General features: G+C 69.0%; 771 protein-coding genes, 11 tRNA genes, 1 other RNA gene, 8 pseudogenes and 1 riboswitch. Of the genes and pseudogenes, 381 read left to right on the forward strand and 410 right to left on the reverse strand.

Annotation, left to right across the window (positions count from 1 at the left end; genetic code table 11):
• The 3 genes and pseudogenes from QC180_RS00005 to QC180_RS00015 all read right to left on the reverse strand — a co-directional run.
• A pseudogene (locus QC180_RS00005) lies at positions 1-570 on the reverse strand (4-hydroxy-2-oxovalerate aldolase); the annotation flags it as partial.
• Between the two features lie 12 nt (positions 571-582).
• Entirely contained in the window at positions 583-1488 is a 906-nt protein-coding gene (locus tag QC180_RS00010) for an acetaldehyde dehydrogenase (acetylating) (RefSeq protein WP_278260450.1), read from the reverse strand.
• 19 nt (positions 1489-1507) lie between these two features.
• Positions 1508-2293 carry a 2-keto-4-pentenoate hydratase gene (locus QC180_RS00015; RefSeq protein WP_278260451.1) on the reverse strand — a complete coding sequence of 262 codons (786 nt, stop codon included), beginning with the start codon at positions 2291-2293 and terminating at the stop codon, positions 1508-1510.
• Positions 2294-2506: 213 nt separating this feature from the next.
• Between QC180_RS00015 and kstD the strand changes: the two genes are divergently transcribed.
• From kstD to QC180_RS00030, 3 genes are all read left to right on the forward strand, one after another.
• Positions 2507-4198, forward strand: coding sequence for a 3-oxosteroid 1-dehydrogenase (kstD, locus tag QC180_RS00020; protein WP_278260452.1), 1692 nt, complete (start codon positions 2507-2509; stop codon positions 4196-4198).
• Between the two features lie 11 nt (positions 4199-4209).
• A complete protein-coding gene (locus tag QC180_RS00025) occupies positions 4210-5070 on the forward strand; it encodes a MaoC/PaaZ C-terminal domain-containing protein (protein ID WP_278260453.1) in 861 nt (286 codons plus the stop codon).
• Positions 5071-5170: 100 nt separating this feature from the next.
• Positions 5171-5587 carry a pyridoxamine 5'-phosphate oxidase family protein gene (locus QC180_RS00030; RefSeq protein ID WP_278260454.1) on the forward strand — a complete coding sequence of 139 codons (417 nt, stop codon included), beginning with the start codon at positions 5171-5173 and terminating at the stop codon, positions 5585-5587.
• On the opposite strand, the gene QC180_RS00035 is transcribed toward QC180_RS00030, so the two are convergent.
• The 6 genes from QC180_RS00035 to zapE all read right to left on the reverse strand — a co-directional run bounded on the left by QC180_RS00035 (position 5577) and on the right by zapE (position 10896).
• On the reverse strand, positions 5577-6026 hold the full coding sequence (locus QC180_RS00035) for a hypothetical protein (RefSeq protein ID WP_278260455.1): 450 nt from the start codon (positions 6024-6026) through the stop codon (positions 5577-5579). The two genes, QC180_RS00030 and QC180_RS00035, sit on opposite strands and share 11 nt — an antisense overlap.
• The gene (locus QC180_RS00040) at positions 6023-7297 is read right to left on the reverse strand and encodes a DUF58 domain-containing protein (RefSeq protein ID WP_278260456.1); all 1275 of its coding nucleotides are present in this window, start codon (positions 7295-7297) and stop codon (positions 6023-6025) included. Before QC180_RS00040 ends, QC180_RS00035 begins: the two co-directional genes overlap by 4 nt.
• Positions 7294-8256 (reverse strand): AAA family ATPase, encoded by a 963-nt coding sequence (locus tag QC180_RS00045; RefSeq protein ID WP_278260457.1) that lies wholly within the window; start codon positions 8254-8256, stop codon positions 7294-7296. The genes QC180_RS00040 and QC180_RS00045 overlap by 4 nt, the downstream gene beginning before the upstream one ends.
• Before the next feature lie 17 nt (positions 8257-8273).
• Positions 8274-8792, reverse strand: a complete 519-nt coding sequence (locus tag QC180_RS00050) for a hypothetical protein (RefSeq protein WP_278260458.1) — start codon at positions 8790-8792, stop codon at positions 8274-8276.
• A 70-nt stretch (positions 8793-8862) separates the two neighbouring features.
• On the reverse strand, positions 8863-9768 hold the full coding sequence (locus QC180_RS00055; protein WP_278260459.1) for a DUF4129 domain-containing protein: 906 nt from the start codon (positions 9766-9768) through the stop codon (positions 8863-8865).
• A 156-nt stretch (positions 9769-9924) separates the two neighbouring features.
• The gene (zapE, locus tag QC180_RS00060) at positions 9925-10896 is read right to left on the reverse strand and encodes a cell division protein ZapE (protein ID WP_278260460.1); all 972 of its coding nucleotides are present in this window, start codon (positions 10894-10896) and stop codon (positions 9925-9927) included.
• A 67-nt stretch (positions 10897-10963) separates the two neighbouring features.
• Between zapE and QC180_RS00065 the strand changes: the two genes are divergently transcribed.
• A complete protein-coding gene (locus QC180_RS00065) occupies positions 10964-11590 on the forward strand; it encodes a TetR/AcrR family transcriptional regulator (RefSeq protein ID WP_278260461.1) in 627 nt (208 codons plus the stop codon).
• Here the strand turns inward: QC180_RS00065 and QC180_RS00070 are convergent.
• Entirely contained in the window at positions 11566-12000 is a 435-nt protein-coding gene (locus tag QC180_RS00070; RefSeq protein ID WP_278260462.1) for an NUDIX hydrolase, read from the reverse strand. The two genes, QC180_RS00065 and QC180_RS00070, sit on opposite strands and share 25 nt — an antisense overlap.
• A 44-nt stretch (positions 12001-12044) precedes the next feature.
• Here QC180_RS00070 and QC180_RS00075 point away from each other — a divergent pair, with 44 nt between their 5' ends.
• Positions 12045-12623, forward strand: a complete 579-nt coding sequence (locus QC180_RS00075) for a DapH/DapD/GlmU-related protein (RefSeq protein ID WP_278260463.1) — start codon at positions 12045-12047, stop codon at positions 12621-12623.
• A 96-nt stretch (positions 12624-12719) separates the two neighbouring features.
• Here the strand turns inward: QC180_RS00075 and QC180_RS00080 are convergent, their stop codons facing one another.
• The 6 genes from QC180_RS00080 to QC180_RS00105 form a co-directional block, all read right to left on the reverse strand.
• A complete protein-coding gene (locus tag QC180_RS00080; RefSeq protein ID WP_278260464.1) occupies positions 12720-13904 on the reverse strand; it encodes a lipid-transfer protein in 1185 nt (394 codons plus the stop codon).
• A complete protein-coding gene (locus tag QC180_RS00085; RefSeq protein ID WP_278260465.1) occupies positions 13901-14323 on the reverse strand; it encodes a MaoC family dehydratase in 423 nt (140 codons plus the stop codon). The genes QC180_RS00080 and QC180_RS00085 overlap by 4 nt, the downstream gene beginning before the upstream one ends.
• A 136-nt stretch (positions 14324-14459) precedes the next feature.
• Entirely contained in the window at positions 14460-15416 is a 957-nt protein-coding gene (locus QC180_RS00090; protein ID WP_278260466.1) for a bifunctional MaoC family dehydratase N-terminal/OB-fold nucleic acid binding domain-containing protein, read from the reverse strand.
• A 19-nt stretch (positions 15417-15435) separates the two neighbouring features.
• A complete protein-coding gene (locus tag QC180_RS00095) occupies positions 15436-16599 on the reverse strand; it encodes an acyl-CoA dehydrogenase family protein (protein ID WP_278260467.1) in 1164 nt (387 codons plus the stop codon).
• The gene (locus QC180_RS00100; RefSeq protein ID WP_278260468.1) at positions 16584-17663 is read right to left on the reverse strand and encodes an acyl-CoA dehydrogenase family protein; all 1080 of its coding nucleotides are present in this window, start codon (positions 17661-17663) and stop codon (positions 16584-16586) included. The genes QC180_RS00095 and QC180_RS00100 overlap by 16 nt, the downstream gene beginning before the upstream one ends.
• A 4-nt stretch (positions 17664-17667) precedes the next feature.
• Positions 17668-19794, reverse strand: a complete 2127-nt coding sequence (locus QC180_RS00105) for an acyl-CoA dehydrogenase family protein (RefSeq protein ID WP_278260469.1) — start codon at positions 19792-19794, stop codon at positions 17668-17670.
• A gap of 155 nt (positions 19795-19949) precedes the next feature.
• Here QC180_RS00105 and kstR point away from each other — a divergent pair, with 155 nt between their 5' ends.
• Both kstR and otsB read left to right on the forward strand, forming a co-directional pair.
• Positions 19950-20564 (forward strand): cholesterol catabolism transcriptional regulator KstR, encoded by a 615-nt coding sequence (gene kstR, locus QC180_RS00110; protein WP_278260470.1) that lies wholly within the window; start codon positions 19950-19952, stop codon positions 20562-20564.
• Between the two features lie 331 nt (positions 20565-20895).
• Positions 20896-23466 carry a trehalose-phosphatase gene (gene otsB, locus QC180_RS00115; protein WP_278260471.1) on the forward strand — a complete coding sequence of 857 codons (2571 nt, stop codon included), beginning with the start codon at positions 20896-20898 and terminating at the stop codon, positions 23464-23466.
• Between the two features lie 51 nt (positions 23467-23517).
• Here otsB and QC180_RS00120 read toward each other — a convergent pair whose 3' ends face one another.
• Genes QC180_RS00120 through QC180_RS00140 form a run of 5 tightly spaced genes read right to left on the reverse strand, consistent with a single transcriptional unit; the run spans position 23518 to position 26480 of the window.
• Positions 23518-24030 (reverse strand): hypothetical protein, encoded by a 513-nt coding sequence (locus QC180_RS00120; protein WP_278260472.1) that lies wholly within the window; start codon positions 24028-24030, stop codon positions 23518-23520.
• 44 nt (positions 24031-24074) lie between these two features.
• Positions 24075-24512, reverse strand: coding sequence for a hypothetical protein (locus tag QC180_RS00125; RefSeq protein ID WP_278260473.1), 438 nt, complete (start codon positions 24510-24512; stop codon positions 24075-24077).
• Positions 24494-25825, reverse strand: a complete 1332-nt coding sequence (locus tag QC180_RS00130) for a hypothetical protein (RefSeq protein ID WP_278260474.1) — start codon at positions 25823-25825, stop codon at positions 24494-24496. Before QC180_RS00130 ends, QC180_RS00125 begins: the two co-directional genes overlap by 19 nt.
• A 14-nt stretch (positions 25826-25839) precedes the next feature.
• Positions 25840-26142 (reverse strand): WXG100 family type VII secretion target, encoded by a 303-nt coding sequence (locus tag QC180_RS00135; protein ID WP_278260475.1) that lies wholly within the window; start codon positions 26140-26142, stop codon positions 25840-25842.
• Positions 26143-26150: 8 nt separating this feature from the next.
• Positions 26151-26480 carry a WXG100 family type VII secretion target gene (locus tag QC180_RS00140; RefSeq protein ID WP_278260476.1) on the reverse strand — a complete coding sequence of 110 codons (330 nt, stop codon included), beginning with the start codon at positions 26478-26480 and terminating at the stop codon, positions 26151-26153.
• A gap of 371 nt (positions 26481-26851) precedes the next feature.
• On the opposite strand from QC180_RS00140, the gene QC180_RS00145 reads away from it, so the two are divergent.
• Genes QC180_RS00145 through QC180_RS00155 form a run of 3 tightly spaced genes read left to right on the forward strand, consistent with a single transcriptional unit; the run spans position 26852 to position 29411 of the window.
• Entirely contained in the window at positions 26852-27688 is an 837-nt protein-coding gene (locus tag QC180_RS00145) for a metal ABC transporter solute-binding protein, Zn/Mn family (RefSeq protein WP_474646366.1), read from the forward strand.
• Positions 27689-27699: 11 nt separating this feature from the next.
• Positions 27700-28545 (forward strand): metal ABC transporter ATP-binding protein, encoded by an 846-nt coding sequence (locus QC180_RS00150; RefSeq protein ID WP_278260477.1) that lies wholly within the window; start codon positions 27700-27702, stop codon positions 28543-28545.
• Positions 28545-29411, forward strand: a complete 867-nt coding sequence (locus QC180_RS00155) for a metal ABC transporter permease (RefSeq protein ID WP_278260478.1) — start codon at positions 28545-28547, stop codon at positions 29409-29411. Before QC180_RS00150 ends, QC180_RS00155 begins: the two co-directional genes overlap by 1 nt.
• A 73-nt stretch (positions 29412-29484) precedes the next feature.
• Here QC180_RS00155 and QC180_RS00160 read toward each other — a convergent pair whose 3' ends face one another.
• The 10 genes and pseudogenes from QC180_RS00160 to QC180_RS00205 all read right to left on the reverse strand — a co-directional run bounded on the left by QC180_RS00160 (position 29485) and on the right by QC180_RS00205 (position 40185).
• Positions 29485-30954, reverse strand: coding sequence for an MFS transporter (locus tag QC180_RS00160; protein ID WP_278260479.1), 1470 nt, complete (start codon positions 30952-30954; stop codon positions 29485-29487).
• Positions 30951-31904 (reverse strand): 3-oxoacyl-ACP synthase III family protein, encoded by a 954-nt coding sequence (locus tag QC180_RS00165; protein ID WP_278260480.1) that lies wholly within the window; start codon positions 31902-31904, stop codon positions 30951-30953. Before QC180_RS00165 ends, QC180_RS00160 begins: the two co-directional genes overlap by 4 nt.
• Positions 31901-32059: a hypothetical protein gene (locus QC180_RS00170; protein ID WP_278260481.1), complete on the reverse strand. Its 159-nt coding sequence runs from the start codon at positions 32057-32059 to the stop codon at positions 31901-31903. The genes QC180_RS00165 and QC180_RS00170 overlap by 4 nt, the downstream gene beginning before the upstream one ends.
• 14 nt (positions 32060-32073) lie before the next feature.
• Positions 32074-32583, reverse strand: a complete 510-nt coding sequence (locus QC180_RS30280) for a nitroreductase/quinone reductase family protein (RefSeq protein ID WP_474646381.1) — start codon at positions 32581-32583, stop codon at positions 32074-32076.
• A 108-nt stretch (positions 32584-32691) separates the two neighbouring features.
• Positions 32692-33042 (reverse strand): annotated as a pseudogene (locus QC180_RS30285) (SRPBCC family protein); the annotation flags it as partial.
• A gap of 33 nt (positions 33043-33075) precedes the next feature.
• The gene (gene fgd, locus QC180_RS00185; protein ID WP_278260482.1) at positions 33076-34101 is read right to left on the reverse strand and encodes a glucose-6-phosphate dehydrogenase (coenzyme-F420); all 1026 of its coding nucleotides are present in this window, start codon (positions 34099-34101) and stop codon (positions 33076-33078) included.
• A 15-nt stretch (positions 34102-34116) separates the two neighbouring features.
• Positions 34117-35622, reverse strand: a complete 1506-nt coding sequence (locus QC180_RS00190; RefSeq protein WP_278260483.1) for a prenyltransferase/squalene oxidase repeat-containing protein — start codon at positions 35620-35622, stop codon at positions 34117-34119.
• Between the two features lie 24 nt (positions 35623-35646).
• Positions 35647-36714, reverse strand: coding sequence for a polyprenyl synthetase family protein (locus tag QC180_RS00195; RefSeq protein WP_278260484.1), 1068 nt, complete (start codon positions 36712-36714; stop codon positions 35647-35649).
• Positions 36715-36811: 97 nt separating this feature from the next.
• On the reverse strand, positions 36812-39070 hold the full coding sequence (locus QC180_RS00200; RefSeq protein WP_278260485.1) for an ATP-binding protein: 2259 nt from the start codon (positions 39068-39070) through the stop codon (positions 36812-36814).
• The gene (locus QC180_RS00205) at positions 39067-40185 is read right to left on the reverse strand and encodes a 3-deoxy-7-phosphoheptulonate synthase (protein WP_278260486.1); all 1119 of its coding nucleotides are present in this window, start codon (positions 40183-40185) and stop codon (positions 39067-39069) included. Before QC180_RS00205 ends, QC180_RS00200 begins: the two co-directional genes overlap by 4 nt.
• Before the next feature lie 60 nt (positions 40186-40245).
• Between QC180_RS00205 and QC180_RS00210 the strand changes: the two genes are divergently transcribed.
• The gene (locus QC180_RS00210; protein WP_278260487.1) at positions 40246-40404 is read left to right on the forward strand and encodes a hypothetical protein; all 159 of its coding nucleotides are present in this window, start codon (positions 40246-40248) and stop codon (positions 40402-40404) included.
• Between the two features lie 33 nt (positions 40405-40437).
• On the opposite strand, the gene fni is transcribed toward QC180_RS00210, so the two are convergent.
• The 10 genes from fni to QC180_RS00260 all read right to left on the reverse strand — a co-directional run bounded on the left by fni (position 40438) and on the right by QC180_RS00260 (position 51220).
• A complete protein-coding gene (gene fni, locus QC180_RS00215) occupies positions 40438-41523 on the reverse strand; it encodes a type 2 isopentenyl-diphosphate Delta-isomerase (RefSeq protein ID WP_278260488.1) in 1086 nt (361 codons plus the stop codon).
• Complete coding sequence (locus QC180_RS00220) at positions 41486-42628, reverse strand: phosphomevalonate kinase (RefSeq protein WP_278260489.1); 1143 nt, start codon at positions 42626-42628, stop codon at positions 41486-41488. Before QC180_RS00220 ends, fni begins: the two co-directional genes overlap by 38 nt.
• Complete coding sequence (gene mvaD / locus QC180_RS00225; RefSeq protein WP_278260490.1) at positions 42625-43656, reverse strand: diphosphomevalonate decarboxylase; 1032 nt, start codon at positions 43654-43656, stop codon at positions 42625-42627. Before mvaD ends, QC180_RS00220 begins: the two co-directional genes overlap by 4 nt.
• The gene (mvk, locus tag QC180_RS00230) at positions 43653-44663 is read right to left on the reverse strand and encodes a mevalonate kinase (protein WP_278260491.1); all 1011 of its coding nucleotides are present in this window, start codon (positions 44661-44663) and stop codon (positions 43653-43655) included. Before mvk ends, mvaD begins: the two co-directional genes overlap by 4 nt.
• 32 nt (positions 44664-44695) lie before the next feature.
• Positions 44696-45874, reverse strand: a complete 1179-nt coding sequence (locus QC180_RS00235) for a hydroxymethylglutaryl-CoA synthase (protein ID WP_278260492.1) — start codon at positions 45872-45874, stop codon at positions 44696-44698.
• A gap of 10 nt (positions 45875-45884) precedes the next feature.
• Positions 45885-46934 carry a hydroxymethylglutaryl-CoA reductase gene (locus QC180_RS00240; protein WP_278260493.1) on the reverse strand — a complete coding sequence of 350 codons (1050 nt, stop codon included), beginning with the start codon at positions 46932-46934 and terminating at the stop codon, positions 45885-45887.
• Between the two features lie 70 nt (positions 46935-47004).
• Positions 47005-47859, reverse strand: coding sequence for an SDR family NAD(P)-dependent oxidoreductase (locus QC180_RS00245; RefSeq protein WP_278260494.1), 855 nt, complete (start codon positions 47857-47859; stop codon positions 47005-47007).
• Positions 47846-49759, reverse strand: a complete 1914-nt coding sequence (locus tag QC180_RS00250; protein ID WP_278260495.1) for an anthranilate synthase family protein — start codon at positions 49757-49759, stop codon at positions 47846-47848. The genes QC180_RS00245 and QC180_RS00250 overlap by 14 nt, the downstream gene beginning before the upstream one ends.
• A gap of 1 nt (position 49760) precedes the next feature.
• Positions 49761-50414 (reverse strand): isochorismatase family protein, encoded by a 654-nt coding sequence (locus QC180_RS00255; RefSeq protein ID WP_278260496.1) that lies wholly within the window; start codon positions 50412-50414, stop codon positions 49761-49763.
• A 32-nt stretch (positions 50415-50446) separates the two neighbouring features.
• Positions 50447-51220 carry a 2,3-dihydro-2,3-dihydroxybenzoate dehydrogenase gene (locus QC180_RS00260; protein ID WP_278260497.1) on the reverse strand — a complete coding sequence of 258 codons (774 nt, stop codon included), beginning with the start codon at positions 51218-51220 and terminating at the stop codon, positions 50447-50449.
• Between the two features lie 173 nt (positions 51221-51393).
• Here QC180_RS00260 and QC180_RS00265 point away from each other — a divergent pair, with 173 nt between their 5' ends.
• From QC180_RS00265 to QC180_RS00275, 3 genes are read left to right on the forward strand one after another with little or no spacing between them, the layout of a single operon-like run.
• On the forward strand, positions 51394-52926 hold the full coding sequence (locus QC180_RS00265; protein ID WP_278260498.1) for an AMP-binding protein: 1533 nt from the start codon (positions 51394-51396) through the stop codon (positions 52924-52926).
• 36 nt (positions 52927-52962) lie between these two features.
• Positions 52963-53910 carry a UbiA family prenyltransferase gene (locus QC180_RS00270; RefSeq protein WP_278260499.1) on the forward strand — a complete coding sequence of 316 codons (948 nt, stop codon included), beginning with the start codon at positions 52963-52965 and terminating at the stop codon, positions 53908-53910.
• Positions 53907-55538: an AMP-binding protein gene (locus QC180_RS00275; RefSeq protein WP_278260500.1), complete on the forward strand. Its 1632-nt coding sequence runs from the start codon at positions 53907-53909 to the stop codon at positions 55536-55538. The genes QC180_RS00270 and QC180_RS00275 overlap by 4 nt, the downstream gene beginning before the upstream one ends.
• Before the next feature lie 80 nt (positions 55539-55618).
• On the opposite strand, the gene QC180_RS00280 is transcribed toward QC180_RS00275, so the two are convergent.
• Positions 55619-56431 carry a UbiA family prenyltransferase gene (locus QC180_RS00280; protein WP_278260501.1) on the reverse strand — a complete coding sequence of 271 codons (813 nt, stop codon included), beginning with the start codon at positions 56429-56431 and terminating at the stop codon, positions 55619-55621.
• Between the two features lie 343 nt (positions 56432-56774).
• Here QC180_RS00280 and QC180_RS00285 point away from each other — a divergent pair, with 343 nt between their 5' ends.
• Positions 56775-57494, forward strand: coding sequence for an SDR family NAD(P)-dependent oxidoreductase (locus tag QC180_RS00285; RefSeq protein ID WP_278260502.1), 720 nt, complete (start codon positions 56775-56777; stop codon positions 57492-57494).
• On the opposite strand, the gene QC180_RS00290 is transcribed toward QC180_RS00285, so the two are convergent.
• The gene (locus QC180_RS00290; RefSeq protein WP_278260503.1) at positions 57465-58142 is read right to left on the reverse strand and encodes a response regulator; all 678 of its coding nucleotides are present in this window, start codon (positions 58140-58142) and stop codon (positions 57465-57467) included. The genes QC180_RS00285 and QC180_RS00290 overlap by 30 nt on opposite strands.
• Positions 58139-59233: a sensor histidine kinase gene (locus QC180_RS00295; protein ID WP_278260504.1), complete on the reverse strand. Its 1095-nt coding sequence runs from the start codon at positions 59231-59233 to the stop codon at positions 58139-58141. The genes QC180_RS00290 and QC180_RS00295 overlap by 4 nt, the downstream gene beginning before the upstream one ends.
• Positions 59234-59522: 289 nt before the next feature.
• Between QC180_RS00295 and QC180_RS00300 the strand changes: the two genes are divergently transcribed.
• On the forward strand, positions 59523-60311 hold the full coding sequence (locus tag QC180_RS00300; RefSeq protein ID WP_278260505.1) for an AfsR/SARP family transcriptional regulator: 789 nt from the start codon (positions 59523-59525) through the stop codon (positions 60309-60311).
• A gap of 89 nt (positions 60312-60400) precedes the next feature.
• Here QC180_RS00300 and QC180_RS00305 read toward each other — a convergent pair whose 3' ends face one another.
• Together QC180_RS00305 and QC180_RS00310 are read right to left on the reverse strand one after the other, a co-directional pair.
• Complete coding sequence (locus tag QC180_RS00305) at positions 60401-60565, reverse strand: MerR family transcriptional regulator (protein ID WP_278260506.1); 165 nt, start codon at positions 60563-60565, stop codon at positions 60401-60403.
• The gene (locus tag QC180_RS00310; protein ID WP_278260507.1) at positions 60562-61179 is read right to left on the reverse strand and encodes a hypothetical protein; all 618 of its coding nucleotides are present in this window, start codon (positions 61177-61179) and stop codon (positions 60562-60564) included. The genes QC180_RS00305 and QC180_RS00310 overlap by 4 nt, the downstream gene beginning before the upstream one ends.
• 142 nt (positions 61180-61321) lie before the next feature.
• Here QC180_RS00310 and QC180_RS00315 point away from each other — a divergent pair, with 142 nt between their 5' ends.
• Entirely contained in the window at positions 61322-62497 is a 1176-nt protein-coding gene (locus QC180_RS00315; RefSeq protein ID WP_278260508.1) for an acyl-CoA dehydrogenase family protein, read from the forward strand.
• Between the two features lie 13 nt (positions 62498-62510).
• On the forward strand, positions 62511-63317 hold the full coding sequence (locus tag QC180_RS00320) for an enoyl-CoA hydratase/isomerase family protein (RefSeq protein WP_278260509.1): 807 nt from the start codon (positions 62511-62513) through the stop codon (positions 63315-63317).
• On the opposite strand, the gene QC180_RS00325 is transcribed toward QC180_RS00320, so the two are convergent.
• From QC180_RS00325 to carD, 6 genes and pseudogenes are all read right to left on the reverse strand, one after another.
• Positions 63318-63596, reverse strand: coding sequence for a DUF4190 domain-containing protein (locus QC180_RS00325; protein ID WP_278260510.1), 279 nt, complete (start codon positions 63594-63596; stop codon positions 63318-63320).
• Positions 63597-63646: 50 nt separating this feature from the next.
• The gene (gene rlmB / locus QC180_RS00330; RefSeq protein WP_278260511.1) at positions 63647-64633 is read right to left on the reverse strand and encodes a 23S rRNA (guanosine(2251)-2'-O)-methyltransferase RlmB; all 987 of its coding nucleotides are present in this window, start codon (positions 64631-64633) and stop codon (positions 63647-63649) included.
• A complete protein-coding gene (gene cysS, locus QC180_RS00335) occupies positions 64633-66036 on the reverse strand; it encodes a cysteine--tRNA ligase (RefSeq protein ID WP_278260512.1) in 1404 nt (467 codons plus the stop codon). Before cysS ends, rlmB begins: the two co-directional genes overlap by 1 nt.
• 100 nt (positions 66037-66136) lie before the next feature.
• Complete coding sequence (gene ispF, locus QC180_RS00340; protein ID WP_278260513.1) at positions 66137-66610, reverse strand: 2-C-methyl-D-erythritol 2,4-cyclodiphosphate synthase; 474 nt, start codon at positions 66608-66610, stop codon at positions 66137-66139.
• Positions 66611-66747: 137 nt separating this feature from the next.
• A pseudogene (gene ispD, locus QC180_RS00345) lies at positions 66748-67425 on the reverse strand (2-C-methyl-D-erythritol 4-phosphate cytidylyltransferase); the annotation flags it as partial.
• A gap of 2 nt (positions 67426-67427) precedes the next feature.
• Complete coding sequence (carD, locus tag QC180_RS00350; protein ID WP_019044685.1) at positions 67428-67916, reverse strand: RNA polymerase-binding transcription factor CarD; 489 nt, start codon at positions 67914-67916, stop codon at positions 67428-67430.
• A 353-nt stretch (positions 67917-68269) separates the two neighbouring features.
• Here carD and QC180_RS00355 point away from each other — a divergent pair, with 353 nt between their 5' ends.
• Together QC180_RS00355 and radA are read left to right on the forward strand one after the other, a co-directional pair.
• Positions 68270-68983: a copper chaperone PCu(A)C domain-containing protein gene (locus QC180_RS00355; protein WP_278260515.1), complete on the forward strand. Its 714-nt coding sequence runs from the start codon at positions 68270-68272 to the stop codon at positions 68981-68983.
• Between the two features lie 81 nt (positions 68984-69064).
• Positions 69065-70465 (forward strand): DNA repair protein RadA, encoded by a 1401-nt coding sequence (gene radA / locus QC180_RS00360; RefSeq protein ID WP_278260516.1) that lies wholly within the window; start codon positions 69065-69067, stop codon positions 70463-70465.
• Between the two features lie 144 nt (positions 70466-70609).
• Here radA and QC180_RS00365 read toward each other — a convergent pair whose 3' ends face one another.
• Together QC180_RS00365 and QC180_RS00370 are read right to left on the reverse strand one after the other, a co-directional pair.
• A complete protein-coding gene (locus QC180_RS00365; protein ID WP_278260517.1) occupies positions 70610-71290 on the reverse strand; it encodes a hypothetical protein in 681 nt (226 codons plus the stop codon).
• An 83-nt stretch (positions 71291-71373) separates the two neighbouring features.
• A complete protein-coding gene (locus QC180_RS00370) occupies positions 71374-71997 on the reverse strand; it encodes a carbonic anhydrase (protein WP_278260518.1) in 624 nt (207 codons plus the stop codon).
• 90 nt (positions 71998-72087) lie between these two features.
• Between QC180_RS00370 and QC180_RS00375 the strand changes: the two genes are divergently transcribed.
• The gene (locus tag QC180_RS00375; RefSeq protein WP_278260519.1) at positions 72088-72957 is read left to right on the forward strand and encodes an HhH-GPD family protein; all 870 of its coding nucleotides are present in this window, start codon (positions 72088-72090) and stop codon (positions 72955-72957) included.
• A 1-nt stretch (position 72958) separates the two neighbouring features.
• On the opposite strand, the gene QC180_RS00380 is transcribed toward QC180_RS00375, so the two are convergent.
• Positions 72959-73702 carry an alpha/beta fold hydrolase gene (locus QC180_RS00380; RefSeq protein ID WP_278260520.1) on the reverse strand — a complete coding sequence of 248 codons (744 nt, stop codon included), beginning with the start codon at positions 73700-73702 and terminating at the stop codon, positions 72959-72961.
• A 31-nt stretch (positions 73703-73733) separates the two neighbouring features.
• Between QC180_RS00380 and QC180_RS00385 the strand changes: the two genes are divergently transcribed.
• The 4 genes from QC180_RS00385 to QC180_RS00400 all read left to right on the forward strand — a co-directional run bounded on the left by QC180_RS00385 (position 73734) and on the right by QC180_RS00400 (position 75750).
• Positions 73734-74057: an antibiotic biosynthesis monooxygenase family protein gene (locus QC180_RS00385; protein ID WP_278260521.1), complete on the forward strand. Its 324-nt coding sequence runs from the start codon at positions 73734-73736 to the stop codon at positions 74055-74057.
• A gap of 224 nt (positions 74058-74281) precedes the next feature.
• On the forward strand, positions 74282-74482 hold the full coding sequence (locus QC180_RS00390; RefSeq protein ID WP_278260522.1) for a CbtB domain-containing protein: 201 nt from the start codon (positions 74282-74284) through the stop codon (positions 74480-74482).
• Complete coding sequence (locus tag QC180_RS00395) at positions 74473-75261, forward strand: CbtA family protein (protein WP_278260523.1); 789 nt, start codon at positions 74473-74475, stop codon at positions 75259-75261. The genes QC180_RS00390 and QC180_RS00395 overlap by 10 nt, the downstream gene beginning before the upstream one ends.
• A 36-nt stretch (positions 75262-75297) precedes the next feature.
• Positions 75298-75750, forward strand: coding sequence for a hypothetical protein (locus tag QC180_RS00400; protein ID WP_278260524.1), 453 nt, complete (start codon positions 75298-75300; stop codon positions 75748-75750).
• 6 nt (positions 75751-75756) lie between these two features.
• Here the strand turns inward: QC180_RS00400 and QC180_RS00405 are convergent, their stop codons facing one another.
• The 4 genes from QC180_RS00405 to QC180_RS00420 are packed head-to-tail and all read right to left on the reverse strand — an operon-like array spanning position 75757 to position 77679.
• Positions 75757-76194 carry an OsmC family peroxiredoxin gene (locus QC180_RS00405; RefSeq protein WP_278260525.1) on the reverse strand — a complete coding sequence of 146 codons (438 nt, stop codon included), beginning with the start codon at positions 76192-76194 and terminating at the stop codon, positions 75757-75759.
• Positions 76195-76206: 12 nt separating this feature from the next.
• On the reverse strand, positions 76207-76653 hold the full coding sequence (locus QC180_RS00410) for an SRPBCC family protein (RefSeq protein ID WP_278260526.1): 447 nt from the start codon (positions 76651-76653) through the stop codon (positions 76207-76209).
• A gap of 55 nt (positions 76654-76708) precedes the next feature.
• Entirely contained in the window at positions 76709-77029 is a 321-nt protein-coding gene (locus QC180_RS00415) for a DMT family transporter (RefSeq protein ID WP_278260527.1), read from the reverse strand.
• Positions 77026-77679, reverse strand: coding sequence for an FMN-dependent NADH-azoreductase (locus QC180_RS00420; RefSeq protein ID WP_278260528.1), 654 nt, complete (start codon positions 77677-77679; stop codon positions 77026-77028). Before QC180_RS00420 ends, QC180_RS00415 begins: the two co-directional genes overlap by 4 nt.
• A gap of 109 nt (positions 77680-77788) precedes the next feature.
• On the opposite strand from QC180_RS00420, the gene QC180_RS00425 reads away from it, so the two are divergent.
• Together QC180_RS00425 and QC180_RS00430 are read left to right on the forward strand one after the other, a co-directional pair.
• On the forward strand, positions 77789-78412 hold the full coding sequence (locus QC180_RS00425; RefSeq protein ID WP_278260529.1) for a TetR/AcrR family transcriptional regulator: 624 nt from the start codon (positions 77789-77791) through the stop codon (positions 78410-78412).
• Between the two features lie 10 nt (positions 78413-78422).
• Positions 78423-78899 carry a DUF4240 domain-containing protein gene (locus QC180_RS00430; protein ID WP_278260530.1) on the forward strand — a complete coding sequence of 159 codons (477 nt, stop codon included), beginning with the start codon at positions 78423-78425 and terminating at the stop codon, positions 78897-78899.
• Between the two features lie 10 nt (positions 78900-78909).
• Here the strand turns inward: QC180_RS00430 and QC180_RS00435 are convergent, their stop codons facing one another.
• A complete protein-coding gene (locus QC180_RS00435; protein ID WP_278260531.1) occupies positions 78910-79770 on the reverse strand; it encodes an ABC transporter permease in 861 nt (286 codons plus the stop codon).
• Positions 79767-80663: an ABC transporter ATP-binding protein gene (locus QC180_RS00440; protein ID WP_278260532.1), complete on the reverse strand. Its 897-nt coding sequence runs from the start codon at positions 80661-80663 to the stop codon at positions 79767-79769. The genes QC180_RS00435 and QC180_RS00440 overlap by 4 nt, the downstream gene beginning before the upstream one ends.
• Before the next feature lie 315 nt (positions 80664-80978).
• Between QC180_RS00440 and QC180_RS00445 the strand changes: the two genes are divergently transcribed.
• From QC180_RS00445 to QC180_RS00465, 5 genes are all read left to right on the forward strand, one after another.
• Positions 80979-82433, forward strand: coding sequence for a sensor histidine kinase (locus tag QC180_RS00445; protein WP_278260533.1), 1455 nt, complete (start codon positions 80979-80981; stop codon positions 82431-82433).
• 50 nt (positions 82434-82483) lie between these two features.
• Positions 82484-83164, forward strand: a complete 681-nt coding sequence (locus QC180_RS00450) for a response regulator transcription factor (protein WP_278260534.1) — start codon at positions 82484-82486, stop codon at positions 83162-83164.
• Between the two features lie 8 nt (positions 83165-83172).
• The gene (locus tag QC180_RS00455) at positions 83173-83346 is read left to right on the forward strand and encodes a type II toxin-antitoxin system RelE/ParE family toxin (RefSeq protein WP_278260535.1); all 174 of its coding nucleotides are present in this window, start codon (positions 83173-83175) and stop codon (positions 83344-83346) included.
• A complete protein-coding gene (locus QC180_RS00460; protein ID WP_278260536.1) occupies positions 83339-83650 on the forward strand; it encodes a helix-turn-helix domain-containing protein in 312 nt (103 codons plus the stop codon). Before QC180_RS00455 ends, QC180_RS00460 begins: the two co-directional genes overlap by 8 nt.
• A gap of 166 nt (positions 83651-83816) precedes the next feature.
• Positions 83817-84935 (forward strand): MFS transporter, encoded by a 1119-nt coding sequence (locus tag QC180_RS00465; RefSeq protein WP_278260537.1) that lies wholly within the window; start codon positions 83817-83819, stop codon positions 84933-84935.
• Between the two features lie 57 nt (positions 84936-84992).
• On the opposite strand, the gene QC180_RS00470 is transcribed toward QC180_RS00465, so the two are convergent.
• A complete protein-coding gene (locus QC180_RS00470) occupies positions 84993-85835 on the reverse strand; it encodes a helix-turn-helix transcriptional regulator (RefSeq protein ID WP_278260538.1) in 843 nt (280 codons plus the stop codon).
• A gap of 142 nt (positions 85836-85977) precedes the next feature.
• On the opposite strand from QC180_RS00470, the gene QC180_RS00475 reads away from it, so the two are divergent.
• From QC180_RS00475 to QC180_RS00485, 3 genes are all read left to right on the forward strand, one after another.
• Complete coding sequence (locus QC180_RS00475) at positions 85978-86241, forward strand: SHOCT domain-containing protein (RefSeq protein ID WP_278260539.1); 264 nt, start codon at positions 85978-85980, stop codon at positions 86239-86241.
• An 8-nt stretch (positions 86242-86249) separates the two neighbouring features.
• Positions 86250-87047 (forward strand): LLM class flavin-dependent oxidoreductase, encoded by a 798-nt coding sequence (locus QC180_RS00480; RefSeq protein WP_278260540.1) that lies wholly within the window; start codon positions 86250-86252, stop codon positions 87045-87047.
• Between the two features lie 136 nt (positions 87048-87183).
• Positions 87184-87501 (forward strand): P-loop NTPase family protein, encoded by a 318-nt coding sequence (locus QC180_RS00485; protein ID WP_278260541.1) that lies wholly within the window; start codon positions 87184-87186, stop codon positions 87499-87501.
• 94 nt (positions 87502-87595) lie between these two features.
• On the opposite strand, the gene QC180_RS00490 is transcribed toward QC180_RS00485, so the two are convergent.
• The 3 genes from QC180_RS00490 to istA form a co-directional block, all read right to left on the reverse strand.
• Positions 87596-88498, reverse strand: a complete 903-nt coding sequence (locus QC180_RS00490) for an aminoglycoside phosphotransferase family protein (protein WP_278260542.1) — start codon at positions 88496-88498, stop codon at positions 87596-87598.
• Between the two features lie 167 nt (positions 88499-88665).
• Positions 88666-89457, reverse strand: a complete 792-nt coding sequence (gene istB / locus QC180_RS00495; protein WP_278260543.1) for an IS21-like element helper ATPase IstB — start codon at positions 89455-89457, stop codon at positions 88666-88668.
• Entirely contained in the window at positions 89454-91073 is a 1620-nt protein-coding gene (istA, locus tag QC180_RS00500) for an IS21 family transposase (RefSeq protein WP_278260544.1), read from the reverse strand. The genes istB and istA overlap by 4 nt, the downstream gene beginning before the upstream one ends.
• Positions 91074-91284: 211 nt before the next feature.
• Between istA and QC180_RS00505 the strand changes: the two genes are divergently transcribed.
• Together QC180_RS00505 and QC180_RS00510 are read left to right on the forward strand one after the other, a co-directional pair.
• On the forward strand, positions 91285-91428 hold the full coding sequence (locus tag QC180_RS00505) for a hypothetical protein (protein ID WP_278260545.1): 144 nt from the start codon (positions 91285-91287) through the stop codon (positions 91426-91428).
• A 68-nt stretch (positions 91429-91496) separates the two neighbouring features.
• Positions 91497-91961 (forward strand): YfbM family protein, encoded by a 465-nt coding sequence (locus QC180_RS00510; protein ID WP_278260546.1) that lies wholly within the window; start codon positions 91497-91499, stop codon positions 91959-91961.
• Between the two features lie 61 nt (positions 91962-92022).
• Here QC180_RS00510 and QC180_RS00515 read toward each other — a convergent pair whose 3' ends face one another.
• The 19 genes from QC180_RS00515 to ftsH all read right to left on the reverse strand — a co-directional run bounded on the left by QC180_RS00515 (position 92023) and on the right by ftsH (position 110505).
• Positions 92023-94584 (reverse strand): ATP-dependent Clp protease ATP-binding subunit, encoded by a 2562-nt coding sequence (locus tag QC180_RS00515; RefSeq protein ID WP_278260547.1) that lies wholly within the window; start codon positions 94582-94584, stop codon positions 92023-92025.
• Between the two features lie 251 nt (positions 94585-94835).
• On the reverse strand, positions 94836-95777 hold the full coding sequence (locus tag QC180_RS00520; protein WP_278260548.1) for an esterase/lipase family protein: 942 nt from the start codon (positions 95775-95777) through the stop codon (positions 94836-94838).
• A 79-nt stretch (positions 95778-95856) separates the two neighbouring features.
• Positions 95857-96408 (reverse strand): anthrone oxygenase family protein, encoded by a 552-nt coding sequence (locus QC180_RS00525; protein WP_278260549.1) that lies wholly within the window; start codon positions 96406-96408, stop codon positions 95857-95859.
• Positions 96409-96531: 123 nt separating this feature from the next.
• Complete coding sequence (locus QC180_RS00530; protein ID WP_474646367.1) at positions 96532-97155, reverse strand: FHA domain-containing protein; 624 nt, start codon at positions 97153-97155, stop codon at positions 96532-96534.
• A gap of 192 nt (positions 97156-97347) precedes the next feature.
• Positions 97348-97710 carry a histone-like nucleoid-structuring protein Lsr2 gene (locus QC180_RS00535; RefSeq protein WP_278260550.1) on the reverse strand — a complete coding sequence of 121 codons (363 nt, stop codon included), beginning with the start codon at positions 97708-97710 and terminating at the stop codon, positions 97348-97350.
• Between the two features lie 115 nt (positions 97711-97825).
• Entirely contained in the window at positions 97826-99292 is a 1467-nt protein-coding gene (gene lysS / locus QC180_RS00540; protein ID WP_278261159.1) for a lysine--tRNA ligase, read from the reverse strand.
• A gap of 288 nt (positions 99293-99580) precedes the next feature.
• A complete protein-coding gene (locus QC180_RS00545) occupies positions 99581-100003 on the reverse strand; it encodes a rhodanese-like domain-containing protein (protein WP_278261160.1) in 423 nt (140 codons plus the stop codon).
• Between the two features lie 8 nt (positions 100004-100011).
• Positions 100012-100608 carry a cysteine dioxygenase gene (locus tag QC180_RS00550; RefSeq protein ID WP_278260551.1) on the reverse strand — a complete coding sequence of 199 codons (597 nt, stop codon included), beginning with the start codon at positions 100606-100608 and terminating at the stop codon, positions 100012-100014.
• Positions 100609-100767: 159 nt separating this feature from the next.
• The gene (locus tag QC180_RS00555) at positions 100768-101550 is read right to left on the reverse strand and encodes a type III pantothenate kinase (protein WP_278260552.1); all 783 of its coding nucleotides are present in this window, start codon (positions 101548-101550) and stop codon (positions 100768-100770) included.
• Positions 101551-101569: 19 nt separating this feature from the next.
• Entirely contained in the window at positions 101570-101989 is a 420-nt protein-coding gene (gene panD / locus QC180_RS00560; protein WP_278260553.1) for an aspartate 1-decarboxylase, read from the reverse strand.
• 14 nt (positions 101990-102003) lie between these two features.
• Positions 102004-102960 (reverse strand): pantoate--beta-alanine ligase, encoded by a 957-nt coding sequence (gene panC / locus QC180_RS00565; RefSeq protein ID WP_278260554.1) that lies wholly within the window; start codon positions 102958-102960, stop codon positions 102004-102006.
• Entirely contained in the window at positions 102960-103913 is a 954-nt protein-coding gene (locus QC180_RS00570) for a Rossmann-like and DUF2520 domain-containing protein (RefSeq protein WP_474646368.1), read from the reverse strand. Before QC180_RS00570 ends, panC begins: the two co-directional genes overlap by 1 nt.
• A 117-nt stretch (positions 103914-104030) precedes the next feature.
• Positions 104031-105092: a DUF6779 domain-containing protein gene (locus tag QC180_RS00575; protein ID WP_278260556.1), complete on the reverse strand. Its 1062-nt coding sequence runs from the start codon at positions 105090-105092 to the stop codon at positions 104031-104033.
• 68 nt (positions 105093-105160) lie between these two features.
• Positions 105161-105634: a DUF3180 domain-containing protein gene (locus QC180_RS00580; protein ID WP_278260557.1), complete on the reverse strand. Its 474-nt coding sequence runs from the start codon at positions 105632-105634 to the stop codon at positions 105161-105163.
• Positions 105628-106167, reverse strand: coding sequence for a 2-amino-4-hydroxy-6-hydroxymethyldihydropteridine diphosphokinase (folK, locus tag QC180_RS00585; protein WP_278260558.1), 540 nt, complete (start codon positions 106165-106167; stop codon positions 105628-105630). Before folK ends, QC180_RS00580 begins: the two co-directional genes overlap by 7 nt.
• A complete protein-coding gene (gene folB, locus QC180_RS00590; protein WP_278260559.1) occupies positions 106164-106586 on the reverse strand; it encodes a dihydroneopterin aldolase in 423 nt (140 codons plus the stop codon). Before folB ends, folK begins: the two co-directional genes overlap by 4 nt.
• A complete protein-coding gene (folP, locus tag QC180_RS00595; protein ID WP_278260560.1) occupies positions 106583-107452 on the reverse strand; it encodes a dihydropteroate synthase in 870 nt (289 codons plus the stop codon). The genes folB and folP overlap by 4 nt, the downstream gene beginning before the upstream one ends.
• On the reverse strand, positions 107449-108039 hold the full coding sequence (gene folE / locus QC180_RS00600) for a GTP cyclohydrolase I FolE (RefSeq protein WP_278261161.1): 591 nt from the start codon (positions 108037-108039) through the stop codon (positions 107449-107451). The genes folP and folE overlap by 4 nt, the downstream gene beginning before the upstream one ends.
• A gap of 135 nt (positions 108040-108174) precedes the next feature.
• On the reverse strand, positions 108175-110505 hold the full coding sequence (ftsH, locus tag QC180_RS00605; RefSeq protein WP_278260561.1) for an ATP-dependent zinc metalloprotease FtsH: 2331 nt from the start codon (positions 110503-110505) through the stop codon (positions 108175-108177).
• Between the two features lie 224 nt (positions 110506-110729).
• Between ftsH and QC180_RS00610 the strand changes: the two genes are divergently transcribed.
• Entirely contained in the window at positions 110730-111716 is a 987-nt protein-coding gene (locus QC180_RS00610) for a hypothetical protein (protein ID WP_278260562.1), read from the forward strand.
• A gap of 3 nt (positions 111717-111719) precedes the next feature.
• Here QC180_RS00610 and QC180_RS00615 read toward each other — a convergent pair whose 3' ends face one another.
• A complete protein-coding gene (locus QC180_RS00615; RefSeq protein WP_278260563.1) occupies positions 111720-112577 on the reverse strand; it encodes a DUF1266 domain-containing protein in 858 nt (285 codons plus the stop codon).
• A gap of 124 nt (positions 112578-112701) precedes the next feature.
• Here QC180_RS00615 and QC180_RS00620 point away from each other — a divergent pair, with 124 nt between their 5' ends.
• From QC180_RS00620 to QC180_RS00630, 3 genes are all read left to right on the forward strand, one after another.
• A complete protein-coding gene (locus QC180_RS00620) occupies positions 112702-112983 on the forward strand; it encodes a DUF2277 domain-containing protein (protein ID WP_278260564.1) in 282 nt (93 codons plus the stop codon).
• Between the two features lie 131 nt (positions 112984-113114).
• On the forward strand, positions 113115-114665 hold the full coding sequence (locus QC180_RS00625; RefSeq protein ID WP_278260565.1) for an aldehyde dehydrogenase family protein: 1551 nt from the start codon (positions 113115-113117) through the stop codon (positions 114663-114665).
• Between the two features lie 317 nt (positions 114666-114982).
• Positions 114983-115879, forward strand: a complete 897-nt coding sequence (locus QC180_RS00630) for a LysR family transcriptional regulator (RefSeq protein ID WP_278260566.1) — start codon at positions 114983-114985, stop codon at positions 115877-115879.
• On the opposite strand, the gene QC180_RS00635 is transcribed toward QC180_RS00630, so the two are convergent.
• Positions 115876-117222 (reverse strand): amidase, encoded by a 1347-nt coding sequence (locus QC180_RS00635; protein ID WP_278261162.1) that lies wholly within the window; start codon positions 117220-117222, stop codon positions 115876-115878. The two genes, QC180_RS00630 and QC180_RS00635, sit on opposite strands and share 4 nt — an antisense overlap.
• A gap of 276 nt (positions 117223-117498) precedes the next feature.
• On the opposite strand from QC180_RS00635, the gene QC180_RS00640 reads away from it, so the two are divergent.
• Positions 117499-119811, forward strand: coding sequence for a serine/threonine-protein kinase (locus tag QC180_RS00640; protein ID WP_278261163.1), 2313 nt, complete (start codon positions 117499-117501; stop codon positions 119809-119811).
• Positions 119812-119923: 112 nt separating this feature from the next.
• Here the strand turns inward: QC180_RS00640 and hpt are convergent, their stop codons facing one another.
• The 4 genes from hpt to QC180_RS00660 form a co-directional block, all read right to left on the reverse strand.
• Positions 119924-120475, reverse strand: a complete 552-nt coding sequence (hpt, locus tag QC180_RS00645) for a hypoxanthine phosphoribosyltransferase (RefSeq protein ID WP_278260567.1) — start codon at positions 120473-120475, stop codon at positions 119924-119926.
• 47 nt (positions 120476-120522) lie between these two features.
• Complete coding sequence (gene tilS / locus QC180_RS00650; protein WP_278260568.1) at positions 120523-121614, reverse strand: tRNA lysidine(34) synthetase TilS; 1092 nt, start codon at positions 121612-121614, stop codon at positions 120523-120525.
• Between the two features lie 113 nt (positions 121615-121727).
• Positions 121728-122792 (reverse strand): zinc-dependent metalloprotease, encoded by a 1065-nt coding sequence (locus QC180_RS00655; protein WP_278260569.1) that lies wholly within the window; start codon positions 122790-122792, stop codon positions 121728-121730.
• A 14-nt stretch (positions 122793-122806) separates the two neighbouring features.
• The gene (locus QC180_RS00660) at positions 122807-124309 is read right to left on the reverse strand and encodes a D-alanyl-D-alanine carboxypeptidase/D-alanyl-D-alanine-endopeptidase (protein ID WP_278260570.1); all 1503 of its coding nucleotides are present in this window, start codon (positions 124307-124309) and stop codon (positions 122807-122809) included.
• A 208-nt stretch (positions 124310-124517) separates the two neighbouring features.
• On the opposite strand from QC180_RS00660, the gene QC180_RS00665 reads away from it, so the two are divergent.
• The gene (locus QC180_RS00665; protein ID WP_278260571.1) at positions 124518-125006 is read left to right on the forward strand and encodes an inorganic diphosphatase; all 489 of its coding nucleotides are present in this window, start codon (positions 124518-124520) and stop codon (positions 125004-125006) included.
• Positions 125007-125066: 60 nt separating this feature from the next.
• Here QC180_RS00665 and QC180_RS00670 read toward each other — a convergent pair whose 3' ends face one another.
• The 3 genes from QC180_RS00670 to QC180_RS00680 all read right to left on the reverse strand — a co-directional run bounded on the left by QC180_RS00670 (position 125067) and on the right by QC180_RS00680 (position 128148).
• Entirely contained in the window at positions 125067-126743 is a 1677-nt protein-coding gene (locus QC180_RS00670) for an MDR family MFS transporter (RefSeq protein ID WP_278260572.1), read from the reverse strand.
• Positions 126740-127237, reverse strand: coding sequence for a MarR family winged helix-turn-helix transcriptional regulator (locus QC180_RS00675; protein WP_278260573.1), 498 nt, complete (start codon positions 127235-127237; stop codon positions 126740-126742). Before QC180_RS00675 ends, QC180_RS00670 begins: the two co-directional genes overlap by 4 nt.
• Positions 127238-127326: 89 nt before the next feature.
• On the reverse strand, positions 127327-128148 hold the full coding sequence (locus QC180_RS00680; RefSeq protein WP_278260574.1) for a crotonase/enoyl-CoA hydratase family protein: 822 nt from the start codon (positions 128146-128148) through the stop codon (positions 127327-127329).
• Positions 128149-128253: 105 nt separating this feature from the next.
• Here QC180_RS00680 and QC180_RS00685 point away from each other — a divergent pair, with 105 nt between their 5' ends.
• The 3 genes from QC180_RS00685 (at position 128254) to QC180_RS00695 (ending at position 129947) form a co-directional block, all read left to right on the forward strand.
• Positions 128254-128730 carry a YbaK/EbsC family protein gene (locus QC180_RS00685; RefSeq protein WP_278260575.1) on the forward strand — a complete coding sequence of 159 codons (477 nt, stop codon included), beginning with the start codon at positions 128254-128256 and terminating at the stop codon, positions 128728-128730.
• A 365-nt stretch (positions 128731-129095) separates the two neighbouring features.
• Positions 129096-129563 (forward strand): flavin reductase family protein, encoded by a 468-nt coding sequence (locus QC180_RS00690; RefSeq protein WP_278261164.1) that lies wholly within the window; start codon positions 129096-129098, stop codon positions 129561-129563.
• A 15-nt stretch (positions 129564-129578) separates the two neighbouring features.
• The gene (locus tag QC180_RS00695) at positions 129579-129947 is read left to right on the forward strand and encodes a hypothetical protein (RefSeq protein WP_278260576.1); all 369 of its coding nucleotides are present in this window, start codon (positions 129579-129581) and stop codon (positions 129945-129947) included.
• A 113-nt stretch (positions 129948-130060) separates the two neighbouring features.
• On the opposite strand, the gene QC180_RS00700 is transcribed toward QC180_RS00695, so the two are convergent.
• On the reverse strand, positions 130061-130621 hold the full coding sequence (locus tag QC180_RS00700; protein ID WP_278260577.1) for an excalibur calcium-binding domain-containing protein: 561 nt from the start codon (positions 130619-130621) through the stop codon (positions 130061-130063).
• 168 nt (positions 130622-130789) lie between these two features.
• Complete coding sequence (locus QC180_RS00705; RefSeq protein WP_278260578.1) at positions 130790-132106, reverse strand: aminotransferase class V-fold PLP-dependent enzyme; 1317 nt, start codon at positions 132104-132106, stop codon at positions 130790-130792.
• A gap of 48 nt (positions 132107-132154) precedes the next feature.
• A riboswitch (SAM riboswitch) is annotated at positions 132155-132269 on the reverse strand.
• 193 nt (positions 132270-132462) lie between these two features.
• Between QC180_RS00705 and QC180_RS00710 the strand changes: the two genes are divergently transcribed.
• The 3 genes from QC180_RS00710 (at position 132463) to QC180_RS00720 (ending at position 138319) form a co-directional block, all read left to right on the forward strand.
• Complete coding sequence (locus QC180_RS00710; RefSeq protein ID WP_278260579.1) at positions 132463-132897, forward strand: MarR family winged helix-turn-helix transcriptional regulator; 435 nt, start codon at positions 132463-132465, stop codon at positions 132895-132897.
• Positions 132898-133049: 152 nt separating this feature from the next.
• On the forward strand, positions 133050-136964 hold the full coding sequence (locus QC180_RS00715; protein WP_278260580.1) for a Pls/PosA family non-ribosomal peptide synthetase: 3915 nt from the start codon (positions 133050-133052) through the stop codon (positions 136962-136964).
• A complete protein-coding gene (locus QC180_RS00720) occupies positions 136964-138319 on the forward strand; it encodes a M1 family metallopeptidase (protein ID WP_278260581.1) in 1356 nt (451 codons plus the stop codon). The genes QC180_RS00715 and QC180_RS00720 overlap by 1 nt, the downstream gene beginning before the upstream one ends.
• Here the strand turns inward: QC180_RS00720 and QC180_RS00725 are convergent.
• Both QC180_RS00725 and QC180_RS00730 read right to left on the reverse strand, forming a co-directional pair.
• Positions 138304-138489, reverse strand: a complete 186-nt coding sequence (locus tag QC180_RS00725) for a hypothetical protein (protein ID WP_278260582.1) — start codon at positions 138487-138489, stop codon at positions 138304-138306. The genes QC180_RS00720 and QC180_RS00725 overlap by 16 nt on opposite strands.
• Positions 138490-138527: 38 nt before the next feature.
• Positions 138528-138992: a DUF2752 domain-containing protein gene (locus QC180_RS00730; RefSeq protein ID WP_278260583.1), complete on the reverse strand. Its 465-nt coding sequence runs from the start codon at positions 138990-138992 to the stop codon at positions 138528-138530.
• Between the two features lie 205 nt (positions 138993-139197).
• On the opposite strand from QC180_RS00730, the gene QC180_RS00735 reads away from it, so the two are divergent.
• Positions 139198-140286, forward strand: coding sequence for an alpha/beta fold hydrolase (locus QC180_RS00735; RefSeq protein ID WP_278260584.1), 1089 nt, complete (start codon positions 139198-139200; stop codon positions 140284-140286).
• 143 nt (positions 140287-140429) lie between these two features.
• Entirely contained in the window at positions 140430-141260 is an 831-nt protein-coding gene (locus tag QC180_RS00740; RefSeq protein WP_278260585.1) for an alpha/beta fold hydrolase, read from the forward strand.
• 3 nt (positions 141261-141263) lie between these two features.
• On the opposite strand, the gene QC180_RS00745 is transcribed toward QC180_RS00740, so the two are convergent.
• Entirely contained in the window at positions 141264-141593 is a 330-nt protein-coding gene (locus tag QC180_RS00745) for a winged helix-turn-helix transcriptional regulator (RefSeq protein WP_278260586.1), read from the reverse strand.
• Positions 141594-141668: 75 nt separating this feature from the next.
• Here QC180_RS00745 and QC180_RS00750 point away from each other — a divergent pair, with 75 nt between their 5' ends.
• Positions 141669-142538 carry an alpha/beta hydrolase gene (locus QC180_RS00750; protein WP_278260587.1) on the forward strand — a complete coding sequence of 290 codons (870 nt, stop codon included), beginning with the start codon at positions 141669-141671 and terminating at the stop codon, positions 142536-142538.
• A 93-nt stretch (positions 142539-142631) separates the two neighbouring features.
• Here QC180_RS00750 and QC180_RS00755 read toward each other — a convergent pair whose 3' ends face one another.
• The 3 genes from QC180_RS00755 to QC180_RS00760 all read right to left on the reverse strand — a co-directional run bounded on the left by QC180_RS00755 (position 142632) and on the right by QC180_RS00760 (position 144420).
• The gene (locus tag QC180_RS00755; protein WP_278260588.1) at positions 142632-143435 is read right to left on the reverse strand and encodes a HEAT repeat domain-containing protein; all 804 of its coding nucleotides are present in this window, start codon (positions 143433-143435) and stop codon (positions 142632-142634) included.
• Positions 143422-143763, reverse strand: a complete 342-nt coding sequence (locus QC180_RS30290) for a DUF6228 family protein (RefSeq protein WP_474646369.1) — start codon at positions 143761-143763, stop codon at positions 143422-143424. The genes QC180_RS00755 and QC180_RS30290 overlap by 14 nt, the downstream gene beginning before the upstream one ends.
• 81 nt (positions 143764-143844) lie before the next feature.
• Entirely contained in the window at positions 143845-144420 is a 576-nt protein-coding gene (locus QC180_RS00760; RefSeq protein WP_278260589.1) for a ferredoxin, read from the reverse strand.
• 54 nt (positions 144421-144474) lie between these two features.
• Between QC180_RS00760 and QC180_RS00765 the strand changes: the two genes are divergently transcribed.
• Positions 144475-144897: a DUF4259 domain-containing protein gene (locus tag QC180_RS00765; protein ID WP_278260590.1), complete on the forward strand. Its 423-nt coding sequence runs from the start codon at positions 144475-144477 to the stop codon at positions 144895-144897.
• Positions 144898-145439: 542 nt separating this feature from the next.
• On the opposite strand, the gene QC180_RS00770 is transcribed toward QC180_RS00765, so the two are convergent.
• From QC180_RS00770 to QC180_RS00780, 3 genes are all read right to left on the reverse strand, one after another.
• Positions 145440-145709 carry a hypothetical protein gene (locus tag QC180_RS00770; RefSeq protein WP_278260591.1) on the reverse strand — a complete coding sequence of 90 codons (270 nt, stop codon included), beginning with the start codon at positions 145707-145709 and terminating at the stop codon, positions 145440-145442.
• 1235 nt (positions 145710-146944) lie between these two features.
• Positions 146945-147364 carry a P-loop nucleotide/nucleoside kinase family protein gene (locus QC180_RS00775; RefSeq protein WP_278260592.1) on the reverse strand — a complete coding sequence of 140 codons (420 nt, stop codon included), beginning with the start codon at positions 147362-147364 and terminating at the stop codon, positions 146945-146947.
• 134 nt (positions 147365-147498) lie between these two features.
• Positions 147499-148350, reverse strand: a complete 852-nt coding sequence (locus tag QC180_RS00780) for an AAA family ATPase (RefSeq protein WP_278260593.1) — start codon at positions 148348-148350, stop codon at positions 147499-147501.
• Positions 148351-148548: 198 nt separating this feature from the next.
• Between QC180_RS00780 and QC180_RS00785 the strand changes: the two genes are divergently transcribed.
• Genes QC180_RS00785 through QC180_RS00845 form a run of 13 tightly spaced genes read left to right on the forward strand, consistent with a single transcriptional unit; the run spans position 148549 to position 156273 of the window.
• Entirely contained in the window at positions 148549-148995 is a 447-nt protein-coding gene (locus tag QC180_RS00785) for a hypothetical protein (RefSeq protein ID WP_278260594.1), read from the forward strand.
• Positions 148996-149009: 14 nt separating this feature from the next.
• Positions 149010-149258 carry a hypothetical protein gene (locus QC180_RS00790; RefSeq protein WP_278260595.1) on the forward strand — a complete coding sequence of 83 codons (249 nt, stop codon included), beginning with the start codon at positions 149010-149012 and terminating at the stop codon, positions 149256-149258.
• Positions 149259-149260: 2 nt separating this feature from the next.
• Positions 149261-149860 carry a DUF2637 domain-containing protein gene (locus QC180_RS00795; RefSeq protein WP_278260596.1) on the forward strand — a complete coding sequence of 200 codons (600 nt, stop codon included), beginning with the start codon at positions 149261-149263 and terminating at the stop codon, positions 149858-149860.
• 1 nt (position 149861) lies between these two features.
• Complete coding sequence (locus tag QC180_RS00800) at positions 149862-150092, forward strand: hypothetical protein (RefSeq protein ID WP_278260597.1); 231 nt, start codon at positions 149862-149864, stop codon at positions 150090-150092.
• Positions 150092-150352: a hypothetical protein gene (locus tag QC180_RS00805; RefSeq protein WP_278260598.1), complete on the forward strand. Its 261-nt coding sequence runs from the start codon at positions 150092-150094 to the stop codon at positions 150350-150352. Before QC180_RS00800 ends, QC180_RS00805 begins: the two co-directional genes overlap by 1 nt.
• Complete coding sequence (locus QC180_RS00810) at positions 150352-151692, forward strand: FtsK/SpoIIIE domain-containing protein (protein WP_278260599.1); 1341 nt, start codon at positions 150352-150354, stop codon at positions 151690-151692. The genes QC180_RS00805 and QC180_RS00810 overlap by 1 nt, the downstream gene beginning before the upstream one ends.
• The gene (locus tag QC180_RS00815; protein WP_278260600.1) at positions 151689-152009 is read left to right on the forward strand and encodes a hypothetical protein; all 321 of its coding nucleotides are present in this window, start codon (positions 151689-151691) and stop codon (positions 152007-152009) included. The genes QC180_RS00810 and QC180_RS00815 overlap by 4 nt, the downstream gene beginning before the upstream one ends.
• Position 152010: 1 nt before the next feature.
• A complete protein-coding gene (locus QC180_RS00820; RefSeq protein ID WP_278260601.1) occupies positions 152011-152205 on the forward strand; it encodes a hypothetical protein in 195 nt (64 codons plus the stop codon).
• Complete coding sequence (locus QC180_RS00825; protein WP_278260602.1) at positions 152202-152426, forward strand: hypothetical protein; 225 nt, start codon at positions 152202-152204, stop codon at positions 152424-152426. The genes QC180_RS00820 and QC180_RS00825 overlap by 4 nt, the downstream gene beginning before the upstream one ends.
• Positions 152423-153067 (forward strand): hypothetical protein, encoded by a 645-nt coding sequence (locus QC180_RS00830; protein ID WP_278260603.1) that lies wholly within the window; start codon positions 152423-152425, stop codon positions 153065-153067. The genes QC180_RS00825 and QC180_RS00830 overlap by 4 nt, the downstream gene beginning before the upstream one ends.
• 32 nt (positions 153068-153099) lie before the next feature.
• Complete coding sequence (locus tag QC180_RS00835; RefSeq protein ID WP_278260604.1) at positions 153100-154854, forward strand: replication initiator; 1755 nt, start codon at positions 153100-153102, stop codon at positions 154852-154854.
• 13 nt (positions 154855-154867) lie between these two features.
• Entirely contained in the window at positions 154868-155047 is a 180-nt protein-coding gene (locus tag QC180_RS00840; protein ID WP_278260605.1) for a helix-turn-helix domain-containing protein, read from the forward strand.
• Complete coding sequence (locus QC180_RS00845; RefSeq protein ID WP_278260606.1) at positions 155044-156273, forward strand: tyrosine-type recombinase/integrase; 1230 nt, start codon at positions 155044-155046, stop codon at positions 156271-156273. Before QC180_RS00840 ends, QC180_RS00845 begins: the two co-directional genes overlap by 4 nt.
• 14 nt (positions 156274-156287) lie before the next feature.
• On the opposite strand, the gene QC180_RS00850 is transcribed toward QC180_RS00845, so the two are convergent.
• The 5 genes from QC180_RS00850 to QC180_RS00870 form a co-directional block, all read right to left on the reverse strand.
• Positions 156288-156363, reverse strand: a tRNA-Thr gene (locus QC180_RS00850).
• Between the two features lie 88 nt (positions 156364-156451).
• Positions 156452-156742 carry a hypothetical protein gene (locus QC180_RS00855; protein ID WP_278260607.1) on the reverse strand — a complete coding sequence of 97 codons (291 nt, stop codon included), beginning with the start codon at positions 156740-156742 and terminating at the stop codon, positions 156452-156454.
• Positions 156743-156877: 135 nt separating this feature from the next.
• Positions 156878-158077 carry a DNA polymerase III subunit delta' gene (locus QC180_RS00860; protein ID WP_278260608.1) on the reverse strand — a complete coding sequence of 400 codons (1200 nt, stop codon included), beginning with the start codon at positions 158075-158077 and terminating at the stop codon, positions 156878-156880.
• A gap of 45 nt (positions 158078-158122) precedes the next feature.
• Positions 158123-161056, reverse strand: a complete 2934-nt coding sequence (gene topA / locus QC180_RS00865) for a type I DNA topoisomerase (RefSeq protein WP_278260609.1) — start codon at positions 161054-161056, stop codon at positions 158123-158125.
• A gap of 237 nt (positions 161057-161293) precedes the next feature.
• Positions 161294-161500 carry a cold-shock protein gene (locus tag QC180_RS00870; protein WP_019044597.1) on the reverse strand — a complete coding sequence of 69 codons (207 nt, stop codon included), beginning with the start codon at positions 161498-161500 and terminating at the stop codon, positions 161294-161296.
• A 433-nt stretch (positions 161501-161933) separates the two neighbouring features.
• On the opposite strand from QC180_RS00870, the gene QC180_RS00875 reads away from it, so the two are divergent.
• A complete protein-coding gene (locus tag QC180_RS00875; RefSeq protein WP_278260610.1) occupies positions 161934-164324 on the forward strand; it encodes a DEAD/DEAH box helicase in 2391 nt (796 codons plus the stop codon).
• A gap of 289 nt (positions 164325-164613) precedes the next feature.
• On the opposite strand, the gene QC180_RS00880 is transcribed toward QC180_RS00875, so the two are convergent.
• From QC180_RS00880 to ssd, 7 genes are all read right to left on the reverse strand, one after another.
• Complete coding sequence (locus QC180_RS00880) at positions 164614-165078, reverse strand: Rv3654c family TadE-like protein (RefSeq protein WP_278260611.1); 465 nt, start codon at positions 165076-165078, stop codon at positions 164614-164616.
• Positions 165078-165434, reverse strand: a complete 357-nt coding sequence (locus QC180_RS00885; RefSeq protein ID WP_278260612.1) for a TadE family type IV pilus minor pilin — start codon at positions 165432-165434, stop codon at positions 165078-165080. The genes QC180_RS00880 and QC180_RS00885 overlap by 1 nt, the downstream gene beginning before the upstream one ends.
• Entirely contained in the window at positions 165431-165640 is a 210-nt protein-coding gene (locus QC180_RS00890; protein ID WP_278260613.1) for a DUF4244 domain-containing protein, read from the reverse strand. Before QC180_RS00890 ends, QC180_RS00885 begins: the two co-directional genes overlap by 4 nt.
• Positions 165641-165712: 72 nt before the next feature.
• On the reverse strand, positions 165713-166339 hold the full coding sequence (locus QC180_RS00895) for a type II secretion system F family protein (RefSeq protein ID WP_278261165.1): 627 nt from the start codon (positions 166337-166339) through the stop codon (positions 165713-165715).
• 119 nt (positions 166340-166458) lie between these two features.
• Positions 166459-167247 (reverse strand): type II secretion system F family protein, encoded by a 789-nt coding sequence (locus tag QC180_RS00900; RefSeq protein ID WP_278260614.1) that lies wholly within the window; start codon positions 167245-167247, stop codon positions 166459-166461.
• 109 nt (positions 167248-167356) lie between these two features.
• Entirely contained in the window at positions 167357-168538 is a 1182-nt protein-coding gene (locus QC180_RS00905) for a TadA family conjugal transfer-associated ATPase (RefSeq protein ID WP_278260615.1), read from the reverse strand.
• A complete protein-coding gene (gene ssd / locus QC180_RS00910; RefSeq protein WP_278260616.1) occupies positions 168535-169704 on the reverse strand; it encodes a septum site-determining protein Ssd in 1170 nt (389 codons plus the stop codon). Before ssd ends, QC180_RS00905 begins: the two co-directional genes overlap by 4 nt.
• 415 nt (positions 169705-170119) lie before the next feature.
• Between ssd and QC180_RS00915 the strand changes: the two genes are divergently transcribed.
• Positions 170120-170914, forward strand: coding sequence for an HAD-IB family hydrolase (locus QC180_RS00915; protein WP_278261166.1), 795 nt, complete (start codon positions 170120-170122; stop codon positions 170912-170914).
• Positions 170915-171345: 431 nt separating this feature from the next.
• Here QC180_RS00915 and QC180_RS00920 read toward each other — a convergent pair whose 3' ends face one another.
• From QC180_RS00920 to QC180_RS00945, 6 genes are all read right to left on the reverse strand, one after another.
• A complete protein-coding gene (locus QC180_RS00920) occupies positions 171346-172095 on the reverse strand; it encodes a Fic family protein (RefSeq protein ID WP_278260617.1) in 750 nt (249 codons plus the stop codon).
• 11 nt (positions 172096-172106) lie between these two features.
• Positions 172107-172271, reverse strand: a complete 165-nt coding sequence (locus tag QC180_RS00925) for a hypothetical protein (protein ID WP_278260618.1) — start codon at positions 172269-172271, stop codon at positions 172107-172109.
• 247 nt (positions 172272-172518) lie between these two features.
• Positions 172519-174183, reverse strand: coding sequence for an ABC transporter ATP-binding protein (locus QC180_RS00930; RefSeq protein ID WP_278260619.1), 1665 nt, complete (start codon positions 174181-174183; stop codon positions 172519-172521).
• Positions 174180-175109, reverse strand: coding sequence for an ABC transporter permease (locus tag QC180_RS00935; protein WP_278260620.1), 930 nt, complete (start codon positions 175107-175109; stop codon positions 174180-174182). The genes QC180_RS00930 and QC180_RS00935 overlap by 4 nt, the downstream gene beginning before the upstream one ends.
• Positions 175102-176028: an ABC transporter permease gene (locus QC180_RS00940; RefSeq protein ID WP_278260621.1), complete on the reverse strand. Its 927-nt coding sequence runs from the start codon at positions 176026-176028 to the stop codon at positions 175102-175104. Before QC180_RS00940 ends, QC180_RS00935 begins: the two co-directional genes overlap by 8 nt.
• Positions 176029-176041: 13 nt before the next feature.
• Positions 176042-177598, reverse strand: coding sequence for a peptide ABC transporter substrate-binding protein (locus QC180_RS00945; protein WP_278261167.1), 1557 nt, complete (start codon positions 177596-177598; stop codon positions 176042-176044).
• 274 nt (positions 177599-177872) lie between these two features.
• On the opposite strand from QC180_RS00945, the gene acs reads away from it, so the two are divergent.
• From acs to QC180_RS00965, 4 genes are all read left to right on the forward strand, one after another.
• A complete protein-coding gene (gene acs, locus QC180_RS00950; protein ID WP_278260622.1) occupies positions 177873-179831 on the forward strand; it encodes an acetate--CoA ligase in 1959 nt (652 codons plus the stop codon).
• 147 nt (positions 179832-179978) lie between these two features.
• The gene (gene nhaA, locus QC180_RS00955; protein ID WP_278260623.1) at positions 179979-181211 is read left to right on the forward strand and encodes a Na+/H+ antiporter NhaA; all 1233 of its coding nucleotides are present in this window, start codon (positions 179979-179981) and stop codon (positions 181209-181211) included.
• Entirely contained in the window at positions 181208-181696 is a 489-nt protein-coding gene (locus QC180_RS00960) for a phage holin family protein (protein WP_278260624.1), read from the forward strand. The genes nhaA and QC180_RS00960 overlap by 4 nt, the downstream gene beginning before the upstream one ends.
• A 55-nt stretch (positions 181697-181751) precedes the next feature.
• The gene (locus QC180_RS00965) at positions 181752-182738 is read left to right on the forward strand and encodes an alpha/beta fold hydrolase (RefSeq protein ID WP_278260625.1); all 987 of its coding nucleotides are present in this window, start codon (positions 181752-181754) and stop codon (positions 182736-182738) included.
• A 298-nt stretch (positions 182739-183036) separates the two neighbouring features.
• On the opposite strand, the gene QC180_RS00970 is transcribed toward QC180_RS00965, so the two are convergent.
• The 4 genes from QC180_RS00970 to nth are packed head-to-tail and all read right to left on the reverse strand — an operon-like array spanning position 183037 to position 186414.
• Entirely contained in the window at positions 183037-184230 is a 1194-nt protein-coding gene (locus QC180_RS00970) for a MarP family serine protease (RefSeq protein WP_278260626.1), read from the reverse strand.
• Positions 184227-184955, reverse strand: a complete 729-nt coding sequence (locus tag QC180_RS00975) for an NUDIX hydrolase (protein ID WP_278260627.1) — start codon at positions 184953-184955, stop codon at positions 184227-184229. The genes QC180_RS00970 and QC180_RS00975 overlap by 4 nt, the downstream gene beginning before the upstream one ends.
• A 41-nt stretch (positions 184956-184996) precedes the next feature.
• Positions 184997-185737: a TlpA family protein disulfide reductase gene (locus tag QC180_RS00980; RefSeq protein WP_278260628.1), complete on the reverse strand. Its 741-nt coding sequence runs from the start codon at positions 185735-185737 to the stop codon at positions 184997-184999.
• On the reverse strand, positions 185734-186414 hold the full coding sequence (gene nth, locus QC180_RS00985) for an endonuclease III (RefSeq protein WP_278261168.1): 681 nt from the start codon (positions 186412-186414) through the stop codon (positions 185734-185736). Before nth ends, QC180_RS00980 begins: the two co-directional genes overlap by 4 nt.
• A 233-nt stretch (positions 186415-186647) precedes the next feature.
• Between nth and QC180_RS00990 the strand changes: the two genes are divergently transcribed.
• Both QC180_RS00990 and QC180_RS00995 read left to right on the forward strand, forming a co-directional pair.
• The gene (locus QC180_RS00990; protein ID WP_278260629.1) at positions 186648-186890 is read left to right on the forward strand and encodes a hypothetical protein; all 243 of its coding nucleotides are present in this window, start codon (positions 186648-186650) and stop codon (positions 186888-186890) included.
• 141 nt (positions 186891-187031) lie between these two features.
• On the forward strand, positions 187032-187706 hold the full coding sequence (locus QC180_RS00995; RefSeq protein WP_040703546.1) for a Crp/Fnr family transcriptional regulator: 675 nt from the start codon (positions 187032-187034) through the stop codon (positions 187704-187706).
• A gap of 102 nt (positions 187707-187808) precedes the next feature.
• On the opposite strand, the gene QC180_RS01000 is transcribed toward QC180_RS00995, so the two are convergent.
• From QC180_RS01000 to QC180_RS01010, 3 genes are read right to left on the reverse strand one after another with little or no spacing between them, the layout of a single operon-like run.
• Positions 187809-188606 carry an MBL fold metallo-hydrolase gene (locus QC180_RS01000; protein ID WP_278260630.1) on the reverse strand — a complete coding sequence of 266 codons (798 nt, stop codon included), beginning with the start codon at positions 188604-188606 and terminating at the stop codon, positions 187809-187811.
• 10 nt (positions 188607-188616) lie between these two features.
• Complete coding sequence (locus QC180_RS01005) at positions 188617-189078, reverse strand: RidA family protein (RefSeq protein WP_278260631.1); 462 nt, start codon at positions 189076-189078, stop codon at positions 188617-188619.
• Positions 189079-189080: 2 nt separating this feature from the next.
• Positions 189081-189242: a Sp36 family protein gene (locus QC180_RS01010; RefSeq protein WP_019044568.1), complete on the reverse strand. Its 162-nt coding sequence runs from the start codon at positions 189240-189242 to the stop codon at positions 189081-189083.
• 59 nt (positions 189243-189301) lie between these two features.
• Here QC180_RS01010 and bagA point away from each other — a divergent pair, with 59 nt between their 5' ends.
• Both bagA and bagB read left to right on the forward strand, forming a co-directional pair.
• Complete coding sequence (bagA, locus tag QC180_RS01015; RefSeq protein ID WP_278260632.1) at positions 189302-190309, forward strand: ATPase BagA; 1008 nt, start codon at positions 189302-189304, stop codon at positions 190307-190309.
• The gene (gene bagB, locus QC180_RS01020) at positions 190306-191439 is read left to right on the forward strand and encodes an ATPase BagB (protein ID WP_278260633.1); all 1134 of its coding nucleotides are present in this window, start codon (positions 190306-190308) and stop codon (positions 191437-191439) included. Before bagA ends, bagB begins: the two co-directional genes overlap by 4 nt.
• A gap of 105 nt (positions 191440-191544) precedes the next feature.
• Here the strand turns inward: bagB and QC180_RS01025 are convergent, their stop codons facing one another.
• On the reverse strand, positions 191545-191868 hold the full coding sequence (locus QC180_RS01025; RefSeq protein ID WP_056821932.1) for a WhiB family transcriptional regulator: 324 nt from the start codon (positions 191866-191868) through the stop codon (positions 191545-191547).
• Between the two features lie 372 nt (positions 191869-192240).
• Here QC180_RS01025 and QC180_RS01030 point away from each other — a divergent pair, with 372 nt between their 5' ends.
• Positions 192241-194613, forward strand: a complete 2373-nt coding sequence (locus QC180_RS01030) for a penicillin-binding protein (protein ID WP_278260634.1) — start codon at positions 192241-192243, stop codon at positions 194611-194613.
• A 54-nt stretch (positions 194614-194667) separates the two neighbouring features.
• Here QC180_RS01030 and QC180_RS01035 read toward each other — a convergent pair whose 3' ends face one another.
• Positions 194668-195132, reverse strand: coding sequence for a GatB/YqeY domain-containing protein (locus QC180_RS01035; protein WP_278260635.1), 465 nt, complete (start codon positions 195130-195132; stop codon positions 194668-194670).
• A 121-nt stretch (positions 195133-195253) separates the two neighbouring features.
• On the opposite strand from QC180_RS01035, the gene QC180_RS01040 reads away from it, so the two are divergent.
• From QC180_RS01040 to QC180_RS01050, 3 genes are all read left to right on the forward strand, one after another.
• Positions 195254-196216 (forward strand): metallophosphoesterase, encoded by a 963-nt coding sequence (locus QC180_RS01040; protein WP_278260636.1) that lies wholly within the window; start codon positions 195254-195256, stop codon positions 196214-196216.
• 993 nt (positions 196217-197209) lie between these two features.
• Positions 197210-198118, forward strand: coding sequence for a DUF8017 domain-containing protein (locus QC180_RS01045; protein ID WP_278260637.1), 909 nt, complete (start codon positions 197210-197212; stop codon positions 198116-198118).
• A 67-nt stretch (positions 198119-198185) separates the two neighbouring features.
• A tRNA-Pro gene (locus tag QC180_RS01050) sits at positions 198186-198259 on the forward strand.
• Positions 198260-198327: 68 nt separating this feature from the next.
• On the opposite strand, the gene QC180_RS01055 is transcribed toward QC180_RS01050, so the two are convergent.
• The gene (locus QC180_RS01055) at positions 198328-198606 is read right to left on the reverse strand and encodes a hypothetical protein (protein WP_278260638.1); all 279 of its coding nucleotides are present in this window, start codon (positions 198604-198606) and stop codon (positions 198328-198330) included.
• A gap of 59 nt (positions 198607-198665) precedes the next feature.
• Positions 198666-198827, reverse strand: a complete 162-nt coding sequence (locus tag QC180_RS01060) for a hypothetical protein (RefSeq protein WP_278260639.1) — start codon at positions 198825-198827, stop codon at positions 198666-198668.
• 200 nt (positions 198828-199027) lie between these two features.
• Here QC180_RS01060 and QC180_RS01065 point away from each other — a divergent pair, with 200 nt between their 5' ends.
• The 4 genes from QC180_RS01065 (at position 199028) to QC180_RS01080 (ending at position 207174) form a co-directional block, all read left to right on the forward strand.
• On the forward strand, positions 199028-199732 hold the full coding sequence (locus QC180_RS01065; RefSeq protein ID WP_278260640.1) for a GntR family transcriptional regulator: 705 nt from the start codon (positions 199028-199030) through the stop codon (positions 199730-199732).
• 22 nt (positions 199733-199754) lie between these two features.
• On the forward strand, positions 199755-203360 hold the full coding sequence (gene uca, locus QC180_RS01070; RefSeq protein WP_278260641.1) for an urea carboxylase: 3606 nt from the start codon (positions 199755-199757) through the stop codon (positions 203358-203360).
• 1 nt (position 203361) lies between these two features.
• Entirely contained in the window at positions 203362-205080 is a 1719-nt protein-coding gene (gene atzF / locus QC180_RS01075) for an allophanate hydrolase (RefSeq protein ID WP_278260642.1), read from the forward strand.
• 768 nt (positions 205081-205848) lie between these two features.
• Positions 205849-207174, forward strand: a complete 1326-nt coding sequence (locus QC180_RS01080; protein ID WP_278260643.1) for a serine hydrolase domain-containing protein — start codon at positions 205849-205851, stop codon at positions 207172-207174.
• 51 nt (positions 207175-207225) lie between these two features.
• Here QC180_RS01080 and QC180_RS01085 read toward each other — a convergent pair whose 3' ends face one another.
• From QC180_RS01085 to QC180_RS01095, 3 genes are all read right to left on the reverse strand, one after another.
• Positions 207226-208260, reverse strand: coding sequence for an aspartate-semialdehyde dehydrogenase (locus QC180_RS01085; protein WP_278260644.1), 1035 nt, complete (start codon positions 208258-208260; stop codon positions 207226-207228).
• Between the two features lie 3 nt (positions 208261-208263).
• Positions 208264-209529: an aspartate kinase gene (locus QC180_RS01090; RefSeq protein WP_278260645.1), complete on the reverse strand. Its 1266-nt coding sequence runs from the start codon at positions 209527-209529 to the stop codon at positions 208264-208266.
• Between the two features lie 137 nt (positions 209530-209666).
• Positions 209667-210239, reverse strand: a complete 573-nt coding sequence (locus QC180_RS01095; protein WP_278260646.1) for a dihydrofolate reductase family protein — start codon at positions 210237-210239, stop codon at positions 209667-209669.
• A 71-nt stretch (positions 210240-210310) separates the two neighbouring features.
• On the opposite strand from QC180_RS01095, the gene QC180_RS01100 reads away from it, so the two are divergent.
• The 3 genes from QC180_RS01100 (at position 210311) to QC180_RS01110 (ending at position 212685) form a co-directional block, all read left to right on the forward strand.
• Positions 210311-210883, forward strand: coding sequence for a TetR/AcrR family transcriptional regulator (locus tag QC180_RS01100; RefSeq protein ID WP_278260647.1), 573 nt, complete (start codon positions 210311-210313; stop codon positions 210881-210883).
• A 98-nt stretch (positions 210884-210981) separates the two neighbouring features.
• A complete protein-coding gene (locus QC180_RS01105; RefSeq protein WP_278260648.1) occupies positions 210982-211440 on the forward strand; it encodes an SRPBCC family protein in 459 nt (152 codons plus the stop codon).
• 42 nt (positions 211441-211482) lie between these two features.
• On the forward strand, positions 211483-212685 hold the full coding sequence (locus QC180_RS01110) for a low temperature requirement protein A (RefSeq protein ID WP_278260649.1): 1203 nt from the start codon (positions 211483-211485) through the stop codon (positions 212683-212685).
• On the opposite strand, the gene QC180_RS01115 is transcribed toward QC180_RS01110, so the two are convergent.
• From QC180_RS01115 to QC180_RS01125, 3 genes are all read right to left on the reverse strand, one after another.
• Positions 212672-213505 (reverse strand): ion transporter, encoded by an 834-nt coding sequence (locus tag QC180_RS01115; RefSeq protein WP_278260650.1) that lies wholly within the window; start codon positions 213503-213505, stop codon positions 212672-212674. The genes QC180_RS01110 and QC180_RS01115 overlap by 14 nt on opposite strands.
• Positions 213506-213637: 132 nt before the next feature.
• A complete protein-coding gene (locus QC180_RS01120; protein ID WP_278260651.1) occupies positions 213638-215248 on the reverse strand; it encodes a GMC oxidoreductase in 1611 nt (536 codons plus the stop codon).
• A 105-nt stretch (positions 215249-215353) separates the two neighbouring features.
• Entirely contained in the window at positions 215354-216118 is a 765-nt protein-coding gene (locus QC180_RS01125) for a sulfite exporter TauE/SafE family protein (RefSeq protein ID WP_278260652.1), read from the reverse strand.
• Between the two features lie 272 nt (positions 216119-216390).
• On the opposite strand from QC180_RS01125, the gene leuA reads away from it, so the two are divergent.
• Together leuA and QC180_RS01135 are read left to right on the forward strand one after the other, a co-directional pair.
• Entirely contained in the window at positions 216391-218190 is a 1800-nt protein-coding gene (leuA, locus tag QC180_RS01130) for a 2-isopropylmalate synthase (protein WP_278260653.1), read from the forward strand.
• A 241-nt stretch (positions 218191-218431) separates the two neighbouring features.
• Complete coding sequence (locus QC180_RS01135) at positions 218432-220072, forward strand: MinD/ParA family ATP-binding protein (protein WP_278260654.1); 1641 nt, start codon at positions 218432-218434, stop codon at positions 220070-220072.
• Between the two features lie 49 nt (positions 220073-220121).
• Here the strand turns inward: QC180_RS01135 and QC180_RS01140 are convergent, their stop codons facing one another.
• On the reverse strand, positions 220122-221021 hold the full coding sequence (locus tag QC180_RS01140; protein WP_278260655.1) for a LysR family transcriptional regulator: 900 nt from the start codon (positions 221019-221021) through the stop codon (positions 220122-220124).
• A gap of 71 nt (positions 221022-221092) precedes the next feature.
• On the opposite strand from QC180_RS01140, the gene QC180_RS01145 reads away from it, so the two are divergent.
• The 4 genes from QC180_RS01145 (at position 221093) to QC180_RS01160 (ending at position 225922) form a co-directional block, all read left to right on the forward strand.
• Complete coding sequence (locus QC180_RS01145) at positions 221093-222022, forward strand: EamA family transporter (RefSeq protein WP_278260656.1); 930 nt, start codon at positions 221093-221095, stop codon at positions 222020-222022.
• Between the two features lie 244 nt (positions 222023-222266).
• The gene (locus QC180_RS01150) at positions 222267-223928 is read left to right on the forward strand and encodes a hydroxysqualene dehydroxylase (protein WP_278260657.1); all 1662 of its coding nucleotides are present in this window, start codon (positions 222267-222269) and stop codon (positions 223926-223928) included.
• A gap of 45 nt (positions 223929-223973) precedes the next feature.
• Positions 223974-225209: a Mur ligase family protein gene (locus tag QC180_RS01155; RefSeq protein WP_278260658.1), complete on the forward strand. Its 1236-nt coding sequence runs from the start codon at positions 223974-223976 to the stop codon at positions 225207-225209.
• On the forward strand, positions 225206-225922 hold the full coding sequence (locus QC180_RS01160; protein ID WP_278260659.1) for a type 1 glutamine amidotransferase: 717 nt from the start codon (positions 225206-225208) through the stop codon (positions 225920-225922). The genes QC180_RS01155 and QC180_RS01160 overlap by 4 nt, the downstream gene beginning before the upstream one ends.
• On the opposite strand, the gene QC180_RS01165 is transcribed toward QC180_RS01160, so the two are convergent.
• Complete coding sequence (locus QC180_RS01165) at positions 225923-226297, reverse strand: type II toxin-antitoxin system VapC family toxin (protein ID WP_278260660.1); 375 nt, start codon at positions 226295-226297, stop codon at positions 225923-225925.
• On the reverse strand, positions 226294-226545 hold the full coding sequence (locus QC180_RS01170) for a type II toxin-antitoxin system Phd/YefM family antitoxin (protein WP_278260661.1): 252 nt from the start codon (positions 226543-226545) through the stop codon (positions 226294-226296). The genes QC180_RS01165 and QC180_RS01170 overlap by 4 nt, the downstream gene beginning before the upstream one ends.
• 159 nt (positions 226546-226704) lie before the next feature.
• Here QC180_RS01170 and QC180_RS01175 point away from each other — a divergent pair, with 159 nt between their 5' ends.
• Genes QC180_RS01175 through QC180_RS01185 form a run of 3 tightly spaced genes read left to right on the forward strand, consistent with a single transcriptional unit; the run spans position 226705 to position 229423 of the window.
• Positions 226705-227577: an ABC transporter permease gene (locus tag QC180_RS01175; protein ID WP_474646370.1), complete on the forward strand. Its 873-nt coding sequence runs from the start codon at positions 226705-226707 to the stop codon at positions 227575-227577.
• Entirely contained in the window at positions 227574-228635 is a 1062-nt protein-coding gene (locus QC180_RS01180; protein WP_278260662.1) for a taurine ABC transporter substrate-binding protein, read from the forward strand. Before QC180_RS01175 ends, QC180_RS01180 begins: the two co-directional genes overlap by 4 nt.
• Positions 228632-229423 (forward strand): ABC transporter ATP-binding protein, encoded by a 792-nt coding sequence (locus QC180_RS01185; RefSeq protein ID WP_278260663.1) that lies wholly within the window; start codon positions 228632-228634, stop codon positions 229421-229423. Before QC180_RS01180 ends, QC180_RS01185 begins: the two co-directional genes overlap by 4 nt.
• Here QC180_RS01185 and QC180_RS01190 read toward each other — a convergent pair whose 3' ends face one another.
• The 5 genes from QC180_RS01190 to QC180_RS01210 all read right to left on the reverse strand — a co-directional run bounded on the left by QC180_RS01190 (position 229424) and on the right by QC180_RS01210 (position 239382).
• Positions 229424-230305 carry a bile acid:sodium symporter family protein gene (locus QC180_RS01190; protein WP_278260664.1) on the reverse strand — a complete coding sequence of 294 codons (882 nt, stop codon included), beginning with the start codon at positions 230303-230305 and terminating at the stop codon, positions 229424-229426.
• Positions 230306-230398: 93 nt separating this feature from the next.
• Positions 230399-231469, reverse strand: coding sequence for a zinc-binding metallopeptidase family protein (locus tag QC180_RS01195; RefSeq protein ID WP_278260665.1), 1071 nt, complete (start codon positions 231467-231469; stop codon positions 230399-230401).
• A gap of 4 nt (positions 231470-231473) precedes the next feature.
• Positions 231474-232370, reverse strand: a complete 897-nt coding sequence (locus QC180_RS01200; RefSeq protein WP_278260666.1) for a transglutaminase family protein — start codon at positions 232368-232370, stop codon at positions 231474-231476.
• Positions 232367-234967, reverse strand: coding sequence for a circularly permuted type 2 ATP-grasp protein (locus QC180_RS01205; RefSeq protein ID WP_278260667.1), 2601 nt, complete (start codon positions 234965-234967; stop codon positions 232367-232369). The genes QC180_RS01200 and QC180_RS01205 overlap by 4 nt, the downstream gene beginning before the upstream one ends.
• A 386-nt stretch (positions 234968-235353) precedes the next feature.
• Positions 235354-239382 carry a transglutaminase family protein gene (locus tag QC180_RS01210; RefSeq protein WP_278261170.1) on the reverse strand — a complete coding sequence of 1343 codons (4029 nt, stop codon included), beginning with the start codon at positions 239380-239382 and terminating at the stop codon, positions 235354-235356.
• Between the two features lie 169 nt (positions 239383-239551).
• Between QC180_RS01210 and QC180_RS01215 the strand changes: the two genes are divergently transcribed.
• A complete protein-coding gene (locus QC180_RS01215) occupies positions 239552-239998 on the forward strand; it encodes a hypothetical protein (RefSeq protein ID WP_278260668.1) in 447 nt (148 codons plus the stop codon).
• A gap of 53 nt (positions 239999-240051) precedes the next feature.
• Complete coding sequence (locus QC180_RS01220; RefSeq protein ID WP_278260669.1) at positions 240052-240693, forward strand: hypothetical protein; 642 nt, start codon at positions 240052-240054, stop codon at positions 240691-240693.
• Here the strand turns inward: QC180_RS01220 and recR are convergent, their stop codons facing one another.
• Both recR and QC180_RS01230 read right to left on the reverse strand, forming a co-directional pair.
• Positions 240694-241302 (reverse strand): recombination mediator RecR, encoded by a 609-nt coding sequence (gene recR / locus QC180_RS01225; RefSeq protein ID WP_278260670.1) that lies wholly within the window; start codon positions 241300-241302, stop codon positions 240694-240696.
• Positions 241302-241619 (reverse strand): YbaB/EbfC family nucleoid-associated protein, encoded by a 318-nt coding sequence (locus QC180_RS01230; RefSeq protein ID WP_474646382.1) that lies wholly within the window; start codon positions 241617-241619, stop codon positions 241302-241304. The genes recR and QC180_RS01230 overlap by 1 nt, the downstream gene beginning before the upstream one ends.
• Before the next feature lie 252 nt (positions 241620-241871).
• On the opposite strand from QC180_RS01230, the gene QC180_RS01235 reads away from it, so the two are divergent.
• The 3 genes from QC180_RS01235 to QC180_RS01245 are packed head-to-tail and all read left to right on the forward strand — an operon-like array spanning position 241872 to position 243658.
• The gene (locus tag QC180_RS01235; protein WP_278260672.1) at positions 241872-242435 is read left to right on the forward strand and encodes a hypothetical protein; all 564 of its coding nucleotides are present in this window, start codon (positions 241872-241874) and stop codon (positions 242433-242435) included.
• A gap of 45 nt (positions 242436-242480) precedes the next feature.
• The gene (locus tag QC180_RS01240; RefSeq protein WP_278260673.1) at positions 242481-243311 is read left to right on the forward strand and encodes a MerR family transcriptional regulator; all 831 of its coding nucleotides are present in this window, start codon (positions 242481-242483) and stop codon (positions 243309-243311) included.
• Complete coding sequence (locus QC180_RS01245) at positions 243308-243658, forward strand: VOC family protein (RefSeq protein ID WP_278260674.1); 351 nt, start codon at positions 243308-243310, stop codon at positions 243656-243658. The genes QC180_RS01240 and QC180_RS01245 overlap by 4 nt, the downstream gene beginning before the upstream one ends.
• A 3-nt stretch (positions 243659-243661) precedes the next feature.
• Here the strand turns inward: QC180_RS01245 and QC180_RS01250 are convergent, their stop codons facing one another.
• A complete protein-coding gene (locus tag QC180_RS01250; protein WP_278260675.1) occupies positions 243662-244096 on the reverse strand; it encodes an SRPBCC family protein in 435 nt (144 codons plus the stop codon).
• Positions 244097-244247: 151 nt separating this feature from the next.
• Here QC180_RS01250 and QC180_RS01255 point away from each other — a divergent pair, with 151 nt between their 5' ends.
• Together QC180_RS01255 and QC180_RS01260 are read left to right on the forward strand one after the other, a co-directional pair.
• Positions 244248-245687 carry an FAD-binding oxidoreductase gene (locus tag QC180_RS01255; RefSeq protein ID WP_278261171.1) on the forward strand — a complete coding sequence of 480 codons (1440 nt, stop codon included), beginning with the start codon at positions 244248-244250 and terminating at the stop codon, positions 245685-245687.
• On the forward strand, positions 245684-247000 hold the full coding sequence (locus tag QC180_RS01260) for a class I SAM-dependent methyltransferase (protein ID WP_278260676.1): 1317 nt from the start codon (positions 245684-245686) through the stop codon (positions 246998-247000). The genes QC180_RS01255 and QC180_RS01260 overlap by 4 nt, the downstream gene beginning before the upstream one ends.
• Positions 247001-247031: 31 nt before the next feature.
• Here QC180_RS01260 and QC180_RS01265 read toward each other — a convergent pair whose 3' ends face one another.
• The 4 genes from QC180_RS01265 to QC180_RS01280 all read right to left on the reverse strand — a co-directional run bounded on the left by QC180_RS01265 (position 247032) and on the right by QC180_RS01280 (position 257215).
• Positions 247032-250571, reverse strand: a complete 3540-nt coding sequence (locus QC180_RS01265) for a protein kinase domain-containing protein (protein ID WP_474646371.1) — start codon at positions 250569-250571, stop codon at positions 247032-247034.
• A 188-nt stretch (positions 250572-250759) separates the two neighbouring features.
• Positions 250760-252910: a 3-hydroxyacyl-CoA dehydrogenase NAD-binding domain-containing protein gene (locus QC180_RS01270; RefSeq protein WP_278260678.1), complete on the reverse strand. Its 2151-nt coding sequence runs from the start codon at positions 252908-252910 to the stop codon at positions 250760-250762.
• A gap of 39 nt (positions 252911-252949) precedes the next feature.
• Entirely contained in the window at positions 252950-254164 is a 1215-nt protein-coding gene (locus tag QC180_RS01275; protein ID WP_278260679.1) for an acetyl-CoA C-acetyltransferase, read from the reverse strand.
• Between the two features lie 189 nt (positions 254165-254353).
• A complete protein-coding gene (locus QC180_RS01280; protein WP_278260680.1) occupies positions 254354-257215 on the reverse strand; it encodes a DNA polymerase III subunit gamma and tau in 2862 nt (953 codons plus the stop codon).
• A gap of 441 nt (positions 257216-257656) precedes the next feature.
• Between QC180_RS01280 and QC180_RS01285 the strand changes: the two genes are divergently transcribed.
• Together QC180_RS01285 and QC180_RS01290 are read left to right on the forward strand one after the other, a co-directional pair.
• Positions 257657-258481 carry a hypothetical protein gene (locus QC180_RS01285; RefSeq protein ID WP_278260681.1) on the forward strand — a complete coding sequence of 275 codons (825 nt, stop codon included), beginning with the start codon at positions 257657-257659 and terminating at the stop codon, positions 258479-258481.
• 76 nt (positions 258482-258557) lie between these two features.
• Positions 258558-259847, forward strand: a complete 1290-nt coding sequence (locus tag QC180_RS01290) for an ammonium transporter (RefSeq protein ID WP_278260682.1) — start codon at positions 258558-258560, stop codon at positions 259845-259847.
• A 3-nt stretch (positions 259848-259850) separates the two neighbouring features.
• Here the strand turns inward: QC180_RS01290 and QC180_RS01295 are convergent, their stop codons facing one another.
• Together QC180_RS01295 and QC180_RS01300 are read right to left on the reverse strand one after the other, a co-directional pair.
• On the reverse strand, positions 259851-261005 hold the full coding sequence (locus QC180_RS01295) for a neutral zinc metallopeptidase (RefSeq protein WP_278260683.1): 1155 nt from the start codon (positions 261003-261005) through the stop codon (positions 259851-259853).
• On the reverse strand, positions 261002-261913 hold the full coding sequence (locus QC180_RS01300; RefSeq protein ID WP_278260684.1) for a neutral zinc metallopeptidase: 912 nt from the start codon (positions 261911-261913) through the stop codon (positions 261002-261004). Before QC180_RS01300 ends, QC180_RS01295 begins: the two co-directional genes overlap by 4 nt.
• 284 nt (positions 261914-262197) lie before the next feature.
• On the opposite strand from QC180_RS01300, the gene QC180_RS01305 reads away from it, so the two are divergent.
• Positions 262198-263823: a DUF2207 family protein gene (locus tag QC180_RS01305; RefSeq protein ID WP_278260685.1), complete on the forward strand. Its 1626-nt coding sequence runs from the start codon at positions 262198-262200 to the stop codon at positions 263821-263823.
• Positions 263824-263843: 20 nt separating this feature from the next.
• On the opposite strand, the gene QC180_RS01310 is transcribed toward QC180_RS01305, so the two are convergent.
• The 3 genes from QC180_RS01310 to QC180_RS01320 all read right to left on the reverse strand — a co-directional run bounded on the left by QC180_RS01310 (position 263844) and on the right by QC180_RS01320 (position 266883).
• Positions 263844-265124: an ROK family transcriptional regulator gene (locus QC180_RS01310; RefSeq protein ID WP_278260686.1), complete on the reverse strand. Its 1281-nt coding sequence runs from the start codon at positions 265122-265124 to the stop codon at positions 263844-263846.
• Positions 265125-265484: 360 nt separating this feature from the next.
• Positions 265485-266198 (reverse strand): DUF8020 domain-containing protein, encoded by a 714-nt coding sequence (locus QC180_RS01315; RefSeq protein ID WP_278260687.1) that lies wholly within the window; start codon positions 266196-266198, stop codon positions 265485-265487.
• A gap of 106 nt (positions 266199-266304) precedes the next feature.
• Positions 266305-266883, reverse strand: coding sequence for an HhH-GPD-type base excision DNA repair protein (locus QC180_RS01320; RefSeq protein ID WP_278260688.1), 579 nt, complete (start codon positions 266881-266883; stop codon positions 266305-266307).
• Positions 266884-266926: 43 nt separating this feature from the next.
• On the opposite strand from QC180_RS01320, the gene QC180_RS01325 reads away from it, so the two are divergent.
• Positions 266927-267742: a methyltransferase domain-containing protein gene (locus QC180_RS01325; protein ID WP_278261172.1), complete on the forward strand. Its 816-nt coding sequence runs from the start codon at positions 266927-266929 to the stop codon at positions 267740-267742.
• Positions 267743-267923: 181 nt separating this feature from the next.
• On the opposite strand, the gene QC180_RS01330 is transcribed toward QC180_RS01325, so the two are convergent.
• The 3 genes from QC180_RS01330 to QC180_RS01340 form a co-directional block, all read right to left on the reverse strand.
• Positions 267924-269207 (reverse strand): aspartate aminotransferase type Ic, encoded by a 1284-nt coding sequence (locus tag QC180_RS01330; RefSeq protein ID WP_278260689.1) that lies wholly within the window; start codon positions 269205-269207, stop codon positions 267924-267926.
• Between the two features lie 145 nt (positions 269208-269352).
• Positions 269353-269447, reverse strand: an RNA gene (gene ffs / locus QC180_RS01335) — signal recognition particle sRNA small type.
• 23 nt (positions 269448-269470) lie between these two features.
• Positions 269471-269995 (reverse strand): TetR/AcrR family transcriptional regulator, encoded by a 525-nt coding sequence (locus QC180_RS01340; RefSeq protein WP_278260690.1) that lies wholly within the window; start codon positions 269993-269995, stop codon positions 269471-269473.
• Positions 269996-270191: 196 nt separating this feature from the next.
• Here QC180_RS01340 and QC180_RS01345 point away from each other — a divergent pair, with 196 nt between their 5' ends.
• The 3 genes from QC180_RS01345 (at position 270192) to QC180_RS01355 (ending at position 271990) form a co-directional block, all read left to right on the forward strand.
• A complete protein-coding gene (locus QC180_RS01345) occupies positions 270192-271154 on the forward strand; it encodes a hypothetical protein (protein WP_278260691.1) in 963 nt (320 codons plus the stop codon).
• Positions 271155-271221: 67 nt separating this feature from the next.
• Positions 271222-271309 (forward strand) — tRNA-Ser (locus tag QC180_RS01350).
• 261 nt (positions 271310-271570) lie between these two features.
• Complete coding sequence (locus tag QC180_RS01355; RefSeq protein WP_278260692.1) at positions 271571-271990, forward strand: DUF5994 family protein; 420 nt, start codon at positions 271571-271573, stop codon at positions 271988-271990.
• Between the two features lie 49 nt (positions 271991-272039).
• Here QC180_RS01355 and QC180_RS01360 read toward each other — a convergent pair whose 3' ends face one another.
• Positions 272040-273488 (reverse strand): threonine/serine exporter family protein, encoded by a 1449-nt coding sequence (locus tag QC180_RS01360; protein ID WP_278260693.1) that lies wholly within the window; start codon positions 273486-273488, stop codon positions 272040-272042.
• Between the two features lie 317 nt (positions 273489-273805).
• Between QC180_RS01360 and QC180_RS01365 the strand changes: the two genes are divergently transcribed.
• Complete coding sequence (locus tag QC180_RS01365) at positions 273806-274450, forward strand: helix-turn-helix transcriptional regulator (RefSeq protein ID WP_278260694.1); 645 nt, start codon at positions 273806-273808, stop codon at positions 274448-274450.
• Positions 274451-274715: 265 nt separating this feature from the next.
• The gene (locus tag QC180_RS01370) at positions 274716-275219 is read left to right on the forward strand and encodes a helix-turn-helix domain-containing protein (RefSeq protein WP_278260695.1); all 504 of its coding nucleotides are present in this window, start codon (positions 274716-274718) and stop codon (positions 275217-275219) included.
• Here the strand turns inward: QC180_RS01370 and QC180_RS01375 are convergent.
• Both QC180_RS01375 and QC180_RS01380 read right to left on the reverse strand, forming a co-directional pair.
• The gene (locus QC180_RS01375; RefSeq protein WP_278260696.1) at positions 275165-276592 is read right to left on the reverse strand and encodes a WS/DGAT/MGAT family O-acyltransferase; all 1428 of its coding nucleotides are present in this window, start codon (positions 276590-276592) and stop codon (positions 275165-275167) included. The genes QC180_RS01370 and QC180_RS01375 overlap by 55 nt on opposite strands.
• 86 nt (positions 276593-276678) lie before the next feature.
• Entirely contained in the window at positions 276679-276888 is a 210-nt protein-coding gene (locus QC180_RS01380; protein ID WP_278260697.1) for a DUF397 domain-containing protein, read from the reverse strand.
• Between the two features lie 418 nt (positions 276889-277306).
• Between QC180_RS01380 and QC180_RS01385 the strand changes: the two genes are divergently transcribed.
• Genes QC180_RS01385 through QC180_RS01395 form a run of 3 tightly spaced genes read left to right on the forward strand, consistent with a single transcriptional unit; the run spans position 277307 to position 279456 of the window.
• Positions 277307-277792 carry a DUF309 domain-containing protein gene (locus tag QC180_RS01385; RefSeq protein WP_278260698.1) on the forward strand — a complete coding sequence of 162 codons (486 nt, stop codon included), beginning with the start codon at positions 277307-277309 and terminating at the stop codon, positions 277790-277792.
• A 9-nt stretch (positions 277793-277801) separates the two neighbouring features.
• Positions 277802-278710 (forward strand): tRNA glutamyl-Q(34) synthetase GluQRS, encoded by a 909-nt coding sequence (gene gluQRS / locus QC180_RS01390; protein WP_278260699.1) that lies wholly within the window; start codon positions 277802-277804, stop codon positions 278708-278710.
• 44 nt (positions 278711-278754) lie between these two features.
• Complete coding sequence (locus QC180_RS01395) at positions 278755-279456, forward strand: RDD family protein (RefSeq protein WP_278260700.1); 702 nt, start codon at positions 278755-278757, stop codon at positions 279454-279456.
• 66 nt (positions 279457-279522) lie between these two features.
• Here the strand turns inward: QC180_RS01395 and QC180_RS01400 are convergent, their stop codons facing one another.
• A complete protein-coding gene (locus QC180_RS01400) occupies positions 279523-280113 on the reverse strand; it encodes a DUF4190 domain-containing protein (RefSeq protein WP_278260701.1) in 591 nt (196 codons plus the stop codon).
• A 53-nt stretch (positions 280114-280166) separates the two neighbouring features.
• Here QC180_RS01400 and QC180_RS01405 point away from each other — a divergent pair, with 53 nt between their 5' ends.
• Positions 280167-280949: a queuosine precursor transporter gene (locus QC180_RS01405; RefSeq protein ID WP_278261173.1), complete on the forward strand. Its 783-nt coding sequence runs from the start codon at positions 280167-280169 to the stop codon at positions 280947-280949.
• Positions 280950-281201: 252 nt separating this feature from the next.
• On the opposite strand, the gene tgt is transcribed toward QC180_RS01405, so the two are convergent.
• The 5 genes from tgt to QC180_RS01430 form a co-directional block, all read right to left on the reverse strand.
• Complete coding sequence (gene tgt / locus QC180_RS01410; RefSeq protein ID WP_278260702.1) at positions 281202-282455, reverse strand: tRNA guanosine(34) transglycosylase Tgt; 1254 nt, start codon at positions 282453-282455, stop codon at positions 281202-281204.
• Positions 282456-282647: 192 nt separating this feature from the next.
• Positions 282648-284555: an ABC transporter ATP-binding protein gene (locus tag QC180_RS01415; RefSeq protein WP_278260703.1), complete on the reverse strand. Its 1908-nt coding sequence runs from the start codon at positions 284553-284555 to the stop codon at positions 282648-282650.
• On the reverse strand, positions 284552-286285 hold the full coding sequence (locus tag QC180_RS01420; RefSeq protein WP_278260704.1) for an ABC transporter ATP-binding protein: 1734 nt from the start codon (positions 286283-286285) through the stop codon (positions 284552-284554). Before QC180_RS01420 ends, QC180_RS01415 begins: the two co-directional genes overlap by 4 nt.
• Positions 286286-286367: 82 nt before the next feature.
• On the reverse strand, positions 286368-286844 hold the full coding sequence (locus QC180_RS01425) for an RrF2 family transcriptional regulator (protein WP_278260705.1): 477 nt from the start codon (positions 286842-286844) through the stop codon (positions 286368-286370).
• Positions 286845-286854: 10 nt separating this feature from the next.
• Positions 286855-287448, reverse strand: a complete 594-nt coding sequence (locus tag QC180_RS01430; protein ID WP_278260706.1) for a TetR/AcrR family transcriptional regulator — start codon at positions 287446-287448, stop codon at positions 286855-286857.
• A gap of 134 nt (positions 287449-287582) precedes the next feature.
• Here QC180_RS01430 and QC180_RS01435 point away from each other — a divergent pair, with 134 nt between their 5' ends.
• Together QC180_RS01435 and QC180_RS01440 are read left to right on the forward strand one after the other, a co-directional pair.
• Complete coding sequence (locus tag QC180_RS01435) at positions 287583-289877, forward strand: MMPL family transporter (RefSeq protein ID WP_278260707.1); 2295 nt, start codon at positions 287583-287585, stop codon at positions 289875-289877.
• A 123-nt stretch (positions 289878-290000) separates the two neighbouring features.
• On the forward strand, positions 290001-292289 hold the full coding sequence (locus QC180_RS01440; protein WP_278260708.1) for an MMPL family transporter: 2289 nt from the start codon (positions 290001-290003) through the stop codon (positions 292287-292289).
• 25 nt (positions 292290-292314) lie between these two features.
• Here QC180_RS01440 and QC180_RS01445 read toward each other — a convergent pair whose 3' ends face one another.
• Positions 292315-292563: a hypothetical protein gene (locus QC180_RS01445; protein WP_278260709.1), complete on the reverse strand. Its 249-nt coding sequence runs from the start codon at positions 292561-292563 to the stop codon at positions 292315-292317.
• Positions 292564-292705: 142 nt separating this feature from the next.
• On the opposite strand from QC180_RS01445, the gene QC180_RS01450 reads away from it, so the two are divergent.
• The 3 genes from QC180_RS01450 to QC180_RS01460 all read left to right on the forward strand — a co-directional run bounded on the left by QC180_RS01450 (position 292706) and on the right by QC180_RS01460 (position 294882).
• Positions 292706-293611, forward strand: a complete 906-nt coding sequence (locus QC180_RS01450; protein ID WP_278260710.1) for a hypothetical protein — start codon at positions 292706-292708, stop codon at positions 293609-293611.
• Positions 293612-293722: 111 nt separating this feature from the next.
• Complete coding sequence (locus QC180_RS01455; RefSeq protein WP_278260711.1) at positions 293723-294070, forward strand: type VII secretion target; 348 nt, start codon at positions 293723-293725, stop codon at positions 294068-294070.
• Complete coding sequence (locus tag QC180_RS01460) at positions 294067-294882, forward strand: WXG100 family type VII secretion target (RefSeq protein WP_278260712.1); 816 nt, start codon at positions 294067-294069, stop codon at positions 294880-294882. The genes QC180_RS01455 and QC180_RS01460 overlap by 4 nt, the downstream gene beginning before the upstream one ends.
• Positions 294883-294934: 52 nt before the next feature.
• Here the strand turns inward: QC180_RS01460 and QC180_RS01465 are convergent.
• From QC180_RS01465 to QC180_RS01475, 3 genes are all read right to left on the reverse strand, one after another.
• Positions 294935-295025: transfer RNA gene (locus tag QC180_RS01465), tRNA-Ser, on the reverse strand.
• A 46-nt stretch (positions 295026-295071) separates the two neighbouring features.
• Positions 295072-295506 carry a nucleoside deaminase gene (locus QC180_RS01470; RefSeq protein ID WP_278261174.1) on the reverse strand — a complete coding sequence of 145 codons (435 nt, stop codon included), beginning with the start codon at positions 295504-295506 and terminating at the stop codon, positions 295072-295074.
• Positions 295507-295520: 14 nt separating this feature from the next.
• Positions 295521-296060 carry a tRNA adenosine deaminase-associated protein gene (locus tag QC180_RS01475; RefSeq protein WP_278260713.1) on the reverse strand — a complete coding sequence of 180 codons (540 nt, stop codon included), beginning with the start codon at positions 296058-296060 and terminating at the stop codon, positions 295521-295523.
• 58 nt (positions 296061-296118) lie between these two features.
• Here QC180_RS01475 and QC180_RS01480 point away from each other — a divergent pair, with 58 nt between their 5' ends.
• Entirely contained in the window at positions 296119-297066 is a 948-nt protein-coding gene (locus tag QC180_RS01480) for a prephenate dehydrogenase (protein WP_278260714.1), read from the forward strand.
• A gap of 5 nt (positions 297067-297071) precedes the next feature.
• Here QC180_RS01480 and QC180_RS01485 read toward each other — a convergent pair whose 3' ends face one another.
• Genes QC180_RS01485 through QC180_RS01495 form a run of 3 tightly spaced genes read right to left on the reverse strand, consistent with a single transcriptional unit; the run spans position 297072 to position 301343 of the window.
• Entirely contained in the window at positions 297072-297689 is a 618-nt protein-coding gene (locus QC180_RS01485; RefSeq protein WP_278260715.1) for a putative glycolipid-binding domain-containing protein, read from the reverse strand.
• 58 nt (positions 297690-297747) lie between these two features.
• A complete protein-coding gene (locus tag QC180_RS01490) occupies positions 297748-299595 on the reverse strand; it encodes an ABC transporter ATP-binding protein (RefSeq protein WP_278260716.1) in 1848 nt (615 codons plus the stop codon).
• Positions 299592-301343, reverse strand: a complete 1752-nt coding sequence (locus QC180_RS01495) for an ABC transporter ATP-binding protein (RefSeq protein WP_278260717.1) — start codon at positions 301341-301343, stop codon at positions 299592-299594. The genes QC180_RS01490 and QC180_RS01495 overlap by 4 nt, the downstream gene beginning before the upstream one ends.
• 342 nt (positions 301344-301685) lie before the next feature.
• Between QC180_RS01495 and QC180_RS01500 the strand changes: the two genes are divergently transcribed.
• Together QC180_RS01500 and QC180_RS01505 are read left to right on the forward strand one after the other, a co-directional pair.
• Positions 301686-302819 carry a DNA cytosine methyltransferase gene (locus tag QC180_RS01500; RefSeq protein WP_278261175.1) on the forward strand — a complete coding sequence of 378 codons (1134 nt, stop codon included), beginning with the start codon at positions 301686-301688 and terminating at the stop codon, positions 302817-302819.
• Positions 302816-303304 carry a very short patch repair endonuclease gene (locus QC180_RS01505; RefSeq protein WP_474646372.1) on the forward strand — a complete coding sequence of 163 codons (489 nt, stop codon included), beginning with the start codon at positions 302816-302818 and terminating at the stop codon, positions 303302-303304. The genes QC180_RS01500 and QC180_RS01505 overlap by 4 nt, the downstream gene beginning before the upstream one ends.
• A gap of 51 nt (positions 303305-303355) precedes the next feature.
• Here QC180_RS01505 and QC180_RS01510 read toward each other — a convergent pair whose 3' ends face one another.
• Positions 303356-303481: a hypothetical protein gene (locus QC180_RS01510; protein WP_278260718.1), complete on the reverse strand. Its 126-nt coding sequence runs from the start codon at positions 303479-303481 to the stop codon at positions 303356-303358.
• A gap of 142 nt (positions 303482-303623) precedes the next feature.
• Here QC180_RS01510 and QC180_RS01515 point away from each other — a divergent pair, with 142 nt between their 5' ends.
• On the forward strand, positions 303624-304304 hold the full coding sequence (locus tag QC180_RS01515; protein WP_278260719.1) for a DUF998 domain-containing protein: 681 nt from the start codon (positions 303624-303626) through the stop codon (positions 304302-304304).
• Here QC180_RS01515 and QC180_RS01520 read toward each other — a convergent pair.
• Positions 304297-305877 (reverse strand): esterase-like activity of phytase family protein, encoded by a 1581-nt coding sequence (locus tag QC180_RS01520; RefSeq protein ID WP_278260720.1) that lies wholly within the window; start codon positions 305875-305877, stop codon positions 304297-304299. The genes QC180_RS01515 and QC180_RS01520 overlap by 8 nt on opposite strands.
• 85 nt (positions 305878-305962) lie before the next feature.
• Here QC180_RS01520 and QC180_RS01525 point away from each other — a divergent pair, with 85 nt between their 5' ends.
• Together QC180_RS01525 and QC180_RS01530 are read left to right on the forward strand one after the other, a co-directional pair.
• Positions 305963-306358, forward strand: coding sequence for a RidA family protein (locus tag QC180_RS01525; RefSeq protein ID WP_278260721.1), 396 nt, complete (start codon positions 305963-305965; stop codon positions 306356-306358).
• A 132-nt stretch (positions 306359-306490) separates the two neighbouring features.
• Positions 306491-307216: a maleylpyruvate isomerase family mycothiol-dependent enzyme gene (locus QC180_RS01530; protein WP_278260722.1), complete on the forward strand. Its 726-nt coding sequence runs from the start codon at positions 306491-306493 to the stop codon at positions 307214-307216.
• A 10-nt stretch (positions 307217-307226) separates the two neighbouring features.
• On the opposite strand, the gene QC180_RS01535 is transcribed toward QC180_RS01530, so the two are convergent.
• The 4 genes from QC180_RS01535 to QC180_RS01550 form a co-directional block, all read right to left on the reverse strand.
• On the reverse strand, positions 307227-307832 hold the full coding sequence (locus QC180_RS01535) for a transglutaminase-like domain-containing protein (protein ID WP_278260723.1): 606 nt from the start codon (positions 307830-307832) through the stop codon (positions 307227-307229).
• A gap of 68 nt (positions 307833-307900) precedes the next feature.
• Positions 307901-307973 (reverse strand) — tRNA-Arg (locus QC180_RS01540).
• A gap of 40 nt (positions 307974-308013) precedes the next feature.
• Positions 308014-308103 (reverse strand) — tRNA-Ser (locus tag QC180_RS01545).
• 93 nt (positions 308104-308196) lie between these two features.
• Complete coding sequence (locus QC180_RS01550; protein WP_278260724.1) at positions 308197-308934, reverse strand: dienelactone hydrolase family protein; 738 nt, start codon at positions 308932-308934, stop codon at positions 308197-308199.
• Positions 308935-309023: 89 nt separating this feature from the next.
• Here QC180_RS01550 and hisC point away from each other — a divergent pair, with 89 nt between their 5' ends.
• The 4 genes from hisC (at position 309024) to QC180_RS01570 (ending at position 312918) form a co-directional block, all read left to right on the forward strand.
• Complete coding sequence (hisC, locus tag QC180_RS01555) at positions 309024-310100, forward strand: histidinol-phosphate transaminase (protein WP_278260725.1); 1077 nt, start codon at positions 309024-309026, stop codon at positions 310098-310100.
• A 268-nt stretch (positions 310101-310368) separates the two neighbouring features.
• Positions 310369-311475, forward strand: a complete 1107-nt coding sequence (locus QC180_RS01560) for a nitric oxide synthase oxygenase (RefSeq protein ID WP_278261176.1) — start codon at positions 310369-310371, stop codon at positions 311473-311475.
• Positions 311476-311640: 165 nt separating this feature from the next.
• Positions 311641-312402, forward strand: coding sequence for a PRC and DUF2382 domain-containing protein (locus tag QC180_RS01565; protein ID WP_278260726.1), 762 nt, complete (start codon positions 311641-311643; stop codon positions 312400-312402).
• A 144-nt stretch (positions 312403-312546) separates the two neighbouring features.
• Positions 312547-312918, forward strand: a complete 372-nt coding sequence (locus QC180_RS01570; protein ID WP_278260727.1) for a nuclear transport factor 2 family protein — start codon at positions 312547-312549, stop codon at positions 312916-312918.
• On the opposite strand, the gene QC180_RS01575 is transcribed toward QC180_RS01570, so the two are convergent.
• Both QC180_RS01575 and QC180_RS01580 read right to left on the reverse strand, forming a co-directional pair.
• Complete coding sequence (locus QC180_RS01575) at positions 312911-313222, reverse strand: Rossmann-fold NAD(P)-binding domain-containing protein (RefSeq protein WP_278260728.1); 312 nt, start codon at positions 313220-313222, stop codon at positions 312911-312913. The genes QC180_RS01570 and QC180_RS01575 overlap by 8 nt on opposite strands.
• Positions 313176-313481 (reverse strand): NmrA family NAD(P)-binding protein, encoded by a 306-nt coding sequence (locus QC180_RS01580; protein WP_278260729.1) that lies wholly within the window; start codon positions 313479-313481, stop codon positions 313176-313178. The genes QC180_RS01575 and QC180_RS01580 overlap by 47 nt, the downstream gene beginning before the upstream one ends.
• A 28-nt stretch (positions 313482-313509) precedes the next feature.
• Between QC180_RS01580 and QC180_RS01585 the strand changes: the two are divergent.
• A pseudogene (locus QC180_RS01585) lies at positions 313510-313683 on the forward strand (winged helix-turn-helix transcriptional regulator); the annotation flags it as partial.
• Here the strand turns inward: QC180_RS01585 and QC180_RS01590 are convergent.
• Positions 313662-313751, reverse strand: a tRNA-Ser gene (locus QC180_RS01590). The pseudogene QC180_RS01585 and the gene QC180_RS01590 sit on opposite strands and share 22 nt — an antisense overlap.
• Before the next feature lie 97 nt (positions 313752-313848).
• On the opposite strand from QC180_RS01590, the gene QC180_RS01595 reads away from it, so the two are divergent.
• Positions 313849-314850, forward strand: coding sequence for an NAD(P)H-quinone oxidoreductase (locus QC180_RS01595; RefSeq protein WP_278260730.1), 1002 nt, complete (start codon positions 313849-313851; stop codon positions 314848-314850).
• Positions 314851-314868: 18 nt separating this feature from the next.
• On the opposite strand, the gene QC180_RS01600 is transcribed toward QC180_RS01595, so the two are convergent.
• Positions 314869-316071: a cysteine desulfurase-like protein gene (locus tag QC180_RS01600; protein WP_278260731.1), complete on the reverse strand. Its 1203-nt coding sequence runs from the start codon at positions 316069-316071 to the stop codon at positions 314869-314871.
• A gap of 86 nt (positions 316072-316157) precedes the next feature.
• Here QC180_RS01600 and QC180_RS01605 point away from each other — a divergent pair, with 86 nt between their 5' ends.
• The 6 genes from QC180_RS01605 to rsgA all read left to right on the forward strand — a co-directional run bounded on the left by QC180_RS01605 (position 316158) and on the right by rsgA (position 321486).
• The gene (locus tag QC180_RS01605; protein WP_278260732.1) at positions 316158-316739 is read left to right on the forward strand and encodes a bacterial proteasome activator family protein; all 582 of its coding nucleotides are present in this window, start codon (positions 316158-316160) and stop codon (positions 316737-316739) included.
• Between the two features lie 200 nt (positions 316740-316939).
• Positions 316940-317767 carry a galactan export ABC transporter permease subunit Wzm/RfbD gene (gene wzm, locus QC180_RS01610; RefSeq protein WP_278261177.1) on the forward strand — a complete coding sequence of 276 codons (828 nt, stop codon included), beginning with the start codon at positions 316940-316942 and terminating at the stop codon, positions 317765-317767.
• Positions 317768-317780: 13 nt separating this feature from the next.
• Positions 317781-318593 (forward strand): galactan export ABC transporter ATP-binding subunit Wzt/RfbE, encoded by an 813-nt coding sequence (wzt, locus tag QC180_RS01615; RefSeq protein ID WP_278260733.1) that lies wholly within the window; start codon positions 317781-317783, stop codon positions 318591-318593.
• Positions 318590-319648, forward strand: coding sequence for a galactofuranosyltransferase GlfT1 (glfT1, locus tag QC180_RS01620; RefSeq protein WP_278260734.1), 1059 nt, complete (start codon positions 318590-318592; stop codon positions 319646-319648). Before wzt ends, glfT1 begins: the two co-directional genes overlap by 4 nt.
• A 63-nt stretch (positions 319649-319711) precedes the next feature.
• Positions 319712-320248 carry a hypothetical protein gene (locus QC180_RS01625; protein ID WP_278260735.1) on the forward strand — a complete coding sequence of 179 codons (537 nt, stop codon included), beginning with the start codon at positions 319712-319714 and terminating at the stop codon, positions 320246-320248.
• A 206-nt stretch (positions 320249-320454) separates the two neighbouring features.
• Complete coding sequence (rsgA, locus tag QC180_RS01630) at positions 320455-321486, forward strand: ribosome small subunit-dependent GTPase A (RefSeq protein WP_278260736.1); 1032 nt, start codon at positions 320455-320457, stop codon at positions 321484-321486.
• A 29-nt stretch (positions 321487-321515) separates the two neighbouring features.
• Here the strand turns inward: rsgA and QC180_RS01635 are convergent, their stop codons facing one another.
• The 3 genes from QC180_RS01635 to QC180_RS01645 form a co-directional block, all read right to left on the reverse strand.
• On the reverse strand, positions 321516-322430 hold the full coding sequence (locus QC180_RS01635; RefSeq protein WP_278260737.1) for a GNAT family N-acetyltransferase: 915 nt from the start codon (positions 322428-322430) through the stop codon (positions 321516-321518).
• Positions 322431-322434: 4 nt separating this feature from the next.
• On the reverse strand, positions 322435-324333 hold the full coding sequence (locus QC180_RS01640) for a glycosyltransferase (RefSeq protein WP_278260738.1): 1899 nt from the start codon (positions 324331-324333) through the stop codon (positions 322435-322437).
• Between the two features lie 111 nt (positions 324334-324444).
• Positions 324445-324975, reverse strand: a complete 531-nt coding sequence (locus QC180_RS01645) for a GtrA family protein (protein ID WP_278260739.1) — start codon at positions 324973-324975, stop codon at positions 324445-324447.
• A 128-nt stretch (positions 324976-325103) separates the two neighbouring features.
• Between QC180_RS01645 and QC180_RS01650 the strand changes: the two genes are divergently transcribed.
• Entirely contained in the window at positions 325104-326072 is a 969-nt protein-coding gene (locus tag QC180_RS01650; protein ID WP_278260740.1) for a glycosyltransferase, read from the forward strand.
• The gene (locus QC180_RS01655; RefSeq protein ID WP_278260741.1) at positions 326069-327604 is read left to right on the forward strand and encodes a DUF2142 domain-containing protein; all 1536 of its coding nucleotides are present in this window, start codon (positions 326069-326071) and stop codon (positions 327602-327604) included. The genes QC180_RS01650 and QC180_RS01655 overlap by 4 nt, the downstream gene beginning before the upstream one ends.
• A 1-nt stretch (position 327605) precedes the next feature.
• Here QC180_RS01655 and rfbB read toward each other — a convergent pair whose 3' ends face one another.
• Positions 327606-328607, reverse strand: coding sequence for a dTDP-glucose 4,6-dehydratase (gene rfbB / locus QC180_RS01660; protein ID WP_278260742.1), 1002 nt, complete (start codon positions 328605-328607; stop codon positions 327606-327608).
• A gap of 305 nt (positions 328608-328912) precedes the next feature.
• On the opposite strand from rfbB, the gene QC180_RS01665 reads away from it, so the two are divergent.
• A complete protein-coding gene (locus QC180_RS01665) occupies positions 328913-329623 on the forward strand; it encodes a DUF8020 domain-containing protein (protein ID WP_278260743.1) in 711 nt (236 codons plus the stop codon).
• Between the two features lie 65 nt (positions 329624-329688).
• On the opposite strand, the gene QC180_RS01670 is transcribed toward QC180_RS01665, so the two are convergent.
• Entirely contained in the window at positions 329689-330744 is a 1056-nt protein-coding gene (locus tag QC180_RS01670) for an alpha/beta hydrolase (RefSeq protein ID WP_278260744.1), read from the reverse strand.
• A gap of 238 nt (positions 330745-330982) precedes the next feature.
• Here QC180_RS01670 and rfbA point away from each other — a divergent pair, with 238 nt between their 5' ends.
• Together rfbA and QC180_RS01680 are read left to right on the forward strand one after the other, a co-directional pair.
• Complete coding sequence (rfbA, locus tag QC180_RS01675; protein WP_278260745.1) at positions 330983-331855, forward strand: glucose-1-phosphate thymidylyltransferase RfbA; 873 nt, start codon at positions 330983-330985, stop codon at positions 331853-331855.
• 3 nt (positions 331856-331858) lie between these two features.
• Positions 331859-332407 (forward strand): dTDP-4-dehydrorhamnose 3,5-epimerase family protein, encoded by a 549-nt coding sequence (locus QC180_RS01680; protein WP_278260746.1) that lies wholly within the window; start codon positions 331859-331861, stop codon positions 332405-332407.
• Between the two features lie 156 nt (positions 332408-332563).
• On the opposite strand, the gene QC180_RS01685 is transcribed toward QC180_RS01680, so the two are convergent.
• Positions 332564-334045 carry an MFS transporter gene (locus QC180_RS01685; protein ID WP_278260747.1) on the reverse strand — a complete coding sequence of 494 codons (1482 nt, stop codon included), beginning with the start codon at positions 334043-334045 and terminating at the stop codon, positions 332564-332566.
• Between the two features lie 85 nt (positions 334046-334130).
• Here QC180_RS01685 and QC180_RS01690 point away from each other — a divergent pair, with 85 nt between their 5' ends.
• Entirely contained in the window at positions 334131-334553 is a 423-nt protein-coding gene (locus QC180_RS01690) for a MarR family winged helix-turn-helix transcriptional regulator (RefSeq protein ID WP_278260748.1), read from the forward strand.
• Here the strand turns inward: QC180_RS01690 and QC180_RS01695 are convergent.
• Both QC180_RS01695 and QC180_RS01700 read right to left on the reverse strand, forming a co-directional pair.
• Positions 334537-335382, reverse strand: a complete 846-nt coding sequence (locus QC180_RS01695) for a helix-turn-helix domain-containing protein (protein WP_278260749.1) — start codon at positions 335380-335382, stop codon at positions 334537-334539. The two genes, QC180_RS01690 and QC180_RS01695, sit on opposite strands and share 17 nt — an antisense overlap.
• Positions 335383-335491: 109 nt before the next feature.
• Positions 335492-336097: a DUF4282 domain-containing protein gene (locus QC180_RS01700; protein ID WP_278260750.1), complete on the reverse strand. Its 606-nt coding sequence runs from the start codon at positions 336095-336097 to the stop codon at positions 335492-335494.
• 180 nt (positions 336098-336277) lie between these two features.
• Between QC180_RS01700 and QC180_RS01705 the strand changes: the two genes are divergently transcribed.
• A complete protein-coding gene (locus QC180_RS01705) occupies positions 336278-336769 on the forward strand; it encodes a hypothetical protein (protein ID WP_278260751.1) in 492 nt (163 codons plus the stop codon).
• Between the two features lie 146 nt (positions 336770-336915).
• Here QC180_RS01705 and QC180_RS01710 read toward each other — a convergent pair whose 3' ends face one another.
• Positions 336916-337326, reverse strand: coding sequence for a hypothetical protein (locus tag QC180_RS01710; RefSeq protein WP_278260752.1), 411 nt, complete (start codon positions 337324-337326; stop codon positions 336916-336918).
• 146 nt (positions 337327-337472) lie between these two features.
• Between QC180_RS01710 and QC180_RS01715 the strand changes: the two genes are divergently transcribed.
• On the forward strand, positions 337473-339641 hold the full coding sequence (locus tag QC180_RS01715) for a molybdopterin-dependent oxidoreductase (protein ID WP_278260753.1): 2169 nt from the start codon (positions 337473-337475) through the stop codon (positions 339639-339641).
• 142 nt (positions 339642-339783) lie between these two features.
• Positions 339784-340413: a pyridoxamine 5'-phosphate oxidase family protein gene (locus QC180_RS01720; RefSeq protein ID WP_278260754.1), complete on the forward strand. Its 630-nt coding sequence runs from the start codon at positions 339784-339786 to the stop codon at positions 340411-340413.
• Here the strand turns inward: QC180_RS01720 and QC180_RS01725 are convergent, their stop codons facing one another.
• Positions 340414-340911 (reverse strand): GtrA family protein, encoded by a 498-nt coding sequence (locus QC180_RS01725; RefSeq protein WP_474646373.1) that lies wholly within the window; start codon positions 340909-340911, stop codon positions 340414-340416.
• A gap of 15 nt (positions 340912-340926) precedes the next feature.
• On the opposite strand from QC180_RS01725, the gene QC180_RS01730 reads away from it, so the two are divergent.
• The 3 genes from QC180_RS01730 (at position 340927) to QC180_RS01740 (ending at position 345272) form a co-directional block, all read left to right on the forward strand.
• Positions 340927-342354 (forward strand): decaprenylphosphoryl-beta-D-ribose oxidase, encoded by a 1428-nt coding sequence (locus QC180_RS01730; RefSeq protein WP_278260756.1) that lies wholly within the window; start codon positions 340927-340929, stop codon positions 342352-342354.
• Entirely contained in the window at positions 342351-343130 is a 780-nt protein-coding gene (locus QC180_RS01735) for a decaprenylphospho-beta-D-erythro-pentofuranosid-2-ulose 2-reductase (protein WP_278260757.1), read from the forward strand. The genes QC180_RS01730 and QC180_RS01735 overlap by 4 nt, the downstream gene beginning before the upstream one ends.
• A gap of 177 nt (positions 343131-343307) precedes the next feature.
• Positions 343308-345272, forward strand: coding sequence for a galactan 5-O-arabinofuranosyltransferase (locus tag QC180_RS01740; protein ID WP_278260758.1), 1965 nt, complete (start codon positions 343308-343310; stop codon positions 345270-345272).
• Between the two features lie 18 nt (positions 345273-345290).
• Here the strand turns inward: QC180_RS01740 and QC180_RS01745 are convergent, their stop codons facing one another.
• Genes QC180_RS01745 through QC180_RS01755 form a run of 3 tightly spaced genes read right to left on the reverse strand, consistent with a single transcriptional unit; the run spans position 345291 to position 346622 of the window.
• Positions 345291-345701, reverse strand: coding sequence for a PIN domain-containing protein (locus QC180_RS01745; RefSeq protein ID WP_278260759.1), 411 nt, complete (start codon positions 345699-345701; stop codon positions 345291-345293).
• Positions 345698-345949 (reverse strand): AbrB/MazE/SpoVT family DNA-binding domain-containing protein, encoded by a 252-nt coding sequence (locus QC180_RS01750; protein WP_278260760.1) that lies wholly within the window; start codon positions 345947-345949, stop codon positions 345698-345700. The genes QC180_RS01745 and QC180_RS01750 overlap by 4 nt, the downstream gene beginning before the upstream one ends.
• A gap of 40 nt (positions 345950-345989) precedes the next feature.
• Positions 345990-346622 carry a TIGR03086 family metal-binding protein gene (locus tag QC180_RS01755; RefSeq protein ID WP_278260761.1) on the reverse strand — a complete coding sequence of 211 codons (633 nt, stop codon included), beginning with the start codon at positions 346620-346622 and terminating at the stop codon, positions 345990-345992.
• Positions 346623-346690: 68 nt separating this feature from the next.
• Between QC180_RS01755 and QC180_RS01760 the strand changes: the two genes are divergently transcribed.
• The 5 genes from QC180_RS01760 to QC180_RS01780 all read left to right on the forward strand — a co-directional run bounded on the left by QC180_RS01760 (position 346691) and on the right by QC180_RS01780 (position 352810).
• Positions 346691-347641, forward strand: coding sequence for a helix-turn-helix transcriptional regulator (locus QC180_RS01760; protein ID WP_278260762.1), 951 nt, complete (start codon positions 346691-346693; stop codon positions 347639-347641).
• 110 nt (positions 347642-347751) lie between these two features.
• The gene (locus tag QC180_RS01765; RefSeq protein WP_278260763.1) at positions 347752-348288 is read left to right on the forward strand and encodes a hypothetical protein; all 537 of its coding nucleotides are present in this window, start codon (positions 347752-347754) and stop codon (positions 348286-348288) included.
• A 185-nt stretch (positions 348289-348473) separates the two neighbouring features.
• Positions 348474-348986: a hypothetical protein gene (locus QC180_RS01770; RefSeq protein WP_278260764.1), complete on the forward strand. Its 513-nt coding sequence runs from the start codon at positions 348474-348476 to the stop codon at positions 348984-348986.
• Between the two features lie 48 nt (positions 348987-349034).
• On the forward strand, positions 349035-352496 hold the full coding sequence (locus tag QC180_RS01775; protein WP_278260765.1) for an arabinosyltransferase domain-containing protein: 3462 nt from the start codon (positions 349035-349037) through the stop codon (positions 352494-352496).
• Positions 352497-352648: 152 nt separating this feature from the next.
• Positions 352649-352810: a hypothetical protein gene (locus tag QC180_RS01780; RefSeq protein ID WP_278260766.1), complete on the forward strand. Its 162-nt coding sequence runs from the start codon at positions 352649-352651 to the stop codon at positions 352808-352810.
• Between the two features lie 77 nt (positions 352811-352887).
• On the opposite strand, the gene QC180_RS01785 is transcribed toward QC180_RS01780, so the two are convergent.
• Entirely contained in the window at positions 352888-356220 is a 3333-nt protein-coding gene (locus tag QC180_RS01785) for an arabinosyltransferase domain-containing protein (protein ID WP_278260767.1), read from the reverse strand.
• Between the two features lie 417 nt (positions 356221-356637).
• Here QC180_RS01785 and QC180_RS01790 point away from each other — a divergent pair, with 417 nt between their 5' ends.
• Both QC180_RS01790 and QC180_RS01795 read left to right on the forward strand, forming a co-directional pair.
• Positions 356638-357285: a hypothetical protein gene (locus tag QC180_RS01790; protein WP_278260768.1), complete on the forward strand. Its 648-nt coding sequence runs from the start codon at positions 356638-356640 to the stop codon at positions 357283-357285.
• A 216-nt stretch (positions 357286-357501) separates the two neighbouring features.
• Entirely contained in the window at positions 357502-357999 is a 498-nt protein-coding gene (locus QC180_RS01795; protein ID WP_278260769.1) for a peptidylprolyl isomerase, read from the forward strand.
• 54 nt (positions 358000-358053) lie between these two features.
• Here QC180_RS01795 and QC180_RS01800 read toward each other — a convergent pair whose 3' ends face one another.
• The 23 genes from QC180_RS01800 to QC180_RS01910 all read right to left on the reverse strand — a co-directional run bounded on the left by QC180_RS01800 (position 358054) and on the right by QC180_RS01910 (position 387131).
• Entirely contained in the window at positions 358054-358479 is a 426-nt protein-coding gene (locus QC180_RS01800; RefSeq protein ID WP_278260770.1) for a TA system VapC family ribonuclease toxin, read from the reverse strand.
• Positions 358476-358730, reverse strand: coding sequence for a hypothetical protein (locus QC180_RS01805; RefSeq protein ID WP_278260771.1), 255 nt, complete (start codon positions 358728-358730; stop codon positions 358476-358478). Before QC180_RS01805 ends, QC180_RS01800 begins: the two co-directional genes overlap by 4 nt.
• A gap of 87 nt (positions 358731-358817) precedes the next feature.
• Complete coding sequence (locus tag QC180_RS01810) at positions 358818-360362, reverse strand: acyl-CoA carboxylase subunit beta (RefSeq protein WP_278260772.1); 1545 nt, start codon at positions 360360-360362, stop codon at positions 358818-358820.
• Positions 360359-365656: a polyketide synthase Pks13 gene (pks13, locus tag QC180_RS01815; protein WP_278260773.1), complete on the reverse strand. Its 5298-nt coding sequence runs from the start codon at positions 365654-365656 to the stop codon at positions 360359-360361. Before pks13 ends, QC180_RS01810 begins: the two co-directional genes overlap by 4 nt.
• A gap of 97 nt (positions 365657-365753) precedes the next feature.
• Positions 365754-367667 carry a long-chain-fatty-acid--AMP ligase FadD32 gene (gene fadD32 / locus QC180_RS01820; RefSeq protein ID WP_278260774.1) on the reverse strand — a complete coding sequence of 638 codons (1914 nt, stop codon included), beginning with the start codon at positions 367665-367667 and terminating at the stop codon, positions 365754-365756.
• A 214-nt stretch (positions 367668-367881) separates the two neighbouring features.
• Positions 367882-368901: an LLM class F420-dependent oxidoreductase gene (locus QC180_RS01825; protein ID WP_278260775.1), complete on the reverse strand. Its 1020-nt coding sequence runs from the start codon at positions 368899-368901 to the stop codon at positions 367882-367884.
• 152 nt (positions 368902-369053) lie between these two features.
• A complete protein-coding gene (locus QC180_RS01830; RefSeq protein ID WP_474646383.1) occupies positions 369054-370052 on the reverse strand; it encodes a cutinase family protein in 999 nt (332 codons plus the stop codon).
• On the reverse strand, positions 370046-370561 hold the full coding sequence (locus tag QC180_RS01835; protein WP_278260777.1) for a DUF732 domain-containing protein: 516 nt from the start codon (positions 370559-370561) through the stop codon (positions 370046-370048). Before QC180_RS01835 ends, QC180_RS01830 begins: the two co-directional genes overlap by 7 nt.
• A 111-nt stretch (positions 370562-370672) precedes the next feature.
• The gene (locus QC180_RS01840) at positions 370673-372505 is read right to left on the reverse strand and encodes an alpha/beta hydrolase-fold protein (protein WP_278260778.1); all 1833 of its coding nucleotides are present in this window, start codon (positions 372503-372505) and stop codon (positions 370673-370675) included.
• 159 nt (positions 372506-372664) lie between these two features.
• Positions 372665-373699 carry an alpha/beta hydrolase gene (locus QC180_RS01845; RefSeq protein ID WP_278260779.1) on the reverse strand — a complete coding sequence of 345 codons (1035 nt, stop codon included), beginning with the start codon at positions 373697-373699 and terminating at the stop codon, positions 372665-372667.
• Positions 373700-373933: 234 nt separating this feature from the next.
• Entirely contained in the window at positions 373934-374995 is a 1062-nt protein-coding gene (locus QC180_RS01850) for an alpha/beta hydrolase (RefSeq protein WP_278260780.1), read from the reverse strand.
• A 300-nt stretch (positions 374996-375295) separates the two neighbouring features.
• Positions 375296-376366: an alpha/beta hydrolase gene (locus QC180_RS01855; RefSeq protein ID WP_278260781.1), complete on the reverse strand. Its 1071-nt coding sequence runs from the start codon at positions 376364-376366 to the stop codon at positions 375296-375298.
• Between the two features lie 198 nt (positions 376367-376564).
• Positions 376565-378493: an arabinofuranosyltransferase AftB family protein gene (locus QC180_RS01860; RefSeq protein ID WP_278260782.1), complete on the reverse strand. Its 1929-nt coding sequence runs from the start codon at positions 378491-378493 to the stop codon at positions 376565-376567.
• On the reverse strand, positions 378471-379403 hold the full coding sequence (locus QC180_RS01865; RefSeq protein ID WP_278260783.1) for a decaprenyl-phosphate phosphoribosyltransferase: 933 nt from the start codon (positions 379401-379403) through the stop codon (positions 378471-378473). The genes QC180_RS01860 and QC180_RS01865 overlap by 23 nt, the downstream gene beginning before the upstream one ends.
• 26 nt (positions 379404-379429) lie before the next feature.
• Positions 379430-379942, reverse strand: a complete 513-nt coding sequence (locus QC180_RS01870; protein ID WP_278261178.1) for a phosphatase PAP2 family protein — start codon at positions 379940-379942, stop codon at positions 379430-379432.
• A gap of 89 nt (positions 379943-380031) precedes the next feature.
• The gene (locus QC180_RS01875) at positions 380032-382032 is read right to left on the reverse strand and encodes a glycosyltransferase (protein ID WP_278260784.1); all 2001 of its coding nucleotides are present in this window, start codon (positions 382030-382032) and stop codon (positions 380032-380034) included.
• A gap of 67 nt (positions 382033-382099) precedes the next feature.
• Complete coding sequence (gene glf, locus QC180_RS01880) at positions 382100-383314, reverse strand: UDP-galactopyranose mutase (protein WP_278260785.1); 1215 nt, start codon at positions 383312-383314, stop codon at positions 382100-382102.
• 81 nt (positions 383315-383395) lie between these two features.
• A complete protein-coding gene (locus QC180_RS01885) occupies positions 383396-383641 on the reverse strand; it encodes a hypothetical protein (protein WP_278260786.1) in 246 nt (81 codons plus the stop codon).
• 216 nt (positions 383642-383857) lie between these two features.
• Positions 383858-384463 carry a hypothetical protein gene (locus QC180_RS01890; protein ID WP_278260787.1) on the reverse strand — a complete coding sequence of 202 codons (606 nt, stop codon included), beginning with the start codon at positions 384461-384463 and terminating at the stop codon, positions 383858-383860.
• Positions 384464-384504: 41 nt separating this feature from the next.
• A complete protein-coding gene (locus tag QC180_RS01895) occupies positions 384505-385044 on the reverse strand; it encodes a hypothetical protein (protein ID WP_278260788.1) in 540 nt (179 codons plus the stop codon).
• 25 nt (positions 385045-385069) lie between these two features.
• The gene (locus QC180_RS01900; RefSeq protein ID WP_278260789.1) at positions 385070-385480 is read right to left on the reverse strand and encodes a hypothetical protein; all 411 of its coding nucleotides are present in this window, start codon (positions 385478-385480) and stop codon (positions 385070-385072) included.
• 104 nt (positions 385481-385584) lie between these two features.
• Entirely contained in the window at positions 385585-386349 is a 765-nt protein-coding gene (locus tag QC180_RS01905) for a MerR family transcriptional regulator (protein ID WP_278260790.1), read from the reverse strand.
• A 68-nt stretch (positions 386350-386417) separates the two neighbouring features.
• Positions 386418-387131, reverse strand: coding sequence for an SDR family NAD(P)-dependent oxidoreductase (locus QC180_RS01910; RefSeq protein WP_278260791.1), 714 nt, complete (start codon positions 387129-387131; stop codon positions 386418-386420).
• Positions 387132-387235: 104 nt separating this feature from the next.
• On the opposite strand from QC180_RS01910, the gene QC180_RS01915 reads away from it, so the two are divergent.
• The gene (locus QC180_RS01915; RefSeq protein WP_278260792.1) at positions 387236-387862 is read left to right on the forward strand and encodes a TetR/AcrR family transcriptional regulator; all 627 of its coding nucleotides are present in this window, start codon (positions 387236-387238) and stop codon (positions 387860-387862) included.
• An 8-nt stretch (positions 387863-387870) separates the two neighbouring features.
• On the opposite strand, the gene QC180_RS01920 is transcribed toward QC180_RS01915, so the two are convergent.
• A complete protein-coding gene (locus tag QC180_RS01920) occupies positions 387871-388833 on the reverse strand; it encodes an EamA family transporter (RefSeq protein ID WP_278260793.1) in 963 nt (320 codons plus the stop codon).
• Between the two features lie 103 nt (positions 388834-388936).
• Between QC180_RS01920 and QC180_RS01925 the strand changes: the two genes are divergently transcribed.
• Complete coding sequence (locus QC180_RS01925) at positions 388937-389437, forward strand: MarR family winged helix-turn-helix transcriptional regulator (RefSeq protein WP_278260794.1); 501 nt, start codon at positions 388937-388939, stop codon at positions 389435-389437.
• Positions 389438-389651: 214 nt separating this feature from the next.
• On the opposite strand, the gene QC180_RS01930 is transcribed toward QC180_RS01925, so the two are convergent.
• Positions 389652-391154 (reverse strand): SpoIID/LytB domain-containing protein, encoded by a 1503-nt coding sequence (locus QC180_RS01930; protein ID WP_278260795.1) that lies wholly within the window; start codon positions 391152-391154, stop codon positions 389652-389654.
• 284 nt (positions 391155-391438) lie between these two features.
• On the opposite strand from QC180_RS01930, the gene QC180_RS01935 reads away from it, so the two are divergent.
• Positions 391439-393994, forward strand: coding sequence for an N-acetylmuramoyl-L-alanine amidase (locus tag QC180_RS01935; protein ID WP_278260796.1), 2556 nt, complete (start codon positions 391439-391441; stop codon positions 393992-393994).
• A gap of 62 nt (positions 393995-394056) precedes the next feature.
• Here the strand turns inward: QC180_RS01935 and QC180_RS01940 are convergent, their stop codons facing one another.
• Positions 394057-394884, reverse strand: coding sequence for an HAD family hydrolase (locus QC180_RS01940; protein ID WP_474646374.1), 828 nt, complete (start codon positions 394882-394884; stop codon positions 394057-394059).
• Positions 394885-394971: 87 nt separating this feature from the next.
• Here QC180_RS01940 and QC180_RS01945 point away from each other — a divergent pair, with 87 nt between their 5' ends.
• From QC180_RS01945 to QC180_RS01985, 9 genes are all read left to right on the forward strand, one after another.
• Positions 394972-395949, forward strand: a complete 978-nt coding sequence (locus tag QC180_RS01945) for an ABC transporter permease (protein ID WP_278260798.1) — start codon at positions 394972-394974, stop codon at positions 395947-395949.
• The gene (locus QC180_RS01950; RefSeq protein WP_278260799.1) at positions 395946-396914 is read left to right on the forward strand and encodes an ABC transporter permease; all 969 of its coding nucleotides are present in this window, start codon (positions 395946-395948) and stop codon (positions 396912-396914) included. The genes QC180_RS01945 and QC180_RS01950 overlap by 4 nt, the downstream gene beginning before the upstream one ends.
• Complete coding sequence (locus tag QC180_RS01955) at positions 396911-398755, forward strand: ABC transporter ATP-binding protein (protein ID WP_278260800.1); 1845 nt, start codon at positions 396911-396913, stop codon at positions 398753-398755. The genes QC180_RS01950 and QC180_RS01955 overlap by 4 nt, the downstream gene beginning before the upstream one ends.
• Before the next feature lie 30 nt (positions 398756-398785).
• Positions 398786-400480, forward strand: coding sequence for an ABC transporter family substrate-binding protein (locus tag QC180_RS01960; protein ID WP_278260801.1), 1695 nt, complete (start codon positions 398786-398788; stop codon positions 400478-400480).
• The gene (locus QC180_RS01965; protein WP_278260802.1) at positions 400477-402165 is read left to right on the forward strand and encodes an ABC transporter family substrate-binding protein; all 1689 of its coding nucleotides are present in this window, start codon (positions 400477-400479) and stop codon (positions 402163-402165) included. Before QC180_RS01960 ends, QC180_RS01965 begins: the two co-directional genes overlap by 4 nt.
• Before the next feature lie 34 nt (positions 402166-402199).
• Complete coding sequence (locus QC180_RS01970; RefSeq protein ID WP_278260803.1) at positions 402200-403870, forward strand: ABC transporter family substrate-binding protein; 1671 nt, start codon at positions 402200-402202, stop codon at positions 403868-403870.
• Complete coding sequence (locus QC180_RS01975) at positions 403867-404502, forward strand: hypothetical protein (RefSeq protein WP_278260804.1); 636 nt, start codon at positions 403867-403869, stop codon at positions 404500-404502. Before QC180_RS01970 ends, QC180_RS01975 begins: the two co-directional genes overlap by 4 nt.
• Positions 404503-404644: 142 nt before the next feature.
• Positions 404645-405457 carry a FadR/GntR family transcriptional regulator gene (locus tag QC180_RS01980; protein WP_278260805.1) on the forward strand — a complete coding sequence of 271 codons (813 nt, stop codon included), beginning with the start codon at positions 404645-404647 and terminating at the stop codon, positions 405455-405457.
• 19 nt (positions 405458-405476) lie between these two features.
• The gene (locus QC180_RS01985) at positions 405477-406271 is read left to right on the forward strand and encodes a sterol desaturase family protein (protein ID WP_347567303.1); all 795 of its coding nucleotides are present in this window, start codon (positions 405477-405479) and stop codon (positions 406269-406271) included.
• Between the two features lie 16 nt (positions 406272-406287).
• On the opposite strand, the gene QC180_RS01990 is transcribed toward QC180_RS01985, so the two are convergent.
• The gene (locus QC180_RS01990) at positions 406288-407073 is read right to left on the reverse strand and encodes a hypothetical protein (protein ID WP_278260806.1); all 786 of its coding nucleotides are present in this window, start codon (positions 407071-407073) and stop codon (positions 406288-406290) included.
• A 157-nt stretch (positions 407074-407230) separates the two neighbouring features.
• On the opposite strand from QC180_RS01990, the gene QC180_RS01995 reads away from it, so the two are divergent.
• On the forward strand, positions 407231-408157 hold the full coding sequence (locus QC180_RS01995) for a hypothetical protein (RefSeq protein WP_278260807.1): 927 nt from the start codon (positions 407231-407233) through the stop codon (positions 408155-408157).
• A gap of 64 nt (positions 408158-408221) precedes the next feature.
• The gene (locus QC180_RS02000; RefSeq protein ID WP_278260808.1) at positions 408222-410477 is read left to right on the forward strand and encodes a heavy metal translocating P-type ATPase; all 2256 of its coding nucleotides are present in this window, start codon (positions 408222-408224) and stop codon (positions 410475-410477) included.
• 60 nt (positions 410478-410537) lie between these two features.
• Here the strand turns inward: QC180_RS02000 and QC180_RS02005 are convergent, their stop codons facing one another.
• The 4 genes and pseudogenes from QC180_RS02005 to QC180_RS02020 form a co-directional block, all read right to left on the reverse strand.
• Positions 410538-410882 carry an alkyl sulfatase C-terminal domain-containing protein gene (locus tag QC180_RS02005; RefSeq protein ID WP_278260809.1) on the reverse strand — a complete coding sequence of 115 codons (345 nt, stop codon included), beginning with the start codon at positions 410880-410882 and terminating at the stop codon, positions 410538-410540.
• A gap of 58 nt (positions 410883-410940) precedes the next feature.
• Positions 410941-411525 (reverse strand): annotated as a pseudogene (locus QC180_RS30190) (alkyl sulfatase dimerization domain-containing protein); the annotation flags it as partial.
• 22 nt (positions 411526-411547) lie between these two features.
• The gene (locus tag QC180_RS02015; protein ID WP_278260810.1) at positions 411548-412054 is read right to left on the reverse strand and encodes an MBL fold metallo-hydrolase; all 507 of its coding nucleotides are present in this window, start codon (positions 412052-412054) and stop codon (positions 411548-411550) included.
• A gap of 90 nt (positions 412055-412144) precedes the next feature.
• Complete coding sequence (locus tag QC180_RS02020) at positions 412145-412807, reverse strand: hypothetical protein (RefSeq protein WP_278260811.1); 663 nt, start codon at positions 412805-412807, stop codon at positions 412145-412147.
• Between the two features lie 158 nt (positions 412808-412965).
• Here QC180_RS02020 and QC180_RS02025 point away from each other — a divergent pair, with 158 nt between their 5' ends.
• The gene (locus QC180_RS02025; protein WP_278260812.1) at positions 412966-413613 is read left to right on the forward strand and encodes a histone deacetylase; all 648 of its coding nucleotides are present in this window, start codon (positions 412966-412968) and stop codon (positions 413611-413613) included.
• Between the two features lie 65 nt (positions 413614-413678).
• Positions 413679-415091: a lipase maturation factor family protein gene (locus QC180_RS02030; protein ID WP_278260813.1), complete on the forward strand. Its 1413-nt coding sequence runs from the start codon at positions 413679-413681 to the stop codon at positions 415089-415091.
• A gap of 21 nt (positions 415092-415112) precedes the next feature.
• On the opposite strand, the gene QC180_RS02035 is transcribed toward QC180_RS02030, so the two are convergent.
• Positions 415113-415185: transfer RNA gene (locus QC180_RS02035), tRNA-Gly, on the reverse strand.
• Here QC180_RS02035 and QC180_RS02040 point away from each other — a divergent pair.
• Positions 415156-415302: a hypothetical protein gene (locus tag QC180_RS02040; protein ID WP_278260814.1), complete on the forward strand. Its 147-nt coding sequence runs from the start codon at positions 415156-415158 to the stop codon at positions 415300-415302. The genes QC180_RS02035 and QC180_RS02040 overlap by 30 nt on opposite strands.
• Before the next feature lie 66 nt (positions 415303-415368).
• Here QC180_RS02040 and QC180_RS02045 read toward each other — a convergent pair whose 3' ends face one another.
• Positions 415369-416124, reverse strand: coding sequence for a lysophospholipid acyltransferase family protein (locus QC180_RS02045; protein WP_278260815.1), 756 nt, complete (start codon positions 416122-416124; stop codon positions 415369-415371).
• A 201-nt stretch (positions 416125-416325) separates the two neighbouring features.
• Between QC180_RS02045 and QC180_RS02050 the strand changes: the two genes are divergently transcribed.
• From QC180_RS02050 to QC180_RS02065, 4 genes are all read left to right on the forward strand, one after another.
• A complete protein-coding gene (locus QC180_RS02050; RefSeq protein ID WP_278260816.1) occupies positions 416326-417216 on the forward strand; it encodes a hypothetical protein in 891 nt (296 codons plus the stop codon).
• Positions 417217-417331: 115 nt separating this feature from the next.
• Positions 417332-418867, forward strand: coding sequence for a Rieske 2Fe-2S domain-containing protein (locus QC180_RS02055; RefSeq protein WP_278260817.1), 1536 nt, complete (start codon positions 417332-417334; stop codon positions 418865-418867).
• 193 nt (positions 418868-419060) lie between these two features.
• Positions 419061-419432 carry a hypothetical protein gene (locus QC180_RS02060; protein ID WP_278260818.1) on the forward strand — a complete coding sequence of 124 codons (372 nt, stop codon included), beginning with the start codon at positions 419061-419063 and terminating at the stop codon, positions 419430-419432.
• 17 nt (positions 419433-419449) lie between these two features.
• A complete protein-coding gene (locus QC180_RS02065) occupies positions 419450-419794 on the forward strand; it encodes an ArsR/SmtB family transcription factor (RefSeq protein WP_278260819.1) in 345 nt (114 codons plus the stop codon).
• Between the two features lie 7 nt (positions 419795-419801).
• On the opposite strand, the gene QC180_RS02070 is transcribed toward QC180_RS02065, so the two are convergent.
• From QC180_RS02070 to serS, 8 genes are all read right to left on the reverse strand, one after another.
• Positions 419802-420845: a Gfo/Idh/MocA family protein gene (locus QC180_RS02070; protein WP_278260820.1), complete on the reverse strand. Its 1044-nt coding sequence runs from the start codon at positions 420843-420845 to the stop codon at positions 419802-419804.
• A gap of 48 nt (positions 420846-420893) precedes the next feature.
• Positions 420894-422804, reverse strand: coding sequence for a protein kinase domain-containing protein (locus QC180_RS02075; protein ID WP_278260821.1), 1911 nt, complete (start codon positions 422802-422804; stop codon positions 420894-420896).
• Positions 422801-424657, reverse strand: a complete 1857-nt coding sequence (locus QC180_RS02080) for a serine/threonine-protein kinase (protein ID WP_278260822.1) — start codon at positions 424655-424657, stop codon at positions 422801-422803. The genes QC180_RS02075 and QC180_RS02080 overlap by 4 nt, the downstream gene beginning before the upstream one ends.
• 17 nt (positions 424658-424674) lie before the next feature.
• Positions 424675-425841, reverse strand: a complete 1167-nt coding sequence (locus QC180_RS02085) for a DUF7373 family lipoprotein (protein WP_278260823.1) — start codon at positions 425839-425841, stop codon at positions 424675-424677.
• Positions 425842-425896: 55 nt separating this feature from the next.
• A complete protein-coding gene (locus QC180_RS02090; RefSeq protein ID WP_278260824.1) occupies positions 425897-427780 on the reverse strand; it encodes a serine/threonine-protein kinase in 1884 nt (627 codons plus the stop codon).
• A gap of 55 nt (positions 427781-427835) precedes the next feature.
• Complete coding sequence (locus tag QC180_RS02095) at positions 427836-429383, reverse strand: MFS transporter (protein ID WP_278260825.1); 1548 nt, start codon at positions 429381-429383, stop codon at positions 427836-427838.
• Positions 429384-429576: 193 nt separating this feature from the next.
• Entirely contained in the window at positions 429577-431436 is a 1860-nt protein-coding gene (locus QC180_RS02100; RefSeq protein ID WP_278260826.1) for a putative bifunctional diguanylate cyclase/phosphodiesterase, read from the reverse strand.
• Positions 431437-431514: 78 nt separating this feature from the next.
• A complete protein-coding gene (gene serS / locus QC180_RS02105; protein ID WP_278260827.1) occupies positions 431515-432771 on the reverse strand; it encodes a serine--tRNA ligase in 1257 nt (418 codons plus the stop codon).
• Positions 432772-432852: 81 nt separating this feature from the next.
• On the opposite strand from serS, the gene QC180_RS02110 reads away from it, so the two are divergent.
• The 6 genes from QC180_RS02110 (at position 432853) to QC180_RS02135 (ending at position 438487) form a co-directional block, all read left to right on the forward strand.
• Positions 432853-434550 carry an aldehyde dehydrogenase family protein gene (locus QC180_RS02110; protein WP_278260828.1) on the forward strand — a complete coding sequence of 566 codons (1698 nt, stop codon included), beginning with the start codon at positions 432853-432855 and terminating at the stop codon, positions 434548-434550.
• An 84-nt stretch (positions 434551-434634) separates the two neighbouring features.
• Positions 434635-435705, forward strand: a complete 1071-nt coding sequence (locus QC180_RS02115) for a septum formation family protein (RefSeq protein WP_278260829.1) — start codon at positions 434635-434637, stop codon at positions 435703-435705.
• A gap of 2 nt (positions 435706-435707) precedes the next feature.
• Positions 435708-436058: a metallopeptidase family protein gene (locus QC180_RS02120; RefSeq protein ID WP_278260830.1), complete on the forward strand. Its 351-nt coding sequence runs from the start codon at positions 435708-435710 to the stop codon at positions 436056-436058.
• A gap of 110 nt (positions 436059-436168) precedes the next feature.
• Positions 436169-436480, forward strand: coding sequence for a PE family protein (locus tag QC180_RS02125; protein ID WP_278260831.1), 312 nt, complete (start codon positions 436169-436171; stop codon positions 436478-436480).
• A gap of 43 nt (positions 436481-436523) precedes the next feature.
• Positions 436524-437660 (forward strand): PPE domain-containing protein, encoded by a 1137-nt coding sequence (locus tag QC180_RS02130; protein WP_278260832.1) that lies wholly within the window; start codon positions 436524-436526, stop codon positions 437658-437660.
• Entirely contained in the window at positions 437657-438487 is an 831-nt protein-coding gene (locus tag QC180_RS02135; protein WP_278260833.1) for an ESX secretion-associated protein EspG, read from the forward strand. The genes QC180_RS02130 and QC180_RS02135 overlap by 4 nt, the downstream gene beginning before the upstream one ends.
• A gap of 162 nt (positions 438488-438649) precedes the next feature.
• Here the strand turns inward: QC180_RS02135 and QC180_RS02140 are convergent, their stop codons facing one another.
• The 3 genes from QC180_RS02140 to QC180_RS02150 form a co-directional block, all read right to left on the reverse strand.
• Positions 438650-439318, reverse strand: a complete 669-nt coding sequence (locus QC180_RS02140) for a histidine phosphatase family protein (RefSeq protein ID WP_278260834.1) — start codon at positions 439316-439318, stop codon at positions 438650-438652.
• Complete coding sequence (gene pheA / locus QC180_RS02145) at positions 439315-440229, reverse strand: prephenate dehydratase (RefSeq protein ID WP_278260835.1); 915 nt, start codon at positions 440227-440229, stop codon at positions 439315-439317. The genes QC180_RS02140 and pheA overlap by 4 nt, the downstream gene beginning before the upstream one ends.
• 261 nt (positions 440230-440490) lie before the next feature.
• Positions 440491-440889, reverse strand: a complete 399-nt coding sequence (locus QC180_RS02150; protein ID WP_278260836.1) for a hypothetical protein — start codon at positions 440887-440889, stop codon at positions 440491-440493.
• 111 nt (positions 440890-441000) lie between these two features.
• On the opposite strand from QC180_RS02150, the gene QC180_RS02155 reads away from it, so the two are divergent.
• The 5 genes from QC180_RS02155 (at position 441001) to QC180_RS02175 (ending at position 445576) form a co-directional block, all read left to right on the forward strand.
• Positions 441001-441762, forward strand: coding sequence for a DUF2470 domain-containing protein (locus tag QC180_RS02155; RefSeq protein WP_278260837.1), 762 nt, complete (start codon positions 441001-441003; stop codon positions 441760-441762).
• Between the two features lie 72 nt (positions 441763-441834).
• Positions 441835-442611, forward strand: a complete 777-nt coding sequence (locus QC180_RS02160) for a CPBP family intramembrane glutamic endopeptidase (protein WP_278261180.1) — start codon at positions 441835-441837, stop codon at positions 442609-442611.
• 132 nt (positions 442612-442743) lie between these two features.
• Positions 442744-444390: an LCP family protein gene (locus QC180_RS02165; protein ID WP_474646375.1), complete on the forward strand. Its 1647-nt coding sequence runs from the start codon at positions 442744-442746 to the stop codon at positions 444388-444390.
• A 9-nt stretch (positions 444391-444399) separates the two neighbouring features.
• A complete protein-coding gene (locus tag QC180_RS02170) occupies positions 444400-444930 on the forward strand; it encodes a ferritin (RefSeq protein ID WP_278260838.1) in 531 nt (176 codons plus the stop codon).
• A gap of 97 nt (positions 444931-445027) precedes the next feature.
• Positions 445028-445576: a ferritin gene (locus tag QC180_RS02175; protein ID WP_278260839.1), complete on the forward strand. Its 549-nt coding sequence runs from the start codon at positions 445028-445030 to the stop codon at positions 445574-445576.
• Positions 445577-445629: 53 nt separating this feature from the next.
• Here the strand turns inward: QC180_RS02175 and QC180_RS02180 are convergent, their stop codons facing one another.
• From QC180_RS02180 to QC180_RS02195, 4 genes are all read right to left on the reverse strand, one after another.
• Entirely contained in the window at positions 445630-446550 is a 921-nt protein-coding gene (locus QC180_RS02180; protein WP_278260840.1) for a DUF5926 family protein, read from the reverse strand.
• A gap of 241 nt (positions 446551-446791) precedes the next feature.
• The gene (locus QC180_RS02185) at positions 446792-447553 is read right to left on the reverse strand and encodes a glycerophosphodiester phosphodiesterase (RefSeq protein ID WP_278260841.1); all 762 of its coding nucleotides are present in this window, start codon (positions 447551-447553) and stop codon (positions 446792-446794) included.
• Entirely contained in the window at positions 447550-448530 is a 981-nt protein-coding gene (locus QC180_RS02190) for a DUF4328 domain-containing protein (RefSeq protein WP_278260842.1), read from the reverse strand. The genes QC180_RS02185 and QC180_RS02190 overlap by 4 nt, the downstream gene beginning before the upstream one ends.
• 67 nt (positions 448531-448597) lie before the next feature.
• On the reverse strand, positions 448598-448957 hold the full coding sequence (locus tag QC180_RS02195) for a rhodanese-like domain-containing protein (protein WP_278260843.1): 360 nt from the start codon (positions 448955-448957) through the stop codon (positions 448598-448600).
• A 367-nt stretch (positions 448958-449324) separates the two neighbouring features.
• Here QC180_RS02195 and QC180_RS02200 point away from each other — a divergent pair, with 367 nt between their 5' ends.
• The 4 genes from QC180_RS02200 (at position 449325) to QC180_RS02215 (ending at position 452476) form a co-directional block, all read left to right on the forward strand.
• Entirely contained in the window at positions 449325-449936 is a 612-nt protein-coding gene (locus tag QC180_RS02200) for a hypothetical protein (RefSeq protein WP_278260844.1), read from the forward strand.
• A gap of 169 nt (positions 449937-450105) precedes the next feature.
• Positions 450106-450729 (forward strand): superoxide dismutase, encoded by a 624-nt coding sequence (locus QC180_RS02205; RefSeq protein WP_278260845.1) that lies wholly within the window; start codon positions 450106-450108, stop codon positions 450727-450729.
• Between the two features lie 154 nt (positions 450730-450883).
• Positions 450884-451411, forward strand: coding sequence for a peptidase (locus QC180_RS02210; protein ID WP_278260846.1), 528 nt, complete (start codon positions 450884-450886; stop codon positions 451409-451411).
• Positions 451412-451768: 357 nt separating this feature from the next.
• Positions 451769-452476: a TMEM165/GDT1 family protein gene (locus QC180_RS02215; RefSeq protein WP_278260847.1), complete on the forward strand. Its 708-nt coding sequence runs from the start codon at positions 451769-451771 to the stop codon at positions 452474-452476.
• Here QC180_RS02215 and QC180_RS02220 read toward each other — a convergent pair.
• Both QC180_RS02220 and QC180_RS02225 read right to left on the reverse strand, forming a co-directional pair.
• On the reverse strand, positions 452452-453096 hold the full coding sequence (locus QC180_RS02220) for a TetR/AcrR family transcriptional regulator (RefSeq protein ID WP_278260848.1): 645 nt from the start codon (positions 453094-453096) through the stop codon (positions 452452-452454). The genes QC180_RS02215 and QC180_RS02220 overlap by 25 nt on opposite strands.
• Complete coding sequence (locus QC180_RS02225; protein WP_278260849.1) at positions 453093-453968, reverse strand: SDR family NAD(P)-dependent oxidoreductase; 876 nt, start codon at positions 453966-453968, stop codon at positions 453093-453095. Before QC180_RS02225 ends, QC180_RS02220 begins: the two co-directional genes overlap by 4 nt.
• A 144-nt stretch (positions 453969-454112) precedes the next feature.
• On the opposite strand from QC180_RS02225, the gene QC180_RS02230 reads away from it, so the two are divergent.
• Positions 454113-454880 carry an SDR family NAD(P)-dependent oxidoreductase gene (locus tag QC180_RS02230; protein ID WP_278260850.1) on the forward strand — a complete coding sequence of 256 codons (768 nt, stop codon included), beginning with the start codon at positions 454113-454115 and terminating at the stop codon, positions 454878-454880.
• A 50-nt stretch (positions 454881-454930) separates the two neighbouring features.
• Here the strand turns inward: QC180_RS02230 and QC180_RS02235 are convergent, their stop codons facing one another.
• The 4 genes from QC180_RS02235 to QC180_RS02250 all read right to left on the reverse strand — a co-directional run bounded on the left by QC180_RS02235 (position 454931) and on the right by QC180_RS02250 (position 459938).
• The gene (locus tag QC180_RS02235; protein ID WP_278260851.1) at positions 454931-455749 is read right to left on the reverse strand and encodes a class I SAM-dependent methyltransferase; all 819 of its coding nucleotides are present in this window, start codon (positions 455747-455749) and stop codon (positions 454931-454933) included.
• Positions 455750-455814: 65 nt separating this feature from the next.
• Complete coding sequence (locus tag QC180_RS02240; protein WP_278260852.1) at positions 455815-456264, reverse strand: GNAT family N-acetyltransferase; 450 nt, start codon at positions 456262-456264, stop codon at positions 455815-455817.
• A 106-nt stretch (positions 456265-456370) separates the two neighbouring features.
• Complete coding sequence (htpG, locus tag QC180_RS02245; RefSeq protein ID WP_278260853.1) at positions 456371-458329, reverse strand: molecular chaperone HtpG; 1959 nt, start codon at positions 458327-458329, stop codon at positions 456371-456373.
• Between the two features lie 13 nt (positions 458330-458342).
• The gene (locus QC180_RS02250) at positions 458343-459938 is read right to left on the reverse strand and encodes a TM0106 family RecB-like putative nuclease (protein WP_278261182.1); all 1596 of its coding nucleotides are present in this window, start codon (positions 459936-459938) and stop codon (positions 458343-458345) included.
• A 235-nt stretch (positions 459939-460173) separates the two neighbouring features.
• On the opposite strand from QC180_RS02250, the gene QC180_RS02255 reads away from it, so the two are divergent.
• The 7 genes from QC180_RS02255 to rraA all read left to right on the forward strand — a co-directional run bounded on the left by QC180_RS02255 (position 460174) and on the right by rraA (position 464652).
• Entirely contained in the window at positions 460174-460848 is a 675-nt protein-coding gene (locus QC180_RS02255) for a DUF6474 family protein (protein WP_278260854.1), read from the forward strand.
• 7 nt (positions 460849-460855) lie between these two features.
• Positions 460856-461425 carry a hypothetical protein gene (locus QC180_RS02260; protein ID WP_278260855.1) on the forward strand — a complete coding sequence of 190 codons (570 nt, stop codon included), beginning with the start codon at positions 460856-460858 and terminating at the stop codon, positions 461423-461425.
• A gap of 39 nt (positions 461426-461464) precedes the next feature.
• A complete protein-coding gene (locus tag QC180_RS02265) occupies positions 461465-462115 on the forward strand; it encodes a YcnI family copper-binding membrane protein (RefSeq protein ID WP_278260856.1) in 651 nt (216 codons plus the stop codon).
• The gene (locus tag QC180_RS02270; protein WP_474646376.1) at positions 462112-462645 is read left to right on the forward strand and encodes a copper resistance CopC family protein; all 534 of its coding nucleotides are present in this window, start codon (positions 462112-462114) and stop codon (positions 462643-462645) included. Before QC180_RS02265 ends, QC180_RS02270 begins: the two co-directional genes overlap by 4 nt.
• A gap of 6 nt (positions 462646-462651) precedes the next feature.
• Entirely contained in the window at positions 462652-463596 is a 945-nt protein-coding gene (locus QC180_RS02275; RefSeq protein ID WP_278260857.1) for a CopD family protein, read from the forward strand.
• Positions 463597-463660: 64 nt separating this feature from the next.
• Positions 463661-464116: an SRPBCC family protein gene (locus QC180_RS02280; protein WP_278260858.1), complete on the forward strand. Its 456-nt coding sequence runs from the start codon at positions 463661-463663 to the stop codon at positions 464114-464116.
• A 47-nt stretch (positions 464117-464163) separates the two neighbouring features.
• Positions 464164-464652: a ribonuclease E activity regulator RraA gene (gene rraA / locus QC180_RS02285; protein ID WP_278260859.1), complete on the forward strand. Its 489-nt coding sequence runs from the start codon at positions 464164-464166 to the stop codon at positions 464650-464652.
• A 23-nt stretch (positions 464653-464675) separates the two neighbouring features.
• Here rraA and QC180_RS02290 read toward each other — a convergent pair whose 3' ends face one another.
• Positions 464676-464897, reverse strand: coding sequence for an RNA-binding S4 domain-containing protein (locus QC180_RS02290; protein WP_278260860.1), 222 nt, complete (start codon positions 464895-464897; stop codon positions 464676-464678).
• 115 nt (positions 464898-465012) lie between these two features.
• Here QC180_RS02290 and lysX point away from each other — a divergent pair, with 115 nt between their 5' ends.
• The 4 genes from lysX (at position 465013) to QC180_RS02310 (ending at position 470366) form a co-directional block, all read left to right on the forward strand.
• Positions 465013-468342, forward strand: a complete 3330-nt coding sequence (gene lysX / locus QC180_RS02295) for a bifunctional lysylphosphatidylglycerol synthetase/lysine--tRNA ligase LysX (protein WP_474646384.1) — start codon at positions 465013-465015, stop codon at positions 468340-468342.
• Positions 468343-468481: 139 nt separating this feature from the next.
• Entirely contained in the window at positions 468482-468982 is a 501-nt protein-coding gene (locus QC180_RS02300; RefSeq protein ID WP_278260862.1) for a hypothetical protein, read from the forward strand.
• A gap of 35 nt (positions 468983-469017) precedes the next feature.
• Positions 469018-469707, forward strand: a complete 690-nt coding sequence (locus QC180_RS02305; protein ID WP_278260863.1) for a hypothetical protein — start codon at positions 469018-469020, stop codon at positions 469705-469707.
• A 35-nt stretch (positions 469708-469742) separates the two neighbouring features.
• Entirely contained in the window at positions 469743-470366 is a 624-nt protein-coding gene (locus QC180_RS02310; RefSeq protein ID WP_278260864.1) for a histidine phosphatase family protein, read from the forward strand.
• Between the two features lie 49 nt (positions 470367-470415).
• Here QC180_RS02310 and QC180_RS02315 read toward each other — a convergent pair whose 3' ends face one another.
• Complete coding sequence (locus tag QC180_RS02315; RefSeq protein WP_278260865.1) at positions 470416-471315, reverse strand: cutinase family protein; 900 nt, start codon at positions 471313-471315, stop codon at positions 470416-470418.
• A gap of 208 nt (positions 471316-471523) precedes the next feature.
• On the opposite strand from QC180_RS02315, the gene QC180_RS02320 reads away from it, so the two are divergent.
• Positions 471524-472069 (forward strand): dihydrofolate reductase family protein, encoded by a 546-nt coding sequence (locus QC180_RS02320; protein ID WP_278260866.1) that lies wholly within the window; start codon positions 471524-471526, stop codon positions 472067-472069.
• Between the two features lie 30 nt (positions 472070-472099).
• Here QC180_RS02320 and QC180_RS02325 read toward each other — a convergent pair whose 3' ends face one another.
• The 5 genes from QC180_RS02325 to QC180_RS02345 all read right to left on the reverse strand — a co-directional run bounded on the left by QC180_RS02325 (position 472100) and on the right by QC180_RS02345 (position 475097).
• Positions 472100-472471 carry a hypothetical protein gene (locus tag QC180_RS02325; RefSeq protein ID WP_278260867.1) on the reverse strand — a complete coding sequence of 124 codons (372 nt, stop codon included), beginning with the start codon at positions 472469-472471 and terminating at the stop codon, positions 472100-472102.
• A gap of 10 nt (positions 472472-472481) precedes the next feature.
• Complete coding sequence (locus QC180_RS02330; RefSeq protein WP_278260868.1) at positions 472482-472955, reverse strand: roadblock/LC7 domain-containing protein; 474 nt, start codon at positions 472953-472955, stop codon at positions 472482-472484.
• Positions 472952-473851, reverse strand: a complete 900-nt coding sequence (locus QC180_RS02335; protein ID WP_278260869.1) for a hypothetical protein — start codon at positions 473849-473851, stop codon at positions 472952-472954. Before QC180_RS02335 ends, QC180_RS02330 begins: the two co-directional genes overlap by 4 nt.
• Positions 473848-474201 (reverse strand): hypothetical protein, encoded by a 354-nt coding sequence (locus QC180_RS02340; RefSeq protein WP_278260870.1) that lies wholly within the window; start codon positions 474199-474201, stop codon positions 473848-473850. Before QC180_RS02340 ends, QC180_RS02335 begins: the two co-directional genes overlap by 4 nt.
• Positions 474202-474536: 335 nt before the next feature.
• Entirely contained in the window at positions 474537-475097 is a 561-nt protein-coding gene (locus QC180_RS02345; protein ID WP_278260871.1) for a tetratricopeptide repeat protein, read from the reverse strand.
• A gap of 377 nt (positions 475098-475474) precedes the next feature.
• On the opposite strand from QC180_RS02345, the gene QC180_RS02350 reads away from it, so the two are divergent.
• Positions 475475-475717 (forward strand): helix-turn-helix domain-containing protein, encoded by a 243-nt coding sequence (locus QC180_RS02350; RefSeq protein ID WP_278260872.1) that lies wholly within the window; start codon positions 475475-475477, stop codon positions 475715-475717.
• Positions 475710-476945 carry a type II toxin-antitoxin system HipA family toxin gene (locus tag QC180_RS02355; protein WP_278260873.1) on the forward strand — a complete coding sequence of 412 codons (1236 nt, stop codon included), beginning with the start codon at positions 475710-475712 and terminating at the stop codon, positions 476943-476945. Before QC180_RS02350 ends, QC180_RS02355 begins: the two co-directional genes overlap by 8 nt.
• On the opposite strand, the gene QC180_RS02360 is transcribed toward QC180_RS02355, so the two are convergent.
• On the reverse strand, positions 476942-477277 hold the full coding sequence (locus QC180_RS02360; RefSeq protein ID WP_278260874.1) for a hypothetical protein: 336 nt from the start codon (positions 477275-477277) through the stop codon (positions 476942-476944). The two genes, QC180_RS02355 and QC180_RS02360, sit on opposite strands and share 4 nt — an antisense overlap.
• Before the next feature lie 107 nt (positions 477278-477384).
• Between QC180_RS02360 and QC180_RS02365 the strand changes: the two genes are divergently transcribed.
• Positions 477385-478269, forward strand: a complete 885-nt coding sequence (locus QC180_RS02365; protein WP_278260875.1) for an SMP-30/gluconolactonase/LRE family protein — start codon at positions 477385-477387, stop codon at positions 478267-478269.
• Positions 478270-478339: 70 nt separating this feature from the next.
• On the opposite strand, the gene QC180_RS02370 is transcribed toward QC180_RS02365, so the two are convergent.
• On the reverse strand, positions 478340-479809 hold the full coding sequence (locus QC180_RS02370) for a glutamate synthase subunit beta (protein ID WP_278260876.1): 1470 nt from the start codon (positions 479807-479809) through the stop codon (positions 478340-478342).
• Entirely contained in the window at positions 479802-484454 is a 4653-nt protein-coding gene (gene gltB, locus QC180_RS02375) for a glutamate synthase large subunit (protein ID WP_278260877.1), read from the reverse strand. Before gltB ends, QC180_RS02370 begins: the two co-directional genes overlap by 8 nt.
• A 936-nt stretch (positions 484455-485390) precedes the next feature.
• Here gltB and QC180_RS02380 point away from each other — a divergent pair.
• From QC180_RS02380 to QC180_RS02405, 6 genes are all read left to right on the forward strand, one after another.
• Complete coding sequence (locus tag QC180_RS02380) at positions 485391-487283, forward strand: DUF4407 domain-containing protein (protein ID WP_278260878.1); 1893 nt, start codon at positions 485391-485393, stop codon at positions 487281-487283.
• Between the two features lie 175 nt (positions 487284-487458).
• A complete protein-coding gene (locus QC180_RS02385) occupies positions 487459-489024 on the forward strand; it encodes an adenylate/guanylate cyclase domain-containing protein (protein WP_278260879.1) in 1566 nt (521 codons plus the stop codon).
• Between the two features lie 9 nt (positions 489025-489033).
• Entirely contained in the window at positions 489034-489891 is an 858-nt protein-coding gene (locus QC180_RS02390) for a hypothetical protein (protein WP_278260880.1), read from the forward strand.
• Positions 489888-490967 (forward strand): DUF4129 domain-containing protein, encoded by a 1080-nt coding sequence (locus QC180_RS02395; protein ID WP_278260881.1) that lies wholly within the window; start codon positions 489888-489890, stop codon positions 490965-490967. Before QC180_RS02390 ends, QC180_RS02395 begins: the two co-directional genes overlap by 4 nt.
• Positions 490964-491950: an AAA family ATPase gene (locus QC180_RS02400; protein ID WP_278260882.1), complete on the forward strand. Its 987-nt coding sequence runs from the start codon at positions 490964-490966 to the stop codon at positions 491948-491950. Before QC180_RS02395 ends, QC180_RS02400 begins: the two co-directional genes overlap by 4 nt.
• Positions 491951-491954: 4 nt before the next feature.
• On the forward strand, positions 491955-493250 hold the full coding sequence (locus QC180_RS02405) for a DUF58 domain-containing protein (protein ID WP_278260883.1): 1296 nt from the start codon (positions 491955-491957) through the stop codon (positions 493248-493250).
• A gap of 81 nt (positions 493251-493331) precedes the next feature.
• On the opposite strand, the gene QC180_RS02410 is transcribed toward QC180_RS02405, so the two are convergent.
• Positions 493332-494078, reverse strand: coding sequence for an RDD family protein (locus QC180_RS02410; protein ID WP_278260884.1), 747 nt, complete (start codon positions 494076-494078; stop codon positions 493332-493334).
• An 18-nt stretch (positions 494079-494096) separates the two neighbouring features.
• Here QC180_RS02410 and QC180_RS02415 point away from each other — a divergent pair, with 18 nt between their 5' ends.
• The 4 genes from QC180_RS02415 (at position 494097) to QC180_RS02430 (ending at position 497972) form a co-directional block, all read left to right on the forward strand.
• Positions 494097-495131, forward strand: coding sequence for a stage II sporulation protein M (locus tag QC180_RS02415; RefSeq protein WP_278260885.1), 1035 nt, complete (start codon positions 494097-494099; stop codon positions 495129-495131).
• 710 nt (positions 495132-495841) lie between these two features.
• Complete coding sequence (locus QC180_RS02420; protein ID WP_278260886.1) at positions 495842-496480, forward strand: methyltransferase domain-containing protein; 639 nt, start codon at positions 495842-495844, stop codon at positions 496478-496480.
• A 116-nt stretch (positions 496481-496596) separates the two neighbouring features.
• Positions 496597-497439, forward strand: a complete 843-nt coding sequence (locus QC180_RS02425) for an alpha/beta fold hydrolase (protein WP_278260887.1) — start codon at positions 496597-496599, stop codon at positions 497437-497439.
• A complete protein-coding gene (locus QC180_RS02430) occupies positions 497436-497972 on the forward strand; it encodes a TetR/AcrR family transcriptional regulator (RefSeq protein ID WP_278260888.1) in 537 nt (178 codons plus the stop codon). The genes QC180_RS02425 and QC180_RS02430 overlap by 4 nt, the downstream gene beginning before the upstream one ends.
• Before the next feature lie 185 nt (positions 497973-498157).
• Here the strand turns inward: QC180_RS02430 and QC180_RS02435 are convergent, their stop codons facing one another.
• From QC180_RS02435 to QC180_RS30295, 3 genes are read right to left on the reverse strand one after another with little or no spacing between them, the layout of a single operon-like run.
• Positions 498158-499084, reverse strand: a complete 927-nt coding sequence (locus QC180_RS02435) for an ImmA/IrrE family metallo-endopeptidase (RefSeq protein WP_278260889.1) — start codon at positions 499082-499084, stop codon at positions 498158-498160.
• Between the two features lie 14 nt (positions 499085-499098).
• A complete protein-coding gene (locus tag QC180_RS02440; RefSeq protein WP_278260890.1) occupies positions 499099-499458 on the reverse strand; it encodes a hypothetical protein in 360 nt (119 codons plus the stop codon).
• Positions 499451-499681 (reverse strand): colicin E3/pyocin S6 family cytotoxin, encoded by a 231-nt coding sequence (locus QC180_RS30295; protein ID WP_474646377.1) that lies wholly within the window; start codon positions 499679-499681, stop codon positions 499451-499453. Before QC180_RS30295 ends, QC180_RS02440 begins: the two co-directional genes overlap by 8 nt.
• A 680-nt stretch (positions 499682-500361) precedes the next feature.
• On the opposite strand from QC180_RS30295, the gene QC180_RS02450 reads away from it, so the two are divergent.
• From QC180_RS02450 to QC180_RS02460, 3 genes are all read left to right on the forward strand, one after another.
• A complete protein-coding gene (locus QC180_RS02450; protein WP_278260892.1) occupies positions 500362-500982 on the forward strand; it encodes a PIN domain-containing protein in 621 nt (206 codons plus the stop codon).
• 333 nt (positions 500983-501315) lie between these two features.
• The gene (locus tag QC180_RS02455) at positions 501316-501945 is read left to right on the forward strand and encodes a hypothetical protein (RefSeq protein ID WP_278260893.1); all 630 of its coding nucleotides are present in this window, start codon (positions 501316-501318) and stop codon (positions 501943-501945) included.
• Between the two features lie 644 nt (positions 501946-502589).
• Positions 502590-503483 (forward strand): hypothetical protein, encoded by an 894-nt coding sequence (locus tag QC180_RS02460; protein WP_278260894.1) that lies wholly within the window; start codon positions 502590-502592, stop codon positions 503481-503483.
• Positions 503484-505445: 1962 nt separating this feature from the next.
• On the opposite strand, the gene QC180_RS02465 is transcribed toward QC180_RS02460, so the two are convergent.
• Positions 505446-505528: transfer RNA gene (locus tag QC180_RS02465), tRNA-Leu, on the reverse strand.
• Between the two features lie 218 nt (positions 505529-505746).
• On the opposite strand from QC180_RS02465, the gene QC180_RS02470 reads away from it, so the two are divergent.
• From QC180_RS02470 to QC180_RS02505, 8 genes are all read left to right on the forward strand, one after another.
• Complete coding sequence (locus tag QC180_RS02470; protein WP_278260895.1) at positions 505747-507150, forward strand: DUF3662 and FHA domain-containing protein; 1404 nt, start codon at positions 505747-505749, stop codon at positions 507148-507150.
• 168 nt (positions 507151-507318) lie between these two features.
• Positions 507319-507795 (forward strand): FHA domain-containing protein FhaB/FipA, encoded by a 477-nt coding sequence (locus QC180_RS02475; RefSeq protein ID WP_278260896.1) that lies wholly within the window; start codon positions 507319-507321, stop codon positions 507793-507795.
• A complete protein-coding gene (locus tag QC180_RS02480) occupies positions 507792-509243 on the forward strand; it encodes a PP2C family protein-serine/threonine phosphatase (RefSeq protein ID WP_278260897.1) in 1452 nt (483 codons plus the stop codon). Before QC180_RS02475 ends, QC180_RS02480 begins: the two co-directional genes overlap by 4 nt.
• Positions 509243-510712 carry an FtsW/RodA/SpoVE family cell cycle protein gene (locus QC180_RS02485; RefSeq protein ID WP_278260898.1) on the forward strand — a complete coding sequence of 490 codons (1470 nt, stop codon included), beginning with the start codon at positions 509243-509245 and terminating at the stop codon, positions 510710-510712. Before QC180_RS02480 ends, QC180_RS02485 begins: the two co-directional genes overlap by 1 nt.
• Positions 510709-512175 (forward strand): peptidoglycan D,D-transpeptidase FtsI family protein, encoded by a 1467-nt coding sequence (locus tag QC180_RS02490; RefSeq protein WP_278260899.1) that lies wholly within the window; start codon positions 510709-510711, stop codon positions 512173-512175. The genes QC180_RS02485 and QC180_RS02490 overlap by 4 nt, the downstream gene beginning before the upstream one ends.
• Positions 512176-512212: 37 nt before the next feature.
• The gene (locus tag QC180_RS02495; RefSeq protein ID WP_278260900.1) at positions 512213-513715 is read left to right on the forward strand and encodes a protein kinase domain-containing protein; all 1503 of its coding nucleotides are present in this window, start codon (positions 512213-512215) and stop codon (positions 513713-513715) included.
• Positions 513712-515619 (forward strand): Stk1 family PASTA domain-containing Ser/Thr kinase, encoded by a 1908-nt coding sequence (gene pknB, locus QC180_RS02500; RefSeq protein WP_278260901.1) that lies wholly within the window; start codon positions 513712-513714, stop codon positions 515617-515619. The genes QC180_RS02495 and pknB overlap by 4 nt, the downstream gene beginning before the upstream one ends.
• A gap of 104 nt (positions 515620-515723) precedes the next feature.
• The gene (locus QC180_RS02505) at positions 515724-516143 is read left to right on the forward strand and encodes a CBS domain-containing protein (protein ID WP_278260902.1); all 420 of its coding nucleotides are present in this window, start codon (positions 515724-515726) and stop codon (positions 516141-516143) included.
• Here QC180_RS02505 and QC180_RS02510 read toward each other — a convergent pair.
• The 3 genes from QC180_RS02510 to QC180_RS02520 all read right to left on the reverse strand — a co-directional run bounded on the left by QC180_RS02510 (position 516140) and on the right by QC180_RS02520 (position 518107).
• Positions 516140-516598, reverse strand: coding sequence for a deaminase (locus tag QC180_RS02510; RefSeq protein WP_278260903.1), 459 nt, complete (start codon positions 516596-516598; stop codon positions 516140-516142). The genes QC180_RS02505 and QC180_RS02510 overlap by 4 nt on opposite strands.
• A 143-nt stretch (positions 516599-516741) precedes the next feature.
• Entirely contained in the window at positions 516742-517431 is a 690-nt protein-coding gene (locus QC180_RS02515; protein ID WP_278260904.1) for a RibD family protein, read from the reverse strand.
• 13 nt (positions 517432-517444) lie between these two features.
• Entirely contained in the window at positions 517445-518107 is a 663-nt protein-coding gene (locus tag QC180_RS02520; RefSeq protein ID WP_278260905.1) for an aminodeoxychorismate/anthranilate synthase component II, read from the reverse strand.
• A 93-nt stretch (positions 518108-518200) separates the two neighbouring features.
• On the opposite strand from QC180_RS02520, the gene crgA reads away from it, so the two are divergent.
• Both crgA and QC180_RS02530 read left to right on the forward strand, forming a co-directional pair.
• A complete protein-coding gene (gene crgA / locus QC180_RS02525) occupies positions 518201-518467 on the forward strand; it encodes a cell division protein CrgA (protein ID WP_278260906.1) in 267 nt (88 codons plus the stop codon).
• A gap of 91 nt (positions 518468-518558) precedes the next feature.
• Entirely contained in the window at positions 518559-519014 is a 456-nt protein-coding gene (locus QC180_RS02530) for a PH domain-containing protein (protein ID WP_278260907.1), read from the forward strand.
• Positions 519015-519081: 67 nt separating this feature from the next.
• On the opposite strand, the gene QC180_RS02535 is transcribed toward QC180_RS02530, so the two are convergent.
• Positions 519082-519609 carry a peptidylprolyl isomerase gene (locus QC180_RS02535; protein WP_278260908.1) on the reverse strand — a complete coding sequence of 176 codons (528 nt, stop codon included), beginning with the start codon at positions 519607-519609 and terminating at the stop codon, positions 519082-519084.
• Between the two features lie 68 nt (positions 519610-519677).
• On the opposite strand from QC180_RS02535, the gene QC180_RS02540 reads away from it, so the two are divergent.
• A complete protein-coding gene (locus tag QC180_RS02540) occupies positions 519678-519854 on the forward strand; it encodes a hypothetical protein (protein ID WP_278260909.1) in 177 nt (58 codons plus the stop codon).
• Between the two features lie 4 nt (positions 519855-519858).
• Here the strand turns inward: QC180_RS02540 and QC180_RS02545 are convergent, their stop codons facing one another.
• Positions 519859-520653, reverse strand: a complete 795-nt coding sequence (locus QC180_RS02545; RefSeq protein ID WP_278261184.1) for an ABC transporter permease — start codon at positions 520651-520653, stop codon at positions 519859-519861.
• 56 nt (positions 520654-520709) lie between these two features.
• A complete protein-coding gene (locus QC180_RS02550; protein WP_278260910.1) occupies positions 520710-521711 on the reverse strand; it encodes an ATP-binding cassette domain-containing protein in 1002 nt (333 codons plus the stop codon).
• 615 nt (positions 521712-522326) lie between these two features.
• Here QC180_RS02550 and QC180_RS02555 point away from each other — a divergent pair.
• Positions 522327-523898, forward strand: coding sequence for a serine hydrolase (locus QC180_RS02555; RefSeq protein ID WP_278260911.1), 1572 nt, complete (start codon positions 522327-522329; stop codon positions 523896-523898).
• On the opposite strand, the gene QC180_RS02560 is transcribed toward QC180_RS02555, so the two are convergent.
• The 11 genes from QC180_RS02560 to dnaA all read right to left on the reverse strand — a co-directional run bounded on the left by QC180_RS02560 (position 523899) and on the right by dnaA (position 537144).
• Entirely contained in the window at positions 523899-524798 is a 900-nt protein-coding gene (locus QC180_RS02560) for an acyl-CoA dehydrogenase middle domain-containing protein (protein ID WP_278260912.1), read from the reverse strand.
• A 5-nt stretch (positions 524799-524803) separates the two neighbouring features.
• Positions 524804-524876, reverse strand: a tRNA-Ala gene (locus QC180_RS02565).
• A 31-nt stretch (positions 524877-524907) separates the two neighbouring features.
• Positions 524908-525015: a DLW-39 family protein gene (locus QC180_RS02570; protein ID WP_278260913.1), complete on the reverse strand. Its 108-nt coding sequence runs from the start codon at positions 525013-525015 to the stop codon at positions 524908-524910.
• A 29-nt stretch (positions 525016-525044) separates the two neighbouring features.
• Positions 525045-525118, reverse strand: a tRNA-Ile gene (locus QC180_RS02575).
• A 137-nt stretch (positions 525119-525255) separates the two neighbouring features.
• A complete protein-coding gene (locus QC180_RS02580) occupies positions 525256-526236 on the reverse strand; it encodes a DUF3566 domain-containing protein (protein ID WP_278260914.1) in 981 nt (326 codons plus the stop codon).
• A 39-nt stretch (positions 526237-526275) separates the two neighbouring features.
• Positions 526276-528786: a DNA gyrase subunit A gene (gyrA, locus tag QC180_RS02585; RefSeq protein ID WP_278260915.1), complete on the reverse strand. Its 2511-nt coding sequence runs from the start codon at positions 528784-528786 to the stop codon at positions 526276-526278.
• Between the two features lie 86 nt (positions 528787-528872).
• The gene (gyrB, locus tag QC180_RS02590; RefSeq protein WP_278260916.1) at positions 528873-530906 is read right to left on the reverse strand and encodes a DNA topoisomerase (ATP-hydrolyzing) subunit B; all 2034 of its coding nucleotides are present in this window, start codon (positions 530904-530906) and stop codon (positions 528873-528875) included.
• Between the two features lie 236 nt (positions 530907-531142).
• Positions 531143-531679 (reverse strand): DUF721 family protein, encoded by a 537-nt coding sequence (locus QC180_RS02595; RefSeq protein ID WP_278260917.1) that lies wholly within the window; start codon positions 531677-531679, stop codon positions 531143-531145.
• Positions 531680-531806: 127 nt separating this feature from the next.
• A complete protein-coding gene (recF, locus tag QC180_RS02600; RefSeq protein WP_278260918.1) occupies positions 531807-533015 on the reverse strand; it encodes a DNA replication/repair protein RecF in 1209 nt (402 codons plus the stop codon).
• Positions 533016-533039: 24 nt separating this feature from the next.
• Positions 533040-534209, reverse strand: a complete 1170-nt coding sequence (gene dnaN / locus QC180_RS02605; protein WP_278260919.1) for a DNA polymerase III subunit beta — start codon at positions 534207-534209, stop codon at positions 533040-533042.
• A 760-nt stretch (positions 534210-534969) separates the two neighbouring features.
• On the reverse strand, positions 534970-537144 hold the full coding sequence (dnaA, locus tag QC180_RS02610) for a chromosomal replication initiator protein DnaA (RefSeq protein WP_278260920.1): 2175 nt from the start codon (positions 537142-537144) through the stop codon (positions 534970-534972).
• A 499-nt stretch (positions 537145-537643) separates the two neighbouring features.
• Between dnaA and rpmH the strand changes: the two genes are divergently transcribed.
• The 9 genes from rpmH to QC180_RS02655 all read left to right on the forward strand — a co-directional run bounded on the left by rpmH (position 537644) and on the right by QC180_RS02655 (position 544342).
• Positions 537644-537787, forward strand: coding sequence for a 50S ribosomal protein L34 (gene rpmH / locus QC180_RS02615; RefSeq protein WP_005516618.1), 144 nt, complete (start codon positions 537644-537646; stop codon positions 537785-537787).
• 22 nt (positions 537788-537809) lie between these two features.
• Positions 537810-538226, forward strand: a complete 417-nt coding sequence (gene rnpA / locus QC180_RS02620) for a ribonuclease P protein component (RefSeq protein WP_278260921.1) — start codon at positions 537810-537812, stop codon at positions 538224-538226.
• Positions 538226-538525 (forward strand): membrane protein insertion efficiency factor YidD, encoded by a 300-nt coding sequence (yidD, locus tag QC180_RS02625; RefSeq protein WP_278260922.1) that lies wholly within the window; start codon positions 538226-538228, stop codon positions 538523-538525. The genes rnpA and yidD overlap by 1 nt, the downstream gene beginning before the upstream one ends.
• 4 nt (positions 538526-538529) lie before the next feature.
• On the forward strand, positions 538530-539603 hold the full coding sequence (yidC, locus tag QC180_RS02630) for a membrane protein insertase YidC (RefSeq protein ID WP_278260923.1): 1074 nt from the start codon (positions 538530-538532) through the stop codon (positions 539601-539603).
• A 24-nt stretch (positions 539604-539627) separates the two neighbouring features.
• Positions 539628-540161 carry a Jag family protein gene (locus QC180_RS02635; protein ID WP_189031754.1) on the forward strand — a complete coding sequence of 178 codons (534 nt, stop codon included), beginning with the start codon at positions 539628-539630 and terminating at the stop codon, positions 540159-540161.
• Between the two features lie 90 nt (positions 540162-540251).
• Positions 540252-541007, forward strand: a complete 756-nt coding sequence (rsmG, locus tag QC180_RS02640; RefSeq protein ID WP_278260924.1) for a 16S rRNA (guanine(527)-N(7))-methyltransferase RsmG — start codon at positions 540252-540254, stop codon at positions 541005-541007.
• Positions 541008-541466: 459 nt separating this feature from the next.
• Entirely contained in the window at positions 541467-542462 is a 996-nt protein-coding gene (locus tag QC180_RS02645; protein ID WP_278260925.1) for a ParA family protein, read from the forward strand.
• 32 nt (positions 542463-542494) lie between these two features.
• The gene (locus QC180_RS02650; RefSeq protein ID WP_278260926.1) at positions 542495-543538 is read left to right on the forward strand and encodes a ParB/RepB/Spo0J family partition protein; all 1044 of its coding nucleotides are present in this window, start codon (positions 542495-542497) and stop codon (positions 543536-543538) included.
• A 78-nt stretch (positions 543539-543616) separates the two neighbouring features.
• Positions 543617-544342, forward strand: coding sequence for a GNAT family N-acetyltransferase (locus tag QC180_RS02655; protein ID WP_278260927.1), 726 nt, complete (start codon positions 543617-543619; stop codon positions 544340-544342).
• A 140-nt stretch (positions 544343-544482) separates the two neighbouring features.
• Here the strand turns inward: QC180_RS02655 and QC180_RS02660 are convergent, their stop codons facing one another.
• From QC180_RS02660 to QC180_RS02695, 8 genes are all read right to left on the reverse strand, one after another.
• The gene (locus QC180_RS02660; protein WP_278260928.1) at positions 544483-545676 is read right to left on the reverse strand and encodes an N-acetylmuramoyl-L-alanine amidase; all 1194 of its coding nucleotides are present in this window, start codon (positions 545674-545676) and stop codon (positions 544483-544485) included.
• Between the two features lie 139 nt (positions 545677-545815).
• Positions 545816-546148 (reverse strand): thioredoxin, encoded by a 333-nt coding sequence (gene trxA, locus QC180_RS02665; RefSeq protein WP_071931034.1) that lies wholly within the window; start codon positions 546146-546148, stop codon positions 545816-545818.
• 24 nt (positions 546149-546172) lie between these two features.
• Complete coding sequence (trxB, locus tag QC180_RS02670; protein WP_278260929.1) at positions 546173-547147, reverse strand: thioredoxin-disulfide reductase; 975 nt, start codon at positions 547145-547147, stop codon at positions 546173-546175.
• A gap of 96 nt (positions 547148-547243) precedes the next feature.
• Positions 547244-548116, reverse strand: coding sequence for a hypothetical protein (locus tag QC180_RS02675; RefSeq protein WP_278260930.1), 873 nt, complete (start codon positions 548114-548116; stop codon positions 547244-547246).
• Positions 548117-548200: 84 nt separating this feature from the next.
• Entirely contained in the window at positions 548201-548785 is a 585-nt protein-coding gene (gene sigM / locus QC180_RS02680; protein WP_278261185.1) for an RNA polymerase sigma factor SigM, read from the reverse strand.
• Between the two features lie 281 nt (positions 548786-549066).
• On the reverse strand, positions 549067-552849 hold the full coding sequence (locus QC180_RS02685; protein WP_278261186.1) for a murein biosynthesis integral membrane protein MurJ: 3783 nt from the start codon (positions 552847-552849) through the stop codon (positions 549067-549069).
• Positions 552850-554801: 1952 nt separating this feature from the next.
• Positions 554802-557288 (reverse strand): DUF6049 family protein, encoded by a 2487-nt coding sequence (locus tag QC180_RS02690; protein ID WP_278260931.1) that lies wholly within the window; start codon positions 557286-557288, stop codon positions 554802-554804.
• Positions 557285-557740, reverse strand: coding sequence for an NUDIX hydrolase (locus QC180_RS02695; RefSeq protein WP_278260932.1), 456 nt, complete (start codon positions 557738-557740; stop codon positions 557285-557287). Before QC180_RS02695 ends, QC180_RS02690 begins: the two co-directional genes overlap by 4 nt.
• 124 nt (positions 557741-557864) lie before the next feature.
• Here QC180_RS02695 and QC180_RS02700 point away from each other — a divergent pair, with 124 nt between their 5' ends.
• On the forward strand, positions 557865-559328 hold the full coding sequence (locus QC180_RS02700; protein ID WP_278260933.1) for a CCA tRNA nucleotidyltransferase: 1464 nt from the start codon (positions 557865-557867) through the stop codon (positions 559326-559328).
• 14 nt (positions 559329-559342) lie between these two features.
• Here QC180_RS02700 and QC180_RS02705 read toward each other — a convergent pair whose 3' ends face one another.
• Complete coding sequence (locus QC180_RS02705; protein WP_278260934.1) at positions 559343-560158, reverse strand: hypothetical protein; 816 nt, start codon at positions 560156-560158, stop codon at positions 559343-559345.
• Between the two features lie 49 nt (positions 560159-560207).
• On the opposite strand from QC180_RS02705, the gene QC180_RS02710 reads away from it, so the two are divergent.
• From QC180_RS02710 to QC180_RS02720, 3 genes are read left to right on the forward strand one after another with little or no spacing between them, the layout of a single operon-like run.
• Positions 560208-560963 carry a LamB/YcsF family protein gene (locus QC180_RS02710; protein ID WP_278260935.1) on the forward strand — a complete coding sequence of 252 codons (756 nt, stop codon included), beginning with the start codon at positions 560208-560210 and terminating at the stop codon, positions 560961-560963.
• Between the two features lie 14 nt (positions 560964-560977).
• Positions 560978-561661, forward strand: a complete 684-nt coding sequence (locus QC180_RS02715; RefSeq protein WP_278260936.1) for a 5-oxoprolinase subunit B family protein — start codon at positions 560978-560980, stop codon at positions 561659-561661.
• Positions 561662-561716: 55 nt separating this feature from the next.
• On the forward strand, positions 561717-562574 hold the full coding sequence (locus QC180_RS02720) for a 5-oxoprolinase subunit C family protein (protein WP_278260937.1): 858 nt from the start codon (positions 561717-561719) through the stop codon (positions 562572-562574).
• Positions 562575-562576: 2 nt separating this feature from the next.
• Here the strand turns inward: QC180_RS02720 and QC180_RS02725 are convergent, their stop codons facing one another.
• Positions 562577-564052 (reverse strand): DUF4185 domain-containing protein, encoded by a 1476-nt coding sequence (locus QC180_RS02725; RefSeq protein ID WP_278261187.1) that lies wholly within the window; start codon positions 564050-564052, stop codon positions 562577-562579.
• Positions 564053-564180: 128 nt separating this feature from the next.
• Here QC180_RS02725 and QC180_RS02730 point away from each other — a divergent pair, with 128 nt between their 5' ends.
• Positions 564181-564480 (forward strand): hypothetical protein, encoded by a 300-nt coding sequence (locus QC180_RS02730; RefSeq protein WP_278260938.1) that lies wholly within the window; start codon positions 564181-564183, stop codon positions 564478-564480.
• Here QC180_RS02730 and QC180_RS02735 read toward each other — a convergent pair.
• Positions 564449-565750, reverse strand: coding sequence for an MFS transporter (locus tag QC180_RS02735; RefSeq protein ID WP_278261188.1), 1302 nt, complete (start codon positions 565748-565750; stop codon positions 564449-564451). The two genes, QC180_RS02730 and QC180_RS02735, sit on opposite strands and share 32 nt — an antisense overlap.
• Before the next feature lie 97 nt (positions 565751-565847).
• Here QC180_RS02735 and QC180_RS02740 point away from each other — a divergent pair, with 97 nt between their 5' ends.
• Positions 565848-566633, forward strand: a complete 786-nt coding sequence (locus tag QC180_RS02740) for a pirin family protein (protein WP_278260939.1) — start codon at positions 565848-565850, stop codon at positions 566631-566633.
• A 53-nt stretch (positions 566634-566686) separates the two neighbouring features.
• Positions 566687-567151, forward strand: coding sequence for a DUF4190 domain-containing protein (locus tag QC180_RS02745; RefSeq protein ID WP_278260940.1), 465 nt, complete (start codon positions 566687-566689; stop codon positions 567149-567151).
• On the opposite strand, the gene QC180_RS02750 is transcribed toward QC180_RS02745, so the two are convergent.
• Entirely contained in the window at positions 567129-567656 is a 528-nt protein-coding gene (locus QC180_RS02750) for a hypothetical protein (RefSeq protein ID WP_278260941.1), read from the reverse strand. The genes QC180_RS02745 and QC180_RS02750 overlap by 23 nt on opposite strands.
• A 209-nt stretch (positions 567657-567865) precedes the next feature.
• Here QC180_RS02750 and QC180_RS02755 point away from each other — a divergent pair, with 209 nt between their 5' ends.
• The 9 genes from QC180_RS02755 to QC180_RS02795 all read left to right on the forward strand — a co-directional run bounded on the left by QC180_RS02755 (position 567866) and on the right by QC180_RS02795 (position 574432).
• Positions 567866-568717: a helix-turn-helix domain-containing protein gene (locus tag QC180_RS02755; RefSeq protein ID WP_278260942.1), complete on the forward strand. Its 852-nt coding sequence runs from the start codon at positions 567866-567868 to the stop codon at positions 568715-568717.
• Between the two features lie 10 nt (positions 568718-568727).
• Positions 568728-569093: a DUF397 domain-containing protein gene (locus QC180_RS02760; RefSeq protein WP_278260943.1), complete on the forward strand. Its 366-nt coding sequence runs from the start codon at positions 568728-568730 to the stop codon at positions 569091-569093.
• Positions 569094-569251: 158 nt separating this feature from the next.
• Positions 569252-571267: a M13 family metallopeptidase gene (locus QC180_RS02765; protein WP_278260944.1), complete on the forward strand. Its 2016-nt coding sequence runs from the start codon at positions 569252-569254 to the stop codon at positions 571265-571267.
• Between the two features lie 71 nt (positions 571268-571338).
• A complete protein-coding gene (locus QC180_RS02770; RefSeq protein ID WP_278260945.1) occupies positions 571339-572091 on the forward strand; it encodes an MBL fold metallo-hydrolase in 753 nt (250 codons plus the stop codon).
• A gap of 1 nt (position 572092) precedes the next feature.
• Positions 572093-572476 carry a hypothetical protein gene (locus QC180_RS02775; protein WP_278260946.1) on the forward strand — a complete coding sequence of 128 codons (384 nt, stop codon included), beginning with the start codon at positions 572093-572095 and terminating at the stop codon, positions 572474-572476.
• A gap of 89 nt (positions 572477-572565) precedes the next feature.
• On the forward strand, positions 572566-572793 hold the full coding sequence (locus QC180_RS02780) for a FitA-like ribbon-helix-helix domain-containing protein (protein ID WP_278260947.1): 228 nt from the start codon (positions 572566-572568) through the stop codon (positions 572791-572793).
• Positions 572794-572796: 3 nt separating this feature from the next.
• Positions 572797-573204, forward strand: a complete 408-nt coding sequence (locus QC180_RS02785) for a type II toxin-antitoxin system VapC family toxin (RefSeq protein ID WP_278260948.1) — start codon at positions 572797-572799, stop codon at positions 573202-573204.
• 695 nt (positions 573205-573899) lie between these two features.
• The gene (locus QC180_RS02790; RefSeq protein ID WP_278260949.1) at positions 573900-574136 is read left to right on the forward strand and encodes an antitoxin; all 237 of its coding nucleotides are present in this window, start codon (positions 573900-573902) and stop codon (positions 574134-574136) included.
• Positions 574133-574432: a type II toxin-antitoxin system PemK/MazF family toxin gene (locus tag QC180_RS02795; protein ID WP_278260950.1), complete on the forward strand. Its 300-nt coding sequence runs from the start codon at positions 574133-574135 to the stop codon at positions 574430-574432. The genes QC180_RS02790 and QC180_RS02795 overlap by 4 nt, the downstream gene beginning before the upstream one ends.
• Here the strand turns inward: QC180_RS02795 and QC180_RS02800 are convergent.
• Positions 574366-575127, reverse strand: coding sequence for a DUF433 domain-containing protein (locus QC180_RS02800; RefSeq protein ID WP_278260951.1), 762 nt, complete (start codon positions 575125-575127; stop codon positions 574366-574368). The two genes, QC180_RS02795 and QC180_RS02800, sit on opposite strands and share 67 nt — an antisense overlap.
• Before the next feature lie 88 nt (positions 575128-575215).
• On the opposite strand from QC180_RS02800, the gene QC180_RS02805 reads away from it, so the two are divergent.
• The 4 genes from QC180_RS02805 (at position 575216) to QC180_RS02820 (ending at position 582676) form a co-directional block, all read left to right on the forward strand.
• On the forward strand, positions 575216-576745 hold the full coding sequence (locus QC180_RS02805) for an HsdM family class I SAM-dependent methyltransferase (protein ID WP_278260952.1): 1530 nt from the start codon (positions 575216-575218) through the stop codon (positions 576743-576745).
• Positions 576742-577911: a restriction endonuclease subunit S gene (locus tag QC180_RS02810; protein WP_278260953.1), complete on the forward strand. Its 1170-nt coding sequence runs from the start codon at positions 576742-576744 to the stop codon at positions 577909-577911. Before QC180_RS02805 ends, QC180_RS02810 begins: the two co-directional genes overlap by 4 nt.
• Before the next feature lie 5 nt (positions 577912-577916).
• Entirely contained in the window at positions 577917-581369 is a 3453-nt protein-coding gene (locus QC180_RS02815; RefSeq protein ID WP_278260954.1) for a DEAD/DEAH box helicase family protein, read from the forward strand.
• Positions 581370-581482: 113 nt separating this feature from the next.
• Positions 581483-582676: a Fic family protein gene (locus QC180_RS02820; RefSeq protein ID WP_278260955.1), complete on the forward strand. Its 1194-nt coding sequence runs from the start codon at positions 581483-581485 to the stop codon at positions 582674-582676.
• Here the strand turns inward: QC180_RS02820 and QC180_RS02825 are convergent.
• The 7 genes from QC180_RS02825 to QC180_RS02855 all read right to left on the reverse strand — a co-directional run bounded on the left by QC180_RS02825 (position 582673) and on the right by QC180_RS02855 (position 591020).
• Positions 582673-583749 (reverse strand): ABC transporter ATP-binding protein, encoded by a 1077-nt coding sequence (locus QC180_RS02825; RefSeq protein ID WP_278260956.1) that lies wholly within the window; start codon positions 583747-583749, stop codon positions 582673-582675. The genes QC180_RS02820 and QC180_RS02825 overlap by 4 nt on opposite strands.
• A gap of 14 nt (positions 583750-583763) precedes the next feature.
• Entirely contained in the window at positions 583764-585092 is a 1329-nt protein-coding gene (locus QC180_RS02830; RefSeq protein ID WP_278260957.1) for an ABC transporter substrate-binding protein, read from the reverse strand.
• A gap of 19 nt (positions 585093-585111) precedes the next feature.
• The gene (locus tag QC180_RS02835; RefSeq protein WP_278260958.1) at positions 585112-585978 is read right to left on the reverse strand and encodes a carbohydrate ABC transporter permease; all 867 of its coding nucleotides are present in this window, start codon (positions 585976-585978) and stop codon (positions 585112-585114) included.
• Entirely contained in the window at positions 585975-586967 is a 993-nt protein-coding gene (locus QC180_RS02840) for a carbohydrate ABC transporter permease (RefSeq protein WP_474646378.1), read from the reverse strand. Before QC180_RS02840 ends, QC180_RS02835 begins: the two co-directional genes overlap by 4 nt.
• A 92-nt stretch (positions 586968-587059) precedes the next feature.
• Positions 587060-587950 carry a L,D-transpeptidase gene (locus QC180_RS02845; protein ID WP_278260959.1) on the reverse strand — a complete coding sequence of 297 codons (891 nt, stop codon included), beginning with the start codon at positions 587948-587950 and terminating at the stop codon, positions 587060-587062.
• A 309-nt stretch (positions 587951-588259) separates the two neighbouring features.
• A complete protein-coding gene (locus tag QC180_RS02850) occupies positions 588260-589573 on the reverse strand; it encodes a cytochrome P450 (protein WP_278260960.1) in 1314 nt (437 codons plus the stop codon).
• A 223-nt stretch (positions 589574-589796) separates the two neighbouring features.
• A complete protein-coding gene (locus QC180_RS02855) occupies positions 589797-591020 on the reverse strand; it encodes a serine hydrolase domain-containing protein (protein WP_278260961.1) in 1224 nt (407 codons plus the stop codon).
• A 118-nt stretch (positions 591021-591138) separates the two neighbouring features.
• Between QC180_RS02855 and lppU the strand changes: the two genes are divergently transcribed.
• The gene (lppU, locus tag QC180_RS02860) at positions 591139-591759 is read left to right on the forward strand and encodes an LppU family putative lipoprotein (protein WP_278260962.1); all 621 of its coding nucleotides are present in this window, start codon (positions 591139-591141) and stop codon (positions 591757-591759) included.
• Positions 591760-591783: 24 nt separating this feature from the next.
• On the forward strand, positions 591784-593235 hold the full coding sequence (locus QC180_RS02865; RefSeq protein ID WP_278260963.1) for an MFS transporter: 1452 nt from the start codon (positions 591784-591786) through the stop codon (positions 593233-593235).
• A 180-nt stretch (positions 593236-593415) separates the two neighbouring features.
• Here QC180_RS02865 and QC180_RS02870 read toward each other — a convergent pair whose 3' ends face one another.
• Positions 593416-594090 carry a S1 family peptidase gene (locus QC180_RS02870; RefSeq protein ID WP_278260964.1) on the reverse strand — a complete coding sequence of 225 codons (675 nt, stop codon included), beginning with the start codon at positions 594088-594090 and terminating at the stop codon, positions 593416-593418.
• A 517-nt stretch (positions 594091-594607) separates the two neighbouring features.
• On the opposite strand from QC180_RS02870, the gene QC180_RS02875 reads away from it, so the two are divergent.
• From QC180_RS02875 to QC180_RS02915, 9 genes are all read left to right on the forward strand, one after another.
• The gene (locus QC180_RS02875) at positions 594608-595462 is read left to right on the forward strand and encodes an MlaE family ABC transporter permease (protein ID WP_278260965.1); all 855 of its coding nucleotides are present in this window, start codon (positions 594608-594610) and stop codon (positions 595460-595462) included.
• A 3-nt stretch (positions 595463-595465) separates the two neighbouring features.
• A complete protein-coding gene (locus QC180_RS02880; RefSeq protein ID WP_278260966.1) occupies positions 595466-596329 on the forward strand; it encodes an MlaE family ABC transporter permease in 864 nt (287 codons plus the stop codon).
• A 6-nt stretch (positions 596330-596335) separates the two neighbouring features.
• Complete coding sequence (locus QC180_RS02885; RefSeq protein ID WP_278260967.1) at positions 596336-597838, forward strand: MCE family protein; 1503 nt, start codon at positions 596336-596338, stop codon at positions 597836-597838.
• Positions 597835-598860: an MCE family protein gene (locus QC180_RS02890; protein ID WP_278260968.1), complete on the forward strand. Its 1026-nt coding sequence runs from the start codon at positions 597835-597837 to the stop codon at positions 598858-598860. The genes QC180_RS02885 and QC180_RS02890 overlap by 4 nt, the downstream gene beginning before the upstream one ends.
• The gene (locus tag QC180_RS02895) at positions 598857-599852 is read left to right on the forward strand and encodes an MCE family protein (RefSeq protein WP_278260969.1); all 996 of its coding nucleotides are present in this window, start codon (positions 598857-598859) and stop codon (positions 599850-599852) included. Before QC180_RS02890 ends, QC180_RS02895 begins: the two co-directional genes overlap by 4 nt.
• Positions 599849-600961 (forward strand): MlaD family protein, encoded by a 1113-nt coding sequence (locus tag QC180_RS02900; RefSeq protein WP_278260970.1) that lies wholly within the window; start codon positions 599849-599851, stop codon positions 600959-600961. Before QC180_RS02895 ends, QC180_RS02900 begins: the two co-directional genes overlap by 4 nt.
• 8 nt (positions 600962-600969) lie before the next feature.
• Positions 600970-602058 (forward strand): MCE family protein, encoded by a 1089-nt coding sequence (locus QC180_RS02905; RefSeq protein WP_278260971.1) that lies wholly within the window; start codon positions 600970-600972, stop codon positions 602056-602058.
• Entirely contained in the window at positions 602055-603233 is a 1179-nt protein-coding gene (locus QC180_RS02910; protein ID WP_278260972.1) for an MlaD family protein, read from the forward strand. The genes QC180_RS02905 and QC180_RS02910 overlap by 4 nt, the downstream gene beginning before the upstream one ends.
• 132 nt (positions 603234-603365) lie before the next feature.
• Complete coding sequence (locus QC180_RS02915) at positions 603366-604142, forward strand: hypothetical protein (RefSeq protein ID WP_278260973.1); 777 nt, start codon at positions 603366-603368, stop codon at positions 604140-604142.
• Between the two features lie 84 nt (positions 604143-604226).
• On the opposite strand, the gene QC180_RS02920 is transcribed toward QC180_RS02915, so the two are convergent.
• The 6 genes from QC180_RS02920 to QC180_RS02945 all read right to left on the reverse strand — a co-directional run bounded on the left by QC180_RS02920 (position 604227) and on the right by QC180_RS02945 (position 609738).
• The gene (locus QC180_RS02920; protein WP_278260974.1) at positions 604227-604760 is read right to left on the reverse strand and encodes a ribonuclease H family protein; all 534 of its coding nucleotides are present in this window, start codon (positions 604758-604760) and stop codon (positions 604227-604229) included.
• A 10-nt stretch (positions 604761-604770) separates the two neighbouring features.
• Positions 604771-605244, reverse strand: coding sequence for an SRPBCC family protein (locus QC180_RS02925; RefSeq protein WP_278260975.1), 474 nt, complete (start codon positions 605242-605244; stop codon positions 604771-604773).
• Positions 605245-605312: 68 nt separating this feature from the next.
• Positions 605313-606494: an L-2-hydroxyglutarate oxidase gene (lhgO, locus tag QC180_RS02930; RefSeq protein WP_278260976.1), complete on the reverse strand. Its 1182-nt coding sequence runs from the start codon at positions 606492-606494 to the stop codon at positions 605313-605315.
• Positions 606491-607153, reverse strand: a complete 663-nt coding sequence (locus tag QC180_RS02935; RefSeq protein WP_278260977.1) for a hypothetical protein — start codon at positions 607151-607153, stop codon at positions 606491-606493. The genes lhgO and QC180_RS02935 overlap by 4 nt, the downstream gene beginning before the upstream one ends.
• A 332-nt stretch (positions 607154-607485) precedes the next feature.
• Positions 607486-608277, reverse strand: coding sequence for a TIGR03084 family metal-binding protein (locus QC180_RS02940; protein ID WP_278260978.1), 792 nt, complete (start codon positions 608275-608277; stop codon positions 607486-607488).
• 105 nt (positions 608278-608382) lie between these two features.
• Positions 608383-609738, reverse strand: coding sequence for a DUF445 domain-containing protein (locus tag QC180_RS02945; RefSeq protein WP_278260979.1), 1356 nt, complete (start codon positions 609736-609738; stop codon positions 608383-608385).
• 145 nt (positions 609739-609883) lie between these two features.
• On the opposite strand from QC180_RS02945, the gene QC180_RS02950 reads away from it, so the two are divergent.
• The 3 genes from QC180_RS02950 to QC180_RS02960 all read left to right on the forward strand — a co-directional run bounded on the left by QC180_RS02950 (position 609884) and on the right by QC180_RS02960 (position 613415).
• Positions 609884-610759 (forward strand): 3-hydroxyacyl-CoA dehydrogenase family protein, encoded by an 876-nt coding sequence (locus QC180_RS02950; RefSeq protein WP_278260980.1) that lies wholly within the window; start codon positions 609884-609886, stop codon positions 610757-610759.
• Positions 610759-611655 (forward strand): hypothetical protein, encoded by an 897-nt coding sequence (locus tag QC180_RS02955; protein WP_278260981.1) that lies wholly within the window; start codon positions 610759-610761, stop codon positions 611653-611655. The genes QC180_RS02950 and QC180_RS02955 overlap by 1 nt, the downstream gene beginning before the upstream one ends.
• Positions 611656-611762: 107 nt before the next feature.
• Positions 611763-613415, forward strand: coding sequence for an AAA family ATPase (locus tag QC180_RS02960; RefSeq protein ID WP_278260982.1), 1653 nt, complete (start codon positions 611763-611765; stop codon positions 613413-613415).
• Positions 613416-613751: 336 nt separating this feature from the next.
• On the opposite strand, the gene QC180_RS02965 is transcribed toward QC180_RS02960, so the two are convergent.
• A complete protein-coding gene (locus QC180_RS02965; RefSeq protein WP_278260983.1) occupies positions 613752-614375 on the reverse strand; it encodes a TetR/AcrR family transcriptional regulator in 624 nt (207 codons plus the stop codon).
• 84 nt (positions 614376-614459) lie between these two features.
• Here QC180_RS02965 and QC180_RS02970 point away from each other — a divergent pair, with 84 nt between their 5' ends.
• The 4 genes from QC180_RS02970 (at position 614460) to lon (ending at position 619110) form a co-directional block, all read left to right on the forward strand.
• A complete protein-coding gene (locus tag QC180_RS02970; protein WP_474646379.1) occupies positions 614460-615242 on the forward strand; it encodes an Rv1157c family protein in 783 nt (260 codons plus the stop codon).
• 31 nt (positions 615243-615273) lie between these two features.
• Complete coding sequence (locus QC180_RS02975; RefSeq protein ID WP_278260985.1) at positions 615274-615444, forward strand: DUF2613 domain-containing protein; 171 nt, start codon at positions 615274-615276, stop codon at positions 615442-615444.
• A complete protein-coding gene (pgfA, locus tag QC180_RS02980) occupies positions 615441-616505 on the forward strand; it encodes a cell envelope lipid trafficking protein PgfA (RefSeq protein ID WP_278260986.1) in 1065 nt (354 codons plus the stop codon). The genes QC180_RS02975 and pgfA (QC180_RS02980) overlap by 4 nt, the downstream gene beginning before the upstream one ends.
• A gap of 145 nt (positions 616506-616650) precedes the next feature.
• Complete coding sequence (lon, locus tag QC180_RS02985; protein WP_278260987.1) at positions 616651-619110, forward strand: endopeptidase La; 2460 nt, start codon at positions 616651-616653, stop codon at positions 619108-619110.
• 317 nt (positions 619111-619427) lie between these two features.
• On the opposite strand, the pseudogene QC180_RS02990 reads toward lon, so the two are convergent.
• Positions 619428-619835: pseudogene (locus QC180_RS02990) on the reverse strand (PaaI family thioesterase); the annotation flags it as partial.
• A gap of 212 nt (positions 619836-620047) precedes the next feature.
• Here QC180_RS02990 and QC180_RS02995 point away from each other — a divergent pair.
• The 5 genes from QC180_RS02995 to QC180_RS03015 all read left to right on the forward strand — a co-directional run bounded on the left by QC180_RS02995 (position 620048) and on the right by QC180_RS03015 (position 624347).
• Positions 620048-621127: a DNA polymerase IV gene (locus QC180_RS02995; protein WP_278260988.1), complete on the forward strand. Its 1080-nt coding sequence runs from the start codon at positions 620048-620050 to the stop codon at positions 621125-621127.
• A gap of 104 nt (positions 621128-621231) precedes the next feature.
• The gene (locus QC180_RS03000; RefSeq protein WP_278260989.1) at positions 621232-622227 is read left to right on the forward strand and encodes an oxidoreductase; all 996 of its coding nucleotides are present in this window, start codon (positions 621232-621234) and stop codon (positions 622225-622227) included.
• 401 nt (positions 622228-622628) lie between these two features.
• Positions 622629-623039: a helix-turn-helix domain-containing protein gene (locus QC180_RS03005; protein WP_278260990.1), complete on the forward strand. Its 411-nt coding sequence runs from the start codon at positions 622629-622631 to the stop codon at positions 623037-623039.
• Positions 623040-623104: 65 nt separating this feature from the next.
• Entirely contained in the window at positions 623105-623707 is a 603-nt protein-coding gene (locus tag QC180_RS03010) for a PIN domain-containing protein (RefSeq protein WP_278260991.1), read from the forward strand.
• Positions 623708-624104: 397 nt separating this feature from the next.
• Entirely contained in the window at positions 624105-624347 is a 243-nt protein-coding gene (locus tag QC180_RS03015; protein WP_278260992.1) for a recombinase family protein, read from the forward strand.
• Here QC180_RS03015 and QC180_RS03020 read toward each other — a convergent pair.
• Entirely contained in the window at positions 624337-626223 is a 1887-nt protein-coding gene (locus QC180_RS03020) for an ABC transporter ATP-binding protein (RefSeq protein WP_278260993.1), read from the reverse strand. The two genes, QC180_RS03015 and QC180_RS03020, sit on opposite strands and share 11 nt — an antisense overlap.
• 136 nt (positions 626224-626359) lie before the next feature.
• On the opposite strand from QC180_RS03020, the gene QC180_RS03025 reads away from it, so the two are divergent.
• The 6 genes from QC180_RS03025 (at position 626360) to QC180_RS03050 (ending at position 632418) form a co-directional block, all read left to right on the forward strand.
• The gene (locus QC180_RS03025) at positions 626360-629302 is read left to right on the forward strand and encodes an FAD-binding and (Fe-S)-binding domain-containing protein (RefSeq protein ID WP_278260994.1); all 2943 of its coding nucleotides are present in this window, start codon (positions 626360-626362) and stop codon (positions 629300-629302) included.
• A gap of 219 nt (positions 629303-629521) precedes the next feature.
• Complete coding sequence (locus QC180_RS03030; RefSeq protein WP_474646380.1) at positions 629522-630469, forward strand: DNA-3-methyladenine glycosylase family protein; 948 nt, start codon at positions 629522-629524, stop codon at positions 630467-630469.
• 383 nt (positions 630470-630852) lie between these two features.
• Positions 630853-631770 (forward strand): helix-turn-helix domain-containing protein, encoded by a 918-nt coding sequence (locus tag QC180_RS03035; protein ID WP_474646385.1) that lies wholly within the window; start codon positions 630853-630855, stop codon positions 631768-631770.
• Positions 631767-631970, forward strand: a complete 204-nt coding sequence (locus QC180_RS03040; protein WP_278260995.1) for a DUF397 domain-containing protein — start codon at positions 631767-631769, stop codon at positions 631968-631970. The genes QC180_RS03035 and QC180_RS03040 overlap by 4 nt, the downstream gene beginning before the upstream one ends.
• Complete coding sequence (locus QC180_RS03045; RefSeq protein ID WP_278260996.1) at positions 631967-632182, forward strand: DUF397 domain-containing protein; 216 nt, start codon at positions 631967-631969, stop codon at positions 632180-632182. Before QC180_RS03040 ends, QC180_RS03045 begins: the two co-directional genes overlap by 4 nt.
• Positions 632183-632280: 98 nt before the next feature.
• A complete protein-coding gene (locus QC180_RS03050) occupies positions 632281-632418 on the forward strand; it encodes a hypothetical protein (RefSeq protein ID WP_278260997.1) in 138 nt (45 codons plus the stop codon).
• 53 nt (positions 632419-632471) lie between these two features.
• Here the strand turns inward: QC180_RS03050 and QC180_RS03055 are convergent, their stop codons facing one another.
• The 3 genes from QC180_RS03055 to QC180_RS03065 are packed head-to-tail and all read right to left on the reverse strand — an operon-like array spanning position 632472 to position 636005.
• The gene (locus QC180_RS03055) at positions 632472-633218 is read right to left on the reverse strand and encodes a succinate dehydrogenase/fumarate reductase iron-sulfur subunit (RefSeq protein ID WP_278260998.1); all 747 of its coding nucleotides are present in this window, start codon (positions 633216-633218) and stop codon (positions 632472-632474) included.
• 2 nt (positions 633219-633220) lie between these two features.
• Positions 633221-635146: a fumarate reductase/succinate dehydrogenase flavoprotein subunit gene (locus tag QC180_RS03060; protein ID WP_278260999.1), complete on the reverse strand. Its 1926-nt coding sequence runs from the start codon at positions 635144-635146 to the stop codon at positions 633221-633223.
• A gap of 28 nt (positions 635147-635174) precedes the next feature.
• The gene (locus QC180_RS03065; protein WP_278261000.1) at positions 635175-636005 is read right to left on the reverse strand and encodes a hypothetical protein; all 831 of its coding nucleotides are present in this window, start codon (positions 636003-636005) and stop codon (positions 635175-635177) included.
• 208 nt (positions 636006-636213) lie between these two features.
• Here QC180_RS03065 and QC180_RS03070 point away from each other — a divergent pair, with 208 nt between their 5' ends.
• Positions 636214-637392 (forward strand): thiolase family protein, encoded by a 1179-nt coding sequence (locus tag QC180_RS03070; protein WP_278261001.1) that lies wholly within the window; start codon positions 636214-636216, stop codon positions 637390-637392.
• 185 nt (positions 637393-637577) lie between these two features.
• Here the strand turns inward: QC180_RS03070 and QC180_RS03075 are convergent, their stop codons facing one another.
• The 3 genes from QC180_RS03075 to QC180_RS03085 form a co-directional block, all read right to left on the reverse strand.
• Positions 637578-637868 carry a hypothetical protein gene (locus tag QC180_RS03075; protein WP_071930967.1) on the reverse strand — a complete coding sequence of 97 codons (291 nt, stop codon included), beginning with the start codon at positions 637866-637868 and terminating at the stop codon, positions 637578-637580.
• Positions 637869-638060: 192 nt separating this feature from the next.
• Positions 638061-639011 carry an alpha/beta fold hydrolase gene (locus tag QC180_RS03080; RefSeq protein WP_278261192.1) on the reverse strand — a complete coding sequence of 317 codons (951 nt, stop codon included), beginning with the start codon at positions 639009-639011 and terminating at the stop codon, positions 638061-638063.
• A 263-nt stretch (positions 639012-639274) separates the two neighbouring features.
• The gene (locus QC180_RS03085) at positions 639275-640456 is read right to left on the reverse strand and encodes an AAA family ATPase (RefSeq protein ID WP_278261002.1); all 1182 of its coding nucleotides are present in this window, start codon (positions 640454-640456) and stop codon (positions 639275-639277) included.
• A 108-nt stretch (positions 640457-640564) separates the two neighbouring features.
• On the opposite strand from QC180_RS03085, the gene QC180_RS03090 reads away from it, so the two are divergent.
• The 3 genes from QC180_RS03090 to QC180_RS03100 all read left to right on the forward strand — a co-directional run bounded on the left by QC180_RS03090 (position 640565) and on the right by QC180_RS03100 (position 642145).
• Complete coding sequence (locus tag QC180_RS03090) at positions 640565-640861, forward strand: hypothetical protein (protein ID WP_278261003.1); 297 nt, start codon at positions 640565-640567, stop codon at positions 640859-640861.
• Positions 640862-641188: 327 nt separating this feature from the next.
• Positions 641189-641749, forward strand: a complete 561-nt coding sequence (locus QC180_RS03095) for a C40 family peptidase (RefSeq protein WP_278261193.1) — start codon at positions 641189-641191, stop codon at positions 641747-641749.
• A gap of 3 nt (positions 641750-641752) precedes the next feature.
• Positions 641753-642145 carry an RNA-binding S4 domain-containing protein gene (locus QC180_RS03100; protein ID WP_278261004.1) on the forward strand — a complete coding sequence of 131 codons (393 nt, stop codon included), beginning with the start codon at positions 641753-641755 and terminating at the stop codon, positions 642143-642145.
• On the opposite strand, the gene QC180_RS03105 is transcribed toward QC180_RS03100, so the two are convergent.
• Complete coding sequence (locus QC180_RS03105; protein ID WP_278261194.1) at positions 642142-642522, reverse strand: hypothetical protein; 381 nt, start codon at positions 642520-642522, stop codon at positions 642142-642144. The genes QC180_RS03100 and QC180_RS03105 overlap by 4 nt on opposite strands.
• Before the next feature lie 135 nt (positions 642523-642657).
• On the opposite strand from QC180_RS03105, the gene QC180_RS03110 reads away from it, so the two are divergent.
• Complete coding sequence (locus QC180_RS03110) at positions 642658-643590, forward strand: MBL fold metallo-hydrolase (RefSeq protein WP_278261005.1); 933 nt, start codon at positions 642658-642660, stop codon at positions 643588-643590.
• Between the two features lie 101 nt (positions 643591-643691).
• On the opposite strand, the gene QC180_RS03115 is transcribed toward QC180_RS03110, so the two are convergent.
• A complete protein-coding gene (locus QC180_RS03115; protein WP_278261006.1) occupies positions 643692-644621 on the reverse strand; it encodes an NAD-dependent epimerase/dehydratase family protein in 930 nt (309 codons plus the stop codon).
• Positions 644622-644757: 136 nt separating this feature from the next.
• On the opposite strand from QC180_RS03115, the gene QC180_RS03120 reads away from it, so the two are divergent.
• Together QC180_RS03120 and QC180_RS03125 are read left to right on the forward strand one after the other, a co-directional pair.
• Positions 644758-647130, forward strand: a complete 2373-nt coding sequence (locus QC180_RS03120; RefSeq protein WP_278261007.1) for a lysylphosphatidylglycerol synthase transmembrane domain-containing protein — start codon at positions 644758-644760, stop codon at positions 647128-647130.
• 240 nt (positions 647131-647370) lie between these two features.
• Positions 647371-648138: a FadR/GntR family transcriptional regulator gene (locus QC180_RS03125; protein WP_278261008.1), complete on the forward strand. Its 768-nt coding sequence runs from the start codon at positions 647371-647373 to the stop codon at positions 648136-648138.
• An 11-nt stretch (positions 648139-648149) separates the two neighbouring features.
• Here the strand turns inward: QC180_RS03125 and QC180_RS03130 are convergent, their stop codons facing one another.
• The 5 genes from QC180_RS03130 to QC180_RS03150 form a co-directional block, all read right to left on the reverse strand.
• On the reverse strand, positions 648150-649577 hold the full coding sequence (locus tag QC180_RS03130; RefSeq protein ID WP_278261009.1) for a threonine/serine exporter family protein: 1428 nt from the start codon (positions 649575-649577) through the stop codon (positions 648150-648152).
• A gap of 59 nt (positions 649578-649636) precedes the next feature.
• Positions 649637-650755 carry an NAD(P)H-dependent flavin oxidoreductase gene (locus QC180_RS03135; protein WP_278261010.1) on the reverse strand — a complete coding sequence of 373 codons (1119 nt, stop codon included), beginning with the start codon at positions 650753-650755 and terminating at the stop codon, positions 649637-649639.
• A 43-nt stretch (positions 650756-650798) separates the two neighbouring features.
• Positions 650799-652151 carry a WS/DGAT/MGAT family O-acyltransferase gene (locus QC180_RS03140; RefSeq protein ID WP_278261011.1) on the reverse strand — a complete coding sequence of 451 codons (1353 nt, stop codon included), beginning with the start codon at positions 652149-652151 and terminating at the stop codon, positions 650799-650801.
• 136 nt (positions 652152-652287) lie between these two features.
• On the reverse strand, positions 652288-653109 hold the full coding sequence (locus QC180_RS03145) for a hypothetical protein (RefSeq protein ID WP_278261012.1): 822 nt from the start codon (positions 653107-653109) through the stop codon (positions 652288-652290).
• A 224-nt stretch (positions 653110-653333) separates the two neighbouring features.
• The gene (locus QC180_RS03150; protein WP_278261013.1) at positions 653334-655049 is read right to left on the reverse strand and encodes a cutinase family protein; all 1716 of its coding nucleotides are present in this window, start codon (positions 655047-655049) and stop codon (positions 653334-653336) included.
• 159 nt (positions 655050-655208) lie between these two features.
• On the opposite strand from QC180_RS03150, the gene QC180_RS03155 reads away from it, so the two are divergent.
• Entirely contained in the window at positions 655209-656441 is a 1233-nt protein-coding gene (locus QC180_RS03155) for a TerD family protein (RefSeq protein ID WP_278261014.1), read from the forward strand.
• A 2-nt stretch (positions 656442-656443) separates the two neighbouring features.
• On the opposite strand, the gene QC180_RS03160 is transcribed toward QC180_RS03155, so the two are convergent.
• Positions 656444-657250, reverse strand: coding sequence for an alpha/beta hydrolase (locus tag QC180_RS03160; protein WP_278261015.1), 807 nt, complete (start codon positions 657248-657250; stop codon positions 656444-656446).
• A gap of 167 nt (positions 657251-657417) precedes the next feature.
• Here QC180_RS03160 and QC180_RS03165 point away from each other — a divergent pair, with 167 nt between their 5' ends.
• Positions 657418-658197 carry a class I SAM-dependent methyltransferase gene (locus QC180_RS03165; RefSeq protein WP_278261016.1) on the forward strand — a complete coding sequence of 260 codons (780 nt, stop codon included), beginning with the start codon at positions 657418-657420 and terminating at the stop codon, positions 658195-658197.
• A 4-nt stretch (positions 658198-658201) separates the two neighbouring features.
• Here QC180_RS03165 and QC180_RS03170 read toward each other — a convergent pair whose 3' ends face one another.
• From QC180_RS03170 to rpsF, 6 genes are all read right to left on the reverse strand, one after another.
• On the reverse strand, positions 658202-658357 hold the full coding sequence (locus QC180_RS03170) for a hypothetical protein (protein ID WP_278261017.1): 156 nt from the start codon (positions 658355-658357) through the stop codon (positions 658202-658204).
• A gap of 220 nt (positions 658358-658577) precedes the next feature.
• A complete protein-coding gene (locus QC180_RS03175; RefSeq protein WP_474646386.1) occupies positions 658578-661589 on the reverse strand; it encodes a replicative DNA helicase in 3012 nt (1003 codons plus the stop codon).
• A 656-nt stretch (positions 661590-662245) separates the two neighbouring features.
• Positions 662246-662698 (reverse strand): 50S ribosomal protein L9, encoded by a 453-nt coding sequence (rplI, locus tag QC180_RS03180; protein WP_278261019.1) that lies wholly within the window; start codon positions 662696-662698, stop codon positions 662246-662248.
• A 17-nt stretch (positions 662699-662715) separates the two neighbouring features.
• Positions 662716-662967 carry a 30S ribosomal protein S18 gene (gene rpsR / locus QC180_RS03185; protein WP_278261020.1) on the reverse strand — a complete coding sequence of 84 codons (252 nt, stop codon included), beginning with the start codon at positions 662965-662967 and terminating at the stop codon, positions 662716-662718.
• A gap of 31 nt (positions 662968-662998) precedes the next feature.
• On the reverse strand, positions 662999-663562 hold the full coding sequence (locus QC180_RS03190; protein WP_278261021.1) for a single-stranded DNA-binding protein: 564 nt from the start codon (positions 663560-663562) through the stop codon (positions 662999-663001).
• A gap of 97 nt (positions 663563-663659) precedes the next feature.
• Positions 663660-663947: a 30S ribosomal protein S6 gene (rpsF, locus tag QC180_RS03195; RefSeq protein WP_278261022.1), complete on the reverse strand. Its 288-nt coding sequence runs from the start codon at positions 663945-663947 to the stop codon at positions 663660-663662.
• A 171-nt stretch (positions 663948-664118) separates the two neighbouring features.
• Here rpsF and QC180_RS03200 point away from each other — a divergent pair, with 171 nt between their 5' ends.
• Positions 664119-665495, forward strand: a complete 1377-nt coding sequence (locus QC180_RS03200; protein WP_278261023.1) for a hypothetical protein — start codon at positions 664119-664121, stop codon at positions 665493-665495.
• A 60-nt stretch (positions 665496-665555) separates the two neighbouring features.
• Here the strand turns inward: QC180_RS03200 and QC180_RS03205 are convergent, their stop codons facing one another.
• Positions 665556-666656, reverse strand: a complete 1101-nt coding sequence (locus QC180_RS03205) for a DUF475 domain-containing protein (RefSeq protein WP_278261024.1) — start codon at positions 666654-666656, stop codon at positions 665556-665558.
• A gap of 70 nt (positions 666657-666726) precedes the next feature.
• Positions 666727-667302 (reverse strand): TerD family protein, encoded by a 576-nt coding sequence (locus QC180_RS03210; RefSeq protein ID WP_019049996.1) that lies wholly within the window; start codon positions 667300-667302, stop codon positions 666727-666729.
• A gap of 284 nt (positions 667303-667586) precedes the next feature.
• Here QC180_RS03210 and QC180_RS03215 point away from each other — a divergent pair, with 284 nt between their 5' ends.
• The 4 genes from QC180_RS03215 to QC180_RS03230 are packed head-to-tail and all read left to right on the forward strand — an operon-like array spanning position 667587 to position 673347.
• On the forward strand, positions 667587-668702 hold the full coding sequence (locus tag QC180_RS03215) for a hypothetical protein (protein ID WP_278261025.1): 1116 nt from the start codon (positions 667587-667589) through the stop codon (positions 668700-668702).
• 42 nt (positions 668703-668744) lie between these two features.
• Entirely contained in the window at positions 668745-669956 is a 1212-nt protein-coding gene (locus tag QC180_RS03220; RefSeq protein WP_278261026.1) for an HpcH/HpaI aldolase/citrate lyase family protein, read from the forward strand.
• Entirely contained in the window at positions 669953-672499 is a 2547-nt protein-coding gene (locus QC180_RS03225; protein ID WP_278261027.1) for a phosphoribosyltransferase, read from the forward strand. The genes QC180_RS03220 and QC180_RS03225 overlap by 4 nt, the downstream gene beginning before the upstream one ends.
• A 38-nt stretch (positions 672500-672537) precedes the next feature.
• On the forward strand, positions 672538-673347 hold the full coding sequence (locus tag QC180_RS03230) for an HAD family hydrolase (protein WP_278261195.1): 810 nt from the start codon (positions 672538-672540) through the stop codon (positions 673345-673347).
• 49 nt (positions 673348-673396) lie between these two features.
• Here QC180_RS03230 and QC180_RS03235 read toward each other — a convergent pair whose 3' ends face one another.
• The 4 genes from QC180_RS03235 to QC180_RS03250 all read right to left on the reverse strand — a co-directional run bounded on the left by QC180_RS03235 (position 673397) and on the right by QC180_RS03250 (position 676654).
• Complete coding sequence (locus QC180_RS03235; RefSeq protein ID WP_278261028.1) at positions 673397-674446, reverse strand: alpha/beta hydrolase; 1050 nt, start codon at positions 674444-674446, stop codon at positions 673397-673399.
• Positions 674447-674555: 109 nt separating this feature from the next.
• The gene (locus tag QC180_RS03240; RefSeq protein WP_278261029.1) at positions 674556-675320 is read right to left on the reverse strand and encodes an AIM24 family protein; all 765 of its coding nucleotides are present in this window, start codon (positions 675318-675320) and stop codon (positions 674556-674558) included.
• 4 nt (positions 675321-675324) lie between these two features.
• The gene (locus tag QC180_RS03245; RefSeq protein WP_278261030.1) at positions 675325-676023 is read right to left on the reverse strand and encodes an AIM24 family protein; all 699 of its coding nucleotides are present in this window, start codon (positions 676021-676023) and stop codon (positions 675325-675327) included.
• A 7-nt stretch (positions 676024-676030) separates the two neighbouring features.
• Complete coding sequence (locus QC180_RS03250; RefSeq protein ID WP_278261031.1) at positions 676031-676654, reverse strand: AIM24 family protein; 624 nt, start codon at positions 676652-676654, stop codon at positions 676031-676033.
• Between the two features lie 171 nt (positions 676655-676825).
• Here QC180_RS03250 and QC180_RS03255 point away from each other — a divergent pair, with 171 nt between their 5' ends.
• A complete protein-coding gene (locus QC180_RS03255) occupies positions 676826-678187 on the forward strand; it encodes a TerD family protein (RefSeq protein WP_278261032.1) in 1362 nt (453 codons plus the stop codon).
• Between the two features lie 6 nt (positions 678188-678193).
• Positions 678194-679720 carry a TerD family protein gene (locus QC180_RS03260; RefSeq protein WP_278261033.1) on the forward strand — a complete coding sequence of 509 codons (1527 nt, stop codon included), beginning with the start codon at positions 678194-678196 and terminating at the stop codon, positions 679718-679720.
• On the opposite strand, the gene QC180_RS03265 is transcribed toward QC180_RS03260, so the two are convergent.
• The 3 genes from QC180_RS03265 to QC180_RS03275 form a co-directional block, all read right to left on the reverse strand.
• Positions 679721-681400, reverse strand: a complete 1680-nt coding sequence (locus tag QC180_RS03265; RefSeq protein ID WP_278261196.1) for a glycosyltransferase family 87 protein — start codon at positions 681398-681400, stop codon at positions 679721-679723.
• 81 nt (positions 681401-681481) lie between these two features.
• On the reverse strand, positions 681482-683665 hold the full coding sequence (locus QC180_RS03270) for a transglycosylase domain-containing protein (protein WP_278261197.1): 2184 nt from the start codon (positions 683663-683665) through the stop codon (positions 681482-681484).
• A gap of 918 nt (positions 683666-684583) precedes the next feature.
• A complete protein-coding gene (locus QC180_RS03275) occupies positions 684584-685003 on the reverse strand; it encodes a DUF5318 domain-containing protein (RefSeq protein WP_278261034.1) in 420 nt (139 codons plus the stop codon).
• Between the two features lie 382 nt (positions 685004-685385).
• Here QC180_RS03275 and QC180_RS03280 point away from each other — a divergent pair, with 382 nt between their 5' ends.
• Positions 685386-685943, forward strand: a complete 558-nt coding sequence (locus tag QC180_RS03280; RefSeq protein ID WP_278261035.1) for a PadR family transcriptional regulator — start codon at positions 685386-685388, stop codon at positions 685941-685943.
• On the forward strand, positions 685936-687045 hold the full coding sequence (locus tag QC180_RS03285; RefSeq protein WP_278261036.1) for an inositol-3-phosphate synthase: 1110 nt from the start codon (positions 685936-685938) through the stop codon (positions 687043-687045). Before QC180_RS03280 ends, QC180_RS03285 begins: the two co-directional genes overlap by 8 nt.
• Before the next feature lie 58 nt (positions 687046-687103).
• Here the strand turns inward: QC180_RS03285 and QC180_RS03290 are convergent, their stop codons facing one another.
• The 6 genes from QC180_RS03290 to QC180_RS03315 all read right to left on the reverse strand — a co-directional run bounded on the left by QC180_RS03290 (position 687104) and on the right by QC180_RS03315 (position 693781).
• Complete coding sequence (locus QC180_RS03290; RefSeq protein ID WP_278261037.1) at positions 687104-687535, reverse strand: GyrI-like domain-containing protein; 432 nt, start codon at positions 687533-687535, stop codon at positions 687104-687106.
• A 2-nt stretch (positions 687536-687537) separates the two neighbouring features.
• Positions 687538-687999 carry a GyrI-like domain-containing protein gene (locus QC180_RS03295; RefSeq protein WP_278261038.1) on the reverse strand — a complete coding sequence of 154 codons (462 nt, stop codon included), beginning with the start codon at positions 687997-687999 and terminating at the stop codon, positions 687538-687540.
• A gap of 152 nt (positions 688000-688151) precedes the next feature.
• The gene (locus QC180_RS03300; protein WP_474646387.1) at positions 688152-690461 is read right to left on the reverse strand and encodes a transglycosylase domain-containing protein; all 2310 of its coding nucleotides are present in this window, start codon (positions 690459-690461) and stop codon (positions 688152-688154) included.
• Between the two features lie 116 nt (positions 690462-690577).
• Positions 690578-691384 (reverse strand): carbohydrate ABC transporter permease, encoded by an 807-nt coding sequence (locus QC180_RS03305; protein ID WP_278261199.1) that lies wholly within the window; start codon positions 691382-691384, stop codon positions 690578-690580.
• Between the two features lie 92 nt (positions 691385-691476).
• Positions 691477-692454 (reverse strand): carbohydrate ABC transporter permease, encoded by a 978-nt coding sequence (locus tag QC180_RS03310; RefSeq protein ID WP_278261039.1) that lies wholly within the window; start codon positions 692452-692454, stop codon positions 691477-691479.
• Between the two features lie 43 nt (positions 692455-692497).
• Positions 692498-693781, reverse strand: coding sequence for an ABC transporter substrate-binding protein (locus tag QC180_RS03315; protein ID WP_278261040.1), 1284 nt, complete (start codon positions 693779-693781; stop codon positions 692498-692500).
• A 433-nt stretch (positions 693782-694214) separates the two neighbouring features.
• Here QC180_RS03315 and QC180_RS03320 point away from each other — a divergent pair, with 433 nt between their 5' ends.
• Both QC180_RS03320 and QC180_RS03325 read left to right on the forward strand, forming a co-directional pair.
• Positions 694215-695015 carry a DUF2786 domain-containing protein gene (locus QC180_RS03320; RefSeq protein WP_278261200.1) on the forward strand — a complete coding sequence of 267 codons (801 nt, stop codon included), beginning with the start codon at positions 694215-694217 and terminating at the stop codon, positions 695013-695015.
• A 70-nt stretch (positions 695016-695085) separates the two neighbouring features.
• Positions 695086-695613, forward strand: a complete 528-nt coding sequence (locus QC180_RS03325; RefSeq protein ID WP_278261041.1) for a TIGR04338 family metallohydrolase — start codon at positions 695086-695088, stop codon at positions 695611-695613.
• A 57-nt stretch (positions 695614-695670) separates the two neighbouring features.
• Here QC180_RS03325 and QC180_RS03330 read toward each other — a convergent pair whose 3' ends face one another.
• From QC180_RS03330 to QC180_RS03340, 3 genes are all read right to left on the reverse strand, one after another.
• Entirely contained in the window at positions 695671-696093 is a 423-nt protein-coding gene (locus QC180_RS03330) for an organic hydroperoxide resistance protein (protein WP_278261201.1), read from the reverse strand.
• A gap of 8 nt (positions 696094-696101) precedes the next feature.
• Positions 696102-696533, reverse strand: coding sequence for a MarR family winged helix-turn-helix transcriptional regulator (locus tag QC180_RS03335; RefSeq protein WP_278261042.1), 432 nt, complete (start codon positions 696531-696533; stop codon positions 696102-696104).
• A 77-nt stretch (positions 696534-696610) separates the two neighbouring features.
• Positions 696611-697573, reverse strand: a complete 963-nt coding sequence (locus QC180_RS03340) for an o-succinylbenzoate synthase (protein ID WP_278261043.1) — start codon at positions 697571-697573, stop codon at positions 696611-696613.
• A 134-nt stretch (positions 697574-697707) separates the two neighbouring features.
• On the opposite strand from QC180_RS03340, the gene QC180_RS03345 reads away from it, so the two are divergent.
• Entirely contained in the window at positions 697708-698211 is a 504-nt protein-coding gene (locus QC180_RS03345; protein WP_278261044.1) for a winged helix-turn-helix transcriptional regulator, read from the forward strand.
• Positions 698212-698250: 39 nt separating this feature from the next.
• Here the strand turns inward: QC180_RS03345 and QC180_RS03350 are convergent, their stop codons facing one another.
• The gene (locus tag QC180_RS03350) at positions 698251-699333 is read right to left on the reverse strand and encodes an ABC transporter ATP-binding protein (protein ID WP_278261045.1); all 1083 of its coding nucleotides are present in this window, start codon (positions 699331-699333) and stop codon (positions 698251-698253) included.
• A gap of 116 nt (positions 699334-699449) precedes the next feature.
• Here QC180_RS03350 and QC180_RS03355 point away from each other — a divergent pair, with 116 nt between their 5' ends.
• On the forward strand, positions 699450-700244 hold the full coding sequence (locus QC180_RS03355; protein ID WP_278261046.1) for an LLM class F420-dependent oxidoreductase: 795 nt from the start codon (positions 699450-699452) through the stop codon (positions 700242-700244).
• Position 700245: 1 nt separating this feature from the next.
• On the opposite strand, the gene QC180_RS03360 is transcribed toward QC180_RS03355, so the two are convergent.
• Positions 700246-700791 (reverse strand): hypothetical protein, encoded by a 546-nt coding sequence (locus QC180_RS03360; RefSeq protein ID WP_278261047.1) that lies wholly within the window; start codon positions 700789-700791, stop codon positions 700246-700248.
• A 93-nt stretch (positions 700792-700884) separates the two neighbouring features.
• Between QC180_RS03360 and QC180_RS03365 the strand changes: the two genes are divergently transcribed.
• From QC180_RS03365 to QC180_RS03410, 10 genes are all read left to right on the forward strand, one after another.
• Entirely contained in the window at positions 700885-701205 is a 321-nt protein-coding gene (locus QC180_RS03365; RefSeq protein WP_278261048.1) for a WXG100 family type VII secretion target, read from the forward strand.
• Entirely contained in the window at positions 701202-703082 is a 1881-nt protein-coding gene (locus QC180_RS03370) for an alpha/beta hydrolase (RefSeq protein WP_278261049.1), read from the forward strand. Before QC180_RS03365 ends, QC180_RS03370 begins: the two co-directional genes overlap by 4 nt.
• Positions 703083-703169: 87 nt before the next feature.
• A complete protein-coding gene (locus QC180_RS03375) occupies positions 703170-703733 on the forward strand; it encodes an LppA family lipoprotein (protein WP_278261202.1) in 564 nt (187 codons plus the stop codon).
• A 61-nt stretch (positions 703734-703794) separates the two neighbouring features.
• The gene (locus QC180_RS03380) at positions 703795-704163 is read left to right on the forward strand and encodes a hypothetical protein (RefSeq protein WP_278261050.1); all 369 of its coding nucleotides are present in this window, start codon (positions 703795-703797) and stop codon (positions 704161-704163) included.
• Positions 704160-704801 (forward strand): DUF3558 family protein, encoded by a 642-nt coding sequence (locus tag QC180_RS03385; protein WP_278261051.1) that lies wholly within the window; start codon positions 704160-704162, stop codon positions 704799-704801. Before QC180_RS03380 ends, QC180_RS03385 begins: the two co-directional genes overlap by 4 nt.
• 27 nt (positions 704802-704828) lie before the next feature.
• Positions 704829-706184, forward strand: coding sequence for a hypothetical protein (locus QC180_RS03390; RefSeq protein WP_278261052.1), 1356 nt, complete (start codon positions 704829-704831; stop codon positions 706182-706184).
• Positions 706184-706891: an ESX secretion-associated protein EspG gene (locus QC180_RS03395; RefSeq protein ID WP_278261053.1), complete on the forward strand. Its 708-nt coding sequence runs from the start codon at positions 706184-706186 to the stop codon at positions 706889-706891. Before QC180_RS03390 ends, QC180_RS03395 begins: the two co-directional genes overlap by 1 nt.
• A gap of 79 nt (positions 706892-706970) precedes the next feature.
• On the forward strand, positions 706971-708764 hold the full coding sequence (locus QC180_RS03400; protein ID WP_278261054.1) for an ABC transporter substrate-binding protein/permease: 1794 nt from the start codon (positions 706971-706973) through the stop codon (positions 708762-708764).
• Positions 708764-709489, forward strand: a complete 726-nt coding sequence (locus QC180_RS03405) for an amino acid ABC transporter ATP-binding protein (protein ID WP_278261055.1) — start codon at positions 708764-708766, stop codon at positions 709487-709489. Before QC180_RS03400 ends, QC180_RS03405 begins: the two co-directional genes overlap by 1 nt.
• An 86-nt stretch (positions 709490-709575) precedes the next feature.
• On the forward strand, positions 709576-709872 hold the full coding sequence (locus QC180_RS03410) for a hypothetical protein (RefSeq protein ID WP_278261056.1): 297 nt from the start codon (positions 709576-709578) through the stop codon (positions 709870-709872).
• Between the two features lie 203 nt (positions 709873-710075).
• Here QC180_RS03410 and QC180_RS03415 read toward each other — a convergent pair whose 3' ends face one another.
• From QC180_RS03415 to QC180_RS03430, 4 genes are read right to left on the reverse strand one after another with little or no spacing between them, the layout of a single operon-like run.
• Positions 710076-711359, reverse strand: coding sequence for a CHAT domain-containing protein (locus QC180_RS03415; RefSeq protein WP_278261057.1), 1284 nt, complete (start codon positions 711357-711359; stop codon positions 710076-710078).
• Entirely contained in the window at positions 711356-712870 is a 1515-nt protein-coding gene (locus tag QC180_RS03420; RefSeq protein ID WP_278261058.1) for a tetratricopeptide repeat protein, read from the reverse strand. The genes QC180_RS03415 and QC180_RS03420 overlap by 4 nt, the downstream gene beginning before the upstream one ends.
• A gap of 21 nt (positions 712871-712891) precedes the next feature.
• Positions 712892-714049: a hypothetical protein gene (locus QC180_RS03425; protein WP_278261059.1), complete on the reverse strand. Its 1158-nt coding sequence runs from the start codon at positions 714047-714049 to the stop codon at positions 712892-712894.
• The gene (locus QC180_RS03430; protein WP_278261203.1) at positions 714049-715425 is read right to left on the reverse strand and encodes a hypothetical protein; all 1377 of its coding nucleotides are present in this window, start codon (positions 715423-715425) and stop codon (positions 714049-714051) included. Before QC180_RS03430 ends, QC180_RS03425 begins: the two co-directional genes overlap by 1 nt.
• 149 nt (positions 715426-715574) lie before the next feature.
• Here QC180_RS03430 and QC180_RS03435 point away from each other — a divergent pair, with 149 nt between their 5' ends.
• The 3 genes from QC180_RS03435 to QC180_RS03445 all read left to right on the forward strand — a co-directional run bounded on the left by QC180_RS03435 (position 715575) and on the right by QC180_RS03445 (position 719077).
• Positions 715575-716087 (forward strand): lipoprotein LpqH, encoded by a 513-nt coding sequence (locus QC180_RS03435; protein ID WP_278261060.1) that lies wholly within the window; start codon positions 715575-715577, stop codon positions 716085-716087.
• A 38-nt stretch (positions 716088-716125) separates the two neighbouring features.
• Positions 716126-716929, forward strand: coding sequence for a hypothetical protein (locus QC180_RS03440; protein ID WP_278261061.1), 804 nt, complete (start codon positions 716126-716128; stop codon positions 716927-716929).
• Positions 716930-717019: 90 nt separating this feature from the next.
• On the forward strand, positions 717020-719077 hold the full coding sequence (locus QC180_RS03445) for a PhoX family protein (RefSeq protein WP_278261062.1): 2058 nt from the start codon (positions 717020-717022) through the stop codon (positions 719075-719077).
• A gap of 65 nt (positions 719078-719142) precedes the next feature.
• Here the strand turns inward: QC180_RS03445 and QC180_RS03450 are convergent, their stop codons facing one another.
• Complete coding sequence (locus QC180_RS03450; RefSeq protein ID WP_278261063.1) at positions 719143-719883, reverse strand: glycoside hydrolase family 25 protein; 741 nt, start codon at positions 719881-719883, stop codon at positions 719143-719145.
• Positions 719884-720000: 117 nt separating this feature from the next.
• On the opposite strand from QC180_RS03450, the gene QC180_RS03455 reads away from it, so the two are divergent.
• Positions 720001-720687, forward strand: a complete 687-nt coding sequence (locus QC180_RS03455) for a pentapeptide repeat-containing protein (protein WP_278261064.1) — start codon at positions 720001-720003, stop codon at positions 720685-720687.
• 7 nt (positions 720688-720694) lie between these two features.
• On the opposite strand, the gene ggh is transcribed toward QC180_RS03455, so the two are convergent.
• Complete coding sequence (ggh, locus tag QC180_RS03460) at positions 720695-722035, reverse strand: glucosylglycerate hydrolase (protein WP_278261065.1); 1341 nt, start codon at positions 722033-722035, stop codon at positions 720695-720697.
• 54 nt (positions 722036-722089) lie between these two features.
• On the reverse strand, positions 722090-722596 hold the full coding sequence (locus tag QC180_RS03465; protein ID WP_278261066.1) for a DUF6069 family protein: 507 nt from the start codon (positions 722594-722596) through the stop codon (positions 722090-722092).
• Between the two features lie 192 nt (positions 722597-722788).
• Between QC180_RS03465 and QC180_RS03470 the strand changes: the two genes are divergently transcribed.
• Together QC180_RS03470 and QC180_RS03475 are read left to right on the forward strand one after the other, a co-directional pair.
• The gene (locus QC180_RS03470) at positions 722789-723478 is read left to right on the forward strand and encodes an SDR family oxidoreductase (protein WP_278261067.1); all 690 of its coding nucleotides are present in this window, start codon (positions 722789-722791) and stop codon (positions 723476-723478) included.
• Positions 723479-723573: 95 nt separating this feature from the next.
• Positions 723574-724356 (forward strand): polysaccharide deacetylase family protein, encoded by a 783-nt coding sequence (locus QC180_RS03475; protein ID WP_278261204.1) that lies wholly within the window; start codon positions 723574-723576, stop codon positions 724354-724356.
• A 19-nt stretch (positions 724357-724375) separates the two neighbouring features.
• Here the strand turns inward: QC180_RS03475 and leuS are convergent, their stop codons facing one another.
• On the reverse strand, positions 724376-727222 hold the full coding sequence (leuS, locus tag QC180_RS03480; RefSeq protein ID WP_278261068.1) for a leucine--tRNA ligase: 2847 nt from the start codon (positions 727220-727222) through the stop codon (positions 724376-724378).
• A 159-nt stretch (positions 727223-727381) separates the two neighbouring features.
• Here leuS and QC180_RS03485 point away from each other — a divergent pair, with 159 nt between their 5' ends.
• Together QC180_RS03485 and QC180_RS03490 are read left to right on the forward strand one after the other, a co-directional pair.
• Complete coding sequence (locus QC180_RS03485; protein ID WP_278261069.1) at positions 727382-727789, forward strand: SdpI family protein; 408 nt, start codon at positions 727382-727384, stop codon at positions 727787-727789.
• A gap of 87 nt (positions 727790-727876) precedes the next feature.
• Positions 727877-728206 carry a hypothetical protein gene (locus tag QC180_RS03490; RefSeq protein ID WP_278261070.1) on the forward strand — a complete coding sequence of 110 codons (330 nt, stop codon included), beginning with the start codon at positions 727877-727879 and terminating at the stop codon, positions 728204-728206.
• 45 nt (positions 728207-728251) lie between these two features.
• Here the strand turns inward: QC180_RS03490 and QC180_RS03495 are convergent, their stop codons facing one another.
• The 5 genes from QC180_RS03495 to QC180_RS03515 all read right to left on the reverse strand — a co-directional run bounded on the left by QC180_RS03495 (position 728252) and on the right by QC180_RS03515 (position 733733).
• The gene (locus QC180_RS03495; protein WP_278261071.1) at positions 728252-729268 is read right to left on the reverse strand and encodes a DUF6670 family protein; all 1017 of its coding nucleotides are present in this window, start codon (positions 729266-729268) and stop codon (positions 728252-728254) included.
• 97 nt (positions 729269-729365) lie between these two features.
• Complete coding sequence (locus QC180_RS03500) at positions 729366-730385, reverse strand: pyridoxal phosphate-dependent aminotransferase (RefSeq protein ID WP_278261072.1); 1020 nt, start codon at positions 730383-730385, stop codon at positions 729366-729368.
• On the reverse strand, positions 730382-731401 hold the full coding sequence (locus QC180_RS03505) for a 3-oxoacyl-ACP synthase III family protein (RefSeq protein WP_278261073.1): 1020 nt from the start codon (positions 731399-731401) through the stop codon (positions 730382-730384). Before QC180_RS03505 ends, QC180_RS03500 begins: the two co-directional genes overlap by 4 nt.
• Positions 731398-732057 (reverse strand): SRPBCC family protein, encoded by a 660-nt coding sequence (locus tag QC180_RS03510; RefSeq protein WP_278261074.1) that lies wholly within the window; start codon positions 732055-732057, stop codon positions 731398-731400. Before QC180_RS03510 ends, QC180_RS03505 begins: the two co-directional genes overlap by 4 nt.
• Positions 732054-733733 carry a thiamine pyrophosphate-binding protein gene (locus tag QC180_RS03515; protein WP_278261075.1) on the reverse strand — a complete coding sequence of 560 codons (1680 nt, stop codon included), beginning with the start codon at positions 733731-733733 and terminating at the stop codon, positions 732054-732056. Before QC180_RS03515 ends, QC180_RS03510 begins: the two co-directional genes overlap by 4 nt.
• A gap of 138 nt (positions 733734-733871) precedes the next feature.
• On the opposite strand from QC180_RS03515, the gene QC180_RS03520 reads away from it, so the two are divergent.
• From QC180_RS03520 to QC180_RS03530, 3 genes are all read left to right on the forward strand, one after another.
• Positions 733872-734399, forward strand: coding sequence for an EXLDI protein (locus tag QC180_RS03520; protein WP_278261076.1), 528 nt, complete (start codon positions 733872-733874; stop codon positions 734397-734399).
• A gap of 114 nt (positions 734400-734513) precedes the next feature.
• Positions 734514-735470 (forward strand): ATP-binding cassette domain-containing protein, encoded by a 957-nt coding sequence (locus tag QC180_RS03525; RefSeq protein WP_278261077.1) that lies wholly within the window; start codon positions 734514-734516, stop codon positions 735468-735470.
• Complete coding sequence (locus QC180_RS03530) at positions 735467-736240, forward strand: ABC transporter permease (protein WP_278261078.1); 774 nt, start codon at positions 735467-735469, stop codon at positions 736238-736240. The genes QC180_RS03525 and QC180_RS03530 overlap by 4 nt, the downstream gene beginning before the upstream one ends.
• Positions 736241-736381: 141 nt before the next feature.
• Here the strand turns inward: QC180_RS03530 and QC180_RS03535 are convergent, their stop codons facing one another.
• From QC180_RS03535 to QC180_RS03545, 3 genes are all read right to left on the reverse strand, one after another.
• Positions 736382-737071: an anti-sigma factor family protein gene (locus QC180_RS03535; protein WP_278261079.1), complete on the reverse strand. Its 690-nt coding sequence runs from the start codon at positions 737069-737071 to the stop codon at positions 736382-736384.
• Positions 737068-737577, reverse strand: coding sequence for a sigma-70 family RNA polymerase sigma factor (locus QC180_RS03540; RefSeq protein ID WP_278261080.1), 510 nt, complete (start codon positions 737575-737577; stop codon positions 737068-737070). The genes QC180_RS03535 and QC180_RS03540 overlap by 4 nt, the downstream gene beginning before the upstream one ends.
• A gap of 62 nt (positions 737578-737639) precedes the next feature.
• Positions 737640-738278, reverse strand: coding sequence for a YqgE/AlgH family protein (locus QC180_RS03545; protein ID WP_278261081.1), 639 nt, complete (start codon positions 738276-738278; stop codon positions 737640-737642).
• 108 nt (positions 738279-738386) lie between these two features.
• Here QC180_RS03545 and QC180_RS03550 point away from each other — a divergent pair, with 108 nt between their 5' ends.
• Complete coding sequence (locus QC180_RS03550) at positions 738387-739148, forward strand: lysophospholipid acyltransferase family protein (protein WP_278261082.1); 762 nt, start codon at positions 738387-738389, stop codon at positions 739146-739148.
• On the opposite strand, the gene QC180_RS03555 is transcribed toward QC180_RS03550, so the two are convergent.
• Entirely contained in the window at positions 739142-739453 is a 312-nt protein-coding gene (locus QC180_RS03555; protein ID WP_278261083.1) for a GNAT family N-acetyltransferase, read from the reverse strand. The genes QC180_RS03550 and QC180_RS03555 overlap by 7 nt on opposite strands.
• A gap of 74 nt (positions 739454-739527) precedes the next feature.
• Between QC180_RS03555 and QC180_RS03560 the strand changes: the two genes are divergently transcribed.
• A complete protein-coding gene (locus QC180_RS03560) occupies positions 739528-740661 on the forward strand; it encodes a glycerate kinase (protein ID WP_278261084.1) in 1134 nt (377 codons plus the stop codon).
• Here the strand turns inward: QC180_RS03560 and QC180_RS03565 are convergent, their stop codons facing one another.
• Positions 740662-741003, reverse strand: a complete 342-nt coding sequence (locus QC180_RS03565) for a winged helix-turn-helix transcriptional regulator (protein ID WP_278261085.1) — start codon at positions 741001-741003, stop codon at positions 740662-740664.
• A 145-nt stretch (positions 741004-741148) separates the two neighbouring features.
• On the opposite strand from QC180_RS03565, the gene QC180_RS03570 reads away from it, so the two are divergent.
• Positions 741149-742018 (forward strand): NAD(P)-dependent oxidoreductase, encoded by an 870-nt coding sequence (locus tag QC180_RS03570; RefSeq protein WP_278261086.1) that lies wholly within the window; start codon positions 741149-741151, stop codon positions 742016-742018.
• 44 nt (positions 742019-742062) lie between these two features.
• On the opposite strand, the gene QC180_RS03575 is transcribed toward QC180_RS03570, so the two are convergent.
• Genes QC180_RS03575 through QC180_RS03585 form a run of 3 tightly spaced genes read right to left on the reverse strand, consistent with a single transcriptional unit; the run spans position 742063 to position 744021 of the window.
• Positions 742063-742299: a helix-turn-helix transcriptional regulator gene (locus tag QC180_RS03575; protein WP_278261087.1), complete on the reverse strand. Its 237-nt coding sequence runs from the start codon at positions 742297-742299 to the stop codon at positions 742063-742065.
• Positions 742289-743119, reverse strand: coding sequence for an ABC transporter permease (locus QC180_RS03580; RefSeq protein WP_278261088.1), 831 nt, complete (start codon positions 743117-743119; stop codon positions 742289-742291). Before QC180_RS03580 ends, QC180_RS03575 begins: the two co-directional genes overlap by 11 nt.
• Complete coding sequence (locus QC180_RS03585) at positions 743116-744021, reverse strand: ABC transporter ATP-binding protein (protein WP_278261089.1); 906 nt, start codon at positions 744019-744021, stop codon at positions 743116-743118. Before QC180_RS03585 ends, QC180_RS03580 begins: the two co-directional genes overlap by 4 nt.
• Positions 744022-744201: 180 nt before the next feature.
• On the opposite strand from QC180_RS03585, the gene QC180_RS03590 reads away from it, so the two are divergent.
• Entirely contained in the window at positions 744202-744648 is a 447-nt protein-coding gene (locus QC180_RS03590) for a nitroreductase/quinone reductase family protein (protein ID WP_278261205.1), read from the forward strand.
• Between the two features lie 88 nt (positions 744649-744736).
• On the opposite strand, the gene aroQ is transcribed toward QC180_RS03590, so the two are convergent.
• Positions 744737-745204, reverse strand: coding sequence for a type II 3-dehydroquinate dehydratase (gene aroQ / locus QC180_RS03595; protein WP_278261090.1), 468 nt, complete (start codon positions 745202-745204; stop codon positions 744737-744739).
• A 15-nt stretch (positions 745205-745219) separates the two neighbouring features.
• Complete coding sequence (locus QC180_RS03600) at positions 745220-745774, reverse strand: hypothetical protein (RefSeq protein ID WP_278261206.1); 555 nt, start codon at positions 745772-745774, stop codon at positions 745220-745222.
• A gap of 439 nt (positions 745775-746213) precedes the next feature.
• Between QC180_RS03600 and QC180_RS03605 the strand changes: the two genes are divergently transcribed.
• On the forward strand, positions 746214-747851 hold the full coding sequence (locus QC180_RS03605; protein WP_278261091.1) for an NTF2-like N-terminal transpeptidase domain-containing protein: 1638 nt from the start codon (positions 746214-746216) through the stop codon (positions 747849-747851).
• Between the two features lie 69 nt (positions 747852-747920).
• On the forward strand, positions 747921-748277 hold the full coding sequence (locus QC180_RS03610; RefSeq protein ID WP_278261092.1) for a DUF3054 domain-containing protein: 357 nt from the start codon (positions 747921-747923) through the stop codon (positions 748275-748277).
• Here the strand turns inward: QC180_RS03610 and QC180_RS03615 are convergent.
• Together QC180_RS03615 and QC180_RS03620 are read right to left on the reverse strand one after the other, a co-directional pair.
• Positions 748274-749356: a lysylphosphatidylglycerol synthase transmembrane domain-containing protein gene (locus QC180_RS03615; protein WP_278261093.1), complete on the reverse strand. Its 1083-nt coding sequence runs from the start codon at positions 749354-749356 to the stop codon at positions 748274-748276. The two genes, QC180_RS03610 and QC180_RS03615, sit on opposite strands and share 4 nt — an antisense overlap.
• 4 nt (positions 749357-749360) lie before the next feature.
• Positions 749361-750881, reverse strand: a complete 1521-nt coding sequence (locus QC180_RS03620) for an adenylate/guanylate cyclase domain-containing protein (protein ID WP_278261207.1) — start codon at positions 750879-750881, stop codon at positions 749361-749363.
• A gap of 72 nt (positions 750882-750953) precedes the next feature.
• Here QC180_RS03620 and QC180_RS03625 point away from each other — a divergent pair, with 72 nt between their 5' ends.
• From QC180_RS03625 to QC180_RS03645, 5 genes are all read left to right on the forward strand, one after another.
• On the forward strand, positions 750954-752195 hold the full coding sequence (locus QC180_RS03625; protein ID WP_278261094.1) for an AI-2E family transporter: 1242 nt from the start codon (positions 750954-750956) through the stop codon (positions 752193-752195).
• Positions 752176-753354, forward strand: coding sequence for a MacS family sensor histidine kinase (gene macS / locus QC180_RS03630; protein WP_278261095.1), 1179 nt, complete (start codon positions 752176-752178; stop codon positions 753352-753354). The genes QC180_RS03625 and macS overlap by 20 nt, the downstream gene beginning before the upstream one ends.
• A gap of 11 nt (positions 753355-753365) precedes the next feature.
• Positions 753366-754019, forward strand: a complete 654-nt coding sequence (locus tag QC180_RS03635; protein ID WP_278261096.1) for a response regulator — start codon at positions 753366-753368, stop codon at positions 754017-754019.
• A 48-nt stretch (positions 754020-754067) separates the two neighbouring features.
• Entirely contained in the window at positions 754068-754739 is a 672-nt protein-coding gene (locus QC180_RS03640) for a DUF1707 SHOCT-like domain-containing protein (RefSeq protein WP_278261097.1), read from the forward strand.
• Between the two features lie 1273 nt (positions 754740-756012).
• Complete coding sequence (locus QC180_RS03645) at positions 756013-757794, forward strand: DUF2339 domain-containing protein (RefSeq protein ID WP_278261098.1); 1782 nt, start codon at positions 756013-756015, stop codon at positions 757792-757794.
• Here QC180_RS03645 and QC180_RS03650 read toward each other — a convergent pair.
• Complete coding sequence (locus QC180_RS03650) at positions 757773-758108, reverse strand: hypothetical protein (protein ID WP_278261099.1); 336 nt, start codon at positions 758106-758108, stop codon at positions 757773-757775. The genes QC180_RS03645 and QC180_RS03650 overlap by 22 nt on opposite strands.
• Before the next feature lie 96 nt (positions 758109-758204).
• Here QC180_RS03650 and QC180_RS03655 point away from each other — a divergent pair, with 96 nt between their 5' ends.
• Together QC180_RS03655 and QC180_RS03660 are read left to right on the forward strand one after the other, a co-directional pair.
• On the forward strand, positions 758205-758459 hold the full coding sequence (locus QC180_RS03655; protein ID WP_278261100.1) for an antitoxin: 255 nt from the start codon (positions 758205-758207) through the stop codon (positions 758457-758459).
• Positions 758456-758884, forward strand: a complete 429-nt coding sequence (locus QC180_RS03660) for a type II toxin-antitoxin system VapC family toxin (RefSeq protein WP_278261101.1) — start codon at positions 758456-758458, stop codon at positions 758882-758884. The genes QC180_RS03655 and QC180_RS03660 overlap by 4 nt, the downstream gene beginning before the upstream one ends.
• A gap of 210 nt (positions 758885-759094) precedes the next feature.
• On the opposite strand, the gene QC180_RS03665 is transcribed toward QC180_RS03660, so the two are convergent.
• The 13 genes and pseudogenes from QC180_RS03665 to trmB all read right to left on the reverse strand — a co-directional run bounded on the left by QC180_RS03665 (position 759095) and on the right by trmB (position 772897).
• Positions 759095-759421 carry a hypothetical protein gene (locus QC180_RS03665; protein WP_278261102.1) on the reverse strand — a complete coding sequence of 109 codons (327 nt, stop codon included), beginning with the start codon at positions 759419-759421 and terminating at the stop codon, positions 759095-759097.
• 380 nt (positions 759422-759801) lie between these two features.
• Entirely contained in the window at positions 759802-760188 is a 387-nt protein-coding gene (locus QC180_RS03670; RefSeq protein ID WP_278261103.1) for a hypothetical protein, read from the reverse strand.
• The gene (locus QC180_RS03675) at positions 760188-761186 is read right to left on the reverse strand and encodes a WXG100 family type VII secretion target (protein WP_278261104.1); all 999 of its coding nucleotides are present in this window, start codon (positions 761184-761186) and stop codon (positions 760188-760190) included. Before QC180_RS03675 ends, QC180_RS03670 begins: the two co-directional genes overlap by 1 nt.
• A gap of 43 nt (positions 761187-761229) precedes the next feature.
• Positions 761230-761973: an ESX secretion-associated protein EspG gene (locus QC180_RS03680; RefSeq protein WP_278261105.1), complete on the reverse strand. Its 744-nt coding sequence runs from the start codon at positions 761971-761973 to the stop codon at positions 761230-761232.
• Positions 761970-763184, reverse strand: a complete 1215-nt coding sequence (locus QC180_RS03685) for a hypothetical protein (RefSeq protein ID WP_278261106.1) — start codon at positions 763182-763184, stop codon at positions 761970-761972. The genes QC180_RS03680 and QC180_RS03685 overlap by 4 nt, the downstream gene beginning before the upstream one ends.
• Positions 763184-763606: a hypothetical protein gene (locus QC180_RS03690; RefSeq protein ID WP_278261107.1), complete on the reverse strand. Its 423-nt coding sequence runs from the start codon at positions 763604-763606 to the stop codon at positions 763184-763186. Before QC180_RS03690 ends, QC180_RS03685 begins: the two co-directional genes overlap by 1 nt.
• 42 nt (positions 763607-763648) lie before the next feature.
• Entirely contained in the window at positions 763649-764233 is a 585-nt protein-coding gene (locus QC180_RS03695; RefSeq protein ID WP_278261108.1) for a DUF3558 domain-containing protein, read from the reverse strand.
• A gap of 93 nt (positions 764234-764326) precedes the next feature.
• The gene (locus tag QC180_RS03700; protein ID WP_278261109.1) at positions 764327-764608 is read right to left on the reverse strand and encodes a hypothetical protein; all 282 of its coding nucleotides are present in this window, start codon (positions 764606-764608) and stop codon (positions 764327-764329) included.
• A gap of 26 nt (positions 764609-764634) precedes the next feature.
• A complete protein-coding gene (locus QC180_RS03705) occupies positions 764635-764793 on the reverse strand; it encodes a hypothetical protein (RefSeq protein ID WP_278261110.1) in 159 nt (52 codons plus the stop codon).
• Positions 764794-765835: 1042 nt separating this feature from the next.
• Positions 765836-766486: a Uma2 family endonuclease gene (locus QC180_RS03710; protein WP_278261111.1), complete on the reverse strand. Its 651-nt coding sequence runs from the start codon at positions 766484-766486 to the stop codon at positions 765836-765838.
• A gap of 2383 nt (positions 766487-768869) precedes the next feature.
• Positions 768870-771440, reverse strand: a pseudogene (locus QC180_RS30300) (MMPL family transporter); the annotation flags it as partial.
• Complete coding sequence (locus tag QC180_RS03720; protein WP_278261113.1) at positions 771441-772157, reverse strand: NYN domain-containing protein; 717 nt, start codon at positions 772155-772157, stop codon at positions 771441-771443. It abuts the pseudogene before it with no gap.
• Positions 772154-772897, reverse strand: coding sequence for a tRNA (guanosine(46)-N7)-methyltransferase TrmB (gene trmB, locus QC180_RS03725; protein ID WP_278261208.1), 744 nt, complete (start codon positions 772895-772897; stop codon positions 772154-772156). The genes QC180_RS03720 and trmB overlap by 4 nt, the downstream gene beginning before the upstream one ends.
• Positions 772898-773154: 257 nt before the next feature.
• Here trmB and QC180_RS03730 point away from each other — a divergent pair, with 257 nt between their 5' ends.
• From QC180_RS03730 to QC180_RS03740, 3 genes are all read left to right on the forward strand, one after another.
• Positions 773155-774267, forward strand: a complete 1113-nt coding sequence (locus tag QC180_RS03730) for a hypothetical protein (RefSeq protein WP_278261114.1) — start codon at positions 773155-773157, stop codon at positions 774265-774267.
• 217 nt (positions 774268-774484) lie between these two features.
• Entirely contained in the window at positions 774485-775966 is a 1482-nt protein-coding gene (locus QC180_RS03735; RefSeq protein ID WP_278261115.1) for a hypothetical protein, read from the forward strand.
• A 244-nt stretch (positions 775967-776210) separates the two neighbouring features.
• Complete coding sequence (locus tag QC180_RS03740) at positions 776211-778043, forward strand: phosphoenolpyruvate carboxykinase (GTP) (RefSeq protein ID WP_278261116.1); 1833 nt, start codon at positions 776211-776213, stop codon at positions 778041-778043.
• Between the two features lie 54 nt (positions 778044-778097).
• Here the strand turns inward: QC180_RS03740 and QC180_RS03745 are convergent, their stop codons facing one another.
• Positions 778098-778844, reverse strand: a complete 747-nt coding sequence (locus QC180_RS03745) for an HD domain-containing protein (protein ID WP_278261117.1) — start codon at positions 778842-778844, stop codon at positions 778098-778100.
• A gap of 113 nt (positions 778845-778957) precedes the next feature.
• Between QC180_RS03745 and QC180_RS03750 the strand changes: the two genes are divergently transcribed.
• Together QC180_RS03750 and QC180_RS03755 are read left to right on the forward strand one after the other, a co-directional pair.
• On the forward strand, positions 778958-779908 hold the full coding sequence (locus QC180_RS03750) for a GlxA family transcriptional regulator (protein WP_278261118.1): 951 nt from the start codon (positions 778958-778960) through the stop codon (positions 779906-779908).
• A gap of 240 nt (positions 779909-780148) precedes the next feature.
• The gene (locus tag QC180_RS03755) at positions 780149-780328 is read left to right on the forward strand and encodes a hypothetical protein (protein ID WP_278261119.1); all 180 of its coding nucleotides are present in this window, start codon (positions 780149-780151) and stop codon (positions 780326-780328) included.
• Positions 780329-780384: 56 nt separating this feature from the next.
• Here QC180_RS03755 and QC180_RS03760 read toward each other — a convergent pair whose 3' ends face one another.
• Positions 780385-781830: an aldehyde dehydrogenase gene (locus tag QC180_RS03760; protein WP_278261120.1), complete on the reverse strand. Its 1446-nt coding sequence runs from the start codon at positions 781828-781830 to the stop codon at positions 780385-780387.
• Between the two features lie 211 nt (positions 781831-782041).
• Between QC180_RS03760 and QC180_RS03765 the strand changes: the two genes are divergently transcribed.
• On the forward strand, positions 782042-782338 hold the full coding sequence (locus tag QC180_RS03765) for a hypothetical protein (protein WP_278261121.1): 297 nt from the start codon (positions 782042-782044) through the stop codon (positions 782336-782338).
• A 3-nt stretch (positions 782339-782341) separates the two neighbouring features.
• Here QC180_RS03765 and QC180_RS03770 read toward each other — a convergent pair whose 3' ends face one another.
• Positions 782342-783139, reverse strand: a complete 798-nt coding sequence (locus QC180_RS03770; protein ID WP_278261122.1) for a class I SAM-dependent methyltransferase — start codon at positions 783137-783139, stop codon at positions 782342-782344.
• Between the two features lie 146 nt (positions 783140-783285).
• Here QC180_RS03770 and QC180_RS03775 point away from each other — a divergent pair, with 146 nt between their 5' ends.
• Positions 783286-784455: a glycosyltransferase family 4 protein gene (locus QC180_RS03775; RefSeq protein WP_278261123.1), complete on the forward strand. Its 1170-nt coding sequence runs from the start codon at positions 783286-783288 to the stop codon at positions 784453-784455.
• A gap of 214 nt (positions 784456-784669) precedes the next feature.
• Here the strand turns inward: QC180_RS03775 and QC180_RS03780 are convergent, their stop codons facing one another.
• On the reverse strand, positions 784670-786403 hold the full coding sequence (locus QC180_RS03780) for an MmpA family trehalose lipid delivery protein (RefSeq protein ID WP_278261124.1): 1734 nt from the start codon (positions 786401-786403) through the stop codon (positions 784670-784672).
• Positions 786404-786454: 51 nt separating this feature from the next.
• Positions 786455-787111: a hypothetical protein gene (locus tag QC180_RS03785; protein ID WP_278261125.1), complete on the reverse strand. Its 657-nt coding sequence runs from the start codon at positions 787109-787111 to the stop codon at positions 786455-786457.
• A gap of 270 nt (positions 787112-787381) precedes the next feature.
• Between QC180_RS03785 and QC180_RS03790 the strand changes: the two genes are divergently transcribed.
• Positions 787382-788563 carry a polysaccharide biosynthesis protein gene (locus QC180_RS03790; protein ID WP_278261209.1) on the forward strand — a complete coding sequence of 394 codons (1182 nt, stop codon included), beginning with the start codon at positions 787382-787384 and terminating at the stop codon, positions 788561-788563.
• Positions 788564-788808: 245 nt separating this feature from the next.
• On the opposite strand, the gene pgfA (QC180_RS03795) is transcribed toward QC180_RS03790, so the two are convergent.
• On the reverse strand, positions 788809-789999 hold the full coding sequence (gene pgfA / locus QC180_RS03795) for a cell envelope lipid trafficking protein PgfA (protein ID WP_278261126.1): 1191 nt from the start codon (positions 789997-789999) through the stop codon (positions 788809-788811).
• Positions 790000-790170: 171 nt separating this feature from the next.
• Between pgfA (QC180_RS03795) and QC180_RS03800 the strand changes: the two genes are divergently transcribed.
• A complete protein-coding gene (locus QC180_RS03800) occupies positions 790171-791373 on the forward strand; it encodes an acyltransferase family protein (protein WP_278261127.1) in 1203 nt (400 codons plus the stop codon).
• Positions 791374-791463: 90 nt separating this feature from the next.
• Here QC180_RS03800 and QC180_RS03805 read toward each other — a convergent pair whose 3' ends face one another.
• The 4 genes from QC180_RS03805 to QC180_RS03820 all read right to left on the reverse strand — a co-directional run bounded on the left by QC180_RS03805 (position 791464) and on the right by QC180_RS03820 (position 797710).
• On the reverse strand, positions 791464-795756 hold the full coding sequence (locus QC180_RS03805; protein ID WP_278261128.1) for an alpha-(1->3)-arabinofuranosyltransferase: 4293 nt from the start codon (positions 795754-795756) through the stop codon (positions 791464-791466).
• Positions 795757-795835: 79 nt separating this feature from the next.
• The gene (locus QC180_RS03810) at positions 795836-796006 is read right to left on the reverse strand and encodes a DUF2613 domain-containing protein (protein ID WP_022566695.1); all 171 of its coding nucleotides are present in this window, start codon (positions 796004-796006) and stop codon (positions 795836-795838) included.
• A gap of 67 nt (positions 796007-796073) precedes the next feature.
• A complete protein-coding gene (locus tag QC180_RS03815; protein ID WP_278261129.1) occupies positions 796074-797192 on the reverse strand; it encodes an isochorismate synthase in 1119 nt (372 codons plus the stop codon).
• A 47-nt stretch (positions 797193-797239) separates the two neighbouring features.
• Positions 797240-797710: a universal stress protein gene (locus QC180_RS03820; protein WP_278261130.1), complete on the reverse strand. Its 471-nt coding sequence runs from the start codon at positions 797708-797710 to the stop codon at positions 797240-797242.
• A 124-nt stretch (positions 797711-797834) separates the two neighbouring features.
• On the opposite strand from QC180_RS03820, the gene QC180_RS03825 reads away from it, so the two are divergent.
• From QC180_RS03825 to QC180_RS03835, 3 genes are all read left to right on the forward strand, one after another.
• Positions 797835-799001 carry a glycoside hydrolase family 3 N-terminal domain-containing protein gene (locus tag QC180_RS03825; RefSeq protein WP_278261131.1) on the forward strand — a complete coding sequence of 389 codons (1167 nt, stop codon included), beginning with the start codon at positions 797835-797837 and terminating at the stop codon, positions 798999-799001.
• Positions 799002-799086: 85 nt separating this feature from the next.
• Positions 799087-799686, forward strand: coding sequence for a TetR/AcrR family transcriptional regulator (locus tag QC180_RS03830; protein WP_278261132.1), 600 nt, complete (start codon positions 799087-799089; stop codon positions 799684-799686).
• Positions 799687-799763: 77 nt separating this feature from the next.
• Entirely contained in the window at positions 799764-800969 is a 1206-nt protein-coding gene (locus tag QC180_RS03835) for a DUF5685 family protein (protein ID WP_278261133.1), read from the forward strand.
• 7 nt (positions 800970-800976) lie between these two features.
• Here the strand turns inward: QC180_RS03835 and QC180_RS03840 are convergent, their stop codons facing one another.
• Positions 800977-802845 (reverse strand): VanW family protein, encoded by a 1869-nt coding sequence (locus QC180_RS03840; RefSeq protein WP_278261134.1) that lies wholly within the window; start codon positions 802843-802845, stop codon positions 800977-800979.
• Positions 802846-803153: 308 nt separating this feature from the next.
• Here QC180_RS03840 and gnd point away from each other — a divergent pair, with 308 nt between their 5' ends.
• The 7 genes from gnd (at position 803154) to QC180_RS03875 (ending at position 808527) form a co-directional block, all read left to right on the forward strand.
• Entirely contained in the window at positions 803154-804185 is a 1032-nt protein-coding gene (gnd, locus tag QC180_RS03845; protein WP_278261135.1) for a phosphogluconate dehydrogenase (NAD(+)-dependent, decarboxylating), read from the forward strand.
• A 246-nt stretch (positions 804186-804431) separates the two neighbouring features.
• Positions 804432-805133: a hypothetical protein gene (locus tag QC180_RS03850; RefSeq protein WP_278261136.1), complete on the forward strand. Its 702-nt coding sequence runs from the start codon at positions 804432-804434 to the stop codon at positions 805131-805133.
• 85 nt (positions 805134-805218) lie between these two features.
• The gene (locus QC180_RS03855; protein WP_278261137.1) at positions 805219-806193 is read left to right on the forward strand and encodes an alpha/beta hydrolase; all 975 of its coding nucleotides are present in this window, start codon (positions 805219-805221) and stop codon (positions 806191-806193) included.
• A gap of 86 nt (positions 806194-806279) precedes the next feature.
• The gene (locus tag QC180_RS03860; RefSeq protein ID WP_278261138.1) at positions 806280-806516 is read left to right on the forward strand and encodes a hypothetical protein; all 237 of its coding nucleotides are present in this window, start codon (positions 806280-806282) and stop codon (positions 806514-806516) included.
• 90 nt (positions 806517-806606) lie between these two features.
• The gene (locus tag QC180_RS03865; RefSeq protein WP_278261139.1) at positions 806607-806828 is read left to right on the forward strand and encodes a hypothetical protein; all 222 of its coding nucleotides are present in this window, start codon (positions 806607-806609) and stop codon (positions 806826-806828) included.
• A gap of 305 nt (positions 806829-807133) precedes the next feature.
• Positions 807134-807334: a helix-turn-helix domain-containing protein gene (locus QC180_RS03870; RefSeq protein ID WP_278261140.1), complete on the forward strand. Its 201-nt coding sequence runs from the start codon at positions 807134-807136 to the stop codon at positions 807332-807334.
• Positions 807331-808527 carry a type II toxin-antitoxin system HipA family toxin gene (locus QC180_RS03875; protein ID WP_278261141.1) on the forward strand — a complete coding sequence of 399 codons (1197 nt, stop codon included), beginning with the start codon at positions 807331-807333 and terminating at the stop codon, positions 808525-808527. The genes QC180_RS03870 and QC180_RS03875 overlap by 4 nt, the downstream gene beginning before the upstream one ends.
• A 63-nt stretch (positions 808528-808590) precedes the next feature.
• Here QC180_RS03875 and QC180_RS03880 read toward each other — a convergent pair whose 3' ends face one another.
• Positions 808591-809925 carry an acetyl-CoA C-acetyltransferase gene (locus QC180_RS03880; protein ID WP_278261142.1) on the reverse strand — a complete coding sequence of 445 codons (1335 nt, stop codon included), beginning with the start codon at positions 809923-809925 and terminating at the stop codon, positions 808591-808593.
• Positions 809926-810097: 172 nt separating this feature from the next.
• Between QC180_RS03880 and QC180_RS03885 the strand changes: the two genes are divergently transcribed.
• From QC180_RS03885 to QC180_RS03905, 5 genes are all read left to right on the forward strand, one after another.
• Entirely contained in the window at positions 810098-811456 is a 1359-nt protein-coding gene (locus QC180_RS03885) for a 3-oxoacyl-ACP reductase (protein WP_278261143.1), read from the forward strand.
• The gene (locus QC180_RS03890; protein WP_278261144.1) at positions 811456-812325 is read left to right on the forward strand and encodes a MaoC family dehydratase; all 870 of its coding nucleotides are present in this window, start codon (positions 811456-811458) and stop codon (positions 812323-812325) included. The genes QC180_RS03885 and QC180_RS03890 overlap by 1 nt, the downstream gene beginning before the upstream one ends.
• A gap of 126 nt (positions 812326-812451) precedes the next feature.
• A complete protein-coding gene (locus QC180_RS03895) occupies positions 812452-813141 on the forward strand; it encodes an LppU/SCO3897 family protein (RefSeq protein WP_278261145.1) in 690 nt (229 codons plus the stop codon).
• A gap of 430 nt (positions 813142-813571) precedes the next feature.
• Positions 813572-814135, forward strand: a complete 564-nt coding sequence (locus QC180_RS03900) for a hypothetical protein (protein ID WP_278261146.1) — start codon at positions 813572-813574, stop codon at positions 814133-814135.
• Positions 814136-814892: 757 nt separating this feature from the next.
• The gene (locus QC180_RS03905; protein WP_278261147.1) at positions 814893-815156 is read left to right on the forward strand and encodes a hypothetical protein; all 264 of its coding nucleotides are present in this window, start codon (positions 814893-814895) and stop codon (positions 815154-815156) included.
• A gap of 60 nt (positions 815157-815216) precedes the next feature.
• Here the strand turns inward: QC180_RS03905 and QC180_RS03910 are convergent, their stop codons facing one another.
• Positions 815217-815603 (reverse strand): helix-turn-helix domain-containing protein, encoded by a 387-nt coding sequence (locus QC180_RS03910; RefSeq protein ID WP_278261148.1) that lies wholly within the window; start codon positions 815601-815603, stop codon positions 815217-815219.
• A 361-nt stretch (positions 815604-815964) separates the two neighbouring features.
• Between QC180_RS03910 and QC180_RS03915 the strand changes: the two genes are divergently transcribed.
• From QC180_RS03915 to QC180_RS03950, 8 genes and pseudogenes are all read left to right on the forward strand, one after another.
• A complete protein-coding gene (locus QC180_RS03915) occupies positions 815965-816648 on the forward strand; it encodes a hypothetical protein (protein ID WP_278261149.1) in 684 nt (227 codons plus the stop codon).
• Between the two features lie 212 nt (positions 816649-816860).
• Positions 816861-818118: pseudogene (locus QC180_RS03920) on the forward strand (IS256 family transposase).
• A gap of 823 nt (positions 818119-818941) precedes the next feature.
• Positions 818942-821794 carry a hypothetical protein gene (locus QC180_RS03925; protein ID WP_278261150.1) on the forward strand — a complete coding sequence of 951 codons (2853 nt, stop codon included), beginning with the start codon at positions 818942-818944 and terminating at the stop codon, positions 821792-821794.
• A gap of 87 nt (positions 821795-821881) precedes the next feature.
• Positions 821882-822388 carry a DUF6301 family protein gene (locus QC180_RS03930; protein WP_278261151.1) on the forward strand — a complete coding sequence of 169 codons (507 nt, stop codon included), beginning with the start codon at positions 821882-821884 and terminating at the stop codon, positions 822386-822388.
• Positions 822389-823123: 735 nt separating this feature from the next.
• Complete coding sequence (locus tag QC180_RS03935) at positions 823124-823723, forward strand: ImmA/IrrE family metallo-endopeptidase (protein ID WP_278261152.1); 600 nt, start codon at positions 823124-823126, stop codon at positions 823721-823723.
• Positions 823724-823999: 276 nt separating this feature from the next.
• Positions 824000-824782, forward strand: coding sequence for a PE-PPE domain-containing protein (locus tag QC180_RS03940; protein WP_278261153.1), 783 nt, complete (start codon positions 824000-824002; stop codon positions 824780-824782).
• 34 nt (positions 824783-824816) lie between these two features.
• Entirely contained in the window at positions 824817-825047 is a 231-nt protein-coding gene (locus QC180_RS03945) for a hypothetical protein (RefSeq protein ID WP_278261154.1), read from the forward strand.
• Entirely contained in the window at positions 825028-825321 is a 294-nt protein-coding gene (locus QC180_RS03950; protein WP_278261155.1) for a hypothetical protein, read from the forward strand. Before QC180_RS03945 ends, QC180_RS03950 begins: the two co-directional genes overlap by 20 nt.
• The last annotated feature ends 284 nt before the right edge of the window (positions 825322-825605 follow it).

Here is an 825605-nt window from a genome sequence, read left to right on the forward strand (position 1 = left end):
CGAGACGCGGTCGGAGACCTGTTCGAGGACGAGGGCTCCGGCGGAGTCGACCACGTAGACGCACTGGCAGCCCGCGTCGGCCATGATGCGGGCCTGCTTGGCCAGCTTCTCCGGGGTGGTGGAGTGGGCCATCATGAGGAAGCCGACGGTTTCCAGGCCGAGTTCACGGGCCAGGCCGAAGTGCTGGATGGAGACATCGGCCTCGGTGCAGTGGGTGGCGATACGGCAGATGCTGCCGCCGTTGTCCTGGGAGATCTTGATGTCTTCCTTGACGCCGACACCGGGCAGCATGAGGAAGGCGATCTTGGCCTGCTTGGCCGCCTCGGCGGCGACCTTGATCAGTTCCTGCTCAGGGGTTTTCGAGAATCCGTAGTTGAACGAGGACCCGCCCAGGCCGTCACCGTGGGTCACCTCGATGACCGGAACACCCGAACCATCCAGGGCAGCAACAATATCGCGCACCTCCTCGACGGTGAACTGGTGGCGCTTGTGGTGGGAGCCGTCGCGCAGCGAGGTGTCGGTGACGCGCACGTCGAGTTCGCCCGAGAAGGGCTTCAGGATATTGCTCATGGTCGAATCTCCTTACACCCGAGCCGAGATGATCTGATCGGCCAGCACATCGCCCACGCGGGTCGCGGCGGCGGTCATGATGTCGAGGTTGCCCGCGTACGGCGGCAGGAAGTCGCCCGCGCCCTCGACCTCGACGAAGATCGAGACCTTCGCCATGCCACCGGAGACCAGCGACGGATCGTCGAACTGCGGGTCGTTGAGCAGCCGGTAGCCGGGCACGTATTCCTGGATGGACTTCTCCATGCGGAAGATGCTCTCGGAGATGGCATCCCGATCCGCCTCCTCGGGGATGGCGCAGAAGATGGTGTCGCGCATGATCATCGGGGGCTCGGCGGGGTTCAGGATGATGATCGCCTTGCCCCGCTGCGCCCCACCGATGGTCTCCACACCCTTGGAGGTCGTCTTGGTGAACTCGTCGATATTGGCGCGGGTGCCGGGACCGGCCGACACCGAGGACACCGAGGCGACGATCTCGGCGTAGGCCACCGGCACGACGCGGGAGACCGCCGCCACCATGGGAATCGTGGCCTGGCCACCGCAGGTGATCATGTTGACGTTCGGCGCGTCACGCAGCGAGTCCAGGTTCACCGGGGGGATCACGGCGGGGCCGACGGCGGCGGGGGTGAGGTCGACGGCGCGGATGCCCGCGGCCTCGTATTTCGGCGCGTAGGCGCGGTGGACGTAGGCGGAGGTGGCCTCGAACAGCAGGTCCGGCTTCTCGTCGAGCGCGAGCAGCCAATCCGCGCCCTCGGCGGAGGTCTCCAGGCCCAGCCCGGCGGCACGCTTCAGACCCTCCGACTCCGGGTCGATGCCGATCATCCAACGCGGCTCGATCTTGTCCGAGCGCAGCAGCTTGTACAGCAGGTCGGTGCTGATATTGCCGGACCCCACGATCGCGGCGGTGACTTTGCTCGTCACGGTGTACTCCTAGGGAAGATCAGCTGAAACGCAAACGGACGGAACCGAGTCCGGTGAACTCGGCGAGGAACTCGTCACCGGGGCGGGCGTCGATGGCGCGGGTGCAGGAACCGGGCAGCACGATGTCGCCCGCCTTCAACCGCACGCCGAAGCTCGCGACCTTGCGTGCCAGCCAGGCCACCGCGATCACCGGATCGCCGAGGACCGCGTCGCTGCGCCCCTCGGCGATGACCTCACCGTTGCGGGTGAGCACGGCGTCGACGGCCTTGATGTCGATGTCGCCGGGCGCGACGCGCTCCTTGCCGAGCACGAAACCGGCCGAGGAGGCGTTGTCGGAGATGGTGTCGGCCAGGCCGATCTTCCAGTCCTCGATGCGCGAATCGATCAGCTCGATCGCGGGGGCGTAGGCGACGGTGGCGGCGAGGACGTCGGCCTCGGTGCAGTCGGCACCGGGCAGGTCGGCGCCGAGCACGAAGCCGACCTCGACCTCGACGCGCGGCAGCAGGTACTTCGAGGTGTCGACGGGGACGTCCTCGAAGACCTCCATCTCGCCGAGCAGATGCCCGTAATCGGGCTCGTCGACGCCCATCATCTGCTGCATCGCCGCCGACGACAGGCCCACCTTGTGGCCGACGATCTTCGCGCCCGACTTCAGCCTGCGCTGGATGTTGAGCAACTGGATCTCATAGGCGTCGACGACGTCGATATCGGGATACCGGCCGACCAGCGGCGAGACGGCGACCCGCTCGTCCTCGGCGCGGGCCAGTTCGTCGGCGAGTTGAGTTCGTACCGCGTCGGGCAGCACGCGGACCTCCTTGGCAGCACGGGCGGGGCAGGATGTAGGCCAAAACTGTAACCGGTTGCGCACACCAGTGTCAGCCGTTCACCTGACACTACAACGAAACCAGAGGTGATTTCTATAACAAGTTCCACTTTTGCAGGGGATTCTACGAAGCCCACTGGAACGAGTTCCATTTTTGCTCGCCAAACTTCGGATCCCTTCTATAACGTGTTCTACATGAGTGATCGGGAATACGATGTGGTGGTCGTCGGTAGCGGCGCCGCCGGGATGACCGCTGCCCTCGCCGCGGCCCACAAGGGACTGAGTGTCGTGCTGCTGGAGAAGGCCGCGCACTACGGCGGGTCCACGGCCCGATCCGGCGGTGGCGTGTGGATTCCGGGCAACAAGGCGCTCAGAGCCTCCGGGCGTCCGGACGACCGCGAGGACGCGCGCACCTACCTGCACAGCATCATCGGTGACGCGGTGCCCGCCGAGAAGATCGACACCTACCTCGATCGCGGCGCCGAGGCGTTCGACTTCGTCCTCGATCACACGCCGCTGAAGATGAAGTGGGTGCCGGGCTACTCCGACTACTACCCGGAGGCGCCGGGTGGGCTGGGCGAGGGACGCTCGTGCGAGCCGACGCCGTTCAACGGCAAGGTGCTGGGCGCGGAGCTGGCGAAGCTGGAGCCCCCGTATGCCAAGGCGCCGCTGAACGTGGTCGTCATGCAGGCCGACTTCGTGCGGCTGAACCTGATCAAGCGCCATCCCAAGGGCATGATGCGGGCCATGCGGGTCGGCGCGCGCACCTACTGGGCCAAGGCCACCGGCAAGCACCTGCTGGGCATGGGTCAGGCGATCATCGCCGCCATGCGCAAGGGGCTGCTCGACGCGGGCGTTCCGGTGCTGCTCGACACCCCGCTCACCGATCTGGTGGTCACCGACGGCCGGGTCACCGGTGTGCGGGCCACCGTGGACGGGACGCCGACGACGTTCACCGCCCGCTACGGCGTTGTGCTGGGCACCGGCGGTTTCGAGCACAACGCCGATCTGCGCGCCAAGTACCAGCGACAGCCGATAACCACTGAGTGGACAACCGGGGCCGCGGCCAACACCGGCGATGGCATCGTCGCGGGTATGGCAGCGGGTGGCACGGTGGATCTCATGGAGGACGCCTGGTGGGGTCCGACGATCTTCAAGGGCGGCAAGCCGTGGTTCGCGCTGGCCGAGCGCAATCTGCCGGGCACGATCATGGTCAACGATCGCGGTGAGCGGTTCGGTAACGAGTCCGCGCCCTATGTCGAGGCGGTGCACACCATGTACGGCGGCGAGTACGGGCAGGGTCCGGGGCCCGGCGCGAACATTCCGGCCTGGCTGGTGTTCGACCAGCGCTACCGCAACCGCTACATCTTCGCCGGATTGCAGCCGGGTCAGCGGTTCCCCTCGCGCTGGCTGGAGGACGACAACATCGTCAAGGCCGACAGCATCGCCGAACTGGCCGAACGCATCGGCGTGCCCGCCGACAGCCTGACCACCACGGTCGAGCGATTCAACGGCTTCGCCATCACCGGCAAGGACGTCGACTTCGGCCGAGGTAACAGCCACTACGACCGCTACTACGGCGATCCCACCGTCAAGCCCAACCCGTGCCTGGCCGAGATCTCACAGGGCCCGTTCTACGCGGCCAAGATCGTGCCGGGCGACCTGGGCACCAAGGGCGGCCTGGTCACCGACACCTCCGGACGCGTGCTGCGCGAGGACGATTCGGTGATCGAGGGCCTCTACGCCTCGGGCAACACCAGCGCCCCGGTGATGGGCCACACCTACGCGGGCCCCGGCGCCACCATCGGCCCCGCCATCACCTTCGCCTACCTCGCGGTGCTCGACATCGCCGCCGCGAAGGCGGCCGCGGCCGCCCCGACCTCCTAGGAGCCACCCCCATGCCGATCGATCTCCAGACCGCGCTCGGCGCGGAGCTGCCCGCCAGGGAGTTCAGCTGGACGGCCACCGACGTGCAGCTCTACCACCTGGGTCTCGGCGCGGGCGCGCGCTACACCCAGGCCGCCGAACTGCGCTATCTCGCCGACGGCACGCCGCAGGTGCTGCCCACCTTCGCCACCGTCGCGCCCACCCTCGGCGAGACCGAGCCGCCGCGGGTGAGTTTCCCCGGCATCGAGATCGACCTGGCCAAGGTGGTGCACGGGCATCAGGAAATCGAGGTGCACCGGCCGATTCCGGCGGCGGGCAAGGCGACCAGCACCGGCCGGATCAGCGAGATCTGGGACAAGGGCGCCAACGCGGTGATCGTGCAGGAACACACCGTGGTCGGTTCCGACGGGGCACCGCTGTGGACGGCGCGCTCGTCGATCTTCGCCAGGGGCGAGGGCGGTTTCGGTGGTGAGCGTGGGCCCGGCGGGAAGACCGCGCTGCCCGAGCGCGCCCCCGACGCGAAGCTGCTCACCCCGACGCTGCCGCAGCAGGCCCTGCTCTACCGGCTCTGCGGTGACCGCAATCCCCTGCACTCGGACCCCGAATTCGCCAAGGGCGCCGGTTTTCCCGCGCCGATCCTGCACGGGCTGTGCACCTACGGCACCGTCTGTAAGGCCATCACCGACGCGCTGCTCGACAGCGACGCGGCCAAGGTGGCGGGATTCCGTGCCAAGTTCGCAGGAGTTCTCTACCCCGGCGAGACGCTGCACATCAAGGTCTGGCGCGAGGGCGACCAGCTCATCGGCGCGGTCACCGTCGCCGAGCGCGACGACGCGCCGGTGCTGAGCGACGTCGTCCTGCGCGTCGCCTGAGCCGGATGCCCCGGTGGCGGTGCGGAATTCGCCGTCACCGCCATCGGGGTGCCCGATCCGGTGACCGCCGGGTGTCGGTGGGTGGTGCCATCATCCGGAGATGGCACTCACACACACGGAAAAGCAAGAGTTTCTCGCGCGACCGCATGTGGCCGCACTGTCGGTCGGCCTGCCCGATCGCGGGCCGTTGACCGTCCCCATCTGGTACGCCTACGAACCCGGCGGACGGCCCTGGATCACCACGCTGCCCAGCTCGACGAAGATGGCGGCGATCACGGCGGCCGGGCGCTTCGGGCTCATGGTCGACACGGTGGAACCCGAGGTCAAGTATGTCTCGGTCGAGGGTCCGGTGGCGGAGGTCCAGACGTCCACTTCGGCCCAGATCGAGGACATGGCCGCCCGCTATCTGAGCGGTGACGCCCTGACCCAGTACCTGAAGTTCGCGCACGAGCAGCTGGGCGAGCACGTCACGGTGTGGATGCGGCCCGAGCACTGGCTGGGCGCGCTCATCGGGTAGCGGACGTCTCCGCGGCGGGGCGACGGGGGCTGAGACCGCCGACGAGCAGGGCGTAGATCAGCACGATGAGAATCGGCGCGGCCAGGGGCGCCCAGACCAGCTGGACCGGCACCAGCGCGGCGGTGGCCGCGGCGATGGTGAACAGGATGGCGCCGCCCACCGACGGGATGGTGGTCGGCACCACGCCCTCGGGCGCGTGCAGCACGGCCGCGTTGAGCAGATAGGTGGTGGCGACCAGGCCGGTGGCGGCCGCGGCGATCACGCCGATGTCGGCGAAGGCCAGCACACCGATCACCACCAGGACCGCGCCGATCGAGGCCGCGCGCCACCACCAGCTCGCGATGACCAGCGCCAGCGCGGCCAGCCCGGCGAGCGGAGTGATCAGCGCGACGGCGGCCACCAGCAGCAGACCGGCGAGCAGGGCGAGGAAACGGATCATCGGCGCACCCGGACGGTGCGGCGGTGCTGGGGCAGCAGGCGCATGGCCTGGTCGAGGCGGGTCTCCTCCGGCCAGGCGATGATGTCGACACCGACGGTGCCCATGTCGCGATACATCGAGGCGCGCTCGAGCTGCCACATCTTGGCCATGGTCGGGTCGAGTCCCTCCTCGAACGGGGTGCCGCGCAGCACGTCCACCGCGACGACCACGTGCCCGCGTTTGCGCAGGTCGATCAGCGCGAGCGCGAACTGGGTGTCGAGCAGCGTGGAGAAGGCGACGACGATCGCGCCGATCGGCACCGCCGCATGCGGGGCCAGGGTGCCGGTGGTCTCCACGTGCTCGTCACCGACGCCCAGGACGGTGTCGACGATGCGGTAGAACTGCCTGCGGCCGATATCGGGCCGCAGCCAGCGCGGCGATTCCCCCAGGCAGACCACGGCCGTGCGGTCACCGGCCTGCAACGTGGACTGGACCACCTGGGCCGCGCCGCGCACCGACAGTTCGAGCGAGGCGGTGGCCGGGCCGGGTGCCTGCTGGGAGGTGTCGACCAGGACCACCACGTCGGCGGAGCGGTTGGTGAACCGCTCGGTGACATAGAGCCTGCCGCGCCGCGCGCTCACCGGCCAGTTCACCGTGCGCAGCTGGTCGCCGGGGGCGTAGGCGCGGATGTCGGCGTATTCCACGCCGGGCCCGTGCTTGCGGGTCAGATGGGTACCGATGCGGTCGGGAAGTTCGGTGCGCGGCAGGCGCATTCGCTGGGGGTCGGCGATCGGGTACACATACAGCTTGGCCGCGGGCAGTTCGGCGGTGGCGACGGCGAGCCCGGCCGGACTCAGCGCGGAGACCTTGACCTGCACCGGATATCGACCCCAGCGCGCCGCCGAGAGCGACAACTCCACGCCCGCTGGCGCGCCGCCGGAATCGTGGGCCTCCTCGATCTCGAGGTTCAGCCCGTCCAGCGGCACGGGGGTCATCCGCAGCAGGGCGTGCCCGCTCTCGACGAAAGCCGCCGCGCTGCACCCGATCTCCTCGTTCTCGAAACAGCGCACCGTGCCGCTGCCGTCGACCTGGATGCGGGTGGGCGCCTGCTGCCACGGCGCGGTCGCGAGCACCCCGAGCATCGGGGCCGCGAAGACCACGAGCTGCCACTGACCGCGCAGCACCGCGACGACCAGCGCCGCGGCGGCACACCCGGCCAGGATGAACACCAGGGGCGCGGGCCGCCAACGCAGGTCGACCTCGACCGTCCTGGACTCGTCGCGGTGCTTCATGTGCTGGTGGCGCGGGGCACCGGTAGCCGTCGCAGCAGCTCGGTGATGACGTCCTCACCCCGGATGCGCCGCACCCACATCTCCGGCCGCAGCGTGATCCGGTGTGCCATCGCGGGCACGGCCAGCGCCTTGACGTCCTCGGGGATCACATAGTCGCGGCCCAGCAGCAGCGCCCTGGCCCGCGACATCTGCACCAGATCGAGCTCGGCGCGCGGACTGGCGCCGACCTCCACCTGCGGATGACTGCGGGTCGCCGAGGCCAGCGCGACCACGTAGTTCACGACATCGGGATGCACGGTGACGAACTCGACCGACTGACGCATCTCCATCAGCCCGTGCGCGTCGACCACCTGACCCACCTGCGGTGGGGTGGAACCGCGTTCGAGCCGACGCCGGATCATCTGCGTCTCGTCCTGCTCGGACAGGTACCCCAGCCGCAGCTGGATGGCGAACCGGTCGAGCTGAGCCTCGGGCAGCGGGTAGGTGCCCTCGTATTCGATCGGATTGTCGGTGGCCAGCACGATGAACGGCTGTGGCAGCAGGAAGGTCTCACCGTCGATGCTGACCTGTCCCTCGGCCATCGCCTCGAGCAGGGCCGCCTGGGTCTTGGGCGGGGTGCGGTTGATCTCGTCGGCGAGCAGGACATTGGTGAAGACCGGACCGCGACGGAAGTTGAACCGGCCCGAGGACATGTCGTAGATCGTCGAACCGAGCAGGTCGGCGGGCAGTAAATCGGGCGTGAACTGCACGCGGGTGAAATCCAGGCCGAGCGCGGCCGCGAAGGACCGCGCGATCAGCGTCTTGCCCAGACCTGGCAGGTCCTCGATGAGGATGTGTCCTCCGGACAGCACGGCGATCATGATGAGCTGCATCTCATCTCGCTTGCCGACCACGACTCGGCCCAGCTCACGCAGCACGGCGTCGGAGCGCTGGACGGTCACGTTCAACGGCATTGTCATCGGTGGCCTCTAACCCCTCACATCGTCTGCAATCGGCGCAGGATCTCGTCCAGCGCCTCCCTACCCGGAGCGCGACCGGTCTGGTCGCGCAGTGCCGAGTTCGCCGGATCGACCCAGCGCCACAGTTCGGGACCGAACTGCAGCTGACCGGCGGCTTCGGTGGCTCTGCGGTTCTTGGCGACACGCAGGCCGGTGGACAGTTCGAACTCCTTGGCCAGCAGCGGACGCAGGTGGCGGTCCCAGTCGGCGCGGGTGCCGTCGGCGCGGGCGGTGAGCATCTCCGCGCGCGCGTGCCAACGGCCCAGCATCTCGGCCGGGCCGTTGTCGATGTACTCGGTCAGCGGTTCCTCGCGCACCACGCGATGTCGCAGTGACCAGACCAGCAGGCCCAGCGCCACCGCCACCGGGAGGGCGACGGCCAGCAGCACGAGATCACGCTCCAGCCGCACCAGCGCGATCTCGATGACGACCACCGCCACCACCGCGGTCGCGATCACCGAAGAACGCCCCATCCCCTGATCCCCCTCGACACTCATGCTGACTCCCTCGGGCATGAGCGGGCGCCCTGCGTGGTCACGCGAGCTACCGCCTCCGGGCGCTGACCGCTCATGCCGACACCAGCCTTCTTTGCAGATCGGTGAGCACGATGCGCAGCAACTGTTCGGCGCGCATACGCTGCCATTCGAGCATCGAGTGCGGGCTGAAGCGCGCCTCCTCGAACAGAGCGACCAGCTCGCGGGCCGAAGCGTCGTGCAGCACACCGCTTTCGAAGGCGCGGGCGAGCACTTCCATCGGGGTGTCGGAGGCCTTCGGACGGGCGGCGAGGTCGCTGGACAGGCCGCGTTCCATCGCCACGTAACAGGCGATGATGGCGGTGCGCGGGTCCTGACCGGGCGCGTTCATCGCGGCCAGGCCCATCTCGGCGGCGCGGGTGAGCGAATCCACCTCGCTCGGTGTGGGTTCGGGCGCGGCGGCGGTGGGCGGCGGGATCTCTCGGCGCGCGGCCACCGCGACGACCACCAGGCCGAGCAGCGCGACGCCGATCAGCACGACCGCCAGCACCACCGCGATCAGCATCGCGGTGCCGGTGAGGTCGTGGGCGCCGGTGGTCGGGTCGGGCGCGGGCGCGTCGGTGGGGGTGGGCACCGGACCCGAGCCCTCGGGCAGCGTCTCGGAGGCGGGCCGCATCGGGCGCGCGCCCGGCAGCAGGAACAGCGCGGTGACGCCCCCGGCGAACACCAACGCCACCACCGCGATCGCGATCGGCGCCAGCACCGCCATCCGCCGCCACTGGAAGCGCGGCAGGGACTCGCGCTCGTGTTGCGGCATGGCCAGCGGCAGACGATGCTGACTGGCGATCACCCCGGCGACCAGGATGACGATGGACACCAGCAGCAGCACCGGCATCACCGCGACCAGCAGCGGATTCGGTGGGCCCGCGGCGGTGTCGCCACCGGCCTCCGGCAGATAGCCCTGCAGGGCGATGGTCGCGGCGGCTACGAGCGCGATCACGACGATCGCCCGCGGTATGGGCTGATTCACCCCGATCACAGCTGTACCACCAAACCCCAGTGCCTGCACAAAACAGCCACATAGTTACATGCCGAGTGGTTCGCTCGGGAGGAAATCGGTGCTTTTGGATTACCTCCCCTTTATTGTCCCTCCTCACTATGGGGTTTGGTGAGCGGAACAAACGATCCGCGGCAACTGCCCGAGCCTGCTGGCCGTGCGCGCGAGCTCGGCGACGGCGGGCACCCCGGCGGTCAATTCGTCCACCGGTTCGGCGGCGTGCACGGTGCACGGGATATCGGCGTCGTAGAGCACGTCGATGAGGTTGACCAGCCGCATGGCCCAGTCCGAGGGCACTTTCCGCAGCGGGGGAACCCCGCACAGCGTCCATCGTCGGAAGCGCCGGGCCAGCGCGAGATAGTCGGCGGCGCCGGTCGCGGCACCGCACAGCTGGGCGAATCCGAAAGTCACCGCCTCGCCGTCGACGGCCAGCGCGCGGACCGCGCGGCCATTGCCCAACTCGATCGTGACACCGCCCGATGCCCGCGCACCCGACTCCGCGTCGAGGACATAGGCACCGGAGACGAATCCGGTGTCGCCGTAACCGCCCAGGGTGCGGTAGTCGAGCGGGCCGTCGAGGCTCACGACGTCGAGGTGCGCGAGGATGCACTCGATGGTGGGCACGAATCGGTCGTGGAACAGCGGGTTGGGCAGCAGCTCACGGGGTGCGTAGTTGGAGGTGACCACCAGGGTGCGGCGCTGGGCGAACAGTGTGTCCAGTAGTCGCGTGACCAGCATGGCGTCGCCGATGTCGTTGACGTGGAACTCGTCGAAGCAGACCAGATCCGCGTCGGAGAGCAGGGCCGCGACGGCGCGTTCGATCGACCCGAGTTCGTGATTGGCCGCGTGCAGGGCGGCGAAGAAGCTGTGGAAGTGGAACCGGCGTTTGCGCTCGGAGCGCACGTCGGCGAGGAAGCGGTCCATCATCATCGTCTTGCCGCGTCCCGGCCTGCCGTGCAGGTAGAGGCCCCGGTGCCGTTTACGTGGTCGGCCGTGCCGGTCGAGTAGCGCCGCGAGCGCGTCACCCACCGCCACCTGGGCCGGATCGAGAATCACCGTGCTGTTCGCCATTGCCACCTCCTCCTGATCCTCTACAGTTGTAGAGGATCAGTTCACGGCCCGACCAGCGAAGGTGACGATGTCCACAGACCGGCGCGGCCAGATCGTGCGAGGCGCGATCGACCTCATCGCCACCAGCGGTATCCGCGCGCTCACCCACCGCGCCGTCGACACCCGCCTCGACCTGCCACCGGGCTCGACCTCGTACTACTTCCGCACCAGACACGCCCTGATCGCGGCCGTCGCCGACGGCATCACCGCCCGCTCCCGTGCCGATTTCGCGACGGCGCACGACCTGTCCACGGCACCGGGCGAGCCCGACCCGGCCACCGCGCGATCGACCGATCCGGTGCGGGTGGCGCAGGGCATCGGCGCCTGGCTGGCACGGTTGCTCACCGAGCGCCGCAACGAGCTGATCGCCCGGCACGCGCTGATCATCGAGGTGCGTGCCGACCCCGACCTGCACGCGCGCCTGGCGGGCAGCCTGTTCTCCCTCGACCGCGCGAGCGAGCTGTGCGCCGCACTCGGCGCCCCCGATCCGCGCCGCGCGGCGGGCGACTTCCTCGCCCTACTGGAGGGGCTGGTCTTCGACCGCTTCGCGGGGCTGCGCGCGGACCGCCCGGTCACCGCGCGCGAGCTGGCTGATCCTGTCTCACAGTTTCTGACGACCGTGAATAGTGACTATTCCCAACCCAATTCCGAATAGGGCTCACCGGAATCGAGTGCGGAAATTCCGAGGGCCGAATATTCGAGCAGATCGACCGGAAGATCGTGCACCGTAAACCACTGCAGCGCATAGCATTTTTCGGGTTCCCGATTGAAAGGCTCGCCCTGCCAGCGTTCGGTGCGGAAGAACAGCCCGAGCCGCGCGTCCCCGGTGGACGCGGTGACGTGGGCGGTGTGCACCAGCCGCAAGTCGGCCGGGACGATCTCGACGCCGACCTCCTCGGCGGCCTCGCGCGCCGCGCCCACCCGCGCGGACTCCCCCGCCTCCAGCTTGCCCGAGGGCAGATGCCAGTGATTGTCGTACTTGTCGCCGCTGCGGCGCAGGCTCAGCAGGATCTGATCTCCCCGGATCAGCAGGAGGTGGACGTCGACGACATGGCGTGGGATCACCCCGTCGAGCCTACGAGCCCGCGCGGGTGGGCGAGAATCACTCGATGGCAAGCGATCCCCACATGCTGATCCACGATCCCGAACGCCTCGCCCAGGGCGAACGAGTCCTCGGCGCCGAGTTCTCCGCGATGCACCAGCGCGTCCTCGCGGTCACCGCGCTCACCGCCCGCCTCAACGCCACGCCCTTCGACGACGAACCGGCCAAGGCCGCGCTGTTCGAACAGATCCTGGGCCGCCCGCTCCCCCCGGGCGTCACCATCTACCCGCCCTTCTACACCGACCACGGATTGAACCTGGACCTGGCCGAGCGGGTCTTCGTGAACCAGGGCTGCACGTTCCTCGACTACGCGGGCATCCGACTGGGCCGAGGCGTGATGATCGGCCCGAAGGCCACCTTCATCACCATGGGTCATCCGGTGGACCCCGAGGAGCGCCGCCGCATCCTCACCGGCGCACCGATCGACATCGCCGAGAACGTCTGGATCGGCGCGGGCGCGACCATCCTGCCCGGCGTCAGCATCGGGCGCGACGCCGTGGTCGCCGCGGGAGCCGTCGTGGCCGACGACGTACCCCCGGCGACCCTGGTGACCGGCCCCAAGGCCACGGTCAACCGCACCTGGTAGCCCGGCGCGAACACCGCTGAACCGGGGCGTGATGCTCGGCCTCCGCAACCGAGCGGTGAGCACCGGGCCAGCGGTCGGACGCCCGACAACCCGCAGCTAGGCGGTGAGGACCAGGCCTGAGGTGGGGACGCCGGTGCCCGCGGTGACGAGGATGCGTTCGAGGGTGTCGACCTGGTTGACCGAGGTGCCGCGGATCTGGCGGACGGCTTCGGCGATGCCGTTCATGCCGTGGATGTAGGCCTCGCCGAGTTGGCCACCGTGGGTGTTGAGGGGCAGTCTGCCGCCGAGTTCGATGGCGCCGTCGGCGATGAAGTCCTTGGCTTCGCCGCGTGCGCAGAAACCCAGTTCCTCGAGCTGCATGAGGACGAAGGGGGTGAAGTGGTCGTAGAGGATGGCGGCCTGCATGTCGGCGGCGGTCAGGCCGCTCTGGGCCCACAGTTGGTCACCGACGAGGCCCATTTCCGGGAGGCCGGTCATGGCGTCGCGGTAGTAGCTGGTCATCACGTACTGGTCGGCGCCGCTGCCCTGCGCGGCGGCGGCGATGATCGCCGGGCGCTGGGGCAGATCCGCGGCCCGTTCGGCGCTGGTGACGACGATGGCCACGCCGCCGTCGGATTCCTGGCAGCAGTCGAGCAGGTGCAGCGGTTCGGCGATCCAGCGGGATTGCTGGTGCTGTTCCAGCGTGATCGGCTTGCCGTGGAAGAAGGCGTTCGGGTTCACCGCCGCGTGTTTGCGGTCGGCCACCGCGACGGCGCCGAAATCGGCACTGGTGGCACCGCTGACGTGCATGTACCGGCGCGCGACCATGGCCACCTGCGCGGCCGGGGTGCCCAGCCCCTGCGGGTAGGCCCAGCCCGCGTCGATTCCCGACGAGGTGGGCGCGGCGGCCAGCGCGGGTGAGAACTGGCCGAAGCGGGCGCCGGAACGTTCGTTGAACGCGCGGTAGGCCACCACGACATCGGCGACCCCGGTCGCCACCGCCATGGCCGCCTGCTGCACGGTCGCGCAGGCCGCGCCACCGCCGTAGCCGATGTGGCTGAAGAACTTCAGGCTCGGGATGCCGACGGCCCTGGCCACGGCGGCCTGGGTGTTGGTGTCCATGGTGAAGGTGGTCAGGCCGTCGACGTCGGCGGGGGTGAGCCCGGCGTCGGCGAGTGCGGCGCTGACGGCCTCGGCGGCCAGGCGCAGTTCGCTGCGACCGGAGTCCTTGGAGAAGTCGGTGGCTCCGATGCCGACGATCGCGGCGCGGCCGGACAGACCCGGCGCCTGCGCGGTACTCATTTCGCCTCCAGTTCGGGCAGGTCGATGACGGCGGTGGCGGTGATGTGCTCGCCGAGACTGTCGCGTCCGCGCACATCGAGGGTGACCCGGGCTCCCGCGATCTCGGTGACGGTGCCCGAAAGGGTCAGCGTGTCACCGGAATACAGCGGCACGCCCAGGCGCAGCGCGATCGACTTCACCAGCGCGCGCGGCCCGGCCCAGTCGGTGACGAAGCGCTGCACCAGGCCGGTGTCGGTGAGGATGTTGACGAAGATGTCGCTGGAACCGCGCTCGACCGCCTTGTCGCGGTCGTGGTGCACGTCCTGGAAGTCCCTGGTGGCCAGGGCGGTGCTGATCACGAAGGTGGGATCGGCGTGGATCACCAGCTCCGGCAGCGTGGTACCCACCGCTAGCGCGGTGAGATCGACGGTGGAGGTCATCGTGGCGTCCTTTCCGGACGGCGGCGCACGGCGCGCGAGACGGTGCGGCGAGCTACGGGCAGGCTGGTCGAGCGCGAGGGCGGCCCCACCGGGCCGGGAGACCGGCGGCGGACGGGTAGCGGGCCCGCGTCCGCGCTCATCCGGCCGCCCGCCAGTACGGGAGCACCGTGCCGTCGGGCAGCCGTTCGAAGGCCGCCCGCACGGGTGCCCCGATGGCCACCTCGTCGGGGTCGAGCCCGCGCAGCTCGCCGAGCATGCGCACGCCCTCGTCGAGTTCGACCAGCGCGACCACGAAGGGCAGCTCGCGGCCCGGCACCTTGGGCGCGTGATGCACCACGAAACTGAACACCGTGCCCGTCCCGGCGGCGACGACGTAATCGGTGGGCTCGGCCTTGTCCTGCCAGAGCGCGGGCACCGGCGGGTGTTGCAACGTACCGTCGGGCTTACGTTGGATGCGCAGTTCGCCGAGTTCGGTACCGGCCCAGAAGAATTCGGTGTCGCGCGAGATCACCGGGCCGACCCGACCCGCCGGTGCGGCCTCGATGGCGCCGTCCGCTGACGCGGGCGCGGTCGTGCCGGGCGCGAATTTCAGGATGCGGAACAGCATCTCGGTGACCACCTCGTCACCGACCGACCAGGTGGTGGTGAAGGTGAGGAACCAGCCGTCGCCGAGCCCGGTGCGCTTGGGGCCCTTGAACTCCGAGAGCTCGCTGGAGACGGTCACCTCCTCGCCGGGACGCAGGTAGCGGTGGTAGGTCTGCTCACAGTTGGTGCCGACGACGGAGGTGAAGCCCGCGTCGTCGAGCAGCTGGGTGGCCAGGCCGAGCGGGTCGTCGGCGGCGCGCACGCCGTGCAGGCCGTTCATCGTCCACACCTGCGCCATGGCGGGCGGGGCGACGATGCCGGAGTGCCCGGCGGCCTTGGCGGCGTCCTCGTCGACGTAGATCGGGTTGGTGTCGCCGATCGCCTCGACCCAGTTGTTGATCATCGGCTGGTTCACCGGGTCACGGCCCGCGCGGGGTGCGGAGGCCCCGGCGGCGGCCAGCTTGGCGAGTGCCTCGGGGAGTTCTTCGGGGGCGATGCTGTCCGGCACGCGCGGCTCCTTACAATGCTCATCGGGGAACGCGCGGCAGTTCCAGGCCAGCGGAGGCCACCAGTTCGCGCATGATCTCGTTGACGCCGCCGCCGAAGGTGACGACGAGGTTCTGCTTGGTCCGCCGGTCCAGCCAGCCCAGCAGTTCGGCGGTGCCCGGCTCGGCCGGATCGCCGTAGCGGCCCACGATCTCCTCCACGATCCGGCCCGCCTCCTGCAGCGATTCGGTGGAGAAGATCTTGGTGGCCGAGGCGTCGGCGATCACGGTGTTCTGCGCGGCGGCCGGGTCGGCGGCGGCGACCTGCCAGTTCAGTAATTCGTTGAGCCGCACCATGGTTCGAACCCGTCCCAGCGCGCGGCGCACTTCGGGTTCGCCGAGCAGTTCGTGCGCGGCCGACCAGTCCTTCAACCGGTCGTAGAGCTGCTCGATCTTGCCCGAGGGGCCCAGGCTCACCCGCTCGTGGTTGAGCTGGGTGGTGATCAGCCGCCAGCCGCGGTTCTCCTCGCCGACCAGCATCTCCGCCGGAACCCGTACGTCGTCGAAGTAGGTGGCGTTGGTGTGGTGGGCGCCGTCGCAGGTGATGATCGGCGTCCAGGAGTAGCCGGGGTCCTCGGTGTCGACGATGAGGATCGTGATGCCGCGATGGCGCGACTCGACGGTGCCGGTGCGGCAGGCCAGCCAGACGTAGTCGGCGTCGTGGGCGCCGGTGGTGAAGATCTTCTGGCCGTTGACGACCCAGTCACCGTTGGACTCCCTGACCGCGGTGGTGCGCAGCGCGGCGAGGTCGGTGCCCGCCTCCGGCTCGGAGTAGCCGATCGCGAAATGGATGTCGCCGGAGAGGATTCCGGGCAGGAACTTCTTCTTCTGTGCCTCGGTGCCGTACTTCTGCAGGGTCGGGCCCACGGTCAGCAGGGTCACCAGCGGCAGCGGCACATCGGCGCGCACCGCCTCGTTGAAGAAGATCTGCTGTTCCATCGGGCCGAAGCCCTGGCCGCCGAATTCCTTCGGCCAGCCGACGCCGAGCCAGCCGTCACGGCCCATCCGGCGGACCACCGCGCGGTAGGCGGGGCCGTGCCGGTTGACCGCCATCTCGGCGTGTTCCTCCGGCGTGACGAGATCGGCGAAATAGGAACGCAATTCTTCGCGCAACCGCCGCTGTTCGGCGGTCAGATCGATGAACATCTTGCTCCCAGGAGGTCGAGGCGCAGCCCCGCGCCGCCGAGCAGACGGGCGAGGTCCTTGGCCTGTGAGTAGTACCGGTGCATCGGGTGGGTGATATCCACGCCCAGTCCACCGTGCAGGTGGTGGCATTGCTGCATGGCGCGCGGAACTTCGGCCGCCGCCCAGTAGGCGAGCACGTCGAGGTCCTCATCGATGCGCTGCCGATGTTCCGGCGACGCGTCGTCGTGGGCCAGTGCCCAGCACGCCGACTCCGCGGCCACGTGCAGGGTGCGCGAGACCACGTAGAGATCGGCGATCTGCTGGGCCACCGCCTGGAATTCGGCCAGCGGCCTGCCGAACTGCTCGCGGGTGCGCACGTGCTCGGCGGTGAGCGTGAGCGCGCCCTTCAGCAGGCCGTCGGCCACCGCGCCGATGGTCGCCAGCGCGTGCCGGTGCAGGCCGGGCAGCGCGTCGGGCAGCAGTTGGTCGGCCGGGATCTCGACCGCGTCGAGCACCAGTGTGGCCTCCGGAATACCGGCCGAACCGACCACCGGCACGATCTCCAGCCCCGGCGCCACCGAATCCACCAGCGCCACACCGAGATCGGTGGGCACCAGGATCCAGCGCGCCTGCTCGGCGTAGATCACACCCACCTTGCGGCCGGTGATCCGCACGGTCTCGCCGTCGCGCACCGCCCTGGTGGTGGGCGCGGTGGTGAACGGCGCGCCCGCCTCGTTGAGCGCGGCGGTGAGCACGGTGCCCTTGCCGACCTCGGCGAGCACGCGCTCGGCCAGCTCGTCGGACAGCTGCGAGAGCAGCGGCAGCACGCCGAACCCGAAGGTCGGCAGCGCGGGCACCGCGACGGCGTCGGTGGCCAGCTCCATGAGCAGCGCCGACACCTCCAGCAGACCCATGCCGTCGCCACCGAAACGCTCGGGCACGGGGACCGCGAGCAGGCCGGAGTCGATCAGGCTGGGCCACAATTCCATATCGCGCGCCCGCTCTCGTTCGAGCAGGCTCACGACCACCTCGGCTACTGCGTCGGCGCTTTCGTCGCGGGTGAAGTCCACGGCGTCCTCCCTCATCGAGCTAACTGTCCGCATCGCGCGGCAGGCCGAGAATCCGTTCGGCGGCCACGGTCAGCAGAATCTGCTCGGTCCCGCCCGCGATCGAAAGACAGCGTGTGAGCAGGAATTCTCCCAGAGCGGCACTGTCCAGGGAACCTTCTTCGCCGGAAAGTTCGAGCGCGTATTCGGCCAGGTCCTGCCGATGCCGGACGCCGACGAGCTTGCGGACGCTGGCTTGGGCGCCCGCGTCGACACCGGCCATCGTCGCGACCGCGATCCGCTGCTCCAGCAACGAACCCGCGACCGACGAGGTGATCAGCGCCCCGAAACGGTCCTCGCGCAGTTCTGTTCCCCAGCCGCCGACCGGGAAACGCGCCAGCAGCGCCTCGAGCGCGCCGCCGATGCCGCCGCCGCCCATGGCGACCCGTTCGGCCGAGAGCGTGGTGCGCGCGATCTTCCAGCCGTTGTTCAGATCGCCGACCAGGCAGTCGTCGGGCACGAACACGTCGTCGAGGAAGACCTCGCTGAAGCGGTCCTCACCGGTGATCTGCACCAGTGGGCGCACCTGCACGCCGGGGGCGCGCATGTCGACCAGGAAGTAGCTGATGCCGCGGTGTTTGGCGGCGCTCGGGTCGGTGCGGGCCAGGCAGATGCCCCAGTTGGCCAGCGAGCCCAGCGAGGTCCACACCTTCTGGCCGCGCAGCTTCCAGCCACCGTCGACCCGGTCGGCGGTGGTGCGCAGCGCGGCGAGATCGGAACCGGCGCCCGGTTCGCTGAACAGCTGGCACCAGGTGACCTCGCCGTGCAGGGTCGGCCAGACGAAGCGCTCGATCTGTTCGGGACTGCCGAAGCGCAGCAGGGTGGGCACGGCCCAGCCCGCGACCGCCAGGTCCGGGGTCTCCAGTTCGGCGCGGCGCAGTTGTTCGGCGATCTGCAGGCAGGTCATCGGGTCGGCGCCGCGGCCGTAGGGGGCGGGCCAGTGCGGCATGACCAGCCCCGCCTCGACCAGCGCACGCGGCCGCTCGGCCGGGTCCAGGGCGGCGATGGCGGCGATCTCGGCGGCCAGCGCGGAGTCGCCGGTGTCGCCGCCGAGCACGCGTTCGGCGCCGGTGGTGCGGCGCTGACCGGCGCGGGTGAGTTCGGTGACGCGGGCGCGCCACCGCGCGGAACCGCCGAGCAGCTGGCGCAGGGCGCTGGCCCGGCGCAGGTAGAAGTGCGCGTCGTGCTCCCAGGTGAAGCCGATGCCGCCGAGCACCTGGATGGCGTCCTTGGCGGTGTCGACGGCGGCGTCCAAGGCGGCCGCAGCGGCGACGGCCGCCGCGATCGGCAGCTCGGCGCCGCCTTCGTCGATCGCGGCGGCGGCGTCGGCGGCCACGGCGCGGATGAGCTCGGTGCGGCACAGCATCCAGGCGCAGATGTGCTTGATCGCCTGGAAGCTGCCGATCGGTTTGCCGAATTGTTCACGGACACGGGCGTATTCGACCGCCGTGCGCAGACACCAGCCCGCGACACCGGCCAGTTCGGCCACCGCGAGGGTGACGAACAGATCGGTGACATCGGCCTCGGGCGCGAACCCGTGTTCGGCCGGGACGGCCACCTCGGTGGCGGTGACGCGCGCCAGCGGCACGGTGTGGTCGCCGTGCGCCAGCGGGGTGACGGTCACCGCGTCGGGGGCGATCAGCAGCCAGCGGGTGCCGTCGACGGTGTTGGCGGGCACCAGGATTCGAGTCTCGACGTCGGCGCCGTAGACGAAATCCCAGGCGCCGGTGACGATCCAGCCCTCGTCATCGGTGCCGGAGGCCTTGGCGGCCTGCTCGTCGGCGGGTACCGCGACCGCGCACGGGGTGCCGTCGGCGAGCGCGCCGCCGGTGATCAGCCCGGCCAGCGCGGTGGCCAGTACCGGACCACCGACCAGGTCGGCCGCGGTCTGCTCCAGCATCACGGCCAGGTCGGCGACGGTGCCGCCGAGACCGCCATTGTCCTCGTCGAGGGCGACCGCGAACAGCCCGAACTCGGTCAGCGCGGGCCAGTAGCCGCGCCAGGCGCCCGTGCCGCCGGTCCGCATTGTTGCAATCGGCGGATGCGAACTCGCCCAGCCCCGCAGCGACTCGGCGGCGGCTTTCTGCTCGTCAGTGGTGGCGATGGTCACAAGAAAATCCGCCCTTCCGGCGTGGTTCCCACTCCTAGAACATGTTCTAATATCTGAGCCGGGTATAAGTCAAGAGACCTACACTCGGCGATGTTCCAGCGCACAGCGGCGTGCGGCACCACGACGAGAATGCACTCAGCGAAAGGGTTTCCACGATGGACAGTCCCGCCCCCACGCCCACCGTGACGACACTGTCCGAGGACGAGCTGAGTTCCAACGCGCAGCGTGAACGCCGCAAGCGCATCCTCGACGCCACCCTCGCGCTGGCCTCCAAGGGCGGCTACGACGCCGTGCAGATGCGCGCGGTCGCCGAGCGCGCCGACGTGGCCGTGGGCACCCTCTACCGCTACTTCCCGTCCAAGGTGCACCTGCTCGTTTCGGCCCTGGCCAGGGAGTTCGAGCAGTTCGAGGGCAAGCGCAGGCCCCTACCCGGCGACGGTCCGTCCGAGCGCATGCACGGCCTGCTCACCCAGATCACCCGGATGATGCAGCGCGACCCGCTGCTCACCGAGGCCATGACCCGCGCGTTCATGTTCGCCGACGCCTCCGCCGCCGCCGAGGTGGACCGGGTCGGCAAGGTGATGGACCGCGTCTTCGCCCGCGCCATGAGCGACGGCGAACCCGACGATCGTCAGCTCGCCATCGCCCGCGTCATCTCGGATGTGTGGCTGTCGAACCTGGTGGCATGGCTCACCCGGCGCGCTTCGGCGACCGATGTCACAGAACGACTCGAGCTCACCGTCGATCTGTTGCTGGGTGATCGCGGGTAAGGACGCGAACCGGCACAGCGTGCGACGGGATCGTTACAAATCGCCCACCCCTGTTGACAGGGGTGGGCGTCGCCGTTTTCAGTAGGTAGATGCATAGCCGACTCCGCATATGCAAAACAGCGCATCTACCGGGCAGCGAGCCTGCCCGTCGTCCCCACGCCACGCCCGACCAGGCGCGGACGACACACGACCCCGCGATGACCGTGCGGGATTTGCGGTGAGGTCGCGAGCACGTGCCCGCACAACCCGCCGCGCCGCCCGCGCGCCAGAATTGACCCAGTATTGTTTTTCGCGCCCCCTGATCAACTCCCCCGATCACTAGGTTGGATGCGTGAGCGCACAGGATCTGCCCTTGGATGTCCGCCGTGCACTGGCGTCGGTTGCACGCGTGCCACGGCTCTTGGTTGCTTCGGACTACGACGGGACCATCGCCCCGATCGTGTCCGACCCGGCGAAGGCCTTCCCGCAACGGGAATCGGTGAGCGCGCTACGCGCGCTGGCGGGGCTGCCCAACACCACCGCCGCGGTGATCTCCGGCCGGGCACTACGCGATCTGGCGGCGCTGTCGCGGCTGCCGGTCGAGGTGCAGCTGATCGGTAGTCACGGCTCGGAGTTCGACGTGGGCTTCGTGCACGCCATCGACAACGACGCCAGGCAGCTGCTGGCCGAGATCCAGTCGGCCTTCACCAAGATCGCCGCCGAGAACCCCGGCGTGACCGTGGAGACCAAGCCCGCCAGCGCGGCCCTGCACGTGCGCAACGCCAGCCCCGAGATCGGCAGGCGCGCACTGACTTCGGTGCGCCAGGGCCCGGCCTGCTGGGTGGGCGTGCAGGTGACCGAGGGCAAGGCGGTGATCGAACTCGCCGTCGTCCCGACCGACAAGGGCACCGCCCTGGACACCATCCGTCATCAGGAGAGCGCCTCGGCGGCGGTGTTCTTCGGCGACGACGTCACCGACGAGAAGGCCTTCCGGGTGCTGTCGGGCCCCGATGTGGGCATCAAGGTCGGCGAGGGCGAGAGCCTGGCCAAGCTGCGGGTGGACTCCACCGAGACCGTCGCGCGGGCACTGGCCTTCCTGGTCGAGGAGCGGCGCACCTGGCTGGCCGGGGCCAGCGCCCCGCGCATCGAGCGGCTGACCATGCTGGCCAGCCCGCGCTCGGTCGCGCTGCTGACGCCCGACGCCACCGTCACCTGGTTCTGCCACCCCGAGCCGGATTCGGCCGCGGTGTTCGCCCACCTGCTCGGTGGCGCGGCGGCCGGACACTTCACCATCGAGCCCGAGCGCGCCGGTCTGCCGCTGTCACAGCGGTATGTGGACGGCACGATGACCGTCGAAACCCGCTGGGCCAGTTTGCAAGTGGTCGACTACCTGCCGCACGACGTGGCGCCCGACCGCACCGATCTGACCCGCGTCATCAGCGGTGACGCCAAGGCCGTGGTGACCTTCGCGCCGCGCCCGGAGTTCGGCCAGGTGCCGGTGCGCATCGAGGCCGTGCCCGGCGGGCTGCGCGTGAGCGGCACCAACGAGCCGATGGTGCTGCGCTCCAACGGAGTCCAGTGGGAGATCATCTCCGACGGCATCTCCGAATCGGCCCGCGCGGTGGTCGACCCCTCCGGCGATCCCGTGGTGCTCGAATTGCGCTGCGGCACCGCCGATCTCACGCCGTCCATGACGCCGGAACCGCAGCGTCGCCAGCTCGCCGAGCAGTACTGGTCGCAGTGGGCGGCCGGGTTGCAGCTGCCGCCGCTGAAGCCGGATCTGATGAAGCGTTCGGCGCTGACGCTGCGCGGGCTGGTGCATCGTCCGTCCGGCTCGATCCTGGCCGCGGCCACCACCTCGCTGCCCGAGGACATCGGCGGCGTGCGCAACTGGGACTACCGCTACTGCTGGCTGCGCGACGCGTCGCTGACCGCGCAGGCGCTGGTCACCCTGGGTTCGCTGACCGAGGCCGAGGAATTCCTGGACTGGGTGCACAAGGTGCTGGCCACCCTGCCCGGCCCCGAGCGTCTGCACCCGCTGTACACGATCTACGGCGAGACGCTGCCGCCGGAAGCCGTCATCGATCTGCTGCCCGGCTACGCGGGTTCGCGGCCGGTGCGCGTGGGCAACGCGGCAAATATGCAGGTGCAGCTGGATGTGTTCGGGCCGATCGTCGACCTGATCACCACCATGGCGCACGAGCGCGAGCGTCAGGGCGCCACCTCCCCGGCCAAGGCGCTGCCCGACGCCGACTGGGAACTCGTGCACGCCATGGTCTCGGCGGTGCGGCGGCGCTGGACCGAACCCGACCACGGCATCTGGGAGATCCGCGGCAACCCGCGTCACCACGTGTACTCCAAGGTGATGGGCTGGCTGACCATCGACCGCGCGCTCACCCTGGCCGAGCGCTTCGACCGCCGTCCCGATCCGGAATGGGCCGAGCTGCGCGACGTCATCGCCGAGGAAGTGAAGGCCAAGGGCTGGAACGAGCAGGTGCAGTCCTACACCGCCGCCTACGACGGCACCGACCTCGACGCCGCCACCCTGCACATCGGCCTGAGCGGCCTGATCGACCCGGCCGACCCGCGCTTCGCGGCGACCGTCGTGGCCACCGAGGCCGAGCTGCGCAGCGGCGCCACGGTCTACCGGTACCACCACGACGACGGCCTGCCCGGCGGCGAGGGCGGCTTCCACCTCTGCGCGGCCTGGCTGGTCGAGGCCTACCTGCTGATCGGCCGCCGCTCCGACGCCGAGGCCCTGTTCGCCCAGCTCGTCGCCGCCGCGGGCCCCACCGGCCTGCTCAGCGAGGAGTACGACCCGGTCGCCGAGCGTTCCCTGGGCAACCACCCCCAGGCCTACAGCCACCTCGGCCTGCTGCGCTGCGCCCAACTCCTCAGCCAGCCTGCGAACGTGCTGGTGTAGGTGCTCTGCGTCGAAGCCGGGCTCGGTCTCGAGCCCGGCTTCGACGTTGCTTCAGCCGGACCAGCCCGGAGCCGCGGCGGCGGCCGCAACTCGAAATTTGCAGTTGTAGACCGAGATCTTGATGAGAATCAGGGTTTTCGTTGATATGCCATTGATCTGTTCCTGCGTGAGGTTCCACTTCGGGTCACTGGGCTCCGTCGTCCCTGGAGTCAGAAGGGCGACCGACGCACCACACTCATCATCGATATCCGATCGAGCACCCCGCGCCACCACAGCACTCCGCTCGGCCACACCCGGGACGTCGATTCGAGGCGGCGAAGCCGTGAGCAACATCGTTGGTATGGACACCGAGGAAAGGACATCCGGCGACGGTGCAGGTCCAACGAAATATGCTTCTGCACCGGATGTATGAGCATCGGGTATTTCCACTGTGGCTGTGCGCGTGAAACCAGCGACAGTCGCCGCGTTCACCAGATACACAGCCTCGGTAGGCCCATCGTTGGACATTTCCACCCGAACGATGACCAGAGCGGCGATCGCGCACGCCACAACACCGGAAACCAAGACCGCAATCTTGCGTCCGCGAGCGCCGAAGGCACACCGGCCGGTCACCGATAAGCCCCGGTTCCACGCAATATTCGGTCAGCCAGATCGAACGTCCCCCCAGGCTTGACCGTGCTCGCACCATGCTCGATCTCTTCGCCTGTGAACAGAGCACTACCCTCGGCAACAGATGCCGAGCGATCAACCACACCGAGCGCGTTGTAGCTGGAGCTGAGAAATTGATTCAAGGACTGACCGGCGCGGACGTCGGTAGTCGCATGCGCTGCCGAGTCGTCCGTCAGCAACTTCAAGTTGTAGGCAGTTGCCTTCAATGCCATGTCGTCGTTTCCAGCAAGGTCCCACCGCTCCTGACCGTCGAACTGCGATGGATACTTCTGCTTTACTTGATCGAACTGAATTTCCTTCATGTTCGTCAAACCGATTGAGTTTCCTACCCCGTCAGGACGACCTTCCTGCCATTCTCTCAGATCCGTGGTCTCCACCCTGAAAATGTCATACAAGGTTCCCGATCCAATTCCACCTTCCCGTGGACTATATGTCGCCGGGCCACCCGAAAGGTCCTCATAGAAGGTACTGCCGAGCCCTGAGCGAAGGGGCGCCCTTCCTGCAACGCCATCGCGAGAACCATCCGGGGGTCGACCCCCGCTTCGTTTCCGTACTGCACGGCGAGCATCGCCCAGGTTTTCATCTGCGGGCCGTACGCATCCAGTGCTTTCAGGTCGACGGCCGTCAATTTCGGCGCTGGAGTGTTCCAGGTAGACATATTTTCCAAGTCATCCATCAGGGCAATGTTGGAATTCTGGTCCCCCGTTTCCACGATCAGCGGCAACTCGCTCAACGCTTTGAGCCCAGAGAGGCTGCTCAATGCATTCGAGTCGATGAATCCTTTATTATCACCGACGGCCGAGAGTGCGGCAAACAATGTGGTGCCACGCGCCTCCGCGTCAAGGACGCTCTCAGCCTCGGATACATCAGCCGCACTCAAGTCCGCCGAAACAGCGATGTCGACCGATGAGTTCCCTACAGTTACCAATATTTGAGCATCGGGATGATCCGGAAAGGCATCCGCGGCTTTCGAAACGAGGTGATTTCGCGCATCGTCAAGATTGTCGAGATGCGCGTCGATCGCGGCGGCGAGCGCGGTCGCGACCGTGCCGATCTGCTCGGCGCCACCGCGTAGAACTATTAGCGCCTCCTGGATATCGGGCACCTCTGGCGCCTGCACACCGGTTAACGAATCGTGCACAGATTGCAGCGCGACGCCAGCGGCCGTCAACTCGTAACTGTCGGCGAATCCGCGCCACGCGCCACCGGCTGTTGCGAGTCCGTCAGCGCGACCATTCGGTGTACCTCGCCGCGAATTCACGCCTTGCCCGAGAGAATTGATTACCATCCCAGCGCCGTTGTCACCGATAGCGACCGGGATCTCAGGAAAGTTCAAGCTGCCACCGGAAGAAACGCCACTACGGATTGGATGCGTGGGCGCAGCACCCTTGTCCGGGCTCAGATCTGCGTTGTATTCGGCCACATCCCAGTTGTATCCTGCGGAGTTTAGGATTTCACCGAAGTGGCGTAGCGCCGCCGCATAGGCTTGTACGACCGTACGCAACTCGCTGGCATGCACGTAGTACGCGGTACACCACGTCACCGCTGCCGGATAGTTTCCACCCATTCCGGTAGTAGAGGTCAAAGCTGGAGCCAGATCGCGCGTAACAGCGGCGCCGACATCGTCAGCCAGTCCGGCGAGCTTGGTTGCTGCCTCGTAGTACACGCTGGCATCGACCGCCAGCGCCAAGCCAGGGGGAGCCATCAGTAACCACCGCTCAGCATGCGAGTGTTGACATCGCTCGCCGCAGCATAGTGGCCGTGCGCAGTCTTGGCTGCGGTGCTCATCTCGCGAATTCCGTCAGCAAATTCACGAGCGCCGACCACCCACTGGGCGTGGGCTACTCGATAGGCTTCGGAAGCCACGCTCTCCCAGCCGGTACCTACCAATTCAGCTACTTTGTCGTCGATAACATCCAGGTGGTCCGCGACGAAACCAGCGAGGCCAGCGAGTTTGATGACTATTTGGTCGAGGTGGTCGAGATCGACCTTGAATTCGGCTGCCACGGCCACTCCTAGAGATTCAGGCTGAAGTTTCGGAGCAGCTCGGAGTTGGACTCATCACGTCCGGAGTAGCTCGCGGCCGTCACACCGAGCTTCTCGGCCATCGTGGTGAGGGCAGCCATGATCAGCAAGCCTCCCTCGCGGGTCTCGGACCAACCGGTCGCGAAGGTTCCCGCCGCGACACCCGCCCAACTCCCGCCCGCGCAGGACTCGACTTCACGGCTGGCGACGTCAAGGGTCTGACGCAAGGTGTCGGCGAGGCCATAGACATAGTTGCCGACGTCACGGACGCTGTCGGGCACCACTGACATGGCCCCGTTCACTCCCCCTGGGGTACTCATGCTCATGATCGTATCGCCGATCGCTACCCGGCTTTCACGATAGTGGCCGAATTGACCAGCGGGGCAACAGCTTACCGGCGAGCAACTGGCCCGCCTCCGAGTCGGCGGGGCCACGGCTCTGCCGATGAGTTGATAGGGGGTCATCCGCGGCTGGTCGACCGGGGTGTCCCATCTGGGTGCGCCAGGGCCGAACTTCGAGCCTGTTCCGCGGTGTGGTTAGTGGTGAGTACCGGTGCCTGCTAATCTAAAACGGTAACGATTTCCATTATGATCTAGGGCACAGTGTCGGCGTGCCTGGATATGAGCACGGCCAGGAGTTCCGCGTGAAGAGTCGATTCGCCCGTTTGTGTGCCGGGGTCACGGTGGGGGTCGTGGCGGGGGTTGTGCTCAGCGCGTGCGGGGCCGGTGGTGAGGACGACGGGGGCGTGTCGGTCGTGGCGTCCACCAATGTGTGGGGGTCGATCGCCAGTGCGGTGGCGGGGCCGGATGTGCGGGTGACCTCGATCATCAGTGATCCCGCGGCCGATCCGCACTCGTTCGAGACATCGGCCACCGATACCGCCGAGATCAGCGACGCGGATCTGGTGGTGTTCAACGGTGGGCACTACGACGAGTTCATCGAGAAGGCGATCTCCGGCAAGGACAAGCGCACCGTCGAGGCGTTCGCGCAGCGTCCGGACAAGGGTGACGACAACGAGCACGTCTGGTACGACGTGCGCACCGTCGCCGCCGTCGCCGACAGCATCGCCGCCCAGCTCGGCGAGATCGACGCCGCGGGTGCCGCCGGATACACCGAGCGGGCCACCACCTTCAAGAACCAGCTGATCGGAATCAGCACCATCACCGGCACCATCGCCACCCAGCACCCGAACGCGCCGGTCGCGCAGTCCGAGCCGCTCGCGCACTACCTGCTCGAGGCCGCGACCGCGCAGGACAAGACGCCGCACGAGTTCCAGGAAGCGATCGAGCAGGAGACCGACCCGGCGCCCGCCGCCGTGGCCGCCACCCGCGATCTGATCAGCGGCAAGCAGGTCAAGGCCCTGATCTACAACATCCAGACCCAGGACAAGATCACCCAGGACCTGCGCGCGACCGCCCAGGCCGCGGGCATCCCGGTGGTCGAGGTGACCGAGACGCTGCCCGAGGGCGTCGACTACATCCAGTGGCAGACCGCCAACGCCAAGGCGCTCGCCGCGGCCCTGCGCTGAGGAGTACCGCGATGACCGAGGGAGCAGCACTGTCCGAGACCACCGTCGCGCCCGCCGTCACCACCGAGGCGGCCATCGCGCTGCGCGCGGCGACGCTGTCCTTCGGTGACCGGACGCTGTGGCGCGACCTCGATCTCACCGTCACCCCGGGCGAGTTCATCGCGGTGCTCGGGCCCAACGGGTCGGGCAAGACCTCGCTGCTGCGGGTGCTGCTGGGCAGTCTCGGGCTGAGTTCCGGGGACGCGCGGATCGCCGGTCGGCCCGCCGGGCTCGGCAATCCGGGCATCGGGTACGTGCCGCAGCAGAAGACGATCGACGCCGGGGTGCAGTTGCGCGGGGTCGATCTGGTCGGGCTCGGCGTGGACGGGCATCGGTGGGGGCTGGGCTGGCGGACCCGCCGGGAGCGGGCGCGCAAGGTGAAGGCGGCCGTGGCCGCGGTGGGCGCGCAGGCGTTCGCGCACGCGCCGCTGGAGAGCATGTCCGGTGGTGAGCAGCAGCGGTTGCGGGTGGCGCAGGCCCTCGTCGGTGATCCGGCGGTGCTGCTGTGTGACGAGCCGCTGCTGAGTCTGGACCTGGCCAATCAGCGACTGGTCGCCGAACTGGTCGACCGGCGCAGGCGCGAGCACGACACCGCGGTGCTGTTCGTGACCCACGAGATCAATCCGATCCTGCCGCTGGTCGACCGGGTGCTGTACCTGGTCGACGGCGAGTTCCGGATCGGCACCCCCGCCGAGGTGATGACCTCGCAGACCCTCTCGGAGCTCTACCGGACCGAGGTCGAGGTGCTGCGGGTGCGCGACCGGCTGGTGGTCGTCGGCACCGGCGACGACATGGACGCGCTGGGCGGGACCGCCTGATGGACAAGCTCACCAAGGTGCTGCACCAGATGTTCGACTTCGGCACCACCGCCGACCTGCTCGGCTACGACTTCGTCCAGCAGGCGCTGCTGGCCTCGGCGCTGCTCGGCCTGCTGGCCGGGCTGATCGGGCCGCTGATCGTGGCCAGGCAGATGTCGTTCGCGGTGCACGGCACCAGCGAACTCTCGCTGACCGGCGCGTCGGCGGCGCTGCTGGTGGGCGTCGGAGTCGGGGTCGGTGCCATCGCGGGGTCGGTGGTGGCGGCCGTGCTGTTCGGCTGGCTGGGGTCGCGGGCGCGGGAACGCGATTCGGTGATCGCGGTGGTGCTCTCGTTCGGACTCGGCCTGTCGGTGCTGTTCCTGTGGTTGGCGCCCGACCGCGCGGGCTCGAAGTTCTCGCTGCTCACCGGCCAGGTCGCCAGCGTCGGCTATGACGGCCTCGCGCTGCTGCTCACCTGCACCGCCGCCGTGCTGGCCGTGCTCGCGGTGGTCTACCGGCCGCTGCTGTTCGCCAGCGCCGACCCCGAGGTGGCCATCGCGCGCGGTGTCCCCGTGCGTGCCCTGTCGGTGATCTTCGCCGTCCTGCTCGGCATCACCGCCGCCTTCGGTGTTCAGATCGTCGGCGCCCTGCTGGTGCTGGCCCTGCTCATCACCCCCGCCGCGGCGGCCGCCCAGCTCACCTCGAGCCCGCTGCGCGCCACCGTCCTCGCGGTGATCTTCGCCGAGGTCTCCGCCGTCGGCGGCCTGCTGCTCTCGCTGGCCCCCGGCGTCCCGGTCTCCACCTTCGTCACGGCGATCTCGTTCACGATCTACCTGGTGTGCCGGGTGGTGGGCTCCCGGTCCCGCGCCCTCGCCCCGGCCCGCTGAGTTTCCCGTCGACACAGTTCGACGAATGATCGCCCGAGCACCCCTGGTCGGGTGCCCGGGCGAACGGGTTCGGTCAGGCGGTGGCCTTTTCGAGGTGGGGGGTGGGGGTGGATTCGGGGGATTCGCCCCGGGTGTTGACGGTGCGTAGGGCGGTGAGGACTCCGGCGAGGGCGATGCAGGCCGCTACCAGGAGGGCTTGGCGGAAGCCCGCGGTGGTGGCGTCGAGGGGGGCGGTCCCGGCGGCGAGTTCGGTGGTGGTGTGGGAGATGGAGACGGCCGTCAGGATGGCCACGCCCAGGGCGACGCCGATCTGGGCGGAGGTGTTGATGAGGGCGGCGGCCAGGCCCGCCTTGGCCGGTGGGACGCCCGCGTTGGCGGCGGCGGTGTTGGCGACGAAGACCGCGGCGGCACCCGCGGCGGTGACCATCAGGCCGGGGAGCAGGTCGGACAGGTAGGCGCCATCGGTGGGGATGCGCGACAGCAGCAGGATGCCGAGGCCGGTGACGGCGGCACCGGTGACGGTGACGGGTTTGGTGCCGGTGATCGGGACGATCTTGGAGGCGATGCCGGAGACCACGATCACCGTCAGGCTGAAGGGGATGTAGGCGCAGCCCGCCTTGATCTCGCCGTAGCCGAGCACGGTCTGGGCGTAGAGGGTGATGAAGAAGAACAGCGACATCATGCCCGCGGCGACGAACAGGTGCGTCAGGTTGGCGGCGGCCAGGCCGCGGATGCGGAAGATCGACAGCGGGACCAGCGGGTTCTCGATCTTGGCCTCGTTGACCACGAATGCCACCAGCATGGCCAGCGCCAGACCCAGCTGCCACAGCGTGCGGCTGCTGCCCCACCCGTGCTCCGGCGCCTGCACCAGCCCGTAGACCAGCAGCATCAGACCACCGGTGGCCAGCGCGGTGCCGAGGAAGTCGAAGCCCCTGCGGGTCTCGGCGCCCCGGTCGGCGGGGATCACCGCGGGCAGGGCGATCAGCAGCAGCAGGCACACGGGGCTGTTGATGTAGAACACCCAGCGCCAGCCGAACTGCTCGGTGATCACACCACCGAGCACCAGACCGGCGGCCGCGCCGAGACCGGAGACACCACCCCACACACCGAGCGCGGTGCTGCGGTCGGTGCCCTCGCGGAAACTCGTGGTGAGGATCGACAGGGCGGCGGGCAACATGAGCGCGGCGCCGATACCCTGGGCGAACCGGGCGCCGACCAGCAGTTCGGCATTGCTCGCCAAACCACCCGCCGCCGAGGAGATTCCGATGATCACCAGGCCGGTCATCAGCACCCGGCGGCGGCCGAGCAGGTCGGCCAGGCGGCCACCGAGCAGCATCAGGCCGCCGTAGGTGAGCAGGTAGCCGGTGGTGACCCACTGCAGGGTCGAGACCGACAGGCCCAGCTCCCGCTGGATCGCGGGCAGTGCGAGATTGACGATGGAACTGTCGACGAAGTCGAGGAACGCGCCCGCGCACAGCAGCGCGAGCGTCAGCTTGCCCCGCCGGGTCGTCAGGAACGACGGTGTCTCTGTAGCGATACTCACTGGCTTCTCTCTTTCCCTGGTCCCCACTCGAGCAGCGTGAGCCCGACCGACATGCCCCCGCCGAAACCGGCGAGCAGGACCTTGTCCCCCGGACGCAGAAGTCCTGTGCGGCACGCGCTGTCGAGGGTGATCGGTATCGACGCCGCGCCGGTGTTGCCGAGATCGGTGACTGTCGTGTGCGCCGTCGCCTTCGACAGACCGAGTTCGGTCACCAGCTGGGCCACCAGGTTTCCGTTGGCCTGGTGCGGAATCAGATGGGTGATCTCCTCCGGTGCGACCGCCGCGTCGTGCAGGAACTGCTTGACGAGCAGCGGCAACCGGGTGGTGACGAACTCGCGGACACCGCGGCCGTCCATGGTGAAGTAGCCCCCGGCGGGCACCCCGATCATCGAGGTGAGCTCACCGAAGGTATGCAGGGCACTGTGCTGGATGCCGCCGCGCCCGGCGGGACCGACGACGACCGCGCCCGCGCCGTCACCGAACAGGATGACGGTGCGCCGATCCGCGGGATCGAGGATGCGCGAGTAGATGTCGGCACCGACGACCAGGCCGTAGCCGCCGCTCCTGGCGACGGCGGCCTCCACCGTGGCCAGCGCGAAGACGAAACCCGAGCACACCGCGTTCACGTCGAACGCCGAGGCGTGGTGGGCGCCCAGGTTGTGCTGCACGAACGCCGCGGTGGGTGGTTGCGGCTGGTCGGGGGTGGAGGTGGCCACCACGATGGTGGTCAGCTCGGTCGCGTCGATGCCCGCCGCGGTCAGGGCGGCGGCCGCGGCGCGGGTAGCCAGATCGGCGGTGCTGAGGCCGGGTTCGGCCCAGCGGCGGGCGCGGATCGCGGTCTTGCGCCGGACCCACGCGTCGTCGACACCGGCGGCGGCGCCGACCTCCTGATTGCTCACCACCCGCTCCGGCACCGAGGAGCCGGACCCGAGGATGCCGATCCGGCTCATCGCGACTCCCGGGCGGGTGCGGTGCTCGAGTACTCGGCGGTGACACAGCCGCAGTAGCAGCCTTCGTCGTCGGTGTCCGTGGGCGCCAGATGTTCGGCCGGGGCGACGGAAACCAGCTGTTCGTGCAGGATGCGCACGAGCTGTTCGTTGGTCATGGTCGGTCCCGGTCTCAGCCCACGGAGTCCGCGGTCGAGAGCTCGACGGCGGGCGCGGGCGCGCTGGGCCGCTCGCAGATGACGACGGGGATATCGCGGTCGGTGCGGGTCTGGTAGACCGCGAAGCCGTGGAACGCCTTGACGATGCGCGGCCACAGCTCGGCCTTCTCCTCCGCGTTCGCGGTGCGCGCGATCCACGGTTCGGTGACGCCGTCGATGGTCAGCTCCACCTCCGGCGTGGCGACCAGGTTGCGGTACCACTCGGGATCACGGTCGTCGCCTTCCTTGGAAGCCACCAGGATCACCCGGTCGGGTTCCATCACCGGCACCCACAGCACCGCGGTGCGCCGCGCGCCGGACTTGCGCCCGATGACGTGCAGTTCGATGGCGGCCATGCCGTACTGGCGGTTGCCCCACTTGCCACCGCTGACCTTCAGGATGAAGTGGTGGGTGTTGCGCACGCCCTTGAGGAACTGGTCGAACAGGTAGTCGCGCGGCTTGGCGAACGGGCCCTGCCGGGTGATCTGCTTGGCCTTGCGCGGGGAGGTGAGCGCGACCTCGGCGGTCTTGAACACGCTGCGCATACCGGCCGCGATGGCCGGGAAACCGAAGGCGCGGGTGGCGAAGTCGGCGCCGATGGGGGTGACCGCCTCGACCTCGGAGGTCCACACGATGTGGGTGCCGCCGCGGACCTCGGAGAAGGTCATCTCGGCGCCGTTGTGCTTGATCCGCGGCACGCCGTCCTCGATGACCCAGGCGAAGCGGTGCGGCGCCTCGTTGGCGGTGATGCGCTCGGTGTAGCTGCCGAACAGCCAGGTCATCTTGCGGATAGCGCCCGCGCCGTAGGGGGTGTCGGCGGCGGGCTTGATCAATTCACTGCCCAGGACCGCGAAGGACGCGGTGAAGTTCCCGGAGTCGGTGAGCCAGGCGTAGACCTTCTCGATCGGCGCGGCGATGGTGTATTCGAGCCTCAGTGTCTGCATCGGAAATCCTGTCGTTGCGGGTGGATCGTGGAGCTAGCCGAGCGCGCGCAGGCGCGGGGCGAGGTCGCGGGCGAAGAGCTCGTGGAAGCGGGCCTGGTCGTGGCCGGGGGCGTGGAACACCAGGTGGCGCATGCCCGCCGCGATGTAGGGCTCGATGGCCGCCACGACCGCGTCGGGGTCGGTGCCGACGATCCAGCGCTTGGCGATCTGTTCGATGGGCAGCGCGTCGGCGGCGGCTTCCATCTCGATGGGGTCGGAGATGCTGTGCTTCTGCTCGGGCGTCAGCGACAGCGGCGCCCAGAACCGCGTGTTGTCCAGGGCCAGTTCGGCATCGGTCTCGTAGGACAGCTTGATCTCGATCATGGTGTCGACCGACTCGACCGAGCGGCCCGCCTTCTCGGCGCCCTCGGTGACCGCGGGCATCAGCTTCTCGGTGTAGAGGTCCATGCCCTTGCCGGAGGTGCAGATGAAGCCGTCGCCGACCCGGCCCGCGTAGCGGGCGACCAGCGGACCACCCGCGGCGATGTAGATCGGGATGCCCTCGGCGGGCACGTCGTAGATCGAGGCGCCGACCGTGCGGTAGTACTGGCCGTCGAAGTCGACGCGCTTGCCCGTCCACAGCTCCCGCATGAGCTCGATGGACTCGCGCAGCCTGCCGTAGCGCTCCTTGAATTCCGGCCACTCGCCGGTGAATCCGGTGGCGATCTCGTTGAGCGCCTCACCGGAGCCGACACCGAGCATGACCCGGCCGGGGTAAAGGCAGCCGAAGGTGGCGAACGCCTGCGCGATGACCGCCGGGTTGTAGCGGAAGGTGGGGGTGAGCACCGAGGTGCCGATCTGGATGCGCCGGGTGCGCTCACCGACGGCGGCCAGCCAGGCCAGCGAGAACGGGGCGTGGCCACCGTTGTAGCGCCAGGGCTGGAAGTGGTCGCTGATCATCGCGCTGTCGAAGCCGTGCTCCTCGGCCGAGACCGAGAGTTCCACCAGCTCACGCGGGCCGAACTGCTCGGCCGACGCCTTGTATCCCAGACGAAGTTCGGGCACTGTCTTGTCCTCCATGGTCGATGTGGTGGTTCAGGCGCGGCGGTAGCGGGCCATCAGCCCGAAGACGGTCACCGCGTGGCTCTCCAACGGCACGTAGCTCAGCAGCGGACGCGGGCCGATCAGTTCCGGCGGACCGGGCCAGGTGCCGTCGGCGCGCTGGGTGCTGTCGAGGTAGCGCACCGCGCGGTCGAGCGCGGCCTCGTCGCCGAGTCCGGTGTGGGTCAGCAGGCCGACAGCCGCGCCGGTGGCGCTGGCGCAGCTGGCCTCCCCCGCGCGCTGGCCCCAGCCGCCGTCCGGGTTCTGCGCGGCGAGCACCTCACGGGTCGCGGCGTGCACGGCCGGGTGGTCGTAGCCGATGGCGGCGCCGATGGTGTCGACGGTGTAGGGCCGGTTGCGGTAGACGCAGAGGAATTCCTCACCGCGGGCGAACCTTTCGGCCAGCCACCGCGTCGTCTCCTCGGTCGAGGGGGTCTCGGCGTCCGGGAACAGGCTCAGCGCGCTGACGATGTGCGCGACGCAGTCGTCGGTCGGTACGTCCTTGGCGTAGTAGTAGGTGTTCCACAGGCCGTCGGGGCGCTGGTGCTCGCGGTAGAGGCCGAGGGAGCGCTCGACGACGTCCTCGGAGGTGAGACCGGCCAGCGCGTGCAGGGCGGCCGCGGTGCTGTCGAGGTCGGGTTGCAGGACGATGGCGTAGGGGAAACCGCCGTCGGGGTGCTGGATCGACTCCAGGTAGCGCACCGCGCGCGGCAGGCACTTCTCCTGGAACAGCGGGTGCTCGCGAGCGGCCCACACCGTGACGATGGAATCCCAGTTCTCGCAGGTGATCAGGCTCCAGCCGCCGTTGCCGTGCTGCTGGGCCAGCAGGTACTCCCGGCCGCGCGCCACCGCGTCACCCTCGGGTTCGGCCAGGCCCAGGGCCAGGACCGCCATGGCGGTGCTGATCGGCATGGTGGCGATGGAACCATCGGCGGCCTGCACGCTCTTGATGGTCTCGGCGGCCTCGCGCACGGCCTCGGTGGCGCCGAAGTGCCCCTCCACGATGACGCGCGCCGCCGCGATCTCCACAATCGTCCACACCCGCAACCGATCCCGGCGCGCGGTCTCGTAGCGTTCGGCCAGTTCGGCGCGCAGCTCGGCCAGGCGGGCGTCGCCGTCGGCGCCCCACACCTCGGCCCACTGGCCCGCGTGCAGGGCCAGCGCCTGCAGCAGGGCGGTGCGCCAGCGCAGCACGGGGTTGGCCAGCTCCGGGCGATCGAGCTCGAGTTCGACCGTCTTGGCCAGGGCGAAGTCGCGCATGGCGTTCTCGGTCATCAACGCGATCGGATCATGTTGCAGCGAGGTCGAATTCAGGGCCAGCCAGGTGCGGCCACGCACCACGGCGGCGTCGGCGCCACCGGCGACCTCCAGCGCGTAGGTGGCGAAACCGGTTTCCAGGATGCGCGGCTCGGGCGGCAGGGTCCAGCTGCCGACCTCGTCCTGGGTGTCGACCAGATGGGTGACGGCGCGGTCGAGGACGCGCGCGAGGATGTCTTGCACAGCGATATTCCTTTGCGATCGTGATCAGCGAGTGCGTTCGAGGACCGAGCGGGCCAGCACGCGCAGTTCGCCCGCGCCCGCGTCGCGGGGCTGGGCACGGTCGAGAGCGGCGAGCGCGGCGGTGGCGCAGGCGGTGGCCTCGGTGCGGGTGATCTCGCGGCCGCCCGCCTCCTCGACGAGATCGGCGACGGTGGCGATCTCGGTGTCGGAGAAGGGTTCCGGCCTGCGGTAGAGCTCGATCAGCCGCGCGCTCGCCGGGGTACCGGACCGCATGGCGGTGACCACCGGGAAGGACTTCTTGCGCGACTGCAGATCGGAGCCCTGCGGCTTGCCGGTGACCTCCGACGGTCCCCAGATGCCCATCAGGTCGTCGATCAGCTGGAAGCCCAGTCCGAGCTGGCGGCCGAAGTCGCGGTAGTGCTGGGCCAGGGCGGGCTCGGCACCGGCGGCCAGCGCCCCGAGTTCGCACGAGACACCCAGCAGCGCACCGGTTTTGCCCTCGATCATCGACAGGCACTGCGCGGGGGTGACCTCCATGCTCTGCTCGAAGGCCAGGTCGTTGGACTGGCCCGCGTAGAGCTCGAGGGTGGCCTGGGCCAGCACGGTGGTCATCGGGCCGCACTGCGCGTCCTCGGCGAGCAGGCTGTGCGCGAGCGTCAGCAGGGCGTCACCGACCAGGATGGCCTGGCCGCTGCCGAAGACGGTCCAGGCGGCGGGGCGGCCGCGACGCAGGTGGTCACCGTCCATCACGTCGTCGTGGATGAGGGTGAAGTCGTGCAGCAGTTCCACCGCCACCGCGGCATTGAGCACGGTGGCGCGCTCGGCGGCGGCGTCACCGCCGACCGCGCGGGCCGAGGACACGGTGAAGGCGGGCCGGAACGCCTTGCCCGCCGCGTCGGTGGGCTGACCCCGCTCGTCCCACCAGCCGATGTGATAACCGGCCATGTGGCGCATCGAGGGGGCGAGTTCGTCGACGGCGCCGCGGTGGGTGGGGGCGATCGCGCCCCGCACCGCGCCCACGATGCGCGCGGCGGCCTGCCGGTTGGATTCCGCGGTGTCCACCGCACCGCCGAGGGTGATGCTGTGCGTCACAATTATTCCCCTGACAAATCTGGATCGGGTCGTGCATTGCTTCAAAAAGTAATGCCGGAAATGCGCCGCTCAAATAGCAAGGCATTGCCAGGCATTGTTATTGCGGGAATTCGTTTCCGCCTTTGACCACGAGTGCGACATGCAAGCGCGACGGGCAATTGAGTTTGGCCATCACCTGTCGCAGATGATTGATCACCGTCCATTCCGCGATACCGAGACGGCTGGCGATCATGCGATTGGTCATGCCGTCGGCGACCAGGTCGGCGATCTCGCGCTGCCGCTTGGTGAGCGCGGTCAGCGGGGACGCGGGACGGGCCGGGATCAGCGGGCCGGACAGGGCCGCGGTGACGGCCTCGGCGAGGTCGACCGGGGTGGCCGAGCGCAGCAGTGGCGGGGTGGGGTCGGGGTCGGCGTCGTCGGGTGGCGGCAGCGCGTAGGCCGCGCGCAGCAGGCGCGCCTGCTCCGCCGACGCCGCCGCCTCGGCCGCGAACTCCTCGCCCGCCACCCGGTAGGCGGCCGCGCAACCGGCCAGGGCGGTGAGGGTTTCCAGGGTGTGCCCCCAGCCCTCCGGGAGCCGGAGGGTGCCGCGGTAGAGCTCGAGCGCGCGGTGGGCCGCGCCGCGGGCGAGTTGGGTGCGGGCCAGCGCGTTGCCCGCGCGCAGCCATTCGGTGTCGGCGTCGAGCCGCAGCACCCGGCGAACCAGGGCGGACCACTGTTCGTCGTCGGGGTCGTCGGGCCCGAGCGCGTCCAGGTAGAGCTCGACCACCTCGCGCAGCCGGGCATCGGGGTGGACCGGGCTGCGCTGGGCGAGCGCGAAACGGTCCCTGGCCTGCGTGGGACTGTCGGCCTCGACGTGCGCCGCGCCCAGCCGGACACAGGCGCGGTAGGCGCCCTCGGCGTCGCCGAGCCGGTCGTTGGCCGCCACCGCGTGCGCGTACAGGTCGACCGCACGGCTGGGCCTGCCCGAACGGATCGCCCAGTCGGCCAGCAGTTCGGTGGCCCGGGGCACCGCCGGATCGGCCGACTCAGCGGCGGAATCGAGGAAGCCGGTGAGCGTGTCCTCGACGGCCGCGAGCTCGCCGGAACGCACCCACAGGTCCTCGAGCAGCCCGGCCAGCTGCATCGCGCGCACGGTCTGGCCCCGTTCCAGGAGCCGCTCGACGGTGCGATGGAATTCGCTGGCCTGGCCCACCGCGACCGCCCGCACGGTAGGGCCCCGGTCGGGATCGGCCAGGTCGGCGGCCACACGGAGGGCCAGCTCGCAGCAGGTTTCCAGCTGTGCGCCCAGGATGCGGTCGCCGCGGGCGCGGTCGGTGGCGAGCAGGCGCAGGCAGTAGTCGCGGACCGTGGCGATCAGTTCGTAACGGGGGCGGCCGGTGTCGGCCACCGACCGCTCCAGCAGGCTGTGGTCGAGCAGGGTGTCCACGCGGGCGCGGATGTCGTCGGACTCGGCCTCGGCCAGCGCGGCGACGGTGTCGGCGTCGACCGGGGAACTGCACAGCGCGAAGTGCAGCAGCACGTCGACGGTGCGTTCGTCGAGGTCACGCAGCCCCCAGCCGACGGCCTCGGGCAGGCTGCGATGCCGGGCGGGGGCGTCGAGGTAGGGCAGCGGCGCGAGCTCACCGCGCGCGCGGATCACCCCCAGTGTGCGGGCCGAGCCGATCCGGTCGATGGTGGTGGCGGCCAGCTCCAGGGCGAGCGGAACGCCGCCGAGTTCGCGGGCGATCTCGTCGAGCACCGGGCGGTTCGGCGCGGTGCGGTAGCGGCTGTCGATACCGGCCAGCAGCAGCCGGGCCGCCGGGGACGACGCCGGGCGCGAGGGCCCGGAATCGGCGCGGGTGGCGAGCGGACGCACCGAGACGAGGTACTCCTGACGCAGATTCAGCGAGACCCGGCTGGTGGCGACGATCAGCAGGCCGGGGCAGCGGCGCAGCAGCGGGGGCAGGTCGGGGGCGAGCTGTTCGGCGACGTGGTCGCAGTTGTCCAGCAGGACGACCGCCCTTGCCGCACCGAGCTCGACGGCCAGCGGTTCGGGAGCGGTGCCGTCGCACCCGGCTGCCGCGAGCACGGCCGCCCACGCCTCGGACGCGGTCTGCGTGTTCGCGAGGTCGACGGCGAGGAGCCGCTCGGCGGGGACGTCACCGAGGCCCAGCACCTCCTCGGCCAGCCTGCTCTTGCCGACCCCGGCGGGCCCGGTCAGCGTCAGCAGGCGGACACCGGGATCGGTGACGAGATGCCGGATCTCGGCGATGTCGTTGTCGCGGCCGATCAGCGCGGGGAGCCGGAAGCTGCCGATCTCGGCGTCGTCGCCGATCAGCGCCTCCCCCGCGTGCTGCCAGGTCAGCGGGGTGGTCATGACGGGCTCCCGGCGGCGGAGGGCCCACGACCGGCGCGGCGGGTCGCCACCGCCGCCGCGAGCCGTTCGAGCGCGGCCGCGGTGGCGGGCCAGTCCAGGCAGGCGTCGGTGATCGACTGGCCGTAGGTCAGTTCGGCGGCGCGGCCGAGGGTGAGGTCCTGGCGGCCGCCGACCAGGAAGCTCTCCACCATCACTCCCACGACGGCGCGGTCACCGGCGGCGATGCGGGCGGCGAGAACGTCGACGACCTGGGCCTGGCGCTGGTGGTCCTTGGCGCTGTTGCCGTGGCTGGCGTCGACCACCAGCCGCCGTGGCAGGCCAGCGCCCGTGAGCTTGCGGCACGCGTCCTCGACCGAGGCCGCGTCGTAGTTGGGCCCGCCGCTGCCACCCCGCAGGATGACGTGGCAGTCCGGATTCCCGGCCGTGTGGATGAGCGCCGAGCGCCCGTCCAGGTCGATGCCGGGGAAGACGTGTTCGGCCGCGGCCGCCCGCACCCCGTCGACGGCCACCTGCACGTCACCGTCGGTGCCGTTCTTGATCCCGACCGGCATCGACAGCGCGCTGGCCAACTGCCGGTGCACCTGGCTGGCGGCGGTGCGGGCGCCGATCGCGCCGTAGGACACCAGGTCGGCCAGGTATTGCGGCGTGATCGGGTCGAGGAACTCGCAGGCCACCGGCAGGCCGAGGCCGGTGATGTCGACCAGCAGACCCCGGCCGACGCGCAGCCCGGTGTGGATGTCGAAACTGCCGTCCAGGTGCGGATCGTTGAGCAGCCCCTTCCAGCCCAGGCTGGTGCGTGGTTTCTCGAAGTACACCCGCATGACCACGTGCAGCCGGTCGGCGAGCTCGGCGGCAGCACCGGCGAGCAGGCGCGCGTAGTCCATGGCGGCCACCGGGTCGTGGACCGAGCAGGGGCCGACCACCACCATCAGCCGGTCGTCGTCGCCGTCGAGCACCGCCACGGTGGCGCGACGACCCGCCCGGACGACGGTGGCGGCGGTCTCGTCGACGGGATGGGCTCGGCGCAGCTCGGCGGGGGCGCGCAGCGGGCTGATGCCCAGCGTGCGCCGGTCGGTCAGGTCGGAATGCGCGGGAACGGTGTCGGTGATGCTCATTGCGGTAGCCCTTCGGTGAAAACGGATCTCGCGGTGCGACGGCCGGGAAAAGGCGAGAGAATGCGCACCGGCGCGAAAAGGGCGCTGATCCGGAAGCAGGCACAGTGGTGCCGCCGGATCAGCGTGACACCGGGCGCCATCGACGCGCCTTTGTTTCGCTATCGCCGCGGAAAAGGCGGCACCGAATTCGCGGGCGAAAAAAAGCGACCGGCACCGTGACGGGTGCCGGTCGCCGCGATCGGGATGCCGTCCTCAGCGGGCGCGGCGGGCGAATTCCGCCGGGTCGATGCCACGCAGTCTGCTGAATTCGGCGAGCCCGCCGGTGAGCAGGACGTCGGTGGCGGTGAGATCGGCGACGGTGGCCGTGCCGAGCACCACCATGAGCTGCCGGATCTGGGTGAGCCAGGCGGTCAGCGTGCTCACCAGCGCGTCGACGCCCTCGTTCTCCAGAATCGACAGGAACTGTCCCGACGCGCCGACCGCCTTGGCGCCCAGGGCCAGTGCCCGCACCACGTCCAGCGGGTTGCGCACACCGCCCGAACCCAGCAGTGCCACCCCGTGTTCCCGGGCCGTCGGCACCGCGTCGATCAGGCACGCGACCGCGGACTGCCCCCATCCGGTCAGGTAGGCGAAGTCCTCGCGCGGACGTCGGGCGTTTTCGATGGCGGCGAAATCGGTGCCGCCCCGGCCGGAGACATCGACGATCGAGACGCCGAGATCGGCCAGCCGGGCCACCGCCGCCCGGCTCATCCCGAAGCCGACCTCCTTGACGATCACCGGGACGTCCACGCCCTCGACCAGCGCGGCGATCTGCCGGGGCCAGGCGGAGAAGTCGCGGTCGCCCTCGGGCATCACGATCTCCTGGATCGTGTTGACGTGGATCTGGAGCGCGTCGGCCGCGATCAGGTCGATCGCCCGACGCGCCTTGTCGGGCGTGGCATCGGCGTTGACGTTCGCCAGGACGAAGCCGTCCGGATTCTCCTCGCGCAGCACGCGATAGGTCGGCGCGACCGCCGGGTCGGCGAGGTAGGCGCTCATCGAGCCGGAGGCGATCGGCACCCCGGCCTCGCGGGCGGCGATGGCCAGGCCGCGATTCACCTCCCCGGTGCGGGCGCTGCCACCGGTCATGGCATTGATGTAGAGCGGTACCGGCCAGTGCAGGCCAGCGAGCTCGGTCGCCAGGGAGACCGCCGCTTCGTCGGTGCCAGCCAACGCCTGGTGGACGAAGCCGACCTCGTCGAACTGATTGCCCGCTGGCCGCAGCTGGTGCTGGGCCACGGCCAGGCGCACATGGTCGTCCTTACGACTGCCGTAGATCTGCGAGACGGTCGATGTCACCGGACCGGTCCTTTCCTCGAAGTGGTTGGTGCACATGGATGTCCAGTGGGGTGATGCCGACGGCGCGCCACCGTGCGCGCAGCCGGTGCGCGGTCGAGGGGGCGACCAGGGCGATGCCGCAGTCGCCACCGCCCGCGCCCGAGCTCTTGGCCACGGCGCCCAGCGATTCGGCGACCTGCCGCAGCGCCGCCAGTTCCGGGGTCTCGATGACCACCCCGGCCAGCTCGCTCATCGCGCGCAGCAGCGCGCCCGCCGTGGCGACGGCGGCGGCCAGCGCGGCGTCGTCCCCGGCCTCCAGGGCCCTGACGACAGCGTGCGCGCAGGCGTTACCGGCCAGGACGAACCGCGCGAACGCCGCCGATTCACCGTCGACCCGGCCGCGCAGCGCCACCACCAGCCCGCTGGACCCGGCGGGCCGCCCCGACCAGCCCACCGCCAGCGACAGCGCGCGCGGACCGGGCAGCCGCCGGGCCGACAGCAGCGGCCACGGCAGATCCAGCAGCGCGGCGAGCGTGACCCGCGGCCGGGCGAGCTGGTCAGCGAGCCAGGCCCGGTCCGGGGCGCGATAGGCGACCCAGCCGCCGAGCAGCGAGGCCGCGACATCGCCACCCGAGCAGTTCGGGTCGACGCTGAAGGTGCTCAGCAACGCCAGACGCAGCAGCGTGTCGTCGCTCGGGTCGAGCCGATACGCCTGGGTGAGCGCGCGGATCACTCCGACGGTCACCGCGCCCGATGACCCGAGGCCGTACTTGCGACCGGTGGCGTCGTCGTCGAGTTCGGAGCGGATCTCGAGCGCGAAGCCGATCGGCTCCTGGCCCAACTCGGCGGCGTAGCGGTCCACCAGGTCGACGGCGGTGAGTACCGGGCCGAGGTTCGTGGACGAGTCCGTCTGCACGGCAACAGTTCTCCCGTGGCGTCGGACCAGGGCGAGCTGATCGACACCGAGCTGCGCCGAGGTCAGGGTGCGCTCTCCCGGGACGGCGACCGGCGCGAGACGCACGGTCAGATAGCGGTTCACCGCGACCAGGACCGCGGTGGCACCGGGCGCGAGCACCGAATACTCACCGGCGATATAGAGCTTGCCCGGCACGTCGACGGTGATCATCGCGCGACCCCATCGAGCGCGGGCTCGGCGGCCCGGCCCGCCGCGTCGGCGCGCACCGCCACCCCGGGGCCCGAGTTCGCCACCACGATCCGGGGCGCGTCCGCGAGCTCGGCCAGGGCCGCCGCGACCACCGCGCTGTCACCGCGGTCGCACAGCACCTTCACATTGGGCCCGGCGTCCATGGTGGCGTAGGCCGCGACGCCCTCGGCCCGCAGCGCGCGGACGCGGTCGAGCACCCGCATCGAACCCGGTGCGAAATAGCGCACGGCGGGGCGGGCGCCGAGCATGGTGGCGTGCATGCCCAGGGCATTGCGCTCGGCGATCTCCCCCACCGCGGGCAGGTCACCCGCCGCGAGGGCGGCGAGCATCTCGCGCAGGTCGTAGGAGCTGCTGCGCACCCACGGGTGGAAGAACGGCGATGTGTCGACCGTGCGGCGCATGGCGACCCGGCTCGACACCGCCTTCTCCCGGTCGTCCACCAGGGCGACGACCAGCGCGGGGTCGAGCAGTGGCGCGTCGACGGGTTCGGCGTAGCTGCTTCGATCCCCCGCCGCGCCCCGGCCGACACCGCGATGCCACTGGGCGAACCCACCGAAGATCGAGCGCGCGGCACTGCCGGAGCCCCGGCGGGCCAGCCGGGAGAGCTCCCGATGGTCGAGATCGAGACCGTAGGCACCGGCGGCGGCCGCCGCGAGCGCGGCGAAGCCGGAGGCCGAGGAGGCCAGCCCGGCCCCGGTCGGCCCGGTGTTGACGGTGTCGACCCGGGCCGGGCGCGGGTCTCCGGCCAGCTCCCGGACCAGGTCGAGGAAGGCACTCACCTTGGCGGCGAAGGCCTCCGGTGCCGGTGCCTGGGCGAGGGTGACCTCGTCGACGACGAGATCGTCGGCGACGGTGACCGTGGTGACGGTCGCGAAGACGTCCAGCGTCAGCGACAGGCTGGTGGTCAGCGGCAGGTGCAGCGCCTCGTCCCGCTTGCCCCAGTACTTGATCAGCGCGATGTTCGGATAGGCGGTGGCCGTCACGCTCATGCCGTGCCCTCCCCCACGCGCAGGGTCACGGTGTGGCAGTTGCGCGCCCCGGCGGCCAGCACCGCCGCGCGGACGCGCTGGGCGTGCGCGGTGTCGGTGGCCAGCGCGATCACGCATCCGCCCAGTCCGCCGCCGGACAGTTTGGCGCCCAGCGCGTCGGCGGCCAGCGCGGCCGCGACCAGCGTCTCGATCTCCGGGCAGCTCACCCCGAGCTGGCCGAGGATGCCGTGTGTGGTGGTCATGGCGGCGCCCACCTCGGCGAAGCGACCCTCGGCCAGGGCCACGGCGGCATCGGTGGTGAGGGCTTCGGCCCAGGTCAGCAGCTGGGTTCCCGCGCCGCCGAGCGCAACCAGCCTGCGGCGCACGGTCTCGACGGCCAGGTGGGTACTCCCGTAGACACCGGTGTCGGCCACCACCAGGACCGGTGGTTCCGGCCTGGTGGGCAGCGCCAGGGGCGTGGCCACGCCGTGCCGGAACCACAGCGGCCCGCCGGGGCTGATCACCGTGCGCGCGTCCACCCCGCTGGCCTTGCCGTGGGCGAGCGCCTCGGCGCGTTGGACCAGGGTGAACAGGGTGTCGTCGTCGAACACCTCGTTCCACAGGTCGGCGACGGCGATGATGATGGCCGCCGAACTCGCCGCGCTGGAACCGAAGCCGCGGCCGGGCGGAATACCACTGTCCACGGTGACGAACAGGCCGTCGTCGGGGATGCCGAGCCGGTCGCAGGCCGCCGTCACCGCCATCCGCGCCACCGGGGACTCCCCCGGCCGCCCGGACGGCACCGCGTCGAACGGCGCCGATTCGATGACCACCGGTCCGTCCCAGCGCCGCGCCCGCGCGGTGACCGGCAGCGACGGCACCGGCAACGAGATCGCCGGTGCGCCGTAGAGCACCACGTGCTCACCGAACAGGATCAGTTTGGCACCGGCCCGGCCGGAGCCGACGATCTCGTCGGCGACAGCGTGGCCCCCACGCGCGACCGGCACGCTCCAGGATCGCGAGCGCATTCCATTCTCCCTCACTGCGATTCGCTCCCGCCTCAGCGCGCGGGCGCGGTGCCGTAGACGCGCGAGTGGCCGCTGATGCCGTGCAGCCGAAACGGGCCACGGGTGGTCACCGGGAGGACCGCGTCGCCGCCGTCCTCGGGCAACGTGACCGCGCGCACCTCGCGATAACCGGCGTAGCCGAGGGGTTCGCGCGCGGCGATGGCGGCCTGATTCGCGCTGGTGCGCAACAGGTCCCGATAGCCGGGCACCAGCGTCACCGAGAACAGTTCGGCGACCGCGCCGGAGCCGTAGCTGAACAGCGCCACCGACCGGTCCGCGAGGTCCTCGGAGTGATCCAGCAGCGCGAGCAGCCCGACGTAGAGCGAGGCGGTGTAGCTGTTGCCGATCGCGCGGTTGTAGACGGTGGTGCGGGCCAGGTCGTCGTCGAGACGCTGCGGAGTCGGCGCCACGCCCTTGAGTTCGAGCAGCCGGGCGTGCGCCTTGTAGGCCATCTTGGTGAAGGGCTGGTGGTAGCAGAATCCGGCGAACTCGGTGAAGGCGCGACCGCCCCTGACCTCGTAGTCCTTCCACGCCTGTTCGACGGCGTCGAGGTAGGTGCCGATCGAGAGCTTGCCGTCGACCAGCGGGGTGGTGCGATAGTTCGGCCGCCAGAAGTCCTGGATATTGGCGGTGTAGAGGCCGGATTCGCCGTCGAGCACGGCGATCTCCGGGTGCGCCGAGACCAGGATCGCCACCGCCGCCGCGCCCTGGGTGGCCTCCCCGGCCGAGTCGACGTCGTATTTCGCCACATCGCTGGCGATCACCAGCACCCGCTGCGCCGGATCGCGGGCGACCATCCCGGCGGCCAGTTGCAGGGCCGAGGTGCCGCCGTAGCAGGCCTGCTTGAGTTCGACCGCGCGCGTCGCGGCGGGCAGACCGAGCAGGTCCTGTAGGTAGACGGCGGCGGCCTTGGACTGGTCGATACCGGTCTCGGTGGCGAACAGGATGGTGCGGATTCCCTCGGCGCCGTGCCTGGCCAGGATCTGCTCGGCCGCGGTGGCGCCCAGGGTGACGATGTCCTCATCCGGGGCGGGCACGGTCTGGGTGTGCTGGCCCAGGCCCACGTAGTACTTGCCCACGTCGGTGCCGTAGTGGGTGGCCAGTTCGGCCAGGTCCATCGCGTAATGGCCGGTGGCCAGGGCGATGTCGTGAATTCCGATCGGCGGTGTCATGGCGCTGTCCTCACTCTGCGGTCGAGCGTTCGAAGCGCAGGTGGGTGCGCATCAGTTCGCCCGGGTTGGTCTGGGCGGCGAGCAGGGACAGTTCCCCGCAGAGCACGGCGGCGGCGGTGATCACCGCGAGCCTGCGCGCGTTGCCGCCGGTTTCCCGGCTCTCCCGGCAGCCCATGCGGGCCAGGTTCTCCTCGACGAAGTCCAGCGACTTCCCGTTGCCCACGGTGCCGACGATGAGATTGGGCAGCGCGCACGAGAAATACAGATCGCCGTCGCGGTCCTCGGTATGGGTGATGCCCTGGGAGCCCTCGACGATATTCGCGGCGTCCTGGCCGGTGGCCAGATAGACGCCGAGCAGCATATTGGCGTAATGCGCGTTGGCGGAACGGATTCCGCCCGCCAGCGTGGTGCCGATGAGATTCTTGCGGATATTCAGCTCGGTCACCCGCGCCGCGGTGGTGTGCAGGCGCCCTTCGACCACCTCGCGCGGGATCAGCAGCTCGGCGACGACATTCTTGCCGCGTCCCAGAATGCCGTTGACGGCCGACGCCTTCTTGTCGGTGCAGAAATTGCCCGACACCGAGGCGTAGCGCACGCCCGGCACGGTCCGCACGATATCGCCGAGCAGGGTGTCCGAGGCCAGGGTCACCATATTGTGGCCGGACGCGTCCCCGGTGGTGAACTCGAAGCGGACGAACAGCAGATTGCCGACGATCTGGTGATGGATGTCGATGAGCTGGGCGAAACGGCTGCACCCGGCCACGATCGCCCGCAGGCGCGGCAGTTCGGCGGCGAGCTGGCGGGCGGCGGCGAGCGCGGTGCCCGCGTCGTCGGCTTCCAGCAGCACCGAGCGGGTCATCCGCTCGTCGATCAGGGTGGCGACGATGCCGCGCTCGGTCAGCGTGGAGATCTTGGCGCCCCGGCCCACCGAAGGCCACAGCGGCGATTCGTAGGTGGCCAGCGGCACCTCGACCAGACCGTCGGCGACATTGCCGGACAGTTTGATCGGGCCGATCCAGCGCAGCGGCACCGTCGCCGCGGCGATATTCTCGTTCGTCATTGTTTCCAATCCTCCTGTGAACAAAGCTAATTCGGGCCGAGGCGCGAATTCCATAGCAGCTGACTGCCAGCTATCCGGTACGCGTGAGCAGCTGACCCACCGCGCGTGGATCGGCGAAATGCAGAGCCCGCAGCAGGGGCACGAAACGCGGGACGATCTGCACCGGCCGATGCCGGATCGCGGTGATGATCCATTCCGCCGCCTGCTCCGGGGTCAGCCCCGGCAATTCCCGGTATTCCGGGGTGGGCGCGCTCATCTCGGTGTGGACGAGCGGATAGTGGATCGTGGTGACCGCGATTCCGCGCCCGGACAGTTCGGCGTCCAGGCAGCGCCCGAATCCGGTGAGGGCCATCTTGGAACTGTGATAGGCCGCGAAGCGCGGTGAGGTGCCGGTCGGCACGGTCCAGGTGCCGACGTTGACGATGTGGCCCGCCCCGGCGTCGAGCATGGTGGGCAGCAGGCCCAGGACGAGTCCCACCGGGCCGAAATAGTTGATGTCCATCGTCCGCCGGAAATCGTGGATACGGTCCAGCGACTTCGTCACCGGCCGTCGGATCGATTTGCCCGCGTTGTTGACCAGCACGTCCACCCCGCCGACCTCGGCGTGCACCCAGTCCAGCAGCGCCTCGAGCTCGGTGGGGTCGGTGAGGTCGCAGGCGCGGTGGACGGAGCGCCCGCCGCTCGCCCGGATCTCGGCGGTGAGCAGTGCGAGTTCGGGTTCGCGCCGGGCCACCAGCGCCACCTCGGCGCCTGCCAGCGCGGCGGCCACCGCCGCCGCGCGCCCGATCCCCGAGGACGCGCCGGTGATCAGGACCCGCTTGCCCGCCACCGGCACCTCGGTTCGGCGATGTCGCAGCGGCGCGGGTTGATTCAGCACGGTCGCGACCGCGCCGCCCACCCGCCGGGCCAGGCTAGCCACGGGCACTCACCGCCTCCGCCGCCAGCACCGGAGCGCCGCCGGGCCGGGCCGAGCGGGTCAGCAGCCGGGCGACCACCGCGGCCAGCACCGCCGGGCCGTCGTGCGAGAGCACGGACTCGGCGTGGAACTGCATGGAGGCGAAGCGTTCTCCGCGCAGCGCGTACACCTCGCCGGTGGCGACGTCGCGACTCACCTCCACCTCGCCGAGGACGGAGTCGAAGGAGTCGAGAGGGCTGCGCGCGACGAAGGTGTTGTAGAAGCCCACCCGGACCGGGGTGCCGAACAGCGAGATATCGCGGCCCACTCCCTGATTCGGACGATCCAGCCGCTCGATCCCGAGACCCAGTGCGGCACTGAGGATCTGATGACTCAGACAGACCGCGACGAACGGCAGGTCGGCGGCGAGCAGTTCCTTGAGCCGCCTGCGCATCGCCATGATCCTGGCGTCGTCGACCGCGCCGGGATCGCCGGGGCCGGGCCCGAGCACGACCAGGTCGTAGTCGGCCGGTTCGACCTCGGCGTCGTAGTCGGCGATGGTCAGCCGCAGGCCGAGCGAGCGCAGCATGCTGGCCAGCATGGTGGTGAAGCGGTCGGCCGCGTCGATGAGCAGCACCGAGCCGGTCAGCCGGGCCGAACCGATGCGGCGGACGCCCGCGTCGGCGAACCAGAACTGGGAGGCGGTGGCATTGCGACTGCGCAGCGCCGCCGAAATCGCCTGCTCGGTACCGAATTCCGGGCCGGGGGTCGACGCCCGGCCCGCGAGCAGCGCGGCAGCCTTGGCCCAGGTCTCCTTGGTCTCCGCGGCGGGATCGGAATCGCGCACCAGAGTGGAGCCGACGCGCACCCGGGCGGTGCCGTCGGCCTCGACCACGGCGGTCCGGATGAGGATGGCCGAGTCCAACCGGGGCGAACCGGCGCGATCGCGGTCCAGGTAGGCGATGACGCCGCTGTAGTAGCCGCGGCCGGTGGTCTCGTAGCGCGCGACGACGTGCGCGGCGCTCTCCAGCGGCGAACCGACCACGGTGGGCGCGAACAGGGTCTCGCGCAACACCCGCGCGACATCGGCCTCGGTGTGCCCGCGCAGCAGGTACTCGGTGTGCGCGAGGTGGGCCATCTCCTTGAGATACGGCCCGGCCACGGTGCCGCCCGCCGGGCACAGCGCCGACATCATCTTCAGTTCCTCGTCGACCACCATGAACAGCTCGTTGTTCTCCTTGGCGTCGGCCAGGAAGTCCAGCAGCCCCGGCACCGTCGGGCCGGTGGCCGGATAGCGGTAGGTGCCGCTGATCGGGTTCATCGAGACGGTGTGGTCGTCGAGGGTGACGTGCGCTTCGGGGCTGGCCCCGACGAAGGTCCGGGTGCCGGTGTGCACGAGATAGGTCCAGTAGGCACCGCGTTCGCCGCTGAGCAGTCGGGCGAACATCCCCAGGGTGCGGCGGTGGTGGTCGGGTCCGAGGGCGCCGACCAGGGCGCGGCTGATGACGAAGTTCGAGCCGACGCCGGTGCCGATCTCGTCGGTGACGATCGCGCGGACGATGTCGCGGTAGTCCGCGTCGTCGATGTCGAAGCGGAAGCCGTCGGCCGTGATCGGCTCGGCGCCACGCTCGGGGCCGATGGCGGCCAGGACCAGGTCGCGGTCGACGATCTCGTGCTCGCGCACCGACATCGCCAGCAGCGGGGCGCCGTCGTCGTTGCATGGGAAGCCGCGCTCGGTGATCTGCCGGTACGGGACCAGCAGGAGCAGGTCGGAGTGCTCGGCGGTGGCGGCGACCCGGTCCAGGCCGGGCAGCTCGACGAACTCACCGACGAGGATGTCGATGGTGCCCGGCGTGCGCTGCAGCAGCGCGAACGGCTGGGCCGGGTCGGCCAGCACGCGTGCCAGCAGCGGGGTGGGATCGGTCGTCATGTCACACCTCGGTCCCCAGCGCGGCCACCAGGTCGTCGGTGGTCCGCACCATGGCGCAGCGCGCGGCCGCGTAGTCCAGGGTGAGCTGGTGTTCGCGCGCGGAGAAGTCGGCCACCGCGTCGGCGGCGAGGAAGGTCTCGATGTCGTGCGAATAGGACTCGCAGGCGGTGACGAGCACGCCGACGTGGGCGTAGACCCCGGTGAGGATCAGCTGGTCGCGGCCGGTGCCGATCAGCCGGTCCAGCAGGCCGGACTTGTGGAAGGCGCTGTAGCGCCACTTGGTCGAGACGTGGTCGTCGGGACCGGGCGCGAGCTCCTCGACCACCGCGCGATCGGTGGCGTCGGTGCTCATGCCGGGGCCCCACACATCGCGCAGCAGGCCGCGTTCGACCGGGGTCATCCCGCCGGGCTGCGCGGTGTAGACCACGGCGACACCGGCGCGCGCGCACGCCGCGCGCAGCCGCGCGATATTGCCGACCAGGTCGGTGTAGGGCGAGCCGCCCGCCCGCAGCGGGCGCACGAAATAGTTCTGCATATCGTGGACGAGCAATACCGCGCGATCGGGTTCGATCTTCCAGTCGACGATATTCTCCGGGAGCTGCGCGCGGCCCGGCATGTCATACGTAATAACGTCGGGAATTCCACCGAACATCATTTTTCCTCCGATCTGTGCTGATTTCTGCGTGCTCACACACCGAGCGTGGCGCCGCCGTCCACCGTGAGCTCCTGCATCGTGATGTGCCGGGCGCGGTCGGACAGCAGGAATTCGACGGCATCGACGATGTCGTCGGGGTCGGCGATGCGGCCGAGCGGAATTCCGAGACGGAATTTCTCGGGGACACCGGCGATGGTGGCGGCCGAGCGGTCCTCGTCCTCCCAGCTGACCCGCAACATGTCGGTGTGGGTGGACCCCGGCGAGACCACATTGCAGCGGATTCCGTATTTCGCCACCTCGAGCGCGGCGCATTTGGCGAGCATCGTCGCGGCCGATTTGGAGGCCGAGTACGCCGCCATCGAGGCGCGCGGGGTGCGCGCGGCATTGGACGACACCGTGACGATCGCGCCGCCGCGGCGCGGGATCATCCGGGCCACCACCGCCTTGATCATGCGGAAGACCGCGGTCGCGTTGACCGCGAACATCTCCTCCCAGTCGGCCTCCGACAGCGCGACGACCTCGCCCACCCGCAGCACGCCCACGGCGTTGACCAGGTAGTCCAGCGCGCCGAGGTCACGCTCGATCTCGGCGACGACGCGCTCGGCCGCACCCGGTTCGGTGAGGTCGGCCTGGATCGGCACCACCCGTCCCGCCATCGCCTTCAGCGTCGTCACCGCCTCGGGCGAGCGGTCGACGCCGACCACCGTCACGCCCTCGGCGGCCAGCCGGTGCACGATCCGCCTGCCGATGCCGCCACCGGCCCCGGTGACCAGCGCGATCCGCGATTCGTTCCATTGATTCACCATGGACCGAAAACTATCGCCGGACGACAGCGCGACGATATGACAAGGTGCTGCGTGACAAATCGTTGCCAGGCGAACCTCGCATCTTGCCATTCCACGACCATTGCTCCGCCGTGAAATCCACTCCTATGCTCGGATTCCGAGTTGTTCAGCCGCCGGAAGAATGAGTGATAATCATGGCCCGAAATCGAAATCTCATCTACGACCAGCTACTCGAAGTCGCGTCGAAATCCCGGCCGTGGATCGCCGACCATACTTCGGTCGCGGTACCGGTGGTGGACCACCGCGTCGAATTGTCCGACATCGCCGACGCGGCCGCGCGGGCGGCGACGATATTCGACGAGGCGGGCATCACCCCCGGCGATTATTGCGCGGTGTGGCTCGACGCCCCGCTCGACATCATGATCACCATCGCCGCGCTCACCGCGGTCGGCGGGGTGCCGGTGCTGATCAGCCCGGCCATCGACGCCGAGACGCTGGGTCGGATGCTGGAGCCGGTGTCGGTGGACCGCATCGTCACCACCGCCGACCGGCTCGCCAAATGCGAGCAGCTTGGCGTCTTCCGCCAGGCCGACGACTGGGCCGAGCTGGCGGCGCGCCTCCCGGCCACCGCGCCCCGGCGCACCAGCGCCGTCGCCATGCCCGGCAGCGCGCCCTACATCGTCACCCACACCTCGGGCACGACCGGCGTGCCGAAGCTGGTGCAGTACACCCGCCGGGCCACCGACAACCAGGGGTACGCGCAGGAGATCGGCGCGATCCTGGGTCGACTGCGCGGATACGCGGCGGTGGCCGTGTCGCCGGTGCACTTCCGCACGGTGACCGGTCTGCTGTGCGCGCTGCGCCGCGACGTGCCGCTACTGGTGCTCGCCGATCATTCCGCCGAGTCGGTCGGTCGGTTCGTCCGCCGCTACCGACCCATCTACCTCGAGGCCCACCCGAACACCTTCATGCAGTGGGAACACCTGGCCGACAATGGTTCCCTGGCCTCGATCCGCCACTACGTGAGCACCTTCGACGTGATCCACCCCGGCACCGTGCGGCGGCTGCTGGCGGGCAGCGAGTACCGGCTGGCCTCGTTCCTGGAGGCCTACGGCCAGTCCGAACTGGGCGGCATCGCGGCCAAGGTGCACTTCAAGGGCCTGGCCGGGCGCCGCTACGCCAGCATCGATCGGGTGCTCGCCGGACATTCCGCGGGCTGGACCGCGCCGGGCTACTCGCGGGCGCGCATCGTCGGTCCCGACGGTGTCCCGGTGCCCGCCGGAACACCCGGCCGCATCCAGGTGCGATCCGAGGGCCTGTTCCAGACCTACATCAACCGCCCCGAGGCGGCCGCGGCCAACCTCAGCGAGGACGGCTGGTGGGACACCGGCGATTACGGCAAGCGCACCCGCCTCGGCCGGATCATCCTGATCGACCGTCAGGTGGAGCGGATGTCGGTGATCCCCAGCGCCATCGCCATGGAAGACGTGCTGCTGGCCAGGATGCCGTGGCTGCTCGAGGCCATCGCGCTCGAGCACGAGGGTCGGGTGGTGCCCGTGATCGCCTTGCGCGCGGGCGAATTCGATGAGGCCACCTGGCGCGCGGCGGTGGCCGATCTGCCCCGGCTGGCACCGCCCGTCGTGCTGGACTTCCACGATTTCCCCCGGACCGCGACCGGGAAGATCCAGCGCTCGGCGCTGTCGCGACTGCTCTCGCATCAGGGCTGACCGGCCCGGACGCACCACTCTCACCAGGGATTCGACATGACCACTGACACCATGCGGTCGCCCCGCGGTGCCCTCGGAGACAAGGCTGGCGCCTATTTCCGGTTGGGCAAGCTGCGGGTCTACCACCACCTCTACGCCTGGCTACTCGCCGTGCTGCTGCTCGTGCACGACGACGTGAGCAGGCCGGGTGCCGCCGTCGCGCTGGGTCTCATGCTGCTCGGCATGATCGCGATGAAGGTCTCGGGCTGCGCCGCCGACGATGTCGTCGGGCTGCGCGACGGCACCGACGCCCAGAACTACGGCAGCGGCGGCCACCTGCCGAAATCCAACAAGCCGCTGCTGTCCGGCCGGATCACCGAACGCGAGGCCGTCGTCTTCGCCGTGGTCACCGGGTTGATCGCGCTCAGCTCCGGGGTGGCGCTGCTGGTGCCCCTCGGTGGCGACGTGCCGCTGCCGTTCCTGCTGGCGTACCTGGCCGTGGTGGCGATCGCGGTGCAGTACTCGTGGCTGCTGAAGTTCAGCTACCGACCGGGCGGGCTGGAGTTCGCCTTCTTCCTGGTCTACGCCGGTGAGGTGATCGGCACCTACTGGCTGATCGCGCGGCAGTGGACCGCCGATGTGCTGCTGATCGGCGCGCTGGTCGGGGTCTGCATGCTGCTGGTGGCGGCCTACGCCAACTTCGGCGACCGGGTCGGCGACCTGGCCTCGGGCCGTCGCACCCTCGCCGCCGTCACCCCGCCGGGGGTCTACCGCGCCCTGATCGGCGCGCTCTCGGCGCTGAGCCTGATCCTGCTGGTCGCGCCGTTCGTGATCGGCTCGCTGAATCCGTGGCTGGTGGTCTGTGTGCTGCCCGCGATCGCGTTGCGGGTCCAGCAGATCCGCGTCGGTCTGCTGCGCGGACAGACCCAGCCCGCCGTGGTGCTCGGCTTCCGCAACACCGATGCCGTCGGGCTCGGACTGGCCCTGGCGCTGGTGCTGTCGTGAACATCCAGCGCACCGTCAAGGTGCTCCGATCGCTGGTGATCCTGGCCCGGCGCGGCTTCATCCACCCGCTCAACCTGGCCGCCGACGCCAGGACCGCCGCCATCGCCCAGCGCTGCGGCCCGTTCCCGGCCATGATCAGCTACACCGCCCGCTACGAACCGGACCGCCCGGCCCTGGTCGACGGTCGCGGCACGCTCAGCTACGGCGCGCTCGATCGGCGCTCCAACGCGCTGGCTCGTGGTCTGAGCGCGGCGGGTATCGGTCCCGGTGACATCGCCGGGGTGCTGGCCCGCGATCATCGCGGCCTGGTCGCGGCCATGATCGCGACCGGCAAGCTGGGCGTGCGGCTGGTCATCCTGAACACCGGATTCGGCGGACCGCAGCTGCGTGATGTCGCCACCCGCGAGGGCGTCACCGTGCTGTTCCACGACGACGAATTCGACGCCGTCGCCGCCGAACTCCCCACCGACATCACCCGGTTCCACACCTGGAACCACAGGCCCGCCGCCGCGGACGGACCGCGCTCGGTCGAGGACGTGATCGCCGCCAACTCGACCGACCCGCTGCCGCTGCCCGCCGAGACCGGCGGCCTGGTGCTGCTCACCAGCGGCACCACCGGGACACCCAAAGGCGCGGTCCGCAAGAAGATCTCGCCCTTGCAGTCGGCGCAGGTCCTCGACCGCATCCCGCTCACCCGGGGTGGGACGATGGTGATCGCGGCCCCGCTGTTCCACGCGACCGGTCTGGGCCAGTTCTCCTTCGCCATGTCGCTGGGCAAGACCGTGGTGTTCGGCCGTGGCAAGTTCGACGCGGAGTACACGCTGGGGCAGGTAGCCCGGCATCGCGCCGACACCCTGGTGCTGGTCCCCACCATGCTCAGCCGCATCATCGCTCTCGGACCGGAAGTGCTGGCGCGCCATGATGTCTCGTCGCTGCGGGTGATCGCCAGCGGTGGCTCGGCGATCTCGCCCGGCCTGTGCTCGGCCACCATCGCCGCGTTCGGTGACGTCCTGCACAACAACTACGGCGCCACCGAGGTCGCCACGGTCGCGGTGGCCACCCCTGCCGAATTGCGCAGGGCCCCGGGTACGGTCGGACGACCACCGATCGGCGTGCGGGTCGCGCTCTACGACCCGTCGGGCCGCCGAATCACCGAACCCGACACGCCGGGAACGATCTTCGTCGCCAACGAGCTGAGCTTCGGCGGCTACACCGACGGCCGGGACAAGGACCGACGCGACGGGATGATCTCCACCGGCGACATCGGCCACTTCGACCGCTCGGGTCTGCTGTTCGTCGACGGACGCGACGACGACATGATCGTCTCCGGCGGCGAGAACGTCTACCCGGCCGAGGTGGAGAATCTGCTGGTGGATCGCGGCGATATCGCCGACGCGGCGGTCATCGGGGTGCCCGATGGCGATTTCGGTCAGCGTTTACGCGCCTTCGTGGTGGCCCGCGCGGGCGCCGAACTCGACGCCGACGATATTCGCGCCTACGTCAAATCGCAGCTGGCGCGCTACAAGGTGCCCCGCGATGTGGTGGTGGTCGAGGAGATCCCGCGAAATGGTTCGGGAAAGATCGTCAGATCGCGATTGGCGGAATTCGAAGTGAAAGCGTCGTCCTGAATATCCATCGCGAATGAACGAAAGAAGCCCCACCGGCTGCGGTGGGGCTTCTTTTTCGCGGGTATCGCGGCGGATATTCGTCAGAGCACGGCGGCGGGAATCAGCGTGAGCAGCACGACGAAGTGCACGGCGTACTGCGCGACCATGTAGGCCTGGTACGGCAGACGACGGCCCGACCTGGTGTCGGCGCGTGCGGTGGCCGCGGCGAACGCGATCACCCCGAGCGCCCCGGCGACCAGCGCGAACGCGGAGGGCAGCAGCACCGGCGCCACGGTCAGCGCGGCCGTGAGGTACCCACCGGCGATCAGCGCCGCGTTCACCCCGGCCAGCACCCGCACCCGCAGCGCGCCCCAGACGACCGCGGGCGTCCGGCGCCCGGCGGCCGCGTCACCCTCGACATCGGAGAGGTCCTTGACCACGGCACCGACTCCGGCCATCCACAGCGACATCGCCGCCCCGAGCACCAGCACCGGCAGGCCGCCCAGCCCGCCTGCGGCCTGCCAGCCCGCCGCGTAGGTCAGCACACCCGAGCCCAGGACCAGCAGCGCGGCGGTGTCACCACGGCGTTTGCCATAGAACGGCGCGCCCGAATAGGCGTAGCCGAGCGCCAGATTGCCCAGTACCAGCAGCATCAACAGCCCACTCGGGTCCACCGCCCAGGCCAGCAGCGTCGCCGTCACCGCCGCACCGGCGACCCCGGCCAGCGCGACCGGCACCGGCAGCGAACCTCGACTGATCGGCCGGGTGGAACCGTTGGCCCGGTCCTCGGTGCGGTCCATCACGCCGTTGAAGACATAGGCCGCGATCGTGCTCAGCAGCCAGGCCACCGCCGCCGCCCACACCGTGGGGCCGAGGACCGCCGCGCCCAGCGCCGCGGCGGTGCAGAAACGCACCAGGAAGATGATCTGAACCGATACCCGCGATTCCTGGATGATGTCTCGGGAAATTCGGGCGAATACTGTCCAGGCGATGTTTTCGGCCGGAATTCGAACTGCTGCGATACCCCTCTGCATACCGAACGACGCTATTCAGAATTTCCCGTCTCGAATATTCCCCGTATGCGGTACTACCGCGGGCACGAAAAGGATGACCACCGGTATTGAAAGGAGTATCGGCGCATCACACCGATGCTACTTTCGCAGCATCCGGGCTGTGGTGGGTTCGACGGAACTCGGTGATCGCCTAGGGTGAGCACTCGTATCCGAGCCGGAAATTCAACAGAACGGAGGCGTCGCCATGGTGGACGACCCACCCCGGGTGGCCATCGTCGTCGGTGCGGGCAGCAGCCTGGGCGCGGCGGTGGTGCATCGGCTGGCGGGCCGCGGTTTCGTCATCGCCATGGTCGACCTGCGGGCCTCGTGGTGTGACACCTCGCTGGACGCGCTGGGTCCGACGCACCCACGCCCCTGGGCTTTCGGCGCCGACGTGCGCTACCTGCACGAGGCCGAAGCCGCGGTGACCCGCGTCGCCGAAACACTGGGACCGCCTGCGGTCGTGGTGAATACGCAGTTCCCCGGCCGCGACGACAGCCCGGCGAGCGCGCGCAAACCGGGCCTGCGGGCCCCGCTGCTGGTCAGCCGCGCGGCGGGCCGCTACCTGGCCGACTCCGGCGAGGGCCGCGTGGTCAATGTGGCCCAGACCGGCCGCGCGCACGGTCATCCCGCCGAGGGACCGGCGCCGCGCGCCGAGGTGCACGCGGTGACCACCACCCTCGACGAGGAGCTCGGCGCACGCGGGGTCAGCGTGAACACCGTTGTCGCCGAGGTGGATTGCCCCGGTGAGCCGGTGGCGGCCGGAACATCGGCCCTGCCCGAGTGCTGCGCGGCGAGCGTCGAGGAGACCGCCGACTGGGTGGACTACCTGGTGTCGGAAGCGGGCCAGCACATCAGCGGCCGCGTCTTCGCCAGTGGTGAGCCGGTGCCGCAATCACCGCCACGCCCGGTCGCCGAGCGGTGAGCCGCCCTGGCCGGGAATGAGCGACAGTTCGACGGCGCGGTTCACCGCGTCGATCCGGGAGACGGCATCCAGCTTCGCGAAGATGTTGCGCAGGTGCCGTTTCACGGTCGCCTCGGTGATGCCGAGGCTGCTCGCGATCTGCCGGTTGCTGCGGGCCTCGGCCACCAGCACCAGCACCTCCCGCTCCCGCGCGGAGAGCACGGTCGATTCCTCGGGTTCCTCGGCGCGGGCGAACAGGCTCGCCGGTGACACCGACAGCGTGATGGTCTGCGGGCCCTCGCCCACCGATTGCCGGATGGCCGAGATCAGCGTCTGCCTGCCCGCCCCCTTGTGCAGATAGCCGCGCACACCCAGCGACAGCAACTGCTGCACCAACTGCTGCCCGTCGTGCATGCTCAGCACGATGATCCGCAGGGCCGGGTCCTGGGCGAGCAGACGGCGCACCGTCTCGGGCGGATCGCTCTGCGGCATCTCCAGATCCAGCAGCAGCACATCGGGGCGATGCTCGGCGGCCAGCTCGATGGCGGCGGTGCCGGTGCCCGCCTGCACCACCACCTCGAAATCGGGTTCGGCGCGCAACAGATCGCACAGCGCCTCGCGCAGCAGGGTGTGGTCGTCGGCGACCAGGATGCGGATCGGCTGGCTCATCGGGTGCTGTTCTCCTGGCCGATCGGAATCCAGAGCGTCACGCGGGTGCCGCGGCCCGGCGCGGAATCGATGTTCACCGTGCCGCCCACCAGCTCGCAGCGTTCCTGCAGGATCAGCAGCCCGTTGCCGCCGCCCGTCGCCCGCTGCGCGCGCACGTCGAAACCCTTTCCGTTGTCGATGATCTCGGCGTGCACTTCGTGCGGCGCGAGGTGGATGTGCACGTCGACGTTGGCGGCCCCGGCGTGGTTGAAGCTGTTGCGCAGGCATTCGCGCACCATGATGAACAGTTCCTCGGTGATCGCGGCCGGAATCCAGTCGTCACCGCCGCGCACCCAGATCTGCAGCGGCGCGCCCGAGGGACCGAGGGAGGCCGCGAAACCGCGCAGCGCGGTCTCCAGCGAGCCGGACACACTCGGCGTTCGCAGTTCGCTGGCGAGTTCGCGGCTGCGGGTGATGGTCTCCAGGATGGCGGCCTTGGCCAGGCGCACATGCCGTGAGCCCGCGCCGTCGCCCGCCCGTTCGCATTCCAGTTCGTAGAGCTCGATCTGGCGCAGCGCCAGGCCGACGGAATTGCCGATGTGGTCGTGGATCTCGCGGGCCAGTCCGCGCTGACCCTGCTCGTGCACTTCCCGCACGCGTTGCAGCAGGAAGGCGTCGTAGCCGATCGAGCCGGATTCCAGACGCAGGCCGATGCCGCGCTGCAGGGCCAGTACCGCGGCCACGAGATCGGCTTGCGGCGCGCCGAGGTGGGCGGCGCACTCGGCGAGCACGGTGACACCCAGCTCGGCGAGGAGATTGCCCGCCCGCACCGAATGCGTCGGATGGGCACCCTGCCTGACTCTTTCGGTTCCCAGGTCGTAGACGTCGGTGATGTGCGCGACGGTGACCTCGCCGAGCGCGAGGCTGCGCGCGCAGTCGTCGAAGATGCGCCGCGCCTGCAGACCGCACTGGCCCCAGGCAGCCTCGGAGGTGAGCGGGCTGCCGATCTCGTCGAGCCCCGCGCGGTAGCGTTCGAGCAGCTCAGGGATGCGGGCGGTGAACAGCTCGGCGAGTTCGGTGCTCCGGCCGGTATCGAGATGATCGTTCGACACCGGCCCCCCAGACGCGTCGTTACCGATCACAAGTTCCCCCCTATCTCCGTGCTCACCTCCTGCAAACAGGCGCGCGCGGACTCGGCCTCGAGCTCGCACGCATACTACCCTGGCCAGCTCGGCACATGCAGCATTCCGGTATCGAAAAGCCTATTCGGAGAACAACATTCGATACCTCGAATTCGCACCCTTGGACGGATTGGCCCGCCCCGGCCCGTCGGCTTTGCTTGCACCGATGGACAACGCGGGGGTCGACCCCGTGCGCTCGGTTCGGATGGATGGACGCAGCATGGTTGGTATCAGAATTCTCGGTCCGCTCGAGATCGAAGGGCTCGCCGGACCGGCGCGGGTCGACTCCTATCGTCAGCGTGCCGCACTGGGCTTGCTCGCGCTGAACGCGAACCGCCTGACCTCGGTCGAGGCCATGATCGACGCGGTCTGGGACGGTCAACCGCCGACCACCGCGCGCTCGCAGATCCAGATCTGCGTCTCGGCCCTGCGCCGGGTACTCACCGACAGCGGGTGTCCGGCGGGCATCGAGACCCGCTCGCCCGGCTATCGACTACTCATCGAACGCGCCGACCTCGACAGCGAGCGGTTCGAGGACCTGGTCACCCTCGCCCGCGCGCAGGAGGGCGACGGCGATCCGACCGCGGCGATGGTGACCCTGCGCCGCGCGCTCCCGCTGTGGCGCGGACCGCTGCTCGCCGACACCCCCAGCGCCCACATCCAGCGCATCGCGCACCGCTTCACCGAGCGCCGGGTGGCCGCGCAACTGTCGGTGTCGCGGATCGGGCTGGAGCTGGGCCGGGACCGCGAGATCATCCCCGAGCTGCGCGAACACATCGACGCCTACCCGCTGCGCGAGGAGGCCTACGGCTACCTGATGCTCGCGCTGCACCGCTGCGGCCGCTCCGCCGAGGCGCTCGAGGTGTACCAGCAGGCCCGCTCCGCGCTGATCCAACAGGTGGGCCTGGAACCGTCCGAGGATCTGCGCGGACTGGAGCGCGCCATCCTCGGCGGCGGCGCGCCACTGGCACGGCCCGCCTGGTTCGAGCCCGTCCTCCGCGCGGGCTGATGCCACCTGGACCGATGATCGCCACGCTCCGGTGGCGGCTGCGTCCCAGCGGACGCCGCCGTGACGGCGTGGTGATCAGCTGTCCAGCACTATCGGGATGCGCGCAGGGCCTGGATTTCGGTGAGGTCGTAGCGGGCCCGGTGGGGCGTGCCGTAGCGGGTGAGTTTGCCGCGCCGGGCCCACTGGCGGATGGTGGCCGGGGCGACACCAGCCGCGAGCGCGGCCAGGTCGGTGGGGACGAGCGCGCGCGTCATGCGACCCGCTCCGCGGTGCCGACCTGCGCGTGTCGCAGACCGAGCCACTCCTGGGGCGGCACGGCATGACCGGCCGTGCAGCGCACGTGTCCGCCGGGTGCGGCGCCGAGCTCGGCGTACACCGCGCACTCGCAGCCGGGCCGCGCGCATCGGCCCACCTCGATCCGCTCCGGCGCCGGATCGATGGCGGCCGTGGCCCTGACGTGCAGGTCGGCGAACTCCTCGATCGCGTCCGCCACGGCCGGATGCGCCGCCAGCCACTCCCGGTGCTCGACCAGGAACTCCACCAGGTGGTGCACGGTCCGGCGCGGACGCCTGCTCGGGCGCGCCTCGTCGACGACCAGGGCGGCCCACGATTCGGCCAAGGCCGCGATCTCGGCGCGCGCGGTCACCAGCGCGTCGGCCAGCGCGATCCCGTGCCGCCTGCCCCCGCGCCGCCGCGGCAGCGCGCGGGTGCGCTCGCCCTGCAGGAGTTCGCCGCAGCGGTGGTAGTCGCGCGGCAGCTGCCGCAGCGTCTCGGTGAAGGCGGCCAGACAGCCGGAACACACCCGGGCTCCCCCGGGCCGGGTGCCACCGCGTCGGCAGGTCGGACTCTCGCACAGTGCCTCGGACATCTCGACTCTCCTTGGTCCGTTCTCGGCTGGGCACCCTCCACAGTCACAGGCGCGGGTATCGCGCGGCCACCGTCGCCGTCTCGCGTCCTGATAGCGCCGAAAAAGCCGGTCGGGGTAGGGGCGGGGCGGGCAGAATGCGGGCATGATCGACTTCACAGTGCCCGAGGACCTCGCCGCTCTGCGCGATCGTGTGCGCGCGTTCGTGGTCGAGCGGATCGTGCCGTTCGAGCGGGATGCGCGGCTCACCCAGCACGGGCCGACCGATGAGTTACGGGCCGAGCTGGTCGGTTTGGCGCGGTCGGAAGGTCTGCTGACGGTGCAGGCGCCCGAGGAGTTCGGTGGGCTGGGGTTGAGTCATGTCGGGCAGGCCGTGGTGTACGAGGCGGCGGGGTGGTCGACGCTGGGGCCGGTCGCGATGAACTGCGCGGCGCCCGACGAAGGGAACATGTTCCTGCTCGGGAAGGTCGCCGACGCGGAGCAGGCCGAGCGGTATCTGCTGCCGGTGATCCGGGGCGAGCAGCGGTCGGTGTTCGCGATGACCGAGCCGGACGGGGCGGGTTCGGACCCGGGTCAGCTGCGCACCGAGGCGGTGTTCGACGGCGAGAACTTCGTGCTCAACGGGCGCAAATGGCTCATCACCGGCGCCGACGGGGCCAAGACCTGGATCATCATGGCCAAGCTGGCCGACAACCCGCACCTGCCCGCGGGCCCCACGCTGTTCCTGGCCGACGGTGACGCCGAGGGCATCGTCATCGAGCGGATCATGAACACGATGGACCGCAACTACGTCGGCGGGCACGCGGTGGTGCGGTTCGAGAACCTCACCCTGCCCGCCTCGGCCGTGCTCGGACGTACCGGCCAGGCCCTGCGCTACGCCCAGCTGCGGCTGGCCCCGGCCCGGCTCACCCACTGCATGCGCTGGCTGGGCGCGGCCGAACGCGCGCAGAGCATCGCGCTGGACTACGCGCGCACCCGCACCGCGTTCGGCAAGCCGATCGGCGAGCACGAGGGCGTGTCGTTCATGCTGGCCGACAACGAGGTGGCGCTGCATCAGTGCCGGTTGACGATCTGGCACAGCTGTTGGCTGATGGATCAGGGTCAGCAGGCCAGGCACGAGTCGTCGATGGCCAAGTCGTACGTGTCCGAGGAACTGTTCAAGGTCACCGACCGGTGTGTGCAGATCCTCGGTGGCATCGGGATCAGCGACGAGACGGTGGTCGAGATGCTGTTCCGGGACATGCGCGCGTTCCGGCTCTACGACGGGCCGACCGAAGTGCACAAGTACGCGATCGGCAGGCATCTGCTGCGCGAGCGCTAGTACCATTCGGCCCATGAGTTCGGAACTGCTCGTCGACGTCGCAGGCGGCGTCGCCGTGCTCACGCTCAACCGTCCCGCTCAGCAGAACGCCGTCACCCCCACGATGGCCGCCGAGCTGAGCGCCGCGCTGCGCCGCTGCGATTCCGAGGACGCCATCCGCGCCGTCGTCATCACCGGCACCGCCCCCGCCTTCTGCGCCGGAGCCGACCTGTCGGCGCGGGCCGGTGAGGTGAGCGCGACCCTGGACCCGCCGCCCTGGCAGGTCCGCAAGCCGGTGATCGCGGCGGTGAACGGGCACGCGGTCGGCATCGGGCTGGCGCTGGCCCTGCAGTGCGACCTGCGCTATTTCGCCCGCGACGCCGTCTACGGGCTGAGCCAGGTGCGCCGGGGCGTGCTCGCCGACGGCTACGCGCACTGGACCGTGCCGCGCCTGGCCGGGCTGGCCAATGCCGCCGACATCATGCTCACCGGCCGCACCTTCGACGGTGACGAGGCCAAGTCGATGGGCCTGGCCAATGCCAGCCTGCCCGCGGGCGAGGTGCTGCCCACGGCCATGTCGGTGGCCCACGACATCGCCGGTGGACCGGCGCCGCTGCCGGTGGCGCTGTCCAAGCGGCTGATCTGGGAGAGCCTGGGCATGACCCCGGCCGTGGTCGGCCAGCTCGAGTCCGAGCTGAACGCGCATGTCGCCAAGAGTGTCGACGGCGGCGAGGCGATGGCGGCCTTCCGGGAACGGCGTCAGCCGAACTGGACCGGCAGCATCAGCGGCGAATGGCCCGCCTGGGACGCCGAGGGCGAACGCCGCGGCCTCGAGGACTGACTAGAAGTTCCCGTTGCAGGAACCGGCCAGATACAGCAGCGCGAACAGGATCATCAGGATGGTGCCGATGACACCCGCGATGTACCCGATCAGCACCTGCGACCGGCCGCTGAGCGCACCGTAGGACGAGTCGATCTGGTTGAGCGCCCGCTTGCCGAGCACCCACGCGACCGGCCCGAAGATCCCACAGCAGAACGGGCTGAGCAGCCCGAGCACGAGGATCAGGTTCGCCTGCGGGTGCTCGACCGTCTCGCCGATCGGCTGATAGGGAATGGCCACGGATCGAATTCTACGGCGAGAGAGCGGATTTGCGCGTCATCCGCGCGCACTCAGCCCAGACGGCGCTGTCGGGCGATGTCGGCGAGGACGACACCGGCCGCGACCGAGGCGTTGAGCGACTCCACCGGACCGGCCATCGGGATGCTCAGGATCGAGTCGCAGTTCTCGCGCACCAGCCGCGACAGACCCTTGCCCTCGGACCCCACGACGACCACCGTCGGCATGCTGCCGTCGAATTCGTCCAGCGGCGTGTCGCCCCCGGCGTCGAGGCCCACGATCTGGAAGCCCTGCGACGCCCAGTCCTTGAGCGTGCGGGTCAGGTTGGTGGCCCTGGCGACGGGCAGCCGCGCCGCCGCGCCCGCGCTGGTGCGCCACGCCACGGCCGTCACGCTGGCGCTGCGCCGCTGCGGGATGACCACACCCTGACCACCGAACGCGGCCACCGAGCGGATCACCGCGCCGAGATTGCGCGGGTCGGAGATATTGTCCAGCGCGACCAGCAGACCCGGCTCACCGGAGACCTTCACCTTGTCGAGCAGGTCGTCCGGGTGGGCGTAGCGGTACGGCGGCACCTGCAGGGCCACGCCCTGGTGCAGACCGTTGGCGCTCAACCGGTCCAGATCGGTGCGCGGCACCTCGAGGATGGAGATCCCCAGATCGGCCGCGCGCTGCACGCTCTCGGAGAGGCGGTCGTCGTTCTCGGTGCCGACCGCCACGTACAGCGCGGTGGCGGGCACGTCGGCGCGCAGACACTCGAGCACGGGGTTGCGGCCGAGCACCAGCTCCGGGCCGTCGTCGGACTTGCGGCCCGCGCGCGGCACACCGGACTTGCCGGTGGGCCGGTTCTGCTGGGCCGCCTTGGCTTTGGCGGCCGCGGCCGCGCGCTTGGCGGCGGGGTGCTTGGTGCGCGCCTCGGCGGGCGGGGTCGCGCCCCGACCCTCGAGGCCGCGACGGCGCTTGCCGCCGGAACCGACGACGGCACCCTTCTTGGTGCCGCCCTTCCTGATCGCTCCGCGTCGCTGTGAATTGCCTGCCATCAGTTCGCCTTTCCGCTAGCTGCGCCCAGCGACCATTCCGGCCCCTGCGGGGTATCGGTGACCTCGATACCCGCCGCCACGAGCCGATCCCGTGCGGCATCGGCTTCTGTCCAGTTCTTCTCCGCCCGCGCGCTCGCCCGGCGGTCCAGCTCGGAGCGGACCAGCACGTCGAGCGCGTCGAAGGCCGCCGAGTTGTCGGCGGGGGCGTACCACTGCGGGTCCAGCGGGTCGACGCCGAGAATGCCCAGCATCGCGCGCACCTGCCCGGCCAGCTCCACCGCGGTCTCCAGCGCGCCGGACTCCATCGCCCGGTTGCCCTCGTGCACCACGTGGTGGATCTCGGCCAGCGCCTTCGGAATCGCCAGATCGTCGTCGAGGGCGGCGGCGAAGCCGTCGGTCCATTTGCCGACCGGCACCTCACCGGCACGATCGAGCACCCGCTGCACGAACGCCTCGATGCGCTGATAGGAGGCGACCGCGTCGTCGAGGGCCTTGTCGGAGTATTCGAGCATCGAGCGGTAATGCGCGCTGCCCAGATAGAAACGCAATTCCACCGGGCGCACCCGGGTAAGCACATTGGGCACCGAGAGCACATTGCCGAGCGACTTCGACATTTTCTCGCCGCCCATGGTCACCCAGCCGTTGTGCAGCCAGTAACGCGCGAATCCGTCGCCCGCCGCCTTGGACTGGGCGATCTCGTTCTCGTGGTGCGGGAAAATCAAATCCATGCCACCGCAATGGATATCGAATTCGCCACCCAGATAGAACTCGGCCATCGCGGAGCATTCCAGATGCCAGCCGGGGCGACCGGGGCCCCACGGCGACGGCCAACTCGGCTCGCCCGGCTTGGCCGACTTCCACAGCGTGAAATCGCGGGGATCGCGTTTGCCACGGGTGGGGGTTTCGCCCTGGTGCACGTCGTCGAGTTTGTGGCCGGACAGTTCGCCGTAGTTCGGCCAGCTCAGCACGTCGAAGTAGACGTCACCGTCGGCGGCGTAGGCGTGCCCGCGTTCGATCAGGCGCTGCATCAACCCGACCATCTGGGTGATGTGGCCGGTCGCGCGCGGTTCGGCCGAGGGCGGCAGCACGCCGAGCACCTCGTAGGCGGCGTCGAAGGCGCGCTCGTGGGTGGCGGCCCATTCCCACCACGGCCTGCCCGCCTCGGCGGCCTTGTTCAGGATCTTGTCGTCGATATCGGTGACATTGCGGATGAACCACACGTCGAAGTCGTGCGCGAGCAGCCACCGGCGCAGCACGTCGAAGGCGACGCCACTGCGGACATGTCCGATATGGGGCTGACCCTGCACGGTGGCCCCACACAGATACACCGAGGCACGGCCGGGGACCAGCGGGGTGAATTCCCGCAGGGTCCGCGTGTCGGTGTCAAAAAGGCGCAAGGTCACGGCATTCGATCCTAGTCGGTGGGATGGGCGTGCGATTGACCGGCCGGTGGTCGCCGGGCGGTTCGAGCGGCGAGCGGTGGCGGCGGAGTTCCGGCAGCCGTCAGGACCGCGGAATATCCGCCAACAGACAGGTGGCGATCGCGGCGACACCTTCGCCACGACCGGTCAGACCTAATCCATCGGTGGTCGTGCCGGACACCGACACGGGCGCGTCGAGTAATTCGCCGAGAGTTTTCTGCGCCTCGGCGCGGCGCGGGCCGATCTTGGGCCGGTTCCCGATGACCTGCACGGCCGCGTTGACCACCGAGAAACCCTCCTCGGCCAGCAGCCTGCGGACCTCGGTGAGCATGGCGGCACCGGTGACCCCGGCCCATTCCGGACGGCCGACGCCGAAGACCGCGCCGACATCGCCGAGCCCGGCGGCCGACAGCAGCGCGTCGCACAGGGCGTGGGCGGCGACGTCACCGTCGGAGTGCCCGGCGCAACCGTCGGCGTCGGGGAACAGCAGACCGGCCATCCAGCAGGGACGACCGGGTTCGATGGGGTGCACGTCGCTGCCGATACCGACTCTCACCGGCCGACCGCCTGCTGGGTGCCTGCGGGCGACGCCGCTCGATCCTGGGTGGGTACGGCTCGGTCGGCCGAGGACGAGGTGCCGACGGCGTGGGCCGAATCCGTGCGGTGCTGCGCGTCCGCGACCTGGTCGGCGCGCAGCGCGTCGGCCAGGCGCAGGTCCAGCGGGGTGGTGATCTTGAAGGCCAGGGGGTCGCCCGCGACCGTGCGGACGGCGACGCCGAGGCGTTCGACCAGGCCCGCGTCGTCGGTGGCGGCGACCTCGGTGGCGTAGGCGCGGCGCAGCAGCTCGGCGTCGAAGCCCTGGGGGGTCTGGATGGCGCGTAGGTGGGCGCGCTCGGGGGTGCCGGTGACGACGCCCTGGTCGTCGACGGATTTGACGGTGTCGACCACGGGGAGCGCCGGAACGACGGCCCGCGCGCCCGCGCGCAGCTCGGCGGTCACCCTGGCGATCAGTTCCGGTGGGGTGAGCGCGCGAGCGGCGTCGTGGACGAGGTAGCACGCCGCGTCGGGTGCGGCCGCGATCCCGGCGCGCACCGAATCCGTGCGCTCGGCGCCGCCAACGACGACCTGCACCGGCACAGGGGGCATCGAACCGCCGGTCAGTGAGGTGGTGGACAGCAGAGCGGACGCGGCATCGACCAGCTCGGCGGGTACGACGACGACCACCCGGTGCACCGCACCGGACGCGATCAGCCCGTCGACCGCCAGTCGGACCATAGGTGTGCCGCCGACCGGGACGAACGCCTTCGGGGTGGATTCACCCAGGCGCACGCCACGACCGGCGGCAGGGACCAGTGCTACGACGGGTCGCACTTCTAGGAAGCCGCGGCGAGGACCTCGTCGAGCAGCGATTCGGCCTTGCCGTCGTCGGTGCCCTCGGCGAGCGCCAGCTCACCGACGAGGATCTGACGAGCCTTGGCCAGCATCCGCTTCTCACCGGCGGACAGCCCGCGATCCTGCTCACGACGCCACAGGTCACGCACGACCTCGGCCACCTTGTTCACATCGCCGGAGGCGAGCTTCTCGAGGTTGGCCTTGTACCGGCGGGACCAGTTGGTCGGCTCCTCCGTGTGTGGCGCGCGCAGCACCTGGAAGACGCGGTCGAGACCCTCCTGGCCGACGACGTCACGGACGCCGACGTATTCGGCGTTCTCTGCGGGAACCCGAACGGTCAGGTCGCCTTGCGCAACCTTCAGGACCAGATACTCTTTCTGCACACCCTTGATGGTGCGGGTCTCGATTGCTTCGATCAGCGCCGCTCCGTGGTGGGGGTAAACGACGGTGTCTCCGACCTTAAAAATCATGTGTCCCGTGCCCCTTTCGATGTTCACAGTTTAACATGCGACTCGATAACGGCGCGATCAACTGTGCAGGTCAGGGCCACAACGAGGCCATCCTAGGGGTTGACAAGAAAGATTCGGTGTGCATTGCGTTGTGCCAGAACGGGTTAACCGCCAGCACAGCGACCGATATCCGCGCGGCGGGCACCGGGCATCGATCCGGCAACCCCGCCCCGGACACCGAACTGTTACTTCCGCGCCCGCGCGTCGCGAGCCCGGACGCCACACGCGCGAAGCCAACTACTACGCTGCCTAGTTACTACCCTCCGCTCCCCTCATCGGGACGGAGTGAGCCCGGTCGACATGGAGGACTAACCGTGACTGCCCTGAAAGCTGTGACCGCCCCGTCGGCGCGACGTCGCATGGCGACGGTTGCCGCCCTCGCCGCCGCCGCGGGCATCGCCCTGAGCGGCTGCAGTGCCGGTCAGCACACCCAGACCTCGTCGCAGGCCGCCGCCATCAACGGCAACCACGCCGAGGTCGGCGCGATCTCGCTGCGCAACGTGCACATCGTGTACCCCGAGGCCGACGCCGAGCACGACAAGGGCGGCAAGGCCGTGCTGTCGCTGTCGATCATCAACGGCAGCGAGACCGTCACCGACGAGCTGACCAGCGTCAGCACCGACTTGGGCCAGGTCAAGCTGACCGGTCCGGCCAGCGACAGCAAGCTGGTGCTCGCGCCGCAGCAGACCGTGGTCATCGGCCCGGTCAACGCTCCCGGCGGCCCGGCGGCCGACGACCACCACGCCGCGCCCACCACCTCCTCGGCCGCGCCGACCACCTCCGCGGCGCCGACCACGGCGGGCCAGGCCGAGGGCGACAAGCCCTCCAGCGACCCGGCCGCCCAGCCCGGCTCGATCGAGATCACCGGCCTGACCGAGGACATCACCCCCGGCCTGACCTACAACGTCACCTTCAACTTCAAGGACGCGGGCACCGTGCAGGTGTCGGTCCCCGTCGACGCGGCCGCGGTCGTGCGCGTGGAGAACGAGAAGTCCGGCCCGGCGCCCGAGGGCAGCGGCGGTCACTGAGACTCCGGAACGAAGGCAAGCCGTCGCGGTTGGACCGCGGCGGCTTTCCTTTTTGTCGGAGCCGGTCCGTAGGGTGCGCGTGTGGCCAAGACCAAAGCTGTCTACCGATGCACCGCGTGCTCGCACGAGGTGTCCAAGTGGGTCGGTAAGTGCCCGGATTGCGGCGCCTGGGGCACGGTGAACGAGGTGGCCGTCTCGGCGTCCAGCGCGGCGCCGGGACGACGGGCGATGCTGCCCAGCACGGCCGCCGCGCCGCTGTCGCAGATCGACGCCAAGGTCACCCGGGCGCGGTCGACGGGGGTCAGCGAGCTGGACCGGGTGCTCGGCGGCGGGGTGGTGCCGGGTTCGGTGGTGCTGCTGTCGGGTGAGCCCGGGGTGGGCAAGTCGACGCTGCTGCTCGAGGTCGCCTCGCGCTGGGCGGCGCAGCGGGAGGAGACGGCCCTTTACGTCACCGCCGAGGAGTCGGCGGGGCAGGTGCGGTTGCGGGCCGACCGGACCAATGCGGTGCACGACCGGGTGTATCTGGCGGCCGAGTCGGATCTGTCGATCGTGCTCGGGCACGTCGAGCAGGTGCGCCCGACGCTGCTGGTGGTGGACTCGGTGCAGACCATGCTGGCCCCGGAGGTGGACGGGGTGATCGGCGGGGTCACCCAAGTGCGCGCGGTCACCGCGGCGCTCACCTCGCTGGCCAAGGCCAGTGGGATCGCGGTGCTGCTGGTCGGGCACGTCACCAAGGACGGCAATGTGGCCGGGCCGCGCACGCTCGAGCACCTGGTGGACGTGGTGCTGCAGTTCGAGGGCGACAAGAACTCCACGCTGCGCATGGTGCGCGGCATCAAGAACCGCTTCGGCAGTGCCGACGAGGTGGGCTGTTTCGAACTGCACGAGGACGGCATCGCCTGCGTCGACGATCCGTCCGGGCTGTTCCTGCACCACCGCACCGACACCGTGCCCGGCACGGCGGTCACCGTGGCCATGGACGGCAAGCGCCCACTGGTGGCCGAGGTGCAGGGCCTCACGGTGAAGACCGAGATCCCGCAGCCGCGCCGCGCGGTGAGCGGGCTGGACTACAACCGGGTCGCGATGGTGCTGGCGGTGTTGCAGAGCCGGGGGCGGGTGTTTCTCGGCAAGCACGATGTCTACGCGGCGACCGTCGGCGGGATGCGGCTCAACGAGCCCACCGCCGACCTGGCCATCGCGCTGGCGATCGCCTCGGCCGAGGCCGATATCGCGCTGCCCGCGGGCTGGGTGATCCTCGGCGAGGTGGGGCTGGCCGGGGAGGTCCGCAAGGTCACCGGGCTCACCCGGCGTCTCGCCGAGGCCGAGCGACTGGGCTTCACCACCGCCCTGGTGCCGCCCGGATCGGAGAAAACCAAGATCGGTTCCATGCGCATCCACGAGGTCGGCGACCTGCGTTCGGCACTGCGACTGGCGCAACTCCGCAAATCCCGCGCATCACGCGAACCCGTGCCAGCGGAATAATCCCGGCAAACCGCGAATTGCGCGCCGGACCGGCCATTTCACGCCAACAACCATTGACGTCGTCGACGATCTTGCGAACCCTGCAAATCGACCGAACCTGAACATGTGACCTACCGCGCACCCGGACAATGCGCGGGGCGCGCGTCAGTCGGCGAGATTGAACGGTTCGGCGGCGCTGCGGATCGCGCCGAGTTGGGCGACCACCATGTAGGCCCCCGCGGGCACCGGCAGCCGGTCCCCCGCGCACTCGGGCTGGGAGGTGGTGCCGAACCAGGTGCCCTTGTAGGACAGCTGCTGCCCCGCCGCGAGCGTCTTCGGGTCGGGCGGACCGTCGGGGTTGCAGTCGTTGCTCGCCCAGAGCCTGCGCTGGCCGTCGAGGGTGTAGACGAAGAACTGCGGGCCCGCGCCCAGATCACGGCTGCACGGCGCCGAGGAGATATTGGTGATGACGGTCCCGAACGCGGGCTGATCGCCCACCCGGTAGGTCGGCTGGCCGACGGTCACCTTCAGCGCCAGCGACTGGTCCGAGCACGGCTGAGCCGCGGGCTGATCGGTGGCCGACGGGCTGGAGGTGGCCGAGGTGGTACTCGGGGCGGCACTGCTCGAGGTGGCGGACGCGGACGTGGTCGTACTCGACGCGGCCGCACTGGTCGATTCGGCCGTGGTGGTGGCCGCCACGGGCTTCTCGCCGGAGGAGTCGCCACCGCGCGTGACCATCACGGCGAGCCAGATCACCAGCACGAGCGCGACGGCGACGATGCCGATGGCGAGCGCGCGACGACGCCAGTAGATCTCCGGTGGCAGCGGTCCATTCGGTTCCAGCACGCCTCAACGGTAAGCGCAGCGCACGGGGGCGCGCTCGATGACCTCGGCGTGTCGGCGGCCGGAACCGAACCGCGACGCGTGTACTAGCGGATTTCGCCGATATTGCCCACGGTGCTGCGCAGCTGCGCGCGCCCGTCCTCGAGCTTGTAGGTGACGCTGGCGATCGCGAGCTGACCGGTGGCCACGCGCTGGGAGATGATCATCGACCGCTGCATGAGCAGCCGTGAGGTCTCCTCCACGTGCCGCGCCTCGAACTCGTCGATGGTCTCGAGGCCCTCGCGACGACCGATCAGGATCGACGGGGTGACCCGCTCGACGATGCTGCGGATGAACCCACCGGGGACCTCGCCGCCGTCGAGGGCGTCGATGGTGGCCTTCACCGCGCCGCAGCTGTCGTGGCCGAGGACCACGATCAGCGGCACGTTGAGCACCTCGACGCCGTACTCGATCGAGCCGAGCACCGAACTGTCGATCACGTGACCAGCGGTGCGCACGACGAACATGTCGCCCAGCCCCTGGTCGAAGATCAGTTCGGCGGCCACTCGCGAGTCACCGCAGCCGAAGAGGATGGCGTGCGGATGCTGGCCGCCCACGAGCTTGGCTCGATCGGCGGCGCCCTGGCTAGGATGCAGCAGATCACCGTTGACGAAGCGCTCGTTGCCTTCGCGCAGTGACTTCCAGGCACTTATCGGATTAGAACCAGGCATACCGACCATTGTGCACAGGCCGTGGGTTACCAGCGAGTCCGCTGCGTTACGCGTCGGCAAAGAGAGCCTGGCGGAGGCGGAGCGGCAACAGTGAGTATCGACGCGGAGGTCCTGCTGGACTGGTTCACCGACACCGCGCGTGACCTGCCCTGGCGCAGGCCGGAGGCCACCGCCTGGCACATCCTGATGAGCGAGATCATGCTCCAGCAGACCCCGGTGGTGCGGGTGGAGCCGATCTGGCGCGAGTGGGTCGCGCGCTGGCCGGTGCCCTCTGCGATGGCGGCGTCCTCCCAGGCCGAGGTGCTGCGCGCGTGGGGCAAGCTCGGCTATCCGCGCCGCGCGCTCCGGCTGCACGAATGCTCCCGGGTGCTGGCCGAACAGCACGGTGACGTGGTCCCGTCCGAGGTCGAGGTGCTGCTCGGCCTGCCCGGCATCGGCGCCTACACCGCCCGCGCGGTCGCCTGCTTCGCCTACGGCCAGCGGGTTCCCGTGGTCGACACCAATGTGCGCCGGGTGGTCGCGCGCGCGGTGCACGGGCGCGAGGTGGGCAACCCGTCGACCCGCGATCTCGCCGAGACCGAGGCGCTGCTGCCCGCCTCCGTCCCGCGCGCCGCGAAGTTCTCGGCGGCATTGATGGAACTGGGCGCCCTGGTGTGCACGGCCCGCAACCCCGATTGCGCGCACTGCCCGCTGCCGGACTGCGCCTGGGTGGCCGCCGGAAAACCCGCCGCCACGGTGGTGCGCAAGGTGCAGAAGTACGAGGGCACCGACCGCCAGGCACGCGGGCGGCTGCTCGACGTGCTGCGTGACGCGTCGGGCCCGGTCGAACGAGTACGCCTGGATCTGGCCTGGACCCGCGACCCGGGTCAGCGGGCCCGGGCCCTGGACTCACTGCTGGTCGACGGCCTTATCGAGCAGACCGAGGACGGACTGTTCGCGCTCGCGGGCGAGGGCGGCTGATTCAGCCCAGCACGCGACCGAGAAACCCGCTGACCAGCTCGCGATACTCCGCGGGCCGCTCGTCGTGCACGAGATGCCCGGCACCGGCGACCCAGGCGTACTCCGCGTCCGGATGCGTCTGCGCCATGGTCCGCATCTGACCCGGCGGAGTGATGGTGTGCTCGCCCTCGATGAGCAGCGTGGGCATCGTCAGCGATTTCCACTCGGTCCAGAAATCGCGCGTCCCCCATTCCTCGGAGATCGCGCGGAAGGTGTCGACCTCGCCGTGCAGGCGATAACCGTCGGCGCTCGCGGTGAAGGCGCGCAGGAAATACCGGCCCGCGACCGGCCCGAAGTAGTCCAGCACAGCCCGCTCGTCGGGGAAGGGCTGCGGCCAGGAGTGGATGAGTTCGGCCCAGTGCGCGGCGGTGCGGCCGGTGAAATCGGGGGCGATGTCCTCGACGACCAGCGCGCGGACCCGCTCGGGGTGGGTGGCCGCGAAGACCCAGCCGTGGATGGCGCCCATCGAATGCCCGACGATGACCATCGGCTCGCCGATCGGGGCGGTGAGCGCGGCGAGGTCGGCCACGAACGCCTCGGTGGTGAGCTCGACGGGCGGAATCCGACCGTGCCCGGCCGCGTCGAGGGCATACACGTGCCCGAATTCGCGCAACCACCCCAGCTGATCGGTCCAGGTGCGCGCGCTGCCCATCAGTCCGTGCAGCAGCAGGATCGGGACGCCGGTCCCACCTTCGTCGTACAACACCCTGCCGATTGTGCCCCGTATCCTGCGTGTCATGGCTGTTGTGAAGATCAATGCGATCGAGATCCCCGAAGGTGCTGGTCCGGAGCTGGAGAAGCGGTTCGCCGCCCGCGCGCACGCGGTGGAGAACTCCCCCGGTTTCCTCGGCTTCCAGTTGCTGCGTCCGGTGGCGGGTGACAACCGGTATTTCGTGGTGACGCAATGGGATTCGGAAGAATCCTTCGCCGCCTGGCGGGACGGTCCGGCCCGGGCCGCGCACGCCGGACAGGGTGGCGAGGGCGAGCGTCCCAAGCCGGTGTCCACCGGTGCCTCGCTGCTCGAGTTCGAGGTCGTGCTCGACGTGCCCGCGAAGGGCTGATCGCCGCGTTTCCGCTGGACACACGGATGCGCGTATTGACGTGGACGCCTCGCGACTGTCACAGTTCGAGGGAAAACATACGCGAGGGTGCGCGGTAATCCGGTGAGATTCCGGAGCGGTCGCGCCACTGTTTCCACGTACCGGGTCCCCGGTGCCGGAGAGCCAGACACCGGCACCTTCGCACCACTTCGACCATGGGACGCGTATCCCTGAGGAGGACCCGAATGGCTATCGCGCATTCACCCAGCCGGTCTACCGGCCTGGACAACCTGGCTACCGTGCTCGTCACGGTCGGTGTGGTGCTGTTGGCATTGCTCACCCTCTACCTGGTCGGTTTCGATCAGGGGGCCGTCTCGCGTAGCGGGATGTACCTGCACGAGCTGATGCACGACGGACGTCACCTGCTGGGTGTCCCGTGCCACTGATCGGATCTCTCAAGACCCTGCTGCTGCGTGGCCTGCTGGCCGGTTTGATCGCCGGTCTGCTGGCCGCCACAGTGGGCTATTTCGTCGGCGAGCCCCAGGTGGACGCCGCGATCGCCATCGAGGAAGCCGCCGCGGCCCCGGCCGAACACGGACACGAGGCGGCCGAACCGGCGGGTCATTCCCACGGCGACGAGGACGAACCGCTGGTCAGCCGCTCGGGCCAGAAGGCGGGACAGTTCCTCGCGCTCGGCCTGGCCGGGATGGCCTTCGGCGCGCTGCTCGCCTCCGCGCTCAATGTCGCACGACGCTTCACCGACCTGCCCGGACCGCGCTTGTCGCTGCTCGCGGCGGGATTCGCGTGGGCGGCCATCGTGGCGGTGCCGTTCTTCAAGTACCCGGCCAACCCACCCGCGGTGGGCGACCCGGAGACCATCAACAGCCGCACCTGGCTGTGGGTCGCCGCGGTCGTACTCGGCCTGCTCGCCGCGGCCGCCGCGGTGGCGGCCTATCGCGCGCTGGCCGGACAGCTCGACACGCTGCGGCTGATCGCGGCGGTGGTCGCGTTCGTGCTGGTCACCACGGTCGGCTACATCCTGCTGCCCGGGGTGAACGAGGTGGCCGAGGACTTCCCCGCGACGCTGCTGTGGCGGTTCCGGGTGGCCTCGCTGGCCGAGACCACCACGCTGTGGGTGTCGCTGGGCCTGGCCTTCGCCGCGCTCACCGAGTTCGCCTCGCGGCGTAGCACCTCGGTACCGGAGAAGGCCGCTACCGCAGGGTGATCCGCGCGGGTACCGCGTGAAGGCAGTGTCGGTGTCATGACCGACACTGCCTTTTCCGTTTCCGCCGACCGTCCCCGCGCCGTGGCCGTGGCCTTCGGCGCGTTGCTCACCGCGCTGGCCGCGGGCGCGGCCGAAGGAGTGCTGCGCGCGGTGCGCGGTGGCGGTGAGTTCGCCGCCACCGCGACCGGGCTGATCCCCCGCCTCGCGATCTACCTGATCGTCGCCGCCGTCGCCCTGTACATGGTGCGGGGCAGCCGGATCGCGCGCGCGGTGCTGACCGTCGGCATCGGCGTGGTCGGGATGATCTCGCTGATCATCGAACCGCTGGCGGTGCTGCTCTCGACCGACGATTTCGCCGCCCTGTTCACCGAACTGTCGCCGTCCTCGACGGTGCTGGTGAGCGTCCGGACCGTGCACATCCTCGCGGTCGCGGTCGCGATCCCGGCGATGTACAGCCCGGCCGCGCACCGCTGGTTCACCCAGCGCTGACCGGGTTCAGATCAGTTCGGCGTCGAGCTCGATCTCGGGCACACCGCTGAGCGCCTTGCTGACCGGGCAGCCGTTCTTGGCGGCGGTGGCCGCGGTGTAGAAGCCCTCGGCGTCGAGCCCGGCGGCGACGGCGCGCACGGTCAACTTGATCTTGCTGATCTGGAAGCCGCCCGCCGGGTCGGGTGCGAGGGTGACGTCGGCGGTGACATCCAGGCTCTCCGGGGTGCCACCGACATTGGCGATCTCGGCCGAGAGCGCCATCGAGTAGCACGAGGAGTGCGCCGCGGCGATCAGTTCCTCCGGGCTGGTGCCCTCGGCGTTGTCGGCCGCGCGACGCGGGAAGGTGACGTCGTACTTGCCCACCCCCGAGCTGACCAGTTCGACCTGCCCGGAACCATCCTGCAGCCCGCCCGCCCAGAGGGTGCGTGCGCTACGAGTCGGCATGCCAAATCCTTTCTAGGCCACGCTGCCGGTGACCTCGTCGAGTCGTTCCAGCATCTCCGGCCAGACCTGCTGGTGCAGGTCACGAATGGCCGCGGTGGGGAACCCGGAGTGCCGCAGGCGCAGCCGGATGCCGCGAGGCTGCTTGCGGAATTCGACGTCGACCACGGTCTCCACGCCTTCGGTGGCGGCGGTCACCCAGGTGAACACTACGCGCCGGTCCGGCTCGAGCGTGAGGATGCGGCCGTAGTGCGGGTTGCCCTTCTCGGCCGATCCGGTGTCGAAATACAGCGGCTCACCGACGGCGGGACGCATGCGCACCGAGCCCGGTACCGCCAGCCACAGATCGAGTCCCTGGGTCCAGGTCGCGTAGAGCAGACTGGGCGCGGCTTTCATCACGCGCTCGACCGTCAGCTCGTGCGGTCGTGAGGACAGGTCAGGGTGGCGAACTGGCTGGTCCATCAGTGGACTGTACCGGCTCGCGCCCCCTGATCGCCGCATCGGGTGTGGCACAGTCTCACTCGGGATTGGTGAGGCGGGCCAGCACGATGCCGCCGAGGATCAGCGACAACGCCAGGATTCGTCCCGCGCTGAGCGGGTCCTTGTGCACCACGATGCCCAGCGCGATCGCGCCGACGGCCCCGATTCCGGTGAAGACCGCGTACGACGTGCCCACCGGCAGCTGCTGCATGGCCCGCGAGAGCAGATAGACCGCCAACGACCCGAGCGCGACGCACAGCAGGGTCGGGCCGAGGCGGGTGAAGTTCTCGGTGGGCTTGATGGTCTGTGCCCAGACGATCTCCACCAACCCGGCCAGGCCGAGGATCAGCCAGCTCATCGCGCGTACTCCACGGCCAGCTCGCGGACCCGCGCCTGGGCGGCGAGCAGCGAGGCGTCGTGCGCTTCGCGCAGGTGGGCCAGGTTCGGGTCCTGTACCGCGTTGGCCAGTTCGGCGTGGACGAAGGCGGTGTCGGTGACGGCGAAATGCCCGGCGAAGAAATCGCGCAGATACCGCTCCTGGTAGTCGAAGGCCGCCTTGGGCGCGCCCGGCGTATACGCCCCGCCCCGCGCGCTGACCACCACGAACCGGCGCTGCCCCAATGACATTCGCGGGAAGGTGACCTGGTCGAGCCAGGCTTTCAAGGCCGCCGGGATCGAGTAGTTGTACATCGGCGTCCCGATCAGGATCACGTCGGCGGCGAGCACCTGCGCCAGCAGCGGTTCCACGACCTGCCAGGCCGCCTTCGCCGCCGGGGTGGTGGCCAGGTCGGGGAGGCGGTGCAGCTCGGTGGTGCCCGCGGCCAGGACCGCGTCGCAGAGTTCGGTCCAGCCCGCGTCGATGAACGGCGTCGGCTCGGCGGCGAGGTCGCGGTAGGTGTAGGTGCCCGTGGGCGCGGCGGCCCGCCAGGACTCGACGAATTCCGCGCCGAGCGCGCGGCTGACGGAGTTCGGGCGGGCGCTGGCGTCGAGGTGCAGCAGGTGGGTCATGGTCGAACCTTCCAGATGTGGACAGCATGTCCGCTTGTCGCTGTTCCCGACGATAGAACAAAAGTGGACACCTTGTCCACATTCACTTTTCTGGGCTACAGTCGAGGGCATGGAGCTTCGATCCGACCTGCTCGGCGGCCCCGATCAGGCGCCGCCCACCGAGCGCACCGACGCGGCCCGCAATCGGGCCAAGGTGCTGGCGGCGGCCGCCGAACTCTTCGCCACCCGCGACCCGCGCACCGTCACCATGGACGACATCGCCAAGGCCGCCGGTGTCGGCCGCGGCACCCTCTACCGCCGCTACCCAGACCGCACCGCCATCGCCGTCGCCCTGCTCGACGAGCACGAACGCGCGCTGCAACAGCACCTGCTCGACGGCGCACCGCCCCTCGGCCCCGGTGCCCCACCGGCCGAACGCCTCGCCGCGTTCTACGCCGCGATGGTCGAATTGCTCAGTACCCACGCGCATCTCGTGCTGGGCGCGGAGGCCGGTGGCGCCCGTTTCGCCACCGGCGCCTACGGTTTCTGGTCGGCGCACGTGCGCGCACTGCTGGTCGATGCCGCTGTGCCACAACCGGATTCGCTGGTCGACACCGCGCTCGCCCCGTTGGCCGCCGAGGTCTATCTCCAGCAGCGCGAGCGCGGCCTCACCCTGACCCAGATCACCGACGGCCTCACCACCCTCGCCCACCGCCTGCTGCGCTCACCCGGACCTGTCGGACCCGGCGAGTAGCGTCCGCCCCGTGACGAGCACCCACGACGACACCACCCGCTTCTGGCACCTGATCGACACGGCCTGGGCCGCGACAGGCACCACCCCCGCCGCCGTGCTGCGCGCGGGATACGCCGGATTCGACGAGCACCTCGACGCCTTCCTGGCCCAATTGGCCACGCACGCGGAGGGTTTCACCGGCGAGGAGTTGATGGCGCTGGACCGGGTGGCCGAACGCGCGCTCTACGAGATCGACCGTGCCGACATCCAGGAGATCACCGACGGTTCCGACGACGGGTTCCTCTACGCGCGCGGTTTCATCGTCGCGCTGGGTCGCGAGTACTACGAGGCGGTGCGCGCCGACCCGACGGCCGCGATCACCGATGCCGAGTGCGAGGAAATGTGTTATTTCTTCGCCCATCTGCACCACCTGCGCTTCGGCACCTTCCCGGATACCGGGTCGGGGATCTCCCGGGAGACCGCGTCGAATCCGGCGGGCTGGAGCTGACCCCCGGCGATCAGGCCAGGTCGCGGCGGGACATGAGCCAGATCGTGCCCGTGGCGAACACGGCCGCGTAGACGGCGAGCAGGCCCAGTGATTCCGCGCGGGTGAGAATGTCAAGCACGCCGGGTGTCGCCGGGCCGGGCACCGTGCGCATGGCACCGGCCAGTGATCCGGCGGCGGTACCGGGCAGCAGATCGGTGACGACCCCGATCGGGCCGAAGATGTTCGCCACGCCGCGCAGCAGATTCTCCACGACCAGCACCCAGACCAGGCCGAGCCCGACGGCGAGCGCCGGGCCGCGCGCGACGGCGCCGATGAACGCGCCCGCCAGCGTCCACATGCCCAGAATCGCCGTCCCGGTGAGTATTCCGAGTGCCGAGCGTTCTACCGACGGCAGCGCGAGGGATTGCCCCTCGGTGGCGGCGATGAGCGCGGAGACACCGAGATCGACGGCGAAGGCCACACACACCAGGCCGACCACCACCAGCACCAGCCCCACCAGCAAGCCACCGATCGCCGCCGGACGGCCCGGCCCCTGGGTGAACACCGTCTTCCAGGTGCCCCAGCCGTATCCGCTGCCGACCGCCAGCGCGCCGAGCAGCAGCATCAGCGCACCGCCGAACATGGCCATGCCCTGGGTGAACACCTCGGGCACGGCGGCGGGCAGCAGCTGGCCGAGCAGCACCTCGCGGGGCAGGCCGTCCGACATCGCGCCGCTCTCGCCGGAGGTGTAGGCGAGGTAGTTGAACAGGTAGGCGAAGGTGAGATTGAGCAGCACCCAGGTGCCGAGCACGATCCAGAAGGCGGGCCAGCGGCGCAGACGCAGCGCCTCGGCGCGCAGACTCGCCACCAGATCCCTTGTCGTCCCGATCATTTCGTGACCTCCACAGCTGTCATCTCGAAGAACACTTCCGCCAGGGACTTCTCGTCGACCCGCAGTTCCCGCAGATCGGCGCCCGCCCCGATCACCGCGCGGGCCACCTCGGGGGCCAGCGCCGCCGCCACGTCGACGCGAATCCCGTCCGGCCCGGCCTGGGCGGGCGCGCCAGTGGCGCGGATGGCGTCGAGCGCGGCGTGCCCCGGTTCGGCGCGCACCAGAAGTGAGGCGGTGCCGCGCAATTCGGCCACGGTGGATTCGGCGAGCAACCGTCCGCCGGAGATCACGCCGACGCGGTGGCAGATCTCCTGCACCTCCGCCAGCTGATGACTCGACAGCAGGACGGTGTGACCGTCGGCGGCGAGGTCGACGATGAGCGCGCGCATGTCGGCGAGTCCGGCGGGGTCGAGGCCGTTGGTCGGCTCGTCGAGAATCAGCAGGTCGGGGTGGCCGAGCAGGGTCGCGCCGACGCCGAGGCGCTGCTTCATGCCCAGCGAGTAGGCGCGGAAACGGTCGTCCGCGCGGTCGGCCAGTCCCACCCTGGCCAGCACCCGGTCGACTTCGGCGTCGGGGTGGCCGCGATAGCGCGCCAGCACGCGGAGGTTGTCGCGGCCGGAGAGATACGGGTAGAAGCCGGGGCCCTCGATGAGCACACCGACGCGTCGTAGAACCGCCGGGTCACCGGGGTGTCGCCCCGCCACGGTGGCGGTGCCGGAGGTGGACCGGATCAGACCGGCCAGCATGCGCAGGGTGGTGGTCTTGCCCGCGCCGTTCGGCCCGAGGAAGCCGTAGATCTCGCCGGTCGCGACGCGCATGTCGACCGCGTCCACCGCGAGGTGCGCGCCGTAGCGCTTGGTCAGGCCGTCGGTGACGACGATCGCATCGTTCATGCACCGAGAATCCCCGCTCCGGGGGCGATGGGGCATCCGTCGGCGCGCGTCAATCGGTGTACGTCGCGCGGCTTACGTCGGATGCTCGCCGGGGCGCGCGGTGCCGTTCGCTCGCCGGGGCGCGCGGTGCCGTTGCCATGACCCGGACCTTCGGTCGACCGGCGCCTCGGGCTCACCGAGTGGGGCGCCATCGGTGCCTCGGGTTCAGCCGGTGGGCGCTGTGTACGGGCGCACGTGGCTTTCTGTGGTGGGGGCGGCGAGAATTACGGGTGCAGGCGGACGCGCGGGGACGTTGTACGCAATAGGGTGACAGAGGTGGGAGCGTCTGCGAAGTGGGAGCGTGGCTCGGTCGTTCGTGACTGGGGCCTGGCGGTGGTTGTCGCGGTGATCCAGCTCGTCGGCAGTGCTGGCGCGAACGGGCATCAGACAGGGGTGCGTTCGCTCGACGCGTTCGCGTATCTGTTGCTGCTCGCGGGGCCGATCGCGCTGGGTTTCCGGCGGTTGCTGCCCGAACCGGTGCTGCTGGTGGCGCTGCTGGCGGCGGTGTCGTACGTGCTGCGCGACTACGGGTACGGACCGATCTTCCTGTCGCTGGTGATCGCGTTCCTGACCGCCGCGGTGACCGGATCACGCTGGCATACTTATCCTTTGGTCGCGCTCGGCTTCGCCACGATGGTGTGGCCGGTGCCCGCGCTGCTCGGCAGGCACACCGAGGCCTGGCCGGTGTTCGGACTGCTCGCCTGGATGGGTGTGCTCATCGGGATCGCCGAGGGCATCCGGCTGCGGCGGGCCGTCGTGCTGGCGCGCGAGCAGCGGGCCGAGGCCGCGCGGCGCGACGAACAGGCCCAGCAGGCCAGGGCCGCCAGCGAGGAGCGTCTCGCCATCGCCCGCGAGCTGCACGACGTGCTGGCGCACAGTCTTTCGCTGATCAATGTGCAGTCCTCGGTGGCGCTCGAGCTCTTCGACCGCAAGCCCCAGCAGGCGGCGGCCGCGCTGGCCACTATCAAGACCACCTCCAAGGAGGCACTGGCCGAGGTCCACACGCTGCTGCACGCCATCCGCAGCGGTGCGACGGTGGCGCCGGAGCCCCCCGCCGAACCCGTTGTCGCCGCGCCGGATTCACCCCCGCCGGTCGCGCCGCCACGCCCGGCACCCCGCGCGCCCGCACCCTCGCTCGACGACCTCGACACTCTGCTCGAACGCACCCGCGCCACCGGCCTTGCCGTCGAGACCAAGATCATCGGCACCCCCAAGAAGCTGCCGAGCGTGATCGATGTGGCCGCGGCCAGGATCATCCAGGAATCCCTGACCAACGTCCTCCGGCACGCCCCCGGCGCCGCCGCCACCATCACGCTGCGCTACACCCCCGAAACGATCGACATCACCGTCGACAACACCCGCCCCACCGGCACCACCGCACGCACCGGCCCCGGCGGCAACGGCATCATCGGCATGCGCGAACGAGCCCACGCCCTCGGCGGCGCCCTCACCGCGGGCCCCCGCCCCTCCGGCGGTTTCCGCGTCGCGGCCCGCCTACCCGCCCGCCCCGCGGATCCCGCGCCCACGCGGACCAAGTCCAGCGACACCTCGTCGACGAGTAGGTCCACCAGCGACGCGACGGGTCGGCCACCAGCGGCTTCGTCCTCCCGCGGCCCGGAGTCCGGATCGGGCCACGGCTCCCCGACGACCGAGTCCCGCGCGGGCGAGAACGGTCACGGCCCGCACGGGCGAGGACGCGCGGGCGGTGGAGAAAGCGAGGCCACCGCATGAGGCGACGGACATGACCGCGCGAGGAATAGGTGATGGGTGAGGAGGGCGGTATGAGTCGGGGGCGGGAGGGCGCTGTTCGGGTGGTGGTCGCGGATGATCAGGCGTTGGTGCGGGGTGGATTCGTCGCGCTGCTCGACGCGCAGGACGACATCGAGGTGGTGGGTGAGGCCGACAATGGCGAGCGGGCCGTGCGGATGACTCGGTCGGTGGTGCCCGATGTGGTGCTCATGGACATTCGTATGCCGATCCTCGATGGGCTCGCCGCCACCCGGATGATCGCCGACGACCCGCATCTCGCGGGGGTGCGCGTGGTCGTGCTGACCACCTTCGAGCTGGACGAATACGTCTTCGAGGCCATTCGCGCGGGGGCGGCCGGTTTCCTGGTCAAACACACCGAACCCGCCGACCTGTTGCGCGCGGTTCGCGTGGTCGCCGAGGGTGACGCGCTGCTCTCCCCTGGCGTCACCCGCCGCCTGCTCGCCGAGTTCTCCACCCACGCCAAACAGCCCCCACCAGCGGCCCTCGCCGACCTCACCGACCGCGAACGCGAGGTGATGACCCTGGTCGCCGAGGGCCTGACCAACGCCGAGATCGCCGCCCGCCTCTACCTCAGCCCCGCCACCGCCCGCACCCACGTCAGCCGCATCCTCACCAAACTCGGCGCCCGCGACCGCACCCAACTCGTCGTCCTCGCCTACGAATCAGGCCTGGTCCGCCCGGGCTGGCAGTAATGGGCACGGTGGAACTCGAACCCGAGGTGGCCGACTGGCTGCGCTCGTTGACGCCACGTGAGTTCGGCCAGGTAGACGTGTATGTGGGCATGCTCGCCGAGCGGGCGACGACACTGGGCGAACCCTGGTCGAGAAACCTCGGTGCCGGTGTACGGGAACTGCAGGTAACCGATCATGACTGAGCACCCGTCGATGGACGATCTGCGGCGTGAACGGATGAGCAGGCCGGACTTCGATGCCGGTGAGTACGAGGCCGGGCGCGCCGAGGCGATACTGGCGATCGAGCTCGCGCAAGCCATCCGGGAGCGGCGGCTGGAACTCGGGCTCACCCAGACGCAACTGGCCGCGCGCGCGGGACTGCGGCAGCCCGAGGTGTCGCGGATCGAATCCGGTGGTGGCACACCCACGATCGGCATGCTCGAGCGATTGGCGCATGCCCTGGAAGTACGCTTCGTCGCCCGCTTCGAGAAACTCGACGCCGCGTGAACCCGTCCAGCTAGATCACGAGCACCCGTGGCGTTTGGGTCGGGGGGCGTGGCGTTTCAGTCGCGGTGGGTGGGGGTGGGGTGGTGTTGCACCAGGCATGACTACGACCTTGACGGCCGGTGTTGGGCCGGTGGTGGGACGGCGGGCCTGGCCTGCGTTGCTCACGATGTTTCTCGGCAGTTTTTCGCTGGTGACGGCGGAGTTCCTGCCGCCGGGGGTGTTGACCACGATCGCGCAGGATCTCGGGGTGCGGGAGGGGGTCGTGGGGCTGTCGGTGAGCGTCACGGCGGTGACGGCGTTGCTGGCGGCGCTCGGGTTGGGGGCGGTGTTCCCGAGCGTGGATCGGCGGACGCTGCTGCTGGGGCTCACGATCGCCGCGGTGGCGTCGAATGTGCTGGTGGCGGTGGCGCCGAATATCGGGTTGCTGCTGGTGGCGCGGTTGCTGCTGGGGGTGGCCGTGGGTGGGTACTGGTCGATGGCGCTGGTGATCGCGGCGCAACTGGTGCCCGCCGAGCGGCTCGGCAAGGCGATGATGATCGTGAACTCGGGAACCACGGTCGCGACGGTGGCGGGAGTTCCGCTGGGTGTGCTGCTGAGTACCTTCGCCGGGTGGCGGGTCGTGTTCTTCGTGGCGGCGGGGTTGGCGGTGGCCTCGGCGGTGACGGTGCGGACGATCCTGCCGCCGATCACACCGAACAAGGGCGTCGGCTTCGCCGCCATGGGCAGTGCGCTGCGGGCGCCCGGGGTGGTGCTGGGGCTGCTCAGCATCGTCGCTGTGATCGGTGGGCATTTCGCCGGATACACCTACATCCGGCCCGCCCTGGCCGAACTGCTCGGTGCGGGCCCGGCGGTGATCCCGGTGCTGCTCGCCCTGTTCGGCATCGGCGGTCTGCTCGGCAATTTCGTGCTCGGTTCGTTGGCCGACAAGCACCTCGGGGTCCTGCTGGTCGCGGTTCCGGCCGCCATCGGCCTGTCTCTCGCGGCGATCATCGCCTCCGGCACGATCCCCGCCCTCGGCTACGTCGCCGTGGTGATCTGGGGCGGCGCGTTCGGCGGCATCCTGAATCTGGTGCAGGTCTGGATCTCGCGCGTGCTGCCCGATCGGATCGAGGCGGGGAGCGGGCTCGTCGTCGCCGGTTTCCAGACCGCGATCATCCTCGGCTCGGCCGTCGGCGGACGCGGTGTCGACACTCTCGGCCTCGCCACCACCTACTGGCTGGCAACCGCCGCCGCTCTGCTCGGCGGCCTCCTCGTCCGGGTCTCCCTCGTCCAGATCAGGGCGTAGTCCAGTTGGGCGGATGATCACCACGCGGCGGCTTCTCGGCCGATACCGACGTGGTGATCACTCTTCCGGCTGGTTGGGGCCGGTTTCGCGGCGCCACTGGGAGGGGGTGCGGCCGGTGTGACGGCGGAAGGCGCGGGCGAAGGCCGTCTCGGAGGTGTAGCCGAGGCGGCGGGCGACGGTGGCGATCGAGGTATCGGTGTCGGTGAGGGCGTGCTGGGCGCGGTCCATCCGCAGCTCGGTGAGGTAGCGCCCGGGGGTGCGGCCGGTGGCGGACTGGAAGCGGGCGGCGAACCCGGAGCGCGAGGCCAGCGCGACCCGGGCCAGCGCCTCGACGGTCCAGTCGCGACCGGGTTCGGCGTGCATGGCGGCGACGGCGGCGGCGAGACCGGGCTCGTCGACCCGCAACAGCCAGCGCTTCGGCGCGCAGCCGAGGGTGTGCCAGGTCTGGACGGCCATCGTGGCGATGAGGGTCGCGACCCGGTCGCCCTGCACCCCGAACGGGTCGGCGCACTCCTGCACGAGGTGGCGGAACATGGTGGCGGCCAGGGGGGAATGCTGCACGAAGTCGGTCAGCAGAACCCGCTCGGGCAGGGCGGCCATGGCGGCGCCGGTGGCGGCCGGGGTCAGCCGGACGTGCAGGACGGTGCTGTCGGCGAGCGCTTGGACGGCGCAGCGGTGCGTACCGGGAACGAACAGGAAGTCACCGCAGGCCAAGTCCTCGGACGCGGCCAGCCCCTCGACGCGGATCAGCCCGTCGAGCACGATCAGCGCACTGGCCTCCCCCGCTGGATGCGCCCACCCACCGGCCGTCAGCACCAGCTCGTCGCGCCCGGCGAACCGCCACCGCAGGCCCGCGAGCACTTCCTCCAGATCGTGCGCACGCGTATCGACCAGCGTCACCGCACACCCCTCACGACCGAACTCCGACTGGAATTCACGGTAGCAAGCCCACCCCGCGTCGGCGCGCGTACGCATCCCGACGTACCCGTGATCGAGCCGCGCGGCCGATGTCATCGCCGCCCCGCGCGAGCAGGCTCGAAGCATGAACCTCTTCGACTCCACGACGACACTGACCGTTCTCGCCGACCACTACGACGGCGGCTGGCATCCCTGGCCGTTCTTCTGGATCTTCCCCCTGCTCTTCTGGCTCACCGTGATCGCGGTGTTGTTCTTCGCCCGCCGCCGGTGCGCCGGACGCGGCGGCGCCATCGGCGCGCTGCGCACCGCGTTCGCGCGCGGGGAGATCAGCGAGGCCGACTACCGAGGCAGGCTCGCGGTGCTGACCGAGCCTCGCGTGAAGAAGTAGGGGCCGTCATGCGATTCGGGATCATCCTGACGCCGAGGTCGGGCACGGAGTGGACGCGGGACGTCGTGGACGCGGAGCGGCAGGGCTACCAGACCCTGCTGCTGCCGGACACGCTGTTCACCGCGTCTCCGCTGCCCGCGCTGGCGGCGGCCGCCGCCGTCACGCGCGACCTGCGCCTGCGACCCAATGTCCTCGCCGCGCCGTTGCGCACGACCGGCACCACCGTGCGGGAAGTCGCCGCGCTGCAACTACTCTCGGACGGCCGGTTCGAATTCGGCATCGGCACCGGACGACCGGACGCACGCGCCGAAGCCGAGAAACTGGGCCTGCCATGGGGTTCGGCCGCCGAACGACGCGACCACCTCATCGAGACGGTGAGAGCCGTGCGCGCCCAGGTGGATTCGGCCCCACCGGTCGTGATCGCGGCGAGCGGCCCGCGCATGCTGGCCACCGCCGCCGAGCACGCCGACCGGATCCTGCTCGCCGCCGCACCGACCGCCACCGAGGACGACCTGGCCCGGATGGTCGGCACGGTCGCCGAGCACACCGACCGCGAGGTGCGCTACACCCTCCAACTCGTCGGCCTCGGCGACCGGCTACCCACATGGCTCACCACCCGCCTCGGCCACACCGCCGAGCAACTCCGCGCCGCCGGAGCCGCCGGACTTCTCCCCAGCGATCCCCAGGCCGCCGTGCACATTCTCGAAGCCCGCCGGGAACGCCTCGGCATCGACGAGCTGATCGTGCCCGGCGAGCTGGCCCCGGACTTCGCACCGATCCTGGCGGCCGCCCAGCGGCGTGGATAATGACCCGGTGGCAGCGCGACGGATTTCGGTAGTCGGTACCGCGGGGTCCGGAAAGAGTTCGCTGGCTCGACGGATCTCTCAGCACCTCGGGATACCGCACATCGAACTCGACGCCATCCATCACCGCGCCGACTGGGTGCCGCTGCCGCCGGAGGAGTTCCGCGCGGCGGTCACCGAGCAGATCGCCCCGGAGAGCTGGGTCGCTGACGGCGCCTATCACGGCAAGCTCGGGTCGCTGGTCTGGGAGCGGGCCGACACGGTGGTCTGGTTCGACCTGCCGAAGCCACAGGTGATGGCCCAGATCGTCCGACGCTCGGTGCGCCGCGTGCTCACCCGCGAGGAACTGTGGAACGGCAACCGGGAGTGGTTATGTCGGCGAATTCTGGCACCGTTTGTCGATGAATTCTGGCGTCACGCAGGCAAGATCGAGTTCGCTCGTGACGGTGAAAAATGACGTCACCTATGGCCGTTCGTGTGAGCTCAAGTCCAGAGGATCCGGTGTGTTGGTGACGGCTCAGTCGGCCGGGTGCGGTTCGATCCCTGCGGCGCTATGTGAGGATGTCGACGAGCTGGTCGGTGGCTTGGATAACCCAGTCCGGGTCGTGGTGTTGGCGTCCCCAGAGCGCTGCGTTGATCGCACGGACCTGTGCCCAGCGGCGGGCCCGCTCGCGGTCGATGCCGGCTGACTCGCAGAACAGGTCCAGGCCGCGCGAGAGGCCCTGTTCAGGGTTCGGCCCGAACAGCAGATGCGCGAAGCGGATACTGCGGATGACAGTGATCGTGTCGTAGGCCCGGTCGCCGACGTAGCCTTTCGGGTCGATCGCAAGCCAGGGTTCCCGCTCGCCTGGCAGGACGTTGGCGTCGTGGAGGTCGCCGTGTACCAGGGTGTCGGGTTGGTCTGGGCCGAGTTCCCGCAAGGTCGCTATGGCGGCGTCCAGGGCTCGGCGTGGCAGCGGATCGCCGAGTTCGGCGGCGCTGGTGAGGATCTCGGTCTCCCAGTCGGCGACCAGGTCGCTGAGTCTCGGCAATCCCTCTGGTGCGTCGACTGCGAGGCGTTGAGACAGTTGGCCCAGCGTGCTGACGGCTTGGTCGAAGTCGGTGACATCGGCCAGCGTTCCGTGCCCCGCCCGTTCGAGCAGCATGGCGAATTGTTCATCGTCACGGTCGTAGAGGTGCACTGCTCCGCTACCGTTCCAGACACTGAACGCGTCGGGTTCATAGACGTTGCCCGGATGCGGGAACGACACCTTGATGACCGAGGGAGGAAGGTCGGTGCGTCGCACCGGCACGATGATTCCGATGTGGCCGTGCAGCACCGACCCGTCGGGCACGCAGTCCCACCGTTGCAGCAGTTCATCGACCAAACCTGGAAGCGTTGATATCCATGTCCTGCCGGGATCTCCCTCTCGGAGAATGGTCCCGCGGGCGAAATCATCGGGAATCTCGATCACAACCCGACTGTATGCGCGTCCGGCTCGGTCTCGACGCGCAAGCACCACCCGCATGACCGCCGCCCCATAACCATCCCGGCCTCAAAAGACAGCGAACGAACATTCAGACCAGCGCAAGTGACGCCAAAATCACGCGCTGAACTGGGATCTATCGGCGAATAGTGACGTCACCTCGCAGCAACCGCGGCGGCTGTGCGAGCGAGTCGGTAGGAGTCGGTGCCGGTTTCGATGATGTGGCCTCCGAAGGTGAGCCGATCGACGATCGCGGCGCAGAGCCGCGGGTCGGTGAAGGTCTTCGTCCAACCGGAGAACGACTCGTTGGAGGCGATCGCGACCGAGTTCTTCTCCTCGCGTTCGGTGAGGACCTGGAACAGCAGTTCCGCGCCGCGGCGGTCGAGTTCCATGTAGCCGAGCTCGTCGATGCAGAGCAGGTCGACGCGGCCATAGCGGGCGATCGTCTTGGTCAGTTGCTTCTCGTCGGCGGCCTCGACGAGTTCGTTGACCAGCTTCGTAGCGAGGGTGTATTTCACTCGGTGTCCCTGCATGGCTGCTTCGGTGCCCAGTGCGATGAGCAGGTGTGACTTGCCGGTGCCGGAGTCGCCGATCAAGCAGAGGGGAAGCCCCTTCTTGATCCAATCGCCCTTGGCGAGGGTGTTGATCGTTGCTTCCTCGATGTTGGGGTTGGCCGTGAAGTCGAACGCGCGCAGCGACTTGTCGCGCGGGAACCCCGCTGCGCGGATTCGGCGTTCGGAGCGGCGGCGTGCGCGGTCGTCGCATTCGGCCATCAGCAACTCGGCCAGGAACGCCCGGTAGGTCAACTGATCGCGGGTCGCGCCTTCGGCGATCTCGTTGAACTGGGACCGAACTGTCGGAAGCCTCAGCATCCGGCAGGCCTGGTCGACCGCGGCGTCGGCCGCCTGCTCGGTCATGCCGTGCCGTCGAGATGGGGTGGTTGTCATGCGGAACTCCCTTTCGTGGTGGATGTGCGGCGAAGCAACTGGTCATAGGCGGTCACCGACGGCAACGGCCGCCGGTCCGGCGGCAGCGACGCGAGCCGACGCTGGGTCAACGACGAGACGGTGCCCGGGGCATCGAGATCGACCACAGGTGTCTCGGCTGGACTGGACTCGCCGATTTTGCGGGCCTCCAATGCGACCGCGTCCGCGGTCAGTGCCCCAGCCTGCAGCGCGGCGGCCAGGCCCGCGACGACGTGCTCGTGCGGGAGATGCCTGTGCAGGAGAAGGACTTCGATCAACGCCCGAGTGCCGTCGCGCTCACCGTGCGTTCGCCGCGCTGCTGACCACCAACTGTCGTGGACCGGCGTGAATTTTCCTGCCGAGCGGGCTTGCTCGAGCGCGGTTGCCCCAGGCAGTGCACCTGGTTTGCGCAGCAAGCCCTCCAGATAGTGGTCGAGATCCAGGCGTGTTCCAGCTTTCGCCGGCAGGCGCTCGTGGCGGGCGACCTCGGTGCGGCCGTCGAACACGATGAGGTGGTTGGCGTGGAGCAGGACCCGGACCTGGCGTCCGATCAACCGGACCGGAACCGAGTAGCGATTCGTGCGGACGGTGATCTGGGAGAATTTGTCGACGCGCGGGGTGAACCACCGCCCAGTCTCGAATGTCTCCTCAGGAAGAGGTTTGAGTAGCGGTTTCTCGACGGCGAACAGTTCACCGATGGTGCGGGGGCGTGCCCCGATGCGTCGTTGCTCGTCGGCGAGGTCCCAGGCGTCGATCATCTCGTTCAACTCGTCGATCGACTCGACTTCGGGGATGGGAACGAAGTGGTTGCGCCGGAACCAGCCGATCTGGCCCTCGACACCACCCTTCTCGTGGGCGCCGCCTATCCCAGGCTGGCAGTAGAACGCTTCGAGGTCGTAGTGGGAGCGAAACGCGGTCCACCGGTCGGATTCTTCACGGAGCCGGGCGAATCCGAGGACTCGCGACACCGCCGCGCGCAGGTTGTCGTAGCGGACGTTGACCGTGGGAACCCCGCCCAGCACCGAGAACGCATGCGCATGGCCTTCGAAGAACGCTTCCTGACCGGCGGACAGAAAACATCGGTGAACGGCTTTGCCCGAGAACGACAACCGCAGCGCGAATAGACAGGCGACGACCAGTTCACCGCGTAGCCGGATCGTCACGTCACCGAAGTCGACCTCGGCTTCCTCGCCGGGCCGGTGGGTTTGCCGGATGAACACCTCGGCCGGGCCCCGCCCTGCCTCGGTCTTGATCTGCGGCTTGCGCTCGGCGACATAGTCGCGGACCGTCTGATACGAGACCTCGTCCATCCCGTGCTCGTCGATCAGCCGTGCGTAGAGGCGTTTGACAGTGTGCCGTTGCTTCTTCGGCGCCCGCAGGTCCTCCCGCAATACCTCATCGATGAACGGTTTGAACGGATCAAGTTTCGATGCGCGCTTCGGATACTGCTTGCGCGTGGGCGGCCAGACCGACTCGGTTGCGGCCTGGACGGTGCGCCAACCTACCCCGTACTTGGCCTGTAGTGCCCTGCCCGTCACTCCCGCTCGGGCATCACGCCGGATCGCGGCATATAGCTCGACCTTCGACTGACGGGGCAACTGTGACCTTCTTCCGCGCAAGGTTCGGGATGAAGCACACGCATCCTTGCACCGCAACCAAGATCACGACGTCAAAATTCGCCGATACGAACATCTTCCGATCGCCAGCGACGCTGGCATCCACCGATCGGTGACGTCAGAGATCACCGATAGAACCAACCGGGAGAACTGGCGGAACCTGTTCAGGCTCCGGCCGGAACAGTCGGTGATCATGTGGGCCTGGACGACCCACACCCGCAACCGAAACCGCTACCTCACCGCCCAGAACGACCCGGCCTTCGCCCACCTCACCTTCGTCCGAGTGCGCTCCCACCGCGCCGCCGATCGCTTCCTGGCGACCCTCACACCCCGCTAGCGCGGGCTCTTGTCGGTGGGCGCTGATAGCTTCGGCCGCACATCAGTGGGAGGAAGAGGAGTTACATCATGGGGGTGATCATGTCGTTCACCAGGGTGAGCGCCGTGGAGCTGGAGCGGCTGACGGCGACACCGGAGTGGCCGGACGATTTTCTCGACGGCGTGGGGTGGGAGGACGACGGACCCGACGGTTATCTGGACAAGGCCTGGGCGGGCCTGGGATTCCTGATGCTGCAAGCGAATCTCGGGGTCAGTCTGTTCGACGGCGGGCGTCCCCTGCCCGATGAGAACTACTTCGCGTGGACTCCGGAGGACGTGGCCGCCGCCTCGCGGGTCCTGAGCCGGTTCCCGTTCGACGAGCTGGCCCTGTTCTTCGACCCCGTGCTGATGGACGGCGCCGGAATCTACCCGAACATCTGGGTCCGCGACGGTCGGGACGGGCTGGAGTATCTGCGCCACCACTACGTCGGCCTGGAACAGGTGTTCCGGTACGCCGCCGAGCGCGGGTCCGGATTCCTCCAGCACTTCGGCTGACCGCCACAACGAGAAAGCCCGCCCCGACCTGGAGTCGGAGCGGGCTTTTCCGTGTAGCTGGTTACTCGCCGGAGGCGGCGGCCTCGGTGCCCTCACCGGCACCGGTGAGCACGACCTCGGGCTTGTCGTCGCCCGCGGGAGCCTTGGTCAGCTTCGCCTTGCCGGTGAAGGTGAACTTGGCGTCCTCGCCGAGGCCCTCGCCGTTCCAGCCCTCCACGTCGACCGTGATGGTCTGGCCAGCGCCGATCTCGCCGAAGAGGATCTTCTCCGAGAGCTGGTCCTCGATCTCGCGCTGGATCGTGCGACGCAGCGGACGCGCGCCCAGCACCGGGTCGAAGCCGCGCTTGGCGAGCAGGCTCTTGGCCTGGTCGGTCAGCTCGATCGCCATGTCCTTGTTCTTCAGCTGCTTGGCGACGCGGCCGATCATCAGGTCCACCATCTGCACGATCTGCTCGCTGTTGAGCTGGTGGAAGACGATCACGTCGTCGATGCGGTTGAGGAACTCGGGGCGGAAGTGCTTCTTCAGCTCGTCGTTGACCTTGAGCTTCATCCGCTCGTAGTTCGACCCCTCGGCGTTGGACTGGGTGAAGCCCAGGCCGACGGCCTTGGAGATGTCGGAGGTGCCCAGGTTCGAGGTGAAGATCAGCACGGTGTTCTTGAAGTCGACCGTACGACCCTGACCGTCGGTGAGACGGCCGTCCTCGAGCACCTGCAGGAGGGTGTTGTAGATCTCCTGGTGCGCCTTCTCGATCTCGTCGAACAGCACCACCGAGAACGGCTTGCGCCGCACCTTCTCGGTGAGCTGGCCGCCCTCCTCGTAGCCCACGTACCCGGGAGGGGCACCGAACAGACGAGAAGCGGTGAAGCGGTCGTGGAACTCGCCCATGTCGATCTGGATGAGCGCGTCGTCGTCGCCGAACAGGAAGTTCGCCAGCGCCTTGGACAGCTCGGTCTTACCGACACCCGAGGGTCCGGCGAAGATGAACGAGCCCGAGGGACGCTTCGGGTCCTTCAGACCGGCGCGCGTGCGGCGGATCGCCTTGGAGACGGCCTTGACGGCGTCTTCCTGGCCGATGATCCGCTTGTGCAGCTCGTCCTCCATGCGGAGCAGACGGGTGGTCTCCTCCTCGGTGAGCTTGAAGACGGGGATGCCGGTCCAGTTGGCCAGCACTTCCGCGATCTGCTCGTCGTCGACCTCGGCCACGACGTCCAGGTCACCGGAACGCCACTGCTTCTCGCGCTCGGCGCGCTTGGCGACGAGCTGCTTCTCCTTGTCACGCAGACGCGCGGCCTTCTCGAAGTCCTGCGCGTCGATGGCGCTTTCCTTCTCGCGGCGGGCGTCGGCGATCTTGTCGTCGAACTCGCGCAGGTCCGGCGGCGCGGTCATCCGGCGGATGCGCATGCGCGCGCCCGCCTCGTCGATGAGGTCGATCGCCTTGTCCGGCAGGAACCGGTCGTTGATGTAGCGATCGGCCAGCGTCGCGGCGGCGACCAGGGCACCGTCGGTGATGGAGACCCGGTGGTGCGCCTCGTAGCGGTCGCGCAGACCCTTGAGGATGTTGATGGTGTGCTCGACGGTGGGCTCGCCCACCTGCACCGGCTGGAAGCGGCGTTCCAGGGCGGCGTCCTTCTCGATGTACTTGCGGTACTCGTCGAGAGTGGTCGCGCCGATGGTCTGCAGCTCGCCACGGGCCAGCTTCGGCTTCAGGATCGAGGCCGCGTCGATGGCGCCCTCGGCGGCACCCGCGCCGACGAGCGTGTGCAGCTCGTCGATGAACAGGATGATGTCGCCGCGGGTGTTGATCTCCTTGAGCACCTTCTTCAGGCGCTCTTCGAAGTCACCGCGGTAGCGGCTGCCCGCGACCAGGGAACCCAGGTCGAGGGTGTAGAGCTGCTTGTCCTTGAGGGTCTCGGGGACCTCGCCGTTGACGATGGCCTGGGCCAGGCCCTCGACGACCGCGGTCTTACCGACACCGGGCTCACCGATCAGCACCGGGTTGTTCTTGGTGCGGCGGCTCAGCACCTGCATGACGCGCTCGATTTCCTTCGAGCGGCCGATGACCGGGTCGAGCTTGCCCTCGAGGGCCGCCTGGGTGAGGTTGCGGCCGAACTGGTCGAGCACCAGCGAAGTGGACGGGGTGCCCGCCTCGCCGCGCGAGCCGGAACCCTCGACGGGCTCCTTGCCCTGGTACCCGGACAGCAGCTGGATGACCTGCTGACGGACCCGGTTCAGGTCGGCACCGAGCTTGACCAGCACCTGGGCCGCGACGCCCTCGCCCTCGCGGATGAGACCGAGCAGGATGTGCTCGGTACCGATGTAGTTGTGGCCGAGCTGCAGCGCCTCGCGCAGGCTCAGCTCCAGCACCTTCTTCGCACGCGGGGTGAAGGGGATGTGACCGGAGGGGGCCTGCTGACCCTGCCCGATGATCTCCTCGACCTGGCTGCGCACACCCTCCAGCGAAATGCCAAGGGACTCCAGCGACTTCGCCGCCACGCCCTCGCCCTCGTGGATCAACCCAAGCAGGATGTGCTCGGTGCCGATGTAGTTGTGGTTGAGCATCCGGGCCTCTTCTTGGGCCAGGACAACGACACGCCTCGCGCGGTCGGTGAACCTCTCGAACATCGCTCCCTCACTCTCCTGCTCCGACATTCTGGCAACTGACGCCGACCGACAACTGTCGCCGTCAGCCTGCCATGAAGCCCGGGGGTTGCGGCCCCCGCCATCCACTCTAGTTGGCAGGGCATTCCGCCGCCGCCGGTCCATCCTATTGATGACCGGCGGCAACATGGTCATTCACTCATAACGCGCACGTCGCGGCATTCGTTTCCGCTGGAGTTTTGCCTACAGCGAAATATGACGGCGCGGTGTCGGCCTCAGCCGGTGAAGGGCGGGACGAACTCGCACGGAACCGGGGCGCCACGGGCCGGATCCAGGGCGTTGAGGACGTATCCGGCCGCTCGGGGGCTGCCCGCGATGGCCATGTGCTCGGAGTAGTCCTGGGCGCAGCCGTCCTGGACGACATGCGCGGTGGCGTTCGGTCCGGGGACCAGGCCGGAGGTGTACGGGACGACCAGTTCGTCGAGCACGGTGACGACATTGGTGTAGGTGACCGACGGCGCGTAGACCCCGTCGGCGTTGAGGGCGGTCATGAACGGCGAACCGGTCAGCATCTGCCCGCACGCCTGACACAGCGACGTGGCGACCGCGTCGAAGGCCGGGCCCGCGCCCAGCGCACGGCTGAAGGCGGCGATATCGCCCGCTCCCGCCGCGTTGGTGCCCAGCCAGGGCGGGGCGATGGCGGCGAACCTGTCGACCTTCTGGGCGCCGCCCAGGCGCTTGATGTAGTAGTTGCCCACGATGTTGCCCTGCGAATGGGCGACGAAGTCGACCCGCTCGGCGCCGGTGCTCGCGAGCACCCGGTCGACGAAGGCCGCCACCTCGGCCGCGCTCTGCTCGATCGGACGCATGCCGCCGATGGCCGTGATCGGCCAGGGTAGCGGGTAGGCGCCGTAGGTGAGCGCGAAGACGCAGTAGCCCTCGTTGGCCAGCAGCGGCGCGTAGACACCCCAGTTGGTCTGGGCGGCGCCGCCGGTGCCGTGCAGCAGGACCACCGGATTCGGATGCGCGGCCGAGGGCACGCAGCCGAAGTCGTTGGAGCCGGGCAGCGAGCCGCCGGGATTGGTCAGTTCCGGCCCGATGCCGCCGAAGAAGTTGTAATCCACCGGGTACTCGGCGGCCGCCTGGCCAGCACCGCCCACCCAGCCCAGCACCGCGGCAGCGGCGACGACCAGCAACGATCGAGTCCTGCGTCGCATCTACGACCCCCATCACTAGAACGTGTTCCACACATGATGGAACACGTTCCAGTAATTCCGTGGCGCTACCGGCGGGTAATCAGCGCGCGAAGGCGGATTGTGTCTGGGACACCGCCGGGGCGGCCTCGGACCGGCCCTGCTGCACGCCCGCCGCGAACAGCGCGCCGCACAGCACCAGGAACGCCGCGGTGTGCAGCACCGCGCGCACGATGTTCCAGCGCACCCAGCTCGCCTCGAAGTCCGCGCGCACCGCGGCGAGGTCGGCGATGGACGACGGGTCGCCCGCCGCGGCGAGCGCGTCGTTGAGCGGGACGTTCAGCGCGGCGGTGACGGCGAAGGCGATCACATTGAGCGCCAAGGCGATCCCGATCCAGATCAGCGTGGACCGGTGCTCGGCGCCGAGGCTGACCGCGGCGGCCAGCGCGGTGAAACCGACCGTACCGAGGAACCCGATCATGAACCAGGGGTTGATGATCACCACATTGATCTTCTGCATGACGTCGATCAGCGTGCGGGCGTCGGTGCGGGCCAGCGCGGGCATCACCGAGATGGCGTAGGCGTAGAAGACCCCGGCGATCAACCCGGTGCTCAGCAGTGCGAAAACGATGGCGGACAACCGGATCGCGTACATTTCAGGCTCCTGACTCCCGATCGCGGAGCGGCGAATCCGTGCTCCGGCGTTGAGATCAGTCAACCGTGGATCGACTCGCGCCGACATCGTCGAGACGCTCGCGCACCTACGCGAGCGTCGCGCTCACAGGTCGTGGTCGGAGATCATCCCGCTCTGCATGGCCAGCGCGGCCAGGCGGGTGCGTTTCTGGTTCTGCGGCAGATTCTCCACGCCGAACTTCGCGAAAAGGGCACGCAGGTGGGTCTTGATCGCGTCGATCGAGAGGAACAATTCCTCGGCGATCTGCTGGTTGGAGGCCGGGGTGGCGAATCCGGTGCCGTGTTTGTACGGCCGACACAGGGCGACCAGGACCGCGCGCTGGGTATCGGTGAGCGAGCGCATGGTGGGAATGGCCGCGGCGGCGGCATGGGTGGCGTCGTCGACCACACCACCGAAATCGAAGAAATGCACCAGGGTGGTGCCCACGCGAATGCGGTCGCCGGGGCTCAGGCGGCGACGCCCGATCAACCGTTCGCCGTTGACGAAGGTGCCGTTACGGGACAGGCCGTCGTCGATGATGGTCCAGTGGGTACCGAGGTGCTCGATGGCGGCGTGCAGACGCGAGACCTCGGCGTCCCAGCCGAGCACGAGATCGGCCTGGACGTTGCGACCGATGGTGAAGCGCTGCCGAGCCGGGACGAGCGGCAGTTCGTGCTGCCGACCGGTGTCGTCGGTATACCGCAGGAACGAACTGGCTGCTTCGGTCACTGTGTCTCGATACCTTACCTACCTCGGAGGCCCCCTTCAGCCCACCCATTCTATCTCCCGGCCTGCCCGAACCCGGATCACGCTGTCCACCAGCGGCTTCCGGGGACGCCTGAGGGGCCGATTCCGGGCAGGTGAGCTGCGGTGGAATCGGCCCCTCGGGCGCGGAGACGTGGCGCGACGAGCGCCGGTCGGCTAGTTCTTGCCGACCTCTTTGTTGTAGGCCTCGGTGATGTCGGCCGAGATGCGGCCACGGGCCGAGACCTTGTGGCCCTTGCGGCGGGCCCATTCGCGAATGGCGGCGCTCTGCTCGCGGTCCATGGAAACGCGGCTCTTGCCCTGCGGCGCGGGCGCACCGGCGGCCTTCACCCGGCGACGGCCACTCACGCGACGGGCGTTGGCGACCCACTCGTCCAGGCCCTCACGCAGACGCGCCGCATTTGCCTCCGACAGATCGATCTCGTACGAGACCCCATCGAGTGCGAACTCGATGGTCTCGTCCGCGATGGACTCACCGTCGACATCGTCGATCAGGCTAACGGTGACCTTCTTTGCCATGAGATGAACGTCCTCTCGAAATCGTCAAGCCTGCCTCCAGGCCGAATACCCGAGGCAAGAATACCCCGAAATGCGAAATTTCCAACACGAGACCTTCGCCCCGCAAATTGACTGGTCAGCGACTAGTCGGACGCACAATCGGGAACAGGATCGTTTCCCGGATTCCCAAACCGGTGAGTGCCATCAACAAGCGATCGATTCCCATACCGGTTCCGGTGGTCGGCGGCATGCCGTGTTCCATCGCGGCGAGGAAGTCTTCGTCGAGCACCATCGCCTCATCGTCACCCGCCGCGGCGAGCCTCGCCTGGTCGACGAAGCGTTCCCGCTGGATCACGGGGTCGACCAACTCCGAATAGCCGGTGGCCAACTCGAAGCCGCGGACATACAGATCCCACTTCTCGGTAACCCCGGACTCGGTGCGATGCTGACGCGTCAGCGGAGAAGTCTCGACCGGGAAGTCGCGCACGAAAGTCGGTGCGTAGAGCTTGTCACCATAGGCATGTTCCCACAGTTCTTCGACCAGTTTGCCGTGACCGTAGCCCTTGCCCGCGGGAATTTCCAGACCTACCCGATCAGCGAGCGCGAGCAATTCTTCGACAGTGGTTTCCGGAGTGACCTCGACACCGATCGACTCCGACAGCGAGGGATACATCTCGACCGTCGTCCACTCGCCACCGAGATCGTATTCCGTGCCGTCGGCGAGGGTCACCAGCAGGGTCCCGAAAGCCTCCTGCGCGACTTCCTGGATCAATTCCCGGATCATCACCGCCGAGGTGTCGTAGGTGCCGTAGGCCTCGTAGGTTTCCAGCATCGCGAACTCGGGCGAATGGGTCGAGTCGGCGCCTTCGTTGCGGAAGTTCCGGTTGATCTCGAAGACCTTCTCCAGGCCGCCGACCACACAGCGCTTGAGGAACAGTTCCGGCGCGATGCGCAGGAAAAGGTCCATGTCCAGGGCATTGGAGTGGGTGACGAACGGGCGCGCGGCGGCGCCGCCGTGGATGGTCTGCAGCATCGGGGTCTCGACCTCGAGGAAACCGCGGCGCTCGAGCGCGGCCCGCAGCGCGCGCACCACGTTCACCCGGGTGCGGGCCATCTCCCTGGCCTCCGGACGCACGATCAGGTCGACATAGCGCTGCCGGACCCGCGACTCCTCGTTCATCTCCTTGTGTGCCACCGGCAGCGGGCGCAGCGACTTGGCCGCCATCGACCAGGACTGCGCCATCACGCTCAATTCCCCGGTGCGCGAGGAGATGACCTCACCCTCCACGAAGACGAAGTCGCCGAGGTCCACATCGGACTTCCAGGCGGCCAGCGAATCGGCCCCGACACCGTTGAGGCTGATCATCGCCTGCAGCTTGGTGCCGTCGCCCTCCTGGAGGGTGGCGAAACACAGCTTGCCGGTATTGCGCACGAAAATGACGCGGCCCGCGACACCGACCCGCAGACCGGTCTGGGTGTCGGGTTCGAGATCGGGGTAGGCGGCCCGAATTTCGGCCAGGGTGTGCGTGCGCGGCACCACCACCGGATAGGCCTCACCCCCCTCGGCTAGCAGCCGTTCCCGCTTGTCCCGGCGAATCCGCATCTGCTCGGGGACATCACTGTCCACGGCGGAACTGACGGCGCGGCCGGTCTCGGCGGGGTTAGGGGTACTCACATCCGATAACAGTAGCTTGCGCCGAAAATGGATTCGCGCGGTCCCCGCACAAACTTCCCGGTCACCGCCCATCGCCGCGCCCATTCCCCCGCCCGATGCAACCCACGTCACACAACGGAAACACAGCTCCGCGCCGACGGTGCCTGAAACAGCACGCGGACAACACAACTCACCCCGCCACCCGGAAGACGCGGGGAGCGGGGTGCGAAGGTGGGACTAGAGCGAGGCCAATGCGTCCACTTCGCGGGCGAAGTGCGGGACGCCGACGCCGACGGTGAGCATTCCGGCGGACTTCAAAGCCTGGTATCCGCCGATGAGATCGGTGGCGCGGTGCAAACCGAGCTGCTGGAGCGAGGACGCGGCCAAACTCGAGGTGTAGCCCTCCGAGCAGAAGATGATCCATTCCACGTCGTGGTCCACCGCCAGTGACAGGCGGGCCGAGGAGGTGGGGTCCAGGCGCCATTCCAGCACATTGCGTTCGATCACCAGCGCGCCCGGCAGCGCGCCTTCGCGCACACGCTGGGCGGCGGGACGGATGTCGACCAGAATCGCGCCCCTGGCCAATGCGGCGGGCACGTCGTAGACATAGAGCCGGTGTAGATCCGCGCGGGCGTTCTCGAGCATCTGATCAATCGTCAAACGACTCATCACAGGTCACCTTCGGGCTGGTCGGTGAGGACGGTTTTGGTGCGCCGCAGGGTGCCGTGACCGGTCACCTCGTAATACGACATCGCCGACAACGGCGGGGAATAGGCGTGCACGCTGAGCGTGGGATCGAGCGGGCCGACGGATTCCGCGGCGGCGGGCGCGCGCACCACGTCGTGCACCCAACCGATCGGGAACGACGCCTGATCACCCGCGGCGAGGGTGCGCCTGCGCAGTTCCGAACCGTTCCAGCGGAATTCCGAGAGCGCGCCGCTGAGCACGGTGAGCGCGCCGAGCGAACCGGCGTGGTCGTGCAGGTCGGTGGACTTACCGGGGGTCCAGCTGATCAGCCAGACGTCGACCTCGTCGTCGTGCAGCAGGCGGGTGGCCCAGCGCTGCTCGGTGGGCCAGATGCCGTCGGCCGGTAACAGGTGGTCGTAGCGACCGGCGAGGACGTCTTCGGCTCCCTCGTCGGTCAGGCGCAGCAGGTCGGCCGGACGCAGGCGGGTCGGCAGGGCCGAGGCGACCGCGCGGTCGAGCGGGGGCGTCGCGGAGAAGCTGTCGCGCGCAGAGGAAAGGGAAAGAACAGAGGAACGCATGAGCGCATCTCCAGAAGGTGTGGATCGGTCGAGGGGAAAACGTCAGCCTCGAACGGTCGAGGCAGGTCAGCCTCGACAACACTCCTGGGTGCTCACACGGAAATACACAAGCGTGAGTTTAGCAGGTCATGATCAGCGGAGTCGATCATGACCTGTGTCTCACTTCTTGTTGCGCTCATAGACGTGCCGTAGACCGGTCAGCGTCAGATGCGGCTCGTGGGAATCGATCGTCTCCGATTCCGGGACGATGAGCGGGGCGCCCGCGCCGGTGCCGACCACGGTGACATCGCTCCCGGCGAAGGCGTCGAATTCGTCGCGGATGCGGTCGATCAGACCGTCCACCAGGCCCGCGAAGCCGAAGACGGCACCGGACTGCATGCACTCCATGCTGTTCTTGCCCAGCACCGAGCGGGGGCGGGTGAGTTCCACACGCCGCAGCGCGCTGCGCTCGACCAGCGCCTCGGTGGCGATCTCCACGCCGGGCGCGATCACCCCGCCGAGGAACTCGCCCTTGGCCGAGACCAGGTCGACGCAGATGGCGGTGCCGAAATCGACCACGATCGCCGGGCCGCCGAACTGGCGGTAGGCGGCCAGACAGTTGACGATGCGGTCGGCGCCGACCTCCTTGGGGTTGTCCACCAGCAGCGGGATGCCGGTGCGCACACCGGGTTCCACCAGCACGTGCGGCACGTGCGCCCAGTAGCGCGCGAGCATGGTGCGCAGTTCGCGCAGCACCGGCGGCACGGTCGACAGCGCCGAGACGCCGATGACCTGGTCGAGCTCGTCACCGACCAGGCCGCGCACCTGCATGGCGAACTCGTCGGCGGTGAGCAGCGGGTTGGTGTGCACGCGCCAGTGGCGCACCAGTTTCGCGTGGTCTCCGGAGCCGGAGATCAGGCCCAGTTCGATCCCGGTGTTGCGGACATCGATCGTCAGCAGCATCTCGCGACCCCCGCCGCGCTCAGGCGAACGACAGCGAGCGCGGGGAGGTGAGCCCGGAGCCCTCGGGGGCGTGGGCCGGGTCGGACCCGAGTTCGACCGGGCGGTTGCGCTCGTCGACGAAGACCACCTTGGGGTCGTAGGCGCGCAGCTCGGCCTCGTCCAGCTGGCCGTAGGCGATGAGGATGACCAGGTCGCCGGGGTGCACGAGATGGGCGGCGGCGCCGTTGATCCCGATCACGCCCGAACCGCGCTCACCGGCGATCACATAGGTCTCCAGGCGGGCGCCGTTGTCGATGTCGACGATGCAGACCTGCTCGCCCTCGAGCAGATCGGCGGCGTCGAGCAGGTCCTGGTCGACGGTCACCGAGCCGACGTAGTGCAGGTCGGCGTGGGTCACCGTGGCACGGTGGATCTTGGACTTCATCATGGTGCGCAACATCGTCGTCGCCTTTCTCAGAGCGCCTGGGTGGCAGGCAGGGAGTTCGCGTCGGGGTGTCCGTCGATCTGGGCGCCGAGGACGATCGGGGCGTTGTCGATCAGACGGGTGTCGCCGACCTTGGCCGCGACGAGGAGACGGGCATTGCCCGCGGTGGGCGCCGGGCCCAGGTTGGCATCGCGCAGTTCGAGGTAGTCCAGGGCCAGGCCGTCGACCGCGTCGAGCACGGCGTGCGCGGCGGCCAGCACGGCCTCGCCACCCAGACCGGCGGCGTGCCTGCCCGCGGCCAGGGCGGCCGAGAGGGCGAGTGCGGTGTCGCGCTGCTCGGCGGTGAGGTAGCGGTTGCGCGAGGACAGCGCCAGGCCGTCGGCCTCGCGCACCGTCGGATAGGCGACGATCTTGGCCTCGAGGTTCAGATCGCGCACCATCTGACGGATCAGGGTGAGCTGCTGGTAGTCCTTCTCGCCGAAGTACGCCTCGGAGGCGTGGGCGATATCGAGCAGCTTGGCGACGACGGTGAGCATTCCGGCGAAGTGGGTCGGCCTGCTACCACCCTCGAGCTCGGCGCCCAGCGGGCCCGGCTGGATGGTGGTGCGCGGCCCCTCGGGGTACATGTCGTGAGCCGAGGGGGCGAACACCAGGTCGACGCCCTCGTTGCGCAGCAGCTCGAGATCGGAGTCGAGGGTGCGCGGGTAGGCGTCGAGATCCTCGCCAGCGCCGAACTGCAGCGGGTTGACGAAGATCGACACGATCACCACCTGGTTGGCCAGTTTCGCCTGGCGGACCAGCTGCAGGTGACCCTCGTGCAGGGCGCCCATGGTGGGCACGAAGCCGATCGTGCGACCGGCCCCGCGCAGCGCCTTGGCCACGGTCGAGAGCACCTCGGGGCTGTGGTGCACGGTGAGCGCGCCGGGCTTGTACGCGCCGGTGGCTCGGGCCCCGCCCTGGTGGTAGTGCACTTCTCGGGGTTCCATCAGTGGCCTTTCTCGGCGAGCAGGTCCAGCAGTGCCGGATTGGTCTTGGCGAGTTCGGCGGTGCGCAGCGACAGGGCGCGGTAGACCTCGCCCAGGCGTGCGTCCACCGACTCGAAGGCGCGCAGATGCGCGGCCACCGCGTCGACGTCACCGCGCGCGACCGGACCGGTCAGCGCGGCGGGGCCCCGGCGCAGCGCGTTGTCCAGCGCGGCCGAGACGAGCGGGGCGAGCAGCCGTTCGGGCAGGCCGCCGGGTTGGTCGTCGATCACGGGCTGCCCGAGCAGGCCCGGCCCGGCCAGCGCCTCGCGCAGCGCGGCGACCGCGTCGACGATGACGGTGACCAGATGATTGGCGCCGTGCGCGAGGGCGGCGTGATAGAGCGTGCGCTGTTCCTCGGCCACCCGCACCGGCTCGCCACCCATCTCGATCACCAGCGCCTGGGCGATGGCGTAACCGATCTCGTCGGCGGCGGTGACGCCGAAGCAGGCATTGGCCAGGCGGTCGATGTCCTCGTCGTGGCCGGTGAAGGTCATCGCGGGGTGGATGGCCAGGCCGAGAGCGCCCTGGTCGGTCAGCGGCCGCAGCACGGCGATGCCGTTGGCGCCGGAGGTGTGCGCCACGATGGTGCCCGGGCGCACGACACCGGCACTCGCCAGACCGCGGACCAGTCCGGCCAGCTCGGCATCCGGGACCGCGAGCAGCAGCAACTCGCTGCGGCGGGCGATCTCCTCCACCGGCAGCACGGGTGATTCGGGCAGCCGCGTCCGCGCCCGGTGCACCGAGGCATCGGAGATCGCGGCGACACCGAAGACCACATGTCCGGCTCGCTCGAGCGCGACACCCAGGGCCGAACCCACCCGTCCCGCCGAGACGATTCCCACCGTCAGCCGTGCGGGCGCGGGGTCCAGACCCACGTTCGCGCCATCGGAATTGACACTTCTCGAGGTCAACATTGTCCTCTCGATTCGCGTTCCAGTCCCGCGGGGCGGGTACCGGACGTTACGCATCGAGAATAGAGGGCGACCGGTCTCGACCGCCACGGGCCGTGCCCGTGATCTATCTCTCGGGGCTCAGGAGCGCGAGGACTCCGATTCGAGGTTGGCCATGATGTCGGCCACCGACAGGCGGGGCGAGCCCTCGGCTTCGGCGCGGCGACGTCGGCGGGAGCTGGTGCCGACGGTCGGACCGGCGGGCGTGGTGGTGGCGGACTCGTCCGGCGCGGACGCGACGTCGGCGGAGGACTCCGGCGCGTGGTCGGACGGGCTGGCCGTGGGCGTGGCGTCGGCCGGGGTCGCGGGTTCCTGGCCGGGGGCCGCGTCGAGGCCGTCGGCACCGACCTGACGGGTGTGCGGGGCGGACAGGCGCGGCGGGGGCGTCTTGCCGGAACCGGCGGCCGGGGCGGGCGCGACGAACGGCGAATCGGTGGCCGCGGCCTGCTGGGACTGCTGGGCCTCGGCGTAGTCGTCCAGCGAGACGGCGGAGGTCTCGGCGGTGACCGGATCGTCGTACGGGTCGGCGAAATTGGCCGCGACGGGCTGCATGAAGACCGGTTTCAGTGCGCTGGGCGGTTGCTGCCACGGGCCGAACCAGGCCGCATTGGCATCCACCGGGCTATCGTCGAAATCCGGCTCGATGTCGTCGAAGGCGTCGAAACTGCCCGCGGGCAGGGCATCGATGCGCACGGCGTCGGCCTGCAGGGCCACCTGCTCGTCGGGCAGGGCGCCGTCGAAGAGAACCTGCAGGTTCTGGCGCAGCAGGGTCAGCTCGGCGCGCAGCGCGGCGATCTCGGTGGCGTCGGCACCCACCTCCGCGCGCACCCGCGCCTCCACACCCATCTCGTATTCGCGGCGCGCGTTGATCTCGCGTTCGAGCTGCAACTCGTAGACGGTCTGCAGATCACGAACCTTCGCCTTGTCGACGGCCGCGTCCTTGCGGTAGCGGGTGGCCGCGAGCGCGCCGATCACCGCCGCCCACAGGGCCGCTACCAGGCCGATCCGGACGTATTGCACGTTCTCGCTGAAGATCAGGAAAACGCTGGCCGTCAGGCCGAGCAGGAGGAGGGCGCCGATGAAGAGCTTTCCCGCGTCGTCCCGCCGTCGACGGGGCGTGGTGCTACGGGAGGGTGAAACCATGGTGGCCAGGGTAGCCGGGAATCGCTGGTCGGCGCACCGTTGTGGCCGGTGGTTCCGTTCGGAAGTTGCTAAGTGGTAGCCGGTTCGTCCGGTGGGTCCTCCGGCGCGCGGCAGCAGTACTCCAGCCAGAATGCCGCAGCAACCAGGGCAGAACCGGCCACCAGGCCGACGAAGGCGCCGGGGACGTCGGCCGCCGCGGCGGTCACCGTGTCGCGCTGTGGGAAGACCCACAGCAGGAACCCGAGCCACACACCCGCCGCCAGCGAACCCACCTGCAACGATGCCTTCGCCAACGCGGCCAGCCGTGCCACATTGATCGGGTGCACCTCACCCTGCCCGTCACCGACCTTCTCCTCGGCGATCTTGGCCTTGATGACGAACCCCAGCGCGGCCTCGATCGCGGCCACCGGCAGCAGCGAGGCGCCCGCGGCCACCGAGATCGGCGGGAAGGCGGAGTAGGCGACGCGGGTGCCGATCCAGGCCACCGCGGCGGCCAGCACCACGTTGAGCGCGAGGTCGAGCAGCCGGGTGGGTTTCAGCACGCGCGGGCGCTCTCGTCGGTCAGCGCGAGGTCGGTACGACGCACTCCGGCGCGTTCGGCGGGGTCGAGCGCGGCGAGCAGGTCGGCGATCGGGGTCGGGGTGCCCGCCACGGGCAGGGTGGCGTCGGGCTGCGCGGCCAGCCACGGGACGAGCACGAAGGCGCGGTGGTGTGCCTGCGGGTGCGGCAGGATCAGCGCGGGATCGGTATCGCGCACGATCGGGGCGCCGGTGGCATCGGTGCAGGTGATGACGTCGACATCGAGCGTGCGGGCGCCCCAGCGCACTTCGCGCACCCGCCCGGCGGCCTGCTCGAGGTCCTGGCCGAAGCGCAGCCAGGCGTAGTCGTCGAAGGCCGGGTCCTCGACGACGAGCACCGCGTTGAGGTAGTCGTCCTGGTCGACCCCGCCCCACGGCGCGGTGGTGTACACCGGCGAGGCCGTCACCAGCCGCTCCCCCAGCGCGTCGACCACGCCGCGCAGCCGCGCCAGGCGGTCATCCAGGTTCGCGCCGATCGAGAGCACCGCGCGAGTCATCGGCGCTGCTCCGGGGAATGGGTGCGGTAGCGGGTGGCCACCACGCGCACGTCGGCGAAGGTGTGCGGGATGGGCGCCGACGGCTTGTGCACGACGGCCTCCACGGCCTCGATGCGCGGGTCGGTCATCACGTCGTCGGCGATCTCGGAGACCACCGTCTCGATCAGATCGCGCGGTTCCCCGGCGACGATGCGGACCGCGCGCTCGGCCAGGGCGCCGTAGTCGACGGTGTCGGCCAGGTCGTCGGAGGCGGCGGCCGCGGCGAAATCGACCCACACCGTCAGGTCGACGACGAACTCCTGGCCGTCGCGGCGCTCGAAATCGAACACGCCGTGCCTGCCGAACACGCGCAGTCCGCGCAGTTCGATGCGCGAGGTCGCGGCGCGACCGGCGGGCGGGGGCAGCAGCGGTGAGTTCATCGGGTGGCTCCTCGGGCTGCGGTGGCGCGACGCCACGTGTCGACGACGGCGATGGCGTCCAGCGAGGCGCGCACATCGTGCACGCGCACGCCCCACGCGCCCTGGGTCGCGGCGATGGCCGAGACCGCGGCGGTGGCGGTCTCCCGGCCCGCGGGCGGACGCGGGCCCGACGCGTCGGCCAGCAGCGCGCCGAGGAACCGTTTGCGGGAGGCGCCGATCAGGATGGGCAGGCCGTCGGCGACGAATTCCGGCAGCGCGGCCAGCAGTTCCCAGTTGTGTTCGGCGTTCTTGGCGAAGCCGAGGCCGGGATCGAGGATCAGCTTGTCCGCGGCGACGCCCGCGGCGACGGCCATCTCGACCTGGGCGGCCAGTTCGGCGCGCACCTCGGCGACCACGTCGTCGTAGTGGTCGGCGGGGCCGGTGTGGCGGTAGTCGGCGCTCGCGCGCCAGTGCATGAGGATCCACGGCACGTCGGCGTCGGCGACGACCTTCACCATGTCCGGGTCGGCCCGGCCGCCGGAGACGTCGTTGACCACGGCCGCCCCCGCCGCCAGGGCCGCCTCGGCGACCTCGGCGCGCATGGTGTCGACGCTGGTCGGCACGCCCGCGGCGACCAGGCCGCGGATCACCGGAACGACCCGCGCGGCCTCGGTGGCCGGGTCCACCCGGTCAGCACCCGGCCGGGTGGACTCGCCACCCACATCGACGATGTCGGCGCCCGCCGCGTACAGCTCGACACCGTGCGCGATCGCCAGCTCCGGGTCCAGATACCGGCCGCCGTCGGAGAAGGAATCCCCGGTCACGTTGACCACGCCCATGACCACACAGGAGCGGTCACCGCGCGCGATCACGCCGGTTTCGCTCATTTGCGCAGGATGAGGTCCAGCGCCTCGGAGCGCGAGGCGGCGTTGGTCTGCAGCAGGCCGCGCACCGCCGAGGTGGTGGTGCTCGCGCCGGGCTTGCGGATACCGCGCATGGCCATGCACAGATGCTCGGCCTCGACCACCACGATGGCCCCGCGCGGCTCCAGCCTGCGCATCACCGCGTCGGCGATCTGGCTGGTCAGCCGCTCCTGCACCTGCGGGCGCTTGGCGTAGAGGTCGACCACGCGGGCCAGCTTGGACAGCCCGGTCACCCGACCGTGCGGGCCGGGGATGTAGCCCACGTGCGCGACGCCGTGGAAGGACACCAGGTGGTGCTCGCAGGTGGAGTACATGGGGATGTCACGCACCAGCACCAGTTCCTGGTGACCCTCGTCGAAGGTGGTGGCCAGCACCTCGTCGGGCTCGGTGTAGAGCCCGGCGAACATCTCCTTGTAGGCGCGGGCCACCCGGGCGGGGGTGTCGAGCAGACCGGGACGGTCGGGGTCCTCTCCGACGGCGAGCAGCAGTTCGCGCACCGCCGCCTCGGCCCGTTCCTGGTCGAACGCACGGCCGGTCGCCAGTGCCGTCAGCCGCGACGGGCTCGTCGCGCCGAGCTCGCCAGCGGAATCGGCGCTCGACCCGTTACCAGACAACTTCTCCGCACCTCCACATGTCGACGCCGGTTCTGCTCCGGCATCCGACGATCGAGCGTAGTTGGCCACCGGTCAGCGGCGGCCGTTCGGCCCTTCCCAGTCGTTGTTCTCCGGCTCGGTACCGGGCGCGGGCTGCTCACCCCAGGCCCCCTGATGCCGGGGCTGCTGCTCGGGCGGAGCCCAGGCACTGCCCTGGTTGGGCGGCGGGGCCTGCGGCTGCGGTGGTTGCTGCTGCTGCGGCTCCTCGCGCGGTGGCCAGCCCGGCGCCGACCACCCGGCCGGGGCGCCGTAGTCGGGCCGCGAACCGTGGGTGCCGGACTGGCGCGGGAACGCCTGGGTCGGCGCGCTGGGCAGCGGGTAGCCGGACGCGGGCGGCGCGGGCTGGTACTGCGGCGGCGCCGGATGACCGTTGGCGGGCTCGAGCGGCGCACCGGCGGGCACCGGCGCTGGCTGCACCGGCGGCCACGGCTCGCCGCGCTCGGCGGCCAGCTCACCCGGCGTCTTCACCGGCGGCTTGTCCGAGGGCAGCCGGTCACCGAAATCGTTGAACGCGGTGATGCGCGGGCGCTTCTCGACCCCGGCCAGAATGGTCTCGAGATCCTTGCGGTGCAGGGTCTCGCGCTCGAGCAGGGCCGTGGCCAGCGCGTCGAGCTGCTCGCGGTACTCGCTCAGGATCGACCACGCCTCGGTGTGCGCGGCCTCGATCAGGTTGCGCACCTCCTCGTCGATCTCGCGGGCGACCTCGTGCGAGTAGTCGGCCTGCGTGCCCATCGAGCGTCCGAGGAACGGGTCGCCCTGCTCCTGGCCGTAGCGCACCGCGCCCAGGCGCGCGCTCATGCCGTACTCGGTGACCATGCCGCGCGCGATCTTGGTGGCCTGGTCGATATCGGAGGACGCGCCGGTGGTCGGCTCGTGGAACACCAGTTCCTCGGCCGCGCGGCCACCCATGGCGAACACCAGCCGAGAGATCATCTCCGAGCGGGTCATCAGGCCCTTGTCGTCCTCGGGCACGGTCATGGCGTGACCGCCGGTGCGGCCGCGCGCCAGGATGGTGACCTTGTAGACGGGCTCGATATCGGGCATCGCCCACGCGGCGAGGGTGTGGCCACCCTCGTGGTAGGCGGTGATCTTCTTCTCGTGCTCGCTGATGATGCGGCTCTTGCGGCGCGGACCACCGATGACACGGTCGACCGACTCCTCCAGCGATTCGCCGGTGATCAGCTGACCGTTCTCGCGCGCGGTGAGCAGCGCGGCCTCGTTGATGACATTGGCCAGGTCGGCGCCGGACATGCCGACGGTGCGCTTGGCCAGACCCTCGAGATCGGCGTCGGGCGCGATCGGCTTGCCCTGCGAGTGCACCCGCAGGATGGCGCGGCGACCGGCCAGGTCCGGATTGCCGACCGGGATCTGCCGGTCGAAGCGGCCGGGACGCAGCAGCGCCGGGTCGAGGATGTCGGGCCGGTTGGTGGCCGCGATCAGGATGATGTTGGTGCGGTCGCCGAAGCCGTCCATCTCGACGAGCAGCTGGTTGAGCGTCTGCTCGCGCTCGTCGTGACCACCGCCGAGACCGGCGCCACGCTGGCGGCCGACAGCGTCGATCTCGTCGACGAAGATGATGCAGGGGCTGTTCTGCTTGGCCTGCTCGAACAGGTCGCGCACCCGCGAGGCGCCGACACCGACGAACATCTCGACGAAGTCCGAACCGGAGATGGTGAAGAACGGCACGCCCGCCTCACCGGCGACCGCGCGGGCCAGCAGCGTCTTACCGGTTCCGGGCGGGCCGTAGAGCAGCACGCCCTTGGGGATCTTCGCGCCGAGGGCCTGGTAGCGCGAGGGGTTCTGGAGGAAGTCCTTGATCTCGTAGAGCTCCTCGACCGCCTCGTCGGCACCGGCCACATCGGCGAAGGTGGTCTTGGGCATGTCCTTGGACAGCATCTTGGCCTTGGACTTGCCGAAGCCCATCATCCCGCCGCGACCGCCGCCCTGCATGCGCGACATCACGAACAGGAACAGGCCCACCAGCAGCACCATCGGCACGATGAACAGCAGCAGCTGCGAGAGCCAGCTCTCCTGCTTGACGACCGTGTCGTACTTCGCGCCGGACTGCTTGACCGCGTCGAAGATCTGCGCCGAGGTCTCCCCGCCGCCCGGATACTTGGCGACGATCTTGGTGTTGTTGTTCGTCGCGTCGTTGCCGTTGTTCAGTTCGATACGGAGCTGCTGCTCCTTGTCATCGATCTGGACATTCTTGACATTGGCTTTGTCGTTCAGCTGGCTGAGCGCCACGGAAGTGTCGACACTCTCCCAGCCGCGCGTGTCATCGCTGAGAAAGCTGAACAGCCAGATCATGAGCAGGATGCCCGAGATGATCGCCAAAGTGCGAAACACTGTCTTGCGGTTCATAGAGCGTCGGCCGGACGGCCCAGTCCTTTCCGGTTATTTCTCCGGGTGTGCCTAGCGAAGCGTCGAGATGGCGGGTTTCGGATGCGGACATGCCACGTTACCGCGTACGGTCTAGTTCGATACATCGCGCAGTTCGGCTGCTGGTGCAGTTGCACTGGTCAACGCCCGGAGAACGCCAGAGGTTCCCCAACGCTCCGGGCTGGTTGTGGCAAGTGGCCACAATCATGGCATGCCCGCCCTATCGTGGGCGACGACACAACTACAGCGCAGGGGGTACGGACATCGTCGAGCTACGAACACCCACAGCGATTCTGCGCCACGGCCGAGGGCGGCTCACCGTCCTGCGACCGGGTACCGACGGCGAACGGGTTCTCGACGTTCCCATCGCCGACCTGCTCAAAGTACGGCTCAACCGCCGTGCCGACGACGCGGTGGTCATCGAGATCTACCTGCGTTATCCCACCCCGGTCCTCACCGGCGTGCCCGCCGACCGTACCCCGCTGCCGGTCCTGATCGCCGAGCACGACGTGCCCGCCGCGCTGGGCATCGTGGACCGGATCAACGACCAGATCATGGCTACCCAGCGCATCGACGTGGCCGCCCCCGACCTCACCCCGCCCGCGCCAGAATGGGGCAAGTCCGGGCCCACCCGCGCCGATGTGGAGCGCGCGGTGCGTCGGATGGCCCCGCGCAAGGAGGCGCGTTCGGCGATCACCGCGCTCAACCGGTATGTCACCCCGGACGAATACGTCCTGGAGACGGCCATCGCGGCGGCCGCGCCCCCGGCGGGCTCTGGCACCGGTCTGCTCGCGGCCACCACCACCCGGCTGCTGTTCGTCTCGGTCGGCTCCGGCGAGCGCTACGCCCACGAGCTGCCGGTTCCGGCGATCCTGGGCGCCCGCACGGTCGAGGGTGCGCGCACCGCGCCCGGGGAGATCGACACCAGGCACGGCGGGTCGGGCATGGACGTCAACGACGGCAACCGCACCCTGCACTTCGCGGGCGTCGACCGGGCCGATACCGAGCGCGTCACCTGCGCGGTGAACTTCGCCGTGCGCAGGCAGGCCGCCGACGGCGCCGCCGGACCCGCCGATCCGGGCGTCTCGCAGCTCTACGCCGAGTGGGAGCTACTGGTCGAGCGGCACTCGCTGGGCATGGTCGACGACACCCAGTTCCAGCGCTACGGCCGCGGCATCCTGCGCAGCCTGTAGGGCTCAGTTCGGTTCGGGCGCTTCGGCTTCGGCCTTCTGCTCGGGCTCGTTGAGTTCGATGCGGCGCCACGGGCTGGTCGGGCGGGTCCACAGCCGCAGCAGTTCCATCCGCCGGTCGACGCCGCCGTTCTTGAGTTCGGCGAGGTCTTCGGTGGCCTGCCAGTAGGTCCAGCCGGTGAGGTAGGCGTCGCCGAACTGGCGCCAGTTGCGGTAGCGGCGCTGCGCGGGGGCCAGCGCGCGCATGGCGTACTCCCAGGCCACGTCGGCGTCGATGTACCCGGCGGTGAACGCCATGCGGGCCACCGCGACCACGCGGGCCAGGTCCCAGGCGTGGATGTCGTTGGGCAGCGGCCGGGCGAGATGGTCGGTGAAGCCGATCTTGATGGCCTGGGCCCAGATGTCGTAGTCGCGCACCAGCGCTTCGGGGTTGTCCATGCCGCGGAAGGAGCCGACCTGGCGCAGGAAGGCGCGGTGCCGGTCGGCGCGCTCGCCGAAGCGGTCGCGTTCGCTGGCGTTGATCGAGGCCGTCACCAGGGGGTGCACCAGCGCATAGAGCGGGGCGTGCATGCCCTCGAGCAGCTGTTCCATGGAGGCGCGGGCCTCGGTGCCGTCGGTGATGCCCCAGGCGCCGGTGAGGGTGTCGATGGCCAGTTCGCGGCGGTCACCGAGGGGATGTTCGCGTTCGGGGCCCAGCAGCATCGCGTCGTGGAAGGCGTCCCAGCGGGTGGAGTAGAAGGCGCCCAGCGACAGGGCGCGCAGTTCGTCGTCGCTGACACCGGCGCCCGACCAGTGGTCTTCTTCGCGTTCGTCCAGTTCCGGGTAGGGAAAAGTGGTCAGCGCTGGTACTCCCCGAGCAGGCATGCGGCCGAGTCTAGTGCGGTGGCCGCCATCACGGGCGGACAGCGATCCCGGGTGCGTCACGAGATTTTCAGATCGAGGCATTCTTGCCCTGACGTGAGATGCCCCACAGGTCTATGGTTCTGACATGTGTAGAAACATCACCGTCTTGCGTGGTCTGGAGCCTGCCGCCACCGAGCAGGAGATCTACGCTGCCGCCTTGCAGTACGTGCGCAAAGTCGGCGGCATCTCCGGGCTGAGCAGCACCACCAAGCCCGCCGTCGACAAAGCCGTCGCCGCCATCGCCGCGGCCACGACGACCCTGCTCGCCGAACTCCCCGACCGGCGTGTCCCGCCGCCCACCGAGCCACCCCTGCGCCGGATCGCGGCCAGGGACGCGGCCGCGGGCGAGGGTACGGCCGCGCGGTAGCGGATCCGGCTCCCCAGGTCCCGGCGTCATCGGCGTCGGGGCGCATCACGATGTCCCTGTTGTCGCCGCGCCAATTGTGCGACGCTGAGGGAAGGTGAACTGATTCACACAACGCAGTGGGGAGCACGACAGTGACCGATATCGACCAGACCGCCTCGGTGATCGAGGTTCGCAATCCCGCGACCGGTGCCATGTCCGGCACCGTGCCGGACACCTCACCCGACGACGTGGCCGCCGCGGTCCGGGAACTGCGCCTCTACCAGCCCGAATGGGAAACCATCGGCCCCGAGGGCCGCAAGCGGTGGCTGCTGAAACTGCAGGACTGGCTCATCGACAACACCGAGCACTTGGCCGAGGTGCTGCAGTCGGAGACGGCCAAACCGCGCGTGGACGCGCTCATCGATCCGGCTTTCGCCGTCGACCTGCTCGGCTATTACGCGCGCCGCGCTGGCAAGTTCCTCGCCGACGACCACCCCTCCCCGCACAGCCCGCTGGCCAGGGTGAAGACCCTCACCGTGGCCTACCGGCCGTACCAGGTGGTCGGCGTGATCACGCCGTGGAACTTCCCGCTGGCCATGCCCGCGATCGACGTGTTCCCCGCGCTGGCCGCCGGTGCCGCGGTGATTCTCAAGCCGTCCGAGGTCACCCCGCTCTCGGCGGTGGAACTGGCGCGTGGCTGGGCCGAGATCGGCGCGCCGCCGGTGTTCAAGGTGGTCACCGGGGCGGGAGCCACCGGCGGGGCCGTGGTCGACAACGCCGACTACATCCAGTTCACCGGCTCGACCGCGACCGGCCGCAAGATCGCCGCCACCTGCGCCGAGCGGATGGTCCCCTACAGCCTGGAGCTGGGCGGCAAGGACCCGGCGATCGTGTTGGCCGACGCCGATATCGACCGGGCCGCGCACGGCATCGCCTTCGGCGGCATGTTCAACGCCGGTCAGGTGTGCATCTCGGTCGAGCGGGTCTATGTGGAGGCGCCGGTCTACGACGAGTTCGTCGAGAAGCTGACCGCGGCGGTGGCCGCGCTGCGCCAGGGCGCCGACGGGCGCGAGTCCAAACACGATGTGGGCGCGCTGGCCAACGAGAACCAGGTGCGCATCGTGCAGCGCCACGTCGACGAGGCGGTGGCCGCGGGCGCTCGGGTGACCACCGGCGGCAAGCGCACCGGCGTCGGCACCTTCTTCGAGCCGACCGTGCTGGTGGACGTGGACCATTCGATGTCGTGCGTGGCCGAGGAGACCTTCGGTCCGACCCTGCCGGTGATGAAGGTGGCCGACGAGGCCGAAGCCGTCCGGCTGGCCAACGACTCCATCTACGGGCTGTCGGCCTCGGTGTGGACCGGTGACAAGAGCCGGGGCGAGCGGGTGGCCCGCCAGCTGAACGCGGGCGCGGTGAATATCAACGACGTGTTCGCCAACCTGTTCAACTTCGCCATGCCCATGGGCGGGTGGGGCCTGTCCGGGGTCGGCGCGCGCTGGGGCGGGGCCAACGGCGTGCGCAAGTACTGCCGCGCCCAGGCCATGACCAAGCCCAAGCTGCCCACCATGGGCAAGGAGCTGTTCTGGTACCCGTACGACATGAACAAGCTCGTGGTCGCGGTCGCCGCGATGCGGGCGGCGGGGGCCCGTGGACTGCGCCGCGTCGACCTGCCGAGCGTCTGGCGGCTCAAGAGCGGTAAGTAGCAACGGATTCCGGCTGCGGCGGAGGTCTCTGTCGCGGTCGGATTCCGCGCGCCGAAACCTCTTGGTGACCAATATCACTCCCCTAACCGGTCCAGGCCCCTGAACCCTGGCCGACGAGCGTTTTCGGACCCCGCCGTCATCGTCGCGGCACAGCCCACAGCCAGGCACGACGTGTGAACCCCGCCTCGATGGTGCGACGCACCATGCCAGGCCATATGCTGTGCGATACCAACCTGGTGACTGTTTTGATCCACCTCCGCGAACTTCCTTGCCCGTTTTGGCTGGAATTTCCCGACCGATTCTGATAGCAAGGTGCTATGGACCCGCATTTGCGCGATCTGCGGTATTTCGTCGCCGTCGCTGAGGAACTGCATTTCACCAACGCCGCCCAGCGGTTGCACATCGCTCAGCCGACGTTGTCGCGTCAGATCCGCCAGCTCGAACGCCAGCTCGACGTGGTCCTGTTCGACCGCAACCAGCGCAGCGTCGCCCTCACCGTCGCGGGCAAGGAACTGCTCGAAGGCGCCCGCAAGATCCTGGAATTGTGGGAGGTCACCAACGTCTCCCTGCAGGAAGCGGGCGAAGTTCTGCGCGTCGGTATCCAGTCCGCGCTCGGCCGCGGCCTGCTCAACGACCTGGAGAGCGCCAGCGGCCACCGCTTGGCCCTGCACGCCGCCTCCTGGAACGACCCGTCCAGCGGGCTGGCCGGTCGTCAGGCCGACCTGGCCCTGGTGTGGCTGCCGCTGCCCGACCCCAACCGCTACCGCTGGCAGGTGCTGCGCACCGAGCCGCGCTGGGTGCTGCTGCCGGAGAACCACCCGCTCGCCGAGCAGGACACCATCGAGTTCGCCGACCTGCTCAACGAACCGTTCGTCGCCCTGCCCACCGAAGCCGGTGCGGTGCGCGACTTCTGGCTCGGCAACGACGCCCGTGGCGGCCGCGCGGCCAAGATCGGCGCCGAGGCGGCCACCCCCGAGGACAAGCTCGAGGCCGTGAGCCTGGGCCTGGGCGTGTGCCTGCTCGCCGAGAACAACGTGCCCATGTACCGCTGGCCCGGCCTGACCGCGCGCCCGGTCGCCGGTCTCACCCCGTGCGAGCTCGCGGTGGCCTGGCGGGCCGACGACACCCGCCCGACCATCCTGGAATTCGCGGGTCGCGCCGTGGACGGCGGCTTCTCCGAGCCCGCCCCGCAGCCGCAGCCGATCGCGGTCTAGTTCGACAGTTCCAGTTGGGCGGCGAGGCCGAGCAAGGTGGCCTCGCTGCCCGGCGGACCGGCCAGCTGCGCGGCCAGCGGGGTATGCGCCTCGGGATGCGTGCCCATCGGCACCGACGCGGCGGGCCAGCCCACCAGATTCCACAGTCCGGTGAAGGGCGCGTAGCGCAGACCTGCGAAAACGTTGGCGCCCCAGCCCCGTCGGCTCCAGCGCCGCGCCTTGGGCGGCTGCGCGGCCAGCGTCGGGGTGATCACCACGTCGAAGTTCTCGAAGAAGTCCAGCATGCGGGCCTCGGTCCGGTCGACCTGTCGCGGGCTCACCAGCCCGAGCCGGTGGATCAGCGTGCCCAGCGCCAGATGACGACGCGTGCGCCGCTGCAACGCGGCCGGATTCCGTAGCCGCCGCGCGTCGGCGAGTCCCACACTCGGCCAACGCAGCAGCATGCTCAGCGCCGCGTCGCCGTAGGGCAGCTCCACCGGTTCCACCAGGTGCCCGGCCGCCGCCGCGCGCGCACCCGCGGTACGCGCCGCCGCCGTCCAGTGTCGATCCATCCGGACCAGTCGCGACGGCGGAGCCACGGCCAGCCCGACGCGTAGTCGATGTGGGGCGCGCACCTCGGCCAGGTCCGAGCGACCCGCCAGCACCGACAGAGCCAGCGCCGCGTCCGACACCGTGGTCGCCAGAATCCCGTTCTCGGCCATGCCACCCCAGGAATCGGCGCCGATCGCGCTGGGCACGGTCTGCCGTCCCGGCTTGATCCCGAAGACCCCGCACGCGGCGGCGGGCACCCGGATCGAGCCGAGGCCGTCGGTGCCGTGCGCGATCGGGACCAGCCCGGCTGCCACCGCGGCGGCCGCGCCCCCGGACGAGCCGCCCGCCGTGCGGCCCACATCGCGCGGATTGCGGGTCACCCGGCCGTCCTCGTCGGTGCACGCCCACAGGCCCAGTTCGGGCATGGCCGTCAGCCCGACGACGATCGCGCCCGCCGCCCGCAACCGCGCCACCACCGGATGGTCGTCGTTCTCCGGCGCGACCGAGGTCGCCGCCGAGCCCGCCCTGGTCGCCTCCCCGGTGACCGCGATGTTGTGCTTGATCGCCACCGGCACCCCGGCCAGCGGCAACTCGTCGAGATCGTCGCGCGCGGCCAGCTGGGCGGCCTCCACCCGCGCCCGCTCGGCGCGCACCACGGTGAAGGCGTTGATCTTGCGGTTCTCCGACGCGATGCGGGCCAGCGCCTCGCTCACCACGTCGATGGGCGTGATGGCGCCCGCGCGCACGCGTGCGGCCACTGCCGCCGCGGGGCCGCCGATGGGGTATTCGTCGGCGGGTGGGTGGGACGACATCATCGTCACCTCAGCGTCCGTCACGCCGTCGTCGTCGACGGACTCCCATGCTACCGCTGTGAGGTCATCGTGCATCGGCGGATTCGCCCCCGTTCGCATGGACGTCGAAATTCGGGTGATCAGCTCTCGAGGCGCAAGTTATCATTTCGAGTACGGCTTCCGGGCCCATGGCGTTGGGTGTCGCACGAACCTTTAGGTCGGTTGATGAGCGATAACACCGCAAGCGGCGGACGACCCGACGAGAGTGCCGGTCGGTCCGCCGAGCTGCGCACCGACATGGTCGAGGCGTTCGCCGCGGCGTGGGGCCAGGCCGGTGACCGGCCGCCCGAGATCGCCGAGTTCCTGCCCGACGCGCGCACCCTGCGCAGGCACGCCCTGCACGAGCTGATCCGGGTCGACCTGCGGCATCGCTGGCTGCACCACGCCAGCGCCGAGGTCGACCGCAAGCGGCTGGCGCAGTACTGCGCGGAATTCCCCGAGCTCGACGCGGCCACGCTGCCCGCCGGGCTGGTCTTCGAGGAGTTCGTGATCCGCAGGCACAGCGGCGAGCGGGTCGACCCGCGCGAATGCCTGCGCGAATACCCGCACCAGGCCTTCAGCCTGCGGGCCCTGCTCAACAACGACGACCTCGACCAGAGCACGCACCGCAGCGAGCCGACGGTGAACCATCCGCCCGACCCCACCCGTACTACCGAGATGACCAGTCCGCAGCTCGACCTCACCGCGACGGCGACCGCGGCGGCCACCGCCGCCGACTCGGTCGCCGCCGACCTCGAGCCGCTGGACCGCATCGAGGTCGGCGAGCGCATCGGCGATTTCGAGCTGCTCACCGGGCTCGGTTCCGGCGCGTTCGCGCGGGTCTTCCTGGCGCGGCAGCGTTCCATGCAGCGGCTGGTCGCGGTGAAGATCTCCGCCGATCGCGGCACCGAACCACAGACGCTGGCCCAGCTCGACCACGACTACATCGTGCGCGTGTTCGACCAGCAACTCCTCGACACCGCCGCCGCGCCCGCGGGCTCGCGCCGCCTGCGGCTGCTCTACATGCAGTTCCTGCCCGGCGGCACCCTGCTCGGCCTGCTGCGCTGGGTGCGCGCCACCCCGCCCGCCGAACGCAGCGGCAAACTCCTGCTCGACGCGGTGGACACCGCCATGGAGGAGAAGGGCGAGATCCGGCCCACCGATTCCAGCGTGCGCGACGAGCTGGCCGCGCTGAGCTGGCCGGAGACCGTGGCCTGGCTGGGCCGCAGGCTGGCCGAGGCACTCGATTACGCCGCCACCCACGGCGTGCTGCACCGCGATGTGAAACCGGCCAATGTGCTGCTCACCGCGGAGGGCGTGCCCAAGCTGGCCGACTTCAACATCAGCTTCAGCCGCACCGTGGCCGGGACCAGTCCGGTGTCGTATTTCGGTGGGTCGCTGTCGTACATGTCGCCCGAGCAGCTCGAGGCGTGTCATCCGGGGCTGGGCCGTTCCGCCGCCGACCTGGACACCCGCTCCGACATCTACTCCCTCGGCGTGGTGCTGTGGGAGCTGCTGACCGGCGCGAAGCCGTTCGACGACAGCACCGCCGAGGAGGGCCACGGCGACGAGACCACCCTCGAGGCGATGCTGGAACGACGCACCGGCGGCGTCGACCCCAGCGCCCAGGATCGCGTGCCCCCCGACTGTCCCGCCGCGCTGCGCCGCGTGCTGCTCACCTGCCTGGAACCCGATCGCGCGCGACGCTGGTCCGATGGCGCGGTGCTGGCCAAGCAGTTCGATCTGTGCCTGGACGAGCGCGCCCGCGACCTGGTCGACCCGCCGCCCAACAGCTGGCGGCTGTGGTTGCGCAAGTGGCCGCTGCTGGTGCTGGTCCTGGCGATCGGCGTCCCCAACGCCCTGGCCTCCTGGTACAACATCCAGCACAACGAGACGCTGGTGGTGAGCAGGCTCGGCGAATCCGCCCAGCAGACCTTCATCCTCATCACCGCCGGGGTGAACCTGATCTTCTTCCCGGCGGGCGCGGCCCTGCTGATCTACCTGTCCCGCTTCGTCCTCTGGGTACCCGGCGGCCTGCGCAAGGGCCGCCGCTACGACTCCGACACGCTGCGCCGCGCCAGACACGACACGCTGCGCTTCGGCGACCGCGCGGTGATCGTGGCCTTCTCGCTCTGGGCGCTGGCCGGATTCACCTTCCCGATCGCCCTGCAACTGGCCTCCGGCGACGTCCCCGGCCGCGCCGTGGTGCACTTCCTGGCCTCGCTGCTGGTCTGCGGCGCGATCGCGGTGGCCTACCCGTTCTTCCTGGTGACCTACTACCTGGTCCGCTGCCTCTACCCGGTGTTCCTCCGCCACGGCGAGATCAGCGCCGACGACGGCAAATGGCTGCGCGACCTACGCCGCCGCTGCACCTGGTACCTCGCCGTCGCCGCCTCGGTCCCGCTGCTGGCCGTCGCGGGCCTGACCTTCCTGCCCCCGGCCGACATCCCCTCGGTGATCCTCGCCGTCCGCGTCCTGTGCGTCGGCGGCATCATCGCCTTCGTCGGCTCCTACGTACTGTTCAGGGCCCTCGAGGCCGACCTACAAGCCCTCGAGCGCGTGGTCAGCTGAACGAAAGCCGCCATGACCGCCTTCCCGCCCCCGCACCCGCGACCCCGAGGAGCGGCGGCGCGCAGCGCCGGTCGCGGCCGGGTCGCGACTCGAGCGCGCCAGCGCTCCAGAATTACGAGTAGACGGCGGGGTTCAGGGTGCCGATGTAGGGCAGGTCGCGGTAGCGCTCGGCGTAGTCGAGGCCGTAGCCGACGACGAATTCGTTGGGGATGTCGAAGCCCACGTGGGCGACGTCGACGGGGGTGCGCAGGGCGTCGGGCTTGCGCAGGAGGGTGACCACTTCCAGCGAGGCCGGGTTGCGGGTGGCCAGGTTGCGCTTGAGCCAGGACAGGGTGAGACCGGAGTCGATGATGTCCTCGACGATCAGCACGTTGCGGCCCGCGATGTCCTTGTCCAGGTCCTTCATGATGCGCACGACGCCCGAGGACGAGGTGGACGACCCGTAGGACGACACGGCCATGAACTCCAGCTGGGTGGGGATCGGCAGCGCCCTGGCGAAGTCGGTCATGAAGAAGATCGCGCCCTTGAGCACGCAGATCAGCAGCAGGTCGCCCTCGGGGCTGTCGGGCGGGTACCGCTTCGCGACGAGTTCGGCCAGTTCCTCGATCTTGGCCTTGATCTCGTCTTCGGTGATCAGCACCGAGGCGATGTCGTCTCCGTACACGGAAGTGGGTGTCCCTTCGTGATGTCGATCCCGACCGGGCCGGTTCATTATGTGTCATCGAGACGCGGCTGTGCGCGCACCGCCAGCGTGCCATGCTCACGCCCCACGACCAACCGGTGGGCCCGGCTTCCCCCGCCCACGGCCACGCCGCCCTGCCCGCGCCAGTCGCTCACCAGCTCGTCGATCGCCTGTAAATGCGCGTTCATGAGCCCCCCGATCCCCTGCTCGGTCAGCCACGCCCGCACCGCCCGCCGCCGCAGGGCCGCGGGCGCAGTGGTCAGGATCTCGATGGACAGTCGCGGGCGATCGGTGTCGTCGAGGCCACTTCCCCCCGACGCGGCCCCGGGGACGCCAGTGGCAGACAGAGGCGCGACCGCGTCGGGGGGTGGGATGGTCGCCGAGCGGCGCAGGTCCTCGGCGAGAGTGTCCAGAACCGTGCCGTCCTCACGCAACTGCCCGGCGGTGCGCGCCAGCGCCTGCGCGACTCCGCCGCCGAGCACCTCCTCGAGCAGCGGCAGCACCTCGCTCCGCACCCGGACGCGGGTATAGCCGGGATCGGTGTTGTGCGGGTCGTCCCACGGTTCGATCCCCAGATCCGCGCACATACGCACCGTCTGTGCCCGTCGCACCCCGAGCAACGGCCGCCCCCACGGCGCGTTCCACGCCGCCATCCCCTGAATGGAGCGCCCGCCGGACCCGCGCCCCAACCCGAGCAGCACCGTCTCGGCCTGGTCGTCGAGGGTGTGCCCGAGCAGCACCGGCCGCCCGTCACGCGCGTCCTCCAGCGCGGCATACCGAGCCGCCCGCGCCGCCGCCTCCACACCCCCGTCCCGGCCGACCTCGACCGGCACGACGACCGCGTCCACGCACCCCAGTGCGAGCGCCTGCTCAGCCGCCCGCCGAGCCACCTCCCCCGACCCCTCCTGCAATCCGTGATCGACAACCACCGCCGTCACCGCGCCCGCCTCGACCACAGCCGCCGCGACCAACGCCAGCGAATCCGCCCCACCCGACAACCCGACGACCACCGGCGCCCGCCCACCCCGAGCCGCGACCCACTCCCGCACGCCCCGCCGCACCGCCAACACCGCCGCGGTCTCCGGCAACCGCACCCAGGCCGAATCACCTACCGGACTCATGCCAGCAGGCTACCGAGCCGCCACGTCACACCGACCTGGACCATCGGTCACCACGCTCTGGTGACGCACCCGATACTCACCTGAGAACGTGGTGATGACCCGCCCGACACGATTCAGGCGAGGACGCGGGTGACCCAGCGGTCGGGCTCGTCGATCTCGTCGAGGAGCGGGAGGGTGTCGGCGTTCGTCCAGATCGTGTTGAACTCCGCGACGCCCACGCGCTCGACCACCGCGTCCACGAACTTCTTGCCGCGCACGTACTGCGCCACCTTCGCGTCGACACCGAGCAGCGCGCGCATGATCCGCTGGATCGGGTTGGACGGCTTCTTGCGGCGCCGGTCGAAAGCGGCACGAATCTGCGCGACGGTGGGCACCACGGCGGGCCCGACGGCGTCCATGACGTGGTCGGCGTGGCCTTCGAGCAGGGTGCCGAGCATGAGCAGCCGGTCGAGCGCCTCGCGCTGCGGCGGTGCCTGGGCGGCGCGCAGCAGGCCGACGATGCCGCGACTGTTGGGATCGTCGGCCGCGTCGGCGGCGCGGCGGGCGCGCACCTCGCCGAGCAGCCGGGTGAGCATCTCGCTCATCGGCTCCTCACCGACCTCGCTGAGGATGTCGACATTGGTGCGCATGTAGTCCGCGAGCCAGGGCGCCGAGGAGAACTGCACGCGATGGGTCACCTCGTGCAGGCAGACCCACAGCCGGAAGTCCGACGGGTCCACCCCGAGCGCCCGCTCCACGCCGACGATGTTCGGCGCCACCAGCAGCAGGGTGCCGTCGTCACCGGTGAACGGGTCGTACTGTCCGAGAATCGCCGTCGACAGGAAGGCCAGCATGGTCCCGGCCTGCACCCCGGCCGGTTTGCCGACGAAACGCCCGGTCAGCGAGGTGGATTCGGTGCCGGTGAGCACCGCCATGGAATCGGCGGCCGCGGCGATCCAGCCGGGCCGGTCCACGATTCTGGCCTCGGGCACCGGCCGGTCGTCGAGCAATCCGCTGACCTCGCGCACCGGCCCCTCGGCCCGCACCGACGCGGCCGCCAACTCGGTGACGGCCTGTTCGGCCGCGTCCCGGGAGATCCGTGGCCCGGCGGGCGCGAGCGCCCCACCGGTGCGCGCGGCCAGCCGCCAGTCCACCGCTCCGCTGAAGGCCGACGGCTTGCCGGTCTTGTCCTCGCTCATCGCCACCCGCTCTCTCAGGAGCAACCGCAGTTGCGCAGGGCGCCCGCCACCGCGTCGAGGGCGGGCCTGCTCACCTCCGGCAGCCTGTCGTTGGACATCAGCGCGAACGTGAGCACCCGTCCGTCGCGGTCGAGCACATACCCCACCAACGCGCTCGCGACACTCAGAGTTCCGGTCTTGGCCCGCACCCAGCCCGCGCCCTGCCGGTTCTGGGTGACGAAGCGCGGCGCCAGCGTGCCGGTGCCGCCCGCCACCGGCAGGTCGTCGAGAAGGGGTGCGAGAGCCGCTGCGCGCGGGTCGGTTTCGGGCCTGGCCTGGGTGCCCGCCGGGACCACGGCGGCGTCGCCGGTGGGCTGGGCGGCGGTCGCGATGATGGAGTCGAGCAGCCGCGGCGGCACCCGGTCGTCCACGGAAAGGCCGCTGTTGTCGGCCAGATGCAGTCCGCTGACGTCGAATCCGGAGGTGCTCAGCACGGCGGTGGTCGCGGCGACGGCACCGGCGAAGGACGCCTCCTGCCCGGTCGCCATGGCCAACTCGCGCCCGATCGCCTCGGCCAGCACATTGTCGGAGTGGATCATCATGTCGTGCAGCCGGACTCGCAGCGGCGCCGATTCCACCCTGGCGATCTCGGCACCGCGCTGCGCGGCCTGCCCGACCCGCACCGCGGCCGGATCGACCCCGAGTTCGGCGGCCAGCGCCCGACCCGCGTCGAGCGCCGGGGTGGCGCTGCGCGGGGAGTAGTCGGCCGACGGATCGAAGCGCCCACCGTCGAGCATGATCGGCTCGATCGGCGCGATGGAACCCTCGGGAATGTCGATCGGGTCCCAGCCGGAGGCCATGGTCGGCCCCGCATAGACGGAGTTGTCCACGACGATGGAACTCACCTTGGTCCCGGCCGCCTTGACCTTGGCGGCCAGATCGGCGATGCGGGCCCCGTCGGTGTAATAGCCGCCGTCGGCGCGGGTGGTCAGGGTCGGGTCGCCGCCCGCCACCAACACCAGCTCGCCGGGCGCCCCGGTGACGGCCTTCGTCGCCAGCCGCTGCTCGTCGGGCAGGGTCAGCAGCGCGGCCGCGACCAGCATGGTCTTGGCCGTCGAGGACGGGATCATCGCTTTGGTCGGGTCCTGGCTCCACAGCACCGTGCCGCTGGCCGCGTCGGTCACCTGACCGGCGAACGAGCCGAGATCGGGGCTGCCGACCACCGGCGCGAGCGCGGCGGCCAGCCCGGCCGGGGTGGGCGCTGGCGCGTTCGACCTGGCCGGTGTCACCTGCGCGGGCGACGGTTCGTCGCGCGGCGCCTCGGCCACTGTCAAGCCCCCATGGCGGAACTCCGGCGTCCACGGCTTGGCGATCGCGGCGAAGCCACCGGCGATCACCAGCACCGCGACGACCACCGCCGACAGCCAGATCCACAGGGACCGTCTGCCACCGGGTTTCTCCTGTTCGGGGCGGCGCTGCAGCACCACGGTCGGTGCCTCGCTGCCGTAGGGCGGCTGTCCCCCTCCGCGCTGATCCATCAGGCCACCCGGCCGACCGGAATCTCGAACCTCGACATCAACGCCTCACCGATCCTCGACTGTCTCGCCCGACGCGCGTCGACTGCGCGCGCTGAGCCGCCTGCCGCACCGGTGTTCCAGCACACCACACTATCCTCGTTGCGCAACGGTTCCCCAGAACGATCTGGCGATTCGGCTACAGAAGCACTCGAACGAGCAAGGAGATGGCGTGGAGTTCGACGTCACCATCGAGATCCCCAAGGGTTCTCGGAACAAGTACGAGGTCGATCACGAGACCGGCCGGGTCAAGCTCGACCGGTACCTGTACACCTCCATGGGCTACCCGGCCGACTACGGCTTCATCGAGAACACCCTCGGTGAGGACGGCGATCCGCTGGACGCGCTGGTGCTGCTGCCCGAGTCGGTGTTCCCCGGCGTGATCGTCGAGGCCCGCCCGATCGGCGTGTACCGGATGACCGACGAGGCCGGTGGCGACGACAAGGTGCTGTGCGTGCCCGCGGGCGACCCGCGCTGGGATCACGTGCAGGAGCTCGGCGACGTCTCGGAGTTCGAGCTGTCGGCGATCAAGCACTTCTTCGAGCGCTACAAGGATCTCGAGCCCGGCAAGTTCGTGCAGGGTTCGGAGTGGCTCGACCGCGCCGAGGCCGAGAAGGTCATCGACGAGTCCTTCACCCGCCTGAAGGAATCCGGCCACTGAGCCGCTAGCCACACGAAACGGGAGGCCCGACCGACGTCGGACCTCCCGTTTTTCGTAGTCCTAGACGATAGCCGCCTCGGGCTTGGGTTCACCCGCCGCCTGGATGCCGCCCTGCATCCGCAGCGGGACCTCCTTCCAGAACAGCACCAGCAGCAGCGCCAGCGCCGCGACCGCCGCGGCCACCAGGAACACCGTCGACATCGACTCGGCGAAGCCCACCTGGAACGGCTCGGCCAGCTTCGGGTCCAGCTGCTGGATGATCGAGCTGTCCTCGAGCACGTGCCCGGCCGCCGAGGTGTCGTGCGCGAGCAGGCCCTTGGCCAGCGCGGCGTCGGCGGGGTTGTCGCTGTGCGCGCCCGCGACCACGGCCTGCTGGTAGGCCGGATCGTTGGCCGCCTGCTGCATCTCGGTGGTGATGTTGGGGGTGAGCAGCGAGAACAGGATCGACAGGAACACCGCCGCGCCCAGGGTGCCGCCGATCTGACGGAAGAACGTCGCCGAGGCGGTCGAGACGCCCATGTCCTTGGGCGGCAGCGCGTTCTGCAGGGCCAGGGTGAGCGGCTGCATCAGGTTGCCCAGGCCGAAGCCGGTGAAGGCCATGAAGATCATCGCCAACCACAGCGGGCTGGCGGCGTCGAGCAGGTGCAGCAGGAACAGCCCCATGGTGAGCATGACCGCGCCGATCACCGGGAAGGCCCGGTAGCGGCCGGTCTTGGAGATCAGCCGACCCGAGACGATCGAGCCGATCATCAGCCCGAGCACCAACGGCAGCATCTGCAGGCCCGCCTCGGTCGGCCCGGCGCCCCGCACCACCTGCAGGTACTGCGGCAGCAGCAGCATCCCGCCGAACATGGCCGCGCCGACCACGAACGAGATCACCACGCCGAGGGCGAAGGTGGTGTTGGCGAAGATCCGCAGCGGGATCAGCGCCGCGTCACCCATGAGCTTCTCCACCGCGACGAACCCGACCAGGCCGAGCACGCCGATCACGTAGCAGATCACCGACGCGGTACTGCCCCAGCCCCATTCGCGGCCCTGCTCGGCCACGATCAGCAGCGGCACCAGCCCGATCGCCAGCACCAGCGCGCCGCCGAAGTCGATGCGGTGGGTGGCGTGCGGCTTGCGCGGCAGGTGCAGCACGCGGGTCACCACGACCAGCGCCAGCAGGCCCAGCGGCACGTTGACCAGGAACACCCAGCGCCAGCCAGTGATGCCCAGGATGCTGTCCTGACCGGCCAGCAGGCCGCCCAGCACCGGCCCGAGCACACTCGAGATCCCGAACACCGCCAGGAAATAGCCCTGGTAGCGGGCGCGTTCGCGGGGGCTGATGATGTCACCCATGATGGCCAGCGCCAGCGACATCAGACCACCCGCGCCCAGGCCCTGGAACGCGCGGAACGCGGCCAGCTGGTACATCGAGGTGGCCAGCGTGCACAGCAGCGAGCCGATGATGAACAGCCCGATCGCGGTGAGGAAGAACGGCTTGCGGCCGAACATGTCCGAGAGCTTGCCGTAGAGCGGGGTGCTGATCGTGGCGGTGATCAGGTAGGCCGTGGTCGCCCAGGCCTGCATCGAGTAGCCGTGCAGGTCGTCGGCGATGGTGCGGATCGAGGTCGACACGATCGTCTGGTCCAGCGAGGCCAGCAGCATGCCGAGCATGAGCCCGGACAGGATGGTCAGGATCTGGCGGTGGGTGAAACCGGCGGGTGAGTCCACCGGGGGTGCCGTCGTGGTCACGAATTGTTCTCCGTACAGGTCGCGCTCGGCTCCGTCGGGCGGGCGAGCAGGGTGAGGCGGGCGCGGTCGTAGTCCGCGACGAAGCGGGTCAGCAGCGCGGCGAAGCTCGCGCGGTCCTCGGTCGACCACTCCTCGGTGACGATGGCGACGCTCTCCTGGCGGCGCGCCCGGATCCGGCCGGCCACCTCGCGCCCCTTGGTGGTGACTTCCAGCACAGTCGCGCGGCCGTCGTCGGGATCGGCGGTCCGGATGACCAGCCCCCGATCGACCAGCTGGGCGACCTGCCTGCTCACCGTCGACGCGTCCGAGTGCACGGCCTCGGCCAGCGCACCCGAGCGCATCGGCCCGTCACAGACCAGCCGGAACAGCACCACGAACCCCGCCGGGTCGATCCCCGAACGGTCCTTGACCTGCGCCAGCGCGCGATCGCGCAACCGGTGCAGCCGCACGAGCTGGGTGGCGATCACGTCGATCGCCGGTTCGCTCTGACTCACTACCTCACCTTTTACTTGCATCAATCAATTAGTTGTGTGATGCAAGTATGTAGACAGAACGGTCACCGGGGCAACCGTTTGAACTGCCTTTACTCGCCCTTGAACTCGGGGGCGCGCTTCTGGAACACCGCCGTGATGGCCTCGGTGAGGTCCTTCGACGGCAGGAACGCCGCGTTCCAGGTCGACACGTAGCGCAGGCCCTCGGCCACCGCCGGGCTGGTCCGCTGCTCGAGCACGTCCTTGATGCCCTGCACCACCAGCGGCGGGTTCTCGGCGATCTCGCGCGCCATCGCGTGCGCGGCCGCGACCACCGCGTCCTGATCGGCGAACACCTCGTTCACCAGGCCGATGCGCTCGGCGCGCGCGGCGTCGATGTCCTTGGCCGTGTAGGCCAGCTCACGCAGGTTGCCCTCGCCGATGATGCCCGGCAGCCGCTGCAGCGAACCGATGTCGGCCACGATCGCGACCTTGGCCTCACGCAGGCTGAACTTGGCGTCTTCGCTGGCCAGGCGGATATCGGCGGCCGCGATCAGATCCAGGCCACCGCCGATGCACCAGCCCGAGACCGCCGCGATCACCGGCTTGACGCACTCGGCCACGGCCGTCACCGAGGCCTGCATACTCCGGATGACCTTGAGGAATTCGGTGCGCGGCGCGGCCTTGGCGTCGTCGGCCAGCACCGGCGCGAGCATGCCGCCCATGGCCGCCAGGTCCAGGCCGAAGGAGAAGTGCTTGCCCGCCCCCGTGAGCACCACGGCCCGCACCTGCGGGTCGGCGTCGAGCGCGCGGAAGATCTCCGGCAGCTCGCGCCAGAAATCCGGTCCCATCGCATTGCCCTTGCCCGGCCCGATCAGGGTGACCTGCGCGACATGGTCGGTGGTCTCGACGGTGAAGGCTTGCCATTCAGTCATGTGTCGAGTCTATTGGCGCTGGGCCAAGTTCCCCCGCGCCCCCTGCCCGAACCCCAAAATCCCGCTCCCCCGGCATATTTCCCGCAATCGCCTTACTCTGGACGTATGCGCAGGTCGTCTCTTCCGGCGGTCGCATGCCGCGTCGCCGACACGCTCATCGCCCGCGGGCACCACGGCGTCATCGTGTCCCCCGAGACGCCGACCCCCACCGCGGCCGACGCCGCCCGCGCCCTCGGCGCCGACCCCACCGCCATCACCACCTGCCAGGTCTTCCTCCTGGACGACGACCCAGTCCTGCTCCTGGTAGCAGGACACCACCAGGTCGACCTGAAACGCACCGGCAAACGCCTAGACGGCACACTCACCCCCGCCCCCGCCGCCCTGGTAGAACGCATCACCGGCCAACCCATAGACGGCACCGCCCCCGTAGGCCACCCCACCAACCTCCCCACCTGGGTAGACACCGCCCTGGCCGCCCACCAGGAAATCTGGGCCGCAGGCGGCCACCCGAACACAGTGTTCCGCACCAACTTCCGAGAACTCGTCCGCATCACCGCAGGCCTCCCCTTAGACCTCGACTGAACACCGCACCCGACCGCATTCCCAGCCCCGCACATCCCGACCCTGAGGAGGAATCCGCCGCGCAGCGGCCGGGTCGCCCCTAGGGGCCGCGACTTGAGCGCGCCAACAAACCCAGCCCCGCACCCGCGACCCCGAGGAGCGGCGGCGCGCAGCGCCGGTCGCGGCCGGGTCGCCGGTCAGGCGCCGTTGCGTAGGCGACGAAGGAGCAAGCAACGGCGCCTGACCGGCGGCCCCCAGGGGCCGCGACCTCGAGCGCGCCAGCGCTCCAACAAACACAGTACGGTGGTCGTGTGCGACCGAATCCAGGTGAACTGGTGATTCCCGACGATCTGAGCGGGATCACCGCCGACCAGTACCGGGCGTCGATGCGCCACTATCCGGCCGGGGTCACCGTGGTGACCCTGGGTGCCGAGCACGGCCCCGTCGGCTTCACCGCCACCTCGTTCGCGTCCCTGTCGCTGGCACCCCCGCTGGTCTCGTTCAACATCGCGCACACCTCCTCGAGCATCGCCGCCCTGCGTGAGGCGGGTTCGGTGGTCATCCATTTCCTGGGCGAACACCAGCACCACCTGGCCCACCGCTTCTCCCGCACCGCCGCCGACCGCTTCACCGACCGCTCCCTGTGGACCGCCCTCGACACCGGCGAGCCCGTCCTCCACGGCACCCCCATCTGGCTGCGCGCCACCCTCCACCAACTCATCGACATCGGCGACCACACCATCGCCATCGCCTTGGTCACCCGAGTCCACGACGAAACCGACGAGTCCCCCTCCGCCGCCCCCCTCCTCTATTACAACGGCAAATACCACCGCCCCACCGCCCTCGACACCTGAGCGGAACGAGCACCGATGGACGAATTCCGCGTCACCGCCGTCTTCCCCGTCAGCTATCAACCCAATCCCCACGTCATCGGTCACCTCACCGGCGACTTCGAGTCCGGCGCCACTGTCGAACTCCGCCGGAGCGGCCAGACCATCACCCACGGAACCCTCGAACACGTCGGCTTCCACCGCTCCCCCACCGGTGAGTACTCATTCACCTTCTGCGACAGGATCTCCGCCGACGTCCAACCAGGTGACGTGATCCGCCGGAACGACTTGACCGATTACCTCGTCGCCACCCACGGCGGTGCGGCCATCATCGAATCCGCAGCGGACGCCCGTAACGGACGAACACTTCCCGGAGCGCTGATCGACCCCGATCCGGCTGCCCGCTGAGACGGCCCAGGACACAGCCCTACGGCCGAACCGGAAATGCCCGACCGCAGATGTCGCCTGATCTACTACGTCACCGATCCCGAGATCGTCGTTGTCGCGAACGACGCGTCCGCCTATTCGCAGGCCACGCCGTCGCCGTCACCGTCTAGGCCGGAGCGGTAGCCGGGGTCGCCTCGGTGGAGTGGGGCGGCGCCCGCGGCTTTCGCGGCCTTGCAGTTCTTGCAGTAGACGCTGGAGGCCGACGGCGCCTCGGGTTCCGGGACGAGGGCGGCGGGTGGGGCTGGTAGGTCGACGGTGGTCGGGGTGACAGGGGCCGGGACGACGACCGGCGGCGGGGGTGCGGTGGTCGTCGGTGCGATGGGGATCACCGGGGTGTCGAGGGTGGTGGTCGGTACCGCGGTCGCGATCGCGGTGGCGGTGGTGGTCGGCGTCGCGGTGGTGGTCGGTGGTGCGGTCGTCGTCGACGATGCCCGGGTGGTGGTCGAGGTGTCGACGACGCGGGTGGTCGTGGGCGAGGCCTTCGTTTCCGCGCCGTCGTCGGCGAGTCCACCGATCGCGGCCAGACCCACGACACCGGCGACTCCGATCCCCGCGATCAACGGCCACCGGCGCTTCTTGTCCTGTGGCCTGGGCGGACGGGCCCACGGATCGGGCGGCTGGGTCGGTCGTGTCACTGTGTCCCCTAACGAATCCGAGCGTTGTTTCGGGGCTCATCGCGACCTGCCGGAATGCCGTTACCCACCGAATCGGCTCGTCAAACATTCTCGACCACATCGACTGGCCGCTGCTGGAAGCTCAGGCCACGGCCGGGCCAGCGACGACCCGACCGTAGCGATCCCGACTCAGCCGATCAGGCAAGGGGCGGCGCCTGCGGGGGAATCGGGGGTGAGGGGCCGGGTTTCGGGGGTGGGGTTCCAGAGGCCGTCGGTGGCGGCATAGTCCCAGGTGGGGCCCTCGGTGACCAGGCTGGCGACGGCGGTGATCAGCCGATCGACATCGGCGGGGGTGGTGCCGAGGCCGATGCTGGCGCGCAGGGCGGCGTCGAGGCCGAGGCGAGCCAGCAGAGGATGAGCGCAGAAGCGGCCGTCACGCACACCGATGGCGTGTTCGGCGGAGAGGTAGGCCGCGACCTGACCGGGGGCGTATCCCGCGACGGTGAACGCGACGATCCCGACGGAATCCGCACTGTCGGACCAGATGCCGACCAGCGAAACACCGGGGATCGCACGCAACCCGTCGCGCAGTCGATCGGCCAGGAAACGTTCGTGCGCGACGAGTTCGGTCGGGTCGATGGCGGCCAACGCATCACAGGCGGCGGCGATGGCGGCCGCGCCCAACACATTCGGCGATCCGGCCTCGTGCCGCTGCGGCGCGGCGGCCCACTCCACCTCGTCCACACCCACCGACCGCACCGCGCCACCACCGGCCAGATACGGCTCGCCCGCGTCCAGCCAGTCGCGGCGCCCGACCAGCACCCCGGCGCCGAAGGGCGCGTAGAGCTTGTGTCCGGAGAAGGCCAGGTAGTCGACGCCGCTCTCGCGCAACGAGATCCGGCGATGCGGCGCGAGCTGGGCCGCGTCGACGAGGATGCGCGCGCCGCACAGGTGCGCGATGGTGGCCAGCCGTTCCAGCGGCAGCACCTCGCCGGTGACATTCGAGGCCCCGGTGATCGCCAGCAGCGCGGCGGGCTTGCTGCACAGTTCCGCGACGACCCGCCGGATCGTCTCCTCGACGGTGTCGGCGGCCTGGACCACCCGGCGTCCGTGCGCGGTCCACGGCAGGAAGTTGGCGTGGTGTTCGATGTCGAGCACCACGGTCTCGCCGGGCACGCACCCGGCCAGCAGGTTCAGCGAATCGGTGGTGTTGCGGGTGAACACCACCACCTGGTCGTCGTCGGCGTCGAGGAACCGGGCGACAGCACCGCGCGACGCCTCGTAGCACTCGGTGGAGATCCGCGAGGCGTAGCCCGCGCCGCGGTGCACGCTGGCGTAGTACGGCAGCAGCTGCGAAATCCGGTCGGTGACCTGCCGCAACGCCGGGGCGCTCGCCGCGTAGTCGAAGTTGGCGTAGGTGCTGGTTCCGCCCTGCACGAGCGGCACCTGGAGATCGGCACCGGACACGGCGGCCAGGGCACAGGTGGGGTCGATTACTGCGGTCATCACGAAATCCCGTCGGCTCAGGGACTCGTTCCCGAGGGGGATGCTCCGAGTCCGCGCTTGCCGCGCCCACTGCGGACGGCGGCCAGGTCGTCACCCGGAGCACCCCACCGCGGAGGAGGGTTGCCGACCAGCTAGCCGGGGCTTGTCGCTGGTACTCGTGACCTGCAACGAGAGTGACAGACGACCGCTGGAGCTGTCAACCACCGAATTCCGCCGCTCGACGAACCACCACCCGACCGGGCGCGCCACCGCGACACACGATTGCCCCCGAATTGCCCCGACGCCGACCATCGCACGACTCCACGATGGAACAGCCAAATGATTGAGTTTCCCCACTATTTGTTAGAGTGGCCGCCATGTCCTCGAACTCGAACGCCGTCCGCGGCCTGCCGCGCTATCCGGTGTACGCGCTCGCTCGACTCACCAAGGCCCTGCAGGCCGGGATCGATCTCCCGCTGCGTGACCACTGGGTGCTCACCTTCATCGCCGAGAACGCCGACCTGACGCAGAAGAAGGTCGGGGAGGCGCTGGGGATCGATCGCAGCGAAGTGGTCCGCCTGGTCGACGCGCTGGAGGGCGCTGGCCTGGTGGAGCGCACCCGCGACGGCACCGACCGCCGCAAGTACCGGCTGCGCATCACCGACGCGGGCCGCAAACGCTGTAAGCGCACCGACAAGCTGATCGCCGAGGCCACCGCCCGCGTGCTGGCCCGGCTCGACGCCGACGAGCAGGCCACCCTGCACCGGCTCGTCGTGACAGCCCTCGGCGACGAGGCGGATCCGTCCACGTGAGCACCGGCGCGGCACCGGCCGCGCACCGGTCCGGCACACCGTCCGGCGAGTACCGTTGGCATCTGGTGACCATCCCGTTTGCCCTCCGGTAACCCGACCGTGAAACAACAGACACCGATGGGGGTCAACCGATGAGAGGTGGACGCGGCGCGATGCTCGAGCCACACACCGAATTCGGAGCAGAACTGCTCCGCGACCCGCTGCTGCGCGCCGATCTCGCGGCCGCGCCGCGCACCCTGGTCGACATCCTGACCAGCACCGCGCTCGCCCACCCCGACGCGCCCGCGATCGACGACGGCACCGTCGTGCTGAGCTACCTGGAACTGGTCGCCGCCGTGGAGGCCAGGATGGCCGAACTCACCGCGGCGGGCGTGCGTCCGGGCGACCGGGTCGGCGTACGGATGCCCTCCGGCTCGGCCGCGCTCTACGTCACCATCCTGGCGGTGCTCTACTGCGGCGCCGCCTACGTCCCCGTCGACGCCGACGACCCCGAGGAACGCGCGAAGCTGGTCTTCGGCGAGGCCCGCGTCAGCGCGATCGCCACCGGTGACGGCCTCGAGTCGGCCACCACCGCCACCGGCGACGCGCACTGGGACACCCTGCCCTCCCCCGCCGACGACGCCTGGATCATCTTCACCTCCGGCTCCACCGGCACCCCGAAGGGTGTCGCGGTGACCCACCGCAATGCCGCCGCCTTCGTCGACGCCGAGGCGCGACTGTTCTTGCCGCGCAAGCCGATCGGCCCCGGCGACCGTGTGCTGGCCGGGCTGTCGGTGGCCTTCGACGCCTCCTGCGAGGAGATGTGGCTGGCCTGGCGCCACGGCGCCTGCCTGGTCCCCGCGCCGCGCGATCTCGTCCGCACCGGCGCCGACCTGGGCCCGTGGCTCATGCGCCGCGCGATCACCATCGTCTCCACGGTCCCCACCCTGGCCGCCACCTGGCCCGCCGAGGCGCTGGAATCGGTGCGGCTGTTGATCTTCGGCGGCGAGGCGGTGCCGCCGGAGCTGGCCGAACGGCTCGCGGGCGCCGAGCGCGAGGTGTGGAACACCTACGGCCCCACCGAGGCCACCGTCGTGGCGTGCGCCGCCCAGCTCGACGGCACCATGCCCGTGCGCATCGGCCTGCCGCTGGACGGCTGGGACCTCGCGGTGGTCGACCCGCAGGGAAACCCCGTCCCCGAGGGCGAGACGGGAGAACTTGTCATCGGCGGCGTCGGCCTGGCCCGCTACCTCGATCCGGCCAAGGACGCCGAGAAATACGCGCCCATGCCCTCGCTCGGCTGGGAACGCGCCTATCGCAGTGGCGATCTGGTGCGCAACGACCACGAGGGCCTGATCTTCCTCGGCCGCGCCGACGATCAGATCAAGATCGGCGGCCGCCGCATCGAACTCGGCGAACTCGACAACGCGCTGCAACATCTGCCCGGCGTGAGCGGCGCGGCCGCCGCCATCCGAACCACCAAGGCGGGCAACAAGATCCTCGTCGGCTACCTCACCGGCGCCGCCCCCGGCTACGACCTGAAGAAGGCCAGAGAGATTCTGGCCGAACAACTCCCGGCCCCGCTGGTCCCGCGCCTGGCGCTCGTCGCCGACCTGCCGACCCGCACCTCCGGCAAGGTCGACCGCGACGCCCTGCCCTGGCCGCTGCCCAGCTCGGAGGACGCCGCCGAGCACGGCCTGCACGGCACCGCCGCCTGGGTGGCCGGGCTGTGGGACGCCATCCTCGGCGCCGAGGTCACCGGTCCTGACACCGATTTCTTCGATGTCGGCGGCGGCTCGCTCTCGGCGGCGCAGCTGGTCGGCGCGCTGCGCGAACGGTATCCGCACGTCACCGTGGCCGACCTCTACGACCACCCGCGCCTGGGCTCGCTGGTCGCACTGCTCGACGGCAGTGCCCCGGTCGACGCCGTCGAAGAACGCGTCGTCACCCCGACCCCGTTGCGCGCCCAGATCACCCAGGTCCTGGCCACCATCCCGCTGACCACCCTGACCGGCCTGCAATGGGTCACCTGGCTCACCGTCGTGTCCGCCATCGCGGGCTGGTCGGGCTCGCTGCCGTGGCTGCCGCGCCTGTCGTGGTGGTGGATCGCGCTGGCGTTCGTGCTGTTCATCTCCCCGCTGGGCCGGATGACGCTGTGTGTCGCCGGTGCCCGCGTGCTGCTCGCGGGCCTGCGCCCCGGCACCTACCCGCGCGGCTCGTGGGTGCACCTGCGGCTGTGGGCGGCGGTGCGGCTGTCCGAGGCCAGTGGCGCCGAAAGCCTGTCCGGCGCACCGCTGATGGTCCCGTTCGCCCGCGCGCTGGGCGCCAAGATCGGCAAGGGCGTCGACCTGCACACCCTGCCCCCGGTCACCGGCATGCTCGAACTCGGTGACGGTGCCAGCGTGGAACCCGAGGTCGACCTGTCGGGCTACTGGGTCGACGGCGATCAGGTGCACATCGGTGGCATCACCATCGGCGAGGGCGCGGTGATCGGCGCCCGCTCGATCCTGTTGCCGGGTAGCAAGATCGGCAAGAAGGCCGAGATCGCGCCCGGCTCGGCCGTCTCGGGCAAGGTGAAGGCCGAGCAGGAATGGGCGGGCTCGCCCGCCGCGAAGACCGGCAAGGCACCGCGCCGCTGGCCCGATCACGCGCCCGAGCGCGCCCGGCACTGGCTGCTGGTGTTCGGGGTGTCCTCGATGGTGCTGGCCGCCATGCCCGTGTTCGGGCTCGCCGTCGGCGGCACCTTCATCGCCTGGTGGGTCCGCGAGGAGACCACCATCGGCGCCGCCGCCCTGCGCGGTTTCGCCATCCTGCCGGTCGCCACGCTGCTCAGTCTGTTCGTCTACGCCGCCGCCACCGTGCTCGCCGTGCGCCTGCTCGGCATCGGCCTGCGCGAGGGCTACCACCCCGTGCGCAGCCGCACCGGCTGGCAGGTCTGGGCCACCGAACGCCTGCTCGACTCGGCCCGCACCTTCCTGTTCCCGCTCTACGCCAGCCTGCTCACCCCGCTGTGGTTGCGCCTGCTGGGCGCGCGGATCGGCAAGAACGTCGAGGCGTCGACGGTGCTGCTGCTGCCCAAGTTCACCGTGGTCGCCGACGGCGCCTTCCTGGCCGACGACACCATGATCGCCTCCTACGAACTCGGCGGCGGCTGGCTGCGCATCGGCGAGGCCAAGGTCGGCAAGCGCGCCTTCCTCGGCAACTCCGGCATGACCGCGCCCGGTCGCCGGGTGCCCAAGAACGGCCTGGTCGCGGTGCTCTCGGCGGCGCCGAGCAAGGCCAAGGCGGGCTCGTCGTGGCTGGGCAGTCCGCCGGTGCGGCTGCGCCGGGCGGCCGAGTCCAGCGACACCTCGCGCACCTTCGATCCGCCGCTGCGGCTCAAGCTGGCCCGCGCCGTCGTGGAGACCTGCCGCCTGATCCCGGTGATGGTCACCTTCGCGATCGGGCTCGGCGTGCTGTTCGTCCTCGCGCTCATCGCCCAGCACTCCGACTACCTCGTCGCCGCGCTGGCTTCCGGCCTGGTGCTGATGGCGGCGGGCGCGCTGGCCGGTGCGCTGGCGGTGGCCGCGAAGTGGTTGCTGGTCGGGCGGATTCGCGCGGTGGAGCATCCGCTGTGGAGCTCGTTCGTCTGGCGCAACGAGGTCTCCGACGCCTTCGTGGAGACCGTCGCGGCGCCCTGGTTCGCGCGCGCCGCGACGGGTACTCCCGTGATGAATCTGTGGCTGCGCGGACTCGGCGCCAGGATCGGGCGCGGGGTATGGTGCGAGTCCTATTGGCTACCGGAGGCGGACCTGGTGACACTCGGTGACGGCGCGACGGTGGAACGCGGCTGCGTGGTGCAGACCCACCTGTTCCACGACCGGATCATGTCCATGGACACCGTGACCCTCGACGCCGGAGCCACCCTCGGCCCGCACTGCGTCGCCCTGCCCGCCGCCCACATCGGCGCGGGCGCCACCATCGGTCCCGCGTCGCTGGTCATGCGCGGCGATGTCGTCCCGCCCTCGACGCGCTGGTGGGGCAACCCCATCGCGCCGTGGACCGGCCCCGTCTCGACCGTGGAGTCGAGGCAGCGCGGAGCCGCCTGATGCGGAGCAAGTTCTACGAGGACCCGATCGACCCCTACCTGCCGCAGAACGGCAACCGCGGCTACCGGGTCTCGCGCTACGAGCTGGACCTGAGCTACCGGCCCGCCAGCAACCGGCTGGCCGGGCGGGCGGTGGTCATCGCGGTCACCACGGCCGTGCGCACCTGGTTCACGCTGGACCTGTCGCAGGCGTTGACGGTGTCGAAAGTGCTGGTCAACGGGTCGAAGGCGGCCAAGTTCGCGCATCAGCAGGGCAAGCTGGCCGTCACCCCGCAGCAGAAGATCCCCGCGGGCGGGGTCCTGGAGATCACCGTGCACTACGCGGGCACGCCCAAGCCGGTGCGCGGGCCGTGGGGCGAGGTCGGCTGGGAGGAGCTCACCGAGGGCGCGCTGGTGGCCAGCCAGCCCAACGGCGCCGCCTCCTGGTTCCCCTGCGACGATCACCCCAGTTCCAAAGCGTCCTACCGGCTCTCGATCACCACCGACAGCCCGTTCCTCGCGCTGGCCAACGGCACCCTGATCAGCAAGCAGGCCAAGGCCAGCCAGACCACCTGGGTCTACGAGATGGCCGAGCCGATGGCGAGTTACCTGGCCACCGTCCAGATCGGCAACTACCGCAAGTACCGCGTCGGCACGCCCGGCGAACCGGTGCCGATGCAGGCCGTGGTCCCGCCCCGGCTGCGCGCGAACTTCGAGCACGATTTCGCGCGGCAGCCCGAGATGATGGCGCTGTTCACCGAGCGGTTCGGACCGTATCCGTTCGACAACTACACCGTGGTCGTCACCGAGGACGAGCTCGACATCCCGATCGAGGCGCAGGGCATCTCCATCTTCGGCGCCAATCACTGTGACGGCAGGCGCGGTTCGGAGCGTCTGGTCGCCCACGAACTGGCCCACCAGTGGTTCGGCAACAGCCTCACGCTGAAGCGCTGGAGCGACATCTGGCTGCACGAGGGCTTCGCCTGTTACGCGGAATGGATCTGGTCGGAGGCCGCGGGCGGGCCCAGCGCCGACCAGCTGGCCAGGGCCGCGCGCGCCAATCTGGCCCGTCAGCCCCAGGACATCGTCGTCGGCGATCCGGGCCCCAAGGACATGTTCGACGACCGCGTCTACAAACGCGGCGCCCTCACCCTGCACGCCCTGCGCCTGGAACTACGCGACCACCTGTTCTTCCAACTGATCCGGGAGTGGACCGCGCGCTACCGCCACGCCACGGTCACCACCGAGGAATTCGTCGACCTGGCAGGTCATTACAGCGTGGCGCCGCTGCGGTCGCTGTTCGCGCTGTGGCTGGGTACCAAGCCGCTCCCGCAGCTACCGCCGCTGGGCGGGCAGGCGCATCAGAACACCAGATAGCGCTGGGCCAGCTCCTCGACCAGCGGATCGTCGGAGGGCACCATCTCCAGGGCCTCGAGATCGTCGGACACCGAGATGCTGCGGGAATCGTCGCGCTCGGGGTCGGGGCCGTCCTCGGCGAGCTGACGCAGCAACTTCTGCCGGACTCGATCCTTCAGTGAATCGCGCATACCTCCACAGTGCCTGGCCTCCGGCGCGGTTTCCAGTATCAGACGGGAGCCAGCCAGGTTCCCCACGGCGTGTTGCGCAACACGGAGTAGACCGCGAGCAGGCCGAAGAACGTCCACACCGTCACCGCGCTCAGGCCCGGTAGCCGCCAGCGCAGCCCGCGCCGGGCCCGGTTCAGCCAGTCGAGGACGAACACCGCGAACGCCACCACCAGCGCCACCGCCAGCAGATTGCTCTGCAACGCGTCGACGATCCGGCCGTCTGTCAGATTGTGGATCGAGCGCATACCGCCGCAGCCAGGGCAATACACCCCGGTCAGCGCGTAGACCGGGCACAGACCATAGGACCCCTCGACATGCGGGTCGCGCACGTGCAGCAATACCAGCGTGCCCACCCCGACTCCCGCGGCGATCAGCGGCGGAGCCAGCCGTCGCCACAGCGGGCGCGCGGTGTCAAGCTCCTGACCGGCGCCGGAAAAACCTGCGGTGACGTGCGAGATGTCCACCCTCAACACGGTAGCGGCGCCTGTTGCCCACCGCCAGCGTGACAATTTCCGCCACGCCGTAACTTTCCGGTGTTTTCGTGCGATTTCACAGTGTCTTCGCCCGCCGTGACCCAGTCGACAACAAATGGGACACTGTGACCCGCTAACACTAGCTAGCGCGCGTGCTTGCACTGTACGGTGGCCTACGACACAAAGGAGTGCCGACATGCTTGCGAAGTCGATGAAGACGCTCGCGGCAGCGCGAAACCTGGTCTCGCACGTAGAGACCGGCGCCCTGACCGCCCAGTACCGTGCCGCGCTGCGGAACCGCAGTTTCGCGACGGCGAGGCTCAACGCCCCCACCGTCGCCCCCGAGGTGGTTCCGGTCACCACCGCCGACGGCGCGAACCTGCGGGTACACGTCTACGGCCCCGATACCGCCCCCACCCTGGTCCTCATCCACGGCTGGGCGTGCAGCATCGAGTACTGGAACCCGCAGATCAGCGCCTTCGCCGGGGAATACCGCGTGGTCAGCTACGACCAGCGCGGCCACGGCGAGTCGACTCTCGGCACCGTCGCCCCCAGCGAGCACACCCTCGCCGACGACCTCGCCAGCGTCCTCGACGCCACCCTGCGTCCGGACGAGAAGGCCGTGCTCGTCGGTCACAGCATGGGCGGTCTCACCATCCAGGCGTGGGCCAAGCACCACCCCGAGCAGGTCGCCGAGCGCGCGTCGGCGGTGCTGCTGGCCAATACCGCCAATGCCGACATCCGCTGGGAAACCGACATGCTGCCGGTGCTGAACAAGCAGCTCACCTTCGGTGAGTACCCGGTCACCGTGCTCGGCGCGCCCGTGCGGATGCCGCAGCCGATCAGCGAGTCGCTGCTGTTCGCGCCGCTGCCGATCCCCGGCGGCTGGCTCACCGAGCAGGTGTTCCGCTACCGCATCATCACCCCCGAGGCCACCGCCGACGAGGTCGACTTCGCGATCGGCATCATCCGTTCCTGTCGCCCGATCGCGCGCGGCCGCCACGCCGCCGCCATGGCCGACATGAACCTGTCCGAGGGCACCGCCAACCTCACCGTGCCCACCACGGTGATCGCCGGAGCCCAGGACCGTCTGCTCCCCCAGCGCCTCTCGCGCCCGCTCATCGACACCCTGCGCCGCACCGGCCATCTCGCGGGCTTCCACATCCTTCCGCACGGACACCTCGGCAATATCGAAGACACCGAAGCCTTCGACGCCGTCCTGCGCCAGATCCTGCTCTCCGCCACCAACTCTCGGGCCACCCGCCGCAACGTCGCCGCCCGCTGACCCGAGTCAGGTCTCCTGAGCCGGTCAACGGCGATCGCTCAGGAGCACCCCGTGAAGGGCCCTCGACCATGTCGGGGGCCTTTTCCGTTACCCTCGATATGTGACCGAGGTAACCCGGTCTGGTACCGAGAGGCCTTCGACACATGGTGGTGTTCGAGTACGGCGGCGAGTCGATCCACTACGCCCAGCGCGGCTCCGGTGCGCGAGTGGTCATCTTCCTCCACAACCTGGGTTCGAGTCGGCTCATCTGGGAACCGGCGATCGCCGGACTCGACGACCGTTTCACCGCGTACGCCCTTGACTTCCCCGGCTACGGCGACTCCCCGCTGACGACCGAGCCGAGCATCGATCGCCTCGTCGAGATCCTCGAGGGCTTCGTCGCCGAGATCGGTGCCGAGCGGATCGATCTGGTCGGCAACTGCGTGGGCAGCGCCGTCTCGCTGCTGTTCGCCGAGCGCAACCCGTCGAGCGTCGGGTCGATGGTCCTGTTCAACCCCGCCACCGCCGCCACTCTCGCACCGACCCCGCTGGGCGTGCTCGCCCGGCTGGCGGCACGAAATGTCTTCCCCCACCGCCTGCTTCGCGCGCTCGCGTTGCCGAAGCCGCTCGCCGACGCGATCGTGTGGACCCAAACCGGCACCGGCCAGGTCGCGGCGTCGAACGCGGGGACCAGGGAGCGGTTGCGAGACCTGTGGACCGACAAGGGCCGCCTCCTGCCCATGGCGGGCATCGCCGCCGCCGTGGCCGTGCCGTTCGAGCGCATCGACCGGATGTCACCGGATGTGTTCGCCGACATCAACGTTCAGATGGTCTGGGGCGAACGCAACAAGGTGCTCTCCGCGAAAGCGGGCCGCGAACTCGCCCGCCGCCTCGGCATCCCCTACCTCGGCCTCCCCACCGCGGGCCACCTCGCGATGCTGGAAACACCCCCGGAAGAAATCGACGACATCCTGCGCGCGACCCTCACCCCGTAATCATCAGCCCTCGTGCGCGAGCGCCCACGCGCAGATCGCCGCGAGCGGAACCTCCAGCGACTTCCCCAACTCGGTGAGCTCGTACTCGATGTGCTGGGGCGCGTCGGCCCGCACGACATGTCGCAGCACGAGCCCGTCGGCTTCCATCCCGCGCAGCGTCTCGGTGAGCACCTTCTGGGTGATGCCCGGCAGTCGCGTGCGCAGGCGGGCGTGACGTTGTGGCCCGTCGAGCAGCGCGTAGATCACCAGGATCCGCCACTTCGCCGCCAGCCGTTCCAGCGCACGCCGGGTCGCGCACGACTCCTCCAGCACGTCCGGAATCACCAGTGCCACGTGCGCTCCTTCTGCGATGGGCACCGAAAAGTGCCTTCTATCGCGGTCCGACGAATCGGCCTACTGTCGCCGAGTATGACAGTCGTCCCAGTCCCGTTCACCTTCACCAGCGGCACCGATCGCCTCACCGGGAACCTCTTCCTCCCTGCCGATCCCGTCGCCGCCGTCGTCACCACCGGCCCGCTGACCTCGGTCAAGGAACAGGCCACCGGTGCCTACGCCCGCACCCTCGCCGACCACGGCTTCGCCGCCCTGTCCTTCGACCACCGCACCTTCGGCGAAAGCGAGGGCGAGCCGCGCCAGTTCGAGAACCCGCTGGGCAAGGTCGACGACATCCGCCACGCGATCACCGCCCTGTCCGCCGATGAACGCACCCGCGACCTGCCCGTCGTCGCCCTCGGCATCTGCGCGGGCGCTGGCTACATGGCCCGGGCCGTCGCCGATGACCCCCGCCTCCGCGCCTTCGCCGCCGTCGCGGGCTACTACTCCGACACCGCCCAGTTCCCCGCCGACGCCTACGCCCTCGCCCGCGGCCGCACCGCCGAGACCCGCTGGCACGAAACCGGTACCGCCGCGACCATTCCCGCCGTAGCCCCCGACAACGGCGACGTGGCCATGCCCCTGACCGAAGCCTACGAGTACTACGGCACCCCACGCGGCGCCGTAGCCAACTACACCAACGCCTTCGCCGTCCAATCCCTGGCCTACACCAGCCTTTTCGACGCCCAATCGGCCGCGCCCCGACTCACCGTCCCCTTCGCCATGATCCACTCCGAACACGCCCTGGCCCCGACGCTGGCCCGCAAGTTCTTCGCGAATGTCGCCACGCCGAAGTCCGAACTCTGGCTCGAATCCACCGGCCAGATCGACTTCTACGACGACCCGCGACTCATCACTCCCGCAACAGAATTCGCCGTCGACCTGTTCCGCTCCATCCTCGGATAGACCGCCATCCCGCAGGGCAACCGGTTCGGGGTTGCCCCTGCCCAGTCACGACTCCTGTTCCCCCACAGGGTGTTACGCCCGTACGGAGCAGAGTCAGGATTCGCGCGCCGCGATGGCGGCCTGGATACGCCGCAGAGTGCGCAGCCCCTTCTTCGCGGCCACACTCACCATCCCGTCGAACACCGTCGACCCCCTGTCCTCGGCCATCAGCCGCTCCAAGGTCGGCACCGCGCGATCGTCACCGGTCGACCCGAGCGCGACCGCCGCCCAATACCGCTGGTCCGGATCATCGCTCTGCGCCGCGGCGCACAACCGGGGGATGACGTCCGGCGCGAACCTGGCCAGCGCACTGGAGATGTAGCCGATCCGGAAGTACCGCCGGTTCTCGAACTCCTCCCACAGCGCGGCCAGCGCCGCCTCCCCACCGATCAACCCGAGCGCCTCGGCAGCCCGCTCCCGCATCCAGGTCTCCGAATCCCGCAGCAGCGGCACCAACGCCGGAACCACCGACTCGTCCCCCAGCTCCCCCAGCGCGATCACCGCCTGCTCCCGCGCGATCTGCTGCGAATGGTCCAGCATCGCCACCAACCCCGGCACCGCCTCCCGCACCCCCAGCGCCGCACATCCCATCGCGGCCCACGCCTGGCAGTTGTACCGGGTGTCGGCGAGCGCGTCTAGCAGCGACGGCGCCAACGACGCGTCCCCGAACACCGCCGCCCGATTCAACGCCCGGCTGTAGAGCGCCCGATGATAGGCGCGATAGTCGCGAACGAGCACCCGCAACGTGTCCTTCGCCGCCCCGTCCCCCTCCCCCGCCCGCTCGAGCAGCACCCGCAGGTTCTCCTCGCGGGTCTCGAGATCACCATCCCGAAGAAGTCGCACATCAGCTGAGTCCACCCCGCAACGATACGGCCAACTCCCCAGCCCACCGCCCCATCTCCTCGACCCGCACATCCCGATCCACACTCTCCCAAACCCGCACCCCCTCCCACCCCCCGAAATCCCCAGCCAACCCACCGAAGAACACCCCCAGATCCCCCTCCCCCATCACACCCAACGTCACGTCATGCACAGTCGCACACAACCCAGGCCCCCCAACCTCCACACAAACCCGAACCGACCCATCCCCCCAAGGATCAACCCAATTCCCCAACCGAACCCACGTCCCCCCAACCGCCGTACCCAAGGACACGCCCACATCCTGGCCGCAGTCACAGTCACTCACCGCACACCCCCTGAAATCCCACGGCGATCACGCGAACCCGTGCTCCGACAATCGATTCCCACTCCACCGTCCCGGACACGGTCACCTGCCCAGACTCGGCAACCTCTCGTGCGACTGCGCGGGACGCCCGGTGTCGAGCCAGAACGCGTATTCCCGAAGGACGGGTTCGAGCCCATTGTCCAGATATCGCGAGTAGGCGCGCAGCCCATCCGCCGCCTCACGCTCCTGATCACGTTCGTGGACAGACCATTCGCGCTCGAGTCTTCTCAGCCACTCAGCGAGCTTCGCCCGATCCGCCCACCAGTTACGGATCAGCTCGACGGTCCAGTGAGCGTCACCATCGCAGGCGTAGGCGCGGAAAGGATCAACCCACGCGGCGGACAGCAGCAGTCGGGTTTCACGGGCGTCGCGCGGCTGCCGGAATACCACCTCGCTGCCCATGCCGTCCTCGTAGACGATGTGATCCGGCGCGATCAGCCGCCCCATCCAACAGCTGTCGGTAGCGGCCCCGTAGAACGGCCCCGGCACATTGCGCCAATCCCGCTCCTCCCACAAACCACGGCAGTAGTCATCCGGGTCGCCCAAGCACCGATCCTCCTCGCCGACCACCAGTAGTTCCGCAGAGGCGGCGACCGTGGGCATCGGATCCCAATACATCCCGCGACCATAGCCGCCGAGCACCCCGGCTCAGCGCCGTGTAGACATTGCGGCATGGGAGCTTGGGGCTACGGGGCCTTCGACGACGACACTGCGCTGGACTTCCTCGATGCCCTCGACACAGACCAAGACGTCACGGCGCACCTACAGGACCTGCTCACCCACGCGACGTCACCCGAGCCCCTGACCTACACCGTCGCCGTCTCCGCACGGGCGGTGATCGCCCTGCTGGCCGAGCGCGAACAGCCCGGCATCATCGCCGATGACACTGGTCGCGAGTACTCCCACACCCTCGCATGCACCATGGACAACACCCTGCGCGACCTCGCCGTCCGCGCCCTGGACCGCATCCTCGACCCACACCACAACGAATGGCACGAGCTCTCCGCCCGGAACGGCCTGCTGGAGCCCGAGATACACACTGAATGCGCGAGCTATCGATCAGCCCTGGCCGGAAAACAGAAAAACAGCCCGTGAAGGCTGTTTTCCGAGTGGAGCCGCCTGGGGGAATCGAACCCCCGACCTTTTCATTACGAGTCGAAATCGACCTGTCTGCCGGTCATCTGCTGACGTCTGTACCCCTACGCGAAGTGGCGAAACGCTTCCGTGGGGGTCTCGTCGTGTCCGGGGTTGTATGCGCGACATGTGGCAACTCCGTGACAACTTCGGAAGTGGTTCCTTGGCCCTGCTCTGGGTTGGGTTGCGCATACCGGGGGCTGGCTCACCGCCTGCCCGATAAGGCCTGCCGTTCACGCGCAGAGGCTCACAGGTCAAGGGTGGCGATAGCCATCAGCGCCAGCTGACGCCTAGGGCGCCCTTGAGGTGTGAGGGGCGCGGGATCACAATGCAGGCCAACCCAGTACAGGGCCACGCGGCCACCGGTCGCGATACCACCGACCAGTCCGCGGCTTCCGTTCGGCAATCGGGCCACCTCCGGTCCCAGCGGCCGTCAGGTCGCTTTCCGTTCGGCAATCCAGGAGGGCAGCGGAAAAGGGGCCGAAGCCCCCTTCCCGGTGTGGTCAGGACGGGTCGGTCCCGTGGTAGGCGAAGCCGCAGGCGTGGCAGATGTCGTTGTCGCACAGCGGGCAGCCGTACACGGCCGAGGCGTAGCAGTCGGAGTTGCAGACCGGGCATTCCTGGTCGGGATCGATGGCGAAGAGGCGGCCGGGCAGCACGGCGCGGTAGGCGGTGTAGGGGGTGCCGTGGTACTCGCGGGGGTAGCCCTGCCAGGTACCGCCGCCGAAGCGGGAGAGGTCGGGCAGCGGGCGCGGGGCGGGGGTGACGGTCATGATCGGCGTCCTTTCCGGGGTCGGTGGAATCTGGGCACCGCCCGGACCAGGCCGCGCCCACCCCGGCAAGGGCTCACCGCCCGAGGGGGTCACCCGGCTGACCTGTTGAGGGAAAGTGAGATGACGGTTCGGGATACGTCGCCGCCGGTGACCCCCTCGGGTGGTGACATCGCTTGGCCCTTGCCGGGGTGGGTGTGGTCTGGTACGCCATCGGCAGATTCCGCCGACCCCGGAAAGGACGCTGACCGGCCACTCCCGTCCCGCGCCCGTTGCCCGACCTCTCCCGCTTTCGACGGCGGTACCTGGCAGGGCTACCCCCGCGGGTACCACGGCACCCCGGAAGCGACTGCCGCGCCGTGCTGTCGGCCGCCTCTTCGCCATCGATCCCGACCAGGAATGGCCGGGCTGCGACTCCGACTGCTACGCCTCGGGCGGATATGGCTGCCCGCTGTGCGACAACGACATCTGCCGCGGCTGCCGCCGTGCGGGACCGGCCCGTCCTGACCACACCGGGAAGGGGGCTTCGGTTCCTTGCCCGCGGCCCGACGACCCACCCACCCAACGCGCCGATTCCTCGTCTGTCCTCGCCGGGATCGGGACCACAGCCAGTCGAGTCGGCAGGGAACTGGCCGGTCGTCGCCGAGCTGCGGGAGAGTCGGTCGGGTACGGCTCCCGTCGTGCCCAGCCCTGTTCGGTTGATGCAAGAAGCGGCCAGATAGGCGAAAAGGGCGTTCTGCCACGTCGCCAAAGCGGAGCCGACGCGCCCAACGGGCCACGGCGGGCCGGAGCGAAGCGGAGGCTTGCCGTGTGCGCGGTGCCGCGCGGCGGCACCGCTGGGGCGGCGCCAGCCGCCCCCTTGACTCTATATAGCGAAATTCAGCAACAACTCCGTGAAGTGAGGGGCGCTCAACAACTCGGTAGCCGTGAACCTGGCCTACAAACCCAGCCAGATCGGTTGGCGTTCTTGGCCTTCCACCTGACCGGCTCGTCTAGGCTGGGTACACCTCCAGCTCAGGGGCGGTACGGGACCTGGTCACCGTGCCGTGCCGGGAAAGGAGGTGGTGGGTATGGCGAAGCATCGCCGGGGCATGAAAGAAACCCCGGTCGATTACGGTGTGCTGATGATGACAGCTTCCGTGATCGCCGGGGCTCTGTTCCTGGTCAGCCGAGTTTGGCGGGCTAGCTAATCCCATCAGGGTGGGCCGTCGCTGCAACGGCGGTCCACCCGCTCGACATCACTCGCGTGATGGGTCCAATTGTACCCCGAGTTCCCCAACCGCACGCCTGATGAGCTGCGCGGCTTCGTTGGCTTCCACAGCGCCTGTGTCGACGGTCAGGTCAGCCTCGATCGCTGGTGTCTCTTCCTGGGCGATCAGTCGTTCGGCAACATCGCCGGTGTTCCGCGCGATGATTCGAGTCCTCGCGGTGTCGATATCGCATCTGAGCTGAACGACGGTCCATTTGACCTGCGGCGCCGCGTTCTGGACGGCGTCGATCACCTTCGGTTGACCTGCGTGAACTACCGGGATGAGGTTCGCGCCTATCAGCTCGTCCAGCCCTGGGCGGTCGATTGCGTACCGTGCGCCGTATCTCGTGTTTGTCCAGATGAGCAGGCCAGCCTTCTCAAGGCGGCGGAGTTCCGCGTCGTTGGTCATGCGGTAGCCGGTTGTCCGGCCGGGCCCAGACTTCAGCCGTTCGAATAGGCGGTAGCGTTGGTCTATTCGCGAAAGGGCTTGTGTAACAGTATCTTTCCCCGTCGCGGGTGCGCCGTAGAGGATGACTCCCGAACTCATTGGCCGGAGGTCCGTCGGAACGACTCGATGAGTTGTTGCGCCTGGGTACGAAGCGGCGAACTGTCTGGGTCGTTGTCGATGACGACGTGTTCGACCTCGGGTCGGAAGTCGAGGTCGAGCCCGGCGCTGTAGTTGTCCCAGTCGGCAAGCTTGGCGTTGTCGCGCCCGGCACCTCGTCGCCGCAGGTACATCAGCATTGTGTCGAGCGAGCAGCGCACCCACACGAACGTGCAGTCGGCATGGACGTTCTCACCGCGGGCAATTACGCGATCCAACCACGCTCGGTCGGTGAACTCACGGATGTACGGGGCGGTCGCGATTACCGATGTGCCGACCTCGATGTTGTCGTTGATCACGCCTTCGAGCGCTTCGTACTCGCGCGGGCGAAGACGGTTGAAATACACGTCCGATTCGCGGTCGTTGACGCTTTGCCCCAGGTCCTCTAGGGCCGGTTCGATCAGCGGTCGAGCGATCGTGTCCTTATCCAGGATCGCCCAGTTTGTAGCTCGTGCCAGCGTCCGAGCGAACTCACTCTTACCGGACCCCGGATACCCGCCGACGTAGACGATCCGGGGGCGAATCGGGCGCAGGGGCGAGGAGAGTGTCAGGGCGACGGAAGTGGGAGTCGTTACGACGCGCCCGGACCGGTTCTGCGTCGCAATGTAACCCTCCTTGACGAGAAGCTCCATTGCGTCCGTGATCGTTCGCTGACTGGCCTGCCATTCCTTTGCGAGCTCTCGGGTCGAAGCAAGGCGCTGCCCATCTCGTAGTCGCCCCGCCTCGATGTCGTTGCGGATGGCCTGCGCAATCCGTGCAGGGGCGGACGGTCTGGCGTCGCTCTCGGCCACGAGAACTCCTTCGGTAGCAGTTGCTAACGCGAGGGTATCAGTTAGCTCCGTCGCCCTGACCTGGGAAAAGTGCCAAACCTGCGGTTGCCGTGAATTGCCTCACGAAAGTAGTTGCTATCTTGGGGTAGCAGTTGCTACCGTTGATATATCGCGACCGGATGAACCGGGTTCGCTTCCAACACTCAGGAGCTGATTTCAATGGCACTCAAGGACATGTGGATTCCCACCGACTTCGCTGCCGTCTTCCCGCGGGGCTTGATCCTGGTGGGCAACATCGAGCCGGACGAGGAGTTCAGCTCGGACCGCAACGCGCCCAAGCGACAGAAGATCGACATGGACCGCGAGGGCAACGGCTCCCGCAAGCGGATGTGGAAGGCCACGGTCATGGACCCGGCCGGTGCGGGCAAGGGTGCGAAGAACACCGGTCTGGACATCACGTTCATTTCCGATGTGGTGCCGACGCCCTCCGCCGATGAGGTGATGCCCGGTTTCCGTCCGATCGCGCTGGAGGGGCTGATGCTCAAGCCGCGGGTGGTCGGTAACGGTGAGTTCAAGTCGATCGGGTTCTACATCCGCGCGACGGGCATCGTCGGGGACAACTCCGGTGCCAAGGTCAACGAGCCCGCCGCTCGCAAGGCTGCGTGATCGCGATGGCGTACATGAGCATTCACACCGGTTACTCCAAGGGCGTCGAGCTCGAATACGACGCACCGAAGCAGCATGAGGGTATGTCGATCGGCGCGTATGTGCGGATCAATCTGCACTCCGACCGGGGCAGCTTCTCGCTGGTGCTTCGTATCGAAGAGGCTCGTGCAGTGGCCGAGCAGCTCCCGGCGCTGATCATGGCTCACGATGCCGCTGAGCATGCAGCCAAGGAACGCGCTGCGGCTGAGTCCAAGGCGGCGTGACCGTGAGTACGGCGGATCAGCAGCCCAAAGGAGTTCGGTGGGCACGCTGGTCCGCCGTTCTCGTTGTCTCGGTCATCGGTGCCGCCGCGTTCGTGCTGTCCTTCGCGGCACTGCGGGACCTCGCGGTCATGGCCCACACGCCGACTCATCTGGCGTGGCTTTTCCCGGTGATCGTGGACGGCACCATCATCCAAGCCACGATCGCCGTTCTCGCCCTGGCTGATAGCCCGGAACGGACCTTCTTCACCCGTGTGCTGATCGCCGGGGCAACAGTCTCGATCGGCGGCAACATCGCTCACGCACTGGCCTCCGGGCACGGTGCAGGTGCGGCGATCCTGGCCGTGATCGCCCCGGCCGCGCTGCTGCTCGACACTCACGGCCTGGCCGTGCTGCTGCGCTCCCGAAACACCGCACAGCCGACCGTGGTCCCCGCCGCCGAGGTGGTGGATCCACCCTCTCCTGCCGATACTCCCGGGCCCGTAGTGGTGCCCGCGGCTTCGGCGCCCGCCCCGGCCCCGATGCCGGTGCAAACCATCCATACTCCGCGTCCGGCACCTCCGTTGATGCCTGTCGCGGTCCCGATCCCGACAGGGGGTAACTGACATGCACCACACGCTGTCTTCTCCGGTGCTGGTCTCCACCGGTGCCACGTTCCTGCCCGATATGCACTCCATCGACTCGCTCGACGCGGTCTACGTCGACCGGTTCGACACCGTGGAGGTGTTCCTGGGCGGTGCGCGTCTGCTGCTGCCGGTGGCCGATGCCGCCGAGCTGGTGGACAAGACTCTGGCCGCGTTGGACTCGCGGGTCTCGACAGTGCGGGTGGTGGCGTGATGACCCGCCGCATGGCCTTCGTCGCCGTTCCCGTCGCGCTGGGCTTGTTCTTCGCGCTGCCGGTCGTCATCCCCGCCGTCCTGGTCGACAAGACCGATGACACCCCGGTCCCGGTGTCCACGCTGACCGCGGTCACTTCCGGGTGCTCGATGTTCTGCGACGACCCCGCCACGGTGCCCGAGTGCGCGCTCATCTGCACCCCGCCCGATCAGGTTCCGGCGTGCTCGCTGTTCTGCGAGGAACTGGAAGGACTCCGGTGATGGGCAGCACTGTTGTCGCGCTCTCGACCATCCTGACCACCGGGGTCCTGTTGTGGTGGCGCCACCTCGACGGCGTGACCCGACGCCTCCCGCAGCCCGACCCGTTCCCCGGCGTTCCGGCCGAACTGCGCACCGCCGCCCTGGTCCTCACCGACAGTCAGCACCTGACGCTGATGTGGTCGTCGCTGGGGCTGGGGTCGGCGGGCAACTGGCCCACCATCCTCGGCGGTGTCGATCAGGTCCCCTCGGGCGCGGTGTTCGAGGTGCAGATGCTCGGCGGGCAGAAACTCACCGACTGGACCGACGAACAGACCCGCGACGCGATGGCCCAGTACCTCGGCGTCGAGAAGGTCCACGTCGCTCAGCAGTCCCCGGGGTTCGTCTCCATCGAACTGCGCACCTTCGACACCTTGGCCGCTGCGGTCGAACCGGTCGCCCCGGCCCGGCTTACCGACACCGGTGTGGACCTGGAAGCCGTAGTGACGGGGGTCCGCGAAGACGGCCGGGCCTGGCTGCTGCGCGTGCTGTATGCCCACATCCTGCTCGCCGGGGCCACCGGCTCGGGTAAGGGCTCGGTGCTGTGGTCGATCATCCGCGGAATCGGTCCGGCGATCAAAGCCGGGTTCGTGGATGTGTGGATGGCAGATCCCAAGGGCGGCATGGAATTCGGGCGGGGCGCCAAGTTGTGGGTGCGCTTCGAATGGACCGCTGACGGCATCTTGTCGATGCTCACCGAGGCGGTGGAGGTGATGCAGAACCGGGCCTCGGAGCTGCGCGCGGCCGGTATCCGCAAGCACGTTCCGACCTCTGACGCGCCGCTGATCCTGATCGTCATCGATGAGGCCGCCGCCTTGTCGGCCTATGCCAGTCAGAAGGAGCGTCAGGAGTTCGAGCGTCTGCTCGGCCTGCTGCTGTCCCAAGGCCGCGCGGTCGGGGTATCGGTCATCGCCGCGTTGCAGGACCCGTCGAAGGAGACGATGCCGTTTCGCCAGTTGTTCCCCGTCCGGATCGGGTTGCGCCTGGACGAACCCTCACAGACCGCGATGATCCACGGTCAGGGCGCCAAGGACCGGGGCGCGTTGTGCCACGAAATCCCCGACACGACACCGGGTGTCGGCTACGTCGGTGAGGACGGCACAAGCGGGTTCGTGCGGGTGCGTGCGTTCTGGATCTCCGATGACCAGGCCGACGCGATCATCGACGCCTACGCCCCGGTCCCGGCTGCTGTCGCTGACCTGCCCGAGGGCAACGACGACGATTTCGATCCGGAGACCTTCGACCCGGACTACATCCCCGGCGAAGACGACAACGACGGTGACGAGTTGGGGCGTGCGGCATGAAACGCGGCATCCACACCGAAACCCACGTCGTCGTCTACTGCGACACCTGCGGCGACATTTTCCAGCCGTCCTCGGGTCGGCCGGGCTGCTTCACCACCGTCAACGAAGCGGTCGAGTTCATCAACGCCGACACCGCCACCGGCTGGGACTACGACGGCGACACCGTGCGCTGCGATGCCTGCGCCGCCGCCGAACACTGCCGCACCTACGGGCACGAGATGGTCCTCGAAGGCGTGTGGGCAGAACTCGTCTCCGGCCCGTATGTCTGCGCGATGTGCGGCCTGCTCGAAACCGACATCCCCGAACAGGAGAAATGACATGGCCCGCAAGCACCTTCGCACCCGCACCGACAACGGCACCGCCGACGTGATCGACTTCGCCACCCGCGCCCGCTGCCGCTCCGAAGCCCGCGGCCTGGACCCCGTCGCCGTGGCGGTGACCATGCTCGCCGAGACCGGACAGGCCCCGCGGTGGAACGACTACAGCACCGGCGGTTGGGACGACGCGGCATGAGCACCAACCCGCACAAGGCCAAGCACTGGGGGCTGTTGGTCGGCGAAACCGTCAAGCCGTTGCCAAGGGTCCGCGGTGCCGCCGATGCCTACGTCGCCGCCGCCAAGTCCCGCCCCGCCGCCGAAGTCGTCTACCGCCATGACAGCACCAGCCAGTGGCGAATGTTCAGCACCGATACCGAAGTCCCCACGCAACTCGAATTCGATTGGACCACAGCATGACTCGCGTACAGAAAGTCTCCATCGTCCATGATCCCGATGGCTTCGCCGTGGTGATGGACGCGCTGGGCCGGGCCGTGATCGCCACCGCGACCGCCGCCGTGTACCTGGTGTGGTGGGCGGTGCTGTTCCCGATGGTCTCGGTGCCCTTTCTGGCCTCGGGCGCTGCCGGATGGGTGTACGGCTGGCCGGTCGGGCTCCTCGTGGCCGGGGTGTCCACCGCGGGGATGGTGCTGTGGCGAGTGTCGAGCCCGCAGACCTTCGAGCGCTGGTTCACCGGCCGTGTCCGGTCCCGGTGGCTGTCCTGGTTCCGCTACCGGCGGCGCTGGGCGAAGGTGATGAACGCGTGCGGGTTGACCCTGCTCGACGGCGAACGGGTCCTCGTTCCGCGGCTGGTCTCGGTCCACATCGGCCAAACGCTCGACACCCTCCGGGTGCGGATGCTGATCGGTCACAGCCCGGACCTGTGGGAAAAGCAGGTCGTGCGCCTGGCCCACGCCTTCGACTGCACCCACGCCACCGCCCGCCTGATCGGTGCCGGTCTGTTCGCGATCACCTTCCACCGCACCGACTTCGCCGACGAACCCGTCGTCGTGGACTTCCCGAACCGGCCGGACTCCTCGGCCGACAAGAACGCCGCGTGAGCGACCCCGACACTGCCGAAGGAGGCCGCACCATGACCACCCCCACCACCGGTACGGCCTCCCTCGGCCGCACTCCCACCGCTGCCGTGGCACCGAACCGGGAAACCGCCGCCGATCGCCGCGCGATGCCCGACATCACCGATATCGCCGAAGCCGCCGCCGAAAAAGAGGGCGTGTGCGCTCGCGTGGTGCCGATGCGAGCCTTCGACCCGATCACCTCCCGCACCTCCTATGTCGGTGCCCCGTGCAAGTCCACCAACGCCGGAACCTGCCCGGCCTGCGCCAAAGCGAACCGGTATCTGCGCATGACCCAGCTCCGGGAAGGCTGGTGCGCTGAACACGAACCCGTCGACCCGGAAACGGTCGTCACCCCGGCGCAGGAACAGGTGTTGGCTGCTCGCGCTGAACAGTTCGCCGCCTACCACGAGGCCCGCCGCGCCGGAGAACACGAATTCGCCGAATCCATCAAAGCTCTGGTGGCCGACCTCGACACCGAGCTCCGCGAACTCGGCGTCCGTGGCCGACTCCCCGCCCTGGATGAAAAGCCCCGCCGCAAAGCCAAGTCCACGCGTCGCCGCGATGACTTGCCGGACCTGCCGCGCAAGAAGGTGAACAAGGCGCTCACGGTCGGCGCCGCCTACGCCAACGGCAAGTACCGCCCGTCGACGTTCTTCACCCTGACCCTGCCCTCCTACGGGGCCGTGAACCGCGTCCGTGACGCCGAGTCGGGGGCGATGGTCTCCGATGGCTCTCCCCGCGACCCGGAGGGCTACGACTACACCGCCCAGGCCCGCGACACGATCCACCTCGCCAAGCTGTTCGACCGGTTCATTCAGAACCTGCGTCGCGCGGTGGGCTGGAACGTGCAGTACTGGGCCAGCGTCGAACCTCAGAAGCGCGGTGCCCCGCATCTGCACATCGCTATCCGCGGTTCGATCCCGTCGAAACTGCTCTACCAGGTCACCGCCGCGACCTACGTCAACGTGTGGTGGCCGCACTTCGACACCCCCGTCTACACCGGTGATCAGATGCCGGTCTGGGACTACACCGCCGCCACGTTCGTAGACCCGCGCACCGGTCGACCGCTCACGTACTGGGACGACGCGCTCGAGGTCATGGATTCCGTCGATGACCTCGAACCCGCCCACTCGCTCAAGTTCGGCGGGCAGTCCAAGGCGATCCAGATTCTCGGCGGCACAGAGGAGATGGACACCAAGGTCCGCTACCTGACCAAGTACCTCACCAAGTCGATCAGCGAAGTCCTCGACCCCGGTTCGCGTCGGGTGGCCGAGCACTACGACCGGCTTCACGCCGAACTCCAGGACACCCCGTGCTCTCCGCGCTGCGGTGTCTGGCTGCGCTACGGGATCGTTCCCAAGGGCGCCAACGAGAAGACCCAGCCGGGCCGCTGCAAGGGCAACGCACACCGCCGCGACACCCTCGGCCTGCCCGGTCGCCGCTGCCTCAACTCCGGCAAATGGTCGGGCAAGACCATCCCCGATCACAAGGCCGACCGCCTCGACTTCGTCCGCCAGGAGCTGGCCCGTGTCGGCATCGTCAAGCCCGACACCTCGCACCTGCGGATCACCCCGGTCAGCCCCGCCGACAAGGACGCGCCCCCGCGGTCACATCTGGTGATGGCGCTGGTCGTGGCCCGGATCAATCAGCGCGCCGAGTACGTCTCAGCTCGCCTCGCAGAGGATGAGGGACCGCCGGGCGGCGCCGATGTTTCACGGGAAACCGTTGCACCACAACAACTTTCGAAATCAGATCAGATCGCAGCATAGGGAGGAACCTGTCATGTCCAAGCTTCTCAACGAGGCCGAAGTCCGCAAGCTGATCCCGATCGGGCACAGCAAGTACTACGAGCTGATCGGCTCGGGTGCGCTGCGCTCGGTCAAGATCGGCCGTCGTCGCTTCGTCACCGAACAGGCGATCGCCGACTACATCGCCAACCTCGACCAGGCGGCGGCAGCATGAGCAGGCGACAGCTCCCCCCGCAGATCGAAAAGATCACCCTCAAGAGCGGGGCAATCAGATACCAGGTCACCGCCGAAGCGGGTACCGATCCCGCGACGGGTAAGCGCCGACAGACCAAGAAGCGCTACCGCACCGAGAAGGAGGCCCGCGACGCGCTGTCGGCAACCTCGTCGGCGGTTCGCCAGGGCACATACGTGCCGAGCTCGGGGCTGACGGTCGAACAAGCGTGTGCGGATTGGCTGGCAGGCAAGCGTGTTCGCGGCACGACGGCATCAAACTACACCAACGCGCTACAGCCGGTTCGCGATCGTTTCGGCTCGGTCGCTGTCCAAAAGCTGACCAAACGGAACTTGGATGATCTGGTGACCGAACTCCTTGCCGGTGGCACGAAAACGGCGAAGGGCCGGAAGCGGCGAGCGTGGCAGGCCGAGACGGTCAATGCGACATTGGACCGGTTCGAGACCGTTCTCGATGGGCTGATCTCAGAGGGCAAGTTGGTGCGCAATGTTGCCGCGCTGGTCGACCGGGTGCCGACCGGTCCGAGGAAGAAGCATGTCACGTACTCGAAGGATGAGGTTCGCAAGGTCTTGGCCGCTGCTGCTCCCGATCGAAACCGTCATGCGTGGCACCTGGCGCTGTCGGGTCTGCGTCGTGGCGAGATCGGCGGATTGCGATGGTCGGATGTCGACCTGGACGGCCAGCGGCTCACGATCGCCAACAACCGCGTCTCGGTGAACGGCAAAGCCGAGGAAAGCGACCCGAAGTCGGATGATTCTGGCCGGACGTTGCCGCTCACGCCGACGTTGACGACTGAACTTCGAGCGGCGAAACGGCGTCAAGCGGCTGAGAAGCTGGCACTCGGTGAGGCGTACGGTCCTGGCACTCACGTCGTGGTCAATGAGGCGGGGTCCTCGTACCATCCCGACACACTTACCGACTACTGGGAGAAGTTGACCAAGCTGGCCCAGGTGCGCCGGATTCGACTGCATGACGCTCGACACACCTGCGGGACACTGATGCACCTCCAGGGCGTCCCGATCGCGGTGATCTCGGAATGGCTCGGCCACGCCGATAGCGCGTTCACCATGCGTACCTACATCCACTCTCAGGACGACGCGCTGGTGTCGGCGGCGGGCACTTTGGAGGGCGTTGTGACAAAGCGTGACAAGAAGGCGACCGAACCGGCTCGGCGGAAGCGGAGGAAGAATCGGAAAGCGGCTGGTTAGGACCGCTTTCCGAGTGGAGCCGCCTGGGGGAATCGAACCCCCGACCTTTTCATTACGAGTGAAGCGCTCTACCGACTGAGCTAAGGCGGCATACCTTTCGGCGGTGCGAGTCTATCGCCTCGCGGTCGGAACGCGAAAACTGCAGGTCATCGGGGGCTACTGAGGAAGGCGGCAGGTGTCAGCAGGCGGGGGCGAAGGGGTAGCAGGTTCGCTGTGTTGTCGGTGGTGGGGCGGAGGCGATGGGCGCCGGAGGCGGCGGCACCGTGGCGGGGATGGTGGTGGCGACTCCGACTTCCTCCGGGTCGGGAGAGCTCATGTTGGCGATAGTCAGGACCACCAGGAGGAAGAACACGCCGCCGATCAAGGCCGCGAATGCCCAGAGGATCGGCAGGTGCGACGCGCTGCGATACCCGTGGACGTGCAGGGATCGGTAGCGTCCCGGCCGGGCTCGGCCTCGTCTGGCATTCATCGGCTTTGTCCCGGCACGTCGTGCCGACGTGGTTGATGTCCCCTGCTGATCCCGCGAATGTCCCCTGATCGCATGTCAGAAGTATGACGCGAGGGTCCGACAGATTCGGCTGCTTCGCGAAGACCCGGCGGGTGGTCAGGTGGTGCGGGCGGCGAGGAGGGTGGCGACCATGGCGGCTACGGCGAAGCGGGGTTTTACGTTGAGGTCGAGGGCTTCGCGGCAGGCCAGGACGGCGTCGATGCTGCGGAGGAGGCCCTCGGGGCGGACGCTGGTGGCGAGGTCGGTGATCTCGGTGGCCATGTCGGGGTGGGTGAGGGTGATGGGGGCGCCGCGGCCCGCGAAGCGCAGGGCCAGGGCGTCGCGGTACATGCCCGCGACGTCGATGAGGGCGCGGTCGAGGGCGTCGCGGCCGGTGCGGGTGGCGCGGGATTTCTGGCGGCGTTCGAGTTCCTTGAGCACGCCCGCCGAGCCACGGGTGGCGGAGGCGGCGCCCTTGCCGGTGCCGCCCGCGCCGAGGGCGGTGGCGAGTTCGTCGCGTTCGCGGTCGTCGCGCTCGGCGCTCATCAGTTTGGCTTCGTCGTCGGCCGATTTCACCAGTTCGTCGGCGGCGGCGTAGGCGGCGCCGGGGCGTTCGGTGGCGGTGACCAGGGCCAGGGCGCGCTTGCGGCGTTTGCGGGCGTCCTCGTCGGTGGCCAGGCGACGCGCCCGGCCGACGTGGCCGCCGCTGACCGAGGCTGCCCACTCGGCGGTCTTTGCGTCGAGTTGATCGCGTTCGCGCAGCACCTGCGCGATGGCGGGCACCGACGGCGTGACCAGGTGGACGTGCCTGCACCGCGAACGCAGGGTCACCGAGATGTCCTCGGGATCGACCGAAGGCGCGCACAGCAGGAACACCGTGCGGTCCGGCGGCTCCTCGACGACCTTCAGCAGCACATTGCCCGCCGCTTCGGTGAGCCGATCGGCGTCCTCGACCACCACCACCTGCCAGCGCCCGGTGCTCGGCCGCCGCGAGGCGACCTGCACGATCTCGCGCATCTCCTTGGTGCTGATGCTGAGCCCCTCGGGCACTACCCGGCGCACGTCACCGTGCGTCCCGGCCATCGTCGTGGTGCAGGCGTGGCACTTCCCGCACCCGACCACCTCGGGATCGGTGCACTGCAACGCCGCCGCGAAACACAGCGCGGCCACCGACCTACCCGAGCCGGGCGGCCCGGTGAACAGCCACGAATGCGTCATCGCCCCGGTGACGACACCGGCGCGCGCCGCCGTCGCGGCAGCGGTCAGTTCCGCCTCTACCACGTCCTGGCCGACCAGTCGATCGAAGACACCTGCCACGCCAGACACCCTAGCCGCGGGCTATGACAGGTTCGACGGCGGCGCTCAGTCCTCGTCGGCGGCTTTCGCGGGCGCCTTCTCGGCCGGAGCCTTCTTCGCCGCGGTCTTCTTGGCCGCCGTCTTCTTGGCGGCGGTCTTGGTCGCCGTCTTGGTGGCGGTCGACTTGGCCGCGGCCTTCTTCGCTGGCGCCTTCTTGGCCGCCTTCTTCGCGGTGGTCTTCTTGGCCGCCTTCTTCACCGGGCCGCGCGCGCGACGATCGGCCAGCAGTTCGGAGGCGCGCTCGTCGGTGATCGACTCGACCTCGTCGCCCTTGCGCAGGCTGGCGTTGGTCTCGCCGTCGGTGACGTACGGACCGAACCGGCCGTCCTTGATCACCATCGGCTTGTCGGTGGCCGAGTCCTTGCCCAGCTCACGCAGCGGCGCGGCGGCGGCCGCCTGCCGACCACGGCGCTTGGGCTCGGCGTAGAGCTTGAGCGCCTCGTCCAGGGTGACGGTGAACAGCTGCTCCTCGGTCGCCAGCGAGCGGGAGTCGGTGCCCTTCTTCAGATACGGGCCGTAGCGGCCGTTCTGGGCGGTGATCTCCTCGCCGGAGGTGGGGTCGGCGCCGACCACGCGCGGCAGCGACAGCAGCTTCAGCGCGTCGTCGAGGGTGATCGTGGCCAGGTCCATCGACTTGAACAGCGAGCCCGTGCGCGGCTTGACCTCGGCGGCCTTCTTGGTGGTCTTCTTCGCCGGGGCGGCGGAGGGGTCTGGCGCGGGCGGATCGGGGAGCACCTCGGTGACGTAGGGGCCGAAACGTCCTTCCTTGGCGACGATTTCGTTCCCCGACACCGGATCCACGCCGAGCGAACGGCCCTCCTGCGGCGTCGAGAACAGCTTCTCGGCGACCTCGGGAGTCAGTTCGTCGGGCGGCAGATCGTCGGGCAGGTTCGCCCGCTGCGAGATCGGATCCCCTTGCGGGTCATCGGGATTGACGACCATGCGCTCCAGATACGGCCCGAACCGGCCGACCCGGACCACCACGTCGCGACCCTCGTCGTCGACGAACATCTTGATCGAGTTCACTTCGCGGGCGTCGATGTCGTCGAGCTGTTCGCCGACCATCTTCTTGAGCCCACCGGAGCGCGCGACCGAGCCCTCGGCGCCGTGATCGCCACCGAAATAGAAGCTGGTCAACCAGTTTCCGCGCTGCTCGCGGCCACCGGCGATCGCGTCGAGATCGTCTTCCATCGCGGCGGTGAAGTCGAAGTCGACCAGTCGACCGAAGTAGGCCTCGAGCAGGCCGACCACCGCGAAGGCCACCCACGAGGGCACCAACGCGCTGCCGCGCTTGTAGACGTAGCCACGATCGAGGATGGTCTTGATGATCGAGGAGTACGTCGACGGGCGGCCGATGCCGAGCTCTTCGAGCGTCTTGATCAGCGACGCTTCGGTGTAGCGGGCGGGCGGATTGGTGCTGTGACCGTCGGGAGTGAGCTCGACGGCGGTGACGCCCTGACCCTCTTCCAGTGCGGGCAAACGGGATTCGGCGTCGTCGGACTGGCCGCCCGCCTCCTCGTCGACACTCTCGACATACGCCTTGAGGAAGCCGGGGAAGGTGATGGTGCGACCCGAGGACGAGAACACACACTCCTCGCCGGAGCGGGCGGTGCCGGTGATGCGCAGGGTCAGCGTGGTGCCGCGCGCGTCGGCCATCTGCGAGGCGACGGTGCGCTGCCAGATCAGCTCGTAGAGCTTGAACTCGTCCTGGTCGACCTTGGACGCCAGCTGACCCGGCGTCATGAAGGTGTCACCGGACGGGCGGATCGCCTCGTGGGCTTCCTGCGCGTTCTTGACCTTGCGGGTGTACTGACGCGGCGACGGCGAGACGAACTCCGCGCCGTAGAGCTGGGTGGCCTGCGAACGCGCCGCGGCGATGGCCGACTCCGACAGGGTGGTCGAGTCGGTACGCATGTAGGTGATGTAGCCGTTTTCGTAGAGCCGCTGGGCCACCCGCATGGTGCGCTCGGAGGTGAAGCGCAGTTTGCGGCCCGCCTCCTGCTGCAGCGTGGAGGTCATGAACGGCGGGTACGGCTTGCGCGTGTACGGCTTGGCCTCGGCGGAGGACACCACCAGGTCGGCGCCGTCGAGCGCCTCGGCCAGCCTGCGCGCGTACGCCTCGTCGAGCACCACGACACCGGAGGCCGACTTGAGTTGGCCGTCGGAACCGAAGTCGCGGCCCGAGGCCACCCGGTCGCCTTGGACCTGCACCAGGCGGGCGCCGAACGTACGCGGGTTGGTGGAATCGGAGGACTCGTCGGGGCCCGCGTCGAGCTTGGCGGCGATGTCCCAGTACTCGGCGGAGCGGAACGCCATGCGCTCACGCTCGCGGCGCACGATCACCCGGGTGGCCACCGACTGCACGCGACCGGCCGAGAGCCGGGGCATGACCTTCTTCCACAGCACCGGAGACACCTCGTAGCCGTAGAGGCGGTCCAGGATGCGGCGGGTCTCCTGCGCGTCGACCAGATCGTTGTCGAGTTCGCGCGTGTCGGCGGCGGCGGCGAGGATGGCGGGCTCGGTGATCTCGTGGAAGACCATCCGGCGGACCGGGACCTTCGGCTTGAGCGTCTCGAGCAGGTGCCAGGCGATGGCCTCGCCCTCGCGGTCGGGGTCGGTGGCCAGGTAGAGCTCGTCGGCGTCGGCCAGCAGGCTCTTGAGCTCGGAGACCTTGGCCTTCTTGTCCGGGCTGACCACGTAGATCGGCTCGAAGTCGTGATCGACGTCGACACCGAGGCGGGCCCAGGACTGGCCCTTGTATTTGGCGGGCACATCGGCGGCGCCGCGCGGAAGGTCGCGGATGTGGCCGACCGAGGCCTCGACGGTGTAGTTGCGGCCCAGGTAGGGCGCGATCTTGCGGGCCTTCGTCGGGGACTCGACGATCACGAGACGACGCAGGGGACGCCCCTGGTCGGCTGAACTGCGGTCTCGTGTTGCCACCGGCGAACACCTTCCTTCTAGATCCGCGCGTCGGGTGGTCCGCTCGGTGCGCGACTGGGGCAGACGGCGCGACGTTCGGACATCGCCACCAGTGACGTTTATACCCTGCGTGCTTGGGTAGCCGCGCCGACCAGGCTACGAAGACACCCGAAAGTCATACGGAACGGGCCCCGGAAACGGCTCGTCCCCCACCTCCGAAGACGGAGGTGGGGGACGGGCGTTGATGGGTTTCGCAGCTCAGGAGAGCGCGCGAACGCCGGTGGCCTGCGGGCCCTTCGTGCCCTGGCCGACCTCGAACTCGACCTTCTGGTTCTCTTCGAGGGTACGGAAGCCCGTGCCCTGGATCTCCGAGTAGTGGACGAAGACGTCAGCGGAGCCGTCCTCGGGCGCGATGAAGCCGAACCCCTTCTCCGCGTTGAACCACTTCACAGTTCCCTGTGCCATTCTGTTCCTTCTCTTTCTTACCGGAACGGCGGACAACTGGGTTCGTCCACCGGGCCCGTTCCGACCGCTGTACTGTTGGTCCCCCTGCAAGGAAATCCTGAGCACGGCGTTCGCAACATCGATCCTGCTGATGGTTGGACCTTCGATCCGTCCCTCGAACACAGAAGCTTGCGACCGAGACCCAGTGAACCATGTCTTTGAGCAATTCAACAGCCGAGTTACCGACAATTTGCAAAATTCTTGATCTTGCGAATGTGCAGGTAAGGGACACAATGGGTGAATCCGTACTTTCAGTCTGTTTGCTTCAGGATAACCGGGTGAGCTTCCAGCAAACCTGCTGTGACCCAGGTCGCTATTGGGTTACGAAAACGCAGGTCGCGGTCTCGACACACACACGTTTCACACTTCCCGTGTCGCGGGAGAGGGGTCAGGGATGAATCCGACAGACCGGGCCGCGGTTCGAAAGCCCGGATCAGGCGAAAGCTACGGTCGATCGTTGCTGAATCGTGTCCTGACCGAGGTGGTCGCCGACACCGACCCGCTGACCCACGTCGCCGAGCTCCCCGCCCAGCGCGCCCGCACCACGCCGTGGCCGGACTGGACGCCATCCTGCCTGGTCACAGCCCTGAACGCGAACGGCATCGCGCTGCCGTGGGAACACCAGACCCGCACGGCCGAGCTCGCGGCCACCGGAAACCACGTCGTGGTGAGCACCGGGACGGCCTCCGGGAAATCTCTCGGCTACCAATTGCCGGTTCTCACCGCCCTGCACGCCGACCCGCGCGCCACCGCGCTGTACCTGTCCCCCACCAAGGCGCTCGGGGCCGATCAGCTGCGGGCCGTTTCCGGCCTGATCCACGACAATCCCCTGCGTGAGGTGCATCCGGCGAGCTACGACGGCGACACTCCGACCGAGGTGAGGCAGTGGGTCCGGGCCAACGCGCGCTGGATTTTCACCAATCCCGACATGCTGCACGTCGGCATCCTGCGCTCGCATCAGCGGTGGGCGCGGGTGCTGCGCAATCTTCGCTACATCGTGGTCGACGAATGCCATGCCTACCGGGGAGTGTTCGGCTCGCACGTGGCGCTGGTGTTGCGCAGACTCCGCCGTATCGCCCGTTTCTACGGCGCCGACCCGGTGTTCGTCCTGTGCTCGGCGACCAGTGCCGACCCGGCCGCGTCGGCGAGCAGACTGGTCGGCGCGCCGGTCACGGCCGTCACGGAAGACGCCTCGCCACGCGGCGCGCGGACTGTCGCGCTCTGGGAACCGCCGTTGCGCACCACGATCACCGGCGAGAACGGCGCCCCGGTCCGGCGCACCGCGACCAGCGAGGCCGCCAAGATCATGGCCAGCCTGGTGGCCGAGGGCGCGCGCACGCTGGCCTTCGTCCGCTCACGGCGCGGGGCCGAGCTGATTGCGCTCGACGCCCGGCGGGTCCTCGCCGAAACTGCCCCTGAACTGCAGGAACGGGTCGCGGCATACCGGGCGGGCTACCTGGCCGAGGACCGGCGCGAACTGGAGAACGCGCTGTCGCAGGGCACGCTGCTCGGCGCGGCGAGCACCAACGCGCTCGAGCTCGGCGTCGATATCGCCGGACTCGATGCCGTGGTCATCGCCGGTTTTCCCGGCACGGTGGCCTCCTTCTGGCAGCAGGCGGGGCGGGCGGGCAGGCGGCTGCAGGGGTCGCTGGTGGTGCTCGTCGCCACCGACGATCCGCTCGACACCTACCTGGTGAACCACCCGGAGGCGCTGCTCGACCGGCCCATCGAGGCCACCGTCACCGACCCCTACAACCCGTATGTGCTCGGCCCCCAGCTGCTGTGCGCGGCGCTGGAACTGCCGCTCACCGACACCGAGGTCGCCGATCTGCGGGCCGAGGAAGTGCTGGCTGACCTGGCCGAACAGGGCCTGATCCGGCGCCGGGCCGGGGTCCGTGGGCAGGAGGGCCGCTGGCATGTCACCGCGCACAGTCAGCCGCACGACGCCGTCGACGTGCGCGGTGGGCTCGGCACGCCGGTGGCGATCGTCGACGCCGAGACCGGGCGGCTGCTCGGGACCGCGGACGCCGGTCGCGCGCCCGCCACCCTGCACGACGGGGCCGTCCACCTGCACCAGGGCGAGACCTATCTCGTCGACGAACTCGACCTGGAAGGCGGGGTCGCCTTCGTCAACGAGGTGGATCCCGGTTTCACCACCAGCGCTCGTCAGGTGACCTCCATCCGGATCGACGAGGTGCTCGCCGAACGGGTCCACGGGGGCGTCACCGTCGCATCCGCGCAGGTCGCGGTGACCAACCAGGTCGTCGGCTACCTGCGCACCCTGGTCACCGGGGAGGTGCTCGACCAGGTGGAACTCGACCTGCCCGCGCACCGCCTGCACACCAGGGCCGTCCTCTACACGGTCACGCCCGCACTGCTCAGCCGGGCGGGCATCACCGACGACGCGCTCCCCGGCGCCCTGCACGCCGCCGAACACGCGGCGATCGGGATGTTGCCGCTGGTCGCGGGCTGCGACCGGTGGGACATCGGCGGCGTCTCCATCGCCGAGCACCCCGATACCGGCGCGCCCACGGTGTTCGTCTACGACGGCCAGCCCGGCGGCGCCGGGTTCGCCGAGCGGGGATTCGCCCAGCTCGAGACCTGGTTGACGGCCACGCTCAGCGTTATCGGCAGCTGCGCCTGCCAGGACGGCTGTCCATCGTGCGTGCAGTCGCCCAAGTGCGGCAACGGCAACAACCCACTCGACAAGGACGCGGCGGCCCGGTTGTTGAGCGCGGTACTGGGCGAGTTGCGGACCGACCGGCAGGACCGTTCCGAGCCGTGACGTCCACGCCGTCCTGACGTGACTCCCGCGACGCCTCGCCCACCGATTACTGGTCGTCTGTCCGAATTTGCGCTGACCAGCACCGAAGGGCGGGTCGACGATTAAAAAGGACAGGTTTTCTGTTAACTGACGCATTGCCCGGGAGTACGCGCGAGTAACCACGACCATTGTTTTCATTTTTTTCGCCGTGTCATCAAAGAATGCGCATGGAATGGCCTCGGCGCTATTCGGGGAATTACCGAATAGGTCCGCCGCGGAACAACCACCGGCCAGTGTGAACACTTCCGCGTCACCCACTCTCGTCCACCGGACCGGCACGGGCGGTCGCCACGACAGCCCGCCTACCGAACGCCCCGAACGCCACCTCCGTCCGCACCACGACCACCACATCCCACTGCTCCACCGCGCATCGACCGACCCTCACGCCCATCCGTCCCGCGACCTCCCCCGCCATCGCGCACCCGGCGTCCGCCCCCTCCACCAGCCGCCCCGCCGCCGCCAACGCGGCGAGATCGGCACCGGCCTGCGCCCGGTGCCGAGCCACCACCACCGCCCCTACATTCCCGACCAGCAGGGTCACGGCGATCAACCCCGCCAGCGCGAAGCAGGCGAACGCCGTCGCCCCACCCCGATCAGCCTCCGCCCCGCGCCGAACCCGGGCCCATCGGTCGGGCCGCGAAGCCTGGTGGACCGCCCGCCCCTTCCCGCCGTCTGTGGTCCGCCCGTGTCCGGGTGGGTGGATGGTCTGTGCCATCACCGGACTCCGGGTTCGGGGATGGCGACCGCCTGGGCGTGTAGGCGGAGGCCGGGGAGCAGGGGTGTGGTCGCTGAGACGGTGGCGACGATGTGGTCGGCCTCGGTGCGCAGGTCGATGGTCGCGCCGGGTGGGGCGACGGTTCTCGCCGCAGTGAGGGCGTGGGCGGTGTCGCCTCGGGCGGCGAGGCGGGCGGCTTCGCGGGCGGCGTCCACGCAGCGGACCTGGGTGGAGGCCGCCAGGAGCGCGCCGATGCAGAGGGTGACGGCGCAGACGAGGGCGGCCAGGGCGATGGCGGCCTCCACCGTCACCGCGCCTGCGTCGCCCGCGAGCGGCCTCGGGTTCCCGCCGCTCACACGCTGGTGTTGAGTGCCTTGTCGATGATCTGGGTCAGGGCGTTGACGATGCTGTCGCCGGTCACCACCCCGTACAGCACCGCACCGAAGGCCGCCGCGGCGATCGTGCCGATGGCGTACTCGGCGGTGCTCATCCCGTCGTCGTCGATCAGCAGGCGGGTGATCCTGGTGCGCGCCCCTATATATACGGTGCGAACGAACGTCATCGTGTTCCCCTCTTCTTCCACACCGCGCGGCGGTTCCGCGTGGCGACGATTCGATGGCCTCGTCGAGGCCGGTCACAGCAGGCCCCCGTCGCCGAGCACCCGGTCGGCCAGGCCGATCACGACCGGGACGATGCCGAGGCAGACGAAGGCGGGCAGGAAGCACAGGCCGAGCGGGCCGCCAATCAGGACGCCCGCGCGCTCGGCCCGTGCCACGGCGGCGTCTTCCACCGCCTCGCGCCGCTGGACGGCGAGTTCACCGACGGCGGCGGCCAGCGAGGCGCCGGAGCGGGCAGAGCGGCGGGCCATTCTGGCCAGCGACTCGACCTCGTCCGCGCCTGGTGAGCTCGCCGCGTCGGCGGCTGCGCGCTCCCAGGCCGTCGCGGCATCGGCACCCAAGGCCAGCAGATCGGCGGCTCTGAGCAGGGCGGCACGTAGGACGGGTGGTGCGGTCGGGGCGCTGGCTCGCGCGGCCGCCGCCATCGGCAATCCGGAGCGCAGGCACGCGGCTAGCAGATCGAACGCCGAGGCCGAGCCCAGCGGATCGGATCGCACCGGTCCCCGGTCCTCCCGCGTCTCTCCGACATCCACTCCGGCCAGCGCCCGCACCCGTCGACTGACCGCGACGCGTCCCGGCAGCACCAGCACCGCCAGCGCCGCGACGACCAGCGCGCCAGGCGACACCCCACCAACCATCTCCATCACGACGTTGCCTCCCGAGTCCGTTCGATCCCCACCTGTCCACATGCGCTGGAGATAACCCCGGTCCCGTCCCACTCCCCCAGCTGCCGCCCGGAGCAGCGCATCGGTCGGACCTGTCGTCATGCGGTGCCTCGCTTGGTGATGACATCTGTCCACAGCAATCCACAGCAGGCCAGAGCCGCGCCCAAGGGGAGGAGTAACTGGCCCGCGGGCGAGGTGAAGAGGATGGCGAGGGGGGCGGCGCCCATCAGCTGGCCGAGGGCTATGCCGATGATCGGGAGGCCAGCCAGGACGGTCGCGGAGGCTCGGGCGCCCGCCAGGGCGGCTTCGGTGCGGTCGCGGAAGCGGAGGCGGCCGAGGAGGTCGGTTCTGGCGGCGGCGAGGAGTTCGGCGAGGGCGAGGCCGTGTTCCTCGGCGACCCGCCACGCACTCGCTATTCGGGAGAGTTCTTCGGCTACTGGGGAATTCGGATGAATCCAGCCGTCGGCCCCGGAACCGCCGAGACGGCTGCGCCCCGCGCTGACGGACAGTACCCGGGCCGCTTCGCCGCGGGACTCGGCGGCGGCTGACTCGGCCGCCGCACTGGGGTGTGCCCCGACCCGGAGTTCGCCGATGACAGCTTCGAGTCCGGCCAGCAGATACCCGCACTCCTGCCGACGCGCACGCTCGCCGAGTCCGCGCCGACGCCGCACCGCGAAGGTGGCGCCGACGATGAGCGCCGCCACTCCGATGCCGAGGCCGAAGACGAAAGCCGCGGCGCCGACCGCGATTCCCGCACACCACTCCACAGGAACGTGCTTCGGCGTACGAGTACGAACTTGCCCGAAGACCTGCCCGAACCGGCGTCTGTCCCCAGCCATCGGCACGACGAGCAGCGCCACCGAGCAGCAGAGCAATCCTGTCCCCATCGATCCCCACCTTCCTGGCGTCGGAACGATCCACAACACCCGGCTGTAGAACACCAGGCTGGATCGCGAATTCGGTGTCACCACCGGCACATCGGGCGTGCTCTCCCACTCATCCGAGCCGTATCGCGAGCAGCCGCCGTAATTCCTCGGCGCCGGGAACCGGCTGATCGTCGGATCGCCAGGCCGGGGTGATGCGCACTCCGTCGGAATCCCTTTCCAGTACACCGATTTCGCGCAGACAGCGGGTTCCGTCGGAGCGGCGGTGGACGTGCAGGATCACCTGGACGGCGGCGGCGAGCTGGCTGTGCAGCGCGGCGCGGTCCATGCCGCCGAGGGCGGCCAGCGCTTCCAGGCGGGCCGGAACCTCCTGGGGTGAATTGGCGTGCACCGTGCCCGCTCCACCGTCGTGGCCGGTATTGAGGGCGGTGAGCAGGTCGACGACTTCGGCGCCGCGGACCTCGCCGACGACGATGCGGTCGGGGCGCATTCGGAGGGCTTGGCGGACCAGGTCGCGGACGGTGACCGCGCCGACGCCTTCGACATTGGCGGTGCGGGCGACCAGCCGTACGACGTGGGGATGGACCGGTGCCAGTTCGGCGGCGTCCTCCACGCAGATGATGCGTTCGGCCGGATCGACGGCGGCCAGCAGGGCCGACAACATCGTAGTTTTCCCTGCTCCGGTGCCCCCGACGACCAGGAAGGCCAATCGCGCGCGGACGATGTCGACCAGCAGCCGGTGCGCCTCGGGTGGCACCGAACCGGCGGCTGCGAGGGCCGCCAGACCTTGGGTGGCCGGGCGTAGGACGCGCAGCGACAGGCAGGTGCCGTCGTGGGCGACCGGGGCCAGAACGGCGTGCAGGCGGACACCGAAGGCGTCCCCCAGCGTGGCCTCGGTGCCCGCGAGCTTGCCGTCGACCCAGGGTTGCGCGTCATCGAGCCGTCGTCCGGCGGACAGGGCCAGGCGCTGGGCCAGGCGGCGGACGGCCGCGTCGTCGGCGAAGCGGATGTCGGTGTGTTCGAGGCCGTGACCACGGTCGATCCAGACGGAGTCGGGTCCGGTGACGAGCACATCGGCGACGCGCGGGTCGTGCAGCAGTGGTTCGAGGAGTCCTGCCCCGGTCATCTCGGTCTGCAACAGGCGCAGGGCGCGCAGGAGGTCGGTGTCGGCGAGGACGCCGCCCGCTTCGGCGCGGATGGCGGCGGCGAGTTGGGCGGCATCGGGCACGCCCGTGTGTTCGGCGAGGCGTTCGCGGACGCGTTCGAGCAGCTCGACGGTGACGAAGGTTGTCATCGCCGCTCCGCCCCGACCACCGCCAGGACCGCGTCGGCCGCGTCGCGCAGCGGACCACGGCGACGAACGGTCAGGCCGCCGCGTTCGAGGCGGGTGGCCAGGCCCGCCTCCCCGCGCACCGCCGCCAGCAGCGGCAGTCCGAGCACTTCGGCGACCTCGGCACCACGCAGCCCACCCGGCGCCGGTCCACGAACGATCAAGCCCCGGTTGGGATTTCGCTCACCCAGATATCCGGCGACCACCTCGGCCGCCGCGACAGCCCGCAGCCGGGCGGGCACGACGAGGACGACCAGGTCGGCGGCATCGACCATGGCGTCGGCCGCCGAACCGCGTTCCCCGGACACATCGCAGACCACCAGATCGCCTGCGGCCCTGCCGGATTCGATGACAGCGCGGACAGCGGCGGGCGCCAGCTCCGTGGGTGGGCGATCGGCGCCGGGTCCGTGCCGTCCGCCGCGCACCCGCCCACACGAGAGCACCGCCAGGCCAGGGGCCGCCGCGGGCAGCGCGCTGTGCAGGGCGGCGGCGGAGACCCGTCCGTCCTCGATGACGAGATCGGGCCAGCGCAGACCCGCGGTGTTCTCCATGCCGAGGACCAGGTCGATGCCACCGTCGAGTGGCGCGCCGTCGATCAGCACGGTGTCGCGCCGCAGGCGCAGGGCGGCGGCGCGGAGTGCGGTGGCGGCCGCGAGCGTGGTCGCGCCCGCGCCGCCACCGGCACCGGCGACGGCCACCACCACCCCTTCGCCGGTGCGCGACTCGGCGTGCTCGGCGAACTGTTCGACGAGCGCGACCGCGCCGCCGGGCAGCGCGACCACCCGTTCGGCGCCGACGGCGGTGGCGGCCCGCCAGTCGGGCACGGCCGGTTCGCCCTCCGTGACCAGCACGATTCCGGGCCGTCGCGGGCAGCCCGCGGCGGTGGCCGCGGTGGCGGCGGCGGTATCGAGGATCACCAGCCCAGCGCCGGACCAGGCGTGTCTGCTCACCGGCATGACCCGTTCGTCGGTGACGCGTTCGGCCGCCGCGGCGACGCGACGGACTTCGTTGCGCAGCCGGGGATCGGCGACGAGCACGAGCGCGGGCGCGAGGGCCGCCGGTGCGGCGGTGCGGGATGGTGCGGCGGTGCGGGATGGTGCGGCGGTGCGGGATGGTGCGGCGAGGTTCATGCAGCTCAGCGTGGTGGAAATCGCGAGCTGTCAACAGCCACCTGTGCCCGATTGTGGATAACTCGGGGGTGTGGATAACTTCGGCGCACCTGGCCGGAAATAGAGGACGGCCCCAGCCGGGGGGGAGGAGGCTGGGGCCGTCGGGTTCAGCCCCGGGGGGTCGGGCTGAACGCGCCTGGACCATGTCCAGGTGCCAGCAATACTACACCCATCCCCCGCCGCGGGCGCAAGTAGCGTTCGCCACCATCTTCGGGCGATTCGCGGCTCCGGCGTCCCCGGGGCAAACTCCGCGAAGGCGCCGCGCAGGGCGCCTCCTGCGGACCCGGCGGCGCGTGCCTATCCTGTTGACGTGACCGACGATCGTGACCAGACATCGCCTACGGACACAAGTCTCGCCGATGCGGCGCGGGCGCCGGTGCCGGGCGGACGCGTCGCCGCGTTCTTCGATCTCGACAAAACGGTGATCGCGAAATCGAGTGCGTTCGTGTTCAGCAAACCGTTCTACGCCCAGGGTCTGCTCAACCGCCGGGCCGTCCTGGAGAGCAGCTACGCGCACTTTTTGTTCCTGCTCTCCGGTGCCGATCACGACCAGATGGAACGGATGCGGGCAAACCTGGCCAACATGTGCGCGGGCTGGGATGTCGAGCAGGTGAAATCCATTGTGGCGGAGACACTTCACGAACTCGTCGACCCCGTGATCTACGCCGAGGCGGCCGATCTGATCGCCGATCACAAGATCCGCGGACACGATGTGGTGATCGTCTCGGCCTCCGGCGAGGAGATCGTGACCCCGATCGCCGAAGCGCTCGGCGCCTCGCACACCGAGGCCACCCGGATGGTGGTCGAGGACGGCCGCTATACCGGTGACATCGAGTTCTACTGCTACGGCGACGGCAAGGTGGCGGCGATCGAAAAACTCGCCGCCAGCGAGGGTTACGACCTGTCGCGCTGCTACGCCTATTCCGACTCGGTGACCGATGTGCCGATGCTGAGCGCCGTGGGGCATCCGACCGCGGTGAACCCCGATCGCGGGCTGCGCAAGGAGGCCGCCGCGCGGGACTGGCCGGTGCTGATCTTCTCGAATCCGGTGTCGCTGTGGGCGCGGTTCCAGGCTCCGTCGAGCACCACCGTGGCCGCCACCGCGGCGGTCGGGCTGAGCGCGATCGTCGCGGGCGCGATCAGCTATCGGCTGCTGCGGAAACGTCGCTGACCTGCGTCGGGAACGCGACGTCGCAGCACGGATCGCCGACTGACACGCCGAAAATCGCGGGAATCGGTAATGCCGGAGAAATGCTTGATGTGAGTGCGGTCACAGTGTAAGAATGGAGGCACGGAAGGACGGAAGGCCAAGACGGAGCCGGAAGAGAAGGTTTCGCCTCCCATCCCACCCTTCCCAGCACGGACGCCAGGCACCCACGCGGAGCGCGCCGCGACAAGGGCAGCAGAGTTGTGGGCCTGCGAAATTCGGGCAGTCGTCGGCGAACGCCTCGCACAGGTTGCGGGGATGAACCGGCGGGGTTCGGATGATCGCCGAGGCCACCGAACACAACCCACCCCAGCACGCTTGGTAACCGGGTGTTCCGTGCTAGCGGGCGGCGAGGCCGAGGAATCGGCTACGCCGCCCGTTTCGATGTGCGGGGGTCAGTTCGCGGCGGCGGCATCGGCGATCGAGTTCGCCTCGCGGGCACCGTCTTCCAGCGCGCCCGCGCAGAACAGTACCCAGCCGCCCACGCCCTCGGCGGTGCCCATGCCGAAACCGGCGGCGGCGTCGAGGTAGGCCGTGCGGCGGCGCAGCCAGAAGACCTCGGGGACGCCGAGGCTGTGCGGGTCGAGGCCGCTGGCCACCGCGACGAGCCGGGAGGCGCCGCGCGCGACCACGCCGTCGGCGGTGCCGAATGGGCGCAGGGTCAGCAGCTCACCGTGCACGACCGCCGCGATCACGGGGGCCGGGGCCTTGCTGGACTGGACGGTCTGCACGAGCATGTCGAGGCGTTCGGCGATGCCGGGGGTGGTGCGCGGCCTGCCGAGTTCGAGCTGGTCTTCGACCAGGTCGGCGGCGGCGAGCAGGTGCAGCCGGGCCAGCGCCTGGAGCGGGGCGCGGCGCCAGGTGGCGACCAGGTTGTTCAACGCGTCACCGTCTAGGGCCTGGCCCACGCGCAGGGCACCGGCCAGAACCGGATCGCTGACCTGGCCGTCGGCGGGCAGGTCGGTGCTCGCGCCCTCGATGGCGGCCGACGAGCGCGCCGCGCGCACCGCGGCTTCGGCGGCGGTGGTCGCCCAGCCGCGCCGATTGGACCGGTGCCGGTGCACCGCGGCGAGCGCGTCGCGGGCCTTGTCGGCGGCGTCGCGCACGCCGGGCAGGTCGACCAGGGGCTGGAGCGGATCAGTCACGGCATACGAGGCTACCGTTCGAGTAGCGCGCCATCGACGAGGACGTGCAGCCCGGCCACCCGCGGCCAGCAGCGGTCCGGCCAGAGCGTTTCGGCGAGCCGTTTGGCGGCCGGGGTGTGCGCCCGGCGCCGTCGCGCTTCGAGCTCGGCCTGCCGTTCGGCATCGATACGATCCACCGGCGTCTCCTACCCCTGCGTTCACCGCACCACCTCGGACCCCGCCCACGCTACGCCGACGGGCCGACGCCTCGCTCCGAATCGTCCCTGATATCGGGAGCACGCCCGGACCTCGGCACCGGCACGGTCCGTCACTCCGAGAACAGATTCCCGGCCCGGGCAGCGGGCCGAATCGCCCGATGCGGTGCCGATCCAGCAGGCCGAACATCGCGTCCGGGCCGCCCCCTGGTCCGTCGGCCCTGTCCCGTCACCCAGCGAGCAACTCCCGGCCCGGAATCGCCTCCAGCAGGGCCCGTGTGTAGTCCTGTTCCGGTGACGCGAAGACCTGGTCGGTGGTCGCCGCCTCCACCACTTCCCCCGCGCGCATGACCAGCACGTTGTCGGCGATCTGGCGGACGACGGCCAGGTCGTGGGTGATGAACAGGTAGGCCAGGCCGAGTTCGGCTTGCAGGTCGTTGAGGAGGGTGAGGATCTGGGCCTGGACCAGGACGTCGAGGGCGGAGACCGCCTCGTCGCAGACGACCAGTTCCGGTGACAGGGCCAGAGCGCGGGCGATCGCGACGCGCTGACGTTGGCCGCCGGAGAGCTCGTTGGGGTAGCGGCGCAGCACCGAGGACGGCAGCGAGACCTTGTCCAGCAGGTCGCGCACCACGGCCGCGCGCTCGGCGGCGGTACCGATCTTGTGCACGCGCAGGGGTTCCTCGATGGTGCGGAAGATCGAGTACATCGGGTCGAGTGAGCCGTAGGGGTTCTGGAAGATCGGCTGCACGCGGCGGCGGAAGGCGAAGGCGCTCTTGCGGTCCAGGTCGGCGACCTGTCGACCGTCGAAGACGACGCTGCCCGAGGTCGGCTCGAGCAGGCCGAGCACCATCTGTGCCAGAGTCGACTTGCCCGAGCCGGACTCGCCGACGACGGCGGTGGTCGTGCCCCGCTCGACCGCGAAGCTCACGTCCTTCACCGCGACGAAATCGCTGGACTGCCAGGGTCGCTTGCCCCGGATCTTGAACGCCTTGGTCAGGTCCCGCACCTCGAGCACCGTGTCGGGCAGTTCCTCGCGCTCAGCGACTTCCACCGCCCGCAGGCGGACCTGGGCGCGCTGCCGCGACGACGACATCCGTTGCGCGGCCAGCGAGGGCGCCGAGCGGACCAGCTTCCTGGTGTATTCGTGTTGGGGATCGCGCAGGATCCGCAGGGCCGGGCCGGATTCCACCACGCGGCCGCGGTACATCACCACCAGGTGTTCGGCGCGCTCGGCGGCGAGCCCGAGGTCGTGGGTGATCAGCAGGACCGCGGTGCCGAGTTCGGTGGTGAGCCCGTCGAGGTGGTCGAGGATCTGGCGCTGCACGGTGACGTCCAGCGCCGAGGTGGGCTCGTCGGCGATGAGTAGTTTCGGCCTGCACGACAGGCCGATGGCGATCAGGGCGCGCTGCCGCATGCCGCCGGAGAACTCGTGCGGATACTGGTTCACGCGGCGTTCGGCATCCGGCATTCCGGCTTCGGTCAGCAGCTCGATCGCGCGTTCGCGGGCGGCCGAGCCGGTGGCGATGCCGTTGGCGGCCAGCGTCTCCCGGATCTGGAACCCGATCTTCCAGACCGGGTTCAGGTTCGACATCGGGTCCTGCGGCACCAGCCCGATGCCGTTGCCGCGGATCGCGACGATCTGCTTGGCCGAGGCGGTGGTGAGTTCGGTGCCGTCGAAGCGGATACTGCCGCCGGTGATCTCGCCGGTGCCGGGTAGCAGGTCGATGATCGCGTGCGCGGTGGTCGACTTGCCCGAGCCGGACTCGCCGACGATCGCCACGGTCTGGCCGGGGAAGACGGTGAGGTTCACCCCGCGCACGGCGGGCACCGGCGTGCCGTCGGTGGTGAAGCTGACATCCAGGTCGCGGATGTCGAGCAGCGGCTCGGTCATCGGGTGCGCTCCTTCGGATCGAGCGCGTCGCGCACCGCGTCGCCGAGCATGATGAAGCTCAGGACCGTGACGGCCAGCGCGGTCGCCGGATAGAACAGGATCGGCGAGGTGCGGATCTCGCTCTTGGCCCTGGCGATATCGGTGCCCCAGGACACGATCTCGGGCGGCAGACCCACCCCGAGATAGGACAGCGTCGCCTCGGTGACGATGAACACGCCCAGCCACAGCGTCGCGACCACGATGAGCGGCCCCGCCGCGTTGGGCAGCACATGCCTGCCCAACGTGCCCAGCCGCGAGACACCCAATGCCTGCGCGGCGGTGACGTATTCACTGTTCTTGGCCTCGATCACCGCGCCGCGGGCGATGCGCGCGGCCTGCGGCCAGGTGAAGGCGACCAGGATGAGGATCACCGTGGTCACGGTGGCCGGGCGCAGCAGTTGCAGCAGCACGATGGCGGCCAGCACCATCGGGATGGCGAAGAAGATCTCGGCGACGCGCGAGACGATCGAGTCGAGCAGACCGCCGAAGAACCCGGCCAGCGCGCCGAGCACCCCGCCGACCAGCAGGAACAGCAGCGCCGCGCCGACCCCGACGCTCACCGAGGCCCGGGCGCCGTAGATCGTGCGGGCGTAGATGTCGCAGCCCTGCTTGTCGAAGCCGAACGGATGACCCGATCGCGGCTTGTCCATACCGAACTCGCCCAGGCACAGGCGCGGGTCCTGCCCGGTGAACAGTGACGGCCAGACCACCACCAGCAGCACCAGCACGATCAGCACCATCGCGACCAGGAACACCGGATTGCGGCGCAACCGGCGCCACGCGTCGCCCCAGATGCTGGTGGGTGTGCCGGAGTCGGTGACCCGGTCGGTGGCGAGCACCTCCACCTCGTCGGCCGGGGCCACGAAATGCCGTTGACTCTCATGCATAACGGATCCTCGGGTCGAGCGCGGCGTAGAGCAGGTCGACGAGCAGGTTCATCACCAGGAAGATCACCACCAGCACCGTCACGAACGACACCACCGTGGGCGGCTCGCCGCGGGTGATGGCCTGGTAGAGCGTGCCGCCGACGCCGGGGATGTTGAAGATGCCCTCGGTGACGATGGCACCCGCCATCAGCGCGCCGAAATCCGCGCCGAGGAAGGTGACCACCGGGATCATCGAATTGCGCAGAATGTGCACCGTGACCACCCGCCTGCGGCCCAGGCCCTTGGCCGTCGCGGTGCGTACGTAGTCGGCGGACTTGTTCTCCGCCACCGAGTTCCGGGTCAGCCGCAGCACATAGGCGAACGACAGCGACCCGAGCACGAAGGCCGGGACGAGCAGCTCACCCAGACTCGCCTTCCCGCTGACGGTCACCGGTGCGATCCCCCACTTCACCCCGAGGAAGAACTGCGCCAGATAGCCGACCACGAATACCGGCAGCGCGATCAGCACCAGACTGGCGATCAACATCGTGGAATCGAACAGCTTGCCCTTGCGCAGACCGGCGATCAGCCCGAACACGATCCCGAACACGCCCTCGATCAGCACCGCGAGAAACGCCAGTTTGATGGTGATCGGGAAGGCGCGCTCGAGTTCCGCGCGGACCGGCCTGCCCGAGAACGAGGTGCCGAAATCGAGGGTGAGAATTCCTTTCAGATAGTGCAGATACTGCACGATGAACGGCTGATCGAGGTGATATCGGGCGCGCAGGGCGGCCTCGGCCGCGGGGGTCAGGGGTTTCTCCCCGGCCAGCGCCTTGATCGGATCACCGGGGATCAGGAACACCATCGCGTAGATCAGCAGCGTCGCGCCCAGGAACACCGGGATCATCTGGAGTACGCGCCGGAGTATGTACCAGGCCATCGTCGCCGGGCGCCTATTTCTGGATGTTCTCGAAGTCGAACAGGCCGTTCCAGGCCAGTTCGGCCTCGGTCACGCGATCGGAGCGGCCCGCGGCGGCGACGTAGTCGAACACCGGGATATCGGCCATGTCCTGGATCATGATGGTCTGCGCCCGCGCGATCAGCTGGTAGGACTCCTGCTGGGTGGGGGCGGCCATGGCGGCGTCGAAGAGCCGGTCGACCTCGGGATTGTCGTAGTCGACATTGTTGGTCTCGGAGTAGCTGTAGTACTGCGAGGACAGGAACTGCATCATCGTCGGGTAATCGCCCTGCCAGCCGTAGCGGAAGGCGGTGCCGATTGTCTTGGCGTTCACCGCGTCGCGCACGTTCTTGAAGGTCGGGACGGGATTGGTGACCGCCTCGATGCCGAGGGTGTTCTTGATGCTGTTGGCCACCGCTTCGATCCAGGCCTGGTGGCCGCCGTCGGAGTTGTAGGTGATGGTGTACTTGCCCGACCACGGTGAGAGGGCGTCGGCCTGGGCCCACAGCTTCTTGGCCTCGTCCGGGTTGTAGTCGAACACCTCGGCGCCGGGCAGGTTGCCGTTGAAGCCGGGCAGCGTGGAGGCGGTGAAATCGCGGGCGGGCAGGCGCAGGCCGTTGAAGATCTTCTCGCTGATCTGCGGGCGGTTGATCGCCATGGAGATCGCCTTGCGACGCAGCACGCCTTCCGCGCCGCCGAAATGGGGCACGGTGGTCTGGATGCCGATGTGCTGGTTCTGCGCGGTCGGCTTGGTGATGGCGCGGTCGCCGAGATCGTTCTTGTAGGAGGTCAGCGCGCTGTCGGGAATGGTGTCGAGGGTGTCGAGATTGCCCGCCTGTAGATCGGCGTAGGCGGTTTCGAACGACTGGTACATGACGAAGCGCAGGCCCTTGTTCTTGGCCGGGCGACCGCCGGGGTAGTCCGGATTGGGCTTCAGATCGATCTTGACGTTGTGTTCCCAGGATTCGAAGGCGTACGGGCCGTTGCCGACCGGGTTCTCGCCGAACGCCTTCATGTCGGCGAACGCCGACTCCGGCAGGGGGTAGAACGGGGCGTACCCGAGGGCGCTCTCGAAGTCGATCGAGGGCGACTTCAATTCCACGGTGAAGGTGCGGTCATCGACCACTTTCAGGCCCGACATCGTCTGCGCCGTGGGTTTCTCGGAATTCACTTCGTCGAATCCGACAATGGGCGTGAAAACATAACTCTGCAATTGTGCGTTCGTGGCGAGGGCGCCGTAGTTCCACGCGTCGACGAATGATTTGGCGGTCACCGTGGTGCCGTCGGTGAATTTCCAGTCCGGCTTGATGGTGATGCGGTAGGACTTGCGATCGGCGGTCTCGATCTTCTCTGCCATCTCGTCGTGGGCCTCGCCGGTGGCGTCGTAGTACTTGAGCCCGGCGAACAGGCGATCGACCACGCGACCACCCATGTTCTCGTTGGTGTTGGTGGGCACCAACGGATTCTGCGGCTCGCCCGCGTTGGTGGTGACGATCGCCGCGTCGACGCTGTCGTCGGATCCACAGGCGGTCAGGGCGAGGCCAGCGGCCATGACGGACGCGGCGAACAACACGGTCACTCTGGTGAATATCAACGCGGTCTCCCGAAATAAATGAACAATTCTCGGAACCATCAGCTGAACGGTTGAGATAAAACGATAGCCCGAGAACGGCGGATCTGTCCGGGAAGTCATCGGATGACCCATCGGCGAAACCTGCGCGATACAACCGCCGCGCGGAGCCGGGTGCGTTGACTAGTGTCGAGGGAGCAGGGCTGACGCCCTCGCGACCGACCCGACCGCACGAGGCATGTGAGGCTGAATCGACATGACCGAAACCGCTGCAGGACACCCGGACTCGTTCCCGCCGAGCGCGGAGTTCGCCGCCTCGGCCAACGCCGACGCCGCACTGTACGAGCGGGCCGAGACCGATCGCGACGGCTTCTGGGCCGAACAGGCCAACCGGTTGCACTGGCACAAGCCCTTCAGCCAGGTGCTCGACTGGAGCGATGCGCCGGTGGCGCGCTGGTTCGCCGACGGTGAGCTCAATGTCGCCTACAACTGCGTGGACCGCCACGTCCTCGACGGGCACGGCGACCAGGTCGCCATCCACTGGGAGGGCGAGCCCGGCGACTCGCGCGACATCACCTATCGCGAACTGCTCGACGAGGTCTCCCGCGCCGCGAACTTCCTGACCGAGCTCGGGCTCGAAGCCGGTGACCGCGTGGCCGTCTACATGCCGATGGTGCCCGAGGCCATCGTGTCGATGCTGGCCTGCGCGCGATTGGGCCTCACACATTCGGTGGTGTTCGCCGGGTTCTCCCCCAGCGCGCTACGTCAGCGTGTCGACGATGCCGAGGCGCGGCTGATCATCACCACCGACGGGCAGTGGCGGCGCGGCAAGCCCGCCCCGCTGAAGGAGGCGGTGGACGAGGCGCTCGCCGCCAAGGGCGATGTGCCGTCCTCGGTCGAGCACGTGCTGGTGGTGCGCCGGGTCGGTACCGAGGTCCCCTGGACCGACGGGCGCGATCTGTGGTGGCACGAAACCGTCGCCGCCGCTTCGCCTTCCCACGAAGCGCGGCCTTTCCCGGCCGAGCATCCCCTGTTCATCCTCTACACCTCCGGCACGACCGGAAAGCCCAAGGGGATCCTGCACACCACCGGCGGCTACCTCACCCAGACCGCCTACACCCACCACAACGTGTTCGACCACAAAGCGGGCCAGGACGTCTATTGGTGCACCGCCGACATCGGCTGGGTCACCGGGCACAGCTACATCGTCTACGGGCCGCTGGCCAACCGCACCACGCAGGTCGTCTACGAGGGCACACCGAATTCGCCGAACGAGCACCGGCACTTCGAGATCATCGAGAAGTACGGCGTCACCATCTACTACACCGCGCCCACACTGATCCGGACATTCATGAAATGGGGACGTGAGATCCCCGACGCCCACGATCTCAGCAGCCTGCGCGTGCTCGGCTCGGTCGGCGAGCCGATCAACCCCGAAGCCTGGCGCTGGTACCGCAGCGTCATCGGGGCGGACAGGACCCCCGTGGTCGATACCTGGTGGCAGACCGAGACCGGCGCCATCATGATCTCCCCGCTGCCCGGCGTCACCGCCACCAAGCCGGGCGCGGCCATGCGACCACTGCCCGGCATCTCGGCGACGGTCGTCGACGAGGAGGGCAAGCCGGTCCAGCTCGGGGAGACCGAGGCCAACGGGTACCTGGTGCTCGACAAGCCGTGGCCGTCGATGCTGCGCGGCATCTGGGGCGATATGGACCGCTACCGGGCCACCTACTGGGAGCGCTACGCCGAGCAGGGCTGGTACTTCGCCGGGGACGGCGCCAAGCTCGACGCCGACGGCGATCTGTGGGTGCTGGGCCGCGTGGACGACGTCATGAACGTCTCCGGACACCGCATCTCCACCGCCGAGGTCGAATCGGCGCTGGTCGGGCACCCGACGGTGGCCGAGGCCGCGGTGGTCGGCGCCAGCGACGACACCACCGGGCAGGGCATCGTCGCGTTCGTCATCCTGACCGGCGAGGCGGCGGGTAAGGCCGGGGACGGCCTCGTGGACGAGCTGAAGGCCGAGGTCGCCAAGCAGATCAGCCCGATCGCCAAGCCGCGCGAGATCCACCTCGTGCCGGAACTGCCCAAGACACGCAGCGGCAAGATCATGCGCCGACTACTGCGCGATGTGGCCGAGGGACGCGAGCTCGGCGATACCTCGACGCTGGTCGATCCGGGCGTTTTCGAGGCGATTCGCGCGGGCGGCAACTGAGCGGTGCCCGGTCGGCGGCGGGGTGGGCCGTCGGCCGGGTCCGTTAGGATCGGTGCGAGGTGTGCCGGGAAGTCTGGTCGGCGTGCGGTCGTGCATCCGGTGGATGAGCGCCCGTAGCTGAGTCCACCCCTGCCGAGAGGCCCGCGCTTGATCACCCGTGTGCGATCCGAACTGACCCGCTATCTCCGGACCGAAACGGTCGGCGGGGCGCTGCTGCTCATCGCCGCCGCGGTCGCGCTGCTCTGGGTGAACTCGCCGTGGGGGGCGAGCTATCAGACGATGGTCGGCGCGCATCTGAGCATTCCCGCGCTGCACCTGGACCTCACGCTGGCCGACTGGACCAAGGACGGGCTGCTCGCGGTCTTCTTCTTCGTCGCGGGGCTGGAACTCAAACGCGAGTTCGTCGTCGGGGAACTGGCGGATGTGAAACGGGCGGCGCTGCCGGTGGTCGCGGCGGTGGGCGGTGTCGTCACCCCGGCGGTGATCGCGCTGATCGTCGGGCACGGCGTGCCGGGCATGGACAAGGGCTGGGCCATCCCGGTGGCCACCGACATCGCCTTCGCGCTGGCGGTGCTCGCGATGACCGGCTCGCGGATTCCGGCCAGCGCGCGGGTGTTCCTGCTGAGTCTGGCCGTGGTCGACGATCTGCTGGCGATCCTGCTCATCGCGGTGCTGTTCACCGCCTCGCTCTCGCTGCTGTGGCTGCTGGCGGCGCTGGCCTGCTGCGCGGCCTGGGCGCTGGCCCAGAAGTTCCGGCTGCACACGCCGCTGGTGTATCTGCCGCTGGCGCTGGTGTGCTGGTACGCGCTGCACGAGGCGGGCATCCATCCCACGCTGGCCGGTGTCGCGCTCGGCCTGCTCACCCGGGTGCGGACCGACCCGGGCGAGCGGACCGCACCGGCCACCCATCTCGAACACGTCGTGCAGCCGCTGTCGGCGGGGCTGTGCGTGCCGCTGTTCGCGCTGTTCGCCTCCGGCGTGCCGCTGGACGCGGCGGTGTTCGGTTCGCTGTTCACCGAGCGGTTGTCGCTGGCGATCATGCTCGGGCTGCTGCTGGGCAAGACCATCGGCATCTTCGGCGTCAGCTGGGTGACGATCCGGCTCGGCTGGGTGAAACGCCCTGCCGGACTGGGCTATCGCGACATGTTCGCCCTGTCGGTACTGGGCGCGATCGGGTTCACCGTTAGCCTTCTGGTGGCGGAACTCGCGTTGGCCGATGTCGGCGCGGAAGCCATCGATCTCGCGAAGGCGGCCGTTCTGGTCACCTCCATGGCAGCATCGCTGATCGGATCGGCGCTACTGTTGCGCCGAGGACGTGTGCACCAGGCGCGCCGCGACGCGGACGAACTACCACCGGACACAGAAGGGTCGACGAAGTGAGTTACACCCAAGGCGGAAATGACGGTCGGACGGTCACTTCCATCCCGTTGACCGACGCCAATCCGCCCGGATCGGCCAGCTTCGGCAGTCTGGTCCGCGACGCGACCGAGCAGATGTCGACCCTTGTGCGCGCCGAAGTCGCGCTGGCCAAGGCCGAGGTGACCGCCGAGGTCCGCAAGGGCCTGACCGGCAGTGTCTTCTTCATCCTCGCGCTGACGGTACTGCTGTTCAGCTCGTTCTTCTTTTTCTTCTTCCTCGCCGAACTGCTGGACGTGTGGCTCTACCGCTGGGCCGCGTTCCTGATCGTGTTCGCGCTGATGGTGCTCACCACCGCGCTCCTGGCCTTCCTCGGCTGGCTCAAGGTGCGCAAACTGCGCGCTCCGGAGAAGACGATCGGCTCGCTCAAGCAGACCGCCGAGGTGCTGCCGCAGGCGCTGACCCACCGCGAGAGCGCCCCCGCGCTGGAGAAGTCGACCAAGCGATGACGCGCCGGGCGGGCCCGGTCGCACCGGCCGGACCCGCCTACTAGGCTCGATCGGCGTGTCGTCCAATTCATTCCCGGATCCGTCCAGCGTCCGTTACGACGGACCGTGGACCCACCGTGACGTGCACGCCAACGGCATCCGCTTCCACGTGGTGGAGGCCGACTCGACCGGGCGCGCCGACGCGCCCCTGGTCCTGCTCCTGCACGGTTTCGCCGACTTCTGGTGGTCGTGGCGTCATCAGCTGACCGGGCTGCCCGATCACGGCTACCGCACCGTCGCCGTCGACCTGCGCGGATACGGCGATTCGGACAAACCCCCGCGCGGCTACGACGGCTGGACCCTGGCCGGTGACATCGCCGGACTCGTCCGCGCCCTCGGACACACCGAGGCGACGCTGGTCGGACACGCCGAAGGCGGCCTGGTCTGCTGGGCCACCGCCGTGCTGCACCCGCGCCTGGTGCGCTCGATCGCCGTCATCGGCTCGCCGCATCCGGCCGCGTTGAAGAAGGCCGTCCTGCGCGATCCCGCCCAGCGCGCCACCTGGCTCCCCGATTTCCTGCGTTACCAGCTGCCGCGCTATCCCGAACACCTGCTCACCCGGCGCGACGGCGCCGAGGTGGAACGACTGCTGCGCGAGCGGGTCGGTCAGAGCTGGTCGCGCGGCGCCGAATTCACCGAGACGGCCGCCCGCATGCGCCACGCCGTCCGCATCCCCGGCGTGGCCCACTGCGCGCTGGAGTACCAGCGCTGGGCGTTCCGCAGCCAGTGGCGTCCCGACGGCAAGCGCTTCATGGCGACCATGCGCACCCCCATAGATATCCCCGTCTTGGCCCTGCGCGGCGACCAGGACCCCTACTTGCTGCCCGCCACCGTCCACCGTGGCGCCCGCTGGTCCCCCGCCCGAACCCTGGTATCGATCCCCGACGCAGGGCACTACGCCCACCAGGAGAACCCCACGAGGGTCAACCAGGAACTGACCACCCGCTGGCGCGAGCAGAACGGCGTCAACGGCACTCCCAAGGACGGCCTGGTCTCGCCGTAGGCCAACGCTGCAGCGCCGCTGGTCAGCGACCTTCCGCACTCCCAGCCACACCGCACACCCCGAATCCGCCATGACCGCACTCCCGACCCCGCACCCGCGACCCCGAGGAGCGGCGGCCACGCAGTGGCCGGTCGCGGCCGGGCCGCCGGTCAGGCGCCGCGGCGTACGCGACGAAGGAGCAAGCCGCGGTGCCTGACCGGCGGCCCTCCAGGGGCCGCGACCTCGAGCGCGCCAGCGCTCCAACAAACACAGCCGTAAACCACCAGGGACCGTCGAACAACAGCCCCGGCCCCGCAACCTAACTCAGCACACAAGCACCCGTATCCACCGGCGTACTACTGGGAGCCGCCGCGGCCAGCTCCGAAGCAACCTCGTTCAACGTCAGCACATACCCCGTGTCGTCATCGGTCACAGCCGCACCGAACACAACCCCCAAAACCTGCCCCTCGGTATCGACCAGCGGCCCACCCGAGTTACCCGCCCGAACCTGACCGCGCACCGTGTACACCTCACGCTCTACAGTCCCGTCACGATGAATGGTCGGCCCCGTCAGATCGAGCGTCTCGCGCACCCGCGCGGCACTGGCCGTGTACGGGCCGCCCCCGGGATAGCCCAGGACGATGGCGCTCTCGCCCGAGCGCGCCGGGGCCGGGGCCTGCGGGACGACGGGGGCGGTCAGGCCCGGCACCGCGAGGACGGCGATGTCCTTGGACGGGTCGAACAGGACCACGGTGGCGTCGAGGGCACCGCGCGCGGTGTCGACCGAGACGCTGTTGGTGCCCGCGACGACGTGCGCGTTGGTCATCACCCGTTCCGGCGCCACGACGAAGCCCGAACCCTCCAGCGCGCGCTGGCAGCTCGGCGCGACGCCGCGGATGCGCAGCACGCTCTGCTGCAGCGAGGCCGCGACGGGGCTGGCGAGCACGCTCGGGTCCGGCGGTTCCACCGCGGCGATCGGCGCGCGGCCGAACGGGCCGATGACGTCGGGCAGCCCGGAGGTGTTGAGCAGCCGGGAGAACTCGTTGGGCAGCTTGCGCAGCCAGTTCGGCGCCACCTCGTTGACATCGGCGAGCACGCGCGAGCCGTTGATGGCCTGGGCGACGCCCGGCTGCGAGGCGGTGGCCAGCGGCAGGGCCAGCAGCCAGGCCGCGACCAGCACGGTCGCCGCCTGCAGGACCGCGCCGACCACGCTGTCGACACTGCGCGCCAGCGGATGCCGGATGCCCGAACGCGCGGCCCGGCCCAGCACCATGCCCGCGACCTCGCCGACGATCACCAGCAGCACGATCAGCATGATGCCGCCGAGGACCCGGCTACGCCCCTCGCTGAGGTGCTGCAGGATGTGCGGCGCGATGAGAATTCCGGCGACCGCGCCGATGGCGACGCCGAAGAACGCCAAGGTCGAGGCCACCGCCCCCTGCCGCCACCCGGTGGACGCCGCGACCAGCGCGATCAACACCACCGCGATATCCAACCAAACCGAGGCGCTCACAGGGTCATTCCGACCGCAGCCAACGAGCTCTCCAAGTCACGCACGTCGCCCCGATCCCAGTCTCGTTCCCAGCCCGCTGTTTTGATGATTCCGGCGAGGATACCGCCGGTGAGTCCCCACACCAGCATGCCGTCGACCTGGAACGCGGGACTCTGGTAGCCGAGACTGCCACGCACCATGAATCTGTGTGCCGGATCCAGCAATTCGGTGAGCGGGACACGCACGACACGCTCGGTTTCCGCGGGATCGACGACGCCGATCGCGCTGGGTGCCCGCCAGTAGCCGAGCACCGGGGTGACATCGAACTTCGAGGGCGGGACGAACAGTTTCGGCAGGACAGCGAACGGCTGGACACCACCGGGGTCGAGCCCGGTCTCCTCGACCGCCTCGCGCAGGGCGGTGCCGACCGGGCCGTCGTCGCCGGGATCGGCGGCGCCGCCGGGGAAGGCGATCTGGCCGCGATGTTGACGCATCGTCGAGGCGCGCTGGGTGAGCAGCACATCGGCGTCGGCGGGCAGGCCGCCCGGGGCGTCGGTGTCGGAGTCGGTCGCGCCGCCGAAGAGGACCAGGACCGCGGCCTGGCGCGGTTTGCCGGTGATCGACATGGCCCGGCGCAGGGCGCGGGAGGTGGCGAGGGTGTCGTCGGCGTCGGGGCCGCCGGATCTGATCGCGGTGTGCAACCACGCCGGGATACCGGAATCGTCGAGCCTCGCCACACCGTTCACGCCATCGCCTTCGATCCGCCTGTCACTGCCGTCACCTTCTGTCATACCGTGACGCCGAGTTTCGCGGACACCGTATCCGCGATGTCGGCCACGTCGGCGAAGGTGCGTACCTCCACACTCGCGATGGTGCCGTCGGCGCGCACCAGCACCGAGACCGGCAGCACCGCGGGCGCGCCCACCGCGGCGCGCACCGACGCCTGCGGATCGGAGACGCCGGGCAGGGTGATGCCGAGACCGGCCAGCCGCTGCAGGGCCTTGGCCTCGTCGGGATCGCTGTGCACGGTGAGCACGGTGAGCGCCGGGCCCGCCCGCTCGGCGAACTCCTGCAGATGCGGCAGCTCGACCGCGCACGGGCCACACCAGTAGGCCCAGAGATTGAGGAGCGCGGGTTTGCCCGCGAGGGCGGCGACCAGGTCGACCGGGGAGCCGTCGGCCAGACAGGTCAGTGTGAGTCCGGCCAGCGGACCGGCGCCGGGCGTGGTCGCCGCGCCAGACGGAGTCGCCGCACCGGGCGTGGCCGACGCACCAGGTGCCGTCGACGTACCAGGCGTACTCGCCGGACCTGACGTCGTCGCCGCACCGGGGCAAGGTGCGAGCCCGGCGGCGGCGCGGTCTTCGGCCGAAATGCTCGCTCGCGATGGGGTCGTGCCGGTGGTCGCAGGGGTGTCGGCGCCGTCGCGCGGCCACAGGGCGACCGTCGCCGCGAGGACGAGGATGACCGCGGCCAGTGCCCAGCGCACCGCGGGCCGTCGCCAGGGCGACGGGTCGACCGGATCGCTCACAGTCCGACCAGATCCAGCAGGTGCTCGCGCTCGGGTCCCTTGACCAGCTCGGCGGCGACCGCCGGATCGGTGGGCCCGATTCCGAACGAGGGGCAGTCCGGCGCCAGCACGCACGCGCCGCAGGCGGGCTTGCGGGCATGACACACCCGGCGGCCGTGGAAGATCACCCGGTGCGAGAGCATCGTCCAGTCCTTGCGCTCGATCAGCTCGCCGACCGCGTGCTCGACCTTGACCGGGTCTTCCTCCTCGGTCCACTTCCAGCGGCGCACCAGACGGCCGAAGTGGGTGTCGACGGTGATGCCGGGAACATCGAAGGCGTTGCCGAGGATGACGTTGGCGGTTTTGCGTCCGATTCCGGGCAATTCGACCAATTTCGGCAGGGTGTGAGGCAACTCACCGTCGTATTTCTCGACCAGCGCCTGCCCCAGCCCGATCAGCGAACTGGTCTTGTTCCGGTAGAAGCCGGTGGGCCGGATGAATTCCTCCAGTTCGACCCGGTTGGCCTCGGCGTAGTCGCGCGCGCTGCGGTACTTCGCGAACAGCGCGGGAGTGGTGAGGTTCACGCGGACGTCGGTGCACTGGGCCGACAGGATCGTCGCGACCGCCAGTTCCAGCGGCGTGGTGAAGTCGAGTTCGCAGTGCGCGTCGGGGAACGCGGTGGCCAGCGTGCGATTCATCCGGCGGGCGCGCCGGACCAGGCCGACCCGCGTTTCCGCAGCTATCGACCGGTTCCTGCGCTTGCGCGCGGCGGAGAGCCCGGCCGTTTCCACGGCGGGCGCGGCCTCGCGGGACGCTGCGGCGGAGGGGGAAACGGGCACGTGTTCACCATACGGAACCACTCCGACAACATTGCCCGTCGAGTTGACCCGCTGTGTTCCATCTGAGACCTGGACCGTGTTTACTGCCTGTCATGCAAGGACTCGCTGTGGTGCTCTTCCCAGTGCTGTTGATGCTGTTCGCGCTGGGGATGGAGCGGGTCGAGAATCGGCTCCGAAAGCTTCTCGAACCCGACGAAGAGGTTCAGCAGTACCTGGACAATGCCAGCAACGCCGAAGTGAAAGAGCTGACGAAGCTCGGCCTGCCCGCCGCCGTGGCGCGCGTGCGCAAGCGCCGTTCCCGCACGTCCGAGATGGATGTGGCGCGCGCCAGCTGACCTCTTCACAGTCTGCGCGCCGAGCGCAATCCACTCTTTACGTGGTGTCTGTCACTGTGGTGCCGTGATGCCGCGTAGACTGCGCGGTTGGTCGATTCGCTCGACCAGGTTCGCAAGCCATATCCCATAAGGAGCACATTCGTGGACGAGGCCCTCGCCAGAGCAGGCATCTTCCAAGGCGTCGAGCCCACCGCGGTGGCCGCGCTCGCCAAGCAGCTGCAGCCCGTAGATTTCCCGCGCGGCCACGTCATCTTCAACGAGGGCGAACCCGGCGATCGGCTGTACATCATCACCACGGGCAAGGTGAAGATCGGCCGTCGGTCCCCGGACGGCAGGGAGAACCTGCTGACGATCATGGGCCCGTCGGACATGTTCGGTGAACTGTCGATCTTCGACCCGGGTCCGCGTACCTCGACCGCCACCACGGTCACCGAGGTCCGCGCGGTGACGATGGACCGCGACGCGCTCAAGTCGTGGATCGATCAGCGCCCGGAGATCGCCGAGCAGCTGCTGCGCGTGCTGGCACGACGCCTTCGCCGCACCAACAACAACCTCGCCGACCTCATCTTCACCGACGTGCCCGGCCGCGTCGCCAAGGCGTTGCTGCAGCTCGCTCAGCGCTTCGGCACCCAGGAAGCGGGCGCGCTGCGCGTGACCCACGACCTGACCCAGGAAGAGATCGCCCAGCTGGTCGGTGCTTCCCGCGAGACCGTCAACAAGGCCCTGGCCGACTTCGCCCATCGCGGGTGGCTGCGGCTCGAGGGTAAGAGCGTGCTCATCTCCGACTCCGAGCGCCTCGCCCGACGCGCGCGCTGATCGCGCGATAGTACGTCTCGGCACGCCGGGACCACCCTCGGTGCGGCTCCAGGGAAGAGGGCCTCGACCGCACCAGGGTGGTTCCGGCGTGCCGTCGTCGTCTCAGGACGTGCGTTCGGCCCGCAGGTATTCCAGCTGCGCCTGCACCGAGCTGCGCGCGGCGGGCCACAGCCGCTTGTCGACGTCGGCGTACACCTTGCGGACGATCGCGAAAGCACCCGCGTCCTGGCCCAGTTCGGCCAGCGCGGCGCGGATCTGATCGAGCCGCTCGTGCCGGTGGTTCAGGTAGTACCGCACCACCGGCGCCGCGTCGGGATGATCGGGGCCGTGCGCGGGCAGCAGCGCCTTGCCCGTGCCGCGTTCGAGCAGCAGCTCGAGCGAGGACAGGAACGCGGCCAGCGCGCCCGCCTCCGAGGCCAGCACGGTGGTGCCCTGACCGAGCACGGTGTCACCGGTGACGATCGCGTCGTCGAGCTCGAAACTCACCGAGTCGCCGGTGTGACCGGGCGTGGCAAGCACGGTGATCCGCACCCCGGCCGCCTCGATGACCTCACCCGCCGCCAGCACGCTCACCTCCCCGCGCAGGTACTTCGGCTCCACCGCGCGCACCGGCGTCCCGGTGGCCTTCACCAGGTGGTCGATCCCGCCGGTGTGATCGGCGTGGTGGTGGGTGATCAGCGTCAACGCGATCCGGCCGCCGGTCGCCGCGACGATGGCGGCGATGTGGTTCTTGTCCTTGGGTCCCGGGTCGACGACGACGTACTCGTCGCTGCCGGGACCGCGTAGCAGCCAGGTGTTGGTGCCGTCGAGCGTCATCTGCGACGGATTGTCGGCCAACAGCACCGACGCCGTCGGGGTGACCGGCCTGACCTGGCTGTACGCGGGATGTTCCAATGCCATGACGGCGTGCCTATCCGACCTCGACGATCAATTCCACCTCGACCGGCGTGTTCTTCGGCAGCTCCGACACACCGACCGCCGAGCGCGCGTGCACGCCCGCCTCGCCGAACACCTCACCGAGGAATTCCGACGCGCCGTTGATCACGATCGGCTGGTCGGTGAACCCGGCGGCGGAGTTGACGAATCCGACGACCTTCACGATCCGCACCACCCGGTCGAGACCGACCAGGTCGTGCACCGCGGCCAGCGCGTTGAGCGCGCACAGCCGGGCGGCCTCCTTGGCCGTCTCCACCTCCACCTCGGCCCCGACCTTGCCGACCGCCGACAGCTCACCGTCGACGAAGGGCAGCTGGCCGGAGGTGTAGACCAGCGAACCGGTCTGCACGGCCGGGATGTAGGCCGCGACGGGGGCGGCGACCGGCGGCAGGGTGACCCCGAGCCGGTCGAGCGCGTCCTTCCACGCGGTGGCCACGGCTACTTCTGCCGCTTCAGGTAGGCGACGTGCTGCTCACCGGTCGGGCCGGGCAGGACCGTGACCAGTTCCCAGCCGTCGGCGCCCCACTGGTCGAGGATCTGCTTGGTCGCGTGCGTCAGCAGCGGCACGGTGGCGTACTCCCACAGGGTGACTTCACTCATGGGGAGAGTTTAGGGCTCACCCCGAACGCCGACGAGAAACGGGTTATAGGCTCGGCGACGTGGGAGCACCAACAGCAGAGCGATGGCCACAGCGCGCGACGAAAGCCCGCTTGCACTACGTGACAGGCAAGGGAGGCACCGGCAAGTCGACCGTTTCGGCCGCACTGGCCCTGGCGCTGGCCGCGGGGGGACGCAAAGTGCTGCTCGTCGAGGTGGAGAGCAGGCAGTCCATCGCGCAGCTGTTCGACCGGCCGCCGCTGCCACCCACCGAGACCCGGATCGCCAGCGCCGACGGCGGCGGCGAGGTCTTCGCGTTGGCGCTCGACATCGAGCACGCCTTCCTGGAATACCTCGACATGTTCTACAACCTCGGTTTCGCCGGGCGCGCGATGCGCCGGATGGGCGCCATCGAGTTCGTCACCACGATCGCGCCCGGCCTGCGCGATGTGATCCTGACCGGCAAGATCAAGGAGTGCGCGGTGCGCGTCGACCAGACGGGTAAGCCCGCCTACGACGACATCGTGGTCGACGCCCCGCCGACCGGCCGGATCGCCAGCTTCCTCGACGTCACCCAGGCCATGGCCGAGATCGCCAAGGGCGGCCCAATCGCCTCGCAGGCCGACGGCGTGTCCAAGCTGCTGCACTCCGACCAGACGATGATCCACCTGGTGACGCTGCTCGAGGCGCTGCCGGTGCAGGAGACCGCCGACGCCGTCGCCGAGCTCACGGCCAACGACCTGCGCATCGGCACGGTGATCGTCAACCGGGCGGCCACCGCCGAGCTCACCCCCGGCGACCGCGACTCGGCCGTGCGCGGCGACCTCGACACCACCAAGATCGCGGCGGGTCTGGCCGAGGCCGGAATCACCCTGCCCGAGGCGGATTTCGACGGACTGATCGCCGAGACGGTCGACCACGCCATCGTGCTGTCCGCGCAGGACGAGAGCGCCGCCGCGCTGGCCGAGGTCGACGTGCCCCAGCTGTCGCTGCCCGCCCTCGGTGAGGGCATGGACCTCGGCGGCCTCTACGAACTGGCCGAACAGCTATCCGCGCAGGGAGTGCGATGAGCGAGCAAGTGACCACCCCGCCCACGCTGGACGTCGCGCGGATCATCGCCGACCCGAGCGCGCGGGTCATCGTGTGCTGCGGTTCCGGCGGTGTCGGCAAGACCACCACGGCTGCCTCGATCGCGTTGCGCGCCGCCGAGGCGGGCCGCAAGGTCGTGGTGCTGACCATCGACCCGGCGCGCAGGCTGGCCCAGTCGCTCGGCGTGGCCGAGTTGGACAACACCCCGCAGCGGGTGGAGCTGGGCCCCGAGGTGCCCGGCGAGCTGCACGCGATGATGCTGAACATGCGCCGCACCTTCGACGACATGGTGCTCGAGCACACCAGCCCGGACAAGGCCGAGCAGATCTTCGCCAACCCGATCTATCAGACGGTGGCGTCGTCCTTCGGTGGCACGCAGGAGTACATGGCGATGGAGAAGCTCGGTCAGCTGGCCGGGCGCAAGGAGTGGGACCTGATCGTGGTCGACACTCCCCCCTCCCGCAACGCGCTGGACTTCCTCGACGCGCCCAAGCGGCTGGGCAATTTCCTCAACGGCAAGATGATCCGGCTGATCATGGCGCCCGGGCGTGGAGTGGGCCGGTTCGTGACCGGCGCGATGAGCCTGGCGATGCGTGGGGTCTCCACCATCGTCGGCGGGCAGATGCTCAAGGACGCCTCGACGTTCCTGCAGTCGCTGGAGTCGCTGTTCGGTGGGTTCCAGGATCGCGCCGAGCGCACCTTCGCGATGCTGTCCAAGCCGGGCACGCATTTCCTGGTGGTCGCCGCGCCCGAGCCGGACGCGCTGCGCGAGGCGTCGTTCTTCGTCGACCGGCTGTCCACCGAGCGGATGCCGCTGGCCGGACTGGTGCTCAACCGGACCCACCCGGCGCTGTCGGGCCTGTCCGGTGATCACGCGCTCACCGCGGCCGACCGGCTGGCCGAGTCCGACCCGCTGACCGCCTCGGTGCTGCGCATCCACACCGACCGGGTGGCCACCGCCAAGCGCGAGCAGCGACTGCTGCACCGGTTCACCGGCGCGCATCCCCGGGTCGCGATCGTCTCGGTGACGGCCCTGCCGTTCGAGGTTTCCGACCTCGAGGCCCTGCGCGTCGTCGGCGACCAGCTGACCGGCACAGCAGCTGCCTCCTGATTCCGTTCGGCTATAGATCACAGTCCCGTAACACCCACAGACGGCGCCGATTCCGCAAAGTGCGCGGGCTCGGCGCCGTCTGTGGTAACGGTCCGGTCTCACCTGCTAGATGGCCACCTGGTGCTGACGCTGGGCGTTGAAGAACTCGGCCCACGACGTGACGTCGGGATGCTGCTTGAGCAGGGCGCGCCGCTGTCGCTCGGTCATGCCGCCCCACACGCCGAACTCCACCCGGTTGTCCAGGGCGTCGGCGCCGCACTGCATGAGCACCGGGCAGTGACGGCAGATCGTCGCCGCCTTGCGCTGGGCCGCACCGCGAACGAACAGCTGGTCAGGGTCCACTTCCTTGCATCGCGCCTGGGCAACCCAAGCGATCCTTGCCTCGGCCTGCTCTACATCCAGTCGAGCGATGGGGGTTGTGATGTGCATTTGATGTGCCCCTTTGCAGTCCGAACACCGTTGTGCGGCGCTCCAGAATCGCGAGCGCGGATCACAGCAACCCAACTACCGCTGCGGTCCGCACCACATTCCACTTTGAGTGTTAGCTCTATCACACTGGGTTCTCAATCTAGGTAAAGGTATGGCGCTTGCGCAAGACCGGGCCCCGATTTTTTGGTACGACCGTCCATTCAAATCGGCGGAAGATCGAGAAGCGGCGCTGATCACCGGCGTGCCCGGTCGCGACACGCCGATGTGATCATTTTGTTGACACGCCCGAGCAACCCCCCTGGCACCGGCCGGACATTCCCCGTCGAGCAGCACAGCAGTGAACCCCGCCACCCCACCCTTTAGGCTGGGCTCGTGCCGATCACTCAAACGCTCGCGAGGCTGGCCGGCAGCTGCGCGCTGGCCGCCGTGCTAGTCGCTGGGCTGTTGTTCCCCTTGGCCGGTGGGTTCGGGTTCATCTCCAACCGAGCCGCCGATGCCGTCGACAACGTGTCTGCCGAACTGGTGGAGGGCACGGTCCCCGCCGTGTCGACGATGGTCGACGCGGGCGGAGCACCCATCGCGTGGCTCTACGAGCAGCGCCGCTTCGAGGTGCCCAGCGACCGGATCTCCAACAACATGAAGCTGGCGATCGTGTCCATCGAGGACAAGCGCTTCGCCGATCACAAGGGGGTGGACTGGCAGGGCACGCTGCGCGCGTTCCTCACCAACACCTCCTCCGGTGAGGTCCAACAGGGCGCCTCGACGCTCGACCAGCAGTACGTGAAGAACTTCAACCTGCTCGTCGTCGCCAAGACCGACGCCGAACGCCGGGCCGCGATCGAGACCACCCCCGCGCGCAAGCTGCGCGAGATCCGGATGGCGCTCACCCTCGACCGCGAGCTGAGCAAGGACGAGATCCTCACCCGCTACCTGAACCTGGTGCCCTTCGGCAACGGTTCCTACGGCATCCAGGACGCCGCGCAGACCTACTTCGGGGTCGACGCCGCCGACCTGACCATCACCCAGTCGGCGATGCTGGCGGGCATGGTGCAGTCCAGCTCCAAGCTGAACCCGTACACCAACGTCGCGGGCGTCACCGACCGTCGCAACACCGTGCTCGACACGCTCATCCAGAACATCCCCAGCCGGGCCACCGAGTTCGCCACGGCCAAGAGCGAACCGCTCGGTGTGCTGCCCGAACCCAAGGGCCTGCCGCGCGGCTGCATCTCCGCGCACGAGAAGGGCTTTTTCTGCGACTACGCGCTCGAGTACCTGGCCGAGTCCGGGATCAGCCGCGAGCAGATCGACAAGGGCGGCTACCTGATCAAGACCACCCTGGACCCGGCGCTGCAGGAATCGGTCAAGCGCGCGGTCAGCGAGGCCGCAGATCCCAACCTCGACAACATCGCCGAGGTCATGTCGGTGGTCTCGCCCGGCCAGGACGCCCACCACGTGCTGGCGATGGCCTCCAGCCGCACCTACGGTCTCGACCGCGACGCCAACGAGACACTGCTCGGGCAGCCGTACTCGATGGCCGGTGACGGCGCCGGGTCGATCTTCAAGCTCTTCACCACCGCCGCCGCGATGGAGAAGGGCCTCGGCATCGCCGCCCAGGTCGACGTGCCCAGCTTCTACGCCGCCAAGGGCATGGGTTACTCCAACGCCCCCGGCTGCCCCGCCGACGCCTGGTGCGTGAAGAACGCGGGCGCCTATCCCGGCTCGATGTCGGTGACCGACGCGCTGGCCACCTCGCCCAACACCGCCTTCGTCAAGATGATCCAGGACGTCGGCGTCGAGCCCGCGGTGGACATGGCCGTGCGACTGGGCATGCGCTCCTACACCAAGCCCGGCACCTCCGGCCACGGCAACTCCAGCCTGGCCGACCACATCAAGAACAACAACATGGGTTCGTTCACCCTCGGCCCGTTCGCGATCAACCCGCTCGAGCTGTCGAATGTGGCCGCCACGCTGGCCTCGGGTGGCAAGTGGTGCCCGCCCTCGCCGATCCAGGAGGTCATCGACCGGCAGGGCAAGACCGTGCCGCTGACCCAGCAGGCGTGCGAGCAGGTCGTCGATCCCGGCCTGGCCAACACCCTGGCCAACGCGATGAGCAAGGACGACGTCAGCGGTACCGCCGCGGGCGCCGCGCGCTCCGCGGGCTGGTCGGCGCCGCTGTCGGGCAAGACGGGCACCACCGAGAGCCACCGCTCCTCGGCCTTCCTGGGCTTCACCAACTCGCTGGCCGCCGCGGTCTACGTCTACGGTGACAGCCCGACCCCCGGCGAGATCTGCTCGTTCCCGCTGCGCAACTGCGGTGGCGGCGATCTCTACGGCGGTAACGAACCGGCCCGCACCTGGTTCAACGCGGTGAAACCGGTGCTCGACCACTATCCGCCGCCCGCGCTGCCACCGCTGGACGACAAGTACGTGCGCGGCGCGAACAACTCGCAGGTGCCCGATGTGGCGGGCAAGTCGCAGGGCGAGGCCACCTCGATCCTGTCCGGCGCCGGTTTCCGGGTGACGGCGGTGACCGCGCCGGGCTCGCAGGCCAAGGGCACCGTGATGGGCAGCTCGCCCAACGGCGCGGCCATCCCGGGCTCGGTGGTCACGATCTACATCAGTGACGGCACCGTCCGCGTGCCGACCACCACCGCCCCGCCCGCGCCCTCGGCACCCACCCCCGAGCTGCCAGGGCTACCGCAACTGCCCCGCCTGCCACCGATCCCCATCCCGGTGCCACGCTGACGACACGCGAAGGGCCGCCGTCCATTCCGGACGGCGGCCCTTCGTCGTTTCGCGTCAGAGGCGGGCTTTGACCGCCGCCGACAGGCGCGACCCATCGGCCTTGCCCTCGGCGAGCGCGGTCGCGGCCTTCATGACCTGACCCATCTGCTTCATCCCCGGCCGCTCCCCCAACTGCTCGGCGACCTGCGCGATGGCGGTATCGGCGACCTGGGCGACCTCGGCCTCGGTGAGCTGGGTCGGCAGGTACTCCTCGATGACCTCTTCCTCGGCGCGCTCGTTCGCGGCCAGCTCGCCGCGCCCGTTCTGCTCGTAGATGACCGCGGCCTCGTTGCGCTTCTTGGCTTCCTTCTGCAGCAGCGCCACCACGTCGGCGTCGGAGAGTTCGCGCGCCTGCGTTCCGGAGACCTCGGCGTTCTGGATCGAGGCGAGCAACATCCGCAGGGTGGACAGGCGCAGCGTGTCCTTGGCTTTCATCGCGGCGGTCATATCCGCGCGCAGCTGCGATTTCAGTTCCGACATGCGCATCACGCTAGCCCGTCACCCCCGCAACTCTCATCACATTTTCATCGCGAAGGAAATTCGTACCTTTTGTGCGGAAACACACGCGCCGTTCCGGGAGGGGGTCGCCTATGCTGGGCAAATGCCCGTTATCTCGACGTCCGCTGTCCGCCGCACCGTCTGGGGAGCCGCTGGGGCCGCCGTCGCAGGCATCGGTTACGCCACGCTGATCGAGCGCAACGCGTTCGTGCTGCGTGAGGCCACCATGCCGGTGCTCGCGCCCGGGTCGCCGACCCTGCGCATCCTGCACGTCAGCGACCTGCACATGATGCCGGGCCAGCAGCTCAAGCAGCAGTGGCTGCGCGAACTCGATCGGCTCGAACCCGACCTGGTCGTGAATACCGGTGACAATCTTTCGCATCCCAAGGCCGTGCCCGCGGTGGTGCAATCCCTCGGCGCGCTGCTGGCGCGTCCAGGCCTGTTCGTGTTCGGTTCCAACGACTATTTCGCGCCGGTGCCGAAGAATCCGCTGAAGTATTTCAAGAAGGATCATCGCCGCGTCTACGGCGACCCGCTGCCCTGGCAGGATCTGCGCGCGGCCTTCACCGAACGCGGCTGGCTCGACCTCACCCACACCCGCCGCGATCTCGAGGTCGCGGGCATCCGCATCGCCAGCGCGGGCGTGGACGACCCGCACCTGCAGCGCGACCGCTACGACACCGTCGCCGGTGCGCCGAATCAGCTGGCGCAGTTGAGCATCGGTGTCACCCACTCGCCGGAACCGCGGGTGCTCGACCGCTTCGCCGAGGACGGCTACGACCTGGTGCTGGCCGGACACACGCACGGCGGACAGCTGGTGGTGCCCGGTTACGGCGCGCTGGTGACCAACTGCGGCATCGACAAGTCGCGCGTCAAGGGCGCCTCGCAGTGGGGCGAGCACACCCAGCTGCACGTGTCGGCGGGCATCGGCACCTCGCCGTGGGCGCCCTACCGCTTCTGCTGCCGTCCCGAGGCCACCCTGCTGACGCTGGTCGGCGCCCCGCCGAAGCGTCCCGCCGCCGACACCGACCACGGCTTGTCCACCTCCGAGGCCGTCGCCCGCTAGGGTTGCGCCCCGAACGACAGATTTGTCACTAGGGGAACAATCGTGAGCAACGGATCCGACGACAGGCGCAACGACCCGACCGTGTTCGGCGGACCCGGCGCACCACACTCCGACGCGCAATGGCAGCGCCCCGACGCCGCCCCCGCGCCGAACACACCCGACCCCACCACCGCCTGGACCCCCGGCGGCACCGGCCTCCCCCCAACCCTGCGCTGGGACGGATCGGGCCCACCGCCCGGCCTGCCGGACCCGACCCAGTGGACACCCGCCGGTCCGCAGGATTGGCAGGGAGCGAATCCCGCTCCGGGACAACCGGGTTCGACACCGGGTGGTGATGCGACACAGGTGGCCCCTTGGTCCGGCGGGAATCCCCCCGTCGCGCCACCACCAGGCGCCGACGCCACGCAGGTGGCGCCTTGGTCCGGCGCGAATCAGCCTGGCGGACAGCCCGGCTCGCCATGGCCGGGCACGAATCCGCCCGGCAGCCAGCCCGGCTCGGCTCCCCCTGCCGGACAACCCGGCTGGGCGCCCGGTGCCGATGCGACCCAGGTCGCGCCGTGGTCGGGGGCGAACCCGCCCGGCGGCCAGCCCGGCGCGACGCCCGCAGGCGGTCAGCCCGGACCGACTCCCCTTGGCGGACAACCCGGCTCCGCCCCCGGCGCCGATGCCACCCAGGTCGCGTCCTGGTCCGGCACGAACCCGCCCGGCGGGCAGCCCGGCTCGCCGTGGCCCGGCGCGAACGCCTCTGGCGTACAGCCCGGCTCGCCGCAGACCGGGGCGGATGCGACGCAGGTGGCGCCGTGGTCGACTCCGACTCCGCCTCTCGCGCAACCCGGTTCGCCGTGGGTGCAGCCGGGTGCTGACGCGACTCAGCTCCGGGCTCCCGGGGCGGGGTGGCCGGGGGCGCCGCAGCCTGAGCAGCAGCAGTGGGGTGCGCCCGGGGCGTCGCAGCCGGATCAGCAGCAGTGGGGTTCCCCGCAGTGGAATGCTGGTGTGGGGCAGGCGAATCAGCAGTGGGGGCAGGGTGCGCCCGGGTGGCAGCAGCCGCAGCAGCAGTACGGGGAGGTGCCGCCGCTCGAGCAGTACGGGGGGCAGGCGTACGGGCAGCAGGCGTATGGGCAGCCGGTGCCGGTGAAGTCCGGTAGCAAGGCGGTGCTGTGGACGGTGCTGGGGGTGTCGGCGGCGCTGATCGTGGCGGGCACCGTCACCGCCGTCGCCATGTCCGGTGGCGATTCGCCCAGCACCACCGCCAACGCCAGCACCACCCCGTCGATGGTCAGCGCCCTCACCACCACCGGCGCGCCGCCGACCACGAGCAAGGCCAAGCCGAGCACCACCACCAAGCCGAGTGGCGCGGCCGCCACCGTCAAGCCCGTCATCGAGGGCTACCAGGTGGTCGCCTCGCCGGACCGGGGCGCGGCCTATGACGTGCCGCCGAGCTGGAAGGTCGCCAGCGAGGGCACCATCGGTGGATTCGGCGAGCCGCCGGGCGACTCCGTCATCGGCAAGGGCTACGCCTCCGACGGCCGCGACTACTGCCCCGACTCCACCCGCACCGTCTCCCTGCTCACCGGCTCGAAACAGGCCGACAACGCCGCCGCGGGCGCCGAGCTCGGCACCAAGACCGCCCCGCTCGCCTACAACGGCTCCACCGGCACCCCCGGCCCCGCCCAACCGCTGACCTCCATGGACGGCAAGACCCAGGGCATGTTCACCGAGACCACCGGCACCGTGCCCCACCCCAAGCCCGGCTGCGCCAGCACCTACTCCATCTACACCTACGCCTTCAAGGGCACCAAGGACGGCAGCTTCGTCATGGTCATGGTCGCCGACACCGGCGTCCCCGACGCCGTAGACGCCGCCCTCGCCAAGCGCATCTTCAGCTCCATCCGCCCCCTCTGACCCCCACCTGACCAGCCAATTTAACGTTTCACACCACCTCGTTGTAAGCTACTTCAGGTTCGCCTCACGGGGTGTGGCGCAGCTTGGTAGCGCGCTTCGTTCGGGACGAAGAGGTCGCAGGTTCAAATCCTGTCACCCCGACGTGTTGGTTGAGACACAGAAGAGCCCCCGGTCAGTTCACTGATCGGGGGCTCCTCGTATTTCCGGGGTTAGTGGTCGGCGGTGTCCGCGTGTTTGGCGTGGAGGGCGGCTCGGCGGGCGGCGGCTCTGGCCTCGTGGCGGGCGGTGGACGCCGCGGAGCGGCGGGGGTTGGTCGGGGTGATGGGGGCCGGGGGTTCGGGGGGTGGGCCGAACAGGCGGGTGCGGAGGTGGGTGAGGGCGGCGCTGGTGGCGTCCCAGGTGATCGAGGCGAGGCAGAGCAGGGCGAAGGCGACGGCTGCCCAGAAGAACAGTTCGCCGAAGAGGTTGTTGGCCAGGAGTTTCAACACCGGTCCCCGAGAGTTGTCGCGGCGTGGCCGCGTTGGTCGGAACCGGAGGATGTTACCGGTCAGACGCCGTCGCTGCGCGGGGAGTGACTTTCGCGGAAGGTGCCTTCGGTCGCGGGGTCGTCGAAGGAACAGTCGCGTTCCAACGGGTTCGGCCAGTAGATGGTGATGGCGATGATCGCGATCAAGGCCAGGACCAGCAGCGCGATGGCGGAGGTGGTCATGATGTCGCCCTTCCGGGTGAGCCGAGTGGAGAACACCCGTATCGCAGTCTGCCCGAGGACATGTTCGGTCGGTGTTGCCCGCGTGTTCGGGCTTTGTTGCCGATTCCTCGCCGCCCTCGCGCACGTCGGTGAGGGAGCGCTTACCTGCCGATAACTTTCGGACATTCCGAGGAAACCGCAGGCCAATAGCGTATACAGGCATGTCGACATCAACGGAGACACCGCCGGGCGCCACCGGAAAGCCACTGCGGGAGGTGGTCTACGCGACGCTGCGCGACGACCTCATGAACGGGGGCATCAAGTTCGGCGAGCGCCTCACCGAACCCAAACTGTCGGCCCGCTTCGGCATCTCCCGCACGCCGGTGCGGGAGGCGCTGGCGATGCTGTGCTCGGACGGGCTGCTCCAGCGTGAGGAGTTCGGGTTCAGTCCGGTGCGGCCCAGTGTGGCGCGCATCCACGATCTCTACGAGCTGCGTCTGACCCTGGAACTGGGCGGCATGGCCAGGGTGATGAACAATCCCGAGCTCTCCCACGACCGCGAACAACTTCGGGCCGAACGGGCCCGCTGGCTGGCTTTGCAGGCGGACCCGCCCGAGCAGACGCCGGGGTTCGTGGTGGTCGACGAGGAATTCCACGTCGCGCTGCTCGCCGCGGCGGGCAATGCCGAGATGGTACGGGCCCTGCAATCGGTGAACTCCCGGATCCGGCATGTCCGGATGTACGACTTCATGGTCAACAACCGCATCGAGACGACGATCTCGGAGCATCTCGGCATTCTCGACGCCGTCCTCGACGAGGACCTGCCCCTCGGCCGCCGTCTGCTGCACACCCACATCGGCGATTCGCTGGATGTGGTCCTCGACCGGATCTCCCGCGCGATCGCGGCGATGTCGATGGCCGACTGAGCCGCACAGAGAGCGAACAATCATGAACCTGCACTTCGACACGGTGCTGATCGCCAATCGTGGCGAGATCGCCTGCCGCATCATCCGTTCCGCGCGCGAGCTCGGCCTGAAGACCGTGGCCGTGTACTCCGAGGCCGACGCCGCCGCACCGCATGTCCGGCTCGCCGACGACGCCGTGCTGCTCGGTCCCGGCCCCGCCGCGCAGTCGTATCTGCTGGCCGATCGGGTGGTGGAGGCCGCGCTGCGCACCGGCGCGGGCGCGGTCCACCCGGGTTACGGATTCCTTTCCGAGAACGGTGAATTCGCCACGGCGGTGGCCGAAGCGGGGCTGGCCTTCGTGGGCCCGACGGCCGAGCAGCTGAAGGTGTTCGGCGACAAGCACACCGCCCGCGAGGCGGCGCGCTCCGTGGACGTGCCGCTGATCCCCGGTTCGGGACTGCTCGAGTCCGCCGAGCACGCGGTGGCCGAGGCGGAGCGGATCGGCTACCCGGTGATGCTCAAGGCGGTCGGCGGGGGCGGCGGGATCGGGATGCAGGCCTGCCACGACGCCGACGAGGTGACCGCGGCGTTCACCAGGGTGCAGCGCCTGGCCGCCTCGAACTTCGCCGCGGCGGGGGTGTTCCTGGAGCGGTTCGTCACCCGGGCCCGGCACATCGAGGTGCAGTTGTTCGGTGACGGGCAGGGCCGGGTGGTGTCGCTGGGCACCCGGGACTGTTCGCTGCAGCGGCGCAATCAGAAGGTGCTGGAGGAAGCGCCAGCGCCGGGCCTGCCCGAGGAGCTGACCGAACGCCTGCTGGCGACCTCGCGCCTGCTGGCCGAGTCGGTGCACTACCGCTCGGCGGGCACCGTGGAGTTCGTCTACGACATCGAGCGCGAGGCGGCCTCGTTCCTGGAGGTGAACACCCGGCTACAGGTGGAGCACCCGGTCACCGAGGCCGTCACCGGCGTCGACCTGGTGGCCTGGATGCTGCGCCTGGCCGGTGGTGACACGACCATGTTCGACGATCTTCCCGCGAGCGGGCCCGCGCTGACCGGGCACGCCGTGGAGGCCAGGGTGTACGCCGAAGATCCCGGTCAGGACTACCGGCCCAGCGCCGGGCTGATCACCGAGGCGCGTTTCCCGGCCGGAGCCAGGGTCGACACCTGGGTCGCGACCGGCACCGAGGTGTCCTCGTATTACGACCCGATGCTGGCCAAGATCATCACCAGCGGACCCACCCGTGCGGCCGCCTTCACCGCCCTCGACCACGCGCTGGCCGACACCGCGCTCTCCGGCGTGCAGTCGAACCTGGCGCAATTGCGCACCGCCGCCGTGGATTCCGTGGTACTCGCGGCCGAGCACAGCACCGCGACGCTGGCCGGGATGACGGTGGCGACCCGCCGGATCGACGTGCTGCGCGCGGGCACCATGACCACCGTGCAGGATCATCCGGGCCGAATCGGGTTGTGGCAGGTGGGTATTCCGCCGTCCGGCCCGATGGACGACCTGTCGTTCACCCTCGCCAATCTGGCCGTCGGCAACCCGGCCGGTGCGCCCGGACTCGAGTGCACGCTCCAGGGACCGAAGCTGCGGTTCAGCGCGCCGACGACGCTGTGCGTCACCGGCGCCCCCGCCCCGGTGACGGTCGACGGTGCCGAGGTGCCGATGTGGACGCCGCTGGAGGTGCCCGAGGGCGCGGTGCTCGATCTCGGCGCGCCCGCCGACACCGGCCTGCGCACCTACCTGGCGATGCGCGGTGGCATCGACGCGCCGCTCTATCACGGCAGCGCCGCCACCTTCACCCTCGGCGGGTTCGGCGGCGTCACCGGACGGGCGCTGGCCGCCGGTGACGTGCTCGCCCTGCGGCCCGACACCACCGCCCCGACCGCGCCCGTGCCGCTCGAGCGCCGCCCCGACTTCACCCACGCCTGGCAGCTCGCCGTGGGCGAGGGGCCCCAGACCGCGCCCACGTACTTCACCGACGACGACATGCGGCAGTTCTACACCAGCGAGTGGCAGGTCGGCGCGCACGCCAATCGCACCGGCATCCGCCTCGACGGACCCAAGCCGGACTGGTCGCGGACCGACGGCGGCGACGCGGGCCTGCACCCGTCGAACCTGCACGACAACCCCTACAGCGTCGGCGCGCTGAACGTCTCCGGTGACACCCCGATCCTGCTCGGACCCGACGGTCCCAGCCTCGGCGGCTTCGCCTGCCCGCTCACCGTGGTCTCGGCCCAGCGCTGGAAACTGGGACAGCTGCGCCCCGGTGACACCGTGCGGTTCGTCCCCGTCGATGACACGGACGCGGACGCGCTGCGCGCCGACCCGGTGGCGCGGGCCCGGAACACGGTGCCGGACAAGGGCGTCGCGCTGCGTGACCGTGGCGTCCTGCGCGTCACCGAGGCCGACGACGACCGGCCTCAGGTGGCCTATCTGCGCGGCGGCGACGACAACATCCTCGTCGAGTACGGCCCGATGGCACTGGATCTGGGTCTGCGGATGCGGGTGCACGCGCTGTCGGAGGCGCTCGCGGCCACCGGCCTGCCCGGCATCGTCGACATCACCCCGGGCGTGCGGTCGCTGCACATCCACTTCGATCCCGAGGTGCTGCCGCGATACCGGCTGCTGGGCACCCTCGCCGAGCTCGAGGAGGCACTGCCCGCCACCGGCGCGCTGGTGGTGCCGAGCCGGACCATCCGGCTGCCGCTGTCGTTCGACGATCCCTCCATCGCCGAGGCGATCGACCGGTACCGCAGCGGCGTCAGGGACACCGCGCCGTGGCTGCCCTCCAACACCGAGTTCATCCGGCGCGTCAACGGCCTCGACAGCGTCGAGCAGGTGCGCGAGACGGTGTTCTCGGCGGAGTATCTGGTGCTCGGGCTCGGTGACGTGTATCTCGGTGCGCCGCTGGCTGTTCCGCTCGATCCCCGGCATCGCCTGGTGACCACGAAATACAACCCGGCGCGCACCTGGACCCCCTCGGACGCGGTCGGCATCGGCGGCAAGTACCTGTGCGTGTACGGGATGGAATCGCCGGGCGGCTACCAGCTGATCGGACGGACGGTGCCGATCTGGTCGGGGTATCGCCAGAGCGCGCCGTTCGAGCAGGGCACGCCCTGGCTGTTCCGCTTCTTCGACCGGATCGTCTGGGAGCCGGTCGATCCCGGGCAGCTCCTGGAATACCGGGCCGCCGCGCGGGCGGGCCGGTTCGAGGCCGAGGTCACCGAGGGCAGTTTCGCGCTCGCCGATCATCTGCGCATGCTCACCGACCAGGCCGACTCGATCGCGGAGTTCGAGGGCAAGCAGGCCGCCGCCTTCGCGGCCGAGCGCCAGGCCTGGCACGAGGCGGGCGAATTCGAGCGGGTCGGTGCGATCGAGCCGGTGGTCGAGCTCGCGGACGACCCGCTGGCCGGGATGCCCGCCGACGCCACCGTCGTCGCGGCCCCGATGACGGGCAATGTGTGGCGCGTCGATGTGACCGAAGGCCAGCGGCTGGACCCGGGCGCCACCGTCGCGGTGCTCGAGGCCATGAAACTCGAACTGCCGGTGACCGCACCGGATGGTGGCGTCGTGCTGAAAGTGCTTGCCGCACCGGGTGCCAAGGTGGAACCCGGAACCCCTCTCGCAGTGATCGGAGTCGACTGAGATGACCGCTGGACTACCCGAGAAGACCCCCGCGTCGCCGACCGACCGGGTCGCCGCCGCGTACCGGCGGATCGCCGAGGTGGACCGGCCCGAGGTGTGGATCACCCTGCGGCCCGAGGCGGAACTCACCGCCGAGGCGGCCGCGCTGGAACAGCGGATCGCCGCCGGGGCGCAGGCGCCGCTGGCCGGACTGCTGGTGGCGGTCAAGGACAATGTCGACGTCGCTGGCCTGCCGACCACCGCCGCCTGCCCCGAATTCGGCTATCCGGCCACCGAGACGGCGACCGCGGTCGCCCGGCTGGTCGAGGCGGGCGCGCTGGTGCTCGGCAAGACCAATCTCGATCAGTTCGCGACCGGGCTGGTCGGCACGCGTAGCCCGTACGGCGCGGTGCGCAACGCGCTGGATCCCGCGCTGATCTCCGGCGGGTCGAGTTCCGGTTCGGCCGTGGCCGTCGCGCTGGGCATCGCCGATATCGCGATCGGCACCGACACCGCGGGCTCGGGCCGGGTGCCCGCCGCGCTCCAGGGCATCGTCGGTATCAAGGCGAGTCTCGGGGTGATCCCCGCGCACGGTGTCGTGCCCGCCTGCGCGGACTACGACGCGGTCACCGTGTTCGCCGCCGATCTGGCACTCGCCGTCGAGGCCGCGGCGACGATGGCGGGCCCGGAATCGCGCGACTCGCGCGGCCGCGCCTGGCCCGCCGACGTGCGCCTGGCCGCCGCCGCGCAGCCCACCGTGGCCATCCCCCGCCCGGCCGACCTCACCCCCCTGAGCCCGGCCTATCGCATCGCCTTCGCCGACACCGTCGCCGCCCTGCGGGATCAGGGCGTCGAGGTGCGCGAGATCGACATCTCGCCGCTGCTGGACGCGGCCCGGCTGCTCTACGACGGCGCCATCGTCGCCGAGCGGTACGCGGCCGTCGGCGCGTTCGTCGACAAGGGCGCCGACGGTCTCGATCCCACGGTGGCCGGAATCATCAGCGCGGCGGGGCAGCTGGACGCGTCGTCCTTCGCCGCCGACCTCGACACCCTCGCCACGGCGAAAGCCGCCGCGGCGGAACTCCTGACCGGCTACGACGGCCTGCTGCTCCCGACCACCACCGAGCACCCCTCGATCGCCGAGGTGACCGCCGACCCGCTGACCGTCAATCGCCGCCTCGGCACCTACACCAACTTCTGCAACCTGCTCGACCTCGCCGCCGTCGCCGTCCCCGGCACCCCCACCGCCGACGGACTGCCCTTCGGCGTGATGGTCGTGGTCCCCACCTTCGCCGACCAACTCGCCGTCGACCTGGCCGCCCGGATCACCGGCACCCCCGCGCCCCTGCTGGTCGACACCGGCGTCCCCCTCGCCGTCTTCGGCGCGCACCTGCGCGGCCAGCCCCTGCACTGGCAGCTCGAACAGCTCGGCGCCCGCTTCGCCGGGGAGATCACCACCAGCGACGCCTACCGCCTGACCGCCCTGGACACCGTTCCGCCCAAGCCCGGCCTGGTCCGCCACGGCGAGGGCCTCGGGGCCCCCATCCGGGGCGAACTGTTCCTGGTCTCCCCCGGCGGACTCGGCCGCTTCCTGGCCGAACTGCCACCCCCGATGGCGTTGACCAGCATCGAGCTGGCCGACGGCCGCTCGGTGGTCGGCTTCGCGTGCACCTACGACGCCGCGATCACCGCCACCGACATCACCGAGCACGGGGGCTGGGTGGCCTACCTCCACCGTTGACGACCGGGCCGGTCACCCCTCGTTCGGACCGGCCCGGTCGGCATACCCCGCGACACTGCTGGAACATCGTCGGTCCAGTCCTTCGGCGTGGTTACCGTCGGCAGTGATTCTTCAGCGTCTGGAAGAGCCACCTTCTGGGCTGCACCGCCGGGTCCGTCCGGTCACCCCTCGAGACCGGTCGGACCCGGATGTTCCGGTGTCTGGAAAAAGGATGCGACGGCGGTCTCTAGAGGTTCTTAAGAACAACTTGTCGCCCCGGAGCGTGATCTCGAGGATGATTGGGGGACCGATCACAAGAGGGAGAACGACGATGGACACGTTGGTCGTCTGGCTGCTGGCCAGCCTGCTCTACTGGTTCAGCAACTTCTGAGCCGCACACTTCGAGGCAGGGCCGCTCCAGGGCGGACCTGCCTCCCGCACGTAGCGCGCGTCACATCCGGGGCCCGGAATTATTCGGTGGGGACCCTCGTTGAACCCCCTGTCGGCGTCCGAACAGCCCCGGGCCTCACCCCATCTGTCGCTTCGAGCGACCACTCGCCGAGAGGCGCTTGTGGGGCGCCGACACCCTGACGGGCCACCCACGCGGTGGCCCTTCGACTCCGAACGCCGCCAGGTCACCCTCATCGACCTGGCGGCGTTCCTCGTCCCCGGGTGTTGCGGGGAGGTGAACATTCCGCGTGAACAGGGGATCGAGCGGCCCCGCTTTACGGGTTACGGCAGGTCCGGGGGTCTACCCTCGCCCGCATGGGGCAGCGCAGGGGATTTTTCGTGGGAACAGTTGTGGCGGTTGTGGCCTCGGCGAGTCTGTTCGCCGGACCGGCACCGGCGGCGCCCGGCGGCTCCACCTCCTGCGCGGTGACCTCCGAGCGTGAACTGCAACGAGCCAGCCCCGAACAGGTCGGCCTCGATCCGGGCAAGCTCGAGGAGGCGCTGCAGTTCGCCGCGACCCGCAATCGGCTCAATGTCCAGGTGTTCCGGCACAACTGCCTCGTCGGGGAGGGGCTGCGCAACCACGAGACCGGCAATGTGGCGTGGAACATCTGGAGTGTCACCAAGTCGGTGGTGTCGCTGCTCGCCGGGATCGCCTCCGATCAGGGGAAACTCGATGTCGCCGCGCCGATCGACCGGTATCTGCCGCCCGGTCTCGGTGACGCCGCGCACCGCTCGATCACCGTGGAGAACCTGCTCACCGAGACCTCCGGGATGAAGGTCGGAGTGCTCAGCGAGGGCATCACCGCAGTGATCCCGGTGGACCCCAACTCGGCGGTGCAGGCGCTGGCGGTGGAGCTGACCAACCCGCCCGGCACCACCTTCAGCTACAGCCAGCGCAATGTCGACCTGCTGTCGTATGTGATCGAGCTGGCCGTGGGCGAACCCCTCCAGGACTTCGCGCAGCGGCAGCTGTTCGACCCGCTGGGCATCCCGCGCTCCGACTACTACTGGGCGCGCGACCGTTCCGGCCACACCTACGGCTACGCCCACCTCATGCTGCCGCCCAACGACCTGGCCAAGGTCGGCCTGCTGGTCACCAATGACGGGCAGTGGGGCGGCACCCGGGTGATCTCCTCGGACTACCTGCGCCGCGCGCGCACTCCCTCGGCGACGAATCCCTGCTACGGGTATCTGTTCTGGGTGGGTGCCGACTGTGCGGAGTCACCGGACTTCCTGCCCGCCGACACCTTCTTCATGTCGGGTCTGGCCCTGCAGAACGTCTTCTTCATCCCCAGCCTCGACCTGACGGTCATGTGGACCGGCACCTTCGGCAACCAGTCCGCCTACGGGGCCAGCGGGGTGATCGCGCACCCCGAGGAGCTGCCGCACGAGTTCTTCCGCAGGCTCTTCGCCGCCTTCACCGATACGCCGGTGCCGACGGCCGCGCCGTATGTGGAGCCGCCGCTGGACTTCGACGCGGCCAAACTCATCGACTCGGAGATCCTGCTCGCCGTGTTCGGCGTCGGCCCCGGCGCCTATCCGGGCTGCACCGTGTTCGCGTGCCTCAATCAGCCGCTGGCCGCGCCCTTTTCGAGTATTCCGCCGGGGTGTGCCGTGCTGGTCTGCGTGGGCAACGACCCGCGCACGCCGGGCATCCGGTAGACGACGCAGGCCGGGCCGTCGTGGGACGGCCCGGCCTGGCAGACGGTGTGCTCAGCGGTTGTTCAGCAGCACTTCCGCGATCTGGATGGTGTTGAGCGCGGCGCCCTTACGCAGGTTGTCACCGGAGATGAACAGCGCGAGGCCGCGGCCGTTCGGGGCGCCCGGATCCTGGCGGATGCGGCCGACCAGCGAGTCGTCCTGGCCCGCGGCGGCCAGCGGGGTGGGCACGTCGACCAGGCGCACGCCCGGTGCCTTGCCCAGCAGCTCACGCGCCTGCTCGACCGAGATCGGCTCGGCGAACTCGGCGTTGATCGACAGCGAGTGCCCGGTGAACACCGGCACGCGCACGCAGGTGCCGCTGACCAGCAGGTCGGGCAGGCCGAGGATCTTGCGGCTCTCGTTGCGCAGCTTCTGGTCCTCGTCGGTCTCGAACGAGCCGTCGTCCACCAGCGCACCGGCCAGCGGGATGACGTCGAACGCGATCGGCGCGACGTACTTGTTCGGCGCGGGGAAATCCACGGCCGACCCGTCGTGCACCAGCTTCTCGGCGTCGTCGGCGACGGCGCGGATCTGCGAGGCGAGCTCCTCCACCCCGGCCAGGCCCGAACCCGACACGGCCTGGTAGCTCGACACGATCAGGCGCTGCAGGCCCGCCACGTCGTGCAGCGGCTTGAGCACCGGCATCGCGGCCATGGTGGTGCAGTTGGGGTTGGCGATGATGCCCTTGGGCAGGGTGCGGGTGGCCTCGGGGTTCACCTCGGAGACCACCAGCGGCACATCGGGGTCCTTGCGCCAGGCCGAGGAGTTGTCGATGACGGTCACGCCCGCGGCCGCGAAGCGCGGCGCCTGCACCCGCGACATGGTGGCACCGGCGGAGAACAGCGCGATGTCCAGACCCGACGGGTCGGCGGTCTCGGTGTCCTCGACGACGATCTCGCCGCCGCGCCACGGCAGGGTCTTGCCCGCCGAGCGCGCCGAGGCGAAGAAACGCACCTCGTCGGCCGGGAAGTTCCGCTCTTCGAGCAGCTTGCGCATGACGGCGCCGACCTGACCGGTCGCGCCGACGACGCCTACACGTACACCCATTGCTTAACGCCCCGTTCCGCCGTGGACGACGGCGGCCTCGTCGCCGCCGAGATCGAAGGCCTTGTGCAGCACCTGCACGGCCTCGTCGAGTTCGGTGTCGCGCACCAGCACCGAGATCCGGATCTCCGAGGTGGAGATCAGGTCGATGTTGACGCCCGCGTTGGCCAGCGCCTCACAGAAGGTCGCGGTGACGCCGGGATGCGACTTCATGCCCGCGCCGACCAGGGAGACCTTGCCGATGTGGTCGTCGTAGAGGACCTGCGCGAAACCGATCTCGTCCTGGCGCTTGGTGAGCATCTCCACCGCGCGGGCGCCGTCGGTCTTGGGCAGGGTGAAGGTGATGTCGGTCTTGCCCGTGTCGACCTTGGAGATGTTCTGCAGCACCATGTCGATGTTGATCTCGGCGTCGGCCACCGCGCGGAACACCTTGGCCGCGTAACCCGGCTCGTCGGGCAGGGCCACGACGGTCACCTTGGCCTCGCTGCGGTCGTGCGCGACGCCGGTCAGGATTGCCTGCTCCACGGGAATGTCCTCCATCGATCCGAAAACTGTGGTGCCGATCTTGTCGGTGTAGGACGACCGGACATGAACGGGAACGTTGTAGCGGCGCGCGTACTCCACGCAGCGCAGCATCAGCACCTTCGACCCGCAGGCCGCCATCTCCAGCATCTCCTCGTAGGAGATGTTGTCGAGCTTCTGGGCGTCACCGACGATGCGCGGGTCGGCGCTGAAGATGCCGTCGACGTCGGTGTAGATCTCGCAGACGTCGGCCTTCAGCGCGGCGGCCAGGGCGACGGCGGTGGTGTCGGAACCGCCGCGACCCAGCGTGGTGACGTCCTTGCTGTCCTGGCTCACGCCCTGGAAGCCCGCCACCAGCACGATCTGGCCGTCGGCCAGGGCCTCCTGGAGGCGGCCCGGGGTGACGTCGATGATCTTGGCCTTGCCGTGCGCGCCGGTGGTGATCACGCCCGCCTGCGAACCGGTGAACGAACGTGCCTCGGCACCGAGCGAATGGATCGCCATGGCCACCAGCGCGTTCGAGATGCGCTCACCGGAGGTGAGCAGCATGTCCATCTCGCGGGCGGGCGGCGCGGGGGCCACCTGCTCGGCGAGATCGAGCAGTTCGTCGGTGGTGTCGCCCATGGCCGAGCAGACCACGACCACGTCGTGGCCCTGCTTCTTGGTCTCCACGATCCGTTCAGCGACGCGCCGGATCCGCTCGGCGGTGGCCACCGAGGATCCTCCGTACTTCTGAACAACGAGAGCCACGGCAATGGTCCTTCACGATCGGGAATCGAGCTGCTATCAGCGACCAAGAGTACCGGCCGCCGGACACCGGATCCGCCGCTACCTCCCCACCCTGTGGAAAACGACACAGGCTTGTCACCTGTGGCTGACCACCGGAATCAGCCCCGCTCGAACCAGGTGACCTGCGTGCCGTTGTCGAATTCCTTGCGCCGCACGGGGGTGAACTGTGTCGGTTGGAAGACGCCCCCGAACACCGAGACACCCGACCCCGCGACCACCGGATAGCTCTTGAGGATCAGCTCGTCGATCTCGCCGAGCAGCTGACCGGCCAGGTTCCCGCCGCCGCACAGCCAGATGTCGAGGCCGTCGCGCTGTTTGAGCTCGCGCACCAGCTCGACCGGGTCCCCGGCGAAGATCTCGACGCCCGGGTGGTCGGCCTGGCTCAGCGACTTCGACACGATGTACTGCTTCATGTGCTGGAACGGGCTCTCGACGTGCTCGCCCGGGAGGATGTAGGTGCCCCGACCCATCAGCACGGTGTCCCACTTCTCGGCGGGCAGATGCGGGTCGAGCCCCACATGGGGACGCACATGGGTGGGCATGGCGTCGAGGAACTCGGCACTCATCCATTCCACGTAGCTGGGCGGGGTCGGATAGAAGTCGACCTCCCCACCGGGGCCCGCGATGTAGCCGTCGAGGGAGACGCCGATGTAGTAGACAAGCTTTCGCATGGGTACCGCCTCAGTTGTTGTACTCTGATTGAAGTGGTTTGAACGTAGTACTACGAATGGAGTGGTGTCAAGTGCGGACTAATCCGGAGCGGCGTCAAGCCCTGTTGGACGCGGCGATCGAAGTCCTGGCGGCCGAGGGCGCGCGCGGGCTGACCTTCCGCGCGGTGGACAAACAGGCCGGGGTTCCGGCGGGCACGGCGTCGAACTATTTCGCCAATCGCGACGAGTTGCTGACCCAGGCGGGCATCCGCTTCTACGAGGTGATCCAGCCGACCGAGGAAGCGATGGCGCTGGTCAGCAACGGGCCGAGGACCAAGGAGCACATCACCATGCTCATGCGCGAGGTGGTGGGACGGCTCGAATCGCATCGCACCGCCTACCTGGCCCTGCTCGAACTGCGCCTCGAGGCCACCCGGCGCCCGGAGCTGCGCGCGGTGCTCACCGAGCGGGTGCGCGCCGACGTCGAGTTCAATGTGCGCAATCACCTGGCATCCGGAATGCCCGGCGACGCCGACTCGGTGCTGCTGCTCTATCTGGCGCTGAACTGGCTCGTCGTCGAACACCTCACGCTGCCCGGAATCTTCACCGAGGAACAGAGCCTGGCGCTGATCGAAACGGCCGTCGAGCGGGCGATACCCGGCTGACCCGGTCATTTGTCCAGACCATAGACGTGTTGACGATCACTGGTACAACTGTGCACAATCGGGCGCGAAGACAGCGGGGGTTCGGAGGATAGACACAGATGCGCTCGAAGATCGACATCCGATTCACCGTCGAAGCCGATATCGACCAGGTCATGGACGCGCTGCTCGCGGTCGACCGGATGGCGGAATGGTCCACCTCCTACAGCGATGTGCGAGTCGGCCCCCGCGACGCCGAAGGCAGGCCACGCCGGGTCTTCGTCACCGCCCACTTCATGGGTAACTCCGACTCCCAGGTGCTCGAGTACACCTGGGAACCGCACCGGGTCACCTGGGACGTGGCCGACAGCAGCCGCGGCTCCAAGGGCCACGGCTGGTTCGACCTGCTCGAGAGCCCCGAGGGCACCGAGGTCGACTACCACGTCGAGCTCCAGCTGCCGCTGCCGATCCCGGGCATCCTGTTCAACCGGTCGCTGCGCAAGGTGCACGACGAGGCGGTCACCAACTTCATCGACTTCGCCGAGCGCTATCCCGAGACCGAGGGTTACGCCGTCGGCTGACGTTCCCGGCGCGCAGCCCGTCCGAATGCGACGATGAGCGCCATGATCGGTACACGACGGCCGCGGTTCCGGCCGGTCACCGCGGACTCCTCGGTGACCCAACTCGAACTGTTCTTCGACCTGGTGATCGTGTTCGCCTTCACCATGGTCACCGACCTGGCCGCGCACGACACCACCGCCGTGAACGCCCTGCGCGCGGTGCTGGTGCTGGCGCTGATGTGGTGGCTGTGGATCGCTTACTCGTGGCTGGGCAATGTGGTGCGCGCCGACGAGGGACCGGCGCGGGTGGGCATGTTCGTCGCCATGGGCGGCGCGTTCCTGGCCGCGCTCACCATTCCCGAGGCGTTCACCGACATCCCCGGCGGCTGGTTCGGGCCGCTGGTGTTCGCCATCGCCTACCTGATCGTGCGGCTGGTGCACGTGGCGCTGTTCTGGGCGATCAGCGCCGACGACGCGCAACTGCGCGGGCAGCTGCTGCGCTGGGCGCTGGGCTCGATCACCGTGGGCACCACGCTGCTGGTGGTGGCCGCGATGACCTCCGGGGTCGTGCAGATCGTGCTGTGGATCGCCGCCATCGTCGGGGACATGGTCTGGACCTGGGCCGCGGGCACGGACTGGCGGATCAACTCCGCCAAGCACTTCGCCGAACGCTACGGGCTCATCGTCATCGTGGCGCTGGGCGAATCGATCGTCTCGATCGGCATCGGCGTGGCCGGGCTGCCGATCTCCTGGCCGATCGCGGTGGGCTCGATGCTCGGGCTGGCGGTCTCGGGACTGCTGTGGTGGCTCTACTTCGACGTCGCGGCGATCTCCATCGAACACGGCTTCGCCCGGGCCACCGGCGCGCGCCAGATCAAGATCGCCCAGAACAGCTACACCTATGGGCATTTCCCGATGATCGTGGGCGTCATCGCGCTCTCGCTGGGACTGAAGAAGGTGCTGTACTACGTCGGCGACTCGTCACATCACACGCTCACCGACGCGCTCTACGGCATCCCGCTGGGCGCGCTCTACGGCGGGCCCGCGCTGTTCCTGCTCGGCGTGGTGGTGGCGAAATACTGCGCGGTGGGCGAGGTCTCGATCGGACGGCTGGTCGTCGCGGTGGCACTGTTCGCGCTGATCCCGGTGGCGGCGAACCTGCCCGCGCTGGCCTCGCTGAGCGTGCTGTGCGCGCTCCTGGCCGGGCTGGTGATCTGGGAGACCGTGCGCTACGCGCAGCCGCGCGACCGCATCAGACACGCTTGATCTGACCGAGGTGGTGGCGCACGCCGTGCTCGGCGGGCGTCGCGCCACGATGCGAGGGCGGCACCCGGATGCCCGCGCGCACGGCGTCGTTGATCTGGTCGAGGTTCTCGCGCAGCATGTCGGCGACGAGTTCGTCGGTGCGCGGGTCGTCGAGCAGTTGGCGCAGCATGCGGTACACGGTGTCGGCGACGAGCCGGATGATGTCGTCGTGGAACGGGATGTAGCGCAGCTTGCCGGTCTGCGGGTCGTTCTTGATCAGGTCGATGATCATCTGGTCGATCTCGGCGTGGTTCTCCTCCAGCGCCGCGGCGATGTTCTGGGTGTAGTGGCCGGTGCGCAGCACCTTGGAGACCTCGTCGAGGATGGCGATCGTCATCGGGCGCTTGATCACCTCGACGATGGTGCCGACGAACCGGTTGACGATCGTCGCGGTGACCCGCTCCCCCAGCGCCCGGTCGGCCACCCGGCCCAGCCGCAGCAGGATCACCACGATCCGGAACAGCCGGAACCCGCGGAAGATCGGGCTGGTCACCGGGATCATGCCCAGGACCTCGTACCAGTAGACGAACGGGAAGGTCCACGGCCAGCCCGCCCGGCGCCAGCGCCACAGGAACTCCAGCGCGAACACCGCGCAGATGCTCCAGTCGACGACCACGATCGCGTGATAGGTCGAGCCGGAGACCGGGAAGAAGGTGATCCACACGACCAGCGCCACCGAGATGATCGCCAGGATCAGCATGAACACGTCGGTGCGCAGCGAGGGAGTCTTGGACCGCACGTCCGGCAATGCCTCGACCCGCTCGATACCCGGTGGGACCACCCGTGCTCCTGCTGTCTGGCGGCCGGGGCCGCGGTGTCGGGGCCACGCGGCCCGGCTCGAGGTCGGCCGGTGGCCCGGCGCTGCTGTTGCCCACGCTAATTGCTCGCCCGCCGCGGCGCGGGGAGTTACGCGTCAGCCGCGCAGGATCGCCTCGATATTGCGTTCGGCCAGCGCGGTGATGGTCAGCGAGGGGTTCACCGTCGCGGTGCTGCCCGGAATCGCGGCGCCGTCCATCACGTACAGGCCCGGATGACCGTGCACGCGGCCGTAGCCGTCGGTCGCTCTGCCCAGCACCGCGCCGCCGAGCGGATGCGCGGTGAAGCGGGCATTGGCGTCGTAGCCGAGCACGCCGTACTCGGCCATCGCGCCCGCCCGTTCGGCGATGCGGTGATCGACCGCGCGGGCCGCGTCGACCACACCGCGCTGGGTCTCGGCCGCCCAGTTCAGGCCCACGCCGCCGGAGGCCGCGTGGTAGCCGAAGCGGGCCCGGGTGGGGTCGAGGACCATGCCGAGCGAGGCCAGCGCGCCGGTCTCGAACGGGATGCCGGGGATGTACCAGTTCTCCAGCGTGAGCGGGACCGCCGACTCGTCGTAGACGCGGCTGGCGCTGGGCACGCCCTGGCCGTGTCCGGCCACCGAGCTCGCGCCGCGGGCCAGCACCACGTCACCGTTGGTGCCGAAGCCGTCGCCGATGTGCTCGTTGAGATTGGGCAGCGCGCCGGTGGCCTGGGCGCGGACCAGCAGTTCGGAGGTGCCCACCGAGCCCGCGCCGAGGAACAGCTTGTCGCAGGTCAGGGTGCGGGTGGCGAGGTGACGGCCGGTGGGGTCCAGTTTCGTCACGGTGACCACGAACTTGCCGTTGGCGTCCTGGGCGATGCTGTCGACCTGGTGGCCGGGGTACACCTGCGATTTGCCGGTCTCGGCGGCGTAGCGCAGGTAGTTCTGGTTCAGGTCGAACTTGGCGCCGTTGGAATTGCCCAGGTTGGAGCGGGCGGCGGTGGCCGAGGGGCGTGAGGTGCCCGCCAGCTCGGCGCGCAGCACGTCCCAGGTGAAGATCGAGTCGTTGGGCAGCGGCTGGTACCCGGCCGCGCGGACCTGGTCGTCCCAGGCGCGCGAGTGCGCGAACGGCTCGGAGTGGTAGATGTCGGCGGGCATGGTGTCCAGGCGCAGCATCTGACGCACCCGCGGGTAGTAGACGCGCTCGAGCTCGCCGTAGTCGACGATCCCACCGAAGACCTGGTCGAAGAGCCTGCGCTCGGGCGCCACCATCGCCCCGGTGAACACCACCGAACCGCCGCCCACCGCCGCGGCCCGCCACACGTCGAGCCCGGCGAACTCGGTGACATCGAGGACGCCGCCGAAGGAACCGAAGCTCATCGGCACCTTGGTGACGCCGGTGAAGCTGGTGCGATGCCAGAAGCCACGGCCGTCGGGCAGGTCGTCGCCGGTGAAGATCTCGCGCCACGGGTCGTTGGGCCAGCGCGAGCCGCGCTCGAGCACGGTGTTGGCGATCCCGGCCTCGGCCAGGCGCAGCGCGGTGACGGCCGCGCCGAAGCCCGAGCCGATCACGATGGCGGGCGAATGCGCGGGCGCGTCGGGAATCGGCGCGAAGATCTCGGGCACCCACGACTGGAACATCGCCTCGCGCGGATCGGCGGCCGCCGTCCCCGTCGTCAGGTTCGTTCCCACGGCCCCGGCGATCGTCGCCAGTCCCGCCGCCTTGAAGAAGGCACGTCTGTGCACCAGGCCACCTCCCTCATCACGCAATGGCCGAGCGCAGAATACCGCGTAACCACCGAAACGCCGGAGGTAGCGCGGACATTTGTCCTACATCACGAAGGGGCCCGCTCAGGCGGTGAGCAGGCGGATCACCGCGATGGTGCCCACCACCACGATCACCGCCCGCAGCACATTCGGCGGCAACTTACGGCCCACCCGCGCGCCCAGCTGTCCACCGATGATCGAGCCGACCGCGATCAACGCCACCGCCTGCCAGTTCACCTCGGCGATCACGATGAAGATGCTGGCCGAGACCGCGTTGACGATGAGCGCCAGCACGTTCTTCACCGCGTTGAGCCGCTGGATGTCCTCGTGCACGAACACCCCGAGCAGCCCGAGCAGCAGCACCCCCTGGGCGGCGCCGAAGTAGCCGCCGTAGATACCCGTGAAATACACCGCGACCAGCAGGATCGGCCCGCCGTGCGCGGGGGCGGGGGCGTCCTCACCCCGGCCCCGCTTGACCCAGGCGGCCAGTCGCGGCTGCACCACCACCAGGATCAGCGCCGCGATGATGAGCACCGGCACGATCGCCTTGAACGCCTCGGCGGGCAACACCAGCAGCAGCACCGCGCCGGTGATGCCGCCCAGCAGCGAGGCGGTGCCCAGTTGCAGCAGCCGCGACCGCTGCCCTTCCAGTTCGCGGCGATAGCCGATCACCCCGCTCACCGAGCCGGGGACCAAGCCGATCGTGTTCGACACGTTCGCCGTCACCGGCGGCAGGCCGAAGGCCAGCAGCGTGGGGAAGGTGATCAGGGTGCCCGATCCGACGATCGTGTTGATGCCACCGGCCGCGATACCGGCGACCAGGACCAGGAGCTGTTCCAACCAAGTCATGCGAGTTCCTTTGTGCCGTCTCGTCGGACGCGTTGGTCCGTACAAGCGTGCGTTTCGCTGAAACCGTACCGCCCGCTTACTACCGGCCGGTTTCTCCAGGCCGCTTACCCGCCCGCCGGTGCACGCGGTATCCTCGAAGGATCATGCAGCGGGCACTTCTTCTCGGCCGCCGCGACGGGTTCTGATACGGACCGGCTCCCGTCGCGGGGTTCCAACGCGCCGGTCGACCCGCTCCCACCTGGGAATCCACTCACATCCACGGAGAAACTTGCATGTCCTCGGCTGACGCATTCGTATCCGCTTCGCGCACCATCACGGCCCCCGGCAAACCCGCACCGGCCGACCAGCCCGCCTGGAACAACCAGAAGAACTCCTCGATGCCCGCGTTCCGGTATCGCCCCTTCGCCGAAGAGGTCGAGCCGATCACGCTGCCCGACCGCACCTGGCCGGACAAGGTCATCGACCGCGCCCCCGCGTGGTGCGCCGTCGACCTGCGCGACGGCAACCAGGCGCTGATCGACCCGATGAGCCCCGCCCGCAAGCGCCGCATGTTCGACCTGCTGGTGCGGATGGGTTACAAGGAGATCGAGGTCGGCTTCCCGGCCGCGAGCCAGACCGATTTCGACTTCGTCCGCGAGATCATCGAGGACGGCGCCATCCCGGCCGACGTCACCATCCAGGTGCTCACCCAGTGCCGCCCCGAGCTGATCGAGCGCACCTTCGAGGCGTGCAACGGCGCCCCGAACGTGATCGTGCACTTCTACAACTCCACCTCCATCCTGCAGCGTCGCGTGGTGTTCCGCGCCGAGCGCGACGCGGTGAAGAAGATCGCCACCGACGCCGCCGCGCTGTGCCTGGAGATCGAGCAGCGCTACCCCGACACCGCGTGGCGCTACGAGTACAGCCCCGAGTCCTACACCGGGACCGAGCTGGACTACGCCCGTGAGGTCTGCGACGCGGTCTCGGCGATCATCGCGCCGACGCCGGAGAAGCCGCTGATCATCAACCTGCCCGCCACCGTCGAGATGGCCACGCCCAACGTGTACGCCGACTCGATCGAGTGGATGCACCGCAACCTCGCCCGCCGCGACGCGATCGTGCTGTCGCTGCACCCGCACAACGACCGCGGCACCGCCGTCGCGGCCGCCGAGCTGGGCTACCAGGCCGGGGCCGACCGCATCGAGGGCTGCCTGTTCGGCAACGGCGAGCGCACCGGCAACGTCTGCCTGGTGACGCTGGGCATGAACATGTTCTCCCGGGGCATCGACCCGCAGATCAACTTCTCCGACATCGACGAGATCCGCCGCACGGTCGAGTACTGCAACCAGCTGGCCGTGGCCGAGCGTCACCCCTACGGCGGCGACCTGGTCTACACCGCCTTCTCCGGCAGTCACCAGGACGCCATCAACAAGGGCCTCGACGCCATGAAGGCCACCGCCGACGCGCAGAACGCCGACGTGGCCGACATCGTCTGGGAGGTCCCGTACCTGCCGATCGATCCCAAGGACGTCGGGCGCACCTACGAGGCCGTCATCCGGGTGAACTCGCAGTCCGGCAAGGGCGGCGTGGCCTACATCATGAAGACCGATCACGGGCTGGTGCTGCCGCGCCGCCTGCAGATCGAGTTCTCCCAGGCCATTCAGGCGATCACCGACGGTGAGGGCGGCGAGGTGACGCCCAAGGAGATGTGGGACGTCTTCGCCACCGAGTACCTGAACCCGATCCTGCCGCTCGAGCGCATCAAGCAGATCGTCACCGCGGCCGAGACCGACGGCGGCGTCGACTCCATCGTGGCCACCGTGAAGGTCGACGGCGTCGAGCAGGAGATCACCGGCTCCGGCAACGGCCCGCTGGCCGCCTTCGTCGACGCCATCGCCACCGTCGGCTTCGACGTGCGCGTCCTGGACTACAGCGAGCACGCCATGTCCGCGGGCGACGACGCCCAGGCCGCCGCCTACGTCGAGGTCGCCATCGGCGACAAGGTCGTCTGGGGCGTCGGCATCGCCACCTCCATCACCACCGCCTCCCTGCGCGCGGTCGTCTCCGCGGTGAACCGAGCCGCCGCCCGCTAGTCCGAGACACAACGAGGGCCGGGTCCGCCACCACACGAACCCGGCCCTCGCCATGCCACCACCCGACACGGAAATTAGCTCCGTGCTAGCGTTTTAACTGCACATTCAGGCCGACTTTCCTGCTCGAGCCGATCGAGCAAGTGGGGGAACTGTGACCAACAACGACCATAATCCGACCTCTCCGCCCTGGCTGCAGAGTCCGTCGGCTGACACGGCCGACGCTGCGTCCGGTACCGCCGGTGTGCAGACGGCGACCGACGACACTCTCGACAATGCCGGTGCCGCGACCGATTCGGCCGCCGAGCCCGCGGAAGCTCCGGCTCCGGAGCCCGCCGCCGAGCAGGAACCGCAGATCGGCCTCGCCGAGCAGACCGTGTTCCAGCCGGGCGGTTTCGTCCCCGGCCCGTTCGCCCCGCCCGGATACGCGGCGCCGGACCCGTATCAGAGTGGTGGCGCGCATCCGGTGGCCGAGCAGCAGCCGTGGCCGGGTCAGCCCGCGCCGGGCGCCGAGCAGCCGTGGCCCGCGCAGCCGCCGACCGGTGGCGAGCAGCCGTATCCCGGTGCGCCGCCGCAGTATCCGGGCGCCGAGCAGCAGCAGTTCCCCGGTGCCGGGCCGCAGCCGCAGTACCCGGGTGCCGAGCCGCAGGGCCAGTTCCCCGGTCAGGAGCAGCAGCCGCCGCAGGACCCGCAGGGTGAGCCGATCTACAGCTGGGCTCCCCCGCCGCCGCCCATGTACCAGCCGCCGACGCAGACCGGCATGCAGCCGGTGCCCGGTGGTCCCGGTCTGATGCCCGGTCAGCCCGCGCCCCAGCAGCCGGGTCAGCCGCAGTGGCAGGGCGGTCCGCCGCCGCAGCAGCAGCCGTTCCAGCCGCAGCACGTGCCAGCGCCCGGTCAGCCGGGGCATTCGGTCAACGACCTGAACCTGCTCAAGCGGGCCCGCAAGGCGCCGCGCAGCGGGTGGCGTCGGGCCGTGCACAAGGTCTCCGGCGGTGTGATCAACCCGGGTGAGTCCGCGGCCGATGTGGTGCATCGCGATCTGGCCGAGCGGGTCAACCAGCCGGTCCGCGGCGATTACCGGATCGCGATCCTCTCGCTCAAGGGCGGTGTCGGCAAGACCACCACCACGGTCGGCCTGGGCTCCACCTTCGCCTCGCAACGCGGTGACCGCGTGATCGCCATCGACGCCAACCCCGACCTGGGCACCCTGGCCCACCGGGTGCCGCGCCAGACCCGGTCGACGGTGCGCAACCTGCTCGAGGACCAGAGCATCACCCGCTACTCCGATGTCCGCGCGCACACCTCGCAGGCCCCGAGCCGCCTGGAAGTGCTGGCCTCCGAACAGGATCCGGCCGTGTCGGAGGCGTTCAGCGAGGCCGATTACCGCAAGGCGATCGGCATCCTGCAGTCCTTCTACAACATCATCCTCACCGACTGCGGTACCGGTCTGATGCACTCGGCGATGTCGGGCGTGCTGGACATGGCGAGTTCGCTGGTGCTGGTCACCTCGCCCGCGATCGACGGCGCGCGCAGCGCCTCGGCGACGCTGGACTGGCTCGATCACCACGGCTACAGCAAGCTCGTGGAGCGCACGGTCGTGGTGGTGAACGCCTCGCGGCGCGGCGCCTCGACCGTCGACCTGGACCAGCTGCGCAAGCTGTTCCTCGACCGCACCCGCGCGGTACAGATCGTCCCGTTCGACGATCACCTGGCCGAGGGCGCCGAGATCGACCTCGAGCTGGTCAGCAAGCCCACCCGGCGCGCGCTGCTCGAACTGGCCGCCATGGTGGCCGACGATTTCAGCTACCACGGGCAGCCGCAGTTCCAGCCCGGCCAGCCGTACCCGGGTCAGCAGCAGCCGCAGTACCAGCCCGGACAGTACTGACCGGACCCGGTCGCGGGCGGGTTCCTCGACCCGCTCGCGACCGGTCGTGTCATCCGGCGCCGACCGCCCGCGCCGCGGTCTCGAACGCGGCGAGCACGGTGGCGATGGCGGGCCGCCGATCCGCCTGCGGTCGGGTGACGATCTCGTAGATCCGTGCCGCCCGCACCCCGGCCAGCGGCAGCACCGACAGTCCCGGGTGCGCGACCGCCCAGCGCGGCATGAGCGCGACCCCGTAGCCCGAGGCCACCAACGTCTCGATCACCCGGAAATCGTTCAGCCGCTGCGCGATCCGTGGCCGCACGCCGGTGATGGTGGCGATCGATTCGAGCACGTCGTCGACGGGGAAACCGCCGCGCACGCTCACCCACGTCTCCTCGGCCAGTTCCTCGGCGCGCACCGACGCCCGCCCGGCCAGCCGATGACTCCGCGCCACCACCACATCGATCGGCTCCCGCATGAGCGCCCGCGCGGCGATGCGCGGACCGGCCAGCGAGGGCGCGCGTTCGTCGCGGTGGGTGAGCACGATGTCGTAGTCGGCCAGTAGTTTCGGCGCCGCGCTCGGCGGCAGGTCCTCGTCACCGGCGACGATCTCCACGCCGCTGTCCTCGAGCGCCGCGAGCACCGGCGGGAGCAGCAGCGCGGCGCCGGACGGGAACGAGGCCACCCGTACCTGTCCGCGCGGGGAGCCCCGGTAACCGGCCATCTCGGCGACGGCGCGGTCCATGGCGGCGAGCACGTCGTCGGCACGCAGCACCAGCGCCTGGCCCGCGTCGGTGAGCCGCACGCGGCGCCCGTCCGGTTCCAGCAGCGCGACGCCCGCCTCCCTGGCGAGCACCTTCAACTGCTGCGAGACGGCCGACGGTGTCATCGACAGCACCTCGGCCACGGCGGCGACGGTGCCACGGTCGGCGAGTTCGCGCAGGATGCGCAGCCGCTCGATCGAGAACATGAAGTAAATCTACGTTATCGGTGCACTTTTATTCGATTGTCCTGATGCTTCGCCGACCGCACGATGAGTGCGTGACCACCCGCGACCGCCTGCTCGGCCTCACCGTCGTCGTCCTCTGGGGCCTGAACTTCCTGGCCATCCGCGTCGGCCTCGACCACTTCCCGCCCTTCTTCTTCGTCGCCCTGCGCTTCGCCGTGATCGCGATCCCGGTGCTGATCTTCGTCCCGCGCTCGGCGGTGCGGACCCGCTGGTTGCTGCTCTACGGCGCCGGGTTCGGCATCGCGCAGTTCGCTTTCCTGTTCACCGCCATGCGCGTCGGCATGCCGACCGGGCTGGCCTCGCTGGTGCTGCAGTCCTCGGCGCCGTTCACCGTGGTCCTGGGCGCGGTGCTGCTGCGGGAGCGGTTGCGGCCGACGCAGATCGCGGGGTTGGCGGTGGCCGTGGCCGGGATGACGATCATCGCCGCCGACCGCTTCGCCACCGCCACCCTGCTGCCGGTCCTGCTCACCCTGGCCGGTGGCCTGGGCTGGGCCTTCGGGAACATCGGTGCCCGACAGGCGGGCGCCGACTCCCCCGGCTTCGATCCGCTACACCTGACGCTGTGGATGTCGGTCGTGCCGGTGCTGCCGATGCTGGCGCTGTCGATGCTTGTCGAGGGCCCTGACACCGGCGTGCGCGCGCTCGGCACGGCCGTCACCACCGCCGCCGGATGGCCCGCGCTGGCCGCGCTCGCCTATATCGCCGTACTCGCCACCGTGTGTGGTTCGGGCTTGTGGACCTACCTCATGAGCCGCTATCCGGCGGGGACGGTGGCGCCGTTGTCGCTGCTCGTGCCGGTGGTCGGCATCGCGGCGGCCTGGCTCGCGCTGGGCGAGCAGCCGTCGGTGGCGGCGCTGCTGGGCGGCGTGATCGTCATCGCGGGGGCCTTCGCCGCGACCAGCACCCGCCGCGCCGCGCCCGCCCCCGAGCCGGAACCGCGCCCGCGCCTCGCCGGGGTCTGATGTCCGATTCGGCGGACGATCGAAGAAACGTATGGCTAGCATGTGTGCCGATCGTCCGACGCGTTTCCGGACGACCGGTCGGTACCCTGCGGCCCGCTTTTCGCCGCGCTCTACAGTGGTAGCAAATTGCAAGCAATACTCGAACAAGGCAGCTGAACAGCGTATGGCGGAACAGCGGTGGCCCGTTTCGCGGAGGACGTTTCTTCGCGGCACGGTCGCAGCGGGGGCGGTATCGGCAGGGGCGATGGCGGGAGCGCCGGGTATCGCGCTGGGCGCGCCCCCCGGACGACGGGTCGCCGTACTCGGTGGCGGCGTCGCCGGGCTGACCGCCGCGCACGAGCTGGCCGAACGCGGCTTCGAGGTCACCGTCTACGAGGCGCGCGCCTTCGGCGGCAAGGCGCGCAGCATCCCGGTGCCGGGCACCGGCCGCGACGGCAGACCCGATCTGCCCGGTGAGCACGGCTTCCGCTTCTTCCCCGGCTTCTATCAGAACCTGCCCGACACGATGCGCCGGATTCCGGTCGAGGGCAATGCCGACGGCGTGTGGTCCAACCTGATCTCCGTGCCGGAGGCCCGCTTCTCGCGCCGCGACGCCGACGACATCCTGCTCGCCCTGCCCGACGGCATCACCGCCCCGACCACGCCCGAAGCCATCCGCGAGACGCTCGCGGGCACCATCACCACCATGTCGAAGATGCCGCCCGCCGAGGCGGCCTACTTCGCCAACCGGCTGCTGGTGTTCAACAGCAGCTGCGAGGCGCGCCGCTTCGGCCAGTGGGAACACACCTCCTGGCAGGCGTTCGTGCGCGGCCACGAGCGCTCGCACGAATTCCGCGCGCTGGTCTCGCGCTCGCTGACCAGCATCATGGTCGCCGCCAAAGAGGACCTCGCCAGCACCCGCACCATCGGCGGCATGGGCGAACAGTTCCTGGGCAATCCGCTGGGCCTCGGCAACGACGGCGGCCTGGACCGGGTGCTGAACAACACCACCAACGCCGCCTGGATCGACCCGTGGGTGCGGCACCTGCGCGGGTTGGGCGTGCGATTCGAACTCGGCGCGCGCGTGGCCGAATTGACCATGCGCGACCGACGCGTGAGCGGGGCGCGCATCGACGACGGGCGCACGGTGGAGGCCGACTACTTCGTCGTCGCGCTGCCGGTCGAGCAGGCGCGCAAGCTCTGGTCGGCCCAGGTGCTCGCCGCCGCACCGGAACTCGAGGCGACCGAACGGCTGTTCGTCGACTGGATGAACGGTCTCCAGATCTATTTCCGCACCCCACTGCACATTTCGCGCGGGCACACGGCCTTCGTGGACTCCCCGTGGTCGCTCACCTCGATCAGCCAGAACCAGCTGTGGACGCACAAGCTGAAGACCTTCGGCGACGGCACCGTGGCCGACTGCCTCTCGATCGACATCTCCGACTGGCACACCCCCGGAATCCTCTACGGCAAGCCCGCCGAAGAATGCACCCACGACGAGATCTACCGCGAGGTGTGGGCGCAGCTGAGCGAACATCTCAACGACCGCGAACAACTGCTGCGCCCCGCCGACGTGCACTCCTGGTTCCTCGACCCCGGTATCACCTGGCAGGGCAGCCGCAATGCCAACGCCGACCCGCTACTCATCAACACCGCGGGCTCCTGGGACGCGCGCCCGGACCCGCACGGCTCGATCGAGAACCTCTTCCTGGCGGGCGACTACGTGCGCACCGATGTCGACCTGGCGACCATGGAGGGCGCCAACGAGTCCGCCCGCGCGGCGGTCAACGCCCTGCTCGACGTGGCGGGCTCCCCCGCCCCGCGCTGCACCACGTACCGCCTGCGCCGCACCCCCGAACTGGAACCGCTCCGGGTCATCGACGCCGACCGCTACGCCCGCGGTCTGCCGAACCTGTTCGACGACTAGAACGCCGGTACACCGCCCGTAACACCACGCACATAGACTCGCGGCGTGGCAGACATCTCGGTGCGTGGGCGCCTGGCTTTGCGAGCGGCGGCGGCAGCGTCGTGGGCTTCGCAGAAGGCGGGCCGCGGCAAGGGTTCGATGATCGGCGGCCTGATCGCGTTGAAGATCGATCCGTCGATCATGACGCAGCTCGGACGCGGCAGGCGGACGGTGCTGATCACCGGCACCAACGGCAAATCCACCACCACCCGCATGACCACCGCCGCGCTGGGCACCCTCGGCGCGGTCGCCACCCAGGCCGACGGCGCCAATATGGACGCGGGGATCGTCGCCGCGCTGAGCCTGCATCCCGGCGTGCGGCTGGCCGCGATCGAGGTCGACGAACTGCATCTGCCGCACGTCAGCGACGCGCTGGACCCGGCGGCCATCGTGCTGCTCAACCTCAGCCGCGACCAGCTCGACCGGGTCGGCGAGATCAACATGATCGAGCGCAAGCTGCGCGCCGGACTCGAGCGTCATCCCGATGCCGTCGTCATCGCCAACTGCGACGACGTGCTGGTCGCCTCGATCGCCTACGACCACCCGAATGTGGTGTGGGTGTCGGCGGGCAGCGGCTGGGCCGTCGACGCCACCAGCTGCCCGCGCAGCGGTGAACCGATCGTCTGGGAGGGCGAGAACTGGCGCTCGACCGGCGCCGACTTCCACCGCCCTCGGCCGCAGTGGTGGCTAGAGGGCGAGGACCTGTGCGGGCCCGACGGCTTCCGCGCGCCCCTGCACTTGGCGCTGCCCGGGCGCGCCAATCGCGGCAATGCCGCCCAGGCCGTCGCCGCGGCGGTGGCGCTGGGCGCCTCGCCCACCAAGGCGACCGACGCCACCGGCACCGTGCGCGAGATCGCGGGCCGCTACCGCACCGTCACCATCGGCGAGCACGACGCGCGCCTGCTGCTGGCCAAGAACCCGGCGGGCTGGCAGGAAGCGCTGTCGATGATCGAGCCGACCTCGGCCGGGCTGGTGATCGCGGTGAACGGGCAGGTGCCCGACGGCGAGGACCTGTCGTGGCTGTGGGACGTGCGCTTCGAGCACTTCGAGGGCGTACAGGTGGTCGCCTCGGGCGAGCGCGCCACCGACCTGGCCGTGCGCCTGACCTACGCGGGCGTCGAGCACACCCTGATCCCCGATCCGCTGCGCGCCATCGCCTCCTGCCCCGCCGGGCACGTCGAGGTGCTGGCCAACTACACCGCGTTCCGCGATCTCAACCGCGACCTGGAGGCACGCAAATGAGCGAGTCGACCATTCGTATCGGCCTGGTGCTGCCCGATGTGATGGGCACCTACGGTGACGGCGGCAACGCCCTGGTGCTGCGTCAGCGGCTGCGCATGCGCGGCTTCGACGCCGAGATCATCGACATCACCCTGGCCGATCCCGTGCCCGATTCCTTCGACATCTACACCCTCGGCGGCGCCGAGGACTCCGCCCAGCGCCTGGCCACACGGCACCTGCAGAAGTACCCCGGGCTGCAGCAGGCCGCCGCCAAGGGCGCGCCGGTGCTGGCCATCTGCGCGGCCATCCAGGTGCTCGGCAACTGGTACGAGACCTCCTCGGGCGAGAAGGTCGACGGCGTCGGCCTGTTCGACGTCACCACCTCGCCCCAGGACGTCCGCGCGATCGGCGAGGTGTCCACCACCCCCCTGATCCCCGGCCTGTCCGCCCCCCTCACCGGCTTCGAGAACCACCGCGGCGGCACCGCCCTCGGCCCCGACGCCAAACCGCTGGCCCGGGTCACCCGTGGTGTCGGCAACGGCGTCGGCGACGGCACCGAAGGCGTCGTCCAGGGCTCGGTCATCGGCACCTACCTGCACGGCCCCGCCCTGGCCCGCAACCCCGAACTCGCCGACCTCCTCATCGCCCAAGCCCTCGGCATCTCCCCCACCGACCTCTCCCCCCTCGACCTCCCGGTAGTGAACCGCCTCCGCCGAGAACGCCTCCGCGCCTGATCAGCAGGGTAGCGACGCCACCGCGTACCGCAACGACAGCGGATCGCGGGTGACGAGGGTGAGGTCCTCGCAGCGGGCTTGCGCGACCAGGATCCGATCGAAGGGATCGCGGTGGATCAGGGGAAGGCGGGCGGCCTCGATCGTGTGGCGTGCCTCGATCGCCAGCGGGAGAAAGCCGCTGCCGACGACCCGTTCCGGTAGATCCGCAGGCCCGGCCAGCTTGCCAGCCGCCTGCTTCATCGCGATCTCCCAGACCGAGGCCGCGCTGACGTAGACGTCCGGGTCGTGGTCGAGCCGCTCACGCAAGTCCGCGTCCAGAGTGGGATCGTCGGTGAGCCACCACAGGATCACATGGGTATCCAGCAGCAGGCTCATGCGTCGAAGTCGCGCGCGATGGCGGCGTTGGTCTCCGGCGAGTCCCATTCGGGCGACAACACCAGCCGCCCCCGCAGCGAGCCACGGCCAGTCCGGTTGACCCGGCGACTCAGCGGTACGAGCTTGGCGACCGGAGTACCGGCACGACTGATCACGATTTCCTCCCCCTGCTCCACCCGCTCGATGATGCGCGACAGATTCGTCTTCGCGTCGTGGATATTGAACTGTCCCGCCGCGTGACCTGCCATGACGCCTCCTTAGCTAAGAGGTTAGTCCACCCAGCCGCCGCACGTCCACCATATTCCGCTCACGGCGACTTTTACCCTCGCTGAGCCGCCACCTGCGCCGATAGCGTCGGGCGCGCAGGCAGCGGGGCGATCCCGGGCCGGGAGGTTCGAGGAGTGTCGGTGACCGGAGTGGTGACGGCTGTGGTCGCCGAGGAGCGGGGAGCGCGGGCCGCGAGCAGGCCGAGGGGGCGGCGGGGGCGGTCGGTGCTCGCCGGGGTGGTGGCGTTGGGGATCGTGCTGGTGGGGTGGACGGTGGTGACTGCCGCGGGGCTGGTCGATCCGCTGTATCTACCGTCACCGAAGGCCGTGTGGGAGGCGTTCGTACGGGCCAACAGCACGCACCGGATCGCCGACGGGGTGGACCGGTGGGTGGTCGGCGAGCAGAACTACTACCTGTGGGAGCACCTGCTGGCGAGCATCCAGCGGATCGCGGTCGGGGTGGGCGCGGCGATCGTGATCGGTCCGCTGGTCGGGTTCGTGATGGGCATGGTCGCGCCGGTGCGCTGGATCACCGAGCCGGTGCTGAACTTCCTGCGCGCACTGCCACCGCTGGGCTACATCGGCCTGCTGATCGTGTGGTTCGGCATCGGTGACACCTCCAAGATCTGGCTGCTGTTCCTGGCCGCGTTCCCGCCGATCGCCATCGCCACCCTCGACGGTGTGCTCGGCGTCAAACAGGACTATCTCAACGCCGCTCGCTCGCTGGGCGCCGGTCGCGCCCAAGTGATCTCGCTGGTCGTGCTGCCCGCGACGCTGCCGAACGTCATCAGCGGTATCCGCATCGCCACCGCGTTCGCCTGGACCACGGTGGTCGCCGCCGAACTCAACAACGGCATCCCCGGCATCGGCGGACTCGCCTATGTCGCTGGCACACAACTGAATACGCCGCTGACCATCGCCTGCATCATCGTGATCGGCGTGGCGGCCCTGCTGCTGGACGCGGCGATCGCGTTCGTCGGCACCAAAGCTGTTCCCTGGAAAGGCAAAGCATGACAACCACTGTGCGCAAGGTCGTCGCGACCTCGGCCGCGCTCGCCGCCGTTCTCGCCGTCACGGCGGGGTGCGTGGAATCGGGCCGAGGCGACACCGGCGCCGCGGCCGCGAGCTGCCCGTTCGCCGCCGACACCAGCGTCACCAGCACCGTGCGACTGGGTTACCAGGCGATTCCCAACGGCGACCTGCTCGTGAAGGACCGCGGTCTGCTCGAGGCGTGCCTGCCCAACGCGAAGATCACCTGGAGCCAGTTCGCCTCGGGCGCGGATGTGGTGCAGGCGTTCGGCGCGGGCAGCCTCGATATCGGCACGCTGGGTTCGAGCCCGGCGACCAAGGCGCTCTCGGCGCCGCTGAACCTGCCGGTGCGGGTGGTGTGGATCCACGACGTGATCGGCACCTCGGAATCGCTGGTGGTCAAGGACAAGTCGGTGACCACACTGGCCGGGCTGCGCGGCAAGAAAGTCGCCACCCCGTTCGGCAGCACCGCGCACTACAGCCTGCTCGCCGCCATCGACAAGGCCGGACTCACCGGCCAGGTGGAGCTGATCAACCTGCAGCCCGAGGCGATTCCCGGTGCGTGGCAGGGCAACCAGATCGACGCCGCCTGGGTGTGGGACCCGACCCTGTCCAAGCTGACCGGCGCGGGCGGCACGGTGATCACCAGCAGCGCCGAGACCGCCGCGGCCGGTGCCCCGACCTACGACGTGGCCATCGCCGACACGAAATTCCTCGCCGACAACGCCGCCTTCGCCATCGCCTGGGCCAAGGTGCAGAACTACGCCGTCGAACAGTTGCGCACCCAGCAGGCCGACGCGGCGGTCTCGATCGGCGCGCAGCTGGGCATCGCGCCCGACCAGGTCGTTCCCCAGCTGGCCGGATACCAGTACCTGCCCGCCAGCGAGCAGGCCGGACCCCGCTATCTCGGTGGCGGTTTCGCCGCCGACCTCACCGGCACCGCGCGCTTCCTGCTGAGCCAGGGCGGTGTCACCGCGGTCGGCAGCGAGCAGCAGTACCGCGACGGCATCGCGGTCGCCCCCGCGGCGGGCGCGGCCTCGTGAGCACCGGGCCGACGACCGGCGACGCCGAGCGGGTGACGCTGACCGGGGTGGGCAAGAGCTACCCCGGTCCCGACGGTGACGTGCCGGTGCTCGCGCCGACCGATCTCACCATCGAGCCCGGCGAATTCGTCTGTGTCGTCGGCCCGTCCGGGTGCGGCAAATCGACGCTGCTCAATATCCTGGCCGGTTTCCTCCCGCCCACCTCGGGCGAGGTGCGGGTGGGCGATCGGGTGGTCACCGGGCCCGATCCCGATCGCGGGGTGGTGTTCCAGCAGGCGAACCTGTATCCGTGGCTGACGGTGCGCGGCAATGTCGAGTTCGGTCCGAAGGTGCGTGGGGTGGACCGGGCGACGCGGCGCGCCGAGGCCCAGCGGCTGCTCGAGCTGGTGGGTCTCGACGAACTCGGTGACCGCAGGCCCTACGAGCTGTCCGGTGGTCAGCAGCAGCGCGCGCAGATCGCCCGGGTGCTGATCAACGATCCTGGCATCGTCGCGATGGACGAACCCTTCGGCGCGCTCGACGCCCTCACCCGGGAGCGCTTGCAGCGCGAACTGCTCGGGCTGTGGCGCGAGCGCCGCAAGACGGTCCTGTTCGTCACCCACGGGATCGAGGAGGCGATCCTGCTCGGCACCCGCATCCTGGTGATGGGCACGCGGCCGGGCCGGATCGTGCACGAGGTGACGCCGCCCTTCGAGCCCGGCGCCGACTTCGCCGAGGTCCGCGCCGACCCCGGCTTCAGCGTCCTGCGCGACGAGCTGGCCAGCCACATCTACGCCGCGCACGCCTGATCACTCGGCCGCGACGGTGGCCCGCCGCATCCACGGCCGGGTGATCAGCCAGCCGAATCCCGCCGCCAGCGGGAACATCACCACGCCGTAGACGGCCGCGGGCATGGCCATCTCGGTGCTGCCGATGACGCTGAGCGCGATGGTGATCGCGATGGTGCTGTTGTGCAGGCCGACCTCCATCGAGCAGGCGATGGCCTGGCGGGTGCGGATGCCGAGCAGCCGCGGCACCAGGTAGCCGATGGTGAGGCTGATCAGGCAGAACACCAGCGTGATCACCCCGACGTCGGCCAGCGCGTCGTCGGCGCCGCTGTCGCTGAGGATGGCGCCCACGATCACCAGCACCAGGGTCACCGCCGAGCCGATGCGCACCGGCCGTTCCATCCGGGTGGCGAAGTCCACCGACCAGCGCCGCACCAGCATGCCCAGGGCCACCGGCACCAGCACGATGGCGAACACCTGCAAGACCTTGCCGATCTGCAAGCCGATCGCGTCGGCGCCACCGGACGGGTCGAAGTAGTCGATGGCGAAGTTGGTCACCAGCGGCACGGTGACCACCGCGAGGACCGAATTCACCGCCGTGAGCGAGACGTTCAGCGCCACGTCACCACGGAACAGGTGGCTGAACAGATTGGCCGTGGTCCCGCCCGGCGAGGCCGCGAGCAGCATCATGCCCACGGCCAGGATCGGCGGGAGCCCGAAGGCCAGCACCAGCCCGAACGCGATGACCGGCAACACCACCACCTGACAGACCAGCGCGATGGCGACCACGCGCGGGGTCTTCGCGATGCGGGTGAAGTCGGCGACGGTGAGCGAGAGCCCGAGGCCGAACATGATCACCGCCAGCGCCAGCGGGAGTCCGACGGTGACCAGGGGTGTGTTCATAGCATCCTCATCGTTCTGAGACGCGTTGGTCTCAAACCGGGAGAATAGCCGTCGATGCGCGGTGCCGTACCCGAAATGCCGGGTTTGTCCGCTCTACGCGGTGGCCAGCGCCGTCGTGGCCGAGGCGCTGGCGTCGGTGCACAGGTCGTGCACGAAGCGCATCTTCTCCAGCACCCGATCCGGCAGCACGAACGGATACAGATCGTCGTGCCCCATCGACCGGTTGACCATGTTCAGTGCCCAGGCCAGCGGCAACCACAGCTCGATGATCTTGTCGAACCCCGCGCGCCCCACCTGCGGACGGTCCAGCGTGGCGCCCGCGGGGGCGAAGCCGAAGGCGGCGGCGGTGTCGAGGGTGTCGCGGATGTGCAGGTAGTGGGCGAAGGTCTCGGCCCAGTCCTCGGCGGCGTGCATGGTGGCGTAGGAGGAGACGTAGTCGTTGTCCCATCCGGCGGGCGCGCCCTGGGAGTAGTGCCGGTCCAGGGCGGCCTGGTAGTCGGCGTAGGGGTCGCCGAAGAGTTCGCGGAAGCGGGCGAGCGCGTCGTCACCGGTGACCAGGACCGGGAAGTAGTAGTGGCCGATCTCGTGCCGGAAGTGGCCCAGCAGCGTGCGATACGGCTCGGCCATCTCGATGCGCAGTTGCTCGCGATGCGGGTCGTTGGCCTCGGCCAGGTCCAGGGTGACCACACCGTCGACGTGACCGGTCACCACGTCGGCGGTGCGGCTGGAGAGCAGGTCGAAGGCCAGACCGCCGCGCGGGTCGACCTCGCGCCCGACGATCGGCAGCCCGAGTTCGGCCAGCTCGAAGATCAGCCGCCGCTTGGCCGCCTCGGCCTCGGCGAAGGCCGCGAGTCCGGCTGTGTCGGCGTCGTTGGGCCGGGTGCGGGTGAGTCGGCAGGAGGCACACAGCGTGGGCCCGGGCGCGCCGTTGTCGTCGACGACCAGCCAATTGCACTGCGCCACATGCAGGTTGTCGCAGAGCCGGAAGCGGTCGCCGTCGACCACCCCGCCCACCGGATCCACGGCCGCCGCTCCCGGCGGATCACCGATCACCACCAGGGTGCGCTCGGTGAGGCTGAACCCGAGTGGGCTCGAGCACGACAGACACACCGAGTTCTCGAAAGCCAGCTGCTGCCCGCAGTTCGGGCACACGAAGTCACGCAAAGACCTACACCTCCACCGGAGCTACGTCGACCGAGACCGTGATCGTGGACTGTTTGGCGTCGGTGTAGATGATGCCACGCAGCGGGGGAACATCCTGGTAGTCGCGGCCCCACGCCACGGTCACGTAGCGCTCGTCGGCGAACTGGTCATTGGTGGGGTCGAAGGCGATCCAGCGGCCGGTGCGGTCGGTCGGATCGGTGCCCGGCAGCCAGACCGCCGCCCAGGCGTGCGTGGCGTCGACGCCGACCATGCGCTCCTTGCCCGGCGGCGGGTCGGTGGCGAGATAGCCCGACACGTACCGCGCCGCCAGCCCGTGCGAGCGCAGGCAGGCCGCGCCGACGCGGGCGAAATCCTGGCAGACGCCCTCGCGCGCCGCGAACACGTCGGCCACCCGGGTGCTGACCGTGGTCGACCCGGAGACATAGCGGAAGTCGCGATTGATCCGCGTGTTCAGCTCGGTGACCGCCTCCAGCAGCGGCCGCCCCGGCGCGAAACTCTTCGCGGTGTAGTCGAAGACCTCCGGGGTGATCTCCGGGGGCAGCAGGTCCAGGGTGAACTCGATGGCGAGCGGGCCGGTGCCCGCGCTCGGCCGCGCCGATTCCCAGGGAATTTCGACGCCGTCCAGGTCGGCCGGATGCTCGCCGTCGACCTCGACCAGCGATTCGCCGGTCACCTCCAGCGTCCGATGTTCGGAGGTGACGTGGAAATAGGTGGTCGCGTTGCCGAACACGTCGTTGCCCACCGAGCGGTCCGAGGGCACCGGATCGATGACGATGTCGTGTTCGAGCAGCCGCTGCCCCGCGAACGCGCGCGGGGTGAGGAACGCGCGGCCGTAGGAACTGGTGACCGCGTCGGAGTAGCTGTAGGTGGTGCGGTGCGTCACCTGGTAGCGCCTGCTCATCCGACCATCCTGGCGTTACCCCACAGCGGCTGGATACCCACGGGCACCGCGAGTTTGGTGGCCTCGAACGATTCGGACAGCTTGCGCAGCCGCAAGTGCACCCCCTCCAGCAGTTCCACCAGCTCGGTGCGGATTCCGGCGTCGTCGGTGTGCTCAAGTTCCGTCGGGTCGACACGGCGCAGCATGCGCTGGGCGTCGGCGAGCAGCCGTTGCGAGCGGGTCGCGCCCGAACCGCCCGGTAGCGCCTGGAAGTCGGCTTCGAGCCGGTCGAGCTGATACACCAGCGAGCGCGGATTGCCCGCGTCGAACAGCAACAGTCCCGCCAGCGCCGCCACATGCGCCGAACCACGGTGGCGGCGGCGGTAACTCACCGCCGATTCGGTCGCCACCAGGACGGCGTCGGCGACCACCGCGTCCACCTCGGAGGGATTGGACTGCGCGAGCGTCGATGTCAACAACGACGTCAGGCCCAGACCGCGTTCGATCCGCTTGCCGATATCCATGACGTACCAGCCGGTGTCGCGCACCAGCGATTCCGCGCCGATCCCCGACAGCGACAGCAGCGCCGCCAGCGTCAGCGAGTGCACCGCCGACAGGGCGTTCTCCTGTTCGGCACTGGCGCCGCGGAATTCGGCCAGGGCGCGGTCGACGGCACCGAGGATCATCCAGGTGTCGGCCGAGAGCTGGTCACGCACGGCCCTGGCCGCCGAACCGTAGTGGTCGACCGCGTAGGACAGCGACCCGGGCAGATGGCGATCGCCGGTGAGCGAGGCGAGATAGTCGAACCCGTCCGCGGAGGCCCCCGCCACCACCCGGCGTGCTTCGGTGACGCGTTGCGCCTGTTCGGGGTCGCCGACGTCGGCCGCGCGCGGCCCCTCCGGCCGACCGCCCGTCTCGGCCGCGCGTCTCCCGCTCTCGAGCCGCATGACCGGCGGGAGGGTGTCGTTGGGCAGCACGGAACCCGGGGCGATCGTGCCCGTGATCGTCGACAGCGCGCGCATCAGGATCGGCAAGCCCTCGGCCCCGCTGTGCCACGGGCGATAGCGGTAGTCCTGGTAGACGTCATGGGTCGCGGCCAGCAACCGGACGACCGCTTCGGCGCGTTCGCTGTAGCGACCCATCCAGAACAGGTCGTTGAGCACACGCGGCGAACTCACCGCCTCCACCACCGGTACCGCGCGCCGCAGCCGTTCCTCGTGCGGCGCCTCCGCGCCCACCGCCGCGGCCACCGCCGGAGCGGCCCGCACCCACACATCCTTGGCGGCCACCTTGATCACGCTGCGGCTCGGTTCCAGCCGCATCCGCTGCTGCCCGAGCCCACCCGCCATGGCCGTGTACCCACCCCGCCTGGCCAGCGAGAACAGCCGCATCCCCACCGGCACCGGCGCCAATCCGGTGGCCCCTTCCACGGCGGGCGCCACGGAGAACTCGGCGGGCTCCTGACCCACCCACTTCCACCGCTCGGCCTCGATCCGTGCGGCCAGCTCACCGCGTTCGGCCGAGGACAGGGTGGGGCCGACGACGGTCGACCCGTCGACGGCCGAGCGCACCACCAGCTCGTCCAGATGGGCGATCAGATGCGCGCGCTCCTTGTCGTCACCGCCCCAGTAGGCCGGAGTGCCGTCGAGACGCAACTCCTCCCCGAGGACCGAGCGGGCGATGCGCGGCAGGAACGCGCTCAGCGCGGGCGATTCCAGCAGCCCGCTGCCCAGCGTGTTGACCACGGTGACGGCCCCGCGCCGCAACACCTCCACCAGCCCCACCACCCCGAGCCGCGAATCCGGACGCAGATCCAGCGGATCGGAGAACTCGGCGTCGACCCGGCGCAGCACCACATCGACCCGTTCCAGACTGCCCAGCGAACGCATCCACAGCGCGCCGTCGCGCACCACCAGATCGGCGCTCTCCACCAGCGGAAAACCCAGCATCTGCGCGAGATAAGCCTGGTCGAAGGCGGTTTCGGAATGCGAACCAGGGCTGAGTACCACCACCACCGGCTCCTCGCCGTCGGCCAGTTCGGGCGCGGCCTCCTCCAGCATCAACCGCATGGCCCGCGCGAACGGGGTCAGCGGGCGCGGGACCGCGTGCTCGAACGCCTCGGGCATCGCCTCGGCCACCACCCGTCGATCGGCCAACGCGTACCCGGCGCCCGACGGAGCCTGCGCCCAGTCGGCCAACACCCGGAACCGCCCGTCACTCCAGCGACTGATGTCGCAGGCGTGCAGGAAGAGCTGATGCGTACCCGGAATCGTGATGCCGTGCGCGGCCCGCACATACCCGGTGCTGCCGAACACGATCTCCGGCGGCAACAGCCCCGAACTCAACAGCCTGCGCGGCCCGTACACATCGGTGAGCACCTCGTCGAGCACCTGCGAGCGCTGCACGAGCCCGCTCTCCAGCCCGGTCCAGTCGTCGGCCGAGACCAGCAGCGGGATCGGGTCGAGGCGCCAGGGTGAGGTGGTCGCGGTGTCCTCGCTGAGACCGACCTCGGTATAGGTGACGCCGTCGTCCTCGATCTGCCTGCGCACACGCTGCTCGATCCGGCCGATCCCGGCCGCGCCCTGATCGGCGAACGCGGCCGACAGCTCCGACCACATCCCCCGCACTCGGCCGTGGCTGTCGACGAGTTCGTCGTAGTAGCCGGATGTCGGGCGCCCGCACTCGTCGAACCGCGCGTCGGCCTCACTCCCGGCCAGATACCTCGTTAGAGCTGTGTTGGTTGGAGCGCTGGCGCGCTCGAGTGCTGTGCTGGTTGGAGCGCTGGCGCGCTCGAGTTCGCGCCCCCTGGGGTCCCGTCGATCAGGCACCGTGGCTTGCTCCTTCGTCGCCTACGCCACGGCGCCTGATCGACGGGACGGGCGCGAACCGCCGACTTCGTCGGCGATCCCTCCTCGGGGTCGGGATGTGCGGGGTTGGGAATGCGCGATGTCTGGGCTTCTTGTTGGGCATTTCGGGGTTGCCCTTCTCGAGGGTGGCGGGGTCGCTATCGGTGACCTGCGGTGTCCCACACGGTGCGCGCGCGACGTAGATCCAGGATGCCGGGTGCGCCGATGTCGGTCGACTGCGCGGCGATCTTCGCACGGAGAGCGGCCGGATCCTGGGGATTCACGGTGTGTCCGGTGGCTTCGAAGCGGCGATTGCGGCGGGACTGGGCGGCGACGGCGTTGACGGGGGCGTCGTCGAAGGCGCGGCCGCCGGGGTGCACGACGTGGTAGGTGCAGCCGCCGTGGGAGAGGCCGGTGGCGGGGTCGACCAGGTCGAAGACCAGGGGGGCGTCGACGGTGATCGAGGGGTGCAGCGAATTCGGCGGCTGCCAGGCGCGGTAGCGCACGCCCGCCACCTGCACGTCGGCCTTGTCGGTGGCCAGCAGCGGGACGGGCATGCCGTTGCAGGTGAGCACGTAGCGGTCGCGGTCGGCGCCGACCACGCGCACCTGCAGGCGCTCCACCGAGGAGTCGACGTAGCGGGCGGTGCCCTGCTCGGTGGACTGTTCGCCGAGGGTGAGCCACGGTTCGATGGCGCCGCGCAGTTCCAGTTCCACCCCGCCGATCGTGGTGGTGCCGATGCGCGGGAACCGGAACTCGGTGAACGGGTCGAGCCAGCTGGTGTCGAAGTCGATGCCGTGCGCGCGCAGGTCGGCGGCGACCTCGGCGATATCGCTGGTCAGGAAATGCGGCAGCAGGTAGCGGCCGTGCAGATTCGCGCCGTGTCGGATCAGCGGCGCCCGGTAGGGCTTGTCCCAGAACATCGCGACCAGCCCACGTACCAGCAGCGATTGCACCATCGCCATCTGGAAGTGCGGCGGCATCTCGAAGCCGCGCAGTTCCAGCAGACCGAGTCGTCCGCGCGCGGAATCCGGACTGTAGAGCTTGTCGACGCAGAATTCGGCGCGGTGGGTGTTGCCGGTGAGATCGGTGAGCAGATGCCGCAGCGCGCGGTCGATGTGCCAGGGCGCGGACCGGACTTCCGACGTCGCAGCGGCCTTTTCGGCGGTGAGGCGAGCGATCTCGGCGAAGGCGATCTCCAGTTCGTAGAGCGCGTCCTCGCGCCCCTCGTCGGCGCGCGGCGCCTGCGAAGTGGGACCGACGAACCGGCCCGCGAACAGGTACGACAGCGCGGGATGACGCTGCCAGTAGGTGAGCATCGAGACCAGCAGATCCGGCCGCCGCAGCAGCGGCGAGCGCGCCGGACTGGTGCCGCCGAGGGTGATGTGGTTGCCGCCGCCGGTCCCGCCGTGCGTGCCGTCCACGTCGAACGATTCGGTGCTCAGCCGCGCGAGCCTGGCCTGCTCGTAGAGGGTGCCCAGCACCTCGGCCTGCTCGGCGAAGGACGTGGTGGGCATGATGTTCACCTCGATCACGCCGGGATCGGGGGTGATCGAAAAGGTGTGCAGCCGAGCGTCACCCGGCGGGGCATACCCCTCGAGCACCACCGGCTGACCGATAGCCGCGGCCGCCTGTTCCACCTTCGCGAGCAGGTCGAGGAAGTCGTCGAGTTCTTCGACCGGCGGCAGGAACACGTGCAGCCGTCCCGCGCGCACTTCGGCGACCAGCGCCGTGGTCGGCCGGAAATCCGCCTCCTCCACCTCGGCGGGCGGTTCCGTGCGCGGCAGTCGGAGCGGCCCCTGGAACAGCGGGTCGGCCTCGGGCGGCACCGGCGTTTCGTGCCACGACAGCGAGTGCAGGGGAAGCCTGAGCCCCGCTGGCGAATCGCCCTCTGCCAGCACGATCCGCCCCGGACCGCCATCCGCGCCGCCCCGCCGCAACCGCCAGTCCGCACTCGCCCATCCGGCACCATCGTCCCTGCGGTGCAGCGGGATTACGAACGCGCTCGGCTCACTGACTGCCGCGTCGAGCCGCGCGAGGAACTCACGCCTGGTCTCGGGCGAATCCGTCCCGGGATCGATGTCGTCCTCCGGCGGCTCACCCTCGGGCGCGCCGACGGTGGCGGCCAGCCTGGCCAGCGGGTCCTCGTAGGCGGCCCGCACCTGCGTGGACGGCAGACCGAGCGCATCGGCGATATGCGCGGCGAACGCCCGCGCGTCATCATGATCCGCGCCCGCTCGTCGCCGATCCCCCGCGCCCACACCCACACCCGATGCGAGTCGCCCAGCCTCGGCAGACGTCTCGACCACCGCGGCATTCTGCGGTTGCGCGTCGGTCGACCGCGTGACCGTCTCCGATGCGATCCCCACCTCGACCGCGCCTGCCACACGCGCGTTCCGCGGCTGTACGGCGATCGACCGCTCCCCACCGGCCAAGTCGCGTTCGATGGCCTCGGCACCACCGCCCGACCCGGCTTCGGTGCCACTGGCCGACCCGACCTCGGTGCCACTGGCCGACCCGACCTCGGTGCCACTGGCCGACTCGGCTTCGGTGACCTCGGCACCACCGCCCGACTCGGGTGCGATGACCTCGGCACCACCGCCCGACTCAGGTGCGGCGACCTCGGCACGACAGCCCGACTCGCGTGCGGCGACCTCGGCACCACCGCACGTCCGGGTCGCCGAGGTCGCGGTGACATCGCCCGCAGGCGAGGATGCCGTCGAGCCGCCGACGCCGATCAGTCGCGGCACGGCGGGGTGCGGCTCGGCCCCCGCCGCGACCGGTACGGCGTGCCCCGCCATGACCCCCGCCGCGACCACGGCCGCATCCACACGCTCCGCGAGCTCACCGCCCCTTTCGACCGCGTCGGGTTGCTCGTGATCCTCGCCGGGGGGCGCGGTTAGGTCGGGGCCGACGGGCTCACCGATGGGAGTCCACGGGTCGGCCAGTAGGTTCTGGCGCGTCCAGATCGGGTGGCCGTCGGCGCGCCAGGCAATGGCGATCTCCCAGCGGGGCAGTGGTTCTCCCGGGTACCACTTGCCCTGGCGGTATTGGACGATGCCGGTGGGGGCGTAGCGGGCGCGCAGGCGCTCGGTCAGGTCGACGGCGCGTTCGCGTTTGTGTGGGCCGTCGGCGTCGGTGGTCCACTGGGGGCTCATCTGGTCGTCGATGGAGACGAAGGTGGGTTCGCCGCCCATGGTCAGGCCCACGTCGGCGGCGGCCATGCGCGCGTCGATGGCGGCGCCGGACGCGGTGATGCGTGTCCACTGGGAGTCGGTGTAGGGCAGCGTGACTCGCGGGTCCTCGTGCACCCGCCGCACCACATTGCTGAATTCGAGCGTGGCCTCGGTGATGCCGGTGGCCCCGGTGATGGGGGCGGCCGCACCGGGATGCGGGGTCGCGGCCAGCGGAATGTGGCCTTCCCCGGCGAACAATCCCGAGGTGGGGTCCATGCCGACCCAGCCAGCGCCGGGCAGATACACCTCGGTCCAGGCGTGCAGGTCGGTGAAATCGGCGCTGGGGCCCGACGGCCCGTCCAGCGCGGGCGTATCCGAGGTGAGCTGCACCAGATACCCGGACACGAACCGCGCCGCCAGCCCCAACTCCCGCAGGATCGCCACCAGCAACCACGCCGAGTCCCGGCACGACCCGAGCCTGCCGCGCAGCGTCTGCTCGGGCGTCTGCACGCCCGGTTCCATCCGCACCGTGTAGTCGACCGTATTGCGCAGCGCGTAATTCAGCTCGACCAGCCCGTCGATCGACCGCATCCGCCCGCGCGGCCGATGCACCCGCACCCATTCCCGCACCAGCTCCCCGGCATCCGCGACCGGCCGCAGATACGGTTCCAGATCCGCCGCCAGCGCCGCCGGATAGGCGAACGGGAAATACTCCGCGTAATCCTCGACGAAGAAATCGAACGGATTGACCACCTCGAGATCCGCGATCAACCCCACGGTGATCGACAATTCCCGCGTCCGCTCCGGAAACACCAGCCGCGCAACGAAATTCCCGAACGCGTCCTGCTGCCAATTCACATAGTGCCCCGCCGGTGACACCTCCAGCGAATAGGCCACGATCGGCGTCCGAGAATGCGGCGCGGGCCGCAACCGCACCTCGTGCGGATGCACCTCGACCAGCCGATCGAACGAATACGCGGTCCGGTGCTCGAGCGACACCTTGATGCCCATACCCAAGTTGACCACACCGACCCACCCCACGACCCCCCGTCGCCCCCGGCGTTTCCCGACCCACACCAGCACGAAACCCCACGGTAACGCCCCACCACCCCGCAACCGCACGACCACCTACGACCCCGCCACCGTTGCCGATCCGCCGCCCCACACCTACCGTGTCGACATGGCGCCACTCGATGTCGAAGACCTCCCCGCCCCCACCTCCGCGACCCTGCGACGGCGCGCTCGCGCGGCCGGGCTACCGATACAGCAATACGTGCGCCGCGAATTGATCGCACTCGCCGCACGACGGACCTCCATCGACGCGGTCGTCCAATTCCTCGCCGACGAGCGCCCGGACCACCCCGGCGCCGAAGTCGACGCGGCCGCACTGGCCTTGATCAATATCTACGACCTCCCCGCCGAAGCATGGAGCGTTTTCACCGCACGCGCGGCAGCGGCCGGAATTCCGCTGAGCGACTACGTCCGCACCGAACTGATCACCTCCGCACGCCGCAGCACCGTCGACGACGCCGTCCTCGAAATCCGCGAGGCCATCGACAACGACCCCACCCTGCGACTCGACATGCCCGAGATCGTCGCCTCGGTCCGCTACGCCCGCGCCCTCTGACGAACCCGTAGTTCGCTGTTCGGCGGCCTCCGGAGGGGACGTAGGCTGGGTCGGTGAGCTACGACCACATCATTCTGCCGTCCGGTGTCGCCAGCTCCATCGATGAGGTGGACGCCTATCTGGCGGGGCAGGAGGGGAAGCCGGAGGCGGCGGCGATCGTGGAGATCGCCACCGAGTTGAACGAGCGCAACAACGAGTTGCCGACCGAGGACGTGTTTCTCAGTGTCGAGGCGGTGGGTGGGCCCAGTGGGGACACGCTGTATGTGCCCTCGCCGTACGACGCGATCGGATTCGTGCGCAATCTGCTGTTCGACCTGGCGACCCCGCGCGGGTACGCCGTCTACGATCCGCAGCTCAGTTGGCTGATCGATCCGGCGGGGCATATCCCGATCGCGGTGACGCACGGTGGCGCGGGCGAATTCCCCTATCTCACGGAAGAACTGGCGCACCGGTGGGTGGCGGGGCTGGCCGATCCGAATCCGTATCTGATCGTCGAGCGCGGCGAACAGCGCTACATCCAGACCTACCGCGACCCGGATGGCCCGTACACCCTCGAATACCGCGACGGCTCGGCCGACAAGCACTTCGGCACCACCCTGGAGGACCCCGCCCAGGTCGCGCGCATCATCTGGGACTGGGCCAACGACCGACCCGACGCGGGCGCGGAGGTCTCCTGGACCCGCGTCGAGTTCTGATCAGAGGGCGCGGCGGCCCGACAGGGCGCGGCCCAGGGTCAGCTCGTCGGCGAATTCCAGATCGCCGCCCATCGGCAGGCCCGAGGCCAGCCGGGTGACCGACAGACCGGGGAAATCGCGCAGCATGCGCACCAGATAGGTGGCCGTCGCCTCGCCCTCGGTGTTCGGGTCGGTCGCGATGATCACCTCGCTGACGTCGACGCCGTCGTCCTGATTACCGATGCGGGTGAGCAGCTCCCGGATGCGCAGCTGATCGGGCCCGATCCCGCTGAGCGGGTCGAGCGCACCGCCGAGCACGTGGTAGCGCCCACGGAACTCGCGGGTGCGCTCGATCGCCTGGACATCCTTGGGTTCCTCGACCACGCAGATCATGGTGCGGTCGCGGCGCGGGTCGGCGCAGATCCGGCACAGTTCGCCGTCGGCGACGGTGCCGCACGACACGCAGAACTGCACACCGTCGCGCACCTTCTGCAACGCCGCCTGGAGCCGGTCGATCTCCGGCGGCTCCACGCCGAGCAGATGGAACGCGATGCGCTGGGCGCTCTTGGGACCGACGCCGGGCAGTTTGCCCAGCTCGTCGATCAGATCCTGAACCGGCCCCTCATACATCAGAAGTCGGGCAGACCGGGCAGCGAGCCGCCGCCGAGACCGGCCGAGAGCGGGCCGAGACGCTCGGCCGCGAGCTTCTGCGCGTTGCCCATGGCGTCGTTGATCGCGCCGATGACCAGGTCCTGCAGGCCGTCGACATCGCTGGGGTCGACCACCTTCGGGTCGATGGTCAGCGCGGTGACCTCACCGCTGACCTTGATGGTGGCCTGGACCAGCCCGCCACCGGCCTGACCCTGCACCTCGGACTCGGCCAGCTCGGCCTGGGCCTGCATCACCGCCTGCTGCATCTGCTGGGCCTGGGCGAGCAATGCCTGCATATCGAACTGACCATCACCGGGTTGCACAGAATGTCCTCTCTAGAAAGTCGTCGGCTCCAAGCCTAGTACGCACGGCTTCGTCGGCGATGGTCCCACATGCGCGACCGGCGCCCCGCATACCGACCGGACCGTTACCGACGCCTGCTCAGATAACAGATTCGTTGCTGGCGTTCCGCATTCGATCCGGATCGCGGCACGCACCCTACGATCGATCGAGGTCGGGCCAGGTTCAGCAACCCCAGGGAGAACAGAATGAATGCCACCCGTGCTCGACTGTCCACCGCGGCAGCCCTGTGCGCGTCGACCGCCTGCCTGCTCTTTCTCGCCGCCCCCATCGCCTCGGCGGAGGTCACCGACTACGGCCGCGGCTGCGTCGTCGACACCGGCAACCCCGCGGTGACCATGGATTCGCTGCGGTTTCGCTGCAGTGTCACCCAGCAGGACCAGATCTACCGCGACGCCGAGGCCGGGGCCGTCCCCAACGGTGTCACCAACGGCTGGGTGACCCGCCCGCAGCAGTTCACCGGCATCGCGCCGTCGCTGTGGGTCGGCAAGGTCTTCCGCACCGGCCCCGACGGCGGCACCCTGACCAACCGCGTCACCGGCGCGGGCATCGAGGCGTTCCCCGCCGACGTCTACCGCGCGCCGTCGATCCTCGACGGCAAGCCCACCTGGGCCCTGAACTACGCGCCCTCCCCGACCCCGCAGGTCTACGACGAGATCCGCGAGATCGCCCCCGGTGTCTGGTTCGGCTACTCCTGGTGGCGCGAGGGCGACTGGCCGCTGCTCGCCGCCTTCGTGCTCGCGCCCGCCTGAGCCGTTGTTGACCCTCCCCCCGCTGGAGGGTGTTGGCTGGATCCCATGACAGCCACCGTGGCGATCGGCGAATTCGCCCGCCTCACCCACCTCAGCGTGAAGACCTTGCGCTACTACCACGAGATAGAGCTGCTCGAGCCGGTGGCCGTGGACGCGGGCACCGGCTATCGCAAGTACTCCACCGAGCAGGTCGAGCGCGCGCACCTGATCCGTCGGCTGCGCGATCTGGACATGCCGTTACCGCAGATCCGCGCGGTGCTCGCGGCCACCGATCCGGCCGAGCGCGATGTCACGCTGCGCGCGCATCTGGCCAGGATGGAAGCCGAACTGCGGCGCACCCAGGACGTGATCGCCTCGCTGCGCGCGCTGCTCACCGAACCACCGCCGCCGCTGCGGGTGGATTACCGGATGGAACCGGCGTTCACCGCGCTGACCCGCACCGAACGCGTGGAGCACCACGCGATCGGACCGTGGTGCGATGTGGTGTTCGAGCAGCTCTACACCAGTCTGCTCGCCCTGGGTGTCACGCCGGGTGGTGTTGCGGGCGCGACCTATTCGACGGAATTCTTCACCGACGACATCGGCTCGGTCACCGCCTACGTGCCGATCCCGCCGGATACCGAACTCGTGGTGCCCGAGGGCATGGAGGTGACCGGGTTCCCGGCGCTGCGTTTCGCCATCGCCGTGCACACCGGCGCCTTCGAAGACTTCGACCGCACCTATGGCGCGCTCGGCAGCCACGTCGCCGAGCACGCCACCGCCCTCCCCGACGCACCGGTCCGCGAGCGCTATCTCGTCGGACCCGACCTCACCGAAAACCCGGCCGACTACATCACCGAGGTGTGCTGGCCGATCACCGAAGGAGAAAACCGATGACCCTCGCACTGGGCAATGTCACGTTCGACTGCCACAACGCCGCGGCCCTGGCCGACTTCTACGCCCAACTGCTGGACGTGCCCGTCGACCCGGAAGCCTCGGAGTTCTTCGCCACCGTCGGCAAGACTGCGGGCTCCTCGCCGATCCTGATGTTCATCCAGGTCGACGACAAGAACTCGGGCAAGAACGTCGTGCACCTGGACTACCACTCCGCCGAATGGCGCGACTACATCGAGCGCGCGATCAGCCTGGGCGGCAAGCACATCGGTGACTTCGACGAATACGGCCAGCAGTGGGCCACCCTCGCCGACCCCGAAGGAAACCTCTTCGACATCGGGAAGGAGTAGACCTCAGGCCAGTTCGCGCGCGAGGTTGCCCAGAACTTCCGCCTGGATCTTCTTCAGGCCCAGCGGGGCGAAGATTCCCTCGAAGATGCCCGAGATGCCACCGGCGCCCTGCCAGGTGGTGCGGACGGTGACGCGCGAACCAGTCCCCTCCGGGGTGACGGTCCAGGTGTTGACCATCGAGGAGTTGGCGTCGCGCTCGGTCAGGATCGAGTCCGACACGGTGACTTCGGCACGCACGTTGCGCGAACGCTTCTCGGTGGCCTGCAGGGTCCACTCGACCACGGTGCCCGCGCCCTTGCCGCCCTCGATCACCTTGTAGTCGCGGTAGTGCGAGGAGAGGATGCGCGGGCGGACCGTCTCGTAGTCCCCGATGGCTTCGATGGTGCGCTGCGGATCCGCCGCGACCACGATCGAACTGCTGGCGCTGACCTGTCCCACTGTTGACTCCTTGTCGCCGGGTGCGATATCTCGACCGGGTTACATCCTGCCCTGTGCCCGTTCCGAACCCCCGGCCAGGGGACTTTTCGCGACGGCGCGCGAGTATCCGGTGGCCGGGCGGGCGCGGGAGTACTAGCGTCGAGGGGTGGCAGTGAGTCTGTTGGGCAGAGCCGGCCACGCACCGGCCGCACGCGAGTCTGGATACCCCGCGCACCGAGAGGGCGTGGCACGACTGCTGGCAAGCTATCGCGCCATCCCTCCCGGTGCTGTCGTCCGCCTGGCGAAGAAGACGTCGAACCTGTTCCGCGCCAGGGCGGCGACCAGCGCGCCGGGCCTGGACGTCTCCGGGCTGAACCGGGTGATCGCCGTCGACCCGGAGGCCAGGACGGCCGACGTGGCGGGCATGACCACCTACGAGGACCTGGTCGCGGCCACCCTCCCCTACGGCCTGGCCCCGCTGGTGGTGCCGCAGCTCAAGACCATCACCCTCGGTGGCGCGGTGACCGGCCTGGGCATCGAGTCGACCTCGTTCCGCAACGGTCTGCCGCACGAATCCGTGCTGGAAATGGACGTGCTGACCGGTTCCGGCGAGATCGTCACCGCGACCCCGACCAACGAGCACGCCGAGTTGTTCCACGGTTTCCCCAACTCCTACGGCACCCTCGGCTACACCGTCCGGCTCAAGATCGAACTCGAGCCCGTGCAGCCGTTCGTCGCGCTGCGGCACGTGCGCTTCCACGACCTGCGGGAACTGGAGGCCGAGCTGGAACGCATCGTCGTCGACCGCAGTTACCAGGGCGAACAGGTCGACTACCTCGACGGCGTGGTGTTCACCGCCGAGGAGAGCTACCTGACGCTGGGCCGCCGCACCGACGAGCCCGGCCCGGTCAGCGACTACACCGGCATGGACATCTTCTACCGCTCGCTGCAGCACGCCGACGGCGTGAAACGCGACCGGCTGACCATCCACGACTACCTGTGGCGCTGGGACACCGACTGGTTCTGGTGCTCGCGCGCCTTCGGCACCCAGAATCCGAAGATCCGCCGCTTCTGGCCGAAGAAGTACCGCCGCAGCAGCTTCTACTGGAAGCTGGTCGCGCTGGACCGCAAGTACCACATCGGCGACCGGCTCGAGGCCCGCAAGGGCAATCCGCCGCAGGAGCGGGTGGTGCAGGACATCGAGGTACCCGTCGGGCGCACCGCGGAGTTCGTAGAATGGTTCCTGCGGGAAATACCGATCGAGCCGATCTGGTTGTGCCCGTTGCGGTTGCGTGACAGCGCGGTCGAGGGCGCCGAATCCGATCGCCCGTGGCCGCTGTATCCGCTGGAGCCGGACCGCACCTACGTCAATGTCGGGTTCTGGTCGGCCGTGCCGACGGTGCCCGGTCAGCCGGAAGGGACGGCCAACCGCGCCATCGAGAAGACCGTGTCCGCCCTGGACGGGCACAAATCGCTGTACTCGGACGCCTACTACGACGAAACCGAGTTCGCCGCGCTCTACGGTGGCGACACCTACGCGCAACTGAAGAACCGTTACGACCCGGACCAACGACTGCTGAATCTGTATTCGAAGGCGGTGCAACGCAAGTGACGACATTCAAGGACCGATCAGAGGTATTCGCCGAGCTGGGAACCCGGCTCACCATCGCCGAGGTGTTCGAAACCCTCGTCGACGGTGACATCCCGATCCGGCTCACCGCCTACGACGGCAGCGCCACCGGCCCCGCCGACGCGGAATTCACCCTCGACATCAAGACCCCGCGCGGCATCAACTACCTGGCCACCGCCCCCGGTGACCTGGGCATGGCCCGCGCCTACATCTCCGGGGACATGGTCGCCGAAGGCGTGCACCCCGGCGACCCGTACGAGATCCTCAAAGCCATGCAGGGCATGAAGTTCCATCGCCCGTCGGCGCTGTCGCTGGTCACCATCGCGCGCTCGCTGGGCTGGGAACGGCTCAAGCCGATCGCCCCGCCGCCGCAGGAGACACTGCCGCGCTGGCGCCGGATCGCGCTGGAGGGCCTGCGCCACTCCAAGACCCGCGACGCCGAAGCCATCCACCACCACTACGACGTCTCCAACACGTTCTACGAGTACGTCCTGGGCCCGTCGATGACCTACACCTGCGCGGTCTACGGCGACTCCGACTGGACCCTCGAGCAGGCCCAGGAGAACAAGTACCGGCTGATCTTCGACAAACTGCGCCTGAAGGAAGGCGACCGGCTGCTCGACATCGGCTGCGGCTGGGGCGGCATGGTCCGCTACGCCGCGCGACGCGGGGTGAAGGTGATCGGGGCGACGCTGTCCTCCGAGCAGGCCGCCTGGGCGCAGGCCAAGATCGCCGAGGAAGGGCTCTCCGACCTGGCCGAAGTCCGCTACAGCGACTACCGCGACATCCCCGAGGGCGATTTCGACGCGGTCTCCTCGATCGGGCTCACCGAGCACATCGGCGTGCACAACTATCCGTTCTACTTCGGCTTCATCAAGGACAAGCTGCGCCCCGGCGGCCTGTTCCTCAACCACTGCATCACCCGGCCCGACAACACCCGCACCACCAAGGCGGGCGATTTCATCGACCGCTACGTCTTCCCCGACGGTGAGCTCATCGGCTCCGGCCGCATCATCGCCGAGGCCCAGAACGTCGGGCTGGAGGTGCTGCACGAGGAGAACCTGCGCGAGCACTACGCGCTGACCCTGCACGAATGGTGCAAGAACCTGGTCGAGAACTGGGACGCCTGCGTGGCCGAGGTCGGCGAAGGAACCGCGAAGGTGTGGGGCCTGTACATGGCGGGCTGTCGACTCGGCTTCCAGCGCAATGTGGTCCAGCTGCACCACGTACTGGGTGTGAAACTGGACAGCGAGGGACATTGGGACGTACCGCTGCGCCCTTGGTGGACACCGTAATCAGCGACGTTCTCGGCACCAGCCGCAAATGTCACAGCAGTTCGTCGAGGAAGTGGCCCGGTAGTTCGGCGAGGATCGAGTGTTGGTTGCCGTCGTGCGACTGCGTGCGCAGCACGTGCAGCAGGCCGACCACACCCGGTCCCGCGTCGAGCAGCGGTCGGGTCCAGCCCAGTTCGGCGCAGGTGCTCAGCACCGGCAGCACCAGGCCGGTGGCCTCGCCGATCCAGCCCGCCGCGGCCAGCGTCTCGGCCAACAGCAGGGTGACGTCGAGTTCGGCGCGGGGCCTGGCCTGCTCGATGATCCGGGAGTAGAGCGCCCGGGCGTGCCGGGCCGCGCGGTCGTCGGCGCGCAGGCGCTGCTGGGACAGCAGTTCGCGGATCTCGGCGATCTCCCCGGCCTCGGCGATGAGCACCGCCGCCCCCGACTTGCGTCGGGAACCGTTGCCGGACGGGAGCGCGGTGACGCGGTCGGCGTCGTCGCCGGTGGGCAGGCCGAGGCGGAAGCGTTCGGCGCGCACGTGCGCGTCGAGGCGGGCCAGGGTGTTGCTCGCGGCCAAGCGGGCGCCCTCGTCGAGGCGGGCGGCGGCCGTGTATTGATCACCCAGCGCGGCCTTCACCCTGGCCCCGATGACGAACGTCGCGACCAGGAAGTCCACCGGGCCCACCCGGGTGACCAACTCGTGGCTGTCGTCGAGCAGCCGGTCGGCCAGCTCGAGGTCACCGCGCCGATAGGCCAGCTCACCGAGCAGCGCCGCCGCGACTCGCGCCGCGTCCGAGCGTGGCCCGGCGCGGTCGCGGGCGGTGTCGTAGGCCTGCTCGAAACAGGCGGTGGCGGTGGCGATGTCGAGCTGTTCGTAGGCCGCGTCGCCCCGTGCGCACAGCCCGAAGACCGGACCGAGCGGGTCCTTGGACTCGGCGTGGTACTTCTCGGCCCAGTCCTGCGTCTCGGTCACGCCAGCGAAGTCGAACTCGCACAGCCGCACGAACGAGACCAGGTTGGCGGCCGTGGAGACCACCCAGGCGGGCAGGTCGTCGGGATTCTCCAGGCAGGGGGCGAGCCGTGCGGTGACCTCGGCGGTGTCGTCGTGGGCCACCCGGTCGGCGGCGTCGAGCACCGCGGCCGCGCAGCGCTGCTGGGCCAGTTCGGGTTCGGAGGTGCCGCGGGCGAGCAGGTTGGACAGGCGGCCCAGCGCCGAGCGCGCGGTCCCGGTCTGCTGCAGGTTCATATTCGCCCTGGCCACGGCCATCAGCAGCTTGGAACGCGAGGTCACCTGCTGCACCGGCAGTTTCGAGACGCTGCCCAGCAGGGTCGCCAACCGGGAACCGTCGATGAGGTCCATGCCGCCGCTCTCGAGCAGGTCGGCGGCGAGCTTGAGATCGGTGGCCGCGAGCGCGTGGTCGACCGACTTGCGCAGCAGCTGGTGTTCGGCGAACCAGCGGGCCGCCTTGCGGTGCAGCACCTTCGAGCGGCCGGGGTGCACGCGGTCGAGCCGGGCCCGCAGATGCTCGGCGAACAGCGGCTGCATCCGGAACCACTCCGGGTCGTGTTCGATGCGGCGCAGGAACAGTTCGCGCTGTTCGGCCTGTTCCAGCAGGGCGGCGCCGTCGGGGACGTCGGCCAGGATCGAGGCCAGCGGGCCGTTGATGCGCTCCACCACCGAGATGGCCATGAGGAATTCGAGCAGCTCCGAGTCCATGCTGTCGAGCACGTTCTCGGCCAGGTACTCGCGCATCCCGTGCCCGCCCTCGGCCAGCGAACCGAGCAGCTGGGCCGGGTCGCCCTTGCCGCGCAGCGTCAGGCTGACCAGCTGGATCGCGGCGGGCCAGCCCTCGGTGGCCGCGTGGATCTGTTCGATCTGCTCGTCGGTGAGCGCGAAACCGTTGCGCTCCACCAGGATCTGGCGGGTCTCGGCCTCGGTGAGCCGCAGTTGCGCGGCCCCCAGTTCGACCAGTTCGTCCCTGACCCGCATCCGGCTGATCGGCAGCCCGGACTGATCGCGGCTGGTGACCACGAACCGCACATGGTGACAACCCTTGTCCAGCAGCGCCGCCATCGCGTGATGCACGGCGGGGTCGCGCACCCGGTGCCAGTCGTCCACCACGACCACCACCGGGCGGTCACTGGCGTGGATCTCGTCGATCAGGGTGGCGATCACGAAGGCGACCGCGTCGGCGGGCCGTTCCTCGAGCACCTGTTCGAGCCCGGCGCCCACATCGGGGCGGACCCGGCGGATGGCCTGGATGAGGTGGCCGAGGAACCAGATCTCGTTGTCGTCGTCGTGGTCGATGCCCAGCCAGGCCACCGGGATGTCGCGGGCGACCAGGTCGGCACGCCACTGCGCGGCCACGGTGCTCTTGCCGAAGCCCGCGGGGGCGTGCACGAGCGCGAGGATGCGGTTGCCGCCCGCGCGCAGCACGTCGAGCAGGCGCTGGCGGGGGAACGGCGCGCGGGACGGGGTGGGCGGGCGGAACTTGGTGGCCGCGGTCGGCGGCAGGGTGGTGCTGGTGCGCATCGGCACCGAGGCGCCGCCGACCGCGGGGCGCAGGGTCAGCGGCCAGCTGCGGCGCGCGGTGACGGCCTTGAGCGATTCCGGTGCGTGGTCGGCGGGTTCGTCGGTGCCGAGCAGGGCCATCTCGTCGGGTAATTGGTCGTGCGCGGCCTGTACCTCGCGCAGGAGTTCGCCGAATTCCGCGGCCGAGGCGGGGCGGTCGGCCGGATCGGGTGACATGGCGCGTTCGATGACGGCGGCCACGTCGTCGGGGATGTCCTGGGCGCGCAGATCGGGGACGTTCTGGGTGGTGATCCGCAGAAACTGAGCGACCACCTTCTCCCCCGCCTGCCGTTCGAAGGCGGCATGGCCGGTGAGCAGGGCGAACAGGGTGGCACCGAGCCCGTAGATATCGGACTGCACGGTCGGTTCCAGGCCCTTGAGCACCTCGGGCGCGGTGAACGCGGGCGAACCGGTGATCATGCTGCTCGAGGTCTGGAAACCGCCGGGGATGCGGGCGATACCGAAATCGGTGAGCTGCGGTTCGCCGTAGTCGCTGATCAGCACGTTGGCCGGTTTCACATCGCGGTGCAGGATACGCGCGCGATGCGCCGACTCGATCGCCGCGGCCAGCTTCACCCCGGCGCGCAGGGTGTCCGACCAGGTCAGCGGACCGGTGTCGTGAATGAGCCGTTCCAGCGAACCGCGCGCGAAATACGGCATGACGATCAGCGGCAGCCCGGTCGGCGTGGCGTCGACCTGCAGGATGTCGACGATGTTCGGATGCCCCGAGAGCCTGCCCATGGCCTGTTCCTCGCGCAGGAACCGCTCCCGGCTCTCCACATCGATCTCCGAGGACAGCACCTTCACCGCCACCACCCGGTCCAGCGCGGGCTGCCTGGCCCGATACACCACGCCGAATCCGCCGCGCCCGATCTCCACGGCCTCGGTCAGCCCCATGGCCGCCAGCTCGGCGATCACCGCCTCGTCCGGCTCCCCCGGCGCCTTCGCCCGCTGGGTGCTGTTACCCACCGGCGACGACTCCGACGGCCCCGGCTGCATTCGGGTCGGTTCCGGATCCATGTGACCACCCCTCGAATCGACGGCGGCACCGGCGTGTGTCTACATATCCAAGCTAGCGCGATCCGGCATCTATCGGGTGGAGATTCGATACAGGGTTGCTGCCCAACGAAATCCGAACAGCCCCGCCTCGCGGTGTGCGAGACGGGGCTGTCGGGGCTGATCAGCGCTGTGTGGGCGCCGTCAGGGACTTACTTGCGCAGCGAGGCCGGGACCTCGAAGCGGGGGCCGAACTTCGCGGCCAGCTCGTCGGCGCGGGCCACGAAGGCCTCCTGGCCGCCGGGGTAGCCCACGATGAACTGGTGCACGCCACCGGTCCAGGCCGGGAAGCCGATGCCGAAGATCGAGCCGATGTTCGCGTCCTGGGTGCTGGTGAGCACGCCTTCGTCGAAGCACTTCTGGGTCTCGATGGCCTCGGCGAACATCATCCGGTCCTTGAGGTCCTGGAAGGTGTAGCCCTCCGGGAGCTCACGGCTGGTGCTGTAGAGCCCACGCAGCTCTTCCCACAGGCCGGTGGCCTTGCCGTCGACGTAGTCGTAGAAGCCCGCGCCGCCCGCCTTGCCCTTGCGGTCGTACTTGCCGACCAGGGTGTCGAGCACCTCGGCGGTCTTCGCGGCGGCGGCGTTGAGCTCGCCACCGTCGGCGAGGATGGCCTCGGCGGTCTCCTTGTAGATCTTCTGCATGGTGGTGAAGTTCAGCTCGTCGCTGAGCTTCAGCGGCGCGGCCGGGTAGCCCGCCTGCAGACCGGCCTGCTCGACGGTGGCCGGGTCGACACCCTCGGCGACCAGCGCGATGGCCTCGTTGATGAAGGTACCGATCACGCGCGAGGTGAAGAAGCCACGGCTGTCGTTGACGACGATCGGGGTCTTCTTGATGGCGAGGGTGTAGTCGTACACCCGGGCCAGCGCCTCGTCGGAGGTCTTCTCGCCCTTGATGATCTCCACCAGCGGCATCTTGTCCACGGGGGAGAAGAAGTGGATACCGATGAAGTCCTCGGAGCGCTTCACACCGTCGGCCAGCAGGGTGATCGGCAGGGTGGAGGTGTTCGAGCCGAGCAGCGCGTCGGCGTCGACGATGTCCTCGATCTCCTGGAAGACCTTGTTCTTGAGGTCGGGGTTCTCGAAGACGGCCTCGATCACGAAGTCGACGCCCTTGAAGTCGGCGGCGTCCGCGGTCGGGGTGATGCGAGCCAGCAGCGCGTCGGACTTCTCCTGGGTGGTCTTGCCACGGGAGAGGGCCTTCTTCTCGATGGCCTCCGAGTACGCCTTGCCCTTCTCGGCGTTGGCGAGCTCGACGTCCTTGAGCACGACCTCGTACCCGGCCTTGGCCGAGACGTAGGCGATGCCCGCGCCCATCATGCCCGCGCCGACGACGCCGATCTTCTTGATCTCACGCTTGGGCACGTCCTTGGGACGCGAGCCACCACCGTTGATGTGGTTGAGGTCGAAGAAGAACGCCTGGATCATGTTCTTCGCGACCGGACCGGTCAGCAGGCTCGTGAAGTAACGGCCCTCGATGGTCAGCGCGTTGTCGATGTCGACCTGCGCACCCTCGACCGCCGCGGCCATGATGGCGCGCGGGGCGGGCATGTTGGTGCCCTTGATCTGCTTGCGCAGGTTGGCCGGGAACGCGGGCAGGTTCGCCGCGAAGGCCGGGGTGGACGGGGTGCCACCGGGGATCTTGTAGCCCTTCTTGTCCCACGGCTGGGCGGCCTCGGGGTTGGCCGCGATCCACGCCTTGGCGGCGGGCAGCAGCTCCTCGACCGAGGAGACGACCTCGTTGATCAGGCCGATTTCCTTGGCCTTGGTGACGCGGTGACGCTGACCCTGCAGCAGCACCTGCATGAGCGCGTTCTGCAGGCCGAGCATGCGCACGGTGCGGGTCACGCCGCCGCCACCGGGCAGCAGGCCAAGGGAGACCTCGGGCAGGCCGATGGCCGAACCCTTGACGTCGGCCGCGACGCGGTAGTGGGTGGCCAGCGCGATCTCGAGGCCACCGCCGAGGGCGGCACCGTTGATGGCGGCCACGACCGGCTTGCCGAGCTGCTCGAGGCGACGCAGCGGGGCCTTGACGCCCTCGAGCATCTGCACGACCTCGGCCGCGTCGTCCGGGCCGACCTTGAGCATGTTCTTCAGGTCGCCACCGGCGAAGAAGGTCTTCTTGCCGGAGGTGATGACGACACCGGTGATGTCGTCCTTCTCGGCCTCCAGGCGGTCCACGGTCGCGGCCATCGAGGTGATGTACGCGTCGTTCATGGTGTTGGCGCCCTGGCTGGGGTCGTCGATGGTGAGGACGACCACGCCGTCGGCGTCCTTCTCCCAGCCGATGATGTTGTCAGTCATAGTTTTTCGTTCTCTCCTATGAGAAGTGTCGGCCGGGGATCAGACGCGCTCGATGATGGTGGCAACACCCATGCCGCCACCGATGCACAGGGTGACCAGGCCGTAGCGCGCGTTGCGGCGCTCCAGCTCGTCGACCACGGTGCCGGTGATCATGGCGCCGGTGGCGCCCAGCGGGTGGCCCATCGCGATGGCGCCGCCGTTGACGTTGAGCTTCTCGTCCGGGACGTTGAGGTCCTTCTGGAACTTCAGCACCACGGAGGCGAACGCCTCGTTGATCTCGACGAGGTCCATGTCCTCGATCGTCAGACCGGCGCGGTCCAGGGCCTTCTTCGCGGCCGGGGTGGGGCCGGTCAGCATGATGGTCGAGTCGGCACCGGAGGTGGCGGTCGAGACGATGCGCGCCTTCGGGGTCAGACCCGAGTTCTTGCCCGCTTCCTCGGAACCGATCAGCACCAGGGCGGCGCCGTCGACGATGCCCGAGCTGTTGCCACCGTGGTGGACGTGGTTGATCTTCTCGATGTAGGTGTACTTCTGCAGCGCGACGGCGTCGAAGCCACCCATCTCGCCGATACCGGCGAAGGAGGGGTTCAGCTTGCCCAGGTCGGCGGCGGTGGTGCCGGGGCGCATGTGCTCGTCGTTGTCGAGCACGACCAGGCCGTTGATGTCCTTGACCGGGACGATCGACTTGGCGAAGTAGCCGCCGGTGGTGGCCTTCGCGGCCAGCTCCTGCGAACGCACGGCGTAGGCGTCGACGTCATCGCGGGAGAAGCCCTCGATGGTGGCGATCAGGTCGGCCGAGATGCCCTGCGGCACGAAGTAGCCGTCGTAGTTGGTGGCCGGGTCCAGCGCCCAGGCGCCGCCGTCGGAGCCCATCGGCACGCGCGACATCGACTCCACGCCACCGGCGATGACGAGATCGTCGAAGCCGGAGCGAACCTTCTGCGCAGCCAGGTTCACAGCCTCGAGGCCGGAAGCACAGAAGCGGTTGAGCTGGAAGCCACCGACGGTGTCGGGCAGACCCGCGGTGGTCACCGCGACGCGAGCGATGTCCATGCCCTGGTCACCGACCGGGGTGACGACACCCAGGATCAGGTCCGAGATCTGGTCCTCGTCGAGGTTGGGGAAGCGGCCACGCAGCTCCTGGATCAGACCAACAGTCAGATCGATCGGCTTGACCGAGTGCAGCGAGCCGTTCTTCTTGCCGCGGCCGCGCGGAGTGCGGATGGCCTCGTAGATGTAGGCCTCTGTGGTCATATCGGAGTGTTTCCTTCCTAGGGGTGCGGTGGCCGCACGAACGCCACGACCAGCTGTCTCGACGCCGTACAAATCCCGGCAAGCACCAGCGGAGCATAGAACCATGCCCATCCGGTGTTCCCGGCCACCCGTTCATACTACCGTGGTGTGCGAACTCCGGTTAACTTAACGTGGTCTGACGGGTGGCTGTCAACCATCCAGACTCTTGGCTCCGAGCTCGTTGCGCAGCAACGCCAGGGCGACCTCGTCCGGGTCCTGCCGGTCACCGGGAGCCACCGGCACCGCGGCGGCGGCCAGCATCTCCTGCTCCTCCTCCGGCGTGGGCGGGGCCAGTGCGGCCTCGGCCCGTCCGGAATCGCCGCCCGAGCGGGGGCTCTGCGTGCCGTAGCCGTCCTCCGGGCCCGGGTCGTCGGGCAGGTCGGGGAAGTCCGGCGGGGGGATGTCGTCGTCGGCCGGACGCGCCGCCCCCGAGGACCCGCCCTTGGCCTGGCTCGGCCGCGAGAACTTCGGCCGCGCGGCGGGTTTGTTCTCCCCCGCCGCCCCCCTCGGCGCCGCGGCCTTGGCCTGCGGCGCCGGACGCGGCGCGGGCGCCCCGGTCTCCCAGCGCACACCCAGTTCACGCCCGAGCACCGCCCGCACCGCCGACCGCACCGCGTCGATATTGCGCTGATCGGACAAACGCTGCGCCAACGGCGGACTCTGATGCGCGAACACGATCACGTCCCCGTCGACCCGCGACACCGCCGCCCCCGACAGCAGCGCCTGCAGAGTCGGCCCGAACTCCCGCACCTTGGCCTTGATGTCCGGCCAGGCCGCATCGACGACAGCGATCAGATCCTCGGCAGGTGCGGCGACCTCCGGTTCCGCGTGCTCGGGGGCACGCTGGGCCTGCGGCGCTGAGTGCGACTCCGACGCAGGCACCGGGTGCTGCGGCTGCGGTGCCGACGCTGGCCGCGGCGCAGGCTGCTCGCGCGACGCCGATGCTGGCTGTGGCACCGCCTGTGCGTGCGGCTGCTGCGCTGAGTGCGGGGCCTCCGGCGCTTCCGGCGCGGAGTGCGTCGTCGCCGCGGCGGCGGTGCCAGTCAGGGGCGCATCCGGAACCGGCTGACCCGCACCGGTTTCCGATGGGACACCCGACTGCTGGCGCGGCGACCCCAGGGGCTCCGATGGGGCTGGCGCCGACGGCTCGGGAACCGGCGGCGCGGTCGGCTCATCGGCCGCGCTGGGGCGCGAGGCCGGTTCCGGCGCGGGCGTCGTCGCAGCGGATTCGGGGGTCGTGGACGCCGAATTGGCCACAGACGCCGTGGTAGCCGGTTCCGCCGGAGCGGAGTCCGCAGGTCCGGAGGCTGCGGGTCCGGAGGGCACGGGCGCCGAGGACTCGGTGGCGGCGGTCGTGGGCGCACTCGGCGACGAAGTGGGGGCGGCGACCGGAGACGCGGGCGCGCTCGACGGCGGAGTCGAGGCGGCGACCGGAGACGTGGGCGCGCTCGACGGCGACGTCGGGGCGGCGGCCGGGCGCGTGGGGGCGCTCGGCGCCGGAGTCGGATCGGAGGCCGGAGACACGGGCGCGCTCAGCGGCGGAGCGGGGGCAGCGGCCGGAGACGCAGGCACGCTCGATGACGAAGCCGGGTCGACAGCCGGAGATGCGGGCGCGCTCGACGGCGACGTAGCGGGGGCGGCCGGAGGCGTGGGCGTGCTCGGTGGCGGGGGTGGGGTGGAGGCCTTGGGGGTGCCGGTGGCGGCTTCCTTTTCGGCGCGGGCGGCGGCGAGGAGTTCGGCGCCTCGGCGGCGGCTTCCGGCGGCGGGTGGGGTGGGGGACGGCTGGTCGGTCGGTTGTGTGGGGGTGGCGGAGGGGGGTTCGCCGGTGGAGGGGCGGGCGGTGGGGGGGATCGTGCCGCTGGCGAGACCGCGTTCGAGGCGTTCCAGCCGTTGGAGGGTGGCGGACTCGGTGTCGGAGACCGACGGGAGGAGCATGCGGGCGCAGATGACCTCGAGCAGGAGGCGGGGGGCGGTGGCGCCGCGCATTTCGCCGAGGCCGTCGTGCAGGAGTTCGGCGTAGCGGGTGAGGGTGGCGGGGCCGAGGCGTTCGGCCTGGTCGCGCAGGCGTTCGAGGACGTCGCCGGGGCCGGAGACCAGGCCGCGGTCGGCGGCGTCGGGCACGGCGCGCAGCAGGATCAGGTCGCGCAGGCGCTCGAGCAGGTCGACGGCGAAGCGGCGCGGATCGTGGCCCGCCTCCACGACGCTGTCGATGGTGCCGAACAGGGCGGCGCCGTCGTCGGCGGCCAGCGCGTCGATGGCATTGTCGATCAGCGCGATATCGGTGACGCCGAGCAGCGCGACCGCGCGCGGATAGGTGACCCCGTCGGGCCCGGCCCCGGCCAGCAGCTGGTCGAGCACGCTCAGGCTGTCGCGCGGGGAACCACCACCGGCACGGATGACCAGCGGATACACCGCCTCCTCCACCGGCACACTCTCCTGCTCGCAGATCTTGCCGAGCAGCCCACGCATGGTGGCGGGGGGCAGCAGCCGGAACGGGTAGTGGTGCGTGCGCGAGCGGATGGTGGGCAGCACCTTGTCCGGCTCGGTGGTGGCGAAGATGAAGATCAGGTGGGCGGGCGGCTCCTCGACGATCTTGAGCAGCGCGTTGAACCCGGCCGTGGTGACCATGTGCGCCTCGTCGACGATGAACACGCGATAGCGCGACTCGGCGGGCGCGTAGAAGGCGCGATCGCGCAGCTCACGGGTGTCGTCGACACCACCGTGGCTGGCCGCGTCGAGCTCGATGACGTCGAGATTGCCCGCACCACCCGGCCCGAGCGCCACACACGAGGCGCACACCCCGCACGGCCGCGAGGTCGGCCCCTCGACGCAGTTGAGCGAGCGCGCGAGGATGCGCGCCGAGGACGTCTTACCGCAGCCACGCGGACCGGAGAACAGATACGCGTGACTGATCCGTCCGGTGTCCAGCGCGGTACTCAGCGGGTCGGTGACATGCTCCTGACCCACTACCTCAGCGAACGTCGCCGGTCGATACTTCCGGTACAGAGCCACGGCCAAAGGCTACCTGTGTCTATCGGCGGCTGGCGCCGCGTGGTTCTCGGCCCCTTGGGCCTCGCGTCCGAGAACCATCGTTGTGATACACATCACACCAACACCGCATGTCGGGAGATGTCCGAGAAAACCTGCCTGCCACCGCGCAACAGACGAGCAATCGAGTGTCCACGGCAACCAGGACACCATACGAAACAGCAATCAAACCTGGTTATCGCACATCCACAAACCCATTCCCCGATTAAGACCCACAATCTGGAGGTAACGAAACAGTCAATCGTCGTGACAGCGGCGCAAGTGGCTGGCTACCGTTGTCCTCGGCAACTTCGGTGGCCAAACCTTCATCAGGTTGGTGACCCCGGCCGGTCCCTCATCCCGACCGGGGCACAACCTTCACGCACCGTATCGCTCCCCCACCGCCGACCGGAGGAACGTTTCACCGTGCTGTCGTGTGATGACATCGCAGCCGCCTGGCTCGCCCACACCGACTTCGCTGGCGACAACGCCGCGGTCGGCCTGCTGAGCCGGGCGATCAGCCCCCAGGACTACGACATCAAACGCGATTCGCTGCCCGTCGCCGCCGCGGCGGACCCGGCGACCGCGGCCGCCATCCTGCAACTGCTCGAACGTGGGCAGGTGCCGACGATGGCCGCCATCCGCACCCTCACCGCGCAGAACGAGATGCGCCGCGAGGCCGAGCGGATCGAGCGCCTCGGCCGCCGCGCCCAGCGCAGCATCGACGAGTTCGGCCGCATCCTGGCCCGCCTCGCCGCCGCCCACTGGGCCGCCCACGACATCGGCCCGACCAGGCGCGATGTGCTCGCCGACCCGGCGATCACCGACCTGATCACCGAACGCGTCGGCGAGATCGCACCCTCGGCGGTCAAGCATCTGTGGCTCATCGAGCGCGCGCAGCGGGCGGGCTGGATCGCCTCGAGCGCGAGTCCGGGCTCGCTGTGCCCGGCCCGGCGCTGGCACACCACCAAGTACGGCAACCGGGTCTCGCAGAAACCGGTCAACACCATCGGCAAACTCGTCGCCGGTTTCGTCGTGGAGTACACCGCGAGCAAGGGCAGGCCGCCGAGTTGGGCGGTGCTCTCGCGCGATGCCCGCGACGATCGCGGCCGCCGCGTCTTCTTCGACGTGGCCGACGCGCACGCCCAGCGACGCTGGCTCACCACCGCCGAATGGCTGGCCGACAGCGACGACCTGCCGCTTCCCGGCCGCCGCGGCGCCAAGGCCCTGGCGAAGGAAAATCGCGCCTGAACCCCCTCCGCTCCGCCGGGTACCGGTGAGTATTCGGTAATTTCCTCGCAACGCATTCCGCGTGAAAGGAGTTACCGTGCCCGCGACGATCGATCCCGCGGCCACCGCCTGGCTACTCGCGGCCACCGCCATGGTGCTGTTGATGACCCCGGCGCTGGCCATCTTCTACGGCGGGATGGTGCGCTCCACCGGCGTGCTGAACATGCTGATGATGAGTTTCATCGCGATCCCACTGGTCACCGTGGTGTGGATCGTGGCGGGCTACAGCCTGGCCTTCGGCGACGACGCGGGCGGCGGCCTGATCGGCGACCTCGGCCACGCCGGGCTGGCCGGGATCAACCCGGATTCGGTCCGCGGCACCATCCCCGAGCTGCTGTTCGTCACCTTCCAGCTCACCTTCGCCGTCCTCACCGCCGCGCTGGTCTCCGGCGCCATCGCCGACCGCGCCAAGTTCGCGGGCTGGATGGCGTTCGTGCCGCTGTGGACGCTGGCGGTCTACGCGCCGATCGCGCACTGGGTGTGGGGACCCGACGGCTGGCTGCTGAACTTCGGCGCCCTCGACTACGCGGGCGGCCTGGTGGTCGAAATCGCCTCCGGCGCCTCCGCGCTGGCGCTGGCCCTGGTGCTCGGCCCGCGCATCGGCTTCAACATCGACGCGATGCGCCCGCACAATCTGCCGTTCGTGCTGCTCGGCGCCGGTCTGCTGTGGTTCGGCTGGTTCGGGTTCAACGCCGGGTCGGCGCTGGGCGCCACCGGTGCCGCGGCCGCGGTCTTCCTCAACACCCTGATCGCGGGCAGCCTGGGCATGCTCGGCTGGCTGATCGTCGAGCAGATCCGCGACGGCAGGCCGACGACCTTCGGCGCGGCCTCGGGTGTGGTGGCCGGTCTGGTCGCGATCACCCCGTCGTGCGGCGTGACCAACACCCTCGGCGCGGTGATCGTCGGTCTGGCCGCCGGTGTGGTGTGTTCCTTCGCGGTCGGCTGGAAGCACAGGGCGGGCTACGACGATTCACTCGACGTGGTCGGCGTGCACTTCGTCGGCGGCATCGTGGGCACGGTGCTGATCGGCCTGCTCGCCACCGAGGTGATGACCGACGGCGTGAACGGCCTGTTCTACGGCGGCGGATTCGCCCAGCTGGGCAAGCAGATCCTGGCGGTGCTGGTGGTCGCGGCCTACGCCTTCGCGGTGTCGTTCGCGCTGGGCAAGGGCATCGACAAGGTCATCGGCTTCCGGGTGAGCAAGGAGGACGAGACCTCCGGCATCGACTTCGCCCTGCACGCCGAGACCGCCTATGCCGAAGGCGTGCACGGCACTTCGCCGCGGCGCTTCGGCGAGGGCCACTTCGGCCAGGGCCGCCCGCACTGAGCGCTAGCTGACCTCGTCGGCCGGGGCCAGCCAGGTGTTGCACTCGAAATTGCGGTTCTTGGTGTAGCCGTGGTTGTACCAGTTGCCGTTGTGTTCGGGGGTGCCGTGATCGCGGTGGCGGCCGTTGCCGTCACCGCGCTGGTAGTGGTTCTTGATCGCCGAGGAACTCTCCTGCGGCGTGTAGGAACCACCGGCCTCGGCCGAGCCGATGAACATGCCGCCGAAACAGCTGGCCTGCAACTCCATCCGACGCGAGGCCTCCAGTCCACCGGCCGACATGGTGCCCTGGTCCCGCCGCTGATTCGACGCCGCCTGCAACAGGCCGGTCAGACCCTGGATGTGGTGGCCGTACTCGTGCGCGTAGATCGACAGCGCCTCCATCGGCGGGAACGGCGTGCGGTAGTTGAGCAGTTCCGCGGTCGACATGTAGATCGTGGCCGAGGCGCTGCAGTAGAACGCGTCGCTCGACGCGGTACCGCACGGCGACGAGAGCTGCGACTTGTTCTCGGCGACAACCAGTCCCGGGCTGCTGAACGGCAGGTTCGCGGCGGCCAGGTTCGGTCGCCACATGTCGTCGAGGCAGGTCGCGGCCGCGGCGAAGAAGGCGCGTGCGGTCGCGGCGTCGGTGGCCCAGCGCGGGAGATCGCAGTCCAGGTTGCTCAGGCCCCAGTCGTCGTCGCGGAACAGCGGGTGCTGGCCCAGGGCGATCACCGGTTGCGGGCCAGCGGGTTTGGTGGTGGTCGGCACGGTGGTGCGCGCGGAGGTCGTCGCCCGGGTGGTGGTGACCGGATTCGTGGTCGGCGCGGGCGAATACGAGGGCGTGTAGGTGAAACTCGGTGGGGTCGTGCGCGCGACGGTGTCGGTCGAGTTGTCCGAGACGCCGACCGCGACCAGCAGCGCTCCGACCACACCGACCACGACCAGGATCGTCAGCACCGCACCCAGCACTCCCGAGCCACCACCGCGCGGCGGCGGCCGATACCCGTGCGGCGCATAGCCGTACGGCGGCGGCAGCGGACGCGGATAGGCCGGGCGCCCGTACGGCGGCGGGACCGGGCGCCCGTAGGGCGGCATCGGCCTGCCGTAGGGCGCGGGATAGCCCGGCGGCGGTCGATAGCCGGGCGGCGGACCACCGTACGGTCCGGGCGGACCGGTCAACTCACATCACTCGCGCTGGCGATGAAGGTGTTGCACTGGGCGGTGAGATTGCGATCGAGTCCGGCCTCGAACCACTGGCCGCCGTGCTCGGAGGTGCCGTGGTCGCGCATGTCGCCGGGGCCGTCACCGCGCCCGTAGGCGTCCTTGGTGGCGAGGGTGACCTGGCTCGCGGTGAGCGAGTTGCCGCCCTTGGACGAGGCGATGAACATGCCGTCGAAGCAGTTGGCCTGCAACTCGACCCGGCGCGAGAGCTCGAGGCCCTTGTCCGAGCGGGCGCCCACGTCGACGCGTTCGCTGTTGGCCTTGCGCAGGATGCCCGACTGGGCCTGGATGTGGTGGCCGTACTCGTGGGCGAACACCGAGAGGTAGACGACCCAGTTGTCCTTGAACATGTCGGTCTGCAACTGGCTGATCGGCATGTAGATGGTCTTGTTGGCCGCGCAGTAGAAGGCGGCGAAGTTGCTGGTCGAGCCTGTGCACGGGGTGGTGATGCCCGCGGTGGTCGCGGTGACGCTGAGCTTGGGCGACTCGAAGGGCAGATCGTTGTCGGTCAGCAACGGCTTCCACGCCGCGTCCAGGCAGGTGGCGGCGGATTCGAAGAACGCGCGGGCCTTGTCCACCTGGGTGCCCCACGGCGAGTAGTCGCAGGAGGCGGGCACCAGCGAGCCGTTGGCGTCCAGCAGCAGCGGGTTGTCGCCGGTCTTGGCGGGCGCGGTGCCGGGCTCGGGCGAGTAGGTGGTGCTCGGCTTGGGGCCCACGGCCACCGAGCCGATGTCGATGCCGTTGCGCACCGCGTAGCGCACCAGAATGCTGACCACCGCGATGATCACCACCAGCAGCAGCGAGACGAAACGGCCGCCACCTTTGCGCGGCGGCGGCGTCGGCCTGCCCGGCGGACCGTAGGGCATCGGCGGGGGCCGGTAACCCGGCGGCGGACCGTAGGAGGCGGGGCGCGGCGAATAACCCTGGGGATAACCCTGCGGCTGTTGATAACCCGGTGGCGGACCGTAGCCCGGTTGTGGGCGGTATCCCGGCGGCGGTCCATAGCCGGGAGGCGGCGGAACCCGACGTCCACCAGGCCCTGCCGGGCCATATCCGTACGGTGGTTGGGTCACGTCCCCCGTACCCCCTCGTCTAGTTCGTCGCCGACAGCCGCTGACGCAGGATAGCAAGCTGTCTAGAGTAAGCAGCCATGCTGACTTTTCGGGGGGGCGCCGCGAGCGCGCTGCTACTCGCTTCGGCGGGTCTGCTCGCGGCCGCGCCGGTAGCCCACACGCAGCCCGCGCCCGCCGGTGTCACGATCACCGCCGACCTCACCCTCACCGAGGACGGTGTGCTCCGCGTCACCGAGACCGTCGGTGTTCCCGCCGACGGCAACTTCACGATGTCGCTGCCGCTGCGCGTGCAGATCGACGACGACGTGGAGCGGGTTTTCAAGGTCACCGATGTCACCGCGACCGGCGCGGGCACCGCGACCACGGCCAACGACCAGTTCGTCGTCGAGGCGAAGCCGGGTGAATCCACGTTCACCTACTCGGTGCACAACACCGTCGCCGACGCCCCCGGCACCCAGGTGTTCCACTGGCTCGGCGTCCTCAACGCCGATATCGCCGCGCTGGACGTCTCGGTGATCAGCCCCAGCTATCAAATGGGCATCGTCGACTGCAAACTCGGTCCGGCGGGCAATGCCCGACCGTGCGCCGACGTGCACACCGAACCCGACGGTGTGCTGTATCTGACCCAGACCGATCTGCGCAAGGGTGACGCGATCGACCTCACCCTGCAGATGCCCCCCGGCACCGTCCCGGCCAACGCCGATGTGCGCGACGGCAGCGCCGCGGGTCCGTTCTCGTTCACCGCGCCGGTCTTCGCCGCCTTCGGCGCGCTGCTGGCCGCGCTAGCGGCGATGGTGGCCTACGTGCTGTTCGCCCGGAAACGCGCGGCCGCGGCCGTCGCGGGCAACGACACCTTCCAACCGCTGACCCAGCAGGGCGGCCGGGTCGACTTCACCACCCCCGACGGCGTGCTGCCCGGCGAGGCGGGTCTGCTGCTCGACGAACAGGTCGATCCGGTCGACATCGCCGCCACCGTCGTGGATCTCGCGGTACGCCGCTACCTGTGGATCGCGCCGGTGAACGCGCGCGGCGAGGACGACTGGCGGATCAGCCGCGTCAACGCGCCCGACGACCAGCTGCGCGACTACGAGCGCGTCGTCTACGACATGCTGCTGCCCGAGGGCACCGACACCGTCGCCGTGCGCGAACTGCGCGCGCCGGGACGCGTTGAGCTGGAACCGATCCGGGCCGCCATGCGCGCCGACGCCGTGCTCACCGGCGCCTTCGCCGACCCGAGGCAGCGGGCGCTGCCGCGCTGGATCGGCGCCGCCCTCATCGCGGTCGGCGTCGTCACCACGGTGGCGCTGGCGCTCACTTCCGGACACGCGCTGGTCGGCGTCGCCATCGCGCTGGCGGGCGGGGCGGCGATGCTGCTGCCCAACTACCTGCCCACCCGCACCACCTTCGGTGACACCACCGTCGGTCGCATCCGCGCCATGCAGCGCGGCCTGGACGCCGTTACCCGCGCGCAGATTCCGCCGATCGACCAGGAGACGGTGTTCTCCCGGGCCCTGCCCTACACGGTGATCAACGGCCGCGCCGACAACTGGGTGCGCACCTTCCGCGACATGGACCCGTCGGCCGACTCACAGCCGGGCCTGTACTGGTTCGCCGGTTACGACCGCGACCGCGACCTGCACCGCTTCGCGTCGCAGTTCCCGTTCTTCATCACGGCCCTGGAAGGGGCGTTCAACCCACGCTGAGCGCCCCCGTCCGCCGGGTGCTACACCCGGCGGATGGCGGCCAGCGGATCGGCGTAGAGCGCGCTCAGCGAGGTGACCACCGCGGCGAATTCCTGTACCTTGCCGCCGAATCCGCTGATCCGGATGTCGGTGGGCGGCAGCTGGGTGCTCTGGGTGAACGCCCGCGCGACGTGGCCGAGGGCGGGCCGGTAGCCGGTGAAGGCCTGGCCGCCCAGGACCACCCGGTCGGGGTTGAGCATGTCGCGCACCAGGGCCACGGTCTGACCGAGCATGGTCGCGCGCTCGGCGAGCAGTTCCCGCGCCGGTTCGGAACCGGACTCGGCGGCCCGGTACAGATCGGCGATGGTGGTGCCCACGGTGCCGTTGTAGGCCGGAATGATGCCGCGGCCGACCGCGCGCGCCTGCAGGGCCCGGTCGCCGACGGTCACTTCCAAGCAGCCGCGTCGGCCGCAGGTGCACTGCACGTCCGAACCGGTCGGCAGGTGCGCGATGGAACCGGGGCCGTTGCTCGGGGTGTGCACCCGGCCGTCGAGGGTGACGGCGATGCCCGCGGTCTCGCGGACGTAGAAGTACAGGCTGGAGCCGTGCTGGGTGGCGGGCAGTTCGGTGTCGGGCTCGGGGCGGCGCGCGTCGAAGGTGGGCAGCAGCAGCTCGGAGGCGGCCATGGCCTCCACGTGCGGGGCCACCGAGACGGGCAGTTCGAGCACGTCACCGAGGACCTGGCCGAGCGGAGCGCCCTTCCAGTCCAGCTTGGGATGGTCGACGACACCGGTGTGCGGGTCGACCCGGCCACCGATCGCGACGCCCGCCCACAGCGGGGTGCGCTTGTGCCAGCGCTGCAGGAACGCCTTGGCGCTGCGGGCCACGGTGGTGACCGCGAAATCCTGGCCGGTCTGCGGGGTCGCGATGGCGAGTCCACCGAGGATGCGACCGCGCAGGTCGGCGGCCACGATCTTGGTCGCGGCGGCACCGATGTGGATGCCGATGGTCAGGTAGGCCTCGTGGTCGATCTCGAAGGGCACCCGGGGACGGCCCACCGCACCGGCGGCGGTGAGGTCGGGGCGCTCGCGCAGCAGACCGGCGGCGAGCAGCGAGGCGACCTGCCGGTTCACCGTCGCGATGCTCAGACCTGTTGTGCGCGCGGCATTGTCGCGCGAGACCGGGCCGGAGGCGGCGGTGCGCAGCACGGCGGCGGCGGGGTTGTCGCTGCGGCGCAGCTCAGGCGCTACGACAGGACGGGAGACACGAGGACGACCGGCACCCGCCCGAGAAAGGGGGCGGTCGATGGTGGGAGCAGACATATGAAGTTCCTTGCTGAAATCCCGTTGTCGCAACGGGATTGCCTACACGTGTGGCTTGGCAGCACGCGAGCCGAAAAGACTCAGCTGCAGCGACAGGAACGACACAGTTCGCGGGTCAACGGCAGACGCAATCCCAGAGCGGCGGTCACGTAGGTGACCCGCGCTGCGAGGGGATGGTTGCCGGACATAACAATCAAGTTAACACCGAATTCGCACCCATCCAAGCGGAACCGGCGGATTGTGCTGTGCGGCACACCATATCCGCAGGTCAGCTGGTTGTGACCCGGGCGCAATACGGACACCCCGGACATCACGACGCCCCCTCCGGTGCTCCGGAGGGGGCGCTGACGATGTGGGTGACTACTTGGTAGCCGGAGCCGTGAAGGGCTGGTTGATCGTGGTGATGTACTGGATCGCCGCACCGATGGCGACCGGAGCCGCGATCAGGATCTGACCCGCCAGGGCGCCGAGGCTACCGATGGCCAGGATGCCACCGATGCAGCCGATCGCGGCGGCGGGCAGGAACGGACCGAACAGGCCGACGATGGTCGCCGAGGCCACGGTCGCGCCGACGATGCCACCCAGGACGCAACCGACGGCGCCGCCACCGATGCCACCGACCAGCGCGCCGACCGCGGCACCGAGGGAGATGGTGGAGGTCAGACGGCTCCAGGCGGCCTGCTCACGGTCGTACTCGGACTTCCAAGGGGCCTTGTCCTCGAAGGGCAGCGCAACCGGCTTGTACACGGCCTTGGCCGGGTCCAGCTGCGGGGTCAGCACGGCCTTGTTGCCCGAGATCTCGGCCGCGATCGGCAGCTCGAAGTCGTCGAGACGGAACGACAGCGGGGTGGCCGCCACCGTGGTGCCGTCGGCCGCCTTCACCTTGAAGGCACCCTCCTCGACGACCAGCGAACCGGCGTCGGTGGTGATCACCGAGGTGCCGTTGACTTCCTGGGCGCTGAAATTGATCGGGGCGGCGGCCTCGGCGGCCGGGTCCGCGTAGGAGGTGCCCGCGGCAACACCGGTCGCCAGGGTCACGAGCGCCGCAACCACGGCGAGCTTCCTCATCTTCATAAACGTGCCAATCCCTCATCTGTGGTGGAGCTGTTCGAGAAGCAAGCTTCGAGCAGAACCGCGCTCGGGACGAGGGATAAAAACAGCGAGATCGGAACCCGGAATTTCAGCCGGTGGCTTTCGCCGCCGCTTTCGCCTGTTTCTTGAATTCCCGTACTTCGGCGAGGGTTTCGGCGTCGACGACGTCGGCGACCGAACGTCGCGAGCCCTCGTCACCGTAGGAACCGGCCGCTTTTCGCCAGCCGGTGGGACGCACATCACGCTGCTTGCCCAGCAGTGCCAGGAAGATCTTGGCCTTCTGCGCGCCGAAGCCCGGCAGGTCCTGCAACCTGCGCAGCACCTCCTTGCCATCGGGATCGCCGCTGGTCCAGATGTTGGCGGGCACCCCGTCGTAGTGGTCGATGACGTACTGGGCCAGCGCCTGGGCCCGGCGCGCCATCGAGCGGCCGTAGCGGTGGATCGCCGGGGGCGTGGCGGCGAGTTCCTCGAATTCCGCGGGATCGGCCTCGGCGATGCGGCGCAGGTCAAATCCGCCCATTCGCTCGGCGAGTTTGCGGGGCCCGCGAAACGCGTGTTCCATCGGATACTGCTGGTCGAGCAACATTCCCAGCAGCAGCGCGAAATCATCGCTACTCAGGAGTTCGTCGGCTTCGGGTTCCTGAGCCAGACACAGCGTACGAGTCATACATTCATCGTGACACATTTCACCAGTAGCCTCTGAGTTCATGATGGCGGTACCCATGACCAACTACACCCCCCGTCCCGACCGTTTCGATCAAGCGGGCAAGGACCAACTCGTCGACGCCCACGATCTGGAGGTCACCCAGCCCGGGATGCGCAGCCTGCGCGCCTGGAGCCACGACGCGCTCGCGCTACGCCCCGGCGAACGCGCCCTCGACATCGGTTCCGGCACCGGTTCGGAGGTGTTCGCCTTCGCCGACGCGGTGGGCCCGACCGGCGCCGCCATCGGCGTGGAACCCGACCCGAACCTGCTGGCCTCGGCCGAGCGCAGGACCACCGACGAGGGCTCCACCGCGCGTTTCGTCTCCGGTGACGCCTACGGCCTGCCCTTCGGCGGCGACGCCTTCGACGCCGTACTCTGCGAACGCGCCTTCCAGCACCTGACCGCCCCCGCCAGAGCCGCCGCCGAGATCGCCCGCGTCCTGCGCCCCGGCGGCCGCGCGGTGGTGGTCGACAGCGATTGGGCCACGGCCATCGTGCACCCCGGCGACCCCCGCGTGGTGCGCGCCGTGATCGACACCCTGATCTCCTCGACCACCAATCCCCTGTCCGGCCGCAGACTCGCTGGCCTGCTCAGCGACGCCGGACTGGTCGTCGACGAGGTGGGTTCCCAAGCTCTGGTCCAGGACCGCACCGTAGGCGCGGGCGCGCTGGTCAGCCGCATCGCCGACCTGGCCGTGCTCCGCGGCACGATCACCGCCGAAGAACGCGATCAGCTCCTCACCGACCTACGCGCGGGCGCCGACCGAGGCGACATCCACATCTCGGTCACCCTGTTCGGCGTACTCGCACACAAGCCATAGCCCAACCCGACCGCCCACCCAGCCCCGCACCCGCGACCCCGAGGAGCGGCGGCCACGAAGTGGCCGGTCGCGGCCCGGGTCGCCGGTCAGGCGCCGTTGCGTACGCGACGAAGGAGCAAGCAACGGTGCCTGACCGGCGGCCCCCCAGGGGGCCGCGACTCGAGCGCGCCAGCGCTCCAAATCACAGCAGCCTTTCGGTGGCGGCCAGCAGGACGCAGGTGGCCAGGCCGTCCATCGCCTTCTCCAGCTCCGGCAGCTGCGGGAAGCTGGGGGCGATGCGGATGTTCTTGTCCTCGGGGTCCTTGCCGTACGGGAAGGCCGAGCCCGCCGCGGTGAGCGCGATCCCGGCGTCCTTGGCCAGCGCGATCACCCGGGCCGCGGTGCCCTCGAGCACGTCGAGGCTGATGAAGTAGCCGCCCTTGGGCTCGGTCCACGAGGCCACCTTGGACGGGCCGAGCCGGTCCTCGAGGATACGGCGCACGAGCGCGAACTTGGGCTCGAGCAGCGCGCGGTGCTTCTGCATGTGCTCGCGCACGCCCTCGGCGTCGGTGAAGAAGCGCAGGTGGCGCAGCTGGTTGAGCTTGTCGGGGCCGATGCTCTTCTTCGACGCGTGCGACAGGTACCAGTCGATATTGGCCCGCGACGCACCGAAGAAGCTCACGCCCGCACCGGCGAAGGTGATCTTGGAGGTGGAGGCGAAGACCAGCGGCCGGTTCGGGTTGCCCGCGGCGGCGGCCAGGCCGAGCACGTCGAGCACGGGGGCGGCGGTGTCGGTGAGCGGGTGCACCGCGTAGGCGTTGTCCCAGAACAGGCGGAAGTCGGGCGCGGCGGCCTTCATCGAAACCAGCTCGCGGACAACCTCTTCGGAGAAGGTGACGCCGGTGGGGTTGGAGTAGTTCGGCACCGCCCACAGGCCCTTGATCTGCGGGTCCTCGGCGAGCAGCGCGGCGATGGCGTGGGTGTCGGGGCCGTCGTTGTGCATCGGCACGGTGATCATCTCGATGCCGAGTGCCTCGGTGATGGCGAAGTGCCGGTCGTAGCCGGGGGCCGGACACAGCCACTTGATCGTCTCCTCGGCGGCCCAGCGGCGCGGCGAGTCCGGGGTGCCGTAGAGCATCGAGAAGGCGATGACGTCGTGCATGATCTCGAGGCTGGCGTTGTTGCCCGCCAGCAGCTGCTCGACCGGGATGCCGAGCAGTTCGCCGAAGATGGCGCGCAGCTCGGGCAGGCCGGTGAGGCCGCCGTAGTTGCGGCAGTCGGTGCCCGACCCGTCGCGGAAATCGCCGTCACCGGGCAGGGCCAGCAGCGACGAGGACAGGTCGAGTTGTTCCGGCGACGGCTTACCTCGGGTGAGATCCAGCGTGAGCTTCTCGGTCTGGAGCGTCGCGTAATTCGCGGTCTGGGACTCGTGCTCGGACACGAGTTCCGCGTGGCTCATCAAACCGATCTGCGTTTGCCGGGGCATCCTGGGCAGCCTTTCGAAGCAGCAAGGTGGGGTACCCGCAACGTTACCCGGCGGTTGCTCGGAATCGCTGGGGTATCCGGGGCGGGATCGGGCTCGCACTCTGCGAAGGTGCGTAGGCGCTTCGATCGGGCCGAGCCCTTCGAAAATTAGGGGACCCCGCGCACCCGGCAGAGCCCGTTGACCCTTGCTGCCTTCCGGCCCTGGGGGAGTTCACAGGATGCGCGCCGCGCGGGATCCGTCGGCCAGTGTAGCGGTTGTCGGAGCTACTGGCGATCGGCGGGGTCGAACAGCAGGTCGGCGGCGCGGGCGAGCACCTCGGCGCGGTCGCGACCACCGTGGTCGGCGGCCAGGAAGTGCACCCCGATGATGCCGCAGAAGGCCAGCAGCGAGCGCGCTTCGATCTCGTCGGGATCGTCGACGATCTGCCCGATCGTCTCGCGCAGCAACGCCATTCGCGCGTTGTCGACGCGGCGCAGGCGCGCGGCGACGGCGTCGTCGGCGCGGGCCCAGGCGCGCACGGCCAGGTCGATGGGCAGCAGGTCGCTGGAGAAGGTGAGCATCCCGGCCCGGCGGGCCTTGGTCTTCGGATCGCCGGTCCCGGCGACCTGCGCCAGCACCTTGGCCACCGCCCTGGTCTCCCAGTCGTCGAGCATGGCGGCCAGCAGCGCGTCACGGTCGGCGAAGTAGCCGTAGAAGCCGCCCTTGCTCACCCCGATGCGCTTGGCGAGCACTTCCACGCGGACCGCCTCGACCCCCGATTCGGCCAGCACCGCCAGCCCTTCGCTCACCCATCTGGTGCGGGGAGTCCGCGCGGCACCCACGATGTGCTCCACCTCGTTCTTTCGGCGACACCGAGCCGCCGACACGGTCCGGATCTCCAGTGTACGAAGCCGTATAGCCGAGGCGCCGCTCTTGCGAACTGGTTACGATCGGCCCGACATCGGCACAGGGGGAGTCCCCGACCAACGCAGGAGGGGTTCGAGAGTGACCGGCCAGAATCCGCCACCGGGCGGCGACAAACCACCATCCGATCCGACCGTGCAGTGGTGGGAGCAGCCCCGCGCCGACGCGCCGAATCCCGGGCAGGCCGATCCGACCGTGCTGCGCGGCGGCATCGGTGACCACGGCGGCTACACCCCGCCCCCGCAGGCCCTGCCCTACCCGGGCACCGGCGACCACAACGCCTACGCCCCGCCGGTCAACCCGTACGCCAGCGCCCCGCAGCCGCAGCCCCAGTTCGCCGCCCCGCCGCCGTACCAGGCGCCGCAGCAGCAGTGGGGCGCGCCGCCGCGGCCGCCGTCCTCGGGCAACAACACGGTCTGGTGGATCGTGGGCGGCTCGGTGCTGCTGGTCGGCGTGCTGGTGATCGGCCTGGTGGTCTTCGCCGCCAACAAGGCCGAGGACGCCTTCGGCCCGGATTCGTCGAAGTGGGCGGGCGACTACGCGTTCATCGAGGGCAAGAACGCCTGCGACCTGGTCGACCTGACCGTGCTGGACCAGTGGTCGAGCACTCGCGAGACCACCACGCACACCGAACACGCCCCCTACGAGTACATCGGCGGCGGCTCCTACAACTGCTCGGCGCAGAACAAGAGCTCCGGCCGCGACGCCAACGGCGCGAACCTGACCCTGCAGGTGGAGTTCAAGACCGAGAGCGAGACCCAGTCGGACTACTCGCGCTGGAAGAGTTCCGACACCAGGACCACCGGCGCGGGCTACGAGAACGGCCCGGTCAGCGGCCTCGGTGCGGAGGCGTACTACGCCTACGAGCTGCAGAGCTACAGCTCGATCCCCGACGACTACACCTACGTGGTCGGCGCGCACGACAGCAATATCTCGGTGAAGGTCGAGATCGAGGTGGAGAGCATGCGCAACGTGGACAAGTCCGCCCTGGCCACCGCGGCCGAATCGCAGGTCCGCAAGGTCCTGGCGGCATTGAAGAAGTAGCAGGTCGGAGCAGCCGAGCGGGGGCCGGTTTGGCATCGGCCCCCTACCACCCGCTATGCTGCTCCACGGAGGATTCGCCTAGTGGCCTATGGCGCTCGCCTGGAACGCGGGTTGGGTTAACGCCCTCAGGGGTTCAAATCCCCTATCCTCCGCCAACGCAGGGCCCTGATCGGTTCGCCGGTCGGGGCCCTGCGTGTTTATTCGGTGGATCTGTCGGTGCGCACCCGTAGAGTGGGCCCGACAGTGCGGGAGATCCCCACCACACCCCTTCGCTCTGTCGCCCCTTCGGCAGAAGTGTGCGTGCCGACACAGTGAAGTGGGTACCCATCCATCGCGCCCGTCCACCGAGGACGGCGTGCGCCGGTCGACGTCGCGTTCGTCGTCGAACCGCCCAGAACTCAGAAAGAACCCAGTCAGTGAATACAGCACCTGAAACGAGCATCGGTCGCGACGCGTCCGGGCCGATCCGGTTGATGCTGCGTGACCACCAGAGCACCACCGGCCCGATCGACGGCGCCTGGTGGCCGCGAACCGATCAGCCGATGACCGAGCTGCACCAGCTGGTGCACGCGGTCGGTCCGCGCATCGGCAAGCTGGCGCGCCTCGGATTCGATTGGAACACGGGCGAATCCGGCAGTGCGACCGAGCCCAACTCGCGCATCATGCACCTGGTCGGCAGCAATGGCGCCGCCCTGGCGCTGCTCGTGGTCCCCGCGTCCACCGAGGCGCCCGCCGCGCGCAGCCAGATGCGCTGGGCGGCGGGCAAGCCCCGCGTGCAGGACCCGGCCCCGGCCGACATCGCCGCCGACGGGCCGCGTCCGCTGGCCCAGCTCTAGCGACCTCGACCCGCCGCCGCGGGCCCGGCTCCCGCGGCGGCCCAACCCGCTAGCGGTCGCTGGTGTAGGTCGGGTCGAAGTCGCGGGGCGCGCCGCGGCGGCTGAGCAATCGGTCGAACCACTCACCGAGGACGACGCCCGAAGCCAGCGCGCAGCCGACGCCGAACGCGCCGAGCAGCTGACTGAAGCCGAGCAGGGTCTCGTCCTCGAGCAGGGCGTAGAGCCCGCGATACACCTTCAGACCCGGCAGCAGCGGGGTGATGCCCGCGACCGCGACGACCAGCGGCGGGGTGAGCGCGCGCCGCGCCATCAGACCACCGGCCATACCGATCAGGATGGCGGCGATGCCCGAGGAGATCACCGGCCCGAAGCCGACGTCCTGGGCCAGCAGGTAGGTCATCGTGCCCGCCGCGCCGCTGAGCCCGGCCGCCAGCAGCGCGCGGCGCTCGGCGTAACAGGCCAGCGCGAAGGCGATCGCCGCCACCGCACCGGCCAGCAGCGTGACGGCCAGGTACCCGGTCTCGCGTCCGGCGCTGGCCGCGATCTCCGGCACCGGAATCCCGAGCAGCACCGAAACCCGCAGCGCCAGACCGATACCCGCGACGATGCCGCCGGTCATCATCACCAGTTCGAGCATGCGCGCCGCGGCGGTGATCGGCGCGCCGGTGATGGCGTCCTGCACCGAACCGACCAATTGCAGACCACTGAGCAGCACGGTGATCCCGGCCGCGACGATCAGCGCCGCCTCCGCGCGCCAGTCGTCGCTCACCGCCGCCAGCGCGATGGCGGGCGCGGCCGCGAGAATCCCGCCGACGATGTGCTGGAAGAAGATCGGCAGACCGAGCTGGTGCAGTGCCCGGTTCACCACGTCGATCAGCGCGGTGGTCGCGAAGCTGATCACCGCCAGCACCACCCCGCCGCCGAGCAGCACCGCGATGGCCGCCGCCAGTAGCGACCAGCCCGCGGTGGACACCCAGCGTGGGTACGGGTGGCGCAGCGAGACGATCTCGTCGAGCGCCGCGTGCGCCTGGTCGACCGGGACGACCTGGCTGCGGATACGGCGGGTCAACCGGTCGACCGCCGCCAGCCGGGTGAAGTCGAGCGAGCGGTACTTCACCACCCGCATATCGCTGGCGGGCGGCAGGCTCAGGCCACGATCGGCCCAGATACGGATCGCGTCGAAGGTGACGTCGATATCGCATTTGTCCAGACCGTAGGTGGAGGCGATGAAGCGCACCTGCGCCGAGGTGTCCCCGACGCTGGTGCCCGCGGCCAGCACCACCTCGCCCACCCGCACGGCCAGATCCAGCACCTGCGACACCTCGGCGTCGTCGGTGAGATCGATCGGCTTGAGCGGGGTGGGCGCGGCGACGATATTGTCGGCGGTGGCGCGTTGCGACGGCAGGATGAACGGTCGCCGGAACGGCCACAGGCGGCGCCGACCTGGGGATTCGATGATCGTATCGCCCTCGCCATCGGGCAGTGGGTCCGCGCTCATACCTCGACGGTAGTAGCGCGACGGGGCTGTTCATCGTCTCGCAACAACTTCGTCAACGTGTCGGTGCGCACTCAGATGTCCTCGATGAGGCCCGTGCTGTAGGCCGTCGCGGCGAGGTGCTGGAGACAGCGCGGTCCGCATCCGTCGTGCTGAGTCAGCACGAAACGGGCCTGGCGCAGCGAAGAAATGGGAGAATCGGCCACGCAGTCGGCATGTGTGGCGCGCCAGTGGTCTTCGAGGGCCATGGCGTCGGCGCGCGAGGTCGGCGGGTCTGGTGCGGATGGGTCGTGCAGGGTGTGACTGGAGGCGATGACTGTATGAACACCGGGACGGGGAAGGTGATCCAGGAGCGGCGGCGGTTGCTCGGGCTGTCGCAGCCCGCGCTGGCCTCCGCGATCGGGGTGAGCTCGCGACAGATCACCCGCTACGAGTCCGAGGAGCAGTCGCCGACGCTGCCGGTCGCCATCCGGCTGGCCGAGGCGTTGCAGATCTCGCTGGCCGAGCTCGCCGGGATCGTCGACAACCGGGTCGACCTGGCGGGGCGGTGGTGGGCCGCCTGGCAGAAACCGACCGACTCCGGCGAAAAAGTCGAGATAGCGCCGGTGACCATCCGGCACGAAGGCGACCACCTGCTTCTCGACTCCGACGCCGAATCCCCAGCGGCGCCCGACGATCCGGTCGCGCAGGTGCGCGGCGAGATGCGGGTCTGGGACGGCGACGCGCTCACCGGGTGGATGCGCGGAATGGATATCGCCTTCCCGGTCGGCGTCATCTACTACTCGCTGCATCCCCAAGGCGCTCACGCCGTCGGCTCGTGGACGACGAAGGCCGGGGTCGACGGGCTCGTGCGCGGCTGGAGCGCCCTGGCCAGGGAGAAATCCGACGCCGAGAAGCTCCTCTCGGAGCTGGTGCGCACCGACGGCACCGTCGAGTCGTGGCCAGGAACCGCGCGCTCGGCCTGAATCCGCAGCGCGATGTCGTAGACGCTGGGCCGGGCGGGCTCGTCCGGTGGCAGCAGTAGTAGGAAGCGGGTCAGCGCCCCGAACACGAGCAGGCCCAACAAGATCCACGCATAGATTTCCATCTGTCCCCTCCGAACGAGTCATCACTGGCACGGGTGGCGCGGTATGGTGCTGTCGAAGCCGCCAGGAAAAGTATGGTCGCCGTCAAGACCTTTTGGACAGCAAAAAGCGTCTACAAATGTCTACAGTTCTCTACGATGGGTTCATGTCCAGTCGGGGCGCCCAGGGGAACGACAGCAGCGCGGCCGGGGCGCGGCTGCGGAAACTACGCGAAGAGGCCGGTCTCTCACTGACCGCGCTGGCCACCCGGGTGCCCTACAGCCGGGCCGCCCTCGGCCACTACGAAACCGGTACGCGCGCAGCCTCACCCGCCGTGATCGCCTGGTACGAGCGCATCCACGCCCAAGCCGTCCTCGGTACCCGGCGCCACGATCCGCGCGCCGCCGACACCGCCATCGCCACGGCCCTGTCCCCCGGTCGCGAGGAACCGCTCATCGAGATCGGCCATCCGCACCCCGACGAGTCCGGCTATTCGTGCCCGTTCCGGGTCGACGGCCTGATCGAGGGCGAGGCGGCGGGCACCGATCCGGCGACGGCGCTGCACTCCGCGCTGCAGACCATCGGCCTCGAACTGGCCAGGGCGGGCAGGCGACGTCAGCGCAGCGCGGCGACCACGGTGGTCAGGGATTCGGTCAGCAGGGCCAGGTAGCGGTCCGGGTCGGGCACCGCGGCGAGATCGGAATGCACTGACAGCGTGACGGTTTTGCCGAGTCCGTGCACACCGTGGGTCAGATGCATGACCGCGCCGAGGGCGGGGAACCCACCCGTGAACAGCACCGGGGCACCCGCGAAGGCGAGATCGGCGGCGCCACGGTTGACGCTGGAGACGACGGTGTTGCCGTCGAGGGCGGGCGGCACGGAATCCAGGTCGGCGTTCGCGACATCACGGACGGCGAAGACGGCGGGCACCGTCTCCCCCACCCGATTCCGCACGGCCAGTAGCGGATTCGACGCGCGCTCGCGGCGGGCCGCCAGTTCCCCGGCGATGCGCGCGGCGCGAACGCGGAGGTCGGGTTCGTCGATGTGCAGGTCGATGGACAGGCCGCGATAGTTGTTGCGCGCGCGGCCGTCGGCGGGGACTGCCATCGGCAGGGCGGTTCCGAGGCGGGTCGGCGCTTCGCCGCGTTCGGCGAGGTAGGCGGGCAAGGCCAGCGAAATCGCGGTCAGCGCAATGAGAGTGACGGTGTAGCCGGGAATCCGTAGGGTGTCCGTGTCCACGACGAGCAGCCGGACCCGATGCGCGTCGGCGGCGACCGGCGCGGCGGGATTGAGCGGGCCGGGCGCGAAGCCGGTTGCGGCCGCGGGTACTTCACCCGCGGCCGTCAGCGCCTCCAGTTCCCGCTGGGCCAGGGCGGCGGCACGGCCGCGCCGGACGGTTTCGACGACCTGCTGGGGAAAACGCAGGGCGCCAAGCACACTCGCGGGCACGCCGCTGGCGGTCCATCCCCAGAGTTGTCCACACCAATCCACAGCCTGTGCCAGGGTTTTCGCTGGTCGTGCCTGGCTGATCCCCCGGTTATCCACAGCCTGCTCGGAATCGCTGTGGATAACTTCGGAAGTCCCGAACAGCGCGCGACCCAGCGCGGCCGCACCGGTGCCGTCGGCCAGGGCGTGCGAGAGCTGCAACACCGCGACCAGCGCGGGCCCGGACGAGCGCGGGGCGTCGCGCACCCCGCGAAAGACGTGCAGGCGCCAGGGATGCTCGGTCGCCGTGAGGCCGGTACCCAGAAGTTCGCCGATTCGGTCCAGCACGCAATGCCATGCCAGACCATCGGACGACGAGGTCACGAATTGCTGGGACGTGAATTCGGCGGGCGCCCAGCGTGGATAGTCGAGATCGCCCGGTATCTCCTGTACCCGGATCCGCAGATCCGGAATGCGCGCGGAACGCGCGGCGACGAATGCGCGGAGTTCACCGGTGGCCGTGGCGGTTTCGGCGAACACGTAGAGCAGGAACACATCGTTGGCACCGCGTCGCGACAGCCAGAACATCGTCGCGTCACGGGGGGCCATCCTGGTCATCCGAGCAACGATAGGCCACCCCTGAGATGGCCCCGAGTCCTACCGACCCGGGGCCCGTACTGCCGACTCGTCGCGCACCGAGCGGCTCAGCCGCGAGCGAACTCTCCGGCGGTGACATCGGCTAGAAACGCACGCCAGTCTCCCGCTCCGAAGGCCAGCACGGGACCACGGCCGCGATCCTTGGTGTCGCGGACCGCGACTTCGCCGCCGCGGAGAAAGGCCACTTCCACGCAGTTCCCATCGGGTCCGCTGTAGGTGCTCTTCCGCCACACAGCGTCCGTCACATCAACTTCCACGGCACATGCTCCTTTGCTTCATCGAGAACGGGATTACTCCTGGAATCGTCGAACATTCCGATTTACGGCGTGACCGATGAGTTACTTCGTGGCAGACACAGCACTGCCACACGGTGCGCGCAACAGATCGGCACGAACCAGCGCATCGAGGCGTTTCCGCCTCCGGGGGCTGCCCCCGCGGAAGAGACACTAGCAGGTCTTCCGCAAGTTTGCGGATGAGAATTTGCTTTCTCATGGGCATTTGCCAACCTTGCGAAGCTTCACGTTTGCGGGGGCATTGCCGGACCCTCTTACCCATTCCCGAACCGGTTGACACATCTGGATTTACTTCCATGTGATTAGTCCGTGATACGTCAATTTCCGAACTGTCTCAGCCGCCCCACGAGCACCATCGGAGCCGGGCGTGGATCATGGGGGAATGATCTCCCGTGACCGCGATGCCGCAGGTCGTGCCCGCAACGACCGTCCCAGGGACCGACTCGGACGGCCACTGCCGCCCGGCAGCGCCGGTGTCGCCCGAATTCCCGACGACCTCGAGCTGGCACCCCAGCAAACTCTGGCCTTCGCTCAGCAACTGCTGGACGACGGATTGGCATTCAACGCGCACGAGGTATTGGAGGCCGCGTGGAAGAACGGGCCGGTAGCCGAACGGATGCTCTGGCAGGGGTTGGCGCAATACGCCGTCGGGATCACCCACATCCAGCGCGGGAACGCCAAGGGCGCGGGTAGCCTCCTGCGCCGCGCGAGCGAGCGGCTCGACGCCTACCCGGCGAATGCCCAGCAGCACGACGTGGACCGCGCCGGGTTGATCGCGCACGCGCGAACGCTGCTGGCCGCGCTCGACGCCGAGGCGCCCATCGACGCGGACCAACTGGCCCCGCGCCTGCGTCGCGAGCCCACCTAGACTGGGGCGATGCCCGCAGGCCGCTACGCCCCCAGCCCCTCGGGTGAGCTGCACCTGGGCAATCTGCGCACCGCGATCCTGGCCTGGCTGTTCGCCCGCACCACCGAGCGCGAATTCCTGCTCCGCATCGACGATCTGGACCGCGTCCGCCCCGGCGCCGCCGACCGTCAGCTCGCCGACCTGGCCGCGATCGGAATCGACTGGGACGGGCCGGTCGTCCGGCAGTCCGAGCGCCTACCTCACTACGCGGCCGCTGTCGCCGAACTCACCGCGGCGGGGCGCACCTATGAATGCTTCTGCACCCGGCGCGAAATACAGCAGGCGGCCACCGCCCCGCACGGTCCGATGGGCGCCTATCCCGGCACCTGCCGCGGCCTCACCGAGCGGCAGCGCGCCGAGCGCCGCGCCGAAGGTCGGCCCGCCGCAATCAGATTGCGGGCCGAGGTGGCCGAGTACGAGATCGTCGACCTGCTGCACGGCCGATATCGCGGCGCGGTGGACGATTTGGTGCTGCGCCGCGGCGACGGTGTTCCCGCTTACAACCTGACCGTCGTCGTCGACGACGCCGCCCAGGGCGTCGACCAGGTGGTTCGTGGCGACGACCTGTTGCCGTCCACCCCGCGCCAGGGCTACCTCGCCGAGCTGCTCGGACTGGCCGCGCCGACCTACGCGCACGTGCCGCTGGTGCTCAACGCCGAGGGCAAGCGGCTGGCCAAACGCGACGGCGCGGTGACGCTTTCGGACCAACGCGCCCAGGGCAACACACCGCGGGACGTGGTCGCCGCGATCGCCGCCTCACTCGGCTACACGGCCCGCACGACCGCCGAGCTCCGCGAAGTTTTCGACGCCACCCGCATCCCGGCAAAACCATGGATACTCGAGCCCGACGGGTTGTTCCGACCTGACCGATGTCCGTAACGTACGCATCGACCGATCTACAGATCATGACGAGGACTGAATTTATGACCAGCGGTGGTTACGACCCCAACCAGTACCCGCAGGGCGGTCAGCCCGGCGGCTACGGCCAGGATCCCTACGGCCAGCAGCAGCCGGGTTACGGGCAGCAGCAGCCGGGCTACGGCCAGCAGCCGGGTTACGGCCAGCAGCCTCCGGCGTACGGCCAGCAGCCCGCCTACGGCGCCGCCGACCCGTACGGCCAGCAGCAGCCTGCCTACGGTCAGGACCCCTACGGCCAGAACCCCGCCTACGGGCAGCAGTACGGTCAGCAGGGCTTCGGCGGCGTGCTGCCCGCCGATCTGGGCACCCGCTTCGGCGCGCGCTTCATCGACTTCCTGATCGTCGGTATCCCGCTGGGCATCGTGCAGATCTTCCTGCCGAGCAGTTTCGCCATCAGCATCGTCATGTCGGTCGTCACCGCCGTCGCGATGGTCGGGTACAACGTCGCCCTCGAGGTGACCCAGGGCGCGACCGTCGGCAAGAAGCTGCTCGGCCTGCGCGTGGTCGCCCCCGGTGGCGCCCCGAACCTGACCCCCGAGCAGTCGATCAAGCGCAACGCGTTCCTGATCCCGCAGATCATCTACTGCATCGGTGGTCTGGTGACCTTCGGCCTGATGATCTACATCGCCGTCACCATCAACCAGGACCCGAACAAGCAGGGTTGGCACGACAAGCTGGCCGGTGGCACGCAGGTCGTCAAGGGCTGATGACCGCCTAGAACGCCAAGGGGCGCTTCCGGATTCCGGAAGCGCCCCTTTGTCGTCCGGAGACGATCAGTACGTGGAACTGGTGTCGAAGCCGCCCGCGATCCCGAGCACCACGACGAACACCAGGTACAACACCCAGCCGACGATCGACAGCGCGCCGATCCAGATCCCGGCCTGCGCCATGCCACGGCCCTCACCGCCGCGCTCCTTGATCTGGTTGATCGCCATCACACCGAGGATGATGCCGACGATCGACCCCAGGCCGCAGCTGCACAGGCCGACCAGCGAGGAGATCAGCGAGCCGATGGCCAGACCGTTGGTGCCCTGCGGCGGCGGGTAAGCGCCGTAGGGCTGGTAGCCCGGGCCCGGGTAGCCGCCGTAGCCGGGCTGCTGCGGCTGCTGGGGGTACTGCGGGCCCGAGGGCTGCTGGTAGTTCGGGTACTGCGGCTGCGAGGGCGGCGGCGGCTGGTGATCCGGCTGCTTCGACAGCGAGGGCGGGGGCTGCTGCGGGTACTGCGGCGCCGAGGGGTAGCTCGGGGGCTGCGACGGCTGCGCGGTCGGGTACTGCGGCACCGAACCCGGCGCGCCGGACTCCGGCGACACGCCGGAGCCGCCGTACTGCTTCCACCACTCGTCGGAATCGCCGGGATTCGTCATTGCTACAGCGTATTCCACAACCTGCGGCCATGGCGTACCGCGACCTTGGTTGGATAGACCCCGTGACTGATGCAAACTCGCTCGACAAACCCGCCGGATCTGGGCGCCCCGCGCCGGAACACGCGGCATTCGCCCAGGCCGCGCGGGGGTTCTATCCGGTGATCGTCGCGTTCTTCACCGCGACGCTGATCATCTCCAACATCTGCGCGACCAAGGGCGTGGAGCTGTTCGCCGACGCCTCGGTGAGCCTGGGCCCGGTGCAGATCCTGCCGCTGGTCACCGACGGCGCCTTCTTCCTGTTCCCGCTGGCCTACATCCTCGGTGACGTACTCAGCGAGGTCTACGGCTTCCGCGCCACCCGCCACGCCATCTACACCGGCTTCGGCGCGCTGCTGCTCACCGTCGCCTGCTTCTGGGTGACCATCCAGCTCCCGCCCGCCGGGTTCTACGAGAACCAGGACGCGCTGCGCACCGTCCTGGGCACCACCCCGCAGCTCGTGCTCGCCGGACTGGCCGGGTACTTCGTGGGTCAGCTGCTGAACTCGGCCACCCTGGTGCTGATCAAGGAGCGCACCAAGGAGAAGCACCTGTGGGCCCGGCTCATCGGCTCCACCGTGATCGGCGAGTTCGCCGACACCCTCATCTTCTGCTCCATCGCCGCGACCGCCATCGGCATCGACAGCTGGCAGTCGTTCGTGAACTACGTGATCGTCGGCTTCGTCTGGAAGACCCTGGTCGAGGTCCTGGTCATGCCGATCACCTACCGCGTCATCGCCTTCCTGAAGAAGGCCGAACCGAGCTACGCCCCCGCCCCCGCCGACGCCCTACACGACTGAGTCCCCCACGGACCGCACTACCAGCCCCGCCCCCGCGACCCCGAGGAGCGGCGGCGCGCAGCGCCGGTCGCGGCCCGGGCCGCCGGTCAGGCGCCGTTGCGTACGCGACGAAGGAGCAAGCAACGGTGCCTGACCGGCGGCCCCCCAGGGGGCCGCGACTCGAGCGCGCCAGCGCTCCAAAAACACAGCTCGTACACCATTCGGACCGCTAAACCTTAGATCGCGAGCGCAGGCCGGTAGCGCGGGAGGCTGCTAGACGCTGGGCGCTTTGATCCGCCCCTGCCAGCGGCCGAGGAACTCCGCCTTGAATTCATCGAAGTAGCCGCCGTCGATACTCTCGCGAATCCGGTCGACGAGGCGAACGGTGAAGCGCTCGTTGTGGATCGTGCACAGCGTCGCCGAGAGCATCTCCTTGGCTTTGAACAGGTGATGCAGATAGGCGCGGGTGTAGTGCGCGCAGGTGTAGCAGTCGCAGTTCTCGTCGATCGGGGTGAAATCGCGGCGGAAGCGGCTGGTGTTGATGTTGAACCGGCCCTCGTCGACGTAGATGGCCGCGTTGCGCGCCACCCGCGAGGGGTTGACGCAGTCGAAGGTGTCGGCACCGTTCTCGACGGCGGTGAACATGTCCTCGGGTTCGCTGATGCCGAGCATGTGCCGGGGCTTGGCCTCGGGCAGCTCGTCGCAGCACCAGCCCACGATGGTGCCCAGGTTGTGCTTCTCGAGCGCGCCGCCGATGCCGTAGCCGTCGAATTCGGTGCCCTCCGCGCCCCGGATCTGCTCCAGCTCGCGACACGCCTTGCGCCGCAGGTCCTCGTACTGCGCGCCCTGGATCACCGCGAACAGCGCCTGGTACGGGCGATGGCTCCGCGCGCGGGTGAGCCGTTCGTGCTCATCGATGCAGCGCTGGGCCCACTCGTGCGTGCGCTGCAGCGATTTCTCCTGGTAGCCACGGGTGTTCATCAGCGTGGTGAGCTCGTCGAAGGCGAACATGATGTCGGCGCCGAGCTCGTGCTGGATGCCCATCGACACCTCGGGGGTGAAGCGGTGCTTGGAGCCGTCCAAGTGTGAGCGGAAGGTGACGCCGTCGTCGTCGACGGTGGCCAGCCGCTCCTTGCCCGCCGCGATCACCTGATCGGAGCGGATGTCGACGGCCTCCATCGCCAGCACCTTCTTGAACCCCACCCCCAGCGACATCACCTGGAACCCGCCACTGTCGGTGAAGGTCGGCCCCGCCCAGTTCATGAACTTCCCCAGGCCGCCCGCCGCGTCCACGATGTCGGACCCCGGTTGCAGATACAGGTGGTAGGCGTTGGCCAGCAACGCCTGCGCGCCCAGATCCTTCATCGTCTCCGGCAGCACGGCCTTGACCGAAGCCTTGGTGCCCACCGGAATGAAGGCGGGCGTGGCGATCTCCCCGTGCGGGGTGCTGATCACCCCGGTCCGGCCGTGCCGCCCACCATCGAGCCGGGCACCGACCTTGAACGCGAACTCGCTGGAATCAGCCACCCGCCCATCGTGCCAAGCGCGAACGACACCGCCCAACCCAGCCCCGCACCCGCGACCCCGAGGAGCGGCGGCGCGCAGCGCCGGTCGCGGCCCGGGTCGCCGGTCAGGCGCCGTTGCGTAGGCGACGAAGGAGCAAGCAACGGCGCCTGACCGGCGGCCCCCCAGGGGGCCGCGACTCGAGCGCGCCAGCGCTCAATCCAACACAGCCGCGAACTGGGCGTTGTAGAGGTTGTAGTAGGCCCCGCGTTCTTCGAGGAGTCGCTCGTGGGTGCCGTGTTCGACGATGCGGCCCTTGTCCATCACCACGATCAGGTCCGCGTCGCGGATGGTCGAGAGCCGGTGGGCGATGACGAAGCTGGTCCGGTCCCGGCGCAGCGCGGCGGTGGCGTGCTGGACCAGCGACTCGGTGCGGGTGTCGACCGAGCTGGTGGCCTCGTCCAGGACCAGGATCGAGGGCTTGGCCAGGAAGGCGCGCGCGATGGTGATCAGCTGCTTCTCGCCCGCGCTCACGCCACCACCCTCCTCGTCGATGACGGTGTCGTAGCCGTTGGGGAGCACGTGCACGAACCGGTCGACGTAGGCGGCGCGCGCCGCCGCGAGGATGTCGTCCTCGGTGGCGGTCGGGTTGCCGTAGGCGATGTTCTCGCGGATGGTGCCCTTGAACAGCCAGGTGTCCTGCAGCACCATGCCGATCCGCTCGCGCAGGTGGTCGCGGCTGATGGTGGTGATGTCGACGTCGTCGATGGTGATGGTGCCCGCGTCGAGCTCGTAGAAGCGCATCAGCAGGTTCACCAGGGTGGTCTTGCCCGCGCCGGTCGGCCCGACGATGGCGATGACGTGCCCCGGCTCGGCGACCAGCGAGAGCCGCTCGATGATCGGCTTGTCGGGCTCGTAGCCGAACGACACCGCCTCGAACTCCACCCGCCCGCGATCCACCGGCCGGGCGTTCTCCACCAGCGGGTCGGGGCTCTGCTCCTCGGCGTCGAGGATCTCGAAGATCCGCTCGGCCGAGGCGACCCCGGATTGCAGCAGGTTGGCCATGGCGCCGATCTGGGTGAGCGGCTGACTGAACTGACGCGAGTACTGGATGAACGCCTGCACCTCGCCGAGCGACAGGTTGCCGGTGGCCACCCGCAGCCCGCCCACCAGCGCGATGAACACGAAGTTCACGTTCCCGAGGAACATGATCGCGGGCATGATCAGGCCGGAGATGAACTGGGCCTTGAAGCTGGCGTCGTAGAGCTTGCGGTTGCGCTTGTCGAACTCTCGGCCGACCTCGCGACCGCGCCCGAAGGCGGTGATGATCTCGTGTCCGGTGTAGGCCTCCTCCACCGAGGCGTTCACCTCGCCGGTGAACTTCCACTGGTCGACGAAGTGCGGCTTGGACCGCTTGGCGATCTGCGCGGTGACCACGATGGCCGCGGGCACGGTGAGCAGCGCGATCAGCGCCAGCAGCGGCGAGATCCAGAACATCATGATCAGGATGCCGACCACGGTGAACAGCGAGTTGAGCAGCTGGCTCATGGTCTGCTGCAGGCTCTGCGAGACATTGTCGACGTCGTTGGTGACGCGGCTGAGCACGTCACCGCGCGGGGCGGTGTCGAAGTAGCGCAGCGGCAGCCGGTGCAGCTTGTTCTCCACCTCGTCGCGCAGCCGCTTGACCGTCCGGTTGATGACGATATTGAGCAGATACCCCTGCAACCACCCGAACAGCGCGGCGACGACATAGAGGGCGAGCACCACCAGCAGCACCTGGCGCACGGCGTCGAAATCGATGCCGGTCCCGGGGATGACGTCCATCGCCGAGAGCATGTCGGCGCGGGTGTTCTCCCCCTGCTGACGCAGCATCTCGACGGTCTGTTCCTTGGTGAGCCCCGGCTCGAGCTGCTTGCCGACGAATCCGTCGAAGACCAGGTTGGTGGCCTTGCCGAGCAGGTACGGGCCCAGCGTGTTGAACACCACCGAGGTGATGACCAGGCCGATGATGACGCCCACGTACACGCGTTCCGGAGCGAGTCTGCGCAGCAGTCGCTTCAGCGACGGGCCGAACGATTTGGCCTTGCTCCCCGGTGCGCCGGGAACGGGTCCGCCGGGCCTCATCGAGCCTCCTCCGCGCTGAGCTGGGACTCGACGATCTCGCGGTACTCCGGACATCGCTGCATCAACTGGTCGTGGGTGCCGATACCGGCCATGGCGCCGTCCTCGAGGACGACGATCTGGTCGGCGTCGCGAATGGTCTGGATGCGCTGGGCCACGATGATCACCGACGCGTCGGCGGTCTCGGGCTCGAGCGCGGCCCGCAGCCGGGCGTCGGTGGCGACGTCGAGGGCGGAGAACGAGTCGTCGAACAGGTAGATGCGCGGTTTGCGCACCAGCGCGCGGGCGATGCACAGGCGCTGACGTTGTCCGCCGGAGACCGTGGTGCCGCCCTGGGCGACGGGAGTGTCGAGCCCCTGCGGCATCTCGCGCACGAAATCGGCCGCCTGGGCGACCTCGAGCGCGGCCCACAGTTCCGCGTCGGTGGCCTCGGGCTTGCCGTAGCGCAGGTTGGTCGCGATGGTGCCGGAGAACAGATACGCCTTCTGCGGCACCAGGCCGATCTCGGCGCGCAGCGCCTCCAGGTCGGCGTGGCGCACATCGGTCCCGCCCACGTAGACCGCGCCGTCGGTGACATCGATGAGCCGAGGGATGAGATTGAGCAGCGTGGTCTTGCCCGAGCCGGTGGACCCCACGATCGCGGTGGTCGTGCCGGGCTCGACGGTGAAGCGCACCGCGCGCAGCACCGGCTTCTCCGCGCCGGGGAAGGCGAATTCGGCGAACCGCAGGTCGACGGTGGCCGGGTCACCCACGAAGGGCTGCGGCTCGCGCGGCGGCCGCACCGAGGACTCGGTGTCGAGCACCCCGCCGATCCGGTCGGCCGAGACCGCGGCGCGCGGGGCCATCATCGCCAGGAACGAGGCCATCATGACGGCCATCAGGATCTGCATGATGTAGGACAGCATCGCGGTGAGCGAACCGATCTGCATCGTGCCGTTGTCGACGTGGTGCCCGCCGAACCAGATCACCGCGACGGCGGTCAGATTGCTGATCAACATCACGGTCGGGAACATCAGCGCCATCAGCTTGCCCACGCGCAGCGAGGCGTCGGTGAGCGAGCGGTTGGCCGTGCCGAAACGCCAGATCTCCTGCCGCTCGCGCACGAACGCGCGCACCACCCGGATACCGGTGATCTGCTCGCGCAGCACCCGGTTCACCCCGTCGATGCGCTCCTGCATCTGCCGGAACCCGGGCACCATCCTGGCCACGATGGTGCCCATCGACAGGGCCAGCGCGGGCACCGCGATGAGCAACAGCCAGGACAGTCCGAGGTCCTCGCGCAGCGCCATGATGATGCCGCCGATACACATGATCGGGGCCATCACCAGAATGGTCACCGACATCACGATCAGCAGCTGGACCTGCTGGATGTCATTGGTGGAGCGGGTGATCAGCGAGGGCGCGCCGAACATGCCGACCTCGCGCGCGGAGAACGTCTCCACCCGGTGCAGCACCCCACCGCGCATGTCGCGTCCGGCGCCCATCGCCGCCTGCGCGCCGAAGTACACCGACGCCGCCGAGGCCACGATCTGCACGCAGCTCACCGCCAGCATCCACAGGCCGGTGGTCCAGATGTAGCCGATATCGCCCACGGTGACGCCGTTGTCGATGAGGTCGGCGTTGAGGCTGGGCAGGTAGAGCATCGCGATGACCGAGATCAGCTGGAGTACGAGGACCCCGGCCAGCTGGGCGCGGTACGGGGCCAGGTAGGTCCGCAGCAGGGAGATCAACATGATGGACGCAGGCTACCGCGTGCCGATCACGCACGCCGCCGACTTTTACCTGCGCTATGGAAAGCCTCGGACCGAGGATGAATCAGGCGCCAGCGGGGGCGCGCGGCTCGCGTCGGACCCAGGCGCCGGGGTCGGCGACCAGCTCGGCGACGAAGCCCGGCAACTCGTCGGCGGCGATGTCGGCGATCGACACGTTCTCCAGCACCGCGCGGATATTGACCCGCAGCGCGATCCACACCCGCTGTAGCGGTTCGGCCGCCCCGGGGTAGCGCACGTCCTCGGGCCGCTGCCCGCGCACCGAGGCCAACGGCGACTCCACCGCGCGGATCACGTCGGCCACCGAGATCTCGGTGGCGGCCCGGCCGAGCCGGTAGCCGCCGTCGGGCCCGCGCCTGCTCAGCACGAGCTCGGCGCGACGCAACTCGGCCAGCACCGATTCGAGCACCTTGGGCGGGATCTGCGCGGCGGCCGCGATGGCCTCGGCTTTGACGACTCCGTCGGCCGCGGCGAGCTCGAGTAGCGTTCGCACCGCGAAATCGACCCTGGCGGTGATATGCACGGGGTCGAACTTACGCGGTGCCGCACGCGGTCAGGACACAGGTGGCCGCGTCCAGGAGGGTCTTCTCGACGGTTTCGTCGCTCGCGCCGGGGGCCAGTTCGGTCGAGAGCAGCGCGACCCCGAGCACCTCGATGGCCGCCGCGGCGCGCAGTTTCGACTTCTGGGTGGGGTGCGGCCCGGCCAGCCAGGTCCGCAGCTCACGGGTGGGTTCCATCAGGTCCGGGTAGCGGTCGGCGATGGCGTTGACGATGGCGGCGGTGTCGCGCACGCACAGCGCGCCCGCGTCGCGGTGGCGGATCATCCCGCGTAAGTAGGTGCGCAGCACCGCGCGGATACCCTCGTTGTCGTAGGGCACGGCGTCGATGTCGGTGACGATGTCGCGCATGTGATCGATGATCGGATCGATGATCGCCAGCAGCAGATCCAGCTTCGAGGCGTAGTGGTAGTACAGCGAGGCCTTGGTGATTCCCACCACATCGGCGACCTCGCGCAAACTGGTCTGCTCGAAACCTTTGGCGGCGAAAAGCTGGACCGCGGCGTCGCGGATCGCCTGCTTGGTGCCGCCACCAGCGGAAACGGTGTCGACAGCGTCTCGGGCAGTCATGCGCCAATCCTCCCATCATTCGGTGTGGCGCGCGGCCACCCCCAATAAATCGAGGTTGCCTCTCCACTTAACTCGTCGGTAGTCTACCTACCGCACGGTAGGCAAAGACAAAAGACGATGTGGAGGCGGGGCACGTGTCCGTATACCTGTACAGATGGGGAAAGTTCGCTTTCCGCCGTAAATGGATCGTGTTGCCGGTCTGGTTGCTGCTGTTCCTGCTGCTGGGCGGCGCGGGTGCCGCGCTCAGCAAGCCGATGAGCAATGACTTCAGCATGCCCGAGCTGCCCTCGGCGCGCGCCAACGAGATCCTCGACAAGCACTTCCCCGGCATGTCCGAGCAGTTCGCGCTCGACGCCGTCGCCGGTACCTACGTCATCGGCGCGCCGGAGGGCCAGAAGCTCACCGACCCGGCCAACCGCGCCGCCATCGACGCCTTCATCGCCAAGCTCACCGAGCTCGACATCGTCGACCACGCCAAGCCGCTGATGAGCCCGGTCGAGGTGGCCGACAAGATGGGCTGCCTGGCCGATCCCGACCCGTCGCAGTGTTCGGGCGCCCCGCTCAACGTGCTGAACACCAGCGCGCCGGACACCGTCGCGATCCTCAACGTGCCCTTCGCCATCGACACCGTCACCGACGTCACCGAGGCGAACCGCGAGGCCGCCTACGAGGTGGGCGCCGAGGCCCGCAAGGCCGGGCTGACCGTCGAGGTCAGCGGCTCGGTCGCGATGACCCAGGAACAGCCCAGCGGCAAGTCCGAGATGATCGGCATGGGCGTGGCCCTGGTCGTGATGGTGGTCGCCTTCGGCGCGCTGGTCGCGGCGGTCGTCCCGATCGTCACCGCCATCGTCGGCCTGGGCGCGGCGACCTCGCTGATCATGCTCGGCACCTCGGTCATGCAGGTGCCCGGCTTCACCACCTTCCTGGCCTCGATGATCGGTATCGCGCTGTCGATCGACTACGCGCTGTTCATCGTCTCGCGCTACAAGCACGAACTGGCCGTGCGTGATTCGGCCGAGGAAGCCGCGGGTACCGCGTTGGGCACCGCCGGTTCGGCCGTGGTGTTCGCCGGTCTGACCGTCATCATCGCGCTGGGCGCGCTGGGCATCGTCGGCGTGCAGTTCCTGACCTTCATGGGTCTGGGTGGCGCCATCGCGGCCGGTTTCGCCGTGCTCACCGCCATCACCCTGATGCCCGCGCTGATGGGCGCCTTCGGCAAGTACCTGTTCCGGCCGAAGCTGCCGATCGTCGCCCAGCACGATCCCGAGGACGAGAGCTCCGTCACCAACGGTCAGCGTTTCGCCCGCCTGATCGGCAAGGCACCCTGGGTCGCGCTGATCCTGTCGGTGCTCGCGCTCGGCGCGCTGGCCGCCCCCGCGGCCAACCTGAACCTCGGCCTGCCCGGCGAGGACAGCCTGCCCAAGACCTCCACCGTGCGTAAGGCCTACGACCTGCGCACCGAGGGCTTCGGCGAGGGCAGCAACGGCGTGCTCATGGTGGTCGCGGATCTCACCGCGGTGCCCGAGGCCCAGCGCGAGCAGGCCGTCACCGCCCTGCGCGACAAGCTCGCCTCCTACGAGCAGATGGACTACGTCACCGCGCCGCAGTGGAACGAGTCCAAGCAGGGCGCCATGCTCAACGGCGTGCCCAAGCAGGGCCCGAACAACCAGGACACCAAGGATCTGGTGGCCGAGGCCCGTGGTGCCGAAGCCGATCTGAAGGCCGAGTTCGGCATGGAGTACGGCATCACCGGCACCACCGCCATCTACGCCGATGTCGACCACGTGCTGCTCAGCAAGATCCTGCCGTACCTGGCCATCGTGGCCGGTGCCGCGTTCATCCTGCTGATCCTGGTGTTCCGCTCGATCCTGGTGCCGCTCACCGCCGCCCTGGGCTTCCTGCTCTCCATGGCGGCCACCTTCGGCGCGACGGTGCTGATCTTCCAGGAGGGCGCGTTCGGCCTGATCGAGGACCCGCAACCGCTGGTCAGCTTCATGCCGATCATGCTGATCGGCTTGGTGTTCGGTCTGGCGATGGACTACCAGGTGTTCCTGGTGACCCGCATGCGCGAGGAATTCGTGCACGGCAAGTCGCCCAAGGACGCCATGGTCTCCGGCTACCACCACGGTGCCCGCGTGGTGACCGCCGCCGCGATCATCATGATCTCGGTGTTCGGTTCCTTCATCCTGGAAACCGATGTCACCGCGAAGTCGTTCGGTTTCGCGCTGGCCGTCGGTGTCGCCATCGACGCGTTCGTCGTCCGCATGGTGATCGTGCCCGCGCTGCTGGTGATCATGGGCAAGTGGTCGTGGTGGATCCCGAAGTGGCTCGACCGCGCCCTGCCCGACATCGACGTCGAGGGTGCCAAGCTCGAGGAGCTGCGCAACCAGAACGCTCAGACGGTGAAGCAGCCGGTTCCGGTCAGCTGATCCCCGCCGCACGCGCGACCCCCGTACTCGCTGAGTACGGGGGTCGCGTCGTTTCGGCCGTAGACTCGGGAGCTAGCTCGACCCGGCTGTATCTCCAGATCCGCTCATCGCGAGGAGAAAACCGTGTCCGTCTATCTGTACCGGTGGGGCAAGCTGGCCTTTCGCCGCAAGTGGATCGTGCTGCCCGTCTGGTTGATCTGTTTCCTGGTGCTCGGCGGTCTCGGCGCCCAGTTGCAGAAACCGATGACCGACGATTTCAGCATGCCCAACCTCCCCTCGGAGCGGGCCACCGAGATCCTCGACAAACACTTCCCCGGCATGTCCGAGGCCTTCGCCTTCGACGCGGTGACCGGCACGTATGTCATCGGCGCCCCCGCCGGGCAGAAGCTCACCGACCCGGCCAACCGCGAACAGGTGGCCGCGCTGATCGGCAGGCTCGAGCAGCTCGACATCGTCGATCACAGCGAACCGATCGTCGACCCGATCACCGCCACCGAGGAAATGGGCTGCCTCACCGCGCAACCCGATCCGTCGACCTGCAGCGCCGCCCCGCTCAACGTGCTCAACAAGACCGAGCCCGAGACGGTCGCCTATCTCAGCGTCCCGTTCACCATCACCGATTTCGCCGACATCACCGCCGAGGACCGCGAGGCCGCCTACGCCGCCGGTGACGCCGCCCGCCAGGCCGGGCTCACCGTCGAGATCAGCGGCACCATCGCGATGGAACAGGAGATGCCCTCGGGCAAGTCCGAGATGATCGGTATGGCCGTGGCCCTGGTGGTCATGGTGGTGGCCTTCGGCGCGATCGTCGCGGCGTTCGTGCCGATCATCACCGCCATCGTCGGCCTCGGTGCCGCGACCTCGCTGATCTTCCTGTCCACCTCGGTCCTGTCGGTGCCGAGCTTCACCACTTTCCTGGCCTCGATGATCGGCATCGCGCTCTCGATCGACTACGCGCTGTTCATCGTCTCCCGGTACAAACACGAACTGGCCGTGCAGGACTCGGCCGAGGAGGCCGCGGGTACCGCGCTGGGCACCGCTGGGTCGGCCGTGGTGTTCGCCGGTCTGACCGTCATCATCGCGCTGGTGGGGCTGAGCATCGTCGGCGTCCGGTTCCTGACGTTCATGGGTCTGGGTGGCGCGGTCGCGGCCGCGTTCGCCGTGCTCACCGCCATCACGCTGATGCCAGCGCTGCTCGGCGCGTTCGGTCGGGCGCTGTTCAAACCGAAGCTGCCGCTGGTCGCCCAGCACGATCCCGAGGACGACAACGTCGTCAGCAACGGCACCCGCGTCGCCCGGGTGATCGCCAAGTTCCCCGCGGTGACCATGGTGCTGGCCATCGTGGTGCTCGGCCTGCTGGCCGCGCCCGCGCTGAACCTGAACCTCGGCCTGCCCGGCGAGGACAGCCTGGCCAAGACCACCACCGTGCGCAAGGCCTACGACCTGCGCACCGAGGGCTTCGGCGAGGGCAGCAACGGCGTGCTCCAGATCGCCGTCGACCTCAGCGACACCCCCGCCGACCAGCGCGCCGCCGCCCTGACCGCCCTGCGCGAGAAGCTGCAGTCCTATCCGGACATGGAGCTGGTCACCGAGCCGCAGCTGAGCAAGGACGGCGCGGGCGCGCTGATCAACGGCATTCCGCGCTCGGGCCCCAACGACCAGTCCACCAAGGATCTGGTCCAGTCGGCCCGCGACGCGGAGGCCGATCTCAACGACCAGTACCGGATGTCCTACGGCATCACAGGCACCACAGCGATCTACGCCGACATCGACCACGTCCTGCTCAGCAAGATCGTCCCCTACATGGCGATCGTGGCAGGCGCGGCGTTCATCCTGCTGATCCTGGTGTTCCGCTCGATCCTGGTGCCGCTCACCGCCGCCCTGGGCTTCCTGCTGTCGATGGCGGCCACCTTCGGCGCCACCGTGCTGATCTTCCAGGAGGGCAAGTTCGGCCTGATCAGCGATCCCCATCCGCTGGTCAGCTTCCTGCCGATCATGTTGATCGGCTTGGTGTTCGGCCTCGCCATGGACTACCAGGTGTTCCTGGTGACCCGCATGCGCGAGGAATACGTGCACGGCGCGAACCCCACCGACGCGGTCATCAAGGGCTACCACCACGGCGCCCGCGTGGTCACCTCCGCCGCGATCATCATGATCTCGGTGTTCGGTTCGTTCCTGCTGGAAACCGACGTCACCGCCAAGTCCATGGGCTTCGCCCTGGCCGCGGGCGTGGCCCTGGACGCCTTCGTCGTCCGCATGGTCCTCATTCCCGCCCTGCTAGTGCTGCTGGGCAAGTGGGCCTGGTGGATCCCGAAGTGGCTGGACAAAATCGTCCCCGACATCGACGTCGAGGGCGCGAAACTGCGCGACCTACAGCAGAAAGACAAGGTGGCCGTCCCCGTGACTTCCTGACCACCAAGGGTTTCGGCCGCCGTTGTCACTCACTGGGTTGCGGTACCTCGCACTCGGTGACCTTCGGGTTCAGGCCGATGTAGTTGGCCGGGCCCGCGGCGGCCGTCACCGCGATGGTCGCCCAGTCCGCGCACTCACGCGGCAACTTCGCGAAGTAGTGCCGCTGACCCGCGGCGAGCAGCCCGACGGCTACCCAGCCCAGTACGACGAGAACCAAGAGCTTCCCCCCGAGCCCGATCCCGGACTTCGCGGGTGGCGGCTGTCGCCCGCGCATAATCATCGTTCCTTCCCGGATTTCGGTACTACCAGTCTATTACGCGCCACAGCGCCGCAGGCCCGCTGCGGCGATCGCACCGGAGCCGACTTGCGCTCCCCGACCCGGTGCGGCAGTTTGAAGACGTGGGGAACAGCCGATCATGATCCTGCCCACGACGCCACCACAGGTCGGCGACCAGCTCACGAACACCCTCCTCCAGCGAACCTGGCCGCAAGCCGTCCGGAGACTACGCCTCGCTTTCGTCGTGCTGCCGAGCGCGGTCGCGGCGATCTCCACCGTGGCCGTCCTGGCGATCGGGCTGCTGGGCGCGCCGATGACGATCCTGCTCGTAGCGCTTCCGCTCCACGTCCTCGCTGTCGTGATACCCCCGATCCTCTCCCTCCGGCGCCTGCGGCGCGGGCTGTGGCCCATGGACGCGTGGTATCTGGCGTCGCACGGAATCCGGGCGCAGGCATGGATCCTCGTCATCGAGTCCGCTCTGGCCGGTCTCCTGGGATACCGCGGCTGGCCCATCCTGCCGGTCCTCGCGGTCCTGGCTTTCGTCGTCCGCCGCGTGAGCTTGTTCCTCGCCGGAAAGGCCGGAATAGCAGTTCATCCAGCAGATGCCCTGTACCGCGCCGAGTCCGACGACGAAATCGACCTCTACGCCGACGGCGGATACGACAACAAAAACCTGCTGGTCCTCGTCCGGGTCTACCTCGCAGCCGACAGGATTTCGCTTCGCTCGTGGACCATGCGACCCGAGCGGCCGACAAGATTGAACGCGCACGCCCACTATTTCGGTGTCGATGACGAAACGACCCTGCTCGAGCTGCCGTTCGACCGCATTCGCGACGTGACCCTCTGGACATTCCCCCCGGGGTACACCCGGCACCGCTGGTTCGTCGCCCCCGACGGCAAACCCCTCTACAACAACGCGATCTCCACCGCGATCCTCCTGTCGACCACCGACCCCAACCTGCCCGCGTTCACCATCCCCACCCCCGACGCGGCCGTCCTGACCGAAGCCGTCCGGAGACGCATCCATCACTACCACCGCAGCTAGCGGCGCGAATCGGAAGCCCGATGGAACCAGACCGGTCGGTCATGCGTCAGATACAGAAAGGGAACTTCCCGAACCGGAGGACACCGGCGACGCGCGCGAACGGAACACACGATGACAACTTTCGACATCGACACCGACGAGGTGCGGCGGCACGCGACAGCGATAGACGGCTACGGAGATGAGATCGAGAAGGCAGCCGAGGCCGCCCGCTATCTCACGATGACCACCGACGGCTACGGCGTCTACGGTCAGCCCGTCGCCCTCATGCTCCAGGGCCTCCAGGGTGTCGAAGCCGTGGCTCTCACCGCGCTCGGTGTCTCCCTGCACAGCGCGGGCGACAAACTGCGCTTCGCCGCGGGCGTGATCGACCAGGTGGACGCCGGATTCGGCAAGTCGATCGACACCCTGCGCGAGGAGATCACCGACTTCCTCGACGGCATCTCCGGGGGTCAGAAGTGACCAACGATCTCATCGCCTCGAAGACCGAGCTCCAGGGCAGCGCGCTCGGTGGGCTGATCGTCGGCACGGAGGGCACCGACTCGACCAAAGGCATCACCCTGCTCGAGGGCCTCAATACGGTGGCCGAGGGCGTCGAGAAGGACGACATCGGCCTGCAAGCGCTCGGCGTGGCGGCCGTGGGTCTCGACGCGCTCGCCGCTTACGGGGACCCGATCGGCTATGTCGCGGGCCAGCTCGTCACCTGGATGCTCGAACACGTCAAACCGCTCCGGGAAGCGTTCAACTCGCTGGCGGGCGACCCCGACATGATCAAGTCGTACGCGCAGTCGTGGACGAACATCGGCAACAGCCTGTCCCAGTCGGCGACGAACCTCGCGTCCTCGATCAAGAAGGAAACCGCGGACTGGTCCGGAGCGGCGGGCGACGCCTACCGGACTCTCGGCACCACCCTCACCACACTCACCCAGGCCATGGGCAAGGGCGCGGAGCTCCTGTCGACGCTGACCATGGCCGCGGCCGAGCTGGTCAACGGTGTCCGTACCGCAGTCCGTGACCTGCTCGCCGCGCTGGCCGGTGCCCTGGTCAGCTGGGCGATCCAGGAATTGGCCTCGGTCGGTACCCTTACGCCAGCGGTCGTCGCCCAAGTAGTCGCGCGGATCGCGAAGGATACGGCCATCGTGGCCAAACTCCTCGCCCAGTTGGCGAAGAACCTCAAGTCGATCACCACCTATCTCGCGTCGATCCGCGATCTCATCGACGGCGCGTACCGCACGGTGACCGCCCTGACTTCGTCCCCCCAGGCAACCGCCTGACCCCATCGACAAAAGAGCCCCTCACCTGGGTTAACAGGTGAGGGGCTCTTGTTGGCGGTGGCGGAGGGATTTGAACCCTCGGACGGGGGTTACCCGTCACACGCTTTCGAGGCGTGCTCCTTAGGCCGCTCGGACACGCCACCGCCGACTACGATACCGGAGTGGGTGCCGGATCGTTAAATCGGCAGGTCAGCGCTGATTTCGGAAGAAATCGTCGAGCAGCGCCACGCACTCGGTCTCGAGGACGCCGCCGCGCACCTGCGGGCGGTGGTTGAGTCTGCGGTCGCGCACGACGTCCCACAGCGAGCCGACGGCGCCGGTCTTGGGTTCCCAGGCGCCGAAGATCACCCTGTCCACCCGGGCCAGCACCAGCGCGCCCGCGCACATCGTGCAGGGCTCCAGCGTGACGGCCAGGGTCGCCCCCTCGAGCCGCCACCCGTCGCCGTGCACGGCGGCCGCCGCGCGCAGGGCCAGCACCTCGGCGTGCGCGGTGGGATCGCCGGTGGCCTCCCTGGCATTGCTCGCGCGGGCCAGCTCACGCCCCTCGGCGTCGAACACGACGGCGCCGACCGGCACATCGCGCGGGTCGGCGTCGGCGGCCGCGGCGATCGCGGCACGCATCATGTCCTGCTCGGTGGTCACCGGGGCAGTTTGTCCAGCACCGCCGCGAATTCGTTGGCGAAACCGAGGCGCTGGGCGATCATGCCGAGCTGCTCGTCGGGGTAGAGATCGGTCTCGGCGAGGATCACGCTGAGCACGGGCTCGGGCAGGCCGAGGTCGGCCAGCACGCCCAGGTCGCCCTCTTCCCACGGTTCGACGTCGTCGAGGTCGTCGGGGTCGATGTCGGGGATCTCGACATTGAGCGCGTCGAGCACGTCGGCGGCGATGTCGTAGTCGATCGCGGCGGTGGCGTCGGAGACGAGCAGCCGGGTGCCGCTCGGCGCCGGACGCACCACGACGAAGAACTCGTCGTCGACGTCGAGCAGCCCGAATACCGCCCCCGAGCTGCGCAGGGCCTTGAGTTCGGTCTCGGCGACCGACAGATCGTGCAGGGCATCGTTGGTCAGCGGACTACACCGCCACGTGCCTTCTTCGCGGACCACCGCCACTGCGAACCCTTCGACGTCGAAGTCGTCGTCCGACGTCGCCCTGTTCGTGCCCGAGCGCTGTGCTGCCATGGACCAAACGGTAGTCTGTCCCGCCCGTAATGATGAACTCGTGTGCCAATCTGTTCCGATGACACTCGACCAGCGCGGCGCCGTGTGCGTCCTCGGAACCGGTTTGATCGGCGGCTCTCTGCTGCGCGCCGCCGTCGCGGCGGGGTACGAGGCGTTCGGCTACAACCGCTCCGATTCGGGTGCCGAGGCGGCGCGTCGCGACGGTTTCGACGTCACCGGCGAGCTGGAGACGGTCCTGCGCCGGGCCGCCGAGACCGACGCGCTGGTGGTCCTGGCCGTCCCGATGCCCGCGGTCGACGTCATCCTCACCGCCATCGCCACGCACGCCCCCGACTGCCCGCTCACCGACGTGGTGAGCATCAAACAGCCGGTCGTCGACGCGGTACGCGAGCACGGGTTGGCGGCGAACTTCGTGGGTGGCCATCCCATGGCCGGTACGTCCGAATCCGGCTGGGCGGCAACCGATCCCGAGCTGTTCCGCGATGCGGTGTGGGCGGTCGGCGTGGACGAGGGCACCCGGGTCGAGCCCTGGACCCGGGTGGTGCGGCTGGCGCTGGACTGCGGGTCGGTGGTGGTCCCGGTGATCGCGGCCGAGCACGATCGGGCCGTCGCCCGGATCTCGCACCTGCCGCACGTGCTGGCCGAGGCGCTGGCGGCCTCCGGCGCCGACGGTGGTGCGCTGGCCCTCGGCCTGGCGGCGGGCTCGTTCCGCGACGGCACCCGCGTCGCCGCAACCGCCCCCGACCTGGTGCGCGCGATCTGCGAGCCCAACGACGCGGCCCTGGGCGCGGTTCTCGACGAGATCATCGCCGCCCTGGTGTCCGCACGCGAGTCCCTGCGCGCCGAGGGCACCCTCGGCGACCTTGTCGAGGAGGGTTACCGGGGGCGCACCGCCTACGACCGGCGCGAGCGGTGGGAGATCACCGGAGTGACTCCCGGGGAAGGCGATTGGCTGGGCGAGCTGCGGCGGGCGGGTCAGCGGGGCGGGGTGCTGCGCACGCTGTAACGGGGTCAGACGCGTTCGGCCAGACCCGGGTAGTCGAGGACGAATCCCTCCGGATCGACGGTGAGGGTGGCGCTGGAGACCGGGGAGAGCACATTGATGCCGTCGGCGGCGCTGGAGTAGGTGAGTTCGGCCTCCTGCACCAGCAGGTCGGGCAGCCGCACATAGACCACCGGCACCTGCACATCGCCCACGGCGTTCTGCAACCCGAACCGCCGGATGGGCAGGGTGTTGAAGAACGGGCTCAGCACCACATCCACATCGAGCGCACCGCCGAAGGTCGAGCGCACATGACTGCCACCCGCGTCGACGAGCCAGTAGTTCTCCTCGTCACGGGAGATGGAGGCGTGTCGCTCGCCCGCGGCGGTGGTGGTGCGCAGCGAGAGCCTGCGGGTGGCGCCCGCCTCGTCGGTGACCAGGTCGTAGGAGGCGCTGAAGGCCGGATGCTCGTCGCCCGCGCTACCGATCATCCGGCCCGCCGCCCTGATCCGGTTCCCGTTCACCGTCACCCGCACCGATTCCATCCGGGTGTTGTCGTGGGCACGCCAGGTGAGGACCGACGGCCACCGCGACGCCGGTCGGATCTCGGAGGGGCCTGCGGCCGGGCCCGGGGCTGGGGACGTCACCTCTCTACGGTAAGCGACACCGGCCCCGCTGCCCCACAACACGGGCAACACGGGCGCATCACACCAGCGAATCCCGCCAGGCGGCATGGAGACCGGCGAATCGGCCCTGTCCGGCGATCAGCTCGGCCGGGGCGCCGTCCTCCACGATGCGGCCCGCGTCGAGCACCAGCACCCGGTCGGCGATCGCCACGGTGGAGAGCCGATGGGCGATGATCACGGCGGTTCGGTCGCGCAGCAGCGTCTCGAGCGCGTGCTGGACCAGCCGCTCGCCCGGGATGTCCAGGCTGGAGGTGGCCTCGTCGAGCACGATCACGGCCGGATCGGCAAGGAACACCCGCGCGAAGGCCACCAACTGCCGCTGACCGGCCGAGAGCCTGCCGCCGCGGGTGCGCACGTCGGTGTCGTAGCCGTCGGGCAGCGAGGCCACGAACCGGTCCAGGCCCACCGCCGTGGCGGCCGCGCGCACCTCGGCATCGGACGCGTCGGGCCTGCCGAGACGGATGTTGTCGGCGATGGTCCCGGAGAACAGGTACGCCTCCTGGGTGACCATCACGATGTGCCTGCGCAGGTCCGCGTCGGTGAGCCTGCGCAGGTCGACCCCATCCAGGCTGACGGTGCCGCCGCTCGGGTCGTAGAACCGGGTGAGCAGCTTGGCCAGCGTCGACTTGCCCGCGCCCGTCGCGCCCACCAGCGCCACCACTTGGCCCGCCGGGATGTCCAGCTCGAACTCCGGTAACACGCGGGTGTCCTGGTAGCCGAACCAGACGTGGTCCATCCGCACCTCGCCCCGCGCCTCCAACAGCGCCACCGGATCGTCGGGTTCGGCCACCGACGGTTCCTCCTCGAGCACGCCGGAGATCTTCTCCAGTGCCGCCGCGGCGGACTGATAGGAGTTGAACACCTGGGCGAGCTCGTCGAGCGGACCGTAGAACTGGTCGAGGTAGAGCAGATAGGCCGCGAGCACGCCGAGGGCGAGATTGCCCTCCATCACCTGCCAGGCACCGACCAACAGCACGATGACAGTGGTCAGCTTGCCGATGAAGTTCGACAGGCCCACGTAGTCGCCCATGCCGCGGATCGCGGTGGTGGTGGCCCGCTGATACTCGCTGTCCTCGGCGGCGAGCACCTCCTGGTTGCGCCCTTCGCGCCGGAATGCCTGCACCGCCCGCATGCCGCTCATCGCCTCGACGAACTGCACGATCACCCGGGCGATCGCCCCGCGCGTACGCCGGTAACCCGCCCGCTGACGCCGCTGCGCCCACCGGGTCACCAGCACCAGCGGCACGAACCCGAGCAGCACGATCGAGGCCAGCATGGGATCGAGCCAGACCAGCAGCACCGCGATGGTGACCACCGACAGGATCGCGCCGAAGGCCTGATTCAGCGCGCCCTCGAGCAGTTCCTGGAGGGTTTCGATATCGCTGGTGAGCCGGGTGACGACCTTGCCCGAGGTGTAGCTCTCGTGGAACGACACACTCAGCCGCTGGGTGTGCCGGAACGCGCGCACCCGCAGGTCGAACAGCACCCGCTGACTCAGCGAGCCCGAGGCCCGCAGGAAACAGAACGTGGTGACACCCGAGGTGAGGGTGACCGCGACGAACCCGGCCACCGTCGCGATCAGCGGTGTCCAATCACCCTGTCGACCGGCGCTGATGCCGTGGTCGAGGCCGTAGGCGATGAACAGCGGCAGCGAGACCTTGGCCGCGTTGTCGAGCAGGATCAGCACGAAGGTGAGCAGCGCCTGGTTGCGGTAGGGCCGCACCAGGTCGAGCAGCAGGCGCCGGGAACGCCCGGCCAGCACCAGGTTTCCGGTGCCGGTGACCGCGTCGTCCTCCTTGGCGATGCCACGCCAGTCGGCTTCGCGTTCCGGCACGTCCTGCGCCGTAGTCGTTTCCGTGCTCGTCATGATTCACCTCCCATCAGCTCGCGGTAGCGCGCGTTGCCGCGCAGCAGCTTCTCGTGCGTGCCCTCGGCGACGATGCGTCCGTCGGCCAGCAGCGCCACCCGGTCGGCCAGCGCGGCGGTCGAGGGCCGATGCGCGACCAGCAACGTGGTCGCGCCGGACAGCACGCTGCGCAACCGGTCCTGCACGCGCTCTTCGGTTTCCACGTCCAGCGCGGAGAGCGGGTCGTCGAGCACCATGATCCGGCCGTGCTCGGCGGCGCTGTCGCCGCTGAGCACCGCCCTGGCCAGGGCCAGCCGCTGCCGCTGGCCACCGGACAGACTCATGCCCTGCTCACCGATCCTGGTGTCCAGGCCCCAGGGCAGCTCGTCGACGAAGTCGGTGGCCTGTGCGATGTCGAGGGCTTGGCGCACGTCGTCGTCGGTGGCACGCGGGTCGCCCAGTGCGACGTTCTCGCGCACGCTGGCCGAGAACAGCACCGGTTCCTCGAAGGCCACCGTCACCACCCGGCGCAGGTCGGCCAGGCGCAGGGTGGCGATGTCGATGCCGTCGATGGTGATGCTGCCCGCGTCCACGTCGTAGAGCCGTGGAATCAGTTCCAGCAGTGCGGTTTTGCCACTGCCGGTGGCACCGACCAGCGCCACGGTCTCGCCGGGCCGGATCCGTAGCGAGAGGTCGTCCAGCACCGCGGTGTCGGTCCCGTCGCCCGAGCGCGGATAGGCGAAGCGCACGCCGTCGATGACCAGCTCGCCACGCACCCGCGCGGGCAGATCCACCGGCCGCTCGGGATCGGTGATGTCGAGCGGGGTGTCGATGATCTCCCAGAACCGGTCGGCGGCCGTGCGCGCCTCGAACAGCTCCGAGAGCAGGAAGCCGGTCCAGATGATCGGCCACTGCAGGAATGTCGCCAGGGTGATGCTGGCGACCAGCGTGCCCATCGTCATCGAACCGTGCACCACCGAGTAGCCACCGACGCCGAGCGAGATCGCGATGGCGACGGTCGGCAAGGTCACCATGGCCGCCCACAGCGTGGCGTCCAGGCGCACCTTCTCCAGCTCGGTGCGTTGCAGTTCGCGCGACAGTGCCGTGAAGCGGGAGCCGAAGAACCGGCCGCGACCCAGCGCCTTGAGCACCCGCACGCCCTGCGCGGATTCCTGGGCGATGGTCGCGAGGTCACCGGACTGGTCCTGCGAGCGCCGCGAGGCCACCTCGAAGCGCCGCACGAACCGCAGGCAGAAGATGGTGAGCGGCAGCGAGACCACCGTGAAGATCAATCCCACGTGCCAATTCATCACGAACAGCGCGCACAGCCCGGTCGGCAGCAGCACCAGGTGCACGACGAGGAACGGACCGGCGAACGCGACGAACCGGCGGATGACGCTCATGTCGTCGACCGCGCGGGAGAGCAGCTGACCGGACTGCCAGCCATCATGTCTGCCGATGGAGAGCGCCTGCAGCTGGGTGAACAGCTTGGCGCGCATGGCGATCTCGAACAGCGTGGAGGGCTTGGACACCAGCCACCGTCGGCCCCACATACCGAACGATTCGAGCGCGCCGAGGGCGAAGACCAGCGCGACCGGCCACAGCAGACCGGCGAAGTCGCGGTGCGCGATCGGTCCGTCGATCACCTTCGCGATCAGCAACGGGATGAGGATGGCCGTGCTGGTGGCCAGGATGGCCAGGACATTGGCGGCGATCAGTGGCACCCGGTACGGGCGCAGGTAGGGCAGGAACCGCCGCAGCGACCGCATTCCCCCGCGCGGTGGCTGTGTCGACGGCTGCGATCTGTCGGCCTCCGATTCGGCTGCCGCCAGGTCCAATGTGACAGACAAGGTTCCCCCTCGATGTCCGGTGGATGGATGTTTCCGCCAACGTCACGCCCAGTGATGTTCGCACCGGGGTCCGACAAGTTCGATCCATCCAGAGTCCCATCGTGGACCCGCCCCCGGCCACTGATTTTCCGCCGGTCGGTCGGAGCTCGCGTTCGCGCCCGAAGCCGCCTTCGCGTGGGCCGATACAATTCGCCGCGGAGCGAGAGCGGGTCGCTGACCAGCGCGCGGCGCTGACGAAACACAGGAGGGTCGTTGACTCGGATGGTCGGGCTGTTCGCCGGTATCGGCGGGCTCGAACTCGGCCTCGCCGGAAACGGCTGGGCTACCGAGTTACTCTGCGAGATCGACCCCGGCGCCCAGGGCGTGCTCGCCGCCCGCTTCCCCGATGTCCCGCTGCACGGCGACATCACCCGATTACGCTCGCTGCCCGCGAACACCGAGCTGGTCGCGGCGGGGTTCCCCTGCCAGGACCTGTCCCAGGCCGGACGCACCGCGGGCATCACCGGCCGCCGCTCCGGCCTGGTCGACGAGGTGTTCCGGCTGGTCCGGCGCAAGCGCGGACCGCGCTGGCTGCTGATCGAGAACGTCCCCTTCATGCTCCAACTCGGCCGCGGCGCGGCCATGCGCCACATCACCGGCGCGCTCGAGGAACTCGGCTACACCTGGGCCTACCGCGTCGTCGACGGCCGCGCGTTCGGACTGCCCCAGCGCAGGCAGCGGGTGCTGATGCTGGCCTCGCGCACCGAAGACCCCCGCCAGGTGCTCTTCGGCGACGACGCGGGCCCCCGCGACTACGGCGATCCCGACCGCGACCCCTGCGGCTTCTACTGGACCGAGGGCGTGCGCGGCCTCGGCTGGGCGGTCAACGCGGTGCCCACCCTCAAGGGCGGGTCCGGCCTCGGCATCGCCAGCCCACCGGCGGTGCGGCTGCCCGCGGGCGAGATCGTCACCCCGGGCATCGTCGACGGTGAGCGACTCCAGGGTTTCGCCGCCGACTGGACCGCTCCCGCCCTCGACGTCCCCGGCGTCCGGCACGGCCACCGCTGGAAGCTGGTCGGCAACGCGGTGAGCGTGCGCATGGCGAACTGGGTCGGCGAACGCCTGGCCGCCCCACTCCCCCTGCTCACCGACGGCGAACCGCTACGCCCCGGCGAACCGTGGCCGACCGCGGCCTGGGGCCACGCGGGCGTCGTCCACCGGGTGCCGGTCTCCACCTGGCCGGTCCACGAGCCCTATGAGGACCTGAAGAACTTCCTCACCGAGTCCCGCCTGCTCTCCCCCCGCGCCACCGCGGGCTTCCTCCGCCGCACATCCATGGGCAGCCTGCGTTTCCCACCGGGCTTCCTCGACGACGTCCGCGACCACCTCGACCGCATGGGTGGTTGGGCCGCGTGACCGCACGCGGGCAGGAGCCCCCGCCGTCCGCGGCCGCCGGACAACCGCCTGCCGCCGGGGCCACGAACCGGCCGACGACGGATGCCGCGACCAGCGCGCGGATGGCTCGACAGCGACGCGCCGATACCGGGCCGGAACTGGCACTGCGGCGCGAGTTGCATCGCGCCGGGCTGCGCTACTTCGTCGACCGGTCACCGATCAAAGGCCAGCGCCGCCGCGCGGACGTGGTGTTTCCGCGCTTGCGGATCGCGGTGTACGTGGACGGCTGCTTCTGGCATCGCTGCCCGCAGCACGCGACGAGCCCGAAGAACAACGCCCAGTGGTGGGCCGACAAGCTGGCGGGCAATGTGGCCCGCGACCGGGCCACCGACGCCGCGCTGACGGCGGCGGGCTGGCAGGTGGTGCGCGTCTGGGAACACGAGGACCCGCACGCGGCGGCCGAACAGATCGGCGCGCTCGTCCGCGCGCGAGGTCGATCCGGATAGAAGCGATCTACCCGCGGCGATCCGAACGCGCGCGGGCGGACGCGACGACGCTCAGCGTCGTGCGTCGGAACGAACTCGCACGCGCACCGGCGCCTTGCGCGCCTGGGTGGCGAGATAGCCGGACACCGCCATCGCCAGGATCGTGGCGGTACTCGCCATAGCGATCACATAGCTCATTCGAAGACCTCCCGGTTCGTTGTCCTCCACCACCCTGCCCGGCGAACCTGACAGCAACCTGTGCGCGCGGCGCGGCAACCATGCCTCACAACCCCGCCGCGCCTGATCGTGCCTGTTCGACGCGAACAGCACAATGGTCGATGTGACCGAACTCGCCCGGTTCTCCCGCGTGCCTGCCCTGCTGATCGCGCTCGCGATCGCCGTCGCGGGCCTGTGCTACTCGTCCTGGGTGCTCGAGTTCGTCCTCCCGATCCACGTCGATCCGGTGAACACCTTCCTCAGCGAGCTCGACGCCGACGGCAAGCCCTACCGCGAGGTGTTCGCCACCGCCGACAAGCTCGTCGGGCTGCTGCTCATCCCCGCCGCGCTCGGCGGCCTGCTGGTCTTCCGGCGCCGTGCACTCACTACGACAGGCTGGCTCGCCCTGCTGTGCTTCGGCGCCTCGACCATCGCCGACGCCATGCTGCCCCTGCACGACTGCGATCCGGCGGTGAGCGCGTGCGGCGGCGACAGCGGGCTGTTCCCGCAGCTGCACCAGCCGCACGCGCTCACCAGCACGCTGGCGGTGACCTCGATCGCGGTGGCGGCGTTCGCGTTCAGCGGCGCCGCCTACCGCTATCACCGCTGGGCGATCCTGCGCGAGTTCGGTGTGGTCGTACTCGTCGTCGGCTCCGCGGCCACCATCTGGATGCTGTTGGCCGACAACCTGTCCGGCTCCTACGCCCTCGGGATCGCCCAGCGCATCCAGGTCGGCGCGATGTCGCTGTGGCTGCTCGCGCTGGCCGCCGCCGTGCTGGTCGAGGCGCGCGAGTGGACTACTTGACGGTGATCTTCACCGTGTAGCCCTCGACCTTCGCGGGCAGTTTGGTCGTGTCGACCGCGAGTACCTCGCCGGTGTCCTGCACCCCGTCGGGCAGCGTCTTGGGCTTCAGCCCGAACGGCGGCTGCTCGCCGGTGCTCGCGGCCAGCCCGAAGTCGCTGTCGTTGGCGATGTAGATCGTCTTGCCGCCGTCGAGGGTGGCGATGCCCTCGATCTTGTCGTGGCCGAAGAAGCGGCCCTTGTCGTCGAGGGAGACCAGTAAGGCCGACAGGTCGAGGTTGCCCGTCTTCGCGACCGGCGTGATGCCCGCCTTGCGCAGCGCCGCCACGGCGTCCGCGGTCGGGACGACCCCGACCAGGGTCTCGATCGGCTTGCCGTCGATCAGCAGACCGCCCTTGGCGGCGTCGTAGGTCGCGCCCGGCAGGCTCGACTGCGGGCCGACGTCGGTGGCGCCGGAGATGTCGACGGTCCAGATCTTCTTGTCCGACTTCGGCGCGAGATTGCCGTCACGCTCGTCGACCAGGAAGGTCGTGGCGCTCAGCGCGGTGATCTCCGAGACCGCGACCTTGGTCTGCTTCGGGTCCTGCAACGGATACAGGAATTCCTTCTGCGCCTTGGTCTTCAGGTCCACGGTGACAATGCGCGCGATCGGTACCTCCTTGGCCGAGCCCTCCAGTCCCGGGGTCTTGATCGCGCTCTGCACGATGCCGACCAGTGTGCTCCCGTCGGGAGTGATGGTCAGGCCCTCCATGCCCTGGTTGGGGCTGCGCAGCGAGATCTCCTGGGGCAGCCCCGCACCCGGCGCCAGCCGCTCGATCTCCTTGCCCTGCGCGTCGAAATGCACCAGGAACGGGCCGTATTCGTCGGAGACCCAGAAGGTGCCGTCGGCCAGCGCCACCAGGCCTTCCGGATCGAGCCCGTGGTCGGTGGCGGGCAGTACGGCGCCCTGGAGGTCCTTGATGGTCTCGCCGGTGTCGGCGGCGACATCGACCTGGCCGTTGAACGGCACGCCAGCGGCATTGCGCAGGTCGATGCTCGACTGCAGTTCGGCACGGTTGTCGACCAGCTTGAAGCGGCCGATCTTCGGCACGAAACTCGGTGTCGGCGCGAGCTTCTCGTTCTTGCCGGGGCCGTCGACATTCGGGCCGCGGTCGGTGAGGCCGTAGAACTCGTCGGTGCTGCCCGGCACCGGCGTCCAGGCCGAGCCGTAGCCGCTGCCCTGCACGGTGGCGCCGCCGTATTCGCCGAGCGCGGGGATATCGGTGGTGTAGAGCCGCACCGCGTCGGTGGTGGTGACCTCGAACTGGTCGGTGCCGGTGTAGCCCGCGTTCGGTATGTAGACGTAGGCGCCGTCGCCGCGCCGGGTCACCGAGCCGTGCTCGGGTTCCACGCGCACGCCGAGCACCGCGCTGGTGTCGGCGGCGGCGACCAGGTCGTCGAGCGAGAGGACCAATGGCTGGTCCTTGCTCGCGGTGAAACCCGACGAGCTCGGCGTCGAGCAGCCTGCCGCGAGGGCGGCCGCGGCGCAGAGGGCGGCGGTGAGGGGGAAGAGGCGTAGACCTGGTCGTGCGTTCACTTCCCCTGCGTACCGTGGTGAATCGTCCGGCAGGCGACCAGCGCGTGAATTGTCTTCCAGCAGCCGGTGGATCATTCTGGCTGTCATGACCACAAGTCGGGTGAACATCTCTTCTTCCTCCGATTTCGAAGATGTCGTGGGGTACTCCAGGGCGGTGCGCGTGGGCGCTCATGTCGTCGTCAGCGGCACCACGGCCGCGATCCCCGGTGGTGGGGCGGTCGGCGGTGACGACATCGGAGCGCAGACCCGGGAGGTCCTGATCCGTATCGCCACCGCGCTCGAGCAGGCCGGGGCGAGCCTGCGGGACGTGGTCCGTACCCGCCTGTTCGTCACCGATATCGCCCGCTGGCCCGAGGTCGCCGCCGCCCACGCCGAGGTGTTCGGTGCGATCCGGCCCGCCGCCGCCATGTACGAGGTATCTGCCTTGATCGCCCCCGAACTCCTGATCGAGATCGAGGCGGACGCGATCGTCGCTGACTGAATCGTCACACGCGGCCGCTCCGGCCGATCGGCGCGAAGGCCGAAATATCCCCAGTTATCCACAGGTTCGGAGTTATCCACAGGCGGCCGAGATCGGCGGTGCGGGCGGGCGGCGCCCACTACGCTCGATCCCGTGACCAGCGAAACGGCAACTCCCACCGACCTGCTCGATCAGGTCGCCGCGTCCACCGCGCGCTTCGACACCACGATCGGCACGCTCACCGAGGTCGCGCTGGCCGAACCGTCGCGGTTACCCGGCTGGACTCGCGGTCACGTGCTGGCGCACATGGCCCGCAATGCCGACAGCCTGCTGAACCTGTTGCTGTGGGCGCGCACCGGCATCGAGATCCCGCAGTACGCCAGCGGCGCCCTGCGCGACGCCGACATCGAGGCGGGCGCACCGCGGACCCTGGAGGTGCAGCACGCCGACTTCGCCGCGTCCGCACACCGCTGGCAGGCCGTCGCCACCACCATGCCGTCAGCGGACTGGCTGGCCGAGGTCCGCAACCGCCAGGGCGGCACCCTCACCGCCGACCAGATCCCCTGGATGCGCCTGCGCGAGACCGAGATCCACCACGTCGACCTCGGCACCGGCTACACCCCCGCCGACTGGCCCGCCCCCTTCGTCTCGCGCCTGCTCCCCGAAACCGTCATCGACCTCGCGACCAAACTCGACCCCGAGGCCACCCCCACCTTCGACCTCCAGGCCACCGACACCGACTTCATCGCCACCCTCGGCCCCGGCCGCCCGAACCACACCATCATCGGCCCCTCCCACGCCCTCCTGGCCTGGCTCCTCGGCCGCTCCCCCGGCCAAGACCTCACCGGCCCCCTCCCCCCACTCCCCGCCTGGAAATAGCGACCGCGCGTCAGCCGTCCAGCGCAGACGGCAGACCGCTGTCATAGATCGACAGCACATCGGTCGTGCTCCGAAGAGCGGCGACGACCGACGCCGCCGGGGAGACGAACATGTGCGGATAGTCGACCTCACCGAGCCCGGGATCGACCGGCCACGCCAACCGCTCTCCGGTCAACGAGAACTCCGCCGCAACCCCCTCCTTGTTGCCCCGCGGATCCTGCCGATGCCATCCATCCCCCAGATGGACCGCGACCAACCCGTGCAGCACGAACCCGTCACCGTGCGCGAGACGCTGATAGCAGAGCCCGGTCGGTATGCCCGCCGACCGCAGCAGCGCGGCAAGCAGATGAGACTTCGCATAACAGAGCCCAACCCGCTCCCGCAGTACCTCCCCGGCGGTCAACGTCACCCGGGAATCCCGCGCGTCGTATGAGTGCCCGACTTCGTCCCGCACCCACTCGAACGCCACCTTCGCGAACCCGCTGTCATCCTGCGCTCCCCGCCGGAGGTCATCCGCGAGCGCGAGCACCTCTGGGTCATCGATCTGGACGATCGAGTCGCCCGCGAGGTACGCCGCCGGAGGCAGTTCAGGAGCCAGGAGAGGGTGGTCGGTCACGCTGACAATTATCGGACCGGAAACGAAACCCGCCTCCTACCGGGGAGCCGGTAGGAGGCGGATTGTTGTGCGCCCGAAGGGATTCGAACCCCTAACCTCTTGATCCGTAGTCAAGTGCTCTATCCGTTGAGCTACGGGCGCATGGTGGTGCTTGTTCAGTTGTTACCCGGCGGACCGGGTGTGGCGGAGGCGAGAGGATTTGAACCTCCGGTCCCCGTGAAGGGACAACTCATTAGCAGTGAGTCCCATTCGGCCGCTCTGGCACGCCTCCTGGAGCCTTCTCTTTCGAGGGCACCGGTTCTTCTCGAACCGCCGGGAATGAAGATTACACGAGGCGGTGAAGTAGTCCAAAACGCCTGGTCAATCAGCGTAAATTGCTGTCGAACCAGTCGTAGATACGGGTCTGGGAGTCGATGCGGATCTCGGTGGCGGCGTCGTCGTCGGGGTCGGGGCGATCGGCGCGGTGACTCAGGCCGGGATAGGTGATGGTGAGACTGGCCACAGGGGCGCGGGCGGCGGACTCGCGGAGGCGGTCGACGGCCTCGGGAGGGGTGGCGGGGTCGTCGTCGCCGAACAGGCCGAGCCAGGGGGCCTGGAGGTCGGGGGCGATCTCGGCGAGGGCGGCGTCCTGGCCGGGTAGGGGTTCGGTGATGCCGGGGGCAGCGACGCTCACCGCGGCGCCGATGGGGCGGGTGGTGGCGACGAGGAAGGCGGCGGTGCCCGCGGTGTCGAAGCCGAGCACGCCGATGGTGTCGGGGAAGACGCCCCGGCGGGTGAGCCAGTCGAAGCCCGCGTCGAAATCGTCGAAGAGTTCCTCGCCGAAGACGTCGTGGATGTCGTCGTCGGGGAGACGGTCGAGCAGGTGCGGGGCGACGACGATCCAGCCTTCGAAGGCCAGTGAGCGCATCAGCTCGAACAGCTGCGGCGGGAACTCGCGCGATTCGTGCAGGACGACGATCCCGCCGCGGGCCGTGCGTTCGGGCTCGACCACGGTGATGGGCACGGCGGTGCGCGTCGCGGATTCCACCGTGTCCACACCGCCCGCCTCGCCGGAGACCTGCACCGGCCGTAGCGGGGCGACGTCGTCGTAAGTGCCCGGCATAAACCCAGCGTAGGCGGCGAAACGGCGGTTGGGTAGGTCTGCGCCGCCGCGCCGCGCGTCGAGTCGGGCGCGCATCGTAGGGTGGAGGTGTGTCAGCGCATATCCGGCCCGATCTCGCCACCATCCCGGCCTATGTCCCGGGTCGTAACCACCCCGACGCGGTGAAGCTCGCGTCCAACGAGACGACCTTCGGGCCGCTGCCCAGCGCTGCCAAGGCGATCGCGGAGGCCGCCGAGCAGGCCAATCGCTACCCGGACAACCAGGTCACCGAGCTGCGCGGCGCGCTGGCGGACTTCCTCGGGGTGACCGTGGCGAATGTGGCCGTGGGGTGTGGCAGTGTGGCGCTGTGCCAGGAACTGGTGCAGATCACCTGTGACGCGCCGACCGACGAGGTGGTCTTCGCCTGGCGCTCGTTCGAGGCGTACCCGATCGTCACCCAGGTGGGCAACGCCACCGCGGTGCCGGTGCCGCTGGCCGAGGGGCATCTGCACGATCTGGACGCGATGGCCGAGGCGGTCACCGAGCGCACCAAGCTGATCTTCGTCTGCAATCCGAACAACCCCACCGGCACCGCGCACGGCCGCGCCGAGCTGGAACGGTTCCTGGACCGGGTGCCCGCGCACGTGCTGGTGGTGCTCGACGAGGCGTACTACGAGTACCTGCGGCTGACGCCCGAAACCCATCCCGACGGCGTCGAGATCGCCCGCACCCGGCCCAACGTGGTGGTGCTGCGGACCTTCTCGAAGGCCTATGGTCTGGCCGGACTGCGGGTGGGTTACGCGGTGGGCGATCCGGAGGTGATCACCGCGCTGCTGAAGGTGCACATCCCGTTCAGCGTGAACAAGCTCGCCCAGGCCGCGGCCATCGCCTCGCTGGAGGCGCGCGGCGAGCTGCTCGACCGGACCGACGTGCTGGTGACGCAGCGCCAGGAGGTGCGCGCGGCGCTGCTGGCCGCGGGCTACGAGGTGCCGCCGAGCGAGGCCAATTTCGTCTGGCTGCCGCTGGGCGCGCGCAGCCTCGACTTCGCCGAGGCCAGTGCCGCGGCCGGGGTGCTGGTGCGGCCGTTCGCCGGGGACGGGGTGCGCGTGACGATCGGCGATCCGCACGAGAACGAACTGTTCCTCGCTTTCGCCACGGCACCGGAGAATGCCGCGCGATTCCGTTAGTCCGGCGCACGGTCATCGGCCCTTGACAGCCAGTCACGGTGTGATTACGGCGAATTCGAGCACACCGCCAGCACACCCGCAATAGGCTGGCGCGCAGCGAATTCGGGCACCGGCGACGAGGCTGTCGCCGGAACGCGCACCGGCCGGGTGGAGTGTTACCCGGCAGCTTCGTCGACGCAGCCCGGGTCCGCCCGCACGGCCCCGCACCCCGCTGCCCGACCGGAGATGTCCCGTGAACCAACGCTCGCGCCCGCTTGTCTGCGAAACGATCACCGCGCCAACCGCTTTCACCGAACCGGACGTCGACCTGGAGCGCAGGCTACGCGACTGCGACGAGTTCTTCCGCTACCCCGAACTCGCCCACCTGCCCGCCGAGCGCCGCCTCGGCGCGCTGGCGGAATTGCGGGAAACCGGCACCTATCGCCAGACCGCCGAGGAAATACTCATCGGCGCGAAATTGGCCTGGCGAAATCACGCCCGCTGCGTCGGCCGCAAACACTGGCGCACGCTCAAACTCCTCGACGCGCGACAGGTGACATCGGCTCGGGAACTCGCCGACGTGTGCTGGGAACATCTGCGTCTGGCGACCAATGGCGGCGCGATCCAGTCGATGGTCACCGTCGGGCCGCAGCGGGTGCCGGGGCGCGGTGAATTCCGCATCGTGAGCAGTCAATTGATCCGCTACGCCGGGTACCGCAACGGGGACGGGACGGTCACCGGCGATCCGGCCAATATCGCCGCCACCGAGCAGGCGCGGGCGCTGGGCTGGTGTGGCGAGGGCACGCCCTTCGACATCCTGCCGGTGCTGATCAGCGCGCCCGACGAGGAACTGCGGTATTTCGAGGTGCCGCGCGAGCTGGTCCGCGAGGTCGAGCTGGTCCATCCGGACCATCCCTGGTTCGCTTCGCTCGGTCTGAAATGGCATGCGTTGCCCGCGGTCTCGAACATGGATCTCGACATCGGTGGCATCACCTATCCGTTCGCCCCGTTCAACGGCTGGTATGTGGGCACCGAGATCGGCGCGCGCAATCTCAGCGACACCGACCGCTACAACATGCTCCCGCTGATCGCCGATCTGATGGGTCTGGATACCTCCTCGGTGCGCACGCTGTGGCGCGACAAGGCGCTGATCGAGCTCAATCACGCCGTGCTGCACAGTTTCCGTGCCGCCGGGGTGCACATGGTCGACCATCACACCGTCGCCAAGCAGTTCTGCGACCACGTCCAGCGCGAGGAGGCCGCGGGCCGCCGCTGCCCGACCGACTGGAGTTGGGTGAACCCGCCGATCTCCTCGGGCCTGACCCCCACCTTCCACCGCTACTACGACGAGCCGGACCTGGACGTGCGCCCGAACTTCGTCAAGCGCGAGGCCTGAACACGGCGCTGACCTGGCGTGTTTGTGGTGAACCGGCTCGGGTATTTGCCTCGGAGTAGCTGACCTGGAGTACCCCGGGCGCTGCACGCAACCGATCACCACAACACAGCGGCGCCGTCACCACCTCACCGGGTGGCCCGGCCCGCACAGGTAGGAGGTTCGATCATGACCAGAGCGACATTGGATTCGCTGATCGGCGCCACCGCGTACGACGAGCGGGGCGAGAAGATCGGCAAGGTCAAGCAGGTCTACATCGACAACGCCACCGGCTCGCCGACCTGGGCGGCCGTGTCCACCGGCCTGTTCTCCAGCGATTCGCTGGTGCCGCTGGCCGGGGCCGAGCATCGCGCCGACGACGGCTCGCTACGCCTGCACGTCGACAAGGAAACGGTGAAGTCCGCGCCGCATCGCGACGAGGGCGGATGGATCAGCGCCGAGTCCGAGCAGGAGCTGTTCCAGCACTATCACGTCGACCCGCGCGCGGCGGGCTGGAACACCTACGGCCGTCAGCCGATCCGCCCCGGTGACGACGAACCGCTGACCCACGGCGATCCCGAGATGATCCGCTCCGAGGAGCAGTTGCAGGTCGCCACCGAGAGCGAGGAGGTCGGCACCGCCCGGTTGCGCAAGTACGTCGTGACCGAGGAACAGAACGTGCGGGTGCCGGTCAGCCACGAGGAAGTGCACGTGGAACGCGAGCCGATCACCGACCGGGACACCGGGCGCAGGCCCGAGATCAGCGAGGAGGAACGCGAGGTGGTCCTGCACGCCGATCGGGTGCGGGTCGACACCGAGGCGGTCCCGGTGGAGCGGGTGCGCCTGGCGGTCGACGAGGTCGACGAGGAGCGCACGGTGAGCGGCACCGTCCGTAAGGAACAGGTGGAGACCGAGGGTATCGAGGACGATCGACGGCGCGACCGGTCCTGATCCGGTCCGCGCCGTGGCAGCCGCCCACCGATCCGGTGGGCGGCTGCCTGCCCGTTCCGTCGCGGCGGCGGCGGGCGTAATGTCGCTGGTGACGGGCCGAATCGGCGTGGTCCGGCTCGCTGACGACGAGCGAGGAGACCTCAGATGAGCACCGCATCAACTCCGGGATTCGATGCCGACGCGCTGCGCCGCGGCATCGAGGGCCGCGACGCCACCACCCTGCTGACGCTCTACGGCGACGACGCCGAGATCCGCATGGTCGACCACCACGACCAGCCCAGCCACCCCCGCGTGCTGCACGGCCGCGCGGCGATCGGCGCGATGTTCGACGACGTGTGCGCCCGCGAGATGACCCACAAGCTGGAGAGTCTGCTGACCGACGGCGACCACATCGCCTTCGTCGAATCCTGCCGCTACCCTGACGGCACCCGCGTCCTGGTGCACTCCATGGCCGATCTGCGCGACGGCCGCATCGTCGACCAGACCTCGATCCAGGCCTGGGACGAGGTCAGCTGAAATCGGCCACGTGGTCGGCGGCCCAGCGCTGATAGCTGCGCGGCGCGGCGCCGGTGACCTCCCGGATCGTCGTGTTCGGCAGGCCGGGGGCATCGACGAGACCGGCCAGCACGATGCGGGCGATGTCGGGGGCGAGCCAGGTCATGTGGTCCAGCGCCTCGTCGGGGTCGACCTCGGTCCAGGTCAGCGGGCGGCCGAGAGCGGCGCCGAGCGCGGCGACCTGGTCGACGCGACGCAGCGTGGCCGAGCCGGTGAGGTCATAGCGCGCCCGCGTGGCCGTCGGTGGTGAGGGCGCGCACGGCAATCGCGGCGACCACCGCGTCCGCGATCTCGGCCGAGAGCATCGGCCAGGTGAGAGAGACCGCGTCGATACCGTCGAGGGCCCGGTGCAGGATGTCCGGTGCGGTCAGATCGCCTCGCACCACGTCGATTCCGGGTAGCGCGGCCGCACGGGGATCGCGGGCCAGCGCGCGCACCCGCCCCGGATGCGCGGACAGTTGCGCGGCCACCTGACCGCTGACGTGACCGGTCGCCCCGATCACCAGGATGTTGTTGTCGACCATGCGCCGACGGTAGGAACGGAGCTTACGCGGATACGGGCTGCTCGAGCGGACGGTGGAGCCGACGAGTCCGCCGCGGGTGACCTACGCGCTGACGCCGACGGGGCAGGAGGTGGCCGGGCAGTTGCAGGGCCTGCTGGCGTGGGTGGAGAGCAGGGCCGAGGAGATCGTGCGCTTCGGCGGTGGCGGAGACGGAGGGATTTGAACCCCCGGTGGTTTTTACGCCACGCTCGCTTTCAAGGCGAGTGCATTCGGCCGCTCTGCCACGTCTCCCTGGTGAGGAATCGTAGCGGATCGTCGCAAACCGGTTTTGCGGCGGCGCGGGCGGGGGGTACTCGCGGTGGGGCGCTGGGCGGGGAAGGATCGGCGTATGCGCGCAATCGAGTTGGACGGGTTCGGTGGGCCCGAGGTGATGGAGTGGACCGTGACCGTCGATCCGGAGCCGGGGCCCGGTGAGGTGCTGGTCGAGGTGGTGGCCGCGGGGGTGAACCGGGCGGATGTGTTGCAGCGGCGAGGGTTCTATCACCCGCCCGCCGACGCCAGCTCGGTGCTGGGGCTGGAGTGTTCGGGGACGATCGCGCAGCTCGGGGAAGGGGTGCGCGACTGGCGGGTGGGGGATCGGGTGTGCGCGCTGCTCAGTGGCGGCGGGTACGCCGAGCGGGTGGCGGTGCCCGCGACCCAGCTGCTGCCGGTGCCCGACGGGCTCGATCTGGTCGCGGCGGCGGGGCTGCCCGAGGTGGCGGCGACGGTGTGGTCGAATCTCGTGCTCACCGCGGGGCTGCGGGCCGGTCAGCTGGTGCTGATCCACGGCGGTGGCGGCGGGATCGGGACGCACGCCATCCAGGTGGCGCGGCGGCTGGGCGCGCGCGTCGCGGTGACGGCGGGTTCGGACGAGAAGCTGGCCCGGTGCGCCGAGCTCGGCGCCGAGCTGCTGATCAACTACCGGACCCAAAATTTCGTCGCCGAGATGGCGGCCCAGCCCGCGCCCGGCGGAGGGGCCGGGGCCGACGTGATCCTCGACAACATGGGCGCGGCCTATCTGCGGCGCAATGTCGAGGCGCTGGCGCCGTACGGGCAGTTGGTCGTGATCGGCATGCAGGGCGGGGTCACCGGCGAGCTCGATCTCGGTGTGCTGCTGCGCAAGTGGGGCACGGTGCAGGCGACGAACCTGCGCGGCAGGCCGCGGGTCGGTGTGGGCAGCAAGGCCGAGGTGGTGGCGGCGGTGCGCGCCGAGCTGTGGCCGCTGGTGGCCGCGGGCGAGGTGGTGCCGGTGATCCATGCCGAGCTGCCGATCACCGAGGCGGCCAGGGCACACGAGATGCTCGACGAGTCGAGCACCTTCGGCAAGGTGGTGCTGCGGGTGCGCGAGTAGCTATTCCAGCGCGCTCAGCTATTCCAGCGCACTCAGCGCGCGGCCGAGCTGGTCGATCTCGTAGCGGGTGGTGTAGGGCGCCAGGCCGATGGTGACAGCGCCACCCTCGTCGTTGACCCCGAGCGCGTCGAGCAGACGGCTGCCGCCGTGCACCCCGCTGACCGTGCCGATCCTGGCGTCGGCCAGCTTGGCGGCCACCTTCTCGGCCTGCATCCCGGCCATCGTGAAACTGACGGTCGGGATGCGGGTGGAGGCCCGCCCGATGACGGTCAGGTTCTCGACCTTCTCCAGGACCTGCATGAGATGGTCGAAGAGCTGATCGTGGTAGTCCTGCAGCGAGGTGATGGAGACCTCGAGCCGTTCGCGGCGGGTGCCGGTGGCGCGGTCGTCGAGTCCGGCGAGGAAGTCGATCGACTCGGTGAGCCCGGCCAACAGGGCGTACTGGTGCCCGCCCACCTCGAGGCGTTCAGCGCCCTTGGCATAGGGGTTGAGCGACATCGACGGGATGCGGTCGAGGAAGGCCGGATCGCGGAAGACCAGCGCGCCCACCTGCGGACCGCCCCAGGACGGCGCGCTCAGCGCCACCACGTCGGCGTTGAGGTCGTCGATATCGATCAGCGCGTAGGGCGCGGCACCGAACGCGTCGGCGACCAGCAGGCCGCCCACGTCGTGCACGCGGTCGGCCGCCACCCGCACCGCGGGCGCCGAGCCCACGATCGGGGACGCGGCGGTGAGCGCGACCAGCCGCGCGGTGGGGCCGATCAGTTCCTCGAACTGCCACGACGGCATCTCGCAGGTCTCGATCTCCACCTCGGCCCAGCGCACGTGCGCGCCGTAGCGGTTGGCGATGCGCAGCCAGGGCGCGACATTGGCCTCGTCGTCCAGGCGGGAGAGCACGATGCCGGTGCCGAGGCCCAGGCGCGAACTCAGCGATTCCGCCAGCCAGGCCAGCAGTACCGCGCGGTCGGGTCCGAGCACGACGCCAGCCGGATCTCCACCGACCAGATCGGCGACCGCCTCCCGAGCGGCGTCGAGAATGGCGCCACTGCGCGTGGCCGCGCCGTGGCGGCCGATGTGGGAAAACGAGGAGGTGCGGAAACCCGTTGAGACGGCACGAGATACCGAATCGGGAACCAGCATCCCCGCCTGCGGGTCCAGATGGATCCAGCCGTCGCCCAGGGACGGTATCAGGCCCCGAACCCTCGCGACGTCATAAGTCATGGTGGCCACTTTAAGGGCAGCGGGCGTCGCGATGTAACCGCGTGGGGGTTTTAGCGCGAACCCGACACACACGCAATGATGGGGACATGACGCACTCGGAGGATGTCCCCGAATCCATCGTCGTGATCGGCCCGGACGGGCGTCCGGTCACGGTGCCCGCCGACTCCGACGGTGCGGCCGCCTACACCGGGCAGGTCGTCACCGACGACGAGAAGCCCGCCGACGAGGCGCCCGAGGAATCGCTGGCCGACATGGTCGAGCAGCCCGCCAAGGTGATGCGCATCGGCACCATGATCAAGCAGCTGCTCGAGGAGGTGCGCGCGGCTCCGCTCGACGACGCCAGCCGCTCGCGGCTCAAGGAGATCCACACCTCCTCGGTGCGCGAACTCGAGCAGGGCCTGGCCCCCGAGCTGCGCGAGGAACTGGAACGGCTGACCCTGCCCTTCACCGACGAGTCGGTGCCCTCCGACGCCGAGCTGCGGATCGCCCAGGCCCAGCTGGTCGGCTGGCTCGAGGGCCTGTTCCACGGCATCCAGACCGCGCTGTTCGCCCAGCAGATGGCCGCGCGCGCCCAGCTCGAGCAGATGCGTCAGGGGGCATTGCCACCCGGGATGCACGCGGCCGATCCCAAGGCCACCGGGCACGTGGGCGGGGGACAGTATCTCTAGGCCCTGGTCGGCCTCCGCACACCCGGCACCAGCGCAGGTCCAACCCTGTAAGGTCGGGGACCGTGCCCGCCGCCGCTTCCGCTCGTCCCGAAGAGAGCTCCGTGCATTCTGACGACAACTCCCCGGTGACCGAGGCCGACGTGGCCGCGGCCGCCGAGGCCGAGGCGACCGCCGACGCGCCCCTACTCGAGGCGACGCCGATGGTGTCGGACTCGCAGACCTTCAAGCGGGCCTTCCGAGACATGCGCGAGGGCTTCGGCCAGCGCGAGCTGTGGCTGTCACTGGGCTGGCAGGACATCAAGCAGCGCTACCGCCGCTCGGTGCTCGGCCCGTTCTGGATCACCATCGCGACCGGTCTACAGGCGCTGGCCATGGGTCTGCTGTATTCGACGCTGCTGGATCAGCCGATCAGCGAGTACCTGCCGTATGTGACCGTCGGCCTGATCGTCTGGAATGTCATCAGCGCGTCGATCCTCGAGGGTTCCGATGTGTTCATCGCCAACGAGGGCCTGATCAAACAGCTGCCCTCGGCGCTGAGCGTGCACGTGTATCGCCTGGTCTGGCGGCAATTCCTGTTCTTCATCCACAATGCCGCGATCTACGCGGTGCTGCTGCTGGCGTTCTCGATCTGGCGCGATCTGGACGCCTCGGTGCTGCTGGTGATCCCCGCGATCGTGCTGCTGTTCCTCAATGCCATGTGGGTGTCGATCGTGTTCGGCATCTTCTCCACCCGCTACCGCGACATCGCCCCGATCCTGGGCTCGATGACGCTGATGCTGTTCGTGCTGACCCCGGTGATGTGGTCGACCAAGGCGCTGGAGAACTCGGTCGGCGGGATGAGCGACCGGGCCAAACTGATCGAGATCGTGCCCACCTTCCACTACCTGGAGATCGTGCGCGCGCCGCTGCTCGGCGAGCCGTCGGAATGGCGGCACTGGGCCATCGTCGGCGCGATCACCGTGGTCGGCTGGATCGTCGCCATCGTGGCGATGAAGCAGTACCGTGCCCGCGTCCCGTACTGGGTTTAGGAGCTATCAGGCGATGAGCCGTGTGAGTATCGAAACCCAGCAGGCGTGGGTCGAGTTCCCCATCTTCGACGCCAAGTCGCGGTCGCTGAAGAAGGCGTTCCTGGGCAAGGCCGGTGGCGCGATCGGGCGCAACAGCTCGGATGTGGTCGTGGTCGAGGCGCTGCGCGACATCACCATGTCGTTGAAGGAAGGCGACCGGGTGGGCCTGGTCGGCCACAACGGCGCGGGCAAGTCGACGCTGCTGCGGCTGCTGTCGGGCATCTACGAGCCCTCGCGGGGCAGCGCGCGCATCCGCGGTCGGGTGGCCCCGGTCTTCGACCTCGGCGTCGGCATGGACCCGGAGATCTCCGGCTACGAGAACATCATCATCCGCGGCCTGTTCCTCGGACAGACCCGCAAGCAGATGCTGGCCAAGATCGACGAGATCGCCGACTTCACCGAGCTCGGCGAGTACCTGTCGATGCCGCTGCGCACCTACTCCACCGGCATGCGCGTGCGCCTGGCCATGGGCGTGGTGACCTCGATCGACCCGGAGATCCTGCTGCTCGACGAGGGCATCGGCGCGGTCGACGCGGAGTTCATGAAGAAGGCGCGCACGCGGCTGCAGTCGCTGGTGGCGCGCTCGGGCATCCTGGTCTTCGCCAGCCACTCCAACGAATTCCTGGCCCAGCTCTGCGACACCGCCATGTGGGTCGACCACGGGCAGATCCGCTTGCACGGCGGGATCGAGGAAGTTGTGCGAGCGTACGAGGGTCCCGAGGCGGGTAATCACGTGGCACAGGTGCTGCGTGAACTGGAGACCGAGAAGGAATTGAACACGGCATGAGCGGGCAACAGACGGGTGCGGACCAGCCGAGCGTTCCGGGCGGGTTCAGCATGACCGACCGGCTGGAGGCCACGACGGCACCGGTCGAGCCCGCGGCGGTGCTGCCCGACGACGCCGAGCTGCCCCCGGGCGCGGAACCGGCCGATCTGAGCACCGACACCGGCCCGTCCGCGCGCGTCGTGGCGGTGGTCGTCACGCACAAGCGCCGTGAGCTGCTGGCCGAATCGCTGAAGGTGCTGGCCTCGCAGTCACGCCCGGTCGACCATCTGATCGTCGTCGACAACGCCAACGAGGACGAGGTCGCCGAGCTGGTGGCCCAGCAGCCGATCGAGGCCACCTACCTGGGTTCGCGGCACAATCTGGGCGGCGCGGGCGGCTTCGCGCTGGGCATGTTGCACGCGCTCACCCTCGGCGCGGACTGGGTCTGGCTGGCCGACGACGACGGCCGCCCCGACGGCTCCGAGGTGCTGGCCACCCTCATCGACTGCGCCCGCAGGCACAATCTGGTCGAGGTCTCGCCGGTGGTCTGCGATATCGACGAACCCGACCGCCTGGCCTTCCCGCTGCGGCGCGGCGTGGTGTGGCGACGGCTGCGCTCGGAGCTCGGCGACGAGGATTTCCTGCCCGGCATCGCCTCGCTGTTCAACGGCGCGCTGATCTCGGCCAAGGCCGTCGACCTGATCGGTGTGCCGGATCTGCGGCTGTTCGTGCGCGGTGACGAGGTCGAGGTGCATCGTCGCCTGGTGCGCTCGGGTCTGCCGTTCGGCACCTGTCTGCAGACCGCCTACCTGCACCCCAACGGCGCCGAGGAGTTCAAGCCGATCCTGGGCGGGCGGATGCACACCCAGTACCCGGACGACCCGGTCAAGCGCTACTTCACTTACCGCAATCGCGGCTACCTGATGGCCCAGCCCGGTATGCGCAAGCTGCTGCCGCAGGAATGGATCCGGTTCTCCTGGTTCTTCCTGGTGACCCGCCGCGACCCGGCCGGTCTCAAGGAATGGTTCCGGCTGCGGTCGCTGGGCCGCAACGAACAGTTCGGCAAACCGGACTAGCCCCCAGAAATCGGGGGTCATTCCTACTAGGTATGACGGACCGTTCGTCCTACGATTCGAAACGTGACTTTCACTAAGGGTTTCGCGTCCGCCGCCGCTACCGTGCTCACCGGTGCCGCGCTGTGCCTGGCAGCACCGGGTACCGCGCACGCCGAGGACCCCTGCCAGCTGGGCTGGTCCAATGTGGGCCCGCGCAGCTGCGTGATGAACGAGGTGCGCACCGCGCCGGTGTTGAGCGTGGGCAACGGCATCTGCGCCTCGATCCTCAACGTCGCGGGGACCGCGTTCGACGGTCCGCTCACCTCGCCGAGCGTGGCACCCGGCGCCACGCACAGCATCGCGCTGATCGTCTCGCAGGGCTTCTCCCCCCTCGGCAACTGGGCGCCCACCCTGCTGGCGTGCGATGTGAACCTGGTCATCGACTGGAAGAACCTGGACAACGGCGCCACCGGCTCGCTGACCCGCTTCATCCCGGCGGGCAACACCAGCACCTACCCGATCCAGGATGTCGTCGTGAACACCGGACCCGGCCGGGTCTCCATCGCCGCCCGCACCGACAAGCCCAACCTGCCGCAGACCGCCGAGGTCTTCGTCCCGTAGTCCGTCGGCGCGCCCCCGAAAAACAGGTTGCGGGGGTCTGCGCGGGTGAGGCAGAGTGAGGGAACCAGCGAGCGAGACGAGGAGGTGGATGTCCGTGGTGAGGATTGCCGTGCCCAGGTGCGCCGTGCGCACCGCCGTGGACTTCCCCTCCAACTCTTCTCGCTGAGCCCGCCGTCGGGCTCGGCTCCGACGAAGGACTCTCCCTCATGGTCGACTACGACCTGCTCGTCCCTTACGGCTGGACCGAAGCCGTAGCTTCCGAATATCTCCCCCTGCTCGGCGATCTCGTGCCCGCGCGCATCGTGCGGATGGATCGCAGCGAATGCGATGTGGTGACCCCGACCGGCCCGGCCAGGGCGGCGTGTCCGCGTGACATCACCGGCCTGTGCACCGGCGACTGGGTCGGCCTCGACGCCGAACGCACCGTGCGCCAACTGCTTCCACGCCGCTCGGCGATCATGCGGTCCTCGGTGTCCGGGCGGTCGGTGGCGCAGGTGCTGGCCACCAATGTCGACACCGTGCTCATCTGCACGGCCGCCGACGGTGACGTCGACCTGGGCCGCATCGAACGCATGTTGGCACTGGCCTGGGAGAGCAATGCCCAGCCGGTCGTGGTGCTCACCAAAGCCGATGCGGCGGAGCATGTTCCGCTCGACGAGGTCAGGGCCGTCGCGCCCGGGGCGACCGTACTGGCGGTGAGTTCGACCACGGCGGTCGGGCTCGATGCGCTCGGCGCCCTGCTGGACGGCACGGTCGCGGTGATCGGCCCGTCCGGCGCGGGCAAGTCGACCCTCGCCAACGCGCTGCTCGGCGCGGAGGTGTTCGCCACCAACGCGGTGCGCGCGGTGGACGGCAAGGGCAGGCACACCACCGTGCACCGGGAACTGCGCCCGCTGCCCGGCGGTGGCACGCTCATCGACACTCCTGGCCTGCGCGGCATCGGCCTCTACGATGCCGCCGAGGGCATCGGCAAGACCTTCCGCGATATCGAAACCCTCGCGCGGGACTGCCGTTTCGCCGACTGCGCGCACGACACCGAACCCGGGTGCGCGGTCCGCGCCGCCCTGGCCGACGGCACCCTCACCGAACGCCGTCTGACCAGCTATCGCAAGCTGGCCAGGGAGAACGAGTGGATGGCGGCGCGCACCGACAAGCGGCTGGCCGCCGAACGCGAACGCGTCTGGCGCGACATCACCAAGCAGCACCGCAAGCTGAATCGCGAACGCGGGCGCCGCTGAACCCCGCGAGCGCCTCGCCTTCGGCCCGGCTAGTCCGGCTCGAAGGTGAGGTGCTCGTGTGGCGCCACGGTGTCGGTGGTGAGGTCGACGAGGTAGTCGATGGTGCCGGAGTCGGAACCGAAGTGATTGCTGTCGTAGTACTCGTAGGTCACCAGGAAGCCGCCCTCGGCGGGCACGGCCAGCGCGGGTCGGTTCTCCGCGCGTGACCAGCTGTGGTCGATCCGCAGCACCCCGTTCGTGCGCAGCGGGCGCCCGGACAGGGCCAGGGTCCAGCGGTTCTCCGGGCCGTGGCCGAGGTATTCCTCGACGTGGATCGTCCGGAATCGCGCCGTGACGACCCCGCCGTCGGGGAGCAGGATGAACGGCACCTCGCCCTCGGCGTAGAGGTGGCCGGGTGCGGGGTCGTCGTGGAGTTCGGTGTGCCAGTGGTCGTCGAGTCGCGGTGCGGGCCAGCCCTTCTCGGCGGCCTCGGCGCGCAGCGAGCTCCAGTGCTCGGCGCGACGGCGCTCATAGGCGAAATCGATGACGTGCGAGCCGATATAGCGCTCGTCGGTCGTGAACACCTCGGGTCCGGCGGCCTGGTTCGGTTCGCGCACCGCGACCCCGGCCGACCGCGCGATCTCGTGCAGGGCGGCCAGCAGGACGGCGCCCGCGCCGGTGCCCCTGGCCGAGGAGGTCACCAGGAATTCCGAGATCCGTAGGCCGCCCGAGGACCACTTGTTCGGTACGGACAGGTCGTAGGTCGCGTAGCCGACCGGCGCGTCGCCCCCGATGAGCAGCAGCGGCGGCGGACTCCCCGTGCCGAAGTCGAACCGGGTCAGCCGTCGCGTGCGCCGCAGCAGGGCGGCCGGGCGGTCGATCGCGAAGTGCGCGTGCAGTTCGGACAGCAGTCCGGTGGCCGCCTCCGCGTCGGTGGCGGAGGCGGGCCGGACGGTATAGCTCACCGGGTCAGCTCGGGTCGATCCCGTACAGGCGGGCCCAGTTCTCGCGGCTGGTGAGTTCGGGGACGGCGGCACGGTATTCGGCCTGCAACGCGGGCAGTTCCTTGCGGAGTCTGCGCAGCGTGCGGTAAGCGCGGATGAGCAGGGCGCGGGCGCGGGCCTTGTCGCGGCGACGCACACGCACCCCGGACTGGGAGGCGTCGGTGACGACCACGTGGTCGAACAGACCGACATGCCACCAGTGCGCGTCCTCGCGGGTGACCCCGATGAGGCCCGGCTGGGTGCGACCGGTCCACTGGGTGATCGCGCGCTTGATCAGCACCAGCGTGATCCGGCTCGGCTCGCCGCTGGCGCGCCGGACCTGGATGTCGGCGGAGTTCACCGGCGGGGTCGCGGCCGGGTGCTTGATGGTCTCCGGGTAGTCGTTGCGGGTGCCGCGGGCGGCGGCGAGGGCGTCGATGCCGCCGTCGCGCAGCACCTTCGGACCCTTCATGAAGTCCTCGATGCCCTGCAGGGTGGTGTGCACCAGGCCGTACTGCATGCCGACCAGGTGCTCGGCGATGTAGCGGAAGAACTCCCTGGTGATGGCCTTGCCATCGAGATCGGTGTGCAGGGCGCCGACGATGAGCGAGTTACGGGTGGAGAAGTAGCGCGCCCAGTCGTCGTAGTCCTTCCAGTAGAAGTCGGCGTGCCACACGGCCGCGTTGGGCAGGGTGACGGTGACGAAGCCGTGCTCACGGGCCCGGATGCCGTACTCCACGTCGTCCCACTGGAAGAAGATCGGCACCGGCAGCCCGATCTTCTTCACCACCTCGGCCGGGATCAGGCAGGTCCACCAGGCGTTGTAGCCCGCGTCGACGCGGCGCTCCTGGTTCTTCTTGAGCATGGAGGTGTTGCGCAGCGCCTTGGGCACCTTCTGGCCGTGCTTGAGCTCGTGCAGGTGCACCTCCTCCGCGCCGACATTGAGGTAGTCGGGGTTGAGCAGGAACAGCATCTGCGCGCCGACCAGGGTCGGTTCCACGGTGAGGTTGGCGAAGGCCTGCAGGCGCAGGACGGTCTCGGGCTCGCAGAGGATGTCGTCGTCCATGAGGATGACGTCGGCGTGCTCGTTGGCCGCCGACACCTCGTAGAGGCCGCGGGTGAAGCCGCCCGCGCCGCCGAGGTTGGGCTGCCGCAGGTAGCGCAGCTTGTCGCCGAAATCGGGACGCACCTGCTGGAACAGCGGGCGGTCCTCGACCAGGTCGGTGCCCTGGTCGACCACGTAGACCGCATCGATGGCGGCCAGCACGGTCGGGTCCGAGGCCAGCGCGGCGACGGTGTGCGCACAGTCCTCGGCGCGGTTGAAAGTGCAGATGGCGATGGCGACCGGGCGCACCGTCTCGGGCGCCTGCGCGGTCCAGGCCAGCTCGGCGATGTCGAGCGAGCCGCCGATGGCGTCGAACTCGAGCCACAGCGCGCCGCCGTCGACGTACTGGTCCAGCGGGGCGCTCAAGCTCACGAACCCGCTCGAGGTGGCCACCAGCGAGGCGATGATGCGGCGGTGACCGGCGATATCGGAGGCGACCAAGCGCACGTTGGCCTTGTCGCCGACGGTGAGCTGCGCGTCCACGCGCACCTCGGTGACGGTGGTCCAGCGCTGCCAGTAGCTGGCGGCGAAACGACCGAAGTAGGTGTTGGTGTGCGCGGTGGCGCCCTTGGGCAGGTGCAGCGCCAGGCGCTCACGCACCGCGGCACCCCCCTTGACGACGGCGTAGAGCTCGTCGCTGACCCGGGCCGAGGGTCCGGTGAAGATGCCGCGCGCCAGCACCAGCCGTTCCGGTGCGCTGTGCTCACCCCGCAGGGAGGCGGGCGCGGCCTCGCGCCGATCGTTCGATTCGGTCACGGCTCCCGTAGCCGACTGTTCCATGAAGTCCTCGAAATTCTCGGTATCGACTGCGCCGACGCAGGTAGTCACGTGAGAAACGGGTGACGCGGCGGGCGGGGGTGAGGATATCAATCGCCCGGCCTCCTCGCGCCGTCAGTGAGGGGTTGCCGCACCCCGCGCGTGTTGCTCCCCGGTAGCCGCCGAACCGGTGAAGACGAATTTGTCGTAGGCCCAATAGCGAAATACCACCGCGACGATCTGGCCGATCAAGGTGCCGGAGATATTGTCCGAGAGCGGACTCGACAGATCCAGCACATATCGGGAAAAGCCGAGGCAGCCGAGCTGCAGACCGATCGCGACGACGTTGAACAAAAAGTACAGAACATATTCGCGCGTGGGATTGTCGGTCTTCTTGTGCGAGAACGTCCACCACTTGTTGCCGAAGTAGGTGACCACCGTGGCCACCACGATCGCGATGATCTTGGCCGGTAGCGGGAAGTGATAGAGCACACCTTCGGAGAAGGACAGCCCACCGTTCCAGAACACCAGCAGGTTGTAGGTCCCGGCGTCGACCAGGAACCCGACCGCGCCGACGACGAGGAATGCCGCGCCCTGCCGCAGGGCCGTCACCACCTTCGCCGTCAACGATGCGGGAGCCGGTTCGGACAGTTCGGGCTGGGACACGGGCCGTACCGTACACCGATGCCCGTTCCGGTCCCGCGTTAAGCTCGCTGAACCGGGTGAGCGAATGCGCCGTGCGCTGTGTAACCTCCCGGTGTCCGACTGCTGCCGACATTCGAGGATTGACCCGGGTGGACTCCACCGAGCTTCGCATCGCCGCCGTGGTCCCCTGCCACAACGAGGAGGCTGCGGTCGCCAAGGTCGTCACCGACCTCAAGGCCGCCGTGCCGGGGATCGTCGTCTACGTCTACGACAACCTGAGCACCGACCGCACCGCCGAACGCGCCCGCGAGGCCGGGGCGATCGTGCGCTTCGAGAACACCAAGGGCAAGGGCAATGTCGTGCGCCGCGCCTTCGCCGATATCGAGGCCGACGTCTACCTGATGATCGACGGTGACGACACCTACGAGGCCTCGGCCGCGCCGCTGATGATCAAGACCCTGCTCGAGGGCCCCTACGATCACGTGCTCGGCGTGCGCAAGCAGGACGACGCCGACGCCAGCGCCTACCGGTCCGGCCACGAGACCGGCAACAAGGTGCTCAACGGCGTGGTGGGCAAGGTGTTCGGCGAGAACGTCGAGGACATGCTCAGCGGCTTCCGGGTGTTCTCGCGCCGGTTCGTCAAGAGCTTCCCCGCGGTCTCGCGCGAGTTCGAGATCGAGACCGAGCTGACCGTCCACTCGCTGCACCTGCGGGTGCCGCAGACCGCGGTGCAGGTGGGTTTCCGTGACCGTCCGGCGGGCAGCGAGTCCAAGCTGCGCACCTACCGCGACGGCACCAAGATCCTCGCGCTGATCCTCGGCCTGGCCCGCCACGAACGCCCCGTCGCGTTCTACGGCCTGTTCGGCACGCTGGCCTGGCTGCTGTCGGTGATCCTCACCGTGCCGATCGTGATCGAGTTCTACAACACCCACGAGGTGGCGCGCTTCCCCACGCTGTTCCTGGGCTTCACGCTGCTGCTGCTGGGCAGCCTGGCCTGGACCGCCGGGCTGATCCTCGACGGCATCCGCCGCTCCCGGCACGAGGCCGCGCGGCTGATCTATTTGCGCTATTCGGCCGTCGGCGCCAGCGACGACATCACCACCGGAGAGCGTCGGTGACCACCTCCACCGAGCCGGACGCCACCGTCGAGCTCGACGAAGAATCCACAGCCACACCGTCGAAGAAGGACCGCGCCCTGGCTCCGGTCCGCGCGCTGACCCGCCGCTTCGGCGCCGCCACGGTCGCGTTCACGATCGTGGCCACCGTCTTCGGCGCGCTCTTCGCCGTGCTGACCCCGCCGTTCTGGGGCCACGACGAGCTGACCCAGTTCGGCCGCGCCTACCAGGTCGCCCACGGTGGGGTGTTCCCCCAGCGCATCGCCGACGATCGCGGCGTCGCCTACGGCGGCCAGATCCCGGTGAGCGTCGACGCGCTGATGGACTACGCCTTCCGCGACTACAACGACAACCCCGAGGAACCCGACGCCATGGTGGCCGAACCGGCCACCTACGACCGCCTCGGTGACGCCGCGATCTCCGACGCCACCAAGCAGATGTGGTTCACCAACACCGCCGCATACTCGCCGGTGCCGTACGTGCCCGCCGCGGTCGGCATCCGCCTGGGCGAGGCGCTGGGTCTGAGCGTGGGCGGGATGTATCTGCTGACCCGCCTGGCCGGGCTCGTGGCCTATCTCGCGGTGGTCGGTTTCGGCCTCTACGCGCTGCGCGAGCGGCGCAGCCAGTGGCTGGTGTTCACCGTCGCGGTGCTGCCGATCGCGCTGTTCCAGGCCGGGACCGTCACCGCCGACACGCTCACCAACGCGCTGGCCATCATGACCTCGGCGCTGCTGCTCAAGGCCCTGTTCGTGGGTGACCGACTGCGTCCGGTGGAGACCGGCGCGCTGCTCGCGGCCACCATCGCGCTGCCGCTGAGCAAGCCCACCTACGTGCTGCTGGCCATGCTCGTGGTGGTCGTGCCCGCCGAGCGGCTCGGTTTCACCGGCAAGCGCAAGGTCATCCCGTGGGCCTTCGCCGCCGTCGGTGCCGCGCTGTTCCTGGCCTGGACCAAGATCGCCGCGCCGACCGGTGACGGCATGAGCCTGATGCGCCCGCCGCATCAGTGGGGCCAGGTCCGCCCGGGTGATCAGTTGAAGGGTGTGCTCACCGATCCGGTGCAGTTCGTGCACACCTTCGGCGAGAGCATCGCGCTGCGCGATCATCGCTGGTTCAACCAGTTCTTCGGTGAACTCGGCTTCGCCTATGTGGACGTGCCCGCGGTCTCGATGCTGGCCTGCCTGATCGCCTTCGCGGTGAGTTTCGGCATCGCCGAGCGGATGAGCACGGCGACGGCCACCTTCCGGCGCACACTCCTCGTCGCGCTGACCGTGCTGGCCAGCGTCGCGATGATCTACGTGACGCTGTACATGTCGTTCACGCCGGTGGACTTCTACATCATCGACGGCGTGCAGGGCCGCTACTTCGTGCCGCTGGCGATCATGGGTCTGGCCGTGGTGGCGCGCTGGGTGCCGTTGCGGCTCACCGACGCCCAGGGCACGACCCCGACCAGGGGCACCGCGATCACGGTGGTCAGCGCGTCGGTGTTCGCGCTGGTCGCGGCCGCCGCGACGTACTACACCGTGGTCTGGGGCTAGCTCAGAGCGTGCGCTCCCCCGCGTCGGCGTAGGCGCGTTCGGTGGCGGCCTTCTTGGGTCGCCACCACTGCTCGTTGTCGCGGTACCAGGCGATGGTGTCGGCCAGTCCGGCCCGGAAGTCGGCGTAGCGCGGCGACCAGCCCAGTTCCTCGCGCAGCAGACTCGCGTCGATGGCGTAGCGCTGGTCGTGGCCGGGACGATCCGTCACGTGATCGAAGTCGTCGGGCGCGCGGCCGAACGCCTCGAGGATCATCTGCACCACGCGCAGGTTGTCGAGTTCGCCCTGGGCGCCGATGAGATAGGTCTGGCCGACGCGGCCGCGCTCGAGGACGTCCCAGACCGCGCGGTTGTGGTCGTCGACGTGGATCCAGTCGCGCACCTGGTGCCCGGCGCCGTAGAGGCGCGGGCGCACACCGTCGATCAGGTTGGTGATCTGGCGCGGGATGAACTTCTCCACGTGCTGGTAGGGGCCGTAGTTGTTGGAGCAGTTCGACAGCGTCGCGCGCACGCCGAACGAGCGGGTCCAGGCGCGCACCAGCAGATCGCTGCCCGCCTTGGTGGCCGAGTACGGGCTCGACGGGTTGTAGGCGGTGGTCTCGGTGAAGGCCGGGTCCTCGGCGGTGAGATCGCCGTAGACCTCGTCGGTGGAGACGTGGTGGTAGCGCACGTCGTGGCGGCGCACGGCCTGCAACAGCGAGTAGGTGCCGACGATATTGGTCTGCACGAAGGGCCACGGTTCGGCCAGTGAGTTGTCGTTGTGCGATTCGGCCGCGAAATGCACCACCGCGTCGACGCCGCTGACCAGATTGTCGACCAGGTCGAGATCGGCGATGTCGCCGTGCACGAATTCGATGCGGTCGGCGACCGGGTCGAGCGAGGCGCGATTGCCCGCGTAGGTGAGCGCGTCCAGGACGGTCACGCCGACGTCCGGACGTGTCGCCACGGTCTGCTGGACGAAATTCGCACCGATGAACCCGGCCCCGCCGGTTACGAGCACTCGCACCGGACCAACGATACGCGCCGGGTACGACCCGGGACGAACGCCGGAAAGTGTTGCCGCGCGCCGGGTCTCCAGCGTTTTATGCCGTGACGTCGATCACAGTGGAGTGGGTCAGGTTAAGACTTCGCGTCGACTTTCCTGAGAAAACGGCCGGTCAACACTCAGGTTTCCGGGTGCGCACCAGCGCCGGAGTATCAGTGGTGAACGGAATTTGAATGAACGGTCACGACCGGTTCACCGCTCGTTAGCTGCGAGGGCTTTTGATCATCGAGTCCCCTCCGAACGCTCCAACATCGAGGTTCCACGAAATGCTGATGAGGAAATTCGCCGCCACTTCGGCGCTGCTGATCGCCGCCATGGGTGTCACCGCGGGCACTGTGCACGCCGACCCGGCCGAGGCCCCCGCCGCGCCGATCAATTTCAGCGCCCAGGAAGTCAACGGCACCTCGGTGATCACCACCGACGCCGGTTCGCTGGTCGTCGAAGAAGGCGCCTTCAAGGTCAAGGCCGTCGACGGCACCACCGTCGCCGCCACCCCGCTGTCGTTCCGTCTCGACGACTTCGAGCTGCCGATCGCCGCCGAGATCTCCGGCAACAAGGCCGTGCTGACCCCCGAGCTCGACCCGGCCAAGGCCGTCTACAAGCCGGTCGCCCTGCCCTTCGAGGACAAGGCCCCCTGGAAGTCCGAGTACGACCGTGAGCAGGCCGCCTGGAGCCGTCTGACCTCCACCATCTCCCTCGGTGCCGCGGTCGGCACCCTCGTCGGCGGCCTCGGCGGCGGCGCGGTGGGTTGCGTGCTCGGCGGCATCGTCGGCGCGACCGTCGCCTCGGCCACCATCATCGGCCTGTTCGGTCCGTTCCTGCCCGCCGCGGCCATCGGCTGCATCGGCGGCATCCTGGCCATCGGCGCCCTGGGCACCCTGGCGGGCCAGATCCTGGTCACCGCCCCGGTCGCCATCGGCGCGATGATCCAGTACTTCGCCACGATCAACCAGCCGTTCACCGCTCCGGCCAAGTAAGTCCGGTTCGCTCGAACACGACAGTGCCCCCGTCCGGAGATCCGGGCGGGGGCACTGTCGCGTCGTCAGGCCGTGCGGGCGCGCTGTGCCGGTTCCAGCGCGGCTCGCACGAACTTCGACACCCGGCCCAGCGCTGAGCGGCTCTCCGGCATGCTCGGCAGGATCGACATGAACGCGTGCACCTGCCCGCGCCACAGCTCCAGCGAGTTGGGCACGCCCGCGGCGGTGAGGCGATGGGCCATCAGCTCGCAGTCGTAGCGCAGCAGCTCGTCTTCGGCGGCGATGAGCAGCACCGGCGGGAGCCCGGTCAGGTCGGCGTTGACCGGTGACAGCGCCGGGTCCAGCGGACCCCTCTGCTCGGCCCCCAGATGCACCACCGCCTGCAACGCGCTCAGACAGATATAGGCGTCACGCTCGACATTCACATAGCCCTGCTTGGCCCGGTAGTCCAGGTCGAGCAGCGGGCTCAGCCCGACCAGCCCGGCGGGCAGCGGCAGGCCGATCTCGCGGGCGCGGATCGCGGTGGCGAAGGTGAGGAACCCGCCCGCCGAGTCGCCCGCGATGACGATGCGGGACGGATCGGCGCCGTGGCGCAGCAGCCAGCGATAGGCCAGCACGCAGTCGTCGACGGCGCCGTCGACGGAGTTGCCGGGCAGCTGCCGGTACTCGACATTGAGCACGGGCAACCCGGTGCGCCGGGCCAGCCCCGCCACGACCGCGCGGTGGGTCTGCAGTCCACAGACCGCGAAACCGCCGCCGTGCAGGTAGAGCATGGCGCCGTGGCGCAGCGCCCTGGACCCGCCCGCGGGCCGGACCATCTCCATCTTGAAGCCGTCGAGCTGGATCTGCTCGCGCTCGATGCCCTGGGGTTCGGGCCGCAGCCGCGAGAGCAGGTCCACCGCGACCGCGCCGATGGGCACGGTCGTCCGGTTGATGGGTACCGTCCGCAGCAGCGGGCCGACGAGCCCGAGGCAGGCGCCCATGAGCACCCGCGAGGACGTGCTGGTCCGGCCGGAATTCACCACGATGCCCGGCGCGGGCTGCTTGCCACCGGTCTTGACCGGGGCGGCGGGCGCGAGCCCACCCATGACACCGGGTCCACCGATCCTGGTCGCCTTCATCGCGCACCTACCTCACAGCTGGCGCGTCGACCCCGGCCCGGAAGACCCGGTACGGATGTCGCCGCTGACATCTAACACAGTGATGTTTCACACATCGACGCTCACATAAGCAGATGAACGCCGTCTCTGTAGGGGTAATCGCCCGACACGCCCGCCGCCGAAACCTCCGTGGCCGGATCGTGCTCAGCCCGGCACCCGTAGGTGACCAGCCGCCACCGACCCTGGCAGACTCCCACCTATGCGCGGAATCATCCTGGCGGGCGGCACCGGATCGCGGCTGCACCCCATCACGCGCGGGGTGAGCAAGCAGCTCGTCCCGGTCTACGACAAGCCCATGGTCTACTACCCGTTGTCCACCCTCATGCTGGCAGGCATCGACGACATCCTGGTGATCACCACGCCGGAGGACGCCGACGCGTTCGCCCGGCTGCTCGGTGACGGCAGCCAGTTCGGGGTCGCCATCAGCTACGTGGTCCAGCCCGAGCCCGACGGCCTGGCCAGCGCGTTCGTCCTGGGCGCGCGCCATATCGGCGGCGAACCGGCCGCCCTGGTGCTCGGCGACAACATCTTCCACGGCCCCGGCCTCGGCGCCAGCCTCGAGCGTTTCCACGACATCGACGGCGGCGCGGTGTTCGCCTACTGGGTCAGCGATCCGACCGCCTACGGCGTGGTCGAGTTCGAGCAGGGCCGCGCGGTCTCCATCGAGGAGAAGCCCAAGACCCCGCGCTCGAACTACGCCATCCCGGGGCTGTACTTCTACGACAACGACGTGGTCGAGATCGCCCGTGGCCTGCGCCCCTCGGCGCGCGGCGAGTACGAGATCACCGATATCAACCGCGCCTACCTGGAGCAGGGCAAGCTCAGCGTCGACGTGCTCGCGCGCGGCACCGCCTGGCTCGACACCGGCACCTTCGACTCCCTGCTCGACGCCGCCAACTACGTGCGCACCATCGAGGAACGCCAGGGCCTCAAGATCGGCGTGCCCGAGGAGGTCGCGTGGCGGCGCGGCCTGATCACCGACGAGCAGCTGTGCGAACTGGCCGAGCCGATGGTGCGTTCGGGCTACGGTCGCTATCTGCTCGACCTCATCGACCGTGGAAAAGACTGGTAGCGCATGGAATTTCGAGAGCTGTCCATCCCCGGCGCCTGGGTGATGACCCCGCGTCTGCTCGGTGACGACCGCGGCACGTTCTGCGAGTCGTTCAAGGGCTCGGAATTCGAGAAGGCCACCGGCCGCCCCTTCGACCTGCACCAGGTGAACACCTCGGTCTCGGCCGCCGGTGGCCTGCGCGGCATCCACTACACCGACAACCCGCCCGGCCAGGCCAAGTACGTGACCTGCGTGCGCGGCGCCTTCTTCGACGTGGTGGTCGACCTGCGCCCCGGCTCACCCACCTACGGCCGCTGGAACTCGGTCCTGCTCGACGACGTGCACCGCCGCTCGGTGTTCCTGTCCGAGGGCCTGGGCCACGCCATCCTCTCCCTCGAGGACGACTCCACCGTCACCTACCTGTGTTCGCTCGAGTACACCCCCGAACTCGACCACGACCTGGACGCCTTCGACCCCCGGCTCGCGATCGACTGGCCGACCGAGGGCCGCGACGGCCGCCCCCTCACCTACATCCGCTCCGCCAAGGACGAGGCAGCGCCCGGTTTCCCCTGATACGCCTGAGCGGCTCCAGAAACTCGCGTTTCAGGAGCCGCCCACCACGGGTTTTCGGCCGCCTCGCACCCGAAGGGCGAGACGTCACGGCGAAGCCGAAGTATCGTCCTTCGGGTGCGAGGCCCAAGGGGCCGAAAACCCTGCGGCGCCAGCCGCCTATATCACAGCCTCGAGGACCTTGTCTTCGACAATCGGTTCCTCGACGACGCGTGCGCGGTTGCGTCGCGGCAGGAACACCGTCAGGGCGACCAGCGCGCCGACGATGGTGACGCCCGCGGCGAAGGTCAGGCCCGGCCGGTAGGTGTCGAGCATTTCCTGCGGGCTCGCCCCGGCACCGTGCGCGCCGGAGGTGACGATGGCGGTGGTCACCGCGAGCACGATCGCCGCGCCGACCTGCATGGAGGTCTGCAGCACACCGGCCGCCAGGCCCTGCTCGTCGTCATCGATACCGCTGGTGGCCTGCACATTGATGGCCGGGAAGCCGACCCAGCCGATGCCGATCAGCAGGATGGCGGGCAGCAGCACGGTCAGGTAGTCCGGGGCGGTGTCGACGCGCAGGAACAGCAGGTAGCCCACGGCCATCACCGACATGGTGACCGCGATGACCGGTCCGGTGCCGAAGCGGTCGATCAGCTTCTCGGAGAAGAAGGCCGAGCCGACCACCAGGATGCCCACCGGCAGCAGCGCCATGGCCAGCTTCAGCGCCGACCAGCCCAGCGTGTCCTGCATGTACAGGGTGACGATGAACTGCCAGGAGAAGTAGGAACCGGCGACCGCGACGATGGCCAGGCTGGCCCGCACCAGCGACACCTTGCGCAGGATGCCCAGACGCACCAGCGGGTGCTTCACCCGCTGCTCGGTGATCACGAACGCGGCGAACAGGGCGATGACGGCGAGGAACGAACCGATCGTGCGGACCGAGGCCCAGCCGACCTCCGGCGCGGTGACCACGGTGTAGACCAGCAGCAGCATGCCCGCGGTGGACAGCAACGCGCCGAGCAGATCGTGGCCGCCCTCTTCGGCCTTACCGTCCTTGGGCACCAGCACGAAGGCGGCGACCAGGGCGGCCAGCGCGATCGGGACCGGCAGCAGGAAGGTCCAGCGCCAGCCGACGCCGGTCATCAGGCCGCCGAACAGCAGGCCCATCGAGTAACCACCGGCACCGAAGACGGTGTAGATGGACAGCGCCTTGTTGCGCGCCTTGCCCTCGGCGAAGGTCGTGGTGATGATCGACAGGCCGGTGGGGGCGGTGAACGCCGCGGCCAGGCCCTTGATGAAACGGGTGACGATCAGCAGCGTCGGGTCGCTGACCAGACCGCCGATCAGGGAGGCGACCGCGAACACGGCCAGCGCGATGAGGAAGACCTTGCGGCGCCCGAGCAGGTCGGCGGTGCGCCCGCCCAGCAGCAGCAGGCCGCCGTAACCGAGGACGTAGCCGCTGACGAGCCACTGCAGGGTGGAGGTGGACAGATCGAGTTCGGCGCCGATGGACGGCAGCGCGACACCGATCATCGAAACGTCGAGACCGTCGAGGAACAGAACGATGCACAGGGTGATCAGCATGCCCCAGAGGCGAAGCGGCCACCTGGTGGGATCGGTCGCCTGATCTGCGGCCGAGAGCGTTGCTGGCGAAGTCATGCGGAGGACATTACATGCGCACGCATTAAATGCCAACACATTTAATGCGGTTGCATGGTTGAGCACCCATCACTAAGATGGGGCCATGTCGAACCCGGCGAATGCGACAGCTCGGCGCAATGAGGCGCCTCCCGAGCTCGTCGGTCAGTGGCGCGAACTCCTCGGCAGACACGCCGCGGTGAGTTGTGCCCTGGAGAAGGCGCTCCAGCACGATCACAGCATCGGTCTCAGCGAATTCGAGACCCTGGATCGTCTGGTCGACACCGAGTGTCAGAAGGTCAGGATGACCGAGCTGGCCGGTGACATCTACCTGAGCCAGAGCGCGCTCTCGCGCGCCGTGGCCCGGCTCGAACGCGACGGCCTGGTCGAGCGCACCATGTGCGTCGAGGACCGCCGCGCCATCTTCGTCCGACTCACCGAGAAGGGCAGGGCGGTCTACGACCAGGCCCTGCCCACGCATCGCTCGATTCTCGCCGAATCCTGGAACCGCCCTACGGCGTGTCCGTAGCGGCCGCGGCGATGTCGACGAACGCGCCGCGATAACGCTCGTGCTCGACCGCCTTGTCCAGGTAGGCCGAACCGGCGAAGGTCTCCACGAAGACCACCGACGGCTCGGGGCGGTCCAGCGAGCCGTCCACGCCGAAGTCCAGGATCACGAACCGGCCCGACTCCAGCCCCGCGTGGTAGCCCGTGTCGGCGGGCACCACCCGGATCCGGATGTTGTCGCGCTCGGCCAGTTCGCGCAGCCGCGCGCGCTGACCCGCGACGACGCGATCGTCGCCGACGCGCGCCGTGAGCACCGACTCGGTGAGCACCACGTCCAGCCGCAGCGGTGCCTCGTCGCGGGTGATCAGCGCCTGCCTGGCGGCCAGCACCCGGAGCCTGCGCTCCAGGTCGGCCTCGGTCAGGCCCGGCACCGACTGCTCGAGCAGCGCCCTGGCGTAGTCCTCGGTCTGCAGCAGTGCCGGGACCAGGCCGTTGTCGTAGATCGACAGCGTCGTCGCGGCCTCCTCCAGACCGATGTAGACCTCCAGGCCCTCCGGGATCACATCGCTGTAGGTGGTCCACCAACCCCGGGCCTTGGTCTCGCGGGCCAGCGCGGCCAGTGGTTCGACCAGATCGGCCGGTGCCCCGTAGACCTTGCACATCGCCTCGACATCGAGGCTGCGCAACGAAGTCTGTCCCGTCTCGATCCGCCAGATCTTGGCCTCGGACCATTCGAGTTTCGACGCGGCGGTCCGCGTCGTCATCCGCGCCTGATTGCGCAGGTCACGTAAGTGCCTGCCCAGCTGCCTGCGCGGCATGGTCGAACCGGTAACGCCCTGCGGTGAAGCCATACTTCCCCCCTGTATATCCAAATCCGGTCTCCTCCACTAGCTTTCGGAGACCGCCCTACGCAGCCGACCTGACGTCGGATCCGCGTACGAATTGTTTCACATTCCCGCCCTACTTCTTCTTCCTGAATCGCCAGAACTGCACGGCGCGAACGTCTTCGGAGAGCTGGTTGACCGGTTCGGCCACATCCGAGAGCGCCTGGAACAGTCCGTCGGCCAGTTCGCTGATGTGCTCGACGCGTCCGGCCAGCCGTGCGGCGTTGTCGGCGAACTCCAGCATCAACCGCACCGAGGCGGCGATGGTGAGCCCCAGCGGCACCGCGACGAGCGCGGCGAGAATGCCCAGCAGCACCGAGGCCTTCCACATCAGCACGGTCAGCGCGATCGGCAGGCCGACACCGAAGGACACCACGCCGAGGATGTAGGCCAGCGGCAGCAGGGTTCGGGTGGCGGGCCTGCGGAACTGCACATCGAGCAGCGAGCGCGCGGCCTCGGCGGCCCACTCCTTGGCCGAACCGGTACTGCGAAACGGGTCATCGAACCCCGCGTCGCGTGGTATGCCTGTTTCGTCTGATTCTTCGTCGGCGGAATCGATCCGCGCGGGCTTGGGCGCCGAACGCTTCACGTCAGCCTCTTTCCAAGAGAGCCATCGTGATTCGGCCTCGAACTCCTCGGCGTCCTCATCGGTCGGCGGGGCGGTGCCCGGCTCTTCGGTCATGTACCGAATCCTGCCCGGTTTCACCCCCTACGCCAACCCTGCCCGGGCGCTACCTCCGATAGCGAAGGTGATCGAACTGAGACGAAGCAGACACTCTCGAACATTTTTCGGTAACGGCGTAACACGACGGCCACCCCGTGCCGATACGCCCATGAACGCAGAACAGAGCTCTTCCGGGGAATGGAGAACACAGTGCGCACGACGTTTCCGACCACAACCATGGGCACCGAGAAAGGTGCCGCCGCGCAGGAGTACACCGCGCGGGGTTGGACGGTTGCCGAAACGGCCAATGGCCTGTGCCTGATCACCGACGAGAACGTCTCGGCCATCGAGATCTCGGGTGAGATGGCGGGCGAGGTCCGTCGCTTCCTGCGCGCCAACAACCTCTCCGGCCCCGTGATCGAGATCCCGGGCGCCGAGCGTCGCGAGATCCACCTGGTCACCGGTGTCCGCAAGGCCGCCATGGCGATCGAGGCGATGCGCGAGGCCGGTGTGCTCGTGCACACCGACGGTGCCAGCATCCCGCTGCCGCCCACCCAGCTCGCCGCCGGTTCGGCCGCCTGGGGCGTCGCCCCCACCGAGGCCCGCTGGATTCCGCCGGTCGTCGCCCTCGGTGCCGCGGTGCGCGCCGCCGCCACCCGCAAGCGCGCCACGCTGACGGTGGCCTGCTAGGCCCCAGTTCTCCCGTGACCCGCGGTCGCGACGTGTTCCCCGACGTCGCCACCGCGGGTTTTCGGCGTTTCCGCCACGGTGCGCCGACGACGAGGGCCGGGCGGGTGGATCGCTCCACCCGCCCGGCCCCGACTCGTCTGTGCGGTCTACTTCAGCCCGAGCGCCGCGCTGCCCGCGTCGAGCAGCTCCTGGATCGGGTTGCCCGCCGCGTCACCGACGGTGACGGTCTTGTCCAGCAGCTCGACCGCCGGGGTGTTCACGCTGCAGGACTCGCCCTCGCCGACGTAGAGGTGCACGCGCACCCGGTGGGTGCCGGGCTCGATGTTCTCCAGCACCGCCGACGGCTTGTCGACGGTGAGGATGCTCTGCTGCAACATCTCGTCCAGCAGCACCGTGCCCGACCAGCACGCGTCGTCGGTGTTGTTGATGGAGACGGTGATGTTGTCGGCGCCGCCCACCGCGTCGGCGGTGCGCGCCGCGGAGGCGGTGCCCGCGAACAGCGTGAACGCGACGGTGGCCAGGGCGGTGGCCCCGGTGGCAAGCTTGAAAGTACGCATGATTCCCTTCCCGTAGCCCCCCACGCTGGTGATCCTAAGCGTCGCTAACTGTCTGTCATGCCCCCAATAGTGTTGGCGTGGAACATGTTCGAATTCGCTTTCGGCGTTTCCCGACCCGGCCCCGCGCAGCGGCGTAAGGATGAGGCATGGCTCCACGAACGCTGCTGCGCACCTGTCCGCTGTGTGAGGCCGTCTGTGGTCTGACACTAACCCTCGACGACAACGACCGGGTGCTCTCCGCCCGAGGCGACCGCGAGGACCCGTTCAGCAGGGGTTTCGTGTGTCCCAAGGGCGCCAGCTTCGGCAAACTCGACGACGATCCCGACCTGGTGCGCACGCCGCTGGTCCGCGACGGCACCGGTTTCCGGCCCGCGAGCTGGGACGAGGCGTTCGACCTGATCGCCGCGCGCTTCGCCGAGGTCCGCGCCGCGCACGGCAGCGGCGCCACCGCCGTCTACCTGGGCAATCCCAACGCCCACACCGTCGCGGGCGCGCTGTATCTGCCCGCGCTCGTCCGCGCGCTGAGCACCCGGCACATCTACTCGGCCAGCACCGCCGACCAGATGCCCAAGCAGGTCGCGGCCGGACTGATGTTCGGCGACCCGCTCACCGTGCCGGTCCCTGACCTGGACCGCACCGATTTCCTGCTCGTGCTCGGCGCCAACCCGCTCGAATCCAACGGCTCGCTGTGCACCGCGCCGGACTTCCCCGGCCGGTTGAAGGCCCTGCGGGCGCGCGGCGGGCGGCTCGTGGTCGTCGACCCGCGCGCCACCAGAACCGCCGCGCTGGCCGATCAGCACCTGTTCATCCGTCCCGGCGCCGACGCCTACCTGCTCTTCGCGATCCTGCACACCCTCTTCACCGAAGACCTGACCAGCCTCGATCTCGACGTGGACGGCCTCGACGACCTGCGCGCCGCCGCGCTGGAGTTCCCACCCGAGGCCGTCGTGGCGCGCACCGGCGTCCCCGCCGACACCATCCGCGCACTCGCGCGCGAGCTCGCCGCGTCCCCGACCGCCGCCGTCTACGCCCGCATCGGCACCTGCACCGCCGAATTCGGCACCCTCACCCAGTGGCTGGTCGACGCGATCAACGCCGTCACCGGCAATCTCGACTCCCCCGGCGGCGCCATGTTCGCCACCGCGGCGGCCGGTGGCATCCCGCGCACCAGGCCGTTCCGGCCGGGCCGCTGGACCAGCCGGGTGCGCGAGCTGCCGGAGGTGATGGGCGAACTGCCCGTCGCCACCCTCGCCGACGAGATCGAAACACCAGGTCAGGGGCAGATCAAGGCGCTGGTCACGGTGGCGGGCAATCCGGTGCTGTCCGCGCCGAGCGGGGCGCGGCTGGACAAGGGCTTCGCCGGGCTCGAGTTCATGGTGAGCGTGGACCGCTATGTCAACGAGACCACCCGGCACGCGCACGTGATCCTGCCGCCGCCGCGCTCGGTGCAGTCGCCGCACTACGACTTCGCGCTGTTGCAGTTCGCGGTGCGCAACTACGCGCGGTACTCGCCGCCGCTGGTGCCGCTGGACGGCAGGCCGTCGGAGTCGGCGGTGCTGGCCCGGCTCGCCGCCGCCGTCAGCGGGCAGCCACACGCGGGCACCGGCGCCGAGAGCCCGATCGCCGTCGTCGACGAGCTGGTCATCGCTGGCATGCTGCACAAGGCGGACATGAGCGAGCGCCGCGACGAGCTGACCGGCGCCGACAGCACCGAACAACGCATCGATCTCATGCTGCGACTCGGCCCGTACGGCACGTGGAACGGCGGCGAGCTGAGTCTGCGGACGCTGCTGGACAACCCGCACGGCATCGACCTGGGCCCGCTACGGCCCCGCCTGCCCGGTGCGCTGCGGACCGCGACGGGCCGGGTCGACCTGGCACCGGCGCCGCTGCTCGCCGATGTCGAGCGGCTGCGCACCGGGCTCGCCACCGCCGCACCGGCGATGGTGCTGATCGGACGCAGGCAGCTGCGCTCCAACAACAGCTGGATGCACAACATCGCCGGACTGGTCGGCGGGTCCAATCGCTGCACCCTGCAGATCCATCCCGACGACGCGAACAGGCTCGGGCTCGGCGAGCAGGCCGAGATCAGCTCGGCCGCAGGGGCCTTGACAGTGCAGGTCGAGCGGACGACGACGATCATGCCCGGCGTGGTGAGTCTTCCGCACGGCTGGGGCCACGCCGAGAGCACCCAATCGGTCGCCGCCGCCAACGCCGGAGTGAACGCCAATGTGCTGACCGATGATTCGGTGGTCGACGCGATCTCGGGCACCGCGATCTTCAACGGCGTCCCGGTGACGGTAGAACCCGCCTGATCGGTCCACCTCTGGAAACCTTTGCGCAAACCTGGTTTTCAGCGCATTCGCAACAATGGACTCGCCCCGTATTCTGTGATGCTCCCCTACACTGTGTGAGATTGCAGTCACACCAGGCGGTTCGGCTAGCAGAGGGGGCCCGATGCCCGGAAGACACGTCGGCAGCGACGGAGAGCACGAGCTACAGGACACATTGGGAACCGCGGACAGGGCCGCGAAGTTCTACGACGACCAGGTGATCGACTATCTCAACACCACCATGGTCGAATTCGTGGCCAGGATGGACATGGCCTTCATCTCCACCGCGGACGCGCACGGCGAATGCGACGCCAGTTTCCGCTCCGGTTCCCCGGGATTCCTGCACGTGATCGACGAACGCACGATTGCGTACCCCGAGTATCGAGGTAACGGAGTAATGGCCAGCCTCGGCAATATCCTCGAGAACCCGCACGTGGGGATCTTGATGATCGACTTCGTCCGCGACCTGATCGGACTGCACGTCAACGGGAAGGCTCGCATGGTCGCCGACAGCGAACTGCGCGAGACCGTCGACGGGCTACCGCCGCCGGAGCGGGGCAAGACCTCGCAGGTCTGGGTCGTCGTCGACGTGGAGGAAGCCTACATCCACTGCCGCAAGCACATCCCCCAGATGGTCCCGGTGGCCAGGCAGCAGCGCGAGTGGGGCACCGACAACATCCGCGCCAAGGGCGGCGACTACTTCGGCGTCAAGTCCGACAAACAGGCCGAGGAACCCGCCGTGCGTGCCAGCTGACTACTCGATCTTGAAGATCACCGCACGCTGCACCACGAAGTTGATCACCGTCGCCGTGCCCTGCGCGACGACGAAGGCCAGCGGCTGCCGCCACCACTCGTCGGCCAGCGTGTAGTACATCAGCGCGTAGATGCCGACCTGCACCGCGAAGGTCACCGCGTACAGCGCCACCACGGCGAGGAAACGCGCCTTGCTCGGCTCGGCCTTGAAGGTCCAGCGCCGGTTGATCAGGTACGCGGTGGTGGTGCCCGCGATGAAGCTGATCACCTTGGCCAGGATCTCCGGCACGCCGAGCACGTTGGACAGCAGCGTGAGCAGGCCGAAGTCGACCACGGCGGAGAACCCGCCGGTGAGGCCGAACCGCACGATCTGCGTCTTGAGGTCTACGTCGGTTCCGCCGGGCTCGTCGACCAGGGGAATTTCGGCGGGAAGCGGCAGATGCGGTTGGGCTTGCACGTGAGGAAGAGTACGAGACCGGTCACGTCTCGCGCCATGCATGTAGCCTCTAAGCCGATGTCCGAGAACATTCCGACCACCAACGATGGGCCGTTTGCGCTCCCTACGCGCACCCGCAAGCTCACCGGATGGGGTCGCACCGCACCCACCTCCGCCGAAGTGCTCTCGACCAGCGATCCAGAGTTGATCGTCAAGGCCGTGCGCATGGTCGCCGAGGACAACGACGCCAAGCCAGCGCACCTGCGCCGTGGCGTGATCGCGCGCGGCCTCGGCCGCTCCTACGGCGATCACGCGCAGAACGCGGGCGGCCTGGTCATCGACATGCCGCGGCTCAACCGCGTCCACCGCATCGACCGCGACACCCGCATCGTCGACGTGGACGGCGGCGTGAGCCTGGACCAGCTGATGAAGGCCGCGCTGCCGTTCGGCCTGTGGGTTCCCGTGCTACCCGGCACCCGCCAGGTGACCATCGGCGGCGCCATCGCCTCCGATATCCACGGCAAGAACCACCACAGCGAGGGCAGCTTCGGCAACCACGTCCGCTCGATCGACCTGCTCACCGCCGACGGCTCGGTGCGCACGATCTCGCCGAGCGAGGACGCCGAGCTGTTCTGGGCCACCGTCGGCGGCAACGGCCTGACCGGCATCATCCTGCGCGCCACCATCGAGATGGCGCCCACGGAGACGGCCTACTTCCTCAACGACGGGGTGAAGACCTCGACGCTGGACGAGACCATCGCCGTGCACAGCGACGGCAGCGAGGCGAACTACACCTACTCGAGCGCGTGGTTCGACGTGATGAACCCGCTGCCGAAGCTGGGTCGCGCCTGCCTGACCCGTGGCCGCCTGGCCAAGGTCGACGAGCTGCCCAAGAAGCTGCGCAAGAACCCGCTGAAGTTCGACGCGCCGCAGCTGCTGACGGTGCCGAACATCTTCCCGAGCTGGTCGGCCAACCGGCTCTCGCTCGGCGCGGTCGGCGAGGCGTACTACGCCATGGGCGGCACCTACACCGGCAAGATCCAGAACCTGACGCAGTTCTATCACCCGCTCGACATGATCGCGGAGTGGAACCGGGTCTACGGCAACGCCGGATTCCTGCAGTACCAGTTCGTGGTGCCGACCGAGGCGGTCGAGGAATTCAAGCGGATCATCATCGACATCCAGGCGTCCGGGCACATCTCGGCACTCAACGTGTTCAAGCTGTTCGGCGAGGGCAACGCGGCGCCGCTGAGCTTCCCGATGCCGGGCTGGAACATCTGCGTCGACTTCCCGATCCGACCGGGCCTCAACGAGCTGGTCACCGACCTGGACCGGCGCGTGATGGAGTTCGGCGGCCGCCTCTACACCGCCAAGGACTCGCGGACCAGCGCCGAGGCGTTCCACAAGATGTACCCGCGAATCGACGAGTGGATCAAGGTCCGCCGCAGCGTCGACCCGAACGGCGTTTTCATGTCCGATATGGCCAGGAGGCTGGAGCTCCAGTGATCAACGCAGTTGGCAACCCGCAGACCATCCTGCTCTTCGGCGGCACCTCCGAGATCGGCCTGGCGATCTGCGCCGAGTACCTGCGCAAGAGCCCGGCCCGGGTCATCCTGGCGAACCTGCCCGGCGATCCGCTGCTCGAGCAGGCCGTCACCGGCCTGAAGGCCGCTGGCGCGACCCAGGTCGACGTGCTCGACTTCGACGCGCTCGACACCGACTCGCACCCGAAGGTCGTCGACGCGGCCTTCGCCGACGGTGACGTCGACGTCGCCATCGTGGCCTTCGGTGTGCTCGGTGACGCCGAGGAACTGTGGCAGAACCAGCGCAAGGCGGTCCTGACCGTCGGCATCAACTACACCGCCGGTGTGTCGGTCGGTGTGCTGGTGGGCGACAAGTTCAAGGCGCAGGGCCACGGCCGGTTCATCGTGATGTCCTCGGTGGCGGGCGAGCGGGTGCGCCGCTCGAACTTCGTCTACGGCTCCACCAAGGCCGGTCTGGACGGCTTCTACCTCGGCCTCGGCGAGGCGCTGCGCCCCTACGGCCCGCGCGTCACCGTGGTCCGCCCGATGCAGGTGCGCACCAGCGCCACCATCGCGCACTGGGAAGCCACCGGCAGCAAGGAAGCCCCCCTCACCGTCGACAAGGAAGACGTCGCCAAGTGGGCGGTCGCCGCCTCGGAGAAGGGCACCGAGATCGTCTGGGCCCCGGGCGAAGCCCGCTTCGTGATGTCGGCCCTCCGCCACGTCCCCCGCCCGATCTTCCGCAAGCTCCCGATCTGATCGGATCCGTATCGCCGAACCGCCGCGTCGTCCTGGATGACGCGGCGGTTCGCGTTTTCGGGGCGCGGACCCGTCGACCACGGCCGCTCCGCCGATGACGCGGCCCGACAGGCCCGGTGGGCTCCACTAGGCTGGCCCGGACCGTGGACCACAGTGGAGCCGGAGGATTGCGCGCCGATGACGACCGATGACGAGGTGCGGGTGGTGCGCAGGGTCGGCGCCGGGGTCGGCGAGGCCGCGGTGGCCGCGGTGGTGGCGGTGGTTGTCGCCGCGGTGGGGCTGTACGCGTTCTCGGTGGTGCAGTGGCCCGCGTTCAACGCCTCCAACGTGACTCGGGCGTTGACGACGGTGGGGCAGGTCGTCGCGGTGGGGCTGCTCGTGGTGGCGGTGCTGCTGATTCGGGTGCGCAAGTGGCCGGTGGTGGCGAAAGTGGCGTCCTGGGTGGGAATTTCGAGCTTCGTCACCGTCACGCTCGGGATGCCGTTGGCGGCGACGAAGCTGTATCTGTTCGGGATCTCGGTGGACCAGGAGTTCCGCACCGAATACCTCACCCGGCTCACCGATAGTGCCGCGCTGCGGGACATGACCTATGCCGATATCCCGCCGTTCTATCCGGCGGGGTGGTTCTGGATCGGCGGGCGCGTCGGCAATCTGCTCGGCATGGACGGCTGGGAAGTGTTCAAGCCGTACGCGATCGGGTTGCTCGCGGTGGCCGCGGTGGTCGCGCTGGTGCTGTGGACGCAGCTGGTGCGGGCCGATCTGGCCATCGGCGCGGCGGCGGCCGTGACGGCGATGACCCTGGCCTACGCCTCGCCCGAGGCCTACGGGGCGGTGCTGGTGGTGTTCATCCCGCCGGTGCTCGTACTGGCCTGGGGCGCGCTGCATCGGTCGACCGGTGGCTGGGGTGCGGTGCTGGGCACCGGGTTGTTCCTCGGGGTCGCGGCCTGCTTCTACACGCTGTACCTGGGCATCGCGGCATTCAGCGTGGTGGTGATGGCGGTGGTCTCCGCCGGTCTCGCTGTCGCCGCTCGTCGCCGGGAGAACCGGCACTCGCTGGGCACTCGACGGGTGACCGACGACGGCGCGGTGTCCGCGACAAGACCTCCGGTGTGGCGGGCGGTGATCGGGCCGTTCGTCCGGCTGGCCGCCATGGGTGCGATCGCGATCGTGCTCGCGCTCGTGGTGTGGGCGCCATATCTGCTGAAGATGCTCTCGGGCGCGAAGTTGCCCTCCGGCAGCGCGTTCCACTATCTGCCGCAGTCAGGGGCCGAACTGGCGTTCCCGATGCTGGAGTTCTCGCTGCGCGGCGCGCTGTGCCTGCTCGGGACCCTCTGGCTGGTGGTGCGGGCCGGGTCGTCGCGGCGGGCGCAGGCGCTCGGGATCGGCGTCGTCTCGATCTATCTGTGGACCCTGCTGTCGATGACCGCCACCGCGGCGGGGACGACCCTGCTCTCGTTCCGGTTGGAGCCGGTGCTGCTCGCGGTGCTGGCGGCGGCGGGCGTCTTCGGGCTCGTCGAGGGCGGACGCGCGGTCTACCAGGCACTCAACGAACCCGCCCCGCTGCGCACCGCCGCCGGGGTCGTCGCGGTGCTCGGTGCCCTGGCCTTCGCCCAGCACATCCCCACCGTGCTCACCCACGAGATCGACACCGCCTACACCGACACCGACGGCAACGGCGAACGCGCCGACCAGCGCAAACCCTCCGCCGTCTCCTACTACCGCGAGATCGACGCGGCCCTCCAAGACCAGACCGGCCGCCCCCGCGACGAATCCGTCGTCCTCACCGCCGACACCACCTTCCTCGCCTACTACCCCTACTTCGGCTTCCAGGCGCTCACCTCCCACTACGCCAACCCCCTGGCCGACTTCAAGGACCGCGCCGCCACCATCGCGGACTGGAGCAAGCTGCCCTCCTCCGAAGCCCTGGTCGACGCCCTCGCCCACTCCCCCTGGCGCGCCCCCGACGCCTTCCTCTTCCGCCGCGACGCCGACACCTACACCCTGCGCTTGGCCGAAGACGTCTACCCCAACGACCCCAACGTCAAGCGCTACACCGTCGCCTTCCCCAAAACCCTCTTCACCGACCCCACCTTCACCACCACCGACATCGGCCCCTTCACCCTCGTCACCGTCAACCGCTGAGACCGGGACCGATCCGTATCAGGCGTCCTCACTGGGTCGGGGTTCGACGCGGTCGACGGTGCCGACCTTGCTGATGCCCTTGTCGAACGAGGCGATCGACGAACCAGCGTCGGCTTCCGCGAGTGCCACGAGGTAGGCGTCGGCGAACGACAAGCGGTGGTGTTCGTAGACATCGATCGCGCGGATCAGGACGGCGGGATCGTCGGTGGAGATGCCGCGCGACCCGATGATCGCGCGCGTCAAGGCCGCCACCTGGGGGCGAGGCACCTGGTACACGCTCTGGAGCACGGAGACCGTCTCGGCCACGATGAGATCGGGCAGGTAGAGATCGTCCGATTCGGAGAGCAGGGTGGTCGCGCGCCGACCCATCTCCGGCGGATCCTGGGTGAAGTGGCGAACCAGGATATCGGTGTCGAGATAGACGGTCACGAGTCCCCGTCCTGCCACTGCTGGGCCCACGCGGCGTCGCGGATCTCCTCCCAGGAGCGGCCGCGAATGTGCGGCGGAACCGGCACACTGCCCGCCAGGTCGAGCAGATCCGGTGTCTTCGCCAGCACCACGATTTCACCCTCCACCCGGAAATGCACATTGTCGCCGGTATGTAGCTCCAGCGCGTCGCGCACCGCCTTCGGCACGGTGATCTGGCCTTTCGATGTCAGCCGAGCCAATGCGTCCATGCCGAACTCCTTACTTCTCGATTGAAGTAAGGATACCGACTCAGGCCGGGGTGCGGCCGAGGTAGTGGAGGAGGGCTTCGGTGGGGGTGCTGGCGGGGGCCGGGGTGATGGGGGCGTAGGCGCCCCACTGGCGGAGGGGTTCGGTGATCTCGGCGTCGAGTCCTGAGCCGGGGGCGGGGTGGTGGGTGCGGGCGGCGGTGAGGAGGTGGGTGGCGAGTGCGTCGGTGAGGGGGGAGGGTTGGTTGGTGGCGATGGCGATGTCCCAGGCGTGGACGGCGGCGTCGAGGGCGGCCAGGGTGGCGGCGACGGGGGTGGGGAGGTCGCCGTGTGGGAGGGGCGTGGGGACGACGGGGGTGGTGTCGGAGACGGTGGCCCAGGCGGCGGCGGTCTGCTCGACGGCGGTGCGGATGAGCGTGGTGGCGGGGAGGTCGAGGGTGCCGGAGGGGGCGAAGGGGTTGAAGTTCGGGCCGGGGCCGATGCCGAGGGCGGCGGCGTAGGCGAGTTGGTCGCCCGCCGCGTGCTGGACGACCTGGGCGACGGTCCATTCCGAGCAGGGAGTGGGCAGGTCCCACTGGTCGTCGGCGACACCGGCGACGACGGCGGACAGGGCCGCGTAGGACTCGGCGACCACGTCGCGCCAGACGGTTTCCAGGACTGCGGTGTTGTTGTTCATGACTCCAGCCTAGAAACCCATTAGGCTCGTTTCGTTCCTAATTTTTCCACGATCTCGAGAAGGTGGAAATGGCCGCGACCACGCCCCGTGTCCTGCGCCTGCTGGCCCTGCTCCAGGACCGCGCCTACACCGGCCGCGAACTCGCCGACCGGCTGGAGATCACCGAACGCACTGTCCGCAACGACATCTCGCGCCTGCGCGAACTCGGCTACCCGGTGCACGCCGAGCGCGGCGCCATCGGCGGCTACCGACTCGGCCGGGGCGCCACCATGCCGCCACTGCTGCTCGACGACGACGAAGCGGTGGCCGTGGCCCTGTCCATCGCGGTGGCCGCCGACGGCTCGCTCGCCGTCTCCGACCTGGGCGAACAGCTCGGCCGGGCGCTGCGCAAGATCGAACAGATCCTGCCGAAACGCTTGCAGCGCAAGGTCTCCGCGTTGCGCGAGGCCACCGAGATCGGCCCGGCGACCACCGGTTCCCGCGAACCCGACGCCCCGGTCGCGGCGGGCATTCTCACCACCATGGCCGACGCGGTGCGGCGCACCACCGCCGTCACCGTCGACGACGGCGTCGAACTGGAGCCGTACCGCCTGATCAACTGGCAGCGCCGCTGGTACCTGGTGGCCTACAGCCTGCGCGTCCACGACTGGACCGCCGTCCCGGTCGCGAATCTCACCACCGCCGCCACGACCGGTCGCGTGTTCGCCCCGCGCCGCCTGCCCGACGACGACCTGGTCGCCTACGTCATGCGGGAGATCGCGACCAGCGCCTGGCGGGTGCACGCCCGCGTCACCGTCCTGGCCCCGGCCGAGACCGTGATCGCCAGGATCAATCCGGCGGTCGGGGTGGTCGAGCCCGTCGACGAGCACAGCTGCGTGCTGCTCACCGGCGCCGACGCCATGGAGACCATCGCCATCTACCTGAGCATGCTCATGATGGACTTCCGCGTCGACGGCCCGCCGGAACTGGTCGCGCACCTGCGCACCCTGGCCCGTCGCTACACAGAATCGATCGCCTGACCCGCTGACCGCGCGGCCCGCCCGCACTACACTGACTGGTGCGGCACGGTCGTCGCCGGACTCCCGGCGGATGGCGAACACACTCCGACCCGCTCCCCGGAGGAGGACGTATGTCCGATCCGTTGCACACCAGGGTGTGCCTCACCGGTATGCACTGCACCTGCCCCAGTATCAGCGTCTTCCTGGTGCCCGAACCGCTGGTGCGCGGCGGGCAGATGCTGCACCTGCTCGAACAGGCACCGGTCAGCGGGCAGGTCCCGAAACCGGACCCCGACCTCATCGACCTCATCCAGGCCGCGCGGACCCCGCTGAACACCCGCGGACTCGCGCACGTGGAGAGCGTCACCTTCACCGGCCCCCGCCACGATCCGCCGACCAGTCGCGCGGTGCTGCACGATCACCTGATCGAGGACGACAATCCATGGGGCCTCGACATCGATGATCCCGCCGAACTCGTCCGGCTCTCGCTGCTGCCCGAACGGCGCATCGGCCCCCGGCGCATCGACGACTTCCAGGCGCACTCGGTGCGGCAGGCGATGGCGGCGGTCTACCGCTTCTTCGACGTCGACCAGGGCATCCCGCTCGTCTACCACGGCTTCGCCGACCCCGGCGACGGCTGGTTCGCGCTGCGCGCCTCGGCCGCGTGAGTGTGTCGATGGACACCGGGTAGCTACTGGTGTGCGGGTGCGCGATAGACCACAATATCTCCGGTCAGCGTGGGCAAACCGCACGAAGCACTTCGCGGGGCGGGTACGCTGCGCAATGTTGAATAGTTCGGCCGACCGAAATCAGTTTTGGTAGTGCTGATCGGTACGGATGCAGAGGTATAGCTATGACGCTCAGCAGACCGGAGCGAATCGATCTCCTGCTGACACGGCCCCATCGCCAGGACCGTGACCCAGCACCCCGCGAGCAGCTGACTTCGCTCGTCGCGATCGAGCACGCCGTCATCGATGCCACCATCGCGATGCTGGCCCCCGGCCAGAAATTCGCGCTGCTGTGGTCGCTACAGGTGGGCGAGCACACCGTGGCGGGAGTGCAGATCAAGGAGCGCGACGGGTCGCTCACCGATCTGGTGCCGCCGCCGGAGGTGCTCGAACATCTCGCCGATCACAAGCGGATGTCCTACGACCCCGAGGCGGGCGCCTGGCTCAGCGCGGAGATCTTCATCGCCGGGCCCACCCGCTACAAGGCCACCTACTCCACCGGCAGCATCGCCGACTGGATGCCGGAGGTCACCGCCGACGAGCTGCGCGCCGAGTTCGAGGCCTTCCCCCGACCCGACGCCGTCGTCCCGGATTGGGCCCGCTCCCAGCTGGAGTGGACCGACCGCAAGACCGGCTAGGTCGCGGCGCCGCACCGCACGTGGGTTCGATGGCTACCATCAACCCCCGTGCGACCGGACCGATCTGAACGAGCGTTCACCCGTTACCGCCTGATCGCCCTCGTCTGTGGGCTGCTCGGGTTCGTGCTTGCCCTGCTGACACCGCTGCTGCCGGTGCGCCAGGACCGCGCGAGCCTGGACTGGCCGCAGCCCGGCGCGACCAGCGTCGAGGCGCCGCTCGTGTCGTATGTGCCGCAGCGGCTCGACGCCCAGCTGCCGTGCGCCATGCTGCGGGATCTGCCGGTCACCGAGGGGCAGCCGACCACGCTGCTCGCCACCGTCCCGGCCGAGTCCGGCCAGGGCGCCAAGGGCCTGAGCGTCACCGTGCGCGACGGGGTCCTCGCGGTGCAGGCCAGGGACGTGCCGATGCTGTCGGCGCCGATCGCCGAGATCGGTGGCTGCGAGCGGATCGACATCGTCTCCACCATCGAGGCCACCACGGTCGAGTTCGTCGGCGTCACGCGCGCGGACGGCACGCCCTTCCGCAACACCGTCACCGTGGACAAGCGGCCGCAGATCGTCGGTGTGTACACCGACCTGGGCGAGTCGGCGCTGAGTGGCGCCCGGTTGCACGCCGACATCGACTCCCGCTTCACCTCCACCCCCACCACGCTCAAGCTGGTGGCGATGATCCTCGCCGCGGTCGCCACTGTGGCCGCGCTGATCGCGCTGCACCTGCTCGACACCACCGACGGCCGCCGCGCCCGTCGCTTCCTGCCCCGGCACTGGTGGAAGGTCACCGCCGCCGACGGCGCGGTGGTGGGCACGCTGCTGCTGTGGCACGTGATCGGCGCGAACACCTCCGACGACGGCTACATCCTGAACATGGCCCGCGCCTCGGGCCCGTCGGGGTACATGGCCAACTACTACCGCTGGTTCGGCGTGCCGGAGGCGCCGTTCGGCTGGTCCTACGAGGTCCTGGCCTGGATGACGAAGATCTCCGACGCCAGCCTGTGGATGCGGCTGCCCGCCCTGCTCGCCGGGCTGGTCTGCTGGGCGGTGATCAGCCGCGAGGTGCTGCCCCGCCTCGGCGCGCGGGTGCGCCGCGACAAGGTGGCGCTGTGGACGGCCGGTCTGGTGTTCCTGGCGTTCTGGCTCCCCTACGACAACGGCCTGCGCCCCGAACCGCTGATCGCGGCGGGCGCGCTGCTCACCTGGTGCGCGATCGAACGCGCCATCGCCACCGGGCGCCTGCTGCCCGCCGCCCTCGCGATCCTCATCGCCGCGTTCTCGCTGGCCGCCGGTCCCACCGGGCTGATCTGCATCGCCGCGCTGATCGCGGGCACCCGCCCGGTCATGCAGCTGATCATCAAACGCGCCCAGGGTGTGCTGCCGCGCCGGATCGCCGCCGACCGCGACGCGACATTCGGCGATGTGGACTCGTCGGACCAGAACAGCGGAGACGCTCGAGCCCGCGGCGGCGCCGACAGCGCGCAGAGTGTGAGCGCCGCGCCGAGCGCGAGCAGCACTCAGGGCGCACGCAGCACGCGCAGTGGGGGCGGGCAGAGCGTCGACGACGCGAGCGAGTCCGGGCGACGGTCGCTGGGCAGCACGATTCTCCGCTATGCCGCGCTGCTGGCGCCGGGTCTCGCGGCGGGCACGCTCGTGCTGATCGTCGTCTTCGCTGATCAGACCCTGGCCACCGTCATGGAGGCCACCCGCGTGCGCACGCTGGTGGGCCCGAATGTGGCCTGGTTCGACGAGCGCACCCGCTGGGACTCGCTGTTCATGCTCTCCCCCGACGGCTCGCTGGCCCGGCGCTTCGGCGTACTGGTGATGCTGCTGTGCCTGGTGGTCTGCATCCTGCAGGTGCTGCGCAAGGGCCGAATTCCGGGCACCTCGCGCGGGCCGTCGGTGCGCATTCTCGGCATCGTCTTCGCCGCGTTGCTGCTGATGATGTGGACGCCGACCAAGTGGACCCACCACTTCGGTGTCTACGCGGGGCTGGCCGGGTCGCTGGCCGCGCTGGCGGCGGTCGCGGTGGGCACCAACGGGATTCGCGCGCCACGTAATCGGGCGCTGTTCGCGGCGGCGGTGCTGTTCCTGCTCGCGCTCACCTTCACCGGCTCCAACGGCTGGTGGTACGTGTCCAGTTATGGCGTGCCGTTCTGGGACAAGGCGCCGCTGGTGGCGGGCAAGGGCCTGTCGACGCTGTTCCTCGGGCTCAGCGTGCTGGCCCTGCTGCTCGCGCTGTACTTCCACCTGCGCGCGCCCTACCGCAAGCCGACGGGTCCGGCGCGCTTCGACCGCTTCGCGACCATGCCGCTGACCATCGCCGCCGCGCTGCTGGTGCTGTTCGAGGTGGCCTCGATGGCCAAGGGCGCGATCACCCAGTACCCGGCCTACTCCATCGCCAAGTCCAATCTCGACGCGCTCCAGGGCAATACCTGCGCCCTCGCCGACGACGTGCTGGTGGAGACGAACACCGCCGACTCCCTGCTCACCCCCTACACCGGCACCGCCGCCGACGGATTGAACGCCGAGTCCACCGGCTTCGACCCCAACGGCGTAGCCGCCGACCTCACCGCCGACGCCGACGAGACCGTGGTGGGCGGCGCGAACTCGGTCGACAAGGACTCGGCCAACAAGACCACCAACACCACCGGCGCCGGGACCGGCGGCGGCACCAGCGCCGAGGCGGGCGTCAACGGCAGCACCGTCGCGCTGCCCTTCGGCCTGGACCCCGCCCGCACCCCGGTCCTGGGCTCCTACCAGGACGGCGTGCAGCAGCAGGCGAAGCTCACCTCGCAGTGGTACCGCGTCGACCTCACCGACGCCGTGCGCGACGACCCCGCCTACCAGGCCCTGGTGATCACCGCCGCGGGCCGCATCCGCTCGGTGGACACCGACGGCGTGGCCCAGTACGGCCAGGACGTGCGCCTCGAGTACGGCACCCACGCCGAGGACGGCAGCGTCGAGGTCACCGGCTCGCTCATGCCGCTCGACATCGGCCCTGCCCCGTCCTGGCGCAACCTGCGCGTGCCGATCGACCAGTTGCCCGCCGGAGTGAACGCGGTGCGCCTGGTGGCCGCCGACAACGACATCACCCAGAAGCAGTGGGTGGCGCTCACCCCGCCGCGCCTGCCGAAGCTGGCCACCCTGGACTCGGTCGTCGGCCACACCGCGCCGGTGCTGCTGGACTGGCACGTCGGCCTGGCCTTCCCCTGCCAGCGCCCGTTCGAGCACCACGACGGCGTGGCCGAGGCCCCCGAGTGGCGGATCCTGCCCGACCGGGTAGGTTCGGACGCGTCCAACGCCTGGCAGGACGACATCGGCGGCGGGCCGCTCGGCTGGACCGGGCTGCTGCTGAAATCCGAGACCGTCCCGACCTACCTCGACCGCGATCTGGGCCGCGACTGGGGCTCGCTGGAGCGGTTCACCCCGTACCGCGCGGCGCCTGCGGCCGCGATCACCGTGCGTGTGGTAAACCAGTCCGGACGCGCCGAGGAACCGGCAATCCGGGCGAAGTAGACACAACGGCAGCGCAAGGGCAGTGGCGAGGCGTTGCGCTTGTCCGCTTATGAAATGCTCAGTGTCCCTTAGGGTTTCGCTTTGATGAAGCACCTGTAAATGACAGCGTAAAGCCACTGTGCCTGCAGGTTTGAGCACGTACCCTGGTGGGTATGACAGGAGCCTTCGATGACATGGATCTGACCGATCTCGTCGAGCTGCTCAGCGATGACGAGAAGCACGAACTACGACCTGCCGTGATGCGGGTGCTGGACAGACTGCCTTCCCAAGAGGTATTACGCCGCGACCTCAACCGTCGCATGCTCAACGTCTGAACTCCTGACCACCACACGGCGAAGGCGCGGACCACCGAAGTGGTCCGCGCCTTCTTGTGTCCGGGCTCGTGTCCGGGTCAGAACACCCGCAGCGGGCCGGGGCTCCAGAGCCCGGTGCGGGTCTGGGTTCCGGTCGTGAGCTGGGCGGGCACGGCGGGCAGGTGCTGGTCGTAGCGTTCCAGCGAACCCCAGTCGCGGGCCCAGTCGTCCTTCAGATAGGTCGGGATGGTGACCCGGTTGGCCAGCATCTGCGAGAAGCCGAGCGGGCCGCCGAACTCCTGGGCCTGCCAGGTGTCGGTCGAGGAGATGGCCAGCGGCCGGTCCGGCAGGATGCGGTAGTTGGGGACCTCGGCCACGCCGTTCTCGTGCGTGAACGGACGCTGGCAGGGGAACTGCAGGCCGACGGCCCAGTCCAGCAGCACCGGCTGGTCCCGGCCGATGTAGTGGTCCAGGGTCTGCAGCTTCGGCACCCGCGGCGGGGTGAACGCCAGCCACTGGTCACCGATCAGGATCGGGTCGTTGGCCACGATGCGCACCGCGTTCGCCTCGGCGGGCAGGTCGGCCAGCGGCACGCGCAGGTTGCGCCACGACGGGTACGGGCCGATATCGCGGGGCAGGTAGGCACCGAGCGCGGTGACGCTGCCGTCGGCGTCGCGGGTGCCGTACTCGACCAGCAGCGACTGGCCGTACTTGTCGGCGCCGGTGTCGTCCTTGGAGGCGATGCGGCCCGCCGCGGAGATGACGATCAGCGGTGTGTCCTCCGAGCGGGCGGGCAGCCCGTACCAGGACGACTCCAGGTGCGCGGGCTGCTGCACGCCCTCCTGGTAGGAACCCAGGATCGGGGTCCGCGCGGGGTCGAGGCCGAAGGGCAGGGCCACGGTCGACCCGTTGACGCCGCGCGCGCCCTCGCCGCCGCCGGTACCCGCGCTCTCGCCCTCGGCGAAGGCGGCACCGACCGACTGGTTGCTGGTGTTGCCGGTGCCCGGCTTCACCTCGACGGCATCGGCGGAGAGGTCACCGGGCACGCCGTTGGGCGTGAAGGCGACCGAGTCGGTCCCGGCCAGCGGGTCGTTCGGGTCGGTGAGCGGACGGGCCGGATCGGTGATCGGGTCGAGCCTGCCGCCGTTGGGGTCGGGTTCCACGAGCACGTCGTTGGCCAGGCCGCAGGCGTTGCCGCCGAGCGCGTCGATGTTCGAGCGGGCCAGCGAGTAGGCCGGGTACTGCTGGGTGGCGCCCTTGACCAGCGAGAGCACCTCGAAGGCCACCATCAGCCCGACCACCACGGTCAGCGGTATGGCGGCGAACTTGCGGATGCGCCTGCCGCGTTTGGTCGCGACCGAGGGCACCGGTTTCACGTAGTCCTCGCGCAGCGCGTACCAGGCGACCAGGGCCAGGCCCAGACCGAACAGGATCAGCATCACGGTGTTGGAGTTGATGCCGCGCAGCGAGACGGTCTTGTCGAACCACGGCACGCCGTAGCTCGAGACGTACCAGTAGCCGTTGATGCCCGAGAACGACAGCGCCAGCACGAACAGCAATCCGGCCAGGAAGATGGCCCGGTTCTTGCGTGAGCGCAGCGCGCTCTGCGAGACGGCCACCGCCGTCACCGCCGCGAGCCCACCCGCGATGCCCGCGTAGGCGCCGAAGTGGTGGGTCCACTTCGTCGGGTTGAACATCATGAAGAAGATGGTGCCGAACACGATGCCCATCAGCCGCCAGGTCGGTCCCGAGGCGATACCGGGCACCTGACGGCGGCGCAGCAGCACCAGCAGTGTGGTGAACAGGCACAGCAGCATCACCAGGAAGGCGAAGCGCCGGGCCAGCGAGCCGTCGACGGTCTCGACGAACATGTAGTAGTAGCGCAGGTAGTCCTCGTACCAGGCCAGGTTCGGGCCGGTGGCCTGACGCACCCGGTTGGCCTCCTGGATACCCGCGAACGTCTGGTCGCCGTAGACCACCACCAGCACCAGCAACCCGGCCGAGGCGATGGGCGCGAGCAGCGGCAGCGTGCCGAACTGCCGATGCCTGCGCACGACAATGCGCACGAGCGGGCGGATACCGGCCAGCAGCGCGGCCACGCACATCAGACCGGTCGGGGCGGCGGCCAGGGTGAACGCCGCGATCAGTACCGCGATCCCGGCGGGCAGCAGCCGACCGGTGGCGATGGCGCGTTCGATGGAGACCCAGGTGAGCAGCGCGCCCAGGGCCACGATGGGCTCGGACCGCAGGCCGTTGTCGAAGGGCAGCCAGAAGGCCAGGAACACCAGACCGCCGGTCCACAGCGCCACCTGGCTGCGCTTGACGGCGTTGCCCAGCCGCGGGACCACCTCGCGGCTGATCACCATCCAGCACAGGATGCCGCACACCAGCGCGGGCAACCGCACCCACGGGCTGGCCGTGGAGAACTCCGCGAACACCTGGATGACGTAGTAGTACCAGCCGAACGGCGCCTCGGGCACGCCGTACCAGCGGAAGTAGTTGGCCATGTAGCCCGCGTCGGGGGCCACTCGGACCATCGAGAGGATGTAGCCGTCGTCGGAGGTGTTCGCGCCGACGAAGTGCCAGACCAGCAGCGTGCCGATGACCGCGCCGTCGGCCCAGGTGGGCTTCAGCCAGTTGCGCGGCAGGAACCGGCGGTGCCCGCGCCCGTCACTGCCGTCGAGCTGGGCCAGCGCGCCGAGGGCCAGCAGCGTGCACAGCACCGCCGCGACGATCGCGATCAGCTTCACCGGCGACGGGCTGGAGGAGAAGCGCGAGTCGATGGTGGAGGTCAGCGAAAGGCCCTGCGGCACATCACCGCGCAGGTCGGAGAACACGCCGACGATCTGCGGACGCAGATCCCCGCCGAGCTGGCCCTGCACCGGCACCCGCACGGTCTCGACCGCGCCGGGCTGCCCGTCGACCGGCCGCTCGATCTCCTTGCTCAGCCCCTCGAAACTCGCGGTGGTGCGGTGCTGATCGGAGCTGATGACGATGGCCGAGCACTGGTCCATCGCGGACCGGTCGGCCGAGGCCACCACGGCGTTGCGGTCGACCACGTCCACGGCGGTCTCGGACACGCGCACGAACAGTGCCTCGAGCGCCGCGCGGTCGCCCTGCGGCGGCGCGGTGGCCAGCAGCATGCCGCCCTGTTCGGGCAGACTCGCCACCGCCGAGCAGGGGATGGTGGCGTTCAGGTCGATCGGCACCTGGGACATGAGCGGTGCCTGGATATTGCCGAGCTTGCCGTTCTGCGGCCAGGTCAGTTCCGCGGTGGTCTGGGTGACCGGCAGGAACGGCGTGGCCACCGCGAAGAGGGCACCGAGGAGTCCGGCGATCAGCGCGATCCATCGCGCGGTCCGGAAGTCCTTCGCGGAAGCCGCCGGTTGCGCGGGCGGCTTGGTGAGAACAGCTGTTGCGGCGTCTGGCACGGTTCGCCATGGTATCCGCACCGCCGTCATTGTGAGGGCTCGCACGCCTCGCCGGAGAACATACGCTACGGCATGGTGTGAAGTTCAAGCATTTCATTAGGATTCGCGCGTGACAAAGGGTTGCCCGGTCATACGAATCGGCTATCGATAACGGCTACGACCCCCGCTTCGCCGCGACACAGAAGTTTGTCCACGTTACCAGCGCGTAGGGAACCTGTAGATAAGAACGATGGTAACTGTTACGCAAGGTAACGGCCTGGCATTTTAAATGCGTTCCGCCGCCACCGACGACGAAACGCGAAGGTTCCCGAATGAAATCGTAGGCGCGAACTCCACCCTGGCGAAAACCCCCTTTTCGTACTCTTGAACACGACCGCTTCACATCTGGAAACGGTCGATCAATTCAAGGAGTACGCAATGTTCGACAGCAACTTCTTCACACGTTCGGCACTGGTCACCGCGGGCTGTGCGGTGGCCGCGGCATCGTTCGGTCTCGGACCCGCCGCGGCCCAGGCCTCCACCACCGTGAGCCCCGCGGGCGCGGCGGTGCAGGCCACCAACCAGGGTTCGGTCAAGGCCGTGGCCGGTGGTGTCACCATCACCTGCACCACCTCGTCCGCGACCGGCGCCGTGCCCGCCGCGCCGAACAACACCAACCCCAGCGGTCCGGTCACCGTGCCGATCAACGCGCCCACCTTCACCGGCTGCTCCACCAGCATGTGGGGCGTGAGCGCGACGGTGACGACCAGTGGCAGCTGGTCGATCACGGGCCAGAACGGCTCGCCGGTGGCGGGTTCGATCAATGTGCCCACCGGCGGCATGGTCATCCAGACCAGCGGGCTGGCCTCCTGCAAGGTGGTCGTGGCGCCCACGGCACCGGCCACGCTGGCGGGCACCTGGACCAACGGCAGCCCGTCGACGGTGCAGGCGACCAATTCGCCCGCGCCGATCAAGGTGACCGGCGGCTTCGGCTGCCCCACCAGCGCCACCACCGGAACGGTGACCGGCGTGTACAAGGTCACCAATACCACCACTCCGTCGGTGCCGATCACGGTCGGCCCCTGACAATTCCGCGGGTGAATTCGGCACCGACGTTTCGGCGATGACGTCGTCTCGAATTCGAATGCCCACGGGGTGAAAAAGAACCCGCGTGCGTCTCTCACTCGCACGCGGGTTCCACCACATCGTAGGCAATATTCGCGCCGGGCGCGGCGGGTAGTCGCCACGCCCGGCGCGGACCCCGGTCCCTTCCCGCCCCCTCCCCTCCCTAGACTCGACGCCATGACCAAGGTGAATCTCGAAACCAACCACGGACAGATCGTGCTCGAGTTGGACGACCAGGCCGCGCCGAACACGGTCGCCAACTTCGTGAACTACGTGAACGCGGGCCACTACAACGGCACCGTGTTCCATCGCGTCATCCCCGGTTTCATGGTTCAGGGCGGCGGCTTCGAGCCGGGCCTGAAGCAGAAGCCCACCCAGGCACCGATCCAGAACGAGGCCACCAACGGCCTGAAGAACGACAAGTACACCGTCGCGATGGCCCGCACCAACGACCCGCACTCGGCCACCGCGCAGTTCTTCATCAACGTCTCCGACAACGCCTTCCTCAACCACTCGGCCCCCCAGGGCCAGGGCTGGGGCTACGCGGTGTTCGGCAAGGTCACCGACGGCACCACCGTCGTCGACAAGATCGCGGGCGTCAAGACCGGCAGCGCGGGCCCCCACCAGGACGTCCCCGTCGAAGACGTCATCATCGAATCCGCCACCGTCGCGTAGTTTTTCGGGAGAGCGGGGCCGTCACCACTGTGGCGGCCCCGCTCGGTACCCGGGTCAGGCGAAGACTGTCACCACATCCACCGATGGGTACCGCGCGGCGAGCTTCCGATCCAGCGTTGCGAGGGTGGCGCCGCTGGCTTGCGCGAAGGCAGCCAGGTAGTCGTCGGTCCACAATTTGTGGCTGTGGTCATTGCGCGCCGACAGCGCACGGAACACCTGGTCCAGCGAGTTCGGCTCCTCGGCCCAGATCACGCGTTCATCGGCGTTGAGCTGGTCGATGATCCGCCAGGCATCACTGCGAGACAAGACCTCCGTGTCCATCACCGCGGGATTCGAGAGCAAGCGCAGCAGGCCGGTTTGAGTGACCCGGCACATGAGCAGGCTGTCCGATTGGGCATCGAACCAGGTGGCTGCCGCGCGATGATGGACATGCCTGCCGTACACAGCGGCCAGCCACAGGCCGACATCAACCAGCGTCACCGGCCATACCTCTCTACATCTTCGGCATCGAAGGCATCGGCGATGTCAGCATTGGTGATGTTGCGAAGCGGACCCGCGTCGGCCGTGCCGACCAGCGGAAAGCTCACCCGGCCCACGCTCGGAGTCGGCGCGGCACCGACCTCACGCGCCAGTGCTTTCGCGAACAACTCCTTGAGACTGATTCCGCGCGCGGCAGCGGCCAACTTGGCGGCCTGCATCAGGCCTGGCGAGAGATCAACCGTAGTGCGCATAAAAGCATATTATCACCACACGCTAAGCAGCCACCACAAATGGCCGCCCCGACCTTTGCCTGGGCGGCCAATCCGCAGGTCACGTGCTTAGAGGGGCAGGACGTGGTGTTTGCGGGGGTTGCGGACGATCTTCTTGTCTTCCAGCAGTTTCAGGGCGCGGCGGATCTCGAGGCGGGTGGTAGCCGGTTCGATGACCGCGTCGATGAAGCCGCGTTCGGCGGCGACCCACGGGGTGGCGATATTGGTGTTGTAGAAGTCGATGAGCTGCTGGCGGACCGCGGCGCGCTGTTCTTCCGGCGCGGCGGCGATCTGGGCGGCGCCGATCAGGCTGACCGCGCCCTCGGCACCCATCACGGCCAGGCGGGCGGTGGGCCACGCCAGGTTGATGTCGGCGCCGAGCTGCTTGGACCCCATCACGGCGTAACCGCCGCCGTAGGACTTGCGCACCACCAGGGTGATCTTCGGGACCGAGGCCTCCACGTAGGAGAACAGGAACCGGCCGCCGCGCTTGATCACGCCGACCTTCTCCTGCTCCACACCCGGCAGGAAGCCGGGGGTGTCGACCACGAACACCAGCGGGATCTCGAAGGCGTTGCACAGGCGCACGAAGTGCGAGGCCTTGTCCGAGGCGCGCGCGTCCAGCGCACCGGCCGAGGCCAGCGGCTGGTTGGCGACCACGCCGACGCTGCGGCCGTCCACCCGGGCGAACCCGGTGATGATGTTGGGTCCGGTGCCGGAGCTGATCTCCTTGAACTCACCGTCGTCGAAGATGCGCAGCAGGATCTCGTACATGTCGTACCCGGCGTTGTCCGAGTCCGGCATGATCGTGTTGAGCTCGCGGTCGGTGTCGGTGATCTCGGGCTCGAGGCCCGGGTTCACGATCGGCGGCAGCTCCTGGCAGCTGGTGGGCATGTAGCCCAGGTACTCGCGCACCCACTGGAACGCCGCGTCCTCGTCCTTGGCGACGTGGTGGATGTTGCCGTACTCGGCCTGCGTGCGCGCGCCACCGAGCTCCTCGAGGCTGACGTCCTCGCCGGTGACCTCTTTGATGATCTTCGGCCCGGTGACGAACATGTGCGCCGACTCGGTCGCCACCACCACATCGGTGCAGATGGGCTCGTACACCGCGCCACCGGCGCAGTTGCCCAGGATCAGCGAGACCAGCGGGACCATGCCCGAGAGCGGCTCGAGGTTGGTCGCCATCCAGGCGTACCAGGCCAGCGAACTGATCGCCTCCTGCACGCGCGCGCCACCGGAGTCGTTGATGCCGACCAGCGGGATACCGACCTTGGCCGCGTACTGCATGATGCCGCACAGCTTGCGCCCGAACGCCTCACCGACCGACCCGCCGTAGACGGTCTGGTCGTGCGAGAACACCGCCACCGGACGGCCTTCCACCAGACCGTGGCCGACCACGACACCGTCACCGTAGAGCGCGGTCGGATCACCGGGCTTGCGCACCAGCGCGCCGATCTCGACGAACGTGCCGGGGTCGAGCAGCTGGTTGATCCGGTCGCGGGCGCTGGGAATGCCCTTGCGCGCCCGCTTCTCGATCCCCTTCTGCCCCGCGGGCTCTTTGGCGAGCTCCAGCCGCTCGTGTAGATCGGCCAGCTTCTCGGCGGTGGTGCTCACTTCTCTCCCTTTGCGGAAATCGCGGCCAGCTTGGCGGCGAGGTCGGCACCGATCTGGCCGATCCGCGGTTCGTCGACGATCTGGAGGTGGTCGCCCGGGATGTGGACCACCTCGAGGTTGGGGATGTATTCATCCCAGCCGCCGTTGGGGCGGCGATCCGCGTAGCGCGGCTCGAGCTCGATCGCGCCGTCGTGGTAGCGATCAGCCAGGTACAGGACCACGTCGCCGTCGTAGCGGCTGGGGTCCTTCTGCTCGAGCGCGCGGTTCTCCAGGTAGGAGTGCCGCTGGTGCTCGAGCACACCGCCGGGAATCTTCGCGCCGGACAGCTTGATCAGGTCGCTGATCATCGCGAACTGCTCGGCATCGGTGGCGGCCGCCAGCTCCTCGATCTGCTCACGATCCAGCTCGGAGGGCACGTTGTAGGTCTTCTTGGCGAAGGCCTGGTACCGCTCGAGGCGCGCGATGCGGCCCTCGAGGGTGTTGTCCTCGGGCTCGACGGTCATGGCGAGGTCGATCAGGCCGATGTGACGCACGTCGGCACCCTCTTCGCGCAGCATCTGGCCCACCTGCAGGGCGAGCACCGCGCCGAGTGACCAGCCGTACAGCACGTACGGCCCTTCGCCCTGGATCTTGCGCAGCTCTGGCAGGTACTGCCGGGCCCGCTCCTCGATGGAGCCCTCGACCCGCTCGAAGCCGTACATCGGGGTGTCGGCGGGCAGACGCTTGAGCAGCGGCTCGTAGACGAGGGTGTTGCCACCGGCGGGATGGAAGACGAACACCGGTGTGGCGGTCGACCCTTCGGTCCGTGCCCGCAGCGGACGGATGAAGCCGTCCACGTCGGCGCCGCTGTCCTGCAGGTTGCGTACGACCTCGGAGAGCTGCTCGATGGTCTCGCAGTCGAGCACGTCATCGACAGTCACCTCGGCCTTGACCCGCTCGGTGAGGCGCGCCGCCATCTTCTCGGCGACGTCCTCCTCCAGGATCGGCAGGGTGTTGAAGATGCCGCCCGGCGAAGTGCCCGTGACGACAGCCCAGGTGGCGTAGGCCAGCCGCTCGGCGGCGTCACGTGGCGGAACGTTGTCCTCGTCCCCGGCCGGGGCCGAGTAGTCGACATCGGGCGCGGCGGCCTCCACCTTCGCGGCCGATTCGACAGCGGCATCCGAAACCTGCTCGGCGGCAGCGACATCGGCGACCGGCGCCGCAACCGACTCGCTAGCGGCACCTTCCGACGGCAGCTCCGCACCGGCCGCCTTGGCCGCGGCCAGCGGATCATCACCGGCCGCGATCGCCGCACGCGCCGCCTCGACGAAGTCGGCGTCGACGCCGATCTCCACGTCCTCACCGGCGGCACGGGCCGCGGCCTGCTTCTCCGCCATGGCCGCGACCTCGTCACGATGCTCGATGGCGTAGCGCAGCACCTTCGACACCTCGTTGAGGCTGGCGTCGCGCACCGCGGAGATCTGCAGCTGCGGAATGTCGAACTCGTACTCCACGCGGTTCTTGATGCGCATGGCCATCAGCGAGTCCAGGCCGAGTTCCATCAGCGGGATCTCCATGGGGAGGTCCTCGACGGCGTAACCCATGGACTCCGCGACGATCACGCACAGCCGCTGCTCGACGGTCTCGCCGCTGTCGGCGCGCCAGCGGTCGCTGGTGGCCACGGCGATCTCGGCGGCGGTCGGCTCGGGCTCGGTGGTGGCGGCCGGAACCGCGAGGGCCGCGGCGGGTTCGGGCAGCGGCGCACCGGAGGTGACCACGGCGTCGAACAGCAGGGTGAAGCCGAGCGGGGTCTTGGCGTGCACCTGCACCGAGGCACCCCCGAGGTGCGGGGTGAGGGTGGTGGTGAGCGTGCCGGTGGTGGGCAGCGCGGCGTGCGGGTGCGACACCGTGACGGCTACATCCGAAAGCACCTGCGCGGCAGCGGCTTGCACGAGCGCGGTCAGATCGGTGACCGACCCCGCCTGCACCTCCCACGCGTGGCGCCCGTCCGGCATGGCGACGTGCGCGCCGGGCACCCGGGTGTTGCCCGCGCCCGAGGACATGGCGACCTTGGGCCAGTACTCCTTGCGCAGGAACGCGGTACGCGGCACGTCGGCGTAATCGCCTTCGGGCAGCAGCGAACTCAGGTTCACGGCGTGGCCGTGCACGTAGAGCTGGGCGAGCGCGCCGATCACACCGGCGGACTCGTCCTCCTTGCGCTTGAGCGTGGGGATGAGCTGCGCGTCGTGCACGCCCGCGGCGAAGGTGGTGCCCAGCACCTGCATCAGCGCCACCGAGTTGGGCGCCAGCTCCAGGAAGGTGGTGTGCCCGGAGTCGACGGCGGCCTTGATGGCGTTGGTGAAGTACACCGCGTGGCGCATGTTCTTCACCCAGTAGGGCTCGTCGTGGATCGGGTCGGAACCGGGCTTGAAGTACAGGCCCTCGTGCACGGTCGAGTACAGGCCGGTCTTCAGCGAGGTGGGCTCGATACCGGCCAGTTCGGCGGCCAGTTCGCCCAGCAGCGGGTCCATCTGCGAGGTGTGGCCCGCGCCGCGGGTGGGCAGGATGCGGGCGAACTTGCCCATGCCCTCCACCTCGGCGACGATCTGCTCCACCTGCTCGCGCGGCCCACCGATGACGGTGTTGGTCGGCGCCGCGTACACCGCGCACTCCACATCGGGGAAGCGCGGCAGCAGCTGCGCCACATCGTGGGCGCTGAGTTCGACCAGCGCCATATTGCGCACGTCGTCCTCGGTGATCATCTGCTCGCCCTCGCCCATCAGGCGCGAACGGGCGCAGATCACGCGCACCGCGTCCTCGAGGGTCAGACCACCGGCGATGTAGGCACCGGCGACCTCACCCATCGAGTGACCGACCACCGCGGCGGGCTCGGCGCCGTGCGCGCGCAGCAGCGCGGCCAGACCCAGCTGGGTGGTGAAGATGCCGACCTGGCAGGTGCCGACGTCGTAGTCCTGCTCGTCGTCGAGGAACATCTCGCGGATCGAGTAGCCCGCCTCGTCCTGCACCAGCTCGTCGACCTCGTCGACCGTCTTGCGGAAGATCGAGTTCTCGTTGTAGAGCTGCTTGGACATCTTGCGGTGCTGTGCGCCGAAGCCACACATCACCCACACCGGCGCGGCGACGGCCGGGGAATCGGCGGTGAACACACCGGCGCCCGGCTTGCCCTCGGCGATGGCCCGCAGACCCGCGACGGCTTCTTCGTGTGTCTTGGCCAGCACCACACCGCGCGAACGCTGATGGCTGCGCTTGGCCAGCGCCCGGGCCACATCGGTGAGCGGCACGTCCTTGCCCGCGCCCTCGAGCCAGTCGGCCAGCTCGGCGGCGGCGCGCTTGCGGCGCGAAGGCAGATAGGCCGAGACCGGCAGGATCACCGGCAGCGGCTCGGCGCGCTCGCCGTCCCACTCGAGCACGGGCTCGGCGGCGATCTCGGTGATGGCGGTGGCCTCGGCGACCACGTCGGTGGTCTCCTCGCCGTCGAAGAGCTCGGCCTCGGCCACCTGCTCGGCGGTGACCTCGGGAACCAGCTCGGGCACGACGCTCGGGACGTACTCCTGCAGGACCACGTGCGCGTTGGTGCCACCGAAACCGAAGCCGGAGATACCGACGGTCGCCACACCGCTGTAGCGGGGGAACTCGGTCGGCTCGTCGACGACCTTGAGGTTGGCCTGCTCGAACGGGATGTAGGGGCTGGGGCCCGCGTAGTTGATGTTCGGCGGGATGACGTTGTGCTGGAACGACAGCAGCACCTTGGCCAGGCTGGGCACACCGGCACCGGACTCGAGGTGACCGAAGTTGGTCTTGGCCGAGCCGAGCAGGGCGGGCTTGTCGGCCTCGCGGCCACGGCCGACCACGCGCGCCAGCGCCTCGGCCTCGATCGGATCACCGATCGGGGTGCCGGTGCCGTGCGCCTCGATGTAGTCGACCGTCGACGGGGCGATGCCCGCGTCCCGGTAGGCCCGGCGCAGCACGTCGGCCTGGGCGTCCGGGTTGGGCGCGAGCAGACCGTTGGAACGGCCGTCGCTGTTGACCGCGGTGCCCTTGATGACGCCGTAGATGTGGTCGCCGTCGCGCTCGGCGTCGACGAGCCGCTTGAGCACGACCAGACCGGCGCCCTCGGAGCGGACCATGCCGTCGGCGTCCTTCGAGAACGCCTTGATCCGGCCGTCCTCGGAGGTGCCCGGCGCGAAACCGAGGGTCGTCATCGGGATCAGCAGCATGTTCACGCCACCGGCCAACGCGACCTCGGCGTCACCGTCGCGCAGCGCGCGCACCGCCTGGTGCACGGCGACCAGCGTCGAGGAGCACGCGGTGTCCACGGTGACCGACGGGCCACGGAAGTCGTAGAAGTAGGACACGCGGTTGGCGATGATGCCGTTGGAGCTGCCCATGATCGCGTACGCCTCGGCGGAGGCGGGCACGTTCGGATCGGTGTTGCCCAGCGCGAGCGAGGCGATGATCTGGAAATCGCTGGTCGAGGACCCGATGAACATGCCGACCGGGGCGCCCTTGAGGTCGCTCGCCGGAATCCGGGCGTGCTCGAGGGCCTCCCAGGTGAGTTCCATGATCAGCCGCTGCTGCGGGTCGATGCGCTCGGCCTCGAGCGGCGAGGTCGCGAAGAAGTCGGCGTCGAAGCCCTTGACGACGTCCTGGTCGAGGTAGCCGCCGCGAGTCTTGCCCGCCTCGACGGCCGCCGCCACGGTGGGATCGCTGAGGAATTCTTCCCAGCGCCCTTCCGGCAGCTCCCGGATCGCGTCCCCGCGCCCGATGATGAACTCCCACGTCGACTCCGGCGTCGACCCCGCACCCGGCAGTCGGGTCGACAGACCCACCACCGCGATGTCGTGCGCCTCCGACGGCGTGTACGCGTCGGTGTAGTCCTCGGACTCCTCGACCGGCAGCTCCGGCTCACCGTTGACGATGACCTCGGCCAGCGAGGCGATGGTCGGGTGCTGGTAGACCACCGTCGGCGTCAGCGTGACGCCGGTGAGGTCCTCGATGTCACCACCGAGGGCGAGCGCGTCGCGCGAGGCGAGCCCGAACTCCTCCATCGGCCGGTCGACGGTGATCGCCTCGACCGACTGCCCGGTCGCGTCGGCCACCCATTTGCGCAGCCATTCGCGCAGCTCGGCGACCGAGAGGTCACCCGAGGGCGTGGTCGTCGCGTCATCGTCGGCGGCGGTCTCCGGACGATCTGCGTCCGGGGTTTCGGCGCTGTTCTGGGAGCCCTCGTTGTGTTCGGGGGCGGTCGTCCTGGGCTGGTCGGCGCGATCTCGGGAGGCCTCGTTGTGTTCCATCAATTCCTCAAGCTACCTGTCTGCGTACAGGGCGCGCCGTGGAATGACGCCCGGCATGCTCGACATGCCGGGCGTCATCACCGAACCGGTCGGCCGATTACTCTTCTGGTGCATCGGGGAAAGCCTGCTGGGTGTAACCACCGCGCAGCGTTCCCTCGAGGTAGGCGGCCTTGCAGGCGCGCCGGGCGATCTTGCCGCTGGAGGTACGCGGGATGGAGCCCGCGGGAACCAGCAGGATGTCACGGGCGGTGACGCCGTGGCGCTGCGAGACCGCCGCGCGCACCGCGTCGGCGATCGGAGCCGGGTCGGCCTTGCCCGCGCCGGGACCACGTTCGGCCACGATGACCAGCTGCTCGGACGCGTCGTCGGCGTCGAACTTCAGGCCGGAGTGGCTCTCGGCGGCGAAGACCTCGGCGGGCAGCTGGTTGGCGGGCACCGCGAAGGCGGCGACGAAACCGGGCCGCAGCGCGGTGGAGGCCTCCTGGGCGGAGAACTCCAGATCCTGCGGGTAGTGGTTGCGGCCGTCGACGATCACCAGGTCCTTGACGCGACCGGTGATGTAGAGCTCGCCGTCGAAGTAGACGCCGAAGTCGCCGGTGCGCATCCAGTTCGCGTCCGCGGCGGTGCCCTCGGTGTGGCCACCCGGCTGACGCTCGGTGACCCGGTTGCGGAAGGTCTTGGTCGACTCGTCGGGGCGTCCCCAGTAGCCGATGCCCATGTTGTTGCCGTGCAGCCAGATCTCGCCGACCTGACCGTCGGGCAGTTCACGGCCGCCGTCGGGGCCCTCCACCGACTCGGGGTCGACGATCGCGGCCCACTGCGACAGGCCGACGTACCCGCAGGAGACCTGCGCGATGGCGTTCTCGGCGGACTGCTCCACGCGGACCATCCGGCCCTTGTTCAGCTCGTCGCGGTCGACGTAGATGTACTTGGCCTCGTCCTCGGCCTTGGTCGCCGAGACGAACAGCGTCGCCTCCGCCATGCCGTAGCAGGGCTTGATGGCGGTCTTGGGCAGGCCGTACGGGGCGAACGCCTCGTTGAACTTCTTCATCGACGAGACCGTCACCGGCTCGGAACCGTTGATCAGGCCGATGACGTTCGACAGGTCCAGCGACTCGCCCGCCTTCGGCACACCGCGCGCCGCGGCGTGCTCGAACGCGAAGTTCGGCGCGGCCGCGAAGGTACCGGCGCCGTCGGAGACCGCGGCCAGCTCGTTGATCCAGCGCGAGGGGCGACGCACGAACGCGCTCGGCGACATGATGGTGATGAACTTGCCGCCGACCGCGGGCAGGATGACCGTCAGCAGGCCCATGTCGTGGAACAGCGGCAGCCAGGTGACACCGCGCGAGTTCTCGTTCATGTTCAGCGAGTTGATCATCTGCAGCAGGTTGGTGCCGACCGCGCGGTGGGTGATCTCCACACCGGCCGGAACACGGGTGGAACCCGAGGTGTACTGCAGGTAGGCGATGTCGTCGATCGCGGTGTCGGGGCGGACCCAGGAGTCACCGAGGGTGTCCGGGATCGCGTCGACGGCGATGATGCGCGGACGCTGCGCGGCGGGCAGCGAGCGGAAGAACTGGCGCACACCGGCGGCCGAGGAGGTCGCGGTGAGGATCGCCGAGGGCTCACAGTCACCGAGCACGGCGTGCAGCCGGTCGGTGTGGCCCGGCTCGTCCGGGTCGAACAGCGGGACCGAGATGGTGCCCGCGTAGATCGCCGCGAAGAAGGAGATCACGTAGTCCAGACCCTGCGGGGCGAGGATCGCGACCCGGTCGCCCGGGTTGGTCACCTGCTGCAGGCGAGCGGCCACCGCGCGCAGCCGAACTCCGAACTCCTGCCAGGTCAGCTCGTGTACCTCGCCGTCGCGCTCCCGCGAGTAGTCGATGTAGCGGTACGCGAGCGTATTCGCATCGTTACGGGTGTGCTTCTCGACGTGATCGACCAGGGTCCGACCCTCGGGAATCACAATGTTCCCGGTCGCGTCCAGGTAGTCGTCGAAAGTCTCTTCCATTCCTTCTTCTCCTCCGAGGACCGGGCACCGGTGAAATGTTCCAACGCGCTGGGGGCGTTGACACCTGTGCGGCCTCGACTCGCTATCGCCACCGGACGCAGGTGCACGTCGTAGCTGTGCATCCTGACAACCTGCGGATTTTCGAGCGGTCTGCGCGGTGACCGCTATCGGCTAGATGTTCTCAAACCAGAGTCATGTTACAGAGAACCCCCGCTCAGTCCTCCCGCAGCAGCGGAATGACAGGCGCGAAAGCATCCATCTGGGTGGGGAAGATGCCGACATACGACATCGAAGTGAGTTGGCGCACACGTTTGATCTGTTCGGCGATTTCCTCGAACGTACCGATCGCGACGTAGGGCGAATTCAGGATCTGCTCGACGGTGAGCTCCACGTCGACCTCGAGATTGGGGTGCAGGCCGCGCGAGATCGCGTTGAGGGCCATCTCCGCGGTCTTCTCGCGGTCGTCGGTGATGACGATGGCGGTGATGGCCCAGTTCAGCTCGATGTCGGCGAACCGGTCACCGGCGGCGGCCTTGACGATGTTCACCTTCTCGATCGTCTTCTCCAGCGTGATGCCCGAGAGCAGACCCTTCCCGTTCTTGGTGGTCTGCGGGACGATCGAGACGATGTCGGCGTGCTTGGCGGCCAGCGCCAGCATCTTCGGGCCACCACCACCGGTGCACAGCGGCGGACGCGGGCCCTGCCGCGGCCGCGGGGTGCCCTTGATACCGCGCACCTGGTAGTGCTTGCCCTCGAAATTGCACTCCTGACCGCGCAGCAGCGTGTCCAGGATGGTCAGCGACTCGTCGAGCTTCTCCAGCCGGACGCCGGGGCGTTCGAACGGGATGCCCGCGTCGTCGAACTCCTCCTTGATCCAGCCCGCGCCCACGCCGACCTCGAGCCTGCCCTTCGACAGCACGTCGATGGTGGCGAGGTCCTTGGCGAGCACGACCGGATGCCGGAAGCCGTTGGCCAGCACCGAGGTGCCGAGCCGGATCTTGCTGGTGGCCTGGGTGAGCGCGCCCAGCGCGGCGATCGGGCCGATCTGATCGCCCAGGTGATCGGGCACGAAGAAGGTGTCGTACCCGTACTCCTCGGCCTCCTGCGCGGTCTGGACGAACTTGCGCGCGCCACCCTCCTGCTTGTTGCCCTCTCCCGCCGCTCCGAAGCGGAACGGACGCAGCGGCGTACCCAGCGCGGTCGACTCACCGACGGGTGCGGCAGCTTCGGTCATGAACTCTTCGCTCCTGGCTGTGCGATGGACTCGGGCGCAATCACCAGCGCACTTTACAGCGTGTGGGCGAAACGGAGTGCGGATGTCACAGCGAGGCATGATCCATGGCAATCATGCACCCGCTGTGACTGTGACAACTCCGTCCCCGCGAATCAGGAATGTGGCGGATGCGGCGCGTTCTCGATGAGCCCCGCCGCCCAGTTCACCGTCCACTGGGTCGCGGTGGTGCCGTTGCCGTCCACGGTGTTGGTGGCGTAGAGGGCGTGCACCGGGTTGCCCGCCGAGCGGATCAGCGCCGCCAGGCTGCCCAGCGCGTTGGCCGGATTGAGGGCCTCGCGCGGGGCGTCGCAGATCATGTCGCCGGGCGCGCAGAGGGAGTTCACCTTCGAGGCCAGCTCACCGAAACCACCGGGACGCGGGCCGGTCATGCTGATCCCCGGCACGTTGACGCCCTTGAGCGCCACCTCGGCGCCCTGACCCGTCGGCGGCGGGTCACCGATCTCGGTCGGCTGACCCGGACCGGTGTCGGCGGTGCGGCGCCCGTCGGCGATGACGGTCACGCCGAGCACCCGGTCGGCCGGGATCGGGCCGTTGCCCGCGCCGATCTGGGCGGCGATGTCACCGGCGATCACCGCGCCCTGGGAGAAGCCCGCGATGACGAAGTTCGTCAACGGGCATTCCCGGTGCCGCTGCGAGAGCACGTCGGTGGCCCGCGCGGTGCCCTCGGTACGGCTGACGTTGTAGGACGCCTGGCCGTCGGGCGGGAAGGCGATCGGGTTCGAGAACTGCGCCACGTAGGGCACGGTGTAGACCTCGAGCCGGTCGTCGGGGAACTGCGCGCGCAGCGGGCCCGACACGCTCAACATCAGCGAGATCGGGTTGGCCTGCGGGTTGTACGGATCGTCGTCGCTGGCCGACTCCCAGGTACCCGGGATCGACAGGAACATGACGTCCGGGCAGTCCGCCGACTGCGAGCTCGGCGGCGGCGGTGGCGTGGGCGGACCCGGCGGCGGCTTCTCCAGCCGTCCGGCCAGCAGGTACCACAGCAGCAGGACGACGATGATCGCCAGGACCAGCAGCGCCAGCAGGGTGAAGCACCCCGCGGGCCAGAACCTGCGGGTCCGTCGATTCGGCCGGGGCGTCACTAGCAGTAGGTCGAGGTCGCGGCCGCGATATAGACCTGGGAAGCCTTGTCGACGTCCATCTTGGACTCGTCGAAGTTGGCGTCGGACCCGGCGATCGCCGCGACGAACGGGGCGATGTCGGCGTCGGAGGCGCCGGTGGCACGGCTGGAACAGATGTAGTTGGCCGCGGTCAGCGCGATGTCCGGGCTGGCCGGGGTGATGCCGTTCTTGCTCAGCTCATCGAGGAACGCCTGGTCCTTGGCCGAAGCCGGGGCCGAGGGGGCGCTGGTCTCGGGCGCGGGTGCCGGTTGCTCGGGGGCGCTGGACTCGGGCGCGGCGGAGGAACTCGGCGCGTGCCCGCCGTGCTCGTCGGCCGAGGGTGCCGGGGCCTGCGTGGACGCCGCGGGGGCGCTCGCGCTGCTGGAGAGGGTGGGCGTCTGCGAGGCCGTCGAGTCGTTGCCGCCGCAGGCGGACAACAGGGCGACTGCGGCCAGCGCCGCGACCGATCCGGCTACCTTGCCAGGGATCCGATGCATGAAGATTGTTCCTCGATCGTTCGTCAGGGAAGCGGTCGCAGACCAGGCTAGCCGGACATCACGCCTGTTCGGGTGGCAGGCGGTGAAGTTCAGAGAGTTCTCAGCCCGGGCTCACACCCCGTGGACTTCGGATCTGCCGTCTCGCACGACGATGAACCCGGTTTGGAAGTTCTGCTGGATCCCGCCCGGCACGGCGAACTCGTCGCTCACCGGGAAGCCCAGTCTGCCGTTCTCGAAACCCTGCTTGCCCCACTCCTCCATCAGCGCGCCGTTGCGCACCGACCAGGCACCCGAGAGCGGACTCCAGTAGATGTTGCCGCCCTCGAACCGGCTGTAGCGGCCGAGATCCTTCAGCGGCGCCTCCTCGGCCACCGGGAATCCGAGCGGGCTGTTCTCGAAGCCGAGCTGGGAGTACTTGTCGAGCACGAAGCCCTGCACGCGATGGGCGCCGGTGGCCGCGCTGTAGAACATCGGCCCGTGCTCGAAGGCCTGCACCGCGCCGTCGCGGCTGGGCGTGGCAGCCTCGGCCGCGACCGGGTATCCGGCCGGGCCGCGCTCGTAGCCCTGCTTGCCCCATTCCTCGAGGAAGGCCCCGCGCATCACCTGGGCACCGGTCTCGGGGGTCCAGTAGATCGACCCGCCCTCGAAGCTCTGCGTCCGACCGCGTCCGTCGGGCAGGCCCACCTCGTCACCGGTCGGCAGCCCCAGCGGCGAGGCCGCCCCGCCGATCCCGGCGTACGTGCCGCCGATGCGACCGGCCACCGCGTGCGTGCCGGTGGCCGCCGAGTGGAACACCCGCCCGTGCTGGAAGTCCTGCGCCACCCCGGCGGCCGCCGGGTACTCCGCGCTCAGGCAGCCGCCGAGCCAGTTCGCGGCCTGCGCGAGCCCGGCGATCGCCCCACCCAGACCACAGTTCGCCCCGTTCGGATCGGTGCCCAGCGCCGCCGCGGCCTGGTTCCAGGACTGCCGCATCTCGAAATCCCAGTAGGGCCAGGTGTGCGTGCCGGAGGGCCGGTAGTTGGCCTGCACCGGGATCTCCAGCTTCTCCAGCTTGGTGACGAAGTTCTCCGTCGACAGCCGCGCCAGGATCTCCAGCCCCGTGCCCGCCCAGTTCTCGCTGAGCAGCGGCATCTCGCTGAGCTGGTCGTGGGTACCGGCCAGCCCGCTGCCGCTCGAGACGTACATGCTCACCCCGCGCAGCTTGTCCGCCAGCAGATACGGATCGTGCGCGGCCCACTCCGGGCCGCCGGGCGGACCCCACATGGCCGCCGCGTCGAAACCGCCCGCGTCCTTGTTGGCGAAGGTGATCGCCTGCGGCATACCGAGAGTCGTGGTGGTGAGCAGACCGGAGTAGGAGGCCACGTATTTCATCAGCCCGGGATTGCGTCCGGCCAGATTCATCGCGGCCGTGCCGCCCATCGAAAGTCCTTGCACGCCACGCACATCGGTGGTGCGCCAGTCGCGTTCGAGGATGGGCGGCAGTTCCTTGGTGAGAAATGTCTCCCACTTGTAGGTGTGTCCGTTGTCGGGCGAGAGCCAGTCGGAATACCAGCTCGACTGGCCACCCACCGGCAGCACCACATTCACGTTCTTGTCGGCGTAGAAGCCTTCGGCGTCGGCGTCTTTGGTCCAGCCGTTCTCGTCGTCCTGCGCGCGCAGGCCGTCGAGCATCAGCAGCATAGGGAATTTCGCGTCCGGCCGCGCGTGCCAGTCCCTGGCCAGCAGCATCTGCACCTGGATGGGGGTGTTCATGGCGGCGGAGTAGACCCACATCGCCACCCGGCGATCCGAGAGCCACTCGACCCGCTGCACCGCCGACACCGCGGGCATGGCCTGCGTCTGCGCCTGGGCGGGCACGGCGACGACGGGCGACAGCAGCGCCACGGTCGTGGCCGCGATTCCGAGGATCCGCCGCATGGGCGCTCGGACACGATGTTTCGACATGCGCGACCCTCCTCATCCCACCCCACGGGACAGCCTCACCCTCGGTTGTACCGCAGTGCGCGGCGATAACCGGGACGACACGCGAAAGCCGATGACAACGAAAAGACCGGCCCACCCTGCGGGTGAGCCGGTCTCCTCAGCGTTGCTGGGCGAAAACTGTCAGGCGCCCAGCGCGCCCAGGATGTGCGGACGCGCCTTCCACAGCTCGTCTTCCCAGTACTTCCACGAGTGGGTGCCGTTGGCGGGGAAGTCGAACACGGCGCTGATGCCCAGGGTCTTGAGACGCTGCTGGAAGGCCAGCGTGCTCACGAACGAGATGGCCTCGATGCCCATGGCGTTGGCGGTGTTGTACACCCCGCCCAGACCGGCCGGACGGTCGTGCTGACCGGGCAGGCCGTTGGCCGAGGAGATGAACATCGGCAGGCCGCGCAGCTCGGGCGCGAAGACCATCGGGTCCATCCGCAGCCACGCCGGGCTCCACGGAGCGGCCATGGAGTCGACGTTGAAGCGGCCCGCGTCGAGCATCATCACGCGGATGGCCTCACGCATGCCGGGGGCACCCCAGTTCAGCGGGCCCGAGAGCGAGGACGCGTGCTTGAACTGGTCACGGTGCAGGGCGGCCAGGCGCAGCGCGGCCGGGCCGCTCATCGACAGGCCGAGCACCGCGTTGTTGGTGCGGGAGACGCCGTAGCCCTCGAGGAAGGACGGCAGCTCCTCGGTCAGGAAGGTCTCCCACTTGTAGGTGGTCTTCTGGCCGTTGGTGTTCGAGGCCGAGGTCCAGTCGGCGTACCAGGACGACTGGCCACCGACCGGCATCACCAGGGTGACGTTGTCGTCGGCGAACTGCTGCATCGCGTTGGTCTCGAACGACCAGGCGTTCTTGTCGTCGCGGGCGCGCAGGCCGTCGAGCAGGTAGAGCGCGGCGTTGCCGCCGTTGCGCGCCCACTGCACCTGGACCTTCACCGGGCCCATCTTCGAGGGCACCATGAGTTCTTCGTAGCCACCGGCCGGGGCCCGCAGCGCGGGCGCGGAAGGCGCCGGGGCGGCGAACGCGGTCGGGGCCGCCCCTGCGGCGATCGGCAGCACCAGGGCTGCTGCGCCGACAGCTAGAATTCGATTACGCCAACCACGAGGTGCTGTTGCCCGGGACGCGCCCAGATCACCCTTCGGCGCGACGGCCTTGCCGAAACGCATGTGAATTCCGCTCTCTTTCTGCTGTTGTGGCATGCCAGACAGGTCTCATACATCGACTGGATCCCGACAAGCCAGCCGATCGATCAGGGTGAAACAACGATCTGGTCACACTTACGCTCGCTGGAGACTATTCCAGTCACGAATTAGTTGCAAGACCAACAGGTTCGGACCCGGGAACCACCGGAAAATAAACGCCCGGCACACGAATGTGCCGGGCGTTCGGGTGGTGGCGGATCAGCCGATATTGGCCGACAAGTCGGGGATCATCCGCAGGGCTTCGTCGTTCCAGTTGTTCCAGGCGTGGATGCCGAAGGGCGGGAACGAGTAGACCGCGTTGCGGGCGCCGAGGGTCGCCATGCGGACCTCGAAGGCGCGGGTGTTGGCCAGCGCCAGCGCCTCCAGGGCCATGCCGTTGACGGTGCCCATGTGCGGGCCGTCGGTGCCCGAGGGCAGACCCGAGGCGGCCGCGATCCAGAGCCGGGTGTTGTTGGCGACGAGGTTGGGCGCGAAGACGAACGGGTCCATGCGCAGCCATTGCGGGCCCCACGGCGGCGCCATGGAGTCGACGTTGTAGCCACCGGCGTCGAGCATGGCGATGCGGATGGCCTCGCGCATGCCGGGCGCGGAGATGTTGAGGTAGCCGGAGAAGGCACCGGCGAAGGAGAACTGGTCGGGGTGGTAGGCGGCCAGCGTCAGTGCGGCCGAGCCGCCCATCGACAGGCCGAACACACCGTTGCGGTAGCGGTTGAAGCCGAGCCGGTCGGCCAGGGCGTTGCGCAGGTCGCCGGTGAGGAAGGACTCCCACTGGTACCGGTAGCTCTTGCCGGGGCCGCCCGAGAGGGCGTTGGCCGCACCGGAACCGGAGTTCGGTGCGCCGTTTCCGGGAATGCCGAAGAATTCGCTCGGCGAGTTCCAATCCGCGTAGAAGCTGGACATGCCGCCGACCGGCATCACGACATTGATATTGGCCGCGGCGAGCGCGTTGGGGATATCGGTTTCGATCTCCCAGCCGTTGAGCGTCTCCGGCGCGCGCATGCCGTCGAGGACGTAGACCACGCGGTTGGTGTTGCCGTCGGCCGCGCGCAGCACGCGCGACTTGATCGGCCCCATCCCGGAATCGACCCAGAAGTCGAACGCGGCGCCGTTGAAACCGGCGGAGGCGGGAGCGGTGGTGCCACCCACGGCCGTCACCACGGGAACCAGCAGTGCCATCGAGACGCCAGCGGCCCAGCGCCGCACCCACGAACCACGGGAGGCAGTCTGCACGGAGCGATGCTTGCGGCGCAGTGTTCGCATTCGACTAGACCTTTCTCGGCTGACCGCCAGCGCAAACCCCGAGCTACACGGTCGGTTCCCTCATCGGGCGTCGAAATGGATCAATCCAGGGCAAAACGGACGATTCGAACTCGACGCATGCTCACTGTGTATCAATCGCTGAACGAATGCCTACATGTTGCTGGAAAGTGACCCCGAGCACAACTCGCGGTGACCTGCCGCTCATGATTCGTCACCAGCTTTCGCTCGGATCGTGACGTAAACGAAGAAAACCGCCCGGTGCGCGAGGCACCGGGCGGTTTTCTGTCGAGCGGGGTGGACTTATCCGATGTTGGCGGACAGGTCGGGGATCATGCGGTTGACCTCGGTCTCCCAGTTGCGCCAGTTGTGCACGCCGGTGATCGGGAAGTCGAAGTTGGCGTTGCCGCCGCCGAGGGTGGCCATGCGCACCTGGAAGGCGCGGCTGTTCACCATGGCGAGCAGCTCGAGCGGCACACCCTGGACGATCTCCATCGGGTTGGAGACGTCACCGGGGCCGGGGATACCGCTGGCCGCCGACACCCACACGCGGGTGCCGTTGGCCACCAGGCGCGGCGCGAAGACGAACGGGTCCATCCGCAGCCACTGCGGACCCCACGGCGGGGCCATCGCGTCGATGTTGAAGCCACCGGCGGAGATCATCGCCGCGCGCATGGCCTCACGCATACCGGGCGCGGAGATGTTCAGGTAGCCGGAGAACGAACCGGCGAAGCTGAACTGGTCGGGGTTGTAGGCGGCCAGCGTCAGCGCGGCCGAGCCGCCCATCGACAGACCGAACACACCGTTGTTGTTGGGGTTGAAACCCAGCCGGGCCGACAGCGCGTTGCGCAGGTTGTTGGTGAGGAAGGTTTCCCACTTGTAGGTGTTCTTCTTGCCCGCGACCTGGGCGGGCGCGATCGACGACCCGGTCATCGCGGAGCCGGTGGCCGCCGAACCGGTGGAGCTACCGCCCGAACCCGCGTCGATGCCGAAGAAGTTGCTCGGGGCGTTCCAGTCGGCGTAGAAGCTGGACTGGCCGCCGACCGGCATGACGACATTGATGTTGGCCGCGGTCAGCGCGCGGGCGACATTGGTGTCGATCTCCCAGCCGTTGAGGTCGTCGCGGGCGCGCATACCGTCGAGCGCGTAGACCACGCGCCCGGTGTTGCCGTCGGCCGCGCGGAAGATCCTGGACTTGATCGGCCCCATCTCGGAGTCGACCCAGAAGTCGAAACCGCTGGGATCGAACGCCGCCGTCGCGGTGCCGGTACTCCCGGCCACCGATGCCCCCAGCGGGAGCACCACAGCCAGCGACACCAGCATCGACTTCTTGAGCCAGTTGGCTCCCCTGGCTCTCAGACGTCCGCCACGCATTCTGTTTTGGGCCTTTCCTCGTGCGGTTCGCGCGGAACCACGGTTGCAAATGCCGCCGACTGTCATCCGGCACACCAGTGCGCCGACGGTGGAGTTCTCGTTGACCATATCGCTACATCGATAGCCTGGCGTTACCGAAAAGTGATTAAGCGGCGAATACCACTCCGAAATGCCTGGCCAGCCGCAGGAGAGACTACGTCAGCGCGGCGGCTGCGGGTGCGGATCGACCAATCCGCAGCGCTGGATCTCGTACTTGGGCACCCGATCGATCCGGTACTTCGCGAAGCTCAACGCGTGGCGCAGGTTGTGCTTGAACCGGTCGAAGGTCAGCGGGTCGCGCGTGGAGATCAGCAGCGCCTGCGTCTGCGGGCAGCCCATCGCCGCGCGGGCCTGGGTGACCCACTTCTCGTCCATGTACCAGGGCATCCACGGATGGATGTCGACCATGCCCGAATCGACCACCACCCAGTCCGGGTAGAGGCTCTTGTCGTGGCCGATACGCCCGTCCGCGAGCCGGTCCGAATGCGCGGCCAGCGGGTAGGCCAGGCCCATCGGATCGATGACGCGCACGTCCAGCGGGACGTTCATGCTGGTCATGCCCAGGTTCAGGAAGTAGACCGTGTGCCCGGCGCCGCCCTCGGGGATCGGCTGCGGTGGCGGGTCCAGGTACCAGAACGTGAACGAGGGCGAGTTCAGCAGCAGGCCGCCGTTGGGGTTGGCCGCGATATCGGTGACCATCGCGCGCATGCGCGCGTAGTCCAGGTAGTCCTCGGCCAGGATCGGGTGGTCGTGGCCGGTGTTGAGCACGTAGTAGACGCGCTCGTCGACGATGCCCGAGGAACTGATCTTGGTGCCGGTCTTGATGGCGGTGGTGTTGGCCGCGAACAGCGACCAGCCCACCGCGCCGAGCAGCGCGATCAGCAGCGCGACGAACGACCAGTCCTTGCGCGAGCCGTTGCGCGGCAGCCGCAGCGGCACCACGGCCACCGGCAGCAGCAGCAGGAACAGCTGGGTGAGCAGCATCCGGCCGTGCATGAAGTCACCGCCGACGCGCACCGCGTAGACCGTCAGCAGCAGCCCGCTGCCCAGCACCATCACCACGACCGCGCTCGGCGACCGCAGCCAGGCGCGCACCCCGCCGACCGACAGCTTCGGCAGCGCGAAACCGCGCGCGGCCCCGGCCACGATGCCCGCGACCAGCAGCACCAGCAGCGGAATCCACAGGTAGTACGGCCCGACGAGGTCCCAGAGGTAGGTCAGGCCCTGCCCCCACTTGGCCCCGCCCGCGTCCTTGGCGACCGCGGTGTTCGGGTAGGGCAGGCCGTAGTAGCCCATCCGCCAGATCTGATACGCGACCGGCACGATCCCGGCGACGAACACGATCAGCGCGCGCAGCGCGGTGGGCCCGAACCGGAATTCCGGCATCGGGGCCAGGAAGATCATGCCGAGCGCGAGCACGCCGATCAGGGTGGCCTCGGGCCGCACCAGCGGCGCGAGCCCGGCCAGGAACACCAGCCCGAGCAGGCTCGGCACCCGCACGACGGCGGCCTGACTCCACCGGATCATCAGCCACCACAGCAGCCCGACCCAGCAGATCACCAGCCCGCTCTCCAGACCGGAGGTGGCGTAGTCGCGCGCGGGCGGCAGCGCGATGTAGACGAGCACGCCCGCGGGCAGCAGCAGCTGGGTGGCGCTGCCGCCCCACAGCCGCGCGGTGCCGAGCATGGCGAATACGACGGCCAGCAGCGAGACCGTCAGCGCGACGCCGAGCACCACGTACTCGAGCCGCGCCTGGGTCAGCCAGCTGAAGAACCAGACCACGTAGGTCCACGCGGTACTGGTGTTGGTCTCGACCCGCTCGTCCATGTTGAACACCGGGCCGTGACCGGCGAGCAGGTTGCGCACGGTGCGCAGCACGATCAGGCCGTCATCGGCGATCCAGCGCCGCTGCCACGCGCCGACCGCGAAGATCACCGTGGTCAGCACGATCCCACCGACGAAGGTGGCGCGGGACAGGACTGTGAAACGCGCGGCCGGACGCGCCGACTCGTCGTCGCGTAGCCGCTCGTATTCGGTTGAATCCTGCTCCGCTACCACGATCTCGTCAGGTGAGATAGACAGCGACACCTACCGCTCCGATCCAGGCAATAGCGAGGAACTGCAGGATGCGGTCCCCCAGCGCGATCTCTTCGGGTTCACCGGCCTCGCCACCGTCGACGTCGACCGCGTAACGCAGGATTGCGATGGTAAACGGGATCATGGAGATCGAGTACCACTGGGTGTCGCGCAGCTCGTCCTGCTGGAACGCCCACAGGCCGTAGAAGATCACCACGGCGGTGGCCGCCAGCGTCCAGATGAAGCGCAGGTAGGTGGGCGTGTAGTACTGCAGCGACTTGCGGATCTTGGCGCCGGTCTCCAGCGCGATCTGCAGTTCGGCGTAGCGCTTGCCCGCCGCCATGAACAGCGAACCGAACGCCATGATCAGCAGGAACCACTGCGACAGCGCGATATCGGCGGCCGCGCCACCGGCGACCGCGCGCAGCAGGAAGCCCGAGGACACGATGCAGATGTCGAGCACGGCCTGGTGCTTGAGGCCCAGGCAGTAGGCCAGCTGGATGCCGATGTAGATCGCCATCACCACGGCCAGGTGCCAGGACGCCAGGAACGAACCGGCGATCGAACCGACGAGCAGCACCGCCGCCAGCGCGTAAGCCAGGTTGACAGGAACGACACCGGCCGCGATCGGCCGGAACCGCTTGGTCGGGTGCGCCCGGTCGGCCTCGACGTCGAGCGAGTCGTTGACCAGGTAGATGCCCGAGGCCGCCATGCAGAACACCACGAACGCGATCGCGACGTGCACCAGCACGCCACCATCGCTGATCGCCTCGGGGCCCACGGCCAGCGGCGCGGCCAGCACGAGCACGTTCTTGACCCACTGACGTGGGCGGATGGCCTTGATGACGCCGCCGACCAGGGTCTTCGGCGGGCCCTTCACGACAGCCTCGTCCAGGACGGCGGCGGACGGTTCTTCGCTCATCTCAGCCAAGGTTCTTTCAGTTGCGGTCAAGGTCGGAGTCTCTTTTCGGCGGCTAGCACGGCGGCTGCCGACGCGGCCCCCAAGGCGGAACCGGCGAGCACGTCGGAAGGGTAATGCACGCCGAGCACGACCCGGGACAGCAGCATCGGCGGCACGAGCACCGCAGGCAAGGGTAGCCCGGTGAGCCTGCCGAGCAACACAGCCGCCGCCGTTGTCGAGGTCGCGTGCGAGGACGGGAAGCTCAATTTGCTCGGCGTCGACACGTTGACCTGCACCGCGGGACTGTCCGGACGCGGGCGCCGGACGATCCGCTTGATCACGATCGACGCGGCGTGCGCGCCGACCGCGCCGACCGCGACACCGGCCCACTGCCGACGGCGCGGCTTGTCGACCAGCCAACCCGCCGCGGCGATACCGACCCAGCCCAGCGCGTGCTCACCGAAGTGCGACATGCCGCGCGCGGCCGAGACGACGGCCGGGCTGGTGCCGATGGTGTTCTGCACGGTGTTGATGATGCCGACCTCGAGCGGCACCTCGATGTACTCGTCATCGCCGCACGCGCAGGCGCACTCGCCGCCGCAGCCTTCCTCGATCAGCTCGAGCTCGGGCGTTTCGGGGTTGATCGCGTTCACTTCTCGGTTCCTGTCTGGAAGATCTTCTCCCACGCGGCCGTGCTGGTGAGTTCGGCGTGCGCGGCCCGGTAGCGCTGCTGCATCTCCGGGAAACGGGCGGTGAGCTCCTTGCGCAGGCGCAGGGCTTCCTTGAGTAGTTCGGCGGCCTTGCGCGGGTCGCGCTTGCGGTAGACCACGCCGCGCCCGTCGGCCGTCGTCACGGTGACGCCGTCGACCTGCGAGAGCAGGAACCAGCGCGCGTCCAGCGTGGGGACGTTGAGCTGCGGGGTCTCGTGCGCGGTCGGGTCGGCCTTGCGGAAGTTGTGCACCACGCCCTTGGCCAGGCGCGCGACCTTGGCGATCGGGTTGCCCGGCTCGCCGGTCGCGCCGACGCCGTGCCGGTTGGCCAGCGGCAGCTCGGTCGAGGACGGCAGCACCACCGCGTCCGGGTACTCCTTGCGCATCGCGTGGATCTTGCCCAGCGCGCTGGGCAGCAGGTCGAACAGACCCTCCGGCCCGGCCAGGAAGTCGCGGATCGCCTCGTTCTGGATGGCGACGGTCGAGTACTCCAGGCACAGCAGATGCTTGAGCGTGGCCTTGACGGTGTTCACGATCATCGGCTTGCCGTCACCGGGCAGGTGCAGCGAGGCGACCACCAGGCGGTTGCGCAGGTGGAAGTACGCCTGCCAGTCGATCGCGTCGTCCTTGTCCGACCAGGCCATGTGCCACACCGCCGCACCCGGCAGGGTGATGGTCGGGTACCCGGCCTCGCGGGCGCGCAGGCCGTATTCGACGTCGTCCCACTTGAGGAACAGCGGCAGCGGCTGCCCGATCCGCTCGGCCACCTGACGCGGGATCACACAGGTCCACCAGCCGTTGAAGTCGACGTCGATGCGCCGGTGCAGCAGCTTGGAGTTGTCGCGGTCCTTGAGCGGGTACTTCGAGAAGTCGTGGTCGTACTCGACATTCGGCGCCGAGGACCACATGAAGATCCCGCGATCGACGACCTCGCCCATGCTGTGCAGGTGCGAACGCTCCTGGAGATTGAGCATCTGCCCGCCGACCAGCAGCGGCGACTTGGCGAAGCGCGAGAACGCCAGCGCGCGCAGGATCGAGTCGGGCTCGATCTCGATGTCGTCGTCCATGTAGACGATGTACTCGGCGTCGGTCTTCAGCGCCTCGTACATCACCCGGCTGTACCCGCCGGACCCGCCGAGGTTGGGCTGGTCGTGGATGCTCAGCCGGTCGCCCAGGGTCGCGGCGGCCTCGGTGAAGCCGGGCTCGTCGACGACCTTGCGGTTGCCCTGATCGGCGACGATCACCCCGGCGATATTGTCGAGCACCAGCGGGTCCGAGCCCAGCGCGGCCAGGGTCTTCACCAGGTCGGTGGGCCGGTTGAAGGTGGGCATGCCGACCGCGATGCTGCCGGTGCCCGGCGCCTCTTGCGCGGCGTAATAACCACCGGACAGCAGCGTCACGGCGGTGTCGGTGGTGATGTCGAACCAGATCCAGCCACCGTCCTCGAACGGCCCCAGATCGGTCTCGAACTCCACGAACACCGAATCCGCGGCTCTGTCGAATTGGCCGAACTCGCTGTCCCCTCCGTGGTTACGCTCCGCTTCCGCCTCCGGGGCCTGAGCTCGTCCGGCAAGCTCGACGGCGAATTCCTTGCCCTGCACGTGGATTCGCGAACCGTCGGCCTTCGAGCGGTACACGTCCACCCGCCCGTGTCCGGCCAGCTCCAGCCGCAGCACCACCGAGTTCAGCACGCTCCAGCGCCGCCAGTAGCTGGCGGGCAGCGCGTTGAAGTAGGTGCAGAACGACACCTCGGACTCGGCGCCGATCGAGAGCGCGGTCCGGCTGGTGGCGTGCGCGCGGCGGGCGTTGGTGGTGGATTCCTCCAGGTAGAGGGTCCGCACGTCCAGGGGTTCGCCCGGACGCGGCAGGATGATCCGCTGCAACAGCGCCTTGGCGCGCGTCTCGGTGTTCACGTCTTCCAGCACCGGCTGCGCGCTCATGCCTCCACCTCGCTGGCGCTCGGCTCCAGCATGACCGCGATGGCGGCTGTGCTCATCTGTCGCTCGCTCATGCCTCGTCCACCAGCGTCTGACCCGACTCCAGGTGCGGACGCAGCACGTTCTCGAACATGCTCAGCGCCGAACCGATCGCCATGTGCATGTCCAGGTACTGGTAGGTGCCCAGGCGGCCGCCGAAGAGCACCTTGTTCTCGGCGGTCTCCTTCTTGGCCAGCTCGCGGTAGGCCAGCAGCTTGGTGCGGTCCTCCGGGGTGTTGATCGGGTAGTACGGCTCGTCGCCGGTCTTGGCGAAGCGGGAGTACTCGCGCATGATGACCGTCTTGTCGGCCGGGTAGTCGCGCTCGGGGTGGAAGTGGCGCGGCTCGATGATGCGGGTGTAGGGCGCGTCGGCGTCGTTGTAGTTCATCACCGAGGTGCCTTGGAAGTCACCGGTCTCGAGCACTTCGGTCTCGAAATCGATGGTGCGCCAGCCGAGTTCGCCCTCGGCGTAGTCGAAGTAGTGGTCCAGCGGGCCGGTGTAGACCACCGGCGCGTCCGGGCTGGCGGCGCGGACCTCGTCACGCACGTCGAACCAGTCGGTGTTCAGCCGCACCTCGATGAGTTCGGAGGCGGCCATGTTCTCCAGCCACTTCGTGTATCCCTGCTTGGGCAGGCCCTCGTAGGTGTCGTTGAAGTAGCGGTTGTCGAAGGTGTAGCGCACCGGCAGGCGGGTGATGTTGCCCGCGGGCAGTTCCTTGGGGTCGGTCTGCCACTGCTTGGCGGTGTAGTCGCGCACGAACGCCTCGTAGAGGGGACGGCCGATCAGCGAGATCGCCTTCTCCTCGAGGTTCTGCGCGTCGGCGGTGGACACCTCGGCGGCCTGCTCGGCGATCAGCGCCTTGGCCTCCTCCGGGGAGAAGTACCGGCCGAAGAACTGCGAGATCAGCCCCAGCCCCATCGGGAACTGGTACGCCTGCCCCTTGTGCAGGGCGAACACGCGATGCTGGTAGTTCGTGAACTCGGTGAACTGGGTGACGTAATCCCACACCTTCTTGTTCGAGGTGTGGAACAGGTGCGCGCCGTACTTGTGGATCTCGATACCGGTTTCCGGTTCCGGCTCTGAGTAGGCGTTGCCGCCCAGGTGGTAGCGGCGGTCGAGCACCAGCACCCGCTTACCCAGCAGGTTCGCGGCACGCTCGGCGACGGTCAGCCCGAAGAAGCCGGAGCCGACCACGATCAGGTCGTACTGGTTGGCCGGGGAGGAAGAAGGCGATGCGGCGGTCACGGGAGCCCAGCGTATCGGAAGACCACAGATTGTCCCGGCGGAGTCACCGCCTATCCCCCGACCAGCCCCGATACCACCACCTCAGCGGTAGTGCTGCGGCGGAACCGGCGGGGTGTGCCCGAGGGGTTGCCCACCGAACCCGTCCGGCACCCGCCCAGCTCCTGCTCCCTGCGTCCTGCCCTTGACCACGGACACCAACACCAGAATCAGCAGCAACCCCGCCAGCACGGCCCCGGCCCCGGTGATCCGCGTCCCGGGCTGATCACCGAAGAACAGACCGAAGAGCCCATGACCCCATCCCCGGCTGAGCACAACGTGGTGCAGCATGATCGTGAAAGTCGGCGGCGCCGTAACCCGGTGTGCCGTAGCCGTGCTGGGGTCCGGGCGTCGCGTAGTAACCGGGTTGGGCGGCAGCGGGTGCGTACCCGGGTTGTGGCGGCAGGGGTCGCGAGTCATGTCCCTGCTGCTGACCATACGGATAACCCACGGATCCCCCTCGAACTCCCAACCCGGACTCGCCGAACTATACGGCCGTACCAGTCGTCAGTAGTACGGGTACGGCCCCTGGACGGGCTGGCGGCCCTCGCGGATCCAGCGGCCCGTCGAGCCCGCGGCGGCGAGGCAGAGGATGAGCAGGGCGAGGCCGCCGCCGATGGCGCTGCCGACGAGGGCGGGGCCGGGCTCGGCGCCGCTGTCGAGGGTGATGGCGGTGGAGATGCCGATGCCGACGAGGGCCAGGCTCGACAGGATGATCAGGATCGCGCGGCCCGCGGCCTTGCGGCGGAACAGCAGGATCGAGCCGACGAACCACAGCAGGCAGGCGCCGCCGCCGATGACGAGCGGAACCGCCATCGCGTCGGAGGCGGCCCCGTCGATCTCCGACATGGCGGCCATCGCGACCAGCACCGACACCCCGCCGAGCATGGACAGCGCCAGCGCCAGCAGGGCCGCGGTGATCGCGGTGCCGCCGCTGGCGCGCGGCTGCCCGTAGCCGGGCATGGGGCCGTACGGCGCGGCGCCGTAAACCGGTGCGCCGTAACCGTATTGGGGCCCGGGCGCCGCATAGGGCTGGGCGCCGTAGCCCGGTTGCGCGTAACCCTGTCCCGCGTACGGGTCGTAGCCCTGCTGTGGGCCGTACGGATACCCCATGGTGTCCCCCTCCTCGAAAGTCCTACGCCGACCTGCCGAAACTATACGGTCGGTTCGATCGTCGGGCGCGGGCGAGCGAGCGTGTAGTCCGCCGTCCACGGCAATACCGCGGGCAGCCCGACGAGCACGCCGAGCGCGACCGCCGACGCCGAGGCCGCCCAGCTGTGGTTCACGATCGCCGTCACCGCCCCGGGTACCCCACCGAAGCCGAGCACGATCGAGGCGAGCAGCGGCTCCGGCGCGAACCAGTGGATGCCGTATTCGGCGTCGTAGTCCACCAGCGTGGCCAGCAGTGCCAACACGCCGAGCGCCAGCTGCGTGCCCGCGGCCACGATCACCAGCCACCGGCCGGTCTCCTCGCGCCGGGCCAGCAGCAGCCCGCCGTACCCGAAGACGAAGGCCGCGGCCAGCGCGCCGAGCAGGGTGAACAGGGCCAGTGAGTCGTCGAGCAGGTCGGCGTCGCGCAGGAACGCGCGGGTCAGCACCGCCGCGCCGACCAGATTGGCTACCGCCGCCAGCGCCGCGAGGCTCACCGCGACGATCGCCGCGACCTCACCGGTTTTCGTGTTCGTCTCCCGCACGATCAAGACCGTATCCCGTGCCGCGTCACCGCGTGACGGTCCATCGCCGCGTCGGCTCGATCAGGCTGAGCACCAGGATCACCAGGTTGAGCCCGAGCCACCAGTCCAGCACACCCAGCCGCCACCCGTGTCCGGCGCCGTTGAGCACCACCACCAGCAGCGTCGCCGCGCTCATCGCCCCCGACACGCCGACCAGGATCCGCCGCCCGAGCAGCCGCCGCCGCAACAGCAGCACCGCCCCCAGCAGATACAGCACGCCGAGCCCGCCGATGATCCCCGCCGCCGTGTAGTCGAGCTCGACGCCCCGCCCGAACACCAGCATCCCGACCGCCGCCCCCGCGACGATCAGCCCGGCACACCCCACCAGCACGCCCAACCACCCGGCCACCAGCGCCGTCACCGCCCGCCGGGCCCGCCCGTCCTCCTGCTGATCCACACCTGCCCCCGTACTCGAACACCACCGCCGTCAGTTATACGGCGCAACCGCCGATCGAGCACGTCCCAGACCCGCCGCCCCGCGTCCGGGGCGACTGTCCGGACTCATTCCCCGCGCGACCGGCCCGCGACGTAGGCGCGGAAGGCTTCCAGGATGTAGTCGGCGGTGCCTTGTCCGTGGACGTCGTAGTTCTTGCGGAAACGCGGGTCGGCGACGTACATCTCGCCCAGGCCGAGGAGGTACTCGTCGGTGACGGGGCTGCCCTGAGTGCCCGCGCCGAGCCAGGCGACGTGGCGGGCGACGATGGACTGGACGGTCTCGCTGTCGACGGGGAGGGCCGCGGTGTGGGCCTTTCCGAAGTCGGCGGCGATGTCGCGCTGGGTCTGGAGGAAGGACTGCTTGTCGGCCTCGGTCAGCGAGCGCCACCAGCGGTCGCCGCTGACGTAGGCGTCCTCGCCCCAGCGTTCGATCACCTCGTCCCTGTACTGCGTGTGGTCGAAGCCGTCGAAGACCTCTGCGGCCATGAGGGGTTCACCTCTTTCTGTCTTGCGCAACGTGGTCGACACCGATTCGATCTGCCGCGCGATCCGATCCTGTTGCTGCCGAAGCAGTTCCAGGTGGGTGCGCAGCGCGTCGGCGGTGTGCTGTTCACCGGCGAGGACCTCGGCGATCACCGGAAGGCCGAGGCCGAGTTCGCGCAGCAGCAGGATGCGCTGCAGGCGAACCAGGGAGCTCTGGTCGTAGTAGCGGTAGCCGTTGGCGCCGATCCGGCTCGGCTCCAGCAGGCCGAGCTGCCCGTAGTGGCGCAGCGTGCGGCTGGTGGTGCCCGCGGCTTTCGCGAGCTCCTTGATGGCCCATTCACCCGCCATGACCAGCTCCTTGTTCGTCGGTGAGACCAGTCTGCGAGTTGACGCTACGTCAAGGTCAACCCCGATTCTCAGAACCCGATCTCGACCTCCACCGCGTCGCGTTCGGTGACCATCCGCCAGTACCGCGCGCCGAGTTCGGCGTTGTCGATGCGGGGCAGCACCAGCCCCTCGGGAATCAGCTCGGGATGCGCGTCGACCTCCCGCTGCGCCGCGCTGTCCTGGATCAGCGACCCGATCGCGAGCAGCCCGACGTAGACCCCGGTGCCCTCGACCTCGGCGGCCAGCTGCCGCACGAACGCCCGCTGCGCGCCCAGCGCGATGCCGACATTGGCCAGGTAGGGCTGTAGATGCCGCTCGGAGGCCCCCGAGGAGAACAGCAGCGCGCCGCTGCCGCGCTCGATCATCTCGGGCAGCAGTTCCCGGCTGAGCTGGATCGAGGAATACACCTTGAGCGCCAGCGGTACCTCCAGCGAGGCTCGGTCGGTCGCCCTGGTCGACTCGCTGCGCACCGACATGTGCGCCGCCGCGCCGTGCACCGCGACATCGATGGGCCCCAGCGCGTCCCGCACCCGCCCGACAACGTCGCTGAGCTGCGCGGGATCGGTGATATCGGCCGTGAACTGCTCGGCTTCGACACCCTCGGCGCGCAGGGCCGCCGCGCGCTCGGCCCCCGCCGCGGCGTCGCGACCGATCACCGCGACCCGAAAACCGTGGCGCCCGAACTCCCGTGCCGTTCCGGCGCCGAGGCCGGGGCCGTATCCGAAGATCGCGAGCGTGCTCATGACTACCTCACTAAGTTGAGTGTTGGTTCAAGTTATCCGCAACCTAGCACTAAGTTGAACCTATGCTCAAGATATTCCGCCGCGTCGATTTGTAGGATCGGCGAATGCCCGAGGACAAGCCGTTGCGCAGCGATGCCAAGCGCAATCGCGACGCGCTGGTCACCGCCGCCCGCGAACTCTTCGACGAACGCGGCCTCGACGCCCCGCTCAAGGACATCGCCACCCGCGCGGGCGTGGCCATCGGCACCCTCTACAACCGCTTCCCCACCCGCGACGACCTCATCGCCGCCGCCGTCGCCGACCGCGTCGAGGCGGGCACGCGCATCGCCGAGGAGGCGCTCGAGATCGGCGACCCCTGGGAGTCGTTCACCGTGCTCGTCGAGCGCATCTGCGCACTACAGGCCGGTGATCGCGTGCTCGGCGAACTCGCGCTGCGGCACCCGCCGAGCGAGGCGCTGGCGCGCGCCCGCGAGCACGGGCACGCCCTGATGCGCCGCATCGTCACCCGGGCGCAGGAGTCGGGCGCCCTGCGCGCGGACTGGACGCTCGAGGACATCGCCTTCATCACCTGGTCGCACACCAGCGTCGTCGCCGCGACCGCGCACGTCGCCCCCGACCTCTGGCGCCGCAACCTGGCCCTGATCCTGGATGGCCTGCGCGCGAAAGCCGCGCACCCCCTGCCGGTTCCGGCCCTCACCGAGGACCAGTTGATGCAGGCGATGCGCGACTGACGACGACTTCAGCGCGTGGCGAGCGCCGGAACCCTCGGCGCGGCGGGCGGTTCGGTCCGATCGGTGTCCGATTCACGTGAAACAGTCGTCGGTGCAGGGGTTTTCGGTGCGACCTGACCGAGCACCGTGCCCGCCAGTGCGATTCCGAGGCCGAGGATCTGCACCGCGGTGAGTGCCTGACCCAGCGCGATCCAGCCGATCACGGCAGCCGAGACCGGGCTCAGCAGGCCCAGGAAGGCGACCGAGGTGGCCGAGACCCGCGAGATCCCACGGAACCACAGCCAGTAGGCCAGCGCGGTGCCGATGACGCCGATGTAGAGGTAACCACCCGCGGCCCGCGCGTCGATGGCGGGCGGGGCGCCCTCGACCAGCACCGCCAGCGGCAGGATGAACAGGCCACCCGCGGTGAGCTGCCAGCCGGTCATCGCCAGCGGACCCACCCCCTCGGGACGGCCCCACTTCTGCGTCAGCACGGTGCCCGCCGCCATCGAGCCCGCGCCCGCCAATCCGGCCAGCACGCCGAGCAGGTCGAGCTCGGCATTGCCGCGCAACACCACCAGTGCGACACCGAACACGCCGATCAGACCCGCGATCAGCTTGCGGCGCGTCGGCACCTCGGCCAGCAGGACCGTCGCGAAACCGAGCGCGAACATCGGCGCCACCGCCGTGAGCACGCCCGCGACACCGCCGGGCAGGCGATAGGCCGCCAGGAACAGCAGCGGGAAGAAGACGCCGATATTGAGCGCGCCGAGGATCGCCACGCGGCCCAGCCAGCGACCGCGCGGAAATGCCCTGGTCAGCGCGAGCAGGACCAGACCGGCGGGCAGGGCGCGCAGCAGCGCGGTGAACAGCGGCCGGTCCGGCGGGAGGAATTCGGTGGTGACGGCGTAGGTGGAACCCCAGACGATCGGGGTGAGAGCGGTGAGCGCGAGGGTGCTCGCCGTGCCGGTGGAGCGGGGTGCGGTGGTCATGTTCACTCCTGATTGATAATCTCAACATTGAAATATCTACTCCCTGGCATAGCTCAGCGTCAAGTAGATGAACGTTGAAATATTCAACCGAGAGGGAACCGTCATGCGCGACGCCGTCGATCTGTTCACCGCGCAGTGGAAGGCCGAGCGGCCGGATGTGGACGTGTCACCGATGGCGGTGATCGGCCGGATCACCCGGCTCTCGCGCATCCTCGACCAGGAGCTCAAGCGCTTCTTCGCTGGTCACGGGCTGGAATTCTGGGAGTTCGACGTGCTCGCCACGCTGCGCCGCTCCGGCGGCGACAAGGGCCTCACCGCAGGCGCCCTCAACCGCGCCGCCATGGTCACCTCGGGCGCCATCACCAACCGCCTCGACCGCCTCGAAGCCAAGAACCTGGTCCGCCGCACCCCCTGCGCCGAGGACCGCCGCGCGGTCTACGTCCAGCTCACCCCCGAGGGCCGCACCCTCGTCGACCGCCTACTCCCCCTCCACATGGCCAACGAGCAACGCCTCCTGGCCTCCCTCGCCCCCGACGAACGCGCGCACCTCGCCGCACTACTGCGCACCCTGTCCCTCGGGCTCGACGACGCGGCCGTCGACTGACCTGACACGCCTCCCCGACGCGCCGAGGTCGGGGAGCGCGTCGGCGAGCACCACACCGCCCTGCGGACTAAAGCCGGGCAGAGCACCGGCGAGCACCACATCGCCCGGGGAAGGCAGCGACGGACTATGGCTCATCTGGCGCGACATCGCCCGATGCGTCTGAGCCCGGCACCGCATCATTCGGCGCGGCGACGCCAGGCACGGCAACGCCGGACTAGGCCTCACCTGGCACAGCATCGCCCGGCGCGCCGGGGCCGGGCAGGGCGTCGCCCGGCACCGCATCGTCCGGCGCCACATCGCCTGGCACCGCATCGCCCGGTGCCACATCGCCTGGCACCGCGTCGCTCGGCACGACACCACCGGGTGCGACCTCGCTCGGCGTACTTCCTTCCGGCGCAAGGGCTTCCGGGGCGGTTCCCGGTGACGCGCCGTTGGGGACAGCCCCTTCCGGCATCGTCAGGCGGGGCCGCTGGCCCGATCCCGACGACGGCAGTTGGTCGCCCGCGTCGGGGACGAGGGCGAGGAGGGTGGAGAAGTCGACCACCTGGGCGCCCAGGGTGGGCGTCGCGATGATGACGCCGTTGGTGTACATGCGGTAGGTGCCCGCCCGTTGCGGCAGCAGCATTTCCGGGCCGATGGGCGAACCGACGGCGCTGTCGGGGCCGCCGATGCGGCGGTAGGCGGTGTCGATGAGGCTCTCGCCCGCCAGCGCCTCGATGGTCGGATCGGGCAGGGTCGGGGTCGACGGGGTCGACGGAAGGGTCGGGTCGACCGGCGCCGGGGGGATGGGGGCGGTTTCGATGAGGTCGTCGGGGGCCGGGCCCACCTCGAAAGTCTGGATGTCGGCGGGGCGGCCGCCGTCGGGGGCGGCAGAGTACTCCGAGCGCAGGATGAGTCCGTCGCGCAGCAGCACGGTTCCGGTGGTGGCGGCGACGGCCTCGGTGGTGCGCGCGTCCTCGAGCACGGTGCCGGGATAGACCTGGCAGTCGGTGGTGTCGCAGGTCTGCGCGTAGGCGTAGCGGTCTTCGGCGAGGGCGTAGGAGCGGGCCGCGACGGCCTGGGCGCGCAGTGCCTCGAAGGCGCCCTGATCGGCCCAGTTGGCCTGCATCTCCGCTGGTAGCAGGCCCGCGAGGTAGTCGTCGAGGTCCACCTGGTTGACCGTGCGGTACGCGCCGTCCTCCATCGCCACGCCGAGCGCGCCGCGATAGCCGGTGCCGTTGCACAGCGTGAGGTGTTCCTCGGCGGGTCGGCCGACGCCCGCGTGCACCGGGTAGACGAACGGGTCGTCGGTGGCGGCCTGCCAGAGCACTTCGCCGTCGCAGCCCGCGGTCACCACCACGTTCGCGCCGCCGTCGGGCAGCGGCGTGAGATGCGCGGCTTCGTGTGGACCGATCGTGCGGCCCGCGACCTGCGCGCCCGCGGCGGCGTAGGTGTCAAGGGTGGCGTCGTCCTGGGCCTGTAGGCGCACGCCGATGGTGGTCTGCCCGATCTGTCCGAGTTCGGCGCCGGGGTAGTAGTGCGCGAGGATCTCCTCGGCCGTCCAGCCCTCTTGCGCGTTCTCGAACGCGCCGACCTGACTCATACCGCGCCCGTGACCAGCGCCGACAGTCGGCGTAACCTCCCCGGGCAGGATCTGCCACAGCCCCATCGCCGCGGCCAGCGCCAGCGCGGTGCCACCGGCCAGCAGTGGAAGGGGCACGGTCCGCAGTACCGGCACGCTACGACGCCGCGTTCCACGGGTGTTCCGGTTGATGAAGGTATCCGCTCTCATACTGTGCTCCCACGGTTCGACCGGCGGAGCTCGCGTCGGCATGTCGTCGTCGCCGAGCGGGATCCGAGGGCTACATTCGAGCAATCACATAATCCTCAAGTTGAGGTTTAGATGTGTGACATATGTTAACTAGTGTGGTGTGTGAGGCGATAGGAAGCAAGCATCACATGCCAGCGGAACACCAGGCGCCAGCCGCCACAGGCAAGGTTCGACCCTGATTGGAGTCGCACGTGCGATACCGAAAGCCGAAACGTTCCTATGTGCTCCCGGTCGTCACCACGCTCGCGGTCGCCGCACCGATCGGCGCGTTCGCACTGAGCGATTCGACCGACTACCGCAGTGCGAACGACGCCGAGGTCACCGCCGTCCCGGCCCAGCTCGCCGAGGTCGCGCTGACCTCCGCCCAGGACATCACCGTCCCGCTGCGCGAGTTGACCGGCCTCGACCTGCCCGATCTGCACCTCTCCGACCTGCAGATGCTGCCGCTGCCCACCTCGATCCCGGTCCCGCCGGGATTGCCGGTGCCGCCGGGCGTGGCGCTGCCGACCGAGATCCCGCTGCCGCCCCTCCCGTCGAAGGCGCAGCCGACCCCCACCCAGCAGCCCGCCGCGCCCGAGGCCGCGCCCAACGCCCGTCCCCCGGTGCCAAGCACCGCGGTCCCGACGGCCCCGATCGCCCCGCCGCCACCCGCCCCGGCGCCCGCGCCAGCCGCACCGGCGCCCGCTCCGGCACCCCCGGCGGCCGCCCCCGATGCCCAACCCGGCCCCGCCACGGCGCCGGAATCATCAACTCCCCCAGCACAATCCGCACCTCAGGCGCCCGCACCGGGAACGGCACCGAACCCGCAGGCCGCACCCGACACGGCCCCGCCGAACGCGCAGCCCCCCGCCGCGCCGAACGCGCAGGCCCCCGAGGCGCCCCCGGCCGCGCCGAACTCCCCGGCGTCAGAGCCTCCCGCCGGATCGGCACCGACGCAGAACCCGGCCGACGCCCCCGTCCAGCACCGCCCGTCCGGCATGAAGTTCATCGCCGACCCGGCGAACCTGGAACCCGGCACCACCCCGGAGACCCCGGCTCTCTCGCCGGGCGCGGTCGGCCCGGAGCTGATCGACGAGGTGGGCGCGCAGGTCAAGGAGATCACCCAGGACACCCCGTTCAGCATGGTCGCGGTGACCGCGCGCGATCTGGCCAACACCACCACCAAGCTGCGTGCCAAGCTCCAGGACGGGAACTGGGGCCCCTGGTACAACGCCGATCCGATCGACACCAGGGCCACCGACCAGACCCCCGCCGACGCGCCGACCGGCACCGAGCCGATCTACGTCGGCGAGACCACCGCGGTGCAGATGCTGGTGACCCGCAAGCCCACCGCGGGCCCGGACCACGACCCCGCGCACCTCACCGAGGCCGCGCTCAAGGCGGTACTGATCAACCCGGGCCGCGCCGCCATCGACGCCGCGCTCAACGACGTCGCCGCCGCGCTGCCCAATGGCGGACCCAAGGTGATCACCCGCGCGCAGTGGGGTGCCGACGAGTCGATCCGCTGCCAGGAGCCCACCTACGACGACGGCCTCGGCGGCCTGACCGTGCACCACACCGCGGGCCGCAACGACTACAGCCGGGCCGAGTCGGCGGGCATCGTCCGCGCGATCTACGCCTATCACGCGGAAACCCTGGGCTGGTGCGACATCGGCTACAACGCCCTGGTCGACCAGTACGGCCAGATCTTCGAGGGCCGCTACGGCGGCCTGGATCGCGACGTGCAGGGCGCGCACGCGGGCGGCTTCAACGAGAACACCGCCGGTGTCGCGCTGATGGGCAACTACGAGACCGAGTCGCCGAGCAACGAGTCGATCACCGCGATCGGCCGGTTCATCGGCTGGCGGGCCAAGCTGGCCGGGCTCAACCCCAAGGGCTACACCACCATGTACTCCGAGGGCACCGAGTTCACCCCGTACGGCCTGGGTGAGGAGGTGGACCTGCCGGTGGTGTTCGCGCACCGCGATGTCGGCAATACCGACTGCCCCGGTGACGCCGCCTACGCGATGATGGACCGCATCCGCGCGATCGCGGCGGGCAACACCACCTACAGCTCTCCGGCGACGCCGTATCGTCCGCCGAGCCAGGAGGCCCGCGCGCCCGAACCCGACCAGCAGGTGCAGGCCGCGCCGCAGGGCAATATGGCCGAGCTCGGCGCCCTGGTCGACAAGCTGCTCGGCCTGTCGTCGAGCAACGCGATCGCCCAGCACTGGGTCTCGCGGGGCGGGGTGAACGGGCCGCTCGGCGCGCCGAAGTCGGATCTGCTGGCGGGCTCGCAGGGCCGTCAGTACGCGAAGTTCGCCAACGGTTTCGTCTACTCCGGCGAGAACGACCAGGTCTTCGAGGTGGTCGGCGCGATTCTCGACCGCTATCTGAGCCTGGGCGCCGACTCCGGCGTGCTCGGCCTGCCGACCGGCAGTTCCTACCTGGTCCCCGACGGTCTGCGCACCGATTTCCAGAACGGTTCGCTGGTGCTCAACGAGCTCACCGGCATCGTCACCACCTTCTGGAAGACCTACGACGAGACCTACAAGTCGGAGATGAACGGCGCCAAGCCGCAACCGCCCGCCTCGGTGGTCCCGCCGACGACGACCGCCCCGGTCGTCCCGGCCCCCGCCGAACCCCAGGCGGCCACTCCGGCACCCGTCGACCCGCAGGTCCCCGCCGAGCCGCAGACCGGCACCGGCGAACCCGAACCGGCACCGGAACAACCCCCGGTGGCCCTGGAGCCCGCCCCGGCCGGTTGACACCCGACCATGGCGAAGAACGGCCGGTGCACCTCCTGGTGAGGGCACCGGCCGTTACGCGTTCACGACCACCAGCGCTCGAGCACCATCGCGACGCCGTGGTCGATATTGCTGCCGGTGACCTCGTCGGCGGCGGCGCGCGCCTCGGGATGGGCGTTGCCCATGGCGACACCGTGCCCGGCCATCGAGAGCATCGGCACGTCATTCGGCATGTCACCGAAGGCGACGATGCCGTGCTCGTCCACCCCGATCCGCCGCGCGACCTCGGCCAGCCCGGACGCCTTGGTCACTCCGGGCACCGAGAGTTCGATCAGCCCGTGCTCGGTGGAGTAGGTGATCTCGGCGCGGTCGCCGACCAGCGGGGCCAGCGCGGCGCGCATGTCCGAGGACCGCGCCGAACTGAGCCGCACCAGCATCTTGATGGCGGGGGTGTCGATCACCTCGGCGTGCGAGACCACGGTGTCGTCGGGGTTGAGCCAGGCGTGCTCGTAGGTCGGCGAGCTGACGAACTGCGGCGTCACCGCGTCGTGCGCGCTGGCCCCGACCCGCTCGGTGGCCAGCCCGCAGCCGGGTAGCGCGTGTTCGGCGAGGTCGGCCAGCCAGGCGAGGGTGGCCACGTCGAGGCTGTGTGAGGAGAGCACCCGGTCGGTGGCGCTGTCGTAGATGACGGCCCCGTTGCCGCAGACGGTGAGCGGGGCGTACCCGAGTTCGGCGACCACCGGGTCGATCCAGCGCGGCGGCCGACCGGTGGCCAGCACGAAGGTGGCGCCGTCGGAGACGAGCGCGCCGACAGCGGCCTTGGTGCGCGGCGAGACCTTGTCGGCGTCATCGATCAGAGTGCCGTCGACGTCGGTGGCCACCAGCTTCGGTTTCGGGTGCAGGGGCGTCATCCGTTCCATCCTGCCGCACGTCGCCACGCGGCGATTGCGTAGTTGTCCTTATGATCATGGCCTGAATACCCGATCCAGAGGGGACTGATGACCGGCTTCCTGTTGCGGCGCGCGCTGAACTACGTCGTGCTCCTGTTGCTGGCCTCGTTCCTGACGTTCAGCCTCGCCTCACTCACCTTCAACCCGCTCGACAGCCTCGAGCAGCGCAATCCGCGGCCGCCGCAGTCGGTGATCGACGCCAAGGCCGAGCAGTTGCATCTGGACGAACCGATCCCCCAGCGCTATCTCACCTGGCTGGGCGGCGTGGTGCAAGGGGATTTCGGGACCACGCTGGCCGGGCAGCCGGTGAGCGAGGAACTGGGCCGACGGGTCGCGGTGAGTCTGCGGCTGCTGATCCTGGGTTCGGTGATCGGCACCGTGCTCGGTGTGCTGATCGGCGCGGCGGGCGCCATCCGGCAGTACAGGTTCAGCGACTATTTCACGACGGTGCTCTCGCTGCTGATCATCTCCACCCCGGTCTTCCTGCTCGCGACGCTGCTGAAATACGGTGCGCTGCAGTTCAACACGGCCACCGGCACCCAGTTCTTCCTCTACACCGGCGAGACCTCGGCCAGCCAGATCAACGGCCTGTGGAACCAATTGGTCGACCGCGCACAGCATCTCGTGCTGCCGACGCTGGCCCTGGCCCTCTACGGCATGGCCGGTTACAGCCGCTACCAGCGCAACGCCATGCTCGACGTGCTGCAGAGCGATTTCATCCGCACCGCCCGCGCCAAGGGCCTGACCCGCAATCGCGCGCTCTACAAACACGGCCTGCGCACCGCGCTCATTCCCATGGCCACCCTGTTCGCCTACAGCCTGGGCGGGTTGATCACCGGCGCCACCTTCGTGGAGAAGATCTTCGGCTGGCACGGCGTCGGCGAATGGCTGGTGGACTCGATCAACGCCCAGGACCTGTACGTGGTGGTCACGGTGACGGCCTTCGCCGGTCTGGTGGTGCTGGTCTCGGGCCTGCTCTCCGATGTCGTCCTCGCTCTGCTCGACCCCAGGGTGCGTGTGTCGTGACCGAGACCGAACTGATCGCCGTCGGCGCGCCGGAGAACGCCGCGGCCGGGCGCCGCAAACTGGTCTGGCGCCGGTTCCTGCGCAACAAGCCCGCCGTGGTCGGCGCGGTGATCCTGCTGGTGCTGCTGATCGCGAGTTTCGCGCTGCCGCCGCTGCTGCCGTGGGACTACCAGCAGATGGACTACACCGCCCTGCTGAAGCCACCCAGCCTCGAACATCCCTTCGGCACCACCCAGATCGGCCAGGACGTGCTGGCCCAGACCATGCGCGGGTTGCAGAAATCGCTGGTCATCGGCTTCTGCGTGGCGCTGTTCTCCAGTGTCATCGCCGCGACGGCCGGTGCGGTGGCCGGGCTGCTCGGCGGCTGGACCGACCGCACCATCATGTGGTTCGTCGACCTGCTGCTGGTGGTGCCCAGTTTCATCATCATCGCGCTGTTCGCCCCGCGCACCAAGGGTTCCGGCTCGATCCTGATCCTGATCGTGCTGCTGAGCGTGTTCGGCTGGATGATCGCCGCGCGCATCGTGCGCGGTCTCACGCTGAGCCTGCGCGATCGCGAATTCGTCCGCGCCGCACGGTATATGGGCGCCCCGACGCGCACGATCATCCTCAGCCACATCGTCCCGAACATCGCCTCGATCCTGATCATCGACACCACGCTGGCCGTCGGCGCGGCGATCAGCGCCGAAACCGGCCTGAGCTTCCTCGGTTTCGGTGTGCAGCCGCCGGACGTGTCGCTGGGCTCGCTGATCGCGGCGGGCACCAAGTCGGCGATCACCTACCCGTGGCTGTTCCTGTTCGCCGGTGGGCTGCTGATCACGATCGTGTTGTGCGCCAACCTCGTCGGTGACGGGCTGCGTGACGCGTTCGATCCCGGGGCGCGGGGCGCGCGCAAGCTGCGCAAGGACAAGGCCGAACGCAAGGATCAGGCCCGGGTCGAGCTGAAGAAAGCCGAGAAGCGATGAGTACGTCGACCGCGCCGCTGCTCGAGGTGAGCGACCTGCGGGTCTCCTTTCCTGGTGAAGAGGGCCGGGTGGAGGCCGTGCGCGGGGTGAACTACACCGTCGCCGATGGTGAGGTCCTGGCGATCGTGGGCGAGTCCGGGTCGGGCAAGTCGGTGTCGTCGCTGGCGGTGATCGGACTGCTGCCCGAGCAGGCGCGCGTGCAGGGGTCGATCCGGTTGCGCGGGCGCGAGCTGCTCGGCCTGGGCGACAAGCAGATGTCGAAGCTGCGCGGGTCCTCGATCAGCATGGTCTTCCAGGACCCGCTCTCGGCGCTCACCCCGGTCTACCGGGTGGGCGATCAGGTGGCCGAGGCGCTGCTCGCGCACGGCGAGATGACCCGCAAAGACGCCGGTGAGCGCGCGATCGAGCTGCTCGACCTGGTCGGCATCCCCGACGCGCGACTGCGCTCGCGGTCCTTCCCGCACGAGTTCTCCGGCGGTATGCGCCAGCGCGTGGTGATCGCCATGGCCATCGCCAACGATCCGGCGCTGATCATCTGCGACGAGCCGACCACCGCGCTCGATGTCACCGTGCAGGCGCAGATCCTGGCCCTGCTGCGCAAGGCGCGCGATCTCACCGGCGCGGGCGTCATCATGATCACCCACGACATGGGCATCGCGGCCACCGTGGCCGACCGGGTGGCGGTGATGTACGCGGGCAAGGTGGTGGAGACCGCGCCCGTCGACGAACTGTTCCGCGCGCCCCGGATGCCCTACACCGTCGGCCTGCTCGGTTCGATCCCGCGCATGGACGGCCCGCCGCGCACCCCGCTCATCCCCATCCTCGGTTCCCCGCCCGCCATGCACGCGCTGCCGCCGGGTTGCTCGTTCGCGCCGCGCTGCCCGGTCTGCATCGATGACTGCGTGGCCGCCGAACCGCCGCTGGAGAAGGTGTCCCCCGGCCATTCGGTGGCCTGCATCCGCACCGCCGAGGTGGGCACCGCGCACTTGTTCGAGGCCTACCGCGCGGAGATCCCCGCGCCACCGAAACCCGACCGCGCCGACACCGAGGTGGTCTTGCGGGTCACCGATCTGGTGAAGACCTTCCCGCTCACCTCCGGTGTGCTGCTGCGCCGCCGCACCGGCGAGGTCCGCGCGGTCGACGGCATCAGCTTCGAGGTGCGCGCGGGCCGCACGCTGGCGCTGGTCGGCGAGTCCGGCTCCGGCAAGTCGACCACGTTGTCGCAGATCATGGACCTGGTGACGCCGCAGTCGGGCAGGATCGAGGTGCTCGGCAACGAGGTCGCCGCGCTCACCAAGGCGCGGGTGCGCGAGATCCGGCGCAAGATGCAGATCGTGTTCCAGGACCCCAGCGCCTCGCTCGACCCGCGCCTGCCGATCTTCGATGTGCTGGCGGAGCCGCTGCGCATCGACGGGCGTTCGCGCGAGGAGGTCAACCGGCGGGTGCCGGAGCTGTTGCGCCAGGTCGGGCTGCGGCCCGAGCACGCCGACCGCTACCCGTCGGACTTCTCCGGCGGCCAGAAACAGCGCATCAGCATCGCCCGCGCGCTCGCGCTGGACCCGCAGCTGCTGGTGCTCGACGAACCGGTCTCCTCGCTGGACGTCTCCATCCAGGCCGGGGTGCTGAATCTGCTGCGTGACCTGCAGGCCGAGCGCGGATTGTCGTACCTGTTCGTGTCCCACGACCTGTCGGTGGTGCGCAATCTGGCCCACGACATCGCGGTGATGCTGCGCGGCAAAATCGTCGAATCCGGCCCGGCCGAGGAGATCTTCGCGAATCCTCGGCACGAGTACACGCGCTCGCTGATCGCGGCCGTACCGGAACCCGTGGTCAGCGCCTGAGCCAGCCACCCCGATCTCCCAGGAGGCGCCATGAGAACCCGTCACAGATCCCGAGGACGCGGTACTCGGTTGCGCTGTGCCGCGGTGGTGGTCGCCGCGGGCATGGTGCTGGCGGGCTGTGGCGGCGGTGACGAATCGGCCGAAGGGCTCAGCGGCGCGCTCGGCACGACCAGCGATGTCAACCCGCGCGGGGTCGAGGAACTGCGCGAGGGCGGCAACCTGCGCCTGGCCACCACCTCCTACCCGGCCAACTGGAACACGCTGTCCAACGACGGCAACGAGGCCGAGATCGCCGACATCCTGCGGCCGCTGATGCCCCACGCCTACGACATCGACGCCGCGGGCAAGCTCAGCGTGAACACCGACTACTTCACCGACATCGAGCTCACCGGCACCGACCCCATGCGGGTGACCTACACGATCAACCCGAAGGCGGTGTGGTCCGACGGCACCCCCATCACCTGGGAGGACCTCGCCGCCCAGGCCAATGCCCTGAGCGGGCGCGACAAGCGCTACCTGATCGCCATCACCAACGGGTTCGAGTTCGTCGACAAGGTCGAGCGCGGCGTCGACGACCGCCAGGCCGTACTCACCTTCAACACTCCCTTCGCCGATTGGCGCGGCCAGTTCGCGGGCAACAGCACGCTGTACCCGAAGTCGGTCACCAGCACTCCCGAGGCGTTCAACACCAGCCTCACCGACGCCGCCGGTCCGACCGCGGGCCCGTTCGTCATCACCGGCACCGACCGCGCCCAGGGCCGGATCACCCTGGGCCGCAACCCGAACTGGTGGGGCGACAAGCCCGTCCTCGACACCATCACCTACAGCGTGCTCGACCGCACCGCCTGGGTGCAGGCCCTGCAGAACAACGAACTCGACCTGGCGCTGCTGTCCACCATCGACGACGTGAAGTCCGTACGCGGCACCGGCGACCTGGTGGTGCGTCGCGCCCCCGGCAACCGCTGGCGCCACATCACCTTCAACGGCTCCCCCGGCTCCATCCTCGCCGATCCCGGTGTGCGCGTGGCCATCTCGAAGGCGATCGACCGCCAGGGCATCGTCACCGCCATGCAGAACGGCCTGGTGGAAAACCCGAAGCCGCTCAACAATCACGTCTTCCTGCAGGGCCAGCAGGGGTATCAGGACAACAGCCTCGGCTTCGACCCCGAGGCCGCCGCGAAGGAACTCGACGCGCTCGGCTGGAAACTCGACGGCGACGTGCGCAAGAAGGACGGCCGCGCGCTCGTCATCCGCGATGTCATGTACAACGACCCGACCTGGGTGCAGATCGCCCAGATCATCCAGCAGAACCTGGCCGCCATCGGCGTCGGCCTGACCATCGACACCAAACCCGCCGCGGGCTATTTCACCGACGTCATCCAGCCCGGCGATTTCGACGCCACCCAGTTCACCTTCCAGGGCGACCCGTTCCCCCTGTCGAGCCTGCGCCAGATCTACTACTACGACCCGAACGACCTGCAGGGCAACTACGGCCGCATCGGCTCCCCCGAACTCAACGCCCTCATCGAACGCACCCTCACCGAACTCGACCCCGCGAAATCCCTCGCCCTGGCCAACCAGGTCGACCGCGCGGTCTTCGAGGAGGGCCACTCCCTGCCGCTGTTCCAGTCCGACGGCAGTTACGGCGCCCGCGCCACCCTCGCCAACATGGGTTCGCCTGGGTTGGCGTCGTACGACTATACGAAGATCGGATTCTTGAAATGACCACTGCTACCTATGCTTCCCGGCTGCGCCGGGCGGGCTTCCGCGTCGCGGCACCAGTTGTCGCGCTCTCCCTGGTACTCGGTGGTTGTGGCTCCGACGACTCCTCCCAGCTCGGCGCGAGCGAGATCTCCGCGGTCAGCGACATCAACCCCAAGGACGTGAGCGAGCTGCGCGACGGCGGCAACCTGCGGCTGGCGCTGACCTCGTTCCCGGAGACGTTCAACTCCGACCACATCGACGCCAGCGGCGACGTCTCCGATGTCGTCGGCTGGACCCTGCCGGGAACCGTGACCTCGAACGCGGCGGGCGAGCTGAGCGTCGACCACGACTACTTCACCGATATCCAGCTCACCGGCACCGCGCCGCAACAGGTGACCTACACGATCAATCCCAAGGCGGTGTGGTCGGACGGATCGCCGATCACCTGGGAGGACATGGCCTCGCAGGCCAAGGCGCTCAACGGCAAGGATGTCGCCTACCAGGTGCGCGGCACCGACGGCTTCGACCGGGTGGAGAAGGTGGAGCGCGGCGTCGACGACCGCCAGGCCGTGGTCACCTTCGCCAAGCCCTACGCCGAGTGGCAGGGCATGTTCAACCCGCTCTACCCCAAGGCGTCCACCGAATCGCCCGCGGCGTTCGAGAACTGGGCCCGCAACAGCCTGCCGCTGTCGTCGGGACCGTTCCTCATCAGCTCGCTCGACCGCGCCCAACAGCGGATCACGCTGAGCCGCAACCCCAAGTGGTGGGGCAACACCCCGAAGCTGGACTCGGTCACCTTCGCGGTGCTGGACTACTCGGCGCGCATCGCCGCGCTCCAGAACAACGAACTCGACGCCGCGACCGTCTCGGGGATCGACGAGATCAAGACCGCCGCTGGATCGCCCGGGCTGGTCGTGCGCCGCGCGCCTTCGCCCAAGTTCTCGCACTTCACGTTCAACGGTGCCCCCGGCGCGATCCTGGAAGACCCGCAGCTGCGCATCGCCATCTCCAAGGCCATCGACCGGGAAGGCATCGCCAAGGCGACCCAGCACGGTGTGGTCGAGAACCCGCAGCCGTTGAACAACCACATCTTCCTCAAGGGCCAGAAGGGCTACCAGGACAACGCCGCGGCGGTGTCCTACGATCCGGCCGCCGCCGCCAAGATGCTCGATGACCTGGGCTGGAAGCTCAACGGCGATGTCCGCGAGAAGGACGGCCGCAAACTCGAGATCAAGGATGTGATGTACCAGCAGGACGCCTGGGTGCAAATCGCCCAGATCGCCCAGCAGAACCTCGCGGCGGTCGGCGTGAAGCTTAACATCCAGACGGTCCCGGGCAACGGCCTGTTCACCGACGTGGTCGACCCCGGCAACTTCGACATCGTCCAGTTCACCTGGTCCGGTGGCATTCTCCCGCTGGGCGTGCTTCCGCAGGTCTACGCCTACGACCCGAACAACCGGCTCAGCAACAAGGGCCGCATCGGCAGCCCCGAGCTGAACGCGCTGATCGAGGAGACCATTTCCGAACTCGATCCGGAGAAGGCGATCGAGCTGGCCAACAAGGCCGACCGGATGATCTTCGAGGAGGGCTTCTCGCTGCCGATCGTGCAGTCGCCCGGCGCGGTGGCGGTGCGTTCTACGCTGGCCAACTACGGGGCCTTCGGCCTGTCGTCCACGGATCTGACCAAGGTCGGCTTCGTCAAGTAGTAGCTCCGCCACGCGCGGACAGGAAGGACCCACCATGCGAATTCGCTCGCTCGGCGCAAGGTTCGCCATTCCGTGCGTGGCGGTCGGCTTGATCCTGTCGGGGTGTTCGACCGACAGCGATGTCACCCCCGGCAGCGCGACGATCGGCAGTACCAACGACATCAATCCTCACGATGTGGCCGATCTGCGCGACGGCGGGAACCTGCGGCTGGTGCTCAGTTCGTTCCCGGAGACCTTCAACTACCTGCACGTGGACGGCGGGACGGAGAGTACCGGCGATGTGATCGAGCCGGTCCTACCCTCCCCGTACACCAGCGATGCCGCCGGTGAGCTATCGATCAATCACGACTACTTCACCGACATCCAGCTCACCGGCACCGAGCCACAGCAGGTGACCTACACGATCAACCCCAAGGCGGTGTGGTCGGACGGATCACCGATCACCTGGGAGGACATGGCCTCGCAGGCCGAGGCGCTGAGCGGCCGCGATCCGGCCTTCCTGGTGTCGTCCACCAGCGGGTTCGAGCGGGTGGAGAAGGTGGAGCGCGGGGCCGACGACCGGCAGGCGATCGTCACCTTCGCCCAGCCCTACGCGGAGTGGCAGGGCCAGTTCAGTCCGCTGTATCCCAAGGCGACCACCGAGTCGGCGGCGGCGTTCAACGATCGTGATCGGTCCGGGCTGGCGGTGAGCGCCGGTCCGTTCCAGATCGGCGATATCGACCGCTCGCAGAGCCGGATCACGTTGAACCGCAACCCGTCCTGGTGGGGTGCCACGCCGAAGCTGGACAACATCACCTTCAGCGTGCTCGACAGTTCGGCCTGGCTGCCCGCCATCCAGAACAACGAGCTCGATATCGCCTACATGTCGGGCATCGAAAACGTCACCGCCGCCAAGCAGGCGCCCGGCGTGGTGCTGCGGCGCACACCGGAGCCGAGCTGGTCGCACATCACCTTCAACGGCGCGCCCGGTTCGCTGCTCGAGGACCCGCAGCTGCGCATCGCCATCTCCAAGGCGATCGACCGCCAGGGCATCGTGAACGCCGCCCAGAACGGCGTGGTCGACGAGCCGAAGACGCTGAACAACCACATCTTCATGCTGGGACAGAAGGGCTACCAGGACAATTCGGCGCCCATCTCCTTCGACCCCGACGCCGCCGCCGAGATGCTCGACGATCTGGGCTGGAAGCTCAACGGCGATGTCCGCGAAAAAGACGGGCGCAGGCTGGAACTGCGCGATGTGATGTACCAGCAGGACGGCTGGGTGCAGACCGCGCAGATCGTGCAGCAGAACCTGGCGGCCGTCGGCGTGAAGCTCAACATCCAGACCGTGCCCGGCACCGGGCTTTTCAAGGATGTGATCGATCCGGGCAATTTCGAGCTGGCCCAGTTCAGCTGGGGCGGTAGCGTGTTGCCACTCACCGCGCTGCCGCAGATCTACGCCTACGACCCGAACAATCTGCAGGGCAACAAGGCTCGCATCGGCTCGCCCGAACTGAACGCGTTGATCGAACGCACCATGTCGGAGCTGGACCCGGAGAAGGCGATCGAGCTGGCCAACCAGGCCGATCAGATGATCTTCGCCGAAGGCTATTCGCTGCCGCTGTTCCAGGCTTCGGGCACCTACGCGGCCCGCGAGAACCTGGCCAACTACGGCGCGTTCGGGCTCGCCTCGGCCGACTACACCAAGGTCGGCTTCCTGAAGTGAGTGTGCTGGGCGCGCTGAGCTATCCGCTGCTCGTGACGAGTGGTGCCCTGGTGGTGGTCGCCGCCTGGGTGCCGTTCGCGGATCTGGATCAGCTCAGCGCGCTCGCCGTGGTGGCCGTGGCGATTGTGGTGTTCACGGCCTATCAGCTCGGGCTGGCGGTGGGGGTGCTGCCGACCGGGCTCGTCGCGGCGGGGACGGTGCGGGGGAAGCGGGTGCGGCAGCAGCATCGGCTGGTCAGCCGGTCGTGGCTGGAGATCACGAGTGGGGATCGCGTGGTGTGGCAGCCGGTGTTCTACACGTCCGCGCTGAGCACGCTCACCCCCACCGACCTCGAACTCACCGGTACCGCGATCTCGGCCGGTGACGAGCGCTTCTCTCCCTCCGGGCGGGTCCGTACCACCGAGCCCACCGGCAAGCTCGTCGACAACCCCTCGCGTCCCGCCGAGCCGCCGGTCTTCGGTATCGGCCGCCGTCTCGTGCTCGACGCCCAGTTCGCCATCGGCGCGCCCGTCATGGGCCTGCTCTGGGTCTATGTCGTGGGCGGCGGCACCGGTGCCTTCGTCGGCGCCACCATCGTCGCCGCCGCCACCTTCACCTGGCTCTCCGCCATCCGCGGCTCCGACCCCAGCTGATCCACCTGGTCAAGCGATCACCACGTTCTGGTGGCGGACTCCCGACGTTCGCCCGCCACCGGAGCGTGGTGATCGTTCGTTCAGCTCGCGGGAACTGGTCTGACCACTTGACCTCTGACCTGTGGGGGTGGATTATCAGGGGGTGGCGTGGACTCCTGTGGTGAAGCGGTCGGTTTCCGGTGATGTGTTCGAGCAGATCGCCGGGGAGGTGCTGGGCGGGGAGCTGGCCGCCGGGAGCACACTGCCGAGTGAGCGGCAGTTGGCCGAGGCGCTGGGGGTTTCACGGCCCGCGGTGCGCGAGGCCTTGCAGCGACTCGCGGCGGCGGGACTCGTCTCGGTCCGCCAAGGTGAGGCCACCACCGTGCTCGACTATCGCCGCAGCGCCGGGCTCGAAGTCCTCCCGCGCCTGCTCTTGCGCGGCGACACCATCGACCCCACCGTCGCCCGCAGCATCCTGGAGGCCCGCCTGCACAATGGCCCCAAGATCGCCGAGCTCGCCGCCGCCCGTGTGCGGCGAACCCACGATGCCGCCGCTTCCGCCGTCGATCCGGCCGGACCAGCGATCGCGCCCACCGCGGCGGACCGCTCGACGCGAGCCGACGGCCCGGCAGGAGTCGATGCGGAACTAGCCCTCCTTGGCGCGTCCGTGGAAGCGCTTGTCGCCGAGACGGATTCGCTGGCACAGCAGCGGATCGCGCTCGAGTTCTGGGATCACGTGCTCGATCTCGCGGACTCGATCGCGTTCCGGCTCATGTATTCGATGCTGCGGGCGGCTTACGAGCCCGCGCTCGCCGCCTTGGCGCCGATCATGTCCGCCGAGGTGGGCAATGGGGACGCCTATCGAGACCTGGCCGCCGCGATCAGCGCGGGCGAGCCGGAACGGGCCGCCGATTCCGCCCGGGCACTGCTCGGACCGGCGACCACCGCCCTCATCCATGCCCTCGACGGGGCGTGAACCACCCGAGGAAACCGCCATGACCAGTACCCGTCCGACAACGCCGTCGCACGATCCCCGCCGACCGGCACTGAATCCCACCACCCCGGACACGTCCCGCCGCCGCGCGAACCCCGACGGTTCGACCTCGCCGATACCCGCCGACGGCGAACGCCCGGCGGGCAACTCACGCGCGATCCGCCGCGGCCTGACACTCGGCGTGGCGGGCCGGGAGTTCCTCCGGCACCCCTCGCCCTGGATGATCGCGACGAGCCTGGTGATCGTGCTGGCCGCCCGCCTGGCGCTGGGCGACTGGCAACTCACCGATCTGCTCGTCCCGGTGCTGATCCTCGCCGCGTTCCCGCTGGTCGAGTGGATCATCCACGTGAGCATCCTGCATTGGCGCCCACGGCATCTCGGCCCGCTCACTTTCGACAGCGAGCTGGCCCGCAAACACCGCGAGCACCACACCGACCCGCGCGACATCCCGCTGATCTTCATCCCGCCCAAGTCGCTCACCCTCACCATCGCGGCCCTGGTGGCGATCGCCCTACTCGCCTTCCCCCGCGTGGAACTCGGCCTGACCTTCCTCCTCACCATCACCGTCCTCGGCCTGCTCTACGAGTGGACCCACTACCTCATCCACACCGACTACAAGCCGAAACACGCCCCCTACCGCGCGGTCTGGCGCAACCACCGCCACCACCACTACAAGAACGAGCACTACTGGTTCACGGTGACCACCACCAACACCGCCGACCGCCTGCTCGGCACCTCTCCCGACCCGGCCGCCGTCCCCACCTCCCCGACCGCCCGCCACCTGCACGCGAGCTGAGAGCGGACGCCCTGGTTCACCGCGCGTCGGCGAACCAGGGCCTGCTGCCCGAGCGCAGGGTGAAGCCGTGCACGCGGTGGAGCCGGTAGCCCTCGGTCACGGCGAGCGCCGTCGCGGTCGCGGCACCACCCAGCACCAGGACGAGCCGAATCCCGGTGGGCAGCGCGCTGCTCGGCTCCGCCAGCTCGACGACGACCACCGCCCAGGTGGTGAGGGTGATCGCGATCGGCCCGAGCAGCGGGTGGCCGTCGGAGGCGCGGAAGGCGTGCGTCGCGATGAGGAATCCGCCGCGCACCAGGTACGCCGACAACACCAGTCCGCCCAGCGGCGTTCCCACCACCACGATCACCGTGAGCACCACCTTCATCACCGTGGCGGACCGCCCGATCTCGGCCAGCCACTCGAACACGGTCGGGGTGAGCGCCAAGGCACCGAGCACCGCCGCGAAGGTACCCATCGCGAGTAGCGGTTGCGCCAGGTCACGCGCGGTCGATCTGCGTAACTCGGCATGGGTGCACAGCAGCAACACGCCCATGACCAGCGCGCAGATCGGGCCGATGAGCAGGGCGGCCAGCGCGGTCCGCATCACCGCGTCGCCGAGCATGTCGCCGAACGAGAAGCGCGCGAGATTCATCCCCACCGCGATATTGATCCCCAGGCCCACCCAGGTCCGGGTCGCCGCCAACTGGTCGACCACCTCGTCGCGGGCCACCAGCAGCCCGCGCGGCCGGAAGTGCCGGTCGGCATACCCCCACCCCGTTCGTAGTGGGGTCACCACGAACGTCTCGAAGAACTCCCCCACAACCCGCCTCCCTCTGCGCGTCATCCGCGGGCCGATCGTACGGGGTGGGGCCGACAAGGTACCGGCGCGCGTGGTTGACAAAGTACCCTAGGGGGGTATGGTAGGCACCGACAGCGACCGAGGAGTCGAGCATGAGCACCCGAAACGGAGCATCCCGATGAACGCATCAGCCAAGTTCGCCGGATTCGCGCTCGGTCTCGCGGCGGTCTTCGGGATCGCGCTGGCGGCCGGTGCGCTGATCGGACCGGAACCGTCCGAACCGGGCGGGCACGACGAGCACGCCGCCCCGGCGGCCGAGGGCGAGATGCCCGGCGGCCTGCTCGTCACCGATCAGGGCTACACACTGGCTCTGAACCAGCCCGACACCACCACCTCTGCCCAGGCGCCGGTCTCCTTCCGTATCCTCGACGCCACCGGCGCCCCGGTGACCCGCTACGAGACCAGCCACGACAAGGACCTGCACCTGATCGTGGTCCGACGCGATATGGCCGCCTTCCAGCACGTCCACCCGGTACTCGACCAGGCGGGCACCTGGTCGGTCCCGCTGGACCTGAGCCGGGCCGGTGACTACCGGGTCTTCGCCGACTTCACCCCGGCGGGCGGGCAGAACCTGACCCTGGGCACGGATCTGCGGGTCTCCGGCGACTACGCCGTGCGGCCGCTGCCAGCCCCTGCCACCACGGCCCGCGTCGGCGAGTACACGGTGACCCTCGACGGCACGGTCGCCCCGGGGACGGCCTCGAAGCTCACTCTCTCGGTGAGCCGCGACGGTCGGCCCGTCACCGACCTACAGCCCTACCTCGGCGCCTACGGCCACCTGGTCGCGCTGCGCGCCGCCGACCTGGCCTACCTGCACGTACATCCCGAGGGCGCCCCCGGCGACGGGGTCACCCCGGCCGGTCCCGGCATCGAGTTCGTGGTGAACGCGCCCAGCGCGGGCGACTACCGCCTGTTCCTGGACTTCCAGCACGCGGGCGTGGTGCGCACGGCCGAGTTCACCGTACGGGTCGCCCCACCGAGCACCGGCACCACCGGGCCCGCCCCGACCGGCGACGACCACGGCACTCCCGGCCACGGCCACTGACCTGCGTCCCCACGCCAGCGAACTCTCAGCAAGAATCGATATGAGGAAACGATCGGAGCACCCCATGACCGCCGTGACACACCCACCGGGCACCGGCCAGGTAGAACTGGTGATCGGTGGCATGACCTGCGCGTCCTGCGCGAACCGGATCGAGAAGAAGCTCAACAAGCTCGACGGAGTGACCGCCACGGTCAACTACGCGACGGAGAAGGCGCGCGTCGACTTCACCGGCGCGGTCTCCCCCGACGACCTGATCGCCACCGTCGAGCAGGCCGGATACACCGCCGCGCTGCCCGCGCCCGAGCACGTCGAGCCCACCGAGGACACCGCCGCCGAACCCGACCCGACGGCCTCGCTGCGCACCCGCCTGCTGGTCTCGCTGGTGCTCACCGTGCCGGTGATCGCGATGGCGATGATCCCGGCATTGCAGTTCACCAATTGGCAGTGGCTCTCGCTGACGCTGGCCGCGCCGGTGGTGGTGTGGGGCGCGCTGCCGTTCCACCGGGCCGCGTGGACCAACCTGCGCCACGGCACCGCCACCATGGACACGCTGGTGTCGATGGGCACGCTCGCGGCGTTCGGCTGGTCGCTGTACGCGCTGTTCTGGGGCACCGCGGGCACGCCCGGCATGACCCACCCGTTCGAATTCACCATCGCCCGGATGGACGGCACCGGCAGCATCTACCTGGAAGCGGCCGCGGGCGTCACCACGTTCATCCTGGCCGGACGCTACTTCGAGGCCCGCGCCAAGCGCCGGGCCGGGGCCGCGCTGCGGGCGCTGCTCGAGCTCGGCGCCAAGGACGTGGCCGTGCTGCGCGGGGGCGTGGAGACACGTATTCCGGTGGAGCAGTTGGCCGTCGGCGATGAGTTCGTGGTGCGGCCGGGCGAGAAGATCGCCACCGACGGCGTGGTGACCGAGGGCAGTTCGGCGGTCGACGCGTCCATGCTGACCGGCGAGTCGGTGCCTGTGGAGGTCGGCGTCGACGATGCCGTCACCGGGGCCACGGTGAACGTCGGCGGACGACTCGTGGTGCGCGCCACCAGGATCGGTGCCGACACCCAGCTCGCCCAGATGGCGCGGCTGGTCGAGGACGCGCAGACCGGCAAGGCCAAGGCACAGCGCCTGGCCGACCGGATCTCCGGGATCTTCGTGCCGATCGTCCTCGCGCTGGCCGTGGCCACCCTCGGCTTCTGGCTCGGCACCGGCGGTTCGGTGGCGGCGGCGTTCACCGCGGCTGTCGCGGTGCTGATCATCGCCTGCCCGTGCGCCCTCGGCCTGGCCACCCCGACCGCGCTCATGGTCGGCACCGGGCGCGGCGCGCAGCTGGGCATCCTGATCAAGGGGCCCGAGGTGCTGGAATCGACCCGCGAGGTCGACACCATCGTGCTGGACAAGACCGGCACCGTCACCACGGGCAAGATGACCCTGCTCGACGTGCTGCCCGCCGAGGGCGAACAGCGTGAGCGCGTGCTGGAACTGGCCGGGGCACTGGAACACTCGTCGGAGCACCCGATCGCGCAGGCGATCGCCAAGGGCGCCCAGGACGAGGTGGGTTCGCTGCCCACGGTCGAGGGGTTCGCCAATATCGAGGGCCTCGGTGTGCAGGGCGTGGTGGACGGACACGCGGTGGTCCTCGGCCGGGCACGGCTGCTGGCCGACTGGTCGCAGCCGCTCGACGACACCCTCGCCGCCGCGATGGCCGAGGCCGAATCGGCGGGCCGCACCGCCGTGGCGATCGGCTGGGACGGCAGGGCGCGCGGCGTGCTCGTCGTCGCCGACGCGGTGAAGCCGACCTCGGCGCGGGCCATCGCCCAGTTCCGCGAGCTGGGGCTGACCCCGATCCTGCTCACCGGCGACAACGCCCGCGCGGCGCACACCATCGCCGCCGAAGTCGGCATCGACGAGGTGATCGCCGAGGTGCTGCCGCAGGACAAGGTCGACACGGTCAAGCGGTTGCAGGCCGAGGGCAAGGTCGTGGCCATGGTCGGTGACGGCGTCAACGACGCGGCCGCCCTGGCCCAGGCCGATCTGGGCCTGTCCATGGGCACCGGCACCGATGTGGCCATCGAGGCCAGCGACCTGACCCTGGTGCGCGGTGACCTGCGCGCCGCCGCCGACGCCATCCGCCTCTCGCGGCGCACGCTGGCCACCATCAAGGGCAACCTGTTCTGGGCCTTCGCCTACAACGTGGCGGCGATCCCGCTGGCCATGGCGGGGCTGCTCAACCCGATGCTGGCCGGTGCGGCGATGGCGTTCAGCTCGGTGTTCGTGGTGAGCAACAGTCTGCGGCTGCGCCGGTTCAAGTCGGCCGCGCAGTAGAGTTCCCGAAAAGCACTGTGGGGGTGGCACTTCGCCACCCCCACAGTCATTTCCGCAGTATCACGGGGTGACGATAGGGAAGGCCGGGTCGAAATCGTCGAGGATTCCGGCGAGGGTGTCGAGCGCCTTCTCGTCGCCGGTGAGCGTGATCTTGCCGCCCGCGGCCAGTTTCGCGGCCACCTCCGGTTTCAGCAGCACGGCGGTCAGGAACGCCTTCGGGCCCGCGATGGTCAGTTGCGCGTCAGCGGATTCGCCGCGACGCGCATTGAGAACACCGCGGCGGACCCAGAAGTGCCACTGTTCGTCGTGGTCGGTGAAATCCAGCGCGATACGCAGATCCACGTCGGCGGCCTTCTCCCCGATGACATGCACCGACACGAAATCGAAGAGGATATCGATCGGCATGGCCAGCCGCGATCGCGCGTTCGCCCTCGGCGAGGATCTTGTCCGCACCGGCGAAATCGACGAAGCGACGCGCCGCCTCGACCGGCGGATGCGGGTGCAGCGACACCGGGTCGCCGTCCCACATGCCCAGTTCCTTGGTGTACACGGCGCGCACGTCGTGGTGCAGGGTGCCGTGGTAGCCACGGTTGGCCCAGTTGCGGCGCAGTTCGTCGGGTAGCTCGATCACCTCGGCGGCCTCGAGCGGGGTGTAGCCCTTGTTGGCCAGCCGCAGGGCTTGGTCGCCCCAGCGTTCCAGGGTCTCGTCCAGATAGCGGGCGAAATTGCGGGCGTCGCGGGTGCGCGCGCCGCGCAGCGTCTGGATGTTGTGCAGCGAATGATTGGCGTTCTCGGCACAGGTCAGCGCCTTGAGCTGGGGAATCCAGATGTGCATTTCCTCGGGGGCTTCGGTGTCGGGCGCGTAGAGGAATTCTAATTCCAGGCCCGCGATTTCGCGTTTGGTGCCGGTCTCGGTGATCAAGTCGGTGGGTGAGATATAGGAGACAGCAGGGCCTTTGGTGGTGGTGACGCCGATTCCGCAGGTGAGGAATCCGCGCTCGCCGGGCGGCAGCAGCGAGCCGAAGGCGTAGAAACTCCGGCGCGCCATCGCGTTTCCGGCCACCACGTTCTCACCGATCGCGTATTTGTCGAATCGCAGGCCGGGCGCGATGATCGGCACCTTCCCGGACGACCGCCACCACCGGCTTGTCGGTGACGTGCTCGCGCACGAGTGCCATACCCTGACGGGCGGATTCGACCCCGGCCATGCAATCGACGACGATGATCCCCTCGTCACCCTCGATCACCGTCAGGTTGGCGATGTCGTTGTTCCTGGCCTGGTAGATGCCCTTGGTGACCTCGTACAGGCCACCACGGCTGATCAGCTGGGACTGGCGCCACAGGCTCGGATTCACCGAATCGGGGGCGGGTGCGTCGTCGGTCAGGTAGTCGAACTCGGCGGGGTCGAAGACCACCTTCGAGGTGTCGTCGTCGGCGTACACGGGGCCGGGCAGCGGGGCGATCAGCCCCCTGGTCGCGGTGGCGAAGTCCTCGACGTTCGCCATGTCGTACAGCGCGGCCGCCGCACGGTTGACCGCCGTCGTCGCGGCGGTCGGCGGCTTGGGGTGCTGGCACATGGACGCTCCTCGGCTCGATGGCGGCACGACCTGGAGGTCAGCGTGCCCGGGCCGGGGAGCGCCCGGATCACCCGTGGCGGGTGAAATGGATCAGAAGGTGTGCTGGTCGTCGGCGGAGATGGCGAAGCCGTGGGCACCGGCGACGCAGCGGACGCCCTGTGAGGAGGAGGTGCAGGTGTAGCCGTCGATGGTCAGGGATTCGCCGTAGTTCAGGATCACGCCGCCCGCCGGGGAGCCGTCCTGCGGGATGCCGACGAAGATGCCCTGGCTGGTGCACAGCAGTTCCGACTTGCCCGCGTACAGGTGCGCGGCGACCTTGCGGTTGGGCGCGTCGGTGCAGTTCGGCAGCTTCGGCGTGATGTGGTTCGTCTGGGCCAGCTGGCACCCGACCCCGTTGGGGGCCGCGGCGAGGATGCCGCACTTGATGTTGCCGGTGGGGGACTGGAAGTAGTAGCTGCCGTCGAGCTGATACCGGCCCGGGTCGACGGGGGTGAAGCGACTGTCGACCGAAGTGGAGCCGTCGCTCGGCACCACCGTGGGGGCCGGTGCCGCGCTGTCCTGGGGTACGACGGTCGGCGCTGGACTGCCCGGCACCGAGGCGTCGGGCGAACCGGTCCCCGGTGCGCCGGACGGCTGGGTGATGCCCGGCGCGCTGGATGGCTGGGCGACGGTGCTCGAACTCTGCTCGGCGCCGCAGGCGGCCAGCACCCCAGTCAGTGCCACCGCAGCCGCCATCATGATCTTCGCTCGCATGAAACCATCTCCGCTAGTTGACATCCCGACCTACTATGGAATCGCGAACAAGAGGGTTCATCGTTACGCGGCCCCCTCGGCGGCCGCTGTCGGACCGCTCGATGGAGAATCGAGCTGACGAGCCAATTCGTTTCGTCCGCTAAAGGAGCGGTGAGGCCGTGACCCGACATGTCTGGTACGCCGCGTACGGCTCCAACACGCACGCGGCGCGGTTCGACTACTACCGGCTGGGCGGCACCCCGCCCGCGACCGCGCACGACTATCCGGGGTTCCGCGATCCCACGCCCCCGGCGGCCGTCGCGCCGCTCACCCTGCCCGGCAGCTTGTATTTCGCCTGGCAGAGCCCGGTGTGGACGGGTGGTGTCGCCTTCTACACCGATCGGCCCGCCGAGGGCTGGCCGACGGGGGTGGCCGCACGCGGCTATCTGCTCACCACCGGCCAGTTCGCCGACCTGATCGCCCAGGAGATGTACCGGGCACCGGACACCGATTTCGATCTGGCACCGGTATCGGCCGAGGGGTCGGTCCGGCTCGGGCCGGGCCGCTACGAGACCGTGCTGCACGCGGGCACCGCCGACGGCGCGCCGATCCTGACGTTCACCGCGCCCTGGCTGCCGGAAACCGTCGACCTGCGACCGCCGTCGGCCCGCTACCTGGCCATGATCGCGGCCGGGCTGCGCGAATCACACGGCTGGGACACCGACCATGCCGTGGCCTACCTGCTCGTCCAACCCGGCATCGCTACCCACTGGACCGCGGCCGAACTGCGCGGCGCGATCGCCGAAAACGGCCTCGACCTGCCGTGATGAGGTTTCGGTCGGCCGTCACCGGGTAGCCCACAGCTGGAGGCGGACCATCCGGGAGCGCACGCATGGACTGGTTCACGGCACCCGAATACTGGCTGGGCAGGCTGGTTTTCCAGCGTGGCCTGGCGGTGATCTACGTCGTCGCGTTCGTCGGTGCGGCGCTGCAATTCCGCGCGCTGCTCGGTACCCATGGCATGCTGCCGATCCCGCGCTATCTGGCGCGCACGCCGTGGCGACGGTCGCCGAGCCTGTTCCACCTGTGCTATTCCGATCGTCTTTTCGCCGTAGTGGCCTGGACGGGCGCCGCGCTGGCGGTCGCTGGCGCGGCGGGGCTCGCCGATCTGGTGCCGCTGTGGGGCTCGATGCTGCTGTGGTTCGCGCTGTGGGGGCTGTATCTGTCGATCGTGAACGTGGGGCAGCTGTGGTACGCGTTCGGCTGGGAATCGCTGCTGCTCGAGGCCGGTTTCCTGGCGATCTTCCTCGGCAACGACAGCGTGGGGCCGCCGCTGCTGGTGCTGCTGGCCGCGCGCTGGCTGCTGTTCCGGGTGGAGTTCGGCGCCGGGCTGATCAAACTGCGCGGTGACCCGTGCTGGCGGAATCTGACCTGCCTGTACTACCACCACGAGACCCAGCCCATGCCCGGCCCGCTGAGCTGGTTGTTCCACCAGCTGCCCCGGCCGCTGCACCGGGTGGAGGCCGCGGCCAATCATGTGGCTCAGCTGGTGGTGCCGTTCGGGCTGTTCGCGCCGCAGCCGGTGGCGAGCGTGGCGGCGGGGATCGTCATCGTGACGCAGCTGTGGCTGGTGCTGTCCGGCAATTTCTCCTGGCTGAACTGGGTGACCCTGCTGTTGGCCGCCACCGCCGTGTCCGCCGGGCCGCGTCCGGCGGCATCGGCCGCACCCGTCTGGTTCGTTGTCGCGGTGTTCGGCTATGTCGCGCTGGTCCTGGTGCTCAGTTACCTGCCGGTGGTGAATCTGCTCTCGCCGCGACAGGCCATGAACGCCTCGTTCGAGCCGTTGCACCTGGTCAACACCTATGGCGCCTTCGGTGACATCACCCGCGTGCGGCACGAGATCGTCTTCGAGGGCACCGACGACACCCACCTCACCGCCGACACGGTCTGGCGCGAATACGAGTTCAAGGGCAAACCCGGCGACCCGAAGCGCCGTCCTCGCCAGTGGGCGCCCTACCACCTGCGGCTGGACTGGCTGATGTGGTTCGCCGCGCTGTCACCGTCGTACGCGCGCGGCTGGGCGATGCCGCTGGTCCGGCGCCTGCTGCGCAACGACCCCGACACCCTGCGCCTGCTACGCCACTGCCCGTTCCCCGACACACCGCCGACCTACCTGCGGGCCCGGCTGTACGAGTACCACTTCAGCTCCCCCGCCGAGCTGTTCGGCCAACGGATCTGGTGGCGCCGCACCCTGATCGGCCAGTTCCTGCCGCCGACCGGACAGAAGAAAAGCCCGGCGACATGACGTCGACCGGGCTTTTCGTTGAGCGGATGACGAGATTCGAACTCGCGACCCTCACCTTGGCAAGGTGATGCGCTACCAGCTGCGCTACATCCGCGTGCGCGTCGAGGTCCTGTCCGGGATCGCCGGGGGCTTCGTCGTGCGAGAAGAAACATTAGCGTGTCCCCCCGAAAACACGAAATCCGCCCGCACAGCCGAACTCGTGCGGCAGTGAGATCCCACTCCGGACACCGACTCCGCTAGCCCGCGCCAAGGATGCGGAGAACGCTGTGGCGCACAGTCAGGAGTCGGGGTTCTCGGCAGCCTTGCGGGCGTGGCGTTCGGCGGCTTCGGCGTCGTCGAGGGCGGTGGCTTCCTCGAGAGTGGGGGCGGAGCCGCCGAGGCGCTGGGGGACCCAGTAGGCGCCGGGCTCGTGGACGTAGGACTCCTGCAGGTCGGCGAGCATGGCCTGCATGGTGGTGCGGAGTTCGGCGGTGAGGTCGGCGGCGGGCTCGTAGGGCTGGATGGGGGCGCCGACGGCGATGGAGATGGGGGTGTTGGTGCGGCCGAGGCGCTTGGGGAAGCCCTTGGTCCAGACTCGCTGGGCGCCCCAGATGACGATCGGGATGATCGGCACGTCGGCTTCCAGCGCCATCCGGGCCGCGCCGGACTTGAATTCCTTGATCTCGAAGCTGCGGCTGATGGTGGCCTCGGGGTACACGCCGACGAGTTCACCGTCGCGCAGGTACGACACCGCCGACTTGTAGGAGTCGGCGCCCGCGGTGCGGTCGACGGGGATGTGCTTGAGCGCGCGCATGATCGGGCCGGAGACGCTGTTGTCGAACACCTCCTTCTTGGCCATGAACCTGATGTAGCGACCAGGGGTGCGCGCGGGCAGTCCCGCGTAGGTGAAGTCCATGTAGCCGGTGTGATTGATCGCCACCACGGCACCGCCGGACGCGGGGATGTTCTCCGCGCCCTTGACGGTGAACTTCAGACCTTCGAGGAAGAAGACGGTTCGGGCCAGGCCGATGATCGACCGGTAGACGGGTTCCACAAGTCCGCTAGCGTAGTCGCCGATCGCCGCTCGCGGCAGGTCGCCGCCACCGCCGGGACTCCCCGTAGGATCGCGGCGATGCCTCGGGTGCCGAATTCGGTTCGCGCACACCGGCCTACCCCCGGCGAGTTCGCTCGCCCCGACAGTCACCGCCCGCGATCGGTACGCGGGTGCCACGACCTAGGAATGAGGAACGTCGCAGTGCAACGCGCTCATCTGCCCGTCCCGGCCCGCCCGCGTCGCGCCTTCGCGCTGGTCGCGGGGCTGACCGTCACCGCGGCGTTGGCCGCCGGATGCGATTCGGTGTCCGGGATTCCCGGCGACCCGGTCCAGGACGAGACCACCACGACGACCGCCATCGAGACGACACCCGCGCCGATCGCCCCCGGCGAACCGGCACCGAACGCCACCACCGCACCCCTGCCCGCCGACGCGCCGCAGGTCGGGGCGGTTCCCGGGGAGCCGGACGCCGTCACCGCCGTGCGCCGCTGGGCCGCCGACCTGCGCACCGGCACCGTCGCCGAACTCCAGGCGAAGTGCTGGACGATTCCCCCGCGCACCGTCGCGGAGATGTACGTCGACCCGCAGAGCGTGCTGACCGCCCTGGGCACCCCGGGCACCGCCACCGCCGACACCGTCACCTGGCGGTCGAGCACCACCACCGTGACCGTGGAACGCGAGGCCGTCGACTCCGGCTACGCCTGCGGACGGGTGTTCGCCGCGGGTGTCGAGCCCGGTTACGACGACGCCGACGCCCGCCACACCGTGCGCCGCTACCTCGCGCGCGCCACCGGCAAACCGCTCGATCCGGCCGACATCGAAGCATCTCACCCGCTGACCTGCAAGGACGATCCCGCGACCTGGGATCCCACGGGCACCGGCAACCCCACAGCACCCCCCTTGACAGGCGACTCGGGCAAAGTAGGCAATGTCACCTCCTACGCCGCCGAAGAGCTACGATCCGAGCAGGTTCGTGGCGACTACCTGGCGGTTCACGTTCCCGTGACCACCGCGACGGGGGAGACGAGAAATCGGACATTCACCCTCGTTCCGACAGCCGAGGGCTACTGCATCGGTGACGTAACGATTTAGCCACTACCCTGGTTGGCTGGTCCGCCGGAGCAGTCAGGGCCCGAAGGAGGCAGCTTGCGTAACCACGTAGGGCCCCTGATCCGGCGAATCAGATACTGGTAGGAGGAAACAGCTCGTGCAGATCACCAGCGTCGGACACGCAGGCTTCCATATCCGAACCACGGCCGGGACGATCCTGTGCGATCCATGGGTCAATCCCGCGTATTTCGCGTCGTGGTTCCCGTTCCCGGACAACTCGCAGCTCGACTGGGAGTCGCTCGGCGAGGTCGACTACCTCTACGTGTCGCACCTGCACCGCGATCACTTCGACGCCGCGCACCTGAGCAAGTACGTCAGCAAGGACGCGACCATCCTGCTGCCGGACTACCCGGTGCCGGATCTGCGCCGTGAGCTCGAGGCGCTGGGGTTCACGAAGTTCTTCGAGACCCAGGACTCGGTCAAGCACACCGTCACCGGGCCCAAGGGCTCGCTCGACATCATGATCGTGGCCCTGCGCGCGCCCGCCGACGGCCCGATCGGCGACTCGGGCATCCTCGTCTCCGACGGCGAGACCACCTGTTTCAACATGAACGACGCGCGCCCGGTGGACATGGACGTCATCCACGACGCGTTCGGTCACATCGACATCCACCTGCTGCAGTACTCCGGCGCCATCTGGTACCCGGCCGTCTACGACATCCCCGCGCGCACCAAGGCCAATTTCGGCAAGCAGAAGCGTCAGCGCGGTATGGACCGCGCCCGCTCCTACATCGAGCAGGTCGGCGCCACCTGGGTGGTGCCCTCGGCCGGTCCGCCGGTGTTCCTGGACGAGGAGCTGCGCTACCTCAACGACGACCGCGGCGACGAGGGCAACATCTTCCCTGATCAGATGGTGTTCCTCGAGCAGATGCGGATCCACGGCAACGAGGGTGGGATTCTGATGATCCCGGGTTCGGTGGCCGACGTGCGCGGCGCCGAACTCGACCTCGAGCACCCGTTCGACCCCGATCGCGTCTACGGCGACAAGGCCGCCTACATCGCCGAGATGGCCCAGCGGTTCGCGCCGGTGCTGGCCGCGGAGAAGGCGTCCTGGGAGACCGGTGAGGGCTCGCTGCTCGAGCCGCTGCGCGAGCTGTTCGAGCCGATCATGAAGCAGAGCGCGCTGATCAGCGACGGCATCGGCTACCCGGTGGGCCTGGTGATCGGTGCCGAGACCATCGTGCTGGACTTCCCGCACCGCACCGTGCGCGAGCCGCTCGAGGGCGAGGGCCGCTACCGCTACGGCTTCCGGATCGCGCCGGAGCTGGTGCGTACCGTGCTGCGCGACAACGAGCCGGACTGGGTGAACACCATCTTCCTGTCCACCCGCTTCCAGGCGTGGCGCATCGGTGGCTACAACGAGTTCCTCTACACCTTCTTCAAGTGCCTGACCGACGAGCGCATCGCCTACGCCGACGGCTGGTTCTCCGAGGCGCACGACGACTCGGCCGTGGTCGAGCTCGACGGCTGGGAGGTGCAGCGCCGCTGCCCGCACCTGAAGGCGGATCTGTCGAAATTCGGTGTGGTGGAAGGCAACAACCTCACCTGCAACCTGCACGGCTGGCAGTGGGACCTGGAATCGGGCCGCTGCAAGACCTCCAAGGGCCACGAGCTGCGCTCGCGCAAACTCTGACAGCGCGCCACCGAACGGGCGAGACGGCTTGCGTCTCGCCCGTTTTCGCGTGTTCAGCCGCCTTATCGCTGTTTGCATAACTTGCAAACTGCCGATCTGCGGAAAATTCAGTAACGATTCGGCCACTGGAACCCACCGCGCTCGCTAACGTCACGTCCGAGGGTCAACAGGATCTGATGCGAGAGGAAAAACCATGGCGGACATGGACGTTGCACTCAAGGAAATGATGCTGCTGGACGGGGCGCTGGGGGCCTGCGTGGTCGACTACACCAGCGGCATGACGCTCGGCACCATCGGCGGATCGAAGAATCTGGACCTGCAGGTCGCGGCGGCGGGCAATACCGAGGTGCTGCGCGCCAAGATGCGCACGATGGAGCAGCTCGGGCTCGAGCAGGAAGTCGAGGACGTGCTCATCACCCTCGGCGGGCAGTACCACCTGATCCGGCCCACCCAGGCGCGTCGGGCCAAGGGCCTGTTCCTCTACCTCGCCCTGGACCGCACGCGCGGCAATCTCGCTCTCGCGCGCAGGCGTCTGGCCGACATCGACGCCGAGCTCGAGATCTAGACGCTAGGCTCCCAGACATGCCCGGGACTCAGCGGCCGCTCTATCAGATGAAGGCCGACTTCTTCAAAACCCTCGGGCACCCCGTCCGTATCCGCGTGCTCGAACTGCTGAGTCAGCGCGAGCACGCCGTCTCGGAGATCCTGCCCGAGGTGGGCGTGGAGGCCGCGAACCTCTCCCAGCAATTGGCGGTGCTGCGCCGTGCCGGTCTGGTCACGGCCCGCCGGGAGGGGTTGACGGTGACCTACGCGCTCACCTCGCCGCAGGTCGCCGAGCTGCTCGCGGTGGCGCGCGTCATCCTGACCAGTGTGGTCGCGGTGCAGGTCGAGGCGCTCGGTCCGGCCCCGGTGAGTGCGGCGCGCTGAGCGTCGATCAGTCCTCGGGGCCCTCGGCGACGTGGCGCGCGTACTCCAGGATGCGTAGCGTTTCGACGGCGTCGCGCGGATCGACCGGCACCGGGGCACCGTCGAACAGGGTCGCGGCCATTCCGGCGTAGAAGGCCGGGTAGTCGCCGGGCCGGGTGGGGACCCTACGCTGATCCTCACCCGCGCCCAAGGTGCCCCACGCGTCGGGTTCGACTGTGCCCCAGGGTTTTCCGTCGTCGGGTCGGCGACCGGCCCGCAGGTCGGCCTCCTGCGGGTCCAGGCCGGAGACGGTGTAGCCGTTGGTCGAACCCAACACCCGCAGACGCGGGCCGAGTTGCGGGGTGACGGCGCTCATCCACAGCTGGGAACGGGTGCCCTGGGCGTGGGTGAGGGCGAGGAAGGCGTCGTCGTCGGCCTCGACGCCGGGGCGACGCCGGTCGAGTTCGGCGTAGACCTCGACGACCGGGCCGAACAGGGTGAGCGCCTGGTCCACCAGGTGCGCGCCGAGATCGAACAGGATGCCAGCGCCGTCGGAGGCCGAGCCGACCTCGCGCCAGCCGCCCTTGATCGTCGGACGCCAGCGCTCGAAACGGGACTCGAAGCGGCGCACCTCGCCGAGGTCTCCGGCCTCGAGCAGGGCGCGCACGGTCAGGAAATCGTTGTCCCAGCGGCGATTCTGGAACACGCTCAGCGGCAGGTCGGCCTTCTCGGCGGCCTCGACCACCTCCTGGGCGTCGGCGGCGGTGACGGCGAAGGGTTTGTCCACCACCACCGGCAGGCCCGCGCCCAGTGCCTTCAGCGCGAGCGGCGCGTGGGTGCGGTTGGGAGTGGCGATCACCGCGAGGTCGACATCGGAGTCCTCGGCGAACAGTTCCTCGGCGCTGGACCACACGCGCACGCCGGGATGCTCGGCGCGGGCCCGCTCGGCCCGTTCCGCCGACGAGGTGACCACCGAGGCCACCCGCAGCCGTGGGTCGGCCGCGATCAACGGTGCGTGGAAGACCGAACCGGCCAGGCCGTATCCGACTATCGCTACCCCGAGCTGGTCCATCGCGGTCCCTTCGTGGTGGTCATCGCCGGTCGAGTATCCCCCAGCAGCTCAGCGGTCGGGCAGCTGGTCCACCACGTGGCGCAGCACGCTCGCGGCGATCGGGCAGTAGTCCTCGCGCAGACCGTCGATGCCGTGGACGGCGACTTCGATCGACTCGGTGCCCGCGTCGGGCACCAGGTAGGCGCGGGTGCAGATGGCCCTGGAGGTGGTCTTGTCGTCGAACATCGTCAGGCCGTCGACCTCGCCGGGCCGCACGCCGTTGCCCGTGGTGAGCATGCTGGTGCGCAGCAGTTTCACGCTGACGCGCAGGCGCGCGTCCCACTGGCAGGTGTGCGCGTCGGCGATGGTCGGCGCGACGGCCAGGGCGCCGATCTTCCCGGCGACGAAGTCCCGGTCGAGCAGTGCGCACGGTTCGAGAGTGGACAGCGGACCCTCGCGGTCCCCGGCGCGCGGCGCGGCGCTCAGTGTGCGCGCGATATTCGCGGCCAGGTAGTCGAGCCCGGCGCACTCCCCCGCCGAGCCCGGTTCGTTGAGGCCGATGGCGATGCCGGTGGCGGCGTCGTCACCGGGGCTCGCGATGACCCGGGAGCAGGTGGCCGAGCTGCCGTTGATCACCGCGACACCGTCGACGAGGTTCACCTGCGGGGTGAGGTACTGGTTCTTCTGGCCCAGTTCGAGGGTGATGCCGTACTTTCCGGAGCCAGCCAGGCAGCCCCAGGTCGAGCTCGGTTCCAGTTTCCAGGTGTCAGCGGGCAGCGGGGCCGGGGCGACGGGCACCGCGTCGCCGATGGCGGTGGTGAGCCAGGCACACGCGTCGATCTGGCGCAGTTGGGCCAGGGTCAGGCCGGTGATCGGGGGTTGTTCGCGGGTCGCGAAGGCGGTGATGCCCGCGACGGCCAGCAGCAGGGTCACCACGCCGAGCGCGGTGCCGATCCGGGCGCGGGGACTCGCGGCACCCCAGCGACGGCGCGTGGAAAACATCGCGCGCCTGCCGAATTCCTTGGTCGCGGCGGTCGCGGCGGTCAGCCGTTCGGGGAGCGGGCGGGCCGGTTCGGGTTCGGCGGGGGTCAGCGGTGGTAGTGCGGCCAGCAGGGCGGCGATCTCGTGTTCGCGGCGGCCGATGTCGTCGAGGACCGGGGCGGGCCACGGCGGCGGACCGCTCGGTTCGCCGCCGAGATACTCCAGGATCTGTCCGGGAGTGGGGCGCGCGGCCGGGTCCTTGCGCAGGCAGGCGGCCAGCATCTCGAACAGCGGCTCGGGCACCCGACTCAGGTCGGGCTCACGCTGGGCGATGTTGAACAGGGTGTAGGGCACCGACGGCGCGGCGAACGGGGTGACGCCCGAGGCGGCGAAGGCCAGCACCGAGCCGAGCGCGAAGACATCGGCGGCCGGGGTGATCTCGAGACCGAGCGCCTGTTCCGGCGCCAGGAATTCCGGTGTGCCGAGGGTGGTCTCGGTGGTCGACGGCCCGTCCACGGGGGTGATGCCGATCTCGCTGAGCCGTCCGCGATCGGCCGACAGCAGCACCGAGTCGGCCCGCAACCGCCGGTGGACCAGGCCCGCGCCGTGCACCGCGCGCAGCGCCGAGGCCAGCGAGGCCGCCAGCGCGCGGACGGCGGGGACCGGCAGCGGGCCGTGTTCGGCGACGGCCTGGTCGAGCCGCACGCCCGGCACGAACACCGAGGCCAGCCAAGGCTTTTCGGCATCGGCGTCGACATCGATCACGGTGGTGTTGTGCGCACCGGATACCCGCATCGCGGCAACAGCACTGTGCCGCAACCGGACCCGGAAGTCCGGTTCACCGAGCAGTTCGTGCTGCGCCTGCTGGACCACGACCAGGGAGTTGTCGGGACCGGCGGCCAGGACCGCGTGGAAGCCGGGCGCGGAATCGAGGGCGCCGAGCACCCGGTAGCGGCCGATGGTGCCGGGCTCGCCGGGGCCGGGAGGCTGGATCGTCATGAGGTCGGCAACTTCGCGAGAGCGGGGGCGAGCAGGGTGGCGGCGGTGTCGCAGGTGTCGGGTGGCTGCGGCAGATACGAGTAGTAGCTGGCGCGGATCTGTTCGGCACGATCGTCGCGGGTCGGGCGGACCATGACTGCCAGTTCGCAGAAGTTCGCCGACTCGTTGTCGACGAAGACCTCGCGCCCGGCGATCGTCATGGTCGGACGGGCCTTGCCGCCGACCACATTGTCGGGTCGCGTGCGGTCGTCGATGCCGATCGCGAAGTAGCCCTCGCGCCCCGTCGCCGCGCAACCGTGCGGTGTGCGCTCGCGCACCGGGTCGCCGACGATCGGGCGGGTGACCGCGATATCGATCAGCGAGCAGGCGTCGAGGGTGAGGACCGAGCCCGGCGGGTCGTCGCGCAGCGGCGGATTCACCGCCAGGCGGCGGACCACCGCCGCCAGCGCGCGTTCGGCAGCCGGGCACCCGTCGCCCTCGTTGACGCTCGCGCTCATGGTGAGCGCCAACGGCACACCGCTCTGAGCGACCACGATGCGATCGCAGTTGCGGGCCTCGCGATGGCGGCCCAGGACCGGCATCCAGTTGATCGTCGAGCCCATCGACTGCTTGTTGGAGGTCGACTCGGCCACTGACACCCCGGTCTCCAGGCCCAGGTAGACCTTGCGGCCGGACGGCTCGAGATAGTAGATGTGGCACCCCGTCACCCCGCCGGGCACGAGTTCGCCCACCGCGGTACCGATTTCACCGACGACATCAGGTTTCAGCAACGCGCAGATGTCGAGCCCGCGGGTCTCCTCGGGCGTCAGGGCCAGGGGCGGGTCGTCCATCGCCACCGCGGTGCCGTCGGTGCCGAGACCACAGACCGCGATGGCGACCAGGGTCAGGGCGGAGACCACCGCGGCGACCGGGACCAGCCGCGGCCAGAGCCGTTTCGGCGGTGCGGGCGCCTGCGGTTCGGTCTGCGCGGTGCCGTCGGCCCAGCGCGCCGCCTCGGCGTGGGATTCGGCGATCCGCCTGCGGATACGCACCGGCCACACCGGTTCGGCCTCGATCCGGCCCGCCAGGTCGAGCAGTTGCTCGGGAGTGGGACGCGCGGCCGGGTCCTTGGCCAGGCAGGCGTCGACGATCACGCGGACCGGCGGCGGGACGGCGCTGGTGTCGGGGGCGCTGTAGAGAACGTTGTAGAGCACCTGCGGCGTGGAGGGCGCGTCGAAGGGGCTGACACCGGTGGCGGCCATCGCCAGGATCGCCCCGACCGCGAACACGTCCGAAGCCGCCGTGAGCGGGCGGCATTCGGCCTGCTCGGGCGACATGTACGCGGGCGAACCGAGGACGGTGCCGGTGGTGGTGAGGGCGAGATCGTCCTCGAGGGCGCGGGCGATACCGAAATCGATCACCCGGGGGCCGTCGTTGGTGAGCAGCACATTGCCCGGCTTGAGGTCGCGGTGCACCAGGCCGGTGCGATGGATCTCGAGCAGAGCCATGGCCAGGCCGGTGGCCAGCAGCTTGAGACCGCTCACCGTCAGCTTGCCGAACTCGGCGATCATGTCCTGCAGGGCCGGACCGGCGATGTACTCCGAAGCGAGCCACGGTGTTTCGGAGTCGGCGTCGTGATCGACCACGCCCGCGGTGTAGGCGCCGGTGACCTGCTGGGAGGCGAGCACCTCGCGCCGGAACCTCGCCCGGAACTCCGGATTGCCGGTGAACTGGCGATGGATCTGCTTCACCGCCACCAGCCGCCCGTCGGGCCCCTGGCCCAGCAGCACCTGGCCCATCCCACCCTTGCCGATCACGGCCAGCAGGCGGTAACGGCCCAGCTGGACCGGATCCTGCGCGGTCAGCGGTTTCATGCCCACACCCCCTGTACTCACCACTGCCCGCCGAGCAGCGCGAACTGCGCGACGGCCTGACGGCGGACGTCGTCTTCCTGGTTGCTGTAGAGCCGCACCACGAACTCGCCATGCCACACCAGACAGGCGAAGCGCCGGGCCGAGTTGCTGGTCGGATTCGGCCGGGCCGCCCGGTAGCAGTCGATCCCGTCGACCCCGGGCACACCCCGCATGGCCGAGTAGTCGGCGGCCAGCAGCGACCGGCGTTCGGTCTCGGCGAAGGCCGTCGCGGCGGGCTCGTCAGCGGCGCGGTGCAGGAACTTGTTGTCCGACACCGCCACCGCGTCCATCGAGGCCGCCTCGAATTCGCGCATCCGGGCGGCGGGCTTGTCGAGCAGCAGGGCGTAGGCGCGGGGGCCGTAGAGCATGAAATCCCAGCGGTCGGGCCAGTATTCGCCGGTCTTGAGCGTGCGGGTCAGCAGATGGTCGCTGTCCAGGCGCAGGTTCGCGAGCTCGGCGGCCGGGGTGGGCACGAAGTTCGCCAGCTCGGCCAGTTGCGCGCGATAGGTGCGCGCGAGCAGGTCGGTGAGCTGTTCCGGGCTCGGCTCGACGATCTTCGCGTACAGCCGGATGACCAGGTTCTGCCACACCAGCCAGCTGCCCGCGGTGGGCACGCCGGGACGCCAGTGACTGAGCGCGGCGGGGAACTCCGGCAGCACCAGGGGCGCGTTCTCGGTATTGGCGGTGAAGTCGGCGGCGGCCATCGCCTGCGCGGCCGCGGTGGCCTGGCCCGCGTCGGGCAGCGACAGGATGGTGATGGACAGGAACGCGTCGCGCTGCTCGTCGTCGACGTAGCCGTTGCCGCCGATGGCGCCGAAACCGGCCAGCACGTCGAACGGGCCCAGCGCGGTCTTCTGCACGCCGGAGAGCAGGTCGTCGACCCCGCGTACCCCGACGACCACCCCGCCGCCGCGACCCATGGTGAACTCGGGATCGATCCGGTCGGCGAACAGCACGCGCTCGCCGATGCGCGCCGACTCCACCAGCGATCCGCGCACGCGGCTGGGCAGGTCGTCGAAATCGCCGGGAATCGGGGTCAGGGCGTAGTCGCCGTGATCGGGGACGACGGGCTCGTCCCCACACCCCGCGGCGAACAGCACTGTGAGCGAGAGCGCCACCGCCAGGCAGCGCGACGGATGACGCACGAACAATCCCTCCCCGAACTCTGCGGTGAACCTATCACCTGGGCATTCGCCGCGGCTACCGCGCGGGCAACCGGCCGACGGCCTGGCGCATGAGCGGATCGGCGACCTTGCACAGCGCGCCGGTGGTCTCGTCCGGGTCGGAGACCAAGACCTCGACGATCTCGCGGTAGGACTGACCGACATTACGGAAGCGATGGACCCGGCGGCATTCGTGGAGGTTCATCGACGCGAAGGTCTCGTCCTCGACCAGCACGCCGTCGCCGATATCGATCACCTTCTCCTCGATCGAGGTCTGCGACCGCTGCGGCTGGGACAGCACGATCCGCACGGTGGTCTCCCCGCGCCATTCACACGTGTGGGCCGACTGCGACGTGGGTGCGCCGAGGGTGGCGGTGTCGACCAGGGCGCACGGGTCGACCGTGGACAGGGAGGTCTGCGCGCCGGGCGCGGGAGCCAGAGTGGCGAGGGCGGCGGTGAGGCGGTCGACGGTGTGCTCGGCGAGGGCGCAGTCCGCGCGGGTGAAGGTGTCGACGGTGATGCCCCACCGGTGTCCGTCGGCGCCACCGTCGATGGCGAACGCGCAGTCCTCGCCGCGACGGGCGATGGCATAGCCGTTGACCACCTCGGCGCCTGCCGTGAAAGCCTCGGTGGCCGCGCCGATTTCGACGGCGAGGCGGGCACCGCCGGAGCTGGCGTCGCAGCCCCAGCTCGAGGTCATCTGCCAGCGCCAGGCGGCGACCGAGGTGGCGGCCTTGGCGGCGACATCGGCGGGCAGGGTTTCGCCGAGCGCGTCGCGGACCCAGTCGCAGGTGTCGGTGCCGCGCAGCTGGTCGAGGGCGGGGAGAGTGGCGGTGACTTCGGCCGGGGGCTTCGGGTCGTCGCCACCGCGCAGGACCACCGCGGTGAGCGCGCCCGCCAGGATCACCGCGACCGCCGCGGCGATGCCGATCCGTATTCCGGTGCGCCGCTTGCGGACCGGCGGCGCGGGCACCATCGAGCCCGGGTGCGGGGTCGCCAGGTTCGCCGGAATGATTTGGGTCGCCTCGGGATCGGAGGTCAGTGCGACCAGATTCCTGGTCTGTTCGGCGATCTGGGTATGCACGGGCGCGGGCCACGGCTGGGACTGGACCGGGAGGACGCCGAGATAGTCGAGGATCTGCGCGGGCGTCGGGCGGGTGCGGGGGTCTTTGCGCAGGCAGCCCGCGATCAGTTCGCGCAGCGGCTCGGGGACCTGGTCGAGCTGCGGCTCGCTGTGCACGATATTGAACAGGGTGTAGGGCGCGGAGGTGGCGGCGAAGGGGCTGGTTCCGGTGGCGGCCATGCACAGCAGCGAGCCGAGGGAGAAGACATCGCTGGCCGAGGTCACCGGAGCGCTGTTGGCCTGCTCCGGGGACATGTACGCGGGCGAGCCGACGACCGCACCCACCTCGGTGAGCGGGGCGGAACCGAGTCCGGCCGCCTGGGCGATACCGAAGTCGATCACGCGCGGGCCGTCGGCGGCCAGGATCACGTTGGCGGGCTTGAGATCCCGGTGCACCAGGCCCGCGCTGTGGATCGAGTGCAGGGCCGAGGCCAGGCCGGAGGCGAGGGTGCGCAGGGCCGGTACGGGCAGTGGGCCCAGCTCGCGGACCGCTTTGTCCAGCGGCACGCCGGGAATGAACACCGAAGCCAGCCACGGGGATTCGCTCGCGGTGTCGAAGTCCACCACGGCGGCGGTGAACGCACCCGACACCCGCGCCGAGATCGCGACCTCGCGTTCGAAGCGCGCGCGGAACTCGCGGTCGTCGAGCAGGTGCGCGTGGATCTGCTTGATCGCCACGAACCGGCCGTCCGGCCCGGTGGCCAGCAGCACCCGGCCCATCCCACCCGCGCCGAGCACCCCGCGGATGCGGTAGCGGCCGATCACCGGTGACTCGGTCGGCGACAACGGCTCGATCATCGCGGTAACTCCCCCACTCCTGGTTTCGCCAGCAACCTAGCATCCCGGCACGGCGCTAGTGGGTGGGGCGCGGCGGCAGCCAGGTCGGGGTGAGCACGGCGCTGACCAGGATGACCAGGCCCAACAGCGCGATGGTGGTGGACATCGCCAGCCACTGGGTGGCCAGTGCGACGAAGGCGAACACCCCCAGTGCCACGATCTCCGACAGCAGACCCGACACCGAGGTGACGGTGGCGCGCGCCGGTCCCGCGATGCTGTCCTGGAGCCGGGCGCCCGCGATGACCTCGGCGTTGAAGTCGATGCCGTAGGCGATACCGATGCCGACGAACCCGATCCACAGCATGGCCGTGCCACCCAGCCCCACCGCCAGCGCACCGGCGATGAACAGCAGGCCCGCGACGAACAGCGCGGCGGCGAGGGTGCGGGCCGAGACGGCCTCGGTGCGGCCCGCCAGCAGGGAACCGAGCAGCGAGCCCACCACCGTCACCGCGATCAGCAACGCCGAGGTGCTGGTGGAGGCGCCGCCGGAGACGGCCAGCAGGCCGAAATACTCGTCGAAGGCAGTGACGCCATAGAGCAGCGCGCCGAGCAGGACGCCACGGCGGACGCGGCGCACACGCAGGGCCTCGCCCAGGCCGGTACGCAGCATGGTCAAGTAGCGGGAGGACACCGTTGCGCCGGGATCGTTGGTGGCCGCTGCCGGGTGATCGGTGTCGTGCCCTGGCGCGCGCAGCGTGTCATCGCCGGGTGTGGACGCGTCATCGTCGTTGGGCACCCGACCGCCGGCGGGCACAGACGCACCGCCAGCGCCAGGCACGGGCACATCGTCGCCGCCGGACGCGGGGACATCGTCGCCGCCAGGCACGGGCGTGACGTCGCGACCGGCGGGCGTGGCGTCAGCCTCGGTGGGCGATGGTGTGCCGGTCACCACGCGGATGACCGGCGGGGAGGTGGGCATGGCGTGGGGGCCGAGGCGGTCGGGGGTGGGTGGGGTGTCGTCGAGGTCGTCTACGGCGGTGGCGGAGATGGCGACCGGGGGGCGTGGGAGGAGTAGGGCGGTGGCGGTGTGGAGCAGGGCGATGCCGACGCTGACCCAGCCGACCAGGGTGTAGCCGCCGAGGGCGTAGAGCGGGGCCGCCGCCAGGATCGCCAGCAGGACCGTGGATTCCTGGGCGCCGCGCGACCAGCCCATGATCGAGGCGTAGGCGTTCGGGGCGCCACGGGCGACCAGGTCGTCGTAGATCAGGGCCTCGAAGGTGCCCGATTCCAACGCTCCGGCGATGCCCCACACCACGAAGCCGAGCGCGAACCCGACGAAGGAGGGCGCGATCATCCACAGCGCGAAGCAGATGCCCTGGAGCAGACAGCTCGCGATGAGCAGGGCGCGGCGCGAGACGGTGTCGGCCCAGGCGCCCGAGGGCACCTCGAGGACGAACGCCGTCACCGACCACATGGCCAGCAGCAGCGAGATCTGGGCGGTGCTCAGGCCGTGGTCGGCGAAGAGCACACCGTAGAGTGCATAGATCGGCAGCAGGTCGCGGGTGCCCCGGAACAGGACCGCGCGCACTGTGAGGCCGCGGACGTCGACCCGATCTCGGCTCACGTACTACAACCTAACCACCCCCACCTCCCCAACCCCGCACATCCCGACCTCGAGGAGGGATCGCCGACGAAGTCGGCGGTTCGCGCCCGTCCCGTCGATCAGGTGCCGGTGCGTAGGCGACGAAGGAGCAAGCACCGGTGCCTGATCGACGGGACCCCAGGGGGCGCGAACTCGAGCGCGCCAGCGCTCCATGTCACAGCGGGATCCAACCGCTCGCCGAGAGCGAATCGTCGTCGTCGGAGGTGCCCGCCTGGGGATTACCCTCGTTGAGGTCGTTGATCAGTTCCGAGACCGGGTGCGAATCGCTGTAGTGGTAGCCCTGGGCCAGCGCGAAACCGAGTTCGGTGAGCACGGCGGCCTGGTATTCGGTCTCCACGCCCTCGGCGATCACCTGGAGATCGAGCGACTTGCTGAGCGCGGCGATCACGCCCAGCAGCGGCGGCGCGGGCGAGTCGGAGCGGATGGCGGCGACGAAGGACTGGTCGACCTTGAGGATGTCGCTGGGGATGGTGGCCAGGCGGCTCAGCGAGGAGTAGCCGGTGCCGAAGTCGTCGATGGCGATGCGCACGCCCCGCTCGCGCAGGGTGTGCAGGTTGGTGATGGCGGTCTGCGATTCGGCGGCCAGTTCGCTCTCGGTGACCTCGAGGACGAGCTGGTCGGCGGGCCAGCCGGTGTCGGCGAGGATGGTCGCGACCCGCTCGGCGTAGTCGGTCTCGGCCAGTTCCAGGCCGGAGACATTGACATTGAGGGTGAGATCCAGCGAGGCGAAGCTCTCCTGCAGGCGCGCGGCGTCGGCGCAGGCGCGGCGCAGCACCAGTTCGTCCAGGTCGGAGATGAGGTCGTATTCCTCGGCGACGCGGATCAGGCCCTCGGTGGTCACCTCGGGCTGGGCGTTGGACGACCAGCGCAGCAGCGCCTCGACACCGACCGCCTGGCCGCCGTCCTCGGTGAGGCTGACGATCGGCTGGTAGTGCACGTCCAGCGCGCCGCGGTCGATCGCCTCACGCAGTTCCACCGCCAGCGGCAGCTGCCGCGAGGACTCGAGCACCGTGCGGTTGCGGCCCGCCTGCTTGGCCCGGTACAGCCCCACGTCGGCCCGGCTGATCAGCAGCGAGCCCGATTCGCCCGGCTGCCAGGAGGTGACACCGGCCGAGCAGCCCATGGTCACCGCGGCGCGCAGCTGCTCGGTGAGCAGGATGGCGGCCTGTTCGGTGGTGCCGGGCAGCAGCAGCGCGAAGACGTCGCCGCCGAAGCGGGCCAGCACCTGGTCGGGGGCGAGCAGGTCGAGCCAGGCGTCGGCGACGCGTTGCAGCACGGCGTCGCCCGCGCGGTGGCCGAGGTGATCGTTGATCTTCTGGAAGCGGTCCAGGTCGACCAGCACCAGCGACAGGCCGTGCCCGCCGCGTCCGGCCGCGTCGATCGCCGGGTTGAGCTGCTTCTCGAAGCCGCGCCGGTTGAGCAGGCCGGTGAGCACGTCGATATCGGCGTCCGACGCCATCCGGGTGAGGATGCCGACCACCACGCCCGCGCCGAAGGTGACACCGGCCGGGATCAGGCCCGACCACCAGGACAGCCCGCGATCGGGCAGCACCCACAGGCACAGCGCCATCGCGAAGCCGATGTGCGCGGCGGCGAAGGGCCAGGCGAAGAACAGCGCGGCGTCGCAGGCGACGAAGACGTAGAACGAGGCCAGCGTGATACCGCCGACCAGGTTGGGGAAATCGTGCACCGCGATGGTGACCAGCACGGTCGCGGTGGCGAGATAGGCGTGGTGCAGGGCGTGCGGCATGCGCGGACCCCAGGCCAGCAGCGTGAGCCCGAGGACCAGCGCGACCGCGGCCGCGATGCCGACCAGTAACCGGCTGCCGTCCTCGACGCCCGTGACGTCCAGGGCACGCGTGTCAGCCGGTGCGATCGCAGTGATGGTCAGGCCGAGGACACCGCCGAGGACGTAGAACGCCCCCGTTGTCCTGGCCATGACCTTTGCCGTCGCCAACGCCGATGCCGCCCGCACCCGGGTTCGGGTATCGCCGCGCGCCCCGATTCCTCGCACGAGCACCAGCCTAGATGTTGTCGGGTCAGGTCGTTTGCCACATGCTACAAATGCCCACCTGGCAAACAGTGGAGAGGTCTACGGTTTCAGGACCTCGGTGCCGACGAAGGGCACCAGCGCCGCGGGCACCCGCACCGAACCGTCGGCCTGCTGGTGGTTCTCCAGGATGGCCACGATCCAGCGGGTGGTCGCCAGGGTGCCGTTCAGGGTGGCCGCGATCTGCGGTTTCCCGTTCTCGTCGCGGTAGCGCACCGAGAGCCTGCGCGCCTGGAAGGTGGTGCAGTTCGAGGTGGACGACAGCTCGCGGTAGGTCTGCTGGGTGGGGACCCACGCCTCGCAGTCGAACTTGCGCGCCGCCGAGCTGCCCAGATCGCCCGCCGCGGTGTCGATGACCCGGTACGGCACGTCGATGGCGGCCAGCATCTCGCGCTCCCAGGCCAGCAGGCGCTGATGCTCGGCGTCGGCCTGCTCGGGGGTGGTGTAGACGAACATCTCCACCTTGTCGAACTGGTGCACGCGGATGATGCCGCGGGTGTCCTTGCCGTAGCTGCCCGCCTCGCGGCGGAAACACGACGACCAGCCCGCGTAGCGCTTGGGACCTTCGCTCAGGTCGAGGATCTCCTCGGCGTGGTAGCCCGCCAGCGGCACCTCCGAGGTGCCGACCAGGTAGAGATCGTCGTCCTCGAGGTGGTAGACCTCGGCCGCGTGCTGGCCCAGGAAGCCGGTTCCGGCCATGATCTCCGGGCGCACCAGCACCGGCGGGATCATCATGGTGAACCCGTTGGCGACGGCCTTCTGCGCGGCCAGCTGGAGCAGACCCAGCTGCAGCAGCGCGCCGTGGCCGGTGAGGAAGTAGAACCGCGAGCCCGACACCTTGGCGCCGCGCTCCATGTCGATCAGGCCCAGCGACTCGCCCAGTTCCAGGTGGTCCTTGGGCTCGAAGTCGAACTCCGGTGGGGTGCCGACGGTTTCGAGCACGATGTAATCGTCCTCGCCACCGGCGGGCGCGCCCTCCTGCACCACATTGGAGATGGCGCGGTGCGCGGCGTCGAGGTCGGCGTCGGCGGCGTGCTGGGCGGCCTCGGCCTCTTTGACCTTGGCGGACATGTCGGTGGCGGCGGCCAGCAGGGCCGGGCGCTCCTCCTTGCTCGCCTTGCCGATCACCTTGCCCATGGCCTTGTGCTCGGCGCGCAGGGTGTCGGCGGTGGCCACGGCGGCACGGCGCGCGGCGTCGGCTTCCAGCAGCGCGTCGACGAGGGCGGGGTCCTCACCGCGGGCCCGCTGCGAGGCGCGCACGGCTTCCGGGTTCTCGCGCACGAATCGGAGGTCGATCATAGGAAAACAGCCTAGTAGTGCGCGCAACGGATAATCTTTCGCCCCTATGCCAAGCGGGGGCGGGGAGAGCATAGTTGCGGTGTGAGTACTTCTTTCGACACCGCCGGGATAGATACCGCACTCGCCGATCTCACTCAGGGGGAGAAGACCTGGGCCGCGACCGACCTGCGCCGCCGCCGCGAACTGCTCGACGAACTGCACGCGATCACCGCGCGTGAGGCGCAGGCGTGGGTGGACGCCGCGCGCGTGATCAAGAAGCTCGACGCCGACAGCCCGCTGCTCGGTGAGGAGTGGATGTCGGGCCCGATGACCATGCTGGGCGGGGCCAAGGCGCTCAGCGACTCGCTGCGCGCGCTCGAGCAGGGCCGCAGCCCGCTCGACGGTGTCGCCCTTGGCAGCGCGCCCGGCGGCCGGGTGAGTGTGCCCGCGCTGCCGCACGGCATCTACGACAAGCTGCTGCTCAGCGGGTTCTCCGCCGATGTCTGGCTGAAGCCGGGCGTCGACGCCGGGACCGCGCGACGCAAGGCGGGCCTGGCCCAGCTCGACCCGGCGGCGACCCACGGTGTCGGCGCGGTGCTCGGCGCGGGCAACATCATGTCCATCGCGCCGCTGGACACCCTCTACGAGCTCTACGCCAACAACCGCGTGGTCGCGCTCAAGCTCAACCCGATCACCGACCCGCTGCTGCCGGTGTTCCAGACGATCTTCGCGCCGTTCATCGCGCTCGGCCTGGTACGCATCCTCACCGGCGGTGCGGCCGAGGGCGGCTACCTGGTGAACCACCCGCAGGTGGCGCACGTGCACATGACCGGCGGCGCGCCGACCCACGACGCCATCGTGTGGGGCACCGGTAAGGCGGGCGCCAAGGCGCGCGCGGTGGGCAAGCCCGCGCTGGACAAGCCGATCACCAGCGAGTTGGGCGGGGTCGCGCCGGTCATCGTGGTGCCCGGTGAGTGGTCGGCGGCCGACCTGAAGTTCCAGGCCGAACACGTGGCGACCATGCGCCTGCACAACGGCGGCTACAACTGCGTGGCCGCGCAGACGGTGGTGCTGGCCGCCGACTGGCCGCTCAAGCGGCAGTTCCTCACCGAACTGCGCGCCGCCATCGACGCCGCGCCCGCCCGCACCGCCTACTACCCCGGCAGTGACAACCGGGTGGCGGGCGCGCTGGAGAGCTACCCCGAGGCCGCCCGCGCCAACGGTCGCGTGCTGGCCGAGAACCTGCCGACCACCGGCACCCCGCTGCTGCGCACCGAGTACTTCTCCCCCGTGCTCGGCGTGGTGGAACTGCCCGGCACCGGCACCGAATTCCTCGACAACGCGGTCGATTTCGCCAACGACGAGCTGATGGGCACCCTGGGCGCCAACATCATCGCCGACCCCGCCACCATCAAGGCGTTCGGCGGCGCGCTCGACACCGCCATCGAGAACCTGCGCTACGGCACGGTCGCGCTCAACTCCTGGACCGGCCTGGCCTTCCTCACCCCGCGCGCGAGCTGGGGCGCCTACCCCGGCCACACCCTCGACGACATCCAGAGCGGCGTCGGCGTCGTACACAACGCCTTCCTGCTCGACGACGTCGAACGCACCGTGGTGCGCGGCCCGTTCCGCCCGGCGCCGCGTTCCGTCCTCGGCGGCGAGTTCGCCACCACCCCGAAGCCGCCGTGGTTCGTCTCCAACAAGACCGGCACCGGCACCGGTCGCAAGCTGACCGAGTTCTACGGCGACGGAAAGATCCGCCGTCTGCCCGGCATCTTCGTCTCGGCGCTGCGCGGCTGACCGCCCCCGCGACCGGCCGGTCAGTCGGCCGGTCGCGGCCGGGTCGCGGACAAAGTCGGCGACCGTTACCTACACTCGCCAACGATGACCGAGCAGCGAAGCGAACCAGCACCGAAACCGTCCGGCACCCGCCGCAGCGGCAGTTCGCTGCACCTCTCGGCGAACAAACTGCGCTGGGGCATGCTCATCGCCGCCCTCGGCGCGGTGCTCGCCGCCCTGGTCACCATGACCTTCACCGGCTTCGACAGCGACAAGGTCGAGGCCCACCAGCCCGGCGCCGAGCCGGTGGTCAGGGACAAGGAGTTCAGCAGCGCCGCCGAGGGCGACTGCCTGAGCTGGACCAAGCCCGACCGCAGCGACCTGGTGAAAGTGAACTGCGCCGACAAGCACCTGTTCGAGGTCGCCGGGGTGATCGATCTGAGCGCCTACCCGGGCCGGGAGTTCGGCGAGGGCACCCGGCACCCGGACTCGCTGCGGATGACCGAGCTGCGCGACGAGCACTGCGTCAGCGCGGTGCAGCGCTACCTCGGCGGCCGCTTCGATACGCGCGGCAAGTACACGGTGAACGTGATGTCGCCGAGCCCGGCGGGCTGGCAGCACGGTGACCGCACGCTGCGCTGCGGTGTGCAGGTGGCCGCCACGACCACCAGCCCGGCCTCCACCGGCAGCATCGCCGAGGGCGACCAGTCCAAGATCCACGATCCGGGCACCTGCCTGGGCATCAGCCAGAACCTGCCGACCGATCCGGTCGACTGCGCCCAGCCGCACGCGGTGGAGATCGTCGGCACCGTCGACCTGGCCGCCAACTTCACCGGCGGCCCGCCCTCGGAGGCCGATCAGGACAAGTATGTGGAGGCCGAATGCAATCGGCTCGCCACCGACTATCTGGGTAGTCCCGACGCCATCCGCAACAAGACACTGACGATGTTCTTCGATGTTCTGGAACCGACCAGTTGGCTCGCTGGCAGTCACCAATTGAACTGCTGGCTCGGAAAGGGTGTCGACCGTGAGGGTTTCGCGCCGATCGTCGGCTCGGCCCGCGGCGAGATCCTGATCGACGGCCAGGCTCCCGTGCCGCCGCCGAACACCGGCCGCTCCACCCCGGCCCCGCTGCCGGGCGCGGCGCCGCTGCCGCCCCAGCCGCAACCGCGGTGACCATGGCCGATCGGATGTCGCCGGAGCGCTTCGAAGAGCTGGTAGGCGATGCGCTGGACCGGATTCCGCCCGAACTGACCGAGGCCATCGACAACGTGGTGGTGCTGGTCGAGGACCGTAACGACGAGGAACCCTCGCTGCTCGGGCTCTACCACGGGATCGCGCTCACCGAGCGAGACAGCTTCTACGCGGGTTCGCTGCCGGATACCATAACCATCTATCGAGAGGCTATTCTCGACATCTGCAGTACGGACGACGAGGTGGTCGAGGAAGTGGCGATCACCGTGATCCATGAAATAGCACACTATTTCGGGATTGACGACGACCGGTTGCATGAGCTGGGATGGGGTTAGCGAAAAATGGGTGGGGAATCGATGGAACCGAACGTCCCGCTCTCGCGTCCTATCACTCGTAGGGGGAATTCTCGTGGTTCCCGATAGTCGCCACCAGAAGGAGTCGGGTCATGGTTGGACACGTTCTCGTCGCACCTGAAATCGTCCTCGCCGCCGCCGCCGAGCTCGATCTGCTCGCCGATCGGCTCGCCGCCGCCGCCGCGCTGGCGGGCCCCACCACCCACGTGCTCCCCTCCGGAGCCGAAGAGGTGTCGCTGCTGGCCGCCACGCACTTCAACCGTGCCGCGGGCACCCACGACAGCGCGATCGCGCAGGGCATCCTCGAGCTGCACCACGCCGCCGCGACGCTGCGCTCGCAGCTGACCACCCACATCGGCGAGGACGTGGCCCGCGCGGCCACGATCAACGCCGTCCAGGTGTAGCCGTACCCGATCCGACGATCATTCACTCAGGGGAGAAACAAGCATGACCGCAGGGATCACCGGGGTCTTCTGGCTACCGCGTATGGCCGAAGTCAACTCGACCACCCTCAACACCGGCGCGCACGCCGTGCCGATCGCCGCAGCGGCCACGTCGTGGGGGACGCTGGCCGCGGCCTGGGGTGACGCGGCCTTCACCGTCACCCGCGTGATCGCCGAGGTCGGCACCGGCCTGCAGGGCGTCAACGGCATCGCCGTGCTCGGCCGCCTGGCGCCGTTCCTGGCCTGGACCGGTCAGCAGAGCCTGCTGGCTGGCGCGATGAGCGCCAAGGCCACCGCCAACGCCACCGCCTACACCGTGGCCTCGCTGGCGATGCCGAGCCTGCCCGAGATCCTGGCCACCAACGCGGCGGTCACCGCCTCGGCCAACCCGCCCGGTGTCGTCTCCGGCGCCTTCGAGGTCGCCGAGGTCGCCCGCAACGCGATGGACATCCGCGCCGCGCTGGTGATGGAGACCTACGAGGCGGCCACCACCGCCACCGTCACCACCCCGGGCGATTTCGCCATGCCGCCCGCCATCGCCAGCGGCGCGGGCTCGGCCGCGGAAGGCGATTTCGGCGGCGACCCGATCGCCACCGCGATCGGCGCGGCGCAGGCCTTCGTCTCCAACCCCGGTGTGGTCAGCGCGGCCACCCAGGCGGCCAATGTCGCGGGCAGCGTGGTCTCCGGCGGTGTCGGTACCGCGGGCAACCTCGGTGCCTCGGCGCTGTCGGCGGTCAGCGCGGGCACCGTGCCCGCCACCACGGCGGCCGCGCCGGTCATGTCGGGTCTGGGCGCGGCGGGTGTCGCGGGCGGCCTGTCGACCGTGTCGGCCGGTCTCGGCGGCGGCGGTGCCACCTTCGCGCCGGGTCAGCTGAAGCTGCCCGAGGGCTGGGGCGCTCCGGCGGCCAGCACGCCCGCGGCGGCGCCGGTCACCGACTCGGTGGTCAACCGGGTCGACGGCGCGCCGGTGCGCAACAACACCGGGCACGGCGCCAACCCGCTGCTCGGCCGCGGCGCCAAGGGCGAAGACGACGACGAGCACGACGCCGTCGACTACGGCCGCTCCGACGAGCAGTTCACCGACGGGCGCTACGCAGCCGAGGGCGTGATCGGCGCCGACCTCGCCGGATCGGCCAAGTGACGGTCCTGGGCGGGGGCAGCGGGGGATCGCTGCTCGAGGCCGTCGTGCTCTCGCTCGACGAGATGCAGTTCCTCTTGGAGAAGCTGCAGTTCGACGAGATGCCCGTCGTCCTCGATGCCTTGGGGCGCTACGACAACGTGACCGCGCACGACGCGGCCATGAATGCCGCCGAGGCCGCGCTCACCGAACGCGAACTCGTGTTCGGTGACACGGTCGCGCCCGAGCTCGCCGAGCGCCTGCGGGTGCTCTACCGGCCGCAGTGGATCATCGCGCTGCGGTGGGTGGTCGCGGGCCAGGTGAACCGATTCTGTCTGGCGCAGGGCGACGACCGCGCGGTCGTCGCCCTGCGCGGGCCGGATTCCTATGTCGTCGACGATGCCGGTCTCGATCTGCCCGGCGCGGTTCTGCACGCGCTCGGGCAGAGCGAGGCGCTCGAGCTGTACGGCATGAACGCGCCCACCGAGGAACTCGCGCCGATCTTCGGCGACACGGGCGACGCGGCGGCCACCACCGCGCGGCTGGCGAAGATCGGCCATCCGGCCACCGACGCCCAGGCACTGGCCTCGGCCCTGGTGGAGATCCACTCCTACGCCGAGATCGTCGGCGTGGCCTACGGTGACGGCACGCGCGACATCCAGGACAACCACATCGCCGTGTTCAACACGCGCGGTGGCCGTTTCATCATCACGGCCAGCGTCGCCGACGACGGCGTGAAGTGGTCCTCGATCGCCACCGGTTCCGCCGCGCGCCTGCGCACGGCGGTGGCCGATCTCATCGAATCCCTGCCGGTGCGTACCGAATTCAAGGCCGCGGTCGCCGAGAGCTGAGCACTAGCCCATCGAGTCGTCCTCGGCGGCGGCCGTCACCTGCCGACTGCTGAGCATTAGCCCATCGAGTCGTCCCCGGCGGCGGCCGTCACCTGCCGACTGCTGAGCATTAGCCCATCGGGTCGTCCTCGGCGGCGGCCGTCACCTGCGGACGGCTGAGCATTAGCCCATCGGGTCGTCGGCGGTCGGTTCCGCCTTCACCGTGAACGGCGGCGTGAACCTGCCCCAGCGCAGGCACTCCCAGCCGCCGTCCTCGGTGGGGAGCAGTTCGATGGTCTCGGTGTTGTCGAGGTGGTTGTTCGTCGTGAACGGCGGCGCCACCCCGGCCAGTGCCTTGCCCACCAGACGCATGGCGGCGCCGTGGTTCACCACCATCACATCGCCCGCGGCGTCGCCGGTGAGGAACTCCTCGCGCAGGCCGCCCAGCACGGGCAGGATGCGGTCGAGCACTTCTCGGCCGGATTCGCCGCCGGGAGCGCGGGCATCGAGTTCGCCGAGGTGCCAGCCGCGATAGATCCGTTGGAACAGATCGTGCGCCTCCGGGTCGGAGCGGCCGTGCAGGTCACCGACCTGGACTTCGAAGAGACCATCGAGCACCTGGGTGAGGGTGCCGGTCGCCGCCTCGATGTACCCGGCGGTCTGGCGGGCCCGCAGCGCCTCCGAGGACACCAGCACCCGCGGCGGGGTCAGCAGGCCGGAGCCGAACGCCTTCGCCTGCGCCACACCGCGTTCGGTGAGCGGCAGGCCGGGAACCCGGGTGTCGAGGATCCTGGCGACATTGCCCTCGGTCTCGCCGTGGCGCACCAGGATCAGCTTCGCGCGTGTCGTCATAGGTCGGCGACTCCCTTTCGCAGCTGGGTGAGCCATTCGGCGGCGGGCTCGTCGGACGGGGGCGGGGTGCCGACCGCCGCGGTGGCGGGCCAGGAACCCAGGAACCGCACGCGGGCCGTGCGGTGCAGCGCCTTGAGCGTCTCGGCGACAGCCGGGTCGTCGAGGTGGCCGACACAGTCCAGATAGAAGCGGTAGGTGCCCATGCCGGTGCGGGTCGGGCGGGATTCGATACGGGTGAGATCGACGCCGCGGGTGGCGAATTCGGCGAACGCGCGCATGAGCGAACCCGGCTCGTTGGGCAGTTCGAGCACGATCGAGGTGCGGTCGGCACCGGAGGCCTGCGGGGCCACACCGGGGCGGGTCACCAGCACGAAACGGGTGATCGCCTGGTCGTGATCGGCCACACCCTCGGCCAGGGCGACCAGACCGAGCCGCTCACCCGCCAACGCCGTCGACACCGCCGCGTCGGCCTTGCCCGCGGCCACGTCCTCGGCGGCCGCCGCGTTGGAGGCCGAGATATAGGGCTGCGCGTCGGGCAGCGTGCGCGCCACCCACTCCCTGACCTGCGCACCGGCCACCGGATAGGCGGCCAGCGAGCGCACCTGCTCGAGGGTGTGCCCCGGCCGGGCCAGGATCGCGAAGCTCACTTCCAACTCGGTCTCGGCGACGATCTGCAACCGAGGACCGATGGCCAGCGAATCCAGGGTCGCCGGAATCGACCCCTCCACCGAACTCTCGATCGGCACCACGGCGGCCTCGACGTCACCGGAGCGGATCAGATCCAGCGCCGCCCCCTGACTGGGCGCGGCGATCCGCTCGACGGGCCCGTCGAAGGCTCCCGAGTTCTCGAACTTGACCAGAGCCATCTCGGTGAACGTTCCAGATGGCCCGAAATACCCGATACGTGGCACTGTGTCATTTTAGCTGTGTTGATTGGCGGCTGGCGCCGCGTGGTTTTCGGCCCCTTGGGCCTCGCATCCGAGGAGCGATACTCCGGCTACGCCGTGACGTCTCGCCCCTCGGATGCGAGGCGGCCGAAAACCGTGGGGGTTGAGTTTCGGGGGTGGCGTTGGTGGCGTCAGGTGGCCCGTGCCGTCGCGGGAGTTGGTTGCGAGCGTTGCGGTGCTAAGGGTTCGGTGGCGTCAGGTGTGTCAGTTGCGGGCGCGGCGGCGTTAGGAGTCGAGGACGGCGAGGGCGGCCGCTACTTCTTGCTCGACGGGGGTTTCGATGCCGAGCAGGACGGTGCGGGTGGCTTCGATGGCCGGGGGTTTGAGGCCCTTGAGGAAGGGCACGTTGGGGGTGGCGAGGGCGGTGGGGATGTCTTCGCCGCAGAGGGCGGCTACGGTGCCCGCGACTACGGCCAGGGCGCGGGGGCCGCTGGTGGTGCGGGCGGTGAAGCCGTGGTCGGCGTGGGCGATACCGGCCAGGAACGCTGCCAGGTCGGGGTCGGGGATGTCGACGTCGACGGGGTCGGGGGTGCTGCCTTCGGGGCGGAGCAGGCCCGCGACCAGGCTGCGGCGGGCGGGGGTGGAGAGGGTGACCAGGACGGGTTCGTGGTCGTCGTGCGTCATCCGATCACCGTAGACGGGAATTCGAGACAGTTCATCAGGGGTGTCCTCTTGCGCGTAGCGGCTTCGTAACTTAGCTTAGGTTTACCTAATCGTCAGTTCGCGGAGGTTGTCATGTCGAGCCCCACCACGATCGTCGCGCCGAGCACCGCGGAGCGGGTCCGCAGCGCGTGTGCGCACGCGGAGACCGCGGTGCTCGCGTTGCCCGGCATCGATCCGGTCGCCACCACGCTGCATCACGTGCGGCGCTGTGGCGACGCGGTGATCGCGGTCCCGTCGAGCTCGCTCGCGGCGGCGCTGGCGGCCACGGCCAACGAGACCTCGGCAGTGCTGGAACTCACCGACCACGCGCCGCTGCCGCTGCGCGAGCCGGTGCGCGCGCTGGTCTGGCTGCGCGGCTGGGTGCGGCAGGTGCCCGCGCAGGCGCAGCGCGCGCTCGCGGTGGAGATCGCCAAGGAGTTCCCGCATCCGGGCCTGCTCGACGTCGGCCACACCACCACGCTGCTGCGGGTGGTGGTGAACTCGGCGGTACTCGCCGACACCTCCGGCGCCGAATCCGTCGACCACGCCGACCTGCGCAACGCCTCACCGGATCCGTTCTGCCAGATGGAAAGCGCCTGGCTGCAGCACATGGCCGAGGACCACGCCGACGTCGTCGCCCAGCTCTCCCGGCACCTGCCCACCCGCCTGCGCGGCGGCATGGTGCACCCGCTGGCCATCGACCGCTACGGCCTGACCCTGCGCGTGGAGGGCCCCGAGGCCGACCACGACGTTCGGCTGCCCTTCGCCACGCCCGCCGACGACGTGGAGTCGCTGAGCAAGGCCGTGCGCATCCTGGCCGGGTGCCCGTTCCTGAACGGCCTGCGCCGCATCTGATCCCGGCCTGCCTAGACTTCGCTGGAGCCGGTCGGCGTGACGTCGACCGACCGACAGCGAAGGAGCAGGCGCCTGAACGCCGCACCGCAGACCCCGCCGACCCGCGAGCTCAGCCGCCGCGAGATCCAGTGCGAGATCGTCATCGTGCTGCTGGTGACGTTCGGCCTCAGCGGCATCAGCGCGGCCCTGTCGCTGCTCGATTCGGCGCTGTCTCCCGGCGGCGTCGGCGGACGGACGGTGGCGCTCAACGCCTCCCGATCAAACAATTCCCTGCTCGACCTGCTCTTCCAACTCGTGGGCGTGACCCGCCTGCTGGCCTGGGCCGCCCTCGGTCTGTATCTGCTGTGGCGCAGCGGCATCGGCCCCCGGCTCATCGGGTTGGCCAGAATCGGCCGGGCCGACGTGTTGCCCGGCCTCGGCCTGGCCGCGCTGATCGGGCTGCCCGGTCTGGCGCTGTATCTGGTGGCACACGCGCTCGGGGTCAGCGTGACCATCGTGCCCAGTTCGCTCTCGGAGCACTGGTGGCGGCTGCCGGTGCTGGTGGCCTCGGCCTGCGCGAACGCGGTGGCCGAGGAAGTGCTGGTGGTGGCCTATCTGCTCACCCGGCTGCGCAAGCTGGGCTGGTCGGACAATTCCGCGCTGCTCACCTCGTCGCTGTTGCGCGGCAGCTATCACCTGTACCAGGGTCTGGGCGGCGGGCTCGGCAATATCGTGATGGGAATCATCTTCGGCCGCTACTGGCAGAAGACCAACAGATTGTGGCCGCTGATTCTGGCCCACGCGCTCATCGACGCGGTCGCCTACCTCGGCTACAACGTGCTGCGTGGACGCGTGTCGTGGCTGCCGTGATCGGCGTGTCGCGGCGAGTTCGGCCACTCGACCGCGTTTCGCGCTAACACCGACCGCCCGCGGGGGTATCCAGTAGTGACCGAGCGCGCACAACCGGCCCGCGCTCCCGACGATCAGTAGAGTGCCACGGTGATGAACGGCGACGATCCACACCGGCGCCGGGTGCCGCCACCTCAGGGCCGCCCCGGTCAGCCGCCCCTGCCGCCGTCCGATGGCCCCGCGGGCGGCAGGCGCCCCGACGGTCCCGCCCCGCGCCGCACCCCGCCCCGCGACGGCCGACCTCCCGCCGCCGACCGACGACGCCCGCCGCTCGACGACGCGTACCCCCACCCGCCGGGCGACCGCCCCGCGCCCGGCCGCGGCGACCGCGTCGCGCCCCCTGCGGGTCCGCACGCGCCGCCGCACCGGCCGTCCGACGTCGCCCGCCCCGGCGACCGCCGCGATCCGGCCGCCGATCCCCTCGCCGCGCGCCGCACGCCACCGGGCGGCCCCGGCCGACGACCGGTCCCGCCACCCGCCGACGGACAGACCGTCCGCCACACCCCGCCGTCGGATCGCCGACCACCCGCCTCCCACATCGAGCCGACCCAGGTCATGCACCGCGACGGCCGTGGCGACGCGCCGCTGGCCTACTCCCAGATGCCGCCGCGCGAGCAGCTGCCGCCGCGCGAGCACGTCAAAGCCCGGCAACCCCACGCGCAGCCACCGCCGCGCCGCGAACCCCTCCGGCACGCCCCCACCCAGCGCCCGGTCCCACACCACGACTCGCTGCCGCCGCGCCGCACGCCCCCGCCGTCCGAGGCGGGCAGGCAGCCGCAACCGCCGCGACGCAGGCGCAGGCGTCATCCGCTGCGGTGGTTCCTGGTGCTGGTGGTGCTGCTCGTGGTCGGGCTCGTCGCGGGGATCGTGCACCTGGACAACTCGCTGACCCGCATCGACGCGCTCACCTCCTACAGCGACCGCGTCGGCAACACCCCCGGCACCAACTGGCTGCTGGTCGGCTCCGACAGCCGCGGCGACCTGACGCCCGAACAGGAACAGGAACTCGCCACCGGCGGCGACATCGACGGCACCGAGCGCACCGACACGATCATGCTGGTGCACATCCCCGGTTCCGGCCCGACCACCATGGTGAGCCTGCCGCGCGATTCCTACGTGAGCATTCCGGGCTACGGCAAGGACAAGCTCAACGCCTCCTTCGCCCTGGGCGGCCCGGAACTGCTGGTCCAGACCGTGGAGCAGGCCACCGGCGTGCGCATCGACCACTACGCGCAGATCGGTTTCGGCGGCTTCGCCAGCGTGGTCGACGCCCTCGGCGGCATCGATGTGTGCCTGGACGACCCGATCGTCGACCCGCTGGCCGGGCTCGACCTGCCCGCGGGCTGTCAGCGGCTGACCGGCCCGCAGGCACTGGGTTTCGTGCGCACCCGCGCCACCCCGCGCGCCGATGTCGACCGGATGAACCACCAGCGGATCTTCATGTCGGCGCTGCTGAAGAAGGCGACCAGCATGGGCACCCTGGCCAATCCGTTCGCGCTGTGGCCGATGGCCACCGGCGTCGCGGGATCGCTCAAGGTCGACGAGGGCGACCACATCTGGAACCTGGCCGCGCTCGGCTGGGCGATGCGCGGCGACACGGTGACCACCAGCGTCCCGATCGGCGGCTTCGACGACACCGATGTGGGCAATGTGCTGCTCTGGGACAAGGCCAAGGCCCCCGACTTCTTCGACGCCATCGCCAACGATCGGCCGATTCCGGAGGACCTGCTGACGCGGTAACGTCGAAGGATGGCCGAGGACCGCACGTTCCCTGACATGCTGCGCGACCAGATCCGCCACGGGCTCACCAGTGCCCAGCAGTATCTGGCCGCCGCCGTCTACTTCGACGCCCAGCGCCTGCCCGAACTGGCCGCCCAGACCTACGCCAGATCCACCGCCAATCGCGGGCACGCGCTGCGGATGGTGCAGTATCTGCTCGACCGCGACGCGGGCGTGCGGATCGGCGGCCTCGACGAGATCCGCTCGGACTTCGACTCCCCGCGCGCCGCCATCGCCTTCCTGCTCGACCGCGAGCGGACCACCACCGCGCAGATCAGCGCCCTCGCCGCGGCCGCGCGCGACTCCGGTGATTTCCTCGGCGAACAATTCATCCAGTGGTTCCTGCGCGAACAGATCGATGATGTCGCGGAGATGGACACCCTGTTGACGGTGCTGGACCGGCAGGACAATTTGTTCGATGTGGAGGAATTCATCCGTCGCGAACTGACCGGTTCGGTACCCGTCGACAACACCGCGCCACGCATGGCGGGCACCGGTTAGGGAATGCTCAATTAGGAAATACTTGGTTAGGGAATACTGTCCTCAATAAGGCTGCACTTGGATGACAAGCCCTCTGACCAGGGCTAATGTGGCGGCCATGTCGATTCATCCGGAACCCCCTCGCAGTAAATTCCACGGCCTGCTCCAAGATCAGATCCGGCATGAGTTCAACGCCGAACACCAGTACATCGCGATCGCTGTGTGGTTCGACAACAACGACCTGCCGCAGCTGGCCAAGCGCTTCTACGCGCAGTCGGTCGAAGAGCGCAATCACGCCATGATGATCGTGCAGTATTTCGTCGATCGGGATATCGCCGTCGATATCGCGGGCATCGACGCGGCCAAGTCCAGCTTCGAGAACGCCCGCGAGCCGATCGAGCTCGCGCTGGCCCAGGAGAAGACGGTCACCGACCAGATCGTGCGCCTGGCCAGCACCGCTCGCGAAGAGGGCGACTACCTCGGCGAGCAGTTCATGCAGTGGTTCCTGAAGGAACAGGTCGAAGAGGTCGCCAACATGACCACGCTGCTCAACATCGCCGATCGCGCCGGGTCGAACCTGTTCGACCTGGAGGCGTTCATGTGGCGCGAGCTCAGCACCCCGAAGGAAGCCTCGGGCGCGCCCACGGTCGCGGGCGGCAGCGTCTAGCTCGTGACGGCCGGATCAGGCTCGCGGGTGCGAGCCTGATCCGTCGTGTCGGTTCAGCGCAGGGTGACCTGGCGCGACCGCAGACCATCGCGCGACCGGCGTTCGGCGCTGGTCATCTCGGCCTTCGAGGCCAGCGCCTCGGCCAGGCGAGCACCGAATTCGCGCGCGGGCGCCTCCCATTCGGTGGGGTGCCGCTCGGGATCGAGGTCGAACACCGGGACCAGCAGGCCGTGCGTGCGGAACGAGCCCGCGAAGCGCGAACCCTCACCCATGTGCAGACCGCCGGTGGCGTGCACGCGGGCCAGCGCCAGCATCAGCGCGTCCTCGTCCTCGGGACGGACCCAGCGCACGTGCGCCTTCTCGCCCGCGTCGACCCACCAGGCCGCGCCGACACCGTCGGCACCCAGATCCAGGCGCGCCGAGGGCATGATCGCCTGCTTGGCCTGCTCGATGGTGGCCGCGACCTGCGGGTCCGGGGTGACGCCCTCGGGCACCCACCAGTCGAAGTCCTGGTGCACGGTGAGCTCGAGATCGGCACCGGGGTCGATGACGTCGCCAAGGCGCGGACCACCCGCGACCGACTCGGCCGAGGTCAGCGACTCGCCCGGCTCGGCGGACTGGGTCCACAGGATGGCCGCGGCGATATCGGCCGACGGGTCGTTACCCTGGTACTGCATCTGCGTGCCGACGAAGCCCACCGGCTCGTCCGCGGCGCGCACCAGCGCGGCTACCGCACCGGGCAGCACCGTCGCCAGGGTGACCTCGCGCTGGGCGGCGACGCCGGGCGCCAGCTTCAAGGTCGCGGTCGCCGACGGCACGAACTCCCGCAGCGCCACCAGATCACATTCGGCGGCAAGCCCCTCGAACGGCCGCGTCACGGCCGCAGATGCCTGCTCCTGCGCCGCACGCCGCTCGGCGAGCCGCTGAGCCCGATTACTGTCGGGCTTCGGACTGTTCCGCTTGCTTTTACCCACGCCGGAAGTCTAGGGCGAGCGCTATGTCGACCGTCACTCCCCCACACCTTCCCAGCTCCACGCACCGTCACCCCACACACGCCCGGCCCCGCACCCGCGACCCCGAGGAGCGGCGGCCGACGAAGTCGGCCGGTCGCGGCCCGGGCCGCCGGTCAGGCGCCGTTGCGTACGCGACGAAGGAGCAAGCAACGGCGCCTGACCGGCGGCCCCCCAGGGGGCCGCGACTCGAGCGCGCCAGCGCTCAATCCAACACAGCCTTGGTTCGGGCCGGGTGGTTGGTCGCGATCCAGCTGACGCCCAGGTCGGCGCACAGTTTCACGTCGTCGGGGTGGTCGACGGTCCAGCAGTAGGTGGCGCGGCCCGCGGCGGCGGCCTTGTCGACCAGTTCCGGGTGTTCGCGCAGCGTCTTCACCGAGGGGCCGACCGCGGTCGCGCCGACGGTGGTCGCGGCGCCGCCGCCGAGGAAGCGGGAGGACTCGCCGAGCAGGACGGTCGGCAGTAGCGGCGCGGCGCGGCGGATGCGCCAGACCGCGGTGGCGGCGAACGACATCACCACCGCGCGGGAGTGGTCGGCCGAGGCGGGGGTGGCGATGCCGAAGCGCTGGAGTTCGGCGAGCACCTTGTTCTCCACCAGGGCGCCGTAGCGCACGGGGTGCTTGGTCTCGATGAACAGCTTGGTCGGCCTGCTGCGCCAGTCCAGGACCAGACTGATCAGGTCGGCCAGGGCCAGCACGCTCTGCGGCTCCTCGGCGGTGCCGAAGTTCATGTCCTGGAGTTCGGCCAGGGTGAGTTCGCTGATCAGGCCGGTGGCGTCGGAGGTGCGGTCGACGGTGCGGTCGTGCACGCAGACCAGGTGCCCGTCGCGGGTCAGCCGGACATCGCACTCGACACCGTCGGCCCCCTCCTGCAGGGCCAGTTCGTAGGCCGCGAGGGTGTGCTCGGGACGCGTCCCGGACGCGCCGCGGTGCGCCACCACGAACGGCGCGCGATTGCTCTGGCTCACTTGGCCACGACCTCCTCCAGCGCATTCTCGCCGGTGTCGGCGGAATCCGCGCGTTCGACCGCTGCGGGCGCACCCGGCCGGACCGGGGCGATGACGACCTGAGCCGGATCGGCCGCGCGCACCCAGCGATGCGCCGAGCGGGCTTCGCCGCGCAGGTCACGACCCTCGAGCAGGCGCACGGTCCACAGCGTGAGCACCGCGAACCCGGCCGCGCACAGATCGCTGAACGCGGTGAACGAGACGCCGTCGGCCTCGGCCTGCAGGGTGCCCGCGTCGCGCCACAGCGTCGCGACCACCAGCACCAGCCCGCTGACCACCCACGCCGCCCACCAGATCCGCACCGCGCGCAGCGCCCGTGGATTCGGGTCGGCACCGAGCAGTTCGGTGAGGAACACGCCGGGCCAGATCAGGTTCACGCCGGGGATCACGCAGCCCGCGATCAGCGTCCAGCGTCTGCGTGGATCGCGGCGGCCCGCCGCGGCGAAGGTCTCGCGCCTGGCCTCGATCAGCCAGGCCACCAGCGACAACGCGGTCAGCAGGGCGACGATCGGGGCGAGCGTGCCGAAGACCCACACCGTGGAGTCCGACAGCCACAGCAGCCACTCGGGGATGAGCCGGGTGCGGTTGCGCAGCAGGATCAGGTAGCGGCCGTATTCGGCGAGGGCGGCCAGCAGGAAGGCCAACACGCTGGTCATCAGCAGTTCGTCGCGGCGGGCGGCCAGGCCGCGCAGCGGACGCGGGGCGACGGCGGCGGCCTGGGGCGGGGCGTCGAGCAGGCCCCAGCGCGGGGTCTCGCGGTAGTGCGGGGTGGGTCCGAGCGGGGCGGTGCCGCTCGACGCGGTGGCCCGCCGGGTGCGATGGTCGGGACGACGCGCGACCCAGCGATAGTTGCGCTGCGCGGCGGGGGCGTCGACCTTGCCCGGCGACAGCAGCACGCCACGGCAGCGCGGGCACCAGTGCATCGGCGCGCCCTGCACCGCCCACCGCGCGCCACAGCGTGCACATGGTTGCACCACCGAACTCACCCGCGCACCCCGTTCCGGACTAGTAGATCTTGGCTTCGTGCTCGCCGTCGGCGACCACCGGGCGGCCGGTGCGCTGCCAGGCCACCATGCCACCCGCGACGTTCACCGCCTCGTACCCGATATGGGCCAGATAACGCACGACCTCGATCGAACGTCCCCCCTGCCTGCACACCACGTACAGCTGCGCGTCGATGTCCAGCTCGTCGAGCCGGGCGGGCACGTCGACCATGGGGATGTGGACCGCGCCGGGCGCGTGCCCGAGGGCCCATTCGTCGGGTTCGCGCACGTCGAGCAGTTGGGCGCCGGGGACCGGTTCGGCGTTGTCGAACGCGGCGGGTACCGCACCCACCGGCACCGTCGGGACATCGGAGCTCGTCACGCCTCGATCCTGCCATGTCGGGCCCGACCCCGGGCGCGCCTGTGCGTGGTCGGTGGATCGAACCCGGTTATCCACACCATCCACAACTTGATCCACAGGACTCAGCTATCGGTCAGCACACATTCGTGAGGATGGGGCTATCAACCGACGTCGAGACCTCGGAAGACTAGCGGGAACGACCGATCCGGGACTCCCCTCCATGTCATCCCGGAGCGGTCGTTCGCCGCTGACGTCGGGATTCCGCAGTCTCAGCGGTCCCGACATCTACTTGGACGCGAGCCGACCCGATTCGGTTCCATAAAAACGACATCCCTAGAGAAAATCCTAAATCCTGGGATCTGGGCGGGCGGATCGGTAGCCTGAGCGCATGAACGTGAGCAGGGGGCTACTCGACAGTTTCGACATCAACGGCCTGAATACCGCTTTGTCCGAATCCACCTGTCTCGGGGTAGAAGTGGACGCTGCGGCCGGACGGCTGCAACTCGCCTTGGAGGTGCTGACGCTACCCGCGGACGGACCCGCGCCCACCGACACCAAAGTCCTGCTCACCTTCACCGGCGTCACCCGCGTCGCCGCCTCCCTGCGCATCCAGCGCTGGGACGACATCGACGCCCGCGTCCTGCCGCTGACCCTCGACCAGCTCGACGACGCCATCGAGAGCTTCGGCGGCGGCGGCCTGCACGGCTGGGAGTTCATCGACCTCGACGACAGCGGCTGGGCGCTGTGGAGCGAGCTGCTCAGCTTCGACACCGTGCTCGATCAGCGCATCGCCGCGCACGTCATCGAGTTCTCCCAGGAGGAGGGCATCGACCCGCGCGAACTCGATGTGCGTGTGTGGTTCGACCGGATCACCGTCACCGATCTGGCGGGCCAGGAGATCCCGATGCCGGAGTTCATCGCCGGTGGCCGCCGCTGGTGGGCCGCCCACGACTCCGGCGACGCGCGCGCCTCGAAAGCCGATGTAGCACCTCCGCTGTGATCACACCGTGCGCGCGGGTTACCCGGCGCGCACCACCACATTCACCTCGCGGTGAGCAGAAGGGGAATGTGGAGGCGCGTGTAGAAGGTTGCAGCGAGCGGGTGTACGAATGATGGTTGGTGTGCTCGAACGAATGGGCGCACACAGCCCGACACAGGAAAGGGACAACGTGGCCGAGTACACGCTGCCGGATCTGGATTACGACTACAGCGCACTGGAGCCCCACATCTCGGGGCAGATCAACGAGATCCACCACTCCAAGCACCACGCCGCCTACGTCGCGGGCGCGAACACCGCACTGGAGAAGCTGGAAGCCGCTCGCGAGTCCGGCGATCACGGCGCCATCTTCCTGCACGAGAAGAACCTGGCGTTCCACCTGGGTGGCCACACCAACCACTCCATCTGGTGGAAGAACCTCTCCCCCAACGGTGGCGACAAGCCCGAGGGTGAGCTGGCCGCCGCGATCGACGACCAGTTCGGTTCGTTCGACAAGTTCCGCGCGCAGTTCACCGCCGCGGCCAACGGCCTGCAGGGCTCCGGCTGGGCCGTCCTGGGTTACGACACCCTGGGCCAGAACCTGCTGACCTTCCAGCTCTACGACCAGCAGGCCAACGTGCCGATCGGCATCATCCCGCTGCTGCAGGTCGACATGTGGGAGCACGCCTTCTACCTGCAGTACAAGAACGTCAAGGCCGATTACGTGACCGCGTTCTGGAACGTCGTCAACTGGGCCGACGTGCAGGACCGCTTCGCCCGCGCCGTCTCGCAGGGCAAGGGCCTCATCTTCGGCTGAGGTACCCCTCGAAAGACCTCCCAGCGCACCGCTGGGGGGTCTTTTGCGTTGTTTGCGCAGTTCCTGGCACTCAGTGGTACTTGTGTGCCAGATGGGTTTCGGGTTATTCCTGATCTATACGGGCAAAGTCGCCCCCGGACATCGGGAGGCCATCATGACGACGCAGGGTCCGATCGGGATCACGCCGTTCCAGGCGCGTGGGCAGTTGTGCGGGTTCGTCGTCTCGGGCCGGTGGCCCGACACCACCAAGGAATGGGCGCAGGTGCTGGTGCTCGCGGTGCGGGTGGCCTCGATGCCCGGCCTGCTGATGACCACCACCGTGTTCGGAGTGCGCGAGGAACTGCCCGACGATCCCCAGCCCGGCACGGTGGGGCTGGTGCTGGCCGAGGGGCCGGTGCTCGGTGACGAGGCGCTCGAGCCGGGCCGCTTCGCCGCCCACGTGCCGCCCGCGCTGCTGATGCTGCATCCGCCCTCGGAGACGCGGCCCTCGCTGCCCGAATGCGTGGGCGCGGCCTCGGGCTGCGTGCTGCTGCCGGGCGTGCCGCATCTGGGTCTGGAGCATCGCGCGGCCTGGGCAGAGGCCGAGCTGGACGGGACGGTCACCTCGCTGGTGAGCCGGGTCGGCATGGACCTCATCAGCGATCCCGACACCGCCGTGCTCGCGATGTTGCTGGCGGCCTGAGACTTTCGCTCGAGCGGTCCGGCGAATGCCTGGCAACGGCCGTCCGGACCACCGAAATAAGGGCAACCGAACTATCCGGGCCGCTCAGCCAAACTTATTGTGGCCGGGGCGATTTCGATGACGCGGGGTTGGCATCTCGGCAGCAATCGGGCTAGGGTGGACAGCAGCGAAGGGGAGTAGCCCGCAATCCGCCCAATCGACATACTGATCAGCGCCTAGGCGCGGTCCGGTTGGGCGAACCGGTTTGACCACCGGTGGGCGAGACCTTCGGCCACGAACCGATCCGTAGACCGGTGTGGCTGAAGGCGCACCCGTCTCTCAGCCACAGGCCGGAGTGTTGTCCTGGGAGCTGAATTCATGATCACCACGATCCTGTTGAGCTTCGGCGTGCTGTTCCTCGCCGAACTCGGCGACAAATCGCAGCTGATGGCGTTGACCTTCGCGCTGCGGTATCGCTGGTGGGTGGTGCTGGCCGGGATCAGCGTCGCCAGTGTCGCGGTGAATCTCATCGCCGCCGGTGTCGGCCATTTCCTCGGTACCGCGCTGCCCGCCAATGCCATCGCCGTGGTCACCGCGCTCACCCTGCTCGCCGTCGGCCTGTGGACTCTGCGCGACGCGCTGAGCTCGGCCGACGAGGCCGACGAGACCCCGGCGCCGAGCACCCGCAACGCCTTCCTGGTGGTGATCTCGGCCTTCATGCTCGCCGAACTCGGCGACCGCACCATGTTCGCCGCCGCCGCGCTGGCCTCGAACAACAGCTGGCTCGCGGTCTGGATCGGCTCGGTGGCTGGCATGGTCGCGGCGGGCGCGCTGGCCATCCTGGTCGGCAAGCTGGCGGGCAAGCACCTGCCCGAACGTGGCATCGCCATCGCCTCGGGGCTGCTGTTCCTGTTCTTCGCCGCCAAGACGATGCTCGACGCGTTCGCGCCCGGCCTGGGCGGCTGGGGTGGGGTCGCGGTGGCGCTGCTGGCGCCCGCGCTGGCTGGTGCCGGGGTGGGGCTCTGGAAGCTCACCCGTGGCGAAGCCGAGCGCCCGGTGGATCAGCCCGCGAAGGCGTTGCCGTAGAGCGTGCCGGAACGGCTGGCCAGGGCGATGAGCTGGTCTTTGAGGCCGTGCAGGGTGTCGAGCTCGTCGGCGGCGATCCGGCCGGTGACCATGGCGCCGATCGCGGCGGCCAGGGTCGCGCAGGCGAAGCGCTGGTCCTCGGTCTCCGCGCCGAGCATGATCGCCACCACCTCTACGAAACGCTGCTGCAAGGCCATGCGCGCCTCGATCGCCGCCGGACCCACCGCGTAGACCTCCACCAGGAACAGCCGGGCCGAGGCGGGGTCGTCGATCATGTGGTCGAAGTAGGCGGTGAGGATGCAGTCCATCCTGGTCAGCGCGTCGGTGTCGGCGCACTCGGCGATCACCGCCTGCAGCTTGGCCGCCAGCAGGCCCGAGACGCGGTCGAACGCGGCGGCGAAGCAGTCCTCCTTGGAGCGGAACAGTTCGTAGAAGGTCTCCCGGGACACCCCCGCGCGCTTGAGCACCGCCGCGACGGGCGTGCCGACGTAACCGCCCTCGGTCATCGCCTCACCCATCGCCACCAGGATGCGTTCGCGCTGGGAGGCCACCACTTCTTCGCGGGACAGATGATGCCGTCCGCGCGGCAGTGGGCGCAGCGTCGGGGCCGAATCGCTCATCGTCGTTCCATTCTGCGGGGACGGGCAGGCTGGGTGGTGGTGAAGGGGACATCCTCGGTGCGGGCGATCTCCACCGCGCGGGCGACCTTGTTACCGAGCAGCCGTTGCACCACCAACTGCGCCAAGGGTCGCACCGGCAGCACCAGCGCCACCCACCAGGGGGAGACCACGGTCTTGCTCCGCCGGGCGATGGCACGTTCGAGCGCGTCGACGGCCGGTCCGATCGGGGAGATGCCGGTGAGGCTGATCTCGGCGAGCACGGTGTGCGCGGCGGCGGTACCGAAGCCGCGCCGGGTCATGTCGGTGTCGATCTCGGCGAAATAGCTGATGCCGACCCGGGCGCCGGTCGCGCGCAACTCGCAGCGCAGGGTGATGGCGAGCGCCTCGATCGCGGCCGCCGAAGCGCTGTAGGCCCCGGCCAGCGGCAGCTGGACCGCCGTGGAGATCGACGACATCATCAGCACATACCCGCCCGGTCGCGCGATATGCGCACCCGCCGCCTGCACCGCGTAGGCCGCGCCGAGCACGTTGACCGCCAGCGTCTCCTCGAGTACGCCGGGATCGCCGCCGACCATCGCCATCTGCTTGGCGATCCCCGCGTTGGCCACCAGCACGTCGAGCCCGCCCAGCTCGGCCACCAGCGCCTCGACCACCCGTTCGACCTGCGCGCGATCGGCCACATCGCAGTAGCGCCACGGCGCGCCGCCGCATTCGGCGGCCACCTCGGCGAGCAGTTCGGGCTCGAGTCCCAGCAGCGCCACCTGCGCGCCCCGCGCGGCCAGCCGCACCGCCAGCGCGGCGCCGATCCCGCGCGCCGCCCCGGTGATCAGCACCTTGCGCCCGGCCACCGACGGCCCGGAGAACCAACTCATGACGGCACGTTACCACCGGAAAACATGCCTGTTCACTGGTAATTCACCAGCTCCTACCGGGTAGTCGGGCGGCGTGATAGGCACCACGTCGGCGAGCGGCTAGGGTGCCATTGTTGGCAGTTTGCTAATCAGAAAGGGATCAACGTGGAGATTTCGGGTTCCGCCGCCATCGTCACCGGAGGCGCGTCCGGCCTCGGCGCCGCCACCGCCAAGCGTCTGGCCGACGCGGGCGCCACCGTCTTCGGGCTGGACGTTCCGGCGTCCATCGAGCGCGCGGGCGACAACGTCCCCGCCGGTGTCACCCTGATCGCCGCCGACGTCACCAGCAACGACGAGGTCGCCGCCGCGATCGCGACCATCACCGAGGGCCCGGCGCCCCTGCGCATCGTGGTCAACTGTGCCGGTGTGGGCTGGGCCGGTCGCATCCTGTCCAAGAACGGCCCGCACGATCTGGAGCTGTTCCGCACCGTCATCACCGTGAACCTGCTCGGCACGTTCAACGTGATGCGCCTGGCCGCCGACGCCATCGCCAAGACCGAGCCGGTCGACGAGTACGGCCAGCGCGGCGTGGTGATCAACACCGCCTCGGTCGCCGCGTTCGAGGGCCAGATCGGCCAGATCGCCTACTCCGCGTCCAAGGGTGGCGTGCACGGCATGACCGTTCCGGCCGCGCGTGACCTGGCCCAGTTCGGCATCCGCGTGAACACCATCGCCCCCGGCATCATCGACACCCCGATGCTGGCCGGTGTCACCGAGGAGTACCGCAAGGGCCTCGAGGCCGGTGTGCCGTTCCCGTCGCGCTTGGGCCGCCCCGACGAGTACGCCCAGCTGGTGGAGTACATCGCCACCCACGACTACCTCAACGGCGAGACCATCCGCATGGACGGCGCCCTGCGCATGGCCCCCCGCTAGGTAATCCTTCGGAACTGCCCGCTACCGAACCCGGTGGCGGGCAGTTCTTTTCATGCGGCCGGGACGGTGCCCACGCCGATCAGCGCGTTGGCGAACAAGGCGGTATTCGGGCGGTAGGTGACGGTCAGGTGTTCGATAGCGGCCTCGGTGCGGCGCTGCCATTCTTCTTCGCCCACTTCGTGCCTGAGGACGGTGAGCGGGGCGCTGCTGCGGGTCATGGTGTCCCACAGGGCTTGCGCGTCCGGGAAGTACACCTCGACGGTGTGCGGGCGGATCGTGACATCGTCGAATCCCGCGGCACGCATCTCCGCCTCGAACACGGCCGGGTTCTCCAGTTCGCGCGCGTTCGGCCGGGGCAGTGAAGTATTCGGGTCACCCGCGGTGAGCGCGCCGAACAGGGCGCGCATGAGCGAGGAGTCCACGGCGGGTGCCCAGGCGGTGACCACGGCGGTGGCGCCGGGGCGCAGCACGCGCCGCAGTTCGGCGAATCCACGCGGCCGGTCGGGGAAGAACATCAGGCCGAACAGTGAGAAACCCGCGTCGAAACTCGCGTCGGCGTAGGGCAATTCCTGACCGTCACCCACCTGCGCGGTGATGGCGGTGTGTCCGGCGAGTTCGGCGGCGGTGGTGAGCTGCTCGATCATCGGCGCCGACAGGTCGATCGCGTCGACCTTCGCGCCCTTGGCCGCCGCGGCCAGACTCAGCAGGCCGGTACCCGCCGCCACGTCGACGATCTCGCTCTCCGGCCCGAGTCCGACGTGTTCGAGCGCGTGCGCCGCGAACGGGCCGAGCACGGTCTCCCCCGTCGCCGCGTAGCCCTCGGCCACCAGATCCCACGGTCCCACCGCGACCGACGTCTCCTCCGACATACGCGATCGTTCCTCTCGCACACCACCGATGTCGTTGCCCAGACTACGTTTTCGCGCGCGCTGAGTCAGATCGTCCGGGCGAAGGTGATCAGCGCGCGGCCCGGACCGTTGTAATCGGCGACCGGACCCACGACGGTGAAGCCGAGGCTGCGGTGGAAATCGATCGAGGTGAAGTTGGCCGGGGAGGTGATCGCCTGCACCACCTCGCGGCCGTCGGCCCTGGCGAGCTCGAAGAACCGGTCGTAGAGGGTGCGGCCCAGCCCGGCCTTGCGGGCATCGGGACGCACGGCCACGAAATGGATGTACGCCGTGCGGGGCTGGGAGGGCGAGCCGAAACCCACCAGGAATCCGGAGATCCCGTCCTCGTCGGCGGCGACCAGGCTGGTCCGATGGAAGTGGTCGAGGAACATCCTGGGCAGGTTCTGCACGACCGTGCGCCCCCACCAGTTGTCCACCACCGCGATCAGATCGTCGTAATCACCGGGACGTGCCCGCCGGATCTCGTGCCCCGCCATCACTTCATGGTGCCGCGTGCGACGGTGCGCGGCACGCCGATTCCCGGTGAACGGTGCGCGGCTGTGACCGGAGCGTGGTGCCCGGCGAACCGGGCACCACGCGCTGTCACACCGTGCGGGTCAGGCGCTCGGTGAGCAGCTGGGCGAAGCGGGACGGGTCCTTGAGTTCGCCGCCCTCGGCGAGAACGGCGGTGCCGTAGAGCAGTTCGGCGGTCTCGGCCAGCTCGGGGACCTTGCCCTCGTCGGCGTCGGACTTGCGGGCGTCGTAGGCGTCGCGCAGGCCGGTGACCAGCGGGTGGGTGGGGTTGAGCTCGAGGATGCGCTTGGACTCCGGCAGCGCCTGGCCCGAGGCGCGGTACATGCGCTCGAGCATGGGAGTGAAGTCGAAGACGTCACCGACCAGGCAGGCCGGGGAGGTGGTGAGCCGGTTGGTCAGGCGCACCTCCTTGGCGACCTCGTCGAGGGTCTTGCCCAGCCAGGTGAGCAGGTCGGCGAAGTCCTTGTCCTGCTGCTCGCGCAGGGCCTCGGTCTCCTTCTTCTCGTCCTCGGTCTCGAGGTCGACCTCACCCTTGGCGATGGACTGGAACTTCTTGCCGTCGAACTCCGGCACCGAGCCGACCCACATCTCGTCGACCGGATCGGTGAGCACCAGCACCTCGCGGCCCTTGGCCTTGAACGCCTCCAGGTGCGGCGAGTTCTCCACCTGCGCACGGCTTTCGCCGGTCATGTAGTAGATCGCGTCCTGGCCTTCGGGCATCCGCTCGACATACTGCTTCAGCGTGGTGAGCTCGGAATCCGACGCCGTCGAGGCGAACGACGAGACGGTGAGCAGGGTTTCGCGGTTGTCGGTGTCGGAGAGCAGGCCCTCCTTGAGGACTCGCCCGAACTGCGACCAGAAGGTCTGGTACTTGGTCTGATCCTCGGCGCCTTGCAGATCCTTGACCGTGGACAGCACCTTCTTGACCAGGCGCTTGCGGATCATCTGGATCTGGCGGTCCTGCTGCAGGATCTCGCGCGAGACATTGAGCGAGAGGTCCTGCGCGTCCACCACACCCTTGACGAAGCGCAGGTATTCGGGCATCAGCTCTTCGCAGTTGTCCATGATGAACACCCGGCGCACGTAGAGCTGCACGCCGCGCTTGTGCTCGCGGGTGAACAGGTCGAACGGCGCGGTGGACGGGATGAACAGCAGGGCCTGGTATTCGAAGGTGCCCTCGGCCTTCATCGGGATGATCTCGAGCGGCTCGTCCCAGGCGTGGCTGACGTGGTGGTAGAACTCCTTGTACTCCTCGTCGGAGACCTCGCCGCGCGGGCGCGTCCACAGCGCCTTCTGCGAGTTGAGGGTCTGGTCCTCGACGATGGTCTTCTCGACCTTGTCCTCGCCCTCGCCCTCCATCACGGTGCGCTCGACCTGCATGCGGATCGGCCAGGCGATGAAGTCGGAGTACTTGCGGACGATCTCGCGCAGCTTCCATTCCTGCGTGTAGTCGAAGAGGTGATCGTCCTCGTCGGCGGGCTTGAGCTCGAGGGTCACCGCGGTGCCCTGCGGGGCGTCGGCGACGGTGTCGATCTCGTAGGTGGAGCTGCCCGCGGCGGCGCTCCAGCGGGTGCCCTCGGCCTCGCCCGCCTTGCGGGTGGTGAGGGTGACGCGGTCGGCGACCATGAAGGTGGAGTAGAAGCCGATGCCGAACTGGCCGATCAGCTCCTCGGCGGCGGCGTCGGACTTGGCCTCGGTGAGCTTGCGGCGCAGCTCGGCGGTGCCGGACTTGGCCAGGGTGCCGATCAGATCGATCACCTCGGCGCGGGACATGCCGATGCCGTTGTCGCGCACGGTCAGGACCCGCTTGTCGGCGTCGACCTCCAGCTCGATGTGCAGATCGGAGGTGTCGGCGACCAGATCCTTGTCCTGGAACGCGGCCAGCTTCAGCTTGTCCAGTGCGTCGGAAGCGTTCGAGATCAGCTCCCGCAGGAACGTGTCTTTGTTGGAGTAGACCGAGTGGATCATCAGCTCCAAAAGCTGATGGGTCTCGGCCTGGAACTCGAGAGTTTCGACGTGCTCAGTCACGCCCCCGATATTATTACCGCCCGAAATCCGGGAGGGCGGGAACCTCGTCGACGGCTCGGTGGGTCATCCAGTCGCGCAGGACCTGGGTGGCTCGGACGTCGTCTTCGTTGTATTCGAGTAGGCGGGTGCGCTGGGACAGGTCGCTGGGGGCGTCGTAGCCGACGGCGCGGCGGTACCAGCCCATGGAGGCCTCGCCGCTGGCTTCGGCGTCGCGCCAGTGGAAGCCCGCGACGGGGGCGATCTTCTTCAGGCCCTTGCCGTTGGGGCAGATGAACTGTTCGGTGACGGCCTGGAACATGTCGACCCATTCGACGGAGTCGACGAAGGCGCGCACCTGCTCGTGGGTGGGGACGCCGGGCATGCCCGCGAAGCGGCGAGCCGACTCGTAGAGCCACTTGTCCTCGGCGGTGCGCGAATAGCAGTAGGCGGCGAAGGTCTTGCCCGCCGCGTGGGCCTCGGCGCGCACACTCATCAGCCAGGTCCAGAACTCGCCGAAGGAGCGGCCCTCGTCGGTGGTGGGCAGCGGGACCCAGGTGAGGAAGGGGCGGTAGACGCCGTCGAGCAGGGTGCCCCACAGGTAGGCGCCGTCCTCCTGGTAGCTCTCCAGGTCGACGTCGACCTCCACGTCGGCGCGACGCACGCTGACCCGCTCGAAGCGGCGCACCAGCGGCGCGCCCGCGATCCAGGCGCGCGCGGTGACCACGGCCTCGGTGAACGGGCCGTGCTGCCAGTCCTCGGGGTCGTCGCCCTCCCAGGCGGCCAGTTCGTCGATGGTCTGCACGCCGTGTCCGCGCAGCACCTCGGCCCGCGAACCCGGCGCGACCAGGCTCACATCCCGCATCAGCGCCAGCTGGCCCTCACAGCTCGCCGACCCCTCCGGCCCGCGCACCCACCACGGGCACTGCCTGCACTCGGGCACCTTCGACGGCTGGGTGGGCGATTCGCCGCGCACCACCGCGATGCGGTCGCCGTAGCGCTGGTCGTAGTCGGCCAGCACGGTGGTGAGGTCGTGGACGAGGATGCGGTCGAAGGCCAGGCCGATGGCACCGCCGACCAGGGCGGGGCTGGCCATGCCGTAGCGCTGCAGCATGCGGTACAGATGCGCGAGGCGCTGCTGGTCGCGCGGTTGCGGGCGCAGTTTCACGTGCTTGTCGCGGCGCGGGGCCCAGCGGAACAGGTCCGAGGTGAGGGGGTGGAAATCGGCCGGGTCGGGGCGACGCGGGTCGGTGACCTTGTGGTTGACCACGATGATCGGGATGTAGCCGCCGCGCTCGGCGTCGCGCAGCAGGAACTCCACGCCACCGCGACGGCCGGTGTCGGCCTCCTGCGGCAGCAGCGCGCCCCAGATGCGCGGTACGCCCGCCTCGAGCGCGCCCATGGTGGCGACGACGCGTTCGGCCGCGCGCAGCCCCGGGTCGATCACCACCCACGCGTCGGGGTCGGCGGCGACCAGCTCGTCGCGCACCTTGGCCCGGTGCGCGGTGGCGGCCTCGCGACGCTGCTGCACGCCCGGGTCCTCGCGCACCTCGGCGAGCAGCTCGGGATGCTGAGCGTCCAGGTGCAGACGGTGTCGGCACCCGATCAGCGAGCGCGCGTCCAGGAAGGCGATCCGGGATGGCGCCCCGCTCTCGGCACCCCGATCGGGCGCAGCGGAAGCGGGGGCCGGGCATCGCACCGGCCCGCCGTCGAAGTCGTCCTCGGCTGCACGCACGCAAGCAGTATGGTCCCTCCCCCCGACACAATGCCCAATCGCTACCCTCGGCCCACTACGCTACGAGTACGGCAGGCCACCGCGCGGTGGCGCTGTCTCATGACTTGGCGAGCATGACGGAGGGCCTGATCTCATGGGGTTGTTCAGCAAGCGTAAGCGGCGTCCCAGCCGACGCGCGGAGGCGAAGGCGCTCAAGCACAAGGCCGCCGTGGAGGCGAAGCTGACCGCCAAGAACGATCGCAAGGCCGCCAAGGCGGGCGAGCGCACCTCGCGCAAGGCGGTCAAGGCGCAGGCGCGCACCGAGGCCAAGGTCGCCAAGGCGCAGATCGCGACGTTGCAGGCCGAGGAGAAGGCCGCCCAGAAGGTGGCCGCCAAGGCCGAGCGCGAACTGTTCAGCGCGGCCCAGATCCGCAAGTACATCGGCGTCGCGCGGGTGCTCATCCCGGTGCTGGCCCCGCTGGCCTACCGCGGCGCCACCTTCGTGCGCGGGCAGCTCGACGCGCGCAAGGCCCAGCAGCTGGGCATCGGCCTCGAGCAGCTCGGCGAGTTCAGCGGCCACGGCGCGCGCCTGCAGGCCCGCATCACCAACACCGAGTCCGCGCTGGACAAGATCGCGGGCGACGCCCCTGGCGACGCCGACACCAAGAAGTTCGTCGAGGCCGCCCGCTCGCGCCTGACCGACCTGAACGTCGCGGTGAACACCGCCGAACAGATGCCCGCGCCGCGCCGCAAGGCCGTGCACGCCTCCATCTCGTCCGAACTGTCCGTGCTCGAGAACGACGCGCTCGCCCGCCTCGGCGTGCGCTGATCCCGTCGTGACCACGCCCCAGCTCACCGCCCGCCTGCGCGGTGGTGGCTGTGGCGTGCTCGTCGGCGCGCTCGCCGTCGCCGCGCACGGGATCGGCGGTGGCGGGGTGCCGCGTTCGGCGGAGATCGGTCTGCTGCTGGTGGTTTCGCTGGCGGCGGGGATGTTCGCCGGTGGCGCGCGCTCGACTGCCGCCGGACGCCTTGCGCCACAGCCGGATTCCGCTGTTCGTCGTACGCTCCGAGCTCCCGCCGCGCGCACCGGCGCGGCTTTGGTCGGCGGGCAGTGGGTCGGCCACTTCGCCCTCTCGGCGACCCTGGACCACCACGGCGACCTGGTGCATCTGCCCGGCGCGCCGATGATCGCGGCGCACCTGCTCGCCGCCTTCGCCTGCGCCGCACTGATTCTCGCCGCCGAGCGGCTGTATCTCGTCGCGTCGAGCACCCTTCGGGCCGTGCTCGCCGCCCCGGTCTCCCCCGTCGGCCCGCGCCTCGCGCACTGGTTCGACACTCCCGTCGCCCCGCGTGGCGCCCGTCCGAAAGGCGCGCGCAGCCCGCGTGCCCCACCCCTGTCCGCCTGATCCCCCGACCTCAGATCTCTTCGGACAGAAGGCAATTCCATGCACAACTTCATCACCCGTGGCACCGGCACGGCGGCACTCGCGGCCGGGCTGGTCCTGGCCGCCTGCGGTAGCGCGGCCGCGCACGTGACGGTCGACGCGCCCGGCGCGGCCCAGGGCGGGTACACTGTGGCCACCTTCAAGGTGCCCACCGAATCCGAGACCGCGTCCACCACCGGACTGCGCGTCACCGTGCCGAATCTCAAGAGCGTGCGCACCGAACCGCTGGCCGGGTGGACCGCCACGATCGAGCGCAACGACAAGGGCGAGGCGGTCGCGGCCGTGTGGACCGCCGACCCGGGCAACAAGGGCGTCGGCCCCGGCCAGTTCCAGCGCTTCGTGCTCTCCCTCGGCCCGCTGCCGAAGCAGGAGACGCTGAGCTTCCCGGCCCAGCAGACCTACAGCGACGGCAAGGTCGTCGCCTGGGATCAGCCCAGCACCGACGGCGCCGAGCCCGAACACCCGGCGCCCTCGCTCACCCTGAGCGCCTCCGGCGGCGCGCACGGTGACGACCACCAGGTCGCCGCGGGCGATGCCGCCGAGGCCGAGACCGATACCGTCGCCCGCTGGCTGGGCGGGATCGGCCTGGCGCTCGGCCTGTTCGCCGCGGCGCTCGGCCTCGGCCTGGTCTTCCGTGGACGGCGCTCGTGACGCGCCTCGTCGAGCGGGTGCTCACCGTGTTGCTCGCCGGGCTGTTCGCCTCGGCGTTCGCGGCGGCGGGTTTCGCCAACGCGCATTCGGCGGCCGTGAGCAGCGTGCCGGAGAACGGCACGACCATCGAGAGCGGTCCCGCGCGCGCCAGCATCACCTTCAACGAGGCACTGCAGGAGAGCTTTCCGTCGCTGACCGTGGTCGGGCCCGACGGCAGACTGTGGTCGAAGGGCAAGGCCAGCGTCGAGGGCAACACGGTGAGTGTGGAGCTCGGCGAGCTGGGGCCGGTGGGTGAGTACACGCTCGCGTTCCGGGTGACCTCGGCCGACGGTCATCCCGTCAGCGGGACCAGGACCTTCACGCTGAGCAAGGCGGGCACCGGCACGCCGGGCCCGCGCCCGGGCGAGGACCAGGCCGAGGGCGGCGGCGACTCCGGCGGGGTGCCCGTGTGGGTGTTCATCGCCGGTGGCGTGGTGCTGTTCGGCGCCGGGCTCGCGGTGGCGCTGCTCGGCGGCCGTCGCGCGAAGTAGCCCACGATGACGATCGGTCGCCGGGAACCCGGGACGACGCCACGGCAGTGGCGGGTCCTGGCGCCGGTCGTGGTCACCGCGCTGGCCGGGGTGCTGCTGGCCTGGGGGCTGCGCGGCGGGGGCGGATTCCCCGGCGTGGCCTGCGCGCGGGTGGTCGCCGACGGCGCGGGCGCGGTGGTGCTCGGGCTGGCGGCGCTGCCCCGGCTCCAGGACCGGCTGACGGTGAGCTGGCGGCCGCTGGCGGCGCTGGCCGGGATCTGGTTCGCCGCCGAGTTCGCCGTGCTGGTGTGCGAGGCCGCCGAGATCGTCGGGGTGCCGGTGCGCGCGCTGGGCGCCGCCGAGTTCGGCACCTTCCTGACCAGGCTCAGCGGCGGGCAGATCGGCATCGCGATCCTGTTCTGCACCGGCGCGATCGCCTGTTACGCGGCGGTGGCGTTCCGTCGGCCGGAGTCGGCCTCGGCCGATCTGGTGCTGGTCTTCGCCGCCGTCGCGCTGGCGCTGCGCCCGATCACCGGGCACATGTCCCAGCAGGCGTTCGGTTCGGTGCTGGCCGCGGTGCACGCGCTGGCCGCCGCCTGCTGGCTGGGGCTGCTGCTGGCGATGGCGGTGGTGCTGCGCACCAGGGGCGAGTGGGCGGCCACGCTGCCGCGCTATTCGGCGCTGGCCGGGCCGCTGGTGCTCGCCGTCGCGCTGACCGGCCTGATCGACGGGCTGGTCCGGCTCGGCGGCCTCGCCCCGCTGTGGACGAGCGGTTACGGGCGCATCCTGCTGGCGAAGGTCCTCGTGCTGGCGGTGCTGGTGGGGCTGGGCTGGTGGTGGCGGCGCGGGTGGGTCGCCAAGGCCGCGAGTCATCGGGTGACGGCGGCGGATTCGCTGCGCAACGCCGCGCTCGAGGTGACGGTGATGGGGTTGGCCTTCGGCCTGGCCGCGACGCTGGCCGTCACCGCGTAGTCGGCTGAGTCACGTTCGTCCACAGCTCCGTTGGACGATGTACGAACCCCGCTAGAGTTGCGCCATGACCGAAGTGAGGATCGCCGAAGACTGCGCCGCGCCCGCCGAGACCGCGTTCGCCTTCATGAACGACTACCACAACCTGCCGAAGTTCTGGTACGGCCTGGAGTCCTTCACCCCGGTCACCGCGCAGACCGACGGCCTCGGCGCCACCTTCGACGGCAAGATGAAGCTGGGCCCCGCCTCGCTGACCTCCCGGATCGAGGTCGTGGGCTGGGAGGAGAACCAGCTCATCGCCACCCGCTCGATCAAGGGCATCGAGATCGTCACCACCTTCCGGTTCCTGCCCAAGGGCCCCGAGCTGTGCACGATCGACGCGGTCATCGATTTCTCCGTCGGCGGCGGCCTCACCGGCAAGGTGCTGGCCAAGACGATCGAGCCGTTCATCAAGATCGCCGTGCAGCACACCACCGATTCGCTGCGTCGCGAGATCGAGAAGGCCCACCAGGCCAGCGCCTGAGAAGGACGGGTCCCACCTCGTCGGCCGGACCTGACACAATCGGCTCCATGACCGAATCAGCGAATGTTGTGGCCACCGCCGATCTGGCCGACGAGATCGGCCCCGAGATCCGCTCCTGCGATACCCAGTTCATCCAGTTCGGTGGCCGGGAAGCGTTCGCCGGACGGATCACCACGATCCGCTGCTTCCAGGACAACCTGCTGGTCAAGCAGACCCTGAGCGAGCCGGGCGAGGGCAAGGTGCTCGTCGTCGACGGCGGCGCCAGCGTGCACACCGCCCTGGTGGGCGACATCATCGCGGGCCGTGGCGTGGACAACGGCTGGGCGGGCGTGATCGTCAACGGCGCGGTGCGCGACTCGGCGATCCTGCGCACCCTCGACATCGGGGTCAAGGCGCTGGGCACCAACCCGCGCAAGAGCACCCAGACCGGCAGCGGCGAGAAGGACGTCACCGTGGAGTTCGGCGGCATCAGCTTCGTCCCCGGCGACATGCTCTACAGCGACCACGACGGCGTCGTCGTCCGCGCGGAGGACTGAACCACTCGGCGGGTGTTCGGGGATCAGTTCCCGGACACCCGCACCTTGTGTCCGGCCAGGATCACCACGTCGCCGACCTGTAGCTGGCGGCCGCGGCGGAGTTCGACCTCGTCGTTGACTCGGACCAGGCCCTGGGCGATCACCGTCTTGGCCTCGGAACCCGAATCGATCAGGTTGGCCAGTTTCAGGAATTGCCCGAGCTTGATGACCTCGTCATCGATGGGCACATCGACTGGTTCGGACATGCGCTAATACTTACTCCTCCACCGAAAACCGCGTGCAACCGGCCCCGTTGCCGCGCGGGCGGAACACGCCGCGCTCGCGGCCGTACCCATCCGGCGCGGATACACGCACACTGGACTGGTGACCTCCGCGCAAACCGAACATCCACGCGCCGCCGCGCCCCCCGCGGACAGAGCGGGCGCCCCGGCGACGCACCGTCCGCACGGTCGCCTGTCGGAGGTACCGCACATCACCGGGCTGGTGCTCGGGGTGTTCGCGGTGCTGTGTTTTCTGTGGAGTCTGTCGCCCGCGCTGCGGTATCTGACCCACACTCCGCGCCACTACGTCGACACCTACTACTTCGACGCCCCCGACACGAGTCTGGTGTGGGCGCTGGTGGTGGGTCTGCTGGCGGCCGCGCTGGCCGGACGCAAACGGATCGCCTGGTGGCTACTGATCGGCTATCTGGCGTTGTTCGCGCTGGCCAATATCGCCGAGTACACCGACAAGGGCGATGTCGACGCGCTGGTGGCGTGCGTGGTGCACGTGGTGGTGATCGTCATCCTGATCGCCGCGCGCAAGCAGTTCTACACCCGGGTGCGGCCCGGCGCGGCCTGGAAGGCGCTCGGCGTGCTGGTCGCGGGGATCGCGGCGGGCTGGTTGCTGGGGTGGGGGCTGGTGGAGCTGTTCCCCGGCTCGTTGCCCGCCGACGGCTGGCAGCGGCCGCTGTGGTCGCTCTACCGGGTCACCGCCGCCATCCTGGTGGACAACGAGAACTTCGACGGCGCGCCGCCGCACTGGGTGAACCTGCTGCTCGGCCTGTTCGGCGCGTGCGCGCTGCTGGGCGCGGTGGTGGTGCTGCTGCGTTCCCAGCGCGCCGACAACGCCATGACCGGGCGCGACGAGTCGGCCATTCGCGGTCTGCTCGCCGAGGCCGATGTCGAGGACTCGCTGGGCTACTTCGCCACCCGCCGCGACAAGGCGGTGATCTTCGCGCCGAACGGCAAGGCCGCCATCACCTATCGCGTGGAACTGGGCGTGTGCCTGGCCAGCGGCGACCCGATCGGCACCCACGACGCCTGGGAGCCCGCGGTGCGGGCCTGGTTGCGCCAGGCCGACCGGTTCGGCTGGGCGCCCGCGGTGATGGGCGCGAGCGAAGCGGGCGCCACCGTCTACCGCAACGCGGGTCTGACCGCGCTGCGGCTCGGTGACGAGGCCGTCCTCGACACCCGCACCTTCTCGCTGGCCGGTCCGCACATGAAACAGGTGCGTCAGGCCGCGAACCGGCTGCGCAAGCAGGGCTACGAGGTGCGTATCCGCCGCTGGCGCGACATCCCCGCCGAGGAGTACGCGGCGATCGTCGGCCGCGCCGACGCCTGGCGCGACACCGAGACCGAGCGCGGCTTCTCCATGGCGCTGGGCCGCCTGGGCGACCCACTCGACGGCGACTGCCTGCTGGTGGAGGCGTGCGACGGCGAGGAGCGGGTGCGCGGCATGCTCTCGTTCGTGCCGTGGGGCCGCTCCGGGGTCTCGCTGGAACTCATGCGGCGCGACCCGACCAGCCCCAACGGCGTGATGGAGCTGATGATCTCGCAGCTCGCGCTCACCGCCGACCAGTACGGCGTCACCCGGATCTCGTTGAACTTCGCGGTGTTCCGTTCGGTGTTCGAGGAGGGCGGACGCATCGGCGCCGGTCCGATCCTGCGGGCCTGGCGCGGGGTGCTGCTGTTCTTCTCGCGCTGGTGGCAGCTGGAGGCGCTGTACCGCTCGAATGTGAAGTATCAGCCGCGCTGGGTGCCCCGGTTCTTCCTGTTCGAGGAGAGCAGGCAGCTGCCGCGCGTGGCCACGGCATGCGGCCTGGCCGAAGGCTTCCTGCCGCGGCTGGGCAAGGAACCCGACGCCGCCGTGCACACCGGCACGCACCCCTCGGTGCCCGAGAGCGTCACCGGCCTGCACGACGACGGCAGCGCGCCCGAATCCGCCACCGACGCCGCCACCGACCAGGGCCCGCGCCGACCCGAACAGGTCCGCGTACGCCTGGACAAACTCGGCCGACTCACCGCCGCCGGGGTGGACGCCTACCCCGTCGCCTATCCCCCGACCCACACCATCGCCGAGGCCAGGCGCTGTCCCAAGGGCACCACGGTCCGGGTGGCGGGACGACTGCTGCGCATCCGCGACTACGGCGGCGTGATCTTCGCGGTGGTGCGCGACTGGACCGACGAGATCCAGCTGCTGATCGACCGCGAACGCGTCGGCGCCGACCGCAGCGCCGAGTTCACCGAATTCTTCGACCTGGGCGACCTGATCGAGGTGAGCGGCCAGCTCGGGGTGAGTCGCGGCGGCGAACTCTCGCTGCTGGCCCAGGACTGGCGGATGAACGGCAAGTGCCTGCATCCGCTGCCCGACAAGTGGCGCGGCCTGGCCGACGCCGAGGCCAAGGTGCGCCAACGCTACGTCGACATGGCGATCGACCCGCAGACCCGCGAGGTGATGGCCAAGCGCAGCGCGGTGCTGCACTCGCTGCGCGACTCCCTGCACAACTGGGGTTTCCTCGAGGTGGAGACGCCGATCCTGCAGCAGGTCCACGGCGGCGCCAACGCGACCCCGTTCCGCACCCACATCAACGCCTACGACCTGGATCTGTACCTGCGCATCGCCCCCGAGCTGTATCTCAAGCGGCTGTGCGTGGGTGGCATGGAGAAGGTGTTCGAGGTGGGCCGCACCTTCCGCAACGAGGGGGTGGACTTCAGTCACAATCCCGAGTTCACGATCCTGGAAGCCTATGAGGCGCACAGTGATTACCTGCGGATGATGCAGCTGTGCCGCAAGCTGATCCAGGACGCGGCGGTGGCCGCCAACGGCGCCGAGGTGGCGCTGCGGCCCACCGAGGACGGCGGTTTCGAGACCGTCGACATCTCCGGCGAGTGGCGGGTCAAGACCGTGCACGGCGCGGTCTCGGAGGCGGTCGGCGCCGAGGTGAACACGCGCACCGAGCTCGAGCGGCTGCACGAGCTGTGCGATCAGGTCGGCGTGAACTATCAACACGGTTGGGACGCGGGACAGGTCGTGCTCGAGATGTACGAGCACCTGGTGGAGGCGCGCACCACCGAACCCACCTTCTACCTCGACTTCCCCACCTCGGTCTCCCCGCTGACCCGCTCGCACCGCAGCATCGACGGCGTCACCGAGCGCTGGGACCTGGTGGCCTGGGGCGTCGAATTGGGCACGGCCTACAGCGAACTCACCGATCCGGTCGAGCAGCGTCGTCGTCTCACCGAACAGTCCATGCTGGCCGCGGGCGGCGACCCGGAGGCGATGGAGCTCGACGAGGACTTCCTGCAGGCGCTCGAACACGCCATGCCGCCCACCGGTGGGCTCGGCATGGGCGTGGACCGGGTGGTCATGCTGATCACCGGTCGCAGCATTCGCGAAACCCTGCCATTTCCTCTGGTGAAACCTCGCTGATCGGGTACCCGTCCCGAGGCGTCGACAATGCGCGTAGACGTCCCGATCTTGGAAGTTCGGTGTCGTTGCGGCACCATCGGTCTCGCGGACCGGCACCGGGAGGAATGCCGGACGCGAACGCCTGACGGGATGGGAATAGATGTATCTGGATCTGCTGACCACGGCCTCGCTGGCCGATCCACACCTGCTGAGCAGCAGCGTGGACACCCTGGCGAGCTCCGACACGGTCAACACCGCCCTCGATGTGCTGGCGAAGAAGAGCCGGGGCAGCAGCGGGAGCAAGAGCCGCGGCGGCGTCGGCACGATCTTCGGCGGCATCTGCTGCCTGGTGATCGTGGTGGTGATCATCGTGGTCGTCGTGATGCTCAAGAAGAAGAACAACAATCAGCCGCCGCAGGGGCAACCGCCCTTCGGTCAGCCGGGGCAGCAGCCGTACGGGCAGCAGCCCTTCGGGAACACCGGTGGTCAGCCGTACGGGCAGACGGGTCAGCAGCCCTACGGTCAGCAACCGTACGGGCAGCAGCCCTACGGTCAGCCGGGTGGTCAGCCGCCCTACGGTCAGCCCGGTCAACCGCCGTACGGCCAGCCGGGGCAGCCGCCCTATGGTCAGCCGGGTCAGCCGCCCTACGGCCAGCCCTGACCTGATCGGAGGACTCGCGGCGATACCCTCGTTCGATGACGAGGCATCCCCGCGAGTCCTCGAACGATCACCTGTTCGCCAAGGGGCTCTCCGCGACCGGTCTGGCCGCGTTGTTCCTGCTCCTGCGACTGTTCGCGGTGACCGACTACGACTGGAACGCCGCGTTCTCCCTGGTCGGCACCCTCGGCATCGGCGATGTGGCCGCCATGGTCCTCGGCACGTTGATGGCGGCGCCGGTGCTGGCCGGGTGCGCGCTGGGAATCCTGTTGCCCGCCGCGCTCATCCATCAGATCGCCCTCGGCAGACCGAGCTGGTCCACCGCGGGCAATCTCACCTGGTTCATCACCGTCGCGTTGTTCTTCGTCTCGCTGCTGTGGACCTTCCGGCAGTGGTGGGTGGCGGTGCTGGCCGTGCTGGTCGGCCTGACCCTCTACGCGCTGGTGCTGCCCCACCGGAACAGGCATGAGCACAGTCGGTTCGCGCACTGGTTCCTGCGCAGTTCGGTGCTGATCGTCACCGTGGCGGCGCTGATCCTCGCCACCGTCGTGCAGGACCCGTGGGTCTCGCTCGAACGCATCCACACCAGGAACGACGGTGTGCTCGAGGGGTATGTGATGGAGAATCCGCCGGGGTTCCTGAAGGTGCTGCGGGAGCGGGGCCGCGAGATCGTCATCCTCGACGTCGCCGATGTCACCGGGCGCGAGGAGGTCGACCCGGAGCCGTGAGGCGGCGCCGCCGGGGATGGGGCAGAGTGAGGGGCGTGCAGCTGATTCTCGTGCGTCATGCCCAGCCCGACCGCGTGGTCGGCACGTCCACCGCCGCCGCCGACCCGGCGCTGACCGAGATCGGCAGGCGCCAGGCCGAGCGGGTGCCCGCCGCGCTGGCCGCCCACGACATCGTCCGCGTGGTCTCGAGCCCGCAGCGCCGCGCCCGCGACACCGCCGCGCCCACCGCTACCGCGCGCGGCCTGGCGGTCGAGATCGTCGACGACCTCGCCGAATACGACCGCGACCTGCCCGCCTACATCCCCATCGAGGACGCGAAGACCGATTTCGCCGACGCCTACGCCCGCATCAAGGCGGGCTACCTGCCCGAGCAGATCGACGGCCCCGCCTTCACCGCCCGCGTCCTCACCGCCGTCGACGCCCTGGTCGCGAGCAGCGCCCCCACCGACACCGTGGTCGCCTTCGCCCACGGCGGCGTGGTCAACGTGCTGCTGGCCGACATCCTCGGCCTGCCCCGCCCGCTGACCTTCCCGATCGACTACTGCTCGATCACCCGCATCCTCTACTCCCGCACCGGCACCCGCACCGCGGCCACCATCAACGAGAACGGCCACGTCTGGGAACTGCTCCCCCGCAACCTCTCCCGCACCGCCCCCTGACAGACCACAGGCCCGGTGTCGTGGACACCGGGCCTGTCATCGTGTCAGCTCACGCTTGCTGGGCGATCCAGTTGTGCATCCAGGTGATGGCGGTCTGGCCGCCGCCCACCGGGTAGGAGCCGTAGAGGGTGTGGGCCTGGGAGCGGTAGAAGCGCTCCAGGTCCTTGGCGCGCTGCTGGTTGGCGGCCTCCGACAGCTGGGCCTGCAGCGTCGGGACGCCGCCGTGGGCCATCAGGTCGTTCATGATCGCGCCCGCCTCGATCTGGTAGCGCCACAGGTTGGCCGGGTTGGCGTCCGAGCTCTGGGCCAGGAAACCGGCGAACCGGGTGACGAAATCGTCGGTGGCGGTGGCGCAGTAGAGGTCGTCGACCGCGCAGATGGTGCGCACCCGGTCGCTGATCCAGCCGAAGCCGCCGGGACGCGCGCCACCGGCGCCAGCGCCCTGGGCGTGCGGGCCCACCTGCACATCGGTCGGCGAGCGGCGCGGGTCGGAGATCAGGCCGACGGCGGCGACGCGCTCGGGCCGGATCGGGCCGATGCCGATGCCGATCTCGGCGGCGAGATCGCCCGCGGCGTCGGCACCCTGGCTGTAGCCGACCAGCGCGACCTTGGTGTCGGCGCAGGCGGCCAGCTTCGCGGTGATCAGCCCGCGTGCGGTGTCGACGGCCTCCTTCTTGGAGTTGCCGTACACATCGCCTTCCCACGGGAACGCGGTCGCGGCGTAGGTCACATAGTCGACGTCGGTATTGCGGGGTAGTCCGTTGGTGACGCCCGCCAGCATGCCGGGGCCGGGCTCCTTGTCGTGGCCCGTCTCCCAGGTACCCGGGATCGCCACGACATACAGGCTCGGGCAACCCGGTGCCGCGGAGGCACTCGTACTACCGACCATGATTCCGGTGGTCATCGCCGCGGCAGCACCCAGTGCCGCGGCAACTTTCTTCAAACGCATGCCGCTCCAGTTCAACCTTGTCTTCCCAGACCTCGCCGCGAATCACAATAAAGCCACCGGCCCGCCAGTGCCACATGACCGGGTGTCCATGTCCGATTTCCGACAGTCGGCGAACGATCGCATGACCGCGCCACCGATGAATTCCGCGTCACACTGTCGTCTACACAGCAACCGAGCAAGATCGAATCAACCGGAAATCGAGGACATCATGGGCAAGATCGTTGTGGCGGAGTTCGTTTCGGCCGACGGAATCATCGACAACCCCGCCTGGACCGCGCCGTACTGGAACGACGCCATCGGCGCGTTCAAGAACCCCGAGGTCTTCGACGCCGACGCGCTGCTGCTCGGCCGCGTCACCTACGAGGGCTTCGCCGCGGCCTGGCCCGAGCACCCCGAGGAGGGCGAGTACAAGGACCGCATGAACTCGATGCCCAAGTTCGTCGCCACCTCCACCACCGCGGAGCTGGACTGGAACGCCACCCGGATCGAGGGCGATCTGGCCGAGTCCATCGCGAAGCTGCGCGCCGAGCACGACCTGCTCGTCTATGGCAGCGGCGCGCTGGTGGAACTACTGCGCGCGCACAATCTGGTCGACGAGTACCGGCTGGTGGTCTACCCGGTCTTCGTCGGCAAGGGGCTGCGGCTGTTCACCGATGTCGACGCCGCCGCGAAGCTCGAGCTCACCAGCTCCGAAACCCTCGACAACGGCGTGCAGTTGAACATCCTCACCGTCACCGGCCACACGCTGGACTGACGGTGGGATGTTCGCCCGCGGTCGCCGAACTCACACCTCGAGGTCTTCCTCGATGCCCTTGAGGCGGTGGCGGGCCAGCGCCAGGTTGCCGCGGGCCCGGTCCAGGGCGAGGTAGAGGAACAACCCTTTGGACTTGCGGCCCGTCATCGGCCGGATGATGTGGTACTGGGTGCCCAGGGTGATGAGGATGTCCTCGATCTCCTCGTTGAGGCCGAGCTGTTCGATGGTCCGCATCTTGGCCCGGACCACCTCGGTGTTGCCCGCGGCCGCGATCTGCAGATCCAGGGCCTTGGTGCTGCTGAGCATGCCGAGCGCCATGCCGGAGTTGTAATCGACGATCGCGGCGCCGACCGCGCCGTCGATCACCATCATGTCCTTGAGTGCCAGATCGATATTCGACATGTCCTACCTTTCATTTGGTGTGCTTGCCCTGGTCGTTGCCAGAGATGTTCGCCGCCGCCAGATGTTCGGCGATGGCGCGAGCGACCGGTCGCGACTCCAGGTGGAGCCGACCGACGTTCACTTCCGGGCCCGCCAGCACCGTCAACGCGGTGTATCCGGCGGCGTAGATCACCACCTGCCCGTCGGTGCCGTGCACGACGACCTCGCTGAATCCGCCGCCGTGCGCGGTGGAGGCCAGCCGGAACGACAGCGACAGTTGCGCGGCGGCCAGCGCCGCCATGCCCGCGGGTTCGATGTGCGGGGGTAGATCGTGCTCGATGAGCAGGCCGTCACTGGAGGCGACGATCGTCCCCGTGAGCCGGGGCACGCGCTCGCGCAGGGATTTCAGTTCGGCCAGTACGGCCGCGTTGCGTTCGGGCACGGTCATCACCTTGGTCAACTTCTTTCCCCTCCAATCACCGAGCAGTTTCTTCCGCGCGGTCACGCAAGCTCCTCCAACGCCGCCTTGAGCCGGATGAGTAGGTCGCGGTCCACGGGTTGCCAGCGCTCGGGTTGATAGGGCCGCACTCCGCGGTATCGGACGGACGCGGTCGCTTCCTCGTCGAGCGCGTGCCGACCCGATCCGCTCGTCCCGAGGAGGGGACGTGTCGGTCGCGGCGGATTCGGCACCCGCCGGGGCAGTTCGGGGACGCCGGTCGTGGGCCGGGGCATGCGGCGCGGGGCCGGTTCCGGGGCGAGGGCGAGGTGACGGCGCCGCGCGACGGGGGCCTCGATCAGCCCCGCGGCGGTGAGGTCGCGCACCGCGACCAGGCAGCCGTAGGTGGTGCGGCCCAGGTCGCGGGCGATGTCGGCGATGCTGCGGCGGCTGTCGACGGCGGCGAGCACCTCGGCCTGACTGCCGGTGAGCACCACCCGTTTCCCGTCGGTGCGCTGGGCCGGGACCACCGGTTGCGTCGCGACCAACTCCGCGGGCCACGGCCCGAACTCCGGATCGCCGCGCCGGGCGCATTCGTGCACCACCGCGTGCGGCGCGACCCGGCAGACGTTCGACAGCCAATGCTCGGGCGCCGGAACGAATTCCGGTTCGGCTGGGGAGGCCAGCAGGAAATAGGCCGCGTCGTAGACCGAGAGCACCGCGAGGGTTTCCAGGCGTGGGCCGTGCGGCAGCGCGTCGGGGTCGCCGGAGCCAGCACGTCGCCAGTCCTCCGCGGTGGCCACCCCCGCCTCGACCACCAGGCGGTCCAGGCCGGGCGTGCGGCGACAGCCCGCCGAGGTGATCGCGCCGTCGGCGAAGTGGAACTCGCCGTCTCCGGCGCGCAGGACGCCGGTGGATCGCTGCTGTTCGAGCCGGTGTAGTTCGTCGGCGAGCGCGACGCTCATCGTTGCCCACCCGTCAGTTCGTCGAGCGCCGAGCGCAGTTGGTAGCGCGCCATGCCCAGGTTGCCGGTGTCACCGTCGAAGACCACGTGCATGAACAGGCGGCCGTCGAAATCGCCGTCGACGAGGTGCAGCAGGTGGAAACCCGAGGTGCGACAGACGACGATCTCGGAGATCTCGTCGTTGTCGCGGCCACCGGACAGCGCCGTACAGCCGAGGGCGGCCCGCACCACCTCGGTGGTGCCCGCCGCGTCCTCGTGCTCGTCGACGATGCCGTGCGCCCCTGCCGCGGCAATCGCCAATCCGCTGGCCCCGTCCACCAGTGTCACGCTGCGCGCACCGGGAATATCCATGATGCGTTGCAAGCAGCCGTCGAGAGAATTCACACGCCCCGGCCCGTCATCGATCGGTTATCGAAACGAGACGCTATACCGCCCCGCAACCACTCGCATCCCGAACGCCGGAAAATTGCTGCCGGGCAAAATGTTTGCTGGGGTTTGCTGGAAAACCGCTCGGTATCAATACTTTTGAGTAACCGGACGCGTCATTCGCTACTCGTCGGTGAACCCGAAGGTCAATCCCCCTTTTCGGCGCCCAGCGATCACCGCGCGAACTTCGGAATTATCCACTTCGCAAACCTCGCCTTTGTGTGGACGCCGTTTTTCCCGGAAACAACGCGCGGTGCGGGTCAGCCCGCGGCGCGCCGGTACCAGGATTCGGCTTCGCGATGCGCGCCCTCGGATTCGAGCAGGGCGGCGAGGTTGGCCATCGCGCGCGGGTGACCGAGATCGGCGGCGCGACGGAAGCAGCGGCGCGCGGCGGTGACGGCACCGCGGTCGCGCAGCAGCAGGCCGAGATTGTTCATCGCGTCGATGTCGCCGTTGTCGGCGGCCTCGGCGTACCAGGACTCGGCCTCGTCGAAATGGTGGCGCTGTTCGTAGAGCCGGGCCAGGTTGTACATGGCGTCGAGATGCCCGGCGACGGCGGCGCGGTGGTACCAGATCTCGGCATCGGTGCGGTCGCCGTACTGGTAGAGCAGCGTGGCCAGGTTGTACATGGCGTTGCTGTTGCCACCCGAGGCCGCGCGCCGGTACCAGGACTCGGCCTCCTCGATGTCACCGAGCTTGTCGAGCAGCACGGCGAGGTTGTTCATGGCCCGCGTGTGCCCCGCCGCCGAGGCCTGCCGGAACCAGTATTCGGCGGCCTCGAAATCGCTGTGGTCGTAGTAGATGTTGGCGAGATTGTGCATGGCGGTACCGTCTCCGCGCTCGGCAGCGCGATGCAGGCTCGCCATCGTTCCCGGCGGCAACGGCACAGCTCCCCCTCGGATCACCGGTTACACCTCGTCACGGAAAGTCTATGTGCTGCACCGAAGATCAGCCACGTCCTTCTCGTGTACCCCGAACCCCTTGCCCCCGAACACCGTTCACCCCCCTACGCATCTCCCCGGCAAACCCACTACCCCTCCGGTACCGATTCGCGCCCACCCCCAGCGCTCGAGCGCAACCCTCGCACCAGCTCGGCCACTACCCACCAACTGACTACGATATTGTAGTCAAAAACGTTGACTACAATATCGTAGTCGCCTAATATGACTACGAAATCGTAGTCACCAAGGAGGTTGCCGTGGCCTACTCGGGAAAGGTGACCAGCCCCGAATCACTCGGCCGAATCCTGCAACAGGCCCGTCTTCTCAGCGGCCTCACCCAGCGCGAACTCGCTGAACGATTGGGTACCACCCAGCGCTACATCTGGGAGATCGAGGCAGGCAAGCCCTCGATCTACGTCGAGCGACTCTTCGCCATGATGCGCGAGACCGGCATGGAACTCACCGCGACCATCGACCCGAGGGACGACCACCATGGGTGATCTGACCGTCGAGCTGTACGGCACTCACCTGGGAACCCTCAGCGGCACCTCCCGTGACTACGATTTCGTGGCAGACGCCCAGGCCATCGGCACCTTCGGCCTGGACAGCACGATCCTGTCGCTGGCTGTCCCCCTGGCCGCCGTCCCGACGCGAGCACGCAGATCCCGTCGGCAGAACTTCTTCCGCGAACTGCTGCCGGAAGGCAGGATGCTCACACGCATGGCCGAGGCGGCGGGCCTCGGCGAGCGCGACGTGATCGGACTGCTCCGCCGATACGGTCGTGACGTGGCGGGTGCGATCCAGATCTGGGATCCCGATGTTCCCGGAGAGCCGAAATCCCCCGCGCTGGAGCCCCTGACCACGGCCGCTGTCGCGGAGATGCTGATCAATGTCGGCGAGAACCCGCTCGGAAACAGACCGGCCGGTGGCAAAACGTCGCTGGCTGGCGTGCAGGACAAGATCGTCCTGGCTCGAACCCCGCAGGGGTGGAATCGCGTCATCGACGGCTATCCGTCGACCCATATCCTCAAGCCAGAATCGGGTACGAATCCGAGCACGATCTACGACGAGGAGTATGGGGCGCGTTTCGTTCGCGCCGTGGGGCTCGCCGAATACGACACGTGGACAACCGAGTTCGACGGCGTTTCCGCGGTGGTGATCGAACGATTCGATCGGGTGGGTGACGCGCCTTCCTCGCGAATTCACCAGGAAGACTTCAGCCAGGTGCTGGGCGCCTCGGGCGATCAGAAGTATCAGCGGTTCGGTGGGCGCGTCACCATGGCGCGCATCGCGGGCTGCCTGGCCGCGCTCGGTGATCGTGAATCGCTGAAACGCCTGCTGCGGATGACCACTCTCGCGGTCGCGGTCGGAAATCTGGACATGCACGCGAAGAACATCTCGCTGCTGCACCTGCCCGACGGCTCGACCACGCTCGCGCCCGCGTACGACTTCGTTCCACAGACTCATCAGCGCAATGACGGCGAGATGGCGCTGGCGGTGCACGAGGAGTACCGCCACCGGGCGATCACCCGTGCGCATCTCGTCGCCGAGGGTGCTGCCTGGGGTTTGTCCAACGCCGCCGAGATCGTGGATGCCACCTTGTCCCGCACACTGTCCACAGTGCGAGCCGAAACACCGCATCCCCGGGCACATTCCACGCTGACCGGCGACATCACCCGCTTCACCACCAACCTGCTCGCGGGGCGGGCGGCTGGGTGGGATGGTTAGGCGGAGATCCAGGTGGCGAGTGGCCAGATGGTGGCCATGGCCAGGGTGCCGAGGGCGGCGCGAGGGGAGATGAGGTCGCCGCGGAGGGCGGCGCCGGAGGCGAGGAAGGCGCCGGAGGCGAAGGCGAGGGCTTCACCGATGATGAGGACGGTGAGGGCGGTGATCTTTCTGGGGGCCTCACACGATGGGTCGACCGGGCAGCGGTCCAGGTCGTCGATGAGGACGGCGGCGATGGCGGCGGAGTAGACGAAGGCGGCGAGTACCGCGACGCAGAGTGCGGTGGTGAGGAGGAGGTCGGCCAGCCGTAGGACGGTCGGCCCGCGGGAGTTCATGAATCCCAACGTACTGGGGGGTGCGTCGATACGATCGGACGAATTCTCTATCGGCGGCATGTCAGGACATCGGGATCATGAGAACTCCTCGCCTTCTTCTCCTGCTGATGACCGGGGTAACCGGTGCGCTCGTCCTGCCCGGGGCGGCGACGGTGAGTGCCGCGCCGCAGACGTGTGCACCGTGGACGCGGGAGGTCGTCGCCGATGGGTTCGGGGCGTTGGAGAATCTCGGGTTCGACGGGCGGGGGAATGTGCTGCTGTCCGAACAGGATCTGGGTGGTGGGCCGGGGGCCGTGCGGGTGCTGGGTGCCGATGGCACTCGGGGCACGCTGGCTGACGGGGTCGATGGGCCGGGTGGAATCGTGGTTGACGGGGCGAGCGCGTACTTCACCACCGGGAACACCGCGACGGCCGCGTTGAGCGGGCAGAGTTCGGGGACAATCGATGCGGTCGATCTCGAGACCGGTGTCCGGAGCACGGTCGCGCGCGGGCTGACGATGCCGAACGGGCTGACGCGATTGGCGAACGGTGACTTCGTGGTGAGTAGGGACATCGGCGGTGGGTCGATGACCAGGGTGGACACGGCGGGCAACACCACGCCGTTCGCGACGACGCTGACCTCGACCAACGGCCTGGCCTTCGACGCACCCCGCGATCGGCTGATCGTCTCGACCACCTTCGACCCCACCACGGTGATCGCCGCCGTCGACCCTGCGGGCACCCCGATCACCCGCACCGAGCTCCCCGGCTTCGGCCCGCTGAACTCCGCCGACGACCTCACCGTCGCCCCCGACGGCACCGCCTACGTCGCGCTCAACGTGGCGGGCGCGGTCCACCAGGTCGACCTCGACAACGGCCGATCCTGCCGCATCGCCGACAACCTGCCCCTGATCTCCTCGGTCCGCTTCGGCACCGGCCCCGGCTGGGACCCGAACTCCCTGTACGCCACCAGCTTCCTGGGCACCGTCACCAAGCTGTCTCCGCCCCGGTAAGCACCGGCGAACGCGAAAGGCGCTCGCGGACCTGGTGGTCGGCGAGCGCCTTTCGTGTTGTCGCGAGAGATTACCGCTGGGCGACGGCGGTCGGCGGGATCGGCGCGGGGAGCGCGGTTTCGCCTTCCAGGAACTTGTCCACGGCCGAGGCGGCGGCGCGGCCCTCGGCGATGGCCCAGACGATCAGGGACTGGCCGCGGCCCATGTCACCGGCGACGAAGACGCCGGGGATGTTGGTGGCCCAGTTCTTGTCGCGCTGCACGTTGCCGCGGCCGTCGTAGCCGACGCCGAGGTCGGTCAGCAGGCCGGGCTTCTGCGGGCCGACGAAGCCCATGGCCAGCAGCACCAGGTCGGCTTCGAGGGTGAAGTCGGTGCCTTCGACCTTCTCGAAACGGCCGTTGGACATCTTGACCTCGTGGGCCTCGAGACCGGTGACCTTGCCGTCCTTGCCGACGAAACGCTCGGTGTTCACGGAGAACACGCGCTCGCCGCCCTCCTCGTGCGCCGAGGAGACCCGGTACATGAGGGGGTAGGTCGGCCACGGGGTCGAGCCCGCGCGCTCCTCGGGGGGACGCGGCATGATCTCGAACTGGTGGATGCTCTCGGCACCGTGGCGGTGCGAGGTGCCCAGGCAGTCGGCGCCGGTGTCGCCACCGCCGATGATGACGACCTTCTTGCCCTTCGCGTGGATGGGCGGCAGGCCGTCGGCGTCGGTGATGTCGTCGCCGAGCTGCACGCGGTTGGCCAGCGGCAGGAACTCCATGGCCTGGTGGATGCCGTCGAGCTCGCGGCCCGGGATCGGCAGATCACGGGCGATGGTGGCGCCACCGGCGAGCACGATCGCGTCGAACTGCTCGCGCAGCTGCTCGGCGGAGATGTCGACGCCCACGTTCACACCGGTCTTGAAGATGGTGCCCTCGGCCTCCATCTGGGCGAGGCGACGGTCGATGACCGCCTTCTCCATCTTGAATTCCGGGATGCCGTAGCGCATCAGACCGCCGATGCGGTCGTCGCGCTCGAACACGGTCACGGTGTGACCGGCCCGGGTCAGCTGCTGGGCGGCGGCCAGACCGGCCGGGCCGGAGCCGACGATCGCGATCTTCTTGCCGGTCAGGCGGGTCGGGTACACCGGGGTGACCCAGCCCTCGTCGAAGGCGTTCTCGATGAGCTCGACCTCGACCTGCTTGATGGTGACCGGCTGCTGGTTGATGCCCAGCACGCACGACGCCTCACACGGAGCCGGGCACAGGCGGCCGGTGAACTCCGGGAAGTTGTTGGTGGCGTGCAGACGGTCGATGCCCTCGCGCCAGCCACCCTTGTACACCAGGTCGTTCCACTCGGGGATCAGGTTCCCCAGCGGACAGCCGTTGTGACAGAAGGGGATACCGCAGTCCATGCAGCGGCTGGCCTGCTTCTGCAGGGTCTCGTGCGAGAACTTGTCCTCGTAGACCTCTTTCCAGTCGAGCAGTCGCAGCTCGACCGGGCGCCGGGTGGGAAGTTCCCGAGAGGTGTGCTTCAGAAATCCCTGGGGATCAGCCACGTGCGGCCTCCATAATCGCCTCGTCAACGTCCTTGCCGCTCTTCTCAGCTTCGGAGATGGCGAGCAAAACCTTCTTGTATTCGCGGGGCATGACCTTCACGAAGTGGTTCACCTGCTGGGACCAGTCGCTCAGGATGCGTTCGGCCACAGCCGAACCCGTTTCGTCGCGGTGCGTCGCGATGATGTCGCGCAGCCAGGTGAAGTCGTCACCGGAGAGCTGCTCGATCGCCTCGGACTGATCCGGGTTGACGCGCTCGGGCAGCGTGCCCTCCGGGTCGTAGACGAACGCGACACCGCCGGACATACCGGCGCCGAGGTTGCGGCCGGTACCACCGAGGATGACCACTCGGCCACCGGTCATGTACTCGAGCGCGTGGTCGCCCACACCCTCGACCACCGCGGTGGCGCCGGAGTTGCGCACGCCGAACCGCTCACCGGCGACACCGTTGATCAGGATCCGGCCGCTGGTGGCGCCGAACATGATCACGTTGCCCGCGATGATGTTGTCCTCGGCGACGAAGCCCTCCGGCGCGGTGAGCGACGGGCGGACCACGATGTGACCACCGGACAGACCCTTGCCGACGTAGTCGTTGGCGTCACCCTGCACGCGCAGGGTGATACCGGCCGGGACGAACGCGCCGAAGCTGTTGCCCGCCGACCCGTTGAAGGTGATGTCGATGGTGTCGTCGGGCAGGCCCGCGCCACCGTAGAGCTTGGTCACCTCGTGGCCGAGCATGGTGCCGACCGTGCGGTTGACGTTGGTGATCTTGGTTTCGATCTTCACCGCCTGACCACGCTCGAGTGCGGGGGCGCTCTGCGCGATCAGCTCGTTGTCCAGCGCCTTGTCCAGGCCGTGGTCCTGGGTGCCGGTGCAGCGGGTGTCCTGGTTCATGAACGCCGTCTCCGGCATGTCCAGGATCGGCGACAGGTCCAGCTTGGCGGCCTTGTAGTGCGCCTTGGCCTTGGTGGTGTCGAGCAGGTCGACCCGGCCGATGGCCTCGTCGAGGGTGCGGAAGCCCAGCTCGGCGAGCAGCTCACGCACCTCCTCGGCGATGAACAGCATGAAGTTCTCGACGAACTCCGGCTTGCCGGAGAAGCGCTCGCGCAGCACCGGGTTCTGGGTGGCGATACCCACCGGGCAGGTGTCGAGGTGGCACACGCGCATCATGATGCAGCCCGAGACGACCAGCGGAGCGGTCGCGAAACCGAACTCCTCGGCGCCGAGCAGGGCGGCGATCATCACGTCGCGGCCGGTCTTCATCTGACCGTCGACCTGGACCACGATGCGGTCGCGCAGGCCGTTGAGCAGCAGGGTCTGCTGGGTCTCGGCCAGGCCGAGCTCCCAGGGGCCACCCGCGTGCTTGAGCGAGGTCAGCGGCGAGGCGCCGGTGCCGCCGTCGTGGCCCGAGATGAGCACGACGTCGGCGTGCGCCTTGGACACACCGGTGGCGACGGTGCCGACACCCGGCTCCGCGACAAGTTTCACGTGAATCCGCGCCTGCGGGTTCGCGTTCTTCAGGTCGTGGATCAGCTGGGCCAGATCCTCGATCGAGTAGATGTCGTGGTGCGGCGGCGGGGAGATCAGACCCACGCCCGGGGTGGAGTGACGCACCTCGGCGACCCACGGGTACACCTTGTGCGCGGGCAGCTGGCCGCCCTCGCCCGGCTTGGCGCCCTGGGCCATCTTGATCTGGATGTCGGTGGCGTTGGTCAGGTAGTGCGCGGTGACGCCGAAGCGACCCGAGGCGACCTGCTTGATCGCCGAACGACGCCAGTCGCCGTTCTCCTCGACCTCGAAGCGAGCGGGGCTCTCGCCGCCCTCACCGGAGTTCGAGCGCGCGCCCAGGCGGTTCATCGCGATGGCGAGGGTCTCGTGCGACTCCGCCGAGATGGAGCCGTAGCTCATCGCGCCGGTGGAGAATCGCTTGACGATCTCGCTGGCGGGCTCGACCTCGTCGATCGAGATCGACGCACGGGCGCTGGTCTTGAACTTGAACAGGCCGCGCAGGGCCGCCAGCCGCTCGGACTGGTCGTCGACCAGCTTGGTGTACTCCTTGAAGACCGAGTACTGGCCCGAGCGGGTGGCGTGCTGCAGCTTGAACACGGTGTCGGGGTTGAACAGGTGGTACTCGCCCTCGCGACGCCACTGGTACTCACCGCCGACCTCGAGCTCGCGGTGCGCGCGCTCGTTGCGGTTCTCCAGGAACGCCACGCGGTGACGGGCGGCCACCTCGGCGGCGATCTCGTCGAGACCGATGCCGTCCAGCGGCGAGCGCAGGCCGGTGAAGTACTCGTCGACCAGGTCCTGGGCCAGGCCGATGACCTGGTACAGCTGGGCGCCGTTGTAGGAGGCCAGGGTGGAGATGCCCATCTTCGACATCACCTTGAGCACACCGTTGCTGGCCGCGGTGCAGTAGTTCGCGACGGCCTTGCGGAAGTCGGCGGTGCGGTCGCCGGTGCTGCCCGGGATCTGCAGCGAGCCGCGCTCGAGCATGTCCTCGATGGTCTCGAAGGCCATGTACGGGTTGATCGCGGCGGCGCCGAAGCCCACCAGCATGGCCATGTGGTGCACCTCGCGGGCGTCACCGGCCTCCACGACCAGGCCGACCATGGTGCGGGTGCGCTCGCGCACCAGGTGGTGGTGCACCGAGGAGGTGAGCAGCAGCGACGGGATCGGCGCCAGCTTCTCGTTGGACTCGCGGTCGGAGAGCACGATGATCCGCGCGCCGCCGTCGATGGCGGCCGAGACCTGGGTGTTGATCGCGGTCAGCGCCGCGCGCATGCCCGCGCCGCCCTCGGCGGCCGGGTACAGACCACGCACGACCACCGAGCGCAGGCCGGGGTGGCTGCCGTCGTCGTTGATGTGGACCAGCTTGGCCAACTCGTCGTTGTCCAGGATCGGCTGCTCGAGCGCGATCTGCTTGCACGACTCGGGGCCGGGGTGCAGCAGGTCGGCCTCGGGACCGATGTTGCGCTTGAGGCTGGTGACGACCTTCTCGCGGATCGCGTCCAGCGGCGGGTTGGTGACCTGCGCGAACAGCTGCGAGAAGTAGTCGAACAGCAGGCGCGACCGGTTCGACAGCACCGCGATCGGGGTGTCGGTACCCATCGAGCCCAGTGCCTCGCCGCCGGTCTTGGCCATCGGCGTGATCAGCAGGTTCAGGTCCTCGGTGGTGTAGCCGAAGATCTGCTGACGGATCAGCACGCGGTCGTGCGACATGTGCACGTGCGGGCGGTCGGGCAGGTCGGCCAGGCGGCTGACGCCCTCGTCGAGCCACTGCTGGTACGGCTGCGCCGCGGCCAGCTCGCCCTTGATCTCGGCGTCGGTGAGGATGCGGCCCTGCTCGGTGTCGACCAGGAACATCTTGCCCGGCTGCAGGCGGATCTTCTGGACCACGGTGGCCGGGTCGATGTCGAGCACGCCGACCTCGGAGGCCAGCACGACCAGGCCGTCGTCGGTGACCCAGATGCGACCGGGGCGCAGACCGTTGCGGTCGAGCACGGCGCCGATCTTCTTGCCGTCGGAGAAGCAGACGGCGGCGGGGCCGTCCCAGGGCTCCATCAGCATGGAGTGGTACTCGTAGAACGCCCGCAGCCGCGGGTCCATGTTCTCGTCGCGTTCCCAGGCTTCGGGAATCATCATCATGACGGCGTGGTGCAGGTCGCGACCGCCCAGGTGCAGCAGTTCGAGCACCTCGTCGAAGCGGGCCGTGTCACTGGCACCCGGGGTACAGACGGGGAAGATCTTCTCCAGGCGGTTCTTGCCCGCCTCGTCCTTGCCGAACACATCCGAACGCAGCAGCGCCTCACGCGCGCGCATCCAGTTCTCGTTACCGGTGACGGTGTTGATCTCACCGTTGTGGGCGACCCGGCGGAACGGGTGCGCCAGCGGCCACGAGGGGAAGGTGTTGGTGGAGAAGCGCGAGTGCACGATGCCGATGGCCGACTCGACGCGCTCGTCCTGCAGGTCCAGGTAGAACGCGCGCAGCTGCGGCGTGGTGAACATGCCCTTGTAGATGAAGGTCTCGCCGGACAGGCTCGGGAAGTACACCGACTCCTTGCCGACCGCGCCCTCGCCCGAGCCGGACTTGCCCAGCTCGTGCTCGATCCGCTTGCGGATCACGTAGGCGCGACGCTCCAGGTCCATGCCCGAGAGCTGCTCGGCGGCGTTCTTCGGCGAACCGATGAAGATCTGCCGGAAGGTGGGCATGGCGTCGCGCGCCAGCGCACCCAGCGAGGACTCCTCGATCGGCACCTCGCGCCAGCCCAGCACGGCCAGGCCCTCTTCGACGACGATCTTCTCGACGCCGTAGGCGGCACGCGCGGCTTCGCGACGGGCCTGCGGCAGGAAGGCGATACCGGAGGCGTAGGAACCGACCGGGGGCAGCTCGAAGTCGACCACAGCGCGGAAGAACTTGTCCGGGAGCTGGATGAGGATGCCCGCGCCGTCACCGGAGTTCGGCTCCGCGCCCGCGGCACCGCGGTGCTCGAGGTTCAGCAGGGCCGTGATGGCCTTGTCGACGATGTCGCGACTGCGTCGTCCGTGCATGTCGGCGACGAACGCGACGCCGCAGGCGTCGTGCTCGAATGCCGGATCGTAGAGCCCGGTGACACCGGGTGACCTGTGGCCAGGAAGTTGCGTCATGCCTCTGCCTTCAAGAAAGTCGGCTGTCGATGAATCGGCCGCCCGTTGGATTGGGCCCTATCGTCGTTTCGCCTCCGTCAAGACTGCGTCCGTACGATCCGAAACCAGCTACGGTGATGGTTGCGGCGTGCAGTCACGTCTCCAGTTGTCCACCCGCTTCGTTGACGTAGTGGGTGCTCAGAGGTAACGGAACGTTGACACGTTCCTCACCTCCGCGCGGGTTTCACCCGCTACTGTTGGCCCGGTTTCACCGGACCCCGAACAGGTGGTTGTGCCGAACAGGGGTGTGCTCGGCGTAAGAGCAAACGATAAGTCAGACCGTGAGCCCAACCAACTAAGGTTGTGCTAATAACCTTGTCTAGCTGGGGTTTGTAACGGCGGCTTGCTTCGTCGCGCGCGTCGTCCAGTGTAAAGCAGAGCGGGTGCTGGATCGATCCCGGACAACCCGTGCCGACCTGCGCGAACACTGTGGGCGAGCAGGCCCGAAACATCCTCCGGCACCGGGCCGAAAGCTGAACTCACCTGCACCGCAGCAGATTTCCCTTTACTCCCGGACGCCAAACCTGAAACCTCCGCTAACCGGGGTAGGTCACGGTGAGATATATCCGACAGCGGCTTCGACATGCGGGGTAGTCATCCAACCGTTCGGTCTGTATTTCGGAGATGTGCCGCAGCACACTTCTGGCTACCGATCGAGGAGTGTCGTTCGCCACATCGGGGGCGTACCAGACCGTCCGGTATGGCTCGCCAGGGTCGACACGCCGAGGTGGACGCGTCGAACCGACGGCGCCGCGATGTATCAGGTGTCCAGTTGTGAGGCTGACCACAAAGAGGCCGCGCGCGCTCGGTGTGGCGGGTCGGGGCCTGTCACGCTGGCACAACGAATCCATGACAGTTTCGCCATGCCATGTGGAGCGCACGACCCGGGGAGAACCTATGACCGGCACACTCACCTGGCTCGGCGGAGGGCTCGCCTCGCCGCGCCGCGGCGCGCCGGACACCGGCACGGAGCAGGCCGTCAGCCAGGAACAAGCGGGGTATGCCGTCACCGGGGCCGCGGTGGCGTTGTTCGGGGTGGTCACCGGCATCGTGCTGGTGGCGGCGCTGGGCGCGGCCGAGGGGGTCGGCTGGCCGGTCGCGGTGGTGCTCGCGCTACTGGGCGCGGCCGGGGCGCTGGCCCTGGGCCGTGCGCTGGCGAGCACGCCGCTGGACCGAGGACGCACCGGCCCGCGTGCCGAGACCACGGCGACCGACCGGCGCGTGACCGCGACCAGGATCGGCGTCGGGGTGGCGGCGGGCGTGCTGGTGGCCGAACTCGCCTCGACCGTGCTGCTCGGCGGAACCATCGACCGGGAACTGGACGTGCGCGCCCAGGACAGCGCCGAACAGGCCCCTGTGGTGGTGGCCGCGCGCGGTGAGCTGGACCGGGCCACCGCCGACCGGGCCGCCCTCGACGCGACCATCACCAAGGCCCAGGCCGACATCGACACCGCGCTGGTCATCGCGCGCTGCGAGTTCAACCCCACCCCGCAGTGCCCGCAGACCCGGATCACCGGCGTCCCCGGCCGCGGCCCGGAATCACAGACCGCCAACGACATGCTCGACGACGCCCGCGCCCAGCTCACCGCCGCCCAGGGCCGCACCGAGACTCTCGACGCGGCCGTGCGCACCGAGACCGCCGACCTCACCGCCGCCCGCGCGCTCGCCTTCGCCGACGCCGACCGCGGCCTCGGGGCCCGCTGGCTGGCCATGAACGGCTACACCAGCGCGCACGCGGGCGCCGCCGCGCTGCGCCTGCTGGTGCTGGTGATCGGCGTGCTGCTGGCCCTGCTGCCGCTGGTGCTGCGCTGGTGGCGTGGGGAGACCGCGCTGGATCGCCGGATCGGCGCGCGGGAGATCGCCGACCGGGCCGAGCGCGCGGCCGACGCCGCCATCGCCGTGCGGCGCGCCGAGGTCCGCACCGAGACGGCCGCGCTGCGCGCCGAACACGAGCTCACCAGCGCGCGGCTGGCCATCGAAGCCGATACCGTGATCGACCGGGAACGTCAGCGCACCAGGATCATCGCCGCGATCGGCGGTTTCGAGCTCGGGTTCACCGAGCCGCATCGAAAGGACGACTCCGTGGCTCTGGAGCCGAATGTGACACCGCAGCAGCTGCCCGCCGGATACCTCCCGAACGCGTTGCCGCAGGCCAGCGCGCCGCAGGCGGGGGCGCTGGTGCCGGTGCAGCAGCCGGTGAGCGCGCCGTCCGCGCCCGCGCAGGCGCCGACCGGCGGCGGTCTCGAGCTGCCGATCATCGGCACGGTGCCGTTCACCGACACCGCCGCGCGCTGGATCCGTCCGCTGGTGCCCTCGTTCGTGGCCAATGCCATCGACTCGGCGACCCACCCGCTGCGCACCGCGCGCCAGGCCTTCGAGGAGGTCGAGGAGGTCACCTTCACGCTGCGCCGCACCCGCAAGGTCACCGTCGACACTCAGGACTCGCACGCGCCACAGCAGCCGCAGATGGCGGCTCCGGCGGGCTACCAGCTGCCCGGTCAGCCCATGCCGGGGTACCTGCCCGCGGGCTACCCGCAGCAGGCAGCGCCGCAGTACCAGCAGCCCTACGCCCAGCAGCCCTACCCCCAGCAGATCGCCGCCAGCGTGGTCGACGCGCCCGCCACCCGCTACCACCCGGACCCGCGCCAGTATCCGGCCGCGCCGACCTACCCGGCGCTGTCGGCCGGTCAGGGCACCGGGCTGCCCGCGGCGGACGGGCCCGGCGAGATCGCGGGCAGCGAGGTCACCGAGTTGCCCGGCGGTCGGCGTCAGCTGCCGCCCGCCCGCTGATCGCGGCCTTCAGTGAACATTTGTACTCCGACTGTGATCCACGGCCGAGCACACGTCACCGACGGCGTGGAGCGTTCCGAAACGAACCGCTGACTGGTCATATAGCGGCACCGACGCGTCAGTGACCTGGACTACACCGCGCCGAACGGGTCCGAACTCGGTTTACAGTGCGAAGGTGATCCACAGCGAGGGACCGAAGCGCGCCGCGCCGTGGGGCTCGCCGCTGCTCGGACCGGTCGAGGAGAAGTCGTCCATCCGACGGGTCCGGGTGCAGCTGCTGCTCACCGTGCCGCTGCTGGTGGCCAATCTGATCGGCATCGCGATGATCGTGGTGCTGGCCGGATTCGTGCTGCCCGGACCGACGGTGTTCACCTGGGACCTGCTGCTCATCAACGCGGTCTTCACGCCGGTGTGCGCGCTGCTCGCGCTGGTGATCGGCACCGTCTGGGGGACGGTGGCCGGGCTGCGCACCATGCGCTGGGCCACCGATCCCGACCGCGTGCCGACCCCGGCCGAACAGCGCGTCACCGTCTCGGCGCCGCGCTGGATGGTGTTGCAGCAGGCCGTGCTGTGGACATTGGCGCTGGTCACGCTGACGATCGTCTACGGCATCGCCGACCCCGCGCTCATCCCCAAGGTGGCGCTGTCGATCGGCTCGGCCGGGATCGTGGTGTGCGCCAACAGCTACCTGATCATCGAATTCGCCCTGCGCCCGGTCACCGCGCGCGTGCTGCAGGCCGACCCGTACCGCCGCCGCGGCATCGGCGTGTTCGGCCGGACCATGCTGTCGTGGCTGGTCGGCGTGGGTATTCCGGTGGCGCTGTCGATGGTGGTGGCGGTGTGGGCGCTGGCCGATCCGGCGGTGAGCAAGGCCAGGCTGGCGGTGTGCGTGCTCAGCCTCGGCGGCTCGGCGCTGCTGTTCGGGATGCTGTTGATGGCGCAGGTCGTCGCCGCGACCGTGGCCCCGATCAAGGGCGTGCGCCAGGCGCTGCGCCGGGTGGAGGACGGCGATCTCGACACCGAGGTCACCCTCTACGACGGCACCGAACTCGGTGACCTGCAGAGCGGCTTCAACCGCATGGTGCACGGGCTGCGCGAGCGCGCCATGATCGAGGACCTGTTCGGCAAGCACGTCGGCCACGACGTGGCCATGGCCGCCATCGCCTCCCAGCCCGTGCTCGGCGGCACCGAGACCGAGGCCGCGGCCCTGTTCATCGACATCATCGGCTCCACCACCATGGCCGCCACCCGCCCCGCGCCCGAGATCGTCGGCATCCTCAACCGGTTCTTCGACATCGTCGTCGACGAGGTGGAACGCCACGGCGGCCTGCTCAACAAGTTCGAAGGCGACGCCGCCCTCGCCGTCTTCGGCACCCCGGCCCCGCTCGACGACCTGGCCGGAGCCGCCCTGTCCTGCGGTCGCGCCATCCAGCGCCGCCTGCGCGAAGCCTCCGACCTCGACGCGGGCATCGGGGTGGCGGCGGGGCGCGTCGTCGCGGGCAATGTGGGCACCCACAACCGCTACGAGTTCACCGTCATCGGCGACGCCGTCAACGAGGCCGCCCGCCTGTGCGAACTCTCCAAGAACTACGAACAACGCCTCCTCAGCTCCGCCACCACCCTCGCGGCGGCCACCGACACCGAATCCGCGCACTGGACCCTGGCCGACACCGTCACCCTGCGCGGCCGCCTGAAGCCCACCCGACTGGCCCTGCCCACGGCATCGGCCACCGTCCCATAGACTCCAGGCGTGCGTTCTGCCGTCGATGCGGTCGGCGCCGGTGGGGGCGTCGATCCGGCACGGCCACCGACGGTCCCGATCCGGCCCCTGGCTTTCCGCGAACTGCTCGACGAGCCGTTCGCCCTGATCCAGGCCCATCTGCGCCCGCTGGCCGTGCTCGGTGGCGGTGCGCTGGTGCTGGCCGTGCTCGCGGTGCTCGGGTTCACCGGGCTGGTCTCCCATCTCACCGGCGGCTCGAATCTGGGGACGATGTGGGCGGTGCTGCTGGCGACCCTGGGCTGCGGGTGGCTGGTGCGGCTGGTGCTGCGCGGCACGACCGTCGCCCTCGCGCTGGCCGACTTCCGGGGCGTGCGCTTCGGATTGCGCGCGGCCCTGCGCACCGCGACCGATCACCTCGGACCGCTGCTGCTGGCTCAGCTGATGTTCTCGCTGCTCGGCGTGGGCATTCTGGTGGTGGGCAGCCTGCTGATCGTCACCTATCCGCTGGCGCTGCTGTGGCTGGCGTTCGTGCGCGCCAAACGCTTCGCTGTGGAGTCGGCGATCATCGGTGAGCACGCGGGATACGGTGTGGCCGTCGTCCGTTCCAAGGAACTCGTCCACGGCGCCGAGAGCCGGATCGCCGGATTGTGGCTGCTGCAGCGCCTGCTGTTCGCTGCACTCGCCGTGCCCGCCTTCGGTATTCCGTTCTTCCTGTCCGACTTCTCCGGCACCCACCGCTGGGCCTTCTTCGCCCTGCTGGTGAGCGGCTGGCTGCTGGTGGTGGTCGTGGCCGAGATCGTCGAATCGGCCAGCCGCGCGGTCTGCTACATCGATCGTCGCTGTGTGCGCGAAGGTCTCGACATCGAGATCCCCGGTGGTTCCCGGTGAGCGACGACGACTTCCGCCCGGCGCCTTCCGATTCGACCGGGGACGCCCACGCGACCCCACCTGCCCCGCCGCGCCTCGGTGCCGCCGCCGACCATCGCGCGGCCGCCGAAATCGCCGCCAACCGTCGCGATTACGACAATGCCCTGCGCGAGCGCTTCCGCGCCGTGCTGCGCGCCCTGGAACAGGCGGGCACCCTGCCCGTGCGCCGCTCGCGTACCGCGCAGGAGACCGCCGACGACGCCACCACCGCCCTGCCGCTGGAACACGCCACCGAATTGCACCCGGCGGCACGCAGTTTCGACGAGGTGGTCTACGGCGGCCGCGCCGCCACCGAGGACGAGTACCGCCGCCTCGAATACGCCGACCGCTACTCCCAGGGCGCGCCGCCCCCGGAACCCGAACCGATCGAACTCGCCGTCACCGAGCGAGAAGCCAAGCAGCGCAAGCAGCTTCCCCCGCTGCCCGACCTGCTGCGCAACCCGAAGTTCTGGGCCGCGCTCGCGGCGGGCCTGGCGATCGCCCTGCTGCTCTACGCCACGATGCAATCCTGCGGTGCGCCCAACGCGCCGACGCCACCCACCCCACCGGACCTCCCGCCACCCCCCGACACTCCCGACCCACCCGACCCACCGCGCGGCGACTACGACCCCGATTTCGGCGAGGGCAAGGACTCGATCTTCAGCTCCCTGCCCGGCTGGCTCGCCTTCGGCGGACTGCAGTTCCTGCTGGCCTTCCTCGCCGTGGTCGCCTGGCGCGCCCGCAGGCGGGGCGCGCTGGTGGGCGAGCCGCGCCCGGTCGAGGTGCCCGCCAACGAACTGCTCGCCGGGCAGGCCGGTCTGTACCGCCGCTCCGGTGACGTCGCCCATGTCGCCCAGATCCTGCGCGCCGCGACCCTGCGCCGCATCCGCCCCCGCCTCGACGATCTCACCGACGACCAACTCGTCCACACCGCCGCCGCGCGCCTCGGCGTCCCCGCCGAGCAAATCGGCACCGTCCTGTTCGGCGCCGTGCCGGACGAGGACACCCTCTATCACGTTGCCGCACACCTCGAATGGATCGAGACGGAGCTCGCATGACCGACAACACTGTTCTGCAGAAATCGCCGAGCGCGGCGGACGCCGGTGCGGCACTGGCCGCCTTGCGCACCGAGATCGGCAAGGCCGTGGTCGGCAACGACCAGGCCGTGCTGTATCTGGTGCTCGCGCTGCTGTGCCGGGGGCACGTGCTGCTGGAAGGTGTTCCGGGCGTGGCGAAGACGCTGCTGGTGCGCGCGCTGGCGACCTCGCTGGATCTCGAGCACGCGCGCGTGCAGTTCACCCCCGATCTGATGCCCGGTGACGTCACCGGTTCGCAGATCTACGACCCGCACTCGGCGGAGTTCACCTTCCGGCGCGGGCCGGTGTTCACGAATCTGCTGCTGGCCGACGAGATCAATCGCACCCCACCGAAGACCCAGTCCTCGCTGCTGGAATCCATGGAGGAGCGCCAGGTCTCGGTCGACGGACAGCCGCAGCCGCTGCCCGATCCGTTCGTGGTGATCGCCACCCAGAACCCGATCGAGCAGGAGGGCACCTATCCGCTGCCCGAGGCCCAGCTGGACCGGTTCCTGTTCAAGATCGACATCCGGTTGCCCGAGCGCGACGACGAGTTCCGCATCCTGCAGCGCCACGCCAGCGGCTTCGACCCGCGCGATCTCGGCGCCGCGGGTCTGCGCCCGGTGGCCGGGCCCGCGCACATCGCCGCCGCCCGCGCCGCCGTCGCCGAGGTGACGGTGAGTCCGGAGGTGCTGGCCTACATCGTCGACCTGTGCCGGGCCACCCGCTCCTCCCCCGCCGTGGCGCACGGCGCCTCCACTCGTGGCGCGACTGCGCTGTTGGCCGCCGCGCGCGCCTTCGCCTGGCTCAACGGCCGCGCCTATGTGACCCCCGACGACGTGAAGACAGTGGCCGTGCCGGTGCTGCGGCACCGCTTGCAGTTGCGGCCCGAGGCCGAGCTGGACGGGGTCAGCAGCGAGGGCGTGCTCTCGTCGCTGCTGGTCTCGGTGCCGGTGCCGGTGTAGCGAGGTGGTCGTCACGGGACGGTTCGCGCTGCTGGCCACGGTCGCGGCGGCGCTGGTGATGTTCGTGGTGCCCGCGGCGTGGGGCGTGCTCGTGGCCTGCCTGCTGCTGGCCACGCTGGTCCTCGTCGATGTCGCCCTGACCGCGCGCGCCGACGCGGTCACCCTCACCCGCGATCCGCTGACGATCGTGCGGCTCGGGCGCGGCACCGAGGTGGAACTGGTCGTCACCAATACCGGCACGACCACCGTGCGCGGCATGCTGTGGGACTCCTGGCCCGACAGCGCGCGCCCCGATCTGCGCACCCATCCGCTCGACCTGGCGCCACGCACCCGAATCCGGTTGCGTACCAGCCTGACTCCGACCCATCGCGGTGATCGCGTCGCCGGTCCGGTCACGCTGCGGCTGCTCGGTCCGCTCGGGCTGGCCGGGCGTCAGCGGCGCGTGGAGGTGCCCGCGCGGGTGCGCGCGCTGCCCGCCTTCCGCAGCGAGCGGCTGCTGCGCTCGAAGGTGAAGCGGCTGCATCATCTCGAGGGCCGCAATGTCGCCAACACCCGAGGGCAGGGCACCGAGTTCGATTCCTTCCGCGAGTACGTGGCGGGCGACGACGTGCGCAGCATCGACTGGCGGGCCACCGCCCGCGCCACCGACGTGCTGGTGCGCACCTGGCGGCCCGAACGCAACCGGCACGTGCTGATGGTGCTCGACACCGGCCGCGCCGCCGCCGGACGGGTCGGGGCCGGTACCCGGCTGGACGCCTCGATCGAGGCGGCGTTGCTGCTGGGCGGTCTGGCCGCGGCGGCGGGCGACACCGTCGACCTGCTCGCCTACGACCGCACGGTGCGCGCCGAGATCAGCGGGGTGGGCGGTCACCAGCTGCCGTTGAAACTCATGCACACCCTCGCCGGGGTGGTCCCCCGCCTTGTGGATACCGACACCGGCGGCCTGGTCCGCACGGTGATCTCACGGGTGCGCAAGCGGGCGCTGATCGTGTGGTTCACCGCGCTGGACGGACCCACGGTCGCCGAACACCTGCTGCCCGCGCTGCCCACCCTCACCCGGCGGCACCGAGTGTTGATCGTCTCGGTCACCGACCCCGATATCGCCGCGGCCGCCCGTGATCGCAGCACCACGGCGGCGGTGTACACCGCGGCGGCCGCCGAAACCGTCCTGGCGGAACGGGCCGTCACGCAGGAATCCCTGCGGCGGCGCGGCGTGGCCGTGGTGACCGCGGCGCCGGATCGGCTGCCCGAAGCGCTGGCCGACGAGTACCTGGAACTGAAGCAGTCCGGCTCCCTGTGAATTTCGTGTTGTCCACTGCCATCCACAGTTCATGCACCGGTTCACCAACAGGTTGTCCACAGGGCTGAGTTGTCCACAGGGTCAGACCCGTGAAAGTTGTTGGCGCCGAGCCAGAACCGCCCCGAGGACGTGATACGGGGGATAACCCGTGGGCGGCGCGCACCGCATCGCCCGGCAGACCGCCTCCACCAGCGCTGTCCCCAGGTGGTGCTGGGCGGGCGGGGTGAGCGTGGTGAGCCGCGACAGGTACTGGCGCATGGCGGCGGCCAGCTCGTCGGAGACGGCGGCGGGGTCGAGCTGGGTGGCCCAGCCGGTGAGCCAGGGCGGGGCCGCCGCGAGCGCCGGGCGCGGCATGGCCTGGCGGGTGTGCACCACCACGGTGCCCGCCAGGACGTCACCGACGCGCCTGCCCTGGGGCGAGCACAGTGAGGTGATCACCGCGACGGCACCGAACGCGCCGAGCATCCAGAAGTCCACCATGGCACCGGCCAGACCGCGGGTGAGCGCGTGCCGGAAGTCGATCGGGCCCGCGTCGGCGCGCACCACGCGCAGGCCGAAGGCGGCCTTGCCCAGGGAGCGCCCGCGCGAGAGGGTCTCGCCGCACACCGGGTAGCCCACCAGCACCGTCACGATGGTGACCACGCCCAGCACCGCGAACCAGGCCGAATCGGCGTCGGCGGCGGTGAGCACGAGGATGCCCACGTAGGCGATCGAGAACGCCAGGAACAGTTGCACGGTGAGATCGAGCAGGAAGGCGCCCGCGCGGCTGGGGATGCGCGCCAGCGGCAGTTCCAGCGCCACCGCTTCGCCGGTGGTGAATTCGGCCATGTGGCTAGCATTCCCGATATGGACACCGATGCCTACAGCTGGGCGCATCAACGGTCGTGGCATCGACTCGATCAGCTGGTGCGCCAGCGCAAGCTCAGTGGCGCCGAGGCCGACGAACTGGTCCGGCTCTACCGCGCGACGTCGCAGCAGTTGGCCAGAGTGCAGGGCCACCACCCCGATCCGGAGCTGGTGGCCGGGCTCAGCGCGCTGCTGGCCCGCGCGCGCGGGCGGGTACTCGCGGCGCGCGCGCAGCCGTGGCGCGAGGTGGGCCGATTCTTCACCCGGCACTTTCCCGGGGCTGTGTACAGAGCGTGGCCGTGGTGGGTGGGGACAACTGTCGTCTTCCTGGCCGTGTCCGCCGTGATCGCGGTGCTTGTGGACAACTCGCGCGCCGCTCGCTCGGCCCTGGGGATACCCGAGGGCGACCTCTCGATCATCACCGGACCTGGGGGTTCGTTCGAGACCTACTACTCCGAACACCCCAACGACGCCTTCGCCGCACAGGTGTGGACCCACAATTCCTGGGTCTCGGCGATCGCCCTGTTCACCGGTGTCCTGATCCTCCCGGCTGTGTATGCGATGTTCATGAACGCGCTGAATCTGGGGATAACCGGTGGATTGATGGCCGACGCGGGCCGCCTCGACTCGTTCTTCGGCTTCATCCTCCCGCACGGCACCCTCGAGCTCACGGCGCTGTTCGTCGCGGGCGGGGTGGGGTTGAAGCTGGGTTGGACGCTGGTGGACCCGGGACGACGCAGCCGGGCGGCCGCGATGGCCCGCCAAGGCCGGGCGACGGCGACGGTGGCACTCGGGCTGGTGGTGGTGCTGCTGGTGTGCGGCCTGCTGGAGGGTTTCGTGACGCCGAGCGGGCTGCCCGCGCCGGTGCGCATCGGCTTGGGATTCACCGCCGAGGCGCTGTTCCTGTGCTACGTCTTCGGCGTCGGCAGGCGGGTGGCCGAGGAACAGGACGCGCTCGCCGCCGCGCCCGCCGCCCAGCCCGACCCGGCCGCACGCTGGCTGACACCTGTGGACAACACCCTCGAGCGGGTCTGAACTCGCATCTGTACGTGCATTTGCGCGGCAGGCAACTCCGAGCACACCGGAGGCGGGACAGCGCCGGACAATCGGCAGCTACGCGAGGTAACGAGAAGGTTTCGAACTCCCCCATTTGAGTTCCGCTGGCCGCAGCGAGTCCAGCTCAGCTGCGGCCAGCGTTGCCGTTAACTGTACACAATCGTTATGCCCACGCAACCCCCAACGCGCAGGTCCGGCGTAAGAATTGCGAAGCGGCAAACATGTGTGGAGCCAGCGATTTCCACACCCTCAGCAAACTTCCGGCGGCGACTCGGACGAGGCGCGCGCCACACCAGGAATTCATCTTCCGCAAACCTTCGACAACCCATCGGGGTCCGATCGTTGCCGTGTCATCGGATTGTTCGCGCTGGTTGCCCGGATCACAGCCGACCCGGACAGGTAGCCCATCACCTGCGGGTTCGTCCACGGATTTTCGGTTTGCCGAGGCGGAAAGGCACTAAAAGAAACCTTAAGTTTGTTTACAACCCTGCAAACATGACCGGCACTCAGCAATCCGGGCTGAACACCTTCCTCGAGGCCATGAACCGGTCGAATGACCGGTTGCGCACGGGCCGCCGAACGCGGCGAAATCGGCTATAGAAGGTCCGGGAACCACCCCGCTCGAGCACACTGTGATCTTCGCCTCACCAGCGGGAATCAGGGGTTCACCCGCCACCTACGATGGGCCGATGACCGGGGTCAAGGATCGCCTGCTCACCACCATCGCCGACCAGCTCGGTAATCCGCACGGCCTGCTCGGCAAGGGGGTGGCCTTCGTCCTCAACCGGGGGAACAAGCGCGCTATCACCGCCGCCGTCGACGCGGCCGCCCCGCGCCCCGGCGCCACCGTGGCCGATATCGGCTTCGGCGGCGGCGTCGGCCTGGGCCTGCTGCTCGACCGGGTGGGCACCGAGGGCGTCGTACACGGCATCGAACCCTCCCCCGACATGCTCGCCCGCGCGCGCACCCGTTTCGCCATGGAATCGGCCGCGGGCCGCCTGGCACTCACCGACGGGTCACTGACGGCCCTCGGCCTGCCCGAGGCGAGCCTGGACGCGGCCATCACCGTCAACACGATCTATTTCCTCGCCGATCTCCCCGCCGCCTGCGCGGAACTCGCGCGCGTGCTGCGTCCCGGCGCGACGGCGGTGGTCGGCATCGGCGACCCGGAGGCGATGGGCAAGATGCCTTTCACCGCTTACGGATTCACCTTGCGTCCGGTCGGCGAGGTCATCGCGGCGCTGACCGCGGCGGGCCTCACGGTCGAGCACACCACGCTGCCGAATCCGCCGATTCCGCATCACCTGCTCGTCGCTCGCAAGTCCTGATCGCACCGGTCTCTCCCGGCACCGATCCGGGCTGTCCGAACTCTTGACCGACCGGTCGGTCATCCGTACCGTCGGTACATGGAGATCAGCACCGTCGCGCTCCGACGGGACACACCATGACCAGCCCGCTCACAGTGCCGACGCCCTTCGGCGAAGTCGCCGTCCATCTCAGCGGTCGCGCCCCCGGCGACGCGCCGGGACTGCTACTGCTGCACGCGAATCCAGGCGATCATCGTGATTTCGACCCGCTCACCCACGCGCTGCGCCAGGACTGGGCGATCGCGGCCGTGGACTGGCCCGGGTACGGCGCCTCGACGGTCACCGATCCCGACGCGTTCGGGGTGGCGGCGCTCGGCGAGATCGCCGAACTCGTCGTCGAGGCGTTGCGCGCCAACGGCTTCCCTTCCCTCACGGTGATCGGCAACAGTGTCGGCGGGTACGCGGCGGTGCGGTTGGCCGAGCGCGCGGCGGCCCACATCCGGGGGCTGGTGTTGGTGCAGCCCGCCGGGTTCGTCGCGCGGAATCCGTTGACCAGGGCGGTGTTCCGTCTCATGGCCGCGCCCGCTGTCGCGCGGTACGCGGTGGTGCCGTGCGCGCGGATGTATCTGGGTTCCCCGCGCGCGGTGGGCGTGCGGCCGATTCTCGAACGGGCGCGGCGGGTCACGGGTGATCCGGTTCGGCTCGCGGTCTATCGGCGGTTGTGGGGCAGTCTCGACGACCCGCGCGTCGACCTGCCCGCCGCCGGGCCGCTGCTGCCGGAGGTACCGGTCCTGGTGGTCTGGGGACGGCGCGATCCGATCAATCCGTGGCTGCTCAACCGACGCGGGGTGGCGCGGGCGCTGCCGGGGGCCGAGGTGGCCGTGCTCGCGGCGCGCCACGAACCGTTCGCCGAGAAGCCCGTGCTGTTCCTGGACGCGGTGCGCGAGTTCCTGTCCGCCCGGGCGGAGCTGTCGTCGTGAGGTCGCCCGAGCCCGGCCGCCGCGCGCTGCTCGACGCGGGCCGGAACCTGTTGGCCACCGCGACGCTGGGCAAGCTGTCGATCAACGCCATCACCGCCGAGGCGGGCATGGCCAAGGGCAGCTTCTATCAGCACTGGCCCAGCCGCGAGGACTATCTCCTCGCCCTGCACACCGCCTTCCACGACGACCTCGCCGAACGCGTCGAGACGGCGATCACCGACCTCGCGCCGGGCGAGGAACGTCTCGCGACCGTCGTCACCACCTATCTGGACGGCTGCCTGGCCGAACCGGCGACGAAGGGTCTGTTGGTGCAGGCACGCACCGACGCGGGCCTGCAAGGCGCCGTCTCGGCCCGCAACGCCACCGCCGCCGATCTCCTGCGCGCCGACCTGGCCGCCCTGGGCTGGGACGATCCGCACCCGGTCGCCGTGCTGCTGGTGGCCGCCATCGCGGAAACCGCCCTGCTGGAACTCGACGCCGCCGCCCCCCGCCCGGACCTGCGCGCGGCTCTGCTGCGATTGGCCCGGCGCTGACGGGGAAACGACAAGAGGCCCGATCCGAAGGGATCGAGCCTCTTGTCTCTGTGGGCTATTTGCGAAACCCGCTGACCTGTGCCAATAGCAGCGCCATACATAGCTCCTGCCCATGCATTTGATGCCCCTTGCCCATCTATCAGGCGCCCACGTTCGCGGCCTCGTGAACCAGTGGTTGGCGAGAGCTACTTGCCTGCGATGCGATAGGCCATACGACGCAACCACATCTCGAAGTCCGGGTATTCGAGCAGGTGCCGGTGAGCGTTGGAGTTGGCGAATCGGAAGCGCAGCGTTGAGTAGACCTGGTGTGCCGGGTAGCCCGCTTGGCTTTGCGTACCTCCCCCAACAACGCCGTTGATCGACTTCTCTGCCCAGGTGTGGGTTCCGGAATCGGGTATGGCTTCAGCGATCGCCGAGAGAAGTAGATCGCGCGATGGACGTGGATCAATATCTGCGTCAGGGATCACGTACGGATCGCACAGTCGCCACCACTGCACATGTTGACCATGAAGGCTGACGCGCCCGTAGTCCTGGGCCGCGTCGGCGATACCCGAGATGGGTTGGGGTGTGCCTCGCGTAGTGACGTAGGGCTGGTTGTTGGTACGAAACACCCATCCAGCCGGCAAGGCACGCCGTAGGGCGATGAGCGATGCTTGGACACTGACCTCGGCAACGGCGATCGCTGACAGCAACGTGCTCATGTCGTGGCCGTGCTCATCGGTCAAGGTCATAAGCCAGCGGTCAGGGACGAGCAGACCGGAAGCGAAGGCGTTGGCTTCCTGCTCGCTCTCGCCCTGTGAAGGGGCGTCGTCGCTTGGTTGGTCGGTATTGCACACCTGAGTGCCCAGATGCCATGCCAACTTCAGGTGAGCCAGTTCGTGAGCCAACGTGAAGCGTTGGCGCAGTGGATGCTCGGTCAGCCTATAGAACACTTGCGGCCGTTGACCTATGCGACGAACGACCACTGCATCAACCAACGATGTCGGCCATCGGTTATCGCAAGCGATGACGTCAGCTTCGATCTCCAGCAGTTTCTCTACCGGGACGGGTGGAACCAGGTTGTGCCTTCTCACGATCAAGGCAGCAGCGTTGCGCGCAGCGGTGATAGTCACAGATCAACAAGGACCTAGCCGCGATTGCCCAGATCAGGATCAATCTGACCGGTGCGGACCAGCCAGTCCCACACCTGATCCACATGAGAGGGCTCTTCGGCCCGCGCAGCGAGCGCGTAGTCACCCGCGGTGTCCAACAGTTTCACCGCCGAGACACCGATGTGGTGGGCAGCAACGATCACCCGCAAAGCCTGGGGTTGATCGACCCACAGCGCGTACTCCTCGCCAGTCATCCCCAGATAAGCGCTCAGCTCGGGTGGCACCCCGGTCTCGGCGTCGTGCCAATGGTCGACCCAATCGTCAACATCGTCGGCAAGCGCGTGCCCCGAGAGGACGGCATCGATGAACGTTCCCGCTGCGGGTGCCTTAGACATCGATCCTCCTTCCCTTGACAGCTTCGCCTATCAATTCTCCTGTACGGACGTCTCTTACGCCAAGATGTCGACCACGATTGTTGTAAACCTCGACATGACCGTGAAGATGGTCGTAGGTGAAGATCCGTTCGCCGGTCTTATCGCGCCAGCGTTGCTCTCCCGATCGATGGAGCTTCTCGTGCTGGTCGAGCCAGTCAGGTCTGACGCGCGCGACCGGGCTCATCGATGCGCTCCGAGCGCTGTCGGCATCAATAGCCTACCGCCGGTCAACGAGGAGCTCCACCAGGCAACGGTGGCATGGCGCGAGGTCCTCACCGCCCACTCACTGGAGGCCGGCGAAGCGGGAACACACAGGCGGCCGATGGTGTTCGTCGTCACCTCATCAATTTGCCAGGGTGTGGGGCGTGAACGCAAAGCTACATCGCCGCTTGGCGGGTCGAAGGTGCGATTGTGGGGTCATCGGCCTCGGGACAGCAGTTAGCTGTGCCGGGCTTGGGGTAGATCGGCGGGTGAGCGTCGCATCGAAGGCAGCAAGGCCTGGGCTGCATCGAACGCCTGGTCGAACACAACAGGTCGATCCCAGGCAACTCGACACGCCATCTGCAGCTAACTAGCTAAGTGATCTACATCACCATTTTCCCTTCGCTCCGGCATCGACATAGGAGGCGCCCCCTTCCCCACCTCAGAGCAACGCTCATGAACTATCGCGCATCCGACCAAGGTGTAGGCACCCCTGCCGCGAACATCGAGTAGCGCACAATCTGGGGCGCAGTAGGGCATACGCCCTGGTAGTTGCTGAAAGTAGAGGCCGTTGACGGGCGTTAGTGCAATACTTATATTCATGCCCATAGCTCCCCACCGTCCTCCGGGACTGGTGGGGCTTTTTCTATCTCAAGGGGTTGCATGCTGCGCGCCGTGATAGTGATCGACTACCAGAACATCCATCTGACCGCGCGGGGTAAGTTCACGGCACCAGGCACCCCCACCCACGAGTCGCTGGTCCATCCCCTGCGCTTCGCTGAACAGCTGCTCATAGCTCGGGCAAACGCCAAGGGCGCCGATGCCCCTGCAGTCAAGGTTGCAAAGGTGCACACGTTCCGCGGCCTGCCGTCGAACCGACACGACCCGACCTCCTATCGTAGGTCGCAGGCCCAGCAGGCTGAGTGGACTCGCGATCCCAGGGTTGAGGTCACCTATCGACCCCTGCGTTACCAAGAGATCAACGGAGTCCTAACACCACAGGAGAAGGGTGTTGACGTCCTTGTCGCGCTCAAGTTCACCGAGCTGGTAGCGGCCGCCCAGTACGACGTGGCGATCCTTGCTGCCCACGATACGGACCTGGAGCCAGCGCTGGAAGTTGCCCTCAGGTCCGACGCCGCAAGGTCTCGCAAAGTGACAGTTGAGACAGCTGGCTGGTATCAATGCAAGCGCATCGCGCCGCGAAACGGTGATCGGAAACCCTGGCACACCTTCCTCGCGGTGAATCACTTCACGAATGCGCGCGACCTCAAGGACTACACATAGGCCGAGGGCCTACGGTTCCCGCCGTCAGATACAGCACACAGTTCGGTCCAAGCTTCGAACCTGAAGCGTAAACGCAAGTGGCAGACGGGATTAGAGACCCTGGGACGATCGACTCCCTTGGTTCCCATCCGTTGGCTGTGATCAACTTCGGCCGCAGGACCGGTCCACCCCCGGCAGACGGCTATCGGTTGCAGTGTGTCGCCGAGTGATCGCCCTACGCCAGCATGTCTGGTCGTTTGATGGATGGTCGGGCGCGTCGTCCAGTGACGGAGGTTTGCGTGTGCTCTGATAGCTGCTGGTAATCGAAGTATCGACCGGCGGAGGTTGTTCGTGATGCATGCAGCAGATGAACTGGCCCTGCTGGCCAGGCGTGAAGCCGAGGCGACATCGGCTGTGTCCGATCTCGCCGATTTCTATGCGGTACTGCGGAGATTGGGGTCGGATCGTCAGCCACCTCAGGCGCTACAGGCGGCGTGTGGGCAACTGCTCGACTTGTGTGGCGCCGGGCAGCCATCCCCGTCAGAGGCGCCGCAGGCCGAAGTCTCAGCTGACTTGTGTGATGTCTCCCAGCAGGATTCGCCGAGCGAGTCGACACAGAAGCGTCCACGGCGTACTGCCTCGCCCCGCAAACGTGGTCCCGGGAGCCGCTCGCCGGCCGGGACGGTGAGGAACCTGCTCCGGGAAGCGTTCGCCGAGCATCCAGGTCGAGTACTGAGTTCCGTTGAGCTGGTAGAGATGCTCGTCGCACGCGGCTGGAAAGAGCCAGCGCGATCACGGCACAGCATCTACCAGGCGATGACCAAACTCGTCGAATCCGAGACCGGGCTGGCAAAGGTCGGACCAGCGAAATGGCGCTACGACACCGAGGCGGTCAGCGACGAGGTGATCCGTAACTGGATGGTTCACGGGCGACGAGACCAGCGGCAGGCACCCAGAGACGGGTCGTTGTCCGCGGTGGGCTGACCCAGAACCGTGTCGCTCAACCGAGGAGGACCGATGTAGGCAAAGAAACCCCACCCGACGCTTTGGAGGGCACCCGGGTGGGGTCCCGAACAGATCGGCCATCAGAAGGGACACGATCCGGGCTCGAGGTTACCCCGCCATGTACCAGTTTCGGTGCAGGCACACGCGGTGACAGCGAGCTCGGGGGATCGAGCATGCCTATGTGCGGGTCAGCCAGGTTTTCTACTCTTTCGTGGATTCCGGGAGCCAGTGGACCGATAGGTCCCGTCGCTGCCCAGAACGGGCCACAAAGCCACGCCGAGCCCCGTCTCGAGGCGGGCGACGGTTTCGGTGTCGGGCCAGGTCGTGCCAGCCAGGATGCAGGCGATCACCGCGTGGTTGACCCCGGTCCGGGCAGAGGCACCACGGACGCTGGTCTCCGGACCGAGCGCGGCTCGCAAGTTGACCGCGAGCAGGCGGGCGGCCTCAGCGACCGCGGTCGTGGCGGGGGCCGAGGGCCAGGAATCGGTGAACTCGCGTGGATCGACGCGTCGAGGTCGCGGCATCGCACAAGCCTAAACACGCCGTCGCCACGACAAGCGGGACGGAAGTCGCTATCGTCTGTTTCAACAGACACGAGAGTTGATCGGAAGACACGAAAACCCTTGCTTGACAGCTACATTCCCAATATTCCCGACCAGGAGTGGTCGGCTATCAAAGGCTTCGTTCTGGCTGCGGTCACCGACTGCGATCCAGCCACACCAAGCGCGACCAGGGACCTGCTGTGGGCATGTACCCGGCTCGCCCGATGGTGTCGGCGCACCGCCGGACTCGACCTGGACCGCGAGACGGTGCTGCACCCGGCAACGATCCGGGACTTCCTCGCGAACGGCACCGAGGAGATGACTCCTCGGTCGGTGGCGAACCTGAAGCGGCTGTTGACCCGGTGTTCGGAACGACTGGTACCACAGCACGCACGTCAGGAACCACCTGGCCCGGGGCGGGTGGAACCCGCCGCGCCCTACACCGGCACCGAGGTCGCGGCGTTACGGGCCTGGGTCTACGGCCAGCCGAGCCAAGCTCGCCGCGTTCAGGCCGACCGGCTGCTGTCGTTGGGGTTGGGAGCGGGACTGACCGCGGCCGAGATCGCCGCCACCAGTGTCGATGATCTTCACGTCGACGACGTGGGCGTGCTCATCTCGGTCCGTGGACCACGGACGCGGGAGGTGCCAGTCCTCGCCGATTGGTCCGGTCCGTTGAAACAGGTCGCCGAGAACCCGAACTGCACCGGCTATGTGCTTCTCCCGAGCCGCAAGCGGATCAGGAACCTGATCAGCAATTTCGCGAACTCCGGAAGCGGTGAACCCGGCCCGAACTCACACAGGATGCGCTCGACCTGGATCGTCAGGCACCTGATCGCCGGCGTACCGGTGCGGGGACTGCTGAAGGCGGCCGGAATCGAAACGGTGCAGGGCCTGACCAAGTTCCTCACCCATGTACCGGCCCCTGATGTCGACGCAGTCCGGCGTGCGCTGCACGGCGCCCATGAGGGGCGGTGAGCCGCCGCCACCGGTCACACCGCCCCGCCGCACAGACCGCCGAGCAGCTGCTCCTGCCCGGCAGGGACGGAACCCGGCCGGTGTTTCCCACAGAAACAGTCAGTGATGTGGTCACTGCCCTCGACGCGTCTGGTTTGCTCGACCGGATCGCGCAGTGGCGCCGAACCGATGACCCGGACCGGTCACGCAGAGGCGGTCGCCCGCCGGTGCTTCCGGACCGGGACCGGGTGGTTTTGACGGTGTTGTTGCTGCTCGCACTCAACGACGAACCGCTGCTGCTGACCCGCATCACTGAAGCTCTTCGATCCCGACTCACCCCGGAGTCACTCGATCTCCTCGGCGTGGACCCACGGCTCTTCGGGCCGTCAGGACACACAGTCCGCGACCGCCTCTACTTCGTCGTCCACCGAGCGTTTCACCGACTACTAACAGTGATCGACTCCGCGCCCGGAACCCCTGGCCGCCGCCTACCCGCGACCGAAGTCGATACGATCCGGGCCAGACGCAACTCCGAGCTCTGCCGACAACGACAGTCGCGCTGCCTGTGGCTGGCCAATCAGCTTCTGCACCTGAGCTTCCGGATGGTTCCCACCCACCAGCGCGCCGAGTGGGTCGGCGACGTCTGCGTCGATGCGACCCCGGTCCCTGTGTGGGGCAGGCGCGGTACCCCTTCACGCAGTAGCCGCGATCCCGACACGCTGTGCAGCCCCGACATCGACGCAGGCTGGTACACCCGCGAAGCCGACCACCGCGATCCCACCAACGGCCGAGATCCCAAATCTGTCTGGGCTTACGAAGCCACCATCACCACTATGACCGCCGACACCCCTGGCACCCCACCGAACTACCCCCTCCTCGCGGTCGCTCTCTCCTTCGACAAGCCCGGACACCGCGTCGCAGAGAACGCCCTGACCTGTCTGACCTCCCTTCGCGACCGCGGTCTACCGGCTCGCTACCTCACCGGTGACCGCGCCTACTTCCCCAACTCCAAACCCGACAAGCTCCAGCTCCCCGCACGAGCCCTCGGATACGAACTCGTCTTCGACTACCGCAACGACCAACTCGGCATCATGACCTCCCGCCACGGCGCGATCCAGGTCGAAGGTGCCTGGTACTGCCCCTCCATGCCCACCGGACTCATCGACGCCACCCGCGAATACCGCGACAACTTCATCGACCATGACACTTACCTCCAACGACTCGCCCGCCGCGCGGACTATCTCCTCACCCCCAAAGCCCGTCCCGACGCCGACGGCTACCGGCCGATGCGATGCCCTGCCGCAGGCCCCGCCCCCTCAGTGGCCTGCCCCCCTCAAACCCAGCACCACCCGCTCCCCGCTCGGGCTCCCCACCGTGCTGAAACCTCCAGTCAACCCACCTCGGATCTGCACCAACCGAGAATCCACCACCTTCGGCCCCGAGGACGGCGCCAAACACGCCCAACACCTCCAATACGGCACCCCCATCTGGCACGCCCGCTACGCCACCGACCGCAACACCATCGAAGGATTCAACGGGACGGTCAAAGACCCCGCCTACTCCGCCCTCGCCGACCCCGGACGACGCCGCATCCGCGGCTACACCGCCCAACTCCTCACCACGGCACTCATCACGACCAGCACCAACATCCGCAAAATCCGCAGCCACCTCCACCGACACAACCAACCCCGACCACACACATCCAGACACAGAACCGACCGACGCCGCCACCGACACAACCTCGCCAACCACCACCCAGACACACCACCGGCCACCGGCCCCAGCGCCAACACACACTGATCACACCCACAGGCAGCCACCCCGCCCGCCCACACGCCCATCCAACGGACCACCATCACGCACGGACATACAAAAGAGGGCCGATCCACTGGATCGGCCCTCTTTCGGTCCTTCGACTGCTCACCACCACCCACATCCAGGTTTCACAAACCCAGTTGCGCAGGTAACGCAAACAGCCCTCTGTGGGCGAAGGGGGACTTGAACCCCCACGTCCTTACGGACACTGGCACCTGAAGCCAGCGCGTCTGCCATTCCGCCACTCGCCCGAGCGACTGGAAAAACTTAACATGCCCGGCGGGCAAAAATAAAATCGAGCCTCTGACCTGCGCGGTTGTGAGTCGACACGGTCTGGGAACCGGGGCGGATCGCCGGGAGTTACAGGGTTGGAGGATCGTGGATATCATGCAAGGAACGTGGTCGCGTCCGGACACGCCGTAACCAGCGTGTCCACCGGCTGGGCACGCGCACCGAAGGGAGGGCTGTGATGGGCATCGTGTCGAGATTCGAACGTCGCCTGCAAGGCGCCGTCGGTGATGTGTTCGCGCGGGTGTTCGGCGGCAGCGTCGTGCCCCAGGAGGTGGAGGCCGCGCTGCAGCGCGAAGCCGCTGATCACATCCAGGATCTGGGCGGCGGGCACCAGCTCGCGCCCAACAATTACGTGATCACCATCAACTCCTCCGATCACGGCAAGCTCGACGCCGATCACGACCTCACGACCAAAGCGTTCGCCAAACATCTGCAGGATTACATCCGCGAGCAGGGCTGGCAGACCTACGGCGAAGTACACGTGGCGTTCGAGGCATCACCTACGCTGCACACCGGACAGTTCAGAGCGAGCGGCCACGTCGACCCCGACGCCGGTCGCGGGACCGCCCCACCTCGCCCCGGACAGCCACAACGACCCGCACACCCGCAACCAGGAGCTGGCCCCATGACGCACAACTCAGGCTACGAGCCGAGCCGAGAGCCCGCGGAGTCCGATCCACGCAATCGCGGGTACGCGCCGCCGCCCGCCGGACGTGGGGCAGCTCCAGGGGGCGCCTACCCCGCCGACGACTACGGTCGCGCGGGTGGCGGTTACGCCGCGCCCGACGCCCAGGGCGGCTACGGCGACGCCGCGTACGGCCAGCAGGGCGGCGAGTACCAGAACGGGTACGACCAGGGCGGCTACGGCCAGCAGGGTGGCTACGGCGACCAGCAGGGCGGCTACGGGCAGCAGGGCTACGACCAGCAGGGCGGGTACGGCCAGCAGGCCTACAGCCAGCAGGGTGGCTACGGCGGCGGCCAGCAGGGCTACGCCGAACCCGGCTACGACCAGCAGGGCGGGTACGGCCAGCAGGGTTACGACCAGCAGGGTGGCTACGGCCAGCAGGGCTACGCCGAACCGGGTTACGACCAGCAGGGCGGCTACGGCCAGCAGGGCTACGCCGAACCCGGCTACGGCCAGCAGGGCGGCTACGGCGGCGGCCAGCAGGGCTACGCCGATCCGGGCTACGGCCAGGAGGAGCAGGGCGGGTACGGCCAGCAGCCGGGCTACGGCCAGCAGCCCGCCGGGTACGGCCAGGCGGCGGGCGCGGGCTACGGCGCCCCGGCCCAGTCCAGCTACTCGGCCACGCTGCAGCTCGACGACGGCAGCGGCCGCACCTACCAGCTGCGCGAGGGTTCCAACATCATCGGCCGCGGCCAGGACGCCCACTTCCGGCTGCCCGACACCGGTGTGTCGCGCCGCCACATCGAGGTGCGCTGGGACGGCCAGACCGCGATGCTGTCGGACCTCGGTTCGACCAACGGCACGCTGGTCAACGGCTCGCCGGTGCAGGACTGGCAGCTCGCCGACGGCGACGTCATCCGGGCCGGACATTCCGAGATCCTGATCCGGATCGTCTGATCCCGTAAGCTGCGCGGTGCACGTCACGAGTCGACGCTGTCGGCCCTATGATGCTGCCATCACACGCACGGCCCCGACCTCGGGGCCCGCAAGCCAGCACGCCGGTGGGGGTGGTTCGCCCCGCACCTGCCGTACCGACGTACCCGGGCGAACAGGAGGTGGAACGCCGTGCAGGGATTGATCCTGCAATTGACCCGCGCGGGGTTCCTGCTGCTGCTCTGGTTGTTCGTCTGGGCCGTTCTGCGGACCTTGCGCAGCGATATCTACGCGGCATCCGGCATACGGATACAGCCCAGGGCCACTCGCGGCGCACGCGGGTCCATGGGACTGCCCTCCTTCAGCCGAGGCCAGAAGGGCGCCAAGTATCTAGTGGTGACTCATGGTTCACTCGCCGGCACTCGGATCACACTCGGCACACAACCGGTCCTCATCGGCCGCGCCGACGATTCGACGCTGGTACTCACCGACGACTATGCCTCGACCAGGCACGCGCGACTGTCTCAGCGTGGTGACGACTGGTACGTGGAGGACCTCGGCTCCACCAACGGCACCTATCTCGACCGCGCGAAAGTCACCACCGCCGTCCGTGTTCCGCTCGGCACTCCTGTCCGGGTCGGCAAAACAGTGATCGAGCTGCGATCGTGACACTTGTTCTGCGCTACACAGCGCGAAGCGACCGCGGACTCGTCCGGGGCAACAACGAGGATTCGGTCTACGCGGGCGCGCGCCTGCTGGCCCTGGCCGACGGCATGGGCGGACACGCCGCCGGTGAGGTCGCCTCCCAGTTGATGATCGCCGCGCTGGCGCATCTCGACGACGACGAGCCCGGCCAGGACATCCTCGGCAAGCTCGACCGCGCCACCCGCTCCGGCAACGCCGCCATCGCCGACCACGTCGAGGCCGAACCCGAACTCGACGGCATGGGTACCACGCTCACCGCCATCCTGTTCGCGGGCGGCAAGCTCGGCATGGTGCACATCGGCGACTCGCGCGCCTACATGCTGCGCGACGGCGAACTCGCCCAGATCACCCGCGACGACACCTTCGTGCAGTCGCTGGTGGACGAGGGCCGGATCACCCCCGAGCAGGCGCACACCCATCCGCAGCGGTCGCTGATCATGCGCGCACTCACCGGCAACGAGATCGAGCCGACGCTGATCATGCGCGAGGCGCGCGCCGGTGACCGGTATCTGCTGTGCTCCGACGGCCTTTCGGACGTGGTGAGCGACGAGACCATCGGCAACACCATGCGCGAGGGCAACACCGACGAGTGCGCCGACCGGCTCATCGAGCTGGCGCTGCGCAGCGGCGGGCCCGACAACGTCACCGTCGTGGTCGCCGATGTGATCGATCTCGACTACGGGCAGAGTCATCCGATCGTCGCGGGCGCCGCCTCCACCGAGGAGGAGGAAGACACCCCGCCGCCCAACACCGCCGCGGGCCGCGCCGCCGCCATGCGCCCGCCGCGCGCGCAGCCGCGCCGCGCCGCCGCCGCGCCGCCGCCGCCGGAGACCAAGTCGCACAAGCTGCGCTGGCTGCTGCTGTCGGTGGCGCTGATCGCCGCGGTCGCGGTGGGTCTGGTGGTGGGCTACAAGATGATTCGCAGTAACTACTACGTGGGCGCCGATCACGACCAGGTCGTGGTGATGCGCGGGCTGCCCGGCTCCATCCTGGGCTACTCGATCCACGATGTGGAGCTCACCGGCTGCGTCAACAGCAAGGGTGAACTCACCCTCGTCGAGGCGGGTGCCAGCCTGCCCAGCGGCTGCAAGAAGCTCATGGTCAGCGATCTCAAGCAGACCGGCCGCGACCAGGTGCAGAAGGGCCTGCCGCCGGACTCGCTGGACAAGGCGCGCGACAGCATGAAGGTGCTGGCCGCCAAGGAACTGCTGCCGCCGTGCCCGAAGAAGGAATCGGTGCCGCAGCCCGGTGTGCTGCTGCCGACCGAGGTGCCCCCGACCCCGGGCGTGCCCACCCCCGGTCCGGATCAGCCCGCCACGCCGACCACCACCCCGGCGCCGCCGACCACCACCACCCCCGCTCCCCCGACGACACCGCAGATCTCAGGGGAGAACTGCCGGGTGACGGACTGATGTCCGCACCGGCACCGCCGTCGGCTGGGGCGTTCCCCAGCCCCCCTGGCGGATTCGCGCCAGCGCCGCCCCCGTCGACGCGACGCAACCAGGAGTTGCTGTTGCTGGCGGGTGCCGCGGGGATCACGACGGTGTCGCTGTTCATCGTGGAGGCGAGCCAGGAGCAGTCGGTCACCTGGGACATCGCCAAGTACGGGCTGGCCTTCCTGGCCCTGTTCGGCGTCGCGCATCTGGCGGTGCGCCGGTTCGCGCCCTTCGCCGATCCGCTGCTGCTGCCGATCGTCGCGCTGCTCAACGGCCTGGGCCTGGTGCTGATCCACCGCCTCGACCTGGCCGACGCCGAGAAGGCGATCTACGACTCGAGCCCGATCCCCTCCCCCGACGCCAACCAGCAGATCATGTGGACCGGCCTGGGCATCGTGGTGTTCATCAGCCTGCTGATCGTGCTGCGCGACTACCGCACGCTGGCGCGCTACACCTACACCCTCGGCCTGGTCGGGCTGATCGCGCTGGCCATCCCCGCGCTGCTGCCGAGCCGATTCTCCGAGGTCAACGGTGCCAAGATCTGGATCCGGCTGCCCGGATTCAGCGTGCAGCCGGGCGAATTCGCCAAGATCCTGCTGATCGTGTTCTTCGCCGGGGTGCTGGTGGCCAAGCGGGATCTGTTCACCGCGGCGGGCAAGCACTTCCTCGGCATGGACTTCCCGCGCCCGCGCGATATGGGCCCGGTGCTGATCGTGTGGGTCGTCTGCATCGGCGTGCTGGTGCTGGAGAAGGACCTGGGCACCTCGCTGCTGATCTTCGGCACGGTGCTGGTGATGATCTACATCGCCACCGAGCGGGTGGGCTGGCTGGTCATCGGCGGCGGGCTGCTGGCGCTGGGCTTCGTGTTCGCCTACCAGCTGTTCGGGCACGTGCGGGTGCGCGTGGACACCTGGCTGCACCCGTTCGACGACTACCACAACACCGGCTACCAGATCTCGCAGTCGATGTTCGGCTTCGCGACCGGCGGTCTGGCGGGTACCGGGCTGGGCAGTGGGCGGCCGCAGCAGGTGCCCTTCGCCAAGACCGACTTCATCGTCACCACCATCGGCGAGGAACTCGGGCTGATCGGCCTGGCCGCGGTGCTGATGCTGTTCCTGATCTTCATCGTGCGTGGTCTGCGCACCGCGCTGGCCGTGCGTGACAGCTTCGGCAAGCTGCTGGCGGCGGGCCTGTCGTTCACGATCGCGATCCAGATCTTCGTCGTCGTCGGCGGTGTCACCAAGCTGATCCCGCTGACCGGTCTGACCACGCCGTTCATCTCCTACGGTGGTTCGTCGCTGCTGGCCAACTACGCGCTGCTCGGACTGCTGATCAAGATCTCCGACGCCGCGCGCGCACCGGCGCCCGCGCGGAAGCGCGCGCCCGCCCCGATCGCCGACGCGGCCACCGAGATGTTCCGACGGGAAGGCAGGGCAGGCGAATGAACACTCCGCTTCGCCGCGTCGCCGTCGCCGTGATGGTGATGGTGGTCGCGTTGCTGGTCAACGCCACCTACCTGCAGGTGGTCAAGGCCGACGATCTGCGCAGCGATCCGCGCAACTCGCGCGTGCTGCTCGACGAGTATTCGCGCCAGCGCGGCCAGATCTCCGCGGGCGGCACCGTGCTCGCCAGCTCGATCGCCACCGACGACCGGTACAAGTACCTGCGCCAGTACCCCTCGCTGCCCCCGGCCTACGCCCCGGTGACCGGCTTCTACTCGATGCAGTACGGCAAGACCGGCCTCGAGCTGGCCGAGGACCCGCTGCTCTCGGGCAACGACTCGAGCCTGTTCGGCACCCGCCTGGTCGACATGTTCTCCGGCCGCGATCCGCGCGGCGCCAACGTGCTGACCACGCTGAATCCGCTGATGCAGCAGGTCGCCTACGAGCAGATGACCTCCAAGGGCTACACCGGTGCGGTCGTCGCGATCGAGCCGAGCACCGGCAAGATCCTGACCATGGTGTCCACGCCCAGCTACGACCCCAACCAGCTCTCCGGCCACGACGGCGCGGCGGGCCGGGCGGCCTGGGAGCAGCTGAGCACCGACGAGAGCCAGCCGATGCTCAATCGCGCCGTCTCGCAGACCTACCCGCCGGGCTCGACGTTCAAGACCGTGGTCACCGCGGCCGCGCTGTCCAACGGCATCGCCGGGCCGAACGACCAGTTCACCGCCGCGCCCAACATCACCCTGCCCGGCACCAGCACCACGCTGGAGAACTACAACGGCAGCACCTGCGGTGACCAGCCGACCGCCAGCCTCTACGAGGCGTTCCGGCGTTCGTGCAACACCGCGTTCGTCGAGCTGGGGGTGAAGGTCGGCGCGTCCAAGCTCAAGGACGAGGCCGCCGCGTTCGGCATCGGCCCGCACCGGGGTGTCCCGGTGCCGGTCGCCGAGTCGACCGTCGGGTCGATCCCGGACAACGCCGCGCTGGGTCAGTCCAGCATCGGCCAGCGCGATGTCGCGGTGACCCCGCTCGACGTCGCGGTGATCGCGGCGACCATCGCCAACGGCGGCACCAGGATGCAGCCGTACCTGGTCGATTCCACCCAGGCGCCCGATCTGTCCGAGCTGAGCAAGACCGAGCCGGTCTCGGTCGGACAAGCCGTGACCGGGCCGGTAGCGTCGACGCTGAAAGACCTGATGATCGCCTCGGAGAGCAATACCGCGGGCGGTGGCCGCTCGGCGTACCAGATCGCGTCCAAGACCGGTACGGCCGAACACGGCAGCAATCCCCGTAACACCCCGCCACACGCCTGGTACATGGCCTTCGCGCCCGCGCAGAACCCGAAGATCGCCATCGCGGTGATCGTCGAGAACGGCGGCGACCGGGCACTGGCGGCGACCGGCGGCTCGGTGGCCGCTCCGATCGCCAGGTCGGTACTGGACGCGGGCCTGGCAGGGGGCTGAACGAAATGAGTGTGCGAGTGACAACACGGGGGCCCCGATGCTGAACAACGGCGCCATGATCGCTGACCGCTACCGCCTGCAACGGTTGATCGCCACCGGTGGCATGGGTCAGGTGTGGGAGGCGATGGACACCCGGCTCGACCGCCGGGTCGCGGTCAAGGTCCTCAAGACCGAGTTCTCCGCCGACCCGACGTTCCGTCAGCGGTTCCGGGTCGAGGCGCGCACCACCGCGCAGCTCAACCACTCCGGCATCGCGGGCATCTACGACTACGGCGAGACCACCGATCCCTCCGGCGGCGAGACCGCCTACCTGGTGATGGAACTCGTCCAGGGCGAGCCGCTCAACGCGGTGCTCAACCGGATGGGCCGACTCTCGGTGGTCCAGGGTCTGGACATGCTCGAGCAGACCGGTCGCGCGCTCGAGGTCGCCCACGCGGCGGGCGTGGTGCACCGCGACGTGAAGCCGGGCAACATCCTCGTCACCCCGACCGGTCAGGTGAAGATCACCGACTTCGGCATCGCCAAGGCCGTGGACGCCTCGCCGGTGACCAAGACCGGCATGGTGATGGGCACCGCGCAGTACATCGCGCCGGAGCAGGCCGTCGGCGAGGACGCCACCGCGGCCAGTGACGTGTACTCCCTGGGCATTGTCGGCTACGAGGCGCTGGCCGGGGTGCGCCCGTTCACCGGCGAGGGCGCGATCACCGTCGCGATGAAGCACGTGCGCGACGCCCCGCCGCCGATGCCCGCCGACCTGCCGTCGAACGTGCACGAGCTCATCGCCATCACCATGGCCAAGGACCCCGCGCAGCGCTACAGCAGCGGCGGCGAGTTCGCCGACGCCGTGGCCGCCGTGCGCGCCGGGCACATGCCGCCCCCGCCCTCGGGTGCCGCGCAGCCGATGACCGGGGCCACCCGGGTGCTGCCGCCCGGCCCGACCATGGCCATTCCCGCGACCGGGGCCGACTACGACGGCGCCACCATGCGTTTCGGCAACCAGCCCAACGGTGGCTACGGCGGCCCGCCGACGCAGGCCGCCGCGCCCGCGGCCGTCCCGGCACCGGCGCACGACAGCCGCAACAACCAGAAGTGGCTGATCGCCCTGGGTGTGGGCGCGCTGCTGCTCGGCGGCGGTGTGCTGTGGCTGCTGTTCGGCGGTGAACCGAACCGCGGCACCGGCACGACCACCACCACCGTGCAGACCACCCAGCCGGTGCCGCCGCCGGTGACGACGAAATCGGCGCCGCCGGTGATCGTCCCGCCGTCCGAGGCGCCGACCACCACCCAGGCCCCGGCCCCCACCACGACGACGGAACCGCCGACCACCACCACGGAACCGCCGACCACCACGACCGAACCGCCGACCACCACCACCCCCAAGCCGACCACGACGACGCCGCCGAAGACCACCAAGCCGACGCCGACGACGACGCAACCGGCCGGGGGCACCACCACGGTCCGCGGTCCCCGCCTGCCCACCTTCGATTTGCCCTTCCCGGACGACGACAACGTCGTGGGCCCGAACATAGGACAGCCATGACCACCCCGAAGAATCTCTCCTCTCGGTACGAGCTGGGCGAGATCATCGGGTTCGGCGGCATGTCCGAGGTGCACAAGGCCCGCGATGTGCGCCTCTCGCGCGACGTGGCGATCAAGGTGTTGCGCGCCGACCTGGCCCGCGACCCCACGTTCTACCTGCGCTTCAAGCGCGAGGCGCAGAACGCGGCCGCGCTGAACCATCCGGCGATCGTGGCCGTCTACGACACCGGCGAGGCCACCGTCGACGGCGGCCCGCTGCCCTACATCGTGATGGAGTACGTCGAGGGCGACACCCTGCGCGACATCGTGCGCGGCAAGGGCCCGCTCGCGCCGCGCAAGGCGATGGAGATCGTGGCCGACGTGTGCGCCGCGCTCGATTTCAGCCACAAGGCCGGGATCGTGCACCGGGACATGAAGCCCGCCAACATCATGATCAACCGCGCCGGTGCGGTGAAGGTGATGGACTTCGGCATCGCCCGCGCGATCGCCGACAGCTCCAACCCGATGACCCAGACCGCCGCGGTGATCGGCACCGCGCAATACCTCTCGCCCGAGCAGGCGCGCGGCGAGACCGTGGACGCGCGCTCGGATGTGTACTCGGTGGGCTGCGTGCTCTTCGAGATCCTCACCGGGCAACCGCCGTTCACCGGTGACTCGCCGGTCGCGGTGGCGTATCAGCACGTCAAGGAGGACCCGCCGCTGCCGTCGTCGGTGAACCCCGGCGTGCCGCGCGAACTGGACTCGGTGATCCTCAAGGCGATGGCCAAGAACCCGGCCAACCGCTACCAGACGGCCGCGGAGATGCGCGCCGATCTGATCCGGGTGCTCGGCGGGCAGAAGCCGAGCGCGCCGATGGTGATGAACGACGAAGATCGCACCACCATCATGGATTACGACGACGACGAGCCCGCTCCGCGCAGCTTCCGTGACCGTCGCGACGACACCTCCGAGCAGGCCGCGATCGCCCCGCCCCCCGAGGGCCGCAATCGCACCGGGCTGATCGCGCTCGGGGTGGCCGCCGCGGTGGCGGTGGCGTTCGGCCTGTTCTGGGTGCTGGTCGGGCCGGGCAGCAAGCCCGACCAGGTCGCGGTGCCCGATGTGTCGGGCCAATCCAAGCAGCAGGCGCAATCCGCGCTGGCCAAGGCCGGTTTCCAGGTGGCCACCGAGGACAAGCCGGACAGCCGGGTGATGCCGGGCAATGTGATCGCGACCCAGCCGCTGGGCGGTTCGCGCATCGACGAGGGCAGCACCGTCACCCTGCAGGTCTCGACCGGGCCCGCGCAGGTGCAGGTGCCCAAGCTCGAGGGCATGACGCAGGCCGCGGCCGAACAGTCGCTCAACGCGATCGGGCTCAGTATCGACCCGCAGATCCAACGCAAGGCCTCCAGCATCGCCGAGACCGACAAGGTCGTGGAGACCGAACCGCGAGTCGGCACCTGGGTGAGCATCGATCTGCCGATCACGCTGATCATCGGCAGCGGGCCCGAACAGGTCCGGGTGCCCGATGTGGTCGGCCAGGACATCGCGGTCGCCCAGCCGAATCTGGTCGCCGGTGCTGGCTTCAAGGTGACGATCGAGAACGTGAAGTCCGCGCAGCCCAAGGGCACGGTCTTGTCGACCAGTCCCGGCGGCGGCAGCAACGCGGAGAAGGGCTCGACCATCGTCGTGCAGGTCTCCGACGGCGACCGGATCGACGTGCCGGATCTGAGCGGGCTCACCCCGGTGCAGGCGCAGGAGAAGCTGCGGGCGCTGGGCTGGACCGGTCAGCTGAGCCAGACCACGGTGATCACGCTCGACGGCAGTGCCTCGGGCAAGATCGTCGGGCAGAGCCCGGCGGCGGGGTCGACGGTGACGGTCAACGGCAATGTGGTGCTGCAGGTGGGAGCCTCGCCGATCCCGCGTTAGCGGCGAGGTCTCGATTGCGTGGAGAAACCGCCCGTGGCCGCGCCGCTGGCGCAGAATGAGGCTGCTCATCCCACTCCAGCAATGCTGACCGAGGAGGACGCCCCATGACCATGGCCAGGGACATCATGAAGCCCGGCGCGCAGTGGATCACCCGTGGCGACACCGTGGCTACCGCCGCGGCCGCCATGGCCGATCTCGGCGTGGGCTCGCTGGTCGTCGCCGACGACAACGAGCGCATGTGCGGCATCATCACCGACCGCGACATCGTGGTGAAGTGCGTCGCGCTCGGGTTGTCCCCCGAGACCACGACCGCGGCCGAGCTCTGTGAGTCGACCCCGCGCTGGGTCAGCGCGGACGCCGACGTGGAAGAGGTCCTCGATCAGATGGAAGGGCACCGGGTGAAGCGGATGCCGGTGATCGAGAACAAGCGGTTGGTCGGCATGATCAGCGAGGCCGATCTGGCCCGCCACCTCGACGACAACCAGCTCGGCGAGTTCGTGACGGCCATCTACGGGCGGCCCTAGCTCAGGTCCAGATGGGAGTTCATCGACCTGGCCTCGGCGGCCAGGTCGGTCAACTCCACCACGCGCACGCCGTGCGCACGCAGTTCGTCCACCCCCACGCAGGCGGCGACGAACAGGCTGGGCTCGCGCCAGGCGATCACCACGGTGGGGATGCCCGCGGCCAGGATGCGGTCGGTGCAGGGCAGGCGGGTCGCGGTGGCGCGGGTCGAGCACGGTTCCAGGGTGCTGTAGATGGTCGCCCTGGCCAGGCGGGGGTCGTCGGGGTCGAGCTTGTTCAGCGCCGACTCCTCGGCGTGCACCTTCTCGTCGGTCTCGCGCGAATAGCCCGTCGCGATCTCCACCCCGTCGGCGACGATGACCGCGCCCACCGAATAGGCCGTCGAGCTGGGCGGGCACAGTTTCGCGAGCTCGATCGCCCTGTGCATGAAGCGGTGGTCGGTGTCGCCGTCGGTCATCGAAATCCCCTGCCGGTCAAAGTTATCCACAGCTTTCACCAGTTGTGGAATCTGTGGTGTTCAGGTGTGCATCGGCGTGTCGCCCACATTGTGAACAACGACATATCCGCAGGTAGAAGCCATGATTTCCGATCCGGGACCGGTCATTCGACGGGTGTTTCCCCAGGTCCCGTCAGATAGTTGAGCACAGCGACATCCCCAAGTTGTTCCACATGTGTCAACCGCAGCCTGCGCTGTGCACCGCCGGGGAACAGCGCCGGGCCGACGAAGCGCGGGGCGGTGGCGTCACCCACCAGGATCGGGGCGACGGCCAGCCGGATCTCGTCGGCCAGGCCCGCCGCGAGCAAGCCGGTGTGCATGCCGGTGCCGCCCTCGACCATGAGCCGGTGGATACCGCGCGCGCCGAGATCGTCGAGGAGCTCCGGCAGCGCGGGCCGCTCCCCGAGGACGATCACGTCGGCCAGCCCGGCGAGCCGGTCACCCAGCCGCGCGGCCCCCGCCGTGCCGGTGTAGACGAGCTTCTCGCCGCCGGTGTGCCAGAACCGCAGGTCCGGATCGAGCTCACCGGTCTCGGTGACGGTCACCTTCACCGGATACTCCGGCTTGCCCGAGGCCACCCGCACGGCCCGGCGCTCGGCGCTGTTCACCAGCAGACGCGGATTGTCCGCGCGCAGGGTGCTGGCACCGATGAGGATCGCGTCGGACTCGGCGCGCACCTGATCGACCCGGTCGAAGTCCACGCTGTTGGACAGCAGCAACCGGTGCGCGCTCGTGTCGTCGATGTACCCGTCGAGGCTGGCCGCCACCGACAGCAGCACCCACGGCCTGGTCACGGTGTCGCGACCGCTACGTCGTGACCAGCGCGGCGACCTCGGCCTCCAGTGCCGAGACCAGCGCCTCCGACGGCCGCTCGCCGCACACCTCGAGCCAGTTGGCCAGCATCCGGTGCCCGCCCTGGGTGAGTACCGACTCCGGGTGGAACTGCACGCCGTGGATGGGCAGGGTGCGGTGGCGCATGGCCATCACGATGCCGCTCTCGGTGTGGCCGACCACCTCGAGTTCCTCGGGCATGGTCTCCGGGAGCACGGTCAGCGAGTGGTAGCGGGTGGCGGTGAAGGGGTCGGGCAGTCCGGCGAGCACGCCCGAACCCAGGTGGTAGACCGAGCTGGTCTTGCCGTGCAGGAGTTCCGGTGCCCGGTCGACGGTGCCGCCGAACGCCTCGCCGATGGCCTGATGACCCAGACACACGCCGAGCAGCGGCGTGCTGTGCTTCGCCGCGGCGTGCACCAGGGGGATGCTCGCGCCCGCGCGGTCGGGGCTGCCGGGGCCGGGACTCACCAACACGCCGTCGAAGGTGCCGCCTTCGTCACCACGGGTGAGCAGGGTGTCCAGGTCGCCCAGGCGCGGGTCGTCGTTGCGCCAGACCACGGCCTCGGCCCCAAGCTGGCCGAGGTACTGCACCAGGTTGAACACGAAGCTGTCGTAGTTGTCGACGACCAATACACGCATAGGTCGAGGGTACGTGCCGACCCCGTAGGTCGTCGCATCCATTACCTGGTGGGATAGCCTAGAGGGTACTTATACGCCGAATTCGAGGACGTCATGCCCAAGTCCAAGGTCCGCAAGAAGGCCGATTACACCCCGAGCCCCGCCAGCCGCACGCCGGTGAAGGTGAAAGCGGTGGGTCCGTCGCCGGTCTGGTACGTCGCGATCATGCTGGGCTTCATGCTCGCCGGTTTGGCCTGGCTCATCGTCTACTACCTGGCGCAGGAGCACATCGGGTGGATGTACGACCTGGGCGCCTGGAACTTCCTGATCGGCTTCGGCCTCATGGTCGTCGGCCTGATCATGACCATGCGATGGCGCTGACCAGCCGTGCTGCGGATTACACCTGTGTAATTCATGCACACCTGTGGATGAAGCTGTGGACAACTCGAGGAGTAATGGGGAGACACGCCGCGTGAGCACAGGCCAGTCCGCCACCAGCACATCGTGGACGACGCCGCTGGCGGGGCTGGTCGCCGTCGCTGGCGGCGGCCTCCTGCTGGTCGTCGCCGCGATTCTCGCCTCCGACGGCCCGAGCCGACTGCTCGTCGGCCTCGCCGCGCTCGCGGTGCTGGCCATGACGGTGCTCGGCATCCGCCAGCGCCCCCGCCTGACCATGATCTCCGGCCCCACGCCGCGCCTGGTCGTCGGCACACTCACCGGCCCCCAGGAGTACCCCCTGGACCGCATCGACCGGATCCGCATGGTCTCCTACCGCCGCCTGGGCCGCAAGAGCGCCATGCTCGAGGTCGACGTCCGCCACAACGACACCGAACGCCTGCTGATCTTCGGCCGCTGGGACCTGGGCACCAATCCCCACGACGTCTACGACGCCCTGGTGGTCAACGGCTTCGCCTCGGTGACCGACTGAGCAAGGTTTCACGTGAAGCAAAGAACTCCCCGCCGCGATCACGCGACGGGGAGTTCTTCGTCAAGCCTCAGTCGATGGTGATGCCCGAGATCAGTACTGGGTCCTCCGGGCGATCGTTGCGGTCGGTCTTCACCGAACCGATCGCGTCGACGACCTTGCGGGAATCGGGATCCATCACCTCGCCGAAGATCGTGTTCTTGCGATCGAGGTGCGGCTGGGGGGAGACGGTGATGAAGAACTGCGAGCCGTTGGTCCCCGGCCCGCCGTTGGCCATCGCCAGCAGGTAGCCGCGATCGAAGGACAGGTCCGGATGGAACTCGTCGTCGAATTCGTAGCCGGGCCCGCCGCGGCCACTGCCGGTGGGGTCGCCGCCCTGGATCACGAACCCCGGGATCACCCGGTGGAAGATGGCACCGTCGTAGAACGGACCGGATTCCGTGCCACCGGCGTTGATGACGGTGTAGGGCGCGGTGCCTTCTGCCAGATCGACGAAGTTACGCACCGTCACGGGAGCGTGATTACCGAAGAGCGCGATCTTGATGTCACCGTGGTCGGTGTGCAGCGTCGCCACGGCCGTCTGGTTGGGTGAGGTCACGCAGTCATGGTGCCACCGGGAGGCCGCGAGTCCGGGGACCTCGCGGGAGCGTCTCGTAGAGTGGTGCCATGAAGCTCCGTAACCCGCTCATCGCGTCGCTCGCGATCGCTGGCGCGGGCGCGCTGGCCTGGTTCGCTCGCAGCAAGCGCCCCCAGTTGCCCGAACCCGCCGCCGAGCCCCCGCGCCTCGGCTACTCCCGCAACGGTTCCGCACCGGCCCCCGTCACGGAGACCGGCGCGCACTGACCCGTCAGCGGCTCACCGACTTCTTGTATTGCAGCTGAGCCAGCGGCACGAACACCACCAGGATCACCACGATCCACACCACCGAGGTCACCACCGGATGCTGCATCGGCCACGCCGTCGAGGGCGGGGCCAGCGGCGAGGTGTTGCCGAACAGATCACGGACCGCCTGGGTGAGCGCCGACATGGGATTCCATTCGGCGAACACCCGCAGCGGGCCCGGCAGGTCCTCGATCGGGACGAAGGCATTCGACAGGAACGTCAGCGGGAAGATCACCATGAAGCTGGCGTTGTTGAACACCTCCGGCGCCCGCACCAGCAGTCCGACCACCGCCATCATCCACGACAGCGCGTAGGCGAACAGCAGCATCAGCACGTAGGCCAGCACCGCGTCGAGGAACGAGCCACGGATGCGCCAGCCGACGACCAGGCCGGTCAGCGACATCACCACCAGGCTCACCACATTGATCACCACATCGCTGATCGTGCGCCCGACCAGCACCGCCGAGGGTGCCATCGGCAGCGAGCGGAACCGGTCGATGATGCCCTTCTGCATGTCCTCGGCCAGTCCGGCGCCGGTGAACGAGGCACCGAACACCACGGTCTGCACGAAGATGCCCGCGATCAGGAATTCGCGGTAGCCGCCTTCCATGCCCGGGATTTTGATCGCCGATCCGAAGATGTAGGCGAACAGCAGCACGAACATGATCGGCGAGAGCGTGGTGAAGATCAGCACGTCGGGTACGCGCTTGATCTTGATGACATTGCGTTTGGCGATGGTGAGGCTGTCGCTGACCACCATCCCCAGCCGCTCACCCAATCCGGGCGCGCGTACCTGCCCGGTCTCGATCGTGGCACTCATCGGTTCCGTCCTTCCGTGGCGCCCGCCTTCTCGATCTCGACCCCGCCGTTGACCAGGTCTTCGGCCTCGTGTCCGGTGAGGGTGAGGAAGACGTCGTCGAGCGAGGGGCGGCGCAACGCGACATCGTTGATGGCGATCTTGTGCTCGGTGAGCCTGCCGATCGCGGTGACCAGGTCCTGGGAGCCGTCGGCCACCGGGACGACGAGTCGGCGCAGGCCGGGTTCGAGGTGGATCTCGCCGTCGGCGAGTCCGGTGAGCACCTGCTGGGCCGTGGCCAGGTGTTCGGCGTCGGCGACGGTGAGTTCGATGCGGTCGCCGCCGACGAGGGCCTTGAGTTCGTCGGCGGTGCCGCGGGCGATGACGGTGCCGTGGTCGATCACCGCGATGGAATCGGCGAGCCGGTCGGCCTCGTCCATGTACTGGGTGGTGAGCAGCAGGGTGGTGCCGCCCGCGACGAGTTCCTCGATGACGTCCCACAGATCCAGGCGCGCACGCGGATCCAGGCCGGTGGTCGGCTCGTCGAGGAACAGCACCGGCGGGTTGGCGACCAGCGCACCGGCCAGGTCGAGCCGTCGACGCATGCCGCCGGAGTAGCCCTTCACCGGCCGGTCGGCGGCGTCGCTGAGCCGGAACCGGTCGAGTAGCTCGCGCGCGCGTTCCTTACTGCGCTGGGTGCCGAGGTGATAGAGCCTGCCGACCATCTCGAGGTTCTCGAAGCCGGTGAGGTATTCGTCGACCGCGGCGTACTGGCCGGAGGCGCCGATGTGCGAGCGCAGGGCCTGGGGATTGTTGATGACGTCGATCCCGGCCACGGTGGCGCGGCCTTCGTCGGGGACGAGCAGGGTGGTGAGGACGCGAACGGTCGTGGTCTTTCCCGCGCCGTTCGGGCCGAGTAGCGCGGTGACGGTACCTTCCGGGACGGACAGGTCGAGTCCGTCCAGGGCAGTGAGCTGCCCGTACCGTTTGACCAGACCCTCGGCGACGATTGCGTCGGGCATGATTCTCCCTGGTGTCGTTGGTTTCGTGTGATGCTCGCCTCAGTATTGCGGCACCCACCGACAAGTCGCACCACGATTTCTCGCCGGTCCCACAGTCCCACGTGTACACCGATGTTCGACATGCCGAATGGTCGCGACACGCGGCGAATCGGACTGATTTTTCGTCTCCCGCCACAACGGCGGCGCCGCGCGATCGGGCTACGGCACGGCGGGCGAACAGGAACATGTTCACCGCGATTCCGTCGTAAAACCTTGCGTACCAGCCGATTCAGCATTCCGTAAAGCAACTGTCGGGCGACCCACCGGCACCGCGACGACGTTCCCGACGCCCCGCGCACCCGCGCGCCGCCCACCGCCGCCGAAAAATCTCGGAAACTGGTTCGTTGCGCGTACGCGAATTCCGCACAGATCGCGTAGGATCGTTCACGTCGGCCCCTCCCCCCCGGGCCGACCCTACGCGGGCCTCGGCTAACTCCCCCCCTTCGCCGAGGCCCGCTCCCCATTTTCCGGCAAGGTTGCTGCTCGACCACTCGGCTACGGCGCACCACCACCCGGCACCGTCACAGTCCAGCCACGATCCCGCGATCACCCGGCAACCGGGACTATCGTCGCCCCATGGTGCCTGCCCGTGGCGTGATCGCGACGGTGGTCGTCTCGCTGACGATCCTGGTGGGCTGCGCCGATTCCGACGACGAGCACGCGTCGTCCACCACCAGCACGGCGGCCCTGCCCCCGAATCAGGTCGCCGGAGTGGACCTCCCGCACGACGCGGTCGACGACGCCGTCGGCCGACTCGACGACCTCGTGGCGTCCCTGATGGACAGCACGCGTATCCCCGGCATGGCCGTCGCGGTCGTGCACGGCGGGAAGACCGTCTACGCCAAGGGCTTCGGGGTGCGCCAGGAGGGCAGGCCGGACAAGGTCGACGCCGACACCGTCTTCCAGCTGGCCTCGGTGTCGAAGTCGGTGGCCGCCTCCGTCGTGGCGAGCCAGGTCGGCGCGGGCCGCGTCGACTGGGAGACGCCCGTCGTCGAGCACCTGCCGAACTTCGCGCTGGCCGACCCGGCGACCACCGCCCAGCTCACCGTCGGCGATCTGCTCGCACACCGCAGCGGCCTGCCCGACCACGCGGGCGACCGGCTCGAGGACATCGGCTACGACCAGGCGGCGATCCTGGACAAGTTACGCCTGGAGCCGCTGGCCCCCTTCCGGATCACCTACGAGTACACCAATTTCGGCTTCACCGCCGGTGCCGAGGCGGTCGCGGCCGCGGCGGGCACCGACTGGGCGCAGCTCTCGGCCGACGCCGTCTACACGCCGCTGGGCATGGGCTCGACCAGTTCCCGCTTCGACGACTTCCAGGCCCGCCCCAACCGCGCCGTCGGCCATGTCGATGTCGACGGGCAGTGGGTGGCGCGCTCGGTGCGCAATCCCGACGCCCAGTCCCCCGCGGGCGGGGTGAGTTCCTCGGTCGAGGACATGGCCCGCTGGCTGACCATGCTGCTCGCCGACGGCGCCCCCATCGCCCCGCCCGAGGCCCTGCTGCCCGCGATCACCCCGCAGGTGATCTCCGCGCCCGCCACGGCCCCCGCCGCCCGCGCGGGCAACTACGGCTTCGGCTTCAACGCCTCGGTCTCCCCCGCCGGTCGCACCGCCTACAGCCACTCCGGCGCGTTCGCCCTCGGCGCGGCCACCAACTTCCTGGTGATCCCCTCGGCCGACGTGGCCATCGTCGCGCTCACCAACGCCGCCCCGATCGGCGTGCCGGAGGCGCTCACGGCCGAGTTCGCCGATCTGGTCCAGTTCGGCGAGATCCGCGAGGACTGGCGCGGCCTGTACCACGACATCATCGCCCCGCTCAACGATCCGACGGGCGATCTGGCGGGCAAGCCGACACCGGCGAATCCCGCACCCGCCCAGCCACTGCCGAGCTACGCGGGCACCTACGCCAACGAGTTCTGGGGCCCGGCGACCATCGCCGAGACACCCTCCGGCCTGACCCTGACCATCGGTCCGGCGGGCCAGAGCTATCCGCTGCGGCACTGGGACGGCGACACCTTCGCCTTCGAGCCCAGCGGCGAGAACGCCCCGCCCGGCAGCCTGTCCTCGGTGGTCTTCACCGGTGACACGGTCACCATCGACTTCTTCGACGAGGACGGCCTCGGCACCTTCACCGAAGGCGGCTGATCACGCCAGCGACGCCCAGGCGGCCCGCAAGCGCGCGGCCCTGACCTTGCCCGCCACCCCGAGCAGCGGCGCGTCCCGCTCCCAGCGGCTCCGCACCGCCGGGTCGACGCGTTCCCACAGCGGTTCCTGGTCGGCGCGCAGGCGCGTGAGCCGATCGAAGACCCCGCCCAGCGCGATGTGCACGCCCGCCGACGCCGGGTTCTCACCCCCGAGCCCACGCACCGCCGCAAACACCGCCAGCAGCTGTTCTACGGCCTCGGCGGGCCAGTGGGCCTGCCTGGCCACCCGCAGCAGCTGACCGAGCACAGCGGCGAGCACGTGGACGTCCTCGACGGTGCGGAACGGCTTGAGGTAGTCGGCGTAGCCGTCGCCGCACAGCACCTCGCCGGGCGCGGCGGTGAACTCGACACTCGCGTGCGGGATCTCGGGCGCGAACGGCAGCTCCGGCAGCGGCGTCACCACGGCGGCGGCACCGGCGGGCACCAGCACGGCCCGCAGCGACGGCTTGCCGTCGGCGCGCTCCCCCGCCCGCGCGATCACCAGGAACCGGGTGGCGAAGGTACCGAGCGTGGCGAAGGACTTGGTTCCGGTCACCAGCGCGTCCTCGGACACCGTCGTCTCGATCGCCGAGGGCCGCCCACCGCCCGCCTCGGTGGCGCACATCGACACCAGATCAGCGGGATCGAGCGCGGGCACCAGCGCGCGCAGCGCTTCCTGATAACCACCGAGAAAGGCCGATCCTGTTCCCGCGCTGTCGAATCCGGCGATCACGGCACGATCGAGGGAATTCGGGAAATCGGCGGCGAGGGCGCGGTGCCGAGTCAGCGCGGCGGGCACATCGAGCGCATCGGAATCGCCGGGAACGGCGGAGACCAGGAAATCGAAAACCGAGGAATTCACAGAAGTGGAGCCTAGGGGAATCGAACCCCTAACCCCTGCCTTGCAAAGGCAGTGCTCTGCCAATTGAGCTAAGGCCCCTTGCTGGCGTCAACCAGTTGGCACACCCGAATCAGCGGGTGGTGACCTCTTTCCAGAGGTCAGCGTCATCGCGCTTGCGGAATTTGGTGATACCGATGAGAACCGCGATCACAACACCGACCGTGAGGACAATCTTCATGATTCCCACCCTACTGTGATGTTCGGGAGTGGGCCTAGGAGGACTTGAACCTCCGACCTCTTCGTTATCAGCGAAGCGCTCTAACCGCCTGAGCTATAGGCCCGAACACGTTGCCGATCCCCCGCCGGAGCAGTGAACCGCAACGAGAAACGAGACTACCCCACCGCACCACCGACTACCAAAACGGCCGGTCAAACCCGGTTTCCCGGGCCTGACCGGCCGTCTGTGGAACAGCGGCGACTAGTCCGGATCGGCCAGGGTCACCTGGATGCCACCGACCAGATCGCAGCACTGGTTGTAGATGAACACCCCGACCGTGGCCAGCGCGGTGAACAGCACCACGTTGATCAGCCCGATCACTCCGGCGTAGCCGAAGATGGTGCCCGCGTCGATCAGGCTCGACGAGGAGCTGCCGTCGGAGTTGAGCATCTCGCCCAGCGAGTTGTCCAGGTTGTCCCACACGCCCATGCCCGCCAGCACGATGTAGAGCAGGCCGACCGCGACCATCCACACGAAGAACAGCGCCACGCTGATCACCAGGGTGATCTTCAGCGTCGACCACGGGTCGATCCGGCGGATCTGCACGGTCGCGCGTAGCGGCTCGCCCGACGCGGCGGCCGCGATGGCCACCGGCACCGCGGGCGAGACCGACCCGGCGGCCGCCGCCCTGGCGCTGCTGGGCTGCTGCGGCGGCACCTGGGCCATCGGCAGCCCGGCGGGCGCGGGCGGCGCGTCCGGCGTGGGATGCCGGACCTCGGACAGGTCCGGCATGTCCTTGACCAGCTCCGGGCGCGCGATGCTGCGTGTCGGGCCGTCGATGCCGACCGACTTCACCATCGCCGCCTCCTTGCGCGCCGCCTTGGCCGCCAGGTCGGCGGTGGTGCGGGCGTTGGAGGCGCCGCTGCCCTTGAGGCCGCCGCCCGAGGACTGCTGCGGCGCCGAGGACGGCCTGCCCTGGCTCGGCGACTCGCCGGGCCGGTACAGGTTGGACTGCGGCTCACGCTGCGGCAGCTGGGCCCACCCGTCCTGGTAGGGCGATTTACCGCCCTTGCCGTTGTCGAACGATTCGCCCCCGGCGGCACCGGACTCCGGCGCCGGAGCACCCTCGCCCTGGCCGCCCTGGCGTGGGATCGGCCGCGGCTGGATCGGAGACGAGGCGATCCGTTCGGTGACGCCGTTGGTCTGGTTCCGATCGTCGTTCGACTGATTCGGTGTGGTCAATGGAATCCTCAGATCCGTTCGTTGCCGCCGCTGGTTGGGTTATTGCTCCGAAGCCGCGTCGCCGGTGAGCTGATCGGGATCGGGCTCGTCGGCGTTGCGCGCGATCGCTAGCAAGGTATCGCCATCCGCGAGGTTCATCAATCGCACGCCCTTGGTCTGGCGTCCAGCTTTTCGAACTTGCTTGGCAGCGGTGCGGATGACGCCACCACTCGAGGTGATCGCGTACAACTCGTCCTCGTCGTCGACGATGAGCGCTCCCACCAGGCTGCCACGCTTGGGATCGTATTGGATTGTCAATACGCCTTTTCCACCGCGACCCTGCGCGGTGTACTCCTCGATCGCGGTGCGCTTGGCGTAACCGCCCGCCGTCGCGACCAGCAGATAGGTCCCCTCACGCACGACATTGAGCGAGAGCAGCTCGTCGTCGGCGTTGAAACGCATGCCCTGCACACCCGAGGTGGCGCGGCCCATCGGGCGCAACGCCTCGTCGGTGGCCGCGAAGCGGATCGACTGGCCGTGCGCCGAGACCAGCAGCAGGTCGTCGTCGGCCGAGCAGAGCACCGCGCCGACCAGCTCGTCGTCGTCGCGCAGGTTCACCGCGACGATGCCGCCGGAGCGGTTGGAGTCGAAATCGGTGAGCTTGGATTTCTTCACCAGGCCCGCGCGTGTCGCGAGCACCAGGTACGGCGCGTCCTCGTAGGTCTTGAGCTGGATGATCTGGGCGATCTTCTCGTCCGGCTGGAAGGCCAGCAGGTTGGCCACGTGCTGACCGCGCGCGGTGCGGTTGGCCTCGGGCAGCTCGTAGGCCTTGGCCCGGTAGACCCGGCCCTTGTTGGTGAAGAACAGCAGCCAGTCGTGCGTGGAGGACACGAAGAAGTGCTTGACGATGTCGTCCTGCTTGAGCCCCGCGCCCATCACGCCCTTGCCGCCGCGCTTCTGCGAGCGGTACAGGTCGGTCTTGGTGCGCTTGGCGTAGCCGGTCTCGGTGATCGTGACGACCACGTCCTCGCGGGCGATCAGGTCCTCGTCGGCCACGTCGCCGTCGGCGGCGATGATCCGGGTGCGCCGGTCGTCGCCGTACTTCTCGACGATCTCGGCCAGCTCGTCACGCACGATCGCGCGCTGACGCTCGGGCTTCTCCAGGATGTCCTTGTAGTCGGCGATCTCGAGCTCGATCTTGGCCAGATCGTCGACGATCTTCTGCCGCTCCAACGCCGAGAGGCGACGCAGCTGCATGTCCAGGATCGCGGTGGACTGGATCTCGTCGATGTCGAGCAGCTGCATCAGGCCGGTGCGCGCGGTATCGGTGTTGGCCGAGCGCCGGATCAGCGCGATGACCTCGTCGAGCAGGTCCAGCGCCTTGACCAGGCCGCGCAGGATGTGGGCCCGCTCCTCGGCCTTGCGCAGCAGGAATCGCGTACGCCGCACGATCACGTCGAGCTGGTGGTTGGTGTAGTACCGGATCATCTGATCCAGGCGCAGCGTGCGCGGCACCCCGTCGACGATCGAGAGCATGTTCGCGCCGAAGCTGGTCTGCAGCTGGGTGTGCTTGTACAGGTTGTTCAGCACGACCTTGGCGACCGCGTCGCGCTTGACCGTCACCACGATGCGCATACCCGCGCGGTCGGAGGACTCGTCGTGGATGTCGGAGATGCCCGCGATCTTGCCGTCCTTCACCTGCTCCGCGATGGAGTTGATGAAGTTGTCGGTGTTGACCTGGTAGGGCAGCTCGGTGATGACGATCTGGGTCTGCCCCCGGCTGCCCTCCTCGATCTCCACCACACCGCGCATGCGGATGGAACCGCGCCCGGTGGTGTAGGCGTCGTGGATGCCCTGACCGCCCACGATCAGGCCGTGCGTCGGGAAGTCCGGGCCCTTGACCCGCTCCATGCACGCGGCCAGCGTGGATTCCTCGTCGGCGTCGAAGTTCTCCAGCGCCCAGTAGATGGCCTCGGCCAGCTCGTTGAGGTTGTGCGGCGGGATGTTGGTCGCCATGCCGACGGCGATGCCGTTGCTGCCGTTCATCAGCAGGGCGGGCACGCGCGCGGGCAGCACGGTCGGCTCCTGCGAGCGACCGTCGTAGTTGGGGACGAAATCGACCGTCTCGTGGTCGATCTCGCGCAGCATCTCCATCGCCAGCGGCGTCAGGCGGCACTCGGTGTAGCGCATGGCGGCCGCGCCGTCGTTGCCGCGCGAACCGAAGTTGCCCTGGCCGTCGACCAGCGGATAGCGCAGCGACCAGGGCTGGGCCATGCGCACGAGGGTGTCGTAGATCGACGAGTCGCCGTGCGGGTGGTAGTTACCCATGGTCTCGGCGACCGGACGCGCCGACTTCACGTAGCCGCGATCGGGACGGTAGCCGTTGTCGTACATCGCGTAGAGCACGCGCCGGTGCACCGGCTTGAGGCCGTCGCGCACATCGGGCAGCGCGCGGCCCACGATCACGCTCATCGCGTAATCGATGTAGCTGGACTGCATCTCGTTCTGGATGTCGACCGGTTCGATCCGGTCGCCTGCGCCGCCGTTCGGGGGCAGTGTGGTCTCAGTCATGAAGAGGTCTCCGTAAGAAGGCTCGGGGCGACGGCAGTTCTGGAGTGGGGGTCAGGGGTTCGAGTCCCCTGACCCCGCCTATCCGACTACACGTCGAGGAAGCGGACGTCCTTGGCATTGCGAGTGATGAAGCTGCGACGCGCCTCCACGTCCTCGCCCATCAGCACCGAGAACAGCTCGTCGGCCGCGGCGGCGTCGTCGAGCGTCACCTGACGAAGCACCCGGACCGAGGGGTCCATGGTGGTCTCCCACAGCTCCTTGGCGTTCATCTCGCCCAGACCCTTGTAGCGCTGGACGCCGTCGTCCTTGTTGATCTTCTTGCCCGCGGCCAGACCGGCCTCGAGCAGGCCGTCGCGCTCACGATCGGAGTAGGCGAACTCCGGCTCGCTGCGCTGCCACTTGAGCTTGTAGAGCGGCGGCTGGGCCAGGTACACGTGCCCGTGCTCGATGAGCGGGCGCATGAACCGGAACAGCAGCGTGAGCAGCAGCGTGGAGATGTGCTGGCCGTCGACGTCGGCGTCGGCCATCAGCACGATCTTGTGATACCGCAGCTTGGCGATGTCGAACTCGTCGTGAATGCCGGTGCCGAAGGCGGTGATGATCGACTGGACCTCGTTGTTCTTGAGGACGCGGTCGATGCGGGCCTTCTCGACATTGATGATCTTGCCGCGCAGCGGCAGGATCGCCTGGTACATCGAGTCGCGGCCGGACTTGGCCGAGCCACCGGCGGAGTCACCCTCCACGATGTAGATCTCGGACTTGCTCGGGTCCTTGGAGCGGCAGTCGGCCAGCTTGCCCGGCAGGCCACCCAGATCGGTGGCCGACTTGCGGCGCACCAGCTCACGCGCCTTGCGCGCGGCCACGCGGGCCTGCGCCGAGGACACCGCCTTCTGCACGATGGTCTTGGCGTCGGCCGGGTTGGCCTCGAACCAGTGCGTGAGGTGCTCGTTGCAGGCGCGCTGCACGAACGACTTGACCTCGGTGTTGCCCAGCTTGGTCTTGGTCTGGCCCTCGAACTGCGGCTCGCCGACCTTGACGCTCACGATGGCGGCCAGGCCCTCGCGGATGTCGTCACCGGTGAGGTTGCCGTCCTTCTCCTTGAGGAGCTTCTTCTCCTTGGCGTACTTGTTGACCACCGTGGTCAGCGCCGCGCGGAAGCCCTCTTCGTGGGTGCCGCCCTCGTGGGTGTTGATGGTGTTGGCGAAGGTGTGCACCGACTCGGAGTAGCCCGAGTTCCACTGCATCGCGACCTCGAGCTCGTGGCCGGTGCCCTTGCCGGTGAACCCGACCACCGAGTTGTGGATGGCGGTCTTGGTGCGGTTGATATGGCGCACGAAGTCCACCAGGCCGCCCGGGTAGTGGTAGGTGCGGGTCTTGACCTTGGGCTCGGCCGGGGCCTCGACGCCGTCCTCGGCGTGCTTGGGCGCCTCGGCGGTCTCGCTGACGACCTCGTCGGTGACGTCGGACTCGCTGACGCGCTCGTCGGTGAGGGTGATGGTCAGGCCCTTGTTGAGGAAGGCCATCTCCTGCAGGCGGCGCGCGACCGTCTCGAAGTTGTAGGTGGTGGTCTCGAAGATCTCCGGGTCGGCCCAGAACCGGATGGTGGTACCGGTGCGCTTGGTCGGCTCGCCCTGGATCAGCTTGCCCGGCTTGGCGTCCTTGTAGGTCTGCGACCAGTGGTAACCGTCGTTGTCGATCTCGGCTTCCAGCTTGCTCGACAGCGCGTTGACCACCGAGATACCGACACCGTGCAGACCACCGGAGACGGCGTAGGAGTCGGAGTCGAACTTGCCGCCCGCGTGCAGCTGGGTCATGACGACCTCGACGGTCGGGATGCCCTGGGCGTGCATGCCGGTGGGGATACCGCGGCCGTCGTCGACGACCTCGACGCCACCGTCGGCCAGCAGGGTCACATCGACACGGGAGGCGTAGCCCGCCATCGCCTCGTCGACCGAGTTGTCCACAACCTCCCAGATGAGGTGGTGCAGACCGCGCTCACCGGTGGAACCGATGTACATACCGGGGCGCTTGCGTACCGCCTCGAGACCCTCGAGGACCGTGATGGAGGAGGCACCGTAGCCCTGCTTGTCGCCCGATGCGTTGGAATCGTTGGCAGCCACTTGTCGGTAGCTCTCCTTACTTGCTGATCCCTGGCGCCGGGCAGCACACGAGCGGCTGCACAGCACGCGCCGAGGGTTCGCCGCTGGTTACGTCACCATCCTACTGGTAAGCCCAACTTACAGTGCACCTACGACACCCCTGACGACGCCGTGAATGCAAGAAATCGATCCACGCCGGGATGTTTCCGCCACTTGTGGAATTTTGCCGATCGTGAGAGCGAATAGAGAGGCGTCGGCTATCCGTAGGTGTCGCGCGGGCCGCGACCCTTGATGTGGCGTTCGCCCTTGCGCCAACTCGGGGCCGCCGGACCGGTGATGCGCAGCTGGGTGACCACGCCCTGCCCGACCGCGGCGTTGATCTTGGCCAGGATCTGGCCCTGCAGCATGCGCAGCTGGGTGGCCCAGGCGGTGGACTCGGCCGCGATCTTGAGGATGCCGCCCTCCAGCGTCACCGGCGTGGCGTGCGCGGCGATGTCCTCGCCGACCACGCTGGCCCAGCGACCGAACACCATGCCCTCGGCCACTTTTCCCGACCAGCCACGACTCTTCGCGATCGACCCGGTCAGCGCGGAGAGCAGCTGGGGATCGCGCTGGTCGGGCCCGGCGCCGGACCAGCCGCTGCGCCGTCTGCCCCCGGCCCGCAGCTTGCGCACCGGCGAGGCGCGCCCCTGCCCGACCGACTTGCCGTTGGCCTTGGCCGCGGCCCTGGCCTCCTCGAGCGCCCGGCGGGCCAGATCGATCCCGCGCAGCTCCGGTGCTGGTTCGTCCTGCACGGGCTGCCGCCTTCCGGGTCGCTGGGGCTGAGTGTGGACAGAGTCTACGCCGGGGTACCGACAGCTTCCGGGCACGCCGAAACGGCGGTGTGCGCCGGTTTTCCACAGGGCCTGTTGATAACTATCGTTACCTGTGCATATCTTCTGACTCCGCGACGGGCTCGCTGACGACGTCGGTGCCGATCCGCGACACCCGCCGATCCGCCTCCCCGGTGGTCCGCACGCGCAGCGGCTCGGCCGCCAGCTCCGGCGGCACATCCTCGGCTACCGCCGCCGTGATCAGCACCTGCTCGGCCCCGGCGGCCACCTCGGCCAGCGCGGTACGCCTGCGCCGGTCCAGTTCGGCGAACACGTCGTCGAGCAGCAGCACCGGTTCGGTGCCCGCGCTGCGCAGCAGTTCGAACGAGCCCAGCCGCAGCGCCAGCGCGAACGACCACGACTCGCCATGGCTGGCGAAGCCCTTGGCGGGCGCGCTGCCCAGCAGCAGGTCCAGGTCGTCGCGGTGCGGGCCCACCAGGCACACCCCGCGATCGAGTTCCTTGCCGCGCGCGGCGGCCAGCTCGCTGAGCATGATCGCGTGCAGGCGGGTCACGTCGTCGTCCTCGGGCGCCCGCGCCGGATCGAGCAGATCCGCGGGCAGATACCCCGAGCGGTAAGCGATTGCGGCGGGCCGTGATTCGGGCGCGATCGACCGATACGACTGCGCCAGAAAGGGATACAGGTCGTGCACCAGCCGCAGCCGCTGCGCCAGCAACACCGCGGCGTGCTCGGCCAGATGCCCGTCCCACACGTCGAGGGTGCTCAGATCGGCGCGCGAACGCACCTGCCGCCCAGCGGTTTTCAACAGGGCGGAGCGCTGTCGCAGCACCTTGTCGTAGTCGGCGCGCACGCCCGCCAGCCTGGGGAGCCGGGCTGTGCACAACTCGTCGAGGAACCGTCGCCGCTCCCCCGGGTCGCCGCGCACCAGCGCCAGATCCTCCGGCGCGAACAGCACGGTCTGCAGAATCCCCAGGATCTCCCTGGACCGGCGCACCGGCGAACGATTGATCTGCGCGCGATTGGCGCTGCCCGCCTTGAGCTCCACATCCACCCGCAGCTCGCGGCCCAGATTCACCACGGTGGCACCGATCCGGGCCTGGGTGGCGCCCATCCGGATCAGCGGGGCGTCGGCGGAGACGCGGTGCGAGCCGAGGGTGGCCAGGTAACCGACCGCCTCGAGCAGGTTGGTCTTGCCGTTGCCGTTGGACCCGAGCAGCACCGTGCGCCCTGGGGACAACTCCAGCTCGGCGTGTTCCCACGACCGGAAATCACGGACCGACAGCGCACGGATGAACATGCCGGATTACGCGCGCGAGCCGGGTCAGCCGGGCAGCCGGACCGGCATCAGCAGGTAGATGTACTGGCTCTCCAGCGCCGCGAACGCCCCGGACTCGAGCACCTTGGGCTCCTCGTCGGAGGCGGGCAGCAGCACCGCCGGGCGGCTGGGGGTGGTGAAGCCGAAGGTGACCCGCTCCGCGTGCAGCGCCGAGAGGCCCTCGGTGAGGTACCCGGGGTTGAACGCGATGGTCAGCGGCTCACCGCGGAAATCGGCCTCCAGCCATTCCTCGGCGCGGCCCGCGTCGTCCCCACCCGCCGACAGCAGCACACCGTCTGTGGAGAACTCCAGACGCACCTGGGCGCCGCGCTCGGCCACCAGGGCCACACGCTTGATGGCTTCGGACAGCGCCGCGACGGGCAGCGTGGCGATGGAGGTGTGCTCCTTGGGGAGCAACTGGCGGAACTTGGGGAATTCGGCGTCCAGCAGGCGCGTGGTGGTGCGCCTGCCCGCGTTGACGATGCCGAGCAGGCCGTCGCCGCCACTGCCCAGCGACAGCTGCACGGGCGCCTCGGCGGCACCGAGGGTCTTGGCGGCCTCCGACAGCGTGCGCGCGGGAATGAGCACCGCGGTCTCGATGTCGGGGCGGGTGGGCTGCCACTGCAGGTGCCGCACGGCCAACCGAAAACGGTCGGTGGCGGCGAGGACCACGTCGTTGCCCTCGATCTCCACCCGGATACCGGTGAGCATGGGCAGGGTGTCGTCGCGACCGGCGGCGACGGCGACTTGGCCGACCGCCTCGGCGAAGACATCCACACCCAGTTCACCGGTCTGCTGGGGAACCTCGGGCAACTGGGGATAATCCTCGACCGGCATGGTCGGCAGGGAGAACTTGGCGCTGCCGCAGGCGATGAGCACGCGGGTGCCGTCGACGGAGACGTCCACCGGCTTGTTCGACAGGGCCTTGGTGATGTCGGCCAGCAGGCGACCCGAGACCAGCACCTGGCCGGGACCGGCGACCTCGGCCGCCACCCGCATCTGCGCGGAGACCTCGTAGTCGAAACCGGAGACCGTCAGGCCGTTCTCGTCGGCCACCAGCAGGACACCGCCGAGGACCGGCACCGGAGGCCGGGACGGGAGGCTACGGGCCACCCAGGCCACCGACTCGGCGAAATCCTCTCGGGCGACCCGAAACTTCATGCTCGCAAGCTCCATCGCCCGATGTGTCCTCTCCGAGTGTCGAGTTGAGGTGCTGCGTCGACCGCGCACTGAGTCTCGCACAACCAGCCGACAACCAAACGGTACCCGCAGGACGCGTGAAGTCCGCACCGACCCTCCCGGCACATCCGTGCCCTCCCGACCATCCCCTCTCCTCCTTGCCCGCCTGTGAGTGGAGCACCGACCGAGCCGAGCCTCCCGATCCGAGTTTCCACACACCCTGTTTTCAAGAGATCTTTCTAAGAATGAGAACTGAAGTAGTAATAGGCACTGTGGAATCTGTGGATTTCCGCTGAATCCCCAGGTCAGAGGGCACGTCGGCATGGGGATGGCCGTGGAGTGACTCGAGGATGAATCGGGACCGCCTGTGGACGGCCGAAGTTGTCCCACATCCATCCTCGAGTTGTCCTCGAGTTGTTCCACCGGATTCACCCAGTTGTTCACACCCCGGTGCACCCTGGTGGCAACCCCGTGGATTCCTCGAGGACTCCACAGGGATTCCTCGAGGAATCCACAGGGGCGGAATCGGCAGCGGCGCAGGTCAGCGCCTGTGTCGGCCTGTGAGCGGAGCGACCTGTGCACGATGTGGACAACTCCCTGTGGGTAGATACTCCCCACTCGATCCCCAGGCCCTGTGGGTGAACCGGTGCACAACCGGTGGATTCCTCGAGGATTCCACAGGGATTCCTCGAGGAATCCACAGGGCAAAAAAGAACACCGCCCGAGGTCAGGGCGGTGTTCGAGGGTGTGGATGAAATCAGCGCGAGCGCTGCTTGATCCGGGCTGTGAGTTCTTGGACCTGGTCGTACACGCGGCGCCGCTCGGTCATCTCCTTGCGCACCTTCTTCTCCGCGTACATCACCGTCGTGTGGTCGCGCCCGAAGGCCTGCCCGATCTTGGGCAGCGACAGATCGGTCAGTTCGCGGCACAGGTACATGGCGATCTGGCGGGCCTGGGCCAGCGGACGCGCCTTGCCGGGTCCGGTGAGCTCCTCGAGGGTGGTGTTGAAGTACTCGGCGGTGACGGCCATGATCGTGGCCGCGTTGATCTCGAGCGCCGCCGTATCCGGCATCAGGTCGCGCAGCACCACCTCGGCCAGCGAGAGGTCCAGCGGCTGACCGTTGAGCGAGGCGAAGGCCGTCACCCGGATGAGGGCGCCCTCGAGCTCGCGGATATTGCGCTCGACCCGGCTGGCGATGAGTTCGAGCACGTCGTGCGGCACATCGAGCCGGTCCATCCGCGCCTTCTTGCGCAGGATCGCGATGCGGGTCTCCAGCTCGGGCGGCTGCACATCGGTGATCAGGCCCCACTCGAAGCGGGTGCGCAGGCGTTCCTCCAGCGTGGCCAGCTGCTTGGGCGGGCGATCCGAGGAGACGACGATCTGCTTGTTCGCGTTGTGCAGGGTGTTGAAGGTGTGGAAGAACTCCTCCTGGATGCCTTCCTTGCCCTCGATGAACTGGATGTCGTCGACCAGCAGGATGTCGGTCTCGCGGTAGCGGCGCTTGAACGCGACCTTGCGGTCGTCGCGCAGGCTGTTGATGAAGTCGTTGGTGAACTCCTCGGTGGACACGTACTTCACCCGCATCCCCGGGAACAACCGCTGGGCGTAGTGCCCGGCCGCGTGCAGCAGATGCGTCTTGCCCAAACCCGAAGCGCCCCAGACGAACAGCGGGTTGTAGGCGCGTGCCGGTGCCTCGGCGATGGCCACCGCGGCGGCGTGCGCGAAGCGGTTGGACGCGCCGATGACGAAGGTCTCGAAGGTGTACTTGGCGTTGAGACTGGCCGAGGACGAGGGCTGCGGCGGCGCCTCCGGCGACTTGTTGAAGTAGGTCGGCCAGTTGTTGCGGGCGTCGACCACCGGCTCGTCGTCGGCGGGTTCGGCACCGGGCTGACCGGGGAACGGGGTGTCGGGCACGGCGTCGACGGGCGCGTCCTCGACCCGGGCGGTGGGCGGCTCCTCCGGCTGCGGACGGCCGCGCGCCGGTGCGCGCTGTGGCGGCGGGTCGGGCGTGAACAGCGACTCCTGACCGGGCGGGATGTGCTCGCGACGTGGCGCGGCGGCCTGCTCGCGTCGCGCGGGCGGGGCGGTCTCGGGGACACGCTGCTCCGGGCGACCGCCACGGAACTCCGCGCGCCCACCGAACTCGCCACCGGCGTAGTCGCCGACGGGGTAGGGCGCGGTCGGCTCGTAGTCGGTGCCGGGGAACTCGCCGCGCTCGGCCGGGTACTCGGAGCCCTTGTATTCCTGGCCCTGGTATTCCGAAGCCTGCTGGTAGTCCTGCTGCGGCTGGTATTCGTTCTGCTGGTAGTCGGGCTGCTGGTACTCCGGTTCGGCGGGGTACTCGCGATGACCCGCGTAGTCCTGGCGCTCGCCGTACTCGGCGGGCTGACCGGCGTACTCGCCCCGGTCGCGGTAGCCGTTGGCGAAGTCTCCGCCCTGGGGATACTCGGGCGCGGACTGGTAGTCGAACTCGCCGGTGCCGTAGCGCGGCCTGCCGTACTCCCCGCGCGCGGCGTAGTCGGGGACGCTGAAATCCGGGCCGGGGTAGCCCGCGGGCGGACGGGTCGGCTCGCGCGGACGCTCGGGCCTGCTGGTCATCCTGGCGTGTCGAGGCGCACTGCCGCTGCGCTCCCCCGCGGCCGGGATCGGCGCGGCGATACGCACTCCCAACCCCTCGACCTGCGGGCCGAGCCTGCGGCCCAGCGAGCGTAGGATCGGTTCGCGCAGATCGCGCTCGATCGCTTCCTGGGCCAGAGACGAGGGAACCGACAGCAACGCGAAGCCCTGCGCGACGGTCAGCGGCTTGACCAGTTTCAGCCACGCCTGCTGGGCGCGACTGACCGCGGGAATGGCGCCGTCGGCCGAACCGGTGGTGAGTTCGGCAACAACTTCCGGCCATACCGTGGCCAGCACGTTCTGCTCGTCATCCATGCGGAGTCCTCCCCGGACCGGTTCGTTGGAGCACCGAATATGCCACTCCGGCCAGTTATCCACACAATTATCCACAGATGTGGACAAACCTGGGGATAGAGGAATTCTGCCAGCGTGTGGCAGTGAATGGGGCTGGACCTGCGGTTCTGCAGCAATCCCCCGGCTACAGAGGCTAGCTGGCCGGGGCTCCGAAGGCCAGCGGTGTGGAAGAACTCACGAAAAGTGTCGCGGATGCGCCGCTCGGCCCGGGCGTGTCGGACGACGCAGGCCGCCGAACGCCCGAGGTCGCGCCCGGCAGAGGGCACTGGGGGCCGAGTTTGACCCGGTGTAGCCGTATCAGTACCCTCAGACAGTCACCCCTTGGCGCGGTGGCGGCTCTGTGCTGCACGTCGATCGCCAAGGCAATCTGCGCGTAGACCGCGGTCCGCTGCGCAGAGATCCGAATCACCGAAAACTTCGGGTACCTGACCGGTGCCCACCAACTCGAGGAGTGTTGACCGTGGCCAAGGGCAAGCGGACGTTCCAGCCGAACAACCGTCGTCGGGCGCGCGTGCACGGCTTCCGCCTCCGGATGCGCACCCGTGCGGGTCGCGCCATCGTTTCGGCGCGCCGCCGTAAGGGCCGTGCCGAACTGACTGCCTGATCGCGCGTAGTCGGACGCTCGGGTGTTGCCTGAGCCGTATCGGTTGCACCACCGTGCCGAATTCTCCCGCACGGTGCGCCGCGGTCAGCGAATCGGGAGGCGAGATCTCGTCGTACATGCGTTCACGCACACGTACGACGATGTCGCCGACGGCGATTCGCTGGTCCGCGTAGGCGGTCCGCGGTTCGGGCTGATTGTCAGCAAGGCGGTGGGTAACGCGGTGGTTCGCCACCGGGTCGCCCGCCGCCTGCGTCATATGTGCGGCCAGGTGGTCGACGAACTCCCGGTCGGCACCGACGTCGTGATCCGGGCGCTGCCCGGTGCGGCGACCGCCGACTCCGCCGAGCTGTTGCGCCAGCTGCGCACCGGCCTGCGCAAGCTCGGCGTGCGCCAGGCGCCGGAGTCCGCGCTCGGTCGCCCCTCGTCCGGTGTCCGGTGATGCGCACGCTCACCCGGCTACCCGCCAACGCGCTGATCTTCCTGATCGAGCTGTACCGGACCTATGTCTCCCCCACCCGGATGCCGATCTGCCGCTTCACCCCCACCTGCAGTGAGTACGCGGTGACCGCCCTGCGGACACGCGGCCTGTTCGTGGGGTCGGCGCTGACGGTCGTGCGCCTCGCGAAATGCGCACCCTGGCACCCTGGAGGGTGGGATCCCGTGCCGGAGCGCGGGTCGAATGCCTTCACCAAGTCATCGCCCGCGTTGATCGGCGATACGAACGACGGGAGTACCTAGAGCCGTGCTCGACATCATCTATTGGCCGGTATCCGCGATTCTGTGGTTCTGGCACAAGGCCTTCGGCTTTGTGTTCGGCGCCGACAGCGGGCTCACCTGGAGCCTCGCCATCGTGTTCCTGGTCTTCACCCTCCGGCTGATTCTGTACAAGCCGTTCGTGAAGCAGGTCCGCACCACCAAGCAGATGCAGGAGCTGCAGCCCCAGATCAAGGAGCTGCAGAAGAAGTACAAGAACGACCGCGAGACCATGGCGCGGGAGATGCAGAAGCTGCAGAAGGACCACGGCTTCAATCCGCTCATGGGCTGCCTGCCGGTCCTGGTGCAGGTGCCGGTCTTCCTCGGTCTGTTCCACGTGCTGCGTTCGTTCAACCGCACCGGTACCGGCTTCGGCCAGATCGGGATGTCGTCCTACGACAACGCGCACACCGCGAACTACATCTTCAGCGCGACCGACGTCCAGTCGTTCCTGAGCGCGCGCATCTTCGGCGCGCCGATCGCCGCCTTCATCACCGCGCCGACCGATCAGCTGCAGGCGTTCGCCGATTGGGGTGGCACACCCACCAAGCTCAACATCGCGCTCGTGGCCGTGCCGCTGATGATCATCGCCGGTCTGGCGACGCACTTCAACGCCCGCGCCTCGGTGCAGCGGCAGACGCCGGAAGCCGCGGCCAACCCGCAGGCCGCCATCATGAACAAGCTGTCGCTGTGGGTCTTCCCGCTCGGCGTGATGGTCGGTGGCCCCTTCCTGATGATCGGCATCCTGATCTACTGGGTGGCCAACAACATCTGGACCTACGGTCAGCAGCACCTGGTGTTCGGCCGGATGGAGAAGGAAGAAGAAGAGAAGAAGGCCAAGAAGCTGGAGCTGCGCGCGCAGAACGCGCCCAAGCCCGGCGCCAAGCCGGTCGACGTCCGCAAGAAACAGGACGCCCCGGCCGCCGACGACTCCTCGGCGAACGGCACCGCCGCCACGAACGGCACCCCCAAGCAGTCGGCCAAGCAGGGCGGCCAGCGCAGGCCCGGCGGGCAGAAGCGGCCGGGCAACCGCGGCCGCGCGAACCAGAAGCGTAAGCGCTGAGTGGCGACCAGATAGAGGAATCCAATGACTGTTGAGACCGAGACCGACGGAGGGGACGCCACTGTGGCGACGACTGTTGACGTCGTGAACGACGCCGAGGAAGCGTTGATCGAAGAGGGCGAGATCGCGGGCGACTACCTCGAGCAGCTGCTGGACGTGCTCGATTTCGACGGCGATATCGACCTCGATGTCGAGGGCGACCGCGCCGTCGTGAGCATCGACGGTGGCCGCGATCTGACCAAGCTCGTCGGCCGCAACGGCGAGGTGCTCGACGCGCTGCAGGAGCTGACCCGCCTCGCGGTGCAGCAGGCGACCGGCGTGCGCAGCCGCCTGATGCTCGATGTCGCCGGGTGGCGGGCGCAGCGTCGCGCCGATCTGAGCGAGCTCGGTGTGGCCGCGGCCAAGCGCGTGCTGGAGTCGGGCAAGCCCGAGGCGCTCTCGGCCATGACCCCGTTCGAGCGCAAGATCGTGCACGACGCCGTCGCCGATATCGAGGGCGTCGCCAGCGAGAGCGAAGGTGTGGAGCCGAATCGTCACGTGGTGGTCGTGCCCGAGTAGGCTGATTTCGCCGCGACCACGAATGCTGTGGGTAGGGCCTCCGGTCTCGGACCGGGGGCCTTATTCATGCCCGATGCTCCACTGGGAAGGATGTTTCACGTGGAACGAGAACTGGGTGCGCTGCCCGCCGAACTGGAACCGCCCGCCGCTGCCGCTCGGGTGTTCGGCGACCGCCTGGACCTCGCGCGCCGCTACTGTGCGGCGCTGGCCACCGCCGGGGTGGAGCGCGGGCTCATCGGCCCCCGGGAAGTGCCCCGGCTGTGGGAGCGTCACATTCTCAATTGCGCGGTCATCGGTGAGTTGATCGACGAGGGCGCCTCGGTCGTCGACATCGGCAGTGGCGCCGGGCTGCCGGGTATCCCCCTCGCCATCGCCCGGCCGGATCTGCGCATCACCCTCGTCGAGCCGCTGCTGCGCCGCACGGTGTTCCTCAGTGAGTTCATCGAAGAGGCGGGTCTCGAGGTGCGCGTCGTTCGCGGCCGCGCCGAACAGTCCGGGGTGATCAAGGAGGCGGGCGGCGCGGATGTCGTCACCTCGCGCGCGGTCGCCCCGCTCGCCAAGCTCGCGCACTGGTCGCTCCCCCTGCTCCGCGACCACGGCCGGATGCTCGCCCTCAAGGGAACCAGCGCCGCCGAAGAACTCGAGCGCGATGGCGCCGAGCTGATCCGTGACGGCGCCACCGATCTTCGCGTCGTCGGGTGCGGCGCGGGAATCGTCGAAATCCCGACCCTGGTGATCAGTGCGGAACTGCTCCCCCGCGCCGAGCGGCCGACGCGTCGTGCCGGACGCAAGGCGGCCGGAGTGGAGAAGAAGGCGCGCAAGCGTCGGGAGACCGGTACCGCCTGAGTTTCTCAGGGCGGAGGTGGATGCGCCGCTTTCGTAACGTGACAAAACCGCCCGAGGGTAGTTGCCTAGGCCGTCGCATCGCGAAATTCGGTCGATGCGACGGAGAGTCGCAACGGGGCTGTGAGAGCGGCGCTGCGTGAACGGTTTCCACGGGCGGAGGTCCGTGTTTCACTTGGAACTCGGCTCCGCTCGGCGCCGCATTTCAACCGCCACTCCCCCGACGTTTCCCGTGAAACAACGTTGCGGAAAGCGGAATTCGACACAGTTGGGCGTGTCCTTCTCGCCGTGCCGCGATTCAGCTTTCCTAACCGTCGTACTGCTGGCAAGCTGTTCACAGTCGAGCGTGTGCGACCGCGCCACGGTGATGTGGACGACGCCACGCCGAACGTATATGCGATGACACGGCGCCGACGCTCGGTCGGGTACGTGATCTGAAGTTTCTCGGGTTAGGAGCTGTCTATGTCGAGCGGTCCGGCGAATGTTTCACGGGAAACAGCGTCGCGGGTCCCGGGGATGCTGGATTCCAGCAGCTTCGACGCGGAGACGTTCGGGAACACTCCTTTCGGGCACATCTCCCCGGCCGAGACCCCGATCGCGGCGGAAGCGCAACGCGCCAGCCAGATTCTGCATCCAGGAAAGGTCACTGTGCCGAAACCCCGCGAGCAACGGATCATCACCATCGCCAACCAGAAGGGTGGTGTCGGTAAGACGACGACCACGGTCAATCTCGCTGCCGCGCTAGCGCATCAGGGAATGACGGTCCTCGTCGTCGATCTCGATCCGCAGGGCAATGCGAGTACGGCGCTCGGCGTCGCGCATCACTCCGGGGTGCCGTCCAGCTACGAACTGCTGATCGGCGAGGTGGCCGTCAAGGACGCGATCCAGCAGAGCCCGCACAGCGAGCGACTGCTGTGCGTCCCCGCCACCATCGACCTCGCCGGTGCGGAGATCGAACTGGTCTCGATGGTCGCCCGCGAGAACCGGCTGAAGACGGCCATCCACGAGGCGGCCATCGCCGGGTACGACATCGATTACGTCCTCATCGACTGCCCGCCCTCGCTCGGTCTGCTGACCGTCAACGCGCTCGTGGCGGCCAAGGAGGTGCTGATTCCGATCCAGTGCGAGTACTACGCGCTGGAGGGCGTCGGCCAGTTGATCCGCAATATCGGGCTGGTGCAGTCGCACCTCAACCCCGAACTCCACGTCTCGACCGTGCTGCTGACCATGTACGACGGCCGCACCAAGCTGGCCGACCAGGTCGCCGAAGAGGTGCGCAACCACTTCGGTGACGTGGTGCTGAAGTCGATGATCCCGCGCAGTGTGAAGGTTTCGGAGGCGCCGGGCTACGGGATGACCGTGCTCGATTACGATCCGGGTTCTCGCGGCGCGATGAGCTACATGGACGCGGGTCGCGAATTGGCGAGCCGCGCTCAGCTCGCGCAAGACGCGTCGTAGTTGTGTTGGAACGAGGAAGGGATCGGTAGCCGATGAGTCAGGCGAAAAAGGGCGGTCTCGGTCGCGGGTTGGCCGCACTGATCCCGACGGGTCCGGCCTCCACGCCGGGACTCAGCAGCGCGGCGGCGAGCGTGATCGGGATCAACCCGATCGGCCCGCAGCCCGCCGAGGCGTTCCTGCACCGGGTCCCGGATGCCGAACCCGAGCCGGAAACCCCGGCCGAGCCGGTGGCCGAACTGGTCTCCCCCGGCGACGCGGTGTACCGCGAGATCCCGGCCGAACAGATCGTGCCGAACCCGAAGCAGCCGCGCTCGGTCTTCGAAGAAGAGGCGCTCGCCGAGCTGGTGCACTCGATCCGCGAGTTCGGGCTCATGCAGCCGATCGTGGTGCGCCGCGTCGAACCGGGTGTCGACAAGTTCCAGTTGGTCATGGGCGAGCGCCGCTGGCGCGCCTGCCAGGAAGCCGGACTCGACACCATCCCGGCGATCATCCGCGACACCGCCGACAGTTCGATGCTGCGCGACGCGCTGCTGGAGAACATCCATCGCGTCCAGCTGAACCCGCTCGAAGAGGCGGCCGCCTATCAGCAGCTGCTCGACGAATTCGATGTCACCCACGAGGAACTGGCTTCGCGAATCGGCCGCTCCCGACCCGTGGTGACGAATATGATTCGACTGCTGAAGCTGCCGATTCCGGTGCAGCGTCGGGTGGCGGCCGGAGTTCTCTCGGCCGGTCATGCCAGGGCGCTGCTCGGTCTGGATGCCGGAGCCGACGCACAGGAAGTGTTGGCGGCGCGGATCGTCGCCGAGGGACTATCGGTGCGAGCCACCGAAGAAGCGGTGACGCTCGCCAACCGCAACCCCTCGGACGTCGCTCCCCCGACGCCGAAGCGCAAGCCGATTCACATGCCGGGTCTGCAGGAAGTGGCCGAGCGACTGTCGGGTTCCTACGACACTCGCGTCACCGTCAGCCTCGGTAAGCGTAAGGGCAAGATCGTAGTGGAGTTCGGCTCCGTCGAAGATCTCGAGCGCATTGTGGCGCTGATGGAGCAAGCAGGCCCTGAAACGTCACTGTGACGAGAGAGACGGCATTACTGTGGATAGTGATGTGGCGTGAGCGTGGACGAATCGGATAGCTGGAGGCTGAGCAAAGCAGTGTCGACCAGCGTCACGACATTGACTCTCGACGGGCTCGATCGGCTCCCGGCGCATACCCGGCGGTGTGTGTTCTGGGAGCTCGATCCGGCGGTCGCGGCCGACTCGCACGCATTCAGCGATCCGGTATTCGAAAAGGAAGCCTGGCTGTCGACGGTCATGCTCGAGTGGGGTTCGTGCGGTCAGGTGGCGCAGGTCGACAACAATATCGCCGGGTGCGCGCTGTACTCGCCCCCGAGTGCGGTGCCGCGGTCGTCGCTGTTCCCCACCTCCCCCGTGAGCCCGGACGCGGTCCTGCTGACCACGCTGCAGGCCGAATTCCCCTACGACGAGGCCGATGTAGCCCACCGCCTCGTTCAGGCCGTGGTGGCCGATCTGGTGCGTCGTGGCGTGCGCGCGCTGGAGGCGTTCGGCATTCGCAGCGGTCCGCCGAGCAGTTCGCTGGCCGACCGCGGCCTCGGCTCCTCGATGCGGCTGATGGAACGGATCGCGGCTCCGCTGCGCGACCCGGCGGCCGCCACCCAGTGCACACCCGAAACCTGCATGATCGACGCCGATTTCCTCACCGATGTCGGCTTCGAAGTGATCGCTCCGCACCACCGCTTCCCCCGGCTGCGGTTGGAACTCGATTCCGATCACGGCTGGAAGGAAGACGTCGAGCACGCGCTCGACCAGCTCCTCGCCCAGGCGCAGATCCGCCTCCCCGTGACTTCTGGCCAGGCTTAGGTGCGAGTGGGCTTGGTGTGGCGGCCAGCGGTGTCGTGCGGGTTCGCTTAGCCCGTACCCGGTGAGTTACCCATGTTGTCGCGAGATCAGTGCGTGTGAATGGCCCCTGGAATGCCAGGGGCCATTCGTTGTCGGGTGAGTCAGACGCGCGGGGCGGGGACGTTGCCCGACTCCGCGGCGGCCAGCTCCTCGGCCAGCAGTTCGGCGAAGGTGTAGGTGCCGGTGGGCTGGTCGTCCTGGCCGAGCAGGTACAGGCGCTTGACCGAGATGAGGATGGCTTCGGCGATCACGTCGCGCATGCGCGGGTTGGTGAGCACCGAGGCGTCGTACTCGTTGGTGAGGTAGCCCAGGTCGACCTGGACGGTCGGCATCTTGGTGAGCCGCAGCAGATCCCACGTGCGCTGGTGGGTCCGGCAGTCCTGCACCGAGGTGCGGGCGACGACCTCGCGCTGGATGAACCCGGCCAGCACCTGACCGATCATCGACACCGAGCCGTGCGAATTGCCGAAGTAGAACCCGGCCACGCCCTTGGCCGACGGGTTGTCGCTGGTGGCGCAGCGCAGCGAGATCATCAGGTCGGCGTCGAAGGCGTTGGAGGTGTCCGCGCGTTCGGCGTCGGTGGGGTTGGCGCCCCACGGCCGCGACAGGAAGGTCTCCATGCCGGTGGCGGCCATCCGGCCCTCCAGCCGGGAGGCCAGATCCCAGAGGATCTCCGACTCGTAGACGTCACCGAACTCCGTCGGCACCGCGAAACCCTTGTCGGCACCGCCGAATCCGGGATCGATGACGATCCGCTTGCCGGTGAGCTGCGGGCCCGCCCGGTGCACCACCTCTTCCTCGGCGATGCGATGCGGGTTGCCGCCGGTGACGCGCGCGCCCAGCAGATCCAGCGAACGCAGCGTGTCCGGACCGCAGATGCCGTCGGCGGCCAGGCCGATCTCGCGCTGGAAGGCGCTGAGGCCGTCGTGGGTGTGCGGGCCGAAATAGCCGTCCACCCGGTACACGTAGAAGCCCAGGTCCTGCAGCTTGCGCTGCAGAGTGGCCACGTCGTCGCCGTAGAGCGGCGCGGACAGCTGGTAGATCAGCGTGCGAGCACCCAGGCGGTAGGAGGCTTCCTTCAGCGCGCGATAGGTGGCCGGACCGACCACCCCGTCGACGAGCAGGCCGCGTTGCTGCTGGAACGCGCGCACCGACGAATCGAGCGGGCGGTCGAACACCGCGTCGGTGTCCTTCCAGGAGTCACCGTGCGGCGAATGCAGGAAACCGAGGCTGGCGAGGGTGCTCCGAACCTCTGCTACGGCTGGTCCTGAATCGCCGTGACGAAGTCGGTGCATGCGTGAGAGCCCTTTCCTTCGGCCGGAGCGTCGCCTCGATTGTCTCAGACCCGGGGACTATAACGGGAATCCCCGGGTCCAGGCATCCTACGGCGCGTCGGCCGGTAGGAGGTGCTTTTGTCAGATGCCGTCGGGCCGGTCAGATCAGGCCGTCGAGCTCGCGCAGCAGCGCCGCCTTACCCTTGGCACCGACGATCTGCTTCACCGGCTTGCCGCCCTGGAACAGGATCATCGTCGGCAGCGACAGGATCTGGTAGTCGCGGGCGGTGCCGGGGTTGGCCTCGGTGTCGAGCTTGGCGATCGTCAGCTTGTCGGCGTGGCTGCCCGCGATCTCCTCCAGCACGGGGGCGACCATCTTGCACGGGCCGCACCAGTCGGCCCAGAAGTCCACCAGGACCGGCTTTTCGCTGAGCAGCACGTCGTCGGCGAAGGACTGGTCGGTCACGGTGATGGTGTTGGCGCTGTCGGCCATGGGTGTCTCCTTGCTGGGGTGGAACTAGTTGGCGGAGCCGTCGGCGTTGGCCAGGGTGTTGGCGGTGATGTCACCCTGCTCGGCCAGCCAGCGCTCGGCGTCGATCGCGGCGCGGCAGCCGGTACCCGCGGCGGTGATCGCCTGCCGGTAGGTGTGGTCGACCAGGTCGCCCGCGGCGAACACGCCCGCGATATCGGTGGCGGTGCCCGGATCACGCACCTGCACATAGCCTTCCGCGTCGAGCGCGACCTGGCCCTTGACCAGTTCGCTGCGCGGGTCGTGGCCGATGGCGACGAACAGGCCGGTCGCGGCCAGCTCGGACTCCTCGCCGGTGCGGGTGTCGCGCAGGGTCAGGCTGCTGACGCTGTTCTCGCCGTTGACCTTCGCGACCTCGGCGTTGAGCACGAACTTGATCTTCTCGTTGGCCTTGGCGCGCTCGAGCATGATCCGCGAGGCGCGGAACTCCTCGCGGCGGTGCACCACGGTGACGCTGGCGGCGAACTTGGTGAGGAAGGTGGCCTCCTCCATGGCGGAGTCGCCGCCGCCGACCACCACGATGTCCTGGCCCTTGAAGAAGAAGCCGTCGCAGGTGGCGCAGGCGCTCACGCCACGGCCGAGCAGATCCTGCTCGCCGGGAACGTTGAGATAGCGTGCGGCCGAACCCATCGCGAGGATGATGGCGTACGCCTCGAAGGTCTCCTCGCCCACGGTGACCTTCTTGATCGGGCCGGACAGGTCGATCGCGTCGACGTCCTCGGTGCGCAGGTCGGCGCCGAAACGCTTGGCCTGCTCACGCATCTGCTCCATCAGGTCCGGGCCCATGATGCCCTCGCGGAAGCCGGGGAAGTTCTCCACCTCGGTGGTGGTCATCAGAGCACCACCGAACTGGGTGCCCTCGAACACCAGCGGCGCCAATTCGGCGCGGGCGGCGTAGACGGCGGCCGTGTACCCGGCGGGGCCCGATCCGACGATGATCAGGTCGCGAACTGGCGTGCTCATGGGGGCCTTCCGAAAGACGAGCTGGGGACGTGTCGGTCAACAACAGCCTAAACGGTGTTGTTCCCGGCGCGACGGGGCTCCCGAGGACGGGTCGGATCAGCCGATGTCGCGCAGGGCGAGCTGCTCGGGCGCGCCGGTACCGCAGCCCGGGCCCACGACCAGCGCGGTAATGGTCGGCGCGGCCGGACCCTGCACCAGCACCAGGACGGCCTCGCCGCCACGGAAGGTGATGCTCGACGCACCCAGTACGCCGCGATCGATCCCGTTGGCCAGTACGCAGCGGGTGAGCGCCGCCTCGTCGGATAGCGGGCCGCGCACATCGCGTTTGCCCAGCGCGCTGAGTGCGGCGGCGGTGGTGAGGTCGTCGCCGGACGGGTCGAGGGCTGGTGCCGCGGTGGGCGTGCCCTCGGTGGTGTCCAGGGTGGTGATCACCGCGCCCGCCCCGGCCAGTACGACGACCGCGGCGGCGGCCGCGGCAAGCAGACTCATCCGGCGCCGGGAACGGGATCGGTAGGCGTCCAGCGAGATCGGCGCCGGGTCCGACGTCGGATGCGGCGGCGCGGTGTCGAGTCGCTCGCTGACGCCGTCGTCAGGTGCGGTGCCGAGACGTCCGGTGACGCTGTCGCCGAGTGCTGCCGTGGTGAGACGTTCGGTGGGGCCGTCGTCGAGGTCGGCGGCGAGCGCGGTGGTGAGCCGTTCGGCGGGCCCCTCCCCCGCGTCGAGTTCGGCGACGAAACGGAACATGCGGTCGGCCACGTCGTCGGGCATGCGGTGCACGACCCTGTCGTCGGAGCTCAGGGCGCGTAGGTGGGCGTTGACGTCGTCGAGGTCGTTCAGGTAACGCAGCGCGTCGGGGTCGGTCTCGACCTGCGGCCACAGTTGCTCGCTGAGTTCGGGCGCGAGATTGTCGGCATGCAGATCGGCCAGCAGTTCCGACGGGAACGGCGGCTGCGGCACGGATCGGGCCACCCTCGCACCTCCCCTGTTCTGTCGATATCGGATCGCAGGATTTACATCGCTGACTTGTTCGTCACTGTTAATGACGCATCCCGACTAGATCCGGTTCCCTGGATCCCGGAAAAATTCCAAACGTTCTTGCAAACGTACGCGCGCTCGGGAGCATCTGCTCTTGATCGTGCCCTCCGCCACGCCGAGCAGAGCAGCGGTTTCGGCCACACTGCGGCCTTCCATCTCGGTCATCACCAGCGCCAGCCGCTGGTCCTCGGGCAGCGTGAACAGCGCCTCGGCGACCACGGTGGACAGCTCGTACTCGGCGAACTCGTCGCGCGGCTCGACGGCCTCGGGCATGGTGTCGGGGGTGATGGAGAAGGCGCGGCGGGTCTTGTTGCGCCGGATCCGGTCCAGGCAGGCGTTGACCACGATGGCGTGCAGCCAGCTGCGCACCTCGGCCTCGGCGCGGAACGAACTCGCGGTGCGATGGGCCGAGAGCAGGGCGTCCTGGAGCGAATCGGCGGCGTCCTCGCGGCTGTAGGAGGTGCGCAGCGCGGTCTGCCACAGATGGTCCTTGTGGCGGCGCAGCAGCTCGGCGAAGGCGTGCGGCGGCTCCCCGCGCACATGGGCGGCCAGCAGCTGCTTGTCACTGCTGTTCTCGAGGAACGAGCGATCGCCGGGCGCGATCGGCCGCGTTCTCCCCCCGCGGACTTGCTCGTTGACTTCCGGCGACAACACCTGACCCCTTGGACAGCGCTCATTACGGCGACTTCACGTCGGCGAACGAGGCCGAACCATCACCTGACTACACGCAACGTCCAGGATCGACGTCGACAGATCCTGGGTAGCCCCCTACGGGAGCGCGGGAGTGATCATATCGCCGATAACAATCGCGCACCAACCGGACCGCGGTTCGATGAACATCGGCTCTCGATCCGGAAACATGCGCCCACCTGCGCCGATGGCGGTCAGGGCGCGGCGTCGAACCGAACGTCGGCGATGGCGGTCTGGAACTGACCCCCGGAATTCGCCAGGCCGGTGATCCAGACGAGCACGAAACGCGCCGCCTGGTCGGTCTGCACGGCGATATCGGTGACGCCCTCACCGAGCTTGGCCGAACCGATCAGCTGGGTCTGGTCGAGCGTGGGCGCCTCGGTGGGCGAGGTGCGGATCTCGACGGTGCTGCCCGCGCTGGGCGAGTTGATCGAGACATTGGTGAGCTTGGCCGGGGTCGGCAACGTGGCCAGCAGGCCGACGCCCTTCTTGAGTGCCGGGAACTGCTGGAAGTACTGGTCGGTGCGCCACAGCGTGGTGGGGTTCTGGTCCAGGACCGCACCCGCGGACGCCGCGCCGTCGGGGGTGCCCTCCGGGGAGAACACCGTCGCGCCGGTGACCGGCACCGGCACCGTGGCGGCGGCCGCTGGCTTGGGTTCCTCGGACGCGGGCGCGGCCTCGGCGGGCGGCGGCACGCTGGAGGTGAGACCGATGTTGATCTGCTGGTCCAGCGGCTTGTCCGACGCGCCGGGCGCGAAGATGCTGACCATCCACCAGATCAGGATGCCGACCACCAGCGCGGCCAGCACGCCGAGGCCGACCATGATCCACATCATCCGCTTGGAGCGCTCCCGCTCGGCGGCGAGCAGTTCCGGATCGGCCAGCGAGTCGGGACCGGAGGCCACCGCCCGCTGACCCAGCCGCAGCACCGGGATGAAATCGGTCTTCTGGTCGACCACCGAGGCCTGCTCGAGCACGTGCTGCACCGTCGCGGCGGTGCGCACGCCCTTGTTGGATTCCAGCGAGCGCACCGCGACCGCGGAGATCTCGAAGGGCACCTCGGGGCGGATCTGGCGCGGCTCCACCGGCGTGCCGTCGGGGCCGAAATCGGCCAGGCGCAGGCCGCCGATGGTGGCCGCGGTGCCGGTGACCCCACCCACCCGGATCGGCCAGCGCGCGGTGATCAGGGCGTAGAGCATGGCGCCGAGGCCGCGCACGTCGGCCTGGGCGTCGGAATCGCCGAGCGTGCCGGGGAAGGCCAGCACGGCGTCACCGGAGGCGCTGATACGGATGCGGTCGGGATGGTCGATCGAGAGCGAGCCGCCGCCGCGATGGGCCAGTTCGGCCGCCGAGGCCAGCGCCCGGATGGCCCGGGCCGCACCGATCGGCGAGGGCACCGTCTCGGCCATCTCGCGCAGCGACCGGCCGGGGGTCCACTCGGCGACGACGATGCCGCCGGAGCTGCCACGCACCACGTCGAGCACCCGGGCCAGGCCGGGCGAATTGATCCGGCCCAGGCGCAGCGTGCGCGAGAGGATGGCCTGCGGGCCGTCGTGACCGGAGTTCTCGCCGGACTTCTGGTCGGCGTCGACGAAGGTGAGCGCGACCTCGCGGTCGAGTTTGATGTCGAGGGCCTGCCAGAACTTCAGCCCGCGCGCCCCGCCGTGCCCGGCGAGCAGCCGGTAACGACCACCCGCGACCGACGCGCCCGGGATGAGCTTGGGCCCCCGCTGCGCGCGCCGGGCATCGGCGGGCGGAACCGGGATCGGCAGCATGCCGGTGTCGTGGGTCGGGTCGTGCGGGGGCATGGCCTGCGGACTCGCCGAGTTGTTATGCGGCGATTCGGCCTCGTCGGGCGTGTCGGGGCGCTCGGATCCCGTGGCATCGGACGCGTCGGAATCGACATCGGTGGACATTCCTCCCGCCGCGCGCGCCGCAGAATCAGCGGCCGGGTCGCCGCCCACCGCGTCATCGCTCACCCTCGGTCCTCCTTCGAGCTGATCTTTCGAGGTTATGGCGAATTCGCCACCCGTATCGGTCTGCCGAACAGCGTACGGGAACTGTGCCTGACCGGTGATGTCAACAGCGCCCGGCCGGATGATGGGCAACACCATGGTCTGGGTGTCCATCGAGTGCTCGTAGGACGGGAAGCCGTAGGTGTCGGGTCGGCGCAGGACGGTGGTCGCGTAGATGTCGTCGGACGGCGAGTCGTCCAGACCCAGATCCGGTGCGGGCGGGGTGATGCCGAGCTTGCGCGAGATCGCCACCGTGATGGCCACGACCTCGGGAATCCCGGCCAGCCGCATCAGCGCGAAGGCCACCGAGAACATCACCAGCGCGCCCACGCTCACCCGCAGCAGCGAGGCGGGACCGCCGGAGAGCCGGTCCATCCGGGTCACCGTGTCGACGATGAGCATCACCGCGCCACCGGCCACCGAGGCCAGCAGCACCCGGGTGACGGTCCGGCCCACATTGGCCATTCGCAGATCGCCCAGACTGCGGTGCAGCAGCATGCCGCCGATCACCGCGCCCGCGGTGAAGCCGAGGCCGGTCGCGACGCCGAGGATGATCACCACGTCGTCGCTGTCACGGGCCAGCACCGGGGCCAGCGTCGAGAACAGGATCTTGATCGTGGTGATGCCCAGGATGATCCAGGTGGGCGTCCACGCCTGCTCGCGGGCGTAGAACACGCGCAGATGGATGAGCACCAGCGAGTACGGGATGAGCGAGAAGGCCGACCAGCTCACCGCCGCGCCGAGACGTTCGGCGTCGCCCGCGAACCGGGCGTACCCGTAGAGCGCCTCGCCGACCTGCGGGCCAGCCAGTGTCAGGAAGGTGACCACCGGGATCAGGGCGATCATGGTCAGTCGGGTGGCGACCGAGAGGTCGTCGACCACGGCCGGTGTGTCGTCGGCGGCGGCGTTGCGGCTCAGGCGCGGCATGATCGCGGTCAGCAGGGTCACGCCGAGCACGCCGTAGGGCAGTTGCAGCAGCAGCCAGGCGTTCTGGAAGATCGCCGGGCCCGCCTCGTCGGCCGAGGAGGCGATGTGGTTTGCCACCACCAAGCCGACCTGGCTGATCAGCACGTAGAGGATGATCGCGCCGCCCATCTTGCCGAACTGCTTGAGGCGCGTGTCCACCCCCCACAGCGGACGCAGGTTGATGCCGTGACGGCGGATCGCGGGCAGCAGACTCAGCGCCTGGGTGGCCACACCGGCGGTGATGCCGATGCCAAGGACCAGCAGTTTCGGGTCGCCCATCTTCACCGGGTCCAGGCTGATCTCGCCCGGCGTGAGCGCGTAGACGGCCAGCACCACCAGCACGACCAGGTTGTTCAGCACCGGCGCCCAGGCACCCGGTTTGAACGCCTGTCTGGTGTTGAGGATGGCCGTGAACAGCGCGGACATGCCGTAGAACAGGATCGCGGGCACCAAGAGATAGGTGAGCGCGGTGGTGAGCTGGGTGTTCACCTTGCCGTCGGCGGCGACGAACACATGGGTGGCCAGGATCGGCGTCGCGGCCATCGTCAGCACGGTGGCGGCGAAGAGCACGGTGAACGCGGCCGTCACCAGTCTGCGTACGAAGGCGGCGCCGTTGTCGGCGTCCTCCTGCTCGGCGCGGATGAGCGTGGGCACCACGATCGCGGTGAGCACGGCGCCCAGCACCAGCTCGGCGATCATGTTCGGGATCAGGTTGGCCGAGGTGAACGCCGAGGCGATGGCCGGACCGAGCACGGTGAGCAGCAGCAGCTGCTTGGCGAAACCGGTGATCCGGCTGATCAGCGTCGCGACGGCGATCGACCCGGAGTCCTTGAGCAGCTTGGCGTTGGCGCTCTGCGCGGTCTCGGGCTTCGGCTTGTCCGCCTGCACCTTCGCCGGGCGCGCGATGCGCTGGGTCTTGGCGGCGGCGTTGTCCTCGACGGGCACCGCCGTCCGACGCGGCCGGTCGGACTCGGCGCCCGCGGGCGTACCCGGCATCCCGGGATACGACGGCGGCGGAACCGTCCGCCGAACCTGCCTCGGAGATTCCTCCACCGGGCGTCGCCGATCGGGACCGACGAACTGCCCGCGCTGCCCGGCCTCGGGCTGCTCACCGCGCCCGGGACGCTGCTGTCGGGGAATCGCACCCGACTGGGCCGACCGAGGGGCCATGCCATCGACACCGTGCGTTTCCACACCTGGCACCGGCCTTTGCTGACGCGGGAACTCGCCGGACCGGGCGTTTCGCGCCGCATCGTGGCGCGGCGGTTCGCCCGGAAGCGGTCGTGCCTCAGGCCGCGGGCCGGGCTCGCGAGGGCCTTGCGCACTCGCCGGGCCGGAGCGGTTCGGGCCTTCGGCGGGGAGGCCGAGGCGCTGTCCGTCGGCGGGGAGCGGGCGTTGCGGCGGGCGCTGCTGCGGGAACTCGCCCGACGGCGGGCGCGCGGGGCCACGGTCGGGTTGCGGGTCGGCCGGGAATCGGGGCTGTTCGGGAACGCCGGGCCGTCCGGGCTGCGGGCCGGGGCGGTAACCCTCGGGTACGGGGGCGTCGAAGTCGGCGCCCGGGCGGAAGCCGGAGCGCTGCGGCGGGGTGTACGGGTCGACCGCGCCCCGCTGGGGATCACCCGGGCCGAACGGTGGCTGCCCGAGGCGAGCGGCCTGGTCGGGGTGACCGGGCTGGTCGGAGCGACCGGACTGCCCGGGGCGAGCGGGCTGGTCGGACTGGGCGAGGTGCCCGGGCTGGTCAGGAGCCGGGCGCTGCCTGGGGAACTCGCCCGACGGCGCGCCGGGGACGCGCGGCATCTCGCCTGACGGCGCGCCGGGGACGCGCGGCATCTCGCCGGAGGGGTTGAGGGGACCGGGCTGTCGACGTGGGGGCGCGCCCGACCGGTCGACCGGCGGGCGTTGCTGGTCGCGGTAGGCGGGCGGCGGTTGAGGCGCGCCGGGGTCGGCGGCATCGGGGCGATATCCACCGGGATGCCGAGGCGCGCCGTACCCGCCGGGCGCCTGGGGTGCCGCGGGGTCGGCGGAGCCCGGTCGGTATCCGGCCGGTGGCTGGGGCATACCCCGCCCCGCCGCACCGGGCTGGCCGTACGAGGGCGCGCTGGGATCGGCGAAATCTGGACCGGTGGGTGGAAGGGCCGCGTCGGGCTCGTGGGAGCCGGGGCGATATCCACCGCGGGCCGCCGGTCCACCAGGGCCGGGACGGTAGCTCTCGCGCGGCGCGGGCGAGTCGAAGTCTGCGGCGCCGGGGCGATAGCCGTCAGGCACGCGGGCGTCGAAGTCGGCGCCGGGCCGGTAGCTGTGGGATACAGGCGAGTCGAAGTCGCCGCCGGGGCGGTAGCCGTCGGGCACGGGGGCGTCGACGTCGGCGCCGGGACGGTAGCCGTCGGGTACAGGGGCGTCGAAGTCGGCGCTCGGGCGGTAGCCGCCGGGGCGCTGCGGTGGGGTGTGGGGGTCCGCGAAATCTGGTCCGCCGAAATCTGGGCGGGCGGGGCCCGGGGCCGGGTGGCCGGGACGGAGAGGAGTGCCGGAGTCCGGGGGGCCGGGGCGGCGGGGGGTGTTGGGGTCGGCGGGGCGGTCGCGGTGGGCGAATGGGGGGGTTTCGCCGGGGGGTGTGCCGGGGCGGGGGCCGGTGCCGGGGTGGGCCGGGTGGGGGCCGTTGGTGGGGGGCACGCGGCGGTCGGCGGGGTGGTCGACGTGGGGCAGGGTGCTGTCGTGGTCGCCGCCGCTCATGCCACGCTCCCAGGGCGCGGCGGCCGCGCGGCGGGTGGCCTGCGGGTCGTCGCGTCGGTCGTCGTCGTGCCGATGAGCGGATTCATCGTCGCCCATCATGCCTCCTGTACCCGGTGCGACCCGCGGATCCCGCCGGTCCGGTGAGCGTTTCGCTCACCCGTGCCACTGTCCGTTTCTTCTCTGCCATGGTGCCCCGTCGCCGCGTGCGACGCGGGCGTTCACTGTCCTTGCAGGCTTTGCCTCGCTCGGCGCAGCCGCCCGGCCCGCTCCACCGTCTCGGGGGCGAACCCCTCGTCGGCGGGATCGGGTTGTCCGCGGAAGCGCCGCAGCAGTCGGCGCCCGGCCAACAGCAGCAGCAGTATTCCGGCACATGCGGTAATTATTGCCAGGGCCTGACCGTAGGCATTCGAGCGCACCGACACCGACGTCGACTCGCCTAGCGCGATTCCGTCCGGAGTGGTAAGGGCGATCGGAATGACCAGCTTACGGCTGTCGCTCACCTCGGTCGGGATCTGGAACGACCGCGTCCCGGACGGCGGAAGCAGCTGTTCGCCGATATCGGTGATGTTCGTCTCGGCGGGCGCCTCGATCCGGAACATCACCCGGATGGCCACGGGCAGTTCATTGCGCGCGACCAGCAGCAACGGGCTCTGTTCGGAGGCCAGCGTGTACACCCCGCCCGGCGGCAGCACCGAGACCGAACCGAACATCGTGTCGAGTTCCTCGGTGGCCTGTTCGACGCGCCGCTGCGCGTACTGGTCGGCCAGCGTGGTGTTGTCGGCCCTGCGGTCAGACAGACTCAGGGTGCGCAGCAGATCCTCGCGCACCGGCGTCATGAACGCGTGCGGGGTGAGTTCGGATTCGGGCAGTTCCACCAGCGCCCGCATCAGCTCGCTCACCCGCGCGCCCTGATCGCGCACCGGCCCGAGGAAGTGCTCGGGCACCCCGTCCTGGGCCGCGCGCGGCAGGTATTCGAGGGTGAACGGGCGCGGATCGGGCGCCTGGTTCACCAGATCGGTGAACCCGCGCAGGCTCGCGAGATTGTTGCGCGCCAGCAGTTCCACCTGCTTGAGCAGCGCGACGCCCTCCTCCTTGTTGGCACCCCACTGCTGCGGCGGCATGAGCAGCTGCGAGCGGGGACGGTCCGGCGCGGGATTGAGCGAGGTCCAGGCCAGCGCGCCGAGCGCGTCCTGGAGCCGGGCCGCGCGCGAGTCGTAGGTGACGTCGAAGCGCACCTTGGCCGGGGTGAAGGAGGGGGTGGGCGGGTTGGAGCCCACGGCGGCCAGGGCGGTCGCGGTCCAGATGTCGTAGGTCGCCACGCGCAGGGCCGGGTCCACCGGCGGCACACCCGCGGCGGGTTCGGCGGGCGGTTCGGTGCTCACCGCGGGCACCCGCACCATGTCGGGCACGGCCTGTTCCCCGCCGACGACCATGTCGGGTTCGTGGTTGACCGGGGCGGAGGTGAGCGTGTCCTCGGCGTCGACGGGCATGCCGTCGGTGGTCACCGCGGTACCCGCCAGCACCGCCGTGGTGTAGCCGTGGCCGCGCAACAGCTGACCCGCCGGATCGTCGATGCTCCCGGAGTCGGGCAGCCCGACCCCGCGCACGGAGCGGGTGCCCAGGATGGCGTCGACCACGTCGGCCGGGGCCAGCAGCGCGCGCGCCGAGAGCCCCGGATCGTTGACCTCGGCCAGCGCCGACAGGTCGACCTGCGCGTACGGCAACGCCACCGTGCACATCGACGCCGCCAGCGCGCGCAACCGGTCCAGCCACGCCTGCGCGTTGGCCGCGCCGGTGCCCTCCCTGGTCGCGCCGTCCGGGTCCGACGGACTGGCCAGCACGCGATAGCCGCGCGTCATCGTCTGCACGGTCGACACCAGGTCCGGGTCGATGGCGATGCACACCGCGCTCGCCACGCCCTTCTCCTTGCCAGGCGCGGGCGCCACCGTTTCCAGCGCCGCGACCAACTGTTCGAGCCGCCCGCCCTTGCCCAGGGACACCGCCAGCTCGTCGTCGAGCAATTCCACCTGTCCGTGCACCGAGCCGGGCCTGCCCGCGACCATGCGCGGACGGTCGGCCAACGGCCACAGCAGCGTGGTCGCCACCGGGGTGGCCTCGGGCGGGGTCGTCACCGGCAGCGATTCGGCGCCGCTGGTCGCGGAACCGACCGGCGGCAGACCGAGGACCGGGAGCAGGAAGCGGGCGTCGTCCAGGCGGGCCTGCGTGCCGTAGGCGGGCTCCCCGTTGACATTGAGCAGCAACGGATACACCCCGGGATCGGTGAGCCCGAGCGAGGCGCCGTCACCACCGGCCCGCAGCGCGATCCGCACCGAGAACTGCTTGCGCTGGCCGGGGCTCAACCGCTCGGCCACATCCTGGAACGGCCCGGTGACCTCGTAGTTCACCTGGTCCAGCCGCAGCGAGCTGCGCAGTCCGCTCGGCGAGTGCACCGCGGCGGCGCGCTGGATGCGCACGCTCACGTCGTCGACATCGCGATCGCCGATATTGGTGACCGTGCCCGAGACCGTGAGGATCGGGTCGCTGGCGGTGGTGACCGTGCCGGGGGCCACCGCGTCCAGGGTCAGCTTCAGGAACTGCGGTGTCGCCGACCCGCTGGGCTGCGCGTGCGCGACCGCGGGGAGCAGCGAGACCGAACCCAGGATGGTCAGGACCGCCGTGATCAGCCGGAACAGTCCACCCGTCATCGCTTGCCGGTCTCCATCCGGTCGATCAATCGGTTCGCCACTTCGGCCAGCCGCCGTTCGTCGGCGTAGGCCAATCGGGAATCCAACTCGCTCAACGGGACCCACGCAACCTGGGTGACTTCCACATCCGCGTCGGAGAGTTCACCGCCGAGCGAGCGCAGCAGGAAATGGTGCACGGTCTTGTGTACCCGTCTGCCCTCGGTGACGAACCAGTAATCGATACTGCCCAGTTCGGCGACCACTTCGCCGGTGATCCCGGTCTCCTCGGCGACCTCGCGCATGGCGGTCTGCTCGGAGGTCTCGCCCTGCTCGATATGACCTTTGGGCAGCGACCACAGCAGCCGTCCGCGCCGGTCGGTGCGCCCGATCAGGGCGGCGCAGCGCAGCTCGCGCGGGCCGTCGAGCCCGTCGACGACGAGTCCGCCCGCCGAGGTCTCGCGGACCGTACGCATGCGCGGCTTACCGCCGTTGGCCGCCGATCCGCGGCGCCGCGGCTGGCGGCGTCGACTGTTCGCGCGATCGGCCGGAGGAGACACCAAGCAAGCTTAGCTGTGCCGAACAGTAAGCTTCCTATTCGTGGTTTCCCCCAACGTCGCCCCTGATGCCGTGGCGGATCGCCGTGCCCGTCTGCTGGCCGGTGCGGCGGTGACGCTGGGCAGGCTCTCGGACGTGTTGAACCCGTTGGGCGCGATGTTCGCCGAGCGCGGGTACTCGCTGTACCTGGTGGGCGGCAGTGTGCGCGACGCGGTGCTGGGCCGGTTGGGCAACGATCTGGACTTCACCACCGACGCCCGTCCCGAGGTCGTGCAGGAGATGATGCGCGGCTGGGCCGATCACCTGTGGGACACCGGCGGCCTGGCCTTCGGCACCGTCTCGGCGGCCAAGGCCGATCAGCAGCTCGAGATCACCACCTTCCGCGCCGACACCTACGACCGCGTCTCGCGCAATCCCGAGGTCACCTTCGGCGACACCCTCGAGGGCGACCTGGTCCGGCGCGATTTCACCGTCAACGCGATGGCGGTGAAGATCGCCGCCGACGGCTCGCTGGAGTTCGTCGACCCGCTCGACGGCCTCGACGCCCTGCTCGAGGGCGTGCTCGATACCCCCGCGCTGCCCCAGGATTCGTTCGACGACGACCCGCTGCGCATGCTGCGCGCGGCCCGCTTCGTCGCCCAGCTGGGCTTCGAGGTGGCCCCTCGGGTGCGCGCGGCGATCGTGGAGATGGCCGAGCAGATCGACCGGATCACCGCCGAGCGGGTGCGCACCGAGCTGGACAAGCTCATCGGCGCCGACCATCCGATCGACGGCATCAACCTCATGTGCGATACCGGTCTGGCCCAGCGCGTGCTGCCCGAGGTGCCCGCGATGAAGCTCGAGATCGACGAGCACCACCAGCACAAGGACGTCTACCAGCATTCGCTGACCGTGCTCGCCCAGGCCATCGACCAGGAGGAGGGCGACCCCGACCTGGTGCTGCGCTGGGCCGCGCTGCTGCACGACATCGGCAAGCCCGACACCAAGCGCAACGAGCCCGGCGGCGGCGTGAGCTTCCACCACCACGAGGTGGTCGGCGCGAAGATGGTGCGCAAGCGGATGCGCGCGCTGAAGTACCCGAAGGCGTTCACCGAAGAGGTTGCCCGCCTGGTGTTCCTGCACCTGCGCTTCCACGGCTACGGCAAGGGCCAGTGGACCGATTCGGCGGTGCGCCGCTACGTCACCGATGCCGACGACCTGCTCGATCGCCTGCACAAACTGGTCCGCGCCGACTGCACCACCCGCAACAAGCGCCGCGCGGCCGCCCTGCGTTCCACCTACGACGAGCTCGAAGACCGCATCGCCACGCTGCGCGAACAGGAAGACCTCGCGCGCGTGCGCCCGGATCTCGACGGCAACGCGATCATGGAACTGCTCGGCCTCGAGCCGGGCCCACAGGTCGGCAAGGCGTGGAAGTACCTCAAGGACCTGCGCCTGGACCGAGGCCCGATGACCCGCGAGGAAGCCGAAACCGCCCTGCGGGAATGGTGGGCCCAGCAGAGCTGACCAGCAAGAACTGATCAGAACACGATCAGTTCGGTCCCGGCGACGATGGCCGTGCGTATCTGCGCCAGGTCGAACGAGCCGGTGGTCTCGGGCAGCTCGATGCGGAACTTCACCACGTCCCCGCGCCGGTGCGCGTAGGAGATGCTGGCGCGGTTGGGCAGGTCGTCGAGCAGCAGCGCGGGGGCCTGCACGGCGCGGCGGGGCAGGCGGATGCCGTACCAGCTGGCCTTGCGGATATCGATGGTGAGCAGGTTGTCGTAGACCTGCGCGTCCACCACGGCGCTCATCTTGCGGATGCGGTGATCGGCCACGATGCGGCCGTGTTCGTCGAGGCGCACCCGCCATTCCAGGTCCTGCGCGTCGACCCATTCCAGCAGCGCGCCGATCTCGATGCTGCCCTCGATGTCGAGCTGCTGCACCCTGACCTTGGTGGGCACGCCGGGGATCAGCCGCACGCCGTGCGCGATCACGGTCACCGTCTCGAACGGGTGTGAGTCCCAGACCAGGTCGGAGAGCACGGTCTTGGACTGGAAGTGGGCGCCGCGCCTGCGCACCTTGAGCACGTCGAGGGTGGCGGTCAGTTCGTGCCCGAGCAGCGTCGCGGTGACTTCCTGGCCGCCGAAACGGCTCAGGATCCCCTCGCTGAGCACGGTGATCAGCACATCGGGCATGAGCGCGGTGACGGTGCCGGAGCCCAGGTCGGCGACCGGATCCGCCCAGGACGTGGTGAAGCCGAGCCACTGGTCGATCCACGACGGGTCGAGCAGGCGTCTGCCCAGGTCGACGGCGCCCGACAGTGACCAGGACTTCGGATCGAAATACGTGGCCATGATGGCTCTGAGCGTACTGGCCCGCGCCCCCGGCGGCTATGGTCGACGCATGCCGCTGGACCTGAACAGTGATCTGGGTGAAGGCTTCGGCCCGTGGCGAATGGGTGACGACGCCGCCGTCCTCGACATCGTGACCAGCGCCAACATCGCCTGCGGCTTCCACGCCGGTGACCCGTCGATCATGCGCGCCACCTGCGAGATGGCCGTCGCCAAGGGTGTGCGGATCGGCGCCCACGTGGGCTATCGCGACCTGGTGGGCTTCGGCCGCCGCGATATCGCCATCGCCCCGGCCGACCTGCGCGACGAGGTGCTGTACCAGATCGGTGCCCTGGCGGCCTTCGCCCGCGCCGCCGGTGACCGGGTGCACTACGTGAAACCCCATGGCGCGCTGTATCACGCGGCCGCGCGCGATCCGCTGCTCGCCGACGCCGTGCTCGCGGCGGCGGCCGAATCGGGGCCCGACCTGGCCCTGCTCGGCCCGGCCGGAACCGAATTGGAGAAGGCCGCGGCCCGGCTCGGGGTGCGCTTCGTCGGCGAGGGCTTCGCCGACCGCGCCTATACCGCGACCGGCGGACTGGCCCCGCGCGGAGTTGCCGGGGCGGTGCTCGCGCCCGACGACGCCGTGGCACAGGCGGTTTCCCTTGCGCTGTCGGGGACCGCGCGTACCGTAGACGGTCCCGGTACGGTCGCCGTGTCCGTGGCGAGTGTGTGCGTGCACGGCGATTCCCCTGCCGCGGTGGAGATGGCCCGCCGGATCCGCGGGGCACTCGACGAGGCGGGGATACCGGTGGAGCCGTTCAGCTGAGGGTGGGAGGCAGGATGGACGACTGGAGCGCGCGGATCCGGCCCGCGGGTGACCGCGCCATGCTCATCACGCTCGACGACCCGCGTCCGGTGCAGCGACTGGCCTCGGCGCTGCGCGTGCACGCCATCGCCGGTGTCCAGGATGTGCTGCCCGCCGCGGAGACGGTGCTGGTCACCCTGCACGCGGTCAGTTACGGTGTGCAGGTCCGGCGCGAACTGCTCGCGCTGCTCGAGCGCCTGGATCAGGAGCCACCGCAACCGGATTCGCCCGATGTTTCCCGTGGAACAGCCACCGTCGACGTGCCCGCCGAGGACATCGTGGAGATCCCGGTCCGCTACGACGGCGCGGACCTGCCCGAGGTGGCGCGCCTGCTCGACCTCTCGCCCGCCGAGGTGATCGCCGCGCACACCGGCACGATCTGGCGCTGCGCCTTCGTCGGGTTCGCCCCCGGTTTCGGCTACCTGACCTCGTCCGACGGCAGGCTGACGGTGCCGCGCCGCGACCGGGCCCGCACCGCCATCCCGCCCGGCGCGGTGGCGCTGGCAGGCGGTTACTCGGCGGTGTATCCGCGGGGCACCCCGGGCGGCTGGCAGCTGATCGGGCGGACCGATCTGCGGATGTGGGTGGTCGAGCGCGACCCGCCCGCGCTGGTGCGGGCCGGTTCGGCGATTCGTTTCGTCGAGACCACCGAGGATTGACCCCAAGGGCTGCTCAACGACGCGCCGCCTCGACAGCGAATCGGGGAGAACGAGCATGCTGATCTTCATCGAGCGGGTGGGGCCGCTCGCGACGATCCAGGACCTGGGCAGGCCGGGCTGGTTCGATTCCGGCGTCGGCCAGGCCGGTGCCGCCGACCGCGCAGCCTTGCGCCTGGCCAATCGCCTGGTCGGCAATCCGGAAGACCTGGCCGCCATCGAGGTGCTGCTCGGCGGGCTGGCGCTGCGCGCCGACGGCCATCTCACCGTCGCCGTCACCGGCGCGCCCGCCCCCGCGACCGTCGACGGCGTGCCCGTCGGCCATGCCAGCGTGCTCGAACTCGACGAGGGCAAGGTGCTGCGACTGGGCCTGACCGGCAGCGGATTACGCAGCTACGTGGCGGTGCGCGGCGGCATCGCGGTGCCCAAGGTGCTCGGTTCGCGTAGCCGCGACACCCTTTCCGGCATCGGCCCCGAGCCGCTGCGCGCGGGCAGTCAACTCCCGATCGGTCCCCCACCGCGCACCCTGCCGACGGTCGAGTTCGCGCCGGTCCCGGTGCCGCCGGAGATACTCGCGGTGCGCGCGCTGCCCGGCCCGCGCGCCGACTGGTTCACCGACCCCGACAGCCTGTTCCGTGGTTCCTGGACGGTCTCCACCGACACCGATCGCGTCGGCGCCCGCCTGGATCGCCTCGACGGTCCTCCGCTGGTCCGCGCGATCTCCGGGGAACTGCCCGCCGAAGGCGTCGCCCTGGGTTCGGTGCAGGTGCCGCCGAGCGGGCAACCGGTGGTCTTCCTCGCCGATCACCCGATCACCGGCGGCTATCCGGTGATCGCGGTGGTGCTCGACGCCGATGTCGACCGGGTGGCCCAGGCCCGCCCCGGCGACCGATTACGTTTCGTGCCCGTGCGCTGAGTTCAGCGCAGCCGGGCGTGCATGAGATAGACGTTGTAGCTGTCCCAGGCCGACATCGTGAAGTACAGGTCCCGCGCGGTCGACCACGGGTGGATGAACCCGCCGTACGCCTTCGGATAGTCCTCGGTGGACAGCAGCGGCACCGTCGCGGACCAGCGGCCCTGCGGTTCGGCGGCCGTGCGCAGCACGATCTGGCCCGCGGCCGAGTCCAGGTAGACCATCTGCCACTGCCCGCTCTCGGCGTCGAAGCGCACCGACAGTTCACTGGCGGTACCCAGCGCCAGCGGGCTCGCCGAATTCTCCGCGGCGGGCGCCCAATCGCCGTTCACCCAGTACTGATAGGCGGTCTTGTTGAGCACGTCGGCCGCGCGGACGCGGGCCAGCCCGATCATCCCGACCCGACCGTTGGGCGTGCCGAACAGATAGACGTAGTCACCGTGCGGCACCATCGCCGCCACCTGGAACTTGCCCAGCCCGAACAGGTTCTCCCAGCGCGCGTGCTGGTCTTTGGTCCAGGTCTGGCCGCCGTCGTCGGAGTAGGCCAGGCCGCCGTAGTTGGTCAGCCACATGCCCGGGACGCGCGACCAGTGGTTCACCGACATGTAGCTCATGAACTGCCGCTTGCCCAGGGCGAAACCCGAGGTGGGGATGGTGGTGGTCTCCCAGTTCTTGATCTTGCGGCTGCCCAGCAGTTCGGCGGCGTGACACGGCGAGTCCTGCACCATCGAGTCGATGTTCAGCCCGTCGGACAGGTCGCGATCGGTGCTGTAGGCCAGCACGTTCGAGCGCCAGTCGGCGGTGTCGGCGCCCGCGCCGCCGTAGGCCCAGCCGTCGCCGAAGGTGTCACCGAAGACCATGGCGACCTTGCCCGGCTCGGTCTCCCAGAACAGGCCCAGGTCGGTGCCGTCGACCTGCCAGCGCTTGTCGGTCCGGTTGGTCGACCCGTGCCCGGTGACCTGCTCGACCAGCCGCACCGACTCCACCACCCGGGGCGCCACGGGCGCGCGCGCCGGACCGGGCTCGATCGGGCGCACCACGGGATCGGGTGCGGGCTGGGCCGGTTCGCCCTCCCCGCCGGGCACCGGGATCGGAATGGGCTCGATCTCGGGGGTGATCCGGATACGCGGCAGGAAGTCGGCCGAGCCGGTGGAGGTCTCGGCGGATTCGGTCTCGGGCTTCGGCGTGTCGGTGACCTCGGGGCACGGGTTGTGGCACGGGTCGGTGGGCAGCGGCGCCTGGGCGACCCGCGTGTTGTCGTGCGGCGGATCGGGCACCGGCACCGGCGTGAGCTGCGGGATCGGGATCGGGATGTCGAAACTCGGTGGCAGCGGCGGCAGCGGTGGGGCGGGCGGTGCCGCCGGGTCGGGCAATCGGTTGGCCGGGTCGAAACCCGTTTCCCCGCAGATGTTCACCGGCGGTGGCGCCCAGGGCAACGGCGCCGCGTGCGCGGGAGCGGCCAGCACGGCGGCGAGGAACATGCCCAGCGCCGCGGATCTCTGCGGTGAAGCGCGCACCTGATACTCCCTCGAATCGGTGTCCGGCCAACACCTCTGCTGCGCGTAGAACTTACCGGAACCGATCGCCGTTGCCGTGCGTCCAAACAGATGTGAACGAAATCGAGTACGACTTCGGAACCGGGTTCGCGCACGAGGCCGAGCAGGCCCTGGCCGAGACCACGCACGCCGACACGCTCTGGCTCGACTTCGACGGCGATGCCGCCCTGTGGGATTGCGAGCCGTTCCCGCTACCCGACTGCGACCCACCGCTCGACGCCGTGGTGACCGGTGTCGGCCGCACCGCCCTGGACCTGTTCCCCGACATCCCCCTCGGCGTCGACCATCGCAGCGTCCTCGCCCAGGAACCGGTGCGCCCGGTCAGTCCGCCGCCCTGGCTCGCCGGGAGTTGAGCCCGACGGCCAGGATGCCCAGCGCGTAGACCCCCGCCCCGGCCAGCACCACCGCCAGGGAGCGGCCGTCGGCGGGGATCACCAGCGCGGTCACCGCGATGGCGAGCACGAAGGTGATGTTGAAAACGGTGTCCTGCAGGGCGAACACCTGGCCGCGGCGGTCGTCGGCGATGTCGATCTGCATGCTCGCGTCGCCGGTCAGCTTGATGGTCTGCCCGGCCAGACCGAGCCCGAAGGCACCGGCCAGCAGCATCCGGTGCGCGTGGTCGTTGCCCGCGGCGGCCACCGCGATCGGGGTCACCAGGGTGAGCTGCACCGCGATCGCGGTCACCAGGCCGACGAGCACCGTGCGCGGCCTGCCCAGTCGCGGGATCAGCAGCGGCGCGAGCAGCGCGGCCAGCAGCATGCCCGCCGCGGCGAAGCCGATCGCCACGCCGAATCCCACCAGCCCACCGCTCATCCGGGCGTCGCCGCTGGGCTGGCGCAGTACCAGCACCATGATCAGCGTGTTCATGCCGAACACCACGCGGTGCGCGCCGATGCCGATCATCGCGGTGGTCACCTGCGCCGACTCCCAGACCGCCCGCGCGCCGGTGCGAAGGCCGGTCGCGATGGCGTGCACCGTGCTCTCCGAACGGGCCGAACCGCTTTCGGGTCCGAGGATCCGGGCGGGGAAGCCGATCGCGAGCACCGCGCCGAGCACCGAACCGGCGCCGCTGAGGGCCACCGCGATCGCCGCGGCCGTGTCGCCAGCGCCCAGCGCCGCGATCACCGCCACCGCGGCCGCCGCGCCCACCCCCGCGCAGGCCGAGGCCACCGTGGCCAGCAGCGAGTTCATCGGCACCAGCCAGCGCTGTTCGAGCACCCTCGGCAGCGCCGCCGACACGCCCGCCAGCACGAACCGGCTGATCCCCACCGTCGCCAGCGCCAGCAGCAACAGCGGCGTCTCCCCCACCCCGGCGAACAACCCCAGGGCCGTCGCCGCGATCAGCAGCGCCCTGGCCACACTCGCCACCAGCAGCACGGTGCGCCGGTCCCACCGATCCAGCAGGGCACCGGCATAGGGCCCGAGCACCGAATACGGCAGCAGCAGCACCGCGAAACCGGCGGCGATGGCCAGCGGATCGGTCTCGCGTTCGGGATTGAACAGGATCGCGCCCGACAGCGCGGCCTGGAACATGCCGTCACCGAACTGGGCCGCCAGCCGCAGCAGCGCCAGGCGCGGCATCTGCGGATTGCGGCGGATCAGCGGACGCGGATCGCGCAGCATGTCGCGGATCGGGATCGGCCGCTCACCCGCCGGTTCGGAGCCGTCAGGGCGATGAGTCGACACGTCGTGAGGATAGTGGTGCCAGAATTGGGGGGTGATGCCCACACCGACCACACCCAGGATCGAGCTGCACCGCGGCGGCGACCGGTCGAAGACGCGCATCTCCTGGCTCGATTCCAAGCACTCGTTCTCCTTCGGCGAGCACTACGACCCCGACAACACCCACCACGGCCTGCTGCTGGTGAACAACGAGGACGTGGTGCTGCCCGGCGAGGGTTTCGACACCCACCCGCACCGCGACATGGAGATCGTCACCTGGGTGCTCGACGGCAGCCTGGTGCACCAGGATTCGCTGGGGCACAGCGGCGTCATCTATCCGGGCCTGGCCCAGCGCATGAGCGCGGGCACCGGCATCCTGCACTCGGAGAAGAACGATTCCTGGCGGGTGGACGGGAAACTGCCCGAGCACGACGAGCCGGTGCATTTCGTCCAGATGTGGGTGGTCCCCGACGAACCCGGCGTCGACCCGGGCTATCAGCAGCTCGAGATCGACGCCGAGCTGGCGCGCGGCGAGCTGATCACGGTGGCCTCCGGCCTGCCCCGGTACCGCGACCGCACCGCCATCGCCATCAATTCCTCGCACGCGGCCATGCATGTGGCCCGGATGCCCGCCGACAGCCCCGGTGTCACCCTCCCGGAGGCCCCCTACCTGCATCTTTTCGTCGCGCGCGGCGAGGTGGAGCTGGAGGGTGTCGGGGTGCTGGCCCAGGGCGACGCGGTCCGGATGACGCGCACCGGCGGCCAGCGGGTGCGCCCGCACGGGGCCGCCGAGATCCTGGTCTGGGAGATGCACGCCCGGCTGGGGGAGAACTCGCGCGGTTAACGGCCGCGTGGCTGTCCCGCGATGACGTCGTGGGCACGACGAGAGGGGAACAGATGTCGTATCAACCGCCGGGGCAGTACCCGCCGCCTCCGGGCCAGTACCCGCCGCCGGGTGGTCAGTACGGCCAGTACCAGCAGCCCCCCGGCAAGGGCCTGGCCATCACCGCGCTGATCCTCGGCATCATCGCCCTGCTGCTGTCGTGGACGGTGTTCGGCGGCGTCGGTTTCGGCGTGCTCGCGGTGCTGTTCGGCATCATCGCGCTGGTCAAGGCGCGGTCGGGCAGCGCGGGCGGCGGCGTGATGGCCGGATTCGGGCTGGTGCTCGGCCTGCTCGGCATCCTGATCGCCGTGCTCGTCGGCGTCTTCTTCTGGAAGTTCTTCGAGGACTCCGGCGGCGCCGACTATCTGGACTGCCTGCAGAAGGCGGGCAACGATCAGACCGCGATCCAGCAGTGCGCCGACGATTTCTCCAGCACGATCGACAGCAAGTTCCCGACTACGCCGACCCCGGCTCGCTGAGCAGGGCGGCCGACCGGGCATTGGTCCTGGTGGCGGCGACTATCTGGGCGAAATCCGGCCGATAGTCGCCGTCGGGCACCTGGACCCAGCGGCGATATCCGCTGCGTTCGTCGGCCGGTGAGGGCAGCACGATCTCGCTGCCGGGCAGGGCCACCGAGGCGCAGACCCGGAACAGTTCGGCGAACAGCACCGTGTCGAGGTAGGAGTTGTCGGTGGGGCCGGTCAGGAAGGTCCAGCGACCCGAGCGCGGATGGGCGATGATCGGCCCGCAGCGTTGCCCGCGTCCGGTGAGCAGCCCGCGCACCCGCTCCCCCAGCGGCGAGGGCATCACCACCGCGCCCACCGCGCCGATCTCGAGCATGATCCGGCCCAGCGTCGAGTCGACCACCCCGTAGAGGCCGTTGTGCTTGCGGTAGTGACGGCACCGCGCCAGCGCGTCCTGGGTGGCCGAGTATTCCTCGGCCACGGTGTATCCGCCCTTGTCATCAGTGCGCGACGTGCTCATCAGACCTCGTCTCCGTCGACGGTGTGCTCGATGTAGCTGCAAATTCGCTCGATCGGGAAGTTCGGGCGTCTCACGACCGGGTGGAGCGGGAAACTTTTCCATAACGCCAGGAAGCGGAAGAAATTTGACGTTCAGAACAGCCTAGTGCCGCACAACCCGCCTGACAATAGTCAGTAGCTGGTGTGTCCATCAAGGTACGATGTGGCCGCATGGCCCCTGTTTCGCCGACGGTCGCGCGCTGGGAACTGGTGCTGCGCCTGCGTGAATTGCGCGAGCAGCGCGGCTTCGACTCGGCCGGTTTCGCCCGCCGCGTCGGCTTCACCCCGGCCAATTGGTCGCATGTGGAGAAGGGCAGGCGGGTGCTCACCCGCACCACCATCGAGCCGGTGCTCGACGTCCTGGATGTCACCCCCGACGAGCGCCGCGAACTGCTGGCCCTGCTCGAGGCCAGCAAGCAACGCGGCTGGTGGTCCACCTCCTCGGCCCTGATCGGCCCCGAGCTACAACGCCTCTACGGCATGGAGGACGGCGCGCTCAGCATCCGCAGCTACGACAGTCTGCTGGTGCCCGGCCTGCTGCAGACCGAGTCCTACGCCAGGGCGCTGATCAGCGCCGATGTGATGATCCGCCCGGTCCAGGTGGACCAGCTCGTGGCCATCCGGATGCGGCGTCAGCAGCGGCTGCGCGGCCCCGACCCGCTCGAACTCACCGCGGTGCTCGGCGAGGCGACCCTGCGTCAGCAGACCGGAGGCGCCGAGGTGCTGCGCGAGCAGCTGCGCCACCTGGCGACCCTGATGCGCGAACTCGACACCGTGGAGGTGCGCGTCATCCCGTTCAGCGCGCCGGAGGGGGCGGTGCTCGGCGGTTCCAGCTTCCATCTGCTCGACTTCGCAAGCGATCAGCTACCCACCTTCGCGTGGGCCGAGAGCGCGGTGTTCGGCGGTCACGTCGATGACGCCGAGCAGGTCCGCGATCTGGGCTTCGCCTATGTGCGCGCCCGCGAGCAATCCCTGTCCCGCACCGAATCTCTGGCCCTGATCAGCGAGTATGCGAGCGTGTAGGATTCGGGGTATGTCCACCACCGCTCGACGCCGCCCGGCCGAACACGGCTGGTTCACCTCGTCACGCTCCAACAACGGCAACCAATGTGTCGAGGTTCGCTTCGATGGCGACATCGTCCAGATACGCGACAGCAAATTCCGCCGCAACCCGAGAAACCTCGGTTCGGACGAGCCCATCATCACCGTCGACGCCACCCGGTGGACCGCCTTCCTGCACTGCCTGCTCACCGACCGCCGCCACCCCGACCTGGTCGCCCACGTGAGCCGCGACGGCTCGGCCACCCTGCGCCACGACGACGTCCTGCTCCACTTCACCGCCCCCGAATGGGAAGCCTTCGTCGCGGGCGTCCGCGACGACGAGTTCGTCTGCGCCTAGGTCGGCTGCGGCGCCAGCCGCCATGACCCGGTTCTCGGCCGCCTTGATCTGGACTGACCAGAGGGTGCGACGAAGGAGTGCCCGCCGGGAGGGAAGATCAAGGGAACAGGCCGAGAACCCGCGGCGCCAGCCGCTGATATCACTGCATACTGGGTCCTGTGACCTCCGATCTGAACACCCCTTCCGGTATCGACCTGTCCTTCCGTGACCAGGATGTGCGCGTTCAGGACGATCTGTTCGCGCACGTCAACGGTCAGTGGCTGGCCGATTACGAGATCCCGGCCGACCGCGCCGTCGACGGTGCCTTCCGCACGCTCTACGACCAGGCCGAACTCGACGTGCAGGCCATCATCACCGAGAGCGCCGAGGGCGGCTCCGACGACGCCGACGCCCGCAAGATCGGCGACCTGTACTCGAGCTTCATGGACACCGACGCGGTGGCCGCGGCCGGGCTCGCCCCGATCGCCGCCGACCTGCGCGCCATCGCCGAGGTCGCCGACGCCAGCGCCTTCGCCGCCCTGCTCGGCGCGTTGCAGCGCACCGGCATCCGTGGCGCGGTGGCCTACTACGTCGACACCGACGACAAGAACTCCACCCGCTACCTGGTGCACGCCACCCAGTCCGGCATCGGCCTGCCCGACGAGTCGTACTACCGCTCCGAGGAATTCGCCGAGATCCGCGACGCCTACCGCGCGCACATCGCGAAGATGTTCACCCTCGCCGCCGCCGACCCGGCCCTGGCCGGTCTGCTGCCCGCCGACCCCGACGACGCCGCCCGCCGCGTCTTCGAGGTCGAGCGCACCCTCGCCGCTGGCCACTGGGACGTGGTGCGCCGCCGCGACGCCGAGAAGAGCTACAACCTCACCACCTTCACCGATCTGACCGCCGCGCACCCGGCCTTCGACTGGGCCGCCTGGGTGGAAGCCGTCGCCACCGGCCTGGACCGCACCGGCGCGGAACTGTTCGCCGAACTGGTCGTGCGCCAGCCCGACTACCTCACCGCCTTCGCCACCGCCTGGTCGGAGCTGCCGCGCGCGGACTGGCAGGCGTGGGCCGCCTGGCAGGTGCTGCACGGGCGGGCCGCGCTGCTCACCGACGCGATCATCGAGGAGAACTTCGACTTCTACGGCCGCACCCTCACCGGCGCCCAGGAGAACCGCGAGCGCTGGAAGCGCGGGGTGTCGCTGGTGCAGGAACTGCTCGGCGAGGCCGTCGGCAAACTGTATGTGGCCCGGCACTTCCCGCCGCAGGCCAAGGCCCGCATGGTCGAGCTGGTGGCCAACCTCCAGGAGGCCTACCGCCGCAATATCGCCGAGCTGGCCTGGATGGGCCCCGACACCCGCGCGGCCGCGCTCACCAAGCTGGAGAAGTTCACCCCCAAGATCGGCTACCCCGACACCTGGCGCGACTACTCCGCCGTGCGGATCGACCCCGCCGACCTGGTCGGCAACTATCGCCGCGGTTACGCCGCCGACCACGACCGCGACCTGGGCAAACTCGGTGGCGAGGTGGACCGCGGCGAATGGTTCATGACCCCGCAGACGGTGAACGCCTACTACAACCCCGGCATGAACGAGATCGTCTTCCCGGCCGCCATCCTGCAACCGCCGTTCTTCGACATGAACGCCGACGACGCCGCCAACTACGGCGGGATCGGCGCGGTGATCGGCCACGAGATCGGCCACGGCTTCGACGACCAGGGCGCCAAGTACGACGGCGACGGCAATATGCAGGACTGGTGGACCGACGACGACCGCGCCGAGTTCGGCAAGCGCACCAAGGCGCTGATCGACCAGTACGACGTGCTCTCCCCCGCCGAGCTGGCCGACGAGCACACCGTCAACGGCGAGTTCACCATCGGCGAGAACATCGGTGACCTGGGCGGATTGTCCATCGCCCTGGCCGCCTACAAGATCTCGCTCGACGGCGCCGAGGCCCCCGTCATCGACGGGCTCACCGGCCTGCAGCGTGTGTTCTACGGCTGGGCCCAGGTGTGGCGCACCAAGGCGCGGCAGGAGGAGGCCATCCGCCGCCTCGCCGTCGACCCGCACTCCCCGCCGGAGTTCCGCTGCAACGCGGTGGTCCGCAATATCGACAGCTTCTACGAGGCCTTCGATGTCAAGCCGGACGACAAGCTGTTCCTGAAGCCCGAAGAGCGTGTGAGCATCTGGTGACGCCACGACCCTACCGGCGCACACCGCTGCCGGTAGGGTCGGAAATCCTTGTACCGGAGAGGGGTTACCGCATGCGCGTCCACCAGGTAGCCGACGACGTCTTCGCCATCCGCGGCACCGACGTCAACATGTACCTGCTCCGCGACGGCCGTGACCTCACCCTCGTCGACGCAGGTTGGTACGGCGACGCCGCCCTGATCGAGGCATCGATACGCTCCCTCGGCCACCGCCCCGAGGACATCCAGGCCGTCCTGCTCACCCACGCCCACCTCGACCACGTAGGCGCCCTCAATCACCTGCACCGCCACTACGGCACCCCCGCCTACACCAGCCCCACCGAGGTCCCCCACGCCCACGGCGACTACCACGAGTCCGCTACGCCGCTCGACGTCATCAAACGCCTCACCGACCGCAAAACCCTCGGCTGGGCCGCCCGCATCACCGCCGCGGGCGGCCTCCGCAAGAACCCGGTCCCCCACATCCAGCCCTTCCCCACCGAAGGCCCCCTGGACCTCCCTGGCCACCCCACCCCGATCCCCACCCCCGGCCACACCTCCGGCCACACCGCCTACCACCTCCCCGAGGTCGGCGCCGTGGTCACCGGCGACGCCTTGGTAACCGCCCACCCCACATCCAAAATCAAAGGCCCCCAACCCCTCCCGAACTTCTTCAACCACGACACCCCCGCGACGATCGCCAGCTACACCACCCTCGAATCCCTCACCGCCGACCTCGTCCTCCCCGGCCACGGCCCGACCTGGCGCGACGGCATCACCGCCGCCGTAGCCCGCGCCAGAGAGAACGCGCTCCACCAGCGCCAGTGACATGGCCTCAGAATTGCCCCGAACGCGAACAAGCCGCCACCCCGTTGAGGCACTGGTCCCAGCCGCCCTCGGAGCAATCACCGGCGGCCTACTGGCGGTGATCGCCTATTTCCCCTTGGTCGTGCTGCTGCAGAACGTCTTCGACGTCCCCGAGCTCCCGGCGACTCCCAAGAAATACCGAGGCGACACGGAACCGATCTCGCCGTCGTACTGGATAACGTGGATGGTTCCGGTCCTCGTCGCGATTCCCGCCGGATGGGCATTGTCCTGGTGGTGGCGCGCCCGGGTCTTCGCACTGGCGTCCACGCTGACGTTCGTTCTCGGCGCTGCCGCAGTCGCCGCCGTCGTGATTTCCTTCGAGGTCAACGGGTTCGCACCCGACTGACCTGACCCGCCGGGTGTTGGTCGGCCGGTCCTCGAGACGTATGCTACGTCTCGTACATGCGCATGGCATGAGCATGTTAGCCTGGGGTTATGGCTATCGCGATCCAGATCAAGGATGTACCCGAAGAGGTCCGCGACGTGCTTGCCAAGCGGGCCGCGGAACGCGGGCAATCAACCCAGCAGTACCTGCGCGGCCTCTTGGAACGCGAGTACCGCCGTGAGCGCAACAAGCGACTCTTCGAGGATATGCACATCCAGCGCGGCACGACGATGCCCGCGGACGAGATGGTGGAGTTCATCCGGAGTGGACGGGACTAGCCAGTGCTCGTCGTCGACGCGTCCGCGATGTGCGCGGCCCTGCTGTGGCAGGACGAGTTCGGTCAGCGCGCGAGACTCGAACTCGGTAAGGACACCGACTGGGTTGCCCCGTCCCATATGCCGCTCGAGGTTATCCGAACGCTCCGTAAGGCCGTCCTCTCCCGGCACACCGACTCCGATGACGCGAACGAGGCGTTCCGTGCGCTCGCGTACTCCGGCATCGAGTACATCGACGTGGACGGCTCGCTCCTGGAGCGGGTGTGGGCACTGACCCACAACGTATCGTCCTACGACGCCGCGTACCTGGTGGTCGCCGCCGAGAACGAGTCACCACTGGTGACCTGCGACGCGCGGCTCGCCAAAGCCGCCGCACAGGCCAAGGTGGATGTCGAGGTCCGAGTAGTCCACTGATGAGCGAGGCGATGCGTCCGCGGCGTAGTCGACGACGATCTCGAAGCCGACCATCTCGGCGACGCTCGTGGGTGGCAGATCCGCCGGGAGGGAGGGAGTGGCGGGGAGGGCAGGGGTACCCCAGTACCGCGGGCACTGGGTGCGCCCCTGGAGCTGGGGTTTTCCGCCGGTCGGTCGGTCGTTTCGCCTCGGTTGGTTCGCACAGGACGCCGGGTATCGCTCGGCCGGTCCTCGGGACTGGGGTATTGGGCAGAGTCCGGCCGTCGGACGCAGTGCGCGGGGAACCCGGATGTCGTCCGACGGTTGTCCCGCGACCACGCGGGAGCGCTCCGAGTCCGCCTTTACGCGCGGCTCCGCCTCATCGGAATAGGTGCATTTGCCCCTCTGACGGGCGACGACTGCGCGGGTGAGGCGCATCGCCCGTGGTGCTCGCTCGGGCGCACAGCGGACAAGCGGGGGAAGGTGGCTGAATAGCCGAATGCGGTAGGCTCCTCGCCTACGGCGTCGGACTGGTGGTATCAGTTCCTCGCCCAGGGCCTCACGGGAGTCGCTAGCTCCTGTGGGGCCTGACTTGTGTTGCGAGAGTAACACATTGGCAAACCGGAGATTTCGACGCTCGTTCGAGCTGGGTTGTGTGGTTCGCACAGGTCAGAATGGTCTGCCCTTGTGAATCCCGAAACGGGTACCATATTGGGATGAGCACTCAGATTTCCGTACGACTGTCCGACGAGACCGTGAAATACCTGGACCGCACCGTTTCCAGCGGTGCCGCCCCGAGCCGGGCCGTCATCATCGAACGCGCGCTGGAGCGCGACCGGTTACGTCGCCTGGCCGAGGCCGATGCCGCCATCCTCGCCGCCGCCGCACCTGACACCGACATGGACGAACTCGCTGCCTACGCGGCGGGCACACCCATGGACGATCTCGCGTGAGGCCGATTCACCTGGCCAAACTCGACAAGACGCGGCCGGTGCTCGTGCTCACCCGGGAAGCGGTCCGCCCCTACCTGGCGCGTGTCACGGTGGCTCCCATCACCAGCACGATCCGTGGTCTGTCCACCGAGTTGGAGGTCGGACCGAGGCATGGTCTCGATCATGCGTGCGTGGTGTCGTGCGACAACATCACGACGATTCCGACCGCCGCCCTGGGACGGATCGTCGGCTACCTGCCCGCAGAGGCGGAGCCCGATCTCACCGCGGCGATCCGCGCGGCGTTCGAGCTGATCTGACTCACCGTGTGGGCGACGACAATGTGGCACATTTTCGTCGAGGAGCAGTCTCGAGAAGCGACCGCCGGGGTCGGTCGGTCGCCGTAGCTGTCGACGTAATCGGCGAAGTCGGCGGCATCGCGGGCGGCCTCGGCGCTGACGGCCGGGTAGTAGTCGGAGATCTGTTCGGGTGCCACGCCATCACGGACAAGCGCGGCGACATCCGCGGACGGCACGCGCGTTCCCTCGATCATCGGTTCACCGCCGCGGAGAGCTGGATCGACAGAAACGTGGGTGCGTGGCGTGAGCAGGGCTGGAATGTGCCGCCCATCGCGGTAGAACGGCTCCAGGACCTCGACCATCTCGTGAATGACGGTCTGCGTGCGAGCGAGCACGAGGTCGGTAGCTCTATCCGGCTCTGCCAGGTAGATGGTGTCGCGGTCGGCGACGAGTCGATACTGCGACAGATGATCGCGTTCGCCGAGCCCGTCGCGAAGAGTGTCGAGGGCACGCCGGATCCGCTGCAATGACGCCTCTTGGCGCAACCGAACGCACGCGCGCAGCGCGACGACGTCTCTGAAGGAGTAAAGGATCGGACGGGTGGCCGAGATTTCAGGGGCGAGGACCGGTGCTCGATTGGGGAACGAACGCCGCCAGTGCGCGAGCTGACGCAGTGTCGCACCGGAGAGCGCGGCAGTCAGCTTCGGCGAGATCATCGGCCCTGGTACGGGCCAGGATCGGGGGTGTCGGCGATGGCTGGTGACACGGCAGGGCGTGTCGGTGGGGTGCGATAGGGTCTCGAGGGTGATTACGGGCGAGCTGCGCAGCAAGATCGACAGTCTTTGGGACGCGTTCTGGTCGGGTGGGATCTCCAATCCGCTCGAGGTGATCGAGCAGATCACCTATCTGATCTTTCTGCGACGGCTCGACGACTCGCAGATGCTCAAGGAGAAGAAGGCGCAGCGCACCGGCAAGCCGATCGAGCGGCCGATCTACTCGCCGGAATTCGACCATCTGCGCTGGTCGAAGCTCCTCGGCAAGCATCCCGACGTGCTGTTCCCGATGTTCGGCGACGAGATCTTCCCGTGGTTGCGTGAGCTCGGCGGCACCGACAGCGGCGACGAGTCGACCTACGCCCATCACATGCGCGACGCCCGCTTCACCATCCCCACCCCGAACCTGCTCGGCAAGGTCGTCGACCTGATCAACGAGCTGCCGCTCAACGACGGCGACACGAAGGGCGACCTGTACGAGTACATGCTCGGCAAGCTCGCCACCGCTGGCCAGAACGGCCAGTTCCGCACCCCGCGCCACATCATCGGCCTGATCGTCGCCATGATGAACCCCGGCCCCAATGACGAGATCTGCGACCCGGCCAGCGGCACCGCCGGTTTCCTCGTCGGCGCCGCCGAGTACATCGCCCAGCACCACAGCGCAGCGCTCTACGACCCCGAGACCCGCGCGCACTACGACAACGGCATGTTCCACGGCTTCGATTTCGACCACACCATGCTGCGTATCGCCAGCATGAACATGCTCATGCACGGCGTCGAGCAGCCGGACATCCGATACCGGGACTCGTTGGCGCAGAACGCTTCCGGCGAAGCGAACAAGTACTCGATGATCCTCGCGAATCCGCCCTTCGCGGGCAGCCTCGACTACGAGTCGACCGCCAAGGACCTCCTCAGCATCGTCAAGACCAAGAAGACCGAACTCCTGTTCCTGGCCTTGTTCCTGCGCCTGCTCAAGCCTGGCGGCCGCGCGGCCGTGATCGTCCCCGACGGTGTGCTGTTCGGCTCCACCAAGGCGCACAAGGACCTTCGCAAGATGCTGGTCGAAGACCACAAACTCGACGCGGTCGTGAAGCTCCCCAGCGGCGTCTTCAAGCCCTACGCCGGTGTCTCCACCGCCATCCTGTTCTTCACCAAAACCAACAGCGGTGGAACGGATTCGGTGTGGTTCTACGAGGTCACCGCCGACGGCTACAGCCTCGACGACAAGCGCACACCACTCCTGCCCGAAACCAAGCTGGGCGCGGTACCGACCGCCGAGCTGAGCGCCGACGACTTCACCCGCAACAACCTGCCGGACGTTCTGTCCCGCTTCGCTTTGCGCAACGCATCCGAGCAGGAGCGCCCCCGCACGGCACAGAGCTTCTGCGTACCACTCGCGGATATCGCCGCCCAGGACTACGACCTTTCCCTGAACCGGTACAAGGAGATCGTCCACGAGGAGATCGAACACCGGCCGCCGCTGGAGATCATCGAGGAATTGGAGACGATCGAAGGCGAGATTCAGCAGGGGCTGTCGGAGTTGAAGGGGATGCTCGGATGACGGTGGCCCGTTTGGACAAGGTTGTTACAATCACGATGGGACAGGCGCCCCCCGGCGAGTCATACAACAACGAAGGCAATGGCCTCCCCCTGATTGCTGGTGCGGGCGATTTCACTCGAAGCGGAATCGAGGTAAAGAAGTACACAACGAATTCGTCGAAGACATCGGTCCCCGGAGACATTATTCTCGGAATCAGGGCTTCAATTGGTGACAAGAGGGTCGCCGACGGCAAATACGCGCTTGGTCGCGGGGTTGCATCGCTTCGGCCGACAGAGTTGATCAATCGGCGCTACCTTTGGCACTGGTTAAGCCATGTTGCGGATGAACTTGCTGGCAAAGGAAAGGGTGCGACCTTTAAGCAAGTGAATCGCCAAGACATCGGCGAAATGCGAATCGATGTCCTGCCTATCCTCGCTCAGCAGCGGATTGCTGATGTGCTGGATCGGGTGGATGAGCTGCGGGCGAAGCGCCGCCAGTCCATCGCCCTCCTCGATGACCTCGCCCAATCCATCTTCCTCGACATGTTCAGTGATCCCCTGGCTCGCGCGGGTGGAAGTACGCTTGCAGACGCGTGCGCCGACATTCGTACGGGACCATTCGGTTCAAGCGTGCATAAAGAGGACTATGTTACTGGTGGCGTGCCCCTGGTCAATCCGGTTCACATCGTTCGTGGAAGAATTCGGCCTGACATGTCGTTGTCGGTAGCCTCGGATAAAGCTATCGAGCTTGCAAACTTTGTTTTACGTCAAGGTGATATTGTAATGGCGAGGCGAGGGGAGATGGGTCGGTGTGCGGTAGTCACGGAAAGCGAGGAAGGCTACCTTTGTGGTACCGGCTCGCTGATTATTCGTCTGCAGTTGCATCACCGTGCCGAGTTCTTTAGTGCCGCAATTTCTCAACCTTCCGTTCGTCGTTACCTTGAAGATAAGTCTCTCGGGGCCACGTTGCCGAACTTGAATCAGGGTATCGTGTCAAAGATTCCTCTTAAAATCCCTGAAGCTGCCGAACAAGATGAATTCGCTCGGCGTCTTGCGCGAGTCAACTCGATGATAGTTGCGCAGCGCGGCAACTTGTCGGACCTCGACATCCTCTTCGCTTCCCTCCAGTCCCGTGCCTTCGCTGGCAACCTGTGGAAGGATGACTCCAAGGATCAAGAGGGGGAGTAACTTTCGTGAGCAACTTCGAGTTCCTGCGGGCGGAATGGCCCTCGCTGTTCACCGAGGCGGTCCGGGCCGAGCGGGCGGGGATCGCTGATCCGCGCGTGGCTTGCATCGCGGCTCGCAGGACTGTGGAGTTGACGGTGGGGTGGCTGTATGACGCCGAGGCCTCGCTGAAGAAGCCGTATCACAATGATCTGGCGGGCAAGATCAACGAGCCGACGATGGTGGCGCTCGTCGGCACTGATCGGCGGGCCAAGATGGATCTGATCCGCAAGGTCGGCAATGACGGGGTGCACGGGACCAAGCCGATCTCGGACAAGACTTCCCTGCCGTTGCTGCGGGAGCTGTTCCAGGTGATGTTCTGGTTGGCTCGCAACTACTCGACCGATCCGCTGAACGTGCCGCCGTCGCATCTGGCCTTCGATGCAGGCAAGGTGCCGCGGCCGCTCACTGCCGCCGACCGGCGTAAGAAGCAGGCCGAGGCGCAGGCGATGCTCGCCGAGTACGAGCAGCAGCGTGCGGAGCTGGCGGCGCAGCGGGACGCCAATGCCGATCTCGAGGCCGAGCTCGCGCAGTTGCGGGCGGAGGTGGCCGCGGCGAAGAAGGCCAATCAGGCCGTTCCGGACGAGCACGATTACACCGAGGACAAGACCCGCGAGTTCTATATCGACCGGTTGCTCGCCGAGGCGGGGTGGGCGCTCACCAATGCCGAAGACCGCGAGTACCCGGTCACCGGTCTGCCGACCAAGACGGGCAAAGGGCGCGTGGACTACGTGCTCTGGGATGACGATGGCAAGCCGCTCGGCCTGGTCGAGGCGAAGCGATCGGCCAAGGACCCGGATCTGGCTGGGAAGGCGCAGGCGCGGCAGTACGCCGACGTGCTCGAACAAGCCACCGGGCAGCGGCCGATCATCTACTACACCAATGGTTTCGAGACCTGGATCTGGGACGACGCGTTCTATCCGCCGCGCAAGGTGCAGGGCTTCCACACCAAGGACGAACTGCGCCTGCTCGTGCAGCGTCGCGCCGGTCGCAGGCCGTTGGCGACCGAGACGATCAACGCGCAGATTGTCGAACGGGCCTATCAGACCCGGGCGATTCGCAAGATCGGTGAGTCGTTCGAGAAACAGAACCGGCGCCAAGCGCTGCTGGTGATGGCTACCGGCACCGGAAAGACCCGCACCGCTATCGCGCTGGTGGACCTGCTGGCCAAGGCCGACTGGGTGAAGCGGGTGCTGTTCCTCGCCGATCGGCAAGCGCTGGTGCAGCAGGCGGCCAACGCGTTCAAGGCGCACCTGCCGGGCCTGACTCCGGTGAACCTGCTCACCGACAAGAGTGAGACCGGTCGGGTCTACGTCTGCACCTATCAGACGATGATGGGGCTCGCCCAGGAGTACGACGAGGCGGGCGTGAAACGGTTCGGTCCGGGGCATTTCGACCTGGTAATCATCGATGAGGCGCACCGGTCGGTGTATCAGAAGTACGGCGCGCTGTTCACCTACTTCGATTCGCTGTTGGTCGGCCTCACCGCTACCCCGCGCGACGACATCGACCACAACACCTACCAGCTGTTCCACCTCGAAGACGGCATGCCCACCGACTACTACGACCTCGACGACGCGGTAGCCGAGAAGCATCTCGTGCCGCCGACGGTCGTCGAGGTGCCGTTGCGGTTTCCGACGCGCGGCATCCGCTACGACGAGCTGTCGGAAGCGGAAAAAGAGGCATGGGAGGCCATCGACTGGGCCGCCGACGATGACGACGTGCCCGACGAGATCGCCGCCGACGACCTCAACAAGTTCTTGTTCAACGCCGACACCGTCGACAAGATGCTCGAGACGGTGATGGAGTTCGGGCTCAAAGTGCCCGGTGGCGAGCACATCGGCAAGACCATCGTGTTCGCGCGAAACACCAAGCACGCCAAGCTGATCGCCGAGCGGTTCGACATCCTCTACCCGCACTATCGCGGCGGCTTCGCCAGCATCATCACCAGCCAGGCCGATAACGCACAAAGCCTGATCGAAGCCTTCGAAAAGCCGGACACCGCACCGTTTCTAGCGATCTCGGTCGACATGCTCGACACCGGCATCGACGTGCCAGCGGTGGTGAACCTGGTGTTCGCGAAGACGGTGCGATCCAAGACCAAGTTCTGGCAGATGCTCGGCCGGGGCACCCGGCTGTGCAAGGACCTGTTCGGGCCGGGGCAGGACAAGACCGGGTTCGTCGTGTTCGACCTCGGCCGCAATGTCGAGTACTTCAACCAGAACCTGGCCACTGCCGAAGGCCGGGCCACAGTATCGGTGCGGGAGAAGGTGTTCCGCCAGCGCGTGGCATTACTGGCCGCGCTCGACCAGGCCGCGGAGCCGGGCGAGGCTCCGACGGAGATACCCGACACCGAACCGCACAGCGTCGGCGATCTGCGCTGGCAGGTGGCGCGCACGCTGCGCGATCAGATCGCGGGGATGAACCGCGACAGCATCGAAGTGCGCGGCCACCTGCGCCAGGTCGAAGCGTTCACCGACCCGGGCGCGTGGCAGCGGATCACCGTCGACAAGCAGGCGGAACTGGAACAGCTCGGCTCGCTGCCCACCGAACGCGTCGAAGACGGCAATACGACACCAGCCAAGCGGTTCGACTACCTCCTGCTACGCCTGCAATACGCCCACCTCACGGGTGAGCCGGGATACCTCGCGCTGAGCGCGCAGGTGCGCGAGCTCGCGACCGAACTGCTGAGCCCGGAACTCCAGAACATTCCACTGGTCGCCGCGCAGCACGACTTCCTCACCGACATCTGCGCCGACAGCTGGTGGGAAGACGTCACCTTGCCGATGCTCGAGTCCGTGCGTCGCCGCCTGCGCGGGCTCGTCGGCAATATCACCGCCAAGCCGCGGAGTCCCATCTACACCGACTTCGAGGACGAGCTCGGCGAACTGTCGATCAAGGAGCTGACCGCACTGGCGGGCCTGCGCGACAAGAAGCGGTTCAAAGCCAAGGCCCGCGCCTACCTCACCGAGCATGCCGATCACGTGGCGGTGCAGAAGTTGCGCCGCAATCGGCAGATCACCTCCACCGACGTGCAGTATCTCGAGGGCATCTTCCTCGACGAAGGCTTCGCCACCAGCGAGGACATCGCCGAGGCGAAAGCCGCCCACGACGGTGAGCTCGGTCTGTTCCTGCGCTCACTGACCGGGCTGGAGGAACAGGCGGCCCGCGACTCCTTCGATGCGTTCCAGTCCGGTCGCCCGCTCACCGCCAACCAGCTCGATTTCCTGGACCTGCTGGTGAAGGTGATCGTCGCGAACGGCATCGTCGAGGTGGGCTCGCTCTACGATCCCCCGTTCAGTCAGCGCTACCCCAACGGTCCTGATGTCGTGTTCCCCGACACCGCCGACCTGGACGAAATCGAGGCCATCCTCCGACAGTTACGCGCCACTGCCATCCCCGTCGATGCCCGCACGGCATAGTTCGCGGCCACTCAGGCCCGAGGCAAGCGCAACTACTCTGCGTCTTGCTATAGGTTTACTATAATAAGCTATAGTAAGAGCATGGTTGCTGTACTTTGCGGACGCGGCCCCAGATGACTTGGCCGCCGCACCGGCTCGAAGAGCTTGCGTGGACGCCGCAGCGTCGGCAGGGTTCGCGCGCCGACCGCACACTCGAGCGCGTCACTGTCGCGATACCGCCGCTGATCGCCGACCTCGAGTACGTACCGAGCGGGTCGGTGGGCAGTGCGAACGAGGCCGCGGTGATCGCGGTGTCGAAGTTGGAAGCCGGGTACGGGCAGTACCTGTCTCCCCTGGCCGATTTCCTGCTCCGCAGCGAATCCGTGGCGTCGTCGAAGATCGAGCACATCGACGCGGGTTGGCGCGCGTTCGGTCGGGCCGTAGGCGGTGCGAAAGCGAGCGATGAGGCGAAATCCCAGCTCGCGGCGGTGCAAGCACTGGCAGCGATGGTCAACTCAGCGGGTTCCGGACCGATCACGGCAGACGATCTTCTCGGGGCACACAGACTGTTGATGGCCCCCGACTACTACGCCGCGCGGAGCTCGGGCCGGTACCGGTCCGTCCAGAACTGGATCGGTGGTAGCGACTACACCCCGATGGACGCTCTGTTCGTCCCGCCGCCACCAGTGCTGGTACCCGAGCTGATGGCCGACCTGGTGGATTTCGTCGCCCGGCGAGACCTACCGATCTTCGCGCAAGCTGCCATCGCGCACGCTCAGTTCGAGTCCATCCACCCGTTCGAGGATGGCAACGGGCGGATCGGCCGGGCCCTGATCAGTGCGATTCTTCGGCATCGCGGGTTGACCGATCGGGTGACCGTCCCCCTCGCCTCCGTCATGCTCGCAGACACCCGCCGCTACTTCGCCCAGCTCACCGCCTATCGCGCGGGTGACGCGGGCCGGTTCATCGAGTACGTCGCGGTGGCGGCAGTGCACTCGAGCGCGGCAGCGGTCGATTCGGCACTCACCCTCGCCGACCTGCCGAATCGCTGGCGTGAGCGGGCAAAACCTCGTGCGAACTCGTCCGAGGCGACGCTGCTCGAGCATCTGCTCGACCATCCGATTCTCAACGCCGACACCGCGAACTCGCTCACCGGCACCACCGAGGCGGCGACCTACCGGGCTCTCGACCGGCTCGTCGAGGCGGGGGTTCTCGAGGTGCTCTCGGAGTCCAAACGCAACCGTGTCTGGGCGGTGACCGACGTGCTCGCCGAACTAGACGCACTGGGTGCCGCCATCGGTCGCCGGACGACGGAAATGTTGTCCTAATGAATCCGCAGGTCCGTGGCCGCGTCGAAGAAGAAGATCTCGTCCGGCTTCGGGCGGAGGGTGAGGGGTTCGCCGAGGGTGGGGTGGAAGTGGCGGTCTACGCGGATGACGAGTTTGCCGGAGCGGGTGGACCAGTCGGTGCCGGTGCCGTGGGTGTAGACGAAGGATTCGGCGCCGAGTTCCTCGAGGAGTTCGGTGGTGGCGGTGAGGGATTCGGGGTCGGTGGTGAGTTGCCAGGATTCGGGGCGGATGCCGAGGATGACGCGCGGGCCGGAGACGCTGCGGGGCACGGGGATTCGTAGGCCGTCGAGGATCGCTTCGCCGTCGGCGACGGGGGCCTCCAGCAGGTTCATGCCGGGCGAGCCGATGAAACCGGCGACGAAGGTGTTGACCGGATCGTCGTAGAGCTCACGCGGAGAGGCGATCTGCTGGAGCGTGCCTTCGCGCAGCACGGCGACGCGGTGGCCCATGGTCATCGCCTCCACCTGGTCGTGGGTGACGTAGACCGTGGTGGTGCCGAGACGCTGTTGCAGCGCGGCGATCTGGGAGCGGGTGCTCACGCGCAGCTTCGCGTCGAGATTGGACAGCGGCTCGTCCATGCAGAACACCTGGGGCCTGCGCACGATCGCGCGTCCCATCGCGACGCGCTGGCGTTGGCCGCCGGAGAGCTTGGCGGGTTTACGGTCGAGCAGTGGCTCGAGTTCGAGCATGGCCGCCGCCTCGCGGACGCGAACGAGCGTGTCGGACTTGCTCATTCCCGCGTTGCGCAGGGCGAAGCCCATGTTCTGCGCGACGGTCATGTTCGGGTAGAGCGCGTAACTCTGGAACACCATGGCGACATCGCGAGCCTGCGGCGGCAACCCGGTGACATCGCGCTCCCCGATCCGGATCGAGCCCTGCTCGACCGACTCCAGCCCGGCCAGCATCCGCAGGCTCGTCGACTTGCCACAGCCGGAAGGGCCGACCAGCACCAGGAATTCGCCGTCGGCGATCTCGAGGTCGAGGGCGTCGACCGCCGGGGTGTCGGTACCGGGGTAACGGTGTGTCACACCGTCGAACTGCACTGTCGCCATGGTGATCCCCTCTCCTACTTCGGCAGCTTCGGGGTGATCTGGCGGTCGATGATGGCCTGCACGTCGGCGGCCACCTTCGCCAGTACCGTTGCCGGATCGGCGTTCTGGAGCCCGATCTGCTCGTAGCCGGTGCCGATGATCTGGTCGGCGCCGGGCACGAACACCCGCGCGTAGTCCTGCGACTTGGTGATGGCCAGCTGGTCGATGGCCACCTTCGAGTTCGGGTTCTTCGCCAGGAAGTCGACCTCGGACGGATCGCTCACGGCCGACTTGCGCACCGGCATGTACCCGGTGTTCTGCGAGAAGTACGCGGTGTTGGCGGCGTTGGTGACGAACTCGATGAACTTGAGCGCGTTCACCTTCCGCTCGTCAGAGATGCGCGAGGGCACCGCCAGCCCGGCGCCGCCGGTGGTCACGCCGGGCCCGTTCGGGTGCGGCAGGAAGGCGGTCCCCACGGCGAACTTGCCGTCGGCGTTCTTCATGATGCCCTTGAGGTCACCGGTGGAGGCGATGGTGGAGGCGGCCACGCCGGTGCCGAAGTCCACCGCGATCTGCGGTCGGATCGCCGCGTACTTCTTCACATTGATCGACTCGCGCAGGTAGGTGGCCGCGGCGATCGAGCCCGGGTCGGTGAAGCGCAGCTTCCACTCGTCGGAGTAGGCGCCGCCGAAGGTCCAGTTCGGGCCCTGGAAGGTCCAGCCGAGGTAGTTCTTGGCGTCGCCCCAGGCGTGCGCGATCTTGTCGCCGGTGAGCGTGGCCTGCAGCTTCGGTCCCCACTCGTCGAATTCCTGCCAGGAGGCCGGACCGCGATCGGGCAGACCGGCTTTCGCCCACACGTCCTTGTTGTAGTAGAACAGCGGCGTCGAGCGGGCGTAGGGCAGCGCGTAGTGCTTGCCGTCGAAGCGGTAGTCGGCGGCCAGGGAGTCGACGTAGTCGTCGAGGCGCACGCCCGCGGCGTCGAAGTGCGCGTCGAGCGGTTCGATGGCCTTGCTCAGCGCGTAGTTGAACCACCAGACATCCGAGAGCACCACCACATCGGGCAGCTCGCCGCCGGTGAGGGCGGCGTTGAACTTCTGCGCCACCTCCTCGTAGTTCTTGCCCGCGTCGACCAGGTTCACCGTGAGCCCGGGGTTCTTCGCCTGGAACCGCGAGATGAGTTCCAGCTCCAGCTCTTTCGAGGTGCCCGGGTGGTTGGACCAGAAGGTGATGGTGTTGGCGTCACCGCCGCCGCCGGACCCGCCGCCGGTGCCCGCGCAGGCGGTCAGCGCCAGACCCGCGGCGACACCGCCGGACAGGCCGAGGAAACCGCGACGGCTCAGGGCCGGGAATCGTGAAGTGGACACGTGGAACTCCTTGCTGGAATCAGCCCTTGACCGCACCGGAGGTGAGGCCCTTGATCATGTGGCGTTGCAGGGCGAGGAAGACGACGAGGATCGGCAGCATGGTCAGCACGGTGCCCGCCATCACCGGTCCCCAGTTGGTGACCGAGGGGTTCTCGGTGTTCTGCAGCAGCGTCAGACCCACCGGCAGGGTGGCGACATCGGACGAGTCGGCCATCAGGAACGGCCAGAGGTACTCGTTCCACTCGTTGACCAGCGTCACCACCGCGAAGGCCACCATGGTGGGCCCCGACATGGGCAGCACCACCCGGGTGAGCAGCCGCCACCAGCCCGCCCCGTCCATCCGCGCCGCCTCGATGACCTCACCGGGCAGCGACAGGAAGTGGTTGCGCATGAGGAAGGTGCCGAAGGCCACCCCGCACAGCGGCACGATGATGCCCTGGAAGGTGTTGCGCCAGCCCAGTTGCGCGATGAGCGCGTAGTTGGAGATCACGGTGATCTGGTTGGGCACCATGAGCGCCGCGATGATCACCAGGAACACGATGTTCTTGCCCGGGAACCGCAGGAACACCAGTCCGTAGGCGCTGAACACGCCGAGCGTGAACTTCACCGCCGACACCACGCCGGTGACGATCAGCGAGTTGCGCAGGAAGGTCCAGAACGGCACCGTGCTGGTGGCGTGGGCGTAGTTCTCCGGATGCCAGCTGCGCGGCCAGTACACCGCGGGCTGGGTGTAGATGTCGGGGCGGTCCTTGAACGAGGTGATCAGCATCCAGAACAGCGGCACCCCCACCAGCACCAGCACACACGCCATGGCGGCGTAGCCGAGGACGGTGACCGCGCGCTCGCGGCGCCGATACGACAGTGTCTGTGGACCAACGTGTCTCATCGCTCGTTCCGATCCATCACCCGCACTTGGACCAGCGTGACCACCAGCAGCACCGCGAACATGATCGTGGCGACCGTGGCGCCGTACCCGGCCCGGAAGTTGCGGAAGGACTCCTCGTAGACCTGGAAGACCATGGTGGTGGTGCCGTTGCCCAGCGGGCCGCCGCGCGTCATCACGTTGATGATGTCGAAGACCTGCAGCGAGTTGAGCAGTACCGTGATCGACAGGAAGAACGTGGTCGGGCGCAGTTGCGGCAGCAGGACTTTGGTGAAGGTGGTCCAGCGGCTCGCGCCGTCCATCTCGGCGGCCTCCATCAGCTCGGCGCGCACGCCCTGCAGCGCGGCCAGGTAGATGACGAACGTGTAGCCCAGGTTCTTCCAGATGTAGGTGAGCGTCACCATGAACAGCGCCCAGTGCGGGTCCTGATAGAAATCGGGCACCTGCGTGACACCGACGCGGTGCAGCAGATCCTGTACCAGACCGAAACTCGGATCGAAGACGAATTGGAAAGCCACGCCGATCGCGGCCCCGGAAATGACGAATGGCGCGAAGATGGCGGAGCGAACTACATTGCGCCCGAACAATTTTCGATCCAGTAAGAGGGCGAGCGCGAGCCCCAGCGCCATACTCACCACCACCGCGGTGACGGTGAAGATCACCGTATTACCGACGACCTTCCAGGAGTCGGCGCGCTGCCACCACTCCTGATAATTTCCGAAACCAATTGGTTTCGCAATAGGGTCGGCGATGTTCCAGTCGGTGAACGAGAGTCGGATATTGTCGGCGAGCGGCCGATAGACGAACAGCGACAGCAGGATCAGATTCGGAACCACCAGCACGGCGAACAACGCGTAATCGCCCCACGGGCGGCTACGGAGCCCACGCCCGCGCGGTGAGGGGAGGACTCGCTCCGGACTGCTTCGCACCGCGGCAGCTTTACGGTGCACGGCGAACCTTCGGTTAACCCAGCCCCCCGGCTTGCTGAACATCGGGCGCACACTGGCGAGTACAGCAAAAAGCCGAACAACACGACCTGGTTTGATCGTATTGTTCGGCTGCTGGGGTGGATCAGTTCAGCGGATCAGTTCCAGTCGCCCAGACCGTCACCGGCGCTGAGGGTTCCGCCCTGGGTGTTCGACACGATCACCGCGTCGCCCCGGTGCGAGTTCTCCAGGAACCACTTGGCGTTCTCGGTGCTCACGTTGAGGCAGCCGTGGCTGGCGTTGGAGTAGCCCTGCTGGCCGACCGACCACGGCGCGGCGTGCACGAAGATGCCGCTGTTGGACAGGCGGGTGGCGTACTCGACCTCGAGCTTGTAGCCCTCGGGATCGGTGACCGGGACGCCGTAGGTGGAGGAGTCCATGGTCATCTTCTCCAGCCGCTCACCCACGATGTAGGTGCCGTTGGGGGTCTCGTGGCCGGTCTTGCCCAGCGAGGTGGGCATTTCCTTGACGACCTCACCGTTGATGGTCACGGTGATCATCTTGGTGTTGTCGTCGACGTAGGAGACCACCGCGTCACCGATGTGGAACGCGCTGGTGGTGCCGCCCGCGACGACGTTGACGTCGGTGTTGGCGGGCCAGAACTCGGCGGGCTTCCAGCGCACCTGCTTGCTGCTGGTCCAGTAGAAGCCCCCGGGCGCGTTGGTGCTCGAGGTGACCTTGATGGCCTTCTCGGCGGCGGCGCGGTCCTCGACCGGCTCCTGGAAGGTGATGATGATGGGCTGCGCCACGCCCACGGTCTCGCCGTCGGCGATATTGATGTTCGGCGGCGCGAACGGCGCCACGGCGGCGGGCTGGTCGACGGTGGGCTGGGTGGAGCCGCTGCCGATGCCCGGGAGCGCGGGCTGCGCCTGCGCGGACACGGTGACCAGCGCGCCGGACACCGCGATCGCCGCCGACAGCAGCAGACCCCGGCGCAGCCAGCGCGATTGCCGCGTATTTGCCTGGAAGTGCATAGGTTTCTCGTCCATTCCATCTCTCGCCGCCGCGACGGGCGCGGCACGAGATCTTCGTGATTGACGCGGAGACCGCAGCGTTGGGTCTCCACGGGGTAACGACGCCCCGACCCTGACCGTCCATTCCTACCCGCCCGAGGTCACCGCGTGCCAGCCGCCGCGGGGAGCGATAACAGCTCGGCAACTATGTGCGGTGGGTCACATAACGCGTTGTTATCCATCGGCTTTCGGTAAACGCCACGCTCACGGCGGTGAGTCGCGCGCGGTGCGCGTCAGCAGGGGTGAAACACATCGGTGTGAGTCTCAAACCTGGCGTGAGCGAGATCACCACGCGGGTGTGAACTGGATCGCCCGATCCGGCGCGCTCGCCAGATTTCGGGGCACCGAGCGTGGCCGCGCTCCGGAGGTCAGGGCCGGGGACAGGCGTAAGCGGACCGTGGTCAGCAGGGTTGCCAGCACGATCCGTAGCTCGTAGTCGGCCAGGCTCGCCCCGATACAGCGCCGGTGGCCGCCGCCGAAGGGCGCGAACGCGAACGGCACGATCGCGCGGTCCAGGAAGCGGTCCGGATGGAACAGGCGTGGGGCTGGCCAGATCGCCGGATGACTGTGCAGCACGCCGACGGCCAGGCCGATGGTCTGGCCCGCCGCCAGGTCACGGCCGCGCCAGCGCCACGGCCCGGTGAGGGTGCGCAGGACGATGGGGACCGGGGGGTGCAGGCGCAGGGTCTCCTGGCAGACGGCGTCGAGCAGGTCGCCACCGTCGAGTGGATCGCGGTCGGCGAGGTCGGCGGTGGTTCTGGCGAGCAGGCCCGGTTCGCGGTGCAGATGGTAGAGCGCCCAGGTCAGCGTGGTGGCGGTGGTCTCGTGACCGGCCACGACGAGGGTGCGTAGCTGTTCGCAGAGTTCGGGATCGGTGAGGGTGGTGCCGTCGGCGTAGCGGGTCGCCAGGAGGAGATCGAGCAGGTCGCCGTCGGCGGGGCCCGCCGCGCGGCGTCGGGCGATATCGGCGAGCAGTAGACGGTCCAGGCGCGCGCGGGCCGCCGCGAATCGGTCCCATGGGCCGACACCGCCCAGGCCACGGCGCAGTGCGGGGGCCACGAGCAGTGGGGTGGTGAACGAGTCGAGGAAGTCGGTGACCGCGTCCGCGTACTCGTGGTCGCGCTGGTCGGCGCTGCCGAACACGGCGGTGAGGATGACGCGGCGAGTGATGGCGCGGGCCAGGGCCAGGGCGTCGATCGGCCCGGAAATGCCAGGTCCGCACGCTGTTTCGAGGGCGTCGACGGTGGTGTCGCGGATGGTCTCACCCAGCACGCGCACCCGGGGGCCGTGCAGCGCGGGCGCCAGCATCGCCCGGTCGACGCGGTGCCGCTCGCCGGAGCTGAGGATCAGCGAGGCGGCCCCGACCATCGGCTCGATCGGATTCGGTCGCGGCGGCGTGACCAGCGGAATCGGCGCCCGGAACAGTTCGCGCGCGCCCTCGGGCGTCCCGGTGAACAGCACCGGCGGAAATCCGGGGAAGCCGACCGCGAACGGGTCACCGGTGGCGGCCCGCCGCCGCAGGTAGCCCTCGAAATCGCGACCGGCGGCCAGCGCGTGCAGCAGCGCCCACCGGGGCCGAGTAGTGCGCTGCGCGGTCATATCACCAGGTACGAGGCGCGCGGCCCGCCGGTTCACTCGCGCGACCGCGGCCCGGACTCCCGTGTCCGGCCCGGCCGCCGCACTGCCCGAGGGTGCCGGTGCCGCGCTGCGACGGTCCGCACGCCGATTCGCGCGCCCGCCAGCCCGGTCACCTCGGGCAGCCCGGTCACCTCGGCGGACGCGCGTCGCCGCGCCGGACTGTGCTCGGTCGATGGTCGCGCGGTCACCCAGCCCGCAGTTTGTGCACGGTCCCCTGGGCGATGGCGGCGAGTTTGGCCAGGCGGGCGTCGCCGAGGGCGGTGACGGCGTTGCCTAGGCGGTTGGTGACGAAGGCGATGGACATGCGCAGGTCGGGGTCGGCGTAGGCGCCGGAGCCGCCGATGCCGTAGTGGCCGAAGGCGTGGCGGGGTTGCTGCTTGGTCATCAGGACCGGGCGGTGGTAGCCGAGGGTGAAGCGCAGGGGCAGGCCGAGGACGTAGTCGCGGCTGTCGGTGTGCTGGGTGCGGTTGATCGTGTCGATGGTCTCGGCCCGGAGGAACTGGACCGGGGTGTCGCCGTCGTAGACCACGCCCCCATTGGCCAGCGCGCCGTACATCCTGGCCAGGGCGCGCGCGGTGAACACGCCGTTCCAGCCGGGCATCACCGCGTCGTGCACGCGCGGGTCGCGCACCAACTCGTCGAAACTCTCCGGCATTCCGGCCTCGGCCAGCCCGCGTACCGGTCGCACCCACGACAGCACCGACGACGCGGTGTTCCAGCGGATCCCCGGCGGCGCCAGGTGCGGGAAGATCTTCGCGATCCGGTGGCGCTGGTCGGCGGGCACCTGGAACCAGAACTCCTCGGTCCCCAGCGGCTGGGCCACCTCGCGCCGCAGGACCTCGGTGAACGGTTCCCCGGTGACGCGCCGCACGATCTCGGCGACCAACCAGCCGAAGGTGATCGCGTGATAGCCCGAGGCGCGGATGCGGCGTGGGTCGGCGGGGCTCTCGGCCAGGGCCGTCACCACCGCGTCGTAGTCGAGAATGCCCTCGCGACCGGGCACCAGCCCGCGCACCCGGTGCAGTCCGGCGCGGTGCGAGAGCACATCGCGCACGGTGATCTCGGCCTTGCCGTGCGCGGCGAACTCCGGCCAGTACTCGGCGACCGGCGCTTCGTAGTCGGCGAGTCCGCGCTCGGCGAGCCGGTGCAGCACGGTCGCGGCCACGCCCTTGCCGGTGGAGAAACCGAGGGCGACGTTCTCGCCGTCCCACCGCTGGTCCTTGGCCGCCCAGCCCGCCCACACATCGACAACGGGCTGGCCGTCCAGATACAGGGCCAGCGCCGCGCCACCCCTGCTGGGCTGGGGAAACATGCCGAAGAAGTGGTCGGCCAGCCGCACGAAACGGGGATCGACGAGCATCTGCCGTGGGGCGGCGAGCGAGCGAGGTTCGGGACGAACTGCCACCATCTCCGACGCACCTCCTGATGAAGGGTCGGCCCGGGAGGCCGGAAATCCAAGGGTAGCCCAGCGACCGGCCATCGAGATGGAGTCGACGCAGGTGGCTCCGGTGGTGTATTCACAATGGGTGTTTGCAGATCTGCCCATCGGCCGGTTCGTCGGCGCGGTCGCCATCGCGGTGACGGCGTTCGTCGCGACCGGGTGCGGTGGCACCATCGACGGTCACGCGCAGCCCGCGATCGATGTCGTCCCCGCGACCAGTGGCGCCCCCACGACCACCACCAAGGCGGGCAAGCCGACCACGAGCAAACCGGCCCCGAGCTCGAGCCGCGGCGGCACCACCGATTTCGACGCCGAGATCGGTGACTGCGTGGCGCTGGGCGGCACCGTCGACGACGCGACCATCGACAAGGCCTCCTGCGGCAGCCGCGCGTCGAACTACAAGGTCATCGGCAAGGCCAAGACCAGCAGCGGCTGCGTGAGCGACCGCGACAACTTCTACGCCGAGACCCTCAACGGCGTCGAGACCGGCGCGCTGTGCCTCGACATCGACTGGGTGGTCGGCGGCTGCATGGACGTGGGCGGCGACGAGCCCTCGCGGATCGAGTGCACCGAGTCCGGTTCCGAGCCGGTCAAGGTCATCACCATCCAGAACAACTCCGACAGCGTCGACGACTGCCCCGACGCCGCCGACTCGGGCTTCAAGTACGCCGAGCGCCGCATCGTGGTCTGCGTGCAGAGCCTGTAGCTCGTCAGGGGTTAGCGTGGAGAGGTGCCCGCGACCCGCACGGTTCGGCTGAACTCGGCGACCGGCCGGTGGATTCTGCTCGCCACCGTGCTGGGCTCGTCGATGGCCTCGCTGGACGCCACCGTCGTCTCGGTGGCGCTGCCACGCATCGGCGAATCCCTGCACACCGACGTGGCGGGCCTGCAGTGGACCGTCAACGGCTACACCCTCACCCTGGCCTCGTTCATCCTGCTCGGCGGCTCGCTCGGTGACCGGCTCGGGCGTCGTCGGGTGTTCGTCTGGGGCATCGTCGGATTCGCCCTCACCTCGCTGCTGTGCGCGGCGGCGGTGAACATCGAGATGCTGGTCGCCGCGCGATTGCTCCAGGGCGTGGCGGGCGCGCTGCTCACCCCGGGCAGCCTCGCGCTGATCTCGGCCTCGATCGACGAACAGGACCAGGGCAGCGCGATCGGCCTGTGGTCCGGGTTCAGCGGGGTGGCGGGCGCGTTCGGTCCGCTGCTGGGTGGCGGGCTGATCGACCTGGTCGGCTGGCGGGCGATCTTCCTGCTCAATGTGCCGCTGGCGGTGGTCGTCGCCCTGGTGGCGACCCGGTGGGTGCCGGAGAGCCGCGATCCGGAGGCGACCGCGCGGCTGGATGTGCCGGGCGCGGTGATCGTGGCGGTCGGGCTCGGCGCGCTCACCATGGGCCTGATCAACGCCCATCTCCCGCTCGCGCTGGGCGGGGTGGCGGCGCTGCTGGTGTTCGTGGTGGTCGAGCTGCGCAGCCCGAATCCACTGGTCCCGCCCGTGCTGTTCCGCTCGCGGGTGTTCACCGCGGCCAATCTGGTGACGCTGGTCGTCTACGCGGCGCTCGGCGGCGTCTTCTTCCTGCTGGTGCTGCAATTGCAGCTGGTCTCGGGCTATTCGCCGATGGCCTCGGGCGCCGCGAGTCTGCCGGTGACGGTGCTGATGCTGGTGCTCTCGGCCCCGGCCGGGCGCTGGGCGCAGCGGCACGGTCCGCGCCTGCCGATGACGCTGGGTCCGCTGCTGGCCGCCGCCGGGGTGTTCGCGCTGCAACGCGTGGGGCCCGACGCGCACTATCTCACCGACGTGCTGCCGGGAGTGTTCGTCTTCGGGCTCGGCCTGTCGGTGCTGGTCGCGCCGCTGACCGGGGCGGTACTGGCCGCGGTGCGGGTGGGCGAGGCGGGGATCGCCTCGGGGGTGAACAACGCCGTCGCGCGCACCGCCCAGCTCCTGGCCGTGGCCGCGCTGCCCGGTCTGGCCGGGATCTCGGGCGCCTTCGACGATCCGGTGGCCTTCGGCGCGGGCTTCGACACCGCGATGCGCTGGTGCGCGCTGTTATTGCTGGTCGGGGCGGTGATCGCGGGTGTCGGCCTGCGGGTTCCGCGCCAGGCACCCGCCCCCGACCGCGTCGATTGTCTGCCGCACTGCGCCGGGGCCGACGGTCCGGCCCTGGCCCCCACCACCGCGAACTGACAGCCCCGCGAAACACGTCGGCCGACGCCACGACTCCGCAGCGCCGACCGTTCATGAATAACCACCACGGTTCGCGGCCCGTCTCGCGTCCGAGGGGCGAGACGTAACGGCGAAGCCGGAGTATCGCCCCTCGGACGCGAGACCCCGGTGGGCCGCGAACCCCGCGGCGCCAGCCGCCGATTACACAGGCTGGTATCCCGAGCCTTGCGCCCCGCGCGCGTTCATGTCGTTCATGATCGCGTTCATGTTGGTGCCGACCTCCGGGCCGAAGCAGGCCACCGCCAGGTAGGCGTTCACCATCCCGACCAGCGTCGATCCGATCACCACCGGTGCGCCGGAATCGCCTTCCACCACGCACATCTGCGACCAGGTCTCCATGTTCGTCTGGAAGACGTCACCCCAGGCGATGCCGCAGGTGTTGCCGGTGGTCCGGCCTTCCTTACAGACGATGTTGGGGAACTGGGCCGGGGCGCCGACGCCGGTGATGGTGACGTTGCCGATCCGGTTGACCGGCACGATCCGGCCCGGCGTGAACTCGATGACCGCGTAGTCGAGGTCGGCGTTGCTGTAGACGAAGCGCCCGATCTCGCCGTAGCCGGGATCGACCTCGGCGGCGACCGAGGCGCCCGCGTCGCCGCAGTGGCCCGCCGTGAGGCCGACGAGTCTGCCCGCGCCGTCGTGTCCGACCGTCGTGAGGGTGCATTGGAACGCGTTGTCGATGACGATGCCGGACCCACCGCCTAGCACCGGGGGTCCGGCTTGGGCCTGGGAAGCGCCCGCGCCGGTGCCGATCAGCGCGGCACCGAGGGCGACGGCGAAGGCGGCGTTGGCCACCTTGGCGAGTTTGCTGAACATGTCCCTCCAGACGTCGGAAGCCCGCACGATATCAATTCGATCTGGCTATCGTGCCTGTATTACGTCCCGGGCGCGCCCCATCGATGCGCCGGTCGGCACACTCTCCGCGAACTGAGTGTGGTTGCTGCTTACCAGGACGCACGCGCCGACACTCCGCGATAGCGAATGTCTATCGAAATTGTGATCAACCGTCCATTTCGAGGCGGCCTCGTGATTGGTTCCGGTATTCCGGCGAGCCGTTCGTTATGAATGACAGTTTTCCGCGATATTTGTTTCGCGCGACCGTCGGTACTGGGAATCCATGTCCGAAACGACATCCGGCGCAATCGAACATGCATTGACAATTGTGGGCTGTATGGTCCGAGATGGCAGGGCTCATAGCGGTTCTGGACAGTGATGTCGATCTATGACTGCGCTCACATGTCGGTGGTGTGTTCTGCGCTACTCCGTAGTAAGGTGCGTCAAGCAAACAAGTCGTCGGGGTGTTGATGACCTGGCGTCGAGAGGGGTATTAGCAGTGCAGTCGACCAAGAGTCCGCCCACACGTTCACGAGTCGGTGAAGCTGTCGACTGGACCAAGGGCCTTTGGGACGACCATCCGAAGAAGTCCCTCGAGACGTTCGGTCGACAGATCACGATGGGTATCGAGGCGATCACGGAGTTGATCGTCGCGATCTTCCGGCGGCGCTTTCCCTTCGACGAGTTCGTCCGCCAGTGCGCGTTCATGGCCAACGTCGCCGCCGCGCCCACCCTGCTCGTCGCCATCCCGATCGCGGTCATCGTGTCGATCCAGGTCGGCGCGGTCGCCGGTCAGGTCGGCGCGACCTCGTTCATCGGCGCGGCCAACGGCTTGGGCATCATCCAGCAGGGCGCACCGCTGGTCACCTCGATCATGATCGCGGGCGCGGTCGGTTCGGCCGTCTGCGCCGACCTCGGCTCGCGCACCATCCGCGAGGAGATCGACGCGATGAAGGTGATGGGCGTCGACCCGCTGCGCAGGCTGGTCGCCCCCCGGCTCGGCGCGGCGATGCTGGTCAGCCTGCTGCTGTGTGGCTTCGTGGTCTTCGTCGGCTTCATCACCGGCTACATGTTCAACATCTTCGCCCAGGCGGGTACGCCCGGTTCGTACATGAGCACCTTCGCCTCCTTCGCGGTCACCCGCGACCTCGCGGTGGCGCTGCTCAAGTCGGTGATCTTCGGCATCATCGCCGCGATCATCGCCTGCGACTCGGGCCTCAACGCCCGCGGCGGCCCCGGCGGTGTCGCCAACGCGGTGAACTCGGCGGTCGTCAGCTCGATGGTCATGCTGCTCGGCGTCAACGTCGCGATCACGCAGATCTACGCCGCTGTCTTTCCCCCACAGGTGGTCTGAGCCATGTCATCAACCTACGTACCTCCGCTGCTGCGGCCGATACGCCAGCTCAAGGCGGTCGGCAAGGCGCCGATCGACCTGCTCGCCCGCCTCGGCCACCAGGTCTTCTTCTTCCTGCGCTCGGTCGGCTCGATCCCGCTGGCGTTCAAGCAGTACCCCAAGGAGATCTGGCGACTGCTCTCCGACGTCACCTGGGGCAACGGCAACATCGTCGTCGGTGGTGGCACCATCGGCGTCATCCTGATCATCAGCGCCTTCGGCGGCATGACGGTGGCCATCCAGGGCTACACCTCGCTGAACCTGCTCGGTCTGAGCCCGATCACCGGCGCCATCTCGGCCTTCGCCACCACCCGTGAACTCGGTCCGCTGCTCGCGGCGCTGGCCTTCGCGGCCCAGGCGGGCTGTCGATTCACCGCCCAGCTCGGCGCGATGCGCATCTCCGAGGAGATCGACGCGCTCGACTCCATCGCCATCCGCCCGCTGCCCTACCTGGTCAGCACCCGGATGATGGCGGCGGTCATGGCCATCGTGCCGCTGTACTGCATCGGCCTGGCCACCGCGTACCTGGCCTGCTCGGTCACCGTCGGCCTGATCGGCGGCACCGCGCCGGGCACGTACTCGCACTACTTCTACCAGTTCCTGGTACCGACCGACGTGCTGTACTCCCTGCTCAAGGCGATCATCTTCGTCATGATCACGACCTTCATCCAGTGCTACTACGGCTTCTTCGCCTCCGGTGGTCCCGAAGGCGTCGGCGTGGCGGCGGGTCGCGCGATCAAGATGTGCATCATCCTGGTCGTGTTCGCCGACCTGTTCATGACATTGGCGATCTGGGGCGTCGACCCCGGAATCAGAATCTCGGGGTAGCGCGCGATGATCATCGATCCCAGTGGGCGCGGACCCACCATGAAACAGCTCTACATCGCGGGTGCCTGCGGTGTCGTGGTGTTCGCCGTGATCCTCGGCTTCCTGATGGCCCGCTACCAGGGCTATTTCGTGCCGAAGGTCAACGTCGTCGCCAACCTGTCGACCACCGGTGACGGCCTGCCGTCCAAGGCCGACGTGAAGTTCCGCGGCGTGCTCGTCGGCGCCGTCAAGGACGTCGAGATCGCCAACAAGGGCGCCGAGCAGAAGGTGAACATCGAGCTCAAGCCCGAGTTCGCCGGTGACATCCCGAACAACGTCACCGCTCGCGTGGTGCCGAGCAACCTGTTCGCGGTCACCTCGGTGGAGCTGGTCTTCAACGGCCCGTCCAATCAGTACCTGAAAGAGGGCTCGCAGATCCCCGAGGACCGCAGCGAGGGCACCATCGCGCTGCAGGACACGCTCACCACGGTGCGCGACATCCTCGACCAGGTCGACCCGGTGCAGCTGGGTCGGGTGCTCGGCACCCTCACCCAGGCCCTCGACGGCAGTGGCCGCGTGCCCGGCTCGACCATCCAGCGCCTGGACCACTGGCTGACGACCGTCGCCGAAGCGGGCCCGAACCTGGGCGGCATGCTCGACAACTTCTCCGCCTCGGCGCACGCGCTCAACCAGTCGGCGCCGGAGCTGATGGACGTGCTGGGCAGCTCGGTGCAGACCGCCACCACCATCGCCACCAAGCGCGATCAGCTGATCGCCCTGCTGGCCGGTGCGAGCGCGACCACCGACCAGGTCAACGACCTGTTCGCCAGCAACCCCGATGTCGGCAAGGAGGTGACCGTCGGGATGAACGCCACCCTCGGCGCGCTCGCCGACGACCCGGCCTCGATCACCAAGACCTTCCAGGTCTTCGGTCCCTCGCTGGCCGCGCTGAACACCACCATGCACGGTGGTCCGGCCAACCAGATGGTGTGGAACGCCGGTCTGACGTTCACGCCGTACCAGCCCAACACCGTCGCGGACTGCCCGCGCTACGGCGACCTGCTCGGCCCGAGCTGCTTCACCGCGCCCGCCGAGGTCTCGCTGCCGCCGGTGCCGGAGAACCTGCGTCCCCGGGCGCTGGACTCGGCCGCCGGACTGCCGCCGCTGCAGATGATCCCGGGCCTGCCCGACATCCCCGGCCTGACCTCCCCCGGCGCGCCGATGCAGACCGCGCAGGGCACCGAGGTGAAGCCGTTCGCCGGTACGCCGCTCGAGGGTCTGGTGCCCTCGATCCAGATTCCGGGCCTGCCCGGTGTGCTGGGTGGCGCGCCCGCTCCGGCGTCCGCGCCGGACCCGGCTCCCGCGCCGGAACCGGCGACAGTGCCCGCGGGCACGCCGATCTCGTACACCGGCGACGCAGCGATGTCGAAACTGCTGGGACGTGACCCCAACGTCTCGGAGTATCTGCTGCTCGGTCCGATCATGAAGGGCGGAACCCTGCACGTGTCCGACAACGGGGGTGGCGCATGAGTATCCGCAAGCCACTGATCGGGTTCAGTATCTTCGCGCTCGTCTCCCTGCTGGTGACGGTCGTCGTGTGGAACACGCTGGCCCGCACGGTCGACGGCGACACCCGCAAGTACACCGCGATCTTCACCGATGTGCTGGGCCTGCGCCCCGGCGACGACGTCCGCATGGCGGGCGTGCGCGTGGGCAAGGTCGAGAAGATCGAGCTCGACGGCAAGAACGACGCCAAGGTGTCGTTCATCGTGCAGAGCGACCAGCCGGTCTTCGACGACACCAAGGCCCTGGTCCGGTACCAGAACCTGATCGGCCAGCGCTATGTCGCGCTGGCCCCGGGCAAGGAACCGAGCCCGAAGGAACTGCGCAGCGGGGCCACCATCCCGCTCGACCGCACCGAGCCCTCGTTCGACATCTCCGCGCTGCTCAACGGTTTCCAGCCGCTGTTCCAGGCGCTGGAACCGGCCGAGGTCAACGCGATGTCGGAGACGCTGATCCAGGCGCTGCAGGGCGACGGGGTCTCGCTGTCGGCGTTCATCGTGCAGGCCGCGCAGCTGGCCACCGATTTCCAGCGTCGCGACGCGATCCTGTCCGACGTGATCACCAACCTGTCCGGTGTGATGGCCGGGTTGGCCAAGCGAGGGGATGAATTGGAGACCCTGGTTACCCAGACCCGGGCATTGATCGGCGGTCTCTACGACCAGGGCCAGTCGCTGCAGGCGTCCACCGTGACGCTGGCCGACGCGACCACCTCCCTGGTCGGCATGATGAGCAAGATCCAGCCCAAGCTGGCGATGGCGCAGAACTCGACCACCGCCGCGCTGAACCTGCTGCTGACCAACGGCGCCAAGCTCGACCAGGCCGCCATCGACATGCCGTCGATGCTGGCCGACCTCGGCCGGATGACCTCCGAGGGTGCCTTCGCCAACGCGTACCTGTGCAGCCTGGACGTCTCGCTCTACGGCGTGCTCTTCCCGCGCGGCATCTTCAGCCAGATCGGTGGCACCGCGCATTCGGAGGTGTGCCGATGAGCAAGATCAAGGCCACGTTCCTGGGCAACCGCAATTTCTGGCTCGGCGTCATCGGCTCGCTGGTGATCGTGCTGCTGCTGGTCGGATCGACGGTCTACCAGTTCATCGGGCTCGGCAAGCAGACCATCGACGCGGAGTTCGTGCAGGCCGCGGGCATCCGGGTCGGTGACAAGGTCGCCGTGTCCGGTGTGCAGGTCGGCACGGTCTCGGGCGCCAAGATCGAGGGCGATCACGTGGTGGTCAGCCTCGATGTGGACAGCTCGCTGAAGTTCGGTCCCGACGCGCACGCCGCCATCAAGATGGCGACGCTGCTGGGCGCGCGCTACGTCGACCTGCAGCCCGGCGACGGCTCGGGCCTGAAGGACGACGTCATCCCGCGTGCCAACACCGACGTGCCGTACAACATCGCGGACGTGGTGCAGGTCGGCACCCCGAAGTTCGAGGAGCTCGACACCAAGCTGCTGGCGCAGTCGCTCAACACCATCAACTCCCAGCTCGGTGACTCGCCGGAGCTGGTGGCGCAGGCGCTCGACAGCGTCGGCGCGGTGGCCAAGGTGATCGACCAGCGCAAGACCGACGTCGACGGGCTGCTCAAGGACCTCAACCGGGTCACCCAGCTGCTGGCCGACAACCGCAACTCGATCCTGCTGGTGATCACCCAGGGCGAGGCCATCGCCAACCGGGTGATGGAGCGGCAGAACCTGCTGCGTCAGCTGCTCGACAACATCGCGACGCTGACCCGTCAGCTCGAGGAGATCGGTGCCCAGAACGGCAACCAGATCGGTGACACCATCGGCCAGCTCAACACCATGGCCGAGGGCTTGCAGAAGAACAAGGACAACCTCGACCGGCTGCTGCAGATCGGTCAGCCCACAGCGCGCTACTTCAACAACGCGCTGGGTAACGGCAACTACGGCGAGGTCTCGCTGCCGTGGCTGTTCCCCGACAACTGGCTGTGCTTCGTTCAGGTGATCCAGGGGTGCGCAGGATGAAACTGACCAACAAGCTCCGTGGCGCGCGCTCGGTCGCGCGGACCATGATGATCGGCGCCACCGCGCTGGTACTGGGCAGCTGCTCGCTGCTGCCCAGTCAGTTCGACGACGCGCTGGGCCGCTCGACCAAGATCACGGCCGATTTCGAGAACATCGCCGGTATGTACGAGGGCAACGAGATCATGGTCCTCGGCCTGGCGGTGGGCACCGTCGACAAGATCGTGCCCAAGGGCACCTACGTCGAGGTCCACATGACCGTCGACGCCGGGGTCAAGATCCCCAAGGACGCGATCGCGGCGATCATCTCGCCCTCGATCGTGACCGACCGCCACATCGAGATCACCCCGCCCTACACCGGCGGTGACGCCCTGAAGTCCGGTGACCACCTGCCCAAGGCCCGCACCCGCACCCCGGTCGAGCTGGACACGATGATCAAGACCATCGACCAGTTCTCCGCGGCGCTCAAGCCCGAAGAGGGCCAGGAGGGGCTCGGCCCGCTCTCGGGTCGGGTGCTCTACCCGGTGCTCAACGGCAACGGGCAGAAGATCCGCGAGACCCTCGACGCGCTCTCGGGCGCGCTCAAGGTGGGTATCGACAACAAGGACGCCATCTCCAACATCATCATCAAGCTCAACGAGCTGACGACGATGCTGGCCGACAACGACCAGTCGGTGCGCGATTTCAGCGACCGGGTCACGGCGATGTCGGGACTGCTGGCCGAGCAGGCTCCGGGTCTGCAGGCCACGCTGGATCAGCTCAACCAGTTCCTGGCCAACACCTCGGTGGCCTTCTCCGATCACGCCGACGAGCTGTCGTCGTCGCTGACCGGCCTGACCAATGTCAGCAACCAGCTGCGCGCCAACTCCGGCGCGATGGTCGAGATCGTCGACATCGTCCCGCTGCTGATGCAAAACATCGACGGCGCCATGAACAAGGAGAAGGGCTTCGTCCGGCTGCACGGCCTGATCGGCACCGCCCTCTCGGGCGAGATCGTCAGCGTGTTCTGTGAGCGGATCCAGCTGAAGTCCGATGGCTGCCGCACCGGGAACGTCCAGGACTTCGGCCCCGACTACGGGCTCACCGCCGCACTGCTCGGACTGACGAAATGACCCTACGTATGACGACGAAAGCCCGCCGCGCGATGCTCTCGGCGGCCGCGCTGGCCATGGTGGCCATCACCACCGGTTGTGGTTTCACGGTGGAGGATCTGCCGCTGCCCACTCCGGGCGCCGAAGGCGACACCTACACCCTGCACGCGGAGTTCGAGAACGCGCTGAACCTGCCGGACCAGGCCAAGGTGAAGATCGGTGGCTCCGATGTCGGCGTGGTGTCCTCCATCAAGACGAAGAACTTCCAGGCCGTCGTCGACATGGAGATCAGCACCGACATCACGCTGCCCAAGGGCAGTACCGCCGAGCTGCGTCAGGCCACTCCCCTCGGTGACGTCTTCATCGCGCTGAGCGAGCCGAAGACGCCATCGGGCGGCGGCACCCTGGCCGACGGTGACACCCTGACCAGGGATTACACCTCCGCCGGTGCCACCGTCGAAGAGCTGCTCATCTCGGTCTCCATGCTGTTCAACGGCGGCGGCGTCGCCAGTCTGAGCCGCCTGGGCACCGAGCTGGGCTCGATCCTCAACGGTCACGGTGGCGAGCTCGCGCACCTGATCACCGAGATGACCGGCGTGGTCGGCGAACTCAACGCCAACAGCGCCCGCGTCGACACGGTGCTCACCGAGTTCAACTCGCTGGCCAACACCATCGAGGTCAACAAGGGCCAGCTCGGTCAGGTGGCCGACACCCTGCCGCAGGCCATCGGCGCCATCGCCGAGAACAACCGGGCCATCGGCGACCTGCTCACCAAGCTGTCCACCGCCAGCGCGGCGCTGGGCGACTACTCCAACACCACCGGTGACCAGCTCTCCAGCCTGCTCACCAATCTCGACAACCTGATGAACGCACTGGCCGCCTCGGGCGACAGCTTCGGCTACGTCCTCGACCAGCTGCACGCGATCCGCCCCGGCGCGAACGCGACCTTCCAGGGCAAGTCGCTGGCGCCGTACGCGACGCTGACCAACCTCGACATCGGGTTGCTCACCGATCCGGCCAACAGCAAGTTCCCCGATCTGAAAGACGTGAACGATTTCGTCGGCAGCTTCATCCAGGTGCTGCAGATCGTTCAGGGCCGAGTGGGAGGCCACAATTGAGCCAGCTGAAGAAGTTGAAATTCAGCAAGGTCCTGCTGGCCAACGGTGCGCTCGTGCTGGTGCTGCTGGTCGGCGCGACCTACCTGCTGGTCAACGTGATGCGGGTGAACCCGTTGCGCTCGGAGTACGACGTGACGGTCAACCTGGACCGCTCCGGCGGTCTGCAGCCGGGCAACGACGTGACCCTGCGCGGGCACCGCATCGGCAAGGTCGTCTCGATCGAGCTGATCGATCAGGGCCAGTCGATCGCCGCCAAGGCGCAGATCGACAAGAGCTACAAGATCCCGGTCGACACCACCATCCAGGTGGCGGCGCTCTCGGCCGCCGGTGAGCAGTACATCGACTTCCGGCCCAAGAGCGATGTCGGCCCGTTCCTGGCCGACGGCGCGGTGATCCAGTTCAACCCGGACCAGATCAAGACCCCGGTGCCGGTGTGGGCGGTCCTCGACGACACCAGCGCGCTGATCTCGCAGGTCAACCCGGAGCAGTTCAAGACCATCCTCAACGAGCTCGACATCGCGCTCGGGGCCGGTCCGGATCAGCTGCGCGGCCTGATCAACGGTGTCAGCCTGGCCGTGGCCGGGCTCGACAACCTGCTGCCGCAGACGGTGAACCTGATCAAGAACCTGCGGGTGATCGCCGAGACCACCTCGCACGCCCAGCCGGATCTGCAGACGCTGACCCAGAACTCCGGTGCGCTGCTGACCCAGTTCAACAACGCCAACGCCGAACTGCAGGGCATCCTGGACAACGCGCCGGGGCAGTTCGAGGCGCTGGGCGCGGTGCTGGACCAGACCGCCGACCCGATCAGCTCGCTGGCCGCCAACTTCGTCGCCATCACCAAGGCGGCGCAGCTGCGCCAGCCCGCTCTGCGGTTGCTGTTCCCCTCGCTGGCGCTGGGTCTGGAGTCGATCGCGGTCCCGGCCCACGACGGCGAGTTCCACACCATCATCGACATCTGGCCGCGGCCGACGTGTAACTACGACACCGAGTACCGCCGCAACGAAGAGGTCCAGGACGGGTCCATCCCCAGGTGGAACTACTGCACCAACCCGCCCGCCGATCAGCAGATCCGTGGTTCGGCCAACGCGCCGCGCCCGAATGTGCCCAACAACGGCGCGCAGATGCCGCCGGGTGTCGACCCGAACGAGCGGACTCCGCGCCCGGTCAACTGATGAGTTGCTGCCCGGTTCGGACGCCGCGCGACCGGACCGGGCATACTCGCGGGAGAGCGTGTGGCCCGGCTCACGGGCCGCACGAAGGATATCGGTGCGATGTATGTGCCGGGAAAGAGCAGGATTGATTCGATGACCAGCGACGACGCCGAGAGCAAGAAGGACGCTGCCGCGGCGGACAAGCCCGATCTGACCAAGGACGCCCCCACTGTCAAGGGTGCGGCGGCGACTCCCGAGGTCGACCAGGCCACTGTCAAGGCAGAAACCGCGACCGGTGCGAAGGCTGCGGCCCCCGCCCCGAAGACCGGGCCATCGAGCTCGACCGGCTGGATCGCGGCGGGTATCGCGGGCGTGGTCGCCGTCGGAGCGATCACCGCCGGTGTGGTGTTCTTCCTGCAGAACAGCAACAAGGCCGACAAGCTCGACGCCATCGCCGACTCGACGAAGGCGGCCTGCGACTACGGCAACATCCTGGCCAATTACGACTACTCGCAGAACCTCGACGCCTACATCGAGTCGATGAAGGCGGGCGCCACCGGCGACTACCTGAAGGAATTCAGCGACGCCAGCGAGGCGCTCAAGGGCGCGATGGTCCAGGCCCAGGTGAAGTCGCGCGGTGAGGACGTGCAGTGCGCCTACATCTCGGGCAGCACCGAGGACGTCAAGGCGCTGGTCACCATGACCCAGTACCGCACCAACTTCACCCAGCCCGAAGCCGACCGGATGATGTTCGCGATCGAGATGACCCTCGAGCGTTCCGGTGACGGCAAGTGGCTGGTCAGCAAGCTGGATTCGCCGCTGCTCAAGAACAGCAGCGTCCCCGGCGGCGGTGCCACCGCGCCCGGCGCCTCGGGCTCGCAGGCGCCGCAGACGCCCGCTCCGGCCCCCGCGCCCGCGCCCGGCAACTGAGCTGAGTGAAACGCCGACGGCGGCAGAGGAAGGCTCCTCTGCCGCCGTCGGCGTCTTCGTGCGGGTTCACTCCGGTCGCACTCGTCAGAACAGGGTGAGTGCCCCTGGTGTCGCCGGTGCGACCGGCTTCCCTGTGGTGGCCCGCGGTTCGGTGGTCTTGGTGGCCGGAACGGGGTGTTCGCGGCTGTTGGCCGACGCCTCGCGCGCCGCGATCCCGGCCAGCTTGTCGGCCTGCTCGTTGAAGTAGTTGCCCACGTGCCCGCGGACCCAGCGGAAACGCACCGGTCCTTCGCGGGTGGTGATGGCCCGGTCGATCTGCTTGATGATCTCGATGTTCTTCACCGCGCCGCCGGTGGAGGTGCGCCAGCCGTTGCGGCGCCAGCTGGTGATCCATTCCGAGGCGCATTTGATGGCGTAGAGCGAGTCGCTCTCGATGAGCATCGGCTCGTCGCCGGGATGGGCGAGGATGGCTTCGAGTACCGCGCGTAGCTCGGCGATCTGGTTGGTACCGGTGACCGCGCCCCCGCTGGCCGAGGGGCCTTGATGATTCACCCAGGCCCAGCCGATGGCCCCGCCGGGATTACGCAGGCAGGACCCGTCGGTGCTCACGATGATCATGACCGCCACCCTAGGCGATCCGGCCGACAAGATCGGTACCGTGGAATGCCTCTATCTCCCTTCGCAACCGCGACTCCGTGCGGCGCAGTGCCGATTTCGCGGCCGCGTCTACCAGGCCGTGGCACAGGCGGCCGAACACACCGCGTGGTGGTGGATAGTCGGCTTCGGAGGTCAGCACCGACCGTTCGTAGCCGAGTGGGTCGAACCGCAGTGTCACGGTTCCGTATACCCGCCCACGCAGGGTATACCCGATCACCGCGTTGCGTCGGTATTCGGTGATCTCGCAGGTCGCGCGCAGTGGGATCACGCCGAGCAGGCGGACTCTCATGGTGAAGGCGGCGCCGAGACCGCGCGCGGGGGCGCCGTCGGCGGCGATGGCGCGCACGCCGTACATCCAGTGCGGGGCGTGCTGGAAATCCTCGGCGTAGGCGAACGCCGCGTCGACGGGTGCGCCGACGTCGCTCGCGTACCTGATGTGGCCCATCGGCCCTCCCTGATGACGGATGGCGCCAAAAGTACTACAAATCTCCTCTTTATTTGCCGGATTGGCCCTCAGAGCTGATCGACCAGGTACTTCGCGATCGGCATCGCCGAGGTGGCGGCGGGCGACGGCGCGTTGAGCACGTGGATCGAGCGCGGGGTGCGCTCGATCAGGAAGTCGTGCACCAGGGTGCCGTCGCGCAGCACCGCCTGGGCCCGGATGCCCGCGCGGTGCGGGAGCAGATCCTCGACGGTGAGCTCCGGGCAGTACTTGCGGCATTCGGCCAGGTAGCCGCGCTTGAACAGCGAATTGCGCAGTTCCCTGGCACCGGTGCGCAGGTGCGCGCGGGCCACCCGACGCAGCCCGGGGAAACCCAGCGCCTCGCGCGCGTCGCGGGGGTTCACGCTGCCCTTGCGGTAGCCCTCCCTGGACAGGCCGAGCACCGCGTTCGGGCCGACGGTGAGTTCGCCGTCGATGGTCGGGCTCAGGTGCACGCCCAGGAACGGCAGCGCGGGATCGGGCACCGGATAGATCAGTGTGGAGACCAGATCGGCGCGCGCGGCGGGTAGCCGGTAGTACTCGCCGCGGAACGGCACGATCCGGAAATCGGTGCGGATTCCGGCCGTTCGCGCCAACCGATCCGCCTGCAGGCCAGCGCAGACCACCAGTGTGCGCGCGGTGATCGAGCCGGTCGGCCCGGAAACGGTGACGGCCGAATCGGTTTCGCTGATCGCCTCGACCGCCGTGTCGAGCCGGATCTCGCCGCCCAGCTCCCGCACCCGCGCGGCCAGCGCGGCGGTGACGCGGGCGTAGTCGATGATGCCGGTATCGGGCACGAACAGCGCGCTGACCCCGCGCACGTGCGGTTCCCGGCGTTTGAGCTCCGCCGCGTCGACCGCGCGCACCCGCACATCGTTGTCGATCGAGCGCTGATACAGCGCGCGCAGCCGCTCGTCCTCGACGGAATCGGTGGCCACCAGCAGCTTTCCGCACTCGCGGAAGGGGATGTCGTTGGCGGCGGCGAACTCCTTGGTCCAGCGCGCGCCCGCGCGGCACAGCCGGGCCTTCAAACTGCCCGGCGGATAATAGATCCCGGAGTGGATGACGCCGCTGTTGTGCCCGGTCTGGTGCGCGCCGAGGGTGGATTCCTTGTCCACCAGCACCAGGCTCGCGCCGGGGCGGGTGCTCAGCAGGCGGTGCGCGGTCGCCACGCCGACGATGCCGCCGCCGACCACGCAGAAGTCGTAGGTCACACGCCGACGGTAGTCGGGCCCGCCTCGGTCGGCGGGTTGTGCGTCGCGGTCGGATCGCTCTGCGTCGCGGTCGGATCGGTCGCGGGCTGCTCGACGCGCTGCACGCGCAGGGTGTGGGTGCCCAGCGTGGGATCGGTCAGCACGAACACCAGTTCGCCACGGCGGGTGTCGAGTTCGGTGCGCAGGGCGGTGGTGCCGGTCGGATCGGCGGCGATACCCAGGTATTTCGAGGCCGTCACGCCGAGATTGGTGTCGACGGTGAGGGCCACGGTGTCGCGCTGGGCGGGCGCCACCTGGGCGCCGACGTAGGTGCCGCCGACACGGACCCGCCCGGCCAGCGACGACGCGTCCGGCTTGGCGGCGAGTTCGGACTGGTGCACGGCCGCGCGCGTCGCGGTGGGCTCCACGCGGCCGGAGCTGAAGGCCAGCTCGACGGGTTCGTGGGAGCGGCGGGGCGCGGTGTCCTCGGCGAGCACCGGACGGGGGTGCCCGGGGTTCGGGCTCGCGGTCGGGTCGGCCTGATCGCTGGTGGGTGGCGTCAGCTCGGGCATGTGGTTGACGATGTAGGCGCCCGCGGCGACGGTCAGGCAGAGGCTCGCGGCTCCCGCGGCGACGACGGCGCCCAGACGGGCGAGCTGAGCAGGGCGATGTGCGGCCACGATGCGTTTCCTTCCTGTCCCTGTGGGATACCCCTCGATGACGGGCCCGCATCGTTGAAAGCCACGCCTCGATTCCCACGGTACGGGCTGGTTTCCCCGGTTACCCGCTCCGTGTCGTGAGATCAGAGCCACATCTGAAACGCTGACGTATCAATCCTGGTCGCCAGCGGTTTCGGGGCCCTGCCGGGTTTCTCACACCGCGGACCGGGTACTCCACGTAAGCAGGCGAGCGTCATTCGCGACTGCCACGGAGGTCAACCCCCGGCCAACGATGTCCGGGGCAGTCGGCAACGAATGGCGCTCTTGAACGACGCTCGCCTGTTTCTTCGCCGTCAGGCGAATTGGCCCACTTGCCTGCCTTCTCCGGGTGGGCCCGCGAAGGCCTGGGCGATGGTGAGCCAGTGGTCGGCGTCGGGGCCCGTGGTGGTCAGGGTGGTGTCGGCGCGGTGGCGGCGCTGGGTGGTGACCAGGCAGAAGTCCAGGGCGGGGCCGGTGACGCGCTGGGTGGCGTCTTCGGGGCCCCAGGTCCACAGCGAACCGTCGGGGGCGGTCAGTTCTACGCGGAATTCCTCGGTGGGGCCGGATTCGCCGTGGACGGCGTAGGCGAAATTCCTGGTGCGGACGCTGATGTGGGCCACGGTGCGCAGGCGGGCGGTGGGCGTGCGGGTGACGTCGAGGGCGTCGGCCACGTCCTGGCCGTGGGCCCAGGTCTCCATGATGCGCGCCGATATCATCGAGGCGGGGCTCATCGGGGGGCCGAACCAGGGCAGTTTGGTGCCAGCGGGGACGGCGGCGAGGGCGGCGGCGAGCTGGGTGCGGCCGGTCTGCCAGCGCGGGAGCAGTTCGGCGGGCGGCAGCTGGGCGAGTTCCTCGGCGGCCTCGTCGACGAAGGTGAACATCTTGGGGGCGGCCTCGGTGACTAGCGCGGTGAAGCGCTCGGAGTCGGTGGCGGCGATGATCGACACCTCGTCGGTCCAGGCCAGGTGAGCGATCTGGGTGGCGATGTCCCAGCGCGGGGCCGGGGTGGGGGTCTGCCACTGTTCGGCGGTGAGCGGTGCGACCAGGTTCTCCAGGTCGGCGCATTCGGCGGCGAAGTCGTCGAGGAGCGCTGCGAGGTCAGCCATCTGTTCCCTTGCCGGATCATGGCGCGACCGGGCCCGGTGCGCCGTTGCTCCCAGAATCGCAGCGGGGCAGAAAAAAGGCAAGCACGCGTGCTTGTTATTGCGGAGCTACCAGCCGAAGGTCAGCAGGTGGATGGCGCCGACCGCGATGCCGAGCACACCGCCGTGCAGATACAGCAGCCACGCGTCCTGTTCGACGGCCGCGTAGAACATCTCCATGAACTCGCCGGGCGTCAGTTTCTGGAGCTTGCGGTCGGCGAAGGCGTCGATCTTCTTGGCCTGCTCACGCACGAACTTCTCGTCCTCGACCATGCTCGGCGCCAGGCTCAACCCCGCCCCCGCGCCCGCGGTCGCCAGATTGTCGAAGCCCTTGCGGCCGATCGCCGCGCGCACCATGAACGCGGTCGGGCCCAGCTGCTCGTGGATCTCCTCGGCGACCACCCGCTCGATGAGCTGGCGGGTCTTGTCGCCGTTGGGCCCCTCGAGCAGCTCGTTGGACAGGTTCTCCACGGTCAGCACCTGGTAGGCCAGGATGTGCGCGAGGTCGGTGGCGGCCTGCGGCTGCCGCTTGGCCAGCAGCGCCTGGCGCCACAGGTACTTGTAGCGCGGCTGCGGATCGCCCGGCTCGAACACCATCTTGATCGCGATCACGTTCACCGTCACGCCGATCATGGCCGAGGCGAACAGCACGATCACCCAGGCCGGAATGGCCGAGATATACGGGATCTGCGGGTGCACGTGCAGATACAGCGCCAGGATCAGGCCGAAGGGCGCGCCGAGCAGACCGACGCGGGACATGAACTTCAGTTCCGGCGCCGCGATGGTGGTGGTGAGGTCCTTGAGAATGTAGGGGTTCTTCTCCAGGTACCGGATGACGAAGTTCTTCACATCCAGCAGCTGGTCGATATTGTCGCCCAGATTGGCGAACGCGCGGCGGCTCAGCGCGGGCAGCTGCCGGTCGACGCGCTGGTAGACGGCCTGCTTCACCTGCCGGGGCAGCGAGCGCCACAGGTCCGGGTTCTCCCGGTACATGATCTCGTCGACGATCGGCTGCACCTGCGGACGCGCCCGCTCGGCCAGATAGTCACCGATGCCGTCGAGGTCGAGTTCGTGGATGAAATCGCGCGGACTGCCGATGCGCATGAGCGCCTTGTCCACGCAGATGCTGGCCATCTTCTCCGCGCGCGCCGGGATGAAGCCCTGGAAACCGAGCCTGCGGCCGTCGCCGGAGAAGGTCGGCAGCACCTGCACGCGCCGGGGTAGGTACGGGTAGAGCACGTGCAGCATCGGCACCCGGAAGCCCTTGAACTGCACCGGCCAGAACAGCATGAGCACGCCGGTCCAGTTGGTGAGCCAGCCCGCCAGCGCGCTGAAGATCGGGAAACTCACCAGATCGACCACGAATTTCGACTGCCCCGTCAGCTCCTCCCAGTTGATGAAGAGGCCGGAGGCGAGTGTGGTCATCGAGGTGCCCCCTAGTGCTGACGTGCGCAAAACGCGAAGAATCTACAAGAACGTGAGGATAAGCCAATCACATTCCGGGCCGATAGACTGCCTAGTGGTCGAACGAGCGTCACCTTCCCCCCGTCCTCGGTAGTTGGGAGTCGTCGTGAGCACAGTTCCGCAGCAGCACCGCACCCGCCCGGTCGCCGTCATCGGGGCGGGCACCCTCGGTAGACGCATCGCGCTGATGTTCGCCACCAGGGGCGGCACCGTCCGGATCACCGACCCGAACGCCGAGCAGGGCGCGGCCGCGGTCGAGTTCGTCACCGAGCAGCTGCCCACCGTCGCGGCCCAGGTCGCCGACGGGTCTCCCGGGAAGGCGGAGTACGTCGGCGAGCAGAAAGACGCGGTCGCGGGCGCCTGGCTGGTGGTGGAGGCCGTGCCCGAGGTCCTCGACCTGAAGAAGAAGGTCTTCGCCCAGCTCGACACCCAGGCCGACGCCGACGCGATCCTGGCCTCTAATTCCTCCTCCTACGCCAGCCGCCTGTTCACCGAGGGCCTGCCGACGGCCGACCGCATGCTCAACACCCATTTCTATATGCCGCCGCAGTCGACCGCGCTGGACGTGATGTCCAACGGTCAGACCTCCCAGGACATCCTCGACTTCGTGCTGACCATCTTCGGCGAGTACGGCCTGCACCCGTTCCTGTGCCGCGAGGAGAGCACCGGCTTCATCTTCAACCGCATCTGGGCGGCCATCAAACGCGAGGCGCTCGAGGTGGTCTACGAGGGCGTGTCGATCCCCGCCGACGTCGACGCCATGTTCGTGCTGAACTTCGGCACCAAGGCGGGCCCGTTCCGGATGATGGATCAGGTCGGCCTGGATGTGGTGCTCGACATCGAGGAGCACTACCGCAAGGAGAACCCGAATCTGCCCGAGGGCCCGGTGAAACTGCTGCATCAGTATGTCGACGCGGGCAAGCTCGGTCTGAAGACCGGCGAAGGCTTCTACGACGACTACCCGCAGTCGAAGCGGTCCTGATGACGGAACTGTTGGCGCTGGATCTGAAAGCCGGTGTCATCCACGCGGTCTCGCTGGACGGACGCCGCGTGCGCACCGTGGTCGACGGCCTGGACCAGGCGCCCGACGGCATCGTCGTCGACCAGCTGCGTGGCCATATCTATTGGACCAATATGGGCAGACCCGATCCCGGTACCGCACCCGGTATCGAACCGGAGTTCTTCACCCGCAACGGTTCTGTCGAACGCGTCGATCTCGACGGCGGCAATCGTACCGTACTGGTGCCGCCCGGCGCCTTCACCACCGGCAAGCAGCTCACCGCCGATTTCGAAGCGGGCAGGCTGTATTGGTGCGACCGGGAGGGCATGGCGGTACTGAGCTGCGACCTGTCCGGTGGGGACCTGCGTCGGCTGGTCGTGACCGGTGCGGGCGAGGCGGACGCGCGGATCGCCCGCAACTGGTGTGTGGGGATCTGCGTGGATCCCGATCGGCGCCAGGTCTATTGGACCCAGAAGGGTGCCGCGAAGGCGGGGGACGGCCGGATCTTCCGTGCCCCGCTGGACCTGCCGCCCGGCACCGACCCGGCCGCCCGCACCGATATCGAGCTGCTGTGGAGCGACCTACCCGAACCCATCGACCTCGAACTACACGACGGCACCCTGCTGTGGACCGATCGCGGCGCCGAGCCAGCGGGCAACGCGCTCTACCGCGCCGAGGTGCGGCCCGAGCCGGGGCCGCCGTCGATCCTCTCGCGCGGGTATCGCGAGGCGATCGGCCTGGCGGGCTTCGATTCCCGCTTCTTCGTCAGCGATCTGGGCGGTTCGATCCGTGCCGTCGACACCGCCGCGGGCACCGACACCACCCTCGTACGCCTCGGCAGCCCGCTCACCGGCCTGGCCCTGGCCGACCTGCCGTAAGGCGCGCCGGGGCGAGCGCCGCCCTGGCGAGTGTGGCCACTGCCGCGGGGCGCCGATCTGGGCGAATTATCCCCTGCGGGGCCCTGAACTGCGGTGATACTTGGTCGATGCAGATTCCGGCGGTCGGACGGCAGACGGAGATCGCGCGATTGCGAGCAGCGGTGCTCGCCACCGCGGCAGGGGCGAGCCGGGTCGTGCTGCTGCGCGGCCCCGCCGGAATCGGCAAGACCTGGTTAGCCGAGCGGGCCGCCGAACTGGCCGTCGCGGCGGGCCTACGGGTGGCTCGCGGGGCCGCCATCGACACGGCCGGTATGCCGCCGCTGCTGCCCTGGCGGCAGGTCGCCAGGGCGGTCCCCGGCATGGACGACGCCCTGCGCACGATCACCGAACCGGGAAAGACGGTGGCGGCGCGACGATTCCGAATGTGTGTCGAGGTCGCCGCCGCGTTGCGTGCCGCCACCGAGGACGCCGGATCGGCGGTGATCCTGGAGGACCTGCACTGGGCCGACTCGTGCTCGCTGGAGTTGCTCACCCACCTCGTCACCACCTCCCCCTCCGACAATGTCCTGTTCGTCGGCACCACTCGCGAACCCGCCGGGAACGCGCTGCTGGCCGAGCTACCGGAGTGGCTATCGCTGCCCCACGTCGAATGCCTATCTCTCTCAGCGTTTTCGGAGTCGGAGGTCGGTGGCTGGCTCGAACAGTGCGGCTACCGAGCAGGTCTCAGTGCCCGCGTCCACGCACGGACCGGCGGCGATCCGCTACTGCTCGGACTGGTCACGACGTCGCTAGAGGACCGGTCTCGTCTCGATGGACCCGGGTTGTCGGATGCTCGTCCGGCCCGCGACATCACCGTCCGCGACCTGGTTCTCGCTCGCAGACAGCGGCTGACCCCCACCGACAGCGCCCTGCTGAGTGCGGCCAGCGTGCTCGGCGAACGCATCGATGCCGAGATCCTGGCCCACCTCACGGCGATCCCCACCACCCGAGTCCAGCGGATGATCACAGCGGCCATCGAGGCGGGCTTGGTCCGTGAGTTCGAGGACGGCACAGCGGGTTTCCGCCACGCGCTGGTCCGCGACGCGGTCTACGCCGCGCTCACCGCCGCCCACCGCGCCGCACTACACCGCCGTGCCGCCGAGACCCTCGCCGAGCGCGGTGGACCCGACACGGAGCTCGCGGGCGTCATCGCGACCCACTGGCACGCCTGCGGCACGCTCACCCCCGTCGCCCTGGCCTGGTTCCGCCGCGCCGCCCACGCCGCGCGCGCGATGGCGGCAGCCACCACCGCGATCCGCTTCGGTGAGTGGGCCCTGGAGGCCGCTGCCACCGCCGACGAAGCCACCCGCGCGTCGCTGCTCATCGAGCTGGCCCGCGACGAATTCGACGCGGGCTGGACCGCCACCAGCCTCGACCACAGTGTCGCCGCCGCCACCCTCGCCGAACAGGCCGCCCGCCCCGACCTGTTCGCCGAAGCGGCCCTGGTCGTGCACGACGTCACCACCCCGACCGTCCTCACCCAACTGGACCACCTGCGCGCCACCGCCCTACGCCACCTGAACCCCCACCATCACCCCGACCTCGTTGCCCGCCTCCGCGCCCGCCACGAACCACTCCGCCCCCACCCCACCGACGAACCGGACCGAGCGCGCGACCACAGCACCGCCACCGAGGCGCTGGCCCACGCACTGGCCGAGATCGCCGCCGACGAACCGGGCGCGGCCGTGCGGCCTCCTCGTCCGCGCATGGACTTCGGCTAGGGCGGATCATGTCGCGGCCCGGCAGCGATGGCGAAACTGGAACAGGTTGCCGCTGGATTGCCCGGGCCCGTCTGTCCCTACTCGCCGGTAGTCGAGTGACCAGTTCGACTTCGTCGACAAGACCCCTGGATCGCTACGCTGCGGATTCATTGATCGATGACATCACCGCAGGTGACTGCGGTCTCAAAAATTCAGGCGTTGCGATCTGGGTCACTATTGTGTCAAACTCTCGGACCACACTGTGGAGCCGACCGGTCTCACAATGTCCGGAAAGGGAGAGGGTTGAGCTTGCCGCACGTGCGCGAAGTTGCCACCCTCCCGTCGGCTGGGCGTGGATCAGTCCGTCAGGATGAGCGACAGGGCCGCTCCGGTGAGCAGCTCCACCAGCTCGCCGACCGGCGGGCGCGACTCGCGCAGCAGCCATTCATGCGCCATGCCGTTGACCGCGCCGGTGATCAGCGCCGTCGTCAGCTGGGCGTCACCGCCGCGCAGGCGCACGCCGATGCCCTCGAGCGCGGTGTCGATCAGCGCCGCCCAGGCGTGCCTGCGGGCGCGTCGGCGGTCCTCCATCCGGTCGCTCACCCCGACCACCTCGATGAGCGCCACCTGGGCCCGATACGGGTCCGAGCCGAGCGACTCGAGGTAGGCCGCGAAACCGGCCCGCAGCGCGGTCTCCGGATCGGTGGGCTTCGTCAGCGCGACCAGGCTGGTCGCGACCGCCGTCGCCGCGTCGTCCTGGATCCGGTCGTAGGCCGCCAACAGGACGTCCTCGCGGGTCTCGAACTCCTCGTAGAACTGCCGCTTGGACAACCCCGCCGCGGCACACACCTCGGCGAGCGAGCACGTGGCGTAGCCGCGTTCGGCGAAGATGCGCGTTGCTGCTTCCAGGAACCGTTGACGCCGCTCGGCTTTACGCGCGACGACCGTACGACCCCCATACCGTCTGTCCGCTGTAGTCACCTCTCCAAAGTATCTGAAACCCGGGATAACACTGACATTTCCGGTGTGCTTTATCCCTCTCACAACAAGAAGGACGGCTGACCAGTGCTGCGCACCCGAGGATCGCGGACCGCTTTGTCTGCATTCGTACTAGCGGTGAGTGCCTCACTCGCTGCTCCGACGCCGACGATGGCTGCCCCGCAGCCTGCCGCGGCACAGCCGAGCGTTCCGGCGATCCCGGAGAACGTGTCCTCCGAGGTGCTGGCCGCCCTGGCACCGACGATGGTAAGCGCCATCTCGGCCCCGGCCCCCATCGCCGACGGCGCGCAGGGCGCGATCCTGGCGCAGGCGCGCGTGCTGCTGGCCACCCCCGGCATCCCCGCGCAGGTCAAGGCCACCCTGGAGAAGGTCATCACCTTCCTCGACGGCAGCGGTGGCGGCGGGCCCGATCTGCCGCCCGCCGACGGACCGGTGATCTCGCAGTTCCTCTACCCGACCATCGGCAAGGGCTGCATCGGCGCGTCCTCGGACTCGGTCGGCACCGCGCTGGCCGTGGCGGGCCCGGCCGAACTGCCGCCGCCGGGACCGCAGGCGGGCCAGACCGGCTTCGTCTTCACCGCGCTGGGCACCAAGACGCCCACCGCCACGCAGAACCCGCCGATGACGGTGCAGTGGATCAATCTCGACACCCGCCGCACCGGCAACGCACCGCTCACCACCGAGGCCGGAATCAACCCCGACGGCCCCGCCACGCTGTCGGCCATCGCCGACACCGGCTCCGGCCGGATCGCCGCGGTGATCTCCGGATCGCTGACCACGACGACCGCCGACGCCGAGGTCCGCACCTGCTCGTTCGCCCCCACCCTGGGGTTCTTCTCGGTCGCCTGAGCCGACGCCACGTATTGGAGTTTCGATCTTTATGAAGTTCGCCGTTCCCGGCCTGATCAGTGGGCTGGCAGGCGCGGTTCTCGGGGTGATTGCCGTCATCGGCATCTCCGCGGCCGCACAACAGAATTCGATCCCCGCACCCGAGACCACCGCTGACCCGGGCTCCTCGGTGCTGGGCAACGTGCAGTACGGCAGCCGATGAGCGGCGCGCGCAGGACCATCGCCTGCATCCTCGTCGGCCTCGGTGCGCTGCTGCTGGCCGCCGCCGCCATGATCCCCACCTACACCGTCGGCAAGGTCGCCAAGACCCCGCTGGATCTGCGCATCACCACCGTGGCCAAGAGCGTGCCCGGCGAGGAAAGCATCGTGCTGGACTCGAAGTCGCTCGCCGCGCCGGAGGGTTCGGCCAAGATCGACACCAACGTGCCCCTGCTCTCGCAGCGGTTCCTGACCGTCGAGGAGCCCTCGGGCGCCGACGAGATGACCGTGCAGGCGGGTCAGACGCTCAGCCGTACCGACCGCGACGGCGACACCGGTCTGCTGACCGCCTCGATCGACCGCGTCACCATCGACCGCGTCACCGGTGAGCCGATCGACGCCTCGCCCAACGGCTCCATCGCCACCGGCGTGGACAAGTCCGGCAACCCGGTCGCCGACTCGTCGCAGCGCGTGGGTCTGCAGTACCGCTTCCCGATCGGCACCGAGAAGAAGTCCTACCCGTACTTCGACCTCAACGCCCGCGCCACCTTCGACATCGACTTCGTCGAGGAGTCCGAGATCGACGGCGTGCCGGTCTACCACTTCCGCCAGACCATCCCGGTCACCAACATGTGGGACGTCACCCCAGCCGCCACGCACCGGCTGACCCTGCCCGCGTTCAAGTGGGGCCTCGAGGGTGAGGAGCCGGTCACCATGACCCGCTTCTACACCAACACCCGCGACGTGTGGGTCGAGCCGAAGACCGGCGCGGTCCTCAAGGGCGGCGAGCACCTGCACCTGTTCTACGGCCGCAGCGCCGACAAGGTCGACGTCACCGCGCTCAAGTCGCACCTGGTCTTCGACCAGCCGACCATCGACGCGCAGATGGAAGTCACCCAGAAGAGCCTCGACAAGCTCTCCCTGTTCGGCAGCACCCTGCCGATCATCCTCGGCATCGTCGGCGGCATCGCCCTCATCGGCGGCATCGTCCTCGGCGTCCTGAGCGCTCGTGGCCGCGGCCGCCTGATCGATCCCCCGACCGAAAGGTTCAACCGAAACCTCTGACCCCTGCAAGGATGAACGCCCCGTCTCCCGGCTCCACCCCGGCCGGAAGACGGGGCGTTCGCCGTGAGTGAACCGGGGCGGGCGGCGGAACAAAGGGCGCGGTGGCCATGTTGAGTCGGGAAAGCTCAACTTTGGAAGGGTCGATATGACTACAGCTCAGAACCTGCCGGTGCTGTTCCTCACCGATCCGATCGTGCTGCCGGGCATGGTCGTGCCCATCGAACTGGACGAGTCCGCGCAGGCCGCGATCGACGCCGCGCAGGCCGGGAAGACCGGTGCCGTGCTGGTCGCGCCCCGGCTCGACGAGGGCTACGCCTCCTATGGTGTCGTCGCCACGATCGAGCAGGTCGGGCGGATGCGCGGCGGGGCGCCCGCCGCCGTCCTCAAGGCCGAACGCCGGGCGCGGATCGGGCATGGTGTCACCGGGCCCGGCGCGGCCCTGTGGGTGGAGGCCGAACCGGTCGAGGCGGTCGCCGCCGACGAGCGGACCACCGAACTCGCCGCCGAATACAAGAAGCTGGTCGTCGCGGTGCTCCAGCGGCGCGAGGCGTGGCAGATCATCGACATCGTCAACCAGCTCGACGACGTGGAGGCCATCGCCGACACCGCGGGCTACGCGCCGTACCTGTCCGACGACCAGAAGCGCGAACTGCTCGAGACTCCCGATGTCGCCACCCGGCTGACCAAGCAGATCGACTGGATCAAGGCCCACATCGCCGAGGTCGAGGTCACCGACAAGATCTCCGAGGACGTCCGCGACGGCATGGAGAAGAGCCAGCGCGAATTCCTGCTGCGCCAGCAGCTCAACGCCATCCGCAAGGAACTCGGCGAGGACGAACCCGACGGTGCCGACGACTACCGCACCCGCGTGGAGAACGCCGACCTACCCGACCACGTGCGCGCCGAGGCGCTGCGCGAGGTGGGCCGCCTGGAGCGGGCCAGCGACCAGAGCCCGGAATCGGGCTGGATCCGCACCTGGCTCGACACCGTGCTCGACCTGCCGTGGACGGTGAGCACCGAGGACAACACCGACGTCGCCGCCGCGCGCGCCGTCCTCGACGCCGATCACCACGGCCTCGACGAGGTCAAGGACCGCATGGTCGAGTACCTGGCGGTGCGGGCGCGCCGGGCCCAGCGTGGGCTCGAGGTCGTCGGCGGACGTGGCTCCGGTGCCGTGATGGTGCTGGTCGGCCCGCCCGGCGTCGGCAAGACCTCGCTGGGCGAGTCGGTGGCGAAGGCGCTGGGTCGCGAGTTCGTGCGCGTCGCCCTGGGTGGCGTGCGCGACGAGGCCGAGATCCGCGGACACCGGCGCACCTACGTGGGCGCGCTGCCCGGCCGGATCGTGCGCGCCGTGAAGGAGGCGGGGTCGATGAACCCCGTCGTCCTGCTCGACGAGATCGACAAGGTCGGCTCCGACTTCCGGGGTGACCCGGCCGCAGCCCTGCTCGAGGTCCTCGACCCCGCGCAGAACCACACCTTCCGCGACCACTACCTGGACCTGGACCTCGACCTGTCGAACGTGCTGTTCATCGCGACGGCCAATGTCATGGACACCATCCCCGGCCCGCTGCTGGACCGCATGGAGCTCATCACCGTCGACGGCTACACCGAGGCCGACAAGGTGGCCATCGCCCGCGACTTCCTGGTGCCCCGGCAGCTGGAACGCAACGCGCTGACCGCCGAGGAGGTCTCGATCACCGACGCGGCGCTGCGCGAGATCGCGGCGAACTACACGCGTGAGGCGGGCGTGCGCCAGATGGAACGGCTGGTCGCCAAGGCATTGCGGAAGGCCGCGACCCGCCTGGTCACCGCGCAGCGCACGGACACCTCGCTGGTCGACCACGGCACGCTCGGCGAAAGCGCCGTGCTCGGCTACGACCCGGAACTCGGCTACGACAATGTGATCGACATCGAGTCCGCGGGCCCGGTGGACGCGGTGACGAGTTTGACTGTCGACGTCGACAATCTCACCGACTACCTGGGCCGCCCCCGCTTCACCCCGGACTCGGTGGAACGCACCGCCGTCCCCGGTGTGGCGACCGGTCTGGCGGTGACCGGCGCCGGTGGCGATGTGCTCTACATCGAGGCCAATGCCGCCGAGGGCGAGCGTTCGCTGACCCTCACCGGCCAGCTGGGTGACGTCATGAAGGAGTCGGCGCGGATCGCCCTCACCTACGTGCGCTCGCACCTGGAGGAGATCGTGATCGAGCCCAAGGTCCTCGATCGCGATATCCACGTCCACTTCCCGGCGGGCGCGGTGCCCAAGGACGGGCCATCGGCGGGCGTCACCATGGTGACGGCGCTGGTCTCGCTGGCCCTGGGCAGGCCGGTGCGCGGCGATGTGGGCATGACCGGCGAGGTCACCCTCAACGGTCGGGTGCTGCCGATCGGCGGCGTGAAGCAGAAGCTGCTCGCCGCTCAGCGCGCCGGATTGAAGACCGTCTTCATTCCGGCCCGCAACGAGCCCGACCTGGACGAGGTGCCCGCCGAGGTGCTGGCCGCCCTGGATGTGCGCCCCGTCGCCGACGTGGCCGACATCCTGGCCTACGCCATCGAGCCGATCGCCGAACCGGCGGCGGCCGACAAGCTGGCCTTCACGGCCTGATCCCGGGTCAGAGGGCGGCGTCATCATCGCGATGACGCCGCCCTTCCGTGTCAGCGGCTCATGAACGGCGGCAGTGCGCGGGTTCTGTGCGTTGCCGCGTGTCAGCGGGCTCGGGCCGGTGGCAGCCGCGTGGGTTCCGCGCGTCAGCGGCTGACGGTCGGTGGCAGCGGCGCGGGCTCCTCGGTTCGTACGACCGGCAACTGGTCGGTTTCGTAGGTGTCCTGTTCCTCGCCGTACTCGTCGTCGTACTCGTCCTCGAACTCCTCACCCGTCGCCACCTCTGCCGAGGGCGCCATGTCCTTCTCCACCCGCCGCGTCGTCCCCTGCGCGACCGCGCACAGCACCGGCTCCTCCCCCTCGGTCTCGGCATACACATCGCAGTGCGTGACGGCCTGGCGCCGGGTGGCACCGAGCACGGTGGCGTGCACGCGCAGCCGCTCGCCCTGGGCGGGCCGCAGGTAGGTGATGGTGAAACCGCCGGTCAGGACGTTGGGGCCGAGCACGGTGCCCGCCGCGAAGGTGAGCGCGTTGTCGGCCGCGTAGGCGAGCACGCCGCCGTGCACGAAGCCGAACTGCTGGCCGTGTTCGGGCTGGATCTCGATGATCAGGGTGGCCGCGCCGTCGCCGAATTCGGTGAGTTCGGTGCCGACCAGCCGGGCGAACGGCTGGGCGGCCAGTACCTGGCGGGCCAGGTCGAGGTCGAGGGTGGTGGCTTCGGTCGGCATCGGGTGTTCCGTTCTTCGAGTTGCGTGGCGCATAGAAGGTATTCGGCGCCCTCGACTCGGGGTGTCCTCCGGGAACGGCGACGACATCGGTTGGCGCGCTAGGGATATTGCCATCCGCCGGTGAACCGCCGGGTTTCCGCTCCCGCCGACTCCGTAACGGCGCGGGGCGCGGCGGCGCCGGATTGTCGGTGGGGTGCGGTAGAACTGCGTGCGTGCCCCAGTGGCTGCTGCACGTCGATCTCGACCAGTTCCAGGCGGCGGTGGAATTCCGGCGCCGTCCCGAGCTGCGCGGACAGCCGGTGATCGTGGGTGGCGAGGGCGATCCGGCGCAGCCGCGCAAGGTCGTCACCTGCGCGTCCTATCCGGCCAGGGCCTTCGGCGTGCGCGCCGGGATGCCGCTGCGCACGGCCCAGCGCAAATGTCCCGACGGTGTGTTCCTGCCGGTCGACATGGACGCCTACGAGACCGCGTCCGAGCAGATCATGGCCACCCTCGGCCGGGTCGCCGGGGCGGTCGAGGTGTGGGGCATGGACGAGGCGTTCGTCGCCACCGACGGCGACCCCTGGGAGCTGGCCGCGCGCATCCGCACCGCCATCATCGACCTCGGCCTCACCTGTTCGGTCGGCATCGGCGACAACAAGCTCACCGCCAAACTCGCCACCGGCTTCGCCAAGTCGACCGGCAAGACCTCCGCCGAACCCGAGCACGACCCGGGCGCCGCCGCCGGGATCTTCGAACTCACCGCCGCCAACTGGGTCGAACTCATGGGCCACCGGCCCACCGACGCGCTCTGGGGCGTCGGCGCCCGCATCGCCAAGCGCCTGGCCGCGCTCGACATCGTCACCGTCGCCGACCTCATGGCCGCCGACCGCGACCGCCTCGCCGCCGAATTCGGCCCGACCACCGGCCCGTACTTCTGGGTCCTCGGCCACGGCAAGGGCGACACCGAGCTCGTCACCACCCCGCGCATCCCCGTGGGCCGCAGCAAGTCCGAGACCTTCCCACACGACCTCACCGACCCCGCCGAGATCCACCGCGAGGTCGCCCGTATCGCCACCGAGGTCGCCGAGGAGATGCGCGAACACCACCGCGTCAGCACCCGCGTCGCGGTCACCGTGCGCACCAAGACCTTCTACACCCGAAGCAAGCAGCAGAAACTCCCCGCCCCCACCGACGACATCCCCACCATCGTCGAGACCGCCCTCGCCATCATCGCCCGCTTCGATCTCGACCGCCCCGTCCGCCTCCTCGGCGTGCGTGTGGAACTCGTCCCGCCGGACTCGGACTGTTGAGCACCACGCTCTGGTGGCGGCATCGGCGGAGTGAGCCCGCCACCACCGCGTGGTGATCGCTTGTCCAGCACGCGGGGACGGGGTTGGCTCGTATGCTCGGGTCCATGGATTTCTCCGCGATGGTGGCCCGTGAGTCCGAGGGTGGGATCGTTCTCGCTCGTGAGCAGGTCGGGGAGGACTTCCTCGGCGCGGGTGAGGTGACGATCAAGGTCCACTACTCGAGCGCCAACTACAAGGACTATCTGGCGATCACCCCGCGCGGTGGCGTGGTCCGCGACTATCCGATCGTGCCGGGCATCGATCTCGCCGGTGAGGTGATCGCCTCGGAGACCGAGGAATTCGCGGTCGGCGACCAGGTGATCGCGCACGGCTACGAACTCGGCGTCTCCCGCAACGGCGGCTTCGCCGAATACGCGCGGGTCCCCGCCGACTGGGTGGTGCGCCTGGACGGCCTGAGCACCCGCGAGGCCGCCACCATCGGCACGGCCGGTTTCACCGCCGCCCTCAGCGTGCAGGCCCTGCTCGACCACGGCCTGACCCCCGACGACGGCGCGGTCCTGGTCACCGGCGCGACCGGCGGTGTCGGCTCGGTCGCGATCGACATCCTGTCCGGCCTCGGCTTCGAGGTCATCGCCTCCACCGGCAAGACCGACGCGGCCGACCTGCTCGCCGACCTCGGCGCCAACGAGGTCATCGGCCGCCTACCACTCGACCCCACCGCCAAGCCCCGCCCCCTCAACAAGGCCAACTGGGCCGCCGCGGTCGACAGCGTCGGCGGCCCCTCCCTGGCTCACGTCCTCACCGCCATCGGCTACGGCGGCGCCGTCGCCGCCAGCGGCCTCACCGGCGGCCCCGACCTCCCCACCACCGTCCTCCCCTTCATCCTGCGCGGAGTGAGCCTGCTCGGCATCGACTCGGTCCAACTGCCCATCGAGAAGCGCCGCGCCCTGTGGACGGCCCTGGGCAAACAACTGCGCCCCCAGCATCTTTCGTCGATCGAGTCGTTCGCCCCGATCACCGAGGTAGGCGACGTACTCCAGTCGATCAAGTCCGGAGGCCACTCCGGCCGCACCGTCATCGGGGTTGCGGGCGAGTTCTGAGACATGAGCGGCCGGTGCCCCGGTTCTCGGCGCTTGGCTCCGTCTCTTCCCTCCCTGCGGGCACTCCTTCGTCGCGCTCTCCGGTCAGTCCAGAGTCGGAGGCGCGCCGAGAACGGCGGTGAGCTCGTCGGCACGACGCAGTTTCCGCACGATGTCCACGGCGGAGTGCTGTTTGCGTCCTGCCATGTGGATCAGTGTCCTCCGAGCCGGAGATGCGGGCCCCGGCGGTCGCTGGAGACGGTCAGTGCTTCCCGTTCCAGGCCGGGTGCTGACCGGGCGCTCGGCGGTCAGCCGGGCCGCCGTCCTTGCGGCCGGCGTGATCAAACACCCTTCAAACAACGTTTCACTTATAAGTGAAAGCGAGTTACGATTGATGTAACACGAGCAGGAGGTCCGAGACGATGAACGCGGTGGTCGACACTGGCGTCGGGAAGACGACGCTGACAGTCACATCCGATCAGGTGTCGCAAGCCGAGGCATTCGACCCGACAGCCCTGCGGTCGGTGGCGCCAGAGGGGCTAGCCGAGATCCTGGCCAAGGTCGTGCTCGCCGTCGCCGCCGGCGGCACGGTGACGGTCGGTGCGATGCCCGACGAACTGACCACGTCCTCTGCGGCGGATCTGCTCGGCATCTCCCGACCGACCCTGATGAAGCTAGTCAGGGAAGGCCAGATCGCTGCGCACAAGGTCGGAACTCACACCCGACTCGACACGACTGACGTTCTTGCCTACAGGGACCGGCTGCGCCAGCGGCAACGCGCGGCTTTGCAGGAACTTCGTGACTTCGAAGAGGCAGAGGGACTCGACTACTGACGGTCTGCGACCAGCGGTGAGCACGGGCACCTATTGTCACTCAGGTGAGTTCACGAGTTCCCCACGTGCTGCCGGACGCGAACGTGCTGTATTCGCGAACGCTGCGAGACTGGATCTGCCTGCTGGCCAATAGGTCCGGCCCACCGCTGTTCCATCTGCGCTGGACAGAGGACATCCTGGCGGAGCTGGTCTACCACCTACGCAAGAATCACCCGCACTTCTCCGATCCCCAGATCGGAGGAGTGCGGGACCGCATCATCGCCGTTGCCGAGCACGGCCGGATCCGCGGATACGAGATCGACCGCCGCCTCACATATACCGACAAGTACGACGCGCACCTGCACGCCGCCGCCGAACACGGCAGGGTCGAGTACGTCATCACCGCCGACCGCAGATTTCACGACTTCGCCGTCGCTGCTGACGATCTCCTCGGCTACGAGGTATACACCCCGGACGACTTTCTGATGCTTGTCCACCGAGACTCGATCGCCACGGTCCGCGAAGTACTGCTCGCCCAGATCGAGTACCAGGGTCGAGGAGGCAGAAATTTCAACCTCGTCGCCAGCCTTGCGGCCGCAGGGGCACCCGAGTTCGCCGCCGCGATCCGCGAGATGATGCAGACACCAGCCGCCGCTGGCGCCATCGCAGACGCGTCTGTGAGCAGGTGAATCGGCCAGGCCGTCCCCGCTGACGTCTGGTGGAGCGTGGGTATGCGAACCGTGCGCTATTCGGGCGGGGACCAGGGGTCTCGCCGAGACCGCTGGGTAGCCAGTGGCTGTGCGGAGACACCTGAAGAGCGCGCTGCCCTGACGTCGTTCGCCGATCTGGTGCTGGCTCAGGGCGGAGGGCCAGTTGCGGATGTGGGGTGCGAGACGGGCAGGATCACCCCGTGGAGGCAGGCTTCGTCATCGATGCATACCGAACTCTCAGCTCATCCGAGAGCACACTTGGCGGAATCATTCTCGCGCGCCGCCATGGGGGGTCTTATGGCTCTGGCCCGGGTCAGTACGGGCCGACAGGAGACCGGGCGGCGGCACGACGACCTCGACTCGACCTGGCGTGAGGGTGTTCGACGAGAAGATCAGCGGCACTGGCGATATCTTTGATCGGCCTGATCTGCGGACCGCTCTCGACTGCCTGCGTCCCGGCGACATCCTGATCGTGCAGGACTCGAGATCGCGCAGGACCACGCAGCACGACGCCGATCCGGTGGGACTCACTGGATCGGCGAGCGTCTCGGTAACCGCTGGTTTCAGGAACCTCGCCGAGAGGACGGTGGCGGGTGCCCGGATCGGACTCAGGCCCTGACCGGCGCCGGGGTCGGTTCGTCGGCGAACTGGGTGCGGTACAGCTCGGCGTAGCGGCCGTCGGCGTTGAGTAGGTCGGCGTGGGTGCCGCGCTCCACGATGCGGCCCTGTTCGAGCACCACGATCTGGTCGGCGGCGCGGATGGTGGAGAGCCGGTGGGCGATCACCAGGGCGGTGCGGCCGGTCAGGGCCTCGGTGAGGGCTTCCTGGACGGCTGCCTCGGAGGTGGAGTCCAGGGAGGCGGTGGCCTCGTCGAGGATGACTACGCGGGGCTGTTTGAGCAGCAGGCGCGCGATGGTCAGGCGCTGGCGTTCACCGCCGGAGAGCCGGTAGCCGCGTTCCCCGACGACGGTGTCGAGCCCGTCGGACAGCGACCGCACCAGCTCGCCGAGCCGGGCGCGTTCCAGCGCGTCCCACAGGTCCTCCTCGGCCGCCTCCGGCCGGGCCAGCAGCAGATTCGCGCGGATGGTGTCGTGGAAGAGGTGTCCGTCCTGGGTCACCAGGCCGACGGTGCGCTGGATCGACTCGGTGGTCAGTTCGCGCACATCGGCGCCGTTGAGTTTCACCGCGCCGGAGTCCACGTCGTAGAGCCGCGAAACAAGCTGCGCGATGGTCGATTTGCCCGCACCGGAGGACCCGACCAGCGCCACCAGCTGCCCGGGCTCGGCCCGCAGTGACACCTCGTGCAGCACCTCGACCCCACCGCGGGTATCCAGCGTGGCGACGTCCTCGAGCGAGGCCAGCGACACCTTGTCCGCCGACGGGTACCCGAAGTTCACCCCGTCCAGCTCGACGGCCACCGGGCCCTCGGGCACCGCGACGGCGCCGGGCGCGTCCTCGATCAGCGGCTTCAGATCCAGCACCTCGAAGACCCGCTCGAAGCTCACCAGGGCCGCCATGATCTCGAGCCGGGCACTGGCCAGCGCCGTCAGTGGGGAGTAGAGCCTGGTCAGCAGCAGTGACAGCGCCACGACCGAACCCGGGTCCAGGCTGCCGCGCAGCGCGTACCAGCCGCCGAGGCCGTAGACCAGGGCCAGTGCCAGGGCGGAGACCAGGGTGAGTGAGGTGACGAAGGTGGTCTGCAGCATGGCGGTGCGCACGCCGATATCGCGGACCCGAGTGGCGCGGTGGGCGAATTCCGTCGATTCCTGATCGGGCCTGCCGAACAGTTTGACCAGGGTGGCGCCGGGGGCGGAGAACCGCTCGGTCATCTGGGTGCTCATGCTGGCGTCGAGCTGGGCCGCCTCGCGCTGCATCGCGGCCAGCCGGTTACCCGCGCGCCGGGCCGGGATGACGAACACCGGCAGCAGCACCAGCGCCAGCAGCGTGATCTGCCAGGAGATGCTGAGCATCACCGCCAGCGTGAGCACCAGGGTGACCAGGTTGGTGATCACGCCGGAGAGGGTGTCGCTGAAGGCGCGCTGCGCGCCGATCACGTCGCTGTTGAGCCTGCTCACCAGGGCGCCGGTCCTGGTGCGGGTGAAGAAGGCGACCGGCATCTTCTGCACGTGGTCGAACACGGCGGTGCGCAGGTCCAGGATCAGACCTTCGCCGATGCGTGCCGAGAGCCATCGGATCGCCAGCCCGAGCCCCGCGTCGAGCACCGCCAGCCCGGCGATGGCCAGGGCCAGCAGCACCACCGTGCGCGGCGCCGACCCGCCGACGATGTCGTTGACCACGCGCCCGGCCAGCACCGGCGTGGCCACGCCGAGCACCGCCGCCAGCACGCTGAGCAGCAGGAACCCCGAGATGCGCCGCCGGTGCGGGTGGGCGAAACGCAGGATGCGGCGCGCGGTGGCCAGGCGGAACGGCCGGTCTTCCTCCGGCGCGTTCATCCGCCGGTACATCTGGCTGTAGGCCACGGATTCGATACTCACTGCCACACTCCTCGACGCTGTCCGCCCATCGAACACCTGCCCACCGACACTAAAACCTCAACAAAGGTTGACTTCAAATGCTTTCCGGCGACGGCCGGTTCCGCGCACAGCGAAACCGGCGCAATAGGCTGGTCGGGTGGACGAGCAGCGGAGTGCGGACCGGCTGGCGCGAGCCCTGCGGACCCGGATCGCCGGGGAGGTCGACGCCGCCATGCGTCGCCGGATCGAATACTCCGCCGACGCCTCCAACTACCGGGTGCGCCCCCAGATGGTCGTCTTCCCGCGCGCCGACGACGATGTCGCCGCGACGGTGCGCTTCGCCCGCGCACACGGGCTGGCGGTGACCGCGCGTGGGGCGGGCACCTCGGTGGCGGGCAATGCCATCGGCCCCGGTCTCGTGCTGGATTTCAGCAGGCACATGAACGCGGTGCGCGCCGTGGACGCCGAGGCACGCACCGCCCTGGTCCAGCCCGGAGTCGTCCTGTCGGATCTGCAACGCCGTCTGCGCCCGGCCGGGCTGCGGCTGGGCCCCGACCCGTCGACCCAGGATCGCTGCACGCTCGGCGGCATGATCGGCAACAACGCCTGCGGTCCGCACGCGCTGGCCTGGGGACGCACCGCCGACACCGTCCGCGAACTGCGCGTGATCGACGGGACGGGGACCGAACGGCGACTCGGCGCCGACCTCTCGGCGGTGCCCGGTCTCGCGCGTTTCACCACCTCCCAGCTCGCGGTCCTGCGCACCGAGCTGGGACGTTTCGAGCGCCAAGCCTCCGGCTACGGCCTGGAACACCTGCTGCCGGAACGTGGTTCGTCGGTGGCGAAGGCGTTCGTGGGTTCCGAGGGCACCTGCGGACTGCTGCTCGACGCCGAACTCACCCTCGCGCCGCTGCCCACCGCGACGGTGCTGACCGTGCTCGGCTATCCCGATATCGCCACCGCCGCCGACGATGTCGCGGCGGTACTGAGTTGCGCGCCGATCGCGGTGGAGGGTATCGACGCCGGGTTGGTCGACGTGGTGCGCGCGCATCACGGGACCGTCCCCGAACTCCCGCGCGGCCGGGGCTGGTTGTTCGTGGAGACCGCGGGCGCGACCCCGGCCGAGGCGGTCGCCGTCGCGGAAAACCTCTGTCGCACAGCCCATGCCGATGATTACCGCATCGTCACCGATCCCGTTGCCACGGCGGCACTCTGGCGCATCCGGGCCGACGGTGCGGGCCTGGCCGGACGCACCCCCGACGGGAATCCGGCCTGGCCCGGCTGGGAGGACGCCGCCGTCCCACCTGAGAACCTGGGCACCTACCTGCGCGAATTCGCCGCACTCACCGATGATTACGGTGTCGGCGGCCTGCTCTACGGCCACATCGGTGACGGCTGCATCCATGTGCGCCTGGACTTCCCGATCACCGACGCCCCCCAGCGGTTCCGCGCGTTCCTGTTCGATGCCGCCGAACTCGTTGTGCGCCACGGTGGCTCGCTGTCCGGTGAACACGGCGACGGCCGTGCCCGATCCGAGCTGCTCGAGGTGATGTACTCCCCCGCCGCCCGCGCCGCCTTCGCCGGTTTCAAAGCCCTGTTCGACCCCGACGACATCCTCAACCCCGGCGTCCTCGTGCGCCCCGCCCCCGTCGACGCCGACCTCCGCGTGGCCGGGCTGCCCCCGGTCCCCGCCACCGGTTTCGCCCTGCTCGACGACTCCGGCGATCTGTCCACAGCTGTGCACAGATGTGTAGGAATCGGCAAGTGCCGCGCCGACACCCGCGCGGCCGGTGGCTTCATGTGCCCGTCCTACCTGGCCACCGCCGACGAGAAGGACACCACCCGCGCCCGCGCCCGCGTCCTCCAGGAGGTCGTACGCGGCGAACTCGATTGGCGCGCACCGGCCGTCGAACAATCCCTCGACCTGTGCCTGTCCTGCAAGGCGTGCGCCTCCGACTGCCCGGCGGGCGTCGACATGGCCACCTACAAATCCGAAACCCTCTACCTCCGCTACCGAGGCCGCCCCCGCCCCCTCGACCACTATCTCCTCGGCCAACTCCCCCGCTGGCTCACCCTCGCCCAACGCGTCCCGCGCCTGGTCAACGCCCTGTCCGCCCGCCCCCGCCCCCGTCGCCTCGCGATGCGCGCCGCGGGCATCGACCCCCGCCGCCCCGCGCCGACCCTCGCGCCGACCCCCTTCCGCCGCCTCTGGCGAGACCTCGGCGGCAACACCCGCACCGCCGCCCTCTCCCGAACCACCCACCGTCACCTGCTGCCGAACCCTCCGACCCCCACCTCCGGACCACCGTCCGCCGCCGCCCCGGGTTCACCGCCCAGCTCGGCCACCGACAGCGGCGCCACCCACACGGTCGGCCCGCCGGTCCGGGAGCGTCCCGAGGTGATGCTGTGGGTGGATTCCTTCACCGACACGTTCACGCCTACCAACGCGCTGGCGGCGGCGGTGCTGCTCGAGGGGCTCGGCTATCGGGTGCGTATCCCGGAGCGGCGGGTGTGTTGTGGACTCACCTGGATCACCACCGGACAGCTCGACGGTGCCCGCGCCCGGCTGCGGGCCACCCTCGACGCGCTGGCCGAGCATGTGGAAGGCGGCGGGCTGGTGGTCGGCCTGGAACCGTCGTGCACCGTCACGTTGCGGGCGGATCTGCCCGCGTTGCTCCCCGACGACCCGCGCGCCCGGCCGACCGCCGCCGCCGTGCGCACGCTCGCGGAGTTCTTGCTCGACCACCCGGACTGGCGTCCTCCGCGGCGCCCGGGCGAGACCGTCGTCGTCCAGCCGCATTGTCACCAGCACGCGGTCGGCGGGTTCGCGGCCGAGCGGGAGCTGCTCACCAGGATGGGTGTCACCGTCGCGGAACTCGCCGGGTGCTGCGGACTCGCGGGCAACTTCGGCATGCAGCGGGGCCACTACGACGTGTCCGTGGCGGTCGCCGAGAACGCGCTGCTCCCGGCCCTGCGTGCCGCACCTGAGGGCGCGGTGTTCCTGGCCGACGGCTTCTCCTGCCGGACCCAGGCCGAACAGCTGGCGGGCGTCCGGGGTGTCGCGCTGGCGTCGTACCTGCTCGGCGGCGGAGCGGACTAGCTTCCGCCGGGCAGCGTCCCCGGCGGGATGTGATAGCCCGAGCTCCCCGCCGACCCGCTCCCCACCGCCGCCAGCAGCCAGTTGAGCGCATTGGTGATCATCGGTACCTCCTGCGAACGGCGGGATGCCAGCTGTTTGCCGACAGCCTCTAGATCGCAGTCAACGTGGTGAATATTACGAACGGGCCTCGGCACGGGATCGGACGCGCACAATGGTCGGGTGCGCGATCAGACCCTCGACCCCGGCCTGTCGACGGCCGGGCTGTCCAGGACCGTCCGGTCGAGCCGCCCCTTCGATGTCGGCCTCACGATCACCCCGCTGCGGCGCGGCGGCGGCGACCCGTGCCATCACATCGACGCCGACGGCGCGCACTGGCACGCCTCGCGCCTGCCCAGCGGCGTGGTCACCTACCGCCTGCGTCAGGACGGCCGCGACGGCGCCCACGCCACCGCCTGGGGCCCCGGTGCCGAGGAATTCCTCGCCCGGCTCGACGACATGCTGTGCCTCGAGGAAGACCTCACCGGCTTCGCGCCCGAGCATCCCAAGCTGGTCGAAGCCCATCGCGTGGTGCCCGGCCTGCGGATGCTGCGCACCGGGCTGGTGTTCGAATCGTTGGTGCCCGCGATCCTGGAACAGAAGGTGCACACCAAGGCGTCGTTCGCGTCCTGGCGCGCGCTCGTGCGCGAGTTCGGCACCCCCGCGCCGGGGCCAGCGCCCGCCGGGCTGCTGGTCGCGCCCGACGCGCGCACCTGGCAGCGCGTGCCGTCCTGGAAGTTCCATCGCGCCAATGTGGGCCCGCAGCGCGCGCAGACCATCGTGCGCGCGGCGCGGGTCGCCGACTCGATCGAACGCACGGCGACGCTGCCGCCCGACGAGGCGGCGCGCCGATTGCGCAGTCTGCCCGGCATCGGTGTCTGGACGGTTGCCGAGACCGCCCAGCGCGCGTTCGGCGACGCCGACGCACTCTCGATCGGGGACTACCACCTCGCCGCGGTGGTCGGCTGGAGCCTGCTGGGCCGTCCGATCGACGACGCGGAGATGGTCGAGTATCTGGAGCCGCTACGGCCGCACCGCTACCGCGCGGTGCGGCTGCTCGCCCTGAGCGGTCAGGCCCACAAACCGAAGTTCGGGCCGCGCACGCCGATCACCGACCACCGTCACCACTAGCGGATCGCGCGCTCGTCGAGCACGCACCGCCCCGACTCGACCAGGGTGTTGCGCGCCCGCCTGCGCACCCGGCACTCGTCGACGAAGCAGTCGATGTGCAATTGCATTGCGGCATGGGCGCGTTCGGAGTCCATCGGACCCGGGTCCTCGTCGCAACCCAGCAGTGCAGCGGCGATATGTCGGTTCACTTCGCTCAATTGCATGCTCCCAGCACAGCACGCAACCGCCCGGCAACCTACGAGTACACGCCGATGACGATATTTCGCGCGAATTCCCAGCACAAGATCCAAGGGGGAGTGCAGGATTCCCCATAGTGGACGAATTCCGCCGTCACACCGGGGTTGTGGGCTGTGGCGGATTGCGAACACAGGAGGAGTGGGGCTGTGGCATCGAATACCTCGACCGGGACAGGCGCGCCGTCGGCGGGGGTCTCCTCGACCCTGCCACGTCGACAACTCGGCCGCTACCTGCGGGATTGGCGCACCCAGGCGGGATTGACCATCGCCGAGGCGGCCAAACTGATGGAGTGGGGTGCCAGCACCCTGCAGCGGCTGGAAAAGGGCCAGGCCGACCGGATCCGGACTATCGACATCGGCGAACTGTGCCGGATCTACGGCATTCCCGACGATCTCGCCGAGGGCCTGACCGGCCTGGCCCAGCAGGCGGCGGTCAAGAGCTGGTGGCACGCCTACGGCGATCTCATTCCCGAGAACTTCGACATCTACGTGGGATTGGAGGCCTCCGCGCACCGGCTGCGCGCCTATCAATCCGAGCTGGTCCCCGGTCTGTTGCAGACCGCCGACTACGCTCGCGCGCTCAATCAGCTGGGCTATCCCCAGGATTCGGTCGACGAGCTCGACCGCCGGGTTTCCCTGCGACTGCAACGGCAGGCACTGATCACCCGCAGGCATTCCCCGGCCGAGATCGACGTGGTTCTGCACGAATCGGTATTGCATCGCATCGTCGGTGATGCAAAGGTGATGGCTGCGCAGTTGCGCCACCTTGCCGACACGAGCACCCGAGGCAATGTGACGCTGCGTATCCTGCCGTTTGCCGCCGGTGTACCACTCGGAGTCTCCACCGGACCTTTCACGGTTCTCGAGTTCGGCACCGACAGCAAGGGGCAACCGGTCGAACCACCGGTGGTGTACGCCGAAGGCTTCACCGGCGATCTCTACCTGGAACGACGTACGGATGTCAGTAGGTACGACCGGGCTCACGAGTGCCTCCAGCGCCATGCGCTGGATATTCAACCGAGTAGACACCTGCTGCGGCAGGTCGCGAAGGAGTATGTGGCATGAGTTTCGATCTCGTCGGCGCGCACTGGTTCAAGAGCACCCGCAGCGGTGCGGGCAAGGACTGCGTCGAGGTCGCGTTCCTCTACGACGGTCACGTCGGGGTGCGCGACAGCAAGAATCCGGCTGGTCCGGCGCTGGTCTTCGACGGTGCGAGCTGGGACGCGTTCACCCGCGGCATCGACAGCGGCGCGTTCGCCCGATGAACACCAAGCGTTCCGTCGACACCGCCGGTGCCACCTGGCTGCGGTCGGGAACCGCGGGGGAGGGCAGCAGCGTGGAGGTGGCGATGCTCGCCGAGGGCTACGTGGCCCTGCGTGACGGCAAGAATCCCGACAGTCCGGTGCTGATCTTCACCCCGAGCGAATGGTCGGCGTTCACCGCGGGCGTACAAGACGGCGAGTTCGATCGCCCTTGATCACGTTTGGATCACTGTCCGGCGGGTAATCCCTCATCATGGACCGAGGGTTGAAGAAAATGCCACCCCGGTACCGGAGGCTGGCGCCGGAGGACGGCGTGGAACGCCTGATCGTGCTGCTGCTCTTCGCAGTGTCCGCGATGGGAATCTACGTACTCACCAGTTCGTTGCTCTCGGCGCTGTTCATCGGATTACTGGTCGGATTAGTCGCGGTGGGGACTGTCGCTGTCTTGTAGGCAGAGGTCACCGCGGGGTTCGTTGCTCGGCGCGCCCCGCGGTGCCTGCTGAATCACCGTCTGAACAGTTTGTTACCGAGCCAGACGATCGGATCGTATTTCCGGTCGGCGACACGTTCCTTCAGGGGGATCAGCGCGTTGTCGGTGATCTTGATGTGTTCCGGGCACACCTCGGTGCAGCATTTGGTGATATTGCAATAGCCCAGGCCCGCGTCGTCCTGGGCGAATTCGCGCCGGTCGGCGACGTCGAGCGGATGCATCTCCAGTTCGGTGATCCGCATCAGATAGCGCGGGCCCGCGAAGGCGTCCTTGTTCTCGTCGTGGTCGCGCACCACGTGACAGGTGTTCTGGCACAGGAAACACTCGATGCACTTGCGGAACTCCTGGGAGCGTTCCACATCCACCTGTCGCATCCGGTAATCGCCGGGAGCGAGATCCTTGGGCGGGGTGAAAGACGGTATCTCCCTGGCCTTCTCGTAATTGAACGAGACGTCGGTGACCAGATCCTTGATGATCGGGAAGGTGCGCATCGGGGTGACGGTGATGACCTCCTCGGGCGTGAACGTCGACATCCGCGTCATGCACAGCAACCGCGGCCGCCCGTTCACCTCCGCCGAACACGAACCACATTTGCCCGCCTTGCAATTCCAGCGCACCGCCAGGTCGGGGGCCTGGGTGGCCTGCAGGCGGTGGATGATGTCGAGCACCACCTCGCCCTCGTTGACCAGCACGGTGAAGTCGTGCAGGCCGCCGCCGTCGATGTCACCGCGCCAGACCCGGAACCGGGCGTCGTACCCCATCGTCACGCCTTTCCCTCGGCCGCCGGATGGACGGCCAATTCCTGCTGGGTGTAGTACTTCTCGAGCTCGCTGAATTCGAAGAGGGCGAACAGGTCCGCGCGCATGGGCGTCTGCTCGGCGCTGGTGACGCGCACCAGGGGGACCGGTTCGTCGGCGGTCGCCGGGTCCACCGCGCAGACCAGCAGGGTGTTGCGCCAGTCCGGGTTCATGCCGGGGTGGTCGTCGCGGGTGTGTCCGCCGCGGCTCTCGGTGCGCCGCAACGCGGCCTGCGCCACGCACTCGCTGACCAGCAGCATGTTCGCCAGATCCAGCGCCAGATGCCAGCCCGGATTGAATGCCCGACCGCCCGCGACGGCGACGTTCGCGTACCGGGCGCGCAGCTCGGCGAGGGTGTCGATGGCCGCGCGCACCTCGTGTTCCTTGCGGATGATGCCGACCAGATCGTTCATCGTGTGCTGGAGTTCGGCGTGCAGGGTGTAGGGGTTCTCGCCGTCGCCGGTGGCGGGCGGGTCGAAGGGGGCCAGCGCGGCGGTCGCGGCGGCGGTGATGTCGGCCTCGGCGGGGGTGGGCCGGGTGGTGAGCCGCTGGACGTAGGCGGCGGCGCCCAGGCCCGCGCGGCGCCCGAAGACCAGCAGGTCGGACAGCGAATTGCCGCCGAGCCGGTTGGAGCCGTGCATGCCGCCGGAGCACTCGCCCGCGGCGAACAGGCCGGGGGTGAGCGCGGCGCCGGTATCGGGGTCGACCTCGATACCGCCCATCACGTAGTGGCAGGTCGGGCCCACCTCCATGGGCTCGGCGGTGATGTCGACATCGGCCAGTTCCTTGAACTGGTGGTGCATGGACGGGAGCCTGCGCACGATCTCGTCGGCGGGCATGCGGGAGGCGATGTCGAGGTAGACGCCGCCGTGTTCGGTGCCGCGACCAGCCTTGACCTCCTCGTTGATGGCGCGGGCGACCTCGTCGCGGGGGAGCAGGTCGGGGGTGCGGCGCGCGGAATCGTTGTCGCGCAGCCACTGATCGGCCTCGGCCTCGGTTTCGGCGTACTGGCCCTTGAACACCGGCGGGATGTAGTCGAACATGAACCGCTTGCCCTCGGAGTTCTTGAGCACCCCACCGTCACCGCGCACGCCCTCGGTGACCAGGATGCCCTTGACGCTCGGCGGCCAGACCATGCCGGTGGGGTGGAATTGCAGGAACTCCATGTTGATCAGAGTCGCGCCCGCGCGCAGGGCCAGCGCGTGGCCGTCGCCGGTGTACTCCCAGGAGTTGGAGGTCACCTTGTAGGACTTGCCGATTCCGCCGGTGGCCAGCACGATCGCCGGTGCCTGGAACAGGACGAATCCGCCGGTCTCACGCCAATAGCCGAACGCCCCGGCGATCCTGCCATCGTCGAGAAGCAGCTCGGTGACGGTACATTCGGCGAAGACCTTGATCCTGGCCTCGTAGTCGCCGGTGTCGGCGTAGTCCTCCTGTTGCAGCGAGACGATCTTCTGCTGCATGGTGCGGATGAGTTCCAGGCCGGTCCGGTCACCCACGTGGGCCAGGCGTGGATAGGTGTGACCGCCGAAGTTGCGCTGGCTGATCCGCCCGTCGGGGGTCCGATCGAACAGGGCGCCATAGGTTTCCAGCTCCCACACCCGCGCGGGCGCTTCCTGCGCGTGCAGTTCGGCCATGCGCCAGTTGTTGAGGAACTTGCCGCCGCGCATGGTGTCCTTGAAATGCGTCTGCCAGCTGTCCTTGTCATTGGCATTGCCCATCGAGGCCGCGCAGCCGCCCTCGGCCATCACGGTGTGCGCCTTGCCGAACAACGACTTACACACCACCGCGACCGAAAGTCCTTGCTCGCGTGCCTCGATCACCGCGCGCAGACCCGCGCCGCCCGCGCCGATCACCACGACGTCGTAGTCGTGCCGTTCCACTTCAGACATCGATGAAGCTCCTCGATTCGGGCGCGGGTCAGTCGACGAACCGCAGGTCGGAGATGGTGTTGCTGGCCACGAGCATCACGTAGAAATCGGTGAGCACCAGGGTGCCCAGGGTGGTCCAGGCCAGGGCCATGTGCCGGGTGTTGAGCTTGGATATCTGGGTCCACAGCCAGTACCGCACCGGATGCGCGGAGAAGTGTTTGAGCCGCCCGCCCGCGATGTGTCGGCAGGAATGGCACGACAGCGTGTAGGCCCACAGCAGGATCACATTGCCCAGCAGCACCAGATTGCCGAGGCCGAAACCGAATCCGCCGCTCGCGCCGTGGAAGGCGGTGAGCGCGTCGTAGCTGTTGACCAGCGAGACCAGCACGGCCACATAGAAGAAGTAGCGGTGCGAGTTCTGGATGATCAGCGGCAGCCGCGTCTCGCCGGTGTAGCGCGCGTGCGGTTCGGCGACCGCGCAGGCGGGCGGGGAGAACCACACCGAACGGTAATAGGCCTTGCGGTAGTAGTAGCAGGTGAGCCGGAAACCGAGCAGGAACGGCAGCACCACGAAACCCAGCGGAATCCACATCGGCAGTTCGCCGAAGGGCGTACCGAAGTGGCTGGAGCCGGGCACGCACGAATCGCTCAGGCAGGGGGAGTAGAACGGGGTGAGATAGTGGTACTGCGGCACCCAGTAGGCCGTGCGCACAAACGATCTGATCGTCGCGTAGCCGATGAACGCGCCCAGACCGAGCGCGGTGAGCAGCGGCGGCAACCACCAGCGGTCGGTGCGCAGCGTGCGCGCGGAGATGCGGGCCCTGGTCCTGCTGAACACACCCGTCCCCGCGGCGCGGGTGGTGGTCGGTGCGGCACTCACGATGGATGCCTCGCTGATCTCGGTGTGCGGCGGTCCATCATGCCCCACCGCGGCGGATTGTGATGTGGAGCACCATACGCCTGTGTTCGCGCCGCTCGAGCCGGGTCTCACCCATCCGCTCGAGAGGAATGCCGGTGATCTCTGTCACAACGTAACCCCTGCGACTGTGTGTCATCCCGGTGCAACAAAGCTGTGGTGCCCTGTGCGCATGAGAAGAGCCGCCATCGTGGCACCCGTGCGGACACCCAGTGGGGTGGCGGGTGGCGCACTGTCGGGAATGCCCGCCGAGTGGCTGGCGACCACGGTCCTGTCGGCCGTGATCGAGCGCTCGGGCATCGACCCGCTCCGCATCGAAGACGTCGCCATGGCCTGTGTCGACGGTGGCCTGGCCGAGGTGCCCGCGATCGGCGCGCTGGCCGCGCGCGGCGCCGGGTTACCGCACTCGGTACCCGGCTTCCTCACCGACCGGCACGGTGCCAGCGGCCTCCAGGCGGTGATCACCGCCGCGATGATGGTGCAGACCGGCGCCGCCGACGTGGTGGTCGCGGGCGGGGTGGAGTGCACCGCCGCCCCCACCGGTCCGCCCGGCGGGGCCGACGGCCTGCACAACGCCGAGGAACTGGCCCGCTACTACGGCATCGACCGGCAGGCCGCCGACGAATTCGCCGTCGCCAGCCATCGCAAGGCGGCCCGGGCCTGGCGGCAGGGTTGCTTCGGCGCCGAGGTGGTGCCGGTGGGCGTGGCCGGGTTCGGCGACCACCGGATCAGCCGTGACGAGGGCGTGCTCGACGATCTGTCCACCCACACCCTGGCCGGTCTGGCGCCGCTGCTGCGCCGAGGCGTGGTGACCGTCGGCAATATGAGCGCGCACCGGCTCGGCGCGTCGGCCTGCCTGGTGGTGGCCGAGGACCGCCTCGCCGAACTCGGCCTGACCCCCATGGCCTTCCTGGCCGGGTGGGCGGCGGCGGGCTGCGACAGTGACGGCCCCGCCCTCGGCGCCGCGCCCGCCGTCGCCAAACTGCTCGGCCGCACCGGACACTCGATCCACGAGGTGGACCTGCTCGAGATCAACGAGGGCTACGCCGTGGAGGTCCTGGCCCTGGCCGCCGCCTGGGACCTCGACCCGCACGACCGCCTCAATGTGAACGGCTCCGACCTGGCGCTGGGCCACCCGGTCGGCGCCACCGGCCTGCGGATCATGACCACGATGCTGCACGAACTCAGCCGCACCGGCGGCCGCTACGCCCTCGAGGCCATCGCCCTCGGCCACGACCACGGCATCGCCGCGCTGTTCGAGTCGGCCGAAGTGGACACCCCCACCGAGACCCCGCGCGGCGCGCGTTTCCACGGGTCGGCCCCGCGCCGCTTCGGCCGCCACCGCGCCTGATCGGCCGGTGCACGACGAGCGGTCGGTTCTCGGCCGCCTCGATCTGGACTGACCAGAGGGTGCGACGAAGGAGTACCCGCCGGGAGGGAAGATCGAGGCCTCAGGGCCGAGAACCCGCGGCGCCAGCCGCAAATGAACACAGCGGCCCTGGGATCAGGGCCGCTGTGCTGGTGAAACAGGTCTTTCTACTTGGTCCTGGGCCGGGAGTGGAAGCCGAGGCCCTCGTCCTGGGCGCCCATCCAGGCCGCCTCGTCGGACTTGCTGTCCGGAACGTAGATCGGCTCGGATCGGCGGGGGACGGCCAACTCCGGCGGTGGCGCCTGCTCGAACTCCTCGGCATCGATGACGAGCCGCTCGAGGTCGTTCTCCAACCGGCGCACGGTGGCCGCGTCGCCGTAGTTGGAGCGCAGTGCGCCGATCGATTGCCGGAGCTGACCGACCGCGTAGCGCAGTTCCGCGATATCGCTGCGTGTCATCGTTACCTCCTGTGTATATGGCGGGCACACCGACTCGTCCGATCACCAGGCATGCCCGTGAAACCCCGGGCCGCACTGCACCGAGTCGTGTGACTCACCACACAACGTGATCTCCACCACAGTAACCGAACTTTTCGGATCACGCCCGGGTTGCTCCGGATTCCCTGGTTGCCATCCGGTAACTCCGGGTATTCAGCCCGCCACGGCGTAGCGGTCGCGCAGTCCCGAACCCGCGCGCTCGACCAGCGCGGCAATCGACCGGGCAACCTCCTCGGCGCACTCCAGGATCACGCTGTGCCCGGCCCCCTCGATGCGCACCAGCTCCGCGCCCGCCAGCTGTGAGGCCAGCACCACCGAGTGCGTGAACGGCACCATGAGGTCGGCCGATCCGGCCAGCACCAGCGCGGGCAGATCGCCGAGCCGGGCCAGCGTGCGAGCCTCGTCGAAGTCGAGCAGCGAGCTCAGGAAGGCCGCCACGGTGAGCAGGGAGGTCTCCCCGAGCACCGCCGTGGCGATCGAGGCCACGCGCGGGTTCACCCGCCGGGTGCCCGACCCGGCCTCGCGCAGCAGCGGTCCGAAGATCCAGCGCGACAGGCGCTTCGAAGCCTGCATCACCCGCGGCGCGCGCACCACCGCGTGCTGCAGCGAGGCGACCGCGTGCCGGTTGAGCAGCCGACCCAGGCCCACCTCGCTGATCCCGCCCGCGGCGCCCGCGATGAGCGCGATCCCGGCCACCCGCGCGCCGATCGTCGCGGGGAACAGCCGCGCGTAGGCCAGCAGCACCATCGCGCCCATCGAGTGGCCGACCAGCACCACCGGGCCTGCCGGGGCCACCGCGCGCAGCACCGCGTCGAGGTCGGTGGCGAGCTGGTCGATGGTGTAGGTGGCGTGGTGGGCGTGCCCGGATTCGCCGTGGCCGCGGTGGTCGTAGAACACCATCCTGGTGTCGGTGTCCCACTGCCGCAGCAGCTGTTCGCGCAGGATCGCCCAGGATTCGGTGTGCAGGCAGTGCCCGTGCACGAACACCACGGTGAGTGGGGCGTTGTCGGCGCCGAAGGCCCGGACCGCGATCGGGACACCGTCGTCGGCGACCACTGTCGCGCGGCGGCCGTAGAGATCTGCGGTAGCGAAGGTCTGAGACATGGCGGCCTCCTCCGGTCCGGCGGGACGCACCGTCATGGTGTGTACCTGCTGGGATTTTCGGACTGGATTTCCATCCCGTTAGCCGGTCAACCCTCGCGTTATCCAGCCGATGCGCAACCGATCCCGGGCGCCCCTCCATCGTTACCCAGGGAAATCTTCGGCTCTCTAGCGTCTGGCCAAGAAAGTTTTAGATCCTGCTGACGAGTCGCGTGCGCAGGACTATCTGCCCGATTCTGGGGTTTCCACTAGACGATGACAGAGAGTCATACGCTCCGCAGATAGCGGCCGAAGTGCGGGACGGTGAAGCCGATGGTGCCGCGTTCGGCGGAGTAGATCAGGCCCTTCTTGATCAGGCCGTCGCGAGCGGGGGAGACCGACGCGGGCTTGCGGCCGAGCTCGGCGGCCACCGCCGCGGTGGCGACCGGGCCGTCGTCACCGGACAGGTCGGCCATCGCGCGCATGTACTCGCGCTCGGCGGGAGTGGCGCGCTCGTAGCGCGAGCCGAAGAAGCCGACGGCCAGTTCCTCCTCGGCCGCGGGGGAGGCCACGGCCACGTCCTCGGCGGTGATCGGCGACTCGGGCGCCTGATCCCAGGCCGCCTTGCCGTAGGCCTGGACGAAGTACGGATAGCCGTCGGCGCGCTGATAGAGCGAATCCAGGGCGCCCTCGGTGAATTTCACCTCCTCGCGCTCGGCGGGCGCGATCAGCGCCAGATCGGCCGACTCGCGATCGAGGCGGTCGATGCGGTGATAACTGAACAGCCGCTCGGAGTAGCTCTTGGACGCCGAGAGCACGGCGGGCAGATGCGGTAGTCCGGCGCCGACCACGATCAGCGGCGCGGCGTCCTGGCTCAGTTCGTGGCAGGCGCCGCAGATGGCCGACACGTCGGCCGGGCCGAGGTCCTGCATCTCGTCGATGAAGATGCCGATGCCCACACCGATCGCCGCGGCCAGCGCGGCGGCCTCCTTGAACAGCTCGATCAGATCGATCTCGATATCGCCGGAATCGGCGCGACCGGTCACGGCGGGCACGTCGATACCGGGCTGCCAGCGTTCGCGCATGCCCTTGTCGGCGGTGGCGCGCAAAGCGAAGGCCTTGAGGATGCCGAGGAAGTCGTCGACCTGTTCGGGATTGCGGTGCGCCATCGCGATCGCGCGCACCGCCATGTGCAGCGCCGAGGACAGCGGCCTGCGCAGATCCTGATCCGGGCGCGCCTCGATCTTGCCGGTACCCCAGCCGCGCGAGACCGCCGCCGAGCGAAGCTGGTTGAGCAGCACCGTCTTTCCCACCCCGCGCAGCCCGGTGAGCATCACACTGCGCTCGGGCCTGCCCCGGGCGACCCGCTCGAGCACGATGTCGAAGGCGGCCAGTTGCTTGTCGCGCCCGGCCAATTCGGGGGGACGCTGACCGGCGCCGGGAGCATACGGATTGCGCACGGGGTCCATGCCGGACAACCGTAGCGCGTCGGCACAGCGGAATCTCGGTAACTCTGGGCCGTGTCCTAGATACTGCTAGCGATGCCCAGACAGCCCGCGCGACCGGAACGGAGAACGATGTCCGAGGAGTTCGAGGAGTCCCGGCCCCAACCGGTCGACGTCGACACCGAGATCCGGACCGCGGCCGAGATGGTCGAGCGGGGCTGGGAGCTGCCGACCGACGCGCACCTGGCCGACACCGTCAAACAGGTGGTGCTCGGCATGATCGAGCAGGGCTACGCGGACCCGCAGATGATCGCCGCGTTCGCGATCGGGCCCGCCGTGGTGGCCATCGGCAGGCTCGAGCACGACCTCGCCGACGCGCGCCGCCGCATCGATCAACTGGAACAGGCCCTGCGCGAGCGCGGCGCGTAACGCCGGGCCCGGTCGCCGACACCGCACCGTGACGTGTGGCGACACGCCGGTCGTGCCCCCGATTTCCTGGGCATTCGCGCGTGCGGGAAAACAAGTTGCGCGCTTCGCTGGACAGTGTGCATCACAGGCCGTAATCTTCTCGTGACTTAGTGGAGTCTGTCGCTTCGTCAGAGAAACGGCGCCATTGAGTCACCGCCGAACAATCGTCGTCGCCAAGCGATTTCGATGCCGGTGGTGGAGCAGCAAGATCGGAGACTCGTCTCGGTGGGTAAACACAGCTTGCAGCGGGATTCTCGACTGCCGAATTCCGTCAAGGGTGCGCTCGTCATGGGTGCGGTGGCCGCCACGACCGGTGCGATGCCCGCGATTTCGCAGGCCGCCACGATCAACATCCCGGGTCTGGGCAGCTTCGATCTGCCGCCCGAGCTCGAACAGCCCGCGCAGCAGCTGGAGACCCAGCTGCAGTCGATGGTCGCCCCGCAGGGCCAGGCCGCGCCGCAGCTGCCGAGCATCGAGTTCGACAACCCCTTCCAGCAGCAGCAGACCGCGGGCAATATCGCCCTCGACGCCGCGCGCACCAAGCTGGGCGCCCAGTACAACTGGGGCGCCGCCGGTCCGTCCACCTTCGACTGCTCCGGCCTCGTGCAGTGGGCCTACCGGCAGGCCGGTGTGGAACTGCCGCGGACCAGCTTCGAGCAGTCGCACGTCGGCGCGCCCGTCTCCTTCGACAACCTGCAGGCCGGTGACATCGTGATCACCAACGGCGGCGGCCACGTCGGCATCTACGCCGGTGACGGCAAGCTGCTCAACGCCGTGCAGTCGGGCACCCCGGTGTCCTACACCCACCTCAGCCCCGACGACGTGGTGACGGCTCGCCGTATCGTCTAAGGGGTGTCCCCCGCCGAACAACGCTCGACCACCCAGGCCCGTGTGGATTCGTGGACCTGGGCGGTGCGCTTGTTCAAAACCCGCTCGGCCGCCGCGGAGGCGTGCCGCGCCGGGCATGTGCGCGTCAACGGGGTGACGGTCAAGCCCGCGCAGCAGATCAAGCTCGGTGACGAGGTCAGGATCAGGCACGCGGGCATCGAACGGATCGTCGTCGTCGAGCGCGTCATCCACAAGCGGGTCGGCCCGCCGGTCGCGGCGCAATGCCTGATCGACCGCAGCCCACCGCCGCCGCCCAAGGAAGTCCTGGCCACGCTGCCGCGTCGTGATCGTGGCGCGGGCAGGCCGACGAAACGCGAACGGCGCGAGACCGACCGTCTGATGGGCCGGACCGACTAGCGCGGCATCGCGGCGAGCTTGGCGGGAATCTCGATGTTCTCGTCGGCCCAGTACAGCGCGCACACCCGGTGGTAGCCGTCGGCGATCAGCATCGGCACATTCGCCCGGCAATCGCCGCGCACCAACAGCACCGGCGAGAGTTTCTTGCCCTCGGTGACCTTGAGCAGATCCCGGCGTACGTGCGGATTGTCCGGTGTGAGGGCCTCGAGCCGGGAGGCGCGCAGGATGTCCTTGGCCTTCTTCACCACGATGGGCGCGGCGCGCAGATCGGCCACGATCGCGTCCACCACCGCGTCTTCGGCGAGTAGCGCGAGATAGTCGGCGGCCGCCGGGTAGTCGTGCTCCTCCGGCGTGGATTTCCACTGCACCTGCACGATTTGGGTTCCCATCGGCCCATCATCCGCCCCCGCATGCCCGATTGCCGGAATGTCGCCGGGCGTTCCGCTCGGAAAGTTCGGTGGTCGCGCTCGAGGTGATCGCCTACGGTGGCAACTATGGCCGACCGCACGAGAATGTTATCGACGCTTCTCGCCTGCTGTGTCGGTGCCACCACCACGGTTCCGCGTCTGTTGTGGCCGCGCGGGAAGGACTCGCGCTTCCTGGCCGCGCTCGAGTGCGCGCCGCTGCCGCCCGCCTACAACACCGTCTCGCTCACCGCGCTCAACCAGGCGCGCCGGTCGGCGCCGACCACGATCGTCGCCGAGGGTGTGCGCAGCCTGGGGACGACGCCGCTGACGATGTCGGCCTTCCTCATCCGCCATCCGGGGGCCACCTTCCTGGTCGACCCGGCCCTGTGCACGGGTGTGCACGAACGCGTCCTGCCCGAACTGCCGTTCCCGATGGCCCAGGTGGTGGCCCCGCGACACCCCGTGCACGGGCTCACCGAGTTGCTGGCCGAACACGAGCTGACCGGCGTCGACATCGATTTCGTCCTGCCCACCCACCTGCACTGGGACCACGTCTCCGGGCTCTACGAGCTGCCCGGCTGGGTGCCCATCCGGGTGCCCGGCGTCGAATACCGCTGGGCGATGGGCGGTCCGCGCGCCCCGCTCGGCGTCGCGCGCGGCCCGCTGCTCGGCCGCGTCTTCGACCTCTACGAGCTCGACGGCCCGCCGGTCCTCACCTTCCCGCGCAGCCACGACCTGTTCGGCGACGGCTCGGTGATCCTCGTCGACCTCGCTGGCCACACGCCCGGCAGCGTCGGCATGCTGCTCGCCGTCGACGACGGCTCCCGCGTCCTGCTGGCGGGCGACGCGGTGTTCACCACCCTGCAGATCCGCCTGATCCGCGAAATCGCCCCGCTGCTCGGCGAACTCACCGACGCCGACCGCACCGCCGCCTTCCACACCATCCACCGCCTACACGCCCTCCCCGACGACATCGAAGTCATCCCGGCCCACGACCACAAGGCCGTCCACGCCCGCACCACCCCACTCCCCACCTGACCCGCGAAAGTTCCACCGCCGACCGCCGCGTCGGCCCCTCGACGGACTTCGACACGGCAGACCACCCGGCTGACGTCGGCGCCGCGACCGGCGCTGCCGAACTAGCTCGCGGCCAGCCCGGCCGCGAGATCGGCGTATCGCGGCCGCCAGTCCAGTTCCTCGTGGGCCAGTTCGCTCGAGATCCGCATCGACGTGTCGACCATGAGCGCACCCAGGTACGGGATGGCCAGGCGGATCGCCCAGGCGGGCAGGCGGATCGGGCGGGGTGTGTGGTGGGCGCGGGCGACCTCGGTGAAGAAGCGTTCCCAGGTGATCGGGCTGTCGTCGGCGATGTTGTAGGCCCGGCCGGGGGTGCCGCGCTCGAGCGCCGCCACCGTCGCGGCGGCCGCGTCGTCGACGTGCACCCAGCTGAGCACCCCGCCCTGGCCCAGCGGCCCGACCGGCACGCGCTTGCGCATCATCCCGGCGAAGAGATCGCTGAACGTGCCCGGCCCGTAGAACAGCCCGTACCGCAGGGCGATCCCCTCGACGCCCGCCGCGTCGAACACCTGTCGCTCCCCGTCGACGCACGCGCGCACCACCTCGTCGGCCACCCCGCCGTCGCACACCCCGAACCGATCGCGCTCGGTGCGCGGTCGCGGACCGTGGTCCTGGTAGCCGTAGCCGAGGATCAGCGACTGGGTGACGAAGCGGCGCGCGCCCACCACCTCGGCCGCGGCCAGCAGGTTCGCCGTGCCGACCGTGCGCAGCAGGCCGGTGGGGTCGTCGGCCGGAATCCGGCGGGTGGCCTTCACCTTCCGCAGCGCGGTGGCCTCGTGCAGGACGGCGTCGACGCGCACGCGCTCGACCGCGCGCAGCAGGCCGTCGCGGTCGAGCGCGTCGGCGATGACCGCGTCGGCGCCGAGTTCGCGGACCACGGTCTCGGCGGTGGGGGAGCGCACGATGGCCGTCACGGCGTGGCCGTTCGCGGTGAGCGCGCGGATCAGGGGACGGCCGATGGCGCCGGTCGCGCCCGCCAGCAGAACCTGCATGATGATTCCTTCCGGTTGTTCGAGATCGCCACTGCCCACAGGACGCGCCACGACACGCGTTCGTGACGGCTTGTGACCCGCCTCACGTGCGATGTCACGGCGGGTCGACGGCGTGTCGGTGTGTATCGTGCGGCTCATGCGAGTCGACGGTCGGGAGATTCCGGTCACGGGAAGTCTCCTGCAGCCGCTGATCCGGCGTACCAGTGACATCGTCCGGGTCGTGCTGGCCGGGATCGGTGTGGGCGTGGTGGTCGCGGGCTCGCTGATCACCCGCCCGGAGTGGCTCGCGCTGGAGGACTCGGTGTCCACCATCGTCGGCTTCCTCAGCCCGGATCAGTCGACGCTGGTGTACCTCGTCTACGGAATGCTCATCCTGGCACTGCCGTTCGCCATCCTCATCGAGTTGATGCTGCGCAGGCAGTGGAAACTGTTGGTGGGGTACGCGGCCGCCGGGCTGCTCGCGGTGCTGGCGCTGTCGATCACCGGTTCGGGCATCTCCACGCCGAAATGGCACCTGCCCGTCCCCGACCGGTTCGACACCTTCCTCTCGCAGTTCCTCGACGACCCGCGCTGGATCGCCATGCTCGCGGCCATGCTCACGGTGTCGAGCCCGTGGCTGCCGGTACGGCCGCGACGCTGGATGTGGTTCCTGCTGTTGATGTTCGCGCCGATGCACCTGGTGGTGAGCGCGGTGGTGCCCGCGCGGGCCATGCTGGGCCTGGCCGTCGGGTGGCTGGTCGGCGCGGTGATCGTCTGGCTGGTCGGCACGCCCGCGTTGGAGGTGCCGCTCGAGGCGGCGGTGCGGGTGCTCGCGCGGCGCGGTTACACCGTGCGCGCGTTCCATGTCGACCGGCCCGCCGGGCGCGGCCCGCTGCTGCTGGCCACCGAGGTCGACGGGCCCGAGTCGGAGATCGTCGTCGAGATGTACGGCAAGAACCAGCGCAGCTTCGGCGCGATCCGCCAGCTCTGGCGCTGGATCACCTTCCGCTCCAGCGAGACGGCGCCGCTGCACGGTTCCATGCACCGCGCCGTCGAACACCGCGCGCTGCTGGGCATCGCCATCGGTGAACTCGGCATGGCCGACTCGCATCAGGTCGCCGTGGCCGGACTCGAACGCGGCTGGATGCTGTTCGCGCACACCGTCCCGCGCGGTACGCCCTTGCGCAAGCTCTCGGCGCAGGTGCTGCCCGGGGTGTGGCGGTCGCTGCTGCGGCTGCACGAGAACCAGATCAGCATGGGCGATCTGCCGCCCGACTACGTGCGGGTCTGCCAGGGCGACACCCTCTTCGGCGGGTTCGCCTTCGCCGAGTACGGCGCCTCGGACGCGCAGCGCCAGTCCGATATCGCGCAGCTGCTGGTGACCACCACCTCGCTGTTCGGCAAGCACGAGGCGGTGTCCGCGGCGATCGAGGTGCTCGGCGAGGCCACGGTGGTCACCGCGGCCCGGCGGCTCACCAAGTCGGCCATGCCTACCGGCATCCGCAAGGCGGTGCCGCAGTGGAACAAAGTGGTGACCACCGCGCGCGAGGAGATCCGCGAGCAGACCGGCCACGACCGCATCCAGTCCGAGCAGCTCACCCGCTTCAACCGCAACCAGATCATCCAGCTGGTGCTGCTGGTCGGCCTGGTCTACGTGGCCTATCCGTTCTTCAGCCAGGTGCCCACCTTCTTCAGTCAGCTGCGCACACTGAACTGGTGGTGGGCGCTGTTCGGCCTCGCCATCTCCGGCCTGACCTATCTGGGCGCCGCCGCGGCACTGGGCGCGTGCGCCGACGGGCTGGTGCGCACCCGCGATCTGATCCTCGAGCAGCTGGCCAACACCTTCGTCGCCACCACCACCCCGGCCGGGGTCGGTGGTCTGGCGTTGAGCGTGCGGTTCCTCCAGCAGGCGGGCATGTCGACCCTGCGGGCCACCGCGGCGGTGGCGTTGCAGCAGTCCATGCAGGTGATCACGCACCTGGTGCTGCTGGTGATCTTCTCGGTGGTGGCGGGCACCTCGACCAATCTGGCCCACATCGTGCCCGACGCGACGGTGCTGTACCTGGTGGCCGGGTTGGTCGGCGGGTTGATCGGCGCGTTCATGTTCGTGCCGAAGCTGCGCCGCTGGGTGAACCACTCGGTGCGCCCGCAGCTGATGGAAGTGCTCGGTGAGCTGGGTGATCTCGCCAAGGACCCCAAGCGGTTCGCGATCATCGTCGGCGGCTGCGGGGCGATCACCCTGGGTCAGGCGCTGGCGCTGTGGGCCAGTGTCGAAGCCTTCGGCGGCGGCACCGATTTCGTGGCGGTCACCATCGTCACCATGATCGGTGGCACGCTCGCCTCGGCCGCGCCGACGCCCGGTGGTGTCGGTGCCGTCGAGGCGGCGCTGATCGGTGGTCTGGCGGCGTTCGGTGTGCCCGCCGAGATCGCCGTGCCCGCCGTGCTGCTCTACCGGGTGCTTACCTGCTGGATTCCCGTCGCGCTGGGCTGGCCGATCATGCGCTGGATGGGCAACAAGCAGATGATCTGAGCCCTGTCTGATCCAGAACCGACGCCGGTCGCGTTCCATCGTCCCCGCCCGGGCCGGTGGTTGCGCGGGATTCCGGAGTTCGCTGGGGGATCGCTGAACATGCTGTTCGGTTGGATCCCCACCCCGATCGGCCGCCCGACGTGAACCATCCCACAGCGTCAGCTGGTGCGTGCGAGGTGCGGTTTCAGCGCCTAAGCTGTCTGGGACGTAACCGGAGCATGATCGAAAGGTGTTTTCTCGATGGGATCCCGGACGGTGGTCGCCGACGTCGCCGATGAACTGGCGCGTCGTGTCGCCACCGGCGAGTACCGGCCCGGCGAGCTGATGCCGTCGGTGCGTCAGGTCGCCGACGAGTTCGGGATGAACCGGGCCACCGCGCAACTCACCCTCGGCCGCCTCGAGTCCTACGGCTTCGTCGAGGCCCGCCGCGGCAAGGGCTTCACCATTCGCGACGTGCGCGAAGAGGGCGGGATGGACTCCTACCGCCACCTGTTCCGCTTCTCCATCACCGCGCCCGCGGTGGCCGCCGAGATGTTCACCGACATCGTCGCCGTCGAACGCGGCATCGTGCTCGAGGCGCTGCTGGCCTACACCGCCGCCGAGAAGGTGCTCGATCCGGGCGAGCTCGCCGCCGCCGTCGACGAGCTCGAGGCGATGGCCCGCCACGCCGTGCCCGACTATCCGCGCATCATCGCCACCGAGATCGCGCTCATCCGCAAGGTGCTCGGCGCGCTCGGCATGAGCATGCAACGCGCGGTGCTCAATTCGATCGCCGACATGGTCGTCGAGGTGCCCGAGGCGGTCTCGGCCTACTTCGCCGTCGCCGCCGACCTGCACGTGCTCGTCTGGCGCGCGCTGCTGGCGGTATGGGACGCCGAGTCCGCGCCCAGTGAGGCCCAGTTGGCCCTGTTCGAGGACCTCTTCGCGCTCTACCACGAGAAGGTCGTGGCCCGTTTCGACGAACTCGTCGGCGTGACGAGCGTCGAGGAGACCGCCGCGACGGCCTGATCCTCGGCCGGTCAGCTGTCTGGGTCGGGCTTGTCGTGGTGCCACGGTAGGTGCCTACCCTGCGGCAGCATCGAATCGAGAATGGTGCCCACATGCGGTGCCCGCGTGGCCATCAGCCCCGAGCCCACCATCACCCCCAGCGCGATCGACATCACCGACAGCAGCGCCGACACCAGCACCTCCAGCCCACCCGGCGCCGTGCCACCGGTGGTGTGCAGCACCAGCTCCGAGACTCCCGTCAGGCTGATCCCGCCGGGCACCAGCATCCAGAACGCGGGCAGGAACGCCACCTGCCGCGGCGGCGCGTTGGTGCGGCCCTGGATCAGATAGGCGGCGGGCACCGCGATCAGCCCGCCAAGGAACGCGCCGGTCAGCGGCCCCGACAGCGTCTTGCCGACGAACTGCGCGGCATAGGTCACGTAGAGCACCAGCAGCAGCCAGCCCACCGAGTTCTGCGGCGCGCTCGACCGCCACGAATGCCCGAAGCCGATCAGCAGCACCCCGAGCAGCGGCGCCCACCAGCCCAATTGGGCCTGGCTGATCGGCGAATTCTCCAGCGGCCCGAGCACACTGATGCCCACGTAGATGCCGAAGGCGAGCAGGAACAGCATGTTGATGCCGTAGACCACCCGGCTCGCCCCCGCGACCATCGAGCCGGTCGCCAGTTCGATCGTGCCGTTGGTCAGCATGGCGCCGGGCAGCAACGTCGCCACCGCCGGGATCAGCAGCTGCTCGGGTTGCCCGCCCGCCAGCGCCCCCGGAAAGCCGAAGGACAGTGCCGCGACCAGCGCCGAGGCGACCACCGGGAGCGCCATCGAGAGCAGCCGCACCTTGTCGGCGAGCTGGGTGAGCACCCCGACCACCAGCCCGAGCACCACATACCCGACCAGCGCGCGAGCACCCGGATTGAGCATCATCCCCAGCCCTACGGTCAGTACCACCTGACCGAGCAGGATCAGCCACGGCGGACTGCCCGGCTTCGCGGCCAGCAGTTCGTCGAGTTCGCGGGAGGCGTCGGTGGGCGGCGGCGCGTCCCGCTCGATCGTGTCGATGAGCCGGTAGAGCCCCGCGATCTGGTCCAGCGGCAGCGTGCCCACCCGCGCGTCGAGCATGTCGATCGCGGAGTCGTGGTCGGTGCGCACCCGCACGAACACCGCCGTCGGCAACACCATGAAGTGGATGTTGTCGGTGCCGTACCGACGCGAGAGCTTGTCCAGGATCTCCTGCACCCGCGCCGAGGTCTCCCCCGCGCCGACCAGCGCCACCCCGAGACGACACAGCAGATTCAGCAGATCGGCGGGCACCGGCGGTTCGGCGGGCGGGCGCGGCATGGGCTGAGTCGGCAGAGCCGCCGTGTACTGCGCCCGAGCACTGGCGATCGCGTGCCGCACCCGAAACCGGGCCGCCCGCCAACTGCTGTAGCTGTCCTCCGAAGCCATGTAAGGGTGAGTCTAGAACCCCCGCCGCGCGAACTCGAGCGCGCCAGCGCTCCAATAATTCATCCGTTGAGTTTGGTCAGGCGGTCGTAGGCCGTCACGTACTCCTCGACCAGCCGGTTGATCACATCGGCGCTGCGCTCGACCTTGTTCATCATGCCGACCACCTGGCCGACCGGGTTGAAGTTCACGTCCTTGGCCGCCTCCGGGTAGCGGTGTCCCCGCTTCACGCCGTCGAGGGCGACCATCATCTGCAACGGCATGGGCAGCGGGTCGGGTGTCTCGGCCGACTCCCACGCGTCGGTCCAGTCGTTGCGCAGCATGCGGCAGGGCTTGCCGGTCCAGGACCGCGAGCGGATGGTGTCGTGGCTGGTGGCGTCGATGTAGGTGGCCATCTGCGCGGGCGGCACATTGGCCTCCTCGACGGTGAGCCACAGCGACCCGGTCCACGCGCCCTGCGCGCCCATGGCCAGCGCGGCCGCGACCTGCGCGCCGTTGCCGATGCCACCGGCGGCCAGCACCGGCGTGTCCCCGATCGCCTCGATGACCTGCGGCCACAGCACCAGCGAGGACACCTCACCGCAGTGTCCGCCGCCCTCGGTGCCCTGACACACCACGAAGTCCAGCCCGGCCGCCTTGTGGTTCATCGCGTGCTTGACCGAGCCGCACAGCGCCCCGATCACCCGACCCGAATCCTGGATGCGCTTGACCACGTCCTCGGGCGGGGTGCCCAGCGCGTTGGCGACCAGCTTGGCCTTGGGATGGTTGAGGATCACGTCGACCTGCGGACCCGCGGTGGTCGCGGTCCAGCCCAGCAGCTCGTTGTGGTGCTCGCCCTCGGGCAGCGCGGGCACGTCGTGGTCGGCCAGGATCTGCTGGGCGAAGTCGCGATGCCCCTGCGGAACCAGCTGCGCCAGCTGCTTTTCCAGCTGTTCGGGACTGAGTCCCTCGACGCCCTTGCCCTCGTACTTGGACGGGATCACCAGGTCCACGCCGTAGATGCCGTTGACGTGCTCGTCGAGCCAGGCCAGTTCCACCTCGAGCTGTTCGGCGGTGAAGCCGACCGCGCCGAGCACACCGAGCCCGCCCGCGTTGCTCACCGCGGCCACCACGTCGCGGCAGTGGGTGAAGGCGAAGAGGGGGAACTCGATGCCGAGCTGTTCGCAGAATTCGGTACGCATACCGAACTGTAACACGTTCTAGTTTATCCGAGAACGGTTGATTTCAGACGGCGGCGTCCTCGAGGGCGACCAGGGAATCCTCCAGGTGATCGAGCAATCGGTGCAGGTCGGGCAGGGTGCGGCGGCAGCCGACCAGGCCGAAATCGAGATTGTCCCCGTGCGAGGTGAGGGTGATGTTCACGGCCTGGCCGTCCAGTGGGATGGACAGCGGGTAGCCCGCGTCGAGCCGGGCGCCGTTCCAGTACATCGGCTCGCGCGAACCCGGCACATTCGAGATGACGATATTGAACGGCGGCGTCCCCAGCGCGGCGAACCCCGGCAGCAGCAACGCCGCCATCGGGCTCAACATCAGCCCCGCCACCGCGAGGGTCTGGGCCGGGCTCAGTGACCGGTAGACGTCCTTGCTGCGCCGCGTCGACTCGCTCACCACCCGCAACCGCTCCAGCGGATCGGCGACATCGGTCCCCAGATTGCACAGCAGCGCCGCGATCTTCACGCCCTGGGTGTCGGTGTCGTCGGCGTCGCGCAGCGACATGGGCACCATCGCGACCATCGGCTTGTCCGGCAGCGCGTCGCGCTCGAGCAGATACGCGCGCAGCGCCCCCGCCGACATGCTCAGCACCACATCGTTGACGGTGGTCCCGGTCGCCTTCTTCACCTGCTTGATCCGGTCCATCGACCAGGTCCGCACCGCGCACTTGCGCGCCCCGCCGATCGGCACGTTGAACAGCGTGTTCGGCGCCGCGAACGGCAAGGTCAACTGCTGCTCGAGCAGACCGGTGCGGGCCGCGCGCAGCAGCGCCGCCGTCGACGAGCCCGCTGCCGACAGACCACCCAGCAGTCCGCCCAGACCCGCACGGCTCGGCCGGGATTCGGGACGCGGCTTGCGCGGCAGATTCCACGGCACGGTCACCTCGGCGTCCGGATCGGTGCTCAGCGTCCGGCGCAGCAGCCGCTGGGCGGACACACCATCGATCAACGCGTGATGCATCTTCGAGTACAGCGCGAAGCGGCCGTCGGCCAGGCCCTCCACGAAATGCAGTTCCCAGAGCGGACGGTGCCGGTCCAGCAGCGCGCTGTGCAGGCCGGAGGCGTGATCGAGCAGCTGACCCATGGTGCCCGGTGCGGGCAGGGCACTGCGCTGGACGTGGAAGTCCAGGTCGATCTCCGCGTCCTGGGTCCAGGCCAGCTGGGGTGCGCCGAGCCAGGTGGCCGGGCGCTTGCGGAAGGTGGGCCGGAAGGTCTTGTCGGCCAACAGGATGTCGCGGAACTCGCGCAGATAGTTCGGCCCGGCGTCTTCGGGCGGCTCGAACAATTGCAGTGAGCCCACATGCATCGGATGCTCGCGCGACTCCGCGAGCAGGAACAGCGCATCCAACGGTGCGATGAATTCCATGACAGATCGCCCCCTGACGAGAGTGGTTCGGTGCAAGTCTGTAGACGATCGACCACGCTGTCGGGTCGGCACGACGCGCGTGCCACCTTCCAAGTTACCCGCCGGTCGCGCTCACGTCAGCCGAACGCGCGGGGACTCAGACCTGCGCGGGCTCGGCCTGTCGCTGCGCGGGCGCCGGTGCGGCGGGCTCGCCCTCGGCGGGCGGCTCGGTCTCGGGGGTGACCACGCGCAGCACCGCGGTGTGATGTTCCTCGGGTGCGAGCGCCGGTTCCGGCTCGGGCGAAGGGGTTTCGGCGACCGGCTCGGGCGCAGGCGGCTGCGGGGCCGGAACCGACGGCGTCGCGGGGCCTTTCGTGGCGATCTCGATCCCCAACTCCAGCCGGGTGATCTCCACCAGCGCCCGCTCCTGCTCGGCGGCGTGGCGCATGGCCTTCTGCCACAGCGAGGCCATCTCCTCGAGCTCCTCGACGGTGGCCTCCACATCGATGTGCAGCTTGAGCCGCTGCATGGTGATGTGCTGGGCCGCGGTCAGGGTGCGCAGCAGGTCCTCGCACTTGTTCGGGATACGGCGGTGCGCCACCACGCGCAGCCGGGTCAGCATGCCGCCCGGGCGATCCCAGATCACCTTGTGGATCTGCGCGCCCACCCCGTCGATCTCCTCGGCGGTGACCAGATCCCACTCCCCGCAGTTGGCCAGATCGGCGCGCACCGAAGCCGAGGTCTCCAGGATCGAGGCCACCGCGGCGAGCACCGCCTCGCGCCGCCACGCCTCGTGATCGCGCTGGTCACCCACCATGTTCGACAGCTCGACATGACGCTGCGCGGCGTCGAGCGCCTGCCTGCCCCGCTCGTCGGCGGCCGCGATGCCTTCGCGGTGTGTGCGGTTGTTGGCGAAGACGCCGACCAGTACAGCACCGGCGACGGGGAGCGAGCCGAGGAGAGGGAGCCACTGAGTCACCCGCCGATCATTGCATCGCGACAAGAATCAGTCACCATGATCGGCGCGTTGCCCGAAGATCGCACCGGGGTGTCGCACTGTGACAGCGGCGGATTCCCGCCGATTTCGCCGGGCACCGACCCGCCTTCCGCAGCCGCGCGCGGAATCGGAGGCGCTACACGACGAAGTCCCCGGTGCGGCAACCAGTTCAGGTGCCGCGCCGGGGAATTCGGTTCTCGCGGTGGTCAGTTCGCCGGAGTCGTGGTGGTCGGCTCGCCGGTGGTGGTGGTCGGGGCCGCTGTGGTGGTGGGGGCCGGGGACGTGGTGGTCGTGGTCGTCGGCGCGGGGGCTGCGGCCTGGTTGGTCGCGGGCTCCGGTGCCGGGGCCGGGGTGGTGGTGGTCGGCTCGGCCGTGGTGGTCGACGGGGCCGTGGTGGACGGCGCGGTCGTCGATCCGGTGGTCGAGGTGGTCGTCGACGGCGCGGTCGTGGTGTTCTTGCTGGTGGTCGTCGACTTGCTGGTGGTGGTGGTCGGCTTGTTGGACGTGGTCGAGGTCGGCGCCGCGGTGGTGGTCGTGGCGGGCTTGGTCGGCGCGGCCAGGGCGGCGGTCACGTCCTCGTCGGCGGGCGCGGACTTCTTGTCCACCGTCTCACCGGCCTGGGCCTGCTTGGCCAGGTGGGTCAGCCAGGCCGCCGCGTACTCCGCCGAGGTCAGCGGCTTGCCGTTGGCGGCGTCGGAATCACGCCAGTAGTCGAAGTGGTGACCGGTGCCGTTCGGGCCGAGGGTCAGCTGGTACGGATCGCTCATCGCCACCGGAATGGTGTTCTGATTGGTCACGATCAGCCCGACGATCTCGTTGAACACCTTCTGCGGCAGGTACGCCAGCGGCGAGACCTGCTCGGCCGCGATCGTGTCCGCCTGCGAGGGCGCCTTGGCCTCGCCCGGCTTGTAGTCCGGGTCGGAGACCTTCAGCAGCACCTCGAGGAAGGTCTCGTCGCTGGCCATCCAGTTCGGGTTGGCGGCGATGTCGGAGAAGGCCGCCATCGCGATGCGGCCCAGCGTGAACGCCATGTCCTGGCCGGTGGCCGGGGTCAGGCCGTCGCGCTGCAGATCGTCGACATTGATCTGACGGCCCACGTTCGCCGCCAGCTGCAACAGCGAGATGTTCTCCGGGGCCGCGCAGGTCAGGTCGCCCTCGGAGCAGAACGAGGCGATCTTGCCGTCGAGCGCGCCGAAGCCGCCGCCGGTGGTCACGCCCTTGCCCGAGATCGGGTCGACGCCGTTCTGGTACTTCTGATCGAAGCCGTCCGGGTTGGCGAACGGGTCCTCGGCGCCGATGAACGGGCCCTCACCGGCCGCGCGACCGGGATCGGCGAACATCACCACACCCAGCACGTCATCGGGGTCGACCACGGAGTAGCCGTCGGCCGGGTCGTCGTTGCCGATGCCCTCGGCCACGCGACGCACCACATCGGCGCCCTCGCTGTAGCCGACGATGGAGAACTTGGTGTCCGGGCAGGCCGCCGAGATCTCCCGCATCACCTGCTGGGTGTTCGCGACACCCGTGTTCACCGCGTCCTCGTAGCTGCGCATGTCCGCCGGGTAGGCGATGTAGACCGCCGCGTACTGGCCGTCGGCCACCGAACTGGCTGGCGCGTTCACCACCGGGTCCACCCACACGCTGCTGTGATCACCCGACAGCGCCGCGGGCAGCGGGTTGCCGTTGGCGTCGAGCAGCATGGCCGTGGTGCCCTCGACCGGGGTGTCGTTGCGCCCGGCCACCGAGATGGTCACCATCTCGCGGCACTCGGTCACCGAGGTGGTGAGCTCGTAGCTGGGGGACTGGGGCTGCTGCGACGTCACCGCGAACGACGCCGCGACGATCGCCGCGACACCCAGGGTCGCCGGGGCGGCGACAGCCGATGCGATGCGATGTTTCGCAAGGAACTCACGCAGATTCATGTCATGATCCCGTTCGAATGACCTACAGGTGGGCAGGCCCCCCGACGGGCCGCATGTCACGAACTCTGTCGTGGGCCACCTGCGGATCGTTACTACCGCGAAGAGCAGTCACGTGCCCCGGGTTCTGGGGGCACGGCAGTGGGCAGGGGGGAAACGCGCATGTCAGCGACGTTGGTGAAGGGTCAGAACGGTCCGGCGGGCGCCGATGTGGTGGTCGTCTCGGCGCGGGTGAACGCGCCGGTGACGCTGGCGGCGTTGCTCGTCACCGAGCAGGGCAAGGTCCGCTCCGATGGCGATCTCGTGTGCGAGTACCAGCCGTTCGCGCCCGGCGTGCGCTTGCAGCACGGGACGCTCACCGTCTCGCTGACGCAGGTGCCCGCCGAGATCGCGCAGGTCAGAGCGGTGATCGCGCTCGACGAACCGGCGGGCGGTTTCGGGCGGATCGCGGCGCCGGTGGTGCTGCTCGCGTCGGCCGAGGGTGCGCCGCTCTACGACTTCCCCATCGACGGGTTGAGCACGGAGTCGGCGGTGTTGGCGGTCGAGTTCTACCGCCGTCAAGGAGCCTGGAAAGTTCGGGCGCTCGGGGCGGGGTACGCGGGTGGGTTCGCGGCGCTGGTCGGTGATCACGGCGGGCGATTGATCGAGGCACCGCGCCCGGCAGCACCGCAGTATCCGGCGGCCGCACAGTATCCGGCGGCCCCGCCGATTCCCGCCGGTTCGGGCCCGGCCGTCGTACCGGGTTCCGCTGCTTCGGGTCCGGCCGGTCCAGGTTCCGCCGGGTCGGGTCCGGCCGCGCCCGGCCTGCCCCGGCACCGCCCGGTCAGCCTGGCCAAGGGCCAGCAGGTCACCCTCCGCAAAGACGGCGGCGCCGCCCTCACCTTCGTCCGCATGGGCCTGGGCTGGGACCCCGTCCTGCGCGGTCGCCTGTTCGGCCGCCGCCCGATCGAGATCGACCTCGACGCCTCGGTCGCCATGTTCGCCGACCACACCCTCGTCGACCTGGTCTGCTTCGGTCAGCTCACCTCCCGCGACGGCGCCATCCGCCACCAGGGCGACAACCTCACCGGCGAGGGCGACGGCGACGACGAGGTGATCCTGGTCGACCTGGTCCGCGTCCCCGTGCACGTCACCACCCTGCTCTTCTTCGTCACCTCCTACCAGGGCCACACCTTCGAACAGGTCACCAACGCCTTCTGTCGCCTCGTCGACAACACCAACGACCGCGAACTGGCCCGCTACGCCCTCACCGGCGGCATGCCCTACACCGCCATCGCCATGGCGAAGGTCGCCCGCTCCGGCCGCGAATGGACCATGCGGGCCATCGGCGAACCCTTCCAGGCCCGCACTCCCGGCGACGCCATCCCGCAGCTGGGCCAGTTCCTGCTGCGCTGACCTCACCCGAGCGCGGCGACCTCCCGCACCGAATCCGCGATGGCCAGGAAGTCCTTGCGCAGGATGGCGCCGTGATTGCTCGTCACCTTGGCCGCCACCCGGATGTTCGGTTTGCGGGCCGTCACCGCGTCGAGCCCGCTCCGGATCTTCTCCTGCTCGTCGCCCTTGCTGCCGAACGAGGTCCCCGAGGCCACCACATAGCGCACCGGCACACTGATCGTGTCCAGTACCGGCCCCAGCTCGTCGGTCCGGGAGAGCTTGCCGAGCTCGATATTGCTCTCGGCCTGCTGCGCGGCGTTCATCCTCGGGACCAGCCCCGTCGGCCGCAGCAGCGGCATGAACCAGCTCAACCGCTTGAACAGCGTGCGGATGCGCTTCTCCATGGCGTCATCGAGCCAGTCGTAGGGAAAGGCCCCGTCGACCAGCACCGCCCCGATCGCCCGCTCCGGATTCCGCGCCGCCCAGTGCGCCCCGACGACAGCACCGTAGGACCAGCCCACCAGCACCGCCCGCTCCACACCCCGCGCCGCCAACACCGCGTCCACATCCCGCACGGCGGCCTCGAACGAGTAGTCCGCCGACAGCCCCGACTTCCGTCCCCGAGCCCGCTCATCGAAGGTGATGTGCCGGAACCCGTCCCCCAACTCGGCGATCGTCTTGCGCCAATACCCCTGCGTCGCGAACTGCCCGTTCAGATAAACCACCGGAATCCCGTCACCCCCGGTATCGGTGACGGCCAACGCCGTGTCGTCGACGCTCACCATCCCACTCCACGCCGTGCTACCCGGTTCGATGTCTCGCGCGGTCATTGTCGACCACCCCTCTCAGTCGTGCTCGTTGATGAGGACAACTGTCGCGCCCCCACCTGACACCGCCCTGACACGTCCCTGACGCCCGCTGACACCCGGAATCAGCTGTTCGAGCGATGCGCATCCCGGCCGACTCCGGGACAGTCGACTCCCAGGAAGGTGAGGCGATGTCCGACTGGGACGGCGCGGGCTACGCGCACATCAGCGCACTCCAACGCGCGATGGCGACCGATGCGGTGGCCACGGTCCCGGTCGCGGGCACCGAGCGCGTCCTCGACGTGGGTTGTGGCGACGGCTACGTGACCCGCCTGCTCGCGGCCTGGGTCCCCGCCGGTTCGGTACTCGGCCTCGACCCGTCCCCCCGCATGATCGAGACCGCCCGCACCGCCGACGACCAACTCACCAACGTCGCCTTCCAGCTCGGCGATGTCACCACGATGACGTTCACCGGCGAGTTCGACCTCGTCGTCTCGTTCAACGCCCTGCACTGGGTACACGACCAGACCCGCGCCTACCGGCACCTCGCCGCGGCCCTGGCCCCCGGCGGCCGGGTTCTGGTCCAGTACGTCTGCGACGGCCCGCGCCCCAGCATCGAAGACATCGCGACCACCGTCACCACCGAGCCACCCTGGTCGGCCTTCTTCCCCGACTTCCCCCGCCCCTACCTCCACATCGACCCCACCACCCTCCCCGCACTCGCGGCCGCCGCGGGCCTCGCCGTCGTCGCGCAATCCGTCACCGACCGCACCTGGGACTTCGGCTCCCGCGAAGCCTTCACCCGCTGGTGCACAGTCGGCTTCACCGACTGGACCGCCCACCTCCCCGCCCCCGAAATACCAACCTTCGTAGCCGAAGTCGTCCACCGCTACGAAACCGTCACCGCCACACCAGGACTGTTCCACTTCCTCCAACTACGAGCCGAATTGTCCTGCCCCACCCCCGAATAGCCGATCACCAGATATCCACCCACTGCGGCCGCCGCGGCACATCGAACCCAGCCGCCCGCCCCCGCACCAACACCGGCAATTCCGCCCCCACCGCAAACCGATCCATCAGCGCCGACGCCGCGGACTTCCGCAATTCGTTGAACGCGAACTCCTTCTTCATCTCATGCTCCACCCCGCTCCCCGGATGCGTGAACCGCACCTCGAGCCGAACCCGATGCGTCGACAACGGATTGTTCGACGTCCGCGTCACCCGCCGCCCGGCCCCGACCACCGTAGCGACGACCGCCTCACCATTCCTACGCAGATACGCCCGCTGCCCCACCCACACCACCCCCCGCAACACCAACGAGAACCTCTCGGCCGCGCGAATGGCTGACCGATCAGCCGCGGGCCATATCCACGAACCGGCTCAAATGCAGCTGATGCGCCACGGTGATGGTGGCAGTCGGGCCGTTTCGGTGCTTACCGACGATGAGGTCGGCCTCGCCGCCACGCGGGTCGTCACGTTCGAACGCATCGGGCCGGTGCAGCAGGATGACCATGTCGGCGTCCTGCTCGAGCGAGTTGTGCGCGGAAATACCCTGTGCGACGAAGTTGTGCGTGCCGGGAACGGTGCCGTCGTAGACGTCCTGTTCACCGAGGCTGGTGATTTCGACGATCTTGTCCCAGAAGACATCGTTCGTGGCGAGCATTTCGATGTCCGCATCGTCGAGAACGGTGGCGACGCGGGCGAGCCGGGATCGGCTGGGGGAACGCTTCCACATCGAGTTTCCGCAGAATCGCGAACCCATGGCTGCCGAGAACTCACGATGGGTCATCTGTTTGTCGGCGAGCAGTGTGCGGACCCGATTCCAGACCTCTGCCGGGACGGTGTCCACGTTGGTGTTGCGTGCCATCGTGCTCAGTTCGGACAGCGCGGCCGCTGCGGAGCGGCCCCGGGCCCCGTGCGCACCGACGTCACGCAGGAACGTTGTCTGGTTTTCACCGCCGTCGATTGTCAGGTGATAGCAGGGGCGATAGTCGCCCTTGCGAACTGTCTTGATGCGGCCGTGAACACCCAACCGCAGCAGTAGCTGGTTGACGTCGTCGATCAGTCGGCGGCTCGTCGATGCGTAGTAGACACGCGCCTGTTGGGCCTTGGCATCCCATCGCACCGATCCATCGGTGGCCCACAGGTGACGTAGGAACAGCGCGACTTGGTCATCAGGCAGCGCGAATACCGGTTCCGGAACGAACTTCTCGTAGCTACGAAGCCCGAACAGGCCGAGGCTGTCCAGCCAGGCCGCGATCGGATTGCGCTTGCCACGGGTGAGCCGGAAGGGCGCGGGCAGTCGCAGGGTGGTGACGCGGGCAGCGGCGTACTCGTCGCGTACCGCGGTGACTCCGAAGTGCTCGGCAGCCGTCGTGACGGCGGCGAGATTCTCCTCATCGACGCTGGCGTAGCGGACCGGCTGGCGCTTCACGCACGAGCCATCGCCGATCATGTGCGCGAGCATCACGATCTCGGCTTCAGGGAGCCGCGCGGTGTGGACGGGTTCGGGTACCCGGCGCGGTGTCGCGAGACGGTCGCCGACGGCGAGCTGGTCGAGCGCGATCCAGCCGTCGACAGTCAGGAACGGGTGGTTACCGGTCGCTTCGACCTCGCGGCCGGAAGCGAGTCGTAGCCGGAACACTTCCTTGCGTCCGCTCGGAAAAACCTTCACCATCGGTCGGGCGACCATCCGCATGCGTTCGTCGAGTGACCAGACCAGAGGCTGTTCACCGTTGCTGAGCAACTCGCCCAAGGTCACTTCGGCGCCGGTGTCTGCGCGCAGGATGCGCGTGGACGCGGGCATGCAGCCCGATTCGCGAAGGTCGGAGACCATGGGCCGCTTGTCCGTTCGCTGTTCCGGACCACGGTTCAGCTGGGAGATCGCGATCACCGGAACCTCGAGCTCCTTGGCGAGCAGCTTCAGATGCCGCGAGAACTCCGAGACTTCCTGCTGGCGCGATTCGACCTTCTTGCCGGAGCTCATCAGCTGGAGGTAGTCCACCACCACGAGCTTCAGGTCGTGCCGTTGCTTGAGCCGCCGCGCCTTCGCCCGAATCTCCATCATGGTCAGGTTCGGCGAATCGTCGACGAACAACGGTGCCTCACTGATCTCACTCATCCGTCGGGCCAGCTTGGTCCAGTCGTCATCGCTCATCCGGCCCGAGCGCATATCGCCCAGTTTGATCTTCGCTTCGGCGGAGAGAAGACGCATGACAATCTCGGTGCGGCTCATCTCGAGCGAGAAGATGACGCTGGCCATGCCGTGTTTGATGGAGCAGCTGCGCATGAAATCCATGCCGAGCGTCGAGTTGTGTGTCGGCACCATCGTGCGTCCGGCCAGATACAGGTGGTCGGCGTTGTCGACTTCGACGCAGCGGACCGGAACCGGGTCGATCTTGCGGATGTCGACGATCTGTCGAGCCTCCGAGCGGGCGGACCTGGGCAGCATGTGCGCGAAGTGGTCGCGTGGGGTGCGCAGGCTGTGTGCGATCTCGCCGGTCGTACGAACCAACGGGTGCGGCGCCAAGGTGGGGGCCATAGTGACCCACTGGTGTTCTTCGTCGGCGGTGATGACGGTGCCATCGGAGAGTTCGACCTCGAAGCACGTGCGATCGAGCATCACCTCGGTGGTCGCGAGGACCAGTGTGGGTCTGCCGTCGGGCCCTAGCAGTTCGTCGCCGACGCGGACCTCGCCCATCGTCGTCCACCCGGCCGGGGTCGGCAGGGGGGTGTCGAGCGCGAGTGCCTTACCTACACCGGGTCGGGCCGCGACGATGATCATCTGGCCCGCGTGCAATCCGTTGGTGAGTTCGTCGAGTTCGGTGAAGCCGGTGGGGACGCCGAGGGAGATGCCGCCGCGGGAGGCGATGGAGTCGATTTCGTCCATGGTGGGCTGGAGGAGTTCTTCCAGCGGGGTGAAGTCCTCGGTGGTGCGGCGTTCGGTGACTTCGTAGATCTCGGCCTGGGCGCGGTCGACGACCTCGGCGACGTCCTGGCCGTCGGCGCCCGCGTAGCCGAACTGGACGATGCGGGTGCCCGCTTCGACCAGGCGGCGCAGGATGGCCTTCTCGGCGACGATCTCGGCGTAGAAACCGGCGTTGGCGGCGGTGGGCACGGTCTGGGTGAGGGTCACCAGGTAGGGGGCGCCGCCGATGCGCTTGAGTTCGCCGCGGCGATCGAGACCGGCGGCGACGGTGACGGGGTCGGCGGGCTCGCCGCGGCCGTAGAGGTCGAGGATGGTGTCGTAGACGGCCTGGTGCGCGGGACGGTAGAAGTCGCCGGGGCGCAGCACCTCGACCACGTCGGCGATGGCGTCCTTGCTCAGCAGCATGCCGCCGAGCACGGACTGCTCGGCCGCCATGTCGTGCGGTGGCTGCCTGCCGAAGTCCTCGCCGGGGGGTTCGGGCGGGAAGTCGGTGTGCGCGCGGTCGCCGGTGGTGGTCACCAGACCGTCCTCTCTGCCCTCGAGCTCGGGGGTTTCACATCGATGAACTCGTTGTACTCCCGGGCTCCGACACGAAGTCAGCAATCGGTTGCCTGCGTGCTTCCCGGGGTCGCGCGCAGGACGATGCGACGAACCTAGGCGACGTTTTCGGGACGCGCCAAGCCGACCTGTGCACACAACTGTGGATAACTTGGGGGTAGTTCACCCAGAGTTGTGCAGCGCCTGTGGAAAACATGGGGAAAACCCAGGTCAGTGTGGTGGAACGCCCTGCTAGGCCCGCTATTACCGGACTCTCGTCCTGTGGATGAAAGAAGTTCCGGCGTGTCGGTAAAGGTGAACAGCCGGGCGTGTTGGGTAAACAGCGGCCGTGCACGGTATGACCGGAGTCACAAATGTGCCGGTCGGTTTCGACGGTAATCCACAGGCGGAATAACAGGAGGTCAGCGAGTTGCCGACCGTGGGCCACCCGCAGCGCCCCGGGGCACTCGAAGTGGCGGTTATCGGTCAGCTAACGCCGCCGTAGGCAAGGGAAACCACCCCTGTGCGAACACAGGGGTGGTTTCCCAGCGAACTCAGTTCGCAGCAACCTCGAGGTTGAACTTGGCAACCACATCGGGGTGCAGGTGCACCACGATGCCGTGCTTGCCGGTCGCCTTGATGTGCGACTTCGGCAGCTCGATGCTGCGCTTGTCCACCACGGGGCCACCGGCGGCCTTGATGGCACCGGCCACGTCGGCGGTGGTGACCGAACCGAACAGCTTGCCGCTGTCGGCGGTCTTCACGGCCAGCGAGACGGCTTCCAGGCCCTCGATGGCCTGCTTCAGCTCGTTGGCGTGGTCCAGGTCGCGCACCTTGCGGGCGTCCTGGGCGCGACGGATGCCGTCGACCTGCTTCTGGGCGCCACGGGTGGCCACGATGGCCAGGCCGCGGGGCAGCAGGTAGTTGCGGCCGTAACCGTCCTTGACCTCGACGAGGTCGCCCGGCGCACCGAGGTTGTCGACATCAGCGGTGAGGATGAGCTTCATCTGTCTGACTCCCTTTCTCAGCGAGCGGTCGACACGTAAGGCAGCAGGGCCACCTCACGCGAGTTCTTGACGGCCACAGCGATGTCACGCTGGTGCTGCACGCAGTTGCCGGTGACGCGGCGAGCGCGGATCTTGCCGCGGTCGCTGACGTACTTGCGCAGCAGCGTGGTGTCCTTGTAATCGATATTGACGATTCCGGCCTTGGCTTCCTTGCAGAAAGCGCACGCCTTCTTCTTCAGTACCTTTTCGCGCGCGGGCGCTTTAGGCATGGTCTTCTCTCCGTACTATGAGTGCCGTTCCTCAGAACGGCGGTTCGTCATCCATGCGGCCGCCGCCTCCGAAGGAGGACCCGGCCGCGGGCGCGCTACCCCACGGATCGTCGTTACCGGCGTTGCCGCCGCCCGACTGTCCGCCGCCGTTGTTGGCGTTGTAGCCGCCTGCGCTCGCACCACCACCGGCATTACCGGAACCACCACCGAAGCCGCCGCCTCCGCCGCCGCGACCGGCCTTGGAGACCTTGGCCGTCGCGTAGCGCAGCGAGGGGCCGACCTCGTCGACCTCGAGTTCGACGACTGTGCGCTTCTCACCCTCGCGGGTTTCGTAGGAGCGCTGCTTGAGCCGTCCGCTCACGATCACGCGAGCGCCTCGGGTCAGGCTCTCGGCGACATTCTCCGCTGCCTCACGCCAGATGTTGCAGCGCAGGAACAGAGCCTCGCCGTCTTTCCATTCGTTCGAATTGCGATCGAACACGCGGGGAGTCGAAGCGACGGTGAAATTCGCCACCGCTGCGCCCGCGGGCGTGAAACGAAGCTCGGGGTCTGCCGTCAAATTGCCGATGACGGTGATGACCGTGTCGCCTGCCATGGGGGTTCCTCCTGCTCGGGGGTGCAGTCCGCATCTCGGGATTTGCGCTCGAGCCTAAAGCTAGGCTCTGACAGGAAATCCGAGAAGTGGTTGCGGACTACTTGTCGTTGCGCAGAACCTTGGTGCGCAGCACCGTTTCGTTCAGGCCCAGCTGGCGATCGAGCTCGCTCACGGTGGCCGGGGTCGCGGTCAGTTCGACGACCGCGTAGATGCCTTCGGCCTGCTTGGCGATCTCGTAGGCGAGCCGACGACGGCCCCAGATGTCGACCTTGTCGACCTTGCCGCCCTCGGTCTTGACGACGTTGAGCAGGTTATCCAGGGACTGCCCGACGATGCGCTCGTCCAGGCTGGGGTCGAGGATGACCATCACTTCATATTGACGCACGGACCAATCACCTCCTGTGGACTAGGAAACGGCCATGGACTTTCCATGGCAGGAGGGTTCGTTGCGTCAGCAACCCGACAAGGCTACCTGAGCGCCCTGGGCGCGACGAAATCGATCATGAGCGCGGGTTGACCGCCGGACAACAGCGCCTCGCCGCTTAGGGTGATTGCCATGACGAACGACCCGCTGCCCCGCGCGCGGACGGGCGCGGGCCGGGCCACGGCGCTGGCCTTCGTCGTGCTGCTGCTGTGCGGGCTCACCCTCGCGGTGGCGTACGCGAACAAGGCGCGCTGTGCGGGCGGACCGGTCGACGAATACGGCCGCAGCGAGGTCTTCGATATCCGCAAGGACCGCGATGTCTGCTATTCGGATATCCAATTCCTGTGGCAGGGAAGGGAAATCGACAATCACGTCTTCCCGTATGTCGACGGCGCGATCACCGACGACGGTGTCCTGATCGGCGGCGCGGTGGAGTATCCGGTCCTCAGCGGACTGCTCATGTGGGCGGGCGCGATCGGGGTGGACAACGACGCCGATTTCCTCTGGCATTCGGCGCTGCTGCTCGCGCCGTTCGCGCTGCTGACCGCCTGGCTGCTGGCGCGGATGTCGGGCGCGGCGGCCCTGCTCTGGGCGACCGGCCCGCCGCTGGTGTTCTACGCCTTCCACAACTGGGAGTTGCCGGTGGTGGCGACCTCGGTCGCGGCGGTGGCGGTGCTCACGCTGCCCTCGCGCCTGAGCGTGCGCACCCGGGGCATCATCGCCGCGGTGCTGCTGGCGCTGGGTTTCTGTCTGAAGATCTATCCAGGCATCTTCGTGCTGCCGCTGGCGATCTACGTGCTCACCGAGGGCGCGCCGCGCGGCACGCGTCGGCTGCGCGAGCTCGACGTGGCAGGTGCGGCGCAGACGTTGCTGGCCGCCATGGCGACGGTGGCGGCGGTGAATCTGCCGTTCGTGCTGGCCGGGGTGGAGGGCTGGCGGGCCTCGGTCACCTTCCAGCGACTGCGGCAGGCCGATATCACCACCAATTCCATCTGGTACTGGGGTCACCAGGCGATCTTCGGTCGCGACGCCGAGACCACTCAGACCTGGCACGACTTCGTCGCGATCGCCTCACCCGGGCTGATGGCCGCTGCCTTCGCGCTGGCGCTGTGGTTGGGGCTGCGCCGCTGGACCCCGGCCGCGCCGTTCCCGTGGGTGGGTGTGAGCGCGGCGATGCTGGCCGGTTTCCTGCTTTTCCACAAGGTGCACTCACCCCAGTACACCCTGTGGATAATTCCGTTCCTGGTGCTGCTCGAGGTGCCGTGGTCGATGGTCGCGGCCTATCTGGTGGCCGACGCGGCGGTCGGCATCGGGGTGTTCCGCTACTTCTGGACGATGGGCCAGGGCGAGGACTACGAGACGCTGGAGGGGATCGTGCAGTTCGGCGTCTGGTTGCGCAGCGCCCTGCTGCTGGCGTTGTTCTTCGTGTTCCTGCGCGCCCGGCTGCGCGGCGCGATCGCCGCGGAACCGGTCGGCCCGCCGCCGCGCGTGCTGCAACCGGTGGCCTGAGAGACGACGACGGCGGCGGACCCCCGAGGGGCTCCGCCGCCGTCGTGGCGAGCGAACCGGTCAGCTGACCGGGGCGGTCTCCTTGGTCTCGTCGACCTCGTCGGGCTCCGCCTTGCGGTTGCGGATGATGCTCGTGATGAGCGCCGCGCCGATGAACGCCACGCCGACCAGGCCGGTGATCAGCTCGTCGACGTGCACGCCGATCGAGATCAGCAGGATCGTCGCCAGCGCGCCGATGGCCCAGTGCGCGCCGTGCTCGAGGTACACGTACTCCGAGAGCGTGCCCTGCCGGACCAGGTACACCGTGATCGACCGGACGAACATCGCGCCGATCAGGCCCAGGCCCAGCGCGATGATGATCGGGTCGGAGGTGATGGCGAACGCGCCGATCACGCCGTCGAAGGAGAACGACGCGTCGAGCACCTCGAGGTAGAGGAACAGGAAGAACGCGGCCTTACCGGTCGCCTTGACCAGCTTGGACGGGCCGCCGGATTCGAGGTCCTCGGTGTGGAACATCGAGCCGAGACCATCGACCAGGATGTAGACGATCATGCCGAGCAGGCCCGCGACCAGCACGGTCGAGCGGTCGTCGTCGGCGGCGAGGAACTCCGCCACCAGCACCAGGCCGGTACCGGCGACGACCACCGAGAGCATGTCGAGCTTGCCCGCCTTGGCCAGCGGACGCTCCAGCCAGCTCAACCAGGTGATCTCGCGTTCGTCGAAGATGAAGTTCAGGAACAGCAGCGCGAGGAACATGCCACCGAACGCCGCGATCTGCGGGTGCGCGTCGGTGAGCAGGGTTTCGTAGCTGGGGCTGCCGTCGGGGAAGTAGGCCGCGTCGTCCGCGGGCGGGTTGAGCGCCAGGTTGAACGCGTCCACCGGGTTGAGTCCGGCGGTGATCCACACGATCGCCAGCGGGAAGACCAGTCGCATGCCGAACACGGCGATGACGACGCCGACAGTCAGGAAGATCCGCTGCCAGAACTCACTCATCCGTTCCAGGACGGTGGCGTTGATGACGGCGTTGTCGAACGACAGCGACACCTCGAGGATGCCGAGGATCGCACACAGTGCCAGTGCGGTCGCGCCACCGTAGAGGTAGGCGACGACCAGCGAGGCCACCGTGATGACGATGGACAGGCCGAAGATGCGCGTAATCACGCGGAGGGACCTTTCTGTGTCACACGAACAGGGGGCCCGAAAGTGTCGAGCCCCCTATCCGCAATGGTGACTAGACGTTGACGCCGTAGTCGCGGGCGATACCCGCCAGGCCGGAGGCGTAACCCTGCCCGATGGCGCGGAACTTCCACTCGGCGCCGTTGCGGTACAGCTCGCCGAAGACCATAGCGGTCTCGGTCGAGGCGTCCTCGGACAGGTCGTAGCGCGCCAGCTCGGTGCCGTTGGCCCGGTCGACGACGCGGATGTAGGCGTTGCGCACCTGGCCGAACGACTGCGAGCGGGTCTCGGCGTCGTAGATCGAGACCGGGAAGAAGATGCTCTCGATGGTCGGCGGGGTGTTGGCCAGGTCGACGTTGATGACCTCGTCGTCGCCCTCGCCCTCACCGGTGGTGTTGTCACCGGCGTGCTCGATGGCGCCCTCCGGGGACTTCAGGTTGTTGAAGAACACGAAGTGCTTGTCGGAGACGACCTTCTTGTCGGCGCCGGTGGCGATCGCGCTCGCGTCGAGGTCGAAGTCGGTGCCGGTGGTGGTGCGCACGTCCCAGCCGAGGCCGACCGCGACCGCGGTCAGGTTCGGGGCCTCTTTGGTCAGCGAAACATTGCCGCCCTTGGACAGACTGACACCCATGCGGGAATCCCTTCGGTTGGTCTCGTGTGTCGGTTCCCAGCATGTCCGAATCGCCGGGTACGGCTACGACAGTAATAGGTTTCACGGATCTTGCGTAGGAACCGTCTGCAGCCCAGGTGAACCGGGGGAATCTCCTACCATCGGGCAGTGTGCGCCCGGCGACGGCGCCCGGTTGGGGAAAGGACGTGACGGTGACACCTCGCAGACGCGGCTGGTTCAGGTCCGGGGCGGATCATGGCTGGATCAGTGGTGCGCGAGCCGCGACGTCGGCCGCTTTCCTCGACATGGATCGCAGACAGACGGCGGCGGAGGCGGGTGTGGTGGCCAGCGAGCAGGTCTTCCCGGAACGCCGGGTGGAGGCGCTGTGGGAGCCGGTGCGGGCGCGCTGTTACGCGGCCGCGGGCGCCTACCTGGCTTTCACCGACGAGCTCGACGCCGCCGAGGCCGCGGGCACGCCGGTCCCCGACGGGCCCGGCCGGGCCGACGCGCTGGTGCGTCAGCTCACCGAGGCCGCGCGCGGGGTCGACGAGTTCTATCACGCCCAGCGCGCGGGGCTCGAGCACGCGGCGAGCGTGCGCACCTCGGTGCCGCAGTTGCTCCAGCAGGTGCGTCAGGAGGGTGAGCGGGCGCTGGCGGCGGCGGAGTCCTCGGGGTTCGCGGGGTATCCCTCGATCGTCGCGGGGGCCGCCCGGGTGACTGAGGCGCTGGTCACAGCGTCGGCGGTGGACCCGCTGAGCGCGGTCGGGGCCGCGCGCGAGGCGGCGGCGGGGGTGCAGCAGGCCACCAAGGATCTCTCGGATGCGTTGGCGCAGGCCCCTTCTCGCGCCGAGGCGGCGAGCAAGGCGATCGCCTCGGTGACCACCCGGCTGGCCGCGGTGCGCAATCGCGGGGCGGCGCTGGGCCCGGCCTACTCGGCGTTGCTGCGCGAGTTCAACGCTGCGAGTTCGGCGGATCTGACCAACAATGAGCGAGACAGCCGCCGCGACATCGACGCCGCAGACGTTGCGCTGGCGCAAGCGCGGGTCGCGGCCGCCGACCACGACCCGGAGACCGCCCTTGACCTGACCGCCACCGCGCGCGAGCACCTCGCCGAGGCCGAACGACTGGTCGACGCCGTCACCCGACGGCTCGAACTGTTGCGCGGGGTGCGTGCCGACCCCGACGCGAAGGCCCGCACCGTACGATTCCGGCTGCGGGACGCGCAGATGCTCGCGGTCGACCGAGGACTGGTCGCCGAGTGGGGTTCGGTGCTCGACGCGCAAGCCGAACGCCTCGATCGCATCGCTTCCGGACTGACGGGTCGTCATCCAGACTATTGGGCGTACGTGACGGAACTCGATACCGTCGCGACGTTCATCGCCGGAGTAGTCGACCGCATGAGAAAACACGACAGCACATAGGACCTTCAGTAGAGATGACTTGGCACGAATGAGGTGGGGGGAATGACCGCGGGGTACGCCGTAGCGACAGAGGTTTGCCTGCACAAGCAGGTCCCGCTGCGACATTTCCGCCAGTTACAGGGCCCGCGCAGCCGGGAGCTGTTCCTGGTGGAACCCGAGCCGCTGGTCGGCTCCGACGACCGCGAGCTACTGGCCACCGCGCTCGGCGCGACCCTGTACGTCCCCGCGACCAGACCCGACCTGGCCGCCACCATCCGCAGACGGGCCGCGCGCGGCGTGTGTTCGATGGTCATCGACCTCGAGGACGCCGTCGCCGATCACCAGGTGGAGGCCGCCAAACAGCACGCGGTGGACACCCTGGACCTGCTCGCGCACAGCCTCGACCCCAATCCGCTGCTGTTCGTGCGCGTGCGCGATCCGCAGACCGTTGTCGAGCTGGCCGAGCGGCTCGGCCGCGGCCGTGAGGTGCTCACCGGCTTCGTCTTCCCCAAGTTCGACGCCGTCACCGGGCCCGCCTACCTGGACGCGCTGGACCGCGCGGTCGGCGCGCTGGGCCGTCGCGTCTACGGGATGCCGGTGCTGGAATCGGCCAGCCTGGTGCACCGTCAGACCCGCGACGAGCAGCTCGCCGCCATCGCCGAGCTGCTGACCGCGCACCGGGAGCGGCTGCTCGCGGTGCGCATCGGCGCCACCGACATGTGCTCGACCTTCGGCATCCGCCGCGACCGCGACCTGACCATCTACGACGTGCGCGTGGTGGCCGACGTGATCGCCGACATCGTCAACTACCTCGGCCGCGCCGACGGCACCGGCTTCATCATCACCGGCCCGGTCTGGGAGTACTTCGCCGATCACGAACGCATGTTCCGGCCGCTGCTGCGCACCGCGCCGTTCGAGGAGTCCGACGCGGTGCCGTTCCGGCAGTACCTGGTCAGCCGCGATCTGGACGGCCTGCTGCGCGAGATCACCCTCGACCGTGCCAACGGCATCCAGGGCAAGACGGTGATCCACCCCTCGCACGTGGCCGCCGTGCACGCGCTGTCGGTGGTGACGCACGAGGAGTACGCCGACGCGCTGCACATCATGGAGGCCGACGTCGGCGGCGTCGCGGCCTCGGAATACCGCAACAAGATGAACGAGATGCGCCCGCACCGCAGCTGGGCCCGCCAGACCCTGGTCCGGGCCCGCGCGTTCGGCGTGGCGAACAAAGGAGTGTCCTTCGTGGATCTGCTGACAGCGATGATCGCCGAATGAGCGTCGTCGACAAGCCTTGGGCCACCGCCCATCTGGGCATCGAACTCCACCACGGCGAGTCCTTCACCGCTGGCACCACACCCTCCGACGACGCCGATGGCGCGGTAGGCGGTGACGGGCTGCTGGGCGAGCTGACGATCGGTGGGCTGGTGGTGCCCGGTCTGCGGCGCAATCCGCGGCGGGCGCATCTGTTGGTGTCGACGGTGCTGGGTAAGCATCTGCCGACCGATCCTCGGGTCGTGATCGGGGCGGGGGAGCGGCTGGCGGATCTGGTGCGCGAGAAGCTCTCCGAGCGTGCGCCGGTGGTGCTCGGGTTCGCCGAGACCGCGACCGGGCTGGGGCACTGTGTGGCGGCGCGGCTCGAGGCCGACTGCTACCTGCACTCCACCCGCAGGCCCGAACCGCGCGCCACCACGCTGACCGGGTTCGAGGAGGGGCACTCGCACGCCACCTCGCATCTGCTCCAGCCCGCGCCCGCGAGCATCTTCGTCAACGATCGCCCGCTGGTGCTCGTCGACGACGAGATCTCCACCGGTGACACCGCCATCGACGCCGTGCGCGCCCTGCACGCCTTCGCCCCCCGCGCGCACTACGTGCTCGCCTCCCTGGTCGATATGCGCACCCCCGCCGACCACGCCAAGTTCGAGGCAGTGGCCGCCGAACTGGGCGCCCGCATCGACACCGTCTGCCTGGCCGCGGGCCGCACCGAACTGCCCGACGGCCTGATCGAGACCGTCACCGCGCTGCCCGACCCACAGCTCAATCCGATTGCGGCCCAGCGCGGTTCCGCGCACCGCATCGACCTGACCTGGCCCGCCGAGGTTCCAGAGGGTGGCAGACACGGCACCCTGCGCGCCGATGTCGATGCCTTCGACCTCGCCCTGAAATCGGCCACCACCGAGCTCGGCGCGCGCCTGGACGCCGAGTTCCCCGGCCGCCCGGTGATCGTGCTCGGCCACGAAGAACTCATGTACCTCCCGCTGCGCCTGGCCGCCGAGCTCGCCGCCGCAGGCACCCCCACCCGCTTCCAGACCACCACCCGCTCCCCGGCCTACGTCCTCGACGAACCCGGCTACCCCCTGCGCCGCGGCTTCCGCTTCACCGCCCCCGAGCCCGACCCCACCGCCGCCCGCTACCTCTACAACGCCCAGTGGCCCGACACCACCGAGCCCCCGCTCCTCCTGTTCGTCCTCGACCCCCCCGCCGACACCCCCGAACTCACGGCCCCCGGCGGCCTGGTCGACGTCCTCACCGCGTCCGGCGCCGACGTCCTCCTCGCGGTAATCCCCGGCGCCGACCCCCGCACACTCCACGCGGCCCGCGCCACACCGGACGAGAACGCCGAGCCGCCGGTGACCACCGAGCCCAGCGCCGGAACCGCTCCGACCTCCGCGCCCACCGCGTCTGCCACGAGGGCGCCGTTGCCGCGCGCCCTACACGGACCCGAATTCGGTTCCTACGCGGCCGAAGACGTGTCCTGGTTGCTCAAGGACCTGTCCGACGTCGACCTGGAAGCCGATGTGGCCGAACGGGAGCGGCGGATTCAGGCCGGGCTCGCGCATTACGCAGAGTCGCTGCCGGTCGAGTTCCAGCCGGATGCGGAGTATCGGGAGCTGTTCGATCGAGTGCTCGCCGAGAGCGCCGAGCGGCTGGCGCTGGCGGTGGCGACTCTCGCCGAACTCGTTGTCGCCGAACGTGGTACGGACATCGTCCTGGTTTCGCTGGCCAGGGCCGGAACCCCGGTCGGCGTGCTCATGCGTCGCTGGCTGACCAGTGGGATCGGCCGTCCGGCGCTGGATGTTCCGCACTACGCGGTGTCGATCGTGCGCGCGCGGGGGATCGACGCGACCGCGCTCGATTACCTTGCCGAGCACCATGATCCGTCGTCGATCGTGTTCGTGGACGGATGGACCGGCAAGGGCGCCATCACCCGCGAACTCACCGAAGCGCTCGACGCCTATCACGCGGCGGGTGGCGCGCGCTTCGACGACGAGCTGGCCGTGCTGGCCGACCCGGGCAACTGCGTGCGCACCTACGGCACCCGTGACGATTTCCTCATCGCCTCGGCCTGCCTGAATTCGACTGTCTCCGGCCTGGTTTCGCGCACCGTGCTCAACGACACCCTGATCGGCCCCGGCGAGTTCCACGGTGCCAAGTTCTATCGCGAACTCGCGCACGCCGATGTCTCCAACCGGCTGATCGACGCCGTCACCGCCGCCTTCGGCACCATCCGAACGAAGGTGCCCGGCGCGGTCGCCGCCCTCCGGGCATCCGATCGCACTCCGGACTGGTCGGGGTGGGCGTCGGTGGAGCGGGTACGGGCCGAATATGGCATCAGCACAGTCAATTTCGTGAAGCCGGGGGTCGGTGAGACGACGCGGGTGCTGTTGCGCCGCGTACCGTGGCGGGTGCTGGTTCGGGACGCGGACGCGCCGGAGCACGCCCACATCCGCCTGCTCGCCGCGGCGCGCAATGTCCCGGTGGAAGTGGTACCCGACCTGGCCTACTCCTGCATGGGCCTGATCAAGGAGTTACCCCAGTGACCGGTACGGCACTGTTCGCCACTGATCTGGATCGCACGATGATCTTCTCGCGCAACGGCTTCGGCGGCGCGGAGATGGTCGAGAAGGAGTGCGTGGAGTACTACCAGGGCGAGCCTCTGTCGTACATGACCACCGTCGCCGTGGACCGCCTGCGCGCGCTGGCCGCCGTGGCGCCGGTGGTCCCCACGACCACCCGCACGATCGAGCAGTTCCAGCGGATCGCCCTGCCGGGCGCCCCTTGGCGCTACGCGATCACCAGCAATGGCGGCAATATTCTGGTCGACGGCATCCCGGACCCGGCCTGGCGTCTGGGCATCGACGACCAGGTGCGGGCCTCGGGCGCCACCCTCGCCGAGGTGGGTGCCGAGTTACGCGCGCGCATCGACGACTCCTGGGTCACCAAGTATCGCGAGGCCGACGAGCTGTTCTGCTACCTGGTGGTTCGGATCGACGCGGTGCCCGCCGGGTTCCTGGCCGAGTGGGACGCCTGGTGCCGCGCGCACGGCTGGTCGGCCTCGCAGCAGGGGCGCAAGGTCTACACCATGCCCGATGCGGTCTGTAAGAGTCTGGCCGTCACCGAGGTTCGCCGTCGGCTGGTCGACGGGGGCGAATTGACCATGGACGCACCGCTTTTCACCGCAGGAGACGGTGCCCTCGACGCGCCGATGCTCGAGATCGCCGACGCCGCGATCCGCCCCCGCCACGGCGAGCTCGAGGAGCTGGGCTTCACCGCGCCCGCACTCACGGTCACCGAGACCGCGGGCATCCTGGCCGGGGTGGAGATCCTCGACTGGTTCCACGCCGCGGCCGAGCGGGCCGCGCTGCCGGTGGTGGGCGACCCCGTCTGACCCCGCGGCGCGGGGTGCGGGCGTGCCTCACCCCGCGCTCCGCCTGGGTTCAGCCCTGGGGGAACAGCCCCGCCGCCAGCACCGGCCACGATGCCTTGAAGTCGTCCTGCCAGTACCCCCACGAGTGGGTGCCGCTGTCCCGGAACACGAAGGTGCCGGGGATGCCGAGCTGGTCGAGCCGGGCCCGCAGGTTCTGCGCGGACAGCCACACCGCGCCCTCGATCAGCGCGCCCAGCGCGACGGTCTTGGGCGTGTCGGCGGGCTTCTCCATCCGGAACGGCCCGCCCGGCTGGTCGTGGATGCCGGGAATGCCATTGCCCGTCGACACGAAAAGGTGTGTGCCGCGTAGCTTCTCGGCGTTGACGAGCGGATCGTTGGCGGCCCAGCCGGGTCCGTCGAGCGGGCCCCACATATTGCGCACATCGCCGCCGCCGTAGGTCTCCACGGTCATCTTCACCGCCTGCCGTCCGGCGGGATCGCTGACCTGGGTGAGCCCGCTGTAGACCGCCGCGCTGCGGAACAGTCCGGGATGCGCGATGGCCAGATTCAGCACCGGCACCCCCGACATCGACAGTCCGGCAATGGCATTGACGCCATTGGTGCCCAGCGCGGCATCGATCAGCGGGGGCAGTTCCGCGCCGATGTAGGTCTGCCACTTGTTCACCCCGAGCACGGGATCGGGCCGCTCCCAGTCGGTGTAGAAGCTCCACGCGCCGCCGATGATCTGCACGACATTGACGTCCTTGTCGGCCAGGAAGTCGAGCGCGTCGGTGCGCAACTGCCAGGACGCGCGGTCCATTCCGCCACCCGCGCCGTTGAGCAGATACAGCGCGGGCTTGGGCGCGCTGGTGTCGGCGGGGCGCTGGATGTCGACCGGGAAGGTCTTGTCCATGGCCGCGGAGTGCACGTACAGCCGCAGGTGCCGGGCGTCGGTGACCTCCATCTTCTCGATGTAGGACCCGTTGGGCGCGGTGGCGGCGGTGATGTTGACGCCGGGCGCGGTGGCCGGGGCCGCGGACGCGGTGGTCCCGGTGACGAACGACGCGGTGACGGCGCACAGCGCGGCCGCCACGATCCGTCGGATGCTGCGACGCTGCACTGCGCCCACTCCTCTGATCGAACTCTCACCGGCGTGGTCCTCCCGGCGGAGCTCACGGTAGCGGTCCCCCCACCGCCTCCGTCAGATTTTGGCCCGTTCTCGTTTCAGATCAGTAGTGCTGCTGCTGAGAGGCCAGCTGCTGACTCACCAGACCGTGGATGCGCTGCAGACCGCCCACGCTGATCCCGCTCTGCAACTGGCCCTCGATCGTGCGGACCAGCGCGTTGTCGCTCATGATCTTCTCGGTCGACTGGATCAGTACCGTCCCCGCGCCGGTGAAGTCGAACTGCCGTTCCTCACCGGAGTTGGCGCCCATCCTGGCCGCGCCCGCCGCCAGGAACCCGCTGATCCAGCCCTGGTCGTAGTGGTGACTGGGCGACGGGCAGTCGGCCCAGCCGACCAGCGACTCCGGGTCCACCCGCAGCGGCGGCTCGGCGAAGATCACCGGGCCGTTGGAGGAGGCCAGGAACTTGCCGGTGCCGATCAGGGTGAGGAAGCCGGGCACGATCGACTGCTTGAGCGCCAGGCCGGGCTCGAAGGCGAGCAGGTTGGCGGCGCGGATGGTGAGGTTGCCGTCCTCGAGGTCGAAGGAATTGATGTCGTAGCCGCGGTCACCGATGATCAGCTTGCCGTGGCCCTCGGCCACCACGTAGTCGCCGGTGAACAACGGCGCGGAGAACTGGCTGCTCACCATGTGCATGAGATGGCCTTGCAGGCCGTGCGAGAGCAGCTGGAACTGGATCTGGCCGTAGTAGGCGATCATGGCGCCCTTGCGCATGAACCACGGGCCGGTCAGGTCGATGCAGTAGGCGTAGTCGTTGCCCGGGATGTTGTCGCTGGCACCGAGATTCATCGGGGACAGGATTTGGCTCATCGGTTCACAACTTCTCTTCGGAGGCCTGCACGTACACCACACCTTGGCCGTGGCAATGCAGCTGCATCGCCTCGCCCGCGCCGCGACCCACCGCGTCGCGCCAGCTCATGGCGGCCTTGAGCTCGGTCTGCACATTGCCGTAGGCGGCGACGAACGCCTGCGGGTCGACGACCACCGGATTCGGCCCGCCCACCTGCAATTCCAGGAAGCCACCGTGGGCCAGCAGCACGGCCGCGCCGTGGCCGCTGAGCTGGGTGGTGAACATGCCCTGCCCGGTCGCCACGCCAGCGGCGGCGCCGCGCAGCGCGCCCATCAGGCCACCACCGCCCCCGCCGCCACCGGAACTGGCCACCGAGACCACCGAGGCCTGCAACCCGGCGGTGTTGGCCAGCAGCCGCGAGGCTTCCGCCCGCAGCACCGCGCCCGGCTGCATTTGCACCACGTGTACCTCGAGCCCGGCGAAACCGTAATGGACGACGCCGTTTCCGCGTGCCAGCATGGTGCGCTCGTGCTCACCGGCCATCATGGCCCCGGCCATCCGCATCAGCCCGCCGCCGCCCATGCCAGGGCCAGCGCCCGGGATCTGGTGCGGCGCGAACGCGACCTGACCGGTGTAGAACAGCATCGCGCCGGTGCGCGCGACCACGCCGCCCGCCTGCCCGACGTCGACCTTGACGACCTTGCCGTTGACCTTCTCGAACATCGCCCGTCTACCGTTCCGCCGGTTGGATCAGCACCACGCCCTGGCCGTCCCACCGCAGGGAGAACGCCTCACCCGCGTCCTGACCGACCACCGTCCGCCAGGACACGTCGGTGACGAAGGACTGGTTGAGATTGCCGCGCGCCGCGACGAACGCGTCGGGGTCCACGATCAGCGGATACTGCGGCGAGACCTCGAGATGGATCAGCGGACCACCGGCCGACAGCAGCGCCACCTGGCCCTGCCCGGACACCGTGGTGGTGAACAACCCGTTGCCCGAGGACATCCCGCCCACTCCGGCGAAGCGCACGTCGGTGCGCAGATTGCCCGCGAAGGCGAGCAGCTGCTGCGACTCCACCTGCAAGGTCTCGTTGTTGAGGTTCACCACGGTGACGTTCTGGCCGTTGACGGCGAAGAACACCCGGCCGTTGCCCGCGCACTCCATCAGCGACAGCTTCTCGCCGGTGGCGCGGCGCTTGAGCCCGGCGAGCACGCCCTCACCGCCGCCGAACCCGGCCGATTTGAACTGGACATTGCCTTCGTAGGCCACCATCGAGCCAGCGATCGCGCGGATGCTCGTCCCCGCGAGATGCGCCTCGATCACCTTCTTCGACTGTTCGAACAATTGCGCCATGACCGGCCCTGATGCCCCTTCTCCGCTAGTGCGAGGTCACCCTAACCGATTCGGCGGAAACCCGCGCCTGCCCGGAGCGCGGACGCCACCGGCCGGTTTCTCGTAGAGTGACTACAAGACCACCGGCAAGCAATAACGACAAGCAGCAATTATCGACAAGAAGGGTCGAACTTGTCCGCAACACTCGCCAAGGGCCAGAACGGACCACTGGCCGTCAGTGACGTCGTGATCTCGCTCCAGCTCACGGCACCGGCCGATCTGTCCGCACTTCTCGTCACCGAGCAGGGCAAGGTCAGGACCGACGCAGATTTCGTGTTCTACAACCAGCCCAGCGGGCCGGGTGTCGATCTGCGCCCGGGTCCGGCGGGTCAGCCCGCCTCCCTGGCGGTTTCGCTGCCCTCGGTGCCCGCCGACATCGATCAGATCCGCGCCGTCATCACCCTCGACGACGCCAACAGCAACTTCGGCCGCTCCGCGCCGCCCACGGCGATCGTCTCCGACGCCGCCGGAAACCAGTTGTTCGAGTACCGGATCGAGGGGCTCAACTCCGAGTCGATCGTCATCGCGCTCGAGCTCTACCGTCGTCAGGGCAGCTGGAAGGTGCGCGCGGTCGGTCAGGGCTACGCCGGGGGATTCGCCGCGCTGGTCACCGATCACGGTGTGCAGGTGGACGATTCGCCCGCGCCCGCCGCCGCGCAGCCGGTCGCGCCGCCGCCTCCGCCGCAGGCGCCGCCCGCCTACCCGGCCCAGTCGGCGCCGAGCTACCCGCAGCAGGCCGCGCCCGCCTACGCGCCGCCCGGTGGTGGATACCCGCCGCCCGCGCCGCCGCAGCAGCCGCCCACCGGTGGTGGTTACCCGCCGCCGCCCGGTGCCGGATACCCGCCGCCCACCCAGGCCGCGCCGCCGCCCCCGCCGCAGCAGCCCTCCGGGGAGGTCAGCCTGAGCAAGAACGGGCCGGTCAGCCTGCAGAAGGGGCAGCGGGTCACGCTGCGCAAGGAGGGCGGCGCCGCGCTGACCTTCGTCAAGATGGGCCTCGGTTGGGACCCGGTGCAGACGCGCGGGATGTTCGGCAACCGCACCGTCGACATCGATCTCGACGCCTCGGTCTGCCTGTTCGCCGACAACAACCTCGTCGACGTGGCCTACTACGGCCAGCTCTCATCCAAGGACGGTTCGGTGCGCCACCAGGGCGACAACCTCACCGGCGAGGGCGACGGCGACGACGAGATGATCCTGGTCGACCTGACCCGCATCCCGGCGCACATCTCCACGCTGCTGTTCATCGTCACCTCCTACAAGGGTCACACCTTCGAGCAGGTGCAGAACGCCTTCTGCCGCCTGATCGACGGCGCCAACAACGGTGAGCTGGCCCGCTACACCCTCGCGGGCGGCATGCCGTTCACCGCGATGGCGATGGCCAAGGTGTACCGGGTGGGCGGGGACTGGAAGATGCAGGCGCTCGGCGAGGGCTTCCAGGCCAAGCACCCCGGCGAGGCCGTCCCGCAGCTCGGCCGGTTCCTGGGCGGGAACTGAACGATCGTGATCCACCTCGAGGCGGGGCAGAACATCGGGCTCACCGCCGATATCGTGCGTTTCACCGCGCGGACCGCGGGTGTCGTCGAACTCGGCGCGCTGGTGGTCGGCGAGGATCTGCGGGTCCGCGACGAACTCGACCATGTGAGCGCGGCCCGGCCCGCGGCGCCCGGCGTGCGCTTCACCGGTGACGCGGTGGAGCTCACGCTCGCGCAGGTCAGGGCCGAGGCCAACGCCGTGCTGCTCTACGTCGTCGCCGGGCGGGTGCTCGGTGACGTCACCGCGGCGCTGGCCGAGAACGGCAGTCCGGCAGCGGAATTCGTCAGCTCCCCCAGTGCGGGGGAGAGCGCGCTGATCTGCCTCGAGGTGTATCGGCGCGGCGGCGGCTGGAAGTTGCGCGCGCTCGGTCAGGGCTACGCCGGGGGCAGCGCGCAGCTGCTGAGCACCCACGGTGTGCCGGTGCCGGTGCCCGCGCAGGCCAGCGCACCCACGCAGACCGCACCGCGTCCGGCCGCCCCGCCCGCCTCGGGCATTCCGCTCGAGATCGACCACGGTCTGCAACGCATGTGGATGATCTTCGAGGACGCCGCCCGCTCGGCCGCCGCGCTGGTCTCGGCCCGCGACTACGCCACCAAGCGTCTCGACCAGGAGATGTCGGAGGCGGTGTCGAACCCGGCGACCCGCAACACCCCCGCCGCCGACGCCGCCAGGGCCGTCGCCCAGCGCAGGCACGACGAGCTGGTGGCCCTGGCCGACGCCGATCACCGGCGCGACAGCGACCAGCTCGGTCGTGAGATCGCCGAGGCCGACGCCGTGATGCCCGCCGCGCTGGCGTCCTGGCTGGCCCCGGCCTGGACCACCCGCGCCCAGCGCGCCGACGGCATCCGGCTCGGTGAGCTCTACGCGCTCGATCGCGGCGCGCTGCGGGTGCCGTATTGCGTTCCGGTGCCGCTGAATCGGCCGCTGTGGGTGGACACCGAGTCCACCGCCGCCGCGTCGCGGGTGGTCGGCGCGCTGGTGGCCCGACTGGTCGCGGCACTGCCCGACAAGCCGACCAGGGTGGACCTGATCGACCTCTCCGGTGGACTGCGCGGGCTGGCCGCGCCGTTGGCTCCGCTGCTGGCGGGGCCGGTGATCACCGACCACAGCGATATCTCCGCCCGCCTCGGCGAACTCGCCCACGCCGCCGAACTGGCCGAGATCGCCTACCACAGTGGACAGGTCACGCCGCCCGCCGAACACCGCGTCCTGGTGGCCGCCGACTTCCCGCACGGCTACCAGACCAGCGATGTGGTGCACCTGGGTCAGCTCATGGTGCGCGGCGATCTGATCGGGTTGTCGCTGGTGGTCGTCGGCAGTGGTGGCACCGAATTCGCCGATGGTCCGCTGGCGTTGCTCGCGCAGTCCTGTCGGCACCTGCCGACGATTCCCGGCACGCCGCTGTTCGACCCGTGGACCGGCAACCCGTGGGAACTCGACCTGGACATGCTGCCCGCCGAACCCGAACTGCAGGCCCGCTACCTGCGGATGTAGCTACTCCAGCATCGAGGCCGGGCGCGAACTGGTGCAGGCGTGCCGGGGGCGCAGGAACTCCGGCAGCCAGGCCAGCAGCGGGTCGGGGGCGCGGTCGAGGATGCCACCGGCGGGGTCGTCGACGAACTCGCGGCGGACCAGGTCGTCGCCGGGTTGCAGGATCTGGTGCACGATCAGCGCGCACAGGCCCAGCACCGCCAGATCGCGCAGCACCACAGTGCCGGTGAACCACTGTTCGGGCAGGCCCTTGGCGTCCTCGCCGAGGTAGTAGTACATGCGCGGCACCCAGACCAGCGCGTCGATCGTCATCCAGGCCAGCAGGATGCGCCGATGCGGCAGCGCGAGCACGGCCAGCGGCACCAGCCACAGCGAGTACTGCGGGCTCCACACCTTGTTGGTCAGCAGGAACGCGGCGACCACCAGGAAGCACAGTTGCGCCAGGCGCGGGCGGCGGGCGGCGGTCAGCGCGAGGTAGGCGATGGCGGCGCAGGCCAGGGCGAACAGCAGCAGCGAGACGGAGTTGAGGACCGTGGGCGGCTGGCCGTGGTCGAGTTGTCCGTCGAAACCGCCCCAGCCGGTGAACGAGGTGATCACGTTGTAGATCGAGTCGGGGTCGGCGTGCCGGGTGGTGTTGAGGCGGAAGAACTCTCGCCAGCCCTCGGGATAGAGCACCGCGATCGGCAGGTTCACCGCGATCCAGGTACCCACCGCGGCGCACACGGTGAGTGTGGCGGCACCGAGCGGGCGCAGCGCGAAAAGATGGGTGCGCGCGGGGGTTTCGCGCAGGTAGACGCGCAGCGAGTCCAGGCTGTCGATATCGCGCAGGCGCAGTCCGGCGCGCGCGGCGGGCTGACGCCGCATCGGATCGGTGCGCAGGCACAGCACCACGATGGGACCGAGCAGCAGCAGCGGATACAGCTTTGCCGCGCCACCGAGACCGAGCAGGATGCCAGCCAGCACCGGTTTGCGTCGGGCCCAGGCCAGCAGGCCGGTGGCCGCGAACGCCGTCGCCAGCGCGTCGAAGTTGGTGAAGGCGTGCACGATCACCAGCGGCGAGACCGCGATCAGCGCGGCATCCCAGACCCGCCGCCCGGCTAGTCGCGAGGAGGCCCACACGGTGATCAGCCAGCCCATCGACAGCCCCAGCGCGACGATGTTGAAGTACATCACCACCGACAGCGCGCCCGGCAGCGGCAGGTGGTTCCAGACATTGGCGATCTGCGCGGCCGCGTACTGGTAGAGGCCGGACAGCACCGGATACTCCATGTACCTGGTCTCGGTGCCGCCGTCGGGGGTCTTCTCGATCCAGAACTTCTTGTACGGGAAGGCGCCCTCGTCGAGGCGTTCGGCGCCGTAGAGCGGCACCGTGTCCGAGTAGCACATGGCCACGTACTGGCGGCCGTTGTTCCAGTCGAGCATCAGCCCGCCCGCGCCGTTGTCGGTCTGCTGGATGCAGCCCGCCTTGGTGAACCAGCCCAGCGCCAGGAACACCACGGTGAAGGCGAACATCACCCGCAGCGGCGTCCAGAACCGCACCCGGCCGATCAGCGCGTGCTCACCGACCGGGCCGCCGACCACGCTCGACAGCTGCGCCGTCAGCGAATCGTTGCGGCTGGGCCGGTCGCGCGCGTCGACCGAACGCAGGTCGGCGGCCAGCGTGGCGGGCGCGACATACCGCAGCGCACGGCCCGGCGGGTTACCACTGGAAGCCGGGGGTTCCGTGAGTTGCTGGTCGGTCACGACATTCGAGGCTACCGGTGACTATCGCGAACGGGTCGGTGTGGCTCCCGCGCCGCTGCTCTCGTCGTCGTTGTTGCCGCCCGCGCCCGGCCTGGTGGTCGGGGTGGTGCCGCCGGGCGAGCCGCCGTCCGGGGGCGCCACCGGCTGACCGGGCAGCGGTCCGGCGCCGGTGGTCTCCGGTGTCTGCTGCGACTGCGGCGTCGCGGGCTGCTGCTGCACGCCGGGCACCGGGATGCGCACGCCGGGGAAGATCTCCACCTCGGAGGGCACGATCACCGGCGGGGCGAAGGTCGGGGCGGTGGTGGAGGGCGCGGTGTAGGGCGCCGACCACTCCGGCACACCGGCCTGGCCCTTGATCGGGGCGGGCTTGGGGAACGACTCGTTGCTCGTCCCCGAGAGCGCGCCGTCCATCGTGGACTTCCAGATGTCGGAGGGCAGACCCGAACCGTAGATGCTGCCGCCGCCGTAGTTGCGCAGCGGATCGCCCTGCTCGGTACCGACCCACACCGCGGTGGACAGCGACGGGGTGTAGCCGACCATCCAGGCGTCGCGGTTGTTGCCGGTGTCACCGAGCTGGTGGGTACCGGTCTTGGCCGCCGACTCCCGGCCACCGGCCAGGTTGTGGTTGCGCGAGTAGGCCGCGATCGGCTTCATCGCGGCGGTGACGTTGTCGGCCACGGCCGCGCTCACCCGCTGCTCACCGGCGGGCTCGCCGCGGTCGAGCAGCACCTGACCGTCGGCGGTCACCACGCGCTGCACGAAGTGCGGGGCGTGGTAGATGCCGGAGGCGGCCAGCGTGGCGTAGGCGGAGGCCATGTCCAGCGGGCGGGTCTGGTACTGACCCAGCACGATGCCGTTGTTCGGACCGGCGCCGCCCGGCTCGGTCAGCGTCTCGCCGATGCCCGGCAGTTCCTCGGGAATGCCCAGCTTGTAGGCCATTTCGCGGATCTTCTGCGGACCGCCCTGCATGTCGAGCTGCATGCGGTAGAAGCTGGTGTTCAGCGAGCGCTTGAGCGCCTCGGCGATGGTGCACATGCCACACGACTCGCCCTCGACATTGCCGATCTCGATGCCGTTGACGGTGATCGGCGAGCTGTCGTAGAGCTGCGAGAGCGGGATGCCCTGCTCGAGGTTGGCGGCCAGGCCGATCACCTTGAACGAGGAGCCGGTCGGCAGACCGGCATTGGCGAAGTCGAAGCCCTGGCCGTCGTTGCCGCCGTAGTAGGCGCGCACGGCACCGCTGCGCGGGTCGACCGAGACCACCGCGGTGCGCAGGTTCTCCGGCTCGCCCTCGAGGTTCTTCTGGGCGGCGTTGACCGCCGCCTCCTGCGCCTTCGGGTCGATCGTGGTGGTGATCTGCAGGCCCTCGGTGTTGAGCTGCTGCTCGCTGATGCCCGCGGCCGAGAGCTCCTTGAGCACCTGGTTCTTCACCAGGCCGCCCGGACCCTCGTCCTCGTCGCCCTCGTTGAGCGAGGCCAGCGTGACCACCTGCGGGTACTGCATCGAGGCCCGCTCGCCGGGGGCCAGGTTGTTGCCGCTGACCATGCCGTCGAGCACATAGTTCCAGCGCGCCTTGGCGCCGTCGGGGTTCTTCTCCGGGTCCAGCAGCGAGGGCAGCTGGATGGTCGCGGCCAGCACCGCGCCCTCGGACACGGTCAGTTCCTGCACCGGCTTGCCGAAGTAGGCCTTGGCGGCGGCGTCGATGCCATAGGCGCCGCGGCCGAAGTAGATGGTGTTGAGGTAGGCGGCGAGGATGTCTTCCTTGCTCCACTGGCGGGCCATCTTGGCCGAGATCACCAGCTCGTGCATCTTGCGCGTCATCGACCGCTCGTCACCGACCAGCGCGTTCTTCACGTACTGCTGGGTGATGGTCGAACCACCACCGGCGCTCTCCTTGCCCAGGACGTTGTCGCGGGCGGCGCGCGCGAAGCCCGACACCGAGAAGCCGGGGTTGGTGTAGAAGTCGCGGTCCTCGGCGGCGATCACGGCGTTGCGCACGTGCGGCGGGATCTGATCGATCGACACCTCGGTGCGGTTGCCCTGCGGCGGAACCACCTTGCTGATCTCGGTGGTGCCATCGGCGGCATAGATCATGGCGACCTGGTTGGTCTCCAGATCGCCCGGCTTGGGCACCGACACCGCCGTGTAGGCGACCAGGAACACCGCGCTCGGCACGACGATGGCCAGCGCCATCAGGACATACATGGTCCGGCGCACGCCCCGCCAGGGGAACTTCTTCTTGGTCACCGAACCATCACTACCGGAGCCGTCGTCGCCCCCGCCGTCGCGGCGGTTGCGCGGACCGGTCGGCGGCGGGGTGCCGCCGGTGCCGGTGGCCCGGCGCTCGCCGGTGGTGGGGCCGCCGGGGCGGCGTCCGGCACCGGGCCGGGCGGTACCGGCCGCACCGGCACGGGTGGTGCGGTTCACATCGTCGGCGCCGTCGCGCACGGCGCGGCCCGCACCGGTCTGCCCGGCGCGCACGGTCGGTTCGTCGGGTGTGCCCGGACGCGGAAGTTTCTGGGTGGCACCGGCCGCGGGCACGCCACCGGGACGACCCGGCTGCCTGCCCGGCCCCTGCGGACCGTTCGGCCGCGGCGCCCCGACACGCTGGGTCGGTCCGCTCTGCGGACCGTTCACGCGCTGGGTCGGCCCGCTCGCCGGACCACCGGCGCGCTGGGTGGGGTCGCCGCCACGCGGGGGCGGGCCGCCCTGGGGACCACCCGGACGCTGCGGCGGCGGACCCGGCCGACGTGGCGGCTGGCCACCCGGCGGCGGTCCCTGTTGCCGATTCGGCGGCGGACCGCCCTGCGGACCGCGTCCACCCGGCACCGGTCCCCGCGCGCCCGGTCCGGGAGCGCCCTGGCCGGGTCCGCCTTGGCGCGGCCCGTTGGGCGGCATCGGCCGACGCGGCGGCTGACCCGACTGAGGGGGGAGACCCGATTGCGCGTCCCGCGCCGGACGGCCGCCGCGCGGATCGTCACCGAAGGGGGAGGGCTCGTAGGGCGAACTCACTGACCAGATCTCCATAACTTGTAAGGTTCAACCGGCACACGACATCCGCGCCGGAGAACCGGCGCGGATACCTTGCACCCTGAACAGCAGTGCCTCACGGGGGTGGCGCTGTCACTCGGCGACAGAACGCCGCCCCGCTCGCGAACTCGTCCGACGCCGGGTCGGCGCGGGCGCCGATCCGAGCACATACGACTGCACCAGGTGGTTCCAGCTGCACGAGCGGCACACCTCGACGACATGCACCGAGAACTCCTCGTTCGACTCCGCCATCCTGATCAGTTCCTCCGGGGTCCGAGCCGACCCGGCCGCCTGGCCGAGTCCGTCACCGAACACCCAGGAAACCAAGGTCAGTTGCTCTTTCCGGCAGATCGGGCAGGTGACCTCACTGCCCCGGCCGTGGAACTTGGCGGCCCGGAGCAGGTAGGGATTCGCGTCGCACACCTCGGCGACGCCCACCCGTCCCGCGTAGACGTCGGCCAGCAGCGACCTGCGCCGGAGCGCATAGTCGACCACCTGCCGCTGAATTCGCACGATCACCAGAGTAGCGGGGTTTGAATCGGGCGGTAGTGGGCACCGCATCATCGGCCCGCCGACCGTTCCGCGGGCCCCCGGACGTTTCCGCAGGTGGGAGATACCAGGGCAACGGCTGATTCCGGGCCGACCCACGCACCGTCGATTCCGCGCCGCGGGCGCGTGATATCGATCGCGCACCGGTGTCGACCGTGCTTGACGCCGCCAGCGACCCCCGCGTCGCCGCGGTGCCCGCGCGCGACCGCCTCACCAGCCAGGACGCAGTGATGTGCGTCATTCGGCTATGCCCTGTTATATCGCTCCGATATAGTTGGTACTCGCATCCATCGGTTAGGTCTGTTCGGTCTGTCGGGCCGACATAGTGCAGGGAGTGAGGTCGGCAGTGCTCGAATTGGCGATTCTCGGCCTGCTCCTGGACGCGCCCATGCACGGTTACGAGCTGCGCAAGCGGCTGACGGGCCTGCTCGGTGCGTTCCGGGCCTTCTCCTACGGGTCGCTCTACCCCACGCTGCGCAGAATGCAGTCCGACGGGTTGATCGCCGAGGAGATTCCGGAGGGCGCGACCGCGCGCCGTGCGCGCCGCGTCTACCGGCTGACGCCGGTCGGGCGGGAACGGTTCAACGAACTCCTCGCCGACACCGGTCCGCAGAACTACACCGATGACGGCTTCGGCGTTCACCTCGCCTTCTTCAGCCGCACTCCTGCCGAGGCAAGGATGCGGATTCTCGAGGGCAGGCGACGTCAGGTCGAGGAGCGCCGAGAGGGGCTGCGCGAGGCGATCAAACGGGCTTCGGGCTCGCTGGATCGCTACACGAGCCAGCTCCACCAGCTCGGATTGGAATCAAGCGAGCGCGAAGTGCGCTGGCTCAACGAGTTGATTGCGGCGGAGCAATCGACGAAGGCGGCACCACAGAAAGAGGGAAAGAGCGGCCATGAGTGATGTCAACAAGGTTGGGTCCGGCGAAGTTCGCGTCGCGATCGTCGGTGTGGGCAACTGCGCGTCGTCGCTGGTGCAGGGCGTGCAGTACTACAAGGACGCCGACGAGAACTCGACCGTTCCCGGCCTCATGCACGTCAAGTTCGGTCCCTATCACGTCAAGGACGTGAAGTTCGTCGCCGCGTTCGATGTCGACGCCAAGAAGGTCGGTTTCGACCTGGCCGAGGCGATCTTCGCCAGCGAGAACAACACCATCAAGATCTCCGATGTGCCGCCGACCGACGTGACGGTCCAGCGTGGCCCGACCCTCGACGGCATCGGCAAGTACTACGCGCAGACCATCGAGCAGTCCGAGGCCCCGGCGGTCGACGTCGTCAAGGCTCTGAAGGACGCCCAGGTCGACGTGCTCGTCTCCTACCTGCCCGTGGGTTCGGAAGAGGCGGACAAGTTCTACGCCCAGTGCGCCATCGACGCGAACGTGGCCTTCGTCAACGCGCTGCCGGTGTTCATCGCCTCCGACCCGGTCTGGGCGCAGAAGTTCGTCGACGCCGGTGTCCCGATCGTCGGCGACGACATCAAGTCCCAGGTCGGCGCGACCATCACCCACCGCGTGATGGCCAAGCTGTTCGAGGACCGCGGCGTGGTGCTGGATCGCACCTACCAGCTCAATGTCGGCGGCAACATGGACTTCAAGAACATGCTCGAGCGTGATCGCCTGGAGTCCAAGAAGGTCTCCAAGACCCAGGCCGTCACCTCGAACCTCACCGGTTCGCTGGCGGGCAAGGTGCACGACCGCAACGTCCACATCGGCCCCTCGGACTACGTGGAGTGGCTCGACGACCGCAAGTGGGCCTACGTGCGCCTCGAGGGCCGCGCCTTCGGTGACGCCCCGCTGAACCTGGAGTACAAGCTCGAGGTGTGGGACTCGCCGAACTCGGCGGGCATCATCATCGACGCCGTCCGCGCCGCCAAGATCGCCAAGGACCGCGGCATCGGCGGACCCGTCATCCCGGCCTCGGCCTACCTGATGAAGTCCCCGCCGGAGCAGATCGCCGACGACGTCGCCCGCACCCAGCTCGAAGCCTTCATCATCGGCGCCGAGTAGGACGTACGACGAGGGCCGGGCCCCACGGAATCCGTGGGGCCCGGCCCTTTTCGGTCACTCAGTCCAGCGAGACGTACACCTCGACGCTGGTCGGCCCGGTGTAGCGCTCGAGTTCGGCGGTGTGCGAGCGGGTGATGGTGCCCGCGTTCTCCGCCTTGATCACCTGGGCCCACGCGGTGCGCAGCAGGTCGTAGGGCTTGTCCGAGACGACGAACTTGGCGTAGCGGCCCGCGGGGACGCGGGTGAGCACGTCGCCGTCGTCGATGTCGTCGAGGCCCTCGACCTCGTAGCCCAGGACCGCGACGGCGTGGTCGTTCTGGCCGATGTAGGCGGCCGCGCGCGGCACGGTCTTCTCCCGCGAGAGGTAGCGGTCCCAGGTGAAGTTCACCAGGTCCAGGTCGCGGGCGGTCACCTCGCGACCGGCCAGCGGCACGGTGAGGCCCGCGATCAGCCCGTCGTCGAGGGTGACGATCTCGAAATCCACAGACATGGCTATTCGCCGCCCTTCTCGCCGTTCAGCGACACGAAGATCTCCACCGAGTGGTCGTCGGGGTACAGCTCGTAGTCCCCGGCGTAGGCGCGGTCGAACTCCCCGGCCGCCTCGGCGTCCCAGATCTGGCGCCACAGCGCGACGATCACGTCGCCCCGGTTCTCGCCGCTGGCGGCGAAGCGCGCGTAGCGGCCCGCCGGGATGCGGGCGAGCACGTCACCGACCTGCAGGTCCGCGAGGGTCTTGCACTCGTAGCCGACGATATGGGTCAGGTAGGAGTTGATCTCCGCGGCGAAGTCGACGTACCCGGTCGCGACCGGTCCCGGTAACTGCGGACGCGCCAGCAGATGCCGCCACGCCTCCACCACTTTGGCTCGCCGCGGACCCTCGACGGCGAGCGCCGGGCTGCGGAGCACCGTGCCCGCGATCAGCGTCTCGGGACGGTCAACGACATTGAAATCCACCTGCGTAGCCCCTATGTCTAGTCTCGTCGTCGCTCGAGCGCGTCCATCTTCCCGCATCGCTACGACAGGTTCCGCGCCGGGCTCGTTCGCGCTCTGGCCAACGATGTTGCCATGTCCGCGCAAGCGCGGGGTCCCGGTGGCCAATCCGTGATCTACCGGCCCCCGCCGCCGAGGCCGGGGAAGAGTTCGCCCGGCTGCGTCGGCTGCGGCGCGGGCGGAATGATGATCACCGGCGCCGGGGTACGCGGGGCGCTCGTGGGCGGGTCGAACAGGCCGGGAGTCGAGGTCGGCGGGGTCACCGGGTCGGTGAGGCCCGGTCCGGCCGCCGGTGGGGTGATGATCAGCGGCGGCGGACTGCGCCTGCTGGTCGGCGGATTGAGGATGTCGTAGTCGCCCCCGCCGCGGGTGGGCGCGGGCCCGACCGGATTGCCCAGCGGCGGTACCTCGAACTGTTCGATCGGCGTACCGGCCAGGGCGGTGTCCATCACCTGTTTCCAGATGTCGGAGGGCAGTCCCGACCCGTAGATCGCGCCGCCACCGCCGGTGCGCAGCGGCTGCGGCTGCTCGGTGCCCACCCACACCGCCGTCGACAGCGACGGCGTGTAGCCGATCATCCAGGCGTCCTTGTTGTCCTTGCTCTCGCCGAGCTGGGTGGTGCCGGTCTTGGCCGCCGACGGCCTGCCCTCGGCCAGCCCGTGCCCGTTGGAGTAGTTGGCGATGGGCAGCATGGCCTGGGTGGTGTTGTCGGCGATGCTCGCCGGAATGCGCTGCTCGGGCTCGGGCACCGAGCGCCCCACCCCGTAGTCCGCGCCGCGATCCAGCAGCACCGTGCCGTCACCCTTGGTGACCCGCTGGACGAAGTACGGCTGCCGGTAGACCCCCCGATCGGCCAGCGTCGCGTACGCCGAGGCCATGTCGATCGCGCGAACCTGATACTGGCCCAACACGATTCCGTTCAGCGGCGGTCCGCCCGCCTCGGTGAGCGTCTCGTGGTCGAGGCCGGGGATGGTCTCCGGGATCCCGGCCAGGTGGGCGGCCTGGGCGATCGAGCGCGGCCCGTCGGCCATGGTCATGGTGAGCCGGTAGAAGCTGGTGTTCAGCGAGCGCTTGAGCGCCTCGGTGAGCGGGCACTGCCCGCAGGAATCACCGCTGTCGTTGGTGATCTCGGTGCCCCGGTCGCGAATCGGGGAACTGTCGATCGCCCTGGTCACCGGGATGCCCTGCTGCTGGGCGGCGACGAGCGCGAAGACCTTGAACGAGGAACCGGTCTGCAACGGCGCCTGCGCGAAATCGAAACCGGTGCCGTCCTCGCCGCCGTAATAGGCCCGCACCGCGCCGCTGCGCGGATCGATCGACACCACCGCGGCGCGCAGTTCCGGCGGCTGCCAGGACAGGCGTTCGCGCACCGAGTCGACCGCGCCCGCCTGGGCGGCGGCGTCGATGGTGGTGGTGATCTGCAGTGCGCCGGTGTTGATGTCGGCGTCGGTGAGTCCGGCGGCGCGCAGTTCGCGCAGCACCTGGGTGCGGATGTGGCCCTCGGGGCCGAGCGCGGCGGGTTCGGCGGGCAGGTCGGCCAGCGGCAGGATCTCCGGGAACTCGGTGGCGTCGCGGTCGCCCGGAGCGAGCACGTTCATCTCCACCATGCCGTCGAGGACGTACTGCCAGCGCGCCCGCAGCTGGTCGACGTGGGTTTCCGGATCGAGTACCGAGGGCGAGCGGATCACCGCCGCCAGCACCGCGCCCTCGGCCAGGGTCAGCTCCGGCACCGGTTTGCCGAAGTACGCCTTGGCCGCCGCCGCGATGCCGTAGGCGCCGCGCCCGAAATAGATGGTGTTGAGGTAGGCGGCGAGGATGTCCTCCTTGCTCCACTGCCGCGCCATCTTCGCCGCGATGATCAACTCGCGCATCTTGCGGGTGACGGTGCGTTCCGAGCTCAGGAAGGCGTTCTTCACGTACTGCTGGGTGATCGTGGAACCGCCGCCCGCGTTGTCGTTGCCCAGCACGTTGTCGCGGGCCGCGCGCAGGAAGCCGCTGGTGGAGTAGCCGGGGTTGGTGTAGAAATTGCGGTCCTCGGCCGCGAGCACCGCGTCGCGCACCGGAATCGGCACGTCGGTCAGCGGGATCGGGATCCGATTGCCTTTGGGCGGAATGAATTTGGTGAGCTCGGTGGTGCCGTCGGAGGCCAGCACGGTGGCCGGTTGTTCCACGGCGACCTCGGCGGGTTCCGGGATCTCCGCACTCCAGTAGATCGCCGCGAACAGCAGCGTCGGCACACAGAAGAAGATGATGAACAGCGCCAGCAGCAGCCGTCGGATGCGTTGCGCCCTGGTCCGTCGCGGCCGTGGGGCGGGTCGCGGATCGTCGTCGTAGGGATCGACCGAGGCCAGCCGGGCGGCTTGCGCGCGCCGAGCGGCCCCTTTGCGTGGCTGGCCGCGCGCTGCACCGTCGGAGGCCACGACCATCCCCTTCCCGCGCGAGGAGAACACCCACCTGCCTAGCGATGCAGGCGACTCTACCCGGCGCGGGCCGCCGAACCCGGGAACCGGGAGGGGGCGGCCGCCGAGCCGCCCGCCCCGCCTCAGCTCTTGACGCCGCCCGCGGTGAGCCCGGAGATGATCCGGCGCTGGAAGATCAACACCATGATCACCAGCGGCACCGTGACGATCACGCCCGCCGCCATGATCGCCGCGTACGGCTGCACCAGCGGGTCGTTGCCGGAGAAACTCGCGATCGCCACCGTCACCGGCCGGGTGTCCTCACCGGAGAGCAGCCGCGCCAGCAGGTACTCGTTGACCGCGGCGATGAACGCCAGGATCGCGGTGGTGAACACCGCGGGCGCGGCCAGCGGCAGCATGATCAGCCGGAACGCCTGCGCCTTGCTCGCCCCGTCGATGCGCGCGGCTTCCTCCAGCTCCCACGGCAGTTCGGCGAAGAACGAGGCCAGGATGTAGACCGTCATCGGCAGCACGAAGGAGATGTTCGGGATGATCATCGCCTGGTACTCGCCGATCCAGCCCAGATCGGTGAACAGCTGGAACAGCGGCGTCACCAGCACCACGGCCGGGAACATCGACGCCGACAGGATCAGCCCCGACACCAGGTACTTGCCCGCGAAGGTCATCCGCGCCAGCGCGTAGGCGGCCAGCACACCGAGCACCAGCGCGATCGCGGTGGTCGCCGACCCGATGATGACGCTGTTGAGCAGCGCCTTGCCGAAATCGTTGCCGCGGCTGGTGTCGAAGGCGTTGCGGAAGTTCTCCAGCGTCAGGTGGGTGGGCCAGGGCGTGGAGTCGAAGGTGTGCGCCGGATCGCGGAAGGCGACCACGGTCATCCAGTAGAACGGCCCGAGGCCCCACACCAGCACGATCAGCACGCCCAGATACATCCGGACAGTCCCGAGGCGCTGGCGCCACGAGGTCGGCCGCACCGCGACCTGTTCGCGCGCCGCGGCGGGCTCTTTGGTCATCGAGATGCTCATCAGTTCGCCTTCCGCTGTTCTTCCTGGGTGCGAACAGCGTTGGCGCCCAGCACCTTCACCAGCACGAACGCGATGGCGAAGACCAACAGGAAGGTGATCGTGGACAGCGCGGCCGCGCTGTTGGGGCCCTGCCGGACCTGATCGACCACCAGGATCGACAGCGTGCTCGTGGCCGGGTTGGAACCGGTCATGATCGCGGGCAGGTCGTACATGCGCAGCGCGTCCATGGTCCGGAACAGCACCGCGACCAGCAGCGCGGGCTTGAGCAGCGGCAGCGTGATGTGCACGAACCGCTGCCAGGCCGACGCGCCGTCGACCTTGGCCGCCTCGTACACGTCGTTCGGGATCACCTGCAGACCCGCCAGGATCAGCAGCGCCATGAACGGCGTGGTCTTCCAGACGTCGGCGAAGATCACCGCGAACCGCGCGGCCCACGGGTCCGAGGTCCACAGGATGTGGGTGCCGAGAATCCGGTTCACCACACCGTCGTACTGGAACATGAACTCCCACAGCCGCGCGGTGACGGCGGTCGGAATCGCCCACGGGATCAGCACCGCGGCGCGCAGCAGCGCCCGACCGCGGAAGGTCTTGCCCATCACGATGGCCATGCCGAGACCGAGCACGGCCTCCAGCGACACGGTCACCACCGTGAAGAACAGCGTGACCCCGACCGCGGCCCAGAACTGCGAACCCAGCGTGCCGGTCGGGCACGACTCGGTACCCATCAGGGTGGTGCACTGCTGCAGCAGCCAGTGCGTGTAGTTGCTCAGCCCGGCGCTGCCGCCCTCGACGAACATGCCGGTGGCCGGGTCGATTCCGGCGTCCTTCTGAAAGGACATCCAGAGCGCCTGGAACACCGGATACCCGATGACCACCGCCAGTGCCACCAGCACCGGCGCGACGAACAGCCATGCCTTGCCGGATCGTCGCAGTTCCAGCGCAAGCCCGCGCTGCTTGGCTCCCGAAGGATCCGACACCGTTAACTACTCTCCTACGGTCTGGTCGGGTCCGCTGCCTGCGCTACGAACCGGAACCTGCGGTCTCGATTCCCTTTTGCATTCCGGCCACCGCGTCGTCGACCGACTTCGTGCCGTTCAGGGCAGCATAGGCGTTGTCCTGGATGGCCTTCGACACCGCGGGATAGAACGGAGTCACCGGACGCGGCACCGCGCTGGCGATGGATTCCTTGAGCGCGGGCAGGTACGGCATCTTGGCGATCAGGGCCGGGTCGTCATAGAGCGAGGCGCGCACCGGGGGCAGCGCGCCGGAGGCGATGATCTGCTGGGCCTCTTCGCTGATCAGGAAGCGCACGAAGTCCGCGGCGGTGGCCTTGTTCTTGGAGAACGCGCTGATCGCGGCGTTGTAGCCGCCGAGGGTCGAGGCGCCGACACCGGTGTTGCCGGGCAGCGGAGCCACGCCGAACTTGTCCTTCACCGTGGAGGAATCGGCGTTGGCCTGGGCGTAGAGGTAGGGCCAGTTGCGCAGGAACAGCAGCTTGCCGGACTCGAACGCGCTGGCGCTCTCACCCTCCTTGAAGGTGATCGCTTCCTTGGGGATGTCACCGTTCTTGTAGGCGTCGACCAGGACCTTCAGGCCCGCCTTCGACTCCGGGCTGTTCACGGTGGGGGTCTTGCCGTCGGCGCCGACGAAGCTGCCGCCGTAGGCGTTGATGATCTCGGCGGTGTTCACCGTCAGGCCCTCGTAGGGGAACAGCTGACCGGCGTAGCAGCCGATGTTGTTCTCGCGCGCCACCGGGCACTGACCGAGCATCTCGCTCCAGGTCTTCGGCGGGTTGGGCACCAGGTCCTTGCGGTAGTACAGCAGGCCACCGTTGGTGTTCTTCGGCGCCGCGTACAGCTTGCCGTTGTAGGTGGCGCTGGCCACGGTCGGCGCGAGCAGCGGCGCGGTGTCGATCGCGAAGCTGTCCTCGAGCGGCTGGATCCAGCCCTTGGCCGCGAACTCGGCGGTATTCGGCACATCGAGGGCGACCACGTCGTAGCCGTCCTGCTTGGCGCGGAAGTGCTCAGCGAGGTCGTCGTGCTGCTGAGTGCCGTCGGCCGACTGCTCCTTGAACGTCACCTGCTCGTCCGGGTGCGCGGCGTTCCAGCGATCGATGAGCTGACGCACCACACCGGTCTCGGTGGTGTCCTTGCCCTCGACGTAGGTGATCGGCCCGCGACCGGTCAGATTCTGGCCCAGCGCGTTGCCCCCGTTGTCGCTGGAACAGGCTGTCGCGAACGACGCGGTCAGCAAGGCGATCGAGGCAGCGGCCATCGCCGCTCGGGGGACAAACTTCAAGGCCATCGCAGACACTCCAGGGTCGAGACAGTGAGCAGCAGCACACCGGCAGGTGCAACAGGCAACATACAGTATCTCTGGCGGCGCGGGCGCCGCGTTGTTCGCGGCCCCTGGGGGGCCGACGAACAGGTGCCGGTGCTTGCTCCTTCGTCGCGTACGCACCGGCACCTGTTCGTCGGCCCGGCCGCGAACCGCCGACTTTGTCGGCGGACCCTCCTCGAGGTCGGGTCGTGCGGGGCTGGGTTTTCGTGGGAGTCGTGACTCCGGGGTCGACCGGTGGCTTGGTCGCGAATCGTGCTGTTTCCCGCAGTGCTGAGTCGTCGGTGGGCGTGGCTCACGGGGCGGCCACGTGGCATCGTCGTGACGAACCATCGGCTTCGTTGTCGGTGCCGTGTTCTATGGTCGGGCGGTGACCAGTTCGCCGCCTTCTCCCGATCGGATGCTCACCCGCATCGGTGGTTTGCTGCGCAAGGCCGAGTCCACCGACAACGCGCACGAGGCGGAGGCGTTTCTGGCGGCGGCGCAGCGGCTGGCGACCAAGTCCTCGATCGATCTGGCGGTGGCGCGGTCGCATGTCGGCCAGCGGGAGCGCAGGTCGGCGCCGGTGCAGCGGATCATTCCGATCGGGGAGCCGGGGCGCAAGGGGCTGCGGACCTATGTGCAGCTGTTCGTCGCCATCGCGACGGCCAATGACGTGCGCTGCGATGTCGCCCGCAGCTCCGCCCAGGTCTACGCCTACGGCTTCGCCGCCGATATCGACACCTGCGAGGCGCTCTACGCGAGCCTGCTGATCCAGATGGTGCGGGCCTCGGATCACTACATCAAATCCGGTGCCTATCGCGAGGCCACGGTGGTCAAGGTGGTCACCGAGAAGCGTCTCGGCCGCACCGTCCGGCGCAAGGTCGAGGCCCCGGTGGCCGGGGTGACCGCGCGGTTGAACTTCCAGATGGCCTTCGCGGCGCGCATCGGCGCCCGCCTGGCCGAGGTGAAGGCCGAGGTCGTCGCGGAGGAGTCCGCCGCCGTCTCCACCGGCACGGCCCTGGCCCTGCGTGACAAAGAAGTAGCCCTCACCGACTTCTACACCGCCACCTCCGAGGCCCGCGGCACCTGGCGCGGCCCGCAGACCTCCACCGGCCATTCCGCCGCCGCCCGGCGTGCGGGCGATCGGGCGGGTCGATCGGCGCGGCTGGGCCCGTCACCGGAACTGCCCGCCGCCCGAGCCCGCCTCACCGAAGGATGAGTCTCCTGCTCGGAGGCCCCACCCGGGCCGTTCCGTCGCCCCGGCGTGGGCAGGTCCGGCGTGAGACGTGGTGGCGGTGAGCGATCCGACGCGGCGCCGGGATGCCCAGCGCGCCAAGGTCTATAACGCTGAGCAGTTGGTGCGCGGTGTCTTCGATCGCGCGCAGGAGTTCGGTCACCGCACGGTCGAGGTCTACGGTTCGCACCTGACACTGCCGGTCGAGCGGCGATTCGCCTCGATCGACTCGGTGCGGTCCTACGCGGACAAAGTGCTGGCGCTGAATTGGGTTCGCGCCCACTGGGAGCGCGCCGCCCACCCGATCCACGTCCGGGCCCGTGCGGGTTCGACGGCCGCCCACTACGAGCCGACCTCTGCCGTCCTGGCGGTACCGCCGCCCACCGGCGCGAGCGCCTGGGCACTGCGCGAACTCGTGATCCTGCACGAAATCGCCCATCACCTGTCCACTGACCCCGCCGAAGCCCCCCACGGCCCCGAATTCTGCACCCGCTACCTGGAATTGGCCGACGGCGTCATCGGCCCCGAAGCGGCCCTCCTCCTCCGCGCCACCTTCGCGGGCTGCGGCGTTCGCTTCAGCTGAACTCGAACAGCCGATCACCACGCACTGGTGGCGTGGTGATCGGCTCTCCGATAACGATCAGTCCTCGGCGACGCGGACGTCGACCTGGATATTGCCCCGGGTGGCGTTGGAGTACGGGCACACCTGGTGGGCCTGGTCGGCGAGGGTCTGGGCCTCGTCGCGGGACAGGTGCGGCAGCGAGATCTCCAGGGTGACGGCGAGTTCGAAACCGCCCTGGTCGTTCGGGCCGATCGAAACCTGCGCGCCGACAGCCGAATCCGCGATGTTCGCGCCCGCCTTCTTGCCGACCAGCCGCAGCGCGGAGTGGAAGCAGGCCGCGTAACCGGCGGCGAAGAGCTGTTCGGGGTTGGTGCCCGCGCCGTCGCCACCCATCTCCTTCGGCGGGGCGAGCACCACGTCGAGCTTGCCGTCGGTGGTGCGGGCGGTGCCGGTGCGGCCTTCGCCGCTGGCCAGGGCTTCGGCGGTGTAGAGGACCTGCATGGAAGCTCTCATTTCTCTGTGAGGGTGTCGGTGAGTTTGCGCAGCAGTGCGCGCAGGGCGACGACCTCGTCGCCGGTCAGCCCGGCGACCTCGGCCATCTCGGCCGGAATCCGGCACGCCTCGGCGCGCACGGCCCGGCCGCGTTCGGTGAGCACGATGTCGACGCGCCGCTCGTCGTCGGCCGCCCGCCTGCGCTCGACGTATCCCGTCGCCTCCAGTCGCTTGAGCAGCGGCGACAGGGTCCCCGAGTCCAGATCGAGCGCCGCCCCGAGCTCGCCGACGCTGCGTGCGTCGCGCTCCCAGAGCGCGAGCATCACCAGATATTGCGGATAGGTCAGCCCGAGCCGTTCCAGCTTCGGGCGGTAGACCGCCGTCATCGCCCGCGAGGCCGCGTAGAGCGGGAAGCACAGCTGCTCGTCGAGGGTGAGTCCGTCGGTCATGCCAGAACCATAGCGCACAATTAAGTTGTGCACAACCATTCACGCGACCCGAGGCGCCTTACGACGCGAAGAGCGTCCTACTCCTCGTCGAGCAGCGCGCTCACTCGCTCATAGCGCCGCAACCACCAGTCGACCCGCTCGCGATCCGGGTGCCGGAACTTCTCCATGAGCGCCGGATCAGGCTCCGGCGGCGCGGTCGGCACCGGCAACCACCCGTCCACCGGCAGCAGCGACTCCGCCACGAGATCACCCTCGAACAACGCGAGAGTGCCCAGGCCACAGGCCAATTCGAGATCCGGCAGCACCCCCGCCAGTGCCAGCTGCGCGGAAAGCCCCACGCTGGTCTCCAACGCCGAGGACACCACCGTCGGCAACCCCGCCGCCTGCGCCACCGCGGCCGCCCGCCGCACCCCACCCAGCGGCGTGCATTTGAGCACCGCCACATCCGCCGCCCCGGCCACCGCCACCCGCAGCGGGTCCTCGGCCCGCCGGATCGACTCGTCCGCCGCGATCGGCACCGTCACCCGTTGCCGCACCAGCGCCAGTTCCTCGACCGTCGCGCACGGCTGCTCCACGTACTGCAATCCCCCCGCCGCCCGGTCGAGCTCCCCGATACACCGCACCGCCGTGGCCACATCCCACACCGCGTTGGCGTCGACCCGAATCGCCCCGTCCCCGATCGCCTCCCGCACCGCCGCCACCCGCGCCAGATCCTCACCCAGCGAATCCGGATGATCGGCGACCTTCACCTTTGCCGTCGCACACCCCGATTCCCGCACGATCCGCGCCGCCCGCACCGGATCGACCGCGGGCACAGTGCAATTCACCGCCACCCGATCCCGCACCGGCGCTGGCCACCCCACCTCCGCCTGCTCCACCGCGGTGGCCAACCACCCCGTCGCCTCCCGATCCCCATACTCCGGAAAAGCGCAGAACTCCCCCCACCCCACCCGCCCCCGAACCAGCATCCCCTCCCGCACGGTGATCCCCCGAAACCGCGTACGCAACGGAATCGCATAAACGAACGTATCGGCGCCCATTCCGGCGAGCCTAGTGTCACCCGGTGCGCGGCAGCCCGGGGCAGACGTCGCACACCGCCAGCAGCCGCCGGAACTCCGGTATCGGCTGCGCTAGCTATCATCGACTCAAGTCAGAAATGGGTATGATGTCCGGTATGGCAGCCGTGATGGAAGGACCCCTGGCCGATCTGAACCGGTGGAACGCCGAGGGCTGTTCCATCGCGCGGGCCATGGACCTGATCGGCACCCGCTCGGCGATGCTCATCCTGCGCGAGGCGTACTACGGCACCCGCCGCTTCGACGGCTTCGCGCGCCGCGTCGGCATCACCGACGCCGCCGCGGCCAATCAGCTCCGCAAACTCACCGCCGCCGGACTCCTGGAGAAGCGCCCCTACCAGGAGGAAGGCAAGCGCACCCGGCACGAATACGTGCTCACCACGATGGGCCGCGACCTGCTGCCCGCCGTGGTCGCACTGTGGCAATGGGGCGACACCTATCTACAGCCCGGCCCGCCGCCGCTGCTGCGCGTGGACGCCGAGACCGGCGAGCCGGTCACCGTCGACCTGCGCACCACCGACGGCAAACCGGTCGACCTCGAGCAGCTGACGGTGCGCGTCAACCAGGACTACCTGCGCGCCCGCGAACGCGCCGACAGCTGAGGCCACGGCCCGCGGCGCGAGACCGCGGGCCGCGCCCACTCAGCGCAGGCGGCTGCCGTTCTCGGGGTGGAAGAAGTACACGTGCTCGGGGTCGGCGATGAGTTCGAGCTGCTCGCCCTTGGCCGGAGGGTTGCGCCAATCCACCCGCGCCACAATCGATTCCCCGGTCTGCCCGCTCGCGTCCTGCGACACCGCGCGCCCGTAGACGTAGGCGTCGGAGCCGAGCTCCTCGACCACGTCCACCTCCATCCGCAGCCCGCCGGAGCCCACCTCGAGGTGCTCCGGACGGATACCGAGCACCACCGAGCCCTCGGCCGCGTCGACCGCCGCGCGCGGCACCTGGACCGGGTATCCGCCGATGGTGACGGTGCCGTCGGTCACCGGCAGCGTGAACAGGTTCATCGCGGGCGAGCCCATGAATCCGGCCACGAACATGTTGGCCGGGTCGCGGTAGAGATCGCGCGGCGAGGCGCACTGCTGCAGCAGCCCGTCCTTGAGCACCGCCACCCGGTCGCCCATGGTCATCGCCTCGACCTGGTCGTGGGTCACGTACACCGTCGTGGTGCCGAGGCGGCGCTGGAGCTGGGCGATCTGGGTGCGGGTCTGCACGCGCAGCTTGGCGTCGAGGTTCGACAGCGGCTCGTCCATCAGGAACACCTGGGGCTGGCGCACGATCGCGCGACCCATCGCCACCCGCTGGCGCTGGCCGCCCGAGAGCGCCTTGGGCTTGCGGTCCAGGTACTGCTCGAGATCGAGCAGCTTGGCCGCCTCGAGCACCCGCGCGTCGCGCTCGGCCTTGGCCACCTTGGCCAGCTTCAACGCGAAACCCATGTTCTCCGCCACCGACATGTGCGGGTAGAGCGCGTAATTCTGGAACACCATCGCGATGTCGCGATCCTTGGGTTCGGCGTCGGTCACGTCGTCCGCGCCGATGAGGATGCGCCCACCGTTGACCTCCTCGAGGCCCGCCAGCATGCGCAGCGAGGTGGATTTGCCGCAGCCCGACGGGCCGACGAGAACGAGGAACTCGCCGTCGGCGATCTCCAGGTCGAGTGCGTCGACGGCGGGTCGGTGCGCACCGGCATAGAGCCGGGTGGCGCGGTCGAAGGTCACGGTAGCCATGCGTAGATCAGTCATCCCATCCCGGCAGGAACGTGCCGGACGATCCGAGAACAGGGTCGCCAGGGATGGTAGCGGCCGACCGGAGGCACTGCCCGTTTCCGGGTAGCCTCGAACCCATGAGTCGACGCGTCCGAATCGGAGTCCAGCTGCAACCCCAGCACGCCGCCGACTACGGCCGCATCCGCGACGCGGTGCTACGCGCCGAGGACGCCGGGGTCGACATCGTCTTCAACTGGGACCACTTCTTCCCGCTCACCGGCGACCCGAACGGCCCGCATTTCGAATGCTGGACCATGCTCGGCGCCTGGGCCGAACAGACCGAGCGCGTCGAGCTCGGCGCGCTGGTCACCGGCGGCGGCTACCGCAATCCCGACCTGCTCGCCGACATGGCCCGCACGGTCGACCACATCAGCGGCGGCCGACTCATCCTCGGCATCGGCGCGGGCTGGTTCGAACGCGACTACGACGAATACGGCTACGAGTTCGGCACCCCCGGCACCCGACTGAACCTGTTGAAGGACAGCCTCGCCCGCATCTCCACCCGCCTGGGCAAGCTGAATCCCCCTCCGCTGCGCCAGATCCCGATCCTCATCGGTGGCAAGGGCGAGCGCAAGACCCTGCGCCTGGTCGCCGAATACGCCGACATCTGGCATTCCTTCTCCGACGTCGAATCGCTGGCCCACCGCAACCAGGTCCTGGCCGCGCACGCCGCCGACGCGGGCACCGACGAGTCTCGCATCGAACGCTCGGTGCAGTGGCTGGGCCGCACCGAGGCCGACGCCCTGCACGCCGCGGGCGTCAGCCTGTTCACCGTCGGCGTTTCCGGCCCCGACTACGACCTCACCACCGTCCGCGAGGCCATCGACTGGCGCGACGAGGTCAACCCCGAACTCCTCGAGGGCCTCGCCTGAGCTAGTCGTATTCGAGCCAGCTCTCGCGCTGGAAGTACTCGTCGTCGGCGTCGTCGTCCTCGGCGGTCGGGGCGGAGTGCGTCGCCGGGCTGGTGTTCCAGCCGTGTTCGACGGGTCGTCCCTGCCCGGCGGTGCTCCACCCGTGCTCGCCAGGCTGCGCCGCGCTGTGCTGGGCGGCCGTTGACGGCGGCACCTGCCCGAGCGCGTCGACGTACTCCTCGCGCCGGGCGCGCAGCCGAGGGTCGTTCTCCAGCCGGGCCACCGCGTCGATCACCGCCGCGCGGGACTCGGCCAACGCCGCCGCGTGCAGGCGGACGATCGTGGCGACGAGCGTGTCCGGGTCGAGCCGCCGCGCCGCGTCGGTGAGCTGGACCGACTCCAACGTGCCGTCCGCGCCCACCCGCACCGAGGCGATATTCCCCGTGGCCGAGGCGTCGGCGGGCCGGTGCAAACCCGTGTGCAGACGCCCGATATCGGCGTCGAGTGGGTCGAGCGCGCCGGTCATGTGATGCCTCCCCTGGTCGATCATCGCGTTCCGCAATGCCATCTATAGATGGCATCGACGGGCAGATGCAATCTATAGTTGGCATCGTCGAGAGCGGTGGGGTGCGTCGCCGACACCCCGTGGGGAGGGAACCGAGTGAGTCCGACACCGAGTGCCGAGCAGTTCGATCTGGACCCCGACGCGGTGCGCGCGCTGGCCGCCGGAATGGGGACGGCGGGTCAGGAAGTCCAGGTCATCGGCAAGGGCGGCGCGCTGGCCGACGGCGTCTTCGAGTGCATGCCGAACGGCGACACACCCCAGGCGTACCTAGTCGCGGCCCGCCGCGCCGACAAGGCGATGGCCGCCGTCGGCACCGCCCTGGCCGAACTCAGCGGCAAGACTGTCGCCGCCGTGATCACCTTCCGACAGCAGGACGACGCCCGCGCCGGTGCCCTGGCCGGGGTGACACCCCGATGAGCCAGCACCTGACCGTCCCGCAGGTCGAATCCTGGAAACCTGCCGCCTTCGGCGCCCAAGCCACCGAATTCGCCCGACAGGCAACCGAACTGCGCACCACCATCCAGGACCAGTACCGCGCGGTAGACGCCTCCCGCGACACCTTCCGCCGCGAAACCGGCGACGCCATGCGCACCCGCTTCGACGAAGTCCGCACCAAGGCGCTGCTCATCGCCGACGCCCTCGACCGCGGCCGCGACGCCGCCACCTCGGCCCACTGGACCATCAGCTCCGCCCAGGGCTTCCTGGCCGCGAAGAAGGCCGACGCGCTCGCCAAGACCTTCGACGTCCACGACGACGGCACCTGCGTGATCTCCGAAACCACCAAGCAGCGCCTGTATTCCGCACTCGCGAGCCAATCCACCGACCCGAACGTCATCGCCGACAAATACACCACCGCGATGGCCGCACTCCAACTCGACGCCAACACCCACACCGCCGCGATCAAGGCAGCCCTCACCGGCGCGATGAACGCCGACACCGCCGCGAAATCCGCCATCGAAGCCGCCTTCGAAAACCTCCCCACCCCCGAATCTTTCGGCAACGCCACCACCCCGGCTTCCACCGTGCCGACGAGCACGCAGCCGCCGGAAAACGGCACTCCACAACAGAATCGGGAGTGGTGGGACTCCCTGACCGCCGACCAGCAGCAGACGATCATCAAGGAATCGCCGGGTTCGATAGGAAATCTCGACGGCCTACCCGCTGTCGTCCGCGACGAGGCCAATCGAAGCCGGATCGGCGGCGAATTCGACCGGCTCGAGGCAGACAAGACCAAGTTCCAAGACGCCATGGTGACCGCCAGCGCCACCGGTGACATGAGCGGTGTCGCGGCAGCCCAAACCGGCCTGGATCGCACGGAACAGAAACTCGAGGACCTCTCGGCGGTCAGTGCGGCCGTAGGTGCCAGCCCCACCGCCACATCTCCACCGCGCTATCTGATGGCGCTGGACATGGAATCCGGCCGCCAGGGGCGCGCGGCGGTATCGGTGGGCAATCCCGATACCGCAGAACATATTTCGGTGACGACACCGGGTCTCGGCTCGGATCTGAACGAGACCCTCCTGGGCGGTGGCGAACCCAAGAACGTCAACGGCGGCATGATGGGTGAGGCACAGAATCTCATCGCGACGTCCGAGGCCCAGTTGGCGGCGGCGGGACGCGGTGGTGAGCAGGTCGCCTCGATCGCCTGGTTCGGTTACGACCCGCCACAGGGTGGGACGGACCTGTCCGCCATCACGCCGGACATGATCAACGTGCTCAACGAGGGTCGAGCGCAGGAGGCGGCACAACCGCTGTCGTCGTTCTACACCGGCCTCGACGTGGCCAGCGAGACGAACGATCCGCACATCACCGCACTGGGGCATTCCTACGGCTCGTTGGCGACAAGCCATGCGCTACAGCAGCAATCAGGTGTTGTCGACGATGTCGTGTTCTACGGATCTCCTGGTCTGGGCGCCGACGTCTACGCCCCGGGGGTCGGCGGGCTCGGAGCGCCGATCACGAACCTCGGCTTCAACGACGCGGTGGAGAACGCCGGTGATCTCGGCGTGCGCGACGGTCACGTGTATGAGATGAGCGAGTACTGGGACGCGGTCGCGAACTCGAATGCGTTCGGCCGCAGCCCGAACCAGATGCCCTGGGTGACCCACCTCAGTACGGACCCGATCACCGTCCAGGACCCGGTCACCGGCGATGGTGTCACCTACACCGGCGGCAGCGGTCACTCCGAGTACGGACGGTCCGACGGAGCGAACCTGCACCGCTCCGGATACAACCTGGCCGCGATCGTCGCCGGTCTCCCCGAGAACGCCACCAACCCTCGGACGGGGCAGTGATCGCGGGTGCTCTTCCGGAAGCTGGAAACGACAGGCAGGGCACTGGCCTGGGCAGTCGTGATAGGCGCCGCGTGCCTGGTCGCCTCGATGGTGGCGACGCTGCTGGTGTGGGGCTGGGCGAATCGAGACAGCGGATATCCTCCGGAACCGATCACCCCGGAGAGCATCGCGCGCGCCGAGGAAGACATGCGTCCGCGCGGTTCCTTCGAGGACGCGCTGGCCCGCGGAGACCAACTCTTCGCCGTGCTGCAGAACGTGATCGGCGGCCTCGAACCCGGCATTCAGTTTCACCCCAGAATCACCGGCGAGATCACGGACTGCGGTGGTTCCTATGGCGCGGCTGGTGGGCGCGAATCGAAATACCGATCGTCCGACGGCACGCCGACGCTGGCGAGCGACAACTGGCGGGAAGTGAACGATCGGTCGATCGCCGCCGCGGCGGAAGCCGGTATCGAACTGGTCCCGATCAGGGAAGACGACCCGGTGTGGTTGAACCAGGTCGCCCTCGAGACACCGGATGGTGGATTCGAGATCACCATCTTCAATACCTCGCACGACCATGCCGACGGCGAGAGGACCGTCATCGCGATGGTGGTCAAGTGCCACCTGCCCGCCGACAAGCTCAATTCCCCGGTGAAGCCGACGAAATGACGAATTCCCCGAACGAGAACCGCGCCCGTTCTCCCCATGCGCCATACGGATCGGAGTCGGCATGACAATCAACGACACCTCCCCCTCCGGCCTCTGGCAGGCAGCCTGCGACGGACGATTCCGCCTCGAAGCCGACGCGGCCCAGGAATGCGCGGCGCACTACGCCTGGCTCGCCGACCAATTGGAACAGCGGATCGCTGATGCAGGTCGCCTCAACAAGCTGTCCGGGTTCGGCGGATTCGATTCGGCACAAGCCCTGCAACGGGGTTTCGAGGGTAAGGCGGATCAGGGAGTTGCCGCATTGCAGAGCGTTCAACGGGAGTGCTGGGAGTTGCAGGCCGCGGTGTTGAGAGCCGGTGGGGCCCTGGACGAGACCGACTTGGCCTCGGCGACCCGCATTCTGAGTAAGCGATCCGAGGTGGCCTCATGAACGGGTTCGAGCGGTGCGCGTTCTCTGCGCTCGCGCTCGCGATCGGCGTGGCGGCAGCGGGGTGCACGGGTGCCGATCCGGCGGATTCACCGCCGGTCACGGAGGATGGCGGGTCGTCGCTGGGGAGTTCGAGCGTTCGACCGACATTGACCGATGCCAGGTTGCAGCCGCCTTCGCAGGACAACAAGTACACCAAGGCGGGCGGTCGTCCGGCTGTCGTGGTCGATCCGTGCACGTGGATACCGGACGAAACGATTCACGCCATCGACCTCGATCCGGCCACCCGTCAGCGCGGCCGCGATCTGGTAGCCGAATACACTTTTCTCACTTGCGATTTCGCCGCTCCGACCGGCGGCGAGAAATGGCGACTTCAAGTCGACTCCGGCAACGTGTCACTCGACGAGGTGCGTCAGAAGTACGCGGGTCGGACCGAGAACGTCGATATCAACGGTCGGGAAGCGGTCCGAACCGTCAAGAACGGCGAGAAGACCTGCGCGGTCGATCTCCGGACATCGGTCGGATACTTCGGCGTCGAAGCGGCGTACGCGGCTATTCCCGGCGCCGACACCGCAGCACCCTGCGACAAGGCAATGGAATACGCCCGCGCCCTCGAACCGGTGATCGGCACCGGCAACTGACATGTTCCGAATGAAGGGTGGGGACCTGTGACGGGTGAGATTCCGCTGATCCCGGGCGTGATCGGGATGACGACCGCGCAGCAGCCCAAGTCGACTCCCGAGACGGCGGCGGTGTTCGACGCGGCGACGGGGACGCAGCGCAAGGCGGCGGAGATCGGGGTGGGGGCGGCGGGGGCCGATCCGGCGTATATCCAGATGATGGAGGAGTTCGCCGCCATGCCCCACGCGGAGATCTACCGCCGCGCCCAGGAGATGCGGCCGGGGGTGATGATGCAGACCGCCGAGACCTGGAAGGCGATCAGCACCGCGCTCACCGGCAATGTCATCGGCATCACGGCCAAGGTGAACGCGACGATCGCGCGCGGCTGGGAGGGGCAGACCGCGCAGGCGATCAGTGCGGCGACGACGGCACTGACCGGGCGGTTGACCGAGTTGCAGAACGTGACGCAGGCGGTGGCGTGGCGGGTGGAGGCGGCCGGGTTCGGTGCCGAGGTGGTGAAGGCGCAGATCCAGCCACCACCGGCGGCGGTGGCGGGGCCGACTGTGCTCGGTGCCGAGAATCCGGTCGACGCGGTCGGTTCGACGCAGGCCCAGTCGGAAGCGTGGCAGGCCGCCATCTGGACCATGCGCAACAACTATCAACCGACCTATGAACCTGCGGGCCAGGGCGTTCCGGTGTTCCCGACATCGAATGGATTGGGCGGCACCGAGATTCCGGCCGACACCGGCGGCGGTTCGCCCGCCTCGAACGGAACACGGGAGGGCACCGAACCCGGCACCACGCCCCCTTCGGACCCGGACCAGCCGACCGACGACACAACCTCGAGTACGGCCGCTGGGCAGAATTCGTCCTCGTCGGATGACGACTCGTCCGATGACAACTCGGATACCACCGACAACGCGACGACCGACGATCCCACCACCGACGACTCGACCGGCAACGACGACACCACCGCGGCCTCCACCCAACAGCCTTCGTCCGGTTCCCCGACAACTACCGGTGCCCCAGGCGGCGCACCAACGGGTAACCCGACCGGCTCGCCCAGCGCAGGTACCCCCGCACCGGGCGGCCAAGGCACGGGCACCCCGAACCCGGGCGGCCCGGTCGTACCGGGCAACCCCGCCAGAAACAGCACCCCACTCGCGAACACCACCCCGAACACCCGAGGCACCACACCCATGCACGGCATGCCAGGCATGGGCGCCCCCGCCGCCGCCCGCCAGAACCAGAAGGGCGACGACGAGCACCAGGGCCGCCCCGAACTACGCTTCCACCCCCGCAACCGCATCGACCTGGTCGGCCCACCCCAGGGCACCGTCCCCCCGGTGCTCGGAGCCAGATCCCCCGAGCGTCGCCGAAGTGCGGAGAGCGAGTCGCCGTAGTGCGCTGGGAGTTCACCGGTGACGAGTTCCTCTACGCGTGGGGCGAGAGCGGCAGCGATCGAATCCCCGCGCCACTGACGGTCACACCGTCGGTCCGCTGGCGTCACGAATGGGATGCCCTGGTGGCGGACCTGCGCGAACGGCTCCCGGCCGCACGGGACCCGGACCTGTCCGCGGTATTGCGCCTGGCGGCGGCTCCCGACATGGCGATCACGGTGATCGGCACACGCGAGGACAAACCCCTCCGCCTGTACTGCGCCTCGACACAGCAGAGCGCGGTGGCCCTCGCCCAACCACCCGCTGAGGACTGCACCGTGGTCGTCCGCACCGGAATCCCCACCTCCGTCCCGGCGTGGATAGCGCGGTTCGCCGGAGACCGGCGGGCCGGTGCCGCGCCGCCGCTGACGGAATCGGTCCACGCCCTCACCACCCCGGCGCAGGCCGTGGCCCTCGACTACGGAGAGCTGTCGACCGCCGACCGCGTGCACGATCTGCTCTCGGCGCCCCGGTCCGGCTACGGCCATGTGGAGGTCGTGCGCGGCAGGCCGGGATCATCCGACGGTCCGGCGCGGCGGTTTCTGAGTTGGTTCGATGTGGTCGACGACGGCCGATACGTCTATCGCTACCGGCATGGTGACCTCATGATCGAACCGTGTTCGTCCGCGCGGTTCGAGAAGCTCATGGCGCGAATGCTGGGTATTCGGTAGCGCTTGCCGCAGTGTTGCCGGTCACCGGACAGGCGCGCGTACTCTGCCCCGAGCGAGGTAGCGGCTAGGGTCTATCGCCATGGCGAAGGTGCGTGCTGTGCGGACTCGGGCGCGGATCGCCGCGCTGCTCCTGCTCGTCGGGGTGGCCGCGACCGGCTGTGGTTCCGGTGGCGACAGCGCGAGCCGCGACCTGTGTTCCCCACCCGGACCCGCCGCGGCCGCCGCCGCCCCGACCAACCTGGCCGCGGGCGAGACCGCGGGCGAGGACCGCTACACCACCGCCACCACCGTGCCGCTCGAGTCGATCGACACCGGCGCGCTCGGCCTGCTCACCCCGGGCAAGCTGAGCGTGGGCACGCTGTCGGACGCCCCGCCGAGCATCTGCGTGAACGGCGCGGGCACCTTCACCGGCTTCGACAACGAACTGCTGCGCGCGATCGGCGAGAAACTCGGTCTGCGGGTGGAGTTCTCGGGCACCGAGTTCGCCGGACTGCTGGCCCAGGTCTCGGGCAAGCGTTTCGATGTGGGATCGTCGAACATCACCACCACCGACGCGCGCCGTCAGCTGGTCGGCTTCACCAACGGTTACGACTTCGGCTACTTCTCGCTGGTGGTGCCGCAGGGCAGTGCCATCAAGGGCTTCGGCGATCTCGGGCCGAGCAGCCGGATCGCGGTCGTGCAGGGCACGGTGCAGGACGAATTCGTGGTCAACCAGCTGGGTCTGGACCCGGTGAAGTTCCCCGACTACAACACCGCCTACGCGAATCTGAAGTCCGGCCAGGTCGACGCGTGGGTCGCGCCGTCCGCCCAGGCCGAGGGTGCCATCGCGCCCGGTGACGGAATCACCATCTCGCAGAACACCTTCAGCCTGGACAACTTCGTCGGCTACGCGGTCGCCAAGAACAACCAGCCGCTCATCGACGCGCTCAACGCCGGGCTCGACGCCGTGATCGCCGACGGCACCTACGCGCGCCTCTACGCCGACTGGGTGCCGCGTGAACTCCCGCCCGGCTGGAAGCCCGGCTCCAAAGCCGTACCGGCACCGCAACTTCCGGACTTCGCCGCGCTCGCCGCCGAGCACGGGACCGACGAGACCGAGCAGGTCGCGCAGAAGTCCACCCTGCAACAGCTCGGTGACACCTTCTTCGACTGGTCGCTGTATCGCAAGGCGCTGCCGGACCTGATCAAGACCGGTCTGCCCAACACTCTGATCCTGGCGCTGGTCTCGGGCGCGCTCGGCACGGTGCTCGGCATGATCCTCGCGGTCATGGGCATCTCGCGCACCCGCTGGCTGCGCTGGCCCGCCCGCGTCTACACCGACATCTTCCGCGGCCTGCCCGCGGTGGTGATCATCCTGCTCATAGGCCTCGGCATCGGCCCGGTGGTCCGCGATGTCACCGGCGGCAATCCGTACTGGCTGGGCGCGGTGGCGTTGGCGCTGCTGGCCTCGGCCTATATCGGCGAGATCTTCCGCTCCGGCATCCAGTCGGTGGAGCCCGGACAGCTCGAGGCGGCGCGCGCCATCGGCTTCGGCTACCGCCAGGCGATGACGCTGGTGGTGATCCCGCAGGGTGTGCGCCGGGTGCTGCCCGCGCTGATGAACCAGTTCATCGCGCTGATCAAGGACTCCTCGCTGATCTACTTCCTCGGCCTGCTCGCCTCCCAGCGTGAGCTGTTCGCGGTCGGTCGCGATCTCAACGCCCAGACCGGCAATCTGTCCCCGCTGGTCGCGGCGGGCCTGATGTATCTGGTGCTGACCATCCCGCTCACCCACCTGGTGAACTACATCGACCGGCGGATGCGCACCGGCAAACCCGCGCCCGCCGCCCCCATCGACCCGGTCGAGACGGCCGTCATCACGGAAGGGCGCTGATGAGTGCATCCCTGACCGGCTCCGGCCTGAACCTCACCCTGGGCAACAACCACATCCTGCGCGGGGTCGACATCCACGTCGAGGCGGGGCACGCGACCACCGTCATCGGCCCGTCCGGTTCCGGCAAATCGACGCTGCTGCGCGTGCTCAACCGCCTGCACGAACCCGATTCCGGTGACGTCCTGCTCGACGGCAAGTCCGTCCTGCGCGACAACCCCGACAAGCTGCGCCAGCGCATCGGCATGGTTTTCCAGCATTTCAACCTCTTCCCGCACAAGACCGTCGCCGACAACATCGCGCTCGGCCCGCGCAAACTGCGCGGTTTGTCCGCCGAGCAGGCTCGCGCGCTGGCCGTGGAACAGCTCGAGATCGTCGGGCTCGCCGACAAGGCCGACGCCCGGCCCGGCGCGCTGTCGGGCGGCCAGCAGCAGCGCGTCGCCATCGCCCGCGCGCTGGCGATGAAACCCGAGCTCATGTTCTTCGACGAGGCCACCTCGGCGCTGGACCCGGAGCTGGTCAAGGGCGTGCTCGCGCTCATGGCCGACCTCGCTTCGGGCGGCATGTCGATGATCGTGGTGACCCACGAGATGGGCTTCGCCCGCAGCGTCTCCGACAGCGTGGTCTTCATGGATCAGGGCGTGGTGGTGGAGACCGGCAGCCCCGACGCGCTCTTCGACGACGCCCAGACCCCGCGTCTGCGCCGCTTCCTCGATCAGGTCCTCTGACCAGGTCGAACGGGGTCGCGGCAAACCATGCGCAACTGCTAATGTCGGCATCGTTCCAGCTCCACTGACGAGTACAGGAGAGCACGATGACCACGGCACACGCCGAACATCTCGAACATTCCCATATCCACGGTCCCACCTGCGGGCATGTCGCCGTTCCCCACCAGGATCACGTCGACTACGTCCACGATGGGCACCTGCACCGCGAACACGACGGTCACTTCGACGAGTGCGAGCCCTCGGCACACGTCGAGCACACCGCCCATGACCACGAGCACGGACCCGGTTGCGGTCACGTCGCGGTCCCGCACGGCGACCACGTGGACTACATCCACGACGGTCACCGGCACGCGGCCCACGACGGCCACTACGACGACCACTGACCGACCGGTAGCACCCGCGGCCTCGACTACCCGCCGTCGACCAGCGCGTCGCGGCGGATGGTCGAGGCCGCATGCTCGGCGCAGGTGATGTCGGGGCCGCGTCGATCCGCGCGGTCAGCAACGCGCTCGGCGCGGGCGCGCGACGCAGAGGCCGCGTCGACCGTGTGCCCGATAGCACGCCTGGTGGACCCGATTGCGGAGACTCAGTCGCTCACGGTGGCGAACGCCGCCCAGAGCAGCGGTGAGTTCGCCGGGATCGGGTCGGCCTGCCAGTCGGCCAGGCGGCCACGCTGCCAGGCCAGCAGGGTGGGGATGGGTGTGGATGTCTCGTGGGCGGCGTCCACGGCGCACACCGCGGCCTGGAGGGGATGGGTGGTGGTGGCGGTCAGCGTGTGGAAGGCGTGGTCGGTGGGGAGTGGCCAGCGGGTCGCGGTGACCAGCTCGGCACCGGCCGCCAGCGCCGCGGTGGTGAGTCCGAGCGCCTCGGTGAAGCGCAGGTCACCGCCGCTTTCGCAGGCGATGAGCGCGACCCGGCTCGGCATCGGCCACAGCTCGCGGCCCGCCACGGGGGAGGCGTCGATGGTGTGGGTGCCCAGCAGCAGGTCCTTGGCCGAGAGCGGCCGGTGCGTGCGCTGCGCGGTGGCGAAACCCCTGGTGTCGGCGGTGCAGCTGAGGTGCAGTTGCGCGTGCTCGCTCTCGCCGGTCCCCGGTGCGGGCGCGGTGACGTGGCCGACGTAGACGAGCCTGCTCGCCCCCGCCCGTAGCGCCTCGGAGAGCCAGGCGCGGTCGGTGTCGACGCGGCGGAACAGGTCGACCGGATCGCGCACCGCGGGCACCAGCCGGTCGCCGTAGCTCGCGAAGTGCTGGGTCACCGCGGTGTCGAGGCTCGGCCTGCCCAGCACCGAGCCCAGCTCCGAATCCGCGCGGAACCCGGGCACCCTGGGGTCGAGCACGGCCACCACGGGTAGATCGCGGGTCTTGTTCCAGCGGCGCGTGATTCGGCCCTGCGCGCGCACAACCGACACCGGCGCCAGCAGGCTCACATCGGCGATGTCGAGCAGTCGCACCGTCGGATCCGGCGCGATGATCTCCCACGGCACCTGGGCCAAGCGGGGCGAAGGCTGGATGCGCAGGTGCGGGCGGATACCCCGCTGCCACATCTCGTAGAGCTGTACGGCCAGCCCGTAGGGGAGCAGGGTGCGCGAGAGGTCCTGTGCCAGCGTGTGTTCCGCGCCGGGATCGATCAGGGCGCCCCGGGTCATGATCCGGGGCAAGTCAGCAGGGTGCGCGGGGTCGGGGACCGCCTCGGTGAGTGTGCGCAGGGCCGCGCGGACCTCGTCGCGGGGTAGCGTCGCGACGCCGCGCGCGGCGGCGTCGTCGACCCACCGCCACGACACGTAGACGTCGCCCGCGTCCGCCATCCGGATGAGCGCGGTCGGCGCATCGCGGTGGGTCGTGCCGTTCGTGGTGGGTGTGGCGTCGTTCATAGGGAGATCACCCGCTTGTCGCGGACCGGGCGGCCGTAGCGGTGTTCGGCGTAGGTGATGAAGTCCGCCAGCACTATTCGTCCGTCATCGGACAGCAGCGGTGGCGCGGCGACGGGAATTCCTGCCGCCGAGGCGATGTCGGCCAGCGCGCTGCCGAGGTGCAGGGGTGTGTCGGTGGCGGGCGCTTCGCCGGGTTCATCGAGCAGACGGAAGCCGAGTGCGGGGGCGCTGGGTTCGGTGAAGGCGATCGGGTCGAGAGTCGTTCCCGCGCACTGGCTGTCGATCAGGTCGCTCACCAGCTGCGCGTTGCCGGAGCGGGCGGCGCAGTCGAAGGCCAGTCGCATGGCGGGTTCGGCGATCTCGCGGTGCCAGTGTTCGCGCTGGTTGCCATTGGGCAGGGTGTGGCGCACCGCGTCGATGGCGAGCGCGGCGGGCACGGCGAGATTCACCGCTCGGCCCAGCAACTCGGGGTCCGGCCGAGGCGCTCGCTCGATGGCACCGGCCAGCAGCTCGGCATGCCAGTAGTCGAGCTGGGCGCAGTGCATGCCGAGACCGTGCGCTGAGTACACCGCGAACACCTCGGCCAGCAGTGCCTCACCGCGCGGGAGATCGCCTTCGGCGCAGGTGACCGTCGCCAACCGGAGCCGGACATCCGCCGCGTCCAACACCGCGCCGGTGGACTCGAACCGCGTCAGCGCGCGCTCGTAATGCGCTCGGGCAGTGGCGATATCGCCCCGGCCTTCCGCGATGAAGCCCATGGTCTTGGCGCCGATACCCGACCAGTGCCCGAGTCCGGCCGCGTCGAAGGCCCGCTGACTGACCCGCAACGGTTCCTCGGCCTCGTCGAAACGGCCCAGGCGCGCCAGCATGATGGCCAGGTTCTGCTGTGATTCGGCGACCGAATCGGCCGCGCCCGCAGCCTCGAAGGCTGCCACGCCCTGGCGCGCGAAGTCGATCGCCAGTTCTCGACGCCCCGTCTCGAAAGTGCTGGCGGCCAAGTTCATCAGGGGATGTCCGGTCAGCTCGGGCGCGAAACGTTCAGTGACACCGAGTGATTCGTGTGCGAGCGCCGCCGCGTGGGCCCACTGCTGGCGGTGTAGGGCCACCGCTGTCAGCGAGAGCAGGCAGGCCACCCGCAGGAAACCCTGGTCGGGGTCGTCGGCCAGCAGGGCGCGTGCCTGTTCCAGCACCTCCTGCGCCGCGTCGAGTTCGCCCAGATGCTGGAGTGCCTGCGAGAGGTTCACCAGCGCGGCCGGTCGCTGAGGGGCCGCGTCCTCGGGCAGCACGGCCAACGCCGTCCGGAACAGCGTCACCGCGCGTCGGTGATCGCCCAGTTCGTCGGCCATGCTCGCGGCATTGATCAGCGCCGCGCTGCGCAGTCGCGGCGCCGCGCCCTCGGCGGCCCGCTCGAAGATCGCCAGTGCCGCACCCACCTCACCTCGCTGATACGCCGCATACCCCGCGGTGAGCTGCGCGTCGTCCTGTTCGGACGCCCTACCGGTAGCCGCCATCGCCTCCGCTCCCGTCCCTCATCAGAAGTCCCCATCCTCAGCCGCTGCTTCCGCCGCCAGAAGGGGTAGTCCGTGCGCACCGGTGAGCCGCTGGCGGGCGAAGTGGCGAATCCGCTCCCGCTGTTCGGACTCGTCGCTGAATCGCTCGTTCGGCCCGACGCCGGGCACGAACACGCGGACCGCTTTCACGGCGTGAGCGTCTTTCGGGAGTTCGCGACTGCCGACCCAGGAGTCGCCCTGTAATCGCAAGGCCATCAACAGGTCTTGCGTTGTCTCGCGGTCCGTTGCGCCGATGTCCGCTTGCCCGGACGCACTCGGCTGGCCGGAACGACCGCTCGACCGCACCGTGTCGGCCTCGGTGCGCACCCGCGCGAAGGGCCAAAGATGAGCGGGAACCGGCTCCCGGCAATCCGGCGCGGCGACAACCGAGACCCGCACCGTCGATACCCCCGCCGCCCGCGAAACTGCCCAGCTCACAGCCTGTTCGCTCGCATCGAGGAGGCCGGGCGGACACCGCCGCCAATCCCACCCGCCGGTCCCGCGCGCGACCGTCACCCCGTCTGTCGCCACCGCGCCCCCGGCTGCCAGCGCGTAATCGTCGCGCCGCTCCGGTCGCGCCGGTGCGAGCCGAGTTGATCTGTCCGCGTCGGCAGGATCGACACCGGCGCCGCCACCCGACACGTCCGGCCGCAGTTCGTGGACATCGGTTGCTGGAGTTCGGTCCAGTCCCCGCGCATCAACACCGGCGAGCACCATCTCGCACCGCTCGGTCAGTTCGGCCAGCTCGGAGTCGAGAAGCGCTGCATCTAGGGCGGGGATGCCGTCGAGTGTCGAGGCGGGCCACCAGCGAGTCACCCAGTGGGCGTAGGCGAGTCGACGGAGATCGGTGACCAGTTCGGGGAGTTCGGGCCGGGCTGTGAGTGCGTGGGGATGACCGTCGGCGACGGCCAGCGCGACGGATTCGCCGTAGACGGCCCACAGCCAGTCCTGTGCCGCGTCGCCGTCATCGAGGACGGCACCGGGGATCACCTCGTCCGACAGCAGGCCCCAACTCAGATGTCCACCAACGACTTCGAGGACGAGCACATCCAGGCCGGGCTCCGCATCGGTGACAAGTGGCGTCCCTTCGGGTGCCAGAGTCCACAGTCCACCGCGATCACGCAGATCGACAACCGTCATCAGCTGGCCCTCGCTTCCACACCGGTCGCCACCCCGGCGGACAGCACCTGCTTCACCCGATCGCGATGATCCAGCATCACCGACCGAGCCACCCCATCCAGCAGATCCCACAACTCATCCGGCCCCCACACCCCGGCCTCCCGCACATCCCGCCCGTGCAACCGCACCCACAACCTGCGCAGATACGGCCGCCAAGGCACCCGCAACTCCGCCGCCACGATGCCCAGCGCCCCACCATCTCCCGCCGCTCCGGACACGCCGTCCACCCGCCCCAGCGTCTCGGCACCCGACGCGGCGACCACGGTCCCGTGTGCCACCACATGTACCGCGAGTCGCCGTGCCTGCAAGACGTACGCTTCCCGCCGCCACCGCGCATTGATCACCTCGTGCGCCCGCGACCCACCTCGCGGCCCGGCTTGGTCCGCGGTGATCGGTGAAAGTCCCAGCGCCAACTCGGTTCCCGCCGCGGCTGCCACTCGCAACGACTCGTCCAGCAGCCCCCACGGCGCGCAACTGCGGGAGATCTCCCGCAGAACCAGCTCGGGGATCTCGGGTAGATCCGTCCGGTCGGTGCTGCCCTGCAACACGGTGAACACCCGTTCGTAGACGGTCCGATCGAACGGCAGGGCGAGGTTCGCCGTCGACGCCGACGCGCCGAGTTGCGGCCGGTGTGGGCTCGGATGACAGGTGAGTCCCAGAGCATCGGCACCGTGGGCCGCGTGGACGTGCCACAGCGCGATCCCGCGACGCGTACCGACCCGGTCCTCGACGAGGTCGTCGAACAGGGGTCCGGCGTCGGCGGGGTCACCGGCGCGGGCGAGGGTGCAGGCGTCGAGCAACTCGGTGAGTTCGGCGGCCCGATCCCGTGTGCCATAGTCGGCCACCGGCCGTCGCGACCACGCCAACACCAGCAGTTCGGTGAGTTCGGCGGCCCGATGTGGCTCGGTGACGTGGGCTTTCAGGGCGGCGGTGGTACGTCCGCCCGTGCTCTCGTGGACTTCGCGCAGCGTCGCGACAGCGAGTGTGCGGGCCCGCTCACCGGCGGGCGTCCCGTGCAGCGTCGCCAGCTCGAAGCAGCGCTGGAAATACAGGTCCTGGGCGTTGCCCTCGGTGATCCGCAGACTCCGGCGGACCTGCTTGAGCAGGACGAACCAGGCCGCGCAGGCGCGCAGGGTGTCGGACTGGGCGTGCACCAGGGCGGTCAGCAGGGCGACGCCGTCGTCGTCGAGGACGGCGGGCGCGCACAGCGGATGCCGCACCGGCCGGATGACCAGCGGATCCAGGATCAACTTCACGGTCCGCCGCAACGGCCCGCCGGGCGCGCCGCTGAGCGCCTCGACACCGTCGAGACCCCGCCACACCTCGTCGAGCACCATGGCGCGGGATCTTCGCATTCGACCAGGTTAATGGCATATCCGGCGGACAGCGGGGAGAAAAGTTGGGATCGGTAGGCGGTGCGCGATTTCTACCTTTCTCGTAACGGGTCACCCACACCGACCCGCGACACCGAGAGAACGGAAACACCATGAACACCAAGCTGATCGCCGCCCTCGCCGCTGCCGCCACCGCCACCGCCCTGGCGGTCACCGGGTGCTCGGACTCCGGCGACACCCCGGCCCCCAGCGGCCCGGGATCGGCCGCGCCCGCCGCGGGCAAGTCCAGCGCCAGCGTCGACGGCAAGGAGTTCGCCGCGAAGTTCGACACCACCTGCGCCCAGCAGGCGGGCACGCTGGCCCTGGCGCTCACCGACACGGCCAACGCCACCTACGGCACCCTCTCGGTCAGCGCCTCGCTCGCGGGCGAGACCGTGCAGGCCGTGGCCATCGCGGGCAGCCAGGGCGGTGCCAACGGCCTGCCCTACGCCGTGGGCTACGGCAACGGCCAGCCGGGCGGATCGGCCCAGCTCAGCAAGGACGGCAACACCTATCGGATCACCGGCGAGGGTGTCGGCGCGCCCGACCTCACCAACCCGCTGGCGGGGCCGTCGATGGTGAAGTTCGACATCACCTTCGCCTGCTCGACCATCGTCGGCGCCTGACCCCACCGCGACCCGGTCGCACTCGACAAGGAGGAATCATGAAATCCAAGATCCGTGCGGCCGCGGTCGCGTTCGGGGTACTCGCCGTCGGCTACTACCTCTACTACGGCCTCACCTACACCCCCGACGAGTTCACCGGCGCCATGCTCGGCTGGGTGGGCCCGCAGATGGCGCTGCCGATCATGGCCGCGACCATCGTCCCGATCGCCTTCGCCTTCACCGGTGACGGCATCCTCGAGGCGTTCACCGGCCGCAACAGCTCGGAGTTCCGCGACGGCGCGGTCGGCATCGGCACCATCGTCTCCTACCGGCAGACGGGGGTTTCGGTGAACGATCAACCGCAGGTCAGGATCGAATTCCGGGTCGAGGGTGCCGACGGCAAGGTCTTCGACTCGCACACCAAGATGATCGTGCCGCTCACCGAACTGGCGCTGTTGCAGCCGGGGGTGGTGCTGCCGGTGCGCTACCTGCCCGGCCGCACCGACAAGGTCGAGGTGGACCGCTCCGGTGACAGCGGCGCCGCCCAGCGGGCCATGAACGAGTCGCTGATCCGCAAGGGCATCACCACCCGCGCCAAGCTCGACATCGCCGAGCGTGGACTCGCCGCGCAGGCCGTGGTGCGGCGCCTCGACGTGCCCGGCCGTATCCGCGGCGGCTACACCGAGGTGGTGCTCGGGCTGGTGGTGACCAGGCCCGACGGCAGTACCTTCGAGACCAGCGCCGAGAAGTTCCTGCCGCCGACCGCGGTCGGATCGGTGCAGGTCGGGCGGATCGTGCGGGTCCACTACCTGCCCGGCAACGAACAGGAGGTGGTGATCGCCCTGCCGGTCAACGCGGGATGACCCAGTTTTGGTCGGGCGTTCATCTTCGCGTTCCCGGCGGCTCGCCTGGGCTGCTTACCGTGCCGGAGTCCGTACTACCCGGGAGTCACCGTGAGTCCGAAACCGCTCGCCCTGTTCGTCACACACGACGGCCAGTCGGCACGCGCCGCCCTGACCTGTGAATACAAGTGTGGCAACGCCTGTTTCCACGAGCCGCCGAACACCTCCGACGGCGCCTACTTCGGTGACATCGTCAGCGGTCTCAACCGCCGCGGCCTGATCAAGGGCGGCGCGGCCGCGGTGCTGGCGATCGGCGCGGCGAGCGCGCTGGCCGCCTGCGGGGACGACACCTCCGGCACGGGCGACGCCCCCAGCGGCAGCGGCACCCCCGCCACCGGCACCGACTTCACCGCCGTCACCCCCAACAAGGACGACGCGCTGGTGATCCCCGAGGGCTACGAGCAGCAGGTGGTGCTGCGCTGGGGCGACCCGCTCTTCGCCGACGCCCCCGCCTTCGACTTCGACAACCAGAGCGCCGCCGCCCAGCTGAAGCAGTTCGGCTACAACAACGACTTCGCGGCCCTGCTGCCCGTCGAGGGCCAGCCCAACAGCTTCCTGCTGGTGGTCAACCACGAGTACACCACCGGCCCGATGATGTTCCGCGGTTACGACAAGGACAAGCCCACCGACGAGCAGATCGCCATCACCAAGGCCGCGCACGGCCTGACCGTGGTGGAGGTCAAGGGCGAGGCGGGCAGCGGCAGGCTCACCCCTGTTTTCGGCAAGTACAACCGCCGCATCACCGCCGACACCGAGTTCGTCCTCACCGGTCCCGCCGCGGGCAGCGAGTTCACCCGCACCGGCGCCGACGCCGCGGGCACCAAGGTGCTCGGCACCTTCGCCAACTGCGCCGGTGGTGTAACCCCCTGGGGCACCATCCTTTCCGGTGAGGAGAACTTCAACGGCTACTTCGCCAACGGCGACAAGGCCGACGATCCGAAGGGTCGCCTGAAGCGCTACGGCCTCACCGAGGGCACCACCGCCAATCGCTGGGAGCGCGTCGACAAGCGGTTCGATCTGGCGCAGGAAGCCAACGAGCCCAACCGGTTCGGCTATGTCGTCGAGGTGAATCCATGGGATGCGACCTCCACGCCGATCAAGCACTCGGCCATGGGCAGGCTCAAGCACGAGGGCGCCTCGATCTATGTCACCGCCGCCGGTGACGTCGTCTCCTACACCGGTGACGACGAGAAGTTCGACTACATGTACAAATTCGTGTCCAAGCGCAAGGTCCAGTCGGGCACCGGTGCCGCCGCCATGCGGCACAACCTGACCATTCTCGACGCGGGCACCCTCTACGTCGCCAAGCTCACCGGCGACCACGCCGATCAGATCGACGGCAGCGGCAAGGTCCCCTCCGGTCAGGGCTTCACCGGCAAGGGCCAGTGGATTCCGCTGCTCGAGACCGGCGAGGACGGCCAGGCCAAGTCCCTGGTGGAGGGCTTCAGCGCCGCCGAGGTCGCGGTGTTCACCCGCCAGGCCGCCGACAAGGTGGGCGCCACCAAGATGGACCGCCCCGAGGACTTCGAGGCCAACCCGTTCACCGGCAAGGTCTATGTGGCGCTGACCAACAACGACAACCGGGCCAAGGAGGGCAAGCCGGGCGTCGACGAGGCCAACCCGCGCAAGCTCAACAAGAACGGCCAGGTCCTGGAGCTCACCGACAACCACACCGGCACCGATTTCACCTGGTCGCTGCTGCTGGTCTGCGGTGACCCCGCCGCCGCCGACACCTACTTCGCCGGTTTCGACAAGACCAAGGTCAGCCCGATCTCCTGCCCGGACAACCTGGCTTTCGACCCGCACGGCAACCTGTGGATCTCCACCGACGGCAACGCCCTCAAGACCAACGACGGCCTGTTCGCGGTGACCCTCGACGGCCCCAACCGTGGTGAGACCAAGCAGTTCCTCACCGTGCCCAAGGGCGCGGAGACCTGCGGTCCGATCGTCACCGAGCAGCGTGTCATCGTCTCGGTGCAGCATCCCGGCGAGGGCGACGACGCCACCCCCGACAACCCGCAGTCGCACTGGCCCGACGGCGGCAGCTCCCAGCCGCGCCCGGCCGTGGCGGTGGTGTGGAAGAAGAACGGCGGCCGTATCGGCGTCTAGCCGACACCTGACCCGCTGACGACGCCGTCACTCGACTGGGCGAGTGGCGGCGTCGTCGTTCCCGGCTAACTGCTGCCGAACAGGCCGGACATATTGGCGAAGCGGGCGAAGTCGCCTTGGGCGCCGCTGTAGACGTTGACGTCGGTGGCGCCGCCGATCCCCGGCACGCTGCCCCGATCGGTGGTCTGCCAGAAGGTCCAGGTGGGCCAGCCGCCCGGGACCTCGGGGTGTTCGTCGCCGCTGTAGTCGGCGATCCAGAGGGGGTAGCGGGTGAAGGCGTTGGAGTCGGCCATCGCCGTCTTCCAGAAGTTCGGGTAGGTGTAGATGATCGGCGTGCGGCCGGTCAGGGCCTGCAAGGCGTTGAGGTAGCGGTGGGTCCACTCGACCAGCGCGGCGGGGCTCAGGCCGCCGGAGGCTTCCAGATCCAGCACCGGCGGCAGATCCAGCGGGCCGTTCTGGCCGAGCACGGTCGCGGCGTACAGCGCGGCCTGCGGCTCGGGCGGCAGCTCCGGGCGCGCGTAGTGGTAGGTCCCGCGCGCCACACCGGCGGTCCGCATGAGAATGCTGTCCGGCACGAAGTACGGGTTCACATAGTGCAGCCCCTCGGTGGCCTTCACCATCGCGAACTGATGCCCGGCCGCCCGCACCGCGTGCCAGTCGATCAACCGCCCGTCCACGTGCTGCCACGACGACACATCCGGCCCGCTCGGCGCCGCCTGCGCCGCCACCGGCCCCACCACCCCCGCGGCGACGACCGCCACCGCACAACCCCGCCGAACCGCCGAACTCCACCGCTTGGTGTCCATGGAGCACGACCGTAGGTGACCACCGCGCCGATGACCAGCGTCTCCCCGGGGTGTCCGCGAATCCCTGGCGTCGGTGGGTGGTCGTATCTTGGTGCCGACGGCGGCGATGGGAGCGGGATGGCGAACAAGCGGGTGGTGCGGGTCGAGCCTGCGGTCGGGGTGCCACGGGGGACGCGGGAGGCGGTGGCACCGGCGGACGATCCGGGCGATGACGCGACGGTGGTGGGAGTCGAGTATCGCGGGGCCGACTTCGCCGAGCTGAAGGTGTACGGGTTCGGGGTCGAGCAGTGTGTGTTCGACAGCGTGCGGTTTCCGAGCACCTTGCGGCAGGCCACCATCACCGAGTCGGTGTTGCGGGTGTGCGATCTGGCCAATGTGCAGGCCGACGATTCCTCGATGTTCGAGACCGCGATCGAGCACGGCAGGCTCACCGGGTTGTCGTGGACGGCGGGGGTGTTGCGTGATGTGCTGATCGAGTCGTCGCGGGCGGATCTGTCCTCGTTCGCCGAATCCCGTTTGCGCACCGTCGTTTTCCGCGACTGCGACCTGCGTCAAGCCGACTTCCAGCGCACCGAGTTCCGCAATGTCCGCTTCGAGCGCTGCAATCTCACCGGCGCCCGCTTCGCTGACGCGCGTCCTCAGCAGAACCTGCGCTTCGAGGACTGCGACCTCACCGGCATCACCGGCGTCACCGCCCTGCGCGGCGCCACCATCCAGGGCGGCGACCTGGAATCACTGGCCGCGACCCTCGCGCGCGAACTGGGCATCACCGTCGAATGGCAGGTCTACGCGGGCGAGCACTGAGCGGCGGTCAGCCTAGCCAGTCGAGAACCGAAGCGGCCGTCCAGGATTGCTGCATGCTGCCCAGCGGGGCGCCGGTGAAGGGCTCGTAGTATTCGGCGAAGCTGCCGTCGGAAGCCTGGCGCAGCCCCTCGGCGCGCAGCATGTAGGAGCGTTCGGCCCAGCCGCGGCGGGCGAAGGCCCAGGAGAACAGCCAGCTCATCACCGGCCAGACCGGGCCGCGCCAGTATTCGCGGGGGCGGAAGTCCTTGGAGACGGGGGAGGTCGAGGGCGGCAGGGCGTAGCGCAGGTCGGGGTGGCCGCAGAAGCGCGGGCCCTCGAAGGTGGTGAGCAGGGCGCGTTCGGCGGCGCGGGGCAGGCCGCCGGAGAGCAGTGGGGCGAACATGGCCAGGGTCTCGGTGCCGATCCACCGGCGCAGCCGGACGTCGTAATCGCGGGCGGCGCCGGTGCGTTCATCGGTGGTCGCCACTACACCGGTGCGGAAACGTTGCGCCCACTGGTGCAGTTCGCGCACGTCGGCGTGGGGCTGCTTGTACTCCTCGCCGATATCGGCGAGCACCTCGCAGGCCAGGGCGAAGATGGCCGAGACGAACACGTCCTCCACCGCGAAGCTCATCACCGAGGTGAGCTGGAAGTCGTCGTAGTTGGCCCGGCGCATCTGCTCGACCAGCCACAGATAGCGGTCGTATTCGCGATCGCTGGGGCGCTGGGTGGGATCGGAGATGATCGCGGTGTCGGCGCGCCGATACGGTGGCAGGTCGGCGCCGGGCACCACGTGCGCGTAGGCGCGGTCCCAGCGCGGTGAGTTGTCCATTCCGGATTCCCAGCCGTGGTACAGCGTGATCCGGCCGTTCTCCTTGGGGTCGCGCGCGTGCGCGAGCCAGCGGTGCCAGCGCACCAGATCCGGCCAGCGGCGGTTGAGGAACTCCTCGGCGACAGCCCGCGTGGAACGTCCGTGCCTGCGGGAATGGTCGAGAATGCGTTGCACGGCGATGGCGTGTACGGGCGGCTGGGTGATGCCCGAGGTGTCGGGTCCGTCGGGGGCGTTGGCGGCCAACTTGCGACACTCCCAGCGCGCGGGCCCGGGGAAGTAGCCGTCGACGCCGTTGGCGAAGACGATGTGCGGGATCATCCCGTTCTTCCACTGTGCCGAGAGCAGCGTGTCGAGTTCGACCACCGCGCGCTCCACACTCAGCGGCGCCAGCCCGACCGCGACGAACGCCGCGTCCCAGCTCCACATGTGCGGGTAGAGGCGGGGCGCGGCGCTGGTCATGGTGCCCAGGTCGTTGCCGCGCAGGAGGTAGGCGGCGCGGGCCGCGAGCTGCGTGGGGGTGAACCCGGGGTCGGTCATTTCTCTATTCTGCGGTCGGCCAGGCGACACGGCATCCCGGCGCGGCTGTGACGGTCAGTACCCCGTCGGCCGGTTGTCGTTCTGCGCGGCCGCGCCGACGGAACTGAGCATGGTGGTGATGCACAGGCCGACGAGCAGGTTGATCACCGCGGTCGCGATCTTGGCGTCCAGGTCGGCGACCAGCGTGAACGGCAGGATCACCGCGACGGCCGTCACCAGCAGGCAGATCCAGGTGAAGAACGTCAGCGGGCTGGGCATGGCCAGCAGCAGCACCATGAGCAGCGCCGTCGCCAGCAGCGCGGCACCCGCGGCGGCCATGGCGTAGGAGGTGGTGGACACCGTGCCGTACGCGCCAGCTCCCTCGGGCGACAGGATCGCGATGCCGAGCACCCCGCGCACCAGCATGATCGCCACGACGACGAGGAGCGCGGCCACCACGGCGGTTCCGATCCCACCCGCCCAGAGCTTGCCGATGTTCACCGCCGGTTTGGGCGGCTGCTGCCCCTGATTCCGCGGATACTGGGGATTCGCTGGATCGTAGTCATACCGAGGATCGGTCATACCCCGACGGTACTAGCGCCCACCCCTGATCAGCGCCGAATCCACCCAGGTGTCTCCGACCGATACCCGGATCGCCGGATTTGCCGGAATCCCCCGCGCCCTCGGTGCTGGACGGTTGATCACCGCGCACGGGGGTGGGTACCGACCGCCACCAGCGCGTGGTGATCTCGAACGTGCCGTTAGCGTGGGGGTATGACGGTGACCAATACTCCCGCCGCGACGGCGTTGATCACGGGTGCGAGCCGGGGGCTCGGGGCGGCGATCGCCAGGGAACTCGCGCCGACGCACGATCTGCTGCTCGGTGCGCGTTCGGACGACGCGCTGAAGCCGATTCTCGCCGAGCTGCCGAACGCGACGGGCTGGCCGGTATCGCTCACCGACTACGCGGCGGTCGCCGAGGCGGCCGCGCGGGTCGAGCGGCTCGACGTGCTCGTCCACAACGCGGGGATCGCCGATCTGGGGACGGTCGCGGAGTCCTCGGTCGAGCAGTGGCGCAGCACCCTCGAGGTGAACCTGATCGCGGTGGCCGAGCTGACGCGCGTGCTGCTGCCCGCGCTGCGCCGGGCGAACGGCCATGTGGTGCTGATCAATTCGGGCGCGGGCCTGCGCGCGCATCCGGGCTGGGGTTCCTACGCGGCGAGCAAATTCGGGCTGCGCGCCTTCGCTGACGCGCTGCGCCAGGAAGAGCCGTCCCTGCGGGTGACCTCGATCTTCCCCGGCCGCATCGACACCGATATGCAGCGCGCGATCGTCGCCGACGAGGGCCGCGAGTACCGCCCGGAGGAGTTCCTGCGCGCCGAGACCGTGGCCGGGGCGGTGCGCACGGCCGTCGATACGCCGAGCGACGGTCATCCGACCGAAGTGGTGCTGCGCCCGGCATAATCGTGCGCACGAGCCCGTCGACGTGCGGAAATCGACGGCGCCCGCCCGAGAACGCCGGATGTCCCGGAGGGGGATCGCCCGTGGAACGACGTCGAATGCTGGCCCTGCTCGCGGCGGGCACCGCCGTGGCGCTGACCGGGTGCGCGACCGCCGAGGGCGAGGCGGTCGAATCCGGTTCCGGCGGCGAGATCCCGATCGCGCCACCGGCCCCGGCCCCGGCGGTGCTGCCGCCACCGCCGGGCGGTCCGCGCTCGATCATTCCGCCGGGCACCATCACCGCGCTGCCGGGCCAGGGCACCAGCATGGCCCTCACCGTCGACGACGGCGCCAGCCCCGAGGTGGTCGGCGCCTACACCCAGTGGGCCAGGGACACCGGCGCCCGCTTCACCTTCTTCGTCACCGGCTACTACGAGTCCTGGACCATCCACCGCGACGCCCTGCGCCCGCTGGTCGACTCCGGCCAGATCCAGCTCGCCAACCACACCTGGGACCACGCCGCGCTCACCAAGCTGAGCGCGAGCGGCGTCGCCGACCAGCTCAACCGCACGAAGACCTTCCTGCGCGATACGTTCGGCGTCGACGGCACGCCCTTCTACCGCCCGCCGTTCGGCTACCACAACGCCACCGTCGACAAGGTCGCCGCCGATCTCGGCTACACCGTCCCGGCCATGTGGTACGGCTCGCTGTCGGACTCCGGCCTGATCACCGAGGAGTACCTGATCGAGTGCGCGCGAAAGTATTTCGCGGCCCAGGCGATCGTCATCGGGCACGCCAACTTCGCCCCGGTAACCCGCTGCTACGGCCAGCTCGTCGACATCATCCGCGAGCGCAACCTCTCGCTGGTGACCTTGAACGACGTGCTCGAGGTGCGTGGCTGAGGGAAACGCCCGGAGACGGTTACGGGACGATATTGACCATCTTGCCCGGCACCACGATCACCTTGCGCGGGGCTTGCCCCTCGAGCAGGGCGACGACCTTCTCATCGGCCAGTGCGGCTGCCTCGATGGCGGCCGGGTCGGCGTCGGCGGGCACCTGGATGCGGCTGCGCACCTTGCCCTTCACCTGGATCGGATACTCCACCGAATCCGCCACCAGCAGTGCGGGATCGGCGATCGGGAAGGGGCCGTGGGCCAGGGACGCGGTGTGGCCCAGGCGTTCCCACAGTTCCTCGGCGATGTGCGGGGCCAGCGGGGCCAGCATCAGCACCAGCGGTTCCACGGCGGCGCGCGGGGCGCCGTCGGGGTAGTTCTTGGTGAGATGGTTGGTCAGCTCGATCAGCTTGGCGCCCGCGGTGTTGTCGCGCAGCGCGGCCAGGTCCTCGTCCACCCCGGCGATGGTGCGGTGCACCAAGCGCAGGGTCTCGTCCGAGGGCGCGGTGTCGGTGACCTTCGCCGCGCCGGTCTCCTCGTCGACCACCAGGCGCCACACGCGCTGCAGGAAGCGGTGCGCGCCGACGACGTCCTTGGTCGACCACGGACGCGAGGTGTCCAGCGGGCCCATCGACATCTCGTAGAAGCGGAAGGTGTCGGCGCCGTACTGATCGCACATCTCGTCGGGCGAGATGGCGTTCTTCAGCGACTTGCCGATCTTGCCGTACTCCTGGAAGACCTCGATCTCGACACCGTCGGTGCCGGTCCAGAAGAACTTCCCGTCGCGCTCGACGACCTCGGTGGCCTGCACGTACGCACCGCGTTCGTCGGCGTAGGCGTAGTCCTGGATGTAACCCTGGTTGTACAGGCGCCGGTAGGGCTCGCTGCCGGAGACATCACCCAGGTCGAACAGCACCTTCTGCCAGAACCGCGCGTACAGCAGGTGCAGCACGGCGTGCTCCACACCGCCGACGTACAGGTCCACGCCACCCGGATCGTTCGGGCCGTGCTCGGCCGTGCGCGGGCCCAGCCAGTACTTCTCGTTCTCCTCGGCGCAGAACGTCTCGGCATTGGTCGGGTCGGCGTAGCGCAGCTGGTACCAGGAGGAACCGGCCCAGTTGGGCATGACATTGGTGTCGCGGCGGTAGGTGCGCGGCCCGTCGCCCAGGTCCAGTTCCACGTGCACCCAGTCGGTGGCCTTGGCCAGCGGCGGGGAGGGCTCGGAGTTCGCGTCGTCGGGGTCGAAGGTGACCGGCGCGAAGTCCTCCATCTCCGGAAGTTCCACGGGCAGCATGGATTCCGGCAGCGCGTGCGCCACATTGTGCTCGTCGTAGACGATCGGGAACGGCTCGCCCCAGTAGCGCTGCCGGGCGAACAGCCAGTCGCGCAGCTTGTACTGCACCGTGCCGGTGCCGTGGCCCTCGGCCTCCAGGTGACCGATCATGGTCGCCTTGGCCTCGTCCACCGAAAGCCCGTTCAGGAAGCCGGAATTCACCAGCTCGCCGTCACCGGACCAGGCGCCCTCGGTGATGTCGCCGCCGGAGATCACCTCGACGATCGGCAGACCCAGCGCGGTCGCGAACTCCCAGTCGCGGTGGTCGTGGCCGGGCACCGCCATGATCGCGCCGGTGCCGTAACCGCTCAGCACGTAGTCGGCGATGAAGATCGGCACCTGCTTGCCGTCGGCCGGGTTGGTCGCGTAGGAGCCGAGGAAGACACCGGTCTTCTCCTTGTTCTCCTGACGCTCCAGATCCGACTTGGCCGCGATCGACTCGCGGTAGGCGGCAACGGCTTCGGCCGGGGTGCCCGCGCCGCCATTGGTCCAGGCCGCCTCGGTGCCGTCCGGCCAGGCGGCGGCGGTCAGCTTGTCGACCAGTTCGTGTTCGGGGGCCAGCACCACGTAGGTGGCGCCGAACAGGGTGTCGGGGCGGGTGGTGAACACCTCGATGGTCTCGTCGCCGGGGGCGTCGAAGCGTACCTGCGCGCCGCGCGAGCGCCCGATCCAGTTGCGCTGCATGGACTTCACATTGTCCGGCCAGTCCAGCGTATCCAGGTCGTCGACCAGGCGGTCGGAGTAGGAGGTGATGCGCATCATCCACTGCCACATGCGCTTACGGAACACCGGGAAGTTGCCGCGCTCGCTGCGGCCGTCGGCGGTGACCTCTTCGTTCGACAGCACCGTACCCAGCCCCGGGCACCAGTTGACGATCGAATCCGACTGGTACACCAGGCGATACGAGTCGATCAGCGCGGCGCGCTCGGCGGCGCCCAGGCTGTTCCAGTCGCCGTCGGGTACCGGGCGCGAGCCGTTGGCGAACTGCTCTTCCAGCTCGGCGATCGGGCGGGCCCGGTCGGCCTCCTGGTCGTACCAGGCGTTGTAGATGCGCAGGAAGATCCACTGCGTCCACCGGTAGTACTCGGGGTCGGTGGTGGCGAAGGAGCGTCGCGGGTCGTGGCCCAGGCCCAGCCGGTCCAGCTGACGCTGCATGGTCGCGATATTGGACTCGGTGGTCACCCTCGGGTGCGCGCCGGTCTGCACCGCGTACTGCTCGGCGGGCAGGCCGAAGGCGTCGTAGCCCAGCGCGTGCAGCACATTGCGGCCGCGCATGCGGTGATAGCGGCCGAACACGTCGGTGGCGATGTAGCCCAGCGGGTGGCCCACGTGCAGGCCCGCGCCCGAGGGGAACGGGAACATGTCCTGGATGAACAGCTTGTCGGCCGGGGTCTCGCCCGCGAGCGGGCCGACCGGGTTGGGCGCGTGGAACGTGCCGCGCTCGGTCCAGTTCTGCTGCCAGCGCCGCTCGATCCGCCCCGCCAGCTCGGCGTTGTACCGGTGCTGAGGTACGTCACTCTCGGTAGTACGAGTGTCCTGCACGGTCCTGCCTTCTTGTTCTCGCCGATCCCCGGTAAACATCGTCTAACAGGGTAGATCGTCGGCGCCATCCGTTTTGCCACGCCCCGCGCGGTGTGTGGGCGGTCACCTCGGTGGGGAGCGCTCGATCCGGGGTCGGCGCGGGTGCGCTAGCCTGCAGGAATGGTCGTCGTCGCTCTGATTCTGTTCGCGCTGGCCGCGGTCGCCATCGTGACCGGTGTGCTCGGACTGCTCGGCAAGCTGCCCCGCAATCCCTTCCTCGGTGTCACCACCGAGGCCGCGCTGCACAGCGACGACAACTTCCGCATCGCCAACCGCATCGCGGCCCCCACCTCGGTGGGCGCGGGCGCGCTGCTGTTCGCCGGTGGCCTGGTGGCCCTGGTCGCGAGCGGTTTCGCCGCTCTCGGCGTGGCGGTGGCCGTGGCCGTCATCGCGATCTTCACCCTCGGTGCGGGCGCCAACGCGGCGGCCCGCGCGGTCGAACCCCTGTTGCCCCCGGCTCCCGTCGGCGGCTGCGGTTCCTCGTGCGGCGGCTGCTCGCTGCGCGACACCTGCGCGCCCGCCAACTGACCGCGCCCCCCGGGTCGCCCCGAAATCGGTGGCTGACCGGGCCTGTCTTAGGTACAACGGAGGCAGGCATCTGAACGGGGGAAGTTCATGAAGGTTGTCGCAGCGGCGTTTCTCGTCGCGTTGATCGGGGTGGTCGTCGCCATCGTGTCGCCGCTGGCCGGTGGCTTGGTGTTGCTCGGGGCCGCGGTGCTGTTCGTCGTCGGGTGCGTGCGGGTGGGCGCGCAGAACTCCAAGCCGTTGCGGTCGAGGCGTCAGCGCTGGCGGGCCGCGTCGGGTGGTGCGGCCGAGTCCGGCGCGGCCACCGGTGGCGGCTTCCTGTGGTTCGGCGGTGGCGGCAGCGACGGCGGGAGTGGCAGCGGCTGTGGTGGCGGTAGCGGCTGCGGCGGAGGCGGCGGTGGTTGCGGCGGCGGGAGCTGATCGGCGTGCGGTGGGCGGTCACGTGCCGCCCACCGCACGCGCGGCTCAGCGGGTGCCGAGGTATTCGATATAGCCGGTGCCGGTGATCGGCGCGCCGCGGAACCGGCCGGTGTACTCGTAACTGCCGACGTAGCCGCCCGCCATCCCGTAGACGTAGTCGTCGTTGGTGGTGCCGTGGATCTCGATCAGCTCGTCGCCGTTGTCGTCGTCCACACCCCAGCTGAACTGCGACGCGAGCCGCATCGACAGGCCGTTGGGGGTCCGGCGCGGCGCGGGCTCGAGGCGGTGGACCTCGAAGTGGAATCCGGCCTCGTAGGTGCCGCCGTGGTCGGTGAGCGAGCGCAGGTAGACCGCCCGCTGCACGGGCACCCCGAGCGGGCCGAGCACCTCCACCATGAGCACCTGGGTGCTGTCGTCGATATTGATGATCTGGTAGGTGAAGAACCGCAGCGGCAGCGGGACGTGCGCGCCGCGCGCGTATTCGAGGGTGTTGAGCCCGGCGATCTCGACGGTCTCGCCCGCGTGGGTGACCCGGCCTTCGTACTGGCACAGCAGGGACCAGTGGTCGTAGAGCCCGCCACGCAGCGCCACGAAATGCGACACCTTGTCGGTGGCGCGCACCCGCAGATCCAGCTCGAAGGCCGGATTGCGGTAGGCGACGGTGAAATTCGGATAGCGCCCCTCTAGCTGGAACTCCTCGCCGAAGCGGACCACGCTCGAATCGGGCGCGAGCTCCAGATCGCGCGCCACCCGATACCCACGGAACTGCCCCGGAAACCGCACCCCCGCGCCGACGAGCAGATTGGCGGTGTCGGCATCGGTCGTCTCGATCAGATGATCGTTGCGCCACAGCGGGATTCGTGGCTGACCGATCACCGTGATCACATCGAGGAAGTTCAGCGGCGCGGGCAGTCCGGGCAGCATGAGCCCGTAGTGGACCGTGCGGTACCGCCCGCGCGGCGGATGGAACGCGGTCTGTGGATCGAACGGCGTACCCCGCATCGCGTAGGCGCCGGAGGCTGCGCGCTGTGCGGCCCGGGACACAACATCTCTGACACTCATCGAAGTCCTCTCGCAAACACCGTTGTATGCGTAACTCAAAGTATCAGAAACAATTGACGTTTTGGTAAATTCATTCCGGCGACGGAGTACGCGCAGGTCAGGCGCGATTTGTCAGTGCGGTGTGGATGGCCCGGCTGACGGTGGGGTCGGCGATGGCGACGCGGGCGCTGCCGTCGGGGTAGGGCTTGGCCTTGATGCCAGCGCGGCGGAGAGTGGTGGCCGGGCCGGGGCCGGGGAGGTAGAGGAAGTTGGCGTGGCTGTCGGGGGTGACGATGCCGTCGGCGTGCAGGGCGGCGCGCAGGCGGTCGCGCTCGTGGGTGATGCGGGCGACGCGCTCGCGGAGTTCGGGCTCGGCGGCGTAGCTGGCGCGCACGGCGGCCACGGCCGAGGTGGGGACGCCGAAGGGGAGTTGCTGCTGGCGGACGCGGTCGATCAGGGGTGCGCGGCCGAGGCAGTAGCCGATGCGCAACCCCGCCAGGCCGTACGCCTTCGAGAAGGTGCGCAGGATCAACAGATTGGGGTGTTTGCGCAGGAGGTCGTGGATGTCGAGATGATCGGCGGGAGCGAGGAATTCGACGTAGGCCTCGTCGAGCAGCACGGGGATCTTGCGGCCGACGGCCGACAGGAACGAGCGGACCGCGCCCGCGTCGAGCAGGGTGCCGGTGGGATTGTGCGGACGGCACACGACGATCAGCGCGGTGCGGCGGTTCACCACGCGACGCAGGGCGGGCAGGTCCTGATCGCCCGCCGCGTCGAGCGGCACGGGGACCAGCGTCATCCCGGTCATCTCCGCCATCACCGGATAGCCGTCGAATGTCGGTGTGCTGCTGACGAGTTCACCCGCACCGAGCGCGCGCATCACCTGGAGTGCCACGCCGGTGGCGCCCGCGCCGACCACCACCTCCTCGGGCCGCACGCCGAGATGCTCGGCGATCAGGCGCGGCAGTTGGTCGGGCAGGAACTCCGGATATCGGTTGGCCAGCGTGAGCGTCTCGCGTACCGCCGCGATCACGGAAGGCAGTGGCGGGAAAGGGTTCTCGCTGAGACTGAGGTCGACGCGGGTACTCCCGGCGGCGAAGCGCCGTGACGGGATGGTGGGTTCGGCGAGCAGGGTCATCGCGCCGCGCCCCAGCGCACCGCCGCCGCACCGGCGAAATCCCCCGCGTGCGCGAACGCCGACATCAGCACCACCGACCCGTTGCGCAACCGGCCCGCCCGATTCTCCACATCCAGCGTCACGGGAATGCCCGCCGCGAACAGGTTTCCGCACTGATCGAAGGTGTCGGGGTGGCGATCGGCGGGCAGTTCCAGCGCGTCGGTCCAGTTGCGCAGGAACAGGCGGTTGGGCTGGTTGGTGACGAAGGTGTCGATATCGCGCCCCTTCACCCCGATGTGGTCGCACACCGCCAGCGCCACCTCGGGCACCAGCCGATTGCCGCGCGCGAACACCTTGGTGATCTTGGATTCGGTGAAACTCACGCACCCCTGCCCCTCGCCGGGCTCCCAGTACTTGCGCGGGCCGTTGGTGGAGAAGTCCATGTCACCGGCGAATTCGGGGTAGGTGCGGCATTCGATGTCGAGGATGGGGGCCGAATCGTCCTTGCGCAGCAGGCCGATGCCGCAGCCGTCACCGGGCACCGGCGCCTGGGCCAGCTTGCGGATGTCGGGCTGGGTGAACACCGGGCCCGCGCAGTTCTGGGTGGCGACGATCAGCGCCGTCTTCGCCTCGCTGGTGGCCATCATCATCCTGGCCAGCGCCATCATGTGCACGAAGGCCGCGCAGCCGCCGTTGTGCACGTCGAGCACGTGGGCGGGGTGCGCACCGAGGCGCCGGGCCAGCTCGGGGCCCGCGCCCATGACCGGATTGTCGGGGAGCTGGGTGTGGGTGATGATGATGTCGAGCTCGGCGGCCAGCCCGTCGCCGTGACGTTCGCGCAGGGCGGCGAAGGCGTGTTCGGCCAGGTCGACGGCGGTGTCGTCGCGGGAGACGTGATGGCGGCCGGTCGGCGACCGGAACATCACGTTCTTGGCCATCCGCTCCGAGCGCGAGTACTGGGTGAAGTAGTCGGTGGGGACCGGGTCGCCGGGCAGGTAGCTCGCGACGTCGACCAGGCTCACAGCTGGCGTGTTCACCGCATCCACTCCGGCTTGACGGGCAGCCCGTTGGCCGCGCGATATTCGCAAATGGCCTTGAGGTTGTCCAGCTCGAGCTGGTGCCCGGCGGAGAACATCTCCCAGAAGTCGCCCACCCACACCGGCCGACCCGGCGGCGCCGTCTCGGGATAGCCGTTCTCGTCGTAGAAGGGGTGGTGACAGTTCACCCACAGCACCACCGAGCCCGGCTTGTCGAACACCACCTGCGCGTCGACCACCCGCATCAGGTAGATCATCCACAGGTGCGCGGACTGATCCCAGGCGCAGTGGTAGTCCACGGTCATGGCCTCGGGATGGGCGACGGTGCGGGTGTAGCACTTGGTGCTGTCGCCGAGCCGGTCGTAGGACAGCCACAGCCCCGGCTCGTCGGTCTCGGCGAAGCCGCGCAGGCTGTAGGTCCATTCCTCGAGCGAGCGGGTGTCGGCCAGATACTCGAAGACCTCGCGCGGCGGCGCGGCGATATAGGACTGCACCGGGCAGTACTCGCCGAAGACCTGGTCGTGCGGATACACCGACCGCAGCATGTCCATGATGATCGGCGTGGTCGCCTCGCGATCGGAGTTCTCGATCCGCAGCACACCGGGCACCACCCCGTCGGGGATGTCGCTGAGAGCGGGCAGCTCGCTGGTCGTCACGATGTTCTCCTCGCGGATTCGATGGTCGACAGGAAAGGGTGGAAGGGCGGGATTTCGTCGGGGTCGCACAGGATTTCGAGAAAGGACGGACCGGGGGTGGCCATGCCGCGGCGCAGGGCTTCGGTGAGGTCGGCGGCGTCTTCGACGGTGTGGGTCACGAGTCCGGGGAACATGGCGGCGATGCCAGCGCCGATGTGGGCGGGACGAAAGCGGTTGAAGCTGTAGCGGTCTCGATAGAAGAGCTGTTCGCGGGTGACGCACATGGCGTGCGCGTTGTTGTTGAAGACCACGAAGGTGATGGGCAGGTCGTACTCCACGGCGGTGTGGATCTCCATGCCGTGCATGAAGAACGCGCCGTCACCGGCGACGACCACGGTGCGGCGCGGTCCGTCGCGGCGGGCGAAGGCCGAGCCGATCCCGGCGCCGAAGGCGTACCCCATGCCACCCATGCCGAGCGCGACGACGAAACGTCCACCGTCGGGGACGCGTAGGTGGTGGACGACCGAGGCGCCGGTATTGCCCGCGTCGGCGAAGACATCGGTGCCGTCGGGCAGCGCGGTCTGGATGGCCTCGACGACCGTGCGGTAGCGCAGGCCGGGGCCGTCGGATTCCGGGACCGGGAGCGGGGTGGGTTCCCGCGCGGGGGGTGGTGTGCGGGTGTGGGGGAGATGGGGGAGTAGTTCGGTGAGGGTCGTGGCGAGGTCGGTGCTGGTCAGGTGGGTGGCGGGTAGGTGTGGCGGGAGGGTGCCGATGCTCAGCAGGGGCAGATCGGCGAGGGCGGATTCGAGTCCGGCGCGCGTGGTCACCGGGAGACGGGTGCCGATCAACAGGCAGGCGCTCGCGGAGCCCAGCGCGTCGAGGAGTTCGGGATGGCCCATGCTCCCCGCGACGCCGAGATAGCCGGGCCCGGTATTGGCGTAGACGTCCTTGGCATCCGGCGCCAGGCCGATCGAGGCGCCCAGCGCGGAGACGAACTCGGCCAGTGCCGGGCGGGCATTGTCGCGCGCGACCTGGTCACCGGCGATGACGACCAGTGTGCCCGCCCGGTCCATCTCGGCGGCGAAGCGCTGCGCCGCAAGGGAAGCCGATCCGAAGCGACCGTCACCACCTGCGTGGGTCGGGCCTTCGGTTGCTCGGTGGATCGGGGGTGACAGGTGCTGCTGCTGAACATCTTTGGGGAGCAGTAGTACCGCTGGTCCGCCCGCCTCGGCCGCGGTGATGGCGGTCGCGAGTTGGGTGGGGAATGCCGAAGCGTCGGTTACCCGTGCGCAGTAGCGGCTCACCGTCGCGAACAGCGCTCGCGCGTCGATCGATTCGGCGAGTCCACTCGAATCCTGGAACGCCCCGGCGCCTTCCAGTGCGGTCGGTGGTTGCCCGATCAGCGCGAGTACCGGTACCCGCGAGGCGTATGCCTCGGCCAGCCCGGCCACCAGATTCATCGCACCGCCCCCGGAGGTCGCCGCGACGACGCCGAGTCCGCCGGTGGCGCGGGCGTATCCGTCGGCCATGGTCGCCGCCGAGAACTCGTGTTTGGCGACGATTCCGGCGGGGTGGCCGTCCGCGTCGAAGATCGCGTCGTAGAGGTCTTCGATATTGGCGCCGTCGACACCGAAGATGTGGGTGATGCCCCGTTCGGCCAGCTCCCGCACCAGGTAGTCCACCACTCGGTCCGGCATCGGCACTCCTCCACGCGGCATTCCGGGCGGCCTGCGGGCCGCCTCTTCTCGGTACTACGGAGCGCGCGGAACAGGGGTTCATCGGATCGGGGAAACTTCCCTCTTGTGTGTACGTATACATCTACGTATAGTGAGTTCATGCCCAACAAGACGATCTACGTAGCCGACGACGATCTGCCCCTGTTCCAGCGGGCGCAGGAACTCGTCGGGGGCAATCTGTCCAGCACGGTGGTCACCGCGCTGCGCAGGCTCATCCACCTGGAGGAAGGTCGCGAGGCCGGATTCGAGGAGATCGTGTTGCAGGTGGGACGCGACGGGGCCCGTCAGGTGCGCTTCCAGGGTTCGCTGCTGGGGGAATGGCAGGAGATGGGCGACGAGCAGGTGCGGAACCTGACCGTCTACCGCAGTCGCAAGGGCAAGCTCGTGCTGCACACCCACACCGCGGCGTGGAGCGACTATCCGACCGGCCCGGCGGCCGGTGACATGAAGGAGTGGAAGTACTGGCGCCGCTTCTTCGGGATCGGTGATCGCGCCTTCGACTGGGGCGATTACGACTACGAGATCTTCGACGAGGTCACCGCGCTGAAGGGCCGCATCCCCGACAAGCTGTACCGCAAGGTGGTCGACATCGTCGAGCACCCGCAGATCGAGGAGCTCGACATCTAGCTCCCCGCCGACAACCGCACATCTCGCCTCACCACCACGCCCCCCGGGGGGACGTGTCGATAACTCATGCACTTATTCGCACCAATGAATGCAATTCTCTGGAAAGGGACGACCATGGTCAACTCGGCCATCACCGCACGGGGCCTGCGCAAGGCCTACGGCGAGCACACGGTCCTCGACGGCATCGACCTCACCGTCACCGAGGGCACGGTCTTCGCCCTGCTCGGCCCCAACGGCGCGGGCAAGACCACCACCGTGCAGATCCTCACCACGCTCATCGGCGCCGACGGCGGGAACTGCGTGGTCGGCGGCCACGACGTGGTGGCCGACCGGGCGGGCGTGCGCGGACTCATCGGCGTCACCGGGCAGTTCGCCGCCGTCGACGAACTGCTCACCGGGCGCGAGAACCTGCACATGATGGGCGATCTGAACCATCTGCCCCGCCGCGCCACCCGCGACCTGGCCGCCGACCTGCTGACCCGCTTCGACCTGGTCGAGGCCGCCGACAAGCCCGCTGGCACCTACTCCGGCGGCATGACCCGCAGGCTCGACCTGGCCATGACGCTGGTGGGCGACCCGAGGGTGATCTTCCTCGACGAGCCGACCACCGGCCTGGACCCGCGCAGCCGTCGCGGCATCTGGGAGATCATCCGCGGCCTGGTCGACGACCTGGGCGTCACCGTCTTCCTCACCACCCAGTACCTCGAGGAAGCCGACCAGCTCGCCGACCGGATCGCGGTGCTCGACCACGGCCGCATCGTCGCCGAAGGCACCGCGGCGGAGCTGAAACGGCTCGTCCCCGGCGGTCACATCCGCGTCGACTTCGCCGACCAGGCGACCCTCGAAGCGGCGCGCTACGCGCTCGGCCCGTCCGCGTGCGTGCTCGACGGCGGCGACGGCCTCACCCTCGCGGTGCCCAGCGACGGCGGCGTGCGCTCCCTGCGCGCGGTGCTCGACCTGCTCGACGCCGAGAACATCGAAGAGGGTGGCGTTTCCGTGCACACCCCGAACCTCGACGACGTCTTCCTCACCCTTACCGGCGCCACCACCGAACAGGAGTCCCTCGCATGAGTGTCCAGACCGCTACCCCGGGGCACGCGTTGTCCGACACCCTGATCATGTTGCGCCGCAACATGATCCATGCCAAGCGCTATCCGAGCATGGTGTTCGGCATCCTGGTCATGCCGACGGTGCTGCTGCTGGTGTTCAACTACGTCTTCGGCGGGGCATTGGAGAAGTCCTCCGGTGGGGAGTACATCGACTATCTGGCGCCGGGCATGCTGCTGTTGCTGCCCGCGTACATGACGGTGTCGGTGGCCGTCTCGATCGCCACCGACAAGAGCAAGGGCATCGTGAATCGCTTTCGGGTGATGGCGATCTCGCAGTCGGTCATGCTCACCGGGCATGTGCTCGGCGCGCTCGTGCAGGCGCTGGGTGGCATGGCCATGATGACCGGTGTCGCGCTGCTGATCGGCTTCCGGCCCAACGCCGACCTGGTCGAATGGGTCGCCGCCCTCGGCCTGCTCACGCTGGTGACCTTCGCCTTCAGCTGGCTCGCCATCGCGCTGGGTCTGCTCTCGCCCACCCCCGAAAGTGCCAGCAACACACCGTTTCCCATCGTGATGATGCCGTTCCTCGGCAGCGGCCTGGTCGCCACCGACACCATGCCGGTCGGGCTGCGTCAGTTCGCCGAGTACCAGCCGTTCACGCCCATCACCGAGACGCTGCGCGGACTGCTGATGGGCACCGAGATCGGTGCCAACGGGTGGGTCTCGCTGGCCTGGTGCGTGGTGATCGCGGGTGGCGGCTACCTGTGGTCAGTCCGCCTCTCCGCGTATTAGGGCCAGACTCGAGTGCGCTGACAGCAGCGCTGGCGGCTTGCGGCGTGATATGTGCGAAGTCAGCCGGTACCCGGTGAGTTACCCATGTGCTCGCCAGATCAGTCGAACGGCCCCGAACATCTCGGGGCCGTTTCGGCGTGGTCAGAGCTCGGCGACCAGGACCGTGCGGCCGGAGTCCACGGCGGTGATCTCGACGGTGTCGATCGACTCGGGGGCCGCGTCGATGGTGCGTTCGACGGTGAGTTCGGTGCCGGGGCCCGCGGGCCACTGGTCCAGGGCGATGCGCTGGTCGCCGGTGGTGACGACCAGGCCGTAGCGCCAGGTGTAGCCGGAGCCGTAGGCGCTGGGGGCGTAGCGGCAGGTCATCACCAGGCGGGTGCGGTCGCCGTCGCGCAGGAGTCGCACCTCCGCGCTGATCGGGGTCTGCTCGACGGCGCGCAGCTGCTGGGCGGCGACGACCTGGGCGGTGGCCGGGTCCGAGCGCGCGACCGTCATCGTCACCGGGACGGCGATGGCGACCGCGGCCGCGGCGGCCGCCACCGCGCTGCCGATCCCCAGCCAGCGGCGCCGCCTGCGCCTGCGTTCGGCGGTCGCGGCCAGCGCGGGCAGCAGATCGGGCACCGGTGCGGGGTCGGACTCGACCATCGCCAGGGCGGTGTCGCGGTCTACCAGGGCGAGCAGGCCCGGCAGGCCCGACAGCTCGGCGACCGCCTCCTGGCAGTGCGCGCAGTCGAGCAGGTGGGTCTCGTAGGCGCGGCGTTCGGTGGCACCGAGCGAACCGAGGACATAGGCGGCGTCCCAGGTGCTGTACTCGTCGGCGAGGTCGGTCATCGGTTCGTCACCCCCATCTCCTGTAGTGCCAGGCGCAGCGCGCGCATGCCGTAGTGCAGCCGCGACTTCACCGTGCCCGGTGGAATGCCCAGCTCGTCGGCGATCTGGCGCATCCCCAGGCCGCGGTAGTAGGCGCGCACGATCACCTCGCGGTGGTCGGGGCTCAGCGTGCTCAGCGCGTCGGCGACCAGCCAGCCGTCCAGAGCCCGGTCGGACTGGTCGGGGCTCACCTGCTCGGGCGGGGTGTCGGTGCCGAACTCGCGGCGATGACGGGCACTGCGATGCTCGTCGACGGCGAGATTACGGGCCACGGTGAACAACCACGCGCGCGGGGAGGTCTCGGTCTGTTCCAGGACGGCGGGCCGCTGCCAGGCGCGCAGCAGGGTCTCCTGGACGATGTCCTCGGCGCGGCCGGGATCGCGCACCAGGCCCAGGGTGAAACGCCACAGCGCGGGCGCGTGCTCGGCGTAGAGCGCGCGCATCAGTTCGTCGCGACCGTCGTCCATCGGCGGTCCGGATCACTGCTCGGTGTTCATCGGTCACTCCCTCTGCTGATGGAGTAACGGGGTCAGTTGCGTTCGAGTTCAATCGGATGGGTGGCCAGCAGGGCCAGCGGCAGCGGCTGTCGGCGCAGGACTCCGGCCCACAGATCGTGCTGGTCGGTGGCCAGCGGGTCACCGGGCAGGGCCGAGACCACCAGCCAGTCGTCGTTGTCGAGCTCGCCGCCGAGCTGACCCATCGACCAGCCCGCGTACCCGGCGAAGATCCGGATGCCCTCCACCAGCGGGCCGATCTCGGCCGGGTCGGCGTCCAGGTCGACCAGCACCACCCGCCCGTCGACGCGGCGCAACCCGCGCACCTCGCTGATGTCGACGCCCGCGCGCAGCGTGGCCAGACACAGCGCGGCGTCCCGCTTGACCGGACCGCCGATGTAGAGATCCGAGGGCGAGGCCGCCAACTCGGCCCAATCGGGCAGCACATCGACCACCGGGGTCTCGCTCGGCCGGTTCAGCACCACCCCGAGGCTGCCCGCGTCGTTGTGCTCGATCATGTACACCACCGTGCGCCGGAAGGTCGGCTCGACCAGGTCGGTCGCCGACACCAGCAGATTGCCCGCCCGGACCCCGCGTGCGGGCTGTCCGGGCCGCCGGTCGTCCCCGCGCCCGTCGCGCGTCCGGCGTTCGTCCGGGTCGTCTCCGCGTGCCACCGAGTCATCATCGCATTGCGGCAGTGGGTCGCGCTTCCCACGGACCGCCTCGGTTCGGGAAAATTTCTCGCTCGAAGGGTCCGTCATCGCGAACGGTAGGGTCGGCTCATGCCCGCACCCGAGGTTCTGCTCGAAGACGACGCCGCCGTGTACGACTACTACCTGCGACATCAGCAGAACCGGTGGAAAGCGCTCGCCTCCTACGCGGTGCTGGCCCGGCGCTACCGGCCTCGGGTGTCCTTCGCCGAGGGCGCCAAGGCCGGGCTGCGCGCGCTGGTGCGCAGCGGGCGGCCCGTCATCTACGCCATCAACCACCTGTCCACCAGCGATCCCTACACCGTCGCGGCCACCGCCTGGCGCTCGCCACTGCGCGGCAAGATCGGGCGGGTCCGCGTGCTGGCCAAGGACGAACTGTTCCTCGACCCCGAACAGCGCCGCAAGGTGGACATGATGGGCGGAATTCCGGTGTTCCGCGGCAAGGACCACGGCATCCGGGCGGTCAACGCCGCCGGTCAGCGCATGATGGACGTCTGCGCGCAGCGCCTGGCCACCGGCGACCACCTGGCCATCTTCCCGGAGGGCACCTGCAACGACGTCGACCCGACAGCGGTGCAGTCGATCGGCAGCGGCATCGGGCACATCGCCTTCCGCGCGGCCAAGCTCGACGCGCCCCCCGCGCTGGTCGCGCTCGGCATGAGTTACGGGCCGCGCGCCGATCCGAAGGTCGAGCCCAGCGGCGCGGAGGTGGTCTCGGCGTCGGTGTACTTCCGGGCGCCGGTCGCCGAGCTACCCCAGCGGCCGGGCGACATCGCCCGCTTCGTCAAGGAGGAGTTGCAGCACGCCGTCGACGGTGCGGTGGCGCGCTATTGAGGCAGCCCGAACAGTTCACGCGCGCCCTGCGGGACCAGCGAGATGTAGCCGGGATGGGTCCGCACGAAGTGCAGCACCACCGAACACAGCGGCAGCACACTGAAACCGTCGGCCCTGCTGGCGTCGAGCGCGGCTTGGACCAGCACGTTCGCCAGTCCGCGGCCCTCGAACTCGCGCGCGATCTCGGTGTGCACGAGCGCGCGCTCGGCTCCGGTGTCCTGGTACTCGATGTAACCGGCGGGCTGCCCGTCGGCGGTGAGTTCGAACCGCTCGAGCGCGGTGTTGTTGCGGACCTCGGTCGCCATGGGTCGAAAATACCCCGCCGACCGGTCACGGACTGTGTATGGCGGGTTTCGGTCCGAGCCCGGACAATGGCCAGATGACCATCGGACCGCGCGTGGTGCTCGCCCCGGACAAGTTCAAGGGTTCCCTCACCGCCGCTGAGGTCGCCGAGGCGCTGGCGACCGGAATCAGCAGGCGCAGGCCGCTCGCCGACGTGCGCCGGGTGCCGGTGGCCGACGGCGGGGACGGCATGGTCGACGCGTTCGTCGCGGGCGGTTGGCAGGCGGTGCCGGTGGACGCGCCCGGACCCACCGGGGAGCCGTCGCGGGCGGTCTACGCCCGCCACGGTGACATCGCGGTGGTCGAACTGGCCGCCGCGGTCGGCCTGGTGAAACTGCCTGGGGGCAGGCTCGATCCACTCGGCGCCGACACCTTCGGCCTCGGCGTGGTGGTCGCGCACGCGCTCGACCACGGCGCCCGCGAGATCGTCCTCGGTTTGGGCGGCAGCGCCTCGACCGACGGCGGCGCGGGGTTCCTGCGCGCCCTCGGGCTGCGCCTGCTCGACGGTACTGGCAACGAATTGGGTATGCGCGCAACGGGTTCCAATGTGTCGGCGCTGCTGGCCGAGGTCCGCAGGGTGGACCGGGCGGGATTGCATCCGGCCATCGCGCGGGCGCGGTTCACGCTGGCCTGCGATGTCGACAATCCACTGCTCGGTCCGGCGGGCGCGGTCGCGGTGTACGCGCCGCAGAAGGGCGCGAGTCCGGCGCAGATGCTGGAACTGGAAGCGGCCTTGACGAATTGGGCCGCGGTGCTCGGCACCGGCTATGCCGAGATCTCCGGTGCCGGGGCCGCGGGCGGGACCGGATTCGGGGCGCTGGCGGTGCTCGGTGCCGAGGTGCGCAGCGGGATCGACGTGGTGCTCGAGCTGCTGGAATTCCACGCGCTGGTGGACGGCGCGGCGCTGGTCGTCACCGGTGAGGGGTCACTGGATCACCAGAGCATGCACGGCAAGGCGCCGGTCGGGGTGGGCGCGGCGGCCAAGGCCGCCGGGGTGCCGGTGGTGGCGGCGGTGGGGCGAACCCTGTTGTCGCCGGGGGAGATTCGCGCCGCCGGGTTCCGGCGTTGCTATCCGCTCAGCGATCTGGAATCCGATCCGGCACGCTCGATGGCCGAGGCGGTGCCGCTGCTCGAACGCATCGGCGAGCGCATCGCCATGGAGCACCTCTGATCAGGAGGCGATCCGCCCGGTGAGTTCGGCGCGGTGCTCGTTGCCCCAGGTCTCGAGCGCGCCCAGTGCCCCGCGCAGGGTCTCGCCGAGCGGGGTCAGCGAGTACTCCACCCGCGGCGGGATCTCGGCGTAGATCTCGCGGTGCACCACGCCCGCGGCCTCCAGTTGGCGCAGGTTCTCGGTGAGCACCTTCTCGCTCACGCCGTCGAGCAGTCTGCGGATCTGCCCGAACCGCTGTGGGCCCTCACCGAGCACCCACATCAGGTGCATCTTCCATTTGCCACCGACCACGTCGATGGCCAAGCTCATGCCACAGATGTCGTGATCTGGATCACTGTTCATCGCCGCCGCACCTCTCCCGACCGTATTTCGGACCTCCAGGTAAGCAACCACACTCCCACGTGCGGTCTTCCCGGCGCTGTCCCGGCCGCGCACCATGGATTCCGGCGCCGCGAGAATCCAGCTTCGAGAAACGAAGGGGCAGAAGATGTCCGAGCAGAAATCCGTATCCGTCCTCGGTCTCGGCCCGATGGGACAGGCCATGGTGCGCGCCTTCCTGGCGGCGGGCGTGGAGGTGACGGTGTGGAACCGCAGCACCGCCAAGGTCGACGCCATGGTCGAACTGGGCGCCCGGCGCGCCGCGACCGTCGCCGAGGCGCTGGCGGCCAACGAGGTGTCGGTCCTGAGCCTGACCCACTACGCCGCCATGTACGACGTCCTCGGTCAGGCACCGGAAGCCTTGGCGGGCAAGGTGATCGCGAATCTGTCCTCGGATTCGCCGGAGCAGGCGCGTAAGGGCGCGGCGTGGGTGCGCGAGCGCGGCGCGCAGTTCCTCTCCGGCGGGGTGATGTCGGCGGGCGACAATATCGAGCACCCCGCGTCCTACATCTTCTTCAGCGGTCCGAAGGACGTCTTCGACGCGCACGCCGAGTTGTTGCGCCCGCTCAGCCCGCAGGAATACCTCGGCACCGACGACGGCCTGGCCCAGATCTACTACCAGGCCCTGCTCACCGTCTTCCATCCCTGGCTGCTGGCCTTCGACCAGGCGCTGGCCATGATCGCCCGCTCCGGCCACGACATCGCGCGCTTCATCCCCTTCGCGGTGCGCTCGAGCGAGGCCTACCCGTACTTCATGGAGGAGTTCGCCGTCGCCAACCAGAACGGCGGCTGGGCCGACCTGGCCAGCCTGAAGATGATGGACGCGGGCGCCCAGCACATCATCGACGCCAGCGAGGAAGTCGGCGTCGACGCCACCTTCTCCCACCTCGCCCAGAGCTACTGGCGCAAGGCCGTGGCCGCCAGCGAAGAAGCGGGCAAGGCGGTGTCGACCTATGAATTGATCAGGGGCACGGCGTGATCCACGCGAAACACCGTCCGGCGCCGTGGTGCCGGACGGTGGGGTCACGCGGTGCCGGTGCCGAGTCGGGGGAACGGTTCGGTGGCGAAGACCACCTCCACGGCCACCTCGAAATAGGCCGCGATGCGCAGGGCGAGGTGCAGGCTGGGGCTGTATTCGCCCCGCTCCAGATACCCGACGGTCTGGTAGTGCACGCCCAGCGCCTCGGCGAGGTCGCGCCGCGAGATGCCACGCTCGGCGCGCAGCATCGCGATGCGGTTGTAGATGACCTCAGAAGGCACGCTGCATCGCCTTTTCCCTTCGCTGCGCCATCACGGCACCGGACTCGTGTTCGGCCATGCGCCGCAGCACGATCGGCGCGATCAGCAACCCGACCACCGCCCACACGCCCAGCACCGCAGCGGTTTCCAGGTGCCGCCAGGACTGGTCGATCTCGATGACCACCGCGTCGGCGGGCAGCAGCGCCGAGCGCATGCCCAGGCCGAGCCAGTACATCGGGAACGCCTGGGCGACCAGCTGCAACCAGCCCGGCAGCGCGGTGATCGGGTAGAAGATGCCGGAGATGGCGACCAGGCCCATGAGCGGCATGGTGAGCAGGAACGCGGTGCGGGTGTCGAGCACGCTGCCCAGGATCGCACCGAAGGGCAGCACGGCCAGCATCCCCAGCGCCAGCACCCACACGAAGGTCGCGACCGCGCCCGCCCCGCCGAGCGAGGAACCTCCGATGATCAGCATGCCCACACCGAGCACGATAACCACCTGCGCGACCACCGCCCCGGAGGTGGCGATGATCTTGCCGACGACATAGGCGCCCATCCCCTTCGGCACCGCCTTGGCGCGCAGCAGCGTGCCGTCCTCCCGGTCGAGCACCAGCACATTGAGAATCGCGTACATGCCGTTGAAGGCGATGACCGAACCGAGCAGGCCGGGCAGGGCCAGTTCCGCGATCGACAGCTCGCCGCCGTCGTACATCCGGTTGCGCAGCAGATAGAGCACACCGAGCGAGATCGCGGGGGTGAGGAATTGTCCGATCAGATCGGGGGCGTTGGTGTAGGCCTGGCGCAGTTCGATCAGGCCGCGCTGGATGCCTTGCTTGCTCATCGACCGACCTCCGCGAGAGTGTGGACGGGCGCGCTGTCCTCGCCGGACTCGGCGCGCCGGACCAGGGTCATATAGGTGTCCTCGAGCGAGGCGCGGCGCACCTCGAGATCGCCGATCGCCTCGCCGTGCTGCTTGAACAGCTCGTGCACGAACTTCGTCGACTCCGCGGTGGTGTGCACGAACCGCTGGCCGTCGACGGTCCAGCTCACCTGCGCCTCACCGGCGATCGAGCGGGACAACTCGTCGGGCGAGCCGTCGGCGATGATGCGTCCCCCGGCCAGGATGAGGATGCGGTCCGCGAGCTTCTCGGCCTCGTCCAGGTCGTGCGTGGTGAGCAGGACGGTGGTGTCTTCCAGATCGGCCAGGCGGTGGACCAGGTCGTGGAAGTCGCGCCGCGAGGTCGGGTCGAAACCGGCGGTCGGCTCGTCCATGAACAGCAGGTCGGGCTTGCCGACGACGCCGATCGCGACATCCAGCTTGCGGCGCTGGCCGCCGGACAGGGTGGCGATCTTGGCGCCCGCCTGCTCGGTGAGGCCGACCAGGGCCAGCAACTGGTCGACTTGCCACGGCTGCTCGTAATACGAGCCGAGGTGCGCGAGCAACTCGCGCACCCGCCATTTGGCGTGGTCGCGCCAGGATTGCAGCACCACGCCGATGCGCGCGCGCCACTGCTCGTCACCGTGTTCGGGATCGGCCCCCAGCACGTCGACCCGACCGGCCGACCTCCTGCGGAACCCCTCGAGGATCTCGATCGTGGTGGTCTTGCCCGCGCCGTTGGGCCCGAGCATGACGAGCACTTCGCCGCGCCGCGCCTGGAACGTCACCTCGTGCAGCACGTCGGTGTCGCCGTAGCGCATCTGCAACCGCTGGACGTCGAGAACGACGCCGTTCTTCGAAGCCATGATTCCTCCCAGTCATCGACCTTCGATGATATGTAGCATAAGTACTACATTTCATCGCGGCAATACTTCGGCAGAATTGGGCGAATCGGAAAACGAGAGCACTGCTCTTGACAATCGATGTCCCCAGCGCGCATGCTTGTCTCAACAGAGAGCAGTGCTCACAGTTCAGGAGTGATCAGCATGGACAACGCCACCCGCTACCTCGGCCCCACCGGCATCGACCCGATCATGAACAAGGTCCTCAACTGGCTGCCCCGCCTCGGGATCAGCGTCGCCGGTGGCAGGCTGCTGGCCGTGCGCGGTCGCAAGAGCGGGCAGTGGCGCACCACCATGGTCAACCTGATGACCGCCACCGACGGCCAGCGCTACCTGGTCGCCCCGCGCGGGCACACCCAGTGGGTGCGCAATCTGCGTGTCGCTGGCACCGGCGAACTGCGCCTGGGGCGCAAGGCCGAAGCCTTCACCGCCGTCGAGATCGCCGACACCGACAAGATTCCGCTGCTGCGGCTCTACCTGGAGAAGTGGGGCTGGGAGGTGGGTCGCTTCTTCGAGGGCCTCGACAAGAACGCGACCGACGCCGAATTGGCCGAGATCGCACCAGGTTTCCCGGTCTTCCGGCTGACCTGATCCACGCGAGAACATGGGTAACTCGCCGGGGACGGGCTGACTCGGCCAGCCCCGAATCCGACGGCCGCCAGCGAGTCCGGGCTCCGGCCTAGGTCTGGCCTGAAGACCCGGAGAGGCGGCAACAGAACGCGATCGCCGCGGCGTAGCCCTGGATGCCCATCCCCGCGACGACCGCCGTGGCGATCGGGGAGATGAAGGAGTGGTGCCGGAACTCCTCGCGCGCATGCACATTGCTGATGTGCACCTCCACGATCGGCACCTCGGGGATCACCAGCGCGTCGCGCAGCGCGACGGAGGTGTGGGTGAGCCCGCCGGGGTTGATCACGATGGCCGACACGGTGCCCCGCGCCGCGTGGATCCGGTCGATCAGCGCGCCTTCGTGATTGGACTGGAAGGCCACCACCTCGCGCCCGAACTCCGCGGCCGTGCGCTCGCACAGCGCGACCACGTCGTCGAGGGTGTCGGAGCCGTAGACCTCCGGCTGGCGGGTACCGAGCATGTTCAGGTTCGGCCCGTTGAGCACGAGAATCGGGTCGACCCGCACGGTATCCGCCATACGGATCACTCTAGGTCACAACCCGGTCGGCCCCTCCGAGCGCAGGTCGTCGACCTTGCGCATGGCCTCGCGGAGTTCGGCGAGCCAGCTCTCGGCGTGTTTGCCCGCCAGTTTCACCGTCCAGGCCAGGGCGTCGGCGCGGGAGCGGGCCACCCCGGCGTCGATGAGGGTGTCGAGGACCTGGCGTTCGGGCTGGCGCAGGCGGGTCATCACCGGGACCGCCAAGTGGGTGAACAGGATTCGCTTGCCGTCCAAGTCCACACCCCAGGCGACGCTGCGGCCGTAACGGTGACGGGCCTCGTCGGCGATCTGCATGCGCGCGGGCCGCGTCGACTCACGCCAGCGGGCCAGCGCGCCCTCCCTGGTCGCTGCCGAGGTGCCCTCGGGTCGGGGCAGCGCGCCGACCACCACGATCTCGTCGCGGTCGATCTCGAGCTCCGGCGGGCCGGTGAACCAGTCGTCGGGCAATCGCCCGGCGAACCAGTCGGCGGCGTCGGCCGGGTCGGGCAGATCGGCTTGCTGCCAGCCGCCGGGACGGCCGAATCCACGGTCGCGATGGCCGTTGCCCATGGCGATCACCTGCTCTCTCGCTTGCATTTATTACGTTGATTACAAGATTACGCCGTTATGGAAGCTGTGGATTCCGCTCTGCGAGAACGGCGCGGGGAGTGCCCGCCGGGCGGGGACGGCGGGGGGTTGGCTGTCGGTGGGTGTGGGTACCCTCGGCTTGAATCGCCGGACAAATGCGAGATCCGCACAACTGGGCGCGCCCGCCGGTACGGTTAGCGCGCCAGATGTTGCCACTGGCTGGGCGAGGTTCGAAATGTAGTCCTCATCGGGCGAGATTTCGGGCACAATCGAGGTGCTGAGGTCTAGTAGCGTCCCGTGTTACCGGGGCATCGGAGACGGGTCAACTTCCGGTACGGTGGTTCTGTTACCGGAGTGGCAAGAGTGAAGAGTGGGCGATATGGATGTGTGGGGATCCCGCCGCTTTCGCGTCCGGGGCGCAATGGCGATCGCGGGGGTTGCGACCCTCGCCCTCGCGGTGTGCTCGTGCGGAGTGGGTGGGAAGTCGAGCGAGGCGGAATCGGTTGTCCAGCGGTTCACCGATCTGCTCGACGACCAGGACTACACCAAGGCCGCCGACCTGACGTCCTATCCCGCCGCCGCGTCCGCAACCATGAAGCAAATGTTCGAGGGGCTGCAATCGGGCACCGTCGACTACGAGAAGACCCAGGTCATCGATCTGGACCCGCAGTCGGCCATCTTCAGCATGGATGTCGGCTGGAACTTCGGGGAGCGCAAGGACTGGACCTACACACTGCAGGGCACCGTGCGCAAGCTCGCCATCGGCTGGCGCATCTCCTGGGAGCCCGCGGTGGTGATGCCGCAGCTCACCAACAACCGCACCGTCAAACTCGTGCGTACCACGGCCACGCCGCCGCCGAAGGTCGTCGACCTGGCCGGTGAGCCGCTGATGACCGAGCAGACCATCAATGTCATCAAGATCGACCCGAGCCGCACCGGCGACCTCGTCGCCTCGACCAACGCGCTGGCCGACGCCATCGAACCGGTCGCGCCGCTGATCACCGGCCCCGCGCTCATGCAGAAGCTGGCCGCCTCGCAGGGGCAGCCAGTCGTCGCGGTGAACCTGCGCGAAGGCGATTTCGCGATCCTGGAACCGCGCATGGCCAAGGTGCCCGGCGTGGTGATGGAGAAGCAGCCCAAGCTGATCTCGGCCGACCGCCGCACCTGGTCGCCCATGCTCGACGCGCTCACCAAGGTGTGGCAGTCCAGCCTCGAGGCCACCGCGGGCTGGGGTGTGCAGATCTTCGAAGCCGACGGCAAGTTCGTCAACCAGGTGGCGGGCTACCAGGGCCCGGCCGGTCCGGACATCGCCGCCACCATGGACCAGCGGTTGCAGCGCGCCGCCGAGGACGCGGTGGTCAGCGTGGGCACGCCCGCCAGCGTGGTGGCGATCCAGCCGTCCACCGGCGCGGTCGTCGCCGTCGCGCAGAACTCCTACGCCTCGGAGAAGGGCCCGGTCGCCTTCACCGGGCTGTACCCGGCGGGCGGCACCATGGACCTGTTCCGCGCCGTCGCCGCCGCGAAGCTGAAGAAGGCGCCGCAGGACGTCTCGGAGCAGGAAGCCGCCGACGCGGCGACCGCGCTCGGCGTCGGCGTCGACTTCAAGGTGCCCGGCCTCGACGAGGTCACCGGGCGCATCAGTGTGCCCGGCCGCAATACCGAGCAGGTGCGTCAGGGCGCGGGCTCGGACGCGGTGCTGGCCAGCCCGTTCGGGATGGCGATCGCCGCGGCCGCGATCTCGCGTGGCTCGGTGGTGCCGCCGATGATCGAAGCGGGTCATCCGAGCACCACCGACACCCCGATCCCCACCCTCGAACAGCCCGCCGTCGACCGGTTGCGCGCGATGATGCAGGAGGGCATCGGCAAGCCGGAAACGGCTGCGCTGCGCGGCTTCCGTGACGTCACCGCGTTCGCGGCGACCGGCGGCAACGACGGCTGGCTGCTGGCCACCATGGGCGATCTGGTCTTCGCGGTGCACATCGCCGATGCCGACAGCGGCGACGCCACCTCTCGGCTGGCCTCGGTGCTGCTGAAATCGCTGGCGTCGCCGGAGCCCTGAGCCCATGCACACTGGTCAGTGGGTATCGACCCGATCTCGATCTAGATCAACAACGGTTACGCTGCTCGAGTGAAGAGATTCGCGCCGTTTCTTGTCGATGCCCTGTTGGTGATCGTCTTCTGCGCGATCGGGAGGCGCAGTCACGACGAAGCGGTGCTCGCCGGGCTGGTGAAAACGGTGTGGCCCTTCGGGATCGGGCTCGTGCTCGGCTGGGCGGTCGCGGTGTCGCTGGCCCGCTCGTCGCGCTTCGACCCCACCGCCCTGTGGCCCAGCGGCCTGGTGATCTGGGCGTGCACCCTCGTCGGCGGGATGGTGTTGCGCGCGGTCAGCGGGCAGGGGGTGGCGGTGAGCTTCGTCATCGTCGCGGCGTGCGTGCTCGCGCTGTTCCTGCTCGGCTGGCGGGCCGCGATCACCGCGCTGCGCTAGAGCTTGCGCTGCTGCTTGAACTCGGCTTCGAGGGCGGCGTCGTCGTCGTGGGGTGTGCGGAACAGGAACGCGAACACGATCCAGCCGACGATCGCCACCAGGATGAAGCTGACGAGCCGGTAGATGAAGGCCGCGGCCACCGCCTGGGAGGCGGGCAGTCCGGCGCCCGCGGTGAGGCCGTAGATCAGCGTCGCGTCCACATAGACGAGGCCGCCGGGCGCGAACGGGATCGACCCCACCGCCTTGCCCGCGGTGAACGCGATGAGCAGGCCGGACAGCTTCGGCTCGGCGCCGATGGCGAAACAAGCCGCGCCCAGACAGGCCACGTCGGCGAAGCGGTGCACCAGCGCCCAGACGCCGACCAGGCCCGCGTCCTTCTTGCCCAGCTCCACCGATTCGAGCTGGTCACGGATCTCGGCCAGCTTGGCGATGCCGTGGTCGGCGGGCTTCTTGCGCCACCGGTTGACGAGCGCGAGGACGCGCCGCAACAGCGCTTCGAGCGTGCCGGGATGCCGGGCGAGATAGTTGCCCGCGAACAGCAGCGCGGCCAGCGCGACCAGCGACGCGATCAGATTGAACCCGATCCGGTTGCCGACCAGCGCCGCTCCCGCGATGCCCAGCAGCGCCAGGCCCGCCGCGGCCACCACACCCGAGAACACCAGCTGCCACGACGCGACGATCGGGCTGGCACCCCAGCGCCGGGTCTGGCGGTAGGTGAAGGCGGTGGAGAACACCTGTCCGGCGGGCAACGTCAGCGACATGGCGGTGGCGCCGTAGACCACCGAGACCGACTTGCGCTGGCTGACATCCACCCCGCCCGCGTGCAGCAGTTGCTTCTGCACCCGCCCGAAACCGCTCATCGACACGGCCTGCAACACGATGCACAGCGCCAGCCAGCCCCAGTGCATCTCGGTGAGCGTGCGCCACGATTCGTGCAGGCGCGGCCAGAGATAGGCGCCCTCACCGATCAGCAGGGCCAGCAGCACCACGCCGAGCACCCACTTGAGCCATCGGAACCGGCGGCGGCGCTCGGCTGCGGGCAGGGCGGGTTCGCCCGGTAGGTCGCCGTCGGCCGTCACGGTCTCAGCCTAACGAACGAACCTGTTCTCCCGGCCGCGCGCCGAACTCGGCGGTCGCGCTCTTCGGCCAGGCCAGGCGGGTTTTTCTGCGTCTGCCACGCAGCTGGACCTCGTCGCCGGTCTCCCAATGGTCTTGCTCGCTTTCGTCGGCGAAGTACAGCGCGCTGCCCGAAGCGAGGACGCGGCCGGGATGATCTTTGGCCAGTTCGGTGAGTCGCGACGCCTCGTTGACGGGGTCGCCGATCACGGTGTATTCGAAGCGGTTGGCGGCGCCGATATTGCCCGCCACGGCCAGCCCGGCCGACACGCCGATGCCGACATCGAGGCTGGTCACCTCGCGCAGGGCCTCGCGTAGGTCGCGGGCGGCGGCGAGTGCGGCGCCGGGGGCGTCCGGCCGGTCGAGCGGGGCGCCGAAGATCGCCAGCGCCGCGTCGCCGACGAACTTGTTGACGAAGCCGTGGTGGCTGTCGATCACGTCGACGACCACCCGGAAGAACTCGTTGAGCAGGCTGACGACCTCGGTCGGCGGGCGTTCGGCCGCGGCGGCCGTCGAGCCGACCATGTCGACGAACAGCACCGCGACGAACCGTGTCTCACCACCCAGCTCGGTGCCGTAGTCGAGCGCGCGCTGGGCGACGTCCTCGCCTACGTGCTGACCGAACAGTTCCTGCAGCTTGCGTCGCTTGGCAGCCTCCTCCATCATCCGGTTGAAGCCCACCTGCAACAGCCCGATCTCCGAGCCGTCGTAGACCTCCACCTGCACGTCCCGCGCGCCGCCCTGCACCCGGTTGATCGCCTGGGACAACTGACGCACCGGGTCGGAGATCGACGAGCCGGTCAGCATCGACAGCGCCAGCGCCTGCATGATCACCACGCCGCACAGCAGCAGGATCGAGATGGCCAGCGAGTTGGCCGAGAATTTCACGTCGGAGGAGATCTGGGTGACGCACAGCAGCACGATCGCGATGGTCGGCGCGAAGGTGCCCATGCCCCAGGTCATCGCCATCCGGGTGCCGACCCCGGGGGTCAGCGTGTGGTCGAAGGTGCCCTCGGTGAGCGCCTGGGCGGCCACTGGGCGCAGGATGCGCTCACCGAGCAGATAGGTGAAGCCGAACACGATGGTCGCGGCCATACACTCGGTGACGATCACCGCGCCGCCCAGCTCGGGCGATTCGGCGATGATCAGCCCGGCCAGGATGCCGCCGCCGATGATCCACAGCACCAGGTGCACGATCGACTGCCGCAGCGGCACGTGCAGCGCGGCCATCTGCTCGCGCCTGCTCGGTGGCCCGCCGCGCATCTGCCAGCGCATGACCGGCCGCAACATCAGCGCGGCGGCGAAGATACTCAGGACCGCGGCCACCCCGAACACCAGCACGGGAGCCAGCAGTCCGGTCTGGCGCACGCCCGTGGGGTCGCCCTCCGGCACCGGCAGCCCGTACTGGATGAAGGCCCACACGAGTACCGCGCCGAACGCGTTGGCCAGCAGCATCGACGTCAGATACAGCGGCCAGCGCGTTCGCATGGTCTGTTTGACCGCTTCCAGAGGCGCCGACACGACCACCAATCTAGCGTTCGGACCGATAGGCTCTCTCGAGTGACCGACCAGAACCTAGATTCCGGGACCGCGTCGGCGCTGTGGCGTGCCGATGCCGAGGCTGTTCATCCGCTGGTCCGGAAAGCGGCCGCCTGGAGCTGGCGGTTGCTGGTCATCTTCGCCGCGTTGCTCGCGGTGGGGATGCTGGTGCAGAAGTTCGCGACGGTGGTGATTCCGCTGGCCATCGCGTTGCTGGCGGCCGCGCTGCTGGCGCCGCTGGTGGACTGGATGCAGCGGGTGGGGATTCCGCGCGGGCTCGGCGTGTTCGTGGCGCTGGTCGGTTCGATCGGGCTGCTCGCCGGGATCATGACCTTCGTCGTGGAACAGTTCGTCGACGGTGTGCCGGGCCTGTCCAACGAGGTCACCAACAGCGTGCACAAGGTGCAGGACTGGCTGATCAACGGCCCGCCGCACCTGAGCGATCAGCAGATCCGCAACGCGGGCGACACCATCGTGCGCACCATCCAGGACAACCGCGAGAGCCTGACCAGCGGCGCGCTCACCACCGCCACCGTGATCGGACACATCCTCACCGGCGCGTTCCTGATCCTGTTCATCCTGATCTTCTTCCTCTACGGCGGCGACCAGATCTGGCATTTCGTCACCCGGATCATCCCCACCGCGCACCGGGACAAGGTCCGTACCGCCGGAGAACTCGGCTTCGGCACGCTGGTCGGATTCGTGCGCGCCACCGTCGTGGTGGCCGCGGTGGACGCCATCGGCATCGGTGCCGGATTGGCGATATTGCACGTGCCACTGGCCCTACCGCTGGCCTCGCTGGTGTTCATCAGCGCGTTCATCCCGATCATCGGCGCGTTCTTCGCCGGATTCGTCGCGGTGTTCATCGCGCTGGTCACCAAGGGACTGGTGACGGCGCTGATCGTGCTCGGCATCATCATCGCGGTGATGCAGCTGGAAGGCCATGTGCTGCAACCGCTGCTGCTGGGCCGGGCGGTGAGCATCCACCCGCTGGCGGTGGTGTTGGCGATCGCCGCGGGCTTGGTCGTCGGCGGGATCGCGGGCGCGCTGCTGGCGGTGCCGCTGATCGCGGTGGGCAACACCGCCATCCGCTACCTACTCGCCGACAGCCCCGAGGAGGTCTACGGCGAACTCGCCAGTGGCGAGGACCGGCGGTTGTTCTCGGCCGAGCCGGACAGACCCGAGCCCGGCCGCTTCGACATCTACCGCACCCTGCGCAAGGACGAAGAGCGCGAGTCCGGCGATGCGGACCCACACAGCTGAGCTGAGCAGTGCCGACGCGGCGACCGCGCCTCTGTGGCGGGCCGCCCAGGCGTTCCGTCTCGTCACGCTGTTGTACGCGGTCGGCCAGCAGATCGCCTCGGTGCCGTACTACCAGCATCCGCGACTGAGCTGGGTGTTGATCGCGCTGATGGCGATCTGGTCAGGCGTCTCGGCGCTGCTGCTGTCGCAGTGGTATCTGCCCGAGGCCACCGGGCGCATCCGAGGGTGGGTGGTGGTCGGGGATCAGGTGTTGACGATCCTGCTCATCGCGTCGACCCGGCTGGTCGCCGATTACGGCTGGTACCACGGACATCAGACGTTGCCGACCACACTGTGGATCGCGAACGCGGTCATCTCGATGGCGATTCTGCGCGGGCCGGTCGCCGGAGTGCTCGCGGGACTCGGCATGTCGGCGGTGGTGGTGACCGTCCGCGAGCAGTGGGGGCAGGACGTGTGGGGCGATGCGACCGCGCCGGTGCTGGTCTCGGTCGGCCTGGCACTGGGCCTGGCGGCCAATACCGCGCGTCGGGCGCAGGGCCAGGTGGAACAGGCGCTGCGGTTGACCGCCGCCGCCGAAGAACGCGAACGCCTGGCCCGCGAGGTGCACGACGGGGTGTTGCAGGTGCTCGCGTTCATCAAGCGACGCGGCGGCGAGATCGGCGGTCCCGCCACCGAACTCGCCCAGCGCGCCGGAGAACAGGAAGTGGCGCTGCGGGTGCTGCTGTCCGAGCAGGGTGCGCGTCCGGATTCCGGTGCGGCCGAGGTGGATGTGCGGCCGCTGCTCACCGTGCAGGCCACGCCCGCGGTGTCGGTGGCCACGCCGGGCGACCCGGTGCTGGTCGGTCGCGCGGCCGCGCACGAGATCGCCGCTGCGGTGGGCACCGCGCTGTCGAATGTCGAGCTGCACGCCGGGCCCGGCGCGAAAGCCTATGTGCTGCTGGAGGACACCGGTGACATGCTGGTGGTGAGCGTGCGCGACGACGGGGTCGGCATTCCGGCCGGACGCCTGGTGGCCGCCGAAGCCGAAGGGCGGATGGGGGTTTCGCGGTCCATCGTCGGCCGGATCGCCGCGCTCGGCGGCACCGCCGAACTGCTCACCGAGGGCGAGGAGTTCGGCACCGAATGGGAATTCCGCGTCCCGCGCCGACCGGCGCGCTGAGAGGAGAGCAGATGGACGAGCCCATCACCGTGATGGTGGTCGACGACCATCCGATGTGGCGCGAAGGCGTCTCCCGTGACCTCGCCGAGGCGGGGTTCGCGGTGCCCGCCACCGCCGACGGCGTGGGCACGGCCACCCGCCGGGCCGCCGCCGTGCAGCCGGACGTGGTGCTGATGGACATGCAGCTCACCGACGGCAACGGCGCCGCCGCGACCGCCGAGGTGCTGCGGGTGTCACCGAAGAGCCGGGTGCTGGTGCTGTCGGCCTCGGCCGAGCGCGACGACGTGCTCGACGCGATCAAGGCCGGAGCCAGCGGATACCTGGTCAAGAGCGCGTCGGCGGCCGAACTGATCGACGCGGTGCGGGCCACGGCGGCCGGTCAGCCGGTGTTCACCCCCGGTCTGGCCGGGCTGGTCCTTGGCGAGTACCGGCGGATGGCGACCGCGCCCGTGGCCGCCGACGAACCGCATCGCCCCTCGCTGACCGAGCGCGAGACCGAGGTGCTGCGCATGGTGGCCAAGGGCCTGTCGGCCAAGCAGATCGCGTCGCGACTGAACCTCTCGCATCGCACGGTGGAGAACCACGTGCAGGCCACGCTGCGCAAATTGCAGCTGGCCAACCGGGTGGAGTTGACCCGCTACGCCATAGAACAAGGACTGGAATAGGGGTTTGCCCTGATGTGCCGGGGTGGTCGCGTCGCTACCCTCGATGACATGGGCGGTCCCGAATCCCTCTCCGTACCCGGCGCCCCGACGGCCGGTTCCGTCGGCGACCGTGAGTTGCGCGTCTCCGACGCCGAACGCGAACACGTCGGCCAGTTGCTGCAACGCGCGGTCGGGCTCGGCATGCTCTCGCTCGGCGAGTTCACCGAACGCATGGACACCGCCCTGGCCGCCAGGACCCGCGGCGAACTCAACGCCGTCCTCGTCGACCTGCCCGGCATGCGGGTCGCCGGTGCGCCGCAACCCGCCGCCATGCCCCGCCCCAAGCACATCCCGGTGCCGCCCGGCGGCTCCAACCCCGCGCTGATCCGCAGCAGGCTCTCCAGCGTGCACCGGCGCGGTCCCTGGCAGGTGCCGTCGGTCCTGCACCTGAACAACCTCATGTCCGGGGTCACCCTGGACTTCACCGAGGCCGTGATGGAGACCCAGATCGTCGAGATCCAGGTCGACGACTACTGCAGCGGCATCACCCTGCTGGTCCCCGCCGCGGCCACCGTCGACCTGAACGGCCTCGACCTCATCGGTTCCAGCGCCAACAACAAGGTCCGCACCGGCCCACCCATCGGCCCCCTGCACCTGGTCGTGCACGGCCGCATCCGCTTCGGCTCCGTCACCGCGAAATACCCCCTGATGGTCCAGTGGCGCCGCTTCCTCGGCACCTGACCACCACTTCCAGGTAGGAACCGGCCCCCACCCGGGGGTTTCTACTCATGTCCCGCGCCCCCCGGCCGCCGACCATGAAGACATGAGCCGCACCACCATCGACCCCACCCTCATCGCCCGCCTCTCCACGGACTTCACCACCCTCGGCGCCCACATGGGGCGTATCGGTGACGATCTGGATCTGCTGCGGGGGCAGTTGCAGGGTGAACTGGCGCGGTCCGAGCGTGTGCGAGGCGCCCGCTCGGACTCGCGGACTTCGACGGCCGATGTGGCTGGGTCGGGGCCGGATGCCGCGTCCGGTACCGGTCGTTCGCCCGGGGCGGAAACCGGTGAGTCGGTGCCTACTCCCAGCGCGGCCGCGGGAGAGTTCCCGAACGCAGGAGAACCCGATGCGGCCGAGGGCCAGGGCGGTGAGCCCCGGACGACCGTGTCTGCGGAGGGGCAGGCGGCGTCCAGTCAGCCGGGGAAGGCTGTGGGCGTTGCCGCGCCGGGCTCGGGTTCGCCGCAGGAGGCGGGACCCGGCGCTCGAGCGGCGGGCCTGGCACGTCAGCCGGGGGCGGATGAGTCGGGGGACGGCGGCGAGTCGACGGGGTCGTCGCCGGACAGCGCGCCGGTGGATCGGCCTGCGTCGTCGGAGTCGGGTGGTGCGGCGAAGTCCGGTGGCGCGGCGGTCCAGGGAGCGGCCCCGGGTGCGGAATGGTCGCCGACGGCGGAGGCGGGTGGCACATCTGCGCAGGTGGGGGCGTCGGGTGCTGCGGGGCCGTGGCCTGGTGGTGCTTATCCGGCCGCACCGGGTGTGTGGCAGCAGCCGGGTTCGGGTTGGCAGGGAGGGGCTGTATCTCCGCATGGTGTCTGGGGGTCTCCGGCTGGCCAACCGCCCGGGCCGGGGTGGCCCGGGGTGCCGCAGCAGTCGGCTCCGGGATGGGCGGGTGGAACGCCGGGGCATGGTGGGGTGCCGGGTGCGCCCGGTGCTGGGATGCCGATGGTAGGAGCGCCCGGTGGTGTCCAGGTGCCGGGAGGGCCCGGTGGTGGTGTCCCGGTGCCGGGGCTGCCGGGCAGCGGGCTGCCGGGTGGCGGGCTGCCGGGTGGCGGGCTGCCGGGAGTGCCTGGTGGACCGCGCCCGGTGTCGGCGTTGCACGGTAGGTCGCGGCCGGTTCCGGGTGTTCCGGGCGGGCCGTGGCAGTTCCCGGGCGTGCCCGGTGGGCCGAGGCCGGTACCGGGTTGGCAGGGGCGCGCTCGGGGCGGGCAGTTCGGCGGTCGGCCGGTGGAGCGTATGCCGTGGTGGCAGCGGGAAGGGGTGATCTCGCGCGTGCTGGCGGTGGCCGGGGTGGGGGTCACCTTGATCGGTGTGTTGATGCTGCTGGTGTTGGCCGCGCAGGCGGGGTTCTTCGGTCCGGTAGCGAGAGTTGTTGCGGGGGCCGCACTCTCGGTCGGGCTTGTCGGAGCCGGGTGGCGGGTGTTCGGGCGACCTGGCGGACGGGTCGGCGGTATCGCGCTGGTGGCGACCGGAATTGCGGGCGCCTACCTGGATGTTGTTGCGGTGACCGGCTATTACGAGTGGGTGCCGACCGGCGTCGGTCTCGTGCTGGCACTGGCGGTCGCCCTGGCCGGGGTCGGGATGGCTGTGCGATGGCAGTCGCAGCCGCTGGCGGTCGGTGTGGTGCTGGGCGCCGCGATCCTCTCGCCCGCGTTGACGACCGAACTGTCGCTGCTCGGTTTCCTGGTGGTGTTGCAGGCGGCCGGGGTGCCGGTGCAACTGCGGCGCGCATGGCCGGTCCTGCACATCGCGCGCACCCTTCCGGTCGTCTTGGCGACACTGACCATGGTCGCCGTGACCGGCCTCGACGCGGCGATCTCCGACACCGAGGCGAAGAACACGATCGGCCTGCTGCTCGCGGCCCTCGCCTGCGCGGTGATCGGCCTCCTCGGCGCGGTCCTCGCCGTCCGCCACCGTCGCACCGACATCACCGCCAGCGTCACCATCGTCCTCACCGCCCTGCCCGTCCTCGCGACGGCAATGCTGTTCGACCGTGTACCCGCCGCGGCCATCACCGGCGGATTCGCCTCCGTCCTCCTCGCCCTCGCCGCGACCGCCCTCATGCGCGGTCCTGCCTCGTCCGGTCCTGCGGTGTCCGGTCCTGCAGGGTCCGGTCTTGCGGTGTCCGGTCCTGCCGGGTCCGGTCTTGCGGCGTCCGGTCCTGCCGGGTCCGGTCGTGCCCCGTCCGGTTCTACCGTGACCGGCGCGGTGCCAGTCCCCGCGATGCCCGGCTCTGCCATCCCCGGCTCCACCCGCTTCGGCCTCCCATCGCACACCACCCTGGTCAGCGCACTCACCGGTGCGGTGGCACTCGTGCAGACCTGTGTCACCGGCACCGGCGCCCACCCGCACCTGCTGCCGACCGCCCTGTCCACAGTCGCCTTGGCCTTCCTCGCCGTCGCCGCGACCACCCGCAATCGTGTCGCAGCCGCACTCGGCGCCGCCTTCGCCCTGCTCGGCGCCCTGACCCTGCTCACCATCGCCTCCCCGGAAACCCTCGGCCTACACCGCCTCGCCGACCAGCACCTCGACCTCGCGACCGCACTCGCCGCCGTGCTCGGCGCGGGCACCGCCGCCATGACCGCCTGGACCGTCGCCCGCCTCCCGCGCGACACCGACACCACGCTGGTCACCGCCGCGTGGGTCGTGGCGAGCCTGGCCGGTCTGTACTACGTGCTGGTCACCGCGGTGTCGCTGGGAGTCACCCTCGGCACCCCCGACGGATTCATCATCGGCCACAGCCTGGCCACCATCATCTGGATGATCGTCGCCACCGCCGCCGTCTTCTACGGCCTGCGCCGCCTCACCACCGCCCCCGCCACCGCCAAGGTCTACCTGGTCACCGGCCTCCTGGTAGCCGCCGCGGCCCTGGCCAAACTCTTCCTCTTCGACCTGGCCACCCTCTCCGGCATCATCCGCGTAGCCGCCTTCCTCGCCGTAGGAATCCTGCTCCTCCTCACCGGAACCCGTTACGCGCGCGCCTTCGCCGACTCCACTCACACCGAACCCAAGGGATAGATGCGTGCAGACACCGTTTCAAGTTCAGCAATCATCTTGTAGAACTGGCGGAAGCCCCGAAGCGCGGCGAAGAACCGGGCCGACCGATCTCGGTCTTCCCACGTGAAGGCGCGGTCGCGACACCGCGTGCGCGGACCGACAGACGCGGTCTGTCGGCCGATGTGGAGTCGCTGATCCAGCGGCAGCTCGAGCGTGACCGGTTGCGGGAGATCATCGACGACGCCGAGACCGAACGTGGCGAGGTGGACAACGCGGCAGTCGAAGCCAAGCGGGCTGTTCTCCGCTCGGCGTCCGCTGGTCCGGATGACGCCCACATGAGCGGCACTCAGGTACCTGACGCCGTGCCGAAATAGTGGTATCTAGCTCCTGTGATGCATGAGCATCACTGATAATGATGCTATGATGTCATCATGCGCACCACGGTAACTCTCGACCCCGATGTCGCGGCCCTGCTCGCGAAGCGGATGCGTGAGACCGGGGCGTCGTTCAAGAAAGCACTCAACGATGCCCTCCGCGCGTCGTTGTCTCCGCAGCGGTCACGCGCCGAGTTCCGCTTGCCTGCCCGCGACCTCGGCACACCGACGGTCGACCTCGTCAAGGCGCTACAGCTGGCAGCTTCGCTCGAGGACGAGGAGATCGTCCGAAAGCTGGAGCTGCGTAAGTGAAGATCGTCGACCTGAATGTGCTGCTGCACTCGGTCAACACCGCCTCGCCGCACCACGCCGACGCGCATGGATGGTTGACGAAGGCGCTCAACGGTCAAGAGCCGATCGGCTTCTGCTGGGCAGTCATCCTCGGCTATCTCCGGATCAGCACGAACCCCCGCATCTTCCCGAACCCCGCCACATCGGCAGAGGCGATCGACGACATCCGCTCCTGGCTCAGCAGTGAGATATCTGTCGTCGTAGGCCCCGGCTCGGGTCACGTGGACGTGCTCGACGGCATCCTGCAACGCTGCGGAACAGCGGGAAACCTCGTGACCGACGGGCACATCGCGGCTCTCGCAATCGAACTGGGCGCCGAAGTGGTCACCTTCGATACCGATTTCCACCGATTCGATGGCGTCCGAGTCTTCCGGCCTGCTCGATAGATGTCGAGTCAATTGATCGGTGAACCGATTTGAACCACATGGCTGGCTCGACTCCATTTGATGCATTCATTCCAGGGGATTTGCGGAGGTGATTGCACCATAATCCAGTCGAGTCATGGTCACCGTTCCAAATGACGTATCTCTGAAATGCGCTCCAGTTTTCGAAGTGCTGATTGATAGTCAATTATGGGAGGCGTGCCAGTCAATTGGCTACTCAAGCCACGTATCTGGCATTTCATCCTCGTCGTCGATGTCGATAGGATGAGCCCAATCGTTTCTATGATGGCGGCGCTGCTCGGGTGCTGTGGTGGCCGCACTAATGTGCTGTCCCGCAGCCTCAATTTCCTCGACGACATCGAATCCTGCTCCGATTTCGAGAAGTCGGGTTAATTCAGGCGGAAGCTCGATTTCACAGTTCTGCAGTTGTCGCCACTCGATGGCACCGATGGCTAGATCTTCTGCGAGTCTACGAACTTGATCCGATGCGCGGGATCCTTGGGCCATGCGCGTGATCAGGTCAAGATTAATGACGATCATCGGTATGCTCTATCGGAAACAGATCAACATAGTCGTGACCGACGCTGCAAAAGCATAAACAACCGCAGCCCACTGTATGGGTTGTGATGAATCGCGAATTATCGTTGCGATAACTAGGATCCCGCCGATCCCACAAAATATTGCAGCGCCCACAGCCAGTGCCGGGCCTCCAAGAAATACTGATCCGGCAACAGCTAAGAGCGACAAGAGAATGCTCAGATAGGCAAGTTGATCCAGAAATAGCCCGCTTATAACTGAGCCTATTGCGAGGGCGATATTCCTAGCATCCCATTTCAATGACTCAGTCTTCTGGGCTGGTTTCTCATTATTTTCTTCCACAATTCCAACCAATCCTTGGGGTAATAATGTGGCGGAACAAGTTACGGGTAGCTATCATTATAATATTCCGATGGAAATGGGTCGAAGCTCGGATCGGCCGATAGTTCGGCCTTAGCTGGCCCACCGTACTGCGCGTTCATCGAGTCCATGTGTGTGCTCACGAGTTCGGAGCTGCTCGATTCTCCGCCGCAGAGGTTCTCCCATGTTTCGGCACCGCTTGCGACTAGTGCTGCCGCAGTATTCATATCGCCCCCGTAGGTACCAGAAAGCGCCTCCTGCTGCATCTCGGCTACTTGGTCCGCTGGTATCGGGGCTGATGTCTTGTACTGTTCTAGTTGCACCTTCAATTCGTCGATTGCCGAATCCAACCTGGACTTCGCGGCGGCGATGGATGATTCGATCTGCGACAGGCGGTCTACGGTGGCCATTACGACGACGCCGCCGTCGGAGACGCTGGTAGCGAGTCTCGAGAGAACACTGCTCCGGAGTATAAAATGAAGTCCTTGATTGTTCTCAAGAAATCAAAAAACAATGTCATTACCTTCCGGGCGTTATTGAGCATTGTGATGCCGTCCCAGATCGAGCGCGCAAGACGCACTTGTCCAACGACCGGAACTGCCGCGCTTATGCTCGCGACTCCGATGAGTGATATCACGGTTTTCACGACGTCGACTATCACTTGCGCCATCTTTACTGCTTCGTCGATGGCATCGATGACATGGTCGCCCATTCGCCGCATCGCGGTCGCTTGGTTCGAGTAGCATATGTCCCAACTCGTAAAATAGCGGGCCTCGGCACCGGAAGCTTCGCCAGTCCACGTACGGCTTATCGAGGATTGCCCAGATCTGAGATTGTCCCGAATAGCCTCGACGGAACTTGCGGATGACCTCCAGGCTGCTCCGTGCTCTGCGGCCGTACCGATATCCCCTGCGATCCATTTTGTGAGATATTCTCGGGGGTCGGGGCCCATTGCCGCGATCAGGTCGCAGACCTTATTCTGCATTCTCGTGAAGTCGACCAGTGGCAGTTCTCGCGATTCGTCAACAGGATTGGCTAGAAATGCGGCGTAATCGAATACATCGATGAATCCATCTGCCACCCCGTCATCGTAGGATCTAACGGGCTGACTGTCGAGTTTCGCGATTGCAGATGCGAAATTATGGTCTGTACGCTGATACTCGTCTGCACAATACAGCAGAGCCTGCCTCGTCTCCAGCATGCGTGTGCTGTCTGTACTGAGAACTTCGTGAAATACGGGGACGAGCTTCCCGTACTCATATGTGATCTGCTCTAGAATCCGGCCGAAGTCCGCATCAGTAATGTATATGACCGCGTACTTTCTGATCGCTTCAAGACTGTGGCCTGCACGACCTACTTGTTCGCCCCAACCACGCAAATCGCTGAGTTCAACGCTAAAAGAGCTCAATCCTATTCCTTCATATTGGGCTTTGAGTATCGATCCGGCGACGCTAACCGGCTGTATGAATGCTATCGATCAACTGGGCAAGCTGGCGCGATTGCGTATGCTGCGTCGCTGGTTTGAATGTCAGTTCGTGGGGGTTGCGGGTGATGGTGTAGCGGCCGTCGTCGGTGAAGTCGCGCCATTCGAGGGTGTGGGTGGGGGTGGGGCGGTCGAGGATGGTGCCTTGGTAGAGGGCTGCGGAGCCGCCGCCGTGGGTGGGGCGGTCGATGAAGCGGCGGTAGCGTTCGTGGGGGGAGTTGTGGGCGACATCTTCGAGGTAGGTGTCGTGGTTGGGTTTGGTGTCGCGGGTGGGGAAGGTGACGGCGGGGTGGGTGCCGGGGGCGAGTTTGGGGAGGTAGGTGGTGAGGCGTTGGGGGAGGTTTTCGGGGCGGCCGAGGTGGATGGTGATGGGGCCGTCGTGTCCGTTGCGGATGATCTGGTCGAGGATGACGGCTTGGTAGCCGTTGTGGGTGGCGTGGATGCGGTATTGGGCGGTGGTGTTGTCGCGGGTTTTGGTGGTGCTGCCCGAGATTTCGATGTGCCAGGTGGCGGTGGTGGCGGTGTCGATCGCGCGGCGGAGTTCGGACAGCTCGTCACGGGTGTAGCTGGCCAAGAGTCGGGCGCGGTGGTTGTCGAAGTCTTGTTGGTAGGGGAAGCGGGATAGGTAGTGCAGGGGGCGGGGGAAGCGGTCGACGGCGTCGCTGTACCAGTGGGCGGCGAAGTCGTCGGGGTCCAGGGTCCAGGCGGTCACTGGGGCCCACCTTCGGGTTCGACCGGCTTGGTTTGAGCTGCGAGGAATCGCGAACCGAGCGCTTGGGGAGTCGCTTTGGCGATCTCGCCGAGGAGTTCGCGAGTGTTCTGCTCGTTGATCAAGTAGTCGGGAATCTCGTGGGTCGACTCGTCGTCCTTGCCGCGGCCTGCTCCCGCGCCGCCCATCATGCCGGGGGAGCTCATCCCGCGTCCGCCCGTAGCGCTGGCGGCGGTCACGCCAGCGACTGTGGCGGGGGTGACGCTGGTAGGCATGCCGGGGGTTACGCGGCCAGGGTTGAGAGTTGTGCCGGGAGTACCGCCCGCTGGGGTGCCGCCGCCGGGGCTGCTCGGTGAGCCGGGGGAGTTGGGTGTGGTGGGTTTGGTGTCGGGGGTTGTGGCAGGGGTGGTGCCAGCGGGTTGGGTGCTCGCTGGGTCGGTGTCGTCGTCACCGTCGTCTGTGGTGTCGTCGTCGCTGGTGTCGTCACCGTCGTCGGTGTCGTCATCGTCGGTCGTGTCATCCGACGTCTCGTCTTCGTCGCCCTCGTCGTCGGTCGGGTCTTGTGGGGTTTCGTCGTCTCCGGTGGTGTCGTCGGGGTCGTCGGTGTTCTGGTTCGGTTTGCCGCCGCCACCGGTGTCGTCGTCGTCATCGCCACCACCGGTGGGGACGAACGTGTCGTCGATGAGGCTGGTGGGGTGGTCGAGGACGGGCAGCCCGTTGTCGATGGTTTCGAAGGGAGTGACGTAGGCCGCGGCCATGATCGCTTGGGCTTCTTCTTCGTCGTCGTCGCGTCCGCGTTCGAACTCGTCGTTGTTGATCCAGCGGTCGTTGATATCCCAGATGTCGGGGTCGTCTTTGCGTGGCGGCAGTGATGTTTTGGTGTTGGAGGCGGCCAGGACCGAGTCCGAGATCAGGCGGGCTACGGTTTCGAAGGTGCCGGTAAGGGAGTCGGCTTTGGTGGTGTAGGTGTTGATCGCGGTCTTGGAGGCTTCGGCGGCGTTGCCTTCCCAGGCTTGGGCGATGGCGGTGTTCATGCGGGTGCGGAAGGTTTCCAGGCCGATGGTCCAGTCGGTTTTGGCTTGCCAGTAGACGGCGACGGCGTCGAAGGCGGGATCGCCGTTGACGGGGGTGAAGCGGTCGATGATCTCGTTGTGTTTCAACGCTTTCGGGCGTTCGGTGTGTGGGGGGATCTTCGCGCCCTCGGTCCCGGCCATCAGTGGGCTCCGGGAAGCTGGTCCAGGCGTTCGGTTTCGGCGCTGAACCGGGCGGCGAAGGATTGGTCTTCGGCGATGAAGCGGTCGCGGATGGCTACGTGGAGCAGGCGGATGTCCTCGACGGCGTTCCAGTGTTCTTGCAGGACGGTGTGGAAGTCGTTGCCGTCTTCCTGGCCTTTGGACTTCTTGCGGAACCGGTCGGCCATGGTGGTCGCGGAGGTGAGCTGCGAGCCGGAATGGTCACCGAAACCCCAGGTCTGAAGCGTGGACAGGTCACCGATCTTCGTCTGGATCTGCTTGATCGTGGTCTTGAATGCTTGGCATTCGTATTCGATCTTGGCGAACTCTTCGGGGTCCATGCGGACGGTGAGGCTGCCGTTCTTCGCTTCGGTGATCAGCGGTGCTAGCGGTGTGTCGGCCATCGAGTCGTCCCCCTTGTGTCGATCTGGTTTTCAGTTGAGAAGTCAGGCTCCAGCGGGAATGGCCGGTGCGATCTTCTCGGCCAGCGTCCGCGCGATGGTGCAGGCCGGGATGTGTGCCGTGGCGGGCGACGACTGCTTCGGATTGGTGACCGCGATGTCGAGGCTGCCGCCATCCATCTGGATGTTTGCCGTGCAGCTGTCGTCCAGCTCGGGCACCGCAGCGTCGCTGGCTCCCTGCCGAGAGACGATCGCCTGGCGATTGCCCGAAAGGACGAACTCCTCGGCATCACTGAAGTTGCGCGCGCGAATCATCTCAAGCGTGAGGTTCGTCGTGCGAATGGCCGTGCCGTAGCCGTCGCCGTTCTTGTAGACCCATCCGCAGCCGCGCCAATACGGCCTACTCGGTCCGCCCAGCGTCGACTCCCCGGTCGACACCAGATTCTCGGACTTGATCACCTCATCTGGGATCTGTGTGCACGGATCGAACCCGGTCGGCACCTCCGCCGCATAGGTCGGCGAAGTGTTGCCTGGTGCCGATTCGTCCTCGGATGGACCGCACGCGGCAACCATCAATACGGCACCGATCAGTGCGATGAGCCCGCCCCCGCGCGTCTTCGCCGCCCCCACCCATAGCCCTTCGATCGGCAGCCCCGCCCGGGCTGATGTCGCACGAAGCTATCAATTTCATCGGGGGGGGGGCAAGCTTCCAGAGCAGCGCGCTCAGATGTTCGCGTGGTAGGAGTCTATGTCGGAGTCGGGGTCCTCGATCAGGCGTTGGGCGAGTTCGGCGTCCACGATGAACTGCCGCACGGTCGTGAGCAGGGGTGACGGTGGCATGTTGGCGGCCAGCTGGTGGAAAGGGGCGATCAGGTCGATGCCGAAGCGTTGGCATTCGGAGATGATGGAGGGAATACCGGTGTCCTCGGCGCCGAGTTCGGCGCGCATCCTCGCGATGGCTTCGGCTTGGGCGGTTTCGCGTTCGTGGACAAGGTGAACGAGCATGGCGTAGAGCTGGATTCGTCGGCGTTCTACTGTCTCGGGTTCCGCATCGCGTGGGTGGTCGGGGAGGCGATCAGGCCGGTCGGTGTCAGTCCGAAGCCCTCGGCGACAAGGGTTTCGGCGAGATCGGCGAGATCGCCGGTCTTGTCGGCCATGAAGGCCATGGCCTCGCCGAGGGTACACAGCATCGCGGCCAGCCGTTGTCCGACCTGGCGTGCGGCGTGCTCCCGTTCTTTCAGCTGTGCGGAGCGGTCTCGGAGTTCCTGTTGGAGCCAACGGGTGATGTGTAGTGCGGTGCCCAGTAGCCAGCGCTGGTCGGGGTCTTCGGAAAGTGGTTGTCCACCTTCTTGATCCAGGAAGGTGTTCCAGACTCGTAGCTGGGCGATGATGGTGGCGTTGTCGATCTCGGGGCGGCAGTACTTCTCGCGGAAGTCGATGCCGACCTGCTCGGGTGTGAGCGCGCGGATACTTGGATCGAGTTACCGGTGGTTGTCCCCTCCCATCCGGTCATCATGGCATGCGGGGTTCACGATCGGAATCGGACGCCTGCGGCGCGGCATTGAACCGATCGGAGCACCCAGGGGTGCCGGTGTCGTAACCCCCTGCCCCGGACTCCCGATCGCCATACCCCGATAGACCCTCTCGGCCAACACTTCTGGCCCCGCGTCGGAATCGACGCGTGGCTGGGTTGGACCGTGTCGAAGGTGTGCACTCCCGAGCCGACACGGTGCGTACGTGCGAGGCGTACGACGGTGGTACTCGCAGACGGCTGGGTAGTGGGGTGTGGGTGGATCCCCCTGGTCGGGCTCGTCGGTGACGACCATCGAACGGCCGGGGCCGGGGTGGTGAGACAGCGGGTCATCTCGACCGCGTGGGCGTCACTCCGCGGGAAGTGCGTGGTCCGAGGGGTGAACGCGTGGCGCGGGAGCTGGGAGGCTCGTGGATGACGGCTCGGCAATGGAGACGCCGAGGTGTTGCAGGGTAGGGTGACCCCTACGGTGCGGACAGGTGCATGCTGTTTCGTACCCAGGCCCTCGGAGAGTGTTGACGCACTCCCGGGGGCCGATCTATGTGCGCGACGGTACACCTCGAGTAACCGATCGGCAAATAGGTTGGCGCGGTTGGCATCTCGATTGTTCGAGGTAGGCGAGTCGTGGCCTCGTGGCTGGCAGTTGCCGGACTTTCACGGTGCCGGTCCCGTACTGCGAGAGAGGGACTCGCGCCTGGCCCTCAGAACGCGAGTGCCGACCAGGGTATGTCGATCGGGAACGGGTAGGCGAAGGTCACGGCGGAGTCGTCGGTCGGTGTCCATTCGCCGACGATCAGGTAGTTCGCCGGACGCAACGGCGTGACCCCCTGCGGCAGTTCGGCATGACCGGTCTCGAGCGCGTACGCGCGGATCTGGGCGATCGAGCTCGTCTCGCGGTGTAGGCTGACCTCCCAATACCAGGGAATGCCCGCGCCCGCGTAGCGCGCCTTCTTCGCTTCCATGTCGGTCTGGGTGTTCGACGGGGAGAGGACTTCGCCGACCAGGACCGTATCGCCCGCTCGCACATCGGCGAACGGCGGCAGGCACCGGTGCACGAGAAAATCCGGCGTCAGGAAATCAGACTTTCCGGATGCGCCGAGAAAGACGTTGGTCTCGGATTCGACTTCCCAGCACTGCTCGGGGCGGGCCGAGGTCTCGTCGCGAGCGCACTGCTCGATCTCGTTCGTGAGTCTGCGGGTGAACTTCTGGTGCTCGCGCGGACCACGCCGCAGCCACACGACACGCCCATCCCAGAGCTCGATCTGATCGGCGAGGTGCTCAGGCAGCAGTTCGAGCTCATCCCAGGTCATGTATTCAGGGAGCTCATGATGCTCCGCATTCTGCCTGGACATGCTCCTATGCTACCCGCCCGCAGGTCTGAGGCTATTCGGTGTCGTCCTCGCGGCGGCGGAGGAGTTCGTTCACGCTGACGGTGCGGCCCTCGTTGCCGGTGTGGCGGCCTTCGTCGTCGGCGGGGGTGCCGCGGCGGGAGGAGCGGAGCTGGGCCATCCAGTTCTCGATCTCGTTGCGGTTGTCGGCGTTGCCCTCCTCGGATTCCGGTGTGGGGGAATCTGATTCGGTGGTGCCGTTCGCGGCTGGTGCCTCTGCCGGGACGGGGGTGAAGCCGTCGGGGGCCTGCCAGTGGCCGGGCTGGTCGACCGATGTGCTCGCGGGCTCTCGGGGCGGTGCCCAGCCGACCGGGCCCTGTGGCGGGGTGTCGTCGCGACGGGCGGGGGTGGGGTCGGCGGCGCCGTGCCAGGTGGTGGCGTGGTTGTCGTCGGGCTGGGGGACCGGCGGCGTGGAGGCGATGTCGTCGGACGGTGCCTCGGTGGGGGGCGTGGCCGGGCCCTCGGTGTCGTTCGAGTCGCCGAACGACGACGGGTAGGGCTCGTTGTCCGCGGGGTTGACCGGGGAGAACATCGGGTCGGCCGCGAAGGTGTTGTCGGAGAACGGCGTCGGGTTGCCGCTGCCGGTCGGAGTGCTCGACTCGGCAGAGGGATCCGACGGGAATGTCCGGAACCTGTCGGGGGTCGCGGGCGGATCGGTCGGCTCTTCCTGGGTGACGGGGGAGAAGACCGGGCCGCGGTCGCCCGCCGGGGTTTCGGGGTCGCTGTTCCACGGCGTGGACGGTTCCTGGGGTTCGACCGGGACCGGGGTGCCGAAAACGTCGCGGGCGGAAGGGGTTTCCTGGCCGCCGAGCGGGCGCGGGATGAGCGGTCGCACCGGGGTTTCCGGGTCGGTGGGGGCCTCGGCTCGATGGGCGCCCGGGGTCACCGAGAAGTCGGTGGCCGGGGGGACGAAACCGGCATCCTCGGTGGATTCGTCGTCGTCCGCCGTGCGCGGTTCCGGTTCGGGGGTGGGCAGCGGGGTGAAGCCGCTGAAGGTGCCGCCCGCCGGAGGTTCGGTCGGACGCGGCTGCGGAGTGATCATGCTCGGGCGCGACGGGTTCACGATGCCGGGCGGCGTGACGATTCCCGGCGGCGGCGCGCTCGAGGTGCTGGGCCGGGTGGGCGTGACGATGCTGGGTCGCGGCGTCGGCTCGTCATCGAACCCCGCGGTACCCGGCGTCGACACCTGCGGCACAGCCGGATTCTCGCCACCCCGTGGCGGGACATACCCGCTGGGCGGCTGCACCCGCTCCGAACCACGCGGCGGACCGGGGGTACGCGGCGAAGCGCCAGCCCGACTCGATTCGTCCGCACCGGCCTCGGCACCACGCACCGCACCGGGCAGCCCGGCACCGGGAGTACGCGGCGAAGCGCCACCCCAACCCGACTCATCCGCACCGGCAGACGGGTCCTGGGAAGACCCGATCACGCCGGGGACCTCATCTGCCCCATGACCGGCGCCGATCACGCCGTCGGTGAGCGGAGCGCCCATACCGGAGCCGATGGCGCTAGCGCCACCGAAGCCATCGGTTTCACCGGAACCGGGTCCGCCGTTCGCGTTGCCGAATCCGGCTGGTCCACGGTTCGCGCCACCGGATGCGTGATCGCCGAAGCCGTCGGCTTCACCGAAGCTGGTTCCGCCGTTGGTGTTACCGCTGAGTCCGGCAGGCCCATGGCTGGGTCCGGTCGGTGCTCGGTCGCTGATGCTGTCGCCGCCATGGTTCGGGCGGTCGAAGCTGGTGGGTCCACCGGTCGGCGCGCCGGGGCTCGCGCCACCGAGGTCGTCGGCGTCATCGAAGTTGGTGCCGCCGTTCGGGCTGTCGCCGAAACTGGCTGGGCCGCGTGTCGATCCGCTCGGTGCCGGGCCGCCGAAGTTGACGGCTCCGCCGTCGCGGCTGCTGCCGAGGCTGTCGGCCTCGCCGTTCGAGAGTCCGCCGAATCCGGCGGGACCACGGCTCGTGCCGTTGGGGAAGCTGGCGGGATCGGCGTTCGGTGCACCGGGCGTCGTGCCGCCGAGGGCGTTGGCGCCGAAACCGTCGGCTGCGCCGTTCGGCCCACCGCGCGTGATGTCACCGAAGCCGTTGACGCCGCTGTGTCGGTGGCTGGAATCCGTGCCGTTCGGGCGGGCGTCGCCGAAGTCGCCGGGTGCACCGCCACTGGGGTTCCCGCCGGAACGCGGGACCGGCTGGCCGGGAAGGCTGATCCGGCTGTCGGGCGACGATCCGGGGTGAGCGGTATCGCCGGGGAGGTCGAAACCGGTGTCGCCCGACGTATTCCGCTGTGCCCCAACGGAACCGGATTCGGTCGACGCCGAACCGCCGGAGCCGGGCAGATCCAGGCCCGTGTCCGGCGAACCGGTGGACGGCGAATCGTTCTGGCCCCGAGAGCTTTCGGGGGCGTCCGGCTTCACGACCGGCAGGATCTGGGTGGGCTCGCCCGAATCGGGGGTTTCGGTACCCGGCTTGACGACCGGCAGCGTGCGGGTCGGTTCGTCGGCGAGCATCGAGGCGCGCGGGCGGGTGGGGTCGGGCGACTTGGCCATGCGCGGACGCGCCGAATCGCCGTCGGTGACCTTGTCCAGGTGCTGGGTGGGCGCTTCGGCTTCGATCTCGGCGACCGTGCGCGGGCGGCGCGGGGTCTTGGCCAGCTTCGAGTCCGGGACCGCCGTCATCTGCATGGTCGGCGGGTCGGTGATGGGGGTGGTCTTCACCAGGTCGACCACGGCGCCCTTCTGCGGGCGCTCGTCGTCGAGGATGGGCTCGCCCATCCCGATCTTCTCCTGGATGCGCTTCATCCACTTCGGCGCCCACCAGCAGTCGTCGCCGAGCAGTTTCATGATGGCGGGCACCAGCAGCATGCGCAGGACCGTGGCGTCGATGAGCAGCGCCGCGATCATGCCGTAGGCGATGTACTGCATCATCACCATGTCGGAGAACGCGAACGCGCCGGTCACCACGAGCAGGATCAGGGCGGCGGCGGTGATGATGCGCCCGGTCTGGGCGGTGCCGATCCGCACGGCCTCGGTGGTCGAGGCGCCTTGCGCGCGGGCCTCGACCATGCGCGAGAGCAGGAAGACCTCGTAGTCGGTCGACAGGCCGTAGATGATCGCGATGATCAGCATCAGCACCGGCGCGCTGATCGGCTGCGGGGTGAAGTTGAGAATCCCGGCGCCGTTGCCGTCGATGAAGATCCAGGTCAGGATACCCAGCGTCGAGCCGAGGCCGAGCGCGCTCATCAGGGCGGCCTTGATCGGCAGCACCAGGGAACCGAAGGTCAGGAACATCAGGATGAAGGTGCTGAGCAGCACGATCAGGATCATCCACGGCATCAGCTCGAGCAGTGTGTCGATACTGTCGGCCATGAGGGTGGGCTGCCCGGTGACGTACATCGTGACGTTGTCGGGAATCTCGATCGAGCGCAGATAGTCGATGGTCGGTTCGGCATTGCCGGTGGGATCGACCAGAGTCGCCGAGGTGCGGTAGATCGTGCGGTCGTTCGGCGGGTTCGACGGCACCGCGAACGGTTCGACCAGGCCGGGGGCGAGGTTCGCCTGCTTCCACACCTGACCGATGGCGTCGGTGTCGGCCTTGTCGCCGTTGTCGACGACGAAGACCAGCTGGATCGGGTCGGTCTTCTTCTGCGGGAAGACCTCGTAGAAGTGCTCGAGCGCGAGACGGGTGGAGTTGTCCGGCGGCAGGTACTTCTCGTTGATGCCGCCGAAGGCCAGATTCTTGACCGGGATGATCAGCAGCAGCAGGCCGACCGTCACCGGGATGGCGATCTTGAGCGGGTGCTTCATCACCCAGCGGGTCAGGCGGCCCCAGAAACCGTTCTCGATCTGCTCGGCGGTCTGCGTCTTGCGGAACCGCTTGAGGCCGAGCATGTCGACGCGCGGGCCGAGCACGGCCAGCATGGCGGGCAGGATGGTCACCGCGGTCAGGGCGGCGAGCGAGACCGTCGCGATGGTGCCGTAGGCGACCGAGCGCAGGAAGCCCTGCGGGAACAGCAGCACGCCGCCGAGGCTGGCGATGATCATGGTCGCGGAGAACACGACCGTGCGCCCGGCCGTCACCACGGAGCGCCGGACGGCGGCTCTGGTGTCGTAGCCCTCGGCCAATTCCTCGCGGAAACGACTGACTATGAACAGGCCGTAGTCGATGGCCAGGCCCAGACCGATCATCGAGACGACACCGGTGACGAAGGAGTTCACGTCGGTGAAGTTGGTCAGGATCATGACCAGACCGGTGGCGCCGATGATGGTCAGACCACCGATGATCAGCGGCAACGCGGCCGCGACAATGCCACCGAAGATGAAGAACAGCAGCACGGCCACCGCGGGAAGGGCCAGGACCTCCATGCGTTTGGTGTCGTGGGCGATGGTGTCGTTGAGGGTCACGCCGAGCGGCTGCAGACCCGAGACCTCCACGTCGACGCCCGGTATGTAGAAGACGTCCGCCACGGCGCGGTAATTGGCCATGATCGTGGTGTCGTTGTCGCCCACGATGGCGATCGAGGCGAACGCGTGCTTCTTGTCCTTGGAACCGAACGTCGACGGCACCGAGGGCGCGTTGCCCACTTGCCAGTAGGTGCCGTTGATCTTGCTGATCCGGTCGGGATGTTCGGTGACGGCGGCGTTCAGGTTGTCGATGATCTTGCCGCTGAAGGCAGGGTCGTCGATCGTCGTGCCCTCGGGGGCGTTGTACATGACGATCACATCGGCCATGTGGTCGCGCCCGAAGGCGATGTCGGCGAGCTCCGCGCCCTGCACCGACTCCGAGCCGGGGTCGAACCAGCCGCTCTGGGTCAGCCGGTCACCGAGACCCGTGCCGTAGGCGCCCAGCGCCAGCAGAGCCGCACCGACCACACCGATAACGGCGAAGCGGAACCGATAGACCAGATCGCCCCAGCGGGTGAACACTTAAGCGACTCCTTGACCAGGGCGAGAAGTGAGTAGCGCCGACAGCGGCCGGAACGGCTGCAGCCAAGCGCCCTCGTCGGGCAGCGAATCGAGGCTCACCCGCGGCAGCGGTTCCCGGAACACGCCCGGGATGTCCTCGAGATCGACGAACTCGAGAGTATCGGAAGTGACGGCCCAACTCGCGTGCTCACGGAATCCGAGTACCTGAGCTGGGATTCCCTTGGCCGCGATCGCTTCCAGTGGCTCCCGGAACGCCTGTCCGTCCGCCGAGGCGACCATGATCCCGGCCAGTCCGTCGCGCTCGCGCATCGCGATGTGGGCGAGCATGTCGGCGTCGACGTCGGAGTCCTCGTCGATCTTCGGCTTGGCGAAGACCGCGAAACCGACATTGCGTAATGCCTCCACCCACGGGCGGACCACGTCGGCGGTGCCGGGGGCGATATTGGTGAAGACGGTGGCCTCGGGCTCGACCCGGCTCTTGGTGCCCGCCGAGAGTTCGGCGGTGCGGGCCAGCAGCCAGCGGCCCAGCGCGTCGAAACGGGGGCGATAAGCGGCGGTGGGACGTCCACCGAGGATGGCGCCGAGTCCCATGTCGAGGTTCGGCGCGTCCCAGACGAGCAGGACGCGTCGGACATCGGAGCCGGAACTGCTCAACGCCGCGCTGCCGGTTCCCTGGGCGATATCCGGCATCTCGGTGGCGATCTCACTCACGCTCATCTGTCGATCTTCCCCCATATGAACTCGTTGATGGCGCTACCGGCACGCAAGCCTTTGCCCTCGAACTTGGTGACGGGCCGTTCGAAGCCGATCGGCGCGGTGACGCGGCTGGCGGCGCTGTCGCCGCCGGTGGTGTCGTTCAGGCCGGTGAGCAGCGGTTCGGCCGAGCCTACTTCCAGGATGTGCTCGGCGTAATCGGCGTGGTCGGTGGCCACGTGCAGCACGCCGCCCGGCTTCAGCCTGCTGGCGATGAGCGCGAAGGTGGGCGCCTGCAGCAGCCGCCGCTTGTGGTGGCGTGCCTTGGGCCACGGGTCCGGGAAGAAGACCCGCACGCCCGTCAGCGACTCCGGGGCAACCATGTTCTCCAGCACATCCACGGCGTCGCCGCGCAGCAGCCGGATGTTACCGATCTCCTCGCGCTCGATCTGCTGCACGAGCTGGGCCAAGCCCGGCTGGTAGACCTCGATGCCGATGAGGTTCAGGTGCGGTTCGGCCTGGGCCATCGCCGCGGTCGCGGTGCCGGTGCCACAGCCGATCTCGATGACCAGCGGCGCTTCGCGGCCGAACCAGGCGTCGGCGTCGAGCTTCTCGTTGGCGACATCGCGGCCGATCACCGGCCAGGTGCGGTCCCAGGAGGTCTGCTGGTTCGGCGTCAGGGCGCCGCGGCGGGAGCGGAAACTCGTGACGCGCGGGTACAGCCGGGAACCGGTGGTGGAGCGGCGGCCCGCCTCGTTCGGCATCTCGGACAGTTCGAGGTGCTTCGAAGCGGTGGACGGCGGCTCCGGAACCGACTCGACAGGGTGGTTGGCAGCGTCGTTCACGTCGTCCATTGTCCAGCATGCGCGCGGGTGCGCCGCAGGCGAGTACTTCCGGTGGAACCCGACGCCGCAGATCGGCGGGTCGCGGGCGGGTTGTCGGCCCAGGTCGGCTCCCGGTTCTCGCACCGACGCCCATTGCGCCGATCTGACAGAATGCCTCCTCGACAAGGGGGTGCAGAATGCCGACAGCCACCGAATCCGTGCACACACGGTCGCCCGACCAGCTCGACCAGCTGGTCTCGGCGCTCCGATCCGGTCGGGGCGGTGATCCGGCCGTCGCCGACCGGCTCGCCGCCGCGGTCACCCGCAGGCGCAGGCCGCTGAAGATCCAGGTGGCCGGGCGGGCGCTGAGCGGGCGCACCACGGTGCTGCGCGCGCTGGCGCTGCTCTCGGCCGAGGAGACCGCGCCGGTCGACCAGCCCGAGCTGCCCGATCCGGTGCTCGACGGCGACCTGGTGATCTACGTGCTGGCCGGTGCGCCGCAGGCCGCCGACCACCGACTGCTGGCGACCCTGCCCGCCGGGCGCAGCGTGGTGGTGCTCAACAAGGCCGACGCGGTCGGCGCGCGCTGGGGGGAGGCGGTCGCCGCGGCCGAGCGCTACGCGCAGGAACTGAAGCTGCCGATCATCCCGGTGGTGGCCTCGCTGGCCGCGCGGACCCGGGCGGGCGCCGTCGACGCGACCGACCTGAGCGATCTGCGCAAGCTCGCCGAGAGCCCGGAGATCCCGTCGGTGCTGGCCGCCGAGCTGTTCATCGGCTCCGGTCCCGACCAGGACGCGCGCCGCCGCCTGATCGAGAACTGGGACCTCTACGGCGTGGACTGCGCGCTCACCGCGCTGCGCGCCGACCCCGAACTGCCCGCCACCGCGCTGATCCAGATCCTGCACTCCGCCAGTGGCATTGACCCGCTGCACCGGCTCGTGCACCGACGCTACGAGCAGGTCGAGGCGGTGCGCGGGGGCGAACTGCTCGACGAGCTGATCCGGCTCGCGGCCGCCGCCGTCCCGCTCGACGGCGCGCGCGGGCGCGAGATGATCGAGCACTATCTGGCCGGTGACGAGGCACTGTGGGCCGGTCTGTGCGCCGGGCTGGCCTGCCCGGCCGTCTCCCACCTCGCGGCGGGCTATCATCCGTCCCCGGCCCCCGCCGACGCCGACGAAGCGCTGGCCCGCGCCACCCGCTGGCGCGCGGTCGTCTCCAGCGACATGCCCCCGACCGCCCGTCGCGCGGCCCTACGCGTGCACAACGGCTACATCCGCGCCTGGGAACGGATGAGCAGTGCCGGACTCTGACCAGCGCGACACCCCCGCCCCCGCTCCGAACCGATCGGCCTCGGCCGCCTCAGGTCCCGTCGAACCCGGGACCGCGCCCGTCGAACAGCGTCCGCCCGTGGTCGGGGCGCCGTCGGTGCCTGCTGGGGACGCCTCCGCCGAGTCGTCGTCCGGGGTCGCGTCCGGGGTCGAGGCGGTGTCCGTCGGACAGCGTCCGCCTGCGGTCGGGGCGCCGTCGATGCCTGCTGGGGACGCCTCCGCTGAGCCGTCGCCCGGGGTCGCGCCGGAGGTCGAGGCGGTCATCGAGCGGTGGAACCCGCAGGGTGTGGCGTTGCTCAGGGCGATGGAGCAGACCGGCGCGGGCAATCAGGTCGTCCTCTATGCCGTCGACGACGCCAACACCACCCTCGTGCGCACCGAACTCGCCCGCTTCGAACCGCGCATCGATCTCGCCGACCCGGCCACCTTCACCCAGATCGACGAGCCGCCCGCCGCCCTGATCCTGTTCGACGCGGGCAGTGTCCTCGGTGCCGACGTGCTGGCCCTGGTCGAGCGGCTACGCGCGGCGAAGCAGCCGATCCTGCTCGCCATGAACGGCTTCCACGCCTATCAGGACTGGCGTGCCACCCGCGTGCGCAGCCTCGCCCTGCTGGCCGCCCGTGGCATCACCGACCTGGACGTACTCGCCGTCTCCGCCAAGCTGGCCGCCGCCGCCCGCGCCGCCGACGACTCCGCCCTGCTCGACCGCTCCGGCCTCGCGGGCCTGCACGCCGCCCTGGCCGCCGCCACCGCCGCCGAGCCCACCGACGGCGCCCAGCGGCGCGGCGCCGTGCTCGCCCGCGTCCTGGCCGACACCAGGGCCCGCGTCGAGGAACAGATCGCCACCCTGCGCGGGGGCGCCGAGTCGGCCCGGATCAGGGAGGAACGTGTCGCCCTGCTCGCCGGGCGCGACGGCGGCCGCCAGACCGGTCTGTCGGCGGTGCGCAGCCAGGTGCAGCTGGCCCGCGTCGACCTGACCACCGAACTCGGCGCGCTGGTGCGCACCCTGCACACCCGCTCGCGCGCCGAACTCGACCGCTGCGACCGCGCCGAACTGCGCGCCTACCCGCAGCGTCTGCAGCAGGCGACCAGCGAACTCTCCGTCGCCGTCGACGCCGCGATCGACGAGCGCGTGGCCGAGACGGCCCGCCGGATCGGCACCGCCGCGCCCGCCCCGCGCAGGCGCGATCCGGCGCCCCGTGTCGGTCCCGATCCCGAACCGAGACACCGTGGTGTCGAAGATCACCTGATGATCGCGCTCGGCGCGTCGGCCGGTGTCGGCCTCGGCAGATTGATAGTGGCGCCGCTGTCGCTGGTGCCGACGCTGGACGTCGCCAGCGTCCCGGTGACGCTGCTGCTCGGCGCCGGTGCGGCCGCCTGGGTGGTGCGCGCGCGGGCCCAACTGGCCGAGCGCAACCACATGTCGCAGTGGGTCTCCGAAGCGCTGGTGAATGTGAAAGCCCAGCTCGAGCAGCGTGTCGCGGCCGTGCTGGTGGATGTGGAGGCCGAATTGGCCGAGCATGTCGTCACCGAATCGACAGCCAGAGCGGTCGCCGTCGACCGGCGTGTCGCCGAACTCGATGCCTTGGCGCGTCGGCTGGTCGCGGAGCGTCCGGCGCAGCTGTCGGCCTGTGAGCGCGATGTCGCCGTGCTCGATCGCTGTGATGCCGCGATTGCGTGAGCGACCTGTGGGTAATAGGAAACGAACCCGATTCCGTCCCGGTCGTCATATCGCGTTAACCTTGAGGCAGGAACCTGGGCGTCCGCTCCGTGCCGGCTGATGCGCGGCCCCCGTCCGTGGACGGTGCTGTACACCGTCCATCTGGGGTTGTGCGGTGGTTTGCTCGCTGCGGACGTCTTCCCGCCCATGGTGGCGATCGATGAGCAGTGAACATCGAACAACCGCCCATCTCAGGAGAGTTTTCATGACCTCAGCGACCATTCCTGGTCTTCGTGGATCCGACGGCACCGCGCCGACCGAGCACAGCGAACTGCTCGCCTGGGTACAGGAAGTCGCAGAGCTCACCCAGCCCGATCGCGTGGTCTGGGCCGACGGCTCCGATGCGGAATGGGATCGTCTGACCACCCAGCTGGTCGAGGCGGGCACCTTCAAGAAGCTCGACGAGAAGAAGAAGCCGAACTCGTTCCTGGCGCTGTCGGACCCCTCCGACGTCGCCCGCGTCGAGTCGCGCACCTACATCTGCTCCAAGACCGAGGCCGACGCCGGTCCGACCAACAACTGGGTCGACCCCGCCGAGATGCGCGCCACCATGACCGAGCTGTACCGCGGCTCGATGAAGGGCCGCACCATGTACGTGGTGCCGTTCTGCATGGGCCCGCTCGGCGCCGAGGACCCCAAGCTGGGCGTGGAGATCACCGACTCCGAGTACGTCGTGGTCTCGATGCGCGTGATGACCCGCATGGGCCAGGCCGCCCTGGACAAGCTGGGCGCCGACAAGCCGTTCGTGAAGGCCCTGCACTCCGTGGGCGCGCCGCTGGCCGAGGGCGAGGTCGACGTGCCGTGGCCCTGCAGCGACACCAAGTACATCACCCACTTCCCCGAGGACCGCGAGATCTGGTCCTACGGTTCGGGCTACGGCGGCAACGCGCTGCTCGGTAAGAAGTGCTACTCGCTGCGCATCGCCTCGGCCATGGCCCACGACGAGGGCTGGCTGGCCGAGCACATGCTGATCCTCAAGCTGATCTCGCCCGAGAACAAGAACTACTACGTCGCCGCCGCGTTCCCCAGCGCCTGCGGCAAGACCAACCTCGCGATGATCCAGCCGACCATCCCCGGCTGGCGCGCGGAGACCCTGGGCGACGACATCGCCTGGATGCGCTTCGGCGAGGACGGCCGCCTCTACGCGGTGAACCCGGAGTTCGGCTTCTTCGGCGTCGCGCCGGGCACCAACCACAGCTCCAACCCCAACGCGATGGCCACCATCGAGGCGGGCAACACCGTCTACACCAACGTCGCGCTCACCGACGACAACGATGTGTGGTGGGAGGGTCTCGAGGGCGAGCCCGATCACCTGATCGACTGGAAGGGCAACGACTGGTACCTCCGCGAGACGGAGACCCTGGCCGCGCACCCCAACTCGCGCTACTGCACCCCGATGTCGCAGTGCCCGATCCTGGCCCCCGAGTGGGACGACCCGCAGGGCGTGCCGATCTCGGCGATCCTGTTCGGCGGCCGCCGCAAGACCACCATCCCGTTGGTCACCGAGTCCTTCGGCTGGGAGCACGGCGTGTTCATGGGCGCCACCGTCGGCTCGGAGCAGACCGCCGCCGCCGAGGGCAAGGTCGGCACCGTGCGCCGCGACCCGATGGCGATGCTGCCCTTCCTGGGCTACCACGTGGGCGACTACCTCAACCACTGGATCAATGTCGGCAAGAACGCCGACGCCGACAAGCTGCCGAAGATCTTCTACGTCAACTGGTTCCGCCGTGGCGAGGACGGCCGCTTCCTGTGGCCCGGATTCGGTGAGAACTCCCGCGTGCTGGAGTGGATCGTCGGCCGCATCGAGGGCCGTTCGGGCGCCGAGGCGACCGCCGTCGGCAATGTCCCCTCGGCCGCCGACCTCGATCTCGAGGGCCTGGACGTCGAGGCCGCCGATGTCGACGAGGCGCTCGCGGTGAACGCCGAGGAGTGGCGCAAGGAGATCCCCTCCATCGAGGAGTGGTTCGAGTTCATCGGCGACAAGCTGCCCTCGGGCATCCGCGACGAGTTCGAGGCCCTCAAGGAGCGCCTGGGCTGATCCCCACCCGGAACAGCGAACCGCCCGTACCGCATTCGGTACGGGCGGTTTCGTCTATTCGGCGAAGGGTGCCAGCGCCACGAACTGCCGGAACCCGGTGCTGTTGAGGCAGCGCACCCGCCCGGCCGGGACCGCGTCGGCCTCGGCGGCGAAGCGGGTGGCCAGGACGCGTTTGAGCTGGTGACGCGGCTGCCGGGTGAGCAACTCCTCGACGAATCGCGGGTCCAGATCGGCGAGTCTGCTCCCGAGGACGTCCACCGAGGCACCCGCGGAGACGAACCCGCCCGGATCACCGAGCCGGGCCGCGGCGTCGGGGTTGAGGTGGGCGGCGATGGCCGCGCCGATCGACTCGGCCCGATCCTCCGGCGCGCCGTGACGCCGCGCGAAGACCGCGGCCGACTCGCCGCCGACGACCGCGAAGCAGCGCCCCGGCGTGGGCGTTTCGAGTTTCAGGTCGTGCAGCAGGCTGGCCACATAACCGATCTCGTCGTCGTGATCGACACCGTCCAGCTCGGCCAGCGCCCGCGCGAAGAAATAGGTGCGATAGGAGTGCGCCAGCAGCGCGTCCGAAAGGTGCTCGCGTGCTTCCAATTCGGCGGCCCGCGCCAGCGCGGTATCGGGGACGCGCAGCTCGGCCAGCTCGAGCCTGCCCGCGCCGCGGCGGCCCAGCGCCAGCCGGATCCGGCCCGCGACCAGGCCGGGTGCGGCGCGCAGCACACCGGCGACGACATCGCGGCGCTGCGCACCGGTCAGCGTGCCGCCGGTGGTGGTGGCCCAGTTCCAGTCGAGCGTGTTCGGCATGGAGATCTCCTCGGATGTCGTCGGCGATGCCTGTTCCGAGTCTCACCGAGTCCGCGCGCGCGGTGAAGTGGCATGGATGCCAGCCTTGCGTGGATTCGTGCCAAACTGGGCGCATGATCGATGTCGCGGTACTCGCGCTCGACGGCGTGATGACCTACGACCTGGCCTGCGCGGTCCAGGTCTTCCGGCACGGCCCCGGCAAGACCGGCGAGCCCGCGGGTTTCGACATGCGCACCTGCGGCGTCCGCCCCGGCCCGGTCTGGACGCCCAACGGCTTCGACCTGCACGTCGAACACGGCCTCGAGCTGCTGGAACAGGCCGATCTGATCGTCGTCCCCGGGATCGGCCTGCCCACGCTGCCGACGCCGGAACCCGTCCTCGACGCCCTGCGCGCGGCCGCCGCCCGCGAGGCCACCATCGCCAGCATCTGCGTCGGCGCCTTCGTCCTGGCCCAGGCCGGGCTCCTCGACGACCGCCCCGCCACCACCCACTGGGCCTACTGCGACGAGTTCGCCCAGCTCTTCCCCGCCGTGAAGCTCGACCCCGCCGCCCTCTACATCGACGACGGCGACATCCTCACCTCGGCGGGCCTGTCCGCCGGACTCGACCTGTGCCTGCACATCGCCCGCCGCGAACTGGGCGCCAGCGCCGCCGCCGAACTGGCCCGCTGGAATGTCGTCCCGCCGCATCGCGAGGGCGGACAGGCCCAGTACATCCCGCAGGTGATGGGCGGCACCGACCCGCGCGGTGGTCTCGCGGCGACGCTGGCCTGGGCGGTGGCGAATCCGGCCGCCGCGCAGGACGTCTGCGCGCTGGCCGCGCACGCGCTGATGAGCGAACGCACCTTCATCCGACGCTTCAAAGCCGAGGTGGGCACGACCCCGCGCGCCTGGCTCGACGCGCAACGCGTGGGCGCCGCGCGAGAGTTGCTGGAAACCACCGCACTTCCGGTGGAGACGGTGGCGCAGCGCGCCGGATTCGGCAGCGTCACCGCGCTGCGCGACAACCTGCGTGCCGCAACGGGGCTCACGCCCTCGGCGTATCGTCGCGCCCGCCGTCGATGAGTCGCGGTCGGTTCACGGCGAGGTTTTCGGACCGCAAGTTTTCGGAATCGATGTCCGGCGAACGATTTCCCGGCTTGTCAGCGGGTACATCTACAGATGTCAGAGAGTCGTCCACGGCGGAGGGTCATCGTCACTTATATTCCTCTCAGCTCCCGAGTACGTCGCATCATCTGAGCTGACTCGCTTTTCGATCCGCCGATGTGGACCACGATGAGATCGACGCTGAGAGGTGATTGACGCATGACCGATCTGGTGACCGGATTCGAGGCCGACACCTACTCGAGCACGCCGTTGCAGCGGGTCGCGGGCCGCCTGCAGCGCGCCCTGCCGCCGGGCTGGCAGGTCGACGTGGTCGACCTACCAGCCAAGGGCGAAGTGGCCGCGCAACCGGTGCTGCGCGTCCAGATGCCGGAGGACTAGCTGGCTGTCCAGCGGAGTGATGCGCACTGCTGTCGACCGTGCGCATTCCTGGGTGGCTAGTCTGTCCAGCCCATCGGCATCAGGACCGACTTCTGCTCGCAGAACGCGTCGAGCCCCTCCGGGCCGTTCTCGCGCCCGATGCCGGAGTTCTTGTACCCACCGAACGGTGACGTCGGGTCGAAGGCGTACCAGTTGATCGCGTAGGTGCCCGTGCGCACCCGCGCCGCGATCTCGACGCCGTGCTCGATATCGGTCGTCCACACCGACCCGGCCAGGCCGTAGTCGGAGTCGTTGGCGATGGCGACGGCCTCGTCCTCGGTGTCGTAGGGGATCACCGACAGCACCGGTCCGAAGATCTCCTCCTGGGCGATGGTGCTGGCGTTGTCGACGTCGGCGAAGATCGTCGGCTCGACGAACCAGCCCTTTTCCAGCGCCTCGGGCCGCCCGCCGCCGAGCACCAGCCGCGCGCCCTCGGCCTTGCCCTTGGCGATGTAGCTCTCCACCCGGTCGCGCTGCTTCTCGCTGATCAGCGGGCCGAGCTGGGTCGCCGGGTCGCCCGGGTCGCCGGTCTGCATGGTCTTCACGTGGGCCACCAGCGCGTCCACGATCTCGTCGTAGCGGCTGCGCGGAGCCAGGATGCGCGTCTGCGCGACACAGCCCTGCCCGCTGTTCATCAGCCCGGAGAAGGCGAGCACGGGAATGCTGGCGGCCAGGTCGACATCCGGCAGCACGATCGCGGCCGACTTACCGCCCAGCTCGAGCGAGACGGTCTTGAGCTGCTCGCCCGCGATCGCGGCCAGCTTGCGGCCCACCGCGGTGCTGCCGGTGAAGGTCACCTTGTCCACGCCGGGATGGCTCGCCAGGTATTCGCTGGCCTCGGCGTCGGCGGGCAGGACGGAGAGCACGCCGTCGGGCAGCCCGGCCTCGGTGAAGATGTCGGCGAGCAGGTTGGCGGTGAGCGGGGTCAGCGGCGAGGGCTTGAGCACCACCGTGCACCCGGCCAGCAGCGCGGGGCCGAGCTTGTTGGCGGCGAGGAACAGCGGCACGTTCCACGCGGTGATCGCCGCGACGACGCCGCGCGGTTCCCGTGAGACGCGCGAGGTTCCGAACAAACCGACCCGGGTCTCGTTCCATGCGAACGTTTTCGCCAGCGCCGCCCACGCGTCCAGCGCCGCGACGGCCGGAATCTGATTGAGTGTCAAGGCCGCTGACGCCGGTGCGCCCATCTCCGCGGTGAGCGCCGCGAGCAATTCGGGCGAACGCTGCTCGATGAGTCGGGCGGCCCTACTGAGTACCTCGGCTCGTTCCAGTGGGCTTGTCGATGGCCACGGTCCGCTGTCGAACGCGTCGCGCGCCGCGGCGACCGCCGCGTCCACGTCGGCATTCGTTACCGCGGGCACGCTGCCGACGGTCTCCTCCGTTGCGGGTGAGACCACGGAAATGCGGTCACTACCGGCCGGGGTGGTCCACTTCCCGCCGATGAACAGACTGTCGTAGTGCATAAGAACACGTTACAGTTCTGCGGCCGGATTGTCTGCAACATGTTCTAATTCGCTGTCCCGCAACGACTGTGAACAGGCCGAATTCCAACCTGTCGGTTCGCTTTTCGGGTAAACGCACTATTGCGTTCTGTTGTTGAAAAGGGGATGCTTTAGCTACTGATCAGCTCGCTCGATTCATCGGACCTTAACAGCGAATTGGGGAGACCGACTCATGGCTGTGCAAGTGATCGGCCGATCGTTGATGACCAGCGACCAGACCGACCATCAAGCGAAGAGTGTGGGCAGCGGGGGATGGGTTGTGTCATTCCTGCCCGGCCGCACACTCACCATCGAGCAGGCAACTGCCGCCATCCAGGCCGCTGAGGCGGTCGCGCAGGTGGGAATGCTCGCCGATCAAGTCGGCTTGACGACACTGGAGACGGTGGGTCTGGCCATTCAGGAATCGCCGTGGGCGAGCGCGCTGCCCGCGCCGGTGCGTCGCACCAGGCGGCTGAGCTGGCTGGCGTGAACGCTACTTGGTAGCCACCACAACCAGATTGCTGACGAGTAGCTCGCGCAGCACCGGAACCCGAACCAGCCACCACGCCCAGCGCGGGTGATACCGGGGAAACACCGTTCGTACGTCGGCTGAAGTCGTTGCCGCCCAGCGCAGCCCGTCGGCCGCCGACACCGCGAACAGCGACCGCCCGAACCTGTTCTTCGGTTCGTGTCCGTGCTTGCGTCGATACCGACGCGCCGCGTACTCGCCGCCGAGGTAGTGCCAGAGCCCGGTCTCGTGACCGCCGAAGGGCCCGTGCCACACCGTGTACGAGAACACGATGAGGCCGCCCGGCTTGGTCACCCGCACCATCTCCTCTGCCATCACCCACGGATACGGCACGTGCTCGGCGACATTGGAGGAGAAGCACACGTCGAAGGCGTTGTCGCGGAACGGCAGTGCCATGCCGGAGCCGCGCACCGACCCGGCCACCCGCAGACCGGCGGCGTGCATCTCCGACGGGTCGGGCTCCACCGAGACGTAGCGGGCGCCCCTGGCGGTGAACTCGTCGGCGAAGTAGCCGGGGCCGCCGCCCACGTCGAGCACGACGGTGCCGGTGAGATCGCGGTCGGTGATGTCGGCGTAGAAGTCGCTGATCAGCTCCGCGCTGTCGGTGGCGATGCCGCCGTAGAACCGGCCGGGGTCGGACTGCTCGAACCGGAAGCTGGTGAGTAGGCGCAGCGAGCGGCGCAGGGTCGCGCGATCGGCGAAACGTGATGTTCGGCGTCGCTGGACGGGCTGCGCGGTTCTCTCCAGGGATGCGGTCGGCACGGCAGGAGTTTAGGGGCTCGCCGTCAGCGCGCCGAAGCCGGACACTCTGCGGCGATAGTGGCCGCACATGTCTGTCGTGTAGAACACACTCCGCTAGGGTAGGGGCCGACGTCTGTCCGAAACCGACCCGAAGGCGAGACCCGACCGTGCGTGAAGTCCTCCTGCTGTGCTGGCGTGACACGGGGCACCCGCAGGGCGGGGGCAGCGAGCGGTACCTGGAGCAGGTGGGCGCCCAGCTGGCGGCCCGCGGCGTCAAGGTCACCCTGCGGACGGCCGGTTATCCGGGAGCCCCCCGCCGCGAGCACGTCGACGGCATCGACATCAGCCGGGCTGGCGGGCGCTTCACCGTCTACCCGCGCGCGCTGGCCGCCATCCTGGCCGGTCGGCTCGGTATCGGCCCGCTGCGCGGCGTGCGGCCCGACGTGGTCATCGACACCCAGAACGGCATCCCCTTCTTCGCGGGCGCCACCGGCGTCCCCTCGGTGGTGCTGGTGCACCACGGGCACCGGGAGCAGTGGCCGGTGGCGGGCAAGCTGGTCGGCCGGATCGGCTGGTGGATCGAGTCCAAGCTGTCCCCGCGCGTGCACCGCGACAACCAGTACCTCACCGTCTCGCTGCCCTCGGCCGAGGAACTGGCCGTGCTCGGGGTCGACCGCGAGCGCATCGCCGTGGTCCGCAACGGCGCCGAGCCGGTCCCCGCCGAGGTCACCCCCGGCGACGCCGTCACCCGCGCCGAGCACCCCCGCGTCGCCGTCCTGTCGCGCCTGGTTCCGCACAAGCAGATCGAGGACGCCCTCACCGCCGTCGCGCACCTGCGCGAGCAGTTCCCCGACGTGCACCTCGACGTCATCGGTGACGGCTGGTGGGCCCCCAACCTGCGCGAATGCGCCGCCACCCTCGGCATCGCCGACGCCGTCACCTTCCACGGCCACGTCGACGAACGCCGCAAGCACGAGATCCTGTCGACCGCGTGGGTGCACGTGATGCCCTCCCGCAAGGAAGGCTGGGGCCTGGCCGTCATCGAGGCCGCCCAGCACGGCGTCCCCACCATCGGCTACCGCAGCTCCCGCGGCCTCACCGACTCCATCGTCGACGGCGTCACCGGCCTACTCGTCGACGACGCCCCCGCCCTGGCCCTCGCCGCCGCCGACCTGCTCGCCGACCCGGAAACCCGCCAGGTCATGGGCGAAAAGGCCCGAGCCCGAGCCCACGAGTTCTCCTGGGAACAAACCGGCTCCGGCGTCTACGAAGTCCTCTCCGCCGCCGCCACCGGCACCTTCACCACCGGCCTTGTAGCCCCCTCGTCCCAACACTGACCCCCGGTCAGTCGCTGAACAGATCGTCCACAGTCCGCGCCGTAATAGCCCGATCAAGCCAATCCCGGTGCCCGCATCGTGCCGGAAGATACGGTGCGTTGCCTCGTGCGGTGAGCTGACCATAGCTGGAGAACATAAGTCATCTGTCGCACTGGTGTTCTAATCGGTCGGCGTGTTCGATGACATGCGGTGGCGCACCGGGGGACACGCCGATTCAGTCGCGGCGGAGGGCGGTCGTCAGGAGAGCCGTGACGAGGAGGGTGGCCCAGAGGAGGTGGGCTGCGGTGGAGAGGTGGCGTTGGGTGGGGGTGGCGATGTCTCGGGGGGTGGGGTCGGGGATTCGGTAGAGGGAGAGGTTGTCGTCGGTGTGGACGAGTTGGGTTGCGGCCAGGGTTTTTTCGGAGTCGCCGAGGGGGCCGGGGGTGGTGTGTTCCACGAGGACCCAGCCGACGCCGAGGTCGGCGAGGGTCGTGGGTGGGGCGCCGGTGAGGAGGGCTTCCTCGACGGTGCGGGCGCGGTTGCCCTCGCCGGTGACGGCGTAGCCGCGGACGCGGAGTTCGCCGGTCTGCATGACGTCGTTGGGAAGGATGCGGGGAGCAGGGTCGAGGACGGGAGCTGTTCCGCTGTAAGGGAATCGGCGGAACATACCGCCGGGGAGAACGGCCACGTCGCCGGGCGCGTCGATCTTCTCCGCGACCTGCTCCCAGCTGCCGGGGTAGTGCACGGCCCGCATCTCGTTGCCGACGCCCCAGGCGAGATCGGCCAGCGGGAGAACGAGTAGTGCGATGAAAAGCGCTGCGACCATGGATGTTCCGGCGGTCGACTGCGAATCGCTCCGTGCCGTGCGGTTTTCGTCGTGGCCTCGCGAGCGCGGACCGAACCACTCGGCGACCCGATGACAAGCCGCCGCCGCACACAGCGCGTACGCGGGCATCGCCAGCGCCACGTACTTCTGCGTATCCCGCAGTAACCCGGCCCCGGGCACGTGCACCACCAGCCACTCACCCACCGCGAGTCCCCACGGTGTCGCGCCGAGCGCGGGCAGCACGATCGCCGCCGCCGCGATCACCAGCAGCGTCCGCCCGTCGCGTCCGCGCGTCCACACCGCGCGCACCCCGAGCACCACGACGGCGAGCAGCAGGACGGTCGCGACCAGCGCCAAGGGTGTGGTCCGGCTGGCGGGCACCGCCTCGCCGTTCCAGATTCCGCCCAGTCCGGCCAGGCTGCCCAGCGTGCCCAGCCACGGTTCGGCCCGCGCCGCGAATGCCGCCACACCGGCGGGATCGGACGGCTCGGCCCCCGAGCCGAGGGCGGTCGCGGTCAGCCACGGCGCGCAGCTCACCAGCCACAGCACGATGGCCGGGACCAAGGCCCGACGACCCACCAGCGCGAGCCCGATGATCGCCGCCAGCAGCGACCCGGTGGGCGTCAGCCCCGCGGCGGCGAAGCTCGCTGCCAGCGCGGTCCAGGCGCCCAGCCGCTCCGGGGCGAGGGCCCGCCGCACCCGCACCGCGGCCAGCGCGGTCCACGGCAGTGCCGCGTACCCGGCCAGCAGACTCCAGTGTCCTTGCAGAAGACGTTCGGCGACAAAGGGATTCCACAGCGCGATGGTCGCGGCGACCAGCTGCGCGGGCACCCCCGCGTCGAGGAACCGGCGCACCAGCACGGCGGCGCCGTACCCCGCCGCCCACAGCGCGACGATCAGCATCGCCTTCACCAGAATTCCGCCGTCGATCACCGGCGACAGCACCGCGAGCAGCGCGTCCTGCGGGACCGCGCGCGGGGCAGCGGCGCCGAGTCCGAGCGCGGAGTCGGTGAGATACGAACGCGGAGTGCTCACCGCGTCGCGCAGCAGCAGATAACCCGAGCCTGCCAGCGGCCCGATGATGATCAGGGTGAGCAGCGCACAGTATCCGGCGACCCAGGCCCTCGCGCGCGAACTACTCACCACCTGCACCTTACGTCCCGCCCGGCGGAGCGCGGCCCGGGGGCGATCCGGCTAGGACTCGACCTCGCGACTCCTGGCCACCGACATGCTCCAGGCCAGCCAGAGCAACCCGACCGCCAGCAGTACCGCGTGTGCGATGCGGACGGGCTGCGGTGTGAAGAACTGCGGAATGAGCAGGGTGAATCCGACGGCCTGGACCACCGCCGCGGCCCGCGGCAGTGTCCCGGCCCGCCACACCGCGACGGCCGCGAGCACGGCGCCGACGGCCAGCAGACCCAGTCCGAGGGCGAACAGCGTGGCGGCGGTGGGGTCGTAGCGGAAGTCCTCGCCGATACCGAGCAGTGCCGGGTTCTGCTCGGCGACGGCGCGGGTGCCGAGCGCGCGCAGACCGTAGACCTCGGCGCCGTAATAGAGCAGGGTGACCCCGGCGCCGATCCAGGCGATCACGGTGGCACGCAACGCGATCGGCTCGGCGCGGGTGGCGCGCACGGTGAGGTAGATCCCGAGCAGGCCGAGGGTGTAGAGGATGAAACCGATTCCGGCGGCGAGATGACCGACGAGCCAGCCGGTGGAGGCCCACGCTTCGGCGCCAGCGAGCGTGGTCTCGTCCGCGCGCGGCGGGAGGATTCCGTAGCCGAGGAACAGGACGGCGGCGATGGCGAAGGCGGTGGTGCTCCATCGGCTTCGTCCGGCGGAAATGGACTGCATCGTGGTTCTCCCCTAAATGAGAGCAGTGCTCTCTCGGGGGGAATCATGAATGCGGACCGCCGCGTCTGTCAAGAGCAGTGCTCTCTATTTCGGAAGCGTTCACCGAACCTGACCCAGGTATCGGACGCGGACACGCCAGGGTGAGTCCGGTCGGACTCACATTTTCGGGGTAGTGGCAGCGCCGCGCCCACGCAGGTGCGACGATGAGGCGTGTCCTCGGTCCGTCGCCCCCCTGTCGTTGCTGATCTGACGTGGGTGACGGCCGGTGCGATGACCGCCAATGTCGCCGGTTACCTGCTGCAACTGCTCGCGGGCCGCTGGCTCGGCGTCGCGGGCTACAGCGAGTTCGCCAGCCTGCTGGCCGTGCAGCTGCTGTGCGCGGTGCCCGCCCTGGCCATGCAGAACGTGGTCGCGCGCGAGGTGGTGCGCGGGGCGAGCCTGTCGGCCGTGCGCGCGATGCAGTGGCGGTGCGCGGCGCTGGTCGCCGCGGTCGCGGTGGTGCTGATCCCGGTCGTCGCCGGGGTGCTGCATGTGGGGGTGTGGGCGGCGGCGGGGGCGTTGGGCGCGGCTCCGGCGCTGGTCATCCTGTCCGGTGAGCAGGGAATCCTGCAGGGCGGCAACCGTTTCCGACAGCTGGCCGTTGTCCTCGCGATGGCGGGTACCGCCCGCGTCGCCCCCGCTCTGGTCGCCCTGGCCCTCGGCGGCGGTGCGGCGGGAGCCCTCTGGGCCGGTGCGGCGGGCATCATCGCCGCCGCTGCCCTCGCCGCCCGCATCGCCCGCGCCACCACCACCAGCGACGAGACCCGCAGCGTCGGAAAGACCTCGACCCCCAACCGCCGCCCGGCCATCGGCGTCCTCCCGGTCCTGCGCGCCGTCCAGGTCCAGGCCGCCCTCATGGCCCTGTCCTCCGCCGACCTCATCGTCGTGCGCATCGTCCTCGACGACGTAGACGCCAGCCGCTACTCCCTCGGCACCATCGCCACCAAGATCGCCTTCTGGCTCCCGCAGGCCGTCGGCGTCGTGCTCTATCCACGCATGGCCCAGCCCGCCCATTCCGCGCGCGCCATCCGTGACGCGCTGTCGGTGCTGTCGGTGATCGGCGTCGTCGCGGTGCTGGGTGCCGCGGTGGCCGCCCCGCTGGCCCCGCTGTTCGCCGGACAGGACTACGCGCCGATCCAGGGCCTGCTGTGGATGTTCGCCCTGCACGGCGCGATCCTGGCTGTGCTGCAGGGCGCGCTGCTGTCGGCCATCGCCGTGGAACGCACGGCACTGGCCGCGGTCACCTGGGTGGGTCTGGCGCTCGAGGTGGCCCTCATGCTCGCCTTCGCGCGCTCGATCGGCACGCTGATCGGCACCGCGGTCGCCGTCGCCGCCGTCACCACCACGATCGTCGCGGTGGTCGTCCTGCGCACGGCCGCGCGCACCACCCAGCGCGAGCCCGTCACCGCGTAATCGACACTCAGCAATCCACAAACCGCACCCTGTGGACAACGACCTGTGGATAACTTCGGCCCGGCAATAAACGCCCAGTTGGGGCCGGAGAACGCCCAGTTCGGGCCCGCCGAGACCGTTCATCCACACACCATGCACCGAACCCCTGTGGATAACCGGCGAACCGCGAGCGCTACCGAACCGCCGCCCCGGAAACGCCGACGGCCCCGGTCGTGATGACCGGGGCCGTCGGGAACGAAGAGTCCTCAGGGACGCTTGTTGGTGTCGATCTGCTCGGTGGGTCCGTCGTAGTCCCCACGCGGGAACTGCGTGGTCGGAGCGTCGTCCTCGTCCCAGGTCGACGCGGCCGTCTCGGGCTCCGGCGCCGGGGTGGGCGCCGGACGACCACCGCGCGGGCTGGCGTGGGCGGGCGTGCCGCCGCCACCGCGCAGGCCGAGGAACAGCCCGGCCAGCAGCGCGAGCACACCGAGTACGCCGAACACGATCGGCACGATCCGGCCGAACAGCGAGAGCTTGTCGGTGTTCTCCTTGGCGATCGCGATCTGCGACTCGATGGTCGACTCGTCGAACACGATGTGCGACTTGAGCGCGGTCACCTCGGGCTTGTCCGCGGTGCGGGCGTAGAACAGGTGGATCGACTCGCCGCCCTTGATGACGGTGCCGGTCTGCGGCTCGACCCACAGGTCACGCACATTGGTGTAGTAGCGGGTCATGGTGACCGGGGTGTCGTCGTCGCCCACGCCCCACTTCTTGGCGGGCAGGGTCAGCCGGTTGGTCGGCGACTGCACCACGTCCCAGGTGCTGGTGACCGGCGCGATCATCTGGAACCGGTAGACCTTCATGCTGTTGATCTCGGTCTCTTCGATGAAGTTGGCGTCGAAGGACTTGCGCACGTTGACGTCGAAGTACGGGTAGGTCTTCTTCTCGGTGCCGATCGGGAAGCGGTAGCCGAGGCCGGTGTGCTGCACCGGGTCCATGACGCTGCCGTTCTTGTCCACGGTGACCGCGATCGAGCCGTTGGGATCGGTGGCGACCGGCTCGCCGGTGGTGCGCGAGATGGTGACGCGGTCGATCAGGGCGCTGAGCAGGCCGGTGTCGCCCTGCACGTCGGTGCGGCGCAGCGTCTGGCCCGCCTGCAGCGTCATCTCGTCGGCGTCGGAGGGCTCCTCCACGGTGACGAAACGCTGCGAGACCAGCGGCACGTCCTTGTTCACGACGGCCGGACCGTCGCCGGTGGTCAGCGACTTGGAGTCGAGCACGAGGCTCTCCTCACCCGGCTGGTTCTGGGCGATGGTGGTGATCTCGAGGTCGAGTGGAGTCTTGGCGACCTTGCTCACCGTGTAGGTGGGGATCATCAGCGCGGCGACGAGTAATGCCGCGCCCAGACCCACGAGCACGCAGGCAACCGTCCTTCTGGTTCCGGCACTCAGTGCCATGCAAACTCTCCTCGTCGTTCGAACACGGATCATCCGGCGGTCTGGTAGTGCGACCACAGGCCCTCGTGAGCCCCGACACTAACAGCCCGCACCCACGGACATGGGCCCTGCGCCCGGTAAATCGCCGACACGCTCGCCCGGGAAATCGCCGACACGGCAGACTGGACCCCGATGACGATCGCCACCGCCCCCGTTCCGCCGCCGCGCGCCTTCATTCCCGCTCTGGAGGGAATGCGCGGGATGGCGGCACTCGGTGTGCTGCTCACCCACGTGGCCTTCCAGACCGGCAGCGGCCACATCCGGGTGCTCGGCCCGATCCTGGAACGCTTCGACATGGCGGTCGCGGTGTTCTTCGCGCTGTCCGGTTTCCTGCTGTGGCGTCCGCACGCGGCCCGCGCGCACGGCTACGGCACCGCCCCGAGCACCGCGCGCTACCTGCTGCACCGCTTCGCGCGGATCATGCCCGCCTACTGGGTCGTGGTGGTGTTCGTGCTGGTCCTGCTGCCGAGCGCGGCGCAGTCGGCGAATCTGCGGGTGTGGGTGTCCAACTTGTTCCTGCTGCAGGTGTTCGTCCCGCTGACGCTCACCGACGGCCTCACCCAGATGTGGAGCCTGTCGGTGGAGGTGGCCTTCTACCTGGTGCTGCCGGTGCTGGCCTGGACGGTGGTGCGGTTGCGCGGCCGCGCGGCGCGCTGGCGGGTGCCGGTGCTCGGCGTGCTGATCGCGGTGAGCCTCACCTGGAACTTCTGGCCGGTGCCCACCCCCGACGCCATCCACGCCGACAACTGGCTGCCCGGCTATCTGCCCTGGTTCGGCGCGGGCATGGTGCTCGCGGAGCTGATCCATCTGGTCGCGCCCGCGTCGCGGTGGGGTCGGGTGCTGTCCGACCAGCGGCTCATGTGGGCGATCGCGCTGGTGGCGTTCCTGATCTCGGCGACCGAATACGGTGGCCCCGCCGGTCTCGAACGCGCGCAACCGTGGCAGTACGCGGTGAAGATGCTGCTCGGGATGATCCTGGGCTTCGGCCTGCTCGCCCCGCTGGTACTGCGACCGGTCGAGGCGAAGCCGCATCGCTGGCTGGAGTCGAAGCCCGCCGCCGTGCTCGGACGCTGGTCCTACGGCATCTTCCTGTGGCACCTGGTGGTGCTCACCATGGTCTTCCCCGTCTTCGCCATCCTCCCCTTCAACGGCCACCTGACCTTCGTCCTCACGCTGACCATCCTGGGCACCCTCCCCCTGGCCGCCGCGAGCTACGCCCTCATCGAGGAACCGGCCCGCCTGTGGGCCCGCCGCGTCGACAAGCGCGCCGCCGAAGCCAAGGCCGCCCGCCGCGCCGCCCGCGAGTCGGCTCCGGCCCCGGCGTCGACGCACTGATCGGGGCCGCGGACGTCGACAGCGCCCGTATCAACGCCAATCAGCGGGGTCGAGCTATGGCCGAATCCCGATGCGCTCGCTCGACCGCTGTCAGTCGCGGCGGCGGGGGAGTGCGGCGAGGCCGACCGCGATGACGGCCAGGACCGCCGGTGCCTGCGCCCAGATGGACCCGCCCATATACGGCGTCCCGGAGCGCCAGGTCCCCGTCGACAACGCCGCCGCCGAGATCAGCGTGCCCACGCCCGCGATCCACGGCAGCGCCTCGGCGGTCATCCGAGGCCGGAAACGACTACACGCCAACCCGATCACCGTGAACGCCGCACCGATCGGCCCGCTGATGACCGCGATCGCACCGGTGAGTCCGACCGCGCCCACCCAGCGCACACCCCAGGTGGTCGGCGCGGGACCCGGGTCGGGTAGCGGACGTCGACGCGGAATCGCCAGCAGCGCAAGGGGAATCAACAGCAACAGGCCACCGAAGATCGACAGGCGATACCACCGGTCGGCCGGGAACGAGACGGTGATCTCTCCGCTGGTCCCTTCTGGAATCAGCCAACCCTGCTGCCACCCGTCGACGACCACCGGCGCCAGCTCGACCCCCGATGCGGACCGCGCCTCCCAGCCCACATTGGTACTGAGCGGCAGCACCAACAGCCGGGTGCCGGAGGAATCACCACCAGGAGCCTTCTCGACCGTGTCGCCGGGGAAGTCGGAGCCGGGATCGCTCGGCGTGCCATCGGGGCCGAGAGAGGGGCTGTCCGGTGCGGTGTCTCGGCCGTCGGCGGGAATCGGTGAACCCGCCCCGTCCTGGTCGACAACGGCGGGCCCACCCGGGTACGGGTCGGTGCGGTGCAGGCGCAGACGGTCGACCGTGAAGAGTTCGGTCGGCACGACGGTGAGGTCCGGATGCCCCGGCAGCAGCTCGATATCGGCGGCATCCTCCTCGCACGGGCGAGCGGAAACCGGTGCACCGGAACGGAACTCGTCGGCGGTCGCGGTGATCGTCGTGTGGACGGCGCGCCCGCCGACCGCGATCACCGGACCCGCCTCGCAGCCGATGGTGACCAGCCGATCACCGGGCGCCGGAGCGGGATAATCGGGTCCGAGCACCTCGACCTCGGCCAATCCGGGCGGCTGGGTGAGCACGAAGCCCAGCGCCGTGCGGTCGAGCACCTCGCGCCAGGACCGGATGCTGATCTCCACCCGATCGGTGACCGTGGGATACAGCGAGATCCGCGCGGGCTCACCGTGTTCGCGGTCGGGCAGTTCGCGCACCTGCGGCCCGTTGCCGAGGTTGACCACCACGCTGGTGGCGGTGGCGGGCAGGCCGCCGAGGGCGGTGGTGATGTCGAGTCCGGTGACTTCGGCGGGCTCCGGAAGCTCCAGTACCAGTGTCGGTTTGCCGCCGAGCGGTTCGCGCACGGTGGATTCCGGTGCGGTCCAGGTGGTCTTCGGGTCGCCGTCGGTGGCGGCGAAGGCGGCGCCGCGCAGATCGGCCACATCGGCCTTGCCCCGGGCGACCGGTCGGGTGGGATCGGTGAGCAGCGCCTCGAGTGCGGGTCCGGGTCGGGTGCGCACGGTCAGATCGGTGCCGACGGTCAGCGGTTCCGGCACCGCCAGGGTGCGGTTGAACACGCCCGGTTCCTCGGCGGGCAGGCCGAGACCCTTGCTGCAGTGCACGCGTCCGGGGCCGTCGAAACAGTTGCTGCGCCCGGGGAACTCCTGTCCGAGGTCCCAGCCGCTGGGTACCGTTCCGGCGGGGACGTCGGGCAGCACGATCCGGTGCCGGACGTCCACCCGCACCGGCGCCTCGCGATTGGTGTAGTCGTCGAGGGTCAGTTCGCTGATGCCGAACTGTCCACCGGCGGTACCCGTTTCGGTGCGCGCGGCGGTGATCATCACCCACTCGGTGGACCCGGCGGGCAGCGGAACCGCCACCGGCTCACCGGGTTCGGTGATCCGCGCCGAGACGGTGCCGCGCGGCGTGCGCACCTCGACCCACTTCACCGGATCGCCCAGCGCCGCCGCCGTCGTGGTGAAGCGCAGCGAGCCGGAGGTGATCGGCTTGTCCAGATCGAGCCGAATCCATTGTCCGAGAGCGGGTTCGGACCCATTGCTGATCCAGGCGGTACTCGGATCGCCATCGACGGCCGCAGCGGTGGAACTTCCCGGTGCGGCGCCGCCGATCTGGGTGGCGTCGGCGGCCGAGCTCGACGCGGTCACCTTCGCGCCCGACCATTCACCCTGCACCAAACCGGCGCCATCGACGGGATAGTCCGGCACCAGGTTGTGGGTGCGCCGCGCGTCGTCGGCGGCGCGGACCGCGGAGTTGTGATTGTCGACCCGGCCGAAATCGGACTCACGGTCCATCGGCGTATCGGTCAGCAGAACCGGGCGCGGCGGGAGTCCGGCGCGGCGGGCGTCGGCGTCGAGAAGTACGGGTGCGGTGGGGTTTTCGTCATCGCGACGGACCCGCTCGAGTACCTCGGGTCCACCCTTGACCACCGGCACCGAGTCGAGCGGCACGGTGTAGGCGCCGGGGAACGCGGGCGGCGCGCCGGTGCCGCTGCGCACCTCGACCGGGGTGCCCGGGCCCGGCACCTCGACGCGGTAGATCTCGATCGCGGGATAGGGCGGCAGAAGATCGTTGTCGACCACCAGGCCCTCGTCGGCGGCGCGCGGGCCGATGGGCGCGCCGAACTCAGCCACCTTCGTCAGCCCCGGCGAGCCCTCGATCGTGGCGTGCGCCAGCATCGGTCGGGTGGAGCGCGAGGTCTCGGGGTCGAGGTCGTTGCGCAGCACCAGCACGCCGATGCCCTGGTCGGCCAGGGTCGCCGCCAGCCCGGAGGACGGCCGTCCGTCGGCGATGAGCCGCTGCACGGAGTCCATGGCGCGGATGGTGCCAGGTGGGTTGAGCGGCACCGAATCCCGGACCGCCCAGGGTGTTTCGGCCAGAGCCTGGAGGGGTTCGTCGCGGGTGAGTCCCCAGATCTGGCTGCCGAAGGGCGCGCCGGGGACGATCAGCGCGCGCGTATCGGCGGCATGGTCGGCCAGCCACTGCGCGGTGTCGGTCCAGTACTTCGGCACCTCGTCGTAGGCGCCGCGCGGGGCGAGCCTGCCGGTCCAGGCCAGCGAGGTCGCCAGGGTGAGCGCGGCCAGGATCAGCGCCGCCACGGCGACGAGCCGATCTCGCTCCGGATGGGCGAACGCCGACACCCAGCGGCGCAGCGGCGCCGAAGCGGGCAGGGCCACCCGGCCGAGCAGATGGGCCAGGCCCAGCACCAGCGGCAGCCGGATCAGCGGCTCGAGCTTGTGCACATTGCGCAGTGGCGCGCCGCCCGCGTCCAGGAAGACCCGCACCGATTCGGCGAACGGCCCGCCCATGGTGCCGACATACCCCGCGCAGATCCCCGCCAGCCCCACACACAGGATCAGCACGATCCGCCCGCGATAGGGCATGGACTTGCGCGCCAGCCCGGCCATGCCCGCCGCCGCGAGCAGCCCGGTGGCCAGGACGGCGGCGGGCTGGGTCACCAGCACCGCACCCGCGATGCGCTCCGGGGAGACGAACGGCGTCCAGCTGTCGGTCCCGCGCAGCACCTCGCTCAGCGACGCCCACTGCGTGGTCACCCCCGAGGACTCGATGTAGTCCAGGAACGGCGGACTCACCTTCCCGAGCAGCAGCAGCGGCACCACCCACCAGAAGGTCGCCAGCACCAGCAGCGGGATCCAGGCCCGCGTGAACTGCCACCACGCCCGGTTCGGCCGATACGAGGCCCACCACAGCGCGGCGGGCAGGAACGCCGCCACGGTCGCGACCGCGTTCACCGACCCCATCAGCGCCAGCGCGAGCGCACTACCGGCAGGGGAGAGCGCGCCGCCGCGCCGGAGCACGGGGGCGTCGTCGTCGCGCCCGCGAGTGCGCGCCCGCACCGCCACCCCCAGCGCGGCGGGCGCCAGCAGCACCCACGGCGCCAGCATCATCGGCAGCGTCTCCGAGGAGATCGAGCCGAGCGTGGTGAGCACCCGTGGTGAGAGCGCGAAGGCGATACCGGCGATCACCCGTGACCCGCGCGCGCCGATCCCGAGCGTCTCGCAGAGCTTGACGATGCCCCAGAACCCCGCGAGCAGCAGCAACGCCCACCAGACGCGCTGGGTCACCCAGGCGGGCAGGTGCAGCAGATGACCGGCGGAGAAGAAGGTGCCGTGTGGGAAGAAGTAGCCGTACGCCTGATTCTGGACCTGGCCCATCGGGGCCTGGCTGTTCCACAGATGCGAGGCCCGCGCGAGGAAACCGAGCGGGTTCTGCGCGAGATCGTATTTGGTGTCGGCGACGGTGAGGCCGGGCGCCTGCGCGAAGGTCAGTACGAAGGCGGCTACCACCGAGCCGACGAACCAGCGCCAACCCAGTGGCGCCTTGTTCAGTTGCCCCGAAGCGGGGCGCGACGCGCGGGCGTCGGGCTCAGCGGCTGCCGTATTCAGGGGCGTTGAGCAGCGAGGAATCCTTGTCACCGCTGCGGTCGATCGAGGGCGCCGTGTTCTGCTGCACCGCTGCCGTGATCGCGAAGACGGCGATTGCGCTCAGCAGGGCGCCGCCGACCGCGCTGGCAACAGCCGGAACAGCAAACTTCATCGCGCACTCCAATACGCTCGACGTCGGGCCTTTCCTCCGGCCAACCTAGCAGGTGCGAGCCCGTTGGTCAGTCTTCGGGCAGGTGACAATCCAGCGCGCCGAGCAGCGTGCGGAGTTTGGCCGTGGTCTCGGCCAGCTCGGCCGCCGGGTCGGAGTCCGCGACGATCCCGCCGCCCGCGCTGGCCCGCAGGCCGCGCCGGTCGGCCGAGAGCTCGCCGCCACGGATCGCCACCAGCCACTCCCCGTCGCCGTCGGCCGCGCACCAGCCCACCGCGCCGCCGTAGAACCCGCGCCGTTCGTCGGCGGTGATCGCGGCGAGCGCGTCATCGAAGGGCGTGCCGTTGACGGCGGGTGTCGGATGCAACAGCAGCGCCAGTTCGAGCGCGGTGGTCGACGGATCACGCAGCACGCCGTGGATGGGGGTGGCCAGATGCCACACCTGCTCGGTGCTCATCAGTTCTGGTGAGTCCGGGATGTGCAGTTCGGCGCACACCGGCGTCAGCTGCTGGCGGATCCACTCCACGACGTATCCGTGCTCGTCCCGGTTCTTGCTGCTGGACAACAGTTCTCGGGCCTGCTCGGCATCATCGGCCGGATCGGCGAGCCGGGGAAGCGTGCCCGCCAGCGGATGCAACGACACCCGATCGCCGTGCCGTTCGACCAGCACCTCGGGCGTCGCGCCGAGCAGCGTCTCGCCCGTCCGCCCGGCCACACTCAGATCGACGGCGTAGACGGCGGCTCGCGGATGCGCGGTGATCAAATGCGCCGCGACGACTTCCGGATCCAAGGGGCCCGCCGCCTCGGCGAGCACCGTCCGCGCCGCGACGACCTTCGCCAGCGCGTTGTCCGGGTCGCCGAGCTGCTCGACGAGCTTCGCGACCCGCGCCACATGCTCAGCCGCACTGGGTATTTCGGCGACAACCTGGACGTCGGGCAACTCCGGCACAGCGGCAGGACGCCACGGCCCAGCCGTGTGGGCGAAGGTCTCCGGCTGCCAGAGCGCCGCGGGCTCCCTCGGATCGAAGGGCAACGCGCCGACGATCTGGGTTGCTCCGGGCCGCGCCGGATCGCCGGTGGCCCGCCACCTCCGCAAGGCCGCGACCGCGTCCCTGGGATCGGCGAAACTCGCCACCACCCCCGACGCGCGCACCACCGAGTCGGGTCGAGCGAGCAGGAATCGGTTCATGGTCTGTCGACCCTAACGCCGCCCGCCGACGTGAACAGCGACCCAGCTCACTGCGGTGGTGGCGGCACCAGGAACACCGGTCGATGCCCGTGCTTGAGCACCGCCTCGGCCACACTGCTGTGCAGCAGCGCGCGCAACCCGCTCGCACCCCGCGTCCCCGCCACGATCACGTCCACATCCAGTTCGTCGGCGCAGTCCACGATGGCGTTCCAGATGGTGGTGGTGCACTCGGCGGTGCGCGGCTCGGCGACGATCCCCGCGAGTTTCGCCAGGTGCACGCCCTCGGCATTCACCTTGCGCGCCTCGACGTAGGCGATGTCCTCGAGTTCCTCGTCGGGCACCCAGTCCGGCTGCATCACCCCGGCCAGCCCGGAGATGCGGGCCGCCTGACGCACCATCGGTTCCCACGCGGTGAGCAGGATCGCGCGCTCGGCGCTGAGGAAGCGGCCCGCGTACTCGATGGCCCGCTTGGCGTGTTCGGAACCGTCGTAGGCGATGAGCATCCGATCGCAAGCCATGACGACCTCCTGCGCAGGTCCAGCGTCTTTGGCACCAGGTTACCCCCGCCGCGGCCGGCGTAATCGCAAGCTGTTCTCAACCTGTTGCGATGTGATGCGGGCAAGCCGGGCTACCGTGGAGCACATGCGGAAATCGCCTGTGGTCGTGTTCGCAGTCCTCGCCGCCGTCGCCACCGCCTGCTCGGGAGGATCGTCGTCCGAGACGACGCCCGCGGCGAGCAGCGGCGCCCCGTCCTCGGCCGCCCCCGGCGAGGCGAGCCCGGTGGCCCCGGTCCCCAAGGACTGCGGCGCGGACTACCTCGCCCAGTTCAGCCAGCGCGAGAAGCTCGCCCAGCTGCTCACCGTCGGCATCACCGGCTCCGACGACGCCACCAACGTGGTGACCAGCGAGCAGGTCGGCGGCATCTTCGTCGGCAGCTGGACCGATCCCAGCCTGCTGGACAAGTCCCAGCTCGACGCGGTGAAGGCGCTGGCCAAGGTGCCGCTGATGGTGACCATCGACGAGGAGGGCGGTCGCGTCTCGCGCGCGGCCAAGGTCATCGGCGCGATCCCCTCGGCCAGGGAGATCGCCCAGACCGACACGCCCGAGCAGTACTACCAGGACACCCTGGCCCGCTCGAAGGCCCTCAAGGACCTCGGCATCACCGTCAACTTCGCCCCCGACGTCGACGTGAGCAGCCAGCCCGACGACAGCGTGATCGGCGACCGTTCCTTCAGCGACGACCCCGCGGTGGTCACCAAGTTCGCCGACGCGTACATCCGCGCGTCCAACGAGGTCGGCCTCGGCTCGGTCATCAAGCACTTCCCCGGCCACGGTTCCGGCTCGGGCGATTCGCATACCGGCGCGGTCACCACCCCGCCGCTGTCGGAATTGCAGAACAAGGACCTGGTGCCGTTCCGCGATCTGGTCGGCTCCGGCGCCGCCGTCATGGTGGGCCATCTCGATGTGCCCGGCCTGACCGATCCGGGCGTGCCCGCCAGCATCAGCCCGGCCGCCATGTCGCTGCTGCGCGAGGGCACCGGTTACGGCGCCGCCCCGTTCGACGGCCCGATCTTCACCGACGATCTGGGTGGCATGGCCGCCATCACCGCCCGCCTCTCGATCGAGGAAGCGGTCGAGGCCGCGCTGGTCGCCGGTGCCGACAATGCCCTGTGGATCAGCACCAGCGCGGTGCCGCAGGTGCTCGACCGTTTGGAACAGTCGGTGGCGAGTGGCAAACTGCCCGCCGACAAGGTCGACGCGTCGGTGCTGCGGATGGCGCGCTACAAAGGCGCTCCACTGCCCTGCTGAGTGGCGTGGCGACTGTGCGGCAAATGGGCACGGGTGAACTTACCTTGGAGTAAGATAGAGGTTCACCCTGCGGTAGGAGTAGTGGATGGCGGGCGGAACGAAGCGACTTCCCCGTGCGGTTCGTGAGCAGCAGATGCTCGACGCCGCGGTCGAGGTATTCGCGCGCAAGGGCTTCCACGACACCTCGATGGACGCCATCGCGGCCGAGGCCAAGATCTCCAAGCCCATGCTCTACCTGTACTACGGCTCCAAGGACGAGCTGTTCCGTGCCTGCATCCAGCGCGAGGGCCTGCGCTTCATCGAGGCCGTCGCGCCCGCGGGCAACCCGCAACTCACCCCGCACGAACAGGTCCGCACCGCGCTCGAGGGCTTCCTCGATTTCGTCGACCGCAACCGTCAGTCCTGGCAGGTCCTCTACCGTCAGGCAATCGGTCAGCAAGCTTTCGCCTCCGAGATCGACAATGCCCGCGAGCGCGTCATCGAGCTCACCGCCAAGCTGCTGGAATCCAGCGCCAAGCACGCCGAGCCCGGCACCAATTTCGAGGTCGTGGCCGCCGCCGTGATCGGCGCGGGCGAGGCCATCGCCGATCGGGTCGCCGGTGGCCGCATCGAGGTGGCCGAGGCGGTCGATCTGCTCGACGATCTGGCCTGGCGCGGTCTGGCCGGTCGCAAGAAGAACGACTAGCGCTTGCGAGAGTCCCGTCGGCCTGCGAATGTGCTCGGCTAGGAGTTTCTCGGCAGACGGGGTGGGAAGTGTTCGGCATGTTGAAGCCGTGCGCGCACGGCGCGGCGAAGTACGGCATCGATCCGGGGCAGTGGCAGGCACACATGTGCGGGCTGTGTCTCGGCCTGCGCGACGGTGACGGTCAGCTGGCCCGTACCGCCACCAATACCGACGCCATCGTGCTGAGCGTGCTCACCGAAGCGCAATCCGGCGGCGCCGATGCCCGCACCACGGCCGGGCCCTGCCCCCTGCGTGGAATGCGCCGCGCCTCGGTCGTTTCCGCGAACGCCCCGGGCGTGCAGCTGGCCGCCACGGCGTCATTGCTGTTGGGAGCGGCCAAGATTCGCGACCACATCGACGACGGTGACGCCGCCGCCCTCGCCCGCCGCCCCCTGCGCGCGATGTCGACCGCGTGGACCGCCCACGCCCTGCGCCGGGCCGACGGGATCGGCCTCGACGCGCGCCCACTGCTGCACGCCATCGCCGACCAGCCCCGCCTCGAGGCGCTGGCGGCGTCGATCGATCGCGGCGGCGCACCCGCGACCGGTCCGCGGGCCGAGGTCACCCTCGACGAGCTCACCGGCCCCACCCAGCTCTGCGCGGCCACCCTCTTCGGCCACACCGCCACCCTGGCGGGTCATCCGGAAAACGTTGCCGCCCTGGAGAAGATCGGCCGCCACATCGGTCGCATCGCCCACCTCGCCGACGCCATCGAGGACCGCGAACGCGACCTCGCACGCGGCCGCTTCAACCCCCTCGAAGCCACCGGCACCGACATGCCCCGCGCCTACCAACTCGTGCGCGAGAGCGAGCGGATCATCCGCCGGACCGCCGCCGAGGCCGAGCTCGACCAGCTGCCCACCGTGCGCTGGGCCCTGCTCGACCCACTGACCGCGCTGCTGCGCCGCCTCGGCACCGGCCTGGGCCTCGTGGTGGGCCACGCCTGCCGCACTTCCGCCGCGGCCCAGCCGCATTCGTCACACCAGGCACCGCAGCGACCCGGCCCCACCCGCCCCGGATCGTTCAAGGCGGGCGGGGTGATCCTCGGCCTGTACTGCACCGGTCTGGCCTGCTGCTTCGACCACACCAGCCCGTGCACCGGTGAGCACAAGGAGGCGTGGGTCAAGCGCTGCGACTGCGGCAGTTGCTGCGACTGCGGCAGCGCGTGCGGCGACTGCTGCAGCTGCTGCGGTGACGACGGGTGCTGCGGCGACTGCGACTGTGGATGCGACTGCGGCTGCTAGGAAATCCTCACTCGCACTTGACCACCGGGATCGGGTCGTACTTCACCGTGCGGGTGTGCCGCGACACCTGGGCACCGGTCTTGCGATCGGTGATCACCCGGGTGTCGGAGATGGTGAAGCCCGGCGCGCCCTCGGTCGCGATGCAGTCCTTGCCCTTGGGCAGGGTGATCTCGTTGGGCTCGGTCGGCTTGGTCTTCTCGCCGGTGATCGACTCCACGTCAACGGTTTTCGTGCCCCACAGGCGCACGGTGATATCGGAGCCGGTGGCCACGGTCTGGATGTAGACGCCGGTCGGGTAGGTGTTGCGGAAGGCCAGGTCGATCGCGCCGTCGAAGACCGTCGCCTCGCGGGCGGCGGGGTAGCGCGAGATGTAGTAGCTGTGCTCGGTGTGCCCGGCGTCTTCCATCCCGGCGAAGTAGGCGGCGTTGTAGAGGGTGGTGGCGAACTGGCTGATGCCACCGCCGACCGCGGTGCTCGGCCTGCCCTTGTCGATGATCCCGGACTCCACATAGCCCTCGGCCGCGGTGCGCGGGCCGGTGAACTCGTTGAGCGAGAAGGTATCTCCTGGCTTCACCACCGCGCCGTCCACCTTGGCGGCGACGGTGCGGATGTTCACCCCGGACGGTCCGCTGAAGCCACCGGTGGTGAACTCGCCGACCATCTCGGTGATGCCGAGACCTTCGGCGGCCTCGGTGGTGAGCTTGGGTTCGATGCGCTCGTAGTCAGCGGCCACGGTGCGCTCGCCGTGCAGGCTCAGCAGCGCGGGCAGCTTCTCCAGAGTCTTGACCCAGTCGACCTTTTCGCCCACCACGGCGGGCACCACGGTCGGCTTGCCCGCGCCGACGGTGAAGGTGGCGTCCTTGGGTTCGATCTCCGAGGGCGCCAATTGCGGTGCGAGCGCGGCGATCACGGCGTCGGTGTCGATCTTCGGGGCCAGGCCGCCGTTGCCGTCGGGCACGAAGCTGAGCACGCTGGCGATCTGGGTGGGGGAGAGCTCGGCGCGGATGTCCTTGCCGGACACCACGATCGGCGCGGCGATGGCGGGATTCGCGATCTGCGCCAGGGCCGCCTGCACGGCCTCGATCCGCACCGCAACCGGCGCCGCCACCACCGGCAGTTCGAGCTCGTCGCCCTCGGCCCAGTGCGCGGTGATCTCGGCGCGCGCGCCCTCGGTGTCGAGCACCCGGCCGGGCACCGGCGCGACCGCGACGGGCGTGCCGTTGTCGAAGCGCACCGTGCCCTCGACGGTCGGGTTGTCGTGGGTGCGGAACAGTGCGAGCTGCTCGTCGAGCGCGGCGGCGTCGACGGTGCTGGCCACCTCCACCTCGCGGCTGCCGAACAGCGAGACGAGTCGACTCACCGGATTGAGCGGTTGGTCGCCGACCGCGTCCCAGGTGCCGTCCCAGTCCACCTGCAGACCCGCCGTGGCGGGCACCATGCTCGCCCGCACGTCACCGATGCGTACCGCCAGCGGCTGCTCGGCGCGCGGGCCCAGCTGGTCGTGCAGCAGGGCGTCGGCCTCGGCCTTGTCCATCCCGCCGACGTCCACCCCGGCCACCACGGTGCCGCGCGGCACCTCCCCGGCGCTGAAGGCCAGGTCGGCCAGGTAGGCCGCGGTGCCGACGGCCAGCACCGCGCCCACCGCGAGACCGATCCGCTTGATCAGCTGCTGCTGGTCGGCACCCGGCTGGACCGGGGGCTGCGTGCCCGCCGGGGGCCGCGCGTTCGACCAGCGGTCACGGGTGACGGTGCTGAGGGGCTGGGTGGGCAGGGCGGTGGTGTCGGCATCGAAAGTGCGATTTGCTTCGAGCAACTTGCGTAGTCCGACCTCGCCCCTTCGGTCGGCCGGTCGTCCGGCGGTCGACTCGGTGGGCACGGAGGTCCTTCCGTCGAATTGTTCAGCTCCCGATGTTTGCGGGGCCCCGGCCAAGGGTAATGCGCGTCGGCATTCTCGGCAGCCCGGCGATCGGGGGCGGACGTACGAAGGCTCCGCGTAGTTGCCGGGTCGGGGGTCTGGCAACTACACGGAGCCGATCTGTTTATCGCGCCCCGATCGGGGGCGTTACAGCCGTTTCGGAGGAATTTCCGGACGGTAGGTGACGGCCGCCAGTCGGCGGCGGGCACCCGCGCGCGACAATCGGGGGTGAGACTCGCCACCACGGACCGGACAACGAGGGAGAACTGATGCAGCTGGGAATGATCGGCCTCGGCCGGATGGGTGCCAATATCGTGCGCCGCATCGTGGCCGACGGGAACACCGCGGTGGGTCACGAGCGCCATCAGGGCCACATCGACGAACTCTCGAAGGAACTCGGCGACAGCTTCCAGGGCAGCACCGACCTGAAGGAGTTCGTCGGCATGCTCGACGCCCCCCGGGTGGTCTGGGTGATGATCCCCGCGGGCGCGACCGGCGCCGCGATCGACGAGCTGGCCGAGCTGCTCGAGCCGGGCGACATCATCATCGACGGCGGCAACAGCCGCTACCACGAGGACATCAAGCGCGCGAAGGCGCTGGCGCCCAAGGGCATCCACTACCTCGACATCGGGACCTCCGGTGGCGTGTTCGGTCTGAAGCGCGGCTTCTGTCTGATGATCGGTGGCGAGGCCGAGCAGGTGCGCTACCTCGAGCCGCTGTTCCGCTCGATCGCCCCCGGTGTCGACGCCGCGCCGCGCACGCCCGGTCGCACCGGCGAGCCGACCCCGTCCGAGCAGGGCTGGCTGCACTGCGGTCCGGCCGGTGCGGGCCACTTCGTGAAGATGGTGCACAACGGCATCGAGTACGGCGCGATGTCGGCCTACGCGGAGGGCCTCAACATCCTCCAGCACGCCAACATGGGCGCCGCCCACGGTGACGGCGAGCACTCCGCCGAGGAGACCCCGCTCGAGCACCCCGAGTACTACCAGTACGACCTGGACATCCCCGAGATCACCGAGGTCTGGCGGCGCGGCTCGGTGGTCGCGTCCTGGCTGCTCGACCTCACCGCGGGCGCCCTGTTCGCCGACCCCAACCTGGACTCGTTCAGCGGCCGGGTGTCCGATTCCGGCGAGGGTCGCTGGACCATCGACGCGGCCATCGACACCGCGGTCCCGGTTCCGGTGCTCTCGGCGGCGCTGTTCCAGCGCTTCTCCTCGCGCGGGGAGGCGCTCTACGCCGACAAGATGCTCTCGGCCATGCGCAAGGCGTTCGGCGGCCACAACGAGCTGCCGGAGAAGTAGCCCGCCCAGGCACCTCGACGAGCGCGACCGGCCCTCCGTCCCACGACGGACGGCCGGTCGCCGAATTTTCGGCCAGATCCGGACGCCGCCGAAAATTCGGCATGCTACCTGCGACAACGCCGCTGTGTTTGTAAAACGATTATGTTCCACAAAAGTGAGAACACGTTCCTGTTTTCCCGGACAACCGTCCAGTCCGGCCGCTACGGTGTCGCCAGAAGGGGGCGATTCAGGGCTTTGGAGGAAAACATGATCCGGACTTCGCGCTTGGCCGCAGGCGTCGCCACCACCGCGCTGGTCGTCGCCGGTGTCGGCGTCGGCCTCGGCACCGGCGTCGCGACCGCCGCGGGCAGCTGCGCGGTCAGCAGCCACGCGACCAAGAAGGACGCCAGCACCGTCGGCGTCACCCACGTCTACGACAAGGTCGCCAGCGCCGAGCAGATCGGGGTGGGCACCACCGTCACCTACAAGGTGATCGTCGGCACCACCGGCATCGGCAACCCCTACGTCAACACCATCACCGACTTCCCGCCGACCGGCTTCGGTGCCCCGCTCGAGACCACCATCACCGCGTACCACGCGATCGGCGGGCAGGTCACCGAGGACGTCACCCCCGTTCCCAATGCGGGCGGCTGGAAGGTCACCTCCACCGGCTGGTTCGTCAATTCCGGCAACCCGGTCACGCTCACCATCACCTACCCGGTGCCCGACAGCGTCAAGGCGGGCCAGCAGATCACCAGCGGTGGCGTGGGCGTCGCGGGCACCGTGGGTGTCGGCAACGAGATGCCCAATCTCACCGCCTGCTTCACCGCGCGCGCGGCCAATCCCGGCGAGACGGTGATCGGCAGCCTGGGCGACAACGGCCTCGGCTCCTCGGATGGCCAGCTGAGCTCCACCGGCTCGGTCTCGGACATCCTCTCCGACGTGCTGCGCAATCTGATCGGTAGCTGATCGCGTAGCACCAGGCCGCCGGGACGATTCGCGCTGTCGTCCCGGCGGCTCGGCCGTATCCCCCCGCTGTGAAGGAATCCCCGCCGTGCTCCTCCGTGCCCTGGCCGCCGCCGCGGCCCTGCTGCTGTTGTCGACCGGAACGGCGGGCGCCGACACCGCGCGCCTGGACCACATCGAACGGCCCGGTCAACGTCAGCAGACGCTGCACGTGTACTCCGCCGCCATGGACCGGGTGATCCCGCTGCAGGTCATCACCCCCTACGACACCAGCGAGCCCCGCCCCACCCTGTACCTGCTCAACGGCGCGGGCGGCGGCGAGGACATCGCGAACTGGTACACCCAGACCGATATCGTGCAGTTCTTCGCCGACAAGAACGTCAATGTGGTGACCCCCGCGTCGGGCAAGTTCTCCTACTACACCGACTGGCAGCGCGACGACCCGAAGCTCGGCCGCCACCAATGGCAGACCTTCCTCACCGAGGAACTGCCCCCGATCATCGATGCCACTCTGAACACCACCGGCGTCAATGCCATTGCCGGACTGTCGATGTCGGCCACCGCGGTCCTCAATCTGGCCATCGCCGCCCCGGATCGCTACCGCGCCGTCGGCGCCTACAGCGGCTGCGCCTCGGTCGCCGACCCGATGGGTCGCGCCTACGTCGACTTGGTCTTCGCCCGCGCCGGTGCCGATCCCGCCAATATGTGGGGCCCGCCCGGCGACCCGGCCTGGCGCGCCAACGACGCCTACCTGAACGCGGAAGGCTTGCGCGGCAAGGCGATCTACCTCTCCAGCGCCACCGGCCTGCCCGGCATCGCCGAGCAGATCCCACCCGGCGCCAGTCCCGGCAAGATCATCGGCCTGACCGATCAGATCCTGCTCGGCGGCGCCATCGAGGCCGCCACCAACCTGTGCACCCAGCGTCTGGCGGCCCGCCTGCACGAGCTGAACATCCCCGCCCAGACCGTCTTCCGCCCCGCGGGCACCCACACCTGGAAGTACTGGGAACAGGACCTGCACAATTCCTGGCCGCTGCTCGCCGACGCTATCGACGCGCACTAGTCAAGCCCCCGAAAGTTATGCGGAACAACAACTTCGAGTCACCCGATGTGTTGGTTAGCTCCGCAAAGTTCTCGAAAGGCTAGTCAATGCACCGTCGTATGGCCCGAATCCTCGTAGCGTCCGCCGCCGTCGCTGGCATCGCCGCGGGCGGCATCGCCCCCGCCCTCGCAGCCCCCGCTCCCGCCGCCCCCGCCGTGATCGCCGAGTCCGGCTCCGCGGACACCGGTTCCGCCCTCATCGACATCCCGCTCGGGCTCGCGAAACTTCTCATCTGTGGCCCCTGGGGCGCCGCCGAGCCGCACCCCAACCCGATGTGCCGCTGACCCGGACGCACGGCGGGTGACCACCCGCCCGAACCGGCCCTGAGTCCCCGATCTCCCATTACGAAACCTTCAGCCCCGAAAGGCTCCCTCATGCATCGTCGTCTGGCCCGTCTCCTGGTCGCCACCGCGGCCATCGCCGGTATCGCCGCGGCCGCCCCCGCCGCCATGGCCGCCCCCACCCCGACCGTCATCGCCGAATCCGGCTCCGGTGGCACCGGTTCCGCCCTCCTCGACGCCCCCATCGGCCTCCTGAAGGTCATCCTCTGCGGCGGCACCGCAGGCACCCACCCCATCCCCTTCTGCAACAGCTGACCCGAAAAGGCCGCGGCGGCACCCACAATCGGATGCCGCCGCGGCCTTTCGCTGTGTGTGACTACCGCTCGATGATCGCCACGACGCCCTGGGCGGCCTTCGTAGGCAGCGGCCATGGTCCACCGTGCTGCAGCGCTGTATGACTGTCGCACAATCGGCAGAATTCTGCCGAATCTGCCTGTGGGTTCTGTTGCTCTCTGACTTGCGTCAACAATCGGCAGAATCTTGCTGAAATTTCTTCCTGCGAGGTAATCTTCTCCTTGTTCGGGGCAGTTCGGCAGAATTCTGCCTATGATGGGAGGCCGGTGGAGCTGTTGAGGGAGATCGGCGCCTGCATTCGTGCCGAGCGTCGCAGACTTGCGCTGACCCAGGAACAACTCGCGGAGATCGCCAACACCTCCACACGGACAGTGCGCGACATCGAGCACGGTGCCGGCTCGACCGGCATCGGGACGGTGGCTGCTGTCGCCGGGGCAGTGGGGCTGACGTTGCGGGTATCGCGATGACGGACCTGGAATCATTGCGGCGAGTGGGTAGTGCCGATGTCTACAAGGCCGGCCGCCTAGCGGCCTCGATCAACCGGACAAGTGTCGGGGGGACCGAGTTCGCTTACGTACCGGGTTATGCCGGTGAGCCGGTGGCATCCACCCTTCCGGTCGGCACCGCGGTGGTCAGGAATGAATCGGGCTCGCTGCCGCCGTTCTTTGCCGGTCTGCTCCCAGAAGGGCACCGTCTGACGGTTCTGCGCCGGGCTGTGAAGACCAGCGCTGACGATGAACTCAGTCTGCTGCTCGCCGTTGGTTCGGACGTCCCAGGCGACGTTCAGGTCATCCCTGTGGGCGAAGAGCTTGCAGATGGCCCAGCGCTGGCCGATTGTGCCTCGGCCGAAGACTTGGACTTCGACCGGCTGATCGACGATGTCGACCGGCAGGCAATTCCCGGCGTGCAGAACAAGGCGAGTGCGTCGATGATCAGCACGCCGGTCGCGGCTGGATTCGGTCGATTCATCCTGAAGTTGTCGCAGTCGGGCTTTCCGCACCTGATCGAGAACGAGGCGGCACACCTGTCTGCCGCGCGGGTGATGAAACTCCCGGTCGCGAAAGCGGATCTCGTGAATGACAGGGGTGGCCGACCCGGCCTCCTCGTTCGCCGGTTCGATCGCACCTATGAAAATGAAGGGTGGCAGCGACTAGCGTTCGAGGACGCTACCCAGGTCCTGGGACTACCACCATCGGCCAAGTACAACATCGACGCTGTCGATGTTGTCGCGGCGGTGGCGGGGATAGCTGGAGCGCCACTGGTAGCCGTACGAAACCTGTACTTGCAGTACTTGTTTGCCTGGCTCACCGGCAACGGTGACCTGCACGGCAAGAACATCGGGGTGTTGCGGGACGTAGTCGGGCGTTGGGAGATCGCACCGATCTACGACATCCCGTGCACCCTGATCTATGGTGACGAATCGATGGCGCTGCCGATCGCAGGGCGAACGAAGAACCTGCGAGTGAAACACTGGCTGGATTTCGCGTCGGAGATCGGACTGCCCCGCAGAGCTGCGGTCTCCGCACAGCGCCTTGCCCTACGAGCATCTGCCACAGTTGATTTCGAGCGTCTGCCATTCAGCGGTTCGCCGAGAAATCGAGCAGTGCGCGAGCTGCGGTTGCGTCGCGCCGAACTGGAGCAGTCGTTCGAGTCCTGCTGAGAACGCCGACGGCGGGTACTGCCGATTATCCCAGGAGTACCCGCCGCGGCCTTTCGCTGGTGACTACCGCTCGATGATCGCCACGACGCCCTGGCCGCCCGCGGCGCAGATGGAGACCAGCGCGCGGCCGGATCCCTTCTCCGCCAGCATCTTCGCGGTCGAGGCGACGATGCGGCCGCCGGTGGCGGCGAACGGGTGGCCCGCGGCCAGCGAGGAGCCGTTGACGTTGAGCTTGCTGCGGTCGATCGAGCCCAGCGCGCCGTCCAGGCCCAGGCGCTCCTTGCAGTAGGCGTCGGACTCCCACGCGGCCAGGGTGGCCAGCACCACCGAGGCGAAGGCCTCGTGGATCTCGTAGTAGTCGAAGTCCTGCAGGGTCAGGCCGTTGCGGGCCAGCAGGCGCGGCACCGCGTAGGTGGGCGCCATCAGCAGGCCGTCGGGGCCGTGGATGTAGTCGACCGAGGCGACCTCGGTGTCCACCAGGTGCGCGAGTACCGGCAGGTTGCGCTCGGTGGCCCACTCCTCGCTCGACAGCAGCACCGCCGACGCGCCGTCGGTGAGCGGGGTGGAGTTACCCGCGGTCATGGTGGCGTCGCCCAGCTTGGTGCCGAACACCGGCTTGAGGGTGGCCAGCTTTTCCACGGTCGAGCCCGGACGCAGGTTGTCGTCGCGGGTCAGGCCGAGGAACGGGGTGATCAGGTCGTCGAAGAAGCCCCGGTCGTAGGCGGCGGCCATGTTCTTGTGCGAGAGGTAGGCCAGCTCGTCCTGCGCCTCGCGGGCGACGCCGAACTCCTTGGCGGTGATGGCGGCGTGCTCACCCATCGACAGCCCGGTGCGCGGCTCGGCATTGCGCGGGATCTCGATGCCGAGGAACGAGGGGCGCAGCTGCCCGACCAGCTTGAGCCGGTCCTTGTTGGTCTTGGCGCGGTTGGCGGTGAGCATCCACTCGCGCATGTCCTCGCTGACGCCGATCGGCGCGTCGGAGGTGGTGTCGGTGCCGCCGCCGATGCCCGACTCGATGCGGCCCAGCGCGATGGCGTCACCGACGGTCGCGATGGACTGCAGCCCGGTGCCACAGGCGAGCTGCAGGTCGTGGGCGGGGGTGTACGGCGAGAGCTTGGAGCCGAGCACGCTCTCGCGGATCAGGCTGTGCTCGCCGACCTTCTTGAGCACCGCGCCACCGACGACCATGCCCAGGCGCTCGCCCTGCAGGCCGAACCGGCTGACCAGCCCGTCCAGGGTGGCGGTGAACATGTCCTGGTTGGAGGCCTTCGCGTAGGCCTTGTCGGACCGAGCGAACGGGATGCGGTTACCACCAACGATGGCGACCGGACGCGCGGTCTTCGCGGTCTTGGCGGTGGTCTTGGCCTTGGCCGTCGCCGAGCGGGCTTTGCTTGTCACTCGAGTTCTCCATGGTCTCGTCGGTTCCGGGTACGCCGGGCGTATCGGTTTACATTAAACTTACTCTGGAGTAAGTTCGTTTGTCGACACCGTACCCGCAAATGTGATTCACACGGGGGACACTGGGCGAGCACGGTCATACAACACGTCGAGCACAGAGAAGGTAGGAACAGTGGCAGCCAAGAGCAAGGGCGCACCCAACCTCTACGGATCCTTCATCCACTCCGCCCCCGGCGCGTTCCTGGCGAGCAAGCTGGGCCTGCCCCAGCCCGCTCAGCTGCGCCGATACCAGGCGGGCGAGCCCGCCCTGCCGGGTCCGGTCCTGCTGGGCGGCAAGGGTCGCCTCGCCGAGCCGGTCCGCGCACTGCTGGCCGCCGATTACACCGTCGCCGATGCGCTCGACTCGGGCACCAAGTACGGCGCCCTGGTCTTCGACGCCACCGGCATCGACTCCATCGAGGGTCTGTCGCAGCTGTTCGAATTCTTCCAGCCCGCGATGCGCAGCCTCGCACCTTCGGGGCGTGTCGTCGTGCTCGGCACCACTCCCGAGCTCGTCGGCTCGGTCGACGCGCAGATCGCCCAGCGCGCGCTCGAGGGCTTCAGCCGCTCGATCGCCAAGGAACTGCTGCGCGGCGCCACCGGCCAGCTGGTCTACGTGCACCCCGAGGCGGGCGCCGCGGCCACCGGCCTCGAGTCCACCCTGCGCTTCCTGCTCTCGGGCAAGTCGGCCTTCGTCGACGGCCAGGTCATCCGGGTCGGCAAGGACGACTCCACCGCCCCCGCCAGCTGGGACAAGCCCCTCGCGGGCAAGGTCGCCGTGGTGACCGGTGCCGCCCGCGGCATCGGCGCCACCATCGCCGAGGTCTTCGCCCGTGACGGCGCCACCGTCATCGTGGCCGACATCCCCGCCGCCGGCGAGGCCCTGTCCGAGACCGCCAACAAGGTCGGCGCCACCGCCCTGGCTCTCGACGTCACCGCGCCCGACGCCGCCGAGCGCCTGGCCGACTTCGCCACCGAGCGCTTCGGCGGCATCGACATCGTCGTGCACAACGCCGGTATCACCCGCGACAAGCTGCTCGCCAACATGGACGAGGGCCGCTGGAACTCGGTCATCAACGTCAATCTCGCTGCGCCGCACCGCATCACCTCCGGCCTGGTCGCCAAGGGCGTGCTCAAGGAAGGCGGCCGCGTGATCGACGTGTCCTCCATCGCGGGCATCGCGGGCAACCGCGGCCAGACCAACTACGGCGCCTCCAAGGCCGGTGTCATCGGCATGGTCGACGCCGAGGCCCCGCTGCTGGCCGCGAAGGGCATCACCATCAACGCCGTGGCCCCCGGCTTCATCGAGACCGCCATGACCGCCGCCATCCCGGTCGGCACCCGCGAGGCCGGTCGCCTGATGAGCTCGCTGCTGCAGGGCGGCCAGACCGTCGACGTCGCCGAGACCATCGCCTACTTCGCCAGCCCGGCGTCGAACGCGGTGAGCGGCAACGTGGTTCGCGTCTGCGGTCAGAGCCTGATCGGCGCCTGATGACCCAGACCATCACCCTCGCCGAGGTTCCGAAGAACGGCGGGCTCTACGCGAAGGCTGCGCTGGGCGCCGTCCCGCTGCCGGGCCCGCTCTCGGGTCGCAAGCCGACCCTGCCCGACCGCCGCGTCGTCCTCGACGGCTTCCAGGTCGATCCCGATCACCTGGCCGCCTACTGCCACGCGACCGGTCTGCGCTTCAGCGACACCCTGCCGCTGACCTACCCGTTCATCCTGTCGTTCCCGCTGATGATGGAACTGCTTGTGGCACGGGACTTCCCGTTCACCGCAGTCGGCTCCGTCCATCTCGAGAACGTCATCGAGCGCACCCGCGAGATCTCCGTCGCCGAGCCGCTCGACTTCACCGCGCACATCGAGAACCTCCGGGAACACCCGAAGGGCCTGCTGATCGACGCGGTGACCGAGATCCGGGTCGGCCGGGAACTGGTCTGGCGCCAGGTCTCGACCATGCTGCACCAGCAGCGCACCTCCCTCTCGGGCGGTCCGAAGTCGGCACCCCCCGCCGACGAGGTCCCCCCGCCCCCGCTGCGCGTGCAGCGCGTGGATCAGAAGATCATCAACCGCTACGCCGCGGCCTCCGGTGACCGCAACCCGATCCACGTCTCCGGGCTGGGCGCCAAGGCCATGGGTTTCCCCCAGACCATCGCCCACGGCATGTGGTCGGCCGCCATCATCCTCGCCACCGTCGAGGGTCGGGTTCCCGAAAAGGCCACGTACGCGGTCAAATTCGGCAAGCCCATCTTCCTCCCGTCGTCGATCAACATCTACGCCGACCAGGCAGACACCGGCTGGGACCTCTCCATCCTCCACCCCAAAAAGGGCTTCCCCCACCTCACCGCCACCCTGCGCTGAGAACGGAGCCACAGGGCCGCACATCGCCGGATGTGCGGCCCTGTTGTGCGCTGCGGCAAATCGCTCTAGTGTCTTGTCGCCCGGGCGCATTCGGCCCGGTAAGTTGCGAATGTTCGGGGGGACGCCGTGTCGGCGCCACAGGAATTCCAGTCGGCGCGTGCCGACTTCAGTACCGCCAACGGGATCTACTGCAGCATCTGCGGGGCAACACCCGCGATCCGCACACCGATCCGATCCCATCGCGGTGCCGTCATCGTCATGCAGTTCATCACCCGGCCCGGCCCGTACTGTCGCGACTGCGGAATCGCCACCTATCGCGATCTCACGGTCGAGAGCGCGCTGATGGGCTGGTACGGGCTGATTTCGGTGATCGTGAATCCGTTCATCATGTTGCAGAACATCGGCGCTGCCCGGCGGATCAACAAACTCCCACCGCCTATACCCGGTGCACCGCGCCCGCCGTTGAACCCCGGAAAGCCGTTGCTGCGCCGCGCGGGGATGCTCGGTGTCCTCATTCCCATCGTGCTGGGGACATTGCTGGCTGTGGGTCTCGTACGCGCCGAAGAGCGCTCGGCGAGCAGCGCGGCAATCGGTGACTGCGTGGTGAACCGCAACGGCAACAAGGTCGACGACGACCACCCCGACGTGGAGAAGATCTCCTGTACCGATCCCGCGGCGATGGGCAAGATCATCGCCAAAGTCGCTGGTAGCAAGGGTTCTCTGTCCGCCGGCGAGCTCCAGTGCGCGAAGTACCCGACCACAGAATTCGTCTATGTCACCGAGGAATACACGTTGTGTCTGGCTAGCCCACGTTGACTCGACGGTAATAGCGTTATGGCCCAATCGTATTGAGTCGCCTATTCGTTACCGCTATCCGACGTGATATCAATCATGGTCTAGAACGGTAGTTAGCTGGGAACTAACCTGTGTTGGGCGCCTACACCTGTCCGACGCGGCGGGATCATCCCACCCGGAACCGCCTGCGCTTAACCAGAATACCTCGAGTGCACTGCGGTGATAGCGATATGGCACCAGCACCCGATCGGCGGCACGGTGCCGTAAGCGGGTATCGATCTGAAAGCCTCGATCAGGACCCGGCATCGCGCAATCTACCCGCAAATACCCAGCTTTCGCTCAGCGAATGCCCCCAAAACATACGGCTGGGTACGCAGACAACCCCCATGTTAGAAAAATTCAGGCCGACAAACAGTCGGCAATCATGGTTCTTACCAAGGGGTTTCACTTCATGAAGAAGATTCGTACCGTCGGCCTCGGCATCGTCCTGGCAACGGGTCTGGCCATGTTCGGCACCGGCATCGCCAACGCCGCCCCGCAGGCCCCGGCCCCGTCCGCGTACTCGATCACCGACCCCAAGCCGGGCGAGCCCGCCGAGGAAGAGGCCACCACCGGCTCCGCTGACGGCCTGGCCGCCCTGCTCGAGGCCCTGGTCACCGGTTCGGCCGGTGGCGACGATGCGACCGACCCGACCGATCCGCCGGTCGAGACCACCGCAGGCGCGATCACCGACCCCAAGCCGGAGGAGCCCGTCGAGGAGCCGAGCACCGGCTCCGCTGACGGCCTGGCCGCCCTGCTCGAGGCCCTGGCGACCGGTTCGGCCGGTGGCGACGATGCGACCGACCCGACCGATCCGCCAGTCGAGACCACCGCAGGCGCCATCACCGACCCCAAGCCGGGCGAGCCCGCCGAGGAAGAGGCCACCACCGGTTCCGCTGACGGCCTGGCCGCCCTGCTCGAGGGCCTGCTGACCGGCTCCGCCGGCGAAGAGGACCCGGCCACCGAGACCGACTGATAGCAAGCGAGCGATAGTGAATGAATGCCCCGCCTCTCCGGCGGGGCATTTCGCTGTTTCCGCCGCCCCATCTACCCGCACGGCAGTCGTTTGAACAATGAGCTCGAGCCGAGCGGAACGATTACAGCCGAGTCTCGCCGATCGGCCACTGCGGCATCGCTGTTACAGGAATTCGCTGTGAGATTACCCATTGATGAGCTGGTGCTTTGCTGAAACATAGCAGTGTGGTCGGGTTCTCGGAATTTTGGTCTACCGACCGGTGCTTTGTTTGGTGAGCTAATAGATTGCTGTGCCTGGTCGATAGTGGTGCAATCAGTATTGCCTGAACGTCAATACTCGCGCCGAGAGATTCGGGCAACACGTCGGCATCCGAACATCTCGGTATCCGAATTCGATGCGACTCCAGTCGTACCCGCGCGCGTGCTAGAACTTCACCTGCACGACCGGGTGACGGATCCTATGGTCGCCCAACGCGTTTCACCTGATGATTCTTTGTGCGAGAAGTGGTGTGGAGGAAGCGTTGAAACGAACAGCGGCAATCGTGATGGCAGCGGCGGCGTGGTCGGTGATCGTCCTACCTGGGTTGGCCGGTGCCGACACGGGGAGTGGTGGTACCGGCAGTGGTGTGATCGACACCGGTAGTGGAATTCTCGGCGATCTGCTCGATACGGGTAGTGGGATTCTCGGTGGGAGTTCCAGTGGGTCCTCGGAGACTGTGCAGCCGTGCAACAGCTCGACGAAATCCGGCGGGGAAGGGGTGACGACCACCTCGCATCAGCTCGGCGTCACCGGGCCGACCTCGTTCGTCCTGTCCTACGAGACCCTGAACATCCCCGACCGAATCCAGGTCTTCTACGAGGGCGGGCAGGTGTTCGACACCGGCTACATCGGTGACAACATCAACCAGGGCACCGGCTCCGCGGTCGTCTCCCTCCCGTCCGGGTCCGCCACCACGGTGACAGTCCGCGTGAGCGGCCAGGACGACACCCAGTGGGAGTACACGGTCAACTGCCCGTCCTGAGCGACGAGTGACGAAATGCCCCGTCGGCGCCGGCGGGGCATTTCGCAGTTTCGGCCCCGGCTACTCGCTGTTCCGTGCCGCCCGCAGCCCGTTCACATAAGCCGCGACGATCTGCAGATCGCCCTCGGACAGCCCGGACAGATCGACGATGCCCTCGGGTGACCGTCCACGCTCGACCGGAACAGCCTCCAGCCCAACCTGTTCCAGCAGCGGCTTCGCGTCGACCCCGACCGCCTCGGCCATGGCCTGCAGTGTCTCGGCCGTAGTGCTGGCGGGCACCTTCTGCCCACGCTTGTATTGCGTGCCGTTCTCGATCTGGGTCCACAGACTCGTACTGATGCGTGCCGCTTTCGCGGCGCGGTCCATCGACATCTCGCGCTCCTTGCGAGCAAGTCGCAGGGTGGCGCTGACCTCGGGCGGGACCACCGCGCTCCGTTGTCTCACCATGCAGCGATGGTAGCAGGTTGTTTGCACTGATGCATGAAATGCATGTAGCGCAGATTCGCAGACTTCGCTCCGGATCTTGTCCATCATCACTGATAGAGCGCGTAATGGGCTGTGGTACGGACGTACTGGATAGCGGATCGGTCTCCTCCGCTTGACATAGCTGTTGCAACAACGTTGCATACAACGAGTGTTGGACCGTGGATCTCTGCAGGGGGAGCGGCTCGACTCTGATCAGGTATGCCGCCCCCAGTCGGCGGCACCTGGTGCAACAGATCTCGACCGAAGGAGTGTGTACATGGGTGCGAGCGGTGCCGAAACGGTATCGAGCCGCATACGGGAGGATTCGTGTGGCGTAACGCCGTTGGACAGGTGGGCCGACGACGCCCACCTCTATCTCGACCGAGATACCGCCAGGGAACTGGCGCGGACCCTCGGTGCGATCCCGGGCCTGGCCGAGGATCTGTCGGACGCGCGGACGCGCCAGACCCGCTTCGGCGCGGTCGACTACCGCACCCGCAACGGCGCGCGGGAGCAGCGTCTGCCGTTCAATCCGGCCGCGGCCCGGGTGGAGGATGAACTCCAGGCCGTGCTGGTCTCCTGGGTGCGGCTGGTGTGTGAGCAGCGTGCCGTCGAGTACTCGGGTGTCGTGAGTATCGCCGGTATGGCGGAATGGTTGCAGCGCAACATCGTCGCCTTCGCGATGACCGAGGGCGTCGAGCAGGCTCCCGGCGAGATCGCCGCGGCCGTCGCGGCCGCCGAGTCGGTGGTGTGCCCGCCCGCGGCGATGGCAGCGGCCGACGCCGAGCTCGTCGTCAAGGCGCGGTCGGTACGACTGAACATCTCCGGCATCTGCAAGCTCGCCGTGCAACTGGGCGAAGGCTTCCAGAACCTGAATGCCCGTCGCCTGCGCACGCTGCGCGAGGCAGGACTGATCGCACCGGTGCCGGGCCCCTGGGCGCCCGACTGGCCGGAGCTGTTCGTCGTCGGCCAAGTGCTGGACGCGCACCGGAGTTTCCCGACGCGACAGCGAGCGAAGAACGTGTAAGTGAATGCAGTACCAGCGGGGCGTCGGCCGATTGTGGCCGGCGCCCCGCTGTCGTCTGTGACTGACCGATCTGCTTACGCCACAGCCGAATTCGATGCTCACCGTCCCGTGGTCGGCCTCGGCGCGCGGCCGTCACCAGGACTTTCAGGGAATTTTGGAGTGTGGGTTGACACGTCCGCATCGGTGATGGAAGCTGGTCCCAGCGGGTTCCGCTGTGCCCAAAATCGTCTAGCGACAATAACTTCGGTCGCGTATCTGCAGGCCTTCTCAGTGACGCCCTGGCCGAGGCGTCACCAGACTTGATGCGCAGCCTGCTGCAAACGATGATCAACGCACTGCTCAGCGCCGACGCCGTAGCCGGCGCGGAATGGGGCAAACCCAGCCCTGACCGGATCACCCGCCGCAACGGCTACCGACACCGCGACCTCGACACCCGCGTCGGCACGATCGATGTCGCGATCCCGAAACTGCGATCAGGCACCTACTTCCCGGAATGGTTGCTCGAACGCCGCAAACGCGCCGAGACCGCGATGATCACCGTCGTCGCGGACTGCTACCTCGCCGACGTCTCGACCCGACGGATGGACAAACTCGTCAAAACCCTCGGCATCGCCTCACTGTCGAAGTCCCAGGTCTCACGCATGGCCGCCGAACTCGACGAGCATGTAGACCAGTTCCGCCACCGCCCTCTGGGCGAGGCGGGCCCGTTCACCATCGTCGCCGCCGACGCGCTGACGATGAAAGTCCGCGAAGGCTGACGGGTGATCAACGCTGTCGTGCTTGTGGCGACCGGCGTCAACGCCGACGGCCGTCGCGAAGTCCTCGGCCTACGGGTCGCCACCAGCGAGACCGTGGCCGCCTGGAACAGCTTCTTCGCTGATCTGGTCGCCCGCGGCCTGACCGGTGTCCGCTTGGTCACCAGCGACGCACACTCCGGCCTGGTCGAAGCGATCGCGGCGAACCTGCCGGGCGCGGCTTGGCAACGCTGCCGCACCCACTACGCCGCGAACCTGATGGGCGTGACCCCCAAAATCCATGTGGCCGGCAGTGAAGGCGATGCTGGGCTCGGTCTATGACCAACCCGACGCCGAGGCTGTTCATGCCCAGTTCGACCGCCTCCTCGACTACGTCGAAGACAAACTCCCAGACGCATTCGACCACCTCGACACTGCTCGCGCCGAGATCCTCGCGTTCACCGGCTTCCCGGAAGAGTTGTGGCAACAGATCTGGTCGAACAACCCCAACGAACGACTTAACCGCGAAATCCGGCGTCGCACAGACAGTGTCGGGATCTTTTCCAATCGTGACGCGATCATCCGTCTCGTCGGCGCGGTCCTGGCCGAGCAAACCGACGAATGGGTCGAAGGACGCCGCTACCTCGGCCTCGCCATCCTCGCCAAAAGCCGCCTCACCCTGATCACCGACACCAGAATAGAGGTGAACGAACCCACCCACGAACTCAGCGCCTGAATCCCGCATCCGAAGGACGTTGCGTTACAACACTACTCGGGACTTGATCGGAACTCGTCGGTCCATTGTTGCCTGCCTTCTCGCCGCGCCGCCGGAAAGGCGGGACCGCGCCAATCGATGAACAAACCATCTTCACCGCTTGGACCGAGGCAGGCCTATGGCGGTGGCTACAGTGCGCCGTGCTCGACGGTGCGTCGGTTCGGGCAAATGGGAGGTCCGTTGACCAGGCTCAATCCGGTCGACCGAGGTGAATCGGGCTCAAAACTGCACGTGTTGTCCGACCGCGCGGGACACCGTTGGCGGTCGGTCTCGGCAGCAAGACACTGCTGACGTGGCAGCTTTGCGCCCGTTGGCGAATGCAATCCCCGCAGTCCGCTCCCGGTGCGGAACACATCGCCGCCAACCTGGAAAGCTGCATGCGGACAGGGCATATGACGTCGTGATCTGCGCGACCAGGTTAGTGATCGAGGCATCGGCGTGCGTACCGCGCGCCTCGGGATCGAGTCGAGCCGATACCTCGGTCGGCACCGGTGGGTGATTGAACGCACTATTGCTTGGCTGGTCGGCGGTCACCGGTTCTCGATCCGATACGACCGCAAGGATGCTCACTTCTGTGCGTTGTTCACTCTCGCGGCGACGCTGATCTGCTGAGCCCTCACTTCTGATCCCTGGAAGTGAGGGCTTTGTCGTGGACGCATCAGTGCGGCCACAGAACCGCGATGGCCCCATGGTCCGCGTCTGCAGGCGCATCGCCTTCGTCCACTTCGGCGTGGTGATTCGCGCCAATATTTCTGTTTCTAACCGAAGGTCGAGGTGATAGACGGTGGCACCCACCGGCGATAAGGGCAGTAGTCATGGTGTGATGGGGATGTTCGGTCTCACCCCGGAAACCGCCGACAAACCGCAGTCGAATTCTGTTCCGGGAACCGGGTCGAACAGTGGACCGGACCCAATTCTCGTGCAAGTCCTCGACCCCGGAACGTCTGGGCAGCAACCAACTACATCGGAGAGTCCGCTCACGGCGGAGCAGCAGGCGCTTGCGGACCTAGCTCTGGTTCAAGGCCCGGCGGCGGAGCAGGCGCAGCAGCCCGCCCCGGTCGGCGGAGTCGAGGACCTGAATGCGCTGCTAGAGAGCGAGCAACCGGCTAACGGTGAGCCGCTGACTTTGCCGAGCGATACGACGGTCCAGAACAGAAACATTCCGTTGCCCAACGGGCTGACTGGTCACGAGTACACGATAACGATCCCTGGCCAGGAGCCGTTCGTATCGAGCGCTGGTGTAAAGCAGGGTATTTCGGACGATCAGCTTGCCGGGCTTTTCACCTTGGACGAGTACTACACGAGCGAGCAACGCGATCATGACCTTGCGCTCGTGGCCGGACGGCCGACCGGATTGATTGGCCCAGTCAGTCCGCAAGCCGTGATCGATGCGCAGAACCGTCTCGACTCGCACTGGCGACCTGGTGGGTTGTGGCTGGCCGACGGCAGCACCGTGCTGCCCGATGCGGTCTACTCCGCCGGTGAGGTAGCGGCCGACCTTGCATTGGCCAGTACCGAAGGTGCCCTCGACACTCGTAGCGAACAACTGCGTCAGCAAGCCCGCGAGCGACTGCTCACCCATCGCTACAGTTTGGCCGCGCAGGCAGCTGACCAGATCGACGCGCGCTACGCCAATATGGATCCGGGCAGCGCTGAATATCAGGCCAAGATCGCTGGTCTCATCAAATCCGGCGTTCTCGGTATTCACGCGGAAGAAGTTCTGCGGCAGAACAGTTTGGCTGCGAGTGCGCGACTCGAAATGGCTGGCGTCCCGGTAGACCGATCGGTCGGCGACATGCTCGCCACCCAGAGTTTCGCTTCCTCTTCGGGGGCGAGTACGCCGCCAGCGCTGATCCTCGCGGCCAGCGATGGCAACCCGTTAACACCAAGCACCGTCGATCAGGCCACGGCGCCCGGAGATTCCGGAGCTGCCCATGCACTGGTGCCTGCCGAGGCGGTCTGGGCCCTTATGCTGCCCGGCCTCCTTGCTCCTGGCAGCACGCTGTCTCCTGAGGCCGCCGCGGCGGTATTGGGTACAAGCGCGACAGCCGGTGCCGGTGCGGGTACCGCTGGCACGGGTGCGACAACGGCCACAGTCGGTGGTCTTACGGCGGCCGCCGCCCTAGGTACGGTCATGAGCCTTGTCGTCTCGACCGGCGGTGTGCCGTTGCTTCCGTCGTCGACAACACCGGCCATCGGGAAGAACGACTATCCGGAACCAGCTCCTGACTCAATCCCTTGGGCTACTCCGGGAATGAACCCGTGGACACACGAGGGGACCGGTCCCACTGTCCCGCAGTCGATACCAGGCGTCGACGCGACAAATCCGTCCATAGCCAACCCAAACCCCAACAACGGTACGCCCAGCTCGCCAAGTGTCCGACCGACCCCGGCCGATGACCCTAATACGGTCTCGCAACCGGTCCGGTTCCCCAGTACGAAGCCGGGACAACCGGACGTTCCGATCGAGGGCACATTTTGGGACGGCAACGGCATCCTCCGGAACGGCCGCGGCAACCCTCGCGGCGAGCAACCAGGTTCGTACCCCAGAACAGGCAACGAGGTCAATCTCAAAGCTGACCTGTTCGAGCTCGATACGTGGTCGTTGGACGACATTGATGAGGCGAAACGGCCACCGGTCATTGCGGCCATGGCGGTGGTGCACGGTGCGGAGCTGTATAGGGGTATGCATTACGCGTGGGTCGAAACGCTTGCGAACGTCCTCGGCGTCGATGTCGCCAAACTCACCGGCAGTAGGAGCGTGGGCGAAGCGGCGCTGGACGATCTTCGGGAACGTGGGATGCCTGCGCATCTCCTGGAGAGTGCGGTCGATGCGTGGTGGGATGCCAAAGCCCCGGTCGATCGGGCAAAGGAACTTCTCGGCGAGGCGGGTGCCATCGCGATGCTCGAGAGCGACGGTTGGACGGTCAACACCCGCCCAAGGGGCGGCTATAGGCACGATATCGTCGCGGTCAAAGACGGTCAGGTCATGGTCATCGAAGCCAAAGGCGGTAACCCCGGAAAACCCAGACCGGGAGACGCTGAGGTTCCTGATGGCCCGGATAGCCCCACTACGATTCGGGCCGAGCAGATGACCGACCCCTATCTCTGGGGCAAGCTCAAGGAGGATGCCCAGGCCGATCCCGCCTTCATGGAATGGCTGATCGCACAAGGTGTATGGGAGGCGATCCAGAATGAAGACCCCTCCCTAGTTGGTTACCGCCTGACCAAAACCGACACAGAAGGGAAAATCACGGTCTACGGCTCCACTCAGGAACCGATCAACAGTGGAATTCCCAGCCACACCATCGTTGGCAAGACCACTGGAAACCGGCCAGGAACCCCCGCGATCGGCAGCAGCCCTGGCCCGACCCTGCACGGGGTCGCACAGTCAATCGCTCCGTTTGGGCACCCCGGATCCTGGCTCAGCGGACTCGTCCAAGGGCAACGAGACCACCTCTCCGCACTCGCCCATTCGGCCGCCCGGATTCGGCCTGTACCAGCGTTGCAACCTGGGCAATGGCCCCGCAAGGAAACCGCAGACCAATCTCTTACAGTCACTGTCACGACTCCGGTGAAGTGTCTCGCCCACACCATCTCCCGAGCCGAGCAGTTCCAATGCCTAACCTATTTGTGAACCGACCTCGTACCCAGGACTGTGTAAAGCTGGACTACTACCGCCACCTGCGGCTATCAACCACGAGAAGGAAGCGATCATAACCCCATGAGAGTGGATATCGACCGCGCTGCGCAAGTCGTCCGTGTGGCGGCGGAGTTCGACTGGAGCTGGACCGCAGACGATCTGCCTGCCTTCAGTGAGCGGGTCGGCTGGCATCTAGACCGGCTCGACACGAGGTGGCCAAGTCTGAACACGAACCTCGACGTCAATCGTACCGACACTATGCTCAATGTTGGTAGTGCTGCTCAGCCCGGTGGGCCTCGCCAGCTGAAGCAGATCGCATTCAGTGTTACTGATGTCGTTGTCGATGGTCCCAGTGTGGAGCCCGCGTTGAATGGGGTATTCGACGACCTTTGGCAGGCGGTGTTCGAGGTTGTGGGGAAGCGGCCGACGGGGTGGTGGATTGTCCCGTCTCGGGGCTTGCGATGGGATCTGCCGTCGGTTGTGGTGACTGTGACCATGAGCGCCAGATCTGTCTACGTCCGGCTTGTCAGCCCCGCGTACCAACGGTGGAACGATGAGAACGACCAGTCCCTCGAGGATGACGAATGAGCTGCAGCAGTGTCGGGGCTACGCGCATGACTCTGTGGGTCACGCGGGTGCGGAAGCATCAGCCTGCTGCACAAATGACGAAGATGGTTCCAGTACAGCGAGGTTGAGCTTACGCCGTTGGGATTCCTTCACCCAGGGCTCGCGCTGATGCCTCTAAAGTGGCCCTTCTACCAGGCAGTTCAAGCCTCCGTGCTCCGGGGTTTGACACTCCCGAGCCCGTGGTGCACAATGGTTGCAGCGGGATTCGCTGTGCGCAAAATCGTTCTGCAAGGCTAGATTTGGATATCTGGTGCGCAGTTCAGCTACCGGTCCTGACTGAAGGGCAGGTTCTCCTCAACACTAGAATGACTAGGCGCTCTCAACCGAGAGTGCCGCGTCTTCGGGTTTGTTGGATGAGGTCTTCTGTGTCAGGTGCATTCGATGCGTTCACTCCCGATGAGTCGGGCAGTTCCGCGGAAGACCCCCCTCCTCGTGCGGATGAGCGCGGGTTCCATGGCGCGGAACCAGCTCATCGCCGCAGAGTGTTTCGAGCCGGTCATGTCGACTTCTCGGACATCTGCCTCGAAGACCTCCAGGTAGTGGCGGGGGCCGTGGATCGCTGGCGTGCTCTGCGTCCACCCTTCGTCGGGGCGCACTCCACCTCGCGGTGAGTTCAGGACTGGCATCCGTCGCTGTCGGGGTGGCATGGATGCGGCAGGTCCTGTCGAGCAGCGAGTGTGAGAGTTGTGTTTCCCCATGGGTGTTGAGGACGAGTCCGAAGCGGAGATGCCGGACTCACCAGGTATAGCGGTGCAGCGCAACGGGTTCAACGCCCACGAGGTTGCGTTCAATCAAGGAATCCGGGTCGATTCGGTGATTGTGTACGACTTCGTCTCGTACTGGTCGATCGCTGATCGCGCGGTGCTGATCCAAGCTGATCTGTCGGGTCGGGTGCGTAACGAGGTGATCGCGCATTCGATCGCGCATATCGAGATGGCCGAGTCGCCGGAGTTACTCGCGGCGTTGGACGGTGACCTGTGGCGTGGCCGGATCGAGATGCAGGTCCATCATGTCGTCGCGCAACGGTTGATCCCATTGGCGGATCTGCGTGACGCGCTCGAGATCGGTACCCGGATCGCTGATGTGTCGGCGGTCCTCGGGGTGACCGACTTCCTGCTCGGTTGGCGTTTGCAGCATCTCACTGATGAGGAGCTGGGCATGATCCCCGTGCATTTGCTGAACCGTCTCGGCTGGCTGCCGGGTATGCCGTCCGAGTACCCCTATCGGTGCCTGTGGCCGACATCCAGTTCGGGACACGTGTTGAGCCGACTGGCCCCCGGCCGCCACCACAAATAGCTTGCACCACCCGATAAGCCCTCGCTCCTGATCTCAGGAGGGAGGGCTTTGTCATGGGCGCACCCGCGCCCCTGAGCCCATGCGGCCAGCCCCCGAAAGAAGCGCATTCGACCGAAGCGGGTTGAGAGCCTGCCGCATGCCCGCCCCTGACGCGCCCGTCTCCCGCACTCCTTCCGCGGTCGCAGGCGTCGCCGCAGCGCAGGGGCGATTCGGTCCCGCTCCGGACGAGCCGTCCGGGGCGGGACCACCCACGTCACGTCGCAGAGAGGTTCCCTCATGTCGTTCTGGTCCAGCCGTTCACCCCGTCCCAGCTGGGACTCCCGCACCATCGATGTGCTGGTGGTCGGCGGCACCTGGAATCCGGGCGGCGACGGAGTCACCTCGGCGTTCACCGACGCACTGAACAAGTCGATCTTCACCACCCGGATGGTCGCCTACCCGGCTGACTACGGCACCCACGTGAGCTACACGGAGAGCGTCGCCGCAGGTAGGCGAGCGCTACTGGCGGCCGTCGAAAGGTCGCCGAACCCCGTTGTGCTGGCGGGCTATTCGCAAGGCGCGGCGGTGGCAGGCGACCTCGCCGCCGAGATCGGCCGAGGCGAACACCCCGGCCGCGAGGTGATCGCCTGCGCGCTGATCGCCGACCCCCGCAGACCGGCGGGAAAGTATCTGGGCGACAACGATCCCGGCGGCTTCGGCATAGTCGGCGAACGCCCGATCACGAACATCCCCGCCTACTGGGCCGCGGCACCGGGCGACCCCATCACCGCGCTCCCCGCAGGCAACCCGCTGCGCACCATCGCCGACCTGAGCGCGTTCTTCAGCTTCGCCGACGCGAACGCCGCCCAGCGCTGGGCGCAGCGCATGTTCGACACCGCGCTACGTAATCAGTTGCAGCGCTGGTGGTCACCGGCGAACTGGCGGGAATGGGCCGGCGCCGTCGCCTACGCCCGCGGCTACCTCGTCGACGGCCGTCACACCGAGGACTACGTCCGCGGCGGCCACGCCCGCGCCCTGGCGCAAGCCCTGAACCGCGATATCGCCGAAGGCCGTATCTGACGGCGCGTTTCGCGAACCTTGGAAAGGAATCATCGTGCGTATCAGCAAGGTGCCCGAACCGGCACTTGTTCGTTCGGTACTGGTCGCCATCACCGGCGTGATCGCCTATCTGCTCGGCCGCGAGGTCGACACCGCCTGGGTCGAGACCCTGCTGACCCTGTACGGCCTGGCCACCCCGGTCATCGCCGGGGCGATCATCCGACCGGCGGTCACCCCGGTCGCCGCGAAGACAGGCGAGGCATCCGGTGACGTGGTTAAGCCCTGAACTGATCCAGGCGACAGGTGTCGCCCTGGCCACCGTGATCGGGGCGGTGACCGCGTGGCAGGCACGCGAGGTCTCGAAGCTGCGCGAGCGGGTCGTCGCCCTCGAGGAACAGGCCGCCGACGACAAGCTGCGTTTCCGTGACGCGATCCGCCTCATCCGCGCCCTGCAGCGCCATATCGACGAATTGCTCGGCTTCCTGCGTCTGCACGTCCCCGGCCAGGAACCACCGGCCGCGCAGTACAAGATCCCGGCCACCCTTCAAGAAGAAATCTGACGGCACCTACGCGGTGCCTTCCCGGAACAGCATGCGGTCGGCCCCCGGAGAACACTCGACACAGTGCGGGATTCGAGCCCGCCGCATGCCGCGCCCCTGATGCGCCCGTCTCCCGTAGGTGGTCTGCGGTCGAGACGCCGCCGCAGCGTCAGGCGCGCCGGTCCCGCCCTCGGCACTTTCCCCTCGTCAGTCGAGGGCGGGACCTTCGAACCTCGACCAAGGAGAAACCCATGAGCTGGACCGGAGACCCGGTATGGCTGGCCGACGTCCTGCGCGAAGCCGGG

The organism is Nocardia anocheti, assembly GCF_029675105.1.
GTDB lineage: Bacteria > Actinomycetota > Actinomycetes > Mycobacteriales > Mycobacteriaceae > Nocardia.

What these genes read in the sequence shown, in the direction of transcription:
- kstD (WP_278260452.1), top strand. Translation starts at nt 2,507, where the DNA reads ATGAGTGATCGGGAATACGATGTGGTGGTCGTCGGTAGCGGCGCCGCC.
- QC180_RS00025 (WP_278260453.1), top strand. Translation starts at nt 4,210, where the DNA reads ATGCCGATCGATCTCCAGACCGCGCTCGGCGCGGAGCTGCCCGCCAGG.
- QC180_RS00030 (WP_278260454.1), top strand. Translation starts at nt 5,171, where the DNA reads ATGGCACTCACACACACGGAAAAGCAAGAGTTTCTCGCGCGACCGCAT.
- QC180_RS00035 (WP_278260455.1), bottom strand. Translation starts at nt 6,026, where the DNA reads ATGATCCGTTTCCTCGCCCTGCTCGCCGGTCTGCTGCTGGTGGCCGCC.
- QC180_RS00040 (WP_278260456.1), bottom strand. Translation starts at nt 7,297, where the DNA reads ATGAAGCACCGCGACGAGTCCAGGACGGTCGAGGTCGACCTGCGTTGG.
- QC180_RS00045 (WP_278260457.1), bottom strand. Translation starts at nt 8,256, where the DNA reads ATGACAATGCCGTTGAACGTGACCGTCCAGCGCTCCGACGCCGTGCTG.
- QC180_RS00050 (WP_278260458.1), bottom strand. Translation starts at nt 8,792, where the DNA reads ATGAGTGTCGAGGGGGATCAGGGGATGGGGCGTTCTTCGGTGATCGCG.
- zapE (WP_278260460.1), bottom strand. Translation starts at nt 10,896, where the DNA reads ATGGCGAACAGCACGGTGATTCTCGATCCGGCCCAGGTGGCGGTGGGT.
- QC180_RS00065 (WP_278260461.1), top strand. Translation starts at nt 10,964, where the DNA reads ATGTCCACAGACCGGCGCGGCCAGATCGTGCGAGGCGCGATCGACCTC.
- QC180_RS00075 (WP_278260463.1), top strand. Translation starts at nt 12,045, where the DNA reads ATGGCAAGCGATCCCCACATGCTGATCCACGATCCCGAACGCCTCGCC.
- QC180_RS00080 (WP_278260464.1), bottom strand. Translation starts at nt 13,904, where the DNA reads ATGAGTACCGCGCAGGCGCCGGGTCTGTCCGGCCGCGCCGCGATCGTC.
- QC180_RS00085 (WP_278260465.1), bottom strand. Translation starts at nt 14,323, where the DNA reads ATGACCTCCACCGTCGATCTCACCGCGCTAGCGGTGGGTACCACGCTG.
- QC180_RS00095 (WP_278260467.1), bottom strand. Translation starts at nt 16,599, where the DNA reads ATGTTCATCGATCTGACCGCCGAACAGCGGCGGTTGCGCGAAGAATTG.
- QC180_RS00100 (WP_278260468.1), bottom strand. Translation starts at nt 17,663, where the DNA reads ATGAGGGAGGACGCCGTGGACTTCACCCGCGACGAAAGCGCCGACGCA.
- kstR (WP_278260470.1), top strand. Translation starts at nt 19,950, where the DNA reads ATGGACAGTCCCGCCCCCACGCCCACCGTGACGACACTGTCCGAGGAC.
- QC180_RS00140 (WP_278260476.1), bottom strand. Translation starts at nt 26,480, where the DNA reads ATGAGTACCCCAGGGGGAGTGAACGGGGCCATGTCAGTGGTGCCCGAC.
- QC180_RS00150 (WP_278260477.1), top strand. Translation starts at nt 27,700, where the DNA reads ATGACCGAGGGAGCAGCACTGTCCGAGACCACCGTCGCGCCCGCCGTC.
- QC180_RS00155 (WP_278260478.1), top strand. Translation starts at nt 28,545, where the DNA reads ATGGACAAGCTCACCAAGGTGCTGCACCAGATGTTCGACTTCGGCACC.
- QC180_RS00165 (WP_278260480.1), bottom strand. Translation starts at nt 31,904, where the DNA reads ATGAGCCGGATCGGCATCCTCGGGTCCGGCTCCTCGGTGCCGGAGCGG.
- QC180_RS00170 (WP_278260481.1), bottom strand. Translation starts at nt 32,059, where the DNA reads ATGACCAACGAACAGCTCGTGCGCATCCTGCACGAACAGCTGGTTTCC.
- fgd (WP_278260482.1), bottom strand. Translation starts at nt 34,101, where the DNA reads ATGGAGGACAAGACAGTGCCCGAACTTCGTCTGGGATACAAGGCGTCG.
- QC180_RS00200 (WP_278260485.1), bottom strand. Translation starts at nt 39,070, where the DNA reads ATGACCACCCCGCTGACCTGGCAGCACGCGGGGGAGGCGCTGATCGGC.
- QC180_RS00205 (WP_278260486.1), bottom strand. Translation starts at nt 40,185, where the DNA reads ATGAGCATCACCGACACCGTTCCCGCGCATTCCGACCTGACCGACCGG.
- QC180_RS00210 (WP_278260487.1), top strand. Translation starts at nt 40,246, where the DNA reads ATGCGCACCGGCGCGAAAAGGGCGCTGATCCGGAAGCAGGCACAGTGG.
- QC180_RS00220 (WP_278260489.1), bottom strand. Translation starts at nt 42,628, where the DNA reads ATGATCACCGTCGACGTGCCGGGCAAGCTCTATATCGCCGGTGAGTAT.
- mvaD (WP_278260490.1), bottom strand. Translation starts at nt 43,656, where the DNA reads ATGAGCGTGACGGCCACCGCCTATCCGAACATCGCGCTGATCAAGTAC.
- mvk (WP_278260491.1), bottom strand. Translation starts at nt 44,663, where the DNA reads ATGCGCTCGCGATCCTGGAGCGTGCCGGTCGCGCGTGGGGGCCACGCT.
- QC180_RS00235 (WP_278260492.1), bottom strand. Translation starts at nt 45,874, where the DNA reads ATGACACCGCCGATCGGAATTCACGACATCGCCCTGGCCACCGGCCAT.
- QC180_RS00240 (WP_278260493.1), bottom strand. Translation starts at nt 46,934, where the DNA reads ATGACGAACGAGAATATCGCCGCGGCGACGGTGCCGCTGCGCTGGATC.
- QC180_RS00250 (WP_278260495.1), bottom strand. Translation starts at nt 49,759, where the DNA reads ATGACGACCGATCCCACCCCGCTGCTGGCACGCGTGCTGGCCGACCCG.
- QC180_RS00255 (WP_278260496.1), bottom strand. Translation starts at nt 50,414, where the DNA reads ATGATGTTCGGTGGAATTCCCGACGTTATTACGTATGACATGCCGGGC.
- QC180_RS00260 (WP_278260497.1), bottom strand. Translation starts at nt 51,220, where the DNA reads ATGGTGAATCAATGGAACGAATCGCGGATCGCGCTGGTCACCGGGGCC.
- QC180_RS00265 (WP_278260498.1), top strand. Translation starts at nt 51,394, where the DNA reads ATGGCCCGAAATCGAAATCTCATCTACGACCAGCTACTCGAAGTCGCG.
- QC180_RS00270 (WP_278260499.1), top strand. Translation starts at nt 52,963, where the DNA reads ATGACCACTGACACCATGCGGTCGCCCCGCGGTGCCCTCGGAGACAAG.
- QC180_RS00285 (WP_278260502.1), top strand. Translation starts at nt 56,775, where the DNA reads ATGGTGGACGACCCACCCCGGGTGGCCATCGTCGTCGGTGCGGGCAGC.
- QC180_RS00290 (WP_278260503.1), bottom strand. Translation starts at nt 58,142, where the DNA reads ATGAGCCAGCCGATCCGCATCCTGGTCGCCGACGACCACACCCTGCTG.
- QC180_RS00300 (WP_278260505.1), top strand. Translation starts at nt 59,523, where the DNA reads ATGGTTGGTATCAGAATTCTCGGTCCGCTCGAGATCGAAGGGCTCGCC.
- QC180_RS00305 (WP_278260506.1), bottom strand. Translation starts at nt 60,565, where the DNA reads ATGACGCGCGCGCTCGTCCCCACCGACCTGGCCGCGCTCGCGGCTGGT.
- QC180_RS00310 (WP_278260507.1), bottom strand. Translation starts at nt 61,179, where the DNA reads ATGTCCGAGGCACTGTGCGAGAGTCCGACCTGCCGACGCGGTGGCACC.
- QC180_RS00315 (WP_278260508.1), top strand. Translation starts at nt 61,322, where the DNA reads ATGATCGACTTCACAGTGCCCGAGGACCTCGCCGCTCTGCGCGATCGT.
- QC180_RS00320 (WP_278260509.1), top strand. Translation starts at nt 62,511, where the DNA reads ATGAGTTCGGAACTGCTCGTCGACGTCGCAGGCGGCGTCGCCGTGCTC.
- rlmB (WP_278260511.1), bottom strand. Translation starts at nt 64,633, where the DNA reads ATGGCAGGCAATTCACAGCGACGCGGAGCGATCAGGAAGGGCGGCACC.
- carD (WP_019044685.1), bottom strand. Translation starts at nt 67,916, where the DNA reads ATGATTTTTAAGGTCGGAGACACCGTCGTTTACCCCCACCACGGAGCG.
- QC180_RS00370 (WP_278260518.1), bottom strand. Translation starts at nt 71,997, where the DNA reads ATGCCTGGTTCTAATCCGATAAGTGCCTGGAAGTCACTGCGCGAAGGC.
- QC180_RS00385 (WP_278260521.1), top strand. Translation starts at nt 73,734, where the DNA reads ATGGCTGTTGTGAAGATCAATGCGATCGAGATCCCCGAAGGTGCTGGT.
- QC180_RS00390 (WP_278260522.1), top strand. Translation starts at nt 74,282, where the DNA reads ATGGCTATCGCGCATTCACCCAGCCGGTCTACCGGCCTGGACAACCTG.
- QC180_RS00400 (WP_278260524.1), top strand. Translation starts at nt 75,298, where the DNA reads ATGACCGACACTGCCTTTTCCGTTTCCGCCGACCGTCCCCGCGCCGTG.
- QC180_RS00405 (WP_278260525.1), bottom strand. Translation starts at nt 76,194, where the DNA reads ATGCCGACTCGTAGCGCACGCACCCTCTGGGCGGGCGGGCTGCAGGAT.
- QC180_RS00410 (WP_278260526.1), bottom strand. Translation starts at nt 76,653, where the DNA reads ATGGACCAGCCAGTTCGCCACCCTGACCTGTCCTCACGACCGCACGAG.
- QC180_RS00415 (WP_278260527.1), bottom strand. Translation starts at nt 77,029, where the DNA reads ATGAGCTGGCTGATCCTCGGCCTGGCCGGGTTGGTGGAGATCGTCTGG.
- QC180_RS00420 (WP_278260528.1), bottom strand. Translation starts at nt 77,679, where the DNA reads ATGACCCACCTGCTGCACCTCGACGCCAGCGCCCGCCCGAACTCCGTC.
- QC180_RS00425 (WP_278260529.1), top strand. Translation starts at nt 77,789, where the DNA reads ATGGAGCTTCGATCCGACCTGCTCGGCGGCCCCGATCAGGCGCCGCCC.
- QC180_RS00435 (WP_278260531.1), bottom strand. Translation starts at nt 79,770, where the DNA reads ATGATCGGGACGACAAGGGATCTGGTGGCGAGTCTGCGCGCCGAGGCG.
- QC180_RS00440 (WP_278260532.1), bottom strand. Translation starts at nt 80,663, where the DNA reads ATGAACGATGCGATCGTCGTCACCGACGGCCTGACCAAGCGCTACGGC.
- QC180_RS00450 (WP_278260534.1), top strand. Translation starts at nt 82,484, where the DNA reads ATGAGTCGGGGGCGGGAGGGCGCTGTTCGGGTGGTGGTCGCGGATGAT.
- QC180_RS00460 (WP_278260536.1), top strand. Translation starts at nt 83,339, where the DNA reads ATGACTGAGCACCCGTCGATGGACGATCTGCGGCGTGAACGGATGAGC.
- QC180_RS00465 (WP_278260537.1), top strand. Translation starts at nt 83,817, where the DNA reads ATGTTTCTCGGCAGTTTTTCGCTGGTGACGGCGGAGTTCCTGCCGCCG.
- QC180_RS00475 (WP_278260539.1), top strand. Translation starts at nt 85,978, where the DNA reads ATGAACCTCTTCGACTCCACGACGACACTGACCGTTCTCGCCGACCAC.
- QC180_RS00480 (WP_278260540.1), top strand. Translation starts at nt 86,250, where the DNA reads ATGCGATTCGGGATCATCCTGACGCCGAGGTCGGGCACGGAGTGGACG.
- istB (WP_278260543.1), bottom strand. Translation starts at nt 89,457, where the DNA reads ATGACAACCACCCCATCTCGACGGCACGGCATGACCGAGCAGGCGGCC.
- QC180_RS00505 (WP_278260545.1), top strand. Translation starts at nt 91,285, where the DNA reads ATGTGGGCCTGGACGACCCACACCCGCAACCGAAACCGCTACCTCACC.
- QC180_RS00510 (WP_278260546.1), top strand. Translation starts at nt 91,497, where the DNA reads ATGGGGGTGATCATGTCGTTCACCAGGGTGAGCGCCGTGGAGCTGGAG.
- QC180_RS00515 (WP_278260547.1), bottom strand. Translation starts at nt 94,584, where the DNA reads ATGTTCGAGAGGTTCACCGACCGCGCGAGGCGTGTCGTTGTCCTGGCC.
- QC180_RS00520 (WP_278260548.1), bottom strand. Translation starts at nt 95,777, where the DNA reads ATGCGACGCAGGACTCGATCGTTGCTGGTCGTCGCCGCTGCCGCGGTG.
- QC180_RS00525 (WP_278260549.1), bottom strand. Translation starts at nt 96,408, where the DNA reads ATGTACGCGATCCGGTTGTCCGCCATCGTTTTCGCACTGCTGAGCACC.
- QC180_RS00535 (WP_278260550.1), bottom strand. Translation starts at nt 97,710, where the DNA reads ATGGCAAAGAAGGTCACCGTTAGCCTGATCGACGATGTCGACGGTGAG.
- lysS (WP_278261159.1), bottom strand. Translation starts at nt 99,292, where the DNA reads ATGCGGATTCGCCGGGACAAGCGGGAACGGCTGCTAGCCGAGGGGGGT.
- QC180_RS00550 (WP_278260551.1), bottom strand. Translation starts at nt 100,608, where the DNA reads ATGCGTTCCTCTGTTCTTTCCCTTTCCTCTGCGCGCGACAGCTTCTCC.
- QC180_RS00555 (WP_278260552.1), bottom strand. Translation starts at nt 101,550, where the DNA reads ATGCTGCTGACGATCGATGTCCGCAACACCGGGATCGAACTGGGCCTG.
- panD (WP_278260553.1), bottom strand. Translation starts at nt 101,989, where the DNA reads ATGTTGCGCACCATGATGAAGTCCAAGATCCACCGTGCCACGGTGACC.
- panC (WP_278260554.1), bottom strand. Translation starts at nt 102,960, where the DNA reads ATGGAACCCCGAGAAGTGCACTACCACCAGGGCGGGGCCCGAGCCACC.
- QC180_RS00570 (WP_474646368.1), bottom strand. Translation starts at nt 103,913, where the DNA reads ATGTTGACCTCGAGAAGTGTCAATTCCGATGGCGCGAACGTGGGTCTG.
- QC180_RS00575 (WP_278260556.1), bottom strand. Translation starts at nt 105,092, where the DNA reads ATGGTTTCACCCTCCCGTAGCACCACGCCCCGTCGACGGCGGGACGAC.
- folK (WP_278260558.1), bottom strand. Translation starts at nt 106,167, where the DNA reads ATGACTCGCGCGGTGCTCTCGATCGGCGCGAACCTGGATGACCGCCTG.
- folB (WP_278260559.1), bottom strand. Translation starts at nt 106,586, where the DNA reads ATGAACTCACCGCTGCTGCCCCCGCCCGCCGGTCGCGCCGCGACCTCG.
- folP (WP_278260560.1), bottom strand. Translation starts at nt 107,452, where the DNA reads ATGAGCGAAACCGGCGTGATCGCGCGCGGTGACCGCTCCTGTGTGGTC.
- ftsH (WP_278260561.1), bottom strand. Translation starts at nt 110,505, where the DNA reads ATGAACCGCAAGACAGTGTTTCGCACTTTGGCGATCATCTCGGGCATC.
- QC180_RS00610 (WP_278260562.1), top strand. Translation starts at nt 110,730, where the DNA reads ATGGCATGCCCGCCCTATCGTGGGCGACGACACAACTACAGCGCAGGG.
- QC180_RS00615 (WP_278260563.1), bottom strand. Translation starts at nt 112,577, where the DNA reads ATGCCTGCTCGGGGAGTACCAGCGCTGACCACTTTTCCCTACCCGGAA.
- QC180_RS00620 (WP_278260564.1), top strand. Translation starts at nt 112,702, where the DNA reads ATGTGTAGAAACATCACCGTCTTGCGTGGTCTGGAGCCTGCCGCCACC.
- QC180_RS00630 (WP_278260566.1), top strand. Translation starts at nt 114,983, where the DNA reads ATGGACCCGCATTTGCGCGATCTGCGGTATTTCGTCGCCGTCGCTGAG.
- QC180_RS00635 (WP_278261162.1), bottom strand. Translation starts at nt 117,222, where the DNA reads ATGTCGTCCCACCCACCCGCCGACGAATACCCCATCGGCGGCCCCGCG.
- QC180_RS00640 (WP_278261163.1), top strand. Translation starts at nt 117,499, where the DNA reads ATGGTCGAGGCGTTCGCCGCGGCGTGGGGCCAGGCCGGTGACCGGCCG.
- tilS (WP_278260568.1), bottom strand. Translation starts at nt 121,614, where the DNA reads ATGAGTCCGGTAGGTGATTCGGCCTGGGTGCGGTTGCCGGAGACCGCG.
- QC180_RS00655 (WP_278260569.1), bottom strand. Translation starts at nt 122,792, where the DNA reads ATGAGCGAGGACAAGACCGGCAAGCCGTCGGCCTTCAGCGGAGCGGTG.
- QC180_RS00660 (WP_278260570.1), bottom strand. Translation starts at nt 124,309, where the DNA reads ATGGATCAGCGCGGAGGGGGACAGCCGCCCTACGGCAGCGAGGCACCG.
- QC180_RS00680 (WP_278260574.1), bottom strand. Translation starts at nt 128,148, where the DNA reads ATGACTGAATGGCAAGCCTTCACCGTCGAGACCACCGACCATGTCGCG.
- QC180_RS00685 (WP_278260575.1), top strand. Translation starts at nt 128,254, where the DNA reads ATGCGCAGGTCGTCTCTTCCGGCGGTCGCATGCCGCGTCGCCGACACG.
- QC180_RS00690 (WP_278261164.1), top strand. Translation starts at nt 129,096, where the DNA reads ATGCGCCACTATCCGGCCGGGGTCACCGTGGTGACCCTGGGTGCCGAG.
- QC180_RS00695 (WP_278260576.1), top strand. Translation starts at nt 129,579, where the DNA reads ATGGACGAATTCCGCGTCACCGCCGTCTTCCCCGTCAGCTATCAACCC.
- QC180_RS00705 (WP_278260578.1), bottom strand. Translation starts at nt 132,106, where the DNA reads ATGACCGCAGTAATCGACCCCACCTGTGCCCTGGCCGCCGTGTCCGGT.
- QC180_RS00710 (WP_278260579.1), top strand. Translation starts at nt 132,463, where the DNA reads ATGTCCTCGAACTCGAACGCCGTCCGCGGCCTGCCGCGCTATCCGGTG.
- QC180_RS00715 (WP_278260580.1), top strand. Translation starts at nt 133,050, where the DNA reads ATGCTCGAGCCACACACCGAATTCGGAGCAGAACTGCTCCGCGACCCG.
- QC180_RS00720 (WP_278260581.1), top strand. Translation starts at nt 136,964, where the DNA reads ATGCGGAGCAAGTTCTACGAGGACCCGATCGACCCCTACCTGCCGCAG.
- QC180_RS00725 (WP_278260582.1), bottom strand. Translation starts at nt 138,489, where the DNA reads ATGCGCGATTCACTGAAGGATCGAGTCCGGCAGAAGTTGCTGCGTCAG.
- QC180_RS00735 (WP_278260584.1), top strand. Translation starts at nt 139,198, where the DNA reads ATGCTTGCGAAGTCGATGAAGACGCTCGCGGCAGCGCGAAACCTGGTC.
- QC180_RS00740 (WP_278260585.1), top strand. Translation starts at nt 140,430, where the DNA reads ATGGTGGTGTTCGAGTACGGCGGCGAGTCGATCCACTACGCCCAGCGC.
- QC180_RS00750 (WP_278260587.1), top strand. Translation starts at nt 141,669, where the DNA reads ATGACAGTCGTCCCAGTCCCGTTCACCTTCACCAGCGGCACCGATCGC.
- QC180_RS00760 (WP_278260589.1), bottom strand. Translation starts at nt 144,420, where the DNA reads ATGTATTGGGATCCGATGCCCACGGTCGCCGCCTCTGCGGAACTACTG.
- QC180_RS00765 (WP_278260590.1), top strand. Translation starts at nt 144,475, where the DNA reads ATGGGAGCTTGGGGCTACGGGGCCTTCGACGACGACACTGCGCTGGAC.
- QC180_RS00770 (WP_278260591.1), bottom strand. Translation starts at nt 145,709, where the DNA reads ATGACCGTCACCCCCGCCCCGCGCCCGCTGCCCGACCTCTCCCGCTTC.
- QC180_RS00775 (WP_278260592.1), bottom strand. Translation starts at nt 147,364, where the DNA reads ATGACCAACGACGCGGAACTCCGCCGCCTTGAGAAGGCTGGCCTGCTC.
- QC180_RS00785 (WP_278260594.1), top strand. Translation starts at nt 148,549, where the DNA reads ATGGCACTCAAGGACATGTGGATTCCCACCGACTTCGCTGCCGTCTTC.
- QC180_RS00790 (WP_278260595.1), top strand. Translation starts at nt 149,010, where the DNA reads ATGAGCATTCACACCGGTTACTCCAAGGGCGTCGAGCTCGAATACGAC.
- QC180_RS00800 (WP_278260597.1), top strand. Translation starts at nt 149,862, where the DNA reads ATGCACCACACGCTGTCTTCTCCGGTGCTGGTCTCCACCGGTGCCACG.
- QC180_RS00805 (WP_278260598.1), top strand. Translation starts at nt 150,092, where the DNA reads ATGACCCGCCGCATGGCCTTCGTCGCCGTTCCCGTCGCGCTGGGCTTG.
- QC180_RS00810 (WP_278260599.1), top strand. Translation starts at nt 150,352, where the DNA reads ATGGGCAGCACTGTTGTCGCGCTCTCGACCATCCTGACCACCGGGGTC.
- QC180_RS00815 (WP_278260600.1), top strand. Translation starts at nt 151,689, where the DNA reads ATGAAACGCGGCATCCACACCGAAACCCACGTCGTCGTCTACTGCGAC.
- QC180_RS00820 (WP_278260601.1), top strand. Translation starts at nt 152,011, where the DNA reads ATGGCCCGCAAGCACCTTCGCACCCGCACCGACAACGGCACCGCCGAC.
- QC180_RS00825 (WP_278260602.1), top strand. Translation starts at nt 152,202, where the DNA reads ATGAGCACCAACCCGCACAAGGCCAAGCACTGGGGGCTGTTGGTCGGC.
- QC180_RS00830 (WP_278260603.1), top strand. Translation starts at nt 152,423, where the DNA reads ATGACTCGCGTACAGAAAGTCTCCATCGTCCATGATCCCGATGGCTTC.
- QC180_RS00835 (WP_278260604.1), top strand. Translation starts at nt 153,100, where the DNA reads ATGACCACCCCCACCACCGGTACGGCCTCCCTCGGCCGCACTCCCACC.
- QC180_RS00840 (WP_278260605.1), top strand. Translation starts at nt 154,868, where the DNA reads ATGTCCAAGCTTCTCAACGAGGCCGAAGTCCGCAAGCTGATCCCGATC.
- QC180_RS00845 (WP_278260606.1), top strand. Translation starts at nt 155,044, where the DNA reads ATGAGCAGGCGACAGCTCCCCCCGCAGATCGAAAAGATCACCCTCAAG.
- QC180_RS00855 (WP_278260607.1), bottom strand. Translation starts at nt 156,742, where the DNA reads ATGAATGCCAGACGAGGCCGAGCCCGGCCGGGACGCTACCGATCCCTG.
- QC180_RS00870 (WP_019044597.1), bottom strand. Translation starts at nt 161,500, where the DNA reads ATGGCACAGGGAACTGTGAAGTGGTTCAACGCGGAGAAGGGGTTCGGC.
- QC180_RS00875 (WP_278260610.1), top strand. Translation starts at nt 161,934, where the DNA reads ATGAATCCGACAGACCGGGCCGCGGTTCGAAAGCCCGGATCAGGCGAA.
- QC180_RS00880 (WP_278260611.1), bottom strand. Translation starts at nt 165,078, where the DNA reads ATGGCACAGACCATCCACCCACCCGGACACGGGCGGACCACAGACGGC.
- QC180_RS00890 (WP_278260613.1), bottom strand. Translation starts at nt 165,640, where the DNA reads ATGACGTTCGTTCGCACCGTATATATAGGGGCGCGCACCAGGATCACC.
- QC180_RS00895 (WP_278261165.1), bottom strand. Translation starts at nt 166,339, where the DNA reads ATGGAGATGGTTGGTGGGGTGTCGCCTGGCGCGCTGGTCGTCGCGGCG.
- QC180_RS00900 (WP_278260614.1), bottom strand. Translation starts at nt 167,247, where the DNA reads ATGGGGACAGGATTGCTCTGCTGCTCGGTGGCGCTGCTCGTCGTGCCG.
- QC180_RS00905 (WP_278260615.1), bottom strand. Translation starts at nt 168,538, where the DNA reads ATGACAACCTTCGTCACCGTCGAGCTGCTCGAACGCGTCCGCGAACGC.
- ssd (WP_278260616.1), bottom strand. Translation starts at nt 169,704, where the DNA reads ATGAACCTCGCCGCACCATCCCGCACCGCCGCACCATCCCGCACCGCC.
- QC180_RS00930 (WP_278260619.1), bottom strand. Translation starts at nt 174,183, where the DNA reads ATGACCGAGCCGCTGCTCGACATCCGCGACCTGGATGTCAGCTTCACC.
- QC180_RS00935 (WP_278260620.1), bottom strand. Translation starts at nt 175,109, where the DNA reads ATGCATGAGAGTCAACGGCATTTCGTGGCCCCGGCCGACGAGGTGGAG.
- QC180_RS00940 (WP_278260621.1), bottom strand. Translation starts at nt 176,028, where the DNA reads ATGGCCTGGTACATACTCCGGCGCGTACTCCAGATGATCCCGGTGTTC.
- QC180_RS00945 (WP_278261167.1), bottom strand. Translation starts at nt 177,598, where the DNA reads ATGGCCGCTGGCCTCGCCCTGACCGCCTGTGGATCCGACGACAGCGTC.
- acs (WP_278260622.1), top strand. Translation starts at nt 177,873, where the DNA reads ATGACCGAAACCGCTGCAGGACACCCGGACTCGTTCCCGCCGAGCGCG.
- nth (WP_278261168.1), bottom strand. Translation starts at nt 186,414, where the DNA reads ATGAATCGCACGCTGGCCACCGCGTTCCCCGACGCGCACTGCGAACTC.
- QC180_RS00990 (WP_278260629.1), top strand. Translation starts at nt 186,648, where the DNA reads ATGCAAGGACTCGCTGTGGTGCTCTTCCCAGTGCTGTTGATGCTGTTC.
- QC180_RS01000 (WP_278260630.1), bottom strand. Translation starts at nt 188,606, where the DNA reads ATGGCATTGGAACATCCCGCGTACAGCCAGGTCAGGCCGGTCACCCCG.
- QC180_RS01010 (WP_019044568.1), bottom strand. Translation starts at nt 189,242, where the DNA reads ATGAGTGAAGTCACCCTGTGGGAGTACGCCACCGTGCCGCTGCTGACG.
- bagB (WP_278260633.1), top strand. Translation starts at nt 190,306, where the DNA reads ATGAGCGAGCAAGTGACCACCCCGCCCACGCTGGACGTCGCGCGGATC.
- QC180_RS01025 (WP_056821932.1), bottom strand. Translation starts at nt 191,868, where the DNA reads ATGCACATCACAACCCCCATCGCTCGACTGGATGTAGAGCAGGCCGAG.
- QC180_RS01035 (WP_278260635.1), bottom strand. Translation starts at nt 195,132, where the DNA reads ATGTCGGAACTGAAATCGCAGCTGCGCGCGGATATGACCGCCGCGATG.
- QC180_RS01040 (WP_278260636.1), top strand. Translation starts at nt 195,254, where the DNA reads ATGCCCGTTATCTCGACGTCCGCTGTCCGCCGCACCGTCTGGGGAGCC.
- QC180_RS01060 (WP_278260639.1), bottom strand. Translation starts at nt 198,827, where the DNA reads ATGACCACCTCCGCCATCGCGCTGCTGGTCCTGGCCTTGATCGCGATC.
- QC180_RS01065 (WP_278260640.1), top strand. Translation starts at nt 199,028, where the DNA reads ATGTCGACATCAACGGAGACACCGCCGGGCGCCACCGGAAAGCCACTG.
- uca (WP_278260641.1), top strand. Translation starts at nt 199,755, where the DNA reads ATGAACCTGCACTTCGACACGGTGCTGATCGCCAATCGTGGCGAGATC.
- atzF (WP_278260642.1), top strand. Translation starts at nt 203,362, where the DNA reads ATGACCGCTGGACTACCCGAGAAGACCCCCGCGTCGCCGACCGACCGG.
- QC180_RS01085 (WP_278260644.1), bottom strand. Translation starts at nt 208,260, where the DNA reads ATGGGTGTACGTGTAGGCGTCGTCGGCGCGACCGGTCAGGTCGGCGCC.
- QC180_RS01095 (WP_278260646.1), bottom strand. Translation starts at nt 210,239, where the DNA reads ATGCGAAAGCTTGTCTACTACATCGGCGTCTCCCTCGACGGCTACATC.
- QC180_RS01105 (WP_278260648.1), top strand. Translation starts at nt 210,982, where the DNA reads ATGCGCTCGAAGATCGACATCCGATTCACCGTCGAAGCCGATATCGAC.
- QC180_RS01110 (WP_278260649.1), top strand. Translation starts at nt 211,483, where the DNA reads ATGATCGGTACACGACGGCCGCGGTTCCGGCCGGTCACCGCGGACTCC.
- QC180_RS01125 (WP_278260652.1), bottom strand. Translation starts at nt 216,118, where the DNA reads ATGACTTGGTTGGAACAGCTCCTGGTCCTGGTCGCCGGTATCGCGGCC.
- leuA (WP_278260653.1), top strand. Translation starts at nt 216,391, where the DNA reads ATGTCCTCGGCTGACGCATTCGTATCCGCTTCGCGCACCATCACGGCC.
- QC180_RS01140 (WP_278260655.1), bottom strand. Translation starts at nt 221,021, where the DNA reads ATGTTCTCGATCGAGCGGCTGCGCATCCTGCGCGAACTCGCCGACCGT.
- QC180_RS01150 (WP_278260657.1), top strand. Translation starts at nt 222,267, where the DNA reads ATGGCGGGAGCGCCGGGTATCGCGCTGGGCGCGCCCCCCGGACGACGG.
- QC180_RS01160 (WP_278260659.1), top strand. Translation starts at nt 225,206, where the DNA reads ATGAGCGAGTCGACCATTCGTATCGGCCTGGTGCTGCCCGATGTGATG.
- QC180_RS01165 (WP_278260660.1), bottom strand. Translation starts at nt 226,297, where the DNA reads ATGAGCCTGCTGCTGGATACCCATGTGATCCTGTGGTGGCTCACCGAC.
- QC180_RS01170 (WP_278260661.1), bottom strand. Translation starts at nt 226,545, where the DNA reads ATGGCAGGTCACGCGGCGGGACAGTTCAATATCCACGACGCGAAGACG.
- QC180_RS01180 (WP_278260662.1), top strand. Translation starts at nt 227,574, where the DNA reads ATGACAACCACTGTGCGCAAGGTCGTCGCGACCTCGGCCGCGCTCGCC.
- QC180_RS01190 (WP_278260664.1), bottom strand. Translation starts at nt 230,305, where the DNA reads ATGAACACACCCCTGGTCACCGTCGGACTCCCGCTGGCGCTGGCGGTG.
- QC180_RS01200 (WP_278260666.1), bottom strand. Translation starts at nt 232,370, where the DNA reads ATGAGCAGGCGCTACCAGGTGACGCACCGCACCACCTACAGCTACTCC.
- QC180_RS01205 (WP_278260667.1), bottom strand. Translation starts at nt 234,967, where the DNA reads ATGTGGTCGGAGCTGTCGGCCGCGTTCGCCGATCAGGGCGCGGCCGGG.
- QC180_RS01210 (WP_278261170.1), bottom strand. Translation starts at nt 239,382, where the DNA reads ATGGGCATCAAGGTGTCGCTCGAGCACCGGACCGCGTATTCGTTCGAT.
- QC180_RS01215 (WP_278260668.1), top strand. Translation starts at nt 239,552, where the DNA reads ATGGCGCCACTCGATGTCGAAGACCTCCCCGCCCCCACCTCCGCGACC.
- recR (WP_278260670.1), bottom strand. Translation starts at nt 241,302, where the DNA reads ATGTATGAGGGGCCGGTTCAGGATCTGATCGACGAGCTGGGCAAACTG.
- QC180_RS01230 (WP_474646382.1), bottom strand. Translation starts at nt 241,619, where the DNA reads ATGCAGGCATTGCTCGCCCAGGCCCAGCAGATGCAGCAGGCGGTGATG.
- QC180_RS01235 (WP_278260672.1), top strand. Translation starts at nt 241,872, where the DNA reads ATGAATGCCACCCGTGCTCGACTGTCCACCGCGGCAGCCCTGTGCGCG.
- QC180_RS01240 (WP_278260673.1), top strand. Translation starts at nt 242,481, where the DNA reads ATGACAGCCACCGTGGCGATCGGCGAATTCGCCCGCCTCACCCACCTC.
- QC180_RS01245 (WP_278260674.1), top strand. Translation starts at nt 243,308, where the DNA reads ATGACCCTCGCACTGGGCAATGTCACGTTCGACTGCCACAACGCCGCG.
- QC180_RS01265 (WP_474646371.1), bottom strand. Translation starts at nt 250,571, where the DNA reads ATGGATCCGGAACCGACCCGAATGCAGCCGGGGCCGTCGGAGTCGTCG.
- QC180_RS01270 (WP_278260678.1), bottom strand. Translation starts at nt 252,910, where the DNA reads ATGACTGACAACATCATCGGCTGGGAGAAGGACGCCGACGGCGTGGTC.
- QC180_RS01275 (WP_278260679.1), bottom strand. Translation starts at nt 254,164, where the DNA reads ATGACCACAGAGGCCTACATCTACGAGGCCATCCGCACTCCGCGCGGC.
- QC180_RS01300 (WP_278260684.1), bottom strand. Translation starts at nt 261,913, where the DNA reads ATGCCCTACGGTCCGCCGGGCAGGCCGACGCCGCCGCCGCGCAAAGGT.
- QC180_RS01305 (WP_278260685.1), top strand. Translation starts at nt 262,198, where the DNA reads ATGCTGACTTTTCGGGGGGGCGCCGCGAGCGCGCTGCTACTCGCTTCG.
- QC180_RS01310 (WP_278260686.1), bottom strand. Translation starts at nt 265,124, where the DNA reads ATGTCTGCTCCCACCATCGACCGCCCCCTTTCTCGGGCGGGTGCCGGT.
- QC180_RS01315 (WP_278260687.1), bottom strand. Translation starts at nt 266,198, where the DNA reads ATGAAGATGAGGAAGCTCGCCGTGGTTGCGGCGCTCGTGACCCTGGCG.
- QC180_RS01320 (WP_278260688.1), bottom strand. Translation starts at nt 266,883, where the DNA reads ATGACTCGTACGCTGTGTCTGGCTCAGGAACCCGAAGCCGACGAACTC.
- QC180_RS01325 (WP_278261172.1), top strand. Translation starts at nt 266,927, where the DNA reads ATGGCGGTACCCATGACCAACTACACCCCCCGTCCCGACCGTTTCGAT.
- QC180_RS01330 (WP_278260689.1), bottom strand. Translation starts at nt 269,207, where the DNA reads ATGCCCCGGCAAACGCAGATCGGTTTGATGAGCCACGCGGAACTCGTG.
- QC180_RS01360 (WP_278260693.1), bottom strand. Translation starts at nt 273,488, where the DNA reads ATGAGCGCGGACCCACTGCCCGATGGCGAGGGCGATACGATCATCGAA.
- QC180_RS01365 (WP_278260694.1), top strand. Translation starts at nt 273,806, where the DNA reads ATGAACACCGGGACGGGGAAGGTGATCCAGGAGCGGCGGCGGTTGCTC.
- QC180_RS01370 (WP_278260695.1), top strand. Translation starts at nt 274,716, where the DNA reads ATGTCCAGTCGGGGCGCCCAGGGGAACGACAGCAGCGCGGCCGGGGCG.
- QC180_RS01375 (WP_278260696.1), bottom strand. Translation starts at nt 276,592, where the DNA reads ATGACCAGGATGGCCCCCCGTGACGCGACGATGTTCTGGCTGTCGCGA.
- QC180_RS01385 (WP_278260698.1), top strand. Translation starts at nt 277,307, where the DNA reads ATGATCTCCCGTGACCGCGATGCCGCAGGTCGTGCCCGCAACGACCGT.
- gluQRS (WP_278260699.1), top strand. Translation starts at nt 277,802, where the DNA reads ATGCCCGCAGGCCGCTACGCCCCCAGCCCCTCGGGTGAGCTGCACCTG.
- QC180_RS01395 (WP_278260700.1), top strand. Translation starts at nt 278,755, where the DNA reads ATGACCAGCGGTGGTTACGACCCCAACCAGTACCCGCAGGGCGGTCAG.
- QC180_RS01400 (WP_278260701.1), bottom strand. Translation starts at nt 280,113, where the DNA reads ATGACGAATCCCGGCGATTCCGACGAGTGGTGGAAGCAGTACGGCGGC.
- QC180_RS01415 (WP_278260703.1), bottom strand. Translation starts at nt 284,555, where the DNA reads ATGAGGCCCGGCGGACCCGTTCCCGGCGCACCGGGGAGCAAGGCCAAA.
- QC180_RS01420 (WP_278260704.1), bottom strand. Translation starts at nt 286,285, where the DNA reads ATGTTGATCTCCCTGCTGCGGACCTACCTGGCCCCGTACCGCGCCCAG.
- QC180_RS01430 (WP_278260706.1), bottom strand. Translation starts at nt 287,448, where the DNA reads ATGACTGCCCGAGACGCTGTCGACACCGTTTCCGCTGGTGGCGGCACC.
- QC180_RS01445 (WP_278260709.1), bottom strand. Translation starts at nt 292,563, where the DNA reads ATGCGCGGGCGACAGCCGCCACCCGCGAAGTCCGGGATCGGGCTCGGG.
- QC180_RS01450 (WP_278260710.1), top strand. Translation starts at nt 292,706, where the DNA reads ATGATCCTGCCCACGACGCCACCACAGGTCGGCGACCAGCTCACGAAC.
- QC180_RS01455 (WP_278260711.1), top strand. Translation starts at nt 293,723, where the DNA reads ATGACAACTTTCGACATCGACACCGACGAGGTGCGGCGGCACGCGACA.
- QC180_RS01470 (WP_278261174.1), bottom strand. Translation starts at nt 295,506, where the DNA reads ATGATGCGTGCCGCGATCGCCGCGGCCGCCGACGCCGACCCGCGCGAT.
- QC180_RS01475 (WP_278260713.1), bottom strand. Translation starts at nt 296,060, where the DNA reads ATGGCAGCACAGCGCTCGGGCACGAACAGGGCGACGTCGGACGACGAC.
- QC180_RS01480 (WP_278260714.1), top strand. Translation starts at nt 296,119, where the DNA reads ATGACACTCGACCAGCGCGGCGCCGTGTGCGTCCTCGGAACCGGTTTG.
- QC180_RS01490 (WP_278260716.1), bottom strand. Translation starts at nt 299,595, where the DNA reads ATGACGAGCACGGAAACGACTACGGCGCAGGACGTGCCGGAACGCGAA.
- QC180_RS01495 (WP_278260717.1), bottom strand. Translation starts at nt 301,343, where the DNA reads ATGCGGTCGCTGCGGCGGTTCCTGCCCTACCTGCGCCCGTACCGGGTG.
- QC180_RS01500 (WP_278261175.1), top strand. Translation starts at nt 301,686, where the DNA reads ATGGTCGGGCTGTTCGCCGGTATCGGCGGGCTCGAACTCGGCCTCGCC.
- QC180_RS01510 (WP_278260718.1), bottom strand. Translation starts at nt 303,481, where the DNA reads ATGAGCTATGTGATCGCTATGGCGAGTACCGCCACGATCCTGGCGATG.
- QC180_RS01525 (WP_278260721.1), top strand. Translation starts at nt 305,963, where the DNA reads ATGACCACAAGTCGGGTGAACATCTCTTCTTCCTCCGATTTCGAAGAT.
- QC180_RS01550 (WP_278260724.1), bottom strand. Translation starts at nt 308,934, where the DNA reads ATGCCGGGCACTTACGACGACGTCGCCCCGCTACGGCCGGTGCAGGTC.
- QC180_RS01565 (WP_278260726.1), top strand. Translation starts at nt 311,641, where the DNA reads ATGACCAGAGCGACATTGGATTCGCTGATCGGCGCCACCGCGTACGAC.
- QC180_RS01570 (WP_278260727.1), top strand. Translation starts at nt 312,547, where the DNA reads ATGAGCACCGCATCAACTCCGGGATTCGATGCCGACGCGCTGCGCCGC.
- QC180_RS01580 (WP_278260729.1), bottom strand. Translation starts at nt 313,481, where the DNA reads ATGGTCGACAACAACATCCTGGTGATCGGGGCGACCGGTCACGTCAGC.
- QC180_RS01595 (WP_278260730.1), top strand. Translation starts at nt 313,849, where the DNA reads ATGCGCGCAATCGAGTTGGACGGGTTCGGTGGGCCCGAGGTGATGGAG.
- QC180_RS01600 (WP_278260731.1), bottom strand. Translation starts at nt 316,071, where the DNA reads ATGACTTATGACGTCGCGAGGGTTCGGGGCCTGATACCGTCCCTGGGC.
- QC180_RS01605 (WP_278260732.1), top strand. Translation starts at nt 316,158, where the DNA reads ATGACGCACTCGGAGGATGTCCCCGAATCCATCGTCGTGATCGGCCCG.
- wzm (WP_278261177.1), top strand. Translation starts at nt 316,940, where the DNA reads ATGGTGTCGGACTCGCAGACCTTCAAGCGGGCCTTCCGAGACATGCGC.
- wzt (WP_278260733.1), top strand. Translation starts at nt 317,781, where the DNA reads ATGAGCCGTGTGAGTATCGAAACCCAGCAGGCGTGGGTCGAGTTCCCC.
- glfT1 (WP_278260734.1), top strand. Translation starts at nt 318,590, where the DNA reads ATGAGCGGGCAACAGACGGGTGCGGACCAGCCGAGCGTTCCGGGCGGG.
- rsgA (WP_278260736.1), top strand. Translation starts at nt 320,455, where the DNA reads ATGGTCGACTACGACCTGCTCGTCCCTTACGGCTGGACCGAAGCCGTA.
- QC180_RS01640 (WP_278260738.1), bottom strand. Translation starts at nt 324,333, where the DNA reads ATGGAACAGTCGGCTACGGGAGCCGTGACCGAATCGAACGATCGGCGC.
- QC180_RS01665 (WP_278260743.1), top strand. Translation starts at nt 328,913, where the DNA reads ATGCTGATGAGGAAATTCGCCGCCACTTCGGCGCTGCTGATCGCCGCC.
- QC180_RS01670 (WP_278260744.1), bottom strand. Translation starts at nt 330,744, where the DNA reads ATGAAGGCGACCAGGATCGGTGGACCCGGTGTCATGGGTGGGCTCGCG.
- rfbA (WP_278260745.1), top strand. Translation starts at nt 330,983, where the DNA reads ATGCGCGGAATCATCCTGGCGGGCGGCACCGGATCGCGGCTGCACCCC.
- QC180_RS01680 (WP_278260746.1), top strand. Translation starts at nt 331,859, where the DNA reads ATGGAATTTCGAGAGCTGTCCATCCCCGGCGCCTGGGTGATGACCCCG.
- QC180_RS01685 (WP_278260747.1), bottom strand. Translation starts at nt 334,045, where the DNA reads ATGACTTCGCCAGCAACGCTCTCGGCCGCAGATCAGGCGACCGATCCC.
- QC180_RS01690 (WP_278260748.1), top strand. Translation starts at nt 334,131, where the DNA reads ATGTCGAACCCGGCGAATGCGACAGCTCGGCGCAATGAGGCGCCTCCC.
- QC180_RS01695 (WP_278260749.1), bottom strand. Translation starts at nt 335,382, where the DNA reads ATGGCTTCACCGCAGGGCGTTACCGGTTCGACCATGCCGCGCAGGCAG.
- QC180_RS01700 (WP_278260750.1), bottom strand. Translation starts at nt 336,097, where the DNA reads ATGACCGAAGAGCCGGGCACCGCCCCGCCGACCGATGAGGACGCCGAG.
- QC180_RS01705 (WP_278260751.1), top strand. Translation starts at nt 336,278, where the DNA reads ATGGAGAACACAGTGCGCACGACGTTTCCGACCACAACCATGGGCACC.
- QC180_RS01710 (WP_278260752.1), bottom strand. Translation starts at nt 337,326, where the DNA reads ATGCGTACTTTCAAGCTTGCCACCGGGGCCACCGCCCTGGCCACCGTC.
- QC180_RS01715 (WP_278260753.1), top strand. Translation starts at nt 337,473, where the DNA reads ATGGCTCCACGAACGCTGCTGCGCACCTGTCCGCTGTGTGAGGCCGTC.
- QC180_RS01720 (WP_278260754.1), top strand. Translation starts at nt 339,784, where the DNA reads ATGCCCGGAAGACACGTCGGCAGCGACGGAGAGCACGAGCTACAGGAC.
- QC180_RS01725 (WP_474646373.1), bottom strand. Translation starts at nt 340,911, where the DNA reads ATGCATGGCGCGAGACGTGACCGGTCTCGTACTCTTCCTCACGTGCAA.
- QC180_RS01730 (WP_278260756.1), top strand. Translation starts at nt 340,927, where the DNA reads ATGTCCGAGAACATTCCGACCACCAACGATGGGCCGTTTGCGCTCCCT.
- QC180_RS01740 (WP_278260758.1), top strand. Translation starts at nt 343,308, where the DNA reads ATGACGACCGATGACGAGGTGCGGGTGGTGCGCAGGGTCGGCGCCGGG.
- QC180_RS01750 (WP_278260760.1), bottom strand. Translation starts at nt 345,949, where the DNA reads ATGGACGCATTGGCTCGGCTGACATCGAAAGGCCAGATCACCGTGCCG.
- QC180_RS01755 (WP_278260761.1), bottom strand. Translation starts at nt 346,622, where the DNA reads ATGAACAACAACACCGCAGTCCTGGAAACCGTCTGGCGCGACGTGGTC.
- QC180_RS01760 (WP_278260762.1), top strand. Translation starts at nt 346,691, where the DNA reads ATGGCCGCGACCACGCCCCGTGTCCTGCGCCTGCTGGCCCTGCTCCAG.
- QC180_RS01765 (WP_278260763.1), top strand. Translation starts at nt 347,752, where the DNA reads ATGTCCGATCCGTTGCACACCAGGGTGTGCCTCACCGGTATGCACTGC.
- QC180_RS01770 (WP_278260764.1), top strand. Translation starts at nt 348,474, where the DNA reads ATGACGCTCAGCAGACCGGAGCGAATCGATCTCCTGCTGACACGGCCC.
- QC180_RS01780 (WP_278260766.1), top strand. Translation starts at nt 352,649, where the DNA reads ATGACAGGAGCCTTCGATGACATGGATCTGACCGATCTCGTCGAGCTG.
- QC180_RS01790 (WP_278260768.1), top strand. Translation starts at nt 356,638, where the DNA reads ATGTTCGACAGCAACTTCTTCACACGTTCGGCACTGGTCACCGCGGGC.
- QC180_RS01795 (WP_278260769.1), top strand. Translation starts at nt 357,502, where the DNA reads ATGACCAAGGTGAATCTCGAAACCAACCACGGACAGATCGTGCTCGAG.
- QC180_RS01805 (WP_278260771.1), bottom strand. Translation starts at nt 358,730, where the DNA reads ATGCGCACTACGGTTGATCTCTCGCCAGGCCTGATGCAGGCCGCCAAG.
- pks13 (WP_278260773.1), bottom strand. Translation starts at nt 365,656, where the DNA reads ATGGAACACAACGAGGCCTCCCGAGATCGCGCCGACCAGCCCAGGACG.
- fadD32 (WP_278260774.1), bottom strand. Translation starts at nt 367,667, where the DNA reads ATGGAAGAGACTTTCGACGACTACCTGGACGCGACCGGGAACATTGTG.
- QC180_RS01825 (WP_278260775.1), bottom strand. Translation starts at nt 368,901, where the DNA reads ATGACCGAAGCTGCCGCACCCGTCGGTGAGTCGACCGCGCTGGGTACG.
- QC180_RS01835 (WP_278260777.1), bottom strand. Translation starts at nt 370,561, where the DNA reads ATGCATCGGATCCCTGGCAAGGTAGCCGGATCGGTCGCGGCGCTGGCC.
- QC180_RS01840 (WP_278260778.1), bottom strand. Translation starts at nt 372,505, where the DNA reads ATGTCGAAACATCGTGTCCGAGCGCCCATGCGGCGGATCCTCGGAATC.
- QC180_RS01845 (WP_278260779.1), bottom strand. Translation starts at nt 373,699, where the DNA reads ATGCGTTTCGGCAAGGCCGTCGCGCCGAAGGGTGATCTGGGCGCGTCC.
- QC180_RS01850 (WP_278260780.1), bottom strand. Translation starts at nt 374,995, where the DNA reads ATGCGAACACTGCGCCGCAAGCATCGCTCCGTGCAGACTGCCTCCCGT.
- QC180_RS01855 (WP_278260781.1), bottom strand. Translation starts at nt 376,366, where the DNA reads ATGCGTGGCGGACGTCTGAGAGCCAGGGGAGCCAACTGGCTCAAGAAG.
- QC180_RS01865 (WP_278260783.1), bottom strand. Translation starts at nt 379,403, where the DNA reads ATGAGCGAAGAACCGTCCGCCGCCGTCCTGGACGAGGCTGTCGTGAAG.
- QC180_RS01875 (WP_278260784.1), bottom strand. Translation starts at nt 382,032, where the DNA reads ATGAGCGCGCAGCCGGTGCTGGAAGACGTGAACACCGAGACGCGCGCC.
- QC180_RS01885 (WP_278260786.1), bottom strand. Translation starts at nt 383,641, where the DNA reads ATGCTGCACCACGTTGTGCTCAGCCGGGGATGGGGTCATGGGCTCTTC.
- QC180_RS01890 (WP_278260787.1), bottom strand. Translation starts at nt 384,463, where the DNA reads ATGGGGTATCCGTACGGCCCACAGCAGGGCTACGACCCGTACGCGGGA.
- QC180_RS01905 (WP_278260790.1), bottom strand. Translation starts at nt 386,349, where the DNA reads ATGGCGGGTGAATGGGCCATCAAGGAGCTCGCGAAAGCCGCGGGCACC.
- QC180_RS01910 (WP_278260791.1), bottom strand. Translation starts at nt 387,131, where the DNA reads ATGAGCACGCTCGCGATCTTCGGATACGGCCCCGGCCTCGGCGCCGGA.
- QC180_RS01915 (WP_278260792.1), top strand. Translation starts at nt 387,236, where the DNA reads ATGCCCGAGGACAAGCCGTTGCGCAGCGATGCCAAGCGCAATCGCGAC.
- QC180_RS01920 (WP_278260793.1), bottom strand. Translation starts at nt 388,833, where the DNA reads ATGACCACCGCACCCCGCTCCACCGGCACGGCGAGCACCCTCGCGCTC.
- QC180_RS01925 (WP_278260794.1), top strand. Translation starts at nt 388,937, where the DNA reads ATGCGCGACGCCGTCGATCTGTTCACCGCGCAGTGGAAGGCCGAGCGG.
- QC180_RS01940 (WP_474646374.1), bottom strand. Translation starts at nt 394,884, where the DNA reads ATGACGCCCCTGCACCCGAAACCGAAGCTGGTGGCCACCGACGTCGAC.
- QC180_RS01945 (WP_278260798.1), top strand. Translation starts at nt 394,972, where the DNA reads ATGACCGGCTTCCTGTTGCGGCGCGCGCTGAACTACGTCGTGCTCCTG.
- QC180_RS01955 (WP_278260800.1), top strand. Translation starts at nt 396,911, where the DNA reads ATGAGTACGTCGACCGCGCCGCTGCTCGAGGTGAGCGACCTGCGGGTC.
- QC180_RS01960 (WP_278260801.1), top strand. Translation starts at nt 398,786, where the DNA reads ATGAGAACCCGTCACAGATCCCGAGGACGCGGTACTCGGTTGCGCTGT.
- QC180_RS01965 (WP_278260802.1), top strand. Translation starts at nt 400,477, where the DNA reads ATGACCACTGCTACCTATGCTTCCCGGCTGCGCCGGGCGGGCTTCCGC.
- QC180_RS01970 (WP_278260803.1), top strand. Translation starts at nt 402,200, where the DNA reads ATGCGAATTCGCTCGCTCGGCGCAAGGTTCGCCATTCCGTGCGTGGCG.
- QC180_RS01985 (WP_347567303.1), top strand. Translation starts at nt 405,477, where the DNA reads ATGACCAGTACCCGTCCGACAACGCCGTCGCACGATCCCCGCCGACCG.
- QC180_RS01995 (WP_278260807.1), top strand. Translation starts at nt 407,231, where the DNA reads ATGAACGCATCAGCCAAGTTCGCCGGATTCGCGCTCGGTCTCGCGGCG.
- QC180_RS02000 (WP_278260808.1), top strand. Translation starts at nt 408,222, where the DNA reads ATGACCGCCGTGACACACCCACCGGGCACCGGCCAGGTAGAACTGGTG.
- QC180_RS02005 (WP_278260809.1), bottom strand. Translation starts at nt 410,882, where the DNA reads ATGCCGATCGATATCCTCTTCGATTTCGTGTCGGTGCATGTCATCGGG.
- QC180_RS02015 (WP_278260810.1), bottom strand. Translation starts at nt 412,054, where the DNA reads ATGTGCCAGCACCCCAAGCCGCCGACCGCCGCGACGACGGCGGTCAAC.
- QC180_RS02020 (WP_278260811.1), bottom strand. Translation starts at nt 412,807, where the DNA reads ATGCGAGCGAAGATCATGATGGCGGCTGCGGTGGCACTGACTGGGGTG.
- QC180_RS02030 (WP_278260813.1), top strand. Translation starts at nt 413,679, where the DNA reads ATGGACTGGTTCACGGCACCCGAATACTGGCTGGGCAGGCTGGTTTTC.
- QC180_RS02060 (WP_278260818.1), top strand. Translation starts at nt 419,061, where the DNA reads ATGGCGGACATGGACGTTGCACTCAAGGAAATGATGCTGCTGGACGGG.
- QC180_RS02065 (WP_278260819.1), top strand. Translation starts at nt 419,450, where the DNA reads ATGCCCGGGACTCAGCGGCCGCTCTATCAGATGAAGGCCGACTTCTTC.
- QC180_RS02070 (WP_278260820.1), bottom strand. Translation starts at nt 420,845, where the DNA reads ATGGACCAGCTCGGGGTAGCGATAGTCGGATACGGCCTGGCCGGTTCG.
- QC180_RS02075 (WP_278260821.1), bottom strand. Translation starts at nt 422,804, where the DNA reads ATGACGATCCAGCCTCCCGGCCCCGGCGAGCCCGGCACCATCGGCCGC.
- QC180_RS02080 (WP_278260822.1), bottom strand. Translation starts at nt 424,657, where the DNA reads ATGAAACCGCTGACCGCGCAGGATCCGGTCCAGCTGGGCCGTTACCGC.
- QC180_RS02090 (WP_278260824.1), bottom strand. Translation starts at nt 427,780, where the DNA reads ATGATCGAGCCGTTGTCGCCGACCGAGTCACCGGTGATCGGCCGCTAC.
- serS (WP_278260827.1), bottom strand. Translation starts at nt 432,771, where the DNA reads ATGATCGACCTCCGATTCGTGCGCGAGAACCCGGAAGCCGTGCGCGCC.
- QC180_RS02115 (WP_278260829.1), top strand. Translation starts at nt 434,635, where the DNA reads ATGACCGAGCAGCGAAGCGAACCAGCACCGAAACCGTCCGGCACCCGC.
- QC180_RS02120 (WP_278260830.1), top strand. Translation starts at nt 435,708, where the DNA reads ATGGCCGATCGGATGTCGCCGGAGCGCTTCGAAGAGCTGGTAGGCGAT.
- QC180_RS02125 (WP_278260831.1), top strand. Translation starts at nt 436,169, where the DNA reads ATGGTTGGACACGTTCTCGTCGCACCTGAAATCGTCCTCGCCGCCGCC.
- QC180_RS02130 (WP_278260832.1), top strand. Translation starts at nt 436,524, where the DNA reads ATGACCGCAGGGATCACCGGGGTCTTCTGGCTACCGCGTATGGCCGAA.
- QC180_RS02140 (WP_278260834.1), bottom strand. Translation starts at nt 439,318, where the DNA reads ATGACGACACGCGCGAAGCTGATCCTGGTGCGCCACGGCGAGACCGAG.
- QC180_RS02150 (WP_278260836.1), bottom strand. Translation starts at nt 440,889, where the DNA reads ATGACGCACGACGACCACGAACCCGTCCTGGTCACCCTCTCCACCCCC.
- QC180_RS02155 (WP_278260837.1), top strand. Translation starts at nt 441,001, where the DNA reads ATGTCGAGCCCCACCACGATCGTCGCGCCGAGCACCGCGGAGCGGGTC.
- QC180_RS02165 (WP_474646375.1), top strand. Translation starts at nt 442,744, where the DNA reads ATGAACGGCGACGATCCACACCGGCGCCGGGTGCCGCCACCTCAGGGC.
- QC180_RS02170 (WP_278260838.1), top strand. Translation starts at nt 444,400, where the DNA reads ATGGCCGAGGACCGCACGTTCCCTGACATGCTGCGCGACCAGATCCGC.
- QC180_RS02175 (WP_278260839.1), top strand. Translation starts at nt 445,028, where the DNA reads ATGTCGATTCATCCGGAACCCCCTCGCAGTAAATTCCACGGCCTGCTC.
- QC180_RS02200 (WP_278260844.1), top strand. Translation starts at nt 449,325, where the DNA reads ATGAACGTGAGCAGGGGGCTACTCGACAGTTTCGACATCAACGGCCTG.
- QC180_RS02210 (WP_278260846.1), top strand. Translation starts at nt 450,884, where the DNA reads ATGACGACGCAGGGTCCGATCGGGATCACGCCGTTCCAGGCGCGTGGG.
- QC180_RS02215 (WP_278260847.1), top strand. Translation starts at nt 451,769, where the DNA reads ATGATCACCACGATCCTGTTGAGCTTCGGCGTGCTGTTCCTCGCCGAA.
- QC180_RS02220 (WP_278260848.1), bottom strand. Translation starts at nt 453,096, where the DNA reads ATGAGCGATTCGGCCCCGACGCTGCGCCCACTGCCGCGCGGACGGCAT.
- QC180_RS02225 (WP_278260849.1), bottom strand. Translation starts at nt 453,968, where the DNA reads ATGAGTTGGTTCTCCGGGCCGTCGGTGGCCGGGCGCAAGGTGCTGATC.
- QC180_RS02235 (WP_278260851.1), bottom strand. Translation starts at nt 455,749, where the DNA reads ATGTCGGAGGAGACGTCGGTCGCGGTGGGACCGTGGGATCTGGTGGCC.
- QC180_RS02240 (WP_278260852.1), bottom strand. Translation starts at nt 456,264, where the DNA reads ATGGCGGGGCACGAGATCCGGCGGGCACGTCCCGGTGATTACGACGAT.
- QC180_RS02255 (WP_278260854.1), top strand. Translation starts at nt 460,174, where the DNA reads ATGGGGTTGTTCAGCAAGCGTAAGCGGCGTCCCAGCCGACGCGCGGAG.
- QC180_RS02265 (WP_278260856.1), top strand. Translation starts at nt 461,465, where the DNA reads ATGCACAACTTCATCACCCGTGGCACCGGCACGGCGGCACTCGCGGCC.
- QC180_RS02275 (WP_278260857.1), top strand. Translation starts at nt 462,652, where the DNA reads ATGACGATCGGTCGCCGGGAACCCGGGACGACGCCACGGCAGTGGCGG.
- QC180_RS02280 (WP_278260858.1), top strand. Translation starts at nt 463,661, where the DNA reads ATGACCGAAGTGAGGATCGCCGAAGACTGCGCCGCGCCCGCCGAGACC.
- rraA (WP_278260859.1), top strand. Translation starts at nt 464,164, where the DNA reads ATGACCGAATCAGCGAATGTTGTGGCCACCGCCGATCTGGCCGACGAG.
- QC180_RS02290 (WP_278260860.1), bottom strand. Translation starts at nt 464,897, where the DNA reads ATGTCCGAACCAGTCGATGTGCCCATCGATGACGAGGTCATCAAGCTC.
- QC180_RS02300 (WP_278260862.1), top strand. Translation starts at nt 468,482, where the DNA reads ATGTATCTGGATCTGCTGACCACGGCCTCGCTGGCCGATCCACACCTG.
- QC180_RS02305 (WP_278260863.1), top strand. Translation starts at nt 469,018, where the DNA reads ATGACGAGGCATCCCCGCGAGTCCTCGAACGATCACCTGTTCGCCAAG.
- QC180_RS02315 (WP_278260865.1), bottom strand. Translation starts at nt 471,315, where the DNA reads ATGCGTTTGAAGAAAGTTGCCGCGGCACTGGGTGCTGCCGCGGCGATG.
- QC180_RS02320 (WP_278260866.1), top strand. Translation starts at nt 471,524, where the DNA reads ATGGGCAAGATCGTTGTGGCGGAGTTCGTTTCGGCCGACGGAATCATC.
- QC180_RS02325 (WP_278260867.1), bottom strand. Translation starts at nt 472,471, where the DNA reads ATGTCGAATATCGATCTGGCACTCAAGGACATGATGGTGATCGACGGC.
- QC180_RS02335 (WP_278260869.1), bottom strand. Translation starts at nt 473,851, where the DNA reads ATGAGCGTCGCGCTCGCCGACGAACTACACCGGCTCGAACAGCAGCGA.
- QC180_RS02340 (WP_278260870.1), bottom strand. Translation starts at nt 474,201, where the DNA reads ATGGATATTCCCGGTGCGCGCAGCGTGACACTGGTGGACGGGGCCAGC.
- QC180_RS02345 (WP_278260871.1), bottom strand. Translation starts at nt 475,097, where the DNA reads ATGCACAATCTCGCCAACATCTACTACGACCACAGCGATTTCGAGGCC.
- QC180_RS02355 (WP_278260873.1), top strand. Translation starts at nt 475,710, where the DNA reads ATGGGTGATCTGACCGTCGAGCTGTACGGCACTCACCTGGGAACCCTC.
- QC180_RS02360 (WP_278260874.1), bottom strand. Translation starts at nt 477,277, where the DNA reads ATGAACTCCCGCGGGCCGACCGTCCTACGGCTGGCCGACCTCCTCCTC.
- QC180_RS02365 (WP_278260875.1), top strand. Translation starts at nt 477,385, where the DNA reads ATGACCGGGGTAACCGGTGCGCTCGTCCTGCCCGGGGCGGCGACGGTG.
- gltB (WP_278260877.1), bottom strand. Translation starts at nt 484,454, where the DNA reads ATGACGCAACTTCCTGGCCACAGGTCACCCGGTGTCACCGGGCTCTAC.
- QC180_RS02380 (WP_278260878.1), top strand. Translation starts at nt 485,391, where the DNA reads ATGACCGGCACACTCACCTGGCTCGGCGGAGGGCTCGCCTCGCCGCGC.
- QC180_RS02400 (WP_278260882.1), top strand. Translation starts at nt 490,964, where the DNA reads ATGACCGACAACACTGTTCTGCAGAAATCGCCGAGCGCGGCGGACGCC.
- QC180_RS02410 (WP_278260884.1), bottom strand. Translation starts at nt 494,078, where the DNA reads ATGGCCGAATTCACCACCGGCGAAGCGGTGGCGCTGGAACTGCCGCTG.
- QC180_RS02415 (WP_278260885.1), top strand. Translation starts at nt 494,097, where the DNA reads ATGGACACCGATGCCTACAGCTGGGCGCATCAACGGTCGTGGCATCGA.
- QC180_RS02420 (WP_278260886.1), top strand. Translation starts at nt 495,842, where the DNA reads ATGACCGGGGTCAAGGATCGCCTGCTCACCACCATCGCCGACCAGCTC.
- QC180_RS02425 (WP_278260887.1), top strand. Translation starts at nt 496,597, where the DNA reads ATGACCAGCCCGCTCACAGTGCCGACGCCCTTCGGCGAAGTCGCCGTC.
- QC180_RS02440 (WP_278260890.1), bottom strand. Translation starts at nt 499,458, where the DNA reads ATGTCTAAGGCACCCGCAGCGGGAACGTTCATCGATGCCGTCCTCTCG.
- QC180_RS30295 (WP_474646377.1), bottom strand. Translation starts at nt 499,681, where the DNA reads ATGAGCCCGGTCGCGCGCGTCAGACCTGACTGGCTCGACCAGCACGAG.
- QC180_RS02450 (WP_278260892.1), top strand. Translation starts at nt 500,362, where the DNA reads ATGCTGCGCGCCGTGATAGTGATCGACTACCAGAACATCCATCTGACC.
- QC180_RS02455 (WP_278260893.1), top strand. Translation starts at nt 501,316, where the DNA reads ATGCATGCAGCAGATGAACTGGCCCTGCTGGCCAGGCGTGAAGCCGAG.
- QC180_RS02470 (WP_278260895.1), top strand. Translation starts at nt 505,747, where the DNA reads ATGGGCATCGTGTCGAGATTCGAACGTCGCCTGCAAGGCGCCGTCGGT.
- QC180_RS02485 (WP_278260898.1), top strand. Translation starts at nt 509,243, where the DNA reads ATGTCCGCACCGGCACCGCCGTCGGCTGGGGCGTTCCCCAGCCCCCCT.
- QC180_RS02490 (WP_278260899.1), top strand. Translation starts at nt 510,709, where the DNA reads ATGAACACTCCGCTTCGCCGCGTCGCCGTCGCCGTGATGGTGATGGTG.
- QC180_RS02495 (WP_278260900.1), top strand. Translation starts at nt 512,213, where the DNA reads ATGCTGAACAACGGCGCCATGATCGCTGACCGCTACCGCCTGCAACGG.
- pknB (WP_278260901.1), top strand. Translation starts at nt 513,712, where the DNA reads ATGACCACCCCGAAGAATCTCTCCTCTCGGTACGAGCTGGGCGAGATC.
- QC180_RS02505 (WP_278260902.1), top strand. Translation starts at nt 515,724, where the DNA reads ATGACCATGGCCAGGGACATCATGAAGCCCGGCGCGCAGTGGATCACC.
- QC180_RS02510 (WP_278260903.1), bottom strand. Translation starts at nt 516,598, where the DNA reads ATGACCGACGGCGACACCGACCACCGCTTCATGCACAGGGCGATCGAG.
- QC180_RS02520 (WP_278260905.1), bottom strand. Translation starts at nt 518,107, where the DNA reads ATGCGTGTATTGGTCGTCGACAACTACGACAGCTTCGTGTTCAACCTG.
- crgA (WP_278260906.1), top strand. Translation starts at nt 518,201, where the DNA reads ATGCCCAAGTCCAAGGTCCGCAAGAAGGCCGATTACACCCCGAGCCCC.
- QC180_RS02540 (WP_278260909.1), top strand. Translation starts at nt 519,678, where the DNA reads ATGAAGCTCCGTAACCCGCTCATCGCGTCGCTCGCGATCGCTGGCGCG.
- QC180_RS02545 (WP_278261184.1), bottom strand. Translation starts at nt 520,653, where the DNA reads ATGGTGGTCAGCGACAGCCTCACCATCGCCAAACGCAATGTCATCAAG.
- QC180_RS02550 (WP_278260910.1), bottom strand. Translation starts at nt 521,711, where the DNA reads ATGCCCGACGCAATCGTCGCCGAGGGTCTGGTCAAACGGTACGGGCAG.
- QC180_RS02555 (WP_278260911.1), top strand. Translation starts at nt 522,327, where the DNA reads ATGGTGCCTGCCCGTGGCGTGATCGCGACGGTGGTCGTCTCGCTGACG.
- QC180_RS02570 (WP_278260913.1), bottom strand. Translation starts at nt 525,015, where the DNA reads ATGAAGATTGTCCTCACGGTCGGTGTTGTGATCGCGGTTCTCATCGGT.
- gyrA (WP_278260915.1), bottom strand. Translation starts at nt 528,786, where the DNA reads ATGACTGAGACCACACTGCCCCCGAACGGCGGCGCAGGCGACCGGATC.
- recF (WP_278260918.1), bottom strand. Translation starts at nt 533,015, where the DNA reads ATGTTCATCCGTGCGCTGTCGGTCCGTGATTTCCGGTCGTGGGAACAC.
- dnaN (WP_278260919.1), bottom strand. Translation starts at nt 534,209, where the DNA reads ATGGAGCTTGCGAGCATGAAGTTTCGGGTCGCCCGAGAGGATTTCGCC.
- dnaA (WP_278260920.1), bottom strand. Translation starts at nt 537,144, where the DNA reads ATGGATGACGAGCAGAACGTGCTGGCCACGGTATGGCCGGAAGTTGTT.
- yidD (WP_278260922.1), top strand. Translation starts at nt 538,226, where the DNA reads ATGCGCACGCTCACCCGGCTACCCGCCAACGCGCTGATCTTCCTGATC.
- QC180_RS02635 (WP_189031754.1), top strand. Translation starts at nt 539,628, where the DNA reads ATGACTGTTGAGACCGAGACCGACGGAGGGGACGCCACTGTGGCGACG.
- rsmG (WP_278260924.1), top strand. Translation starts at nt 540,252, where the DNA reads ATGTTTCACGTGGAACGAGAACTGGGTGCGCTGCCCGCCGAACTGGAA.
- QC180_RS02645 (WP_278260925.1), top strand. Translation starts at nt 541,467, where the DNA reads ATGTCGAGCGGTCCGGCGAATGTTTCACGGGAAACAGCGTCGCGGGTC.
- QC180_RS02650 (WP_278260926.1), top strand. Translation starts at nt 542,495, where the DNA reads ATGAGTCAGGCGAAAAAGGGCGGTCTCGGTCGCGGGTTGGCCGCACTG.
- QC180_RS02660 (WP_278260928.1), bottom strand. Translation starts at nt 545,676, where the DNA reads ATGCACCGACTTCGTCACGGCGATTCAGGACCAGCCGTAGCAGAGGTT.
- trxA (WP_071931034.1), bottom strand. Translation starts at nt 546,148, where the DNA reads ATGGCCGACAGCGCCAACACCATCACCGTGACCGACCAGTCCTTCGCC.
- trxB (WP_278260929.1), bottom strand. Translation starts at nt 547,147, where the DNA reads ATGAGCACGCCAGTTCGCGACCTGATCATCGTCGGATCGGGCCCCGCC.
- QC180_RS02685 (WP_278261186.1), bottom strand. Translation starts at nt 552,849, where the DNA reads ATGCCGGGTACGCCCGCGGGCGCCGAGTCCGACCGGCCGCGTCGGACG.
- QC180_RS02690 (WP_278260931.1), bottom strand. Translation starts at nt 557,288, where the DNA reads ATGACGGGTGGACTGTTCCGGCTGATCACGGCGGTCCTGACCATCCTG.
- QC180_RS02695 (WP_278260932.1), bottom strand. Translation starts at nt 557,740, where the DNA reads ATGCGTACGGTCCGCGAGACCTCGGCGGGCGGACTCGTCGTCGACGGG.
- QC180_RS02705 (WP_278260934.1), bottom strand. Translation starts at nt 560,158, where the DNA reads ATGGCCACGTATTTCGATCCGAAGTCCTGGTCACTGTCGGGCGCCGTC.
- QC180_RS02710 (WP_278260935.1), top strand. Translation starts at nt 560,208, where the DNA reads ATGCCGCTGGACCTGAACAGTGATCTGGGTGAAGGCTTCGGCCCGTGG.
- QC180_RS02715 (WP_278260936.1), top strand. Translation starts at nt 560,978, where the DNA reads ATGGACGACTGGAGCGCGCGGATCCGGCCCGCGGGTGACCGCGCCATG.
- QC180_RS02720 (WP_278260937.1), top strand. Translation starts at nt 561,717, where the DNA reads ATGCTGATCTTCATCGAGCGGGTGGGGCCGCTCGCGACGATCCAGGAC.
- QC180_RS02725 (WP_278261187.1), bottom strand. Translation starts at nt 564,052, where the DNA reads ATGTTCCTCGCCGCCGTGCTGGCCGCTCCCGCGCACGCGGCGCCGTTG.
- QC180_RS02735 (WP_278261188.1), bottom strand. Translation starts at nt 565,750, where the DNA reads ATGCTGCGCGATCCGCGTCCGCTGATCCGCCGCAATCCGCAGATGCCG.
- QC180_RS02740 (WP_278260939.1), top strand. Translation starts at nt 565,848, where the DNA reads ATGCCCACACCGACCACACCCAGGATCGAGCTGCACCGCGGCGGCGAC.
- QC180_RS02745 (WP_278260940.1), top strand. Translation starts at nt 566,687, where the DNA reads ATGTCGTATCAACCGCCGGGGCAGTACCCGCCGCCTCCGGGCCAGTAC.
- QC180_RS02750 (WP_278260941.1), bottom strand. Translation starts at nt 567,656, where the DNA reads ATGAGCACGTCGCGCACTGATGACAAGGGCGGATACACCGTGGCCGAG.
- QC180_RS02755 (WP_278260942.1), top strand. Translation starts at nt 567,866, where the DNA reads ATGGCCCCTGTTTCGCCGACGGTCGCGCGCTGGGAACTGGTGCTGCGC.
- QC180_RS02760 (WP_278260943.1), top strand. Translation starts at nt 568,728, where the DNA reads ATGTCCACCACCGCTCGACGCCGCCCGGCCGAACACGGCTGGTTCACC.
- QC180_RS02770 (WP_278260945.1), top strand. Translation starts at nt 571,339, where the DNA reads ATGCGCGTCCACCAGGTAGCCGACGACGTCTTCGCCATCCGCGGCACC.
- QC180_RS02775 (WP_278260946.1), top strand. Translation starts at nt 572,093, where the DNA reads ATGGCCTCAGAATTGCCCCGAACGCGAACAAGCCGCCACCCCGTTGAG.
- QC180_RS02780 (WP_278260947.1), top strand. Translation starts at nt 572,566, where the DNA reads ATGGCTATCGCGATCCAGATCAAGGATGTACCCGAAGAGGTCCGCGAC.
- QC180_RS02790 (WP_278260949.1), top strand. Translation starts at nt 573,900, where the DNA reads ATGAGCACTCAGATTTCCGTACGACTGTCCGACGAGACCGTGAAATAC.
- QC180_RS02800 (WP_278260951.1), bottom strand. Translation starts at nt 575,127, where the DNA reads ATGATCTCGCCGAAGCTGACTGCCGCGCTCTCCGGTGCGACACTGCGT.
- QC180_RS02810 (WP_278260953.1), top strand. Translation starts at nt 576,742, where the DNA reads ATGACGGTGGCCCGTTTGGACAAGGTTGTTACAATCACGATGGGACAG.
- QC180_RS02820 (WP_278260955.1), top strand. Translation starts at nt 581,483, where the DNA reads ATGACTTGGCCGCCGCACCGGCTCGAAGAGCTTGCGTGGACGCCGCAG.
- QC180_RS02825 (WP_278260956.1), bottom strand. Translation starts at nt 583,749, where the DNA reads ATGGCGACAGTGCAGTTCGACGGTGTGACACACCGTTACCCCGGTACC.
- QC180_RS02835 (WP_278260958.1), bottom strand. Translation starts at nt 585,978, where the DNA reads ATGAGACACGTTGGTCCACAGACACTGTCGTATCGGCGCCGCGAGCGC.
- QC180_RS02840 (WP_474646378.1), bottom strand. Translation starts at nt 586,967, where the DNA reads ATGTTCAGCAAGCCGGGGGGCTGGGTTAACCGAAGGTTCGCCGTGCAC.
- QC180_RS02845 (WP_278260959.1), bottom strand. Translation starts at nt 587,950, where the DNA reads ATGGACGAGAAACCTATGCACTTCCAGGCAAATACGCGGCAATCGCGC.
- QC180_RS02850 (WP_278260960.1), bottom strand. Translation starts at nt 589,573, where the DNA reads ATGACCGCGCAGCGCACTACTCGGCCCCGGTGGGCGCTGCTGCACGCG.
- QC180_RS02855 (WP_278260961.1), bottom strand. Translation starts at nt 591,020, where the DNA reads ATGGTGGCAGTTCGTCCCGAACCTCGCTCGCTCGCCGCCCCACGGCAG.
- QC180_RS02870 (WP_278260964.1), bottom strand. Translation starts at nt 594,090, where the DNA reads ATGTTCAGCAAACTCGCCAAGGTGGCCAACGCCGCCTTCGCCGTCGCC.
- QC180_RS02880 (WP_278260966.1), top strand. Translation starts at nt 595,466, where the DNA reads ATGTCATCAACCTACGTACCTCCGCTGCTGCGGCCGATACGCCAGCTC.
- QC180_RS02885 (WP_278260967.1), top strand. Translation starts at nt 596,336, where the DNA reads ATGATCATCGATCCCAGTGGGCGCGGACCCACCATGAAACAGCTCTAC.
- QC180_RS02890 (WP_278260968.1), top strand. Translation starts at nt 597,835, where the DNA reads ATGAGTATCCGCAAGCCACTGATCGGGTTCAGTATCTTCGCGCTCGTC.
- QC180_RS02895 (WP_278260969.1), top strand. Translation starts at nt 598,857, where the DNA reads ATGAGCAAGATCAAGGCCACGTTCCTGGGCAACCGCAATTTCTGGCTC.
- QC180_RS02900 (WP_278260970.1), top strand. Translation starts at nt 599,849, where the DNA reads ATGAAACTGACCAACAAGCTCCGTGGCGCGCGCTCGGTCGCGCGGACC.
- QC180_RS02905 (WP_278260971.1), top strand. Translation starts at nt 600,970, where the DNA reads ATGACGACGAAAGCCCGCCGCGCGATGCTCTCGGCGGCCGCGCTGGCC.
- QC180_RS02915 (WP_278260973.1), top strand. Translation starts at nt 603,366, where the DNA reads ATGACCAGCGACGACGCCGAGAGCAAGAAGGACGCTGCCGCGGCGGAC.
- QC180_RS02920 (WP_278260974.1), bottom strand. Translation starts at nt 604,760, where the DNA reads ATGATCATCGTGAGCACCGACGGGTCCTGCCTGCGTAATCCCGGCGGG.
- QC180_RS02925 (WP_278260975.1), bottom strand. Translation starts at nt 605,244, where the DNA reads ATGGGCCACATCAGGTACGCGAGCGACGTCGGCGCACCCGTCGACGCG.
- QC180_RS02940 (WP_278260978.1), bottom strand. Translation starts at nt 608,277, where the DNA reads ATGGCTGACCTCGCAGCGCTCCTCGACGACTTCGCCGCCGAATGCGCC.
- QC180_RS02945 (WP_278260979.1), bottom strand. Translation starts at nt 609,738, where the DNA reads ATGACCACACTCGCCTCCGGCCTCTTCATCAACTGGGAGGAGCTGACG.
- QC180_RS02955 (WP_278260981.1), top strand. Translation starts at nt 610,759, where the DNA reads ATGACGGAACTGTTGGCGCTGGATCTGAAAGCCGGTGTCATCCACGCG.
- QC180_RS02960 (WP_278260982.1), top strand. Translation starts at nt 611,763, where the DNA reads ATGCAGATTCCGGCGGTCGGACGGCAGACGGAGATCGCGCGATTGCGA.
- QC180_RS02975 (WP_278260985.1), top strand. Translation starts at nt 615,274, where the DNA reads ATGAAGTTCGCCGTTCCCGGCCTGATCAGTGGGCTGGCAGGCGCGGTT.
- pgfA (WP_278260986.1), top strand. Translation starts at nt 615,441, where the DNA reads ATGAGCGGCGCGCGCAGGACCATCGCCTGCATCCTCGTCGGCCTCGGT.
- lon (WP_278260987.1), top strand. Translation starts at nt 616,651, where the DNA reads ATGACTACAGCTCAGAACCTGCCGGTGCTGTTCCTCACCGATCCGATC.
- QC180_RS03000 (WP_278260989.1), top strand. Translation starts at nt 621,232, where the DNA reads ATGGATTTCTCCGCGATGGTGGCCCGTGAGTCCGAGGGTGGGATCGTT.
- QC180_RS03005 (WP_278260990.1), top strand. Translation starts at nt 622,629, where the DNA reads ATGAACGCGGTGGTCGACACTGGCGTCGGGAAGACGACGCTGACAGTC.
- QC180_RS03040 (WP_278260995.1), top strand. Translation starts at nt 631,767, where the DNA reads ATGAGTTTCGATCTCGTCGGCGCGCACTGGTTCAAGAGCACCCGCAGC.
- QC180_RS03045 (WP_278260996.1), top strand. Translation starts at nt 631,967, where the DNA reads ATGAACACCAAGCGTTCCGTCGACACCGCCGGTGCCACCTGGCTGCGG.
- QC180_RS03055 (WP_278260998.1), bottom strand. Translation starts at nt 633,218, where the DNA reads ATGGGGTACGACGCCCGGTTCCGGGTCTGGCGCGGTGACATCGACGGC.
- QC180_RS03060 (WP_278260999.1), bottom strand. Translation starts at nt 635,146, where the DNA reads ATGTCTGAAGTGGAACGGCACGACTACGACGTCGTGGTGATCGGCGCG.
- QC180_RS03070 (WP_278261001.1), top strand. Translation starts at nt 636,214, where the DNA reads ATGAGAAGAGCCGCCATCGTGGCACCCGTGCGGACACCCAGTGGGGTG.
- QC180_RS03075 (WP_071930967.1), bottom strand. Translation starts at nt 637,868, where the DNA reads ATGACACGCAGCGATATCGCGGAACTGCGCTACGCGGTCGGTCAGCTC.
- QC180_RS03080 (WP_278261192.1), bottom strand. Translation starts at nt 639,011, where the DNA reads ATGTCTCAGACCTTCGCTACCGCAGATCTCTACGGCCGCCGCGCGACA.
- QC180_RS03085 (WP_278261002.1), bottom strand. Translation starts at nt 640,456, where the DNA reads ATGGACCCCGTGCGCAATCCGTATGCTCCCGGCGCCGGTCAGCGTCCC.
- QC180_RS03090 (WP_278261003.1), top strand. Translation starts at nt 640,565, where the DNA reads ATGTCCGAGGAGTTCGAGGAGTCCCGGCCCCAACCGGTCGACGTCGAC.
- QC180_RS03095 (WP_278261193.1), top strand. Translation starts at nt 641,189, where the DNA reads ATGGGTGCGGTGGCCGCCACGACCGGTGCGATGCCCGCGATTTCGCAG.
- QC180_RS03110 (WP_278261005.1), top strand. Translation starts at nt 642,658, where the DNA reads ATGTTATCGACGCTTCTCGCCTGCTGTGTCGGTGCCACCACCACGGTT.
- QC180_RS03115 (WP_278261006.1), bottom strand. Translation starts at nt 644,621, where the DNA reads ATGCAGGTTCTGCTGGCGGGCGCGACCGGCGCCATCGGCCGTCCCCTG.
- QC180_RS03120 (WP_278261007.1), top strand. Translation starts at nt 644,758, where the DNA reads ATGCGAGTCGACGGTCGGGAGATTCCGGTCACGGGAAGTCTCCTGCAG.
- QC180_RS03125 (WP_278261008.1), top strand. Translation starts at nt 647,371, where the DNA reads ATGGGATCCCGGACGGTGGTCGCCGACGTCGCCGATGAACTGGCGCGT.
- QC180_RS03130 (WP_278261009.1), bottom strand. Translation starts at nt 649,577, where the DNA reads ATGGCTTCGGAGGACAGCTACAGCAGTTGGCGGGCGGCCCGGTTTCGG.
- QC180_RS03135 (WP_278261010.1), bottom strand. Translation starts at nt 650,755, where the DNA reads ATGCGTACCGAATTCTGCGAACAGCTCGGCATCGAGTTCCCCCTCTTC.
- QC180_RS03140 (WP_278261011.1), bottom strand. Translation starts at nt 652,151, where the DNA reads ATGGAATTCATCGCACCGTTGGATGCGCTGTTCCTGCTCGCGGAGTCG.
- QC180_RS03150 (WP_278261013.1), bottom strand. Translation starts at nt 655,049, where the DNA reads ATGAATCTGCGTGAGTTCCTTGCGAAACATCGCATCGCATCGGCTGTC.
- QC180_RS03155 (WP_278261014.1), top strand. Translation starts at nt 655,209, where the DNA reads ATGTCAGCGACGTTGGTGAAGGGTCAGAACGGTCCGGCGGGCGCCGAT.
- QC180_RS03160 (WP_278261015.1), bottom strand. Translation starts at nt 657,250, where the DNA reads ATGACCGCGCGAGACATCGAACCGGGTAGCACGGCGTGGAGTGGGATG.
- QC180_RS03165 (WP_278261016.1), top strand. Translation starts at nt 657,418, where the DNA reads ATGTCCGACTGGGACGGCGCGGGCTACGCGCACATCAGCGCACTCCAA.
- QC180_RS03170 (WP_278261017.1), bottom strand. Translation starts at nt 658,357, where the DNA reads ATGAAGAAGGAGTTCGCGTTCAACGAATTGCGGAAGTCCGCGGCGTCG.
- QC180_RS03175 (WP_474646386.1), bottom strand. Translation starts at nt 661,589, where the DNA reads ATGGCGGCCGAGCAGTCCGTGCTCGGCGGCATGCTGCTGAGCAAGGAC.
- rplI (WP_278261019.1), bottom strand. Translation starts at nt 662,698, where the DNA reads ATGAAGCTCATCCTCACCGCTGATGTCGACAACCTCGGTGCGCCGGGC.
- rpsR (WP_278261020.1), bottom strand. Translation starts at nt 662,967, where the DNA reads ATGCCTAAAGCGCCCGCGCGCGAAAAGGTACTGAAGAAGAAGGCGTGC.
- QC180_RS03190 (WP_278261021.1), bottom strand. Translation starts at nt 663,562, where the DNA reads ATGGCAGGCGACACGGTCATCACCGTCATCGGCAATTTGACGGCAGAC.
- QC180_RS03200 (WP_278261023.1), top strand. Translation starts at nt 664,119, where the DNA reads ATGACGAACGACCCGCTGCCCCGCGCGCGGACGGGCGCGGGCCGGGCC.
- QC180_RS03210 (WP_019049996.1), bottom strand. Translation starts at nt 667,302, where the DNA reads ATGGGTGTCAGTCTGTCCAAGGGCGGCAATGTTTCGCTGACCAAAGAG.
- QC180_RS03215 (WP_278261025.1), top strand. Translation starts at nt 667,587, where the DNA reads ATGGATCGCAGACAGACGGCGGCGGAGGCGGGTGTGGTGGCCAGCGAG.
- QC180_RS03220 (WP_278261026.1), top strand. Translation starts at nt 668,745, where the DNA reads ATGACCGCGGGGTACGCCGTAGCGACAGAGGTTTGCCTGCACAAGCAG.
- QC180_RS03225 (WP_278261027.1), top strand. Translation starts at nt 669,953, where the DNA reads ATGAGCGTCGTCGACAAGCCTTGGGCCACCGCCCATCTGGGCATCGAA.
- QC180_RS03230 (WP_278261195.1), top strand. Translation starts at nt 672,538, where the DNA reads ATGATCTTCTCGCGCAACGGCTTCGGCGGCGCGGAGATGGTCGAGAAG.
- QC180_RS03240 (WP_278261029.1), bottom strand. Translation starts at nt 675,320, where the DNA reads ATGAGCCAAATCCTGTCCCCGATGAATCTCGGTGCCAGCGACAACATC.
- QC180_RS03245 (WP_278261030.1), bottom strand. Translation starts at nt 676,023, where the DNA reads ATGTTCGAGAAGGTCAACGGCAAGGTCGTCAAGGTCGACGTCGGGCAG.
- QC180_RS03250 (WP_278261031.1), bottom strand. Translation starts at nt 676,654, where the DNA reads ATGGCGCAATTGTTCGAACAGTCGAAGAAGGTGATCGAGGCGCATCTC.
- QC180_RS03270 (WP_278261197.1), bottom strand. Translation starts at nt 683,665, where the DNA reads ATGTATGTCCTGATGGCGCTGGCCATCGTCGTGCCGAGCGCGGTGTTC.
- QC180_RS03285 (WP_278261036.1), top strand. Translation starts at nt 685,936, where the DNA reads ATGAGTGATGTCAACAAGGTTGGGTCCGGCGAAGTTCGCGTCGCGATC.
- QC180_RS03290 (WP_278261037.1), bottom strand. Translation starts at nt 687,535, where the DNA reads ATGTCTGTGGATTTCGAGATCGTCACCCTCGACGACGGGCTGATCGCG.
- QC180_RS03300 (WP_474646387.1), bottom strand. Translation starts at nt 690,461, where the DNA reads ATGGTCGTGGCCTCCGACGGTGCAGCGCGCGGCCAGCCACGCAAAGGG.
- QC180_RS03305 (WP_278261199.1), bottom strand. Translation starts at nt 691,384, where the DNA reads ATGTATCTGGGCGTGCTGATCGTGCTGGTGTGGGGCCTCGGGCCGTTC.
- QC180_RS03315 (WP_278261040.1), bottom strand. Translation starts at nt 693,781, where the DNA reads ATGGCCTTGAAGTTTGTCCCCCGAGCGGCGATGGCCGCTGCCTCGATC.
- QC180_RS03320 (WP_278261200.1), top strand. Translation starts at nt 694,215, where the DNA reads ATGCTCACCCGCATCGGTGGTTTGCTGCGCAAGGCCGAGTCCACCGAC.
- QC180_RS03330 (WP_278261201.1), bottom strand. Translation starts at nt 696,093, where the DNA reads ATGCAGGTCCTCTACACCGCCGAAGCCCTGGCCAGCGGCGAAGGCCGC.
- QC180_RS03335 (WP_278261042.1), bottom strand. Translation starts at nt 696,533, where the DNA reads ATGACCGACGGACTCACCCTCGACGAGCAGCTGTGCTTCCCGCTCTAC.
- QC180_RS03340 (WP_278261043.1), bottom strand. Translation starts at nt 697,573, where the DNA reads ATGGGCGCCGATACGTTCGTTTATGCGATTCCGTTGCGTACGCGGTTT.
- QC180_RS03345 (WP_278261044.1), top strand. Translation starts at nt 697,708, where the DNA reads ATGGCAGCCGTGATGGAAGGACCCCTGGCCGATCTGAACCGGTGGAAC.
- QC180_RS03350 (WP_278261045.1), bottom strand. Translation starts at nt 699,333, where the DNA reads ATGGCTACCGTGACCTTCGACCGCGCCACCCGGCTCTATGCCGGTGCG.
- QC180_RS03355 (WP_278261046.1), top strand. Translation starts at nt 699,450, where the DNA reads ATGAGTCGACGCGTCCGAATCGGAGTCCAGCTGCAACCCCAGCACGCC.
- QC180_RS03360 (WP_278261047.1), bottom strand. Translation starts at nt 700,791, where the DNA reads ATGGCATTGCGGAACGCGATGATCGACCAGGGGAGGCATCACATGACC.
- QC180_RS03370 (WP_278261049.1), top strand. Translation starts at nt 701,202, where the DNA reads ATGAGCCAGCACCTGACCGTCCCGCAGGTCGAATCCTGGAAACCTGCC.
- QC180_RS03375 (WP_278261202.1), top strand. Translation starts at nt 703,170, where the DNA reads ATGGTGGCGACGCTGCTGGTGTGGGGCTGGGCGAATCGAGACAGCGGA.
- QC180_RS03380 (WP_278261050.1), top strand. Translation starts at nt 703,795, where the DNA reads ATGACAATCAACGACACCTCCCCCTCCGGCCTCTGGCAGGCAGCCTGC.
- QC180_RS03385 (WP_278261051.1), top strand. Translation starts at nt 704,160, where the DNA reads ATGAACGGGTTCGAGCGGTGCGCGTTCTCTGCGCTCGCGCTCGCGATC.
- QC180_RS03400 (WP_278261054.1), top strand. Translation starts at nt 706,971, where the DNA reads ATGGCGAAGGTGCGTGCTGTGCGGACTCGGGCGCGGATCGCCGCGCTG.
- QC180_RS03405 (WP_278261055.1), top strand. Translation starts at nt 708,764, where the DNA reads ATGAGTGCATCCCTGACCGGCTCCGGCCTGAACCTCACCCTGGGCAAC.
- QC180_RS03410 (WP_278261056.1), top strand. Translation starts at nt 709,576, where the DNA reads ATGACCACGGCACACGCCGAACATCTCGAACATTCCCATATCCACGGT.
- QC180_RS03415 (WP_278261057.1), bottom strand. Translation starts at nt 711,359, where the DNA reads ATGAACGACGCCACACCCACCACGAACGGCACGACCCACCGCGATGCG.
- QC180_RS03420 (WP_278261058.1), bottom strand. Translation starts at nt 712,870, where the DNA reads ATGGCGGCTACCGGTAGGGCGTCCGAACAGGACGACGCGCAGCTCACC.
- QC180_RS03425 (WP_278261059.1), bottom strand. Translation starts at nt 714,049, where the DNA reads ATGACGGTTGTCGATCTGCGTGATCGCGGTGGACTGTGGACTCTGGCA.
- QC180_RS03430 (WP_278261203.1), bottom strand. Translation starts at nt 715,425, where the DNA reads ATGGTGCTCGACGAGGTGTGGCGGGGTCTCGACGGTGTCGAGGCGCTC.
- QC180_RS03435 (WP_278261060.1), top strand. Translation starts at nt 715,575, where the DNA reads ATGAACACCAAGCTGATCGCCGCCCTCGCCGCTGCCGCCACCGCCACC.
- QC180_RS03440 (WP_278261061.1), top strand. Translation starts at nt 716,126, where the DNA reads ATGAAATCCAAGATCCGTGCGGCCGCGGTCGCGTTCGGGGTACTCGCC.
- QC180_RS03450 (WP_278261063.1), bottom strand. Translation starts at nt 719,883, where the DNA reads ATGGACACCAAGCGGTGGAGTTCGGCGGTTCGGCGGGGTTGTGCGGTG.
- QC180_RS03455 (WP_278261064.1), top strand. Translation starts at nt 720,001, where the DNA reads ATGGCGAACAAGCGGGTGGTGCGGGTCGAGCCTGCGGTCGGGGTGCCA.
- ggh (WP_278261065.1), bottom strand. Translation starts at nt 722,035, where the DNA reads ATGACCGACCCCGGGTTCACCCCCACGCAGCTCGCGGCCCGCGCCGCC.
- QC180_RS03465 (WP_278261066.1), bottom strand. Translation starts at nt 722,596, where the DNA reads ATGACCGATCCTCGGTATGACTACGATCCAGCGAATCCCCAGTATCCG.
- QC180_RS03470 (WP_278261067.1), top strand. Translation starts at nt 722,789, where the DNA reads ATGACGGTGACCAATACTCCCGCCGCGACGGCGTTGATCACGGGTGCG.
- QC180_RS03475 (WP_278261204.1), top strand. Translation starts at nt 723,574, where the DNA reads ATGCTGGCCCTGCTCGCGGCGGGCACCGCCGTGGCGCTGACCGGGTGC.
- QC180_RS03485 (WP_278261069.1), top strand. Translation starts at nt 727,382, where the DNA reads ATGGTCGTCGTCGCTCTGATTCTGTTCGCGCTGGCCGCGGTCGCCATC.
- QC180_RS03490 (WP_278261070.1), top strand. Translation starts at nt 727,877, where the DNA reads ATGAAGGTTGTCGCAGCGGCGTTTCTCGTCGCGTTGATCGGGGTGGTC.
- QC180_RS03495 (WP_278261071.1), bottom strand. Translation starts at nt 729,268, where the DNA reads ATGAGTGTCAGAGATGTTGTGTCCCGGGCCGCACAGCGCGCAGCCTCC.
- QC180_RS03500 (WP_278261072.1), bottom strand. Translation starts at nt 730,385, where the DNA reads ATGACCCTGCTCGCCGAACCCACCATCCCGTCACGGCGCTTCGCCGCC.
- QC180_RS03515 (WP_278261075.1), bottom strand. Translation starts at nt 733,733, where the DNA reads ATGCCGGACCGAGTGGTGGACTACCTGGTGCGGGAGCTGGCCGAACGG.
- QC180_RS03520 (WP_278261076.1), top strand. Translation starts at nt 733,872, where the DNA reads ATGCCCAACAAGACGATCTACGTAGCCGACGACGATCTGCCCCTGTTC.
- QC180_RS03525 (WP_278261077.1), top strand. Translation starts at nt 734,514, where the DNA reads ATGGTCAACTCGGCCATCACCGCACGGGGCCTGCGCAAGGCCTACGGC.
- QC180_RS03530 (WP_278261078.1), top strand. Translation starts at nt 735,467, where the DNA reads ATGAGTGTCCAGACCGCTACCCCGGGGCACGCGTTGTCCGACACCCTG.
- QC180_RS03535 (WP_278261079.1), bottom strand. Translation starts at nt 737,071, where the DNA reads ATGACCGACCTCGCCGACGAGTACAGCACCTGGGACGCCGCCTATGTC.
- QC180_RS03540 (WP_278261080.1), bottom strand. Translation starts at nt 737,577, where the DNA reads ATGGACGACGGTCGCGACGAACTGATGCGCGCGCTCTACGCCGAGCAC.
- QC180_RS03550 (WP_278261082.1), top strand. Translation starts at nt 738,387, where the DNA reads ATGCCCGCACCCGAGGTTCTGCTCGAAGACGACGCCGCCGTGTACGAC.
- QC180_RS03555 (WP_278261083.1), bottom strand. Translation starts at nt 739,453, where the DNA reads ATGGCGACCGAGGTCCGCAACAACACCGCGCTCGAGCGGTTCGAACTC.
- QC180_RS03560 (WP_278261084.1), top strand. Translation starts at nt 739,528, where the DNA reads ATGACCATCGGACCGCGCGTGGTGCTCGCCCCGGACAAGTTCAAGGGT.
- QC180_RS03565 (WP_278261085.1), bottom strand. Translation starts at nt 741,003, where the DNA reads ATGAACAGTGATCCAGATCACGACATCTGTGGCATGAGCTTGGCCATC.
- QC180_RS03570 (WP_278261086.1), top strand. Translation starts at nt 741,149, where the DNA reads ATGTCCGAGCAGAAATCCGTATCCGTCCTCGGTCTCGGCCCGATGGGA.
- QC180_RS03580 (WP_278261088.1), bottom strand. Translation starts at nt 743,119, where the DNA reads ATGAGCAAGCAAGGCATCCAGCGCGGCCTGATCGAACTGCGCCAGGCC.
- QC180_RS03585 (WP_278261089.1), bottom strand. Translation starts at nt 744,021, where the DNA reads ATGGCTTCGAAGAACGGCGTCGTTCTCGACGTCCAGCGGTTGCAGATG.
- QC180_RS03590 (WP_278261205.1), top strand. Translation starts at nt 744,202, where the DNA reads ATGGACAACGCCACCCGCTACCTCGGCCCCACCGGCATCGACCCGATC.
- aroQ (WP_278261090.1), bottom strand. Translation starts at nt 745,204, where the DNA reads ATGGCGGATACCGTGCGGGTCGACCCGATTCTCGTGCTCAACGGGCCG.
- QC180_RS03600 (WP_278261206.1), bottom strand. Translation starts at nt 745,774, where the DNA reads ATGGGCAACGGCCATCGCGACCGTGGATTCGGCCGTCCCGGCGGCTGG.
- QC180_RS03605 (WP_278261091.1), top strand. Translation starts at nt 746,214, where the DNA reads ATGGCGATCGCGGGGGTTGCGACCCTCGCCCTCGCGGTGTGCTCGTGC.
- QC180_RS03620 (WP_278261207.1), bottom strand. Translation starts at nt 750,881, where the DNA reads ATGCGAACGCGCTGGCCGCTGTATCTGACGTCGATGCTGCTGGCCAAC.
- macS (WP_278261095.1), top strand. Translation starts at nt 752,176, where the DNA reads ATGCGGACCCACACAGCTGAGCTGAGCAGTGCCGACGCGGCGACCGCG.
- QC180_RS03635 (WP_278261096.1), top strand. Translation starts at nt 753,366, where the DNA reads ATGGACGAGCCCATCACCGTGATGGTGGTCGACGACCATCCGATGTGG.
- QC180_RS03640 (WP_278261097.1), top strand. Translation starts at nt 754,068, where the DNA reads ATGGGCGGTCCCGAATCCCTCTCCGTACCCGGCGCCCCGACGGCCGGT.
- QC180_RS03645 (WP_278261098.1), top strand. Translation starts at nt 756,013, where the DNA reads ATGCCGTGGTGGCAGCGGGAAGGGGTGATCTCGCGCGTGCTGGCGGTG.
- QC180_RS03655 (WP_278261100.1), top strand. Translation starts at nt 758,205, where the DNA reads ATGCGCACCACGGTAACTCTCGACCCCGATGTCGCGGCCCTGCTCGCG.
- QC180_RS03665 (WP_278261102.1), bottom strand. Translation starts at nt 759,421, where the DNA reads ATGATCGTCATTAATCTTGACCTGATCACGCGCATGGCCCAAGGATCC.
- QC180_RS03670 (WP_278261103.1), bottom strand. Translation starts at nt 760,188, where the DNA reads ATGGCCACCGTAGACCGCCTGTCGCAGATCGAATCATCCATCGCCGCC.
- QC180_RS03685 (WP_278261106.1), bottom strand. Translation starts at nt 763,184, where the DNA reads ATGGCCGGGACCGAGGGCGCGAAGATCCCCCCACACACCGAACGCCCG.
- QC180_RS03690 (WP_278261107.1), bottom strand. Translation starts at nt 763,606, where the DNA reads ATGGCCGACACACCGCTAGCACCGCTGATCACCGAAGCGAAGAACGGC.
- QC180_RS03700 (WP_278261109.1), bottom strand. Translation starts at nt 764,608, where the DNA reads ATGCTCGTTCACCTTGTCCACGAACGCGAAACCGCCCAAGCCGAAGCC.
- QC180_RS03705 (WP_278261110.1), bottom strand. Translation starts at nt 764,793, where the DNA reads ATGCTGTGTACCCTCGGCGAGGCCATGGCCTTCATGGCCGACAAGACC.
- QC180_RS03710 (WP_278261111.1), bottom strand. Translation starts at nt 766,486, where the DNA reads ATGTCCAGGCAGAATGCGGAGCATCATGAGCTCCCTGAATACATGACC.
- QC180_RS03720 (WP_278261113.1), bottom strand. Translation starts at nt 772,157, where the DNA reads ATGAGCGTGAGTGAGATCGCCACCGAGATGCCGGATATCGCCCAGGGA.
- trmB (WP_278261208.1), bottom strand. Translation starts at nt 772,897, where the DNA reads ATGCCGAACGAGGCGGGCCGCCGCTCCACCACCGGTTCCCGGCTGTAC.
- QC180_RS03730 (WP_278261114.1), top strand. Translation starts at nt 773,155, where the DNA reads ATGCCGACAGCCACCGAATCCGTGCACACACGGTCGCCCGACCAGCTC.
- QC180_RS03735 (WP_278261115.1), top strand. Translation starts at nt 774,485, where the DNA reads ATGCCTGCTGGGGACGCCTCCGCTGAGCCGTCGCCCGGGGTCGCGCCG.
- QC180_RS03740 (WP_278261116.1), top strand. Translation starts at nt 776,211, where the DNA reads ATGACCTCAGCGACCATTCCTGGTCTTCGTGGATCCGACGGCACCGCG.
- QC180_RS03745 (WP_278261117.1), bottom strand. Translation starts at nt 778,844, where the DNA reads ATGCCGAACACGCTCGACTGGAACTGGGCCACCACCACCGGCGGCACG.
- QC180_RS03750 (WP_278261118.1), top strand. Translation starts at nt 778,958, where the DNA reads ATGATCGATGTCGCGGTACTCGCGCTCGACGGCGTGATGACCTACGAC.
- QC180_RS03755 (WP_278261119.1), top strand. Translation starts at nt 780,149, where the DNA reads ATGACCGATCTGGTGACCGGATTCGAGGCCGACACCTACTCGAGCACG.
- QC180_RS03760 (WP_278261120.1), bottom strand. Translation starts at nt 781,830, where the DNA reads ATGCACTACGACAGTCTGTTCATCGGCGGGAAGTGGACCACCCCGGCC.
- QC180_RS03765 (WP_278261121.1), top strand. Translation starts at nt 782,042, where the DNA reads ATGGCTGTGCAAGTGATCGGCCGATCGTTGATGACCAGCGACCAGACC.
- QC180_RS03785 (WP_278261125.1), bottom strand. Translation starts at nt 787,111, where the DNA reads ATGCAGTCCATTTCCGCCGGACGAAGCCGATGGAGCACCACCGCCTTC.
- QC180_RS03790 (WP_278261209.1), top strand. Translation starts at nt 787,382, where the DNA reads ATGACCGCCAATGTCGCCGGTTACCTGCTGCAACTGCTCGCGGGCCGC.
- pgfA (WP_278261126.1), bottom strand. Translation starts at nt 789,999, where the DNA reads ATGGCACTGAGTGCCGGAACCAGAAGGACGGTTGCCTGCGTGCTCGTG.
- QC180_RS03800 (WP_278261127.1), top strand. Translation starts at nt 790,171, where the DNA reads ATGACGATCGCCACCGCCCCCGTTCCGCCGCCGCGCGCCTTCATTCCC.
- QC180_RS03810 (WP_022566695.1), bottom strand. Translation starts at nt 796,006, where the DNA reads ATGAAGTTTGCTGTTCCGGCTGTTGCCAGCGCGGTCGGCGGCGCCCTG.
- QC180_RS03815 (WP_278261129.1), bottom strand. Translation starts at nt 797,192, where the DNA reads ATGAACCGATTCCTGCTCGCTCGACCCGACTCGGTGGTGCGCGCGTCG.
- QC180_RS03820 (WP_278261130.1), bottom strand. Translation starts at nt 797,710, where the DNA reads ATGGCTTGCGATCGGATGCTCATCGCCTACGACGGTTCCGAACACGCC.
- QC180_RS03825 (WP_278261131.1), top strand. Translation starts at nt 797,835, where the DNA reads ATGCGGAAATCGCCTGTGGTCGTGTTCGCAGTCCTCGCCGCCGTCGCC.
- QC180_RS03830 (WP_278261132.1), top strand. Translation starts at nt 799,087, where the DNA reads ATGGCGGGCGGAACGAAGCGACTTCCCCGTGCGGTTCGTGAGCAGCAG.
- QC180_RS03835 (WP_278261133.1), top strand. Translation starts at nt 799,764, where the DNA reads ATGTTGAAGCCGTGCGCGCACGGCGCGGCGAAGTACGGCATCGATCCG.
- gnd (WP_278261135.1), top strand. Translation starts at nt 803,154, where the DNA reads ATGCAGCTGGGAATGATCGGCCTCGGCCGGATGGGTGCCAATATCGTG.
- QC180_RS03850 (WP_278261136.1), top strand. Translation starts at nt 804,432, where the DNA reads ATGATCCGGACTTCGCGCTTGGCCGCAGGCGTCGCCACCACCGCGCTG.
- QC180_RS03860 (WP_278261138.1), top strand. Translation starts at nt 806,280, where the DNA reads ATGCACCGTCGTATGGCCCGAATCCTCGTAGCGTCCGCCGCCGTCGCT.
- QC180_RS03865 (WP_278261139.1), top strand. Translation starts at nt 806,607, where the DNA reads ATGCATCGTCGTCTGGCCCGTCTCCTGGTCGCCACCGCGGCCATCGCC.
- QC180_RS03875 (WP_278261141.1), top strand. Translation starts at nt 807,331, where the DNA reads ATGACGGACCTGGAATCATTGCGGCGAGTGGGTAGTGCCGATGTCTAC.
- QC180_RS03890 (WP_278261144.1), top strand. Translation starts at nt 811,456, where the DNA reads ATGACCCAGACCATCACCCTCGCCGAGGTTCCGAAGAACGGCGGGCTC.
- QC180_RS03900 (WP_278261146.1), top strand. Translation starts at nt 813,572, where the DNA reads ATGAAGAAGATTCGTACCGTCGGCCTCGGCATCGTCCTGGCAACGGGT.
- QC180_RS03910 (WP_278261148.1), bottom strand. Translation starts at nt 815,603, where the DNA reads ATGGTGAGACAACGGAGCGCGGTGGTCCCGCCCGAGGTCAGCGCCACC.
- QC180_RS03930 (WP_278261151.1), top strand. Translation starts at nt 821,882, where the DNA reads ATGAGAGTGGATATCGACCGCGCTGCGCAAGTCGTCCGTGTGGCGGCG.
- QC180_RS03935 (WP_278261152.1), top strand. Translation starts at nt 823,124, where the DNA reads ATGGGTGTTGAGGACGAGTCCGAAGCGGAGATGCCGGACTCACCAGGT.
- QC180_RS03940 (WP_278261153.1), top strand. Translation starts at nt 824,000, where the DNA reads ATGTCGTTCTGGTCCAGCCGTTCACCCCGTCCCAGCTGGGACTCCCGC.